The sequence below is a fragment of the Flavobacterium sp. PMTSA4 genome (assembly GCF_032098525.1).
GTDB lineage: Bacteria > Bacteroidota > Bacteroidia > Flavobacteriales > Flavobacteriaceae > Flavobacterium > Flavobacterium capsici.
In genome coordinates this window covers 1,960,830-2,883,575 of sequence record NZ_CP134890.1, presented here as the reverse complement: position 1 = coordinate 2,883,575, position 922,746 = coordinate 1,960,830, and the positions used below count along the sequence as shown (strand labels likewise).

Sequence of the window (922,746 nt, the reverse complement as noted above, 5' to 3'; positions counted from 1 at the left end):
AACTTTAGCCGCTTCTGCAACTTTTATAGAAGGAGCCAAATGCGTACCAGCGGTAATAACTGATTTATAAAGTTCGTCAACTTTAATTCCAATCTCTGGAGTTGAACCTGAAGTTACTTTTAATATTTTTTCAACGGTATGTTCTTTATCACCAGGATTTATTCGTTCAGGAGAATAACCCGCATAGAAATCTTGGTTAAATTTTAAGCCACTTATTCTTTCTAAAACAGGAATACATTCTTCCTCAGTAACACCCGGATAAACAGTTGATTCATAAATAACAATATCGCCTTTTTTCAAAACCTTTCCAACAGTTTCACTTGATTTATACAATGGATTCAAATCTGGCCGGTTATTTTTGTCAACCGGAGTTGGAACTGTTACTATAAAGTAATTACAGTCTTTAATATCGTCTATTTGATTGCTACAAAAAAGACCATTCTCATTTGATAAATCCGTTTTCAAAACCGCTTTTAATACATCTTCACTAACTTCTAGTGTAGAATCAATTCCAGAATTCAATTCATTTATTCTTCTTTGATTGATATCAAAACCTACCACTGAATATTTTGTTGCAAATAATCTTGCTAATGGCAATCCTACATATCCTAAACCAATAATTGCTATTTTATTACTCATTAAAATTGTTTTGTTTGTAAAAGTTGGGCTGTAAATATAATTATTTATTTAAGAACCAATAGCTTGATAAATAAATCCAATTTCTTTCATTCTCTCTGGATTCAATAAATTCCTTCCGTCAAATACAAAAGCAGGTTTCAACATAGAGTCGTATATTTTTTTCCAATCATAATCCTTAAATTCATCCCATTCCGTTAAAATGGCTATGGCATGAGCATTTTTACAAGCTTCATAAGGTGAATCAAAAGAAACTATATGCTTTTCATTCTCAGAAGAACTTCTTGTATCTAAATAATTTAAGTCAAATAAGACTTGATTATGAGTTACTTTTGGGTCATATAAAGCTACTTTAGCTTGTTCATTAATTAAATCATCTGCCACATAAATTGCAGCTGATTCTCTGGTATCATTCGTATCTTTCTTAAAAGCCCATCCTAAAAATGTAATTTTCTTTCCTGATACCGTATTGTATAAAGTCTGAACTATATTTTTTGAGAATCGCTTTTTTTGATGATCATTCATTATGATTACTTGTTCCCAATAATCAGCAACTTCATTTAATCCAAAAGCCTTAGAAATATAAACTAAATTCAATATGTCCTTTTGAAAACAAGAACCTCCAAAACCAACAGACGCCTTCAAAAATTTTGGCCCAATTCTGCTATCCATTCCAATAGCTTTAGCAACTTCATTAACATTAGCTTCTGTTTTTTCGCATAATTCGGAAATAGCATTTATCGAAGAAACACGTTGTGCTAAAAATGCATTAGCCACCAATTTTGATAATTCTGATGACCAAACATTGGTAGTTAAGATTCGTTCTCTTGGAACCCAATTAGAATAAACTTCCACTAAAGAATCAATCGCTTCCATTCCTTGTGGAGTTGATTCACCTCCAATTAATACTCTATCTGGACTTAATAAATCTTCAACCGCTGTACCTTCAGCTAAAAATTCTGGATTTGATAATATTTGAAACTGCACTCCGTTTCCAGTATTATCTAAAATACTTTTTAATGCTTCAGCAGTTCTAACCGGAAGTGTTGATTTTTCAACAATAATTTTATTGTTTTTAGCTACTTTGGCAATTTGTCTTGCACACAATTCAATGTGTTTTAAATCTGCAGCCATGCCTTTACCAGTACCATAGGTTTTGGTTGGCGTATTTACAGAAATAAAAATAAGTTCGGCTTCGTCAATTGCTTTATCAACTTCTGTTGAGAAAAATAAATTTCTTCCTCTGGCACGAGCAACAATATCACTTAGTCCAGGTTCATAAATTGGAATATTATTCACATCTTGGTCATTCCATGCAGCAATTCTGGGTTCATTTAAATCTACTACTGTTACTTTAATGTGTGGGCTTTTATCAGCAATTATTGCCATCGTTGGTCCTCCGACATAACCTGCACCAATACAACATATATTAGTAATCTTCATTCTTTATAATTTATTTTAAATTTTCCCAATACCATTTAACCGATTCTTTCAAACCTTCTTTAAATGAAAACTTTGGGCTATAATTAAGTAATTTTTTTGCTTTATCTATACTCGCTAATGAGTGAGGAATATCGCCTTCTCTATTTGGTCCATAAACAACTTCAACATCCTCTATTTTGGAATCAAACTCATATAAATATTCTTTTAAGTTATGAACTAAATCATTCAAAGAATTTCTTTCCCCAAAAGCCGTATTAAAAACTGTATTTAATGCCTCTGGATTTGTAGTATTCATAGCTAATTCATTCATCTGAATCACATTATCAATATACGTAAAATCACGAGAAAAATTTCCATCTCCGTTGATTACTGGACTTTCATATTTCATTAGAAGTCCAACAAATTTTGGGATTACTGCAGCATACGCTCCGTTTGGATCTTGTTTTCTTCCGAAAACATTAAAATATCTTAGTCCAATGGTTTCGATTCCGTATGTTTTACTAAATATCTCAGCATACAATTCATTCACATACTTTGTAATGGCATAAGGCGAAAGAGGTTTTCCTATTTTTTCTTCAACTTTTGGCAAGCTTTCAGAATCACCATAAGTTGATGAACTAGCTGCATAAACGAAGCGTTTAACGTTAGCATCTCTTGAAGCCACTAACATATTCAGAAAACCATTTACATTAACCTCATTTGAGATTATTGGATCTTTAATTGAACGAGGAACTGAACCTAAAGCCGCTTGATGAAGTACATAATCAACTCCTTTTGTAGCTTGAATACACGTGTCTAAATCTCTTATATCTCCTTCTACTAACTTAAAATTTTCATTCGAGGAAAATGATTCTATATTATGTTTATGGCCTGTAGAAAAATTATCTAAACAAATCACAAAATGTCCTTTAGACAGAAAGTATTCACAAAGGTTTGACCCAATAAATCCTGCGCCACCAGTAATTAAAATTGTTTTCTTTACTGAAATCATTGTCGCTTTTTAAATAATTTATGTTTTATTTTAGCAAAAAATCCTGTTGGTTCATCTTCTTCATGGTAGCCATTTGAGTAGCCATAACTATATCCATAGCCATAACTATAACCATAGCCATAGCCATAACCCGTACCGTATTTCGCTTTATCCTCATATCCATTGAATATTATGCTAATATTATTTAATTCTCCTCTCTTAGTTCTATTGTTTAGTAATGTTAACATCTCTTTTTTAGTGAAGTTTTGTTTTACTACGTATAATATTACATCGCTATATTGAGCCAACTCTAAAGCATCAGAAACTAAACCTACTGGCGGAGTGTCAAGAATGATATAATCATACTTATCTTTTAAAGAATTAATTAAGTCATTCATTGTTTCACCTAAAATTAATTCTGATGGATTAGGCGGTATTGGACCTGAAGTAATTACATCCAAATAAGGAATATGGGTTTTTTGAATCACTTCATGTAGTTGGTTTTGACCTATTAAATAATTAACAACCCCTATATTGTTTTCCACATTAAAATCATCAAAAATCTTTGGTTTTCTTAAATCTAGTCCCAAAATTATTGTCTTTTTTTCGCTCAAAGCAAAAACGGTTGCAATGTTTATAGAACAGAATGTTTTTCCCTCTCCACTTATTGATGATGTTAACATTAATGTTTTTGCTCCTTCTAAACTTTGTTTTTTATATAAAAACTGTAAAGAAGATCTGATGGCTCTAAACGATTCAGATAATGCTGACTTTGGTCTTTCAAAAACAGATAAATTTGATTCGTTATGTTTTAAACCTACAATACCTATTATAGGAATTTGTGTTACATGGGCTATATCTTCAATGCTGTGAATTGAATTTTTTACAAAAAATAATATAAATATAAAGATTAACGGAATAAATAATCCTATAAAAAAAGCTGTAATATAATTAACTCCAGTTCTTGGACCAATCAATCCTCCACCAATATCTTTGGCTGGATCTAAAAATTGTATATCCGATAAATTAGCTGCTTTTATAATGGATGCCTCCATTCTTTTTTGTAAAAACGTATTGTAAACATTATCGCTTAAATCGTATTTTCTAGAAATATTTAGATATTCTAATTCTTTTTCAGGCAATACATTGATTTGAGATTCAAGTTCTTTAATCTTTGAATTTACTTTAATTATATCGTACTGTAATGCATTTTTTAAAGAGTTAGAGTTTTCAAGAAGAACATTTTTTAAAGACTTAATTTGATTGTCAATTTCTTCATAAAAAATTGGTGTCTTTATTGTTCTTATTATTTCAGATCTTTTAACTGAAAGCTCAATTATTTTAGCAACATTTTGAACAATATTATTTTCTTCTATCCCAACAATTGTAGGCGCAGGTAATTTTGAGTAATCTACGCTTTTCTTTAAATACTCTGTTAGCGAATTCAAATAAACAATCTTGCGTTCAATTTCATCCTTTTTGATGTCAAGTTCTAATAACTTTCCTCTAAAAGCTGAACCTTTATCTGTGATATCTAAAACATTGTTGTTCTTACTGAAGTTTTTTAATTCATTCCCAGAATCATTTAATTTATCTTCCATTTCACCTAAAGTTTTATCAATAAATGAAATAGTATTTTTCGCAAAAAGATTTTTATTATACAATTGTTTATCAATTAAAACCTTAACTGTAGTATTAAGATAATCAACTAATCTCTTTTTGTTTGTTCCTTCCATGCTTAATCTCAAAATTGATGTTGCTTTTTCATCAATCTGAACATTTAATCCTTTTAATCTTGCAACTGTTTGATCAAAAGAATTAAATCTAATGAGAACTTCTTCTCCTACTTTTAAATCAACATTTGGGTCGAGTTCAAGTTTCCAATTCAAAAATGGTAAGGCAACTATTTGCCCAATTTTGTATTTTTTATTAAATGGACCAGATTTTACATTTAATGGTAAAATTGAATTATCAGAATAACGGATAATATTAACTGAACTGGACTCAAAAGGAATTGATAAGAGATATGTGCTTTCATCTATAAGTTTTACTTTGATAAAAGCTTCATATAATTGGTATTCATTTTTGTTGGGTGTAATTACAAATGGCACTTGACCATAAACATCTTTAAAATAGTAATCTGTTTTTACGAAATAATCAATAAAAAAATTCAAAGTATCAACAACTGCCTCATTATGTGATCTTGATTTTAAGGATGTTGCTATTCCTTGTACCTTATCTGATGTTCCACCCCAATTAAAAACTAAACTTGTATTTGATGTAAACAACTGGTTGTTTTCTTCTTTAACGGCAATGGTTGTATCAATTCCGTAAATTTTTTGTTTTCTAATATTTACTTGATGCGCTATAGTAAAAGTAATTATTAAGGATAATACAAACCATTTCCAATAACTAATAATCTTGATTAAAAAACTTTTAAAATCAAAACTGTTTTTCTCTTCAAAAAAAGATAAATCTTTTACGTCTAGCATTTTAATTGATTAATTTCTTAATAGTAAAAAGGTTGTAGTTGCAAGTGATAGAAGTGTTATCAATGTTGATAGAGATTCTATACCTGTTTTACCTGTTCCCCAAGTTTTCTGCTTTAATGGTTTAACATAAATATAATCGTTTGGATGAAGGTTATAAACTGGTGAATTAACGGCATTAGAATTTGTTAAATCTATATGAAAAGTTTCTGTTCCATAAGGAAATCTTCTCATTACAATTACGTCTTTTCTATCACCAGTTATAGTTATATCTCCTGAATTTGCTATTGCTTCTAAAATATTAACTTTATCTTGATATAAAATTTTAGTTCCTGCATTACCAATCTCACCATTAACGACATACCTAAAACCCGACAATTTAACTGACACAAAAACTCCTGCTTCTTTAGTAAAATATTCTTTTAACAGTTTTTCTTCTACTATTACTCTTATTTCTTCTGTCGTTTTTCCTAAAACATTAATTAAACCGAGAACAGGCATCCTAATATCACCATGATCATCAACTGTATATCCATTAAAATAAGCTGTTTGTTCGCTTAATCCTTGTTGGGAAGAAATGTTACTGTAATTAAAAATTTCAACATATTTCGAATCCATAGCTTTTATGGTAATACTCAAAATATCATTAACTTGAACTCTATAAGGTTTTTGATTAACCGACTCAACTGGTTGTGTGTCTGATTTTGAATCATTTTTTTGTAAATAAATCAAATCTTTGGTTGGAATACAAGACGTGAAAAAAAAACAAATCAGTAGTGTGAAAAAAAGTTTTAGCTTTCCCATTATTTATTAAAAATTGCAAACAAAGATAGTTTTTCAATTCTAATTATGAAAATGATGTTTAGTATAATTAAAAATCAATCTATTTTATAGAAAAATCAAAGGGAATTCTGTTTAAAATACTTCGGCCTAAGGTAACTTCATCAGCATATTCTAGTTCATCACCAACAGCAATTCCTCTTGCAATTGTAGAAGTTTTTATGGGTAAATCTTTTATTTGTTTATAAATATAAAAATTAGTGGTATCACCTTCCATTGTTGAACTTAATGCAAAAATTAATTCTTCTACTTGACCTAACTTTGCTTTTTCAACCAACGAAGTAATGTTCAATTGACTAGGACCAACGCCATCAATTGGCGAAATTTTACCTCCAAGAACATGATAAACACCTTTAAATTGGTTAGTATTTTCAATAGCCATAACATCACGAACATCTTCTACAACACATATAATTTGATGGTTTCTGTTCGAATTATTACAAATTTCACAAACGTCAACATCGGAAATATTATGACATGATTTACAGAATTTTATTTCTTCACGCATCGTCGTTAAAGCATTTGACAAAAATTGAGTTTGTTCTGCAGGTTGTTTTAATAAATGAAGTACTAATCGCAAAGCGGTTCGCTTTCCAATTCCTGGCAATTGCGCCATTTCGTTAACTGCTTTTTCTAATAATTTTGATGAAAATTCCATTGGACAAAAGTAATCATTTTGAAAAATATTTATGTATTTTGGCATTCTATTAAATTAAAACTATGTCTTCTACAACCATACTGATAATCATCATCATTTATTTTGGGCTATTACTTTTGATTTCCAATTTTGTTTCAAAAAAAGGAACTGATAATGATACTTTTTTTAAAGCCAATAAAAATTCAAAATGGTATTTGGTTGCTTTCGGAATGATTGGAACAGCGCTTTCAGGAGTAACTTTTATTTCGGTTCCTGGCGAAGTTGGAAATCCTGATTTACAATTTAAATATTTTCAGTTTGTTTTAGGAAATGCAATAGGAATGATAGTTGTAGCAACCGTTTTGCTTCCTCTTTATTACCGAATGAATTTAACTTCGATTTATAGTTACATCGAACGAAGACTTGGTATTGTAAGCTACAAAACAGCTGCTAGTATTTTTTTAATTAGTAGAACAATTGGTTCCGCATTTAGATTGTATTTAGTGGTAATTGTTCTTCAACGATTTGTTTTTGATGATTTTGGAGTACCATTTGGTGTTACTGTATTACTTTCGTTGGCCTTGATTTTTGCTTACACTTATCGTGGTGGTTTAAAAACGATTATCATAACAGATACTTTACAAACTTTCTTTTTAGTTTCTTCCGTATTTTTTACAATTGTTTTCATTTGCAATAGTCTTGACTTATCTTTTGTTCAGGCATTTGAAACTGTAAAAGAAAGCAATTATTCTAAAATTTTCTTTTTTGATGATTTTCAAAAAGGAAATTATTTTTGGAAGCAATTACTTGGCGGAATGTTTGTTACAATTGCCATGATTGGTTTAGATCAAGATTTAATGCAAAAGAATTTAAGCTGTAAAAACATTGGCGAAGCACAAAAAAACATGTTTACTTTTACTGGAATATTTGTTGTAATAAATATTTTTTTCCTAAGTGTTGGAGCTTTACTTTACATCTATGCGGAGAAAAATGGAATTGCAATCCCAATGGTTGATGGTTCACCAAGAACCGATTTATTATTTCCAGAAATTGCTTTTCATCATTTAAGTATTGTTCCTGCTGTTATATTTCTGCTAGGATTAACTGCGGCTACTTTTGCCACTACTGATTCTGCTTTAACTGCTTTAACAACTTCGTTTTGTGTTGATTTTTTAGGCATGGATAAAACCGAGAATCAAAATAAACCAAACATTGTCAGAACTCGTCACTTTGTTCATGTTGGGTTTTCAATATTGATGTTTTTAGTAATTATTGTTTTTAATTCACTTAATGATAAATCAGTAGTAACCATGATTTTTAAAGTGGCAAGCTATACTTACGGTCCACTTTTAGGGTTATATTCATTTGGATTATTAATGAAATCAAAAACCGTTCAGGATAAATTGGTTCCAATTATTTGTATAATTTCACCTGCTATTTGCTTTTTGATAGTAAAATATTCTAAAGAATTGGTTGGAAATTATACTATTGACAATGAACTAATAATTGTAAATGGGTTGATAACTTTTATGGGGTTATTGCTGATCAGTAAACCTGCAACCGAAAACACCCGTTTTTAATATTGATTTGTAGTTAACAATACTAAAGTACATGCTACTTCAACTTCAATCCCATTAGCTTTTAACAGCTGATAAAATTCTGGGTTTTCTGTTCCTGGGTTAAAAATTACTCGTTTGGGTTTTGTTTCAATGATATAATTATAAAAATCTCTTTGTCGTGTTGGATTTAAATATAAAGTAACAGTATCAATATTTTTTAAAGGAATATTTTTAGTATAAATTTTAACACCTTCAACTTCTCCTGTATTTTGACCGATTGCAATAACTGAATGTCCTTTATCAACCAACATTGAAATTGCTTTATAAGCATAACGATCTGGTTTTGTGCTAGCGCCAAGAACAACGGTTTTTTTATTTTTCATTATAATTTTTTATATTTCAAAGATACTAGTAACTTTACATAAACAACATTAATTTTAACTACTATTTAATAATTATCTCAACTTGAGAAATTATCTTTGTCAAAAAAAATATGGGTTTATTTGTTATTCTTTTTGGAGCATTATTTTCAGTTTTAAACCCAATTGGAACAGTTCCTATATTTGTTAGCCTTACCCAAGATTACACCAAAAAAGAACGTTCAAATCTTTCGTTAAGAACCGCAATTAATGTTTTTGTAATTTTAATCATCTCATTTTTTATTGGCCAATATGTGTTGACTTTTTTTGGAATAACCATTCCTGCACTAAGAATTGCTGGTGGAATTATTATAGCTAGTTCTGGATTTTCATTGCTAAACGGAAAGTTTTCGAAAAATCGTGGTATTAATAAAAAAGTAGAAGAAGATATTAGTACTAGAAATGCTATTGCACTAACGCCATTAGCAATGCCAATGCTTGCTGGTCCAGGTTCAATTTCCTTATTAATTGCATTTTATCAAGAACACAATAGCACTACTGAAATTATTTTTTCGAGTTTATCAATATTAGCAGTTTCAATTGTAATTTTCTTCATCTTAAGAAGCGCTCATTACTTAGCAAAAATTTTAGGTGCTTCAGGAATTGTTGCTGTTTCAAGAATCATTGGTTTTTTGACAATTTCTATTGGCATTCAATACATTATCAATGCAGTACAAGATATTATAGAAAAAATAAATTAGTTTTTAGGCAGAAAGATTTCAGCCATCATACATCTTGCACTTCCACCGCCGCAAGCCTCGATAGTATCTAAACTTGAATGAATTATTGATAAATGTGCTTCTAATTGTCCTATTTGTTTTTTGGTTAAACTTTTATAGGCTGATTCACTCATCACCAAATAACGCTCATCATTTTTACCTTTTACTTCAAGCATATTTCCTGCAAAACTATTTACTTGTTCTTCAGTAATTAGAATCACTTCTTTATCATCTCGTCGTAAAGAATCGAGCACCATTTTTCGTTCTTTTTTATCATCAATACAATCGGCGCAAATAACTGCAAATGTATCGCCCAAACACATCATTACATTGGTATGATAAATTAATTTTCGTTCTCCATTAACGGTTTGAAAGGCTTCAAAAATAATAGGTGAAAGTTCAAAATCTTCGCAAAATTCAATCATTAATTCTTCGTCAGCTCGAGGAGAAAGTGCACAATACGCTTTTCCATTTTCTCGGTCAAGCAGCAAACTTCCTGTTCCTTCTAGAAAAATATTATCTTCTTCTGCAGAAGTATAATCCATGATTTCATTGATTTCAAAACCTTCATCTTCTAATATATCTAAAATATCTTCTCTTCTTTCAGCACGACGGTTTTCGGCAAACATTGGGTACAAAACCACATCTCCATTATCATGAAATGAAATCCAATTGTTTGGGAAAATGCTATCTGGTGTATTCGGCTCAAGTGTATCATCAACTACAATTACGTTTACCCCTACTTTTCTCAATTTAGCAACAAAATCATCAAATTCCTTTTGCGCTTTTTCATTGACAGTTTCTGGCGAAAGTCCATCGAGTACTTTTTGATAATAATTGTTTACTGCCGTTTGTTCGTTCATCCTGAAAGCTACAGGACGAATCATCAATATAGAGTTTGTAGTTTGATTCATTTTTTTGGTTTTGTTTATAATTTATAAACTTATTAATCCCTAATCAAAGGTAAAGTTGAACATCTTAAAAGTCCTTCTTGTTTTGCGATTTCAGCATATGGAATTTCTTCAACTGTAAAACCGTTATCACGAAGCCAAGTATTTAATCGAGTGAAATTCTTTTCTGAAACTACTACATCTTCATCAATAGAAAACACATTTGAATTCATATGATACATTTCGTCACGATTGATGTGAAAAAGATTTTCTCTACCAAATAATTTAAGCAAAAAAACATAATCACGTTCTTCACGAAAACCACTTTTATAGATAATACCTTTGTTTTTGCCAACAGGTTGAAAACAACAATCTAAATGTAACGCATTATCTCTAGCTTCTAATTTTGATTTTACAAGGTCAAATTCTTTTACAATTTTATTTGGAAAAAGGTTTTTGATATAATTTACACCTGCCATATTGGTTCTAGCAGTTATGTAATCTTTATAATCTGAGCCTTTGTAAGTTCCGATAAATATGTAATCATTCCAAAGCATTACATCGCCACCTTCAATGTGAACTTCCTCTGGCGGACGAACGATTTTATTTGGATTAATTTGGTCTAAAACATATTGAATTGCATCTAATTCTCTATTTCTATCTGGAAGAATATTTGCTTTTACAAAAACATCATCAATAACAAAACCAATATCGCGAGTAAAAATTTGGTTGTAATTTTCAATCATTTCAGGACGAAAAACCTTTACATTATATTTTTGAAAAACTTGATTAAAAGCTTCCATTTCTTTGACCATATCTTCTTCTTTTGGATACGTTCCGGCAAGAATGTGTTCTAAAGATTTCGGATCATAAGCTTCTTCTACAGTTGGTGTTGGACCATTATTTAAGGCTGAACCTAACACAACTGCTCTTAGTCGTGAGGTTTCATTTTTTACATTTAATTCTAACATAAAATTGCTTTTGGCATTTGGTCAAAGATAAAAAAGCTCCACTGAATTGCGAAGCTTTGTTTATAAGTATTTTTATTTGAAATTTTTTATTTGCCTTTTAAAATAAAACCATAAAAAACGCTTTGCTTTAACTGAACTTTTTAATGTAAAACCAGCCTTTTCAATTCCTTTAATTGAACTAATATTGTTTGTGTCAACGATGATAAAAACTTCTTTATTTTGATTTTCAAATAATTCTTTTTTGGCAATATAATTTATTACAAAGGGATAAATTGATTTTCCTTTAAACTCAGGAATTGTAACACATTCTCCAATTGCTGGCCCTTTTTCGTGTATCAATTTTAAAATATCAATTTTCTTAAAAAGAGTGCTTTCATGAATTTTTCTTGAATCAATTTCAATGAAATATTTAGTTTTATTTGGATTCGAAACATCCTTTTGAATTATAAAATCTAATTCATTAAACTGCTTAAATTCAGAAGCATCCATAGAATAAAAAAGCATATCTATAGAAACAATTTTAATTCGTTTTAGAATCTTTTTTATCATTTTCTTCTAATTATTGATACAATTTTTGAGATTAGCTTTTTATTTGATTTTAATCTTTTATTCAAGAAAAGAAATAATCTTAAATAAAAAGGTTTTAGTTTCCAATGAAATTTTGAGTGTTCAAACAGTATTTGAAAATCTGCATAACTATTTTTTAAATTGATTACTCCTTTTGAACCTCCAAGAGAAATATTATAACCCGAAAAATTTTCTTTGATTCCAATTTTCATTGCTTCAAACTGCAAAAAATGCCCAACCAATAAATCTGGTTTCTCTTTTTTTGTTCCTCCAAATATATAGGTATAATAATTCCCCGATTTTACTAAAAACATAGAACCTTTTAAATCATCATCTTTGAATGCTGCAATAAATTTTGCCTGTTTTTTTTCTATTAAATGCAACAATGTTTCTTTGAAAGATTTCCATTCTCTTAGACTGTAATTATTTTGCTTTGCATTTTCTAGACACAAATCATAACCCTTTTTTAGTTCTGATTCAGAGCTAAGTTCTTTTATAACTAATCCTTTTCTAATTGAACTTCTAATATCACGACGTAAATTAACCTTTAAACTTTCAAGCAATTCTTCTTCATCTTTAATTGAATCAAAACTTTTCCAATTCAAACCATTTGATGAGTAAACATATTTAAATAAATGTCCTTCAGTTGCTAAGTTCAAAATTGATAATTCTGGTAAATCCTCGTAAGAATGCTTTGAAACTATTTCAGAAACTGGCAGTGTTATATGTGCATAACAACAGTTTAAAAACTTTGCCCTAATTGGAACTTGGGCAATTAATTCGTTAAAATCTGATAAATTAGTTTCTGAAATTATTGGTCCGAAAGGAATAATGTAAAACTTAAAAAAAAGTGCTTTTGCTATTACGGCTGCATAACCACCAATAATTTTTTCATTATTTAAAGCAATACAGATTTCATAATCAAAACCATATTTTTGAAATGATTTATTCCATTCTGAAAGTAGTAAATGACTTGCCTTGTCTTCATTTAAAACAAATTCATCCCATTTTTTTAACCAAGCATTATCTTTAGTAAATAGTACTTCCATTTAATTAATTTCTCTGAATGGTAAATCAGAATTATTTGCAACAAAAATATTTCCCGAATCATTAACATCTAATCTTACGCTTTCAAATTTACTCAAAAATTGAACTAATTCATTTAATGTAGGATTCCAAACTTGATTACTTCTAACTTTTTCGCCTAAATAAGAGAAATTAGAAGCAACGTCATTATCAATCAAAGTTTCTGTTTTAAATAATTTTCCGAAATGGTATTTCATTGGTACTGAAAAATAAGTGTGTGCTATAAAAATTCCACTTTCATCGATAAGTTTATTAATGTTTTTTGGTGCCAATGACTTTTTAAAATCAACCATTTCAAGTGTTTGAAAAATAGAAAAAGCATTATCTTGAATTCGATGTTTAAAAATTAAAGGCGAATATTTTGCCAACGGAAATGGTTTGTTTTTGACTGAATTCCAAAAGAAAAATACTTTTAACAATGGAATTGAAATGGAAATCAAATTTTTAAAAAAGAAAAATAATTGCTTAAAACTTTTGTGCTCTATAAACTTTTTAAAACAGGAAGAGATATTTTTATATTTCATAATCATTTTTTCATCGGCATAATAATGAAAAAGAATGATTTTAATTTTTAGTGCAATTTTATCTTTTATTTTTAAATCTTTAATTCCATTAAAATAACTTTTCAGCGTGAAATCATTTGAATTTAATTGATTTATCACTCCTGAAGTAGATGTTCCTGAGTCTATGTAATTCCAAAGATTACTGATTTTGTTTTTTATCAAAACTTCCTCAAAATCAGCATCTCCAAAATTCAAATTTTTATAAAGTGAGAAATTATATGGCTGATATCCGTGGTCAATCCAAGTTGGAACTGATTTTATTGGCGATTGAAAAGAACAGAAACTATCAAAACTTTCTTTATCATTTTTAATGGATTGTGAAAGTGAATGATAACATAACTCGTGTCCATCATTTTCCCATTTTGATAGTTCATCAGCATCATTTTCAAAAGAAGCATTATCTTTTCTTTTAGAATAATGATTCAAAAAAAAGCCTTTCGTTACTTTAATTCCATTTTCTTTAAAGAATATCCTTTGAAGTTTCAAATTTTCCAACGAATCAAAATCACAATGGTCAGTAAAACAAGTAATCGCTGAAAAAGGAATAGGCGAACGACTAAGTTCAACAGCATTTTTATTTGAAAATAAAAATGCTATTTCTTGGTTAAAATCAAATAAAGATGCAACTGGTTGAAGTACTTTTTTATTTTCTCTTCCGGAATATTTAGTTAGCATAGCTGCGTTTTCTGGATTGAATCTCCACAGAACTTTATTCTTAAATTTTGGATTGAATTCCCAAATTCCATCCTGAATATTTGGCTGTGCAAAAAAGCCGTTTTTCAACTTTACTATTTTTGGAGCAAAATGTGGAGCAACAAATTCTTTATTACATTTTACCCATTTGTAATCGTGAGTTCTGAACGAATCAATTTCATTTTCAAAAACAATTTCAATATCAAACGAATTTAGATTAAGTGAACTAAACTTTTGAAGTTTCACAACAATCTTTTTATCAAAAAATTCAAAATCTAAGTTTTCACTTTTATTTAAAAAAAATAATTTTAAAGATTTTATCATTATTTGAGGATGAAGTTTCTACAAATATATTAGAAAATGTAGTATTAAAATAAAAAGCTTCTTCAAAAAGAAGAAGCTTTCGTTAAAAATAAAACTTAACTAAAAATTTAATTTTTTATCAATTTCTTAGAATATATATTTCCGTCTTCATCGAGCAAATTGATTATATAAATACCGTTTGCATATCTACTGACATCAACTCTAGTTCTGTCGGTAAGTTCAATGTTTTTATCATAAACCATTTTGCCGTCAATAGTGGTAATGGTTACATTTTTAAACAAATTATCTTTCATAATTAATTCCACCGAACTACTTGAAGGATTTGGCACTATATAAAACTCTACCTCACGTTTTACCAAATGAATTTCTTCATCTGCAATTTCATTGGTTATGCTTGTTTCAGAAGTTCTATAAATATATCCTGTAGAACAACCTTCAATGTATGCCGCAAATTGTGAACCCATAACCGCTTCAAAGCCAGGATTGAGTTCGATATAATTTCCAGCATGATACACTACTCCATTTTGATAAACGTTATTTCCTACTTCAACAATATTTGTTGCTTTTATCCAATCGGAACGTTCTTTTTTGGTATCTGTTGCTGGATTTAGATTTGTTACATTATCAGCTGGTGATGTTAAAACCAAAGTTGGCAAACAACAATTACTAAAAGTAACATCAGGACCAAGACTTGAAGATGAATCCGTTAAATTGTAATAATATGTTCCTGCCGAGCAATTGACATTAAATATTGCATTGACCTCAAACTCAAAATCTCCTGATGGACTTGCTCCAAATAAATTAGGCAGAAATGTAAAACAAAATGTATTTGCTGTTAATTGAGTTGGTGCACCAATAGTTGAAACAACTGTCCCATTTTGAATAATATCCAAAGTTAATGTTCCCAAAGTAGCATTTGCTGGTGTTTGATAAGTACCACAAACATTCAAAGGAGTTGTACTTGAAGCATCAGGACAAACAAAATTTACAGGATCAATACTCAAAGCACCAAGTTGAGGCGTTGCACAAATAATTCCACAAATATTATCTATATAAACCGTTCCAAAATGTTGTGAAGGCATACAGTCACTAATTGTAAACTCAATTCTTCCAGGTTGATTTAAAATATCTTGCACATTTAAACGAGCACAAAGCCAACCTGTATAAAGCATTCTTCTGTTTGAACTAATATCAATTCGATTGAACAAACAATTATCTGGATCAGCTATTATACAAATTTCGTCAACAACATTATTATTTTGGTCGTAAGCTCTAACTCTAAAAAAAGGTTGAATATCTTGCCCATGCGCAGGTTTGTTATCCATTATTAACGAAAAATTAAAATCAATTGTTGGTTCATTAATATTTGCAAAAGTTCTACTCATAGTAGTGATATCAGAAGAACCAAAACCTCCAGCATTATTTAGCTTTATTGACTTATTTCCTCCATTTGTATTTAATGTTGGTACATTTTGCCCAAAACTAGCCAAAACTGGATCATATTGTTGGTAACCCGCAGCGGTACTGTTAATCAAAGTAACTGTTGAGTTAAAATTATTAACTGAAGGTGTAATTACATTTGTTGCAGTAGCTGCAGTAGGTGTTGCACATGATTGAAAAAAAGCTGTTCCAGTTGCAGGTTGCGGATAAGCATCAGACCAAAAAGTGTAACTAGCTGTACCATTTTCAAAATCTCCATTAACACATGATTGTTTTAATGCATCTGGAATTGGATTGGCTATGTATTCTTTCTTCTTTTCAGAATATTTTTTAAAAAATAATTTTCTAAGTTCTACAATTTTGGCATTTTTTAATGCCAATTCTAATTCCTTATCTGAAAACTCCTCTTCTTTTCTTAAGTGTTCAATAGTTTCCTGCTTAATTTTAGTTGTTAAAGAATAACTATTATAATTCTTTTGAATGAACAACTGCAATTCTTGCTCTATTGATTTTGAATTATTGATTCTGTTCTCTTCTAATTTAATATATTCATCCAACTGTGAATAACCTTCGAAAGAAGTAAACCAAAGGAAACAAATCAATACTATTTTGATTGTGTTTCTCATGTTATTTCATTTTTTGGATTATTTCATTCATTTGGTTTTTCAACAATTGAATTTCATCGTTTTGTTGTTGCAATTTTTTATTTTGCTCAATTATATATAATGTAAGTTCTTCAATTTTTTCCATATGTTTAGATTGCATTTCTGCAATATCTAATCCATTTTCAGCCAATTCTTCTGCAGATTTAACTCCTGGTAAATGCTTGTTTTTTTGGATATATTTTTCAACTTCATTTAATGGAAGAAGATTATAGTCTTTTTCAAAAACATAATCAGCCCAGTTATTAGTACTTCTTAAAGCCACTTTCACTTTTTCGGTCATTATTCCACCTTCAACAAATAATTTATAACTTCCTGTTGCGTTGTTATAATTTGGAGATGAACCAATATATAATTTCCCATTTGTTGCACTTGTTGATGTATTAAACCAAATATTTCTATCATTCATATCAACAACTCTATTTCCACCAACAGTTGTAGCTTGATTTATAACTCCGTTATTAGCATATAAACTTGTATCAACTGAACTTATTTGATATGGACTTGTAGTTGTTCCACTTCCTGTAATTGTAACATTGCTTCCACCTACAATATTAGTTGTTGGGAATGTAATTGAATTTCCATTTGAAATTGAAATTGTATTTCCAGAAATTGATAAATTTTGAGAATCTGTACCACTATAAGTAGGTAATGTCACCGAATTACCATTCGATATTGATAAAATATTTCCATTTAATGACAATGATTGAGAATCAGTATCTACAAAAGTTGGAATAGTGAAAGATCCACCACCTTGTGATAATGTGATTGTATTACCAGACTGAGTTAAGGTTTGTAATTCATTAGTAGTGCTACCATCAATTTCATTAAATTCTCCAAAAGGTAAACTTATTGGCGCGCTCGAAACACCGTTTACTGTTGTAATCAATTGATTATTTGAATTTATAAAATTTGATATTGAGTTAACAATTGGAGCAGTACCAATAATATTACTTACATTACTTGACATTTGATTACCTGAAGAAGTCAAAACATTAGAAGAAACAGATGCACTTGCCATTTTTTGTAAAACAACATCACCATTTTGATTTACACTTAAAAACTTATCTGTTGTTTGCGTAGCAGATGGTAAATAATTACTGGTTAAGTTAGTAAATCTTAATCCCGAAAAACCATTTGTTCCATGGGTTATTTCAAGTTTGTTTTGTGGATCTGATGTACCAAAACCTACTCTTCCTTCTACCAACAAACCATTTTTAGGAGCTATAAATCCACTATTTGCATTAAAATTTGGAGTATAATTTTTACCAATTACAACTCCTCCACCAACATCCAATCTATTGTTTGGAATGATATTATTTCCAAGACCAATACCTGTATTTCCTAATTTGCTTATAAATATTCTTTGGCTGCCTTCTCCATCTGCAAAAATAATTGTTCTATCTAAAGTATTTCCAGCAACTCTATTAGTAGTTGGAGCACTATTTAAACGTACATTTCCAAGAAAAACATTATAATCTCCACTTTCTAAGTACACACCTGTTTCATTTCCAATAAAAATATTTGAATTACCATATAATAAACTTCTAGGAGCAAGATATCCTAAGGCAATATTATTATCTCCATTGGCTTTTGTTAATGCACCATACCCAACTGCAGTATTTCTACTACCAGTAGTATTTAAACCTAAAGATCTATGACCTATAGCAATATTTGAATTTCCAGTTGAATTAGCTTCTAAGCTTCTTGTTCCAAAGGCTGAATTTAAAAATCCCGTACTATTATATTTCATAGCATCATTACCAAAAGCACAGTTAAAGCTACCGACAGAATATTTGAGTGAATTCCAACCAAAACCACTATTGCTGTTTCCGCTATTACTATATAAAGCACTTACACCAAAAGATGTACTAAAATTTCCTGTGTTATTAGTTCCAGCATTTATTCCATAAAAGGTATTTTCGACTTGGGAGAAAAGTAAGTTCGAATTTAGCAAAACTATAATCGCTACTACAATGTAATTTTTTTTCATAACATCTTAAATTTGGGTTATTATTCATACTTCATTTAAGGCAATAAAATATTTTTTATTCCTTTTTTAGTTTGAATGCTGATGTTATTTTTTGACAATTCAAATATATTTAATGAAAATAAAATAATCTATAAAAAACATATTTATTCGATGAAATGCACTTTTTTTATAATAGCATTAGAAGTTATCTTATATTTTAATACATTTAAACAAAAAAACTCCTTGATTTTTCAAGGAGTTTTCATCATATAGTTTTATAAAATTTATCTTTTTTCTACTGGAACAAATTCTCTTAATGGATATCCCGTATAAACTTGTCTTGGTCTTCCAATTGGTTCTTTGTTTAAACGCATTTCTTTCCATTGCGCAATCCAACCTGGTAAACGACCTATAGCAAACATTACTGTGAACATGTCGGTTGGAATTCCCAATGCTCTGTATATAATTCCTGAGTAGAAATCTACATTTGGATACAATTTTCTTGATACAAAATAATCATCAACTAATGCTGCTGCTTCCAATTTTTTTGCGATATCTAAAATTGGATCATCAACTCCTAAGTCATTCAATACCTCATCAGCAGCTTTCTTGATAATTCTAGCTCTTGGATCAAAATTTTTGTAAACTCTGTGCCCAAATCCCATTAAACGGAATGGATCATCTTTATCTTTGGCTTTAGCCATATATTTTTCAGCATCGCCACCGTCAGCTTGAATAGCTTCAAGCATTTCTAAAACTGCTTGATTTGCTCCACCATGCAATGGACCCCAAAGTGCAGAAACTCCAGCAGAGATTGATGCAAATAATCCAGCATGTGAAGAACCTACAATTCTGACTGTTGATGTAGAACAATTTTGTTCATGATCAGCATGAAGAATAAACAGCTTATCCAAAGCATTAGTAACTATTGGATTCATTTTATAAGGTTCTGTTGGAATTTCAAACATTAATCGCATGAAATTTTCAACATATCCTTTTGTATTATCATAATAATTTAATGGATATCCTTTCATCTTTCTGTACGTCCAAGTTGCAATAACAAGAAATTTACCCATTGTTTTACAAACTGCTTCATACATTTCTTTTTCATTCTCAACATTAACAGGTTTTGGATTGAAAGCAGTCAACGCACTTGTCAAAGAAGACAAAACACCCATTGGATGCGCTGTTTTTGGAAAACCATCAATGATGTTTTTCATTTCTTCGTTAACTAAAGTATGCTTACGAATATCATTTTCAAATTTAGTAAGTTGGTCTTTGGTTGGTAACTCTCCAAAGATTACTAAATAAGAAACTTCAAGGAAATCAGCTTTCTCTGCTAATTCTTCTATTGAATAACCTCTGTAGCGAAGAATACCTTCCTCACCATCAAGAAAAGTAATTTCACTTTGACAAGAACCCGAATTTTTATATCCTGGATCTAAAGTTATAGCGCCTGTTAAAGTACGCAGTTTTTCAATATCGATAGCAGTTTCATTTTCACTTCCTGTTATTAAAGGAAACTCATACTTTTTGCCATCAAGTTCAAGAGTAGCAGTTTTTGACATGATTAAATATGTGGATTAAATCTTAAAATATTAATAATTCCACAAAATTAATGAATTGGAAACGAAATAAAAAAGAATTACAACACCGTTTTCGTTAATTATTTGATAAATCTTTTGATTTTGATACTAACCAGACGAATTATGATATTCGTTTTTTTAAATTATCTATTTTTATTCTAAAGAATAACAATCTATAAAGCCCTACAGCTCCTAGAATAAAAAAAGCAGGTCTGGCAGGAAACATATATCTTGGTTCCATATAACTCAACCCATGAAAAAGTAAGAGTGAAATAATTATTGACCAAAACAACCAATAATAAGATTTGCTTTTTGATGTAAATAGAAATATAAAAACTCCTATGGTAATTAAAACATTAATTGAGTTGATTACTAAAATTAATGTCCAATAAGCTAAACTTCCTTGAAATATTCCAAGTTTAAATTCTTGAGGTTTTATACTATTGATAATATACACTTGACCATAAAAAAGCTTCACAAAAAATTGTCTTACAGATATAAAGGGATTATTTATAAAATCATTTACAATAAATGATTTATACACATCATTCAAAGGAATATTATTGTTTTTACTTAAATTTTCTAATTCTCCAAATTTCTTTTTCCAATCTTTATAATCTTTACTATCTGCTCTTTGAGTATGATCCCAAAATCTAAAATCAGTTGGTTCATTTCGAAATTGATATCTTCCTTGTAGCAAAACATAATTCAACGCTCCTTGTTGAGTATAATGATACTTTGTTCCTGTTATTGCTTTTGCGGCTTCTAAACTCGCAAAACCTATTACTCCAGATATTAGCAATGAGAAAACTATTTTCTTTCCATACTTTAAAAAAAACTCTTTTCGTTTGAAATAAAAATATCCTAAAAACAAAAAACCTATTGGAAGAATCAAAAGTGTATTTGGTCTGTTGAGTATCATAAAGCTAATTCCCAAAACCATTAATATCCAACCCAGTTTCTTATCGCTATTTTGCTGCACTTTTGACCAACCATAAATTGCCAAACAAAAAGAGAAAAAAGCCGCCGTTTCTCCAATAATTGATAATGCATAATAACAATGAATAGGAAAAACAACCATCAATAAAACAGAAAACAACCCAACTTCCTTTGAAAACAAATTAGTTGCCGATTTGTATATCATCAGTAAACTTAAAGTAACAATCAAAAAATTAAAGAAAACTCCATAGTACCACAATTGGTCATCGGTTGCGTTGCTTGGTGCTAGTAAATAAGGAATTGCAAAATAAACTATCGTTCCCGGAGCTTTTGAAATGATTAATTGGTCATATCCAACTTTTCCTTTAAGATATAGTGCAGCATTTTTCGATTCTCTATGAATATCATTATCGCCAAATGGTTTTGCTTTGAAAGGAAGATTTAAAACAGCTACCATCATTAAAACGGAAAGTCCAATAATCAAAAGATTAATTTTACCCGAGAAGAAATTCAGTAAACCCATTTACTTTTTAATTTAGTTTCGAAAAATAATAAAAAATCCCGAGCAATAACCCGGGATTTCTATTTTGATATTTATTTTTTCTTAAGACAAAGCTGCTTTCACTTGGTCGGCTGCTTCCTGGAATTGTACTGCCGATAAAATTGGCATTCCTGAGTTGTCAATTAATTCTTTTGCAATCTCAGCATTGGTTCCTTGAAGACGCACAATGATTGGCACTTTAATAGCATCACCCATGTTTTTATAAGCATCAACAACACCTTGCGCTACTCTATCACAACGAACAATTCCACCAAAGATATTGATAAGGATTGCTTTTACGTTTGGATCTCTAAGGATGATTCTGAAAGCTGTTTCAACACGTTTTGCATCGGCTGTTCCACCTACGTCTAGAAAGTTTGCTGGTTCAAAACCTGCATACTTAATCAAATCCATAGTAGCCATTGCCAATCCTGCTCCGTTTACCATACATCCTACCGTTCCGTCAAGGTCAACATAGTTCAAACCTACTTCTTTAGCTTCTACTTCAATTGGGTTTTCTTCACGAACATCGCGCATATCAGCAATTTTTGTCTGACGGTATAACGCGTTATCATCAATATTTACTTTAGCATCAACAGCTAATATTTTATCGTCTGAAGTTTTTAACACTGGATTGATTTCAAACATAGAAGCGTCTGAACCAATGTAGGCATTGTATAAGCTATCAACAAATTTTACCATTTCTTTGAACGCATTTCCTGAAAGACCTAGGTTGAAGGCAATTCTTCTTGCCTGGAAACCTTGTAACCCTACAGCTGGGTCAATTTCTTCAGTAAAGATTAAATGTGGTGTGTGTTCTGCTACTTCTTCAATATCCATTCCACCTTCTGTAGAATACATAATCATGTTTCTTCCAGTCGCTCTGTTTAAAAGAACCGACATATAGAACTCAGAAGTTTCGCTGTCACCAGGATAGTAAACATCTTCTGCTACTAAAACTTTGTGCACTTTTTTTCCTTCTGCTGATGTTTGTGGGGTAATCAACATCATACCAATGATTTGCTCAGATATCTCTTCCACTTGTTGCAAGTTTTTAGCTAGCTTAACTCCTCCACCTTTTCCTCTTCCTCCTGCATGGATTTGAGCTTTGATAACATGCCAACCTGTTCCGGTTTCAGCTGTTAGTTGTTTTGCTGCAGCAACAGCTTCTACTGGATTATTAGCAACAATTCCTCGTTGAATTCTAACGCCGTAGCTAGCTAAAATTTCTTTCCCTTGGTATTCGTGAATATTCATATTGAATTTTTAGTGTGTGTAACTATAGTTTATAAACGCACTTTTGTATAAATGCGTCACAAAAGTAACTAATTAGAATGAAACCAAAAAAAGTAAATTATAGAACTTCAATAAAATTTGAATAACTCTCTAAAATTAAGATTCAATTAAAGTTAGGCGATGCTTTGATTCCAAAATTTGAAATGTTATTTTTGCAAAAAATTTAGAAAAATGCAAACGAAAGACTTACTTGAACTGACCAAAGAATTTGGTAACCCACTTTATGTTTATGATGCCGAGAAGATTGAATCTCAATACAAACGGTTAACTAAGGCGTTCTCGAAGGTTGAAAAGTTACGCATTAACTATGCTATGAAAGCATTGTCTAACGTTTCGGTGCTTAAATTATTAAATAATTTAGGTTCTGGCTTAGATACGGTTTCTATTCAGGAAGTACACTTAGGCTTGCATGCTGGGTTTACTCCAGATAAAATTATCTTCACTCCAAACGGTGTTTCGTTTGAAGAAATTGAAGAAGTAGCAAAGCTGGGTGTTCAAATCAATATTGATAACCTATCGGTGTTGGAACACTTCGGAACGAAACATCCAAAAACACCTGTTTGTATCCGAATCAATCCTCACGTTATGGCTGGCGGAAATAGCAACATTTCCGTAGGTCATATCGACAGTAAATTTGGAATTTCGGTACATCAGTTGCCTCACTTGTTGCGTATTGTTGAGAATACCAAAATGACCATCAACGGAATCCACATGCACACGGGTTCTGACATTCTGGACATTGAAGTATTCCTGTATGCTGCGGAAATTTTATTCAACACGGCTAAACATTTCAAAAACCTTGAATTCCTTGATTTTGGTTCAGGATTCAAAGTGCCTTATAAAAAAGACGATATTGAAACCGATATTGAAGAACTGGGTAAAAAATTATCTAAACGCTTCGTAGAATTCGAAAAAGAATATGGCAGCAAATTAACCCTTGCTTTCGAACCTGGTAAATACCTAGTAAGCGAAGCGGGTTACTTCCTGGCAAAAGTAAACGTGGTAAAACAAACTACCTCAACGGTTTTTGCGGGTATCGATAGCGGATTCAATCACTTGATTCGTCCTATGTTCTACGGTTCGCAACACGTAATCGAAAATATCTCAAACCCAAAAGGTAAAGAACGTTTCTATACTGTAGTAGGTTATATCTGCGAAACCGATACGTTTGCCAACAACCGCAGAATTGCCGAAATCCACGAAGGCGATGTACTTTGTTTCCGCAATGCTGGTGCTTACTGTTTCTCAATGTCTTCTAACTACAACTCGCGTTTCAAACCAGCCGAAGTATTGTGGAAAAACGGAAAAGGTCACTTAATCCGTGAGCGTCAAACGATGGATGACATTTTGAAAAATCAAATTATGGTTGAAGTTTAGACTTCTTAGACTACTTAGATAATTTAGACTGCTTAGACTTTGTTTAAGCAGTTTTTTTTATTTATTGCATCATGATGCCATTTGCACCTTTAACGCAACATTAACGTCCATTCATTTTTATAATTCAACAATTTTTTGTACTTTTACTAAAGTGATTTTGATTTGCTAATGATGTACATGTTTTGAAACTGGTTAATGTATCAAAACGGAGTGTGTGCAAAACGTTTGTCAATTCTTTTTAAAAAAAGAAAAGAATAGTGAATCAGAATTATAGAACGGAAAGACATACTGAAAGGTATGTCTTTCTCGTTTACAGCATTTACTATTAAATCAAATACCCTTTCACTATTGCTGGTGAGAGGTTTTTTTTTATTTTTGAGATACTAAAACTTTATTTTATTCAATTATGGAACAAAATGAATTCAGCAATCTAACCGACGAACAACTACTTCAATACCAAAAAAGAGTAAAACAAAGTAACATACTCACTGCGTTTATCATTGGAGTATTAATTGGCGTGGCTATCTATAGTGCCGTAAAACAAGGCATCGGATTTTATACTTTTTTTCCATTATTTTTTGTTTATTTACTGGCACGGAACGGAAAAAAACAAGTTAAAATAAACAAAGAAATTAACTCCCGAAATTCAAAATAGTATATGGATAACAACTGCCTGAACTGTAGCCAACCAATAACGCAGAATTTTTGTAGCAATTGCGGTCAAAAAAAATTCAAACGTATTGATAAAAAATACCTTTTAGACGAAATTCAATATTTGTTGGTGCACACTAACAAAGGTTTTTTTTACTCCATTAAAAAAATACTGTTAAACCCCGGAAAAACAGCCCGCGAATTCATAGACGGCAACCGCGTTAATCACTACAAACCCATCCTTTTGGCGTTTATATTGAGTGGACTTTCCACCTTTATTTCGTTTAAGATAATTGGACTTGGCGAAATGATGGACCGTTTTTATAAGGAATCAAACATTTCTACTGATTTATCTCATGATATCATGTCGTTCATGTCGAACTACAATTCGGTGATGATGCTGCTTATCATTCCTATAGTTTCGTTATTAACCGTGCTGTCTTTCCGCAATTGGGGTAACAATTACTACGAGCACGTGGTAATGAATGCCTACATCTATTCGTGTTATACGGTGTTGTACATCCTTATCGCCTACCCGGTTTTGTATTTCCTAAAAGACAGCTCAAGCGGTGTTATTGTTCAAATAGTATCCTTGTCAATATTTGCTTTTCCAGCAATTATGGTATGGTTTTACAAAGGATTTTACCCTGATAAAAGTCTTGGTGCTATTATCACCAGAGTACTTTTGTTCATATTATTAGGCTTTGCGCTCTACATCCTGTTAATAATTCTCATCGTAATAATCGTGATGATTGTAAAAGGACCCGAAGCATTAATGCAAATGCAACAACCACCCAAATAACTTTTAAACAACAAAAACCCTTTCAGTGCCAAGATTTGAAAGGGTTTTTTTATGGCATTTTTTAAGCCGCCATCAATTTCAGCGGTATACTCAGAGGCGATACACTAACTGAGTTTACTACAAAAACATAGAAATAGTAAACTACTCCTATTTTTAGGTTGCTAAACACCTTTCTTCTCGACTTGTTCAAATCATAACGCAACGGCGGAGTTCCACCTTGAAAAAATAATTGCCCGTTAATAATACTTAAATCTACTATATCTGTTCCTTCTACGCAGACACATCCATAATGAACCACACCAAAATTGCTTACCGGAGTAATGTTAACAACAATTTCTCCAGTATTTTCAGTTCGCTTTAAAGTAAAGCTAGTAGCCTGAACTAATGGAGCGACAGGTTGTGGTGTCTCTTTTGAAGGATCAAAACCGCTTAATACAATTTTAGACGCATCGCCCAACGCTACCGAATCTACATAAATTGCCAACGAATTAAGCATGGCTATCAGTGCATTATAAGTAGTCATAAACTCGGTTAGTTTAGAAGGACCATACTTAGTATACTCTACAAAAGCATTGATAAAATTGCTCTTGGCAGCCACAAATTCCACTTGGCTATGTGGCGGCGCAGGAAAAGTGGCAGCGTTCTGATACAATCCGCCGAGTATCAACTCGCAAAAGGTATCCAAAGCCGTGGCAGTAAACTGCCTGAAATTTAACCTACAGAATCTAATTCTCATAGTATAAATTATTTAGTTAGTAAATTATAGGAAAATCTCTAATCCTATTCTAACTATATAACGAAAACACTATTGCGATTATTATATCAAATTGAACAAAAAGTTGAAAAAATAGAAGAAATTTAACGTTTAAGGTCAAAAATTGGAGTTGTAAGGTCAAAAATTAGAGCTAAAACCCAAAAAATCGACAATTCCATTAGTGCCATCGACGATGGCAATCCTCCCATCGACGATTTTAGGGTAAAATGCAACTTTTTTATACCTACCATCAACGATGGCGACCTTCCCATCGACGATTTTGAGGTAAAAATTGTTGATTTTGCAACTCCCATCGACGATGATAAACTTCCTATCGACAATTTTGAGGCAAGAATTGCCGATTTTATACCCGCCATCAACGATTTTAAGGTAAGATGCAACTTTTTTTCTGCTCAAAAAGTTATTGGTGATGCCCGTAAAATTATTTGTTTAGCAAAAATAGTTTCACCACAAGGTAAAACTTACTTTTCTTGGTGTAAAATTGATTTTTGGAATGGTTTTTTGGGTATATTTATCATTATTTAATCACTCATGAAATATTTCTATTTAACAGTTTTATTATATATCGTTTCAAGTTGTAAAAAATCCCCCCCGCTACCGCGCGAATCCTTTCGTGTGCTATAAAAACAACCTCAATGAAAAAAATACTATTGATTTTCTTTTTGATTACTTACGCTGGATTAAATGCTCAGTCTATTTCTGAGATTAATCTAAAAATAGGAATTCCTGATACGCTTTGTAGTCAAGAAATCAGAATCTACAAACGGTATTCTATCACTACTAGCACTGAAGTATTCAGATTAAATAAAATAGATGGAAAGAATTGGAAAGCTGTCTTATACCATTTTCGAAGTGATTTACCATCTTTTGAAAAAAAAGAAATTACTCCTAAAAATAACTTTGAATACATTTGGTTGCAGTTTTACATTCTAAACATTGATAAATTAAAAAGTATCAAAGAAATTAAATACAAACTTGACAAGCCGTTAATCGTGTTTGATGAAAAAGAAGGGTATCTGATTAAAAGAACTGAGACAGCCGTTACGGACGGAATTGGTTATTACTTGTTGTATAAAGACCATATGAGAAAAAACACAATAACCTTTGATAATTATGAAGCTTACCTGAGTAAATTCCCGAATGTTGATGAATTAAATTCATACAATGATATTATGAGTTTAATAAAATTGAATTTCGATATTTGGAAATAAATTATAACGTCAACTACAATGCGAATCTTTTGTGTGGTATAAAAAACAACTTCAATGGAAAAACTTTATAACCCTTTATTAATTTTACTTTTCCTAAGTATTGGCATCTGTTTTATTTATAATACATATAAAAAACCAGACTATTTTTATAGTCAAAATGTAAAAGGTTATGTTGCTGGTTTTCTTTTTATACTGATGGGATTATTAAGTATGTTTGGAAAGTTTAGCATTTTAGAAATACTAAGAGAATTATTTTAAACTATCCATAATTCTATCCAAAAAACTTTAATCATCTGATTATCTTATTCATAAATTCCGTATTTTAGTAAGCAGGAAACTAAAAATTGGAACGTATGAAAAAAAATTACACGCTTTTATTTGTTTTGTTGTTTGTTTTTGCGGCTAATTCGTTGTCGTTTGCACAGGCATGTACTACTACGGTAACCGAGGTAACAGGAACGGCAACCATTTGTGGAGGAACTACCACTACCCTAACCGCTACGCATGATGGCGACAACGTATATTGGTATGACGCGGCTACTGACGGCAACTTATTCTTCACAGGCAATCCGTATGAAACGGCAGCATTAACCGCCAGTACTTCTTTTTGGGCAGAATCCAGAAAACAAGTGCAAGGAACACCAACGGGTGGTGGCGCAAAACTGGCACCAACCTCTAGCTCTGGAACTACGGTTAATGCTACAACGGCACCATGGGGATTGGTATTTAATGCTACGCAAAGTTTTATTTTAAACTCGGTAGATGTGTTTTTATCTTCTACCAATCCGGGAACGTTAGTAATTGACCTGAAAGACAGCAATCAAACGGTGCTACAATCGTGGACTATTAATACACCTGCTGGTGGAACGGGTTCAAACCCAGTGCAGTTTACAGTGGCGCTTAATTATACTGTTCCGGTTGGAAACGGCTATCGCCTTTTGGCAGTGAGCACTCCGAGTATGGTTCGCGACCTTGGTTCAAATGCTTTTCCTTATCCTTTGGGCAGCGTAGGAAGTGTTACTCAAGGCACCATCAATAATTCATTGACTACAAACCCTGGCGTTTACTACTTTTTTTATAACTGGAACTATACCCCAATTGTAAACTGTTCTTCAGCAAGAGTAGAACAAGTCGTTACAGTAAACACTACCAGTCCACCAACGGGAGATGCACAACAGCTTTTCAACGTGGGAGACACAGTAGCCGATTTAGTAGTTACCGGTACGGATGTTATCTGGTATTCAGATGCGGACGGCATGAATCCTATTCCAACTACTACCGAACTCGTGGAAGGAACTACTTATTATGTATCGCAAACCTTGAATGGATGCGAAAGCACACTTTTGGCAGTAACGGCAGTAACAACTTTGGGGGTAAACAACAGCGCTTTTGCAACTATGAACTACTATCCAAATCCGGTGAAAGAGGTATTCACGCTATCTAATCTAGAAGACACGTCGCAAATTGAGGTTTATAGCGTTTTAGGGCAACAAATGTTCTCCAAAAGCTATGACTCACCAGAAATAAAACTGGATTTTTCAACATTCAGCAATGGACTTTATTTGGTAAAAATCACTTCGGATGATGAATCGAAAACAATTAGGGTTTTGAAGAACTAATGATACTAAATTTATAAGTACTGAATTAAAACAATAAAAATATATTGGGACTAATAATTTTACCTTTTTTGCTGGGAGCATTAGGAATAGCCGTTTTGGCAATGATGGAAATCTTAAAGTTAATCAAGTCAAAAAAAATAACTATTAAAGAAATAATCATTGGATTTGGATTAACCCTTTTAATTTTTGCAGCAATTGTTATAAGTTATTTAATTGAAGGGAAAGCATGGGTATTAAGTCCTGCATTCAGAATTCCTGTCATAATGGTATATATACCGTTTTTCATTTACTCATTAGTAAAAACGAGCGACAACCAAAAATTAAAATATTTTTCTATTTTAATTTTAATTAGCATAAGTATAACAGGAATATTGGGAATTGTATTTAATGATGTTTTCTTTGAATTAATTAATTATTTAGGTATTGAAAAGAATTATTAAAAACTGTTTTTTTTTAAACCTGACAGGTTTCTAAAACCTGTCAGGTTTAAATTTTACTCCAACACTTCCAACAACACATTACTTTCCGTGCCGTTAGGCAACGTAATTTTGAGTTTTTGAGCTACGGTTGGCGCTATTTGAGTAATAACTTTTTTGTCGTGGGTTTCGCCGTGTTTTATTTTCCAACCAAAGAATACCAGCGGCACATGGGTATCATAAGTATACGGCGCTGAATGTTCGGTTCCTTTGGCTTTCCCTTCAATGTAGCCCAGTTTGTCCAATACTACCAAGTCGCCGTTTTGGGAAACATCATATCCTTTGGCAATAGCATTCAAAAAATAATCGGCGCCAGAGTTGGCAAGGATTTCTTCTTCGGTATAAACCCGTTTTACTTGTTCCTGTGTCATCAGGAAGTCTTTGAATCCTTGTTTTACGGTGTTTAAGTCGAGTCCTTTGGTTTTCAGAATTTCTCTGTTTATAAATACATTGTTTTTGGTATAATCTAACAACAGGTTTTCGCCATACGTGTTTTTAGAAAACTCTCTTATTGCAGCGCGAATACTTTTTGTTTCTACATTATCAATGTTGTATTTGTGTTCTTTTAAAAACTTTGGGGTTTCGGCAGCGGCGTGGTCGGCCGTTAAGAACACCAAATAATTTCCTTTACCAACGGTTTTGTCGAGATAATTCAGGAAGTCGGCTATGGTTAAATCCAAGCGCAAATAAGTATCCTGCACTTCCATAGAACGGGTACCAAAATCGTGACCAGCATAATCCGTGGAAGAAAAACTCACGGTCAAAAAATCGGTGATTTCGTCTTTACCCAATTGTTCTTTTTCGATGGCGCGTTTGGCAAATTCTTCTAACAAATCATTTCCTTGTGGTATGGTTCGGAATATTTTTGCGCCGCTTTCGGCAAAAATGGTTTTTAAGTCATAAGGAAAAACGGGTTTGTGTTTGAACAAATCCAGTTCGTGTGGGTTATCATCGGGAAGACTTTCGTTGTAAGCTGCTGCGGGTTTTAATAAATTCCAACCTTGGTTTACGTATTTCATGTAGTGCTTTTGGTCGTTGAATTCGGTAACCCAAGATGGCAAAGCATCACCGTAAAAAGTGCTGGAAATAAAATTCCCAGAATCGCTGTACCAAAATGCCCAGTTGGCAAAATGCCCAGCCGGAAGAATGGAACCTCTGTCTTTCAAACTAACGCCTATAACTTTTCCTTGAAAATTGGTAGACAAACGCAACTCATCTGTTACGGTAGTTGCCATAAGATTCTTAGGCGACATTTTTCCTTCTTTTTCACTGCCAACACCAAGAATAGAAACGCTGTCATCATCGGTACAGTAAATGCTCTTTTGAACTTTTCTGTTGAACCAATCGTTCCCCATGATGCCATGAACCGCAGGTGTAGTTCCGGTATAAATAGACGAATGACCTGGCGCAGTTGATGTTGGGAAATAATTGTAATGTGTGTTGTGAAACGTATAACCTTCGTTCATCAATCGTTTAAAACCGTTTTCGGAAAAATCATTTTGAAAGCGGTAGAGATAATCCATTTTCATTTGGTCAACTACAATTCCAACTACCAGTTTTGGACGTTGCACTTGCGCAAAAAGAGAAACAGAAACGAATAATAACAGTGAAGAAAGTATGTTTTTCATAACAAATAATAATGATGACAAAAATACTAATTTGAATGGTTAGTTTACAAAATCTGAAATTAACATATGATTAAAAAACAAATGCACACCTGATAGTGTGCATTTGAACCCAATTTTAAAAAACAATTAATCAACAACTATTACTTCAAAATTCTAAACGTACATCGTCTGTTTATAGCATGCTCTTCGTTAGTACAATCGTTTTTAGGACAAATAATTAACGGTTTGGTTTCTCCATAACCAATAGAACGAAGACGTCTTCTTTCGATTCCGTTTTGCACTAAATATTCTAAAGCCGATGCTGCACGACGATTTGATAATCTTAAATTATATACATCGGAAGCACGAGAATCGGTATGTGCACCAATTTCGATTTCCATGTATGGGTATTTTTTAAGCAGTGCCACTAACCCATCCAATACTTGGGCTGCCTGTGGCTTGATATCTGATTTATCCAAATCAAAATAAATGTTTTCTAACTCAATGAATATTGAACCTTCCGTATCTTTCTTGATGTTCTTTTCGGCATCGGTATACGACTCAACTTTCATTTCTAAGTCAATATATACTTTTCCTTTTTCGCTGGTATCAAAGCTGGATTCTGCAGGTATGTAAAAATCTCTGAAGGCCATGATTTTGTATTTCTTGTTTGGCTCGGTGTTAAACGCAAAGTCACCGTCTTTACCAACCACAACTTCTTCTAACAATTCGCCTGCTTCGTTATACAATTTAACAGTTGTTCCTGGTAATAACTGTAATGAGTTTTTATCGCGAACTACACCTTCAACGGCAAACTGTAATTTGTTTTCCTCTAAAGCAACGGTGTATAAATTATCATCGCCTGTACGGTTGGAAGAAAAATAACCTTTACCGGTTTTATAATCTAAAATCAGGTTGAAGTCGTCCATACCGCTATTGATGGTTTCGCCAAGGTTTTGCGGTTTGTCAAACTCTGTATCGCTGATTTTGTAACTCATGAAAATATCTAAATTTCCGGCACCTTGATGTCCATCGGATGCAAAATATAACGAACCATCATCGGCAATAAACGGGAATTGCTCACGGTGAATGGTGTTAATCGTTTCTCCTAAATTTCGAGGTTGGCTATAAGTTCCATCTTCGTTAATTTCAACAACAAATATGTCCATAGAACCTAAAGTTCCTTTCATATCACTGGCAAAGTAAAGTTGCTTGCCATCTTTAGACAATGCAGGATGTTCTACCGAATATTCATCACTTGAAAATGGCAGCATGGTAACGTTGGTCCATTTACCATCAACAAATTCGGCTTTATATAATTTTACGGTTGCAATTTTTTCATCGCCAACTTGAACTCTTTCGCCTGTACGGTTGAAGTACATCGTCTTTAAATCTTGCGAGAAAACCGCGTTACTTTCGTGCTTCTTAGAATTGATTACTTCAGGAAAAGGAACTACATCTACCAGCATTCCTTCGTTATTTACAGAGGCCGAAAACAAATCAAGATAAGGTCTGTCGTTCCATCCATAAGCTTCGCCTTTGGCATTTCGCAACGAAGAGAAAACTACTTTATCGCCATAGAATGAAATTCCGAAATCGCCATTGGTTTTGTTCTTAGACATCATTACCAATTTATAAGTATAAGCACCATTTCGGGTGATGTTTTTCATGAATTTAGGCGTGTTTTGAGTATATCCTAAGTATTCGCTCATAAAAGCATCACCTTTTTCATAGTCTTCAATACCTTTTAATGCATTGGCATATCTGAAATAAGATTCTTTATCCAAACTGTCTTTATAGGAGAAAAACAATTGACCATAAGCACGAACTGCATTATTCATTTGGAAATTATAATAATAACTGTCGCCAAGGTTTTGCAGTATCTTTTTGGTTGGTTTTAATTGCTCATATACTTCAGCAGCTTTTACATATTCTTTCTTTTCAAAAAATTTATCGCCTTGCTTTACAGTAGCTTTCTTTTGCCCGAAAACTGATGTCAAACAACCCAGAATAAATAGTATGTAAAATAATTTTTTCATATATAATTATTAAAAGAATCTTGGTGATTTATCGTATCCTTTGTTAGATAATTTGCCAAAATCTAAATCAAATAATAAAAACACTTCGTGCGAACCTGAATTGAAATTTCTCAAATTCGTTAACGTATAGTCATAAGAATATCCTATTCTTAATGTTGGTGTAATATAAAAACTTGCCAAGCCCGAAACCGAATCGCCATTTCTATAACCGACACCTAACTCAAATTGATTGTTTATCAAAACATTGGTTGTTAAGTCTAAAGAAAGTGGTGCGCCAGAAACTGCTCTGGCCATAAAGGCAGGTTTTAATTTGAAATTGTCATTTCCGTTAAAAGTAAACACATAACCTCCAGTCATAAAATAATGTAACGCTTCAACACCAGTAGTGGTAATTCCATCCTGACGCTCCAGATGTTTTGTCATTAATAAATTAGGAGTAGAAAGTCCTAAATAATAGTTCTTTCCAAACAAATACATTCCGGCACCAACATTTGGAAAAACTTTACTGATATTGTTTTGGAATGTTGGATCAGGAATCGGATCAGAATATACAAATCCGTTAAAGTTTGTATCAAAGAAAGTAGCACCTGCTTTGGCTCCAAATGATAATCTCATTTCATCTGAAAGCGGAAGCACATAAGCAAAATCTACATAAACGTTGTTTTCATTAACGACATCACCTATTTGGTCGTTTACAACAGAAATTCCAAGTTCTACTCGTTTTGATATTGGTTTGTGTGCAAAAAATGTTGCCGAAGTTGGCGCACCTTTTATACCAACCCATTGCGAACGGTATAAACCACCAACATTTAACACGTCAGCATTATCTGTTGCATAAGCAGGATTGATAACACTCATATTGTACATATAATGAGTAAACATTGGATCTTGTTGTGCACTAGATTGCATTGAAAAAAGAACCACTATCAGAACCAGTAAGTATTTAATAAGTCTATGTTTCATTTGTGTACTCATTTCAATTATCTATTTAAATAAACTCTACCTTGATATGGTTTTCGTGTTCCATCGTTAAAGTAGATGATGAAGAAATAAACACCAGAAGGCAACAAATTGCTTCCTAATCGTAAACTTTTTTCGGTAGTTGTTCCATCCCAACGTGGTGTGTTTTTATTTCCAACATATATTAAATTTCCATATCGATTGTAAATTTCCAATTTGAAATTAGGGTATAAAATATCCAGATTTACAATGTGGAAATCATCGTTAATTCCATCATTATTTGGTGAGAATCCATCAGGAATTATCAATTCATCACATACCGTTGTATCTACTACAACTGCCAATCTTGTTGGTCCTTCACAACCACTTTGAGAAACATAAGCACCATAATAAGTATTTCCGTTTATCAAAGCATCTGAATCATTATAAGCATTTCCTCCTGTTGGAGCATCATACCAAACCACTGTTTGACCTCCAACCACATTAGCGGAAAGGTCGGCAACAGTTGGATTATCAGTATCACAGAATTCATTTCCTAAATCAACCAGCACTGGTACTCCAAGTTGCGCAACTGAGAATGTATAAGGTGCAAAAGTTGCTCCAGTTGACATACACAATGTTGTATCCGACATGATATCGGTTACCGTAATGGTGGTATCACCTTCATTGGCTAATTCTGATGCTGGTATTGTAAATGTAGCTTGACCTCCAACAACATTAATCGTAATTGTTGTAGTAGCTGAATTGGCTCCAGTTAAATCGTATATAATAGTATATGAACCATCAGGTAAACCAGATGCATTGCTTATGGTTACCTCACTAGTAAAGTTTACACAAGTTGATTGTGCTGATAAATTTGCTCCTGCAGCACTTGGCAATGCATTGATAACAATTGTTGTTGAAGCATTTTCATTGGCATTAACACAACTTGTTGCAGAAATGATTCCAGTGATGGTTATGGTATAAGTTCCTGAATTAGGGAATAGTGACGATGATAATTGGAATTGTCCATTTCCTCCTGACACAACCACATCTCCAGTATTTCCTGATGTAGGAGTTGCTCCTGGAATAGAGTAATTAAATTGATAGGTTCCATCTATTAAATTAGAAGCTCCAGATATTGCTACTATAACATTATCCCCAAAACAAACTGCTGCAGCACTAAGGTTAGCACTATCAATATCGGCTAATGGTCTAACGTTTATTTGGGCAGAAACTCCCGTTAAATTATTTGTACAATTAGTAACTGTATTAACAATATTGGTAAATGATATTACAGTTATACCAGTATTTGGCAATAAAGCTGTTGGAATTGAAAAGTTCCCTATTCCAGATGTTATTGTGACTGTTACTGTTTGAGCCGAAGCATTGTTTGCTCCTGTTAAATCATAGGTTAAAGTGTACGTTCCATCAGCCATTCCGTTCAAATTCACAATTACATTAGTTCCCAAACATGCTGGAGAAATAGTAACATTTGCAGTTGTAATAGTTGGATTTGCTAAAATGGTAAACTGAACTTGTTCAGTATCCGTTCCACAAGAATTAGTAACTGTGTAGGTATGAGTGTAAGTTCCGGCAGCGAAACTGATAATCGTTAATGGTGAAGTTACAACGACACTATTGTTATCTGTCCAAACTCCGCCAGTACTTTCATTGTCTAAAAGTGATGCTAAATCTAAAACTCCCGTTGAAGGACATACTGAAATTATTCCGTTGAAAGTTCCAGCAGTCAATGGTTGCTCAATATTAAATGATGCAGTAGCACTAACCGCAGGATTTGAGCATCCTGTTGAACTTGCAATTGAATCGATTGTTATAGTATAAGGTCCAACAGCAGTAAAGACAGCTGCAGGTATCGTAAATTGTCCATTACCTGATGTAATAGTAACATCTCCAGAATTTCCAGTAGTTGGGTTTCCTGTTGGAATGGTATAACTGAATTGATATGTTCCGTCTGGTAAATTGACAGCGTTGGTAATTTGAACTATCACATCTGAATTTAAACAAGCATTTGCCACTGAAACATTAACATTGTCAATGGTTACTAAAGGATTTATTGTAATAGTTCCAGTAACATTAGTAGGTGTATTAGAACAATTTGTCGTAGTATTTTGAATGTTAGTTATAGTAATTGTTGTAGTTCCACTGTTTGGAATATCAGCCGCTAAAATGGTAAAAGCAGCATTACCACCAACTACTGTAACCTGAACCGATTGGTTTGCTAAAACATTAGCTCCTGATAAATCATAGTCCAAAGTATATGTTCCATCTACCATTCCAGATAAATTAACAACCGCATCTGAACCAATACAAATTGGAGTAACCGAGATATTAGAACTTATAATAGTTGGCACAGGTAAAATAGTAAACTGAACTGCTTCGGTATCAGTGCCACAACTGTTCGTCACAGTATAGGTGTAATCATAAGTACCTTCAGAGAAAGTTAAGATATTAATAATCGAATTAACCGTTACATTATTTGAATCAGTCCAATCACCACCTGAATCTTGACCAGTCAATAAAGTATTCAAATCTATTGTTCCAGCAGAAGAACAGATAGAACTTGTTGGAGCAAAAGTTCCTGCATTTGGTAATGGAGTTACAACAACTGTAACTACAGCTGTATCAAATAAACAAGGATCTGTTCCACCACCAACTGTATAAGTAAAATTATAAGTTCCTGGAGATACTAATGAAGGATTAAATATTGTTCCCGTTAATGCACCAGTAGCATTATCGTCTGAAAAAGTTCCTGAACCTTGTGTTCCATCTAAACCACTTGTTAAATCAATACTAGTGTCGTTAGCACAAGCTGGAAGCTGACCATCAGCACCTGCTATAGGAGATTGAACTAATGTAACCGTTACTTGTGCTGAAGCTGGAGTACAATTAGTTCCACCAACTGTATAGGTATAAACACCTGCAACATCTAACAACGGATTGAAAACACCTGTTCCACTAGCTAAAGTTGGCGACCAAGTTCCTCCAGATTGTGGTGTTCCATTCAAAAAGTTAAACAAATCTTGAGCAGCATCATTAGTACAAAACAAATGTGAACCATCTGTACCAGCATCAGGTATTGGATCTATAGTAACTGTAATTGTTGCTTCGTCATTATCACAAGGATTAGGTCCCGTTAATGTATAGGTATAATCACCTGCTGCATCTATACTTGGGTCAAAAAATCCTGTTCCACTTGCTAATGCTGGTGACCAAGTTCCTCCTGATTGAGCATTTGGACCTAACAATAAAAATAAATCTTGACCCGTACTATTCAAACATAATTGCAACGAATTATCATTACCTGCTTCTGGTCCTGGAACAACCGTCACATTAACTGTTGCTGTATCATCATTACATGGAGCAATACCTGTAATAGTATAAGTATACACACCTTGTGTATCTACCGCAGGATTAAATATACTTGTTCCACTCGCTAAAGTTGGAGACCAAGTTCCTCCAGTTTGAGGAGTACCATTTAAATAATCAAATAAGTCAACTGAATTTTGATTTGAACAAATTGAAAATGCACCATCAACTCCTGCATCAGGAATTGGATTGATAACTACTATGGTTTGTGCAGGTTGACTCGGACACGTAGTCGTTGTATCGGTAACTACTACACTGTAAACGCCTGCTACCGTCGTATTGAAACTTGAAACATTACCCGGATTGGTTGCTCCTGCTGGTACGGTCCATGTATAGGTGTAGGTTCCCGCTGGACTTACTGTGGCTGTTACTGTAGCTGGTGTGCCTTGACAAACAGGTGCACTAGTTACGGTTACGGTTGGTGGGGTATTGATAACTACTGTGGTTTGTGCGGGTTGACTCGGACACGTAGTCGTTGTATCGGTAACTACCACACTGTAAACGCCTGCTACCGTTGTATTGAAACTTGAAACATTACCTGGATTGGTTGCTCCTGCTGGTACGGTCCATGTATAGGTGTAGGTTCCTGCTGGACTTACTGTGGCTGTTACTGTTGCTGGTGTGCCTTGACAAACGGGTGCAGTGGTTACGGTTACTGTTGGTGGTGTATTGATAACTACTGTGGTTTGTGCGGGTTGACTCGGACACGTAGTCGTTGTATCGGTAACTACTACACTGTAAACGCCTGCTACCGTTGTATTGAAACTTGAAACATTACCTGGATTGGTTGCTCCTGATGGTACGGTCCATGTATAGGTGTAGGTTCCTGCTGGACTTACTGTGGCTGTTACTGTAGCTGGTGTACCTTGACAAACAGGTGCACTGGTTACAGTTACTGTTGGTGGTGTATTGATAACTACTGTGGTTTGTGCGGGTTGACTCGGACACGTAGTCGTTGTATCGGTAACTACTACACTGTAAACGCCTGCTACCGTTGTATTGAAACTTGAAACATTACCTGGATTGGTTGCTCCTGATGGTACGGTCCATGTATAGGTGTAGGTTCCTGCTGGACTTACTGTGGCTGTTACTGTAGCTGGTGTGCCTTGACAAACAGGTGCACTGGTTACAGTTACTGTTGGTGGGGTATTGATAACTACTGTGGTTTGTGCGGGTTGACTCGGACACGTAGTCGTTGTATCGGTAACTACTACACTGTAAACGCCTGCTACCGTCGTATTGAAACTTGAAACATTACCTGGATTGGTTGCTCCTGATGGTACGGTCCATGTATAGGTGTAGGTTCCTGCTGGACTTACTGTGGCTGTTACTGTAGCTGGTGTGCCTTGACAAACAGGTGCACTGGTTACAGTTACTGTTGGTGGTGTATTGATAACTACTGTGGTTTGTGCGGGTTGACTCGGACACGTAGTCGTTGTATCGGTAACTACTACACTGTAAACGCCTGCTACCGTCGTATTGAAACTTGAAACATTACCTGGATTGGTTGCTCCTGATGGTACGGTCCATGTATAGGTGTAGGTTCCTGCTGGACTTACTGTGGCTGTTACTGTAGCTGGTGTGCCTTGACAAACAGGTGCACTGGTTACAGTTACTGTTGGTGGGGTATTGATAACTACTGTGGTTTGTGCGGGTTGACTCGGACACGTAGTCGTTGTATCGGTAACTACTACACTGTAAACGCCTGCTACCGTTGTATTGAAACTTGAAACATTACCTGGATTGGTTGCTCCTGATGGTACGGTCCATGTATAGGTGTAGGTTCCTGCTGGACTTACTGTGGCTGTTACTGTAGCTGGTGTGCCTTGACAAACAGGTGCACTGGTTACAGTTACTGTTGGTGGGGTATTGATAACTACTGTGGTTTGTGCGGGTTGACTCGGACACGTAGTCGTTGTATCGGTAACTACTACACTGTAAACGCCTGCTACCGTTGTATTGAAACTTGAAACATTACCTGGATTGGTTGCTCCTGATGGTACGGTCCATGTATAGGTGTAGGTTCCTGCTGGACTTACTGTGGCTGTTACTGTAGCTGGTGTGCCTTGACAAACAGGTGCACTGGTTACAGTTACTGTTGGTGGTGTATTGATAACTACTGTGGTTTGTGCGGGTTGACTCGGACACGTAGTCGTTGTATCGGTAACTACTACACTGTAAACGCCTGCTACCGTTGTATTGAAACTTGAAACATTACCTGGATTGGTTGCTCCTGCTGGTACGGTCCATGTATAGGTGTAGGTTCCTGCTGGACTTACTGTGGCTGTTACTGTAGCTGGTGTGCCTTGACAAACAGGTGCACTGGTTACAGTTACTGTTGGTGGTGTATTGATAACTACTGTGGTTTGTGCGGGTTGACTCGGACACGTAGTCGTTGTATCGGTAACTACTACACTGTAAACGCCTGCCACCGTTGTATTGAAACTTGAAACATTACCTGGATTGGTTGCTCCTGATGGTACGGTCCATGTATAGGTGTAGGTTCCTGCTGGACTTACTGTGGCTGTTACTGTAGCTGGTGTACCTTGACAAACAGGTGCACTGGTTACAGTTACTGTTGGTGGTGTATTGATAACTACTGTGGTTTGTGCGGGTTGACTCGGACACGTAGTCGTTGTATCGGTAACTACTACACTGTAAACGCCTGCTACCGTCGTATTGAAACTTGAAACATTACCTGGATTGGTTGCTCCTGATGGTACGGTCCATGTATAGGTGTAGGTTCCTGCTGGACTTACTGTGGCTGTTACTGTAGCTGGTGTGCCTTGACAAACAGGTGCACTGGTTACAGTTACTGTTGGTGGGGTATTGATAACTACTGTGGTTTGTGCGGGTTGACTCGGACACGTAGTCGTTGTATCGGTAACTACTACACTGTAAACGCCTGCTACCGTTGTATTGAAACTTGAAACATTACCTGGATTGGTTGCTCCTGATGGTACGGTCCATGTATAGGTGTAGGTTCCTGCTGGACTTACTGTGGCTGTTACTGTAGCTGGTGTGCCTTGACAAACAGGTGCACTGGTTACAGTTACTGTTGGTGGGGTATTGATAACTACTGTGGTTTGTGCGGGTTGACTCGGACACGTAGTCGTTGTATCGGTAACTACTACACTGTAAACGCCTGCTACCGTTGTATTGAAACTTGAAACATTACCTGGATTGGTTGCTCCTGATGGTACGGTCCATGTATAGGTGTAGGTTCCTGCTGGACTTACTGTGGCTGTTACTGTAGCTGGTGTGCCTTGACAAACAGGTGCACTGGTTACAGTTACTGTTGGTGGTGTATTGATAACTACTGTGGTTTGTGCGGGTTGACTCGGACACGTAGTCGTTGTATCGGTAACTACTACACTGTAAACGCCTGCCACCGTTGTATTGAAACTTGAAACATTACCTGGATTGGTTGCTCCTGATGGTACGGTCCATGTATAGGTGTAGGTTCCTGCTGGACTTACTGTGGCTGTTACTGTAGCTGGTGTGCCTTGACAAACAGGTGCACTGGTTACAGTTACTGTTGGTGGTGTATTGATAACTACTGTGGTTTGTGCGGGTTGACTCGGACACGTAGTCGTTGTATCGGTAACTACTACACTGTAAACGCCTGCTACCGTTGTATTGAAACTTGAAACATTACCTGGATTGGTTGCTCCTGATGGTACGGTCCATGTATAGGTGTAGGTTCCTGCTGGACTTACTGTGGCTGTTACTGTAGCTGGTGTGCCTTGACAAACAGGTGCACTGGTTACAGTTACTGTTGGTGGGGTATTGATAACTACTGTGGTTTGTGCGGGTTGACTCGGACACGTAGTCGTTGTATCGGTAACTACTACACTGTAAACGCCTGCTACCGTTGTATTGAAACTTGAAACATTACCTGGATTGGTTGCTCCTGATGGTACGGTCCATGTATAGGTGTAGGTTCCTGCTGGACTTACTGTGGCTGTTACTGTAGCTGGTGTGCCTTGACAAACGGGCGCAGTGGTTACCGTTACCGTTGGTTCTGAGTTTATATTAATAGTTACTGTTGAAACTGCATCAGGACAAGGCAAAGAACTAACGGTATAAGTAAAAATGTATGGCGAACTAGTTGAATTAAAACCAGAAACATCCAAAGTTCCTAAATGTCCGTTTGATGTTGCAGTTGATCCAGACCAAACTCCGTTAGTTTGAGGACTACCAGTTAATTGATTAAAAAGATTGATTGGAGGTTGTGATGATATTATACTTTCACAAAACCCTATTACTCGACTACCACCAGCATTATTTGGTTGATTTAAAGTAACTGTAACTTGAAGTCTTGATGTACTTGGACATGGGAAAATATAAGACTCTGCAAAATAAATTTGTCCATTTACCAAAGGTGTTGAAGGATCAAGAGGAAAACCAGAACTTTGTGATGCATACCAAGAAACGTTAGTTCCTGTAGCAACTAAATTAGCTATAGTAGGTGAAGCTGAAGAACAAAAAACTTGATTTGCGTCACCTGTTGGTGGCGGAACAATTAAAACCTGAACAATTATTGGAGTTCTTGTAGTCTCACATCCAGTTACCGGATTCGTTTGACTAGCATAATAAGTACCGTTAACTACAGAATCAGTTGAATTTAATGGTGAGCCTCCAGTTGCGGATGTGTACCACTTAATATTATTACCAATCACGAAAGGATTTAAATCTGAAACTATTGAAGCTCTACAAAGCGTTGTTGCTCCCAATAAGGCAAATGGTCTTGAAACAATTGAAACAACTACACTTTGTCTAGTTCCGCAAGCTCCCGTATTGTCATCAACAAAATAATCTTCGCCGGAGACTAGTGATGTAGAAGATGACAAAAAACTTCCTGGAGGATCGGAAGCATTAGCATACCAACGAATACCACCACCATTATCAGTAGCTACTAAGCTTCCAACAGTAGGAGATTGAGAATCACAAAATGATTGAGTAGAATTTGAAACTGTTGGACACTGAGAAAAACCACTGAGTTCTATTCCTATAAGAAAAAATAAAATTGAAAAAGAAAAAAAGATTTTTTTATAAGTAGTTGTTATTCCCATAAGCAAAAGTGTAAATACATAATCTTATTAATGATATGCATTAATTATTTTTCACAAAACACAAAAGATTTAAATCTTTTTATACTGAAACTTACATGAAAAATGCATTTACTATATTACGTATAATATAAACTACTTAAAATCAGTTATTAAAATGTTATAAACAAATTAATAAACAATAATTTAAAAAAAAAACAAAAGACAATTCAATATATTTATTTAAAAATCAATATTTTACAAATAAATGTATAAAAGAAAAAAAGTTATTAATAAAAACAAACTCTTTAAAAAAACGATTTATTGTTAATAAGTCTTGTCAGGATTTAATTTGTAAGAAACAAAAAAATAATTAAAATTTATAATCAATAAAATCCAATTTTGCCTTCTCAAATTCGATAATAATTGAACTAATTATATTTTTAACAGAAGAAATATCATTGATTATTCCTGCAATTTGACCTATCTCGAGTTCACCTTCTTCTAAATCGCCTTCAAACATTCCTCTTTTTGCTCTTCGCTTTCCTAATAAAGTTTCCAAATCTTCTTTAGATGGACAAGATTTATATAATTCTTGAACATCATTATAGAATTTATTTTTAATCAATCGAACCGGCGCTAATTCTTTTAAAGTTAGTTGTGTATCACCTTCGCCTGTATTAATAATTGTTTTTTTAAAATCATCGTGAGCTGAACTTTCAATTGATGCCGCAAATCGACTTCCCATTTGAACACCATCAGCACCAAGAATCATTGCAGCCAACATTCCACGACCGGTAGCAATTCCGCCAGCTGCAATTAAAGGAATCTGAATTTTTTCTTTAACCATAGGAATCAAGGTCAATGTTGTAGTTTCTTCTCTACCATTATGTCCTCCAGCTTCAAATCCTTCGGCTACCACTGCATCAACTCCAGCTTCTTGTGCCTTTAATGCAAATTTTGAGCTGCTTACAACATGAACAACAATAATTCCATGTTCTTTTAAGAAGCTTGTGAATGTCTTGGGATTTCCAGCAGATGTAAAAACAATTTTTACATTCTCCTCAATGATAATTTGAATAATTTCTTCGATATTAGGATACAACATCGGAACATTAACCCCAAAAGGTTTATCTGTAGCTTTTTTACATTTTTGAATATGTTCTCTTAAAACATTAGGATACATTGAGCCTGCGCCTATTAAACCTAATCCTCCAGCATTACTAACCGCACTTGCTAATTTATATCCACTATTCCATATCATCCCTCCTTGAATTATAGGATATTTTATATTGAAAAGTTGTGTAATTCTATTCATTAAAAGCTGTTATTTTTTTATTAATTTTCCTGATTGTAGTAAAGATTCAGATTGTATTGTATAATAATAAATACCGTTTGATAAATTTTCTAAGGAAATATTTGAAGATTCTTTTCTTATCATTTTTTCAATAACTTTTTGTCCCAATGTATTATAAAAAACAACTTTAATTTCATCAATGCTAATTGGAAACATGATTGAAATATTATTACTGGTAGGATTTGGATAGATTACAAAACTTACCTCAGCATTTTCATCAACATTCAATAGTGCCATATTTAATGCCAATTGAAAATCTGGTATTCCATAACCAAACTGATCAGTAGGTATTGAAAATCTATCGGCAGATTGTTTCACAAAATTAATAACTTGTTGATTAGTAGCCCAAGGAATTGCACTCCAAAAACTTGTTATTGCTCCAGCCATAATTGGACATGCAAATGATGTACCACTAGCCGAAGAAACTTCTCCTGCAGTATTTGCAATTGTTGATTGCTGACCTTGTGCCATAACATCAGGTTTTACTCTACCGTCAAAACTTGGTCCGATGGAACTAAAAGCGGCATAGGTTTCGTCATTTTTCACAGCACCAACGGCTAAAACATTTGTTGCCTCTGCTGGAACTCCAATGTGTGGATTACTCGTTGCTCCAGAATTTCCTGCGCTAGCAACAACTATCATTCCTTTACTAAAAGCAATATTGGCACCTTGAGAGGCAAAAGCGTAATTTCCTGTCATGTTTTCATAAATGTAACTGTAATTTGGATTATCATATCCAAAATAACCTAATGAAGTTGAAATAACATCTGCTCCTAACCTATCGGCTTCTTCAGATGCTTGAACCCAATAGCTTTCTTCAACAGGATTTTCAGAAGAAACATCCTCTGTAACAAAAAGATAATAACTAGCATCAGGTGCAGTACCAACCAATTGCCCATCAACAAATCCACCCATACATGATAAAGTCATTGTACCGTGATTGTGAAGCGAGTAAACATCATTGTTTTGTGAAACATAATTGTAACCTCCAAGAATCAAATTGTTGTCAAATAATCTTTGAAATGGAGAAGTAGAATTTACATTAATAAATCCTGAATCCAGAACAGCTATAATTTTACCTTGTCCTGTATAATTTTGTTGATGCAAAATTTGTCCATTTAGCATTTGAACTTGATTGGTAGAATTTCCATAATTGAAATTCGATTGTACATCAAGTTGTTTATTTATAGGCTGAAATGGATTTTGAATTGAATTTCTATTATTTAGAGATGAATTTGCATACCTAATATGATTTACAAAATATAAATTTATTAAATTTTGAATATCTGAAAGTTCACCACGAACATGAACACAATTCAACCATTTTGATTGTGCTTTTACCGTTATTCCAGGAGATGCAGAAATTTGGTCAATATAAGGTTGATGAACAGGTGCGTCATTTACATTTAAAGAAATTCCTTGATTTTGCCTTCTATCCAATGCTCTTTGAGTTAACATAGTCAAAGGATTATCTAAAAAAGATTGAGCATTCGGTTTATCATTAAAATAAACCCATGCATCTTCTTGAGAAAACGTATTTATAAATGTTAAGAGTAAAAATACAATTAGAATTTTTTTCATAGCTTTCTAAATTGAAAGCACCAAATTACGAAATTACTCCCGAACCAACTAATTCGTCATCAATATTCCAAGCAACAAATTGTCCTTCAGTAATTGCAGATTGTGGTTCATCAAACTGAACATATAATCCACTTTCAAATTGGTATAAAGTAGCATTCTGCAATTCTTGTCTATAACGAATTCTAGCTTTTACTTGCATTGATTCTCCATTTTTCAATTTCAAATCTTCTCTTATCCAATGGATTTCTGATGGTTGAACTTTCAAAGTTTTTTTAAATAATCCCGGATGATTATGTCCTTGACCAGTATAAATTGCATTGTTTTTTACATCAGTTGCAATAATAAATAATGCTTCTTTGGTTCCACCTACATTCAATCCTTTTCGCTGACCAATTGTAAAATAATGTGCACCTTGATGTTTCCCGACAACTTTACCATTTTCTGGAGTATATTTTAATGAAGTTGATTCAAAAAAAAGTTGTTCTTCTAATGAATTGAATTCAGGGATTGATGTGTTATAAATTTCACTTTTTGCACCGATTTCATAAATCAAACCTTCTTTAGGCTGCAATTGTTGTTGTAAAAATTCAGGCAAACGAACTTTTCCAATAAAACATAATCCTTGTGAATCTCTTTTCTCAGCAGTTACCAAATCTAATTTTGCAGCTATTTCTCTAACTTCAGGTTTTGTTAATTCACCTATTGGGAATAATGCTTTAGATAATTGTTCTTGAGATAATTGACAAAGAAAATAAGATTGGTCTTTGTTTCCATCGATTCCTGCAAGTAATTGATAGATTTCTTTCCCATCTTTTTCAATTGTTCCTTTTCTGCAGTAATGTCCAGTAGCAACAAAATCAGCACCAAGACTTAGTGCAATTTTCATAAAAACATCAAACTTGATTTCGCGATTACACAATACATCAGGATTTGGGGTTCTTCCTTGTTCGTATTCGTTGAACATATAGTCAACGATTCTTTCTTTGTATTGTTCGCTTAAATCAACCGTTTGAAATGGAATTCCAAGTTTTTCTGCAACTAAAAGTGCATCGTTGCTGTCTTCTAACCATGGACATTCATTTGAAATAGTAACCGAATCATCGTGCCAATTTTTCATAAAAAGACCAATAACTTCATAGCCTTGTTCTTTTAATAAATAAGCAGCAACACTTGAATCTACACCACCTGAAAGTCCAACAACAACTCGTTTCATTTTTATAGCAAAAAAATTTTTCGCAAAATTACTTTAATATTTATTGTTGTTCTAATGGTTTAACTCTTTTTTGGAATTTCTTGCCTTGTTTGTTCATATTAACATCTTTCAATTTACCTTTTTCAAGTACTTTCCAAATGCCAACTTTTTTTCCATTCTTAAAAACTCCTTCCGAAGCAATCTGATTATCCGAAGTTCTAAAAATAGCTTTTCCATCATATTCACCATTCTTATATATTGATTCTTCAACCACTACTCCATTTTCTAAATAAATTTTAGATACACCATCTTTAATTCCATCTTTATAATTAGTTTCTTCAGCAAGTTCTCCACTTTTATAAAAAACTTTTCTAACTCCATTCAATTTACCATTACTGTAAAATTCTAAAGTCATAATTAATGGCAAATCTTCGTGATAATATTTCCATTCGCCTTCAAATTGCTTATTAACAACTTTTCCTTCGCTAACTTTATTTTTCTTTTGATTGTAAAAAATTGTATAACACGAATTGTCTTTTGGGTTGAATTCTCTAGTTGCAATAACAGTTCCTGCTTTAGTATCATCAAAGAACTTAAACATCCCAACTTCTTTTCCGTGTTCAAATGTTCCTTCATATCGAGGTCTTTTTGATTCTTCATGAACACCTTTCCACAAACCATGTTTTTTTCCGTTTTCATCAAGTTTATTTATTTCTTGACCAAAAGTTAGATTACATAACAATAGTAATAATAAGTAGCGCATTTTATTTAACTAATTAATTGTTGCAATATTATAAACGTAAAAATTGATAAAAAAGTATTTAAACACTTTTTTTATTTTCATTCTTTTTTGTTTAACTTTTTTATAGTAATGATAATCAAAAACATAGTGAACTAAAGAATTTATAGCTATCTTGCTGATTTTCAGATTAAACAAAACTGTTAATTTTTTTATAAATGTTTAACTTAACCATTCAATTGCTTTTTAAAAACAAATTTTGTTCATACTTTTGATAAAAATATTAAACAAAAAAACAAAAACTATGAAAAATCTAATCAAATCTCTAATGATATTTGCTATCGCAATATCAATGACATCATGTAGTGATGATGACAACAACAATCAACCTCAAACAATTGCACAAATTGCTTCAAGCAATGCTAATTTGAGTATTTTGGTTCAAGCATTACAAAGAGCTAATTTAGTAGACACATTCAACTCAGCCGGTGATTTTACTGTTTTTGCTCCTACTGATGCTGCCTTCACAGCATTTCTTGCAACTACACCTTATGCAACTGTAAACGATGTACCTGTTCCAATTTTAACAGAAATATTAAAAAATCATGTTTTAGCTGAAGGTTTTACAAGTTCAGAATTAATGACTGGTTATTACAAAACACTTGCAAAAGGAACTGCATCTTCAACAAATACATTAAGTATGTATATTGATTTAACTTCAGGCGTTAAAATTAATGGTGGTGCATCAAATGGCGGTGCAAATGTAGTTTTAACTAGTGCAAACATTCTTGCATCAAATGGTGTTATTCATGTAGTTGATAACGTAATTGGATTGCCGACAGTTGTAAATCATGCTATTGCAAATCCTAATTTTACTTCACTAGTTGGAGCTTTAACAGGTGCAGGACAACCTGATTTTCCAACTATTTTATCAGGTACGGGACCATTTACAGTATTTGCGCCAACTAATGCTGCATTTACATCATTAGACGCAGAATTACAACCTGGTGGAATTGCTGGTGTTCCTGCTGCTACTTTAACAACCGTTTTACAATATCACGTAGTTTCTGGAAACGTACTTTCATCAAGCTTAACAGACAATATGGTTGTAACTCCATTAGCTGGTGGTGATTTTACAATTGGTTTAACTGGTGGTGCAAAAATTACAGATGGCAACAATAGAGTTAGTAACATTATTGCAACCGATGTTCAAGCTAGTAATGGTGTGATTCATGTTTTAGACAAAGTATTATTACCATAATGTTATAAATAAATTGCTATGATAAAAAAGCTCCTAAAAAAGGAGCTTTTTTTATGAACCTAATTCAATAGCTCGTTTATTAGCCGCTAAAATTCCTTCGATAATTGTTTTCTCCAAATTATTTTTTTCGAAAACAGATAAAGCACTTTCGGTTGTTCCTCCTTTTGAAGTAACTTTTTTAATCCAATCATTGTTTGATAAATTAGCACTATTCTGGATTGATACTGAACCTCTAAAAGTTTGATTAACTAACAATTCGGCTTCTGATTCATTAAACCCAAGTTCAACAGCTGCATTTATCATGCTTTGCATAAAATAAAACACATATGCTGGACCAGAACCAGAAATAGCAGTTGCAGCATTAATAAGGCTTTCATCTTCAACATAAACCGATTTTCCAGTAGTATTAATTAGATTTTGAATGATAAACAACTCTTTTCTATCTACCGTTGAAGAAGCTGTAAAAACTGTCATTCCTTGTCCGATTTGAGTTGGAATATTTGGCATAGAACGAACAATTTTTGAACAATTTAATTCATTGGAAATAGTATCAATTGTAACACCAGCCATAACCGATAATATCAATTGGGATTCTTTAAGAAACGGTTTGATTTGTTTTGCAACAGTTGAAAAATCTTGTGGCTTCACAGAAAGAATAACTATATCAAAATCATGCAAAATTGCGGAAGCTGATGAAATATAATTCTCAACAGGAATCAATCCAAGATTTGAAACTTCATTGTTTTCTTTAACAAATGCATAAATATCAGAAGTTTTAATAAACCTCGAACTAATAAAACTATTAGCATAGGTTTTACCCATATTTCCAAATCCAATGATGGCTACTTTCATATGTCTAAAATTAAAAAAGTTCTGTTTTTATAAAGATTAACTTCAAAAAACAGAACTTTTATTAGTAAATAAAATGCTTTATTTTTTCTTATTCAACTGTTTTTGAGCTTCAGCTTGTTCCATCATTTCACGCATTTTCTTTTGGAACTTACTTTCTTTTTTAGGCTTTGTTTTATTTTCTTGAATTTGAGCATGAATTTTGTCGCTATCAATAAAATATTTCTTGATTACTAACATAATACCAATAGTAATTAAGTTAGAAATAAAGTTATATAAACTCAAACCTGAACCATAACTATTAAAGAAAATCAACATCATTAAAGGAGAAATATAAATCATCACTTTCATAATTTTACCCATATCAGGCATTCCTTCTTGTTGTGGTTGTGCCATAGCTTGATCACCAGAAGTCATTTTCATGTAAAAGAAAATAGCAATTGCAGCTAAAATTGGGAACAAACTAACGTGATCTCCATAAAGTGGAATTCTGAATGGCAGCTTGAAAATTTGGTCAAATGAAGACAAATCATCAGCCCAAAGGAAACTTTGTTGACGCAACTGGATTGCCGATGGGAAAAACTGGAACGATGCATAAACAAAAGGAATCTGAATCAATGCTGGAATACAACCAGCCATAGGATTTACACCTGCTGTATTATATAACTTCATTGTTTCCTGTTGTTTTTTCATTGGATCTTTTTTGAATTTTTCACCAATTTCAGAAATTTCAGGACGCAAAACTTTCATCTTTGCTTGCGACAAAAACGACTTAAATGTAATTGGCGACATAGCTAATTTTATTAGAATCGTAAAGATTATAATTGCTATTCCCAATGACATGAAATTACTTAAAAACCCAAATAATGGAACGAAAATGAATTTGTTAATCCATCCAAAAATTCCCCAACCTAACTGAACAATATCTTCAATATTTCGGTCGTATGAATTTAATATTTTGTAATCAGTTGGTCCAAAATACCAATTCATTTTATAATCTAACTCTCCATTTTTATAGGCTAATGGTAAAATAGATTTAAATTGTTTTGTAAAAATGGTGTCAATTTTTTCATCTTTAACCAAGTTGGTTGAATGAACGCTTGCTCCTTCTATCGGTTTATCAGACAATAATATTGAAGAAAAGAAATGTTGTTTGTAAGCAATAAATGTAGCGTTTTCTAAATTTTCATCTTCCTGTGAACCTAAACCAGCATAATCAACTTTTCCGTCTTTGTGTTCAAAATACAATTCCGCATATCTGTTTTCATAAGAAATACTTTTTTCATTACGATACGTTTTTAAATCCCATTCTAAATTTGAAGCTTTAGAAGTATTCAAAACTTTTGCTAAACCTTGCGTTTGAATTTCAAAATCTAACATGTAGTTTTTGTTATTCAACACGTATTTATACTCTAAAAATTCATTTGGACCAGCTTTCAATTTCATCGAAAGAATTTGACTGTCAGCATTTTTTGTCAAAGTTGGTTCAAAGTATAAATCTTTTGAATTTAAAATTCGGTTATCATTTGTTTTTAATTCTAAGTTAAAACTTGAATTGTTATTTTTTATTAATGATACTAATTCGTTAGAATTTTTGTCAAATCGTTTGTAGTTTTTAAGAGTAACTTCGCTTACATAACCACCTTTATTAGCAACTTTTAAAACTAAAAATTCATTTTCGATAGTAGTAACTTCATCCTTAGCAGACGGCAAAGTAGCCGAATATGCAAAACTTCCTAAAACGGTTTTAAGTTTTTCAACTTTTGCAGTGTCAGCAACTGTAGTATCTTTTAAAGTTTCAACGATTGTCTCAGCTGGAACTGTTTTCTTTTCTTTATCAACTTGTTCTTGCTTTGCTTTGTCTTCTTGTTGTTTTTCTTCAGAAGTTTTGTTATTCATCATCATCCAAAGGATAATTACAAATATTAGAGCAAAACCAATTAATGAATTTAAATCAAACTTACTTTTTTGTTCCATAATAATGCTGAACCTTGTCAGTTACTTTTAATTATTTTTATGCTTCTTCATTGCCGCCACAAAACTAACAAAAATTGGATGTGGATTAGCAACTGTACTTTTATATTCAGGATGGTATTGAACTCCAATAAAAAACGGATGATTTTCAAGTTCAATAATTTCTACCAAACCAGTATCCGGATTTATACCTGAAGCTTTTAATCCTTTATCTTCTAATTGTTTTCTGTATTCGTTGTTGAACTCATATCTATGACGATGACGTTCTTGAATTTGTTTGTTTTTATAAATGGAATAAGCTAATGAATTCCCATCCAAATCACATTTCCAAGAACCCAAACGCATAGTTCCGCCTTTATCGGTAATGCTTTTTTGTTCTTCCATGATAGAAATTACTGGATTTGGAGTGTTTTCATTCATTTCTGTTGAATTTGCTTCTTTCAATCCAAGAACATTTCTAGAATATTCAATTACTGCCATTTGCATTCCTAAACAAATACCAAAAAATGGAATATTATTTTCTCTTGCATAACGAACAGTTTCAATTTTACCTTCTATTCCACGTTCGCCAAATCCTGGAGCAACAAGTATGCCGTCAAGATTTTTAAGTTGATTATCTGCCGAATTGGCATCCAAATATTCAGAATGAATAGAAATTACATTTACTTTAGTTTCATTAGCAGCTCCAGCATGAATAAAAGCTTCCAAAATAGATTTATAAGAATCTTGCAATTCAACATATTTCCCAACTAAACCAACATTAACAGTATGTTTTGGATTTTTTAATCTGTCTAAAAATATATTCCAATTAGTTAAATCAGGATTATTCTGTTCTGAAAGATTTAATTTTTTTAATGCTACAACATCCAATCCTTCTTCAAGCATCAAATTTGGCACTTCATAAATTGTTGATGCATCAATAGATTGAATTACAGCTTCACGTTTTACATTGCAAAACAAAGCTAACTTTTGACGTAAATCATCTGATAACTCATGTTCAGTTCTACAAACTAAAATATCTGCTTTGATTCCGCTTTCCATCAAAGTCTTAACAGAATGTTGCGTTGGTTTTGTTTTTAACTCACCCGCAGCAGCAAGATATGGAACTAATGTTAAATGAATTACAATTCCATTATTTTCGCCTAATTCCCAAACTAATTGACGAACCGATTCTATATAAGGTAGTGATTCAATATCACCAACAGTTCCACCAATTTCTGTAATTACAATATCAAAATCGCCTGATTTTCCAAGCAATTGCATTCTGTCTTTGATTTCATTGGTAATATGAGGAACAACTTGAACCGTTTTGCCTAAAAACTCACCACGACGTTCTTTTTCAATAACAGAAAGATAAACTCTTCCAGTCGTAACATTGTTGGCTTGAGATGTTGGCACATTCAAAAATCGTTCGTAATGACCTAAATCCAAATCGGTTTCTGCTCCATCATCAGTTACGAAACATTCACCGTGTTCATAAGGATTTAGTGTTCCTGGATCAACATTGATGTATGGATCAAATTTTTGAATGGTCGTTCGATAACCTCTAGCTTGTAGTAGCTTTGCCAAAGATGCTGCAATGATTCCTTTTCCTAAAGAAGAAGTCACACCGCCAGTAACAAAAATGTATTTTGTTTGATTCATTAGTTTAGTTGTTGTGTTGTTGTAGTTGTAAAAAACGAGGCAAAAATACGATTAATTAGTCAATGTGCCAATGAGAAATTGGTTCAATTTTGAAATTGTTTTTTCTTGGAGTTTTTACTTTGAATATTTGCTTCTTATAGTTCGAATAATTTCTTCCAAACCATTTAACTTTAATTCATAAATAAGTTTAAGTTGTTCACCAAGTTGACCTTTTGGTAGTCGATTATTATTTAACCAAACAATATAATATTCAGGCAAATCGATTAAATATTTACCTTCATATTTGCCATAAGGCATTTTGGTTTGTGATAATTTGATTAATTGCTCTTGGGTATTCAAATTAATCTTTCCAATTAAAAGTAACTTCTTTTTTGATATCTGGATGCAAACTTAACAACACTGGACAAGTATTTGCTGCTCTTTCTAAAATTGTTTTAGTTTTACCATCCGCAGAAATTGACATATTTAAAACCACAATAATTTCTGCAATTTTTCGAGGTTCAGCCTGCATTACTTTTGTTACTTCAATAGTTGAATCTTTTAAATCTACTTGTAAATCTTTGGATTTTATAGCCATAATAGAAACCATACAACTTCCTAATGCTGTCGCAACTAAATCAGTTGGAGAAAAAGCTTCCCCTTTTCCATGATTATCTATTGGAGCATCAGTCAAGATTTCGGTTCCTGACTGAAGATGAATACAAATTGTCCTTAATTCTCCTTGATAAGTGATTTTTGATGTTGCCATTATTGGGCTACTTTAATTGTTAAATCTGTATCATAATACAATACGAAAACCCCATTGTTTTTGTAACCACCAGATTCTGTTTGATCGTAATCAAACTTATTTTCAACATATTCTGTTGATGCTGTTTGGATTGTTTCTTCAAAAGATTTTTCTTGGGATAAGCGAAGTAATGTATCAAATGTCACATCAAATCCACGAACTGCAAATTGATTAGGAAAAACATTGTTTTGCTTTTTATAACTATTTTCAAAACTTGTATTTGTTTCACTATCATTTGGCTTAGAAATTGAAGGATACATCATATTCAAATTTGTCAAACTAGCTAGTTTTACTTCTTCAAAATCTAATGTTTCATTATATTCCAATATTGCCATCTGAATTTGATAATCAGCTTTTAGTTTTTGCATAATATTGGTTGAATTCAGTATCATAGAGGTTTTCTCAGTAACCAAAACAACATAATTGAGTTTTGTTCTAGAAAGTCTAATTGACAAACTATCCTGAACTAAAGTTCCTTTTTCACTTAACCCTATTATTTTGACATCGGGTTGATTCTTAGAAAAATAATCGTAAATGCTTTGCTTTTTTGAGTCAATTACTGCAACTATATTTCCATCTTTACTTCTCATGTAATCAAACATTGCATTACGCATTTTATCTTCTGATGGTAACGATTGATATAGGTTAGGATAACTTTTGCCGTATTCTTTTGATAATGGAGAAATAATTGGAGTTCGAGAATTTCCCAGCCATTCTGCTAATTTCTCCACATTAGATTGGTAAAATGGTCCAATAATAGCATCGGCATTTCCAAAATTATTTTCAGTAACCAATTCTCCTAAACCTGATGAATTTTTTGTTTCTTGAGAATCAAATATTTTTACATCAATGTTTAGACCTAATGTTTTTGCAGAATCTATCGCCATCAAAGCACCAGAATAAAAATCTAGTGTTAGATTTAAAAACTTATCTTTTTTTAATCTTGCTTCTGTTGAGTTTACTGTATCACCTTGAATTTTTGACACATTAAAAGGAAGAAGCATAATCAAATTTTTCTTTTTATCTGTTTTTAATGATTTTGTTAAATCAAGTTTTTCTTTGACAATTGTTTCCTTTTTTTGACCTTTTGGAACCCGAAGAATCATCCCTAATTTCAGAGCTTTTTTCAATTCTGGATTCAAATAAACTAACTCTTGTTCAGAAATCCCATAATCTCTAGAGATACTATATATTGTTTCGTTTGGGCGAACTACATATTCTTCAAGGTATCTTTTAGTTGAATATTCCGAGGAATTCGATGCTATGATTGCTTTTGATGGAGTCGATGAATTTTGAGGTATTACATTTCCTGAAACAACGAGTTTCAAACCAATTGGGAAACCATTTGCAATTTCTGGGTTTAATTGCTCTAATTCTTGAATGGTCATTCCATACATTTTTGAAATTCCAAACTTTGTTTCTTTTGGAGCAATTACATGATATTTTGTTTCTGAATTTGTTGAAATTACCTGTGGTTTTGGAGTTGGTTTTGGAGCTTCTTTTACTTCTTGTTTTGGAGTTGACTTCACTGTTTCAGCAACAACACTTGAAGTTCCATCACTAGCTGGAATAACAACGTTTTGACCAATTTGCAAACCGTTCTTCAGCAATTCTACATTGGCTTCTCTAATTGATTCAACAGAGACATTATACATTCTAGACAAGCTAAATAATGTTTCTTTAGGTTGCACCAAATGGGTTGTTGCTTTTTTTGCTGGACCAACTTGTGCTGATACTTTTGTTGCTGTTTGAGCCTTTGTATTGGAAGCAATAAATGCTGAACCATTTGAAGGAATTAACAAAACACTATTCAATTGAATTCCGTTTTGAGAGTCGGGATTTAATTTATAGATATCGTAAGGAGTAACTTTATACTTTTGAGCTATTTGTGTAATAGTTTCACCTTGACCAACGGTGTGTTTTATATATTTGTCTTGTTTGGCTACTATAAAACTAGTAAAACAAAAAAATAATATAAACGAGTAAACAATTCTGTTTTTCATATACTCAATCATAATAAATTAACGTCTAAAGTTAGTAAAACTTTTTAACATCAATGATAAATGCAATTATTTTCATTAACTATTTATTGTTAACAAAAACTATTCCCATTCTATAGTTGCAGGCGGTTTTGAGCTAATGTCATACACTACTCTATTGACACCTTTTACTTTATTTATGATTTCGTTTGAAACTTTCATTAAGAATTCATACGGTAAATGAACCCAATCTGCAGTCATTCCATCAGTAGATTCGACAGCTCTTAGCGCTACAACTTTTTCGTAAGTTCGTTCATCACCCATAACTCCAACACTATTTACTGGAAGTAAAATTGCTCCCGCTTGCCATACTTTATCATATAAACCATGTTCCTTTAGTCCATTAATAAAAACAGCGTCAACTTCTTGAAGTATTTGAACTTTTTCTGGAGTAATTGCGCCAAGAATTCTAATCGATAACCCTGGTCCTGGAAATGGATGTCTTCCTAAAAGTTCTGCATCAATTCTAAGTGTTTTTCCAACTCTACGAACTTCGTCTTTAAACAACATTCGAAGTGGCTCAACAATTTGTAATTTCATGAAATCAGGCAAACCTCCAACATTATGATGTGACTTAATAGTAGCACTTGGTCCTTTTACCGAAACAGACTCGATAACATCTGGATAAATTGTTCCTTGTGCTAACCATTTGACATCTTCAATTTTATGAGCTTCGTCATCAAAAACCTCAATAAAAACTCTACCAATAGCTTTTCTTTTTAATTCAGGTTCTTCAATGTCGGCTAAAGCAGACAGAAAACGATCAGAAGCATCAACTCCTTTAACATTTAAACCCATATCTTTGTATTGATGCAATACGTTTTCAAATTCATTTTTACGAAGTAATCCATTGTTCACGAAAATACAATATAGATTTTTACCTATTGCTTTATGCAACAAAACTGCAGCTACCGTTGAATCAACTCCACCAGAAAGCCCAAGAACTACTTTATCATTACCCACTTTTTCTTGAAGTTCTTTTACGCAATCTTCTACAAAGGCATTTGGAGTAAAATTTTGAGGAACTTCAGCAATTTTAACTAAAAAGTTTTCCAAGATTTGTTTTCCATCAATTGAATGATAAACTTCAGGATGAAATTGAATAGCATAAGTTGTTTCTCCTTCAATTTTGTAAGCTGCATTTTCAACATCATTTGTACTTGCCAGCTTTACTCCATTAGTTGGTAAATGTTTAATTGTATCACTGTGACTCATCCAAACTTGAGAATTCACATTTACATTTTCAAAAAACAATTCATTTTCCTTAATGAAGGTTAAATTTGCTCTTCCATATTCTCTAATATTAGAAGCAGCTACTTCTCCACCTGAAAAATGTGCTAAATATTGTGCTCCATAACAAACAGCAAGTAAAGGCAGTTTACCTCTAATATTTGACAAGTCAATTTTCAAAGCATCTTCCGAGCGAACAGAATAAGGACTTCCACCAAGAATTACAGCTTTATAAGAAGATAAATCATCAGGTATGTTATTAAAAGGAAAAATTTCGCAGAATATATTTAATTCGCGAACGCGGCGTGCAATTAGTTGTGTGTATTGCGAACCGAAATCTAAAATAAGTACGTTGTGTTGCATGTGCAAAAGTAATATTCTCGAATGAATATAAAAAATGGAATTTAGAATTTAGAAAGAAAATTTTCAAAAGTATTTTTAAAGAAATAAATTTAGAAATTTTATTAGTTTTCCTGCAACAACATGAACATTTTATAACAAAAAAAGCAATGACGATTAAAAATCATCATTGCTTTTTTGAATTTTTAAAACCTTACAAAAAGAGTTACATATTATCAGATGTTTTATGAAAATATTATTTCACAAACAATTTTACTGTTTTAGTTCCTTCCTCAGATTCAACTTTAGCTATCCACAAACCAGACTGAAGCTCAAAACTAGTATCACTACTTGCCTCTATTCTTTTAACTAATGCACCAGTAATAGCATAAATTGATATAGCTGTATTTGATTTAACATCTGAAACAAAAACTTGATTTTCGTTAGTATAAAAAATAGGTCCTGTTTTTGTTCCAATATCATTAATTCCCATTGAACCATCACTTACAGAAAGTTTGGCAAAATTCATAGTATTATTAGTATACACATAAATAGTACCAGGTCCACCAGTATATTCAGCTGTCAAAATAGTTTTATAAGGTGACGGTGAAGCTGAAAGGTAAAAAGCTAACTCATTAGTACCATCAGATATAGAAGCCCTTCTGTTTGTTGAAGATGTAAACACCCAAAGTTTCACAGTACAAGGTCCATTAACAGGGAAAGATAATGCTCGTTTAGTTGGTGCTGGAGCACCTGTTGCTGACCCAACAGACATCATATTTACTGAAGTAAATCCATCACTAAAAGTATTTGCAGAAGCAGAAATTGCACCTACAGTAGAACCTCCTGAAATAAGTGTTAAACCATCTATTGTAGTAGTTGCTGGATCATTTGAATTATAACCAGAATTTATAGGCCAATTTGTTGTATCATTTCCAAAATCCCAAATACGATTTTGAGCATTGGAAACCAAAGTAAATAATATTATTGGCAGAATTAAGAGTAAATTTTTTTTCATACTTGTTTTTTTAGTTGTTAATAATTATATATTTTTTCAATTAATTTAAGACTATTGTAATCGATTGCATAAAAGTAATTTATTTTAAACAAAAAACAAATAATTCATCAAAAATTAACTCATTTTTTTTATTATCTATAATTATATTATTCGCAAAAAATCTATTAATCATTAAATAATTAAAAAATTAAGATTTAATATTCTCCATAATATTAAAAAGAAAACTTTCAAAAATCTGCTTATTAGAAGATTCTTAACAAAAGAAAAACACCCAACAAACTTTGGCTTTGTCGGGTGTTTTTAGTATTAGTTAAAGTATATTACTACTTCTGCTTAAAAGCTTTAACTCCTGGAAAATAAGCTGTTTCTGCTAGCTCTTCCTCGATACGAAGCAATTGATTGTATTTTGCCATTCTATCTGAGCGAGATGCTGAACCTGTTTTAATCTGACCACAGTTTAGCGCTACAGCTAAATCAGCAATTGTGTTATCTTCTGTTTCGCCAGAACGATGAGACATTACTGAAGTATAACCAGCATTGTGTGCCATGTTTACAGCTGCTATAGTTTCTGTTAAAGTTCCAATTTGATTTACTTTTACCAAAATTGAATTAGCAATGCCTTTTTCAATTCCTGTTGACAATCTTTCCACATTAGTCACAAATAAATCATCACCAACAAGCTGTACTTTATTACCTATTAATTCGGTTAAATATTTCCATCCTTCCCAATCGTCTTCATACATTCCATCTTCGATAGAAATAATTGGATATTTTTTTGATAATTCAGCTAAATATTCTGCTTGTTCTTTTGAAGTTCTAATCTTTCCTGTTGCTCCTTCAAATTTTGTATAATCATATTTCCCATCAACATAAAATTCAGAAGCAGCACAATCTAGAGCAATCATCACTTCATCACCAAATTTATATCCAGCATTTTCAACAGCCTTTTTAATAGTATCTAAAGCATCTTCTGTTCCGCCAGCTAAGTTTGGAGCAAATCCACCTTCATCACCAACTGCAGTTGATAAATGTCTGTCATGTAAAACTTTTTTAAGATTATGGAAAATTTCAGTTCCCATTTGCATTGCATGAGTAAAATTTTGCGCTTTCACAGGCATAATCATAAACTCTTGGAAAGCAATCGGCGCATCAGAATGTGAACCTCCATTGATAATATTCATCATTGGAACTGGCAATGTATTTGCTGAAACTCCACCAACATATCTGTATAAAGGCAAACCTAACTCATTTGCAGCAGCTTTTGCAGTTGCAAGAGAAACTCCTAAAATTGCATTAGCACCTAAATTAGACTTGTTAGAAGTTCCATCTAAGTCAATCATCAATTGGTCAATATGATTTTGTTCGAAAACAGATGTTCCTAATAATTCTGGAGCTATTTTTGTGTTAACATTTTCAACAGCTTTTAGAACTCCTTTACCCATGTAAGCTTTTCCTCCATCACGCAATTCTACAGCTTCGTGTTCACCAGTTGATGCGCCAGATGGAACTGCCGCACGACCTAAAACACCACTTTCAGTAACTACGTCTACTTCGATAGTTGGATTTCCTCTTGAATCTAAAATTTGTCTTGCATGTACTTTGATAATAATACTCATATTTATGATATTAAGTTTTTGGTTTTAATTTTTAGAACTATTACAAATATATCCCATCTTTTTTTATCAATTTGACAATTTAAAGGAATGTTATTAACGCAAACGTTTTAGAAGAATATAATTTAAATTATAAGTCGATTAAACCATTTCTATAGACTTACTTTTTTTGATATTTGTAATAAAATCATCAAAAAGATACGATGAATCATGTGGACCTGGACTTGCTTCTGGATGATACTGAACAGAGAAACAATTTTTAGATTTCATTCTCATTCCTGCTACAGTATTATCATTCAAATGATAATGAGTAATCTCTAAATCTGGATGATTTTCCAGTTCTTCTCTATTCACAGCAAATCCATGATTTTGAGAAGTTATTTCACCTTTGCCCGTTAGCATATTCATAACAGGATGGTTTATTCCTCTATGTCCGTTAAACATTTTATAAGTTGAAATTCCATTGGCCAAACCTATAACTTGGTGACCAAGACAAATTCCAAAAAGTGGTAAATTATTATCAATAATTTGTTTGGCTACCTTTTGAGCATTTTCTAAAGGTTCTGGATCACCAGGACCATTTGACAAAAAATATCCATCAGGACTGAAAGATTTCATATCTTCAAAAGATGCATTGAAAGGAAAAACTTTTATATAACAATCTCTTTTTGCTAGATTTCGAAGAATATTTCTTTTAATACCTAAATCTAATGCAGATATTTTGAATTTTGCGTTTTCATTTCCAAAGAAATAAGGTTCAGTAGTTGAAACTTTTGAGGCCAATTCTAAACCTTTCATATCAGGAATAGTAGATAGTTCTTTCTTTAATTCCTCTATTGAAGTGTCGTCAGTACATATAACAGCATTTTGCGCACCATTATCTCTGATGTAGCTAACTAAAGCTCTTGTATCGACATCTGAAATACAAATCAAGTTTTGTTTTTCGAAATAATCATATAAATTACTTTCTGAATCAGGACGCGAATGAGTAAAACTAAAGTTTTTACAAACCAACCCAGAAATCATGATTTTATCTGCTTCAGTTTCTTCAGCATTAACTCCATAATTACCAATATGAGGATTTGTAGCCACCATAATTTGTCCAAAGTATGACGGGTCAGTAAAAATTTCTTGATAACCTGTCATTCCGGTATTAAAACAAACTTCTCCGAATGTTTTCCCTGAAATACCGATGGATTTTCCATAAAAAATTGTTCCATCAGCTAATAAAATAAGTGCTTTTTTTCTTGTTGTGTAATGCATTGTGTTGTTGTGTTTTGCAAATTTATTTAATTAGTTTCGAAAATGAAAAAAGAATTGTTCTAGTTTATAAACAATATCAAAAAAAAGGATAAACATACTGTTTATCCAAAACTTTAAAGTGAATCATAAAATTGAAATAATTGTCTTAAATCATCATCATTATCAAAATCATATTTCTTTTTCTTTATTTCAGATTCAATAATCTCTTTTTTATCAGAAAATATTTTTAAAAGATTTTTTTTACTTCGTTTAAACTCTACCATTTGTTCATTTAACATATAATAATATGTTTCATTTCTAACATATTTAGCTTGAGAAGACATAGTTTGAGTTAAAGGATTGAAAACACCTGGAGTTGTACTAATTATAAATCCTTTATAACACTTTATCTTATTGCCTGCAAAAATCTCTTGGTACAAAGAACCATTATTGACTTTATAAGTGTTATTAATTAGTTTTATTCTATCGAAATTATTAATCTCAAATTGATAAACAGAATCATTTGAAATTTTTGATTCAAGTGTTTTTTGTTGAATATTATAATTTAAATTATAAAGTCTAATATTCATTTTATTTGTAAGTTCAATATCAAAAAGTTGCTCCCAATTTGAAAATAAATAAACAGAACCTTCAATTGATTGGTCTGCCTTATATGATGGAATCCACATACCCGCAATTTTCATATTACCAACAACATTTTGAAATTCATCAGAATGTTTTGTGTTTTGAGAATGTATAGTAATAGAAAACAATAAAACAATTATACCTAGTATTTTATTCATAATAACTTATTTTCATAAAGATAAAAAAAAGGATAAACTTTTATCAAGTTTATCCTTTATTATTAAAATAGTGCTTTCATTATTCTGCGCTATCTGTAGTTTCTTCAGAAGAAGTTTCTGGTGCTTCTGGCGCTGGAGTTTCGGCAACTGGAGCAATTGTTTCTGCTTTTTTACCTTTTCCACCACGACGGCTTTTTGATTTTTTCTCTTCTTTTTTACCTCCGTTATACAATTCGTTAAAATCTACAAGTTCGATCATTGCCATATCAGCATTATCTCCCAAACGATTTCCCATTTTAATTATACGAGTATAACCTCCTGGACGATCACCAACTTTTGCTGCAACTTCTCTAAAAAGTTCTGTTACACCATATTTATTTCTAAGGTAAGCAAACACTATTCGACGATTGTGAGTAGTATCTTCTTTTGATTTAGTTACCAATGGCTCAACAAATTGTTTAAGTGCTTTTGCTTTAGCAACAGTAGTTATAATACGTTTGTGCTCAATTAATGAACAAGCCATATTAGCTAACATAGATTTTCTATGTCCAGTCTGTCTGCTTAAGTGATTGAATTTTTTTCCGTGTCTCATGACGTTTCTTTTTAACCTTCATCTTGCTTCAATCCATCTTTCAGGAGCGCAAAATATGAAGTAATTTATTCTTTATCTAATTTATATTTACTTAAATCCATTCCGAAAGTTAAATTCTTATTGGCAACTAATTCATCTAACTCTGTTAGAGATTTTTTACCAAAATTACGGAACTTCATAAGATCGTTCTTATTGAAAGAAACTAAATCTCCAAGTGTATCAACTTCTGCAGCTTTCAAACAGTTTAGAGCTCTTACGGATAAATCCATATCAACTAATTTTGTTTTAAGCAATTGTCTCATGTGTAATGATTCTTCATCATAAGACTCAGTTTGAGCAATTTCATCAGCTTCTAAAGTAATTCTCTCATCAGAGAACAACATAAAGTGGTGAATTAAAACCTTTGCAGCTTCTGTTAAAGCATCTTTAGGATTTATAGAACCATCAGTTTTAATTTCAAAAACTAATTTTTCGTAATCTGTTTTTTGCTCTACACGGAAATTCTCAATAGAGTATTTCACATTTTTAACAGGAGTATAAATTGAGTCAATAAAAATCGTTCCAATCGCTGCATTTTGTTTTTTATTTTCTTCGGCAGGAACATATCCACGTCCTTTCTCGATAGTCAACTCCATGTTTAAGTTAACTTTACTATCAAGATTACAAATAACCAACTCTGGGTTTAATACTTGAAATCCAGAAATAAATTTTTGAAAATCACCAGCTGTTATTTGATCTTTACCAGAAATTGAAATAGAAACAGTTTCGTTATCAATTTCTTCAATCTGACGTTTAAAACGTACTTGTTTAAGATTAAGAACGATTTCTGTTACATCTTCAACAACTCCTGAAATAGTTGAGAATTCATGTTCTACTCCTTCTATGCGAACTGAAGTTAACGCATAACCTTCTAAAGCAGAAAGTAGAACTCTTCTTAATGCATTACCAACAGTCAATCCATAACCAGGTTCTAAAGGACGAAATTCAAATTTGCCTTCAAAATCGGTTGAATCGATCATGATAACTTTATCGGGTTTTTGAAAATTAAATATTGCCATAATTTAGACTAATGTCAATTTTTATTTGTTGTACAACTCTACGATTAATTGTTCTTTGATGTTTTCAGGTATTTGCAACCTTGCAGGTACTGAAACAAAAGTACCTTCTTTAGTATCGTTGTTCCAAGTAATCCACTCATATACGTGGCTTGAATTAGCTAATGAACGCTCAATAGCTTCAACAGATTTTGATTTTTCACGAACCGCTACTTTATCTCCTGGTTTTAAGTGATATGATGGAATGTTAACGATTTCTCCATTAACAGTAATATGTCTGTGAGAAACGATTTGTCTTGCACCTCTTCTTGATGGAGCAATTCCCATTCTGAATACAACATTATCTAATCTTGCTTCACATAATTGCAAAAGGATTTCACCTGTTACACCTTTAGAAGCTGCTGCTTTTTCGAATAAGTTTCTGAATTGTTTTTCTAAAATTCCGTAAGTGTACTTAGCTTTTTGCTTTTCCATTAACTGAACTGCATATTCAGATTTTTTTCCTCTTCTTTTAGCCATCCCGTGTTGTCCAGGAGGATAATTTCTTTTTTCGAAGGATTTATCTTCTCCGAAGATTGCTTCGCCAAATTTACGAGCAATTTTAGTTTGTGGACCAGTATATCTTGCCATTTTTAATTAATTTAAGATTGCGATTATGAATTCAGGTCTTATCCTTCGATAATCTTTGAGCAACCTTGGTTATACTTTTAAATTATACTCTTCGTCTTTTTGGTGGACGACAACCATTATGTGGCATTGGAGTTACATCAATAATTTCTGTTACTTCAATTCCTGAGTTATGTATAGATCTGATAGCAGATTCTCTTCCGTTACCTGGACCTTTTACATAAACTTTTACTTTTTTTAATCCTGCTTCTAATGCAACTTTTCCACAATCTTCAGCCGCCATTTGAGCAGCATATGGAGTATTCTTTTTAGAACCTCTAAAGCCCATTTTACCAGCAGATGACCAAGAAATAACTTCACCTTTCTTATTAGTTAAAGAAATAATGATGTTGTTAAAGGTTGCATTAATATGTGCTTCACCCGTAGATTCTACGATAACTTTACGTTTTTTTGCAGTCGTTTTAGCCATACTATTTATTATTTAGTTGCTTTTTTCTTGTTAGCAACAGTTTTTCTTTTACCTTTTCTTGTTCTAGAGTTATTTTTAGTTCTTTGACCTCTTAATGGAAGTCCAGATCTATGACGAATTCCTCTATAACATCCAATGTCCATTAAACGTTTGATGTGTAATGAAACTTCTGAACGAAGTTCACCTTCAATTTTATAGTATGATACCGCATCACGAATTGCTCCGATTTCGTCATCATTCCAATCTTGAACTTTTTTATCTTGGCTTACTTGAGCTTTCTCTAAAATCTCAATAGCTCTACTTTTTCCTATACCAAAAATATAGGTTAAAGCGATAACTCCTCTTTTGTTTTTAGGTATATCTACCCCTGCGATTCTTGCCATAACTTATCCTTGTCTTTGTTTAAATCTAGGATTCTTTTTGTTGATTACGTATAATCTACCTTTTCTTCTAACGATAATGCACTCTGCACTACGTTTTTTTACTGATGCTCTTACTTTCATATTAAATAGCTATTAGTATCTATAAGTGATTCTTGCTTTTGACAAATCATAAGGACTCATTTCTAATTTCACTTTATCACCAGGTAATAATTTGATATAATGCATACGCATTTTTCCAGAAATATGAGCAATTACAACATGTCCGTTTTCTAATTCTACACGAAACATAGCATTAGATAATGCTTCTACTATGGTTCCGTCTTGTTCTATTGCTGATTGTTTTGCCATAAAAATTAAGCTACTGCTTTTCTATTTTTACCACTTTTCATTAAACCATCATAATGTTTATTCAATAAGTATGAATTTACTTGTTGAATAGTGTCTATTGCAACTCCAACCATGATGATCAATGATGTACCACCATAGAACATTGCCCAAGATTGTTGAACATCTAATCCTACTACTAAAGCTGGGAACACAGCTAATAATGCTAGAAATAATGCACCTGGGAATGTAATTAATGACATAATTCTATCTAAAAAGTCTGCTGTTTCAACACCAGGTTTAATTCCTGGAATAAATCCACCACTTCTTTTTAAATCATCTGCCATTTTATTTGTAGGTACTGTAATTGCAGTATAGAAATAAGTGAATATTAATATCAATAAAGCAAATACTAAATTATACCAAAAACCAAACATATTACTAAAAGCTCCGGCAATAGATTGTGATGCATCAGATTTTGAAAGCCCAGCTAAAGCTGCAGGAATGAACATAATTGCTTGAGCAAAAATGATTGGCATTACACCTGCTGCATTCAACTTTAATGGAATCCATTGTCTGTTACCACCAGCTAAATCTTGTTCATAATCACCAGATGTTGTTCTTCTAGCATATTGAACAGGGATTTTTCTAACTGCCATTACTAATAATACACAAGCTACAATAACCAATAACCAAACGATTATTTCTAGAACCAAAATCATTGGTCCACCATTATTATTTGTAACTTTTGAAGTAAACTCTTGAATTAAAGCTTGAGGTAATCTTGCAATAATTCCGATCATAATTAATAATGATATTCCGTTTCCGATACCTTTATCAGTAATTTTTTCTCCTAACCACATAGCAAAAATTGTACCTGTAGTCAAAATTAAAACTGAAGAAAATAAGAAAGCAAACGAATCAAATCCTAAAAGGAATGCATTACTTGGTAAAGTTCTGTACAAGTTATAAATATAACCTGGACCTTGAACTAAAGTAATTGCAATGGTTAACCAACGAGTGATTTGATTTAATTTCTTTCTTCCACTTTCTCCATCTTTTTGAAGTTTTTGTAGATATGGAATAGCAATACCCATTAATTGAACAACAATTGAAGCAGAAATGTATGGCATGATACCTAATGCAAATACTGATGCTTTTGAAAATGCTCCACCGGTAAACATATCTAGGATTGAACCAATCCCTTTTTCTGTTTGACCAGCAAGATTACTCAAATGAGTAGCATCAATACCAGGTAAAGTTACATGCGCTCCGAAACGATAAACTAATAATAATCCTAATGTAATTAAGATTCTATTTTTTAGTTCCTCAATTTTCCAAACATTACGTAATGATTCAAAAAAATTCTTCATTGTTATTGAATTATAATGTTACAGCTTCACCACCAGCAGCTTCGATAGCAGCTTTAGCAGTAGCAGTAAATTTATGAGCAGTTACTTTTAATTTAGCTTTTAATTCTCCTCTTCCTAATATTTTTACAACTTCATTTTTAGTAGCTAATCTATTCTCAACTAAAACTGCAAAATCTACAGTATCAGTAACAATTCCATTATCAACTAATAATTGTAGTGTATCAAGATTTACACCTTGGTAATCTACACGGTTGATGTTTTTAAAACCAAACTTAGGAACACGTCTTTGAAGTGGCATTTGACCTCCTTCAAAACCAATTTTCTTAGAATATCCAGAACGAGATTTAGCTCCTTTGTGACCTCTTGCAGAAGTACCACCTTTTCCAGAACCTTCTCCTCTACCTACTCTTTTATTTTGATTGTGCGTTGAACCTTCAGCTGGTTGCAAGTTACTTAAATTCATAACTATTTTTTGTTATTTAGTTTCTTCTACAGAAACTAAGTGTTTAACTTTATTTACCATTCCAAGGATAGCAGGATTTGCATCGTGCTCAACAGATTGTCCTAGTCTTTTTAAACCTAAAGCCACAAGAGTTTTCTTTTGTGTCAATGGACAATTAATCTGACTTCTTACTTGTTTTACTAATATCTTTGCCATAATTTCCTTGAATTAACCTTTAAATACTTTTTCTAAAGAAATACCTCTTTGTTTTGCAACAGTATAAGCACTTCTCATTTGTAGTAAAGCATCAAAAGTAGCTTTTACAACATTGTGAGGATTTGATGAACCTTGAGATTTAGATAATACATCATGAATACCTACTGATTCCAATACTGAACGAACAGCACCACCAGCAATTACTCCTGTACCATGAGATGCAGGCATTAAATATACTGCTGCTCCACCAAATTTTCCTTTTTGTTCGTGAGGAACAGATTGACCACTTAAAGGGATTCTAACCAAATTTTTCTTTGCATCTTCTACTGCTTTTGCAATAGCTTCAGAAACATCTTTTGATTTTCCTAATCCGTGTCCAACAACTCCGTTTTCATCACCTACTACAACAATAGCAGAAAAACCAAAAGCTCTTCCTCCTTTTGTTACTTTGGTAACACGATTTACACTAACCAGACGATCTTTTAATTCAAGACCACTAGGTTTTACTAACTCTACGTTTTTGTATTTATTATACATAATTTCTTAGAATTTAAGACCAGCAGCTCTTGCGCCTTCTGCTAGTGATTTAATACGTCCATGATATAAATAACCTCCACGATCGAAAGTTATAGTGTCGATTCCTGCTTTTAATGCTTTTTCGGCAATTGCTTTACCTACAGCTGCAGCAACTTCTACATTTGTCCCTTTACTATCAACATCTTTGTCTCTAGATGAAGCTGCTAATAATGTTACACCATTTACGTCATCTATGACTTGAGCATAGATTTCTTTATTACTTCTGAATACAGTTAATCTTGGCTTAGCAGCAGTACCGCTAACAATCTTTCTGATTCTGAATTTAATTCTTTGTCTTCTTTCAGTTTTTGTTAATGACATAATGCTAATTTTTACGCTGATTTACCTGCTTTTCTTCTTAATACTTCACCTACGAATTTAACACCTTTTCCTTTGTAAGGTTCTGGTTTACGGAAACCTCTGATTTTTGCAGCGATTTGTCCGATTAATTGTTTATCGTGTGATGTTAATTTAACGATTGGGTTTTTTCCTTTTTCAGAAACTGTTTCTAATTTTACTTCTGGAGCAACTTCTAAAACAATATTATGAGAAAAACCTAATGCTAAATCTAATTTTTGTCCTTGATTTGAAGCTCTGTAACCTACTCCAACCAATTCAAGTTCTTTTGTAAAACCTTCAGAAACACCAACAATCATATTGTTGATTAATGATCTGTAAAGTCCGTGTTTAGATCTTTGATCTTTTTGATCAGATGATCTTTCTACAATTACTTGATTATCTTCTATTTTTACTGTTACATCAGCAAACTCTTGCGTTAACTGACCTAATTTTCCTTTTACAGAAACTACAGACTCATTTATTTCAACAGTTACACCTGCTGGAATTGAAATTGGATTTTTACCTATTCTTGACATCTTTACTTCTTTTTAAAATTAGTATACGTAACAGATTACTTCTCCACCAACATGTAATTGTTTAGCTTGTTTTCCAGTCATCAAACCTTTTGATGTTGAAACAATAGCAATTCCTAATCCATTAAGGATTCTAGGCAACTTATCAGCGCCTGCATATTTACGTAAACCTGGTTTACTAATTCTTTGGATATCCTTAATTACTGGCTCTTTAGTTTCTTTATCATACTTTAGAGCAATTTTGATAGTACCTTGAACAGTAGTATCTTCAAATTTGTAACTTAAGATATATCCTTGATCGAATAAAATCTTAGTGATTTCTTTCTTCATGTTAGATGCTGGAATCTCAACCACTTTGTGGTTTGCCATCACTGCATTTCTAACTCTCGTAAGATAATCTGCAATTGGATCTGTATACATTTGTATAAATTTGCGGTTATGGTTTTCTAATAGTACTCACTAAAAGAACCTTTAACCAATTAAACTTGTTTTTTTTGGATTGCAAAAGTAAATACTTTTTGCGAGATTACCAAGAAGCTTTTTTAACTCCTGGAATTAATCCTTGATTTGCCATTTCACGGAATGTAACACGTGAAATACCAAATTGACGCATATAACCTCTTGGTCTACCTGTTAATTTACAACGATTGTGCATACGAACTGGTGAAGCATTTTTAGGTAACTTTTGTAAGCCTTCATAATCTCCAGCTTCTAATAAAGCTTTTCTTTTTTCAGCATACTTAGCAACTGTTTTTGCTCTTTTAACCTCACGGGCTTTCATTGATTCTTTTGCCATGTCTTAATTCTTTTTAAAAGGTAAACCTAATTCAGCTAATAATGATTTTGCTTCTTGATCAGTAGCAGCAGTAGTAACGAATGTAATATCTAAACCTGAAATTTTATTTACTTTGTCAATATCAATTTCTGGGAAAATGATTTGTTCAGTAACTCCAAGGTTATAGTTTCCTCTTCCGTCAAAACCTGTAGCTTTGATACCATTAAAATCTCTAACACGTGGTAATGAAGATGTTATAAGTCTATCTAAAAACTCATACATTCTTTCACCACGTAAAGTAACTTTAGCTCCAATTGGCATTCCTTTTCTCAATTTGAAAGAAGCAACGTCTTTTTTAGAAATTGTTGCTACTGCTTTTTGACCAGTTACTTTTGTTAGTTCATCAACTGCATAGTCTACTAATTTTTTATCAGAAACTGCAGCCCCAACTCCACGGCTTAAAACGATTTTTTCCAATTTAGGAACTTGCATAACGTTTTTATAACCGAATTCTTCTTTAAGAGCAGCGATTACTCTGTCCTTATATTCTTGCTTAAGTCTAGGTGTATATGCCATAACTATAATACTTGATTAGATTTTTTTGAAAATCTCACTTTCTTATCTCCTTCTACTTTAATTCCAACTTTTGTAGCTTCTTTTGATTTTGGATCAATTAAAGACAAATTTGAAATGTGGATAGGAGCTTCTTTCTTAACGATTCCTCCTTGAGGGTTTTTTGCACTTGGTTTTGTGTGTTTTGAAACCATATTTACACCTTCAACAATCGCTTTATTTTTCTCACGGTCAACGCGTAAAACTGTTCCTTGAGAACCTTTATGGTCTCCAGCAATTACTTTTACTACATCACCTGATTTAATTTTTAGCTTTATCATCTTTCTATGAATTAAAGCACTTCTGGTGCTAATGATACAATTTTCATGAATTGTTTTTCACGAAGTTCTCTGGCTACTGGACCAAAAACACGAGTTCCTCTCATTTCTCCTGCTGCGTTTAATAAAACACATGCATTATCATCGAAACGGATATAAGAACCATCGGCTCTTCTCACTTCTTTTTTGGTACGTACAACAACTGCAGTTGAAACAGCTCCTTTTTTTACGTTTCCGTTAGGAGTTGCATCTTTAATTGAAACTACAATTTTATCACCAACAGAGGCATAACGACGTTTCGTTCCTCCTAAAACACGGATAGTTAAAACTTCTTTAGCTCCCGTATTATCTGCTACTTTTAATCTTGACTCTTGTTGTACCATAATTATTTAGCTCTTTCAATGATTTCAACTAATCTCCAACATTTTGTTTTACTTAAAGGTCTTGTTTCCATGATCTTTACTGTATCACCAATGTTACAGTCGTTTTTTTCGTCGTGTGCATGATACTTTTTAGTTTTCAACACGAACTTACCGTATAATGGGTGTTTTACTTTTCTTGTTTCAGAAACAACGATAGATTTCTCCATTTTGTTACTTGTAACAACACCTATTCTTTCTTTTCTTAAATTTCTTTTTTCCATCTTTTCAGCTAGCATACAATTATTGTAACTCTCTTTTAGTTAATTCAGTCGCTACTCTAGCAACAGCTCTTCTTGCACTTCTAATTTGAAGTGGATTTGCAATTGGAGAAATAGCGTGTGCTGATTTTAATTCGGAATACGCTTTTCTTAACTCACTAAGTTTTGCTTGTAACTCAGCTACTGATAGATTTATAATTTCTGATTGTTTCATAATAAAATTTAGATTATGCTTCGAAATCTCTAGCAACGACAAACTTAGTTTTTACTGGAAGTTTTTGAGCAGCAAGACGCAAGGCTTCTTTTGCTACTGATAGTGGAACACCACCAACTTCAAACATGATTCTTCCAGGTTTTACAACTGCAGCCCAATATTCGACTGCACCTTTACCTTTACCCATACGTACCTCAAGAGGCTTTTTAGTGATAGGTTTATCTGGGAAAATTTTAATCCATAATTGCCCTTCTCTTTTCATAAAACGAGTTGCAGCAATACGTGCAGCTTCGATTTGACGTGAAGTTAAAAATGATGAATCTAAAGATTTAATTCCAAACATTCCATTTGAAAGTTCGTGACCTCTTTGAGACACTCCTTTCATTCTACCCTTTTGTACCTTACGGTATTTTGTTCTTTTAGGCTGTAACATTTTTTCTTTAGTTTAAAATTTACTTTCTTTTACGAGGATTTGATTTTCCACTTGGTTTTCCACCACGTGGTGCGTCACCTTTTCCACCAGCTTGTTTTTTGTCCATTCCAACAAGTGGAGAAAGATCTCTTTTTCCATAAACCTCACCTTTCATGATCCATACTTTAATACCCATTCTACCATAAGTAGTATGCGCTTCACCTAAAGCATAATCAATATCGGCTCTGAAAGTTGATAGAGGAATTCTTCCTTCTTTGAATTGTTCTGAACGTGCCATTTCAGCTCCATTCAAACGACCCGAAATCAAAACTTTAATACCTTCTGCATTCATACGCATTGCTGCAGCGATAGCCATTTTAATAGCTCTCCTGTATGAAATACGGCTTTCTATTTGACGAGCGATGCTAGTCGCAACTAGATAAGCATCTAACTCAGGTCTTTTAATTTCAAAGATGTTAATTTGAACCTCTTTATCAGTAATCTTTTTAAGTTCTTCTTTTAACTTGTCTACCTCTTGACCACCTTTTCCGATAATAATACCAGGTCTAGCAGTAGTGATAGTAACGGTTACAAGTTTTAAAGTTCTCTCGATGATTACTTTTGATACACTAGCTTTTGATAAACGAGCATGAATATACTTTCTGATTTTATAATCCTCAGCGATTTTATCGCCGTAATCATTTCCACCATACCAGTTTGAATCCCATCCTCTGATGATCCCAAGTCTGTTTCCTATTGGATTTGTCTTTTGTCCCATCTTAATTAATTGCTTTGTGTGTTATCTAATTGTCCTAATACGATTGTTACGTGATTAGAACGTTTTCTAATTCTGTGTGCTCTTCCTTGTGGAGCTGGACGAAGTCTTTTTAACATCATTCCACCATCTACACGGATTTCTTTAACAAATAAGCCTGCTTCAGCTACATTACCTTCACTATTTTTTTGCTCCCAGTTATTGATTGCAGATAATAATAGTTTTTCTAATTTTCTTGAAGCTTCTTTAGAGCTAAATCTTAATATATTTAAAGCTCTTTCCACTTTCTGACCTCTTACCAAGTCTGCTACTAAGCGCATTTTTCTAGGTGAAGTAGGGCAATTGTTTAATTTAGCAAATGCTATAGACTTATTAGCCTCTTTTCTTGCGTCTGCAGTTTCTCTTTTACGAACTCCCATTGCTTCTTATTTTTTACCTTTATTTTTTGCTCCAGCATGACCTCTAAAAGATCTTGTTGGTGAAAACTCTCCTAATTTGTGACCTACCATGTTCTCAGTTACATAAACTGGAACAAATTGACGACCATTGTGAACTGCGATAGTTTGTCCAACAAAATCTGGTGTAATCATTGATGCTCTAGACCAAGTCTTAACAACACCTTTATTTCCTCCAGCAATATTCTCCTGAACTTTTTTATCTAATTTATAGTGAACAAATGGTCCTTTTTTTAATGAACGTGCCATGCTTATCTAATTATTTCTTTCTGCGTTCAACAATATACTTATTACTCGGGTTAACTTTAGAACGAGTTCTATAACCTTTTGCAGGAAGACCTTTTCTAGAACGTGGATGTCCACCTGAAGAACGACCTTCTCCACCACCCATTGGATGATCAACTGGGTTCATTGCAACTGGTCTAGTTCTTGGTCTTCTACCTAACCATCTTGTTCTACCTGCTTTACCAGATACAATCAATTGGTGATCTGAATTAGAAACTGCTCCAATCGTAGCTGAACAAGTCAACAAGATTAATCTTGTTTCACCTGAAGGCATTTTAATTGTAGCATATTTTCCATCTCTTGCCATTAATTGAGCAAAAGTTCCTGCAGAACGTGCTATTACAGCACCTTGTCCTGGACGTAATTCAATACAAGAAATTACAGTACCTAATGGAATTTTACTTAATGGTAAAGTATTTCCAATTTCAGGTGCAGCATTTTCTCCAGAAACAACAGTTTGCCCTACTTGCAGACCATTTTGAGCAATAATGTACGTTTTTTGACCATCAGCATAAGCTAACAAAGCAATAAACGCAGTTCTGTTTGGATCATATTCAATTGACTTAACAGAAGCTGGAATTCCAACTTTAGTTCTTTTGAAATCAATAATACGATACCTTTGTTTGTGACCACCGCCTGTATAACGCATGGTCATTTTTCCTTGACTATTTCTACCTCCAGAGTTTTTTATCGGCGCTAACAAAGAGCGTTCCGGCTTATCAGTTGTAATGGCGTCAAAACCATTCACAACTCTAAAACGCTGACCCGGGGTAATAGGTTTTAATTTTCTAACTGACATTTTTTATTAAATATTGTTATAAAAATCTATCGATTCTCCTTCTTTTACTTGTACAATTGCTTTCTTATAAGCATTTGTCTTTCCACTGATTAAACCACTTTTTGTATATTTTGTAGTTCTGTCAGCTCTATAATTCATCGTGTTAACTTCAACAACAGTAATTCCATAAGCAGCTTCAACAGCATTTTTTATTTGAACTTTGTTTGCTTTTTTGTCAACAACAAAACCAAAACGATTAAAAATCTCACTTTCTTTAGTGATTTTTTCTGTTATGATAGGTTTAATTATTATACTCATGACCTGTTATTTACTTAAATTTTCTTCAATTCCTTCTAAAGAACTCTCTAGAAGCACTAAATTATTTGCGTTTAAAATAGCGTAAGTACTTAATTCTGAATTAGTTAAAACGCTAGATGCTTTTAAATTGCGTGACGACAAATATACATTTTTATTTAACTCACCCAACACAAATAAAGATTTTTTGTTTTCTAACCCTAAAGCTTTCAATATTGTAATGAATTGTTTAGTGTTTGGAGTTTCAAAATTGAAGTCTTCAACTACTACTAAATTTGATTCTTTTACTTTTAAAGCTAAAGCAGATTTTCTAGCTAATCTTTTCAAGTTTTTATTTAACTTAAATGAATAACTTCTTGGTCTTGGGCCAAAAATAGTACCACCACCTTTGAAAACAGGACTTTTAGCACTACCTGCACGAGCAGTACCAGTACCTTTTTGCTTTTTAATTTTGCGAGTACTACCTGCAACTTCAGCTCTTTCTTTAGCTTTGTGCGTACCTTGTCTTTGATTGGCTAAATATTGCTTAACATCAAGATATACTGCATGATTGTTAGGCTCAATACCAAATACTGAATCAGAAAGTTGAACTTTTCTTCCAGTATCTTTTCCGTTGATATCTAATACTTTTACTTCCATTACTTCTGAATGATTACGTAAGAGTTTTTGCATCCAGGAATAGCTCCTTTTACAACAAGTAAATTCTTTTCAGAAACTACTTTTAAAACTCTAAGGTTTTGTACTGTTACATTATCTCCACCCATTCTTCCTGCCATACGCATTCCTTTGAATACTCTAGAAGGATAAGAAGAAGCTCCAACTGAACCTGGTGCTCTTAAACGGTTATGTTGTCCATGAGTTGCTTGACCAACACCACCAAATCCGTGACGTTTTACAACACCTTGAAAACCTTTACCTTTAGATACACCTTGTACATCTACAAATTCTCCTTCGTTGAATAAATCAACTGTTAACACATCACCTAAGTTGTGCTTTTCTTCAAAATACTTGAATTCAACGACTTTTTTCTTTGCAGAAGTACCCGCTTTTTTAAAGTGACCTTGATCAGCTTTAGTTGCGTGTTTTTCTGTTTTGTCATCGAAACCAAGTTGAAGAGCTTCATACCCGTCAACCTCATTGGTTCTGACTTGGGTAACGACACAAGGTCCAGCTTCGATTACTGTACAAGGAATATTTTTCCCGTTTTCGTCGAAAATGCTAGTCATGCCGATTTTTCTTCCAATTAACCCAGACATAATAAACTAATTAATTATTAATAAAATTTTTGTTTTTAATTATAAAGAATTAAGTATTAGCCTAATTTTCATTATTCTAATACTTAAAACTTAGTTTTTTTAAAGTATAATTAAACTTTGATTTCTACTTCAACACCACTTGGTAACTCTAATTTCATTAGAGCATCAATAGTTTTTGATGAAGATGAATAAATGTCTAACAATCTTTTATATGAACTTACTTCAAACTGTTCTCTCGCTTTTTTATTAACGTGTGGAGAACGTAAAACAGTAAATATTTTTTTGTGTGTAGGTAACGGAATTGGACCTGTTACAACAGCACCTGTGCTTTTCACAGTTTTTACGATTTTCTCTGCCGATTTATCAACCAACATATGATCGTAAGATTTTAATTTTATTCTAATTTTTTGACTCATTTTGATAAAAATTAAGCGTTACCTTTTGCTTTTTTGATTACTTCTTCAGAAATATTTGAAGGAGTTTGTTCATAGTGTGAAAATTCCATTGTAGAAGTTGCTCTACCTGATGATAATGTTCTCAATGTTGTTACATAACCAAACATCTCTGATAATGGAACGTGTGCTTTTATAGTTTTAGCACCTGCTCTATCACCCATGTCATTCACTTGACCTCTTCTTCTATTTAAATCTCCAACGATATCTCCCATATTTTCTTCAGGAGTAATAACTTCTATTTTCATAATTGGCTCAAGAATAACAGCTCCAGCAGCTTTAGCTACTTCCTTGTATCCCATTTTTGCAGCCAACTCGAAAGAAAGTGCATCAGAATCTACTGGATGGTAAGAACCATCTAATAAAGTTACTTTTAAACTATCAACTGTATAACCAGCTAAAGGACCTGTTTTCATTGCTTCTTTGAAACCTTTTTCAACAGCAGGAATATATTCTTTTGGAACGTTTCCACCTTTTACCTCATTAACAAACTGTAATCCAACTGGAGCTTTTCCATCAACTAAGTCTGCAGGCTCTAAACGGAAAACAATATCTCCGAATTTACCACGACCTCCAGATTGTTTTTTATAAACTTCTCTGTGTTGTGCTGATTTAGTGAAAGCTTCTTTGTATTCAACTTGCGGCTCACCTTGATTCACTTCAACTTTGAATTCTCTTTTCATACGATCAACAAGAATATCCAAGTGTAACTCACCCATTCCTGAAATAATCGTTTGTCCTGAAGCTTCATCAGTTCTTACTGTAAAGGTTGGATCTTCTTCAGCTAATTTTGCTAAAGCCATACCCATTTTATCAACATCTGCTTTAGTTTTAGGCTCAATAGCGATACCAATTACTGGATCTGGGAATTTCATCGACTCAAGGATAATTGGGTGTTTTTCATCACACATTGTATCTCCAGTCTTGATATCTTTAAATCCAACTGCTGCTCCAATATCTCCCGCTTCGATATACTCGATTGGATTTTGCTTGTTAGCGTGCATTTGGTAAATACGAGAAATTCTTTCTTTGTTTCCAGAACGAGTGTTCAAAATATAAGAACCTGCATCTAAACGACCTGAATAAGCGCGGAAGAAAGCTAAACGACCTACGTAAGGATCAGTTGCAATCTTAAATGCTAAAGCAGCGAATGGCTCTTTTACATCAGGACGACGTAATATTTTCTTTTGATCTTCTTCTAATAAATCAGCATCATCAGGGTGAATTCCTTCAATACCTTCTTTATCTAATGGTGATGGTAAATATTTACACACCGCATCTAACATGAATTGAACTCCTTTATTTTTGAAAGAAGATCCAGCAATCATAGGAATGATAGCCATATCAATAGTTGCAGCTCTTAACGCTTTATTGATTTCTTCTTCTGTAATTGAGTTTTCATCTTCCATGTATTTATCAAGAAGTGTCTCATCATAAGTTGCGATTTCCTCAATAAGGATTGATCTATAATGTTTCACATCATCAACCATATCCGCTGGAATATCAACAATATCAAAAGTTGCTCCTTGAGTAGCATCATGCCAAACAATAGCTTGGTTTTTAACTAAGTCAACAACACCTTTAAAATCATTTTCTTCACCAATAGGTAAAGTAATTGCTACTGCATTTGATTTCAACATGTCTTTAACTTGTTGACAAACATTCAAGAAGTTTGAACCTTGACGGTCCATTTTATTTACGAATCCCATTCTCGGAACTCTATACTGGTCAGCTAATCTCCAGTTAGTTTCTGATTGAGGCTCAACACCATCAACAGCACTAAATAAGAAAACTAATCCATCTAGTACACGTAAAGAACGATTTACCTCTACAGTAAAGTCAACGTGTCCAGGAGTATCAATAATATTAAAGTGATATGATTGCGAATCAGGCAATACTTTACCTTGCTCAGTTGGAAAATTCCACTCACAAGTTGTAGCCGCAGAAGTAATTGTAATACCTCTTTCTTGCTCTTGTGCCATCCAGTCCATAGTTGCTGCTCCATCATGTACTTCACCAATCTTGTGTGATTTACCTGTGTAGAACAAAATACGTTCAGTTGTAGTAGTTTTTCCAGCATCAATATGCGCTGCAATACCAATATTTCTTGTGAATTTTAAATCTCTAGCCATTTCTTAAAAATTAAAATCTAAAATGCGAGAATGCTTTATTAGCTTCTGCCATTTTGTGAGTATCCATTCTCTTTTTAACTGCTGCACCTTCTTCTTTAGCTGCTGCTAAAATTTCTGAAGCAAGTTTTCCTGCCATTGATTTTTCATTTCTTTTTCTTGCATATAAAATCATCCATTTCATAGCCATAGAAACTTTTCTATCTGGACGAATTTGCATTGGAATTTGAAATGTAGCTCCACCAACTCTACGACTACGTACTTCTACGTGAGGCATAACGTTAGATAATGCATCTTTCCAAATTTCTAATGATGTTTTTTCATCATTATTCTTTTTTGCCTCTACGATGTCAATTGCGTCATAAAACACTTTGAACGCTGTAGATTTTTTACCATCCCACATTAAGTTATTTACAAAACGTGTTACCAATTGGTCATTAAACCTTGGATCTGGTAAAAGAGGTCTTTTTTTCGCTGCTCTTTTTCTCATGTCTTTTCTTTAAAAGTTTAAAAATTACTTCTTAGCGTCTTTTGGACGTTTTGCACCATACTTAGATCTTCTTTGTGTTCTTCCAGCTACACCTGATGTATCAAGCGCACCACGAACAATGTGGTATCTAACTCCTGGTAAATCTTTTACTCTTCCGCCTCTCACTAATACTATCGAGTGCTCTTGTAAATTATGTCCTTCTCCTGGGATGTATGCATTTACTTCATTTCCATTAGTCAAACGTACACGCGCAACTTTACGCATTGCAGAGTTTGGTTTTTTTGGAGTAGTAGTGTAAACACGCGTACAAACACCTCTTCTTTGAGGACAAGAATCTAAAGCAACCGATTTACTCTTCTTAGTGATCTGAGTTCTTCCTGTTCTTACTAATTGTTGAATTGTTGGCATAATTAAATACTAATATTTATTTATTTGTTAAATCCCTCTTTTTTAGGGGTTGCAAATGTAATAATTATTTTAATCAAAACAAATGTTAATTAATTAATTTTCAAATAGATTATTTTTACTCAGCTATTTTATACTAAAGTTTGTTTCTTTACGTTTAATTTTCAACCTATATATAATTGAAAAAACTCTTATTCATATTATTATACTTTATCCAATTCAATTTGAGTTTTGGACAAAACTATTATTTGAAAATTGAAGGAAAAAGCAAAGCCGAAACAACAACAATTGATTCAATTGGATATTCAACAAAACACACAAACATTAAGTCGTTGACAGACGAATACAATTTATTTTCTAAAAAACTAATAAAACTAGGATATGTTGATTTCCAGAATATCGAAAATAAAAAAGTAAATGATTCATCGTTAGTTTTCAAATGCTTTTTAAATAAAAAAATAACTTACCTATATATAAAGGTAGAAAATTATACTTTTTTTGATTTAGTTAATGAAATTAAAGTTGATACAATTAAAATTACTTTTGAAGAAAGTGAAAATTATTTAAAAAATGTTTCGAAAAAACTTGAATTAGCTGGATTTCCAATGGCTAAAGTAAAATTAAAGTCATTAAAAAAATCTGATAAAATAATGTATGCCAATTTATCATTAGATATTGATAAAAAAAGATATTTAGACAATATTATCATCAACGGTTATGACAAATTCCCAAAAAACCATAAGAAAAATTTAATTCGTCTATTCAAAAACAAAACGTTCAACCAACAAAATTTAGAAAATCTTTATTCAAATATCAATAAATTTAGATTTATCAATCAAACTAAATATCCCGAAGTACTATTTAAAAAAGATTCAACTGTTGCTTATGTATATTTGGAAAAATCAAAATCCAATACGTTTGACGGTATAATTGGTTTTAGTAATGATGAGCAAGAAAAGGTTGTTTTTAATGGTTATCTAGACTTAAAGCTGAACAACATTTTAAATTCTGGCGAACATTTTTCATTATTTTGGAAAAGTGATGGTCAAGAGCAAAGAACTTTCAATGTTTGTTTTGAATTACCCTATTTATTTAGCACTCCAATTGGTTTAAAAACAGAATTGCAAATTTTTAAACAAGATAGTACTTTTCAAAACACAAGAACATCTCTAAACTTAGGATATTTTTTTAATTATAACACTCGACTATATTTTGGTTATGATACAGTTGAGTCAAGCGATATACAAAACACAAATTCGATATCAATAAGTGATTATGAAAACAAATTCTACACATCAACTTTTGAATATGTTCATCTGGACAGAATGGATGCTTTATTTCAAGAAAAAACTACATTAAACATAAAATTAGGAACTGGTCAAAGAGATTCAAAAATTCAAAAAAACAAACAATTTATTTCATCCTTAAACACGAAACATAACATTAATATAAATGAAAGAAACAGCGTAAATCTTAGACTTGAAACCTTTTATCTTCAAAGTGATGAATATATCATCAATGAACTTCAACGATTTGGTGGAATCAACTCTATCAGAGGGTTTAATGAAAATAGCCTACAAGCAAATTTATTATCCTCATTACAAACTGAATATAGATATAGACTTTCTTCAAATCTTTACGTGCACAGTATTCTTGACTACGGATATTTTGAGGACAAAACCACAAAAACAAAAAACAATATATATGGTTTTGGTTTTGGACTTGGCGTTAATACAAAGAATGGGCTTCTAAATATTATTTACGCCAACGGAAGCACAAAAGATCAAAACATTAAACTTTCAAATTCCATAGTTCATCTTTCTTTAAAAGCTAATTTTTAGTCAGTTGAAAACAAAAGAATGTTTTTTAACTTATCTTATTAGGTTTTTTAAGTTTTTTTTAAGACTTTTGAGAAACTAATTTTAACCAAATTAAATAATGAAAACAAAGTTAAATGGATTTTTAACGCTGTTTCTAGCGTTGTTAGTGCAAATTTCTTTTGCACAAGAAAGAATTGTTAGCGGTGTTGTTACTGACAATAGCGGTTTACCAATTCCTGGTGTTAACGTGCTTGTAAAGGGCACTTCTTTAGGAACACAAACAGATTTCGATGGTAAATATTCCATCAAGGCTTCATCAAGTCAAACACTTATTTTTACATTCGTTGGAATGAAAACTCAAGAAGTTGTAGCTTCAACATCCACAGTTAATGTTAAACTTGCGGATAATGCTGTTGAACTTGAAGGAGTTGTCGTTACCGCATTAGGTGTTAAAAAATCCGAAAAAGCAGTCACATATGCAGCCCAGTCAATTAAGGGTGAAGCTATGACTGAAGCTAGAGAGCAAAATTTAGTAAATGCTCTATCTGGTAAAATTGCCGGAGTTCAAGTTACAAATTCATCTGGTGCTGTAGGTTCGTCTTCAAGAATTGTTTTGAGAGGCGCATCAACAATTACTGGAAACAACGAAGCATTATTTGTAATTGATGGAGTTCCATTTGACAACACCAACTATGGAAACGCCGGTTCAGGAGGAGGTAGAGACTTACCAAATGGAGCTGCAAGTATTAACCCTGACGACATTGAATCAATATCTGTTCTAAAAGGTCCTACAGCAGCAGCTCTTTATGGAATTAGAGCTAGCAAGGGAGTTGTGTTAATCACAACTAAATCAGGAAACAAAAAAGATAAGTTTGAAGTTTCTTTTAACACAAATACAACTTTCTCTAACCCCTTAAGATTACCAAACTACCAAAACTCTTATGGGCAAGGTGCTACATCTGATTATTTTGAATTCGTTGATGGGTCTGGTGGCGGATACAACGATGGTGTTGATGAAAGTTGGGGTCCAGCATTGGACAGAGGTTTAGAGTTTGTTCAATGGGATTCTTTCAAATATGGTGGAGCACCAACTCCTTGGGTTTCTCATCCTGATAACGTTAAAGATTTTTATAATACTGGTGTAACTCAAACAAACAGCATATCTATTGTAAATGGAAATGAAAATGCTAGCATGAGATTATCGGTTGGAAATTCAGACGAAAAAGGTATGATTCCATTCACAGAATTTAAAAAATTTAATGTTGGATTCAATGGCAGCATGAAGCTTGGAAAAAAACTTACTGCTGGAGCTAATGTAACTTATTTTAACAACAAAAGTGATAATTTACCCGTTGTTGGTTATTCTGCGGGCAATGTGGTTCAACAGTTTATTTGGTCAGCAAGAAATGTACAATTTACAGATTTAAAAGATTGGAGAAATTTACCACTTGCTCCTGTTGGAACTGCTGCAGAAGGAACACCATTAAACTGGAATACAGTATTCCAAAACAATCCTTATTGGGTCTTAGAAACAAATATTAACACATTTGATCAAGACAGAATAACTGGAAGCGCATTCTTAAATTTTAAATTTACTGATAATCTTTCGGTTAATGGTAAATTAATGATGGATCATTATACCCAAAGAGAAACCTCAAGAAATGCTATAGGCACAAATGAGTTTGCTGATGGATATTATGGAGAAGTAAACAGAAGATATACTGAAATAAATGCTGAAACCATTTTAACGTACACGAAAAATTTAACTACTGATTTATCGTTGACGTTAAATGCTGGTATGAACTCTTTAAAAAGAATTAGAACCAATCAAATAGGTGAATTAACAGGAGGATTAGAATTACCAAATCTTTATACTCTAGCAAATGTAAAATCAGGAACTACACCAAACATTGATAGTAATTATTATGAAGAAAGACTTAATTCAGTTCTTGGATTTGGCCAATTATCTTATAAAAATTTCGCATTCCTAGATTTTTCGGGTAGAAATGATTGGACTAGTTTATTATCAACAAAAAACAATTCATTTTTCTATCCTGCAATTTCTGGATCACTTGTACTTTCTGATATGTTAGGGTTCAATCAAAGTAATGTTAATTATCTAAAATTAAGAGCAGGTTGGTCAAAAGTTGGAGGAACTGGACCATTAGGACCATACAGCTTAAACAGAACTTTTGATTTATCTAACAATAATTTTGGTACAGTATCTAATTTACCTAATACTCAATGGAATCCAGATTTAGTTCCAGAAACAACTACTGGATATGAATTTGGAGTAGATTTAAATGCTTTCAAAAATAGATTACGCTTTTCAGCAACATATTATTCACAAAAGAATACCGATTTGATTTTACCTATTCAAGTTGAAGCTTCTTCATTCTTCACTTCTTCATGGGAAAATGCTGGAGAAATGACTAATAAAGGTATTGAATTACAGTTAGGAGCAACAGTTTTAAAGAAAGGGGACTTTTCTTTTGATGTTGATTTAAATTTTGCTAAAAACAAAAACGAAGTTGTAAGTTTAAGTGGAGCTGATTCTTATACTCTTGGAGGTCAATGGGGCATGGAATTACAAGCAAGACCAGGTGAAGCTTATGGTTCTATCGTTGGCTTCCCTTACACAAGAAATGATCAAGGGCAAATTGTATATGAAAATGGTTTACCTAAAGTAAACAACTCTGAATTAGTTGTTCTTGGTAACATTACTCCAGATTGGACTGGTGGTGCAAACTTTACTTTCAAATATAAAAACTTTGATTTAAGTACTTTAATCGATGCAAAAATTGGTGGAGATATCTTCTCAATGTCATATATGTGGGGTAGATATGCAGGTACTTTAGAAGAGTCATTAATTGGTAGAGAAACTGGTTTAGTTGGCAACGGTGTATTAGCTGATGGTTCTCCAAATAATGTAGTTATTGATGCTAAAACGTTTAATCAATACACTTACAATTACTCTAATTTTACTGAAAGTGGTATTTTCGATGCTAGTTATGTAAAGCTAAGACAAATAGTTTTTGGTTATTCTTTGCCTAAAAAATGGTTAAACGGTACATTTATTCAAGATTTTAAAGTTTCAGTTGTCGGTAGAAATTTAGCACTTCTTTACAAAAAAGTACCTCATATTGATCCAGAAACAGGATTTAGTAATCAAAATGGTGAGCAAGGTCAAGAATTTGGTCAATTGCCATCAGCTAGAACTTATGGATTTAATATTAATATAAAATTCTAATTACTATGAAAAAAATATTTTATTTATTATTCACAACGCTACTTGTTATAAGTTGTGACAATAATTTTGAAGAGATTAACGTCTCTCCAAATGATTCTGATGTTACTGATCCAAACTTATTGTTAACTTCTGCAATCATTGTAACACAAAATTCACTATACAATGCTCAAATTGGTGGTGATATGGGATTATGCTGGGCTCAACATTGGTCTAAAGTTCAATATAATGATGAAGAAAAGTATATCCCTAGAAGAGCACTAATGAATTCTCTATGGACAAATTTATATGCTAGTTCCATTGCAGAAGCAAGTACAGCTGCAGATTTAGCAGAAGCTGAAGGAAATACAAATCTTCAAGCTGCTGCTATTATAATGAAGGCAAACGCTTTCCAAATCTTAACTGATGTTTATGGCCCAGTTCCATTTACTGAAGCAGGTGTTCCTGGTAACACAAAACCAGTTCATGATTCTCAAGAATTTGTTTACGATGGTATTCTTTCACTTTTAGACCAAGCTGATGTTCTTTTAGCAAATGGAAGTGGAGAAATTACTGCAAGTGCAGACTTATTATATGCTGGTGATGTTGCAAAATGGAGAAAGTTTGGAGCATCATTAAAGTTAAAAGTTTTAATGAGAATTTCTAAAAAGAGAGATGTAAGTACAGAATTAACTGCGTTAGTAAATTCAGGTTTATTAATGTCTTCAAATAGTGATTCAGCTGAATTAGTTTATACTGCTTCACAACCTGATGCAAATCCTCTTTATGAAACAATTGTTTACAGTAATAGAGCAGAATATAAAGTAAGTTCTGTTTTAATTGATAAGTTAAACAATTTAAGTGATCCTAGAAAAGCAATATTTGCTCAACTTAACGTCGGAGGACAATATGTTGGAAATATTCCAGGAGAAGAACATTCTGGAAATTACGGAGGTTTTTCATCACCTGGCACAAAATATCTAGATCCTACACTACCAGGTGTTATTTTATCCTACTCTCAAGTAGAATTATATCTAGCTGAAGCAGCTTTAGAAGGTTACATTAGTGGTGGGATAACAACTGCAGTTGCTCATTATAGAAATGGTATCACTGCTAATATGGAATGGAATGGAGTTTCTGCAAGTGCAATTAGCACCTATTTATCTCAACCAACTATTGATTTTTCTACATTAACTATTGGAAGAACAAAAATTGGTGAGCAAATGTGGTTAACTCTCTATGGGCAAGGTATTGAAGCATGGACAGAATGGAGAAGAACAGGAGTTCCTACATTATCTCCTGTTGTAAATGCAGCAATATCAGCTATCCCAAAAAGATTTTATTTCTCTACTGACACTCAAAACTACAATCAGGAAAACTATCAAGCTGCAGTTTCTACATTAGATCAAGGAGATTCAATGCTTTCAAAAGTTTGGTGGATGAATTAAAAAAAAATGATTATGAAAAAAATAACTTATTTATTAATGATGATTACAACTCTAGGAGTTGTATCATGTTCGGATGATAATTACGATACACATACTGGTAATGAAAACGAAGGCGGTTTGTTAACTTACAAAAAGTCTACATTAGCTTATGTAGTAGGTAATGGTAATGATTTTGAATACACTGCGGACATAAGTGTATTTCAAGGTGAAGTGCAAACATTGTCAGTAGATGTATATAAAAAATTCACAAACACAGATGGTGTTTCATCAGAAACAGTATTATTAAAATCTTTCACTTTCCCTAACGTTAATCAAGTTGAAAATACGTCTTTTACTTTCACTTATGATGAATTAAGAAATGGTTTAACCGTTAATGGGGCTGGTTTACCGGATGATGACAGTAATTTAAACATTGGTGATTATTGGGAATTAATTTTTGTTAGCCATACTTCTAACGACAAATTACATGAAAATGCGCAAAGAATAAAAGTAGCTGTTGGGACTCGTTTTGCTGGAACATATAAATGTATAAGTGGATTTTATTACAGAATTGGTGTGTTAACTTACACTGAAGCTGATTGGCCTGCAGAAACTACAGTTGAATCAGTAAATTCAACGACTTATAGAGTTAAAAAATATTTTGGCCCATTCGAAAATACAAGTACAGCAACGGGTGGAGATTATTATTTCACAATCGACTCTAATGACATAATTGGTTATCCTGCAACAACACCTGATGGAGTTGCACAACAAGGCAATGCTCAACCTTTTATTACATGCTTAACAAATCCTGGTGATATGTCTGATGTAAATTGTGGTAATTCTAACTTTGTAATTAGAGATGATGTTAATGGTAAAGATCAATTAGTAATGTCTTTTGGATATTATACACCTGGTTCTGGACCTAGAACATTTTATCAAGTAATGGAAAAAATTGTAGACTAATAATAGAAAGTATGAAAAAAATATTTAAAGCAAATTTATTTACAACACTAGCATTAGTTGCAGTATTATTCACCAACTGTGATAAAGATGATGCTACTGGTTATAGTAATCTAGAAGTTGCCGAAGACGTGGTTGGAACAATCACTTTTGATGGTACTTTGGCAGCTACTCAGACTGTTAAAGAAGGATTTGAAGACACATATTCGTATACTATTACTTTAGATAAACCTCAAGTAGTTGATATACATGTTAGTGTAAAAGTTGTTGATGGAACTGCAACTGAAGATGAAGACTTTAGTTTTGATCATGAAGTAATAATCCCTGCATATTCAACAACAGGAACAGGTACAATAAGTATCTTAAATGATACGGAAGAAGAAGGTGATGAAACTGTTACATTACAAATTAGTAATGTTAATACATCAAACGCTTCTATTGAATCAAAAACTGTAACATTTACTATTGAAGATTGTTACTCTGACTTAGCTGGAACTTGTACTTTTAGCACAACTAACGTTTCTGCTCCAACTGGAGAGTCAGCTGCTGGTCCTTTAACCGGTTCTGTTACATTAACAGAAACTGCTGCTGGTGTTTATGAATTGTCAGATGCTTCTTTTGGTGGCTGGATTGGGCTTTATGGTCCAGGAAATATTGCTACTGGAGTAAGTTTCAAAGTGCAATGTGGAACTTTATCTTATGATGGCGAAGATCAATATGGTGAAGTGTTTACATTAAGTAATTTAGTTATTAATGGATCTTCAATGTCTTTCCATTGGGAAAATGATTATGGAGAATATGGTGATACAACTATAACAAGAACTGACGGTAATAATTGGCCAGCTCTAACGTTATAATTAAATTATTTCAATACAGTAAAACCACTCGCAATTGCGGGTGGTTTTTTTATATCTTTGCCTCATGAAAAAAGACCAGCAAATATTTGGAATTAGAGCTATTATAGAAGCGATACAATCAGGAACTGTAATTGATAAAGTGTTTATTCAGAAAGATGTTCAAGGCGATTTAATGAAGGAGTTAATGAAAGTGATGAAACAAAAAAGCATCAACTTCTCCTATGTTCCAGTTGAAAAACTTAATAGATTTACTTCTAATAATCATCAAGGTGCTGTTGCTACAATATCACCAATTGGTTTTGTTGAAATTGAAAATTTAATAGAAAATGTTATCGATAGCGGTAAAAAACCTTTCTTCTTAATTCTTGACCAATTATCAGATGCTCGTAATTTTGGTGCTATTATCAGAACTGCAGAATGCACTGGAGTTGATGGAATAATTATTCAGAAACAAGGTTCTGCTCCTGTTAATGGTGATACGGTTAAAACTTCTGCGGGTGCTGTTTTCAACATTCCAATTTGCAAAGTTGATCATATTAAAGACGCTATTTTTCACCTTCAAGCTTCTGGTATAAAAACGGTTGCTGCTACTGAAAAAACAGACCAAAACATCTATAATATTTCTTTGAACGAACCTGTTGCCATCATTATGGGAAGCGAAGACCGAGGAATTAATCCATCTGTTTTGAAAATTGTTGATGAAAAAGCTAAGTTACCTATGTTTGGAACTATTGGTTCTTTAAATGTTTCGGTGGCTTGTGGTGCATTTTTATATGAAACCGTTAGACAAAGAAGTTAATCTTTTTTGGTTTCTTTATAGTTATAAACATATTTAACCGTTGCGGTAGCATTATTTTCATCTGGAATATCTTCCTCTTTTGGTGGATTAACAAAATTTCCATTTTCATCAAATCGTTTCATAAAAGCATCTTCCTCAGGATTAAAATCGGGTTTTTCCCAATCGTATTGAATTGATTTAACATAGTCTGGAGTTTTATAATACACCGCAAAAGCAAATCCGGTAATCAATCCAGCCAAATGTCCTTCCCAAGAAATTTTAGTATCAATTTCGGGAAAAACATACCATATCATTCCACCATAAACCATTACTACAGCCAATGATAAAGCCATTAAACGATAGTATTTGGTCATTACTCCTTTGAAAAAAATAAATGAAACCAACACATAAATCAAACCACTTGCGCCGATGTGATAGGAGTTTCTACCAATAATCCATGTAATTAATCCCGATAAAAGAACTCCATAAATCAACACTTTGAGCGATAGATTTCTGTAGAAATAAATCAAAGCAACCGATAATACAAATAACGGAATGGAGTTGCTAGCTATATGATTGAAATCGCCATGAAGAAACGGACTTAAAAGTATTCCTTTCATTCCAGAAATCGTTCTTGAATAGATACCGAACTCTGTGAAGCTTACATTATACTTATCTTCCATCAAAAAGACGGTCCAAATTAGCATTAACAATAACGTTGGAACAATCCAAACGGAAGGTGTAAACTTGAAATGATTTTGTTCGTTCATAGGAAATTTTATTGCAAATCTGTTTTCAATAATCTAGCCAATCTAAATTTAATGCTAATTTGTCATACCTGACTACTTTTCTGCCCGAAAGATCCAAACAGTACCGCAAAGAACCTTCGATATTGCCCGAAAACTTCTAGCTACACTGCAAGAAGGTTTTGTGCTTTCCCGAAAGTTTGTCGCACGGGTGCAGGAAGGTTTCGGGTAAAAATTGTTAATAACTTCAATTGCGCCTTAAAAGCGCTACCCTATTGAAATATTCGCTAAAAAATGGTTTTATAACAGATGAATATAATTAAATTTGTGCATACCCATTTTGAATAAATTTTCATGGAAACTCCTTTAGCAGAACGTATACGTCCACAAAAACTAGAAGACTATATCAGTCAGCTGCATCTAGTAGGCGAAAATGGTTCGCTAACACAACAAATTAAAAAAGGAATTATTCCATCGATGATATTTTGGGGTTCGCCCGGAACTGGAAAAACTACGCTTGCACAAATTATTGCCAAGCAAAGCAATCGTCCGTTTTATGAATTAAGCGCCATCAATAGTGGTGTAAAAGACATTCGCGATGTTATTGAAAAAGCCAAACAAAGCGGCGGATTATTTACGGCTAAAAATCCAATTCTTTTCATAGATGAGATTCATCGTTTTAGCAAATCGCAACAAGATTCATTGTTAGCTGCTGTCGAAAAAGGTTGGATTACATTAATTGGAGCTACCACCGAAAATCCAAGTTTTGAAGTTATTCCTGCTTTATTGTCACGTTGTCAGGTGTATGTTTTAAATCCTTTTTCAAAGAATGATTTGATTGCACTTTTACATCGAGCGATGAAAAAAGATAGTATTATTTCGACCAAAAAAATAAAACTAAAGGAAACCGAAGCTTTATTGCGACTTTCTGGTGGTGATGGACGCAAACTATTAAATATTTTTGAACTTGTGGTAAACGCCAGTTCTGAAGGTCAAATTATCATTACCAATCAAAAAGTTTTGGATTTGGTGCAACAAAACACGGTGCTTTATGATAAAACAGGAGAACAACATTATGATATTGTTTCGGCTTTTATAAAATCTATCCGAGGAAGCGATCCAAATGGTGCTGTTTATTGGTTAGCCAGAATGATTGAAGGCGGCGAAGATGTAAAATTTATTGCGCGTCGTATGTTGATTCTTTCTAGTGAAGATATTGGCAACGCTAATCCAACGGCATTTATTATGGCCAACAATACTTTTCAAGCGGTTTCAACCATTGGAAATCCTGAAAGTAGAATTATCTTGAGTCAATGTGCTGTTTATTTGGCAACATCACCTAAAAGTAATGCTAGTTATATGGCAATAAATGAAGCTCAGCAAATGGTAAAACAAACGGGCGATTTATCGGTTCCAATTCATTTGCGAAATGCCCCAACAAAATTGATGAAAGAATTGGGTTATGGAGAAGAATATCAATATTCACATAACTATGCCAATAATTTTTCTGAGCAAGAATATTTACCCGAAGAAATAAAAGAAACCAAGTTCTACAATCCAGGAAATAATTCTAGAGAAAATGGCACCAGAGAATTTCTTAAAAATCGATGGAAAGATAAATATGGTTATTAGTTAAAATCTCAAGTTGATAGGTTCGGAAACTAAATTACCTTTTTCATAATACTCAAAAAACCACTTTCCGTTTTTAGTTATAACTACTCCATTTGTATCACCTTTGACACCGATATAAACATTTTTTTGCGACGTATTAAACAATCGCATAATCACTCTTGGTTCGTTGTTTACGACTTGAAATCCATTGGCAATCGGTTGAGCAAAATAAAAGATTTCTGGGTTATCGGAAGATAATGCATAAGGCTCAACAACCTTAGTTTCTTCAACTACTTTTGCTTTGGTTTCAACTAAATCAGTTCCTATTTTGTTTTCACCACTATACTTATAATTCAATGATTCAAATGATTTTGCGGCATCTCTAAACGCAAGATTATAGGCTTGAGCAAATTGCTTTTCTCTACTTTTCCCAGATTCAGATTCAAACACTATATTGTCTTTACAATCTTTTAGAACAATTTTCAATTTAGTGACAAAAAGAGAACTCTCATTAATTATATCAGCTGTTAATGATTTACATCTATTATTCGCTATATCTGTTGGCATATCTTGATTATTCATAAAAACTTCAAAACCATATTTTTCGAGTAATAATCTAGTTGAAGTATTCAAGTTATACTTATCTTCTTCTTTCAAAAAATCAAATTTTGTTGGAACAATTACATATTTATAGTCATTAACACTTTGCGAAAATATTTTAAAAGTTAAAAGTGTAAGTAGCAAAAAAATTCTTTTCATAGTTATAATATATTTTTTAATTCTGACAAATGATTAATCGTTAATACATCGGTTTCATTATGCTTTGAGGTTTCGTCAAATAGTATTGCTTTTATACCAAAATTTATTGCGCCACGAACATCTGCATCAATACAATCGCCAATCATTAACGCATTATTTTTTGAAACCTTTGCCAAAGATAGCGCAAATTCAAATATGTTTGGATGTGGTTTTTTAACTCCAGCCATTTCAGAATTGGTAACTGTTTTAAAATAATTTTGAATTCCAGAATTACTTAATTTTCTGGTTTGAACTTCAGCAAAACCATTTGTTATTATGTGTAAATTATAATTTGGTTTCAAATAGTTTAAAACTTCTATTGCACCATCAAAAAGTTGGTTGTTATCGGGTAAAAAATTAATATAATCAATACTAATTTGATTAATATCTTCATCTGAAATAGCATAGTTCATTGCGTCAAATGATTGCTTCAGCCTTTGATAACGCAGTTCTTCATGAGTAATTTTATCAAACTGATACAATTTCCAACACGCTTGATTTATTGGTGCATAAATTTCAATAAATGCATTGGTATCAATTGTTGGATGCTGTTTCTTGAAAATTTTATCGAATGCTAAAATGGAATTTTTGTCAAAATCCCAAAGTGTATGGTCTAAGTCGAAAAAAATATCAGTAATCGTATCTTTCATCATTAAAAAATTCCTTCATCTTGAAAACTTAAATATCCGTTTTCAGTTATTATTATATGGTCTAACACTTTAACATCCAACTGACTTCCTGCTAATTTTAATTTCTCAGTAATTTCTAAATCAGCATCACTGGCTTGTAATTTTCCTGATGGATGATTGTGAGATAAAATTATTGAAGTTGCGTTTTGCTCTAAAGCCGTTTTAAAAATTAGCCGAACATCAACAACAGTTCCTGTGATTCCGCCTTTTGAAAGTTGTGCTTTGTAAACTACTTTATTAGAATTGTTTAAATACAACACCCAAAATTCTTCATGTGGTAACTCGCCAATTATGGGTTGCATGATTTCAAAAACGGCTTTGCTTGATGTGATTTTTTTCAATTCGAGAGTTTCTTCTGCTCTACGTCTTCTTCCTAATTCTAATGCTGCTGCAATAGAAATTGCCTTCGCTTCGCCTATTCCTTTAAACTCCATCAATTGTTTTAATGATAATTTTCCTAAGGCATTCAGATTATTATCGACACTTGCTAAAATGCGTTTGCTCAATTCGACTGCACTTTCATTTCTACTTCCCGAACCAATTAAAATAGCAATCAACTCGGCATCGCTCAAAGCTTGTTTGCCTTTCAGCATAAGCTTTTCACGAGGTTTATCGTCTTCTGCCCAATGTTTTATGGAAAAATTTGTTGGTTCCAAATGTATACTAAATTAGCGCTTTATTCGTTTATAAATAAAGTATAAATGTATGAAACCCTTTTATTTTTTACTAATTGTTTGTTCGTTTTTTATAATTCCAACAAAAACATTTGAAGAAAAACTTTCTGATGCTGCTATTTCTATAATTGATGCAAGCGTAGTATATACTCCGAGTTATATTTCCATTAAATATCCTAATGGTGATGTACCTGCAAAAACAGGAGTTTGTACCGATGTTGTAATTAGAACTTACCGAAAACTTGGAATTGATTTACAAAAAGAAGTTCATGAAGACATGAAAACTAATTTTAGTAAATATCCAAAAACTTGGGGTTTAAAATCTACCGATACAAACATTGACCATAGACGAGTTCCAAATTTAGAAACATTTTTCACTAGAAAAGGTCAAAAATTAACTGTTACTCAAAACGCAAACGATTACAAAACTGGTGAAATTATCACTTGGATGATTAACGGAAAATTACCTCACATTGGCATTATTACTAATAAAAAATCAAAAGATGGAAAACGACCTTTGATTGTTCATAATGTTGGCGGCGGACAAGTTTTGGAAGATTGTTTGTTCAGTTATGAAATTGTTGGACATTTTAAATATTGGAAGTAATCAAACCTTTCACCTCATCAAAATTCAATCCGCCATAATTCCCAGAACTCATTAATAATAGTGCTGAATTATTCAAATCATACTTAAAAAGAAAATCTTTGAACTCCGCTGGGTTAGTATAAATAATTAAATCATCTCGTTTGAAAGATTGTGCGATTTGGTCATAGGTTACTTCTTGTAGCTGTTTTATTTTTACTGCATCTGGAGAATAAAAAACTACGGCAACATCGGCAGCATCAAGCGCACCTTCATATTCTTTCAAAAACTCGGCGTTTAAACTACTGTAAGTATGCAATTCTAAACAAGCCACTAAAGTTCTATCGGGATATTGATTTTTAACTGCTTTTGTGGTCGCTGAAACTTTACTTGGCGAATGGGCAAAATCTTTGTAGGCTACTTTTCCTTTTCCTTCTGCAATTTTTTCCAATCGTTTGCTTGCGCCTTTAAAACTGGCAATAGCTTCATAAAAATCGGCTTCATCAACACCCATATTTTGGCAAATCCATTTAGCTCCAGCTAAATTATTCAGATTGTGTGCTCCAAAAACTTCAATTGGCATAAAACCTTCTGGAGTTTCTAATAAAGTAGTTCCATCTTCCACTTTATAATTAGGTGTTTGAAAGGAAATTCTTCTGATGGTATTCATTGTCTCTTCAGCTACTTTCTTTACAGTTTCATCTTCTTCATTATAGACCAAAATACCACCTTTGGTAATTTGATTTACAAAAATTTCAAATTGTTCTACATAGTTCTCAAAAGTTGGAAACACATTAATATGATCCCAAGCAATTCCTGAAAGTAAGGCAATATTAGGTTGATACAAATGAAATTTTGGTCTTCTATCAATTGGAGAAGAAAGATATTCATCGCCTTCTAAAACAATAAAATCATTATCTTCAGTAAGATGAACCATCGTATCAAATCCTTCTAATTGTGCGCCAACCATATAATCAACTTCAATATTATGATAATGCATTACGTGTAAAATCATGGAAGTAATGGTTGTTTTTCCATGCGAACCACCAATAACTACACGTGTTTTATTTTTGGATTGTTCGTATAAAAACTCAGGATAAGAATAAATTTTTAAGCCCAATTCTTTTGCTTTCAACAATTCGGGATTATCTGCTTTAGCATGCATTCCTAAAATAATTGCTTCAATATCTGAAGTGATTTTTTCTGAGAACCAACCAAATTCTTCTGGTAAAAGACCTTTTTTTTCTAATCGTGATTTTGAAGGTTCAAAAATAGCATCATCACTACCTGTAACTTTATATCCTTTGTTATGTAATGCTAAAGCCAAATTGTGCATCGCTGCACCGCCAATAGCAATGAAATGTGTACGCATTTATTTTATAAATTGATTTTTAAATTCTTCTGCTTTTTGTGGTTTATTCATTTTGTTTTTATACAAATTGAACAACTTTTGAAATGTTGTATTAGAATTGCCTATTGCATGTGCTTTCAGATAATTTGTTTCTGCTGAATTGTATCTGTCAAAATATTCATCAATATATCCTTTGGCTAAAAATCCATCAACTTGAGAAAGTTTTAATAATTGATTGGCATAACTTGAAGCTTTCTTTTCGCTACCTCCAACAATTCCTGGTAATTGAAGATATATTTCAATTAAAGCCCAACGTGCTTCAATGTGCCTTGGATTTAATTCAATTGCTTTCTCAAAGGATTCTTTAACTTCGCCTATCATTCCAAGTGCTTTGAATTTGTTGGAGTCTTTAGCTTTCATTCCCAAAGCACCACCATATTTATAATAGTAATTTGCCTCTTTTGGATTTCCTTGTTTTAATTTATTGTAGTATAAAATAGCATTGTCCCAATCTTTCAAATGTCCAGCAATATCTCCTAAATATTCAATTGTCTTTAAATGATTAGGATTTTCTCTTAAAAAATCAATAAAAATAGGCTTGGCTAAAGTATATTTTTCTTGAGTAAATAGTTTTTCACCTTTTTCAAAATTTGATTGGCAATAAATCTCAATAGGCATTACAAATAATATTATGAAAAACAATCTCATCTATTTTTTAGTTTTTTTATAATTCCTCAACAAATATAAGTTGAATAACAAAAAAATTATCCTAGAAATAAAAAAATTAAAAAAATCACTCCATAAAACGACGAAAAGAGTCGACGAACGACACTTTTTAAAAAACACAACAATTTGCTTATCAGCATATTAGACTCGATAAAATGTAAAAAATGTAAAAAAAAGTGTTGTTAATCGATTTTTAGAGTAGAATGTCTAAAAAATATACGTATACCCTAATACTCAAGTAATTTTGAAATATTATTAACAGAGTTTAAAATTCATCGCCCTATGAAAAAAAACTACTTACACCTGATTAATAACTGCAAACATATTTTAAAATATTCAAGAGTTATCTTAAATTTTGTAGTTATTATTTTCTTTAACGTTGCCACTTTTAGTCAAACTGCTGGCCCAAATTTTTCAGGTATTGGTATTAACCTAAATACTACAGGTACCATTGCATGGAATAATCCTAATAACATTGTAAATACTTTAGACACTAACTATGCAACTGCTGTTTTTGGTGGTTCTGCTAATTCAAATTATTTGTTTGGTTCTAATTATAACTTTTCTATACCTACTAGTTCTGTTATTAATGGAATTGAGGTTACAATTAACAGAAAAACTAGTGCAACCAATGGTGGTAGAATTACAAAAGATAATGTTGTAAGCCTTGTAAAAAATGGAACTATTACAGGTTCAAATAAAGCTACAACTACAAGTTATACAACTTCATTTTTAACTGCAACTTATGGATCATCTACCGATTTATGGGGAACAACTTGGACTGCAGGTGATATTAACAACGTTAATTTTGGAGCAGCACTATCTGTTAATAGTAATAATAGTTTAACAGCTTCTGTTGATTATATTTCTATTAAAATTTATTTTACTCCTGCTCCTATCATAACAAATTTTTCTCCAGGTAGTACATGTTACAATTCAGGTTCATCAATTACTATTAATGGGAATTATTTCAATAATGCATCAAATGTTTCAATAAACGGAGTTAACTGTAGTTATGTAATCAATGGTAACTCTCAAATAACAGCAACTTTGCCTAATGGTGCTTCAACTGGATTAATTTCAATAACGACTCCTTCTGGTACAACTACAAGTAGTTCAAATTTGACTATTAACCCCATTCCAAGTATGTCTTCAATCACTGGAAGCACGAACGTTTGTTTAAATAGTACAACTACATTATCAAATGCGACTGTTGGTGGTGTTTGGAGTTCGTCAAATTCATCAATTGCATCAATAAATTCATCTGGAATTGTAACTGGAAATTTAGCAGGAAATGCGCTTTTATATTATACAATAACAGACAGCAATGGTTGTTCAAATTCAAGAAGTGTGTTTTTTACTGTTAACCAACTACCAACTTTAACAGCACCATCTACTATTTGTCTTGGTAATACTGCTCAACTAACACCTAGTTCTTCTGGTTCATGGACTAGTTCTGATACAAACATAGCTACAATAGATAACACGGGTTTAGCGACAAGTGTTTCCTATGGAAATGTTTCATTTACATTTACTGAAAACACAAACTTTTGTTCAAATACAACAAATAGCGTAAGCATTCCTTCTTCCATTTCTTTTTCATCCCAACCAACAAGCACTCAAACAATTTGTGAAAATTCATCGGTAAGTTTATCGGTAGGTGTTGCTGGAAGTGGCTTAACATACCAATGGTATAAAGATTCAAATCCAATTTCAAATGGTGGAAGTATAAGTGGAGCAAATTCAGATACTTTGATAATTAATCCTGCTTTACCTTCTGACTCATCTAATAATTATTATTGCGTTGTTACTTCATGTGGAAACTCAATTACATCTAATTCTGCTAGTATTACAGTTAATGCTACTAGTGTTGGTGGTGTTGCATCTAGCTCAATGCCAAATGTAACTCCTGTTGTTAGAAGTATAACCGAATGTCACTATGCTGATGGTACAATCTATTTAAGCGGACATACAGGAAATGTAATTAGATGGGAATATACCACTTCAGGTGGAACTGTTTGGTTACCTATTGCTGATACTTCAACAACTTATAACTATAATAATATCACTCAATCAACTTTCTTTAGAGCAGTAGTTCAAAATGGTTCAAGTTGTTCAGTAGCTTATTCTTTAGTTTCATTAGTAAATGTTATACCAAATATTAAACCAACTCCTGTTACAGCTACTCCTCAAACAATTTGTGTTGGTGATTCATCTTCACTGTATTCTGAAAGTGGTTTTGCAACTAATTCATATTTAGCTTCTGGAGGTACATTTAGTAATGCAAATCCAGCTAATTGGGTAGTTGATGGTTGTGGTAATTGTTTAAATGCAGGCGGAAGTAACACTACAAACGGTCCTTTCAGATTAAGTGCTACAAATGGTGGAACTTACGCTGGAATTGATTATGCATCTGATGGTAAATTTGTAATTGCTAGTGGAAATTATAATTCTGTAATGTATACACCAACATTTAATACATTCGGATTAGACTCAGCAAGTTTAAGTTTTAACCATGCATTCAATTTACAAGCTGGAGCTTCTGCATTAGTAGAGCTATCGTTAGATGGTGGTACTACTTATACTGTTGTATTGGCGAGTTATTCAGGTCCTAGTACAAGATCACCTTATAATAATTTCCCTTTAGAATCTATAGACATGGACAATTATATTGGTCAACCAAATCTTAAAATAAGATTTACCTATACAGGAAATGCAAATAGTTCTTGGGCTATTGACAATATATTGATTCCTGAATCTCCTTCAAATGTTGCTGTTCAATGGGTAGACTCTTTAACTGGTGAAATAATTAGTAATACTTCAACCGCAACAGTAAGCCCAACTGTAACTACGACTTATGGAATTACATCTTTCTTGAATGGCTGTACTAGTTATGGTCCAGAAGGTACAACTTACATTACTGTTACCGTTAATCAAAGACCAACCGCAAATATTGGTCCTTCGCAAACAATTTGTAATAATGGTACAGCTTCTTTTACAATTAATTTAACAGGTACTTCACCTTGGAGTATAACCTACAATAATGGTAGTACAAACACAACAATAAATAACATTACTTCTAATCCATATATCCTAAATGTTCCAGGAATAACAACCAATAGAACATTTACTATAGTAGGATTAAGTGATTCAAAATGTACCGCTAAGCCTCAGGATTTAACTGGTTCAGCAGTTGTAACTGTTTTAAACGGAACTCCTGGTTTATGGACTGGATTAGTTAGTACAGATTGGTTTGATTGTAAAAATTGGGCTGGTGGTTTACCTTCAGCAACAATTGATGCTCAAATTTTAGGTGGTACAACTAGAATGCCAGTTATTGATCCATCAAATTCAAGTTTTGCTGCTGCTTACAGTAATATTGCTTCAGCTAGAGATGTTATTATTGCTAATACTGCAAATCTAACTATGGTAAATTCGAATTCCGTTTTAACCGTAAGTAGAGATTGGAAAAATAATGGCATTTTCAATACTGGTCAAGGTACAGTATCTTTTAATGGTAGTACTTCTAATCTTGTTCAAAAAATAAATCAAGGAATAAAAACCAACGAAACTTTTTATAATCTGACAGTTAACACTACAAACGGAGCTAAAGGTGTTAGTTTAATTGATGGTTTTCAGTTAACGGTTGCTAATTTAGTTTCTTTATTAAGTGGAGATTTAAGATTAGTTGGCGAAGCCCAATTAATTCAAAATGGAACTGCTCAAAATCCTACTGGCGGAACAGGAAAACTTTTAGTTGACCAACAAGGAACTAAAAGTAGTTTTCACTACAACTATTGGTGTTCACCAGTTACAACAAATGGTACAAGCTATTCATTAGCAAATGTTTTATTTGATGGAACTAATTCTGCTGCAAATCCATTTACACAAAGTCCAATTACATATGGTAATGGAGCTTATTTTGCAGATGGAGCTTTATCAACTCCAATAAAGAAAAGTACAAGTTGGTTGTATAAATATACAAGCGTAAGCACAACTTATGCAGGATGGCAGTTTATTGGCTCTACTGGAACAGTAAACAAAGGAGAAGGATTTACAATGAAAGGTGTAACAGGTTCTGCTGCTATAAGTTCTCTTCAAAATTATGTTTTTGCTGGAAAACCAAATAGTGGTACCATTCCATTAACTATTTCATTAAATCAAAGTTATCTTGTTGGAAACCCATATCCTTCCGCTTTAGATGCTGATGAATTTATAAAAGATAATATTAAAGATGGTGCAGGAAGAGCTTCTTCAAACATCTTTAATGGTGCACTTTATTTTTGGGATCATTTTGGAGGACAAACACATATTTTAAATCAATATGTTGGCGGATATGCTTGTTATACCCTAATGGGTGGAGTTGTTGCAGTTTCTAACGATCCATTAACAATTAATAATGGTTCAAGTGGTTCTAAAACACCTAAAAGATACATTCCAGTTGGACAAGGATTCTTCATTGGGACAGGTTCTAATAGTGCTTTGACTAGTAACAATCCTAATTTAAGTACTCCTGTTACAGGTGGAACAATTAATTTCAAAAACTCTCAAAGAGTATTTGTGGCAGATAATACTTCTAACTCTATCTTCTTAAGAACAAATGATGAAAACTCTGCTAATCTAACAGAAGTGGATAATCGCCAAAGAATTAGATTGTCTTTTGAGAATGCTACTGAATTAAAAAGACAAATCATGATTGGAGCTGATGAAAATACTACTAATCTATTTGATTATGGCTACGACGCAACAATTATTGACACTACAACTGATGATATGTACTGGAGTTTAGGTGAAGAAAAATTGGTTATTCAAGCTGTTCCAAATTTTGGAGTTGAAGAAATTTTCCCAATAGGAATAAAGAATTCTGTTGCAGGTGAAATAACAATTAAAATCGCAGAATTAGAATATATTCCATCATCAACAGAACTTTATATTCATGATGACGAAACTGGAATTTATACAGACATTCGAAATGGTGATTTTTCAGTTTACTTGCCAGAAGGAGAATTTAACAATAGATTTTCTCTACGATTTATGAGTAATTCATTGTCTAACAATGAGAATATTTCAAATTCAAATACCATTGCCTATTTTGATAATAATTCTGAAAATTTGATAATCAAAAACAATAATTTGAATCAAATTAAAAAAGTGTTCTTATTTAATTTATTAGGACAAAAAGTTTCAGAATTTAATATTGATAATAATGAAAATACTTTGGTTTTACCTTGTAACAATTTATCTAACAGCACCTATATTCTAAAAACTATTTTTGATGATAGCACTGTTTTTAGCACAAAAATTATTAATAATTAATTCATTTTTAACCAAAATAAAATTTATAAAAACAGTATCGAAAACCAGTTAATTCATTTGTAAAGAAATGCATTCTTTTAAATTTATGTAATTCATCGATTATTAAGGTAATTTATCTTGTAAGAAAACCAATCTACAAGAAAAAGAATTATTTTTAATATAACTATCTGATTTCTATATTAGAAAACATGAAGCCCGAATTTAAAAATGATATGCTATGGTTAAAAATTACTTTTCAGAAAAAATAAAGTCCAAAATAATCTTACTCTCTTTATTTGTATTTTCATTATTTACAAATGAAGCTTACTCTCAAATAACTATTACTAAACCAAACTTAAGTATACCGGTTTGTAGTGGATTTCCATCGTCGTATTATACTATTGGAAATATAGTTTTAGAAGAAGTTGGAACAGGTAACCGAGGTAATTTTTCTACAGGAACAGATGTTACATTAATACTTTCAGCTCCAGCAAATTTTGAATTTTTAGCAGGTTCTGCAAGTTTAAGTTATGCAATAAATCAAAATATTTCTGCCACCCCATCAATTGTAACTACATCAAACACCATAACTATTACATATTCTTGCACTGGAACGAATAAAAACGATCAAATAATAATTTCTAATCTACAAATTAGAGCAATCAATACTTCAAGTACTGGAAATATTACAAGAACTGGAGGTACTGGAGTTATAAATGGATTAATTAATGGAACTACTGTCACTAACACCTTAACATCTACCTCAGGAACTCCACCATCAACAGCTGTAGCTGGTGCAAATCAAACGCTTGCTGCTTGTGTTACAAGTACAACTGTTAATGCAAATACGCCTGCTGTAGGTACTGGGGTTTGGAGTTTAGTTTCTGGAGTTGCAACAATCACAAATCCAAATTCTGCGAGCACTTCTATAACTGGTTTAGCACTAGGTGCAACTGCAACTCTTCGTTGGACCATTTCTAACAGTCCATGTTCAGCTTCAACAAGCGACATGACAATTACAACTACTTATGGTTCAAGTTGTATTAGTTATTGTAATTCCTCTGGGGGAACAATTGCAGATGGAATTTCAGGTGTGAACTTTAATACTATTAATAATTTAAGTACTTTAGTAAATGTTGCCTATTCTGATTTCACTTCAATTAGCACTAATGTTTACAAAGGTATTTCCTATGGATTAAATGTTTATATTGACACTGGTGGAAATTATACAAATTATCAATCTGTTTGGATAGATTGGAATAGTGATGGTGATTTTCTGGATGCAGGAGAATTTTATAACATAGGAACCGCATCCAATGTTTCAAATGGATTAAGTAGTTTATGTCCTTTTTCAATTACCATTCCAATTAGTGCTGGAACTGGAACTGTTAGAATGCGAATACAATCAAAATATAATAGTGTAACAACTAGTTCGTGTCAAACGGGATTTGACGGTGAAGTAGAAGATTATACATTAAACATTTTAGACCAATTACCTTGTACAACTCCAATTTCTCAACCTATTTCTCTTACTCTTACTCCTGGAGGCACAAGTGTTTTAGGAACTTTTACAGCAGCTTCACCTGCTCCAAGTAATTATTTGGTTATTCGAAATACCACAGGAACAATTCCTTCACCTGTTAATGGAACAAATTATACCATAGGCGCAACTGTTGGTGCTGGAAATATTGTAGTTGACAATGATTCAAACACAAGTTTTACAGCTACAGGACTAAGTTTGACAACACAATATTACTTTTTTGTTTTTTCATTTAATAATTCTTGTACTGGTGGTCCATCGTATTTGTCAACTTCTCCACTAACTGGAAATATTACAACTTTAGCAACAAATTATTGTGTGCCAACAGGGAATCTTAATTGTGCAAGTGGCGATTATATTGCTAACGTAACTTTAAATACTCTTATTAATAACACAACTTGTTCGGCTACTGGATACACTAATTATCCGCCTACAGGTTCACAAACTACTACAGTTACAAGAGGAAACAATTATAATTTAAGTATTGGAACTGGAACAGGGAATAAAAAGCACGGCTTAGGAGTTTGGATTGATTTTAATCAAAATCAAGTTTTCACTGACGCTGGAGAATATTTTTCTTTTGGAAATGGAGTTATTGCAAACTCTACAAATACTATAACCATCACCATTCCTGCAGGAGCTACTTTAGGAACCACAAGAATGAGAGTGCGATATGGACGTCAAACTAACGTTTCTTCAACTTCAAGTTGTACAATGAATGGCACTTTAGGTGAAACCGAAGATTATACAATTACAATTGCTGATCCGATAGCTTGTAGTGCGCCTTCATCACAACCTACTACTTTGATTTTAAATGCAACAGGCACAACAATTGCTGGTAGTTTTACAGCTCCGAGTCCTGCTCCTGACAATTATCTGGTAGTAATTAACACAACAGGTATTGCTCCATCTCCAGTTAACACAACTAGTTATACAATTGGCGGAACTGTTGGAGCAGGAAATACCGTAGTTGACAACGATTCTAATACCGCTTTCGTAGCTTCTGGTTTATCGCCAAATACTTTATATTATATTTTTGTATTTGCTTATAACTCCGCTTGTTCTGGTGGACCAATTTACAATACAACATCACCTTTAAATGGGAATACATCGACTATAAATTCAAATTACTGTACACCATCGGTTGGTGTTAATTTTGAAAATTTAACTTATTTAACTGAGGTAGCTTTTGTTGGAACTTTAAACGACGTAACTAATGCTTCTACATACACCTCTTCTCCTAGAGGATATCAAGACTTCACAAATCTGTCAAATTTGTCACAACAAGCCCAAGGAGAAGGAGTAAATGTATTTTTACAGGCAACAAATTCATCCTATATTAAAGCTTGGGTAGATTGGAACAAAGATGGAGTATTTGCTGACCCAGGTGAACAAGTTTACAATACAGGAGGAATTGCTACTTATTCAACAACTTTTGGATTTATTATTCCATCTTCTACTCCACTTGGAAATTATCGTATTAGAATTAGAATAAATAATTATACTGGAAGTGCTTCATTTACACCATGCGGAAATATTAATTATTATGGCGAAACCGAAGATTATCTTTTCACAGTAGTTTCAAGTTGTAATGCTGTAATAACTTCTGTAACCGATGGTAAAACTTGTGGCTCAGGAACAGTTGTTTTAAACGCAGTGAGTACTTCGCCTGGAGTTACTCAATACAGATGGTACTCTACTCCTACTGGTTCAACATTAGTTGGAACTTCTGCTACTAGTTCATGGACAACACCAAGCATAAGTACTACAACAACTTACTATGTAACTGCATACAATGGATGTGAATCATTAAAAAGAACAGCCGTTACAGCAACTATTAGTCCTATCCCGTCGCTAACCTATTCTCCAAGTAATCCAACGGTTTGTGGTGAAGGAGTTATTTTGGACTTGACAGCAACTGGTGACCAGGAAGAAGTATATTTAATTGATGAAAAATTCAATTCTGGTTTGGGTACATTCACAAATACGAATATAAATCCAACTTCTCAAGATGCTAATTCTCAATGGCAAAACAAAACAAGTACTTTTGTTCCAACACAAGTGGTTAATTATAACGTTTGGTTTCCTGCAATTTCATCAGGCATTAATGGAAATAATTTTGCGTTTTCAACATCTGATGTTGGTGGAGTTACGATTCATAATCAAATGGCATCAGCTACGGTAAGTTCAAGCAGTTTTACAAGTTTGACTTTGAGCTTACGAATGTTTTACTCACGTTACTACGAAGACGGAACCTATCTTGCTTTAGATTATGTAACCATTGATGTTTCTACCAACGGAGGTGGAAATTGGACAGAAATAAAAAGATTCACAGAAGATGTTGGTATAGGTACCCGTTTTGAAACTTTAACTTATGATTTATCAGGTTATATTAATCAACCTAATTTGAAAGTAAGAATTCAATATTATGGTGAATGGTGTGATGGTTTGGCGGTTGATGATGTTAAACTTTATGGATACAGACCAATTGGGACCGCTTTAAGTTGGACAAGCTCAACTCCTGTTAATGCTTTCTCTGATCCTGCTTGTACAATAGCTTATGTGTCTGGAACACCTGCGCTTAATGTTTATGTGAAGCCATCTATTACGCAACTTGAAAGTGGAACCTATACGTTTACTGCTAATGCAACATTAGCCAATGGTTGTACTACAAGTCAAGATATTACGGTTACTAATAAATCTAAAATATGGCAAGGTTTGTCAACCGATTGGAATTCGGCAACGAACTGGAAACCAAATGGTGTTCCTGCTATAACTGATTGTATTGTTGTTCCTTCAACTGCAAACAATCCTATCATTTCTGGTAGTAGTTATCAAGCTTATGGTAAAAACATCGATGTAAAATCAAATGCTAATGTTTTAATCAATACTTCCAATAATTTAACCATAAACGATGAAGTAACGGTTAGAGCTAATGGTTTGATTGAGTTAAAAAACAGTTCAAGCTTGGTTCAAAATGTAGATACTGCAATAAATAGCGGAACCATGAAAATGACTAGAACAACACGTCCGATGACACGTTGGGCATATGTTTATTGGGGTTCACCAATAGCTGAAAATGCGTTTAGTCAAATACCAACTGAGTTCGATTTAAAATACCGTTGGGTTTCAGGAACATCTGCTGGGACATGGACATCTTTGAGTTCTGTTACTTCTGGGGAAGGATTTATTGCGAGAGTTAAAAACATAGCACCTTTTAGCACCGGAACAGGAACTATTGATTTTGTATATACTGGAACGCCTAAAAACGGAGTTGTAAATGTAAATGTTGACAGTTTTGACAGTAGTTCTTTGGTTGCAGGAAATACGGTTTTATTAGCCAATCCATATCCAAGTGTTGTAGATGCTACTAAATTTTTACAACATGCTAATAATACAGAACTTGGTGGTACATTATTCTTCTGGACATCATTAACATTATATTCAGGAACAGGACCTTATTCGGTTACCGATTATGGAAGTTGGAACTTAGCTGGAGGAACAGGAACTGCGCCATCTACTGACCCAACTAATCTGAGTTTAAAACCAAATGGTAAAATTGCATCGGGTCAAGGTTTCTTTGCTCAAGCTTTTGCTGATGGTCAAATAACGTTCAACAACAGTATGCGTGAAACCAACAACAATTCACAATTCTTTAGAACATCTGGCGAACCTTCTATAGAGAAAAATAGAATTTGGTTGAATTTATACAGCGACTCAACTTTCAGACAAACTTTAATAGGTTATATGACTGGAGCAACTGATGGAATTGACAAATTTTATGATGGTGATTCGTTTACTAATAATGCAATTGATATTTACTCTATTCACGATGGTCGAAATTTAGTAATTCAGGGAAAAGGTTTACCGTTTAACCAAAATGATGTAGTTCCACTTGGATATCGTGTTACTACTAATGGTAGCTATTCAATTGCTATTGATGAATTAGACGGATTGTTTTTGGGCAATCAAAACATTTATTTGAGAGACAATCTTTTGAATATTGACCACGATTTAAAAGCAAGTCCTTATACTTTCATTACTAATTCAGGAACGTTCAACAATCGTTTTCAAATTGTTTATACCACCAATGCTTTAGGCGTTGGAGAAGTTACCGATACTACAACTTTTGGAATGATAACCAATCAAGAATTGACTATCAACTCGAGTGAAATGATTAAAAACTTAACGGTTTATGATATCACAGGAAAAATGATTATCAATCAAACGGAAATAAATATTAAACAATATACAATCCCATTCTATTATCCAAATGGAGTTTACATTGCGAAAGTGAAACTTGGTAATGATAAAGTTGCTGATATTAAATTAATGCATTAGCAACTAAAAATAATATAAACAAAAACCCCCGATTGAATTTCAATCGGGGGTTTTTATATTCTAAATCTATTCGATTATTTTGTCAATGTCATTTCGTCAACAATGTTTTTAGCTCCCGAGAAGTTCTCGATTACCCAAAGTACATAACGAATATCAACATTGATTGTTCTTTGTAAGTTTTTGTCAAAGATAACGTCACCTGCCATTGCTTCGATGTTTCCGTCAAAAGCAAGACCAATTAATTCTCCTTTTCCGTTTAATACTGGCGAACCTGAATTACCACCTGTAATATCATTATCCGTCAAGAAGTTTACGTGTAGCGAACCATCTTTGTCTGCATATCTACCATATTCTTTGTTTTTGTTCATTTCAAGAACTTTAACTGGTAAATCAAACTCTGCATCACCTTTTTTGTATTTCTTCACTTGACCATCAAGTGTAGTATAGTTGTTGATTTTTGCATCATTACGCTTGTCTGCTGGTAAAGCACGAACTTTTCCATAAGTTAAACGCAACGTTGAGTTAGCATCTGGATATTTAATAGTTCCGATTTTTGATTCTCTTAAACCTTCAACTAGTTTACGGAATGCAGCGCTGTATTTGTCTTGAGCAGCAGCAATTTCGTCTGATTTTGAAGAATAATGAGTCAACATATCATTAGACAATGCATACAATGGGTCATTTTCTAATAACTCTTTGCTTGGTAATGCTAAGAATGCTTTAATTCTGTCAACAGAAGTGAAGATACTTAAATCAAAAGCAGCATTTACATATTTTGTAAAGTCGTTATTGTTCTCATCACCTATTTTCTTAACCATTGGAGCAATAGCATAACCCGTAGCTTTAGTAGCATACGTATTTAATTGCGCCGCCATTAAATCTTTTTCTGCAGGAATGTGTAATTCTTTAAACATTTCTTCAGCCATTTCTTCAATAGCAGGTGCCATTTGTGCACGTTTGTTTGCATCACCTTTTACATAAGCATCCATGTATCTTCCTAAACCTCTTGAAACAGTTCCAAAAGAAGTAGTTCTAAACAATTGTTGCATGTAGTTATCGTGACGTGATTTCTCGTTTGTTAATGCGTAGTAGTTGTTGATGTCAGCAATTACGTTACCGTATTTTGCTTTGTTAGCTGGTTTGTTAGCCCATTTGTTGAACTTCGCTTCTTGTGCTGCTTTAGATTTAGCAGTACCAAACTTAGTTAATGCATCAATCATTCCTTGACGGTTTTTCCAGTAGTTAGCTGTTGAAGCAAACTTAGAAGCATATTTTAAGTTTAAGGCATCACTTTGGTTCATGTATTTTTTCATGTTATCCATACCAACTTTTGCACCTTCAACCCATGCAGGATAAGCAAACTTCACGTTTTGCTCAATTCCGCCTGCTGGCATCCAACGGTTGGTTCTTCCTGGGTAACCCAAAATCATGGCATAATCGTTTTCTTTTACTCCACCAATGTTTACTGGTAAGTAATGTTTTGGTTGTAACGGAACATTCTCAGGAGAATAGTCTGCTGGGTTTCCGTTTTTATCTGCATATACGCGGAACATTGAGAAATCGGCAGTGTGACGTGGCCATTCCCAGTTGTCAGTGTCTCCACCAAATTTACCTAAGCTTTCTGGTGGTGTTCCTACTAAACGAACGTCTTTATAATCTTGGTATACGAAGTAGTAGTACTCATTTCCTTGGAAGAATGAACGAACCGAAACAGTATATTTTCCGCCTTCGTTGTTTTCTTTCTCGATTGCAGCAATTTCCTGGTTGATGGCTTTTTCTCTTTCAGCCTCAGTCATGCTGTCGTTTACTTTTGATAAGATTCTTTTAGAAACATCGTCCATACGTACAAAGAAACGCACGTATAATGATGATGGTTTCATTTCATCTTTTCTGTTTTTAGCCCAAAAACCGTTCTTTAAATAGTTTTGCTCTTCTGAAGATAATTCAGCAATCGCATCGTATCCGCAGTGGTGATTGGTTAATACTAAACCGTCTTTTGAAATGATTTCGGCAGTACATCCACCGTTAAATTGAACGATAGCATCTTTTAAACTGTGGTTGTTGATGCTGTAGATTTCTTCGGCTGTTAGTTGCAAGCCCATTTTTTGCATGTCGCGGTGGTTTAATCTTTCGATAAACATTAAAAACCACATTCCTTCGTCAGCTTTTACGCTTGTTGGCACAAGCAATAAGGCTGCGATAAAGGATAAAATAATTTTTTTCATTGTAATTACTATAAGTTAATTTAGTTTAAGAATAGTAGTCGTTGTTTTATTGGATTTGTTACACATTGGTATAACTACTATTGCGATTGCGAAGATACTTTTTTTTGAGGAAATGAATTTAAAAATATGTTAAAACCATGATAGTGTGCTTCATCCTCCTAAAAATCTTATGCTTATGCATTGCTTTTGAGCATTTATTTTCTACATTAGCTACGTAACTATTTTGCCTCAATGAAAAACAACATTTCCTTTATCACTATCCTTGCCATAGAGGCTTTTTTGGGTATTATGATAAACATAGGTTTAAGCTATGTTGTACGTTGGCAATCGCTTGAACCAATTGAGTTTATGGCGACCTTCAAAATAGATTATCCTTTGTTATTACTGCCCATGTTATTGACCTTATTGCCTGCTTTTTTTGGTTGTATTTGGTTGATGTTGCATTATTCTAAAAACTCTTTGGAGCGCAAATACTGGCGTTATGCCTTAATTTGCCTGATTGTCATTGTTTTGCAAACGCTTGTCTTCCATTTGCCAAAAAACATCAGCTTTATTGAAGCCGATTACACCGGATTGGAAGCTCGTGGTAACCTTGAAGCTTGGGCGATATCGCACTGGATTCGCTCGGGGATTGCTCTTGTTGCTGGTGTGTTTGCTATTATGGGATTCAAGAAAGGAATTGAAAACGGTATGGTTTCGGGAGATGAGAATCGCTAGATTTCTTAGACTGATTGGACATTCTTAGACTGCTTAGACTGGTTAGACTTCTTAGACTGGTTGGATTAGTTAGACTTCTTAGACTTTATTAGACTGGTTAGACCAGTTAGACTTCTTAGGCTGGTTGGATTAATTATTGTTGTTTCAGGTTTCAAGTTTCACGTTTCAGGTTTTAAGTTTTGTTTGTACCAAAACATTATTTATGGCAAAGTATTGGTCATGATATAGTGTGAATCCCTTATTTTATAGTATGCGAACGACATTCGGATGTGTGCGAATTGTATTCTTTGGCATGCGGGTTTGTTTCTTATTTGTTCGAAGATTATTCTTGATTGTCCTAGTGGGTTTCTTGGTTGTGGGAACTTGTTTCTTAGGCTTGGGTGCTTTATTCTTATGCATGGAACGGAGGTTTGGATGCGTGGAATGGTTTTTTGGGGTTGTGGAATTGTTATTGTTGGTTGATTTTGTGCTTTTTATGACGTTTTTTTGAAGAGGAACGGATGATTTTTGCTTAAAAAGTGTACGATTTTTAAAATAGGTTGTCAAAAAAAGATGCATTTCATCGATGTTTATTGCATTTTATCGAAAGAAATTTAATTATCTTATTTGTTTTTAGGCATAAATGGGTGATTTTTTGAGAATTTGATAAAAGTTTCTTGTAGGTTATTATTTGCTAATGATGTATTGAATTAATCTATAGATTTGTAATACACTCGAAATCAGTTGAGTGATGGATTTTGAACTATTGTTAACTAATCAATATAGGTTATGCAAAGAGATTATATAGAGAAGCGCAATATGTGCCTGGTGCTTCAGAAGTTTATTAAGGAGACTGATGCTGGAATTTTGGCTGGGTTGCCGAATTTTGAGGTTGTTTTTGAGCGTTTTGAAGACAAGATTAAACAGCTTGAACAGGCGAGCATGAAACAGAGTGCTAACCGAAAAGGCATCCGGAAGAAGAAGGATGATTGCAAGGTGGCGATGGTGGTTGCTGCGACGGATGTTGCGGGAAGGATTAGGGCTTATGCGGCGGTGCATGGTGATGTGGTTCTGGCGAAGGAGGTTGGTTTTGGGTATGCTGTTTTGTTTAAGAAATCGGATGGGATTTGTTGTGATTTGTGTGGTTTTGTATATAAAAAAGGTACGGCTTTGCTGAGTGAATTGGCGGCGTATGGTGTTACTGAGGCGATGTTGGCGGATTTGCTGGCGAAGGTGACGCTTTTTAGAGCGCAGGTTGCGAAGCCGAGGCTTGGTATTATTGAGCGCAGGCAAGCGACGCTTGCTATTAAAAGGCTAATGAAGGAGCTGGACGGTGATTTGGCGGTGATGGATATGCTGGTTAGGATGGTTCGTTTTAGTAATAAGGAATTTTATTCGCTTTATTTTTCGTTTCGAAAGATTGTTAGGATTGGGTATCGTGCTGTGGCGATTGATGGTACTGTGGTGGATGCTGAGGGTATGCCGGTGGCGAATGTTGATGTTGTGGTTTTGAACACGAAGTTTGTTAGAAAGACGAGTGAGCACGGCGGTTTTGAGGTGAGGCGTTTGAAGAGTGCTGTTTACAGGGTTTGTTTTAAGAAGGTTGGGTTTGTGGATGCTTTTGTGGATGTTGCTGTGACGAGCGGTATGCGGAATGAGGTGAAGGTGGTGATGGAAAGAATGAGTGGATTAGCGGATTGGAGAATGAGTGGATAAAAGCCTCCCCATCCGCCGATGGCGGATACCCCTCCAAAGGAAGGGTTTTTGTTTTTTGTTTATAAGTTTATGGGTTTAAGAGTTTAAAAGCTAGCAATGTTTGTTTGATGATTTGTAATGGCATTTTGTATATATTTGATAAACAAATAATGTCTGACGTTTATCAGCCTTATATACCCAAATATGGATAGCTATGTCTGATTTTGTCAGACATATATACAAGTTAGCGGTAACCTTAAAAACTATGAGCTTAAAAATCAACTTGGAAGACAGAAAAGATATCTTAAGAACAGCTTTAATTTTAGAAAGTATGACATCTATTTTTTTAGCTGAATTATTAGGAATCAAAAACCATAAAGAATCAAAATCATTTGGTAATACAAGTGGAAATTTATCATTCAGTCAAAAAATTTCTCTTCTGATAGACATTGGTGCTTTATCAGAAACTGAAAAAGCAAAATTTCTAACTTTTATGGAAATTAGAAATCAATTTATGCATAATCTAAGTGCAGATACATATGAGCTTTGCTTTGGTTTTATAAAAGGAAAAGAAGCATATATATTAAAAACTTACCCACAGGATAAGAGCTTAAAAAAAGAGGAACAACTTAAGAAAGCGACTTTTGATTTGAGTAATGATATTATTGCAATCACAAGTAATATATTTAATAAAATAACTGAGAAATTTGAAAATGAATCAAAGGTTAAACTTTTAGAAAAAACTCAGGAAATTTCCATCAAAACCATACAAAAAATTGAAGATTTTTTTAATAATTATATTGAAGAAAAAATTCAAAAAGAGCAAAACATTTCGCCAAAAGAATTAAATGGACTTGGAACGATGGTTCGTAAAATATATTTTGGTGTATTGGAAAAAGAGCTAAAAACAGAATAAAGGCTACCACTAACAGCGGTTCTGCGCAATTGCTGGTTTTTATTTTTATGCGTTCACGAAAAACTTTTATCTTTAACAGAAAATAATCAGTTCGCTGGCATCGCAACTGTCGCAAAGCCGCGGAATGTTGTGCGTCAATCGTAGCCAAACCTTACCATAAACAATGAACATTTATTTAGATAATAATATCGTGATTGACATCGAGGATGGAAATTACATACTAGAAGAACTTCTTTCGAAGATTGGCATATCACAATCCAAAATATTTTACTCATCAGTTCATATTACTGAAGCTGACGAAATGACCGCGCAAGATAAAGCTCAAAAAATTGAGAAAAGATGTCGAACAATCTCAAATTTAACTTCTAACAATTATATACATCTTGACGCAAAAACTCATGCTATCCACAAGCAAATTGTAAGACCTGAAGAAATACTTAAAAGACATAAATACTGGACTAACAATTCAACTTCTGGAGCTTTTCAAAAAACGGAATTGGGTACTGTTTCTCAAGAGCAAAGAGTTGCTTTTAGAGAATCTTTGGGGCTCGATCCCAAAGAAATAAACAACTACACAGTTAAAGAAGTTATTGAACAATTCGAAATTAATAAAGATAAATTTGGAAACATGAGTTTACCCGAACTTATAGAAACAGCAACAAGGATTAAATTAGGAAGGTCAGCGACAACATTGACCAAGATTGTTGCTACGTTTGAATTATTGGATATGATAGGATTCTGGAAAGACATATATACAACTAAATCAGATTTTGCACGGGCACAAGATTCGCAACATTGCGTTTCAGCTTCCGTATGTGATTACTTTATTTCAAATGACAAAAGAACGCGAAATAAATCAAGATTGGTATATGATATTTTTAAAATAAATACTAAAGTTGTTGATTCTAATGGGTTTGAATAGTAATACAAATATTTTGTTGAGCTACGACAACCGCTAACAGCAGTTAGCCTCTATAGCTGGTTTATAGTTTTTGGAAAATAGGCTGAACTTCGGGATTTCTTGTTATATTTATTGCTAAAATGACTCTAAGGTGGGAAGTGGTGGAATGTTTTTGCAATGTTTTTTTAGTATATTTATAATTGAATCACTGTTTTACTTTAATGCTGCTACTATTTGGAAGTAAAAGTATACATACCACACTTGGCTTTGCAGGAGTATGTTTTGAACATCTCTACAGTTCATGTGGTGCTTCCTGAAGGAGTTGATGAAGTGGTAACTCCGTATCCTCCTACTCCGTTTCAATCGTTGTTGTTTTACTGCAATCATCCGGTGTCTATGGGTAGAGTTGACGACGCTACTTTTGAAAAACAGTCGCACACGGTGTTGGTTGGTCCTCAATACTCGAGAGTGAATATAAAAGTGCAACGCCAGTTGACTGCCATCAGGGTTGATTTTCTTCCGGGTGGGATGTTTCGCATGCTTGGTGTTCCTATGCATGAGTTGTTTGATAAAGGTTTTGATGCGCTTGATTTTTTTGGTGCAGAAATGAAAACCATCAATGAGCAACTGATGAATGCCAACACTCTTGAAGAGGGTAAAAACATAGTGGAAAATTTTCTTTTGAAAAAGGTTAGCAAACTAAAAGACATGCTGCCTATTGACTCGGCATTGAAACTACTCTTGCAACATAACGGCACTATGCCTATTGAAAAGACGGCTTCGTTTTCGTGTTTGAGTTTGAAACAGTTTGAGCGAAAATGCAAAGAACGTCTTGGGGTTAACCCAAAAACGTTTGCGCGTATTCTAAAATTCTCTAAAGCCTATCGATTGCACGAGTCGAGCCCAGCGCTTAACTGGACGCAGATAGCCTATGAAGCGGGATATTATGACCAGATGCACATGATTAGGGATTTTAAAACGTTTGCCGGTGTAAATCCTTCGGTTATTGAGCAGCAACTTCTTTCTACTCCGCTGCGTATGCAAAAAGACCTGCACTATTAGATTGTCGATTTTTTACTATTTTGACGGTAGTAACTCAGGATATCTTTGTTTAAAAAAACATGAGAACAAATTCTGAAAACAAAATCGCAAATCGTGTCATTGGTATTTTAGTAGCTTTATTTTTAACTACTGCTTTTTCGTTGGCACAAAGTATTGAAACTTCTCCTCTTGAAGAATTAAAAGGGTTTACTCAAACTTTTTATTACAGCAAAGGACATGAGCAACGTGCGAGAGACATTGCACAGTTTATAGAACATGCTGGTGTTTATTTTAAGGAAACGGTTGGGTTTACTCCCAAAACAACACTTTATGTTCTGGCACCCAACGACTGGAAGGATTATGCTGCCAAACCATTGCAAGATGTGTATGGATTTCCGCATAACAAGGATGATTTTAATCTGGTGGTTGCCGCTGAGGACAATGATTTTTGGCGTAGCTTTTTACCTCCAGTTAACCAACTACCTCAACCTTTAGCCGAACAAATCAGAGCTGCTTATGGGAAATCGGATGGTTCGTATAGCATGATGGCTTTTTTTGATTTACTTGGTCTGCATGAAATGGGACATTCCTATACCTCGCAAGCTGGGTTGAAAATGCACCGCTACTGGATGGGCGAACTGTTTGTGAACATCATGCTGCATACGTATGTAGCTGAGAAACAACCCAAACTTTTAGCTGCTTTGGAAGCTTTCCCGAACATGGTGGTTGGCGCCGGTTCATCGGAATATAAGTATACCTCTTTAAAAGATTTTGAAGCTTTATATCCAACGCTGGGTATGGGACCAAAAAATTATGGTTGGTATCAGTGTAAACTGCATTCGGCTGCAAAAGACATTTACAATAGCGGCGGAAAGGATGTATTGGTAAAACTATGGAACGCATTGAAAAAGCATCAGGAAGATATGAGCGATGAGGAATTTGCAAGTATGCTGGAGAAAGAAGTGCATCCATCGGTAGCGAATGTTTATTTGGAATGGGGGAAATAGGGAGAAAGGGAAAAGGGAAAAGGGAAAAGTTTTTTTTGTAGATTTGAAGAAGTGATTAAACTCCTATTCTATTAACCCATGAACCCAGAAATAAAAACTTATCACGAGCAACAAACACAGGAAGACCAAGCTATCTGCGAAAAGCTAGCTGGTGTTATTGACCGTGAGTTGACGGAAGCGGAGAGCAAGGTGTGGCATGCACATCCGGTTTGGTTTTTGGAAGGGAATCCTATTGTGGGTTATAGTAAGCAAAAGGCAGGTATCCGTTTGATGTTTTGGAGTGGCGCTGATTTTGGGGAAGAAGGATTGAATGTTAGAGGTGCCAAATTTAAAGATGCTTCGGTGTTTTATACTAGTGTTGATGCCATAGACGAGGAAACATTAAAACGCTGGTTACAAAAATCGAGAGAAATTCAATGGGATTATAAGAACCTTGTGAAGCGTAAAGGTGTTTTGGAACGATTGAAATAAAAATATGGCTGAATTAAAAACTAAAAAAACGGAAGAAAGCGTTGAACGTTTTCTTAAAACCATTGCTGATGAGCAGAAGCAAAAAGATGCTTTTGAACTAGTAAAACTCATGGAAGAAGCCACGAAGAGCAAAGGAAAAATGTGGGGAACGGCAATTGTTGGGTTTGGCGATACTGTTTTAAAGTATGACAACGGCCGAGAGTTGGATTGGTTTATCATGGGATTTTCGCCAAGGAAACAAAACCTAGCTTTGTATATTTCGAATGCCGTTAGAAATGAAGCTGATCGTGAAAAACTGGGTAAACATAAAGTAGCCAAAAGTTGTTTGTACATCAACAAAATCAGTGATATTGATGTTGCTGTTTTGAAAGAAATAATAAAAAATGGATTGTAGAAAGTATTTTTATTCAATAGTATTTGTGGTTTTAGGTTCTGTGTTCAGCTTTGGGCAAGTAGATGAAAAAGAGCCACCCGTTGTTGTTCCCACTGTTCAAGAAGTTGCTGAAACTTATGATGCCGATGTTTCCTATCCTATTGCTGTATTGGATGAACCACCTTTATTAAAGACTTGTATTGATGTTTCAAAAGCGGATGCGCTAAAATGTTTATATGAGCAAATACAAAAGCATGTTAAAAAGAATTTGAAGTACCCGAAAGAGGCAAAAGAAATAGGCATTCAAGGAAAAGTTGCTGTTGTTTTTATTATTGATAAAGAAGGAAATTGTAAAGATTTTAAAGCGCGTGGTCCTAAAAATGGGCAACTCTTGGAAGAAGAAGCCATCCGCATTATGAAACTTTTACCTAAACTTACCCCAGGAAAAGTGAAAGGAAAGCTCGTGAATGTGCATTATGCCGTTCCTATTTTATTTCAATTGGATAAGCCTGTGAGGAAAAGGTAAAAAGCAAATTGCAATTAAATTAATAAAAGTGATGAAACTAACTTTCTTATATTTATTTTATCTTTTGAAGATGAGATAAATTATGATTTTGTAGGTTTATTTTATTAGATTTACTACATATAAAAAATCAACAATGAAGAAACTCATTTTTCTTTTTATCATTTCAAATTTTGGATTTGCTCAAAATACTATTGTATCCTACACACAAGATTACTTCTTAGGTAATAATTTAAACTGTCCTTCAGAAAACAATGAAGCTAGAGAGATGGTGAAAAATGGGATTGAGCTTTTACACTTGAATAGAGATTTAAATCCAAAATATCTTTGGCCAACTGTTGACTTATTTGCTAAAGCTGTAATGAAAGACCAATCGTTTTGTGATGCTTATTTCTTTGCTGGATATACATTAAATTTATTAAAACAATACAGAGAAACTTATGCTTTTTATAGAGTTGCTGATTCATTATCTCCTAAACCTTTCTTACTCTACAAACTTAATACCGCTGCATTATGTTTGAAAATTGGAAGAGTTGAAGAATCTAGAAAGTTTTTTAATGATATAACTAAACATTTTCCTGAAAGTCCTGAAGGATATTATGGCGTTGCTTTAACTGCTCCAATGATAGGAGATTATTCAAACGGATATAAGAATATTGAAGACGCTATAACAATATACAAAGGACAATCAAAAAAAATAGGTAAAGAAGTCTTTTTTTTAAGGGCTGTTTTACTAACTTTAGATAAACAATATGAAAATGCTTTAATAGCTTTTGAAGACGTTAGGTCACCATTTACAAAAGACATTAATTATAATATTCATTATAGTCTTGCTCTTCTTAAAGTATCTGAATTGAAAAATGACCCAAAAATGAAAAAAGAAGCCTTGAAATATTATAAAAAAATAGAGAATCCAAAAGATATTCCTGATGATGTTAGAGCTTTATTCAAATTTTAAAAGCAAATTTTTCTTTCTCAATCCTTAATTTATTATTAAGATAATCTTAAAATAAAAAATAATAATTTATTCTTTATTTACTTTGTACCCGATTTTAAAATAAATTATTTCGTAAATCTTTCGCAGCTTCTTTTCATGCATAAAAAGTTGACAAACGTACTGGTTTTATTTTTGGGTTTCTTGCTCCTGGGCTACAGCAACGCATCACTCAACCCTACTATTGTTCCTTTTTTACAGAGTCAATCAACTACTCAAAAGATTGAACGTGAAGCTGAAAACACCTCCAAACTTAAAGGAATTTCAAAAATAGCAGAAGAAGATTTACTTGCTGCTCTTGAAAAAGTATATTGTGATAATGAAGAGATTCATGAGAGTGAAAACTCGAACTCAAATTCACCTGTTTATTTAGCAAACAATAACCCTGATGAAGGTGTTACTCTTTTGCTTTTGGACAAAAAGAGTTCTTCTTTATCGGCTATCTTTGATTTAGAAAACCTACAGCATAACCGCTTATTCATTTTATTCCATTCCTGGAAATTCCATCTTATTTGAAGTAAATTTTAATCAAAAACCAGCAACTGGTTTTACAACCGATTCCTGTCAACTGACTAGAATTGGACTTATCGTATTGAATTTACAAATCAAATAAAGAAAATGAAAATTACATTATATTATTTCAGTCTGGTATTATTGGTATTAACCAGCTGTAAGCACGAAGAACCCGTAAAGGAAGAAGCAGCCAACTATTTAGTAACATTGCCTGAGCAAAAAGATACCATCATTGAGCAAGAATATGTTGGTCAGGTTAGAGCTATTCAGCACATTGAATTACGTGCTTTGGAAAAAGGATATTTGGAAAAGATATTTGTTGACGAAGGACAACACGTAAAAAAAGGACAATTAATCTTCAAAATCAAATCGAATGTTTATCAGGCGGAAGTGCAAAAAGCACAAGCGGAAGCTGAATATGCCAAACGTGAATATTTGAACACGAAAATGCTTGCTGACAGCAGCATCGTTTCGCCAAACGAGTTAGCCTTATCTAAAGCGCACTACAATAAAACCTTGGCAGAACTAGAAATTGCCAAAACCCATTTAGGATTTACCGAAATCAGAGCGCCATTTGATGGCATCATTGGTCGTTTTAATGATGTTCGATTGGGAAGTCTTGTTGAAGAAGGAGAATTGCTTACTACACTTTCAGACAACAGCAAAATGTGGGTTTACTTTAACGTACCTGAGAAAGAATATTTGAGCTATGTTTCTCAAAAAGGAATTCAAGGAATCAACCAGTTGGTTCGCTTGAAAATGGCGAATGATGAGTTTTTTATGTCGCCTGGAAAGGTAGAAACTATTGAAGCCGACTTTAACAACGAAACCGGTAACATTACTTTCAGAGCTACTTTTGATAACAGCAAAGGTACTTTGCGTCATGGACAAACCGGGAAAATCTATCTTCCTAAAAACGTTAAAGATGCTGTCATTATTCCTCAAAAAGCTACGTTTGAGATATTGGACAAAAAATTTGTTTACGTTATCAAAAACCACAAAGTGGTTTCGCAACCTGTTGAAGTTACTAATGAACTTCCGCATTTATATGTTTTGAGTGGAGGTGTTACTGCACAAGACACCTTGTTGGTTGAAGGACTTAGAAAAGTGAAAAATGGAGAAACCATTGCTACACATTATGAAAATCAGGGTAAAATTCTATCGGAATTAGACAACCTGAAAGCAGAATAGTTAACAACCTAAAATCAAGACAATATGTTTAACAAGTTTTTAAAAAGACCTGTATTGGCTATTTCCATATCGGTCGCAATCATATTCTTAGGGTTGTTAGCCATAGTAACACGTCCGATATCGCAGTTTCCAGAAATTGCACCACCACGTGTTAATATTTTTATCGCCTATCCTGGAGCGAGTTCTCAGGTATTAGTAGAATCTACCTTAATTCCGTTGGAGCGTGCGCTTAATGGTGTTCAAGGAATGCAATATATCACTTCGGATGCAACAAGTGCTGGTGAAGCCACCGTTCAAATTATTTTTGAAGCAGGAACCGACCCGAATGCTGCTGTTGTAAACGTTAAAACCAGAGTGGATGCGATTATGAATAACCTTCCTCCGCTAGTGCAACGTGAAGGAATCATCATTACGCCTATTCAGCCGAGTATGTTGATGTATGTTAACCTGTATAGTAAAGACAAAAATGCGGATGAGAAGTTTTTGTATAACTATGCGAGTGTGAATGTAATACCGGAGTTGCAACGTATCAGTGGAATGGGACGTGCGCAGATATTGGGAAGTAGAACTTATGCGATGAGAGTTTGGTTGAAACCAGACAGAATGCAAGCTTATAAAGTATCAGCTGAAGAAGTGCTGAAAGCTATGGAAGAGCAAAGTTTGATTGGTCGCCCAGGACGTTTAGGACAAGCTTCTGGTAAAACGGCTCAATCTTTAGAGTTTACTTTGACGTATAAAGGAAGGTTCAACAAACCCGAAGAATACGAAAACATTATTATCAAAGCCAATCCGGATGGAGAATTGCTTCGACTAAAAGACATAGCCGATGTAGAATTGGGTAGTGAGTTTTTTGATATTTACTCGAATAAAGATGGTTATCCGTCGGCTTCTATCGTTTTGAAACAAAACTTTGGAACCAATGCGAGTGCTGTAATTGCTTCGACCAAAGAGAAACTTGAAGAGTTGAAAAAGAGTTTCCCACCGGGAATGGAATATGAAATTAACTATGACGTATCGAAATTCGTAAATGCTTCCATAGAAAAAGTTACGCATACACTGATTGAAGCCTTTATACTGGTAGCATTGGTGGTATTCATTTTCTTAGGCGATTGGCGTTCTACGCTTATCCCAATTATTGCAGTACCAGTATCGCTGATTGGAGCTTTCATTTTTATGCAGCTCTTTGGACTGACCATTAACCTTATCACACTGTTTGCCTTAGTACTTGCGATTGGTATTGTGGTAGATAATGCGATAGTCGTCGTGGAAGCCGTGCATGCCAAGATGGAAGAAGATGCGCACATTACTCCTTTTGGAGCGGTTAAAAAAGTATTAGGCGAAATTAGTGGTGCCGTAATTGCAATTACTTTAGTAATGACCGCAGTATTTATCCCTATTGCTTTTATGACTGGACCTGTGGGTGTTTTTTACCGACAGTTCTCTATCACGATGGCAAGTTCGATTGTGTTGTCGGGTATTGAAGCTTTAACGCTTACGCCTGTATTGTGTGCGATGATTTTGAGAAATACTCATGGTCAGAAGAAGAAGAAAGCTCCTATTACAAAATTCATTGACTGGCTTAACGGCAAGTTTGAAAAACTAACTGGAAGATATACTAATTTGTTAGAGAAAATTGTAACCCGAAGAACAGTTACTTTTGGAATATTGGTATTGTTTGTACTAGGTATTGTAATTTTCAATAAAAATGTTCCTGGAGGTTTTATCCCTAATGAAGAGCAAGGACAAATTTATGCCATCATTCAAACACCACCAGGAAGTACGCTGGAAAGAACAAATGCTGTATCGAAAGAATTACAGAAAATAGCAGAGGAAATTGACGATATTCAATCGGTTACTTCTTTAGCGGGTTATGAGATATTGACTGAAGGTAGAGGTTCGAATGCAGGAACTTGTTTGATTAACCTAAAAGACTGGGAACACCGCAAACATTCTGTAAAAGAAATTATTGAGAAACTTGAAGAAGAGTCACAAAATTTAGGAGCTGTTGTTGAGTTTTTTGAGCCACCAGCGGTACCAGGATATGGTTCATCGGATGGATTTTCGCTTCGTTTACTGGATAAAAACAGTACAATAGATTATCAAGATTTTGATAAAGTGAACAAACAGTTCATGGAAGCATTAAAGAAACGAAAAGAACTGTCAGGTTTATTTACTTTTTATGCTGCCAATTATCCGCAATATGAGTTGATTATTGACAATGAAAAAGCCATGCAAAAAGGTGTTTCTATTGGTGCTGCTATTGAGAATTTAAATATTTTGATTGGTAGTACGTATGAACAAGGATTTACTAGATTCAATGCTTTCTACAAAGTTTACACGCAATCAGGACCAGATTATAGAAGATTACCTAGTGACATTTTGAAACTTTATGTTAAAAATGAAGCGGGTGAAATGGTTCCTTACTCAGCATTTGTGACCATGAAGAAAACGCAAGGACCAAATGAAATTACCCGATACAACTTATATACTTCTTCGGCAATCCGTGGTGTTCCTTCGAAAGGATATACAACAGGAAACGCTATTGAAGCGATACAAGAAGTTGCTAAAGAAACTTTGCCTAAAGGATATGACATTGCCTGGGAAGGACTTTCATTAGACGAAGCACACCGAGGTAATGAAGCGCTTTACATTTTTGCTATTGTATTGGTGTTTGTATATCTAGTATTAGCATCGCAATACGAGAGTTTTATTATTCCTATAGCTGTATTACTTTCTTTAATTCCTGGTGTTTTTGGTTCGTATGCGTTACTAGAACTTATGGGATTATCGAATGACGTTTATGCTCAAATTGGAATGATTATGTTGATAGGTTTGCTGGGTAAAAATGCCGTATTGATTGTGGAATTTGCCGTTCAGAAAAACGAACAAGGTTTATCTATAAAAGATGCCGTAATTGAAAGTGCTAAAGCGCGTTTCAGACCAATCTTGATGACTTCATTTGCCTTTATTGCCGGATTAATTCCGTTGGTTAGAGCTACTGGCGCAGGTGCTGTTGGAAACCGAACTATTGGTTCTTCAGCTATGGGTGGAATGTTGTTCGGGACTATATTTGGCGTACTACTAATTCCTGGATTGTATTATTTCTTTGCCAAAATGGTTGATGGTAAAAAATTAATTCAAGGTCAGGATCAAAACCCTTTAACTGAAGATTATGTTACTAATACCACTAAAGCTTCATTACTTAAAAAGATTCAAAAAATGAGTTTGTTACTGCAAGCAGCAAAAAGAAAAAGAAATGAAAAATAAACAATTAAAAAGAGTAATTATTGCATTACTTATAGTTATCGGTATAGTTGTAGAAAGTTGTGGTTCTTTAAAACAATCTGTTCGCGAAGAAAACAAAACTGTTCCTGAAAGCTATGCGACTGTAAATTCTAAACCGTTGGATACTGTAAATTCAGCTCAATTGAATTATAAAAAATTTTATAATGACGAGAAACTTATCGGCCTTATTGAACTTGCACTTTCCAACAATCAGGAATTGAACATCTTTAATCAGGAAATTGAAGTGTTGAAAAATGAGTCTTTAGCCAGAAAAGGAGAATACCTTCCTTTTGTAGGCGTTGGTGCTGAAGGCGGAATTGAAAAAACATCCAAATTTACCCGAGATGGTGCCGTAGAAGAAAACCTTACTTTGCCTGAAGGAAAAGCTTTTCCTGAACCATTAGGCGATTTAAAAGCTGGTTTATATTCTACCTGGGAAGTTGATATCTGGAAAAAATTGCGCAACGGACAAAAAGCAGCTGTGAATAGGTTTTTAGCCAGTCAAGAAGGAAAAAACTTTTTGAAAACAAATTTAGTAGCCGAAATTGCTTCGTCTTATTATGAATTGGAAGCGTTTGACAATATGCTTGAAATTATCAATAAAAATATTGATATTCAATCGAAAGCGTTATCCTCTGTTAAACAACAAAAAGAAGCTGCTAAAGTTAGTCAACTGGCTGTAAACCGATTTGAGGCACAATTGCTCAACACAATAAACAGACAGTATGAGATTAAGCAAAAGATAGTTGAAACTGAAAACAGATTAAACTATTTAACAGGTCGTTATCCTACACCGTTAGAACGATTGTCTAACCAATTCATTCAAACTGAAAATGACTCTATTTCAATTGGTATTCCTTCTCAGTTGCTGTTGAATCGTCCTGATGTTAAAAAAGCTGAAAAAGAATTAGAAGCTACCAAATTTGATGTGAAATCGGCACGTGCTAATTTTTATCCCAACTTAGCTTTAAAAGCAGGTGTTGGATTTCAGGCTTTCAATCCAAGTTTCTTAATTCGTCCTGACTCCTTTATTTATAATGCTGCTGGAGAATTAATGGCACCGCTTATCAATAGAAAAGCCATTAAAGCTGCCTATGCATCAGCTAATGCTAAGCAGTTACAGGCTGTGATTTCTTTTGAGCAAACACTATTAAATGCTTATGTAGATGTTTTGAATCAAGAAGCAAAAGTTGATAATTTTTCAAATAGTTTCAGAAGAAAGTCGGAAGAAGTGAAGATTTTATTGCAATCCATAAATACTGCTAATTTATTATTCAACTCAGCGAGAGCAGATTACACCGAAGTTTTGCTTACGCAAAGAGAAGCATTGGAAGCTAAGCTTGAATTGGTTGAAATAAAATACAAACAACTTGATGGTAAGATTCAGTTGTACCGTGCTTTAGGCGGCGGTTGGAAGTAATTCTTTTTCTTTATTTGATTTAACAAAAAATCCCATCTATACGATGGGATTTTTATTTTATAATCCGTGGCTGTTTTCGGGTTGCTCCGTATCAATGTTGAGCATTTGCCATAGTTTGTCTTTTAGTTCGGTTAAACCTTGATTGGCTACTGAGGAGATAAACATGTATGGAATTCCTTTGAAAGCAATGTCTAATTCCTGTTTCATTTCGGCTTTCAGTTCATCGTCTAACATGTCCGCTTTTGAAACTACTATCAGTCTGTCTTTATCTAACATTTCTGGGTTATATCGACGCAACTCATCTAACAAAATATCATATTCTTTCTTGATGTCTTCGGCATCGGCTGGCACCAAAAACAAAAGCGTAGAATTTCTTTCTATGTGTCGTAAGAAGTAATGACCAAGTCCTTTCCCTTCGGCTGCTCCTTCTATAATTCCTGGAATATCCGCAATTACAAACGATTGAAAATCGCGATAAGCCACAATTCCTAAATTGGGTTTTAAAGTAGTAAACGGATAATCGGCTATTTTTGGTTTTGCAGAAGTTAATACTGATAGCAAAGTTGATTTTCCTGCATTAGGGAAACCTACCAAACCGACATCAGCCAATACTTTAAGTTCTAGAATTACATCCAGCTCTTCGGTTGGCATTCCCGGTTGTGCATAGCGCGGAGTTTGATTCGTAGAACTTCTGAAATGCCAGTTTCCTAAACCACCTTTTCCGCCTTGAACCAGTATTTTTTCTTCACCGTGCTCGGTGATTTCAAATAAGATTTCATTGGTTTCTTTATCGCGAACCACAGTTCCTAATGGCACTTCAATGTATTTGTCTTCACCATCAGCACCTGTACTCCTACTGCTTCCCCCATCACCACCATGACCTGCTTTTATATGACGCGCAAACTTCAGGTGAAACAAGGTCCAAAGTCCTTTGTTTCCCTTTAAAATAACGTGTCCGCCTCGACCACCATCACCACCATCAGGTCCACCTTTTTCGATGAATTTTTCACGGTGTAAATGTGATGAACCTTTTCCACCTTTTCCAGATGAAACATAAATTTTTACGTAGTCTACAAAGTTACCTTCTGTCATTTTTTGTTGTTTCAGATTTCAGATTTCAAGTTATACTCTATAACTTTTAATCTTAAAATCATTATTTTTCTTTTAGTGATTTCACTAAAATTTTATCAATTTTTACGCCATCCATATCGATGACTTCCAATTCGTATTTGTTCCAAATCAATTTTTCGCCTTGTTTTGGTATTTTACCCATTTCGGTCATGATTAACCCACTAACGGTTGTTACTTCATAATCGTTAATCAAATCATCCATATCAAAGTAGGTCAAGAAATCATGTAGTGAATAATGTCCATCTACCAACCATGTTCCATCCTGGCGTGCTATTAATTTGAAATCATCACCATAAAACTCAGAAGCATCGCCAACTAAAGCTTCCAATATATCATTTAGTGTAATCATTCCTTGAAATACACCGTATTCATCGGTGACCAAAGCATAATGTATTTTAGAAAGCTTGAAATTTTCTAATGCTTTATACGCAGAAGTGTGTTCAATCATGTAAACTGGTTCCTTGATGATTTTCTTCAAATCAAAGGACTTCTTTTCAAATTGAACAATCAAATCTTTCAAAGAAACAACCCCAATAACATCGTCTAAATTATCATTGCAAACCGGATAAAGAGAATGTAAATCTTCAAACACTTTCTGTTTAATATCTTCTAAACTATCATCGGCTTTCAAATATTCAACCGATTTACGGTGCGTCATTAATGAATTTACTTTTCTATCACCAATGTGAAAAACACGTTCTACTATGTCTTGTTCAATTTCTTGTACTTCGCCACCTTCTGTTCCTTCTTTGATGATGGCTTTGATTTCTTCTTCGGTTACTTTTCCGTCAGCGGTTGGTCTGATTTTAAGAACATCCAATAAAAACTCGGTTGATTTTGTTAGCAACCAAATAAAAGGTTTGGTTACGATAGAAATCATTTTCATAGGAACTGCAACTCCTTTTGCAATTGCTTCAGGATAGTTTAACCCAATTCTTTTTGGCAACAATTCTCCCAAAACCAAAGAGAAAAAAGTCAATATAACAACCACAATTCCAACAGCTATACTATCAGCATAAGGCTTTAAAAAGGCAAACCCTTCAACAAATGTGCGTACATCTGTGGTGATTTTATCTCCCGAAAAAATACCTGTTAAAATTCCAATTAACGTGATACCAATTTGAACTGTAGATAAAAAAGTATTTGGAGAATTGGCTAAATCGAGCGCTGTTTTAGCGTTTCGGTTTCCTTTTTTAGCTGCATTTTCTAAACGATTTTTACGTGCCGAAATAAGTGCTATTTCCGACATGGAAAAAACACCGTTGAGCAGTATTAAAAAAAGAATAATTAGTATTTCCATTTTTTATGTTTATGAGTTTATAAGGTTAAAAGTTTATGAGGCATTTCTAAAAATAACCGCTTAAACTTTTAACCTTATAACCTATTTACAAACTATCGATTACTTTGCTTAAACGAAGTGTAATTTCTTCTATAGAACCGATTCCGTCAACAGCGTGAAACTTATCTTGTGCTTTATAGTAATCCATTAAAGGAGCTGTTTTTTGATTGTATTCCTCGTAACGGTTTCTGATTTTTTCTTCGTCTTGGTCATCAGGTCTTCCTGAAGTTTTTCCTCTTTCTAACAAACGTTTTACCAAAATTTCATCATCCGCTTCCAAGGCAACTGTTGCGGTAATGCTTTGATTTTTTGATTCTAAAAAAGCATCCAAAGCTTCTGCCTGAGCAATTGTTCTTGGAAAACCATCAAATAAAAATCCTGCTGAATGTGGGTTTTTGTCAACTTCGCTTTGCAACATTTGAATGGTTACTTCATCTGGCACTAAATCGCCTTTGTCCATATAGGTTTTAGCAAGTTGCCCAAGTTCAGTTTCATTTTTGATATTGTATCTAAAAATATCTCCTGTTGAAAGATGTGTTAGGTTGTATTTTTCTTTTAAAAATTCAGCTTGTGTGCCTTTTCCAGCACCTGGTTTTCCGAAAAGAACGATGTTGATCATTTTAATCTTAGTTTAATATTGTTTAAAAGTTTAAGTAGTTTAATTTTATTGTGCTAATTGGTAAACATCTGGAAGGTTTCTGCCTAAACCGTCATAGTCTAAACCATAGCCCACGATGAATTTATTAGGAATTCGCATTCCGATATAATCAATTTTAATGTCTTTAGTATACGCATCAGGTTTGAAGAATAGTGTTGCAAATTTTAAATGCTTTACATTTTTTTCTTTGAAAATTGCTTTCAATTCCTCAATGGTATTTCCAGTATCTACAATGTCTTCTACCACAACTACAGTTCTTCCCGTTAAGTCCTGATTTAATCCTATAAGTTGTTTTACTTGATGTGTTGTTTGTGTTCCTTCATATGAAGCTAATTTTAAAAAAGACACTTCACACATGCCGCGGTATTCTTTCATCAAATCAGACAATACCATGAACGAACCGTTTAAAACACCAATAAATACTGGTACTTCGTCAAAAAAATCATCATCCATTTTTTTTGCCATATTTTTTATTGCAAAAGAAATTTCCTCAGATGATATAAAAGGTTCAAAGGTTTTGTCGTGAAGATGTATCATGGCTTAGGATTTTAAATAAGTTGCAAATTTAATAACTATTAAGGATTAAGTCCTAAGTAATTAGACTTTTTTATAAATTTGATATATGAATAATGATTTTATAAATCAGATAAGCAATGGAAATGCCAGTATCAAAAGCAGGCAACACAACACCAGTTTAGTACTAGAAAATACCGAATTAACCAAAGATTTAATTGAAATGGCTGTTAATATTGAAGATAAATTTCATTTTAAAGCTGTTTGGGTTATTGAAAAATTAGTGGATAAAAATATAGAATTGCTGACTCCTTATATTGATAAAATTCTAGAAACAGCTCCAAAATACAAGCATGAATCAGCAGTAAGAGGAATTAGCAGAACAATACATTTTTTAAGTAAATCAAAAAAAATAAAACTCTCCGAAAAACAAGAAAACAGAATCATAGAAATCTGTTTTGACTGGTTGATTAATCCAAAAATAAAACTTGCACCGAAGGTTTTTGCAATTTATAGTTTGGAAGAAATGAGTAAAAAACAACCTTGGATTTTAAAAGAATTGACTCCGATAGTTGAAAAAGATGCCGAAAGTCAATCGCCGGGTTATAGAGCTGCCGCTCGAAAAATATTAAAAAAGACCTATCTTTAAGTTTTTTTTGAGATTTGGAATTTGATAATTGGGTTTTGAAATTAGTATCTTTGCAACACAACGACTACAACTACAACAAATGAATTATTTCTCATCCGATTTTAAACTTGGAATCTTAGGTGGCGGACAATTGGGCAAAATGCTATTGAGTGATACTCGAAAATTTGACATCCAAACATTTGTACTCGACCCAAGTGATGAAGCACCAGCACGACTAGCGTGTAATAATTTTTTTCAAGGCGATTTATTAGATTTTGATACCGTTTACCGATTTGGAAAATTGGTTGATGTATTGACAATTGAAATTGAAAATGTAAACCTCGATGCTTTAGAAAAACTAGAAAATGAAGGTTTAAAAATATATCCATCGCCAAAAACATTACGATTAATTCAAAGTAAAGCGGTTCAAAAAGAATTTTACATAAAAAACAAAATTCCAACTGCCAAAGGAAAAGCTTTTAAGAATTTGAAAGAACTGTTGGTTGAGTTTATGGATGGGAAATTAAAAATGCCATTCGTATGGAAAAGCGCTCGTTTTGGGTACGACGGAAATGGCGTAAAAATTATTCGTACACCAAAAGACCTTGAAACCTTGCCTGATGTTGAATGTATCATGGAAGAATTGGTTCCTTTTAAAAATGAACTGGCAGTAATAGTAGTTAGAAACGTAAAAGGCGAAGTAAAAACCTATCCTGTTGTTGAAATGGAATTTCATCCTGAAGCCAATCAGGTTGAATATGTTATTTGCCCAGCGAGAATAGATTTACCGATTAGTTTGAAAGCTCAAGAAATTGCGTTAAAAGTTTCTAAAGCTTACAAACATGTTGGAATTTTGGCTGTAGAAATGTTTCAAACCAAAGATGATAAAATATTGGTAAACGAAGTGGCGCCGAGACCACACAATTCGGGACATTACTCCATAGAAGCCAGTTATACTTCGCAATTTGAAAATCATTTGCGCGCCATTTTAAACCTACCTTTAGGTAAAACCGAAAGTAAAGTTGCCGGAATTATGGTAAATTTGGTTGGCGAAGAAGGACATACTGGAAATGTGAAGTATAAAAACATCGAAAAAATTATGGCAATTGATGGTGTAACACCACATATTTATGGTAAAAGAGAAACACGACCTTTTAGAAAAATGGGACATGTAACTATTGTTAATGAAAACATGACCGAAGCCAGACGAGTTGCTGAAGAAGTGAAGAAAAGTATTAGAGTAATAAGCACAAAACAATAAATATGAGCAAAGTAGCCATAATCATGGGTTCAAAATCAGATTTACCCGTAATGCAAGAAGCCATCGATATATTAAACAGTTTTGACATCCAAACTGAAGTTGACATCGTTTCTGCACATCGAACTCCAGAAAAATTATATGATTTTAGTAAAAATGCACATCATAGAGGAATTTCAGTTATTATTGCTGGCGCTGGTGGTGCGGCTCATTTGCCTGGAATGGTTGCCTCAATGTCGCCACTTCCTGTAATTGGTGTTCCAGTAAAATCAAGCAATTCTATTGATGGTTGGGATTCAGTTTTGTCTATTCTACAAATGCCTGGCGGCGTTCCGGTGGCAACTGTAGCCTTGAATGGCGCAAAAAACGCTGGAATTTTGGCGGCTCAAATTATTGGAAGTCACGATAAAATTGTTTTAGATAAAATTATTTTTTACAAAGAAAGTTTGAAAGAAGCCGTGAATAAGTCGTCGGATGAAATGAAAAAATAAAAAATGAAAGTACTTACTCAAAGATTTACTACCAAATACGAAACCGCGCCATTTTCGGTCATAAAAATGGAAGATTACAAACCTGCCTTTGAAGAAAACATCAAGAATGCAAAAGCTGAAATTGATGCTATCATCAATAATCCTGATGTGCCAACTTTTGAAAATACTTTGGAAGCCATAGATTTTGCAGGTTATCCTTTGGATAGATTATCATCTATTTTTTTTAATCTGAATTCGGCCGAAACTACTGATGAAATGCAGAAAATTGCTCAGGAAGTTTCGCCATTATTAACCGAATTTGGGAACGACATTACCTTAAACGAAGATTTATTCAAACGTATAAAAGCAGTTTATGATGCCAAAGACCGTTTGAATTTAACTACCGAGCAACACACTTTATTGGATAAAAAATACAAAGGATTTGTTAGAAATGGTGCATTGCTGAATGAAGAACAAAAGAAAAAACTTCGTGAAATAGACACACAATTAGCCAAATTAAAACTGACTTTTGGTGAAAATGTATTGGCAGAAACGAACAATTACCATTTGCAAATTACCAATGAAGCAGATTTAAAAGGATTACCCGAAGGTGTTATTGAAGCTGCAAAAGCGGAAGCCGAAAGCCGACAATTGGAGGGTTGGGTTTTCACTTTAGACATGCCAAGTTATTTACCTTTTATGACCTATGCAGATAATCGTGAATTGCGAAAAGAATTAGCTATTGCTGCTGGTAAAAAAGGTTTTCAAAACAACGAATACGATAATCAAGATAACGTAAAAGACATTGTGCGTTTACGTCATGAACGCGCTAATTTATTAGGTTATGCTTCGCATGCGCATTTTGTTTTGGAAGAACGAATGGCTCAAAATCCTGAGAAAGTTATTTCCTTTTTGAATGATATGCTGGAAAAAGCAAAACCAGCTGCTCAAAAACAATTTGAAGAATTAACTGCATTTGCTAAAGAACTCGATGGAATTAATCATTTGGAAAAATGGGATAGCGCGTATTACTCTGAAAAATTGAAGCAAAAATTGTTCAATTTGGATGACGAAAAACTAAAACCCTATTTCAAATTAGAGAACGTTTTGAATGGCGCTTTTACCATCGCAGAAAAATTATACGGTATTACTTTTAAAGAAGTATTTGATATCGACAAATACCATAAAGATGTAACCACTTATGAAGTTTTGGATTTTCAAGGTGAATTAGTTGCTGTTTTTTATGCTGATTTTTTCCCAAGAAAAGGAAAACGAAATGGTGCGTGGATGACTTCATTCAAATCGCAATTTATCAAAGATGGTAAAAACGAAAGACCACACGTTTCCAATGTTTGCAACTTTACGCCACCAACACCAAGCAAACCTTCATTATTAACTTTTAATGAAGTTACAACGTTGTTTCATGAATTTGGTCATGGATTGCACGGAATGTTAGCCAACACAACCTATCCAAGTTTATCGGGAACATCTGTTTATTGGGATTTTGTAGAATTGCCAAGTCAGGTGATGGAAAACTGGTGTTACGAACCAGAAGCATTAGCACTGTTTGCAAAACATTATGAAACAGGAGAAATTATTCCTCAAGAATATGTAGAAAAGATTAAAGAAAGCGCCAACTTTTTAGAAGGTATTGCTACGTTACGTCAATTGAGTTTTGGCTTGTTAGATATGGCTTATCATGGCAAATCGCAAACTATTGATGATGTAAAAACCTTTGAAGAAAAGGCTTTTGAAAGTACCAAATTATATCCAGATGTAGCTGAAAATTGTATGAGTACATCGTTTTCTCATATTTTTCAAGGTGGTTATTCTTCGGGCTATTACAGTTATAAATGGGCAGAAGTTTTGGATGCTGATGCTTTTGCATTCTTCCAAGAAAAAGGAATTTTTGACAAAGAAGTTGCTGCGAAATTCAAAGAAAACATCTTATCTAAAGGCGGAACCGAATTGCCTATGGAATTGTATAAAAAATTCCGAGGAAAAGAACCAAAACCTGATGCTTTGTTGAAACGCGCTGGATTGATTTAACCTTTTTATTTATGAATAATGAATGGCTTGAATTTGAAAAACTAACCGCTAGAGTTTATACAATAATAAACAATGGTAATGGTATAGTAAAACATAATGACAAAATAAAAGGTATCAATAGCAAAAGAGATAGACAAATTGATGTTTCAATAAAATATTTATTACCAGGTAATCATTCAATATTAATAATAGTCTCTTGTAAAAACTACAAAAAAAAGCCTAATATCAGATTGATTGATGAATTTGTCGGACTTCTGCAAGATGTCAATGCCAACAAGGGAATTTTAATTTGTAAATCAGGATTTGGAAATTCCATATTAGAATATGCTAAAACAAAACAAATAGATTTATGCACTATAGAAGACCTAGAAAATAGAAATTTATTAGACGATATTAGAATTCCAATTAGTTTTTACAAGTTTGACTATAATTTTTCAGTGAATTTTTCTTTAGAAAATATTAAAGATAAAAACAACTTCCCTAAAATAAGTTTTAAGTCTAAATCATTTACATTTGATAAAAAGATTTTTTTTTCATTGAATGATTACATATTAGAGTTTTGGAAATTAAAAAAATTAGACTCTATTAGTGAGCCATTTAAAGAAATTGAAAATATCACAAGAATTTTTTATCAAGATAATCATGATTTTTATTTACTTTTTAATTTTAATTTAATGTATGAAAAAAAAGTAGATATAAAATATTTACTATTTGAACCCACAGAATACTACAAGATAAAACATTATACCGAAAAAAATGAGTCTAGCGTTTATGGCTTTAACAATGAACTATTTGATTTTGAAAAACCATTCTGGCTTAAAGAAAAACCAGTAGACTTTGAAAGTAATCTTTTTTATGGAAATTTTTTGTTTCTTTCAATAAATGATACATTAGATGCTGAAATTTTAAATGAATTTGATATTACTTACAAATAAAACTTAGCTGAAAGTCACTAACAAAATCCACCAAAAAATCGGAATGCTTTCTACCCAAAAACTAGAATAGTATTTCGATTTTTTTTCGTTTGCAAATAATAAAAAAAGTGACGTTGTGATAGCAATTCCAAGTTTTAATAAAAGTATTTCTTGCTTGAAATTAGAATCAAAAAATTCAAGTAAAACAAATACAATCATCAGTAAAACTCCAATTATTTTAGTGTTTTTTACTCCTATTTTTTGAGGTACAGTTTGCAAATGCGGATCGTCTTGACGTAAATCGATGATTTCAAAAATTAAGACTAAAACAAAGACAAAAACGAAACGCTGCATTGCTACTAGAAAAACATAATTATCAATCGGAACTTGAGCGTTGATAATAGGCAAAACTAGCGTAACTCCAACCCAACAAAGCGTAACGATATAGATTTTTATTCCTGCCCAATTCCGAGCATTTCTTTTATTGGGAAAGAAAGGCAATGTATATAAAAGCGTCAAAATCAGGAAAACCATTCCAAGTATTTTGGTTATTGTTTCAAGTTTCAAGAAAAAATATACTGTTGCCAACAAAGAAATAAAACTCAAGAATGCTATTACTTTCAAGCTCAAACTCATGTTTACTTTTTGAGTTCGGGCTAAGGCATCGTATTTCACAAAATTATAACCCACAATAGTTCCAAAAAAAGCAAAATAAGCACAACTTTCAATGTTGGTTATTTGAAACAAAAAACCAGTCATGTGCACCAATGCAAATACCGAAAAAGATACATGAATACTACTTTTGATATAAAAATCGATAAGTTGCTTAAATAGTTGCATTATGAATATTAAAAAAAGTGTTAATAAGAAGCCTTTTTAGTTGAAAAATTCTCAAAATATTACCCTTTGTTTAGCACAAATTTAGCGATTTAATAATTACTTTTGTACTGCAAAAAATCCATCTACTAATATGGATGAAACACAACTATACAATTTAGATTTTACATTTTAATGAAAACAGACGCATTTGCACTTAGACATCTTGGACCAAGAGAAAATGATTTGCCAAAAATGTTACAAACCATTGGTGTTGAAACATTAGACCAATTAATCTATGAAACCGTTCCGGACAATATACTTTTACACAAAGGATTAAAACTTGACGAACCAATGACCGAATATGAATATGCTAATCATATCCGTGTGTTAGGTCGTACAAATAAAGTTTTTAAATCGTACATCGGTTTGGGATACAACCCAACTATTGTTCCACCTGCAATTCAAAGAAATATTTTTGAAAATCCAGGTTGGTATACTGCTTATACACCATATCAAGCTGAAATTGCACAAGGAAGATTAGAAGCTATATTGAATTTCCAAACCATGGTTATTGAATTAACGGGAATGGAAATCGCTAATGCATCATTACTTGACGAAAGTACTGCTGCGGCTGAAGCAATGGCATTATTGTTTGATGTTCGTACACGTGACCAAAAGAAAAATAATGTTTGCAAGTTTTTTGTTTCAGAAGAAATATTACCACAAACACTTTCTGTTTTACAAACACGTTCTACGCCAATCGGTGTTGAATTAGTAGTAGGCAATCACGAAACGTTTGATTTTTCAAATGAGTTTTTTGGAGCTATTCTTCAATATCCAGGAAAGTATGGTCAGGTAAATGACTATACTTCGTTTATTGCTAAAGCAAATGAAAACGAAATCAAAGTTGCCGTTGCTGCTGATATTTTATCATTAGTAAAATTAACTCCTCCGGGAGAAATGGGTGCCGATGTTGTAGTTGGAACTACACAACGTTTTGGAATTCCAATGGGTTATGGCGGACCACACGCTGCTTATTTTGCGACCAAAGAAGAATACAAACGTTCAATGCCAGGAAGAATCATTGGTGTAACTATTGACACAAATGGCAACCGTGCTTTGCGTATGGCATTACAAACTCGCGAGCAACACATCAAACGCGAAAAAGCAACATCTAATATTTGTACAGCTCAAGTATTACTATCTGTAATGGCCGGAATGTTTGCCGTATATCACGGACCAAAAGGACTGCGTTATATTGCTGACAAAGTACATTCGTCTGCAGTTACTTTAGCCGATGCTTTGAACAAATTAGGTGTTTATCAAACCAACACTTCATTTTTTGATACAATAGTTGTAAAAGCTGATGCTAAAAAAGTAAAAGCAATTGCCGAAAAACACGAAATTAATTTCTTCTATATTGATGATGAAACTATTTCTATTTCGTTAAACGAAACTACTTTATTTAAAGATTTAAACGAAATAATTGCTGTTTTTGCTGAAGCCGTTGGTAAAGAAAAATTTGAAGTAAACGAATATGCATTAGAGAACAATTTCCCGATGCATTTGAATAGAAAATCAGAGTTTTTACAACACGAAGTTTTCAATAGCTATCATTCTGAAACAAGCATGATGCGCTATATCAAAAAATTAGAGCGTAAAGATTTGTCGTTAAATCACTCGATGATTTCTTTGGGTTCTTGTACAATGAAATTGAATGCGGCTGCCGAAATGTTGCCATTAAGTATGCCTTACTGGAATACAATTCATCCATTTGCTCCACTTGACCAAGTTCAAGGATATACAGGAATGTTGAAAAAACTAGAGCAACAATTAAATGAAATCACTGGTTTTGCAGCAACTACTCTACAGCCAAATTCTGGTGCTCAAGGTGAATATGCAGGACTTATGGCTATTCGTGCTTATCATATTGCTAACGGAAATAGTCACCGAAATGTTTGTTTGATTCCTGCATCAGCACACGGAACCAATCCTGCTTCGGCGGCAATGGCTGGAATGCAGATTATCGTTACCAAAACTATGGAAAACGGTAATATTGATGTGGAAGATTTAAGAGCAAAAGCCATCGAAAACAAAGACAATCTGTCTTGTTTGATGGTAACTTATCCTTCTACTCATGGAGTTTTTGAAAGCGCTATTAAAGAAATTACACAAATCATCCATGATAATGGCGGATTAGTATATATGGATGGTGCCAACATGAATGCACAAGTAGGATTAACCAATCCTGCTACTATTGGTGCCGATGTTTGTCACTTGAATTTACATAAAACATTTGCCATTCCTCATGGCGGCGGCGGACCAGGTGTTGGACCAATTTGTGTAAATGAAAAACTGGCTCCGTTCTTGCCTAGCAATCCATTAGTAAAAGTTGGCGGTGAACAAGCCATTACGGCTATTTCAGGCGCACCTTATGGTTCGGCTTTAGTCTGTTTGATTTCTTATGGATATATCTGCATGTTAGGAGCTGAAGGTTTAAAAAGTGCGACGCAACATGCAATCTTGAATGCTAATTATATGAAAGCTCGCTTAGAAGAACACTATCCAATTTTATATTCAGGAGAAATGGGCAGAGCTGCACATGAAATGATTTTAGATTGCAGAAGCTTCAAAGCAAAAGGCATCGAAGTAACCGATATTGCAAAACGTTTGATGGACTATGGTTTCCATGCTCCAACAGTATCGTTCCCAGTTGCTGGAACATTAATGGTAGAACCAACCGAGTCAGAAGATTTAGCTGAGTTAGACCGTTTTTGTGACGCTATGATTTCTATCCGTAAAGAAATTGAAGCAGCTACTATTGAAGAACCAAACAATGTATTGAAAAATGCACCACATACTTTAGCTATGGTTACTGCCGATACTTGGTCGTTCCCATACAGCAGAGAAAAAGCAGCTTATCCATTGGAGTATGTTTCCGAAAATAAATTCTGGCCAACTGTTCGTCGTGTTGATGAAACTTATGGCGACAGAAATTTAGTTTGTAGCTGTGCGCCAATTGAAGCTTATATGTAATTAAAAGTTCACTATATAAAATCCCAAATTCCTTATAGAGTTTGGGATTTTTTAATTCAATTCCCATGAACGACATCGAAACCCGAGAAGACCTAATACACATCATGCGAAAGTTTTATGAAAAACTATTGACCGATGATTCTATTAATTTCTATTTTACTGAAATAACCGATGTTCACTATCATCTAGAAGAACATTTCGAATTGTTAGCCACTTTTTGGGAGCAATCTCTTTTTATGAAAGGCGGTTATAGTAATAATATGTTTCAAATTCATAAAGACATTAACGAAAAACACCATTTCACCAAAGAACATTTTGACACTTGGTTAAAGCATCTTTACAACACTATTGATGAAGACTTTCAAGGAAAAAATGCCGAACAAATGAAAATCAATGCGCTCAGTATGGCAACGGTAATGCAGATTAAAATTGTCCAACAAAATCACTAATAATTATCATTTTATCAATTTTAATAATGCTTTTTTAATTTTTTCACAATTGTTTTGAAAAAAAATAAAAACTTGATTCTTTTTATCGATTTATTGATACTTTAGTATGCTTTTTTACGTAACAAAATGAATATAAAAATAACCGGCTCAGGAAGCTATATCCCAACAGAAGTTGTCTCGAATATCGATTTTGCAAAACATGTTTTCTTAAACGATGACGGAACACCTTTTCCGCATCCAAACGATGTGGTGGCACAAAAATTTTTAGAAATTACCGGAATACAAGAACGCCGTTATGTAAAGGATGATTTGTTGACTTCGGATATTGCCACTATTGCTGCCAAAATTGCCATTGAAGACGCCAAAATTGACCCAGAAACATTGGACTATATCATTATGGCACATAATTTTGGAAACGTAAAAAAAGGCGCCATCCAATCGGATATGTTGCCAAGTTTAGCAGCACGTGTCAAACACGATTTACGCATTAAAAACCCAAAATGTGTGGCTTATGACATGCTTTTTGGTTGTCCGGGTTGGGTAGAATCAGTAATTCAGGCTTGGGCATTCATCAAAGCAGGTATGGCTAAGAAATGTTTGGTTATTGGCGCCGAAACTCTTTCGCGCGTGGTTGATTTGCACGACAGAGACAGCATGATTTATTCGGATGGTGCTGGCGCAACTATTATTGAAGCAACTGATGATGATAGCGGAATCCTTGCACACGAATCGGCATCGTTTACCTATGATGAAGCTCATTATTTATTTTTTGGAAATTCGTTCAATACAGAACACGACCCAGATGTTCGCTACATCAAAATGTATGGTCGTAAAATATATGAATTCGCGTTGAGCGAAGTGCCAAAAGCCATGGCAGCTTGTTTGGAAAAAAGCGGTGTTGATATCAGTCAGGTGAAAAAAGTGCTCATCCACCAAGCCAACGAAAAAATGGACGAAGCCATTATTCAACGATTCTACAGAATTTACAAACAACAAACTCCCGAAGGTATCATGCCAATGAGTATTCACAAACTGGGTAACTCCAGCGTTGCTACCGTGCCCACGCTTTATGACCTATTAATCAAAGGAAATCTCGAAAATCATTCGTTATCCAAAGGTGATATCATTCTTTTTGCTTCTGTTGGTGCGGGAATGAATGTCAATGCAATAGTGTATAAAGTATAGACTTTATTAGACTTCATAGAAGGTTATACATAATAGAAAGTAGACTTAATTTTAAATAATTACAAGGTAGAATAGCCTTGAAAATTTAACATTTAAGGTCAAAACTAGGAGCCGTCAGGTCAAAACTAGGAGCTGTCAGGTCAAAACTTTTAGCTAAAACAGAAAAAAATGTTGATTTTTACCCAAGAAACAACTTTTTTACCCCACGCAGCAACTTTTTTTGGGTGTCCAGCAACTTTTTTTGGGTGTCCAGCAACTTTTTTACCACACCCAGCAACTTTTTTTGGGCGTCCTGCAACTTTTTTTACCCACCAAGCAACTTTTTTTGGGCGTCCTGCAACTTTTTTACTCTACCCAGCAACTTTTTTTGGGTGTCCAACAACTTATTTTACCCACCAAGCAACTTTTTTTGGGTGTCCAGCAACTTATTTTGGGGAATCAGCAACTTTTTTTTAATCACTTGCAACGATAATTTTACAACAGCTAACATTAATTACCAACTCGTAATTCATGTTTTTTAACTCGCAACTAAAAAAAGGGTGATTTGAAAAAGGAATTGGTTATTTTTGGATTAACTATCTTAAGAAAGAGACGCAAAATAACTCTACTTATTTTAAAAAAATATCATGAAAAAAATATTTTATTCCTTAAAGGTAAGCATATTATTTTTATCAATGACTATCCCAATCGTAGCTCAGAAAAATTCTGTTGAACTAAGTTTTGAATCAGTTGAAATAGATACCACCTCTATTAATGCATTTGAAGGAGTAAAAAATGCAAAATTCAAACTTGATTATTATCATACTGATGGATATTCTACTGGAAACAGATATTGGTATGAAGTAGTTATAATTGATTCTCTTATGATTTTAAACTTTAAATCACCTGATAATGATGATTGGAATTACATTAATTATCAAAAACAGGTTGTTCTGGGAGATGATGCATTAGAAGCAATTAAGTCAAAAATCAGCGAAACAAAATTGAAACAAAAAACAAAAGGAATTCCAATACCTCCAGGAACAGGATATGGAGCAGACAGACTTTATATTGAAGGAGATGAAATTGAAATCGCAGGAGGAACTGTTTATATGTGTGTTGGAGAAGAAATGCCTCTTGAAAATATTGATAAAAGAATCTCTTTAGAAAAAAAATTATCTTCAACCATTTCAGGCGATTTTCAAACATTTTTTAATCTGTTAGAAAAACTTTTTACCGATTTACCAATGTTGATGAAAAGTAAAGATAAAGAATAGAAGTAACGTGAGCACAATTCTTAAAACTTTGTACCTTTACGCCAGTAAATTTCATAGTCACTATGTACGAGAAGACATACCCAAGCAAGCGCTTTAACATTACACTAGATTTCCTGAAAAAACACATCAAAACTAGTGAAACCATTTTTGATTTGGGTGTGCCCAATCCGTTTTCGAAAATCATGGAAGACAATGGCTACAATGTCATCAATACTAAAGGCGAAGATTTAGACAAAGACCAATCAGCGTTGCAAAAAGAACAGTATGAGGTATTCACTGCTTTTGAAATTTTTGAACATTTATTGAATCCGTATACGGTATTGCAAAACGTAAAATGCGACAAAGTATTAATTTCAATCCCGATGCGTTTGTGGTTTCAGTCGGCATACAGAAGTAAAACCGACAAATGGGACAGACACTACCACGAGTTTGAAGACTGGCAACTGGACTGGCTTTTGGAAAAAACAGGATTTAAAATCATAGAGCGTGTACAGTTTACACATCCTGTAAAAAAACTGGGCTTCCGTCCTATCCTAAGGTTTTTTACACCAAGGTATTATTTGGTTTATGCTGAAAAAGTAAAATAATGAAATATTACCTTGTCATTCCTACCTATAACGAAGAGCTGTTTGTAGCACTGACTTTACAATCATTGGTAGAGCAAACTGTTTTGCCTTCAAAAATTGTGGTAGTAAATGATGGTTCTACGGATAATACCGAAAGAGTAATTGAATCGTTTTGCGAAAAATATCCTTTTATTTCTCTAGTCAATAAAACTTCGGATGCTATTCATCTTCCGGGAAGCAAAGTGATTCAGGCTTTTCAAAAAGGTTTAGAAGCTCTAGACGATAACTATGATTTTATTGTAAAAGCCGATGCCGATTTGATTTTTCCATCCAATTACTTTGAAACGATTATCAAACATTTTCAATCGGATGATCGTATTGGAATGGTTGGTGGTTTTGCCTACATCGAAAAAAATGGCGAATGGATTTTAGAAAACCTAACCGATAAGGACCACATCAGAGGTGCTTTTAAAGCTTATAGAAAAGAGTGCTTTCAACAAATTGGTGGTTTAAAACCCGCTATGGGTTGGGATACCGTTGACGAATTACTCTGTAAATTTTATAATTGGAAAGTAGTAACTGATGAAACCCTGAAAGTAAAACATCTGAAACCTACAGGTGCAAGTTATGATAAAGCGGCACGCTATAAACAAGGTGAAGCCTTTTATAGTTTGGGTTATGGATTTTGGATTACGGCTATTGCTTCCTTAAAACTTGCACTGCGAAAAAAGAAACCTATGCTGTTTCTGGATTATCTCAATGGGTTCAGAAAAGCAAAAGCAACCCACAAACCTTTGTTGGTTACTGAGGAACAAGCTAAATTCATTAGAAACTACCGTTGGAAAAAAATGAAGGAGAAGCTTTTTTAACTGAAAAAACTCATAACTCATTACCCAAAACTCATAACTTCTGACTATTTTTGACATTATTTAAAAATTATGATGCTCATTCGCTATCTATCGCAGATTGGAAAATACTTTTTGATGCTAAAAGAAGTATTCAATAAACCCACAAAATGGTCTGTGATGAAAGGTTTAATCATCAAAGAAACCGATGATTTAATTATAGATTCGCTAGGAATTGTTGCTTTTATATCCTTTTTCGTTGGTGGTGTGGTTTCCATACAAACAGCGTTGAATTTAACCAATCCTTTAATTCCAAAACATTTAATTGGTTTTGCCACTAGACAATCGGTTATTCTGGAATTTGCACCTACGTTTATCTCCATCATTATGGCGGGAAAAATGGGTTCGTTCATTACTTCTAGTATCGGAACTATGCGTGTGACAGAGCAAATTGATGCGTTGGAAGTTATGGGTGTTAATTCGTTGAACTATTTGGTATTTCCTAAACTTATTGCGCTACTGCTTTATCCTTTTGTTATTGGTATTTCTATGTTTCTAGGAATCCTTGGCGGATGGATGGCAGGTGTTTATGGCGGTTTTACAAGTAGTTTTGAATTTATTCAAGGAATTCAAACCGAATTTATTCCGTTTCATATTGCTTATGCCTTTATAAAAACATTACTATTTGCTATCATTCTTGCTACTATTCCGTCGTTTCATGGTTATTATATGAAAGGTGGCGCACTGGAAGTTGGTAAAGCAAGTACGGTAGCCTTCGTTTGGACATCAGTAGTAATTATTTTGGTAAACTATATAGTAACACAATTATTATTAGCATCATGATAGAGGTAAAAGATGTAGAAAAATCGTTTGGAGATGCAAAAGTTTTAAAAGGAATTACAACTTCTTTTGAAACAGGAAAAACCAATTTAATTATTGGGCAAAGTGGTTCTGGTAAAACTGTTTTATTGAAATCGTTATTAGGAATTCACACGCCAGATAAAGGAACGATTGCTTTTGATGGAAGAATATATACTGACTTGACCGATGATGAAAAAAGAGCTTTGCGTACCGAAATTGGTATGGTATTTCAAGGTAGTGCTTTGTTTGACAGTATGACTGTGGAAGAAAATGTTGGTTTCCCATTGAGAATGTTCACCGAAAAAACACCTGCTGAAATAAAAGAGCGTGTAAACTTTGTAATTGAAAGAGTAAAACTTGTTGATGCCAATCATAAAAAACCATCGGAACTTTCTGGAGGAATGCAAAAACGTGTTGCAATTGCACGCGCTATTGTAAACAACCCGAAATACTTGTTTTGTGATGAACCAAACTCAGGATTAGACCCAAAAACCGCTATTGTTATTGACAACTTGATTCATGAAATTACCGTTGAATACAATATTACTACGGTTATTAATACACACGACATGAACTCGGTAATGGAAATTGGCGAGAAAATTGTATTCTTAAAAAATGGAGTTTTAGCTTGGGAAGGTTCTAAAAAAGACATTTTTAAAACCGATAACGAAGCCGTGACAGATTTTGTGTATTCGTCTAATTTGTTCAAAAAAATCAGAAAAGCACAGAATAAAGAAATTTAATTTGCGCTTAGGAAAATCCAACCATTTGTAGTTTCTGCACTATTAAAAGTTATCAGATAAAAATATGTTCCGTCTGGAAGTCGACCTCCTTTATCATTTTGCCCTTGCCATTCGTTAATGTAGTTTCCTTTTTCAAAAACTTTTCTTCCCCAACGGTTGTAGATTTCTAAATTCTTTACATCAAAACCTGTTAAATCTAATCCATCATTTAGACCATCATTGTTTGGTGTAATCACATTAGGCACTTCACACATGGTTCGAATAACGTCAATAGTTTTGGTAGTAGAACAACTGTTTTGATTGGTAATTGTTAAAGAATAGATGCCCGTTTCACCGCGAGTAATGGTTATTGGATTTTGGTTACTTGAAAAAGCATTTGGTCCAATCCAACTAAAAGTATAATTCATCTCATCACTAAAAATAGCAGTCAAGACATATTCCTTATTCAAACATTCTTGATTTAATTCAAAATCTGGCAATGCATTCACCACAACCTCAACCTCTGAAGTTTCAGAATTACAACCATTTTGAGTTATAAAAACCGTGTATATTCCATTGTCTGTCGAAGAAATATTGCTTAACAATGGATTCTGTTCAGTAGAAGTAAAACCATTTGGTCCACTCCAGTTATAACTTGCATTTGCAACTGTAGTAGCGTATAAACTCAAATCAGAAGTTTCACAAACTACCTCATCAGTGCTTGCTACTGGCGTTTCTGGAATTGGATTTATTGTAATGTTAATTGTAGCTTCATCAGAAGAATTACAACTGCCTTCTACTCTATAATTAAATTGATATGAACCCGAATTAATAGAAGAAGAATCCCAAAAATTATTGGTCAGCATTCCACTACTAGTCATTTCAGACCAAACTCCATCACTATCATAACTTCCTTGTAAAAGAGTAAACAAATCAATTGTTCCTTGAGTTCCACAATAGGAAACTGTTTGACCAGTACCAGCATTTGGAGTATCTGGATTAAGGTTTATTTCATAACTAAGCACTTGATTTAAACATGAATTTGGATTACCCGGATAAACAATGTTTACATAGTAAGTTCCGTTATTGACACTAGAATTGAAAGGAGTAAAATTTAATGAACTAGTCGTGCTTAATATTGTTGTGGTTTGATTGTCTTTCCACCATTGATATTGGAGAAAAGAAAAATTTGGAACCGATAGAGATGTATTTTCCAAATCACAAACAATACCTTCAAATGTTACTTCAAAAGGCAATGGATTTGTAATTTCAAAAACACGGTTTACCACATTTCCACAAGCATCTACAACTCTGAAGTTATAAATAGCAGGCTCTAAATTTGGAAAATAATTTGAGGTACCATTTTGAACTAAAAAGGGAGCACCATTTTTAGTTGTTATACTGTATTGTAATGGTCCAACACCTATAGCATTTACGAGTACCTCAAAGGTTGAACTACACGAAATAGAATTAATATTTTCAATTGATGGAAGTCCAGAAAAATCAAACTCATTAATAACTCTAAAACAATTAATTGCAACTGTTGTATTATCAATATATGCCTTAAAACATTTTAACACTCTGAAGTGACCAATCAAATTTAAATTTATATTGTTTCCAATATTCAAAGGGTACGAATTTGCGTCGACAGGTAATGTTCCATCAGGATAAATAACATTAGTAAATGGATGTACCCAATTTCCTGTTGTTGTATCAAGTTTTTGCAACCAGTAAGTATTATTAGAAGTGTTTGAATTTTCAACTAAATTAATATTAAACGATCCACAATTGGGTGATAAATCTGCGGTAGAATTTTCATAATAACCAAATACTTCTTTTGAAATAGTATAAGTTATTCCACAGGCATTAATTACTTCAAAAACATAAGTTCCTGGCGGCAACGAACCCAAAGTTAAAGTAGTAAAACTTCCAACTATAATTGAATTAAAATTATGAGGTATTGAAAAACCAGTGTAAGTTGAAGGAGCTGAGGTCATAATAATAGAAGTTAATTGTCCTTCAACTTTTAAAGACCCTAAACCAATATCACAACCTTCTAAAACATTTGACCCCGGAGAATCAGATATTGGAGAAATCACTACTATCATAGGTTGATGCTGACCACACAAATCTGTAGTATCAAATTCATAAACCCCAACAGGTAAATTAACAAAACCTGTGAAATTTGATGAATTTATTGTACTTGTGTAATCATGCGGCAGGGCTACATTATAGGTAGCTGGTGCCGAGACCATGACTAATCCTTGAATAGCAAAAATCAACAGTGATCCTGTTGTACAATTATTATTATAAATTAGATAATAAGGTGGAATCGGAGATTCAACTGTAACTTCTATATTATAAACATGCTCAACTCCACAAACATCGGTAACATTAAACACGTATACTCCTGCTACCAAATTAAAAATTTCTAACTCATTTTGTACAATTTGTGGCGTATAATTTATTGGCAATGTACTTGTAAAACCTGATGGTGCCGAAACCAACGTTATAGCTGTAACTCCAATAAATTTAATTTTTTTATGTGTACAATCTTGGGAATTAAGTTGAAACGTGGACGTTGGAGGTGTTATATTATTTATCACACCATTAATGGTTTGAGAATTTCCACAACCATCAACAATTGTAAAACTATAAGAATATGGTTGTTGTTCGTACAATGGAACAGATATAGAATAACTAGTAGCATTTACTTGACCAGAGCTAATAACTCCAGTTCCTGAAATGATAGTTCCGCCAGGAGCGTTTACTTGGCTACTTATTTGTAGCGGATACTTTATTACTCCATTTGATTGTATAGTTGAAACATTAAAACCAATTGTAACTGTAGTACATGTTGCTGAAAAAGGTGTTGAAAGTGTAAAATTGATAGCAGTACTAGTACTCTCTAATGTATATGTTTGTACAACTGCTTCGTCACAATTATCTATAACTCTTACTACATAAACTCCCGCTGAAAGTCCGGTGAATATATTCGAAGTTTGCAAAGGTTTTATAACTGGTCCAGAAATAATTTCATACCAAACAGCTGTTCCTGTTGTAGTGGTAACTGTTATCGTTCCATCAAGACCACACATTTCGTTTGTACTGGTAAGTTGATAGGTTAAATTGATAATTTGATTCAGTATAATAATATCTTGTTGCTTTGATGCTGTTTGAGTTCCAAAAGACTGAGTTGCAACAACTCTATATGTACCTTGAGTTAAACCTGTTAAAGGAGAAGTACTTGTAACGGTTATTGGTGTTGCTAAATCTGGCAACTTATAAATAGTGTACAAAATTGTAGAACCAGGTAAAGTATTTGCCACTGAAAAAAAAAGCTTTCCATTAGCTGTACAGGTTTCATTTACTTTTGTAACCGTTAAGGTAAAATTATCGATTTGACTGTACGAACTAGTATAGCAAATTATAAAAACAAATAAGGCTTTGATAAAATTTTTCAAACTATCACTTTAATTTAAGTGAAATAAAAGTAATACAAAAAATAATATGTTTTACAATTTGCAAAAAATATTACAATTCACTAGCCAACTTTGTAATTCGCTTAATGTCTTGCTCTTTACTTTTTGGGTAAATCAATAATATCCCTTCTTTATCAACAATTATATAGTCATGAAGACCATCAACTACAATTAATTTATCTGCATCTGAACGGATGATATTGTTAGAAGCATTCTCCATTACAACTTTGGCATTAATTACTCCGTTATTGTTCTCATCTTTCTCTATTTTTTCATGTAATTGACCCCAAGTTCCAAGGTCGTTCCAATCAAAAGTAGCTGGAAGCACAAAAACATTCTTTGCTTTTTCCATTACAGCATAGTCAATAGAAATGTTTTCAGCATTGGCATAATTAGTTTCTATAAATTGTCTTTCAGAAGCGGTGTTATAACTTTCTAAACCTTGTTGAAACAAAGCATTCATTTGAGGTTGAAATTTTTCAAAGGCTGAAATAATCGATTTTGCACTCCAAATAAAAATTCCACCATTCCAAAGGAAATTCCCTTGTTCTAAGAATGATTTTGCAGTTTCGTAATCTGGTTTTTCTCTAAATTGATTTACTTTCTTAATTGAATTACTATCTGATTTGTCAAATTCAATGTATCCAAAACCTGTATTAGGAAACGTGGGTTGAATACCCAATGTCATTAAAGCATCGTTGGTTTGGCAAAAATCAAAACATCGTTGTAAATTTTGAGTAAACGCATCTTCATCTTCAATCCAATGGTCGCTTGGTGCTACAACCATAACCGCATCTGGATTTTGCTTTTGAATTTTTAAAGACGCATATAAAATACATGGTGCTGTGTTACGCATTGCTGGCTCTAACAAAACTTGTTCTTGTTTCACCATTGGCAATTGTTCTAAAACCAAATCATTATATTTTTCATTGGTTAAAATCAAAATATTTTCGACTGGAATTAATTTTGACAAACGGCTGAACGTTTTTTGAATTAACGTCGAACCCGAACCCAACATATCGTGAAATTGTTTAGGAAATTCCGTTGTAGAAACTGGCCAAAACCTTGATCCAACTCCACCAGCCATCAATATTGCGTAATAATTTTTATTCATTTTGTTTTTTAACTAATAATAAACTAATGCATTTTATAGTCGTTGCAAATATATTCAGAATAAGAAGAAATTGGGAAATAATTAGAAGAAATGCACTTAGTAACAAATAGAAATTTATTTTCTCACCATTATCAAACAAAGGAAATTTATCATCACTAAAAATTAAATTGTATGGGAAAAAAAATCCTATCATTGAAAATAAAAAAAACGATATTAGAACAAAAGTCAAAGATTTGAATAATTCTATTTTGAATTTCTCAAAAAAGAAATAAATCATGAAGTTCAAAAATGATAAAATAGCTAACAAAAAATAAAAGTAGCTATGAGAAATAACATAATAAGTATCGTGAATGTTAATATCAAATGTTTCTTCTGTTGTAAAAAAACCAACTATAACTAAAATTAAAATTATAGGAATAAATATAACGTAAGGCTTTCTCCTTATCATAATCAACTTGGCAAAATTTCAACCTCAGCGTTGGCATTAAATAAATACAGCTTTCCTGTTTTTACTTCCAAACATTCATAACGTTTTACTCGAAGTCCTTTTTTTTGAAAAATTCTTCCGTTTTTTATTCTAAACATGCTTCCGCTTGGAACTTCATGAATGAAATGAACATCGGGTTTTCGTTCATCAAATTGTTTTAATGCATACGCTAATCTTGCATCGGTATCGCTACTTGCTGTTGGATTTTTGAAATGATTGGCTACTAATGGCAAAACCGAATGCGGAAAAATTTCAGGTCTAATAAATGGCAGCATCAATCTTTGAAAAGTAAGCTTCCATTCATTCCCGTGAGGTTTTATAAATCGTCCAAACTTTTCATAAGCTACCAAATGCGCAATTTCGTGAACTAATGTTATCAAAAAACGATACTTATTCAAGTTGGCATTAACGGTAATTTCGTGTTTCCCATTTAAAGCTTTTCGATAATCACCATGTCGAGTTTGTCGTTCATTTACAATTTTTAGATGAACCGAATTCATTTTGATAAGCTCAAAAAGTGGCTCAACAGCATACTCTGGTAAATATTTTAAAAGAACTTCACTCAATTTTAAGGCGTAGTTGATGAAACTTGAATAATTTTTCCGTTGTGGTATTTATTTCCGTTAATTGCAAAATTAAAGATATATTCTGCCATTTCTGAGGCAGAAATGGGCGCTTGATAACCCGGAAAAGCTTCTTGCAACATTTCTGTATTTACTGCTCCAAGTGCCAAAACGTTGAAAGCTATTCCTTGTTCTTTATATTCTTCTGCTAATAATTCAGAAAGTGTAATAACCGCACCTTTACTTGAGGAATAAGCCGCTAAACCTGGAAATTTCATGCTGCCTTGAATTCCACCCATTGAACTAACGGTAACTACGTGACTTCCTTTTTGAAGAAATGGCAAACAAATTCGAGTTAAATTGGCAACACCAAAAACATTTACTTTATATACATCTTCAAAATCAGATTGCGAAAGTTGAGAAAAAGGTTTGCTAATTAAACTTCCAGCATTGTGAATGATAATATCCACTTTTTTCCAAGTATGAGAAAGAAAGTTTTCAACTTCATTTAAATCTTCTTCTTTAGACAAGTCAATTGAAAGACAAGTGATGTTTTGGTTTTCAATTAAATCTTGAGGCATTTTTCTAGAAATAGCAAGTACTTGATGTCCAGCATTTGCAAATTGTAATGCTAATTCGTAACCAATTCCTCTGGAAGTTCCGGTAATGATGATGTTTTTCATTATTCTGTAATTGTCGTAAATATACTAATTCTAAGGAAAAGATTTTAGCTTTTATATTTCTTGAAAAACTTAACGGCTTGAAATATTCCCAATCCAACGAATACCAACGGAATAATTAATTTCATCAAATATTTGGAGAGAAAATCAACATTAGAAGCAAAGTAATACAATGATACTATTAAAGTTAACATTCCAAAAAAAGTTCCAGCAATAGTTCCGAATAAATAGAAGTATTTTTTAGAATTTGAAACTTCAATATATTTTCCGTTTACTAAATATAAATTCCAACTCAGCCAAAAAGGAATTTGAATAAAATTTAAACTGCTAAAAAACAATCCTGCAAAGAAAAAACTATGACTAATGTTCGAAAAAACAGTTCTGTTGACTTGTTCTGAGTTGGCGCTAGAATAGAAAAAATAAGCCAAAACAAACAAAAACACAACAGAAAACATTTCAATATATTTCAATAGTTTATAGTTACTATTGAGTTTATTTGCAAAAAACAATGTGCCAAAAATCACAAAAAATTCAACACAAATAACGCCTAACAAATAGAAAACCGTCTGATTCAATCCATTTGAATTATAGATGTCAAAACCAATCACATTCAAATATCCTAATGGAATTGAACCGATGAAACTCACCAGAAATCCAACCAAAATATTTTTAAGGTTTTGCATTAAAAGTTTACTATTTTTTTAGTCTGTTCCAAATGTTGTCGGTATTGATTCATTCCTTCTTTATGCGTAAGATATGAAAATCCTCGTTTGTTATTTTGAACGCTGATTTTGTACATATAAGAAATATGTCTTGCCAATTCTTTCCAGCAAAAAAAGATAGAATGCTTTGGGTCGTAAATATGAGTTGGCTCGCTTGCTGCACCATTTAATTCAACTATCTGGAAATTTTTGCCTTGCTCGAGTTCTTCCCAAGTATTGAACATCAAATCCATTCTACCAAAATAAAACTCATCAATTTGAAGACACAAATCATCAATAACTTTGTTCAGAGAAACAGATATTTTATCGCTTGCATTGATAAATTTTGCACCTCGAATATGATTGCCATATGGAACTAAATTTCGCTTTTCTCCTTTACCTAAAATTTCCTGAAGCTTATTTCCATATTCTTTTTGCAATGATTTTAATTGCATTTCATAGCGTGGATTTTGTTTAATTAATTCTTCCTGAGTTGAAAATCCATCGCCTTCAACAATAAGATATTCTTTAGCTACAATTCCAGTGATTTTTCCATTTTTTTGATGCGGAAACCGAACATAAAAAATCCCAACTTCATTCTCATAAGGAATAACATCTTGAATGATATAATCGAAGTTTGCTTTTTGATGATAATCTTTCAATTCATCTTCTGAATTTATCTTTTTTACAGCCGAACCACGAAGTCCAATATCAGGTTTTGCAATTAATGGAAAAGGAATATTGTTGCTTTCTTTTGTCGAAATAACTTCTTCGAATGGACAACTTTCTTTAACGAAAGAAGTTTTTGGATAATATTGTTGCGGAATTAGATTGTAGATTTCTATTTTACTATCCATTATAAAACCACCGTTTTTCATAGAAGGATTGCAAGTATTAAAAAAGAAAATCGTTCGTTGACTCAAAGCATAAAAAGCCCAAAGAAAATAAATTGGAATATAGACAATAGTAAACGGCCAATATTCCCAATGGGTTAGTTTATGAAAAAATAGTTTGAAGTTCAAAGGTGCAATTTTTATACTGTGATAAAAGTAGTTGAAAATTCTTTTTCTAAAACCAAATCTTTATAGTAAATTTCTACTTTATTGTTTTCTATAATTGCTTGTGTTATACTTAGTGTTTTCAGAAAATCGTTTCGGTTTATAACCAAACCGTTTTCAGGATTTTTTTCTTCTGTGTAACGATGAAAATTAAACATTTCATTCTCATCAACCTGAGGCTTTGTATCTAGAAAATTATAAAACCAATCTTCTCTTTTTTCTCTGACTTCTTTGGAATATAATGTAGATGATGACCAAATGTGCGATTGATTAACGTCTAACTCAATGGCTGATTTTTCTAATTCATTCCATTGCAATTGATATAATCTTTCGTTTTCAAATAAAACGATTGTAAACGGCTGAATGTCATCTAAATCAATAGTTTGCCAAAACTCTTTTGGCGATTCTGCACTTATTAAGTCTAAAACAATCAATCCGCGACTTTTTCGATAGCTTTCTTTTATTATGTGCTTTTCATTTGCTCCATTCAATAATACAATAACATTAGAAAACTCATCAATTGCATACCAAGTTCCGCCTTCTTTTTTATCTTTTGGGAAGATGATGTTTTTGTTATTGATTAAATAATTCTTAGGTTCAACAGCGCTTGGCCGAAGCACTTGCTCATCACGATTAGATGTGATTATTGTTTTATCGTTGGAGCGAACAAAACTTACTGTACACATTGTTTTCTGTATTCTATGGTTGAACGAGCTACACCAAAATTTTCGTTGACACTTGTTATCCCATAATGTAATAACGCAACTTTTATCAACGCTTGATGATGAATGCAATGTTCTAAATTGTAAAGTAGTTCTCTTTTATAATTGCTTTGTATCAAAAGGATTTCGCCGTCAACACATTGTTCTAAGCTTAACTCTTTGTTGGGTTTATCTATTTCATTCAAAATTGTTACTATCGCATTTGATGCAAACTTTGCATCTGTTTGGATTTGAAAATTTCTTTCTCTTTTATCGTAATCAACTACACCATTTTCGTATTGATTTTCCAAGCATTGAAACATTTCAATAATGTGTCTTGTGTGTTCGCCAATGGTTGCGTTGCTTAATGCTTCACAAGGTTTTGAGTAAATTTCATTTGAAAGTTGGTTGACTAAATCCAACAATTCATTTAATGTTTTTTGAATAGAAGCTATCAGCATTTGTTGTGTTTTTAAAAAATATACGATATTCTTTAAGGTTCAGATTTTGATTTTGAAATTTAGTAATTAAATTTTTAATTTTAATAAATCAGCTATTTTATTTCTTTCGTGAAATATTAAATAACAACTGCATACTGCAGTTATTAAAGCTAAAAAAAATAAAGTTCCTCCATCGTTTTGAACTTCAATTCCTAAAACAAAAAGATGTGATGCTATTGCTCCTAACATTGTTCCTAAAGCTACTATTGCTCCTAGCAATGTTGTTCTTGGAATTAAAATCAATATTGAAGCTAATAATTCGGCTATTCCTGAGCCAATTCTTCCGAAAGGTTCTATTCCTAGTTTTGTAAAAATATAGATACTTTCTTCGGCACCTGTAAATTTAAAAAATAAGGTTTGCACCAATATTACGACTACTACAAGTTTTACTATCCAAAAGATTATTTTATTATTCATGTCTTTATTTTTAACTTATTGAATGAACTTTTTCCAGTTATTATCTGCTTTTTTCTTCAAATTGGCTTCGTTTTTATTCCAAGATTTTAAAGTGTTATTGAAGAATGCGTTGTAGAAAACATATAATTTACCGTCAATAATCTTGAATGTTTCTGGGTCAACATCAACTTTTTCACCTGAATCTCCCATTGCATAAGCACACCAACCACCATATTGTGGTTCATAGTTTGCGGGGTTTTTTAAAAACGCATCTTTATTAGATTGATTTGAAAAATAGTAAGTAACTCCTTCATATGAAACTGCAATTTCTTTCTTTCCTTTGACTGCTTTTTTTACAGTAAAATATGCCACAGGATCATAACCTTGAAGTGCTACTTTATTCTCTAAATTAAATTCTGCTATTCTTTTTGTAGAAGATTGTGAAAATGAATTTAGACTTATGATTCCTAAAACAAATAGTATTACATATTTTTTCATGATTACTCTGTTTTACTTATTTTAATGAATTGGCTACTGATAGTAACAATTCGTTTGATAATCTGTGTTTGTAATCTGGAGCTATGTATTCGAATAAAATGGTTCCATCTTTGTCCAAAATAAATACGCTTGGCACGGGAATAATGCTCGAATTCACATTATCGGAACCTTTCATCAGGTATTTTTCATAATTTTTTGGAGCTTCAAATGCTAATCCAAAAGCTTTGGAAAAGTTATTTTCGCTATCCGAAAGTAACGTGTAATTTACTTTATCTTTTGATTTTGTTTCTTCCAAACTTTTTGCTGAATCGGGACTTACTGCTACTATTTTATATCCCATTTTCAGCAATTCTGGCTCAGCTTCTGCCAAAGCACTTAAATGTTTGTTGCAATAAGGACACCAACCTCCGCGATAAAACACAAGAATGGTTTTGTTGTTATTTAAAACATCTAAAAAAGAAACTGGTTTCCCATCAATGGAAGTTAAGTTGGTATTGGGTGCTTTTTCTCCAATTAATAATGGAGCAATGTCATTTGCTGATTTTGGTAAATCGTTTTGAGCAACACTAAATTGCGCTAAAACAATGGCAAAAAGGATAATAATTTTTTTCATGAGTAGTTTATTTGTTTTTGTATTACAAAGATAATTCTACTCTAAAAGTCTAAATGTAAGTTAGTTTACAAATGAAGAAAAATTAACTAAAGTTTTGAAATATCTTCAATGATTATCTCTTTTCTACCATAATACATCAATCCGCTTTCCTCTAGTTCTTTCAATAAAATGGTTGCGGTTTGTCTTGATGTACAAATGATTTGTGCTATGTCGTTTTGGGTAAGATAATTTTCGATGAATACTTTATTACCTTCTCTTTTTCCTTCGCGCTCAGACCAATCTTTAAGAAAAGAAACTAATCTGGTTTTTGCATCTTTAGACATTAGATTAGCGTAATTGTTCTTCAAACGCTTCATTTTTAAACCTACGAACTTGGTATACGATAATGCTAAATTTGGATGTTTTAACAAAAGATTTTCAAAGTCTGATAAAAGAAAACTACAAATGGCTACTTCATCGGTTAATGCTTTAGCATATTCATTTGAATTAGTGTCACTATCGAGTTCAAGTTCTCCAAATAAGTCGCCTTTTTGGATAATATCTTTTATGGTTTCGTTTCCTTCTTCATCAATAGAAACAATTTTGATGTTTCCTTTTTTAAGTAAAAAAACTCTTGGTACGTCAGACGATGAGAAATAAATAACATCTCCTTTTTTTGCTTTTTTATAACCTGTTATGATGCATAATTGTTTTATTTGAGCAAAACTCAAAGTTCTGAACAGTTTATGATCGCGCAAATACCAATATTTTAATTCTTCATACATGATGAGTAAAAATAGTAATTTTTTTATTCAAAAAAACCCTTTCAAAATTGAAAGGGTTTTTTAGTTTTATTTATTATAATCGGTTTATGAAACTAAACCTCTTGAAATTACTATTCGTTGAATTTCTGAAGTTCCTTCATAGATTTGAGTAATCTTTGAATCACGCATCATACGTTCTACATGGTATTCGGCAACATAACCGTTTCCTCCATGAATTTGAACTGCATCGTTTGCCACTTCAAGAGCTACTTCTGAAGCGTATAATTTTGCCATTGCTCCGCTGTGTGCTATGTCTTTTCCTTCGTCTTTTTCGCTGGCTGCTTTCATTACTAATAATCTTGCAGCAGTTACTTTTACATACATATCTGCTAATTTGAATGCAATAGCTTGGTGTTTGAAGATTTCTTTGCCAAATGCTTTTCTTTCATGAGAATATTTTAAAGCTAATTCGTAAGCACCAGTTGCAATTCCTAATGCTTGTGATGCAATACCGATTCTTCCACCGTTTAAAACATTCATTGCAAAGTTAAATCCGAAACCATCAGCACCAATTCTGTTTTCTTTTGGCACTTTTACATCGGTAAACATCAATGAATGTGTATCGCTACCGCGAATTCCCATTTTCTTTTCTTTTGGACCAATTTCGAAACCTGCCCAACCTTTTTCAACAATAAATGCATTGATTCCTTTGTGTCCTTTTTCAACATCAGTTTGCGCAATTACCAAATACGTTGATGCTGTTGCACCATTAGTAATCCAGTTTTTAGTTCCGTTTAAAAGGTAATAATCTCCCATGTCTTTGGCAGTAGTTTTTTGTGATGTTGCATCGCTTCCTGCTTCTGGTTCTGAAAGACAAAACGCTCCGATTACGTCACCTTTTGCAAGTGGAACTAAATATTTCATTTTTTGTTCTTCAGAACAATATTTTTCCATTCCTGCACAAACTAATGAATTGTTTACCGACATGATTACAGCGGCAGAAGCATCTACTTTAGCAATTTCGGTCATGGCTAATACATAAGAAACTGCGTCTAAACCTGCACCACCATATTTTGGGTCGACCATCATTCCTAAAAACCCTAGTTCGGCCATCATTTTCACTTGCTCTGTTGGGAATTTAGAATGTTCGTCTCTTTCAATTACACCAGGTAATAGTTCAGTTTGAGCAAAATCTTTTGCTGCTTGCTGAATCATTAATTGTTCTTCGGTAAGATTAAAATCCATATTTTATTTATTGTAAATTGAATATTGTTAAATGTATATTGTAATTTTGAGTGCCAAAAGTACGTTTTAAAACTTAAAATTTCAAACGATTTCGTAATTTTAGAATATGTCTAAGGAAAGCTATAAAGTTGTTGGTGTGATGAGTGGAACTTCGCTAGACGGAATTGATTTGGCTCATCTTGATTTTAGTATTGAAGATGGAAAATGGTTGTTTGAAATTCATGAATGTGAAACGATTGCTTATCCTGATGAATGGTTAAACAAACTTAAAATAGCGGTTTCTTTTTCGAAAGATGCTTTAGACGATTTAAACAAAAAATACACACAATTTCTTGGAGCAACCATTCGTGGTTTTATAGACAAACATCAGTTGAAAAATTTGGATGCTGTTTGTAGTCATGGGCATACTATTTTACATCAACCTCAACGTGGTTTTACTTTACAGATTGGAAATCTTCCTGAACTGGCTACTATGGTTAAAGAGCGTGTTGTTTGTGATTTTAGAGTTCAGGATGTGCAACTTGGCGGACAAGGTGCGCCGCTTGTACCGATTGGTGACCGAATTTTATTTTCGGATTATGATTACTGTTTGAATTTAGGTGGTTTTTCGAATGTTTCTTTTGAAGATGGAACCCGTCGTATTGCCTTTGATATTTCGCCTGTGAATACGGTATTGAATTTTTATGCTAATCAACTAGGAATTGATTATGATGATAAAGGAAATTTGGCGAAAAGTGGTACTGTTGATACTGCTTTACTTAATGCATTAAATGGTTTGGATTATTATCAAAAAACATTTCCAAAGTCGCTTGGTTTTGAGTTTGTAAAAGATGTTGTTTTGCCTTTGATTGAGACTTTCAAACTATCAACTGAAGATAAAATGAGGACTTTTGTAGAGCATATTGCTTATCAAACTTCTATTGCATTGCCTAAAAAATCTGGAAAATTATTAGCTACTGGTGGTGGAACTTATAATGACTTTTTATTGGAACGTATGCGGTATTATTTACCCGAAATGGAAATTATTGTTCCCGACAAAACCTTATTAGAATATAAAGAGGCTTTGATTTTCGGGTTGCTTGGTGTTTTAAAACTGCGTAATGAAATTAATGTTTTGAGTAGTGTTACTGGTGCTAAACATGATCATAGTTCAGGCGAAATATATTTAAAGACTATATGTTAATTATTTTTTCGTGCCTCTAGAATTTTTTTTGCCTTTTCTTCACCATAAATCATCTTATATTGTTGATATATAAGAGAATCTTTTGAAGATTGATTTGTTTCTTGACTTTCATTTTTATTATAAGCTATACAAGCAATATTCGGATATTTTGAAGAGTATTTGATAGGAATTACCATGCCTTCATAAAATTGTTCATATTGATATGGCGTTATTGAAATTTCTGCATTAGCAAATTCCCCTTTTTCTGTCTTAAATTGAACTCTCATGCTTTCAATAGTCTTTCCACGTCTTCCATATATTCTTGTTTTATCAATAATACTTGCTTCTGTGTAAACACCATTTTTATTTAATTCCTCTGATGAAAAAGATACCGTTTTGGAAATAAAAAAATATCCAAAAACAAATAATGAAGAAATACAAACTAAACTAAAACCTAGGTATGTTTTTTCCCATACCTCATCTGTTACAAAACTTAATACCGACCAAAATGAAAGAATTAAAGTAATTACACCTCCTAATATCCCTAAAGAAATTGAATATTCTTCTGCAATTTCTGGAGGTAATATGTGAAAGAAAAATAATACGTTAAAAGCCATTAAAAATAATGGGAAAAATTTATTAGAACGTATTTTTTGCCAAGTTGTTTTTTCTGGTTCCCAAGCTTGAGTGTTATTTTCTTCCATGATTATGTAAGTATTTCAAATTTATTCAAATATCAAAAATTAATTTTAAAAAACCATTACTAATTATTTCTATTCGAAATTTAGAAGATTATAAAATGAAATTAATTTTTTGAGTAGTGTTACTGGTGCTAAAAAAGATCATTCGAGTGGAAAATATTTAACAAAAAAGCCAATCGTAACTGATTGGCTTTTTTTATTTATTTAAAATCGTGTTTACTTTTTATGCTAACATCGTTACTGGGTTTTCCAGATAGGTACGTAATGTTTGCAAGAATTGTGCTCCTGTAGCTCCATCGACTGTTCTGTGGTCGCAAGCTAAAGTAACTGTCATTGTATTTCCAACTACAATTTGACCATTTTTTACCACTGGTTTTTGCTCGATAGCTCCGACTGATAAAATAGCTGAGTTAGGCTGATTGATAATTGATGTAAACGACTGGATTCCGAACATACCCAAGTTAGAAACTGTGAATGTGCTTCCTTCCATTTCGGCAGGTGTTAGTTTTTTGTTTTTTGCTTTTCCTGCTAAATCTTTTACGCTAGCACCGATTTGAGACAACGTCATTTGGTCTGTAAAATTCAATACTGGAACTACCAAACCATCTTCAACTGCTACTGCAACACCAATATTTACATGGTGGTTGATTAGCATAGCATCAGCAGTCCATTGAGAATTTACCTGTGGGTGCTTTTTTAATGCCATTGCACACGCTTTTACTACCATATCGTTAAACGATACTTTAGTATCTGGAACAGTATTGATGATTGCTCTTGCATTCATCGCTTCGTCCATGCTTACCTCAATGGTTAAATAGTAATGTGGTGCCGTGAATTTAGATTCTGCTAAACGCTTCGCAATGGTTTTACGCATTTGCGAATTTTTGATTTCCTCAGTGTATTTTTCTCCTGCAGGAACGAATGGTTTTACCACTGGTGCTGCTGCTGAAGTAGAAGCTGCTGGTTGTGCAACTGGTGCTGCCGCTACTGCTGAAGGTGTAAAGTTTTCTACATCGCTTTTGGTAATTCTACCATTGTCACCTGTTCCTTTTACATTTGCCAGATTAATTCCTTTTTCTTTAGCAATTTGTTTTGCTAATGGTGATGCAAATATTCTTTCGGAATTGTTTGTTGTTTGTGGTTGATTGTTTGTTGTTTCAGCAGGTGCTGAAGTTGGCGCTGGAGCTTCTGCTTTAGGAGCTGAACCTCCTTTTTTATAATTCTCTGCGATTCCTGAAACGTCTGTTCCTGCAGGACCAATGATTGCTAAAACGCTATCAACTGGCGCTGTTCCACCTTCCTGAATTCCTATTGATAACAATGTACCTGCATTGAACGATTCGAATTCCATTGTTGCTTTATCAGTTTCGATTTCAGCAAGAATATCGCCTTCTTTAACTGTATCGCCCACTTTCTTTAACCAAGTTGCAACCGTTCCTTCTGTCATTGTATCGCTCAATCTTGGCATGGTAACAACTACTACGCCTTTAGGAAGTTCGGCAGTTTGTTGTTTATCGTTTGTTGTTTGTGGCTCTGATGTTGCTTTTGCTTCTTCTGCTTTTGGAACTTCTTCTGTTGATGTTCCGCCTGCTAATAAAGCTGAAATATCTTCGCCTTCTTTACCAATGATTGCTAATAATGAATCCACTGGTGCGGTTTCACCTTCTGGAATTCCTATGTGTAATAAAGTACCTGCGTTGAACGATTCAAACTCCATGGTAGCTTTATCTGTTTCAATTTCTGCTAAAATATCGCCTTCTTTAACTGTATCGCCAACTTTTTTTAACCAAGTTGCTACAGTTCCTTCTGTCATTGTATCGCTTAAGCGAGGCATTGTTATTTTGATAGCCATAATTTATAGTCTGTGTGGGATGAAAGGATAATTTTCTTGCTCGTAAACAACGTCATACAGTTGTTGTGCTTCTGGGAAAGGAGATTCTTCAGCGAATGTTGCACATTCTTCTACTAAATCTTTTACTCTTTCGTCTATTGCTTCAATTTCTTCGTCAGTAGCGTATTTTTTCTCTTTAATAACATCTAAGACTTGAGTGATTGGGTCTATTTTTTTGTATTCTTCAACTTCATCTTTGGTACGATATAATTGTGCATCTGACATTGAATGACCTCTATATCTATAAGTTTTCATTTCTAAGAATGTTGGTCCATCACCACGACGTGCTCTTTCCATTGCTTCGTGCATTGCTTCTGCCACTTTAACAGGATTCATACCATCAACTGGTCCACAAGGCATTTCGTACCCTAAACCAAGTTTCCAAATATCTGTATGGTTAGCTGTTCTTTCTACAGAAGTTCCCATTGCATACCCATTGTTTTCACAAATGAATACTACTGGAAGTTTCCACAACATAGCCATATTGAATGCTTCATGTAATGAACCTTGACGAGCAGCACCATCACCAAAATAGGTCAACGTTACACCGCCAGTTTCAAAATATTTATCGGCAAAAGCCATTCCTGCACCAACTGGAATTTGCGCTCCAACGATACCGTGACCTCCATAAAAACCGTGTTCTTTTGAAAAAATATGCATCGAACCACCCATTCCTTTTGAAGTTCCTGTTACTTTTCCAAGTAATTCAGCCATTACTTTTCTTGGATCAACTCCCATTCCTATTGGTTGAACGTGATTACGATAAGCTGTAATCATTTTATCTTTTCCACCTAAATTCATAACATGCAAAGCACCTGCTAAAACAGCTTCCTGACCGTTATATAAATGTAGAAATCCTCTAACTTTTTGTTGAATGTAAAGTGCTGCAAGTTTGTCTTCAAACTTTCTCCAAAATTGCATTTGCTCATACCAATCAAGGTATGTTTCTTTTGTAATTGGTTTCATTTTTTAATGAATTACTATGATTAGTTACGTAATAATCGATTGCAAGCTTCTTTTTTAAAAGAATGCGAATTGCAAAAGTATGATATTGATTGTAGAAGTAAAAATAATTCCAAATTAAAATAGCATTTTTTACGACTAGTGTTTTTAAAAATATTAACTATATCGATATAGTTTATAGCGATGTTTTGTCGAAAGTTAGCGGCAATAAATTATTGATTGAATCTGACTTATATACTTCGCCAGATTCACCCATGAAAAATATTTCTATCGGTGTATTTTGTTTAAACTCATATTCTGCAATTGATTGACGACAACTGCCACATGGCGGTATCGGTGATACTGTTGGGTTATTATCTGAAGCTGCCGAAATGGCTAGTTTTATGATTTTTGCATCTGGATAAATTGCTCCGGCTTGGAAAATTGCTACTCTTTCGGCACATAATCCTGAAGGATAAGCCGCATTTTCTTGATTGGAACCTAACACTATTTTTCCGTTGTCTAAAAGAATTGCTGCACCAACTCTAAATTTTGAATATGGAGCGTATGCCTTTTTTCTTATTTCTATTGCCTGATTCATTAATGATTTGACCTCAGACGTGAGTTCATCAATTGAATTAAACACTTCGAATGTGGTTTTAATTTCAAGTTTTTTCATATAATCAATTATGACTTTTCTATTGTTCTAATTCTTTATTTATAGTGGAAAAAAAATCCAAATTTCAAAAAAAGAAATTTGGATTTTTATTAAATTTTATCTTCTGTTAATATTCATCGTATTTGTCACCAAAATTAAATGTTAGTGAGAAACGCAACGTATTTTCTAATGGGTTTTTTACTTTTGATGCAGAGAATAAATAAGATACATCTACCTTTACTACATTGTATTTAAAACCTGCTCCTAGTGAAAAGAATTTTCGAGCACCTTTAATTGGACTTTCATGGAAATATCCTAATCGCATTGCAAATGAATCTTGGTATAAATATTCAGCTCCAACTGAATATGTAAATTCCTTTAGTTCTTCGCTAAAACCTCCTGGTGCATCACCAAATGATTTGAATATTCCTGAAACCCAAGTTACTTTATTGTAATCTGCATTTAATTGTTGTTGTAAGTCAGCTTCTTCACCAGCTTCAATAACTCCATTTCCATTTAAATCAGCGCTTTGTGGAGTTGGCACTAATAATTTTGCAACTTCTATGTTTAGAGCAACCTTATTGTAATCATCAAATATAAAATCAAAACCTCCACCAAGCTTCATGTTTGCTGGCAAAAAGTTTGCACTACCATCATCTGATTGACCTGCATCGTAATTGATTTTTGGACCAAGATTTTGAAAGTTGAATCCCATTCTCCATCTACCATTAAAATCGCCATAAGCATCTTCTTCTGATTGATAAAACCCTGCGATATCAACCGCAAATGTACTTGCTGGTTTAGCATCACCACCTGAAGATTCAGAAGGAATTCTTAATTGAGAACGAATATATCTACCTGCTACTGCCATAGAAAAACGTTCACTTAATTTCAAAGAATAAGAACCATCAAGTGCCATTTCAAATGGTTTAACAATTTGAGGAACATCTTCGGCTTGTTGTCTTAGCTCAATTTCTCCTAAACCAAAATAACGTAAACTTCCCGCAAAAGCACTTCTTTCGTTTATTCTATTGTAATAAGTTACTTGACCTAATGAAATATCGTTTACTAAATCTGTTAAGTATGGTGTATAACTCACTGAAAAACCCTGTTTATCAAGTGCAAAAGCATATTTGGCTGGATTCCATTGTTGTGAAAAAACATCTGTAGATGTAGCAACACCTTGGTCTGCCATACCTGCAGAACGCGCATCAGCAGCTACTAAAAGAAAAGGAACACCTGTAGTGATTACTCTACTATCATTAGTTTGAGCATTTATGGTTGAAATTGTGAATAATAATAAAAATGCGATTTTAATCTTTTTCATTCTATTTTTTTAATAAAAGTTAACAAATATAGTATTTTCTTAAAGGATTACAAGTTTTTCTATTTTTTCGGTTTTTTTATTCGATAAAGTGGATTTTACAGTCAATTTGTAAACATAAACACCTTTACCTATTCTGTCTCCAAAATCATCTTTTCCATCCCAAGTAATCTCTCTTGAAAGAAATCCGTCAGTTGTAACCGTTTGATTTTTTGTCCAAACAATTTTACCAGTTATCGTCATTACTTGAACTTGAACTTCCAATGGTTCAAATGGACGATTGTGAGAAAACCAAAACTCTGTATAATTGACAAATGGATTAGGATAGTTCAACACATTTTTTAAAGTTATCGAATCATCACCAACCACAACAAATTGAATTTCGGCAGTGATTGGATTGTTATAAACATCCCAAGCTTTAAAAGTTATAGTATGTAATCCAGGTTCTAAATTGCGATAAGGAAAATATACTCTTCCTTTGGTGTAATCATCAAGTTCTGTTTCATAATAATCATTCATGATGTATGGATTGCTTTCATCACCATCTAAAATCCCAACGATATCATGACCAATACCACTGGCTGTATTAATTCCATTTTCATCTTCTAGCAATGCTAATAGAAACGGAGATTTATTGGTTATTCCGCCGTTGACAAAAGTTTCGTCGTTCATATATAATTTGACTCTTGGACCTGTATTATCAACCGCAGCATTTGTATTTATTCCACCAACTTTGATATCTGTGTTATAGCCAGTTTTGTCTAAACGAATTTGATTTCTCTTTGCATAAAAACTGATTCTTCCATTATCAACAGGAATTCTGATATCTCGAGGAACCACAAATCCAAATTCAAATTTTCCGTTGACAACAGAAGCATTTCCTCTGAATATTGTTTCTCCAAGTTTCACAAAAGGCATTGTTGGCGCCGTTTGAAAAGCATCATTAATTATGGCATCTTCCCCATCATTTCTCAAAGTATTTGCTGTGATGTTTTTATCAAAAATATTTACGGCTAATTCTCCATTATAACTTGAAAGTAAATTATTGTTTTCATCTAAAACTTCCCCATTTAATTTAACATATGCTAATGATTTGAAATCATCAATTGGACCCGTTATTGGCATATCATTTACCAGTGTAAGAACTACTTTTGGTCTAGGAATTGCCAACATTAAGGCTGGATCGCCTAAATAAAAAACAACATTAGTTGAAGAATTTGGACTAAAGTTCTTAGCCATTCTTAATGATTCTGCTATTGATGTATACTCATCACTTCCAAAAGAAAAAAGATATTGAGCTAGTTTATCATTAAAAAATTGTGCTGGACCTTGACCTATTGAACGAATTGTTGTAATCATGGAAATTGCACCACCTTTTGGATTCCAATACGTATATTCGCCAGCAGTTGGTCTGAATGGATTGTCAAATCTTGAAAAATCACATGTAATTGTAATGAATAACGGATACTTATAACGATTATTTAAATTTTGTCCATCTGATTTTTCCCAAACTCGTTCTTCTGTTAATCCATCTTCACCTCCATGTCCTAAATAATTGAAAACTAAAGCTCCTTTTTCGAAAGAAGCAAAAATCTCTTCACGTGCTTTTGGATATCTTTTTCCACCTGCAGAAGTTTCTTGAACATAGGCATCTAAAAGAATTTTCTTTTGATTTAAAAATGGCTTTTGTTCAATAATATTATCCGTTAATCTGTTTTGATAATATTGTAATTGTTTATCGCCAGGTTTATCTGGATTCGGATCATCGGCAATTGATACGTAATTATTTCGCCAACTTCCGTATGATTTAATATCGTGGTATTCTATTACTTTATTCACCATTTCATCTGCTTGTTTAGTTGTGCTGACAATCATTCTACCAACAGCAATATCAACCCCTCTAATATCTAAAACCCAATTTCCTGAACTTGTAAAATAGTCTATTCGTCCTTCATTGTCATCCATTAATCCATAAAAATCATCTGAAGCAAAAGAAGCTTCACTTTCTGTATAACTATTTAATGATTGATAAATTGGAACTATATTGGTGTTTCCTGAAACTCTATCTTTAAAATCATAAGAACCATCACCAAAAAGATTTACATATTTTACTCGCTTATCAGTAGACGAGGCATTGAAATAAACATATCTAATAAAATTTCTAATCGCTCCAATATCTTGTTTTCCTGATGAAAATTCTTGATAGATGTTTTCTAAATTTAAAACCTTCACACTCATTTGTGAATTGTTTCTGTGAAAATTTGCAAGCTTTTCTGCTTGAGCATTTAGAAACTTTGGAGTAATTATTAAATAATCTACATCTTGAAATTGATTTTGAGCATTTTTGAAAACTGTTCCTTTTATATTCTGATTTTCAACTCTGCTTTTTGACTCTTTTAAAGGCGAAAAATAATCGGAAGGCTCAACTGCAATGTATTTTCTAACTTCACCCAAATTAGCAGAAAAACTAAAAGCATTTTGAGATGTATTTTCGACTTTAGTAACATTATAAATATCTGTAACATCCCAAATTTGTGAAATTCCAGATGCATTAGAAATTTGAAAACTTCCTACTCCAATAGTTGAAGCTGCATCATCATGTTGAAATCTGAATTGTTTTCCAGTTCCTTTTAATTCTCGCTTTGCTTTTATGTTGATATAATCTAAATATCCTTTTGAACTTGGAACACCTGAATTATCATAAGTAATTTTTACTGTAACCGTATTAGAGCTAACAGCTACATTATTTTTTATAGTATAGTCGTAAGCTTCAGCACTACTATTTTGAGAAATAGCACTCATATTAACTTGTCCTATTAATTGTCCATTTGCTTCAGCTTTGAAGTTTGTAACAGCTGATGAAGCCGCTGCAACATGTATTGAAAATTGTGTTGGAACTGAGGTAACTAAATTAGGGAAATTAAAATCGAAAATTTGTTCATTATTAATCGAAAATTGTTCTCCAAACCAAACTCTACCTAATTTTGCAATGTTTTCTCTATCGATTTCATGAAATTGGTAATCATCAAAAGAAGTTATCGTAGCTGTTGGTGTTGAAGTTGGCTGAACCATATCTGTAATTCGTTTTCCACTTCCGCCACTTGTAGTTACATAATAATATGCTTTATCGGCGTATAAATTCAAATTGGTTTGGTTATCCTGACTCCAATTGTCCATTCCTTCTGCATAAAACAATATATAATCCTGATTATCAAAAACACCATCCGATTCGCCAATAAATTGAATTGCATTTTCAGTTAAATCAAAAGGATATTCTACTGAGTTTAATAACGGAACCATTCTTCCACCACTTCCGAAGATTTTTATTTTTCTTGGGTCAACATTTGTATTCATTCCAAGACTACTCAAAAAACTTCTACTTATTTTATATACCCCTGATTTTTGTACATAAAAACGATACCATTCACCAGAACTTAGTACAGAATTTCCAACTTGTGGAACGCTATTGCTAAATGAAGAGTTTCTTAAACCAGATGAATTAACAACATAATCAAATCGAATTAATTTTTTAAAAACATTATTCTCTTTAATTATTGGTGAAAGAAAAATTTGCCCTAAAACTTTATCTCTTGCTATTATGAATTTAAATTGTGAATTTAACGATGATGGAATCTCTTTTTTATTTAAATCACCTAAACTTGTCTCAGAAATAATTTCAAAAACAGGATTCTTAATATCAACCGTACTACCTTCATTAAAAGTATTACTCTCTAAAGTAATAAAATAGTACAAAGAAGCCTTGTAACTATCAAATTGTAGATTTTCTTTGTTAAATTGTGGGATGTTAAATTTGGCATTACCAACAGAAAAAGATTCTTTATCTTTCCATATTAATTGTAGTGTTCCTTTTTCTTGAGAAAACCCAAAAAAACAACACATTGCAATGAGCAAATATTTAATTTTCTTTTTCATATTCTAATAGTAAACGAAAATAAAGAAAGTTTATTGTATTTATGTAAAAATAATTTCCAATCAACACAATAAAAAAACTATTTTTGCGTTATAAATATCAATGATTGTTATCTATACGAATAACGAAGTTAGTATTAATTTAAAAATTTTGTTGCAAATTAAAGGTTAATTCTTAAATTGCGCCACAAATCTATAACCTACGATGGATATGAAACATGTTAAAATTATGAATATTAGATTATTACTTTTAGCAATACTATCATTATGTATTACTAGTTGTAGCAAGAAATCTAGCTCAAAAGGCGGTTCTCAAGCTACTGGTTGGAAAATCAACGATAAAAAAGGTGGTTTCCAATATGCCTCAAAATTCAAAAAACAAGCAACTGGTCCTGGTCTTGTTTTAGTAGAAGGTGGAACTTTTACAATGGGTAAAGTTCAAGACGATGTTATGCATGATTGGAATAACACTCCAAATCAACAACACGTTATGTCTTTTTATATGGACGAAACCGAAGTAACCAACATGATGTACATGGAATATCTTGATTGGTTAAAAAGAGTTTTCCCTCCAGACCAAGAAAATTACAGAAACATATATGAAGGTGCGTCACCAGATACACTTGTTTGGAGAAATCGTTTAGGATATAATGAAACGATGACTAATAACTATTTAAGACATCCTGCATATGCAGAATATCCTGTAGTTGGGGTTAATTGGATTCAAGCAACTGAATTTGCAAAATGGAGAACAGATCGTGTAAATGAAAAAATTCTTGAAGATCAACGTTATTTGAAGAAAGATGCAAAAGTGACTGACGTTACTGGTGAAAAAGTATTCAGCACTGAAGCTTATCTTGCTTCACCTTCAACAGCAATGGGTGGAGACTCTGAATTAGTTTTACAAAGAGGTCAAAAAAGTTCTGGTAAAAAAGGAAGTTCTGGCGCAGCTCCAGCAGCTGGAGGCACTAACACTCAAGGAAATAGTCCTAAAAACGTTTATGCTCAAAGAACATCAGGATTAATTTTACCAGATTACAGACTCCCTACTGAAGCAGAATGGGAATATGCAGCAGCAGCAGATGTTGGACAAAGAGAATACAACATATACAAAGGACAAAAGAAATATCCTTGGTCAGGAAGTTATACTCGTTCTGGAAAAAGACAAGTTAAAGGAGATCAATTAGCAAACTTTAAACAAGGAAAAGGAGATTACGGTGGAATTGCAGGTTGGTCAGATGATGGTGCTGATATTACTAACAAAGTAAAATCTTATCCTCCAAATGATTTTGGATTATATGACATGGCAGGTAACGTTGCTGAATGGGTTGCTGATGTTTATAGACCAATTGTAGATGATGAAGCTAATGATTTCAATTACTACAGAGGTAATATATACATGAAAAATAAAATTGGTGAAGATGGAAAAGTTGAGCTAGTAACTGCTGAAACTCAAAAATTTGACACCTTACCAAATGGTAAAATTGTAGCAAGAAACTTCCCTGGAGAGATTGCTCAAGTACCAGTTGACGAAAACGAAACATATTTAAGACAAAATTTTGACAAATCAGACAATAGAAATTATAGAGATGGTGACAAACAATCATCTAGATATTTCAAATTTGGAACTTCTGAAGAAGGTGACGAAAAAGGTAACCTAAAAGACAATCAAAGAATGTATGATTCACCAAAACACAATGTTTCTGTTGATAGTCTTGGAACAATGATTAGAAAATATGATAAATCAAACAAGAGAACTACATTGGTTAATGACGATGTAAGAGTTTACAAAGGTGGTTCTTGGAGAGATAGAGCATATTGGTTAGATCCTGCACAAAGAAGATATTTCCCTCAAGATATGGCGACAGACTATATTGGATTTAGATGTGCAATGTCTAGAGTTGGACCAAAAGCAGACAAGAAAAAATCTGCTAGAAATAAAAGATAATATTTTTTCAAAATAATTAATAAAAGCCCTATTTAGGGCTTTTATTGTATATAAGAATCAGAAATGGAAATTAACAAAATACACAATCTTTTTTTGGAGTGTCAATCATTTTCTACTGACACACGTAAAATTGAAAAAAACTCTATGTTTTTTGCTCTGAAAGGAGATAAATTTGACGCAAATACATTTACCAAAGAAGCGATAGAGAAAGGTGCTAAATACGTAGTAATTGACAATCCAAATTATTTTATAAAAGAAAGAACAATACTTGTTGAAAATGTTCTTAAAACACTTCAAGAATTATCTACATTTCACAGGAATTATTTAAAAACACCAATAATTGCATTAACTGGAAGCAATGGTAAAACAACAACTAAAGAGCTAATTAACGTAGTTCTTTCTAAAAAATTCAACACAAAAGCAACTGTTGGAAACCTTAACAATCATATAGGTGTTCCTTTGACCTTACTTTCTTTCACAAAAGAAACTGAAATAGGGATTGTTGAAATGGGTGCAAATCATCAAAAAGAAATTGAATTTTTATGCACCATAGCTCAACCAGACTCTGGATATATTACAAATTTTGGAAAAGCACATTTAGAAGGTTTTGGTGGTGTTGAAGGAGTAATAAAAGGTAAAAGCGAAATGTATAACTATCTATTTGAAAACAACAAGCTAGTTTTTATTAATTCGGACGATGAGATTCAAAAAAATAAAACATTAGCATACAGTAAAAAAATTAATTTTAGCAAAACAGACAGAAATGCTGATTTATTCATAGAATCAGTTTCTGCAAATCCATTTGTTGAAATAAAAACATCAGACACCGTTATTAAATCAAACTTAATAGGGCTTTATAATGCGAATAATATAAATGCATCAATACTTATTGGAACTTATTTTAAAGTAGCTTTAATGGATATTAAAGCAGCTATTGAAAGTTATATTCCAGAAAACAATCGCTCTCAATTAATAAAAAAAGGAACTAATGAAATAATCCTTGATGCCTATAATGCAAATCCAAGTAGTATGAAAGTTGCTTTAGATAATTTTATTCAAATTAATAAAAGTAATAAGCTTATTGTTATTGGAGATATGTATGAACTAGGTTCAGAAAGTTTAAATGAACATAAAACGATTGTAAATTACCTTCAAGACAAAAAAATTGAAACTTATTTGATAGGAAAAGATTTTTATTCTAATAAGATTTCTAACCCTGATTTAAATTTCTTTGCGTCATTTGATGAATTTGGAAACTATTTAAAAGCTAAGAAAACAGAAAATAGATCAATTTTGATTAAAGGCTCAAGAGGCATGGCATTAGAACGAACTCTAGAATATTTATAATAAAAAAACTCCTCAAAAATTTGAGGAGTTTTTTTGTGGGCGATGAGGGATTCGAACCCCCGACCCTCTCGGTGTAAACGAGATGCTCTGAACCAACTGAGCTAATCGCCCTTATTGCGAGTGCAAATATAAGCTAGTTTTTTAATTCTACAAACTTTTATTGTGTTTTTTTAAATTATTTCTGCAACCACAAAATTACTTCCCCCTACATATATAAAGTCGCTTTTTAAAGCTGAATTTATAGCTTCATGATAAGCATTTGTAACAGAATTGTATACATCACCTTTAAGCCCATAAGAAAGCGATTTAGTCATTAAAATATTTTCATCTAAACTTCTTAAATTATTTGGTCTGCAAAAATAATATTTTGCATTTTTTGGTAAAATTGATAATATATCATCAATACTTTTGTCACTTACAAATCCTAAAACCATATGTAAATTAACAAAGTCATGTTTCTGAATTTGTTTTAAGATAATTTTAAACCCATCAATGTTATGAGCAGTATCACAAACCGTAAAAGGAGAATTATTCAAAATTTGCCATCTCCCTTTTAATCCAGTGTTTGTAACAACGTTTATAAGGCCTTTTTTTATTTCATCAACTGAAACTCCAAAACCATACTCCGCATTTAAAACATCAATGGTTTGAATAACAGTTTTAATATTTTTTTCTTGATAATCTCCTAATAATGAAGAAGGATATGTATTCACTATTAAATCTGAAGCAAAAAATATTTGTGAATTACATTCAAAAGATTTATCTAAAAAAACTTTTTTAGTTTCTTTTGTATATTCTCCAATTACTACTGGAATATTGTTTTTAATTATCCCAGCCTTTTCAAAAGCAATAGATTCTATAGTATTTCCTAAAAACTGGGTATGATCAAAACCAATATTCGTGATTACAGAAACTAATGGGGTAATTATATTTGTTGAGTCTAATCTTCCGCCTAGGCCAACTTCTATAATATTTATGTCTGTTTTTTCTTTTTCAAAGTAGTCAAAGGCAAGACCAACAGTCATTTCAAAAAAACTTAAATTATTTTCTTCAAAAAAAAGTTTATTTGTATTTATAAAATTAACTACAAAATCTTTTGAAATTTCTTTTCCATTAATTTTGATTCTCTCTCTAAAATCTTTTAAATGTGGAGATGTAAATAACCCAACTTTATATCCAGCTTCTTGTAAAATTGAAGCTAAAAAATGTGACGTAGAACCTTTGCCATTGGTTCCAGCCACATGAATACATTTTAATTTCTTTTCTGGATTGTTAAGAAAATTTGATAAAAGAAGTGTGTTTTTGAGGTCCTTTCTAAATGCTGATGCACCTTGTGTTTGATACATTGGCAACTGATGAAACATCCAATCTATGGTTTCTTGATAATTCATCATAAGAAAAATTTATTCTCCCAATTTGAAATTAATCACGATAAATCCAACTTGTGTTTCTGGTGCATTACTATCTGATTGCCATTTAAATTTCCTAGCTGCTGAAAGCGCAGGATTTACAAGACAAGGATTGGTATTAGTGGTACCTTGAGCTCTCTCTGCTTTAATAACATTTCCACTTCGATTCACTGTTACTTGAACAACTACTCTTCCTTCTTCATTACAATCCTGAACTTCTTTGGCTGGCGAACTTAATTTTCTACCATTCAAACCCCAACTTGTGCCATTTCCTGAACCATTACCTGTTCCACTTCCATAAAAACTATTGGCATATCTATCACCATTTGGATCTCCTTTATCACCTGGAATTCCATCGTTACCATGACCTGCTTTTACACCATCAGTTTTAGGTCCATTAATTAAACTTTCTAAAGCACTAGTAGTTGTTTTTGAAGGTGTTGGTTTTGGTTTTACAGGTTCTTTTATTTCTTTAACTGGCTTTTTTACTTCTGCTTTTTTTATAACTGGTGCATCAGTTGTTTCTTGAGTCGCAATATCTTCTTCAACGGCTTTTTGAGGTTGAGCCACTTCAGGTTTCGGCGCTGATTGAACCGGTTGTTCTGGCTGTACTTCACCTTGACCAACATTAGAAGTTCCAAAATTAATTGCTATTCCATTTTCTGGTGGCGGATCCATATACGTTAATCCGAAAAAAAAGAACAACAAAAACAATATCACAAAAATTATAGTAGTGATAGTGAATGATTTTTTTTCTTCTGGAGTTTCTAAATATTTCATGATTTAAATTATTTAGGTCTAACAGCTAAAACAATTTTTAATTGATTTCTATTAGCAATATCCATAACATAAACTGCTTTTTCAATTGGCACACCTTCTTCAGCTCTTAAAATCACAGGTTTTTCTTTATCAGTTCCTATTGCAGCTAATAATTGAGCTTCTACTGAAGATTCTTCTATTAAAGTTTTATCTAAATAAAATTTCAAGTCTTTATCAATACTAATAGAAACACTTTTATTACTGTCTGTTTTACCTTTTGCCTTTGGTAAAACTAAATCTAATGCATTAGTAGTTACCATAGTTGAAGTTAACATGAAAAATATCAATAAAAGGAATACAATATCCGTCATTGAAGACATGTTAAACTCTGGGCTAACTTTATTTCTTCCTCTTAAATTCATATTACTTTCTTTCGTTTAGTAAGTCTAAAAACTCAACAGCATTTAACTCCATTTGGTTCACTACTTTATCAGTTCTAACAACCAAATGATTATAACCCATATATGCAACCAATCCAACAATAAGACCTACAACTGTAGTTGTCATTGCTGTATAAATTCCTTCAGCTAAAGCTCCTACTTCAATTTGTCCTCCACCACTTGCCATTTTATGAAATGCCATAATCATACCAACAACTGTTCCAAGAAAACCAGTCATTGGTCCTGCTCCTGAGATAGTTGCAAGCATACTAACATTTTTTTCGAGCTTGTAAACCTCTAATTTCCCAGCATTTTCAATCGCTGTATTTATGTCTTCTAAACGATTTCCAATTCTTGAAATCCCTTTTTGAATTAATCTTGCAACTGGTGAATTAGTAGAAGCACAAAGCATCTTTGCAGAATCTAATCTTCCATTTGAAATATGATCTTTAATTTGCAACATGAAATTATTATCAATTTTTGATGCTGCACTTACCGCCATTAACCTTTCTAAATAAAGATATATTGCAAAAAACAACATTACAAATAAAGCAATTATGACAATTTGACCAGCCAATCCTCCACTGGTTAACAATTCCCAAATTGATAATGTTTTTTCAACAGGTGCTGGATCGCCTAAAGCATCTTGTGCAACAGATAATGTATCTGCTTGAAGAAATAAACTCATAAAAAAAATATTTAATTAATTTGTCTAAATTACTATTTGTAACATGACTTATGAAATCTAATTAAAATAGTAATACACATAGTTATTAACGAAAAAAAGACTTTTTTATTGTACTAATTGTTGTAAAGCTATTTCAAAAGCAGTTGCGCTAAGATTTACTTTACTTTTATTTTTATTATGAATGTTTTGTATTGCTTTTCTAATAATCTCAGAAGTATCAGCAAAAATTGCTTCATCTGTTATTTGAACTTTTTTCTCCATAAAATAAGCAAACACTCGAGCCATTCCACAATTTGAGATAAAATCAGGAATTAAACTAACTTTATTATCAGTTGCTTCCATTATCGGACCAAAGAAAATTTCTTTATCAGCAAAAGGTACATTTGCGCCACAAGAAATGACTTCCAATCCAGATTCAATCATACTGTCAATTTGTTTTTTAGTAACCAATCTTGAAGCTGCACATGGAGCAAATATTTCCGATTTAATGTTCCAAATACGATTATTAATTTCATCAAAAGAAATCATATTTGTGGAAATTAGTTGGTTTCCTTTTTTAGCTAAAAATAATTCTCTTATTTCTTCAAAAGTAAACCCATCTTCATTTATAACACCACCTTCTCTGTCGATAATACCAACTACTTTTGCTCCCATATCTGCCAGATAAAAAGCTGCAGCTGAACCAACATTTCCAAATCCTTGCACTACTGCTTTTTTCCCAACAATACTACCTCCATAAATTTCGTAATAATGCCTTGCAGCTTCAGCCACGCCATAACCAGTAATCATATCAGCAATTGTGTATTTTCTCATCACATCTGGAGAAAATTTTGGGTTTTCAATAACTTTAATTACCCCATGTCTAAGCTGACCAATTCTATTTATCTTATCTGCCTCAGTCGGCTTAAAATGTCCATTAAAAACTCCTTCTTGAGGATGCCAAACGCCACATTCTTCAGTAAATGGGATAACTTCATGTATTTCATCAACATTTAAATCTCCTCCTGTTCCATAATAACTTTTCAGCAATGGAGAAACAGCATGATACCACCGTTGTAAAACACCTTTTTTCCTTGGGTCACTAGGGTCAAAATTAATTCCTGATTTGGCACCGCCAATTGCTGGTCCAGAAACAGAAAACTTAACCTCCATTGTTTTAGCTAAAGACAAAACTTCATTCATATCAAGTCCTTTACGCATCCTTGTGCCACCACCAGCTGCGCCACCTCTTAATGAGTTAATTACCGTCCATCCTTCTGCTTCTGTTTCACTATCTTTCCAGTTAAATACAATTTCTGGTTGTTTATTTTCAAATTGTTGTAATAAATCTTTCATGGTTACTTTTTAAGTTTTGCAAATATAAGAATATCCATTTGGAATAAAATTCATTTATATGATTGATATTTTAAAACTCTCTAAAAACAAAAAACCCTTACTAATAATAGTAAGGGTTTTCAAAAAAAGGCGGCGACATACTCTCCCACATAACTGCAGTACCATCTGCGCAGTCGGGCTTAACTTCTCTGTTCGGAATGGGAAGAGGTGAGCCCCGACGCAATAACCACCTTAAACTGGTTTGCAAGGGTATCCGCCGTGGCGGACAACATTACACAATATCTTAACATACTGAGATAAATAATTTAAAGAAAGTTTCGCCCGAGCCGAAAGGCTCGGGACTTATACATAAGCTAACGGGTTATTAGTACTACTCGACTATGACATTACTGCCTTTACATCTATAGCCTATCAACGTGGTCATCTTCCACGACCCTTAAAAGAAATCTCATCTTGTGGTGGGTTTCGCGCTTATATGCTTTCAGCGCTTATCCCTTCCAAACGTAGCTACTCTGCAGTGCTCCTGGCGGAACAACAGATACACCAGAGGTTTGTCCAATTCGGTCCTCTCGTACTAGAATCAGATCCACTCAAATTTCTAACGCCCGCAGTAGATAGAGACCGAACTGTCTCACGACGTTCTGAACCCAGCTCGCGTGCCACTTTAATGGGCGAACAGCCCAACCCTTGGGACCTTCTCCAGCCCCAGGATGTGACGAGCCGACATCGAGGTGCCAAACCCCCCCGTCGATATGAGCTCTTGGGGGAGATCAGCCTGTTATCCCCGGCGTACCTTTTATCCTTTGAGCGATGGCCCTTCCATGCGGAACCACCGGATCACTATGCTCTACTTTCGTACCTGATCGACCTGTATGTCTCTCAGTCAAGCTCCCTTATGCCATTGCACTCTACGCACGGTTACCAAGCGTGCTGAGGGAACCTTTAGAAGCCTCCGTTACTCTTTTGGAGGCGACCACCCCAGTCAAACTACCCACCAAGCAATGTCCCCCGCATTACGGGGTTAGATCTCAGATAAGCAAAGGGTGGTATTTCAACAATGACTCCACAACGCCTAGCGACGCCACTTCAAAGTCTCCCACCTATCCTACACATCACTTATCCAAGACCAATACTAAGCTATAGTAAAGGTGCACAGGGTCTTTTCGTCCCACTGCGGGTAATCGGCATCTTCACCGATACTACAATTTCACCGAGCTCATGGCTGAGACAGTGTCCAGATCGTTACACCATTCGTGCAGGTCGGAACTTACCCGACAAGGAATTTCGCTACCTTAGGACCGTTATAGTTACGGCCGCCGTTTACTGGGGCTTCAATTCAATGCTTCTCCGAAGATAACATCTCCTCTTAACCTTCCAGCACCGGGCAGGTGTCAGGCCCTATACTTCATCTTACGATTTTGCAGAGCCCTGTGTTTTTGATAAACAGTCGCCTGGACCTTTTCACTGCGGCCAGCATTGCTGCTGGCGACCTTTCTCCCGAAGTTACAGGTCTATTTTGCCTAATTCCTTAGCCATGAATCTCTCGAGCACCTTAGGATTCTCTCCTCGACTACCTGTGTCGGTTTACGGTACGGGTACTGTTAATCTAAGTTTAGAGGTTTTTCTTGGAAGCCCTTAGGTACACTATCTCTTTGTCCGAAGACTCCGAGTACTATCAGTCTTTACCATTCTCGGCGGATTTGCCTACCAAGAATATAGCTACAACCTTCAACGAACACTTCCGTCAGTTCGCGGTACTTTCATCACTCCGTCACCCCATCACAATTAACAGTAGTACGGGAATATTAACCCGTTGGCCATCGACTGTCCCTTTCGGGTTCGCCTTAGGACCCGACTAACCCTCAGCTGATTAGCATAGCTGAGGAAACCTTAGTCTTTCGGTGTGCGGGTTTCTCGCCCGCATTATCGTTACTTATGCCTACATTTTCTTTTCTAACCAGTCCAGCACCCCTTACGAAATACCTTCAACCCTGTTAGAATGCTCCCCTACCACTTGTATTACTACAAATCCATAGCTTCGGTAGTATGCTTATGCCCGATTATTATCCATGCTCGTCCGCTCGACTAGTGAGCTGTTACGCACTCTTTAAATGAATGGCTGCTTCCAAGCCAACATCCTAGCTGTCTGGGCAGACAAACCTCGTTTTTTCAACTTAGCATACATTTGGGGACCTTAGCTGATGGTCTGGGTTCTTTCCCTCTCGGACATGGACCTTAGCACCCATGCCCTCACTGCTGGTAAACATTATATAGCATTCGGAGTTTGTCAGGAATTGGTAGGCGGTGAAGCCCCCGCATCCAATCAGTAGCTCTACCTCTATATAACTTATCTCCAGCGCTGCACCTAAATGCATTTCGGGGAGTACGAGCTATTTCCGAGTTTGATTGGCCTTTCACCCCTACCCACAGGTCATCCGAAGACTTTTCAACGTCAACCGGTTCGGACCTCCACTATGTGTTACCACAGCTTCATCCTGCCCATGGGTAGATCACACGGTTTCGCGTCTAACACTACTGACTAAAGCGCCCTATTCAGACTCGCTTTCGCTACGGATCCACAACTTAATTGCTTATCCTTGCCAGCAACGTTAACTCGTAGGCTCATTATGCAAAAGGCACGCCGTCACCCCACTAAAGGGCTCCGACCGCTTGTAAGCGTATGGTTTCAGGATCTATTTCACTCCGTTATTCACGGTTCTTTTCACCTTTCCCTCACGGTACTGGTTCACTATCGGTCTCTCAGGAGTATTTAGCCTTAGCGGATGGTCCCGCCAAATTCAGACAGGGTTTCACGTGCCCCGCCCTACTCAGGATACCACTATTGATATCTTTTCTTACTTATACGGGACTATCACCCTCTATGGTTAACCTTTCCAAGTTATTCTAATTCAATCCGCATCAAATGTCGTGGTCCTACAACCCCAATCTTGCCGTAACAACATTGGTTTGGGCTAATCCGCGTTCGCTCGCCACTACTTACGGAATCACTTTTGTTTTCTTCTCCTCCGCCTACTTAGATGTTTCAGTTCAGCGGGTTTGCTTCCTTATCAGGATGACATGTCTTCAACATGCCGGGTTGCCCCATTCGGATATCTACGGATCAATTCGTGTGTGCCAATCCCCGTAGCTTTTCGCAGCTTATCACGTCCTTCTTCGCCTCTGAGAGCCTAGGCATTCCCCATACGCCCTTATTTTGCTTATGTGCCGCCTAAATATTATAAAAATACTTAGGACTTTATTATAAATACATGATAAATCACATATTTAATGTACTTTCTACTTTTTAAATGTTTTTATCTCAATATGTCAATGAACTTTTTCGCTTTTGCGAATGTGGAGAATATCGGAGTCGAACCGATGACCTCCTGCGTGCAAGGCAGGCGCTCTAGCCAGCTGAGCTAATCCCCCATTTCAATTTTAGATTTTTGAATTCAGATTTTAGATATATGAATTGTGTCTCTAATTTCTTTTGGTGAATTCCAACTTCTAGAATTTCCTTTTAAAGCTAAAATAAGTAGTCCCGGGCAGACTCGAACTGCCGACCCCTACATTATCAGTGTAGTACTCTAACCAGCTGAGCTACGAGACTCTGTATTATTTTGCTTTGTTTTATTTTGAACTAACAGCGAGAGTAAATTAATCTCAATAAGTAATTCTTTCCTTTTTTTGTCTCTAGAAAGGAGGTGTTCCAGCCGCACCTTCCGGTACGGCTACCTTGTTACGACTTAGCCCCAGTTACTAGTTTTACCCTAGGCAGCTCCTTACGGTCACCGACTTCAGGTACCCCCAGCTTCCATGGCTTGACGGGCGGTGTGTACAAGGCCCGGGAACGTATTCACCGGATCATGGCTGATATCCGATTACTAGCGATTCCAGCTTCACGGAGTCGAGTTGCAGACTCCGATCCGAACTGAGAACGGTTTTATAGATTCGCTCCTGCTTGCGCAGTGGCTGCTCTCTGTACCGTCCATTGTAGCACGTGTGTAGCCCAAGGCGTAAGGGCCGTGATGATTTGACGTCATCCCCACCTTCCTCACAGTTTACACTGGCAGTCTTGTTAGAGTTCCCGACTTGACTCGCTGGCAACTAACAACAGGGGTTGCGCTCGTTATAGGACTTAACCTGACACCTCACGGCACGAGCTGACGACAACCATGCAGCACCTTGTAAATTGTCCGAAGAAAAGTCTGTTTCCAAACCTATCAATCTACATTTAAGCCTTGGTAAGGTTCCTCGCGTATCATCGAATTAAACCACATGCTCCACCGCTTGTGCGGGCCCCCGTCAATTCCTTTGAGTTTCAAACTTGCGTTCGTACTCCCCAGGTGGGATACTTATCACTTTCGCTTAGCCACTCAGATTACTCCAAACAGCTAGTATCCATCGTTTACGGCGTGGACTACCAGGGTATCTAATCCTGTTCGCTCCCCACGCTTTCGTCCATCAGCGTCAATGTATTGTTAGTAACCTGCCTTCGCAATTGGTATTCCATGTAATATCTAAGCATTTCACCGCTACACTACATATTCTAGTTACTTCACAATAATTCAAGCCCTACAGTATCAATGGCCATTTTCTAGTTGAGCTAGAAGATTTCACCACTGACTTATAAGGCCGCCTACGGACCCTTTAAACCCAATGATTCCGGATAACGCTTGGATCCTCCGTATTACCGCGGCTGCTGGCACGGAGTTAGCCGATCCTTATTCTTACAGTACCGTCAAGCTGGTTCACGAACCAGTGTTTCTTCCTGTATAAAAGCAGTTTACAATCCATAGGACCGTCTTCCTGCACGCGGCATGGCTGGATCAGGCTTGCGCCCATTGTCCAATATTCCTCACTGCTGCCTCCCGTAGGAGTCTGGTCCGTGTCTCAGTACCAGTGTGGGGGATCTCCCTCTCAGGACCCCTACCTATCATCGTCTTGGTGTGCCGTTACCACACCAACTAACTAATAGGACGCATGCTCATCTTGTACCGTTGGAACTTTAATTATTAAATGATGCCATTCAATAATACCATGGGGCATTAATCCAAATTTCTCTGGGCTATTCCCCTGTACAAGGTAGATTGCATACGCGTTACGCACCCGTGCGCCGGTCTCAAGGAAGCAAGCTTCCTCTACCCCTCGACTTGCATGTGTTAGGCCTGCCGCTAGCGTTCATCCTGAGCCAGGATCAAACTCTTCATCGTATATTTTTTGTATTTTTAGACAAAGGCTAGTCTTAATTTCTTGCGACTTACTTACTCTCTTATTTTGTTTTAATGTCTCCATTAAAACGGCTGTCAATTCAATATGTCTATGAACGTATTCTTTTATTTTTTCGCTATTCTTTCGGTTAGCGGGTGCAAAAGTACAACTCTTTTTTTAACCTGCAAGAAAAAATTAAAATATTTTTTTCTTTTTTCTCTTTGATGAATTTTCAAATAAAACTTGTGCTTTTTGCGGAGGGCAAAGATATAATCTTTTAAAATCCTAAACAAAACTTTTTTTAAGTTTTTTTGAATATTTTTTCTCAGTATTAATTATAGAACGTTTGCCGTATTGCGGGTGCAAAAGTAATCATCTTTTCCACTCTACCAAACTTCTATCAAACCTTTTTTAAAACTATTTTTTAAATCTCTGATTATACGCTTTTTGAAATTCTATCTTTTTACAAAATTTAATGAAAGGGGATTTGAAAACAAATCAATCAATGATATAAAATTGAAGTCAAACAAAAAAAAACTATTCAAATCTTATGGATTTTGAAGGAGATATTTTTGTGATCAAATATGAAGGAATTAACAATACGACAGAACAAACTAAAACTGTTCCTATGTTTAAAGTCAAAATAAAAAGAAGATTTATGTCAACTGGAGCTTCATTTACATAATAACTTTCTGGATTCAATTTAATTATTCCAAAATACTTTTGGATAATTAACAGACCAACACCTATAATATTACCCCATAAAAGTCCTCTACCAATCAAATATGTTGCATTAAAAATGAATATTTTTCTAATAGACCAATTATTTGCTCCCAAAGACTTAAGTATACCTATCATTTGCGTTCTCTCTAATATCAACACAAGCAATGCAACAACCATATTAATAGTTGAAACAGCAATCATCACTATAAGTATCACTAGTATATTAAAGTCAAACAATTTTAGCCACTCGAAGATGTAGTAAAACTTTTCGACAATTGTTTTTGAATCTAACGTTGAAGATGTCTCATCATAAATTTCTTTTCCTTTACTTTCTATTTGAGTAAAATCATCAATAAAAATTTCAAAAGAACCAACCTGATCTGTTTTCCATTTATTGATTCTTTGAACATGTCGAATATCACCTAATATATAGGTAGAATCAAATTCTTGAAATCCCGAATTATAAATTCCAACTATTATAAAATTCCGAAGATTATATCCATCATTTGTTCCTTTCATAAAATAAGTAACAAACTTATCTCCTAATTTTAATCCCAATCTATTGGCAAGATATTGTGAAATCAAAGCTTCATTGTTCAAATTTTTGTTTAAAACAGGTAATCTTCCTTCGATTAAATATTCTTTTAGGTTATCAAATTTATAATCATTACCTATTCCTTTAAAAATTATTCCTTCAAATGCCTTTTCTGTTCTAATCAATCCTGCTTTACTAGCAACGGCTTGAATGTGGTTGATACCATCAACATTTTTAAATTTTGGATAAAAGTTTTGATGAATGGAAATTGGTTCAACACTTACATCAGATTGATTATCATTATAACTTGATATTATAATGTGTCCGTTGAAAGCAGCTACTTTTTGGCGTATTTTTTGCTGTAAACCAATTCCAGTAGCAACTGAGATTATCATCATTATCATTCCTAATGCAATAGCAGTTATCGCAATTTTTATTATTGGTGCAGATATACTACTTTTATTGTCGTTAGCAGTAACTAATCTCTTTGCTATAAAATATTCTAATTTCAATGATTATGATGTCAAAATTGGTTTTCAAAAATACAGTTTTATTCTTCGTTTTACTAATCCTTTCTTGTGGAAGTAAATTAAAAAACCACGAAGTAAATGAAAATAATATAACCAAAATTGAAAACTCAACCTTAGAAATAAAAACAGGAGCAGACAATTATTCTGTTTACCTTCCAATATTAGAAAATAAGAAAGTTGGAATTGTTACAAATCAAACGGGTATTCTTTCCAACAAAACTCATTTAGTAGATTTTTTATTGGACAATAAAATTTCCATTCAAAAAATATTTGCTCCTGAGCATGGTTTTCGAGGAACTGCAGATGCCGGTGAACATATAATTGATGGAAAAGACAGCAAAACTGGTTTGTCAATTATTTCTCTTTATGGTGACAACAAAAAACCAAAACCCGAACAATTAAAAGGCTTAGATGTAATGATTTTTGATTTGCAAGATGTTGGTGCTCGATTTTACACTTATATTTCCTCGTTGCATTATATAATGGAAGCTTGTGCCGAAAACAATATCGAATTATTAGTTTTTGATAGACCAAATCCAAATGGAAGTATTGTTGATGGACCAATTTTGGAAAAAGAATACACAAGTTTTGTTGGAATGCATACCATTCCTTTATTGCATGGAATGACAATTGGCGAATATGCTCAAATGATAAATGGTGAAAAATGGTTAAAAAACGAAGTTCAATGCAACCTAAAAGTGATTCCATGTCTAAACTATAAAAGAGAAATGAAATACAGTTTACCTGTAAAACCATCTCCAAATTTACCAAATGACCAATCCATAAATCTTTACGCAAGTTTATGTTTATTTGAGGGAACTAATGTTAGTATTGGCCGCGGAACTGAAATGCAGTTTCAAATTTATGGTTCACCTTATTTACCCAAAAGTGATTTTAGCTTTACTCCAAAACCAAATTTTGGCGCAAAAGATCCTGTTTATAATGGTAAACTTTGCTATGGAGAAAACCTGACAACTATTCCAAAAGTTTCAAAGCTTGAATTGAAATGGTTGATAAAAGCATACAATGAAACTTCGGACAAAACCAAATTCTTCAATGCTTTTTTTACCAAACTAGCTGGCACAAAAAAACTACAACAGCAAATTGAAACTGGTGTCTCTGAAAATGAAATCAGAAAATCGTGGGAAAAAGGATTGAATGATTTTAAAACGATGCGTAAAAAATATTTGATTTACGACTAACTTTTAACAGAAATTTCAGGATTTAATTTTAGTATTTCATCCATAAAATCTACTTTCTCTTCTGGAGAAATCATTATTTCATCGTATTTATTATAAACAATAGCTAATCTATTCAGCGATAAAGCTGGAGAACTTAAAGGATTTCTAGTTTTATATATTTTTTTAATTGATGAAATTTCTATTTTTTCATAAACAATAAACATACTTCTCACTGTTAAAGTATTGTTTTCAATAATATAATAGGTACTTCTATACATAAAAACCACAAAAGCTACTGTCGCAACAATAACAAGCCAACCTGATTTGTTATGCTTCAGTACTTCAATAATTCCGAAATAAATTGGAATTAAAAACGGAATAATCAACCACCAATCGATTTTTGATTTATAGATTTTCATTTTAGAAAGGCATTTTTTTCTTCATTTCTTCTACAATATTATATGCCGCTGGACAAATAGCAACATTCTTCAACGTTAAATCAGAAATTTGCTGAAATTTTTTTCTATCGGTATGCGGAAATTCTCGGCACGCTTTAGGTCGAACATCATATATCATGCAATAATTTTCATTATCAAGAAAAGTACACGGAACATTTTGCAACACATAATCATTGTCTTCATCAATTTTTAAATATTGGTCAATAAATTGTTGTGGTTTTTGCTTAAAATGTTTAGAAATTCGTTCTATATCTGCCGAAGTAAACAATGGTCCAGTTGTTTTACAACAATTTGCACATTCCAAACAATTGGTTTTTTTAAACTCTACATCGTGTAAATCTTGCATTACATAATCCAAATTTTTGGGTGTTTTCTTTTTAAGCTTATCAAAATACTTTTTGTTTTCGATATGCTTATCTTTGGCTAGTTTTTTGAGTTCGTCTAAATTTGGCTTTAACATGAATTTTTTATCTTATCACAAATTTAAACAACTTTAAACTTGAAACCTGAAACTATTTCAAAATGTTAGATTTATTTGGCAAAGCCATACTCGATTATCAAACTAATAATTCTCCAGAAGACATTATTACTGAAACTTCTATATCTGAAACTGACGAAATGACTGTTGCCTATTTGTTTCGAAAGTATAATGAAATGCCAAAAATCGAGCAAAAAGCATTACAGCTTTGTAAAGGAAAAATTCTCGATGTTGGTTGTGGTGCTGGTAGTCATAGTTTGTATTTACAGGAAAAAGGTTTTGATATAACTTCTGTAGATATTTCGGAAAGTGCCATAAAAACTTGTCAACTTCGTGGATTAAAAAATGCAAAAGCTCAAAATATTCTTGAACTTAAAGACGAAAAGTTTGACACAATTCTTCTGTTGATGAATGGAACAGGAATATTCGAAACTTTAAAAGAAACTTCAAAATATCTTCAAAAATTAAAATCGCTTCTATGCAATAATGGTCAAATATTAATTGATAGTTCTGATATTATTTATATGTATGACCAAGATGATGATGGAAGTTATTCTGTTCCTGCTGAAAATTATTATGGTGAATTGACATTTACTATTCATTATAAAAATCAAACCGAAGATAATTTTCCTTGGTTGTATTTAGACTATAATACTTTACAAAATGCATGTCATGCAAATGGTTTGCAATGTGAATTACTATTCGAAGGAAATCATTTTGATTATTTGGCAAGAATTTTTAAATAAAAAAATCCCAAACTTCTAAAATTTGGGATTTAAATAATATTTGAAACTTTATTATTGTTGGATGTACTTCATCATCATTGTCTGAAGTTCACCTTGAATCTCCATCATAGCTTCTTGCGATTTCTCAGCAATTTTCTCTGATTTCTCAGCCATTTTTTTTCCAACTGGACTTTCATAGAAAGCTAACATAGCTTTAATATCATCTTTTGTATATTCTTCCATATATACTTCTGCAGTTTTATCTTGAGATTTTGCAATAATTGCATCAAACTCAATCAAAAAAGCAGCTTGCTTGTCTGATGGAATCATACCTAAGATTTGTTTTTTAGCAGCGTTCATTTGTCCTTGTGCTCCACTTCTTTCAATAACTTTCATAACATCAGCCTTTGAAGGTTTGTCTTGAGCAAAACTTAATGTACAAGCAAATATAAATGCTACTGCGAATACTAATTTTTTCATTGTAAAATTTTTTAAATTAAGGAATATTCAAATATTTATGTGTTTGTAAAGATACACGCCATTTTGGATTTTTCATAACGTAATCTACAATTTGTGGCGTCATTTCTTCTTTTTTACTCCATTCAGGTTGTAAAAATAAAATAGCTTTCGGATTTACTTTTGCAGCTTGTTCTTCCGCAAACTGAAAATCATGTTTATTATAAATGATTACTTTCAACTCATCCGCAATATCATAGGCAGTTTGAACAGGTAATTTTGTTTTTTTGGGAGATAAACAAAACCAATCCCAAGTTCCAGAAACATCGTAAGCACCTGAAGTTTCAATGTGTACTTTTAAATTTTTTGCTTTCAATTTTTTAGTCAACAAATTCATGTCCCAAGTTAAAGGTTCGCCTCCAGTGACAACAACTGTATCTGCATAATTTGCTGCATTAGCAACTATTAAATCAGTCTCTGTTGGTGGATGTAAATCTGCATTCCAACTTTCTTTAACATCACACCAATGGCAACCAACATCGCAACCACCAATTCGGATAAAATATGCTGCAGTTCCAGTATGAAATCCTTCTCCTTGAATAGTGTAAAACTCTTCCATTAATGGAAGCATTTCTCCTTTATTTACCGCTAATTGTATTTCTTTTGAAATCATTTTAATTTTTATAGTCTGCAAAGATAATCAATTAGATAAGTAGATTAAAAATAAAAGCCGTTTCAAAATTTGAAACGGCTTTTTATTAAAATATATTCTTAATTATTTAAGTAACTTCAAAGCTTCTAAAGCATATGCGTTTTCTGGATCTAAAGCTAATGTTTTATTTAAATATTCTTTAGCTTTTGGTTTATCAAAATTAGCATAATGAGCAGCAATATTATTGTATGCTTCTATAACTTTCGCTTTATTTTTGGTAACTTCTTCAGTTCCTTTTGCATTTATAGCATCAACATAATCTTGGTAATATTTAGCCATCATTTCATCATTCTCCATTAACTTGTTGGTTCTTGCTCTAAATACTAATGCATCTAAAGTTCCTGGCGAAGCAGTTAAAACATTTCCAAATGCTGTGTCTGCTTTTTGTAACATTACTTTATCAGGTTTTGCACCTTGAAAAGTATTATTGTAATAAATTGCATTACCTAAGTAAAAATTATCAATCAAGTAATTTTTTGAATCAGGATTGCTTGCAGAAATTTCAAAAACAGAAGCAGCTGCTCCAAATAATTTTGCTTCATACAATTCTTTTCCTATTTCGTTCATATTCATTCCAGCCAATGGATCAATTTCAATTGCTTTTTTGAAATCTTTCACTGCAGAACTCAACTGTAGTGAATCAACCACTTTTGCTCCTTCAGGCATTCCTTTTTTCAATTTAGCTTTTCCTAAGAATAAATAATCTAAAGCAATTACTTTACTTGATGGATTAGAAGTGTAATCATTAAGTGCTTTTAAAGCTGCATCGATATTTCCATTTTCATAAGCAGAATAACCTAAATAACGCATAATTCTAGGATTTACTCCAGCAATTTCTTTCATTTTATTTGCTTCAACTTCAAGTGCTTTAAATTCTTTTGTTAAGATTAAAAAGTCAGCATGACGCATTCTTGATGTCAATGAATAATCCGTCAAAGACATATATTTTTCATAATTAGCCAATGCCTTTTTTATGTTTTCTTTATAAGTACTTGGCTCATTATTCCCCCATAAATAATAGGTTTCAGCTAATTCTCTGTAAACTGGACCATAATTTGGATTTAAGGCAATCACTTCATTATAAGCTTTTACTGCTTCAGTGTAAGCTTTTGCGCCTTTTAACAAAACACCTAACTGCATTTTTGCTCTGATAACTGTATTATCCGCTTGATATGCATTTCTGTAAGCTACATATGCTTCATTTTGATTTTTATCACCATAATATGCATCTCCAAGTGCTAATTGAACTTGTGCATCATTAGCATTTTTTTCTTTTGCAAGATTTAAATATTCTAATGCTTTTTTGTAATCAGGATTTTCAGAATTCATGTATGCTCTAGCAATAAATATATATTCCTCAAAATCTCTTCTACGCATGTCGCTAGTTACAGCATCAAATTTTGCTTTTGCTGCAGAAGTATTCTTAGCGTCTAAATCTAATTGAGCTAATCCAATAGAATTTAACTTTCCTTCATCTTTAGCAGTTAATCCTTTTTGAAAATAAACTTTTGCTGAATCTGGCATATTTTGTTTTAAATATACGTTACCCAACAAAAATGTTGCTCTACCATTATCTGGTTTTGCTTTTATGATAGACTTAAGTAATCCTTTTGCTTTTTCATACTGTTCTGCATCAATAGCTTTACTGGCTTGATCAACATCTTGAGCATTTGCCATAAATCCAGCAACTAATAATACAAAACTTAAAAATTTAACCTTTTTCATTTTTCTATATTTAATTATTATCATTTAGTATTTTATTTCGAACAACTATATTCCTACTTGGATACCTAACAGGTACTAATCCAGATTTTAATATTATTCTTTGTCCACGTTCTCCGCCAAGAAAAGATGCAAATCCCATTCCTAAACCAGAATAACCTTGACAATTGATAATATACAAATCACGTGCCAAAGGATATTTACCATTTCCTATATTCTCTTGACTTGGATATACAAATCCAAACTTTTCATCAGCTTTAACACTCATTATTCGTGTCTTATCAATAAAAGATTGCATATCCAATGGCGGTTGATACAACCAATCAACACCAACAACTCCAATCAACCCTTGATTTTCCGAAACATATTTAACTACTTCTAAATTAGTAGCAAATGAAAATATATTTTTTTGAGGTGTAACTTTAATTCCTGCTCTTTCTGAAAGTAATCTAACAGTGCTTGAATTAGGATTGTCAAAAACTAATCCTTTAATTCCATTTACATTTTCGCCTTTCATGAATTTTATAATGTCTAATAAACTAATCAAACTATCATTAATAGCCTTATTTGCAATAAAAACAACTGCATCGCTAGCAAATATCGTTTCTTTTGGAAATATTTTTTTTGAAGAAAATACTTTTAACTCTTGAGCAGAGAGTTTTCTTGGTATGACAGCAATCTTTACAGAATCATTCAACAATGAATTGATAATCTCTGTTTCTGATTTTGCTTTTAAAGTTAATTTTGCGTCATATTGCGTTTCAAAAACTGCTTGTTGATCTTCTACAATTGGAAAAATAGATTCATCAACATATAAAGTTGCTTTTCCTTTTATAATAGTTTCTTCATCATTATTACTTTTTTTACAAGCAATAAAAATTAGTAATGCAAGTAAAAAAACTGTAAGAACAACATATTTCTTATTCATTTTCTTCATTGATGTATAAATATCTTAAAAATCTAAAAAAAGCATATGCAATTAGAAGTAAACCTAAAGCAATTCTATATGGTTGTGTTAAATTTAAAGGTAGTTGTTTCCAAAAAATTATTATTAAGCCAAATGTTAAATAAATCAAAAAAAACATCATTCTTATAACGAGAAGAAATCGCTGATTAAGCGATTTCTTCTTGAAATTATCTATAATTTTTGAAATCATTTAGTAAGCTGACTGAATTGTAATAGGCAATGAATATTGAACTCTTACTTTTTTTCCATTTTGCTCACCTGGATTCCATTTTGGACAAGCTTTTAAAACTCTGATAGCTTCTTTTCCAGTTCCATAACCTATATCTCTTAATACTTTAATATCTGTTAACGAACCATCTTTCTCAACAACAAAAGTTACAAATACTTTTCCTTTTAAACCTTCTTCATCTGGTGGAGTATAATTTTTACCAATAAACTTGTAAAACTTATCCATTCCTCCAGGAAATTCAGGTTGTACTTGAATACCAGCTGTATTATAAATACTGTTGTCTTCTTCAACTACTTTACTTGGTCCATTTCCAACAGGTTCGATTGTAAGTGGAGCATCTGGATCACCTTTAATGGTTTCTGCACCTAATTTTTTTTCTTTAATTTCTACAATTTTAGGTGGTTCTTCTACAATTTCTTCTGTTTTTGCCACAACCGGTTTTACAAACTTTACCTGATCCACTTTTGGCGGTGGCGGTGGCGGTGGTGGAAGATTTTTAGGTTGCTCCTTTTTTGGCGGCAACTTAATTGTTACTATTTTCTTATCTAGTGAAGTGTCTTTTTCTTCACTATCAGGAATTAAACTAGCAATAAGCGGTGCGCCTACAGCCAATCCAAAAATAAATGCTCCTATTATAAATGCACGTACCGTTGTTTTTGGATTTTCTTGACGAAGTTCATAAGCACCATAGGCTTTATTTCGTCCTTCAAAAACGATATCGATCCATTTTTTCTTAAATAAGTCTAATTTCATTTTTTATTTTTTTAAAGATTAGCACATTAGCACTACTTATTCATTTCATCCACCAGCTTCATTTCTTCTGGGGTAATATCGTTAACAATTGCATATGTTGGCACATCAGCAATTGCCATTTCATCTAAAATATCAACTAAGTTTCTATATGTTGATTTCTTAGTAGGTTTAATAATAACAATTAATCCTTTTTTTGGATCTCCAGTCAACTGAGGCACAGATTTAACTAGTTCTAGAATTTTCTTTCTAATACCATTCTTTCCATATACATCATTTGTTGGAGCACCTTTTGGCTCTGGAGTTTCTAACAAACCATGAAACCATTTTATTTTATTATCTTTTCCTAAAATAATGGTCAATGTTCTTCTTTGGTCTGTTTTTATTTCTTTGTCTTTAGTTGGGTCATCTTCTTTATCTGGTAAACCCAAATCCATAGATTGAGGCTTAGATAATGAAGTAGTCAACATAAAGAAAGTAATCAATAAGAATGCCAAATCCACCATCGCGGTCAAATCCACTTTTGCATTGGATTTTTTACTTCTTACTTTTCCGCCGCCTTTTTTGCCACCGCCATCGCCGGTATTTAATTCAGCCATTTTTTATATTATTATATTAATAATCTTTTCCTCTTAAACCAGTAACTAAATTAAAGCTATTGATTTTTTGGTCTTGTAAAATATCCATTACTTGTTTAATTTGTGGATATTCTTCTTTAGCATCGCCTTTGATAGCAAAATCAAGTTCTTTATCAGCACCTCGATCAATGTTTGCTTTTCTAGCGTATTGAATCCAATCTTGCAGTTGTTGTTTATTTTCTCCTATTGAATCTAAAGGAATGCCTGACTGAACACCTTTTTTTGCTCTGTCAGCAGCTTTCATATCCAACAAACCACCTAATTCTTGAATTGGAACACCAAATTCTTCTACTAATTCAAACTGTGCTTTTTGTGCATCTGTAAATGTCACACCATATTTTTCAGCCATATAGTCTAAAGCACCAGCTCTAACATCTCTATCTTTAAACCCAATAAAAACTTGGCTTTGACCTTCATTTTTTCCTATAGTTATTGTTACCAATCCAGTTTCTGGCAGCTTTGTTTGCACTGTAGAATTTGGAGTTTCAACTGGTAACGGTTCAGGAGTTTTTGCCGTAGCCGTTAAGATAAAGAATGTAAGTAAAAGGAAAGCCACATCACACATTGCAGTCATGTCAATAGATGTTGACTTTTTGGACATTTTTACTTTACTCATTTTTTATTTTTTTATTCAATTATATAGTTTAGCTATATAATGATTATGATTTTAAACTTCCTCTGAATTTTCTGTATGTGTTAACAATTGTAACAGCTGCTTCATCAATTGAGTAAGTCAAAGTATCAATTTTAGATGTAAAGAAGTTATAAGTTACAATTGCTAAAGCTGAAGTAGAAATTCCAGTTGCAGTATTAATAAGTGCTTCAGAAATACCATTTGCTAATGCAGCTTGGTCAGGTGTACCTGCTGTTGCTAATGCACCGAACGCTTTAATCATACCCGTTACCGTTCCTAATAATCCAGCTAATGTTCCTAAAGATACTAATGTAGAAAGGATAGTCATGTTTTTCTCTAACATTGGCATCTCTAAAGCAGTTGCCTCTTCAATTTCTTTATGAATTGTTTCAGCTGCTTCTTCACTGTTGAAACCTTCTTTTTTAACATCTTGATATTTAATCAAAGCAGCTTTAATAGCATTTGCTACAGAACCTTGTTGTTTGTCACAAGCTGAAATTGCATCATCAATATTTCCTTGTTTAATACTTCCTTGTACACTTGTCATGAAAGCATCTAAATTTCCTTTTCCTCCTGCTTTGCTGATAACAAAGAAACGCTCAAAAGAAAACACAATTACCATTAAGAATAACCCCATTAATACTGGCACAACAGCTCCACCTTTGTAAACCATTGCTAAGTAATTTCCAGGAAGTGGATGTCCAGTATTAACTCCACCTTCAAAGTTAGAACCATCACCCATAATGAATTTCCATACAAGGATTCCAACAAGAATACAACCCACAATTACAAGTCCTGAGAAAATATTTCCTCCTTTAGAACTGCTCTCTTTTTTTACGTTTGCCATTTTTAAAAAATTTAATAGTTTTAATTTATTTTTTTAGTTTTAGTTATTAAAAAACTTGAATAGGAGCAAATTTAATTTTTTACTTTAAATAAAAAAACTTTTTTTAACAAATGTCTTTTAGAATTTACCTTTAATTAACATTGAAAAACTTTCTACATTGTTAATCTTACACATTCTATTTTTATTTAAAAAATCAATTAATTACAACTCAATCAATTATGATATAACGTAATTATGTATAAAAAAGTATTGCTTTTTTGTTTTTTTTTAAAGATTGACATATAATTTTAAAAAAAGGCGACAAAAAATTACTTTTATTATTTACCAAATAGTAATAACTTGCCTTAAATTTACTTAAAATACCTTTTATAATGACAAAAGAGACCGAATTTTCAGAATATATTAACACTGGCTACAACACCAAAGGTCAAAATATTATTCTTGGAGGCGCAATTTTAGACGGAAATCCATTAGCAGATACTTTTATAAAAATACCACTAAAAACCCTTAATCGTCATGGCTTAATAGCTGGAGCAACCGGAACTGGAAAAACAAAAACTATTCAAGTTTTTTCTGAACAGCTTTCAAACAATGGCATTCCGGTGTTGATGATGGATATAAAAGGTGATTTTTCGGGAATTGCTGCTGAAGGTGAAGAAAAATCATTTATAACTGAAAGACATGCTAAAATTAATTTACCCTATAATATTCAAAAGTTTCCAGTTGAATTAATGACTCTTTCATCTCAAGATGGTGTTCGTTTAAGAGCTACTGTATCTGAATTTGGACCAGTTCTGTTTTCTCGAATTCTTGATTTAAATGACACTCAATCTGGAGTTGTTTCTATCATATTTAAATATTGTGACGACAAACAAATGCCACTTTTGGATTTAAAAGACATCAAAAAAGTCATCAACTATATAACTGAAGAAGGAAAATCGGAAATTGAAGAACATTACGGCAAAATTTCAACCTCAACAACTGGCATTATATTAAGGAAGATAATTGAGTTAGAACAACAAGGTGGTGATATTTTCTTTGGTGAAAAATCATTTGAAATTGATGATTTGATGCGAATTAATGAAAATGGGAAAGGATATGTAAATATTATTAGATTAACTGATATTCAAGACAAACCAAAGTTGTTTTCTACCTTTATGTTGCAATTACTTGCCGAGATTTATCAGCAAATGCCCGAAAAAGGTGATGCAGAACAACCAGAATTGGTAATTTTTATTGATGAAGCACATCTTATCTTTAATGAAGCTAGCAAAACATTGCTTGATCAAATTGAAACCATTGTAAAATTGATCCGTTCCAAAGGAATTGGTGTTTATTTTGTTACTCAAAACCCCATGGATGTTCCTGCAAGTGTTTTGGCGCAACTTGGTTTAAAAATTCAACATGCTTTACGTGCTTTTACTGCAAAAGATAGACAAGCAATCAAGCAAACTGCCGAAAATTATCCAACTTCTAAATATTACAAAACTGATGAAGTTTTAACATCACTTGGTATTGGAGAAGCTTTTGTAACTGCTTTAAACGAAAAAGGAATTCCAACACCTTTAGTTGCTACTATGCTTCGCGCACCAATGAGTAGAATGGATGTTTTAAATGAAGATGAAATTAAAGCTATAAATGCTAAATCGAAATTAGTTAAGAAATATAACGAAGAAATTGACCGTGAAAGTGCTTATGAAATTTTGACTAAAAAAATTGATGAAGCTAACAAAAAAGCAGCTGAAGAAGAAGCAAAAGAAGAAACTAAAACAACTTCTAAAAGAAAAGCAAACGAACCAAGTACTGCAGAAGTAATTGGAAAATCTGTTACTAAAGTTGTTACTAGCGCAACATTTATAAGAGGTGTTTTTGGAATTTTATCAAAAATGTTCAAAAAATAATGAAATCGTATTTAACCATTGGGTTATTGATTCTTTCTAACATTTTCATGACTTTAGCGTGGTATGGTCATTTAAAATTTAAAGAATTAAAATGGTTTGAAAATGCTGGATTAATAACAATTGTTTTAGTCAGTTGGGGTTTGGCTTTTTTTGAATATTGTTTTCAAGTTCCAGCTAACAAAATTGGTTATGAAGGAAATAATGGACCATTTTCTTTATTGCAATTGAAAGTAATTCAAGAAGTAGTTACTCTGGTTGTTTTCGTTGGATTTTCTATGCTTTTCTTCAAAAATGAAACTTTTAAATGGAATCATTTCGTTGGTTTTTGCTTTTTGATATTAGCAGTATATTTTATTTTTAAAAAATAATTATGAAAAAATATTTTATTCAAAAATCACCCTTTGTTGTTCCTACTACTGATGGAAAATTGATTGAAGAACATCACGGGAAAGTTGCAACAAATAATTCTGCGATTTCAATTGCTCACATGATTGCTCCACCAAAATGGAGCGAACCTTATCAAACTCCGGAGTTTGATGAGTACACTTATATCATTTCTGGGAAAAAGCAATTTATTATCGATGGAGAGACTGTAATTTTAGAAGCTGGACAATCCATAAAAATTGAAAAAAACACACGAGTTCAGTATTCAAATCCTTTTGATGAACCTTGTGAATATATAGCTATTTGCAATCCTGCATTTGATTTTGAAAAAGTAAACAGAGAATAATTATTTTTTTAGTAAATCAATAATCTTTTGTTCAACTTCTTGACTATTCCACTTTTCTTCAATATTAGGCATTTGCATCACTTTTTCCATAATATTGTTTTGGAATTCTCCTATTGCCAAGGCTTCAGAATAGGGTTGATTACTAAAAGTTACTCTACTGTATAATGGTTTCCACTTGCCTGGATGTTTATCTGAAAACCATTTTTCTATTTTCTTTTGTAATAAAAACTTTTGATCGGCAGTTCTTGAACTCATTTCCATAAAATTTCTAAAAGAAAGTTCAGCAATAGCATCTGCGTTTGGTTTTCTTGAAATTTCATATTCTCTGAAAATTTTCTCCCAATCATCACCAAATTTCTCTATCATTTCATTCAAAATAGTAATGTCTTCAAAACCTGCATTCATTCCATGACCATAAAATGGAACAATGGCATGAGCCGAATCGCCAATCAAAGCTACTTTATCATTGTGTGTCCAAGGAAAACATTTCATCATCACCAAATAACTTTTCGGATTTTTGAAAAAATCTTCCACTAAATCAGGAATTACCTCTTTTGTATCTGGAAAATAATTCGCAAAAAACTCAACCAATGCTTTTTCATCTTTTAGTTGCTCAAAAGAATTTTCACCTTCAAATGGCATAAACAATGTACAAGTAAAACTACCGTCAAGATTAGACAAAGCCATTAACATGAAATTACCTCTTGGCCAAATGTGCAATGAATTTTTATCTATTTTATGAGTTCCATCTGGATTGGCAGGAATATGCAATTCTTTATAACCAATTTTCATAAACTCTTGGGAGTAATCAAACATCGATTGACGCTGCATTCTGTGACGAATTCTTGAAAATGCACCATCAGCACCAAAAACTTTATCGTATTGTAAATCGGTCCATTCACCGCGTTCACTTTCACCTATATGCAATGTTGCTGTAGATAAAGTAACATCCCAAATTTTATGATTAAAGAAAAATTCAACTCCAGCTTCTTCGGCTAAATCAATCATTCTACGATTTAAAATTCCTCGTGAAAGAGAATAAATTGCTTCGCCTTCTTTGCCATAATGTTGTGTGGTATAAGTTCCATCTTGCAAATGAATACCACGTTTATCAACTGGAATTCCAATTTTCTTGATTTCATCTTCAAGACCAATATCTCGTAATGTTTTCCAACCACGATTTGACATTACTAAATTTATAGAACGTCCTGAAAATTCAACCGTTCTAATATCAGGACTTCTGTCAAAAACGTGAACTGTATGACCTTTTTTCTTGAGATATATTGCGAGTAAAGTTCCGACTAATCCCGAACCTACTACTGCAATTTTTTGTGGAGTTTGCATTTATTTTTTATAACGGTTCTGCAAATTTAAAGTTTTAGAAAAGAAAATCTTAAAAATGACTTACTTTTTTGGGCTAAAAACAATTTTAGTTGATACTTTTTCTATTTCTTTTTTATTCAAAAGCATTTTTCGAAAATGTCCTTTCACATACATTTCTGCTTGGTCTTTATAATGCTTACTCATTGGATTTCCTGAATTTCCGGTTGGTAAAATACTAACGCTGTTTTCGATATCCGAAAAGTCTATAATTCGTCGAGTTGATGGACCAGCTTTTACTTGATTTATTTTTTCATCACTATAAAAATACATCAAATTATTAATCATTTCGTTGGCTCCAGGAACTTCATATGGACCAACATTAAAAAATCCTTTCAGCAATTTTACTTGACCTATTGGATGTTGAAACTCTAACGAATGTGCTTTATTCCATGTCCATAATTGAACATCACTACCCAAATTAGCTTCTAAATTTTTGATAGTTTCTTTAAAAGATTGCGTTAAAATATCTGACCGAGTTTCTTTTTTGGTTTTGGTTTCAATGTTATCCCACCAAATTGAACTATCATTTCTACTTTGTTCACCAAATATTTCCTTGATCTTGTGTGTTGCTAGTAATAATTTGAATTTTTCTTCTCCTAATTCATCACGAAAAGTATTTTTCAAATAAAAATAAATCCATTTATTGTAAATTGTTGTAGCAATATCATTCAAATTACTACTTCCATTCCAAATTTTTAATTGTGAAATGGCATTTTTCTCTGTTTCATTCAATTGATTTTTATCCAAAGATAGAATCCAACTGTTTACAATTTGTGCAGCCGTTGACGATGTATTATCTAAAATCATTTTTTCAACATCCATTCTTGTCCAATCGTTTTTTACTTTTAATAAAGTATCAATTCGTGTTGCTCTATCTTTTGGCAAATAATAACCCGGATATAAATAACCATCAATTGCTTCGGGTTGGTTATTGGAAGAATATACATAATTCCATGGCGGATTTATTGCCAAAGGATTTTTAGAAAAAGGTAAAAATTCTTTTCTGTCATCTATGCCATTACTTCCATTCAAAATAAAATTTGGATTTACAGAAGAATCTAATTTGTATAATTTTCCCGAAGTAATCCAAGCGATATTGTTTTTTACATCACCATACATTATGTTCAATCCTGGAGCATGAATTAATTCAATTTTTTCATAGAAATCATTCAAATCTTTGGCATGACATAATCCGTAAACTGCGTCAAGAATTTGATTTTTCTCTTGAGTATAAATCCATGACATTGAAATTGGTTTCGATTTGTTTACACCAGTCAATACTTCTGAAATAATCGGTCCGTGAATCGATGATTTTGTTTTTAAAATTACGTCTGCACTATCTTTAATCTTGATAGTATTTTGCCTTAATGTATAGTTTTGGTAACCCTGAGATGTTAAATACTGATTCGAATTTTGTCGATTTTCAGTTTCTTCAAATAAATCCAAATCATCGTTTTCAAACATTGTTAAACCATAAGCATAGTCACGATTATGACCTAAAAGCGGAAATGGTGTTCCAGCCAAATAATAACCATACATTTCATGTTTTGGTGTAATAATATGTGCTTCAAACCAAGTTCCGGGTTGCGAAAACATAATATGCGGATCGTTAGCAAAAATTACTTTTCCATTTTTGGTTTTATTGGCACCAATAACCCAACTATTACTACCAACAAATGTTGGAACTGGGGAATTTTCCAATAAAGCAGTTATAGATTTTGATATCTCAGCAAACTCAGAACTTTTTCCTTTAAAACTTTTTAGTTGTCTGGTTCCAAATTCGCCATGAATTCCAAAATCTTTTAGATATTCCATTCCAAGATTATCACGAATATCAGTTAATAACGGATCCGTTTTTTGTGCCATGGCAAAACTAAATGACATAAATCCGAAAATATTATATACATCTTTAACTGTAAATTTTTCTGGAGTTATACCAAGCAAGGAAAACTCAATTGGCATTTTTCCTTCTTCAATATATTGATTTATACCATCCAAATAAGATAGTGTTAATTTATAAGATTGAGAATTTTTATCCAAATTAGCAACTGCTAGCTCGGAGTTTTCTTGAATTCCAGATGTTGCAAAAAACATATCATTTTTAAGCATTACACTTCCAAATATTTCAGATAATTTTCCTGGAGCAATTCGTCGCATTAATTCCATTTGCCATAATCGTTCCTGAGCATGAACATATCCTAAAACTCTTTGAGCATCAACTTCATCATTGGCATAAATATGTGGAATTCCGTAATCATCAAAATAGGTTGTCGTAGTGTTTTTTAATTGTGAAAGTTGAACGTCACCATCATAATTGGGTTTTTTAAATTGTAAAAAACCAAAAACAGCTAATGCTAATAATACTAACAACAACAATAGTATTAGAGATATTTTTTTGATGATTTTCATAGTAGAGTATTTCCACAAATTTATATAAATGATTTATGGAATTTACATTAAATACAAAAAAGGAGTTAATTCCATCCCTGAAATCAACTCCTAATTTAATAAACATGAAATTTATTATTATTTCTTTTTGTCGTCAATAATTGCTCCTGTTCCAGCACCAACTCCAGCACCAGCCAAACCACCAATAATTGCACCTTCAGCTTTTTTATCGCTTACAATTGCACCAGTAACAGCGCCAACTCCAGCGCCAATTACTGCTCCTTTTGCAGCACCACTCCATTTTTTTCTTGGTTGTGTTGTGTTTTTTTCAACAACTACAACTTCTCTCTTTTTTGCGTTATTCATTTCTACAATTCTCATAGAATCAATAATTCTTTGTTTTTCTATTTGAAGATTCATAGAATCAATAATTTCTTGTTTCTCATCAACAACCAAAGCTTTATCATTTGTGTTTTTACACGATAAAACTAAAAAAGTCAACATTATTGCATAAATCGTTTTCATAGTTTTTCATTTAATCTTAATTACAATACAAAGTAACAAGCGATTTAGTTCTGAATTGTTATAAGATTTTTTGAAAAAATTATATAATTTGATTTTTGAGAGTTTTATAGAAAAGTTTGAAGCTAAAAAAACCTCTTTTTCAAGAGGTTATTACTTTTATTTTCTTTGAAAGTTTATTCGATTTCCTGTCTTCATTCCATTGTTTTTGGCTAAAACACCACACATATGAAACAACATTCTGGCTCCAACATTTCCGTCCCAATCATCGTTTTCTCCAGGAGCAACTTCTACAAAATCAAAACCGATGATTTCTTTTCCGCTAATTGCCAATTTATTAAACAAATAAGTAGCTTGCTCGAATGAAAAACCACCAGGAACTGGAGTTCCAGTATTTGGACAATACCAAGGATACATTCCATCAACATCGAATGATATGCAAACTTTTTGTGGCAAAGTTGCTATTATTTCATCACATTGATCTGCCCAAGTTTTACCTGAGAAAGTTTCTGCCTTTAAATCAGCGTCGGTGTGAATTAAAACTCTACCGTTTTCATTTTTAACAACTCCAACTTCTTCTTCACAAAAATCTCTGATTCCAACCTGAACAATTTTTGAAATATTTTCAATTTTCAATGCATTATACATAATCGAAGCGTGAGAAAATTCAAAACCTTCGTAGGCAATACGTAAGTCCATATGTGCATCAAGATGAAGAATTCCAAAACTTTCATGGTTGGTTGCTAAAGCTTCATAATATCCTAATGGAGTGGAATGATCGCCACCAAGTAAAACTACTTTTTTGCCTTGATTCATCCAATACAAAACTTTTTCTCTTACTTCATTGTGTAATTCTCTGCAGGCTTTGTTGATTTTATGCAAATCATCCATTAAAGCTGGATAAGTTTCTAAATCTTCACCTGATTCTAAAGCTTCAATGATTGGTTGTGCCAATTCTTTATATTTCTCAGAATTCTTTGACCAAGAATTTGGAATTTCTGCAAAATACATTCCTAATTTCCATAATTCTGGAAACTCTTGATGGTTTAAATCTACTTGAAATGAAGCGTCAAGAATAGCATTTGGACCTTCAGAAGCACCAGAACCATAACTTACTGTAACTTCCCAAGGCACTGGAATTATAATAATTTCAGACTGTTCAGCAGAAAATGGTAATCCAAAAATAGTTGCATCTGCTAATCCTGGTTGGCTTGGGTCAAAATTTTGTATTATTTGTTCTTTTGTCATTATGATTTACTTAAACTTAAAATTCCAGTTTTTAATATTTGACCAAATTTATACATGTCTTCATAAGAACAATAAAATGGTGCTGGAGCTAAACGAATAACATTTGGTTCTCGCCAATCGGTAATAACTCCATTTTTCATCAAGTAATGAAATAAATCTTTTCCTTGACCATGAAGAAAAACCGATAATTGACAAGCTCTTTCATCTTGATTTGAAGGTGTAATGATTTCAAATTCTGTTCCGTCTATTTCTTTATCAATTTCATGAAGAATGAATTCGAGATAAGCTGTTATTTGGTTTCTTTTTGCAATTAATTTATCCATTCCTACTTCGGCAAACATTTCAACAGAAGCTAAATATGGTGCTAATGTTAAAACTGGCAAATTACTAACCTGCCAACCATCGGCTCCAACGGTTGGATCAAAATTTGGTTCCATTAAGAATCGTTTTTCTTTTTTTTGTGCCCACCAACCAGCAAATCTTGGTAAATCTGAACTGTGATGTTTTTCATGAATAAAACAACCCGAAGCGTTACCTGGTCCAGAATTCATATATTTATACGAACACCAAGCAGCAAAATCTACATTCCAATTATGTAAATCGAGTTTAATGTTTCCTGCTGCATGAGCTAAATCAAAACCAACAATGGCTCCAACTTTATGACCTGCATCAGTTATTGATTTCATATCAAAAACTTGTCCGGTGTAATAATTTACTCCACCGAAAAGCACCAATGCCAATTCGTCGCCTACTTCATTTATTTTAGAAATAATATCTTCTAATCGAATGTTATTTTCTCCTTCACGACGTTTGATTTCAACAATTGCATCTTCTGGTTTATAACCGTGAAAATTTACTTGTGATTGAAACATATATTGGTCAGATGGAAAAGCTTTTTCTTCGCAAATAATTTTGTAACGTTTTGTTGTTGGTTTATAAAAAGAAACCATCAAAAGGTGAAGATTAACTGTTAAAGTATTCATTACTGTTACTTCTGACGGCTTTGCTCCAACCAATTTGCTCAATGGTTCAGCAAATCTTTCGTGATAATCCCACCAAGGTTTATCTGCAAAAAAATGACCTTCGACAGCAAGGTTTGCCCAATCATTCATTACTTCATCAACATAATTTTTGGCAGATTTTGGTTGTAAACCAAGAGAATTTCCAGTAAAATAAATTACATTTTCACCATTAAGCTGAGGAAAAATAAATTCGTTTCTATAATTTTTTAATTCATCTTTTTGGTCTAATTCTTTTGCAAATTCAAGGGTATTTTGAAAAATCATTGTGTTTTTTGTTTGAAAGTGTAAAAGTATTGAAAAGAGATAAGGTAAAAAAGTTTTAACTAGTTACAGAACAAAAAAAATCCCAAACTAATTTTTAGAATGGGATTGATTTATAATTTGACTTTATAATTATAAAATTAACATCGCGTCACCATAAGAATAAAACTTATATTTTTCTTTGATTGCTTCTTCGTAGGCTTTCTTCATTAAATCGTGACCACAAAATGCAGAAACCATCATTAATAAGGTTGATTTTGGAGTATGAAAATTTGTTATCATGCAATCTGCAATACTAAAATCATATGGTGGAAAAATAAATTTATTCGTCCATCCTTCAAAAGGATTTAATGTTCCTTGAGAAGAAACCGAACTTTCTATAGAACGCATAGAAGTAGTTCCAACACAACAAATTTTCTTTTTCTTAGCTTTTGCTTCATTAACTATATCACAGGCTTCTTGAGTAATTTTTAATTCTTCCGAATCCATTTTGTGCTTAGATAAATCTTCTACTTCAACTGGATTAAAAGTTCCTAAACCAACATGAAGTGTTACCTCAGCAAAATTAACACCTTTGATTTCTAATCTTTTTAGAAGATGTTTTGAAAAGTGTAATCCTGCGGTAGGAGCAGCAACCGCACCTTCTTCTTTTGCGTAAATTGTTTGGTAACGCTCAGCATCTTCATCTGTAACTTCACGGTTGATGTATTTTGGAATTGGAGTTTCTCCCAATTCAAGTAACTTCATTCTAAAATCTTCATAAGAACCATCATATAAAAAACGTAAAGTTCTTCCACGAGATGTTGTATTATCGATTACTTCTGCCACCAATGAATCATCATCTCCAAAATATAATTTGTTTCCAATTCTAATTTTTCTTGCTGGATCAACCAATACGTCCCAAAGACGTTGCTCAGCATTAAGTTCTCTTAATAAGAAAACTTCAATTCTTGCTCCAGTTTTTTCTTTGTTTCCATACATGCGAGCAGGAAAAACTTTGGTATTGTTTAAAATGAAAACATCGCCATCACTAAAATAATCAATAACGTCTTTGAACAATTTATGTTCAATCGTTTTTGTTTTTCTGTTTACAACCATCAAACGAGATTCATCTCTATTTTCTGCTGGATATTCAGCTAATAATTCTGCTGGAAGATTAAAATTAAAATGTGATAATTTCATTAAATATGTGTTTATAAGTTTAAGAGTTTATAAGTTAAGGTTGTTCCTTAGCTTGGTTAAAATCTTTCGGGTGCAAATATACTATTGTGAAATAGGCGTTGTCAAGTAAAATGAAGTATTTATTTTCAAATTGTTTTTGAGCTACTGTAAATACTAGTAAAAAGAAACTTTTTTAATTAATTTCCTCAATTTCAAATCCAATTTGTTTTAAATCATCCCAAAAAGTAGGATATGATTTTGAAACGACTTCTGAGTCTTCAATAATCAAATTTGTTCTCAAAGCTAAAGGCGCAAATGCCATTGCCATTCTATGATCTTGATACGTTTTTATAGAAATATTTTCTTTAATTCTAGTAGATGGAGCAATTTGCAAAATTGAATCAGTAGTAAATACCATTGCTCCAAGTTTTGACAATTCCTTTTTTAGTGCTTCTAATCTATCGGTTTCTTTAATTTTTAAAGTGTGTAAACCTTCAAGTCTGCATCCAACTCCAAGTCCGAAGCATGTAACAGCAATTGTTTGTGCAATGTCTGGTGATTCAATTAAATTTAATTTTACTGAACTACACTTATATTCTTTCTTTTCAAGAATAATTTGATTTTCGACAAAAGTTGTTTCAACACCAAAACTTTTATAAATTTCTACCAATATTGAGTCACCTTGAAAACTATTCTTTTTGAAATTTGACAAAATAATTTGGGTTCCAATTTGTGATAATGCAACTATTGAATAATAATATGATGCTGATGACCAATCACTTTCAATTTTTACTTCTGGATTTTGAGTTTTGAGTTTTGAATTTACTTTGATTATATTATTTTCAAATGAGGTTTCAATACCAATTTCATTTAACAAAGCTAAAGTCATCCTGATATAAGGTATTGAGGTAATTTCTCCTTCTAAAACTAACTCCAAACCATTTTCTAATTTAGGCGCTATCAATAAAAGTGCTGAAATATATTGACTACTAACATTTGCTTTTAAAGTGACTTTGTTTTTTGTTAGTTTTTTCCCTTTTATTCTAATTGGCGGATAGTTTTCATTTTCGACATAATTAATTTCTGCGCCGAGTTGTTGCAAAGCATCTACAAGAAATTTAATTGGTCTCTGTTTCATTCGAGATGAACCTGTCAAAACAACATCGCTGTTTTCCTTAATTGCAAAATATGCCGTAAGAAATCGCATAGCAGTTCCTGCATGATGAATATCAACAACTTTTTGACTCCTTGATATCGACTTCTGCATAACTACTGAATCATCTGAAATTGAAATATTTTCTAATTTCAATTCGGGAAATAAAGCTTGTAGCAACAATAATCTATTGGTTTCCGATTTAGAACCAGTAATGTTTAAACTTGATTTTTTATTAGTTGAAGAAAAATTTAAGTGTAAATTCAAAACTATTTTAGTTTTTCGTTATTATGATGTCTATCGTGATCGCGGTTTGTTTTTAAATCTAACTTTTTATCAAAAGCAGCTTGTAAGTCAACTCCTGTTTGGTTTGCAAGGCATAAAACAACAAACACAACATCAGCCAATTCTTCGCCTAAATCTTTATTTTTATCACTTTCTTTTTCTGATTGTTCACCATATCTTCGGGCAATAATTCTGGCGACTTCACCAACTTCTTCTGTCAATTGCGCCATATTTGTAAGCTCGTTAAAATAACGAACGCCATGGTTTTTTATCCATTTATCTACTTCTAGTTGTGAATTTTTTAGGTCCATAATTACATTTTTTTGAGAACTATTTTCTCTGTTTGTTTATTTACCATTTCTTTAAAAAACTCTTTCACCGCATGATACATTTCTGAACTTATTATAGCCGAATTAATATCTAAAGAATATAACAACTGTATTTGATTTCCATTATTTGAAATATTGTATTTAAAGTTTCCTAAATTATCTGGCAATCCAATGGCTTTATTTTCAGTTAACGTTTCAACTGTATATCCATCAGGTATTTTGATACTAATACTATATTTGTCTTGAGCAGGATAAACAAAATCAACTGGATAAAGTCTAACATCTTGCTTAAAAGGATTTTCGGTTAAAGCAAAATGAAAAAAAGGTGAAAAATACATTTTATCTCCAATAATTTCTACAGCATTATTTGATACAAATGAATAACTTTCTACTATTGGTTTTGACAAATCATTGTTATTTTGTACATCATAATTTTCAACTTCTAATCCTTGATATTTTTTTTCAATTTTCTCTAGTAGACTTTCCTTTGTTAATCCATTATAATTATCTCTGAATCGAAAAGCGTTATAATCAAAATATTGATCTCTTACTTTTCCTGTAACTTCTCCTGTTGCAGAAATATCAGCCATCAAATTAATAACTTCTTTAGAATTTGCTTTAGGCATTAAATCAATATGTGAAGAACTTCCATCCTTTCTAATTAATCTTCCAAACCAATTTAGATCCCTAATTGGAAGAATATTTGGCAAAGAATATTTATTTGTAGCATCTAACAATATTATTTCGTTGCCCAATTCTACTCCTGAAATAACATAATCAAATGCACTCCTTGACGGGAAAAGCGCAATTCCGTTACCTCTTGTGCTAATTAAAATTGGATTAGCTTCTATTCCTGCAAATCGTAACATCGATGTAAGCATTAAATTAATTTCTGCTACATTACCTTTCTTCTCTTGATATGCTTTTTTTACTCCATCATTACAACTGTAGCCATAGAATTCGTTCCAATTCATTTTAGATTTAACAAATGTGAAAATTGCATTTATCTTTTCATCATTTTTTGTTAATCCCGCCAAAATAGCATCAATATCTTTTTCATAATAACCTGTTTTATTGAGTTCGTTTCCAAAATCATTATTTTCATATATTTTCTTAACAACTGACTCCCAGTCTGTTAAAAAAGTTTTTACAGGCTCTCCTGGAAATTGTATTGATGATAATTCAAGTTCAACACTTGAAATGTAATTTTTAATATTATTTGTAAACTTTTCATCCTTTATTGCTGGAATATTTGTTAAAATATATTTAGATATGTTTTCAGAATATGTAAAACTGTCTGAATTAATTGATGACTTTGTATTAAATCCTGAACCAACAGATGATTTACTAGTCAACGTAATGGTTCTTGATTTTCTATCAGTAATTATTTTAGGAGTAATAAATCCTCTAAATGCTGGTTTATAGGAATAATATTCAGGAACTACCACATTAAATTCGCTATATAAAACAGGAATACTTGATTGAAACAACCATTTATCAATAGACCCAAAATTAGAGGAAATCAATGTATATTCATACTCAACAATGGAACCTTCCTTTATATTTGGCATTGATATTTTTTTTCTTCCCCAAAATTGATTTACTTTTTCATCATATTCTCCATCTGATTTCAATTTTGTTTTTTCAATTTTTCCATTAACAAGATTGTAAGTAATTTCATTTGAAAATGACAATTTTTCATTTGGATTACTGCCTATATAATAGTTTACAGCCTTATTAGCCCAATCATACCCTTCTTTTTTATAGATTTTAATTTTAGTTTTAACAGTTGTTGACATAGTAAATCCATTTCCTTGTGTGTAATCATATCTTACATCACCTTTTGAAAATAATATTGATGCAACTGCACTTGAATCAATAGGGCATACTTTTTCTTCTAGTTCTTGAACGGTTACTTTTCCTAAATCTCTGTTCTGAGCTATCGTGTTTATACAAATAAAAAGCGATAGTAGAAATACTTTTTTCATAATGGTTAGGTTTTTGAAATGATTACTTTTGAATTGTCTATTTTGGCAATGGTTTCTCTGAATTTTCTATAGTTTTCAAATTTTGAACTTTCATAAAACCCTTTTTTAATTACTAATTTTCTTTTGCAAACTAAATTGCTATTATCCGAAGAAATAAAATCAATTGTATAACTTCCAAACTCAGTTGAAAGTTCAAAATTATTTGGTTTTGCTTCTATATTAAATCCTTGAGGAAGTGATACCGAAATTTCGGCTTCATCTGTAAAACCTCTTTCTATTTCAAATGGAAGTTCTCTAGTTCTATGTTTTTTTGGAACATAAGAATTTTGACTAAAGGCATTTACAGCAAACATCAATTTTCCTCCAGTATTTTGAGCATAATTATCCGCTTCAAACTCTAAATCTTCTGAAAACTCAATAGCTTTTTCATTGTTTGAAAAATTTATTTTTTTAATTTTCAAATTATTGATGTTACTAAATTCTTCTTTATAATTCTTTATTTGATCTTCTTTACTTAATCTTTCTTTTTGAAATTCGTTATCATATTGAAGTCCAAATGAAATCATCTTTAAAGTTGCTTTCATTCCACCTTCTTCTGAAACAGAATAAGCTCCAATCGTTCGTTTTAAATTATCATTTTCATTAAACGTTCTAGTTTTAATAATTTCTCCACCTTCTGGTTTAATTATTAAAACATTTCTATCATCAGTAAAATCTCCTTGAAATCCAAAAGGTTGAATTTGACTGGTACATTCTAACCAAAGCATTTCTTTTTCTGTTGGTAATGTTAAAATCACATGATTCCCTTGAATAGATGAAATATCGTCTTTTATATTTCTTTTTTCTTTTCCTGCATAAACCACTGTATAATAGGACTCTACTTCTAATGCTTTCAATAATGAACGAGTGTAATTTGTTAAAGCTTTACAATCACCATAACCTAATTTATCTACATCTTTAGCTAACATTGGTTTCCAACCACCAATTCCAACTTGAACACTAACATAACGTGTTTTTTCTTGAACAAACTTGTAAACTATTTTCGCTATCTCAACTGGATTTTTTTCACTACCAACTAGTTGTCTAAGTTTTTGAATTGTTGGCTCAGGAATTTCCTCAGTATCTGCTAAAAGAGAATTATAATACCATTTTCCAAAATCTTTCCAGTTTGTTGCATTACCTTGAACGTTTTCCAAATTAAAATTTTCGACAGCAAAATATACCATTGGAAAAACTTTAGTAAAATTTGGTGCTAATTCTTCTCTTTTTTTTGCATTAACTAATGTTGAAATGAAAGAAATAGAATTTGAAGTTTCTTTCTTTTCAACAGGTATTTTAGTTGAGAAATTATCTTCTTTAACTTTTAATTTCAATTCGGGTTTAAAATTTATAGTAAAAAGAGTTTTTTCGGTGCTAACATAATAATTATCAACTGGACTCCAAGATGGAATAAATGCCGTGTTTGAAGTCTCAACTTGTGATTCGAAAATCATCGTAAATGGATAAGAAACAGGTGTATAATCAAGATACAAAGCTCTATTATCATTAAATATTGAAACTCCGTCTGCAACACTCACATCTCTAAAATCTTTCTTTCTAAATGATTTTAATTCTTTTCCAAAAGCATCGTAAGCAGTTGCTTCAATTTTTAAAATTTTTCTGTTTTTATCGTAATTATCAGACAGGTCTAAATTTCTTAATCCAAATTCATTTAAAACTGTTGTTACAGTCTTAGTTTGAATAATCATAGAGTTTTGTGAAGCAATTGTAACGCTGATATCACTCAATCGGATAACAGCATTTGCATTTGTTTTAAGACTATCAGGAATTTTTGAAACACTATACTCTGGTTTTTGTGAATAAAGTATATTACTAACAAGTAGTACAAATAGAAAAACAATATTTGATTTCATCTAAATTTAGTTTTTACCAAATATAAAAAAATTTAGATTTCTTTTATAATCTTATTCTTTATTTTTCGTGTCAATAATAATTGTAACTGGTCCATCGTTTACAAGACCAACTTTCATGTCTGCTCCAAACTTTCCGGTTTGAACTTTTCTTCCAATTTCCTTTTCCATTTGAGCAATAAATTTTTCATATAACGGAATGGCAATATCAGGTTTCGCAGCCTTTATATAACTTGGTCTATTTCCTTTTTTTGTTGATGCATGAAGTGTAAACTGAGAAACTATAATCATTTCACCTGAAATATCTTTAATCGATAAATTCATAACATCATTATCATCTGCAAAAACTCTAAGGTTAGCAATTTTTAACGATAACCAACTGATATCTTCTTGATTATCTAATTCCTCAAATCCAATCAAAATTAAAAGTCCTTTTTGAATATCAGCTACAACATGATTATCTATTGTAACCGAAGCCTGAGAAACTCTTTGGATTACTGCTTTCATAGTTTAAGATTCTCTAGTTTTATCGCTAGCAATTCTATCATCATTGTAAACGTCTTGACGATAATTATCATCATCGCCTTCTAATATTTTAAGATAACTATTGTAACGTGACCAAGCAATTTTATTTTCTTCTAATGCTTTTTTAACAGCGCAATGAGGTTCTTCTTTATGAAGGCAATTATTAAATTTACATTCTTCTTTCAAAGAAAAAAACTCAGGAAAATAATCGCTGATTTCTGTTGGTTCCATATCAACAATTCCAAATCCTTTAATTCCTGGTGTGTCGATTATTTTTGCATTAAATGACAAATCATACATTTCAGCAAAAGTTGTAGTATGTTGGCCTTGCTTACTTTGCTCTGAAATATCTTTGGTTTTTAGATTTAAATTAGGTTCTAATGCATTAACCAAAGTAGATTTTCCAACACCTGAATGACCAGAAAACATTGAAACTTTTCCAATCATTTCTTCCTTTAAGTTTTCAATTCCAGTATGGTTTTTAGCAGAAACTTTTAAACATTTATAACCAATTTTGGAGTAAATATATTGAAGAAACAATTGTTCATCTTTCATTTCCTCATCATAAGTGTCAATCTTATTAAAAACTAATACTGCTTCAATTCCATAAGCTTCAGCTGTAACTAAAAATCTATCTATAAAACTTGTTGTTGTTGGCGGATTATTAATCGTTATCAAAAGAAAAACGACATCAATATTGGATGCAATAATATGTGTTTGCTTCGATAAATTAACCGATTTTCTGACTATATAATTTTTTCTGTCGTGAATATTATTTATTTGACCAATAGTTTCATCAGTTGTTTCATCTAGTTGAAAATCTACGATATCACCAACTGCAATTGGATTGGTGCTTTTGATACCTTGCATTCTGAACTTGCCTTTAATACGGCATTCATAAATTTGGTTATCAATTGTTTTAACGGAATATGAACTTCCTGTAGATTTATAAACTGTTCCTGTCATGTTACAAAGATAGTACTTTGGCTGAAGATTTTTTTAAATAAAAAAGCTTCATATTACTATGAAGCTTATAATTTCTTAATCTAACAATATCATCCTTCCTAATTTATCATTTGATTTTCTTGAGGCGTAAATAATAAATTCGTTATCATTTTTTCTACAAAAGACACCTGGTCTAATTACTAATTCGTTTTTAATAACTTCTTCTGGATCTTTTCTGGTTATGTTTCCTCTCTCATCGAAAACAAACAATGTTGGAACTGCATTATTATAATTACCCATTGATTTTATTTTTTCTATATCAGTGATTCCTTTATTTTTAATGTTATCATTAAACAAAATGTTTAATTTTCCATTTCTATAAATAGGAATTACACTTAGATATTCTGGTCCTTTTCCCATCACTCCTAAAGGAATAGCTAAACCAACCGCTACATTAAAACTTCCAGAACTTGATCCAGCAAATATGTTAAAGGTAGCAACAGTGATTGAAGCGGCTTGTTCTTTTGGCACAACATTACTCCAATCTAAAGTTCCGTCAGGTTTCATACTTGTTACAATCATTTCATTCATTGTATAAGTAACTGGTTGTAATCCGAATGGTCCGATTCCTTGTTTTTGACCAACATAAACTGTTTGATATTCTGAAAGTACAATTAATCCACCGTCATTTTTTTCAATAATTGTATGAATATTATATAAAGGTTTCACGTCTTTACCTTTATTTGCTCTTCTTTCTCCTAAAAGTTTGATTTTTGTAGCTAAATCGAATTCGTTAAACACAACATTTTCTGTAGTATTCTTACTCAAATTAACTGTCATGTTATAAACTCCTTTTAACTCTTTGTTAGCTTTACCATTATCTCTAACACTTGAGAAAAAACCAGTAAGTTTTACATCATTTTTAGAAGTAGCCAACATTTTACAATTAATTATTTCTTTATCAATTACATCAATTTTCACTACCTCTTTTTTATAACTATTTGCTTTCTTGAAGATGTGCAATTCAACCTTTTCTACTTTTTCTTTTTTCTTTTTATCTCTATAACCTTCATTAACAACTAAGAAAATATCATCACTATTATTTAAATCAAAATCAGAAATTGTAAACTGATAATCTTTTTTATTGTCATCATAACTTACTTTCTCTTCTGCAGAAAAAACAGATTTTAAATTCTCATCAAACAACTTCATTTCATATTTCATAGCATCTTCTTTTTCAAATAATGCTGTATGCATAATCAACATCATTTGATCATCTGGTGATTTTTTGAAATAAAATCCGCCTCTATCTGAACTTTTAGCAACAATTGACTCAAATAAAGTAATCATGTCTTTCCCTAAAATTCCTTTTTCTGAAATAGGAATTCCAACTAATGTAAATTTCTTTTCTTTTCTATGATAAACACTTCCAATAACATATAATTTATCATTCATTATAGTTATTTCCTCAAATTCAACATCCTTATCGTTTAGTTCTGGTAAAACCAATGGATTTAAAGAAATCTGTTTCATTTTAGCTGAATCAAATATTTTTAAAAAATAATCTGATTTGCCTTTTAAAATTAAAGTATAAATTTTATTGTTCGCTTCTCCAATAATTTTTACAATTTTACCTTTATCATCAGGAATTTCCTCGCCATAAGTAAGGTCGATTTTATCAATTTTATTTTGAGCGTTTAGATTAAAACAACAAAATAAAATGAAGATAATTTTAAGTACATTTTTTTTCATTTTTTGGTTGGTTTTTATTGTGATTTAAGCCGCAATAATACGAAAAAAACTTACTGTTAATTAATTATTTGGAAAAATTTATTTGTTAATTATTTTCTCTTGATGATTAATACTTTCTTGGTGAATCGCTTTGAATAATTTTAATATAAATTCTTCACTTAAACCTTTTTCTTCGCCATCTAAAATCATTTTTCCTAATATCTCATTCCAACGTTTGTTTTGTAAAATAGCAACGTTCTTTTCTTTCTTCAAAAGACCAATTTCGTCAGCAACTTTCATTCTTTTTCCTAAAATTTCCAATAATTTAGCATCATACTCATCAATTTGAGTTCTTTTTTTATTCATATTTTTAGTAAAATCGTCTGCATTATCAGATTCTTTTCTAACTCTTAAATCTTTAAAGATGTTTTTCAAAACCGAAGGCGTTACTTGTTGAGCAGCATCACTCCAAGCATTATCGGGATCAATATGCGTTTCAATGATTAATCCATCATAGTTTAAATCAAGTGCTTGTTGTGAAACTTCCTGAATCATTTTACGATTTCCTGTAATATGTGAAGGATCACAAATTAATGGTAGATCGGGAAATTTACTCTGAAAATCGATTGCAATTTGCCACTCAGGATTGTTTCTATATTTTGTTTTTTCATACGTAGAAAAACCACGATGAATTACACCTAACTTTTTGATATTTGCTTTATACAATCGTTCAACACCACCAATCCAAAGTGCCAAATCTGGATTTACCGGATTTTTTACTAAAACAATTTTGTCAGTTCCATTTAAAGCATCTGCAATTTCCTGAACCGCAAACGGATTAACCGTAGTTCTTGCGCCAATCCACAAAACATCAATATCGTGTTCTAAAGCCAGTTTGACATGATTTGCATTAGCAACTTCAATTGCCATTAACAAACCTGTTTCAGCTTTTGCTTTTTGCAACCATTTTAATCCAATTTCTCCAACACCTTCAAAACCACCAGGACGAGTTCTTGGTTTCCAAATTCCTGCACGAAAAATAGATACATCTGAATTTTTTAATTCATTAGCGATTTTTAAAACTTGTTCTTCTGTTTCAGCACTGCATGGTCCAGCGATTACTAATGGATGATTTAAATTAAAATCATCTAACCATTTGCGCATTTGTTTATTATTTTCCATAACTATTTCAGTATTTCTTTAATTCTATTTGTATTTTTCATTTCATTAAAAACCGATTCCAAATCGTTGTTTTCAATATATTCTTTAAACTTTGTAAGATTCAAAATATATTCTTCAAGTGAATTGACTACGTGTTTTTTATTTTGATTAAAAATTGGCGTCCACATTGCTGGAGAACTTTTTGCCAAACGAACTGTACTTTCAAAACCCGAACCTGCCATATCAAAAATATCACGTTCATCTTTTTCTTTTTCAATCACTGTTTTTCCAAGCATAAACGAACTAATATGCGACAAATGCGAAACATAAGCAATATGTTTATCATGTGATTTTGCTTCCATATAACGGATTCGCATTCCTAATTTTTTGAATAGTTCTAATCCTTTTTCTTGTAATTTGAAAGCGGTTTTTTCAACTTCACAAATAATGTTTGTTTTATCTTGAAATAAATTTTCAATAGCTGCAGTTGGTCCCGAAAATTCGGTTCCAGCAATTGGATGAGTTGCCATAAAATTTCTCCTATTTAGGTGATTTTCTACAACTTCACATATTGGAAATTTGGTTGAACCAACATCTAAAACCAATGTTTTTTCAGTAACTACATCCAAAATCTTTGGCAAAATTACTAAAGCTACATCAACAGGAATAGCCAAAATCACAAAATCAGCTTCTGAAATTGTTTCAATAGTTGCTTTTTGATGAATTAAATTTAATTCAAGTGCTTTTTCAAGAAATTCTTCATTGGCATCAATTCCAAAAATAGTTACTTCTGAATATATTTTTTTTATGTCCAAAGCCATTGAACCACCAATTAACCCAACACCAATTATATATACTTTCATAAATTTTAACCTAAAATCGTTCAATTGCTTCTTTTATTTTTTCTTCAGTAACACAAAGTGAAAATCGGATATAATCTTTTCCATTACTGCCAAAAATAACTCCTGGTGTGATGAACAAATGCTTTTCATAAAGCACTTTATCTATGAATTCTTCTGCATTAATTCCTTTAGGCAATTTTGCCCAAACAAACAATCCAACCGAATTTTTATCAAAAGTACAACCTAATTTTTCAGCCAATTCAAAGATTAAATTTCTTCTTTTGTTATAAACTTCATTTTGTGATTTAAACCAATCTTCTTTTAGTTTTAAAGCTGCAATGGCGCCTTTTTGAATACCATAAAACATTCCGCTATCCATATTGCTTTTTACTTTCAAAACGGAATCAATTAATTCTTTTTTTCCACAAACCATTCCAACACGCCAACCTGCCATATTAAATGTTTTGCTTAACGAATTTAACTCTAAAGCCACGTCTTTTGAACCTTCAACCTGAAAAACCGACAACGGATTATCATTCAAAATAAAACTATATGGATTATCGTTTACAATTAAAATTTGATGCATTTTTCCAAAATCAACTAGTTTTTTAAAAAATTCCAAAGTCGCATTTGCTCCTGAAGGCATGTGCGGATAATTAACAAACATCAATTTTACTTTTGACAAATCTTGGTTCTCTAATTCTTCAAAATCAGGTTGCCAATTGTTTTCTTCTTTTAAATTGTAAAAAACTGGTTTCGCCTGAACAATTTGTGTAACCGAAGCATAGGTTGGATAACCTGGATTTGGAAGCAAAACCTCATCGCCTTGGTTTAAAAAGGCCAAAGCAATGTGCATAATTCCTTCTTTCGAACCCATCAACGGAAGAAATTCTAAATTTAAATCAGAAGTTATTCCATAATTTGAAGTATAAAAATCAGCCATTCCTTTTCGTAATTCTGGCAACCCTTGATAGCTTTGATATTCGTGTGCTTTGGCATCAAACATAGCATTTTGAATGGCTTCAATAACCGAATGATGCGGAGCCAAATCTGGACTTCCAATTCCCATATTGATAATTGGTTTGCCTTCGGCAATAAGCTGATTCACTTCTCTCAGTTTCTTAGAAAAGTAATATTCTTGAACGGTTTGTAATCTATCTGCAACTTGTATCATGATGGTCTGTTGTTTTTGTATTCGCCTAAAACTTTAAAATGATTTGCCATAATATTGATGACCGCTTTTGCTTTTTCAAAATTTTGATAATCATCAAATGTAACATCTACGAAAAAGGAATATTGCCAAGGCGTAGTTACTTTTGGCAACGATTGAATCTTGGTTAAATTCAATTTACAATCGCTCATAACATTTAATATTGCTGCCAAACTTCCATGTTTGTGTTCTAATTCGAATAAAAGTGATGCTTTGTTTATAAATTCTTTTTCAGCATTATTTATGGTTTTTGAAACCACAACAAATCGTGTCATATTATTATTAACCGTTTGAATTTGAGGCGCAATAATTTCTAAATCATATAGCTGAGCAGCTGTTTTGCTTCCAATTGCGGCAATTCCTTTCAATTTATTTTTATGAATTCGTTGCGCAGTTTCAGCGGTATCTTTGTCTTCAACTAATTTTAAACTTGGTTGCTTTTTCAAAAAATCCATACACTGCAACAAAGCCATAGGATGCGAATGTACTTCTTGAATGTCATCTATGTTTTGACCTTTTAAAACCATTAAATTTTGAACAATATCCAAATAATATTCGCCAACTATTTTCAAATTATTTTTATCAATCAACGAATAATTTGGTAAAATTGCTCCAGCTATAGAATTTTCGATAGCCATAACTGCCAATTGTGATTGGTTATTGTTCAAACTATCAACAACCGATTCAAAAGACAAACATTCATCAACTTGAACATTCTCTTGAAAATATTCTAAAGCAACTTGATGATGAAACGAACCTTTAATTCCTTGTATGGCAACTTTTTCTATCATATAATCAAAAAAAAATCCTGATTTTCATCAGGATTGTATATTTATGTTTTACTTCTATTATTTTTTCACATAACACAATAACAATCCTTCTTTTTTTCTAAAAAAGAAATAATAAAAGTTGTTATAATAGGTTACGAATTTTGTCATTTGTCTTATTGTGTTTGGCTAATGTAGGAAAATAAAGTTTATGTTTTACGAAAACATCGAAAAAAATTTAAGCAAACGTTTTCGCTATCATAAAAAAGTAAAATCTTCGTTATCCTTTGATTAATTATTACATTTGTTCCAAATAATTCAACTATGTCGATAGAAGTTCAAAATATTTCCAAAAACTATGGTACGCAAAAAGCATTAGACCAAGTTTCATTTTCGGTAAAAAAAGGTGAAATCGTTGGGTTTCTTGGTCCAAATGGCGCTGGAAAATCCACTTTGATGAAAATCTTAACTACTTACCTTTCTGCCGATGAAGGAATGGCTTCTGTTAATGGAAATAATGTTGTAGAAAATCCAAAATCAGTTCAACAATCGGTTGGTTATTTACCAGAACACAATCCTTTGTATTTGGATTTATATGTCCGTGAATATTTAGCGTTTAACGCTGATGTATATAAAATTTCAAAATCAAGAATTGAAGAAGTGATTGAACTAACTGGTTTAACTCCTGAAAGCCATAAAAAAATAGGTCAACTTTCTAAAGGTTATCGTCAACGTGTTGGATTGGCAACTGCTTTGTTACACAATCCCGAAGTATTGATTTTAGACGAACCTACTACAGGTTTAGACCCAAATCAATTGGTTGAAATTAGAAACGTTATTAAAAACGTTGGAAAAGACAAAACCGTTTTTCTTTCTACGCATATTATGCAAGAAGTTGAAGCCATTTGCGATCGTGTAATCATTATCGACAAAGGAAAAATTGTTACTGATAAACAATTAACCAAATTAGTTTCTGACGAAGCTGAACAAATTATTGAGGTTGAATTTGACAAAACCATAAACGAAGCCGTTTTATCAGCATTGCCAAATTTAAAAAGTATAAAAAACACTCAAAACAACATTTGGGAAATCACCTTTGCTACCGAAGAAGATATGCGACCAACTATTTTTGATTTTGCTCATTCTAATGGTTTAAAAACATTACAAATGAGTTTGAAAAGCAAAAACTTGGAGCAAATTTTCAGAGAGAAAACTAAAAAATAATTTAAGGATAAATAACTCTTCCTTGATAGAGTTCTTGAACATTTACAATTGGTGGTGTTGTAGTCAATCTTAAATCACCTGTGCTGTTTAAAACTCCTTCTATACTTTGAATTGGGGTTACAATCATATCGTTTGAACCACGATGAAAGACTTTAATGTTTTGTGCAATTAAATTTTGAGCTTCTATACGTCCATCTCCAAAATAAAAATCAAGTAAAGCTTCATCTGTTTGACCTGAAACATAATATCGCGATACATTATTGTTTTGAATCACCAATTGATAATTATTAACTTCAATGTGAAAATCACCAGTTCCTGCTCCTTTTTCACCATCACCTTCCTTATCTAAAGCTATCAATCTCAAAATCGGAAATGTCAAAACATTAGTTGAACTTATATTTCTATCAGATTTTGAATAAACATTTTCCAATGTTGGCGTTGTAACATGGATTTTTGTTTGACCATATTCTCTAACCCAATTGCAACTGGTATTATCTCTAAAAACCAATTGATCTCCATTTTGCTTTACTTCAATGTTGTCTATAAAATTTTCTCCAGCTTCTATCTCCACTTTATAAATTGGTCCTTCAGTAATTAGAACCTCAATTCCACGATAAATCTTCAAATTTTTAAACGCCTCAACAGGTATTTCTTTAAAAACTGTCGGTCCAGAACTTTCAATACATTCGCCTGGTTTTTCACAAGAATTGAAAATAACTACTAAAAGAAATATTGATACTATTTTTTTCATGCTTCCTGTTTTAAATTCTGTAACCAATTCCAAATTCCAATGCTTCAGCTAAAAACATATGCGTTTTTATCGTAAATCCACCAAAAACTTTATCGCTAAAATAATATTTCATCCCTACTCTATCATAAACTGCAATATCTTTCTTGAATGGCTGATACACATAATAACCCAATTGCGCTTCGAGAGAAATTTTATTAATCAATAATTCATGCCCAACAAAAACACCAATTCGCTTATAATCCGTGTTTGGGTCAAGATTCATTTCAGGATAGCCAATCGAGAAGTAACGAATATATTCTTTCATCGACTGGGTTAAGAAAATTTCAGTTCCCAGTTGCAAAGCCGATTTTCTGTTGATTCGCTTATCCGCATAAAAACCAATATGATAAAAAGGATATTGTCCACTGCCAATAATAGGACTTTCATTAACACCAGTTCTAAATACAAAATTATATCGAATAGGCTCTTTGTATGATTTTTTTACCGTTGTAGTATCAACTTGTCGAACAAAATCTTTCTCAAAATTATAATTCACACCAACATTCAACAAATAAGTATTAATTCCGCTGTTAGGCGATTTTACCCTTCCATTCGAATAATGCGTAAAAAGAAGCCCAGCATGAAAACCTATTTTCCCACCAAAAAGATGCTGATTATCATAACTCAACCCAAAGTTGGTATTATCCATAATTCTACTCCCAAAAGCCTTATTCTTGCTATTATTCACCTTGTCATACGGATTTGTAGTCACCGCTACACCTTGCGAAATCTTAAATTGTAATTTACGATTAAGAAAGTAAAAATTATACATCGCACCAACAGCATAATTTTTCCCCAAAGGTTCACTTTGAAAATCTTGATACAAAAAATAACCCCCAAAATCCGGGTAATTATACGCTCTATGCCACTCTTTTGAACCATTAGTTTTCTGCAAAAAACTCACCAAAACACCATCAGGATGACCATTTACCAAATGATACATATCCTCAGTATGCGGCAAAGTATTACCTCTCAAAAACGAAACATCTAAAGAATAAGAAGTGTTTTTCTGAGAAAACCCCACTATTCCACAAAGAAAAATAAACAAATAAAATTGTCGCATCCCAAAAATTTAAGCATCGCAAATATAACAGAATATTTTAAGGAGCAATCCGCTTGGGCAATATAATAATCCCTTTTCCTGCTGTCCGCGCTACACGGTAGCTTGCTTCCATCAGGGCTAATTAGTAAACGCCTTGTTCAAAAAAATAAAGTATCACAGAATATTTACAGAGTATCACAATCCATCTACATCGTCTCTCAATCCATCTATATCGTCACTCAAAGTATCTACATCGTCTCCAAAACAATCTATAAAGTAACTCAAAGCATCTATAAAGTATCCTAAAACAACAACATCGTAACGCAAAGCATATACATCAAAACCTGTTCAATCTATACAGTCTCGCAATCTAACTACTAAAAGATTTCCTTAGCAATTGCTTTAATATTGTCCGCTTTACCCATCGAGTAATAATGCAAACACGGAATTCCAGCTTCTATCAACTCTTTGCTTTGTTCAATACACCATTCAATCCCAATTTGTTTCACCGCATCATTATCTTTTGCTTTCACCACTGCCATAATCAAATCATCTGGCAAATCAACCTTAAACCGATGCGGAATCAAATTCAATTGTTTCTTAGTTGCAATAGGTTTCAATCCCGGAATAATAGGAATAGTAATCCCCGATTTTCTACATTTATCTACAAAATCAAAGAATTTTTTATTGTCAAAAAACATTTGAGTAATAATATAATCGGCACCATTTTTTATCTTTTGTTTCAAAAAATGAATGTCGCTATCCATGCTCGGAGCTTCCATATGTTTTTCAGGATAACCAGCAATTCCAATACAAAAATTAGTTTCCGCCGAGTTTTTTAAATCTTCATCCAAATAAATTCCTTTATTCAAATTAGAAATTTGCAACACCAAATCGGATGCAAATTCGTTTCCTTCTTTTTCGGGTTTAAAATACGTTTCATTTTTCAATGCATCTCCTCTAAGCGCAACAACATTATCAATTCCAAGAAAATCCAAATCAATTAATAAATTCTCAGTGTCTTCTTTAGTAAAACCACCACACAAAATATGCGGAATAGCATCTACATCATATTTGTTTTGAATTCCAGCACAAATACCAACCGTTCCCGGACGTTTTTTTACAATCTTTTTTTGCAACAAACCGTTTGGCAATTCTTTAAATTCATATTCTTCTCGATGATAAGTTACATCAATAAATGGCGGCTTAAACTCCATCAACGGATCAATACCATCAAAAATAGATTGAATGTTTTGTCCTTTTAACGGCGGCAATATTTCAAAGGAAAACAATGGTTTTCCGTTAGCATTTTCTATGTGTTGAGTTACTTTCATATTAGTCGGCAATATTTGGGTTAAGCCATTTTGTAGCTTCTTCTATACTTATATTTCTTCTTTTAGCGTAATCTTCTACTTGGTCCATTTTTATTTTCCCTAGTCCAAAATATTTACTTTGTGGATTAGCAAAATAATATCCCGAAACGGATGATGCAGGCCACATGGCCATGCTTTCGGTTAGTTTTACACCAATTTCTTCTTCCGCATTTAATAATTTCCAAATGGTAGGTTTCTCCAAATGGTCAGGACATGCAGGATAACCAGGCGCAGGACGAATTCCTTTGTAATTTTCTTTGATTAATTCTTCGTTTGAAAGATTTTCATCCGAATCATAACCCCAAATTTCTTTTCTAACTTTTAGATGCAAATATTCAGCAAAAGCTTCAGCTAATCTATCACCAAGTGCTTGAATTAAAATGGAATTATAATCATCCAATTCTTTTCTGTATTCAGCTGCCTTTTCCTCAACTCCAAATCCTGTCGAAACACAAAAACAACCTATGTAATCTTGAATTCCTGAATCTTTGGGAGCAATAAAATCCGCTAACGCAATATTTGGCGCGCCAACTGTTTTTTGTGATTGCTGACGAAGAGTCAAGAATTTTGAGTTCTGATTAATGAGTTCTATATCGTCATCATTAACAGTATTTGCTGGAAAAATACCTAGAATCCCTTTTGCTTCGAACCATTTTTCATCAACTATCTGATTCAACAATTTTTCCGCATCTGCAAATAGATTAGTAGCTTGTTCGCCCACAATTTCATCGGTTAGAATAGCAGGATATTTTCCGTGTAATTCCCAAGACTGAAAAAAGGGTGTCCAATCTATAAAATCAATCAATTCCGAAAGTTCAACATCAATAGTTTTTGTCCCAATAAAATTTGGCTTTACTGGATTATAATTTTCCCAATCCAATTTTAATTTGTTTTTACGAGCTTCTTCAATTGATAAATAATTCTTTTCGCGACTTCTATTCAAAAATTGTTCTCTTAGCGTATCGTATTCTTCTCTTATATTCTTCGAATATTTATCTTTTGTTTCTACTTGAAGTAAATTACTCGCAACGGTAACAGCACGCGAAGCATCATTGACATGAACCACTGAAGCAGCATATTCAGGGGCAATTTTTACCGCAGTATGCGCACGAGATGTTGTTGCACCACCAATCATTACTGGGATTTTGATATTCAGTTTATCTAATTCTTTTGCCAAATAAACCATTTCATCAAGCGAAGGTGTAATCAAACCACTTAAACCTATAATATCAACATTATGTTCAACCGCTGCAGCAATTATTTTTTCTGGCGGAACCATAACTCCTAAATCAATAATTTCAAAGTTATTACAAGCCAATACCACTGATACAATATTTTTACCAATATCATGAACATCACCTTTTACGGTTGCCATCAACACTTTTCCTGCAGAAGAAGATTTTCCGTCTTTTTGAGCTTCAATAAATGGTAACAAATATGCTACTGCTTTTTTCATCACACGAGCCGATTTCACTACTTGTGGCAAAAACATTTTTCCTGAACCAAACAAATCACCGACTACATTCATTCCATTCATCAGATGATTTTCGATAACTTCTATAGGTCGAGCAACCTGTTGTCTCGCTTCTTCTACATCAATTTCGATGAATTCATCAATTCCTTTTACTAACGAATGCGTTAAACGAGATTGTACATCTTCATTTCTCCATTCCGCAATAGCTTTTTCATTTGACTTAAAATCACCTTTAAAACTTTCTGCTAAATCTAGTAATCGTTCTGTTGCATCTTCTCTTCTATTTAGCAAAACATCTTCCACATGTTCGAGTAAGTTTTTATCAATTTCATCATAAATCTCCAACATTTCAGGGTTTACAATTCCCATTGTCATACCATTTTGAATGGCATGATATAAAAATGCAGAATGCATTGCTTCACGCACTTTGTCGTTGCCACGAAAAGAGAATGAAACATTGCTCACACCACCAGAAACATGTGCATAAGGTAAATTTTCTCGAATCCATTTGGTTGCTCTGAAAAAATCCAAGGCGTTTAATTTATGTTCATCCATTCCAGTTGCAACCGGAAAAATATTAGGATCAAAAATGATATCTTCGGCTGGAAAATGAACTTCATTTACCAAAATATCATAACTTCTTTTGCAAATTTCGATGCGTCTTTCATAAGTATCCGCTTGACCATTTTCGTCAAAAGCCATAACAATTACTGCTGCACCATAGCGTTTGATTAATTTTGCATGATGAATGAAAGCTTCTTTTCCTTCTTTTAAAGAAATAGAATTTACAACTCCTTTTCCTTGGATGACTTTTAAACCCGCTTCAATAATTTCCCATTTAGAGCTATCAATCATCACCGGAACACGAGCAATATCTGGTTCAGCAGCTATCAGATTTAAGAATTTAGTCATTGCTTCTACTCCATCAAGCATTCCTTCGTCCATATTTACATCAATAATTTGCGCGCCACCTTCAACTTGATTTCTTGCAATATCCAATGCTTCTTCAAATTTTTCTTCTTTGATTAAACGAAGAAATTTTCGCGAACCTGTTACATTGGTTCTTTCACCAACATTTACAAAATTGGTTTCAGGAGTTATTATTAAAGGTTCAAGACCTGATAATTTTAAGTATTTTGCTTGCGCCATTATATCGTTTCTAAAATTTGTCTTGGTTTAAAATCTTTTGCAACTTCAGCAATTTCTTTAATGTGTTCTGGAGTTGTTCCACAACAACCGCCAATAATATTTATTAAATTATCTTGAAGGTATTCTTTAACCAATGCCTGCATTTCTTCAGGAGTTTGATCATACTGACCAAAAGCATTAGGTAAACCTGCATTTGGATGCACCGAAATATTGAGTTGTGTATTCATTGCCAATCGCTTTAAATACGGTTTCAATTGGTCGGCACCTAAAGCACAATTAAATCCGATACTCAACAACGGAATATGTGAAATCGAAATTAAGAAAGCTTCAACCGTTTGTCCAGAAAGTGTTCTTCCTGAAGCATCCGTGATTGTTCCTGAAACCATTACCGGGACATCAATATTTCGTTCTTCTTTTACTTCTTCAATAGCAAAAAGTGCTGCTTTTGCATTTAATGTATCGAAAATGGTTTCTACCAATAAAACATCACATCCGCCATCAATTAAAGCTTCAATTTGCTGTTTGTATGCAATTCGTAAATCATCAAAAGTTACAGCACGAAATCCAGGATCATTAACATCTGGCGACATAGAAGCTGTTCTGTTTGTTGGTCCAATGGAACCAGCCACAAAACGTGGTCTATCTGTAAATTCATCGGCAACTTCTCGAGCAATTTTTGCTGATTGAAAATTTAGTTCATACACTAAATCTTCCATATGATAATCGGCCATACCTATAGTTGTTCCTGAAAAAGTATTGGTTTCAACAATATCTGCACCTGCTTGAAAATACAGGCGATGCACTTGCTTTACAGCTTCAGGTTGTGTAATGGAAAGCAAATCATTATTTCCTTTTAATGGATGTGGAAAATCTTTGAATCTTTCGCCTCTAAAATCCTCTTCTGAGAAATTATTACGTTGCAGCATAGTTCCCATTGCTCCGTCGAGAACGAGTATTCTTTCTTGAATTGCTTCTTGAATTTTTGACATTTTTCTAATAACGTTTTATAAATTAATTGTTATCAGAAACTGGAAAGTATTTCTTCGGGTTATCTGTTTCGCCAAGGCGAATAGAATGTAGCACCTTCTACAAGTGTAGGGTTGCTAAGCTTTCATAGAGTCTAATCTCTCCAGCTTTCGTGATAACAATCATTATGTTTATGAACGGTGCAAAGTAAAGGCATAGAATTTTAATTTGCAACAGTTTTAGAAAATAAAAACCCTACAACGATATAGTTCGTCTTAGGGTTTTCGTAGTCAAGGGTTAGTTAAAATTTTAAGCCCAAACAGCTTCTTGAATTTTTATTTTCTCAGCAATTTTTAAAACATCGGTTAAAACTCCACGTGCTGTAACTTTTCTTCCAGCTCCAGCGCCTTGAATTACAATGGGAATTTCACCATAAGATTCAGTATAAATTTCTATCAAATTATCTGCTCCTTTCAGTTGACCGATTGGTGAGCTTTTTGGAATTGAAACCAATTTGACTTCCAAAATATTTTTTTTCACATCAAAATCTCCAACATATTTTAAAACGTGGTTTTCTTCTTGAGCAACTTTTGCAATATGAAACGGTTTATCAAATAATTGCTTATTCACTGAATACTCTGCTTTTGAATGGGTTTCATTCAAGTTAGGCAGTAAAAGAGATGAAACTCTAACATCAGAAAGTTCGAATTCTTTCCCTATTTCTCTAGCTAAAATAAGTAGTTTTCGAGCAACATCTTTTCCAGCTAAATCTTCACGAGAATCGGGTTCTGTTAATCCATTTTTTTCGGCAGCATCAAGAATTTTAGAAAAAGAAGTATCTTCATTAGAAAATCTATTGAAAATATAACTCAAAGAACCCGAAAAAACACCTCTTATTTTAGTTATTTTCTCACCTGAAAAATGCAAATCATTTATCGTTTGAATTACTGGCAAACCTGCTCCAACATTGGTTTCATACAAAAATGATTTATCAAACTTTTTGAGATTTCTTCTCAATTCATTGTAAAAATCAAAATGCAAAGTATTTGCTTTTTTATTAGCCGCTACAATGTTAAAACCATTTTGAATTAAAGGAATATAATTTTTAACAAAATCATTGCTAGCTGTCGCATCAACTGCAATTAAATTTTCTAATTGTTGTTCTTGAATGTATTCAATTATATCTTCAATTTTAAAAGGAATGGCAGCGTTAACAAAATTAGCTTCCCATTGATTTTTAATTCCATCTTTTTCAAAAAAAGCTAAAGTTGAATTGGTTATTATTGGAAATCTAAGTTCTATGTTTCTCTTTTCAAGAAAAAATTTTTGACTCTCAAGAACTTGATTAATCAAAGTGCTACCAACGTTTCCAATACCAAAAAGTATTATATTTATTTTAAGTGGTGACATAAATTTGTTTTGTTTTTTTATAAAAAATAGGTTCTAAAATTTCGACTAATTGTTCAAACTCAATCAGAAAAGCATCATGTCCATGAACAGATTTTATTTCATGATAGTAAACATTATTATTATTTTTCAATTGAAAATAAGTTTCACGGTTTTCATCGGCAATAAAAAAATAATCTGAATCGACAGAAACGATATGAATATTTGCTTTTATATTTTTAGATAATTCCAAAAAACTATTTCTATTGCGAGTAATATCATTAGTTTTCAATAAGTGATTCATCAATTTATAAGCCGACAATTGAAATCGATTTTTGAGTTTTATTCCATGGTTTTGAAGCCAGTTTTCTATTTGATATTTTGAAAAATTATCTGTTTTCTGTCTCAAAAAACGCTGATTAATAGATTGCGGCGTTCTATATAAAAGCATGGCATGAAGTCGAGCATCCATAATTGGATTTTTTGAATTATTTAGAATTTGGTCTTGAATCAAAACATTTGCTATAACCCAATCTGTAGCCTTCCAATCTGTAGCTATCGGTATAAGATTTTGAATTTTTTCAGGTTGAATAACAGTCATTTCCCATGCAATTGCACCACCAAGACTTCCACCAATTAAACTAAAAACATCTTTTATGTTTAAAAAAAATAAACCTTCCCAAAAAATGTTTGCCACATCTCTAATTGTAAAATCTTGATAATTTGAAATTAAATTTTTATCAATACCATCAAAACCATTTCCAGGTATGTTAAATGCAATAACTGTGAATCGATTAGTGTTAATCGTTTTATTTTCACCAATTAAATCATTCCACCAACCATTTTCTCCTGAAACATTTGAATTTCCTGTTAATGCATGATTTACAACAACTACTGGCGCATCTCCAATTGGCTGCCCAAAAACTTGGTAAAACAATGGAATATAAACAGATTGTTTTCCGTTTTCTAATTCAAAATTATACAAGTCTATTTTTTCTAATTTTTTCATTTTGCATCTTTTTTTTGGAAGTTTTTTTAAAAAAACTGCCTTCAACTTCACAATTGAAGACAGTTCGAACAAACAAAAAACATAACCAATGTTTTATATAAATTATGCAGCATCAATAGCCTGAAATTCTTTGAATAAAGTTACATGAACTGGTGTTTTGTTGATTAAATTATCATGTACTGGACAACGTTTTTCCAATTCTATCAACCATTCTTTCAATTCCTCTAATGTTGCATCTGCAGTAGGTTTTACAATCACTTCAATAGAACTGAAACCTGCTCTTTCATTGCTTATTTTTCCCTGATATTTATCTAAACTCAAGGTTCCAGTAATTTCTACTTGAATTGATTTTAAAGTTATTCCTTGCTCTTTTGCAACTAATTTCCCAACAGCATTTATGCAACCTGCATAACCTGCCAAAATATATTCTATTGGACTTGGACCTTCCAATTCTGGAAATTGATCATTTTTACTAATTCTAACATCAAAGTTTTGTGCTTTGACAACAAACTGATTATTACCTTTTGCGTAACCTAAAACATTTACAATTTTTGTGCTCATTTTATACTATTTGTGGGGTTTTAATTTTTGAAAAAACTTCTCTTAAATCTGCTTTTAAATCATCAATATCTTCAAGACCAACTGAAAGACGAATTAAATCTTTTGTAACGCCAGTTGACACTTGTTCAGAATCAGATAACTGTTGATGAGTTGTACTCGCCGGATGAATGATTAATGATTTTGTATCTCCAATGTTGGCTAAAAGAGAAAATAGTTTCGTTTCATCTGCAACTTTTTTTGCAGCTTCAAATCCATCTTTTAGTCCAAATGTTACGATTCCGCTTTTACCATTTGGCAAATATTTATCAGCAATTGATTTATATTTTGAAGATTCTAATCCAGGATAATTAACCCAAGCTACTTCTTCTTGTTCCTCTAACCATTTTGCCAAAATCAAAGCATTTTCGCTGTGTTTTTTAATCCTGATTTCTAATGTTTCCAATCCTTGAATGGTTTGAAAAGCATTAAACGGACTTAATGCTGCACCAAAATCGCGTAATCCTTCAATTCTTACTTTGGCAATAAAAGATGCTGCGCCAAGTGCTTCATAATATTTCAATCCGTGATAGCCTGCTGATGGTTCTGTGAATTCAGGAAATTTTCCATTGCTCCAATCAAAATTTCCAGCATCGATAATAACTCCACCTAGCGATGTTCCGTTTCCAGTAATGTATTTTGTAAGTGAATGAATTACAATGTCTACACCATATTTTATTGGGTTTAATAAATAAGGTGTTGCTACCGTATTGTCAACAATAAAAGGAACTTTGAAAGCTTTTGCTTCTTTCGAAATAGCTTCTAAATCCAAAACATCTAATTTTGGATTACCCAAACTTTCTACAAAAAAAGCTCTGGTATTTTCTTGTGTCGCTTTTGTGAAATTTTCAGGATTTGAAGGATCAACAAAAGTAGTTGTGATTCCTAATCTTGGTAGTGTAACTTTTAACAAATTGTATGTTCCGCCGTATAAACTATTGGAAGCTACAATGTGATCGCCTGCTTTTAGTAAAGTTAAAAATGTTGTAGCAATTGCCGAAGTTCCCGATGCTGTTACAACCGCTCCAATTCCGCCTTCAAGCGCAGCTAAACGTTGTTCAAGAATGTCATTGGTTGGATTGTTCAAACGTGTGTAAATGAAACCAGCTTCTGCTAAACCAAAAAGATTGGCTGCATGGTTTGAGTTATTAAAAACATACGATGATGTTTGGTAAATAGGAACTGCTCTAGTTCCTGCATTTTTTGTAACATCGTGTCCTGCGTGCAACGCGTTTGTTGCGAATTTTTGTGTGCTCATGATTTAGAATTTTTAGATTATTTATAATTGATTTAAAAAATTTAGAAATAAAAAAAGTCCTTTTGGATGGCTTACCAAAAGGACTTTAGAATATAGATATAACTACGATTAAGTCTTCCGCTTTTGGTAACAGCATATGTCCATACGACAACACATCATGTGCATCATCATGTTTGACATCATCATATTCTTTGCTGTTACTTTCATTTTTTGTTGTTTTTTTAAATTTGAATTAAATAAAAAAACCTCTGCTGTTGGCAGAGGTTTCATTGAATATATTTTAAGAATTTAAAATTATGCAATAGTGTTCTCTGCGGAGGTTTCCGACATCATACGACACATATGGCACATTGTGAAATTCATTTTTCTTTATTTTTACTGAGGCAAACTTCTGAACTATTTTTTAATTGACCAAACAAAAAATGAAAATTTAACATTTAAAAGTTGATTATATATATTTAAATACTACGTATTTAGATTTTTGAAAATTTCATAAATAAAATAAAAAAAGTAAAATTGTTTTTCTTATTCTAAATAGTCTTTATACATTTGCAATCGAAAAAATAAAGAGGAGAAATTTGAACTGATTGCAACCTCGTTAAAAAATGCTAAAGCAGAAACTCTCCTTTAGCTTTGTTGGCAATCCACTTTTTTCTTCATTTAACAATAATATTAAACTAAAAATATAGTTATTTATGGCTTATTTATTTACGTCGGAGTCAGTTAGTGAAGGACATCCTGATAAAGTTGCTGATCAAATTAGTGATGCATTAATTGATAATTTTTTAGCGTTTGATGCTGATTCAAAAGTGGCTTGTGAAACTTTAGTAACTACTGGTCAAGTAATTTTAGCTGGTGAAGTAAAATCAACTACTTATCTTGATGTTCAACAAATTGCGAGAGAAGTTATTCGCAAAATTGGTTATACAAAAAGTGAATACATGTTTGAAGCAGATTCTTGTGGAGTACTTTCAGCAATTCACGAACAATCTGCAGATATTAATCAAGGTGTTGACAGAGCAAGCAAAGAAGAACAAGGCGCTGGCGATCAAGGAATGATGTTTGGATATGCTACAAATGAAACCGAAAATTACATGCCTTTGGCGTTAGATTTATCGCATGCATTATTGATTGAATTAGCCGCTATCAGAAGAGAAAATAACGAAATTAAATACCTGCGCCCAGACGCAAAATCGCAAGTAACTCTAGAGTATTCTGACGATAACAAACCTGTTAGAATTGATGCTATTGTAATTTCTACTCAACATGATGATTTTGCTGATGAACCAACTATGTTAGCTAAAATCAAAAGTGATTTAGTGTCAATTTTGATTCCAAGAGTTAAAGCAAAATATCCTCAATATGCACATTTATTTAATGATGATATTACATATCATATCAATCCAACTGGGAAATTTGTGATTGGTGGACCGCATGGTGATACAGGTTTAACAGGAAGAAAAATTATTGTTGATACTTATGGTGGAAAAGGTGCTCATGGTGGTGGTGCTTTTTCTGGAAAAGATCCTAGTAAAGTTGACCGTTCTGCAGCTTATGCTACACGTCATATTGCTAAAAATTTAGTTGCTGCTGGATTGTGTGATGAAATTTTAGTTCAAGTTTCGTACGCTATTGGTGTAGCTAAACCAACTTCTATCAACGTAAATACATATGGAACTGCAAAAGTGAATATGACTGATGGTGAAATTTCTAAAGTTGTTGAAACTATTTTTGATATGCGTCCATATTTTATTGAGCAACGTTTAAAATTAAGAAACCCAATTTATAGTGAAACTGCTGCTTATGGACATATGGGAAGAAAACCTGAAACGGTTTCTAAAACGTTCCAATTACCAAATGGTGCGCCAAAAACTGTAATAGTTGAGTTATTTACTTGGGAAAAATTAGATTTTGTAGACAAAATAAAAACAGCTTTTGGATTATAAAAGACCAAATAGTTAATTATAAAAAAACCACGCTATTAAGCGTGGTTTTTTATTTTATAAATTATATTTCAAAGTAAATATTAAGTATCGTGGTTGAATCGTATATTGCGAATCACTGGTTGAAAACTGCGAAAAACTATTGTCTTTTAAAGCTTTTGTGTTCAATAAATTGGTTACACTTACTTTATACTCAAAATGACTGTCTTTTGTTTTTTGGAAAATCAAGCTTGCCGATAAAAAATCATATTCATTCTCAACGGTTTTGTCTTTGTTGTAATAATGATAATATTCGTATTCACTAACAAAAGAAAAGCTTTTTAAGAAAAAGTATTCTAGCTTAGCGTTTGGTCTATCAGTATAAAAAGTGTCATTTGGATACTGATTTACCGAATATCCATAACCTAATTCTAAATTAGGAAAGTTTTTGAAATTTGTAGAAGCACTAACATTATAATTTTGCGTAAAACTTTCATTGGTTACTAAAACATCTTGGAAAGTTACTCTGTCAACCTGAATATTGTTGAACTTTGACCAATTTAGTGTTGCACTAATTGAAGCTTTATAATATTTAAAGAATGAACGTCCATAACGTAAATTACCAGAAATACTTTCGTCAGCAAAGGCAGAATTAATTGGAGAAGATATTTGGTTTACATTGTTAAACAAAGCTCTATTCTTAACAGCATCAACCGTTTTGTTGTAATTGATAAATGCAGAAATATTTTCAAAATTGAACATATTATATTTAAAATAACGCAACGAATGTGATTGTTGAATTGAATTTTCAATCGTTCTGTTTCCTTTCGTTAAGCTATTGTAATTATTTAACACAAATCCTTCAGCTAAACGATTAATGTCGGTAAAGTTATTATTGTATGAAAAATTATAAGTTAACGATTCAGCTTTCTTAATTTGATAAATAGCTAAGAAGTCTGGCAATATTCTACCAAAATTTTGCTTATAACTGCTTCCTAATTGTGTATTATTTAAAGAATAATTATGAATACTAAATCCTGGCGTCAATGTAAACTTACCTGTTAATATTTTATAATGCAAACCAAGAAAAGCATCATCAAATTTATAATTAACATCATTAGTGTTTTCAGCATCATCCAAATTATTTACATCTTCGTTGTCTAATATTTGGAAAATTCTTGAATTGAAACTTTGATACGAATACGTATTACCTAAAGTAACATTAATATTGCTTTTTGGTGTAATCATATAGTAATAATCCAATTTTGTGTCCAATTTATTAGTCTTTACAAAACGGTCTTGATTAATATTGTTTCTGTTTTGTCCTGATATATATCCCGACAAATTAAATGGTAGGGATTGTAAATTGGCATTGTAAAATGGATCTTCTTCCTGATACAAATGTTGTGACTCAAAAGCAAAAACATGTTTTGAACTCGGCGTATAATAAAAACTTAAGTTTTGATTGATCGTAAATGGGTTCTGCTTTTTATTGCTTAAAATATTTTCTGTGCTAGTATTATTATCTTCATCAATGACTTCTCTTAACAATGAATTATTTTCATCTTGCTTAGAAAACTTACTCAAAATATCATAATCCATTTGAAAATTAGCATTTGGTTTATAAAGAGAACTTAACTTTACTAATCCCAAATTGCTATCTTGATGTGCTATTTGATTTCTGTTTTCTGTTGAAGCAACTTCGGTGGAATTTGGCTTTAAATAATTGGTGTTTGTAACTGTTTCAACATCTGTAATTGAAGAAGAAAGAATACCAAAACCACTCAAAGTCCATTTTTTTGATGGATTATATGAAAAATTTGTAGCTCCAAATTTAGTGTCAATTTCTTTAGCTCTATTGTTTCTTAGAACAGCTAATCCTAAATCATTACTAAGCACATTAAAACTAGAACCGCCTTTAGACATCATGCTTCTAAATCCGCCTGTGAATTTAAAATAATCTTGAATAGTTAGCGGCAACTCACCAATATTATTAAAATTTGTGATTAAGTTGATGCTGTATTTTGGATTATAATAAAAAAGCTTCGGGTTGATTATAAAACGGTCAAATTTGTTTTCATCATCCATTCCGCCACCAGCAGTAACATCACCAAACCAAAAGTTTTTCTTTCCATCTTTTAGTTTGATATTCATAGCCAAATTATCCTGATTGTTTTCCACTCCTTTTAAGATAGAATTCTCATTATAATTTCTCAATACCTGAACTTTATCAATCGCATCAGCTGGAATGTTTTTTACACCAAGTTTTGTATCGCCATCAAAGAAATCTTTTCCTTCAACCATCAACTTTGAAACTTTTTTCCCTTCAACTTCTACTTCACCATCAGCATTAACTTCAACACCAGGCAATTTTTTCAGTACATCTTCTAGTTTTCTTTCGGTTCCATTTTTAAAAGAATCTGCATTGTAAACAATAGTATCACCTTTTATTGAAACTGGCATTTCACGAACAATTTCTACTCCTTCAAGATCAATTCCACCACTTTCCATAGTGATATTTTGAGAAATATTTTCACTTAATGTGTTGACAGTTATCTCTTTGTTTTGCATACCTAGATAACTCAATTTAACGGTATAGGTTGAATTAGCTTTAAGATTCAAAACAAATTTTCCTTTATCGTTTGTAATAGCATAGGCATCCATTGCTTTTGTTGCCTGATTCAATGCCATAATGTTTGCCATTTCTAATGGCTGTTTATTGGTGTCTTGTATGATTCCTTCAAAACGGACATTTTGAGAAAAAGAGCTTACCGAAACTAAAGTTATCAGTACTAAAATAATTTTTTTCATATAATTTTTATACTATAACAATATTACCTGCTCATTCTCATTTGAAATCCGCCTCTTCCATTATTCATCTCACTCATTTCTTCCATTTTCTTCATTACGGTTTCGTCATACTCTTTTTGGGTTACTACTTTTCCGTTCTTAGGTGCTTTTATTTCTACTTTTTCTTTAGAATTCAATACAATTTTAGAACAAAGAATAACGGTCTTTCCATCATTTACTTCCAGTATCAAACCTGGTAATCCCCAATAGCTTTCTGGTCCTTGATTAACTGGAATTTCTGGCGTATACCAAGCAGTGATAGTGATTTCTTTAGGCATATCTAATTCTTCTAAGAAGTTTGTTTTCTTTTCTCCTTCTTTTTCTTCTTTAGCAGTTTCTTCTTTTTTCTCTCCTTCTTTCTTTTCGCCTCTATTTTTCATTCTAAAATTTCTGAAATCCGATTTACTTGCAGGAACTACAGCTGTAGCTTTGAAACAATTATAACCTCCAATAACTCTTGTTTCAGCTTCCATTTTCCAATTTAACTGTGGCAATGAATCTTTAACCAAAAATTCCTTGCCCATAAATTCTTTATCAACGGTATATGTTTTTTCTTTTACATTTTTATAATAGGTTCCGCCACCGCCCATCATAGAAGACATAAATCGCATACCGCCACCTTGATTTGGAGCATCAAGTTTTTCTTCCTCTTTATAAATTGAAGCTGATTTGTCAAAATTTAGTATAAATGTTTTTTCAAACATTTTCTTCATACGTTCTTCTATCATTTTTTGCATCTCAGGAGTTATCTCTTTGTTGCCTTCCATTCTTGATTTAAAATCAGATGTACTAGTTTTTGATTCGTACACTGCCATACCTTGAAAATCTTTCTGAGCAAATGATATCAGAGAAAATAAAGAGAAAATAAGTAATGCTAAATTTTTCATGTGTTTGGTTTTATTTAGAATAACAAATATGACGAAAGAATCGGCAAAGTGTTACCAATATATTGTTAAAAAATATTTTTGACCATTTCTTTTTCAAAAGGTTTAATGTAAATTAGCAGTATGATTAAAAAAATCACTTTTTTTTTAGTATTGTTACTAAGTACTATTGGGTTTTCTCAAAAACTTAGCACTACTCTTATGGGTTCAAATAAGATAGTTTGTAATACCTATGTTGGGTTTGATACATTGGGTGATTTTTATTTTATAAAAGACAATGTATTTTACAAAAAATCTAAATCGCAATTGTGGCAATATAAAAATGTAGCCTTGGGCAAAATTTCTTCTGTTGACATAATCAATCCACTACAAATAGTGCTTTTCTATGAACAATTCAACACAGTTCTACTTCTTGATAATCAATTAAACGAAATACAAAAAATAAATTTTTCTTCAATAAACAATTCAACCGTTATTTCAAATACCGGTTTATCGGCAAGAAATCAACTTTGGTTCTACAATTCCATCAATCAAAAAATAGGATTGTTTGATTACAAAAAAATTGCATTTACAGAATTTCCTATTCCGTTTCAAGGAACAATAAAAAACACACAATCTGACTACAATAATTTTTATTGGATTGATGATTTGAATCACTTTTACTCCATTGACATTTTTGGAAAAACTAATTTGCATTGCACGGTTCCTGCCTACGATAAAATTCAAATCATTGATAACGAAAGAATTCTTTTTTCAGTAAATCATAAATTATATTTATTGAATTATGCTAAAAAATCAATAATTGAAATAGAAATTGTTGAGAACTCCTTTCAAAGTTTCTATTATAAAGACCAAAATTTAGCTATTTTTACCGACCAACAAATTAAAAACTATAAAATAAAACTACCATAATGCATATAGCGATTGCAGGAAACATAGGCGCAGGAAAAACCACTCTCACAAGGTCATTAGCAAAACATTTTAAATGGGAACCACATTTTGAAGATGTGGTTGACAATCCTTATTTAGATGATTTTTATCACCAAATGGAACGTTGGAGTTTCAATTTGCAAATTTATTTCTTGAACAGTCGTTTTCGTCAGATACTACAAATACGCGAAAGCGGTAAAAACATTATTCAGGACAGAACCATCTATGAAGATGCGCATATTTTTGCACCAAACCTTCATGCAATGGGATTGATGACCAATCGTGATTTTCAAAACTATTCATCATTGTTTGATTTGATGGAAAACCTTGTTGGTCCACCTGATTTATTGATTTATTTAAGAAGTTCTATCCCAAATTTAGTTGGGCAAATTCATAAACGTGGTCGTGAGTATGAAAATACCATTTCAATTGACTATCTGAGTCGTTTGAACGAACGCTATGAAGCCTGGATACATTCCTATGACAAAGGGAAATTATTAATTATCGATGTTGATGATATTGATTTCGTGAATAGTCAAGAAGATTTAGGAACGGTTATCAATAGAATTGACGCCGAAATAAACGGATTATTTTAGTAAATAAAACAAAAACCACAAGTCATTACCAAAAAGTAATGACTTTTTAATTTATAGCCATGCCATTAGTTAAACCACTTTCGCCAGAACACGATAAAGAAACCCAAGAACTCGCTGCATTTTTCAACGAAACCTTAGGTTTTTGTCCCAATTCAGTATTGACGATGCAACATCGTCCTGCGATTTCCAAAGCGTTTATTAATTTAAATAAAGCCGTGATGGAAAACCAAGGACGTGTTACCTCAGCATTGAAACGCATGATTGGTTGGGTTTCTAGTAATGCCGCTGGTTGCAGGTATTGTCAAGCGCATACCATTCGTGCTGCGGAACGCTACGGCGCCGACCAAGAACAACTGGATAATATTTGGGAATATGCATCACATCCTGCTTTTTCTGAAGCTGAACGTGCTGCTTTGAACTTTGCTTTGGCTGCTTCAGTAATTCCAAACAACGTAGATGAAAACATTAAATCAGAACTTTACAAATATTGGAACGAAGGCGAAATTGTAGAAATGCTAGGTGTTATTTCGCTTTTTGGCTACCTCAACCGTTGGAATGATTCTATGGGAACCACTATAGAACAAGGCGCAATTGAAAGTGCCGAACACTACTTAGGAAAAACGGGTTGGGAAAAAGGAAAACACGTTTAGAGTTTTTAATGCTAAAATTTTAGATTGATTAATGAATCTGTAGGTTTCATAAATGAACTTGTAATATTCATAGATAAATGTGTAGGATTCAATTATGAATGCGTGACATTTATAAATGAATTTGTAGGATTCACTAATGAATTTGTAATATTCAAAGAAAAACTTGTAGGATTCACTAATGAATGTCTGGGTTTCATATATGAATTTGTAATATTCATTAATAAATATCTAATCTTCACTAATGAAAGTGGGACATTCAACTATAAATGTCTAACCTTTAACTATGAAACCGAACTCTTCTATTGTAAATATGTAAGCTTGACTAATGAATAGGAACTATTTAATTATAAATGTCTACTATTTAGCTATTAGATTGATTTATCATAAAAAAAGCTCCGCATTTGCGGAGCTTTTATATTCTTGAAAAAGAACTTATATTTTATTTTAAAGCATCAATTTTTGCTTGAACTTCTTCTTCAGTTCCTTCAAAGTTTTGAACTTCTTCTTTGCCATCGATAACAGTGGTTACTTTAGCAGTAACTTTTCCGTTTTCGTTAGTTTTTTCAATTTTTACTTCTTTAGAAACTTCTTTAACCATCATTGCAGCTTCAGGATTCATGAATTTACAAGTTGTGCTTGTACATCCTTTTTCCATACACTCTTCTTTTGACATAGAGTTACAAACGGTCATTTCAGTACATCCCATTTTGGCACATTCTTCTTTGCTCATGGTAGCACATTTTTCGTTTGCCACACAACAAGAAGCCATTGCAGCATCAGAATGACCAGCACCCAAGATTGGAGCGATTACTAAACCAATTAAACAAGTTAATTTGATTAAGATGTTCATCGATGGACCAGAAGTATCTTTAAATGGATCACCAACTGTATCTCCAGTTACCGCTGCTTTGTGAGCATCTGAACCTTTATATGTCATTTCACCATTGATTTCTACACCAGCTTCGAATGATTTTTTAGCGTTATCCCAAGCACCACCAGCATTGTTTTGGAACACAGCCCAAAGTACACCTGAAACGGTAACTCCAGCCATATATCCACCTAACATTTCAGCGATTAACTGGTTGTTATCTGCATATACTAATTTGCCTAAAAGAACAATAGCAATTGGGAAACCAATAGTTAAAACTCCTGGCAACATCATTTCGCGTAAAGCTGCTTTAGTAGAAATTTCAACACATTTACCATATTGAGGTTTTCCAGTTCCTTCCATAATACCTGGAATTTCTTTGAACTGACGACGCACTTCATATACCATATCCATTGCTGCTTTACCAACTGAATTCATTGCAAGAGCAGAGAATACAACTGGAATCATACCACCAATAAATAACATGGCTAAAACTGGAGCTTTGAAAATATTGATTCCATCAATTCCTGTAAAGGTTACATAAGCAGCAAATAATGCTAACGAAGTAAGCGCTGCAGAAGCAATAGCAAAACCTTTACCAGTAGCAGCAGTAGTATTACCTACTGAATCTAAAATATCGGTACGCGTACGAACTTCTTTTGGTAATTCGCTCATTTCAGCAATTCCTCCAGCGTTATCAGAGATTGGTCCGAAAGCATCGATAGCTAATTGCATAGCCGTTGTAGCCATCATAGCAGAAGCTGCTAAAGCCACACCATAGAAACCAGCAAATGCATAAGAAGCCCAAATTGCACCAGCAAATAATAATACGGTTGGGAACGTAGAAATCATACCTGTTGCTAAACCAGCAATAACGTTAGTTCCTGCACCAGTAGAAGATTTTTGTACGATAGCCAAAACTGGTTTTGTTCCTAAACCTGTGTAATATTCTGTAACCGATGAAATAACACCACCAACTACTAAACCTACGATAGTTGCATAAAACACTCTCATTGAAGAAATTTGTTGTGCGCCTTCACCATAGAATTCCATAGTCATTGTTGCAGGCAATAAATATTGTACTAAGAAGAAACAAGAAATAGCTGTTAGGATAATAGAAACCCAGTTACCAACGTTTAATGCACCTTGAACTTGTTTTTCTTTAGCATCATCGCTAGAAATTTTAACTAGCATTGTACCTATAATAGAAAATAAAATTCCGAAACCAGCAATTGCCATTGGCAATAAAATTGGACCAATTCCTCCAAAAGCGTCTTCAATTTTTCCGCCCATATCTTTGATAACATAGTTACCCAAAACCATAGCTGCAAGTACAGTTGCTACATAAGAACCAAACAAATCGGCACCCATTCCAGCAACGTCTCCAACATTGTCACCAACATTGTCAGCAATTGTAGCAGGATTTCTTGGATCATCTTCTGGAATACCAGCTTCAACTTTACCAACTAAATCGGCACCTACGTCAGCAGCTTTTGTATAAATACCACCACCAACACGCGCAAACAATGCGATTGATTCTGCTCCAAGAGAAAAACCTGCAAGAGTTTCAAGAACAACAGTCATTCCTTCAGTATCTGTCCAAACTCCACCCATAAATACATGAAAGAAAATTATAAAGAAAGTAGTTAATCCTAAAACCGCAAGTCCAGCAACACCTAATCCCATTACTGTTCCACCACCAAAAGAAACTTTTAAAGCTTGTGGTAAACTAGTACGAGCTGCTTGAGTAGTTCTTACGTTAGTTTTAGTTGCTATTTTCATACCCATATTTCCTGCCAAAGCCGAGAATATAGCACCAAAAATAAAAGCAATTACGATTAACATATGTGTTTTAACACCTGGTAAGAAAGTAATTCCAGCTAATACAGCACTTGCTATAAGAACAAAAACTGCCAATAATCTGTATTCTGCTTTCAAGAAAGCCAATGCACCTTCGTAGATGTAATCTGAGATTTCTTTCATCTTACCATCACCAGCATCTTGTTTTAAAACCCAAGACCTTTTAACAGCCATAAAAACTAATCCAATCAACGCCATAACTATTGGCACATAAATCATCATTGATTCCATAAATATAATTTTGGTTATAAATTTTATCGGGTGCAAAAGTAACAAAACTTTAACAGAAAAAAACAATATAATTTGAGGAATATTGAATTAATGGCATTTGAAAATGCATTATCTTTAATTTATAAATAATATTGCATGCTAAAACAAAAGAGTTATTTTTGAGAAATAATTATTAATTAATGGAACCTAAAAAACTTTCGATTATCATTCCTGCTTATAACGAAGGAAACACTATTCATGAAATATTAGACAAAATTAAAACTGTTTCATTAATTAATGATTTAGAGAAAGAAATAATTATAGTTAATGATTTTAGTTCTGATAATACTTCTTTTGCCGTAAATAATTATCGCATAAGTAACCCCGTCTTAAATATAAATTTTGTTGAGCATAAAAAAAATTTAGGCAAAGGTGCTGCATTACACACTGGAATTAAATATGCAAACGGCGATATAATTATCATTCAAGATGCAGATTTAGAATATGATCCAAATGAATATAACATATTACTAAAACCTATTTTAGACGGTGTTGCAGATGTGGTTTACGGAAGTAGATTTATGGGTGGTAATCCTCATAGGATTTTGTTTTTTTGGCATAGTATCGGAAATAAGTTCTTGACTTTTTTAAGTAACATGATGACAAACCTTAATCTAACGGATATGGAAACATGTTACAAAATGTTTAGAGCTGAAATAATAAAATCATTAGATTTAAAAGAAAAAAGATTTGGTTTTGAACCTGAAGTCACTGCAAAAATTTCAAAAATTCCCAAAATTAGAATTTATGAAGTTGGCATAAGTTATTATGGCAGAACATTTGAAGAAGGGAAAAAAATAGGTTGGAAAGATGGATTTAGAGCTATTTATTGCATATTAAAATATAAAGTATTTAAATAATTATGAAGCTTAAAAAGTCTGTTTTTTTTACAATCTTTTTATTTCTAATCCTTCTTATTAAAGGGTATTTTTTATATACAAATCTATCTATTTCAGACTACGAAGGCGAAAAGATATATCAAAAAGGTGACCCAAGTCACTATTATATGATTGCTAAAAATATCTTTGAATTCAATACTTATTCTGATGACTTTTCAAACATTCCAAATGAAAGTGCTACTTGGCGACCACCTATTTGGCCGTTAGTTTTATCAACTTTTTTTTATTTATCGCAAAACCCTTTTTCTATTTTATTGATTAAAATAATTTTTGAGTTTATATTTTTAACTTCAATTTTAATTTATTTTAAAAAGAAACTAAAAATAAAATGGTTCTATTTAAGTCCACTATTATTATTGTATATTGAACCTCAGTATTTAAAATATTCTTTAACCTTTTTTTCAGAAAGTTTAAGTGCACTGCTAATTTTGTTTTTATCCATTTTGTTTTTAAATCTGAAAAAAGAAAAAAGGTTTTCGATTTATATTCCTATCCTTTCATCGATTATTATACTTTGTCATCCTGTTTCAGCATTTTTTGTAGCATCCATTATGGGTGTTTATTGTCTTATAAATCTACAATACAACTTTAAAGTAAGCATTTTGCATGGATTACTATTTGTTTTATTATCTGTTTTATGGCCAATTCGAAATCAAACTCTTTTCAATCAAGGTTTTTACCTAACAGCTTCTCAAGGAGCGACTTTTTCGAAAGGCTGGAACGAAAAAATAATTTCAGACTTCACTAATGTAGAAGGCGATTTAGCTGAAGAAGAAATGAATTTAAAATATATAAAAACTGAAAAAAAAATAATCCCTAATACAATCCCTGTTTTGGAGCGAAGCAAACTTTATAAAGAAGGAACTCTAAATTTTATTAACAGTATTTCGATGACCGAAAAATTAAAAATAATTTTAATAAAAATTAAATCTAATTTCAATCCATTTCCAGAAAAACCAAAACCAGGCTTTTTTGAAAATTTATCAATCGTGTTTAGAATATTTTACCTTATATTATTCATCCAGATGTTTAAAAGGATTTTTCAGTTTAAAAAGTTTAACATAGAAAACTTATCTGACAAGGTGTTTTTAGTTGTTTTGTCAATCTTTATTGGACAAACTTTGATGTCAGCTTATATTTATACAGGATTTAGGTTTAATGCTATATATTCGCTGACATGTCTTTTTTGCTTTATTTTAATAAACAAAAATTGGCTATTTGATAAATGGTTATTTAAAAATAAATTAAATTCTATTTCTCTTTTTTAGATAATAATGCCAAACAATGAAGGAAGCCAAAGTTCTGTAAGGTTTCCAAGAATTTGAAATCACTTCCATTTCCTCTTTAGTTTTACAGTTATATAATTCTTTCAGTGTATTTTTGATGGCAATGTCGCCAAGTGGAATGATATCGGGAGTTTGCAAACAAAACATTAGATAAACTTCTATACTCCAATTACCAATGCCTTTTAATTTAATTAGCTCAGCTCTTATTTCGTCTTCCGATTTTGAAGCAAAAGATTCAAAATTGATTTGGTTGTCAATGACTTTTTTTGCTAAATGTTTGAGGTAAATTATTTTTTGCCTTGAAACTCCACATTTTCTTAATTCATCTTCAGTAGCATTGTTGATAGATATTGGAGTAACTTTTCCAAAATGATTTGAAATTTTTTCATAACAAGCTTTTGCTGAAGCAATAGAAACCTGTTGCTCTAAAATAATATGGCACATTGACGCAAAACCTTCTTCTCTTTTTTGGATAATTGGGTCTCCAAAATTTTCAATTATTTCAGCAAGAATTTTGTCTTTAGATGTTAAATATTCTAATGCAATTTTCATTAAAAATAAAATCCAAATGAACCTTTGACTGTAAAATTATTAGTGTCTGGTAAATTTCTATAATTTGCACGCCAAGCGAAATCTATTCGAAATACTTTGAAAATATTTCCAATTCCTGCGCTGTATTCCCAATAAGGTTTTTCGGGAGCAACATAAGTTAACCCAGAAGCATTAATTGCTCTATTTTCATCTGAAATTTTTCCATAAACACCACGAAGACCAATAATTTCGCGAAGGTTTAATTTTCTCAAATAAGGAAATCTAGCAAAAATCTTTCCATTAAAATTGTGTTCCCATTGAAAAGTAGCATACTCATCAGTCACAAACTCATAGAAATTTAAGTTACTAAATGTGTTCTTAATAATAAAATAGGTTTGGTTACCAGGTACAACACTCATCAAACCTAATGGAATTTGCCCAAAAGTTTTACCTAACTCCATAGTTAAATTTGAATGACCAAGAGCTCCAATTATAATAGGTTGACGATAATAAAGCTGTAACTTTTGATAGTCAAAATCACTATCAAATAATCCTTTAAAACCTGAACTATAATTTACAAAAAAGCGACTATATGGACTATCTACTTCTCTACGTTCAACACCATAACCAATAGTTTTACGCTTAGGAGTAAACTCAATTTGGAAATTAAGTTCTGACTGCTTTACTTCACTTTTGATGTCAGTTAATGTATTGTCTGTATAATAATCTAAGCTAAAAGTTTCAGATGCAGATTCTAAAGTTCGATACGAAAACCCAAGTTGGAATGTTAAATTCTTAACTGGTTCAATTTCTGCTGCAATAGTAGATAAATTTATATTGGTCAACTTACCATTAGAACCTGTGGTAAAGAGTCCTGACGAAGCATAACTCCTGCCTAGAACATCATTTGTAGTGGTTAAACTTGCGCCTATTTGTTCTACATCCCGCCTATTTCCTCCAGAAAGTATTAAACGCTTCTTTTTATCAACCATCCATTTTCCTGAAAGACCATATTTAAATTTATTATCTTCAAATCCATAAGCAGTATAACCTTGTAAACGCCATGTATCATTTGGCCCAAAATAAGTTCTTCCACCAACACGAAGACGAACACCTTCTACTTCATTATATCCAAAAGTGGAGAAAATTGGTCCATAATCAAAATTATTCATTTCAATATAACCACTTCCTAAAATGGAAACCAGATTATACATTCTTTTGAATTTCTTGACTGTTTTTAATGTGTCAAGCATTTTATAAATTCCTTCTTCATCTTTATTGAGTCTTTCAAAACGATTTTCTCTCCAAAAATCATCATCTTTATTGTAAACAGAATTATCAATATAATTTACTTCTTCTTTGTAGAAACTATCAGGCTTCTTTTGGTCAAATTTAAAATCTTGATACAAAGTAGTACGTTTTCCATAAATACCTTTTGACTCCTCTTTTTTGCGTAAAGCAAAATCGGTCATCATGTAATCACGTGTTGGAAGAAAAATAGAGTCATTCAAAACTTCAAACTCTTGCTCAACATAAATATCTTTTACCCAGTTAATATTGGCGCTTTTAGTAACTGCCATGTTTATTTTCTTAATAGCAAAAGTGGTATCATTTACCCAAAAATCTCCTTTAAAAGTCAACTCACCTTTTCTTCTTGGGTAGAAAACAATATTGTAACACCATTTGTTATCTATAAAAGCTGTATCGGCAAGAACATAATTGTACACGTCAATTCCTGTTCTAGACAATGGACTCGTAAAACTTTTATCAAAGAAATACAGATAATTATCATAAATATCAAAGTCATTGTATAAGTCTTTAATAAATGTGTTTACACCATCACCATTTCCTAAACCTGAATTTTTATTAGCTTTCAAAATCTCTTTGCTTTTTCCTGCAACATTATCACCATAAACATCCGAAAGTGATTCATTGATGAAAATTGGCAAATATGTTTTTCCTGTAACTCTTGAAGTATCCACATTTTTGAAAACAAATTCCAAACCTTTGAAGAGCTTGCTTTTCATCATTGCACTGTCAATAGTATTCATGTCAAACTCTACTTTTTCATACTTACTGTATTGGTATTGTTTGAACATTTTCAACCCATTTTTTCTTCTTCTTTCCCAAATTTTTCTCAAGATATCTAACGCAGGATTGTTTTTCTTTGATGTTTTACCAGCGTAAACAACTACTTCTTTCAAGTTTTGACCTTCACTTAAGGTAACAATAAAATTATAGTTGATTTGTTTTGGAAGAGTAACTTCTTTAGTTGGAAAACCAACAAAAGAAACAAGAAGTGTTTTATAATTTTGATCTGATTCAATATAAAACTTTCCATCTTCATTAGAAACTACACCAATATTACTTCCTTTAAAAACAATATTTGCGTAAGGAATAGGTTGATTCGTATTATCAACCACTTTTCCACTGACTTTGGTTTGTGCTGAAATAAAATTAAAAACACCGATTAAAAAAAGGAATAGATAGTATAATTTCTTCATGGCAAAAAAAAACTTCATTACGGTTGGTGTAATGAAGTTTCAAATATAGATAAATTTATATTATTTGTAAGTTACTTTTTTCACAGCTTTAATAACATCTTCTGCGTTAGGCAACCACTCTTTTAAAAGTGTTGGCGAATATGGCGCAGGCGTATCAGCTGTAGTAATTCTTTGAACTGGTGCATCAAGATAATCAAAGGCACGTTCTTGAACCATATAGGTAATTTCAGAAGCAACACTCGCAAAAGGCCAAGCTTCTTCTAAAACTACTAATCTATTTGTTTTTTTAACAGAATTTATAATTGCATCATAATCCATCGGACGAACAGTTCTTAAATCGATTATTTCACATGAAATGCCTTCTTTCTCCAATTCATCTGCAGCTATAAACGCTTCCTTTATTATTTTTCCAAAAGATACTATAGTAACATCTGTTCCTTCTCTTTTGATATCTGCAACTCCTAACGGCAAAATATATTCTCCATCAGGCACTTCACCTTTATCACCATACATTTGTTCTGATTCCATAAAAATAACTGGATCATTATCGCGAATGGCAGCCTTTAATAAACCTTTAGCATCATAAGGTGTTGATGGCACAACAACTTTTAAACCTGGTGTGTTAGCAAACCAATTTTCGAAAGCTTGTGAGTGTGTTGCTCCTAATTGTCCTGCAGAAGCCGTTGGACCACGAAAAACCATTGGCATTGGGAATTGACCCGCAGACATTTGACGCATTTTCGCAGCGTTGTTTATAATTTGGTCGATACCAACCAATGAAAAGTTGAACGTCATATATTCTACAATCGGACGATTTCCATTCATAGCTGAACCAACAGCAATTCCAGCAAAACCAAGTTCAGCAATTGGTGTATCAATAACTCTTTTTGGACCAAATTCGTCCAACATTCCTTTTGAAGCTTTATAAGCACCATTATATTCGGCAACTTCTTCACCCATTAAATAAACTGATTCATCGCGACGCATTTCTTCACTCATCGCTTCAGCAATTGCTTCTCTAAATTGTATCGTTCTCATATATAATTATGTTCTTCCTTAAAAATTGAAAGGCAAAAATAAAAATTAAAAATGATAAAAGAATACAAACACAATTATAATTGCTTTGAAAAAATAGGAAATTTATGGTTTGTAAAACAATTAACCCATTTACTTCTTACGAAATCGATTGAAATGTAAAAAAATATTATGCATGCATATAAAAATTAGAAATATATTTTATACTTTTACGTCCAGAAAATTTTAATTTAATCAAAAAAAAATGAAAATATTAGTTTGCATCAGTCATGTTCCGGATACCACTTCAAAAATCAATTTTGTTAACGGCGATACTGAATTTGACACAAATGGTGTACAATATGTAATTAATCCAAATGATGAGTTTGGTTTAACAAGAGCAATTTGGTTTCAAGAGCAACAAAGCGCAAATGTAACTGTTGTAAATGTTGGTGGTGCAGATACTGAACCTACACTTAGAAAAGCTTTAGCAATTGGTGCAAATGAAGCTATTCGTGTAAATGCAACTCCAACCGATGGTTTTTTTGTTGCAAAACAATTAGCAGAAGTTGCAAAAAATGGTAATTATGATTTAATCATTTGCGGAAAAGAATCATTAGACTACAATGGTGGAATGGTCCCAGGAATGTTGGCTTCTTTATTAGATGCAAATTTTGTTAACTCTTGTATCGATTTAAAAGTTGATGGAAATTCGGCGAAAGCAATCAGAGAAATTGATGGAGGAAAAGAAACTGTTTCTACTTCATTGCCATTGGTAATTGGTGGTCAAAAAGGATTAGTAGAAGAAAAAGATTTACGTATCCCAAACATGAGAGGAATCATGACTGCTCGAACAAAAGTTTTAACAGTATTAGAACCCGTTGCCGCTGACAATAAAACTAAATCGGTTAAATTTGAAAAACCAGCACCTAAATCGGCTGTAAAATTAGTTTCTCCAGATAACTTAGATGAATTAATCAATTTACTACACAACGAAGCAAAAGTTATCTAATATTTAAAATCTTTATTTAAACACATAAAATTTACAAAATGTCATTATTAATATATGCAGAATCGGTAGAAGGAAAATTCAAAAAAGTAGCTTTTGAATTGGCTTCTTATGCAAAAAAGGTAGCCGAATCATTAGGAACAAGTGTAACAGCAGTTACTGTAAATGCTGGAGATGTTTCAGAATTGTCTAAATATGGAGTAGATAAAGTTTTAAAAGTAACTAATGATAAGTTAAAAAACTTTAACGCAAAAGCTTATGCTGATGTTATAAAACAAGCAGCTCAAAAAGAAAATGCAAAAGTTATTTTGCTTTCATCAACTACAGACAGTTTATATTTAGCTCCAATTGTTGCAGTTGGTTTAGATGCAGGTTTTGCGTCAAATGTTGTTGGTTTACCTCTTAGCACATCTCCATTTCAAGTAAAAAGAAATTCTTTTTCAAACAAAGCATTTACAATTACAGAAATTGAATCGGATGTTAAAGTTCTTGGCTTAGCCAAAAATTCTTATGGCGTTTTTGAAAGTGCTTCATCTACAAGTCAAGAAGATTTTTCACCAAGTCTAAATGATGCCGACTTTAACGTAAAAGTAGAATCTGTTGATCGAACAACTGGAAAAGTAACTATTGCAGATGCAGATATCGTTGTTTCTGGTGGTCGTGGATTAAAAGGTCCTGAAAATTGGGGAATGATTGAAGAATTGGCTTCTGTACTTGGAGCAGCAACCGCTTGCTCAAAACCAGTTTCTGATTTAGGATGGCGTCCACATAGTGAGCACGTTGGTCAAACTGGAAAACCTGTAGCAACAAATTTATACATCGCTGTAGGTATTTCTGGTGCAATTCAACATATTGCCGGAATAAACTCTTCTAAAGTAAAAGTGGTTATTAATTCTGATGCTGAAGCTCCATTTTTTAAAGTCGCTGATTATGGCGTTGTTGGTGATGCTTTCGATATTGTACCAAGATTAACTCAAAAATTAAAAGAATTTAAAGCTCAAAATTCATAACGATTAACTAACCTTAATCTGAGTAAGCTGTTCCATTTTTTTTGGGCAGCTTATTTTTTTAGTAGCAAATCTTTTTCGTTACTTTGCAATTCGGGAATTATTTCCCTTTCTATCACAATATATAAAAATGAGTTTAGTAAAACTTACCATAAAAGGTATATCATACAGTCAAACCCAAAATGGTGCTTATGCGTTGATTTTGAATGAAGTTGACGGAGAAAGAAAACTACCTATTGTAATTGGAGCTTTTGAAGCCCAATCAATTGCTATAGCACTTGAAAAAGAAATAAAACCTCCAAGACCTTTAACACACGATTTGTTTAAAAGTTTTGCCGACCGTTTTGACATTGTTGTAAAACAAGTTATTATTCATAAATTAGTTGATGGCGTTTTCTACTCGAGTATAATTTGCGAAAGAGATAAAATTGAAGAAATTATTGATGCTAGAACATCTGATGCTATTGCATTAGCGTTACGTTTTAATGCTCCAATTTTTACCTATAAAAATATTTTAGATAAAGCTGGAATTTATTTAAATAATCCTTCTGAATCAGAAGGCGAAACCGAAGATGAAGGAGTTTTATCAAGTCCTGAAACATTTGGACTAGATGATGATGGAAATGAACCAAAAGAAGGTTATTCTAAATTAAGTTTATCAGAACTTCATTCATTATTGGAATCAGCAGTACAAGATGAAGATTATGAAAAAGCGGCAAGAATTAGAGATGAAATTTCAAAAAGAGAATCATAATTAAAATGAATAATCAATACTATTTATGAAACAATATCATGATTTAATGCAACATGTTTTAGAAAACGGTTGCCAAAAAGGAGACAGAACTGGAACTGGAACAAAAAGCGTTTTTGGTTATCAAATGCGTTTTGACTTGAATGAAGGTTTTCCAATGGTAACAACTAAAAAATTGCATTTAAAATCAATTATTTATGAGTTGTTGTGGTTTTTAAAAGGAGAAACCAATATTAGCTATTTAAAAGAAAACGGAGTTAAAATTTGGGACGAATGGGCAGATGAAAATGGAGATTTAGGTCCAGTTTATGGTCATCAATGGCGTAATTGGAATAGCGAAGAAATTGACCAAATCACGGAACTAATAGAAACTTTAAAAAATAATCCTAACAGTAGAAGAATGCTAGTTTCTGCATGGAATCCTTCTGTTTTACCCGATACATCAAAATCATTTGCAGAAAATGTAGCTAACGGAAAAGCGGCTTTGCCTCCATGTCATGCTTTTTTTCAATTTTATGTAGCCAATGGAAAATTATCGTGTCAATTGTATCAACGTAGTGCTGATATTTTTCTTGGCGTTCCTTTCAACATTGCATCCTATGCTTTGTTCACAATGATGATTGCACAAGTATGTGATTTACAAGTTGGCGAATTCATTCATACTTTTGGTGATGCACATATTTATAACAATCATTTTGAACAAGTAGAATTACAACTTTCCAGAGAAGTTAGACCGTTACCAAAAATGATTTTAAACCCAGAAGTAAAAAACATTTTCGACTTTACTTTTGAAGATTTTACTTTAGTTGATTACAATCCACATCCACATATTAAAGGTGAAGTAGCAATATAAAAAAACCCGCCAAGTATACACATGGCGGGTTTTTTACTAAAACCAATAAAACTATACAGTAACCACACTGTTTTCAGCACCCGCAAAATCGTTATATACATAACCATCTGCTTCAGGATCATTTAAAAAGTTTCCATCAACAACATATTTAAACTCATATGTTGCATCTTTAGGAACTTCAAAAAGTCCTTTGAAAGTACCGTTTTTTAATTTCGACAATTCACCTTCTTTTGGATTCCAGTTGTTAAAATCACCAACTACAGAAGCAACATTTGCCTCTTTAGCTTCAATTGAAAAAGTAACTTTACAAACAGGTTTTGATTTTATAAATTGTTTCTTGATAGCCATAACTAATTCATTTATAGATTACTGAAGCAAAGTAAAGGCATTTTTTTTAAAGTTTTACAAGCAATGTCACTTTTAGGAAATTAACAAAAACTAGGCTAATAAAAAATTGATAATGTAATTTTCAAGCAATAAAATTTTATATCTTCAATTAAGAAAACGTTTTCTTGATATGATTTATCAAATTGAATATTTCTGTTTTTATAAATAAATCCTATCTTTAATGCACAAATTTCATCTTATGGAAACCAATCAACACGAACTTTATGAATATGCTAGAAATCGTATCAAGCAAAAAAAACGATTATATTTTCATTTCATTTTATTAATTATTGGAAGTATTTTTTTGTTTATAGCAAATAAATGGCTCAAATTTTATCCTGAAAAAAATTGGTGGATTTGGGCTGTAACAATTTGGATTTTTCTTTTTCTATTACATTTTATAAAAGTATTTATAACTAATGCTTTTATGAATAAAAATTGGGAGCGAACTCAAATAGATAAATTGATGGAAATGCAATCAAAAAAAATTGAAAAATTAAAAACAGATTTAGAAAAAAATTCTCCTAAAACAGAATGATAACACTTATTGCTGCCATTGGCGAAAACAACGAACTTGGGAAAGACAATCAATTAATTTGGCATTTACCAGATGATTTTAAAAGATTTAAATTGATTACAACTGGACATTATATAGTAATGGGAAGAAAAACTTTCGAAAGTTTTCCTAAACCATTACCCAACAGAACTCATGTAATCATTACTCGCCAAAAAAAATATGCTCCTGAAAACTGTATTGTTGTTAATTCAATATCAGATGCTATAGCAATTTGTCCAAAAAACGAAGATATTTTCATCATTGGCGGAGGAGAAATTTACAAACAATCTATTGATATTGCAGACAAACTAGAACTTACTCGAGTTCATCATAGTTTTGAAGCAGATGCTTTTTTTCCTGAAGTAGATTTAAAAAATTGGGAATTAATATCTGAAGAATATCATCCAAAAGATGAAAAACACAAATTTGACTTCACCTTTTTAACCTATACTCGAAAGAGATAACATAAAATTAAAGTTTATTAAAAAGGGTTTATATTTGTGCAAAATTTATCTATGTCTAAGCAAATTACTCCATATAAAGATTCATCTCTAGGGAAAAAAGAACAGGTTACCCAAATGTTTGACAACATTTCTGGAAATTATGATGAATTGAATCGCGTCATCTCATTAGGTATAGATGTCAAATGGAGAAAAAAAGTTGTTAAATTGGTTTCAGATAAAAATCCGAAAACCATTTTAGACATTGCTACAGGAACAGGTGATTTGGTAATTATGATGTCTGATTCTTCTGCAGAAAAAATAATAGGATTAGATCTTTCGGCTGGAATGCTTGAAATTGGAAAGCAAAAAATCAAACAAAAAAATCTTTCTGATAAAATAGAAATGATTCAAGCGGATAGTGAAAACATTCCTTATGAAGATAATTATTTTGATGCAATTACTGTTTCTTTCGGAATTAGAAACTTTGAAACTTTAGAAAAAGGATTGGCAGAAATATATAGAGTTTTAAAACCTGGAGGCATTTTTGTAATTCTAGAAACTTCAGTTCCAACAAAATTTCCATTCAAACAAGGTTACTTTTTCTATTCAAAAGTTATCTTACCTGTTATTGGAAAGATTTTTTCAAAAGACAAATCTGCTTACAGTTATTTATCTACTTCGGCAGCAAATTTTCCATTTGGAGAAAAATTAAACAATATTTTACGGAAAGTTTCGTTTATAGATTGTGTTGCGTTACCACAAACGTTTGGAGTAGCAACAATTTACACGGCAACAAAAAAATAATTCGAATTGTAGAAAGTCTATTAATGAAAAAACTGTTTTTTTTATCTCTTATATGTTTATCGTTTCAAATGCAAGCGCAATTTGGAAAAAACCTTTTTTCAAAAGATCCAATTATCAATTTAGAAAATTTTGATAAGCAACGAGTTCATTGGGGTTATTTTTTGGGTTTCAGTAGTTTTGATTTTAAAACAGATTATAAAACGCCAAATACAGATATTGATGTAAAAGGAAACACAGGTTTTAATGTTGGTTTGGTTGGAAATTTACGCTTACACGAATATATTGATTTACGTTTTGAACCAGGATTGTATTATGCTTCACGTACCTTAACTTATAAGCAATTTGACAATGACCGCGATGGACTTAGAGAAGTAAAAGCTACCTATATCAACTTTCCTTTATTATTGAAATTTTCTTCTTTAAGAACTGGAAATGTTAGACCTTACTTGGTTGGTGGTGTTTCAGCTACTTTAAATCTATCAAGTAATTCAAAATCAAAAGACGATAATCTTCAACAAAAATTCAGAGTAAAACCTTGGACTCAAAATTATGAGCTTGGTTTTGGAGTTGATTTGTATTTTGAATACTTCAAATTTTCGCCTTCAATTCGTGGAGTTTTTGGCTTTAATGATGAATTAATTCGAGATAATGATCCGAATTCTCCTTGGACAGGAAATATTCAATCAATGAAAACAAGAGCAATTTTAATAAACTTTACGTTTCATTAATTTTTTCTACGAAATTCACTCAAAACAATTGCGGTTGCGGTGGCAACATTTAAACTTTCGGTTTCCTGAATTTCACCAAATTGAGGAATTGCTATTCGTTTTTTAATATTTTTTCCAATTTCAGAAGAAATTCCATTAGCTTCATTTCCAAAAACTATAATTCCTTCATTGGGCAATGCTTCTTTATAAATGTTTTTTCCATCCATAAAAGTTCCAAAAACAGGCAATGAACTTTCTGAAATAAACTTATTCAAATCCAGATAATTTACTTTTACTCTTGCTATTGAACCCATCGTAGCTTGAACTACTTTTGGATTATACAAATCAACCGTTTCCTTTGAACAAACTATTTGTGTTACTCCAAACCAATCACAAAGACGAACAATTGTCCCAAGATTTCCAGGATCGCGAATATCGTCAAGTGCAACAATTAATCCTGATTTTTCAATAGAATTTTGACTTGGAATTTTAAACAATGCTAAGCAAGAACTTGGAGTTGTTAATGCAGATATTTTTTTCATTTCTTGAGTTGAAACCTCAGTTTTTGCTTTAACATCAAAAGATGAAAAAATTTCAGAAGTAGCAAATAAATGTTCTAGCACAATATTTGATTGTAGCAATTCTTGAATTACTTTTACACCTTCAGCAATGAAAAGTTGGTGTTCGTTTCTGTATTTTTTTTGCTGAAGGCTATTAATCAATTTTATTTGGTTTTTACTAACCATAAAAAATGTATTTTTGAATTATTATTTGCTTCTATTGAAACTTAACTGCACAAAAATATTATATATTATTCTATTTACGTTACTCCTTTTTGGTTGTAATACCACGAAAAGAGTTCCTGACGGCAAAAAACTTATTGTAAATAGCGCAATTAAAGTAGATAGTGTTAAAGAAAAATCAGAAGACGTAGTCAACCAATTGTATCAAAAACAAAACAGTTCTATTCTTGGCTACAAATTACGTTTAAACATTTACAATTTAGCAAAACAAAACACGGATTCTATTTATAGAGCAAAATTTATTAATAATCCTAAGAAATATTATCGCAAAGCCAAATGGTTATCGCGAAAACAAGTTAAACGTTTAGGTGAATCTTTTTGGTATTCTGGAATTCATAAATTTTTAATGAAAACAGGTGAAGCACCCGTAATTCTTGATACTTCAAGTACCCGAAAATCATTGCGAAGATTGAAACTTTATTATGCTAACGAAGGTTATTTTGATGTAAAATCAAATTATACTATTGACACCATCGGACCAAAAAAAGTAAATGTAAATTATAGTGTTTCAAAAGGGAAACCATATGTAATTGATTCATTAGAAACAGCCATCAAAAGCAAAGTTTTGGATTCTATTTATCAATTGAGAAAGAAAAATTCATTCATTAAAGTTGGCGAACAATTTAAAAGAGACAAATTCGAGCAAGAACGTAACAGAATAACAGAAGAATTTAGAAATAATGGTGCTTTCAAATTCCAGCAAAATTATATCACTTTTGAAATTGACACCATAAAAAGGAATCATAAGCCTAAAATTATTGTAAAAATCGATGACGAAGTAAAGCGTGAAAATGATACAACTTATTTAAAACCTTTTGATTTATACAAAATCAGTAAGGTCAACGTTTTTACTGACCACAGTACTGCAAATCCTAATGCAAAAATTACCGATAGTACTACTTATAATGGTGTAAATCTGTATGCAGTTAACAAATTAAAATATAGACCTAAGGCAATAGCAAATGGTATTTTCATTAATAAAGATAATTATTTCTCAGACTTTAGAACTTCAATTACTTCACGATATTTAACCAATTTAAAAGTTTTCAATTATCCATTGATACAATATGTAGAAGATAAAAATGTTGAAAATGGATTGATTGCAAATATTTATTTAACGCCAAGAAAAAAATACACCTTTGGTTTTTCTACCGATTTTACACATTCTAATATCCAAGATTTCGGAATATCTGGAACAACTTTTTTAAGTATTAGAAACGTATTTAATGGTGCTGAAACTTTCGATTTAGGATTTAGAGGAAACATAGGTTCATCTCGCGATTTAGCGAACCCAAACAATACATTTTTTAATATTTCGGAAGTTGGTATTGATGCCAAACTAAATTTCCCAAAATTGCTTTTGCCTTTTAATACAGAAAAAATTATTCCTAAAAGAATGATTCCTTATACAACTTTAAGTGTTGGTTATGCAAAACAAAGAAATGTTGGTTTAGACAAACAAAATTTCACCAGTTCTTTAAGCTATAATTGGACTCCGAAACGAAATGTAAGCTTTAAATTTGATTTGTTTAATATTCAATTTGTTAAAAATCTAAATCCTTCAAACTATTTCAATATTTACAATTCATCATACAATGCATTAAATTCTATTGCTCAAAATTATCCAGTAAATCCAAGTTACCTTGATACAGATGGAAATTTAATCATTGATGAAGGAACTGTAGGTTTTTTGACTGATGCGTTTACCGATCCTAATCTTAATCTTTCACTTGCTGATTTAAAATCGGTTTTAAGTATTTTAGAAAGACGTGTTCGTTTAACGGAAAACAACTTGATTTTTGCATCTAATATTACCTATTCAAAAACTTCAAAAAAAGATTTACTAGACAATAATTTTTACGCCTTTAAAACTAAATTTGAAAGTGCTGGAAATGTATTGTCATTATTTGCCAATGCTTCAAAACAGTTACAAAGTCAAACAGGCGCCAATACTATATTTGATGTTGAATATTCTCAATATGTAAAAACTGAGTTTGAATACATCAGACATTGGAGCATTTCTAGTAACAAAGTCTTTGCCGCTAAAGGATTTTTTGGCATTGCTATTCCTTATGGAAATTCAGAAAGTATTCCTTTCTCTCGAAGTTATTTTGCTGGTGGTTCAAATGATATTCGTGCATGGCAATCTTATAGTCTTGGTCCAGGTGCAAGCGCAAGTGTTTTAGACTTCAATGAAGCAAACATGAAAATCACTCTTAGTGGTGAATATCGTTTTAATCTTTTAGGTAAATTAAATAGCGCTTTGTTTGTTGATGCAGGTAATATTTGGAATGTTTTAGACAACGTAACTACAGAGTCGTCTATTTTTAGCGGGTTAAATTCATTGAAAAATATTGCAGTCGGCAGTGGTTTTGGATTACGATATGACTTCAATTTCTTTGTGCTTAGAACCGACTTTGGGTTTAAAACTTATAATCCCGCAAAACCAGAAAATGAAAAATGGTTTAAAGAGATGCGATTTGACAAAACAGTTTTAAATATTGGAATAAATTATCCTTTCTAAAAGTAGAAATTCCTATTTTTGTATTCTCTTAACTAAAAATCTTAAAAGAAAATGGCGCACAATATCAAACCTGGAGTTGCAACTGGCGATGAAGTTCAAGCAATTTTTGCTTACGCAAAAGAAAAAGGATTTGCTTTACCAGCAGTAAATGTAGTAGGTTCTAGTACAATAAATGGAGTTCTTGAAACTGCTGCAAAATTAAATGCACCGGTAATTATTCAGTTTTCAAATGGTGGCGCACAATTTAATGCCGGAAAAGGTCTTTCAAATGCAAATGAAAAATCAGCAATTGCTGGTGGTATTGCTGGAGCAAAACACATTCATACTCTTGCAGAAGCTTATGGTGCAACTGTAATTTTACATACTGACCATTGTGCAAAAAAATTATTGCCTTGGATTGATGGTTTATTAGATGCTTCTGAAAAACACTTTGCAGAAACTGGAAAACCATTGTATTCTTCACACATGATTGATTTATCTGAAGAACCAATTGAAGAAAATATTGAAATCTGTAAACACTATTTAGCTCGTATGAGTAAAATGGGAATGACTTTAGAAATTGAATTGGGAATTACTGGTGGTGAAGAAGATGGTGTTGACAATTCTGATGTTGATAGTTCAAAATTATACACGCAACCTGAAGAAGTTGCCTATGCTTACGAAGAATTAATGAAAGTTTCTCCTCGTTTTACAATTGCTGCTGCTTTTGGGAATGTTCATGGAGTTTACAAACCTGGAAATGTGAAATTAACTCCAAAAATCTTGAAAAATTCTCAAGATTACGTTCAAAATAAATTCAATACAGGTCACAACCCAATTGATTTTGTTTTCCACGGTGGTTCAGGTTCTACGCTTGAAGAAATTAGAGAAGCTATTGGATATGGAGTTATTAAAATGAATATTGATACCGATTTACAATTTGCTTTTACAGAAGGAATTCGTGACTATATGGTTAATAATATTGATTATTTAAGAACCCAAATTGGAAGCCCTGATGGTGCTGATTCTCCTAACAAAAAACACTACGATCCAAGAAAATGGGTTCGTGAAGGCGAGTTGACTTTTAATAAAAGATTAGAGCAAGCATTTGCTGATTTAAACAACGTAAACACACTTTAAATTATTTTAAATTTTAAATGTTGAATTTTAAATTATTTTGACATTCAAAATTTATAATTCAAAATTTATAATAACATAAATTATGGCTTGGTTTAAAAGAAAAGAAAAAGGTATTACTACCGCTACTGAAGATAAAAAAGATGTTCCTAAAGGACTTTGGTACAAATCACCAACAGGTAAAATTATTGACACTGATGAATTAGCAAAAAATCTTTGGGTAAGTCCAGAAGATGATTTTCATGTTAGAATTGGTAGTAAAGAATACTTTGAAATTTTGTTTGACAACAATGAATTCAAAGAATTGGATGCTAAAATGACTTCAAAAGATCCGCTTAACTTTGTAGATACCAAAAAATATTCTGACCGTTTAAAAGACGTGATGGAAAAAACCAAATTAAAAGACGCCGTTCGAACTGGAGTTGGAAAATCTAAAGGTAAAGATTTAGTCGTTTGTTGTATGGATTTTGCTTTTATTGGTGGTTCAATGGGTGCTGTTGTTGGCGAAAAAATTGCTCGTGGTATTGATTATTCTATTAAAAACAATATTCCTTTTGTGATGATTTCAAAATCAGGTGGTGCACGTATGATGGAAGCTGCTTATTCGTTAATGCAATTGGCAAAAACTTCAGCAAAATTAGCGCAACTAGCCGATGCTCAAATTCCTTATATCTCACTTTGTACTGATCCAACCACTGGTGGAACAACTGCTTCGTATGCAATGCTTGGCGACATTAACATTTCTGAACCTGGTGCTTTGATTGGTTTTGCTGGTCCTAGAGTTGTTCGTGACACTACTGGGAAAGATTTACCAGAAGGTTTTCAAACGGCTGAGTTTGTTTTAGAACATGGTTTCCTTGATTTTATTGCTCACCGAAAAGAATTGAAAAATAAAATCAACTTATACATCGATTTAATCTTAAATCAAGAAATTCGATAATTGTAATTTCTGATTATTACATTAATAATAAAAACACAAAGCAATGCTTTGTGTTTTTTTATTTCCCCATTAAAAAGAAGCTAATAACTTCTTCCGTAAAGCAAAAAACCTCTAATTACAGATTCAAAACCTCGAGAGAGAAACTAAAAACTTTAAAGACGAAGTAAATAACTCAATCAACCAGGCTACAAAGTTCAACGTTAAAGCTAATAACTTCAAGGAATAAGTTTTTAACCTGTTTGTTGAAGTAAATAACCTCTCCGATGAAGTTAAAAACCTCGTTTATTAATTTTGACAAGATGATTAACTCATTTTGTGAGTGATTGACTCATTTTTAGAGTGATAATTACATTCCCGTTCTAATAGCTTCCACAGGATCAAGTTTTGACGCAGAAATAGCAGGAAGAATTCCAGCAATTAAACCAATGATGGCCGAAATAGACGTTCCTAAAAGAATGTTGCTAAACGAAAGTATAAATTCAAAATCTAATACTTTGGTAAGCATAGCTGCAATTATCCAGACCAGGAACAATCCAATAATTCCACCTATAAGACAGAGAATTATGGCTTCGAAAAGAAATTGAAAAAGTATGAATTTGTTTTTGGCACCTAACGATTTTTGAATCCCAATTAAGTTGGTGCGTTCTTTTACTGAAACGAACATAATGTTGGCAATTCCGAAACCACCAACCAGAAGTGAAAACCCAGAAATTATCCAACCTCCCATTTTTAGACTGCCAATAAACGTATCAATCAAATCGGTAAAACCTGATAATATATCTAAAAAGAAATTATCAACTTCGCCTTCTTTCACACCACGATAGGCACGCAATTTTTGTTTGATTTCACTTTTTAAGGCTTCTATGTCAATATCTTTTTCAGGTTTAATAACAATTACAGGAAGGAAGTTTTTACTGTTATCGCCATATAATCTTCGCAGAAAATTAACTGGTAAAAAAACCGAGTCGTCATCGCTATCGCCTAAACCCATACTTTGTCCTTTTTTCTTGGTTACTCCAATTACTTTTACATTTTGACCATAAATGCGGACCGATTTTCCAATTGGGTCAACATTATCAAACAAACCTTCGGCAACATTATAACCCAAAACAATTACACCAGCAGCAGCATTGGATTCGGCTTCATTAAAAAATCGTCCGTTGTTGATTTCCATTCTTTGGATGTCAGCAAACTCATAAGTTACAGGAACAACATTTAAATCAGATACCGTTTTTCCTTCATATTTAACACTTTCGCGAGAAAACATGAAGTATTGATAACACAGATTCTCAACATTATTTAAATTGGATTTTAAATATTGAAATTCTTCATAATTAACCTCCGGAAATTGATCTCTTTTCCAACGAGGAATATCAGAAGGACCAAACGATTGACTTTTTAAGTACATGGTGTTTTTATCTAAAGTACTCAAGTCGCTTTTTATTTTTTTATCCAAAGAATCAACGGCTGCTAAAACGGCAATGATTGAAAAAATACCAATAGTTACTCCAAGAAGTGATAACATGGTTCTCAATTTGTTGTTTCGCAAAGCATTCATTGCAAAAGCAAAACTTTCTTTAAGTAATCGAAGGTATAATAGCATTCCTAATAGGATTTTAATCGGTTTTGTAAATTTCAAAAAATTAAATGGAATAACACAATGCAATTCACATTAGTTTGTGTGCTTTTTTTAAATTTTGTTACACTTTTTCCTTGAAAAATGGTTTCAAAAAAACTACTTTTGCATGCTTAAAACACACAACAAAATGAGCACAACAAAAACAATTCAATCAGCATTAATTTCAGTCTTTTCCAAAGATGGTTTGGAACCTATTGTTCGAAAACTACACGAACAAAACGTTACTCTATATTCAACTGGCGGAACCGAAGAATTCATTAAAAACCTAGGTATTCCTGTAGTTCCAGTAGAAGATGTAACATCTTATCCTTCGATACTTGGCGGAAGAGTAAAAACATTACATCCAAAAGTTTTTGGTGGAATTCTAAACCGTCAAGACAACGAGAGTGATGTGCAACAAATGGTTGAATTTGATATTCCACAAATTGATTTAGTAATTGTTGATTTGTATCCGTTTGAAAAAACAGTGGCTTCTGGAGCAAGTGAAGCAGACATCATTGAAAAAATTGATATAGGTGGAATTTCATTAATCCGCGCTGCAGCTAAAAACTTTAAAGACACGGTTATTGTAGCTTCAGTTAATGAATATTCTTTATTACTTGATTATATTACGAATCAAAATGGTGCTACAACTTTAGAGCAAAGAAAACTTTTAGCTACTAAAGCTTTTCATATTTCATCACACTATGACACAGCTATCTTTAATTATTTTAACGAGGATGAAACTTATTTCAAAGCAAGTATTTCTGAAGGTCAGATTTTAAGATATGGCGAAAACCCACATCAAAAAGGATTTTTCTTTGGCGAGTTTGATAAAATGTTTAGCAAACTTCACGGAAAAGAATTGTCATATAATAACTTGTTGGATGTTGATGCTGCGGTGAATTTAATTTTAGAGTTTAAAAACAACGCACCTACTTTTGCTATTTTAAAACACAACAATGCTTGTGGATTAGCAACAAGAAGTACTATGAAAGAAGCGTATTTAGCAGCTTTAGCTGGCGATCCAACTTCTGCTTTTGGAGGTGTTTTGATTACAAATGAAAGAATTGATGCTGCAACAGCTACAGAAATAAACAGTTTGTTCTGCGAAGTTGTAATTGCTCCAAGTTTTGACGAAGAAGCCGTTGCTATTTTATCAGAGAAAAAGAATAGAATTATATTGGTTCAACATGACGTTGCCTTACCAAACAGTCAAGTGAGAACTTGTTTGAACGGATTATTAGTTCAAGATAGAAACAATGTAACTGATGCAAAAGAAAATTTAAAAGTAGTAACAAACACTACTCCAACGGAGCAAGAAATTGATGATTTATTATTTGCTTCAAAAATTTGCAAAAATACTAAATCAAACACCATTGTTTTTGCAAAAAACAGTACATTAGTAGCATCTGGAACAGGACAAACTTCAAGAGTTGATGCACTGAAACAAGCCGTTGAAAAAGCAACTAATTTTGGTTTTGATTTAAATGGCGCGGTGATGGCAAGTGATGCTTTTTTCCCTTTTCCTGATTGTGTAGAATTAGCACATCAGGCTGGAATTACAGCAGTTATTCAACCTGGAGGTTCAATAAAAGATGAATTAAGCATTAATTTTTGCAACGAAAATAAAGTTGCAATGGTATTTACAGGAACACGTCATTTTAAACATTAATTTGTTTAACTTTGTACGTTAAATTTTTATAAACTATAAACCCTTAAAAAACTTATGGGATTTTTTGATTTCATGACCGAGGATATTGCAATTGACCTTGGTACAGCAAACACTTTGATAATTCACAATGATAAAGTTGTAATTGACAGCCCATCAATTGTAGCAAGAGACAGAATTTCTGGAAAAATTATCGCCGTTGGTAAAGAAGCCAACATGATGCAAGGTAAAACCCATGAAAACATAAAAACCATACGTCCATTGAAAGATGGGGTTATTGCAGACTTTGATGCTTCTGAAAAAATGATTAGTTTATTCATCAAAAGTATTCCTGCGTTAAAGAAAAAATTATTCACACCTGCTTTACGAATGGTAGTTTGTATTCCATCTGGAATTACTGAAGTGGAAATGCGTGCAGTAAAAGAAAGTTGTGAACGTGTAAACGGTAAAGAAGTATATCTTATTCATGAACCAATGGCCGCAGCAATCGGTATCGGAATTGATATCATGCAACCAAAAGGAAACATGATTGTTGATATTGGTGGTGGAACAACCGAAATTGCAGTTATTGCTTTAGGAGGAATTGTTTGTGATAAATCAGTAAAAATTGCTGGAGATGTTTTCACCAATGATATTATCTACTACATGCGTACGCAACACAATTTATTTGTTGGAGAAAGTACTGCCGAAAAAATTAAAATCACCATTGGTGCAGCAACAGACGATTTAGAAACTCCACCAGATGATATGTCAGTTCAAGGTAGAGATTTGCTTACGGGTAAACCAAAGCAAGTTGAAGTATCTTATAGAGAAATAGCTAAAGCATTAGACAAATCAATCCAACGAATTGAAGATGCTATTATGGAAACTTTATCTCAAACTCCGCCAGAATTAGCGGCAGATATTTATAATACTGGTATTTATCTTGCTGGTGGTGGTTCAATGCTTCGCGGATTAGACAAACGTATTTCACAAAAAACAGATTTACCTGTATACATCGCCGAAGATCCATTAAGAGCAGTTGTTCGCGGAACAGGAATGGCATTAAAAAACATTCCTAAGTTTAGAAGCATACTTATTAAATAAAAAATCCAATTATAGAAAATTCCAAATTCCAAGCATTTGTAATAATTTTTGGAGTTTGGAATTTGAAATTTTATAACTTTTTAAACGATGCAGCAAATTTTTAGTTTCATATTAAAAAACAGTTATCGACTACTGTTTTTGCTGCTATTAATTATTTCCTTGTCGTTGACAATCCAATCGCATTCCTACCATAGAAGTAAAATAATAAGTTCTGCAAATTTTTTGACTGGTGGCGTTTATCAGCAAATGAATAATGTAAATGAATACTTTGGACTAAGAAAACAAAATGAAGAATTAGCACTAGAAAATGCTCGTTTGAAATCCATTTTATTCAATCAAAAAGACACAACTTTAACACCGAATGTAAATGTTAAAGGAATTGACAAAGCAGAAATAATCGTTTCAAAAGTAATTCACAATTCATACAGCACACATGAAAACTATTTGACACTAAACAACGGTTCAAATTCAGGAGTTAAAACCGACATGGGTGTAATCAATAGCGCTGGAATTATTGGAATTGTGGAAAAAACTTCTCCAAAATATGCTACAGTGGTTAGTATTTTAAATGTTCAATCGAGAATTAATGCTAAAATTAAAAAATCAAATCACTTTGGTTCTTTAGTATGGAATGGAAAAAGTACTGGGTATGTTCAGTTGATTGATGTTCCAAGATTAGCGTCTGTTCGTCGAGGCGATACTATTGTAACTGGTGGACAATCGGTTATTTTCCCAGAAAATATTGGAATAGGAACTATTGAAAAAATATATACCGACAATGTTACAAATTATTACACTTTAGACGTTAAGTTGTTCAATGATATGACTAATTTGGGCTATGTGTATGTTATCAAAACTAAAGACAGAGACGAAGTAATGAAACTTGAAAAAGAAACTAAAAAAGATGAATAGTACTTTATTAGTAAATATTGCCCGTTTCATTTTATTGCTTTTGGCTCAAGTGTTAATTTTTAATCGTCTTGATTTATTTGGATATATTAATCCTTATCCTTATATTCTGTTCATCATTCTTTTTCCTGTAAATGGGAACAAATTAGGACTTTTACTTGCGAGTTTTTTTCTTGGTTTGATTATGGATATGTTTTGGAATTCTGGCGGAGTTCATGCCGCTTCTTGTTTGGTTCTAGCCTATTTTAGACCAGCAATTTTCAAATTTTCCTTTGGACTAAGTTATGAATATCAAACCGTAAAACTCAATGATGTTTTAACTCCCGAACGCTTTTCTTTTATATTGATAGCGGTTGTAATTCACCATTTTACGTTATTTATTTTAGAAGTTTTTAAAATTAGTTTCTTTTGGGATATATTTTTGAGAACTATTTTTAGCACAATATTTACAATTATAACCTGTATTTTAATAATCTATATCATTAAGCCAAGCAAACGATGAGAAAAGTTTTGTTTCCAACAATCATTATCATTGCTTCAATTTTAATTGTTGCTAGGCTTTTTTATCTTCAAATTATAGATGATAGTCTAAAATTAAAATCAGACAACAATGCCATAAAAATCAAATACGATTATCCTGAACGTGGCTATATTTATGATAGATACGGAAAACTTTTAGTAGCCAATCAACCTTCATATGACATTATGGTTATACCAAAAGATGTCAAAGAAATCGACACAACTGAATTTTGCAGCTTACTAAGCATTACAAAAGAAGATTTTGAAAAGAAAATTGCTAAAGCAAAAGTTTATAGTCCAAGATTACCTTCAGTTTTTTTACCCCAATTAAACAAAATGGAATATGCTGCTTTTCAAGAAAAACAGCGAAAATTTGATGGTTTTTACATTCAAAAACGTTCATTGCGTGATTATCAAGTAGATTGTGGCGCTAACGTTTTTGGATTTATTACTCAAGTTAATGAAGGAATTATTAAAAAAAACAAATACTACATCAGTGGTGATTTAATTGGTAAACAAGGAGTTGAAGAAAGTTATGAAGAAATTCTTCGTGGTGTAAAAGGTGTAAAATACATCCAAAAAGACAAATTCAATAGAGATATTGCTTCGTATAAAGATGGTAAATTTGACACTATTGCTGTGCAAGGAAAAGACATCACATTATCAATTGATGCTGAATTACAAAAATATGGCGAACAATTAATGATTAATAAACGCGGTGGAATTGTTGCTATTGAACCAAAAACTGGTGAAATATTAGCCTTAGTAACTGCACCATCATATGATCCAGCAATTTTAGTAGGAAGACAACGTTCAAAAAACTACACCATGTTGTATCATGATTCAATTGCAAAACCTTTGTATGATAGAGGTTTGTTGGCAGAATATACACCTGGTTCACCTTTTAAAATATTAACTGGTTTAGTTGGATTACAAGAAGGTGTTATTGATACTGAAACTTCCTTTGTTTGTCATCATGGATTCAGTTATGCTCGTGGTCGTTTTATGAGATGTCACGATTCGGGAGTTTCAAAATTGCATAATGGATTTTATAATTCTTGTAACACCTATTTTGCTAACGTTTACATGAAAACAATTAACAAATATGTAAAACCTGCTGATGGAGTTGATGCATGGAGTAATCATTTAAAAAGTTTTGGATTAGGTGAATTTATGGGTTATGATTTACCAACAGGAAGAAGAGGAAAAATTCCAACTTCAAAAACTTATAAAAAAATGTATCCAGGTTGGAATTGGGATAGTAAAACAATTGTTTCAAACGCAATTGGTCAAGGAGAAGTTTTGATGACACCAATGCAATTGGCAAATATGATTGCTACAGTAGCCAATAGAGGTTATTATTATACGCCACATATCATCAAAAAAATTAAAGGTGATGTTATTGATAAAAAGTTTAGAACCAAACATCAAACAACAATTGACAGAAAACATTTTGAACCAGTAATTGAAGGATTGTACGATGTTTATAATCTAGGAACGGCTAGAGGTTTAGGAGTTGAAGGAATTCAAATTTGTGGTAAAACAGGAACCGCTGAAAACTATGCTAAAATAAACGGAAAAAGAGTAAAACTTCAAGACCACTCTATTTTTGTTGCGTTTGCGCCAAAGGATAATCCAAAAATTGCTATTGCAGTATTCGTAGAAAATGGATATTGGGGTGCACGATGGGCAGGACCAATTACAACCTTAATGATTGAAAAATATATTAACAGAAAAATTTCGAGAAAAGATCTTGAAAAAAGAATGTTAGAAGGAAGTTTACAAGCCGAATATAACAAATACATTTCTAAACCAATTGTTGATACGTTAATCAATACAACTGTATCAAAACCATTGAATACGGAAATTAAAAAAGAAGATGAAATTAAAGTAACTGAACCTACAGAAAATTAATTTCAAAAAAATGAAAAACCAAAGCGTAGCAAACAATTTAGACTGGTTAAGTATAGTAATTTATATCATTTTAGTGATATTAGGTTGGCTTAACATCTATTCATCTTCATTATCGAGTATTGAAGGTGAAAGTTCTATTTTTGATGTTACTCAAATTTATGGTAAACAGTTTTTATTCATCCTTTTCACTATTCCATTAATTTTTAGCGTAATGGCGATTGATGCTAAATTTTTCGAAAAATATTCAATTATCATTTTTGCAATTTCTCTTTTATCACTGGCTGGGCTTTTCATATTTGGAAAAACTATTGCCGGACAAAGATGTTGGTATGCCATTGGAAGTTTCACATTACAACCATCTGAATTTGCAAAAACTGCAACAGCATTAGCATTAGCAAAATATCTAAGCGATGTACAAGTCAATTTGAAAGATTTCAACAGGCAAGTGCAAGCAATGATTATTATATTTTTACCAATTTTACTTATCCTACCACAACCCGATCCTGGTAGTGCCTTAATTTATTCTATCTTTTTTGTGGTTTTATACCGCGAAGGATTTCCAGCATGGTATCTTTGGACAGGTTTTATTGCCATTTTACTCTTTATTTTAGCTCTAATTCTCAAACCCTATGTGATTATATTGATAGCTCTTTTTGTAATATTATTTATTCACATAAGAAGTAAAATGATTGATAGAAATTGGATTTTAAGCACTATTATTTTTGTGCTCATTTCTGGTTTTGTCTTTTCGGTTGATTATGTTTTTGATAATGTATTCAAACAACATCACCGAGATAGATTCAATATATTACTTGGTAAAGAAGTAGATATGAAAGGTGTTGGATATAACACCAATCAATCTGAAATAGCAATTGGTTCTGGAGGTTGGTTTGGAAAAGGCTATCTTGAAGGAACGCAAACAAAAGGCGGTTTTGTTCCTGAACAACATACCGATTATATTTTCACAACCGTTGGTGAAGAATGGGGTTTCTTAGGTTCAATATTTATTGTTGCTTTATTCCTAATCCTATTTGGAAGAATTTTATATCTCGCCGAACGGCAAAAAACTAAATTCAGCCGAGTCTACGGTTATTGTGTAGCAGGAATTTTGTTTATTCACTTTTTTGTAAATATCTCTATGGTTGTTGGTATTTTTCCAACAATTGGAGTTCCGCTTCCATTCTTTTCCTATGGTGGTTCTGGTCTTTGGGGATTTACAATTTTACTGTTTATATTCCTAAAAATGGATGCAAACAAAGTAAATGAATGGTAGTTTAATTAAAACTCCAATCTTTATAATCACTATTTTTTTCGAGTTGATTTTCTAAAGAATCTTCAAGCTTAGCAAAGAAATCAATCTTTGTTAATTTTTCAATTTCATCAACCGAAGTCACATATTTATAGAGTGGTTTATTGGAATTTTCATGAGGCAAAAGGAAAGCAATTATTTTTAAATTACCATTATTTTGAGAAGCAATTATTTTATAAAAATAGTTAGGTACAGCTACTTTTTCGATTCCAATTGTTTTTAAATCATCTGTTAAAACTCCACCAGATATCACATACAAATCTCCGTTCTTCTCTGCCCAATACCTTACTTTTTGTTCTAATCGATTCCAGATTCCAGAGTTAAAATCATGCTTCTGAGGAGAAATATTAGACGTTAAAAAAGTTTCTTCATAAGCACTTTTAGAAAACTTCATATCACCTGCCGGACAAAGATGTCCTTTATCATAACCCGAATTTTTATAATTTCTCCAATCAGCTGAATGTGTAGTGACCTTATTATCTTCTATAAAATAAGGTCTTTTAAATTCAATGCTTTTTAAATTTTCTTTTTTCAAAAAATAAGCAACCCATTCGGCTTGCTCAAATTTTTCATTATAAGACAATGTATAATTGCTATGATAAACTATTTGATTAGTAGTAGATGTTGGCAAATAGTAAGCAGACTCATTTTCAGGGATATAACTATTAGTTTTTAAAGTATCCTCTTCATTATTCAATTTACATGAAAACGTAAGCATTATAAAAAGAAAACACACTGAAACTTTTTTCATATCTTTAAGGTTGTTTGGAACAATCTTTGATAAAATTAACCTATATAATTCAAAATAAAAAAATAATGAAATTAAACTTAACACTTGTAGCACTTTTTTTGCTTTGCTTTCAAAACAATTTTTCGCAAGAAGTAAAACCAATAACAACTATTGAATCTCAAAAAAATCAAGAAAAAGAACTATTTGAAAAACAAAAAAACGAGGAAAAGCTCTTAAAAGAACAAAGAAAACTTGAAAAGGAAAAAAGGAAGTTTGAAAAAGAACAAAAGAAATTTGAAAAAGAACAAAAAAGAATTTCATCAGCTGAAAAAGCATTAATAAAATACAAAGACAAAAGAGAAGATGCCATTAAAGATTTAGACAAAATGCAGTCTAAATTTTCCAAAAACAAATCAAAAGGCAAACTTAGTCCTGAAGAAATTGAAAAAGAAAACTCAAGAATTAGTAAACAACAATTAAAAATAAAAGAACTAGAAGAAGATATCGCAGATGCTGAAAAAAAATTAAATAAACTTAGAAATTAGCAATAAAAAAAGCCTCAGTTTTGAGGCTTTTTTTATTATTTAATATTTACGATTTAACTATTTTTTCTGTTTTAACTTTATTAGTCAAACCTTTCTTTTCAGAACCATTTTGCATATCATTTAATATGTGTAAAGCTTCATCTATATAAACATCTTTTGATAGACTTTCATGCCATCTATCTCTTTTCTCTTTTAAAACTGGGTCATCTTTAACCATTTCATTTTCATATGGCAACGATGTAAATTCTAATCTATTTTTATATTCTGTAATTGGCTTGTATTTTTTATTTTTTTCCTCCAAAGCTTTTTGTTCTGCTTTAAATTTGTCTATTTGCAAACTATATACATTGTCTTTATTACGCTCATCCAACCATTTTGCATTATCTTCAATCAACTGCATTTGAGGATTGTTTTCCAAACGAGCTTTACTTTGAGCAATAGCTAAATCAAAGTTGTTTTGCTTATCCCAAACTTTATAATCTGCAGCATCAATTTTATCCCAAGGCATAGCATTGTCAACATCCTTTTCGCCCATTTTTAAAAACTCATATTTATCAGGCATCACAACATCACTTTTAACACCTTCTCGTTGAGTTGAACCTCCGTTAATTCTATAGAATTTTTGAGTTGTAGTTTTTAATGCGCCTAAATCTCCATAAGTACTTCCGCGAACAAACTGATTTAAATCTATAACATTTTGAACCGTACCTTTACCATATGATTGTTTACTTCCAACAATAACACCTCTTTTATAATCTTGTATCGCAGCAGCTAAAATCTCTGATGCCGAAGCTGAAAACTCATTAATCATAACAACAAGTGGTCCGTCCCATTGTACTTTTGAATCTCTATCATAAAGAACTTCTTTTTTCCCTGCAGCAGATTTAATTTGAACAATTGGTCCTTGCTCAATAAATAATCCTGCGATATCAACAACTGTTTTCAAAGAACCACCACCATTATCACGAACATCCATTACAATTCCTTGTACATTTTGTTCTTTTAATCTTTCCACTTCTTTGGCAACATCTTTTCCTGCATCACGACTGTCTTTATTTTCAAAATCGATATAAAATTTTGGCAAATAAATAATTCCATACTTATTCCCGTCAATTTCTACAACACTAGATTTCACATAAGTTTCCTCAATTTCAACTTCATCTCTAATTATTGAAATTACTTTAATACTTCCATCTGGTTTTTTAACAGTAAGTTTTACTTCTGTCCCTTTTGGACCTTTTATTTTTTTAACAACATCATCCAATCGCATTCCAACAACATCAACTGGTTCTCCGCTTGCCTGAGCTACTTTTAAAACTAAATCACCTGCTTCTAATTGTTTTCCTCGCCAAGCTGGTCCACCAGAAATAAGTTCAGTAATTTTGGTAAAATCATTTTCCTTTTGAAGTCTAGCGCCAATTCCTTCTAATTTTCCACTCATGCTTACATCAAAACGTTCTTTTTCATTAGGTGCAAAATAAGACGTATGTGGATCAAATCTTGACGAAATCGCATTTATATAAACTGAAAACCAATCATCACGATTTAAATCTTTGATAAAACCAAAATTGTCATTAAGAGATTTCAAAGTTGATTCTCTTGTTTCTTTTTCTAATTGTTCAAAGGTTTTTGGAGCTTCTTTATTATCTTTTGATTTTGCCTTTTCTTCTTCCACTTTTTGCTTTTCTACCAAAGAAGACAACGTTGAAAGTTTAACTTGTTTTCTCCATCTGTCTTTTAATTCTTTTTGATTTTTAGCATAAGGAATTTTCTCGTAATCTGTACTTATAGATTCGTCTTTTTTATAATCAATTGGACTGCTTAATGCATCTTCATAATAACTTTTGCTTTCGTTCATTCTTTGAATCAAACGAGTATAAGTCAAATCGAAAAAAGTTAGCTCTTTGTTGTTAATTTGATCATCAATAAGAGTTTCATATTTAGAAAATTCATCAATATCCGATTGCAAAAAGAAACGCTTTGATGGATCTAAAGCTTCCAAATAATCTTTATAAACTCCTTTAGAAAAAGTATCGTCAATCGCTGCAGGATTGTAATGTCCTTTTTCAATTACAAAGGTCAAAAGTTCTATTAATAATTTATCTTTTTCGGGATCGGATGCTTTCTCTTTTGGGATAAAACTCCATAAGGCGACTGACAAGGCAAGCACTGCCAAGAGAAATTTATAGTTTCTTTTCATAAACTGGAAAATAGGTTTCATTAATTATTCGACTAAAATATATAAAAAACTATGCCAAAATTTTATGTTAACTCTTTTTTATCACAATTAACCTTTAGCATACGTTGAATTAGTCCAAAGTTAATCAAATTGTTACTTAAATAAACCTTAAAAAAGGTTAATTTTGCCTTAATTGAAATTCTACAAATGAAAAACAAACCTCTAATTCTAGTTACAAACGATGACGGAATTACAGCACCAGGAATCAGAACTTTAATTGAAGTCATGTCTGAAATAGGAACTGTCGTAGTAGTTGCGCCTGATAGTCCACAAAGCGGAATGGGACATGCGATTACAGTAAATAATACTCTTTATTTAGACAAAGTTTCCAAAGAAGATGCTGAAATCACAGAGTACAATTGCTCTGGAACGCCTGTAGATTGTGTAAAACTTGCTGTGAATGAAATTTTAAAACAAAAACCCGATTTGTGTGTTTCAGGAATTAATCATGGTTCAAATTCCTCTATAAATGTTATTTATTCAGGAACCATGAGTGCAGCTGTTGAAGCTGGAATAGAAGGAATTCCTGCAATAGGTTTTTCGTTGGCAGATTATAATTGGAATGCTGATTTTGAACCTACAAAACCATTTATAAAAAAAATTGCTCTTGAAGTTTTAAATAAAAAAATTCCTGAAGGAACTATTTTAAACGTGAATTTTCCTAAACTAAAATTTGAAGAAATTAAAGGAATAAAAATTTGTCGTCAGGCAAAAGCATATTGGATGGAAAAATTTGATAAAAGAAAATCTCCATTCGGAAAAGATTATTATTGGCTAACTGGAGAATTTATAAATCAAGACAAAGGTCAAGACACTGATGAATATGCATTGGCCAACGGATATGTTTCGGTTGTTCCAGTTCAATTTGATATGACAGCGCATCACGCTATTCAAACTTTAAACACTTGGGATTTGTAATGAAAAAAAATATTTTCTTAATAATATTTGCTTTATCAACTTGTTTGAATGTGTTTTCTCAAGATGAAATAACAAAAATTATTGTAGCTCGTCATGCTGAAAAAGAAAATGATGGAACAAAAAATCCTTCATTATCAGAAGCTGGAAAAATAAGAGCCGAAAAACTTAAAGATTTATTTGTTGACGTAAAAATTGACAAATTATTTTCTACAAATTATAAAAGAACAATTGAAACTTTACAGCCAATTGCTGCAAGCAAAAAACTAGATATCGTTAATTATAATCCAAATGATTTGAGTTTTGCGAAAGATTTAATTTCAACTGAAAAAGGTAAAACAGTCTTAGTTGTTGGTCATTCAAACACTTGTCCTAAATTAGTAAATAGTTTAATTGATGAGTCTAAATATCAAAATTTAGATGAAAACGATTATGGAAAAATTTGGATTATTACTTTTAAAAATGATAAAAAAATAGATTGCATTTTATTAAACTATTAATCAAATGAAATACTACATAATAGCAGGCGAAGCTTCAGGTGATTTGCATGGTTCAAACCTAATGAAAGCTTTATATAAGGAAGATTCAAACGCAGAAATTCGTTTTTGGGGTGGAAACCTAATGCAAGAAGTTGGCGGAACTTTGGTTAAACATTATCGAGATTTAGCTTTTATGGGTTTTGCAGAAGTGGTTATGAATTTGAAAACCATTTTAAACAATATTAAATTTTGCAAAAAAGATATTGAAGAATTTAATCCTGATGTAATTATTTTTATTGATTATCCTGGTTTCAACATGCGAATTGCAAAATGGGCAAAGCAAAAAGGAATAAAAACTCATTATTACATAGCACCACAAATTTGGGCATGGAAAGAAAACAGAATTAAAGCTGTAAAAAGAGATTTCGATAAATTATTTGTAATTCTACCTTTTGAAAAAGATTTTTTTGAGGTCAAACATGGTTTTCCAGTTGAATTTGTTGGCCATCCATTAATTGATGCAATTCATAATCGTAAAAAAACAGATGAAACTCAATTTAGGAAAGAAAATAATTTGGACGATAAACCAATAATTGCATTGTTGCCTGGTAGTCGAAAACAAGAAATTTCAAAAATGCTTGAGGTAATGCTGAGTGTTACTGAGGATTTTAAAGAATATCAATTTGTAATTGCTGGCGCTCCAAGTCAAGAATATGAATTCTACCAACAATTTTTAATTAATAAAAATGTAAAATTCATTTCTAACAAAACGTATGATTTATTAAGCGTTGCAAAAGCTGCTTTAGTAACTTCTGGAACTGCTACACTTGAAACGGCATTGTTTAAAGTACCTGAAGTAGTTTGCTACAAAGGAAGTTGGATTTCCTATCAAATAGCCAAAAGAATTATCACTTTAAAATATATTTCTTTGGTGAACTTAATCATGGACAGAGAAGTAGTAACCGAATTAATTCAAAATGATTTTAATAAAAAAAGAATTAAGAAGGAATTATCAAAATTATTAGAACCTACCACGAGGAAAAAAATATTAGAAGATTATGAATTATTAGAAGAAAAATTAGGTGGAAATGGCGCAAGCGAAACAACTGCAAAATTGATTGTTAACGAATTACGTTAGCTTTTTCATTTAAAAATTAATCTTTATATTTGAAAACCCTAAAGCTATCTATTTGAAATTATCTAATAAAATATTACTCTTATTCATCTTTTTGATTGTAACCTCAATTAGTTTTTCGCAATCAAACAAAATAATAACTTCCAAAGCAGAAGCTGAAAAAAAAGGAATTTATTCAGCTCCAAGTATTGAAAAAGCGATAGCTTACAACGAACCAAAAACTAAAATTTCAAAAAAAGAACAAAAAGAAAGAGAAAAAAAACTCAAAAAAGCCAAAGCTCTTTTAAACACAAAAAACGAAAAAGATATTTTTATTGATAAGGATGAACCAAGTTATTTTACTGAACAGTTAGTAAACAATCTTGTTGATAACATTGGTGTTGGTTATTCATTTGGCGGTACTTCTAAAAATGGTTTTGATTGTTCTGGATTGCTTTATTCTACGTTTAAAAAATTCGACATTGAATTACCCAGAGTTTCTTCTAGCATGGCTGATTTAGGGGAAAAAATAAATACTACAAATGCTGAAAAAGGCGATTTAATTTTCTTTGCTACTGGTGGCGGAAACCGCATAACGCATGTTGGTCTTATTACAGAAGTAAATAATGATGAAATACTTTTTGTACATGCTTCAACTAGTTCTGGTGTTATTATTTCTTCATTAACAGAGACTTATTATCAAAATACTTTTGTTCAAATTAATAGAATTTTAGAAAATTAATTTTTTATTATGATTTTTCTTGTAATTTAGTTACATGAAAATCTTACAATTCCCATTAACCAAAATTTCTATTGGGTTTGTTTTAGGAATACTTTTGTTTCCTTTCATTAAAACCAATCCCACAACTTCACTAATGCTTGTAAGCATTGGTTTGTTTTTGTTATTAATTGTACATTTTTTTAAAACAAGAAAACCATTCCTCAACTATTTTCTTGGATTCATAATATTGATAAATTCATTCCTCTTTGGAATTACTTCTGCTAGTATTCACAAACAAACCTTTTATTCAAATCATTATTCAAATCATTTAGATGATTTTGAAAACAACTTTGAAGGCACAATATTATTAACTGAAAAAATAAAAAGTACTCAAAAAAACTATCGATATATAGCTAACCTTAAAACTGTTGAAAACAAAGAAATTGTTGGGAAAATAATCTTTAATATCTCGAAAAAGGAAACACAAATTTCACTTCCTATTGGAAGCATTCTTAAAATAAAAGCCACTTATTATAAAAACAAAAATCCATTTAATCCAAATCAATTTGATTACGGGAAATATCTTGAACATCAAGAAATTTATGGTCAATTATATTCAAAAACCACAGATTTCAAAATCGTTGGAAGTGAAAAAACCTTTCGCTCCTATTTTTCTAACTACAGAGAAAATTTAATTGATAATTTAAATAAAACGTCTCTTTCTAAAGATTCATTTAGCATTATTGTTGCGCTTCTTTTAGGTCAAAAGCAAGACATTTCAGTCGAATTAATGAAAGAATATCAATACGCTGGTGCTGTTCATATTTTGGCAGTTTCAGGATTACACGTTGGTATCATCATGATATTTCTAATGTTTTTATTAAAACCGATTCCAAATTCAAAAAAAGGAAAACTTATTAAAGTAATTATAATTCTTATTTGTCTTTGGTCTTTTGCACTTCTTGCAGGACTTTCACCTTCAGTTGTTCGTTCTGTAACTATGTTTTCATTTTTAACAATAGGAACTAATCTAAGAAGAACAGTTAATATTTATCATACGCTATTGATTTCTATGCTGATGATTTTATTAGTAAATCCTTCGTTTATATACGATGTCGGTTTTCAATTAAGTTATCTAGCAGTGTTTTTTATTCTTTGGCTTCAACCTATGTTAAAATCCATTTGGACTCCAAAAAATAAAATTCTAACCTATTTTTGGGACATATTTACAGTTTCAACCGCTGCTCAAATTGGAGTAATGCCGCTAAGCATTTATTATTTTCATCAATTTCCAGGTTTATTTTTCCTAACAAATCTTTTAATCCTACCGTTACTTAGCATTGTAATGGCAGTAGGAATTATTGTTTTAATCTTCTCAAACATTGGACAAATTCCAAATTTCCTCATTCAACTTCTTGATTATTTAATCCAGTTGATGAATCAATTTATACATTGGATTGCCTCATTCGATTACCTGATTTTCAAAAATATTTCTTTTTCAAAAGAAATGCTATGGTTATCCTATTCTGTTATACTTTGTATTATACTCTATTTATTAAAATCAAATTTCAAAAGACTTTCATTTGCTTTGATAAGTATTGCGCTACTGCAATTGACATTCATTTTTCAAAAAAATCAAGTTAGCAATAGTTCTGAAGGGATAATTTTCAATCAAAAGAAAAATAGTCTTATTAGTCAAAGAATTGGTAATAAAGTTATTCTTTTTGCAAATGATAGCATTCAAGAACATATTAATGAAAATGTAACTTTTCAATCTTACTTAGTTGAAAATTTTTGCAAGTTGAGTGATAAAAGAAATATTGATAATTTTCTTTACATTAATAACAAAAAAATCATTGTGATTGATAGTTCAGGAACATATAATCCTAAAATTAACCCTGATATTCTAATTATTACTCAATCTCCAAAGCTTAATTTGGAGCGTCTTTTAAAGACTTTGAAACCTAAAATTGTAATAACTGATGGTTCTAACTTTAAAACCTATAGTAAACTCTGGGAATCAACTTGTAGAAAACAAAAAATCCCTTTTCAAAATACTCATGAAAAAGGATTTTATAAATTTTAATTGTAATTAATTACGATTTTTTATTTTTTAAAATTTGGTCTGCACCTTCAATCCATGTTGCTGGTCCACCAGCTACATATCCTGTTTTTCCTAGTTGCTCAAAATTTGTTTTCCCATCTTTTTTTGAACCTGTTACTAACCAAATTGTTGGATAACCAGCAATTTGAAAAGCTTGTGCTAAACCTTGATTTTGTTGTTGCAATTCTGGAGCTTGAGACGTTCTTCTTGGGAAATCTAATTCAACTAAAACCACATTATCATTTGCCCATTTTGCAAATTCAGGAGTTTTCAAAACTTCATTTTGCAAACGAATGCACCAACCACACCAATCACTTCCTGTAAAAAATAACAGCATTGGTTTTTTTGTTTTATTAGAAACTTCCATTGCTTTATCAATATTTGTTTCCCATTTCAATTCTTGAGATTGAATTGATAATGTTCCTAAAATCAACACTAAAGTGAATATTATTTTTTTCATAATCCTTCTAATTTTTTTCAAATATACTAAAAAGTATACTAATTAAAGTGTAAGCTAGTTTACAACTTAAGCCAATTTTAACTTTTAAAATTAATTAATTCCTTTTTCTTTCATCACTCTGTTTAAGCTTTTTACCAAACCAAACATTAATATCGTGGCAAACATCAATAAAGAAAAATTCACCCAAAAGAAATTTGCTTTATCATCATATTGATCCCACATACTAGCTAAAACTCCGCTCAATTTATTCCCAATTGATGTTGACAAAAACCATCCACCCATCATAAGTGATGTTATGTTTTTTGGCGATAATTTAGATACTATTGACAATCCCATCGGACTGAGAAACAACTCTCCAATTGTAATGATTCCATAATTTGCAACTAACCACCAAACGGAAACTTTTTCGGAACCATTATTTCCAATTTGAACTGCAGCAACCATTACTAAAACGGATAAGGCAGAAATTAAAAGCCCAAAGGCAATTTTTGTTGGTGTACTTGGTTCTTTTTTTCTACTTCGTAAATAAGTAAAAAATGCTACCACTAGTGGAGTCAAAATAATTACCCAACCAGGATTTATTGACTGACTTAAATTTGTAGCCCAAAGTGATACTTTCGAACCTTCTTTTGGTAATTTTTCAGGAGCTACATTTCTATAGTAAACTGGGTAATTATACTCTTTTTGAACTTTTCCATCAACTTTTTGCAATCTAAAACTAGAATCGTAAACTGCAACTGAATCTTTAACATAATCAACTTCTTGGGAAAATTTTAATCCGTTAAAAACTTTTTCTGTATTTCCTGTAATTTCTCTATCGGTATATCTATCTGCCCAAGTATTTAAAGCAGAACCGTTTAATTTAAATACGGCCCAAAATAAAATCACAACAGAAAAAATAGCTAATAATGCACCAATAGGTCGTTTATCTTCAACCTTTGCTTTAAAATATAAACTGGCGTAGAAAAAGACAACAGGTATACAAGCAAAAATAAATGCATCTGTACTATCAGAACCAAAAATATAGCTATTAGGATTTAAGTCAGATTGAACACCTTTTAAAAGCCAACCTATAACTCCAAAAATAATAGAAGGCAAAAGTATATATAGTATTATTTTATAGAATGGCATATCGCCTGGTTGAACTCCTTTCTTTTCAGTTTTATCACCATAATGTTTGGTTCCTAAAATGAATACAATTACACCTATAAACATTCCAACACCGGCTGCCATAAAAGCATATTGCCAGCCTAAAAGAATTTGTAATGCTGCTCCAAAGAAATTACAAATAAACGCACCTACATTTATTCCCATATAGAAAATATTGTAGCCTTCGTCTTTTTTCTCCTTGTATTCATCATCGTTATAAAAATTACCAAGCAAAGTTGATATGTTTGGCTTAAAGAATCCGTTCCCTAATATTACCAATGTCATGGCGACATAAAGCATTGTTTGATTATGAATTCCCATCATCATATAACCTACGCCCATCATTATTCCGCCAATAATAATTGATTTTTTATATCCAAAATATCGATCAGCAATCAATCCCCCAATGAATGGTGTTAGAAAAACTAATGCGATAAATGTTCCATATAAATCAGAAGCTTCTTTTTCGGTCATTGCAAAACCTGCTTCCACATCTTTTAAATAAAGCGTAAAAATTCCAATCATTAAATAATAACCGAAACGTTCCCACATTTCAGATAAAAACAAATAAGGCAATGCTTTAGGATGGCTTTTCCACATAATATTAGATTTAGAATTAAAAAAACCTACAAGCGTACTTGTAGGTTTGAAAGATATAAAAATATTTTTTAAAGTTTATCTATCTAATTCCATGCATCATCTTTTTAATAAATGGAGTTAATGCAAATAAAATAGCAGCAGCAATTCCACAAAGAACAACGAATACCATAAAGAAATCGTATAAACTTTCTATTTGGAATCCTGCAAAAACTGGATAATGGTCGCTAATTTGATTATCTGCTAAAAGTTTTAATTGTTCAGCTGTTGGAGTGATAGATTTATCTAAAACACCTTGCAAATCAATCCCTAATTCAGTTGCTTTTTTAAATTTATCGCCAGTTGCAGGTAAAATTGAACCTAACGTTCCAGATAATGCATATCCAGCTGCATTTGAAATAAAGAAAACTCCATAAGCTAATGATGCAAAACGTTTCGGAGAAAGTTTTCCTACCAATGACAATCCGATTGGAGAAAGACATAATTCAGCAAAAGTTTGAATTAAGTATAATAATATTAACCATTTGATAGCTAACAATCCTGTATTTCCTAAATCTTTTACATTGTGCGCAATTATAAAATAACTTACCGCAATTAAAAACAATCCGATTGATTGTTTAACCGTAGAAAGTGGTTCTCTGTTTTTTGCTCTTAATTTATCCCATAAGATACTAAATGGGAAGGCAAACATTACCACAAATAATCCATTGAATATCTGAACCATTGATGGCGGCATATTCCAACCAAAGAAATGTCTGTCCGTTTGATTATCTGCAATAAAAGTTAAAGACGAACCTGCTTGTTCAAATGCTGCCCAAAAGAAAATAATAAAGAATGACATAATATAGATTACCCAAATCCTTTGTGTTTCTACTTTTGTCAATGTTTTATCTAATAAAATTAAAGCTGCAAGAGCAATTCCACTTGCATAAATAATTGGATAAATATATACCTTAACTATGTTGTCACCTTCTGTAAAATAGTTGAATGCAAAGAATACAGAAATAAATATTCCAATAGCTGTTGCAATTGAACCCATTGTAAAATGAGCTTTTTGAGATTCACCTTCTTCATAATCTGAAGAATCATTTCCAGATGGTAAACCACCAATAGGTTTTCCTTCAGGAGTAACAACATACTTATTCTTTAAGAAAAAGAAAACTGCAGTTCCAATAATCATTGCTAAACCAGCTGCTAAAAATCCCCATTTGAAAGCATGAATATCTCTAATCATTTGAGTTGTTCCGTCAGCTTGTAAAACTTCATTATTAACATCACCAACAAATGGACAAATAAATTGCCCTAAAAATGCTCCAATATTGATTCCCATATAGAAAATCGTGAAAGCTGTGTCTAATTTTGATTTTTCTTGTTTAGGATATAAACTTCCAACCATAGAAGAAATGTTTGGTTTGAAAAATCCATTACCAAAAACGATAATTCCTAAAGCTGTCCACATTAATGTATTTGCTAATCCGAGATTTGTTCCAAAAATACTTGCACTAAAAAACAACATTAATTGACCGATTGCCATCATTGTTCCTCCAAGTAATATACAATTTCTATTTCCAAAAAACCGGTCAGAAATAAATCCTCCAAGCATTGGTGTTAAATAACAAAGTCCAAGAAATCCTCCATAAATGATAGAAGCTTCTTCTTCTTTCATCATTAATGAATTTACCATGAACAAGGTTAAAATGGCACGCATTCCGTAGAAGTTGAATCGTTCCCACATTTCTGTTCCAAAAAGCACCCAAAGTCCTTTTGGATGTCCAGTTTTTACTGTAGCTTCACTCATAATTATTGTTTTAGTATTTTGGTTATTATAGTTTCTCTTTAATAAAATTTGTCATTTTGTTATACAATTGAATTCTTGTATAACCTCCATAAATTCCATGATTTTTATCAGGATAAATTGCCCAATCAAATTGTTTATTAGCCTGAACCAACGCTTCAATCATTTGCATGCTGTTTTGAACATGAACATTATCATCGGCAGTTCCGTGAATTAAAAGATAATTTCCTTTTAAATTTTTAGCAAAATTAATTGGAGAATTATCATCATAACCACTTGCATTTTCTTGTGGAGTTTGCATGTATCTTTCGGTATAAATACTATCATAAAAACGCCAATTGGTTACCGGAGCAACAGCAATAGCCATTTTAAAAACATCTGCGCCTTTCAAAATACAATTACTCGACATAAATCCTCCATATGACCAGCCAAATATACCAATTCTAGATTTATCTACATAAGGATAGTTTCCAATTACCTTTGCAGCATCAATTTGATCTTCTACTTCAAACTTTCCAAGTTCTTTTTGTGTGCATTTTTTAAAATCCGCACCTTTAAAACCCGTTCCACGACCATCAACACACGCTACAATATAACCTTGTTGAGTTAACATCATGAACCAATAATCGTTTGTATCCATCCAATCATTTGCCACTTGTTGTGAACCTGGACCAGAATATTGATACATAAAAACAGGATATTTTTTTGATGCATCAAAATCTTTCGGTTTGAACATCCAAGCATTTAATTTATTTCCTTTTTCAGTAGTAAGTTCAAAAAACTCTTTCGTTGGTAAATTGTATTTTTTTAATTTTTCTGCTAAAGCGTTGTTATCTACAATAGTTTGAATTGATTTTCCATCTTTAGAACTATTCAACGTGTATAAAGTTGGATTTGTTACGCTTGAATAAGAATTAATAAAAAATTCAAAATTCGGACTAAATGTTGCAGCATTGGTTCCAACTTGTTGTGAAAGTTTTGTTTTCTTTTTTCCATCTAATGAAACTTTATAAACATCTCTTACTGTTGAACCATTTTCTACCGATTGATAATAAACAATTTTATTTTTTTCATCAAAACCATAGTAAGCAGTTACTTCCCAGTTTCCTTTAGTTACTTGATTTCGCATCTTTCCTGTTTTATCATAAACATAAATATGATTAAAACCATCTTTCTCCGAAGTCCAAATGAAACTATTGTCTTTGAGGAAAGTTAAATTATCGGTTACATCAACATAGGCTTTGTCTTTTTCGTTTAAAACAACTTTTGGTGTTCCAGTCGTAGCATCAACAAAAAGTAAATCTAAATTGTCCTGATGACGATTTAAAACTTGTGCCGAAAGTAAATTGGCATCGTTAGTCCATTTTAATCGAGCAATGTAGAAGTCATTATAATTTCCAAGGTTAATATCTTTTGTTTTTTGATTCGTTACATCATAAATATGCAGAGAAACTTCGGCATTTTTTTCTCCAGCTTTTGGATATTTGAATGTTTCATTTGATGGATATAAATCTTTTTTATAAATATTCATCGTGAATTCTGGAACTTGACTTTCATCAAAACGAATAAATCCAATTTTTTTACTGTCAGTACTCCAATCGAAAGCGCGAACAAAAGCAAATTCTTCTTCATAAACCCAATCCGTAATTCCATTAATAATGGCATTTTTCTTTCCATCAGTGGTTATTTGAGTTGATTTTTTTGAAGCAATATCATATACAAACAAGTTATTTTCTTTAGCAAAAGATATTTTTGTTCCATCAGGTGAAAAAGTTGGCTCTTGAACTTGTTCTAAAATTTTTGTCAATTCTTTAGTAGCTATATTATACAAAAAATAATCTGCTGTAAATGAATGACGGAAAATTTGATTTGAATTGTTAGCAATTAAAAGTTGTTTTTCATCATTGCTAAAGTTGTAACTATCAATCCCATCTGAAAGAATAGGGAAATCTTTAGTAGAAATGAGCGTAGAAACTTTCTTTAAAGTAGCAAAATCGTATAAATCGATTTGCTGTGTTCTTGTACTTCTATCAGAATTTAAAACCGTGTATTGGTTTGTGTTTTTCATGGATTGCAATTCATCCATTCCTTTGGCTCTAAAACTTCCTGTGTAAATTTCTTCAACTGTTATTTTTTGTTGCGCCACAGTTGTAAATGAAATCAGAAACAAAAGCGCAAGTAATCGAGTTACTCTCATAGATACTTTCTTTAAAAAACTTCCAATTTTAGTGAAATTTTTATAAATATAGGCACTATTTTATGTTAAATCCTATTTTGAGATGTATTTTAATTTCGTCATATTTTATAAAAATAAATTCATCAAAGACTTATCTTTGCATCTCAAGAATTGAAAGAGTTATGAATAAAGACATTACCGGATTTTCTAAACTTTCTAAAGAAGAAAAAATCAATTGGATAGCCAATAGTTATTTTTCAAACCCAAAAGAAGGAATTTCTATACTAAAACAATATTGGAACAGTGATGAACAACTTCAAAAACTTCACGATGATTTCATAGAAAATACCATTTCTAACTTTTATTTACCTTTTGGTATTGCACCAAATTTTTTAATAAATGGAAACTTTTTTTCTGTTCCAATGGTTATAGAAGAAAGCTCAGTTGTTGCAGCTGCTTCAAAATCGGCGAAATTTTGGGCTACTCGTGGTGGTTTCAAAACCACAATTCTTGGAACTGAAAAAATTGGTCAAGTTCATTTTCTTTTCAAAGGAAGTTCGGAAAAACTAGAGCGCTTTTTTTCTGATTTAAAACCAAAATTATTTTTGGAAACAGAAAGTTTGACCAAAAACATGCAAAAACGTGGTGGTGGAATTTTGGATATTGAACTTAAAAACAAAACTACCGAACTTGAAAACTACTACCAACTTCACGCTACTTTTGAAACAAAAGATAGCATGGGAGCCAATTTTATAAATTCTTGTTTAGAGCAATTTGCCAAAACGCTTAAAGAAGAAGCGTTACAATTTGAAGATTTTACAGAAAATGAAAAAGACATTACAATAGTAATGAGTATTCTTTCTAATTATGTTCCAAATTGTATTGTTCGTGCAGAAGTTTCATGTAAAGTGGAAGATTTAGCCGAAAAAAACATTCCAAATCCGTTAGAATTTGCTGAAAAGTTTGTTCAGGCAGTAAAAATTGCAGAAATCGAACCTTATCGTGCAGTAACGCATAACAAAGGAATTATGAATGGTGTTGATGCTGTTGTTTTGGCAACTGGAAATGATTTTCGCGCTGTTGAAGCAGGAGTTCATGCGTATGCTTCAAAAAATGGTAACTATTCAAGTTTATCACATGCAAAAATCGAAAATGGTATATTCACTTTTTGGATGGAAATTCCTTTAGCAATGGGAACTGTTGGCGGATTAACATCTTTACATCCATTGGTGAAAATTGCTTTAGAAATTTTGAAAAATCCTTCGGCTCAAGAATTAATGCAAATTGTTGCTGCAACAGGATTGGCTCAAAATTTTGCCGCTTTACGTTCATTGACTACAACAGGAATTCAAGATGGACATATGAAAATGCACATCAACAATATTTTAAATCAATTCCAAGCCAATATCACTGAACGCAATAAAGTGAAATCGCATTTTGAAAATCATACTATTTCTCATGCTGCGGTTGTTGAATATATTGAAAAATTAAGAAGATAATCATTTGAAAACTTTTTACAGCAACGGAAAATTACTAATCACCAGCGAATATGTAGTGCTTGATGGCGCAATTGCTTTGGCTTTACCTACAAAATTTGGGCAAAGTTTACATATTAAAGATGGAGAAAATGAAATTTTTCAATGGAAAAGTTATGATAGTGATGCATCAATTTGGTTTGAAGCAAATATTCCCTTTTCTTCAATTGTTAGAAAAGAACGATTAGAAGAAGAAAATAATATTAAAAACAAATTGATTGAAATTCTTCATGAAGCTTATAAAATAAACTCAAATTTCATTACAAACTCAAAAGGCTACATTATAGAAACCGAATTAACTTTTCCAAAAAATTGGGGTTTAGGAACATCTTCTACATTGATAAACAATATTGCTCAATGGTTAGAAATTGATGCATTTGAATTGCTTAAAAACAGTTTTGGAGGAAGCGGTTATGATATTGCTTGTGCTCAAAATGACTCTGGTATTTTGTATCAATTAATTGATGAAAAACCAATTGTGAATACTATTCCATTTTCACCAAGTTTTGCTGAAAATATATATTTTGTTTATTTAAATAAAAAACAAAATAGTCGTGATGCAATTCATAATTACATTAATAAAAGAGGTAACATTTATGAATTTCTGCCCGAGTTTAATACTATCACAAATAAAATTATTAATGCAGATTCAGTAGATAGTTTTTCTCAACTTTTAGAAAAACACGAAATTCTTTTGAGTACTATTTTAGAACAAAGCACTGCAAAAGATTTATTTTTTGAAGATTTTGATGGTGTTATAAAAAGTCTTGGTGCTTGGGGTGGCGATTTTGTAATGGCAATTTCTAAAGAAAATCCAAATCCATATTTCAAATCAAAAGGTTTTGAAACTGTATTAACCTATCACGAAATGATATTGTAAAAAATGCCTTTCGACGACTTGAAAGGCATTTTTTTTATTTGGTTAGAATCCATTAATAGAATTCCGCTCTGTTATCTTCAATATCAGCATTTTCTTTTAACGCTTGAATTACTCTTCCAGAATATGAAGCAACTTGTTGTTTCAATTTGTTTACATATTCATCGTAGTTTTGAATTGCTGGTGCTTTAGTTTCAGCTTTTGTTACAATAACATAAACTCCAGAATTTCCATCAATTGGTTTTGACATTTGTCCCACTTTAGAAGCTAAAGCTGTTCCAACTACTTTTGGCTCATAGCCAGCATTTGGAATAGAAGGATTTTCAATTGACATATCAACAGCATTCATTACAGTAACTTTATTAGCAGATGCAATTGCCTCTAAAGAAGCACCTTTCATCTTAGCTTTTATCATTTCTGCTTTCTTTTTGTTTTTTAAGATAGACTCAACTTGTGGTCTTGCGTCTTCAACTGGCATTAATCCTTTGTCGTAAACTTTTTTCAATTTTACAATAATATGACCTTTGTTAACGATTTCAAATCTTTTTACATCACCAACTTTAGTATCATCACTGAAAGCCCATTTTACAATTTGTCTTTGATTTGAAACTGCACCAAATGACTCATCAACAGCTTTTACTCTAACTGCTGGACTTACTGTTAGTTTCATTTCTTTTGCTAAAGCAGCAAAATCTTTAGAAGCAGCATCCATTTCAAATTTAGTTGCTTGCTCATAAATTTTATTGTTAGTTAATTCAGATGGTTGTATTTTTTGAGCAATAGTTGCTAATTTAACTGCATCTTGTTTATCTGTAACATTAATAATATGGTAACCGAATTCAGTTTCTACCATGCCGATTTTTCCAATTGGATTATTGAAAACAAAATCATTAAATGGTTTTACCATTTGTCCAGGTGAAAAATAACCTAAATCTCCTCCAGATTGAGCAGATGAATCATCAGAGTTTGTTAAAGCTAACATGAAAAAGTTTCCTGGGTTTGCTTTTGCTTGCGCTAATAAACCTTCTGCTTTTGCTTTTGCTTGCTCTTTCGTTCTAACTTCTTTTTTGTTTGGAACTTGTGTTCCTTCCCAACTGATCAGTATATGACTTGCTTTTGCTTTTGCTCCGGCTTTTCTACCTAATGCTTTAGAAATACAGTAGTATCCGTTATACATATAAGGAGAAGAAACTTGTCCTGTTGGTAAATTGAATAACATTTCAGCACTTTCTGCTGGTAAATCTTGTTTTGAAACATACGTTGAATCAAAAGGTCTGTCTGAATTAGCGTTTACAAATTCTGCAACATTTTTTGTATTTGCAAAACCAGGAATAGTATCATTTTTACCAGTTGCATTGTTGTATGTTATGCTTGGAGATAATAATGATTCAACTTTATTTTTGATTTCAGCTTCATCTTCTGCAGATGGCTTTTCATCAATCATTACGTATTCGATTTCTCTTGCTTCTTCAGATTTAAATTTTTTCTCTTTAGTTTTCATGTATCCTTTAATTTCATCATCTGAAATTTTAACATCACTATCCTTAATTGAAGTATAAGGTACATTTACAAAGTCAAAACTAACTTTGCTTGCTTCCATTTCATATTTTAATTTTCCTTCAGCTTGTGTAGTGTATAAACCACCTTTTACTAAAGAATTATAAATTTGATATTTAGCATTCAAATCTGCATCCTTTTCTCTTTCTTTCAAATATTGAATTCCTTCTGGATTTGCTTTGAAATAATCTTTAAACTTAATTAAGTCAAATTTACCTGCTGCATTTAAAAACATTTGATTTTGTCCAATGTTTGGATCAGCTTTAAATACTTCGATAATATGTTTTTCTCCAACTCTAATACCTAATTTTTCAAATTCCGCTGTTAATAATGCAATACTAACTTCTTGATTCCAAACTTGGTTAGAAGCTTGCATAGAAGTCATTGACTGCCCATTTTGTTGGTTTTTTTCTGTATTAGCTACTTTTACTTTGAAGTCTTCAAACGGAATATCTTTTCCATTAACGCTACCTACATCTTTTGAAGGACGACCAATGTTTCCGCTATTGAATAAATCTCCAACTACAAATGCAAATAATGCAAATGCAATAATAGCTATCAACAAGCCAGAACGATTTCTAATTTTTTGTAAAACTGCCATTTTTATTCTGTTAATTTTTAATTCAGTTTGCGAAAATACAATTATCTATGAAATAATAACAATCAGAGTGTTATATTTTTCGAGGTTTTTAAGTTTTTTTTTGAAAATCAATCTATAATCGTCAATTTCACCAATTCAATCTTTTTATTGGTAGCTTCTTCAATGATAAATTGATAATTACCGATGGTTATTTTTTCTCCTTTTTGTGGTATTTCAGATGCAAAATCAACAATAAATCCACCTAAAGTTCCATAAGAATCGCTTTCTGGAATGTTTAACTTATATTCTTGATTGATATATTCTACATCCAATCGGGTTGAGAACAAATAAGTAACATCGTCTATTTGAGTTTCAACTAATTCTTCATCTTGGTCGTGTTCGTCTTCAATTTCTCCAAAAAGTTCTTCAACAATATCTTCCATAGTTACAATGCCCGAAGTTCCGCCATATTCATCAAGAACAATTGCAACACTTTTTCTTTTTTTGGTTAACAAACTCATTACATCTTTGATGAAAATTGTTTCAGGAACAAATTCAACTGGAATCATAATAGATTTTACACTTCTAGGTTTTTTGAACAATTCAAAAGAATGGATATAACCAACAATATCGTCAAGCGTATTTTGATAAACTAATATTTTTGAATAACCAGTTTCTATAAATAACTTCCTCAATTCAGCCACTGAACTATATAAATCAACTGCAACTAATTCTGTTCTAGGTGTCATTATTTCCCTAGCTTTCACACCAGAAAACTCTAATGCATTTTGAAACATTTGGATTTCAGTATCAACATCATCGTCGTCGTCAACTGAGTTCATTTGTTCTGAAATATAATTTCCAAGTTCTATTTTACTAAAAGTCAAATTAATTTGGTCGCCTTCTGTTTTGAAAAATCTTTTTAAAATAAAATCGGAAATCCAAATCATGAAAGAAGAAATATAATAGAATAACTGATAAAATATATATGCTGGAAGCGCAAAAAACTTCATGAAACTATTAGCATATATCTGAAAAAAAACTTTTGGCAAAAATTCTGCAGTCATTAAAATTACCATTGTAGAAATGGTAGTTTGTAATAAAACGGTTGTTAGCTCTGGGAAATGAAATCCGAGATTTGCAAACCATTTTAAAATCAAATCACCCATAAAAAACCCATAAACCACTATTGCAATGTTGTTTCCAACTAGCATTGTAGCAATAAATTTTGATGGTTTTTGAGTGATTTTTGATAAAATATTACCTAGAAAATCATCTTGTTTTTTTTCAATTTCTAAGTAAATTTTATTTGAGGAAACAAAAGCAATCTCCATTCCTGAAAAAAAAGCGGAAAGTATCAAACACAGAATGATGATTCCGATTTCCATAATTAAGGCTTTTTGTTTCTATCGTCAAATTTTTTGGCAAATCGTCTACGGAAGAAAAACATAAATATTCCAATTACAGCAAAAACTAAACTTATAACATAGTTTGCATCTTCTGATTGCCATTTAGTAAATGCATCGTAAGCAAAAATAACTCCTGCGATTAGGTATGCGTATTGAGTAAACTTTAAATAATTCATTTTTATTTTTTTATTCGGATTTGTCTATTTCACCCGATATTCTTTGAGAATTCACTTTTTTGAAGTCTTTACTGAAGTCAATTCCTTCACCGAAAGAAACACCTTTTGGTGAAGTAAATTTAAACTTTTTTTGAGTAAAAAACCATTCGTTTTTTTGATCGAAATACAACTGTTCTGTTTCAAGCAAATCACCATTTTCATTACTTATTCTAACATTTCCTTGCAAATCAATCAAATCGGTTCCTTTAAAAGATGATGCATGGTTTGCTTTAACAAATGTTCTTTTACCATTTGCATCATATAAAGTTAAATCTATTCCAGTTGGAAATTCAGTAAATGGAAATTCAACCGTTGAATAATCCAACATCTTAGGACTAATTAAAACTGCTTTTATTCTTCCTGAATCAGTATATTTTAAATTGATAGAATCGGCTTCACCACTTGGCGTGAATTCTGAAAGTCCCATTTTTTGAACTTCTTTGAAATTACTTTCACAAGAAATCATTCCAAAAAAAGGAAGTACTAAAAAAAGTAAATATGTCTTTTTTGAAACACTCATTATTTGGAAGGGAAAATAATTTCTTCGTTAATCCAACAACCAATTGTCATTGATTTTCCATTCATTTTTGCATCAGAAATATCTTTTGGAGAAAGTGATTCTTTTGAAGAGTTTTTTATAAAAATATCAACATTGCTTTTTAATCTTTCATCAGCTATTGCAGCTTTTTTTACTGTTTGCTGCGCTAAATAATGAACTGCTTTTTTTTCAAAAGGTGTTTTCCCGCAATCAGAAGCACTACTTGAATAAAGTTGTGCTAAAAACAAATAAGCTTTTCCAAGTTTTGGGTTGAATTCTAAGGATTTTAAAAGAAATTCTTTTGCTTTTGCTTTGTCACCACTGAATAATCCAGTTGCTAATGTGTAATATTTTGTTGCTTTTTCAGTTAAATCAGATTCCAATTCGGCAGATTCTATATAGTGTTTTTTAGCTTCATCAAATTTTCTGTTTTTTAATGACGCAATTGCCAAATAACTTGATGATTGAGAAGAAACTTTTAAAGCATAATACCTTTCTGCCATTGCTAAAAAAATTGGCGTAGCCGAACATTTGTCTGACAATGTATTCAATGAAGCTTGCAACCAAACCTCATTTTCTTGGTTTTGAGGCATTTTTTTCTCATAATAACTCGTCAGATTATCACAATTTAAAAATTCATTCGCCAAAGAATTCACGCCTTTTCTAGCTGCAATATAAGATTCTCTTTCTTCAGGATTTTTGGTAAATAAATTATTAATTTGATTACTCAACAATGAATATTTCTCAATTATCTTATCACTAGAAACTGATTTGTCACCATTTTGATTCTTTTCAATTAATAATTTAAAGTAATTGAAAATAGCATTTGCAGAAGTAACTTTATCTAAAGCTTTTGAAAAACCATTATCAAAATACTGAAAGATTTCGTCTTTTGCATCAATGTTGTTTTCAAGCAACGCTAAACCTTTATAAACTTCGTAATCTTGAGTTATTTCAGGAAAATTTTTATTGTATTTGTTGTATAAACTCAATAAATCTCTAACAAGTTTTTCTTTTTCTTCTGGAGTTGCCGTATTATCAATTTTATATTGAATAATTTTAATTCCATCAGTATAAATTTCTTTACTTTGACTCGGACACTTATCTTTTACAAATTCCCAAGGAGAAAAAGCATCACTATAATTTTTTACTTTTAAGAACTCTTGATATTCCTTGGTTTGCAAAGAGCAATCTATTTTTTGAGCGTTACTATTTAGACTAAACAATATAACGGTTATTAATATAATTACTCTCATAACATAATTTTTTAGTTGTATTTACGCTTAACAAACCATCTGTCGCTGAATGATAAACCAATACTAAGATTAAAATAATTTTCTTCAATAAGATTGTAATATTTTGTTCCTCTTTTACCCATTTCGAAACCGATGTTCAAGTTAGAAAAAGTTCCGTTCAAAGGCAAACCTAAACCTAAATTTACTGCAAAATCTTCAATTGATTTATTTTGAATTACCATTCCAGTATTTTCATAACGCAAACCTCCACGATAGGTTATTCTTTTGAAATAACTAGTAAATGAACCATAATTAGGAATAAAATATCCTCCAACACTATAACGAGTAGAATTCTCAAAAACCACACCATTAATATCGTCAAATCTATTTTTCAAATCACTACTAGATTGTAATGTAACTTCTGCTCCAACCAACCATTTTCTAACTTCTCCAAATCCGGAACCAATTGAAAATCGTGATGGAAAATCAAAATTTAAATTCTGAACTGGCTGTTCATCTACTTGGTCACTTACAGTGATTGTTCTTTCATTAGATAATTTTAGGTTAGCTTTTGGAGAATAAACCAATGAACCAAAAAAGGTATGTTTTTTATCAACTTTTGATTGATAAGTTAATCCAGCTGTAAAATTCACACCTTGAATTTTAGATAAGTTTTCTTCAATTGTTCCATTCTGAACATCTGTTAAATACCTGTAACTTTTGGTCTCAATATTTCCAAAATTATACTGAACATCTAATCCAAAATTTATTTTCTTAGTTATAGCATATCCAGCACCTAAAAAAACTTTATTTATCCCACCAATACCAGTATATTGTGTTGAAAAGTTATTAGTATCATCTGCCAAATTCAAAATTTTATAACCAACTGACGAATAAGGTAATAATCCGAATCCGAATCCAAATTTTCCAGCGGGAATTCCAATTGCGATGTAATCTAAAGTAGTTCGTCTAGCTTTTTCACTTTGCGATTCAGTATTCAATTTAGTATTCAAAGCAGAACCACCAGCACTGAATGTAGTCAATTTTAAACCAGCATAATGCGCCGGATTTTGAAGATTAATATGAATACTATCCGAAAAAACAGAAACTCCACCCATAGCACGAGTTTCAGCTGTTCCTTTAAATTTCACATCACCAATTCCATAAAAAGAATATGGCGAAGAAGTTCCTTCTTGAGCAAAAGAAACTAATGATAAAAGCAAACTAAAGCTTACTATAATTTTTTTAATCATTTTTGATTGTATTGAAATGTTTGGCTCAAACTTTCCAATAGAAAATTTGAATTGGCAAATATGGTATTTTTTAATCGCACCGCCAAAAAATCGGTATCACCACCAGTGAAAATTATGATAAAATTAGCGTTTTGAGATTTAAAGTAGTCAATATAACCATCTATTTCAAATACAACGGCATTAACAATGCCCGAATGGATAGACTCTTGGGTTGAGTTTCCAATTATATTTTCAGGATTTTGTTTCTTTAATAAAGGCAACTTAGCAGTATAATTATGAAGTGCTTCATATCTTAAACGAATTCCAGGTGAAATTGCTCCGCCTAGATAATTATTATTCTCATCTACAAAATCGTAAGTAATACAAGTTCCAGCATCAATAATCAACCTATTTGTATTTGGGTATTTTAAAGTTGCTCCACATGACAAAACCATTCTATCAATTCCTAAAGTTGTTGGAGATTTATACAAATTTCTAAACGGGAAATTTAGATCTCTAGTAACGAAAAACACTTTGGCATGATTTTCAAACTTCAAAAAGTCATTTTTTTCTAATTTTCCAACAGAAGCAACAACTATAAATTCAATCTTCTGATATTTATTTAAAACAAATTCAGTTTTTTCAAAAAAATCAGAATTAAAATAATCAAATCGCTCTATTAAACTATCTTCCTCAAAAACAGCCGATTTAATTCTGGTATTTCCAACATCAATTGCTAAAAGCATAATAGTAATTTTGAAAAGCAAAGTTACAATAGATTTTTTTCACTATTTGTTTTGGATAAATTAAAAATCATTCTATATTTGCACCCGCAATAAAGCGGTACCTTAGCTCAGTTGGTAGAGCAATGGACTGAAAATCCATGTGTCCCTGGTTCGATTCCTGGAGGTACCACAAAAAACCCGAACAAATTGTTCGGGTTTTTTTATTTAATATCCAGCGCCAGCGCCAGCAATAACTTCTATTGGATGCCAAGTTGTTTTGGTTTCTTGAAAATCAAAAATCAAATAAGGTGATTCAAATTTTTCATCATAATAATTAGAATCTTCACGAATAATAACTCTTTTTAAATTATCTATAGCCAAATCCTGAATCTTTTTAATTTTTTCAGCATCATTGCCACAATATAAAATTGAATTTACGTCTTTGTGAGAGGCAAATACAGATAATAATTCATCTTGATTACCTGTTAAAATATTTACAACACCACCCGAAACATCTGAAGTTGCTAATACTTCAGCAAAAGTAACGGCACATAAAGCTAATTTTTCTGATGCTAAAACAACACAAGTATTTCCACCTGCAATTATTGTAGCTATTTGTGTAACCAACCCTAACAAACCACTTTTTTGAGGTGCAAATACAGCAACAACACCAACTGCTTCTGGAACTGAAAAGTTAAAGAAACTTCCAGAAACTGGATTAACACTACTATACATTTGAGTATATTTATCGCACCAACCAGCATAATAAATCAATCTGTCAATACATAAATCAACTTCTTTTTCAGCATTGGCTTTTGAAACTCCTTGCAATTCCAGTTCAGAGATAAACTGAGCTTTTCTTCCTTCGAGAACTTCTGCAATTCTATACAATATTTGCGAACGATTGTAAGCCGTTCTATGCGACCATGAACCTTGAGCATTACGCGCTGCAACTACAGCATTTCTAAAATCTTTAACTGAGGATAAACACATATTTGCTATAGTTTTCTTGTTCGACTTTAATGGATAATATCTACCTGATTCGGTTCTTGGAAAACTTCCACCGATATATATTTTATAGGTTTTTAAAACTTCTAATCTTGACATAACTTTTGTTTTAATCAAATTTTAAATAAGGTTCTAATCCATGAAGTCCGCCTTCTCTTCCAAAACCACTTTCTTTGTATCCACCAAATGGTGAAGCTGGATCAAACTTGTTGAAAGTATTCGCCCAAACTACTCCTGCGCGCATTTGTGAGGTCATGTTAAATATTTTGGAACCTTTATCTGTCCAAACTCCAGCCGATAGTCCATAAGGCGTATTATTCGCTTTCTCGATTACTTCGTCAACTGTTCTGAATGTCTGAATTGCTAAAACTGGTCCGAAAATTTCTTCTTGGGCAATTCTATTTGCCTGACTTACTTTGGTAAACAACGTTGGACGACACCAAAATCCTTTTGATGGCAAATCGCAAGTTGGTTGATACATTTCGGCACCTTCTTCAACTCCAATTTTTAAATATTTATTGATCGTTTCCAATTGCTTTTTAGAATTAATAGCTCCAATATCAGTGTTTTTATCCAAAGGATCACCAACACGAAGCGATTGCATTCTATCTTTTAATTTTTGAACTACAGTATCAAAAACCGACTCTTGAACATACAAACGTGAACCAGCACAACACACATGACCTTGATTAAAGTAAATTCCATTTACAATTCCTTCAACAGCTTGGTCTAAAGCTGCATCTTCAAAAATAATGTTAGCAGCTTTTCCACCCAATTCCATCGTTGATTTTTTTGGAGTACCAGCAATGGCTTTCATAATAATTTTTCCAACCGCAGTTGAACCTGTAAAAGCAATTTTATTTACATCAGGATGATTTACAATGTGTGAACCTGTAACGCCTGCGCCAGAAACTATGTTTACAACTCCTGCTGGCAAACCAGCTTCTTGAATCACTTCTGCCAAAAGATATAAAGTTAGCGGAGTAGTTTCTGAAGATTTAATTACTACTGTATTTCCTGCTGCTAACGCTGGAGCAATTTTCCAAGCTGCCATTAGTAAAGGAAAATTCCAAGGAATAATTTGTCCTGCAACACCAAGCGCTTTTGGTTTTCTATTCGGAAATGCATATTCCAATTTATCTGCCCAACCTGCATAATAAAAGAAATGTGCTGCCGCCAATGGAACATCAACATCTCTTGATTCTCTTATTGATTTTCCTCCATTTAAAGTTTCAACAACGGCAAATTCTCTTGCTCTTTCCTGAATAATTCTTGCTATTCGGTAAATGTACTTTCCTCTTTCTTTTCCTGATAATTTTGACCAAACCGAAGTGTATGCTTTTCGTGCTGCTTTTACTGCCAAATCCACATCGGCTTCATTGGCTTCGGCTACTTTTGCCAAAATTTTTTCATTTGCTGGATTTATGGTGTCAAAATATTTTCCAGATTTTGGTTTTACAAATTGTCCGTTGATGAACAAATCGTAAGTATCTTTTAGTTTTATATGCGAAGTACTTTCTGGTGCTGGAGCTAAATCCCAGTTAGAACTAAAATCTATGGTATGCTTTTTCTTCATAATTATACTTTTGAGAAATAATCACTCGATTGGTAAATGCCTGTTTTTTGCTTTGCAATTTGCATCAACACATCGTTGGCTAAACTGCTCGCACCAAATCTAAAATATTCGTTGGTCAACCATTTTCCGCCAAGCGTTTCTTTTACCAATAATAAATATTGCAATGCCAATTTAGAATTAGAAATTCCACCTGCAGGTTTCATTCCAATCATAATTCCGGTGTTATAATAATAATCACGAATGGCTTCGAGCATTACTAAAGTAACAGGCAGAGTTGCTGCTGGTTTTATTTTTCCTGTTGAAGTTTTAATAAAATCGGCTCCGGCATGCATGGCAATATCGCTAGCTAAACGAACTCTATCCAAAGTTCCTATTTCGCCTGTTTCTAAGATTACTTTCAACCGAACATTTTTACCACAAGCTTCTTTAATCATAGCAATTTCATCAAACACAAAATTGTATTCACCGCTATGAAATTTACCACGACTAATAACCATATCTACTTCGTGTGCTCCATTATCAACAGCCATTTTGGTATCTAAAAGCTTAATTTCAGCACTTGATTGTCCGCTAGGAAAAGCTGTAGCAACCGAAGCAACTTTTAGATTGGTTCCTTTCAATTCGTTAACGGCTGTTTTCACAAAATTTGGATATACACAAACCGCAGCTGTTGATGGCAAATCGGCAATTTCATCGTGTAAATGTTGTGCTTTAAAACACAATTGCTTTACTTTTTCTTCGGTATCTGCACCTTCTAAAGTAGTTAAATCAATCATGTTTAGCGCCATGTACAATCCTTGAAGTTTGGATTCTTTCTTGATACTACGAGCTGTTATTCTTGAAATTCTATCTTCAATACCAACTTGATCAATTCGTGGCGTATTTAAAAAATCTAATTGTTTCATTCAACTAATAAATTATACCTAATGAAAATTTATTATCAATAGGAATAACAAATATATAAATAAGTTAAGAAGATGTAATTGCTTGTTGAATTATTAAACTAATTATCTTCTAAAAAACTTTAAACTGATGAAATGCTTCTTTTGTTATCGCAAATCTTAGGTTACTATTCCAGTACTTCCAGACTTTTTTGTTTAAAATGCAATTTTATAAAAGGTTTTAAGTCATTCAGATAGCAAAATATCAAATAATAAATCATTATCCTTTGAAAATAATTTTTGATAATTTACTAATTTAGTAGTTAATAGTTGGTAGCCCTATATCTAACCTTGCCTTATTAGTTTTAGCAGTATCTGTAGGCTTTATATTTTTATATGTGCCAAAATATTCAAATCTAGTGTTTTCTTTAGCCATCACTTTTCTTGCATCCAACATTTCAGCATATACAAATGGCGGACATTTTCCTTTTTTTACTTCATTTAATAGTATTGGCTCTATTTGCAGAATATTATCATAACTCATGTGTTTTAATAAAACTGAAAAAACAATTGGAGATAATTTTTCATCTTTACCATGACCACCAATTAGCTTCATACTTGGATAACCAACTTCTTTAATTATCTTTAAGACTTTTAGTTCATTAATTTTATCAACTGAATCAATTTTAACTGTATTTCTTGTCTTTCTTATTTTTTGATCTTCTTCAAATATTTTAATTATGGAGTCTCTTAATTTTAGATTAATCCCGTTCAAAAATTTAGTGTACTTAATTTTCAAATCAACATTTTTATACTTTGTTTTTTTCTTTATCTGAACCCATAAAGAATCTTGATAATTACCTAAATCATAACCATAATCAGAAACTAAAATAGGTATAAATTTATTTAATTTTTTTGTACTATTATTTCTAATAGATAATTCGCAATATAATTCTAACTCATCAAAAGTAATTGTATTTAAAGGTTCATACTCATTAAACAAACTATCAAGCAAAACAAAGCTTTTTTTGTATTCTTTTTTTTGATACAATTTTTTTACCTTTTCAACTGTCAAATAATAGGGTATATAATTCAACTCATTTTTTTCAATATTTTTAAGAAAATTCTCTTTTGTTTTACATGAAAAGATAAAGACAAACAAAATCATTAAAACAAAAATTATTTTTTTCATAAATACGTAATTTAACACTAAAAATTAAGTTCTTTAATTTGTTTCTTCTTTCAAAACTTCTGGAACTTCACCTTCGTATTCAGTTTCTTGTAAATCTTCGGTTTGTTTGCCTAGTTTTACTTTTGGGTTGTCTTGCGTTCCGGTAACTTTTATTGGAATCCCAATAATGCCTAATGGAGGCAAACCCAATCGCATTTTAATGTTTAATTGTCCGTCAAAACTTGTTGTTCCTTCAATTCTTGGCCTGAATCCGGCAACTTTAAATTTAAATCGTTCAATAGTGATGATATTATTTTTAATTGAAGTTTTAATGTCTACTTTGCTCAAGTCAGGATTTGCAATTCCTTCTTTACCAGTTTTTCTGCTTACGACATTCATCAATTTAAATCCTTTCATTTTTACTTTGCTAACCGATAATACCCCATTTCCACGAAGTGAAGGGAAAATTGGCATCATGTTTCCGTCTAAAATTCCTGCTAACTTATAATCTAACGAAACAATTCCTTCAGCGCTTTCGGCAGCAGTTACAATTTCGTGAAACAATTTAATTTCGTTATAAGCACGTTTTACATCAAAGTCTTTGGCATTTACTTTCATGTCAAAAAATGCTTTTTCATCAGTTTGATTGCCATAAACAGCATCCATTTTTACTTTACAATCAATAATTTCAACACTAGCATTTTTCAATTCTAATCGACCTTTATTGATATTCAAACCACCATTCAAATTATTTATAGCTAATCCATCAAAATTAATTTTTGATGCTTTAGCTTTCAACTGTAAGTCAAAATTAGAAGGAATGATGATTACTCCAGTTGCAGTTGTAGTAGAATCAACTGTGCTTTTTTCTACTTCTTGCTTAGACATAAACTCATCAACGTTTATGTAATTGGAGTTGAAATTAAATTGCCCTTTCAAAATGGCTTTATCGGTCAACACAAATTCGATGACATTTTGCAAAGCACCATTCATAACAAAATCAGATTCGCCATAAGTAGCTTTGAAATTATCAAAATTCATTTTATCCTGATTGAATTTAAACAATCCTTCACGAATAATAAATGGTTTTGGTAAATATTCTGTCGTTGTATTTATGTTTTGTAGACTTAATGTTCCACTGTTTTGAAGTTTGGAATAATTCCCTGAAACAGCATCATTTTGAGTTCCTTTAAATGTTACATCTGCATTGACAATTCCTTCTAAATCCAATCCTTTCTGAGAAAAAACTTTGTAAATTTTTCCAATATTTAATTCACCTTTGGCCTTAATATCATAAGCAATATTATTGAAATTTTGAAGTTTGGCATGAACATAAATTGGTTTTCCTTCAAATTCAAAACTTGCAGGTGTGATGTCAATTTTCAAGTCATCCAAATTCCCTTTTTGATCTAAAATATTGGCTGTAACATTGATATTTGTTATTGGATTTGGATAATAATCGGTCTTGATATACCCATTTTTTAGATTAAATGTTCCTTTGGTTACCGGAATTTTGTTTTGCTTTTTGTCATAAATTCCTTTAGAACGAATAGTAGCATTCAAATTACCTTTCAAATCCATATTTCCTAACCCAAAAGCTCTGTCAAGTTGAGCCAAATCAACTTTTGATTCAATTCGAGCATCAATCAAAGGTTTCGACAAACCTTCTGATTTAATAATTGCTTTTACATAATCTTTGTTGAGATTAAAGAAAATAGAATCAACATTTACTTGTAGTTTTTCAGCGTCAAGTTGCGGCAATTTAGTGTCAAAATTCAAGAAAATATTTGAAACCGGAATTGGCGCTTTATTATTATTTATAAAACCATCTCGGATTTTCATATTAAATGCCAAATTAGGTTTTAGGTTTTGAGCAACAATGTATTTGCCTTTTAAAGTTAAAGCCAAATCTGTTTTTCCTTTTACTTTTGTTTTATCAAGCCATGTAACATATTGTGGCGGTAAAGCGGTGAAAAAATCTTCTAAATAACTATCCTCAGATTTTATCTCAAAATCCATGTCATAACCATTAGATAAGAAATTGAATTTTCCTTTGAACTCAACTGGCAATTGATTTATTTTCAAATTATTCTGCTGAAATACAAATGCTAAAGAGTTTGTGTTAATTTGAGTAATCAAATCGGCATTTACTTTTTTGTTTTTCAAATATTGTTCACCATCATAAGTAAAATCAAAAGAGTCAATTTTAGCTTCAGTATATAAATCAAAAATGGCTTCGTTTAAATCTCCTTTACCAACATAATTAAAACCTTTGGCATCAATTAAAATTTTTGCAGATTTATCGTTATAAATCAAATGCGTATTCTTAATTGCAATTTTATCTAATCGTAATGAAGTTGTAGATGAATCGGTTTCAGTAGTTGTAGTTTCAGATTTGTAAACATTGTAATTAGCTTCCCCTTTTTCATTCACCAAAACATTTACATTAGCATCAAAAACAAATATTTTATCAATAGTAATTTTACTATCAAAAATTAAAGATTTAAGATTGATTCCAAAAGAAACATCTTTAGCAGACAGTAATGTCTCATTTTTATAAGGTGCTGAGCCTTTTAATGAAAAATCAGTCAAGGTTAAGGTTAAGGATGGAAAGTGTTCAAAAAAGGAAAGTTTTGCCTCTTTAAAATCCAATTCACCTTCGAGTTTATTGTTTGCAAATGTTTTTACTTCTTCCGCTATTTTACCAGGAAAAAGTATCGGCAACAGAAACATCAACAACAAAAGAATTGCAAATGAAATTCCTGTTGCTTTCAGGATTCTGAAAATTATATGTTTCTTTTTTTTCTCCATAATTATTTTGCAAATATACTATTCTTACTGAATGATTTTCACACATTTTATAAAACAAACAAGCCACGTAAAAAATACGCAGCTTGCTCAAAATAAATACTAACTCTAACCTTATCGTTTAATTAATTTAATTGTTTTTGATTGAGTATTCGCATCAAATGCTTTTACTAGATAAACTCCTGATTTTAAATCTTCAATGTTAAATTGATATTCAACAGAGTTTACATTGATAAATGATTTTACTAACTGTCCAGTAATTGAATAAATTTCAGCTTTTTCTATTGGTTCACTCAAAGTAAAATAATTATTTGCAGGATTAGGCACTAAAGACAAGCTCTTGATTGGATTGAAATCTTCCAACCCCAAAGCTTGACCGTTACCATAAACCCTAAATCCACCTGATTCAATTGTAATAGTCATTGCCGTATTAGTAACACTCATTGAAGTATTATCCATTAAATTATACCATGTTCCTGTAAATGGAAAATCAGCAGTAATCGCCAGATCAGCTACTGAAAAATTAGCTAATATAACTACGTTTGACAATGGCGCTGCAGCGCCGTATAAATAAACACGTTGTCTTACAGTATTATTAGTCCCGCCTTGCCCACTTATAGTATAATTAGCATTAAAAACTGCATTGTTTTTTTTCAAAGCAATCATTTTTGCCCAATTATTGTATACAGTACTTCTATTCACATCTGCCAACCAATTTTCAGTCCATTGTGGTTGAGGCTTAGTGTCTAATTTACAATCTCCTGGTGGATTACCGCCATCATAATCTGAGTTAACTGAACCATTATTACATGTAAAAATAGAATCATCCATTCCCAATTCGCCAAAATGCCAAATCATTTTTGGTCCAGGAATTAATAAGCTTACAGCTCCAATAGCAGACATTCTTTTGATTGCATTGGTTAAATTTCCACCTACTGGATAAGCTCCTGCTCCATTTCCGAAAGTAACACCTTCATAAACCATTCTATCCTTATCGTGACTTTCTGGATAACCAATTAATCTTTTACCTGTGAAGCCTCTAGAAACATGTCCCATTCTTGTAATGTCTTTATCATCTGAACCACCTTTCATTAACGCTCCATATTTTGACCACATTTCACCCCACATTAAAATTCCTTTACTTGGAGTTTCACTTAATCTGTAATTAGCCCATTGTTGCTCCTCGTTATCTGAACCTAAATGTTCAAATATTGCGATATGATTTGGATCCAATGACCATGAATAATCGGCATATTCTTTTAAAACTGCTACTCTATCTGCTTGATAAGCATTAGTACAACTATCATCGCCTGCTGAACATGCTTGTGTAAATCCTTTAGTTAAATCCCAACGGAATCCATCAATTTTAAAATCTTCAATCCAATGTTTTATAACTCTTTTTGTGTAATATTTAGTATAAGCTGAACTATGATTAAAATCATTCCCAACTCCATAACTATGCTTAGCAAATTCATTAAAATAAGGATTATCAGAAGCAGCATCACCCCATCCATCGCCATCTGCATCTTTCATCCACATTCTCACCATTGGATTTCTACCAAAAGCATGATTAAGAGCAACATCTAATATTACAGCAATTCCGTTTTGATGACACAAGTCAATAAACTCTCTAAACTTGTCCTCAGTTCCATAAAACTTATCCAATGCCGTATGAAAAGCAGTGTTGTATCCCCAAGATTCATTCCCTTCAAACTCCATTACTGGCATTAATTCAATAGCATTAATATTCAAGTTTTTGAAATAATCTATTTTATTAATTAAATCTTGGAAATTTCTATTAGAATCAAAATCTCTAATTAAAACTTCGTAAACTACCAAATTATCTTTGTTAGGTTTAACAAAATTAGTAGTTGCACTACTCCAATTATAAGGAGTCTGCCCTGTTTTTAATAAGGTGACTTCTCTTTGCTGACCACTTGGATAAGCAGGTAAATTTGGATAAGTATTAGAAGATATTCCAGAATCATCAAATGGAGATAAAACCAATGTCGAATATGGATCAGCAGTTTTTACAACTGCTGGAGAATTAGTAGTTGGAGTTGTATCAACAACCCAATATTGATAACTGTAATTTGTTCCAGATGTTAATCCTGTAATCTCTAACCAAAATTTATTGGTTGATGGATCTCTTTTCATTAAATATTCTGAGCCAGGAACCCAATTATTAAAACTTCCAGCAACATAGACAAAATCTTTTCCTGGTGCTGTTAAAACTAATGTTGCTTTTGAATCATCCGAAGAATTATAATTAATTCCATCTTCTAATCCTGAAGGCATTGCCTGCGAAACTGTACCAGCATTAACAATTACTGCAAACTTTTTAGAAAAAGAAGTTATTCCCTGTGAGATTATTAATTCATATGATTTATTAACAGTAATGTTTGCATCTGTATAATTAAAAGAAGAACCTGTTGAAGCATTTATACTGACTCCATTAGCCATTAAATTATAATTTGCATTTCCGTTAGTATTTGTTGCTGAAATATTTAAGTTTTGTCCACTATTTATGATTGTATTACTGTTCTCTGCAGGCAAAGTAAGAGAAGACTGAAAAGCTCCTACATCTAAACTTAAATCACTAGTTTGAGCACTTCCTGCAGCATTTCGAAAAACTAAATTTATTTTTGTAATTGAACCTGAACTTACTCCATAATAACCCATTATAGTCGGAGTCAAATCTAATTTATAAATATTTCCTGAAACTAAAGTCAGAGCAGGTTGGGTTGAATTATTTCCCCATGATCCCAAAACATTTTGCCATGGAGTTCCATTTAAAGTAACACCTGTATGAGCATAAATTGTCCCTGAATATGTTGCCAATCCTGTTCCAGTTTTATCAAATAAAATTGTCGCTGATGATGTTGCATCTGGGTTAGAACCACCTTGCCATGTAACTTGGGAAAAAGTAACAATTGAAAATAAAAAAAATAAAATTGAATAATGTTTTCTCATAGCATGAAATTTAAAGGGCTTTCCTTAGGGAAAGCCCTTTTATTTAAAAAAAATTATTGAGCTGTTAAAGTATAGGTATACTGTCTTGGGTTTGATAAATCTAATTCTATCAAATAGGTTCCTGCTGATGTTCCAATGTTATCTCCGCTATACTCCATTGTTCCATCTGCGCCAGAATCACCTAAATTAACATCCCAACTACCATTAGCTCTGAATTTCATACCATCAGTAGGTGCTGTTTGAGCTGACAATGTTGTAATTACAAACCATTTTTTTGTTGTTGGATTATAAGTCATAGGTGTATCTGTTGACCAACCTCCTACAGTGGCGTTACCAATAATTGCCCATGTCATTGGAGTTAAATTATAAGTTAATGCAGTAGTATTTGCAGTAACTCTATAATAACCCGGGGTAACACCAATATTATCACCTGGAGATGTTAGCGTTCCTGAAAAAGTACCATCATCTCCATAAATTCCGTTATTCCAATCTGGTGCATCTGTAAATTTAAATCCATCATTTGGTGCAGCTTGTGCAGATGCAAAATAAACATACCCTTCAAAATTAGTGTTCCCAAACCCTTCAGAAGCCAATGTAGCTGCTGTTGATTGTGTCCAGTTATTCCCATAACCTGAGTCTGATTGATAGCTTCCTGGCATCCATAATTTTGGAGTTTCAGTAGTATAAGGAGTAACAGTAATAGTTATAGTATTCGAATATGATTCTAATACATCATTTGCTCCTAGAGATGCTTTAACTCTTATGTCTAAATCCCCTGCAGTATATGGAGTTAATCCCGCATCTAAAGCAACTGTATTTAAGGCTTCAACCGACCATACATAAAACCTGTTGTTTGTACTTCCTCCAGAAACAATAGTTGCAAATTCTGTTCCTGCTAATGCAACTTCAATGTCATAATTTACAGCTGTCTGTTGAGAATAATCTGCATGATTCCAAACTAAAGTAGTAGCTTCACTTGCAGCGTTTTCAGGAGCTAAAACAAACTCAGTCCCTATTGCTGGGCTAATTAATTCTGGTCCGCCTTCAGCTTGAATGATTCTTTGGTCATCATTTTCACATGCAACACCCGCAATAAGTAAAAATGCTAAACTCGATATTTTTAATATTTTTTTCATCTTTATTTTCTTTTATATTAATAACCTGGATTCTGTGTTAAATTTGGATTTGCTTGTAAAGCAGTTAATGGTATTGGGAAGAGGTTGTATGTACTAGGAATTGCAGCTCCATTAAGAGTATTACCTTTCCATGGCCATAAGTAAGTTCCTCCTGTAAATCTACCAAAACGAATTAAATCAGTTCTTCTGTGGCCTTCAAACATCAATTCTCTTCCTCTTTCATCAATTATAAAACCAAGTGTCAACTGACTTTGTGTAATAACATCAGCATTTACTCTTTGTCTTAATAAATTAACATAATTAGTAGCCTCAGCCATTGTGCCACCTGTAGCACCTCTTACAACACATTCTGCATAAATCAAATAGGCATCTGCCAATCTGAATAACGGAAAATCTGTTCCAGAAAATTGTGTTGGAGAAGATGATGAATTGAAATTAGAATTTCTGAATTTAGTTGACGGATAACCATTTGTCCACTGCTTGTAATCTGTCATCTCATAAGTATGCCCTGTTGTCCAAAACAAACTTGCTCTTTGGTCATTAGTAGTGTTTAAATCCCCAAACAAACTATACCACGCTTTTGTTGCTCGGTGTCCACTCCAGCCTTCTGTACATCCAAAGGTTCCAATATTCATTGTTTCTGTACCCATACTTCCATTCACAATGTAAGTTGTGTTACCAAAACTTTGACTTGATAATGCGTCAGCTATTAATGGATAAATAATTTCACTTGAAGTATTATTATCTCCTGAAAAAACATGTACAAAGTTTGGGTCTAAAGAATATCCACCTTCATCAATTACTTTTTTAATAAATGTTAATGCCTCATTATATCTAGGTGTTCCAGTATATACTTCAGCATTTAAATATAATTTTGCCAACAACATTCTTCCGACAGCTTTGTTTGCTCTACCGTAGCTATTTGTTTGAGGTAAAGTATTTTCAATTGCTAATAATTCAGACTCAACAAAATTAAACAATTCTTCCCTTGATACTTGTGGTGCAGGTGAAGTTTGTCCGTTATTAGCTTCTGTTAAAAGTACTCCTTTACCGAAACAGTCAATCATATAAAAGTATGCTAATGAGCGTAAAAACCTAACTTCACTAACTACTTGCTCTTGATTAGAAATACTTATATTTGGTAAGATTCCTAACAAGTTATTACATTGAGGAACTGTATAGTAAACTCTGTTGTACAAATATCTGAAGAATTTATTATTTTCATCCCAATTAGATGCCGTTGTTAGCTGATCTAAACCATCATCTCCCCAACGATTTTTCATCCCATCGGCAGTAAATTCTTCAAGATTGATAATCCCTCTTAAAAAAGGAGATTCTCCTGGGTCATCTGTAATATCAGAACTTCCAGCTCCGTTCGGTCCTGAAAGCGCAAATGAACCATATAATTTTGACATTATACCTTCAATAGCATTTGGATCTTGGTTTAACAACTGTTCTAACGAAACTTCAACTTTTGGTTGAGTGTCTAATTCGCTAGTACAGGCGAATATGCTCATTAGCAAAACCCCAACACTTGCAATTTTAAATTTTCTCATATCTTTCATATCTATTTTTTTTAAAAGTCTAAACTCAACCCAAACGTGTACATCCTTGGTCTAGGATATAAATTTGAATCTATTGAATTGAAGTTTTCAGGATCTTGTCCTGTATACTTAGTTATAATAAAAGGATTATTCAACGCACCATATACTCTTAAAGAGGATGAGTTAATAAATTTATTGAATTTATATCCTAAAACAATATTTTCACATCTTACAAAGGTTGCATCTTCTAGGAAGTAATCAGAATAAGGAGTATTCCCCTGTATGGTTTGAAAGTAGTTATTTGATGTACCAGCTGATGTCGACACGTTAGTCAAACTATTTGTGTTATTAGGTAATGCTTTATCAACCCAACCAAATGACATTTTACTTTGATTGTAAACTTGCCCTCCAAATTGGCCTCTAAAACTTGAACTTAAATCCCAGTTCCCATAATTAAATGTGAATCCGAACCCAAAAGTCCAGTTAGGTCTTAATGCTTTATAGTATCGGTCATCATTAGTTATTTGACCATCATCATTTCTATCAACAAAAGCTCCTTCTATTGGCGCACCATTTTGGTCATACAATTGTTGAAATACCCAAGCTGAATAAGGCTGGAATCCTAAAGCATGATAACCAATACCAACCCCTGTTCCAATACCTAAACCACCTCCAGCAGTTAATTGTGTTAACCCATTTAAATCAGTAACTTTAGCATAATTATAAGCTAAATTAGTATTAATGCTAAGGTTCATTTTATCCGTTTGTAGTGGATTAACATTAAGACTCAACTCAAAACCTTTACTTTCTGTTGAACCAACATTTTTAATAAAGTTACTAGTTAAACCTTGACCTGGAGGAAGTGGAACATTAGCCAATAAATCATCCGTTTTTCTTTTATAAATATCAAACGAACCTGTTATAAAACTATTTTTAAATAAGTCAAAATCAATTCCAGCATTGTATGTTGTAGTTTTTTCCCAAGTTAAATCTGGATTATAGGCATTCGCAGAATAAAGATTAATTCCCGAAAGATACTGACTTGTTGAACCTCCCAAAGTAAACAATGGAGTTGAAGGATAATATCCTACAATGTCAATAATATTTTGCTGTCCCGTTTTACCCCAACCCAATCTAATTTTCAAATCATTAACTGAAGAAACTTTACTTAAGAAACTTTCTTCTTTTAATTTCCATGCTAAAGCAGCAGCTGGGAAATATCCCCATCTGTTTTCTTTTCTGAATAATGAAGAACCATCTGTTCTGAACGAAACAGTTAACAAATATTTATTAGCTAAGTCTATATTAGTTCTTCCAAAAAACGATTGAAGATTCAATAAATTATAATATCTGTTATTTAGATTAAGAGGATTTACTTGTAATTCTCTTAAACCTGAATCAACATTATATTGATAAATATCTTTGTGCCCATCATTTTTAAAATTCTGATAAGAATAACCCGCTTGCAAATCAAACTTTTTAAGAAAACCATTTAATGACTTAGCATACATTAAATAAGAATCCCAAGTAGTATTAGTAATTCTTTGTGCTTCATAATAATTTCTTCCAGGGTTAAACACATAATTTGTGTTTGGATTATTATCTAAAGAATTAAATCTGTAGGTAGCAATTGAATTGTCAGAATAATTTTCAGAAATAACGACTCTAGAAGCATCTAAACCAAGATTATTTACAAATCTTAATTCTGGCAAAAAATGCATTTTATAATCAAACTCAACATTCCCTAACAATCTGTAAACACGCTCAGGTCTTGTTCTTTGTTCCAATATTGCTACTGGATTCCATTGTCCATCTAACAAATATCGGTTATTGTTCAGAGTTAAATTTTGATAATAACCTCCAAATCTATTATCCGCAGAATTATCATATACTGGTTTAGTTGGATCCATTGCAATAGCACCGCCTAATGCACCGCCTTCATCTATATTATTTTTTCTAGCATGAATTCCTTTTGCATTAATATCAACTTTTAAATGGTCATTCCAAAATGTTGGAGTTAATTTAAGAGAAGCCGTAGTTCTTGTGTAGTCACTTGTTTTTACTAATCCTTGAGTATTATTGTATCCTATAGAAGCTCTGAATGGAACTCCACCAAATATGTTAGCTCTTGCAGATAAATTATGATCAGTTGAAATTGAGGTTCTATAAATCTCATCTTGCCAGTCCGTATCACTGATTATTCTACCTTCAATAACTCCTGGTGTATTCAAATCATCAGTAACTGCAGTATTTGGGTCATCTACTCCTAAAAAATTAGTATAGGTTGGATGAAACTCTTCAATAAATTTAACAAATTGACTAGAATTCATAACACCTATTTTCTTACCAACTTTTCCAGCAGTTACACTAGCTGAGTAATTAAATAGAACACCACCTGTTGTTCCTTTTTTAGTGGTTATAATAATAACTCCATTCGAAGCCCTAGAACCATAAATAGCAGTTGCACTCGCGTCTTTTAAAACCGTAAATGTTTCTATATCATTAGGATTAACTAATGAAAGTGGATTTTGTACACCTGCAGGGTTTACAACATCTAAAGGAACACCATCAATTACAATCAGAGGACTATTACTAGCGTTAAGAGAAGCTCCACCTCTAATTCTGATGTTTGGTGCAGAATCTGGTTGACCACCATTACTTGTAATTCGAACTCCAGCAACTTTACCATTCAACAATTGGTCTGCCGACACTATTGCTCCTTTATTAAAGTCTTTAGCGGTTACTGTAGAAACTGAACCAGTCGCATCTTTTTTTCTGACTGCACCATATCCAACTTGCACTACTACTTCTTGTAGTTGAGTTGAATCTTCTTTCAATTGGACCAAAATTTCTTTCTGTCCAGAAAATTTAATTGTTTCTGATTGGTAACCAATATAAGAAAAAACGACAATATCGCCATTTTTTAATCCATTTAATTGGAATTTACCATCAAAATCAGTTGTAGTACTATTACTAGCACTTTGAACTATTACATTTACCCCTGGCAAAGGTTGATTTGCTGTCGCATCAACAACAGTACCACTAAGTGAACTTTGTGAAAAAGCAGCACTAAATGGTAAAATCAGGAATAAAAATAACAACTTTTTGTAAATTGTTTTCATACATTTTGTTTAGGTTAAAACTTGTTTTTTGAGCTTATACTTTACGTTCGAATGTTAAATTTAACTAAAAAATAACACTTTACCACTCAAACACATGTTAAAAGTCCGCCGAAAACGTTTTCGTGTTGAAAACTTTCGCAATTAGACACATTTTTAGCCGTAAAAATGAAGACTGTGAAAAAAAAATATATCTTTATTGTCAAATTTGCATTCTAAACCAAAAAAATGAGAAGAAAAGTCACTCTTAAACAAATTGCCAAAGAATTAGATGTTTCAATATCAACTGTTTCAAAATCTTTAAGAAATAGCCTCGAAATTAGCGAAGACACCAGACAAAAAGTTCAGGCATTTGCCAAACTCTACAACTACAAACCAAATAATATTGCACTTAGCCTAAAAAACAAAAAAACCAAGACAATTTGCATTATAATTCCCGAAATTATTCACCATTTTTTTGCAACCGTAATTAGTGGTGTTGAACAAGTAGCAAATGAAAATGGATACAATGTTTTAGTTTGTCTTTCAGACGAATCGTTTGATAAAGAAGTAATCAACATGGAAATGTTAGCAAGCGGAAGTATTGACGGTTTTATTATGTCATTATCTAAAGAAACGCAACAAAAGAAAGACTTTCACCATATAGTTGAAGTAATAAATCAAGGAATGCCAGTTGTCATGTTCGATAGAATAACTAATGAAATACTTTGCGACAAAGTTATTATCGATGATGGATTGGCTGCTTTTAATGCTACACAATATTTAATAGATAAAGGATTCAAAAATATTGGTTTACTAACAACTGTCGATTATGTTAGCGTTGGAAAACTTAGAACTGATGGTTATATTAAAGCTTTAAAAAATAACGACATTAAAGTCAATGAAGATTTAATTGTAAAAATTGAAGATACCGAAAATTTTGAGCATAAAATTGCAGATATGTTAACACAAAATAAGCTAGATGCAATTTTTGCAGTAAACGAGCTATTTGCAGTAACAGCAATAAAAGAAGCTAATAAACTTGGGTTAAAAGTACCACAAGACATTTCAATCATAGGATTTACCGATGGAATTATTTCAAAATATTCTTCGCCAACCATTACAACTGTAAGTCAAAATGGAATAAAAATGGGTGCAAAAGCTGCTCAAATGCTAATCGAACGCCTTGAGGCAGAAGATGAAGAAGATGAAAAATACAGAACAGAAGTCATCGAGACTGAGTTAGTAGAAAGAGAATCAACCAAATAAAACTAATAAGCAATCTTTCCTTTTTAGTCTATTCCTAATTCATTTTAAGTTCATTAAAGGTTAGTATACCCTTAGTTTATTTAACGTTGAATCTTAAAATTTATCAACAAGAAAACGTTTTCGCTTAATAATTCACTTTTGAATAAAATAATTTCGTTTTCGTATAGAAAAACTTTTCTATCTTTACAAAATCAAAGCTTATACTTTACTTCGAAAATTTTGATAAGTTTTGATAAATCAAACTTATCGTATTATAAATCATTAAATTACGATAATGGAAAAGCGTAAATTAGGTTTCTGGCAAATCTGGAATATGAGTTTCGGGTTTCTAGGGATCCAAATGGGTTTTGCTCTTCAAAACTCAAATGTTAGTCGAATATTTCAAACTCTTGGCGCAGACATTGATGACATTCCAATTCTATGGGTTGCTGCTCCTCTAACAGGATTAATTGTACAGCCAATTATTGGTTACCTTTCAGACAGAACATGGACCAAATTAGGTAGAAGAAAACCTTATTTTTTAGTTGGCGCAATACTCGCTTCTACTGCCTTATTTATTATGCCTAATTCACCCTTTTTGTGGTTTGCCGCAGGAATGCTATGGATTATGGATGCTTCGATTAATATTTCAATGGAACCTTTTAGAGCATTTGTTGGAGACAATTTACCTGATTCTCAAAGAACTTCAGGGTTTGCAATGCAGAGTTTTTTCATCGGAATTGGTGCCTATTTTGCATCAAAACTTCCATTAATATTTACGCATTTTGGAGTTTCTAACACAGCACCTTTAGGAATAATTCCCGATTCGGTTAAGTATTCTTTTTATCTAGGCGGTGTTGCTTTTATTGTAACAGTATTATGGACTGTCATAACCTCAAAAGAATACTCTCCTGAAGAATTAGAAGCCTTTGAAGCACACAAAAAAACCACTTACAAAAAAGAAACACGTTCTGCAGAATGGTTTATCAAAAATGGTAATTCACATTTAGCAAAAGGATTACTGTTTCTAATAATAAGCGGTTTATTTTCATTTTCCATTTATCATTATGATTTGAAAAAAGATTTATACGTTTTATCATTAGGACTAATTGGCCTTGGCGGATTAGCTTTATTATTTTCAGGCTTAATGCAAAAAAACAACAAAACAGAAAATGGTTTTGTTACAATTATGAATGATTTTCAGTTCATGCCAAAAATGATGAAGCAATTAGCTTGGGTACAATTTTTCTCTTGGTTTGCTCTTTTCTCAATGTGGATTTACACTACACTAGCTGTAACACAACACATTTACAAAACGACAGATACTACTTCTGAAGCTTACAATATTGGTGCTAATCAAGTAGGCGAAATGTTTGCTAACTACAATCTAATTGCAGCAATTGCAGCATTTCTTTTGCCTCTTTTAGCAAAATATACAAGCAGAAAGTTTACACACTTTGTAGCACTAACTTGCGGTGGATTAGGCCTTATTTCTATCTATTTCATCAATGAACCAACCGTTTTCACAATGGAATGGTTACCAATGATTGGGGTTGGAATTGCTTGGGCGAGTATTTTATCTATTCCTTATGCAATGCTTTCTGGATCGCTTCCGTCAAGCAAAATGGGATATTACATGGGAGTATTCAATTTTTTTATTGTAATTCCTCAATTAGTTGCAGCTTCAATCTTAGGGTTTTTAGTATCTAAATTCTTTAATAGCGAACCAATCTATGCGCTATTTATTGGTGGTGGTTCCATGATTTTAGCTGGAGTAATTTCGCTAACCATTAATGATAAATCAAATATTGAAATAAATGAATAAAAAAGCATTCATATTCGACCTTGACGGCGTTATTGTTGACACAGCTAAATATCATTTTTTAGCTTGGCAAAAATTGGCCCAAGAACTCGGAATCGAATTCACTCCTGAACACAACGAAGAATTAAAAGGTGTTAGTCGTGTTCGTTCATTGGACATTATTTTAGAACTTGGTGGCGTTGATGCTTCACAAGAAGACAAAAACAAATGGCTAATTCAAAAAAACGAAGATTATCTATCTTATTTGGTAGATATAGATGAAAGTGAAATATTGCCTGGTGTTTTGCCTATCTTAAAATATTTAAAAGACAAAAACCAACTTATTGCATTAGGTTCTGCAAGCAAAAATGCCCGACCTATTTTAGAAAAAACTGGAATTCTTCCATTATTCGATGCTATCGTTGATGGGAATGATGTTTCTAATGCAAAACCTGATCCTGAAGTTTTCCTCAGAGCAGCAAAATTACTTAACACTACAAATGAAAACGCTATTGTTTTCGAAGATTCAGTAGCGGGAATTCAGGCTGCAAACATTGCAAACATGACAAGTATTGGAATTGGAGATGCAATTATTTTACATGAAGCACAATATAATTTTGAAGACTTTACATTCATAGACTTTGATTTTATAGATGCTTTAATCAATTAATAAACAAATAACAAAAACAAAGTTTTAGCAATTATTTCATTTTTTAATCGCTACACTTTCAAATCATAAAAAATGAACCAAGATTATATTAAACCTGACAATTGGTCAATTATAGAAGAAGGATTTGATGCTGAAAGAGTAAAATCATCTGAGAGTTTATTCAGCATCGGAAATGGAGCAATGGGTCAACGTGCCAACTTTGAAGAGCATTATTCTGGCAAAACATTTCAAGGTAGTTATATTGCAGGAATTTATTATCCAGACAAAACTAAAGTAGGTTGGTGGAAAAACGGTTATCCTAAGTATTTTGCTAAAGTATTAAATGCACCAAACTGGATTGGAATTGACATAGAAATCAACGGAGAAAATTTTGACCTAGCTAAATGTAAAGCGGTTAAAAACTTCCGTCGTGAGCTAAATATGAAAGAAGGTATTTATTACCGTTCTTTTGAAGCAATCTTGCAAAACGATGTTGAAGTTGCCGTAAAAGTTACCCGTTTCCTTTCTTTGGATATAGATGAATTAGGTGTTATCAATTATGAAATTACTCCTTTAAATAAAGATGTAACTATAATTTACAAACCATATTTAGATGCTGGTGTTCATAACGAAGATGCCAATTGGGAAGAACGTTTCTGGGAAACTTTAGATATAAAAAACACTGGAAACGAAGCATTTGTAACAGCTAAAACCCATAAAACTAATTTTTTAGCAACTGTATTTATGCATAATGTTCTTTTGCTAAATAATGAAGAATTATCAATTTCTCCCGTTGATAAGGATACAACTGGTGATAAAATCACCTTTACTTACGAAGTAAAAGCAGCTAAAAATCAATCGTCAACTATTCAAAAATATGGTGGATATACGGTTTCAATGAATCACGATGATACTACAATTGCTGCCGAAAAAGTAATTGAAAAAGCACTAGCTGAAGATTATAACACTTTACTTGAAAATCAAAAACTTGCTTGGGCTAAGATTTGGGAAATGAGTGATATTACCATTGACGGCGATGTCAAAGCACAACAAGGTATTCGTTTTAATATTTTCCAATTAAATCAAACCTATTTAGGTAAAGATTCTCGCTTAAATATTGGTCCAAAAGGTTTCACCGGCGAAAAATATGGTGGCTCAACTTATTGGGATACTGAAGCCTATTGTATTCCGTTCTATATGGCGACCAAAGACCAAGAAGTTGCCCGAAATCTATTAGCGTATCGATACAATCATTTAGAAAAAGCCATCGAAAATGCTGCCAAACTAGGCTTCAAAAATGGCGCAGCTTTGTACCCAATGGTTACTATGAACGGTGAAGAATGCCACAACGAATGGGAAATCACTTTTGAAGAAATTCATAGAAACGGAGCCATTGCTTTTGCTATTTTCAACTACTATCGCTTTACTGGAGATTATAGTTATATCCCTGAAAAAGGTCTAGAGGTATTGATAGGCATTGCTCGTTTTTGGCAACAACGTGCTACGTTTTCAACCTATCGTAATCAGTATGTAATTCTTGGGGTTACGGGTCCAAACGAATATGAAAACAACGTAAACAACAACTGGTACACCAACTATTTAGCCAAATGGTGTATCGATTATGCCATAGAACAAATCAACAAGGTTCAAAAAGAATTCTCAGCAGATTATGCTAGAGTAATGAGCAAAGTAAATCTCGACAATGCCGAAATTGCACATTGGAAAGCCGTTGCAGACAATATGTATTTCCCATATTCAGAAGAACACGGAGTGTATTTACAACAAGATGGTTTCCTAGATAAAGAACTAGTCAAAGTTCACGATTTAGATAAAGCTCAGCGACCTATCAACCAAAAGTGGTCGTGGGATAGAATACTTCGTTCGCCTTACATCAAGCAAGCAGATACTCTACAAGGATTCTACTTCTTCGAAGACCATTTTAATAAAGAACAATTAGAGAAACATTTTGATTTCTACGAACCATTTACGGTTCATGAAAGTTCTCTATCGCCTTGCGTACATTCTATTCAGGCGGCAGTTTTGGGTAGAATGGAACAAGCATATACCTTTTATTTACGCACATCGCGTCTAGATTTAGACGACTATAATAAAGAGGTCGAAGAAGGTCTTCACATTACTTCCATGGCGGGTACTTGGATGAGTATTGTGGAAGGTTTTGGTGGAATGCGTGTAAAAAATGACACACTACACTTTGAACCTAAAATCCCTAACGAATGGAAAGGTTATTCCTTTAAGATTAACTTTAGAAACCAAATCCTAAAAGTTTCTGTAAGCCACTCTGAAACTAATTTCAGCCTTGAAGGCAAAAATGCAATCACTGTCTTTGTTAATGGCAAAGAAGTTTTGGTTGAGCCGAACAGTTTGGTTACGGTTTAATATTTACAAACAAACCCTTTCGGAGTCAAATCTGAAAGGGTTTTTTATTTTTAAAAAAATGAAAAAAATACTCCTACTGCTTCTTGCTTCTACATTTTCTTTTGCTCAAATAGACCGAATGGAACCGCCTAATTGGTGGGCTGATATGAACCTCAATCAGGTGCAAGTTATGTTCTATGGCAAAAATATTGCCCAAAACAAAGTGTCGGTTTCTAATGGCGTAGTGATTACTGACGTCAGAAAAACGGAAAATCCTAATTACCTTTTCGTTACTATTGACACTAAAAATATTTCTGCTCAACAATTAGTTTTTACCTTCCAAAACGGGAAGAAATCGTTTGCTAAAAACTTTGAAATAAGACCAAGAAAACCACAATCTAAATTCAGAAAAAGCTACGACAGCTCGGATGTGATTTATCTTTTGATGCCCGATAGATTTGCCAACGGTAACCCAAATAACGATAGTTCTAACGACACCCAAGAAAAAGGAAATCGGTCGGAACCGGGTGGCAGACATGGCGGCGACATCGAAGGAATAATTAAAAACCTTGACTATCTAAAAAATTTAGGCGTCACTGCGGTTTGGCCTACGCCGCTTTGCGAAGATAACGACGAAAGACATTCGTATCATGGTTATGGGCAGTCGGATGTGTACAGAATTGACCCGCGCTATGGCACTAACGAAGATTATGTGCGAATGAGTCAGGAGTTGCACAAACGCGGCATGAAAAATATCATGGACTATGTAACGAACCATTGGGGTTGGCAACATTGGATGTACAAAGACCTGCCTACTTACGATTGGATTCATCAATTTCCGGGTTACTCGCAGTCGAATTATAGAATGACCACACAATTTGATACCAATGCCTCGCAGATTGATGCTGAAAAATGTATGGATGGCTGGTTCGTGAAGTCGATGCCCGATTTAAATCAATCGAATCCGTTGGTGTTGCAGTATTTAACACAGAATGCCATCTGGTGGATAGAATATGCAGATTTAGATGGTTTCCGTGTAGATACCTATTCCTATAATGACAAAACAGGCATCGCCCAATGGACAAAAGCCATCACGGATGAATATCCTAACTTCAACATAGTGGGCGAAGTTTGGATGCACGACCAAGCACAAATGGCTTATTGGCAGAAAGACAGCAAGATTGGTGCGATTGAAAGCTATAATTCACATTTGCCATCGGTAATGGACTTTACGTTACACGATGCTTTCGGGACCGTTTTTAATGAAGACAAAGCCCAATGGGATAAAGGAATAATCAAAGTGTATGACAACTTTGTGAACGACTTTTTGTATCCAAACCCAAACAGCATCCTGACCTTTATAGAGAACCATGATACGCAGCGTTTCAATCATCTGTATAATGACATCCGAAAATATAAAATGGCGATGACCATTCTTGCAACCGTTCGAGGCATTCCGCAGGTATATTATGGCTCCGAGATTGGTATGAAAGGTAATAAAGACAATGGCGATGCCGACATTCGACACGATTTTCCTGGCGGATGGAATGGCGATAGCAACAACGCCTTTACCGATGCCGGCAGAACTTCGGAACAGAAAGCCTACCATGATTTTACGGCGCAATTATTAAATTGGCGCAAGAACAAGCAGGTGATTCATTCGGGTAAAACCACGCATTATGTGCCCGAGAACAATGTGTATGTTTATTTTCGATACAATGAAAACGAAAGCGTGATGGTGGTTGTTAATAATTCTACAGAGAAGCAAACCTTCAAAACGAGCCGATTTAAAGAAAATATTTTGAATTATAAAAGCGGCAAAGACGTCCTTTCGGGAGAAACTTTTAACCTGCAAAATGACATTTCTATAGAGGCAAAATCATCGTTGATTCTTGAATTAAACTAAAACTATGAAAAAAATTCTTTTTTTATTTCTGGTAACCACACTTTCATTTGCTCAAAATGAAAACAGAAAATATTTATCGCATACATGGAAAGATAATGTATTGGAAATCAAGGTTAATGATGGTGTTTATAGCATAAAATCGTATAACGAAAATACCATAGAAACTTCCTTTTATCCCAATTCTGATGCAAATAACCCTGCTCCTACCGCAGCAGACCCAAAAAAAACTAAATATGCCGAAAACACTGCCGGTGGAGACACTAAAATAAAAAATTATGGGCATAGTACGGCAGTAGGAAGCCCAGAAAAAAATAATTATGCCCTTAGTTCGGCAGTCATCTATCCTAAAAAAAGTTTTTATGCGTCTAAGTTAGTCGCTACCAATAGTGAATTAACCATTTATACGGGTACTGCGACCGTTACCATTACTAAAAATCCTTTTCAGATAACCTATGCTACCGACCGAGGCATTCTTTTCTCCGAAAAACAAGGCTATACCAAGGTAAACGACTCTACCGAGACCATTAATTTTAACATCTCTAAAGATGAAATGCTTTATGGCGGTGGCGCAAGGGCTTTGGGGATGAACCGTCGTGGTAACCGTTTGCAATTATACAACCGTGCACATTATGGGTATGAAACCCGAGCCGAATTAATGAACTTCTGTATTCCTTTGGTGATGTCGTCAAAAATGTATGCCATCCACTTTGATAATCCTGCCATTGGCTACCTCGATTTAGACAGCAAAAAGGAGAACACCATTACCTACGAAACGATTTCGGGCAGAAAGACGTATCAGGTAATTGTTGGTAGTTCGTGGGAAAACCTCATCCAGAATTATACTGATATGACCGGAAAACAACCCTTGCCTCCGCGATGGTCTTTGGGTAATTTTTCGTCACGTTTTGGTTATCATACACAGGAAGAAGTTGAAAATACAATCGATAAGTTCCAAAAAGATTCGATACCTGTTGATGCTATAATTCTTGACCTCTACTGGTTTGGGAAGACCGTTAAAAACACTATGGGTAACCTCGAATGGGACAAGGACAACTTCCCTAAACCAGAAGAAATGATGGCAAAACTAAAGGACAAAGGCGTAAAAACTGTAGTCATCACCGAACCATTTATTTTAACTACTTCGAGCAAGTGGAAAGAAACCGCCGAAAAGAAGCTTTTGGCTACCGATAAAGACGGCAATCCTGCCACATGGGAGTTTTATTTTGGAAACACCGGCATTGTAGACATCTTCAAACCGCAAGGAAAAGAGTGGTTTTGGACGATATATAAAAAGCTAATTAACCAAGGTGTTAGCGGCATGTGGGGCGACCTTGGTGAACCGGAAGTCTTCCCGTCGCGAGTAATTACAGCGGGTGGAAAGGCAGATGAAGTGCATAACATTTATGGTCATAATTGGGCAAAACTGATTGCCGATGGTTACCAAAAAGATTTCCCTAATCAGCGACCGTTTATCTTGATGAGAGCAGGATATTCGGGCAGTCAACGATATGGAATGATGCCGTGGAGTGGCGACGTAAATCGTACTTGGGGTGGATTACAATCGCAAATGGAAATTGCCATGCAGATGGGAATGCAAGGAATGGCATATATGCACAGCGATTTGGGTGGATTTGCAGGCGACTATTTTGATAACGAATTATACTTGCGTTGGCTACAATACGGAGTATTCAATCCCATCTTCAGACCGCATGCACAGGAAGATGTAGCTTCGGAAGTGGCTCGAAAAGATATAGTTACCAAAGCCAAAGCCAAAAAATCGGTCGAATTACGATACCAATTGATGCCTTATAATTATACGCTAGCGTATGAAAACAGTACTTCGGGTAAACCATTGATGCGTCCACTATTTTTTGAAGAACCAACGAACGAAAGACTATTAACCGAAAAGGAAAGCTACCTGTGGGGCAACGACTTCTTGATTAAACCGATTACACACGCAGGTGTGAGCAGTTGTGAGGTGTATTTCCCGAAATCGTCGAACTGGTATGACTTTTATACTGATAAAAAATACGATGCTGGCACAACCCAAACCGTTAGTGTATCAGAGTTAGCCATCCCAACCTATGTTCGTGGCGGTAGCTTCATCCCGATGATTAAAACGATTCAGAATACTACTAATTATAATGTGAATCAATTTGATTTGCACTACTATTTTGATGCTAGTGTGGCCAATTCTTCGGGACAATTATTCAACGACGACGGCAGCACTCCGAATACTATTGCCAATGGAAGCTATGAACTCATGCGCTTTACGGCTGCATCCAACCCAAAAAATACCACTATCAAATTCAGTAACGAAATTGGGAAAAATTATGCCGCTACTGATAAAACAGTGAACCTGAAAATTCATAATTGTAACCCAAAAAAGGTTACGGTTAACGGAAAAAAAGTTAACTTTAGTAGCACAAATAACGGCGTAAACATTCCTGTTACTTGGACAAAAAATACAGCACCCGAAATTAATTTAGAATTTTAAGATGAAAAAAATACTGCTTCTTGCCGTGGCTTCGTTGCTATTGGCGAACTGCTCAACTCAACAAACCGTTGCCAAAAAATCGGAAACCAAAGCACCTTTCGTATGGGAAAATGCCAATGTGTATTTCCTTTTAATCGATAGGTTCAAGAATGGTAATCCTAACAATGATAAAATCATCAACCGCAATCAGCCAACAGGTAAACTCCGCGATTTTGAAGGTGGCGACCTGCGTGGTGTAATCCAAAAAATTGATGAAGGTTACTTCGATAAGTTGGGCATCACTGCCATTTGGATTACTCCGGTAGTAGAGCAAATTCACGGTTGTGTAGATGAAGGCACTGGAAACACCTATGGGTTTCATGGCTATTGGACCAAAGACTGGACGGCTATAGACCCAAGTTATGGAACGTCTGCCGACCTGAAAGAACTGGTAGACAAGGCGCACAAAAGAGGCATTCGCATACTGCTGGATGCGGTGATTAATCATACTGGTCCGGTTACTGATTTAGATCCTGTGTACCCATCGGATTGGGTGCGCACGAGTCCGAAGTGTACCTATCAGTCATATGACACCTATATTAATTGTACTTTGGTAGAAAATCTTCCTGATGTAAAAACCGAAAGTGACGAAGCTGTTGAACTTCCGCCAATGTTAGTAGATAAATGGAAAGCCGAAGGAAGGTATGAACAAGAAGTAGCCGAATTGGATGCGTTTTTTGCAAAGACAGGTTATCCAAGAGCACCACGTTATTACATCATGAAATGGCTTGCCGATTATATCACCGATTATGGCATTGACGGTTACAGAGCCGACACGGTAAAACATACCTATGAAAATGTTTGGGAAGATTTCCAGAAGGTATGCAACCTTACGTTTGAGGAATATAAAATGGCCAATCCTGGTAAAGCATTAGATTCCAATTCTTTTTTTACGGTGGGTGAAGTTTATGGATACAATATTGGAGGCAAAAGATTCTATGACTTTGGCGACCGAAAAGTAGATTATTTTGCCAACGGATTTAATGCTTTAATCAACTTCGATTTTAGAAACGAAGCCAAGATGAAGTATGAAGCGTTGTTTTCTAAATACAATGATATTTTGCACAATGATTTAAAAGGATATAGTGTGATGAACTATGTTTCGTCGCATGATGATGGATATCCTTATGATAAAAAACGCGAAAAGCCTATAGAAAGTGGCACCAAGCTGCTTTTGGCACCAGGAATATCTCAGGTATATTATGGCGATGAAAGTGCGCGCAGTTTAGACATTCCAGGCACCGAAGGCGATGCTACTTTGCGTTCGTTCATGAACTGGGATGCCGTTCAGAATAATTTAGTAACCAAAGAAGTGCTGGCACATTGGTCTAAACTAGGGAATTTTAGAAAAAATCATCCTGCGGTTGGCGGTGGAGTTCATGAGTTGATTTCGTCATCGCCTTATGTATTTAGTAGAACGTATTCTAAAAATAATTTTACCGATAAAGTAGTCGTTGGACTTGAATTATCTAAAGGAAATAAAGTTATTACGACAGGGAAAGCATTTGCCAATGGCGTAAAAGTTCGTGATGCTTATTCTGGAAAAACTGCTGTGGTTAATGACGGAAAGGTTACTATTGATACTGATTTTGATATTCTTCTTTTAGAAAAACTATAAGCTATGTTACGCATTGGACATCGTGGTGCAAAAGGTCATGTAGCCGAAAATACCTTGGCTTCGTTCCAAAAAGCGCTCGACCTAGGCGTTGACATGATTGAACTCGACGTGCATCGATGTGCTTCGGGAGAAATTATTGTCCTTCACGATGAAACCCTAGACCGAACGACTTCGGGCAGTGGAAAAGTAACCGATTTAACGCTTTCGCAACTCAAAATGGTGTCTATAGAAGTTGAACATCAAGTGCCTACTTTAACCGAAGTTCTGGATTTAATCCATCGAAAATGTGTAGTGAATATAGAACTCAAAGGTGCCAACACCGCAAAAGGCACTTTGGATATCTTGGCTACTTATATAGGTGAAAAAGGATGGCAACCTACCGATTTTATCCTTTCCAGCTTTGATTGGTTGGCGCTGGAAGAAGTGCATCAATTGAATCCAAACATCCCAATTGGCGTCTTGACCGCAACCGATATTGATTTGGCCATTGGCTTTGCCAAGTTTTCTAAAGCTGTTGCCATTCATCCTTATTATCATTTGCTGACTACCGAAACGGTTGCCAAAATGAGAGAAAATCAATTTAAAATATTCCCTTGGACGGTAAATGAACCCGAAGATATTACCTTTGTCAAATCACTAGCTGTTGATGGCATCATTTCGGATTATCCAGAGAGAGTGTGATGGGTTAAAATTCTATGTAGATAAATGATTTCTAAATACGACATTCTTGTTATTGGTGGTGGCGCAGCTGGATTTTTTACAGCCATTAATCTTGTGGAAAAAAATCCACAACTGAATGTCGCTATCCTTGAGCGTGGCAAAAATGTATTGGAGAAAGTGAGAATATCAGGTGGTGGACGATGCAATGTTACGCATGCGTGTTTTGTACCTAATGAATTGGTAAAATTTTATCCGCGTGGTGAAAAAGAGTTGCGCGGTCCTTTTCATCAATTTTGTAGTGGCGATACCATTGAGTGGTTTGAAAAACACTGTGTAGAGCTGAAAATTGAAGACGACGGCAGGATGTTTCCCGTTTCGGATAGTTCGCAAACTATTATTGACTGTTTTTTATCGGCTACACAAAAGTTGGGTATCGATGTATTGACTTCGCAGAGCGTGCAATCTGTTTACAAAGGTGACGGCTATTGGAAAGTAGAAACCAATCATGAGAGTTATTCTTGTCAACGCTTGGTAATGACTACGGGCAGTAACCCAAAAGTTTGGGACATGCTTCAAAATCTTGGTCACAGCATTGTTCCGCCAGTACCATCATTATTTACCTTTAATATAAAAGACAAACGCATCAAAGACTTAATGGGATTATCCAGTTTGGCACAAGTAAAGGTTAAAAACAGCAAACTCGAAGCCACAGGACCATTACTGATAACCCACTGGGGAATGTCGGGACCAGGAATACTGCGTCTTTCGGCTTGGGGTGCTATTCTTTTGGCAGAGAAAAACTATCAGTTTGCCATCTTGGTCAACTGGTTGCCCGATACTACTACCGAGGAAGCCATAGACCAATTGAAAGAGCTCAAACTGGAGCATGCCAAGAAAGTAATATCAAAAAAATCGCCGTTTGATATGCCCAATCGTTTGTGGGAAAGCCTAGTTTTAGCCGCAGGTATATCAGAGGAAACCAAATGGGCTGACCTTTCAAAAAATCAATTACACCAACTGGCTAACCAACTCACTACTGGCGAGTTTCAGGTGAATGGCAAAAGTACTTTTAAGGAAGAATTTGTTACCGCTGGAGGCATTGACCTTAAAGAAATCAATTTTAAAACCATGGAAAGCAAGCTGCATGAAGGATTATTTTTTGCTGGCGAAATTGTAAACATTGATGCCATTACAGGAGGTTTTAATTTTCAAAATGCTTGGACGAGTGGCTACATAGTGGCGAATTCATTGGGCTAATATTTTCATTACAAAAAAAGCATCACTTTTTTATCTACATATCTATAAATCAATTATATTTGATTTGTCAGAACAAACAAATTCAAATATGAAGAAACTATTACTCCTAGCCTTACTAGCTATTTTTTTCATTCCTATAGAAGGAATAGCTCAATTAACTTGCGGTCAAACCTTCACTGATAATGGTGGTCCAACTGCTAATTATCTTAACAACTCGAATCAAATTACAACCATTTGTTCTTCAGCACCCGGAGAAACAGTTAATGTAACATTCGCTTCTTTTGATGTAGAGACATTATGGGATGGACTATTAGTATATGATGGTAATTCAGTCACATCACCTCAAATTGCTAGTACAAATGGTGTAGGCAGTGGTCCTCTTAGTGCTATTACAGGCGCTTTTTGGGGTACTTCAATTCCTGGACCGTTTACTTCTACTAATCCCGAAGGTTGTTTGACTTTTAGATTTATTAGTGATAATACCGTAAATAATCCTGGATGGGTTGCAGCCGTTACTTGTGGTGCAAACATCCCTTGTTTTACACCAACAAACATCTATGGGACTAACGTAGGTAATGGCGGAGCCACTATAAGCTGGGTAAGCCCAGGGCAAACCCAATGGGAAATCATTATTCAACCAAATACTTTACCAGCACCAACTTCAAGTTCTACAGGAATATTAACTACTTCTAATCCGTATGTAGCAACAGGATTAACTAATAATGTTCTTTATGCCTTCTATATCCGAACAATTTGCACTGATGGCCCTACTGCTTGGTCAGCGCCAATTACGTTTACTCCTTATGCAACGCTACCTCCATTGAGTACAAATACCTCTACCTATACACCAACCCAATTAGTAACCGATGTATTAATTAACAATCCTTGTGTACAGGTATCTAACGTAACCTCAAGTACAGGTATAAATTTTGGAACCTCTTTTAATGGATTAGGTTATTTTACCAATACCAATCCTACCTTTGGTTTAAACTCAGGTATTGTATTATCTACAGGAGATGTAACACATGTTCCTGGTCCAAACATTTCAACTTTGAGTGATGGAACTGACGCATGGATTGGCGATACACAATTAGAAAACATTATTACAACTGCAACGGGTAATGTTATGAATTCGAAAAATGCCACTAAACTAGAGTTTGACTTTACGAGTTTAAATGAATTCATGAGTTTTAATTTCTTATTTGCATCTGATGAATATGGAACCTATCAATGTACTTATGCAGATGCCTTTGCTTTCCTTCTGACTGATTTGACTACAGGAATTACAACCAATATTGCGGTTTTACCGGGAACTACCATTCCAATATCCGTTGTAACTATCAGAAATGGTGCCAATAATACGTCATGTGCTTCTGCCAATGCTAATTTCTTTGACCAGTATTTTAGTGGAGTAGCTAATTATATGTCGGCAACTAACTTTAACGGACAAACCCACGTAATGACGGCTTCTTCACCTATTGTTGCGGGTAACCCTTATCATGTAAAATTAGTAATTGCGGATAGAAGTGATACCTTATATGATTCTGCAGTGTTTATTCAAGAAGGTAGTTTTACTACTGGTCCGCCAGAGTGTACGGATAAAATCAGGTTGGTTTCTTTTATCGATGAAAACAATAATGGTGTAAAAGATACTGATGAAAATGAATTTACTTTTGGTAGCTTTAACCTAGATACTAACAACTCGGGCACACCAAGTAGTATCATTGCTCCTTTGGGAACTTATACTATATATTATACCAACCCAACAGATGTGTATGATTTTAGTTATACCATTAATGCAGAATATGCACCTTATTATACTGCTGCCACTACTTCATATGACGATATTTCAATAGTATCAGGAAGTGGAACCACTATATATTATTTCCCGGTTACTTTATCGCAACCTTATAATGATTTATCAATTTCTGTATTGCCATCTATTCCTCCAAGACCAGGAATGGCGTTTAGAAATAAAGTAGTTTATACTAATCATGGCGTAGCATCAGCATCGGGAACAATTACTTTTACTAAAGATGCCAATACTACTATAACGTCAGTTTCACAACCTGGAACTGTAGTTACTGCTACTGGGTTTACGTATGACTTTACCAATTTAGCACCTTACGAAACGCGTTCGTTCTATGTAAATATGACTGCAGCGGCTTCGCCAACGGTAGAAATTGATGACATTCTTACTAACAGCGCTACCATTGCGGCGGCTGGTGGAAGCGGTTCTTCGGCAGATATTAGTATGGCAAACAATGCCTATACCAACAGCGAAGTAGTAGTTGCATCCTATGATCCTAATGATAAAATGGAAACTCATGGTGGCAAAATACAGCATGACCAGTTTACCACTAACGACTATTTATATTACACTATCAGATTCCAAAACAACGGAACTGCCAATGCCATCAACATCAGAATTGATGACATTTTAGACAGCAGAATCGATGAAACGAGTATAAGAATGGTGAGCGCTAGTCATAACTACATCTTAGAACGTAACGGCAGTAATTTAAGCTGGTATTTCGACTACATTCAATTGGCACCTTATACTACGTATAACGAAGACGCTAGTAGAGGTTATGTAACTTTTAAAGTAAAACTAAAACCAGGTTTTGCCGTTGGCGATATTATCCCGAACAATGCCAGCATCTATTTTGATAATAATGCACCTATTGTTACCAACACGTTCAACACCGAGTTTGTTCAAAGTTTAGGAACTACGAGCTTTACCGATAGCAATCTGGTGGTGTATCCTAATCCAGCATCGAGCCATATCAACATAGCGCTTTATAATTCGGCAGAGCAAATCAGTGCTGTAACCTTGTTTGACATGCTTGGCAAAAAAGTTATGGAACAAGTAAACATCGTAGGCAATCAAACTACGCTGAATACAGGTTCGTTATCAAAAGGAGTGTATCTAATTGAAATCAAATCAACTACCAACATGAAGCTGGTTAAGAAGTTAATTATTCAATAAGTAAATAGCAAAATAGTTGCTTCTATAAATTTATAAAGCACTGATTACAAATTTTTAGTAGTCAGTGCTTTTTTTGTAAACCCCAGTAAATACTGCCGTAGGATGCCCATAAAAACTTTTTTTAGGGCATAGTACGGCAGTAGTATATCCTTAAAATATTTTTTTAAGACCTCATGTAGTAGTGTTATGCTTTTATTTTTTAGAAAAAATGATTTTGACGGCTTGCTGCTATACTGAAAAAATATTTTTACAACCTCCTATAGTAGTACGATGCTTTTAAATAATAATTTATGCTATTCATGCGGTTGAATTATACTTTTAAGCTATTTTTTAAGTACTTCATACTGTTTGTTTTGCAATAAAAAATATCAGAATTTTTAACATAAATTTAACAATCCTAATATAAACAACCTATTAAAAAATTTACATAATTTGTAAAGTAATTACTAAAGAAAAAAATGTTTTAGTAGTTCTATTATTATTAACCAAAATATTTTATAAATTATGTCAGACGAATTAATTCCACTTGAACCACTCAACGGCGTTACTTATACAAGTGAGGCTATTGATGAAATTATTGAAAAATCGAATCCAAGAAACAATGTTCCGAATCAGGACATTGATTTTGGAAAAGTAGCTACTGATGTTGCCAGTGCATGGACCGCAAAACCCGAGATTACCTTGTTGTGGAGTCTTCCTGCAGAGTTGACGGATTTGGCAGCTAGATACAATACTGAACTAGCGGCTAGATTGCGACTAGGCGGTAGCAGACCACAGATTACTGATGCCTTGCGACAACTAGATGATACCATAGACCAGCATATATCGTATGTAAAAGGATATATCACCGATAAATATACCAAGGAAATTGCGCCGAGTTATTTTCCATCATTTGGCATTGTGCATAAAAAAGATAAATATGTAATGCCTGCTGACCAAAACACGCGTTTGGCTTCTTTGAATCTTTTATTAGAAGGTTTACATGATAATGACTTTAATGACAATCGCTATGGAAGAGATTTTTGGCAGCCTATTTATGAGCAATATGGTTTATTGTTAGGTCAGGCTACGGCTACCGATGGCGATGTATCGGCAAAAGTGAGCAGTAAAAACGAATTAAAGAAAAGCATCACTAAGATATTCCGTGCGCTGATTAATGTTATTAAAGGAAACTATCCTGATACCTACAAGGCAGAATTGAGAACTTGGGGCTTTCAGAAAGAGAAATATTAAATTATCATTACCCCGAAGATTTCGGGGTTTTTTGTATTCCAATTTTTCCTATATTTGGTAATCGATTAAAAATCAAGCTATGAAAAGAATTTTACTTATTTTGGTTTTATGCCTTTTGGCTGGTGTTTCTAAAGTTAGTGCGCAAACGGTTACTTCTATTTCTGATATCCAAACATGTCCAGATTTGGCAGCACCTAATGAAACAATTTATATTGGATATAAGGCGCAAGAAATTTTGGCTGGTGCTGATCCTGTTACACATATTGTGACTTTTTTTGGAACATTAGAAGATGCTCAAAATAATACAAATGCATTGCCAAATCAAGAATATGTGGTTTTTGGCTCTCAAATGATTTATGCAAGATTAGAAAATACAATAGATAGTAGTATTAGCTATTATTTTTTTCAAATAATAGTATTTGCTCCCAGTAATATAACCGCAACATTGGTATTTTGTGATCCTAGTGAGTTGCCTTTATATGATTTGACAAATGCTAATCCTCAATTTGATATGGCTCCAGTAATGAATTGGCCTCCTTCATATTTTCTAACTTTTAGCGATGCTCAAAACTATACTAATCCTCTGCCAAATCCTCTTTATGCACCAACAAGTGGACAAGGTGTAGATACCGTTTATATTAGATATTTTAATACATTTGATTGTGAATCTATTGGAACTATTGTTTTGGAGACTAATCTTTGTAATACTTCATGTTCGCCACCAATAAATTTAATAGCTAATAACATAACTCAAAACAGTATTCAATTAAATTGGACAAATACAAGCGGTACGTTTGTTTTTCATCAAATAAGTGTTGTTCCACAAGGCAATCCTCCATCTACCAATAATATTGTATCCTTTTCAGCAATTAATTCATATACAGTAAGTAATCTAACATCTAATACTTGTTATAGTATCTATTTAAGAATGTCATGTACAGGAACTTCTGTTACTGAGTGGTCTGCTCCATTTGATATTTGCATGACCGATTGTAGTACTACTGGTCAGTGTGACCAAGCATTTGTTCTGAATGCATTTATTGATACTAATAATAATAGTGTAAAAGATGATGGCGAAAGTGATTTTCCTTATGGAACGTTTAATTATCAAATAAATGATTCGGGCACTACTATAAATGGTTATAACAACACTGGATTATATTATATATACGATGACAATCCTTCTAATTCGTATGATGTTAGCTTTGCTTTAGATAGCAATTTAAGTACTTATTATGCTTGTACTACCACTTATACCGATGTTACGCTTCCAACAGGTAGCGGAGCCAATACTCTATATTTCCCAGTTACTGTAATCAATCCTCATATTGATGCTAGTGTTAGTTTATATACTAATAATTCTCCAAGACCTGGTTTTTCTTATTCTAACTACATAACTTATAAAAATAATGGAACATTGCCTATTGCCAGTGGCACAATAACTTTTACAAAAGACAATCTAGTAACTATAAATTCTATTTCTCAAACAGGAACTACGCCTACGGCTAATGGTTTTACTTATGATTTTACCAATTTACAACCGTTTGAAACAAGATATATTACTGTTACGCTTCAAGTGCCTACTATACCAACAGTTCAATTAGGCGATTTATTGACCAATTCGGTTAGTATTTCAGCAGATAATGATTTGTATTTAACTAATAATACTGCATCCGTTACACAAACTGTTGTAGGCTCGTATGACCCAAATGATAAAATGGAATCGCATGGTAGGAATATTGTTTTTGAAGATTTTACGGCTAATGATTACCTTACGTATACCATTCGATTTGAGAATACAGGTACTGCCAATGCTGAGTTCATCCGCATAGAAGATGCGTTAGACAGCCAACTGGATGAAAATACGTTTGAATTAATCTCGGCAAGTCATCAGGTAAACGTGAGAAGAAACGGAACCCAACTTACCTTCCATTTCTATGCTATAAATTTACCGCCAAGTTCTATAAACATTGATGACGGACATGGATATGTTCAGTTTAAGATAAAACCAAAGCCGGATTATGATGTTGGCGATATCATTCCAAACACTGCAAGCATCTTCTTTGATTACAATCCACCGATTGTAACCAATACCTTTGAAACAGAGTTTGTAGAATCTTTGAGTACAAGCACCTTTACAAAGGACAACGTGGTGGTTTATCCAAATCCTGCTAATGACTTTGTGCAAGTGGCATTGAATAATAGTAATGAAAGTATAAGTTCAATCACAATTACTGATATTCTTGGAAAAACAATATTGGAACAGAAGAACATCAACAGTAATCAAACAACTATCAATACCTCATCACTGGCAAAAGGAATGTATTTGCTAAAAATCACATCGGGAACGAATGCTTCTTTAGTGAAAAAGGTAGTAAAACAATAAATATTTCAGAATACAAAAGGCCTCGAAATTTTCGGGGCTTTTTGTTTAAATAAATTTCATATATTTGACTATCAACTAATTTAACCCATATGAAAAAAACATTACTCTTTCTATTTTTATTAATAAGCACTTCTATTTTTTCACAGTTTCAAACGAGTTATACCCCATTACAAGTCTGTGACGATAATAATGACGGCTATGCTACCTTTAATTTATCTTCAAAATTACCTGAAATTTTAGCCAATGTAAATGCTGCAGATTATCAGGTTACGTTTCATATATCTTCTACTAATGCTACTGCAGGTGTTAACCCTATAATAAACACTACAAGCTATGCAAATAGCTCGCCAAATCTTCAGCAAATTTTTGTTCGTGTTGTAAATATAAACACCAATGAAGTTACCATTACTACATTTAATTTATTTGTAAACCCAAGACCAGTTGTAAATCCTTTAACGGTCTCTTCATGCTTTAATAATGGTGTTGCCTATTTTGATTTAGGTTCAATAGCCGAGCAAATTTGGGGTCAAAATAATTCTACTCCTAATTCCTTAAATGTAAGTTTTCATTTAACTCAAGCAGATGCTGAGGCACAAGCAAACCCTTTGCCTTATGTTTTTGGCACACAAAACTCGGTTACTGACCTATTTGTAAATGCTACTTACATGAATACAAGTTGTAGCACAGTTAGTGTTATTGTTTTGATTGCAGAAACTTGTGGTAGCACAAATTGTGTTCCACCAACAAGCATTGTTACTTCAAATATTACCACTACATCTGCTACCGTTGGATGGGTTGGAAATGGAACATCGACTACTTTTGAATATATAGTATTACCTCAAGGCTCCGCTGCACCAACAGCTTCGGCAACGGGTTTTATTACAACAACTGTAAATCCTGTAGCAGTAACAAATTTAACACCTGGTGCTTGCTATACTATCTATGTCAGAACCAGATGTACAACTACGGAAGCTAGTGTTTGGTCAACAGGAGTTAATTTTTGTACACAGAGTGCTCCACCAGTTTGTGGAGGACAATTTATAGATAATGGTGGACCAAATGGGAACTATTTAAATAATTCAGATGTTACAACTACAATCTGTCCGTCCAATTCGGGAGATGTGGTAACCGTTACATTCACTTCATTTGATACAGAAGTTAGCTGGGATGCATTGTATGTTTTTAACGGTAATTCTATTGCTGCACAACAAATAGCTAGTACAAACGCTACAGGCAATGTTCCTGGTGGTTTAGCTGGTGGTTTTTGGGGAACAACTATTCCTGGACCATTCACTTCTACTAGTCCTGATGGATGTTTAACTTTTAGATTTAGAAGTGATGGCTCAGTAAACAGACCAGGTTGGGTAGCCAATATTACTTGTGCGCCAGCTCCAACTTGTTTATCAGTGACGCAATTAACTGCGACTAACATATCTTCAAACTCAACTACTTTAGGCTGGAATAGTCCTACTGCAAATAATTCTTCTAATTTTGAAGTTTTAGTATTACCTCAAGGTTCGCCCGCTCCAACTGCAACGACTACTGGATTTATCACTACAACTTCAAATCCCTATGTTGCTTCAGGTTTGCAACCAACTACCTGTTACACAGCTTATGTAAGAGTTAGATGTGATGTAGATGATGCAAGTGCATGGTCAACAGGAGTAAACTTTTGTACACTTGTTGCTCCACCAATTTGTGGCGGTCAATTTGTAGACAATGGTGGAACAGCTGGAAACTATTTAAATAACACAAATGAAACAACTATAATTTGTCCAACTAATCCAGGTCAAGTAGTGACTGTTACATTTACACAATTTGATACAGAAGTAAACTGGGATGCTTTATATGTATATGATGGAAATTCAACTGCTGCAACTCAAATAGCAAGTACAAACGGGGCGGCTAATGTTCCTGGAGGAATAGCTGGTGGATATTGGGGAACAACAATTCCTGGTCCTTTTACTTCTTCTAGTGCTGATGGTTGTTTAACTTTCGTTTTTAGAAGCGACAGTTCAGTAGTAGGATTAGGCTGGGTAGCAAATGTTACTTGTGAAAGTGTAGACAGAATAATTCTGAATGCTTTTATTGATAGTAATAATAATGGCGTAAAAGACTCAGGTGAAGTAGATTTTAATCATGGTTCATTTTTGTATGATACCAATAATTCAGGAAATAACACTGAAGTATATTCACCTAATGGATATTATGTTTTAACTGATCCAAATGGTGGCAGTTCATTTGATATTGGTTATCAAGTCGATTCTGAATATGCTGCTTATTTCAGTGCAGGAACAACAGCATATAGTGACATGACAATTCCTGTAGCAAGTGGTACACAGTATTTATATTTCCCAATTACAGTTACTCAAACTTACACTGATGTTGCGGTTACAATTATTCCAATAAATGCTCCAAGAGCTGGAATTACAAACTATAGAAATGAAGTAATTGTTAAAAATTCAGGAATAGAAACTATTGCTTCAACTACGTTAACGTTTACAAAAGATAGTAACCTTACCATTGTTAATCTTTCTGATTCTGGCGCTACAGTTACACCAACTGGTTTTACCAGAACCTTTACAAACTTATTACCAAATGAAAGTAGAAGTATCATAGTTAACATGAGTGTACCACCAATACCAACTGTAAGTATTGGACAAATGTTAACAAATCAAGCAAGTGTTTCAGCTCAAGCTAATGATTTGATTGCTGAAAATAATTTTAGTGAACTAAAACAACCTATTGTTGCGGCCTATGATCCAAATGACAAAATGGAATCTCATGGTGGAAGAATACAATTTGATTCATTCAGTTCAAATGATTTCTTATTTTATACTATCAGATTTGAAAATACAGGAAATATAAGTGCTATTGATGTAAAAGTTACAGACGAACTGGATAGTAGAATTGATGAAACCACTGTTAGAATGATTGCTGCAAGCCATGATTATGTTTTAACCAGAATTGGGTCAAATTTAGTTTGGGATTTTATGGATATTAATCTTCCTGTTTCTATTACTAATACACAAATTGGAAAAGGTTATATCACTTTTAAAGTTAAATTAAAACCAGGTTTTGCTATTGGTGATATAATCCCGAATGCTGCCAATATTTTCTTTGACACTAATCCGCCAATTGTAACCAATACCTTTAACACCGAATTTGTTCAAAGTTTAAGCACAACAACTTTTACAGATAATAACATTGCTGTGTATCCAAATCCTGCTTCAACTTTGGTCAATGTTTCATTAAATAATTCTTCTGAAACTATCAGTTCAGTTGCGGTTTATGATTTATTAGGCAAAAAAGTAATTGAAAACCATACTAATAATTCTAATCAAGTAACTATTAATACTTCATCGCTTAGTAAAGGAGTTTATTTAATAGAAATTACTTCAAACTCAAATATTAAATTGATTAAGAAATTAATAATTCAATAAAATAGAAATAAACCTTAACCTTAAAAAAGTTCGATAGTAATTATCGAACTTTTTTTATCTGTTTAAGTACCAAATTGAAAACGTTAAAACTGTAGCAAAACTCACCCAAGCTAAATAAGGAAGTAATAAATAAGCAGCAACTTTATCAATCTTTTTGAATTGCAAATAAGTTTCATAAATCATCAACCAAAGCAATACAATTTCAAAGGACGCCAACATTGGATTGTGCAGTCCAAAAAACAAATACGACCATAAAGCATTTAATGCTAATTGTATTAAAAAGAAAAGAAATCCTTTTTTTACTTCGGCTTCATGTTTGTCAATCAAATTCCAAATTCTTCCAGCGGCATACCCCATCATGAAATATAAAATAGTCCAAACTGGTGCAAAAACCCAATTAGGTGGATTAAAACTTGGCTTTACAATATTGACATACCATGTTGGAATATTATCCCTTGTAACAATACTTGAAAAATAACCCACAGCCAAACAAGTCATAATTACTGTGGCAATTCTTAAAATTTTTTGCATTTGAAAATTGATTTTAGTCAAATATACTACAGAAATTAAAAATGTTTCCAAAAAAAGTATCTTTGCAAAAAAACATTTATGCTCACGGAAAAAGATTTTGTAGCCAAACCATTTTCTAAAACAATTGATGACGGATGTTTTCAATGGAGTGCACCAAGTAATATTGCCTTAGTTAAATATTGGGGTAAAAAAGAAAATCAAATTCCGGCCAATCCTTCCATAAGTTTTACTTTGAATAATTGTAAAACAATCACCAAACTTTCCTTTTTTAAAAAAGTAAACGATGGAAATTTTTCTTTTGATTTATTATTTGAAGGAAAACCTAAAGAAGATTTTAAACCAAAAATTCAAAAGTTTTTCGAAAGAATTTATGCATATTGTTCTTATCTGAAAGATTTTCATTTCACTATTGAAACTGAAAACACTTTCCCGCATAGCTCTGGCATTGCTTCGTCTGCATCAGGCATGGCAGCTTTATCAGTGAACATAATGAGTTTAGAAAAAGCTTTACATCCTGAAATGTCCGAGGAATTCTTCAATAAGAAAGCTTCTTTTTTAGCCCGATTAGGTTCTGGAAGCGCTTGTAGAAGTGTAAAAGGCGAAGTAGTTGTTTGGGGAAATCATGCTGAAATTAATGGAAGTTCTGATTTATTTGGCGTTGAATTCTCTTCAAATATTCACGAAACATTTAAGAACTATCAAGATACAATTTTATTGGTTGACAAAGGAGAAAAACAAGTTTCAAGCACTGTTGGTCATGATTTGATGCACAATCATCCGTTTGCTGAACAACGTTTTGAACAAGCACACCAAAATTTGTCTAAACTAAAAACCGTTTTAGAAACCGGAAATCTTGAAGAATTTGTAGCAATAGTTGAAAGCGAAGCTTTAACGCTTCATGCGATGATGATGACTTCTATGCCTTATTTTATTTTAATGAAACCAAATACGTTAGAAATCATCAATCGTATTTGGAAATTTAGAAATGAAACAAAAATTCCAGTTTGTTTTACGTTAGATGCAGGAGCAAACGTACATGTTTTATATTCCGAAAACGATAGCGAAAGTGTTTTACAATTAATTAAAGAAGAATTAGTTGGCTTTTGTCAAAATGGTAACTATATTTGTGATAATCTTGGAAACGGAGCAATTCAAATTCTATGAAAGGACCATTATTTTATTCAAAAATACTTCTCTTTGGAGAATATGGAATCATAAAAGATTCTAAGGGTTTATCAATTCCTTATAATTTTTACAACGGCGCTTTAAAAGTGGATGAAAATCCTAGTGATGAAGCAAAAAAATCGAATGCAAGTTTGATGAAATTTGTTGCTTATTTGGAACAACTTCAAAAAGAACAACCGCAATTAGTAACATTTAATTTGGAAGCTTTAAAAAATGATGTTGCTAACGGAATGTACTTCGATTCAAGTATTCCACAAGGTTATGGTGTTGGAAGTAGCGGTGCTTTAGTGGCTGCTATTTATGACAAATATGCCTATGATAAAATAACCGTTTTAGAGAATTTAACGCGCGAAAAGTTATTACAACTTAAAGCAATTTTTTCACAAATGGAATCTTTTTTCCACGGAAAAAGTTCGGGTCTTGATCCTTTAAATAGCTATTTAAGCATTCCAATTTTAATCAATTCAAAAGATAATATCGAAGCAACCGGAATTCCTTCGCAAACTGCTGATGGAAAAGGTGCAGTATTTTTATTAGATTCAGGAATTGTTGGCGAAACTGCTCCAATGGTTAATATTTTCATGGAAAATTTAAAAGACCAAGGTTTTAGAAGAATGCTAAAAAATCAGTTTGTAAAATATACTGACGCTTGTGTTGAGAACTTTCTTCACGGTGACATGAAATCATTATTTTCAAATACAAAAAAATTATCAAAAGTGGTTTTAAACCATTTTAAACCAATGATTCCAGAGCAATTTCATGGTGTTTGGCAAAACGGAATTGACACTAATGATTATTACCTGAAACTTTGTGGTTCTGGCGGCGGCGGATATATTCTTGGATTTACTCAAAATTTAGAAAAAGCCAAAGAATCCCTAAAAGACTATAAATTAGAAGTAGTTTATCAGTTTTAATCAAAAAAAATATAATGCTTAGCCGTAAAAACAAACTTTTGGTAATGAAAATTATAAGTTTGTTCTCGGTAGTTCGTGGCTATAACATTCCAATTATAGTACTAGCACAATATCTTTCGGCTATATTTATTCTGGCTCCAAAAAGAAGAGCGCTTGATGTTTTACTTGATGTCAATTTATTTCTAATCGTTTTTCTTTCTGCTTTAACCATTGCTTCGGGCTATATCATCAATAATTTTTACGATAGAGAAAAAGATTTAATCAATCGTCCAAATAAATCGATGCTCGATAGATTAGTTAGTCAAAAAACGAAACTACAAGTTTATTTTGCAGTAAATTTTATTGTTTTTTTATTAGCTTTCTTGATATCTATTAGAGCAGTTTTGTTCTTTTCTAGCTATATATTTTTAATTTGGTTTTATTCTCATAAACTCAAAAAAATGGCTTTCATTGGCAATTTAATTGCTTCTTTTTTAGCTGTTTTACCATTTTTTGCCATTCTGTTGTACTATAAAAATTTCTATTCTCAAATTTTTGCTCATGCAACCTTTTTGTTTTTATTGATTTTAATTAGAGAAATGATTAAAGACCTAGAAAACATTAAAGGTGATGTTGCTAACGATTATCAAACAATTCCAGTTCTTTTTGGCGAAAAAATATCAAAACAAATCATTACTGTTTTAACGCTCGGAACGCTAATTCCGGTTTATTTATTGATTGAAATATTTGAAGTTGGATATATGGACATCTATTTCTATTTCAGTTTAATTGTTCTACTTTTCTTTTTACAGCTACTTTGGAAATCCAATGACAAATCAGGTTATTTAAAACTTCATAACATTTTGAAACTACTAATTGTTTCGGGTGTTTTCTGCATTGTGCTTATTGAACCTGAAGTTTTAATTCATGGAAAACGATTATTAAAATTATAATTTTCTGAAATAAATAACATTATCAATTACTCATTAATCAATTATCAATTCTAGAAAAGCTATCTTTGCAAAAATTCTAGAATCATGAATAAGAAGGAAGGCAACAATAAACGAAACACCTCACGACCAAATAGTTCGAGACCAAGTTCGAATAAGCCAAAACCTGCCATGCCAAAACGTGCTCAAGGTCCAAAAAAAGTAAAACCATCAACCGATGATGCTACTCCAAAAAGAACAACAAAACCTTTAAAAGCGACTTCAAATAATTCTCCAAAACCACTAAAATCTGATGATATCCGATTAAACAAATACATTTCAAATTCTGGTATTTGTTCGCGTCGTGATGCTGATATTTATATACAGTCTGGAAATGTAAAAGTTAATGGTCAAGTTGTAACTGAAATGGGTTACAAGGTAAAACCCGGAGATGTTGTTAATTTTGATGGAAGTATAATTTCTCCTGAACGTAAAGAATACATCTTACTGAACAAGCCGAAAAACTTCACAACTTCAAACGAAGATGATGCCGACCATAGAAATGTTATGGAATTAGTTCGTGTTGCTACAAAAGCAAAAATTCAACCAATTGGAAGAATGGATAAAAACACAACAGGTTTATTGGTTTTTACTAATGATACAGATATGATTAGAAAATTCAGCTTACCTAATCAAAAATCAACAAAAATTTATCAAGTTTCTTTAGATAAAAATCTAAAATTTGAAGATTTAGAAAAAATTTCAGGTGGCGTTACTCTTGATGGTCATCGCCTTTATGTAGATGAAATCAGTTATATTGAAAATGAACCTAAAACAGAAATTGGACTTAAATTAAGAACTTCAAATGTAAAAGTTGTGCGTTCTATTTTTGAAAGTTTTAGTTATAATGTTTTAAAAGTTGACCGAGTTTCTTTCGCTGGTTTGACCAAAAAAAATCTACCTCGTGGAAACTGGCGTTTTCTAACGGAGCAAGAAATAATTAATTTGAAAAACGTATAAAAAAGTTATATTTACTCTTTAAAATCCCAGTTCTTTTGGGATTTTTTTATTTAAATAAATTATGTCAACAGAAAAAAACCTATCTATTGCTCATCTTTGGTTTGAAGCATTTAATGCTCATAATCTTGAAAAATTATTATCGCTTTATGATGATGAAGCCCAACATTTTAGTCCAAAATTAAAAATCCGACATCCAGAAACTAATGGATTAGTAATTGGCAAAAATGCTTTAAGAAACTGGTGGCAAGACGCTTTTGAAAGATTGCCAACACTTCATTACAAGGTAACTTCGTTGACTTCAAATGATGATAGAGTTTTTATGGAATACATCCGAACAGTTTCAGATGAAGAAAACATGTTGGTAGCAGAAGTTTTGGAAATTAAAGAAGGTAAAATTATTGCTTCCAGAGTTTATCATGGTTAATTTTATATTTTTATTAACGTAGGATTTTTGCAAAATTTTTAGTTTTACCAAACTCAATCAATTCATTATGAGAAAAACATACACCTTTTTAACTTTCCTTTTAATTTCAATTCTAATGATTAGCTGTAAATCTGAAGAAAAAAAAACAATTGATTTTAAATCTATAACCGATAATTATTTCAAAGAAAAGAATAATTTAAATCCATTAGAAGCAACTCAAAATGGACAAGCTGAATATAATGATAAATTAGTTTTTGAAATGACTGATTCTTTTAGAAAGCACAAAAAAGAGGTCTATTCAAATGTTTTAGAAGAATTAAAATCTGTAAATTATAATTCTCTTTCAGAAGAAGAAAAAAACAGTTATGATATAATGAAATGGGATGCAGAAATTGAATTAGAATTATTAAAACATAAAACTAATTTAATGCCAATTCAGCAATTTTGGGGAACACATTTAACAATGGGACAATTTGCAAGTGCAGAAAGTGCTCAACCATTCAAAAATGAAAAAGATTATGATAATTTTTTAAAAAGAATGGATTTATATTCCGTTTGGATTGATTCTGCAATTGTTTATATGAAAAAAGGAATTGATGAAAAAATTGTTTTGCCAAAAGCTTTATCAGAAAAAATTACACCTCAATTTGAAGCATTAATAACCAAAAACATTGAAGATAATTTGTTCTATTCTAGTATTAAAAATTTCCCATCTGATTTTAGTGATGAACAAAAAAATAATTTTTCAAAAGCTTATACCACTACCATTAATAAAAAATTAATTCCTCAATTTCAAAAAATGGTAAACTTCTTGAATTCAGAATATATTCCAGCCTCAAGAGAAACAAGTGGAATTGGAAGTTTAAAAGGCGGAAACGAATTGTATAAAGTTTATGCAAAACAATGGACAACTACTTCAAAAACTCCTGATGAAATTCATCAGCTCGGTTTAAGTGAAGTTGCCAGAATAAAAGCCGAAATGGAAAAAGTTAAAGAACAAGTTGGCTTTAAAGGAACAATAGTTGAGTTTTTTGATTACGTTAGAAACAAACCTGAATTAATGCCATTCACAAAACCTGAACAAGTGATTGCTAATTTTGAAAAAATTCATGCTACTATAAAACCTAATGTAGATAAATTATTTTCATTACAACCAAAAACGCCTTTTCAAATAAAGAGAACAGAAGCCTTTAGAGAAAAAACTGCAAGTGCTGAATACAATCAAGGTGCAGCCGATGGTTCAAGACCAGGAACTTTTTATGTTCCAATTCCAGATGTAAAAAAATACAACTATTATGGAGATGAAGATTTGTTTTTACACGAGGCAATTCCGGGGCATCATTTTCAAATTTCATTACAGCAAGAGAATCAAGATTTACCAGATTTTAGAAAATACAGTTGGTATGGTGCTTATGGTGAAGGTTGGGCTTTATATACCGAAAGTTTAGGAAAAGAATTAGGACTTTATACTGATCCTTATCAATATTTTGGAATGTTAAGCAATGAGATACACCGCGCTATTAGACTAGTTGTTGACACTGGAATTCACAGCAAAGGTTGGACAAGAGAACAAGCAATTAAATATTCGTTAGAAAATGAAGCCGAAAGTGAAGCAAGTATTATTTCAGAAATAGAACGCTATATGGCAATACCTGGTCAAGCACTTTCTTATAAAATTGGTCAGTTGAAAATTCTTGAATTACGAAAAAAAGCGCAAGATAAACTAAAAGACAAATTTGACATCAAAGTTTTTCATCAAAAAGTTTTAGAATCTGGGGTGATGCCTTTAGCTTTACTTGAAAAGAAAATAAATAATTGGATTCAATTTTCTAAATAAAAATAGAGTTCCTCAAAATGAGGAACTCTATTTTTTTATGTTACTTTCTAATAATTCAAAATTTATTGGATTTCCGTTTACGTCAAAATATTGGTAAAAATATTTTAATTTACCATCAAATTCTTCTATTCGAACATCCATTTGGTAAAATCCGCCTTTCCATTCAACAACAACGCTAAAAGAATATTCAGCAACTCCAAAACTATTAGGCAACGTGCTTGAATAAACTAATCGTCTTGATTTCAGATTTAATATATTGATATCAAAGTTTTCAAAAGTTCCTATTCCATATTCATTGAAATCAATACTTTCCTCGTCGTGATGACCAATAGTTCTGCTTCTTTTCTTAATGTCTTTTGGATCATTATAAATGTCCTTAATCGAAATAATGACATCTTTTAATGAACTCTTCCCCACATTAAAAACATAAAAACGAAGTTGATGCACATAAGTAGCAACATTAGCTGTTAATTCACTACTATCAATATTTTTCTCATCTGAAAGTTCTAAATCGGTAATTTCAATTAAAGGCAAATTATGACCAATCATGCTTTCAAAAGAAGCATAATTCTCTGATGAAGAAAAAACATCTGTTTGCAGTAGTTTATGTTCTTCTATAACTTTTGTTAATTTTTCTATTTCTTTTTTTACCTTATTTAATTCAACCTCAGTTTCGTTTTTCTTACCTTTCGAATTTTTATTGTACAGATAAATAAAGACTATTGATAAAATGACTAAAAGACAACCTAATGATAGTAACAAAATTGTTATCATAAATGTTCCTTTATTTAGTTTTGATGTTTAAAATTCAAAACGCTCTAATTGTTAAATTATGAACTAAATCTATAGCAAAACTTACTATAATTAAATTTTTAACGACAAATGACTAAATAATAAGTTAAAATTACATAAATCAGCATCCATTCGCTGTCTTTTTGATATAAAATAAAAAAGCCCAAACTTTCGTTTGAGCTTTCTGTGCGGGTAATAGGACTCGAACCTACACGCCTTGCGGCACCAGATCCTAAGTCTGGCACGTCTACCAATTTCGCCATACCCGCAAAAATTGTGAGTGCAAATATAGTCATTATTTTCAAATTCCAAATAGTAATGTCTATTTTCCAAAATAAATACTTGGTTAGTTTTTCGGAATTTGAATTCGTATATTTGACCTTATAATAAAAACACACAATGGACAATATCAAACAATACGTTCAAGAAAACAAAGAGCGTTTTATCAATGAGTTAATTGAATTATTAAAAATCCCTTCTGTTAGCGCAGATACTGCTTATTCTCAAGATGTTATTGACACGGCTGAAGCAGTAAAAAGTAGTTTAGAAAATGCAGGTTGTAATTTTGTAGAAATATGTGAAACCGATGGTTATCCAATAGTTTTTGGTGAGCACATTATTGATAAAAATTTACCAACCGTTTTAGTTTACGGTCATTATGATGTTCAACCACCAGATCCAATGGAACTTTGGACTTCACCACCATTTGAACCCGTTATTAAAACCACTGAAATTCATCCGGAAGGAGCAATTTTTGCTCGTGGTGCATGCGACGATAAAGGTCAAATGTATATGCATGTAAAAGCTTTTGAATACATGATTAAAAACAACTGTTTGCCTTGTAACGTTAAGTTTATGATTGAAGGTGAAGAAGAAGTTGGTTCAAAAAGCTTGAGCTCATTTGTTGAAAATAATCAAGAAAAATTATCAAATGATGTAATTTTAATTTCCGATACTGGGATGATTTCTAACCAACAACCGTCAATCACAACAGGTTTACGCGGTTTAAGTTACGTTGAAGTTGAAGTTACAGGTCCAAATCGTGATTTACATTCAGGTCTTTATGGTGGTGCAGTAGCAAATCCAATAAACATTTTATCAAAAATGATTGCATCGCTTCATGATGAAAATAATCACATTACGATTCCAGGATTTTATGATAAAGTTGAAGAACTTTCATCAGCAGAAAGAGCAGAAATGGCTAAAGCACCATTTAGTTTAGAAAATTATAAAAAGGCTTTAGACATCAATGATGTTTATGGTGAAACTGGCTATGTAACCAATGAAAGAAACTCTATTCGACCAACACTAGATGTCAACGGAATTTGGGGTGGTTATACTGGTGAAGGTGCAAAAACAGTTATCGCTAGCAAAGCATATGCAAAAATTTCTATGCGATTAGTACCAAATCAGGATTGGCATGAAATAACAGAATTATTTACCAAACATTTTGAAAGCATTGCTCCAAAAGCAGTAAAAGTTAAAGTAACTCCACACCATGGCGGACAAGGATATGTTACGCCAATTGACAGTATTGGTTATCAAGCCGCTAATAAAGCCTATACTGAAACTTTTGGTGTTCAAGCAATTCCTGTTCGTTCTGGCGGAAGTATTCCTATCGTAGCCTTATTTGAAAAAGAATTAAAATCAAAAACTATCTTAATGGGATTTGGTTTAGATTCGGATGCGATTCATTCTCCAAACGAACATTTTGGAGTTTTTAATTACTTAAAAGGAATTGAAACGATTCCATTGTTTTATAAGTATTTCGTAGAATTAAGTAAATAAATTTAATACTAAAATTATAAAAAATCCGTTTTAAATAAAACGGATTTTTTTATGGCCAAACAACTATTCAACCTTATTTTCTTAATTTCAATCTGCTTACTACTCACAAATTGCAAAACCAACAGAACCGTTAATGGTTTTAAACAAGGAAAATGGATTTCAATTGACACAACTAACAATCAAGTTTACAAACATGTAGAATTTTACAAAAAAGGTGAAGAAGTAAAAACTTGGAAAACTTTTAAAAATAAAAAAAAGTATAAAGTAGAAAAATACAAAAAAGGAATTTGCTTGGTTACTTACTATCATCCGAATGGTAAAATTGCCATTAAAGGTCAAACCAAACAAGAGGTTTCAGAAAAAGAAATTCATTGGTATTATTTTGGAGATTGGTTATTTTTTGATGAAAACGGTAAACTAACCAAAACTAAGATTTACGAAAACGGTACTTTTATAAATGATTTTGATTAAAAAAAACACCAACTAAAAAGTTGGTGTTTTTATTTTATTTTGTCAATTCATGAACTGACCTGTAAACATAATCACCATGAACACCTGTGGTATATTTGTTCATTTTTTCATTAAATGCTTTTCGTTTGTCATCATCATTCCAATTTGCATTGTATAGTTCACCATTTTTTTTCAGAGCACTTTCCAAATCTGCCAAAGACTCAACTACAAAAACTTCTGTAAATTGAGTTTTATCTGAACCCCAAGCATGTTCGTTAGGATAATATGCCTTTATTAAATCGTTCTTATTTATTACAGCATCAAAAAATTGTTTGCTTAATTCATCAAATTCCTTATCGGTTCCATTTTCTGGGAAAGCAAAATGACTTACTCTAACATAGTAAACCATATCTTTATCAAAATTAGCTTTTGGTGTTTTTTGGACTGGCAAAGTTGCATAAATCTCATCTGAATGTTCTTTGGCGTAATATTTTGCTCTTTTTGTGAAAAACGCTCTTCTGTCTTTTTCATTAGGCCAAGCAGCTTTAATTAGTTCTTGTGTTTTCTCCGCAGCTTTTTCAATATCACTCCAAGATTCATAAGTTGTAACCAAAATTAACTCTGTATTATCCGCAGTAAAATAGTGCATCAAATACAATTGTCCTTTAATTAATGGATTCTTTTTAACTACTTTATCAAGATATTCTCTTTCTACAGCTTTCCATTCATCCATAGAAAAATTTTCCATATCCATATTCCAGTGCATTTTTGTTGCTGTAACAAAATAGGGGTTTGTCTCTTGAGCAAAAGAGAAATTGCTCAATAACAGCATTATTAAAAATACTGTTAACATTGACTTCATTTTTTTCATAATTTCAAAATTTGTTTATAATTGGTTATTGATTACAAATTCGAAATTTGGGACTGAACTTTTAGGTATTTATCAATGGGTAATGCTAATATACAAAATTTATTTCATATTATATTAATAATGAATTACTTATATTTTTATTAAACTATGTCTTTTAATTAAAAAATATCTTCAAAATATAAAATTCAAGGTCAATTTTTATACTAAAACTATTTTTTTGGCGTTATATTTGTGTATCATCAATCAAAAATCAATCAATCATGTTAAAACGTTTTTTCCTTTTATGTTCAGGTGTAGATAATAACATTGTGAACTCTTGTTCAAACGGTGAACAAAACAAATATGCCGGAATTGGCGCCACCGTTTTCTTTACAGCTGTTATGGCTTTTATTGCTAGTAGTTATGCGCTTTTTACAGTTTTTGACAATGTTTACACTGCAATTCCCTTTGGAATTGTTTGGGGATTTTTAATTTTTAATCTTGATAGATTTATAGTTTCCACAATTAAAAAGCGTGAAAGTTTTTTAGACGAATTTATTCAAGCAACACCAAGAATTGCTTTAGCAATTGTAATCGCAATTGTGATTTCTAAGCCTTTGGAAATAAAAATTTTCGAAAAAGAAATTGCTACAGTTTTATTGAAAGAAAAAAATGCCATGGCTTTGGCCAATAAAAAAGAAGTAGCTAATTATTTTCAAAGTGATCTTGATAAAAACAAAGCGCAAATAGATAGTTTAAAAAGCGACATTAGTAAAAAGGAAAAAGAAGTAAACGATTTATATAGTGTATATATTACTGAAGCTGAAGGCACAAAAGGAACAATGAAACTTGGAAAAGGTCCGGTTTATAAAGAAAAACGCGAAAAACACGATGCAAGTTTAATAGAACTCTCTGAATTAAAGAATAAGAATCAAGCAAAAATTGCAGATTTAGAAACAAAAGCAAAAACTCTACAATCAGATTTGGATAAAAAAGTATCTGAAACGGAGCCAATTATTGATGGATTTGATGGATTAATGGCAAGAATAAATGCATTAAACAAACTACCATGGTTACCTTCCTTTTTTATTATGCTTTTATTTTTTGCAATTGAAACTTCTCCAATTATAGCCAAATTATTATCGCCAAAAGGTGAATATGATTTTAAATTAGAAGATGCTGAATTAGCTGTTAAGAATGTTTTAGCGCAAAATAAACATCAAAGCGAATTACAAAGAAAAACTGATGCTGAAATATATGATAAAGTTTATGCTGACATTCGTGATGATAAAGAATTATTCAACTACAAGAAAAAAGGAGCAATCGAACTATTAAAGCTCCAAGCCGATGGTTTTGTTGAAAAACAGAAAAAATCAATGTAAATAAAAAAATCCCTTTCAATGTGAAAGGGATTTTTTGTTTACATAAAGCTTAAAATTTCAGCTTTCATTTTATCATATTCTGCTTGCATAATTAATCCGTTATCAAGCAATTTTTTATAATTCTGTAGTTTTGAAAACAATTCGTCTTGCGACAATTCACCAAGGCCTTTTTCAGAAACTTCTAATTTCTCGCCTGGAAACTGTTTTTCATCTCTATAACCAGAAACTGGTACAATTTCGGCAAAATCAATGACCTCTTCCGTAGGCGTTTCTTCTATTTCTTCAACTTGAGAAATTGATGATTCTGTTTCATTCTTTACTTCATTTACTAAAGTTGAATTTTGAACAGGATTTTTTAATAAATCTAGTTGTTCTTTAGCAAAAGTATATAACTTTCTTGCTTGATTTTTTGGCAAATAATCAATTGTTTGTGTTAAATCAGTTTTGGTAGTAAAAGTAAAATCAGCACCAAAAATTCCCTCTTTTACAAAACTCGCAGCAATATCATCCCAATCATAATCAACGAATTCCATTGATAATCCTAAGTTTTTTGGCTTACAAAGAATAATTCGCTTGTTGGTTACAATTACACTATCAGGAAGAATGGTTACTGCTGGTTTTTTTTGCACAGCAATGTATCCAACTTCTTCATTAGTCATCAACAAATTCTCCAATTTTGCAGTGATTTTCTCGATAGCTTTTGGATCCTGATCTTCGTTTAATATTTTCTTTAAGTTTTCTAACATCTTCAAAATATTTTTTCTGAGTACAAAAGTACAGTCTAATTTTCTAATTAAAGAATTTCATTTTGAATTTTTTTTGTTAAGCTTTTAAAAACCAATTCGTAAGAATGATTGATTAATTCACACATCATTTTATCATTAACATCACTGTTAAAATCAACAGTATTCCAATGAATTTTACTCATATGATAACCTGGATTTATAGCTTCATATTCTGCTCTGAGTTCTTGTGCCTTTTCGGGATTGCATTTTAAATTAAGTGAAGGTGTTCCTTTTTCCCATTCTTTTAATGAAGTTAGACAAAACATTTTCCCCCCAACTTTAAAAACCAAAGTATCTTCATCAAACGGAAAATGTTCGGTTACTCCTTTTTTGGAAAGACAAAACTCATATAACTGCTGAATGTTCATATCTTATATAAAATTGGCTTACTTGGCGAAGCATCGTTTTCAAAAGAAGCAATTTGAAGATTTAAAAGATAACTTCCATCCGCAACTTCATCTGCAACAAAAATCATTTCAGTAATTGTGCAATTTAATCGTGCATCTTTATTAAGATTTTCAACATCTTTCACATTCCAAAAAGCTTTATGTGCCAATAATTTCCCTTCATCTTCTTCCCTGTCAACACTTGGCAAATCAATTAATAAATGCTGAATTCCTTTCTCACGAATAAAAATTGCCGCTTCTTCACTCAAATATGGCGGATTGGTATTTGAATAATTTTTAGATTTTTTTGACTCAGAATTTGGCAATGTTCTAATGATTAAAGCTTCAGAATTTTTGTTTTCTAATGCTTTTTCTAATTGAGATTTTGTTATTACTAAATCATTTGCAAAACTTTCTGGTTGAATTGAAATTAATTCTGCTGAAAAAAAAAATTGCTTTAAACACTGATTTATTGAATAAAACGCTTTGGTAATATGACCTAAACATTCAGTATGCGTTCCGTGTCCGTGTGGATTAAAAAAAATGTTATTAAAATTAGTAGAACTTCCTTCGGAAACTTTTCCTATCCAATCACCAAATTTTACAGGTTCAATTTGTGGTTTTTCAATATACCAAGCTATTGGATTTTTATCAGTATTTGATAATGGAATGGAAATATCAATAGGCTTTGATAAATCTATTTCAAATTTGTTGTCAATTATTGCTTTCATCATTCCAAATTTAGTAAAAACAAATCACTCGCAATTCCATCGCTTAAAAACTTACCAGATTTAGTAGTTCGTAAAATATTTTCATCTACAAAAAGTAAATGGTCTTCAATATATTTTTCGGCTTGTTGGTTCAAATAATCTAAATATGTTTTGCCAAACTCTTTTTCAACTCTATCTAAAGAAATTCCCCAAACAGTTCGTAAACCTGTCATAACATACTCATTATATCTATCTGTTTTTGATAACATTTCGGTTTCTGATGGCAGTTTGTTTTCTTTCAAGGAGTTAATATAAATACTGTTATTCGAAATATTCCAACTTCGTGTAACACCATCATAACTATGAGCTGAAGGACCAATGCCTATGTATTTTTTTCCTAACCAATAACTCGAATTGTTTTTTGAAAAATAATTTTCTTTACCAAAATTGGATAACTCATAATGTATAAATCCATTTTCTTCAAGTTTGTCAACCAATAAGTGAAAATGCTCTTGCGCTAATTCATCATCAAGTTGTGGAATAATACCTTGCTTTATAAACTTATGTAAAGCCGTTTTAGGCTCAACAGTCAAAGCATAACTAGAAATATGTGGAATATTAAATGACAAAGCAGTTTCGATGTTTTGAAGCCATTTTTCTTTACTCATATTAGGCATGCCGTAAATCATATCAATCGAAATATTATCAAAATATTTGGTTGCAAATTCCAAACATTCTTTTGATTCAATTGCATTATGAGCTCGATTCATTAACTTTAAATCTTCTTCAAAAAATGATTGAATTCCGATGCTTAATCTATTAATTCGTGAGTTGGCAAATTCAATTATTCGTTCTTTAGATAAATCATCAGGATTGGCTTCAATCGTAATTTCAGGATTTTCAACAACTTTATAATGTTTAAAAACTTCATCTATCAAAAATTGTAAATCTGAAATCTGCAATATCGAAGGTGTTCCACCACCAAAATAAATTGTTTCAACAACATCGTCGCTAAACTCACTTTTACGCAGTTGAATTTCGTTTGCCAATGCTGTAATCATTTCGTCTTTCTTCTTTAATGAAGTAGAAAAATGAAAGTCGCAATAATGACAAGCTTGTTTGCAAAAAGGTATGTGAATGTATATTCCAGACAAAATTATTTCTTTACACGTTCTTCATTTTGTTTCACAAAAGCATCCCAACCCGAATAACTTTTAGTTCCTATTACTTTTCCTGAATTAAAAAAGTGACAAACTGCAGCAGCTAAACCATCCGTAGAGTCTAGGTTTTTAGGTAACTCTTTTAATCCTAAAAGTTGTTGAAGCATTTTAGCAACTTGTTCTTTACTGGCATTTCCATTGCCTGTGATGGCCATTTTTATTTTTTTTGGTTCGTATTCTGTTATTGGAATTAGTCTTGATAAACCTGCTGCCATGGCAACGCCTTGTGCTCTACCTAATTTTAGCATGGATTGCACATTTTTTCCAAAAAAAGGAGCTTCGATAGCTATTTCATCAGGATGATGGGTTTCTATCAACTCAATGGTTCTCTCAAAAATGACTTTTAATTTGGTATAATGATCATCATATTTACTTAAAATCAATTCATTCAATTGAATAAATTCCATTTTTTTATTAATAACTTTTATCAAACCAAAACCCATAATGGTTGTTCCTGGGTCAATTCCTAATATGATGCGTTCGTTAGCCAATTAATTTAATTTATGTAAAAGTAAATACTTATTTGATAATAAATAAAAAAGGTCGTTATAAATAACGACCTTTTAATTATAAACTGAATAAATTATTCTACTACAATTTTTTTGGTAATTTGTTTTTCGCCATCTTGAACTTTAACTAAATAAATTCCAGATTGAATATTACTTAAATTAATTGTTTCGTTAAAGAAACCATTATTTTGATAGTCATTTGAAAAAACACTTCTACCTCGAATATCAAATACACCAACATTAATTTTATTCGTAGAATTTGAATTAAATGAAATATTGAAATTCCCATTATTTGGATTTGGATACAAACTAAAATTTTGCAATGAGTTTTCATTAACTTCCAATGGAACAGCAGTATTTTTACATAAATTAAGCGTCCATCCATTAATTGCTCCACCATCTAAATTAAATTGATCAAATACTCGTAAAGTCCATATCCCATTCATAGTTTGACCATTAAAGGCAGTTAATGTTTCCAATGGAATAACAACTCCCGATATTGCTGGACTCACTTGACAAACTAATGGTATTCCAGAATCATCAAATGTAGCAGTTATATTTTCTAACTCAGCATCTGCACATGGTCTTTGAACTAATTTAACTTGTGTTCCTGCTGGACTAATTAAAGTAATTGTTAAATCGTTTACATAAGTATGAGAAATATTCAAAGTAACATTAACATCAGATATTACATCTGTATCTGGAACAGACAAAGTTGAATTAACAGTTACATTTGCTGTAGTTGGAATAGTTATTGGCACGTTTGTAGAATTGTAATTTGTACATGTAATTTGACCTGTTTTAAACAAGTAAACTTGACTGTAATTACCAAAACATGAACTATTTTTCGGCAATACTCTCCAATAATATTGTGTAGCACTTGATAAGTTATTCAAAGCAAAACTATTTGTAGCAACAGTTCCCGAATAACTTATGGTTGAAAAATTTGGATCTGTAGAAACTTGAACATCATATAAAGTAGCATTTGAATCTGCTTGCCAGGTTAGATTTAATGCTGAATTTTGACCAATAGCTTGATTTGCAGGTGATGTTAAGATTAAATTATTAAAGGTTGAGTTAAGTAAATTTAAATAAAACGGAACTGTTTTACTCGTAACGCCATCTGTAGCTGTTACTGTTAAATTATAGAATGCAGCAGTCAAGTTATTAGTATTTGAAATCGTCATTGTAACATTTCCGCTAGAAGTCATTGTATTTGGAGTAAAAGTAACTACCGAACCAGCAGGTTGACCAGAAACTGAAAAAGTAGTTGTACCACTAAATCCAGCATAAGCAGAATAAGGAATTGTGTAATCTATTGTTGCGCCAGTACATGCTTCTTTATTTTGTTGTTCAGCAATCCCATTGAAAGCAATTGCAAAACTTGAAGTTGGAGCTGTAATTGTGAAATTAGCATTAGAAATATCAAAGAAAATATGCTTATATCCTTTCACCATTATTCTATTAGCTGTACCAACATTGTTTGGAACCGTTATCGTTTCTGAACCATCATTTGGAACTTTACTTGCTAATAGAATTGGATATGTAAAACCTCCATCTGTAGATAAAAATATATCAACATAAGCTGCATTAACATTATTAGAAGTTGTTCCTGCAACGTCCCAAGTTACTGTTTGATTTGAACCAACTGTCCAAGAAACAGCTGTATTTGGCGATGAAACTAAAAATGGTCCAGCTGTGGCATTTACTGTTACAACCATTGCATCAGAATTAGTTTGACCTGCACCAGCATAATTATCTCTTGCGGTAAATACAAAATTTAGTGTTCTAGCAACAGAACTTAATGCTTCAACATTAATTTCCGAACCAGCAGTAGTTGATTGATTTGCTATTATACTTTGAATTCTAGGAAAATATCTTGAAGGTGAAGTCGTAGGATTATAAGATCTCCAATTTGGACCACCTAATTTGGTCGCAGATGCTCCACTATTAGTACCCGTTTGTGAAGGTGTAGTGGTAATCGCTGAATCATTTTGTTCCCAACAATATGTCATTGTATCACCATTTCCATCGTAAGCTGTACCTGTTAAAACGAAAGGAGTACTTTTTGGTATTGTATAATCAAAACCAGCATCTACCTCTGGAGTAATATTTGTTAGATTTATTCTTTGTGGACAAGTTTTTGCAACCATATTATCCTGAATTTGTTTAATGTTTGCATAAATAAAATAAGCATCTGAATGAGGTTGTACGTCTTGAGCCGTAATTCCAGCATATCCCATAATAGTAGAACCTGAACCTGGTTCAACATTAACACCACTTCCTTCTACACTATTTGAAAATGTATGATTCCCTCCAAATTGATGTCCCATTTCATGAGCAACATAATCAATATCAAAATTATCTCCCATTGGAACTCCATCTGCTGGTGAAGTTTTTCCACTTCCTTTAACTCCATTTACACAAACACATCCTATACATCCCGCACTTCCGCCACCACCAGTTGAACCAAACATATGACCAATATCATAATTTGCTTCACCAATTACATTTGTTAAAGTAGTTTGCAATTGTCCATTCCATGCACCAATATTAGTTGAATAAGGATCAGTATTTGGATTAGTATAAACAACTAATGAATTGTTAGCTATCAAGTTCATATGAATAGCTAAGTCTTTCTCAAAAACTCCATTTACTCTGGTCATTGTTGCATTCATTGCTGCCAAAGCACCGTTAACAGTTCCTCCAAAATAAATGGCATATTCTCCATTACATGAAAGAGCTAATCTAAAATTCAATAATTGACCTGAACTTGATCTATTTTGAGAATTTAAAGATTCCTTTAATTCATTATTTAGTTTAACATCTTCTGTTGAACATACAAATGGTAAATTTCCTCGTTTTCTGTCTGCACTTGTAAAGAAAGCATAAACAGAACTATCTTGAGAATATGGCTCAAAAAATTCTGTTCCTTTATCTGCTCTGAAAATTATTCCTTGAAAACCACTTGGATCTGAACTCATTCTAATTATTGCAGTTTTATCATCAATTCCTTTTCCAATGTATGATCTAATCTCTGGAAATTGAGCCTGTAATTGAGGATCAAAATTTGAAAACTCAAACATTTGAAAACGTTCAATATCTCCATTTGAATTTGGAACTGAAATTACAACTTTTGAAGAACTAGTTGTCAATCTATTTGGTGATTGTTGTAATAAGTTTTTTAATTCATTTGCTGCTACTTGATACAAGGTAAAATTGTCTGGAAAACTATTTCTTTGGACAAATTTATTTGGTGTAATTTCTCTCGATTCATTTTTCTTCCAAATATCTTTTTGAGAAAATGAAGAAAAACAAAGAAATAATGCAATAATTAGTAATTTAATTCTCATTTTTTTGTGGTTTTTTTAATGAATTTTGTAAATAGTCGCTAAAAATATAAAAAAAATTAAAGCTTGTTTATTTTTTATGAATAAAACTCAATAATGGATAATTAGGTTTCCATTTTTTTAATAGTTTATTTTGTCGAATGAATTTGAAAAGGATAAATAAAGCTCTAATTTTAATCTTAAAAGTCTCAATAATTGCTCTTGCTTTTTATTTTATCTATTATAAATTAGTTACAGACAATAAAATTATTTGGAGTGATTTTGAAACCAAAATCAAAAATAAATTCTCTTTTTGGATCATAATTCTTTTACTACTTTTTAGCATTCTAAACAGATATTTGGAAATTTTAAAATGGAAAAATCTTGTTTTATCGATTGTTCCAATTTCTACTTATGAAGCAACAAAACAAGTTCTTGGAGCATTAACTGCAGGCATTGTTACCCCGAATGGAATTGGAGAATACGCTGGAAAAGCTCTTTTTTATGAAAAAATTAAAACCAAAAAAATTATTCTACTTAATTTAGTTTGCAATGGTGTTCAAATGATTTTCACTGTTTTTTTTGGACTAATAGGTTTATTTTTTCTTGAATATTATCAATTTGGTTTTACAATAATTGGAATTGGAATTATATTGTACCTGATAATTACTTTTATTAAAAAGTTCAAAATAAAAGGATATTCGTTAAGTGTTCTTTTTGAAAAGATTAATAAAATTCCAAAAAAAATTCATCAAAAAAATATTTTACTTGGTTTTCTAAGATATTTAGTTTTTTCTCATCAATATTATATTTTATTTTTAATTTTTGATGTTCATTTGCCTTACTTGACATTAATGTCAACAATTGCTGTTGTTTATTTTTTAGCTTCATCATTGCCAAGTTTTCAAATGTTTGATTTTGCGGTAAAAGGTAGTGTAGCTTTGTTTTTCTTTGGTAAATTTGACATAAATGAATGGACGATAATTTTTATAAGTACTTTAATGTGGTTTTTGAATGTCGTTTTACCAGTAATTTGGGGAAGTTTTTATGTCTTAAATTTTAAATCAAAATGGAAATAGCTTTTATAATTATAGTATTAATTTATTGCGTTTTTATCCTTCAATTTGTTGTTGGATTTAATAAGATAAAAACCTTTTCATTTAGTAATGAATTAAAACCTAAAACATCTTTTACCATTATTGTTCCCTTTAGAAATGAAGCAAAAAATTTACCTAAGCTTTTAAAATCATTCTCTAAACTAAATTATCCAAAAGAATTAATAGAAATTATCATGATTGATGATGATTCTGAGGATAATTCGAGTTCAATTTTTATTCAATGGCGAATGCAAAATGATGAAATTGACACTACTTTGTTAGAAAATCTTCGATTGACTAATTCACCCAAAAAAGATGCAATTGCCCGAGCAATGCCAATTGCTAAAAACGAATGGATTATTACAACTGATGCCGATTGTGAAGTTAAAAAAGATTGGCTAAAAACTATTGATAATTATATTCAGACCAATGTGGTTGAAATGATTGCTGCACCGGTAATCTATAAGACAAAAAATAACTGGTTTCATCAATTCCAACAATTTGATTTATTGAGTTTGCAAGGAACGACTATAGGTAGTTTTGGAATCAATAAACCATTTATGTGCAACGGCGCAAACTTTGCTTACACTAAAAAACTATTTTTAGAACTCGGTGGTTTTGGTGAAAACGATTCGTTTGCATCTGGTGATGATGTTTTTTTACTTCAAAAAGCTATTGCTAAATATCCTGAAAAGGTTAGCTTTTTAAAGTCGAAAGAAGTTATAGTAACCACAAAACCAGAAAATGATTTATTCAAACTTTTTATGCAAAGAGTTCGTTGGGCAAGCAAGACTTCGAGTTATAAATTTAATTATCCAAAAGTATTAGGATTAATTGTTTTGATGACAAATGCTATTATTGTCTATGGAATTATTGCCTTGATTTTAAACAAATTTGATTGGAGAATATTGCTTGTATTATTCCTTATGAAATATATTGTTGATTATAGTTTATTACATAAATCAAATAAATTCTTGAATAAAAGCAAGTTTATGCTTCCTCTCGCAAGCAGTTTAGTTTATCCCTTTTTTGTAACAATTGTTGGGGTTTACAGTTTATTTGGTAGTTTTAAATGGAAAGGCAGAAGTTTTAAAAAATAACTATTCCATTTTTAAAATAACCGGAAGAATAAATTGTGTTTTTACAGGAATTCCTCTTTTTATAGCTGGTTTTATTTTAGGTAAATCAACTAATCTTGAATGCAAAATGCTGTCTATTTTGATGGTATCATAGGCAACGGTGTCTTTTGGAAATTGTGGCTCAAATTTTAATGCTGAATCTGGGAAAATTGTAACTTTTACTTCAATGGTATCCAATTCATGAAATAAATTAGCTAATGAATCAACCGCTAATTTTTGTTGAATTGTTTCAGTCAAAAATTCGAAAAAGCATTGTTTTCTTTCTTCTTCGTTACTAATCTTTTCACACTCAATTACGGTTGGATATTCATCAATTTCTTTCCAATTGATTTCTTTCATTTGCTGTTCTAAAAGTTCTTTTTCAGAAGGAACTTTCTTCTCAAAATAAGAACAAGAAAAACTTGAATACAACAATAAGAAAGCAATCGCTTTTTTCATGAATTTATATATGCATTAGTTTTCAAAAATAGTAAAATAGTTGTGTTTTAATTTGAAAAAAAGGAAGAAACATTTTTGGGAAGCAAAATAGTCTGTTTTTTTGGTAAAAACAAAAAAGCCATCTCGAACAAACGAGAAAGCTTTTCATCGGTCTAACTACTAAACCTGCTACGAGTTACAAATTCGTAGCGAAACAACACAACTAATCTTAAATACCTTTTTGGGCAAAAAAGGTTTTCATTTCTGAAAACCTTTTCCCAATTTAGCGGTCTGGACGGGACTCGAACCCGCGACCCCATGCGTGACAGGCATGTATTCTAACCAACTGAACTACCAAACCTTCGCTTAATTGCGGTTGCAAATATACAATGGTTTTTTATATCTGCAAGGATTTTTTAAAATTTATTTTTATAAAAATTTATTTTTTAGCCAAACATTTGCTTTTCAACCAAGTATGTTGTGAGGATTTTTTCGAAACTATCATCAACAGATACAGGAACGTATTTAATTTTGTTTTGCATACAAGTCATTGCTATTTCTTTGAAATAGCTTTCTACCTTTTCTTCGTAGAGTGTTTTAATATTTTCTGCAAAAAGATTTAGCTCTTCGCCAGATTCTAAATCGATGAACTTTCTTGGTGAATTATCGAAATCAAATTGTATTTCAGTTGCTTTGTCATATACATGGAAAACTACTACTTTGTGCTTGTTATGCTTCAAATGTTGCAAGGCATTGAAGAGTTTTTCTTTGTCTTGATTTTGAAACATATCGGTAAACAAAACAATCATGGAACGACGATGAATTTTCTCTGCGATTTGATGCAAATAAGTAATAGTATCGGTTGTTTTGGTTTGTTTTGGCTTTTCTAATAATTCTTCCAAAATGTTTAATAACATTCTGTGATGTCTATCAGAACCTTTTTCGGGTGCATAATAATCGTATTTATCTGAAAAGATGCTTAGTCCAACTGCATCACGTTGTTTTTTGAGCAAATTCATCAATACTGCTGAAGCAAGAACTGAAAAACCTATTTTATTTTTATAGAATGGTTGGTCATTTTCTAGTTTTGGATAATACATAGAAGAGGAATTGTCAATGATTAAATGACAACGCAGGTTTGTTTCTTCTTCGTATCGTTTTGAATATAATCTGTCGGTTTTTGCAAAAAGTTTCCAGTCGATATTCTTGGTGCTTTCGCCTGAATTGTAGATTTTATGTTCGGCAAATTCGGCAGAAAACCCATGAAACGGCGATTTATGCATTCCTGAAATGAAACCTTCAACGACTTGATTGGCTAACAATTCGAGATGCTTGAAACCTGAGATTAATTCTTTTTGTTGTTCTATCTTCATAATTACATCGTGTGATGAGATTGGGTTGAGTCAAAGATATTGAAAAAGTTTTGATGGTTTTATGGGTTTACTCTTTTTCGGGATTTGGTTGGTTTATTATGGCTGCAATTTCTTTGAGTTGTTTTAGCGGAATAGTTCTTAATGTTTCCTGCCATTGGTTGTCTTCTGGCTTTTGGAGCAAGTTATTTAAAGGATGATTTTGAGGCAAAACAGAATTTTTAGAGTTTCTGTAAACAAACAAATCATTGGGTTCGCAATGGAGGTTTTTACATAATAATTCGACATGGTCTATGCGCATTACTCTTACTTCGTTATTAAGCAATCTGGTGGCAGTATGAGGAGCGATGCCTATTTTGACAAGAAATGAATAGGGTTTATCAATTTGTCTTGCGGCAAAAATGGTTTTTAAGTTGTAAGCTAACATATTGTATTTGTTAAATTATAAAACGTTTATTTTAAAATATAAAAGTATGATTCTATTTTATAAAATAACTATTCTATAATATAAAATTAACATTCTAAAATATAAAACATTTATTGTAATATATAAAAGTAAATTGCTATAATATAAAATACAACTGGCAGAATATAAAATACAATTAGCAGAACATAAAATTAAATAGGGATAATTAATCTTTTATAATATTGTTAAAAATAAAGTTTAATAAAAAAGGCCTAACTTTCGTTAGACCAATTTCTGCTTAAAAACTCAAATTACCACAACTTGCTTTCTATTTTTTATCTTTCACAGGTTTGTCAATTAAATTTGGTGGTAGCTGCCCGAAATTAATTTTGTTCCCATCAGACCACATTGCTTTTCCTGAATTATTTAGATTGTTCTCGTTAAACATCACCTCGTTTAGATTGGAATCAAAATCCTTTGACAAAATTGAATCTGGAATTGATGTTCTATTGGCATCAATTCTATCACCAACAGCTATCCAAGAAATTGTTACATTGCTTGTACCATTGCTTAATTCTTTAATGGTAAATCCATTTTTATCAACAGATTCAATATAAATTCCGTTGCATTGTCCCATTGGTGTGGTAGTCACCACCGGAATATCGCCTAAAAGTTTTTTATATTTTTCATCAAATTCTACTCTTGCAACACCGTTATTCAAATTGATTTTACCTTTTTTATAAATGACGCTTTCGGTAGAGGTTACCGCATAAGCAGCCGTTCTCGAAGCTCCTGTTACAACCAGCTCAATTTGCTTACCCGAAGTATATTCATCACCATTATTGTAGGACGCAAACAAATTACCGGAATTAATAGCGCCTATAAGGTTTCCTCTACTCCAGGAACCAATTAAACCACCATAAAAACCACCGCCAATACTAAACTCAGTTGTTGTCTGTGCCATTCTACCTGTTCCTGAACCATATCCTGCAGCAGAAGAATAAATTCCATAAGTAACTGACGCACTGCTTTTATATCCTAGACTTGACCAATACGTTCCACCAACACTTGCGCCTAAAACACCTCCTGTACGAGTAAAGTCGTTGAAACAAAAACCTGTAGTCCCAAACGTATAAGAGTCACCCCAAACGTTATAACCGCTAGTGGCACCATTACTATCATCTATCCCATAACCGGTTCCATCATTACGAGAATCACGTGTACGGTATCCATAAATTGCATTTTGACCATCTCCATTGGCTGTCAATTGATTCATAAAGACATAAAGCCTATTATTAGTGCTTGGCGTATCACCAATACTTATATTAGCCGGTGCCGTAGCCAAATCATTCATGTTCATTCCATAAATAACATTGCTTATAGAGAGTTGATTGCTTCCATTTACCGTATTTACATTGGCATTGTTACCAATTGCAATGTTGTTTGAACCCGCTATGTTTCCTGATAGAGTGGTATTGCCAATCGAAATATTATTTGAACCTGTTACGTTTTCAAATAAAGAAGGAGAACCAATAGCAATATTATTTGAACCTGAGGAATTAGAAATTAATGTACGAACACCAAAAGCAATATTATTGCTTCCCGATGAATTGTATTCCAAACTCCGGTAACCAATTGCTGTATTAGAGTTACCTGTATTATTAGCCGAAATTAGCGACCCCATTAATGAATGATAACCAACTGCGACGTTGCCGTTATCGTAAGCGGTTGTTCTATTATTTGCAAAACGCATAGCATCCTCACCAATTGCTATGGCTTTAGATCCAGCTCTATTCTCATACATAGCATTTAGTCCAATAGCTATATTCGAACTTCCTATATCATTATTCATCAAAGAATAAGTACCTATAGACACACTATTATCCCCTGTTGTATTGTTTTGGAGTGCATAGTCTCCTATTCCAGTGTTATGGAATCCAGTAGTATTGTCCGTTAAAGAAAAACTACCTACTGCTGTATTCCCTACACCTGTTTGATTACTACTCATAGAAAAAACTCCAATAGCAACATTGTTACCCCCTGTTAAATTGTTTACAAGTGTTTGATATCCTACAGCTGTATTATTGTTACCTGTATTGTTGGCCGGAGTTGTTGAACCCATTAATGATTGATAACCAACAGCAACGTTTTTATTATCAAAAGCAGTTGTTTTATCGTTGGCATATCTCATAGCATCATTGCCGATTGCAACAGCATTAGAGCCAGCCTTATTGTATCTTAAAGAACCAGACCCTAAAGCGACATTACTTACCCCAATGGTATTATCCTCCATTGCTTTGTATCCTACTGCTGTGTTCCAATCACTTAAATTTTTACTAAGCGCTTCTGAACCTAAAGCAGTATTTCCATTTCCTATTACATTTAATTTTAATGCCCCAAATCCAATTCCAACATTATCAAAACCTGTATCTGATGCTCCAGCCATTATTCCAAAATAAGTGGTTAAACGTTGTGAGTTATCTAATATTCCAGCAGGCAAGTTTTGAACTTTAAATCTTAGAGAAGCTAAATCTGTAGTACCTATGAAATTAATAGTTGAATCTGTTCCCGCATTTCCATTTAATCCCCAAGCATTGGCTGTATTGGCACCCACACCTTTCCAACTCGTCGAAGGATTATCCCAATAATAAAACCCTATTGGATACCCTGGATTAACCGTGGCAAGAAAAATCATCATGCCATTCTGTGCGGCATTAGGATTCAAAATTGGGAATGTATTGACGCGAGGAATGATAATACCATCATCAACTGCAGGTGTAGAAGCATTGGATGGATTAATTTGCAATTTAGCACTAGGTGCAGAAGCATTAATTCCTATTTTTGATGTGATTGTAGAATTCATACCTGTGCCATAAATAACATTGTTAATAGAGAGTTGATTGCTTCCATTTACAGTATTTACATTGGCATTGTTGCCAATTACAATATTATTTGAACCTGAAGTGTTTCCTGATAAAGTGCTATTACCAATGGCTATATTTGAACTTCCCGTAGTATTTTGACTCAACGCTTCTGTTCCAAATGCTAGGTTATTACTACCCGAAGTATTAACAGTTAAAGATTGATAACCTAAGGCTGTATTATTATTCCCCGTATTGTTGGCTGGAGTTGTTGAACCCATTAATGATTGATAACCAATGGCAACGTTTTTATTATCAAAAGCGGTTGTTGTATCGTTTGAATATTGCATAGCATAGCTGCCAATAGCTACCGCATAAGATCCTGTAACATTCTTGTCTAGCGTGTGTTCTCCAATAGCAACATTATTGTTTCCAATAGTATTGTCATTCATTGCTACTGTTCCTAATGCAAAATTAGAGTATCCGGTTGTGTTTTTATTTAACGCAAGCTGCCCAATAGCTACATTACTTGATCCCCATGTATTTAGATTTAAAGCATAACTTCCTATACCTACATTCCAAAATCCAGTATTAATTTCCCCTGCTCTATGTCCAAAAAAAACTGCATAGTTATCACTTCCTCCCAAGTAACCTGATTGTATATTATTAGTTTTAAAAATTAACGGCTTATCATCAGTCGTACCAACGAAATTTGTTCCAGGTGTTGTTCCTGAGTTTCCAGTTAAATTCCAACCCGAACCATTCCCAAATCCTTTCCAACTGGTCGTAGCATTATCCCAATAATAAAAACCAGGTTGCTTCCCTGCCGAAGTTGTAGTTAAGTAAACCATCATGCTGTTTTGTGCAGCAGTTGGATTGGTTACCGGGAACGCATCTATTTTAGGGATAAGAATACCATCATTATTGGCAGGTGTTGCCTGATTGGTCGATTTAATTTCTAATTGTGCCGCTGGTGTTGTGGTGTTGATTCCTACTTGAGCATATCCAAAATAAATAGTAAGTAGAAAAGCTAATGGGACAAATAACTTTCTCATCTCTATAGTTTTTAAGCATTTAATTTTTTAAGCATTACAAATGTGATTAAGATTTGCTCGATAAAAAATCATAAAAGGACGAATGACAGTTTAAATACACAAACGACATTTTATGAGGAAAAATTATTTATATTTGAAAGAGAAAATCATTTTATGCAAGCCCTAAACTGTATTATTGTTGATGATGATGAAATGGATCGACTACTTGTTGTATCCTATGCCAAAAGGTTTTCTTTTCTTCAAATTGTTGGTGTTTTTGAAACTGCTGAAAGTGCATTATCTTATTTAGAAAATAATACGGTTGATATTGCTTTTTTAGATATAGAAATGCCTGGAAAATCTGGACTAGAATTGCGTAAAAAAGCCATTGAAATACCTGTATGTGTTTTTATTTCTTCTCATTCTGAAAGTGCTGCGGAAACTTTTGAATTACAAACTTTAGATTTTATAGTAAAACCATTTAAGTTTCCAAGATTTGAACAAACCGTTAAACGAATAGAAGAATTTATAGAGATTCGTACTAAAGCTAGTTTGTTTGAATCAACTATTGGTGGCGATGTAGTTTTTGTGAAAACAGGTCATGAACAAACAAAGGTAAAACTTCATGAAATATTGTATCTCGAAGCCTTAAAAAACTATACTATACTTGTAACAGAAAACAAACGTCATTGTGTATTATCCAACCTTGGAGAACTTTTACAGGACGAAAAATTTCATTCTTTTACAAGAGTTCATCGCAGTTATGCTGTACGAAAACAATATATTCAAAAAATTAGCAGTCAAGAAATTGAATTGAAAAATGATTTAATTATTCCTATTGGCAGAAGTTTTAAAGAAGTTATAAATAATTTAGTATGAGGTTTTATTGCTGTCTTTTTGTTTTATTATTATCAATCAATTCTTTTTCTCAAGCTTCAAAAACTATTGATGATTTAACAGCTGAGCTTCAAAAAAACACCAAACAAGATACTCTAAAAGTTGTCACTTTACTCAAATTATCTACAACAAACTCTGGACTCAATCCAGAAAAAATGAAGCAGTTTGCAATTGATGCGATGCAGCTTTCTGAAAAAATAAATTATAAAAAAGGAATTGGAGAATCGTTTAAACTTCAAGGTGCTTCTTATTTTTCAATAGGCGATTATAAAAATGCTGAAAAATTCTTTTCAAAATCTTTGGCGGTATTTGAAGATATTAAATACAATGCCGGGATTATTATTTGCAACTCCAATTTAGGCTCCATAAAATTAGTTCAAAACAAATATCCTGAAGCATTACAATTTTATCAAACTTCTATACGCTACGCAGAAAAAACAAACTCTTCAAAATATTCAGCTTTGGCATATGGGAATATGGGGATTATTTACAGCGAACTCAAAAACTATAATTTAGCATTAAAACACTTCAACGAAGCTTTAAACATTCACAAAAAATCTAACTATGCTGCTGGAATTGCATCTAGTTTGAGCAATATTGGGAATGTATATTTTAATAAAAAAGAATATGACAATGCTTTAGATTTTTTTACACAAGCTTTAACTAAAAATATAGAAAATAATGATAAGCTTGGCATGTCAAGAGAATATGGAAATATTGCCAATGTTTACAGCGAACAAAAAAAATATTCTGATTCTTTTGAAAATCACATGAAAGCATTGAAAATCAATGAAGAACTTAAGAATAAAAAAGGACTTGCTGTTAATTATCAAGGAATAGGAGAATATTATTTGAAACAAAACAATTTAGACCAATCCTTGGATTATTTTAAAAAAGCAAATCAAATTTCGAAACAAATTAATGTAGATGATTTACAAAAACAATCCTTTAATAGTTTAAGCGAAGTTTTTGAAAAAAAAGGAAATCTGGATAGCGCTTATTTTTATTTCAAAAAATATATTGACATCAAAGAAACTATTGATAATGAAGCAAACAGAAAACAAATCTCAAGGCTTGAAATTCAGTATGAGTTTGACACAAAAGAAGAAAAATACAAAACCCAACAACTTCTTGACAATGAAAATATAAAACAACAAAAATTATTGTTGGAATTAAACAAATCCAAATTAAACGAAAGCAACAAAGAGCGCGATTTGGTTCGGTTAAATTATTTAAAAACCCAATCAGAATTAAAGAATGAAAGTCTTGAAAAAAAAGCGCAAAAAAAACAATTGACCATAGCCGAAAAAGAAATTGAACTTAATAAAATAACTTTAGAAAATAAAGAAAAACAAAAATGGTATTTTATTGCTGGTTTATTATTGCTGGGAATTATTGGAAGTTTGCTTTACTTTCAAAACCAAAATCGTAAAAAAACCAATAAAAAACTACAACTTTTGAATGACGAACTCGAGCAAGCCAACAAAGCCAAAACGCGTTTTTTCAGCATACTAAATCATGACTTGCGTGGACCAGTTGCCAACTTGATTAATTTTTTACAATTGCAAAAAGAAAGTCCAGAACTTTTAGATAAGGAAAGTACCGAACGCATGCAAAACAAAACCATGGAAAGTGCTGAGAATTTGCTCAATTCTATGGAAGATATTTTACAATGGAGTAAAAGCCAAATGGAAAACTTCAAACCGCAACCCAAAACCATCTATATAAACGATTTATTTGAAGATATTGAAAATCATTTTTCAAGTTTTGAAAATATTAAAATTGAATTCATAAATCCCGAAAACATTTCACTAAAAACAGATAAAAATTATCTAAAAACCATTGTAAGAAACTTGACTGGAAATGCAATAAAAGCTTTGAACGGTACTCAATCACCAACAATAGTTTGGAAAGCATGGGAAGAAAACAACAATTCTTTTTTATCGATAATTGATAATGGAAAAGGTGCCGAATTAGATCAATTTAAAGCACTTTATGATGATAAAGAAGTAGTTGGAATTAAATCTGGTTTAGGATTACACTTGATTCGGGATTTGTCAAAAGCAATTGACTGTAAAATAGAAGTTGACAGTAAAAAAGATGTTGGAACGACTTTTATACTAACTTTCATCAAATAAAAAAGGCCTAACTTTCGTTAGACCTTTGATTTCTTTTTCACTATATTATAATAATGCATCAATTGCATCAGTATAGGTTTTCTTAGGTGCAACACCAACTTGACGACCAACAACTTCTCCATTTTGGAAAACTAAAACCGTTGGAATATTTCTAACGCCATATTTTGCAGCAAATTCTTGATTTGCGTCAACATCAACTTTACCAACAGTTGCTTTTCCTTCATATTCTGTTGCTATTTCGTCGATAACTGGTCCTACCATTCTACATGGTCCACACCAAGCTGCCCAAAAATCTACTACTACTGGTTTATCTGATTTTAATACTACTTCGTCAAAAGTTGCATCTGTTATTGCTAATGCCATAATTTATATTTTTATAATTCTGAGTCACAAAGATAACCAAAGATTTTAACCTAGAAATGTTACTTAGATTACTTTTAACTATTTTTTAATTGGTTCAATTTATCAGTTCAATTTAAAGTTAATTTGCATTTTTTCTAGTTCTGATAGCAGCTCATTTGAAATTCTTATTTTAAGTTTTCTACTTGGCATAGTGATTTTATTAACCGTAACAGTCTTGGTGTCTTCTGGAATTTCTATTTCAGTTTCTTCTGAAAACTCCATTTCATCCTGATTAACATCTAAGTTTGATATTAGTTCAATTGGTTTTGTTTCAACTTTGATGGTTTCTCTTTCTAACACTTCAAAAGTTACCGAATTATCGCCTTTATTACTTTGGAATAAACTATTCAATTTATGTATCAATTCTGTCTGTAATTCTTTAATATCTAAAGCAATAATTAATTTTTTTGCAAATTGAGGCAAAACATCCTGAAGATATTGTAGTGCTTGAAACTGAATTCTTGGTTCACCACGCTTTCCTTCTTGATTAATCCAACCTTCACGAATCAATACTTTGATAAATGTAAAATTGTTTTGAATTAAAAAATGTCTGAACTTTAAATATTCTTCGCCAAAAATTTTGAATTCAAAACTTTCATCATAACCTTCTAAAGTAAAACTTCCCCAACCTTTTCCATTTTTGGCAGTTTTATGTTGAACATTGGTAATTATTCCTCCAAAAGTTAGATTTTTATTGACAAATTGGTCTAAATTTTTAAGTGTTTCAAGTCTTGAATTACAGAAATATTTCATTTCAAATTTATAATCATCTAATGGATGACCTGAAATATAAATTCCAACTACTTCTTTTTCTTTGGCTAGTTTTTCCATAGTATTCCATTCTTCACAAGGCGGAACTTGAGGTTCGGGAATTTGAATATCACTACTTTCACCAAACAAACTTACTTGAGCTGAATTTTCGTTTTCTTGGAATTTTGCACCATAGCGCATTGCCTTTTCTAAAAACGTAATTCCATCGCCTTCATCATGAAAATATTGAGCACGATGCGTTTCTGTAAATCCATCAAAACCACCAGCAAGCGCTAAACTTTCAAATGCTTTTTTATTAGCTGCTCGCAAATCAATACGTTTTGCTAAATCAAAAATAGACTTGTATTTTGCTGATTTTCTGTTTTCTACAATAGTATCAACTGCTGGCGCACCAACACCTTTTATTGCACCCATTCCAAATCGGACAGCATAATTTTCATTTACCGTAAACTTGTAAAAACTTTCATTTACATCTGGTCCAAGAACGTTTAACCCCATTCGTTTACATTCTTCCATAAAGAATGAAACTTGCTTTATATCATTCATGTTATTTGACAAAACTGCTGCCATATATTCAGCTGGATAATGTGCCTTTAAATATGCAGTTTGATAACCAATCCATGCATAACACGTTGAATGTGATTTATTAAAAGCATATTGAGCAAAAGCTTCCCAATCTTTCCAAATTTTCTCTAATTTATCTTCTGGATGTCCGTTTTCCATGGCTTGGGAAATGAATTTAGACTTCATTTTATCCAAAACATCCTTTTGCTTTTTACCCATTGCTTTACGCAAAACATCGGCATCACCTTTAGAAAAATTAGCTAATTTTTGCGACAAAAGCATTACTTGTTCTTGATAAACTGTAATTCCATAGGTTTCTTTTAGGTATTCTTCGTTTGCTTCTAAATCATAAACAATTTCTTCTTCACCATTTTTTCTTTTTACAAATGATGGAATATACTCTAATGGTCCAGGACGATACAATGCATTCATAGCAATTAAATCGCCAAAAACTGTTGGTTTTAAATCACGTAAATATTTTTGCATTCCAACACTTTCATATTGAAATATTCCAACCGTTTCGCCACGTTGAAAAAGTTCGTATGTTTTTACATCATCAATTGGAAATTCATCAGGATTTAATTCAATTCCTGTTCTATACTTAACTAATTTGACCGTATCTTTTATTAATGTTAGTGTTTTTAAGCCCAAGAAATCCATCTTTAATAATCCGGCACTTTCTACTACTGAATTGTCAAACTGAGTTACATATAAATCGGAATCTTTTGCTGTAGTAACCGGAACAAAATTGGTAATATCATCTGGTGTAATAATAACTCCACAGGCATGAATTCCTGTATTACGAAGATTTCCTTCTAATATTTTTGCTTGTTGGATAATTTCACTTCCTAAATCTTCTGCATTGGCTAATTCTATTAACTCTTTTACTTTTTCATAATCTTCTGCACGCAAAGCATCTTTTAATGCTTTATCTTCCATTGAAAAGATTTTATCGAGTTTTAAATTGGGGATTAGCTTTGCAATTTTATCGGCTTCAAATAATGGTAAATCTAAAACTCTGGCAGTATCACGAATAGATGATTTTGCGGCCATTGTTCCATAAGTAATAATTTGCGCCACTTGATTAGAACCATACTTGTTGATTACATAATCCATTACTTTACTTCGTCCTTCGTCATCAAAATCAATATCAATATCGGGCATCGAAACACGGTCTGGATTAAGAAAACGCTCAAAAAGCAAATCGTATTCTAAAGGATCAATATTCGTAATCCAAAGACAATAAGCCACAACAGAACCAGCTGCAGAACCACGACCTGGACCAACTGAAACTTCTAAGTTTCGCGCTTCGGCAATGAAATCCTGAACTATCAAGAAATAACCCGGATAACCAGTATTTTCAATAGTTTTTAATTCAAAATCAAGTCGTTCTTGAATTTCTGGTGTTATTTCTTTGTATCGTTTTTTTGCACCTTCATAAGTCAAATGCCTTAAATAAGCATTTTCACCTCGTTTTCCTCCATCTGTTTTATCTTCTTCGACTAAAAATTCAACTGGAATATCAAATTTTGGAAGCAAAACTTCTCGAGCTAAATCATATATTTCTATTTTATCTACAATTTCTTGAATATTTGAAATGGCTTCAGGAAAGTCTTGAAACAAAAGTTTCATTTCTTCACCTGATTTAAAATAATACTCATGATTTGGCAATCCATATCTAAAACCACGACCACGACCAATTGGTGTTACTTGTTTTTCGCCATCGCGAACGCAAAGTAAAATATCATGTGCGTTTGCATCTTCTTTATTAATGTAAAAAATATTATTTGTTGCAATTGTCTTTACATTGTGCTTTCGAGCTAAGTCAATTAAAGAATTATTTACACGGTTTTCGTCTTCTTGATTATGACGCGATAATTCTAAGTAAAAATCATCTTGAAATTGTTCTTTCCACCATAGTAATGCTTCTTCTGCTTGATTTTCACCAATATTTAAAAGTTTATTTGGAATTTCACCATACAAACTTCCTGATAAAACAATGATATCTTCTTTATATTTTTGAATTACTTCTTTGTCAATTCTTGGAACATAATAAAATCCTTCGGTAAAAGCTATCGATGACATCTTTGCCAAATTGTGATAGCCTTTTTTATTTTTTGCCAACAAAACAATCTGATAACCGTTGTCTTTTCTGGACTTGTCTTTATGGTTTTCGCAAACATAAAACTCACATCCTACAATTGGTTTTAAAACCGTTTCTGTTGGTTCTTCTCCATTTTCAATAGCTATTTTATTCTTTGTTTCTGCTGATTTATTGTGATATAAAACATCACGAACAAAATGAAAAGCACCCATCATATTCCCAATATCAGTAATGGCAACTGCTGGCATTTTATTTTTAACGGCAGCTTTCACCAAATCTTGAACTGAAATCGTAGATTGTAAAACAGAAAATTGTGTATGATTATGCAAATGAACAAAGTCAACATCAATTAATTCCTGTTGATTTTGTTTGATAGTTTCTTTAGAAATGGGAACATTCCCTTTTTCTCCAAACTGTTGACGAATTTTATCGGAAGCTTCTTTTAGATTAATGTGCTTTAATCCAATTAATTTTATCTCCTTTGGATTATTTTCATTGAATTCTCTAAAATAATCAGCAGGAACATCAAGTTCTTCTTTTGTGAAAATTTCTTTTCTTACTAATTCAAGAAAACAACGTGTTGTAGCTTCAACGTCAGCGGTTGCATTATGTGCTTCCTCAAATTTTTCGCCAAATAAATATTCGTGTAATTCGGTTAATGTAGGTAATTTAAATTTTCCACCACGTCCACCAGGAAGTTTTAACAATTCGGCTGTTACTTCAGTACAAGTGTCTAAAACAGGCATTTGACTCATTGCAGAATCAATTCCCATTCTATAAAACTCGCAACCCATAATATTGATGTCGAAACCTAAATTTTGACCTACAATGAACTTTGCTTTACTTAATGCTATATTAAATTTTTCTAAAACTTCTTGTAGCGAATGACCTTCATGTTGAGCTAATTCGGTAGAAATACCATGAATTCTTTCAGCATCAAATGGAATATTAAAACCCTTTGGTTTAATTAAATAATCTTGATGTTCAACAAGTTTTCCCATTTCGTCATGTAATTGCCAAGCTATTTGAACACATCTTGGCCAATTATCAGTATCCGAAATTGGCGCAGACCAATTACGAGGTAAACCAGTAGTTTCGGTATCAAAGATTAAATACATAGAAATTTTAGATTGTAGATTTTATATTGCTGATTTTGGAAAAATCATATTTTCAAAATTAAAGTTTTGCGGAAAAGAAATCAATAATAGTTATTAACAAAAAAACCATCTCAAATGAGATGGTTTTAATTTTTTCGATAAGACCTTAATTAGTATCTTTCTCTATTTCCTCCGCCATAGTTTCCACCACCACGGTTGTTGTTTCTGTCATAACCACCTGAACGGTTGTTGTTGAAAGATCTTCTTTCTCCTTCTGGTTTTGGTTCTGATTTGTTAACCACAATAGTACGACCTTCAACAGTTGCACCATTTAATTCTTCAATTGCTTTCAATGCTTCTTCATCGTTAGGCATTTCAACAAAACCAAATCCTTTACTTCTTCCAGTAAATTTATCGGTAATAACTTTAACAGAGTCTACTGCTCCATAAGCCTCAAAAGACTCTCTTAAATCTGCTTCCTCAATACTCCAAGGAAGACTTCCAACAAAAATGTTCATATGTACTTTTTAAAATTCTGAACAAAGGTAGGTTAAATATCATTACCAAAATTTTATTTCTAAATTAAATTATCGGTAAAAATAAAAAAGCCATCAAATGATGGCCTTTTTATTGTATTCAATATTAAGGTTTTAGATAGAAGGATAAATTTGAACGTTATGAAATTCTCCATATTGATAATTTACAACTTCTCCTCCAAAAGGACTGTTAGTAGTTTTAACAGCATTAAATTTAAATTTCCCTGAAACTGTCATTTTAACATCATCAAAACTTGTAATTTCTATTTCACCATTACTGTTTTGAACGTTTTGAACTCTTAATTTACAATTCAAATTACCTCCTGTTACTGTTACTAAATCTCCAGCCACATAACCATTTCCTCTCGACATTAATGTTATTGAAGTAACTACACCTGTAGAGTTTGTAACAATTGAAACACTCATTCCGCTACCTGTGCCTCCAGTAACTGCTACTGAACTTGCATTGCTATAACCTGTTCCTCCATTTTGAATTGTCACTAATGAAGCTGGTCCAGGTGATGGAACAGTTGCATATTCTAAAAAAATATCATCTACATCATATGTATAACTTGCAAAGTTATTGGTGTTCGTAGTACCCAAACGATATTTACCAACGTTAGTACTTGAAGTTCCAAGAGTTACAATTTCATATTGTGTATATGCTTCTATAGTTAATTTTCCATTGTCTATATAAGCTCTAGTGTCATTAGCTCTCCAAAAAACATCATCTTTCTGACCTTGAAAACCAGGATCATTAAATTTTAATTCCTCTGAACATGAAATCATTAAAAAAGAAATAGCAATTAGGGACAAAATTTTTCTCATCATTATAAATTTTTTCATTACAAAAATAACTTTTTAATATAATTAGCATAACCTTATTTGAAAAAATAACACTTTTTGTATGAATTTTATAAAAAATAAAATATTTACTAATTGAATTTGTTGCAATTATATGAAAAAAAACTATCTTTGCGCCCTTAAATAACCGAGGTCGAGTACCTCAAATTAATCAAATAGATTATGTCAGTAAAAATTAGATTACAAAGACACGGAAAAAAAGGGAAACCTTTTTACTGGATCGTAGCAGCAGATGCACGTTCAAAAAGAGATGGTAAATTCTTAGAAAAATTAGGAACTTACAATCCAAACACAAACCCAGCAACAATTGATTTGAATGTTGATGGTGCAGTTCAATGGTTACACAATGGTGCACAACCTACAGATACTGCAAGAGCAATCCTTTCTTATAAAGGAGCTTTAATGAAACATCATTTAGATGGTGGAGTTCGTAAAGGTGCTTTAACTCAAGAACAAGCTGACGCTAAATTAGCTCAATGGCTAGATGCAAAAGCTGGAAAAGTTGATGCCAAAAAAGATGGTTTATCAAAAGCAAAAGCTGATGCAAGAGAAAAAGCATTAAAAGCTGAAAAAGAAGCTAATGAAAAACGTGCTGCTAAAGCAGTAGTTGTTGAAGAAGAAGTAGCTGAAGAAACTACAGAAGAAGTTGTAGCTGAAGTTGCTACAGAAGAAGCTGTAAGTGAAGTTGCTGTAGAGGAAACAGTTGCTGAAGTTGTTGCAGAAGAAACTACTGAAGTTGAAGAAGCTCCAGCAGCAGAAGAAAACAACGAAGAAACAGAAGCTTAATCTTTCTAGCAATTATGCGTAAAGAAGATTGTTTCTATTTAGGTAAAATTGCAAAAAAATTCAGTTTCAAAGGCGAAGTCCTACTCTATTTAGATACAGACGAGCCAGAATTATATGAAAATTTGGAATCAGTTCTTGTTGAAATGAACAAGAATTTGATTCCATTTTTTATTGAAAATAGTTCACTTCATAAAAATGATTTTCTTAGAGTTAAATTTGAAGAAGTAGATTCAGAAGAAGAAGCTGATTCAATTATAGGTTGTGAAATATATTTGCCGCTTACCATGTTGCCAAAACTTGAAGGTAACAAATTCTATTTTCATGAAGTTATAGGTTTCAAAATTGAAGACAAACGACTTGGAATTGTTGGAGAAATTGTCTCCATTAATGACACAACTGCACAACCTCTTTTTGAAGTTTTAAACAATGGTGTTGAGATTTTAATACCAATGATTGACCACTTTTTACTTGAAATTGACAGAAAAAACAAAAAAGTGGTAATGGATTTGCCTGAAGGCTTAATCGAAATGTATCTTTAATTACATTGTTTCAATTTAAAAGATTTACCGTTCAACAAGATAAATGCGCTATGAAAGTAGGCACAGATAGTGTTTTGCTTGGTGCTTGGTGTCCGATTGACAACAATCCTTTTTCTGTGTTGGATATCGGTTCAGGAACTGGAATTCTCTCTTTAATGTTGGCTCAGAGAAGTAATGCTGAGCAAATTGATGCTATTGAAATTGATGAAAACGCCTATGAACAATGTGTGGAGAATTTCGAGAATTCACCTTGGAGTGATAGATTGTTTTGTTTTCATGCTGGATTAGATGAATTTGTAGATGAACCAGAAGATGAATATGATGTCATTATATCAAATCCGCCGTTTTATTCTGAAAATTACAAAACCGAAAATGAGCAACGTGATTTAGCAAGATTTCAGGATGCTTTGCCTTTTGAAGAGTTAGTAGAAGCTGTTGATTTACTACTTTCTGAAAACGGAATCTTCTCAGTGATTATTCCATTTAAAGAGGAAGAAAAATTTATTAAACTATGTTCCGACTATGAACTTTTTCCAATAAAAGTGACTCGCGTAAAAGGAACACCAACTACAGAGATAAAGAGAAGTTTATTGGCTTTTAAAAGATATGAACTTCCTGTTTTAGAAGCTGACGAATTGGTTGTTGAAATCAATCGTCATGAATATACTGATGATTACATTAATCTTACGAAAGATTTCTATTTAAAAATGTAATTCTAGCCCAGATGGAAACGGCATCCTTTTTAATTTTTAACAAAAAAATTAAAAAGATACAGTGCACAGCTGGAAAAAGCTCCAAAAAATTATAACACTTGTTAAAGTGAAATTTAACTAAGATTATGTAGCTTTGCAAACGTTTTCGTGAATACAATAAATACTATATAACAACCATTTTATGAGACCAGATTTATTTCAAGCGCCTGATTATTACAACCTTGATGATTTATTAACCGAAGAACACAAATTAGTTCGTGATTCTGCTCGTGCATGGGTGAAACGTGAAGTTTCTCCAATTATTGAAGAGTATGCTCAGCGTGCTGAATTTCCAAAACAAATCATAAAAGGTTTAGGAGAAATTGGTGGTTTTGGACCTTATATTCCAGAACAATATGGCGGTGCTGGTTTAGACCAAATTTCATATGGTTTAATCATGCAAGAAATTGAACGTGGTGATTCTGGAGTTCGTTCTACATCATCAGTGCAATCATCTTTAGTAATGTATCCTATTTGGAAATTTGGAACAGAAGAGCAACGAATGAAATATTTACCAAAATTGGCGACAGGTGAATTTATGGGTTGTTTTGGTTTAACAGAACCTGATTATGGTTCAAACCCAAGCGGAATGGTTACCAATTTTAAAGATATGGGTGATCATTATTTATTGAATGGTGCCAAAATGTGGATTTCGAATGCGCCTTTTGCTGATGTTGCTGTAGTTTGGGCAAAAAATGAAGAAGGAAGAATTCACGGATTGATTGTTGAACGTGGCATGGAAGGATTTACAACTCCTGAAACTCACAATAAATGGTCGCTTCGTGCAAGTGCAACTGGAGAATTAATTTTTGATAATGTAAAAGTTCCAAAAGAAAACTTATTACCAGGAAAATCAGGTCTTGGTGCGCCAATGATGTGTTTGGATTCGGCTCGATACGGAATTGCTTGGGGTGCAATTGGTGCTGCTATGGATTGCTATGATACGGCTTTGCGCTATGCTAAAGAAAGAGTTCAGTTTGACAAACCGATTGCTGGTTTTCAATTACAACAAAAGAAATTAGCCGAAATGATTACCGAAATCACTAAAGCTCAATTACTAACTTGGCGATTAGGAGTTTTAAGAAACGAAGGAAATGCAACAACTGCTCAAATTTCGATGGCAAAAAGAAACAATGTAAACATGGCAATCGAAATTGCTCGTGAAGCCAGACAAATACTAGGCGGAATGGGAATTACTGGCGAATATTCTATTATGCGTCACAGTATGAATTTAGAATCTGTAATTACCTATGAAGGAACGCATGATATTCACTTATTGATTACTGGTGCTGATATCACGGGAATTCCGGCATTTAAATAAAAGATTAAACAATAAATAAATTTGATGTAAAATGCTTTCCTTTTTCGGAAAGCATTTTTAATTTTGTCAAACTACGATGAATTATTTCTCGTATCTATTAAAAAAAGCTATGAACATTAATTATATCAACGAAAGTATTTCGGCTCAAAAAAAACAATTATTAAATCATTCTCTTTACGATAAAGTAAAAACAATTGAAGATTTGCACATTTTTCTTGAAAAGCATGTTTATGCAGTTTGGGATTTTATGTCTTTGTTAAAAGCTCTACAGGCAAAATTAACCTGTACTTCAACGCCATGGTTTGCAACAAAAGATCCTGAAACAAGGTATTTAATCAACGAAATCGTACTGGCAGAAGAAAGTGATTTGACTTTAGACGGAAAGCGATTGAGTCATTTTGAAATGTATGTTGAAGCGATGAAAAATTGTGGAGCATCAACTTCAGAATTAGAAAACTTTTTGCAAAATGTAGTTGAAACACAAAATATTTTTGTCTCCATAAAACAAAGTAACTTACATCCTGAAATTAAATCCTTTTTAGATTTTACTTTTAGAGTTATTGAACATGGAAAACCTCATGAAATTGCTGCTGCTTTTACTTTTGGAAGAGAAAATTTAATTCCGAGTATGTTTACCGAAATTCTGAAAAACTTTCAAAAGAATTTCCCAGAAACAGATTTATCACAACTGATTTATTACTTCGAAAGACACATTGAATTAGACGCTGATGAACACGGACCAATGGCAATGCAAATGATAACAGATTTGTGTGAAACGGAAATACATTGGCAAGAAGTTAAAGAAATTTCCATCCAAGCTTTAGAGAAAAGAATTGGACTTTGGAATGCCATTGAAGAGCAAATTATCCAAAAATTTGAGATGGTTTAATTTATTGCTCAGGAGCAATTTCAATTTCTAAACCATCTATTTCTTCAGTAATTGGAATTTGACAACCAAGACGAGAATTGTCTTTTACATGGTAAGCTTCCCAAAGCATGGCTTCTTCATCAGGATTGCGTTCTAAAGAAATTTTATCATTTAAAATATAACACTGACACGAAGCACACATTGCCATTCCACCACAAATACCAATTGTTCCTTCTTCTGCCAATTCATACATACGGATTAACTCCATGATGTTTAAATTCATATCCGTTGGCGCAAGAACTTCATGAAGTTGACCGTTTCTATCGGTAATTTTTATGGTAATATCTTGTGACATTTTTAATCAATTGATTTTACAACTGCTTTTTCAGCTTCTTTTCTACTTCCATCAAAACCATCAACACCAGAAACTGTTGTATATTTTAAAACATATTTTTTTCCGGGATTAATTCTTTGATAAACACTTTGACACATCAATGTTGCTTCGTGAAAACCACAAAGAATTAATTTTAATTTTCCGGGATAAATATTCACATCTCCAATAGCATAAATTCCATCAATATTGGTTTGATAATCTAATGCATTATTAACTTTAATAGCATTTTTTTCGATTTCTAAACCCCAATTGGCAATTGCTCCCAATTTTGGTGTTAAGCCAAAAAGCGGAATGAAATAATCAGTTTCTACATTCATTCTTGCACCATTCATTTCTATATCTACCGATTCTATTCTTTCTGAACCTTTAAATCCTACAACTTCTGCAGGTGTAACCAATTTAATTTTTCCTTCGCTTTTCAATTCTTGAACTTTATCTACAGAATCTAAAGCACCGCGAAATTCGTTTCTTCTGTGAACCAAAGTGACTTCAGAAGCTACATTAGAAAGGAAAATACTCCAATCTAAAGCCGAATCTCCACCACCAGAAATAACAACCTTTTTGTTTCTATATTTTTCTGGATCTTTTACAAAATAATCAACACCTCTGTCTTCTTTTTCGTAAAACTCTAAATCTTTAAGAATTGGCTTTCTTGGTTCAAATGTTCCTAAACCTCCAGCAATTGCAATAGCTTTTGCTTTATGTTGCGTTCCAGCATTTGTGGTTACAACAAAAGTTCCATCTTCTAATTTATCAATGGTTTCTGCAGTTTCTCCTAAGGTAAAACCAGGTTGGAATTGTTTGATTTGTTCCATTAAATTGTTAACCAAATCTCCAGCTAAAACTTCTGGATATCCAGGAATATCAAAAATTGGTTTTTTAGGATATAATTCGGCCAATTGTCCGCCAGGTTGAGGCAAAGCATCAATAATATGGCATTTAAGTTTTAATAATCCAGCTTCAAAAACAGCAAAAAGTCCTGTTGGTCCAGCTCCGATTATAAGTATATCGGTTTCTATCATTTTTATTCGTTGCAAGGTTCAAAGCCACAAAGATGCAACGTTTTGAAAGCGTTACAAATGACTTTTATCATATAGGCAATTAAACAATATTCTCTACAGTTTCAATTTGTGGAGCATATTTTTTTATGGTGGTTTCTACACCAGCTTTCATAGTACTAATACTCAAACTACATGAAGTACATGCACCTTGAAGACGTACTTTTACATGCTTTTCATCTTCAATAGAAACCAAACAAATATCGCCACCATCAGAATTTAGAAAAGGTCTAATTTCATCTAATGCTTTTTCAATATTTAAAGTCAATTCTTCTGTTGTCATCTTATTTTCCTTTTACTGCTGAACATCCAGCCATTGTGGTTATCTTGATTGCTTCAGTTGGAGCCAAATTTTCATTTCTTCTTACCGTTTCTTCCACTACATTTCTGGCAATTTCTTCAAAAACAGTTTCTAAAGGTGATGCCGTTTGTAATGCTGCTGGTCGACCATAATCTCCAGCTTCGCGAATACTTTGAACTAAAGGAACTTCACCTAGAAAACGAACGTTCAAATCTTCAGCGAGATTTTTTGCGCCTTCTTTTCCAAAAATGTAATATTTATTGTTTGGCAATTCTTCTGGTGTGAAATAAGCCATGTTTTCAATAATTCCTAAAACAGGAACATTAATCGAATCTGATAAAAACATTGAAACTCCTTTTTTAGCATCTGCTAGTGCCACAGCTTGTGGAGTAGAAACTACAACTGCTCCAGTAATTGGTAATGCTTGCATTATTGACAAATGAATATCTCCTGTTCCTGGTGGTAAATCGATTAACATGAAATCTAATTCACCCCAAGCTGCATCAAAAATCATTTGGTTTAACGCTTTTGAAGCCATTGGTCCACGCCAAATTACTGCTTGACTTGGTGAAGTAAAAAATCCTATTGAAAGTAATTTTATTTCATAGCTTTCAATTGGTTTCATTTTTGATTTTCCATCAACTTCGATTGAAATTGGTTTTTCGTTTTCAACATCAAACATGATTGGCATACTTGGACCGTAAATATCCGCATCCAAAACACCAACTCTGAATCCCATTTTTGCTAAAGTAACGGCAAGATTTGCAGTAACTGTTGATTTTCCAACACCTCCTTTTCCTGAAGCAACAGCAATAATATTAGAAATTCCAGGAATTGCTTTTCCTTTGATTTCATTTGGATTTTCTTTTGCCTCAACTTTGATATTAACTTTCACAACCGCTTCAGGCGAAAATTTTTCGTGAATTAATTTTTTAATATCATCTTCAGCTCTCTTTTTTATATGCATTGCTGGTGTTGAAAGTAATAAATCAACCACAACTTCTTCTCCAAAAGTAATTACGTTTTGAACAGCGCCACTTTCGACCATATTTTTTCCTTCACCAGCAATTGAAATGGTTTCTAAAGCTTTTAGGATTTCTTTTCTATCTAATTTCATTCTTAAGTTTAAAATTTATCTGTTTAAAAGTTTAAAAGTTTACTAACTTTTATTTAAACTGAATATGAATTGCAAAGATAATACGAAATGTTGTGAAACAATAGTTAATGAATTGAAAATGTTTATTGATGGATAGTCAGATTTAAAATGAATTAGGAGTCAACTTTTGGCTCCCAAAAATGTTTTTCAAAATCGATAATTTGATTGTCAATTACTTTTATTCCTTCGTTTTCGAGTAATTGCTGCATCAAATTTGTTCCATCAAAATGATGCTTACCAGTTAGCAACCCTTTTCTATTGACTACACGATGAGCAGGAACATCTTCAATATTATGACTTGCGTTCATTGCCCAACCGACCATTCTTGCTGACCTGGTTGCGCCAAGTGCTTTAGCTATTGCTCCATAAGAAGTTACTTTTCCTTCGGGAATTTGGCGAACGATTTCGTAAACACGTTCAAAGAAATTATCGTTATTAGACTTCATTAAAATAATAATCTAAAACATTTAGTAATGTAATTATAGCAACTATTCCGGTTATAATTCCAATTATTGAATTCATATTTCTAATGAAATAATCTGTTTTAGTCTTTAATTTTTCAAAAAAAACAACATAGCAATAAAACACAGAAAATGACCCAATTACAACACCTGTTACCAAACTATAAATTGACAAATCATTAAACGTAAATAGTTTAAATGAGGCTAAAGTTACACTTACTAAAACATAATAGGGAATCGGGAAAAAATTTATTGCTGAAATCAACATTCCCATAAAAAAGCGACTTCTTTTACTTTTTAGTTGTATTTTTTTCTTGTTCAGAATTGGTTTAGGTTCTTTTGCAAAAAATAAAAAATAAATAGAAATAACAGTGAAAATTGCCAGTCCTATTTCTCGTAAAAGAATAACAACATCATTATGATTATTGATGTATTGAGCAAAAAGAACTGAAATATAGGTTTGAATAAAAATAACAATCAACGCGCCAAGAACAAAAACCATTGCTCTTTTTCTTCCATCGGTTACACTAACTTTTGCAGCTGTCATATTTATTAATCCAGGTGGAAAAATACCTATGATGGCTGAAATTAAACCGAAAAAGAATGATGTTATTATACTCATTGTATACTGAAATAGTATAATGCAGAGCGAAATTGGAATTACAATTTACATTTTACAATATACTTTTTAAACTATTTGATTTTAAAACGAATATACGTAATTGCTTTGTTAATTTCCAAATATTGATTTTCGTAAAATGTTTGGATTTCAGTTACTTCACTTGGCGAACCTTCGTTTTTATAAACATTATGATTTGCATACAAAACTTCATGACCTTCGCCATGCAATAATCCTAAGGTATAACCATGCATAAACTCGCTGTCCGTTTTCAGGTTAACAACACCTTCAGGCTTTAAAATTCTTTTGTACATTTTCAAAAAATCAGAATTGGTCATTCTGTGTTTTGTTCGTTTATATTTGATTTGAGGATCGGGAAAAGTTATCCAAATTTCAGAGATTTCATGTGATGAAAAAATATTTTCTATCAATTCTATTTGTGTTCTAACAAAACCAACATTGTTCATTCCTGTTTCAACCGCTGTTTTTGCTCCACGCCAAAATCGTGCACCTTTTACATCAATTCCAATATAATTCACATTAGGATTGCGCTGAGCTAAACCAATGGTATATTCGCCTTTTCCACATCCTAATTCAACAATAATTGGGTTATTATTTTTAAAAAAATCGGAATTCCATTTTCCTTTATATTTAAAAGTTCCGTTTACAACTTCTTCTCTCTTTGGTTGAAGTACATTTTCAAAAGTTTCGTTTTCTTTGAAACGCTTTAATTTATTCTTGCTTCCCACAAATTTAATTTTTTGGTAAAATTAAGGAAATATAAATTAGATGAAATCTTTTTTTCTTTGTCTAATTATTAAGTGTAACTTCACTACTTGAAAACGTATAAAAGAAATATCCTTGTTGCGCCGCTAAATTGGGGTTTAGGTCATGCTACTCGATGTATTCCAATTATACGAGAACTCGAAAAAAATAATTATATCCCAATAATTGCTTCTGATGGAAATGCTTTGGCTTTGCTAAAAAAAGAATTTCCTCATTTATTGCATTTAGAGTTACCTTCCTATAATATAGAATATGCTAAAAAAGCTGAAAATTTTAAATGGAAATTAATTAAAAATAGTCCAAAAACAATTGCTGCCATTCTTTCAGAAAAGAAAATAGTTAAAAAATGGTGCAAAGAATTTGGTCTTAGCGGAATAATTTCTGATAACCGTTTAGGTGTTTACAACAAAAAAGTTCCTAGCGTAATTATAACGCATCAACTTACTGTTTTATCTGGTAAAACTACTTGGATTTCAAGTAAACTGCATCAATTTTTTATTAAAAACTTCAAAGAATGTTGGGTTCCTGATTTTGATAAAAATATTAATTTCTCTGGAAAATTAGGACATTTAACTGATAGTGATTTAAATATTCATTACATCGGCACATTAAGTAGACTAGAAAAACAAGAACTTCCAATTAAATATGATTTAATGGTTTTGCTTTCTGGTCCTGAACCTCAACGAACTTTATTAGAAGAAAAACTTATAACCGAATTAAAAAATTACGAAGGAAAAGTAATTTTCATTAAAGGAATTGTTGAAAATGAACAAAAAACAGAACAAATAGACAATATCACTTTATGTAATTTCATGACTTCATCCGAATTGGAAATTGCAATTAATGAAAGTAAAAAAATTCTTTGTCGCTCGGGTTACACTACTATAATGGATTTAATTCAGTTGCAGAAGAAAGCCTTTTTTATTCCAACTCCTGGACAACCTGAACAAGAATATCTGGCTAAAAGAATGAAAAAAAGTGGAACTTTACCTTATTGTAAACAAGATGATTTCAAAATAGAAAAAATTCAGGAAATTGAACTTTACACAGGTTTTCCAAAAACTTTGGAATTTATAGATTGGAAAAAATTATTTGTCCTTTTCAAGAGTGAATGAAAACTCAGAACCTTTTTTGAACTCACTTTCAACATAAATTTTCTCGCCGTGAGCTTCAATTATATGTTTCACTATTGAAAGTCCTAAACCTGAACCACCAACACTTCTTGCTCCACTTTTGTCAACACGATAAAAACGTTCGAAAATTCTAGATAAATTTTGTTGCTCTATTCCTTCACCATTATCTCTGATTCTAACGATTATTTTGTTTTTCACTAAATCTTCAATGGTTACTTCGGTAGTTCCGTTTTCTTTACCATATTTGATAGAATTCATTACCAAATTTGTCAAAACTTGCTGTATTTTTTCTTTGTCTGCGTTTACATAAATTGCTTTGCTGTATTTTCTATCAAACATTAAGATGATATTTTTATGGTCGGCACTCATTTCGAGCATATCAAACACATTTTGAATTAATTCAACAATATCAAATTTAGTGTTATGAATACCTACATCGCCCATTTCGAGTTTAGAAATCATATCTAAATCTTCTACTATGTAAACTAGTCTTTCTACACCTTTTTCGGCACGTTCTAGATATTTTTTTCTAACTTTTTTATCATCCATTGCACCATCAAGCAAAGTAGAAAGATAGCCTTGAACGGTGAATAATGGTGTTTTTAATTCATGAGAAACATTTCCCATAAATTCTCTTCGATATTCTTCTTTTACCTTTAAAGATTCTATTTCCATCTTTTTATCAGTAGCAAACTTTTTCACTTGTTGAGTAAGTGTTGCCATATCAGTTGTAATTGGCTGATTTCTAAAAGAAGCTGATTCTAATAAAGTAACATCATCATATATTTTTTTTACACGACGATAAATAAATTTTTCAACGCGATATTGAATTACAAAGAAAGAAAAAATTGCCATTGACAATGCAAACAGCAAAGTAATTGAAATAGAAAATTTTTCAAAAAACCATAACAAAATTGTTATTATACTGGTTGAAAAGAGTGTAATATAAGTTGTAGAGATTAGTGCAAATCTGTATGTTTTTTTGAATTTTAAAGCCATTATGCTTCTAGTTTGTAACCAACTCCTTTTATGGTTTTAAACAAATCTTCATCTATTTTTTCTCTTAATTTTCGAATATGAACGTCTATAGTTCTTCCGCCTACTATAACTTCATTTCCCCAAACTTTATCTAGAATTTCTTCACGCTTGAATACTTTTCCTGGTTTAGAAGCTAATAAATAAAGAAGTTCAAACTCTTTTCGAGGTAAAATCATTTCTTCACCATTTTTTACAATTTTATATTCTTCTCGGTTAATTTCTAACCCAGCAACAAAAATGGTGTCAGAAATTTTTTCTTCTGATTTTAATCTGCGAAGTAATGCTTTTACTTTACTAACCAATAATTTTGGCTTAATAGGCTTTGTAATATAATCATCAGCTCCAGCTTCAAAACCTGCAACTTGGGAGTAATCTTCGCTTCTTGCGGTAAGGAAAGTAATAATAACATTGCTTAACTCTGGAATTCTTCTGATGTGTTCACAAGCTTCCATTCCATCCATTTCAGGCATCATTACGTCCATAATGATTAATTGTGGAATCGCTTTTTTAGCTTTACTAATGGCTTCTTTTCCGTCAGATGCCGTAATAACTTTGTATCCTTCTTGTTCAAGATTATAACCAACAATTTCTAGTATATCTTGCTCGTCATCAACTAATAAAATAGTAATGTCCTTTTTTTTCATAGTAATAACCTTTTCTTGGTTTCGATACAAAAGTAAAGATAATATAAAATTGTAATAAAATATATCCTTGAGTTAACCATTATTTAATCTGATAACAATTTGGTAATCTTTTCAAAACACAAATCTAATATGTAACTAACTTCTTCTTTACATTGAGGCAGTTCCTTTGCATCAAATTTATTAATAGAAAAAATGAAATTAAAATTTTTACTTATTACCTTGTTTTTTAGCGTTTTATCAATTGCGCAAACTAAAGGAACAGTAACAGGAGTTATCACTGATAAAGATTTACAAAACGAAACATTGCCTTTTGCAAATGTAGTAGTAAAAGGCACAAATATAGCTGTTTCTACTGATGTTGAAGGTAAATATTCTTTCACAATTGAAGCTGGAAATTATACTATTGAATTTAGCTTTTTAGGTTATGAAAGTGTTACAAAAACAGTTCAAGTTAAAGCTGGCGAAACAGTAACCTTAAATTTAGCTTTAGGCTCAGGAAGTTATACACTTCAAGATGTTGTAATTCAAAACAATACTAATAGAGCAAAAGAATCAGCATTATTATTAGACCAAAAAAATGCCGTAGAAATGAAACAAGCTATCGGAGCACAAGAACTTTCTAGAAAAGGTGTTAGCGATGTTGCAAATGCTGTTGTAAAAACTACAGGTATTACAAAACAAGAAGGTTCAGGTAATATTTTTGTTAGAGGTTTAGGCGATAGATACAATTCTACAACAATGAATGGTTTACCAATTCCATCAAACGATCCAGAAAAGAAAAACTTAAATCTTGAAATATTTTCTACAGATATATTAGAGTATGTTTCAATTGATAAAGTTTACAACAGTAAATTATACGGAGATTTTGCTGGTGGAAACGTTGATATCGTTTCTAAAGATTATAAAGGAAGCGGTTTCTTAAAATTTGAATTTGGTTCAAGTGTTAACACCAACGCAATTAATGATGATGATTTTTCATTATTAAAAGGGTACAATGGTTTTGGTTTTGATAACAGAGCAATTCCAAATAATGGATTAACTCAATACAATTTTAAATCATTACAACTTGAAAACACAAATCCTATCGCTGGAACTTTTGGAATTTCAGGCGGAAAATCATTTAATATTGGTGAAGAAGGAAAATTAAGTTTGTTTGCTACAGCTTCTTTTGGGAATAATTACAGCTCAAAAGCAGATGGAACTGCAAAAGGTGGTGTTAATGGAAATGCAAGTTTAATTAACAAAAACTTCGAAAAATATACTTCTATAAGTTTTAATACTAATACTACCGCGATGGTAAATTTAGGTTATAAAATTAATGCAGCTAACAAATTAGAATTTAATTCGGTTTTGATTAATACTTCATCATTATCAAAAGAGGAGTTTACAGGATATGTTGCCGACTTAGCAAATGATGGAAATGGTTTTATCAGAAGAAATAAATTTGAAAAAAACACACTTTTAATTAATCAATTATTAGGTGAACACAAGCTTTCAAAAAGAACAATAGCTAATTGGGGATTATCATACAACACTATTAAAGGTGATATGCCAGATAGAACTCAAAATACTTTAAACAAAAATGACAATGGTTACGTTATAAATTCTCAATCTGCTCCAAATAACCATAGATATTTTCAAAACTTAACTGAAAACGAAATGGCTGCTACTGCAAGTGTAGATTATAAATTTAAAAAAGTTGACGAAACTGAATATAAAGGTAAATTAACATTAGGTTATAACGGAAGATTTAAAACTAGAGATTTTGAAGCAACACAATTTAACTTTAAAGCTTTAAATGGTTTTACAAATACCGTTGTTGACCCAAATAATCTTGATGCTTTCTACAATCAAGAAAATTTTACAAATGGTTATTTTCAAGTTGCTACTTTCAGAGGAACAGCTGAAGTTCCAAATGCTTTAAAACCTCAAACTTATAATGGTGAACAAATAATTCAAGGTGGATTTTTAAACACTGAATACAAATTCAGCAAATTAACAGCTGTTTTAGGATTAAGAGGTGAATATATTTTCCAAAAAGTAAAATGGAATACACAACTTGACCCAACAGGCGGAAAAGATGAGTTTGATAAAATTGCTTTCTTGCCAAGTTTAACATTAAAATATGAGCTAACAGAAAAACAAAATTTGCGTTTTGGATTTAGCAAAACATATACATTACCACAATTTAAAGAAAGAGCTTTATTTGTTTATGAAGATGTAACTGAAGTTAAAGTAGGTAATCCAGATTTGTATGCTTCCGATGATTACAACTTTGATTTAAAATGGGAGTTCTTTCCTGAAAAAGAAGAAGTTATTTCTGTAACTGCTTTTGGAAAATACATTCAAAACCCAATGAACGAGGTAACAATTGCATCATCAACTAATGATATTTCATATATTAATACAGGAGATTTTGGATATGTAGCTGGAGGTGAATTTGAAGTTAGAAAATCGCTTTTAAACATTGATACTGAAAATTCAAAAAAATTAACTGCTGGTTTAAATGTTTCGTATTTATACACTCAGCAAGACTTAAGCACAAACAAAGTAATTAAAGAAACAGATTATAATGTAGCTTTCAACACCGATAGTGATAAATTTACTGGTGCTTCTGATTTATTATTAAATGGAGATATTTCTTTTTTAAACGAATGGAATAAAAAAGAAAGTAACTTAACCTCAACTTTATCTTATACCTATTTTTCAGATAGAGTTTATGCACTTGGAACAAACGACAGAGGAAATCTAGTTGACAAAGCATTTGGTTCATTAGACCTTATTTTAAAATCTAAATTGAATAAAAATTTCGGTCTTGGTTTAGTAGCAAAAAATCTTTTAGATCCAACTATTAATAGAGTTCAAGAAAACAAAAACGGTGATGTAAACGTTCTTTCCTATAAAAAAGGAATTAACCTGAGCTTAACCCTATCTTATCAATTCTAATTCAATAAAAATTAAAATAAAAAGCCACTTCAACAGTGGCTTTTTTATTAAAGATTAACTAACAAACTAAACATTCAGTTAATATTAAATTAGAGTTTTAATAAAGTAACAATGACTTTTAGTTAACTTCAAAAAAAAGGAATTAAACGAAATTTGCGATATCAAAATAACTCATAAATTATAAAAACACAATGAAAAAATCAATTGTAAAATTATTTGGAATTTTAGCTATTTCTGGTAGCTTATTTACTAGTTGTACATCTAGTGACGACGAAAGTTCTTCTTCTTCTTTTGTAGTAGACGCTAATAACTTCCAAGGAACAATAACCGACGGTGAAGTTGTATTGAATGCAAGCACTGTATATAAACTAACTGGTAAAATTCAAGTAAATGATGGAGCTACTTTAACAATTCCTGCAGGAACAGTAATTGAAGGTGTTGGTGGTACTTCTGCTTACATAGCAGTAGCTCAAGGTGGAAAAATATATGTAAATGGAACATCTACAAACCCAGTTGTATTTACTAGTGGTTTATCTACTAAAAACGCTGGAGATTGGGGTGGATTAGTTATTTGTGGAAGAGCACCAATTAATCGTGTAACTGGTGGTGCAAGTACTGCTCAATCAGAAGTTGCTGATTTAACTTATGGTGGTACAAATGCTAGTGACAGTTCTGGTTCTATCAGATATTTAAGAATTGAGTATGCTGGTGCAGCTTTCAATAGCGAAAAAGAATTCAATGGATTATCATTCTTTGGTGTTGGTTCAGGTACTGTTGTTGAATATGTTGAAGCTTTTCATGGTTCAGATGATGGATTTGAATTTTTCGGTGGAACAGTTAATACAACTGGTTTAATTTCTATTGGCAACGAAGATGACCAATTTGACTGGACAGAAGGATGGAGTGGAACAAACTCTAACTGGTATGGAAAATTAGACTTCGGTAAAGGAAATAGAGGTATTGAAGCTGATAACTTTGAATTCGGATTTGCAAATACTCCAATTGCTAACCCAACAATTACTAATATGACTTTAATTGGTCCAGGAAGTACTGCTGATGCAACAGTTTATCAAGAAAATGATGGCTTAAAATTAAGAAGAGGAACTAAAGGGATTTTTACAAACTTAGTATTAAGCAGCTGGAAAGCTGGATTTAATGTTGAGCATGATGAATGTATTGCTGCAGTAGCTGCAAATACACTAAAAGCCAATAACGTTAGTTTCACTGATGTTCCTACAAAATCTAAAGGAAAAGATACTGCAGGAAACACAGCAGATGTAAGTGCTATATTTACAGAAAGTGCTGCAACTGGTGCTGGAAACGGTGTTAGTATACCAACATGGGCAACTGGTTGGTCAGTAGGTTTCTAATGATTTAGAATAAAAAAATAAAAAAATCCTGAATAATAATAATTCAGGATTTTTTTTGGCATATTATTTGAAATATATTTTATACTTTTGTACTAACCATTTCTATGACATGACAAAAAAATACTTTTATATCACTTTATTTGTTCTTTTATTTTCTTTAGTGGGTTTTGCTCAAGAAAGTAAATCACAGTCTAATGATGCTTTAGGTTTTTATCCTAATCCAGTTAGCAATGGTAAAATTTACATTACTTCAAAAACTGCTCTCGAAAAAGAAATTTTAATTTTTGATGTGTTAGGGAAAAAAGTATTACAAACAACTACTTCTTCAAAAGAACTAAACATTAGCACAATTCCTCCAGGAGTTTACATCATAAAAATTAGTGAAGGTGATAGCACTGCCACTAGAAAACTAATTGTCAGATAGTTGTTTTTACAATTATTAACTTAAAATTAAACTAAATTTATCCTTTTTCTTTCATGAAAAAGGATTTTGTCATTATATTTGTACCCTAACTAAAAATGAAAAAAATGAAAAAAATCTACTTTTTATTATTTATGATTGCTCCAATGTTCATGATTGGACAAAACTTAGTGACAAATCCAACTTTTGCGGACGGTCTTAACGGATGGACTGCTGGACCAACAGCAAGTTATACTTTACCAAGTTTAATTACAAATGATGGACATAATGACACTAATTCCGCACAATATGTAGCAACTGCAACTACAGGTTTTTACCAAGAAATTCCAATTACTGGTGGTAATCAATTAGTAATTTCTTTTTGGTATAAAGCAAGTGGTGATAATACAGATGCAAGAATTTGGAGTAATTACAAAGATGCTGCTGATGCAATTGTTTATCAAGCTGCTGCTGCTACTGATGATCCATTAAGAAATAACAACGGTTACTTACCAACTGCTACTGTATGGACGCAACATTCTATAACAGTTACTTCTCCAGCTGAAGCTACTAAACTTGTATTGGCCGTAAGAGCTTATAACAATGGTACAGCTAGTTTTGATGATTTTTCTGTTACACAAGCTCCATTAAGCGTTTCTCAAAATGCAATTGCAGGTTTAAAAGTATATCCTAATCCAGTTTCTAACGGTAAATTATTTATCGAAACAGATGCTAATGCTGAAAGAATTGTAGCTATTTATGATTTATTAGGCAAAAATGTTCTAAACACAACAACATCTAATTCAGAAATTAATGTTGCTTCTTTAAATTCTGGTGTTTACATTGTAAAAATCACTGAAGAAGGAAACACCACTTCTAGAAAATTAATTATCAGATAATTATAATTCTATAATAATTTTAAAGCTCTAACGAAAGTTAGGGCTTTTTATTTTTAATTACTTTTGTCAAAAAAAATTAATTGATAAATACTCAAGATATATTTACTATAACTTCTCAAAAACAATTTGATAAATTGGCTTTGAAAATTTTTCGTTTTCAATATGAAAATAATAAAGTATATAGTGAATTTTGCAATTTTCTAAACGTAAATCCTCAAGAAGTAAAAACCGTTCAGCAAATTCCATTTTTACCAATTCAATTTTTTAAAAGTCATGAAGTAGTTTCATCAACTAATCCAATTCAAGAAACCTTTACAAGTAGTGGAACAACCGGAATGATTACGAGTAAACATTTAGTAACCGATATTTCGTTATACGAACAAAGTTTTAGAAATGCTTTCTCAGAGTTCTACGGAAACATTGAAGACTATGCGGTTTTAGCCTTGCTTCCATCCTATTTAGAACGCGATGGTTCGTCTTTGATTTATATGGTAAATGATTTAATTGAGCGTTCAAATAATCAACATTCTGGATTTTACCTGAACAATTATGATGAATTAATCGAAAAGCTAATTACTTTAGACCAATCTGGTCAAAATGTTCTATTAATTGGCGTAACTTATGCTTTGCTTGACTTAATTGAAAAACAAAAGTTTCAATTAAAAAACACTATTATCATGGAAACTGGCGGAATGAAAGGCAAACGAAAAGAAATTATCCGCGAAGAATTACATGCAATTTTATCCGAAGGTTTCGGAGTTAAAAACATACATTCAGAATATGGTATGACGGAACTATTATCTCAAGCTTATTCTTTTGGAAGTGGAATTTTTGAATGTCCAAATTGGATGCAAATATTAATTCGTGATACAGAAGATGCATTAAGTTATGTAGATTATGAGAAAACTGGCGGTATAAACGTTATTGATTTGGCTAATCTCAATTCGTGTTCCTTTATTGCAACTCAAGATTTAGGAAAAAAATACTCTAATAATTCTTTTGAAGTTCTTGGAAGATTTGATAATTCAGATATTCGCGGTTGTAATTTGATGGTATTGTAATAAAATTTAATTTTCTTCGTTATATAGTTTATGAATAACCTGAGATTTTTATTATTACTACTGCCAATTTTGTTTTTTGGGCAAAACAAATCCATTAAAATAAATATTGTTTCTGTTACTTCAATAGATTCAATACCTGAAGAACGAAAATTTACTATCAACTATTCAATAGAAAATACAACAGATAAAGAGATTTCTTTTTTTCTTGAACCTGAAAAACTTTTTCCTGCACATTCAAACGCAATGGGAACAGGTGTTTTTTATAAATTATTTCAAGAAAATGATGAACTAATAATAAATGGTGTTTTTACTAATAATAGAACTATAAAAAGTTTTAATCTTCCTGATTTTTCATCAATAAAAGACGAAAAAGAAAGAGAAAAAGCATTTAAAGAATTTTTTGAAGAAAGAATGAAGTCACAAAACGATTCAATCAAAAAAAATTCAATTAAGTCGTTGTTAAACTCTATTTATCACTTAAAACCTAAAGAAACTAAAATCTATTCAATCGTTTGGTATTGGGATAAAAAACGTTATTTCAAACGCGATGAATTTGAGTATTACTTAGATGAAAAAGGCACTTTCTATATTCAATTTTACTTGTTTTTGATGAAAGAACAATATGAGAACAAAATGACCAAAGAAGATTATGAATCACTTATGAAAATCCCAAATTTTATCAAAGGTGTTTATCAATCAGAAAAAGCAGAAATCAACTTTAGGGAATAAAAAACCAATCATTTCTGATTGGTTTTCTGTTTAAACTACTTTGATCAAGTAATAATTTTTCTTTCCTTTCTGTAACATCAAAAATTGATTATTGATTAAATCTTTTTCTGAAATTAAATAATCTGCAGCTACTTTTTCTTTATTTAATGAAATTGAATTTTGTTGTAATTCACGTCGTGCATCACTATTTGAAGCCAAAAAACTTGTTTTTGCAGAAAGAGCAGCAATCATATCCAAACCATTTTGAACATCTTCTTTAGAAACTTCAGCTTGCGGCACACCTTCAAAAACTTCTAAAAATGTTTTCTCATCCAGTTTTTTTAAATCATCCATTGTTGGACTAAAAAATGCATTTGATGCAAAAATTGCTTTTTCTAATTCTTCGCTTCCATGAACAAAAGATGTTACTTCAGCAGCCAAACGTTTTTGTAAAACTCTTAAATGTGGTGCAGTTTGATGTTCTGTAATTAATTCGTCAATTGTGTTTTTATCTAAAAAAGTAAAGATTTTGATGTATTTCTCTGCGTCAACATCAGTTGTATTCAACCAAAATTGATAAAATTTGTATACCGAAGTTTTATCAGCAGTCAACCAAACATTTCCTCCTTCAGATTTTCCGAATTTTGAACCATCTGCTTTAGTAATCAACGGACAAGTCATTGCAAAAGCTTTTGCGCCTTCACCATTCATTCTTCTGACTAATTCGGTTCCAGTTGTTATATTTCCCCATTGATCACTTCCACCCATTTGCAACAAACAATTGTGGGTTTTGTATAAATGGTGAAAATCGTATCCTTGAATTAATTGATAAGTGAACTCCGTAAAACTCATTCCTTCACCGATTTCGCCACTTAAACGTTTTTTTACCGAATCTTTTGCCATCATATAGTTAACTGTGATTCTTTTACCAACATCGCGAGCAAAATTGATAAATGAAAAATCTTTCATCCAATCGTAATTGTTAACTAAAATTGGAGCATTTGCCGAAGTAGAATTAAAATCTAAAAATCGTGAAAGAACTGCTTTTATTCCAGCTACATTTTTCTCAAGAGTTGCTTCATCCAAAAGATTTCGCTCATCTGATTTTCCAGATGGATCACCAATCATTCCAGTTGCACCACCAACTAAAGCAATAGGTTTATGCCCAAATTTCTCCAAATGAACCAACAAAATTATTGGAACCAAACTTCCAATATGCAACGAATCACTTGTTGGATCAAACCCAATATAAGTGGTTGTCATTTCTTTTAAAAGTTGTTCTTCGGTTCCAGGCATAATATCGTGAACCAATCCGCGCCATTGTAATTCTTCTACTAAATTTTTCATCTTAAAAAACAATTTGCGCAAAGATAGTTTTTAGATTTGGAATTTGGAATTTGAAAGTTGTAAATTAGCTTCATGGTTTTAGTTACTGGCGGAACAGGTTTGGTTGGTGCACATTTGTTACTTCATTTGGTTGAAAATGAAGAAAAAATTGTGGCTATCTACAGAAATGAAAAAACGATTGAAAAACCAAAAGCTCTTTTTAATCAATTTGAGAAAAAACATTTATTTTCTAAAATACAATGGATTGAGGCAGATATTTTAGATATTTCTTCTTTGGAAATTGCTTTTCAGAATATTGACTATGTTTATCATTGTGCTGCACAAATTTCGTTTGACCCAAATGATGAAAATTTACTTCGAAAAGTAAATATTGAAGGAACAGCCAACATTGTCAATTTTTGTATTGATAAAAAAGTAAAAAAACTTTGCCATGTTAGTTCTATTGCCGCTTTGGGAGATTTGAAAGAACACGAAACCACTTTAAATGAAACCAACGAATGGAATCCTGAAATTTCACATAGCGATTATGCCATTACAAAATATGGTGCTGAAATGGAAGTTTGGCGTGGACAACAAGAAGGATTAAAAGTAGTAATTGTTAATCCTGGAGTAATTTTTGGTTCATTGATTTGGAAAAATGGTAGCGGAGAATTTTTTACTAAAGTCAAAAATAAATTTCCATTTTACACAAATGGTTCAACAGGTTATGTTGGTGTTAATGATGTAGTAAAAATTATGATCTTGTTAATGAAAAGTGTTATAACCGGTGAAAGGTTTTCATTAGTTTCTGAAAATTTATCGTTTAAAGAAATCATTTTTTTGATTGCAAAAAAAATGAGTGCCAAAAAACCTTCTTTCGAAATAAAACCATGGATGACAGCAATTGCTTGGCGATTGGATTGGATTATTTCTAAATTTTTTAGAACGAAAAGAAAACTTTCTAAAGACACTGCCAGAACAATTCATTCAAAAGAAATTATTAGTAATAAAAAAATAAAAAATGCTTTGAATTATAATTTTCAAAGCATTGATTCTGTCATTGAACAAATTGTTTCAAAAAACTAATACACAGCTGGCGTATCGTTATTTTTATTATCATTTGGTGAAGTCAAATTGTCTTCTTTTTTTAGTTTTCCTTCCAAATTTTTATTTTCTTCATCTAATCTATCCTTCACTTTTTGATACATTTTTTTGTATTCAGCTACATCACTAGCATAATATTTATTGCTATTCAAAAACTGTAAACTATCAATTTTATATTTTTTATAAATGAATTTATTGATTTGTTCTGAAGTAATTCCTCCACCAATATTTTGCGTTTTAACAGCTTCAAGCAATGATATATCATACAAAATATCTACCATTTTGTCCTTTTCAATCAAATCACTTGGTTTTTCAACTGCAGTTTTTTGACAGCCAAAAGCAAGGACTATTATGCAAAATAAAAGTACTTTTTTCATAAAATTATTTTTATCGATTGAATAACAATCGCTTTCCAACTTTTAAATCTTTTACCTTAAAGTTTTGATAAACTAATTCTCCGTTTACAAAAGTATGTGTAATTCTGGACTTGAAATTATAGCCTTCAAACGGTGACCAACCACATTTTGCCAAAATATTTTCCTTTTTCACGTTCCAAGGCAAACCGGTGTTTACAATTGCCAAATCAGCAAAATAACCTTCTTTTATAAAGCCACGTTTTTCAATTTTGAAAATCTTTGCCGGATTATGACTCATTTTCTCTACAATTTTTTCAATAGAAATTTTGCCTTGATGATGTGCTTCAAACATGGCAACAACAGCATGCTGAACCAATGGTCCACCAGATGGAGCTTTTAAATAATCTTGACTTTTCTCTTCTAAAGTATGTGGTGCATGATCGGTTGCAATTACGTCTATTCTGTCGTCAAGCAACGCTTCCCAAAGTACTTTTCTATCATTTGCAGTTTTCACAGCTGGATTCCATTTGATAAAATTGCCTTTGGTTTTGTAATCTTCATCGCTAAACCAAAGATGATGAATACAAACTTCGGCTGTTATTTGCTTTTCTTCTAATGGAATTTTATTGGTGAATAATTCCATTTCTTTAGCAGTTGAAAGATGAAAAACATGCAATCTTGCTCCTGTTTTTTTAGCTAATTCTATAGCTTTTGAAGATGAAATATAGCAAGCTTCTTCGCTTCTAATTAATGGATGACATTCAACCGGAATGTTATCGCCATATTGTTTCTTATACTTTTCTAAATTGTTTTTAATTGTAGTTTCATCTTCGCAATGAACAGCAATAAGCATTTTTGTAGAAGAAAAAATCTTTTCTAATGTTTCAGTATTATCAACTAACATATTTCCAGTTGATGAGCCGAGAAACAATTTTATTCCTGCTACATTTTTAGGATTTGTTTTTAGAACTTCTTCAAGATTATCATTTGTTCCACCCATCATAAACGAATAATTAGCATATGATTTTTTGGAAGCAATTTGATATTTTTCTTCTAAAATTTCTTGAGTAACCGCATTCGGAACTGTGTTTGGTTGTTCAATAAACGATGTAATTCCACCAGCAACAGCAGCTTTACTTTCTGATTCGATATCGCCTTTATGGGTTAAACCTGGTTCGCGAAAATGAACTTGGTCATCAATTGCTCCGGGAATTAAATAGTTTCCTTCAGCATCTATAACTTTACAATTTGCTGATTTAGGTGAAATGGATTCGGAAATTTCAACTATATATTCATTTTCAATCAATACATCGCCTTCAAAAATTTCTCCTTCATTTACAATTTTAGCATTCTTAATTAACGTAGTATTCATTTCTTATAATCGATTAAAGAGCTTTCTGATTCTTAAACTTATTACTCCAAAAACGGCTTCTTTTATAATTGAACCGCTCATTTTGGATTGTCCTTTTGTTCTATCTGTAAAAATTACTGGAACTTCATGTATTTTAAAATTTCTTCCAAAAGCTCGATACTTCATTTCAATTTGAAAAGCATAACCAATAAATTTTATTCTATCTAATTTTAAGGTCTCAAGCACTTTTCGTCTGTAACACACAAAACCAGCTGTGGTATCCATTATTTTCATTCCAGTAATCATTCTAACATAAACTGAAGCAAAATAGGAAAGTAAAACACGACTTAATGGCCAATTAACCACGTTCACACCTTTTACATAACGTGAACCAATAGCTACATCAGCTCCATTTTCATTACATTCTTTGTATAATTTTTCTAAATCATTAGGATTGTGTGAAAAATCGGCATCCATTTCAAAGATAAAATCATATTCTCTTTTCAATGCCCATTTGAATCCATAAACATATGCTGTACCTAAACCTGATTTCTTTTCTCTTACTTCTAAAAATAATTTATCTGGAAATTCCTTTTGCAATTCTTTTACTTTTTCGGCTGTTTTGTCTGGTGAATTATCATCCACAACTAACAAATGAAAAACTTTATTAAGTGAAAATACCGCACGAATAATGCTTTCTATATTCTCAATTTCATTAAAAGTTGGAATAATAACAATGCCGCAAGTCATAAATTTGAATGGGTTTTATTAGGCAAAAATACTCTTTTTATTAAAGTAGCATCTTAATAAATTTATAATAAAGTTAGAAAATAAAAAATTAGTAGTTTTGCATCAATGTTAGAAGCTGTAATAAGTCCGAGAATAATTGAACCCAAAGATTGGGCAACACTTTTATTTGTCTTTTCTTTATTACTAATAGCCGTTACAAAAACTGCCTTTGAAACAAGATTTAGTGAATTTTTAAAAATTTTAGTTTCTGATAAATATATTAAAGTATATAAAGACAGTTCACATTTGATGAGTGGATTTACCATATTACTTTTTATTGTTCAAATTATATCTATTTCATTTTTTATTCAAATTACACTAGACCATTTTGGCTATTTATCTAAATATGATTGGATTAGCTTTTTAAGAATAGCAACTTTTTTTAGTGTTTTTGTACTTTCAAAATTCTTAATAGAGAAAATAATTGCCACTACTTTTAACTTTGAAGAATTGATAGAACAATTCAATCTGCAGAAAGTAAGTTATAGAACTTTCGTCAGTTTGTTCTTGTTGCCAATATCTATTTTCTTGTTTTATCACAAAAATTCTGCAGAATCGTTAATTTATTACGTAATAGTTATCGTTTTGTTAATTAATTTGGTTACATATCTGTTTTCTTTAAAGAATTATCAAAACTTAATTATTGGTAACTTCTTTTATTTTATTTTATATCTTTGCGCTCTTGAAATAGCGCCCTATTATTTCATATATTATTTGATTACAAAACTATAGAAACTACTATGTCAAATTTGAAAGTGAAAACAATTTTGGTTTCTCAACCAGAACCGAAAGTAGAAAATTCACCATATTTTGAATTGCAAAACAAACTCAAAGTAAAAGTAGATTTTCGTTCGTTTATACATGTTGAAGGAGTTAGCGCAAAAGATATTCGAGCTCAAAAAATTGACCTAAACAATTATAGCGCAATCATTCTAACGAGCAGAAATTCTGTAGACCATTTTTTTAGAGTTGCTGATGAAATGCGTTACAAAATACCAGAAGATTTAAAATATTTTTGTCAATCAGAAGCAGTTGCTTTCTATCTTCAGAAGTATGTTATTTATAGAAAGCGTAAAATATATGTTGGCCAAAAAGACTTTGCCGATTTGTCTCCATTAATCAAAAAATATAAAGACGAAAAGTTTTTATTGCCCGCTTCAGACCAGTTAAATTTTGATGTTCCACAGACATTAAACAATTTAAAAGTTGATTGGACACAAGCAACTTTTTACAAAACTGTAATGAGTGATTTATCTGATTTAGCAGATGTTTATTATGACGTATTGGCTTTTTTCAGTCCAACAGGAATAAAATCGCTTTTTAAAAATTTCCCTGATTTTAAGCAAAATAATACTCGCATCGCTGTTTTTGGAAGTACTACACAAAAAGAAGCATTAGATCATGGCTTACGCATTGATATTCTTGCACCAACACCAGAAACGCCAAGTATGACAATGGCTTTGGAAAAGTATATTAACGAAGTTAACAAAGTAAAATAAATAAAAAATGTCCCAAATTCGGGACATTTTCTTTTGGTTAGGTTGGTTATTCAAATTTTATAATTGAGGTCCAGCTTTTACTAAGTTTTGCCCTTTTGAATTATCTGTATATTGTTCAAAATTCTTTATGAATTTTGACGCCAAATCAATTGCTTTAGATTCCCAATCATTTTTATTTTCATAAGTATCTCTAGGATCTAAAATTGCAGAGTTCACATCATGCAAATGAATCGGAACTTCAAAATTAAATACAGGAATAGTTTTAGTTTCAACATTTTCAATTGAACCATCAAGAATTGCATCTATAATTGCTCTAGTATCTTTGATAGAAATACGTTTTCCTGTTCCATTCCATCCAGTATTAACCATATAAGCTTTTGCGTTATGTGTTTCCATTTTCTTAACTAACTCTTCTCCATATTTTGTTGGATGTAGTGTTAAAAATGCTTTTCCAAAACAAGCTGAAAATGTTGGTTGTGGTTCAGTAACTCCGCGTTCAGTTCCAGCTAGCTTTGCAGTAAATCCTGAAAGGAAATAATATTGAGTTTGTTCTGGAGTAAGTTTTGAAACGGGTGGCATCACTGCAAAAGCATCAGCTGTTAAAAAGATTACTTTCGTTGCATGACCTGCTTTTGAAATTGGTTTAACAATATTATGAATATGATAAATTGGATAAGAAACTCTGGTATTCTGAGTTACGCTTCCGTCTTTAAAGTCAATGGTTCCATCATCAGCGACTGTGACATTTTCAAGCAATGCATCTTTAGTAATTGCTCCATAAATATCAGGTTCGTTTTCTTTACTTAAATCGATTGTTTTTGCATAACATCCGCCTTCAAAGTTGAAAACTCCTTCGTCATCCCAACCATGTTCATCGTCACCAATTAATTCACGTTTTGGATCAGTTGACAAAGTAGTTTTTCCTGTTCCTGATAATCCAAAAAAGACAGCAACATCACCATCTTTTCCTTTATTTGCTGAACAGTGCATCGATGCAATTCCTTGTAATGGCAAATAGTAATTCATCATGGCAAACATTCCTTTCTTCATTTCGCCACCATACCAAGTTCCACCAATAATTTGAATTTTCTCGGTTAAATTAAATGCTATGTAAACTTCTGAATTTAAATTGTGTGCCGCATAATCTTTAAAACTTGTTTTTGAAGCATTCATTACCACAAAATCAGGTTCTCCAAAATTATCCAATTCATCTTCTGTAGGTCGGATGAACATATTTTTTACAAAATGGGCTTGCCAAGCAACTTCCATAATAAAGCGAACTTTTAATCGGGTATTTTCATTAGCTCCACAAAAAGCATCAACTACATATAACTTTTTATTTGAAAGTTGATTAATTGTAGTTTCTTTTAAAGCATCCCAAGTTTCTTGTGAAATAGGTTTGTTATCATTGGCAGCTTTATCAGAATTCCACCAAATCGAATCTTCAGTAATTGCATCTTTAACAAAATACTTATCCTTTGGCGAACGACCTGTAAACTCTCCTGTCATTACATTTACTGCTCCAAGTTCTGTTAATTGACCTTTTTCAAAACCTGTTAATCTTGACGAAAGTTCTTCATTGTAAAGATGAGAGTAAGAAGGATTGTGGATAATTTCAAAGGTATTTTTGATACCATATTTTTCTAACGAAATCGATTTCGTAATTTGAGCGTAGTTCTCCATTGAAATTTAGTTTGTGTTGAAATATTTTTAGGCTACAAAGTTAAAAATTAATTATTACAACGTTGTAGTTAAGTAAAAATTAATTTTTTTTCTTGATGAAGTTCAAGAAATAATAACTCCAACCAACAATTAAAAATAGCCCGCCAATTGGTGTAATTGGGCCTAAAAACTTTAACTCTAACCCTAATAATTCTCCAGTAGCAAGCAAATAAATTGATCCCGAAAAAAATAAAACCCCAAAAGAAATAGAGTAAAATATTATCTTTTTATACTTCTCATTGAAAGTAATTTGCAAGCCTAAAAAGAGTAAAAACAAGGCATGATACATTTGATATTTTACACCTGTTTCAAAGGTTGCTAATTGTTCTATTGATAATTTTTCTTTTAAAGCATGTGCTCCAAATGCACCCAAAATAATTGCAGTAACTCCAAAAAAAGATGCAATTCGGTTGATTTTTGTATTAATTGATGACATATAAAAATACTTTTCTGCAAATTTATTCGTTATTAGTTGAAATTCATTTTACAATTAGTATTTATTTATAAAAAAACACAACCTAAGTTTTATATTTGCACTCTAATTTATTTTTATGAAAAAGATATTTATAATTGTTTGTTTTAGTTTTCTTTTATCTTCTTACTCAGACAACAATTCTGCACAAATAAAATCAGGAGAAAAACTAGTTTATGCTGGTTCCTATAACATGAGTGGTTTAATGACTCAGATTGCTCAAGTAACTATGTCAACAGAAAATGTAACTACTTCAAAAAACAATTATCTACATCTTTCTTGTGAATTGTCAACCTATACCAAATGGGATTCTTTCTTTAAAATCAGAGATATTTATGAGTCCTATGTAAATCCAGCAACACTAAAACCAAGTTTATATAAAAGGAGCATTGATGAAGGTGGATATACTAAAAAAGAAAAATATACTTTTAAAGGAAATAATGTAAAAAGTACGGTAAACAAAAAAAACCAACCTGAAAGCCAAAAAACATTTACCATTGGCGCCAATACACAAGACGTAATTTCTCTTTTATACAAAGTTAGAACAATAGATTTTTCTAAATTTAAAGCAGGTCAAACTCAATCAATGATGATAGTTTTTGATGAAACAGAAATTCCAGTTACCTTGAAATTTATGGGTAAAGAAACTGTAAACGCAGGTAATCTTGGTAAAAAAGAATGCTACAAAATATCTATTGGTGCTAAAACCGATGCGTTAAGAGGAAAAGATAAAAACTTAATTTGGCTAACGGCTGATGCCAAAAAGATTCCAGCATTTTTACAATTTAGCATTCCTGTTGGAACTGGACAGTTAGCTTTAACCTCAGCAACCGGAATTTAATCATGAAAAAAATATTTTTAATATTAGCAATACTGTTTTTGGTTCTTTCCATAGCTTTTACAATTCTCCCAATGGGAACAATTGCCTTTTTACCAATAGGTTTAGCTTTAATTTTTAGTCTGTTATTACTTAAAAAATCAGAGGAAAATAAAAGAAGATTACCTAATTGGTTATTGACTTTAAGTGCAATTTGTTCATTTATTGTTTTGCTAAAAGTAGTTTTCATAAAAGACAAAGTAGAAGTTGACCAAAAGTTTGAACAGCAAAAAGTTGAAACCAAACAAGAAGCTAAAAAAGAATTGGAAGAACTCGAAAACGAATTAGAATAAACACCAAAGCACTCACTTTTTCAGGAGTGCTTTTTTGTTTTAATGATTTAATCCCAATTTCATACATTTGCCTCAACAACAAATCTTGGAATGAGAAATATACTAATCATAGGTGCCGGACGTTCAGCATCATCACTAATAAAATATCTTTTAAATAAATCTGTAGAAGAAAATCTCCTAATAACAATTGGTGATTTATCATTAGAATTAGCACAAAAGAAGACCAACAATCATCCAAATGCCAAGGCTATTGCTTTAGACATTAACAACACTTCTCAGCGACAAGAGGAAATTCAAAAAGCAGATATTGTTATTTCGATGTTGCCTGCGCATATGCATATTGAAGTCGCAAAAGACTGTGTGACTTTCAAGAAAAATATGGTTACCGCTTCCTATATTTCTGATGCCATGCAAGCTTTGGATGCCGAAGTAAAAGCAAACAATTTAGTCTTTATGAACGAAATTGGTTTGGATCCAGGAATTGACCACATGAGTGCAATGAAAGTGATTGATGAAATCAGAGCCAAAGGTGGAAAAATGTTATTATTCGAATCATTTTGTGGTGGATTGGTTGCTCCAGAAAGCGACACAAATCTTTGGAATTACAAATTTACTTGGGCACCACGAAATGTAGTTTTAGCAGGTCAAGGTGGAGCAGCAAAATTTATTCAGGAAGGAAAATACAAATACATTCCATACCATAAATTATTCCGTAGAACCGAATTTCTTCATGTTGAAGGTTACGGAAAATTTGAAGGTTATGGCAACAGAGATTCTTTAAAATACAGAAGTGTTTATGGATTAGACGATATTCTAACCTTATATCGTGGTACGATTCGTCGTGTTGGCTTTTCGAAAGCCTGGAATATGTTTGTACAACTTGGTATGACTGATGATACTTATGTGATGGAAAATTCAGAAAACATGAGTTATCGTGATTTCATCAATTCGTTTTTACCTTATCATCCAACAGATTCTGTAGAAATTAAAACCCGTATGCAACTTGGCATCGAGCAAGATGACATTATGTGGGAGAAATTATTAGAGTTGGATTTATTTAATGCTACCAAAATTATTGGTTTAAAAAATGCTACTCCTGCACAAATGCTTGAAAAAATTCTAACCGAAAGCTGGTCTTTAGAACCTAATGATAAAGACATGATTGTAATGTATCACAAGTTTGGCTACGAACTAAATGGCAAACAAGAACAAATAGACTCTAAAATGGTGTGTATTGGCGATGACCAAACCTATACCGCCATGGCAAAAACAGTTGGGTTACCTGTAGCAATGGCTGCTTTGCAAATATTGAATGGAAAAATTAAAACGCCTGGTGTGCAACTTCCAATTAAAAAAGAAGTATATGAACCTATTCTTAACGAACTGGAAGAATTTGGCGTTATTTTTAATGAAATCGAAATGCCTTATATTGGATACAATCCTGATAAATTGATGGGAAATTAATTTAAAAGAAATACACTTTATAAACCGAAATCTTAACCGATTTCGGTTTTTTTGTTTAAAAATAGTAACTAAATTGCTATTTTTGCTTTCAAATAACAAAATATGAAAATCAATCAGCTACAAATAGAAATTGATGGTATTGATAAAGAAATTCTTCGTGACTTGATGGAAGATGCACGTAAACCCATTCTTCAAATTGCCAATAAAATTGGGATTTCTGGTGCTGCCATTCATCAACGACTAAGAAAACTGGAAGATGCTGGTGTTATTGCGGGTTCCAAATTCATTATTGACAATAAAGTTTTGGGTTATAAAACGATGGCTTTCATTGGTATTTATCTTGATAAAGCTTCTAGCAATGCTGATGCCGTTAGAGAATTAAAGAAAATTCCAGAAGTACTAGAATGTCATTATACTACGGGAAACTGGAGTATTCTTATCAAAATCATTTGTAGAGATAACGAACATTTGATGCAATTACTCAACAAAAAAATCCAACCTATTGATGGTGTTTCCAGAACTGAAACTTTTATTTCTTTGGAACAACAAATCGAAAGACAAATTCAAGTGTAGAACTTAAAAAGAATAAAAAAACCGCAACAATTAGTTGCGGTTTTATTTTAATTATTTTTCTTAATCTCTTCTTCCAAAAACTTGTAATGCCCAATACAGCATTGAAGCTACTGCTCCAATTGCAGCAACGACATACGTTCTGGCTGCCCATTTCAAGGCATCTTCGGCACCTGAATATTCTTGCTGACTCAACATATTTTTATTTTTCAACCAAGCTAAAGCTCTATTACTTGCATCATATTCTACAGGCAAAGTAATCAATGAAAAAACAGTTGCAAAAGCCATTAAAATTAAACCAATAACTGCAATGATGTAACCAAATGAAAAACCTTTACTGGCAATTCCTAATATCAATCCACCCATAATTAACCATTGTGATAAAGTGGATGAAACATTTACAATTGGCACTAATTGCGAACGCAATTGCAACATATTATATGCCGTAGCATGTTGCACCGCATGACCACATTCGTGAGCGGCAACGGCCGCTGCAGCAGCATTTCTTTGGTTGTAAACCGCTTCACTCAAATTTACTGTTTTATCCGCTGGGTTGTAATGGTCTGTTAATCTTCCTGGCGTTGAAATTACTTTAACATCATAAATTCCGTTGTCGGCTAGCATTTTTTCGGCAATCTCTGCACCACTCATTCCATTACGCAGATGTACTTTTGAATATTCTTCAAACTTGCTTTTTAATTTTGAACTTACTGCCCAACTCACTAAAGCAATTAATCCCAAGAGTATATAATATCCTATCATTTTTTGTTTTTTTTAATTGTTTTAAATTTACAAAAAATACAGCAAATTATATTCCAAATTATTCTCTATGACAAGTTGTCAAAATTTAAGGTACTAATTTTTCGCTCCACTCAAAGGCTTCAATGATTTCTCTATAAACACATTTTCCTTGTACGATGTTCAATCCTTTTTGTAGAGACAAATCTTTTTGACAAGCTTCTTCCCATCCAAAGTTTGCCAATTGCAATACATAAGGCAACGTTACATTGGTTAATGCCATAGTTGAAGTATAAGGAACTGCGCCTGGCATGTTGGTAACACAGTAATGAATCACATCGTCTATAATATAGGTAGGATTTTCGTGTGTGGTTGGCACGGTAGTTTCAAAACATCCACCTTGGTCTACGGCAACATCAACAATTACGGTTCCCGGACGCATTTCTTTCAACATTTCTTTAGTAATCAATTTGGGTGCTTTTGAACCTTTGATTAAAACTCCACCCACAATTAAATCGTGGTCTTTAATATGTTTTCTGATATTATATTCGCTCGAAAACTCTGTAACCACGTGCGATGGCATGATATCATTTACATAACGAAGACGTTTTAAATTAGTATCTAAAACCGTAACATGTGCTCCCAAACCAGCCGCCATTTTTGCTGCCTGAACACCTACAACTCCTGCGCCTAGTACCAAAACTTTTCCTGGCGGAACTCCCGGAACTCCGCCTAGCAAAACACCTCTTCCTTTTATAGGTTTTTCTAAATATTTAGCGCCTTGCTGAATGGCCATTCGTCCTGCAACTTCCGACATTGGGGTTAACAAAGGCAATGTTCCTTCGGCATCTTCTACCGTTTCATAGGCAATACAAACGGCTTTGCTGTTAAGCATTGCAAAGGTGAGTTCTTCGCTTGAAGCAAAATGAAAATAGGTAAAAATAATTTGATTGGGTTTAATCAACGGATATTCATATTCTACAGGTTCTTTCACCTTCACAATCATATCGGCAAGGCTGTAAACTTCTTCCATAGTTTTCAAAATAATACCGCCAACGCTCTGATAATCTTCATCAAAAAAACCGCTGCCTTCGCCCGCGGTTGATTGTATAAAAACGATATGATTGTTTTTTGTCAGTTCGAAAACACCTGCGGGTGTCATACCAACGCGGCTTTCATTGTTCTTTATTTCTTTTGGGACACCTATTTTCATATTTTTTAATTTTACCCTATTATTTTTTATAAATTCATGTTCAAATATACATTTTTTCACAAAATAACCCCCTAAAAAATTAACAGTTTAGTTTAAAATTTTATATTTAATTGAATATACCCCCTATTTTCATTTATTGCATAAACCCAAAAAAAGTTCCAAAAACCACTTTTAATACGTTCTGAACTACTTTTAATACGTCTTGAACCACTTTTTATACGTTAACCAACCACTTTTTATACGTCCTGAACCACTTTTTATACGTCCTGAACCACTTTTAATACGTTAGCCAACCACTTTTTACACGTCCTGAACCACTTTTTATACGTTGACCAACCACTTTTAATACGTTCCTTAACCACTTTTATTAGGTTAACTAACCACTTTTAATAGGTTCAGAACCACTAAAAACCATTTCGGAACCAGTAAAAACACGTTAACCAACGTATTAAAACCAGTCCGAAACCACCAAAAACATGTTATATGACGTGTAAAAACCAGTTCAGAACGTATTAAAAGGGGTTTTTGAGCAAAAAAAAATCCAAATCTTCAACAGATTTGGATTTTAGTATAGTGTTATAAAAAATTCTATCCTACCAAGTTGATAATTTTACCCGGAACGATGATTACTTTCTTTGGTATATTGCCTGCCAGTTGCGCTATAGTGCGCTCGTCTTTCATTACGATTTCTTCAATTTGTGCAGGTGTCAAATCTAAAGGTAACTTAATGGTGAAACGCATTTTTCCATTGAATGAAACTGGGTATTCTTTTTCACTTTCTACCAAATATTTGGCTTCAAACTCTGGGAAAGCAACTTCTGAAATTCCTTTATAATCTTTAGGCAAATCTTCATTTATAACCTCTTTGCCTAAAGTTAACCACATCCATAAATTTTCGGCGATATGTGGCGCATAAGGCGAAATAATAACAGCCAATGGTTCTAATATTGCACGATGACGGCATTTTAATTGTGATAATTCATTCACACAAATCATGAATTGCGATACAGAGGTGTTGAATGAGAAATTCTCGATGTCTTCGGTTACTTTTTTGATGGTTTTGTGTAATGATTTATACATTTCTGGCGTTGGTTCGTCGTTAGTAACCACTAACCCATTGTCGTCAAAATACAAACGCCATAATTTTTTAAGGAAACCATAAACGCCTGTAATACCCGCCGTATTCCAAGGTTTAGCTTGCTCTAACGGACCCAAAAACATTTCATACAAACGCAAGGTATCGGCGCCATATTCATTACAAATATCATCTGGATTGACAACGTTGTACCATCTTTTTGACATCTTTTCTACTTCTCTACCAACTATATACTTACCTTTTTCGGTAATGAATTCCGCATTTTTAAATTCAGGCAGCCAATTTCTTAGTTTATCTAAATCAATTTCATCAGATGCATTAACTATGTTAACATCAACTCTAAGTTCTTCTGTTTCATAATCATTTTTCAAATTTTTTGAAACAAATTTATTTGTGCCTGAAATTCTATAAACTAATGCACTCATCCCCAAAATCATTCCTTGATTAATCAGTTTTTTGAAGGGTTCTTCGGTTGGTGCAAAACCTATGTCTTTTAAAAACTTGTTCCAAAAACGAGAGTACAATAAATGTCCGGTAGCGTGTTCGCTTCCTCCTATATATAAATCTACGTTTTGCCAGTATTTCAAGGCTTCTTCGCTTGCAAATTCGTTATCGTTCTGCGCATCCATATAACGCATCCAATACCAAGAAGAACCTGCCCAACCTGGCATAGTGTTTAATTCCAAAGGAAAAATAGTTGTGTTATCAATCAAATCATTGCTAACAATATTGTTTGCTTTTGTGTCCCAAGCCCAAGTGGTTGCATTGCCCAATGGCGGTTGTCCATCTTCGGTTGGAAGGTATTTTTCAACTTCTGGCAATACGATTGGCAAATATTTGCTGTCAATCATCTGCGGTAAACCATTAACATAATACACCGGAAACGGTTCACCCCAATATCTTTGTCTTGAGAAAACGGCATCACGCAAACGGTAGTTGGTTTTTCCTTTTCCTTGTCCTAGTTTTTCAAGCGCTTCAATGGCTTTTTTGGTTCCTTCTTTGTAACCCAAACCATTTAGGAAATCGGAGTTTACTAACTCAAAGCCTTCTTTAGCAGCAAATGCTTCTTGGGATATGTCTTGATTGAAAATGTTTTTTATTTCAGGCATTCCGTTCGTTCCTTTGAAGAAATTAGCAAAGGCATAATCGCGCTCATCGCCACATGGAACTGCCATTACAGCACCGGTTCCATATCCTGCCAACACATAATCGCCAATCCAAACCGGAATTAGTTCTTTGGTAAATGGATGCTCGGCATAGGCACCAGTAAACACTCCTGAAATGGTTTTAACATCGGCCATTCTTTCACGCTCCGAACGTTTTGCAGTCGCTTCAATATAACTTTCAACCGCTGCTTTTTGTTCTGGAGTTGTAATTTTTGCAACCAAATCATGTTCTGGCGCTAAAGTCATAAACGTAACCCCAAAAATAGTGTCAGGTCGAGTAGTAAAAACTTCTATTTTATGATTGCTTTCTTTTAAATTGAAAGTTACCATTGCTCCAACTGATTTTCCAATCCAGTTTCGTTGCGATTCTTTCAAACTTTCCGTCCAATCAATGTCATTCAATCCTTGTAATAATCGTTCGGCAAAAGCAGAAATTCGCATCGACCATTGAGTCATTTTTTTACGAATTACAGGATGACCACCACGTTCCGAAACGCCGTTAACAATTTCATCATTAGCTAAAACCGTTCCTAAAGCAGGACACCAGTTTACTTCGGTTTCTGCCAGATAGGTTAATCGGTATTGTAATAGTATTTTTTGTTGTTCATCTGAAGAAAAAGCATTCCATTCGTTTGAAGAAAAAGATGCGATGTTGTCATCGCAAACAGCATTTACAGTAGCGTTTCCTTCTTTTTCAAATAGTGAAACTAAGGTTGAAATATCTTCGGTTTTGTCAGTATCATTATTGTACCACGAATTGAACAACTGAATGAAAATCCATTGTGTCCATTTATAATAATCGGCGTTTGAAGTACGCACTTCTCTACTCCAATCAAACGAAAAACCAATTTTATCCAATTGTTCACGGTAGCGAGCAATGTTTTCACGAGTTGTTTTTTCGGGATGTTGCCCAGTTTGAATAGCATATTGTTCTGCTGGCAAACCAAACGAATCATAACCTTGCGGATGAAGAACATTAAACCCTTTGTGACGTTTATAACGCGCTACAATATCTGAAGCAATGTACCCAAGCGGATGACCAACGTGCAATCCTGCACCCGAAGGATAAGGAAACATATCGAGTACATAATATTTGGGTTTAGCTGAGTTATTGGAAGCTGCAAAAGTTTGATTTTTTGCCCAATATTCTTGCCATTTGGCTTCAATTTGTTCGTGGAAGTATTTCATTAGCGAGTTTAAAAGTTTATGAGTTTAAGAGTTTAAAGTTTTAGTGATGACACAAACTTGAAACCTGAAACTAAAAATCAGGCGCAAATTTACATTTATTATAATAAAGTTAAAACTTTGTGGGTTATAAAGGATAAAAACAATTTTCTTTATTATTTTTACAGCATCAAATCAGTATTTATGGCTTCATCATTTGAAAAGTTTCAAAAGCGCAGAGTAATCACTTCTTATTTTTCAGTGGTATTGAGTGTTTTTTTAGTGCTTTTTCTTTTAGGAATTTTGGGATTGTTTGTTATTAACTCAAAACGTATTTCTGATAATTTTAAAGAGGATATTGTAATGACTGTTTTCTTTAAAAATGAAGCTAATGATTCTATTATTAAAGCTTTTGATGATGAATTAAGAACTGCTGCTTTTGCAAAAGATTTCAAATACGTAACCAAAGAAGAAGCTGCGGAACAACACAAAAAAGTTATAGGCGAAGATTTTATGGAGTTTTTAGGAGTGAATCCGCTTCAAAATTCTTTTGATATTCACTTAAAAGCTGATTTTGTAACCAATGCAAGTTTTCAGAAAATTGAAACCCGTTTGCGAAAAAATGAAATGATTTCAGATATTGTTTACGATAAACAATTGGTAACATTGGTAAACGACAACGTGAAAAAAATCAGTATGTGGATTTTAATCATCAGTGGAATTTTTGCTTTTGTTTCGGTTTTATTAATCAACAGTTCGATGCGATTATCGATTTATTCTAATCGATTTATTATAAAAACTATGCAGTTGGTTGGCGCAACAAAAGCATTTATCAGAAAGCCATTCATCAGAAGAAGTATGATGCTAGGATTAATTGGAGCTTTCATTGCTGTTATTGCATTAATTGGCGTTTTAGCTTACATCGAAATCAATTTCCCTAATCTAAATATTCTTAGAGATAAAGTAGAAACTGCTTTAGTTTTAGCTGGTGTATTTGTACTTGGTGCACTAATACCTTGGATAAGTACTTTCTTTGCAACACAGCGATTTTTGAATTTAAGAACCGATGATTTATATTAATAATTTCAGCAATCTTTTGTTGAAATAATTCAAAATACTATGAAAAATAGCGAACACAAACCTGACTTTCTTTTCGAAAAACTAAATTATAAAATTCTATTAGCTGGAATTGGAGTAATCATGCTTGGTTTTATATTAATGTCTGGCGGCGGAAGCGATAATCCAAACGTTTGGAAAGAAGATATTTTCAGTTTTAGAAGAATTCGTTTAGCGCCAACTTTAGTTTTAATTGGTTTTGGAATCACGATTTACGCTATTTTTAAAAATCCTAACAAGAAATAATGGATGTTTTACAAGCTATTATCATTGCAATTATTGAAGGTTTAACAGAGTACTTGCCTGTTTCTTCAACAGCTCATATGATTTTTACAAGTTCCTATTTTGGAATTCAAGAAGATGATTTTGTAAAATTATTTCAAGTAGCCATTCAGTTTGGAGCCATTCTCGCAGTAGTTGTTTTGTACTGGAGAAAGTTTTTTGATTTTACTAAATTTAATTTTTACATAAAACTGGCTTTCGCAGTAGTTCCTGCCTTAATTTTAGGTAAATTATTTGACGATAAAATAGATGCTGTTCTAGGAAATCCAATCCCAATTGCAATTGTATTGATAATTGGAGGTATAATTTTATTATTCATTGATGGAAGATTTCATTCGCCAACAGTTGCTAATGAAGAAGATATTACCATAAAAAAAGCAGTAAAAATTGGTTTTTGGCAATGTTTAGCCATGATGCCAGGAACAAGCCGAAGTGCAGCATCAATTATTGGCGGAATGCAACAAGGTTTAACAAGAGAAACCGCTGCTGAATTTTCTTTTTTCTTAGCTGTACCAACCATGCTTGCCGTAACAGTGTATTCTTTGTTTTTAAAAACTTATGAAGTTTCACAATTAAAAGGTTATGAACTTTTAACACAATCTAACGATAATTTAAAACTATTCCTTTTAGGCAATATTATAGCTTTTGTTGTTGCGGTTATTGCTATTAAATTTTTTATTGGAATCATAAAAAAATATGGTTTCAAACCTTGGGGTTATTACAGAATAATTGCTGGCTCGTTACTCTTAATTTACTTTTCTTTTATAAAATAATCAATTTTGTTAACTTCTGAAGATTTTCAAAAAGGTCAAATTCTTTTAATCGATAAGCCATTGACTTGGTCGTCGTTTCAAGCGGTAAACAAGTTGAAATATCTTTTGAAACGAAAGTATAATCTGCCGAAAAAATTCAAAATTGGGCATGCTGGTACTTTGGATCCATTGGCAACTGGTTTATTAATTGTTTGCACGGGAAAATTCACCAAAAAAATTAATGAAATTCAAGGTCAAGCCAAAGAATATACTGGAACGATAACTGTTGGAGCAACAACGCCTAGTTATGATTTAGAAACTGAAATAGACCAAAAATTCCCCATTGAGCATATTACAGCAGAATTAATTCAAAAAACTACCGAAAAATTTTTAGGTGAAATAAATCAAAAACCACCTATTTTTTCAGCCATAAAAAAAGATGGCGTTCGCTTATACGAACATGCTCGTGCAGGAGAAACCATTGAAATTCCATCACGAAAAACCACGATTTACGAATTTGAAATTACCAGAATTGAATTGCCTGAAATTGATTTCAGAGTAAAATGCAGTAAAGGAACTTACATTCGTTCATTGGCTTATGATTTTGGAAAAGCGCTACATTCTGGCGCTTATCTTTCTGTATTACGAAGAACTAAAATTGGTGATTATTCGGTTGAAAATGGGTTAACTCCCAAGGAATTTGAACAAAATTTAATTTCAAATGAAATTTAAGTTTTTAATATTATTCATTTTGCTTTGGCAAATTGGTTTTTCACAAGAAGAGGAAAAACAAAAAAAGCACTATCACGATTCAAAATCTTTTTATAGCAAATTTGAGCTTTCATCTCCATTAAGAGTAAATCAATACGCTGGTGAAATAAACGAATATACTGGCGAAGAGGAACCATGGTTTTTATTAGATGGAATAAGTTTAAGAGCATGTATTGGTTCTCATTATGACAAATGGATTGGAATTGGAATGAACATAGGTATTGACTGGAAAGCTAACAGATGTCTAGTTGTTGCTCCACTTTTTGGTTCATTAAGACTGAGCCCAAGAATTACTGAAGACATCCGAATTACCAGCGAAGCAGGATATGGCAGAGCTTTATCAATCAGTGGTGACAAACTATCTGGCACCTTTAAAAAAATAAGTCTAGGAATTGAAGACGAAGAAAATGGATTTGGAATTTATATTGAATTATGCCAGTATGGTTTTTCTAAAATTACCCCTGAAAGAATTGGCAGTTTTAGTGTAGGGCTGAACTACATTATGTTTTAATTCATATTACATTCATTATTTCCTTTTGAGTTGAGATTCCTTTATCTTGAGTATACCATTTATGTAGTTCAATTTTTGCGGTTTCGTCAACAATTCCATTTACTACTTTATAATCTAAAATCAGTTGTTTTGCATCGTTTGGTCTTGGTCCAAATTCACCAACAACTTCATTTGAAGTTTTGTCAATAATAATCAATTTTGGTATTGATCTTGAACCATTAGTTAAAAAAAGATTCATTAAATCATCATTTTCATCACGAAACACAATTTTCAATTCAACTTTATCTGAAACTTCAGCCATTTTGTAGATAACTGGAATTATTTGAGCAGAATCGCCACACCAACCTTCAGAAATTACCAACCACAAATAATCTTTCTCAAGTTTTTCTAATTTTAACTTATTTTCATCAGTAACATTTATTGTTTTTTCTAATCGATTCATTCGAGCTTCATTTAACTCAGTATAGTGCAATAAATCTTCTGATTGCTCGTTTCCGGTAACCTTGTTTGATTTAAAAAGTTGAGTAATGTAATTTCTATATTCTTTATAAGTAAAACTTTTCTCTAAGGCTTTTTCTATAATTGGATTCATTTATTTCTATTTTAGATTGCAAATTTAATGTTATTTTTAAGCCTAATTTGTAACAAATATTACAATTCAACTTATACACATGGATTTTTCCAAAAAAACTATTGGTTTTGCATTATCTGGCGGTGGTTCAAAAGGTTTAGCTCAAGCTGGTGCAATTAAATTTCTTGAAGAACAAAACATCAAACCCAACTTTATTGCAGGAACAAGTGCTGGTGCAATCATTGGAGCATTGTATTCTTGGGGAAAATCACCTGAAGAAATTTTAGAATTTTTTAAATCAATTTATTTTTTTCATTGGAAGCATTTAACACTAAGAAAACCCGGAATTATCGATTCAAGTTCGTTTAAAAAATATTTTGATGATATCTTTAAAGATGCAACTTTAAATGATTTAAAAATCCCAATATTTATCACGGCAACTGATATGGTTAAAGGTGAATTAAAAATATTTTCAAAAGAAACAAAAATTACTGATGCGCTTTTAGCATCATCTGCATTTCCTGGCATGATTTCGCCTTATGTGATTGAAGATTCTATTTATTGTGATGGTGGTGTTTTAAACCACTTTCCATCTGATTTGTTATCTGAAAAATGTGATTTCAATATTGGTATTTATGTTAGTCCTTTAGAAAAAATAACTCACGATAATTTAAAATCAATAAAGTCTGTCACTTCTAGAGCTTTCGATTTATTTTATGCAAACTCTAACATTCCAAAATTTAAATTTTGCGACTGCATCATCGAACCACATGAATTAAGCCATTTTAGTACATTTGAAACTAGTAAAACCAAAATGAATACGATTTTCGAAATTGGTTATAACGCCGCCAAAAAAACATTTGAAGAATTAAATGAGTAAAATAAATTTATTTCATAAAATTATTTAATAACTATATTTGCACAACAAAATACAACTTCTAAGAAAAATGAAATACAAAAGAATTCTACTAAAACTAAGTGGTGAAGCTTTAATGGGTGAAAGACAATACGGAATTGACCCAAAACGATTAGCCGAATATGCTGATGAAATTAAAGAAATTCATAGCCAAGGAGTAGAAATTGCGATTGTTATTGGTGGAGGAAATATTTTTAGAGGTGTTGCTGGTGCTAGCAATGGAATGGATAGAGTTCAAGGTGATTATATGGGAATGCTTGCTACCGTTATAAATGGAATGGCTTTGCAAGGTGCGCTTGAAGACAAAGGAATGTTGACTCGTTTACAAACTGCCTTAAAAATTGAAGCCATAGCTGAACCTTACATTAAACGTAGAGCAGTTCGTCATCTTGAAAAAGGAAGAATTGTAATTTTTGGAGCAGGAACTGGAAACCCTTATTTTACGACAGATACAGCAGCTGTTTTGCGTGGAATTGAAGTTCATGCTGATGTAATTTTAAAAGGAACACGTGTAGATGGAATTTATGATGCTGATCCAGAAAAAAATCCAAATGCTGTGAAATTTGAAGAAATAACTTTTGATGATGTTATCAAAAAAGGTTTAAATGTAATGGATTCAACAGCGTTTACTTTAAGTCAAGAAAATGCACTGCCTATTGTAGTTTTTGATATGAACAAATCAGGAAATCTATCAAAGATTTGCAAAGGAGAAAATATTGGAACAACTGTTAAAATATAGTTTAGAGTCTTTGTGGAAATTTTAAAAATTTTAAACTTTACACCAAGTCTGCAACTAAAAACTTTATAAAAAATGGAAGAAATTGAATTTATTTTAGACAGCACAGCAGAAGCCATGAATGGAACTATTGCGCATTTAGAAAAAGAATTTTTAAATATTCGTGCAGGAAAAGCAACTCCACAAATGCTTGGTGGTGTTTTTGTAGATTATTATGGTTCTCAAACTCCACTTTCTCAAGTTGCCAATATCAATACGCCAGATGCAAGAACGATAACAGTTACTCCATGGGAAAAAGCAATGTTACAACCTATTGAAAAAGCAATTATGATTGCCAATCTTGGTTTTAATCCTATGAATAATGGCGATAATATTATAATTAGCGTTCCGCCATTAACTGAAGAAAGACGTCGCGATTTAGTTAAACAAGCAAAAGCTGAAGCAGAAGATGCAAAAATTGGTATCAGAAATTCAAGAAAAGATGCCAATACAGAAATTAAAAAACTTGAAAAAGAAGGAACTTCTGAAGATATCTGTAAAACAGCTGAAGACGATGTTCAGAAATTAACCGATTCATATATCAAAAAAATTGATGACCATTTAGCAATAAAAGAAGCTGAAATTATGAAAGTTTAATCTTTTAATAAACCTTTAAAAATCCGTCTAGTTAAAAACTTCTTAAGTTGAACTAGACGGATTTTTTTATTCCTATTTTTGCAAAAAATTTTTTGATGAAAAACATCTTTCTTTTCCTTTTATTTTCCTGTTTGTCAATACAAGCACAACAGCAAATTAGTGGAATTGTAAAAGATTTTAAGACAAAAAAAGCGCTTCCTTTTGCTACTATCAAGTTAGACAATAATGAAACTTTTACCTCTGATGTTGATGGAAAATTTGAAATTTCTACAACAAAAAAAATCAATTCAATAACGATTCAATACATTGGCTATTCTTCAAAAGAGATTTTAATTTCCTCAAAAAAATATTATAGTATTCTATTGGAACCAAAAATAGATAGCCTTAAAACGATTACTATCAATAGTCGAAATTTAGCAAATTCAATTATCAAAAAAGTTATTGCTGCCAAGAACGAAAACAATCCTCAGAAAAAATTAAACTCTTTTCAATTTAACACCTACAACAAATTAATAGTTTCTACCAATCCTGATTCTATTCAAGGAAAAATTGACAGCATTTTTGTAGAAAAAGAATTTGGAAAAGAATTAAAAAAAATTGACTCAACCGAATTCAAATTCAAAAAAATAATAGACAAGCAACATCTTTTTTTAGCAGAGAAAGTTTCAAAATTTCAATTTTCAAATCCTGTTTTAAAAGAAACAATTATCGGTTCAAAAATGGCTGGTTTCAAAGAACCAATTTATGAGTTGTTTGGTTTTAACCTACAGTCTTTTTCTATCTATGACGATAAATATGAACTTTTTGAAACCAATTATAAAAGTCCAATTTCTGCAAATTCGCTTTCTGAATATAGTTTTACTATAAATGATACAACCTATATTGACAATCGTGAAGTTTTTCTAATTTATTTTAAAAATAACAGAAAGAAAAAAGGTCTTGAAGGTTTATTATATATAGATTCTCAAAATTTTGCTATTGCCAAAGCGGTTATGAGAATTCGCGGTGTGATTGATATTACTGGAATTCATGATTTTGTTTTTTTGCCTGAATACCAACTTTGGTTTCCATCAAAAAAAACATTCAAAATAAGTAAAGGAAAAAGCAAAGAACGAACATCTTTCCTTGGTGGAAGAATTGTTTTTGAAGCCGATGACGATGAAAACAAAACCAAAAAAAGCACAAATTTCACTTATTTGCTATCCGAAACTAACATTAATAATATAGAAATTAATACTCCGATAAACATTAAAAAAAGTTTTGTAAAAGTTAGTGTTAACGAATCTGCTACATCAAAATCAGAAGAATTTTGGAACGAAAACAGAACTATAGCAATTGATGAAAGAGGAATTGAAACCTACAAAGTTTTAGATAGTATTGCAGAAGAACGCAAACTTGACAGAAAAATTCGCTTTGGGCGAAAAATATTTAACGGTTACGTTCCAGTATCCATTTTAGATGTTGATTTGAGATATCTTGTTAGTTATAATAATTTTGAAGGATTTCGATTTGGTTTTGGCGGAGTTACTAACGAAAAATTATTCAAAACCTTCAAATTAGATGGTTATACAGCTTATGGCCTGAAAGATGAAAATATAAAATACAGTTTGGGTATTTCAACTCGTGTTGGAAAAATTTCAAACAGTTGGATTAGCCTTGGTTATACCGATGATTTACGAGAAATTGCAAGTACAACTTTTGCTATTGACAAAAGAGTTTTTAAACTATATGATCCTCGACCAATCAACATTAGTACATTTTATAATTATAAAACTTGGCGAGGACAAATTGAAACCAAAATAATTCCAAAAACTGAAAGCCTTTGGCAATTATCCTATAGCAATATCAAACCTTTATTTGATTATACTTTTATACAAAACGGCACTTCTTTTAAGGGTTTTAATATTACAACCGCAATGGTTTCGCTGCAATGGAATCCGTTTAGTGATTTTATGCAAACTCCAAATGGTAGATTAGAAATTGAAAAAAGGTTTCCTAAATTTACTTTTCAGTTTACTAAGACATTGCCAAATCTTTTTGAGAATGATTTTGATTTTGGAAAAATTGATTTGAGAATTGATTTTGAAAAAAAATACTTAAATGGACAAAAATCAGCTGTTTTAGTACAATCTGGATATGCTTTTGGCGCTGTGCCAATAACTCATTTATACAATACTTCTCCAAATAACTTAACTAAAGACAACTTACTTCAACGTGTAACTATTGCTGGAAAAAACAGTTTTGAAACCATGTTTTTCAATGAGTTCTTTTCGAATCAATATGTTTTTTTACAATTAAAACATGGATTTAAACGTATTGAACTTTTCAAAAAAGTTAAACCCGAATTAGTTATGGTTACCCGAATGGCTTGGGGAAATTTAGAAAACCCAGAAAAGCATGTTGGAATCGAATTCAAAACTTTAGATAATGGTTTTTTTGAATCGGGAATTGAATTAAATAAAATTTTTAAAGGGTTTGGACTATCCGGATTTTATCGTTACGGTCCAAATCAACTTAGCAGATTTGAAGACAATTTAGCATTAAAACTAAGTTTTATTCTTGATTTAGGATTCTAATTTTTCCTTTTTGTTGAACATCAAACCAACCATCATTACTATTACAGTTAACAAAATTACCTGTATAATTAAAGAATTATTCATAAACTGACTTCTTTGAGTCAATGGTATGGTTAGAAATAAAAGTATCGTAATTAAACCTCTAGGAGCAATAAAAAATAAAGGCTTTAATGGTAATCGAACCACTTTCAAGAAAATTGCTCTAAGTATGAAAATAAAAGCCGTAATACCAATTGCCCAAAGAATAGTATCAGTATTCAATACTTCTGAAGTTTTGATTAAATAACCAAAAAGAATAAAAAACAATGTTCTAATTAGAAAAGTAAACTCGATATTCAACTCTTTAAATTTTTGAACTTCTTTATTTAAAATTTCTGGATGAAATCGTTGAACAAATTTCAAATTTTTCATTTCATCTAAATTTCCAATCAACAAACCAAATAAAAGTATAAATACCAATGCAGGTAGATGATATAATTTTGAAATGAAGTAAATCATAATCAATAAAATGATGATTGGCGCAAATTTTACATGATGTTTTATTTTGCTTAATAAGAAAGCCAATCCAATGGTAGCAACAAATGACACAACTAAAATTATTACCAAATCAAGAAAAAAGTACCCAAATGTTGATGCTTCAATTGTGGGATTTAAAGTCACAAAATTAAAGAAAATCACACCTAAAACATCAGACATACTACTTTCGTAAGTAATAATTTCTTTGTTGGTTGGATTTAAGTTTTTTACACTCGAAATTGCAACAGAACTACTAATTACTCCTAACGGAATTGCATTAGCTAATGCAGATTTATACGATAACAATGGGTCAAAATAATAAAATGCGTACGCTATCCCAAAACTCATAACGACCATTGGTAATAATGCAATGATAGCCGATTTTGCAATTATTGGATAGTTTTCTTTTTTTAATTCTAACTCTAGTGAACCTTCTAAAACGATAAGTATCAATCCAAGATTGCCTAAAACTGGTAAAGCAACTTCAAGGCTTGGAATATTAATATGAAGAATTTCAGTTATTTGTTTTACAAACCAGCCTAAAACCAGTAGCAATATTATTGAGGGAATTTTTGTCCTTGATGATGTTAAATCAAAGAAATATGCCAACAATAAAAGTGCACAAATAGTTATTACAATAGAGCCAATCATAAAATTTATTGGTTTTTCTGGTTTGATTTCAAATGTAAAGCTTTTTTTTAAAAATAAATAACTTCATTAAAATACATTAACATCTATTAACATTAAGTAAAACTATCCCAAAAACAATGCTTATTATCTTGTTTTCATTACCTTTGCAACCGTTTTAAAATTATCATGAAAAAGAAAATAAAAGTAGGTTTTTGGGAATTTATCGCAGGAATTGTACTTAGAAGAAGAATAACTATACTCGCAATAATTGCTGTTTTTACCATTTTTTTAGCACTTCAATGGAAAAACATCCATTTTACTTATACTGAAGCCAATCTTTTACCCGATGACCATGAAGTAAATTTAGAATACAATGCTTTCTTAAAAGAATTTGGTGAAGAAGGAAATTTAATTGTCATAGGCTCAAAAGACGAAAAATTATTTACTCCAAAAGTTTTCGAAAATTGGACAAAATTGATGTCTGATTTAAACAAACAATCTGAAATCGACTTAATTGTTTCTGTAGATAATATCAAAAGACTTCAAAAAAATGATAGTTTACAAACTTTTGAATTGGTTCCGTTTATTGACCAAAAAAAGTCAAAAGATGAAAAATATTTACAAGCTGTAAAAAAAGAACTTTTCACAAAAACTCCTTTCTATGACGGGTTGTTATACAACAAAAGTGGAACCATTCGTTCAGCTCTTTATTTAGACAAAAAAATTGTAAATACTCCACAAAGAAAAGATTTCATTCTTAATACATTTATTCCAAAAATTGAAGCTTTTAAAAAGGAAAACAACATTGATTTAAAAGTTTCCGGAATGCCGTACATTAGAACGCTCAATGCTAAAAATATTTTGAATGAAATAAGCTTGTTTATTGGCGCAGCGCTTTTCATAACATCATTAATTTTCTACTTATTTTTCCGTTCGCATCGAGCTACTTTAATTTCGGTATTAATTGTTGTTATTGGTGTAATGTGGACTTTTGGATTCATTGGTTTATTCAATTATGAAATCACTATACTAACAGGTTTAATTCCGTCATTAGTAATAGTCATCGGAATTCCGAATTGTATTTTTCTAACTAATAAATACCAGCAAGAATATGCTACACATGGCAATAAAGCTCGTGCTTTACAACGTGTGATTACTAAAGTTGGAACTGCTACTTTGTTGACTAATTTGACAACAGCAGCTGGTTTTGGAACGTTCATGATTACAAATAGTCAACTATTAAAAGAATTTGGACTTATTGCTTCAATAAATATTGTTGCCTTGTTCTTCTTATGCCTTATTTTAATTCCGATTTACTATAGTTATCAACCAGTTCCAAAAGCAAAACATTTGGAACATTTGAATAGAGAATACACTCAAAAATTCATGAATTGGATTTCAAAAAATGTTAGATACAACCGAACCAAAGTTTATATTGTTGCTGTTTCTTTATTTGTAATTAGTTTTATTGGTGCATTACAAATAAAAACTTCGGGAAGTTTAACCGAAGACATGCCTAAAAAAGCACCTTTTTTTAAAGACATTCAGTTTTTTGAAAAAGAATTTAATGGTGTAATGCCTTTAGAAATAACTATTGACACCAAGCGAAAAAAAGGTGTCATGAAATCATCAACACTTAGAAAAATTGATGAATTAGAAAAAACAATTATCAAAATTCCTGAACTTTCTAAACCTATTTCAATTGTCAGTTTGGTTAAATATTCTAAACAAGCATTTTATAATGGAAATCCAGAATATTATGAATTGCCAACCGCTCAAGAAAAAAGTTTTGTGTTGAGTTATGCAAAAAATGCTAGTAAAAATACCGACAAAGACATTATGAAAAGCTATGTTAGTTCTGATGGTCAAATTGCGCGTATTACTACTTTTATGAAAGATATCGATACTGGAAACATGTCTAAAGTAGAAGACGAACTTTGGAAAAAAATAAACGAAATTTTCCCTCCAGATCAATACAAAGTTAGTCTAACTGGAAAAGCGTTGGTTTTTGAAAAAGGAACTAAATACTTATTAAACAACTTAGTAACTTCGCTATTATTTGCGGTTTTATTAATTTCATTATTAATGATTTTTATGTTTCGCTCATTCAAAATGGTTGTCGTTTCTTTAATTCCAAACTTATTACCATTGATAATAACTGCAGGATTAATGGGTTATTTCGGCATACCTTTAAAACCATCAACGATACTAATTTTTAGTATTGCCTTTGGACTTTCAGTTGATGATACTATCCATTTCTTGGCACAATACCGTCAAGAATTAACCAAACACAATTGGAAAATTAAAAAGTCAGTTTTTGCCACATTAAAAGAATCAGGAATGAGTATGTTTTATACTTCAGTAGTTCTGTTTTCTGGATTTTCAATCTTTATGTTATCAAGTTTTGGTGGAACGGTTGCTCTTGGTGGTTTGATTGCTGTAACCTTGCTTTTTGGAATGTTATCAAACCTGATGCTATTGCCATGTTTGGTTTTAACATTAAACAAAAGATTGGCGAACGAACAAGAATTTATTCAACCAAAAATTGATATTTTGGAACACGAAGACAGCGAAGAAAACACTTCCAATTAATTACGATTTAAATTATATTTGCATTACAAAATTTTAGATAAAAATGAAGCATTCAAAAGTTAAAGACTTACTAAACGACTCACGAAAAGACTATGAAGTTACTGTAAAAGGTTGGGTTAGAACTTTTAGAAACAATCAATTTATTGCTTTGAACGATGGTTCAACGCTACATAATCTTCAATGTGTTGTTGACTTTGAAAACACTGCTGAGGAAACTTTAAAAAGAATAAATACCGGAACTGCTCTTTCTATCACAGGAAATTTGGTGGAAAGCAAAGGTGCAGGACAAAAATATGAAATTCAAGTAACGCAGCTTGAAATTCTTGGCGATTGTGATGCTGAAAAATTTCCAATGCAACCAAAGAAACATTCATTAGAATTTCTGAGAGAAAATGCACATTTACGTGTTAGAACAAATGCTTTTGGAGCAATTATGCGTGTTCGTTCGGTTTTAGCTCATGCTGTTCACACATATTTTCAAGAAAGAGGTTTTGTTTATGTAAATACACCTGTAATTACTGGTGCAGATGCTGAAGGTGCAGGCGAAATGTTTCAAGTAACTTCATTGCCATTGGATAATTTGCCAAAAAATGAAGAAGGAAATATCGATTACAAAAAAGATTTCTTCGGAAAACATACCAACTTAACAGTTTCTGGGCAATTAGAAGCGGAAACTTTTGCTATGGCATTAGGTCAAGTCTATACTTTTGGACCAACTTTCCGTGCAGAAAATTCGAATACTTCACGTCATTTAGCTGAATTTTGGATGATTGAACCCGAAGTTGCATTTAATGATTTGGATGCTAACATGGATTTGGCGGAAGATTTTATCAAGTTTGTGATTCAATATACAATGGATAAATGCGGAGATGATTTAAAATTTTTAGAAACTCGCCTAGCCGACGAAGAAAAATCAAAACCACAAGCGGAAAGAAGCGAAATGAGTTTGTTAGAAAAGCTTAACTTTGTAATAGAGAACAATTTCAAACGCGTTTCATATACTGAAGCAATTGATATTTTAAGAAATTCAACACCTAATAAAAAGAAAAAATTCCAATATTTAATTGAAGATTGGGGTGCCGATTTACAAAGTGAACACGAACGTTTTTTGGTTGAAAAACATTTTAAATGTCCTGTAATTTTGTTCGATTATCCAGCCAATATCAAAGCATTCTATATGCGTTTAAACGATAACACCGAGCCAGAAAAAGAAACCGTTCGTGCAATGGATATACTTTTCCCAGGAATTGGAGAAATTGTTGGAGGTTCGCAAAGAGAAGAACGATACGATGTTTTGGTAGAAAAAATGAAGAAATTAGGTATCGATGAAGAAGAACTTTGGTGGTATTTAGACACAAGAAGATTTGGTTCGGCAGTTCATTCTGGTTTTGGATTAGGTTTTGAACGATTAGTTCTTTTTGTGACTGGAATGACTAACATTAGAGATGTAATTCCTTTCCCAAGAACCCCACAAAACGCAGAATTTTAATAAAAACATATGTTAAAGCAGTTTTTAAATTTAAAATTATCACAAAAATTATCTCCTCAACAAATTCAGTTGATGAAGTTGATTCAATTGCCTACGCAAGCATTTGAACAAAGATTGAAAGAGGAATTAATTGAAAATCCTGCATTAGAAAGCGGAAGTGATACTGAAGAAATTTATGAAGCTGATGAGTTTGATGCTCAAGATGAGTTTGACGGAAACGAAACCATCGAAGCAGACGAAATCAATATTGATGAGTATTTAAGCGATGATGAAACACCTGATTATAAACTACAAGCCAACAACTATAGTGATGACGATGAAGAAAGAAGTTCACCATTGGCTGCGCAAGTTAGTTTTCACCAAGATTTAATCAATCAATTAAATACTTTTATTTTACCCGATAACGAAAGAGAAATTGCTGAATTTTTAGTTGGAAGCATTGATGATGATGGTTATTTAAGAAGAACTATTTCAGATGTTGTTGATGATTTGGCATTTACGCAAGGAATTTATACTGACGAAAAGACGGTAGAAAAAATTCTTCACATTATTCAAGATTTAGATCCAGCTGGTGTTGGTGCAAGAGATTTACAAGAATGTCTTTTGTTACAATTAAAACACAAAACGCCTACTGAATATGTTGATTTAGCAATAGATATTTTAGAAAATCAATTTGAGCCTTTCACCAAAAAGCATTACGAAAAATTATTGCAGAAATATGAAATTTCACAAGATCAACTTAGAAAGGCAATTGATGAAATTGAAAAACTAAATCCAAAACCAGGCGGTTCTTTTGGAAGTAATACTAGAATGGTAGAACAAATCGTTCCCGATTTTACCATTAGAATCGTTGATGGTGAATTAGAATTAACCCTAAACGGAAGAAATGCTCCATCATTGCACGTTTCTAAAGATTATCAGGAAATGATGCAAACCTATAAAGATTCTAGAGATAAATCGAATTCGCAAAAAGACGCGGTTCAATTTATCAAGCAAAAATTAGACTCTGCAAAATGGTTTATTGATGCGATTCGACAACGTCAAGAAACTTTATATGTGACAATGAATGCCATTATGCATTTTCAACAAGAATATTTTCTTGATGGAGAAGAAACGAGTCTGAAACCAATGATTTTAAAAGATATTGCCGATTTAGTTGGTTTAGATATTTCTACAGTTTCACGTGTTGCCAATAGTAAATATGTTGATACACCTTATGGGACAAAATTGATTAAAGATTATTTTTCTGAATCAATGAAAAATGACCAAGGTGAAGATGTGTCAACCTTAGAAATCAAAAAAATTCTTCAAACTGTTATTGAAGAAGAAGACAAAAGCAAACCTTTACCTGATGATCAATTGGCTGAAATTTTAAAAGAAAAAGGTTATCCAATTGCGCGAAGAACAATTGCAAAATACAGAGATTTACTCGATATTCCAGTTGCTCGAATGAGAAAGAAAATTTAAAATCAACTTTCTTTTGAAAAAAATACTTCCCTTTTTTTCGTATCTGTTTCATCCTGTTTTTATTCCTTTGATAGGAACATTATTTTATATTGTCCTTGATGAAAGTTATTTTTCTTTTTCGCAATTAGTCGTTTTGCTATTGCAAATTGTCATCATTACTTTATTTCTTCCTGTTGCTTTTTTTTTCTTACTAAGAACATTTGGGAAAATAGATAACATCATGCTTTCAGATATTTCTCAACGAAAAATTCCTTTGTTGTTGCAAACAATGCTGTTTTCCGTTTTAGTTACAAAATCAATTACTTTAGATAGATTTCCTGAGCTACATTATTTTTTCTTAGCTGGAATAATCAGTTCTGTAATTGCTTTTCTTCTGCTTTTTATAAAAACAAAATCAAGCATCCATTTAATTGGTTCAAGTGCATTAACTGTTTTTGTAATAGGTTTAAGCTATCACAACGAAGTAAATATCATAAACACTATTGTTTTTATGATGGTTATGAATGGCTTTATTGCTTCATCTCGATTGGAAATGAAAGCACATACACATAAAGAATTGCTTATTGGTTTTTTAGTTGGCGCTTTGCCTCAAATTGGGTTATTGTACCTTTGGTTATAAGATGTAAAACATCAAACCAAATTTTAGACTATTTACATCAAGAGATTTACCTTCAATTTTTGTATCCGATTTAAAAAAAGAATTCAAGCCATAATAGGCATAAATGTTTACAGTATTCCAACCCGCTGAAAGATAAACTCCATACTGCAAAGGATTCAAATCTTTATTATTTGAAATTTTCAAGTTTCCAGACGAAGTTTCTAATTTATATTCATCATAAAACAAATAACTTAGTTTGAAACCAGTGTAAACGCGCCAAAATTTAATACTTTCTGGTGTTGAATTGCGCCATCTAAACTCAATAGGCAAATCAATAGTGTGAAACAGAAACTTATCTTTAGAAAAAGTTATATCACTTGGAATTATTTGATAATCATAATTATCCCCATTTGGAGTAATTGCAATGTTTTGATTATAAGAACTGAAAGTATACCCAATTCCTACCGCAAAAGCTAAAGTTCTGTTTTTATTAATTGGCATATCTCTCAAAAAACCCAAAGAAATACCTGGAGAAAATTTGCTTTGTTTGAAACCATCAGGTTTATTTTGCATCAAACAATAGGAAACACTAAAATAAAATTGATCTTCACGATATAATGAATCAACAGCATCAAAATCTCTTTCTACTTGTGTTGAATCCTTAACCTGAGCAACACTTGTTACAACGATAAATAAAGAAAAAATGAAGATTATTTTTTTCATAACATTTTAAAAATGAATGATTTGCAGAGAGGATGGGATTCGAACCCACGATGCAGTTGCCCACATACAAACTTTCCAGGCTTGCTCCTTCAACCACTCGGACACCTCTCTTTTTGTGTTGCAAAGAACCATATTTTTTTTGAAGAAAAAAAGAGAATCCTTTCTTATTGCATTTCGCCTCTTAACGATGTTTCGAAAATAGTTTTGAAAACAGAAGAAGCAACATTTTGACCTAGCAAGTACATTAATTTTGTAATTGCAGCTTCAGTTGTAATGTCTTTTCCTGAAATCATTCCGATTTTTTTTAATTGAGTACTCGTTTCATATTGTCCCATGTTTACGCTTCCACCTGAACATTGTGTAACATTTACAAAACACAACCCTTTTTTAATTCCTTTTTTCAATAAATCTATAAACCACTTTTCGGTTGGCGCATTACCAGAACCATAGGTTTCTAATACAATTGCTTTTAAATTTGGAGTTTCAATAATTGACGATAAAACAGCTTCGCTGATACCTGGAAAAAGTTTAACAATTACCACATTATCATCAAGCTTTTTGTGAACTATTAATTTTTTAGAATTCTTTTTCTGTTCGATATAATTGAAATTCAGATGAACACCCGATTCGGCTAAAGGAGGAAAATTTGGCGATGTAAAAGCATTAAAATGTTCAGCACTTATTTTGGTTGTTCTATTTCCTCTGTATAATTTATATTCAAAATATAAACACACTTCTTGAATAATTGGCTTACCTTTTTGTCTTGATGAAGCAATTTGAATGGCTGTAATTAAATTTTCTTTGGCGTCTGTACGCAAATCTCCAATTGGCAATTGTGAACCCGTAAAAACTACTGGTTTATTCAAATTTTCTAACATGAAACTCAATGCAGATGCCGAATAAGACATTGTATCTGAACCGTGAAGAATTACAAAACCATCATAGATTGTATAATTTTCTTCTATTATTTCTACTAATTTAATCCATTCGTTTGGATTCATATTGGAAGAGTCAATTGGGTTTTTAAAAGATATTGTTTCAATATTGCAATCCAATTGTTTAAGTTCTGGTATTTTTTGTAGCAACTTTTTGAAATTAAATGCTTTCAAAGCACCCGTTTCAAAATCTTTCATCATACCAATCGTTCCACCAGTATAAATCAGTAGTATGTTAGGTTTAGATTGCATTCTCGTATTTCATTTTATTGACTACCGGATTAGCATACATGGCTAGAAAGCTTTCAACCATTTGAGCATTTTTTTCATCAATACGCATTTCTAATCTTCGTTCAAATAAAGATTTTTCAGCTTCAGTGTAACAATTTGAATACGTATTGGTTTTATGTAACAAATCGTAGGCAATATAATTGGTTGGCCACAACTTATAACTTTGTAATATTGAGTCATCTATTGTTTGCGCTAAAGCTTGTATTTGCTTATTGTTATTGTCAAATTCTTGTTCAATTACATCTAATTCTTTTTCCAAAACATCTCCAACATGAATATGAATTCTCTTTTTTTGACCAATTATTCCACTCAATAAAGTAATGAAATCTTCATTCTTCTCTTTGATGTATTTTTCAGCATTTGCTGCTGCCATTAATTGTGGCATTTTCAAAGCATCAGTTGGATCATATTCATACGATATCGAAACAGGAACAATTTTAATTCTCTTAAAATAATCCATCATTGAGTATTCACCTGAACCCATTGCAAGCATTTTTAAAACTCCTGAATGTGTAGCGTCATTTCCGTCTTTGGTTCTTCCTTCACGTTGTGCTATCCAAACGGAGCGGTTTTCTCTTAGCAGCAATTGCCCTATGTATTCCGACATCAATTTTGAACTTTCTAATAATTCTCTTGGAGATAAACCTCTTTGAACCAAAAAATTTCTATTCAATCGAGATAATGTTTTCAAAAAATCTTTTTGAACAAGATTATCTCCAATTGCTGAAGCGGTCATTACTAAACCATGATCAAACAAACACACATTTAATAATGATGTGTCTAAAATGATATCTCGATGGTTTGATATAAAAAGATAGGCTGTGTTTTTTTCTAATTTTTCGAATCCAGAAGTAGTTAATCCTTCAGATGATTTTTCGAGAACTTTTTTAACCGATTGATAAATAAAATTACACTGAAAATCTCTAATTGAATGTGTTCTTTTTAGTTGTTCTTTCCATACTTGTTCGTCAACCTCAGGAAATGTAAAAGCCATAATTGCCTTCATCATTGGATTATTAATACACGAATGAATGGCTTCATTTACTTCTGTATCATAAAAAGGTCTAATGGCGTCAAATTTGGTCATTTTATTGATTTTTTTCGATTAACAAATGAACAAAAAAAATATGACTTTTAGATTAAAAACGTTTTATATTCCAAAAATTGCTTTGGAGTTTTCAGTAGTAATTTGAGCAATTTCTTCTACTGTTAGTTGATAAATTTGGGCTAATTTTTCTGCAACCAACTTAGTATAACTACTTTCATTTCTTTTTCCACGATATGGAACCGGAGCTAAATAAGGTGAATCCGTTTCAAGAACAATGTTTTTCAAATCTATTTCGTGAAGAAACTGGTCAATTTTTCCGTTTTTAAAAGTAACTACACCACCAATTCCTAGTTTCATCCCTAAATCGATAGCTCTTTGTGCTTGACTAAAATCTCCAGTAAAACAATGAAAAATTCCAAATAAATCGTTTGCTTTTTCACTTTCTAACACTTCAAAAACTTCATCAAAAGCATCGCGACAATGAATATTTATCGCTAATTTATATTGTTTTGCTAATTGAATTTGTTTTTTAAATGCTTCTTGCTGAATCTTTAAGGTGGTTTTATCCCAATACATATCAACGCCAATTTCACCAACCGCATGAAATTTTTTGGAAGTCAATTGAGTTTCAACATGAGCTAATTCTTCCAAATAAGTTTCTGGTTTTACATAACACGGATGCAAACCCATCATCAAATAAATATTTTCGGGAAACTGATTCTCTAAATCGTACATTCTTTGTGTATAACTCGAATCAATCGATGGAACAAAAAATCGTGAAACTCCGACGGCTATAGCACGTTGAATCATTTCTGTTCTATCATTTTGAAATTCTTCAGAGTATAAATGGGTATGTGTGTCGGTTAAAATCATCCGTAAAGTAAAAATTGTAATAAAATCCTAAAGTCGCAAAGTTACAAAGATTGCTATCAATTTTTAAATTACATTTGACATCATTTAAAAGCTATGGAGAACTTACATGAAATTCTAAAGAAAGAAAAGTACAAGAAAATTAAGTTTAAAGTTTCAAAAACTCAGCATTTATTGATTAAAGCAAAAATAAATGGAATTTCAGGCAATTTTATATTAGATACTGGTGCGAGTAACAGTTGTGTAGGTTTTGAAAGTATTGAACATTTTAACCTTGTTGCTGGAAAATCTAAAACAAAAGCTGCTGGAGCTGGAGCAACTGGAATGTTTACTCAAATAGCCAAAAACAACAAATTACAACTTGGCCGATGGAAAACCAATGACTTGCACTTGGTCATTTTTGATTTATCGCATGTAAATGAAGCTTTAAGACAATACAAAGCAAAACGAGTTCACGGTATTATTGGTGCTGATGTTTTACTAGAAGGAAAAGCAATTATTGACTATTTTAATCATTGTCTGTACTTACAATAGCTTTAGTTCTTAGAGAATAGAATGCAATAAAAGTGCTCAACAACATTAAAAATCCACCTAATAAAAAAGGCGCACCAGCAAACTCAAACGGTGCTTCTTTGTGAGTAAAAAAGTAAAAAGTATTGGTCATCATTGGCGGACCAATTATAGCCGAAGCACTCATTAAACTGGCTAATGTTCCTTGAATTTCTCCTTGCTCGTTGGCAGGAACATTGCCAGAAACTACCGCTTGCAATGCTGGACCAGCAATTCCACCCAAACAATATGGAATTAAAAACACAAACATCATCCAGCTTTGAGTAGCAAAAGCAAACAATAACATTCCGACAGTATAAAGTGCCAAACCTATATATATACTTTTCTCATTGCCTAATCTTGGAGATGTCCAACGAATTAAACCTCCTTGAACTATACCAACTAAAAGACCAACAACTCCAAGAGAAATTCCAACCATTTTTTCGTCCCAATTGAATTGATACATAGTATAAAAATTCCAGTTACTATGTACTGCATGAGAACCAACATACAACAAGAAAATTGCCAAAATCAAACCAATTAACTTTGGATATCGTTTTAAGTTTTTTATTGCTCCAATCGGATTAGCTCGTTTCCATTCAAAAGCTCTGCGGTTTTTCTTCGACAAAGATTCTGGTAAAATAAAATAACCATACAAGAAATTACACAAACACAATACTGCAGCAGCATAAAATGGAACTCTTGAACCATATTGTCCAAGTAAACCACCTAGAACTGGACCTATAATAAATCCTAAACCAAATGCTGCACCAATCATTCCAAAGTTTTTGGCTCTATTTTCAGGTGTACTTATATCAGCAATATAAGCTGAAGCTGTCGTTATACTTGCTCCAGAAAGTCCTGCGATAATTCTACCAACAAACAACCAAGTAATTGTTGGCGAAAAAGCCAATAGTAAATAATCTAATGAAAAAGCAAGTAGTGAAATCAAGATAATCGGTCGTCTGCCGTATTTATCACTTAAATTTCCAACCAACGGAGCAAATAAAAATTGAGTGAATGCAAAAGCAAAACCTAGCCAACCACCATATTTTGCAGCTTCACTAATATCACCTTGAATCAACTCGGAAATTAATTTTGGAATTACAGGAATTATAATTCCCCAACCTGTAATGTCGATTAACATAGTGATGAAAATAAACCCAATGGCTGCTGATTTTTTTTCTTTCTTCATGGTTTTTTATTGAAATACAAATTAACGAAAAAACCCAAACTCTTTTGGAATTTGGGTTTTAGTTTTTTTTTGAATTTTATACTAAAGCTCTAATGCTTTCTTAGGATTGTTATCCATTAAGTGTTCTACTGGATTTTCTAATGCTTCTTTAACGGCAACTAAGAAACCAACTGACTCACGACCATCAATAATTCTGTGGTCATATGAAAGTGCCACAAACATTACTGGAGCAATAACGATTTGACCATTTTTAACAATTGCTCTTTCAACCACATTATGCATTCCTAAAATTCCACTTTGTGGTGGGTTTATAATTGGTGTTGATAACATACTTCCAAAAACACCACCATTAGAAATGGTAAATGTTCCACCAGTCATTTCATCAACAGTAATTTGTCCGTCACGAGCACGAATAGCTAAACGCTTGATTTCTGCTTCAACTCCACGGAACGTTAAATTTTCTGCATTACGCATTACTGGAACCATCAAACCTTTTGGACCAGAAACGGCAACCGATATATCACAAAAATCATAACCTACTTTATAATCACCATCAATCATTGAATTCACATCTGGATATAACTGTAGTGCACGAGTAACCGCTTTCGTAAAGAATGACATGAATCCTAAACCTACGCCATGTTTGTTTTTAAATTCATCTTTATATTGATTTCTTAAATCATAGATTGCAGTCATGTCAACTTCGTTAAACGTAGTTAACATTGCTGTTTCATTTTTAGCTGACACTAATCTTTCTGCTACTTTTCTGCGCAACATTGAAAGTTTTGTTCTTTCTGAACCACGATTTCCGCCTGTTGGTGTTCCCATGGATGGAACCGCTTCTAAAGCATCTTCTTTTGTAATTCTTCCACCTTTTCCTGTTCCAACAATGTCACTTGGACTAATATTTTTTTCTTCTAATATTTTCTTTGCAGCTGGCGAAGGAGTTTGGGTTGCATAGGTTTTCTCAGCAACAGGTGCTGGTTTTGGGGCTTCCGTTTTTGGCGCTTCAGCAACTTGCTTTGTTTCTTCTTTTGCAGGTGCATTTCCTTCTGGTTTAGCTGCGCTTGTATCAATCAAACAAACAACTGCTCCAACGGCAACAGCATCGCCTTCTTCCGCTTTTAATGTAATTATTCCACTTGCTTCAGCAGGTAATTCTAAAGTAGCTTTATCTGAATCAACCTCAGCAATAGCTTGGTCTTTTTCTACATAATCGCCATCTTGAACTAACCAAGTTGCAATTTCAACTTCTTTTATCGATTCGCCCGGTGAAGGCACTTTCATTTCTAAAATCATCCTTTTATAATTTTATAGTGTGTTATTATCTAAATAAATTTTTATCAAAAACCATTCTGATGGCATCCGCATGACGACGTCTATCTCTAGTGTGACTTCCTGCTGCTGGTGCTGCATATGCTTTTAATGAAGCCAAACGCCAAGGAACCAAATCAAAGTTCATTAACATATAGCTATAAGCTCCCATGTTTTTTGGTTCTTCCTGTGCCCAAACGAAATCATCTGCATTTGGATAGCTTGCAATAATTTCTTTTAACTGTTCTGTCGGCAATGGAAATAATTGTTCTATACGAACCAAAGCTACATCATTTCTGCCTAAATTTTCTCTTTCCGCTAAGATATCATAGTAGAATTTACCCGTACAGAAAACAACTGTCTTTACTTTTTTCTTATCTACTGAAACATCATCAATAGTTTCTTGAAACTGTCCGTTGTATAATTCTTCTTGTGTTGAAACACACAATGGATGACGCAACAAACTTTTTGGAGAAAACACCACTAATGGTTTTCTAAAGTTTGTTTTCATTTGTCTTCTTAATAAATGGAAGAAATTGGCAGGCGTTGTACAATCGGCAACGAACATATTGTGTCGTGCACAAAGTTGTAAATAACGTTCCATTCTAGCTGATGAATGTTCTGCACCTTGACCTTCGTATCCGTGTGGCAATAAAAGAACAATTCCGTTTTGGTTGTTCCATTTGTCTTCACCGCAAGAAATGTATTGGTCAATCATGATTTGTGCACCATTTGAGAAATCTCCAAACTGTGCTTCCCAAATAGTTAATGTATTAGGATTTGCCAAGGCATAACCATAATCAAAACCTAAAACTCCATATTCTGAAAGGAAAGAATTGAAAATATTGAATTTTCCTTTTTTATCTTTTAAAGCATCTAATAAAACAACCTCTTCTTCGCTATCTTCTACTTTTACTAACGCATGACGGTGTGAAAAAGTACCACGCTCAACATCTTGACCAGAAATTCTAACATCAAATCCTTCAGTTAATAATGTTCCATAGGCCAAAGTTTCTGCTGTTCCCCAATCGATTGCATTGTTATCATACATTGTTTTTCTGTCGGTAACAATCTTAGAAATCTTATTGATGAATTTTTTATCTTTTGGTAATGTTGAAACCGTTTCAATAATTTGATCCAATTGTTTTTTATCAACTTTTGTATCCACTTTTTGTAACATTGCATCATCAGAAACTTGTTCAAAACCTTGCCATTCATCTTGCATAAACGGCTTGATGATGGTTAAATCTTTTTTACGAGAAGCTTCCAGATTTTCATCTAATTTTTCTTTGTACTGACTTTCAATTTGAGCAATATAATTATTGTCAATAATTCCATCAGCTATTAATTTTGCTGCATAAATATCTCTTGGGTTTTTATGCTTTGCAATGATTTTATATAATAATGGTTGTGTAAAACGAGGTTCATCACCTTCATTGTGACCATATTTTCTGTAACCTAATAAATCGATAAACACATCACGTCCAAATTCCATTCTGAAATCTAAGGCAAAAAGCATCGCGTGAACCACTGCTTCAGTATCGTCTGCATTGACATGTAAAACTGGCGACAATGTCACTTTTGCTACATCAGTACAATAGGTTGACGAACGTGCATCCAAGTAATTGGTTGTAAAACCTACTTGATTATTAATTACAATATGAATAGTTCCACCTGTTTTGTATCCATCTAATTGTGCCATTTGCACAATTTCATAAACAATTCCTTGTCCGGCAACCGCGGCATCACCATGAACGGCAATTGGCAATACTTTAGAGAAATCGTCAGGGAAATATTTGTCTTGTTTTGCTCTTGTAATTCCTTCAATTACAGCACCAACAGTTTCCAAATGTGAAGGATTTGGTGCTAAATTGATGTTTATTTTTTTACCTGAATTGGTAACTCTTTCAGAAGTTAAACCCAAATGGTATTTTACGTCACCATCAAAATATTCTTTATCATAATCTTTTCCGTCAAATTCAGAGAAAATATCTTGAGTAGCTTTTCCAAAAATGTTAGCTAACACATTCAATCTTCCACGGTGTGCCATTCCCATTACGAAATGCTCTACTCCTTTTTCAGCTGCCGCTTCAATAACCGCATCCAATCCTGGAATTAAACTCTCTCCGCCTTCAAGTGAGAAACGTTTTTGCCCAACATATTTGGTATGCAAGAAATTCTCAAAAGAAACGGCTTCATTTAATTTTCCTAAAATTGATTTCTTTTGATTGGCATCATAATTAGGTAAATTGTCATTGATGTTCAATTTATTTTGAATCCATTGAATCACTTCAGGACTACGCATATACATATACTCGATCCCAATATGCTGACAATACACATTTTTTAAATGAACAAGAATTTCTTTTAAAGTTTGCGGTTGATGACCTAATATTTTTGCGGCATCAAATACAGTATCTAAATCGGCATTTGAAAGTCCAAAATTTTCTAGGTCTAGTGTTGGCGTATATGTTCTTCTGTCTCGAACTGGATTAGTTTCTGTAAACAGATGACCACGTGTTCTGTAGGCATCAATTAACTTTAAAACATTAAATTCTTTTTGTAATTTATCTGAAACTTGTCCGTTTTGAGGAACATTGGCTGCATAATTTGCTAATTGATGAACTGCATTTTCTTCATCATAAGTAGTCATTCCAAAATCAAACCCTTGGAAAAAAGCTCTCCAACTAGGTTCAACAGTGTCAGGATTTTGAAGATATTGTTCGTATAAATCGGCAAAAAATTCAGTATGTGCTGCGTTTAAAAATGAAAACCTATCCATATTATGAGACTAAAAAATCTTAGTATTTGAAAATTATGTGCAAAAGTATGATATTTGTTATAATTATCAATGAATTTAAAGTATTAATAACACATAAATTCACCAAAATATGAATATGAAAATAAAACCAATACTTCTCTTAACAATATTGTTTTTTTTATTAAAAAATAGCGTTGTTTTTTCACAAAATGACAATAGTAAAAGTACACAAAATAATTTTTGGAAAGACGTGCAATTTGGAGGCGGTTTAGGTCTTAGTATTGGCAATAATTTTACCAATATTGCAGTTGCTCCAAGCGCCATTTATAATTTTAATCAATATTTTTCTGCAGGTTTAGGTTTGCAATACAGCTACTTAAAACAAAAAAACTTTTTTGATGCACATACTTATGGCGCCAGCATTATTGGATTAGTAAACCCAATTGAAGAAGTACAACTTTCTGCGGAATTAGAACAACTGCGAGTAAATGTGAATTATAAAGACATCAATTTAAAAGATAATTTTTGGAATACAGGTTTGTTTCTTGGCGTAGGTTATAGAACCAATAATGTAACTATTGGAGCACGCTACAACGTACTTTTTGACAAAGATAGAAATGTGTATGGCGATGCGTTTATGCCATTTGTAAGGGTTTATTTTTAATATTTATTCCTAAACCAAACCTTTTGCCATTCTCTTTTTAAAATCAAGAAGGAAACTTGTTCAGACAAGGCAACTAAATCATCTCCGTTTAGTTTTTTAACTTCACTTTCTGAAACATCGATGATGTAAAGCAAGTTCAGATATTCAGCAAACTTGTATTGAATTAGACGATATATTTTTTCGTGAAGTTGCACTTTCAATTCATTTGGAGTTGTACTTTGTGGAAAATCTACACCTTCATTTGCCAAATTAAAATCTTTATTGAGTTGCTCAATTAGTTTTTGATACAAATTCTCTTTTTCTGCTTCAGAAAGTAAATTATCAGTCGATATTGGAGCTACAAAACTAGACATCGCGATTCATTAATTTTTCGCCAAATGTTCTTAAAAGTAATTTTTTATCATTACTAATATCCATTTTATCTAAGGTTTCGAAGGCTTTAAAAGTATAATCATGAATAGCCTTTTGAGTTGCTTCACTTGAACCAGTAGCATTGAAAATTTGTTTTACCGAATTTATTTTATCCGTATTATCATTAGGTTGAATGGAAAACAAATGCATCAATTGTTCTTTTTCAACTGAATTTGAAAATTCCATTGCCTTTAAATACAAATAGGTTTTTTTATTCTCAATAATATCGCCGCCAACTTGTTTTCCAAATGTTTCAGGATTTCCAAAAGCATCTAAATAATCATCTTGCAATTGAAATGCTAACCCAAGGTTTAACCCAAAATCGTAAATTAAATTTTTATTTTCTTCGGATGTTTGAGCAACAATTGCACCCATTTTCATGGCTGCACCTACCAAAACTGCCGTTTTATATTCAATCATTTTTAAATATTCAGGAATAGTAACATCATCGCGTTGTTCAAAATCAACATCATATTGTTGTCCTTCGCAAACTTCAAGTGCAGTTTTGCTGAATAATTTTGCTAATTCTTGAAATATTTTTGGCTCGTAATCTTCAAAATATTGATAGGCTAAAATCAACATTGCATCACCAGACAGAATTCCGGTGTTTATATTCCATTTTTCATGAACGGTTTCATTTCCTCTTCTCAGTGGCGCATCATCCATTATATCATCGTGTATTAGCGAAAAATTATGAAAAACCTCAACTGCAGTAGCTGCCGAAAGTGCTTTTTTACTATCAACATCAAAAACTTCTGCTGCCATTAAAGTTAAAACTGGTCGCAATCTTTTTCCTCCCAACGAAATAATATACTGTATTGGTTCATAAAGATTCGTTGGATCTTTTAACAATGTTAATTGTTTGAAATGATTTGAAATGATTTCTTGATAATACTTTACCGACTGCATACACTACTAATTTTGGGCTAATTTAAGGTATTCCGATGGTATTGCAAATTACACGTCTTAATCAAATGTTAAATAATTGTAAAAACTTTGGAAACTATTTTAGTATTAAAAGTTTCCGACATACATTTGCACACGAAATTATAATGAAAATGAAAGAAAGTATTATTTTAAAATCATGCGATATGTTTTTGACTCATGGCTTCAAAAGCATAACAATGGATGAAATTGCTTCAGAAATGGGAATTTCTAAAAAAACTATATATCAACATTTTTCAAACAAAAGCGCATTGGTTGAAGAAGTTAGTTCCTATCTTTTTGAAACTATTTCCTGTGGTATTGATCAAATTTATGAACAAGATGCTAACCCAATTGAAGAACTTTTTTTGATTAGAGATTTTGTACTTAAAAATCTTAAAGACGAAAGTGCTTCTCCTTTTCATCAGTTGCAAAAATTCTATCCTAAAATTCATAAATCGTTGATGGGAAAACAATTTGAAAAAATGAAAGATTGTGTGGTAAACAATATCAACAAAGGAATTGAACAAGAATTTTTTAGAAAAAATTTAAATGCTGATTTAATAGTAAGATTTTATTATGCGGGAATGTCTAGTTTAAAAGATGTTGAACTATTTGACCCACATCAATTTAGCACAAAACTAGTTCAAACAGAATATTTAGAATATCATTTGCGTGGAATTTGTACTGAAAAAGGAATAAAAAAATTAGAAGAATTAATAACCAAATACAATTTTTAATATAAAAAATGAAAAATAAACTACTCTTAATCTTGATAAGTTTTGTCAGTTTTGCTCAAGCGCAAGACCAAAAACAAAGCTATTCATTGAGTTTGCAACAAGCCATTGAGCATGCGTTGCAAAATAATTATTCAGCTATAAATGCTGATAGAGATATTGAAGCCGCCAAAAAGAAAAAATGGGAAACCACTACAATAGGTTTGCCTCAAATTACTGGAAGTGCTTCTTATTTGTATAATATAGATTTTACGCAACAAGGTGTTTCAGGGAATGCTTTTAATCCAGCTGGAAATCCTGATGACATTGCGCTTTTTGCTTTTGGAACAAAAAACTCTATGAATTCTAATTTAACATTGAGTCAATTGATTTTTGATGGTTCGTATTTGGTTGGTTTACAATCGGCCAAAACGTATTTGAAAATATCTGAAAATGCGAAAGTAAAAACCAATCAAGAGTTACGAGAAATTGTAATTAGCACTTATGGAAATGTTTTATTGGCTAAGGAAAGTGTTGCTATTTTAGAAAAAAACAAAACAGTTTTAACTAAAACAGTTAACGACACTAAAGAAATTTACAAAAATGGATTTACTGAAGAGGAAAATGTAGAACAACTTCAATTGACTTTAGCTTCGTTAGAAAGTTCGCTTTCTTATTCTAAAAGAATGGAAACTATTGCAACTAACATGTTGAAATTAGTTTTAGGAATTGAACTAGAAAATGATTTAAAACTTACGGATAACTTAGATACGTTGACTCAAAAAAATCTTGACTTAGCAATCCTACAAGAACAATTTAATGTAACTAATAATATCGATTATCAAATTGGCGAAAATTCTCAAGAAGCAAGCAGATTGATGGTTTTATACGAAAAAAGCAAAGCATTACCATCACTTGGAGCGGCTTTAAACTTTGGTTACAATTCGTTTTCAAACGACTTTACATTCTTTAATTCGGACCAAAAATGGAATCGTTTTTCAAATGTTGGTGTAAGTTTAAATGTTCCTATTTTCAGCAGTTTTGGAAGAACAGCTAAAACGCAACAAGCAAAAATTGCATTTGAACAATCTAAAACTCAATTAAAAGAAACCGAACAAAAATTAAAACTTCAATTTCAAGAAGCTAGAAGTAATTACGAATACAGTTTAGAACAATATGCAACGGCTAAAAATAGTTTGAGTTTAGCAGAACGCATTGAAGGTAAACAACAAATAAAATTCCGCGAAGGACTTTCTTCTAGTTTCGATTTTACTGAAGCGCAACAACAATTATATAGCAGACAACAAGACTATTTGAAATCAATGGTTGAAGTAGTTAATAAAAAAGCAACTCTAGATAAACTTTTAAATAAAAACTAATTTAATATAAAAATGAAAAAAATAATTACCCTAACATTAGCATCCATTTTACTACTTTCTTGTGGTGGAAATGAAAACAATCAAAGTGTTGATGCTTTAATAAATTCAAAGAATGTAAAAGCACTTCAAGACAAAAAAACTGCTTTACAATCTGATATTGCTAAAATTGAAGAAGCTTTAGCAAAACTTGATGTTAAAACTGAAGAAGCTTTAGTTGCTGTTGCAACCGTAAAAGATACTTTGTTTACTCATTATTTAGAGATTCAAGGAAGTGTTGATACTAAAGAAAACATTCTTGTTCAACCTGAGTTTAATGGAACTTTAACCTCTTTAACTGTAAAAGCTGGCGACAGAGTTTCAAAAGGACAAATTCTTGGTCGTGTTGATGATGCTGGAATGAGTCAACAATTGGCAAGTTTAGAAAACCAATATGAATTGGCTAAAACTACTTTTGAAAGACAAAAAAATCTTTGGGACAAAAAAATTGGTTCAGAAATTCAATACTTACAAGCTCAAACACAAATGGTTTCTGCACAAAAAGGTGTTGCTCAAATGAAATCTCAATTAGCAAAAACAATCATTCGCGCTCCATTTAATGGTGTAATTGATGAAGTTTTTGTAGAAAAAGGACAAGTTGTTGCTCCAAGCCAACAAGGATTAATGCGAATTGTAAACTTGAACAACATGTATGTTTCAACCACAGTTCCTGAAAGTTATATTGGAAAATTAAAAGTTGGTGATCAAGTTGATGTATTCTTGACTTCATTAAACAAAACTTATAAAGGAAAAGTTCGTCAAGTAGGAAGTTATATTAACCCAAGCAACAGAAGTTTTGGTATCGAAGTTGGACTTCCAAATCCTGATAATTTATTACGTCCAAATCAAGTAGCGAAACTAAAAATTATTGATTATGTAAATAAAGATGCTATAGTAGTTCCAACAAGCGTAGTTCAGCATGATGGTAATGGTGTTGAATATGTTTATACAGTTGACAATAGCAATGGTAAAACTGGTATTGCAAAGAAAACTAAAGTATCAACAGGAAAATCATCTGATAATTATACTGAAATTCTAAGTGGTTTATCTTCAAATGACATCATTGTAACTGATGGTGTTAGTACAATTTCAGAAGGAATGAAACTAAATTTCTAAAAAAAGTTAAAGGTTAAAAGTTTACAGGATTAAAAATTCTCTTTTAAACTATTAACTTCTAAACTTCTAAACTATAAAATATGTCACATCAAAATAAAGAATTCAGTATATCCAGTTGGGCAATAGACAACCGAGTTACGGTTTATATTTTTACCTTTCTGATTGTTGTTACAGGGTTGATTGCCTATGTAACAATGCCGCGTGAAGATTTTCCAGAAATTATTGAAAACAAAGTATACATTTCTTCTGTTTTCCCAGGAAATTCAGCCGAAGACGTTGAAAAATTAATTATAAAACCTCTTGAAAAAGAAATCAAAAACATCAGTAATGTCGAAAAAGTTACTGCAAGTTCTTTTCAGGATTATGGAATGATAATCGTTGAGTTTGGTGACAAAGTAACCATTGAAGAAGCTAAAACTAAAATCAAAGACAAAGTTGATATTGTAAAAGCCGATACCGATTGGCCAAATTTAGATAACGGCAGCAAAGTTGAACCAAGTGTTTTTGAGCTTAACATTTCAGAAGAAGTTCCAATTTTAAATATAAATCTTAAAGGAAATTACACTACACAACAACTTAAAAAATATGGTGAAAAACTAGAAGATGATATTGAAGAAATACCTGAAGTAAAACAAGTTGACATTTTAGGTGTTGATGACAAAGAAGTAGAAATTGCCATCGATATTTTCAAAATGACAGCTGCTCAAGTTTCATTTGATGATATTCAAAATGCCATCAAATATGAAAACATGACACTTTCTGGCGGAAATTTAATTTCTCAAGGTTCAAGAAACAACATTAGAATTGTTGGTGAAATTAAAGATCCAAAAGAATTAGAAAATGTAATTGTAAAATCTTTTGGTGGAACAGTTTACTTAAAAGACATCGCCAAAGTAAGTTTCAAAGAAAAAGAAAAAACAACTTATGCTCGCGAAAGCGGAAAAGAAGTTGTGATGTTGAATGTTAAAAAACGTTCAAACCAAAACATGATTTCTGCTATTGAGCAAGTAAAAGAAAAAATAAAATCAGCTCAAGAAAATTATTTACCAAAAGATTTATCTATTGAATTAACCAACGATCAATCATCAAGAGTTGAACATCAGGTAGATGAACTTTCAAACCACATTATTTTTGGTATTGTGTTGGTAATGATTGTTCTGATGTTTACCATGGGATTAAGAAACTCATTGTTTGTTGGAGCAGCAATTCCTTTGTCGATGTTGATGGCATTTACCATTTTGAATGCTTTTGGATTAACGCTTAACACAATGGTTCTTTTTGGATTAGTTATGGGATTAGGTATGTTGGTTGACGACGGAATTGTGGTGGTTGACAACGTTTTTGCAAACATGAAAAAAGGAATGCCCAGAGTAAAAGCTTCAAAAATTGGAATTGGAGAAATTGCTTGGCCAGTAATTTCATCAACTGCAACAACTTTAATGGCTTTTTTACCATTTGCACTTTGGCCTGGAACAATGGGTAAATTCATGATTTATTTCCCAATGACTTTATCGGTTACACTTGGTGCTTCGTTATTCGTTGCAATGATTGTAAACGCAGCTATGACTGGTGGTTCAATGGATATTGAAGATAGAAACGTAACCAAAAAATCGGCAAAATTATACTCTATTATTTTTGCTGTAGTTGCAATTATTTTCATCATTATTGGAAACGTTAACGATTCAAAATTAGCGAGAGCAATTGGACATTTAGCCGTTATTTCATTAGGTTTAATGTGGTTGTACAAAATTAAATTATACCAATGGACACAAGACTTTCAACATAGTTTCTTTCCAAGAATGGAAGAAAAATACAAGCGCTTTTTAGCTAAAGTTTTAACAGGTCGAAATGCTTGGTTTGCCTTAGCAACAATTATCGGAATGTTATTTTTATCATTCATTTTACTTGGAATTTTCCCTAGAAAAGTATTGTTTTTCCCAGATAACATTCCAAATCAAGTAATTGCTTATGTAGAATATCCTCAAGGAACTGATATTGAAAAAACGAATAAAGCAACATTATTTGTAGAAGATCAAGTGATTGATATTATGAAAAAATATATCGATCCAAAAACTAATGATAACTTCTTAGCTGAAAGTATTGTTTCTCAAGTTGGTGTTGGAGCTGGAAATCCTAATGTTGATGCTGGTTCGGCTTCAGAAACTCCATTTAAAGGAAAAGTTACCATCAATTTTTCAGAGTTTAAGTTTCGTAGAGGAATAAATACCGCTGATGTTTTAGAGGAAATTCGCGGAAGAGTTAAAGGAATTGCTGGTGCAAAAGTAACTGTTGAAAAAGATTATAATGGTCCGCCAGCTGGTTATCCTATTAGTATTCAATTAACAGGTTCTGATTATGATCAAATGATTGCGCAAGCAGACAAAATTATTGATTACATTGACAGTAAAAAAATACCTGGAATTGAAAAACTAAACGTTGACGTTAACAAACAAAGTCCTGAATTAGAAGTAATGGTTGATAGAGTAAGTGCTGGAAGTGTTGGCGTTACTACTGGACAATTAGGATTCAATTTACGTCGTTCGGTTTATGGTCAAGAAATTTCAACTTATAAAGAAGGTGATGATGACTATAACATTACAATGCGTTTACAAGAAGATCAACGCAAAAACGAAAACATTCTTTTCAATCAATCAATTACTTTTAGAAACCAAAATAATGGACAAATTGTTCAAGTGCCAATTTCGGCTGTTTCAGAAACAGAAAAGAAATTTACTTATAATCAAATAAAAAGAAAGAATTACAAAAGAATTCTAACGGTTTATTCAAATGTAATTACAGGTTATAATGGTGATGAAATTACAAAACAAATTGAAACTGAATTAAAAGGTTATCAATTACCAAAAGGAATTACGTATTCGTTCTCTGGAGTTCAAGAAGAACAAGGGAAAAATCAAAGTTTCTTGATGTATGCTTTATTCCTTGCTATGGCTGGAATTACAATTATTATTGTATTACAATTTAATTCTGTTTCTAAAACTATTGTAATTTTATTTACTGTATTACTAAGTTTCAGTGGAGTTTTCTATGGTTATGTAATTGCTAATATGGATTTCGTTGTCCTTATGACAATGATGGGAATTATTTCATTAGCAGGAATTGTAGTGAAAAATGGAATCGTATTAATGGATTTCTTTGTATTACTTTTAGATGAAAAAGTGAGACTTAAAGGTGTTGAAACTCATGATGATTTATCACTAGATGAAATTAAAGAAGTAATTATAGAAAGTGGAAAATCACGTTTAAGACCAGTGTTATTGACTGCATTAACAGCCGTACTTGGATTAATTCCTTTAGCAATTGGTTTAAACTTTGACTTCTTTGGTTTGGTAACTGATTTGAATCCACATTTATATATGGGTGGAGACAATGTTATTTTCTGGTCGCCATTAGCTTGGACTATTATTTTCGGATTAACATATGCTACAGTTTTAACTCTAGTAATGGTTCCAGTAATGTTCTTCTTGGTAAAAAGAACAAAACATTGGCTTAGAGATAGACGTTTAAGAAATGCCTAAAACAAAAAAAGGAACTCAAAATGAGTTCCTTTTTTTTATGTAAATTAAATTTAATATTAATTTCTGTTCACTAATGCTTGTTGTGTCCAAGCTTTAATATTTTCTATTTTACTTTTAGAATAATCTACTTCACTAAGTGATTTGTCATTCCAAAAAAACCATTTTCCAGTTTTTTCACCATTGATGTATTCACCTATTGATTTCTTGTTTCCATTTTCATCATAAGAAACCCATTGACCTGTCAACTTTCCATCTTTAAAAAAGCCTTCTTGTTGAACTTGTCCGTTTGCATAATAATATGTTGCTTTAACTAGGTCGTCTTTTTGCTCTAAAAAAGGTTTAGCTTCTTGGGCAAAAGCAAATCCTGTAAGTAATACTGCTGCTAAAATCATTGTCTTTTTCATATCGTAGGTTTTATTTATTTATAATTACATAACAAATATATAATTTAATTTACAATAAACAAACTTTTACTTAACAATTTCGTAACATTGAAATAACATTTAACTTTATTTAAAGAAAAAACCACGCAAATGCGTGGTTTTCTTATCATTAAATTGATTTAAAATTATTTTAAAAATCCTTCTAATTGTTCTTTTAACTTTGGACTTGATGGTCTTAAAGCATCAGCATCAATAACTTTTCCTGTTGGATCAATTAAAATAAATCGAGGAATAGAATTTATTCCAAACGCTTTTATAAAATCAGAGTTCCAGTTATTATCTGCATATAATTGTTTACCGCCAAGTGATTTTTCAGTTACAAAAGATTTCCATTTTTCATAATCTTTTTGAACATCAACAGAAATACTAACAAATTCGATGTTTTTTCCATGCATACTTTCCTCTAAAGCTTTTAGAGATGGAATTTCAGCTCTACATGGTCCGCACCAAGTTGCCCAAACATCAATATAAACATACTTCCCTTTCAAACTTTCTAAAGAAGTTTTTCCTCCAGCATGATTTTCATAATCAAAATTTGGTGATTGTGTATTGTTCAGTTTCTTGTTAGCAGAAATTTGAGTATAATATTGAGATAATCCCATTAAATTCATTTCAATATTTTTCTTCTGAAGCTCAACAAATTTTGCATCCAATCCTGCAGATTCAAGTTTTTTAAAATCATTTGTTTTTTTCTCATCAAGAGCTTTTTTAAACCCTTCGCTATCCATTGTCAATACTTCTTGATATGGATATTTTTCCTCTTCCATAGCAGATTGAGCTAAAAAATTGTTCTCTTTTGAACCTTTACCTTCAAATTTTATAGTTTCATCAAACATTGATGCATCCATTGTCATTTTTAAGTTATAACCATTTTTTAAAAATAACTGAGCATATTCTGCTCCATCAAATAATTGATACATTCCTTCTTTTACTGGAAAAGTAGCTTTAAAATTTCCTTTTTCGTCAACTTTTATTTCTTTTATGATTATTCTGTTGTCTTTTATAAATAAAATATCTCCATTCTTGTTTATAATCTTTGCTTCAAAAGTCATTGTTTCTTGTGCAAAAGAAAAAGTTGCCATTAAAACAAATAGTAACGAACTAACAATTTTTTTCATTTTTATTAAGTTTTTTAAATTGAATCTCAAATATAATTTTTTTCTTAATTACAATCTACTATTTAACAAAATATTCTACTCTATAAATTGATTTAAGTTTTTTACTTTTGCAAAAAATTTATTCTAATGTATAGAAGTCACAATAATGGCGAATTAAACGCTGCGTTTATTAATAAGGAAGTTACACTTGCTGGATGGGTTCAAAAATCTCGCGATAAAGGATTTATGATTTGGGTTGATTTGAGGGATAGATACGGAATTACGCAATTAATTTTTGACGAACAACGCACTGATAAAGCAGTTTTTGAAAAAGCAAAATCGCTTGGAAGAGAATTTGTCATTCAAGTGAAAGGCACTGTTATAGAACGTGAGTCTAAAAACCCAAATATGCCAACAGGCGACATTGAAATTTTAGTTTCTGAACTTACTATATTGAATGAAGCACTACTTCCACCATTTACTATTGAAGACGAAACCGATGGCGGCGAAGACATTAGAATGAAATATCGTTACTTAGATATTAGAAGAAATCCTGTAAAAAACAGTTTGCTTTTCCGTCATAAAGTAACAATGGAAGTTAGAAAATACCTTTCGGATTTGAATTTTTGTGAAGTTGAAACTCCATATCTAATAAAATCTACTCCAGAAGGTGCAAGAGATTTTGTTGTTCCAAGCAGAATGAATGAAGGACAATTTTATGCTTTACCACAATCGCCACAAACTTTCAAGCAATTATTGATGGTTGGTGGAATGGATAAATATTTTCAAATTGTAAAATGTTTTCGTGACGAAGATTTACGTGCCGACAGACAACCTGAGTTTACTCAAATCGATTGTGAAATGGCATTCGTTGAACAAGAAGATATTTTAAATGTATTTGAAGGTTTAACACGTCATTTATTGAAAGAAATCAAAGGCATTGATGTAACAGAATTTCCGAGAATAACATACGATTACGCCATGAAAACCTATGGTAACGACAAACCAGATATTCGTTTTGATATGAAATTTGGAGAGTTAAATGCTGTTGCCCAACATAAAGATTTTGGTGTATTCAATTCGGCTGAATTAGTTGTTGGAATTGCTGCTCCTGGATGTGCATCTTACACTAGAAAAGAAATTGACGCTTTAATTGATTGGGTGAAACGTCCTCAAGTTGGTGCAAGCGGAATGGTTTATGTAAAATGTGAAGAAGATGGAAGTTACAAATCATCCGTTGATAAGTTTTATGACCAAGAAGATCTAAAAAAATGGGCAGAAATAACCAATGCAAAACCAGGTGATTTAATTTTAGTTTTATCTGGAAATGCTGACAAAACCAGAACACAACTATCTGCTTTACGTATGGAAGTGGCAACTCGCTTAGGTTTAAGAAAACCTGATGAATTTGCTCCGCTTTGGGTTGTTGATTTTCCATTATTAGAATGGGATGAAGAAAGCGGACGTTATCATGCAATGCATCATCCGTTTACTTCTCCAAAACCTGAAGATTTTGAACTAATAACAACAGAACCAGGTAAAGTTCGTGCTAATGCCTATGATATGGTGTTAAACGGAAATGAAATTGGTGGTGGTTCAATAAGAATTCATGATAAAGAATTGCAAAGTAGAATGTTTGATTTATTAGGTTTTTCAAAAGAAGAAGCCGAAAATCAATTTGGTTTCTTAATGAATGCCTTCCAATTTGGTGCACCACCACATGGTGGTTTGGCTTTTGGTTTGGATAGATTAGTTGCCATTCTTGGTGGTCAAGAAACCATTCGAGATTTTATTGCTTTCCCTAAAAATAACTCTGGTCGCGATGTAATGATTGATGCTCCATCAATAATTGACAACAAACAATTAGAAGAATTACACATAAAATTGAAATAAAAGTAAAAATTATTAATTACTATTAAATTCACATTTTTTTAAGAAGCAATTGTTGAAAAATTTAAAAACAATTGCTTTTTTTATTTCAAATTTGAGGATATTTCTATTTTTTTGATAAAAACAATACAATTAATTCTAAGATTTGATGAAAATTTTGCAATTATTTAACACTGAAATAGTTGTTATCTCACAAATAAATTTATCTTTGAACATTATTAATTATTTTTTTATTACAAAATGCGAACAGGCACAGTAAAATTTTTTAACGAATCAAAAGGTTACGGGTTTATTACAGACGACGAAACTGGAAAAGACATTTTTGTACACGCGTCAGGTGTTCAAAACAACTCACTTAACGAAGGAGACAAAGTTTCTTACGAAGAAGAAGAAGGAAGAAAAGGTAAAATAGCGGCACAAGTTACCCCTATCGAAGACTAATATATATTATTTTTTGAATACCTAGAATGAATTAACGTCTCGAAAATATTTTCGGGACGTTTTTATTTATAATCAATTTAAATAAGCTGTTTTTAAAGAAGATATTACAAACGTTTAGTTATTGTTTCTTGCGTTTTAATTATTGCGATGTATATTTGTACTGTTTTAATTTTTAACCCAATTTAAGGTTATGCAATCCAATCAATTAGATTATTTACCAATCCTAATGCAAGCTGGTTTAGCCATAGGATTTGTAGTCTTAACTATCATTGGCTCAAGTTTTTTGGGACCAAAAAGGCATTCAAAAAATAAAGATAAAAATTTCGAATGCGGAATTGAATCAATAGGAAATGCTCGAATTCCATTTTCTGTAAAATACTTCGTTGTTGCAATTCTTTTTGTTCTTTTTGACGTAGAAGTAATTTTTCTATACCCATGGGCAATCAATTTCAAAGAACTTGGAATGGAAGGAATGGTGAAAATGGTAATCTTTATGGCTCTTTTATTGGTTGGTTTCTTCTACATCATTAAGAAGAAAGCCTTAGAGTGGGAATAAAAAACAATTTGCTATGAGTACTACAAAACCAAATATGGTTGCTCCGCCAGAAGGAGTTGTTGGCGAAGGTTTCTTTGCTACAAAATTAAATGACGTTGTTGGGTTAGCCCGAGCTAATTCTCTTTGGCCATTGCCTTTTGCAACATCTTGTTGTGGAATTGAATTTATGGCAACCATGGCATCACACTATGATTTAGCACGTTTTGGTTCAGAAAGAGTAAGTTTTTCTCCAAGACAAGCTGATATGTTAATGGTTATGGGAACTATTTCAAAAAAAATGGCTCCAATTCTTCGTCAAGTTTACGAACAAATGTCCGAACCACGTTGGGTAATTGCTGTTGGAGCTTGCGCAAGTTCTGGAGGTGTTTTTGATACGTATTCCGTTTTACAAGGAATTGACAAAGTAATTCCAGTAGATGTTTACGTTCCGGGTTGTCCACCAAGACCAGAACAAATTGTTGATGGTGTTATGCAACTTCAAGAGTTAGTAAAAAACGAATCAGTTAGAAGAAGAAATTCTCCAGAATATAAAGAACTTTTAGCTTCCTATAATTTATAAAATGGCTTTAGAAACAACTTATATACAAGAAAAGCTTTCAAGCAAATTCGGAAACAAAGTATTGAATTTCGAAATGCAAAGAGATATTTTTTCTTTTGAAGCCACTTCAGACATCATTCATGAAGTGATAAAAACATTAAAAGAGGATGAATCTTTAAATTTTCATTTTCTAACGGATTTAGCAGGAATTCATTTTCCAGATAATGACGATGAGCACCAATTTTCAGTTGTATATCAATTACATAATTGGATAGAAAATGTTAGAATAAGAGTTCGAACATACTTGCCTGAAAATCCTGAAATTCAAACAATAACTGATTTGTTTTTATGTTCAAATTGGATGGAAAGAGAAGCTTGGGATTTTTATGGAATCAATTTTATTGGCCATCCTCAATTAAAACGTATTTTAAATATGGATGAAATGGTTTCTCATCCTATGCGAAAAGAATTTCCTCTTGAAGATAGCGGAAGAACAGATAAAGACGACCGATTCTTTGGTAGAACGGTTGCAAATAAATAGAATAAATAATTCAACATTATAAAATGTCAGTAGAATCAGAATTATTATTAACACCAGAACATCGATTTGCAAAAATAATTGAGCAAACTCGAAATGAAGACGGCAGCGAATTATCGATATTAAACTTAGGGCCAACGCATCCTGCAACTCACGGAATTTTCCAAAACATTCTTTTAATGGATGGAGAGCGAATTGTTGATGCCGAACCGACTATTGGTTATATTCATCGTGCTTTTGAAAAAATTGCTGAAAATCGTCCTTTTTACCAAATCAATGTTTTAACAGATAGAATGAACTATTGTTCATCGCCAATTAATAATATGGCTTGGTGGATGACAGTTGAAAAATTATTAAACATCGAAGTTCCAAAACGTGCTCAATATCTTAGAGTTATCGTAATGGAATTAGCTCGTATTACTGACCATTTGATTTGTAATTCAATCCTAGGTGTTGATACTGGTGCTTACACTGGATTTTTGTATGTATTCCAATTCCGTGAAAAAGTTTATGAAATCTATGAAGAAATTTGTGGTGCTCGTTTAACTACCAATATGGGAAGAATTGGAGGTTTTGAAAGAGAATGGTCTGAAGAAGCATTCAGAAAATTAAATGTTTTCTTAGAAGAATTTCCAGTTGCTTGGAAAGAATTTGAAAATCTTTTTGAAAGAAATAGAATCTTTATCGATAGAACCGTTGATGTTGGTCCAATTTCAGCCGAAAAAGCAATGCAATATGGATTTACTGGACCAAATCTTCGTGCTGCAGGAATAGATTATGACGTTAGAAAAGCGGCTCCGTATTCTTCATATGATGATTTTGAATTTGATGTTCCAGTTGGAAAATCAGGTGATACCTATGATCGTTTTTGCGTAAGAAATGCTGAAGTTTGGGAAAGTTTACGCATTATTCGTCAAGCTTTAGACAAATTACCAGAAGGTCCAATCCATGCTGATGTTCCTGATTATTATTTGCCTCCAAAAGAAGATGTATACACTAATATGGAAGCTTTAATTTATCATTTCAAAATTGTAATGGGTGAAGTTCCTGTTCCAATTGACCAAATTTATCATGCTGTTGAAGGCGGAAATGGTGAATTAGGTTTTTATTTAATTTCAGACGGAAGTAGAACACCATATCGCTTGAAAATGAGAAGACCTTGTTATATTTATTATCAAGCTTACACCGAGATGATTAAAGGCGGAATGTTATCAGATGCCATCGTAATTTTATCAAGTTTAAATGTAATTGCTGGCGAATTAGACGCTTAATAATTATGGAGAAAACACATCACACTCAAGAAATAAACATGACCGAATCATTGATGAATAGAATCAATGAATTAATTAGTCATTATCCTGAAGGAAAACAAAAATCTGCTTTATTGCCTGTTTTACATGAAGTTCAGGATGCTCATGATAATTGGTTAAGTATTGAATTACAAAATAAAGTTGCTGAAATTCTTCAAATTCAACCTATTGAAGTTTACGAAGTAGTTACTTTTTATACCATGTTCAACCAAAGACCAATCGGAAAGTACATGTTTGAGTTTTGTCAAACATCACCTTGTTGTCAAAATGGAGTTGAAGATTTAATGGATTATACTTGTGAAAAATTAGGCGTTAAAGTTGGCGAACCAACTTCCGATGGTCAGTTTGAAATTCGTGGTGTAGAATGTCTTGGAGCTTGTGGTTATGCGCCAATGATGCAGTTAGGTGATTTTTATCAAGAGCATTTAACCAAAGAAAAAATTGACCAATTAATCGAAGATTGCAAAGAAGGAAAAATCACTTTACACGATAAATAATATCATGGGAAGAAAAATATTATTAGACAAAATAAACGTTCCAGGCATCAAAACCTATGAAGTCTATCGCAAAGAAGGTGGTTATGCTTCTGTAGAAAAAGCTTTGAAAAAAATGACTCCTGATGAAGTAGTTGAAGAAGTTAAAACTTCTGGACTTCGTGGTCGTGGTGGCGCTGGTTTCCCAGCTGGAATGAAATGGAGTTTTATTGACAAAAAATCTGGAAAACCACGTCATTTAGTTTGTAACGCTGACGAATCGGAACCAGGAACTTTTAAAGACCGATATTTAATGGAGTACATTCCGCATCTTTTGATTGAAGGAATGATTACATCAAGTTATGCTTTAGGAGCAAATCTATCCTATATATACATTCGAGGTGAATATATGTGGGTTTACAAAATTTTAGAAAAAGCAATCGCCGAAGCAAAAACAGCTGGTTGGTTAGGGAAAAATATTTTAGGTTCTGGATACGATTTGGAATTGTATGTTCAAATTGGTGGCGGAGCTTATATTTGTGGTGAAGAAACCGCTTTAATTGAAAGTTTAGAAGGAAATCGTGGAAATCCTAGAATCAAACCTCCATTTCCTGCTGTTCAAGGACTTTGGCAAAATCCAACAGTAGTAAATAATGTAGAAACAATTGCTGCTGTGCCATGGATTGTAAATAATTCTGGTGCTGATTATGCTGCTATCGGAATTGGTCGTTCAACTGGAACTAAATTAATTTCTGCTTCTGGAAATATCAAAAATCAAGGTGTTTTTGAAATCGATTTAGGTTTGTCGGTTTATGAATTCATGAATTCTGATGAATATTGTGGTGGAATGCAAACTAATCGTCCATTGAAAGCATTAGTTCCTGGCGGAAGTTCTGTTCCAATTTTACCCGCAAATTTAATTTATAAAACTGCTAATGGTGAAGATAGATTAATGACTTATGAAAGTCTTTCTGATGGTGGTTTTGCTACAGGTTCAATGTTAGGTTCTGGTGGATTCATTGTTTATGATGACCGAGCTTGTATCGTTAGAAATACATGGAATTTCGCCCGTTTTTATCATCATGAATCTTGTGGACAATGTACACCTTGTCGTGAAGGAACAGGTTGGTTAGAAAAAGTATTATGGAGAATCGAAAACGGTCAAGGTCGTGAAGAAGACATTGATTTATTATGGAGTATTCAATCTAAAATTGAAGGAAACACCATTTGTCCTCTAGGCGATGCAGCTTCATGGCCAGTTGCTGCGGCAATTCGTCATTTTAGAGATGAGTTTGAATACCATGTTCGTTTTCCAGAAAAAATAAAAAATAGAGATCACTTTGTTGCTGAACCTTTTGAAAAAGTAAAGCATTTAGTAGCAAAACAAACCGTATAAAGTTTAGAATTTAAGAAATGAAAGTAACCATTGACGGTCAAGAAATAGATGTAGAACCAGGAACAACCATCCTGCAAGCTGCTCGTATGATTGGTGGAGAATCTGTTCCGCCAGCCATGTGTTATTATTCAAAATTAAAAGGAACTGGTGGAAAATGTCGTTGCTGTTTAGTAGATGTTACTAAAGGAAGCGATAATGATCCACGTCCAATGCCAAAACTAGTTGCTTCTTGTGTAACGGGTTGTCAAGATGGAATGGAAGTTGCCAGCAAAAAATCAGAAAGAGTTCGCGAAGCAAGAAATGCGGTGACAGAATTTCTTTTAATCAATCATCCATTAGATTGTCCTGTTTGTGATCAAGCAGGTGAATGTGATTTGCAAAACCTAAGTTTTGAACACGGAAAATTGCAACAACGTTTCATTGAAGATAAAAGAACTTTTGAACCTGAAAATATTGGTCCATATATTCAACTTCACATGAACAGATGTATTGTTTGTCAACGATGTGTTGAAGTTGCTGACCAGTTAACTGATGGTAGAGTTCATGGTGTTTTGAATCGTGGCGATCATTCACAAATTTCAACTTGTGTTTCTGCTGCAATTGACAATGAATTTTCTGGAAACATGATTGATGTTTGTCCTGTTGGAGCTTTAACAGATAAAACATTCCGTTTCAAATCAAGAGTTTGGTTTAACAAACCTTTCAACGCACACAGAGATTGTGATAAATGTTGTGGAAAAACAACTGTTTGGATGTTTGGAAATGAAATTCAAAGAGTTACTGCTCGTAAAGACGAATATCACGAAGTGGAAGAATTCATCTGTAATACTTGTCGTTTTGATAAAAAAGAAGTTTCTGATTGGGTAATTGAAGGACCAAGAAAGTTTGAAAAAGATTCGGTTATCAATCAAAATAATTATACCAGAAAATTAGATAAAGTTGTCATCAATACTGAAAAAGGCATTTTGGAAGGTAGAGAGATTGATCGTAAAAAAATCAGTATGGCTGAAATTGATTATAACGAAAAAATAGACGGAACTAATATAAATTCGAAGAAAAATGGATAGTGCGTTTATTATTGAAAAAAGTATTTTTATAGTTGTCATTTTTGCAATTACAATGCTAATGGCAATGTATTCTACTTGGGCTGAACGTAAAGTTGCCGCTTTTCTTCAAGATAGAGTTGGACCAAATCGTGCTGGTTGGGGCGGATTATTGCAACCACTAGCTGACGGAATGAAACTTTTTGCGAAAGAAGAGTTTGAACCAAATACACCTAATAAATTTTTATTTTACACTGGTCCAGCAATTGCCATGAGTACTGCTTTGATGACTAGTGCCGTAATTCCTTGGGGTGATAAATTAGAAATTTTTGGAAGAACAATAATTCTTCAAGCAACGGATATAGATGTATCATTACTTTATGTTTTTGGAATTATTTCTATTGGCGTTTATGGGATTATGATTGGAGGTTGGGCTTCAAATAATAAATATTCGTTAATGTCTGCTGTCCGTGCTGGTTCACAAATGGTTTCTTATGAAATTGCCATGGGATTATCAATAATTGCATTGTTGATGATGTCAGGAACTTTGAGTTTAAGAGAAATATCGATGCAACAAGCAGGAATGAATTGGAATGTGTTTTATCAACCGGTTGGTTTTTTAATCTTTCTAATTTGTGCTTTTGCTGAAACAAATCGTACTCCTTTTGACTTAGCAGAATGTGAATCAGAACTTATTGGTGGTTATCATACGGAATATTCGTCAATGAAAATGGGATTCTATTTGTTTGCTGAATATGCTAATATGTTTATTTCTTCAACCATTTTAGCAGTATTGTATTTTGGCGCTTATAATTATCCTGGTATGCAATGGATGACTGAACATGTCGGAATGAATATTGCCAATATCATCGGAATTGTGGTTTTATTTATAAAAATCTGTGCGTTCATTTTCTTCTACATGTGGGTAAGATGGACAATTCCAAGATTTAGATACGACCAATTAATGCATTTAGGTTGGAAAATATTAATTCCACTATCAATAATCAATATTGTAATAACTGGAATTTGCATTTTAGCTTTTAAATAAGAGAAAAAATATGTCAACATCTATTCAAAATATATCCTTATCAGGTCACAAAAAGGAAGTTTCTAATAAAGAAATGAATTTTTGGGAACGATTATATTTGGTAGCTATCATTAAAGGATTATTGATTACTATCAAACACTTTTTTAGAAAAAAAGCCACTATTCATTATCCTGAACAAGTTCGCGAATTTAGTCCGGTTTATCGTGGAAAACACACTTTAAAACGCGATGAATTAGGTAGAGAAAACTGTACAGCTTGTGGTTTGTGTGCGCTTTCTTGTCCTGCAGAAGCAATAACGATGAAAGCTGCAGAGAGAAAACCAGGTGAAGAAATGCTTTATCGCGAAGAAAAATACGCTGAAATTTATGAAATCAATATGTTGCGATGCATTTTCTGCGGATTGTGTGAAGAAGCTTGTCCAAAAGACGCTATTTACTTAACCCTTTCTAAAGAATTAGTGCCTTCTCAATATCACAGAGAAGATTTCATTTTTGGTAAAGATAAATTAGTAATGCCTTTGGAAGTTGCATTGGCTAATTCGAAAAAGATTCAATAATATGTCAACAGTACTAATTATATTTTATATACTTTCAGCGATAACTTTATCGACTGCTTTTTTGACCATTTATTCTCGAAGACCAATTCATAGTGCTATTTATTTAGTGCTTTGCTTCTTCTCTATTGCAGGTCATTATTTGTTGTTTAATGCTCAGTTTTTAGCATTAGTTCACATTATTGTTTACTCGGGTGCAATTATGATTTTGTTCCTATTTACTATCATGTTGATGAATTTGAATAATGAAGACGAAGTTCATAAACCAAGAATTACAAGACTTGGAGCAATTATCGTTTTCATTTTAATCAGCATCATTATGATTTCGGTTTTCATAAATTCTCGTACTTTCATGGGTGAATATGATGATACCGGAGTAGATTATCAATCGATTAAAGTACTTGGAAAAGTACTGCTTAACGAATATATGGTTCCATTTGAATTTGCATCAATACTATTACTAGTAGCAATGATGGGAACTGTTTTATTGTCTAAAAAAGAAAAATCAGGAAAATAATGGGAAATATTTTAAATCAAATTGGTATTGAAAACTACATTTTCCTGTCCGTATTACTGTTTTGTATCGGAGTTTTTGGAGTATTATACAGAAGAAATGCCATCATTGTTTTTATGTCGATTGAAATTATGTTGAATGCTGTAAACTTGTTATTTGTTGCTTTTTCAACCTTACATCAAGATGCCGAAGGACAAATTTTTGTGTTCTTCTCTATGGCAGTTGCTGCTGCAGAAGTAGCAGTTGGATTAGCTATACTGGTTTCTATTTTTAGAAATTTAGGTTCAATCGAAATTGATAAATTGAAAAACTTAAAAGGATAATTTAATGGAAAATAATTTAGCTTTAGTATTACTCTTATCTCCTTTTATTGGATTTCTATTTAATGTTTTCTTCGGGAAAAAAGTAAGCAAAGGAATTTCTGGTGCTATCGGAACAATTGCTGTTGTGGTATCATTTTTATTAAGCATTTGTTTTTTTGCCCAACTAAATCAAAACGGGAAAGGCTTTGAAATTTCGTTTTTCGATTGGATTCAAGTAAGCAATTTCAAATTAGATTTTGGAATTCTGTTAGACCAATTGTCTTTGTTATGGTTATTGTTTGTAACCGGAATTGGTTCATTAATCCATTTATATTCTATCAGCTACATGCACGATGATGAAAATATGCATAAATTTTTTGCCTATTTAAATCTTTTCATCTTCTTCATGATAACACTTGTCGTTGGAAATAATTTATTGGTAATGTTCATCGGTTGGGAAGGCGTTGGTCTTTGCTCCTATTTGTTGATTGGTTTTTGGTATAAAAATCAACCGTATAATGATGCTGCCAAAAAAGCATTTATCATGAACCGTATTGGTGATTTAGGTTTCTTAATTGGAATGTTCTTGATTGCTTATGTTTTCTCAACTCTAAATTATACAGAAATTCAATCTTTAGTAGTAAAAGGTGAAACTAATTCTTCTTTACTTGGAGTTGCTGCTTTGTGTTTATTCATCGGAGCTTGTGGAAAATCGGCACAGTTACCACTTTACACTTGGTTGCCAGATGCAATGGCTGGACCAACACCAGTTTCAGCATTAATTCACGCGGCTACCATGGTTACAGCTGGTATTTTTATGATTACCAGAATGAATTTCTTATTTGATATTACTCCGGATGTTCAAAATATAATTGCTATTGTTGGTGCTGTTACATCATTGGTTGCTGCATCTATTGGTTTATTACAAAACGATATCAAAAAAGTATTGGCCTATTCAACCGTTTCTCAATTAGGATTGATGTTTTTAGCATTAGGATTTGGTGCGTATAACGTTGCTGTTTTCCATGTAATTACTCATGCATTTTTCAAAGCGTGTTTATTCTTAGGTTCAGGTTCAGTAATTCATGCCTTACATGGCGAACAAGATATGCGAAATATGGGTGGATTAAAGAAATACATGCCAATCACGTTTTGGACCATGATGATTTCTACTTTAGCCATTTCTGGAATATTTCCATTCGCAGGATTTTGGTCAAAAGACGAAATATTAATGACCGCTTTTCATAATAACACTGTTTTATGGGTTGTGGCTTCCATTGCTTCAATAATGACAGCTTTCTATATGTTCCGATTGATGTACTTAACATTTTTCAAAGAATTCAGAGGAACTGAAGAACAAAAACATCATTTACATGAAAGTCCAAGTTTAATTACTATTCCTTTAGTAATATTGGCGGTTTTAGCAGCTATTGGTGGTGCAATTAATTTACCTGGAAGTATGTGGTTAAACCATTTCTTAGAACCAGTTTTAGTGGCAAAACACGAAGCACATCACTTAGGAACACAAGAATATATGCTAATGGGAATTGCCTTGGTTGGAGCATTAATTGCTATCGTTTGGGCATATTCTAAATATATCAAACAAAGTTTTGTGCCAAAAGAAGACAATCAGATTACTGGTTTTTCAAAAACAGTTTACAATTTATATTATGTTGATGAATTTTACACTTTCATCATCGTAAAACCATTGAATGCACTTTCTAATTTCTTCAGAACGACTTTAGAACCAGCATTAGGCAAGTTAGTTTTCAGTTTTGGAACGTTGGCAAATGGTATTTCAAATCAAGGCAGAAAAATTCAAACAGGAAGTGTTGGATTATATCTTTTCGTTTTTGTGTTAGGTATTTGTGCCATCATATCCTATTTATTTATAGCTCGATAATTTTTATATAATGAATGTAACTCTATTATTACTATTACTTTTAGCAGGTTCGATTGTTACCTTTTTATCAGGTGATAAATTGGCTTCAAAAATAGCATTGCTGTTCAGCGTATCTGCATTTGCTGTTTCATTATATCTGTTAACACTTTTCAATCAAGGAGAAATTATCAGCTATGTTGGCAGTTGGATTCAAAAACCAAATGTTTCATTAGCGTTTAAAGCCGATGGATTATCATTAGCTATGGTTTTATTAACAACAGGTTTAACTCCTTTGATTATTCTTTCCTCATTTGGAAATTCTTTTACAAATAGCAAAAACTTTTATGCTTTAGTATTATTCATGGCGTTTGCTATGACTGGAACATTTTTAGCAACCGATGGTTTATTGTACTATGTTTTCTGGGAATTAGCATTAATTCCAATATACTTTATAGCATTAATTTGGGGTAATGGTGATGCTGAATCTCGTAAAAAAGCTGTTGTAAAATTCTTTATTTACACTTTAGCTGGTTCATTATTCATGCTAGTTGCCTTTGCTTACTTATATGCAAAAGCGGGAAGTTTCATCTTAGAAGATTTATACCAATTGAATCTAACCGATACTGAACAATTTTGGATATTCTTTGCCTTTTTTGCTGCTTATGCCATCAAAATTCCAATTATTCCTTTTCATACTTGGCAAGCAAAAGTATATCAAAAAGCACCAACTGTTGGAACAATGTTATTGTCGGGAATTATGTTGAAAATGGGATTGTACAGCGTTATTCGTTGGCAATTACCAATTGCTCCTGATGCCGCAAAAGAATACATGCCAATTTTAATCGGAGTAAGTATTGCTGGTGTAATTTATGGTTCAATTGTTGCTTTACGCCAAAAAGATTTGAAAAAATTATTGGCTTATTCGTCGTTAGCGCACGTTGGATTAATTGCAGCAGGTTGTTATACATTAACTGCCGATGGTTTAAACGGTGCCGTTTATCAAATGATTGCTCACGGATTTGTTATCGTTGGATTATTCTTTGCCGCTGAAGTAATCTTTAGAAGATTTGAAACTAGAAAAATCAATGAACTAGGAGGAATTCGTTCTCAAGCTTCAAAGTTTACATCCATGTTTATGATTTTAGTTTTAGCATCGGTTGCATTACCTGGAACTTATAACTTTGTTGGAGAATTTACGGTGTTATATAGTTTAAGTCAAATCAATATTTGGTTTGCAGTTTTTGGGGGAACAACTATTATTCTTGGAGCATATTACATGTTGAAAATGTTCCAAAATGTTATGTTAGGCGAAACCAATACCAAAATTTTTGCAGATGTTTCAATAAATGAAACGATTGTATTTGTAACTATTATTGGATTCCTTTTATTCTTTGGATTGTATCCAAAACCAATAACCGAATTAGTAAATCCTGCAATTCAAAATATTTTAGCAGTAATAAATAGATCATAAAATGCAAGTATTAATAGCAATAGCATCTTTAGGAATTTTTTGTTTAATCGCAGAAATTTTCAACCTTAAAAAATTAATGGTTCCAGTTACTGTAATTGGATTACTTGCCATTCTTGGAATTACACTGAACTTTTGGTCTATTTCGGATGAATTAGATTTAAGATATGTAAGCATGATTGCTTCAACAGATTTTTCTAGAGCATTCATTTCTTTATTCATCATCCTGACAATATTTTTAATACTAATGAGTGATGATTTCTATAAAGATCACCCAACAAAGTTTTCAGATTTCATTGCCATCAAAATATTTTTGCTTTCTGGAGCAGTAGCAATGGTATCGTTTACCAACTTAGCTATGTTCTTTTTAGGAATTGAAGTATTATCTATCTCACTTTATATTTTAGCGGCTAGTAGAAGACTTGATATTAAAAGTAATGAAGCTGGAATGAAATATTTTTTAATGGGTTCATTTGCTTCTGGATTTATTCTTTTTGGAATTTGTTTGATTTATGGAGCAACTTATTCGTTCAATATTGCTGATATTCAAGAATTATCATCAGGAACTACAATACCAGTTTGGTTTCCAATTGGTGTTTCGTTAATGATTGTTGGAATGTTATTTAAAATTGCCGCTGCACCATTTCATTTTTGGGCACCAGATGTTTACGAAGGTTCGCCATCATTAACTACGGCAACCATGAGTACTTTAGCAAAAGTTGTGGCTATGGCAACACTTTTCAAACTTTTAAGCAGTTTGGTATTAACTATTTCTCCAAAAGTTGAAATGCTTATAATCGTTATCTCTGTACTATCGATGACTATTGGAAACATTATGGCATTACGCCAAAAAAATGTCAAAAGAATGTTGGCTTACTCGGGTATTTCACATGCAGGATTTATGTTGATGGCTTTACTAAGCATGTCAACTGCTTCTACAACATTACTGTATTATACATTTGCTTATGGATTGGCTGGAGTTGCTGCATTTGCCGTAATCATTTCTGTCACTAAAGACAAAGACAACGAAGATGTAGTTAATTTTAACGGATTAGGAAAAACAAATCCATTAATGGCAGCTGTATTAACTGCTTCATTACTTTCGATGGCTGGAATTCCAATTTTCTCTGGATTTTTTGCAAAATTCATGTTGTTTTCTGATGCTATAAAAGCTGGATTTGTATTTATAGTGATTGCTGCTGTAATCAACTCAACTATAAGTGTTGGTTACTATTTCAAATTAATTTTAGCCATGTATACCAAAGAAGCTACTGCAGAAAAATCATCAATACCATTGGTTTATACCATTACTGCTGGGCTTGCTATTTTATTAAATATTATAATCGGAATCTATCCTTCATTGATTACTAATTTACTTTCTTAAGGTAATTTTAGATATTAATTCAAAGCCATCAAAAAAATTGATGGCTTTTTTTGTTATCAACATTTTCTAAAATTAACTTTTGTTTTTATCAAAAATTATAGGCTATTAACTAATTTTACGATTATGTATGCTTTAGTTGATTGCAATAATTTTTACGCATCCTGCGAACGTGTTTTCCAACCTCATCTTATTGGAAAACCAATTGTTATTTTATCTAACAATGATGGCTGTATTATTTCTCGAAGTGATGAAGCCAAAGCATTGGGCATTCCGATGGGTGCGCCGGAATTTAAAGTTAGAGCCGAATTAAAGCAAAAAAACATTCATGTCTTTTCGTCTAATTATCCTTTGTATGGCGATTTGAGTAGTCGGGTGATGAAAATACTGGAAAGTTTTACACCACATATTGAACCTTACAGCATAGACGAAGCGTTTTTAAACTTTGACGGAATGTCTATTCCTGATTTTCACGACTATGGTTCAAAAATGAAATACCGATTGCAAAAATGGTTGAGTATTCCAGTTTCAATTGGTTTTGCTGATACCAAAGCATTGTCTAAAGTTGCCAATAAAATTGCGAGAAAGTTTCCAGAAAAAACCAAAGGTGTTTATGTTATTGATACTGAAGAAAAGCGTATCAAAGCTTTAAAATGGACTAAGATTGAAGACGTTTGGGGTATTGGTTTCCGATTGAATAAAAAAATGAAAGCCAAAAACATCAATACGGCTTATGATTTTACGCTACCTCATAACGAAGCCTTTATCAAAAAAGAAATGGGCGTTGTGGGAATGCGATTAAAATATGAACTGGAAGGAAAATCAGTTTTAGATTTAGATTTACCAAAAGACCGAAAAACCATTGCTATAACCCGAAGTTTTGATGGAAACATAACCACTTTTGATGAAATGAAAGAACGTGTTTCAACCTTTGCGACGGTATGTGCTGAAAAACTTAGAAAGCAAAAATCGTGTTGTAATAATGTGATTGTATATTTAAGAAAAGACAAATATAAAACCGAAAGGCAGCATTATAATTTTTATAAAATGGAAACCATTCCTTTTTCGAGCAATTCTTCTATTACTATTAGTAACATTGCGGTAAAAATGCTCAAAAATATGTTTGAAGAAGGTGAAATTTATAAAAAAGCAGGTGTTATTGTGACTGGAATCATTCCAGAAAATCAAAAGCAATTTCATCTTTTTGAAGAAGAAAATCCGAAGCATTTGAAATTGATGAAAGTAATGGACGATTACTTTAAAAAAACTGGTGAACGCAAAATACGATTGGGCAACCAGGATTTGCAACGCACCTGGAAAATGAAACAAAATCATTTATCCAAAAAATATACAACTGACTTTAAAGATATTTTGAAAATCTCATGTCAATAAAAAATACCTTTTCTTTCTTTTTACCTGACTTGGAACACAAAAATGGTCAGGCATTTGTTTCTGATGGAATTAAAGCAGGATTTCCTTCGCCTGCAGCTGATTTTGATGAAACAACAGTAAGTTTGGACAATGTTTTGGTAAAAAACAGAGAAACTACTTTTTATGCCAAAGCTAACGGGAACTCTATGATTGGCGCAGGTATTGACAATGGCGACATAATGGTTATTGATAGAAGTTTAGAACCAATGAATAACAAAATTGCCGTGTGTTGTATTGATGGTGAATTTACGGTTAAACGCATTAAAATAGAGAAAGATTGTGTGTTCTTGGTTCCTGAAAACAAAGAGTTTCAGCCTATAAAAGTTACTGAGGAAAATGAATTAATCATTTGGGGAATTGTTACCTATGTGATTAAAAGTGTGTGAAAAAATAACAAAACAATCTAAAAAACAAAAGACCTCACATCCCTGTGAAGTCTTTTTGTTTTTGCTCCCCCTCTTGGGCTCGAACCAAGGACCCTCTGATTAACAGTCAGATGCTCTAACCAACTGAGCTAAGGAGGAAGATGTTTTATCTTTTAAGCGGTTGCAAAGATAGAACGAATTTTATTTTTTGCAAACAATTTATAGAAAATTTTCAAAAAATATTATTTGCCTACAATTGCTTTGTAAATATCGTTTCCGTTGGCAAAGAGTAACAAACTAATTAGCAGTACAAAACCAACTAATTGTGCTCTTTCCATGAACTTATCTGATGGTGTTTTTCCTGATATCATTTCGTATAGTAAAAACATTACGTGACCACCGTCTAAGGCTGGAATTGGCAATAAATTCATTACTCCTAGCATGATTGAAAGCAATGCTGTGATGTTCCAGAATGTTTCCCAGCTCCAAGTATCAGGAAACACGTTATAGATAGCTGCAAAACCTCCCACGCCTTTGTATGCGCCTGTGCTTGGATTGAATATTGCTTTTAGTTGTTTCCAGTAGTTTCCTAGTTGGGTAACACCTCTTTCGATACCGATTGGGAATGATTCGAAGAAGCCATAGCTTTCTTTGCTGAATTTATAGTAGCCTAGTTTTTCGAGGTTGTCTTCTTGTAATGTGCCAAGACCAACACCTAGTTTTCCTTCTTTATCAACTTGAAGTGTAACAGGAGTTTCTTTGTTATCTCTTAAAACGGTAGCGTTTATTTTTTGATTTTTATGGGCTTCTAAAACAGATTTTACTTCATCGTAATATTTGACGGGATTGCCATTAAGAGAAACTAAAATATCTTTTGTTTTAAGTTGTTCTTTGTTTTTAGAATCATCAGCAAATCCTCCTATTACAAAAGGCATTCTAAGTGTTATTACATTCTTCTTGTTTTCATCAAGTATTTTACCAATGAAATTAACTGGAAGTGTGATTGTTTTTTCTTCTCCAGCACGTTCAACCACTACTTGCTTTGACATCAAGATATCCAAGCTTACTGAAGGCACAAATTTGTCTACTTTTTGACCATCAATAGAAAGAATCTTATCGCCTGTTTGGATTCCTGCATTTTCTACTACCGGATTGGTAACCCAAATACCGTCTTTGATATCTTCATTTTTTATGTAAAAATCGCCATAAGCATAGGCCATCCCAATATAGATAATAAATGCTAAAATGAAATTCACTGTAACACCACCAAGCATGATAATTAAACGCTGCCAGGCCGGTTTTGAACGGAATTCCCAAGGCTGTGCTTCGCCTTGCATTTGTTCTTTGTCCATGCTTTCGTCAATCATTCCGGCGATTTTTACGTAACCACCAAGAGGCAACCAACCAATACCATAGACCGTTTCGCCAATTTTCTTTTTGAACAATGAATATTTAACATCAAAGAACAAGTAGAATTTTTCTACTCGGGTTTTGAATAATTTGGCAGGAATAAAATGTCCAAGCTCGTGAAGTATAATAAGTATTGATAAACTCAATAAAAATTGAGATAATTTGATAACAATTTCCATTCTTTAATTTTAATTCTTTTCTAAACTAGCGCACAAAAGTAAGGTTTTCAAACAAGCCTTTGAAGTATTTTTCGAAATAGGTTATTGTTTTATGATTCTTTTATGAAAATTTCCTTGATTTGTAGTCAATTGGAGTTCATAAACACCCGAAGACAATTCTTCAATTGACACTTCTGTACTATTTGATTTTAGCACTATTTGTCCCAAAGAATTGAAAAGTGTTACAGCGGAAATTTCTAAATCGCTAGGTTTTTGAATATAAATGTATGAATTTGTTGGGTTTGGATACACTGAAATTGCTTGATTCCATTCAACAACAGAGTTGCCTAAAGTAGCTGTTGAATTTTTTGCAATTAAATGTTTATCAGGGTCAAATGAAACACTTGTAATGGTGAATGGAACATTAACGATAAATTGCTGGTTATTGGTTGTGTTTTGTAACACAACATCATATTGTTGACCTCCAGAGCCAAATATTCTAACCGGAACTGGCATTTCAAAAAAGCTTACTGAAGCGTCTGATTGTGTTTGAGAAACTGTAAATCTAGCTTGACCTGTTCCCCAATTTTGAGCTGTAATTGTATAGGTTGGGTAACCTTGATTATAAACCCAATCATTAAAAAACTCAGTTAAACTTTGTCCATAAACGGCTTCTAAATGACCTTTTAAATCGGTAGTAACTGCATATTTATAAGCCAAATTAACATCGGCTAAATAATTGCGCAAAGCTTGGAAAAAAGCAGTGTCACCCATTTTGAAGCGTAGCATTTCTAAAATCATTGCGCCTTTATTGTAGCTCAATCTGCTACTGAAAATTCTGTTTACATTGGTTGCTTGTGTATCGGTTAAATATACATTTCCATTTGGCTGTGAAGTGATATTATTAATCATGGAAGCTTTTTCAGAAACAAATGCTGGAATTCCATCGAAGTTTTCTATAACCATTGCCGCCATGTATGTTGCAAAGCCTTCGTTTAACCAAATGTCTTTCCATGAGCCACAGGTTACTTTGTCACCAAACCACTGATGACCAAGCTCGTGAGCAATTAGGCCACGACTAAAGTTATACATAAATGAAACTGTTGTATGTTCCATTCCACCACCCCAACCGAATTGTGCATGACCGTATTTTTCATTTCTAAAAGGATATGGTTCAATCAGAGTTTCATACAAATTCATTATTGGTAATGTCTGTGCTAAAGCAGTAACAGACGATGAATAATTTTCAGGATAGATGTAATTTATAATTGGAAACGTGTTTGGCGCAGTACCAGCTGTTTGATTAAAAACTTGATAATTAGTAACTGCTATTGCAATCAGATAAGCCGGAATTGGATAACCGTGATGAAAATGAGTCGTTTTATTTGCTCCATTAATCACTGGTGCGGTTGTTTCAATTCCGTTTGCAACACTTACATATTGAGATGGCGCAGTAATAAACACATCAATACTATCTACTTTGTCATTCAAGTCTTGTTTGCATGGCCACCAATCGCGTGCTCCAAATGGTTCCGAAAGTGTATAAATTACAGGTGTTCCGCTATGAGTTTCTTGTGTAAAAGCTTGTTCGCCAGTTGCTGGTTGTCCTGAATAATTTATTTCAACTGTTGCGAAATTATTTGTTGTTAGAGTTGTTGGTAATGTAATCACCAATTCATTATTTGCATTTTGAACAAAACTCAAGTTTGTTGTTCCTATTTTCACTGAACTAACCGTTAATTGATTGGTTAAATCAAAAGTAACAGTTGTCATATTGCTTAACGCTTTGAAGGTTGTTGTAACTTTCCCTGTGATAAAATAAACGGAAGGATTAAGGGTAAACTCTAATCTATGATAGGTGACATCATAATTAGCTGTATTTGGATTTACTTGTAAATTCATTAATGCTGATGCCGATTTCATTTCAGCCTCTGCAATCGTCTCCACATTCAACTTGCTTTTTTGAGAATAAACATATGAAATTGACAAACAAAATAACAAAAAGTATATTTTTTTCATTATAGTAGGTGATTTTTTTGCGAATATAATAATTTAATACTCAGTTATTTTTAATTTTTCCTTAATTCATAATGAAGCATCATAAATACTATTCTTTTATAAAACAATTCATTAAATTTGCGTCCTTATAAAGAAAAAAACATGTTACAGATTAGTTACATCAGAGAAAATAAAGACCAAGTAATTACTGCTTTAGCTAAAAAACATATGGATGCAAAAACCATAGTGGAAGAAGTAATTCAGTTAGACGAAAACAGAAGAAGCACTCAAGTTGCTCTTGATAATACCTTAGCCGAAGCCAATAAACTTTCTTCATCTATTGGAGAAATGATGAAAAATGGCGAAAAAGCAAAAGCAGAAATTTTAAAACAAAAAACATCGCAACTTAAAGAAACCAGTAAAGAACTTTCTGAAAAGCTTGATGTGTTTGCTAATGAGTTACAACAAAAAATGTATTTGTTGCCTAATCTTCCAGCGGATATTGTTCCGGAAGGGAAAACTCCAGAGGAAAACCTGAATGTTTTTCAGGAAGGTGACATTCCAGTTTTACATGATGGAGCTTTACCTCACTGGGATTTAGTAAAAAAATATGACATCATAGATTTTGAATTAGGCGTAAAAATTACGGGTGCAGGATTTCCGGTTTATAAAGGAAAAGGAGCCAAATTACAACGCGCTTTGATTTCTTATTTTTTAGATAAAAATACTGATGCTGGCTATCAAGAAGTGCAAGTTCCGCATTTGGTAAATGAAGCTTCGGGTTATGGAACAGGACAATTGCCTGACAAAGAAGGTCAGATGTATCATGTTGGTTTGGATGATTTGTATTTGATTCCTACGGCTGAAGTTCCGGTTACCAATTTATTTAGAGATGTCATTTTACAAGAAAACGAATTGCCAATTCTTTGCACTGGTTATACACCATGTTTCCGTAGAGAAGCTGGTTCGTATGGTGCGCATGTTCGTGGTTTGAATCGCTTGCATCAATTTGATAAAGTAGAAATCGTTCGTATTGAACATCCTGAGAAATCATATGAAGCTTTGGATGGAATGGTTGAACACGTTAAAAACATTATGCGTGAATTAAAATTACCGTTTAGAGTTTTAAGACTTTGTGGTGGTGATATGAGTTTTGCTTCGGCATTAACTTATGATTTTGAAGTATTTTCAACCGCTCAAGATCGTTGGTTAGAAATAAGTTCAGTATCCAACTTTGAAACTTTTCAAGCCAATCGTTTGAAATTACGTTTTAAAGGAAAAGATGGAAAAACGCAATTAGCACATACCTTGAACGGAAGCTCATTGGCGTTGCCAAGAGTTCTTGCAGGAATTATTGAAAACTATCAAACTCCTGAAGGAATTGTTATCCCGGAGGTTTTACGACCATATACTGGTTTTGATATAATTAACTAAAACGTTAATCTTCCTTAAATAATGCACTAATTTGACACAAAAAACGTTACTTTAGTGCATTGCTTTTTAACTTCATTTCATGAAAAAAAATCTAATCATCCTTTTTCTATTCCTTTGTTTTTTTGCTAAAGCTCAAAACGAGCAATTGGCAAACAATTATTTTGACCGTGGTGAATTTGAAAAAGCGTTGGTTTCGTATGAAGAATTGTTAAAAGCACAGGTTGGAAATTCTAATTATTTTCAACGTGTAATTGAGTGTTATCAGCAGTTGCAGCAATATGATAAAGCTGAAAAAGCAATTTTAGAGCGATTAGATAAATATCGACAAAGCAATCTTTTAATTGAATTGGGTTATAATTATCAATTGCAAAAAGACGATGCAAAAGCTACTAAATATTATGACCAAGCCATTGAAAAAATAAAGAGTAATGCCAACGAAGTTTATGGCATTGCTTATGTTTTTGAGCGTAAAGCTTTGGTAGATTATGCTTTATTAGCCTACCAAACTGCTTTGACAAAAGAACCAAAAATGAGTTTCAATTTTCAAATGGCATTGCTTTATGGTCAAAAAGGAAATACTGACTTAATGATTGAAACGTTTCTTGCTGAAAGTTATCAAAATCCACAAAATCTTCCCATAATTCAAAATCAGTTATCGCGATTTATGACGGAAGATGCGGATGAAAACTTCAACAATTCGCTTAGAAAAGCATTATTACTCAGAACTCAAAAAACACAAGATGTTTTTTGGAATGACTTTTTAAGTTGGTATTACGTTCAACTGAAAGAATATGGCAAAGCTTTTATTCAGCAAAAAGCCATTTATAAACGAAATCCTGAGTCTTTTTCTAACATTGTAAACTTAGCCCAAATGGCTATTGAAGATAAAGATAACGAAGCTGCCAAAGAGATTTTGACTTTTGTTTTGGATAATACAAATGATTTGGATTTGTTGATTCAAGCGCATTCTTATTTGGTAGAAATGAAAATTGATAATGCCACTGAAAAAGATTATCCAGCTATTACTCAAGAATTGGATTTATTACTTAAAGAATTTGGAATTAGTCCTTATACGTTGTCTTTATTGAAATTGGATGCTAATTTTTCTGCCTTTCATTTAAAAAATACCGAGAAAGCAAAAACCATTTTAAAAAATGCTATGGATATGCCTTTGAACAAATATCAAATGGCAGAAGTAAAAATGGATTTGGCTGATATTTTACTTTATGAAGAAAAATTCAATCAAGCCTTGATTTACTATTCGCAAATTGAAAATGATTTAAGCGGTGATGTCGTTGGGCAAGAAGCAAGTTTGAAAACTGCTAAAACCAGCTATTACAAAACCGATTTTGAATGGGCTTCGCACCAATTGAAAGTATTAAAATCGGCTTCAACACAATTGATTGCTAACGATGCGTTAGATTTATTTTTGCTGATAAGTGATAACACTGTGGAAGATTCAACTCAGGTTGCTTTGAAAAAATTTGCCAGAGGTGATTTTCTGTTATATCAAAACAAAAAGCAAGAAGCATTATCTCAGTTTCAACTGATTTTAAAAGAACACAAAGGCGAAGAAATTGAACCTGTTACATTGCTTCGTATCGGAAAGATATATGAAAAACTTGGCGATTATACTAAAGCTTTAGAAAATTATAGTGAAATAATTACCAATCATAAAGATGCTATTTATGTTGATGAAGCCTTGTATTTTTCGGCAGATATTTACAATTTGAAGCTCAACGATGCCGAAAAGGCGAAACCGCTTTATGAAGAAATGATTTTCAAACACGAAGACAGTATTTACTATGTTGACAGTAGAAAAAAATACCGTCAACTACGTGGTGACAACAATCTTTAGACTTACTTTTTTACAAAATAAATTTTTATACTACACAAAATGATTCTCTATAACGTTACTATTAATATTCACGAAAGCGTTCACGACCAATGGATGGACTGGATGCAAACCAAACATATTCAAGATGTTTTAAACACAGGTAAATTCTCTTCGGCACGCATGGTTCGTGTTTTGGTAGAAGAAGAAATGGGTGGAATTACTTATGCCATTCAATATACTACAGACAGTAAAGAAACGCTTCAAAAATATTATGATGAAGATGCGCCAAGACTTAGAGAAGAAGGAGCGCAACTTTTTGGTGAAAAAATGTTGGCTTTTAGAACCGAATTGGAATTGATTTCGGAACATTAATTTCCTTTTGAAGGAATACAAAAACAAATTATGAATCAAGTAAAGGCCAAAAAACATCTAGGACAACATTTTTTAACCGATGAAAGCATTGCTAAAAACATTGCCGATACGCTAACGCTTTCTGGATATGAAACCGTTTTAGAAATTGGTCCAGGAATGGGTGTTTTGACCAAATATCTTCTTGAAAAAGAAATCGATACTTATGTCATCGAAATTGATAACGAATCCGTTGACTACTTGAATTCTCATTATTCAAAATTGCATAACAAAATTATTTCTAAAGATTTTTTAAAATACAATATCAATGAAATTTTCGAAGGAAAACCTTTTGCCATCATAGGCAATTTCCCTTATAATATTTCAACCCAAATTGTATTCAAATGTTTAGAAATGCGTCATCAAGTTCCCGAATTCTCTGGAATGTTTCAAAAAGAAGTTGCCGAACGTATTTGTGAAAAAAAAGGAAGTAAAACCTATGGTATTCTTTCTGTTTTAGCGCAAGCCTTTTATGATGTGGAATATCTTTTCACGGTAAATGAAGATGTTTTTAATCCGCCGCCAAAAGTAAAATCGGGCGTTATGCGTATGATTAGAAAAGAAAATTTTACGCTGCCATGTGATGAAAAATTATTTTTTAACGTAGTAAAAACAGGGTTTAATCAACGTAGAAAGACATTAAGAAATAGTTTAAAATCTTTTCAATTGTCTGATAATTTAAAAGAAGATACTATCTTTGACCTGCGACCAGAACAGTTGTCGGTAGAACAATTCATTGAACTTACTCAAAAAATAGAAGCCAATGCAATTTAAAATCAGCAAAGAATTATTAGAGCAAATTGAGCAACTCATTCAAGCCAAGAACGACCAAGAATTGGAAGTTTTGTTGAATGATATGCACCATGCTGATATTGCTGAAATTTTTGATGAACTTAGCATTGATGAAGCTACTTACATTTTCAAAATCCTTGATAGCGAAAAAACAGCTGAAATTCTTCTTGAATTAGAAGAAGATGTTCGTGAAAAAATTCTTCGTGGCCTTTCGGCAAAAGAGATTGCAGAAGAGCTTGACGAGTTAGATACTGACGATGCTGCCGATATTATTGCGGAACTTCCCGACAGTAAAAAAGAGGAAGTAATCTCGGAGTTGGAAGATTTAGAACATGCTAAGGACATTGTTGATCTTTTGCGTTATGATGAAGATTCTGCTGGAGGTTTGATGGGGAAAGAACTTGTAAAAGTAAATGAAAACTGGAACGTACTTACTTGTGTAAAAGAAATGCGTATTCAAGCCGAAAATGTTACTCGTGTACATTCAATTTATGTAGTTGATGATGAAAACAGGTTGAAAGGAAGACTTTCGCTTAAAGATTTATTAACTACCTCAACTAAAACTCCGATTAGCGAAGTATATATTCCAAAAGTAGATTCGGTTAAAGTAAACACCTCAAGTGTTGATGTTGCTCGAATCATGCAAAAATACGATTTAGAAGCAATTCCGGTTGTTGATGAAATGGGCAGATTGGTTGGAAGAATTACGATTGATGACATTGTAGACGTAATTAAAGACGAAGCTGATAAAGATTACCAATTAGCAGCAGGTATTTCGCAAGACGTTGAAGCGGATGATAGCATCATCGAATTAACCAAAGCGCGTTTGCCTTGGTTAGTTTTGGCACTTTGTGGCGGATTTATTTCGGTAGAAATGCTTGGATTATTTGGCGGTGCCATGGAAAAACATGGTGAGTTATTCTTTTTTACTCCGCTAATTGCCGCAATGGCAGGAAATGTTGGCGTACAATCTTCGGCGATTATTGTACAAGGTTTAGCCAATCAATCGATAAGTGGTTCTATTGTAAATCGATTATTAAAAGAGATTTCTTTAGCCTTATTAAACGGAGTCATACTGGCGACCATTCTTTTTGTTGGTAGTCATTTTATTCTAGGAGTTGAACCAAAAATTGGAATGATTGTAACTATTGCTTTAATTTCTGTTATCATCATAGCATCACTAATTGGAACATTTATTCCATTAATTCTAGATAAATTTGGCATTGATCCGGCGCTTGCAACTGGACCATTTATAACCACAAGTAATGATATTTGTGGAATTTTGATTTACTTTTCAATTGCTAAATTAATATTAGGATTTTAAAAAAATGAAGCCTTCTTCTTATTCAAAATAATCTAAAGACTTCATTCAACCACTTTATTATCAAAACCACTTTTAAATTCTTTTTTTAGAACCAAACTGTTGCTGTTCCAATTGACTTTAGTTCGGAAACTGTTCTATCAGATACTGTTTTTTCTATCTTTAGAAAAGCTCTTTTTACTCTTAAAAATTGACGGACACCAATATCTGTATTCTCAGGTATTTCAATTCTCATTGTTTCATTTTGGGTTACCACAATCAACGTAACGCAACTGTTTCCACCGCTACGATTATTAACATTGATGAAAATAGTGTTTGTACTTTGCGACTCAAATAACAACTGCTTGTTAGCATCTTTCAACGGACATAAATTTAGATTTCCTATCACTAAATCGGCACCGACATTTTCCAAACCATTCGTTCTTGTTAATTCGTAATTGATAGTTGTTTGTCTTGTTTGAGCATTTACTGTAAAACAAATAAATGCAACTATAAGCATACTTAGTTTTTTCATGGGATTTATTTTTTCTCTAAAGTTTCTATTCTTTTAAGTAATAGTTCTAATTTTGATTTTAAATCTTCATTTTCAGTTTTTAAATCTTCATATTTTGTATTCAATTCTTTGAAAGCATTAACAGAAGCAATCAAAATTGGATGAATATTAAGATTTAAATAACCGTCTTCATCAGTTCCAACTGCTTCAGGAAATAAAGTTTGCACTTCCTGAGCAATAAAACCTGAATATTCTGTATCCAGAACTTCTTCTTCAAATTTTCTTTCCCCGTTATTTTTATATTGATAGCGTACAGGATGAAGTTGTAAAATTTCATTTAAACCCGAGGTATAATTTCCTTTAATGTTTTTTAATCGTGTATCTGAAACAATTGTCCAGGTACTAGTCCCAGATTTTCTCGCATCATCTGTAGAAAGTTGTAATTGTCCGGCAGGCGTTGTAGTTCCTATCCCAACATTACCTGCTGAAGTTATAGTCATTCTGTTTGAATTACCTCCTGTTCTAAACTGTATTCCATTGGCGACAGCAGAATTATTAAAAATAATTCCTCCATTTATAGAAGCCAATTCTGATCCAAAGAGCAATCCATTTTCACTAGTACTCGGAGTTAAAAAATGTTGATAAACATTCCCACTGCTTTCCAATAAGATACCAGTATTTCCATTGGATGTTCCGCCACTAACCCCATTGGAAACATGCAACCTTCTTGCAGGTGCAGTTGCACCAACTCCTAAAAATCCTCCAGGAGTTAAGCGCATTCTCTCAGTACTGCCCGGACTAAAAATAATTGCTCTTGAAATGGAATTATGACCTATATCAAAACCTATATCATTGAGTTCAAATAATCCTGAATAATTACTGGTACTACTTGTACTAAAGGTATAACTTCCATTACTGTGAAATAAGCGGACTGACCCGGTAGGAACGTTTATATCCATTCCACCGGGATTTCCAGATGTATTATTACTACTGCCAAACAAAGCTAAACCTCCTCCGTTTGAAGTACTCCCAGATTGTGGGCCAATAAACATATAGTCAGTGTTATTCTTATATAGTAAAGCACCATTGTCTGAAGAAAAGCCATTAGTAAATAATGCTTTCCCAGCAACCTGTAGTTTTTCTAGTGGAGTTGAAGTACCGATGCCCAAGTTTCCATTAGCACGAATGGTCATCCTTTCTATTGGTGAACCGCCTGTGTCGGGAGCAGTACTGAAGCCTAATTTTGCCGGAACGTTTGCTGCCGCTAAAGTACCATCAACATCGGCAAATATCATTGCTGCATTTAGGTGACTGCCAACGAAATTGCTATATCCTGAAAAAACTAATTCTCCAAGACCATCACCATTGCTAACTGGAAGCGAACTGCTAAAGCTTCCACGTTGACGAGCGAGATTTAGCGTAGTTCTTCCGGCAGCAGTGGAATGGGCTGCCCAAACCGTTAGATTATCAGTTGTTGAAGATTCTGATCCTACTAAAAGTTTAGAAGTTCCTGTTTCAAAGAGACTCGGAATTGAAGCACCGCCAATTTCGATGTTTCCATTACTTAAAAGTTTCATTCTATCTGTGTTATTAGTTCTCAGATTCAACGTTGTCGCATCTGTAGTGCCAATAAAATTAGTTGTTGAATCTGTTCCTGAATTACCCTGCAGAGTCCAAGATGCAATAGAGCCATTACTCTGCACCCATTCTTTAGTTGCAATAGCCTTTCCATCCGCAGCATCAATCATAGTATTTGTAGTTGAAGGCAGGCGAGTTAAACCATTTTTTAAAACTATCATAGCATCACTTCTTTCTGCAGTACTAATATTGTTGTCGTTATCTGCATCTATTGCATTCCCAATAACAAATAGTCTATCTGTTGCATTAGCTGCTCTAAATTGTGTATCTCCGTTTGTTGATGGTGTGTAATTAGTAGCTCCAATTCCTATTACTATTTCACCATAACTTGACGCCGAATTACTTCTACCAAAGGCGGTTGAAAAACTTCCAAAAGCAAAGGTTCCTCCTCCAAAGGAGGTAGAGGTAATTCCTGATGCCGTTGAACCACTTCCAAAAGCAGTCGAAGTATTCCCAGATGCGGTTGAACCCAATCCAAAGACCGTAGAAAAATTACCTGATGCTACTGTATTTCTACCAAAGGCAGTAGCTACACTACCACTTGCAGTTGTTATTTCCCCAAAAGATGTTGAGATTGTTCCAGAGGCAGTAGTGTTAGACCCAAAAGCTACTGAAGAATTGCCCGATGCGGTTGTCCGTGTCCCAAATGCCACTGAAACATTACCAATATTAAGATCATCCCATTCTGTTCCAATAATATTTCCTGCCCTAAAAGATGCTTTTCTTGGATTCCAAAACATTTTTACACCTGCACCCGTTGGTGCTAAAGCTCCTGAATTTAGTGTTCCTGTAGATACTAATCCATCCGTTCCGTTAATTAATACCGCCCCAGTATCTGCAGTGATTGTATTACCATTTCCTGCACCTCCAAAGTCGTAGGCTTGATCTAAGGTGCCTGATGAATTACTTTGTAGATATTCTTTGGTTACCACTGCCTTTCCATCTGCTGCATCTATCATGGTATTGGTGGTAGAAGGCAAGCGAGTTAAGCCATTTTTTAAAACTATCATGGCATCACTTCTTTCGGCCACATCAACAGAATTATTATTATTTGAATCAATAGCATTACCAATCACAAACAATCTATCTGTTGCATTGGAAGTTCTGAATAGTGTGGCTCCGTTTGTAGATGGCGTGTAAGTGGTTGCTCCAATTCCTATTACCGTTTCACTATAACTTCTTGCTTCATTTCCTTGACCAAAAGCGGTTGAAGAAAATCCACTTGCTGTATTACTTGTTCCAAAGGCAGTTGATCGTATTCCAGATGCTACTGCTCCATTACCAAAGGCAACCGATAATTCTGCGCTCGCAGAGTTCCCTATGCCAAAAGCGGTTGAGTAATTTCCACTTGCTATACTTTGACCCCCAAAAGAAGTTGAAGCATAACCTGTCGCCTCTGCCAAATCACCAAAGGCAGTTGAATATTGCCCAGAGGCTAAGGTTCTATGCCCAAGTGCTGTTGAACCTATACCAATGCTGGAATCATCCCAAACAGAACTTCCACCCACTGTGACCGTTCCTGCCCTAAAAGCCGCTTTTCTAGGATTCCAAACCATCCGGGTTCCGATTCCTGAAGGTGCCAAGGTACCACTTCCTAAAGTTCCTGTAGAGACCAAACCATCAGTACCGGCTATGGTGACTGCGCCGCTATCTGCGGTAATCATTTTACCGTTACCTGAACCCCCAAAATCATAAGCTTGGTCTAGTGTTCCACTCGCCAAATTGGTAAAATCTGACCAACTTGCGGTTCCGTTGGCGTCGCTTGTTAAAACTCTTCCCATGGCTTCATTGCCATCGACCATTCTTATATTTCCTTCTACATGCAATCTATCTTGTGGAGTAGTTGTACCAATTCCAACATTAACCGATGAAAATGCTCCATTTACACCTTGAATACTTCCCAATACCATAGCGTTGTTTGAAGCTACTAAAGCTTGTGCTCCAATAGCAGTAGCATTCATTAAGTTCGCAGAATTTATATTGGCCTGGTAGCCAAATGCAGAATTAAATAGTCCTGTGCTATTTCCAGTTAATGATTGTGTTCCTACAGCAGTATTAAAAGCTCCTGAGGTATTATTATTCATAGAAGAATGACCTATAGCCGTATTAGAGATGCCTGAAGTGGTTGTTAATTGCGATTCAAAACCAACTGCAACATTATTACTACCTATATTATTGGTTGCTAAAGCAGAGTTGCCAATAGCTGTATTTTCGGTACCGGTAGTATTATTTGTTAAAGTTAAATTTCCAAAAGCACTATTGTTAGAGGCACTATTGTTTTTTAAACTAAAATTTCCAAAAGCACTATTAAAACTTCCTGTGGTGTTTAAAGATAAAGCATCGTTTCCAAAGGCATTATTACTATTTCCAGATGAATTATTTCGTAATGCATTTAATCCAAAAGCGTTATTGGCAAAACCAGATGTTAAATTGTTTAAGGCTTCTATTCCTAAAGCCGTTTGAGATGCTCCAATAAAACCGGCTTCTGTATTGTCTCTTTTAAAGTTTAAATCTTGATTGTTTGTTGTTCCTAAAAAATCTGTTCCTGATATAGAATTTCCATTTAATTTCCAGCCAGAACTATTAATAGTATCACCTATAGATATCCATGAAACGGATAGGTTATCCCAATAATAAAACCCAGGAGTATTACTTCCTATGGCCTCAGTTAAATACACCAACATTCCTTGTTGGGCCACCGTAGGATTGGTTGCCGGAAAAGCATTGATTTTAGGAATGAGCAATCCATCCGTATTGGCAGGTGTTGCCTGATTACTGGACTGAATGTCCAATTGGGCGTTTGGAGTTGTGGTGTTTATTCCAACTTGTGAAAACACCATCATCGGGAAAAACAAAAGCAAATAAATCTTTTTCATACGCTATAATTTTATGCTTTTCTTTTTAAGAAAACAGCAGATAATAATCAGATATTTAATAGGTTAAAGATTGTTATTATTGGTTTACAGCACAATACGATATTAGGAGTAGTTTGGATTGAGAATGAATTGAATCTATTAACAAGATTGCTTTAAAACAAGGCTGTTTTTAAAGCTTCAAAAAAAGGACTATTTGAAAGTGATAAAAAAATACGCTCTTTGGCGTATATAGTGTTTTTTTGATTTTTTATAGTTTAATCAGTAGAGTAGTTGTTAAGCCTTTGTTGTTATTCATTGCGACTGAACCGTTTATTGATTGGATTCTTTTTTCGATGTTTTTTAATCCGTTTCCAAAAGGATTGTTTTCGGTCAATCCGATACCGTTGTCTTTAAATTGTAATTTCAGCGTTTTTTTATCTGCAAAACTTACGGTAAAATAAACTTTAGTAGCCTTGGAATGTTTCAAGGTGTTATTGAAAATTTCTTTAGCAATGTAAAATAGATTTTTTCTAAAACGACCATCAATTTTGATGTCTTCAGGTTTATCAATTTCATTTTTAAAATAAAAGGTTATGGCAGTTTTATCAAAAAGTTGAAAAGCATATTGTTTTACATATTCTGAAAAAAGATGCAAGTTATTTTGCTCTGTATTTAATGACCAAATAAACGCATGCAATCTTTTAGAAATTTCCGTTCCTGTTTTATTGATTTTTTCAGCTAGCAATAATTTATCTGAGTCTTTATCGGTGTTAATAATCAAATTTGAATAAATCAATATACTGCTTAAACCACTTCCAATATCATCATGCAAATCTTTACTTATTTCATTTTTTTGCTCTAAAAGCTGCTTTTGAATTTTATTTTTTCTTCTCGTAATCAGAATTATTAGAATCAGAATTAATGCAAAAAGCGAAAGCGCTATTATTTGTAAAAAAGTAAATCTTTGTTTGCTCTTCAGTTTTTCAACCTCAAGAAAAAGGAGTTTGTTTTCATTCTTTGAATACATTTCTGTGATGTTTTGAATGTATTTATTTCCTTTTAACCTAGTTGCTTCATCGAGTTCAATAATTTTATCCTGAATATTTGAGGCGGTTTCAAAATCGCCAATTTTCTTAAAACTTTCGAGAATATAAATGTAAAAATACTTTTTATACGCCTGATTTATTGGTCGACTTGTGATTAAATCATTGCCGTTTTCATAAAAATTGATTATTTCGTTTTTAGAATAATTGCATTGAGAAAGCAACCCTAAATTAATCAACACAATATCATAATAATCACTTCTCTTAGCTGATTCAATACTTCTTTTGAAATAATATTGCGCGCTGTCAATATCGTTTTTTGATAAATAAATTTCTCCAAAAGTTTGCTCAGTATTAGGAATTCCTCTTCTGCTATTGGTTGCTAAAGCAAACTTATATGCTTTACTATTATACCAAATTGCAGAATCTTTTTGATTAATTCTAAGTTTCAATTGAGCCATATTGTTATAAATATGCTCGCTTTCAATACTACTTCGAATATATGCTTTCTGCTTTTTTTGTGGAAAATATTTTATTGAATTTGAAAATGATTTTTCGGCTTCTAAAAATTGTTTTTTTTCATAATTATTAATTCCCTCAAAAAAATAACCGTTTGCTATCAAAGCACTATCTTTTAACTGAATTGCTACTGCTGTAGCTTTCTGAGCTTCGCTTGAGCCAAATTGAAAAAGTCTGTTATAATAAAACAATTCAGATTGTAAACTTTTGATAAAAAAACTAGTGGTATCAACCTCTTTTAATAAGTGATTTTCTTTAGTTTCATTCAACCATTTTTGTGAAGAATCTATTTCATCAGTTTCAAGAAAATATTCTGCCAATAAAAAAGAGTATTTCTTTTTTTCTTCTACTGATTTTGATTTTTTAAACTTACTTAATAATTGGTTTTTTGAGACTTGTGAGTACAAATCATTTGTAAAAAAAATTGATGCTAAAATCAAAAAAAAGTGAAACTTCTTCATTTAGCTATCTTTTTAGATACATGTTTACCGCTTCAACTCTTGTATTTACCTGTAGTTTTTCATAAATATTCTGAATGTGCTTTCTAACTGTACCAACACTTATATCTAACTGATAAGCTACTTCTTTATTCATTAATCCTTTAGCAATTAAATCTAAAATTTCGTTTTCTCTAATAGTTAATGATTCCATCTCAGGATTCTGAATTTCAAATTTTGAAAAACTTGAAACTACTTTTCTGGCTATGCTAATACTCATTGGGCTTCCACCTTCAAAAAGTTCATCTAAAGCAGCAATGATATTAATTGGTCCTTCTGTTTTTAAAATATATCCACTAGCGCCAGCTGATAAACTTTGAAAAATTTTTTCATCATCTTCATAAGAAGTACACATTAGAAAAAGTAAATCAGGATTATGTTTTTTTAATTTTCTGACGCATTCTATTCCGCTATCTCCAGGTAAATTAATATCCATTAGCACTGCATCACAATCTAAAATTGAAATGGAAGACAATGCTTTTTCGGCATTCTCAAAAGCACTTACTAGTTCATATTGATTGGTAAACTGAATCATCATTGAGAGTGCTTCTCTCAATCCATGATCATCTTCAACTATACAGAGCTTTTTTTTCATTCTTAAATAAATAACAATGTAAAAATAAATATAGTAAAAGTATTTGGAAATACGTAAATATGCGTACAAAAAAAACCTCTCATTTCTGAGAGGTTCTGTACCCGGAGTGGGAATCGAACCCACACTCCTAAGAACACGAGTTTGAGTCGTGCGCGTCTACCAATTCCGCCATCCGGGCAATGGTTTTTGTTTTGTGGATGCAAATGTAAATAATTTTTCTGCACAGATTCAAAAAAATAGTTAAAAATATCCTTTCAGAGTTGGAATTAATTCCTAAATTTGCACCTCGTTAAGACGAAACACAACTAACTAACTACACCCGAGGCAATTAATGCATAAAGCTTTCGAATGAAATAAAAGCCGAATTGTATGGAGCGCAGCGGAATAAAAACAACAAATTAAAATGTCACATCAAGAACCAGAAGCAAAAATATTTGCTTGTTCCCAAAGTGTCCATCTTGCAGAACAAATAGCTAAAAACTATGGTGTTCCGCTAGGTAAAGTAACGTTCTCAAAATTTAGTGATGGTGAATTTCAGCCTTCGTTTGAAGAGTCAATAAGAGGTTTACGTGTTTTTATTGTTTGTTCTACATTTCCTAGTTCAGATAATTTAATGGAGTTATTGCTGATGATTGATGCTGCAAAAAGAGCATCTGCAAGACACATTACTCCCGTAATTCCTTATTTTGGCTACGCAAGACAAGACCGAAAAGACAAACCAAGAGTTCCAATTGGGGCAAAACTAGTAGCAAAATTGCTTGAAACTGCTGGTGCAACCCGAATTATGACTATGGATTTACACGCCGACCAAATTCAAGGTTTCTTTGAAAAACCAGTAGACCATTTATTTGCTTCTACTATTTTTCTTCCTTATTTGAGAAGTTTGCATTTGGACAATTTGACAATTGCATCACCAGATATGGGTGGATCAAAAAGAGCTTATGCCTATTCAAAGTTTCTAGAGTCTGATGTCGTAATTTGTTACAAACAACGAAAGGCAGCCAATGTAATTGGAACAATGGAGTTGATAGGTGAAGTAAAAGGAAGAAATGTAGTATTGGTGGATGACATGGTTGATACTGGTGGAACTCTAGCCAAAGCTGCAGATTTGATGATAGAAAAAGGCGCAATTAGTGTTAGAGCTATTTGTACTCATGCGATTTTATCGGGTGATGCCTATGAAAAATTAGAGAATTCTCAATTAAGCGAATTGATAGTAACCGATTCAATTCCATTAAAAAGAGAATCAAACAAAATAAAAGTAGTGAGTTGTGCACCACTTTTTGCAGAAGTTATGCACATGGTGCAACACAACAATTCCATTAGTGGAAAATTTTTAATGTAATTTATTATTAACTATAAATATTTTTAAATGAAATCGATTACGATTAAAGGATCAGAAAGAGAAAGCGTAGGCAAAAAAGCTACTAAAGCCTTACGTGATGCTGGAATGGTTCCTTGCGTTATTTACGGAGGAAGTCAACCAGTACATTTTGCAGCAGAAGACAAAGCATTCAAAAACTTGGTTTACACTCCAAACGCACACACAGTTGTAGTTGATTTGGATGGTAAAACATACAATGCAATTCTTCAAGACATTCAGTTTCACCCAGTTTCAGACAGAATCAACCACATTGATTTCTTCCAATTAAATGAGGAAAAAGAAATCATTATGGAAGTGCCTGTAAAAATTACTGGAACTTCTCCAGGTGTATTATTAGGTGGTGAATTAAGATTAAACCAAAGAAGATTGAAAGTAAAAGCTTTGCCAAAAAATCTTCCAGATTTTGTAGAAGCTAATATTTCAGAATTGCAAATGGGTAACAAATTATATGTTACTAAAACAATTCCTGGAAACTTCAAATTAATGCATCCAGATAACACTGTAGTTTGTCAAGTGAAGATTTCACGTGCTGCTATGAAAGCTGCTCAAGAAGCTGCAAAAGCAGAAAAAACTGCAGCAAAAGGAAAGAAAAAATAATTTTCAATATACCCTTTTCAAAAAAAGCATCAGTTATTTACTGGTGCTTTTTTATTGCTTTTAATTCTATTACTTTTACGCCATGAAATGGTTATTTTCACTTTTTAAAAAACAAAACAAGGAAAATCAAATCAACATGAAGAAATTTTTAATTGTTGGATTAGGAAATATTGGTTCCGAATATGCTAATACACGCCACAATATTGGATTTAAAATTCTCGACCATTTTGCCGCTAAAGAAAGCTGTTCATTTCAAACTATGAAATTGGGTGATGTAGCAGAATATTCTATTAAAGGAAGAAAACTAATTTTTCTGAAACCTAACACCTATATGAATCTTAGTGGTAAAGCAGTAAAATATTGGATGGAAAAAGAAAACATTGAAAAAGAAAATATACTGGTAATTACGGACGATTTGAATTTATCTTTTGGAACTATTAGAATAAAAGCAAAAGGAAGTGATGGTGGTCATAATGGGTTAAAAAATATTCAGCTTTTGTTAAACACAACAGAATATCCAAGATTCCGTTTTGGCATTAGCGACCAATTCAAAAAAGGACAACAAGTTGATTATGTGCTTGGCGAGTGGAATGAAGAAGAAAACAGCAAACTAACTGAACGCCTTGATTTATCTATAAAAATTATTCTGTCATTCGCTTTAGCAGGTCTAAACAACACTATGAACGAATTTAACGGAAAATAAAAAAGAAGTCAAATTGACCTCTTTCTTTTATCCTTTTATTAAAACCTATTTCTTAATAATCTTATCAGATTTCAACAATCTATCCTCATTATAAATTCTAAGGAAATAAACTCCCGATTCTAAATTATCAATATAAATTTTATTGTTAACCTCATCAAGTTTTTGTGATTTAACCAATTGACCATTAGTTGCAAATATTTCAACAAAATCAACATTTATTTGTGGTGATGTAATCATGAAATATTGACTAACAGGATTTGGATATACAGCTATCGCTTGGATAGCTTCTTGCTCAGTCACACTCAACGATTGGCATCCATTAGAGGTTTTCAAACTAGCTCTTGGACCATTAATAGTATTAGTAAGTATCGTTTTTTGCCCATTAGTAAAAAACGCCATGCACGCATCATTTACATAATCCATATAATTCATAAACATAGAACCTGTTGCAGTAACTGTACATGCATTTGCATTATTTGGATAAGAAGGACAACTAAAGTATGGATTATTGGTTGCAGGTGTATCTGCAACTCCATCACTATTAGAACCTGAACCACAAGCACTACCATCATTCCCCCAAGGATGTAATAAACCAAAATAATGTCCTATTTCATGAGTTGCGGTTCTTCCTTTATTGTAAGGAGCTGTTGCTGTTCCAGTATTCCCAAAAAATTGATCCCCAATACATAAACCATCAAAAGCCGCGCCAGCTGCAGAAGGCAAGTATGCAAATCCAAGCAATTGATTATCTGTAAATCTTCCAACCCAAATATTCAAATACTTTGTTGGATCCCAAGCCACCAAACCTGTTGAAGTGTAATAACTATCTTCAAAAATAACTGATGTTGCTATCGATTTACGCTCAATACCTGTAGTTGCTACTCCTGCAGGTGTTCTTGTTGCCATACAAAAATTAATCTCCATGTCTGCTCCATAAGTCTGAAAAGCAGCTGGAACAACAGTATTGAAATCAGAATTTAATTTTCTAAAATCATTATTTAATATAGTAATTTGAGACAATATCTGAGCATCACTAATATTTTGTGTTGAATTTTTATATAAAACATGAACCACAACCGGGATTGTGTAAACTACATTAGTTGTTCTATTTTGAGATGAAGTATTATTATCAGGATTTTGAATGAAATCCATTGTCTCTTGATGATGAGTTGCAAACTCAGGATTATTCTGAATCAATTCAGCTAGTTTTTCTGAAGTATGACATGTTCTTTGCGCAACTCCAAAAAAACTACTTAAAAATAATACTATAATTGTAATTTTTTTCATTTTGATGTTTCTAAGTAATTAATATAAAAGATTCCAAAAATACTGAACTTAAACTTTTTAACAAACATTTAAATTAAATTTTATACTTTCCATATTAGAATCTTTATTATTTTTGAAAAACAAATTGTTTTTACAATATATTTATTACATAATTAAATTTTTAAACTACTTTAAAACACAGATAGTGGCAAGACTTTTGATTGTCTTTATCTCCTTTAATAAATTTCGTCATGAAAAAACTTCTTTTAATATTAATAGCATTTAGTTTATCTTATTGTAGTTGCAAAAAAAAATCTGTTTCAAAATCTAGTTCTTTCACAATTGAATCACCTTGTCCAGGCGATGGTAATTGTTCAATTAAAATTGAAAAAAATAAAAATTTAGAAATAAAAAACGATGAATTGGGTAAAATCTACTATGAATTAAAAGACAATTCAAGTACATCTGTAATACATTATCAGTATAAAAGGAATGTTGAAGAAGGTCTTCAGGATGGCCAACACATAGAAGAAATTATTTTTGAGATTGATAATAATTCTAAAGAAATTAACTTGGAAAATAAATATCTTCAGAATACAAAAATGTTATTTGGAAGACATTGTTATTGTAAAGGTCAAGCTGGATATTTTAAAATTGATGAAGGCTCATTACAGCTGGAAAATAAAGAAAATACAATTCATTTCAATTTAACTTATAAAACTGACAAAGTTCCTCAATTATCAAATAATATTATTGCAACCATAAAGTAATAAATAAAAAAAGGAGATGTAATACATCTCCTTTTTTTTATTGAACTTACTTTGATATTATTCAACAACAATTTTTTTGGTAGTTTTTACATCCCCATCTTCAATAGTTATCAAATAAACTCCTGACTGTGCATTTGCCAAACTAACTTCCTCGTTAATTAGCCCAGATGCTTTTATAGTTTTGGTTAAAATTAATCTGCCTCTTATATCATGGACATTTAATGTCACATCATTTAATAAATTTGTCACTTGAACTGTAAATGTACCGTTATTTGGATTAGGGTAGATTACAAAATTTTTCTCATTGGTAAATGTTTCATTAGTTAGAGTAGCTGTTTGTGAACAAATTTCAATAAACCATGAATTAATTTGACCAGCATCTTGATTATAGAAATCGGCAGTGTATAACCTCCATGTTCCGTTTGCATTTAAACCATTAAAAACAGACAATGGATTCGCTGGAGCAAAAGTACCTGTCATGTTAGCCACACAAGTAAAAGCAGCAGCACCATCACTTAAGGTCACATTAAAATTATCATTTCCAGCACAATTTCTATTCCAAACATTAGAAAAAGTTGTTTGGTTAGGATGAACAATTTGAATAACCAAATCTTGAGGATAAGTATGTGTAACGTTAAGTCCGATATTTACATCGCTAATATTTGATAATCCCGAAACATCAATTGAATTATTTACAACTCCTCCACTTTGATTTGCTCCTGCTCCATCTGGTATAACCAATGGAGTGTTATTTGTAAATGTTGTACATGTTGTTGATAATGTATAACCTATTGAAAAGTTTGGAGAAACCGCGTAGAAAATATTTCCAACAGCTTCAACTAGTATTCTACAATATGGCGCAGGTGTTGAAGGCATTGTAACCACTTGTGAACCATCATTAGGAGTGTTTGCTAACAGTGTAGTAAATGTTACTCCATTATCTGTAGATAATAAAATATTTACATTTGCAGTATTGATATTGTTTGCCGTAGTTCCTGCGACATCCCAAGTAATTGTTTGAGAGCTACTTGTATTCCAAGAAGCACTTGCTGCTGGACTAGTAACTCTAAACGGACCTACTGCCGCTGTATTCACAGTCATATTAGCTCTTGCAGTTTGTCCACCTGTTGGAGTTTGATTATCTCTAACTGTTAATGCAAAATTTAAAGTTCGAGCAACAGTTGGGGTAACTTCCCAAGTAGGTGACAAATTTCCGTTTAAAACACTTTGAAAATTAGGAAGATACCTTTTGTTAGAAGATGTAGGGTTTAAAGATCTATATACTGGACCTGTTGTTTGTGTTGAAGTTGGAAAATTTGTTCCAGAAGCAGCATTAGTTTGTTCCCAACAATAGGTTAAAGAAGCACTACCATCAGAATCAGATGCATTACCAGTAAGCACATAAGCGGTACCGTTAGGGATTGTATAATTTGATAAAGTAGTAATTGTAGGAGCAGTATTTCCATTATCAGTTTGTGGTGCACAATTTCCAGTACCAACCATTACAGCATTCATACTCGCTATACTAAAGGCATGAAAATAAGCATCTGAATTAGATTGAACATCTGGACCACAAATTCCCGCATAAGCCATTATAGTAGAACCACTTGCTGGTTCTACAGCATTTGCATTACTTCCATTTCCTTGACAATTTCCACCATCCCCACTAAAAGTATGAGGTCCTCCAAATTGATGTCCCATTTCATGAGCAACATAATCAATATCATAAGGATCACCAACTGGAGCAGGTGAACCTGTAATTCCTCTAGCTTTAGTAGAAGAGTTACAAACCACACCTAAACCTGCTAATCCGCCTCCACCTGTACTAACTGTGTGACCAATATCAAAATTAGCTGAACCAATAGCACCAGTAATAACTGTTTGACTCTCACCAATTAAATTAGCAGCACTATTGTTGGTAAATGAATCGGAATCAATAAAAATAATAAGATCATTATTAGCTACGAGATTCATTCGCAAAGACATGTCTCTCTCATAAACTCCATTAACTCTAGTCATCGTTACAACCATAGCGGATAATACTGCTGCTTTCTTTTGTGCAGTAGTACCTGATCCTAAACCAGCTGCATTAACATGAAACGCGGCATATTCTATTGTACATGCCATTGCTAATCGATATTGTCTAAATTTACCATCGGTTGCAAATGGTTGTGCAAAAGCAGCATTTCGATTTAAATTAACAATTTCTTCTTCATCGTCTTGAAAATGACAAGCAAAAGTTCTTTTAGATTGAATATTCTTTCTACTGTAAACAATATAATTGTTTAAATCTTTAGTATAAGTATCTATATAATAGGTTCCAGATTCTCCAGATAAGGACATTACATGCAAACCAAAAAGAGTTACACTGAATCTAATAGTAGCTGTTGGATCTTCAACTCCAACTCCTGAATAAGATTTAATTCCTGGGAATTTATTAGCCAATCCGTCTTCCATAACTGGAGCTTCAAAAATTCTAAAGTTCTGTAATTTACCTTCAGGATTAGGAAAAGCAATTATTACATTTGAATTTAAGGCGCTTCGATCTAAAGGTGCATTTTGCAACTGACTTTTTAGTCCATTAAAATCAAGCGAAAATAATTCATATTGATTTGGCGTTGTAGCTCGTTCCATTTTAGGTAAATCTACTAATCTGTCACCTGAAACTTTTTGCCATAAATTACCTTGTCCATAACTGTTTGCAAGAAACAAGGTAGTAATAAATACTAATTGTAAAATTTTTTTCATATTATAAATTTGAGTGGTTTTTTCATCGTAAAGATAACTATCTTTCAATAATTATCAAATTGTTAATAAATTAGTTTCTATTAATTTTGCTTAAAAGTAATTTTGCTTAAAAGTAATTTTGCTTAATAATTAACAAGAAATAGTCCTAAGTTTTGTTTTTCGTTAATTAAAAGTTATTATATTAAATTTCAATGCTATATTTTTGCAGTATCTCTTTTATATATTTAGTTGAAAATATTCAATTCTATTTCAGATTTCAAAAGCAATTCAAAAACCATAGTTACTATAGGTACTTTTGATGGTGTTCATATTGGGCACAAAAAAATCCTTGAGAAATTAATTAAAAGCACCTCAAATTCAGAATTTGAAAGTTTGGTTCTAACTTTTTTTCCTCATCCCAGACTTGTTTTGCAAACTGGCACTGATATGAAACAACTAAATACAATTGATGAAAAAGTTAATCTGCTTGATGCTATTGGAATAGATAATTTAGTCATTCATCCATTTAATAAAGAGTTTTCAAGGCTTACTGCTGAGGATTTTGTAAAATCTGTTTTGGTTGACACCTTTAATGTTGCGAAAATAATTATAGGATACGACCATCGTTTTGGTAGAAACAGAACTGCTGATATTAACGACTTAATTGAATTTGGAGAAAAATATAATTTTGAAGTAGAACAAATTTCTGCAGAAGAAGTAAATGATGTTTCTGTTAGTTCTACAAAAATTAGAAATGCTCTAAATGAAGGCGATGTAACACTTGCCCAAACTTATCTAGATTACTATTATTTAATTAATGGCACCGTTACCAAAGGAAAACAATTAGGCAAAACTATTGGCTTTCCAACTGCCAACATTAGCGTAAAAGAAGATTACAAACTAATTCCAAAAGATGGTGTTTATGTTGTTTCTTGTGAAATAGATTCATCAAAGCATTATGGAATGATGAATATCGGTGTGAACCCAACGGTAGAAGCAAATAATCAAAATCAAAAAATAGAAGTTCATCTTTTTGATTTCGAAAAAGATATTTACGGAAAACCAATCACTGTTTCGCTCTTAAAAAGGCTTCGAAACGAGCAAAAGTTTGAATCAATTGACGCGCTAAAAAAACAATTGGCTTTAGATAAAATTAATGCTGTTTCTTTTGTAAACTCTTTGAAAACTTCTCAGTAAACACAACATTTTCAATTAACAAGTCTAATCTTTTTGTTAAAAATTTATTTTTTCATAAAAAATAACCTAACTTTATTGTAGAATTTCTCTAACTTAAAGTCTATTTTTATGAAACTCCCAAAAGAACTTGTAAACGGTTTTCTAATCTTTTTAGGAATATCAATCTTTTTTTTAGTGATGGAATTATTAGGTCTAGCTGATAATTTCTATTTAAGAATTCTTAATGTTTTATTTGTCTTCTATGGTGTAAACAAGACTATAAAACAAAATATATCTGAAGGAAAAACAGATTATTTAGCAAATTTAATTTCATCAGGATTAACCGCATTCATTGGTGTTTTGCTAAGTGTTTTAGGTTTACTTTTCTACATTTACTACAAAGGCGGCGACTCATATATCGAAAAACTTTCCGAGAAATTTATTTTTGGCGGCGCTAGTGTTAATGAATATTGTATTGGTTTGTTATTCGAAGGTCTAGCTTCAGGAATGATTGTTGTCTTCATTACTTTGCAAGTGTGGAGAGGCAAAACTCATTTCAAATAAAATACTCTTGAAACATACCCTTACTTATTTTGTTTCTTTTGGAACTTATGCCTATTTTTGACGCCATATAAATTCTATTTATGAGCATCACTAAACATAATTGGACCAAAGAAGAAATTATCGCTATTTATAACAAACCCTTGATGGATTTGCTTTATGAAGCAGCATCAATCCACAGAGAACATCATGATCCAAATGTGGTTCAAGTTTCTACTCTTTTATCTATCAAAACAGGTGGTTGTCCAGAAGATTGTGGCTATTGTCCTCAAGCAGCTCGTTATCATACCAATATTGAAGGAAATGATTTGATGACGGTTAGTCAGGTAAAAGCACAGGCTCTGAGAGCAAAATCTAACGGTTCTTCTAGAGTTTGTATGGGTGCAGCATGGAGAAATGTTAAAGATGGCGAAGAATTTGACCAAGTTTTAGAAATGGTTAGAACCATTAATAAATTGGACATGGAAGTTTGTTGTACTTTAGGAATGCTTACTGAAAATCAAGCGCAACGCTTAGCAGAAGCAGGACTTTATGCTTATAATCACAATTTAGATACTTCTGAAGATTATTATAAAGAAGTAATTTCTACCCGTGCGTTTGATGATAGAATTCAAACCATCGAAAATGTTCGTAAAACTAACGTTACCGTTTGTAGTGGTGGAATCATTGGAATGGGAGAAAGCATTGAAGACAGAGCTGGAATGTTGGTTGCGTTGTCTACTTTAAATCCACAACCCGAATCGGTGCCAATTAATGCTTTAGTTGCCGTAGAAGGAACACCTATGGAAAATGAAAAACCAGTAGAGATTTGGGAAATGATTCGAATGGTTGCAACTACTAGAATTGTGATGCCTGAAACGCAAGTGCGCCTTTCGGCAGGAAGAACCGAAATGTCTCGCGAAGGTCAAGCAATGTGCTTTTTTGCAGGTGCAAATTCAATTTTTGCTGGAGATAAATTATTAACTACTCCTAATCCAGATGTAAACGAAGACATGAAAATGTTTGAAATGCTTGGATTAATTCCTCAAAAACCTTTTATCAAAGTAATGCAACCTAAAACCGTAGAAGCTGAGGATTCTCAGTTTGCTCCTTTAGGTGAAAAACCAAAATGGACTAGACCAGGTCATACAATTGACCGTAATCTTGAAGCTTCAGGCAAAGGAAAATAGTTCATCATTTAGATATAGAAATAAATAATTTTATAATTTTGCTCTCAGTAATCATTTACTGGGAGTTTTTTTTAAACTTTTTACCAACCAATCTATGTCTTTAATCCTAACAGAAATTGAACGTGTAAAAACCATTTCAAAAGAAGATTTTTATACAAATTATTATAAAAAACAAAAACCCGTTGTTATAGAACAACTAACTTCGGATTGGCCTGCCTTTCAGAAATGGAATTTAAATTACATTAAAGAAATTGCTGGTGACAAAACAGTTCCACTTTATGATGATAGACCTGTTTCACATAAAGACGGCTTCAACGAAGCTCATGCGAAAATGAAAATGAGTGACTATGTTGATTTGCTTCAATCAAAACCTACTAACTATCGCATTTTTCTTTATAATTTAATGAAAGAAGTTCCAAGTTTAAAGGAAGATTTTAAATGGCCTGACATTGGTTTGAAATTGGTAAAACAACTTCCAATGCTTTTTTTTGGTGGAGAAAACTCCAAAGTATTTATGCATTACGATATTGACTATTCTAACATTTTACACTTTCATTTTCATGGTCAAAAGAAATGCATGTTGTTTGCTCCGAACCAAACCCCTTATTTATACAAAGTCCCACACGCATTAATTTCCAGAGAAGATATAGATTTTGATAATCCTAATTTTGAAAAATATCCTTTATTGCAAAAAGCAAACGGATTGATTACAACACTAAATCATGGAGAAATGCTTTATATGCCGGAAGGTTATTGGCATTACATGAAATACGAAACTCCAGGTTTCTCGATGAGTTTGAGAGCATTTCCAAGAAACATCAGCAATCTTTCTAAAGCAGCTTATAATGTGTTCATCATGCGCAATTTTGATAACTTCATGCGTAAATGGAAAGGACAACAATGGATAGATTATAAAAACAATAAAGCACTAAATAACCGAACATAAAAAAAGCCCAATTTCTTGGGCTTTTTATTTTAATTGACAATAATTTTCTTTGATACTGTAAAATTATTACCCATTTGAATTTTTACAATTAACGTTTGTGTTGATACGTTATTCAAATAAGTTGAAAACTGTAAACCATTAACTTTTTCATTCTTTATTAATTCTCTACCTAGTAAATCATATATTTTGACACTTTTTATCTCCTCTTGAGTAGACTTTACGGTTACCATGTCATTATTACTAGATACTATTACATTTGAATTAATTGTTTCGATATCTTGATTATCTAATGAATTAGTTGTATACCTTATTTTAAAGCGATTTGTATATGTCCCAGATTCCGTTGTAAATAAATAAGGTGTTTGTTTTAAATCATGAATAATGTTTAAATAAGTATCTTCTAAAAATATTTTTTGCGCTTCATTTTCAAATAATCCATCCACAAAGGCTAGCGCTATTTTATAAGAACCATTGGATTGAATGTCCATTCCTAAAGGAACTTCATCAAACTCATTAAATGGTAATGCTCGTCCTTGAATAATTAACCTATCATAACCAACTAGCGAATATAATTTTAAATATCCATCTTTTTTAGAAGGAGCATCGTATAAATTATCATTATCCATTGTTGCACCATCAACATATCCAAACATTGTACGTATAGCTGCATCATTATCTTTAACAATATCCAACCAAATTCTGTTTTGTTCAGGTGCTGATACAGTTTCATTTACATAATTAGATGATAATCTATAGAAATTAGTTCCTGTTACATTACCATAAGTTTTGTCTCGTAAGGCATTTGTAAAGTTTACTGTTCCTGAACCAGTGGCTCCATCTTGCATCACAACAAAAAATCCTTGACCAGCTCCAATATAATAGTCTGGATTTGGATTTGCCAAATTACCAGTTAAATTAAAAGGTAAATAATCGGTATTTGGATTGTAATTGGCATAAAAATTATCATAAAAAGGATTGGCAGTGGAAGTACTTGGTAATGTACCATGTGTCCAAATGTAAAGAGCTCCAGTAAGCACAGAACTATTTGCCGTTAAAAAGTTTCTACAGCTAATTGCTGAAGGATACGGATTCCCTAATAAATTCCAATTGTCGTCTAAATTAGTTACTAATGCACCACTAGGTAAAGTATAGTTTGGACCTGTATTAGATCCTCTGTTTATAGTAACACTAACATTTCCATTTCTTGGAACTCCTAAAAATGGAACTTCCAAATCTTGATTTGCAGTATTATTAAATGTTGAAGGTCCACTCACGATATAACCTTTACCAGAAGCCATTAATCCTGAATAAGATTGCCAGTTTCCTTGTGTTCCGTTTGCATTATTAAGAGTAGTATTCCAAGTATATTTATAACCATTAGAAGGTAAAGCACTCAAATTGTAATTATCAACAGGAGAAGACCAATATACATAATCCAAACGGCGTTGTTGAGCTATTCTTTTATAAGTTATATTTCCTGAATTGACAACATTATTAACTTGAACAAGACTTGAATTGTTTTCAAAAGTTGCAGTTCCTCCTGAAATTACAGTTAATTCATTTTTTATAACAACATAATTTCCACTTCTAACTGTTAATGATTTTCCATTATTAACTGTAACACTACATGCCTCAAAACTTGGTGAAAACCCATTCGCCGTATCATATGTATGATCAATGATTACCGCTTTATCTTGTGATGGCAAACCGTTAGACCATGTATTTGAGGCTTGCCAAGTTGTAGTTTGGCCAGGTAAAATCATTACTGCATTAGTTGCGGTATAACACGTTACTGTATTTTCTCTTATTTGACAGTAAAATTGATATCCTGTCAAAGTAGAAACATCTGAAATTGATAAAGTATTGGTAGTAACTCCTGAATACAATCCTGAGTTTGTCAAAGCTGTCCATGTTGCAGTATTTGGTGCAACAGCATACCATTGATAGGTTAACCCGATGGCATCAACAAAACCTTCACTACCTCCAACAGTCAATGTAGTTGATTTACATGTAGGTGTATAAGTTGGTTGTAACGTTACACTTGGTGGATTTCCTGCTATAAAATTATAAACTCCAACATCCGAATAATCATTTGTATCGCATGAAGAAGAACCTGAACCAATCCAATCAATTATTTCCCAATCAGAATGAGAATATGTGGTTTTTGGTACAGTAACATTATTTTTTCTTCTAAAATCAACACCTCTGTCTCCAATTCCCAATGAAGCAGCCCAACTTTGATTCATATACTCACCCCAGCTATCAATTTTAGTAGCATTATTAAATAATGCAATATAATCGTGTTCAATAGCAGTATTGGGAGGCGTTCCTCCATCAGAAAAATTAATTCCATTAATCCCTGGCGTTGTTTGATTTGCCAAAGAGCCATTTCCGCCATAAACCCCACAAACAGAAGCAGTAGGTGTTGTTCTAAATACATGTGTTGCATTATTAGCTAACGTACCCGTTAATGTTGCTGTTCCATATGGTGTGGCATTACCATCTTGAAAGAACTGTAATGAATAGTTTGACAAATTAACAGAAGCTCCTGTACCATTAAAAATTTCAACATATGTTAAACCACCATATGTCGCATCTGTAACTTCACTTATAAATAAGTTAGAGGCATTTGTTCCTCCTTTACATGTATTAGCAACATTATTAATAACAGTAAACGTATTAGATGCTTGACAACCCTGTGAACTTGTAGTTATTAATGAGCCTGAAGTTACTCCAGTTGGAATTATGGTAGTAATTTGGGTTGTTGAAACTGTAGTAAAAGATAAGCCCACTGCATTTAAACTTACAGTTGCTCCAGTTAATACTCCAGACGTTGCATTTATTGTTACTTCAGTACCTACAGGACCAGATGTTGGAGTAATTGTGTTAGCTGTTGCTAAGCATACTCCCGTTCCATCAACTAAATAGGTAAATGGGTTTTTTGTACTGTCATTATTGGCTATAGAAACTATAGCACTTCTATAACCAACATATTGCGGAGTAAAAGTAATGATGAATGTAGTACTGTTTCCAGGACTAATACTAGTTGAACTAGGCACGGTTGTAACTACGAAATCTCCAGGGTTTGTTCCTCCAACAGTAACAATTGGTGCTCCCGTTAAATTCAATACCGCAGTAGCAGATGAATGATTCTGAATTTCAAAATCTTTAGTAGCATTAGACCCTAAATTAATGCTTCCAAATGCGGTATTATTGATACCTGAAGTTGAAGCTGAGCCATTGGTTATAGTACTAGTACCGCCTGTAAATCCTTTTAATCTAATATCTGGCGCTGGTGATTGTCCTATCCCTGTAAAGTTAATAACATACCCTGCACCTTCATCAGCATCATCACTTATTATAGTAACACTTCCTGTAAATGTTCCTGTAGCCGTTGGACTAAATCTAATAGTAAAAGTTCGTGTATTGGGCGTTGTACTGGTCATTCCTAAAATAGTTGTCAAAGGAAGATAAGTAGCAAACAAAGAGTAAGGTGGATTTCCTGTCATTGAAGGTGCATTTCCACCCGAACCTAATGTTAATGTTTGTTGCCCTAAATTTTGTATAGTGAAAACAATATCTACTGGAAAACCTATGACAACGTTACCAAAATTATAAGTGCTTCCCGTTAAATAATTTGTTGCGCCTTGTACAATGTTTATCTCTTTATCTCTATCACCAGCACTAAAATGATTTGGTGCAGTTAAATTAGTACATCCACCAATAGATAATGAATTACCTCCAATTGGTGCACCACCATTTGTCCATATACTACCATTCCATTGATTGGATTTACTTAATGTTTCTGTTCCGTTAATATCAACTGCTAAATAACTAGCGCCAAAAGTATAAGTAGGCGATGTAAAAGTTCCTGTTGTAGTGGTTGTCCAGTATCTTGAAATAAAATTACCCGTGGCATCCATATTCGGATGTTTGCTGTCCTCTACTGCAACACCAAGAAATGCCGAAGTAAATGTACCTGCCGTAAAATTAACAGTAGCTGGTGAATACTGAGTACCATCTGCCGAAGCTACTCTATCACCTATTGGAAAATTATAAACTGTTGCTGTAGCCGTTATTGCTTTTCTCAACACACCACCTGCTGTAACATCTGCTATTACATAACTATTAGCCGACGCTGTAAAGGTATTGCTGCAGGTTGATGCCAGTGTCATTGTATTTGAAGCCAAATCGACCAATCCATTTGTCAGTACCAGTGAAGTATTTATTGTTAAAGCTGAACCCAACACACAGGCAACAGCTGCTGCCGATCTATTAACAGAAAATGTTGCTAAGTTAAGATCAGTAACAAACTTAACCGTGCCAATACTACCTGTTCCTAACAACGATAAATTTGAAGTAGTGCTTCCTTTAAAACTTCCCGAACCCGTTATCGTATTGGCTACTGCAGCTGTTCCTAAAGTTAAGGTTCTACCATTAATGTCTATAACATCTGCCGCATTTCCAAACGAAATAACATTGCCTGCTAACGGTGCGCTAATCGTTAAATTGCTCAGCAACTGAACTGTTGTTCCGCTTCCAGTGGTAACTACATAAGGAATCGTTAAAGCAGATGAAGAAGTAACTGTTTGTGTACCTATTTTAGTAAAAAATACGGCTCTGTTGTTTCCGTTAAACGTTCCAGTATTTGAAAAATTTCCTCCTAATCTTAAATCATCTCCCGATGCTGCTCCTAATGTTAATGTTCCTGCATTAGTAACATCGCCTGCTACAATTAATAAACCTCCAGCCGATACACCTCCATAATTCATAGCAATAGAACAACCCGAATCAATGGTTAAACTTCCTGCCATTGCTTTAACGCCTACAGCGCCTGAAGCAGCACCATTAATATAATCTAAAGTAGTTGCGTTACTTACTTGTACATTATTTGGATAACCAGGTGTAACACCAATGGTTCCAACACCAGCAGCTTGCCATTCAAAACCTCTTCCATAAGTTCCGGTTGTATTGTATTTTAATAGTGAAGAAGCTCCATAAATAGGCGATTGATTAAAAAATCCTCCATTTACAATTAAACAAGTACCATTAATAGTCAACGAAGAAGGAGCTGTTATTACAACATTTCCATTCCCTAAAGTTAAAGTTCCAGCTATACTTCTTGCCATGGTAGCATTCATGGTGAATCCACCTTGAAGAACCGTTACATTATAAGGCGGTGCACCTGCTGGCCAAAACTTATCTGTATTATTAACTGCATAATTACTTGTAGAATTAAATACCAAAGTGCTCGTTCCTCCATAATTGAAGTTATTTCCTGTTGCCCATCCGCCAGTGTCTAATTTAAATGTTCCGTTTACATTAGTTGTGCCACTATTAGTATAAGTGAAAGCTCCTGTTGCTAAACTTCCTGCAGCATTAATAGTAGTTGTGGTTCCTAAATCTCTGGTCACAGCAACATCCATTGTTACAGCGTGATTGATAATAGCATTTTGTGCACTAGTAGGTACTACTCCGCCAGTCCATGTTGAACCTACGTTCCAATTTCCATTGTTGGCAGTGGTTATACCTGCAGGTGCTGTAACATTTACATCATCCATATCACAATTACCAGTTCCTTTTGTATAAGTCCATCGAATATATCTGGTTGTTGATGAAAGTGCTAAAGTAATGTCTGCACAATCAGTAATAGCAGTTGATGAAGCATCAGTACCATAATTACCAATAGTAGAATATGTAGAACCATCTGGGGATTCTTCAACCAATAGATATGTCACTCCACTCATTGAAGCCTTTTTTAACTTAAAAACTAATTGTGAAGGAGCAGAATTTATAAAGAGTATAACTTGATCTCCATTAGTATCAAAAGTTCCTGCATTATTTCCTGAACAAGCAAAAGAGGTTGATCTTAATGAGATACCACTATCAGTCCAACCTGTTGGAGTTGTATTCCAAGCTGTTCTTGAAACAGGTAAAGATGCCTGCCCAAAAGAAGCATTTGAAAAGATTAAAAAGAAAAAAACAATGCTAAGTAATTTACTTAATTTCATATAGTTGAATATAATTCTAAAACGTCATTTTTGCCCATAAAAAAAATAGCACGTTAAGTTGCAGATTTTTGGGCCTACAAAATTATATCTATTTCACTATATTTCAATAAGTTCATCTTAAGAAATTGTCAACATATTTTAAATTTATTGCTCATTTAGCAAAAAAACCTACTTTTTGCCTCAAAAACACTATTTTCAGTGGGTTTTTCAAGGTTTTTGAAGCTCAAAAATTGTACTAAAACACACTATTTTTTTAACAAGTTTTCCACTATCTTTGAAATGTTTCAAAAAAATACAATGTCCGATTCCATCTCTTTTTCAGAAGTTCAAAAAAAACTAGAATATTACTGCAGTTATCAGGAGCGTTGTCATTTTGAAGTAGAACAAAAATTATACTCTTTTGAACTATCGGCTGCCGAGCGTCAGCAAATCATTGTACACCTGATTGAGCACAACTATTTAAACGAGGAACGCTTTGCTTCCATCTTTACGCTGAGCAAACTCCATCAAAAAAGCTGGGGAATTGTGCGTATTAAAAACGAACTCAAAGCACGAAAGGTTTCCGACTACCTGATTACCAAATCGCTCAATGAAATTTCGAAGGAAGAATATCATAAAACTTTCAACACCTTAGCCGAAAAACATTGGAACACTATCATGGAGCGCAACACCTTGAAGAAACGCAAAAAGTTCTGTGATTACATGCTACGCAACGGTTGGGAAAGCGATTTAGTCTATAAGAAAGCCAAAGAATTAGAACAGTAAACGCCATTTTCCTATTGGCTTTTTAGGTTTTCCTATTGGAGAAAGCCGTTTTCTTATTAGGAATTTATGTTTTCCTGTTAGAAAATTGCTTTTTCCTATTAGAAAATTACCTTTTCCTGTTAGAAATTTGTGTTTTCCTATTAGAAATTTGCCTTTTCCTATTAGTTTTTTGCTTTCTCCTATAGGAGGAAGACGTTTTCCTATTGGAAATTTGGATTTTCCTATAGGTATTTGATCCTTTCCTATAGGTGATTCTATGCAATCCATAGTAGTTTTAAAATTCATCAGGACGAAACAAAAGATTCATCAGGACGAACAAAATGATTCATGCGGACGAAACAAAAGTTTCATCAGGACGAATTTTGAAAAAGTTTCGTAAAGGATAAAAATCTTATTTAGTCAGCAGAATAGTCACAGCATTTCCGCCAAAACCAACCGCATTTACCAATATGTTGCTCAATGCTCTGCCTTTTACTTGAGGTGTGGCAAAAGGAACTTCAATAAACTCCTGATGTTGCAGCATCATGACCGCCAGTTCGATACTCAACATACCCGAAGCACCAAAGGTATGCCCCATTTTCCATTTGTTAGTGGTAAGCAACGGCAGGTTATTGCCAAAAACTTTTTGGATGGCTTTATATTCCGAAAGGTCGCCTTTGATGGTTCCCGGTGCGTGCATCACAATAGCATCAATATCAGAAGGAGCCAAAGTACCCATCGCCATTTTCATTGATTTTTGAAAACATTCCGCTTCTTCCGAGATGGAAATATTGTGTTCCAACGTATCGGTAGCAAAGCCAATGCCCGAAACATAGGCTAAAGCGTTTTCTTTTTCGCCTAGTTCCAAACACGCCACACTGGCGGCTTCGCCTAACACCATAGTGTTTTTGGTTTTCTCAAAATCCAATGCACGGCACGGAAAGTCCTGCTCTTGGTAGGCATAGATTTTCAACGCTTTCATTTGGGCAATGGTAAAATCGGTCAATGGCGCTTCGCTTCCGCCTACTAAAAACTTGGTCGACAATCCGCTTTTCAACCACGCCACAGCATTCAACACGGCATGCAATGCGGTTGAACAAGTGATTGAATGGGAAATTTCAACACCTGTAGATTTCAAATCATGGGCAACCCAGGAAGACACATTTCCCAAGGTAGTAACCGGCGAAGTCAACGTAGGCGTTACTCCGGTTTCAAGGTATTCCTGGTGAAACTGCTCAAAAAGTTGCGTTGCACCACGCGAAGAACCAATGTTAATTCCAAAATCTTCGCCTTCCTTCCAGCCTGCTTGATGCACCGCTTGGCGCGAAACCAAAATAGCCATCAAAACCGTTTCGTCTAACGATTTATACTTGTTGTCCGATTGGCGCAAGTCGTTAATTGTTGTTCTTAATCCGCTTGGAATAGTGGCAACAAATTCTTCCTTGCCGTTCACGTTCTTAGTCGAAATAAAAGTTTTTGGCGAAAGATAATTATTCCAGATTCCTTCGGGACTATTCCCTAAAGGCGACAGAGAAGCGAGCGACGTTATGGCGATTTTTTGTTTCATGGAGTGTGCAACCTGAATTCTGAAATGGTATTCAGAAAAGATTTGGCAAATTTAAATCATTTCAATCGCATCAACGATGGTTTCATATACTTTTTGCAATTCTTCTTTGCTGATAACATACGGCGGCAAGATGTAAACGATGTTACCCACTGGGCGTAAAATGATTCCGTGTTGGATGAAGAAATTATAGAGTTTGTTGCGCATCGTTCCATAATAGCTTTCTTCGCTATCGGTTTTGATTTCTAAGGCAAATATAACGCCCAGCACTCGGGTTGTTTTTACTTTCGGATGCGACTTTATTTTTGCTTCAAAAGCTTTGTGACTTTCGTTGATTTCCTTAATGTTTTGTTGCATTTCTGATGTTTCCAACAGCGAAATACTGGCCAAAGCCGCGGCACAACCTGTTGGATTTGCCGTAAACGTATGCCCGTGGAACAACGCCTTATTGGTATCATCGTCAAAAAAACCGTCGAAGATGCTTTGTGTAAACGTGGTGATGGCCATTGGTATCGTTCCGCCGGTTAATGCTTTAGACAAGCACATCATATCGGGTTGGTTTTGCAAATAATCAACAGCAAAGGTTTTTCCTGTTTTGCCAAAACCCGTCATCACTTCGTCAGCAATGGTTAAAACGTTGTGGTTGTTGCAAATTGCTATCAGTTCGTCCAATTCTTCCGGTGGATACATCACCATTCCAGCTGCACCAAGCACCAAAGGTTCAAAAAGAAACGCGGCATACTCATTGGTTTTCACCAATTCTAAAAGTGCCGCTTTGCTTTTTGCCTCATTCCCGGCAGTTGGCACTGGTATTCTAGCCACTTCTAATAGGGAACCTTTGAAAGCTTCTGTAAAAAACGAAATACCACTGCTGGCCATAGCGCCAAACGTATCGCCATGAAAGGCATCCTCAAAGGCAATGATTTTGGTCTTCTTGATTCCTTGATTGTAATTGAATTGCAACGCCGCTTTGATGGCAACTTCTACGGCAGTCGAACCATTATCCGAATAGAACAACTTCTTTTGATTGGAAGGCAACAGTTGCATCAACTTTTCGGCCAATAAAACCGCTTTATCATGTGTGAAACCACCAAACAACACATGCTCTAACGTGGTTAACTGCTGGTAAATGGCATCGGCAATAAAGGTGTTGGAATGTCCAAAAGGGTTTACCCACCAAGACGCAATAGCATCGATGTATTCCTTACCGTTTTCGTCCCAAAGCAAGGCGCCTTTTCCTTTAACAATAGCAGGAAAATCGGCTGCTGTTTTGTGTTGGGTATAAGGATGCCAGTTGTATTGCTTGTCTCTTTGGGAATAGGTCATAATAAAAGAATAATGCGAAAATTACTTTTTGCAAATGTACGAAAGTCTGTGAGCTTATAAATTCAAAAGCTGTTCCCGAAACTTATCGGCATAGTATTGAATGACATTCTGGTCGAAATAAGGTTCGTTATCAATTCTTCCGATGAAAGTAGCTTTGGTTTTCTTTAGAATAATCGATTCAGTAGCTTGGTTCTCATCGCCCGAAAAAATAATTCCTGCAACATTAAGTTTTCTGCTTTTCAACGCTTCAAAAGTCAACAATGTATGGTTGATACTTCCCAAATAATGACGCGAAACCACAATGATTTTATAGTCTTCTTGAATTAAATCAACAATACAATCGTTATCATTCAACGGAACCAATAGTCCGCCAGCGCCTTCAATGACTAAATGATTGGAAGTCTTTGGTTCTTTTATCTTTTTGATATCGATTGTAATTCCGTCCAGTTCGGCAGCATAATGCGGACTGGCAGGCGTGTTGAGTTTATAACTGTTTTCGAGGATAACCGTTTTGTCGTTGCTAATGTACTTTTGAATTTTATGACTGTCGGACTGGTCTAAATCGCCTGCCTGAACAGGTTTCCAATAATCGGCTTCTAAAGCTTGGGTAACAATAGCGGAAGCAATGGTTTTGCCAACGTCGGTTCCAATTCCTGTGATGAATAATTTCATTTTGTATTATTTGAATACAAAAGTACACAACAGCGCTAAGACTTCCGAAATTTCTTTTTCGGTATTGTAGCTGTGCAAGCAAAAACGCAATCGTTCTTGTCCTTCGGGAACGGTTGGCGACAAGATAGGCTTTACATCAAAACCTCTCTCTTGTAGTTGTGCGGCAATACTTTTTACGTTTTGATTCCCAGAAATAATGGCACATTGAATGGCCGATTTGCTATAGACAAACAATGGTTTTAATCCCAATTGCAACTTTTGTTGGTTGAAGAAAACTATGTTGTTTTTCAGTTTTTCCAATGGTTCTTTTTCCTGTTCCAATTGGTGATACGCCATTAAAATAGTGGCCACCGAATGTGGCGAAAGTGCTGTGGTATAAATAAAACTTCGGGCAAAGTTGACCAAGTAGCTTTTTAATTCTTCGCTTCCTAAAATGGCCGCACCATGACAACCCAATCCTTTTCCGAAGGTCATGATTCGGGCAAACACTTTGTTTTGCAATCCTAAACTTTGTAATAATCCTTCGCCTTTAGCACCAAAAACGCCTAATGCATGGGCTTCGTCTAACACTAAATAACATTGATGCTTTTCCGATAGATTAGTCAGCTCTTCCAAATTGGGCGAATCGCCATCCATAGAGAAAACACTTTCGGTTACTATGTAAATGGTTGGTGGCTGATGGTTGTTGGTTGTCAGTTTTTGGATTTGTCTTTCTAAATCTTGAAAATCGTTGTGTTGAAACTTATAGGCTTTGGCATTACTCATGGAAATCCCATCGCGAATGGAAGCGTGACACAATTCATCAAAGAAAATCACATCATTCCGTTGTGGAACTGCGCTAAAAAAACCAACATTGGCATCATACCCAGAGTTGAAAATCAAAGCCGCATCCGCTTTGTGAAATTTCGAAATAAACGATTCGGCTTCCTGATATAAACTGTGATTACCCGAAAGCAATCGCGAACCTGTAGCACCGTTTACTTTGATGTTCTTATCCATCAGAAACTGGTGCGTTGCGTTGAACAGCGTTTCACTTTTGGCAAACCCAATATAATCATTGGAAGAAAAGTCGACCCATTCATTTTGAGCAGTCAACTTACGCAAAGCGTTGTTTTCTTCACGCTGATTGAGTTTGGATTGAAGTGTTTTTGGGAGTTTCATATTATTTTTTTTCAACCCACTTATTATTTCCTCTTTCAGTTGCATCTAATAAGTCAATGTTTAATTTGTCGGCAACCATTTCTCCAAATTCAAAAGCATCTTCTTTTTTCTCGAACTCATACATTTTATAATGTTTATTGCGAACATACCAAAGATTTGTTTCAAAAACATTTTTATCTGTTAAAAAGACTGAAACATATTCAAATTCTTGAGCTTTAGTTTTGACCTTTTTAATAAATGGTCCAACTTTATATAAAGTATGAATAGAGTTATTTTTAGTATCAATTTCGATATCTTTAATCATTGAAAAGATTAATCCATTAGCCAGACATGGTAATCCGTAATAAAAAAATTCAAATAACTTAATTAATGATTCTTTATAGTTAATCTCAAGTGTTAAATAGTAAAGAATTAATATGAAAATAAAGGTGGTAATAGAATAAAATACTGCTGCCAAAACTAATTCATACCATGAACGCTTTCCAGAGTATATTTGAATAATTTTAGTTTCAGCATTTTCCATTTATCAAAAATAAAAAAAGCCCAACAAAATTGTTGAGCTTTCTTCGTTTATTTTGAATTGTCTTAGTCGGCTAAAACAATTACTTTGTTGTCTTTCATTTCGATAGTTCCAGAATTGATTTCTAAAGTATAGTTTTGATCGTTTACTTTAGAAAATTTGTCTGCAACTTCTTTTTCAAATTTAAAACTGTTGGCCGTAATTTTAACGGTACCTTGTTTTAAAATTGAAACTATCGGCGCGTGATTGTTCAATATTTGAAATGAACCATCAACACCTGGCAAATGAACCGAAGTTACTTCGCCTTTAAATAAACTTGCTTCTGGAGATACTATTTCTAAAATCATTCTTATTAAGTGATTAGTGAAAAGTAATTAGTGATTAGCAAAATGTGAACTATTTACTAGTTACTAATCACTATTTACTAAAAATTAAGCTTCTGCTAACATTTTTTGACCTGCTTCGATAACGTCTTCAATAGTTCCTTTAAGGTTGAAAGCCGCTTCTGGTAAGTGGTCTAACTCACCATCAATAATCATGTTAAATCCTTTGATAGTATCTTTAATGTCAACCAATACTCCAGGAATACCTGTAAACTGCTCAGCTACGTGGAATGGTTGCGATAAGAAACGTTGCACACGACGCGCTCTAGATACAGAAAGTTTATCTTCTTCTGATAATTCTTCCATACCAAGGATAGCAATAATATCTTGTAATTGTTTGTATTTCTGTAAAATCTCTTTAACTCTTTGTGCACAATCATAGTGCTCATCACCTAAGATAAGTGGTGTTAAGATACGAGAAGTAGAATCTAGTGGGTCAACCGCTGGATAAATACCTAACTCAGCAATTTTACGAGACAATACTGTTGTTGCATCTAAGTGAGCAAAGGTTGTTGCAGGAGCTGGATCCGTTAAGTCATCCGCAGGTACATATACCGCTTGTACTGAAGTAATCGAACCTTTTTTAGTAGAAGTAATACGCTCTTGCATCGCACCCATTTCAGTTGCTAATGTTGGTTGGTAACCTACCGCAGATGGCATACGTCCTAAAAGAGCCGAAACCTCAGAACCTGCTTGTGTAAAACGGAAGATGTTATCAACGAAGAAAAGAACGTCTTTTCCTTGGTCTGAACCTGCACCATCACGGAAATACTCAGCGATAGAAAGACCAGATAAAGCCACACGTGCTCTTGCTCCTGGTGGTTCGTTCATTTGTCCGAAAACGAAAGTAGCTTTTGACTCTCTCATTCCTGGTTTGTCTACTTTAGTTAAATCCCAACCTCCATTTTCCATAGAGTGCATGAAATCTTCACCATATTTTATAATTCCTGATTCTAACATCTCACGTAACAAATCGTTTCCTTCACGAGTTCTTTCACCAACTCCTGCGAATACTGAAAGTCCACCGTGACCTTTAGCGATGTTATTAATCAATTCTTGAATCAATACTGTTTTACCAACTCCAGCACCACCGAATAATCCAATTTTACCTCCTTTTGCATAAGGCTCAATCAAATCGATTACTTTAATACCAGTAAATAATACTTCAGTAGAAGTTGATAAATCTTCAAATTTAGGTGCTTGTTTGTGAATTGGCATTCCGTTTGCACCTTCTTTTGGCAAATCTCCTAAACCATCGATAGCATCACCAACTACGTTAAATAATCTTCCGTAGATATCATCCCCAATTGGCATTTGAATTGGAGCACCAGTTCCATGAACTGCAGTTCCTCTGCTCAATCCGTCAGTTGAATCCATCGAAATGGTTCTAACGGTATTTTCACCAATGTGTGATTGTACTTCAAGAATTAACTTAGTACCGTTTTTGTTAATGATTTCTAATGAGTCATAAATTTTTGGTAACTCAACATCTTTAGTATCAAATACTACGTCAACTACTGGACCGATGATTTGCGAAACTTTTCCTATTGCTTTAGACATGCTTTATGTATTTATTAAATAGCTGTTTAGGTTTTAAAAAAACACCTCTTTTTTCAGAGTGCAAAGGTAATTTTTCTATTTTAAAAATCAATAGATAAGATTACTTTTTTTAATTAATTTTTATAAATTATAGTATAAGTATGAGTATACAACAAAAAACCACTAACAAATGCTAGTGGTTTTGAATTATTAACAATAACCTTTTTTAAAAATTTGCAGGATCTTGTGGATACAAAATTCTATACGTACCAACGTTTACTCCTTTAAAATTAGAACCATAGGTTTCATTTATTGCTTTCAAAAATTGATTTGCAATAAAAGCATAGCCTCTTGGACTAGGGTGAACTCCATCTAAAGAAAAAGTAGCTCCTGTTACATATGTTGAAGTAAGCGTGTAATTATTTGCTACAACTCCTGTAGTACTCAATTGTGTCATCAGTGTTTTTGCGTCAACTAATGCCAATCCATTAGCAGTTGCTGCATCTTGAATGGTTTGATTATAAGAATCAGTTGCTGCTTTTACTTCAGCGATTTCATTTTTAGACAAAACCCATTGGTCAGCTAAAGGAACTGAAACTCCATTTACTTGAAGTGGATTTCCTCCAACAGTAGTTCCGATAAAAGCTCTAGCAGGCAAAACAATTAAATCTTCACTAGTAGCTTGACGGTAAGATGGAATTCCAAAACCTGTTAAATTAGTTAAATACTCATCTACAATTACAACTTTATTTGTAGCAGATGCAGAGAAAGAAATTGTTCTTTGAGCTACCTCAGCTGCAGTCAATAATCCATTTGATTGCGCAAACAACAATCCATTATTATAGGCTGCATAACCAGCATTCAATTGCGCAGCAGTAGCGGCATCTAACGGAACTGGATTATAAGGAACAGTAGTAAAATATGGCAATGTGCTCACATAAGGCAAATTAGCTATCACTCCTTTTCGCCCACCTGAAGTTAACTTAGCTATTAAAGCATTATAAACTGCATTAAAAGTTGTTGTTGGCGTTATTGGACTAGTGCTTACACCTCCAGAAGTAGCATATCCTAGAACGTCATTACCTCCAATCCATAGAGAAAAGAACGTTGGATTAGTAGCTACGGCATCGTCAACAACTGTAGCTGTAGTTGAAGAAGCCATTCTTCCAAAATATGGATTTGCAGTAGCATAACCCGCAAAATCTAAATGTGTTGCTTTTGCTCCTGGTATTCCAAAATTATTAAACGGTCCTGATAAATGTGTTGAAATATCAGTAGTTGAAACTCCTGTAACTGGAGTTGGTGTACTGGTGGCTGCATTAAACCACAATCTTGGTCCGAATTGAGGTATTTGTACTCCACCTGAAGAAAATCCTCCTATGTTATCATTCATAAATGGTGTTGTAAATTCTCCACCACCAACTAATGCAAATTGTGAAGCAATAATATTAGGATAGGAATTCTTTTGCCCTTCCATAAAAAGAGCATTATCTGAAAATCCTGCCGCAAAAGAATCTCCCAATGCAACATACTTTGAAAAATCTGCACTTCCTGCAGTTAAAGGTGTTCCATCTGTTGAATTTGGATCAACAATAGCTTCATCATCGCTATTACAAGCAACAAATGCTAAAGCTATAAAAGCTAACCATTTTATATTTTTTATCATTTTCATAATTTTTTTAATTAAGGATTAATAGTTAATGAAACGAAATATTGTTGCCCGATTAATCCAGGACCTAAAAGCTGTCTATATTCTTTTCCTCCAAGATTAGTTGCTCCAACTTTTAATACTGATTTTAAAGTTGGAATTCCATAACTAATTTGAGCATCTACAACAGTAGCTGCATCAATCATACCGTCAGCAAATGAGGATTCCCATAAATATTCATCACTCCATCTTGCGCTAACATTAAACCCAAAGTTTTTGAACAATTTATCATTACTAATTGAACCTTTAACTCTATGTTTAGGAGTATTAAATCCTGCTTCAAAACTTGGATCTTTAGCTTGGTCAAAATCAAATTGAGCATAATTATAATTAGCAGAAATTTCGAAATCTCTTGGCAATTTTTTTGATACACCTACACCAAAACCTAATGATTTGATTTCGATATCTGTATTGGTATATAATTGGAATGCTCTATAATTTCCTGTAGCTATAGCATCTACTGATTGTGCTCCTGGATCTGTTGGTCCAAGTAATGGATTTGGAGCATCTTGAGCAGTTCCATATAATGGCGCTAATACTGTTAGGTTTCCAATAAAATCATTATAAATATTATAATATCCATTAATGTCTATATTAAATCCTTCGTATTGTCCTCTATATCCAAGTTCAAAAGCTTTAACTGTTTCTGGCTTAACTAAATCAACATCCGTTCTAACTAATAAAGCTGATGCCGCTATAGGATCAGAAGTAGCTAATGCTGAAAATGCAGCAACAGATTGCGCAGTATAAGAGTTAAAATAAGCATTATTACCATCAATAGTTGTAGTTGTTCCTCCAACTAATGCTTGTCCTAGTGGTGAAGTCACAGGAAGTGTTTCTTCATATCTAGTTAAATTATCTGGTGCAGAACCTAAAAGAATTGCATTACCTACATTAAAACCAATGTACTGATCTTGAGTTGTTGGATTACGGAAACCTGTTTGGAATGAACCTCTGAAAACATGATTTCTATTTTCACCTGCAGAATAAACTAGTGAAACTCTTGGCGAATAATTGCCGTCAAAATTGTCCGATTTATCATAACGAACCGAGCCTGTAAATTTCAATCTATCATCCATTAGCTTTTTCTGAACTTGAGTATACAATCCATACTCATCATATTTGATTCCTCCAAACTGAGGTGTATCAGTATAAATTCTACCAAATGAATTTAAATCGTATCTTCTGTATGAACCTCCAACTTGAATTTCAGCAAATTTGATTAAATCTCTAAAATTATAATTAGCATCAGAGTGATAGATTTTTGAATTGTCAACTAATTTTGAACCTGATAATACATCTGGGTTTGATATTACCTGATTGAATGCATTTTGGAATTCTGGAGTTCCAGGAATTAGTCTTCCTGTATCTGCAGTATTTCTAGCTATTGTGTGAGCCTGTTCTGGTGTAGCACCAGCTAAAGTAGATTGAACATAAGCTCCAGCATATTGCCCAAACCAAGTAGAATCGGCTTTCCATGCTCTATTTACATTTAATCCTGTAAATAACATATCATATGAGTTTCCTCCATCTTCAGTGGTAAAATAACCTCTGACGAAAAAGTTTTTCCCTTCTAACTCCAATTTATGTTGTTGCATTTGGAAACCATTTAAATAGTAACGGTTGGCACCTTGATAAACTGAATTACCAAACCCGAATTTACTTTGCCAAATAATTTCAAAATCATTTTTAAATGGTTTGAAATGTAATGAAAAGTCAACTTTTGCATTTTTAACCACATTATCAGTTAAGTCAACTTCATTGTATCCTGTTCTAGAAACATTTTCATTAGGAAGCAAGTTTACAGCAGACGCTGGAAGCAATCCCATGTTAGCTAGTGTTTGCCCAACACTTTTGATGTTTGTTGAAGCTTCGTCTCCATAAACGTTCATACCATTATAATTTGGATGACTTCTATCTCTTCCTTCAACCGTTTTGTCATCATAATCAGTAGCCCACCATTCTGTTCCTTTCATGAAAGTGAAGTTGGCTTTTGCTGCGAAATAATCATTGAACTTATGTGCAACTCTAACTCCATAATCATAGTATTCGTTTGCTCCTGCAGCTTTTTGATTGGTTTGACCATATTTAGCATAGACTGAAACTCCTTGATCTATAAATGGATTTTTACTTTTCATGAACAAAATACCGTTAAAAGCATTTGCTCCATATAAAGCTGATGATGCTCCAGGCAGTAACTCTACACTAGCAACATCTAAATCAGAAACTCCTATAAGATTTCCTAGTACGAAGTTTAACAACGGAGATGAATTATCCATTCCATCTACTAATTGCATAAAACGAGTGTTTGCTACAGTTGCAAAACCACGTGTGTTGATGGATTTAAATGACATACTACTCGTATTCATTTGAACTTCTTTCAAGTTTTCTAATCCATCATAGAATGTAGGCGAAGCTGTTTTTTTAACATCAGCAGCTGTAAATCTTTCGATGGTTACAGGCGATTCTCTTAATCGCTCCGGAGCACGAGAAGCAGAAACTACAATTTCATCAAGTAACGTTTGCTCCTCATCAAGAACAACAGCTATTTTTTGATTGTTGCTTGTTACTGAAATTGTTTTAACTCCATAACCTACGCTTGAAACTTTGATTTCAAAAGGTGGTTTTTTTGTAGTAACTAAAGAAAAATTTCCATCGATGTCGGAAACAGTTCCCGCATCTTCGCCTGAAACAGTAATATTTGCACCTGGAATTGGTTCGTTTTTACTGTCTTTAACAGAACCAGAAACTGAAGTTTGAGCAAACGAAATGCTACAAAAAAACAATGAAATGATAAATAAATAAATCTTCATTTGGTTTTTATTTTTGTTGGTTTAAGTAGCCAAAGTACAAATATTTTTTTTAGATTATCAACAATATGCCCTTATTTTTATTGATATCTGAAAAATTTTGAGTTAAATTATCAAATTCGAAATTATGAGAAATTATGTTTTTTTTAATGAATTGAATGTTTTGATAAAAAAAATACTATGCATACATATAAAATTGAGAAAAGTTTACCAATTTCACAATATATTACACAAAAAAAGCGAGAACTATTTCTCGCTTTTTTTTATATATTTTTCTTAAAAATCTACTCTACGGTAACCGATTTTGCTAAATTTCTTGGTTGATCAACATTACAATCTCTTAAAACAGCAATATGATAAGACAATAATTGTAGCGGAATGGTTGTAATTAATGGTGATAATGCATCTGAAGTTTCTGGAATTTCAATCACGTGATCAGCCAATTCTTTTACTTGTGTATCACCTTTAGTAACTACTGCAATAATTTTTCCGCTTCTTGATTTAATTTCTTGTATATTACTAACTACTTTGTCATAATGTCCTTGCTTTGGAGCAATAACAATTACAGGCATTTTTTCATCAATTAATGCAATTGGTCCGTGCTTCATTTCTGCGGCAGGATAACCTTCTGCATGAATATATGATATTTCTTTTAGCTTTAATGCACCTTCTAATGCAACAGGAAAATTATAACCTCTTCCTAAATAAAGACAATTTGACGCATCTTTATATTTTGTGGCTATTTCTTTTGCAATATCATTGGTTGATAAAGCTTCTAAAACTTTTTCAGGAATTAACTCTAATTCTTGTAAATAACGGTGGAAATCAGAATTTGATAAAGTTCCTTTTACTTTTGCCAAACGCAAGGCAATCATTGTTAACACCGTAATTTGTGTAGTGAATGCTTTTGTTGATGCCACTCCAATTTCTGGCCCAGCGTGTGTATAAGCTCCAGCATGAGTTTCTCTTGAAATTGAAGAACCAACTACATTACAAACTCCAAACACAAATGCTCCTTTTTCTTTGGCTAACTTAATTGCCGCTAAAGTATCTGCTGTTTCCCCAGATTGCGATATTGCTATAACAACATCTTTTGATGAAATGATTGGGTTTCTGTATCTAAATTCAGAAGCATACTCGACCTCAACTGGAATTCTTGAAAATTCTTCGATTACATATTCTGCTACTAATCCTGCGTGCCATGATGTTCCACAAGCAACAATGATAATTCTTTCAGCGTTAATGAATTTTTCTAAATTATCTTCAACACCTGCCATTTGGATAATTCCTTCATTAGCATGTAATCTTCCTCGATAAGTATCTTTTATTACATTTGGTTGCTCATATATTTCTTTGAGCATAAAATGGTCATAACCTCCTTTTTCAATTTGCTCTAAATTCATTTGAAGTTCCTGAATATAAGGATCAACTAACGAATCATCTTTAATTTTTCTGATTTTTAAAGGTTTATGTTGACGAACAATTGCCATTTCTTCATCTTCTAAATAAATAGCATTTGATGTATACTCAATAAATGGAGAAGCATCTGAAGCGATAAAGAATTCATCTTTACCAACACCTATTGCCAATGGACTTCCTAAACGAGCTACAACAATTTCATCTGGTTTATCAACATCAAAAACACAAATAGCATAAGCTCCAACAACTTGATTTAATGCAACCTGAACAGCTTTACCAAGTTTGAAATTTTCTTTCTTCTGAACTTCTTCTATCAAATTAACTAATACTTCAGTGTCAGTATCTGATTTAAAAACATAACCCCTATTAATGAGTTCCTTTTTTAATGGTTCGTAGTTTTCAATAATACCATTATGAATTATTGCTAATTTACCTGAATTTGATAAATGAGGATGTGAATTTACATCATTTGGAACACCATGAGTTGCCCAACGAGTATGACCCATTCCAATTACCGCTTTAGAAGTAGCAATGTCTTTTGATTTTTCTTCAAGATCTGAAACTTTCCCTTTTGTCTTGGAAACTTTTAATCCATTTCCATCAAAAAGCATTATTCCAGCACTATCATATCCTCTGTATTCTAGTCTTTTTAATCCTTTTATTACTATAGGATATGCTTCGCGATATCCAATGTAGCCAACAATTCCACACATAATTTATAAGTATTAATCGGGTTTTGTGTAATATATCTCTAATTTTAGTCTATTCCCATAGTTTATATCTCCAACAGGAATATTTGTTCCATATAAAATAGTTCCAACAGGACTTAATACAGACATTTGTGGTACTTTTTTAATGTCTCCTATTGGAGTTTTTAACTTTGTGTAACCAATAGTGTTAATTGATTCTGTAACTACCAAGCCAAGACGAACATTGGTCGAATCATTTTTAATCAAATTCTTAATATGACTGGTCAATCTAATTTTATATTTTGTTCCTTTATTTGATATTATTCCTGTGTTTTCATCTTTAATCTGTTTTACAAAAACACCATCATCATCTAACAAAATTCCTCCATGTATGAATTTATTTTGTTTTGGATATCTGCCACTTTGACTTTGGTCAATTAAATAATCTACTAAAACGGTACTATTATTCAAATCGTAAAGCATAATTCTATTTGGTTCTATTGCTTGAGTATTTGACATAGCTGTTTTATCAATATAGAACGTTAGATTCGCCTCATTTATTAACCAACCATTGTTTTTTATTTGCTCTAATTCATCAGCAACACCATTGTTGTCAGTATCAGGACCAAACAAATCAATAATTGCCATTGAACCTTGTCCACCTTTTAGGTATAACTTAGAAGCCTCAGAAGTGGAATTGGCTGCTGCTAAATAATCTAAATCTTCATTAGAATTAGATTGTAAACTAACTCTATTCCCAGCAAAATTCATTTCAAAAGTTTTGCTTGTTTTTTCAAAAGTTACAACGTTAGTAGTGCTATTTGTAACTTTTTTATCTTCTCTGTAGTAGATTGTTGCTTTGGCATTTGAAAAATTAATCATAGCCATATTGTTTGAAGTACCTAAATCTTCAACTTTGAAATATAAACCTCTGAAATAATTTTTAAAAACAGCGTTGTTTACCAATTGTCCCGATGGTGCATTTAAAATTTTATTGTAAAAAAATGTTTTGTCCAAATGCAACCTCATTGAAGGTGCAGTTCTAGTTGGCACTTCTACATTACTTGAATTTAACACAGTGGTTTTATGTTCGCTTTTGTCAAAGAAGAACTGAGTGTTTTCTTTAGTATTAGTTGAATTGTTCAACACAAAAGGATTTTTTTGATTTTCTACTTCTTGATTATCATTATAAAAAACTTGCTGCTCTGTGAATTGAGATGATGGATCTAAATCTCTAAGAAAATAGTTTGACTCATAAACACTTAATTTCATTTTTGTTTCATTGCCTCCATAAATTGAATCCAATCTGTAGGTTTTAAGACCATCTGAATCTGTACTTAATAATTTACTGTAATAAGGTACATTTAAAATAACACTATCGATTACCGGCAATTCTTGATATAAATCAGGATCTGTATTATTAAAAACTCTATTTATCGAACCCGAAGCCATCTCTAATTGAGATACAAAACCAGAAGTTGTAGTACCAAAAACAGGATTTTTGTATATACCTAATGGATTTATTGGTAAATTGTGCATGGCTACTGGACCAAGTTTTTGATTGTAGGCTTTTATAGAAGCATCTGCATATTTATCGAATAAATAATGGTCATTATCTCCACCAACTATATCTGTTCCAATTTCATTAAAGTCCTTATCACAAGAAACCACTATAATAGCTGTTAAAACAGTAAAAAATCTAAGAAAAAAAGATTTAAAATTCATTTTTAAAATTTGTTAAGAAAGCATTTTTTTGTAAAACTCTGTGTATGCCTCGGCGAAAATTTCTTTGGCGGTGAAAGGTAAAAAAGGTTTCTGTGAAGATTCTATATATTTTGTTAAACTTGAAGACACCTTTTCAGAGGCAATTATTACTGCATCCGAATTATTAATAGCACTCTTTATAATATTCTCATAATTAGGGTTTTTCAACTCTTCAATAGCTTCGTGAGGAATATTATCAAAGCTAATTTTATTAATCATTTCATTGTTAAGCTCACCATCAAAAGATTGTCCATAAACCGAGATTACAATTTTTGTGTCCGAAAACAATGCTTCATCTTTGTAAAAATGTTTTAAGTATACAGGCAAAACACTTGCCATCCAACCGTGAACATGTATAATATCTGGAACCCAATTTAATTTTTTAACCGTTTCTATAACACCTTTTGCAAAGAAAATTGCTCTTTCGTCATTATCAGGATACAAAACGCCTTCTTCATCGGTAAAAGTGGCTTTTCTTTTAAAATATTCGTCGTTATCAATAAAATATACTTGAATTCTTTCCTTAGGAATTGAAGCTACTTTTATAATCAAAGGCATATCCAAATCATTAACCACTAAATTCATTCCCGATAAACGAATAACTTCATGCAATTGATGTCTTCTTTCGTTTATGTTTCCATATCTTGGCATAAAAATTCTTATTTGTCCGCCTTGATCATTCACCATCTTTGGGACATCATAAGACATTAAAGACACTTCATTTTCAGCCAAATAAGGCACTACTTCAGATGATACATACAATATCCTCTTGTCTTCCATAATTTACTTTTCTTTATTTATTGGCGTTAAAAAACATGCAAAAGTACAAAATTTTATGCAGTTATATATGAAAATAGTAAGTTTGCAACTTATTGATAATAAACCAATGCAAATTTTTTCAACACAAACTGATTTAGTATCTTTTCTTAATCCTTTTTATGATAAAAAATCTACTATTGGTTTTGTTCCAACAATGGGTGCATTGCATAAAGGTCATTTGTCACTTCTAGAAACCGCATTACAAAACAATGAAATTGTTGTAATAAGTATTTTTGTAAATCCAACTCAATTTAACAATCATGAAGATTTAAAAAAGTATCCTAGAACTTTGGAGGAAGATGTAAAAAAAATCAAGTCTATTTCTGAAGAAATTATAATTTATGCGCCAACGGTTGATGATATTTACAAAGGCAAAACAATATCTCAACATTTCAATTTTGATGGATTAGAAAATCAAATGGAAGGTAAATTCAGAATGGGTCATTTTGACGGCGTTGGAACTATAGTAAAACAATTATTCGAAATCATAAAACCAACAAACGCCTATTTTGGAGAAAAAGATTTCCAACAGTTACAAATCGTAAAAAAATTAGTTTCTAAATATAAAATTCCAGTTAAGATAATTGGCTGTCCAATTTTTAGAGAACCGAATGGTTTGGCTATGAGTTCAAGAAATGAAAGACTTTCGTCTACTGAACGAAAAGAGGCGTCTATCATTTTCAAAACAATTACCCATGCAAAAAAACTTTTTAAAAGTAAAAGTGCCAAAGAAGTTACCAATTGGGTAAAAAACGAATTTTCAAAATATCCAAAATTTGAATTAGAGTATTTTGAAATTGCAGATGAGGAAAAACTATTGCCTTGTATCCGAAAAAATAAATCAAAAAACTATCGTGCTTTTATTGCTGTTTTTGTTAACAATATTCGTTTGATAGATACTATTTCATTAAAATAATTAACTTTGCCCCATGCAAATTGAAGTTGTAAAATCTAAAATTCACCGTGTAAAAGTTACCGGAGCCGATTTAAATTATATCGGAAGTATTACTATTGACGAAGCTTTAATGGATGCTTCAAACTTAATCGAAGGAGAAAAAGTTACCATTGTTAACATTAATAATGGAGAGCGTTTTGAAACATATGTAATCAAAGGAAATAAAAATTCAGGAGAAATTACATTAAATGGTCCTGCTGCTAGAAGAGTTCAAAGAGGCGATGTGATTATCATTATTTCTTATGCTTTGATGGAATTTGAAAAAGCAAAAACATTTAAACCTTGGTTAGTTTTCCCTAATGAAGAAGACAATTCACTAACCTAACTTTGAAAAATTCTATTCGAAAATGGTTGACGGTTTTAATTCCACTTTTAATTGGAATTGGAATTATTTACTATCAATTTTCTACACTTACCAGTGAAGAAATTGAAAAAATAAAAATCAGTTTTGAAAAAGCTAATTATTACTATATTCTTCTTTCTTTAGTTATTGCTTGTCTTGGATATTGGTCAAGAGCTTACAGATGGAAATATGCACTCAATCACTTGGGCTATCAAACCAAGTTTTTCAATAATTTTTTTACCGTTGCAGTTTCTTATTTAGTTAATTTAACTGTACCACGTTCTGGAGAAATTTCACGTGCTGCATTGCTAAAAAAATATGAAGATGTTCCTTTCGATAAAGCATTTGGAACAATCGTTGCCGAACGAATAGTAGATTTATTGATATTCCTATTTTTTGTTTGTATTGGAGTAATTTCTCAATATGAACTGATTTACAAATTTTTAATTAGTAAAAATGTTTCGCTAGTAACTTTTCTTTATTTTATTATTGGAGCTGTAATTTTAGGAGTCATTTTTCTTTTAATTTGGATTTATGCCGAATGGAAAATTATAAAATTACTCAAAGAAAAACTTTCTGGTTTGGTTGAAGGAATGACCACAATTTTTAAAATGAAAGACAAATGGAAGTATATTTTTCATTCATTTTTCATCTGGTTTTCCTATTTGACTATGTTTTATGTTGCCGTGTTTGCTTTACCTGAAACTTCTGAAATTTCATTTGACATTGTAATCATGGGATTCATTTTTGGAAGTTTAGCCGTAGGCTTTTCGAATGGCGGTTTGGGTGCTTATCCTTTTTCTATTGCACTTATTTTTTCTCTTTACGGAATTGCTAACGATATCGGAACTGCATTCGGATGGCTTGTTTGGACTTCACAAACTATTTTAGCAGTCGTTTTAGGGTTAGTTTCTTATTTATTATTACCTATTTTTAATAGAAATAAATAATTTACTATCTTGCTAATCGTTTAGCAAAATCAACATTCTAACTAACCTGTTTTTCTATGAAAAAATTGCCTTTGTTTTTATTGATGCTTTTTACTTGTAGTTTGTTTTCTCAAAAAAAAATTACGGATACTATTTTTTCAAACAAATTAAATGAAGAAAGAATAATTCAAATAAGTCTTCCGCCATCTTATGCAAAAAATAAATCTCAAAAATTTCCTTTACTGGTGCTTTTTGATGGCGATTTTCTTTTCGATGCCTATCAAGGTGCTTTGAGTTACGGATATTATTGGGATGACTTACCAGAAGTAATTATTGTTGCCATAAATCAGGGTAATTCTCGTGAAAATGATTGTGCTGTTAATGCTGAAACAGGTTTGCCCGAAGAAAAAGGTGAAAAATTCTTCGAATTTGTTGGAATGGAATTAATTCCTTTAATCGAAAAAAACTTTCGAGTTGCTCCTTTCAGAATTGTATCGGGATTAGATGTTACTGCAGGTTTTTTGAATTTATATTTATACAAGGACCAACCTATTTTCAAAGCTTACATTTCTTTTAGTCCAGAATTACCAACTGATATGGAAAAAAATCTTCCGGAAAGATTTGCTGCCATTCAGCAACCTATTTTCTATTACCATTGTACCGCTGATGGCGATTTGAAAAAAATGAGAACTCGAATTATGGCAATGGATGAAGAAATTAAAAAAATAAAAAACCCATCATTAAACTATCTTTTTGAAGACTTTAAAGAAGCATCCCATTATTCGGTTGTTCTACATGCAATTCCAAGTGCTTTATACCAAATATTCTCGGTATATCAACCTATTTCAATGACTGAATTTCAAGAAAAAATTGTCAAGTTGCCTTCGGGTTATGCTCAATACTTAAAAGACAAATATGAATTACTGGAAAAATCATTAGGACTAAAACTTCAAATTAGACTTAACGATTTTAAGGCAATTGAAGCAGCAATATTGAAAAATAACGCATTAAACGAATTTGATGAATTAGCTCAGTTAGCCGACAAAGATTACCCAAAATCAATGTTAGCGGATTATCATATGGCATTGATGTATGAGAAAAAAGGCGATTATGCTAAAGCTCAAAAAACCTATTTAAGAGCATTTCAAAGAGAAGAAATTGGAGATTTAACAAAGGACATGATGTATGAGAAATCAGAAGACATGAAACGTTTAGCACCTAAAAAAGGTAAAAAAGGCGAAGTAATAGAAGAAACTCCGGTTGAAGAAATACCTGCTGAAACTCCACCAGAAACACCAACTGAAGAGAAAAAATCTGAATAATGGCGAAATTGAAAACGACATTTTTTTGTCAAAATTGCGGCACACAATACGCAAAATGGCAAGGACAATGCAATGCTTGTAAAGAATGGAATACCATTGCTGAAGAAATTATTCAGAAAGAAGAAAAAACCAATTGGAAGCCAACAACATCTGAAACCAAACGTGTTTCAAAACCTTTAAAAATCAAAGAAATCGATTCTACTCAAGAAGTTAGAATGGATACCACTGATGGCGAATTGAATCGTGTTCTTGGTGGCGGAATTGTGCCTGGTTCTTTAACATTACTTGGTGGCGAACCAGGAATTGGGAAAAGTACTTTATTGCTCCAGATCTCTTTAAAATTACCTTATAAAACTTTGTATGTTTCTGGCGAAGAAAGCCAAAAACAAATCAAAATGCGAGCTGAACGAATTAATCCGAACAGTGATAATTGCTACATTTTGACAGAAACCAAAACACAAAATATATTTCGTCATATTCTTGAAATTGAACCCGATATTGTTATCATCGATTCTATTCAAACTTTGCATACCGATTACATAGAGTCAACCGCTGGAAGCATTTCTCAAATTAGAGAAACAACTGCCGAACTAATAAAATTTGCCAAAGAAACCAATGTTCCTGTGATTTTGATTGGACATATTACAAAAGATGGAACCATTGCTGGACCAAAAATTTTAGAGCATATGGTTGATACCGTTTTGCAATTTGAAGGCGACAGAAATCATGTGTATAGAATTCTTCGTTCATTAAAAAATCGTTTTGGTTCTACAGCAGAATTAGGAATTTATGAAATGCAAGGTTCGGGCTTACGCGAGGTTTCTAATCCATCCGAAATATTAATTTCACATCGAGAAGAAGAACTTTCGGGAACAGCAATTGCATCAACTCTAGAAGGAATGCGTCCATTAATGATTGAAATCCAATCGTTAGTATCAACTGCTGTTTATGGAACACCTCAAAGAAGTACAACGGGTTACAACGCCAAACGTTTGAACATGATTTTGGCAGTTTTAGAAAAGCGAGCTGGTTTTCGTTTAGGAACAAAAGATGTTTTTCTAAACGTTACTGGTGGAATTTCGGTTGATGATCCAGCAATTGATTTAGCAGTTGTTGCGGCTATTCTTTCCTCAAATGAAGATATTGCTGTTGGAAAAGATGTTTGTTTTGCTGGCGAAGTTGGACTTTCTGGAGAAATTCGTCCTGTGAATAGAGTTGAACAACGAATTCAAGAAGCTGAAAAGCTAGGCTTTTCAACCATATTTGTTTCCAAATACAATAAAATCTCTGCAAAATTCCCTGGAATAAAAGTAATATTAGTATCCAAAATTGAAGAAGTAGTCGAACAATTATTTGGATAATTCTTTGATTTATTGATACTAAAAACACTCAAAAATCGTTTTTAGTTACTAATAACTTTAATTATGAAAACAAAAAAATATGTACTGCTTTTAGTTCTGCTAACAACTTTTTCGTGTTCTAAACAAAATCATTTTAGTGAATTTATTGAGTTTCCCGAAGACAATCGCTGGGATTTGACTGATAAAAAAACATTCGAATTTGAGATTGATGATGATACAAAAAACTATAATGTTTCTCTCTTATTCAGTCATGTTTATGGATATCAATTTAACTCAATTCCTATCGTTTTTGAAATTAATAATCCTGATGGAACAACCGAAGAAATCAAAGAAGATTTAATCATCAAAGATGATGAAGGAAAAGATTTAGGCGATTGTGTTGGTGATATTTGTGATTTAAATTATACTTTCAAATCAAATATAAAACTTCAAAAAGGAACTTATAAAATCACTGTTTCTCATAATTTTAATGGTCCATTTTTGCCAAATGTCATTGGAATTGGTTTGAAAGTTGATGCTATAAAATGATAAATCGAAAACAAAAATTAATTCTATCACTTAAAATTTTATTATGCTTCATTGCATTAATAGTAATTCTTGTTTTCATCTTTCGGAATACTTTACTTGAAAAAATAATTGCGCGTGTTGATTTAAAAATGGAACGCGATTATCAATGCGATTTTTCAGTTAAAAATGCCGCTTTTGATGGATTAACCACTTTACACTTTGAAGACATTTCGTTGGTTCCAAAGCAAAAAGACACTTTGGTTCGTATTCAAAAACTTCAAACCAAAGTTAATTTTTGGAAGTTATTGGTTGGTGATGTTCAATTAGGAAAACTAGAAATCAATAACGGATTTGTTCAATTAGTAAAAAATAAAAAAGGCAGCAATTTTGATGCTTTTATTAAATCAAAAAAAGATACTACTTCAGATAAAGGAGTGAATTATGGAAAGTTTGTGAATCGAATTTTATCACAATTTTTAAACTTGATTCCAACCGATTTGCAGGTTAAAAGTTTTGATTTAAAAATTAACGACAACGGAAATAAAGTAGTTTTAGATTGTTCTGAAATGATTCTGAAAGATAAAAAACTTTCCTCTTCCATAATCGTAAAATCTGATTTAAAAGAACAAATTTGGAACGTTTCAGGCTTTGCCGATCCACGCGATAGAAAAACAGATTTAGTGTTTTCAACTTCAAAAAATGACACTATAAAAATTCCTTTTCTTGATAAAAAATTTAATTTGAAAACGGGTTTCAAAAGCATTCATTTTGTATTAGACGAAATGGATATGGCTCACGGAAATCTTCACTTAAAAGGATTTACATCAATTCAAAATCTGTATGTAAACCATCCGAAAATTTCAAAAAAAGAGGTTTTTGTTAACAACGCTCAACTTGACTATCATTTTATTTTTGGCGAACGTTTTATTGCTGTTGACAGCACTTCTAAAGTTCAAATTAATAAACTGATTCTCAAACCATTTCTTTCTTATTCAAATGATGAAGACAAAATTTATTCACTACAATTAGAAATTCCTAAAATTAAAGCACAAGATTTTATAGAATCCTTGCCAAAAGGCTTGTTCACTCATATTGAAGGAATGCAAGCTCAAGGAAATTTTAACTACAAATTAAATTTTGAATACAACAATCATCATCCTGACGATTTGGTTTTTGAAAGCAAATTAACTCCCGAAAAATTAAAAATTACTCAATATGGCGAAGCCGATTTGAGCAAAATAAACACCGAATTCGTGTATCGTGCAATTGAAAAGGGAATTCCGCAAAGACCAATTATTGTTGGAAATTCGAATCCCTTTTTTACTCCGTTAACTGAAATTTCTCCTTATTTACAAAAATGTGTGCTAACCAGCGAAGATCCATCTTTTATGCAACATCGAGGATTTATAAATGATGCATTCAAACAATCAATTGCAAAAAATATTCGAACCAAAAAATTTGCTCGTGGTGCGAGTACAATTAGCATGCAATTGGTAAAAAATGTATTCTTAACCCGCGAAAAAACATTGTCTAGAAAATTAGAAGAAATTCTATTGGTTTACATTCTAGAAAACCAAAGAATTGCGTCCAAAGAGAGAATGCTTGAAGTATACTTTAACGTCATCGAATTTGGACCAAATGTTTACGGTATAGGCGAAGCATCGGCATTTTATTTTCAAAAAAAACCAATTGACTTAACGCTAAATGAATGTTTGTTTTTAGCAACTATTATTCCAAGACCAAAAGGCTTTATGTATAAATTTGATGGAAATCAACAATTAAAATCATTTGTCAAACAAGAAAATAAATTTTTAACCAATGTAATGTTGCGCAGAAAAGTTTTAGAACCAAATGATACTATTGGACAACATTTCGCTTTAAAAATAAATGGCCCAGCTGAATTTTTCTTAAAAAACAAAGCAGCTGCAAAAACTGAAATTGATAGTTCTTCAATAGATGAATTTGATTTTTAACTATTTGAATACAAAGTTTTTATTCTTAACTTTACAAAAAACAAATAGTTATGAAAAAAACTTTACTTGCCTTAGTTCTACTTTTTTGCTTTTCAGTTAATGCTCAAACTGTTGCTGTTCAATCTTTTGCAACTGGTTTTTCCTCAGCAGTAGCAATAGTTCATCCACCAAATGATTCTCGCCTTTTTGTGGTGCAACAAGCTGGCTTAATTCGTATTCTTAATTCAAACGGAACGGTAAATGCAACGCCATTCCTGAATTTAAGTTCTATAATTACTTCTGGTGGCGAAAGAGGTTTGCTTGGATTGGCTTTTCATCCTAACTACGCATCAAACGGTTTATTTTTTGTAAACTATACTAATACTTCAGGAAATACAGTTATTGTTAAATATAATGTTTCTGCAAATCCTGATGTAGCATCAACCTCTGGAACTATTTTAATGACCATAAGTCAACCTTACTCCAACCACAATGGCGGAAGTATCGTTTTTGGTCCAGATGGATATCTTTACATTGGCATGGGCGATGGTGGAAGCGGTGGCGATCCTGGAAATAGAGCTCAAAACATCAACGAAAATTTGGGTAAAATGCTTAGAATAGATGTTGATTCTGCTTCGCCTTATGGAATTCCAGCATCTAATCCTTATATTGGAGTCGCAGGAAATGATGAAATTTGGGCAATTGGTGTTCGAAATCCTTGGAAATTCTCATTCAACCGCTTGAATGGCGATTTATGGATTGCTGATGTTGGTCAAAATGCAGTTGAAGAAATTGATAAAGTGGCGAGTCCATTGCCAAATACTGGTTTAAACTTTGGTTGGAAATGTTATGAAGGAACAGTAGTTTATAATAATTCTGGTTGTCCTGCTTTTTCAAGTATGGTTGCGCCTATAGCAGAATATACTCATGCTTCATCTGCGGCTAGATGTTCAATTACAGGTGGTTATTTTTACACGGGAACTACTTATCCAAATTTTGCGAACAAATATTTTTTTGCTGATTATTGTTCTGGCGAAATTGGTTATGTTGACAATAGCGGAACAATCACTTGGGCTTTAGATACGCCAAGTATAATAACGACTTTTGGAGAAGATGTTAATGGTGAATTATATATAAGTAATGGAAGTACAATCTCTAGAGTAATTGATTCATCATTAAGCAATTCAGAATTTGAAAATAATTCCATTTCAGTTTATCCAAATCCAGCAAAAAATCAGATTACAATTGAAAGTGCTTCAAACATTGCTTTAAAAACAATCAATATTTATGATATTTCAGGAAAACTTTTGTTATCTGAAAACAATTTGAATGTATCAAATAAAAGTATCAATACTTCAAATTTAACCTCAGGTTTATACATTATTGTAACCGAAGATTTATCTGGAAATCAATTAAAATCAAAAGTGATAATTGAATAGTTTATGGTGCAGGATTAGGATGTAATTCTTGAATCTTATTGATTCCTTTAATTATATTTTCTGAAAGTTTAACTTCAAATGCATCAATGTTTTCTTTAAGCTGCTGCATTGTTGTTGCTCCAATTATGGTTGAAGTGACAAACGATTGTTCGCTTACAAAAGCCAAAGCTATTTGCGTTAAAGTTAATCCATTTTGTTCTGCTAATTCTTTATACAATCGAGTTGCTTTATAACAATTCTCGTTTGAATATCTTGTGAATTGTGGAAACAAACCTAATCTTGAATTAGGTTGAATTCCATTCAAATGTTTCCCAGTTAAAAAGCTAAAACCTAAAGGTGAATAGGCCAATAAACCAACTTTTTCTCTCATACATAATTCAGAAAGTCCTACTTCAAACAATCGATTCAACAAGGAATACGGATTTTGAATGCTGACAATTCTTGGTAAATTGTGCTTATCACTTTCTGATAAAAATTTCATTACACCATATGGATTTTCATTTGAAACACCAATGTGTTTTACTTTTCCTTCTTTAATCAATCTATCAAAAATGGTCAATATTTCTAAAATATTATCTTCCCATTTCATATCAAGTTCCGATAAACCTCTTTTACCAAACATATTCATCACACGTTCTGGCCAATGCATTTGATATAAATCTATATAATCGGTTTGTAGATTTTTTAAACTCAATTCTACAGCTTCGTGGATGCTTTTTTTCGAAAAATCTAATGGCTTTCTAATGTATTCCATCCCACGATTTGGTCCGGCTATTTTTGTAGCAACAACTATTTTCTCTCTTTCATTTTTACCAATTTTTGATATCCAGCTTCCAATATAGCGTTCTGTACTTCCAAAAATTTCTGCATTTCCACCTATAGGATACATTTCTGCGGTATCCAGAAAATTGATTCCTCTTTCTACAGCATAATCTAATTGAGAATGTGCTTCGGCTTCGGTATTTTGATTACCAAAAGTCATGGTGCCAAGGCAAATTTTACTGATTTTAATATCGGTATTAGGTAAAGTAGTATAGTTCATGAAATAATATTTTGCTCAACAAAAATAAGGTTTTGAGAATGTTTAATCCTTATGATTAAGAAATTTTTTAGAAATGATAATAAAAAAGGTTCAGCAATGCTAAACCTTTTTTTAAGTATCTTTTGTTTGGTTAAAACTCATTTAACATCTTAGAAATTTCATCTAATTTTGGAGTTAAAATAATTTCAATTCTACGATTTTTTGCTTTTCCATCTGGTGTATCATTACTCATCAACGGTGCAAATTCACCACGGCCAGCAGCCGTTAAATTTTTCTTTTGAATTCCTGTATTTTCAGCCAAGATATTTACAATTGCAGTAGCACGCTTAGTTGATAAATCCCAGTTATTTTCAATTCCGCTTCCAAGAGTTCCAATAATTTTATCGTTATCGGTATGACCTTCAATTAAAACAGTAATATCAGGATTTTGAGCTAAAACTTTCCCAACTTCAACTACTGCTTTTCTTCCTTCTGAACCAACAGCCCAACTTCCAGTTTGGAATAACAATTTGTTCTCCATAGAAACATAAACTTTTCCGTTTTTTTGTTCAACCGTCAATCCTTTTCCTTCAAAGGCATTTAAAGCTTTTGATAAAGTTTCTTTTAACTTTTTCATCGCTGCATCTTTGTTGGCAATCATGCTTTCCAGCTCGCTTAATCTTTTTGAACTCGCAGAAAGTTCGTCACGTAATTTGTTCAGACGATTTTGCTCAGCTGCTAATGCTTTTTCTTTTGCATCCAATTGAGCCAACAATTCACGGTTTTTGTTCATGTTGGTCGTCAAAGCTTCGCTACTGTTTTTCTCTAACGCATTATACGATTCTTGTAATGCTTTCAAATTATTGGCAGTCGCATTACAATCCGTTTGTAGTTTATCGCGTTCCGATTTAATTTTTGCCAATTCTGCTTTCAACGAACTATTTTCTGTTTCTAATAGATTTTTAGCCTTTTTTAAATCTTCATTTTCATCGGCAAGATTATTATTTTCCTTCTTCAAATCAGTGTATTTGTTTTCTAAATCATTGTAGATTTTTTTGGAAACACACGAAGACATCGAAAATAGAATCAATGTTGCAAATACTGTTTTTTTAATCATTTTTAAATTTTTTTATATTAGTAATTTGGGGTTTATTTTATTTCAACCAAAACCGGACAATGGTCTGAATGTTTGGCTTCGGGTAATATTACAGCTCTTTGTAATCGGCTTTCTAAAGGTGTAGTTACTAAACAATAATCAATTCTCCATCCTTTATTATTTGCTCTTGCATTTGCTCGATAACTCCACCAACTGTAATGATGTGGTTCTTTATTAAAATGACGAAACGTATCTATCATTCCTTTTTTCATAAATTTATCAAGCCATGCTCTTTCTTCTGGAAGAAATCCTGAAACGGTTTTGTTTCGAACTGGATCGTGAATATCAATGGCTTCATGACAAATGTTATAATCGCCACAAATTACAAGATTTGGAATGGTTTTTCGCAATTCATCAACATAATCTTGAAAATCATCCATGTATTTAAACTTGTGATCCAATCGATCAATATTGGTTCCTGAAGGCAAATACAAACTCATTACTGAAAAATCATCAAAATCTATCCTAAGATTTCTACCTTCAAAATCCATATGCTCAATTCCCGTTCCATATTCAACATGGTTGGGTTTCACTTTAGACAAAATAGCCACACCACTATATCCTTTTTTTTGCGCTGGATAATAATATTGATAAGAATAACCCGCTTTTGTTATATCTTCAACTGGCACTTGATCTTCGGTTGCTTTAATTTCCTGCAAACAAATTACATCGGGATTTGCTTGTTGCAACCATTCAATAAAGCCTTTATTTATGGCGGCTCTAATTCCATTAACGTTATAAGAAATAATTTTCATGGTATAAATTTCCCCAAAATTTTCTAAAAACTTAGTTAATACTTTTATCTTTTTTAACAAACTTATCAGCAATTGAATTTCTTTCTTTTCATTCAATTAAAGAAAATTTTTCAAGAGAATTACTATCTTTGTTTTTTTGCTCAAAATTTAAAATCAATACATGGGGTTAGTAACAGCCAAAGAGGTTGCAAAAGCAATCAATGCAGACAAATATGGAGTTTTCGGTACTTTTTGTGGTTGGCTATTGATGAAAGCTCTCAAAATCTCGACCTTAAATAAAATCTACGACCGTAATAAACATTTGAGCGAAGTAGAATTTTTAAATGCAATTTTAGATGAATTTCAAATAAAGTTCGAAATTCCTGAAGAAGATTTAAAACGTTTACCAAAAGATGGCGCATACATTACCATTTCAAATCATCCGTTAGGCGGAATTGATGGTATACTGCTTTTGAAATTAATGCTGGAGCGCGAACCTAATTTCAAAATTATTGCCAATTTCCTTTTGCACCGCATTGAGCCAATGAAGCAATACATCATGCCTGTAAATCCTTTTGAAGACAGAAAAGATGCTAAATCTAGCGTTGTTGGAATTAAAGAAACCCTACGTCATTTGAGCGATGGAAAACCACTAGGAATGTTTCCTGCTGGTGAAGTTTCGACCTATAAAGATGGGAAATTAGTGGTTGACAAAGCTTGGGAAGAAGGCGCAATCAAAGTAATTAGAAAAGCGCAAGTTCCAGTTGTTCCTATTTATTTTCATGCCAAAAACAGTAAATTCTTTTACTTTTTGTCAAAATTAAATCCAACGTTGCGCACGGCAAAATTACCTTCTGAATTATTAACTCAAAAAGACAGAGTAATTAAAGTTCGTATCGGAAAACCTATTTCAGTTAATGAGCAAAATGAATACACAACAATAGATGAGTACTCTGAATTTTTAAGAAAGAAAACCTATATGTTGGCTAATTCATTTAATTCAGAAAGCAAACTGATTAATGTTACTAGCTTAAAAATTCCAAAATCTCCTAAAAAAATAGTTACTCCTGCAAATCAAGACAACATGGTTGCAGAAGTTGAAAAACTAAGAGAAACCGATTGTCGTTTTTTTCAAAGTAAAAACTATGAAGTTTTCTTTTGTGATGCTTCCAAAATTCCAAATATACTTCACGAAATAGGAAGATTACGTGAAATTACTTTCCGCGAAGTTGGCGAAGGAACAAATGAGTCTATTGATTTAGATAAATTTGACCAATACTACCGTCATATGTTCCTTTGGGACGAAAACACTAAGCAAATTGCTGGAGCTTACCGTATGGGATTGGGTTCTGAAATTTATGCAAAATACGGAATAGAAGGATTTTATTTAAATGATTTATTCCGTTTTGAACCTGAATTATATGATATGATGTCAAAATCTATCGAAATGGGTAGAGCTTTTATCGTAAAAGAATACCAGCAAAAACCAATGCCATTATTTTTATTATGGCGCGGAATAATTCATACTACGTTGCGTTATCCTGAGCATAAATTTTTAATTGGCGGTGTAAGTATCAGTAATCAATTTACAGATTTCTCAAAATCATTGATGATTGAATTTATGAAATCCAATTATTATGATCCTTACATGGCGCAATATGTTCATCCAAAAAAAGAATTCAAGGTAAAACTAAAAGATGCCGATAAGGACTTTATTTTTGATGAAACCGAATCTGATTTGAATAAATTTGATAAAATCATTGACGAACTTGAACCAGGAAATTTGCGTTTACCTGTTTTAATTAAAAAATACATCAAACAAAATGCACGATTGATTGCCTTTAATGTTGACCCATTATTTAATAATGCAATTGATGGCTTAATGTACATACGAATTGCCGATTTACCTGAAGATACTGTAAAACCAGTAATGGAAGAATTTCAGGCAGAACTAGAACGAAAAGAAAACTCATCAAAATCATAAATAAAAAATCCCGATTGCTCGGGATTTTTTTATAAATCTTTTATTTGTTCTTGAAAATCCTTCCAGTTTTTCTCGGTCAATGTTGGTTTAATTGTCAGCTTTTTACCTTTGATATATTCTAAAATATATTTAGACCGTTCTTCAGATTCAGGATGTGTTGAAATCCATGAAAAACCATCTGGCATTTTACTGTCTAAAGACATTTGATACATAAAATCTGCCATAGGTTTTGGGTCAATATCAGCCTCAATCATATAATCAACACTAGTAATATCGGCTTCCTTTTCCAAAGTTCTATCGTAGGCTGAAGAAGAAAGCGTTTTGAAAACTTCTTTTATCAATTGTCCACCTTTTCCACCTGTTGTTGCCGAAAGTAATACTGAAAACCCTAATTCTTTGGACAGCTTTTTCATCACATGGTTTTTCTCAATATGAGCAATTTCATGACCTAAAACACCTTGCAAAGCTTCTTGCTTTTTACAATCAACAATCAAACCTGTGTAAACCACCAAATGTTTATTTGGTAATGCAAAAGCATTAACTTCATCTTTATCAATAATATGAACTTTTAAAGAATCGCGCTCAATATTGTTGGCTTTACAAATCGGTAATATCAATGAATCCAATGTTTTAGTAATAGAATCATTCAACACTACATCTTCTGTTCGGTTGATTTCATTCCAAATTAAATCACCTAATTTATTCTCAACATTAATGGTTCGTTCTTTGATTTTGAAAAACTTAACATAATCCAGTTGAGAAAATCCAAACCAAATTAGGAAAAAGCTCAAAAGTATAGCCAATCCTTGTATTATTGTTTTTTTCATGATCTAGGTTTGCAAATTAAATTAGTAATTCCTCCAAAAAACAAAAACTCCAAATGTTTTCCTTTTCTAGTTTGAACAGCAGCATAAATTGTTGAAATAATCTCTAAAATATTGAATACAATAACCGTAAAGATATAGGCAAAATATTCGTTAGAAACTTTTTCATCCGAAAACAAAATAGAAACAGTCCACCAGAAACTGGCACTGTTTATTCCTAATAATGCTAATTGAGAAAGTAAGGCTTGCGTACAATGCCATCTCACAAAATAAGGTCCTTTTCTGTTTGCTAAGAAAAAGAAAAATGTTGCCAATAGATTGATAATTGGCAAAGGCAAACCAGCAATCAAAGCCACTAAAGACATCAAGTAACTATTGGATGCTTTTTCTTTTTCGTGCTCTGTTGGATGATATGCAAAAGGTTTTTCTTGTATCATAAATGTTTATATAAATTCCAAATCCAGTTTAAAATAACCAGCAAAATTAATACCAAAGCAACTTTAGGTTTTCGAATGATGGTTTCTGTTTTTAAATAAAACTGATAGAAGGTGCTTTTCTTTTTTAAAATATCTAAGGCAATCCAAAATGGCAAAACTACCATACACAAGCTAACTATAATTCCGAATGGGTTTTGCAAAACAGATGAAATAATTTCACCTCTGCTCAACAAAACTACTGATCGCGTTGTACCGCATGACGGACAAGGATAGCCGGTTACATTTTTAATGAGACAAACACTAAAAGTGTCTGCATTCGTTGAATAATAAATTTGATATAATAAATAAAGTGCACCGAAAAAACAGGCTATAAGAATCAAAACATACAACCTGTTTCGTGTCATTTTTAATATAAAGAATTTTGGAATAATTCCATGTTTTTCTCACGAGTAGCACCCATAATCATAAACCAATCGATGATAGTCCAAATTCCCAAACCACCACAAGTTAGTAATTTTGCAACTCCAAGACCAGTGTCACCAATGAAAAAACGGTCAATCCCTAATGCACCACCACCGACTATTGAAATTATCAAAGCAGTTGAAGGATCTTTAAACTGAAGTGTTTGAACCATTCCCCATTTTGATTCGTCTATACTTAATAATTTTTCTCTAACAGCATGAACATGATGACTTTCGAAAAATTTTGAGTTCATCATCATGAACATGTCTACTTTTTGTGCTTCCATTGTTATATTTTTTGTTAGGTTAATGATTTCACGAATATATAAATTTCTTATAATAAATCTACTTTTTATTTATACAGTCTAATAATTTTATCAACTATTGTTTGTGCTAACTTTTCATGGCTTTCATAGGTCCAACCAGCAATATGAGGTGTTAGCAATACATTTTCGGCATGTAATAAATATTCTAATGCTTTTGGCTTTTCAGTGTCTAAAAATAAGTTTTCAAAAGATAATTTTTCATACTCCAATACATCCAATCCAGCTCCCAAAACCTTTCCAGATTGTAATGCTTCAACCAGATCACTCGTAACAACATTTTTTCCTCTCGATGTATTAATAAACCAAAATGGTTTGGCAAAGGAGTTAATAAACTTTGTGCTTATCATTTTATCTGTTTCTGATGTCCAAGGAATATGTAAACTCAAAACATCTGCTTTTTGTTGTAACTCATTTAAAGAAACTTGTTTCGCATTTTCATCACCAACATTTTCTTGAATATCATAACAAAGAACTTCAACATCAAAGCCTCTGAGTTTTTTAGCAAATGCTTTTCCCATGTTACCATAGCCGATAATTCCAACCGTTTTTCTATCCAATTCATATCCGCGATTTCCTTCGCGAACCCACTGACCATCTCGAACCATTTTATCGGCTTTGTTAAGCTTATTCATCAACGATAAAAGCATTCCTAGAGCATGTTCACCTACAGCGTTTCGATTGCCTTCAGGCGCAGCAATTAAATGAACTCCTTTTAATTGAGCATATTCACAATCGATGCTTTCCAATCCTGCACCAACACGAGCAATAAATTGCAAATTGGTCGCTTTATCCAAAAATGCTTTGTCAATTTTAAACCGACTTCTGATTACTATTCCATGATAATCATGAATTTTTGATTCAATCACTTCTTTGGTGGAATTGTAATCATTCTCATTTTGGAATCCAGCTTTTTCAAGTTGATCCCACAAAAGTTGATGATTGCTGTCTAAATGAAGAATTCTAATGGTATTGTTTTTAAGCATCCTTTTAAGTAAAGCGTAAAGATAATTTATTTTGAATCATTTTTAAATATCTATCCTTTCTGTAACATTCTTCATAAAACAAACACTAACGTAGTACAACATAAAAAGTTATACATTAGCACACTATTAAAACCATTCATATAATGAAAAACTATGCAATTGCAGGCGTTGCACTTCTATTAGCAGCAACTTCCTGTCAAAAAAAAGAAACTCTATCTTCAGGAATTTCACTTAAAAACATGGACACTTTGGTGAAACCTGGTGACGATTTCGGAAAATTTGTAAACGGAAATTGGATTAAAAACACACAAATTCCAGCTGATAAAGCATCCTATGGTGCTTTTGATATGCTTGTAGACCAATCTCAAAAAGATGTAAAATCAATCATCGAAGAAGCAGCAAAAGGAAACAATGTCCAAGGTAGCGACGAACAAAAAATTGGGGATTACTATGCTTCTTTTATCGATAGAAAAACACGCGACAGCAAAGGAATAGAACCTATCAAACCTGAGCTAGCAAAAATCGATGCCATCACAAACTATAACGAACTGGCTTCTTACTTTGGTCGTGCCAACCGTTTAGGCTTAAATGTTCCCTTCAGCATTTCGGTTTATACTGATTTTCTTGACCCAACAAAATACACAGCCATCACATGGCAAGGTGGTTTAGGGTTGCCTGACAGAGATTATTATTTATCCACTGATGCTAAGATGGCTGAATTGCGTGCAAAATACGTAGCACATGTAGAAGCCATGCTTACGTTAGCTGGAATGGAAAACCCTGCTGAAAAAGCAAAAACAATTATGAATCTAGAAACTACGCTAGCTTCGAGCCACATGAAAAAAGAAGACACCAGAGATATCGTTAAGTTAAACAATCCATATCCTGTAGAAAATTTAAAAACACTTATGCCTGATTTTGATTGGTCAGCTATGTTAACCCAATCGGGTTTTGATAAAGAAAAGAAAGTGGTAGTAACACAAGTTGATTATACCAAAAGTCTGAACAACATAATCAAAAACACACCTATAGATACTTGGAAAACATTCCTTAAATGGGGAGTAATCAAAAATGCAGCTACTAGCCTAACAACTGAAATCGACAAACAGAACTTTGAGTTCTATGGTAAAGCCATGAGCGGAACCGAGAAACAACAGGAAGATTGGAAGCGTGCAGTAAACAGAGTAAATGAAGGTTTAGGGGAAATCGTTGGAAAAGTGTATGTGAAGAAACACTTCTCTCCTGAAGCTAAAGAGCGAATGACAGTATTAGTCAACAATCTTTTAAAAGCCTATGCTGAAAGCATTAAGAAATTAGACTGGATGAGCGATGCCACCAAAAAAGAAGCACTTAAAAAAGTGGATAAGTTTATGGTAAAAATTGGATACCCAGACAAGTGGAGAGATTATTCAAAACTTACTATTGACAAATCTGATTTATACGGCAACACCGCAAGAGCAACCGAGTTTGAATACCAACGCAATCTTGACAAACTAGGAAAGCCTGTTGACAGAAGCGAATGGGGTTTAACGCCTCAAACAGTAAACGCCTACTACAATCCTTCATTGAATGAAATCGTATTCCCGGCAGCTATTTTACAACCGCCTTTCTTCAATATGAATGCTGATGATGCCGTAAACTATGGTGGAATTGGAGCAGTTATCGGTCACGAAATTGGTCACGGTTTTGATGACCAAGGAAGTACTTTTGATGGAGAAGGTGTAATGAAAAACTGGTGGACACCAGCCGATTTAGAAGCATTCAAAGCAAAAACAAATGCCTTGGTTGAACAATACAATGAATTCAAAGTATTCCCAGATTTAAATGTCAATGGTGCCTTTACTCTAGGGGAAAACATCGGTGACCTTGGTGGATTAAGTATCGCGATTAAAGCCTACAAAATGTCTTTGAATGGAAAAGAAGCGCCGGTTATGGATGGCTATACTGGTATCCAACGTGTGTTCCTAGGCTGGGGACAAGTATGGGCAGAAAAAACAAGAGATGAAGCACTACGTACTCAAGTAGCAACCGACCCACATTCACCAGCGCAATTCAGAGTAAACGGTGTGGTGCGAAACGTACCTGAATTCTATGAAGCATTTGACATCAAACCAACAGACAAATTATACCTTGCTCCTGAGAAGAGAGTGAAAATCTGGTAATCGTTTTTAGTACAAATAATAAAACCCAATCTTAGCGTTGGGTTTTTTATTTTACCTTCTTTTCCAAATAAATAGGAAAACCATTTTTTTACTACATTTATAAAATCTAATCCATTCCAAATGAAAAAATTATTCTTCGTTTATTGTCTTTGCTATTCTCTAGTAATAGTTGCACAAGACACCTACATCCATTGTGGTAAATTAATAGATACCCGAAACGGAAAAGTCCTAACAAGTAAAACCATTGTAGTCTCTGGCAAAAAAATAAGCAGAATAGAAAATGGATTTAGCACTCCAACTTCTCCCGAGGATAAAGTAATTGACCTAAAAGACAAAACAGTAATGCCGGGTTGGATAGACATGCACGTACATATAGAAGGAGAAACCAGTCCGACTCACTATTTAGACGGATTTACTCTTAACGATGCTGATGTAGCATTCGATTCACAAGGATTTGCTAAAACAACACTCATGTCTGGTTTTACAACAGTAAGAGATTTAGGTGGAAGTGGTGTAAATGTAGCTTTACGAAATGCAATTAACAGAGGTAAAGTTATTGGTCCAAGAATCTTTACAGCCGAAAAAGCACTCGCCAGCACAGGCGGTCATGCCGATCCAACCAACGGGTATCGAAAAGACCTTATGGGAAATCCTGGTCCAAAAGAAGGAGTGGTAAACAGTATTGATGATGCACGACAAGCAGTAAGACAACGTTACAAAAACGGAGCCGACTGGATTAAGATAACTGCAACTGGAGGTGTGCTTAGTGTAGCTGCTAATGGTGCCAATCCGCAGTTCACCCAAGAAGAAATTGAAACCATAGTAACTACTGCCAAAGACTACAACATGAAAGTAGCCGCTCATGCACATGGCGATGAAGGCATGCAACGCGCAATTAAAGGCGGTGTAAAAACCATAGAACACGGAACCGAAATGAGCGAAGCCACAATGGATTTAATGATTAAATACAATTGCTATCTGGTGCCAACACTTTCTGCCGGCAGATATGTTGCCGAAAAAGCTACCATACCAAATTATTATCCTGCAGTAGTAGTCCCAAAAGCATTAACCATCGGTCCAAAGCTACAGCAAATGTTTGCCAAAGCATATAAAAAAGGAGTACCTATTGCCTTTGGTACCGACGCTGCTGTATTTCCACATGGGGATAATGCCAAAGAATTCATTTACATGACCGAAGGAGGCATGCCTATGATAAAAGCCATCCAAACAGCTACCGTAACCAATGCGATGCTATTGGATAAAGACAAAGAAATAGGAGTTATCGAACCGGGTTATCTGGCCGACATCATCGCTACAGATGGCGACCCAACCATAGACAGTAATGCAGTAACTAAGGTAACCTTTGTAATGAAAGAAGGTGTAATTTATAAACAAAATTAACTACTCCTTCACAAACCGTCCTATTCTATTCCCAACTTTCAACAAATAAACGCCAACTGGCAATGCCCCAACGTTGATACTGTTAGCAGTTACTTTTTCACAACGCATTTCACGACCCGTTAAATCATAAACTGCTACCGCAGTCTGGTCTTCTAAGGCAGTTGTTTCAAAATGCAACGCATTAGTAACCGGATTAGGATAAAGCACCAAAGCTCTTGAAGTCAACTCATACTGAGGATTAGACAATACTTGAAATTGAAATTGAGCACTCACAGGTATATGGTCTGAAGTAGTTCCTAAATAATTAGGAATAATAGCATTAGAACTCACAGGCACTTCCTGAACAACACTATAAGGAACATAATTACCCACCAACTCATTAGACATCATAATATTTTCAATAATTGGTCGATTTACATACGTATCAAAAATATTTTGGGTAAGTCCAGTATAATTAGCCGTGTCGTCCATAAAGTTTTTATAAGGCGAATTAGTACAACTACAACTCGTGCTGAAAGTTCCTTGTAAAAAATCATTGAAGTCCCCAATAAAAAGCAGTCGGTCTGCATTATAATTCGAACCATCTAAAATAGCTTTCAACCCTTCCGAACCGCCCAACCTGCGCGTATAACTCGTTGGGTTGCCATCTTCAGCTTTAGCATGTATATTAACAATCGTTAAAGGTTCTATCCCACTTTCAGTAATCAAATTTACTTTATACAACGCAGGATAGCGACCACTCGACCAGTTATAGTAATACGAATTCCCTTGAGCATCATTACCATTGTTCAATAAAGTCGAGCTTACCAATTGCACCCGATTTTTTTTATAAATAATACCCTGTCGCTGGTCACAATCATCGGTAGTAGAAGGAACAATAGCACCATCCCAAACATCACTTCCCAAAAGATTTACCAACGAGGCTATCGTAGGATAAGCTATAGAATTCGTAACCTCTTGCAAACAATAAATATCCGAATTCATAAATTGCATTGCAGTAACTACATTGTTCAATTGCAAAGTTTCATCGGTTGGCCCAAAACTGGCACAGCCCAACCATTGTGTATTCCAATTGGTAATCTTAAAAACACTCATGTTCGGATTGGGCGCCAACTGGCCCGTTACCTTCACGTTTTTGATTTCCCAGGTAGCACTTTGGGTGTTACTGCTTTGGTATCGAAAAGCAATGCGTGTAGTAGCCGATTGCGCTGCCTCAGGAATTACCAAAAACCCCGAGTTTATATAACCCCAAGCAAAGGAAACATTTTGATTAAACCCCGTAAGTTCTACCCATTGTGTGGTACTTACATCTCCCGTATAATCTGCAGTAGCATACGCCTTATACCAACCTTCGGCCACACCAACATTGAGCACCGAAGCACTTCCACGGGTATGCCTGAAACTAAGCGTTACATTATCCGCTTGTGTCAGGTTCATGGTAGAGCTGATAAGCCAATTGTCGTTGGCATAGTTTTGCCCGGCAACATAGCCTGTACACACAGCACCATACGACGAACTGAAAGTCCAGTTTTGGTCTCCCGTTACGCTTACCGGTGTAAAGGTGTTATAGCTAGCTTGAGTTAATAAGGTTTCATCAAGGATAGTGAGTTGAGCAACCGTTAAGTTGAAACTTAATCCAGTAAGAACAAGTAAAATAAGAGTTCTGATGTGGTTTTGCATTTTGGTTTGTTTGGTTTTATTGATAGGACCTAATTTAAGATGTATTAAATTTTAGATTTCTTTTATTCCAATATTTTTGAAAAAAGTAAAAGTACCATCATAAATTAATGATGGTCTAGTGATATCTTCATCATTTCCGCATGGTATGTAAATTATCATTCCCTGCCTTGCTCTAGTTAATAAAACTCTATAAGAATTTATTAAATATTTTATTCTCTCTGAGTTTTCATTTTTTTTCCAAGTTGTTCCTGTAAATTTTTTATAATTCCATCTTTCTTTATTATAAAAGAAATCTCCGTCCCAAGCAACACAAGTCCAATCTAATTCTAAACCTTGAATATCAAATTCAGTAGCAACTTCTTCTAAAAAAAATGATGAACGAATATCATCTTTATCATTTAGAAACCAAATTGGAGCATTAATTTTTGCTTTAACATTTAAACCAAAAGGTCTTAATCTAATTGCTCCGGATGAAGCAATTATTCCTGTTCTTTCATTTCCTCTTGCTTTCTTTTTTAACCAATTTTTTGCTTTATCTAAATCCCTTGTTATTCTTATTGGATAATCTTTTTGAATGTAATCTGTATATATATATTTTGATTTTTCTAAATTATTATTAATAATTTCTTGAATAAAATTTGATAATTGAGCACTTCTAAAAGATCTTAATGAAACTGAAAGATGTAATTCATCTTTTCGTTCTGCTTTTTTATTTTTTAAAATTTCTAATGCTTTTTCATCTTTAATATAATTATCGTCATCTACAATTTTTGAGGAATAATATATGTCCCAATCTTTAAAATTATTTTCAAAAGGTCTTATCCATTCTTCTAAACCAGCTTCACCTGTATTTATTTCTTGTCCACCGCCAATCAAACATACTATTGTACACCAATCCTTATGTCTGTCCATTACTTCAATTAAAAACTCAGGTTCAGATTTATTAAACTCTGAATTTCCTTTATTTCTTTTCATAAAACTCGATGCTTGTTCTTTTGTCCAAGCTCTTTGAGCCTCATCGAATATTGTTACCTTCTCAATCGGTGCTTTGTCATCTCTTAAAGATGCATCTCTAAAATGATGAATATTTTGTATAAATGATTTAACTTGAGATTTTGCATTTTCCTTTGATAAATTTTCCCCATTTTCTTTAGCAGTTTTTACTTTATCTCTTGCTAATGCTTCTCGTAAAACATCAACCAGTGGCCCATTTCCTGAAAGGAAAACTGCATGTTCTTCCTCTTGATAATTTGAACGCAAGTTTGCAATATCCAGACCAGCAAGTGTTTTTCCTGCGCCGGGAACACCTGTTATAAAACAAATTGTTTTTCTTGAATTGATTTTAGAATAATCAATAATTTTTGAGATACATTTTGATGTAACTGCTAAATTTTCAGCACCGGCATCATGCCTAGTAATGTCTTCAACTTTATGATTTTTATATAATGCAGTTGCTGCTTCAATAATAGTTGGAGTTGGTTTGTAAATTGAGTTTTCCCAAAAATAAACATCAATTTTCTTTTCGGATTTTAAATCATTTAAAATGAGCTTTATTACCCCTTCTAAATTTGATGAGTTAGCACAAACTACGTTATATAGTCCATCAATATTTTTTGAAATTACATTTTTAACTGATGGTGCATCACTAGATACTAATATTGGTATAATGTTTTGGTTATGACTTCCTTCATGAAAATTATTTAAATCTAGACCATAATTAAAAGCTTGCTCTTTTGCATAACTATCATAAATTTCAGAACCAATTTTAAATTCAACAACAAAAATACAGTTGTCAATAATTAAAATATTGTCAACTTTCTTACCCATTCTTGGAATAGTAAATTCAAAATAAATTTTTCCCTTAAAGGATGAGATAGATTTTTTTAATATTTCAATTTGCTTTTTCCATGCATTTGATTGCTGTTTTTCTTGTCTGTTTAAATCATAATTTCCTGAAATTTTGCCAAAAATTGAAACGGAATCTTCTTTTAGAAACTCATCAATAGAGCCAGAATAATATGCCCTATTCATCGAATAAATCTTTTATTTTAACGTCAAGTGCTTTTGCTAGTCTTTCAACAACTTCTATAGAAACATTACGTTCTCCTTTTTCGATTGTTGGCAAATAAGTTCTATCAACCTCAGCCAAGTTGGCTAACTTTTCTTGTGATAACCCTTTTTGCTTACGCAATTCTTTTATTCTATTTCCGAATTTTTGCTTAATATCCATATAAGCAAATTTTAGAAAATGTAGACTTTAAAACAACGGAGTATAGTCGGGATTATTCCTTAATTTTTTTCTAAAATAACTTTAAGGTCGGTTCTAGTTCCTATGGAGATGTTGATTTTTTGGGTTTGGGTTTTGTAGCCTGCTTTATTTATGGTTTTATTTGCTCATCAAACTTGAAGCCTGACACGAGCGAAGCGACTGGCGAAGCAAACTTGAAACTTGAAACCCGAAACTTGAAACAAGCGAAGCGACTAGCAAAGCAAACTAATTTTTAACCTTCGAAAACAACCAATCATAAATAGCATCCTGGTGAAACTGGCGTTCCACATTGCCATGATTCCCGTCTTTAATAACCGTAAATTGAGTATCGGCATCGGGATTACAGGCTTTAATAGCATCATATACTTTTTCCGATTCACTCATTTTTACAATAAAATCTTTATCGCCATGAATTAGCCAAGTGGGTATAGTCGCCAATCGGCAACCATCGGCCGTGTTACCACCACCACAAATCTCAACTGCAGCAGTAATTTTTTCAGGATATTTCCCCGCAAAATGCATCGTTCCATAACCGCCTAAACTCATACCACACACATAAATGCGCTTCGTATCTACTTTATAATTGGCTTTCACATATTCCAAAACCTCCAACACCTTATCCGGGTTCCACGAACCACTCGCCAATTGTGGCGCTACCACAATAGCAGGAATGGTTTTCCCTCTATCCATAGCATACAAAACCCCATAACGACGCACGCGGTTAATATCCGTCCCCGATAAACTTTTCCCATGAAGAAAAATAAGCAACGGTTGCGCTTCTTCCTTTTCAGGCACATTAATCCAAAAAGGATAATCAGTTTTCCCTTTAACAACCTTCAATTGCGAAAACCCAACATAACCCAAAAACAAAAAAACAATCCAATACTTTCTCATAAAATCTATTATCTATTTTTCAAAAAAATCCTCTCCTTTTGAGTGAGCCAAAATCTTGCTTCTTGTTTCTTGCCTCTAACCTAAACCCCAACCACCTCAACACTCTGAAGATTCAAAGCCTTCAGCAAATACCGTTCACCATTCACCACTTCATAAAACCGAACCCCAGCTACGGCTATGGTTACAACACCACTTGGCGGCAATTCATTCGGCGTCATTACAAAATCAGTAACCGTACTTTGAGCATCAAAATACTGCGGCGTACTCATGAAAATTTGGGAAGGCAAAAGTAAGTCATCTAAAGCCATTATACCAAATTGCAACTCCATTATAGCAGCACTTTTAGGGAAATCTGAAGAATTGATATCAAAATCCGTCACTTCCAAGGAATAAGTCGAAGGATGATAAACCAACCTTCCGGGCAAAACAGCACGCACACTTTTCTCTGTAAACCCAAACCGTTGCAACAACAATTTCCCTTCATCAGTAGTCAATCCAACCCCAACCTTCCGTTCACCTCGCACCGAAACCTCATCACAAACCTTTACTTTTTGAAACAAACTCATCATTCTGCCATGTAAAGTCGTATCGTTATAACTCCCAAAAAAGGGAAACAACAAATCTTTAAATTTTTTCTTAAATCGAGATACATCCCCAAACTCTCCTCCATTTTCTCGAACACGAATCATTGAAGGTAGTTTTTTAATTTTTTCTCTTGTAAATCCTCCGCCCGCTTTTCGGACACAGTTTTTCCCTTTTCGTACATAAAAATTGAGTCCATCAATGGTCCCAACTAATGTTACAATTCCTTTTTGTTTAGCCATAATTGTTGTATTAAGTTAGTATTCTTATTATTTATAACGTATATATAGCGTATATATAACGTGTTTATGACGTATATATAACGTATAATAGTAAAGATAAAGATACTAAAAATTCATTCTAAACAAAGAATATCTATAAGATTTACAGCCATTTATATCAATACTGCTCCCAGTTGCATCGAGAAATAAAAGAGTTACTATTTTTTTTAGTATGTTTGATAAACCATAATAAGCTTTAGCCTATGAAACCATTCCGCTTCAAACAGCTACTATTGAACCTGCTTGCGCTAGCTGCAATGGCTACTACATCAGCCCAAATCAGCATCTCCAACACCGACGAATTGGCAAAAATAAAAGACGGCACAACCTACATTGCCATGAAAGATCCAGCTTCACCAAAAGCGGCAGCCTTTGTAGCAGCCGCCAAAAAATACTGGACATTCTCAAAAATAGAATGCATCGCCTATAAAGAAGTAGAGCAACACATTCAACCCAACGCCAGTTTCATCACCATTGGGGGTAAGATGTCAAGCAGCAACAGCCCAACCGCCAACACCGAAACCCGTGTATTCCTAGAACTTTGGACTACCAACGGCAAGTACACTTACGACTCAAAAAAACGCCGTCACTTCAACCAAGCCGACAAAATAAGCCTCGCTACCTTTGAATTATTCCCAGATTACCTTACCCAAGCCAACCCAAGCTCACTCTACCGCATAGACTATGACGCCAGCGGACACCTTAAAAATTGGGGTGATGGAGTATTTGGCAACATGCTTCAAATGCTTTGCACCTCACTTACTGTCGGGCAAGTACGCGAGTACAAAGAAGAGTTTATGGACACCAACGAAGTAAAAGCACTAGCAAGCACCACGCTTTACCTACCCGATTATGTGTTGACCAAGTTCTCTAAAAACTCTGGAGACGAAAGCAAAAAGTACGAGGAGAAAGAACTCTTAGCCGATTATCCTTTTTCATATAAGGTGGTCAGCATTGAGGAACTAAACACTAAAATCAACACTTCCGACACTAATATTTATTATTTACTATTAATCAAAAGCGGCAACGACCACTTTGTTACTGTGACTAATTCTAAAACCGGATTGATAGTCTATAGCAATTTTTCGGGTTCAGGTTTTAATTTAAAAGCATCCGACCTTAAAACATTAGCAAAAGCAGCAGGCAAATAACCTTACCCCTATTAAAAACACCGTTATTGATTAATAAAACTAAATTTATTAACCAGTACCCCTATTTTTTTAAACACTAATTATAATTATTTATATTTTTTAATATCTTTACCCCATAATTTTTAGGGTTAAAAAATAGTAGTTATAATTATGGCTTTAGAAAAACGCTGGATTACTTCATTCATCATTATCACTTTAGTAGCATTTTTAGGGTTGTTTTGGCCACATCAAACCGCAGAAAACAACACTTTGTTTAATCCCGAAGACACCATCAATTTCGCCGATGTTGCTTGGTTACTAACAGCTTCATGCTTAGTGCTACTGATGACACCCGGTCTTTCATTCTTCTACGGAGGTATGGTAGGCAAGAAAAACGTGATTTCTACCATGCTAAAAAGTTTTATTTGTTTGGGTGTAATCGGTTTGCTTTGGGTGGTTGTTGGTTTCTCACTCTCTTTTGGCGAACCGATAGGACCAACCATCAATGGCGTTCACTATGGAATCATTGGCAACCCTACTGATTTTGCCTTCTTTGACTTTGTAGATACACATCCTCATAAAAACTTAGCCTCGTCTATCCCGTTCATCCTTTTTGCCTTATTCCAAATGAAATTTGCCGTGATTACTCCTGCTATCATCACCGGCGCACTAGCGGAACGCATCCGCTTCATCTCGTTCTTATTGTTTATTTGTTTGTTCTCCATCTTCATTTATGCGCCTTTGTGTCACATGGTGTGGCATCCTAATGGTTTGTTAGGAAGTTTCTTTGGCGTAAAAGACTTCGCTGGTGGAACCGTGGTACACATCAGTGCAGGTTTTGCTGCCTTAGCGGGTGTACTGGTACTGGGCAAACGTAAAAACAGCGAACACATCCCAACCAATATCCCGTTTGTACTTCTTGGTACAGGAATGCTATGGTTCGGATGGTTTGGTTTCAATGCTGGTTCGGCACTAGCAGCGAATGCTACTGCAGCCATGGCTTTTGCCACCACTACCATTGCTTCATCAGCAGCCATGCTAACCTGGGTTTTCCTTGACCGATTGAACGGTAGAAACGTATCGGCATTAGGTGCTTGTATCGGAGCCGTAGTTGGGTTAGTAGTGATTACACCTTCGGCAGGATTTATCACCATTCCCCAAAGTATCTTCTTCGGATTCATTGGCGCCATCATTTCTAACAAGATGGTCTATTGGAAAAAGCTAAAAGAAATAGACGATACCCTAGATGTTTTTGCTTGTCACGGTATCGGTGGAATAGTAGGCATGATATTGACAGCCATCTTTGCTCAAGGCGAAAACGCAAGTCTATTACACGGTGGCTTTGGGGTATTTGGTCATCACATGCTAGCGTTGTTATTGGTTTCTGTTTTCACTTTTGGCGGTGCCTACCTTTTATTCCGATTAACCAACAAGATTATTCCGTTGAGAGTTACCGAAGAATCAGAGCAAATAGGACTTGACTTATCACAACACGGAGAACAGTTTTAAACGGTTATTCCTTATTACCTTTACTATCTAAAAAGAACTTCTTATCTTTAAGGAAACTTTTTGGTTATGAAAAAATACATTTTCCTGTTGCTTATCCTTTCGGCTTGTGGTTCTAAAAAAGACATTCCACTAACCGAAGAACAAAAAATAGACAAGTTCCTAAACGATTGGCACAAAGCAGCCGCTACTGCCAACTTCAACAACTACTTTGAAGCCTTCACCGAAGACGCTATCTTCATTGGAACTGATGCTACCGAAAACTGGAACAAAACCGCCTTTCAAGCTTTTGCAAAACCCTATTTCGACAAAGGAAAGGCATGGAACTTCACCGCATTAGAACGTCACATCTTTTTCAGTACAGATAAAAAAATGGTATGGTTCGATGAACTACTGGATACCCAAATGAAGATTTGCCGTGGCTCAGGCGTTTTAATAAAAACCGACCAAGGTTGGAAAATAAAACACTATGTCCTTTCTATGACCATTCCTAACGAAAAAGTAGAAGATGTAGTGGCTATTAAAAGCGCTATTGAAACCCAACTAATAAAAGATTTGCAGAAGAAGTAATCTTTTTTATCAATCCGTAAAACCATATCAGCTTCTTTCTCGTATATGAATGAAAGAAAGCAACATAAGATATGGATATCAATAAAAAAATAAACTGGTTGTACAGCACAATACTATTCTTATTAGTATCGTCATTATTTATCGGAGTGGTGTTTATATCTAAACTTTCAACTTTTTAGATACTGATTTTTCAATTATACAAGGTTTGGTTAGGTTTGTTTTGATTGAAAAGAAAGCGCTGTAATTTAATAGTTACAGCGCTTTCTAATTTATTTTAGGTTTTCCAACATCTCAATGGTCATGCTTGCCAAATCAAATTGATGCTTCCATTGCCAGTCTTCTCTAGCGTTGCTATCGTCAATAGAGGCAGGCCAACTGTCGGCAATCTTTTGACGGAAGTCAGGTTTATAAGTAATGGTAAAGTCTGGAATGTGTTTTTTAATCTCGGTAGCTATTTCTTTTGGAGTAAAACTAACTCCCGATAAATTATACGAAGAACGTATTTTAATTTTATCCTCATCGGCTTGCATAATCTCAATCGTTGCTCTGATAGCATCGTCCATATACATCATAGGCAGGGCTGTATCCTCAGAAAGGAAACATTCAAAAGCGCCATCGCTCAAAGCTTTGTGGTAAATGTCTACTGCATAATCGGTTGTTCCTCCACCAGGTTCAGTAGTCCAACTGATTAAACCTGGATAACGAATACTTCGAACATCAACACCATATTGCTTGTTATAATACTCACACCAACGTTCTCCCGTTTGTTTACTGATACCATAAACCGTTGTGGGTTCCATGATGGTATATTGAGGTGTGTTGATTCTAGGTGTAGTTGGTCCAAAAACCGCTATACTCGATGGCCAGAATATCTTTTTAATCTTTCCGGCTTTGGCTAAATTCAACACGTGAAACAACGAGTTCATATTCAAATCCCAAGCAAAGGCTGGGTTCTTTTCAGCAGTTGCAGATAACAATGCCGCCATCAAATACACATCGGTAATTTGATATTGCTCAATCAAATGCTCAATTTGATTATAATCTAAAGCATTAATTACTTCAAAAATACCATTATTGACCACATCGTTGTTCAGCTTTCTAATATCGGAAGCCACAACGTTATCAATTCCATAAATATCTCTTAATTTATGTGTTAGCTCGGTTCCAATTTGACCACAAGCTCCAATAATCAGTACTTTTGTTTTCATAGTGTTGTTAAATAAAGTGCAAAGATAACGTTTTCGTATATTTTGAATAACTAAAAACACTGCGTATTTTTAGCAATCTTATAACATTAAGACTACGGTAATTCTAATTACCTTTGTACTTTTGTATTTCAAATCATTTATAAAAATGTCGAAAAAAATAGTTGTTTTTATTACTTCAATGTTGTTATTAGTTTCATGTATCGATGAAAAAGAACAACGTAAATTAGAGCAAGAAAAAGAACAACAAAAACAAGAGCAAGTATTCAACATCATTAATAAAAACTGGAATTTTAGTGGTCGTGCTATGAATGCTAGTTCATTGACCTTGACTAAAAATTGGGCTGAGTGGAGAATGTTTCTTAACGAACTAAATCAAAAACCTAAAAGCAGTATCGGCGCTTTTAAGAAAAAGGCAAAAATACTTTCGCAAAAAGCCTCTGAATTGAACAATAACATACCAGCTACATACAACAAACCAGAAGTTAAAAGCAGAATTTCTGCTATTATCACTAAAATAAACTCGTTGAATTTATTCATCAATTTAAAAACAATCCCTGAAAAGAAGGTTATTGCACTTATCCCTGAAATAAACGAAGAAATTCAATCATTACAACTTCAATTTGCCGAAATAGATCAAAAGAATCAAATTAAAATGGAAGATGGTGAAGCAGACATGATTAGAATGCTTGACACTACTCGTGCCATTCCTTCAAGTAATCCAGAACCCGTTCAAGTAAAAACTCCTGAGCAAATTCAATCTGAAAAAAGACTGAAAGAAATAAGAGAACGACGTAAATCACTAATTCCAAAACCATAAGTTTGAAATCTTCATCGCTTTTTGAAACCTATGAACATTCGGCTAAGATAAAATCGCTAGCTGAAAGTATTGGTGTAGAGCAAACCAAAGTGCATTGCAAAGGTTTGATGAATTCGGCTACCTCAATTGTCATTCAAAGTGTATTTAAAAAAGCGGATAAACCTTTTCTGTTATTATTCAACGAAAAAGAAGAAGCAGCTTATTATCTGAACGATTTAGAACAAATGCTTGGTCAAAACGATGTGCTGTTTTATCCGAGTTCCTATCGTCGTCCGTATCAAATTGAAGAAACTGATAATGCAAATGTTTTATTGCGCTCGGAAGTTTTAAATAGAATCAATTCGAGAAAAAAACCAGCGATAATCGTTTCGTATCCAGAAGCAATTTTTGAAAAAGTTGTCACCCGAAAAGAGTTAGACAAAAACACTTTAAAGATTAGTGTTGGCGACCAAGTTTCGATTGATTTCATCAATGAAGTGCTTTTTGAATACGAATTCAAACGTGTAGATTTCATCACTGAACCGGGAGAATTTTCAGTTCGTGGTGGAATTGTAGATGTTTTTTCGTTTTCAAATGACAATCCCTATCGTATAGAGTTTTTTGGAAACGAAGTGGATAGTATCCGAACGTTTGATGTAGAAAGTCAGTTGTCTATTGACAAACAAAATAAGATTACCATTATTCCAAATCTAGAAAATAAATTCATTAAAGAAAATCGTGAGAGTTTTTTAGAGTACATCAACGATAAAACCGTTTTATGGATTGAAAACACTGAGGTTTTAGTAGCACAATTAGACAAATTGTTTGAAAAAGCAACCGAAACTTTTGAAAAACTTTCAAAAGAAATAAAACATGCTTCGCCAGAACATTTGTTTTTAAATAGTCAAGTATTTTTAAAACAAGCCTTGAATTTTTCGGTTGTTGAATTGTCAAATACTGCTTTTTTTAAAGCACAGAAAACATTTGAATTTCATCTGCAACCGCAACCTTCGTTTAACAAACAGTTTGACTTGTTGCTGAACAATTTGAGTGAAAACCATTTTAACGGAATCACTAATTTTTTGTTTTGCTCTAATGATTCTCAAGCCAAGCGTTTTCATGATATTTTTGAAAGTATAGACGAAGAAAACCACGAAGACATTCGCAAACAATATCATACTATTGTTCAACCTTTATATCAAGGTTTTATAGACGAAGAACATCAGATTGCTTGTTATACAGACCATCAAATTTTTGAACGTTATCATCGTTTCAACATCAAAAATGGTTATTCTAAAAAGCAAACCATTACTTTAAAAGAATTGAATTCCCTAACCGTTGGAGATTATGTAACGCATATTGACCACGGAATAGGAAAGTTCGGCGGCTTGCAAAAAATACAAGTCGAAGGCAAAACACAAGAAGCCATCAAACTGGTTTATGCCGACAATGATATTGTATATGTGAGTATTCATTCGCTACATAAAATTTCTAAATACAACGGAAAAGACGGAACGCCACCAAAGATTTACAAATTGGGTTCCAATGCATGGAAAGCATTAAAACAAAAAACCAAAGCCAGAGTTAAACACATTGCATTCAACTTAATTCAATTGTATGCCAAACGTAGATTGGAAAAAGGTTTTGCTTTTGCTCCAGATAGTTATCTCCAAAAAGAATTAGAAAGTTCCTTTATTTACGAAGATACACCCGACCAAATCACAGCAACAGCCGATGTAAAAGCCGACATGGAAAAAGACCGACCAATGGACCGATTGGTTTGTGGTGATGTTGGTTTTGGAAAAACCGAAGTTGCCATTCGTGCAGCATTCAAAGCAGTTGATAATAGTAAACAAGTTGCGGTTTTAGTGCCAACAACCATTTTAGCGTATCAACATTACCGAACGTTTAGTGAACGATTAAAAGACATGCCAGTTAACATTGGTTACCTCAACCGATTTAGAACAGCAAAGCAAAAAAAGGACACTTTGGAAGCATTAGCCGAAGGAAAACTGGATATCGTTATCGGAACACACCAATTGGTTAATAAAAATGTGAAGTTCAAAGATTTAGGCTTACTTATTGTTGACGAAGAACAAAAGTTTGGTGTAAACGTAAAAGACAAACTCAAAACTATTGCCAATAATGTTGATACCTTAACTTTAACAGCAACACCAATTCCAAGAACACTTCAATTTTCGTTGATGGCAGCTCGAGATTTATCAGTAATTACAACCCCACCGCCAAATCGATATCCAATAGAATCGCAAGTGGTTGGTTTTAATGAAGAAATCATTCGCGATGCTGTTTCGTATGAAATTCAACGAAATGGACAAGTGTTTTTCATCAATAATCGCATCGAAAACATCAAAGAAATTGCAGGAATGATTCAACGATTGGTTCCCGATGCTCGTGTTGGTATTGGTCACGGACAAATGGAAGGCAACAAGTTAGAGGAAATAATGTTGAGTTTCATGAACGGTGATTTTGATGTTTTGGTCGCTACAACCATCATCGAAAGTGGTTTGGATGTGCCAAATGCAAATACTATTTTCATTAACAATGCTAACAATTTTGGACTTTCTGATTTACATCAAATGCGTGGTCGCGTTGGAAGAAGTAATAAAAAAGCTTTTTGTTATTTTATTTGTCCGCCATATTCTGCCATGACTGATGATGCCAGAAAACGTATTCAAGCATTGGAACAATACAACGAATTAGGAAGTGGTTTTAATATTGCGATGAAGGATTTAGAAATTCGTGGCGCTGGTGATTTGCTTGGCGGTGAACAAAGTGGTTTTATAAATGATATTGGTTTTGAAACCTATCAAAAAATCATGAACGAAGCCATTGAAGAATTGAAAGAAAACGAATTCAAAGAACTTTATGAAGAAGAAAACAATAAGGAAACCAAACAATTCGTCAAAGAATTACAAATCGACACTGATTTTGAGTTGCTTTTCCCTGATGAATACATCAACAATGTTAACGAACGATTGAGTTTGTATAACGAATTAGGAAATTGTAAAAATGAAGAAGAATTAAGCGCTTTTGAAAACAAACTGATTGACCGTTTTGGGCCATTACCAAAAGAAGCAAAAGCCTTGTTGAATAGCATCAAAATAAAATGGATTGCTACTAAAATGGGTATTGAAAAATTAGTCATGAAACAAGGAAAAATGATTGGCTATTTTGTTTCTGACCAACAATCAGATTATTATTCTTCCAAAGCATTTACCAAAGTATTGCAATTTGTTCAACAACACGGAAACATTTGTAAAATGAAAGAGAAAGAAACCAAAAACGGTTTGCGTTTGCTTCTAACTTTTGAAAATGTAAAATCGATTAATAAAGCGTTGGAATTGATGGCACTATTGAAATAAAAAAACCACTCAAAAGAGTGGTTTTTTATATAAATTATTCTCTAATTACATTTTCAAAATCTTGAAGTTTTTCTCAACTTCGTTAAATCTTACTTTGAAGAAATAAGTTCCTGAGGCAAACTGAGATAAATCAACATTAGATTCTAAAGCTTCTAGCTTTTTAGTAAATAATTTTCTGCCTTCAATATTATAAACATCTATTTCTGTAATAGTTGTGTTTGATTTTAAAGTAACACTATTATTTGTTGGGTTTGGATAATAAGTAAAATCGATAAAATCATTAGAATTGATTCCTAAAGATTGCTGACATGAAACTGTTGCTCTCCAACCAATATCAGTTACATACTGATCAGAAAAAAACTTAACTGTTAAAGAACCATCTGTAGCCGTTGAAGTTACAGTTCCTGGAGAATTTGTTCCTGTATAACCTGATCCACCATTAAACTCAGGATAGGTATCATTAGGACCGTTATAAATATATAAAAAGTCGTATGTGTCTTCTAATGCGAAAGCCGTAAAAGCTATTCTTATGGCTTGATTTGGTAAATTAGGCATAAATACTCTTGTAAATGACTCCATGTCCGAATAATTACCTCCTATTCCTCCTGTATCTGTAAACAGCATTGTCCCACAATAATTACCAGCTGTAGCTAAAATTTTAGTTCTATTAGTAGGAGTAATTCCTAAGCATACAGGTCTTATAGTAATTCTATAGTAAGTGTTTGGCAACAACCCTGAAACTGGATAATTTGGTTGTGTTACTGGATTCCAAATTTCAGCAGAACTTAGGGGAACAACTGAAATTTGCCATTGGGTAACTGAAGGTTCTAAATCCTCCCATGTGATAGTTGCTGACGTTTCAGTAACATTTATTGTTTGAATATTAACAACTGTATTGATGCATGTATTAATACAATTTGTACTTAGACAGGATTTACTATTAACTGAATTCACAATTACTGTCGAAGGTTGAGGTCCAAAACCATTTGCAAAGCTAATTCCAACTCCACTTATTAAATGACAGTAACTCATAATTGTTCCTTTTACTGTTGTTGAAGGTATTGGTCCTGTAGCACAATTTCCTTCTGAATAACCGGCTTGCTGACCACATCCATCAATAGCTGTATTATTTCCATTCCAAGCACAAGCATGGGTATGTCTAGAACCTAAAGAATGTCCAAATTCATGAGTTATAACCTGCACTGTCCAAGAATAATTAGGAACCGTTGAAAAAGAAATACCATTCAAGTCGGAATAAGCATAATTAATTGATCCACAAATAGAATTAAGGAAAGCAACTCCTCCTAGACCTCCTGGATCAACTCCAACAAGCATTCCTACATCACCATTAAAAACAGGTCTATTTTGAGCAAAAGCTTCTAAATAGTCACTTGATGCAGTCCCAACTCCTTGATATGGATCTAAACTTGTCCAAATGTATATTGATTTTAATGCTGTGGTAACTCCATCATTGTTAAACAAAGTTTGAACGTTATTAAATACTGAAGTCATCCAATTTGTTGCTGTAGTAGTGTTACTGCTATTACTCTGAAATAAATTATAATCTATTTCAAAATAGAAAGTCACACATTTAGCTGTGTTAACTTCTCTGTTTAATGTTGAAACTTCATATGGTTTATCATCGTCTTTTACATGACAATCAAAATCATTAAGAACTTTCAAATTTGCATCTGAATAAACTATATAGTCACTTTGATTGTTTGCCTTATCAATTTTTCCAACTACAATATTCCCTAATTCATTTGAAGAAAAAATTCCATTAAATTCTCCTTTGAAAAAATTGAATGCCGAAACTGAGTTAGGATTTCCGTTAATTATACCTCTATAATAAACCCCTTTTTGGTAAGGAATATTTATACTTTTATCCGTATCAACTCTGAAATCCTCGGCAAATGGATCAACTCTGTACAATTGGATTTTGAAATTTTGATTTTCATAGGGAATTTCAAGTTCAATAAATTCAAATTGACCTGCAGCAATTTGATTTATTTTTGATAAATCAACTTTTGCTAAAGTAGCATTAGTCACAGCTTTATCAATATCTGTTTTTGAAATTGATGTATCGACTGTAAGGACTGAAATTGGGGTGAATTTTGTATTCTCTTTTTGAAGTTCATCTATTTTTGAAGCAATTTTATTTTGTGCAAAAAAATTTGAAAAACACAAAACAAATAGAATAAGTAGGTTTTTTTTCATAATAAAATTTTGTAAAGGCGTAAAGTTATTGAAATAAAAGAATAAAAAAATTTTTTAAATAACTTTTAATACCATTTCAATCAAAAAATATAAAAAGCATCTATCAGATGTTCAATATTATAGCCATTATCTTCTTTATTTATTGCAATAATATCAAAGCGTGCATTTACATCTAAATCATTTGAAATAATATATTCATTTACTGCTTTAACTAAAAGTTGGATTTTTTTTGGTTTTACAAAATCTTGTGGTAATCCAAAATCAATACTCGAGCGCGTTTTTACTTCAACGATAGCAAGAATATTTTCTTTTTGGGCAATAATATCAATTTCAGCTTTTTGAAAAGTCCAATTGGTTTCTAAGATTTCATAGCCATTTTTTCGTAGATATTCTACAGCCATTTCTTCCCCAAATTTTCCTAGTTCATTATGCTGAGCCATTATTCAAACGTAACTTTGCTTTCTTCGGCGGTAACTTCCATAGTAATAGTTTTACCCATTATCAATGCACGATTATCCTGAATATGTCCTGCTGGAAAATTATATATAATCGGGATTTTTAAATCTTTGGTAATTTCTTCAATGATTTCAAATGCATTTTTCCCCCAAGGAATTTCATTGTCATTCATTTTTGTCATTCCGCCAACAATAATTCCTTTTAAACTTTCCAAACAACCATTACGTTTCAAGTTGAGCATCATTCGGTCAATATGATATAAATATTCATCCAAATCTTCTATAAAAAGAATTTTATCAGTGCAATCAATTGCCGATTCTGAACCTAACAAGCTGTATAAAATGGATAAGTTTCCTCCAACCAATTCGCCTTTAGCAGTTCCAACATGATTTAAAATATCACAATCAAATTGATAGCTTAACGGTTCGCCAAACAAAGCTTTCCGTAAACTATCTTTGGCTTCAGTCGTAGCTCTTGGAATAGAAATTGGCATAGTTCCATGAATCGATTGAATTCCCATTCGGTTCAAATGACTGTGTAAAACCGTTACATCACTAAACCCAACAATCCATTTTGGGTTTTGTTTGAATTTGGTGAAATCTAACATATCAATAATTCTAACCGTTCCATATCCGCCACGAACACACCAAATCGCCTTTATGTTTGGATTATCCATTTGTTCCTGAAAATCGGCAGCACGTTGCGCATCCGTTCCTGCCAACTGATGATAATCTAATCCGATTGTTGAACCTATTTTAACTTTTAATCCCCAAGATTCCAATAAATCAATTGATGGTTTTAAATTATCTTCAAGATTTTTTCGAGCTGTAGAAACGATGGCAACGGTATCGCCTTTTTGTAGAAACGGAGGTGTAATCATCTTTTTTTGGGAATAAGAAGAAATTGAAATAATTGAAATTAAAAAAAGTAATCTTTGTATCAAATCAATTTTATCATTTGAATTAGCTGATTCAAAAGTAAACAAAATCTAATTAAAATTCGTGTATTCGTGGCTATTGCTTATTTTTGCCTACAATTTGAATTTATTTCAATTTTTTATGCTAGAAAATCCAAAAAGATATACAATTACGGCAGCTTTGCCATATACCAATGGTCCAATTCATATTGGTCATTTGGCAGGTGTTTATGTTCCAAGTGATATTTATGCGCGCTATTTGCGTTTACAAGGAAAAGATGTTGCATTCATGTGTGGAAGTGATGAACATGGCGTTGCCATTTCGATGAAAGCCAAAAAAGAAGGCATTACACCACAACAAGTAATCGATAAATACGATGGAATTATCCGCAAATCTTTTGAAGATTTTGGAATTTCGTTTGACAATTATTCTCGTACTTCGGCAAAAATTCATCACGATACGGCACAAGAATTTTTCAAAAAGCTTTATGAAAAAGGCGATTTTATTGAAGAAGTAACCGAACAATTGTATGATGCCAAAGCTGACCAATTTCTAGCCGATAGATTTGTTACAGGAACTTGTCCAAAATGTGGAAATCCTGAAGCGTATGGCGACCAATGTGAAAAATGTGGTTCGACTCTAAATGCAACCGATTTAATAAATCCAAAATCAACCATAACAGGTGAAACTCCAATTGTAAAAGAAACCAAACATTGGTTCTTACCTTTAGATAGATATCAAGATTTTTTGGAACAATGGATTTTGGTTGACCATGCCAAAGATTGGAAAGTAAATGTTTTGGGTCAAGTAAAATCATGGTTAGACGATGGTTTAAAACCTCGTGCTGTTACTCGTGATTTAGATTGGGGAATTGATGTTCCGGTTGATGGTGCCGATGGAAAAAAATTATACGTTTGGTTTGATGCGCCAATTGGATACATTTCTGCTACCAAAGAATGGGCTGCACGCGAAGGAAAAAATTGGGAAGATTATTGGAAAAAAGAAGATACAAAATTGGTTCATTTCATCGGGAAAGACAATATTGTTTTCCATTGCATTATTTTCCCAGCGATGCTGAAAGCCGAAGGAAGTTTTATTCTTCCTGATAATGTTCCTGCTAATGAATTTTTAAATTTAGAAGGAAATAAATTGTCAACGTCTAAAAATTGGGCGGTTTGGTTGCACGAATATTTAATTGATTTTCCAGAAAAACAAGATGTATTGCGTTATGCTTTGACGGCAAATGCTCCCGAAACCAAAGACAATGATTTTACTTGGAAAGATTTTCAGGCGAGAAATAATAATGAATTGGCTGCTGTTTATGGAAATTTTATCAATCGTGTGGTGGTTTTAACCAATAAATATTACAACGGAATTATTCCAATGCCAAATGAATTTACTGAAGTTGACGAACAAACTTTGGCTGAATTAAAAGCTTATCCTGCGGTGATTTCTTCTTCTATAGAACGTTATCGATTCCGTGAAGCACAAGTAGAATTGATGAATGTGGCACGACTTGGAAATAAATATTTAGCCGACGAAGAACCATGGAAAATGGTAAAAGAAAATCCAGAACGTGTAAAAACACAAATGTTTGTAGCGCTTCAAATTGCCTCAGCATTAGCCATATTATCGGAACCATTTTTACCTTTTACTGCTAAAAAATTGTGCAACATATTAAATATAAAACCAAATCATTGGAATTTAGATTTTAACGATTGGAATTTAGTAAAAGCAGGCCATCAAATTAATCAAGCTGAGATTTTATTTGCTCAAATTGAAGATACCGAAATTCAGAAACAAATAGACAAACTAGAAGCTACTAAAACCGCAAACGCTATGGAAAATAAAGTAGTTGAACCGCAAAAAGAAACTTCAACTTTTGATGATTTTACGAAACTTGATTTACGTGTTGGAACCATTTTAGAAGCTGAAAAAATGCCAAAAGCAAACAAGCTTTTAGTGCTGAAAGTAGATACAGGAATGGATGTTAGAACCATCGTTTCGGGAATTGCGGAACATTTTTCTCCTGAAGAAGTGGTTGGAAAACGTGTTACGGTTTTAGTCAATCTTGCACCAAGAGCTTTACGCGGCGTTGAAAGTCAAGGAATGATTTTGATGACCAACGATGCTACTGGTAAACTAGTTTTTGTAAATCCAGATGCTGATGGTGTTGATAATGGCGCGACAATTAGTTAATTGATGATGACAAAAAAAATAATCGCTTTTGATGCTGATGATACACTTTGGCATAACGAACCTTATTTTGACGAAGCGCAGGAACGTTTTTGCGAATTGTTTCAAAACTATGCCAGCAAACAGGAAATTCTTCAGTTGATTTTAACCCATCAAGTAAAGAATTTACCATTATATGGTTTTGGTATCAAGGCGTTTACCTTGTCCATGATTGATTCGGCGTTAGAACTTACCAATGAAAAAATTTCGGGAGATGGCATTCAAAAAATAATCGATATCGGTAGAGATTTACTCCAAAAACCAGTTGAATTGTTGCCCAATGTGGAAGAAGTTTTAGAAAAGCTAAAAGGAAAATACAAACTGGTTGTGGCTACCAAAGGCGATTTGAAAGACCAACATCGAAAACTGCACGACTCCGGAATTGGACCTTATTTTCACCATATTGAAGTGATGAGCGACAAAAAAGACATTGATTATCAAAAAATGTTGCAGCGCTTAGAAATCAATCCAGCCGATTTTACCATGATTGGAAACTCTTTGAAATCAGATGTTTTACCGGTTTTAAATATTGGCGGTCATGGCATTCACATTCCGTATCACACTACTTGGGAATACGAAAAAATTGATTTCGAAATTACTCATGAAAATTTTAAAGCTTTAGAAAACATCAATCAAGTGGTTGATTTGTTCTAAAAAAAGTAAGTCCAGTTAGCGCCATCACTAATCACGATTACTGTTTTTAGCGTACCGCTTCCTGGCATATTTAATGGCGAAGTAGTTGCAGTATTAGAGTCTTTGGCAAAAAAATTACCCCCAAAAGTATAAATCTGAGCCGTAATTGAATTAGAAATGTTTCTTAACACATAAATTCTACCTGGAACACTTGCTGCATTCGGCAAAATAAACTCAGGACTTCCCGAAAGTGGTGTAAGTGATATATAAACTCCGTCATTAATAGCTGTAGCACTTCCTGATGGCCCGCCATTCAAAGCGCCCGAACCTGTTACTAAAGCATTAGCAATTCCAACTTCTCGAACATTCAAATTACCATTAATGTCTAGTGTACTTAATGGTGTAGTTGTGTTAATTCCAACTTGCGAAAAACAAAAACTCGTAGCGCAAAAAGCTAGTATTAAAACACATAGGTTTGTAATTTTGTTCATGTTTTGATGGTTTTGACATTTTAAATATAATTAAATCATAATAAAACCATCTCCCAAACATCTTCGAAAACGTTTTCGTGTTGACAACTTGTACGTTTTTGAGTTAAAAAATTACATTTTTATGAATAATAAATGGGTAAAATTATCATTTTAGTGGATTGTTAAAAATCACAAAGCATTCAATACTGCCAAAATATCATCTCCATATTTTTCTGCTCTTGTGGTGCCAAAACCAGTTACTTTTCCTAGTTCATACAGTGTGCTTGGATTATTTTTTGCAATATTTATTAAATGAGAATTATGGCAAATTCTAAATGATGACCAATTAATTTTCTCAGCTAAATCATTTCGCCAAGTTCTTAGTGCTTTAAAAATTTTCTTTTCTTTTTCAGTCAAATTATCTTCTGAAATTTGAGCCACTTTTTTATCATTCTTTTCCTTTTTTGGCGCATAAAAAACCACTGCCGACCAATAATCAACAGTGCCATTGGTTACAAAATTGGTAGAAGTTAATTTTACTTCAACCGAATCTAAAAACTCATTCATTCTTGCCTGGTCAGTTTGACAATGCTCTTTATTTAAACGGATATTAAAAACTTTGATATTCATAATACTAAATTTAAGTGATTAAAAAAGCCCAAGCTCCTTTTAAAAAGTCTGGGCTTTTCAACTCATTTTTTATTTCCCTAACAACAAAATATCGTTTGCCACAACTTCAGTAATGTAGCGTTTGTTGCCGTCTTTGTCGTCATAGCTTCGATGGGTCAATTTGCCATCAATGGCAATTTCTTTACCTTTTTTTACATATTTTTCAATGATTTCGGCTGTTTTCCCCCAAGCAGTTACGCGGTGCCATTCGGTTTGTTCTACTTTGTCGCCTTTATCGTTGATGTAATAATCGTTGGTAGCAACAGTAATGTTGGCTACTTTTTTTCCTCCATCAAAAGTTTTTACTTCTGGTTCGTTTCCTACGTTACCAATTAATTGTACTCTGTTTTTCATTGCATTCATGGCGTTTAAATTTTAAATGTTATTGTTATTATTAAAATCGGTTTCTCAGTTCCGACGTGGCAAAGTTGCAACAGCTTCAAAATTTTATTCGGTTATTATCTACTTAATTTCGGTTGTAAATATTTGTAACCGTTTGTAAACGGAAAAAAATGTCGTATATTTGAGTAAATTCAACATATTATGACGCACGATATTAAGACGGTAGAGTTACGAAATTTACAATTGGAAGATTACAAACAATTAAAAACTTCTATGATAGAAGCCTATCCTACTATGGAAAACAGCTACTGGAAAGAAGAACAAATTGAAAAACTTTTAGATATTTTTCCTGAAGGTCAGCTGGTAATTGTGGTTGATGGCAAAGTGGTTGGTTCGGCGCTTTCGTTGATTCTCGATGAAGATTTGGTTGATAAAAATCATGATTATAAAAAAATTACAGGCAATTATACTTTTTCTACCCACAATGATGATGGCGAAATATTGTATGGAATTGATGTTTTTATTCACCCAAATTACAGAGGTTTACGGTTGGGCAGAAGGTTGTATGATGCTAGAAAAGAGCTTTGTGAACAAATGAATCTTAAGGCGATTGTTTTTGCAGGAAGAATTCCAAATTATGCCAAACATGCCGAAGAGCTAACACCCAAAGAATACATAGAAAAAGTAAAAAAGAAAGAAGTTCACGACCAAGTTTTATCGTTTCAGTTGAGTAATGATTTTCACGTTATCCGTGTGATAAAAAATTATTTGGAAGGCGATAAAAAATCGAAAGAATATGCCGTTTTATTAGAATGGAATAATATTTATTACGAAGAAAGTCCAAAGTATTTTAACACTGATAAAAGCATCATCCGATTAGGATTGGTGCAATGGCAGATGCGTTCGCTCAATAATTTGGAAGAATTTTTCAATCAGGCTGAGTTTTTTATCGATGCCGTTTCGGGCTATGAAAGCGATTTTGCTTTGTTCCCAGAGTTGTTTATTGCACCATTAATGGCCGATTACAATCACCTTTCGGAAGCAGAAGCCATTCGCGAATTAGCAAAATATGCCGAACCGATTAAGAAAAAATTTCAAGAATTAGCCATTTCCTATAACATCAATATCATTACCGGAAGCATGCCTTATCTTGATGGCGAACATTTGTATAATGCAGGTTTTCTGTGTAAACGAGATGGTACTTACGAAATGTATCGAAAGATACACATTACGCCTAATGAGGTTTTCCATTGGGGAATAACTGGCGGCGATACTATTCAAACTTTTGACACCGATTGTGGAAAAATTGGAATTATTGTTTGCTATGACGTTGAATTTCCCGAATTGTCGCGCATCATGGCCGATGAAGGCATGAATATTCTTTTTGTTCCCTTCTTGACCGATACCCAAAACGGATACACGCGTGTGAAACATTGTGCACAAGCTCGTGCTATTGAAAACGAGTGCTATGTTGCCATTGCGGGTTGTGTGGGTAATTTACCAAAAGTAAATAACATGGATATTCAGTATGCGCAAGCGGCGGTTTTTACACCATCTGATTTTGCTTTTCCAAGTAATGGTATCAAAGCCGAAGCAACACCAAATACCGAAATGACTCTTATTGTTGATGTTGACCTTGATTTGCTGAAAGAACTTCACGAACACGGAAGCGTAAAAATCATGAAAGACAGAAGACACGATTTGTATAATTTGAAAAAATTAAAGTAGTTATGGATAAAGTCTGTTTAGAATGTGGCGAAAAAATTGTAGGTCGCGAAGACAAAAAGTTTTGCAGCGATGGCTGCCGAAATGCCTACAATAACAAAATAAATAAAGATAGTAATAATTATATGCGAAACATAAATAACAAGTTACGCAAAAATTACCGAATTTTGTCTGAACTTAATACCGAAGGAAAATCAAAAACAACCAAAACCAAGCTTTTAAGCAAAGGATTTGATTTTGAATTTTTGACTAATGTTTTGCATACCAAATCTGGAAACACCTATCATTTTGTATACGATCAAGGATACATGGTTTTAGATAATGATTTTTATATGTTAGTTAAAAAGGACATTTAACAAATTCTGCATGAAAAACAACCAACCCACTATAATTGTTGCCTTACTTTTAACAGCATTACTTTCTGGTATTTTTTATTTCATGATGCCGCAAAGTTATGACAGAAATGAAGCGCCACTTTCTGAATTTTCTACCAAAAGAGCTTTAGAAAAAGTAAAACAGATTTCTAAAAAACCACACTTTATTGGTTCTCAAAACCATGTTTTAGTAGAGCAATATCTACTGAAAGAATTACAGGATTTAGGTTTGCAAACTTCGGTTCAAGAAGGTTTCACGATGACCGAAAAAGGAACTTTAGTAAAATCGAAAAATATTTTAGCCAAAATATCTGGAACCAAAAATTCCAAAGCGTTAGTGCTACTTTCGCACTATGATTCTGCGCCACATTCGTATTCGCATGGCGCTAGCGATGATGCTTCGGGAGTTGCCACTATTTTAGAATCGGTTCGGGCCTTTTTACATAATAAAACCAAACACAAAAACGACATCATTATTCTTTTTACCGATGCGGAAGAAATTGGTTTAAATGGTGCTGCGCTTTTTGTTACGCAACACCAATGGGCAAAAAATGTTGGACTAGTACTGAATTTTGAAGCTCGCGGAAGTTCTGGTCCGAGCTATATGTTGATGGAAACCAACAAAGGAAATTCTAAAATGGTCGATGCTTTCAAAGCTGGAAATGTTGATTATCCGGTTTCCAATTCACTGATGTATAGCATTTATAAAATGCTTCCCAACGATACTGATTTAACTGTTTTTAGAGAAAAAGGTAAAATTCAAGGGTTCAATTTTGCGTTTATTGATAGTCATTTTAATTATCATACGGCTCGAGATAATTATCAAAATTTAGCCAAAAATACTTTAGCGCATCAAGGTAATTACTTGTTTGCTTTAGTGAATTACTTCGCCAACGAAGATTTGAGCAATTTAAACTCAGATAATGACCAAGTGTATTTCAACATTCCGTTTACCATGATGAGTTATCCTTTTTCTTGGATAATTCCAATGTTGTTAGTTGCTTTTGGGTTGTTGATTTTATTCACTTTTGTTGGTTTGGCCAAAAGAGCTTTGCTGTTAGACGAAGTTTTCAAAGGATTTGTGCCGTTTTTTGGTGCATTACTTGCTGCTGGTTTAGTTACTTATATGGGCTGGAAATTACTTTTGAGTTTTTATCCGCAATACGGCGATATTCTTCACGGCTTTACTTATAATGGTCACGATTATGTTTACGCTTTTGTTAGTTTGACACTGGCAATTTGCTTTTTATTCTATAAAAAACCAGCCAAAAAAAGCAGTGCAATGAACCAATTGGTTGCGCCATTACTAATATGGTTACTCATCAACACTGTCATTGCTTTCAAACTAGAAGGCGCAGGATTTTTAATCATTCCGGTGCTTTGTAGCACTTTGATGTTAGCGGTTTATGTATTTACCCAAAGAAGTTTTTGGCTTCTAAACTTAATTTTATCCATTCCTGCTTTAATAATTATTGTTCCGTTTATAACTATGTTCCCAGTTGGTTTAGGGTTAAAAATTCTTTTCGGAAGTTCAATCTTAACGGTTTTAACGTTTACACTATTATTACCTGTTTTTGGGAATTTTGAAAAGAAAAATATTTGGGCAACGCTATTCTTTTTACTTTCCATTGGAATGTTTGTCAAAGCGCATCAAGCTGCTGATTATAGCACCGACCGTCCAAAACCAAACAGTTTAGTATATTTATTAAATGACGATACCAAAAAAGCAAATTGGGCAACTTATGACACTAATTTAGACGAATGGACAAAAGGTTATTTGGGTGAAAAACCAACCGATGCAAAAGCGTTAAACACAAATAAATTGTATAGCAAATATGGTTCGGCTTATACCTTTATGGCAGAAGCACCAACGAAAAATATTCCATCGCCAAACATCGAATTTTTAACCGATTCTATTATTGGAAGTCATCATTTTTATAAAATCAAGATTTCACCAAACCGAAACGTAAATCGTTATGATATTTTTGTGAAAAATGATGTTACCATTCAAAATTTAATTGCCAATGGTGTAAAATCAATTGACTTTGAAAGTAATATTGCTTCAAAAACTTCGGGTAAAATTTTAAGTTATTATATGGTTGAAAATCTTCCGTTAGAATTAGAATTTTCTATCAAAGTCAATGAAAAACTGGATTTAGAACTACTTGAAAGTTCTTTTGATTTACTATCGCATCCCGATTTTACGATTACCAAAAGAAAATCGTGGATGATTCCGATGCCATTTGTTTTAACCGATGCCGTGATTATTAAGCAGAAAATTAAACCTTCAATTAATACGGTTGAGGCGCAAAGTGTTCCTTTTTCTAACCGAAGATTTATGCCTGCTGATAGTTTGAATATTGTAATGGATAGTTTGAAATAATGAGACAAATCTCCATACTTGGTTGCGGTTGGTTGGGTTTACCTTTAGCAAAATCGTTGCTTGAAAAAAGTTTTCAGATTAATGGTTCAACAACTTCTTTGGAAAAAATTTCTGTTTTATCCCAAGCTGGAATTAATGCTTTTCAAATTGAATTGTCTGAAGATAAAATCAAAGGAGATTTTGAAACATTTTTAGAAAATTCAGAGATTCTAATTATTGATATTCCACCAAAATTAAGAGGAAATCATCCTGAAAACTTTGTAAAAAAAGTAGAAACACTTATTCCGTTTATTGAAAAATCAAGTGTTCAAAAAGTAGTTTTTATAAGTTCTACTTCGGTGTATACTGATGATAATTCTTTGATAACGGAAGAAACAAAACCGAAACCCGAAACCGAAAGTGGAAAGCAACTTTTAGAAGCTGAAAATCTTTTAAAAGTAAATTCAAAATTTCAAACTACAGTCATACGTTTTGGAGGATTGATTGGCGAAAACCGACATCCTATTCATTTTTTGGCAGGAAGAAAAAATATTGAAAATCCAGATGCGCCAATAAATTTTATACATCAACAGGACTGTATTGGAGTTATTGAATGTGTTATTGAAAAAGATATTTGGAGCGAAACTTTTAATGCAGTTTCTCCATTTCACCCAACTAGAAAAGACTATTATACACAAAAAGCAGTTGAGTTAAATTTAACTATTCCTGAATTTGAAATCAACAAAAAATCTGTTGGAAAAACTATTTCTTCAACAAAAATCGAAACCATTTTAAACTATACTTTTCAAAAATCTGAATTATGAATTTTAATGATTTGATTGGAACTATTGGTGTTGGAATTATTCTTCTTGCTTATTTTTTGAATATTTTTTCCTTGATAAAAAAAGACGGCATTCTATTTTATTCGATGAATATTATTGGTGCAAGCATTGCTTGTTTTGCGTCAATTTTAATAAACTATATGCCATTTATAATTTTGGAAGCAACATGGGCAATTGTTAGTATTGTTGGCTTATTAAAAGCCATAAAAAAACCTCAAGCATCAACTTGAGGTTTTTTGTTTATACTATAATTAGCTTACCAAATCAAAACTCTTTTTTCTGGCGCAACATACATTCCATCTCCAGGTTTAATACCAAAAGCTTGGTGGAAGGTTTCTAAATTTAATAATGGTACATAACCACGATACATTCCTGGTGAATGCGGATCGGTTTTCACTTGATTTTTGATGGCTTCATCACGCATTTTACTTCTCCAAATGGTTGCCCAAGATATAAATAATCGTTGTTCTGGTGTAAATCCATCTATTTTTCCAGGATTTCCATTTTCTTTTAAATACAATTGTAAACCATCATAAGCTGCGTTAATTCCTCCTAAATCACCAATGTTTTCACCTAATGTAAATTTACCATCAACTTTAATTCCAGGTAATGGTTCTAATGCTGAATATTGATCAGCTAAAGCAGTTCCTAATGATGTAAATTGTTTCAAATCTTCATCTGTCCACCAATTAACTAAGTTTCCATCAGCATTATATCTTGCTCCTGAATCGTCAAATCCATGAGAGATTTCGTGCCCAATTACTGCTCCAATTCCACCATAATTTACTGCTTCATCAGCTTTGTAATCATAAAATGGTGGTTGCAAAATAGCTGCTGGGAAAACAATTTCATTATTGGATGGATTGAAATAAGCATTTACCGTTTGAGGCGACATTCCCCATTCTGTTTTATCAACTGGTTTTCCTAGTTTTTCAATATTCTTTTTGAAATTCCATTCAGAAATCAACAATGAATTATCGAAATAAGTTCCGCCTTCAGCTGGACTTTTAACTACCAAAGCCGAATAATCTTTCCATTTATCAGGATAACCAATTTTTATGGTCATTTTGTTTAACTTTTCGATGGCACTTTTCTTTGTTTCTGGCGACATCCAAGTTAAATTGTTGATTCTAGCTTCATAAGCGCGAATAACATTTTTAATCATTTTTTGTGCTTTCTCTTTAGCAGCAGCTGGGAACATTTTTTCTACATACAATTTCCCTAAAGCTTCACCTGTTGCACCATTTATTACTTGAAGTGCGCCTTCATCTCTAGGCCTTTGTTTGATAGCGCCATTTAATGTTTTACTGTAAAAATCCCAATTCGCTTTATCCAATTCAGTTGACAAATTATCCGCAGCTTTGTTTAAAGCTGTCCATCGCATATAAGCTTTCCAGTCTTCTAACTTATTAGCTGTTAAAATTTCTTGAAGCGCTGCCATGTATTTTGGTTGTGAAACAATTAATGTATCCACTTTTGGCAAACCAATTCCTGTAATTTGTTTTTCCCAATTGATTGCTGGAGTTAACTTTTGCAATTCAGCAATTGTCATTGGATTGTATGATTTTCTTCTGTCTCTACGTTCTACTCTATCAAATCTAGGTTTAGACATTTCGATTTCTAAAGCTAATATTTTTTCAGCATTCTTTTTTGCAACTTCTGGTTTATCACCAATATATTGTAACATTCTAGCAACATGCTGAACATATTTTTCGCGTTTTTCTTTAGAATCAGCATCATCAGAGACATAATAATCTCTATCGGGTAAACCTAATGAACCTGGACCAACGTAAACAACATTTCTGCTGCTGTTTTTAGCATCTGTTCCAACTCCAACTCCAAAGAAACCAACACCGCCTTTTGAAGCCATTTCAATCATTAAGTTTTGTAAATCGGATACACTTTTAACGGCATCAATTTTTGCTAAATAAGGTTTTAAAGGTTTAATTCCTGCTTTATTTCTTGCAACAGTATCCATAATCGATTTGTACAGATTGATTGCTTTCCCTTGATCTGTATCCGATTTGTATTTTGGATTTTTTGAAGCTTCGGCTAGAATTGCTAAAGCATCGGCGTCAGTCTTTTTTCTTAATTCGTCAAAACTTCCCCAACGAGTTCTGTCGGCAGGGATTTCGGTATTTTTTAACCATGTTCCGTTAACGAAATTGAAAAAATCATCTTTTGGACTGACCGAAGTATCCATTAAAGATAAATCAATTCCAACTCCTTTTTGCTGCGCATTGTTTTGATTGTAGCTTAATGCTGCCATCAAAAGAATTGCGATTTTAGTAGATTTTGAAATCATATTTTTGTGTTTTAATAGGTTTTTACAAATTTATTTTTTAATTCTCTTATTTTCTTCAATTTAACAAAATTATATGACTTGATTAGCACAATTTTGTTACAAAAAAGGGATTGCTTTTGTACTTTTGCAAAAAAAAATGCTTTCTTTTTTTAAAAAATACCGTCTTTTTTTCATCGGATTATTACTCTTTTCGATAATAACTATTTCTCTTTTTTACTCAGCATTAAAGCCGAAGAAATCATTACCTATATATAATCCTTCAGATGTAAATCCAGAATTGGTTGATAGCACAGTTCAATATGTTAGTAAATATCACACTATAGCTGACTTTAGTTTTACTAATCAAAACGGAAAAACAATTACTCAAAAAGATTATGAAGGTAAAATTTATGTGGCTGATTTTTTCTTTACAACTTGTCAATCTATATGCCCAAAAATGACCGCCAACATGGCTGATGTTCAAAAAGCTATTTTGGAGAATCCAAAAGTAATGTTGCTTTCGCATACTGTTACACCAGAAATTGATAGCGTTCTCGTTTTGAAAAAATACGCGCTTGAAAAAGGAGTTGTTGATAGCAAATGGAATTTAGTTACTGGCGATAAAAAAGACATTTACACCATGGCTAGAAAATCGTATTTAGCTGTAAAATTGGGTAAGCCAGAAGAACTTTATGATATGGTTCATACTGAAAATTTTGTGCTTGTTGATAGTAAAAGAAGAGTTCGTGGTTTTTATGACGGAACTAATCCCGATGAAATTAAGAAGCTGATTGAAGACATCAATTGGCTTTCTACAAATGAATAAATTCTTATCAAATGATTAAAATCAATTCTTATTCCATAAATAATTGTTACTTTTGCCTTAAATTTATTCAATCTAAATAAGTATTGAAAACTACCGTTGATTTATTAAAAAGAGGCGACAAAGCTCTAATTATCCAAATAGATACAGACAAAATTCCATTGAAATTGCTAGAAATGGGATGTTTGCCTGGAAATCAATTGGAAGTTGTTCAAATTGCTCCTTTTGGTGATCCAATATATTTAAACGTAAATAACGGTTCGCATCTTGCTATTAGGCTTGAAACTGCTTCAGAAATTGAAGTTGAAATTCTTGAAAAATAATCCATGAAAAGCCATCAAAATATAAATGTTGCTTTAATTGGAAATCCTAATACGGGTAAAACTTCTGTTTTCAACCAACTGACTGGTTTAAATCAACAAGTTGGAAATTATCCTGGCATTACCGTTGATAAAAAGCTTGGTTTTTGCAAATTGCCAAACAATATCAAAGCAAATATTCTTGATTTACCTGGAACTTACAGTTTAAACGCAAGTTCAATTGATGAAAATGTGGTAATTGAACTATTGTTGAATAAAAATGATAAATTATTTCCTGATGTTGCGGTTGTAGTTACTGATGTTGAAAATTTGAAAAGAAACTTATTGCTTTTTACTCAAATTAAAGACTTAGAAATTCCAACTATTTTGGTCATAAACATGGCCGACAGAATGAAACGCAAAGGTATTTTTCTAGATATTCCTTTTTTAGAAGAGCAATTAAAAACTAAAATAGTCTTAGTAAGTACTCGACAAGGAATTGGAATATCCGATTTAAAAAATGCAATTGTAGATTATAAAAATTTATCTACTGAACCGTGCTTAAACTCATCTACAATTGATACTGAATATTTTGATAAGCTCAGAAAAGCATTCCCAAATCAATTGTTATACAAACTTTGGTTAGTTATTACTCAAGATGTAAACTTTTTGAATTTAGAGCGAAATGAAATCAGAAGTTCATTCACAAAATCGCACTCTGATTTAAAACGTTTACAACAAAAAGAAACAATAAAGCGTTATCAATTTATAAACGATACTTTAAAAATTGGTCAAAAAATTGATGTAACGAAAGCAACAGACATAAGAGCAAAATTAGATAGAATTTTAACTCACAAAGTATTTGGCTATCTAATATTTTTTGGCATTTTACTCTTAATTTTTCAATCTATTTTTGATTGGTCAAGTGTTCCGATGGATTGGATAGATACTGCATTTGCAAATCTTGCTTCTTACACAAAAAATCATCTTGCTCCGGGTGAATTTACCGATTTGATTAGTGAAGGAATCATTCCTGGAATTGGTGGAATTGTTATTTTCATTCCACAAATTGCTTTCCTTTTTCTGTTCATTTCTGTACTTGAAGAAAGTGGTTATATGAGTCGTGTTGTCTTTTTAATGGATAAAATTATGCGACGATATGGACTTTCTGGAAAAAGTATTGTTCCGTTAATTTCTGGAACTGCTTGTGCAATTCCTGCAATTATGGGTGCAAGAAATATTGAAAACTGGAAAGAACGATTAATCACAATTCTCGTAACTCCGTTTATAACTTGTTCTGCTCGATTGCCTGTCTATGCTATTTTAATTGCTTTAATAATTCCAGATAAAAGAATTCTAGGTTTGTTTAGTTTACAAGGCGCAACCTTAATGATTTTGTATCTATTAGGTTTTGGTATGGCTATATTTTCAGCTTTTATTTTGAATAAAATATTGAAGTTTAAAACCAAGACTTACTTTGTAGTTGAAATGCCGAGTTATAAAATTCCGTTGTTCAAAAACATTGCTATTAATGTTATTGAAAAAACCAAAGCCTTCGTTTTTGGCGCTGGAAAAATTATTCTTGCTATTTCTATTGTACTTTGGTTTTTAGGTTCGCATGGTCCAGGAAATGATTTTAAAAATGCACAACAAATAGTTGAAAAAGATGTTTACAATAGTAACCAAAAAATGAATCCATCTGTCATTACAGATAAAGTTTCTGAATACAAATTAGAAAACTCATATATTGGAATTATCGGAAAAACAATGGAACCTGTGATAAAACCTTTGGGTTACGATTGGAAAATTGGTATTGCGGTAATAAGTTCTTTTGCAGCACGTGAAGTTTTTGTTGGTACTTTGGCAACCATTTACAGTGTTGGAAGTCACAGCGATGAAGAAACTACCATCAAAAAAAGAATGGAAGCCGAAGTTCATCCTGATGGTTCCAAAATATTCAATTTTGCTACTGGAATATCATTATTACTTTTCTATGCTTTTGCAATGCAATGTGTAAGTACTCTAGCCATCGTAAAAAAAGAAACGAATTCTTGGAAATGGCCAATAATTCAATTGTTTTTCATGAGTGGTTTTGCTTATATCACAGCATTAATTGCTTATCAATTTTTAAAATAAAACCATGAATATTCAAGAAATACTTGTTTACATTTCGTTAGGAGTTGCCATTGGTTTTTTGATAACTAAATTTATCTGGAAACCAAAATCGAAGAAAAAATCAGGTTGTGATAAAGACGATTGTGGTTGTCATTAATTTTTAACAATCAATAATGGAATAGAAATTTTGTGACGCAACTTATTTACTGTTGTTCCAAAAAGTAAGTCTTTAATTCCGGTATGTCCGTGTGTTCCCATTACCAAAACATCAAAATTACCTTCATTAATTATCATTGGTATTGATTTATCTGGTTTTCCAAATCCTAACTTAGTCTCAACTTTGAATCCTTTTCCCGTTAGAATATCTTTATATTCATGCAGTAATCTTTCATCAATAGACGTTTCGTGGTCATCTGTTTTTTCACCATACATAATTGCTCCAACGGTTTCAACAATATGAATCAAAGTATAATTAGCTTCTTTTCCACCAAGTTCTATCGCTGAATTTAAAGCAATTTCATCGGCGGTTGAAAAATCAACTGAAACTGCAATCTCTTTTTTATCAGAAGCTTTAGTTTGTTCAAAATTTAATTTCAGTAAATGCGGTGAATGATTTTCAATATTGTTTTTGGCCTTTGTTACAAATGGTTTAAAAATGATATAAAGCAACAAAATTAAGAACCCAAAAGTAATTGGAACAACTGTCAACCAAATAATCATAGGGTTTTCAGATGCTCCAAGCCAACCGTTTATTTCATCAAAAACTAATTTCCCGTTTAATGAAACTATAATTAATGCGATTAACCAAGCAGCTATTTGGGTTACTTTTCCAATGTGAAAACCTTTCATTTTAGATTTATCGCTAACAAAATGTATTAATGGAATAATTGCAAAACCTAACTGCAAACTCAAGACTACTTGACTAAGAATAAGAAGTTTACCTGTTACACTTTCTCCAAAATATAAAATAGTTACAACTGCTGGAACTATGGCAATTAATCGTGTAATTATTCTTCGAACCCAAGGTTGAATTCTCAAATTTAAATAACCTTCCATAACTATTTGTCCAGCCAATGTTCCTGTAATTGTTGAGCTTTGTCCAGCTGCAATTAAAGCTACTGCAAATAAAATTGGCGCCCATTGTGTTCCTAAAAGTGGTTCTAATAATTTATGTGCATCTTGAATTTCAGCAACTTCAAACATTCCATTTTTATAAAAAGTTGCAGCTGCTAAAATTAAAATTGCTGCATTTACAAAGAATGCCAAATTCAAAGCTATAGCACTATCCATAAAATTATATTTCAATGCTTGCTTAATTCCTTCTTTGCTTCTATCAAATTTTCGAGTTTGAACTAATGATGAATGTAAGTATAAATTATGCGGCATTACTGTTGCTCCAATAATTCCAATTGCAATATACAAAGCTGCTTCACCAGGTAAACTTGGCACTAATCCCCCAAAAATTTTAGTAACTTCTGGTTGAGCAAAAATCATTTCAAAAACAAACGAAAATCCAATAACAGCAACTAATGCAATGATAAAAGCTTCCATTTTTCGCATTCCTTTATTAATCAGGAATAATAAAATAAACGTATCTAAAACTGTTATTAAAACGCCATTAATCAATGAAATGTCAAAAAGTAAATTCAATCCAATTGCCATTCCTAAAACTTCGGCTAAATCACAAGCAGCAATGGCAATTTCTGCCAAAAAATAGAGTATGTAATTAATAAATGGAGAATATGTTTCTCTAGAAGCTTGTGCTAAATCTCTTTGTGTAACAATTCCTAATCTTGCGCTCAAACTTTGAAGCAATAACGCCATAATGTTACTCATTAACAAAACCCAAATTAATGCATATCCAAACTGACTTCCACCTGCCAAATCGGTTGCCCAATTTCCCGGATCCATATAACCAACAGAAATTAAATAAGCAGGTCCAAAAAATGCTAAAATCTTTCGAAAAGTAGATTTTTTTCCTTGCGTTGCAACTGATTGATTTACTTCTTCTAAAGACTTTGTCATAATGTATTATTTTTTACAAATAAATTTCTGGCTATTTTATTTGAGATAATTAATGTTTTGCTATTAATTTCAATGGTTAAGGTTTCATCAAATTGTTCTTTATTGATAACCTTTAATTTAGAACCCAAAGCTATATTCTGTTTGTCTAAATACTGTAAAAACTCAGATGATGAATCTTTCACGCCAACACATTGATATTCTTTATTCAATTCTGATTCAGACAACAACAACTTTGTTACCTTTTGAATTTCACCTTTTTCATTAGGAATTGGATCACCATGTGGATCAAAGGCAGGAAATCCAAGAAATTCGTCTAATTTATGAACTAAAGATTCTGATTTTATATGTTCTAATTCTTCCGCAATTTCGTGAACTTCATCCCAAGGGAAACCTAATTTTTCTACTAAAAAAACTTCCCAAAGGCGATGCTTCCTAACTATCATTTTAGCTGATGCAACACCTTTTGGCGTTAAAGTAACACCTTGATATTTTTGATAAATTACTAATTCTTTTTCCGAAAGTTTCTTCATCATATCGGTAACCGATGATGCTTTGGTTTCAAGCATTCCTGCAATGGCATTAGTGTTGATGCCTTTTGGAGAAACCAACGAAAGATGATAAATTACTTTCAAATAGTTTTCTTCTGAAATTGTCATTTAGAATTATTTTAAGGCAAAAGTAGAAATAATTTTTATAAGTTTAAATAAATTTTTAGTTTTGTCTAAATTTTTAATTTATGAAAGCTAAAATTATACTTCTTTTCTCTTTTATTTCATTCTCATGTTTTGCGCAAGAAATGGAACCAATTCAAACTGACAGACCAGACCAAACAGAATCGCCATCATTAACTCCAAAAGGAATGTTTCAGGTAGAAACTGGTTTTTCGTTTCAAAAAAATGATAATATAAGTAAAAGTAATCTTCTTCCATCAACGCTTTGGAAATATGGCGTCAATGAAAATTTTGAGTTAAGATTAATCACTGAATTTGCTGTAGAAAAAAACAATATTGAAAAAACAACAGGATTAAATCCAATACTAATTGGTTGTAAAATAAAAATTGCAGAAGAGAAAGGTTTCTTTCCAAAAACTTCATTCATTGGACATATTTCATTACCAAATGCAGCTTCAACGCCTTTTAAAACTGACTATTTTGCACCTGAATTTCGTTTTGTTATGCAACATACTTTAAGTAAAAAATTCTCTTTTAGTTATAATCTTGGTGCTGAATGGGATGGTTTTACACCTGAACCAACTTTTATTTACACTGTTGCAACTGGTTATTCAATTACCGAAAAATTAGGTTCATATATAGAATTATTTGGATTTGCTCCTCAAAACAATGAAGCAAATCATAATTTTGATGGTGGTTTAACCTATTTGATAAGCAATAATTTTATGGTAGATTTATCAGCTGGGATTGGAATTACAAAAAACGCTCCTGATAATTACATCGCGGCTGGTTTTTCGTTCCGAATTTAATACATGAAACACTATCATTACATATTTACAGGTTCAGGTTTATCTGCTTTGATGACTGTTTATGAAATGATAAAAAGCAGAAAATTTGAAGATAAATCAATACTGTTGATTGATGAAAATCTCAAAAAAACCAATGACCGAACTTGGTGTTTTTGGGAGGACACGAATCTTTTTGATGAAATTGTTTCCAAAAAATGGAATTCAGCTTTATTTGCAAATGAGAGTTTTCAAAAAGTTCTGAATATTGAACCTTTTCAATACAAAAAGATTAAAGGTTTGGATTTTTATAATTTGGTTTTTGAATTAATATTTAAGCAAAATAATATCCATTTTAGCAATCAAAAAGTAATCGATTTTGAAGAATTAGGCAATCATTGTGTGGTAAAAACGGATTCCGAAAGTTATACTTGTAACAAGGTTTTCAATTCAATTTTAGATATAAATCGAGTAAAATTACAATCAAAATATCCTTTGCTTCAACAGCATTTTATTGGTTGGTTTATTAAAAGTAAAGAAGCTGTTTTCAATCCAAATTGTGCCACGTTTATGGATTTTTCTGTGGAACAAAAAGGAAACACTCGATTTATGTATGTTTTACCAACATCCGAAACAGAAGCTTTAATTGAATATACTTTATTTTCAAAAGATTTGCTTTCAACATCTGAATACGAATCAGAAATTGAAAATTACATTCAAAAACTTGGAATTTCTGAGTTTGAAATCATCGAAAAAGAACAAGGAAACATACCGATGACATGTTATGAATTTTGGAAACACAATACTAAAAATATTATCAATATTGGTTCAGCTGGCGGATGGACCAAACCAAGTACAGGTTTTACTTTTAAAAATGTAACTAAAAAATCTAAAGAATTAGTTCAATTTTTACAATCTGAAAATGACTTTAAAAAATTTCATAAAAAAGATAAATTTTGGTTTTATGATTTGCTTTTCATTGATGTTTTGTATCAAAATAATGCATTAGGTTCCAAAGTGTTTTCATCTATTTTCAGAAATGGAAATCCAATCACAATTTTTAAATTTTTGGATAACGAATCCTCTTTTTTAGAAGATTTACAAATTATTTGGAAGTGTCCAAAATTACCGTTTTTAAAAGCCGTTTTTAATAGAATTATAAAATTCTAGAATTCTATTTCGTCATAACAAATCTTTATGATTTATTTAAAATAAAAAAATAGAAATCATTGTATCTTTGCAATACTTTAAATTTAAAATAAATACATATGTATCCAGAAGAAATGGTAAAACCAATGCGCGCTGAACTTTCAGAAGCAGGTTTTCAAGATTTATATACAGCAGAAGAAGTTAAAAACGCAATAAAAGCTGATGGAACAACTTTAGTTGTAGTAAATTCAGTTTGTGGATGTGCGGCAAGAAATGCTCGTCCAGGTGCAAAAATGAGTTTAGAAGGTTCAAAAAAACCAGACCATTTAGTAACTGTTTTTGCTGGTGTCGACCGTGAAGCTGTTGATGCTGCAAGAGAAGAAATGTTTCCTTTTCCACCATCATCACCAAGTATGGCATTGTTTAAAAATGGTGAATTAGTTCATATGTTAGAACGTCATCACATTGAAGGTAGACCAGCCGAAATGATTGCTGAAAACTTAAAAGATGCTTACGCAGAATTTTGTTAATCTTATTAATTGAAATCAAAAAAATCCTTTATTCTTATGTTTAAAGGATTTTTTTTTTGCAACCATTTTGAAAATTTTTCATCTATTGTAAAAACCAATAACTATGAAAACAAAACTTCTTTTAGTAGCATGTTCTTTTTTGTTTTTAAGCATGCAATGCGATGATGATAACGATTCAGGAATTACTCCAGAAATGTTAAACAATAAAAAACAAGAAATTATTAGCTACATTAATTCTTTTAATTGTTCTGAAAGTTCAAATTGCAACTATATTGCTTTTGGAGCAAAACCTTGTGGCGGACCAAGAGAGTTTTTAACTTTTCCGTCTTCGGTAGATTTGCCTACTTTGCAAACAATGGTTGACGAATATTTTGAAATGGATAATGCTTATAATATTCAAACTGGTGCGGTTTCGGATTGTGCAATAGTAAATCCGCCATCAACAATGGATTGTGTAAATGGAAACTGTATCATCATAAATTAATGGGGATAATTGCTATGAAGGAGAAACCCTTTTAGAATTAAACCTCTGAAAGGGTTTTTTAATTAATTTGTTTAACTTTGCACCGAATTCTTCCAATTAGAGTTCAAAAAAACATATTTCTCACTTAAACGTTTATAGCATGCAACTGTATAACACCTTAAGCGCTGAAGAAAGAAAAGAGCTAATTGATTTAGCCGGAAAACAACGACTAACCTTGTCTTTCTATGCGTATGCCAAAATTGTAGATCCAAAAAAATTTCGTGACGATTTATTCTTAGCTTGGAATGCACTCGATGCATTGGGCAGAATTTATGTTGCTCACGAAGGAATAAATGCTCAAATGAGCGTTCCTGCCGATAACTTTGAAGAATTTCGTGAAACACTAGAAGTTTATGATTTCATGAAAGGCATTCGCTTGAATGTTGCTGTTGAACAAGATGATCATTCATTTTTAAAATTAACTATAAAAGTTCGTCACAAAATTGTTGCGGATGGATTAAACGATGAAACTTTTGACGTTACCAAAAAAGGAATTCACTTAGGCGCAAAAGAATTCAATAAAATTCTGGAAGATCCAAATACAATAGTAGTTGATTTTAGAAATCATTACGAAAGCGAAGTTGGTCATTTTAAAAACGCTATAACTCCTGATGTTGAAACATTTAGAGAAAGTTTGCCCATCATCAACGAGCAATTAAAAGATTATAAGGAAACCAAAAATTTGGTAATGTATTGCACAGGTGGAATTCGGTGTGAAAAAGCTTCTGCTTACTACAAACACCAAGGTTTCAAAAATGTTTACCAACTAGAAGGCGGAATTATCAATTACGCTAAACAAATCAAAGAAGAAGGTTTAGAAAGTAAATTTATTGGTAAAAATTTCGTTTTTGATAACCGTTTAGGCGAAAGAATAACAGATGATATTGTAGCTCAATGCCATCAATGTGGAAAACCATGTGATAATCACACCAATTGTGCAAATGATGGTTGTCATTTACTGTTTATTCAATGTGATGAATGTCAAGCCGTAATGGAAAATTGCTGTTCTACTGAATGTTTAGATATTACACATTTACCATTAGAAGAGCAAGTACGTTTAAGAAGCGGTAAACAAGTTGGCAATAAAGTTTTTAGAAAAGGGAAATCTGAAAAACTGAAGTTTAAACATTCCGGTGAATTGTCTGATGTGGCTTTGGCTGTTGCCAAAAAAACACAAGATATTCGTCAAAAGATAAAAGTAAAAAAAGTTATTCTTGGCAAAGCTGAACATTACTTTGTAAAAGCTGGAATTGGATTATTCATCATTGAAAATAATGAATTGCAAGTTGGAGATAAAATTTTAATTTCTGGTCCAACAACTGGAAATCAAGAATTGATTTTAGAAAAAATGTTTGTCAACGGTAGCGAAAATTCAGTGGCAAAGATTGGTGATAAAGTCACTTTTGAAGTTCCTTTTAGAATTCGATTGTCGGATAAATTGTTTAAATTGGTAAGCTAAACTCAGTTAATGGATATTTATAAACTACTCAAATTCAATCATAAAATTAAAAGTCATCGAATAAAATTCTTTGGCTTATGGTTGTTGAGTGTTTTAAATAAAAGATATCTAGCCATTCAATTTGATCCGGTTTTAGCCTGTAATCTGCGTTGTAAAATGTGCTATTTTACCGATGATGAATATGTTAGAACCAACATGAAAGGCATTTTTAAAGAAAGTGATTTAGAAGAATTAGCCAAAGTAAATTTTAAAAACGCTTTAAAACTTCAAATCGGTTGTGGCGCAGAACCAACACTTTTTAAACACAATGTCAAGTTAATTGAAATTGCCAAAAAACATAAAGTGCCTTACATCAGTATGGTTACCAATGGAAATTTATTAGAAAACCAGGATATTATTGATTTATCGAAAGCAGGTTTAAATGAATTCATTTTTTCAATGCATGGTGTTTTCAAGGAAACTTACGAAGACTTGATGGACAAAGGAATTTATGAAAAATTTCATGCCGTTTTAGGTTACATTACCGAAGAAAAAAAGAAAAACCCAAAGTTACGATTACGAATAAATTATACTTTCAATGCAGATAATTTCTATGAATTGAAAGAGTTTTTTAAGGTTTATGACAAATACTCAATTGATATCATTCAACTTCGTCCGATAGATAAAATAGGCGAAACAACCTATAATAATTTCAGTCTAAAAACAATTGAAAACGATTATAAAGAAGTGATTTCCTTATTGAAAAAAGAATCTTCAAAAAGAGGAATTACTTTTTTATCACCCAGAACTATAAGCCGAAACGAAGAAGAATCATTAAAAGTAAAAACTGAAAACGACAGTTCCTATCTAATTCCATATACTTATTGCTATGTTTCTCCAAAATATTTTTGGAAAGACGATTTTGATTGGAAAACAGAAACTTTTGCTCATTGGCAAAAGAGAAATTCTTGGAATAATGTTCTTTTCAAAAACATTTTCCTTTCTAAAAAAGATTTAGAAAAACCTAACCGAAATATGCTCAACTATTCTGTTGAGATAAATTAACTTCTTTTTTGCTTAAAAATTCTTTTGAAATTTAAGCCAACAAAATACTATCTTTACAATCTAAACGTTTTATGATAGTAGTCTCGTCAAAAATGACGCGATGACCAATATATATTCAAAAATTATGGCATGTACAAACTGTTCTACTGGAACCAAAGACGGCACACCACGTGGATGTAAAAATAACGGGACTTGCGGTACCGATAGCTGCAACAAATTAACGGTTTTCGATTGGCTTTCAAATATGAGTTTACCCAATGGTGAAACTCCTTTTGATTGTGTAGAAGTTCGATTTAAAAATGGTAGAAAAGAATTTTATCGTAATACCGAAAAAATCTCCTTGAGCATAAGTGATATTGTTGCCACTGAAGCATCACCAGGTCATGATGTTGGAATTGTTACTCTTACTGGCGAATTGGTTAAAATTCAGATGAAGAAAAAAGGTGTTGATCCAAATGGAACAGAAATTCCAAAAATATATCGAAAAGCATCTCAAAAAGATATCGATATTTGGAGCGAAGCACGCGATAAAGAAGAACCAATGAAAGTTAAAGCAAGAGAAATTGCTATTAAACTTAACTTGGAAATGAAAATTTCGGATATCGAATTTCAAGGCGATGGCTCCAAAGCAATTTTTTATTACACCGCTAACGACAGAGTTGATTTTCGTCAATTAATCAAAGAATTTGCTCAAGTTTTTAAAACCAGAATCGAAATGAAACAAGTTGGCTTTAGACAAGAAGCTTCAAGACTTGGCGGAATTGGTTCATGTGGTAGAGAATTATGTTGTTCCACTTGGTTAACTGATTTTAGAAGTGTTAACACTTCAGCAGCACGATATCAACAATTATCGCTTAATCCGCAAAAATTAGCTGGTCAATGTGGTAAATTAAAATGTTGTTTGAACTACGAATTAGATACTTATCTTGATGCTTTAAAAGATTTTCCTGAATTTGAAACCAAATTACACACCGAAAAAGGTGATGCTATTTGTCAAAAACAAGATATTTTTAAAGGATTAATGTGGTTTGCTTATACTGATAATTTTGCGCAATGGCATGTACTTAAAATTGACCAAGTAAAAGAAATTATCGCTTTAAACAAAGAGAAAAAACGCGCAACTTCGCTTGAAGATTACGCTCTTGAAATAACTGCAGAACCTGAAAAAGATTTCAATAATGCAATGGGTCAAGAAAGTCTAACACGTTTTGATCAACCCAAAAAGAAAAAGAAAAATAACAAAAGAAGAAATTCTAACAATCAAAATAGAAAGCCAAATAGTAATAATAGAAATGAACCTAAAAAATAGTTTACTCCTAGCCTTACTTTTCTTGTGTTTTATTTCATGTGATAAAAAACGAGTTTTTGATGAATACAAATCAGTTGGAAATTCGTGGCACAAAGACAGCATTGTCACTTTTGAATTGCCTGAGCTAGACAAAGATAAAACCTATGATTTGTTTTTGAATGTTAGAGATAATGATGATTATCCGTTCAATAATTTATTTGTCATTGTTTCATTAGAACAACCTGATAAAAAAATTAAAGTAGATACGCTTGAATATGTAATGACAAATCCAGATGGCACACTTCTTGGTGAAGGTTTTAGTGATATTAAAGAAAGTAAACTTTTTTACAAAGGCAATGAAAAATTTGACCAAAAAGGAGTTTATAAAGTCCACATAAAACAAGCCGTTAGACAAACTGGTAAAATTGAAGGCGTAGAAAATTTAAAAGGAATTACAGATATTGGTTTTAGAATAGAATCTAAAGAATAATTAACAATATGGCTCAAAAAAATAAACCTACAACAAAAGATATCAATTACTATAAAAGAAAATTTTGGCAATTTTTCATTTATGGCTTTGGTGCATTAATTCTATTTTTTTTCTTGGCTTCATGGGGATTTTTTGGAGCAATGCCTTCCTTTGAAGAACTTGAAAATCCTGAGTCAAATTTAGCTACCGAAGTTATTTCTTCTGATGGAGTTACTATTGGTAAATTTTATAATGAAAATAGAACGCCAATAAAATATGAAGATCTTCCGCCACATTTAGTAAATGCCTTAATTGCAACTGAAGATGAACGATTCTATGAGCATTCGGGTATTGATGCTCGAAGAACATTTGGTGCAGCAGTAAAACTTGGTGCTGATGGTGGTGCAAGTACAATTACACAACAATTAGCAAAACAATTGTTTCATGGTGAAGGTTCTTCTTTTAAAATTTTCAGATTAATTCAAAAAGTAAAAGAATGGATTATTGCTGTAAAATTAGAACGTCAATACACCAAGAATGAAATCATTGCAATGTATTTCAACGTTTATGATTTCAACAACTATGCAATCGGAATTCGTTCTGCTTCAAAAACCTATTTCAACAAAGAACCAAAAGATTTGACTATCGATGAATCTGCAATTTTGGTTGGAATGTTCAAAAACTCATCTCTTTACAATCCTGTTAGAAATCCACAAGGTGTAAAAAACAGAAGAAATGTGGTTTTAGGTCAAATGGTTAGAGCCAAAATTATTAACACCGCTCAAAAAGACAGTTTAAGTAAATTACCCATTACTCTTGACTTTAAGTTGCAAACTCACAAAGAAGGAATTGCCACTTATTTTAGAGAATTTCTTCGTGAATACATGAAAAAATGGGTGAAAGAAAATAAAAAACCAGACGGAACAGAATATGATATTTATACCGATGGTTTAAAAATTTACACCACTATTGATTCAAAAATGCAAGAACATGCAGAAGAAGCAGTTCAAGCACACATAAAGAATCTTCAACAGGAATTTTTCATCCAACAAAAAGGAAATAAAAATGCTCCATTCTTAAAAATTTCAGATGATGAAACAAATAGAATTTTAAAACGTGCCATGAAAGCATCCGAAAGATGGGCGGTTTTAAAAGATTTGGACAAAACTGAAGAAGAAATAATTGCTTCATTCAGTAAAAAAACAAAAATGCGTGTTTTCACTTGGAAAGGTGAAAAAGACACAATAATGACGCCTTTAGATTCTATAAGATATTACAAATCGTTCCTTCAAGCAGGAATGATGTCTATGGAACCGCAAACTGGTCATATCAAAGCTTGGGTTGGCGGAATTAATTATAAATATTTTCAATACGACCACGTAGGTCAAGGAGCAAGACAAGTTGGTTCAACTTTTAAGCCGTTTGTATATGCAACTGCTATTGAACAACTAGGTATGTCTCCATGTGACTCAATTATTGACAGTCCATATACAATTCCTGTCGGAAGACATCATGTAACTGCTTCATGGACACCAAAAAACTCTGATAATAAATACCGCGGAATGGTTACTTTGAAAAAAGCATTAGCCAATTCCATAAACACAGTTTCAGCAAAACTTATGGACAAAGTTGGTCCAGAAGCAGTAGTTAATTTAACCAAAAAATTAGGAGTTAATGCTGATATTCCTTTACAACCTTCCATTGCACTTGGTGCAGTAGAAGTTACGGTTGAAGATATGGTTGCTGCTTACAGTACATTTGCCAATCAAGGTGTTTACATCAAGCCTCAATTTATTGATAGAATCGAAGATAAAAACGGTGTTGTTCTTTATGAACCAATTCCCGAATCTCATGATGTTTTGAATAAAGATATTGCCTTTGCCGTAATAAAATTATTAGAAGGTGTAACTGAAGGTGGTTCTGGTTCAAGATTGCGTACTCAAGGTGGCGGATATGGCTACGAAAGAGTAACAGGTTATCCATATGCATTTACAAATCCAATTGCAGGAAAAACTGGAACTTCTCAAAATCAATCCGATGGTTGGTTCATCGGTATGGTTCCTAATCTGGTTTCTGGTGTTTGGGTTGGTTGCGAAGATCGTTCGGCTCGTTTCAAAAGTATCACATATGGGCAAGGTGCAACTGCTGCTTTACCAATTTGGGGATATTTTATGAAAAAATGTTATGATGATAAAGACTTACAAGTGTCAAAGGATGAATTCGAAAGACCAAAAAATCTTTCAATAAAAGTCGATTGTTGGGCGCCAAAAGTAGTTGATTCCCTAGAATTAGAACTACAAAAAGAGCAAGACACAGACGAATTTGGATTATAATTTTTAGAAGCTATTTCCCGCTATTCGTTACAATCTTTTTTTAAAAAAAGGATTTTCACTACTATCGGGGCTAAAAAATAAAATACAATGATTAACAAAAAAGTAAATTCAGTAACTGAAGCACTTCAAGGAATCGAAGACAACATGACTATCATGCTTGGTGGTTTTGGACTTTGCGGAATTCCAGAAAACAGTATTGCTGAATTAGTAAAAAAAGAAGTAACCAATCTAACTTGTATTTCAAATAATGCAGGAGTTGACGATTTTGGTCTTGGTCTTCTTTTACAAAAAAAGCAAATCAAAAAAATGATTTCTTCCTATGTCGGCGAAAATGCAGAATTTGAACGTCAAATGCTTTCCGGAGAATTAGAAGTCGAACTAACACCACAAGGAACTTTAGCAGAAAAATGTCGTGCTGCACAAGCAGGAATTCCTGCTTTTTTCACTCCTGCAGGTTACGGAACTGAAGTAGCCGAAGGAAAAGAAACCAGAGAATTTAACGGAAAAATGCATGTTTTGGAACATGCTTTTAAAGCTGACTTTTCTATTGTAAAAGCATGGAAAGGTGACGAAGCTGGAAATTTAATTTTTAAAGGAACTGCTCGTAACTTCAATGCACCAATGGCTGGAGCAGCAAAAATTACTATTGCCGAAGTAGAAGAATTATTACCTGTCGGTTCATTGGATCCAAATCAAATTCACATTCCGGGAATTATGATACAACGTATTTTTCAAGGTGAAAAATTTGAAAAAAGAATTGAACAACGAACCGTTAGACAAAGAAATTAATCATGGCTTTAGATAAAAATCAAATCGCAAAACGAATTGCCAAAGAAGTGAAAGATGGTTACTATGTAAATCTAGGCATCGGAATTCCAACTTTAGTAGCAAATTATGTTCGCACCGATATTTCTGTTGAATTTCAAAGTGAAAATGGTGTTCTTGGAATGGGACCATTTCCTTATGAAGGCGAAGAAGATGCCGATATTATCAATGCCGGAAAACAAACCATAACAACGTTACCCGGAGCAAGTTTTTTTGATTCTGCTTTTAGTTTTGGAATGATACGCTCTCAAAAAGTAGATTTAACCATTCTTGGTGCGATGGAAGTTGCCGAAAACGGTGATATTGCCAACTGGAAAATTCCAGGAAAAATGGTAAAAGGAATGGGCGGAGCAATGGATTTAGTCGCTTCAGCAGAAAATATTATTGTTGCCATGATGCATGTGAATAAAGCAGGTGAAAGCAAAATCTTAAAAAGATGTTCATTACCATTAACTGGTGTTGGTTGTGTGAAAAAGGTAGTAACTGAATTAGCCGTGATGGAAATTACTCCTAAAGGTTTTAAATTAGTAGAACGTGCGCCAGATGTTACCGTAGAACATATCATTGCTTCAACTGAAGCTGAACTAATTATAGAAGGAGAAATTCCTGAAATGGTAATTGGCTAATACATTTTATACGAAATAAAAAACCACAAAACTCAGTAGAATTTTGTGGTTTTTTTATTTTTTGATTTGTTATTTATTAGCCAAAAATGCTAACAAAACTTCATTTGCATTACCAAAACTTGGAAATTGTTCAATCACACTAACTGCTCTTTTTTTATTCAATTTATAGGTCAAATCAAATTCAGTAGTAAACAAAATAGCCGATAAAAACGGATTATTTATAAATTCCAGTAATCGTTCAAATGAATTATCAATAGTTCTGATTTCTATTATTTCTTCCTTTTGGAATTTGAATTTCAATTCTAATTTTAAAATTTCTTCATCTATTATCGGACGTACATAAATATTTATCAAATCAGTATTTCCAATAGTTTTTGCCAGAGTTAATTTGGCAAAAGTACCATCAGCTAAACTGGTTTTTACTTTTGAATAAAATTCTGAAAAAGTTACTTTGAAATCCATTTTTATAAATTAGCGAAGAAATCATTTCCTTTATCATCCGTTATAATGAAAGCCGGAAAATCTTTCACTTCAATTTTTCGAACCGCTTCCATTCCTAATTCCGGGAAATCAACAACTTCTACTTTTAAAATATTTTCTTTGGCTAAAATTGCAGCAGGTCCGCCAATTGAACCTAAATAAAATCCGCCGTATGTATTACACGCATTGGTAACTTCTTTGGTTCTATTTCCTTTAGCTAACATAATCATGCTTCCGCCAGCTTTTTGAAACTCTTCAACATAAACATCCATTCTTCCTGCTGTTGTTGGTCCAAAACTTCCCGATGGCATTCCTTCTGGAGTTTTTGCCGGTCCAGCATAATAGATTGGGTGATTTTTAAAATATTCTGGCATTGGTTTTCCTGCATCAAGTAACTCTTTAATTTTCGCATGTGCAATATCACGAGCCACAATCAAAGTACCATTTAATTTCAAACGCGTTTTGATTGGATATTTTGTTAATTCTGCCAAGATTTCTTTCATCGGGCGATTTAAATCAACCTCAACTGGTGCTTCTAAATGTGGCGCAACTTCTGGTAAAAACTGCCTTGGATTCGCTTCTAATTGTTCTACAAAAATTCCGTCTTTGGTAATTTTCCCTTTGATATTTCTATCGGCAGAACATGAAACTCCTAATCCAACCGGACAAGAAGCAGCATGACGCGGTAAACGAATAACACGAACATCATGAGCAAAATATTTTCCTCCAAATTGAGCTCCGATTGCACTTTCTTGACAAATTTTCAACACTTTTTGCTCCCATTCTAAATCACGAAACGCTTGGCCAGCCATATTACCTGAAGTTGGAAGATTGTCAAAATAACCTGCCGATGCTTTTTTTACTGCAGCCAAATTTGCTTCAGCGGAAGTTCCGCCAATAACCAAAGCCAAATGATATGGTGGACAAGCCGAAGTTCCTAAATCTTTAATTCTTTCTCTAACAAATTCGTCCAATGATTTATCATTCAACAATGATTTTGTTTTTTGATACAAAAAAGTTTTATTAGCACTTCCGCCTCCTTTTGCTAAAAATAAAAACTCGTAATAGTTTCCTTTTTTAGAATAAATATCAATTTGTGCCGGAAGATTTGAACCCGAATTTTTTTCTTCAAACATCGAAATCGGAACAATCTGAGAATAGCGTAAATTCTTCTCCTGATAGGTATTAAAAATCCCTTTTGATAACCATTCAGCATCGTCAACTCCCGTATAAACATCTTCACCTTTTTTAGCCATAACAATTGCCGTTCCGGTATCTTGACAACTTGGCAGTTCACCGTCAATTGCAACTACGGCATTTTGTAATAAATTGTAAGCTACAAATCGGTCGTTATCGGTTGCTTCTGGATCGTCGAGTATGTTTTTTAACTTTTGTAAATGCGATGTTCTTAACATGAACGAAACATCATTCATGGCAACTTGAGAAAGCAATTCCAATCCTTTTGGATCAACGTTTAATATTTCTCTGTTCCCAATTTTTTCAACTTTTACATAATCGGAAGTGATTTTTTTATATTGTGTGTCGTCTTTTAAAATTGGAAAAGGTTCTTGATATATAAAGTCCATTTTATGAGTTTTTTTGAAGCGTAAAGTTAAGGAAACCCAAAGTGAATTTAAAATTTATTGAGAATTAAAAATATTGCCAAAATAAGAAGTAAGAATACAAAAAAACCTATTCTTCTATTCCAATTTTCTTTTTTAATTTCTGCTATTGGTTTCTTTCCGAGATAACAAATCCATTTTATTGCAACACCAATCCATTTAAATGAATAATAAATTCCTTCTCTTCCTAAATCAACAATAAATTCTTCAAAGAAACTCATTTAAATGATTTTAAAAATAGAATTTAAAAAAACCAAGTTGCCACAAAAATGGCAGTAATCACACAGATTAAATCAACTAAAAGCATCGTAGTTAATGCATAACGAGTATTTTTAATATTTACTGAACCAAAGTAAACCGCAATGACATAAAATGTACTTTCGGCACTACATTGGAAAATACTACTCAATCTTCCTGTTAAAGAATCGGCTCCAAAAGTATTCATTGAATCAATCAAAAATCCCCTTGAACCTGCAGAACTGAAAGGTCTTAATAATGCAACTGGTAAAGCATCTACTATTTCTTGATTTATTCCAATAATTGTAAAAACAAACCCTAATCCATTACTAATAATATCAAATAAACCACTATTTCTAAATAATGAAATTGCGGCTAACATTCCCAAAACATAAGGAAAAATGGTAACTCCGGTTTTTACTCCATTATTTGCACCCGTTACAAAAGCATCAAAAACGGTAGTTTTAGCTTCTGCAAATAATTTCTCTTTTCGAAAAGCATAAATTAATGTAAAAACAATAATGGTCAACAATATCAATCCCGAAAGATTAGACGTAAAATAATTTTTCCCAATAAGATCCAAATGATTTACATACATCAACAAACCAATAATTGCACCTATCAAAGTCATTAAACCAATCGCTAAAGAAGCACTTTTAAAATTGATTTTTTGCTTAATTCCTACTATGATAAAAGCTGCAATCGTACCAATAAATGATGTAATGATACATGGCAACATAACATCAGCTGGATTACTGGAACCTGCAGCTGCGCGATAGCCAATAATAGAAGTTGCAATCAATGTTAATCCCGATGCATGCAAACACATAAACATAATTTGTGCATCACTAGCTTTGTCTTTTTCGGGATTTATTTCTTGTAAACTTTCCATGGCTTTTAGTCCAAATGGTGTTGCAGCTGAGTCTAACCCTAAAAAGTTAGCTGCAAAATTTAACGTCATATAAGAAATAGAAGGATGATTTTTTGGAATAGTTGGAAAGACTTTTACAAAAACAGGACTTAATACTTTAGCTAATTTTCCAGAAACTCCAGAAATAATTAACAATTCCATTAATCCACAAAAGAACGCTAAATAAGCAATAAGCGGAATAATAATATCTATTAAACTGCTTTTACATGTCGCCAACAAACCATCAGATTTTTGAACGCCACTATAAATTTGTACTGTTTTATTTTTATAAACATAAGTCGTATCAGGATTTGATAAATCACGATTAACAATCATAGTTTTATCTTCTTTCAATTGGATACTGTCGCTGATAAAAGCAGGAACTTGATCGATATATTTTTCAGAAATTAGAATAGGATTGCCTTTTTCACCATTCAAAACATAATCGATGGTATAGTTAGTGCCAGAAAACAAACTGATAATTACAAAGACAATTGATGAAATAAAAATTGCGAGCCAAAATCTACTTAAAACCATGAATTATTAATTTTTGTAAATGTAATAAATCATATGTTACTTCAATAATTACACATGAATTATCTCATCATCCACCAATAAATCTTCTCGACGAAGTCTAAGGAAAATTTGTGCCACAGCAATCACGTCTTTTTCACAATACGTAATTATTCTGTCAATGTCTTTTTCTATATAAAAAACATGACCAACTTGGCTACCATCGATGTCGCCTTTTGGAGAAGGAATTCCAAGGATTTTGGTTAATAATTTTAAAGAAGTAAAATGTTTGTAATCGCCAAATTTCCATAATTCTAACGTATCCAAATGAGGAATTTCCCAAGGTTTTTTGCCAAATAAATTCAGTTTATCAGGAATGGCAACCTGATTGATAATCATTCTTCGAGCGATGAATGGAATGTCAAATTCTTTAGCATTATGACCACATAAAACATGTTGCGGCTGATTGTAATGGTTGTTTAATAAATTAGAAAAGTCTTTTAAAATCTTTACCTCATCTCCAAAAAAAGAAGTCACTCTAAAATTTCGAATATCACTTTTATTGACAAAATAGCCTACCGAAATACAGACGATTTTACCAAATTCTGCCCAAATTCCTGCTCTGTCATAAAACTCATCTGGAGTAAATTCATCTCTGCGTTGGTATTGGGTTTTTTGTTCCCAAAGCTCTTTCATTTCATCATCCAAATTATTGAAGTTTTCCTCTAACGGAACTGTTTCAATATCGAAAAAAAGGATGTTATTGAGGTTAATTTTTTCTATCATTTTTGAAGTCTTTACACGAATGTAGAAAAAATCTTGTAATTTGAAATTGAATATTAAAATAAAGTTTGTTGTTGTGAAGGATTTTCGTGTTCGAGCAACCATTTTTTGCGCCACAAACCGCCTGCGTAACCAGTCAAAGAACCATCAGTTCCAATGACACGATGACAAGGAACGACAATCCAAAGTGGATTTTTACCATTTGCAGAAGCAACGGCTCGAATGGCTTTTGCATCACCTAATTTTTTAGATAAATCAAGATAAGAAATGGTTTTGCCAAAGGGAATGTTGCGTAATTCTTGCCAAACTCGTTGTTGGAAATCGGTTCCAGTTGGATTTAAATTAAAAGTAAATTCGGTTCTTTTTCCATCAAAATAGTCGCCGAGTTGAGCAACACATTCTTTTAGTGGTTTGGGAATGGTTTTAGAAACTTCTCCTTCTGCTAAAATAGAAATCACAGAAATTCCATTTTCATCGCCAACTATTTTTGTGATGCCAAGTGGTGAATTGATAAAGCAAGTTTCCATTCTATAAAAATAGTGAATTCTATTTTCTAATGAGCAAAAATATAATCTTCTAATGCTTTTAATTCTTCGTCAGACATTTTCTTAGTAATGGCAAAATTAGTTTTCATTACTTCGTACTGACTTTGGTCAACAATGGGTTGGCTTTCTTCTTTTAAAAAAGAAACTATGCTTGCATTTTTGTCTTTATAAATTTTGGAAATTTCAGCCATACTTGGTCCAATAATTTTTTGCTCGGCTTGATGACAAGCAATACAGTTACCTTTACCTTCAAAAAGTTCTTGACCAGAAACTTTTTCGATTGCTTCTGATTTTGGTTGACCAAAATTATCTTCACTTTCTTTTTTACAAGAAAATAATAGTACAGTTAACGCAAAAAAAACTACTCGTTTCATTATTGTTTGTTTAATAAAATAGCGGCTTCTTTAGCAAAATAGGTCGAAATTAAACTTGCACCAGCTCGTTTGATACACATTAATTGTTCCATCATAATTTTATCGTGGTCGAGCCAACCTCTTTCGGCAGCAGCTTTTACCATTGCATATTCGCCAGAAACATGAAAAACCGTAACCGGAACATTCACTGCATTTTTAACTTCGCGAACAATATCAAGATACGCAATTCCTGGTTTTACCATAACCATATCTGCACCTTCTTCGACATCCCAAAGTGCTTCTTTCACCGCTTCGATTCGGTTAGCGTAATCCATTTGATACGTTTTTTTATCTTTTGGCACGACAACATCGGCTTCTTTTGGAGCTGAATCTAATGCGTCACGAAATGGTCCGTAAAATGCTGAAGCATATTTAACCGAATAACTCATAATTCCAACATTGTGAAAACCTGCTGCATCTAAACCTTGTCTTAATCTTAAAACTCTACCGTCCATCATGTCGCTTGGCGCTACAAAATCGGCACCAGCTTCGGCATGGGAAACTGCCATTTTTACTAAAGCATCGTTGGTTTTGTCGTTAGTAATGTCTCCGTTTTCAATAATTCCGTCGTGACCATAAATTGAATATGGATCGAGAGCAACATCTGGCATAATAATCATTTCGGGACATGCTTTTTTGATGGCACGAATGGCATTTTGCATCAATCCGTCAGCATTCCATGCTTCTTTTCCAGTGTTGTCTTTTAAACTATCATCAACTTTTACATAGATGTTAACTGCACGAATTCCGAGCGCAAAAAGTTCTTTAACTTCTTCAACCGTTAAATCTAATGTTCGACGAAAAATTCCTGGCATTGAAGGAATTTCAACTTTGTTATTTTCGCCTTCCATGATGAACATTGGGAACATAAAATCTGCTGGAGATAAACTTGTTTCTCTTACTAATGAACGAATGCTTTCGTTTACTCTTAGTCTTCTGCCTCTTTGTAATGGGAACATAATTTATACTTTTAAAATTGTTTCAGGTTTAACGTTTCAAGTTTTGAAACTAAACCCAATCAATTGGTTTTTCTAATACTTTTAATAATTTTTCTTCTTCGCTACCTTTTTCAGGATGATGGTCATAAACCCATTGCACATGTGGTGGCAAACTCATCAGTATACTTTCAATTCTACCATTGGTTTTTAATCCGAATAAAGTGCCTTTGTCGTGCACTAAATTGAATTCTACATAACGACCACGACGGATTTCTTGCCAAGTTTTTTGTGCTTCTGTATATGCTAATTCTTTTCGTTTTTCAACAATCGGCACATACGCTTCTAAGAAAGAATTTCCAACTTCGGTTACGAAATTATACCAATCTTCCATAGACATCTCATCAGTTTCTTTGCAATAATCGAAGAATAATCCTCCTAAACCACGCGCTTCATTGCGATGTGCATTCCAAAAATAGGCATCGCATTGTTTTTTATACTTTGGATAAAACTCTGGATTGTGCTTGTCGCAAGCCGTTTTGCAGGTTTGATGGAAATGTTTTCCGTCTTCTTCAAACAGATAATATGGCGTTAAATCTTGTCCACCGCCAAACCACGAATTGATTACGTTTCCGCTATCATCATACATTTCAAAGTAACGCCAATTGGCATGAACCGTTGGTACCATTGGGCTTTTTGGGTGAATGACCAAGCTCAATCCGCAAGCAAAGAAATCGGCTTCGCCAACGTTGAACATTTTTTGCATTGTTTCGGGTAACTTGCCGTGAACTGCCGAAATGTTTACACCACCTTTTTCAAAAACGTTTCCGTTTTCGATGACACGAGTTCTTCCTCCGCCGCCTTCTGGTCGTTCCCAAATGTCTTCGCGGAATTTGGCAACGCCATCAACTTCTTCTAGCTTGGAAGTGATTTGGTTTTGAAGACTTTGAATGTATGTTAGAAATTTATCTTTCATTATAAAAGTCAGTAATTATAAGGTTTCCGTCGATTGAAAATGAGTTTCCGCCGATTGAAAATTGATTTCCGCCGATTGAAAATAAGTTTCCGTCGATTGAAAATTGATTTCCTTTGAATGAAAATGATTTTCCGTCGAATCAAGATTGTTTTCCGCCGAATCAAAATTGTTTTCCGCAGATTGAAAATAGATTTCCATCAAATCAAAATGACTTTCCGCCGAATGAAAATTGTTTTCCGCCGAGGCAAAATGAATTTCCGCCGACCAGAATTTAATTTCCCTATGAAAATTATTAATTGCCATATTCTTTAACTGCTTCTACGAATGCTTTGGCATGGTCTACGGGAATATTTGGTAATATTCCGTGACCAAGGTTTACGATGTAATTGTCTTTACCGAATTCGTCAATCATTTGATGCACCATTTTTTTGATGGTTGGAATAGGTGACAATAATCTACTTGGGTCAAAATTACCTTGCAGCGTTATTTTTCCACCTGTTAGGTAACGTGCGTTTCTGGCGGTGATTGTCCAATCGACACCAAGAGCTGATGCTTTTGATTTTGCCATATCGTTTAGGGCGAACCAACATCCTTTTCCGAAGACGATAACTTTGGTTTCAGGTGCTAAAGCTTCTACAATTTGGTTCATGTAGAACCATGAAAATTCCTGATAATCGGTTGGTGATAACATTCCACCCCAAGAGTCGAAAATTTGAACAGCGTTGACACCGTGTTTTACTTTTTCTTTTAAGTATAAAATGGTAGTATCGGTGATTTTTTGCAACAATGCGTGTGCTGCTGCTGGTTCTGTAAAGCAAAAACCTTTGGCTTTATCGAAACTTTTGGAACCTTTTCCTTCTACGGCGTAACAGAAAATGGTCCAAGGTGAACCTGCAAAACCGATTAATGGAACTTCGTTGTTTAACTTTTCACGAGTCATATCAATCGCATCCATCACGTAGCCCAACGTTTCGTTGATGTCTGGAATGAATACATTATCAACATCAGAAGTTTTTCGGATTGGGTTTGGTAAAACCGGTCCGATGTTGTCCTGCAATTCTACCTGAATTCCCATGGCTTGTGGCACAACTAGAATGTCTGAAAACAGAATTGCCGCATCGGGTTTGATGATGCGAATAGGTTGCACCGTGATTTCAGATGCTAATTCTGGGGTTTTGCAACGGGTGAAGAAATCGTATTTTTCTTTGATTGCCATAAATTCTGGCAAATATCTTCCTGCTTGACGCATCATCCAAACGGGTGGACGATTAACTGTTTCGTTATTTAGGGCTTTTAGGAATAGGTCGTTTTTAATCATTAGTTTAAAAGTTTATGTGTTTAAGAGTTTAAAAGTTGTTGATTTAAAATCTTAAACTAATTTTTATAGTATTCTACTACTTCTGTAATCACGTTTTCTACTGAAGGTTTTTCTGCGATTACTATGTTTTTGATGTTTTTATTTTCTAATGCTTCTGCGGTGGTTTCGCCAATACAGAAACAAATTTCGTTTGTGATTTTATTTTTTTCTAAAAAACTTTCTACGCCTGATGGACTGAAAAAAAGTATTCCGTCTAACTTTTGAGTAATTTTTTTTGAGTTTAATTTGGTTTCATATACTTCAATTTCGTTGAATGGAATGCCGTTTTCTTTCAACGTGTTTGGCAAAATATCTTTACGCAAATTTCCACTGAAAAAGGTGTAACTTTCTTTGTTGTAAATCAGTGAAATGATTTCGGCTAAATCGGCTGCGTAACCCGTATATGCAACGACATTAAACCCATTTTCGGTCAATAAATCTTTGGTTTTTATTCCGACACAGAACACGTTTTTAGTTTTTAAATCTTCCCATTTTGGATGATTTAAAACACTTTGAACTGCATTTTGACTGGTGAAAATAAAGTTTTGATTTATGTTTTTTAGGTCAAAATCTTTCTGTTTTATCTCTATGAAATCTTCATCAATTACTTCAAAATTGGCTTCTCGTAAAGCTTGTTTCTGAATTTCAGAAAGTTTTTTTGTGGATAGTATGTCGATTTGTTTTGCCAAAAATTATTTTTTTAACTGTGTTTTAATTTCACTCATCAATTTGCTTCCACCGTTATTCAAAATCTCCTGAGCACAATGGTAACCCAGTTTTTTCCACTCGGAAACTTCCGCTTTTTTAGTAATTTCCAATTTTTGCTTTCCATCGATAGAAAGTAAAACTCCTGAAAACTCCAAAACATCTTCTTTCTCATTATAATTGGCTAGAGCTCCGATTGGCGCCGTACATCCGCCTTCGAGTGTTCTGAGAAATTGTCTTTCGATATAGGTGCAAATCTCGGTTTCCACGTGATTTAATTGTGATAATGCTTCGATGGTATAGAAATCTTCTGCCATTGCTACCACTACCATTGCGCCTTGAGCTGGTGCCGGTATCATCCAATCGAGATTGATAAAACTATCAGGCTTTAAATTAATTCGTTCCAAACCTGCAGCAGCAAAAACGGCTCCGTTCCAATCATTATCCTGCAATTTTTGCATGCGTGTATTTACATTTCCACGTAAATCAACCACGGTATGATTTGGGTATTTATTGAGCCACATTGCCTGACGACGCAGACTTCCTGTGGCGATTGTTCCAGAATTTTCTAAAAAATCAAGGTTTCCTTTGTGAACTAAAATGTCCAACGTATTTGCTCTTTCTAAAACAGCAGCTTGCACAATTCCTTGAGGTAAAGCTGTTGGTACATCTTTCATGGAATGCACTGCAATGTCAACCTTGCCTGTAATCATGGCAACGTCTAATGTTTTCGTGAAAATTCCAGTAATCCCGAGTTCGTAAAGTGGTTTGTCTAAAATAATATCGCCATCTGATTTTACGGCAATAATTTCTGTTTTATATCCTAAATCCTGAAGTTGTTTTTGAACGGTATGTGCTTGCCAAAGTGCTAATTCGCTATCACGAGTTCCGATTCTAATGGTTTTATTTGTAGTTGGTTTTGCCACTATTTTGCTTCAATTTGAAATATTTTTTCAATCCATTCGATGCTTTCATCAACCATTGTGTTTTCGTCTTTTAAATGATTGGCAAAATGATTGGTGATTTTCTGGATAATTCTGTTGCTGATTAATTCTGCTTGTTCTTCGTCGAAGTTTGATATTTTTTTGCGTTGTGTGTTAAGTTCGCTTTCTTTAATCGAATTCAATTTTGCTTTTAATGCATGGATTGCCGGAGCAAATTTTCTGCCTTTGGTCCAAGTGAAAAATTCTTCTTTGATTTCTTCAATAATTGCTTCAGCAGCAGGAATGTGTTTTTTTCTGTTTTCTAAAGTTTCATCCGTCATTTGTGATAAATGATCCATGTGAACTAAAGTTACATTTTCTATATCCGTTACATTTTCATGAACGTTTTTTGGGATAGACAAATCAAGAATCAGTAATGGTTTTTTTAAATTCAGAATCGCTTTATCAACTGTTGGGTTTTGAGCTCCAGTTGCCACAACCAAAACATCAGCCTTTTGGATTTCAAGTTGTAAATCTGCATAATCTTTTACAATTACATCCAATTTTCTAGCCAATCGTTCCGCTTTATCTTTAGTACGGTTGATTAAAGTAATATGGTCATGCTTTGTATGTTTTACTAGATTTTCACACGTATTTCTGCCAATTTTTCCGGTGCCAAAAAGTAAAATATTTTTATTCGAAATATCTTCAACATTTTTGAAAATATATTGAACTGAAGCAAACGAAACCGAAGTTGCGCCTGAAGAAATCTCAGTTTCATTCTTAATTTTTTTACTGGCTTGAATTACCGAATTGATTAATCGCTCTAAAAAAGCATTCATCAAATTCATTTTTTTGCTTTCGGTAAATGCAATTTTCAGTTGACTAATAATTTCGAAATCTCCAAGAATTTGACTGTCTAAACCAGTTCCAACTTTGAATAAATGACTTATCGCTTCTTGATTTTTATAAACGTAGGCCACTTTTTGAAAATCTTCAACAGTTCCTTGACTATTGTCGCAAAGTAATTTGATTAACTGAAAAGGATGTTCTGCAAAACCATAAATTTCGGTACGATTGCAGGTAGAAGTTACGACCAAAGCTTCAATATTTTCTTTTTTTGCTTGGTCTAAAAGAGTTTGTATTGCATTGGAATCCAAACTAAATCTACCTCTAATATCGGCATCGGCTTTCTTGTAACTCAAACCAATGGCGTAAAATGTAGTATGTTTTGAAATATGTTTGTTATCCATAAATGCAACTTTAGCTAAAAGTTGGAACAAAATTATAGTTATACTTTTTATAAAAACAACGCTTGAAGAACTTTTTGTATCGTTATTAGTTATTTTTCTAAGAATTTGTCTTTTTAGCGATATTTATTCTAAATTTGTAGACAAATAAGGTCTTTACAATTATTTTGTGTAGAATAATTCTAAATAAAGAAATGATAGCTAAAGATTTTCAATCAAGTTCAGAATAAAAAAAATATCGCTATGGGTTCAAAAGAAGAAATAAAAATAGACGATGACTTTATATTAATTCGTTTTCAGAATGATACGGATGAAGTTTCTACTTTTCAGCGTTCGGTTCCGTTGGGATTAATTCAGTTTCACTTTGGTTTAAAAGGAAGTGCCAATTATATTTTTAACCAAGGGAATTATGTGTTGAATTTGAAAGAAGAAAAAGCACTACTGTTTTTCAATCCTGAAAAAGAGTTGCCTTTGAATGTTGAAATTACTCCAAAATCTTGGTTGATTTCCATATTGGTTTCCATCAAAAAATTTCATGGTTTATTCACCGATGATGCTGAGCACATTCCGTTTTTAAGTCAAGAAAACAAAGACAAAAAATATTATAACGAAAGCGATATTAGTCCTTCGATGGCCATTGTTTTGAACCAGATGTTTCATTACAACTTAAATCCATCCATTAAAAATCTCTATTATAAAGGTAAAGGTTATGAGTTGTTGAGTTTGTTTTTCAATAGAAATGATGACCCAAACGCAGAGCAATGTCCTTTTTTGGTGGATGAAGAAAATGTATTGAAAATCAAAAAAGCCAAAGAAATTATAATTGCTAATATGGCTGAACCACCAAGTCTACAAGAATTGTCAGACCAAGTTGGACTAAATTTAAAGAAACTAAAAATGGGTTTCAAGCAAATTTATGGCGATACGGTTTATGGTTTCCTTTTTGATTATAAAATGGAACATGCTCGACAATTACTCGATTCTGGTTCGTATAATGTAAATGAAGTTGGTTTAAAAATTGGCTACAGCACCGGAAGTCATTTTATTGCTGCATTCAAAAAGAAATTTGGAACAACGCCAAAAAAGTATTTGATGAGTCTAAATATTTCATCATAAACAATAAGTTTTTAAAATAAAATCATCAAAAAAACAGATTTTATAAATAATCATAAAAAAATAAGTTTCCCTATTTTTATAAAAAATTAAATAGCCAAAATGAAAGGTGTATTATTAGTAAACCTGGGTTCGCCAGAAAGTCCAACTCCAAAAGATGTAAAGCCGTATTTAGATGAATTTTTAATGGACAAATATGTAATTGATGTTCCGTATTTGTTGCGTGCTTTGTTGGTTCGTGGAATTATTTTGCAAACACGTCCAAAAAATTCTGCTCATGCTTATGCACAAATATGGACCGATGAAGGTTCGCCTTTGATTGTTTTTTCTAAAAAAATGCATGAAAAAGTAGCCAAACAAGTTGATATTCCCGTAGCATTAGCTATGCGCTATGGTACCATGACTATTGAAAAAGGTTTGCAAGAATTAAAAGAAAAAGGTGTTACTGATGTAATGCTTTTAGCGTTATATCCGCAATATGCCATGGCTTCAACTACTACTATTTGGGCTTTGGCAGACGAATTAGTTGCAAAAAAATTCTCTGGAATGAAACTGACCAAAGTTCCAGCTTTTTATAACAAGCCCGATTTTATAAAAGCTTTGGCAAATTCTATCAAGAAACATCTAGAAGGTTTTGAATACGACCATTTATTATTTTCGTATCATGGCATTCCAAAACGTCATATTCGCAAAACTGATGTAACCAAATCACATTGTACTATTGACGGAAAATGTTGTGTTACGGCTTCGCCTGCTCATGAATTTTGTTATCGTCATCAATGCTATGAAACAACAAGACAGGTTGTTGAATTATTAGGAATTCCTGAAGACAAATACAGTCAAACCTTTCAATCGAGATTGGCTGGTGACAAATGGCTAACTCCTTATACCGATGTTGAGATTAATAAAATGCCTGCCAAAGGAATTAAGAAATTAGCGGTTGTTACTCCTGCATTTGTTGCCGATTGTTTAGAAACTTTAGAAGAAATTGCCATGCGTGCTAATGAAGATTTTAAAGAAAATGGTGGTGAAGAGTTCTTTGCTGTTCCTTGTTTGAACGATGAAGACGAATGGTGTGGTGTTGTAACAAACTGGATAAAAGATTGGAGTAATTAAAAATGGAACTCTACAATTACATAAAATCACTTCATTTAATCTTTGTAATTACTTGGTTTGCTGGGTTGTTTTACATTGTTCGATTGTTTGTTTATCAAATTGAAGCCAACCAAAAACCATCACCTGAACGAGAAATTCTTTTGAAGCAATACAAAATAATGACCTATCGTTTGTGGTACATTATTACTTGGCCAAGCGCTATTTTAGCAAGTTTTTTTGCTTTTTGGATGTTGTTTTTTACTGATTTGGGAAGTGTTTGGCTCAAAATGCCTTGGATGCATGTCAAACTTGGCTTTGTTTTTGTGCTTTATCTGTATCATTTGAAATGTCATCAAATTTATAAACAATTGCAAAACGATGATTTTAAATACAGTTCCAACTTCATGCGTTTATGGAACGAAGGCGCAACCTTAATATTGTTTGCCGTTGTTTTTTTAGTAATTTTAAAAAATGCTTTCAATTGGATTTATGGTGTAATCGGAATTATACTTTTTTCTGTTTTGATTATGCTTGGTTTTAAATTTTACAAAAGAATTCGAGAAAGAAACAAATCCTAAATTATGCTAAAAGGCTTTAAAATGTCAATGTTATCATTACGAATTAGGATTTTCCTATCGATGATATTTTTGATATTGATGGCTTCGATTTTGATGGCTTCGATTTCGATAATTCAGTTTAAAAACGAGGCAAAAGATTATCACCAAGAACGATTAGACCGAAAAGAATTTGCTATAAAAGAACACATAAATTATGTGCTTTCAACAACAACTTATCCTTTAACTCCTGAAAATTTACCGTTAATTTTTAAAGATAAAATTCACGAATTAGCTGATATTCATAATTTAGAAATTAACATTTATTCTTTGGATGGAAAACTTTTGAAATCGTCAAAAGCTCTTTTCTCGGTAGACAAAGTTTCGCCGCCAATACCTAATTATATTTTAAAATTGGTTCAGTCTTCCGTTGAAAAAAGATATGTTGATATTAAAAACACTAATGGCATAAAAAACCGTTCTTCCTACAGTCAAATTAAGGATGAGAAATTCAAACCTCTAGGGATTTTAAATATTCCTTATGTAGAAGATGATGGATTTTATGAAGAAGAATTGAAACAATTTTTAATTCGATTGAGCCAAGTGTATTCATTCATGCTGGTTATTGCTTTTGCTTTGGCTTACTTTTTAGCAAGTTATATAACCAAATCTCTAAAAACGATTTCAGACAAAATCAATGAAACTAGTTTAAATCAAAAAAATGAGAAAATTGTAATTGAAGCCAACAGTCGCGAAATCAATTCCTTAATTAGTGCTTATAATGCAATGGTTGATAAACTAGAAGAAAGTGCTGGAAAATTGGCGCAAAGTGAACGTGAACAAGCATGGCGTGAAATGGCAAAACAAGTTGCTCATGAAATCAAGAATCCTTTGACACCAATGCGATTAACAGTACAAAGTTTTCAAAGAAAATTTGATGCTAATGATCCTAATTTAAAGCAAAAGTTAGACGATTATTCTAAAACATTAATTCAACAAATTGATACAATGAGTGCTGTTGCTTCGGCTTTTTCAAACTTTGCAACAATGCCTGCACAACAAAACGAAAGTTTAAATGTAGTTGATGTAGTTGAGTTATCATTAGATATTTTTAATGAAGATTATATCATTTTTGAAAGCAACAAAGAAGAAATTATAACCAAATTAGATAGAACTCAATTGATTAGAATCATCACCAATTTGGTAAAAAATGCTATTCAATCGATACCTGAAGAACAAGAAGAAAAAAGTGTTTTGGTTTCAGTTAATGAAGTAGAAAACAATGTAATCATTTCAGTGAAAGATAACGGAATTGGAATAGAATTGTATAATCAAAGTCATATTTTTGAACCAAAATTTACCACCAAAACTAGCGGAATGGGATTAGGTTTAGGAATTATAAAAAACATCATCGAAAATTACAAAGGAACTATTACTTTTGAAACAGAATCTGGAAAAGGAACTACTTTTATTGTTTCGCTTCCAATAATTAATTAAAATTTTACACCATGAGCTTCAAAAATATTATTGCAACTTCTGAAAACGGAATTGGAAAAATTACTATCAATAGACCATCAAAATTAAACGCTTTAAATAAAGAAACTATTGAAGAATTACATACTGCTTTTGAAAATTTAGATGCTGATAACGAAACAAAAGTAATCATCATAACAGGTGAAGGTGAAAAAGCGTTTGTTGCTGGAGCTGATATTTCTGAATTTGCCAATTTTTCAATTGAAGAAGGTGCACAATTAGCTGCTCAAGGACAAGAATTATTATTTGATTTTGTAGAAAATTTAAAAACTCCTGTCATTGCTGCTGTTAACGGTTTTGCTCTTGGTGGCGGATTAGAATTGGCGATGTCATGCCATTTCAGAATTGCTTCAGACAATGCAAAAATGGGTTTGCCTGAAACTTCTCTTGGAGTAATTCCAGGTTATGGCGGAACACAACGTTTACCTCAACTAATTGGGAAAGGTCGTGCCATGGAATTAATTATGACTGCTGGAATGATTGATGCTGAAACTGCAAAATCGTATGGTTTAGTTAATCATGTTGTGTCGCAAGCAGAACTTTTAGAATTCACAAAAGGCATTGCGTCAAAAATTATGAGAAATTCTCCAATGGCAATCGGAAAAGCTATTAAAGCAATTAATGCCAATTATAAAGATGGTGTAAATGGTTTTGAAACCGAAATAAGAAACTTTGGAAAATGTTTTGGTACAGAAGATTTTAAAGAAGGAACAACTGCTTTTTTAGAGAAAAGAAAAGCGAGTTTTTCTGGGAAATAAATAAAAAAAGAGGACCATTTTGGTTCTCTTTTTTTATTTCTCGCCTTCCCATTCCGCATAAAACTGAGAAAGAAACTTTTCCATAAAAAGATGTCGTTCTTTCGCTATTTCCTTTCCTGTTTTGGTATTCATTTTATCTTTCAGCAACAATAATTTTTCGTAAAAATGATTAATTGTTGGTGCATCCGAATTTTTATATTCTTCTTTCGTCATGTTTAACTTTGGTGGAATTGCAGGATTAAATAATTGTCGGTTTTTGAATCCGCCATAATTAAATGTTCTGGCAATTCCGATGGCGCCAATAGCATCTAACCTATCTGCATCCTGAACAATTTCTAGTTCTATGGAATTGAATTTCTTTTCAAAATTTCCACCTTTGAACGAAATGTTTTCAATGATATTAATGACATGAATAATTGTTACTTCTGAAACATTTTGACTTTCTAAAAATGTTCTGGCTGTTTTTGGTCCAACAGTTTCATCACCATTATGAAATTTACTGTCTGCAATATCGTGAAGTAATGCACCAAGCTTTACAATTTCTAGATTACAAACTTCACTTTGAGCAATTAACAACGCGTTTTTATAAACACGTTCGATATGAAACCAATCATGGCCTGATTCTGCATTTTTTAATTGCTCTTTAACAAAAATAATAGTATTGTCAATTATTTGCATTTATACAACTGCTGGTTCAACCCATTTGAAGATTTTTGTTTCGGCTGGCAATACTAAACGCTCTGATATTTTAGCCATTCTTTCAGGTAATTTCATTAAATAATCACGAGCTTTTTCTGCTTCTGCAGTAAGATTTGTGATTTTATCAATTTCCCATTTTTGAGTTAGCTTTCTCAAAATATCTACATAATCGTTAGCCGTGTAAACACCTATTTTTTGCGCTGAATTAGAAAATTCTTCAAAAGCAGTGCTTATTTTTTCGCCAGATTCTCTTAAGAAATGAGCTGGCATTGTTATTTTTTGCTTCATCATATATTGAAATGCAAGCATCATTTCGCTAGGATCAACTTTAAAAATTTGGTTTACAAACTCTGAATAAGCATGATGATGACGCATTTCATCACCTGCAATCATTTTGCACATTTTAGACAATTGTTTGTCTCCATATTGCTTTGCTAATTGCGAAACTCTATTGTGTGAAACATAAGTTGCCAATTCTTGAAAACTAGTATAAACAAAATTTTTATATGGATCTTTTCCAGTTCCAATATCAAAACCATCATTTATTAAGTGTTGTGTTGTAATTTCTACTTCACGCATGTTTACGCGACCTGATAAATACAAATATTTGTTCAATAAATCTCCATGACGATTTTCTTCACCTGTCCATTGACGAACCCATTTTGACCAACCATTTCTTCCTTCATTATCAACACCTTCAACTTCCATTAACCATGATTCATAAGTTGGTAAAGCTTCTTCAGTAATAGTATCGCCAACTAAAACTACCCAAAAATCATAAGGCAAATCTTTGGCAATTTCTCTAAGTTCTTTCACTTCATCAATAAAACTCTCTTCTTCTGAATTTGGCAAAAAATCAGATGGTTGCCATATTTTTTCAACGGGTATTAAAAATTGGTCTACAAAGTTATCGACCTTGTTTTCCAAAAACTGCATGACTTCAAGTCGTATATTTTTTTGTGACATGATTATATGATTTGGGATTTTAATATAAAATCTAATTAATTATTTTATTGATGAAACAACTGATTGCTCTGTTTTTTTGATTAACTCTTCAAAAGGGAAGTCTTTAACAGGAATTGCTTCGTGTATGATAAATTCAAGTCTATTGCCTAAACCCATTGGGAATGCCCCAAATTTAACCATTTTCCATGAATTATTTATAGTAATTGGCACAACATATGCTGAAGGCGCAAATTTACATAAGATTTTTAGCCCGCTTTGGGCAAATTCTTTAGGTTTTCCTGTTTTGCTTCGAGTTCCTTCAGGAAAAATAACTGCCGAACGTTGGTGTTTTTCGATATACTCGCTAAGCGATTTTATTACTGGAATAGCTTGTTTTGGATCTTTTCTGTCAATTAAAACTGAACCTCCATGACGTAAATTATATGAAACACTTGGAATACCTTTACCAAGCTCTTTTTTACTAACAAATTTTGGATGAAATTTTCTTAGATACCAAATAATTCCAATAATATCATATAGACTTTGATGATTAGAAACAAAAACAATTGGGACATTTTTTGGTATCGTATTTCTGTTTTTAATAGTATATGTTGTTCCCAATAAATTAGTGCATTTTACGAGAAAAAAATTCAAATAATCAACACTTTTTTTGTGAGCTTGATAGCCAAAAATATTAAAACAAATCCATTGTATTGGGTGAAAAATGACTAAACACAACCCAAAACAAAGATAATAAACAATCGATAAAGGATAAGAAATCAGTTTTTCCATAATCTTTAAAAATAGAAAGCAAAAGTAAGGATTAATATTGGCTTTAGATTGTTTATAATTCTTAAATTATTATTATAAACACATTAAAAAAAGCAGTATTTTTACGAAAATTAAGCACTTTTAAATATAGTAAAAAATGAGTTCAGAAAAAGAAGCCAAATTAAAAGCATTACAACTAACACTAGATAAATTAGACAAAGCTTACGGAAAAGGAACCGTAATGAAAATGGGCGATAAAGCCGTTGAAGAAGTAGAAACTATTCCTTCTGGTTCACTTGGTTTAGATTTAGCTTTAGGTGTAAATGGTTATCCAAAAGGAAGAATTATTGAAATATATGGTCCAGAATCTTCGGGAAAAACAACTTTAACATTACATGCTATTGCTGAAGCTCAGAAGCAAGGTGGAATCGCTGCCTTTATTGATGCTGAACATGCTTTTGACAGACATTATGCTGAAAAATTAGGAGTTGATGTTGAAAACCTAATTATTTCTCAACCAGATAATGGTGAACAAGCATTGGAAATTGCAGAAAATTTAATCCGTTCAGGCGCTATTGATATTGTTGTAATTGACTCTGTTGCTGCCTTAACTCCAAAAAGTGAAATTGAAGGAGAAATGGGTGATTCAAAAATGGGTTTACACGCAAGATTGATGTCTCAAGCTTTAAGAAAGTTAACAGGAACTATTAGCAAAACTCATTGTACTGTGTTTTTCATCAACCAATTAAGAGAAAAAATTGGAGTTATGTTTGGAAATCCTGAAACGACAACTGGAGGAAATGCATTGAAATTTTATGCTTCTGTTCGTTTAGACATTCGTCGTTCATCACAAATTAAAGATGGCGAAAACGTAATTGGAAACAGAACAAAAGTAAAAGTGATTAAAAATAAAGTTGCACCACCTTTCAAGACAGCAGAATTTGATATAATGTATGGCGAAGGTGTTTCAAAAACAGGTGAAATTCTTGACTTAGCTGTTGAATTTGAAATTATTAAAAAATCAGGTTCATGGTTTAGTTATGGTGATACAAGACTTGGTCAAGGAAGAGATTCTGTGAAACTTTTAATCAAAGACAATCCAGAGTTAGCTGATGAATTAGAACAAAAAATAAAGGAATTTATCAAAGAAAATAATTCATAAACTTTTAAAAACCGTCTCGTTAAAAAACAAGACGGTTTTTTTTAGTAAATTAACGCAACCATTTAATTAAAATTTCATCTAAAATAAAATATCTAATAAAATATGAAACGAGTTTTAACTGTTTTACTAATAAGTTTATCTTTTTTTTCTTGTAGCTTGAATGACAATTATCAAAATGTAAACTTAGAAATCGTTCCTATAAATACTGTAGAAATGCCAACTGCTTATAGAGTTGATAGTGTTACCACAATTCCGGTTAGTTATATTCTTCCTACTCCATGCCATGTGTTTTCTAATTTTTACTATAATGCTATTGGCAACGAAAGAACAGTTGCTGTATATTGTATCAAAAATGATGGAAATAATTGTAATCCTGTAACGACTTATGAAACAACAGTTCCTTTAAATTTTAAACCAAAAGATTTAGGAACTTATCATTTTAGATTTTGGACAGGTGTGAATAGCGAAGGTGTTGACCAATATATAGAACATGAAGTAGTAGTAGATCATTAATTTTTTTTCGTTTGAGTATAGAAGAACTCATAAATGGTTGCAAGAAAGATGACATAAAAGCACAAGAACAATTATATAGACAATATGCTCCTAAATTGTTTTCTGTATGCTTAAAATATTCTCGTAACTATACTGAAGCGCAAGATAATTTACAAGATGGTTTTTTATTAGTGTTTGAAAAAATAGAGCAATTTGCATTCAAAGGTTCTTTTGACGGGTGGATAAAAAGAGTAATGATTAACTATATTTTACAACAATATAGAAAAGAAACGTTCTTAAATTTAGTACATGAAAATATTCCGGAAGAAGTTGAAATAGAAATAGAAACTGACACCGAAATTGGAACAGAATATTTAATGAAAATAATTCAAGAGTTACCCGATAGATATAGATTAGTATTTAATCTTTATGTAGTTGACGGTTATTCTCATCAAGAAATTGCAGATATGCTTTCGATAAATATTGGTACATCAAAATCCAATTTATCTAGAGCAAAAATGATTTTAAAAGAAAAAATTGAAACCTTAACGGGTTCAAAAAATATTCCTTCTATAAAATGAAAGAAAATAGAAATATAGACCAATTCTTTAAGGATAAATTCGAAAATCACGAAGTTAATCCACCTGAAGAAATTTGGGAAAACATTGAAAAGAAACTACAAAAAAAGAAAAAACGCAGAGTTATTCCTTTTTGGTGGTATGGTTCAGGTGTGGCAGCCCTTTTTGTAATTGGGTTATTTGTTTTTAACAATTACTACACTTTAGAAATTCATCCTGTGAATGATGTTGTAATTGAAGAAAACACCTCAAATCAAGAAAAAAATTCTCAAGATTCTAGCAATGTTATTGATACAAATGCTGGTAAAAAAGAAGTGGTTGTTTCAACAGATTCAGACAAGAAAAATGAATCTGAAAATGACAATCTAGATAAATCTAAAGATAATTCAAGTTTAAAAAACAATTCAATTATAGTATCGTCAGAAAAAAATAGTAATGAAACTATAACTAACGATGAAAAACAAAAAGTTATAAATAATAAAGCAAACTCTATTATTACTCATAATAATTCTGTTGCTTCAAACACAAAAACAAAAGAAAAGAAAAACAATAAAAATTCTAATAAAAATAGTGCTGTTCACACTTCAAAAGCTACTGATATTATAAGTGAAGTAGACAATAAAACGTTAGAAAAACAAGAAGAAATTGTTCAAAACAATTCTAATTTAAAAGAAACTAAAAAAGAATTGAACAAAGAAAACAATATTGATTTGGGAAAAATTGCTATGGAAAATCAAAACAATATTGCTACAAAAGGTGAAGTAAATACTTCTAAAGATTCTACAGCAATTGCTACTGTAGAACCTAACGCATTGGAAGAATTGCTAAAAGAAAAAGAAAAAAAGATTGCTAAAGAACAAAAAATGAATAGGTGGCAAGTTACACCTAATCTTGCTCCTATTTATTTTGGTTCATTTGCAGACGGTTCGCCTTTAGATTCAAATTTAGATGAAAACACAAAAAGTTTCAACGATAATATGAGTTATGGTGTTGCGGTAAATTATGCTGTAAATTCCAGATTAAAAATAAGAACCGGAATTAATACATTTACTGTTGATTATAATACAAATGACATAGTGTTTTTTCAAAATAGTAATGCTCGTTTGATGGAAAATATTAATCCAACAGCTCAGGGTTCATTAATTGAAATTATACCAATCAAAAACTTAAACACTGCTTTCAGTAGATTGGAAATGGAACAAAACAATGGGATTTTGAATCAACGAATGGGTTATATTGAAATGCCTATGGAAGTTTCATATAAAATTCTAGATAAAAAGTTTGGGGTTGAAATTATTGGTGGAATGAGTACAATGTTTTTAAGTAAAAACGAAGTTTTTCTTGAAGCTGATGGAATGAATGTGAAAATTGGCGAAGCCACAAATCTAAATTCTATTCATTACAGCACTAATTTTGGGGTTGGTTTTAACTACGGGTTTTACAAACGTTTTCAAGCGCGAATTGAACCAACATTTAAATATCAATTGAACACTTTTTCAAGAGATTCACAAAATTTCAAACCCTATATTTTTGGAATTTATACGGGTATTAGTTTTAATTTTTAGTTTGTTAAGTTTAAAAATTGATTTCTGGTGTTATTGCTTTCGAGTAATAACAGAAAAGAGTTCCAAATTATTTGGAACTCTTTTTATATAAATCGCTTTCTAAATCTTGCAATATTAAATTACGAACTTCAGTTTTTAGGGTTTTCTTTATTTCTGCTTTCCCTTTTGTCTCAAAGAAATGATGCACTTTTGCTCTCATTTTTCCTGGACTTCCACTAAAAAAAGTATATGAAAAACGTTCTTTATTATCATAAAAAGACATTGGTACAACTGGAATTTCATGTTCAATTGCCAATCTGAATGCACCATCTTTAAACTCATCTAAAACAATACTTTCATCAGGAACGCCGCCTTCAGGAAATATACAAACACTCAATCCTTGATTTAATCGTGCTTGCGCTCTTCTAAAAACTTCTTGTCTACTTTTAGGGCTATTTCTATCAACCAAAATACAAGTTCTTTTATAGAAAAACCCAAACAATGGTATTTTTGAAAGCTCCTTTTTCCCAACAAAAACAAAAGGATTTTCAACTATTGACAGCATTAACATTATATCAGTCATTGAAGTATGATTGGCAACAAACATATAACTTTTACCTTTTTCTGGTCTTTGTTCAAAAACTACTTTGGTGTTGAATCCCATTCCTAAAAGGATGAATTTTGCCCAAATTCTAGCTAACACAAAAAAATAAGGATAACATTTTTCAGAAAGTATCGAAATGAATAAAAAAGGAAACATAATCAATATTGGAATCGCAATTAAGAGGTAAAACCAAACACGGTAAAGCGTCCAAAAAATGTATTTCAATATTTTCATAATGCCAAATGTACTAAATGGTATGCAAATTATAATACAAAGGTTTAACTTTGCAAATAGAATTATAGTAATATGCCAAAAATATTAACAGGAATCCAATCTACTGGAACACCACATTTAGGGAATTTATTAGGCGCTATTTTGCCTGCAATCGAATTATCTAAAAATCCAACTAATGAATCTTTTCTATTCATTGCTGATTTACATTCGATAACTCAAATAAAAAATGGAGAAGAACTCCGCCAAAACACATACAGTACCGCGGCTGTTTGGTTGGCTTGTGGATTAGATGTAAATAAAGTAGTTTTCTATCGTCAAAGCGATGTTCCTCAAACCGCTGAATTATCATGGTATTTGAGTTGTTTTTTCCCTTTTCAACGATTGACTTTGGCACATTCTTTCAAAGATAAAGCCGATAGATTAGAAGATGTAAATGCTGGATTGTTTTCGTATCCAATGCTTATGGCTGCTGATATTTTGTTATATGATGCTAATATTGTTCCAGTTGGGAAAGATCAATTACAACATATAGAAATTACTCGTGATGTTGCTTCAAGATTCAACCACCAAATGGGAGAAACTTTTGTAATTCCTGAAGCCAAGGTTCAAGAAGAAACGATGTATATTCCTGGAACTGATGGCCAAAAAATGAGTAAATCTCGTGGAAATATCATTAACATTTTCCTTGACGATAAAGCTTTGCGTAAGCAAATCATGAATATTGAAACGGATAGTACTCCGCTTGAAGAACCAAAAAATCCTGATACTTGTAAAGTATTTGCTATCTATAAATTATTAGCAAATGCTGAACAAACCAATTCTATGAAAACTAAATATGCTAATGAAAACCGCGATTTTGGTTATGGTCATGCAAAGCAAGCTTTGTTTGAATTGATAGTTGAAAAATTCAAAACTGAGCGTGAAAAATATAACTACTTTATGAACAATTTACACGAAGTAGATTCTTTACTTGAACAAGGAGCAACAAAAGCTGGAAATGTTGCCGATAATGTTTTAAAAAGAGTTCGAGTTAAACTTGGTTTTAATTAATCCATTATCACCTTTGAATCAATTTTAATATCTCCATTTTTAAAGAAAATATCAACATCGTCGTCAAAATAAAAGTCTGCGTTTAGTAATTCTTTTGTCTGTGGCAACAGCTCTTTAAATCGGTATTCAACTGTAGATTTATTGGTAATAAATAAATTTCCTTCATTGGTTTTAAAGGAAGCTAAATTTTTACCAATATAAATATTAAAAACAGCATTGGATGCAACTGAATTTAAAATTACTTTTTCTCCGGCTTTTAAATAATAAGCAGTAACAGGCATTTTTATGGAATCGTAAATGATATTGTTTTCAAGCAAAACCATATCATAAGCTGTATTATTTTTTACTTTCACATAATCGTTGCTTTCGCTTTTTTCAACAGTCTGATAAAACGTTTCAAAAGGATTATCGCCCGATTTTAAACCTGAATTTATAGTAAAGTCTTTTATCTCTGAAGCTTTAAAATCAGAAAGGAAATTATGAAAGCTGTCAATTTTAAATCTCATTTCGGTATAATAAGGATCTAAATTTGAATTGTTTTCCTCATAATATTCATCATAGTTATAATCATCATTATTGTAATCATGACTTCTGTTAAAAAAACTATTTGTCGAAAGGAAAAAACCAACTCGCAACAAAACAAATGCGCCAACTACAACATAAATCCAAGTTCTGTTCTTTTTTCTTGGTGAATATGGTTTGTAGAACTGAGAACCTTTATCGCGATAAATTCTAATTTTTTCGGCAAAATTTCCATCTAAAGCAGCATAACTTCCAATTGCAGAAAAAGCTTTTCCTGCCAATTCAGAATAAGAGTTTTGATTGAACATATTTATAATCAATTCAAAAACTGAATGGAGCTTTTCTTCAAGTTTTGGAGTTTTAATTTTATTTAAAAAAGCATAAAAATTGGCATCTTTTAAATATTCTATTTTAGATAAATCTCCATAAGGCGGCATTAATCTAGAATGAGCTATATCTAATCTGTCTTTTGCTTCATGTAATATGTAATAAGCAATTGTATCAGGAAAATATATAAATGCTTCTGCAAGAATACTGGCTTTATAAAATTGATTTTCTTCAAAACTTTCTTTGAAAAGCGATTTTATTTCAGAACCAAAAAACAAACCCACAAAAGTTTTCGTTTTTTCAACATCATTACTAACTGTTTCAGGTTTAAAATAATCTCTAGACTTGTCTTTATTAGTAAAAAAATTGTATAAAACTCTGTTTTCTAAAATTGCTTTAAACGATTCTGGATGATATTTTAAAGCATTTAAAAAATTACTAATAGAAATATCAGTAATTGAATCATTACTCTCTTTTTCGGTATTTAATAAATTTTCTATCGTTAAAAAATCATCCGTTGTTAATGTTCCAATTCTTGATTTATCAATAGTAAGCTTTTCAAATAATTGTATGATATTCATAGAAATATGAAGTTTAAAAAAACAAATGTAAGTTATTTTGCAATAGATTTATATAGCTTCAAATAATTTTCCTGGTAACGGACGAATAACACCTTTAAGTTCCATGTTTAAAAGGATTGATGACATTCTAAAAATAGGGAAATTGCATTCTAAAGCTACAATATCTAACAATTGTTTTCCGTTTTTTTGTAAATAATCGTAAATCAATTGTTCGTCATTATCAAGAGAAACAAAAAGTTGTTTTTGAACCGTTTTTGTTGGTTTTGATTCCAATTCCCAATTAAGATTGTAAATTAAATCAGCTGCCGAAGTCAAAAGAGTTGCGCGTTGGGTTTTAATCAAATCATTACAACCTTGGCTGTATTTATCAGAAACTCTTCCCGGAACAGCAAAAACATCTCGGCTATAATCATTGGCTATATTAGCTGTAATAAGTGAACCGCCTTTTTCGGCACTTTCAATTACAATCGTTGCCTCACTCATTCCAGCAACAATTCTATTTCTGCGAACAAAATTTTCTTTATCAGGATTAGAATTACTCCAAAATTCGGTTAGAAAACCTCCATTTTCTTCCATTTTTGCAACATACTTTTTATGCACTTTTGGATAAATTTGATTTAACCCATGCGCCAAAACGCCAATAGTTTGCAAATTATTATCCATAGCAGCTTTATGAGCAATGATATCAACTCCATAAGCAAAACCACTAACAATTATTGGATTAAAAACAGCTAAATCCTCAATTAGTTTTTTGCAAATTTCTGTTCCATAAGATGTTACTTCGCGTGTGCCAACAATACTTATTATTTTTCTATTCTTAAAATCAAAAGTTCCGCTTGAAAAAAGTAATGTTGGTCCATCGATACAATGTTTAAGTTTTTCTGGATATTCTGAATTTTGATAATATAAAACAGAAATGTTTTCATTCTCAATGAATTGCAATTCCTTTTTCGCTTTTTCAAAAATTGTCTTGTCTTTTAGATTTTTAGTCAAAGTTTCTCCAACTCCATCAATAGACTTTAAAATTTGTGTTTTTGATTTAAAAACATCTTCAGCTGAACCACAATGATTTATCAATTTTTTAGCAACAATATCACCAACGCCTTCTACTTTTAGAAGTGCTAAAACATAAAAAAGTTCAGTAGGATTCATCTCAAAAATTTGAAAGACAAATTAATCGTTTTTTATTGTAATTGTTAATAAAATTTGTGAATATTTTTTTGTCAATTGTGTTGTTTATCTAAATTTGCCTATATGAAGATTGAACAATACATTTCCCAATTATTATACCGATATCAATGTGTAACCGTTCCAGGTTTTGGAGCGTTTTTAACAGAGATTCAATCTGCTAAATTGGATGAAAACTCACATTCCTTTTATCCGCCAAAGAAATTAATTTCTTTTAACCCATATATTAAAAACAATGATGGCTTATTAGCAAATCATTTGGCTCAAGCAGAAAAAATAAATTATGAAGTTGCTATTTCTGTTATCCAAACTGAAGTTGACAACTGGAGAAAATCGATTCAAGAATTTGGTCAATTGACATTTAAAAATATTGGTGGCTTTTCATTAAACAGCGAAAATAATTTGGTTTTTGTTCCTTCTGATCAAGTTAATTATTTAAAAGAATCGTTTGGATTAACTTCTTATATTTCTCCTGCTGTTAAGCGTGAAGAAGTTAAACGAGAAGAATACAAAGAAATCGTTGAAGAATTAGAAGAAAAAGCGCCGATAGTTTTTACTCCAGAAAAAAGAAAAAACTATTCGTTTTTGAAATATGCAGCAATTGTTTTAGTTTCTATTGGAATTACTGGAGCTGTTGGTTTTAAGTTACACCAAAACTACGAAGAAAGAATTGCTCAAGAAACGCTTTTAGTAGAACAAAATGTTCAGAAAAAAATAAACGAAAAAATACAAGAAGCCACTTTTTTTATAGAAAGTCCATTGCCAAGTGTTACACTGACTGTGCCTTCTGAAAAAATGCCTTATCATGTTGTTGCTGGTGCTTTTAGTATTGAAAGTAATGCCGAAAATCTTTTAGAAAGATTAACAAAACTAGGTTATCATGCTAAAAGAATTCCAGTTAACAAATATGGTTTACATCCTGTTCTTTATGGAAGTTATTCTAGTTATTCTGAAGCATACAAAGCAATGAAAGAAATACAACAAGTTGATAATCCAAAAGCTTGGCTTTTAATAGAAGAATTTTAAAAATATCCTGAGAAATCAGGATTTTTTGTTTTCTGTAATTACCTTTGTAAAAAAACCACTATGAATCCAAGAACTGCTTCAGAATCGTTAACTATCCTAACAGACTTAGTTTTACCAAGTGAAACCAATCCATTGAACAATCTTTTTGGTGGAGAATTACTGGCTCGAATGGATAGAGCTGCAAGTATTGCTGCCCGAAGACATTCAAGAAGAATTACTGTAACAGCTTCTGTAAATCATGTTGCTTTTAACCGTTCTATTCCGCTAGGAAGTGTTGTTACTGTTGAAGCAAAAGTATCTCGTACATTCAAAACTTCTATGGAAATTTATCTTGATGTTTGGATTGAAGATCGTGAATCTGGCAATAAAACAAAAGCTAACGAAGCTATTTATACTTTTGTAGCTGTTGATGAAAGTGGTCGACCTGTTGAAGTTGCACCTGTTATTCCAGAAACCGAACTAGAAAAACAAAGATATGACGCGGCTTTGCGCAGAAAACAACTAAGTCTAGTTTTAGCTGGAAAAATGAAACCAGATGAAGCTACAGAGTTAAAAGCATTATTTGTATAATTTCTTTTTTGTATTCTAAAAAGCATTATATTTCGCAAAATTTTTGTAAAAATGAAAACCACTTTTTATTCGTTGGTTTTTCTACTTTTTTTTGCGTCAAATAGTTATGCCCAAAAAGGATTAGACCCAACCGCTGATGAAATTTCTCAAGCAAAAAAACTAAGAGAAAAATATTCTAAAGACGACATAGCTATTCTTGAAAGTTCTGACTTTGTAAGCTTTGATTTAAACAAAAAAGCAGGTAAAGTAATTGTAAATCATAGCATTAAAGAACATTTAATGAATATTAACCATCGTGCTGATATTCAGAAATATGAATTTTATGATAGTGAATCAAGCATTCAAAGTTTTTCATTGAAATATAGAAATGATAAAACGGCTTCTTTCTCTGTAAAAGACGAATTTTATAAAGACCGCGATTTATTTTATAATGATGCAAAAGTAAAATATATCAATGTTGATTTTCCGGTTCAAGGGTACAATTATAAATATGAAATGGAAAAAAAATATGATGATGTAAAGTATTTTACATCGCTGTTTTTCAATGATGAATATCCGGTATTAAATAAAAAAATCACTTTCGAAATTCCAAATTGGTTAGAAATTGAGTTGAAAGAATTCAATTTTGATGGATTTAAAATCAACAAAACTTCAAAAACTGAAGATAAAAAAACAATCATTACGTATACGTTAGAAAATGTTCCCGCAGCTTTTAAAGAAAGTGATGCGCCAGGAAGAAGTTATCTCTATCCACATATTTTAGTTATTGCAAAATCATTTTCAAAAGACGGAAATTCAACTACTTTATTCAAAACCAACAACGATTTATATAAATGGTATGTTTCATTAATTCAATTGATGAAAGACAATACTTCGGTTATGAAAAGTAAAGTAACTGAACTAACTGCCAACGCAAAAACTGATGAAGAAAAAATAAAAAACATCTATTATTGGGTTCAAGATAATATTCGTTATATCGCTTTTGAAGACGGAATTGCAGGTTTCAAACCAGATGAATCAAACAATGTTTTTGAAAAAAGATATGGCGATTGTAAAGGAATGGCAAACTTAATCAAGCAAATGCTCAAATTAGCTGGCTTTGATGCAAGATTAACATGGATTGGCACAAAACACATTGCTTATGATTATAATACACCATCATTAGCGGTAGACAATCACATGATATGTACTTTGATGTATAAAGGCAAAAAAATATTTCTTGATGGAACCGAAAAATATAATTCTTATGGAGAATACGCTGAGCGAATTCAAAACAAAGAAGTAATGATAGAAGATGGTGATAAATGTATTATTGAAAAAGTTCCAAGTGTTACTGCTGATTTTAATAAAGAATCTTTTAAATCTTCACTTTCTATTGAAGGCGAAACATTAAAAGGAACGTGTAATAAAACTTTTCAAGGAGAAAGCAGAGCAGAATTTTTAAACATTTACAACAGTTTTGAAACAACAAAAAGAAAAGAACGTTTGGATGGTTATTTGTCAAAGCAAAATAAAAGCATTACGGTTTCAGATGTTAAAACCAGCGATTTGAAAAACAGAGATATCAAACTAACTGTTGACTATAACATTGCCATTCAAAACAGAGTTTCTTCTTTTGATGATGAAATATATATTGATTTAGATTTCATGAACGAGTTCAAAAATTTTGATTTAAAAGACAGAAAAGTTGATTATGAAATGAGTTACAAAACAAATTATGTTTCTCAAGTCAATCTTAAAATTCCTGATGGTTATAAAGTAATTAAAATGCCCGAAAATCTTAGTGTTAAAGAGGCAAATTTTGACATTAACTTAAGTTTTGAAAACGCAGGAAAAGAAATAATTTATAAAAAATCATTTGTGTTTAAAAACGGATGCATAAAAGCAAACGAGATAGAAAAATGGAATGATTTTGTTAAAAAATTAGTCGAAAATTACAACCAACAAATAACATTATCAAAATAAACAAAGACCTAACTTGATGAGAACAAAATTAGTACTCCTATTCTTTTTTGCAATTATTGGATTAAGCAATGCTCAAGATGCAAAAGAAGCTCGTGAATTTTTTTGGGGAGCAAAAGACGAATTCAAAAAAGCAAATTCTATTCCTGATAAATGGAAAAATGAATCAGCAGTAATTATTCATAAACGCGAACACTACAATTATCATAAGTTTGGTAAAAGTGTTACTTATATTTCTGGAATCAGAAAAAGAATCATGCTTTTAGACCAAGCAGCAGTAACTGAGTTTTCGCAGTTTTCATATAAAAATAAATTCTATACAAATAGAGCTTATGGTGGTAAAAAAGGAACTAATTATATTGGTGTTAAAATTATCAAACCAAACGGAAAGGAAATAGAAATTGATACCGAAAAAGAAGCCAAAGAAGTTGATGGTGAAAAAAAATTAGCCATTCCTAATTTGGAAATTGGCGATATAATTGACTATTATTTTTATAGTGTTGAGCCTTTTAAATCTGTTTTCGATTATACTTTTGAAGCAGTAGAAACACCGCTTGGCGACGTTTATCCAACAATGGATTTAAAAATTACATTAGATACAGAAAATGATTTTTTCATCAATTTCAACACGTATAATGACGCGCCAAATTTAAAAGAAATTCCAACTAAAAGTAGCGGTGAACGTAGTTATGAGTTGACAGAAAAAGATATTCCAAAAAATGAATTTCCACGTTGGTTTTATCCATTGGCAGAAATGCCATGTTATAAATTTCAGGTAATTTTTGCACGTTCTGGTAAGTTTGAAAAATTGGCTGATGGTTTTCTTTCCGAAAAAGAAAGAGACATTAAAAAAACAGTTTCTAAAGAAGATATTTTTGATTATTACAACAAAAAGTTTGTTCCATTTGGTGACATTGATGACATAAAAGATTTCTTAAAAGGGAAAACATTTGCTTCTGAAGATGATAAAATTCGTGAAGTATACTATTTTACTCGTCATCAGTTTTACACACGTTATATTGAAGCTTTTGTGGTTAATGAAGCAAAAATGTTCTATCCATTTGAATACTATGGATACGACCCAATTTTCTTCAATACGGAGGTACAATTTGTAAATTATTTTATGCAATTCTTGAGAAAGAATGACATAAGTTATGACGTAATTGTTGCAACTCCAAGATACGATGGTTCTATTGATGATTTATTAATTCAGTTTAATGTAAAAAAACTTATTCGTGTAAACACTAAAAATCCTGTTTACTTAGAATATTTTTCGCCTTTTTCAAGCGCTGATCAATTCAATTATAATATTGAAAATTCAAAGGCTTATGTGCTTGAAGTTTCTAAAGGAAAAAGAATAACCGATGCATCAACAGTTCAATTACCATCAAGTACTTACAAGGAAAATTGTGTTAAAACTAAAACAGTTATGACACTTGATGATTTTACTGGATTTAAAGTGAAAAAGGAATCTTCATATCTAGGACATTTAAAAGAAGGTGAACAAAGCGATAAGCTTAATTTTTATGATTATGTGTATGAAGATTATAAAAAATATGGAACAAAACCGCTTTTGGATTATGTGAAAAACAAAAAGAAAAACGAACAATACACCAATGAAATGAATGCTTTAATCAATAAAATGAAAGATTCTCAAAAAGAAGAATTTGAAAAATCTTTAGAAAGCGAACTTGATTTTTTGGTCGATGATTATACTTTTAAATTAAATAATACTGGTCGATATGGTAAAAAATCAGCATTTGAAATTGAAGAAGATTTTGCCATCAAAAATAATTTAATCAAAAAAGCTGGTGACAAATATTTGATTGAATTAGGTAAAATGTTAACCTCGCAAATTGAAATCGACCAAAAAGAAAAAGATAGAAAAAACAATATATATTCTATTTATCCACGTTCATATGAAAATGAAATCATTCTAAACATTCCTGCTGGATATTCAGTTTCTGGTTTAGAAAAGTTTAATAAAAAAGTAGAAAATGAAACTGGCGGATTTACTTCAACTGCCGAAGTAAAAGGAAATCAGTTAATAGTAAAAACGTATAAACACTATAAAAATTATTTTGAACCAAATTCAAATTGGAATAAAATGATTGATTTTCTTGATGCTGCATATCAGTTTACACAAGAAAAAGTATTATTAAAGAAAAATTAAAAAGATTCTATTAAATAAAAAAAAGTCCTGAAAATTCAGGACTCTTTTATTTTATTTAGATAACCAAGGTGTTGGATTAAAATAAGTTGTGTTTTGAGAAATCATAAACTTCAAAATCGTCTTTCCATCGCCATCAGTTCTAATTTTTCCAATCACTTCTCTTGCCGAAACTTTGTCTCCTTCACGAACATTTACAGTCGATAAATTATTATAAACCGTGAAAAAATCACCATGCTTTATAATTACTGTTTTCTTTTGCGGTGAAGTTAACTGCACCTGAGAAACTTCTCCATCAAAAACAGCTTTAGCATTTGCGCCACTTTCAGTAGTTATTTCTATTCCGCTATTATAAACTGTTAACGTTCTAAAAACTGGATGTGGTTGTTCGCCATAGCCAAGTGTAATTGCTCCTTTTTCTACTGGCCAAGGCAATCTTCCTTTGTTGGATTTAAAATTATCTGAAATAATTTTCCCTTCGGGAGTTAAAACAATATTTACCGAATTCTCAATTGCTTTTTTCTCGCTAGACGATTTAGAACCCGATGATGCTTTTGCAGTTTTTCTGTTTGCTTCGGCAATTGCTTCACGAATTAATTTCTGAATCTGAGCATCTATTTTTTTTGTTTCCTGTTGTTTCTTTTTAATTTCAGCAATGATACTTTTTTTATCTTTTTGAATTTGTTTTGCAATTTTTTCTTGCTCTTGTTTTTCTTGTTCTAAGGCTTGTTTTTCTTTTTCATTTGCCGCGATTAGCTTTTCTTTTTCGCTTTTTTGAACCTTAATTTCATTGGTTACTTTGTTTAACTTTTCTGTTTTCTCTTTTATCTCTATCCCTTGAGCTTTTCTGTAACTTGCATATTGTTTCATGTATTGAGCACGTTTATATGCTTGAAGAAAGTTTTCTGAAGACAACAAAAACATTGCTCTACTTTCTTCTGAACGGCTTTTATATGACTTACGAATCATTTCGGCATAGTCTTCTCTTAATTTTTCTAAATCTTTATTTAGTTTATTAATTTGAAGCTGATTGTTATAAATATCATCGTTTAATAACTTAGTTTGCTTTTCGGTAGTCTTTATTAATTTTTCTTTTAAACCAATTTTCTCTTTTTGAATCATAAGTTGAGACACAACTGTCTTTTCCTTATTTTTCATAGAGTTCAGTAATTCTTGCTTTTCCTGAATTTCTTGTTGAATTTTGGCTTTTCTTTCTTCCAATTGTTCTTGCTTGGTTGGTTGGCTCCAAGCCATTGAAGTCAAACAAAGAAAAAATATGTAGACGATTTTTTTAATCATTTTATTTAATTATTCTGATTGATGAAAATTTGATCATAACCTTCTGGAACACTATACGGAAATGACATTTCATCGTTCTTAGTTACCGTTTTATAATCAATATCAATAGTAGTTCTTCCTTTTTTCTGTGAAGCAAAAATATTCAAATTTGATGGTAAAATCAATCCTGAAAACTCTTCAAATTTTGGATAAGAAACAATCATCATGCGTTCTTTTTCAAACTGAGTGATTTCTTGTTTTTTCAACAAAAATCTTTCCGATTCAAAATAAAATGATTTTTCCATTTTTGTGTTTTTTGAAGATAGCTTGTGTAACTTATCTACAATTTCATTCGAAAAAACTCCATTTTTCATATCATCAAAAGGTTGTCCTAGCAACATGTTTTGCACTTTTTGAAAATCTAAATCAGTCCCAAGCCATTCACTCAATGATTGATAATCACCTTCAAAAAAAGTTCCGTTTATCTTTTCATAATATTTCACTTCTTTTGGCGTTATTAAGGCTTTTGCCATAGTAATCCCAAGGAAACGAATGCTTACTAAAATTTTTTCATCCTTTTTAATTCTAATCTCAGCGGTAACACTTTGTGATTGTTTGTCATCTTCATATCGAGCAGACGATTTAATATATAACGTTTCAAAATCGTTTTTAGTATTATAATGATTTTGAATTATGGTAGTTGTAGCTAAATCATTTTTAGCTTTACCTTCTTTTAAGTAAGCTTTGGGTTTACATGATATTACTAAAAAAACAATAATAAGGATTGACGATATTCTTTTCACAGGTTTATTTTTTTTGCTTTTTTAGTAAATCATTTGCTTTGGTAAAATAGCTTTCTTTCTTTTTCATATCGCCTAAACCATTATAGGCTTCGCCCAATTGTATATAAAAATTAATTTCTAAAGCAGTATCATCAATAATAAAATCCAAGCCAGCTTCGAGCGCGTCTTTTGCTTTCTTGTAGCTTCCCATTTGGTTTTGAGCCAAACCAATATAATAGTAGAAATTAGGTTCTGTTGGATAATATTGTGTTAACTCATCGGCTTTTGAGGTTACAGTTTTAAAATCTAAAAGCTCAACAAGGATTTGTAGCAATAATAATTGTGATTCTATATCGTCAGCATTATTTTTTGCATCCATTTCTAAATACTTTTTAGCCTTTGCCCAATCTTTTTTCATGTAGTAAAACTTTCCAATCTCTTTGGCAACTTTAACGTCTTTATCATCATTAAAATAAGAAATGGCTTTGTCTAAATCAGGTTCAAACTGAGGATTATTTTTAGCGAAAATTAAAAACTCATTCAGCATTCGGTGCTTAATTTTTGAATCAATTTTATTGCTTGGCAAAACAATATTCATTGCTTTTACAGCTTTTTCACCATCATTATTATTTAAATGAAATTTGAACAAACTTACTTGTGCCCAATCAGAAGTTGGAATTTCTTTTTCTAATTTTTGAGCAATTTCTAATGCTTTTTCTTCTTGATTGCTTTGAGAATACATATAAATCAAAGCAATATAATTAGATTCAACTTTTGGATATTTTTTTATTTGGTCTAACAAATTGAACTTCTCAGCACTTTGATATTTGGCGTCTTTAAGAATATCGGCTTTGTATAATTCTCTTTTTTCAGATTTACCAACCGTTTCATTCAATTGATTAATTAGCTCTAATGCTTTGTCATATTGTTGGGTATTCATGTATAATGAAACCAAATCTTCCTTGTATTCTTCTTTGAATTCAATCAGTTTTTCAACTATTGGAATGGCTTTGTTATAATCTTTAGTTTCATAACAAACATCATACATTCCAACCCAAGACCAACGATTTTTTGGATCAATTTGAGTTACTTTTTCAAAATAAGAATATGCTGTCGGATATTTTCGTTGTGCTAAATAATTTTTCCCTAATTCGAAAAAAACTACTGGATTATTTGGTTCTAAAACCAAACATTTGTCTAACGATTCAATAGCTTTATCATAATTTTCAATTCCTTTCTGTTTTAATGATTCGAAAAAATTATTCTCAAATTCATTATTTACAGAAGCAATATCTTCTGGTTCCGTTTGTGCCAAAAGCAAATTAGGAACAAAAAATATTCCGAAAAGAAAACTATATAAAACTATTTTTTTCATTAATTTTTTTATTCTAAAACTGAATAATCACCAATACTTATGCTTTTAAAATCACCATCAAATATTGCATGATTTCCAATCATCGCATTGTCTAATTTTGCATTTCTAATGTGTGCGTGCGTTTGAACCAAACTATTTTGAATTTTTACATTGGTTAAATGTGTTCCTTTTCCAAGAGAAACATTTGGACCAACAATTGAATTAATCAAAACAACGTCTTTATCAATAAAACATGGTTCGATGATTGTTGAATTTTCAATACGTACAACTTCATTAATTAATTCTTCGCCATCATTGTGCAAAAAATGCAACATTCTTCCATTGGTTTCAACTGTTACATCTTTGTTTCCGCAATCCATCCATTCATCAACTTCACCAGACACAAATTTCATGCCTTTTGCCATCATTTGCTTAATTCCGTCATTAATTTGATATTCGCCACCATGAACAATATTATTGTCTAACACCGATTGAAGTTCATTTTTCAAAACAGCAACATCTTTGAAATAGTAAATTCCAATAACTGCTAAATCAGAAACAAATTCTTTTGGTTTTTCTACCAATTCAATAATCTCGTTATTTTCATTCAAATTTACCACTCCAAAAGCTTCTGGTTGGTCAACTTGTTTTACCCAAATAACACTGTCAGCATTTGTGTCTAAATCAAATGTAGCACGAATTAAAGTGTCTGCATAGGCAATTACTGCTGGACCAGAAAGTGAATCCTTTGCACACATAATGGCATGTCCTGTTCCTAAAGCTTCATTTTGATAATAAATGGTTCCTTTAGCACCTAATTTTTCTGCAATAGCAACTAATTCTTCTTCTACTTTTTTTCCAAAACTTTCATGAATGATAAAGGCAACTTCTTCAATATCTTGATTTAAGACTCCTGCTATATCTTCAACCAAGCGATGAACGATTGGCTTGCCTGCAATAGGAATTAATGGTTTTGGAATGGTTAATGTGTGTGGTCTTAATCTGGAACCACGTCCAGCCATTGGAACTATTATTTTCATTATTAAGTCTTAAATTAAATATTTTTATTTTACTCCTGTACTGCCAAAACCGCCTTCACCTCGTGAAGTTTCAGATAATTTCTGAACTTCAATCCATTCTGCTCTTTCGTGTTTTGCAATTACTAATTGTGCAATTCTTTCGCCATTTTCAATAACGAAATCTTCTTGCGATAAATTTACTAAAATAACCCCAATTTCTCCTCGATAATCGGCATCAACTGTTCCGGGTGAATTTAATACTGTGATTCCTTTTTTGGCAGCCAAACCACTTCTTGGACGAACTTGTGCTTCATAACCAATTGGAAGTTCTATAAAAAGTCCTGTTTTTACAATCGTTCTTTCTAAAGATTTTAATGTAATAGGTTCTGCTAAATTAGCACGTAAATCCATTCCTGCTGAAGCAATGGTTTCATAATTGGGTAATTCGTGTTGTGATTTATTGATGATTTTTATAGTCATTATTTTCGTTTAATTATTTTAAGTAATGTTTCTTTTTCAAATCTATATAATGCAATTAAAAAGATAATTATTAATCCGATACCAACCCAATAATTTTCTCTGAAACCATAGAATGATATACAAGAAAACAACGTTGAAACTCCTAAATAGATTGAAATCTTCTTAGTATCATAAGGAATTGGATAATATTTATTCCCAAAATAGTATGAAATAAACATCATAGAACCATAAGCCATTATTGTAGCAATTGCAGAGCCAAAATATCCTCCAAAATAACCTTGCTGAGGAATTAACCAAAAGTTTAATAATAATGTAATTACTGCACCAACTAAGGAAATGTAAGCACCTATATACGTTTTATCGATTAACTTATACCAAACCGATAAATTAGTATAAATTCCTAAAAAGAAATTGGCTAAAATAATTAAAGGAACAACTCGCATAGCTTCCCAATAAGATTCATCTCTAATCATAATTTGCTTGAACAAATCAGCAAAAACGATTACAACTAACAAAATAAAGGAACCAAAAATCACAAAATACTTTGTGATTGTTGCATATGTTTGCGGTGCATTTTCGTTTTTAGCATGGCTGAAGAAAAACGGTTCAATTCCTAAAGTATATGCTGTTCGATATAAAACCATAAATAATCCTAGCTTATAACAAGCGGAATAAACTCCAACTTGCTCATCGGCAATATTTGGAGGCAACAATTTGGCTAAAAGTATTTTATCAAATTGTTCATTGATTGCAAACGCAATTCCAGCAAATAAAATTGGCAAACCATATTTCATCATTTGTTTCCAAAGTTGAAAATCAAACTTCCATTTTAAACTAAAATAATCCTTCGATAAAAGAACAAAAGTTATCAAACTGGCAATCAAATTGGATAAAAACACATAACCTATTTGAAAATTTTCAAAATAAATTGATTTCCAAAGACTGTTTGAGTTATGAATTGTAAGTTTTGGTAAATAGATTAAAAAGAAAATATTCAGCATCAAATTGATACAAACATTTGAAATTTTTAAGAACGCATAAAACGTTGGTCTTTGAAATGCTCGTAATTTAGAAAAAGGTATAATTACTAAAGCGTCTAAGACTAATATCCAAATAGAATAGGTTACATATTGAACATCAATAGATATAAAATCAGCTATTTGACTTCTAAAGGTTAAGGCTAAAGTTAAAAATGCAACTGTAGACCAAAAAATTGTTATCATTGAGGTTTCCACAACTTTGCTTTTGTTTTCTTCTTTGTGGTAAAACCTGAAAAAGGAAGTTTCCATTCCATAAGCCAGAATTACATTGAAAAAAATCATATAAGCAAAGATTACTGTTACTTGCCCATATTCTGCTTTTGGTAATAAATCTGTGTAAAGAGGAACTAATATAAAACTAAACATTCTCGGCAAAACTGTTGCTAAGCCATAGATTAATGTTTGTTTGAAAAGATTTTTATATAAACTCAATGGTTATTATTTCTACTTGATGAAACAAAAATAACTATTAAATTGAACGAATAAAAAAAGAGCCAACCTTTGTTGACTCTTTTTATAAAAATATATTTTCTTATTAACCATTCAAAGCTTCTGCTCCACCAACGATTTCTAAAATTTCGTTAGTAATTGCAGCTTGACGTGCTTTGTTATACGTTAATTTTAATTGATTTCTCAATTCAGTTGCGTTATCGGTTGCTTTGTGCATTGCGGTCATTCTCGCTCCGTGTTCAGCAGCAAACGAATCTCTAACCGCTTTATATAATTGTGTTTTCAATGATTTAGGAATCAAAGTCAATACAATTTCTTCTTTAGAAGGTTCAAAAATATAATCTCCTGATGAAACTGGTTTATCTGAAGCAATTGGAGCTAATGGTAAAAACTGTTCTGTTTGTACAATTTGCGTAGCTGCATTTTTAAATTGATTGTAAACCAATTCAATTTTATCGTATTCACCAGAAGTAAATTTTTCAGTTAATACTTCTGCAATTTCGGCAACATTATCAAAAGTTAAATTATCAAAAACTTCACTTTTATTGGCAACAACCGTATTGGTTTTTCTTAAAACATCGTTACCTTTTTTACCGATTGCAAAAACATCAACTTGTTTTCCAACATAACTATCGGCAACAACTTTTGCTTGCTTGATAACATTGGTATTAAATGCACCACACAAACCTCTGTTTGATGTAATTGCTACAACCAAAACTTTGTTAATTTCACGTTGAGAGGTAAATTCTCCACCTGCATCGCCTTCAAGCGTTGCACTAACGTTTTGCAATAATTCCGTTAATTTTTCGGCATAAGGTCGCATTGCTGTAATAGCATCTTGTGCTTTTTTCAACTTTGCAGCAGAAACCATTTTCATCGCAGATGTAATCTGCATCGTTGATGAAACGGAACTAATTCTATTACGGATTTCCTTTAAGTTTGCCATATTTAATTTGAAAATTAGTTAATTTGAAAATTTGAAAATGGGTTGCATCTTCAAATTCTCAAATCTTCAAATTGTTATTAGTTATATTTTGCTGAAACTTCTTTAGCTGCTTTTTCTAAAACATCAGTAATGTTATCATCTAACTTACCAGCTTTCAATGCGTTTAAAGTGTCTCTATGTTTTGCATTCAAATATTCGATGTAATCTTTTTCGAATTCTTTTACTTTATTTACAGGAACGCTTCTTAATAAGTTTTTAGAACCTGCATAAATAATAGCAACTTGATCTTCAACAGTAAACGGATCGTTAACTGCTTGTTTTAAAATTTCAACGTTTCTTCTACCTTTTTCAATTACGTTTAAAGTAGCCGCATCAAGGTCAGAACCAAATTTAGCAAACGCTTCTAATTCACGGAATTGCGCTTGGTCTAATTTTAATGTTCCTGATACTTTTTTCATTGATTTAATTTGTGCATTACCTCCAACACGAGATACCGAAATACCTACGTTAATTGCAGGACGAACTCCAGAGTTAAATAAATCAGACTCTAAGAAAATTTGTCCATCAGTAATCGAAATTACGTTTGTTGGGATATATGCAGAAACGTCACCCGCTTGAGTTTCAATAATTGGTAAAGCTGTTAATGAACCACCACCTTTTACGATTGGACGTAAAGATTCTGGTAAATCGTTCATGTTTTTGGCAATATCATCATCAGCTATTACTTTACAAGCTCTTTCTAATAAACGAGAGTGAAGATAGAATACATCTCCAGGATATGCTTCGCGTCCTGGTGGTCTTCTTAATAAAAGAGAAACCTCACGGTATGCAACTGCTTGTTTAGATAAATCATCATAGATAATCAAAGCAGGACGACCTGAATCACGGAAATATTCTCCAATTGCAGCTCCAGCCATTGGTGCATAAACCTGCATTGGTGCTGGATCTGAAGCGTTAGCAGCTACAATCGTAGTATAAGCCATTGCTCCTTTTTCTTCTAATGTTTTTGCAATTCCTGCTACAGTTGAAGCTTTTTGCCCAACAGCAACATATATACAATATACTGGTTGACCAGCATCGTAAAATTCTTTTTGATTTAAGATAGTATCGATACAAACAGTTGTTTTACCTGTTTGACGGTCACCAATTACTAACTCACGTTGTCCACGACCAACTGGAATCATCGCATCAATAGATTTGATTCCTGTTTGTAATGGCTCAGTTACTGGTTGACGGAAGATAACTCCAGGTGCTTTTCTTTCTAATGGCATTTCATATAAATCACCACTGATTGGTCCTTTTCCATCGATTGGATTTCCTAAAGTATCAACAACACGACCTACAATTCCTTCACCAACTTTTAATGAAGCAATACGTTGTGTTCTTTTTACTGTTGAACCTTCTTTAATTCCTGTAGATGGACCAAGAAGTACGACACCAACGTTGTCTTCTTCAAGGTTCAATACGATAGCTTCTAAACCGTTATCGAATTGTACTAACTCACCGTATTGTGCATTTGATAACCCGTAAACACGAGCAATACCATCACCTACTTGAAGAACTGTTCCTACTTCTTCTAATGTAGCTCCAGATTGAAATCCTTCTACTTGTTTTTTTAATATTGCTGAAATCTCAGCAGCTTTAATTTCTGCCATTGTTTATATATTTAATGGTAATTAATTTAAAAACTCTCTTCTTAATTCTTGCAATCTGTTTGCTACAGATGCGTTATATTGTTTATCACCTATTCTCAAAATAAAACCTCCAATGATTGATGGATCAATAGTATTTTGAAGCGTTATTTTTTTATCTGAAATGGTTCCGATTTTTGCTAAAACCTGTGCTTCTAAAGCTGCATCCATTGGAATTGCTGTAGTTACTTTAGCTATTTCAATTCCATTCAGTACATCATATTGTGCATTGAATTGTTCCGCTATAGGCAACAAGATTTCAAATCTTTTATTTTCTTGCAATAATTTAAATAATGATTTTGATTCGCTTTCAACTGAAGAGAAAACTTCAGACAAAGCATTCATTTTTAAATCAGATGCAATAATAGGACTAGCTAAAAAATCGCTTAATTCTTGGTTTGAGCTAACAGTTTCAACAATAGATTTCATATCGTTATTTACTTTAGTAGCATTTCCATTTGAATCTGCAATTTCTAAAATTGCTTTTGCATATCTAATCGCAGCTCTAGACATATCGATTAATTTAATTTAACGTCGCCTAACATTTTCTCAACCAATTTGGTTTGAGATTCTTTATTTGACAATTCACTTTTTAATACTTTTTCTGCAATGTCTAATGACAAATTAGAAACTTGTGCTTTTAATTCTGCCATTGCAGCATTTTTTTCGCTTTCGATAGCAGCTTTTGCTTGTGCAATCATTTTTTCACCAGCAACTTGAGCTTCAGATTTTGCATCGTTAATCATTTTTTCTTTGATTTCACGTGCTTCTTTCATCATTGAATCGCGTTCTAATCTTGCTTCAGCTAATAATTTTTCATTGTCTGATTTCAAGTTTTGCATTTCTTTTTTAGCATTTTCAGCAGAAAGTAATGCATTTTTTATTCCGTCTTCTCTTTCGTTAACTGCATCTAAAATTGGTTTCCAAGCAAATTTCTTTAAAAGGAATACTAATGCGATAAATAAAACGAATTGTAAAATAAACAACCCTAATGAAAACTGTCCAAATAATTCTTCCATTATATATTACGTCTTAAATTTTTTAATTTAAATAAAGAAACAAAAGCTACAACCAACCGTTATAGCTTTTGTTAGAATTTTTAATTACGATGCGAAAATTGCAGCGAAACCAATACCTTCAATAAGTGCAGCAGCAATAAGCATAGCTGTTTGGATTTTTCCAGTAGCTTCTGGTTGACGAGCGATAGCATCCATTGCAGAACCACCGATTCTACCAATACCAATTCCAGCTCCGATAACTACTAATCCTGCTCCAATAATTCTAGGAATTTCCATAATGTATATATATTTAATTAAACATTCAATTTATTAATGATGTGCTTCGTCATGGTGGTGTTCTTCAACTGCCGAACCAAAATATAAAGCTGCCAACATTGTGAAAATATAAGCTTGTAGCAATGCTACTAAAACTTCTAATATAGTAAGTACAAATGATAATAAGAATGCTAATGGACTTCCAACAAAATGATTTGCTGAATACATTAATGCAATTAAACTCATTAATACTACGTGACCAGCCAACATGTTTGCATACAAACGAATCATCAATGAAAATGGTTTGATAAATGTTCCTAGCAATTCAATAGGGGCTAAAATAAATTTCATTGGAACTGGTACACCTGGCATCCAAAAAATGTGTTTCCAATAATCTTTCTTTGCTGTAAATGTTGTAATTAAATAGGCTAAGATTGCTAAAGAAGCTGTAACAGCAATATTTCCTGTAACATTAACTCCTAGCGGCGTTAATCCAAACATATTCAAAAACCAAACAAAGAAAAATATTGTCAATAAGAAACTCATGTATTTTCTATAATGTTTCTCTCCAATATTAGGAATAGCAATTTCATCTCTAACGTATAAAATAATTGGTTCAAAAAATCTTCCTGCGCCAGCAGCAATTGAACCATTCTTTTTATATGACTTACCTAAACTATAAAACAATAAAAACATAATTAATCCTGTGATTAATATCATGCTTACGTTTTTAGTTATTGATAAATCTATTGGTTTAACATTAGTTACATGACCTTTTTCATCTTCAGTAAAATTTCCATTAGCGTCGCTTCTGTATATTTGACCATTATGATGATTTATTGCATAGTAATTTCCATTTGATTCAGCTGCAGCATGTCCATGCTCAAATTTTGAAGACATAAAAAAGTGAATTCCATTATCCCAAAGAATAACTGGAAGAGGAAAACTTAAATGTTTTTCATGTCCAGATTCATCTTTTCCATAAGAGAATAAATGAAAGTCATGCGAATCAAGCAAGTGATGTTTGATAAACTCTTTTGTTTCTTTTTCCTTGATTTGTTCTTTTGTCAACCCTTTGGTATCATCATGAGTTGTTTCTGTTGCGTGAGCAACTTGATGCGAAACCGTAGTAGAATCGGTTGGATTTGCATAACCGATGAATGGTAAAATCGCAACTAATGTTGCATATATAAAAAGGAGTGGTTTTTTTGAAATCACCATATCTGAAAATTGTCTTAAATTTTGTTTTCTCAAATTTGGTGCAAAAGTACAATTTTAATTAGTATTAAAAAGTTTTCGATTTGATTTTTTTATCAAATTATCACTTTTTAAAGGTTTTATTGTTTTTTGTTTAACATTTTTATAGTTACAGTAGTTTCTATTGCTAAAAAAACAATGAATATTATAAAAAAATTAATTTTTTGTATCTTAATGTATTCTGAATTAGAATTTAAGATTGGTTGAAGAAAAAAATAGGCCAATGCCATTTTAACAGAAGTAACTAACAAGAATGTATAACCAACATTATTGATGTTTTTTTGATTGATTTTTACTAACAAAAAAACAATTAATACTGAACTAAATCCAAAAAATAAATAAAGCAATTCTAAAGAGTAAATAAAACTTTGGATGGCTTCTTTTGGAAAATAAAAAAAGAAAAAAACTTTATGAATGCAGAACAATAAAATTGCTAAAATAAATGTTACAAATACTGGTTTCTGGATTTTAGAATTCATTTTTATCAGAGTCGTTGAGTTTTTTTAATTGTCGGTTCAAGTTGTAAAACGCAATGGCTACACCAAACAAAGTGAGCACTTTTATATAAACCGAATGTTTGTTTGGATAATTTGTGTCTAGCCATTTTCCTAGATAAGCAAAAAGGAATATTACAATTCCCATCTGTATTGGAATATTAATTAAAACCAACCATTTGTTAGGCCGTTTTTTCTTGTTCTGATTTTCCATCAGTTGACATGTTTTTTACTTGTGGTTTCATGACACACGAAGCAGAAAATTCTGCTCCTGGTTCTACAGAAAGTTTACCGCAAACAACTTCTCCAATGATGTGAGCTTTAGATTTTACATTAAGGATTTCTTGAACTTGAATTTTCCCTTCAAATATTCCTTCGATATCAGCGTTTTTACAAATAATATCTCCTTTTATATTTCCTGTTGGGCCAATTACAATCTTGCTTTTTGTTTGAAAATTTCCAATTAATTGACCATCAATTCTAACATCAGAAGCAGAAAAAACATCTCCTTTAATAATTGTTCCTTCAACTATTCTATTGGTTTTTCCCAATAAATCGGTATAAGATTTTGTCTTTTTTTCAAACATAATTATCTTTTCTTTTCAGTTGGTGGCATTTGTGGTGATGGCGGCGGACCAAAAGAATTTTGATTTTCCTCAGCCTTAGCACCTTTTTTAGCATCCAATGATTGTTGATTTACTTGCTGTTTACCTTTAGGATTTTCTTGTTTTGGTTCTTCCTGTTGGGTAACAGGAGCTTTTTCTAAAGTTCCATCCCAATTAGGTGCTTGTGGATTATCAACTAATTTACCTGCTAAATAGTCATCAAGGTTTTTCTTGATTTGAGCTACAGTATAATTTTCCGTCGAAATAATAATTGGAACATCTGGAATTTTATACTCTTTAAACTCTTTCAAAAAAGAAGCAATTGTTTTAGCATAATCTTCAGATTTCATTCCATGAATAACCACAAAATTATCAGTCATAGTATAAATATCTAGAGAAATTGTCAACTTCTCTAAACCTCTATCCTTAATAAATTTAGCTATTTTTTCTCGTAGATTTTTTGTGTTTTTATCATCAAAATCTTTAGATTGATATAAAATTTTCCAATTCGTAGATTCATATTTTCCTAATTGTAAAGCTTGTAATTTTGGTAAACTTACATTAATTTTTTTCTCAGCAGTTTTCCCTTCTTCTACATTTGGATAATTTAAAGCTACATAGTTTAACGCTTGTTGGTATTCGTCCAATCCATTTAACTTTCCAACTAAATTAGCTTTAAGTAATTCAAGTTTTGGAACAATTTCTTCACCTGTAAATCTATCAATAGCCAAATCTGTTTTAACTAAAACTTCTTTAAAATTTCCTTCTTGATATTGCTTAAATAAAGCTTCGTAAACTGCTTTTGGCGAATCGCTATCTTCTGCAAATTGGTCTTGAGGATTACTTAAAATTTGAGCATATCTTGAATCTGGATATTCAGCAATTATTCTAGCTTTCATCGCCAATGCTTTATTTTTGTCTAAAATTTCATAAAGCTTGTACAAGTTATACATTGATGGTAAAATCAATCGTTCTTCAGGGTTGTTTTTTAATAATTGTTCTAACTTATTTACTGCTAGCTGATATTCCTTGAATTTCTCTTTATAAATAACTCCAAGTTGATAATATGCAAAATTTCGTTCTTTCGACAAGCTGTCAATAACTGTTTGCGAAGTTGGTAGTTGACTTATATAAAAATCAGGATTATAAGCTGGATTTTCGCTTGAATCTTCTTTTCCTTTTGACTCTGCAATATCATTTTCTTTTGAATCTTTTTCGTCAATATCTGAGGAATTATCTTTTGAAAGTTGAGATGAAAATCTCCAATTATCAACTAACTTTCTTTTGCCCCAAATTTTCGTAAATTCTTTTTTGCCATAAGCAATAGTCGTTGGATTATAGAAGTAGAAATTTGATTTCGCTCCTGATAAAAAGTTGGTAGTTGGTTTTTCAATTGTACTTTTTACACCTGTTTGACCGTCTAATTTATCTTCTCCAAAAGTCTCCGAATTGGCTTTTATTTGTGCTTGTTTTTCTAATTCTTTTTGTTGCTTTGCATCGGCAATTTTTAACTTATCAATATATTTTTCATAATAAGCAACTTTTTCAGAAGCAGACATTTTATACAAAGAAATTATACTGTCATTTTTTTGAGCAATTGCTTCATATTTAATTACATCTTCAAGATTTTCTCTTTTCTTTTTGATAGCATTAAATTCTCTAGTTCTTGGTTTTAAATACACCAATGTGCTATCGTAATATTTACCAGCTGTTGGATATTTGGCATCGTTAAAGTAAATAGTTGCTAAATTTCTATAGTTTGAAGCAACTAAATATTGATCTTGAGATTTCTTTTTTAGAGAAAGATTGTAGTTTTCTTTTGCTTTAGCGAAATTCTCTTGTGATTCATAAAACTTCGCTTTTTGATGGTATAAAGCATCCAAAAATGGTCTGTTTTCTCTATCATCAATCAAATGATTCCATTTTTTTAAGAAAGCAATTGTATCACCTTTTTTAAATTCATTTTGTCTCGTTTGATTAATATGAGCGTGAATTACATATTGACGTGCAGCTCTTCTGTTCATATCAATCACTTCTTGATAACTTGCAAAAGCACTATCTTTATATCCAAGCTTTTCGTAAAGTTGCCCGAGAATAAAATGATATCTTGATTTTTCTTCGTTTGATTTTGTAAATTCTCTTGCCAATTTCAACTTTGCGACAGCGCTATCTTTTTCTTCTAAGTTCAAAAAAGCTTGCGCCAAAACCGCATTTGCATCAGCAAAAATTTGATCTTTAAATTTAATTTCTTTTAGTAACTTTCTAAGATTATTTACTGCTAATTGGTCGTTTTCAAGACGCATGTTGGTTTTTTCGCGCCAAATTTTTACTTCATAAATCTTGCTGCTTTTTGGATATTTATACAACACGTAATTAAATGCCTCAAGAGCAGGAACAAATCTTTGGTCATAATATCTTGCTTTTCCTAAAAGCAAATGCGCTTCATCCATTTGTGGGTTTTTCTCTGAACCTTGAATGTTCATCGAATGCTTTTGAATAGCTTTGGTTGCTTTTTCTTCGGCACGTTCAAAATTAGGATTTCTATTTTCATTAGGGAGCAATTGCTCTTCCTTAATCTGCATTCTTTCAACAGGAAGCAATTCCCAAAAATTATCTTGATATTGGGTTTTTAGTTCAAGTAAGCCTTGTTCTAAAGCCAAATCACCATTGTATAAGATGTTATATTTTGTGCTTAAAGCATGTGAATTTCTTGATAGGAATGTGTTTTTTCTGGTAGAACAAGCTATCAAAAAAAATAGAAATCCTAGTAAAAAAAGTCGTTTTGTAATTTTAGTTTTCAATGTAAAACGTTTGATTTATAACGTAAAAATATACTATTTAGTATAACTGACTGGTAAAAATACGTTTCTTTTTGATATGGCAAAAAAATAGCTGTATGTTTTTTGAACACTACAGCCATTTTAAATTTGCTTATGTATTTTGCTAAACCGCGAAAAACTCTTCTAATTCTTTTAAAGTTTCTGGCGTAGTTTGAATGTCTTTTACCACTTCACCAAGATTTAATGCAACAATTCTGTCGCAAACCTCAACTGTATGAACTAAATCGTGACTGGAAACTAAAACCGTAACCTCAGGATTATCCGCTAATTCTTTAATGATTTTTTTTAATCGGCTAACGGTTGTTGGGTCAAGGTTGGCAAACGGTTCGTCTAAAATTACTACTTCTGGATTTCCGATTAAAGCCGCAATGATTCCAACTTTTTTCATGTTTCCTTTCGATAAATCGCGAAGGTATTTCTTGTTGTTTAATATCTCGTTATTAAAAAAACTTTCGTGTTTTTTAAGTAAAGCATCAACATCGGCTTTGTTTTGTCCGCGTAAATCACCAATAAAATAAAAGTATTCTTCGGCAGTTAAATATCCAATTAAAAAACTCTCGTCGATAAAAGCTGCCGTAAATGGTTTCCAAGCTTCGCTTTGATTTACAACTACTTCATTGTTTTTTATTGAACCTGTTGTTGGTTCAATCAAATCTAATAATAGACTAAAAAAAGTAGTTTTTCCAGCACCATTATTTCCTACTAAACCAAAACTTTGTCCTTTTGGAATTTCAAGATTAGCAATGTTTAATACTTTTTTACCGTTGGTATATATTTTTGAAAGATTGTTTACTTGTATCATGTTTTTAGTACTTAGTTGTTAGTGAATAGTCCTTAGTTTGTTTGTTTGTAAGCTGAAATAGTAGCGTACTTTTCGGTTTTATATATTTTTTCAATCATGGTAAATACTTTGTTTCTGAATGCAAATCCTAAAATTCCTGCTCCAGCAACAAAAAGTAAACCAACATTTGGCGAAAAAATATAATAACCTGTCGCATATAAAGCCATTGGTAATAATAATTTTGGCAATGAAATTAGCATGGTTTTCATATTGAAAGCTTGCTTGTTTCCAAAGGCTTGTTTTGAACTTGCTAAATCGATTGGTGTTTTAACAAAAGCTCCGCCAAGCATAACCAAATGTGAATTGACACCAATATTAAAAATAGCACCAACAACAATTAATAAGTAAATATGCCAGCCAAAATATAAATAAAATGATGCCAAAATAGTAGAAGCAACCGTTCCGATAACCATCAACCACCATTTTGATTTAATGTATTCGCGGTATGGAATATTTTGACTCATCATCAGTTGATAATAAGCGCTATCCCAACTTGGAACAAATTGTCCGAATGTGAATAAAAATCCACCCGAGACAAATATACCAGCAAAAACATGCATGGCTGGATTGTTATAAGCTTCTATAGCATTGGTGAAAAACAAAAGTCCATAAAAGATAAAAACAACACTCATAATTACAGTTGTTCTTGAGCGTTTGTTTCGTTTTAAAAGTTTGATGTCATTTTTAAGAAACGTTCCTAAAGTTCCAAATTGGTCTAAAAAAGTAAGGTTTTCGGTTGTGGCTTCTTTACTTTTTACTGCTAAACCTGTATCAAGTGTTAGATTATTTTTGAAAAATTTGAAGTTAAAATAATATAATAAAACTAGTGCTGCGATTGGAAATAAAAACAAATAACTGGTATCATACATTCCTTGAAAAAATGTAGAAGTATAAACAGTTACATCAAACCAACCATAATATTGTGCTAATCCAAATCCACCAACGATTGCCAAAACAACATAGAAAATACTATCTTTTTTGTTGACTAGAACATTGATGAAATTCATAGAATAAATAATACTGAAAACACTAATATGCCAAAAAACTACTTGCATTGGATTAAAACCTTCTTTTAGTAATACAATTGAAAAAGGAATAAAAAAGAAAGCGTGTAGAAAATTGAAAAACGACAACGCCGATTTACCGATTACAAAGTTGACAATGGTATTTTTCTTAATGTTTAAAATTATCAACGGTTTGATGTTCATCACAGGTGTTGATTGCAAAAAATAACGAATGACTAAATCGGCAGTAAAGTAATAAATTAGAAATTTATTGACGGTTTCAAATGGTTTTAACCCTGCATCTTCTAGAATAAAATAAACGCCAACACCAAGAATTATAAATATAGCCGTAAAATATAATGCGCCAAGTGCCATCAAAATTTTTAAAGCTAAATTAGTGCTGAAAGAAGCCGAACGAACAAAAGATTTCCATTCGAGAGAAATGAAATGTTTTATCATAGTTGAGTGGTTTTGGTTTATTGATAAGTGTCTAAAAATAAAGAAAAGTTACAAATCATTTTAAATAATCTTAGATTAAAATATCTTTTCTAATTATTTACCTTTGCAAAAAATATTATTCATGTCCACATTTTATAAATTACATATTAAAGAAGTTTCTCAAGAAACACCAAGTGCTATATCGGTAGTTTTTACTGTTCCTGCTGAATTGAAAACTGCTTATCAATTTGTTGCTGGTCAATATGTTAATCTCAAATTAACCCTTGATGGCGAAGAAATTCGCAGAGCATATTCTATTTGTTCTTCTCCTAACAGTGATGAATTAAGAATATCCATTAAATCAGTTAAAAACGGTCATTTTTCAAAATTTGCAAATGATAATTTAAAAGTTGGCGATATCATAGAAGTTGGTCAACCTGAAGGCAGATTTACATTTGAACCTAATGCCGATAGACAAAAAAACTATGCTGCCTTTGCAGCCGGAAGTGGAATTACTCCAATTATGTCAATTATTCAATCTGCTTTAGAAAGTGAACCAAAAAGTACTTTTGTGTTGGTTTATGGTAATAAAACTCCTGAAGAAACTATTTTTCACAAACAATTACACGATTTACATTTAAAATATGTAGCTCGTTTTTTTGTGCATTATGTTTACAGTCAAGCAAAAGTAGATGGCGAACTTTTTGGTAGAATTGAAAAATCAACTGTGAATTTTGTGTTGAATAATAAGCATAAAGAAAAAGAATTTGACAAATTTTACCTTTGTGGACCTGAAGAAATGATTAACATCGTTTCTACTGTTTTGAAAGAACATAATGTTGCCGAAAAAGATATTAAGTTCGAATTATTTTCTACTTCTTCTTCAGATAATAATACTGCAATTTCTAGTGATGGACATACAAAAATTACTGTTTTAGTTGATGATGACGAAACCACTTTTGAAATGTCAAAAAAACAAACAGTTCTAGAAGCTGCTTTAAAACAAGGAATTGATGCTCCTTATTCTTGTCAAGGTGGAATTTGCAGTTCATGTTTAGCCAGAATAACTTCTGGTTCTGCAATTATGACCAAAAACTCTATCCTTACTGATGGTGAAATTGCCGATGGATTAATTTTAACCTGTCAAGCACATCCGACTTCTGATGAGATTTATGTAGATTATGATGATGTTTAAAAAATAAAATTCTCAAAAAAAATTCCAATTTTGTTTAGGCAAGATTGGAATTTATTTTCTCTATAATATTTTCTACCGAAATCGTACGCATCACATATTCATAACCAACTACTTTTTTATTTCCATAAACCGAAGTTGGTAACAATGGAAATTGTTCTCTATCCGAAGTCAAACAATTTTCCAAAGGTTGATTGAATGGCGCAAAACCTGCAAAAGGATGTGTTGCACCCCAAAGAGTAATTACTTTTACACCAAGCATGGCGGCAATATGAGCATTTCCGCTATCCATAGAAAGCATAATGTCTAGATTGGAAATCAAATGTAATTCGTGTTGAAATGGAATTTTCCCAGCAAGATTTATAACATTCTCTTTGTTTTTTGAAAATTGATTTAAAAGTTCAATTTCTTTGTTTCCACCACCAAAAAGGAAGATTTTGAAGTTTTTATTTTCTGCTAAATCATCAATTACTTTTTGCATTAAATCCAAAGGATATACTTTGCTTTCATATTGAGCAAATGGTGCTATTCCTATCCAATTAAAATTTTGTTTTTCTCCCGAAAAGGCAATTATTTCTCTGGATAAAATCGCTTTTTCAGAAAATTTTGGGTTTGATAAATTAACTCTGAAACCTAAATTATTAAATGTGTCAACATGACGTTGAACCATCGATTTTACTGGTTGAAAGATTTTATTCTCGGCTCGAGTTAGTGCTTTTTTTTCAGCTCTACCTTTGTCTGTTGCGGCTACTTTTTTTCCTGATAAAGAAAATAAAGTTCTGATGATTTGTGAACGCAATACATTATGTAAATCTGCAACAGCATCAATATTTAATTTCTTTAAATCGGAATACAATTTTAATAAACCGAAAAAACCTTTGTGACGCTTTTTTACATCGACTGTAAAGAAATTTACATTTTCAACTCCATCAAAAAAAGGTTTAAAAAATGGCCTTGAAACAAAAGTGATTTTAACATCAGAATTTTGCTCCACAAAAGCTCTAATAACCGGAACAGTCATTGCCACATCACCCATTGCGGAAAGACGAACTACAGCGATATGATTAATAGGTTTTGACAAAAATTAAGTGAATTATTTTTTGTTTTGATACAGTACCGGATTCAAATCATCATCGTTGTACATTTTCATTTGTTTGTACACTTTCATGAATTTATCTCCGTTTTCTATATCAACAATCAATTGATTTATTGAAGTAAACATATCGTTTTTTTGGTCTAACAATACATTTAATTTTTCTTGACATTTTGCTCTGTGTTCAGGCGATGCATCAGCACGATTTGCTTCTTCACGCATGTGGTAAATTTTTAATGCCAAAATCGATAATCTGTCAATTGCCCAAGCTGGACTTTCAGTATTGATTTTTGCGTCAGGTTTTACTTGAACGTCTTTGTATTTTTGAAGAAAATAGCTGTCAATATATTCAACCATATCCGTACGAACCTGATTAGATGCGTCTATTTTTCTTTTTAAATCCAAAGCTGCAACGGGATCAATATTTGGATCACGAATGATGTCTTCATAATGCCATTGAACAGTGTCAACCCAGTTTTTTGCAAAAAGTAAATGCTCAATACTTCCTTTTTCAAAAGGATTTTTCGTTGGTTGATAAACATCGTCTATGATGTGGTATTCTTTAATACTTTGTTCAAAAATTGGAAAAGCAAACTCTGAAAACATATCTTAATTATTTATTTGCAAAGATAGTTTTTATACTTTTACCAAGACAAACAAAATTATTTCTGCTATGCATATTCATTATATTTCTGCTCAAAATAGTATTCTTAACCACTTTTTGGCGCAAATTCGCGATGTTACAATTCAAAAAGATAGCATGCGATTTAGAAAAAATATTGAACGAATTGGTGAAATAATGGCTTATGAGTTAAGCAAAACACTTGACTACAAAGAAATTTCTGTTCAAACTCCATTGGGAATAAAACACACTACAACTGTTGCTGAACCCGTTGTTTTATGTTCTATTCTTCGTGCAGGATTAGCTTTGCATACAGGTTTTATGAATTTTTTTGATGACGCTGAAAATGGATTTGTTTCTGCCTATAGACATCATTATGACAACGATGATAAATTTGAAATTTTGGTGGAATATCAAGCAGCGCCAAGTTTTGAAGGTAAAAATTTGATTTTAATTGACCCAATGTTAGCAACTGGTCAATCAATTGTTGCTGTTTTACACAAACTTCATTTGGAACAAAAACCAAAAGAAATTCACATTGCTGTTGTCATTGCTGCACCTGAAGGAATAGGTTATCTCCAAAAAAATCTTCCTCAAAATTGCCATCTTTGGGTTGCGGCTTTAGACGACAAGTTAAATGAAAAAAACTATATTATTCCTGGACTTGGCGACGCTGGTGATTTGGCCTACGGAAGTAAATTATAATTGCGAAAAGAAACTAAAAAATCCTGCTGCAATAAATAATGCTAAAACAATTTCTTGATACGTTTTGTTTTGAGAATATTCTATGTTATTGGTACATAAAATTGATAAAGGCAAAAAAGTAAACACTAGCATTGCATTACTTTTATTGATTGAAATCAAAAAAACCACAACACCAATCATAAAGCCAAAAATCATTTTCTTATAGGATGCTTGTAAAATCATTGGTTTATTTGACAAGGTAAAAATCATTGAAAACACAAAAAACAAAGATAAAACCACATAAATAGATAATGCTAGGTTTTGAATGTTATTGGTAAAATAATCTAATTGAAAATTAGTTTTTGTTTTTTCTATTATGAATGAAATCCAAGAAATATCAAAAATTAATGCTGCTAAAATAAAAATGGTAACCGTCGTAAAAATTGCTATAAAAGGAATTAACCAATTTCTATAATCTCTTGATGAGTGAAAAATTATTGAAATGTAAACCAAAAAAATAAACAAAATGCACCAAAAATGGAATAATGCCGCAACACAAATCCAAAATGATGCATCAAAAAGCTTTTGTTTGATTGCATTTAAATTTTGCAAAGAAATTAACCTTCTATATGCCAAAAGCAGAAAGAAATTAGCATAAATTAAGTTAGGTGTTCTAAAAATTGTTGGAAATAAGCCTAATAATAAGAGAAAAAACAAAATTGGGTAACTACTGTTTTTTGTCAACCCGTTTTTTTTAGCAATAAAATTTACAATAAAAAAAGAAGCTAAAAATAATCCTAATAAGCTCAATTTATGAATGATAGTATTTGAAGTACTATCTTCTGAATGGTCTTTAATTTGTATCAAAGAAAAAAACAAGAGAAATAAAATCACTACCAAAGAATAATTTATTGGAGTAGATTTTCTAAAAAGACTTGTTATCATAAGGATATTTTATACTTTTGTGTCTGTAAATATAATACTTTATACAATGAGAGCATTTTTCGAAGCTATTCAATCGTTATTTGTAGATTTTTTATTCAAACCACTTGATTTATTACGTCATCTTGAATTAAGTAATTGGTGGTTAGCGAATATCGTTAGTTGGACATTAATAGTTGTTTGTTGCTACTATATCGTTTATTGGTGTCAAGAATTGAAAAAACATCAATTAAACAACGAAGAAAACCAAGATACAACGGCACATTCGTTCTTAAAATAAGTCGAAACCAATATCTTTTCTATAATACATCTTATCAAAGTTTAGTTTATCTATACTTTGGTAAGATTTTTTTATGGCTTCTTTAAAATCATTTCCATAAGAAGTAACCGCAATAACTCTTCCGCCATTGGTTACTACTTTCCCGTTTTCTGATTTAGTTCCTGCATGAAAAGCGATAGAATCTTGAATGTTTTCTAAACCTGAAATTTCAAACCCTTTTTCATAATCTTCAGGATAACCACCAGAAACAACCATAATTGTTGTAGCACTTCTTTCATCGATTTCCAATGAAACTTTATCTAATTTTTGATTGGCAACTGCTTGAAAAAGTTCTACCAAATCCGATTTAATTCTTGGCATTACCACTTCGGTTTCTGGATCGCCCATTCTGACGTTGTATTCAATAACCATTGGTTCGCCTTTTACATTTATCAAACCAATAAAAACAAATCCTTTATATTCAATTTCGTCTTTTTGCAAACCTTCTATCGTTGGTTTTACAATTCGATTTTCGATTTTTTCTAATAAAATTGCATCTGCAAATGGAACAGGAGAAACGGCTCCCATTCCACCAGTATTCAAACCAGTATCGCCTTCACCTATTCGTTTATAATCTTTGGCAGTTGGAAGAATTTTGTAATTTTTACCATCAGTCAACACAAAACAACTCAATTCTATTCCGTCTAAAAATTCTTCGATAACCACTTTGGAACTTGCATTTCCAAATTTGGCATGAACTAACATATTTCTTAGTTCCGTTTTAGCTTCTTCTAAATTTTGAATAATCAAAACACCTTTTCCAGCCGCCAAACCATCGGCTTTTAAAACAAATGGTGGATTTAAAGTTTCTAAAAACTGACATCCTTTTTCAACGGTTTCGGCAGTAAAACTATCGTATGCTGCGGTTGGAATATTGTGTTTTACTAAAAATTCTTTGGCAAATTCTTTACTTCCTTCCAATTGAGCACCAATTTTTGATGGACCAATTACTGGAATATTATTTAATTGAAAATCATTTTTAAAAAAATCATAAATCCCGTGAACTAACGGATCTTCAGGACCAACAACGACCATGTTCACTTTTTCGCTTAGAACAAAAGTTTTAATGGCATCAAAATCTAAAATGCTTAAAGAAACATTTGTTGCTATTTGCGAAGTTCCAGCATTTCCTGGCGCTACAAAAAGTTTATAACATTTATCCGATTGAAGCATTTTCCAAGCCAAAGCATGTTCTCTTCCGCCAGAACCAAGTAGTAAAATTGTCATCATGTTGTGTTGTATGTTGTTTGGCAAAAATAGTTTGTTTTGAAAAGAATTTAAAGTTATTTGAAGATAAAGTTTTCTGTTTTCTTATTTTTGAAAAAAATCAATCAAAGTGTTCCATTTTTTCGATTTATCATTAAAAATAAATGGCTTTCCAATAAAGAAAGCTCAAAATGAATTTGAAAAAATTGAAAGAATTCCAGAAACTGAATTTGAAAATTACATCCTTGAGAAAAGAAAAGAAATTGTAGATTATCATTTAAAAAACAACAAATCCTATCAAGATTTTGTTGGTAAATCATTTATTGAAAACTGGGATGAACTTCCCATTATGACCAAAAAAGAGTTTCAAAAACCTTTGCAAGAACGCCTTTCAAATGGATTTACGACCAAAAATGTTTATGTCAATAAAACTTCTGGTTCAAGCGGCGATCCGTTTATTTTTGCTAAAGATAAATTTTGTCACGCACTAACTTGGGCAAATATTATTCATCAATTTTCTCAATATAAAATCAACTTTAATACTTCAAAACAAGCCCGTTTTTATGGAATTCCACTTTATTTTATTGGAAATAAAAAAGAAAGATTAAAAGACGTTTTAAAAAATAGTTATCGCTTTCCGATCTTTGATTTATCTGATAAAATTCTAGAAAAAGTTTTGTTGAAATTCCAAATCACATCTTTTGATTATATCAATGGTTACACAAGTTCAATAGTTTTATTTGCTAAATTTCTTCAGAAAAAAAATATTGTTTTGACTTCTGTTTGTCCAACTTTAAAATGCTGTGTGGTTACTTCAGAAATGCTTTTTGAAGAAGATAAAGTATTAATGGAAAAACAATTTGGCGTTCCTATTATTAACGAATATGGAGCTTCTGAATTAGATTTAATTGCATTTCAAAATCCGAATAATGAATGGCAATTAAATTCGGAAACTCTTTTTATTGAAATTTTAGATGAAAAAAATAATGTTTTACCTAATGGAAAAGAAGGCAGAATCGTGATTACTTCGTTTTACAACAAAGCACATCCTTTTATCCGTTATGACATTGGCGACATTGGGATTATTGATGAGAGAAGCACTTTTAAAAAACCTATTCTAAAGAAACTAATTGGCAGAACAAATGATATTGCTATTTTACCAAGTGGTAAAAAATCGCCTGGGTTAACTTTTTACTATGTTACCAAAAGTATTATTGAAGATGATGGAAATGTGAAAGAATTTGTGATAAAACAAACCAAAATAGATACTTTTGACATAGAATATGTTAGCGAAATAGAACTAGCCGAAAATCAAATTGATACCATCAAAATTGCAATTGAAAAATATCTTGAAAAAGGATTGAAATTCAATTTTAAACGAAAAACAAAATTAGATAGAAGCAAAAGTGGAAAATTAAAGCAATTTGTTTCATTACTAAAAAACTAAAATGAAAATAACAATAGTTGCAGGTGCAAGACCCAATTTTATAAAAATTGCTCCAATAATTAAGGCGATTGAAAAAAAACAATCTGAAGGTGCAACATTATCTTTCAGATTAGTTCACACTGGTCAGCATTATGACAAAAATTTAAGCGATACTTTCTTTGAAGAACTGAATATTCCGCATCCAAATGCAAATCTTGAAGTAAAAAGTGGTTCGCAAGCTCAGCAAACAGCAGCTATAATGATTGCCTTTGAACAAGAATTACTCGAAAATCCTTGTGATTTGGTTTTAGTTGTTGGAGATGTAAATTCGACTATGGCATGTACAATAGTTGCTAAAAAATTGAATGTTAAAGTAACTCATGTTGAAGCTGGAATACGTTCTGGTGATATGACAATGCCTGAAGAAATAAATAGAATTGTTACTGATAGCATAACCGATTATTTCTTTACTACTTCAACTTTGGCTGGAGAAAATTTATTGAAATATGGTGCTGAACCTTCAGCCATTCATTTCGTTGGAAATGTTATGATTGACACATTGTATCAAAATTTAAATAGAATTTCTTCCCCATATTTTTGGAATGAATATCAGCTTGAATCAGGCAATTATATCATTTTGACTTTACATCGTCCATCAAATGTTGATGAAGAAAATTCATTAATTGATTTGTTAAAAGGAATAGACAAAATGGTTGGTGATAAAAAAGTGATTTTCCCAATTCATCCAAGAACAAAAGCAATTTTAGGTGAACAAAATTTAGAATTAAAAAACATCATTACTGTAGAACCACAAGGTTATTTAAATTTCATGTACTTGATAAAAAATAGTTTTGCGGTTATAACTGATTCAGGTGGAATTTCCGAAGAAACAACTGTTTTAGGAATTCCATGTTTTACATTAAGAACTACAACCGAAAGACCAGAAACCATAGAAATTGGTACTAATCATTTAATTGGAACATCAATTACTAATTTAGAAAAAGTTTTTGGTGAATTTTTGCAAAATGGTCAAAGAAAAGCAGGAATTCCCGAGCTTTGGGATGGAAAAGCTTCTGAACGAATAATTGATATTTTACTATCAAAAATGTAATGGAAGAAATTACAATTATATCTAATTATTATCCACCTGAAAAAGGTGCTGCTGCTAATAGAATTGAGCAATTAGCTTTAAAATTAAATCAAAATAATTACAATGTAACCGTAATTTGTCCATTGGGAAATTACCCAAAAGGAGAATTATTTCCAGAATATAAAGGCAAATTTTCAGTAACTGAAAATAGAGAAAACATTACGGTAAAACGCTTATGGATTTATCCAAGTATAAGTAAAAATTTATTGGTCAGAATACTTTCTGTATTGTCTTTTTCTATAAGCTTGTTTTTCTATTTATTATTTAAAAAAACATCTAAAAAAGTAATCGTTCAATCGCCACCATTATTACTTTCCTTTATTTCTGTTTTTATACTTTCATTAAAAAACAAGAAAATAATTCTCAATGTTTCCGATTTGTGGCCATTAGCAGGAATTGAATTAAAAGCGCTAAAAAAAGATTCCCTATCTCATAAGTTTTCCAAATTTTTAGAAAAATATATTTATAAAAAAGCAACATTAATTTTGGGTCAATCTGAGGAAATAATTCATCACATAAAAAATATATTTCCTGAAAAAAAATGCTTTTTATATAGAAACTTTCCTGACCATAATGTTTCAGAAATAGAATTAAAATCAGAAGAAAATAAACCTGTAAAAATATTTTATGCAGGCCTTTTAGGAATTGCTCAAGGTGTTTTAGAATTGTGTCAAAAAATCAATTTGAAAGATCTAAATATTGAACTGCACATCTTTGGTGATGGAGCAGAGAAAAACCAACTAGAACAGTTTATTTCTTCTCAAAACGAGCAAAAAATATTTTTCCATGGAATGATGGAACGAAAAGTTCTTCATGAAACTTTAAAATCATTCGACATTGCAATTGTTCCCTTGAAAACTAGAATTTATGGTTCAGTTCCTTCTAAAATTTTTGAGTATACCACATTAGGTTTTCCAATACTTTATTTTGGTGGCGGTGAAGGTGGAATTATCGTTGAAGAAAATGAATTAGGTTGGGTTGCTGAAGTTGAGAGTTATAAAGAACTAAACGAAAAATTAATTGAAATATCTAATCTCGATAAAAAGGAACTTAAAACAATGAAGAAAGCCATTTTTGAAAAATCTAAAATACTTTTTAATTTGGATAATCAAATGAGAGAATTATTAAAACAAAGCGCTTTTTAGTATGCTTTATCTTCGCCTTTTATTGCATTAATAATTGTTATAAAGATTATTTTTAAATCTAAAAACAATGACCAATTTTCTAAGTAAAAAATATCGTATTTTACTCTAAATATAATGTCTTTATCTGTTTCCACTTCGCCTCTAAAACCTTTAGTTTGAGCTAAACCTGTTATTCCCGGTTTTATAAAATGACGAACCATAAATTTATCAATTCTTCTTGCATACATTTCTGTATGACTAACCATATGTGGTCTAGGTCCAACAACAGACATGTCGCCTAATAAAACATTAAAAAATTGAGGTAGTTCATCTATGCTTGTTTTGCGAATAAATTTACCAATTTTAGTAATTCTTGGATCATTTTTAGAAACTTGATACAAATCAGCAATTTTATTTAACCTCATTGACCTAAACTTATAACAATAAAATTCGTCATAATTTAAACCATTCCTTTTTTGTTTGAAAAAAATTGGTCCTTTTGATTCTAAACGAATTAAGATTGCTAAAATAGGTGTTAACCAAGACAATAAACCTACAATGATTAATAACGAAAAAATAATATCAAATATTCTCTTAATTATTTTGTTTGGAACTTCATCTAAAGGAACGTTTCTAATGGAAATGATTGGAATATAATCATAATAATCATAAATTAAATTCCTAGAAAATAGTTCTTTATTGTCAGGTAAAAACTTTAAAATCTTTAAATTATTGTCTGTAAAATCTATAAACTTATTAACTTCAGTATTATTCAAATCAGATAAAGCACAATAAATTTCATCTATTTTTTGTTTCATAACAAAATCTAGACATTCTTCTATTTGTTTTTTCTTATTTTGGACTAAATCAAAAACATTAATTAATTTATAACCATAGTCTGGATTATCATTAAAAAATGTTTTCAACTGATCTACCGATTTTCCATTACCAACAATTACAACTCTTCTAAAATTTCCGCCAAAAACAACCCTATATTTTCTTAAAAAATAATAAATAAATAATTTCGCAAAAGAAATTAAGAATAAAGAATAAGTAACAAATTGAACTAATTTAGAAGTGTCTGATAATTTTTCGAAATAACCAACGTAAGCAAAACTTACTATAAAAAATAAAAAATATTGTTTTATTATTTTAGAAAATATCTCTGATACCTTTGTATATCTGTATACTTCATAAAATCCAATATTTGTAGCAATAATAATCCAAGCTAAGGATACAAATAAATGAAATGAAATTAACTGGAAATTATAGGGTAAAATCAACCATGCAAAAAGATTTAAAATAATTAAATCGATTGCATAAGAAAATGGTCTGATATAACCTGAATATCTTCCTGTCTTTTTTGCCACTAAAAAATGTATTTAGAAAAATCTTTATGTTCTTCTTTTAAAAGTTCTTCTGATGATAAAGATTTAAAATAATGATAAGTTAACTTCATTCCTTCTGCTCGTTCTACTTTTGCTTCCCAACCCAAAATTTCTTTTGCTTTTGTGGTATCTGGTTTTCTTTGCATCGGATCATTTATTGGTAAATCATGATAAACCACTTTCTGGTTTGTTCCTGTCAGTTTAATTATTTCTTCAGCAAAGTCTTTAATGCTGATTTCATCTGGATTTCCAATATTTACCGGATAAATATAATCAGAATGTAAAAGTCTAAAAATTCCCTCTACTTGGTCTGTTACGTAACAAAATGAACGTGTTTGACTTCCATCACCAAAAATTGTTAAATCTTCACCTCGCAACGCTTGTCCTATAAAAGCTGGAATAACTCTTCCATCATTTAATCGCATTCTTGGACCATAAGTGTTAAAAATTCTAACTATGCGAGTTTCAACTCCATGAAAAGTATGATAAGCCATTGTAATTGATTCTTGGAATCGTTTTGCTTCATCATAAACTCCACGTGGACCAATGGTGTTTACATTTCCATAATATTCTTCTGTTTGAGGATGAACTAATGGATCACCATATACTTCAGAAGTTGAGGCAATTAAAATTCTTGCTTTTTTTACTCTGGCCAATCCTAACAAATTATGAGTTCCTAATGAACCCACTTTTAGAGTCTGAATTGGAATTTTAAGATAATCTATCGGACTCGCTGGTGAAGCAAAATGAAGAATATAATCTAATTTTCCTGGAACATGAACAAACTTAGTAACATCGTGATGATAAAATTCAAAATTTCTATCTTTGAAAAGATGTTCAATGTTTTTTAAATCTCCAGTTATTAAATTATCCATTCCAATAACAAAATAACCCTCTGAAATAAAACGATCGCATAAGTGTGAACCTAAAAATCCAGCAGCACCTGTTATTAAAATTCTTTTCATAGTCTTTTTTCAATTTTTTTTTGATAAACACTGGTGTTGAATAGGCAATAAAAAATGGTAAAGAAAACCACTCCTCGTTGACGCCACAGTAATGTTTCGGTCAAAAATAAACTTATCGTTAGAATTGCGAAAGCAAAATGCACAAAATCTTTACTTTTCAAAGCGTTTTTAAGATTTAAAGCAACAATTAACAGTAAAATTATAAATCCAAATATTCCTAATTCAGCAAAATTTTGTACGTATTGATTATGAAAGTTCTTGTTTTGATAACCACCATCGCCAGCTTCTCCCATATATAAATCGTAGTATATTGCCTTTTCCTTAATTTTTGGATATGATGCATTCAATCCAAATCCTTTCCAAAATATAGGTTCTTCTTTTAAGAATTCTAAAAATATTCTAAACTGATATACACGAAAGACTGTTCCAGAGAAAAAATCATTTTGAGTAAATTTTTCATTCTGCCAAGCTTCTTTTATACTAACATTATGAACTGTTAATGGTATTCCTTCAATCACGTTTGCACTTAAACTTTTCTTTGTATTAGTTTGAAATTCTATTTCAAATCTTTGTTTTATTCTTCCGTATGAAAACAACAATGCAATGATTAATCCAAAAACAATTAGATTTCTTAAACGCATTTTATGTGCAATCTTAGAAAAGAAAAAAGTATAAGCTAGTATTAGTAGAATTACAATTAAAATAATATTCTTAGAAGACATTAAAAATATAAATCCTAAAAGTATAATTGAAATGATATAATCTGCTCTTGTTTTTACAGTTTTTGAAAAATAATAAAAAAATGCAATTGCCATAAAATAAGAAACATGGATTGCGTTAAGCAATTTTGGAATTAATCCAAATTTATCATCATTATCTCCGTGATAGAAAAAATTCCTAATATCATGCGAAATTGAATAACGAACAAAGGCTCTGAATAAAAAATAGAACCCAAGTAAAATCATTGAATAAGCAAAATACTTTACAATTTTTTCTTGATTTTCTGAGTCTAATTTTTTATTAAATGCAAAAGCTAGTGGGATTACTAATAATGTTATTTCTTTAGGAATAGCATTAAGTGTGCTTTCTCTATCTATACTCCAAGTATAAGAAATTGTCATCAGCAAAAACAAAACAATTGGTAAAGTTAAAACCAATGAAAAACTAATGTTTTCTTTTTTAAATTTTACTATAGTGAAAATTAAAAAAGATCCTAGAAATATATTATTAACTAAATAAGGAAGTGGAATTGATATTAGTAAAAGTAATACAGCTAAAAAAAAGGGATTTTTATTTGTTTGGTTTTTTATATCTTGAAAAACATTCTTCAAAAAATTGTAAATATTCGCCATTAATTTTATTCCAGTTAAATTCTTTTTCTATTGCCTTAATATTATTTTGAACTAGTTGCAAGTTATCATTTTTTTTGATAGTATTTATAATATTTTTCACTTCATCAGCGCTTGAAAAATAATAACTATTTTCTTTTAATATTGCTTTATTAAACTCATTATTGTGTGCAATTATTAAAGCATTTGATGCCATAGCTTCAAGAAGTGAAGGATTTGTACCTCCAACTGTATGACCATGAAAATATAAATTTGAATAATATCTTAGATTATTCAAATGATTTAAATTATAAACTGCTCCTAAAAATCGTATGTTTTTATATTTCAAAAACTTTTTCTTTAGATAATCTCCAAATTTAGTTTCGTGATTTCCTATAATAATTATTGGAGTTGTAGAATTGCTTAAAACTACTCCGTCGAGTATAGTCTCAATATTGTTTTCAGGTTCCAAACGAGCCAAAATCATATTGTAAAATCCTTTTTCTAAATTATATTCAAAAAGAATTTCTGGATTAGGATTCAAAAAAACCTCAGCACCATAAGCAATGTATTTAGATTCTTTAGAATAGCTTTTCTTTATATGATTTTGAATTCCAACAGAATCAGCTATTAAAAAATCACTACTTTTAATAGCTAACTTTTCAGAATATTTCAGAGCTTTTTGAACGATTTTAGAATATTTTGTTCTCTTCCATTCCAAGCCATCCATATTTGTAATAATAATAGGTTTTCTTGGTAACAAAAAATGCCAAATTGCATTACTAGTATAACCTAATTGCAAAATGATATCAAAATTTCTTTTTCTAGCGTCAAGAATACAATTCAAGTCATAAATAAATTGTCCCGCTGTTCCAATTTTATATTCTGGATCAAATTGATGAATAATATGAGCACCTTTAAAATTATTCTCTTTATAAGGATGATTATGAGAATTATAAACAAAAACTTTGTGGTCATTTTGTGCTAAAAAAACTGAAAAAAATTCAGCAAATTGTTCAAATCCTCCGTAATAATTTGGAATTCCTCTTGTGCCGAGAATTGCTATTTTCATGTAAAAGAAAAGTTTAAAACTTATAAACCGAGACAAATATAGTAATTATTAAAACTTGAATAGTTAAACAAAATATTAATAAATTACCATTTTATAATCTATTAAGGTAGATATATTACTTTATAAAGTTTTATTACTATTTTTGTTCACGACTAATTATCACTTAAATTACACATATGATTAATTTTGAATACTTAGAGAATAATTTAGATAACCTCCGAGTAAAATACTTGGCTGCACAACCTTTTCCACATTTAGTTATTGATAATTTTTGTGATGAAGAAAAGCTAATTAAAGCTTATAATAGTATTCCAGAACTTAATAATAAAAGTAGAGATTATGCTTTTGCAAATAATAAATTCGAAAAATCTAACTATAAAGAACTTTGTCCTGAATTAGAAGAATTACATTCAGAATTACTCTCAGAAAGATTCAATAAAATACTTTCATTTATCACTGCAAAAAATATTTTTGTGGATCCAAAAAACCATGGCGGTGGATTACACCAAGGGAAAAAAAATAGTTTTTTAGATATGCATTTGGATTTTAATTATCATCCTATTAATAAAAATTGGTATCGTGAACTAAATTTGTTGTTATACCTAAATAAAGATTGGAAAACAGAATACAAAGGTGGTCTTCGCATTAAGGATTTAAGAACAGAGGAAGAAACTGAAATCGGAGTTCCATTTAACAGATTAATTATACAACAATGTGCTCCTTATACGCTTCATGGCTACGATATGACTAATTTTCCAGAAAACAGATATCGAACCTCAATTGCTACCTATGCATATCAAATTCATAAAAGACATATTGAAGAACCTAGAACTACAGATTGGTTTCCAAAAGAAAACGCATCTTTTTTTAAAAAACAATTAGCAAAAAATTATAACTTTTTGGTACAAACTAAAAATAAGTTTTTTGGAAGCGGTACTGCTAAAAATCAATAATTGGTATTTAAAAATTGATTAACAACATTCTCTATGTTATTATCTTTAGGGATTTTAATTATTTTCTTTAGCTTAACAATATCTCCAGCTAAGGTTATAATTTCATTTTTTCTAACAAATTGAGGGTTTATCTTAATATCTATCAAGTGTCCCGATAGTTTTGAAAATATTGAAATAATTTCTTTTAAAGAATGTGTTTTACCTGAAGCAATATTGACTATTTCACCTGTACTTTTTGAATTCATTAACTCAAAATAAACTCTCAAAACATAATCAATACTATTATATTCTCTATATACTTCTATATTTCCTAACTCTATTGTTTTCTCGTTATTTATAAAAGCTTTAGCTATTTTTGGCACTACAAAATGCTCACTATGTCCAGGAGCAGTATAATTAAAAGGTCTTGTGATTAATATTGGTAATTCATCAAAATAGGTTTTAGCAATTTGTTCCATGGCAAGTTTGCTTATTCCATAATGATTTATTGGATTAGGAACTAAATTTTCATGTAGTACTTTTTCCGTTTGATTTCCATAAACTGTAGCGCTACTTGCTAAAATAATTTTCTTTAAATATTTTTTAACTTTCAAAGATGCATTTAAAACATTTTGAGTGCCTATCACATTAACTTTATACATTTCAACTAAATCACTATGCTGTACATTTGAAATAGCCGCTAAATGAAAAATATAATTTGGTTGAAGATTTTTAATTATTAAATTTAATTCATCCTGATTGTTTATATCACAAGAAAATATCTTGTCTTTTTTTTCATCTATTGTGTTTGATAATCCATAAACCTCATAGTTTAGTTCTTCTAAATATTTCTTTAAATACTTACCTGTAAAACCATTAATTCCTGTTATTAAAACTTTATTGTTAGAATGAAAATCCATTTGAGTTTCTTTTAATGTCCATTTCGACCATATTTTTACACAATGCATTTAAATCCGTTTGAGCTTCCCAATCTAACAACTCTTTTGCCTTAGAAGCATCACCAATTAATAACTCAACTTCAGCAGGTCTATAAAAAGCCTTATCGACTTCTACTAAAACTTTTCCTGTTTTAGCACAATAACCTTTCTCATCTTCATTTTTACCTTTCCAAACAATATCAATATCAATATTTTTAAATGACATTTCAACAAATTCTCTAATTGAATTTGTTTTATTAGTTGCTAAAACAAAAGTTTCAGCAGACTTATATTGCATCATTTTATACATTCCTTCAACATATTCTTTAGCAAAACCCCAATCTCTTTGCGCATCAAGATTCCCAAGATAAATTTTATCTGTCTTATTTAAATGAATTTTTGCAACAGTATCAGTAATCTTTCTTGTAACAAACTCTCTACCTCTTAAAGGAGATTCGTGATTAAACAATATTCCGCTAACGCCAAAAATATCATAACTTTCTCTGTAATTTATTGTTGCCCAATGAGCAAATAATTTTGAAAACCCATAAGGACTTCTAGGATAAAAAGGTGTAGATTCTTTTTGAGGAATTTCTTGTACTTTGCCAAACATTTCCGATGTTGAAGCTTGATAAAATTTAATTTTAGGATTAACAATTCTTATAGCTTCCAATATGTGTAATGCTCCAATTCCTGTAGTTTGTGATGTATATATTGGTTGCTCAAAAGAAACTCCAACAAAACTTTGAGCAGCTAAATTATAAAATTCATCAGGTTGAATTTTTTCTAAAATTCTGATATTATTAGACTGATCATTTAAATCATACTCAATTAGGTTAAGATTTTCATGGTGTAAAACTCCTAATTCTTCTAAACGCCAAAAATTCATTGAGCTTGAACGCCTGTAAGTTCCGTAAACCTTATATCCTTTTTCTAATAAAAACTTTACTAAATATGCTCCGTCTTGACCTGTAACTCCTGTTATAATTGCCTTTTTCATTTGTTTTTTAAAATATTGATATCTAATTTTTAATTGATTCTTTATTAATTATATCAATAAAGCTATGTGCAGCCTCATTCCAATTATATTTTTTTTCAACTAAAATAGATAATTCTTCTTGTCTTTTTTCATTAATATTTGATAGTTTATAACTAATTTTTCTTTTTATCTCCTCAAAATCTGCTGGATTTATAAAATCTTCACCAAAAAAATCAAATTCTGACATAGAGGTTGCATTTGAGCATAAAGTTGGCACCTTAGCCGCTATAGTTTCTAATGGTGGTAATCCAAATCCTTCTGCAAAAGATGGATAAACAGCTAAAACGGATGCTCTTAAAAACTGTAACATTTCATTGTATGCTACTTTCTTTTTTAATATTATTTTTTCTTTTATTTCTTTAGAAGATTCTTCAAGTAAATTATCAAATTTTTCATCTCTAAATGTAATGTCTCCTATTAATAATAAATGATGATTTTCATATAATTTTAAATCAATAAATGCCTTTAACAATCTATAATGATTCTTTCTAGGTTCATGCCTTGATACATAAATTATAATATTTTCATATCCATATTTTGTTTTAACTTTTTCTTGTACTTCTTTTTTATCATAAGAATCATAAAAAACTGATTCTACCCCATAAACAGTTGTAAAAACATTATTTATTTTAAAATGTGTTTCAATTCTATTTTTTGAATATTGAGAACCTGTTAAAATAATTTCAGATTTTTTGGCACTATACTTATATAAAAATTCATTTTTAATACTACTTAATTTAGGAAAATGTTCAGGAAAATCAATGAATAGAACATCATGTATAGAATTTATATACTTACATTTCTTAAATGGAGGCACAATATATTGAAAATGAGCAAAATCAATATTATTTTTCTTTATTAATAAAGGTATGTCTATGAGTAATCTATAAAATTTATTTTTCGATTTATACTCAACATAGTGTATATTTTCTGAATCACCGAAAACACTCTTTAAGTTATTTATATCTGTTGCAGCAAAATAAAATTCAATTTCTTTATTCTTTATTAATTCTAAATATAACCCTTGAATATATGTTCTGGTTCCTTGAAACCCATAGTCAAAAACATGGCAATCAATAAATATTTTTTTGGTTTTCATTAATTAATTCTCTTGTATTATCTTTTGCTGTTTATTAATAAATTCCTTATAGCAAAGCAAAAACCCTATAATTACAGCTTTATTGTCTAACTTTAAAAACAAACCTAATAAAACCCAATTTGCAACAAATAGAAAAAACATTGTACCAATCAGAATTAAGTTCACGTTTTTTACTTGTTCATTACTTGTCTTTTCGTGACGCGATAAAACATATAAAAAATAAAACATAAAAAAGACTCCAAATAGACCCGATTTTAAAAACACTGTCATGTAAGCATTATGAAGAATTGGTTCATACCTTACTATTGTTCCATCATTTGTCCACATTTCTCTTCCTATGTCAACAGTTGAGCCTAATCCTTTACCAAACAATATTCCTCCTATTCCTTCTGCTGAAACTTGTTTTACGGTTTTGATATTTTCGAATGACCGATAATTATCGTTGAAATCTTCATAGTCATCCTGGTTTATTTTGGTTTTAAAAGCTTCTATAGGAGCATTTTTTATTTTATAAAACAAACCCTCCAATCCTTTTCCGTTTCTGGTTGGATTCGTATTGTAGACAAAACTATACCCTATAATTAAAAACAGAAAAAAATAAAAAAAGATTTTGAGTGACTTTTTTGTTAGCTTAAAATATCCTTTCATTGCTACAACAAGAATTGCATATTGTATAAAATTTGTTCTTGATAGATATAAAAAGCTTGATAATCCTATGATTATCATAAATAATATGACTTTCTTTTTTGAAAATTGTAATTGAAGTTTATTTTGAAACTGTACCAAAACCAAAGCATAAACTTCAAAATCACTAAAATATCCTGTCAATGCACGTAGTTCATGTATATTGATGACTTTATATATAATTACGTTATATATAATCATCCCTAAATGTATTACTGCAATAAAAAATCCTGTATTTATTATAGTTTGAAAAGGTTTACAATCATAACTTCTACATAATTGGTAACCAACTATAAACCCTAAAATAGGCTTTATCAAATATGTAATATCCCTAATAGCATTATAAAAATAATTATCGTAGTTAAAAGTGGATATTAATGCAATAAAAAAAATAGCCAGAAAAGGGAAAATATATTTTAAAAGAGTAATAGAATATCTTCTCTTTAATGTAAGTAAAATTGTGAAAAACCAAACTGCAAAGGTTAATTCATAAATATTTAAATATGTAACACAAATACAAAGACCAAATAAAATTTGATATGGTAAATGATTTGTAACTTTTATTTTCATTAACTCTCTTATGATTTTTCCTTGTGTTTAAATGTAATAAATAAAGAATACAAAATTATAATAATTAATTCTATTAAAATAATAGAAGAAAATGCTCCTTTCAAGGCAAATAACTTGGTAAAAGATGCTAAAAGAACAAAACTAATTAGCGTAGCCAATATAGTTATTGTAATGTAGATATTGTTTAAATTGAAGGCAAACATCAATTGTCTTAATGAAATTGATATGCCGGTTAAAATTGGTATAATTAATGCAAATTTGAAGACTGATGAAAGTTGAATGATCTCATTCTCATCAAATTTAAAATATGATAAAATTACAGGAGTCAACAAGTAAAATATAACTACAATAATTAAAATCATTAATAAATTAAATCCATTATATTGTTTCCATGTCTTTATTCCTTCTTTGTAATTTTGGTTTAATACATAACATATATTAGCAAAAACAAAATAAAAAAACATATTAAAGTATGTTTTAAAAATAGTTATAATCTGATCTATGATTCTGTATTGACCTGCCATCAAATCTCCTCCTATAAAGCCTATAATAATTATTGGGAAAAATTGATAAAGTGACAAAAAAAACTGTGAAAGACTGAAACTAAACTCTTCTTTTAAAATAGCAATAGATGGTTTTACATCTTTAGCTTTAAATACAAATGAATTTTGATTCTTAAGCCAAATTAAACCTATAGTATTTGATACTATTGCGCCAATACCAAGAAATAAATTAGCATAAATATAATCTTCTTTATTTCTGATGAAAATAAATATAAGTGCTAAATAAATAAGTTTTGATAAAATATTTAAAATAGAAATCCACTTAAAATTTTCAATTCCTTGTAAATACCAAGCAGGATTTAATAATTGCCCTAAAATAATTGAGGTGCTAAAAAAATATAACGTCTTATCCTTGGAAAGGTAGGGAAGAAAATAAATAAATAATGATAATGTTAAAAAAATGAGTATAAATAAAAAAACTTTGGATATATATATAGAAGTAAATTTTTCTTCTAACACTAATAAATTATCTCTATTAATTGAAATCTCCTTTACGCCTATAACATATGAACCATAATCAATTATTCCGTTTAAAATTAGTGCTATAGACATAGCAATACCAATTTTTCCAACCTCTTCTACACCACATATTACTATTAAATATGGTAGCACAATTAAAGGACTCAATATATTTATAGATTGCCCTAAACCGTAAATAATAAAATCCTTAATTCTCGTTTTACTAAAAATACTCATTGCTTATTGAATTGAGGTTTTATTCTTTATATAAAATATTAAAAAAATAAATCGCTGAATTTTATTTTATGTAAAAACTATTCATATCATCAAAAGATTTTGATTTAATAAAAGGGTTTATTAAAAAATATCCTAAATAAAGTAAATGTTTTGCAAATTTAAATTTAAAAAAAACGGTTCCAAAAACACCTATTTTCTTTTTTGTTAAAATGTGCACATTTTTTGCATTATGATAGTATAAATTATATTTTTTAGAAATAAATTTAAATGACTCTTTTGAATGAAATGCGATATGTTGACCATGTTCAGATCCATAATACCACCAATCTTTATGTTCTGGAGCTGGTTTTGAAATTAAATCAGTTGTTAAAATTATTGTATCTGTTAACTCTAATATCTTTTCTAATTCTTCTAATGGCTGTTCAAAATGCTCAAAACTTTCAAAAGTTGTTACTGCATCGTACTTTTTATCCAAGCTACCTTCAAAGCCTCGTGCAATGACATTTTGCGTATACGGATCGTGCCAAAAATAATCAAACCCTATATCTCTCATTTGTCTTGTAAAAACGCCTAATCCACCCGCATAATCCAAAAAAATGCCTTTTCTTTTAAAAAAAAGTGTAATTAGAGTAGTTGTGATTTTTGACATTCTCTCGCTTCTAAACATAACTCCAGTATCCGATAGATTCATCGGACTTTCGTAAGCTTCTTTTAACCAATATGGAGTTTCTGTTTGTCCGAAACCACATTTTTTACATTGGTAATAACTAACATCATATTTATATAAAACAGTAGCATTAAAAATTTTAAAGGTTTCTTCTCCACATATTTTACAAATTATTTTTTCTTTACTCTCTGTCATATATCTTAATCCTTTCTATAAATACATTTAGTAATAATTGAAAAACATAAACTAAAAAGAAATTATAACTTTCTTTAAATAGATTTTACTTAATTAATAATTCCAATTGTATCTTAAGCCCTTCAGCTGAACAAAAAACAGGGTCATAATTTCCATTTTGAGAAACAATAGGTGTCACTTTTGATTCTTGAGCTTCAATTTTCACTAATTCATTGGGGTAAAAATAATTGAAAAATTCATTCCCTTTTGCTTCAAATGACTTATCATAATAATTTATTCTAAAATTATTGATAATCATATCTGTTTGGTTTTTGTTTGTTCCAAAATCTAATCTTAAATAATTTGGAAGCACATCTTCAGGTAATAAAAAAACTATTTCTTGGGGTTGATCATTGCCTTTGAACTCTACAAAAAAAGATTTTTTTTCTTCAAAATTATCTGCTTCATTATCTTTATAAAAAATTTGAAAACTATCATCTTTTTTCACAGTAACATTTAATGTAACTTTCATTCTGTCATTGGTGTCTTCGTTAACTTTTTCGATGCTTGATTCTTCTTTTATTTTTTCATCTTTACAAGACACTAAAAAAACAATAACAATTAAACTAATAAAAACTCTTTTCATATTTATACTCTTTTTATAAAATTACTTTATTTATTAACCTAAATCATAGCACTTTGTTAAATAACTTATTTTTGTTATTAAACTTAAGTTTTACCCGTAAATGCTATTATTCCAATCTCTTTTAAAATCGAAATAGAGGAAGAAAAACCTAGTTTTGACCCGTCAACATCTTTCCAATTATAGACTGGAATTTCTTTTCCGTATTGCAATAAATTTTTTTCTTTTAATCGAATAAAAATCTCAACATCAAACAACCATTTAGTTTTAAAAGGTTTTTCAAAAACTTCCTTAATAATTTCTTTTGAAAATATTTTTGCTCCACATTGGGTATCATAAATCCCTAAACTATGTTTAAAATTTATAAGCGTTAAAATTATTCTTCCAATAATGTGTCGATAAAATTTCCTTTTTATTCCTGAATTCAAAAGTAATATTCTTGAACCAAAAATGAACTTTTTTTCTGATTTTTTTAAACTGTTTAACATTGAAACTAATTCTTCTGCTGGCGTTGAAAAATCAGCATCAAAATAACCAATAAAATCAAATTGATTTTGTTTGTTGATTTGATTAATAGCTTTATAAATTGTATTTGCCTTTCCCGAATTTTCTTTGAAATCAATCAAAAAGCATCGTTCCTGATAATTAGAAATTATAATTTCTATTGCTTCAACTGTTTTGTCTTTACTTCCATCATTTGCAAAAAAAAGTGTTACATCAGAATTTAAAATTAAATAATCGATATCCGATTTTTTAATCCTTTTTTCTTCGTTATAACACGGAATAATTATGGCTATTTTTTGCATAAACAATAAGCTGAAAGTCCTGGAATTGTAATTCCTATTTTCTTCAAAAATAAACTTAATTTAAAATCAAAACTAAGTATAGAATTAATTAAATTGGTTTTTGTTTTTCCAGCTTCCCAATTGTCAATTGATTCCTTCTTGTCATTTTTAAGCAATTTATCAAGTTTTCTAAATAATAATAATGAAGTAAAATAATATCCTTTATCAATAATTGAAAATTGATTTTTTTCTAATAAATTATTTAACTGAGCTAAAGTATATCTACGATAATGACCTAACAATACATCGTGACTAGAAAAAACTGATTGAAATGCTGGTACAGCAAAAAAGAAATAATTCTCATCTTTAGATTCTAAATAATCGAGTATAATTTTTTCGTCTTCAAGATGTTCTAACACATCCATACACAAAAAAAGTGTTCTCTTTTTTGAGATAATAGTTTTTTGAAATTCTATTAAATCTTTAAAATAAACTACTTGACTATTATTATTGTTAACTTTTAACTGCTCTATAACTTCTGGTGTATACGCCGTATCAATAGCATAATATTCTCTTGCTAAATTTTTCTGGACTAAAGTGTGAATTACATAAGCATCACCACTTCCAATATCTACAATTCTTTCTATAGGAAATTCAATTTTAGATTGTTTTAAAAAACTATGCAGGACATTTTTTCTCGAAGTTTCCCATGGATGACGATTATAATTGCTTTTATCATTTAATCTCGAAAACTCTGAAATATCCATTTTTAAAGAGGTGTGTTTTTTAAACTTTCTTCCCAAGAATTTATCTCTAGGTCAAATGTGTTTTTTATTTCTGATTTATCTAAAACACTAAACTTTGGCCTTTTTGCTGGCGTTGGAAAACTTGTTGTTGGTATTGGTAGTAAATTTATAGTAATATTGTTGATTTCAAATATTTTTTTTGCAAAATCATACCAACTGCATTGTCCTTCATTACTGTAATTATAAATTCCAAATTTTAATTTTTTGCTGATAATAATTTTTACAATTGTATTTGCTAAATCAACAGCATTAGTTGGAGTTCCAATTTGATCATTTACAACTGAAATTGTATCTCTTTCAGATGCTAAACGCAACATGGTTTTCATGAAATTATTTCCAAATTGAGAATAAACCCAAGATGTTCTAATAATGTAATGTTTATTCCAAATTTGTTGAATTGCTATTTCTCCATCCAATTTAGTTTGTCCATAAACTCCAGTTGGGTTTGGGATGTCTTTTTCAGTATATGGTAAAGATTTATTGCCATCAAACACAAAATCGGTTGATATGTGAATTAAAACAGTGTTGTTTAGTTTACAGACTTTGGCTAAGTTTTTTGGGCCATTTACATTAATTTCAAATGCTATTTCTGGTTCGCTTTCTGCTTTATCTACAGCAGTGTAAGCAGCAGCATTGATGCAAAAATCAGGTTTATATTTTGAAAATATTGTTTCACAATTATTAAAACTTGTTATGTCTAACGTTTTGGAATCGCAAAAAACAAATTCAATATTAGTATAATTAGGTGCAATAAATTGCAAGCTTTGACCAAGTTGGCCTGAACTTCCTGTAACTAAAACTACCATACTTTTTTGGCGTTTTCAATAGTTGGCTGAACTTTATCTTTTTCTGAAATAATTAAGTTTTCTAATGGAAATTGCCAATCTATTCCAATGGTTTCATCATTATAAGTAATTCCGCCTTCTGATTCTTTATTATAAAAGTTATCACATTTATAAAAAAAAGTGGCTGTTTCACTTAATACTAAAAATCCATGAGCAAAACCTCTTGGAACAAAAAATTGTTTTTGATTTTCAGCAGATAATAAAACAGCTTCATATTGACCAAAAGTTGGTGAATTTGAACGAATATCAACTGCAACATCGAGAACTTCTCCTTGTAAAACCCGAACTAGTTTTGCCTGAGCATGTTCTCCCGTTTGATAATGTAAACCACGTAGAACTCCTTTGGTAGAATAAGACTGATTATCTTGGACAAAATGAACTTCTTCACCTATTCCTTTTTGAAAAGTATTTTCATTAAAACTTTCCATAAAATAACCTCGCTCATCCAAAATAATTTTTGGTTCTATGATAAAGCAACCTTGAAGTTTTGTTTCAATAAAATTCATTAAATCAAACTAATTAAATGGTTACCATAACCACTTTTTAATAATGGTTCGGCTAATTTTTTTAATTCTTCTTTATTTATAAAACCCATTTTATAGGCAGCTTCTTCAATTGCTCCTATTTTTAACCCTTGGCGTTCTTCGATTACTTGTACAAATTGACTTGCCTGCATTAATGAATTAAAAGTTCCTGTATCGAGCCAAGCTGTTCCTCTATCAAGAATGGAAACTTTCAATTTTCCTCTTTCTAAGTATTCTTTATTTACATCAGTAATTTCCAATTCACCTCGATGACTTGGTTTAATGTTAGCTGCAATTTCAACCACATCATTATCATAAAAATAAATTCCTGGAACAGCAAAATTAGACTTTGGTTGAGTAGGTTTTTCTTCTATTGATAAAACATTTCCGTTTTCATCAAAATCTACAACTCCATATCGCTCAGGATCATGAACATGGTAAGCATAAATTATTCCGCCATCTGGATTATTGTTTGCTAATAATAAATCCGACAAACCTGTTCCATAGAAAATATTATCACCAAGAACTAAAGCAACTTTGTCCTTTGCTATAAATTCTTTTCCAATAATAAAGGCTTCAGCCAATCCGTTTGGGTTTTCTTGAACTGCATATTCAAATCGACATCCTAATTTTTTTCCATCTCCTAAAAGTTGTTGAAAAAGTGGCAAATCATGAGGTGTTGAAATAATCAATATTTCTCTAATTCCTGACCACATTAACGTTGATAGTGGATAATAAATCATTGGTTTGTCATAAATAGGCATCAATTGCTTACTTACTGCCAAAGTCAGCGGATGTAATCTTGTTCCTGAACCACCTGCGAGAATAATTCCTTTCATATTAACTATTTAGTTTTGTCATTTGTGTTTGATAATAATCTTTAAGTATTCTTATCAAAACAAATAAACTTATTAAAAGTAATGGTAAAACAAACTTCATTTTTCCATTAGTTCCTTTTTTATTTCTAATATTTAAAGTAGAACTATTGTCTTTAATAATCTTATCAAGATTAACTAAAGCGATTCTATTTCTTCCTTGTTCTGAAACCAATAAATCTTTTGTAGTAATAACATCGTTTAATTGTGAATTTTCGTTGTAATATACAAGTTTATCGCTTTTAGCATTTCCATTAACACTTGAAGAAAAAGTGTTTAATAATCCGTTTATTTGGTTTATTATCGAATCATTTTCAATCATTTTTAATTTAACATTATTGAAATACTCTTTTTGAATTGAAGAGTAATAATCACTACTGTTCAAATAATTTAAAATTGGTTCTAATGTTTTATTATTAGTCGTTTCGTCTAAAGTTGTATATGTAATTAAATGATTTGGATAATTTTTGCTTGTCAATGATTCATCAACAATTTTTTTAACATCACCATCTTCACCCATTAACTTTATTAACTCAAAATTTTGTGGTCTGTTTTCAATAAATTTATAGACATCATTTATTGGAGTTATTTCTATTTTTCTAAGCTTTAAAGGTTGTTTTATACCAACTATTTCTTTAAGAAAAAGTGTATCGCTATTAATTATTTTTGAATTAATTAAATCAATTTTAGCATATAAATAATCGACAGAACCAAAATTTGGAGTAACTATAATTTGATTATCATATACTTTTTCCGTTTTATCAAGATAAAAACCCAATCCTGCACCAAGTAAAAACAACACTCCAACAATAATTATGTTTCTTTTAAAAAACAAAAAGCTTTTAAAAATTGATGTCAAAATGTATTCGAAAAATTGACCTGCTTTTTTGAAAATTTGTGATAAGTCAATTTCTTGATTGTCTAAATTATTTTGTTTTTCACTACTCATTTTGATGAAATTAAATATTAAATATTTGTTCTAAAATTTTTATTGTTATTAAGTATGTTGGTTTAACTCCAGTTGTTCCTAATCCACCAGAAGCCAACGTGCTTCCAGTTTCCAAAGGGTTATCAGAAGCATAATATGCATAACGTACTTTTACGTTTTCAGGAATACTTTTTCTAATTTTTGAAGCCGATTGTATTGCTTTTTGATAATATGCGCCTTCCATTTCAAGACCAATTACTTCCCAAGTTGATTCGTGGAAGAATTTTAATAAATCTTTATTTTGAAGCGATGTCCCAAGAACGGTTACCATTGGACCAGCAAAAACTGGAATTCCATTTCCTTCAAACATTTTTGCTGTTAATTGATTTTCGAATGGATAATTATCTGCTGTTCCTTCATTTATATGTGCAGATGGAATCATAATGTCACCTTTTCCTCCTTGAAGAATTCCTGCTTTGCCCATGATAGAAACCGATTCAACATTCAAGAATATTTTCTCTTTTCCCTTTTTATAAGGTTTCAAAAGTTCATCAATTGTTTCATAAGCTTGTTCTCCAAAAGCATAATCCATTACAATGATTACTGGATTTTCTTTTCCGATTTTTGCATTTGGAAATGCTGATTTTTTCCAATCAATTTTTGCTGTGTCAAATATTTGAACATCTATATTAGTTCCAGAAGTATCAGGAAGAGAAATCATTCCATGCTGAAGTGCAAACGCTTCAACTTTATCTCTAACATCATTTGCTCCTTGTTTACTCAACTCTTCGAAAATATCAAAATCTGATTTTCCTTTGAATTTTGTTCCTAAAACATGTTTAGCAAACAGAGAATTCATAACGCTGTGCATATTTGCACTGATAATATGAATTGGTCTATTAATTAACTTATTTTCTTTTAAAACCTCTTTAATAGTAGTTGCCCAAATTTCACCATGAATGTGATGTCCTAATCGTTCTCTAAGGATTGGACTAAAGGTAATTGTTCTTTTATTATTATCTAATACTTCTTCAATGGCTAATTTTCCTAACCAATAAATAACATGTAAAAATCTGTCAGGTTTTTCCTTTGTTCCAAAAGAATCATAAATATCCAAAACCTCAACAAAAGTTCTTCCTAACACGTTTGCGGCATGCGAAATGGCTTTCTCTTTTTCTACTTGGGTTAATTTTTTTGTTTGTAAAACTGCTTGTTCTAATTTTTGCCAATCTCTAGAAATTTTTCCTTCTTCATCTATTAAAACACGGTCTTTTATTTTGTGGGATTCTATAAAAATAAAGGTCAAATGTGTCAAAATATCATAGATGTCCGAACGTCCGCGGGTAATTTCAACATTCATTTGCTCATCATCAATTCGATAACAATTACGTTTTCTTTTTGGTGGAACAATGGCTTTAAAATGTGATTTTGAATAACCTTCATCAGAAGTTAAATTGATGTAACGACATTCTTCAATACCTATTGGTAAACGTTCAATTACATATAGTAAACCGTTAAGTTCTACTTTTTCTTCTGCAATACTTCCGTAGATTTCTGGGCTAAGCTCTAACAAAGCTTCTCTTAAAGTATCGCCAGATATTCCCATTGGTTTATAAAAACCTCTGTTGAATAAATGACGCATAGTAATGTACAATCGTTCGATAGCTGCCGACGATTCTTGCGCTCTAGAGCGCGAAATGTTTTTAATTTCCTTCATTAATTTTTTTTTACTAACCCGCAAAGATAGTTTTTTTATGTATTAGTTGGTTAATATAAGGTTAATAGCGGGTTGGTATATTTTATTTTTTTCTGAATTATACAATGCTTCTTTTTCCCATTTTCCATTCGTAAATGTGTATTTAAAATTACTTTCAACATATCCATATAAAATAAAAGGAAAATAGAGTTTTTGTGTTTGATAAGTATTCGAATTTTTATCAAAATAGTTCTGCTCAGTTCTGTTTTGTTCAATCATTAATTTTTCAAACCCAACAAATAAACCATTTTTTGGCATTGTTAAATTTAAATTTGAAAGATCTATTTGATGCTTAAAAACGCCTTTTCGTAAAGTGACAATAAAATCTTTTACTAATAAATCTTCACCTGGTAAACCTTCTGAATTAATGGTATAAAAATGTAATTTCAAAATAGCATTATCAATTTTACTATCGGTTTGCAGTGTAACATATTTTATATATCTAGTTTTTTTGTACGAAGGTAAATAAGGAAAAAACTTTAAATCAAACTTTGGTCCATTAGGAAATGCTTCAAAAATAGCATTACTTGTTTTGCCAATTTCTAGCTTTTTTGTTTCGAGCTTTTTAGAAATAATTACTTCTTTAAGTTCTATAGAAGTTGGCTTTAACTTTACGATTTTACTTTCCGAAAGAGGAAGTGTTTTATTTTCATATCCTAAAACATTAAAAAGTAGCCTAGAAGATTTTGATGTGGTGTGAATAGAAAATTCACCATTTTCTTCACTGGTCGTGCCAAAATTTTCATTTTCAACCCAAATTGATACATATGGAATTGGTTCTCCAGAAATACTGTCTAAAACAATCCCTTTTAATTGGCTAAAAGATGAAATTGAGCAACTAATTAAAATCCAAAAAATCAGTCTTATTTTCATAGTGAGGCACTTCTTTTTCTAATTTATCTGCAATTGTTCTGTCGTTGCCCAAACGAGCTATTTTGTTTTGTCCTCCTAGTTTTCCAATTGATTTCATATAATTATGAAAACCATCTTTTGCTACTTTGGTAATTTTGAGTGGTTGAAGTACTTTTCCAATAATTAAATCATTATAATACATGTTTTGCTCACGCATAGCCGAGTCAATTTTTAACGCAAATGCATCTAAATCTTCTGGTTCACTTTGAAATTCTATAAACCATTCATGATAAGGCAATCCTTCTTTTGGTGTTATTTGAGGCGCAACTGTAAATTCATTAATGCTAACATTAGTATCTTCCATTGCTTTTTTAATAGCATGCTCAACTTCTTTAGCAATTACATGTTCTCCAAAAGCTGAAATAAAATGCTTTATTCTTCCGGTTACTATAACTCTATAAGGTTTTATACAAGTAAACTCAACAGTATCGCCTATATTATAACCCCAAAGTCCAGCATTTGTAGAAATAATCATGACGTAGTTTATTCCCATTTGAACCTCGCCAATAGTGTATCGCCTTGGATTTTCGTTATAAAATTCATCTGCTTTGATAAATTCATAAAAAATTCCATGATTCAATAACAGCAACATTCCATGAGCTTTTTGTGAATCTTGATAAGCAAAAAAACCTTCAGAAGCCGGAAACAATTCTATCGAATCTACCTTTCTTCCTATTAAGTTTTCAAATTTTGCTCTGTAAGGTTCATAATTCACTCCGCCATAAATAAACAGGGTGAAATTTTTAAAGATTTCACCAACTTTTATATTCCCTTTTTGCGTAAGTTTTTCAAAATACATTTGAACCCAAGAAGGTATTCCTGATATAACAGTCATATCTTCGGTATAGGTTTCCTCTACAATTTTATCAACTTTAGTTTCCCAATCATCTATACAATTGGTTTCCCAACTAGGCATTCTATTTTTTTGAAGATAACTTGGAACATAATGAGCAACAATTCCTGAAAGTCTTCCAATTTTAATTCCGTTTTTTTCCTCTAAAATTGGACTTCCTTGCAAAAAAATCATTTTCCCATTCACAAAATCATAATTTCCTGTTTCTTGAATATACAGAAAGATACAATTTCTAGCAGCATCAATATGATAAGGTAATGACTCTTTGGTTAAAGGAATATATTTTGCTCCTGAAGTTGTTCCTGAAGTTTTTGCAAAATAAAGTGGTTTTCCTTTCCATAAAATATCTTTTTCACCATTAATCACTCTATCTATGTAGGGTTTTAAAGCTTCATAATCTCTAATGGGAACACGTTTTGCAAAATCTTCAAAATTTTTAATCGATTTAAAATCATGGTCAATCCCAAACTTAGTAGTACTAGCCTGCTTTATCAACTCAGAAAAAATTTTCTTTTGTGTTTCAACAGGCTTGCTAGACCATGCTTGAACTTTTTTATAAATTATTCTAGCAAATACTTTTGATGCATTCGATTTTAAAGACATTCCCTTGTTTGTTTGATTCGTACCATTTGGCAGATTGGTAAATATGTTACAATATAACGGTTTTTCCCTTTATTCTGATAACAGACTTATAAAACTTATTCAAATTCTATAAAAACACTAGGATCAATAGGATAACCATCTTTCCACAACTCAAAATGAAGATGAATTCCGGTCGATTCTTGCCCTGTTGAACCAGCAATAGCAATTACTTCACCAGTTCTAACAGCGTCACCTTGCGATTTTGTTAAAGAAGCCGCATGTTTATAAACCGATATAAAACCATTATTATGACGAATAATTATAACATTTCCTGTTGTTGGTGTCCAATCCGCAAAAATAACTTTCCCGCTCAATACCGCTTTGATAGGAGTATTATTAGCCAGCGCAACATCAACAGCATAATGCTTTTCTTTAACGTTAAACTTCTCCGTTATCAATCCTTTCGCAGGTGGAAAAAACACAGCATTTACCTTTGGTTTCGCCTTTTCAAAAAGATTAAATTTATCTTCTCTTGCCACTTCTTCTCTAAGTTTCAACTCATCTTCATTCGGCTGTAAATCTTCTTCATCAACCACAGCTGTTGAAGCACTTGCTAAAATAGAATCCTTATTAAACTTTGCATATTCCAACTCGCCAGTAAGTATCTTTTTAATAGATTTTATATAAGCATCATTTTCCTGCATCACTTTGGTCAAAGAATCCGATTTCAAAGCAAGTTCCGTGGCATCTTTTTTAAGTTTCGATGATGCATAACCCGGAATATATTCTCGCAATGGAGTAAAAGCAATAATATAAGTCGTTACAAAAATAATCACAATAGCACCAAGCGATGCCACCACAAAAACATTCATCAACGTCAATCGCAACGAAAAAATTTCCTCAAAAGTATCTTCATTCAAGATAACCAATCGGTTTTTCGTGAAGAGTTTTTTCTTTATTTTTTTACGCTTTAAACGCTTTCCTGACATCCTTTTTTTGATTGATTTACAAATATAGAAAATAATACTCTATACTATTTCCTATGATTAACGAACTTTAACAGCAATTATTTTCCCGAAATCAAAAAGAATATCTTTTTCTTTTTACCTTTGTCAAACATTTATTTATTAAAATTAGCGAAAGCTCAAAAATAATTATATCATGGGAAGATTAGGAATGCCTGAAATATTAGTAATTCTAGTAGTGGTTCTATTGCTTTTTGGAGGTAAAAAAATTCCAGAACTAATGAAAGGATTAGGAACAGGTATCAAAGAATTTAAAGACGCTGCAAAAGGCGAAGACGAAGCTAAAGCAAACTCTAAAAAAGAAGATACTAAAGAATAAATTTTTATTTTTAATGTTAAAATCCCAAACTCAATTCAACAATCGAGTTTGGGATTTTTTTATACTATCATCGTCAGCTGAATGCGCTTCCTTGCCTCATCCACTTCAAGCACTTTCACCTGTACATGCTGATGCATTTTCACCACTTCATTCACATCCGATACAAATCCTTCTTTGATTTGCGAAATATGAACCAACCCACTTTCCTTTATCCCGATGTCAACAAAACATCCAAAAGCCGTAATGTTATTAACTATTCCCGGCAAAATCATTCCTGTTCTCAAATTCCCAATCGACTTCACATTTGGGTCAAATTCAAACACCTTTGTCGCTTTCCTTGGGTCCAAACCTGGTTTTTCCAATTCCTTCAAAATATCCTTGATGCCCAAAATTCCAACCTCAGCTGTCGTATAATGTTCAGGTTGTACCAAAGCAATTTTCTCTTTGTTTCCAATCAATTCCGAAACCTTTACACCCAAATGCTTCGCCATCTTTTCAACCGTTTTATACGATTCCGGATGCACCGCCGAATTGTCTAATGGATTTTTTCCATCTTTAATTCTAATAAAAGCCGCCGCTTGTTGAAAAGCTTTGTCGCCTAGTCTCGGCACTTTCTTCAACTGATTTCTATCTTCAAAGGCACCATTCTCACTGCGAAATACCACAATATTCTCGGCCATCTTCTCTCCTATTCCGCTCACATAACTCAACAACGATTTACTCGCAGTATTCAAATTGATACCAACAGAATTCACACAACTCACCACCGTAGAATCCAGTTCTTCCTTCAATTTCGTTTGGTCAACATCATGCTGATATTGTCCAACACCTATCGATTTGGCATCAATTTTCACCAATTCCGCCAACGGATCCGATAATCTTCTGCCTATGGAAACTGCACCACGAACAGTAACATCATAATTCGAGAACTCTTCTCGAGCAATCTTACTCACCGAATACACCGAAGCACCAGCTTCCGAAACCACAAACACCTGAACTGGTTTATCAAAAGCAATCTTCTTTATAAAAAACTCAGTCTCACGACTAGCTGTTCCGTTTCCAATCGAAATCGCTTCAACATTATACGCATTCACCATCGATTTAATTTTCTTCATCGCCATCGCCGTTTCATTCTGTGGAGCATGCGGATAAATCGTTTCGTTGTATAACAAATCACCTTTTTCATCCAAACAAACCACTTTACAACCCGTTCTAAAACCTGGGTCAATTGCCAAAATTCGCTTCTCACCTAATGGCGATGCCAATAATAATTGTCTCAAATTTTCAGCAAAAACCGAAATCGCTTTTACATCTGCTTTCGTTTTGGCTTCCTGCAACGTTTCGTTAGAAATTGCTGGTTCAAGCAATCGTTTATAACTGTCTTTTATCGCTAATTCAAGATGTGGCGTCGTATCATTATTTCGTTTAATAACATTCTCTTCTATAAAATGAAGGGCTTCTTCTTTATCAATTTCAACCGAAAGTTTCACAAAGCCTTCCGTTTCTGCTCTAAGCATAGCCAACAATCGATGCGATGGCGCTTTAGAAATAGGTTCTGCCCAATCAAAATACTGCGAAAACTTCTGCGCAGCTTCCTCTTCCGATTTTCCTTTAGCAACCTTAGTAGAAATAATCCCCGAACGTTGAAACATTCGTCTGAGGTTTTTTCGAATATAAATATTCTCGTTAATCCATTCCGCAATAATGTCTCTTGCACCTTGCAAAGCATCATCTTCATTAGCGACTTTTGTATTCAAATATTTCGAAGCAATGTATTCCACATCATCGGCATTTTGCGACATGATTATTTTGGCCAATGGTTCCAAACCGTTTTCTCTGGCAACATCGGCTTTGGTTTTTTTCTTCTTTTTATACGGCAAATACAAATCTTCGATTTCTTGTAAATCAAAAGAGTTTGATATTTTAGATTTCAATTCAACAGAAAGTTGTCCTTGTTCTTCAATAGAATTCAAAACGCTTTCTTTTCGTTTCACAATGTCATCATATTGCTTAGAAAGTTTGGCAATCTGTTCAATCTGAACCTCATCAAGATTACCCGTTCTGTCTTTCCTATAACGCGAAATAAACGGAATGGTGCAATCTTCTGCTAATAATTGTAACGTCGCCTCAATGTTTTTATCAGCTGTATTTACAACCGATTTTATGAATTGTATATTGGTCATTTGTTATTGTATTTTTTTGAAAGCTAAGCCAAAGTTTTCAATCACATCGGTAATCAGCATACTTTCTTCACTTTGTTGTTCAAGAGTTAAATCGGCAGCCAAACCGTGTATAAAAACACCTAATTGTGCAGCATGAAACGGTTCATATCCTTGTGCTAAAAAAGAAGTAATCATTCCGGTCAAAGCATCACCTGAACCACCTTTTGCCAAACCAGAGTTTCCAGTTGTATTTTGAACTACTTGTTTTCCGTCAGTAATAATGGTTTGATGACTTTTTAAAACAATAACACAATCCAATTCCTTTGCTTTTTGTTTTGTGGTTTCAATTCTTTCTTCAACCGAATTCTTAACTCCAAACAATCGGTCAAACTCTTTGATATGTGGTGTAAAAATTGATTTTTTTGGAATTTTATTTAACAAATCTTTGTTCTCTGATAAAAGTGTAATCGCATCCGCATCAAACACTATTGGATTTGAATAATTCGTTATTATTTTTTCTAAAAGTGCTTCAGAATCTTTTGTGATTCCAATTCCTGGTCCAATAGCTATTGAGTCATATTTATTAAAATCTACTTGGTTTTCTCTCAAAACAATCATCGCTTCAGGAATAGAAACGAAAATGGAATTTTTCTCTTTTTCAGGAACAAAAACCGTAAGCAAACCAACACCACTTCGTAAACATGCTTTACTACAAATAATTGCTGCACCCATTTTAGTTTCACTACCTGAAATTATCAAAGCATGACCATGAGTTCCTTTATGAGAATTAGGATTCCTTCTTTTATAAATTGTTTGAATAGTATTTAAAATGAGTTTATTCATTTCTGTAAAATCTAATCCTGAACGATAAAATCTTTTGGATCTACTTTTTTATATTCAGGTTGAATATTGATGTGATTGATATGGAATTTTTTAAACAATACTTGCTCAACTTTGTCTAATAAAATATTGAATTCACTCATTGTAATATCTTCCGAACAATCTAAATGTGCTTCGAGATGCAATTCTTCATCATTTAAATGCCAAACATGAATGTGATGCAGTTTTTGAACACCTTTTATTTTATGAACTTCTCTAACTATTTCTTTAATATTAATGGTATCTGGTGTAAAAAGCATCAACATTTTTGTGGATGTTACTAATAATTTTGTGCCTACGATAATTAAATAAATAGCAATTAAAATAGTCATTACACTATCAACCCAAAACCATCCAAAATATTTCATTAATAATCCACCAACTAAAACCGCAACCGAGGCTAACATATCGGTTAATAAATGCAAATAAGCCGATTTCATATTGATGTTGTGCTCAGCATCTTTCTTTAGAAAAAGAACCGACAAACCATTTACAACAATACCTAAAATAGCTAACCAAATTACTAAATTAGATTCGATTGGATGAGGATTAAAAAATCTTTCAACTGCTCCATAAATTAAAATGCATGCCACTATAACTAAGGTTGACGCATTAACAAAAGCGGCAATTAATTCGGCACGTTTGTAACCAAACGTATTTTCTATGGAAGCTTTTTTTCGAGAAAGTTTATGAGCTACTAAACTAAAAACTAAAGATAAAACATCTGAAAAATTGTGAAGCGCATCCGAAATTAAAGCCAAACTTCCTGACACAATTCCGCCGACAATTTGAGCTATAGTGATTATAACATTTAATAAAATGGATAAAACTAGATTTTTCCCTTTTACTTCATGTTTATGAATGTGAACTTCACTCATTATTTTAAATACAATTTATTTTATCAACACGGTTTGCGTGTCTTCCGCCTTCAAAAGCTGTATTCAAAAAAGTATTTACCATTTCAACAGCTTGTGGAATTGAAGTAAAACGAGCAGGAATACTGATTACATTTGCATCATTATGTTGACGCGCTAATTCGGCAATTTCTTTTGTCCAACATAATGCTGCACGAACACCATTGTGTTTATTAACGGTCATTGCAATGCCATTTCCTGAACCGCAAATTACAATTCCAAAATGCGCTTTTTTGCTTTCTACGTCATATGCAACCGGATGACCAAAATCTGGGTAATCAACACTTTCAAAAGTATCGGTTCCATGATTAAAAATTTCGTGTCCTTTTGATTGTAAAAATTCTACAATTGCTTTTTTGTATTCTGGTCCTGCGTGATCGTTTCCTATGGAGATTTTCATAATAAGTTGTTTGTTGTTTCGATTACAAATTTAAGCAAAGAATCCTTTGTATTATTACATAATTATAACTGTTTGATTTCTAATTTATAAAGAAAAAAGGAAAATATTATTTTTTTATAACTATTTAAAAATCATTGCTTTTTATTTAATAAAAATGTTAAAAATATATAATGTTAATAGCTTTTTACAATGTCTTGATTTTCAGTTAACTTTAAATTAACATGATTTGTTAACAACTTTAGATAGAATTTTAGAAGTTTTTATAAAGGATAATTATTTTTTTCTAATCAAAAATAGAAATGAAAAAATCAAATTTAGTTTTGCTTTTTTTTAGAAAATTTATCAGCAATTTAAACATGGTTTTTAACATATTTTTTAATAAAAACTTATTAATAAAAACTAGTTTGAATTGAATGTTAACAACTGTTAATAAAAACTAAAATTTTCTTCATTTTTAGAACTTTACAATTAGTTAACACTGTTAATTTCTCTGTATAAATTAGAATAACTTTTATCGATGATTGTTTTTAAAAAACTTTTCACCATTATTAACACACTATAATAACCATCATAAAATAAATTTTTAAATTCTTTTTTTGTTTTTGTTTTTAATAGATGTTGAAAACTTTAGATTTAAAATTCAAACAATTTTTAAATTAGAATCTAAATTGTCTAAAATCTTTTGAACTATTTCTTTATCGTTTGGATGAATTTTTAGTTTGATTCCGCCGTAAGCTAAACTGGCAAATGGATCAATAGAAACTATAGTTTCGTTTTCAAAAAAATAATTGATGCCTTCATTGTCTAGAATAGATTTTAAAACAAACGTTTCTTGAGGAAAATTAAAGATTGCTATAGTAATGAAATCTTTCATAGGGTTACTTTTTATAAAGATAGTAATTGTTAGTTTTATATTAAAACTTATAACTTATAACTCATAACTTATAACTATTTCGTAATTTTCAGCATTAATTGAAAAGATACAATGAGTAAGAAACCTAAGAAATTCGGAAAAAAAGATAAAACCTATTCCGAAAAGATATTTAAAATATTATCAAAAAATGCCAATAAACCTTTTAACTACAAACAAATAGCGGCAATTTTAGAATTAAATGATACTAAAAGCAGAAATGAAATTATTAAAGATTTAAAAATTCTTGCTGCTCAAAAATTAATCATCGAAACAGAACCAGGAAAGTATTTAGTAAAAGCTTCAAGTCAACAATATTATGAAGGTGTTGTTGATATGACTTCTAGAAAAGCAGGTTATTTTGTTTGTGAAGAATTAGAAAATGACGTTTACATTCCTTTTATCAATTTAAATCATGCTTTAGATGGCGATAAAGTAAAAGCGTATGTTTACAATCGAAGAAGCTCAAGAAAGCCAGAAGCTGAAGTAATTGAAATTTTAGAAAGAGCAAAAACAGAATTTGTTGGAGTTGTTGATATTCAAAAGAATTTTGGATTTGTAACTACTGCCAATGCAAAAATGTATACCGATATTTTTATTCCAAAAAATAAATTAGCTGATGCAGAACATGGCGATGTAGTTTTAGTAAAACTCGAAGATTGGCCAGCAAAAGCTGATTCTCCTTTTGGTTCAGTAATTAAAGTTCTAGGAAAACCAGGCGAACATAATACTGAAATTCATGCTATTCTTGCTGAATATGGTTTACCTTATGATTTCCCGATTGAAGTGGATGCTTATGCAAATAAATTAGATACTTCTATAACTCAAGAAGAAATAGCAAAGCGTCGCGATATGCGTGATGTTTTAACATTTACTATTGATCCAAAAGATGCAAAAGATTTTGATGATGCGTTATCTTTTCAAGTTTTAGAAAATGGAAATTATGAAATTGGTGTGCACATTGCTGATGTTTCGCATTACTTGAAAGAAGGAACTATTTTGGATGATGAAGCATATAACAGAGCAACTTCAGTTTATTTGGTTGATAGAGTTGTTCCGATGTTACCAGAGGTATTATCAAATTTTGCATGTTCGCTTCGTCCGCATGAGGAAAAATATACGTTTTCAGCCATTTTCCAACTGAATCCAAAAGCTGAAGTTGTTGATTCATGGTTTGGAAGAACAGTAATCTATTCTGACCAACGATTTTCCTATGAAGAAGCTCAAAGTATTATTGAAACGAAATCAGATACTATTCCAGCAGAAATTTCGTTGACTGGAAATGAATATAAAGTTGATGCTAAAATTGTGGAAGCCACTTTAAAATTGGATGAATTAGCTAAAATTCTTCGTAGAAAAAGAATGGCTGCTGGAGCAATTTCTTTTGATAAAGTAGAAGTAAAATTCAATTTAAATGAACAAGCAGAACCAGTTGGCGTGTTCTTTAAAATTTCAAAAGATGCTAATCATTTAATCGAAGAATTCATGCTATTGGCAAATAGAAAAGTAGCAGAATTTATAGGAAAACAAAAGAAAACTTTTGTCTATCGTATTCACGATGAACCTAATGAAGATAAATTAATCAATCTTCAAACTGTGATTTCTAAGTTTGGTTATACAATTAACATGAAATCCAAACAAGATATTTCATATTCCTTAAATAAATTGTTGAATGAAGTAAGTGGAAAAAAAGAACAAAATTTAGTAGATACGTTGACTATACGTTCAATGAGTAAAGCTAAATATTCTACAGATAATATTGGTCATTACGGATTAGCTTTTGATTATTACAGTCATTTTACATCGCCAATTCGTCGTTATCCTGATGTTATGGTACATCGTTTACTACAATATTATCTTGATGGAGGAAAATCAGCATCAGCAGAAATATACGAAGAAAAATGTGAACATTCGAGTAATATGGAAGCATTAGCTGCTCAAGCCGAACGTGATTCTGTTAAATACATGCAAGTAAAATACATGCAAGATCATAAAGATCAAGAGTTTTTAGGTGTTATTTCTGGAGTTACTGAATGGGGAATTTACGTTGAAATTGTAGAAAATAAATGCGAAGGCATGGTTCGCATTCGTGAAATAAAAGAAGATTACTATACGTTTGACGAAAAACAATATGCTTTAGTTGGCGAAATGTCAAAAGGATTATTACAACTAGGTGATGAAGTTTATGTAAAAGTAAAAAATGCCGATTTAGTTAAAAAACAATTGGATTTTCACTTTATAAGAAGAAACGAAAAATAATTTAAGTTTATGAAAAAAATAGTTTTTAGTTTATTAGTATTCAGCTCAATAGCATTTGGACAAGTAAATAAAAATTTAGGTGATTTTGATAAAGTAACATCTTTTGATAAAATTGATGTGATGTTAATTCCATCATCAGAAAACAAAATTGTTATTGACGGAAAAGAAGCAAACGAAGTAGAATTAGTTAATAAAAATGGTGAATTAAAAATCAGAATGCCATTTACAAAAATTCTTTCGGGTGATGATATTTCAGTGACTTTATATTTTAAAAAAATCAATGCTGTTGAAGCAAATGAAGGTTCAAGAATAGCTTGTGGCGATTTAATTAAATCCACTTCTTTTGAAATAAATGCAAAAGAAGGTTCTGAAATAAAATTGTATTTAGAAACACAAAAACTATCAGGAAGAATTGCAAATGGTTCAAATGTAAAATTGACAGGTAATGCTATTAATCAAGATATTTTGGTTAATTCAGGTGGAATTTATGAAGCTGAAAATTTAAAAACAGAACAAACTACTGTAACCTGTAATGCTGGTGGACAAGCAAATATTTTTGCTACAGTTTTAGTTGATGCTAAAGTTCGTGCTGGTGGAGAAATTACGATTTATGGAAAACCAAAAGAAATAAATCAGAAAGTAATTGCTGGCGGAACGATTAGAGAAGCAAAGTAATTTATTTTTTTAGGTTAAGATTAAATTTTAACTTGCAGTGTCAAAACACAAACAATGATTTTTTTAAACGATATTTTATCTGCCATTCCTCTAGGTTTCTTTCTAAGTTTTATGATTGGACCAGTTTTTTTTGTATTACTAGAAACCAGTGTTGTTAAAGGTTTTCGAGCTGCAGTAATGTTTGATTTAGGAGTTGTTTTAGCGGATATAGTTTTTATTCTCATTGCATTTTTTAGTAGTTATCGTTTAATTCAAAGTATAAAGGATGATCCAGCATTGTTTATTTTTGGAGGATTAGTTATGCTTACTTACGGAATTATTTCATTCATTAATAACAGAAAAGAAGCAAAGAAAAATATTGATCCAGAAGATCCAACAGAGTTAGCGAAAAATAATTATTTTTCGCTTTTTATGAAAGGCTTTTTCTTGAACTTTATCAATATTGGTGTACTAGGTTTTTGGTTGGCAATTTTAATAACAATTGGTCCACAATTAGAGTTAAAATCTTCTAGAATGTTGACCTTTTTTACAACTCTAATTATAGTTTATTTTATTACAGATTTGTTTAAAATAATTTTAGCAAAACAATTAAGAAAGCAATTAAACCCAAAAAATATTCTTTTGATTAAAAAGTTTATTAGTATTGTTTTAATTATTTGTGGACTGGTTTTATTATCTCAGGCTTGGTTTCCAAAAGAAAGAAAGATTGTAGATAAAGCTTTTGAGAAATTAGAGAAAAATAAATAAAAAAACCTCCAAGTTTCCTTGAAGGTTTTTTGAGGCATCGTCCGGATTCGAACCGGAGTATACGGTTTTGCAGACCGGTGCCTAGCCGCTCGGCCACGATGCCAGTTGGACGGCAAATATACTAAAAAGTTTAAAGTTTAAAAGTTTAAAGTTTAAAAAGTTTCAATTTCAACTTATAACTCAAAAATCATAACTATAAACTAATTTCTGTATTCTTCCATTTCAATAGTAACCGCTTCAACATCACCACCAATTGGAGGATTTAGTTTAGAAACAGCTAATATAATTCGAGAAACTTCAGGAATTTCACCAAAAATTCTAGCAATAATTCTATGAGCAACATGTTCTAATAAATTAGAACGAATTGCCATTTCTTCTACTACAATTTTATTTAAAAGAACATAATCTACAGTATCTTTTAAGTGATCAGAAAGAGAAGATTTTCTCAAATCCGTTTTTATTTCTAAATCAACACGATAATCAGAACCTATTTTTGCTTCTTCCATCAAACAACCATGGAAAGAAAAAGTGCGTATGTTTTGTAATTTAATTGTTCCCATTTTATTGCTTTTCAGTTCTGAATTTTATTCATAATTTATAAGTTTCATAAGAAAACTATAAACCATAAACCATAAACTCTAAACTTTTTTATCTTTGCTAAAATTACGAAAATAATGTCAACAGAAGAGAAGTCTTTAAATTTCATTGAACAAATTATTGAAGAAGATTTAAAACACGGTTTACCAAATGATAAGCTGCGTTTTCGTTTTCCACCTGAACCAAATGGTTATTTACATGTTGGTCATGCTAGTGCAATTTGTTTAAATTTTGGATTGGGTTTAGATTATAATTCGCCAGTAAATTTGCGTTTTGATGATACCAATCCAGCCAAAGAAGAACAAGAATATGTTGATGCCATTAAGCGTGATATCGAATGGTTAGGATATGAATGGGCAAATGAATGTTATGCTTCTGATTATTTTCAACAATTATACGATTGGGCAGTTGAGTTTATTAAAAAAGGGAAAGCTTATGTTGATAGTCAAACTTCAGAAGAAATGGCTATCCAAAAAGGAACACCAACAACACCTGGAACAAATTCACCTTATAGAAATCGTTCAGTTGAAGAAAATTTAAACCTTTTCGAGCGCATGAAAAAAGGCGAATTTGAAGAAGGAACACATATTCTTCGTGCTAAAATTGATATGACACACAACAATATGTTGATGCGTGACCCAATTATGTATCGAATTCTAAAAAAACACCATCATAGAACTGGAAATGACTGGTGTATTTATCCAATGTACGATTGGGCACATGGAGAAAGTGATTATTTAGAACAAATTTCACATTCATTTTGTACGCTGGAATTTTTACCTCATCGTGAATTATACGATTGGTTTTTAGACCAAATTTATGATGATAAAAAAGTGCGTCCAAAGCAAAGAGAATTTGCGCGCAGAAATCTATCGCATACTGTAGTTTCTAAACGTAAATTATTGCAATTAGTTGAAGAAAAACACGTTACTGGTTGGGATGATCCAAGAATGAGTACCATTTCAGGAATGCGTCGTCGTGGTTATCCACCAATGGCAATTCGTAATTTTGCTAAAACTATTGGTATTGCAAAACGTACAAATTTGATAGATGTTTCGCTTTTGGAGTTTTGTGTTCGTGAAGAATTGAACAAAACCGCTCCACGAGTTATGGCAGTTTTAAACCCCGTGAAATTAGTTATTACCAATTATCCTGAAGGAAAAGAAGAATGGTTGGAAGCAGAAAATAATCCGGAAGAAGAAGTAATGACGTATAGAAAAGTACCTTTTTCTAAAGAATTATACATTGAAAGAGAAGATTTTCAGGAAGAAGCACACAAGAAGTTTTTCCGATTAACTTTAGGAACTGAAGTGCGTTTAAAAAATGCGTATATTATTAAAGGTGAAAGTGTTATAAAAGATGAAAACGGAAATATTACCGAAATTCATTGCACTTATGATGTCGATTCTAAATCTGGAAGTGGAACTGAAGCCAGTCAACGAAAAGTAAAAGGAACAATACATTGGGTTTCTATAGAACATGCTATTGAAGCCGAAGTTCGAGTTTACGACCGATTATTTACCAATGAAAATCCAGATGGAAATAAAGAAGTTGATTTTAAAGAATACATCAATCCAAACTCTTTAGAAATAATAACGGGTTATGTTGAACCAAGTTTGCAAACAGCTAAAAATTTAGATCAATTCCAATTTCAACGTTTGGGTTATTTTTGTGTTGACAAAGATTCATCAGCTGAAAAATTAGTTTTTAATAAAACAGTTGGTCTTCGTGATACTTGGGCAAAAGTAGAAAGTAAAGAATAAAACAAACTATAAGTTTTATAAATGAAAATCCCGAAACACTTCGGGATTTTTCTATTATTAGAATTAACTATTACTAGTAAAATAATTATCAAAAATACTTATTAAAAGTGACTTTCATATTTTGAATTAAATCAAAAAATAAAAAAGTTTAATATGATTTGCTATTTGATAATACGAAAATGGCTTAAATCGATTTATTTTAATTTTTGATAAAAAAAGGATGAATATTTATGTAGTTTAGTCTATTTATATGGAAAAATTGAAAACATAAAAAAAGAGCCAAATTTTTGGCTCTTTCAAAATTAAATTAAAAACTTGATTTTATTCTTCAGATTCATTTTTTTCTAAATCGTCTGAATTTCGTTTTGATAATCTTTTTGTGCTATTCGCTTTTTTCATGGCTTCACCTACTTGGTTACTCGCTGTGAAACTTGCCACCATATTGTTTAACATATCACTTCCTGCTTGTGGCGAATTTGGTAACAAAATTAAATTCGAATTGGTGTCAGCACCAATGGCTTGCAACGTGTCATAATGTTGTGTAACCACAATTAAAGCTGATGCTTCTTGCGAATTGATACCAACACTATTTAAAACTTCCACACTTTCTAACAAACCTTTAGCAATTTCTCTTCTTTGGTCAGCAATACCTTGACCTTGAAGTTTTTTGCTTTCAGCTTCAGCTTTTGCTTTGGCAACAATTCTAATTCTGCTTGCTTCCGCTTCATATTCGGCTGCAGTCTTTTCTCTATCGGCAGCGTTAATTCTATTCATCGCATTTTTTACTTGAATATCTGGATCGATATCGGTAATCAACGTGTTGATGATATCATATCCATAAGTAGTCATTGCATCATTCAATTCACGTTTTACAGCTACAGCTACATCATCTTTTCTTTCGAAAACGTCATCTAATTTTAATTTTGGAACTTCAGCACGAACAACGTCAAATACATACGAAGTAATTTGATCATGTGGATATTCTAATTTATAAAACGCTTCATATACTTTTTCTTGAATTACTTTAAATTGAACCGAAACTTTTAGTTTAACAAACACGTTGTCTTTGGTTTTGGTTTCAATAATAACGTCTAATTGTTGAATTCTAAGATTTACACGACCAGCAATTCTATCAATAATTGGAACTTTTAATTGCAATCCCGAGTTTCGAATGCTTTGAAATTTCCCAAATCGTTCTACTATAAAAGACGATTGCTGCTTGACCGTAAAGAACGAAGCAAAAAGAATAAACAAACCTAATACAATAGGGATAATAATAAATTCCATAATTTTTAATGATTTTAATGTTAGTAAAGTAGTTGTACGAAATATTGTTTATGTTTGTTACAAATTACAAGCTACTTATTTTATGAACAAACTATTTACGCTTATTGTTTTGTGTTGTACAACAATAAGTTTTGCCCAGTACGGCTATCGTGATGGTAATCGTATTGGTATTTCTGCAGGAGTTTCTCAAACCACTTTATTTACCAATAATTTTACTGCTTCACCTGAATTAGGTTTTGCTGGTGGACTTTCGGTTCGTGGAAATTATTATAATAATTGGAGTATGATTTATGGAATGCAGTTTTTTTCTAATAATTTTAATTTAGAATCTACTTTTAATCAAAAAATAAAATATAATCTTCAAGGTGTTCAAGTTCGTATTCTTTTTAGTTACAATGTAGTTGAAGATCATGTTTCTTTAGATTTTGGACCAGTTTTACAAGTAAACGGAAAATTAAAAGTGGCAACATCTGATGAAAATAAAATTCTAAAAGGAACATTGCTTCAAGCCGACCAAATTATCGATATTTCGCCAGTTAGTGGTAATTTTTACCTAGGAGTTTCTGCTGGAAATAAAACTATTAGAGCAGTTATTTTTTATGAATATGGTTTTACCAATATCCTTAACCGATTAAACAAAGATGATGCCTTGAAAGTTTTAAATAACGGTGATAAATTCAAAGGAAACCTTGGAACTATCAATGGACAAGTAATTATTAATTTATAAAAAACCTTAACCAATTAATTTAATTTTTATGAAAAAACTAATTTTTTTATTTTTAGTTTCAATAACAAGTTATTCACAAATTGTTGTTGGAGAATAGAGAATGTTTGATGATAGTCCAAACAAGAATAAACAAGAACAAATAGATTTATTAAAACAGAAGAAAACCTTGTTTATTTTACCTCCAACTTTTAACATTAAAGATTATGCATCAATACTTTCAGGTGTTTGGGATATTTCTCCTTATGAAATAATTTGGACAGTTGATTTTAATAAAATGTCTGCTGATGAGCGATTAGATAAATATCCAAATAAAGACTATAATTATTTTAAATTAGCTTCAACAAAATATACTAGAACGACTAAAAGTGGTGCAAAAGTTGATTATCTTTTTAATACCATGAATTTAAACGTTTATAAATTCAAAAAAACTAACAAAAAAGGATATGATGAATATGATGCCACAAGTGTTGCAACTATATTTTTTACACCAAATATTGAACAAAGAAGAGAAAACCCTACAGCTAAAAATATAAATCCTAGAGAATTTATAAATTTTGATTTGGGGTATTTAAAATCGTATCTAAAAGTTGTTAATAGTAAATTAAAATCTAATGGATATTTAAATTGTTATAATGACACCTATGATAAGGTAAATATTAAAAACCTTCAAAAGCAAAAACTATTTATACCGTCATCAATAGATGTAAAATACAATGCTTTTTCTAGAACAGAAGGAAAAAAAAGAGATAAAGATGAACTTCTTGAAGATTATAAATTTCCTTATGAGTTGATTACTGATGAAGAGTTGAATGAAAAATTAGAGAATGACGAACAGATTTATTTTTTACAGTACACACAAGTTAATGGTGATAAGTTGATTTCAGTTATAGATTCAAAAACCAATGATATAATTTACAGTTCAAAAACTGGTTGGTCTTACAATATAAAAGCAAAAGATTTTAAGGCAATTTCAAATAAAGTTGAAGATTAATACAATAAATAAATCCCGAGTAATCGGGATTTTGTTTTTTTATAAACAACCGTTTGTTTGAAAGTTACTCAATAATTAATAAGCAACATCGAGTACAGAATAAACCACACTCAATAACTATTAAACCACATCGAGTAACTAGTAAACATTACTCGATAACTAGAAAGCAACATTGAGTAACTAGTAAGCATTACTCGATAACTATTAAACAACACTGAGTAAGTAGTAAACGTTATTCAATAACTAATAAGGGACATAGAGTAAGTAATAAGCATTACCCGACAACTAGTAAACAACATCGAGTAATTAGTAAGCAAATTAAAAAATCCCTGAAAATCAGGGATTTTTTGTTTTTATAAAGTAGCTATTGCTTTTTCAATTCGTTTTATGGTTTCATCTTTTCCAATCATTTCGATTATGTCAAAAAGATGTGGTCCTTTTAAAGCACCAACCAAGCTTAGTCGTAACGGTTGCATTACTTTTCCCATTCCTATTTCGTTTTTAGTCATCCAATCTTTCACAATCGTTTCGACATTGACAGAAGTAAAATCTCCAATGTTTTCAAGAACCGAAATTACTTGTTGCATCAAATTTGGCGTTTCTTCTTTCCAGTTTTTGGCTGCTTTTTCATCATATGATGTTGGTGCTACAAAGAAATAATCACTCAATTCCCAAAAATCAGAAACAAAGTTTGCACGTTCTTTTATCGAAGAAACTATTTTTACTAATGACGTGTAATCAACATCAGTTCCTTTTTCATAAACAATAGGAGCAAAGGCTTTTGCTAATTCTTCATCATTTTGTTTTTGTAAATATTGATGATTAAACCATTTGTTTTTCTCTGGGTCAAATTTAGCTCCAGCTTTGTGAACTCTATTTAAATCAAATTTTTCACAAAGTTCCTCCAATGAAAACAGTTCTTGGTCTGTTCCATCATTCCAACCTAATAATGCTAAAAAATTAACAACAGCTTCTGGGAAAAATCCTTTTTCTCTATAACCTGATGAAATTGTGCCGTCTTCATTTTTCCAATCTAATGGAAATACAGGAAATCCCATTTTATCACCATCGCGTTTTGATAATTTTCCGTTACCAATTGGTTTTAAAATTAATGGTAAATGAGCAAATTCTGGCGCTTCCCAACCAAAAGCTTTGTACAACAAACTGTGTAAAGGCAAACTTGGCAACCATTCTTCACCACGAATTACATGCGATGTTTCCATCAAATGGTCGTCAACTATGTTCGCTAAATGATAGGTTGGCATTCCATCCGATTTAAATAAAACTTTATCATCTAATAAATTAGTTTCAAATTTAATATCACCACGAATGATATCTTTTAAATGCAACGTTTCATTTACAGGAGTTTTAAAACGTATTACAAAGGCTTCACCATTGGCAATTCTCTTTTCGGTTTCTTCTTTAGAAATTACTAAAGAAGTATCTAATTTTTCACGATTGTGCCAATTGTAAATAAAGGTTTTGCCTTGTTCTTCGTGTTGTTTTCTATGAAAATCTAATGCTTCGGCAGTATCAAAAGCATAATAAGCCCAACCTTTCTCTATTAGTTCATCAGCGTATTGTTTGTATAAATGTTTTCGTTCGCTTTGACGATATGGTCCAAATTTTTCGTTTTTTCCAACGGTTTCACTTGGAGCAATTCCTAACCATTCTAATGCTTCAAAAATATAGGCTTCAGCACCAGGAACAAATCGATTTTGGTCGGTATCTTCAATACGTAAATAGAAAACACCGTTATGTTTTTTGGCAAATAAATAATTGAATAACGCAGTTCTAACACCACCAATATGCAATGGTCCAGTTGGACTTGGCGCAAAACGAACTCTTACAGGTCTTGACATTTTTACTAATTTTTGGCAAAGATACAATTGTCGTTGTAATTGACATTGCTATTAAAATTGAAATTTGCTTTAATTTATTTTTAACTTTTATTGTATCTATAAATTTGTACATTTATCGGTTATAAACAAAAGACTAACAATTTTGGATAAATCGAACCTTATTTATGACAAGTTAGAAAACTTCATTAAGAAGTTTTATACCAATGAATTACTTCGTGGAACATTATTTTTCATCGGATTGGGTTTGTTGTATTTTATTTTTACGTTGTTCGTTGAATATTTTCTTTGGTTAAAACCAACGGCAAGAACTATTTTATTTTGGACTTTTATAGCGGTTGAAGTCTTTCTTTTGCTTCGATTTATTGCTTTTCCATTGTTTAAATTGTTCAAACTCCAAAAAGGAATTGATTATAATGAAGCATCCAAAATCATTGGAAATCATTTTAGTGAAGTAGGCGATAAGCTGACTAATTTTTTACAGCTTTCTCAAGATAAAAACAAATCAGAATTGCTTTTAGCATCTATAGACCAAAAGGCAAGTACATTGCAGCCTATTCCGTTTAGCAATGCAATTAATTTTGGAACCAATAAAAAATATTTGCCACTAGCGATTATTCCTATTTTGTTTTTTACATTCTTTTATATTTCGGGAAACAGTAATATTATTTCGCAAAGCTTAAATCGTGTGGTAAATTATAAAGAGCAATTTCTTCCGCCTGCACCATTTGAATTTGTGATTTTGAATCAAAATTTACAAACCGAGCAAAACAAAGACTTTCTGTTGAAAGTAAAAACAGTTGGAAAAATTGTTCCTGAAAACGCTATGATTGTAGTTGGAGATGAAAGCTATTTTATGGAAAAAGGAGAAACAGGTGAGTTTCAATTTATAATTCCAAAGCCAACAGAAAAACTAGAGCTTCATTTAGAAGCTAATAACATAAAATCTAAAGATTATGAGTTGAACGTAATAACAGTTCCGTCGATTGCCAATTTTGAAATGGTTTTAAATTTTCCGGGTTATATCAATAAAAAATCAGAAATTATTAAAGGAACTGGAAATGCCATTCTTCCCGAAGGAACAAAAGTTACTTGGCAAATGAATACGATTGCTACCCAGAAAGTTGATTGGATTTCTGAAACGACCAAGCAGGCATTTGCAAAAACAGATAATTTATTTTCACTTTCTAAGAATATCAATCAAAATATTGAATATCAAATTCTTACTTCAAATAATAAAGTAAAGAATTATGAAAAGTTGAACTATCAAATTTCAGTAATTAAAGATCAGTTTCCAACAATCACTGTTAATGCTGCGCCAGATAGTTTAAAAGTGAATAAAAACTATTTATTAGGCCAAATTTCGGATGATTATGGCTTAACCAAGCTACAGGTCATTTATTATCCAAAAGGCACACCTAATGCTGTAAAGCGTGGAACAATTGCAGTTAAAAAAGATAGTTATGATCAATTTGTGTTTTCTTTCCCAAGCACTTTGCCCGTTGACGAAGGCGTAACTTATGAATATTATTTCGAAGTATTTGACAATGACGCTATTCATAATTATAAGAGCACCAAATCATCTGTCTTTACGAACAGAATTGAAACTCAGTCTGAAAAAGAAGACCAAATACTGCAACAACAGAATGACAATATTAATGCATTGTCTAAATCGTTAAAAGAACAAGATAAACAGTTATCTGAAATGGATAAGTTGCAAAAAATGGGTAAAGAAAAAGATAATTTAGAATATAAAGATCAACAAAAAGTAAATGAGTTTTTAGAACGTCAAAAAAAACAAGATGAAATGATGAAAGAGTTTGCCGAGAAGATGAAAGACAATCTCGACAAATTTAAATCGGAAGAAAAAGACGAGAAGAAAGAAGCGTTGCAAGAACGATTGGAAAAGACTCAAAAAGATTTAGAAAAAAACCAAAAGCTTTTGGACGAACTTAAAAAACTGAACGATAAAATTAGTAAAGAAGAATTGTTCGAAAAAATGGAGAAATTCCAAAAGGAAAGTAAAAATCAAACCAAAAGTTTAGAACAGTTAGTTGAGTTAACTAAACGATATTATGTTGAAAAGAAAGCAGAACAAATAGCTGACAAACTAAACAAATTAGCTGAAAAACAAGATAAACTTTCGGAAAAGAATGAAGAGAATAATGCTACAAAGCAAGACGAAATCAATAAAGAGTTTGATAAAATTCAAGAAGAATTGAATCAATTAGAAAAAGACAATAAAGATTTAAAATCTCCAATGGATTTACCTAAAACGGACGAAAAGGAGAAAAGCATTGATGAAGATTTAAATAACGCTAAAGAACAATTACAAAAGCAACAAAAAGATAAAGCAAAAACAAAACAAAAGAATGCATCTAAGAAGATGAAAGAAATGAGTCAGCAAATGATGGATATGATGACTTCTGGCGAAATGGAACAAATGGATGAAGATATCGCCATGCTTCGTCAAGTATTAGATAACCTATTGGCATTTTCTTTTTCTGAAGAAGACGTAATGAAACAATTCAAAGGATTGAAACGCGGCGCACCATCTTTTAATAAAAATTTAAAAATTCAACAGGATTTAAAGCAGCAATTTAAGCATGTTGACGACAGCTTGTTTGCGATGTCTTTACGTAACCCTAAAATTGCTGAAGATGTTACCAAAGAAATTGGAAATGTTCAATATAATGTTGATAAAGCTTTAGAAAATCTTGCCGAAGCCAATATTCCAAAAGGAAATTCTCACCAACAATATGCGGTTTCTGCTTCAAACAAATTGGCAGACATGCTTAGCGATATTCTTAATGGAATGCAGATGCAAATGTCGGGAGCAGGAATGGGTAAACCAAAACCTGGACAAGGCAAAGGAGAAATACAGTTGCCTGATATTATTCAAAAACAAGAAGGATTAGGTGAAAAAATGAAGAAAGGAATGAAAAAAGGTGAAAAACCTGGAGAAGGTCAAGAAGGTCAAGAAGGCGAACCCAAGAATGGAAGTCAAGGTAATAAAGACGGACAAGGTCAAGGTAAAAATGGGAAAAATGGTCAATCTGGAGGAAATGGAAATTCTCAAGGAAATAAGGATGGCGAAAATGGACAAGATGGCGAAGGTGATGCAAAAGCCATAATGGAGATTTATAAAGAACAGCAACAACTTCGAGAAGCTCTACAAAAAGAGTTGAATAAACAAGGCATTGGCGGAAGTGGTCAAGGTACTCTAGATAAGATGAAAGAAATTGAGAAGCAATTACTTAACAAAGGATTCAATAATGAAACCCTGCAAAAGGTTTTAAATTTAAAATATGAATTGCTAAAATTAGACAAAGCTATACAACAACAAGGTGAAGATAAAAAGCGTCAATCTGAAACGAATAAGAAAGAATATAATAATCAAGTTAATTCTTTACCTACCAAACTTCAAGATTATTTAAACAGTATTGAAATTTTAAATAGACAAAGCTTACCTTTACGCTCCAATTTTAATCAAAAAGTTCAAGAATATTTCAAAAACAATGACAAGTTATAATTATGAACTTGATTTTCAGTTAGATAATGAAGAGAACTATTCTTTTTGGATAGAAAATGTCGTTATTTCTGAAAATAAAGTCTTAGGAGAAGTAAATTATATTTTTTGTGATGATGATTATCTGTTAGAAATTAACAAGCAATACTTAAATCATGATTATTTTACTGATATTATTAGTTTTGATTATTCAGAAGGCAATTTAATTTCAGGAGATATTTTTATTTCTATTGATAGGGTTAAAGAAAACGCTAGTGATTTTAATGTTTCTTTTGAAGATGAATTAAAACGTGTCATTATTCATGGTATTCTTCATTATTGTGGTTATAAAGATAAATCATCAGCTGAAGCAGAAATGATGAGAAGCAAAGAAGAAGAAAAAATTAAAATGTTCCACGTGAAACATTAAACGAAAGTTTTAAATAAAACGTTCCACGTGAAACAATACAGAAAAGAAAATGTTTTTAGAAAAATATGATGTTATAGTTGTTGGTGCTGGTCATGCTGGTTGTGAAGCTGCTGCTTCGGCGGCCAACATGGGTTGTTCAACTCTTTTGGTGACCATGAGTTTGCAAAATATTGCGCAAATGTCATGCAATCCTGCTATGGGTGGAATTGCAAAAGGACAAATTGTGCGTGAGATTGATGCACTTGGCGGTTATTCTGGAATTATTTCAGACAAAACAGCAGTTCAGTTTAAAATGCTCAACAAATCAAAAGGTCCAGCAATGTGGTCGCCAAGAGTTCAAAGTGATAGAATGCGTTTTGCAGAAGAATGGCGTTTACGATTGGAACAAACACCAAATCTTGATTTTTACCAAGAAATGGTTAAAGGTTTGTTGATTAAAAACAATAAAGTTGAAGGTATTGTTACTTCTTTAGGAATTGAGATTAAATCTAAAACGGTTGTTTTAACAAACGGAACTTTTCTAAATGGTTTAATTCATATTGGTGACAAACAATTTGGCGGCGGAAGAGCAGGAGAAAGCGCTGCTTTCGGAATTACAGACGATTTAGTTAAAGTTGGATTTGAAGCAGGAAGAATGAAAACAGGAACACCACCAAGAGTTGATGGACGTTCTTTAGATTATTCTAAAATGCGAGAAGAACCAGGAGATGAAAAACCTGCAAAATTCTCCTATTCAGATGAAACGAAGCCTTTAACTCATCAAAAATTATGTCATATGACTTATACTTCGTTAGAAGTACATGATATTTTACGCGAAGGGTTTGATCGTTCACCAATGTTTAATGGAAGAATTAAAAGTATTGGACCAAGATATTGTCCATCAATTGAAGATAAAATAAATCGTTTTGCGGATAAAGAAAGACATCAATTGTTTGTTGAGCCTGAAGGTTGGGATACAGTAGAAGTTTATGTAAATGGGTTTTCAACATCTTTACCAGAAGATATTCAATTCAAAGCATTACGTTCTGTGGCTGGTTTTGAAAAAGTTAAATTTTTCCGTCCGGGCTATGCAATAGAATACGATTATTTTCCGCCAACGCAGTTAAAACATACTTTAGAAACAAAGTTAGTTGATGGTTTATTCTTTGCTGGTCAAATTAATGGAACTACTGGTTATGAAGAAGCAGCTTCTCAAGGTTTAATGGCTGGAATTAATGCAGCTTTAAAAGTTAAAGAACAAGAACCATTGATTTTACGTAGAGATGAAGCTTATATTGGAGTTTTAATTGATGATTTAATTACAAAAGGAACTGAAGAACCATATAGAATGTTTACATCCAGAGCTGAATACAGAACGCTTTTACGTCAAGATAACGCTGATTTTAGATTAACTCCAAAAGGATTTGCTATTGGTTTAGCTAAAGAAAAGCAATTGCGTAGAATGGAATATAAGTTTGAAGAAAGCGAAAAAATGGTAAATTATTTCAAAGAAACAAGTATAACTCCAGAAGAAGCAAATCCAGTTTTAGTTGAGAAAGAAAGTTCAACCATGACTCAATCAGATAAAATGTTTAAAGTTTTTTCAAGACCACAAATTGAATTAGATGATATAATTCGTTTTGAAAAAGTTAAAAATTATATTTCTGAGAATAATTTAGATGATGAAATTGTTGAACAAGCAGAAATTCAAGTTAAATATTCTGGATATATTGAAAAAGAAAGAAATAATGCCGAAAAATTAATTCGTTTAGAAGACATTAAAATACCTGAAAATTTCGATTATAATAAAATTAAATCGATGTCGATAGAAGCAAAGCAAAAACTATCTTCAATTCGTCCGGTTACAATTTCACAAGCTTCTAGAATCAGCGGTGTTTCTCCTGCGGATGTTTCAGTTCTATTAATTTATATGGGAAGATAATTTTTATTCTATTGAATGTTCCACGTGAAACGAACCTTGTTAAATCCTATAAATAAAGAGATAAATGAGTTTTCATAATAATATTTTTTACAAAAAAACCAAAGATTATTCTGTTTCGCAAGAAGTTTTTGATTTACATCATAATCCTGAATTTGATATGTTGCTAACTTTTCCGAGACCAAGTTTGGAAGATTTACCGCGTTATTATGAAAGTGAAGATTATATTTCACACACCGATGGAAAACGCTCTTTATTTGAAAAAATTTATCAATTAGTAAAAGGAATTGCGCTTAGAAGAAAACTAAAACTAATTAACACAATTTGTGAAAAAGGAAATCTTTTAGATATTGGAGCTGGAACAGGAGATTTTCTTTCGGTTGCAAAAAATGACAATTGGAAAGTTAAAGGAATTGAACCAAATCAAAAGGCAAAATCAATTGCAATAAATAAAGGAGTTGATTTTGTAAATGATCTAAATGAATTAGAAGATAATTCGTTTGATGTAATTACAATGTGGCATGTTTTAGAACATGTTCCAAATTTGGAAGAATACATTACAGAGTTGAAAAGATTAATAAAACCTAATGGTTCAATAATTATTGCAGTTCCTAATTATAAATCTTTTGACGCAAAATATTATCAAGAATTTTGGGCAGCATATGATACACCAAGACATTTATGGCATTTTTCAAAAAAATCAATTAAACTTCTTTTTGCTCAACAAGATTTAAAACTTATAGATGTTTTGCCAATGAAGTTTGACAGTTATTACGTAAGCTTATTATCTGAAAAATATAAAAACGGAAAAATGAATTTTTTAAACGCAGTTTGGATTGGTTGGAAGTCTAATCAATACGGAAAACGCAAAAAAGAATTTTCATCACACATTTATATTATAAAAAACAGTTAAAAACCTTTTTTAGAACCGCTATTAATTGTTTTTTTGAGCCAAAACAAAATAGATGTCTTTTTTAAAACGCCTTCTTAAATCAAATTTATATGTGTTTATTTCTATAAATAATCATTATTATTATTTAAAAACATATAAATTTTAACAATAGTTGAGATATTTAGAAAAAGAACAGGCTAAATAATGAATTTAATTTTTTTACTTTTGGAACCTTAAAATAATTTGAAAAATATAATGAAAAAAACAATTACTGCTTTAGCAATATTATTTACTTTGATTGCTTGCGAAAAGACAACCCAAACAAAAGAATTTAAAACTGCTTACATAGATACGTCCAAATTAATGGAAGAAAGTATTGAAGCGAAAGATATTGAAGCTAAATACAAAGAAAAATCTAAAACAATGGGTACGCAGTTAGAAGCTGAAGTGAATCGTTGGAAAAGTGAAGCCGCAAATTTTCAAAAAAACGCACAAGCAAATGGTCAAGCTTGGGCACAACAAAAAGGAGCTGAATTACAAAAAAGAGAACAACAATTGTCATATGCTCAAGAAGGAATATTGCGTCAATTGCAACAAGAAAGTGGTGCTGAACTTGATTCGTTAGTTACTTCTTATAAAAAAGAAATCAAGCAATACGGAAAAGAAAAAGGATATGATTATATCTATGGAACAGGAGAATCTAATTCAGTTTTATTTGCTAAAGAGAATTATGATATCACCAAAGAAATTATCAAGATTGTAAATGATAAATACAAATCTACTGATAACAAAGAAGAGAAAACAGAAAAAAAGGAAGAACAAAAAAAATAAATTAAAACCAGCTGAAAAGCTGGTTTTTTATTTTCTTTAATTCAACCAATATACTGCTAATACTGAAGGAATAAAATAAATAGCTATTGTTCTTGCGCCATCATAATCTTTTGCCAATCGTTGTCCAAATAAAAGTAAAATTAATGTGATTGATGAAAAAACAGCGCCATAAAAGCCAAAAGTTCTACCGCCATTTATTAATAATTCTGCACAACCAACCAAGGTTAAAATTCCTGTTATAAGTTCTAATAAAAGTACTATTGTTAAAGATAAAGGCACATAATTTTTTAGCAAACTTGTTTTCGAAAAATGACCTTTCAACCATTCGACATTTCCATTCCAATCAAAGATTTTATCATAAGCAGATTGAATGAATGTAATCGCTAGAAATATTAAAATCAATAAAGAAGCAGGATTGTTCATAATCTTATTTTTTATGGATTAAACGAGTGAGTTTTATTGACAAATCAGTTAAAATTATTTTTGCATTTCCGTTTCTTTCAATTAAATAAATTGCTTCGGATAGTGATTCAAATATATCTAAAATGTTTTCACCCGTAACAAAAGGAGCAAATTTTTCAAAAGTAAAACCTTGTGTTTGAGGCTCAACATAAACTAATTCGCGAGTTTCATAATTGTGCAGTAATGCCTGTCTAAACATTATGATGCAATAATTTAAAAATTGCTTCTGACTTTCCCTACCAATACCAGCAATGGATTCACTCCAAGCAATTAAATCATGAATTACTGCTGCATTTCCTTTTGCTTTAAAAGCACTTCGAACCCAATGAACAAACCATTCTTCAAAAGGATGTTCGTCTTCATCATGTTTTAAAAAATGTAAAGCCTTGTTATAATTTCCTTGAGCTTGATGAGCAATTTTATCTGCTAAATTTGATTCAATATTGTACTTATCAATCAGTGAATTAGCGATTATTTTTTCGGGCAATGCACCAAAATGTAAAACTTGACATCTTGAACGAATGGTTTGAATAATATCTTCTTCATCTTCAGAAATCAAGAGAAATAATGTTTTCTCAGGTGGTTCTTCCAATAGTTTTAGAATTTTATTGGAAGCAGCAATGTTCATTTTTTCTGCCATCCAAACAATCATAATTTTATAACCACCTTCATAGGATTTTAAAGCTAAAGATTTCAAAATATCGGTTGCATCTTCAACTCTAATTTCTCCTTGCTTGTTTTTTACACCAAGATGTTTGTACCAATCAAATAAACTTCCATAAGGATTTGATAATACAAATTCTCTAAAATCAGTTAAGAAATCAGCACTTTTTGGTTTTGATTTTACATCTTCATTAGTAACATTAGGAAAAATAAAGTGTAAATCAGGATGCGAAAGTGAATTAAATTTCAAATTACAACTTTGGTTTCCTTCAGAATTATTCTCCGAAGAATTTCCACATAATACCAATTGTGCATAAGCAATGGCCATAGCCAAAGTTCCCGAACCTTCAGGACCAACAAAAAGTTGCGCGTGTGGAATTCTGCCCGCAACTGTACTTTTTATCAAGTGATTTTTAATATAATCTTGTCCTATTATCTCTGAAAACTGCATAAAGCAAATATAAGTGAAAAAATAGCTTTAACTATAAATTCAAATCGGTCTAATGTTATGCTATTTTCTCTTAGAATTAGCTTTTAAAAATCAATGCTTTGATATTAAATCAATTATAAATTAAAATTTAGTTAAAAAACATCGATAAAATGGCAAAAAACCTCGATGAAACGTTTTTTTATTATATTTGCAGAAATCAAAACTAATCTCAATTCCATGAAAACCATCAATGATTTTAATTTTAAAAATCAAAAAGCCATTATCAGAGTAGATTTCAATGTTCCATTAGACGAAAACTTTAATGTTACTGATGCTAATCGTATTGAAGCAGCAAAACCTACAATTGATAAAATATTGTCTGATGGAGGAAGTGTTGTTTTGATGTCTCACTTAGGTAGACCAAAAGGAAAAGAAGAAAAATATTCGTTGAAGCATATTGTTTCAAAGTGTTCAGAAGTTCTTGGAGTTACTGTAAAATTTGCAGAAGATTGTAGAGGAAATGTAGCTAAAGATGCAGTTTCCAATTTGCAAAATGGTGAAGTTTTATTATTAGAAAATCTTCGTTTTTATCCAGAAGAAGAAGCTGGAGACAAAGATTTTGCTAAAGAATTAGCTTCTTTAGGCGATATTTATGTAAATGATGCTTTTGGAACGGCACATAGAGCACATGCTTCCACAACAATTATTGCACAATTTTTTCCAGAGAAAAAATGTTTTGGATTGCTTTTGGCTAAAGAAATAGAAAGCTTGAATAGGGTTTTAAATAATTCTGTAAAACCTGTAACTGCAGTTCTTGGCGGTTCAAAAGTTTCTTCAAAAATTACAGTTATCGAAAACATTTTGGATAAAGTTGACCACATGATTATTGGTGGTGGAATGACTTTTACATTTGTGAAAGCTTTAGGCGGAAAAATTGGTGATTCAATTTGTGAAGATGACAAACAAGATTTGGCTTTGGAAATTTTACAAAAAGCAAAAGAGAAAAACGTTCAAGTTCACATTCCAGTTGATGTAGTTGCCGCTGATGCTTTTTCTAATGATGCTAACACAAAAATTGTTGATGTTCGAGAAATACCTGATGGATGGCAAGGTTTAGATGCTGGGCCAAAATCGTTAGAAAATTTCAAAAAAGTAATTTTAGAAAGCAAAACCATTCTTTGGAACGGACCGTTAGGTGTTTTTGAAATGGAAAATTTTGCAAACGGAACAATTACTTTAGGTGAATATATAGCTGAATCTACCAAAAATGGTGCTTTTTCACTAGTTGGTGGTGGCGATTCAGTTGCTGCGGTAAAACAATTTGGCTTAGAAGAAAGAATGAGCTACGTTTCTACTGGCGGAGGAGCAATGTTAGAAATGCTAGAAGGAAGTGTTTTACCCGGAATAGCAGCAATTTTAGAATAATAAAAAATAACACAATAATTTTCAACAAATTGCGTTATTAAAGAAATAAAAAATCACTTTAGAAAATAAAGTCATGAATAAATTAAAAATCACCTCGTTAGCACTAATTTTACTAACAAGTATTGGATTTGCACAAGACTCAATTATTACTGCAACTGTAAAGAAAGAACCATTAACCAGACAACAGTTTTTGGATTCTATCAAAGGAACGTTTGTTCGTGATAATCTTGCTGCTTGCATTGATAGCATGTGGATGAAAGAATTAGCAAGTCTAGATTTATATGATGAATTGACTTTAGATATTGAAAACATTGATGTTGACCAAAAAGTTGATTATGAACTACCAACAGAATTATTAAAAGAACGATTAAAAAAACTTGACGAAAAATCGCCATTTAATATTGAATACAACCAAGGATTAGAAAACGTAATTAAATCATTTCTAAAAAATAGAAGAAAATCATTTGAAAGATTAATGGGAATTTCGCAATATTATTTCCCAATGTTCGAAGAATCATTATCAGCTCAAAATATTCCTTTAGAAATAAAATACTTAGCAGTTGTTGAATCAGCTCTAAACCCAAGAGCTGTTTCTAGAGTTGGCGCTACGGGTTTGTGGCAGTTTATGTATCAAACAGGAAAACAATACAATTTAAATATTGATACTTATATTGATGAAAGAAGCGATCCTTTGAAAGCTAGTAAAGCTGCAACACAATATATGAAAAACATGTATGCAATTTTTGGTGATTGGGATTTAGTTTTAGCATCTTATAATTCTGGACCAGGAAATGTTGCGAAAGCAATTCGCCGTTCTGGAGGAAAACAAAACTATTGGAATATTAGACCATATTTACACAAAGAAACACAAGGTTATGTTCCAGCGTTTTTAGCAACAATGTACATTTTTGAATATCACAAAGAACATGGAATTGTTCCTCAAAAACCAGTTGCTAATCACTATGCAACGGATACAATAAACATTAAAAGAAAAATGACATTCAAACAAATTTCAGATTTGTTAGATGTTTCGGTTGCAGAATTACAATTTCTAAATCCTTCGTACAAAAGAGACGTTATTCCATATATCACAGGAGAAAATCATTATTTAAGATTACCTTCTGATAAAATTGCTCGTTTTGTTTCTAATGAAGATAAAATTTATGCTTACGTAAATTATGAAGATTCATTAAGAGAAAGACCATTTACATCAAGTTCTGCAATTGCTTCAAACGGAGCTACAACTTCTCGATTAAAATATCATAAAGTTAAACGCGGTGATACTTTGAGTGAAATATCAGAATCTTATGGAGTTTCGGTTTCAGAATTAAAAAAATGGAATAAACTTCGAAGCAATTATGCACCATTAGGAAGAAAGCTTAAAATTTATACCGAAGAAACAGTTGCTGTTGTTGAGAAAAAACCAACTAAAGTTGATACAACTTTTGTTAAAGAATCAAAAACTGCAATTGCATCGAATACTAAAAATTATATTGAAGAAAAAGTGGTTTCTTATAAAGATGTTGTAAAATATCACAAAGTAAAAAAAGGTGATAATCTTGGAGAAATTGCAAATAAGTATGATGTTTCTGTTGCAGAGGTGAAAAAATGGAACAAGCTTAAAAGCAATAACATTAATCTTGGCGCAAGTTTGAAAATTGTTAAAAACGAAAGAGTTGTAACAATCGTTAAAAAAGAAATTAAGGCTGATAAAGTTAATTCAACTATTGAAGAAGAAACACAAGTAGCTTTAAATGAAAATAATGATGCACAAGCAAATCCAGAAGATTTTTATGTAGTTCAAAAAGGAGACAATTTGTTTACAATCGCTAAGAAATTCAACGTTTCATTAGAAGATTTGAAAGAATGGAATAATATTGAAGATGGAATTATTCAATCGGGTTCAAAAATTGTTCTAAACAATGAATCAAAAGCCTCTAAAGAAGTTGAAGAAACTCCAAAAGCGGAAACAAAAATTGTTGAATATGTTGTAAAAAGCGGTGATAACCTTGGTGCTATTGCAAAAAAATATAATGCTTCAATTTCTGATTTAAAAGATTGGAACGAATTAGAAGACGATAACATTACTGTTGGTTCTAAATTAATTGTTTCCAAAAAATTATTTGTAGTTCCAAATCAAACTGTGAAAGCCACCAAAAATCAAGCGGTTGCTCAATCTAAAAAAGAAGAAGTTAAACATTACTACGTGAAAAAAGGTGATTCTTTGTTTAGCATCGCAAAAAAATATCCAGGTGTGACAATTTCAGATATCAAAAAATGGAATGATATCAAAAATGAAAGCATCAAACCAGGCATGAAACTAAGAATTAGCAGTTAATCCGAAAATCTTCAATATCTTTGGGTTTTATTTATGACAAATGAATAAAACCCTTTTTTTATTTTTAAGTTTTATCCTTTTGACAAGTTCTTGTCAAAAAAAAAGCGATTCTCAAAGTCAAGAAAAAGCTGCAGCAATAAACACAATTTCTGTAATTATTGATGAACAGCTCTGGAATGGCGAAGTTGGCGATAGCATCAGAAATAAATTTGCATCACCAGTTTTAGGATTGCCTCAAGAAGAACCACTTTTTACCATCAAACAATTTCCCGTAAAATTATTTGAAGGATTTTCGACAGGAAGTCGTAATATGATTATTGTAAAAAAAGAAAACAAAGGCGAGTATAAAATTGTAAAAAATGAGTTTTCTACGCCACAAAATTCTTTTCACATTTCAGGAAGAAACACTAGCCAAATAATTTCTATCCTTGAAGAACATGCTTCAGAAATAATCAACCGAATGAAGCAAACAGAAATTGAAGCTTATCAAAAAACACTACTTGATTCTATTCTTAGCGCCAAAAAAATCAAAACAAAATTTTCGATTGACATTACGGTTCCAGCAAATTATGATTATGCGCAAACTAGTAAAAATTTTGTTTGGCTAAAAAAAGAAATAACCAGCGGAAACACGAGTTTATTGATTTATCAAGTTCCTTATAATTCTATTGGTTCAAAACAAGTTGTTAACTCAATTGTGAAAATTAGAGATTCGATTGGCAACAAATTTATTCACGGAAGACCAAGAAATTCAATGATGATTACGGAAGAAGCTTATTTCCCTTATTTTTCAAAAGTAAAATTAAACGGTTTTGACGCTTTTGAAACCAAAGGAACTTGGCAAATGAAGAACGATTTTATGTCTGGACCGTTTATAAATTATGCTATTAAAGATAAAGCGAATAACAGAATTCTGATTTTGGAAGGATTTTGTTATGCACCATCAAAAACAAAGCGTGATTTGATGTTTGAGCTAGAAGCAATAATAAAATCTTTAAAAATTCTAAAAAAATAATCTTTCATGTCAATAGAATGGATAATAAAGCGATTTGAGGCACTTTCTACCCAAGAACTATATCAATTGCTGAAACTAAGAAGTGAAGTCTTTGTGGTTGAACAAAACTGCGTTTATTTAGATATTGATGATAAAGATCAAAAGGCATTACATTTATTTGGTTTAACAGATGGAAAAATGGTTGCTTATGCTCGACTTTTTAAACCAAAAGATTACTTTGAAAATGCTTCTATAGGCAGAGTTGTAACACATCCAGATTTTAGAGCAAAAAAAATTGGTCACGAACTGATGCAACAAGCGGTAAATGCTATTGAAGAATATTTTGGCGAAAAGCAAATTACGATTTCAGCGCAATTGTATTTAAAAAAATTCTACGAAAGGCATGGATTTACTCAAACCAGCGAGATGTATCTCGAAGATGATATTCCGCACATTGAGATGAAAAGACACTAAATTTTTGTAATTACAAGCTCAACTCTTCGGTCATATTCTGTGCCTTTTCCAAGTGGAACAGTATTTCCATAACCTTTGAACGTCATTCGGTTTTTAGCAATTTTTTTAAACACTAAATATTTATAAACTGATTGTGCTCTGTTGGTTGATAATTCTCTTTTTCGGGTTTCACGGTCAATAGCTTCTTTTTGATATTGTGGCGTACAACAAACATGACCTTGAATTTCAAATTGTAAATTTTTGTATTTCATCAATAGTTTGGCAATTTTATCTAAAGCCGTTTTTGATTTAAAGTCTAATTTACTGCTTCCACGATCAAAAAGTATATTATCTAAGTAAATATGATCGCCAACAATGTGATTTTTTTGAATTGTATTGTAAAAACCTGGAATTTCAATTTTTGGCAAAGGTTTTAGGTTGATAACTACATCGACACGACGATTTTTAGAACGTTTTTCAGGAAGATTTTCTACCACGTCATCATCAATCAAAATTCTTCCTTTTCCTTCGATAGTGACGATAATTCGGTTTTTAATTCCGCCATCAATCATTTTTTGTTGAATAACCGAAGCACGTTTGGTTGAAAGTTTAAAATTATAAGCTTCTTTTCCGATGTCATCTGTATAACCAAAAATTTCAATGGATTCAATTCGAGTAGAATCTATTTTTTTGATAAAATTAATTAATTCGTCACCTTGTTTGGCATTTAAATCAGATTTATCAAATTCAAAATATACAGAATGAACGGCTTCTTCTTGAGCATGAACAAAGGAAATAAATAAGAAAAAACTTAATATTTGGAGTAATCGCATTATTTTAAAATTTTAGAAAAGGCTGTTTTATCATTAAGTAAAGTAACTGCTTTTTTTACTTCAGCATTGTTTTTAATGTAGTATTGATATAAACCTTCTTTGTATTGGTATCGTTTAATAATTTCGTCTAACAATAAATTCTTAATTTCTTTTGAGTTTTTATCAATCATTGTTTCTTCACTTTTTTGAACAGCAGAAAGCAGTTGTTGATATTCGTTAGCAATAGCTGAATCAATATTGTCTTTTTTAGCTTTTTCTAACATGCTTTTTAATGCAACTTCAGTTTCAGTATTGATATTGATTTTTTCTTTTTTTATGAAAGCTTTAAAATCAGCTAAATCAGCATCTGTTAGTGTTGGGATTTTATCTCCAAGATTTGGATTTTTATAGTAATAATTAGTTACGTAGTTAAAAATTGCATCATTTTTTTCTAAAGCTTCAGCTATTTTGCTGGTTTTGGTTTCTTCCATTACAACATCTGGTAAAATTCCACCACCATCGTAAACTGTTCTTCCGTTTCTGGTTTTAAAAGCATTATAATTTTTTTCGTCGGTTCTAATGGCTTTACCATTTTTGTCTTTCAAAGAATAATTTAATGCCTGAATACATCTACCGGATGGTGTATAATATTTAGAAATAGTAACTTTTACTTGTGTTCCATAAGTCATGTCAAAAGGACGTTGAACTAATCCTTTTCCAAAACTTCTGCTTCCGATAATTACTGCGCGGTCCAAATCTTGCAAAGCACCAGAAACAATTTCAGATGCTGAAGCACTTTTTCCATCTACAATAATTGCAATTGGAATTTCGGTATCAATTGGTTCACGAGTTGTTTTATATGTATTATTATACTTTTCGTTTTTAGATTTAGTTGTAACGATTACTTCATTTTTTGGAACAAATAAATTACAAATATTAACTGCTTCATTAAGCAAACCACCAGGATTTCCCCTTAAGTCTAAAACAATTTGAGTTGCACCATCATTTTTAAGTTTTTCTAAAGCTTCTTTTGTTTCAGATGATGCTTTTCGGTTGAACTGTGATAAAACAATGTATCCAGTTTTGTCGTCAATTTTTCCAAAGAAAGGAACAGCTTTTACTTCTACTTCATCTAAAACTAACTGAGCATTCATTGGTTTTCCTTGGCGTAAAAATTTCAGATTAATTTTTGTGTTTTTTGCACCTTTCATTAATTGTGATGCATCATCTTTGAAATCGGCAATTACTACATCGCCAATTTGAATAATTTCATCACCAGCTTTTAATCCAGCTTTATCAGCAGGAAAACCTTTATATGGTTCTTTAATGATAAGTTTATCTTCTTTTCGGGTTATCATAGCACCAATTCCAGTATATTCGCCAGTATTGTTAATTTTATATTTGATAACATCTTGTTCGTTGAAAAAGTTGGTATAAGGATCAACTTCGGCAAGCATACTTTTAATGCTTTTATCCATTAATTCAGCTGGATTTAAGTCATCAACGTAGTTTTGATTTACGGTTTTATAAACATTTGTGAAAATTTCTATTTGCTTGGCAATTTCAAAAAAATCTTGACTAAAACTAACGTTTACAAATGAAAAATAAGCTAGTAAAACAGGAAGTATATATCTTTTTTTAAATTTTAAAATCTTCATAAAGTATGATTTATTTATATCGTATTCACGAATATACTAATTCTGAATTTTAGTTTCGTTTTCCTTGAGTGAATTAACAAATTTTTCAAACAATTGTATTGTTTTTTCATTGATTTCAGAATATTCTAATTTGTCTTTTGTTTGATAAAAAAACATGAAACAATATTTTTTTTGGTTCAAATTATCAATCAGTAAATGTTTGTTTAACCGGTAACATTCTCTAAGAACTCGTTTAAAATAATTTCTATCTACAGCATTTTTGAAATATTTTTTGGAAACCGAAACACCCATTTTTAAAGCAACTTCTTCTTCAAAATCATGTTGAATATAAACCAAACGCAAAGGATATTTACTTATGGAATTTCCTTGAGTAAACAGTAAATCAATAATTTTTTTACTTTTTAATTTTTCCTCTTTTGGATAAGAATAATCCATTTTTATTTGACATTGTAGATATTATATACAAATTTTACTTCGTTATAATTTATATAAAATTGCATTCGGTTGCCTTCTTTTTTCTTTGTAATAACTAGAATATTACATTTTGAAAATTTATTATCGATACATTCAAAAGGAACAATATTTACCTCATCGTTATCAATGATTTCACCATAAGCTTTAATCTTAAACGATTGTACCTCATTTGAATTGACAGTAATTAGATTTTTTCTAGCATCAATAGAAATTAACACATTAGCATCAACAAATTCCGACCATTCATTCCAATTTCCTTTAGTATCTTTTTCAGTAAAACTTACACTACTGGTTTTAAAACGTATAGGTTGAGCATAGCTTTTTTGAACGCCTATAGTCATAGCAAAAAATAGAATGAGAAATTTTATGTGCTTCATGATGAAAAATATTTGTGGTAAATCTACAAATTCTATTCCAAAAAAAAGCGAACCTAAAAGTTCGCTTCTTGATTATTTTAATTCATAAACATTATTTTCTCTTTTCACATCTGCCATTAATCCGCTTGAGTCTAGAGTTATTTTTTTAATAGATGATTTTGCTTTCGGAATTTCAAAGAAATAATTAGGATTTGCCCAAGTCCAGCTTTCTAAAACAGTTCGTTTAATTTCAGGATTTGGATTTTCTTTTTCAAAAAACATCATTTGTAAAGGAATGTAAAAACTTTCTTTTGAACCATCAGTATATTCAACCAAAACATCAATTGGCATAGGAGTTCTACCGATTCTTTCTAACGAAACACCTGTTCTTTGAACACCATCAGTTGCAGCTTCAACATTTTTAATACCATAGTCGATTGTGTTTAAAGTTTCGGTCCAATCGATTAAATACCAATCTAATTCAGCGCCAGAAACTCTTTCAGCAGTTCGCTTTATATCATTTGGTGTTGGATGCTTGAATTTGAAATCAGAAAAATATTTTTTTAAAGTCTTTCTTAGATTTTCTTTTCCGATTAAATATTCTAATTGTGCTAAAAAAACTTCGCCTTTGCTATATGAAGCTATACTATAACTTCTGTTTTCATCATATCGGTCAGCATGGGTTGAAAGCGGTTGTTCTTTACCAGAATTGGCTAAATTAATATAATTTTTATAAGCACCAGCAAAAGGATTTTCTGCTTTTTTAGATGATAGTATGTTCATTACCCAATCTTCGATATAAGAAGTGAAACCTTCGTCCATCCAACTATGTTTACTTTCGTTAGTTGCCAAAACGTGTTGGAACCACGAATGTCCCATTTCGTGAGCAATTAAACCAACAAATCCGCCTAAAGTTCCTTCGCCAAGCACCAAAGTACACATAGCGTATTCCATTCCGCCATCGCCGCCTTGAATTACAGAATATTGTTTGTATGGATATTTGCCAACGTTTTGATTGTAAAAATCCATTATTTTTGAAGTTAATGGTTCAGCTTGTTTCCAAACAGCAATAATTTTTGGATTGTTTTTGTATAAAAAATGAAGTGTTACGCCATCAGGACGAACTAATTTGTCGTGAAGATAATTTTTGTCAGCAGCCCAAGTAAAATCATGAACATTTGGAGCAATAAAATGCCAAGTTAAGGTTTTAGCATTTGAATCTTTCTTAACTGATTTACCATCATCTTCGTAACCATAACCAATTTCGTTGTTGTTTTTTAGATAACCTGTTCCGCCAATAATATAATTTTTATCGATAGTGATTTTTACATCAAAATTTCCCCAAACACCGTGAAATTCTCTAGCAATATAAGCATCAGCATGCCAACCTTCAGTATCAAATTCGGCCATTTTTGGATACCATTGTGCCATCGATAATTCAACTCCTTCGGCATTATTTCTTCCAGAACGACGAATTTGAATTGGAACTTGACCATCAAAATTTAAGGTAAAACAAGTTGATTTTCCTGGCAATAAAGGTTTATTGAGCGAAACTTCTAAAATGGTTCCTTTCTCAATAGCTTTTGCAGCTACATTATCTTGCTTGAAATTTGAGATTCTTAAATAGCCAATTTCGTTTGGTTTTAGCTTTGCAATTCTACTTTCTTTGATTTCTTTTCCATCAGCATTTTTTACTTTATCAACCATTCTAGAATCTGGATCGACGATGTTTTGCAAACGGTTATCCATTTCACTTCCGGGTTGAAAAGCATTGTTGTACAAATGATAATACACTTTTCTAAGTGTATCTTCAGAATTGTTTTTATAGACTAATTTTTGTGTTCCTTTGTATTGATAGGTTGTTACATCCATTGTAACTTCCATTTTGTAATCTACTTTTTGTTGCCAGTAATTTTTAGTTTGTGCGATACAAAAAGCGGGAAAAAGGAATAAAAAAAAGTACTTCATGATTTAGATTTATAATTTTGGATTGGTTTTAATTTCTTTTGAAAGTTGTTCGGCCATTTTCATAGCGTTGTAAGCATTCACAATTTTACCAGAAACACAAGCTTCTGAAAAAGGAATCAATTTGTGTTCATCACCAACTTCTACATCAAAATTAATTGGCGTTCCCGATTGCATGATGATTTGTTTTACTTGTGTGGCTTTTAAATTTGGATAAAATGAACGAATCATTGCAGCAACACCTGCAACGTTTGGCGAAGCCATAGACGTTCCTTGTTCGTATTTGTATTTTCCATCAGGAATTGTTGCATAAATTTTTACTCCAGGCGCAAAAACATCTACATTTTTTGCTCCATAATTTGAAAAATCAGCAACCATTTTTGGACCATAATTGTTGTTTAAAGCACCAATTTTTAAAACATTCGATGCAATTTCAGTTTTTTTATCTTTAGAATCAGAAGGAAAACTTGGTTCTGTATCTACATTTTTTCCGTCATTTCCAGCAGCAAAAACAATTAAAACATCTTTACTTTCGGCATATTTTATTGCATCCCAAACCCATTCAGCATGTGGAGAATAATCTTTTCCAAAACTTCCATTGATAACCTTTGCTCCATTATCTACAGCATAGCGAATTCCTAATGCGATGTCTTTATCATATTCATCACCATTTGGAACCGCACGAATTGGCATAATTTCTACATTTTCGGCAACACCATCGCCACCAATTCCATTGCCACGAACTTGAGCAATAATTCCAGCAACATGTGTTCCATGAAGTGAATCTTTTCGGTCTTCAGAATAGACTACGTTATTACCATATTTTTTATCATTGATGTCTTCTGGATTATCGCCAACTATTTTTCTTCCATCAAATTCTTTGTTTAAATTATAATTCAATTGGTCGTAAACATAATCTTTGAACTCTTTTAAATCTTCATGAAAATCTTTCCCACCAGATTGTTCTGCAAAAGATTGCATCATTCTTTTGCTTTGAAATAATTCATATTTCACAGAAGGCATGTCATTTAATTCCTCCAAAGTGTAATCATCTTTTTTCAAAAACTCACGAACAGTTTTATCGGCTTTTAAAAACATATCAACGGTTGGCTTCAAAGGGAAAACCTTGTTGTATTTTTTCTCATAATCTGCCAAAGCATTTTTGTAAACTTCTGAACTATCATTTGGTTTTTTCAAAATTCTAACCAATTCTAAGTTTTCATTGTTTGATTCACCAAGAAAATTCCATCCATGAACATCGTCAACAAAGCCATTTTTGTCGTCATCTTTTTTATTGTTGGCTTTTTCTTTTTTATTAGTCCAAATGGTAGATTTTAAATCTGGATGATCAATGTCAACACCTGAATCGATCACGGCAACAATAACTTTTGAACCTTTTTTGTCTTTAATAAGTTCATTGTAAACTTTGTCAACACTCATTCCAGGAATAGAATCTTTTTCTAAATCAAGATGACTCCAACGTTGCAATTGTTCTTCGCTAAGCGGTTGTTTTCTGTAGCTTACAGTATCCGTAGTTTGCGAAAAAGAAGTATAAGAAAGCGCAATTAATGAAATTGCTAAAAACTTTTTAATCATAGCTTTTAAATTTTTATCATATGAGTAGTGTAAAAATAATTGCTTTTGTTACAGGAAATTAAACGATTAACACTACATTAAGATTTCGCTGCATTTGAAAACTTCTTTTAAGCGAACTCCTTTTTCGGTATTTTCTACAGTTATGATTTCGTTATGTGCATCGTGTTCTAACCATAAATAGAAATTATTTTCAGCAGCAGTTTTTAAAAACTTTTCTTTTTCGGGTAAAGTTAAAAGTGGTCTTGTATCATAACCCATAACATATGGTAACGGAATATGACCTGCAGTTGGTAGTAAATCGGCACAGAAAACAATAGTTTTGTCTTTGTATTTTACATGTGGAATCATCATTTTTTCGGTGTGACCATCAACATAAAAAATATTAAATTCCAACTCTTTTGAGAAACTAAAATCTCCTTCAGGTCTTTTTACAAAATTAAGTTGACCACTTTCCTGCATCGGAATAATGTTTTCATGTAAAAAAGAAGCTTTTTCCCTAGCATTTGGTTTTGTTGCCCATTCCCAGTGATTATCATTAGTCCAAAATATAGCATTCTTAAAAGCAACTTCATAACCAGTTCTATCTTTGTTCCAATTAACGCTTCCACCACAATGGTCAAAATGTAAATGTGACATAAAAACATCAGTAATATCGTCACGATGAAAACCTAATTTTTGCAACGAACCATCTAAAGAGTGATTTCCCCAAAGCGAATAATAGCTTAAGAATTTTTCAGATTGTTTGTTTCCCATTCCTGTATCAATTAAAATTAATCGATTTTCATTTTCAATAAGCATACAACGTGCAGCAATATCGATGAGGTTGTTTTCATCTGCAGGATTGGTTTTATTCCACAATGTTTTTGGAACAACTCCAAACATTGCTCCACCATCGAGCTTAAAATTTCCAGCTTCTATAGGGTAGATTTTCATGGTTACTAGTTTTATACAAATATAAAATACTAGAATAGAAAAGTTTTAAAAATGAAAATTGTTTTTAAAATCTACTTTAAAAATTCATAATTTTTAAAAGAGGAATTCATTCAAAGGATTATATAAAATCTATTTATCACTATATAAGTTATAAAAATGTTACTATTCATTGAAAAAAACGATTAATGTAGTAACTTTGCAGTTAATTTAGACAAAATCAAAATAACAATGATAAAAGTATCAGATGACGCTAGTAAAAAAATCGTTGCAATGATGCAAGAAGACGGTTTTGATGCAACCAAAGATTATGTTAGAGTAGGCGTAAAAAGTGGTGGTTGCTCAGGTTTGTCGTATGAATTAAAGTTTGATAAAGAGCTTGGAGAAAACGACAAAGTTTTTGAAGATAATAATGTGAAAATAGCGGTTGAAAAAAAATCGTTTCTTTATTTAGCAGGAACAATTTTAGAATTTTCAGGAGGATTGAACGGAAAAGGATTTGTTTTTAATAATCCGAATGCTTCAAGAACATGTGGATGCGGCGAGTCGTTTTCACTATAAAAAACAAATAATCATTATGGCAAAATATACCGAAGACGATTTAAAAGTTGAACTCGAAAGCAAGGAATACGAATATGGTTTTTACACCGAATTAGATTCTGAAACTTTTCCAGTAGGTTTAAACGAAGAAATCGTTCGCGCTATTTCATTAAAAAAAGAAGAACCAGAGTGGATGACCAATTGGCGTTTAGATGCATTTCGAGCTTGGCAGGAAATGATTGAACCAGAATGGGCAAATGTTCATTATGAAAAACCAGATTTTCAGGCAATTTCTTATTATTCATCACCAAAAAAATCAGATCCTAATAAAACATTAGACGATGTTGATCCAGAACTTTTGGCGATGTATAAAAAGTTAGGAATTTCTATTGATGAGCAAAAAAAAATGAATAATGTTGCCATGGATATCGTGGTTGATTCAGTTTCAGTTGCCACAACATTCAAAAAAACATTGGCAGAAAAAGGAATTATTTTTTGTCCAATTTCTGAAGCTATCAAAGAACATCCAGAGTTGGTAAAGAAATATCTTGGAACGGTAGTTCCTCAAAGAGATAATTTTTATGCAGCATTAAATTCTGCAGTTTTCTCAGATGGAAGTTTCTGTTACATACCAAAAGGAGTTAAATGTCCAATGGAATTATCAACCTATTTCCGTATAAATCAAGCAGGAACAGGACAATTTGAAAGAACATTAGTAATTGCCGATGAAGGAAGTTATGTTTCTTATTTAGAAGGCTGTACTGCACCGAGTCGTGATGAAAATCAATTACACGCTGCAGTTGTTGAATTAATTGCTTTAGATGATGCCGAAATAAAATATTCAACGGTTCAAAATTGGTATCCAGGAAACAAAGAAGGAAAAGGCGGTGTTTATAATTTTGTGACCAAAAGAGGTTTGTGTGAGAAAAACGCAAAAATATCTTGGACTCAAGTTGAAACGGGTTCAGCTATAACTTGGAAATATCCTTCATGTGTATTAAAAGGTGATAATTCGGTTGGAGAATTTTATTCGATAGCAGTAACCAATAATTTTCAACAAGCTGATACGGGAACCAAAATGATACATTTGGGTAAAAACACCAAATCAACCATTATTTCAAAAGGAATTTCGGCAGGAAAATCTCAAAATAGCTATCGTGGTTTGGTTCAAATTAGCGCAAGAGCTGATAATGCTCGTAATTTTTCCCAGTGTGACAGTTTGTTAATGGGAAATAATTGTGGCGCACATACATTTCCATATATAGAAAGCAAAAATACTTCAGCAAAAATTGAACACGAAGCTACGACGAGTAAAATAGGTGAAGACCAAGTTTTCTATTGTAATCAACGTGGAATTCCAACCGAAAAAGCGATTGCTTTAATTGTAAACGGATTTAGTAAAGATGTTTTAAATAAATTACCAATGGAATTTGCTGTAGAAGCTCAAAAATTATTGGAAATTTCATTAGAAGGTTCAGTAGGTTAATAATAAATTAGAAAAATACATTCAAAACAATGTTATCAATAAAAAATTTACACGCTTCAGTTGAAGATAAAGAAATATTAAAAGGAATCAACCTTGAAATTAAAGCAGGAGAAGTTCATGCTATAATGGGACCAAATGGTTCAGGAAAAAGTACACTTTCGGCAGTAATTGCAGGTAATGAAAATTACGATGTAACTGAAGGAACAGTTGAATTAGAAGGCGAAGATTTAGCAGATTTGGCACCAGAAGAAAGAGCACACAAAGGTGTTTTCCTTTCCTTTCAATATCCTGTTGAAATTCCTGGTGTTTCTGTTACCAATTTTATGAAAACGGCAATAAACGAAACTCGTAAAGCAAATGGTAAAGAAGAAATGCCAGCTAACGAAATGTTAAAGCTAATTCGCGAAAAATCAGAATTATTAGAGATTGATAGAAAGTTTTTATCGCGTTCGTTAAACGAAGGATTTTCTGGAGGAGAAAAAAAGCGAAATGAAATTTTTCAAATGGCAATGCTAGAACCAAAAATCGCTATTCTTGATGAAACCGATTCAGGTTTAGATATTGATGCATTGAAAATAGTTGCTAATGGTGTAAACAGATTAAAAAATGAGGACAATGCCGTTTTAGTAATTACGCATTACCAACGTTTACTTGATTATATTGTTCCTGATTATGTTCACGTATTAATGAACGGAAGAATCGTTAAATCGGGCACCAAAGAACTGGCTTACGAACTAGAAGAAAAAGGATACGATTGGATTAAAGCTGAACTAGTTTAATATGGAGTTGAAAGAAAAAATAGTATCGTCTTTTATGGCTTTTGAAGAAAGCATTGATGTACATAATGAGTTACACGATGTTAGAACTTCTGCTATAAAAAACTTTGAAAATAAAGGTTTTCCAACCAAAAAAGAGGAAGCTTGGAAGTATACTTCTTTGAATTCAATTTTAAAAAATGATTATTCAGTATTTCCAAAAAACGAAAATGTTATCGAATTTAAAGACGTAAAAAAGTATTTTTTACATGAAATCGATACATATAAAGTGATTTTTATTGATGGAAAATACAGTTCTTTTTTATCGGCAACAACTCATGAAGGATTAGATGTTTGTTTGATGTCATCTGCGTTGACAAAGCCAAAGTATAAAATGGTTATTGATGAATATTTTAATAAAATTGCTAGCAAAGAAGAAAGTTTAACGACTTTAAATACTGCTTTTGCAAATGAAGGTGCATATATTAATATTCCAAAAAGTAAAGTTGTCGATAAACCAATTGAAATTATCTATTTCTCAACTGGTGTTGAAAATGCTTTGATGGTTCAACCTAGAAATTTGGTTATTGTTGGTGAAAATGCTCATGTTCAAATCATAGAAAGACATCAAAGTTTGAATGAAAATCCAGTATTGACTAATGCGGTTACTGAAATTTTTGCTCAAAAACGCGCCATAGTTGATTATTATAAAATTCAAAACGATTTACAATCGGCAAACTTAATTGACAACACTTATATTTCTCAAAAACAAGAAAGTCACGTTTCGGTACATACGTTTTCATTTGGTGGAAATATTACCAGAAATAATCTGAATTTCTATCATTTTGGCGAAAGAATAGACTCTACCTTAAAAGGAATTACAATTATTGGCGACAAGCAACATGTTGACCATTATACTTTAGTAAATCACGCTACGCCTAATTGTGAAAGTCATCAAAACTATAAAACCATTTTAGCTGATAGCGCAACAGGTGTTTTTAACGGAAAGATTTTTGTAGAAAAAGAAGCTCAAAAAACAGATGCTTTTCAGCAAAACAACAACATTTTATTGAGTGATAAAGCAACAATTAACGCAAAACCGCAATTAGAGATTTTTGCAGATGATGTAAAATGTTCTCATGGTTGTACTATTGGTCAGCTAGATGAAACAGCTATGTTTTACATGCAACAGCGCGGAATTCCTAAGAAAGAAGCCAAAGCGTTATTGATGTATGCCTTTTCAAATGAAGTTATTGAAAGCATCAAAATACCCGAATTAAAACAACGAATTACCAAGATTATCGCCATGAAATTAGGCGTTAATTTAGGGTTTGATTTATAATTAAAAGGTTGTGAAAACAACCTTTTTTATTTCTCCAAACTTTCAATCACTTCTTTCAAAAACCCATTCATATCAAATTCTTCACTCAATCCCATTCGAACTACAACCAAATCCAAAGAAGGAATGATAATCACCATTTGGCCTTGATAACCGCTACAGCGATACATATCTTTTGGCACATCTGGAAAATTACCACCAGCATTCAGCCAAAAATGAGCACCATAAATTCCATTGGAAGTGTTCGTTGGTGTAGCAACATATTTTGCCCAACTTTCATCAAAAATTTGTTCACCGTTCCAGTTTCCTTTGTGTAAATAAAGTAAGCCAAACTTTGCCCAATCACGAGTTGTAGCCCAACCATAGCTAGAACCAACAAAATTTCCTGCGATATCAGTTTCTATAATTGCTGAGTTCATTCCAATTTTATCCAATAATGATGAATACCAAAAATCCAAGTATTCTTGATGGGTTTTGAATTGTTTTCTCAAAATTCCCGATAATAAATTGGTCGTTCCGCTAGAGTATTTCCAAGTTTGATTAGGTTTTCCAACCAAAGGTTTATCAATTTGCGATTTCGTCATGTCTTCAGAAATAAAAAGCATTTTGGTAACATCTGAAATTTTACCATAATCTTCTTCCCATTCTAAACCCGAATTCATGTGTAGCAAATCGTTGATGGTAATATTTTTGCGTTCATCGTTTTTCCATTCAGCTATTGGCGCAGGTTTCATAATATCAATTTTGCCTTGATGTTGCAAAATCCCAAAATAAGTTCCTGTAATGCTTTTTGTCATTGACCAACCTAATATTTTGGAGTTTTTGTTAAAACCATCAGTATATTTTTCTGCTATGATTTTGTCTTTGTAAACCACCAAAACAGAACGGGTTCGTTTGTTTTTTTCACCTTTTATATCAAAAGCATTGTTTACAGCATTTTGTAATTTTTCGTAATCAATGTTTTTAAAAACAGTGTCTTTTTGCTCAAGATTTCCATATGGAAAAGGTAAATTAGTAGAGATTTTAGTTCTTTTTGGAACTTCATAAGGTTTATTAACATCAAAATCGTCATTAATCAAAGTTGCTCCTAAACCTTTGCGATAAATGGCTTTACGTTCTTTAATTCCATATACATTTGAGGTTACAAATTGATTAGTTTCATTTATTTCATTGGTTGCCCAATCTACTTTAGGAATATCATTATCGCCTTTTTGGATGGTTTCAAGCGATCGATTGTCAATAAAATGACCAGAAGCCACACTTTTTGCCGAAAAACCAGAGATTAAATCCAGTTGTGGATAAATTACAACTCTCAGATATGCCAATAGAATTATGATTAGAATGACAAAAATTTTTGTGATTTTTTTCATGAGGTTTGTTTTTCATGCAATTTACTAATTTCACTTTTCGTTAGTATTCATTTAGAAAAATATTAATATTAGTTTAGCAGTTAAACAATTGTATTTCCTTACTTTTGTATTTAGAATTTTTCTAAATAAAGTAATGTTAGATATACAAAAAATTAGAGCCGATTTTCCTATTCTTTCTCAAAAAGTAAACGGCAAACCTTTGGTTTATTTTGATAACGGAGCAACTTCTCAAAAGCCTATAGTAGTTATTGAGGCAATTTCAAAATATTACGAAGAAATAAATGCTAATATTCATCGTGGTGTGCATACTTTAAGTCAATTAGCAACCGATGCTTATGAAATTTCAAGAGGAAAAATTCAATATCATATCAATGCAAAATTTGCTCACGAAGTTATTTTCACTTCAGGAACAACTCATTCGATTAATGCTGTAGCTAATGGTTTTGCTTCTCTTTTAAACGAAAACGATGAGGTTTTAGTTTCAGCTTTAGAGCATCACAGTAATATTGTGCCATGGCAAATGCTTTGTGAAAAAACAGGTGCTAAGCTGAAAGTCATTCCGATGAATGAAAATGGCGAATTGATTATACCAGAATATGAAAATTTGCTGTCTGGTAAGACAAAAATTGTTGCTGTAAATCATATTTCAAATGCTTTGGGAACTATTAATCCTATTGAATTTATGATTAAAAAAGCACATGAAGTTGGAGCAGCAATTTTAATTGATGGCGCACAAGCAACACCACATCTAAAACCAGATGTACAAGCGCTAGATTGCGATTTTTACGTTTTTTCTGGACATAAAATTTGTGGTCCAACTGGCATTGGAATTTTATATGGAAAAGAAGAATGGTTGAACAAATTGCCACCATATCAAGGCGGCGGAGAAATGATTGCAACAGTTTCTTTTGAAAAAACTACTTATGCCGATTTGCCACACAAATTTGAAGCTGGAACACCAAATATTGCAGGTGGAATTGTGCTTGGAACCGCGATAGATTATTTAAACCAAATAGGTTTTGATAATATTGCAGATTACGAACACGAATTATTGGAATATGGAACCAAAAAGCTATTAGAAATCGAAGGATTAAAAATTATTGGTACTGCAAAAGAAAAAACTTCCGTAATTTCGTTTAATATTGATGGAATTCATCCATATGATATTGGTACAATTATTGACAAATTAGGTATAGCAGTACGAACCGGACATCATTGTGCACAACCAATTATGGATTTTTATAAAATTCCTGGAACAATTAGAGCTAGTTTTGCTTTTTACAACACTAAAGAAGAAATTGATGCTTTAATTGAAGCAGTGAAAAAAGCTCAAATGATGTTATCTTAAATTTAAAACTATGAAAGCAATTAGCATGATTTTATTAACCATTTTTCTTGGAAAAGGTTGTAACAACGAAGCTCAAAACGATATTTCAAAAGCGGTTTTACAATATGATGCTCATACTCGTGGTTATCATTTAAAAGTAATAATTTCTAATCAAATTGCAACAGTTTCTGAAGGAAGAACGCCGGATAATCCATCAGAACAAATGAAAATATCGGATAGTGACTGGAAAGAGTTAATAGGATATTTTGAAAAAATTAATTTAGAAGAGTTACCAAATTTGAAAGATCCATCGCAAAAACGTTTTTATGATGGAGCAGCAATTGCAGAATTAAAAGTGCGTTATCAAGACACTAATTATGAGACTAAAGCTTTTGATCATAAAAATCCTCCAACTGAAATAAAACAATTGGTAGATAAAATAGTTTCTATGGTAAAGAAACCAGAATAAAGAAAAATAAATGAGTATACAAGAAATACAAAATGAAATTGTAGATGAGTTTTCGATGTTTGATGATTGGATGCAACGCTATGAATACATTATTGATTTAGGGAAAGCACTACCATTAATTGATGAGAAGTATAAAACCGAAGACAATATAATCAAAGGATGCCAATCAAAAGTTTGGGTTCATGCAGAACAAGAAAACGATAAAATTGTTTTTACTGCCGATAGTGATGCCATATTAACCAAAGGAATAATTGCAATTTTAATTCGAGCTTTTTCCAATCAAAAAGCTTCTGATATTCTTGAAGCAAATACAGATTTTATTGATGATATTGGACTGAAAGAACATTTATCACCAACGAGAGCAAATGGATTAGTTTCGATGATAAAACACTTAAAAATGTATGCATTGGCATTTAATGCTAAAAATTAAAAACTATGGAAGAATTTAAAGACGATATCAATTTAGGAGAAAACGTTGTAAAGGTTTTAAAAGGCATTTACGATCCAGAAATACCTGTAGACATCTACGAATTAGGACTGATTTATGATGTAATGATTAATGAGGATAATGAAGTAAAAGTTTTAATGACTTTAACTTCTCCAAACTGTCCTGTTGCCGAAACTTTACCGCGTGAAGTGGAAGAAAAAATTCAAAAAATAGAGCATGTTAAATCATGTGAAGTAGAAATTACTTTTGATCCACCATGGAGCAAAGATTTGATGAGTGAAGAAGCAAAATTAGAGTTAGGAATGTTGTAATCATGCAAGACGAAATAATTAATAAAGTTGCCAATTCTGTTTTAGAAGTATTCGATTTGGAAGATTATTATCCTATCGGGATTAGGACTCAAATTGATATTTCGCAGTGGCTTTTTGAAGGTTTTCTTTTAAAAGAAAAAGATTTTCGAGAAGCTTTAAAAAATCATGATTGGACGCAATATGAAAATCAATATGTAGCAGTTCATTGTGCGACAGATGCTATAATTCCTGCTTGGGCGACTATTTTGGTAACTACTTATGTTGCTCCATATGCCAAAAAAGTAGTTTTAGGCTCAATTGACGACTTGAATACAGCTTTGTATCAAGAAATTTTAAATCAATTAGATTATTCAAAATATCTAGATAAACCTATGATCTTAAAAGGTTGTTCTAAAAAGCCTGTTCCTGAAAGCGCTTATATTATGGCAGTTCAACAACTTCAAAAAGTCGCTAAAAGCATTATGTATGGAGAAGCGTGTTCAGCTGTACCGTTGTTTAAAAAGGCTAAAAATTGACGGAGTAAAAAGAATTCTTATATTTATAATCAGAAATACAAAATTCAACATTATGAAGAAAATTTTACTATCAACAATTTTATTGTTTGTTACTTCGGTTGTTTTTTCTCAAGTAAATGAGAAAGAATTATTAAAAAAGAATGAAGAAGCTGAAGCAAAATTAAAAGAAGAAAAACCAAATGGTTGGACAAAAAAAGGAACATTTACATTTTTAGCAAATCAAGCAACGTTTAACAATTGGTTAGCTGGTGGACAAAGTAATATTTCAGGAAATATTGGTTTAAATTACGATTTCAATTATAAAAGCGAAAATTGGAATTGGGATAATAAAATTATTGCTGGATATGGTTTAACCAAAATAAAAGACCAAGATGTTCAAAAATCGGATGATAGATTAATTTATAACACTTTGGCAGGAAGAAAAGCCAGTGGATATTGGTTTTATTCTTTGTTTTTTAATTTTCAAACACAATTTGATTCTGGGTTTGATTTAGATACCGGAATTAAAACTTCACATTTCTTTTCGCCTGCTTATTTTCAATTTGGTCCAGGGATGATGTGGAAAAAAAGCGATAATCTTAAGGTAAATATTGCTCCGGCTACTTCTAAATTGATTATTGTTCATCCTCATTTTACTGAACTTGGTCCTTCTTTTGGTGTAGAGCAAGGCGATTCTTCTCGTTACGAGTTTGGTGCTGCTATAAATGCTTATTATAAATTCAATTTGATGGAAAATGTTTCAGTCGAAAACATTCTAAATCTTTATTCTAATTATTTAGAAGATCCACAAAATGTTGATTTAGATTACACGTTAAATGTTGTAATGAAAATCAATAAATATCTAACCACAAACTTAGCTTTCCAAACTATTTATGATGACAATGCCTTTAGAGGTTTTCAAACGCGTCAAGTTATAGGTTTAGGAGTGAATTATGGTTTTTAAGAATAATTACAAATAAAAAAAACCTCGCAATTGCGAGGTTTTTTTTATCTAAACGCTTGTTCTAAATCTGCTAATAAATCATCGATATCTTCAATACCAACGCTTAAACGAACTAAATCATCGGTAATTCCAACTTCTTTTCGTTTGTCTTCAGGAATAGAAGCATGCGTCATTAATGCTGGATGATTTGCCAAACTTTCAACACCACCAAGTGATTCTGCTAATGTGAAAACTTTTACTTTTTCTAAAAATGAAATAGCATCTTCTTTTTTGCTCGATTTGAAAGTGAAAGAAACCATTCCGCCAAAACCACTCATTTGTTTTTTAGCAATGGAATGAAACGGATGGTCTGGTAAACCAGGATAATATACTTTATCAACTTCTGGATGATTGCTCAAAAATTCGGCTACTTTCATTCCATTTTCACAATGGCGTTGTACACGTAAATGCAAGGTTTTGATGCCACGTAAAACCAAGAAACTATCCATTGGACCTAAAGTTCCACCTGTTGCAAACTGTTTGAAATGCAATTCGTCACCTAGTGTTTTGTCTTTTATAACCAATGCACCAGCAATAACATCAGAATGTCCACCAAGATATTTTGTTGCCGAATGCATTACAATATCAGCACCTAAATCCAACGGTTTTTGTAAATATGGCGTGGCAAAAGTATTATCAACAGCAAAAAGCAAGTTGTGTTTTTTAGTAATTTTAGCAATTTCTTGAATATCGGCTAATTTCATTAATGGATTGGTTGGTGTTTCAGCCCAAACCAATTTGGTATTTTCATTAATTAACGATTGAAATTTATCCAAATCGTTCATGTCTACGAAATGAAATTTGATGCCACTATCTTTATATAAACGAGTAAACAAACGATACGTTCCGCCATATAAATCGTCCATTGCAATGATTTCATCACCAGCTTTAAACATTCGAAGTAAACAATCGGTTGCGGCTAAACCAGAAGCAAACGCTAAACCGCGAGCACCATTTTCAATAGAAGCTAAAGCATCTTCTAAAGCTTGACGTGTTGGATTTGCTGCACGTGAATATTCGTAATCTCCAACTGGTTTTCCTGGTGAAACTTGTGCGTAGGTTGAGGTTTGAAAAACTGGTGGCATAACTGCTCCAGTTACTTTTTCATGGTGTTGATTGCCATGTATTACTTTAGTATTGAATTTCATTTTTAGTTGATTTTCAGTTTTATTTTTTTAATTTGTACAAAGGTACTTTTTTGTACAGAAATAGCCCAGATAGAAGTGGAAATCCTTTTTTATTTTCTTTAAAATAAAAAAGATTGCAACGAATAGCTGGAAAAAGCTTCTAAACAAATTTATTGATTTGCATCATGATTCCGATGTGAATGGCTTCGTGGTAATTGTTAAATGTCATAGCATCGGTTGCTGATTTCATAGTGTAACCTGTCATTGAGGTAAACTCTTTGAACTCTTTAAAAATTTTATTTTCAAAATCGGTTTTTGTTTTTTCTAAAGTTGAAAATAATAATGATTTAATTTCATCAACTTCATCTTGAGAAACGGGAGATTCTGGTTTTGAACCACGTCGGTATTTTGCCACCATTTCATCTGAAACCATCATTGGTAAACCAGATAAGTTGTAAACCAATAATTGTTGAACAACTACAATGTGACCAATGTTCCAGATAAGGTTATTGCTAAAACCTTCGGGAATTGTATTTAATTGTTCCAAAGAGTTATTTTCTAAAAAATTCAAAAGAACATTTCTGCTGTTTTGATTAATATCAAAAGTTGCTGTCATAGTTTATTAATGTTTAGAAAAGTCATCTGCCTTTGGAATTAAACTCATCACATCAGCAACAATTTGAGGCGTTGGTGAAGCCAATTTTCTTAGTTTCATGTCAATCCAAGCGCCATCAACAGAAATCGTAGCATAGAGTTGATCGTTTTCGTTTTTAAGTTCGTGAACAATGGTCCAACGTGAAGCATCGTCTTTCATTTTCCCCATTTTAGTAGAGATAAAAACTTTGCTATTCAATCTTATTTCTCTTCTGAAAACACATTCTTCACGAAATAAAATTGGACCAAAAAATTGTTCCTGCATTACTTTCATGGTTAATCCTAGCTGTTCTAAAATTTCAATTCTGTGTTGTGCTCCAAAGTCGTAATAAACGCTATGTCTAACGTGAAAATTTGGGTCTAAATCAGACCAACGAATGGATAATTCTTTAGTAAATGTTCCCATTTTTTTAATTTTTATCAAAAGTAAAGAGAATTCTCGGCATTAGAATTCTGTTGAAGTAAATTAAATATATTTTAACACAAAGCCGTATTTTTGCCAAAAAAAGATGCGTAAAATCTATTTTCTTAAAACGTGTGATACTTGTAAACGAATTATTAAGTCGTTGCCTAAAACCGATGGATTTGTTTTTCAGGACATCAAAGAACAACCTTTGACCGTGAAGCAATTGGAAGAATTGCACGCATTAACTGGAAATTATGAAATTTTGTTTAGTAAAAGAGCAAAATTGTATAAAGAAATGGGCTTGAAGGACGAAAAACTGACTGAAAAGGATTTTAAACATTACATTTTAGAACATTATACTTTTTTAAATCGTCCTGTAATTGTGATTGACAATCAAATTTTTGTGGGTAATTCTTCGAAAACAGTTCAGCAAGCAATAGCTATTTTGGAAAATGAGTAAGCGAACTTGGGCTTTGATTGCCGCAACTTTTGTTTCCATAATTTATGGAGTTTCTTTTACCATTGCCAAAGATGTAATGCCACAATATGTAAAGCCTTTTGGGTTCATAATACTTCGTGTTTTTGGAGCAACGCTATTATTTTGGATAGTTTCTGGTTTTTGGTCACGTGAACGAATGCGAACAGGTGAAGCAAAAGAATCAATCGACAAAAAAGATTTTCCTCGAATAGTTGCAGCTGCCTTTTTTGGTGTTGCATTAAACATGCTAACTTTTTTTAAAGGATTAAGCTATACATCGCCGATTTCTGCCGCTGTAATTATGGTTACAACTCCAATAATTGTTTTGATTTTGTCGGCAATTATCATGAAAGAACGAATGCTAAAACGCCGTGTTTTTGGTATAATTTTGGGTTTAGTTGGAACAGCTTTTCTGATTCTTTACGGAAAATCAACAGAAAACGCTACCGATGCAACTCTGGGAAATTTATTGGTTTTCATTAATGCGGTTTCCTATGGTTTTTATCTAATCACTGTAAAAAAACTAATGGATAAGTATAATGCTTTTACGTTTGTAAAATGGATTTATACTTTTGGATTGCTGATGGTAATTCCTTTTGGATGGGGCGAATTTCAAGAAATTCAATGGAAAATTTTACCAACAATTATTATTTGGGAAATTCTTTTCGTAGTTGTATTTACAACGTTCATGACTTATTTGTTGAATTTGGTTTCTATGCGTGAACTTAACCCATCAACAGTTGCTGTATTTATTTATTTGCAACCGCTTTTTGCCACAATTTATGCTATGAGTTTAGGAAAAGATAAACTCAACTGGATAAAAACAGGTTCGGCAATTTTAATTTTTATTGGCGTTTATTTGGTTACTCAGAAAAGGAAAGTTCCACAAGAATCAACGCAAAACTAAATAATGAGCCACAAAAACTGACTACTTTTAAGTATATTTGAATTCAATTAACAAAAAGGAATGATACAATCGATGACAGGTTTTGGAAAAGCAACCTTGCAATTACCAACCAAAAAAATTACCGTAGAAATCAAATCACTAAACTCAAAAGGTTTAGATTTAAATACCAGAATGCCTTCTGTTTTTAGAGAAATGGAATTGGGTTTGCGAAATCAATTATCACAACGTTTAGAGCGTGGAAAAATTGATTTTTCATTATACGTAGAAGTTACAGGCGAAGAAACATCTTCAAAAATTAATGTGCCAATTGTGAAAGGTTATATCAACCAGATGAAAGCGGTTATACCAAATGCAGATGAAACAGAATTAATGAAAATGGCAGTAAGAATGCCTGATGCATTAAAAACAGAACGTGATGAAATTGATGAAAATGAATGGAAACAAATTCAAAAAGTAATCGACGAAGCTTTAGAAAATATAGCACAATTTAGAAAAGATGAAGGCGTTTCGCTAGAAAAAGAGTTCTTGCACAGAATTGCGAATATCATGACATTGATGAATAATGCCGTTTCTTATGATGCTGAAAGAGTAGAAACCGTTAAAACAAGACTGAGAACGGCTTTGGATGAATTAAAAGAAAATGTAGATGAAAATCGTTTCGAACAAGAATTGATTTTTTATCTCGAGAAATATGACATTACAGAGGAAAAAGTACGACTAGAAAATCATTTGAACTATTTTATTGAGACATTAGCAGGAACTGAAGCTAACGGAAGAAAATTGGGTTTCATTACACAAGAAATGGGAAGAGAAATAAATACCATGGGTTCAAAATCAAATCACAGCGAAATGCAAAAATTAGTAGTGATGATGAAAGATGAACTAGAAAAAATTAAAGAGCAAGTTTTAAATGTACTTTAAAAACTTACACAACAACACAATGCAAAAAGGAAAATTATTAGTATTCTCAGCACCATCAGGTTCAGGAAAAACAACTATAGTAAGACATTTATTAACTCAAGAAGATTTAAATTTAGAATTTTCTATTTCAGCAGCAACACGCGAACCTCGTGGTGAAGAAGTAAATGGAAAGGATTATTATTTCATGTCAATTCCTGAGTTTAAGAAACACATTAAAGCAGATGATTTTATTGAATGGGAAGAAGTTTACAGAGATAATTTTTATGGAACTTTAAAAAGTGAAGTGGAACGCATTTGGGCAAAAGGGAAAAATGTAATTTTTGATATTGATGTTGCTGGAGGATTGCGCATAAAATCAAAATTTCCTCAAGAAACTTTGGCAGTTTTTGTAAAACCACCAAGTGTTGATGAACTAAAACGACGTTTAAAAGAACGCTCTACCGAAAGCGATGATAAAATTAATATGCGAATTGCAAAAGCTCATGTTGAACTTGCCACAGCACCACAATTTGATACTATCATAAAGAATTATGATTTAGAAATTGCTAAGCAAGAAGCTTATAATTTAGTCAAAGAATTTATCAAATAAATGAAAATCGGACTCTACTTCGGAACGTTTAACCCCATTCATGTTGGGCATTTGATTATTGCTAATCATATGGCGGAACATTCTGATTTAGACCAAATTTGGATGGTTGTAACGCCACATAATCCGCACAAACAGAAAAACACCTTGCTTGATGATTATCAACGATTGCATATGGTTCATTTGGCAACTGAAGATTACATAAAAATTAAACCTTCGGATATTGAATTTAAATTGCCACAGCCAAGTTATACTGTTAATACTTTAGCTCATTTAGGAGAAAAATATCCTCAGTATGAGTTTTCGTTAATCATGGGTGAAGACAATTTGAATTCCTTGCATAAATGGAAAAATTATGAAGTAATTCTAAAAAATCATGATATTTACGTTTATCCGAGATTAAATTCAGGAGAAATAGACGAGCAATTTGTAAATCACAATAAAATTCATCGCGTTGGCGCACCAGTTATTGAACTTTCATCAACTTTTATTCGTGAAAGTATTAAGAATAAAAAGAACGTTGCACCAATGCTACCACATAAAGTTTGGGAATATTTAGACCACAATTTGTTTTATACGAAATAAAAAAATCCCCAAGTTTTAATTCTTGGGGATTTTTTATCTTAATTGTTGTAGTTTCCAAAGTAGTAATCTTCATAATCAAAACAATCGGATTGGCAGACACTAAAATACATTGCCCAATTTTTGTTTGTAAATCGAACACCTTCACCCCAAGCCGTTTCAGTTTGAACAACAGAACCATTTTGTAATCTTACAACTTCAGCATGAGCTGTGATTGTAAAACATTCAGGTAAATCAGCTTTAGAAACAGTATAAACAGCTTGGCTTGTACCATTTGGAAAATTTGTGCTGATTGGAAATTGACCTGGAATAGGACTTCCACTATTATTTGTTGGAACTAATTGAAAAGCACCAACATATAAATGGGTTTTTTTGATTAACCAGTTTGTGTTTGCTCTATATTCAACATAGACGTTGTCTACATCAAAATATACACTCACTTCACCAGAATCATACTGTTGTCCAGCGATTAAATCAACTGTAACGCAAGCAGAAAAATTGTTTAAAATGTCTGGATTTGTGGTTTCAGAAGAAGCTGCTTTGTTTGAATTCTCAGAATTCTTAGCAACATCTTCTGTTTCACAAGAACCAAAAGATAGCATAAATAGAAATGCACAGAAGTAGAATAATTTTGTTTTCATAATAAATAGATTTGGGACTTCTAAAGTAGAAAATTGTCTTTAAAAAGCACAATAAAATCGATGAACGAAACAAAAAAAATATTTTTGTAAGTAAATAAATCTATTAACGATGAATTCTCTGTTTCTTCAGGATTAAATTTTTATAAGGATGATTGTGATTTTTATATTCTTTATTTTAATTTGAGTATTTTTGAAGTTCATAATTCAAGTAGAATGAATCAAAATCCAAAATTTGCGGTTATTGGTGGCGGAAGTTGGGCTACAGCAATTGCAAAAATGTTATGCGTTAATTTACCCGAAATAGCTTGGTATATGCGTAGCGAATCAGCTATAGACCATTTAAAAACTCAAAAACATAATCCTAATTATTTAAGTTCGGTAGAGTTTGATACTAAGAAATTAAAGCTAACTTCCGATATAAATGAAGCTGTTGCTTATGCTGATTATTTAATTTTTGCCATTCCTTCGGCTTTTTTAAGTGCTGAGTTGTCAAAATTAAAAGTGAGTTTAGAGAATAAAGTAATTTTTTCTGCTATCAAAGGAATTGTGCCAGAGACATTTTTGATTGTAGGCGAACATTTTAACCAAAAATTTAATATCCCATTTGAAAATATTGGAGTAATTACTGGTCCATGTCATGCGGAAGAAGTTGCTTTAGAACGACTTTCCTATTTAACTATTGCTTGTGCAGATGCTAAAAAAGCAAAAGTGGTTGCAAATATTTTAGCCAGTAATTATATTAAAACAAAAATTTCTGATGATATCATTGGAACGGAATATGCCGCAATGTTGAAAAATATTTATGCTATTGCTGCAGGAATTGCACATGGATTGGGTTACGGAGATAATTTTCAATCAGTAATTATGAGTAATGCAATTCGAGAAATGAAGAAATTCATTCGAAAAGTGCATAAAATGAAACGAAACATCAATAATTCAGCCTATTTAGGCGATTTATTAGTAACTGGATATTCTGTTTTTTCTAGAAATAGAATGTTTGGAAATATGATTGGTAAAGGTTACACCGTTAAATCTGCTATGATGGAAATGAGTATGGTTGCCGAAGGTTATTATGCTGTGAAAAGCGCTTATAAACTAAACCAAGAATACAAAGCAAAAACTCCAATTATTGATGCCGTTTATCAAATTCTTTATGAAAATAAAGATGCAAGAGCAACTTTCAAAAAATTGACAGAAAAATTAGATTAACACATAAATCATTAAAAATGAGAAATATAATTACTGCCTTTTATTTATTATTTATGTTATCATTGGGTTTTGCTCAAAATAAAAATACCTCAAAAGCAGACGCTTTTTTTGATAGTTATCAATATGTAAGTGCAATTGAAGAGTATTTAAAACTCGCAGAAAACAAAAATGCTACAAGTTATGTGTATTCTAAATTAGCGGATAGTTATTATAATATTTTTAATCCAGATGAAGCGGCTAAGTGGTATGCAAAAGCGGTAGAAGGGAAAAAAGTAGATGCTGAGGTTTATTATCGTTATGCACAAACTTTAAAATCTTTAGGAAAATATAAAGAAGCCAATAGTCAAATGGAAATTTTTTCGAAATTACTTCCAAACGATAGTCGTGCAAAAGAATTCAAGGAAAACCCTAATTATATTCCTAGTTTGAGCAATCAAACCAAAATGTTTGACGTAGCTGAAACGTCGATTAGTTATAAAAATCAAAGCTCATTTGGCGCAATTTTGACGAATGAGAACGAACTTTATTTTACCAGTACTAAAAACACTTCTAAAAGAACAGATAAATCAATTGACCAACCTTATTTAGATATTTACAAAGCTAAACGTAATGATAATGGAACTTTTTCTGAAGCAGAATCTATTAATGAATTAAATACACCCTATCATGATGGCCCAGTTTCAATTAGTAGCGATGGGAAAACGATGTTTTTTGCACGTGATGGATTAAGTGAAGGAAGTTATCAAAAAGACAAAACAGGAAACTTAAAAGTTGGTCAACAAGGAATTTATAAAGCTATAAAAATTGGTGATAAATGGTCAAATATCGAATCTTTACCCATCAATAGTATAAAATATTCTGTTACCAATCCAAGTTTGAGTATTGATGGTAAAACCTTGTATTTTGCTTCAGATATGCCAGGTGGAATAGGCGAATCTGATATTTGGAAAATATCTATTGAAGGTAATAATTATGGAAAACCAGAGAATTTAGGTCCAAAAGTGAATACAGCGGGCAAAGAAAATTTCCCTTTTATAACCGAAGATGATATTTTGTATTTTGGATCAATGGGAAAACAAGGATTTGGTGGTTTGGATGTTTACAAAATAGATTTGAAAACTAACGATGATGCCATCAATGTTGGAAAACCAGTAAATAGTGAAAAAGATGATTTTTCTTTTTCATTTAATAAAAAAGCCAATATTGGATTCTTTTCTTCTAACAGAAATGGATTTGATGCAGTATTTTCGGCAACTCCAATTTGTAAAACCAATGCCATTATTGTAGTTACCAATAAAAAATCAGGTGAAATTATTAATAATGCTTCGGTAACTATTCTTGATAATAAAGGAAATACAATTCAATCACAAAAAACCAACACAAAAGGTATGGTTCAATATGAAGTAGAATGTGGAATGTATTATTCACTTCAAGTTTCAGCGGATAATTATGAAACAGCAACAGCTGTTTTAGAAAAAAGCAGCGAAAAAGAAACGACAACTCCAGTACAATTGCTTCCAGAAGAAGTAATCATCACCGAAAAAGAAGTTATTTTAAAATCAATTTATTTTGATTTTGACAAAAGCAACATCACGGCACAAGGCGCAAAAGAATTGGATAAATTGGTCAATGTCATGAAAAAATATCCTGAAATGGTAATTTTTGTAAAATCGCACACTGATTCAAAAGGAAAAGACGATTACAATCTAAAGCTTTCAGAACAACGAGCACAAGCTACAGTTCAATATGTAATTTCAAAAGGAATTGACAAAGAAAGAATTACAGGAAAAGGTTTTGGAAGTACAGAACCAAAAATCAATTGTGGAAAAAAATGTACTGACGAACAACATGCTCAAAACAGAAGATCAGAGTTCTTGATAGTCAAAAAATAATTACCTCACAATCACACCGTCAACAAAAAGAATAGGAACTTCTTCTACATAATCTGGAGTAATAGATTGTGCTTTGAAGATAAATTTTTTATCATAAAGAGTATTTCCTATGAAGTAGGTAACCATAAACTCGTTATTCAATCGAAGGACGCTTTTTTCAATCATTTCTATTTTAACAGCAGAAACTTTAGGAATTTGCATAAAAGCATGGCGTAAAAGCGAGGTTTGCTTCATTTCACCATCCAATGTGCCAAAAGCTTTAGAAACGACCATTACACTGTCTAAATCGAAGTCAGAATCGTTAATCAGATAGACATACCAAACTTTTTCCATGAAATCATCGCTCCATTCTTGAACAGCAGCAAGGAAAACATTTTCTACAACAGGTATTTTTATATCTGATTTCATTTTTTATAAAAAAGGAAAATGACTAAAACAGTTGCTTATTTCATTTCCTTTCAGGAGTTTATTTAATTAGATGCTTGATTTAAATTGCTCTAAGAAACGAACATCGTTTTCATAAAACATACGGATATCGCCAATTTGGTACAATAACATGGCAATACGTTCAATTCCCATTCCGAAGGCAAAACCAGTATATTCATCAGGATTTATGCCACAATTTTTCAAAACATTTGGATCAACCATTCCGCAACCCATAATTTCCAACCAGCCGGTTCCTTTGGTGATACGGTAATCGGTTTCGGTTTTTAAACCCCAATAGATATCAACTTCAGCACTTGGCTCGGTAAACGGAAAATAACTTGGTCGCAAACGGATTTTTGATTTTCCGAACATTTCTTTGGTGAAATATATTAATGTTTGTTTCAAATCGGCAAATGAAACATCTTTGTCGATATATAAACCTTCAACTTGGTGAAAAATACAATGAGAACGCGAAGAAACCGCTTCATTTCTAAAAACTCTTCCCGGAGAAATAGTTCGAATTGGCGGTTTGTTGTTTTCCATATAACGAACTTGCACAGACGAAGTATGAGTTCTCAATAAAACATCAGGATTCGTTTGGATGAAAAACGTATCCTGCATATCTCTTGCAGGATGATATTCTGGTAGGTTCAAGGCAGTAAAATTGTGCCAATCATCTTCAATTTCTGGACCTTCAGAAACATTAAAACCAATAGTTGAAAAAATATCAATAATTTGATTTTTTACCAATGAAATAGGATGACGAGAACCGATTGTAAAAGTTTCACCCGGACGAGATAAATCTCCAAATAAACCTTTTACTTCTTCTTTGCTTTCCAATTCTTCTTGAATTGCTTTTACTTTTTCTTCGGCAGCATTTTTAAGAATATTAATTACTTGTCCAAAATCCTTTTTTTGGTCATTTGGAATGTTTTTTAACTCACTGTAAAGTTCTTTCAACAAACCTTTACTACCTAAATATTTGATACGAAATTGTTCTAAAGCTTCTTTGTTTTTTTCATTGAATGCTTTAGCTTCTTCGATATGTTCTTTAATCTTGTCTATCATCGTTCGTTCTTTGAAGGTGCAAATTTAAGTTTTTTTAGTTACTATTGACTATTTAGTCGATTACTTCTTTTTCTAAAAAATAGCTAACAATGGCTTCTTTCATCAAAATAGATTGTTCGCCAGCTTTTAGTGGAGGCAATTCTTCTTTGATTTTATAATGTGGCCAACCTTCTTTATCGGTAAAATCAAATTCATAATAACCATAAGGTTCAAGCAAACGACAAATGCCAATATGCATTAGGTTTACTTTTTCGTCTTTTGCAAAAACACGCTTGAATTGACCTAATTCTTGAACTCCAATTAAATAAATGATGGCATCCAAATCTAATAAATCGCCATCAGCAAACTGATTGGAAAGGATTTCGACAACTTTATCCCAACGATGTTTTAATTCAATATCTCTTGACATTTTTTCTTTTCGTTATTTTTTATTGGATTTATTTTAATTAAAAATCCAGCAATTTCTGCAAATATAGTGCATAAATGTTGTTTCTATTTGTGTAGAATTTGGGTTATTCTATCTTTGTTTTTAAACTTTAGATTTTATTATGAGTTATATTGATATTATTCTTGGCGGATTATTAATTTTTGGATTAATTCGAGGCATTAAAAATGGTTTATTTGTTGAATTAGCATCGTTGATTTCCTTTTTTATTGGAATATACATTGCTGTAAAATTTTCTTATATCGTTGGTGGATTCATTGGTGATTCAAAAACCGCAAAAGTTGCCGCTTTTGTAATTACTTTGATTTTAGTAATTGTTGGCATTCATCTTTTAGCAAAGGTATTTTCTAAAATTGCAAATTTCGTTTTCTTGGGTTGGTTGAATAGATTAGGCGGAGCAGTTTTTGCAGTTCTAAAAACAGCATTATTACTCGGAATTGTTCTGAGTTTATTTCAAAAAGTAAATATTGACAACGCAATAATTTCCAAAGAAACACAAGAAGAATCGATATTTTTCAATCCAATAATGAAAACATCTGAAATTTTATTACCCGTTTTGAATGATTGGTTTATCGATTTGAGAGAGAAAGTATCTTCAAATTAGTTTTTAATCTCTTTAATAGAATCGCTTTGAAGCCAACCTGTAGTTTCATCGGTTAATTGTACTTTTTTCCAATTTGCAATGCTTTCTAAAACGTAAACTTTTGTTCCTTCGTGAAGTAAAACAGTTTCAGAAGCTGAAATTTTTGGTTCACTTTTCAAAGATGTTGATTCTGCAAATACAATAGCTGGTCTTTCATTCAGCATTCTATCTCTTTCGAAAATTCCCGAAAAAACACTAAAAATTATTGCCAGTAAAACAAAAAACATTCCCGAAAAAAAGATTCTTTTTTTGGTTGTTGTTCCTGAAAAATAATAACCTAAAAAGAAAACAAAAAACAAAAATGCCAATCCAACTGCAATCCATGCCCAAGTATCATAATGATAGGTAGAAGTGAAATCGGCAACGATTTTATGAAAACCTACTTTTGGAATGACTTTGATATCATCAATTGTCATTTTTCTAGCAAATTCAAGATTAGTTTTGATTTCAGAATCGTTTGGATTTAATAAAAGAGCTTTTTCATAATTGTAAACTGCAGGTGCAACTTGGTGTAATTTATAGTAACAATTTCCCAAATTGAAATAAACATCAGCCGATTGTTTTCCTGAGTTTATAATGTTTTCATAGCTTTGAATAGCTTCTTTATAATTTTCTTTTGCATAGAAAGAATTACCTGTTTCAAAATCAGATTGTGCCCAAAATGTTTGAGCAAAAATCAATAGGATGTAAAGTATATTTTTCATCTTATGAAATTTGTTTTTCTAATTCCGACAATAAAGTTACTGCTTTGTCAAAATCCTGTTGAATTGACCCACTTGTTGATGGTGCATAACGAGCAAATTCACAACTTTCAGTCAAGGTTATAAACTCTGTAATTGTTTCAGGATTTGCTTTTCTTGAAAGCAATATTTCAGCTATTTTTTCTTTACTCATTTCTGAAGTTTCAATGCTTAATTTAGCTTTCAGGAAATTATGTAATGATTTTTCTAAGGCAACATAAAATGGTTCTTTGTTACCTAATTGTTTTTTGGCCTCAGATAAATATTTTTTGGCTAAAGCACTTGATTTTCTGATTTTGTTTCCAGAATAATCATTATCTAAAGCTTCTTTTTTCTTTCTTACCAATACAACTAATGGAATGGCCAAAAGCGGTAAAAATAACAACGAATAAAACAATCCTGAACCTAAGAAATCGTCTTCTGCTATTGGTTTTAAAACTGTTTTTTGTTTTATATAAGCAAAAGACTTTGTTTTTTCAATGGTATTTTTTGTGGTTTCTTTCTTTGTATTCGTAGCTGCAACAGCATCATTTGGACCATCAAGAACGTTAATAACAATTTCTGGAGATTCAATTGTTTTATACTTTTTAGAATCTAAATCAAAGTAACTGAAGGTTAATGGTTTTATTTTATAATTGCCTTTAAATTGCGGAATTATTGTGTATTTGTCACTAATGCTTCCTGTCATTCCAGTTAATGGCGTATTCACATTTTCACTGTGTTCTGGATCATACATTTCTAATGATGCAGGAACAACAGGTTTTGGCAAACTAAATAATTTTAGATTTCCGGTTCCAACAACTTTGATCGTTAAATCTAAAGATTCACCACTTTTTAATGTAGTTTTTGAAGGTGTAACTTTAAAATCAAATTTTCCTACTGCATCGCCAAAATCTAATGGCTTTCCTTCGCTTGGTAATGGTTTAACATTAATTACTTTGCTTCCGGCAGAAACTCTTTTGCTATCTTCAGTCATCAACACTTGTCCCCAAAAATTTCTTCTATTTGTTGGTACTTGACAATCAATATCGAGTGAAAGTGGTTCAATTTCAAGTTTTCCTGATTTTTGAGGATAAAGAACAGTTTTTCTTAAAACAACATAGCGGTAACGTTCGCCTTTGAACATTCCTTCCTCGGCATTCAATTGTTTAATATCAATATTTTGGCTCCAAAAATCATTGTATTTAGGTTTACTCAACTCGCGCCAATTAGAAATACCAATGCTATAACTAAAATATAATTTATAAACTACCGTAATCGGTTGGTTTACATAAGGATTGCTATTGGAAATATCAGCAACCAAATATAAATTGTCATCTGCCTTTATTGCCGGTGCTTCATCTGGACTTCTTGGAATATCAACAGCATTTGTAACATTAATTTTGACTGGTGTTGTTTTGTAGGTTTGACCATTATATTCAACAGAAGCTTGTTTTAATGTCAAAGAACCTTTTTGTAAAGGCATCAAAATATAAATATAGGATTTGTTAAACGAACTTTTTCCGTTTACCCATGATTGACTAATAGATTGACTTGGTCCGCCAACTACTTTGAAACCACAAGCTTCAAAATTTGGTGGAACAAAATTATCTCCGTCAAAAGTCATGGTATAATCAACGCGTAATTTTTCGTTTAAGCCTAAAGAGTTTTTACTCACTTTGGCTTCAAATTCTACTTGAGCGCAAAGCAAATTGCTTATTAAAAATACCGCTAAAACAACTAATCTTTTCATCTTCTTTTGCAAATTAAATAGCTATTTTTCAATTTTTTACCAATCTTTCTCTGGTTTTTTAGGATTCACTCTTACTTTTTGTTGGTTTACTTTATCCTGAATTTTTTTCTCTTCATTATTTACGGCATCCAACATATTTTGAATTCGTTCTTTTGAAATTCCACCAGGTTGAGGCTTTGGTTGACCATTATTATTGTTTTTGTCTTGTTGGTCTTTATCTTTATCGCCTTCTTTTTTCTGGTCGTTTTTGTCCTTGTCTTTATCGTTTTTGTCTTTGTTGTCTTGGTCTTTTTTATCTTCTTTCTTATCCTTGTTTTTGTCTTTATTCTTATTCTTGTCGTCTTCGCTTTTAGGCGGATTATTTTCCAACATTTTTTTTGCTAAAGCAAAATTATAACGCGTTTCTTCATCATTTGGATTATTTCGCAACGCATTTTTATAGGCTTCAACGGCACTTTCATAATTTTTTTCAGTCATTAAACAATTGCCCAAATTGTGAAAAGCTTTGTGTTTGTCGGCTTTAGATTTTGCAACTTTTATAGCTTTTGCAAATTGAAACTTAGCTTCAGCTGCCTGTTTTTGGCGGTAAATAGAATTTCCTAAATTATATGAAGCAATTGCTTTTTTTGGAAATTTAGACTGTGAAATTCTATAATCAGCTTCAGCATCAGTGTATTTTTTTTCTGCAAAAGCTTCATTTCCTTCAGGCAAAGTAATGTCTTTGTTCTTTTTTTGTGCATTTGCAAAAAAAGAAGTCAACAGTAAAAAATATATTAGTAATCGTTTCATTTATTTCTTTTCATTAAACAAATTCATTTTTCGAACCCAATTTGTTTTTCGTTCCAAAAGGAAAATATCTAAAAACAAGAAGAAAAATCCAAAAGCTAAAAACCATTGAAATTGCGATTTAAAGTCGGCCATTTGTGTGCTTTCAAACTCAGTTTTTTCGATATTATCTAAAGCATTTTTTACATAAGCTAACACTTCTTTAGTTGAGTTTCCATCAACATATCCGCCTTTTGTACTTTTAGCAATAACTTTCAATACTTCAGAATTTCTTTTGGTTACTACAACATCATTGTTTTGGTCACGCTGAAAACTTTCAACAACTCCATTCCTTTTCAACGGAATTGGTCCACCTTTTTCGGTTCCAACACCAATAGTAATTATTTTTAAACCTAATTTTTTTGCTTCTTCAGCGGCATTTTCAGCATTATCTGAATGATCTTCGCCATCTGAAATTATAATTAACAACTTATTGGTTTTGTCTTTTTTATCAATAAACGTTGAAGCCAAATTAATTGCTTCGTCGATTGATGTTCCTTGTGAAGAAACAATACCTGGATTCATAGTTTGCAAAAACATTTTAGCAACGCTATAATCACTGGTTATCGGTAAAACAGGAAAAGCACTACCAGAATAGGCAATTACTCCAATTCTATCACTTCCTAACTGATTGATAATTTGCGAAACTAATTGTTTACTTTTTTCCAATCGGTTTGGAGCAACATCTTCGGCCAACATACTTTTTGAAACGTCAACAGCAAAAACAATGTCAATTCCTTCTCGTTTTACGGTTTCTAGTTTTGTTCCCATTCTTGGGTTTACCAATCCGATGATTAGACAAACCAATCCGACAGAAATAAGAATAAATTTTAAAATTGGCTTGAACGTTGATTTTTCAGGACTTAATTTTTCAATTAACGTCAAATCACCAAATTCGCGCTGTTTTTTTCTTTTCCAATACAATAAGTACAAGAAAACGACTGTCATTATTGGAATGACTAGCAATAAATAAAAATATCCTTTTTCTTCTAACTCGTACATAATTATATTAAATCATCGATCTGAAAATCGTGTTTCTTAATCCAAATTCAATAAGAATCAAAATTCCGGCAATCCAAACAAATGGTCTGAACTTTTCGTCATAATCATAAAATTTCAATTCTTGAATTTCTGTTGTTTCTAGTTTATTGATTTCTTTATAAATTTCTTCAAGCTTGCTATTACTTGTTGCTCTAAAATATTTTCCGCCCGTATTTTTTGCAATAGTTTGAAGCAAATTCACATCAATTTCTACAGGCATCATTTTAAATAAAAATCCTTTTCCGTTTGGTGCATAAGCATACGGAAACTCAGCCATTCCGTTTGTTCCTATTCCAATTGTATAAACTTTTATTCCAAAATCTTTTGCAATTTGTGAAGCTGTTTCAGGTTCAATAAAACCAGAATTATTTACACCATCAGTCAAAAGAATAATGACTTTACTTTTAGCTTTACTATCTTTTAAACGGTTTACAGCTGTTGTTAAACCCATTCCAATTCCGGTTCCATCTTGTAAAACTTGACTGTATTCAATGCTTCTAATGGCATCTTCAACGATAGCTTTGTCACTTGTAACTGGAGTTTTTGTGTAAGCTTCGGCGGCATAAAGCACAATTCCAATTCGGTCGTTTGGTCTTCCTTCTACGAAATTAGAAGCTACTTTTTTTAATGCTTCCATTCGGTTAGGTTTCAAATCTTTTGCTAACATACTACCAGAAACGTCGATTGCCATTACAATATCAACTCCTTTGGTTGATTTTGTTTGACTGCTAATATCAACCGTTCTTGGTCGAGCCATTGCAATGATTAATGAACTTAACGCTAAAATTCTAAATACAAAAAGAAACGATTTCAACTTTGTTTTCCATGTAGATGAAAATCCTTTAACCGAACTCATTTTTAGCGTCGCGGTTGTTTCTTTTCGTTTCCAAAAAAGCCAAGCAATCGCCACTGGAAGCAGTAAAAACAACCAGAAAAACTCAGGATTTAAAAAAGAAAAATCTTTCATCATTGTTGGTCGTAATTTTGTAATTCAACTGAGTTTAAAACTCTGTCCATTATTTCTTTTCCGTATTTGTCGTCTTCGCGATGCATAACGGTTATTTGTTGAATGCCGTTGCTTTGCGTGAAAATTAAAATTTCATAGTACATTTTTGTTGATTTTCCATTGATTTTGTCAATCATGGTCATTGTTCCATATACTTTTTTACCTTGAATTCCTTTTTGAGTGTCAAAGTCTTCGGATTTGAACAAGATATTTTTTGCACCTATTGTTTCAAATATTTTTACGCTTCCTTCAGCTGTTTGTGTCAAATCAACTTGTGTTTCTTGTTTAAAAGTTGCGGTAGAAACTCCAATATAAAAGTCATCCAACATACTACCATACATAAACATTTGCATTTCCTTAAGCAATGCCATTGTTTCTTTTGGCATAACTTTATTGGCATCATAACGTTTTAAAACTTTTGGAGTTTCAATACGAACGGATGGATTTCCGTATTCGCTATAAATCCATTCGCCTTCAACCAATTCTTTAGTTGGATGACCAATTAAATTATCTTTTACATAGTCAAAACCTTTAACATAAATCAACGTTCCAAGAGCAATAACTATCATTCCCAATACAATTCCAATGGTAGAAATGATGCGAACTCTTTTTTGTTTTTTGAGTTTTAAAAGGCGTGCTTTTTCTTTTTGTTCTTCATTCCACAATGCCAATTCATCATCTTCTTCTACTTCTTCTGGAATTGATTTATGAATAGTTACAATGCTATTTGAAATTCTTTTTTTGTCTTCTTCAATTTCAAAATCTAATGGTTTTGACTTGGCAAATTTTACCAAATCGGCTTGTTTTAAAACTTTTTCAAGATTTTCAACCGTTTCATTAGAAAGTTTAAGTTTCTTTTGTTTCGCTGCATTACGTAAACCTTCAATCAATTCAGAAGTAGTACTTTCCATGGCAGGAATTTGTATTTCTTCTTCAATATAATTACGAGCAATATCGGTTAGCTCAGAATAATAATTTTTAATTTCACCTTTTTGCCAAAGCTCTTTCTTTTCCAACTGTTGCAATAAAGTTGTTGCTTTTTCAATTGGCGATTTAAAAATGATAACTTCTGCTTTTGGTTCTGCTTGCTTCTTTTTGATAAAATAATAAACCAAAACGCCAAGACCAATTATTCCTAAAAAAATCAGCAAATAAATCCACCAGTTTCCAAATGGTTTTTCAACTGGAATAATGTTTTTGATGTCGTACATTTTTTGTTTTAATGTATCAACTTTTACATCGGCAATTTCAATTTGGATACTATCTGAAAAAACAGGTTTCCCATTAATGAAAACAGGAATTCTTGGGATTAAATATTTTCCACTATCAAATTGTGTTAAACCATATTTTTTAATCAATTCGTAGCAACTTCCTTTTTTTACCGTATCAATTTTATAGGATTCTAAAACTTCTAATCTTCCAAAAGTTTTGTTTTTTGGAAAAGTTACTTTAGCAGTTGTATCAACTTCTGTTTTGAGCGTTAGTTTAAATTCTGAACCAATTTTTTTCTTTGTAGAATCGATACTAGTTGTTACTTTTTGAGAAAAAAGCACATTCGATAGTAAAAGGAAAAATAAAATTATTTTAATTTTCATTATTAACTTCTTGATTTAAAATAACCTAACAGTTTGGTTACATAGCTTTCATTAACACGTGTATGAACAGTTCCTGAGCCACATTTTGAAAAAATATCTTTGAAATAGGCAACCTTATCTCTATAGTTTTTTTCGTAATTTATTCGGGCTTTTTTAGAAGTAGTGTCAACGGTTATTAATTTTCCACTTTCTGCATCTAACATTTCAATTACACCGATATTCAACATTTTTTCTTCACGAGTATCATAAACTCTAATTCCGGTAATGTCGTGTTTTTTACTGGCAATTTTCAACGTTTTTTCATAATCATCATCCACAATAAAATCGGAAATTAAAAAGACAATGGCTTTCTTTTTTTGTGTTGCTGAAAGAAATTTTAATGCTTGTGATAAATCAGTTTTTCTGCTTTTTGGCTGAAATTCTATCAATTCGCGAATAATTCTCAGAACGTGTGATTTTCCTTTTTTTGGTGGAATGTATAACTCAATTTGGTCTGAAAACAATATTAAACCTATTTTATCGTTATTCTGTGTTGCCGAAAATGACATTGTTGCAGCAATTTCAGTAACAATCTCGCTTTTTAATTGGTTTTTTGTTCCAAAACTTTCCGAACCCGAAATATCAACCATCAACATCATGGTCAATTCTCTTTCTTCTTCAAAAACTTTGATATATGGTTCGTTGTAACGTGCTGTTACATTCCAATCAATAGCACGAACATCATCGCCAAATTGATATTGACGCACTTCAGAAAAAGTCATTCCACGACCTTTGAAAGAAGTGTGATATTCTCCCGAAAAGATGTGATCGCTCAATCTTCGGGTTTTGATTTCTATTTTTCGAACTTTTTTGAGTAAGTCTTTGGTTTCCATTTTTTTAGTAATTAGTGAAGAGTGAAAAGTGATTAGTGCAAAAACATTTGCTATTTACTAATCACTATTTACTTTTTACTAAGGCACTTCAATTTCGTTTACAATTTTGTTGATGATGTCAACCGAAGTAACATTTTCAGCTTCAGCTTCATAAGTAACACCAATTCTGTGACGAAGAACATCATGAACTACAGCGCGAACATCTTCTGGAATGACATAACCACGACGTTTGATGAAAGCATAACATTTTGCTGCATTAGCTAAATTGATACTTCCACGTGGTGAAGAACCAAAACTGATTAATGGTTTTAAACTTTCTAATTTGTATTTTTCAGGATAACGAGTCGCGAAAATGATATCTAAAATATATTTTTCTATTTTTTCGTCCATGTAAACTTCACGAACGGCTTCTTGTGCTCGAAGAATTTGTTCGATTGAAACTACTTGATTTACTTTTTCATAACTTCCTTTTAAATTTTGACGAATTACTAAACGTTCTTCGTCCATTTTTGGGTAGTCAATAACTGTTTTAAGCATGAAACGGTCAACTTGCGCTTCGGGTAATGGATATGTTCCTTCTTGTTCAATTGGGTTTTGAGTTGCTAAAACTAAAAACGGTTTATCAAGTTTAAAAGTGGTTTCACCAATAGTTACTTGTTTTTCCTGCATTGCTTCTAACAAAGCCGATTGTACTTTGGCTGGAGCACGATTTATCTCATCTGCAAGAACAAAATTGGCGAAAATTGGACCTTTTTTTATAGAAAATTCATTTTGTTTGATGTTATAAATCATCGTTCCAACAACATCAGCTGGCAATAAATCAGGAGTAAACTGAATTCGACTAAAAGTTCCGTGAACCGCTTGTGACAAAGTATTAATGGCTAATGTTTTTGCTAAACCTGGAACACCTTCAAGAAGAATATGACCTTGACCTAAAAGTCCAATGAGTAATCTTTCAACCATGTGTTTTTGACCTACGATTACTTTGTTCATTTCCATGGTTAGTAAATCGATAAAAGCACTTTCTCTTTCAATTTTTTCATTAATTGCTTTAATGTCTAAAGCAGCAATATTTTCTTCCATATTTTCTTTTTTAAAACAGTCGGTTTAATGTGTTAAATTTTAACATTTCAAAAGTGACAATTAATTCACAAGCTCGATGTTAATAATGCGTTAAAACTTTAATTCTAAAGCAAACTTTAAGGATGTTTTATGATTTTGTTTTGCTATTTTTAAGACCTAAAATCTTTTTTAAAATTAGAGTGCCAAAATAATAAAATTTAAAAAAAATATACAATACAGAAATTTCTAATCTTTTAAATTGAATAAGTTATGAAAACAAAACTTTCTCCCATAATTGCAGGAACCATGAATTGGGGTATTTGGGATAAAAAACTTTCTACTAAAGAAATGGCACATTTAATCAATATTTGTGTAGAAAATAAAATTTCAACCTTCGACCACGCCGATATTTATGGAAATTATACCACTGAAGCTGATTTTGGAAAAGCTTTTACAGAAAGTAAAATGGATAGAAATAAAATCCAATTGATTTCTAAATGTGGTATTCAGCATGTAAATGGCAGAAATAATTCAATAAAACATTATGATTATTCGAAAGAATATATTGTTTGGTCTGTTGAAAATTCATTGAAAAATTTACAGACAGATTATTTAGATGTTTTATTGTTACATCGTCCAAGTCCATTGATGGTTGCTGATGAAATTGCTGAAGCCGTTGAAAAATTAAAAAAAGAAGGAAAAATTATTGATTTTGGTTTATCAAATTTCACCAATTCACAAACCGATTTAATTCGTCAAAAAACTGAAGTTACCTGTAATCAAATTCAATTTTCTGCAACACATCATCAGGCAATGCTTGATGGAAGTTTAGATTATATGCAAATTCACAATATTCAACCTATGAGTTGGAATCCATTAGGCACAGTTTTTAGAGAAGATATTGAGCAAACACGTCGTTTAAAAAAACTATTGGTTCAATTAGTCGAAAAATATGGCGTTGGTTCGGATACAATTTTACTTTCTTGGGTTTTAAAACATCCTGCAAAAGTAATTCCAGTTGCCGGAACAGTAAATATTGCTAGAATTCAACAATTAGATAAAGCAGTTAAACTCAATTTAGACAAACTGGATTGGTTTGCCATTTGGACAGAAAGTATGGGAAATAAAGTGCCTTAAAAAAAGGAAATTTAAACCATGATAAACAAGCGACTTCTTATCAAAAATTTACTAGCTCACAATGATGAGAGTACTTTTTATGATAAAAAACGCCAATTGAACTTACATACAAAGGAAGGAAAAGCAAAGTTTTTGAAGCATATTTGCGCTTTGTCTAATTCCAATCCTTCTAATAATTCCTATATTGTAGTTGGTGTAGAAGACGAAAGCAATGAAATTGTTGGGGATGATTTTTTTGATGATAGTAGGATTCAAAATCTCGTAAACGCTTATTTAGATAACCCACCTAAAATTCTTTACGAAAACGTACCTTTTCCACATTTGCCAAAAGATAGAGTTGTTGGTTTGGTTACTATTAAACCCAATCATAAAACATCTAGCTTCAAGAAAAATATTTATACCATTTTGGCCAATACAGTTTTTGTTAGAATTGGAAGTAATTCAATGCCAACCGAAGAGAAAATTCCATATTCCAAACTGAACATTGAAACGGTTATAAGTATTGAAAATAACTCAAGAAACAGCATTGCTCATACATTGGATGGTGTAATGGATTTTATGATTGAACGCCATGGCGATATGACTTCAAGTTACAGAGTTTTCAAAGAATTGTTTGTAGTTTGTTGGGCAGGAAATCCCAAAAAAATTAGAGAAACTAATTATTTATCGAGAGTTGATATTGAGTTAATTAACGAACAAATTAAGCTTTTTTATTCTGCTCTTGATGTGGTAACAATTTCTTTTGATGAAAGCACATTTAATATCACAGAACATGTACAACTTGGGTTGAATGACAAAACGAGTTACTATCCATTAGAAGAAGTAAAAATTCATTTTTTTGAAAATGGATATTACAAAATGGAAACAAAAATGCTTTTTGAACCACCAAAGTACAATCTGAAAATGTTGCATCATATTTATAATTCCAATATGTCATTGTTATCCAAATTGCAAAAAGGAATAGAATTATCAGAAAGAGAAAACAAAGACTTAATTAATTATTCATATACACTGATGATATGTTATTTAAACGGGTTTAGCGAAGCGAAAAAGAAAATTATTGAAGCGAAACCTTTTTTAAAAGCAAATTCAAATTCGTTGGTTTACTTGAATTTTAAAGAAGCTTTGCGAATTTTAAGAAAGATGAAATATAATGAAAATGAATAGAATATTAGTAATTGGTGACATTCACGGTGGTTTACATGCTTTGCATCAAATTATGGAAAGAGCAAATGTTACCAAAAACGATACTTTAATTTTTCTTGGAGATTATGTTGATGGTTGGAGCCAATCGCCAGAAGTAATTGATTATTTAATTGAATTGGGCGAAAAGCAAAACTGTATTTTTATTAATGGAAATCATGATGAATTATTATTAGAATGGCTTTCAGAAAGTGAAGATAATCTTGATTGGTATAGACATGGCGGTGAATCAACAGTTTTGGCTTATAGAAATGTTTCCTCTGAAACTAAAAGGGAACACATTGCTTTTCTACAATCTTTAAAGCCATATTATTTGGATGATAAAAAGCGTTTATTTATTCATGCTGGGTTTACCAATTTAAACGGAATTGATTATGAATATTTTCCAAAATTATTTAGTTGGGACAGAACATTATGGGAAACAGCATTAGCATTGGATGATTCAATTTCAAAAGAAAGCGAGTTCTATCCAAAACGTTTTAAGCATTATCATGAAATTTACATTGGTCATACACCAGTAACCCGAATCAATAAAACCGTTCCAATACAAAAAGCAAATGTTTGGAATATTGACACTGGAGCAGCTTTCAAAGGTCCGTTGACAATTATGGATATAGAAACAAAAGAATATTGGCAAAGCGAACCTGTTTTTACACTCTATCCTTTTGAAAAAGGAAGAAATTAATATAAATGGTTATTTTTGTCGAATAATAAATAAAGAAAAATGAAAAATATTTTTATCCTGCTGGCAGTTTTAAGTTTTAGTTTAGGCAATGCACAAGCATTTAAAGGAAAAGGCGACATAAAAGGTCAAGTAGGGTTAACACTGCAAGATGGTGGAACGGGAATTGGAATTTCTACTGATTTTGGTATTGGCGAAAACATGTCTTTTGGAATTGTGGCTGGTTATATGTTGAATGCTGATAAAATAGCTGATGTAAAACCACGTTTTGAAGACAGAGCAGATTTGAGAATTCGATTTAATGCTAATATAGGTAATGTTTTCAAGTTAGAAGATAACATGGATGTTTATCCAGGATTGAGTTTAGGACTTAGAAATTTTGGTGGTCATTTAGGATTTAGATATTTTTTCACAGATGGATTTGGTGTATTTGCAGAAAGCTCAGTTCCTTTAGCAAGATATGATACTGATGTAAATGGTTTTGAACACTATAACAACCAATTTATGTTTACAATCGGAACTTCCTTTAAATTAGACTAAAATGAGTATTGTAACTGAAAAAAGATTAAAAGACAGAAGCGGTTCAGTTTGTGAAATTAGCGGAAGTAATGAAAATTTGGTTGTGTATTTGGTTGAACCAAAAACAGAAGATATTCCAGAAAACTGTGTTTTAATATCTAAAAATTTAAAAGACCAAATTGAAAATCCTGAAACTATGAATCCAAACGATTGGCGTGGTTTGAGTGATAGCATGTGGAATGAAAATTTACCCGTACAAATAGTTTCTTGGCGAATGTTGGCAAGAATGAAAAATCACGATTTATTGGATATGATGTATCTTGACGATGATGCATTAGAATGGGCAAAAGCAACTGGCGAAGCCGATGATGATGAAGGAAAAATTATTCACAAAGATTCTAATGGAAACATTCTAAATGATGGTGATTCGGTAGTTTTAATAAAAGATTTGGATGTAAAAGGCGCAAACTTTACTGCAAAACGTGGCGCAGCAGTACATAATATAAAACTTGTTTGGGATAATGCCGAACAAATTGAAGGCAGAGTTGAAAACCAACATATTGTTATTTTAACTCAATATGTAAAGAAGACGAAGTAATCATATTTATCCAAATAAAAAGTCCCAAATATTTGGGACTTTTTATTTTCTTATATTTAGAGTAAGGATTATAAATCAAATTTGATTCCTTGTGCCAATGGCAATTGGTCTGAATAATTAACCGTATTGGTTTGTCTTCTCATGTATACTTTCCAAGCATCTGAACCGGATTCTCTTCCGCCACCAGTTTCTTTTTCTCCACCAAAAGCACCACCAATTTCTGCACCAGAAGTTCCGATGTTAACGTTAGCAATACCACAATCAGAACCAGCGAAAGACAAGAACTTTTCAGCTTCTTTCATTTCGTTAGTCATTATAGCTGATGATAATCCTTGAGCAACACCATTTTGAAGTTCAATAGCGTTTTCAACTTCTCCAGAGTATTTCATTAAATATAAAATAGGCGCAAAAGTTTCGTGTTGAACAATTTCAAAATGATTTTCGGCTTCAATTATAGCTGGTTTCACGTAACAACCACTTTCATAACCTTCGCCAGAAAGAATACCACCTTCAACCAATACTTTTCCACCTTCGGCTTTTGCTTTTTCAATAGCAGCCAAATACGCATTAACAGCATCAGTATCAATTAATGGTCCGATATGATTTTTTTGATCCAAAGGATTTCCAATAGTCAATTGTTTGTATGCGCCAACAATAGCATCACGAACTTTTTCATAAACTGATTCGTGGATGATTAATCTTCTTGTAGAAGTACATCTTTGACCGCAAGTTCCAACGGCACCAAAAACAGCACCAGGAACAACAACTTTTAAATCAGCAGTTGGAGTAATGATGATGGCATTATTTCCACCTAATTCTAATAATGATTTTCCAAAACGTTGAGCAACAGTAGTTCCAACAATTCTACCCATTCTGGTAGAACCAGTAGCGGAAATTAACGGAATTCTAGTATCTGTAGTCATCATTTCACCTACTTTATAATCGCCATTAATAATACATGAAATTCCTTCTGGTAGATTATTTTCTTTTAAAATTCCAGCAATAATATTTTGACAGGCAATTGAACATATTGGTGCTTTTTCTGAAGCTTTCCATACACAAACATCACCACAAATCCATGCTAAAGCTGTGTTCCAAGACCAAACAGCAACCGGGAAATTGAAAGCAGAAATGATTCCAACAACTCCCAAAGAATGCCATTGCTCACGCATTACATGTCCTGGACGTTCCGATGGAATGGTTTGTCCGTTCAATTGACGAGAAAGACCAACCGCAAAATCACAGATATCAATCATTTCTTGAACTTCACCGTAACCTTCTTGTAAAGATTTACCCATTTCATAGGAAACCAATTTACCAAGAGGTTCTTTTAATTCTCTTAATTTATTCCCAAATTGGCGAACGATTTCACCTCTTTGTGGCGCAGGCATAGCTCTAAAAGTTTTAAAAGCTGAAGTTGCTGCTTGCATTACTTTTTCGTAATCTGCTGCCGTTGTAGTTTTTACTTTTCCAATTAATTGTCCGTCTACGGGAGAATAACTTTCGATGATTTCACCGTTTGAAAACCATTCATTTCCTGTTGATGTTCCTTCATTTATGGCTTTTACACCTAATAGTTCTAATGCTTCAGTCATTCCAAATTGTTGAGCAATTGAATTTTGTGTTATTGTTGACATTGTGTGGTTTTTGATTTTAATTTTTAAATATTTATGCAAAAATAGAGGTTTATTTTAAATATTTAATAATATGAATATCTGGATATACGAGTAAATAATTATTTTACAAATCGTTTGTCAGTTTCCATAACATTTCCACAGTTTTTGCAAGTGCGAAGTTTTTCAGAATTATAAAAATGTTCAAAATGTTTAAGAAAATCAACTTCAATATCTTTCAATTCAAAGTATACTTCGTAAAGTTTATGATTGCAATTATCACAAAACCATAGTAAACCATCAGGAATTTCTCTTCCAACTCTTTTTCGTTCTACTACTAAACCAATAGAATTTTCTTTTCTGACAGGCGAATGCGGAATTTTTGCAGGCAACAAAAACATATCGCCAGCAGATAGTTTCATGGCTTTTTTTTCACCATTATCTTGAACGTAAACGGTTATTTCTCCTTCTAATTGGTAGAATAGTTCTTCGGTTTCGTTGTAGTGATAGTCTTTGCGAGCATTTGGCCCAGCAACAATCATAACAATATAATCACCCGAATCAACATATAGATTTTTATTTCCAACAGGTGGTTTTAATAAATGACGGTTCTCATCTATCCATTTATTAAGATTGAAAGGTTTTTGAACGGACATAGTTTTTTTACGAATTTACTAAAAATAAAAAAGGTTAGAAAAACTAACCTTTTAAAATTATTTATTTAATTTCCTTAAGTAGATAAATGAAAACGGGAAAGTGATCACTAAAACCAGGTGCCGCATTAGAATTACGCAACGGATATCCTTTATATTGGCCTGAGGTTTGTATCATATATGGTTTATTGTATATACCAGCTTTCCAGTAACGGAAAGAGGAATAGTCTTTTCTAGTAAATGCTTCTGAAATCATAATTTGGTCAAAAATATCACCAGAATCTCTCCAAAATAAAGACGCATTTCCTTTATAAAACATTTCCTCAAAAGGATTGTATATATCTGATGAACTTTTTAATTCTTCTTTCTTGCGTTTGGCTCCAATACCTTCCTTAACACTTTTGTTATATGTACCATCATTTAAATCACCCATAGTAATAATTTTTGCATTAGGATTAATAGCAATTAAGGAGTCAATTATCTTTCTGTTAAGTCTTCCTGCCGCTTCTCTAAAAGGTGAACTTTTCTTTTCTCCTCCAGAACGTGATGGCCAGTGATTTACAATAATATTTACTTCTTCTCCGTCTAAATATCCTGTAACCAATAATTGATCTCTTGTATAAACTCTTTCATCAGAATTGGTTGTTGTAACATCATCAGTAGCTTCTTCTTTATCTTTTTTATCACCTTTTCCTTCTTGATTTTTATAAATAATCAAAGGAATATTTCTATAGCTAGTTGGTTTAAAATGCTTTTTTTGATAAAGAAACCCAACATCTATTCCTCTTTTGTCTGGAGAATCAAAATGTACAATTCCATAGTCTTTATTGATCAATAAAGGTTCCTTTACTAAATCTTCTAAAACACCTCTGTTTTCAATTTCACAACAACCTAATAATGTTGGTGAGTTATTTGGGTTTTCACTAGTTCCGATTTCTGAGATAACTCTGGCTAAGTTGTGTAATTTTTGCTTGTATTTAGCACCAGTCCAACTCATTGCTCCATTTGGAAGCCATTCTTCGTCATTATTTGGACCATTAATGGTATCAAATAAATTTTCTAGATTATAAAATGCTACAGTATGAATATTGTACTTTTTTGTCTGTCCATTTGCGCTCATAATTGCGAATAGTCCAAAGAAAACAGCTATTAATTTTTTAATTCTCATAAAAGTTATATTAATTTAATATCAAGTTTTTTACAAACTTCGGGCCAAAAGTAAATAATATTATTAAAAGATGTACATTTGCAGGCTGTTATATTAATATTAAATATGACAAAAAAAGAAATATAATCAAATTTTATTTATGAAAAAACTTGTTTTTAGTACACTACTTGTTTTACAGACATTATTGACTTTTGCACAGTCAATTACTGGTATTACAGGTAAAGTGATTGATTCAAAAGCACAAAAACCATTACAAAATGTTGTTGTTTCAATCCAAAACACAAATTTTACATCTTTAACTGATGCTACAGGGACATTTGTTATAAAAGATGTAAATAAAGGCTCTCATCTTTTAAAAGTTTCAAGTGTTGGTTATAAAGACCAATTACTTTCAATTGAAATTGAAGAAGGGAAACTTATAGATTTAGGAATCGTTGTTTTAGATGAAGACATTACCGCGGAACAGCAACTAAGTTTAGTTACATTAACAGAGAATGATTTAGGAGATGATAATAGTGGTTCTGAAAGTACTTCAGGATTACTTCAAGCATCAAGAGATGTTTATCAACAAGCTGCCGCGTTCAATTGGGGACAAGCCCGTTTTAGAATAAGAGGTTTTGATAATGAATATGGAACAACTATGATAAACGGTATCATAATGAATAAGTTATATGATGGAAGACCACAATGGAGTAATTGGGGCGGATTAAATGATGCTACTCGTAATCAAGAGTTTACAATGGGTTCAGCACCTTCAGATTATACTTTTGGGAATGCTTTAGGAACTCAAGAAATTAATACAAGAGCTTCATTTTATCGTCCAGGAACAAGACTTACTTTTTCAGGAACAAATACAAATTATAGTTGGAGAACAATGGGAACTCATGCATCTGGATTAAGTAAAGATGGTTGGGCATTTGTAGTTTCTGCATCAGGAAGATGGGCAAAAGAAGGTTTCTTTGAAGGAACAGATTACGATGCAAAATCTTTGTTTGCAAGTGTTGAGAAAAAGTTTAATGAAAAACATAGCTTAAACCTTACGGCAATTTATGCTCAAAACAAAAGAGGAAAATCTTCTCCAAATACTCAAGAAGTTACCGATTTAATGGGTTATCAATATAACTCTTATTGGGGTTGGCAAGATGGAAAGAAACGTAATTCTAGAGACAAAGAAGTTGATGAACCTATAGTAATGCTTTCTCATTACTGGAAATTATCGGATAACACGAGTTTGAATACCAATGTTGCCTATCAAACTGGTAGAATTTCAAACTCTAGATTAGAAAATCCTTTAGGAAACAATCCAGATCCTACTTATTATAGAAAATTACCAAGTTATTATTTTAATAATCCAGATAGCTGGCAAACGGTAACTAATCCTGATGGTTCAACTTCTCAAATAAATCCAGAAGCTATTTTAGCACAACAACAATTTCTAGCAAACAGTCAAATTAATTGGAATGCAATGTATGTTGCAAACCAAAATACTGCAACTGGTGAAAGTGCCTATGCTTTGACTGAACAAAGAAATGATGATAACACGCTTACTGCAAATATGCTATTAAGTAGTGTTATTTCTAATAATATAAGTGTAAATGCAGGAGTGAGCTTCAGAAATGTAAAATCACATAATTATGCTGCAGTTATTGATTTATTAGGTGGAGATTATCTATTAAATGTAGACAGATTCTTTTTAGGAGACAACAGTCAGTTTGACTTAAATAATCCTAATCAACATGTTATCGAAGGTGGAACTTTTGGTTATAACTATAATCTTTTTGCAAACGTTGTTGACGGATTTACTCAATTCAAATTCAACTATAAAAAATTTGATTTCTATTTAGCTCAAACTTTTTCAAGAAGTGAGTATCAAAGAGAAGGGTTGTATAGAAGTGGAAATTATGTAAACAACTCATACGGCAAAGGAGATTCTAAAGTATTTGAAAATTTTGGTTTCAAAGGAGGTTTGACTTATAAATTAACAGGCCAGCATTATTTTGACTTTAATGGAATGTATTTAACAAAAGCACCAAACTTGAGAAATAGTTTTTATAACTCAAGAAGAAGTAATGAATTTACAGAAGATTTAAATAGTGAAAGAATCATAAGTGCTGATGGAAGTTATATTTTGAGAATGCCAAAATTCAAGGCAAGAGTAACAGGATTCTATTCTAAAATAAAAGATGCTACTGAAATTGCTTTCTTCTATGCTGAAAACGTAAGTGATGCAGAAGGTGATGAAGACTCTTTTATTACAGAGATTGCAACAGGTGTTGAAAAACAAAATTTAGGTGTAGAATTAGGTTTAGAATATCAAATTACTTCAACGATTAAAGCTACAGTTGCTGCTTCATATGGGCAATATACTTATTCTAACAATGCAAGATTACAAACAAGCGACGACAATTTAGCTTCTCAAGGGTTAAGTCCTTTAACAGATTTTGGTACGGTGTACTTAAAAGACTACCACCAACCAGGAATGCCACAACAAGCATATTCTTTTGGATTAGAATACCGCGATCCTAATTACTGGTGGATTGGAGCAAATATTAACTATTTATCGGATAGTTATATTAGTCTTTCTAAAATTATGCGTACAGATAATTTTAGTATTAATAACGAAACTGGAGTTTCTTATTCAGGAGCTACACCTGAAACAGTTAGAAATATTTTAAAGCAAGAGAAATTTGATAGCTTTTCTTTACTAAATTTAACAGGAGGAAAATCTTGGAGAATTAGCAATAAAAACCGCAACACTTTTGGATTTTTTGCATCTATAAATAATGTATTGGACGTAGAATATAAAACAGGTGGTTTTGAACAATCAAGAAAAGCTACATATCCTGATCTAGTGGCTGATAATGCTAACGGAACACCATCATTTGGGCACAAGTATTTCTATGGATACGGAAGAACATATTTTGTTAATTTCTATATTAACTTCTAAAATAAAGACTATGAAAAAAAATATTTTAAAATCAATTTTCTTGTTAGCAATTACTTCTATATTGCTTGCAAGTTGTGTAAAGGAAGATGATTATGTACTTCCAACAACTAGAGTTCCATTTTATCAAGAAGAATTTCAGGATATTCAGCATGATACAAACTTAGATTTGACAGGTTGGACAAATTATGCCGAAGTTGGTACTAAACTCTGGAAAGAACGTATATACCAAGGAAATGGTTATGCAGAATTTAATACCTATGGTTCTGGAGATGCAGTAAATATAGGTTGGTTAGTTTCACCTGGATATGATCTTACTGGTTATGAAAACCCAAAATTTTGTTTTCAATCAGCTCAAAACTTTGTCTCTAGTGATGAAAATAAATTACAGGTTTATGTTTCTACAGATTATGATGGAGTAAATGTGTTAAATGCAACTTGGACTGAAGTTACTGCTAAAATCGCTGATAAAAACACTACAGGATATAAATTTATCCCATCAGGGGAAATAGATTTAAAAGCATTTGAAAATCAAACAATTTATGTGGCTTTTAAAGTTACAGGTTCTGGTACTAACACTAGTTTAGATGGATTATTTGAAGTAGATAATCTATATATATACACATCAAAATAATAGCTATGAAAAATTTAAAATTAGTATTAACAGCATTTGTATTCGCCGCTATTTTTAGTTGTGCAAATGATGATCATTATTCAACTCCAGATTTATCAAATGAATGTGTGAGTATTTCAAAGACCAAAGAAGTTTTAGATATTACTAGCATCGCTACAGCTTCAGCAACACAATATACACCAGCAGAAGGACTGAATGAAGATTATATAGAAGCTTATGTAACTTCCAGTGATGAAGGTGGAAACTTTTATAAATCTATTTCAATGATGAATTTAGACGGTACTGTTGGATTTAGTATGCCAGTGGATAATTATAATTTATTCAATGAATTTGAACCAGGAAGAAAAGTAACTATTAAACTAGATAAAAACAGATACTTTAACAAACAACACGGTTCAACTGTTTTAGGTTCTTCTTATAACAATGGTGTGGGTAGAGTTTCAGGAGTAGAATACAAAGATGTTATTTTTAGATCATGTGATAATGTTAATGAAGACAATATTACAAAACATCTAACCGTAGCTCAAGCAAAGAATGATCAATATTTGAATATGTTGATAGAATTTGATGCAGTTCAGTTTACTAATGTTTCTTTGGATAAAAAATATTTTGATGCTTCTGTAAATAATCTTGGTGGAGCAACAAACCATGAAATCACCGACAAATTCGGAAATAAAATTATTGTTAGAGTTAGCGAATATGCAAAATTTGCAGGAGATAAAATACCTTCAGGAAATGGAAAAATTCGTGGAGTTCTAACAAAATACAATAATGATTATCAATTTATGATTAGAACTTTAGAAGATGTTCACATGATGGATACTAGATATGTTCCAACTACATTTTTTGAAGAATCATTTGCAACAAATTTTCCAAATTGGGTTGTTAAAAATGTAACAGGTTCTAATCAGTGGGCTGTTCAAGCATCTTTTGGAAACCCAACATACAATGCCTTTATAAATGGTTTCGGCAATAACAATGAAGACTGGTTAATCTCTCCATCTATTAATTTAAGCACAAATACTTTTGCTATTTTATCATTTGAAACAAGTACACGTTTTAGTGGACCAGCATTACAGGTTTTTGTTTCAACAGATTATGACGGAACGAGTGCTCCAAATACAGCTACTTGGACACAACTTACAGGTTTTAATTTACCTGCTTGGACTAGTGGAACTTATACTTCTTGGAGCGCTGGTGCTTCAGGTGGAATTAATATTTCTTCATACACTGGAAATTCAAATGTTAGGGTTGCTTTCAAATATACATCTACAACATCTTCTGCAGCAGCATGGGAAGTTGATAATGTTAAAGTGGTAGGACAATAACTTTTAACTCATAATGACTTTAAAAGCCTCGATTTTTCGGGGCTTTTTTATTTTAATCACATTATCATTACTTTTACAATTCCTAAAATTTATTCTAATGAAAAAAATAGCACTATTCATTTTTACCTTTATGGCATTACCAGCAATCGCACAACAAGTATTATCCCCTGAAACATTATGGAAACTCAACAGGGTTTCTGTTTTAGGAATTTCAAACGATGGAAAATCAATTATTTATAAGGTTTCAACACCTTCAGTCGAAGAAAACAAATCGTCTTCTAAAACATATATTATTCCAATAAGTGGCGGAACTCCAGCAGAAATAAAAGATACCAAAGACATTCTTAAAGATAAAAATGTTTCCCCTGATGCTAAATACATTCTTTCTACAGAAGAAGTAAAAGTAGAAAAAGTGCATGGCAAAGACTATTATTCAGAATTAGAAAAATCCAATGTTCAAATCTATAATAGTTTAGACTATCGCCATTGGGATAAATGGAATGACGGTACACACAACCACGTTTTCTTTGCAGAGAATAAAGACAAAGCAAAACCAACAGACATCATGCTAAACGAACCTTTTGATAGTCCACAAAAGCCATTTGGAGACGATGAAGATTACATTTGGTCACCAGATAGCAAAAGCATCATCTACGTTTGCAAGAAGCTTGCAGGAACGCAATATGCAATTTCTACCAATACCGATTTATACGAATATAACATCGAAACAAAAAAGACTAAAAATTTAACAGAATCCAATAAAGGTTACGATACAAATCCTGCTTTTTCACCAAACGGCGATTTAACTTGGTTGCAAATGAAGCGCGATGGCTATGAAGCTGATAAAAACGACATCATCGTTCGTTTTAAAGGAATGGATATCAACCTAACAGCCAATTGGGATGGAAGCGTTGACAGTTTTCAGTGGAGTGCCGATGGCAAAAAAGTATATTTCATTGCAGCAGTTGACGGAACAAAACAACTTTTTGAAGTAAATTTTCCAGGGTTAACAAGAATTGCAATTACAGTTAAACAAATTACCAATGGCGATTTTGATGTAAATAGTTTAGTTGGTTTTTCGGGCGAAAATGCAATAATCACTAGAACTGACATGAACCATGCAGCTGAAATTTATTCATATAATCTAAAAAATAAAGAATGGAAGCAAATCACAAAAACAAATGATGATATCTATTCAAAACTTTCCCTGCCAAAATTCGAAAAAAGATACGTATCCACTACTGATAACAAGAAAATGTTAGTTTGGGTAATCCTTCCGCCAAATTTTGATAAAAACAAAAAATATCCAACACTGCTTTATTGTCAAGGCGGACCACAATCACCATTAACACAATTCTATTCTTTCCGTTGGAATTTCTCTTTAATGGCTTCACAAGGATATATTGTTGTGGCACCAAACCGTCGCGGAATGTATGGTCACGGACAAGCTTGGAATGAGCAAATTTCTGGCGATTGGGGCGGACAAGTAATGAATGATTACCTTTCAGCTATAGACGATGTTTCTAAAGAAAGTTATGTCGATAAAAACCGATTAGGATGTGTTGGCGCAAGTTATGGCGGTTATTCAGCGTTTATGTTAGCAGGAATTCATAAAAATCGTTTCAAAACATTCATTGCTCACGATGGTGTTTTCAATTTAGTGAGTATGTACGGAACAACCGAAGAAGTATTCTTTGACAATTGGGAACACGGCGGTGCATATTGGGAGGACAATGTAATAGCAAAGAAAACCTATACAGCTTTCAATCCAATTACCTATGTAAACAATTGGAATACGCCAATACTAATCATTCAAGGAGGCTTGGATTTCAGAGTACCAATTGGTCAAGGACAAGAAGCCTTCCAAGCAGCACAATTAAAAGGAATAAAAAGCCGATTATTATATTTTCCAGAAGAAAACCACTGGGTGTTAAAACCACAAAATGCCATCGTTTGGCAAAGAGAATTCTACAAATGGCTTAAAGAAACATTATAAAATAAAAACCCTACTTTTTAGTAGGGTTTTTTATTTCTTACACTTCTTTCATTTTGAAACTTTCCATAAACTTAGTAGTATAGTTTCCTTCTACATAATCTGGTTCATCCATCAACTGTCTGTGGAATGGTATTGTAGTTTTAATTCCTTCAATTACAAATTCATCTAATGCACGTTTCATCTTATTGATTGCTTCTCCACGAGTTTGAGCAGTAGTAATTAATTTCGCAATCATAGAGTCATAATTCGGCGGAATAGTATAACCAGCATAAACATGCGTATCAAGACGAACACCATGACCTCCAGGAGCATGTAAAACGGTTATTTTTCCTGGCGATGGTCTAAAGTCATTATATGGATCTTCGGCATTAATACGACATTCTATAGAGTGTAATTGTGGCAAATAGTTTTTTCCAGAAATTGGTACACCAGCAGCCACTAAAATTTGCTCACGAATCAAATCATAATCGATAACTTGTTCCGTAATTGGGTGTTCTACCTGAATACGAGTATTCATTTCCATGAAATAAAAGTTTCTGTGTTTATCTACTAGAAACTCTACTGTTCCTGCTCCTTCATAACTAATATATTCGGCTGCTTTAACTGCTGCTTCACCCATTTTAGTACGTAATTCATCTGTCATAAATGGCGAAGGAGTTTCTTCGGTTAATTTTTGATGACGACGTTGAACAGAACAATCTCTTTCCGAAAGGTGACAAGCTTTTCCATAAGAATCACCAACAACTTGAATTTCAATATGTCTTGGTTCTTCAATCAGTTTTTCCATATACATACCATCATTTCCAAAAGAAGCTGCAGCTTCTTGACGAGCACTTTCCCATGCTTTTTCAAGTTCTTCTTCTTTCCAAATAGCACGCATTCCTTTTCCACCACCACCAGCGGTAGCTTTCATCATTACTGGGTAACCAATTTCTTTGGCAACTTTTTTGGCTTGTGCAAAATCTTCTAAAATTCCTTCCGAACCTGGAACACAAGGAACACCTGCAGCTTTCATTGTAGCTTTTGCAGTAGCTTTATCTCCCATTTTTTCAATCATTTCTGGAGATGCGCCAATAAATTTTATACCGTGTTCTTGACAAATTTTAGAAAATTTAGCATTTTCAGATAAGAAACCATAACCTGGATGAATAGCGTCAGCATTTGTAATTTCTGCTGCTGCTATGATATTAGACATTTTTAAGTAAGAAAGATTACTTGGCGGCGGACCAATACAAACGGCTTCGTCAGCAAATTTTACATGCAAGCTTTCAGAATCAGCAGTTGAATATACTGCTACGGTTTTTATTCCCATTTCGCGACAAGTTCTAATCACTCTTAGGGCAATTTCACCTCTATTGGCTATTAATATTTTTTTGAACATAATTTTTTAAATTAGATAAGTAGATATTTTTGGATTGTTAGCGATTTTAGAGTTTATAATTATTTATTAAAATCTAAAATCTAAAATCTAAAATCTAAAAATTATGATGGGTCAACTAAGAATAAAGGTTGGTCAAATTCTACTGGTGACATGTCGTCAACAAGAATTTTAACTATTTTTCCTGAAACTTCTGATTCAATTTCATTGAATAATTTCATTGCTTCAACAACACATAATACATCACCTTTACCAACAGAACTTCCTACTTCAACAAATACAGGTTTGTCTGGAGCAGGTTTTCTATAAAATGTTCCAATCATTGGTGATTTTATTGTTACGTATTTTGAGTTATCATCTGCTGGCGCTGAAGCAACTGGCGCAGCAGGTGCGGCTGGTTGAGCAGCAGGTGTAGCTTGAACTACTTGTGGCATTGGTGCTTGTTGAACATAAGTAACATCAGGAGTGTTTCCTTCAAGAGTAGTTCTGATTGTAATTTTTACATCCCCTGTTTCTAACTTCACTTCAGCAACTCCTGTATTGGATACAAATTTGATTAAGTTTTGAATTTCTTTTAAATCCATAATAGTTGTTTTTAGAATTATTAGTTTATTGTTTGTTGTAAGCCCATTTTAAGTAGATAGAACCCCAAGTAAATCCACCACCAAAAGCAGCGAAAATTAGATTATCTCCTTTTTTAAATTTATTTTCAAAATCACTCAATAATAGTGGTAATGTAGCTGAGGTTGTATTACCATATTTTTGAATATTTACAAGAACTTTATCATCATCTAACCCCATTCGACTGGCAGTTGCATCAATAATTCTTTTATTCGCCTGATGCGCAATTAGCCAGTTTACATCGTCTTTGGTTAAATTATTTCTTTGCATAATTTTTTCACTGACATCTGCCATTCCAGAAACAGCATACTTGAAAACAGTTTTTCCGTCCTGAAAAACATAGTGTTGGCGATTTTCAACTGTTTCAGCAGAAGGCGGAAGTATTGAACCACCAGCATCAATCTTTAAATATTCTCTTCCGATACCATCACTACGTAAAAATTCATCTTGAAAACCAAGACCTTCTTCATTTGGTTCAAATAAAACTGCACCAGCACCATCACCAAAAATAATACAAGTTGCTCTATCAGTATAATCAATAATTGAAGACATTTTATCGGCACCGATTAATAATACTTTTTTGTATCTTCCTGATTCGATATACGCAGCAGCAGTTGACATTCCGTAAAGGAAACTTGAACATGCAGCTTGTAAATCATAAGCAAAAGCATTTACTGCTCCAATTTGAGTAGCAACATAAACGCCAGTTGAAGCTACAAGCATATCTGGAGTTGCTGTTGCTAAGATTACTAAATCTATTTCTTCGGGATTAATATTTGCTTTTGAAATTAAATCTTGGGCTGCTTTAATTGCTAAATAAGAGGTTCCTTTTCCTTTTTCTTTTAAAAGGCGTCTTTCTTTTATGCCTGTTCGAGTTGTAATCCATTCATCATTAGTATCAACCAAAGTTTCCAAAACTTGGTTAGAGAGAACAAAATCAGGAACATAAGATCCAACTGCGGTTATTGCGGCTGTTTTTTTATTCATAAATTGTTATTTTCTTTTCTTTTTTAGAAAAGTTGTGGAAATTACAAATTTTTTTCAATCCTTTACTAATTTAGATTGGATATTTATCAAAGTTAGTCAAAACAAAAAACTCTCACAAAGTGAGAGTCTGTTTTTTTATAAAAACTTTTATTATGCTTCAGCAACAGATTTATCAATAACTACTTGTCCTCTGTAGTACATTTTACCTTCATGCCAGTAAGCTCTGTGATATAAATGTGCTTCTCCAGTTACTGGACAAGTTGCAATTGTAGCAGCAGTTGCTTTATAGTGAGTTCTTCTTTTGTCTCTTCTTGTTTTCGAGGTTTTTCTTTTAGGATGTGCCATTTTCTATATTATTTATCCGTTAACAGTTTTTTTAATTCGTCCCATCTTGGGTCAGTATCGTCTTCTTTTTTATCTTTTTCTTTAATTTCTTTGACTTGTAAATCTTTTAATTTTTCCAAAGCTTCAGATTGCAATGTGCCATCTTTTACTCCTGGATGAATTCTTTTATGAGGAATTGATAATACAATCATTTCATAAATATATTGTGATAAATCAATTTGATGTTCGCCATGTGGAAGAATTAATAATTCATCATTATCATTATTAAATTCATCTCCAAATTGAACAATCAGTTTTAATTTTCCTTTAATTGGTAAATCAAACATTTCTCCTGTTAAATCACACGGAACATTAACTGAGCCAGCATGTTTAAAAAGGATTTCAAGCATTGTTGACTTTTTTTCAAGAACAACATTTACTTTAATTTCACAATTTTCAAATTCATCAAAACTAAATTCGTCAAAGAACTTTTTTTCAATTGTATATTCAAACTGGTGTTTTCCTAACTTTAATCCAATAAATGGAATTAAATATTCATTCGTACTTTTCATCTACACAACAATTTGCCCCAAACTTTCGGGAGTGCAAAGATATAAAATTATTGGAATTACAATAAGCTTATCAACATTTTTTTGTTTATAACTGTTTTTCTTTTGTTTTCAAGGGATTAGAGCTTATTTCTTTATACTCATTTCGTGAATTATAAATATCAATAGCAGCATATACTGCTTCTTTAAACGAATTATAGTCTGCAATTCCATTTCCAGCAATTTCATAAGCTGTTCCATGATCAGGAGAAGTTCTTATTTTACTTAATCCGGCAGTATAGTTTACTCCATTACCAAATGAAAGCGTTTTAAACGGAATTAATCCTTGGTCATGATAGGTTGCAATTACGGCATCATACTTTTCATATTGATTACTTCCAAAAAAACCATCAGCAGCATAAGGTCCAAAAACTAATGTTCCTTTTTCAAATAGTTTTTTTATTGTAGGTTTTAGTAATTCATCATCTTCTTTACCAATTACACCATTATCACCAGCATGAGGATTTAATGCTAAAACAGCAATTCTAGGTTTGTTTATGCCAAAATCTTGAATAAGCGATTTCTTTATTGTTTCAATTTTTTGAATAATTAGTTTTTCATTCAAATGTTTGGCAACTTCATTCACAGGAACATGATCAGTTAATAAACCAACTCTTAAATTATCTTGAATCATAAACATCAAAGCGTTTCCATCAAGTTCTTGGTTTAAGTAATCAGTATGTCCAGGAAATTTGAATTCTTCCGATTGAATATTATATTTATTGATTGGAGCTGTTACTAATACGTCAATTTCATTTTCTTTCAAAGCTTTTGTAGCGGCTGTAAAAGATTTTATAGCATATTTGCCAACGGTTTCATCATTAGTTCCAAAATTTATATCTACTCCTTCACGCCAAATGTTCAATACATTTATTTTACCAATAACTATTTGTTCGATTTTATCGATACCGTGAAGCTGAGCAGTTAAGTTCAGCTGTTTTTTTATAAAGGAAAGAATTTTAACATTAGCAAAAATCACTGGAGTGCAGAGTTCTAACATTCTATTGTCTTCGAATGTTTTAAGAATTACTTCGCTTCCAATTCCGTTTAAATCACCGATCGAAATTCCAACGATAATATTTTCTGCTTTTTTCATAAGAAAGACTTGTTATTTATTGCTAATTTTGAAGTGCAAATTTAGTAAAATAAAACTACAATGTTTACAGGGATAATTGAAACACTAGGTGTGATTAAAGAAATTGAGAAAGACAAAGAAAATTTAAACATAACTATTTCTTCTTCAATAACTAAAGAATTAAAAATTGACCAAAGTGTAGCGCATAATGGAGTTTGTTTAACCGTTGTTGCCATTGATGGTGATGAATATACAATAACTGCTATTAAAGAAACAATTCTAAAAACAAATTTAAACGATTGGAAAGTTGGTGATGTTGTTAACCTTGAAAGAGCTATGAAGTTAGGAGACAGACTTGACGGACATATAGTTCAAGGACATGTTGACCAAATAGGGTTTTGTAAATCTATAGAAGAATCCAATGGGAGTTGGTACTTTACTTTTGAATATGATAAATCTTTGCAAAATGTAACTATTGAAAAAGGTTCAATAACAATAAACGGAGTAAGTCTTACTGTTGTTAATTCAAAAGATAATGAATTTAGTGTTGCAATAATCCCGTATACTTTTGAAAACACGAATTTTAAAAATTTTAAAAATAAAACAAAAATTAATTTAGAATTTGATGTTATAGGTAAGTATGTTTCTAAACTTTACGGTATGACAAATAAAAAAGCTTCTAATTAATTAGAAGCTTTTTTTATATATTGATTTTTGTAAACTTTATAAATTCCAAACAGAATACTAACCACTACTAATACGACAATACTACCATCAATTGGTAGTCCTGGCGGCGGCGGCGGCGTTGATGGCGGTGGCGGTTCTGGTGCAGCAAAACCTATGTTTGATAGCAGCAAAACCATTGCCAATAAGATAGATATTCTATTCGGGACAATTTTCATAGTGCGTAAAAGTATAAAAAAAATCTAATCTTCAAAATTTTTTAAAAATTTTATCTATTAAATTAATGTTTATATAATCTTTAAAAAGCCTAATAATAGTCAATTATTATACTAATTTATTGAAATATACGAATAAATATGCAATCAAGTTTTAATAAAAAAGACCTCAAAAGAGGTCTTTTATTATTGTGGTCCCACTTGGGCTCGAACCAAGGACCACCTGATTATGAGTCAGGTGCTCTAACCAACTGAGCTATAGGACCAGTTTTGAGGTTGCAATATTACTACTATTTTTTTTTCGTTGCAACTATTTTTTTATTGTATTTCTTGGCAAAGCTCAATTAAAACGCCATTTGTGCCTTTTGGGTGTAAAAAAGCCACAAGTTTGTTGTCTGCTCCTTTTTTAGGGGTTTCGTTTAAAACTATAAACCCTTCGCCTTTCAAGCGTTGAATCTCTTTTTCAATATTTTCTACATCAAATGCAATATGGTGAATTCCTTCTCCTTTTTTATCTAAAAACTTTGCAATAGGACTTTCTGGATTTGTTGCTTCTAAAAGTTCAATTTTATTCGGACCATTCATGAAAAAAGAAGTTTTTACACCTTCATTTATAACTTCTTCCTCTTTATATGGAGGGTTTCCAAATATTTTTTCAAATAATTGATTTGAAGCTTCAAGATTTTTTACTGCAATTCCAATGTGTTCAATTTTTCTCATAAATTTTGCAAAAAGCAAAGATACTAAAAAGTGAAGATGATTTTTGTGTATTTTTGCAGTATGGAAACGAATAGACAGAAAAAAATTGGCAGTGTACTTCAAAAGGATTTAGTTGATATTCTTCAAGGTGAAGTTCGAAAAAACGGAATTACAAACTTGGTAATTTCTGTTTCAAAAGTCAGTGTTACAACTGATTTGTCTATTGCAAAAGTATATTTAAGTGTTTTTCCTCAAGACAAAGCAAAAGATTTATTGGAAGCTGTAAAGACAAACGCACCGTTAATAAAACACGATTTATCTCAAAGAGTAAAATTACAACTTCGAAAAGTTCCAAACTTATCATTCTATATTGATGATTCATTGGATTACATTGAAAAAATAGATAACGCACTTTCTGGAAAAGATAATCCAATTGAAAATACAGATTTACTAGATAAACGCAAGAAGTTTTAATTTGAATTTTCCGCTTTACATAGCTAAACGATACCTTTTTAGTAAAAGCAATAACAATGCTATCAACATTATTACCGGAATTGCATCCGTTGGGATTATTGTTGGAACTATAGCACTTTTTGTGGTGCTTTCAGTTTTCTCAGGATTAAAAGTTTTTAGTTTATCTTTTTCAAATGATTTTGATCCTGATTTAAAAGTATTTCCAGCCAAAGGGAAAACAATTTTAATTAGTGATTTACAAGAAAATCAACTAAAAAAAGTTAAAGACATTTCGATATATTCTAAAGTAACAGAAGAACGTGTTTTGTTTTATTTTAGAGGAAAAGAAATGGTTACTTACTTGAAAGGAATTGACTCTAATTTCACCAAAACCAATGTAGTTTCTAAAAATCTTTTTAATGGTGAATGGCTTTCCGAGAAAACACCTGAAGTTGTTGTTGGTTATGGAATTTCGGAAAAATTATCTTTAGGGTTATTCGATTTTAATAATCCATTTGAAGTATTCGTGCCACGAAAAGGAAAAGCAATTATTGAAAGTGAAGCCGAAGCTTTTAATAAAACCAAGTTAATTCCGATTGGAATTTATGCAATTAGCGAAGATTTAGATAGTAAATATGTTTTTTGCGATTTAGAATTATCGCAAAATTTATTAGAATACAAACCCAATGAATTTTCAGCCATTGAGATAAAAATAGATTCTTTAGCAGATGAAGATAAAGTAATTGAAAATGTAAATTCTATTTTTAAAGGTAAAGTAATTATTAAAAATCGTGCGCAACAAAATGCAACTCTTTATAAAATGTTGAATACTGAAAATATTGCAGTTTATCTAATATTTACCTTAGTGATCATAATTGCTCTTTTTAATTTAGTTGGAGCATTAATTATGATGATTTTAGACAAAAAAGGAAATTTAAAAACGCTGTTCAATTTAGGAGCTGAAGTTAAAGATTTGAAAAAAATATTTCTACTACAAGGAAGTTTGTTAAGCGTAATAGGAGGAATTATAGGGCTAATTTTAGGGATAATTATAGTTGTAATTCAACAAAAATATAATTTGGTAATGATTACTTCAACTTTGGCATATCCAGTTGTTTTTTCTATTCAAAATGTTTTAATTGTTTTTGTTACAATTGTAACTTTAGGAGTGTTTTCTAGCTGGATTGCAAGCAGCAGAATTAATACTAAAATGCTTGATTAAACAAACTGAAAACCAGAATAAACTTGTTGAATTTCGTTCAAACTTTTATATAATTCTTCAGCTGATTCTAAAGTAACCAATTTCAATCGGTGTTCTTTAAAATTTGGAATTCCTTTGAAATAATTGGTGTAATGACGTCGCATTTCTACAATACCAACGCGTTCGCCTTTCCAATCCATAGACCAAGTTAAATGATTTCGGGCTGCTTCAATTCTATCAGACATTGTTGGTTGAGGCAAATGTTCTCCAGTTTGGAAATAATGTTTAATTTCATTAAAAATCCAAGGATAACCAATGGCAGCACGACCAATCATCATGCCATCAAGGCCAAATTTATTTTTGTATTCCAATGCTTTTTCAGGTGAATCAATATCACCATTTCCAAAAATAGGCATTGTAATTCGCGGATTATTTTTTACTCTGGCAATATGCGACCAATCCGAATGACCTTTATACATTTGAGCACGAGTTCTTGCATGAACAGTCAAAGCTTGAACACCAATATCTTGCAGTCGTTCGGCAACTTCATCAATATTAATAGAATTTTCATCCCAGCCTAAACGTGTTTTTACCGTTACTGGAAGATTGGTTCCTTTAATTACTGCTTTAGTCAATCGAACCATTAAATCAACATCTTTCAAAACACCTGCGCCAGCACCTTTACAAACTACTTTTTTCACAGGACAACCAAAATTAATATCTACTAAATCAGGTTGAACCGCATCAACAATTCTGGAAGACATTTCCATTGCTTCTTCATCACCGCCAAAGATTTGAATACCTACAGGTCGTTCGTAATCAAAAATATCCAACTTCATTTTACTTTTCATAGCATCACGAATCAATCCTTCAGAAGAAATAAATTCTGAATACATTAAATCAGCACCATGAAGTTTACACAATCTGCGAAATGGCGGATCGCTTACGTCTTCCATTGGAGCAAGAAGTAAAGGAAAATCAGGTAATTCTATGTTGCCAATTTTAGGCATAAATGGATATTTTTTTGCAAAAATACTAAATTTTGTTGGTTTCAAGTTTTAGCTGTAAAGTTTCAAGTATATAAGTCAAAACTTTGCTTTATATTTGCCGATTAAACGCAAAGCTATTTTGCTGTAAAATTGAGAGATTCAGGAAGATGAAAAACATTAGAAATTTTTGCATCATTGCACATATTGACCACGGGAAAAGTACGTTGGCTGACAGATTGTTAGGCGCAACACAAACCGTGACTGCACGCGAAGAAAAAGCACAGCTTTTAGACAATATGGATTTGGAACGTGAACGTGGAATTACCATAAAAAGTCATGCGATTCAAATGGAATATATGTATAAAGGCGAAAAATATATTTTAAACTTAATCGATACTCCAGGACACGTAGATTTTTCATATGAAGTTTCTCGTTCTATCGCTGCTTGCGAAGGTGCTTTGCTTATTGTTGACGCAGCTCAGAGTATTCAAGCACAAACGATTTCCAATCTGTATCTAGCTTTAGAAAATGATTTAGAAATTATTCCAGTTTTAAATAAAGTTGATTTACCAAGTGCAAATCCTGAAGAAGTAAGTGATGATATTATTGATTTGTTAGGTTGTAAATTAGAAGATATTATTCATGCATCGGGTAAAACTGGTTTTGGTGTTGATAAAATTCTAGAAGCAATCATTGAAAAAGTTCCAGCTCCAAAAGGAAGTGTTGATGAACCTTTACAAGCATTGATTTTTGACTCACATTATAATCCATTTCGTGGAATTGAAGTTATTTTTAGAGTAAAAAATGGAGAAATCCGCAAAGGACAAAAAATAAAGTTCATGGCTACGGGCAATGAATATTTTGCTGATGAAGTTGGAACATTAAAACTAAACCAAGTTCCAAAAGATAAAATTTCTACTGGCGATGTTGGTTATTTGATTTCTGGAATTAAAGAAGCCAAAGAAGTAAAAGTTGGTGATACTATTACCGATGCCAAAACACCAACAACCAATATGATTACTGGTTTTGAAAACGTAAAACCAATGGTTTTCGCTGGAATTTATCCTGTAGATACCGAAGATTTTGAAGATTTACGTGCTTCAATGGAAAAACTACAATTAAATGATGCTTCATTAGTTTTTGCTGCAGAAAGTTCTGCTGCATTAGGTTTTGGATTCCGTTGTGGTTTCTTAGGAATGTTACATCTTGAAATTATTCAAGAACGACTGGAACGTGAGTTTGACATGACGGTTATTACAACAGTTCCAAACGTTTCTTATTTGGCTTATACCAAAAAAGAACCCGATACTGCAATTGTAGTTAACAATCCATCTGATTTACCAGAACCTTCAAAATTGGACAGAGTTGAAGAACCATATATCAAAGCAACCATCATTACCAAATCAGATTTTGTGGGTAATGTAATGAGTTTATGTATTGAAAAACGTGGAATTATAACCAATCAAACCTATTTAACAACCGAAAGAGTTGAATTAAATTTTGATATGCCATTGGCTGAAATTGTTTTCGATTTTTACGATAGATTGAAAACTGTTTCTAAAGGTTATGCTTCTTTTGACTATTCCCCAATTGGAATGCGTCAGTCTAGATTAGTAAAATTAGACGTTTTATTGAATGCACAATCGGTTGATGCACTTTCTGCCTTAATTCACGAAGATAATGCCTATAACATTGGTAAAAAAATGTGTGAAAAACTGCGAGAATTGATACCAAGACAACAATTTGATATTCCTATTCAAGCAGCAATTGGAGCAAAAATTATTGCTCGTGAAACTATAAAAGCGTTACGTAAAGACGTTACTGCTAAATGTTACGGTGGAGATATTTCTCGTAAACGTAAATTACTTGAAAAACAGAAAAAAGGTAAAAAGAGAATGCGTCAAGTTGGAAATGTTGAAATTCCACAAGAAGCATTTATGGCTGTTTTGAAATTAAATGATTAAGTATAAAAAACCCCGAAATTTTCAATTTCGGGGTTTTTATTTATTAGTTTCGGTTAAATTTTTAATCGATTATCATCCGATTGTGTGTCTATCAATTTGTTATACGGATCAACACCAACTTCTAAAGGTTTTTCTTTTACAATAACTGTGATAGAATTGTTGATTTTATCAACTTTTACTTTTTTCAAGTAGAGTTCTTTGTCTTTCTTCTTTCCTTTTACAGTTTGCTCTGAGAAAACACCAATTTCAATATAATCTTCTAAAGGAAATGACTCGATAGTATATTTACTGTCTTTCTTTTTAAAAGTTAAGGTTTTGCCGTTTTTGTCTTTATACAAACGTTTTCCGTTATCATCGGCTTTGTATTTTGAAACTAAAAAGACAATTTTTACTTCATATGTTCCGTTTGGAAGCTTTTTAGAAGTTGCTTTTTCAACTCTATTATCATAAAGAGTTATAGTTTCAAACATATCGTTGATAATATATTTCAAACTGTCTGGAGTTGCAGCATCCAATTCTTCCACAAATTCAAGTGAATTAGTATAAGGTGCGTCTTGAAATGCTACTTTTTGAATGTATTGTTTAATTGCATCATTCATGTTTTTTTCGCCAATATAATCGCTTAAAGCATAAAGAACCAAAGAACCTTTATTGTAATGAATATACTGTTGATTTTCATTATACATCAACGGTTGTTCTTTTTTGTTTTCAAAAGTTCGTCCTTGTAAATAACTATCCAAAGCATCTTTCAAAAATTTACGCATTTGTGTTTTTCCATAGGTATGCTCTAATACTTTTAGCGAACTATACTCTGATAAACTTTCAGAAAGTAATGTTGCGCCTTGAACATTTGCACCAATAACCTGATGAGCAAACCATTGATGCGCAACTTCATGAGAAGTTACAGAAAAAGGATAATCAACACCATTTTCATCTTCATCATCAACAGCAGCAATAAATCCAATCGCTTCCGAAAAAGGAATGGTGTTGGCAAATGATTGGGCAAAACTTCCGCTAGTTCTTGGAAACTCAATAATACGAACTTGTTTATGTTGGTATGGACTAAAGTTTTTGGTATAATAATCTAATGATTTTTTCACACCCGATATCATTCGGTCTAAATTATACTCGTGACCTTTATGATAATAAACTTCAATATTAATGTCGTTCCATTTGTCCTTTTTAACTTCATATTTTGCTGAATTAAAAGCATAGAAATTCAACATTTTTCTATCCATTTTATAATGAAAATAATTTCTGCCGTCTTTTGTCCATTTTTTTGTTAAATAACCTGGAGCAATAGCAGTTTGGTCATCTGAAGTACTAACGGTTGTTTCAAAAGTTACCCAATCGGCATCATTACTTATATATGTGTTTTGACGTGCGATAGAATCTGTTGGTTTTGGCATTCTGTCGCGTGGTTTTAAACCGTATTTTTTTCGAACATCATCATCGGTCAATTCACCTTGATCAGAATAACCAATACTTGGAAACATAGAATTATTAATAAATGTTCCGTTGTATTCTACAGGAGAATTATCTCTGAAAATGCTATTTGGTTTGTTTTTAACTCTAAATTTCATCTGAATTGAATCTCCAGTAGCTAATGATTTTTCCAATCGATAAATGTCAAAATTAAAAACAGTGTCTTTTGAAACTAATTTTGTTTTTACATTAAATGATACTTCGGTTTCCTCGCCATGATTAATATAAATAGTATCAATCGTAACATTAGTTTTGTTTTTTAAAGTATATGTTCCATTAGCAACAAAGTTTCGCTCTTTTGGAAACAAATCCATATCAACTTTAATGTCGGTAATTCTAGGTTGAGGTTTGTGTTCGTATTTTTTATATTTCTTTTCCCATTCAACCATTTCTTTTTCAATTTCTTTTCCCGATTTGGTTTTGTTTACTACATTGTTTTGATAGTAAATGGTACTTCCAAGTGCTATAAAACCAATAAAAGATATTGTTAATGGCATAACAATTTTTGAATTAATTCTTTTGAAAGCGTCTTTGAAACGTGCTTTTGCAGATTGACCAATTCCTCTTGTCCAAAACAATAAAGCCAAACAGAAAAAGGTTATTCCAAGTAAGAACCAGTAAGCTTTATAAATTAAATATAGACTCAAACCATGTCCATATCCATTCATGTCTGAATAATTAAAGCCTGAATCGCTGTTATAAATAAAAACATCTTGCTCAACACCAATTGCAGGAAGGAAATTTAGGCCAATAGATAAAATCAGCAACACAAAAAATCCTAACATGAAGTTTTTGAAAAGAGTTTGAATTAAAATTGCCAAAAACGCCCAAATCATAAAGTGAATTAATTTTAATCCTAATAATTCTTTGAGATAATGGCCAATTTCAAAATCATAAAATCCAGAGTAAGTTTGATATAAAACACCTGCAACCATTATTACCATCAATAAAACTAACTGCATTTTTACCAAAGCAATAAATTTTGAAGTCAATAAAACCCAATTTGGAACTGGAGTTGAATCGATTAAATGGTTCATTCTTGTTGTTGCACCACGATGAATCAGCATTCCTGCAAAAAGAAAAGTTACTATATTAATAAAAAGCCCGAAAGTATTTCCTGGAATTAAAAGCATTTGCCAAGTAACAGGATAAGTATTAGTCCCGAAAATTTCTCCTGCAACAGAAGCTGTTAGTATTATAAAGAGTAAACCAACAACCATAATGCTTATAAAAACCCAGTTTTTCACAATAAACTTGAAGTCTATATTTGATAAACTCCAAGTAGTTTTTAGATTCTGTTTTAATGAATAATCGAAAGATACTTCGGGTAAATTTATTTTTGTAATTCCACCAAAATTATTTTTTACAACGCGTTCTTCATTTTTACTTTTTCCTAAAGTTAAAGCAGTTTGCGTAAATGAAAAATAGCGATAAATCAATACAAAAAGTAAAACAGAAACACCAAGCCAAATCAATCGGTTATAAACAATTGCACCTTCAAATGGAAGCAAATAATTGTTCTTTTCATACATTGTCCAGTATTTGGTGTAATAATCCAAAGCATCAGAACCAAATGGATCAAAAAGTGAAACTAAATATTTATCGTCTGCTTTTTGAGTGAAACTTCCAATTAATCCTTGAATAAAAAGCAATACAATTACTGCAATAAAACCTACAGAAATATTTCTTGTAATAGTTACAATTGAAAAAATAATTACACCATAAAACAACAAATTTGGAATAACAAAAATCAAATAAGTTTCAACATAAGCCATCAATTTATGCGGACCAAGTAAATCTTCGTTAATTCCTGGCAGAAAACAAGCTAAATAGGCAGCTAAACCAATAAAAAGCGTAATAAATACAACTACTAAAAACGAACTGAAGAATTTCCCAAAAAGATAATCACGTTTGGTAAACGGATAGGAAAATAAAATAGAATGCATATTGTATTTAAAATCTCTATAAACAGAAGAGCCAATTATTGAAGGCAACAAAAAATAAATAAAAACTGTTAACTCGTTTATTATCGAGTTTAAAGCAATTGGCGAATTTGAAATTGCTTTAGAAGATGTGGTAGTTTTAAAAGTATCAAAAAAGCCCAAACTACTTGCCATGATAAACAAAGAAAGTAAAAAGAAAATCCCAGCATATATGTATAATGTTGGATTCTTAAACCATCTTTTTAGTTCGAAGGTGAAAATGGTTCCAAACATATTATAAGTCGTTTTTTAATGCAACAAAATAAACATCTTCCAGTTGTGGAGCAGTTTTTATAAATGTTTCATTAGGTTGTTCATTACTAAAAACTCTAATGTTCAATGTGTTGTCTTGATTATAGTTTGAAGAAATGACATTAAATTCTTTTTCATAGTTTTCTAATTCTTCACGAGTAATAATTTTTGTCCAAATTTGATTTTCCAATGTTTTTACAGCTTCAGTTGGTGTATTGTGCATCAATATTTTCCCACCATTTAAAACGGCAACTTCGGTACAAATTTCTTTAACATCGGCTACAATATGCGTTGAAAAAATTACTGTATGATTCGTTCCGATTTCTCGTAAAACATTTAAAAATCGAGAACGTTCTGCAGGATCAAGACCAGCTGTTGGTTCATCAACAATGATTAGTTTAGGATTGTTTAAAAGCAATTGTGCAATTCCAAAGCGTTGCTTCATTCCGCCAGAATAACCGCTTACGTTTTTAGTTCTAACATCATATAAGTTAGTAACTTCAAGCACTTCTTTGATAATTGCTTTTCTATCTTTTGCAGAAGATATTCCTTTTAGTCGAGCAAAATAGTCCAAAAGTTGTTCGGCAGACATACTTGGATAAACGCCAAATTCTTGAGGCAAATAACCCAAAACTTTTCGCAAAGCAATTTGGTCATCTAAAACATTGATTCCATCAAAAGTAATATTACCAGAATCAGGTTTTTGTAGTGTAGCAATAGTTCGCATTAATGATGATTTTCCTGCACCATTTGGACCAAGAAGGCCAAACATTCCAGCGCCAATTTCTAAATTTAAATTATCCAATGCTTTTACACCGTTTGAATAGGTTTTGCTCAAGTTGCTTATTTGAAGTTTCATAAAATTATTGTTTTAGTATTGGTGTCATTTTTAAGATATTGTTACACAAGAATAAGTAAAATTTTAACATTCTATTATAATTTAAAACGATTCTTTCAATTAATAAAGAAAAACATACTTCAATTTGTAACTTTGCCAAACAATTTTTTGAAACTAATAAAATGCTAGAAGATAAAAACCAACAAAGAACTTCCTTATCACAATTAGGAGAATTTGGATTGATTGACCATTTGACCAAAAACTTTGAAGTAAAACAACCATCAACTCTTAAAAGTATTGGCGATGATGCTGCCGTTTTAGATTTTAAGGATAAAAAAGTGGTAATTTCTACAGATTTGCTTATTGAAGGTGTCCATTTTGATTTGGCTTACATGCCGTTAAGACATTTAGGATATAAAGCTGTAGTGGTTAATCTTTCAGATATTGCAGCAATGAATGCTAAACCAACTCAAATAACGGTTTCTATTGCGGTTTCTAATCGTTTTCCGTTAGAAGCATTAGAAGAACTGTTTGATGGCATTACGTTGGCTTCAAAAGCGTACAATATTGACGTTATTGGTGGTGACACAACTTCTTCTCAAAAAGGATTGATTATTTCGATAACTGCTGTTGGTGAAGCAAATGAAAGTGATATTGTATACAGAAATGGAGCAAAACAAACCGATTTATTAGTAGTTTCAGGCGATTTAGGTTCGGCTTATATGGGTTTGCAAGTGTTAGAACGAGAAAAACAAGTTTTTCAAGTGAATCCAAATAATCAGCCTGATTTAGATAATTATACTTATTTAATTGAACGTCAACTTAAACCTGAAGCAAGAACCGATATTCGTGAATTATTAGAAAAACTAGAAGTAAAACCAACTTCAATGATTGATATTTCGGATGGTTTATCTTCTGAAATTATTCATATTTGTAAACAAAGTAAAGTTGGGTGCAATTTATTTGAAGAAAAACTACCAGTTGATCCTCAATTAATTAACGTTTGCGAAGAATTTAATATTGATTCTACAACAGTAGCTATTAATGGTGGTGAAGATTATGAATTGTTATTTACAATTGCAATAGAAGATTATGATAAAATAAAAGCTAATCCAAATTTGACCGTTATTGGTCATATGACTCAAGAGAGCGAAGGAATTCATTTGATTACTCGCGCAAATACCAAAATTCCATTAAAAGCTCGAGGTTGGAATGCATTAGAAGAATAAAAAAAGCCCAATTTTGGGCTTTTTTTATGAAAGTATTCCTTTGTTTTTGGCTTCTACTACAAGTTCTTCATCGGTTCCATCAGGAAGTTCTAAAACTTCTCTAATTCTTTTTTTACGAACCTCAATAACTTCTGCGGTTAAAGGTAAATGTCTGGCTATTAAAATAGTATCGTATTCTTTAGCCATTAATTCCAAAATTCTTTTATCCATAGCATCAAATTCTAAAGGATTAAATTTTGATTGACCAAGAAGTTTAATAATAGTCTCGCTATAATATTTTTCGTCTTTCAGCGTTTTGTCTAAAGCAAAAATAAGTTCGTCAAAATTGATGTCATTTTTAATCAAAAGACTATTTGGGTTAATTTCTTTGATGATGGTGTTAATTCTATCCATTTCAACATGCATAGTCAGTAACATAACTTTACACTCAGGATTTTCATTTTGCATTAATTTTGCCAAATCCATTCCTGAACGTATTTCTTTTTCTGCATATTCAGGCATACTAACATCAAACATTGCTAATTTGAAGTTGTTATTCTTGTCAATAATTAGTTCATAGCCCGATTTACAGTCATTAGCTTGCGTTACAATAAACTCGTGACCTTGAAGACTGTATTTATTTAAAGCATTTTTATAAGCTTCAATGATAAACGGATGATCGTCTACAATTAATACATTGATTGGGTTTTCCATTTAAGTTCTATTTAATTTTGGGGTTTTTCTTTTTGATTTATCGGAATTGTAATGGTAATAGTGGTTCCTTCGCCAATTTCAGATTGAATATCAATACTTCCGTTACATTCTTTTGTTCTTGCTATCATATTTTGAGTGCCAATTCCTTTACTTTTTTTATTTACATCAAAACCACTTCCGTTGTCTGTAATTTTTAAAATTATTTCATCTTCATTTTTAACAAAACCAACATTAATTGAAGTAGCATTTGCATATTTGTTAATGTTTTGAAGACTTTCTTGTAAAATTCGATACAAATTAATTTTAGTAACACTATTTACTTTATCCCAGTTTATTGCAGTATCCAAATAATAAGAAAGCTTACTTGCGTGGGAATTTTGTTGTTCTTCCAGTAAATTAGTTACAATGGAAACAAAGTTATTAATTAAAACTTGTTTTTCTCTATTTAGGTCATGTGAAATTTCGCGGATATCTTGCTCAATATTTTTTAATTCTTCAATAATATGTAAACGCTTTTTAACCGATTCTTCATCATTTTTATGATTAACACTATCAAGGTTCAAACGTAAGCCAAACATTCTTCCCAAAACGCCATCGTGAAGTTCTCTGGCTAGTTTTTGCTTTTCTTCGGTTCTACTTTCGTCAATAATAGCTTGTTGCGACATCATAAGGTTAAAAATATCCTCATTGGCTTTTTGTTGCGCTTGTTTATAGAGCAATTCTCTAGTTCTGGCACGTTGAACTCTAATGAAATAAAGCAATGAAAACAAACTAACTGCACCAATAAAAATATAGAGTAAGTTTCGGTTTTTATCTTCTAATTTGTCTTTTTCCTGGATTATTTCGTCGGTTTCAAGCTGAATTCTAGCGAAACGATCTTTAGATTTTCTTTCGGCTAATTGTAAACTGTCGCTTATTCTAATATATTCTTTATTGTAGTTTGCAGAGTTTTTTATATCAATTTCAGAAATTAATTGAAGTGAAGGTAATATATCAAAAGGATTCTTTTGTTCTTTAGATATTTTGAGCGCTTGATTTGCGTGATAAAAAGATTTTTCAATATTTCCAATTGCTTTATAATATTTAGATAGATGATTGTGACTTAAAACAACATTCGATTTATAATCAAAATCTTCTCTAATTTTTAAAGATTCAATGAACATATTTTCAATTCCTTCAAAATCATTTAAATTTAACTTACAAAAAGCTAAATTATCTAATAGATTTGAGTAAGATTCTGGGAATTCATTTTTAAGGTCTTTATCTTTTAACCCCAACTCAAAATAAGAAATTGCTTTTTTAAAGTTTTTGTTCTTTTCGTAAACGAACCCTAAATTATTGTAGCAAATAGATTTCCTATGCTTTTTATCTGTTTTCTCTAATTCTTCAGAAAGTTCTAAAGCCTTATTATAATAAATTATTGCCTTGTCAAAATCTTTTAATTCTTCAGAAACATTTCCCAATGCTATTAATGTTTCAAATTGTTTTTGAAAATCATTAATATCTTTAAAAATGCTCAAAGCAATAGTCAAAGTCAGTTCTGCACCAAGATTATCACCTCCTTTATATTGAATACTTCCTTTATTTAGTAAAACATTTGCATAAATTTCACGATCTTTAAGAGCTACATAAATTTTCTCAGCTTTTACGTAATAATAAAAGGAACTGTCAATATTTAATTTTTTATTATAATAAAATGCCCTGCTTCGAAAGGCAACTCCCAGATTTATAGAGTCTTTTTCCTCAGAAGATAATTTAATTAATAAGTTTGATGAATTGTCAATTCCCTTTTCATCTTTAAGAAAATAATATTTAAAAATAACCTTGGATAATAAATCTCTATTTTTTTTATTATTTGTACTAGTCTTAATTTTATAATAAATACTATCAAGAAATTTATTTTTTTCAGCGTCAGAGATTTTTTCAAAATCTTTGTCAAAATTCAAACTTATCTCTGAATAATCTTTTTCTAAAGAATTAGATTTTTCACCTGTTTTTGAACAAGAAATTATTATTAAAAAAGGTATAATAAGAAATAATAAATTTTTCAATTCTTTTTTCTTCAAATCTACAAAATATTAACAAAAAAAAAAGTCACTATAGAAGTGACTTTTCTTAATATGTTTTAAAATTAATTTAGATAGTTGGTTCTCCGCCCATAGTTTTTCCACCTGTTTCACCAGTAAATAAAGTTGGTTCTCCACCCATAGTTTTTCCACCTGTTTCACCAGTAAATAAAGTTGGTTCTCCACCCATAGTTTTTCCACCAGTATCACCAGTGAATAGAGTTGGTTCTCCGCCCATAGTTTTTCCACCTGTTTCATTAGGCGTAGTAAAAGAGGTAACTACTAACATTAATGTAAATAGACCAATTGTTGTTGCTAATTTTTTCATAATTTGAGACTTTTATTTTTAGTTATTAACTTTCTTGTTTCAGTGAGTGCCGATTAATGATTTGAGGCAATGACACACATTCACGATGTAAAACTAAAAAGGATGTTTCTCTCAATCCCTATGAAATAAGGCGTTTATGGTGAAATGACTAATTCTGATAGTGAATGATAGTCAAATTTGAGTGAATGAATTTGATAGATTTTCTAAAAAAGAGTGTCTTCGTCTTATTTGAAACTCAAAACAGCCGTTTTAAGACATGATTTTTTTTTGCACTTCATGCTTGATGTGCAAAAAGCAACTTTGTTTAAATGAATTTTATTGAAGTTTTTATTGTTTGTAGATCTAATTTATGTTCACGAATAACAAAAAAAGTTTACAATTTAAATTAGTTTTGAAATATAATTTGCCTTATAAATTGTTTAAAAGCATATTTAAATCTTCACAAGATTCTCAATGATTATAATTTTAATAATCGACAAAAAATAAAATAAAATTTGGGTTAAATCTCCAAATAATTACCCGATGCAATGCGGTGAATGATGAGTTCCACATTCTCTTTATACGATTTTGAAAATGGAAGTTTTATGGTAGAATTTTTAATGTAGCAAACAGTATTTCCAGTGTGGATTCTTGCTACTTGATTAACGTTAATGATATAACTATTGTGGATTCTTAAAAATTGTGATTGCGGCAATACATTTTCAAATACTTTTAGTGTTTTAAATGCAGTAACCATTTCGCCATCTTTTAAGTGTATATCAGTTGAATTATTATCAGCTTCAAAATAAAGAATATCTCTAGAATCAATATAACGATAGTCGCCATATGATTTTACACAAATAACCAAAGGTTGTTCTTGTTCAACAACTACTTTTTGACCAGGAAGTATAGTGATGCTTTCTTCATCATTTGATGCTTCATCCAATTCGTCTTCAGAAGTTTCCTCTGTTATTTCTTCAATATTTTCCTCTTCAACTTTTTCTAAATCTTCTTCAGAAGTTTCAACTGATTCTATTTCGGTAGTTTCTTCTTCAATAGCAGTTTCAGAAACATTTTCTTCTAAGGTATCTTCTGTTGCAGTTGTTTCGTGTGTTGGTTCAACTACTGTAATTTCAGAAGCAATATTTTCATCAATGCTTTCTTTCTCAGTAACAACTGGTTCAAGTTCTTCTTCTATAGTTGGTTCAACTTCTTCTTGTACAATTGGTTTTTGAATAGGCTCTTGTCGTAAGAAATCTGAAAATGTAAATGCTTGTTGTGGAACAACAGGTTGCTGTTGAACGATTGTATTTGGCAATGTGTTTTGAACTATTGATTTTTCAAACTTGAATATTGCTTTTCTAAACGCATTGATGTCTAATGGTTTTACTAAATAATCAGAAACACCATATTCCATTGCTCGGAATACTAGGCTTTGATCTTTTGAAGTAACAATAATTTTTGGAACAATGGTTAAATAACGATACAGTTCATTAATTAAACTCAAAGAAAGGTTACTTTCCTTTTTTAAAGGATTAATTTCAAGAAAAATTAAACTTGGTTGATGTTCTAAGATTAAGTTTAAAGCACTGTCATAATTACTAGCATAACCAGCAAAAGCCAAATTCTGAAAACGCATGGCAGTTGCTTGCGTATTCAGTATGCTTTCATGACTGTCATCAACAATTATGTAACTGTGCTTCATTAATGTTTTTCCAAATTTTGGTTAAGGAAAACACTAATAGGCTTTTTTGTTGGGTAGGTTTGGGGAAACCAGCTGCTTTTTTATAGCAGTTGTAAAGATTATTTATTACTACAATTCTAAGAAAAAAAAACGATGATTTGCTCATATTAACGTTGAAGTTGTTTATAATTTATCAACAGAGGAATGCTTCTAAAATGTGGTAAATTAAAATAAAAAAAACCTCTCAATTTTAAGAGGTTTTTAAGGTTTTTATCAGTCATTAATTGGCTACATTTTCATTAACCAATTGCGCATTGACACTTCATTTGAAATAATATTTCTTAATTCAGAAATTTTTACTCGGTCTTGTTGCATTGAATCTCTATGACGAATAGTTACGGTTTCGTCTTCTAAAGTTTGATGGTCAACAGTAATGCAAAATGGTGTTCCAAGGGCATCTTGACGTCTGTATCTTCTACCTACAGCGTCTTTTTCATCATAAGAAACATTGAAATCCCATTTTAAGTCATCAATTATGTTTTTAGCAACTTCAGGTAATCCATCTTTTTTCACTAATGGAAGAACGGCAGCTTTTGTTGGTGCTAAAACGGATGGCAAACGAAGGACAGTTCTTGTGCTTCCATCTTCTAGAGTTTCTTCTTGTAAAGCGGTTGCAAAAACGGCTAAGAACATTCTATCCAATCCAACGGATGTTTCCACAACGTATGGAACATAATTTGAATTGGTTTCGGTATCAAAATATTGTAGTTTTTTACCAGAATATTGTTCGTGTGCTTTTAAATCGAAATCGGTTCTTGAATGAATTCCTTCCAATTCTTTAAATCCAAATGGGAAATTGAATTCGATATCGGCAGCAGCGTTTGCATAATGTGCTAATTTTTCATGGTCGTGAAAACGATAATTTTCTTTTCCTAAACCTAAAGAAAGATGCCATTTTAAACGAGTTTCTTTCCAGTAATCGTACCATTTCATTTCTTCGCCTGGTTTTACGAAGAATTGCATTTCCATTTGTTCGAATTCACGCATGCGGAAAATAAATTGGCGTGCAACGATTTCATTTCTGAACGCTTTTCCAGTTTGAGCAATTCCGAAAGGAACTTTCATTCTACCAGTCTTTTGAACGTTTAAGAAATTCACAAAAATTCCTTGAGCCGTTTCTGGACGCAGGTATAAATCCATCGCGTTTTCAGCTGATGCACCCAATTTTGTTCCGAACATTAGATTGAATTGCTTCACATCGGTCCAATTTCTTGAACCCGATTCAGGACAAGCAATTTCTAATTCGTCGATAAGGTTTTTTACATCTTCTAAATCACCATTTCCTAATGATTTACCCATACGTTCTAGGATTTGTCTTTCTCTTGAAAGATATTCCATCACACGTGGATTGGTAGTTTTGTATTGTTCTTCGTCAAAAGCATCACCGAAACGTTCGCGTGCTTTTTCGATTTCTTTTTTAGCTTTCAGGTTTAATTTTTCGGCATAATCCTCAATTAAAACGTCGGCTCTGTATCTTTTTTTGCTGTCTTTATTGTCAATTAATGGATCGTTAAACGCATCGACGTGACCAGAAGCTTTCCATGTGGTTGGATGCATAAGGATTGCTGCGTCTAAACCAACAATGTTTTCGTGCATTTGCACCATTGCTTTCCACCAGTATTCGCGAATGTTTTTCTTTAATTCTACTCCGTTTTGGGCATAATCGTAAACTGCGCTTAACCCATCGTATATTTCGCTTGACGGAAAAATGAATCCGTATTCTTTTGCGTGCGAAACTACATTTTTAAATAAATCTTCTTGTTTTGCCATAGTGGTGCAAAAATATAAAAAGTCGTATTAAAAAAATGGTTTCTGTTTATTTTTTGAAAATTAGTTGATTACTGTATTTCAGACAGTAAAATTTGCTGCGAAAAGATAAAATTAAACTTCTTGAGCCTACAAATGAGTTACTAGAAGCTACAAATTAACTTCTAAAGGTTACAAATGATTTTCTAGAAGCTAAAAATAAGTTACTGGAAGCTACAAATTAGTTACTAGAAGTTACAAATGAATTACTAAAGGCTTCAAATTAGTTACTAGAAGTTACAAATGAGTTTCTAGAAGCTACAAATTAGCTTCTAAAGGGTTTTAAAAAAAGTGTTAAAATTTAAAGATTACTAAAATTAGGGGGAAAACCCCCTTTTTTATGAAAATTATCCTTTTTACTTTTATGTAAGAAAATATTTTTATGATAACACATCTAATTAATTTGTTTTTTCCAAAGTCCTGCGCGGCATGTACTTCGTTTTTATTGGCTGATGAAATTGTGATTTGCACTAGTTGCAGGCATAAACTTCCGGTGACGAATCATCATTTGACTAAGGATAATGAAGTTATTAAGAAGTTTTATGGAAGAATTCCGTTAGAGTTTGGTTCAGCGTTATTTTATTTTCATAAGCGAGGCATGGTTCAAGAGATGATTCATCGATTAAAATATAAAAGTCTGGAAGATGTTGGTGAAATGATTGGTAATTGGTATGCTGAAGAAATGAAAAATATTGAAATTATCACATCGGCTGATTTTATTATTCCGGTTCCATTACATAAAAAACGACTTCGAGAACGAGGTTATAATCAGGTGGAGAAATTTGGAAAAGCGATTAGTGAAAAATTCAATATTCCTTATAATGATACAATTTTGGTTCGAAAAGTATATGCTAAAACGCAAACGAAGAAGAATTTATTGGGAAGAAATGATATATCTGTAAGTACTTTTGATGTAGTTTTTGATGCTTCGTTAGATGGTAAACATTTTATATTGGTAGATGATGTTATTACTAGTGGTGCAACGCTTGAATTGTGTAGTCGTGCTTTGTTGAAAATTCCAAATGTGAAGATTAGCATTGTTTGTATGGCGATGTCGCATAGTTAAATGTTAAGTTTCCTCAAAAACATTTCGTTCGCACTAAATATAATTGTTATTTTGTGGCTTGAAAAAGATAAAAATGGCAAAACAGGTTTTTAAATTATTTTTTTTGATGGTAGTGCTGGCTTTTGCTAGTTGTGCTAAGCGTGGTACTATTACTGGCGGCGATAAGGATACTTTGGCTCCGGTTTTGAAGACCAGTTTTCCAAAAAATGGTTCTGTTAATTTTCAAGGAAAGGAAATAAAATTAGTTTTTGATGAATATGTAAAACTAAAAAACATCAATAAGCAGTTGATTGTTTCGCCACCAATGAAAATTGTTCCTGAAATTTTTCCGCAGGTTGCTTCAAAAACTATTACAATAAAAATTAAAGATACGCTGCAACCGAATACTACTTATAGTTTCAATTTTGGACAAAGTATTGAGGATAATAATGAAGGAAATCCGTACTCGCAGTTTAAATATGTTTTTTCAACCGGAAGTTATATTGATTCGCTGAAATTAAGTGTGAAAATTAAAGATGCTTTAGAAAAGAAAGTAGATAATTTTGTTTCGGTGATGTTGTATGAAGTGGATGAAAAATTTAATGATTCAACTATTTATAAAGAAACGCCAAGATATGTTGCCAATACTTTGGATAGTTTGAAGTTGGTTACGATTGAAAATATAAAAGCTGGGAAATATCAGCTGATTGCTTTGAAAGACAACGGCAATAATAAATTTAATCCAAAGTCGGATAAGATTGGGTTTTATGCCAATACAATCACAATTCCTGATGATGATATTTATGAATTGGAATTGTTTAAGGAAGAATTACCGTTTAAAGCCAACAAACCAGTACAAGCTTCGGGAAACAGACTTTTGATAGCTACCGAAGGAAAAGGAAAAGGAACTAAAGTTTCTGTGAAAAATGGAACGGAAGTGTTACCATCAATGATAACGCAATTTCCAAAGAAAGATTCGTTGCAAATTTGGTGTAAATTACCCAAAGTTGATTCGTTATTAGTTTCGGTTGAAAAAGATAATTTCAAAAAAGAGTTTTGGACCAAAATAAAAGCTCAAAAGAAAGATACTTTGCGATTTTCTTCAGACTTTGCTGGAAATCTTCCGCTTAGAGAACGATTTGGATTGACAAGCACCACACCAATTGTAAAAGTTGATAAATCGAAAATTTCTATTATCAATAAAGATTCGCTAGCTGTTGATTTTACAACTGAGTTTGATGAATTCAATCAAAAAATTTACATTGACTTTAAAAAAGAACCTTCAGAAAAATATATTGTTTCGGCTTTTCCTGATGCATTTGTAGACTTTTTTGATAATGTAAATGATACGTTGAGCTATAAACTCAATACCAAAAATGCCACTGATTATGGGAATTTGCGACTCATTTTAGAAAACGCAAAACGATTTCCGATAATTGTTGAACTCACAAACAAAGACGGAAAAGTAAAGGCAACTGCTTATACTGAGAAAGAAACTACGGTTGAGTTTATGAATATTGAACCTTTGCTTTATACGGTCAGAATTATTTATGATGACAATAAAAACGGAGTTTGGGATACTGGTAGTTATCTTGAGAAACGTCAAAGTGAAGAGGTAATTTATTTTCCAAAAGAAATTGACGTCAGGGCAAATTGGGATGTCGAACAACCTATCAACATTGGGAATTAGGTTAGAGTAAATTCATCTTTATCATTCAAAAAAGCAAGTTTTTCTCTGGTTTCGAGTAATTTATCTTTGTCTAAAAGCGCAATAAAAAGACCATCGGTTTCTTGAGGTTCGATTAGATTGTTCCCTAAAAAATCAACTGCTTGAGAATGTCCAATATATTCATGGTTGTTATCATCAAATCCGGTGCGATTAACTCCAATTACGTAACTCATGTTTTCTACAGCACGAGCTTTGAGCAAAATATCCCAAGCGTTTACACGAGGTTTTGGCCAATTGGCAACATAAATTAGCAAATCATATTCTTCTACATTTCTAGAAAAAACAGGAAAGCGCAAATCGTAGCAAATCAAAGGGCAAATTTTGAAGTTTTTAAACTCAACAATTAGTTTTTTATTTCCTTTAGAAAAAACTTTATCCTCGCCAGCCAAAGTGAATAAATGACGCTTGTCATAATGTTGAATTTTGCCGTCGGGAAAAACAAAAACCAAACGATTGTAGAAATTTCCATTTTCTTCGATAATTAAACTTCCAGTAATGGCGCAATTTTTTTCTTTAGCGATGTTTTGTAACCAATTAATTGTTTCGCCTTGCATTGTTTCGGCAACTGCTTTTGGGTTCATTGTAAAACCAGAAGTAAACATTTCGGGAAGAACAACTAAATCAACCAATTCGTTTAAATCATTGATTTTTTTGCTCAAAATTTTTCGATTTTCGGCTGGGTTTTCCCAAACTAATTTGGTTTGTAATAATGCTGTTATCATAACTAATTGATTGTTATTTCGTCAATGAAAATAAAAGCATCGCCACCAAAACCTTGATGCCATTCAGGAAGCTTACCAAAGTTTTTAGCAATTACTTTTACATATTTTGCTTTAATTGGTGAATCAAGTTTTAAACTAAAATTGCGGATACTGTTTTCAGTTTCCTTTGGATTGACTGTGTTTTCAATACTTCCAACAAATTTGAAATTTATATTATCATCTGAAGTATAATAATCTACTTTTGTTGGCACTAAAATCCACGAACGAGAATCTTGAAGATAATTAGAGCTTAAATTTTTTATTGATTTTACTTCTTGCAAATCAACTACGGCTTCAAAATCCTGACTTTGATAACCTTGCCAATCGCCTTTTCGCCAGTTGGTTGTTCCAAAAATTCCATCCAGCAAACCGTCATTTCCGCCAGCATGATACTGTGGATTGTATTTTGATTTGATGTCAATGGTATAATTGTTTGGTTTTTTGAAGAACGTTGCGGATATAAACTCACTTTGTTGATTTTTATTCCCAAAACAATATGCAATAATTTCAGAAGATTTCTCTATTTCAAAAGGTTTTACATATAGCTCTAAATCCATATCATGATGAGAAGTCATACTTTCATGCACATTATAGTAAATCTTATTATTTGGATTTTTAGATATTATCTCAATTTTCATTTTATCCTTAAACGATTTACTTTCTGCATTTATAACTGGAACAGGAATTAATTCTTCATATATGTATATATTACTTTTTTTAATTGCATCAGCATAGAAACCTCCAATATTTTCTAGTTCGTTTTTTGAAGAAGTCTGAGTAATATCTTTAATCTTTTCATTGTCAATATTGAATTTTACTCTTTCAAAATAAGGCTTTGTTGTTTCCCATTTTGGAACTCCCGGCGTAACCGAATAGATTCCCATCGAACTCAAGACATACCAAGCACTCATTTGCCCGCAATCTTCGTTTCCTATTAATCCATCGGGTGTGTTTTTATAGAAATTATTTAAAATGTAATGAACTTTCTCGGTAGTTTTTTCTGGTTTACCTACGTAGTTATACAAATACGTCATGTGATGACTTGGTTCATTTCCGTGTGCATATTGACCAATCAATCCAGTAACATCTACTTGCTCGCGACCAGTAGTTTTACTTTCCGCATTGAACATTTCATCAAGTTTGGCTTCAAATTTATCGTTTCCACCATACGCTTGAATCATACCTTCTATATCTTGTGGCACAAAAAAAGAATATTGCCAGCTATTACCTTCGGTGTAATTGTTGTTGATTTCTTTTGGATCAAACGGTTTGTCCCAACCGCCATTTTTCTTTGGTCGCATAAAACCTGTGTTCCAATCAAAAACATTTTTCCATGATTGAGAACGTTTCGAGAAGTATTCGTAATCTTCTTTCTTATTCAAAATCATCGCCATTTGTGCAATACACCAATCGTCATAAGCATATTCTACGGTTTTAGAAACGCTTTCGTGTTCGTCATCAATCGAAATAAAACCTTGCTTTTTGTAAGCATCCAAACCTAAATGATCTAACATCGCGGAATGTTTAGCAGCTTCAAAACATTTTTCATAATCAAAACCTTTGATTCCTTTTGCCATTGCGTCTGCCATAACAGAAACGGAATGGTAACCAATCATACAATCGGTTTCGTTGGAAGCTAATTCCCAAACGGGTAAACGTCCGCCTTGTTCGTATTGTTTTAGAAAGGTATTGATAAAATCGGCGGTGCGTTTTTTATCGATTAAAGTATATAATGGATGCGCTGCTCTAAAAGTATCCCAAAGCGAAAATACAGTATAGTAATCAAATCCTTCGCTTTCGTGTACTTTGTTGTCTCTACCACGGTATTTTCCGTCGATGTCTTGCGCGATATTTGGTTGCGCCATCGTATGATATAAAGCTGTGTAGAAAATGACTAATTTGTCTTTAATGCTTGATGAAACTTCAATTTTTGATAATTCTTTATCCCAAAGTTGTTCAGCATCTTTTTTTACTTTTTCAAAATTCCAGTCTTTTATTTCAGATGCATTAAGTTTTGCACCTTCATAACCCGTTGGTGAAAGCGAAACCTTCACTAAAATTTTTTCTCCTTTTTTGACTTGTTTGGAGAAACTCATTCCAGTAATTTCAAGTTTTTCTGAGTCTGATTTATTTGTTTTTGAAACAGTCATCTTTTGATTAAACTCAATTCGTGCATAAACGTATTGATCTCTTGCCCATGCTTCACTTCGTCTTAAAACTTCAACTGTTTTGTCATCAATAACACGAATTTTCCCTTCCAATAATTTATCTCGATGATTTAAGTCTAAAACAATATTCGCTAAACCAGTTTCATTAAAAGTATATTCGTGAAAACCTACTCGTGTTGAGGTTGTAAGTCGAACATCGATATTGTGTTTGTCTAATTTTACAGAATAGAAACCTGCTGAAGCTTTTTCGCTAGCATGTGAAAAGGTCGAAGAATAAACTTTGTTATCAAAACTTGGTTCGCCCATGGTTGGCATAAGCATGATATCGCCATAATCGGAAACGCCAGTTCCGTTTAAATGCGTATGTGAAAATCCGTAAATCACATTGTCTGAATAATGATAACCCGAACAACCATCCCAACTTCCATCAATTCGTGTATCTGGCGAAAGTTGCACCATGCCAAACGGAACCGTTGCTCCAGGAAAAGTATGTCCGTGTCCACCAGTACCAATGAAAGGATTGACGTATTCACTATAATTTTGACCGAAAATAAACGAAGAAATTAATAATAATAATGGAGAAAGAAATTTTTTCATGAAGTTGTGTTTCTAATTCAAAGATAAAAAACACTTTTAGTTTAAGCTAATTTCAATGTAAACAGGTAAATGGTCTGAAGGATATTTTAAATCTTTTGAATCACTTAAAACAGCATATTTTTTCACTTTGAATGGGCTTTTTTTAGATAAAAATATGTAATCAATTTTTTTGGAAACAGGTTCGTTATGTTTAAAACCATTGAATGTTCCTAAAGTACCAAAAGGTGTTTCTTCTGAGATATCATAGCTGTCATTCATTTGAGTTTTTAAATAGACAATTCTTTCTTCAGTTGGTTCAGAATTGAAATCACCAATTAAGAAAACAGGATAGTTTTCAGTATTTAATAATTTTATTTTTGAGAGAATTAATTGGATTGAATTTGTTCTAGCTAATTCTCCAATATGGTCTAAATGAGTATTGAAAACCCAAAAAATTTGTTTTGTTATTTTGTCTTTTAACTGAACATATGTGCAAATTCTATTTAATGCAGCATCCCAACCTTTGGAAATTTTATCAGGAGTTTCAGAAAGCCAAAAAGTATTTTCCTGTAATAATTCAAATCGTTCTTTTCTATAAAAAATATTAGATGATTCGCCTTTGCCGATTCCATCACGACCTATTCCATCATATTTATAATCAGAAAAGAAATTTGAAATATAATCAACTTGATTTGGTAGAGCTTCTTGAATTCCAAATATATCAGGATTGTAGAATTTAATTTGAGAACATAAATATTCTTTTCGATTTGACCAAGTATTTTCATTATCAGAAGCAATATCTAAACGAATATTATAGGTCATTATTTTTATATTTTGAGCAAAGGCAATATTGTTTGAAGAGATTAGTAAGCCTAAATAAAACAGTAAATTTTTCATTAAATCTATATGAGTGGTTATGTAAAGTTAATTTATTTGAATTTAATAAAAAGAAAAACGCATCCAAATAGTGAATGCGTTTTTATATAATTCTGAGCAAATTAATTATTTCAAACTTGCTTTTAGATATTCTCTGTTCATGCGAGCAATGTTTTCTAGTGAAATTCCTTTTGGACATTCTATTTCACATGCACCAGTATTTGTACAGTTACCAAAACCTTCCTCGTCCATTTGACGCACCATGTTTAATACACGCTGCGTGGCTTCAACTTTTCCTTGTGGTAACAAAGCATATTGTGACACTTTTGCTCCAACAAAAAGCATTGCAGAACCATTTTTACAAGTTGCTACACATGCACCACAACCAATACAAGCTGCAGCCATGAATGCTTTATCAGCATCATCTTTTGGAACTGGTGTTGCATTTGCATCAATAGTATTTCCTGAAGTATTTACAGAAACGAAACCTCCAGCTTGCTGAATTCTGTCAAAAGAACTTCTATCAACTACTAAATCTTTTACCACAGGAAACGCTTTACTTCTAAATGGTTCGATATAGATAGTGTCGCCATCGTTGAATTTACGCATGTGTAATTGACATGTTGTAGTTCCTGTATCTGGACCATGAGCACGACCGTTGATGTATAATGAACACATTCCGCAAATTCCTTCACGACAATCGTGGTCAAAAGCAATTGGTTCTTGTCTTTCGTTAATTAATTGCTCGTTCAATTGGTCAAGCATTTCAAGAAACGAACTGTCTGTAGATACATTGTCTAATTTATAATCTACAATTTTACCTTTGTCTTTAGCGTTTTTTTGACGCCAAATTTTTAGTTTTATATTGATGTTTTTCTTTGTAGCCATGATTTCTTATTTGTAGTTTCTAGCAGCAATTTTTATGAACTCATATTTTAATTCTTCTTTATGAAGATTTTCCTTTGTGATATCAAATCCCATGTATTCCCAAGCTCCAACAAATGACATATTTACGTCATCACGAAGCGTTTCTCCTTCACTGTCTTGATATTCTTCGCGGAAATGTCCTCCACAAGATTCTTTACGTTGTAAAGCATCCATTGCCATTAATTGACCTAAATCAATAAAATCGGCAACTCTAAGCGCTTTTTCTAACTCTGGATTTAATTCATCTGCACTTCCAGGAACGTAAACATCTTTATAAAATTCTTCTTTTAAAGCAGCAATTTCTTCGATTGCTTCTTTCAATCCTTTTTCATTACGAGCCATTCCAACTTTGTTCCACATGATTAATCCTAAACGTTTGTGGAAATGGTCAACTGATTTCGAACCATTGTTTCCAAGGAATTTATCTATAGAATCTTTAACTCTTTTTTCTGCTTCATCAAATTCAGCCGATTGAGTAGAAATTTTACCCGTTCTTATTTCGTCAGCTAAATAATTAGAAACAGTATATGGTAAAACGAAATAACCATCTGCTAAACCTTGCATTAATGCCGAAGCACCAAGTCTGTTTGCTCCGTGATCAGAGAAGTTTGCTTCTCCAGCTACGAAACAACCCGGAATAGTAGATTGTAAATTATAATCAACCCAAACTCCACCCATTGTATAGTGAACTGCTGGATAAATTTTCATTGGAGTTTCATATGGATTTTCGTCTGTAATCTTTTCATACATTTCGAATAAGTTTCCATATTTTTCTTCAATCCATTGTTTTCCTAGCTTTATAATTTCTTCTTCTGAAGGATTGTGATTTCCTTTTGCATAAGCTACTTCTTTACCTTTATTTCTAATTTCTGTTGAGAAATCAAGGTAAACACCTTCGTTAGTATCGTTTGCTTCGATTCCATAACCTTCATCACATCTTTCTTTTGCAGCTCTTGAAGCCACATCACGAGGAACTAAATTTCCAAAAGCAGGATATCTTCTTTCTAAATAGTAATCTCTATCTTCTTCAGCAATTTGTGTAGGTTTTAATTTTCCTGCACGAATAGCTTCAGCATCTTCTTTTTTCTTTGGAACCCAAATTCGTCCTGAATTACGCAATGATTCAGACATCAAAGTTAATTTTGATTGATTGGTTCCGTGAACAGGAATACATGTTGGGTGAATTTGCACATAACATGGATTTGCAAATAATGCACCTTGCTTATGAATTTTCCAACCTGCAGTTACATTACTTCCCATTGCGTTTGTTGAAAGGAAATAAACATTTCCATATCCACCAGATGCAATAATTACTGCATGAGCCGAATGTCTTTCTAATTCTCCAGTAACAAGGTTTCTTGCAATAATTCCACGTGCTTTTCCGTCAACTTTTACTAAATCTAGCATTTCATGACGATTGTACATTTTTACTCTACCTAGACCAATTTGTCTTGATAGAGCAGAATATGCACCAAGCAATAACTGTTGTCCTGTTTGACCTGCAGCATAAAAAGTACGTTGTACTTGAACACCACCAAAAGAACGGTTGTCTAACATTCCACCATAATCACGTGCAAAAGGAACACCTTGTGCCACACATTGGTCAATAATATTTGCAGAAACTTCTGCTAAACGGTGAACATTTGCTTCTCTTGCTCTATAATCACCACCTTTTATGGTATCGTAAAATAATCTGTATGTTGAATCACCATCATTTTGGTAATTTTTCGCAGCGTTAATTCCACCTTGAGCGGCAATTGAGTGCGCACGTCTCGGAGAATCTTGAAAACAAAATGCTTTAACATTGTAGCCCATTTCACCAAGTGAAGCTGCAGCCGAAGCACCAGCTAAACCTGTTCCAACAACAATTACATCTAATTTTGGACGGTTATTTGGAGCAACAAGTTTTAAATGATCTTTATGGTTAGTCCATTTCTGAGAAATGTCGCCTTGAGGTATTTTAGAATCTAACTTCATAGTATATGTTGTTGATTTATTTTAAGAAAAAATGAATGTAAACTGGAATAACTGCAAAAAGTGTTGGAACTACAATTGCAAAGAATTTTCCAAAACCTTTGATAGCTGGTGTATATTTTGGATGATTTAATCCTAATGATTGAAATGCACTTTGAAAACCATGCCATAAATGGAAGGCTAATGTAGCCATTGCCAACACATAAAGTATTGTGAACAATAAACCTTGTTTAGGAATAGTACCCATAAATTTTCCTTCGCTTTTGAAGAAAGCAACAGTAATTTTATATAAATCTTTGTAACCTTCAAAAACTACTTCACCATCAACTTTGTTTATTAATGTAGTTCCGTGTTCTAATTTTAAATCGTATTTTCCTTGAGTTTGCTCTTTAACGTCTTTTATGAATTTTTCTGAAATAACATATTCATTATTGGCATTTAAGAAAGGCATCGGAGAATCTTTTGTCCCAACTATTTGCACTTGTTTCATACCCGTTCCATTGTCTTGAACTTTAGTTACTAATGGCATGTTTCTGTCAAAATGCATTTTTGCCCAAAAATTCACCATGTGAGTAACGATGAAAATCAAAATGATAGTTCCAAGAACTGCCATATTTCTAGATGAAAAACTACTATTCTTTGAAGGATTGTTTTTTGCGTAACCAATTGGTCTTGCTTTAACATTTTGATACGTTAAAAGAAAACCATCAATGGCGTGGAATAAAATAGAAATATAGGTTAAATAAGAGAGTAATTTTACCGCTGGATTTGTGGTCATGAATAACGCATATTTATTGAAATTTACTGCGTTATTTGGAACTAATAATTGTAGATTTCCAGCTAAATGACCTGTTAAAAACAAGCATAAAAATAAACCCGTAAGAGCCATCCAATATTTTTTTGCAAGAGATGACTTTAAAAGTGCAGATTTTGCCATAAGATTTTTTTAATTTATTTAAAAAGACAGACAAAAATAGCGTTAATTGACTATAACTACAACCTTTTCGCTGTAATTTATAATCATTTTAAAATGAAATTAACGATTGTTGATTTTCAAGTCTTTATAACGTAAATTTAACTAAGAAAACCTTAAACAAATCACTTTACAAATGTTGGAATTAATCCTCGAATTCCCATATCAACAACATTTTCTCCGATAGAAGGTTCAAATTTACCGTCTGAAGTTACTTCTTGCCATTCAAAACTGTTGTTAATTGATAAGTTTAGGGTAACTACAACATCATTTTTTTCCGAGCCAGTGATTATCAAATTTGTTGGAAATTTTCCTGTTACTACACAAGAACCAGCAGGAATTGGAGATGTACTTGCTAATGGATTAGGAACTGTAGTCGCATTAGCTGGAGCTTGTCCAGATGCTGAATAAGGTTGATTATTGATAGCAAATGCCCAAAATCCTTGAGGACGATTTCCATTAATATCGAAAAAGTTGTTTCCGATTGAGAACGAACTGATATAATTATTTATACCAATAAAACTTGCTAAAGTTCCTTGATAATCTACATTTTGATGACGAATGTTGATTTGATAATTTTGATAAGACAAAGAAACTCTCAACCATTCGTAAGTTCCGCTATTCAATTGACTTAATGGAATTTTTAAAAAAGTTTCACCTTCTGTTACAACTTTTGCTTGATCAAAATCTATAGCAGTACTTCCACCAAGTACAGTTTCTGGAGCATGATAAACAACTGAACCCGAACCAAGTTGCGTATTTGCATTTGGCGCAAATTCTACATAATGTGCAGAAATTTGATTAAATTGTGGAGATTGAGCGGCATGTCCTGCGGGAATTGTTGCTGGTTGTCCAAGATTATTCAAACGGACTTGATTAGGGTCAAATTTGAATTTGATAATTAACATAGGTTCGTCTGTTGATTCTTCTTTACTACAGGAAGAAAACAACAAACATAAACCTGAAAGTGCGATTAAAAGAAGCTTTTTCATGATGATTGATTAATATGTTTTGGTTGCGTCTATATCTATAACGAGAATATAGTCTGCTTTAGTATAATTTTCTTTATCTAATTTTGAAATAGTTGACTGTTCAACAGTCGAAATTGTCAAAATTTTCAACTCTGGATTGTATTTTTTCAAATACCAATTGATTCCTTCAAAGTTATCACTGTGATAGGTTCCGTTGAAGTGAATGAATAAACTGTTTTTGACAAAGTTTTTAACAATAAAATGCGCCATCGTTGCGTCTTTAATGGCTTGTGCTTTTGGCATTTTTTCTCCAGCATGTTCCGCCATTTCCATCATCGATTTATAGCCGGGAAGATTAATATCAAAAGGGATAGGCAATGGAGCAATCCATGATTTTTCTTCATCAGTTAAATTATCCAATGCTTGAAAATCTTTTTTAAAAACCAGCGAAGCATATCTTCTTGGGATATTCGTAGCAATGAATTTCAATTTCTTTTCTTTGGCAAAATCTACCAAAGGTTTGTAATCCGTTTTATAATTATTCCAAAGTCTTGCAGTTGAATCCAATTGTTTCTGATTTATTTCTCCTGCCAAGTATTGATTAACTTGTTTTTGATTATCAGCTTCAAGCATTTCAGCGCCAAGAATAAGTTGTTTTTTCTCGGCCAAATCTTTGGTAAGTTCTAATTGAAGCCAATGTACTATCGAATTATTGTGATATTCGCCAAACAATACAACATCAGCATTTTCAGTGCTTTTGAGCAGTTTTTTATATCTAACTTTTTTGCCGTTTTTGTCAAATAATTGATACGGACTTTTATCTTGAGCGAAGCCAAATAGTGAAACCAACAATAAAGTAGTTAAAATATTCTTCATGTTTTTTTTCTAAAATTATTCATTTCTATTCAAATTCAAAGTGTCTTTTTTAAAAAACAATACTTTTGTAATTCACTTTGACCAATGAAAAATTCAGAAACTAAAAATTCCTTTCTACTTTTTATAAATCAATTTATTGATAAAAAGGACAAACAGATGAAATCACAAATTGAAATTGCATTGGAATCTTTTTTGCCTTTGCTTTTAAAAAAGAATGAGTTTTTAGTTAGAGAAAATGAAATCTGCACTCATTTTTGCTACATCGAAAGTGGAATTCTTCAACATGCCATTGAAATTGAAGGCGAAGAAAAAACTACTTATTTAGGTCTGCGTAATTCGGTTACTTCTTCTTTAAAAAGTTTTCTAGACGCAACTCCTTCGCAAAAAAACATCAAAGCATTGGTTGACACACAACTTTTGGTAATCGATTTAAAAAACTTTCGACATTTACTGCAAAACAACGCTGCTTTTCATCAATTCTATTTCAAATTAATTGAAAAGCAAATCATGCTCATCGATGATTATCGAATCGATTTACTCACGCTTTCACCCGAAGAACGTTATCATAAACTTTTAATAACCGAGCCAAAACTATTGCAGGAAGTACCATTGCATTATTTGGCTTCTTTTCTAGGAATTTCCAATCGACACATGAGCAGAATTCGAAAAAACATAAAATAATGCCATTTGGCTACTTCATAGTTTTTATTCTTTCGTAATTTTGGTAAATCATAATTTTTAAAATTTCTAAAAATGAAATACCATCCAATAGACAAAGATTTATTCATAAAAAACAGAGCAAAATTCACTGCTGTAATGAAACCAAACAGCGTTGCCGTGTTTAACAGTAACGATATTTATCCGGTTTCTGCCGATTCTACTTTGCCTTTTGCGCAACATCGCGATATTTTTTACTTATCTGGTGTTGACCAAGAAGAAAGTATTTTGTTGCTTTTTCCAGATGCACCTTATGAAAACCTGAAAGAGATTCTTTTTCTCAAAGAAACCAACGAACACATTGCCATTTGGGAAGGCGAGAAGCTAACCAAAGAAAGGGCTTTTGAAGTTTCAGGAGTTAAAACCGTAATTTGGTTGCAGGATTTCCATAAAACTTTGAAAGAAATCATGGCGTATGCTGACACGATGTATATCAATACTAACGAACATTATCGTGCAGCTATTGAAACCGAAACCCGCGAAGCTCGTTTTGTAAAATGGTGGAAAGAAAATTATCCGGCACATAAAGTAGAAAAATCAAACCCAATTTTACAGCGCATCCGTTCTGTTAAGGAAAGCGAAGAACTCGATTTAATTCAAAAAGCGTGTGACATCACCGAAAAAGGTTTCCGCAGAGTATTAAATTTTGTCAAACCAAATGTAATGGAATACGAAATCGAGGCTGAATTTATGCACGAATTTCTAATCAATCGTTCAAAAGGTTTTGCTTATACGCCAATCATCGCTTCGGGAAATAATGCTAACGTTTTACATTACATCGAAAACAATCAGCAATGTAAAGCAGGCGATTTGATTTTATTGGATGTTGGTGCCGAATATGCCAATTATTCCAGCGATATGACACGTATGATTCCAGTTTCTGGGCGTTTTACAGACAGACAAAAAGAAGTGTACAATGCCGTTTTGAGAGTTAAAAATGAAGCAACAAAAATGTTAGTTCCAGGAAATTATTGGAAACAATACCATGTTGAAGTAGGTAAAATAATGACTTCAGAACTTCTTGGTTTAGGATTGTTAGACAAAGCCGACGTACAAAACGAAAACCCAGAATGGCCAGCTTATAAAAAATATTTCATGCACGGAACATCACACCACATGGGATTAGACACACACGATTACGGATTATTACACGAACCAATGGAACCAAATATGGTTTTCACAGTTGAACCTGGAATTTACATTCCTGCCGAAGGTTTCGGAATTCGTATAGAAGATGATGTTGTTATTCAAAAATCAGGCGAACCATTCAATCTAATGCGCAATATACCAATAGAGGTTGAGGAAATAGAAAGCATTATGAATGTGTAGTTTCAAATAAATATTGAAAATTGACGGCTCACGAAAGTGAGCCGTTTTTTATACTGTAACTTGTCATTCTGAGGCACGAAGAATCCCATCAAACAAACAAAAAATCTTAAATCAACTTCTAATCTTAATCAACACGTCGTTTTGAATCTTAAGTACCTTATTTTCTTCTTGCAATTGAGCAATTAACGCATCTTTTTCAGCATTTAATTGGTCGGTGTTAGGTTGGTTTTTAGTAAACTCCATCGGAAGTTGGTCGGCAATATCACTAAAGAAATTGTGCTTTAATGCATAGCAAAAATCAATTAAAACGGATGTTTGCAAGCTGCTGCTTTCGGTATACTTAAAGACCGAAAGCCCGTTTCGATTGATGGCCTCGCCAACGGCTTTGTAACTAAGGTTTTTGGCTTTGATTTTTTTCTCTAAAATCTTGCCTGTACTGATGTTATTAGGACTAATTTTCATAGAATTCGGTTTTATTGCATTGACTTTAAGGTTAAAAACATTTAAAGATATACTAAAAGTAATAAATTATATATTAAAAGTGTTGAATTTAACACTAATAGTATTGAATATTATATTAATAGTATGTAGTTTGATACAAATAATATTATGTTTAATATTAATAGTGTAGAGAATTATATAAAAAGTATTTTATTTGATACTAATAGTGTTGAATTTAATACTAAAAGTACTGATTCATTCGTTTTGAAGGTGATTGACTCATTTTTGAAGTGATTTTTAGAGTTAAAAATGTAGCTTGAAAAGTCATATTTAGTAAGCAGAATATTTTTTTCAGAATTCATTCGTGCTTTCGTGTTGAAATAGTAATTTTGGAACGAAATGAGCAAACAACTTATCTACAAAAACACCAAAATCAGTTATACCGAGCAAGGAAAAGGCACGGCAGTGGTTCTGTTACACGGTTTTCTCGAAAATCAAACCATGTGGAATGCTTTTGTTCCCGATTTGACTAAAAAAAATCGCGTTATTACCATTGATTTATTAGGCCACGGACAAACCGAATGTTTAGGATACGTGCACTCAATGGAAGACCAAGCTGATGCGGTTCATCATGTTTTACATGAATTAAAAATTAGAAAAGCAGTTTTTATTGGTCATTCAATGGGTGGTTATGTAGCGCTGGCTTTCGCCGAATTGTATCCCGAAAATGTAAAAGGAATTGTGTTGCTTAACTCAACTTCGCGTGCTGATAGCGACGAACGAAAAACAAATCGAGACCGCGCTATTATTGCCGTAAAGCAAAATTACACCAACTTTGTTCGGATGAGTATTGCCAATTTATTCAGCGAAGACAACCGCGAAAAACTCGCAGAGGAAATAGAACAAGTAAAACTTGAAGCACTAAAAACGCCACTTCAAGGCATCGTGGCAGCACTTGAAGGCATGAAAATCAGAAAAGATAGAGAAGTGATTTTGCATTTTGCGCCATTTCCAATCCAATTAATATTAGGTAAAAAAGACGGCGTGCTTATTTACGAAGACAATCTCGAGCAAATAGAAGGCACCAAAGTAAAACTGACTACTTTTCCTGATGGTCATATGAGTCACATTGAAAATCAAGCGGATTTAAAGAGAGTTTTATTAGAATTTTTGAAAGGCATATAAAAAAACAACTCACTTTCGTGAATTGTTTTCTCAATTTGGTTCTTCATTAGAGTTTAGCTCTTGTAATCTCTTGACCTGTGGGATATTTTATGGAAGCATCATCTTCAGCCGTGATAAAAATTTCATCTATTTCGTAAGGTGTAATCGTTTCAAACGAAGCTTTTGATGAAGCATCGGTGTCAAGTCTTCCTAAGTTATGCAATCCGTTAGACTTCGTTTGAAGCCATACCAAATAATACTTTTTGGAAGGCGATAACCTTTCGGGAGCAGTTAAATATTTAGCATTTAGCTCTAATTTACTGTTTCCATTGTCATCTTTAGATGTTTTGACCGTAATTTCGGCTCCTGGTGTAACATTAGAAATTGGAAACTTAACTTTTGAAGCACAAGAGGCTAAAATAAGGAAAGTTAAAATAATTGTCTTTTTCATATATTTTGAATTTTAAGTTCATCAATAATATACGAAAAAAAATCTACAATTCCTAATTACACCCGTTCTTCAAAGGGTTTGTCTTTGTCAAAAATCTCTAATAACAAGGTGACAATTTGATCTAAATAGCTTTCCATAATTTCGGGAGTAATTACCGCAGTCGAAACTTTATCAACTTTGTAATTGAACGGAAGAAAACCTGCTTTCATATTTTTAAAAGAAACAATTCCAACTTCGATTTCTCGGTTTTTAGCTTCGGGTTCATACATAAAAGCATATGCCAAAACCTGAATGATTTTATCGTTTTTGATATCATCTGTTAAACCGTTCCAATCGGAAAGCGAAACATTTTTTTGTTCTACTTTACCGGTTTTATAATCAATAATTCTAATTTTTCCGTCGCGAAGTTCAATTCGGTCTACATTTCCTTTTATCAAAACAGGAAAAGGCAAACGATTGTCTTCAATGGTTCGTTGATAGGTTGTTTCAAGGGATAAAACCTGAATTTCTGCACCGTTTTCAATTTCTTTTCGTTCCGCCTTTAGAAAATTTTCAACATTTCGTTTAGCAACTTCATAGGCTAGTAGGTTTCTACCTGTTTTAATATCGCCTTCTTTATACACTTTTTTAAACTGAATGAGCACTTCGGTTTCTGTTTTAAAGAGTGCTTCATCAATATCATCAACGGTTAAAATTAGGTTTAAAAAAGGTTTGTACAATTCTTCCAAAGTTCCATGAATGATAGTTCCCAAAGTGTTTACGGCAATATTTTCTTCTACTTCATCGGTTTCTTTAATGCGAAGAATTCGTTGAAAATAAAACTGAATAGGATTTCGAATATAACTTGTCAAAGATGAAGGCGAAAAACCAGTTTCGGCAATTTCTTTTAAACGGTTTTGTACCTGTTCTGATTTTTCAATAACCATTAATTCATTGGCAACTGCAGGAACTATTGGGTTATAAAAAGTATGTTTTAAAGTATGATTGGGTTGTTTCTCAATTTCTAATTGTGTGATGAACCTACTTTTTTCACCAGCATCAAAACCATCGCTATCCGAATTGTATAGCAAATAAATATTTTTAGCACGTTGCAATAAATGATAAAAATGATAGGTGTAAATGGCATCCTTTTCTTTATAAGTCGGCAAACCATACTCGCGTTTCACATCATAAGGAATGAACGAATTGTTAGATTTCCCAGCAGGAAATTTACCTTCATTAACCGATGTGATGATAACGGTTTCAAAATCCAAAACACGACTTTCTAAAACTCCCATGATTTGCAAACCTTCTAAAGGTTCGCCTTCAAAAGAAACTTCGGCAACTTCGACTACTTGTTTGTAAATGGCAAACAAAGTTTTTAAATCGGTAACCGAATTTTGATTCGATAAATAGCTAATGAGTTTATTAATTACTTTATAAATCGAGTAAATAAACGCATTCGTAATCTTTTCTTCTTCGTTATCACGATTTAATTTTGATTTGATATACAACAGAATTTGTGCAATATTTTCAAGAAACTGAACAGGATTTGTATCCCATTTTTGAAATAAAAGTTGAAATAACTCATTTTCTTTACCATACAATTCGTGAAGTTTATTCAAAGAAATAAATGAAAAATTGTTTCTGTTGATGCGATTTACTAAGTCATAAGCATCGATATAAGGTTCAATCAAAGGATTTGTCAAAACATCGAGCACATCTTTAAAATACATCGTGTAACTGCTGCTATTTCTATTGGTTGTGTTGACATGAAGTTTAAAAAACTTTGAAATTAATAGCTGTGCAGGATTGTTTTTACTCGAAAAACCCATCGTGATATTTAAAGCATCAACATTTTTGGGCAATGAATACAAAATAGGCAACAACAGATTTTCTTCACCAAGAATGATTGCTACATTTTGAAGATTTTCAGTTTCACAATGTTGTTCGATGATATTCCCAACAATTTTAGCTTGGCCAATTGCTTTTGGCGTACTAATAATTTCGATGGTTTTTTGTTGTGCAAAATCTTTCGCAACCCATTGGTAAGGATTGTTTTTATAGAAATTCCATTCTTTTTTAAACTTTCTTTGAAACAAACCCGCATCGTGCAGTTCATCTTTTAAAAAAACTTCGTCCAAATCCCAATAAACTTCAGCTTTATCAATAGCCAACAGGTGTTGAATGATTTTTTCTTCCGCTTGATTTAAAGCATTGAAACCTGCAAAGATGAACTTTTCATTCTTTAAATTATCACTAAAATGGGTGAGGTTTTCAGTCGCTTCTCTGTAAATTAATCCTTGGTATCCAATTCCTTTGTTATACAGATGTTTGTATAATGAATGATAATAATGAGGTAATTTTTTCCAAAACAGAAGGTGTTTTTCAATCAATTCTGTTTTTTTATTGATGTCAACCGACCAATGTTCTATTTCTTTAATGTTTTCAAGATATTTCAGGATTTTATCTGGTTCTAATAAATATCTATCAATTTCATTAAAATCTTGAAGCAATGTTTTTGCCCAATTGGCAAAGCTTTCAAACTCATCCAACTTATTTTTTTCTTCAATCGAACAATAAACGTTATAAAATTCGAAGAGTAATTCAACCGAATCAATATTTCTTATTCCAGAAATATTTTGAACAAACTCTTCTATAGAAATGATGTCGGGAGCAAAAATAGTTTTAGTTGTAATATTTTGTAATTCATTGATCAAAAAAACTTTTGCTCTTTTATTTGGAAGAACAATAATGCAATCCGAAAGATTTTCGGGATAATTTGTGATAATCGTATTTGCAAGTTGGTTTAGAAAAGTTGGTTTTGACATGTTATAAAAATAAAAAAACGCTCCGAATTCGGAGCGTTTTTCAAGAAAATATTTTAAAAGAAATTATTTAACTAATTTCACTTCAACTCTTCTGTTGTTAGCTTTACCAGCTTTAGTTTTGTTAGTGTCAATTGGTTTTGACTCACCGAAACCAACTGAAGATAATCTAGAAGAATCTATACCGTTTTCTACTAAGTAGTTTTTAACAGCAGCAGCTCTATCTTCAGATAATTTTTGGTTAGCAGCATCTTTACCATCGCTATCAGTGTGTCCTTCTAAAGAGAATTTAGAATTTGGATACTCTTTTAAGATAGCAGCAATTGATTGTAAAACTGGGTAAGTTTGTTGTTGGAATGAAGCTTTACCGCTATCAAATAAGATAGTTTTAGCATAGTCATTTAATCTTTTAACAACTTCGTCAGATACTTCTGGACAACCATTGTTAGCAACAGTTCCTTTTACATCTGGACATTTGTCATCTTTGTCTAAAACTCCGTCACCATCTCTATCTGGCCAAGGACATCCACCATTTTCTTTTGGACCTTTAACATCTGGACATTTGTCATTTTTATCCATAACTCCGTCACCGTCAGTATCAGGACAACCATTGAATTGTTTTAAACCAGCTACTTCAGGACAAGCATCATCTTTATCAGCGATTCCATCACCGTCAGTATCAGGACAACCATTGAATTCAGCTGGACCAGCTACATCTGGACAAGCATCATCTTTATCAGCGATTCCATCACCATCAGTGTCAGGACAACCATTGAATTGTTTTAAACCGGCAACATCTGGACAAGCATCATCTTTGTCATAGATTCCATCACCATCGGTATCTTTACCTCCAAATTTGAAAGTAAGACCAGCAAAATGCTGCATATGAGTTGGCATGTCAGCTCTATTGTCCTCGAAAGAATATTTGTAGGTAGCGCGATATGATAAACCAACATTTTCAGTAAACCATAAAGTTAATCCTAAACCACCATTAACTGTTCCTGCTGAATTGTCTCCATACCAAGTATAACCACCACCAACGTGAGCAGATGGATCAATTACTTTTGATTTAATTAAATTCATAAAGCTGTAGTTAACTACTCCATCAACTGCGTAATAACTTAAATCACCAGGATTAGTTACAGTGTAGTCTTCATCATTAATTCTTGGATTAACAAATTTTTTAATCTTGTTAATAGAACCTGTAAGTCCAAAAGAGAAATTGCTACCTACGTATTTAGATACGTTTAAATAAGATACAGAAGGTAAAATGTTCCAATGATCTTTTGCATTGAAAAATTCTGAAAACTGATCTTCTACTTTAGATGCTGCACTAACTCTAGTGTCAACTGCATTTACCCCAAAAGATATAGCCCATGGGTTGTTGCTGTCTTGAGCTTGAGAGCTGATTCCAGCTAACATTACCATAGCAACGAATAATTTGTTAAGGTGTTTCATACTTAATTTGATTAGATTATAATAATTATAATAGAACAAAAGTAATACCTATTCCAATAATATCAAAATCTTATTGTTAAAATGTGTGAATTATATAATGTTCTAAGCAAAATTTTGAAATATACTAGATATTATTTGATGATATTCAGTTTTTTACCCACTTCTTCAAAGGCAGCTATAGTTTTATCAAGATGCTCTTTTGTGTGAGCTGCCGATAATTGAACTCTAATTCTAGCCTTATCTCTGGGAACAACAGGAAAGAAAAATCCAATAACATAAACTCCTTTTTTCAAAAGTTCATCAGCCATAACTTGAGAGAGTTTTGCATCATATAACATTACAGGAACAATTGCCGAATCGCCATCAATAATATCAAAACCAGCATTTTTCATTCCTTCTTTAAAGTAATTAGTATTCCATTCTAATTTGTCTCTTAAGGAAGTATCTTTTTTTAAAAGCTCAAATACTTTAATTGATGCTCCAACAATTGCTGGTGCTAATGAATTTGAAAACAAATAAGGTCGAGAACGTTGACGTAAAATTTCAATAATTTCTTTTTTTGCGGTAGTATATCCACCCATTGCGCCACCAAGTGCTTTTCCTAATGTTCCGGTAATGATGTCAACTCTTCCCATTACACCTTTTGCTTCCAAAGTTCCTTTTCCGGTAGCACCAATAAAACCAGCAGCATGACATTCATCAACCATAACCATAGCATCATATTTATCAGCTAAATCACAAATTTTATCCAGAGGTGCTACTAATCCATCCATAGAGAAAACGCCATCGGTAACTATTAATTTAAAACGATGTCCAGCTTCTGTCGCTTTTTTTAGTTGCGTTTCCAAATCATCCATATTTGAATTTTCATAACGATAACGTGCAGCTTTACACAAACGAACACCATCAATAATAGAAGCATGATTTAAACTATCGGAAATGATGCAGTCTTCTTCACCTAGTAAAGGTTCAAAAACGCCACCGTTTGCATCAAAAGCAGCTGCATAAAGAATAGTATCTTCAGTTCCGTAGAAATCAGCAATTTTTTGTTCTAATGTTTTATGGATATCTTGAGTTCCACAAATGAAACGGACTGAAGACATTCCAAAACCATGTGAATCCAAAGCGTCTTTTGCTGCTTGTATTACTTCGGGATGCGATGATAAACCTAAATAATTATTGGCACAAAAATTTAAAACCGTTTCACCATTAACATTGATTTCAGCACCTTGAGGTGAAGTGATGATGCGTTCTTTTTTATACAAACCATTTTCTTCGATGGTTTTTAATTCGTTTTGTAAGTGTTGTTGAATTTTTCCGTACATGGTTACTTGTTTGTAGTTTATGAATGCAAATTTACGATTTCAATTTCTTCTCCGATATAAACCAATGTTTTTTTAATGACTTTGTAACCCATAGTTTCAATAGCATTTTGATATTGTTCGAGTTGTGATTTGTGTTTTGGTAAATTTTGTCCTGTTTTATAATCCAATAAAAAAACCTCATTTTGGTTTGAAATAGAGATTCTGTCAGGTTTAATGATGCTGTTTTTCTGTATAATTGTTTTTTCGTTTAGTATTTTATGTTCATCATTAAAAAATTCTTGTAACTCATCATGATTTATAATTTCTACTAATTTTTTTTCAACTTCATCTTTTTGATTTTCTGTAATCAAACCATTTTCAATTGCTTTTATTAATGCTAAATCAACATCCGATTTTGTCTTTACATACGATAAAATTTCGTGTAAAATATTTCCAAATTCAATAGCTTTTTGCTGTTTGGTATTCCACATGACACTTTCGCGTTGTGCAATTTTAATGTTTTTTGGATCTAATGTTTCCGCTATTTGAGGAATGGTTTTAGGAATCTCAATAGTTTCTTTTTGAGATGAAAGTTTTTTGTTTTCGCCAAAATGATATTCCATTTTTCCTTCTTCAAATTCGTTTTTATAAATTAGATAATTGATGAAAAAAGTCGCCATATTTTTAGGATATTCTCCCGAAGTTTTGGCTCTGTTTTGCATTTCTGAAACTACAAATAATTGTTCCTCAGCACGAGTTAATGCTACATATAAAACATTTACATCGTCTAATAATTCTTCTTGTTTTTTCTGCAAATACACTTCGGACGCTTCTTCGCCATAATTTTCTACATTAGAACTTTTATCGACTAAAACTTTTAGCAAACCCATTTGCTCATCGGCATTGAGCCAAATTTTTTCTTTCGGACCTTTGCTGTAATCTTCATCGGCAAAAGGGAAAATCACCACTGGAAATTCTAAACCTTTCGATTTATGAATGGTCATAATTTTGATGGCATCATTATTTTCGGGTGAAGGAATGCTTAATTTATGTGAATTAGTATCCCAATAGACCAAAAAATCTGCTGTTCCAGCTTGTTTTTTTATGTCTTGCTCTAAAACTAAATCCTGAAAAAATTGAACATAAGCCGTTCTTTTTTCGATTGGAATTATTTTTGAAATGATGATTTCGGCCGCTTCATACAATGATTTTTTCCTGATATTTTGAAAAGAAAATGCAATATCAAATTCTTCCAACCATTTTTCAAAATCAGATTCAGCAGAAAGTTCTACTCCTTTTGCTATAAAATCGTGAATTTCGAATTGAGTTTGATGGTTTTTTGCTAAATAATAAAGAAAATTTGCCTTCGATTCTAAGTCTGAAAAATTGTTCAGATAACGTAGTAAGTCAACAATCACTTTGACTTCGCTTGAAGAACCAAGCAATAAACTTTCGGAAGATAAAATTGGAATTCCTTTTTCGGTTAAATAATTGGCAATTAAAGTTCCTTTGTCTTTTTTTCGGGTTAAAATGGCAATGTCTTTATTGCAGAAACCTTTTTGTTTTGAGTTTTGAATGATTTCAAAAGTTTTTTCTAGATAAAGTTCATCTTTAGTTGGATTTTCTTCGTCCTCAAAATCATTTTTATCCATTTTTGGGATAAAAGAAATGGATACAAAACCACCTTTTTTATCATTGATTTCTTGGCGCGAATGATTTAAATACAAATCTTTATAATCTTCATTTTTAAATTCATCTGCAATAAACTGGAAAAACTCATTATTAAACTCAATCACTTTAGAATAACTTCTATAATTTGTTCCTAATGATTCTGTGTTTTTTTCAATATTTGGAAAAGGATTTTCTTCTTTACTTAAAGAAATAAACTGTTCAGCTTTTCCGCCACGCCAACGATAAATTGATTGTTTTGGATCGCCAACAATCATCAAACTTCCTTGTGTTCCTTCATCGTCTTGACCTGAAAGCGAATTGCTTATCAACGGAATTAAATTTTGCCACTGCATTTCGGAAGTGTCCTGAAATTCATCGATGAAAAAATGACGGTATTTTTCGCCCAATCGTTCGTAAATAAAAGGCGCAGGTTGGTTTTGAATTTGTTCAAATATCAATTGATTGAATTCAGCAATTGACAAAATATTTTGTTCTTCCTGAATGTTTTTTAGTTTGCTGTTTAACGTATTTAAAAGTGAAAGCGGCGTGATGTTTTTTAGAAAAGCTTCGTAGAAATATAGTTTTTCATGTTTATTGTAAATGACACTTAAAATTTCCAGAAAATTTGGAATTAAAGACTCGATTATTGCTTTCTCCTTTGCGTCTTTTTTTATTTTAATATCATCAAATTCTTTAAATCGATGATTTTTAGATTTAACATCATCTTCCTTTATAAATTCGAGATGTTTAGGAAAAGTTCCATATGAGAAAGAGCTTTTATCAATTCCATTTTTTTCAATTAAATCCAAAGCCTTATCAGCAAGCTTACTACTTTCGATTTTTAGATTATCACATAATTTTGTCAATCGATTTTTAATTTCAACAAAATCTTCGATTGATTTGTTGTGAAAATGCGTGATTTCTTCGCGATTGTTTTCATTCAGAATCAATTTTCCGGTTTCCATGATTTCTCTGGAAATGTCCCAAGATTTGTCTTCGTTGGTTTTTTCTAAGGTATAATTTACCAATAATTCGGTGAGTTGTTTGTCGTTTCCGGCCTCAGCAATAATGGCATCAACGGCTTCAGTCAAGAGATTTTCTGTATCAAGCGAAACTTCAAAAGTGATGGGTAAATTCAAATCGTGTGCAAAACTTCGAATGACTTTATGTGTAAATTTATCAATAGTAGAAATATCAAAAGCCGCATAATTATGGATTAAGTTCTTGATGATGCTTTTCGCTTTCTGATGAATTTCATTCAAACTCAAACCCGTTTCTATTTGAATGGTTTGCATCAATTCTTGTGCTTTATGTGATGGATTTTCTTTCGCAAATTCAGAAAGATTTTCTAACACACGACTTTTCATTTCGTGAACCGCTTTGTTGGTAAACGTTATGGCAAGTATATTTCGATATGCATCAGGTTTTTTAGCAAGAAGAATGATTTTTAAATATTCTTTTACCAAAGTATAGGTTTTACCCGAACCAGCCGATGCGTCATATATTGAGAATGGTTTTTTAGTCATTATTTCAAAATTTCATAAATAAAATTCAATTTAGAATCTTCGCCATGATAAGCAACTTCTAGTTCAGCAATTTTTTTGGCACCAATTTTTTCAATAGCTTTTTGTGAACGAAAATTGGTTGCGCCAATATGAAAATGTATTTTTTCGACAAATTGAAAAGCATAATCAATCATTATTTTCTTTAAAGCCAAGTTGTATCCTTTTCCCCAAAACTTTCGTCCAATAAAAGTATAACCAATTAAAACGGTTTTGTTTTTTTCGTCATAATCATAAAAACGACTGCTTCCAACAACTTTATTGGTGTTTTTATCTATAACTAAAAATGCTCCTTTTGACAAAATAGCACCATCAAAGAAATTTTGAAAAACGTCTCTTTTGTAGCGTAATTTATTCGGATGTTGTTCCCAAAGTAATTTATCATTTGCAACTTCATATAATTCTTCAAAATGATTTTCTTTCAAAGGAATAAGCTGAATAATTTCATTTTGAAGATTTTTTGGTTGCCAATCAAGCTGCATATAAGTTTTAATTATTCGTTAATTGATAAATAGAATTTTCTTTTACGAAGTTAAATGTTTAAATTTGAATTCAATTAATTACTAATCATAAAAAAAAATATTATGTCATTTGAATTACCGCAATTACCTTATGCATACGATGCATTAGAACCACATATTGATGCTAGAACTATGGAAATTCACCATACAAAACATCATAATGCCTATACAACAAACTTAAATGCTGCTGTAGAAGGAACTGATTTAGCTGGAAAAACTATTGAAAACATTTTAATAAATCTTGACATGAAGAATGCAGCTGTTAGAAATAATGGCGGTGGATTTTATAATCACAATTTGTTTTGGAAAGTAATGTCACCAAATGGTGGCGGAAAACCAACTGGAGAATTAGCAGAAGCTATTGATGCTGCTTTTGGTTCTTTTGATGCTTTTAAAGTTCAGTTTGCAAAAGCAGGAGCAACTCGTTTTGGTTCTGGTTGGGCTTGGCTTTGTGTTCATAAAGGTGGAAAAGTAGAAGTTTGTTCTACGCCAAATCAAGATAATCCATTAATGCCAGAAATTGGTTGTGGTGGATTTCCAATTCTTGGAATGGATGTTTGGGAACATGCTTATTATTTACATTATCAAAACCGTCGTCCAGATTATATTGAAGCATTTTTTAATGTTATCAACTGGACAGAAGTTTCAAGATTATATGCTACAGAAAAATAAAACTATTTAGTAGAATGTATTGAACCGATTGTGAAAGCAATCGGTTTTTTTGTGGATGACACAAAAAATAAACAGGCAGAATTTCTTCTACCTGTTTGCCCCAAATCTACCATAAACTTAACCTACACTAAATACTATGGTAAAACAAAATTAATAACAAGTTATTTAATAATTGTCTTTTTGTTAAAATATTATTGGAATTTTAATAAAATAATGGTGAAAGGTATGATTTTGGAGGTTTAAATGGTATAAAAATAAAAAAGGTGAAAATTTCTTTTCACCCTTTTTGCCCCAAATCTACCATAAACTTAACCTACTAATGCTATGGTAGTCCAAATGTAAGCTGTTTATTAATTCTTTAACAAAATTTTCAGATGAACTACATTAATAATCGTTAAAATTCAAAAAAATGTTATTTTTTTAGTAAGCTCGGTCATTTTTGCCTTCATAAAAGTTTATAAATGACTTGTTTACTACACGATTTCCACCTGGAGTTGGATAATCTCCAGTAAAATACCAATCACCTAAATTTTTTGGACAAGCAACATGTAAATTCTCCACACTTTGGAAAATTATTTTTACTTCCGCTCTAATATCATCAGAATGCAGCATTTCAGCAATTTTATCTGAAATTTGTTGATAAGTGAAAGGTTCGTATATTGCTGTTACATGATTTGTTACATCTGTATCTTTAAAACTTTCTTGAGATTTACATTTAGTATAAACCTCTTCAATAATATTTTCTTTATTATGTTGTTTTAATAATTCTATTGCAGCTTGAAATGCAATTAATCCTTCAAGTTTTGCCATGTCTATTCCATAACAATCAGGATAACGAATTTGTGGAGCAGACGAAACAACAACTATTCGTTTTGGATTTAGTCTGTCCATCATTTTTAGGATACTTTTTTTCAAAGTTGTTCCTCTAACTATGCTATCGTCAATTATTACCAAATTGTCTGTTGGTTTTATAACACCATAAGTCACATCATAAACGTGAGCAACTAAATCATCACGATTTGCATCGTCAGTAATAAATGTTCTAAGTTTAGCGTCTTTTATAGCAATTTTTTCAGTTCTAATTTTAACTGAAAGTATTTCTTCTAACTTTTCTTTTGTTAGCGTTTTTCTATTTGTTAAAATAAATTGATTCTTTCTTTGATTTAAGAAATCATTTGCTGCTTCAACCATTCCATAGAAGGATGTTTCAGCTGTATTTGGAATATATGAGAAAACAGTATTGTCAGTATCATTTTCGATGGCTTGAAGAACTGCTGGCAAAATAAGTTTTCCTAATTCTTTTCGTTCTTGATATATTTCTGCGTCACTTCCTCGGGAAAAATAAATACGTTCAAATGAACAAGCTTTTTTGATTACAGGGTCAATAATATTTTCTTCAGTAACTGTTCCGTTTTTCTTTATTATTAGTGCATTACCAGGTTGAAGCTCTTGTACTTTTTCGAATTTAACATTGAAAACAGTTTGAATAACCGGACGTTCAGAAGCTACAACCACTATTTCATCGTCTTCATAAAAATATGCAGGACGAATTCCGGCTGGATCACGAAATACAAAAGCATCGCCATGACCAAGTAAACCTGCCATAGCATACCCGCCATCCCAACCACGAGAAGCACGTTTCAATATTTTAGAAACATTTAATTTTTCTGCTATAACTGGCGAAGCTTCGCGTTTAGATAATCCGTTGTTTTTGCATTCTTGATACAAATCGGTTACTTCATCATCGAGGAAATGACCAATTTTTTCCATAACAGTAACGGTATCTGCTAATTCTTTAGGATGTTGACCTAATTCAACCAAACTATTAAAAAGTTCGGTTACGTTAGTCATATTGAAATTTCCAGCAACAATTAAATTTCTATGCATCCAATTGTTTTGACGCAAAAATGGATGTACACTTTCAATACTGTTTTTACCAAAAGTACCATAACGAACATGTCCTAAAAACAATTCTCCTATATAGGGAATCTTAGCTTTTTGGAGTGTAATGTTATCTGCATATTCGGGATGTAAAGCCAATTCTTCATTAATACGTTCGTTGATTTGAGCAAAAATATCCTGAATAGGTTGAGACTGATTGGAACGTACTCTGCTTATATATCTTTCACCTGCATTTACATCAAATTTAATAGAGGCAAAACCAGCACCATCTTGACCACGATTGTGTTGTTTTTCCATTAGGAGATACATTTTTTGTATTCCATAAAAAGCTGAACCGTATTTATCTTCGTAAAATTCTAACGGTTTTTTTAATCTTAAAAGCGCAATTCCACATTCGTGTTTAATGGCGTCACTCATTGTATTGTAGTTATTTAGTTGTGTGTTTTAAATAAAAATGCCCCGAAATTTCGAGGCATAAATTTAATGTAATTCTATATCAAATTGTGTTAAAGATTTGAATTGTTTCAATCTTTCGTTTACTTCTTCTTTGGTAAGTTCAACCATTCTTTCCGTTCCAAATTTCTCTACACAGAACGATGCTAGGTTTGAACCTTGAATAATTGCATTCTTCATGTTTTCAAATGAAATGTTTTCGCTTTGCGTTATAAAACCAGCAAAACCACCAGCAAATGTATCGCCAGCACCTGTTGGGTCAAAAACTTCTTCTAAAGGAAGCGCTGGAGCAAAGAAAACATCGGTATTGTGAAATAATAATGCGCCGTGTTCACCTTTCTTGATGACAACATATTTTGGACCCATTGTTTGGATTTTTGCTGCCGCTTTTACTAATGAATATTCACCAGAAAGTTGTCTTGCTTCTTCATCATTAATGGTAATCACGTCAACACGCTTCATAACATCCAATAATTCAGGTAATGCACAATCCATCCAGAAGTTCATGGTGTCTAAAACTACAAGCTTTGGTTCTTCTGTCATTTGGTCTAAAACCGAACTTTGAACCAACGGATGTAGGTTGCCTAACATGACTACATCGCTATTAGTGAAATCAGCAGGAACAACAGGTTTGAAATCGGCTAAAACATTTAATTCAGTGATTAATGTGTCACGAGAATTTAAATCGTTGTGGTATTTTCCGCTCCAAAAGAAGGTTTTTCCACCTTTTACAATTTCGATACCTGAGATATCAATATTTCTATCGGTTAACAAATCAAGATATTCTTGCGGGAAATCATCGCCTACAACAGAGACAATAGCTGAGTTTACATTGAAATGTGAAGCTGAAAGTCCTATAAAAGTTCCTGCACCACCAAGTATTTTATCTGTTTTACCAAAAGGTGTTTCGATAGCGTCAAAAGCAACTGTTCCAACGATTAAAAGTTTGTTCATTATTACGTTTTCAATTTAAAGGTGCAAAGATAGGCTTTTAGTTTAAAAGTTTAAAATGGTTATGGGTTTAAAAATTTCAATATAGAATTTACTAAATAGGCACTAATAGGCAAGTAGTAGGCACGTAGTAGGCAATAGGTAGGCAATGAGTAGGCAATGGATAGGCAAGTAGAAAGTATTGAATAAGCTAAAAAAGGTGATTGAGAAAATCTAATTACAATAACTTCTGGTCTTCTTTTTCATAAAAAGCATCAATAGAGAGGTTTTCTAGACCTGAAGCATACACTGCCAATTCATCGCAACGCTCGTTTTGAGGATGATTGTTGTGACCTTTTATCCATTTAAAATCTACTTGATGTTTGCGGTAAATTTTTAGGAAACGCATCCATAAATCGGGATTTTTTTTGCCTTTGAAACCTATTTTTTCCCAACCAAAAACCCATTTTTTTTCTACTGCGTCTACCACATATTTTGAATCAGAAACTATTAATACTTTCATGTTAGGTTTGGTAAGTTTTTCTAAACCTACTATAACCGCTAAAAGTTCCATTCTGTTGTTGGTAGTTAATCGAAAGCCTTCGTAGAATTCTTTTTTATAGTTTGTGCCAACCAATTCCATAACCACACCATAACCTCCGTTTCCAGGGTTTCCTTTGGCAGCGCCGTCTGTGTAGATATGTACTTGGTGATTCAAGAGAAAAGGGATTAGGGATTAGGAATTAGAAGTTTTTCTATTGTTTTAGGGAAATGGTCGTGTTCTAGTTCTTGAACTTTCGAGGCAATTTCTTCAATAGAAGAGCAGTTTTCAATATTTACTTTTTCTTGAAAAATGAATTTACCTTCGTCGTAATTTTCGTTTACATAATGTATGGTTATACCAGTTTCTTTTTCTTTGTTTTCAAGAATCGCTTGATGTACATGGTTGCCATACATTCCTTTTCCACCATATTTGGGTAATAAAGCAGGATGAATATTGATGACTTTATTTGTAAATTCATGAATAATAGTTTCCGGAAATTTTAATAGAAATCCTGCCAGCACAATTAAATCGGGGTTTAATTTTTTTATTTTTTGAAAAACAGTGCCATCCGTTAGTTCTGATTTGGTGAAACTTTCAGAATAAATATTGTGGTTTTTTGCCCGCTCTAAAACTTTGGCATGCTGATTGTTAGAGAACACACCGATAACTGAAACGTTAGAATTGTTTTTAAAATATCGAATAATATTCTCAACATTGGAACCATTTCCAGAAGCAAACAGCACAATTTTTTTCATAGGTTCAAGAGTTTGGTACTGCAAAAAAAAGAATAATAGATAGATTTTAAATCATTTTAGCGTAAGAATTTGAAATTAATTTTTTACTTTCGTAGTTATATTTAAGAACAAAAAGGTTGTGTTAAAATAAAGTTTTTTATTTTTGCCAACAATTAAAATTAAAAATTTAAAAATTATGTCAGACATTGCATCAAGAGTTAAAGCGATTATCGTAGACAAATTAGGCGTTGACGAAAACGAAGTGGTAACAGAAGCAAGCTTCACGAACGATTTAGGAGCAGATTCATTAGACACTGTTGAGCTTATTATGGAGTTCGAAAAAGAATTTGATATTCAAATTCCAGATGATCAAGCAGAAAATATTGCTACTGTTGGTCAAGCTATTTCTTACATTGAAGAAGCTAAAAAATAATAATTAAAAATACCCGTAAATCCTTTTTTACGGGTATTTATTATTTTTAAAAACATCTACTCAGATTGTTTTCAATCTAAAAAATATAATACCCATGTCTCTTTAATGCTTATATTTGAAGAATTCATGGGTATGTTTTTATAAAAAAGAGTTCAAAAATACACTATATGACATTAAAACGAGTTGTAGTTACAGGTTTAGGTGCATTAACGCCAATAGGTAACAATATTGAAGAATATTGGAACGCTTTAGTTAATGGAAAAAGCGGTGCAGCACCAATTACCTATTACGATACCGAAAAACATAAAACAAAATTTGCCTGCGAAGTTAAGAATTTCAATGTCGAAGATTATATCGACAGAAAAGAATCCCGCAGAATGGATAAGTTTGCTCAATATGCAATTGCTGCCAGTGAAGAAGCTATAAAAGATGCTGGAATTACAGAAGATAATGTAAATAAACATAGAGTTGGAGTAATTTGGGGAGCAGGAATTGGCGGATTAGAAACTTTCCAAGAAGAAGTGATGAGTTATGCAGCAGGTGATGGAACTCCAAGATTTAATCCTTTTTTTATACCGAAAATGATTGCTGATATTGCACCAGCACATATTTCGATGAGAAATGGATTTATGGGACCAAATTATACTACTGTTTCAGCTTGTGCCTCTTCTGCAAATGCTTTGATAGATGCATTTAACTACATTCGTTTAGGAATGTGTGATGTTATTATATCGGGTGGTTCTGAAGCAGCGGTTACCATTGCTGGTATGGGCGGATTTAACTCCATGCAAGCGTTATCAACCAGAAATGAAAGTCCAGAAACTGCTTCGAGACCTTTTGATGCAACACGTGACGGATTTGTACTTGGTGAAGGCGCAGGTGCATTGGTTTTAGAAGAATATGAACACGCAAAAGCTCGTGGTGCGAAAATATATTGTGAAATTGGTGGCGGTGGAATGTCATCGGATGCTTATCATTTAACGGCTCCACATCCTGAAGGAATTGGAGTAATTGCAGTAATGCAAAATACATTGCGTGATGCAGGTATGAAACCGGAGCAAGTTGATCATATCAATACACACGGTACTTCAACACCACTTGGCGATGTGGCTGAATTAAAAGCTATCAGTGCTGTTTTTGGTGACCATGCTAAGACGATAAACATCAATTCTACAAAATCGATGACAGGACATTTACTAGGTGCTGCAGGAGCTATTGAAGCTATTGCTTCTATTTTAGCCATGAAACACGGTATTGTTCCTCCGACAATTAATCATGAGGTTGTAGATGAAAGAATTGACCCGAGTTTAAACCTAACTTTGAATAGAGCACAAAAAAGAGAAGTAAATGTTGCCATGAGTAATACCTTTGGTTTTGGCGGACATAATGCTTGTGTATTGTTTAAAAAATTAGAAGAATAAAGAAAATGGGTATTCTTAAAAAAATATTTTCTAATTCCCGTTCAACTGAGGACGGGATTTTTTTTTCCAAAATGGAAAATATTTTGGGATTTAAGCCATTGAATATTGAATATTATCAAAAGGCATTCACTCATAGGTCTTCAAACAAAGTAGATAAAAATGGTGATCCAATGAATTATGAAAGACTCGAATTTCTTGGTGATGCTATGTTGGGTTCGGTAATTGCGGCTCATCTTTTTAATGAAGTGCCAACAGGAGATGAAGGTTATTTGACAAAAATGCGCTCAAAAATTGTGAGTAGAGAACATTTAAACGAATTGGGTAGAGATTTAAATTTAATTCAGTTTGTTGAGAGCAAAGTACCCGTAAATCATTTTGGAGAAAATATACACGGTAACATTTTTGAAGCATTAGTTGGGGCAATTTTTTTGGATAAAGGATACGCTTATTGTGAAAAATTTATCATGAAAAGAGTCATTATTCCTTATGTGGATATCCCAAAACTGGAAGGTAAAGTTATCAGTTACAAGAGTCTTTTGATTGAATGGTGTCAAAAAGAAAAGAAATCGTTTCATTATGAAGTTTTTGATGACAATGGCAACGATGGACAAAAATATTTTGGTGTAAAATTATCAATTGACAATAAAGTTATTGCAAAAGCAAGAGCAACATCGAAGAAAAAAGCAGAAGAAAAGGCTTCACAAAGAGCTTATTTTGTATTTCAGGAAAAAATTAACACTAAATAATAAAAATCTTTAAACACTACATCGATTTAGTTCATAAAATTACGTTAATCACAAAAATGCTTTGTAAAATCTGCATCAGAAGTACTATATTTACAACTTATTTTTCGATTATATGGCTAAATTAAAATTACTTAGCGAAGAGTACGAAGAAATAGATTATCAACTAATTGCTATACACACCTCGATAGAAGATTATCGATTAGCATTTTTAATTAATAAAAACTTACCTATAAACCTTTCTAAGTGTAATCAAGATATTGAAATTCAAGAAAATAATGTTGAGTTGCAATTTTCGAGATTTAGTTATGACGACGAAAAAAACAATATTTCTTGGAATTTAATTCAAAATAAAAACCAAGAATATCAAAGTTCAACAACTTTAGACACAGGTTTGTTTGCAAATACAATTGCTCAAGTTTCTACCAATAGTTATATTTTACCAGAATTTAAGAAAGTAGATTACTTTTTAAAAGTAGATAATTGTTTTTCGGAAGATGAAATTCAAGAGACACTTTTATCATTAAAAAACATTCAAAAAATAAGCACAGTTTATACTGTAGCCATAGAAAATATCAAATCAAAAAACAATTTAATTTTTTAACAATGCCAACCAGAAAAAAAACAAAAATTGTAGCCACATTAGGTCCAGCATGTAGTTCTAAGGAAGTAATTAAAGATATGATTGAAGCTGGAGTAAATGTATTCCGTATCAATTTTTCTCATGCCGATTATGCTGATGTAAAAGAACGTATAGATATCATTAGAGGATTAAACGACGAGTTTGGGTATACTACAGCAATTCTTGCTGATTTACAAGGACCTAAATTGAGAGTTGGAGTGATGAAAGAAGATGTAGTGGTAAATCCTGGCGATATTATCACTTTTCAAACAGCAGAAGATGTTCCTGGTACTGCTGAAAGAGTTTACATGAACTATAAAACATTTCCAAGTGATGTAAATCCAGGAGAAAGAATTCTTTTAGACGATGGAAAACTGATTTTTGAAGCGCTTGAAACCAATGGAAGTACTGAAGTAGTATGTAAAGTAATTCAAGGCGGACCATTAAAATCTAAAAAAGGAGTAAATCTTCCGAATACAAAAGTTTCACTTCCTGCTTTGACTAAAAAAGACATCAAAGATGCTTTGTTTGCTATTGAAAATCAAGTAGATTGGATTGCACTTTCGTTTGTTAGAACGCCAAAAGATTTAGAGGAGTTGCAAGATTTAATTGCGAAACATTCTGAATATAAAATTCCTATTGTGGCTAAAATAGAAAAGCCTGAAGCAGTAGAGAATATTGATAAAATTGTTGCATTTTGTGACGGTTTAATGGTTGCTCGTGGTGATTTAGGAGTAGAAATTCCGGCTCATGAAGTACCATTAATTCAAAAGAAATTAATTCATAGAGCTAAAACAGCTCGTATTCCGGTTATTGTGGCAACACAAATGATGGAAACCATGATTACAAGTTTAACGCCTACACGTGCTGAGGTGAATGATGTTGCTAACTCGGTTATGGATGGTGCGGACGCTGTAATGCTTTCGGGAGAAACATCTGTTGGTAATTATCCTGTTCAAGTAATTGAGAAAATGACTCAAATTATTGAAGCTGTTGAAGATTCTCCATTGATTGTTGTTCCTCAAAATCCGCCTCACGTTCGTACGAAACGATTTATTACTAAATCAATTTGTTATCATGCGGCTATTATGTCAAACGAAATCAAGGCAAAAGCCATTTCAACATTGACAAACAGTGGTTATACTGCTTTTCAAATTTCTGCTTGGCGTCCGCAATCACATGTTTTGGTTTATACTTCAAATAAAAGAATATTGACACAATTAAACTTACTTTGGGGAGTAAAAGCATTCTTCTATGATAAGTTTGTAAGCACAGACGATACGGTTGATGATATCAACAAAATAGCTGCTGAAAACGGCTATGTGAAAAAAGGCGACATGCTTATCAATCTTGCCGCTATGCCAGTAGCTGATAAAGGAATGGTAAATACTTTGCGTATCTCTGAAATAAATTAAAAAAATACTATTTTTGGTCAAACAAATTAATATAAAAGACAATGGAATCTAGAAATCCGTTTTTTAAAAACAAAACCTTTACTAATACTTCACGAGAAGTAGTACACGAAGCAACTGTTATTGATTACAACGAATCAATGACTGTATCTGGAACTATAAACAAAAGTTTCTTAATGTTATTATTGTTAGTAGCTAGTGCTGCGGTAACATGGACTATGTTTTACAATGGTTATAACCCAATGATATTTACTATTGGTGGCGCTATTGTTGGATTAATATTAGTAGTTATTTCGGCGTTCAAACCTCAATATTCTCCTTATTTAGCTCCAGGTTATGCTTTATTCGAAGGATTATTCATTGGAGGTATATCTGCAATTTTTGAAGCAGCCTATTCAGGAATTGTAATTCAAGCGGTAAGTTGTACGTTCGTTACTTTTATGGTTTGTTTCGGGCTTTATAAATATGAAATCGTAAAAGTAAACGAGAAATTCCGTTCAGTAGTTATTGCGGCAACTTTAGCAATTGCTACTTATTATTTAATTTCATGGTTATTATCAATGTTTACAAGCTTTCAGCCAGTTCATTACGGCAATTCTATGATTAGTATAGGAATCAGTGCTTTTGTAATAGTAATTGCGGCATTAAACTTATTCCTAGATTTTGATCAAATAGAAAAAGGAGTACAACAAAAAATGCCAAAATATATGGAATGGTATGGTGCTATGGGCTTAATGATTACTTTAGTTTGGTTATACATTGAGTTTTTACGTTTATTATCAAAAATATCTAGTAGAGATTAATTTTTTTAAACTAAAAAATATAAAACCAGCTATTAAGCTGGTTTTTTTATGATTAAAAATCAAACTTCAACTGCACCACTACTGATTTTTTAACGTCGGTGTTCAAATTATTCAACGAAATACCCAATAATCTTACCGATTCTTTCATGCGTTCTTGATACAAAAGCTCTTTAGCTGTTTCCAGAAGTATGCCTTTGTCAGAAATAAAATAAGGCAATGTTTTGCTTCGGGTTTGCACAGTAAAGTCGCTGTATTTTATTTTTAAGGTTACTGTTTTACCTGATATTTTATGCTTTCGAAGTCGTTTTTCTAATTCTGCAGCTATTCGTTCTAACTTTTCGAGCATAAAGATTTCTGAAGTTAAGTTTTCGCTGAAAGTATGTTCAGCTGCTACTGATTTTGCAATTCTATTGGGTTTTACGGCACTGTTATGAATTCCACGAACAATTTTGTAGTAATGCAAGCCGCTTTTGTGAAAATGGTGTTCTAAGAACTCAGCACTTTTAGATTTTAAATCTTTGCCCGTAAAAATGCCAAGCTGATACATTTTTTCGGCAGTTACTTTACCAATTCCATAAAATTTTTTGATGTCTAAAGATTCCAAAAAAGGTTCAACTTCTTCAGGATTAACCGTTTTTTGACCATTAGGTTTATTGAAATCACTAGCAACTTTTGCCACAAATTTATTGATAGAAATGCCTGCTGAAGCTGTCAAACCTACTTCATCAAAAATCCGTTGCCTTATTTCTTTGGCCAATAAAGTAGCGCTAGGGTTGCCTTTTTTATTTTGAGTAACGTCAAGATAAGCTTCATCAAGTGATAACGGTTCAACCAAATCGGTATAGTCATGAAAAATCTTTCTTATCTTTTTGGAAATTTCTTTGTATCTATCGAATCGAGGACGAACAAAAATCAAGTCGGGGCAATTTCTTTTGGCTTGAATGCCACTCATAGCCGAGCGAACGCCATATTTTCGAGCTTCATAACTTGCTGCCGAAACCACACCACGAACCTCGCTACCACCAACAGCTAATGGCTTTCCTTTTAACTCAGGATTGTCCATTTGCTCTACTGATGCGTAGAAGGCATCCATGTCTACATGAATAATTTTACGATATGAAATCGGTTCTTCCATATCACAAATTTATAGTATATTTAGCTACTTAAAAATTTCAAATGATAGAAATAGAGCGAAAGTTTTTGGTGACTTCAAATGACTTTATAAACGAAGCTTTTTCTAAAAAAAGAATCGTTCAGGCATATTTATCTTCAAATCCGGAAAGAAGCGTTCGCATTAGAATAAAAGACGATCAAGGTTTTTTGACTATTAAAGGGAAAAGTTGCAGTAATGGAACCTCTCGATTGGAATGGGAAAAAGAAATTGAAGTTCAAGAAGCTGAAAAACTACTGACTATTTGTGAAAATGGAATGATAGATAAGATTAGATACGAAATTCAAGTTGGAGAACATGTTTTTGAAGTTGATATTTTTTCAGGAGAAAACGAAGGTTTAATCATTGCTGAAATCGAACTTGAACATGAAAATGAACCGTTTGAAAAGCCAATGTGGTTAGGCAAAGAAGTAACCAATGACAATCGGTATTACAACGTATATTTAACCCAGAAACCTTTTAAAACCTGGAGTTTTAATCTTCAATAATTTCTATAGTAACAGGAACAGTACCACGATTTTTGTTGTCTACTAAATCCATAAAAGCTTTGCGTGACAAATCAATTTCACGTGATTTAGCAAATGGTCCACGGTCATTTACTTTTACAATAACAAATCTGCCTGTTGTTTCACTAGTCACTTTAAGCATGGTTCCAAACGGAAGATTTTTGTGAGCAGCTGTATATTTATTATTATCAAAAATTTCTCCACTAGCGGTTCTTCTTCCATTAAATTTATTGTGATAATAGGAAGCATGCGCATTCTTTTTATGAAGTTTTAGTTTATTAAATTCTTGAGTTTTCTTAATAGAATCAAGTAGTTGAATAGCAACACTTTTTTCAGGAAGTTTAAGGCTATCTAACTTTTTTTCTTTAATAAACTTCTCGTTTTTTTTAACAGTTGGAATAGTAGTTTTGCCTTTATTTTTTTCTTTTTGCTGTGGATTTCCGTTAGTGAAAGACGAAATAGTAAACGCCAATACTAAAGAAAAAACAAGGAAGAGAATTTTATTGCGCATAGTTGTTTTATTTTTTTGTGAAGAAATACAAAAACCGTACCTCGATAAAAAAAGTCCTTTGCAGGACTTCTATTTTAGAACCAAAGACTCCACGGAATCCTGCTCAAGATAAGCAGTAAACCTATTCCGAAGAAGATGGTTATTTTTTTAAATTTAGCTTCACTGGTAGTTGCCTTTTTGTGTCTAGACCAACCAATTGTGATTATTGCAATAGCAATAATGTTAATTAATGGATGCTCTAATGAAGTTAACCTAATAGCTGCATCTTTCATGTTTCCTAAAGAATCGAAACCCAAAGGTGACACAAGGTATAATATCAAACCAACAACCAATTGAATATGAGTTCCAATCAAACCAAAGAGTGCAATTGCTCTATCTTTTGGAGTAAATTCTTTTTTTGAAGTCATACCGATAAGTGAATTAAGCACGGCAAAAACTAATAAGAATAAGGCTAAATAAGCCCAACCTGAATGGAATTTTTGAACAAACTGATACATAGTTAAAATATTTGAATCACAAATATAACGAAAAGGCATAAAAAAACGACAACCTAAGTTATCGTTTAATTGAATTTAATTATTCTTTAAAAAGTGTTTCAACAAAAAGGTTGTTGACGCATCATGCGGTTTTACCGTTTTAGTTTCTATTTCTTCAAGTATTGAATTGGCTAATTGCTTACCAAGTTCAACACCCCATTGATCATAACTAAATATATTCCAGATAACACCTTGTACAAAGATTTTGTGTTCGTATAATGCTATCAATGAACCTAATGACTTAGGCGTTAGTTTGTCTATAAGGATAGTATTGGTAGGTTTGTTTCCTTCAAATACCTTAAAAGGAAGTAAAAAATCAGCTTTGTCTCCCGTGATATTTTGTTTTTCAAACTCAGCTCTAACTTGAGCTTCTGTTTTACCATTTAGCAAGGCTTCAGTTTGTGCAAAAAAGTTTGACATTAGCTTATCATGATGGTCTTTGTTGCCATATAAAGGTTTTACATAGCCTATAAAGTCTGTCGGGATAAGCTTAGTACCTTGATGAATTAATTGGAAGAACGCATGTTGCGAATTGGTTCCTGGTTCGCCCCATATAATAGTACCAGTTTGGTAGTTGACCACTTTTCCATCGCGACCAACGCTTTTTCCATTGCTTTCCATGATTCCTTGTTGTAAATATGGTGCAAGTTTTTGAAGATATTGTGTATAAGGAATCAACGCTTCGCTTTCGGCTCCGTAAAAGTTATTGTACCAAATGCTCAACAACGCCAAAACTACGGGAATGTTCTCCGAGAAATCGGCTGATTTGAAATGAGTGTCCATTTCATGAGCTCCGTTTAATAGTGCATCAAAATTATCAAATCCTACTGCCAAACTGATAGATAAACCCACTGCACTCCAAAGCGAAAAACGACCACCAACCCAATCCCACATCGGGAAAATGTTGTTAGGGTTAATTCCGAATTCGGTTACTTTTTGAATATTAGTTGATACGGCAACAAAATGTTTTGCTACGTCTTCTTGCGATGCCGATTTCAAAAACCACTCACGAATAGTTTCAGCATTCGATAGGGTTTCCTGAGTGGTGAATGTCTTTGAAACAATCACAAACAAGGTAGTTTCAGGATTTATTTTCTTTATTACTTCGTTAACATGGTCGCCATCAACGTTGGAAACAAAGTGAACGTTCAAATGATTTTTATAGAACTGCAATGATTCCACCACCATAGCTGGTCCAAGGTCTGAACCACCAATACCAATGTTTACCACATCGGTAAATGCTTTGCCTGTAAATCCTTTCTTGGCACCCGAAACAACATCATTAGTAAATGTTTTTATGGATTCTTTTACCGCATATATTTCTGGAAGTACATTAACGCCATCAACCAATACCGTGTCGTTTTTTGTAGAACGCAAAGCCGTGTGAAGCACTGCTCTATTCTCGGTTTTATTGATAGCATCACCATCAAAATAGCTTGCAATGGCTTCTTTTAGTTTGCATTCTTCAGCCAATTCAACAAGCAGCTTCAGTGTAGTAGCGTCAATTCTGTTTTTAGAATAATCTACTAAAAAGTCGTTCCATTGAATGTGAAAGGTGGCTGCTCTGGATGCATCCTTTTTAAACAACTCTTGCATCGAGGTGTTTTTGGTTGCTTCAAAGTGTTCGGTTAGCTTTTTCCAAGCTGTTGTATGGGTTGGGTTTATTGCCGTTAATGCCATTGTTTCTTAATTTGAAAAACAAATTTACAAATAAAGAATCGTAACTAATAATAGAATATTTACGCTAACGTTATAGTTGGAAAAATTATTTCTTAACGATGGTTTTCGCAACACTGTCAAGCTCTTTTTTCAACGGAGCCATCTGTTTCATATAGGCTTCCTTGTAACGTGCTTCCATCGGAGTGGATGATGGTAGGTTTTGCTTCAAAGCGTCAACCTGAACGCCATTTTTCCAGAAACGGTAGCAAACATGCGGACCTGTAGCCAAACCGGTGCTTCCAACCTTTCCAATAACCTGACCTTGAGTAACCCGTTGTCCACGTTTTACCAAAATTTTTGACATGTGAAGGTATTGGGTTGAATAGGTTTTATCGTGTTTTACTTTTACAAAGTTTCCGTTTCCGGTGGTATATCCTGCTTGTTCAACTACGCCAGCAGCAGTCGACATAATTGGCGTACCGGTTGGAGCGGCATAATCGGTTCCGTTATGAGCTTTCCAACGTTTTTGAACCGGATGAAACCTGCTCTTAGTATACCGCGATGTTATGTTGATGAATTTCAAAGGTGCTTTCAAGAAGAAGTTCTTCAATGTTTTTCCTTCTTCGTCAAAGTATTGAAGCTTGCCCTTACTACCATCAGGTGAAAAAGGGAAGGCATAGATTTTCTTTCCTTTGTATTCAAAAAACGCTGCTTTCAAACTATCTACACCATCATAAACAGTGTCATTAATGAATCGTTCGGTGAAGGATAACGCAAACTCATCGCCTTTTTGAAGTTTAAAGAAGTCAATAGACCAAGCATAAATTTTTGCTATACGTGGTGCCAATGATGGGTCGACTTTTAAATTCTGAAGGGTTTCCGACAGCGAACCGTTTAACGCACCCGCAATCGTTCTTGATTTGAAGGTAAGCGGTCTTGTTTTTTTTGTAGCTGTTATCGAGTCGTTAAAATTAATGACATAATAACTCAGCTTATCAGGTTGATAAATAAAGTATAAGGCTTTGTGTGTTCGGTCTTTGCTTCTAAGGAAAGTATAGGGTTTACCTACGCGGATGCTTCTAACGTTAAAAGTATCTTTTACTTTGGCTACTATGTCGTAAACTTGATTTCCGTTGAGGTTTTGCTTGTCTAAAATGGTACCAAAAGTGTCCCCTTTTCTCACGGTGTCGTGCACGACGTTATAATCATTAAGGTTGAACCCAAAATCAATAACCCTAGGTTTAATGGTTACCACTTCAATTGGTTCCTCGTTGTCTTTTTTACAAGAAAATAATAGTAATGTAGTTGTTAGTAGTAAAAGTAGTCTTTGAACGGTTTTTAACATCAGTAAAATTTATAATCCTTCGCCCCAATTTTTTAATTCGTCTTCGCTCCACAATTCCGGGAAAAATATTCTGCGTTGGTATTTTGGGTGCATGTATTTTTTCCAATCACTTCCGCCAGTTGCTTCACCCGAACCATGACCACTTTCTATATATTTCTTTGCGGCGTTCAAATGTCCCATAACCCAGGTTACATTTACTGTGTAATCATAGTTACGCATGGCTTTCACTAGCTCAACATCCTTTTGGTCTTCTTCAGGAAGTTGTTTAAACTTTTGCAAAATGTTTATGGTGTTGTACTCTTCCATAAAACGAAGGAATTCGTCTTTGTACTTACGTTCAAATTCAAGTATCAAATACGATTTCTTACCTGTATGGTAGTCTTTGCCTGCAGCTTGCCAGTATAAATGTTCAAACGCATGCGAGTATGGCGTGTTTCTATCAATAGTAGCTCTAAATCGATAATCTATAAGGTTGATTAAATCGGTAGAAGAGAACTCAATCATTCTATATTGTGCACTCTGAAAACCACTGGCTGGCGTCAAAGTGTTTCTGAATTTCATATACTGTTCTACTTCCATTCCGTCGCCCATGATGTCAAACGATGTGGTTAGCATCTCAAAGTAACGGCTAATTCTTCGTAGTTTTTCGGTAAAGAAAGCAGTAGCAGGTTTATCCGTATGACACAATTGGTCTATTTCCCAAAGAATCATTTTAAACAACAATTCATTCACTTGGTGATACATTATAAACACCATTTCATCAGGAAGAACCGTTCTTTGAATCTGAAGATTCAATAAAGCATCGGTTTGTATATAATCCCAATAAGTTATCGGTTTAGACCATAAAAGTCCTTCTAAGTGGGTTTCAGTTTTTTGATTGATGGCATCAAATTTTTTCTCTAATGCATCAAGTGCGTCGTTGTATTGGTTCATTTAGTTTTAACTTTTATAACAAATGGGTTTTTTAATCCTTTGAACCCATCTAAATCTGCTTTTAAAGAACCGACAGCCAAACTAGCTTTAATTCTCAAAGGAAGTTTGTTGTCATCGTCAGATATCCAAACGGTTAGACTTTCTTCTTCTTTAAAAACTCTTCCCGATTGCACCAAAGGTCTAAAAATCATGGAAGGAACGGTCCCAAATTTAGTACTTAAATCTTCTTTACCGATGTATTTTAACTTAAACTTAAAAGTCTCATCGTCAAAAAACATATCCACTACAATAGATTCGCCTACCTTTAGAGTGTTAATGTCTGGATGGTTTCTTAGGAAATAAAAGGTTGATAATATGTCTTGCACGTTTTCGGTAACGGCAAACGTTTTTTCGGTTTTCTTCTTGTAGTCTTTTACCAAGACACTGTTTTTATCCTGATTAAAGAAACCCTCTTGGTTTTTAGTATAACCACCTTCATCTATTTTTCTAACAAACTGATAAGGCTGGTTTGTAATTTTATCAAAGTAGCTTTCATAAGTATCATCTACTTTAAAGAACCAACGACTCATACCAGTAGTATATCCTTTACCGATGGCATGGTATACTTTTTTATTTTCTTTTACGGCTTCTTTTACTTCAAGTGTTGCATATCCCGCCGTCACAATTCCATAATGGATTCGGAATTTAAACCATTCACCAACATCGTATGCTTCTGGTTTTTGGGAATCGAAACTTACAGAGATTACCACTAAAAATGCGACTATTAATTTTTTCATTATTACTTTTTTCTACTGTAAGTACAATATTTGTTCCAAAAGTATTAAAACAAAAAAACCCAGTCAAATTAATGACTGAGTTTTTATGCTATTAACCAACCAAAAAACTATAAATTATGAAAATTTACTTAAAAACTTTCGGGAACCACCCCGTTCGTTTTTGATGCCGCAAAAGTAATACAGGTTGTTATTAAATTCCAAACAAAAAACCATATTTAACACAAATTTAATAATGATAACATCTTTTTAAGACTCTTTTTTGAGGATTATTCAAAGAAATTAGCTTTTCATCGAAATACTTTTAGGGATTTTACCCTTGTAAACAACACTAATTTGGTGCACAAAGCCTCTAATTCATGCAAAAACTAGTGCATTTCATCGAATAATGGTGTTTCAGCTTTTAAAAATGAGGTTTAATTGTAGGCAACAATTTTTTATACATAATTTAACATTTAATGGTACTACTTAAGATGTCATTTATTTAAAAAATTTACGTACAAATATCATTTTCAAATCAATTTTTGCACTTAATCGGATTTATAAGTATTTTACCTAAAAGTTAACCAAGTTAGAAACACTTCCCATTAACTTTAATCAACGCATTTTCTTACTTATAAAAATTGAAAGACCTAAGAATAGGTCATGGAAGAGGCATGCTTTTAATGAAGAGTACAGTTTTTTAGAAGGAATAGAAAATAATTGAGGTTAAAATGCAGTTTTAAGAGAACGGAAGGGATATAAATTAAGTCTAATGCATAGTCTCCCAGAACGGAAAGGATATAAATTAAGTCTAATGTATGGTCTCCCAGAACGGAAAGGATATAAATTAAGTCTAATGTATGGTCTCCCAGAACGGAAAGGATATAAATTAAGTCTAATGCATGGTCTCACAGAACGGAAAGGACATGAATTAAGTCTAATGCATGGTCTCCCAGCGCAAAAAAAACAAACATAAATAAATATTAACCTTTTAATTTTAATTAATTATGCCAATTTCACGAAGATTACCTCAAAGCGATGCTGCACGCGACAAAGCATTAACCCAAGCCAAATCTAAAAACGACAGCATACCAGCTGCCAACCAATTTTTAACTGCGCCTACTATTTCACGACTTGATGTTATTCAACCCGACTACAAAGTGGCGTTGCAAAAGCGTGGAAACGCATTAGCGGCACAAGTTGGTGCAACTGCTGGAGTAGCGCAAACGTTTGTAAATGCCAGAACGTATGTCAGTCACTTTTTTCAAGTGTTTAATTTAGGAGTTGCACGAGGAAAATATACGCCACAGCAGCGCGCATTTTTTCAACTGGATGTCAGTAGCGATAGCGTTCCGCCGCTAACTAGTCATCAAGATTTGGCTCTATGGGGAGAACGCATTAATACGGGCGATGACGCGAGAGTAGGAGCTGGCGGATTGTCTATGGATAATCCTAGAACCTCAGAAGTGAATGCTGCTGTAGATGAATTTAATGCCAAAAACGCCAATCAAAGTAGCCTTAAAGACGAATACGACAACCAACAAGAAAACGTAGCCAACCTTCATGAAGAAGCCGACCGCGTGATTAAAAAAGTGTGGGATGAGGTAGATACGTTTTACAACGAAGAGGAGAACAGCAGCAAACGCAGAAAATGCCGCGAATGGGGTGTAATCTACATTAGCGATGTAGAACTTACGTTCAACTTGATGGCTATCGATGATACAACCAATATAGGCATAGACAATGCCACAATTTTATTAGTAGAAACCGGCACCACCGTAAGCACGCTTAATGGCGGCGCGGCAGTAGTAAAAAGCACCATAGTAGACGAGGCTACTTTCCGTTTCACGGATCCTAATTACAAACCGAAAGACATGCTGGTGGAACTATCAACAGGGGTAACTGTTTTTGACGTAACAGCAATGATGACGCCGCTGTAAAAAACAGAAAGGTTAGAGCAACCAATCGGATTGCAATAAAAATCAGCCAACCAATAGTAAAAAAAAGTATATTTGAAACTAATGTACACCCAAACCGCAACAACCTTTTTCTTTTGAAAGGGGTTGTTGATTGGGGTTGGAGAGAAAGCAAGTCAACACTCCGTCACATCGAGTGTTTTTGATAGCCCGTAGGGTTATTAAAAATGTATCGAGATGCAAGTGGAGTTCTCGATACAATTTTTGCTCCACTGCGTTCCACAAAAACCACTCGAACTGACGCGTGGTTGGAGGTTGGGGAAAGAATTTAAAGAACAACAGCAATAAATAGCAATAAAAACTAAAAAATTAAAAATGAGTAAAAAAAGAAGATTAGGAATGGTAATGCTAGGGTTAAGTATGATGGTATTGAGCTTTGGGTGTGCCAAAAAAGAAGTAAAAAAAGCAACCTTTCATTCAGAACATGGCGTAACAATTACCTATCCTGAGGACTGGGAAATCAAAAAGGAAGAACTACATGCAGGCATGCCGATATTGCTAATGAAAAATGATAACGCAAACGAAGAGGAGTTTAACAGCAATATCAATTTGAATATCATAAGCCACAAAGGCGAGGAGCTCGACTTTAATAAATTTATGCAAATCAATAAAAACTACCTCACGCTACACAACATTAAACTACAAGAAGAAGCCGCCGTTACCATTGATGGTCATCCGGCATACAAGTTGGTTTATCATATGGTTGACCAAGGCGATGCGTTAACCCTAGTGCAATATTTGCAGCTCTATGACGAAGTGGGTTACACCACAACCTTTGTGTGTTTGGATGAAAAATACGACGCCTTAAAAGAAGAGGCAATCGAAATTATGGAAGGGTTTCACTATGATTTTAATAAGAAGTAAACTAAGTGTTAGGGTCGTTTAAAAATATAAAATAGTATAATAATCAAAACCCGCCACTCCGTCACATCGAGTGTTTTTGATAGACCAAAGGTCTATTAAAAATGTATCGAGATGCAAGTTGGGTTCTCGATACACTTTTTGCTCCACTGCGTTACACAAAAACCACTCGAACTGACGCGCGGTTGGAGGTTGTTGATTGGGTTTGGAATGAATTGATAATAAAAGTTTAAATGTAAAGAAGAAATTAAAATCAATTAAATAATTTGTAGGCATGCAAAAATTAAAAAACAATTCAATTAAAATATTGATTGCGTTTGCTCTTTGGGTTTTCCTCTTATTAGTAACAGATAAATTAGATATTGTTACTGGATGGGTTTCAATAGTATTGATAGTAGCGTTTTGTATATTATTTTCGTGTGCTTTAGCAAATTTAATCTTGATTATAGTTTACAAAAGTGACGTAAAAAGTAAAATAGTTGCAACATTGATAAGCATTATCCCTATAATTGTGTTTTTGTATTATATCTCAGTCTTTTTTTCTATTGAATGTTAATGAGGCATAATCAAAATGGGAAAGAATAAATAATGGATTGTTAGAAAAATTATAAAACAAAAAAGCAACTTGAAACCAAGTTGCTTTTTTTATTGAATATGTAAAAACAAGTCGAAATCTACAATGTTCCGCGTAGGGCTTGTTCTCTTTCTATTGACTCAAATAAGGCTTTGAAGTTTCCAGCACCAAAACCACGAGCACCCATTCGTTGAATGATTTCAAAGAATAATGTTGGTCGGTCTTCTACTGGCTTCGTGAAGATTTGAAGCAGATAACCTTCGTCGTCCGCATCAATCATGATACCTAACTTTTGAAGCTCGTTGATATCTTCTTTAAACTTATCCATATGGTCTTTTAAACGCTCCGGAATGGCATCGTAGTACGCCTGCGGAGGTGTACTTAAAAACTCAACGCCACGAGAACGCATGTCGGCAACGGTAGTAATAATATCATCCGTAGCGACCGCTATGTGTTGCACGCCTGCACCTTCATAGAAGTCTAAGTATTCTTCTATCTGCGAGCGTTTCTTACCTTCGGCCGGTTCGTTAATTGGGAACTTAATGCGACCGTTTCCGTTACTCATCACCTTACTCATAAGCGCCGAGTATTCGGTAGTAATTTGCTTGTCGTCAAACGACAGGAAGTTGACAAAGCCCATGACATCTTCATACCATTTTACCCATACATTCATTTGGTTCCAACCAACATTGCCCACCATGTGGTCTACATATTTCAAACCAACCGGTGCCGGATTGTAATCTGACTTCCATTCTTTATAACCCGGCAGGAAAGCGCCGTTATAGTTCTTGCGTTCTACAAACATGTGCACAGTCTCGCCATAGGTATAGATTCCCGCACGAACTACTTCGCCATGCTCGTCGGTCTCCACGGTTGGTTCCATATAAACCTTGGCACCGCGCTTGGTAGTTTCTTCAAATGCCGAACGCGCATCTTCAACCCATAGGGCTACGATTTTAACACCGTCGCCATGTTTTTTAACGTGTTCGCCAATTGGTGAGTCACTGTTCAAAGCTGTGGTAAGCACCAAACGAATCTTGTCTTGCTTCAACACATAAGACGCACGGTCTTTCAACCCCGTTTCCAATCCTGCATAAGCAAACGATTGAAACCCGAAGGCGGTTTTGTAAAAGTGAGCCGCTTGCTTAGCGTTTCCCACATAGAATTCAACATAATCTGTTCCTAGCAATGGAAGGAAGTCTTGCGCTCCTTCAAATATTTTCTCGAGTCCATACTCGACTGATTTTATTTCGTTACTCATAATCTATTTTTTAGAAGAAAGAAGAAAGATAATAGAATATAGATACTTATTTTATTCGTTTTCTTTCTTGATTCTTAATTGTGTTTCATTTTTTGAACAATAGTTGTTCTTTTCTCTTTGTTCTTTGTTCTTTTTTCTATCAAGGCTTACAACCAGGACTGATAGTATTTATCATCGGCAATCTTCATGGCTTCTTCGGTTACCATCAATGGCTTGAAGGTATCGACCATTACTGCCAGTTCCTGAGTGTCTGTTTTTCCTATGCTTCTTTCGGTTGCTCCTGGGTGTGGTCCGTGAGGAATTCCAGCAGGATGCAACGAAATATGCCCAGCTTCAATGTCATTTCGACTCATAAAATCTCCGTCAACATAATAAAGCACTTCATCCGAATCGATGTTGCTGTGGTTATACGGCGCCGGAATAGATTGCGGATGATAATCGTACAATCTAGGCACAAACGAACACACCACGAAAGCATCGGTTTCAAAAGTTTGGTGCACTGGTGGCGGTTGATGAATGCGACCAGTTATAGGTTCGAAGTCGTGAATAGAAAAGGCATACGGATAATTGTAGCCATCATAACCCACAACGTCAAACGGATGTGAAGCATAAATCATATCGATAATTTCGTCTTTCTTTTTAATCTTGATAAGAAATTCACCGGTTTCATCATGCGTTTCGAGCTCCTCAGGACGTCGGATGTCGCGTTCGCAAAAAGGCGAGTGCTCCAGCAATTGTCCGAACCAGTTGCGGTAACGTTTTGGGGTATAAATAGGGCGATGCGACTCGACGATAAACAAACGATTGTCTTCGGTATCGAAGTCTATCTTGTAAATCATTCCACGTGGGATGATTAAATAGTCTCCGTATTTGAAATCGAGATTACCAAGCATGGTTCTTAATTTCCCAGAACCACGATGGATGAAAAGCATTTCATCAGAATCGGTATTTTTATAGAAATAGTCCGTCGTTGACTTCTTTGGCGCAGCCAAAACAATATGACAGTCGGAATTGGTTAAAACAATCTTTCTGCTTTCAAGGTAATCGTTCTCAGGTTTTACTTGGAAACCACGTAATCTATAGGATTGTATGTTATTGTTTTTAGCAATTTTAGGTGCTACAGAGTATTGGTTTTTAATTTCCTTGACCATAGTTGGACGGTGCACGTGATAGGAATTCGTGTACATACCATCAAAACCTATGGTGCCAAAAAGCTGCTCATAATACAAATCACCATTCGGCTTTCGGAATTGAGTGTGACGCTTTGGCGGAATCTGACCTAATTTGTGATATAAAGGCATTGTAATAAATGTGTTAATTAGACAATTGTTGTGTTAAGTGTGTCAATTGACTTAGATGAAGTTAGCCAGTTTGACTAATTTGCACATTTAATCCTTCATTCAGGATTTCTCTTGATGAGGTATTTTAAAAGTAATAATAATTCTTCCCAACTTTTCATCACTACAAATATCGGAAAAAATAAAAAGCTTTGAACAAGAATTACTAAAATAAAAAAAGAGCTAAACAACTTTAGCTCTTTAATTAGTATAATATAAACGATAGATTATTTGTTGAGTTTGCTGTTCTTTTTACCGTAAGCAAAATAAATAACAATACCTAAAGCCATCCAAACGATAAGTCGAATCCAGCTTTCTTGTGGTAAAGAATACATTAAGTAAAAACAAACTACTACTCCTGCTAAAGGAACAAAAGGTACCAACGGCGTTTTGAATGATCTTGGTGCATCTGGCATTTTCTTGCGCATAACCAATACGCCAATACAAACTAAAACGAATGCTAAAAGAGTTCCGATACTTACCATGTGACCTAAGTCGGATACTGGTACAAAACCAGCAAACAAACTTACGAACACTAGGAAGAAAAGGTTAGTTTTCCATGGCGTTCTGAACTTAGAATGGATTTCGCTGAAGAATTTAGGTAATAAACCATCGTTACTCATAGTATAGAACACACGGCTTTGTCCCATCAACATCACTAACATTACCGAAGTGTAACCCGCAAGAATAGCAACGATTAGACCTGTTTGTAAAAAAGTATAAGGAGTTGCTGCAAAAGCAGTAGCTGCAGGCTTAGCATCCCCAACAAATTGAGTATAAGGAACCAATCCAGTCATTACGTGAGCAAAAAGAACATATAAAATGGTACAGATTATCAAGGAACCAAGAATACCTATTGGCATACCTTTCTGAGGATTTTTAGCCTCTTGCGCAGCAGTTGATACTGCATCAAAACCAATAAAGGCAAAGAAAACAGTTCCAGCTCCAGCGGCAATTCCAGACCAACCGAACTCTCCTTTAACACCTGTATTTTCTGGAATGTAAGGATGGTAATTTGCTTCATTGATATAACTCCAGCCTAGAACAATAAATAAAATTACAACAGCAACTTTAAGAACCACAAGGAAGTTATTTATTCCAGCAGATTCTTTAGTTCCACGAATAAGCAATAAAGAAAGTAAAGACACAATGACAATTGCCGGTAAGTTTATTATTCCGCCTTCAATGACAGTTCCGTCACCAAGCTTTAGCGTTTCCCATGGAGAACAAATTAAGTCTGGCGGCAAATGAATCCCGAACTTGTTTAATAATTCTAGGAAATATCTCGACCAGCTAACACCTACTGTTGCAGCACCAAGCGCATATTCTAATACTAAATCCCAACCTATAATCCATGCCATGAATTCTCCCATTGTAGCATAGGAATAAGTATAAGCACTACCTGCCACAGGAATCATTGAGGCAAATTCAGCATAACAAAGTCCGGCAAAAGCACAGCCAACGGCTGCTAAAACGAAAGATAAAGTAACTGCTGGTCCAGCATGTTCTGCAGCAGCAATTCCAGTTAATGAAAACAAACCTGCACCGATGATTGCTCCAATTCCTAAGGCAATCAGTGATGTAGAGGATAAAGTTCTTTTTAATCCTTTTTCTGATTCGGTTGCTTCTGATAATAAAACGTCTAATGATTTTCTATTCCAAATTGACATATTGTGGTTTTTATAGTTAAAGTTAAAGTTTCAAATATAGTTTTTTAAGTTTAAAATTTAGAATTATTCCTTTTTAATTAAAATTGTTAGAACCAAAATCCTGCACTTACCCATAGATAACCTTTAGGCAATTCGGGCGACCAGGAATATTTTACTTCTATAGGACCAACAATTGATTCTACACCATAGCCAAAGGCATAACCAGTAAATTTTGGTTTTGATAACCAATTCCCATTTCTGAACAATCCATCTTCAAGGTTAGCATAATTTGCAGAAAAATTGATATGGTTTTTCTTGAATATTTCATAATCAAATGTAAAGTTTGACTTTATAAAGCTATCTGCGGCAACGCTTAAATAATCATAGCCATAAAAATGTTTGAAATTATTAATTGCATTATAACCATAACCTCCAAGAACGAAATTGAAGAAATCAACACTTTCATTACCAATCTTAAATCCTGCTTCTGACTGAACTTTTACGGTTAGTTTTTTGAATAACGTTTGTGCAAAACTAATTTCTCCTTTAGCTACTGAGAATTCATTAAAATCGCCTGTATAATTTGATGAATACAAATAGGATTTGAAGTCGCCATAGAATAACCAACCCGATTTTGGAAAGTATTTATTATCGAAAGAATCATATTTTAAATGTCCAAAAATGTTGAAATAATTACTGTCTTCAAATACTGAATCTCCATTTTCAATGGTTGCGGTTTCAATTTTCAAATGTTTGTATTCAATTCCGGCGCCAATTAAATATTTTTGAATAAATACGGTTTGCATGTAGGCTTGATTAGTGAAGTCAGAGAAATCAATATTAAGTTTGTCAACACCGAGTTGATTTAAAATTTCTCCATCTCTAAAATCGTTTGCAACGTTTCTATTGAAAGTATTATACCAAGATTTGAATCCAAAACTCCAATAGAAACCATTGTCAATATAATAATCAAGGTTGTATCTGATATTATCGCCAAGAATTAGATCACATGACAATACATCATTTTTGAACATTATCTTTTTTTGGGTAAGATTAATTAATAAAGCACTTTTGTATAAGTCGTCATAATGCAAGCCTATTTTTAAAAATGTTTTCGTATTGTTTTCAACTAAATTCAACTGTAAAACATCACCATCTTCAAATTTATCAATTGTATAATTAATTCGACTAAAATTTTGAGTAGCATTTAAGTTATTTATTCCATTTTTTAAATCTTGATAGGTTATTTTTTTTCCTGTTTTAAGGCGCAGTTTTCCTAATATGAAAGCTCTTGTATAATTATCTAATCTTGTAAGTTCAATCTTTTTAAGATTTAATATACTTGTTTCATTTTTGACAAACTGTAATGGGTTTGGGTTTGTTTGATTTCCTAATTCATTGATTTGGTCAATTTTTAAAAGAGCAGCTTCTTCACCTTTTTTTATTATTTCTTTCCCTTCGCTAAAAGAAATTACTCCATAGTCTTCCACATTAGGCTTAATATATACATCTGTTAGCTTTACTTTTTCTTTCATCTTATTAATCATGTCCAAATTAGTGATTTGAACCAAGATTCGTGTTGCGTCATTTAACGCTTCTCTGTCTTTTAAATCATCTTGGACATCAACGCCAATAATGATTTCTGCACCCATTTTTCTTAATTCTTCTACAGGATAATTATTAGTAACACCGCCATCTATGAGTATTTTACCATTTATTTCCACAGGTGAAAATAATGATGGAAAAGCAGAACTGGCCATCATAGCTTGTGCCAAGTAGCCTTTTCTTAAAATAACTTCTTCTCCTTTTTCTATATCAGTTGCAACGCAAACAAAAGGAATTGGAAGTTTATTAAAATCTCTTATATGTCTAACATTATGAGTAAGTTTTGCAATAAGATTGTAATTATACATTCCTTTAGATAAGGCAATTGGAACTCCTATTTTGAATTTACTGAAAGGCAAAGAAACAGCATACATTTCATCATTTCTTTTTTCATAAAAACTCTTAGAAGTTCGTGGAATATAATCCTGGAGTAATTCATCAAAATTGGTATATTCAAAAATAGAATCTATTTGAGTAGCATTGTAACCAGAAGCATACAAACCACCAACAACTGCACCCATACTTGTTCCTCCGATATAATCAATTTTAACACCTGCTTTTTCCAAAACTTTCAAAACACCAATGTGCGCAAATCCTTTTGCGCCACCACCAGAAAGCACTAATCCAATTTTTTTTCTATGAGTTGTGTCCTGAGAATATGAATTTACAGATATAAAACAACAGGCAACAAGCAAGATTTTAAATAAGAAGTTCGTTTTAACTTTTGCCATGGTTGTTAGATAGTATCTTTTTTGTAAAAGTCGGAAATTTTTTTGGCTTTTGAAACTCCAACAACATCTGAAATTTCTTTTTCGGTAGCCTTTTCCAATCTTTTTACACTTTTAAAATGTTTTATTAACGTTTGCATTGTTTTTTCACCAATTCCGGGAATAGTTTCTAAGCTTGAATTCAATGCCGATTTGCTTCTTTTGTCTCTGTGATGTGTAATTCCAAATCGGTGTGCTTCGTTTCTTAAATATTGAATGATTTTCAGTGTTTCCGACTTTTTGTCTAAATATAACGGCACAGAATCTCCAGGATAAAATAGTTCTTCCAATCGTTTTGCAATGCCTATGATGGCAACTTTTCCACGTAAACCTAAATCGTCAATGCTTTTTAAGGCTGATGAAAGTTGTCCTTTTCCACCATCAATTATGATAAGTTGAGGCAAGGGTTGGTTTTCGTCAAGCATTCTTTTGTAGCGGCGATATACTACTTCTTCCATTGAGGCAAAATCATTCGGACCTTCAACGGTTTTGATGTTAAAATGGCGGTAATCTTTTTTGCTAGGTTTTCCATCTTTAAAAACTACACAAGCCGAAACTGGATTGGTTCCTTGTATGTTAGAATTATCAAAACACTCAATATGTCGTGGCTCAACAAAAAGACGTAAATCTTTCTTCATCTGCGCCATTATTCTGTTGGTATGACGTTCTGGGTCAACAATCTGAATCTGTTTTAATTGTTCTAATCGTTGGTATTTTGCATTCCGTTCTGATAAATCGAGAATTTGTTTTTTATCACCAAGTTGCGGAACAGTTACTTTTATTTTATCACCAAAATCAAGTGGGAAAGGCAAAATAATTTCTTTTGAAGTCAATTTAAATCGTTCTCGAAGTTCAACAACGGCTAATTCTAGTAATTCTTCATCAGTTTCATCGAGCTTTTTCTTTATTTCCAAAGTATGCGAACGAATAATAGCGCCGTTTGAAACTTGTAAAAAGTTAACATAAGCCATAGTTTCATCTGAAACGATAGAAAATACATCAACAGAAGCCATTTTTGGATTAAAGACTGTTGAACGTGCCTGATAATTTTCTAGCGATTCTATTTTTTCTTTAATTTTTTGGGCTTCTTCAAATTGCATGTTCGCGGCAAAGTCCTTCATTTTGGTCTTAAAATCGCGTAAACTTTCTTTGAAATTTCCTTTTAAAATTTCGCGAATGGCGTCAACTTGTTTTTGATAATTTTCAAGCGTTTCCAATCCTTCACACGGACCTTTACAATTACCAATATGATATTCCAAACACACTTTATATTTTCCTTTTTCAATATTTGATGGACTCAAATCATAGTTACAAGTTCGCAAAGGATACAATTCTTTTATTAAATCAAGTATGGTGTTAACAATTTTAAAATTGGTATACGGACCAAAATATTCCGAACCATCTTTTATCATTTTTCGAGTTGGAAAAATTCTCGAAAAAGGTTCTTTCTTGATACAAATCCATGGATAGGATTTGTCGTCTTTCAGGTTAATATTATAGCGAGGTTGAAGTTTTTTGATGAGGTTATTTTCTAACAAAAAAGCTTCAGATTCATTGGCAACTACAATATGTTTTATGGTTACAATTTTTCGAACTAAAACAGAGGTTTTTGCGTTTTCATGTGTTTTTGTAAAATAGGAAGCAACTCGCTTTTTAAGATTTTTGGCTTTGCCTACATACAATATTTTGCCGTCTTTATCATAATATTGATATACACCAGGACTTTCGGGCAAGGTTTGCAATTGAAGTTCTAGTGAAGTTAAAGACATTTTGTTGTTTTGAGTGAATTTTGAAATTCAAATTTACGAAATCCTTTAATTTATCGCTAAAATACTTATTTGAATAAGGTTTGTTTTTTTACATTTACCTTGATTATGAAAAAACAGTCACAAAAAGAATTAATTATACTTAAGGAAACCATTTTGCCTGGCGAAAGCAAAACCATTAATATGGAAATTGCTAAGCTACAAACGATGACAAAATTGAAAATTCCCATTATTGTGGAACGTTCAAAAAAACCCGGACCAACAGTTTTGTTTTCAGCAGGTTTGCATGGCGATGAAATTAATGGAGTTGAAATTGTGAGGCAATTAATTACCCAAAAAATAAACAAACCAGTTATTGGAACTATAATTTGTATTCCTGTTTTGAATGTTTTTGGTTTTGTAAATCAATCACGCCAATTTCCTGATGGTCGCGATTTGAATAGAGTTTTCCCTGGAAGTAAAACGGGTTCGTTGGCTAGCAGATTTGCCTATTATATTTTGAAAGAAGTTATTCCACATGTTGATTATATTGTTGATTTTCATGCTGGCGGTGCGAGTCGCTTTAATGCACCACAAATTAGAATTGTGCCAAATGATACAGAATTAAAGGCACTTTCAGAGGTTTTTAATGCACCATTTGGATTGTATTCTAAGAATATTTCGGGAAGTTTTAGAAATTCTTGTACCAAGCTTGGAAAAAAAATTCTCCTTTTTGAAGGAGGAAAATCGGCACATATCGATTTGCATATTACCAAAGAAGGAATTGAAGGTTCGAAACGGTTTTTAGAACATTTGAATATGCTTTCTTCAAAACATAAAGCCATTCAACCGCTTAAAAATACTATTTACATCAAAAAATCAAGCTGGATTAGAGCCAATTCTTCAGGAATGTTTCATGTAGAGGTGAAAATTAATTCATTTGTTGAAAAAGGTCAGTTGTTAGCAACAATTTCTGATCCTTACGGAAAGGTTGAACACAAGGTAAAAGCTCCAAATTCGGGCTATATAATTAATGTTAATGATGCCTCAATTGTTTATCAAGGCGATGCAATATTTCATATTTCAAATACTTTAGAAAATGACTAAAAAAGAATTACGAACAAAATATAAAGCACTTCGCGCTCAACTTTCGACAAATGAAGTAGAAGAAATGAGTTTGCAGATAGCCAATCAGTTATTGAAATTAGACATTTGGAAGAATACTTTTTTTCACATTTTTTTGCCAATTAGAGAAAAAAATGAAGTCGATACAGAGTTTATACTGCAAATTCTTCATGGGAAAGACAAGGAAATTGTGGTTTCGAAAAGCAATTTTGAAACGCTGAAAATGCATCATTTTTTATTAACAGAAAACACAAAACTTAAGAAAAACGAATATAATATTGATGAACCAGTTTATGGGTTGAGTGTTCCCGATGATATGATTGATGTGATTTTTGTACCACTATTGGCGTATGATAAAAACGGCAATAGAGTTGGTTATGGCAAAGGATTTTATGATCACTTTTTGTTAGATTGCAGATTCGATTCTATTAAAATAGGGCTTTCGTTTTTTGAACCTGAAGAAGAATTTATCGATGATGTTTCGGTTACCGATATTCCGCTAGATTATTGTGTAACTACTCGAAACGTTCATTCGTTCCGATAGAAACTTTTTTTGCAAATGCTTTTTTATTGAAAACAATTAATATTCCAACTCCAGTTGAAATAGCAACATCAGCAACATTAAAAATAGCGTTGAAAAAAGTAAAAGGTTTTCCGCCAATAAAAGGAACCCATTCTGGCATTGGATAATCTCTAATAATTGGAAAATAAAACATGTCAACCACTTTTCCATGAAACCATGTTCCATAAGGATTTTCAGAGAACATAACGGCTAAATGATTGTAACTATCATCAAAAATAACTCCGTAGAAAATAGAGTCAATTATGTTTCCAACAGCGCCAGCAAAAATTAGAGAAATAGCAACCATTAAAAATCTTGAACTGTGTTTTTTGCTTGAATCGTATAACCAGTAGGCAATTCCGCCAACTGCAAATATTCTAAAAACAGTTAAAATTAATTTTCCATAATCGCCAGGAATTTTTGCACCCCAAGCCATTCCTTCGTTTTCAATTAGCATCAATTTAAACCAGTTGGCTACATCAATTTGTCCTGCTTCACCATAAATGAAATTAGTTTTGACATAGATTTTTGAAAATTGGTCGATTAATAAAACTAGAAATATGATTAAGACAGAATTGCGTAAAGACATTTTTGAAAAATTAATGCTGCAAAAATAGAAATATTATTAAATAAAAGAAGAGATTGTTTATGCTATTTTGAAAGTTTTAAGAGTTTATCTTATAATGTGTTATGGATTGAGAAAATTTATATATTTGATATAAAAAAACCAATAACTATGAAAACAATAAAACTTTTATTAATTACTTGTTGTGTTGCTCTATTTTTTTCTTGTAGCAATGATGACAAATCAAATGGAGAAGCAATTTTTGCTGTTCCAATTTTAAAAACAAAAGCCGCCATTAGAAGCGGCATTTCGGTTGTAGCTGCAAGACAAACAAACTCTGATGGAAAAATTTATGTAACTGAAAACGACTTGTTTTATATAGCACAAGAAGATGGTGTTCATATTTTTGACAACACAAATCCAGCTTCACCAACAAATACTGTTTTTCTAAATATTGAAGGTGTTCATGACATTGCTGTTAAAGGGAATTATCTTTATGCAGACAATTATATGGATTTATTAGTTTTTGATATTTCTGATTTGAATAACATAACATTAGTAAGAACTGTTGAAAATGTAGTAGAATTTTATGCTGCTTTTCCTGAAGAAGCAGAATTTTATGATTATACAATATATCCAAACGAGGATGAGATTGTTGTGGGCTATCAATTAGAAACCCGAGAAAGACCAAGCGGTCAAGAATTAATTTTTGCTAATGATGCCACAACAGGAGTTTTTGAATCGGCTTCTGGAGGTTCAGTTGGAACTGGTGGTTCATATGCTCGTTTTCAAATTAATAACAATGCATTGTATACTGTTGACAGTTACAAGTTAAATGTGTTTAATATCACAAATCCATTAACTACTTTTTTTGATAAATCAATTTATATGGAAACTTGGTTTGGCGGACAGTTAGAAACACTTTTTAAACAAAAACAATATTTATTTGTTGGTGCAACAACTGGAATGCATATTGTTGATGCTGAAGATGAGTTCAATCCGTTTTATGTTTCAAGTTTTTCTCATGCAACAGCTTGCGATCCAGTTGTAGTTTGGGAAAATACAGCTTATATAACCATTAGAAGCGGAAATACTTGTGGTGCAATTGATGACCAAATTAATGTAATTGATTTGAATAATATTCAAAACCCAAGTTTGGTTTCAACTTATTTAACGAGTCAACCTAAAGGATTAGGTGTTAAACAAAATGCATTATATGTTTGTACAGCTGATGGACTTAAAGTTTTTGATGCAACGAATAGTTCTTCATTAACGCTTCAAAACACATATCAAGAAAATGTAAGCGACGTAATAGCTTTAGATTCACATTTAATAGCTGTTGGTCCAAATAGAATAGTTCAGTACAATTATGGAGCTAATTTTACCTTGCAACCCATAAATGTATTAACATTTTAAATACAAAAAAATCCTCGCAAAGCGAGGATTTTTTATTTATCGTTGTAAATTTTTTGCTTCAATACTCATAGTAGCATGAGGAACAACTCTTAAACGTTCTTTGCTGATTAATTTGCCAGTTACTTTGCAAATTCCATACGTTTTATTTTCAACACGGAAAAGAGCATTTTTTAGGTCACGAATGAATTTTTCCTGACGAATAGCTAATTGTGAATTAGCTTCTTTACTCATTGTTTCACTTCCTTCTTCAAATGCTTTAAACGTAGGCGAAGTATCATCTGTACCATTGTTTAAGTCATTCATATAAGCACTTTTTATCAGTTCTAAATCTGCTTGTGCTTTTTCAATTTTTTTTACTATAATTTCTTTGAACTCTGCTAAATCAGCATCGGAGTATCTCATTTTTTCTTCTACCATCTTTATACTATTTTGAGATTAATATTTTAGTTTTTATTTCATCAAATTCAATTTCAAATCCATCTACTTTTTCTTCAAAAACCAAATCTTTGGTTAGAGTTTCCGATTTAATATAACTTTCATTATTTCTAACAGCATCTACTAAATCACCAAAAGGTTGAATTTTTACTTTTATTTTATCAGTAACTTCAAATCCTGAATCTTTTCTAAGGTTTTGAATTCTGTTTACCAACTCTCTTGCGATACCTTCTTGTTTTAATTCTTCATTGATGGTAATGTCTAATGCAACAGTTATGCCATTTGCATTGGCAACCAGCCAACCAGGAATATCTTGAGAAGTAATCTCAATGTCTTGGGATGTTAAAATTATACTTTTTCCTGAAATAACAAGCGTTATCAAGTTATTGGTCTCAATTTCTTTAATTTGTTCGGCAGAGAAATTTTGTATCTCTTTAGAAATCAATCCCATATCTTTCCCGAATCGTGGTCCAAGTGTTTTAAAATTTGGTTTTATTTGCTTCACTAAAACACCTGAAGCATCGTCTAAAAGTTCTATTTCTTTAACGTTTACTTCTGCTTTTATAAGGTCGGAAACGGCTTCAATTTCAGCTCTAAAAGTTTCGTCAAGTATAGGAATCATAACCTTTTGCAGCGGTTGACGTACTTTAATCATTTCCTTTTTTCGAAGCGATAAAACTAATGAAGAAACTGTTTGAGCCTTCATCATTTTGCTTTCCAACGATTTATCAACAAAGTTTTCAACCGAAACAGGGAAATTTGCTAGGTGAACACTGCTAAAATCTTCTTTTTCAGTTGCTTTAACTAAATCGGTATATAATTTGTCCATAAAAAATGGCGCGATTGGAGCAGAAAGCTTAGCTACATTTAACAAACAAGTGTAAAGTGTTTGATATGCAGCAATTTTATCAGTTCCATATTCGCCTTTCCAAAATCTTCTTCTACACAAACGAACGTACCAGTTACTCAAATTTTCTTGAACGAAATCGGATATTGCTCTTGCCGCTTTTGTTGGTTCATAATCTGCATAAGCTTCATCAACCAGTTTTATCAAAGTGTGCAATTCTGATAAAATCCAACGGTCAATTTCTGGTCTTTCTGCCAATGGAATTTCAGCTTCATCATACTTAAACCCATCAATATTTGCATATAGAGCAAAGAACGAATAAGTATTGTATAATGTTCCAAAGAATTTACGACGCACTTCAGCAACTCCTTCGATGTCAAATTTCAAATTGTCCCAAGGATTTGCATTAGAAATCATGTACCAACGTGTTGCATCTGGGCCATATTCTGCTAATGTTTCGAATGGATCAACAGCATTTCCTAAACGTTTTGACATTTTTTGTCCGTTTTTGTCCAAAACTAAACCATTAGAAACTACGTTTTTATAAGCAATTTGGTCAAAAACTAAAGTTCCTATGGCATGTAAAGTATAAAACCAACCACGAGTTTGATCAACACCTTCTGCGATAAAATCGGCAGGAAATGCTTTGTGATTATCAACCAAATCTTTATTTTCAAAAGGATAATGCCATTGTGCATATGGCATTGCACCAGAATCGAACCAAACATCAATTAAATCAGTTTCACGTTTCATTGGTTTTCCTGAAACTGAAACTAAAACAATATCATCAACTACATTTTTATGTAAATCAACCAAATCATAGTTTTCTTCACTCATGTTTCCAATTTCAAAACCTTTAAAAGGATTTACGGATTGAAAACCTGCTTGGATTGATTTTTCTATTTCGTTGTATAATTCTTCGACTGAACCAATTAGAATTTCTTCTGTTTTGTCTTCTGTTCTCCAAATAGGCAATGGAATTCCCCAATAACGTGAACGCGACAAATTCCAATCGTTTGCATTTTTTAACCAATTACCAAAACGACCTTCACCTGTAGCTTTTGGTTTCCAGTTGATGGTTTCGTTAAGGTCAAACATTCTGTCTTTTATCTCAGTTACTTTGATGAACCAAGAATCTAACGGATAGTATAAAATAGGTTTGTCAGTTCTCCAACAATGCGGATAACTGTGAACGTATTTTTCAACTTTGAATGCTTTATTTTCTTCTTTTAATTGAATTGCAATTTCTACATCAACTGATTTTTCTGGAGCTTCACCATCATTGTAGTACTCATTTTTAACATATTTGCCAGAATAATCGCCAAGACCTTGAATAAATCTACCTTGTAAATCAACTAATGGCGCAGGATTTCCATTTTCATCAAGAACCAACATTGGCGGAACTTCTGGAGTTGCTTCTTTAGCAACTTTAGCATCATCAGCACCAAAAGTTGGCGCTGTATGTACAATTCCGGTTCCATCTTCGGTTGTAACAAAATCTCCAGAAATTACTCTAAAAGCATTCTCAGGATTTTGATAAGGCAATGCTAAAGGTAAAAGTTGTTCGTAACGAATTCCAACCAAATCTGCACCTTTACATTCAGCAATTACTTTGTATGGGATTTTTTTATCGTCTGATTTATAATTTGAAAAATCCTCTTCTGATTGTGATTCAAAATATTTTCCACCAAATTGTTTTCCAACTAATGGTTTAGCTAAAATTACATTGATTGGTTCAAAAGTATATTGGTTGAATGTTTCAACTAAAACATAGTCAATTTTTGGACCAACAGTCAAAGCAGTGTTACTTGGTAATGTCCAGGGCGTTGTTGTCCAAGCTAAAATATGGACATCGCCAAAACCTTGTAAAAAACTTGGTAAAGATTCTGGTTTTGTTTTAAATTGAGCTACAACCGTTGTATCAGTAACATCGCGATAACTTCCTGGTTGGTTTACCTCGTGAGAAGATAATCCAGTACCAGCTTTTGGAGAATAGGGTTGAATAGTGTAACCTTTGTACAACAAATCTTTGTTATAAATTTGTTTCAAAAGCCACCAAACCGTTTCCATGTATTTGGATTTGTATGTTACATATGGATTTTCCATATCAACCCAATAACCCATTTTTTCAGTTAAATCATTCCAAACATCAGTATAACGCATTACTGTTCGTTTACAAGCTTCGTTGTATTCTTCAACCGAAATGGTTTTTCCGATATCTTCTTTGGTGATTCCAAGTTCTTTTTCGGTTCCTAACTCAACTGGCAAACCATGAGTATCCCAACCTGCTTTTCTTTTTACTTGAAAACCTTTTTGAGTTTTGTAACGACAAAAAATATCTTTAATGGCACGCGCCATAACGTGGTGAATTCCTGGCAAACCATTTGCAGATGGTGGACCTTCAAAAAACACATATGGCGTTGCACCTTCACGTGAAGTTACACTTTGTTCAAAGACATTATTTTTTTTCCAGAAATCAAGAACTTCTGATGCTACAGTAGGCAAGTCAAGTCCTTTATATTCAGTAAACTTAGTACTCATTTTTGTCGTTTTCTTAAATCAGTTTGCGAAAGTAAGGAATTTTAAGAAAACAGAATAGAAAATAGATAAAAGAGAACAGACTTTTAAGAAAATTTTAAAATTTAAATAACATTTCAAATAATTATGCAAAAACTTCTTTTAAAACTTCCAAAGATTTAGGTTTTTTAAAACCATCGAGATGAATGGAATAGTAATCGATTATGATTTTTAGTAATTGTTGACGTTCTGAAGCTAAAAAAAGTTTTTTTGAGCTGTCAAATTTCAGTTCTAAAAGCTTTTTTAACAGTTCGGTTTCTTGAAAATTAAGGCAACTTGTTCCTTGATATTCTGCAAAAACTCCATCAATCATTTCAAAATAATTTCCGTTGGAATTATCTGGGAAAAAGCCAAAAAATTTTGTCATTTGAAGTAAAAAAATCAAATGAAAATTGGTAATTTCTTCATGATTGTCGAGCCAAAGTAAAGCAGTTTCAAGAAAAGTAAATAAGTTATCGTTTTTTTCTTCTTCTTTGATGCTGTGATGCAACATTTCGGAGAGAAATAATATTATGGAACTTTTTACAATATCAGTTGGAATGGTTTGATAGGAATGAGCTAATTTAATTTCTTTAAAATGTTCTAAAGTTCCTTTATTTTTATGATTAGCTTCAATTTCAAGAATCGAAAAAGGTTGAAAATAAGCTATTTTTTGATTGGATTTTTTTGCTGTAAAAGCATTGGGAACAAAATAACTTTTTAAACCATCGGTTTGAGTAAAACATTTTACAATCAATGATTTTTCTTGATACTTCAGAGAAGAAATTACAATTGCTTTAGTTTTTATTAGCATTTGAAGTTATCTAATAATCATCACTTTTTTTACAGTAGTGTCAGAACCATCTTCTGAAGAAACAAAAATCATGTAAACACCAGATGCAACTTTATATTTCCCGAAAGCAGTTCCGTCCCATTCAATTGTTCCGCCAGTTGATGTGGTTTCATAAACTAAATTACCTTCAATATCTGTGATTTTAATATTGGCTTTTTCGACTAATTGCGCAATTTTAATAGTACCAATATATCCAGGACGAACCGGATTTGGATAAACATATACATTCTGTAAGTCATCTGCGGGTTTAGTTGCAATTCCTTTCAACGAAATCATTCCTTTATCTGTAGCAAAGAAAATTTCGCCTGTTGTCTCGTTAATAGCAATGTCATTTACAACATTACTTGGTAATGGAGAATTATCTTTTGTAAAGTGATAGATGGTTTGTTGACCATTTGAAGAAAAAAGAAAAGCACCAGAATCAGCTGTCGCAATCCATTTTCTGTTGGAGCCATCTACAACAATATCGGTTATAAATTGTTCGTAAAGCAATTCTTGAGCCAATCCGTCTTCAAGTATAATTATAGGATTTGCTGTAATTTGATTTTCGTTATTAAAACTTCCAGTACTTGAAATAACTCTTAATCCTTTTGTTGTTCCTATCCAAACTTGACTTCTGTTGTCAATTGCTAAAGCTCTAACATCATAGACAGGAAGATTTCCTGTATCAGCACCATCCGTAATTTTTTTATAAATGTTACTATTTTCATTAAATGCAATGACGCCATCTTGCCATGTCGCCATCCACTTGGTTCCGCTATTATCAATGGCTATTCTGCCAAAATCACTGTTGTTAATATTGCCAATTATACTTGACATATTGTATGCTTGCCATTGCCCGTTTGATTTTAAGACATTTAAACCATTGCTAACACGACTATTGGTTACCCAAAGATTTCCATTTCTGTCAAAAGTTGCAGGACCAATTCTGATATTATTAGTAGAATTTAAATCAAGAGATTTTAAGCTACTATTACTTTCATTAAAAAGAGTTGTTGGAATATCGGCTTCCAATTTTAATAAACCGTTGTTATATGAACTTATATAAACTTGGCTTTCATCTGAAGGGTTTGAAGTTATTCTAGTTAAAGCTTTTGCTTCCAAAACTTCTTCATAAGGAATGTTTAACCACTGATTTTCAGAAAATTTACTTATTCCAAAAGTGGTTAATGTAAAATTTAAAAAAGTATATGGATTATAAGATATATCATAACCACCATAAACTGCCCAAAGACTTGAAGAATTAGTGTGAATTGAAAAAATATTATTTCTTGTTGGTCCTTCAGGCATAATAATTTCAAATTCTGATAAGTTAGACAAAGGAGCCGAAATTACTCCGTTTTCGTTTGTTCCTATATATACTTTTTCATTTATTACAGTCGCACAATTGAAGGATAATGGAATTGAAGAAACTTGAGAACTTTGTATATAAGCAATTTGTGTAAGCGAACTATTATAAACAAAAACTTGATTTGAAGTAGTTATAATCAAATAATTATTAAAAACCCTAGTATCTAAACCAGTTTGATTTATTGGAAAGATTTCTTCAGAAACAGAACCATTAAACTTATGAACAGTATTGTTAGTATTTGTCGCTATCAATTGATTATTAAAAGTTACAATGCCATTCCAATAACCATTATTAAAATCCTGCCATTGATTAAAATCAATAAGATTGGGGTTGGTTATTGAAGCTTTTTTTATACCGTATAACTGAGTTACTGCGTAAATTTCATCATTATAAATAGTAGTTTGAAAGACTTTGATTTCAAGACCATTTGGACCAATATAATAAGTATCGCCAAAATTTAATGTTGCCAAATTATATTGAACAATCCCAAAATCACATGAAACATAAAGAATTCCATCATATTCCATAAAATGATTGACTCTTTTGATATTTGCCGGAATGGATTTATTGATAATGTCTACAACATTTAAAACACTTCCAGTTTGATTGTCAAGTACAATCATCAATCCGTTTTGATAGCCAATTATAGTTTTGTTATATGTTTCGCTAAAATAGATTGCTGAGATTGTTTCTCCTGATAAACCATCGATTGTGTTAGTCTCAATTATTTCATTAGTTGCAAGATTTTTTGAAAAAACACTGTTTTCAGCAGCGGCAAAAAACTTATTGCTTGATTCGGTAATATCGCTAATTTTATTATATGAAAAATACCCATTCCACTGAAGGTTTTGTTGTGAAAAACCAATTTGAAAAAGAATTATAAAAAGTGCGAAACAGAAATTTTTCATAGCATTGAAAATGATAGCAAATATACTATAAACGTAAAACTAATGGTTTTAATATAAAAAACAATAAAAAAATGCCCTCATTTCTGAAGGCAATTTCTAGTTTTATTGGTTTATTTTGGTTTTATACAATTCCTTGTGCAAGCATTGCATCGGCAACTTTAACGAAACCTGCAATGTTTGCGCCTTTTACATAATCAACAAATCCATTTCCATCTGCACCATATTTTACACAAGCAGCATGAATGTTTGCCATAATACCATGTAGTTTTTCATCAACTTCTTCAGCTGTCCAACTTAAACGAAGTGAGTTTTGTGACATTTCTAAACCAGATGTTGCAACACCACCAGCATTTGAAGCTTTTCCTGGAGCAAATAAAATTTTTGCTTTTAAGAATACTTCAACTGCTTCTGGAGTAGAAGGCATATTTGCACCTTCAGCAACACAGATACATCCGTTTTGAACTAAAGTTTTTGCTTCTTCTTCGTTTAACTCGTTTTGAGTAGCACATGGCAAAGCAACATCACATTTAACTTCCCAAGGACGTTTTCCTTCAACGAATTTTGCGCTAGGATATTTTTTTACATAATCACTAATTCTACCGTAGTTTACATTTTTGATTTCCATAATGTAAGCTAGTTTTTCTGCATCAATACCATCTGCATCATGAATGTATCCTGATGAATCTGAAGCAGTAACAACTTTTCCGCCTAATTGAGTTGCTTTTTGAATGGCATATTGAGCTACATTTCCTGAACCTGAAACTACAACCGTTTTTCCTTTAAAACTATCGCCTTTAGTAGCAAGCATGTTTTGAGCAAAGTAAACATCTCCATAACCTGTAGCTTCTGGACGAATTAATGAACCTCCAAAAGTGATTCCTTTACCAGTTAAAACTCCTGTAAATTCATTTCTTAATCTTTTGTATTGACCAAACATGTAGCCAACTTCTCTTCCTCCAACTCCAATATCTCCAGCAGGAACGTCAGTATCTGCACCGATGTGTCTTGAAAGTTCGGTCATAAAACTTTGGCAAAATTTCATGATTTCATTATCTGATTTTCCTTTTGGGTCAAAATCAGAACCACCTTTTCCTCCACCCATTGGAAGTGTAGTTAAACTATTTTTAAAAGTTTGCTCGAAAGCTAAAAATTTCAAAATACTTAAGTTTACAGTAGGATGAAAACGAATTCCACCTTTGTATGGTCCGATAGCTGAATTCATTTGTATTCTGTAACCACGATTTACTTGTGTGTTTCCAGCATCATCTATCCAAGTTACACGGAACATAATTACTCTTTCTGGTTCAACCATTCTTTCCAAAAGCATTTTGTTTTGGTATTTTTTATTTTGTTCGATAAAAGGAATAACTGTTTCAGCTACTTCTTTTACTGCCTGCATAAATTCAGGCTCATTAGGATTTCTTTTAGCAACAGCTTCAATGAAAGCATTAATACTCTGTGACATAATTATGTTTTAATTTAATTTAAGAAAACGTTTTCGTAAAGATTTGCAAATATACATTTTATTGAAATATGACCTTATTTTTTTTGTAAATCTTCATTTTTTTGTGTCAAAATTAACAATAATGTAATTTGACGTAAATTGTTAAAAATTAATTGGATGCACATTTGATGTTAAAAATTAACTATTTTGCATTTTTTTTTATAACTGAATGATGTTTTTATATATTTGTCGGGAATTGAATCTTAAGGTATGCAAAAGTTCATAAAATTTGTTTTCACATTTATCATTTTGATTGGTCTGAGTAATTCTACTAATGCTCAGTATGGTTTTTCACATGAAATAGGCGCTATTGTTGGTCCTGTTGCTTTTCAATCCGATTATGGCGAAAGACATGATTTTGAAACAAATGCTGGGAATACTGGTTATGGTATTGGATTAATACACTATTTGAATTTTTCATATAGAGCTGAATGTAATTGTTATACTCCTGAAACTTATTTTAATGATCACTTTAAATTAAGAAGTGAATTGTCATACAATAAAACAAACCTAAAGCACTATGGGCAATGGGTTGATAAAAGTAAAACTTCATTGACTGCAAATCAATTAAGAGCAATGCGTGGAAGTACTGCCGTAACAAATATTGGAATGCAGTTAGAGTATTTCCCTCTAAGTATTAGGGATTTTACTGCTACAATTGGTTCGTTTGCTCCATTCATTAGTTTAGGAGGACAATTTAGTTTTTATGATCCTGAAGCTTATTCAACTCTTGGACCATTAAATACTCCGATTTCTACACCAATAAAATATTACAATGCAACCACCAATCAAGGTGGAACGGTTTGGTCAATAGTATCTTCTGTTGGAACAAGGTATAAATTGACTCCTCTTTCTGATTTAATGTTAGACCTACGTTTTCAGTACTACTTTTCAAATTGGGTAGATGGTTTAAATCCTGATCCAAAAGTTTATTTAGAAAATAGAGCAAATGATTGGAATGTTTGGTTGAATTTCGGTTATATCTACTACTTACAGTAATATTTATTCTTCAATTGCGTCTTTATAGTCTGGATAAAGGAATTTGTTATAAGGAAACCTTGTAATATGAATTTCTCTAACAGCTTCATAAACTTTTTCTCTAAATTCTTCAAAGTTTTCTTTGTTAGTTGCTGAAATAAATAGAGCATTTTTTTCGCCAACATTATTCATCCAAGTAGTTTTCCATTCTTCTAAAGTATTGTGTTTTGTTGTCTTTTCTGTAATCAAATCATCAGCATCAATAGTCAGATGTTTATAAGCATCAATTTTGTTAAAAACCATTATTGTTGGTTTGTTACTGCTTTTTATGTCAGACAAAATTTGGTTAACAGAAGCAATATGGTCTTCAAAGTCAGGATGTGAAATATCAACTACATGCAATAATAAATCGGCTTCACGGACTTCATCAAGAGTGCTTTTGAATGACTCAACGAGTTGGGTAGGTAGCTTTCGGATAAACCCAACAGTATCAGAAAGTAAAAAAGGTAAATTTTTAATGACTACTTTTCTAACGGTAGTATCTAATGTTGCAAATAACTTATTTTCAACAAAAACTTCACTTTTACTAATAACATTCATCAAAGTAGATTTGCCAACATTAGTATAACCTACTAAAGCAACTCTAACCATTGCACCCCGATTACTACGTTGAACAGCCATTTGTCTGTCGATAGTTTTGATTTTTTCTTTAAGTAATGAAATTCTATCTCTGACAATACGTCTGTCTGTTTCAATTTCAGTTTCACCTGGTCCGCGGAGTCCAATTCCTCCTTTCTGTCTTTCAAGATGCGTCCACATTCCTGAAAGTCTTGGTAATAGATATTGACATTGTGCAAGCTCAACTTGAGTTCTAGCATAAGATGTTTCTGCTCTTTGAGCGAAAATATCTAAAATTAGATTGGTTCTGTCTAAAATTTTACAATCAATTATTTTAGAAAGATTTTTTTGTTGTGAAGGTGATAGTTCATCATCAAAAATAACAGTAGAGATGGAATTTTTTTTTGCAAATTCATTAATCTCGTCAATTTTACCTGTTCCTAAAAACGTTTTTGGATTTGGGCGTTCAAGTTTTTGATAAAATCTTTTAACAACTTCTCCTCCAGCAGTATAGGTAAGAAATTCTAATTCGTCTAAATATTCTTGTAGTTTCTCTTCCGATTGATTTTGGGTAACAATACCGACAATAATTGTCTTTTCAAAATTTGGATTACTTTTCTCTAACATTTGATGTTTTATATTGTGACAAAATTATGAATAATAATTTTTTTAGGTTGGTTTTAAGGTGTTTTTTAATTTTAATTTTTAAAAACGTTATTTTTTTCATAAAATTTTCTAAATTTGGGACTCTTTAACCCAAAATAAAAAATTAATCAATCAACTAAATTTTCATTTTATGAAAAAAATTACTTTATTGCTGTTGACATTGTTTTTTTCCATCGCCAGTTATTCTCAATTAGGAGGAACTGGAGTAGAAGGATTTGAATCAACAACAGGACCAGATGCTTCACCATCAACAAACTGGACGTTAGGTACTGGAAATTGGTATGTTTTTAACAATGTATCATCGGCAACTACGCGTTGGGGAATTACTTCAGCCGCTACTACGCCACCACAGGTCAATTCTGGAACTAATGCAGCCTACTGTATCCGTTCAACTTCTTTTCCTGATGGACAAATCGAAAATTATTTGGCTACACCTTTAGTTAATATCCCTTCTAATGGTCAGTTGCATTTTTGGACAAGAAATTTTTTAATTGGAACTCAGGGAACTGTTTTCCAGATTAAAGTTGCTCCATCAACAGCCAACCCAACAGATCCTAATTCTTATTCATTAGTACAACAATGGACGGATGCAGATTTAGTAACTACTTTCAATATTTATGAAGAAAAAGTAGTTAATCTAGCTGCTTTTCAAGGATTGCAAGTTTACGTAGCTTTTGTTATGCAACAAGATCCAATCTTGTCGCCTTTTGGAGATCGTTGGTTTGTGGATGATGTAAGCATTGTTGAACAATGTTTTGATCCAACGAATTTAACGGCAAATAATATCACTTTAACTTCGGCTCAATTGAGCTGGGGTAATCCAAGTGGAGCAACATCTTGGGAGATAGAAATAGTTCCAGCAGCGAGTTCTCCAACAGGAACAGGTATTGTTTATAATAATGCTACTCCAACATATACTGCTACCGCAACCCAACCAGCAGGTGTTGCTTTTACAGCAACAACCTCCTATAAATATTACGTGAGGGCAATATGTAGTGGAGGCACCACAAGTGCATGGATTGGGCCTTATAGTTTTGCAACAACCTCACCCGGATTGTCTTGTAATGCACCAATACAAGTAACCTCATTACCATATAGTACAACAGATAGTACTGCAAACTATAGTGACAATCCTACTATAGAAGGTAGCCCAGGAACAAGTTGTGGAATCACAGGAAATTATTTAAATGGTAATGATGTGGTTTACTCTTATACAGCACCAGCTAATGGTACCATAAGTGTAACTATGACACCAACTGGTAACAATTCAGGTATTTTTGCCTACAGTAGTTGTGCTAATATAGGAACCACATGTTTAAATGGAGCTGCTGGTACCACAGCAACTGTTAGAACATTCAATTTACCAGTTACAGCTGGACAAACTTATTATTTTGTAATATCAAGCTTAAATACGACACAGACTGTAGGGTATACATTAGTAATTCAAACCGTAAACTGTGCACCTCCAACTAACTTAGCTGTTTCAGGAATTACTCAAACAGGTGCTAACCTTAATTGGGCAGCAGGAGGTTCAACTTCATGGGAAGTTGTGGTACAAGCAGCAGGAGGAGGAATTCCATCAGGAGCAGGTATTACGACCACAAACAACACTGCTTACCCAACACCAAACCCTTTAACGCCAAACACTAATTATGAGTTTTATGTTAGAGCGGACTGTAATGATGGTAGTGGCAACTTTAGTGCATGGACAGGACCGTTTGTATTTAGAACACTATGTACTGCGTTCAATGTGCCGTTCCAAGAAGGATTTAATAGTACTTCAACAACAGAAGCTTGTTGGACTGTGCTTAATGTAAATGCTGATACAGATGCATGGGATATGAACTATGCTACCAATCCATTTGAAGGAAATCAATCTGCAATGTTATATACAGACTTTAACGCTGGAAATAATAATGATTGGTTAATTTCACCACAAATTATTCTAACAGGAAACCAAAGATTAAAATATCATTACAGAGTTCAATCGGCGACAGAACCAAACGACTTTAGAGTAATGTTGTCTACTAATGGAACAAGTCCGGTTGATTTTACGACTACTTTAGTTCCTTTAGCTTCTTATAATAATATAACCTATATGCAAGCCATTGTTAATTTATCTGCCTATACAGGACCAGTAAATATTGCATGGCATGTACCACCTGGAGGGTTAGATGGATGGAGATTGTATATTGACAATGTAATCATTGAAGATTTACCAACATGTCCAGAACCATCATTATTAACTTCAAGTGCAGTATTATCAACTTCAGCAACATTAACGTGGACAAATGGAAATGCTGAAACAGAATGGCAAATATTAGCATTACCATGTGGATCACCTGCTCCAACAGCTGCTGCTACAGGTTTTGTAACCACTACAACAGGTTCACCTTATAACTTAATAGGTCTTTCTCCAACAACCTGTTATGATGTATATGTAAGAGCGGTATGTCCTGGTCCGGATGAAAGCCCATGGACAGGGCCAACAACATTTACGACGCAAGTAGCACCACCAGTCTGTGGAGGTCAATATATTGATGCAGGTGGAGCAACAGCCAACTATCCTAATAATTCGAATTCAACAGTTACTATATGTCCACCTGCAGGTCAAGTAGTAACAGTAACTTTCGTATCATTTAATACAGAAACTAACTGGGATGCATTGTATGTTTTTGATGGAAACTCCACTGGTGCACCACAAATTGCAAGTACCAATGGTGCAGGTAATGTACCAGGAGGTTTAGCAGGTGGATATTGGGGAACGACAATTCCTGGTCCTTTTACTTCAACAAGTGCTGATGGGTGTTTAACCTTCAACTTCAGAAGTGATGGGTCAGTAAATAATCCTGGTTGGGTAGCCAATGTAACGTGTGCACCACCACCAACATGTAGAAGGCCAACTGCAATAGTCTCTTCTGCAGTGACGCACAATACAGTTAATTTAACTTGGACACAACCTGTAAATCCTGATAATAGTGTTGCTTCTCAGTGGGAAGTATTGGCATTACCTTGTGGTTCACCAGCACCAACAGCAACAGCAACAGGTTTTGTTACAGCAAATACAAATAATTCATTTACCTTAACAGGATTAAATCCTGATACGTGTTATGATATCTATATTAGAGCCGTTTGTTCTACAACAGATTCAAGTGAATGGGGTGGACCAGTAACAATAACAACTCAAATTGCACCACCAGTTTGTGGAGGAACATTCACAGATGCTGCAGGTGCAAATGCGAATTATGCTAATAATTCAAACTCAACAGTTATTATTTGTCCAACAAATCCAAATGAAGTAGTTACAGTAACATTTACCTCATTTTTTACAGAGGCAAACTGGGATGCATTGTATGTGTTTGATGGAAATTCAACTTCTGCACCACAAATAGCTAGTACTAATGGTGCAGGAAACGTTCCTGGAGGATTAGCTGGTGGATATTGGGGTAACTTAAACACTAATTTACCTGGTCCTTTTACTTCTTCAAGTAATGATGGATGTTTAACCTTCAATTTTAGAAGTGATGGTTCTGTAAATAATCCGGGATGGGTAGCCAATGTGACTTGTGCACCAGCACCTAACTGTCAAAAACCAATCAATTTAACTTCTGCAGAAATTACTTCTAGTTCAGCTTTATTAGGGTGGACAGAACCAAACCCAGCAGTTGTACAATGGGAAGTAATAATAGTGCCATTTGGATCACCAGTTCCATTACCAACTGATACAGGAACTCTTGTTTCAGTTAATCCTGCATTGTTTACAGGTTTGGATCCAGGTACTCAATATACATTTTATGTTAGAGGAATTTGTCCTACTTCTGGAACCAGTGCTTGGTCAACAGGAGCTAATTTTACTACTTTAGTAATTAATGATAATTGTGATGGCGCTATATTTGCACCTGTTAATCAATCTCAGTTGTGTCAACAAGTAACACCAGGAACTGTAGCTGGAGCAACAGCTTCAACACCTGCTCCGCAAGCGCCTTGTGTTGGAACAGCCGATGATGATGTTTGGTTCCAGTTTGCTGCAACTAACCCATATTTAACAGTTGCACTTCAAAATATAACAGGATCAACAACTAACTTAAACTTTGCTGTCTATTCAGGTCAATGTGGTAGTTTAACGCAAATATTCTGTAGTGCTGCTAATACGGTTAGTGGTGTAGTTAATGGATTGTCAATAGGACAAACCTATTACATTAGGGTATACTCAAACGCAGCTACACCGCAAACAACTACTTTTGATTTGTGTATTACTACACCAGCAAGTTGTTTAATTGCCTCATCAGCATGTCAAAATTTGTCTTATCAAAATACGACTGGAATTGCTAATCAAGGAGCAATAGGATGTATGGCTACTTCGCCAAACCCAACTTTTTATACAATTAATGTTACACAAACAGGTACAATAAATTTATTATTAACACAATCAACTACACAAGGAGGAGCGCCAAATTTAGATGTTGATTATGCTGCTTGGGGACCTTTCCCCGACCAAGCTGCAGCTTGTGCTTACATTGGTAATAGTCAACCCTATGGTGCTCCAAGTGTTAACGGTTCATGTAATTGTGCTAGTATAACAACATGTAGTAGTTATTCTGCAGCAGCTACAGAGAATTTCAATTTTTCTGCTGTCGCAGGACAGGTTTTCGTTATATTGATTACGAATTTCTCTAATCAGCCAGGTTATATCAGTTTGACACAAACGAATTTTGGTTCTGCTGGGGCAGGGGTTTATGAATGTTGTCCTGATGCTTATTTTACCTATAATCCAGCTTCTTATTGTCAATATCCAGGTGCTCCAAACCCTATCCCTACTATTAGTGTTGGTTCTGTAGCTGGAACATTTTCATTAGCACCTGGTTCTGCATCGGGATTAGTGTTTGCAGATACATCAACTGGAGAGGTTGATTTGGCCAATAGCTTACCAGGAAATTATGTGATAAATAATATTGTTGCTGCCACTTCTTCATGTACTCAAAAAACAAGAGGTTATAATATAAGTATCGTTGCACCAGTTTCAGCAACGATTGATTATAACAATGCCACTTATTGTAATAATATTACAACACCACAGGCTGTGAATCAAACAGGAGCAACAGGTGGTAGTTATTCAGTATCGCCAAATGGAGGGTTGTATATCAATGTTAATACGGGTAGTATCACTCCAAGTTTGAGTGCTCCAGGAGTTTATACTATTTCTTATCAATTACCAGGTTCAGGAGTTTGTACAGGAGCTAATCCTTCTGCTCAAGTAGAGATTTTGCCTGTTCCAAATATTCAGTCTCCGGGGAATCAAACGGTATGTGGTTCTTATACATTACCAGTGTTGAATGTTGGGGATTATTATACAGGACCGGGTGCTACGGGAACTATGCTTACTGCAGGAGATGTTTTAACTACTTCTCAAACTATATATATGTATGCTGACCTTTCAGGTTGTACTGATGAAAAATCTTTTGAGTTGATTGTTAATCCAGAGCTAGCTGTAGATGAGTTGAGTGATGTAGGAACTTGTTCTACTTATACTTTACCGACACTAACTGTTGGTAACTATTACACAGGTGCAGGAGGTACAGGAACAATGTTGAATGCAGGAGATGTTATTTCTACCAATCAGACCATTTATATTTATGCCTCTAATGCAACCTGTTCAGATGAACATATGTTTACTGTAACCATTGGTAATTTAGTTGTTACTGCTCCAGCTAGTGCGGCGTATTGTGATAACTTTAACTTACCTGCTTTAACAACTGCTGGTAATTATTATACAGGTGCAGGAGGTACAGGAACTATGCTGAATGAAGGCGATGCAATAACATCTACTCAAACCATTTATGTTTATGCTGAAGTTGATGGATGTATAGGTGAAGATAGTTTTGTTGTAACTATTAACTCTGTAGTTACACCAACTGTTACTTTAACACAACCAACTTGTGCAGTACAATCGGGAACTATTGAAGTTACAGATCCGGTTGGAGCTAACTATGAATATAGTATAGACGGAATTAACTTCCAAGCTTTAACAACATTTGCTGGATTAGCTCCAGGAAATTATACAGTCACTGTAACTGATTTGACCACAACGTGTCAAAATACATTGGATGTTGTTATTAATGCAATACCTTTAACATCGTCGGATCCACAGTTTACTTATCCAACGCCTGTATGTCAAAATGCTACTTCTAATCCTATGCCTTCTGCTGTGAACCCAGCTACATTTACTTCAGGAGGACAGTATTCTGAAGATACTTCAGTTTCAACAGGATTAGTGATAAATGCCTCTACTGGAGAAGTTGATTTAGTAAATTCGACTACAGGACAGCATACCATAAAATATGAAGTTTTAGAAGACTTAACTATTTGTCAGGCGGCAGGCTCCTTTACATTTGTTATAACGATAAATCCTGTAATTACACCAGTAGTTGGATTTAGTTATACAACACCTGTTTGTCAAAACGGTACTAATCCAAATCCAATACCTGTTGGTGGATTTACCACAGGAGGAATTTATTCGTATACAACTACAGGTTCTGGTACTTTAGATTTAAATACTTCATCAGGAGTAATTAATTTAGCCAACAGTACGGCTGGTTCTTATACAGTAATCTATACAGTTGGTGCAAACACTGCTAATTGTCAAGTTTCTAATAGTTATTCAGCTCCTATAGTTATTGACCCAATAGTTACCCCTGTGGTTGGATTTGATTATACTACTCCAGTAGTTTGTCATGATGACGCCAATCAATCGCCAAATCCTGGTACAGGATTTACCACGGGTGGTGTTTATAGCTCTACTTCTGGATTAATAATCAATGGTTCAACTGGTGAGATTGATGTTGTGAATTCAACACCTGGATCTTATACAGTGTCCTATTATGTAGCTCCAAATGCAGCAAATTGTCAAGTGGAGAATACAGGAACAGCTTCATTTACAATCATGTCACCGTTTAGCGTTGCCGCTTCGGGTGATTGTGTAGGAGTAAATTATGTAGTAACTGCTACTCCGATAGATGCTTCCTTTGATCCTACTGCAGTAACTTATTCGTGGGAAGATAGCACCGGATTGTATCTTGGTAATACTCAAAGTATTGTTGTAACCAATACAGGGGATTATACGGTTACTGTTACTTCTAACGGATGTGATAACAGTACCACTGTTACTGTAGATTCTATTTCTTGTGTAATTCAAAAAGGAATCTCTGTAAATGGGGATGGATTAAATGATTGCTTTGACTTGACAGGATTTGATGTTAAGAGCCTTCAAATTTTCAATAGATATGGAATGAAAGTTTATTCAAAAGGTAATTATACACAACAATGGTGTGGTCAGGCTGATAACGGAGATGAATTACCAGATGGTACTTATTATTATGTAATTAATCGTAATAATGGAGAAACCAAAACAGGATGGATATATTTAAACAGAGCACAATAAACCAGAGATAAAATTTAAACAAAACAAAAATGAAGAAAATATATTTCATTGCAATTATAACTGTATTGGTTTTTGCAGACGTAGTAGCACAACAAGATCCTCATTATACTCAATATATGTACAACATGAGTGTTATGAATCCGGCTTATGCTGGTTCTAAAGAAGGCATCTCGGGTGGTTTGCTTTATAGAAAGCAGTGGGTAGAAATTGAAGATGCTCCAACAACGGGAACCTTCTTTATTCACAGTCCAGTAGGTAGAAATGTTGGATTGGGATTATCTGCTATTAATGATAAGATTGGTCCAGTAGAGGAAACAAATCTATATGGAGACTTCTCTTATACCTTAAATTTAGGTGGTGAACATAAACTTGCTTTCGGTTTGAAAGCAGGTTTAACCATGCATAAGATTGATTTCAATACTATTTATCCAACCCTACCAGATTTAGGAGACGATGTTTTTGGTTCTGGGAATCCAAGTAATTCTTTCTTAAACATTGGTACTGGCGTTTTCTATTACACAAATAAGTATTATTTAGCATTTTCGATGCCAAATATGTTAAAAACTAAATATTTGGATTTTAACGGAAGACAGTATGGCTCGGAAGTGTTGCATTATTTCCTTACAGGAGGTTATGTATTTGATATCAATGAAAATTTGAAATTCAAACCATTTGCGATGGTAAAATCATCGACTAATGCTCCAACATCACTTGATTTATCTGCAAATTTTATGCTTTATGATAAATTAGAGTTAGGTGCTACTTATAGATTGGAAGATTCCTTTGGAGCTATGGTAAACTTTGCTATAACACCTAATTTAAGAATTGGTTATGCTTATGATCATATCGTTTCTGACTTGAATGTAACTACACCAGCATCGCATGAGGTAATGTTATTATTTGATATCAACTTAGCGAAAAAAGTATCACGTTCACCGAGATTTTTCTAACCAATAAATTATTAGTAAAAAATGAAAAATTTATACATAGCATTAAGTTTTGCGATAGGAACATTATCCATTACTGCACAAAATAAAGACACAAAGACAGCTGATAATTTATTCAAGCAATTTGAATATGTTGATGCGGCAAAAGCCTATGAAAAGCTTGTTGAAAACGGAAAAGCTGATGGATACGTTTACAAACAATTAGGAGATACTTACTATAATATGTTTAATGCAGCCGATGCCACCAAATGGTATGCAAAAGCTATAGAAACTCCACAAGATTCTGAGACCTATTATAGATATGCACAAATGCTTAAAGCATCTGGAAAATATGAAGAAGCTAACAAGCAAATGCAAAAATTTGCAAGCATGGTTCCTAATGATTCTAGAGCAAAAGCATTTAAAGAAAATCCTAATTATGTTCCTAAGCTTTTAGGAAAGATGAAAGAATATAATGTTTCTGCTTCTGATATCAGTAGTGATAAATCTGATTTTGGACCAGTGTTGCATGAAAACACATTATACTTTACCAGTGCTAGAAATGGTGCTCGTAAAAGTTACGGATGGACCGATGAGCCTTATTTAGATATTTATCAAGCAGATTATAATTCTGATGGAACTATTACTAACGCGTTTCCTGTTTCTAGTTTAAATTCAAGATGGCATGATGGTCCGGTGACTTTGAGTGCTGATGGAAATACTGCTTATTTTTCAAGTGAAAGTTTTAAAGAAAAAGAATCAGAAAAAGTAAAAGATGGTAAAACGTATAAGTTCAGTCAAATTTATCTTTTTAAAGCAACTAAAAACGGTGATTCTTGGAGTAATTTAACACCGCTTCCTTTCAATTCAAAAGAATATTCATGTGCTAACCCTAGTTTGAGTAAAGATGGAAAAACATTATACTTTTCATCAAATATGCCAAATGGTTTAGGAGGAACTGATATTTGGAAAGTTGCTGTTAATGCAGATGGAACTTATGGAACTCCTGAGAATTTAGGTAAAAATGTAAATACTGAAGGAAACGAAAGCTTCCCATTTATAGCTGATGATAACAAAACGTTGTATTTTGCTTCAAGTGGAAGACAAGGTTTAGGAGGTTATGACGTGTTTGAATATGATACTACAGCTGGAAAAGAAGCTGCCAATATGGGAACACCAATTAACTCTGATAAAGATGATTTCTCTTTCTCTTTCAATAGCAAAAAAGATGTTGGTTTCTTAGCGAGTAATCGTGGTGGAAATGATGATATCTTAAAAGCTGTTCCAGTATGTGGTGTTGATGTGTTGGTTACTGTAACGGATGCTAAAACAGGCGCTATTTTATCGAATGCAACGGTTTCTATCTTGGATGATAAAAACAATGTGATTGCTACTGAAATGTCAAACAGCAAAGGAGAAGTAAAATACAGAGTAGAATGTGACAAACCATATGTTGTTAGAGCTTCAAAAGATGGATATGAAGGAAACACTTTTGCGGTGAACAAAACCAAAGAAAAATCGGTTAACGTTGCTGCGGCATTACAACCAATTGATGTTATTGTTACTGAGACAGAAATTATATTGAAACCAATCTATTTTGAATTTGATAAAAGCAATATTACGCAAGAAGGTGCTTTTGAGTTAGACAAACTAGTTCAGGTGATGAAAAACAATGATAAGTTAATTATCCTTGCTAAATCGCACACGGATAATAGAGGAAGTAATAGATACAACGAAAGATTATCGGATAGAAGAGCAAAATCTACGGTACAGTACATTATCTCTAAAGGAATTGATGCTAGTCGCATTTCTGGAAAAGGAATGGGAGAAACAGAGCCTAAAGTGGATTGTGGAAAAGATTGTACAGAAGAACAACACGCTCAAAACAGACGTTCGGAATTCTTGATTGTGAAATAAGAACCAACCAATTTATATTTAAAAAGCCCAAACATGATGTTTGGGCTTTTTTTGTGTATGTAGAAGCGGAATAACCATTTGTTTTTCATATACTCTTTATGAACTAAATAGGGAGTTCCTATAGGGAAGCTATTGACTAAATTGTAGGGAAATAAATTGAGTAACCTGAATAGTATGTGAACAGGTTATTAAACAGGCTGTATTATTTACTAAAAACTGGATTTGGTTTGTACTGTAGTACCCAAAGTTCAATTACCCCTGTATCATAGGAAGTACATGTTCTAGTTGAAGGCCTGTGAATTGGCAAAACTCTTCAATTGCCACAAAATGATGTGGTTGTTTGTTGAAATGTTTTTTCACCTCAGCTAGAAGCAATCGCGAATGGCGATAGCTTTTTCCAGTAATTCTTTGAACGTCTTTGGGGTATATGCAAACTCTTTTTAGTTCCAGTTTCATATACTTGATAGGCAGTTATTATTCAGACTTTAAATAACTGCTTTTTTTGTTTAACACAAATATACACTTTTTTCTTATTTATTAAAAAAACATATGGGATAAAATAGAACCTAATGGTCGCTACAGGTCCCTTTGGAACACGCCTGCTTTTTTTACTGCAGAAGGGCATTCATCTTTGCTTCATAATTCAGAAATACGATGCATCAATTAGAATTATGAGGTTTGAAAGAGTGTACCTAAACATTCTGATTTTTTTAATTTTTAATTTAATTATTATGGCCAGACAAAAAGGCATTATTAAGATAAAAGGTACTTTGGGAGATATTACCTTTTATAAATCACAGGATGGGTATCTTGTGAAAGAAAAGAGTGGGGTAGATGGTAAACGAATTGCCACCGACCCAGCATTTCAAAGAACACGTGAAAACAATTCGGAGTTTGGAAGAGCGGGAAAGGCAGGTAAAATGCTTCGCATGGCATTGAGACCACTGCTAATTAAGTGCTCTGATAGTCGAGTAGTTGGAAGGTTAACACAAGCTATGGTAAAGGTTTTACAAGCGGATAGTGTTAGTGAGCGTGGCTTACGAAATGTAATTGATGGCGAAACAGAACTGTTGGTTGGATTTGAATTCAATATTCGAGGAAAATTAAGTAATAGTTTGTATGCTCCTTATTCCACCCAAATTGATCGAGTAACAGGTGAGTTGACTGTTGACATCCCTAGTTTTGTTCCTACTAATATGATTGCAGCACCTAGTGGGTGTACTCATTTTAGAATTGTTTCAGGAGGAGCAGAAATTGATTTTGAGAATGGCGAGTATTTTGTAGCTACTGATGAATCTGCAATTTTACCATGGAACGGAGCTGCTACAATAGCTATCAATCAAGTTAATGCTTTAACTGCTAACAGTACTAAACCCTTGTTTTTAGCTTTAGGAATCGAATTTTTCCAAGAGGTAAATGGGCAAATGTATTCTTTGAAAAATGGAGCTTATAATCCATTAATGTTGGTTGCTGTTAACGGCGTGTAGTGGAACTCCTTTTAAAGAGAAAATACTTCTCTGATGGTACTGTAGGAAGTTTGACAATTGATGAAGTTTTAATTTGTTATACTATAGAGTTACCATGGCGAGCTAATCAGGTTAAAATTTCTTGTGTGCCTGAAGGGAAGTATTTATTACGAAAGCGGTACAGTAAAAAATATGGATGGCATATTGAAGTTTGTGATGTTCCCGGAAGAAGTTTTATTCTGTTGCATCCAGCGAATAATGCTCAGAAAGAATTGCAAGGCTGTATTGCTCCAGTATCCGTATTGACGAGTTCTAGTACTGGTTTGTATTCTAGAAGTGCCTTTAAAAAGGTTTTATCTCTAGTTTATAACGCACTAGAACAAAAAGAAGAAGTTTATTTATTAATCCTTTAAAATTTATTATTATGAATGTAATAGATCGAGCAACTGCTCAAACCCCAAAATTTTTTAAAGTCCTTCGAACTATTGGAGTGGTTTTGGCTACTGTAGGAGGAGTGTTGGTTACAGCGCCCGTTAGTTTGCCAGCAGTAGTTGTTTCTATAGGAGGTTATTTGGCCGTGGCAGGAGGCGTCGTTTCAGCTGTTAGTCAACTTACTGTGAAAAGTGATGAGTCAGAGTGATAGTCCCTTACTGATGGGAATCGCAGGAGGTACTTTATTGAGTTTGTATTCTAATTTGAATACTGATGAAATTCTTAAGACTATATTATTAGCTACAATTGGAGCTGTTGTTAGTTTCTTTGTGTCTTTAGTTTTAAGATGTCTTATTAAGAAGTACAAAAAGTAATTTTTACTTTTATGAAGCCAAGTCAATTGATTTGGCTTCTTTTTTTTGTAGTGCTTTAGATGAGTTATTCTACAGAAGTTTGTTTAAAAAAACTTGGCTTGACTTGTATGGATTAAAGGAAGGCACATAGGTAATAAAACCATTCTCATGGAGCAATTTCATCGACTTATGGTAGGTTGCTGTTGAGTGAATTTTGCTGATTTTCATTAAATCTTCTCTTGAAATGCTTATTGGATTTATTTGATTGTTGTTTATCCACGCATACCATAATGCAACATACAAGTTTATTTGAATGCTGGTGATGCTTTTGTTTGAAATTGCTTTATCAAGAAAATTAACTATGTAGTTTGCTTTTTGCATTATCACCTTAAATACAACTAATGGTAAAAATGCGATAGACTTTCTGATTGGTATCACAAGCGGTTCACAAGTTGTGAACGAAATATTATAAAGGATATTGTTTTTTTAATTCTTCGATAAAGTTTGTTGGCGAAATGCCCAAACGTTTTTTAAACATGTTTGTAAAGTTTTGAGTAGAGTTGAAACCCGCCTCTTCAGCAAGTGCTTTGTTTGTGTAATTGCGAAATTTGTTTTCCGATTTTAGTAGTTCTACTATGTAATCAATTTTCAAGTCACTGATGTATTCGTTGGATTTTTTATCTCGGTATTTTAAAATCACTTTTGAGGCATACTTTGAGTTTGTTTTCAGGTAACCCGATACTTTGTGAAGGGTTAACTCTTTCTCTAAGTATTTTTTGTTTGCTTCAAATTTTTCTAAGTTTTTAAGAATACCACTCACAATGTCTTGATTTATATCTAGTTCACCCTCTTCGATTTTTGAAATAGTCTTTACTTTCTTGTTCTCATTTGATTTGTTTAGCGCTTCTTCAAATTTTTTCTTAATTCTCTTTTTTGTACGGAAGTGAAAGATGCATAGGGTTGTCATTGTAATGAGTAACCCCATTATTAAATAATTGTTCTTTACAGAATTGTTTCTTAAATTCTCTTCTAAAGCCTCTTTTTCCTGGAGTAATTTTTGAGTATCGTATTCTTTGTGAATTTTCTTTGATAAGTATTTGTAGTTTGTGTTTAGAATGCTATCAATTTTGAAGAGGCGATTGATATAGTATAATCTTAGATTGCTATTGTTGGCTGTCTTGGCGTTGTTTAATAAGTATTGATATGTTTCTCTTAAATCGGGTCGGATGTAATGGTGGTTGGTAAATATAACATCTACTTTTTTAAAATAGGAGATTGCACTGTCTTTTTGATTTAAATCCCAAAATGATTTTCCGATATAAAAATAGGCTACCGATTCGTTAGCATAATCGTTCTTTTGTTTTAGCATTGGAATTACCTTTTTGAGCTCCTTTACTGCCTGCTCATATTTTTTTAAACTGTACTGGTTTATGGCTTCCGAATGCTTAAAGTAGACTATCATGTCCTCATTTTGGCTTTCTTTCGCCAATTTTAATCCCTTTTTGTTGAAATAGGAGCAGAGGTCGAATTTTTTGATTTTGTTATAGCATAATCCTAATGCATGATAGGTATTTAAGGTAGCCGCATCGTTTTCTTCTTCAAAATAAGGTAATGATTGCCGGAAAAGAGCAATGGCTTCATCGTAAAAGCCTAGGTAGTATTTGGTTTGAGCTAAGGCGTAACGTGCTTTGTGAATGGTGTATTCTTCGTTTGTTTTGCAAAGGTATTGGTCGGCTTTGATGTAATTGTCTAATGCCTTGTTGTGCTCTTTTTGTTCGAAGTATATTATTCCTTTGGTTAAATAGGCCTCCCCAATAATTTTATTATTGTTTGTCAAAAGTGCGTTAGCAATAATACTATCTGCATAACCCAGCCACTCTTTTTTAGGGCTATGGAACATTATGGTTCTGTATGCTTGAGAAACTCCCACCCAATCTTTGTTGGCTTTTGCTTTTTCTAATACCAGTTGTGCTTTAATGCGTTGATGGGTAGAATCGATTTTAGAAGGGTTTGTTTTTGCAGCAGTATTTGCAAACGACAATACCATTATACCTACTATCAGGATCATATTGTATTTTCTATATCGATGTTTTTTGATGCTTTTGAACGACACAATGGATGGATTAGAATTAGCTAATATATTAAAATTCTTATTTATTCGATTGTCAATTCAGGCATAATTTAAAGAGATGGTAAACGATTGCAGGTTATAGTGTTAACAGTAAGAAGTGGCGTTGTACAGAAGTGTTTGATTCGTGAATGTGTTAAATGGTATTCGAGAACGCGCAACTGGATGGTTTGTGTGGATGATTGGAGCGGAATAGTTTTGCTTCGAATTCACACAGAAAATGTTCTGAGTACCCCGGGCGAAATGAACTGGTCATTAACCATTTCATAAATTTTTAACCAATATGAAAAACACATTATTATGCCTTTTTATGATTCCTTTGTTTTTAGTTTATAGTTGTGCTGAGGATACCTCTGCTCCATCTGATGCCTCTACCACAGTTTCCTCATACCATAGAACTGCTTGTATTGCAGAAAATGCTTTAAATCCCTATGATAGTTTGGGTACTGTTTATTACGAACTTTATGATGCTTATTATAGCAGCGGTTCCGTTCCAGGTACTTTTAGTGCTACGTTGGATAGTTTGACTGTTTATGCTCGAGCTAGTTCCAACTTTGTGAAATTGGCAGGAAGTAGTAGTTATAGTTTTGGGATGGAGTCCGAAATTGAGGATTTGCTATCCTGCACTTCTAATTGCGTTGCAACGGTTGTTTCTAATTCATTTGAGACCAGTAGCGCCATTAGTCTGTTTGATTCTTTCTTAGCTGATTATGATTCAGCTTGTAGCTCTTATGAAGACTATATGGATGTACATGTGGTGGTAACTGATTACGAGGCTGAGGTTTTGGCGGATACTGTATTGTCTAGCAGTGATAAACGTAAATTTTTAATTGCTACCTCTATTGCTCGATTTACCGCTTATGCAAAAAAGAAGAAGCCAAAGAAAAATACGGATCCTGAATGGGCGTTATTGATTAGTAATTTGACTGCTTCATTAGAAGGAGCAGACAGTAGTGATGCTGATGCTGTTTTTGGTGCCTTACTGACGGGGATTATGGAGAATAAATAGAAGCAAATCAATTGTTTTTATGTGGGTTTGATGTAAAGCATCTCGATACATTTTCAATTTCATTGAAAACACTCGATGTGACGCGACTTAAAAAAAAATGTATAGTTGCACTCGTTTTATTCAAAAAAGAAGACTGCTTTCTGGAGTCAGTCTTCTTTTAATTTTCATCATTTTGATTCATTTTTTTTACTAACTCTTGTTTTAGTTTGTCAAGGAATTGAGTTCTTTCAATTGTTTTTCGGTTTCTAATTTCTAGGTAGGTGCGTGCGTATTGGCCCAGCTTGATGTTGAAGTTTTGCTCGAAATGGGACATCATTTCCTTTAAAGTTGCTTTTCCGTTGTTGCATATTCTCGTGGTATGAATGGCATAGATGAGTTCGATGAGTGCTACTTTGGACCCGGACCAACAAAGAGAAGTTTTGGTGATGGTTTTGGTACTGATTGTGGTTTTGTTGTTGCAATACTTTGCTAGTTTTTGATGCGCTAAGACTTGTGCTATTTTATGGTCGGCTAGTGTGGTAAACAATGTATTATTGGCTGCTACTTTCTTTGTTGTAGTGATGTTGTATGCATTGTTTTTTCTTAGGAAGTACATTTCATCATGGTTGCTGGTATTGGTACTATAAAGCATTATCCATTTTTTATTTTTCTTTGAGAAGGTTGTCGTCTTTTTGCTTAGTTTTTTAATTCTTTTTTTACAGTTCAATGGATGTTGTACTAATGCTTTGTATAGGATTTGATAGAAAAGAAGATAACCCACAAATTTTGGTTTTATTTTTTTGAAGAATCGGATTTCATCGGAGGTAGTAGTAAACGAATCGGCTTGGCATTTGGAGTTGAGCGATTGGATTTCAGCACTAATTAAGACTATGGCTTTTAGACACTGCTTCGCCGTTTTTGGATTTTGGTATGGGATTAGATTGTGCTTTAGCTGGAGCCATTTGTTTTGTGAAAGGACAATGAAAGAATCCATAAGTGTTTTGTTTGAGCGCTGTCAAAACTATGGAAGATGGATGCTGTAAACAATTGTTGTGCTTAAGGATTACAGAATTGCATAGTGTAATTCCCGAATTGCATAGTGGATTTTTTTTTTAAGATTTTTATAAAGAAAAGCATTTTAGCACTAGAGAAGGTTATAGGTTTGAATCCTGTTGTGCTTTAAAGCCTTATCTGATAACCTTTTGTTGTGACCCACAAAAAAGAGCGGGTCAAAAAAAATTAAAAAAAGGTTTTTTTAAAAAGAGTAAATATTGGCATTTCGTTTTTAATAAATGAAACGATTGCTACTATAGATGCGATTGTTGCTATGTAATTTTCTAAACTCATATTACAATATTACTTATTTTTAGTTATACTGGCTATTATCTCTTCAAAATCTTCTTTTATAAATTCCCAGTATTTTCCTCTGTAGCAAATGGGTGTTAAATCATCTTCGGCTTGTTCGAAATTGGTGAAATTTTGAAGAATTATATTTCTATCGTGCGTGTAGGGATATCTCTGGTTGTGCAATTCTATCATTTGGGTTATTGTATATGAATCAAGCAAGTCATGCAAGTCCCAAAAATCTTTTTTTCTGCCTACTCTTTGAATTACATCCAATTTCATAGCAATTATTTCTTCAATAGTAGCCACTCTGATTCCCTCTATTTCTAAATAGGGTTGAATAAAGGAGTCTGTATAGAATATGTCTAATTTTACCGTATTGTCTTTGTCCTCTCCTATGAAATATGCTTTGCCGATAGCTGGAGGCACGTTAAGCGAATCCACGTAATTAAAGTTTGCTTTTAAAAACGCTTCAATTTCTTCGAAGTTGATGGTTCCATACTCTGCATCTGAAAACAAATCTATATCAATGGATTCGCGATGTCCTATTTGGAGGCTTAAGGCGGTTCCGCCAACTAAACGAAAGTTTTTAAAAACATCGGCTTGCATTAGTATTGTCAAACTATTTTTTAGTAGCTCGTTAACCGTGTTGTAATGAAGCATTATGCAGGTTGTTTGGTTCTATAGATGGTGTAAGGTTTGCCTTTTGTAGCTTGTAACGCGGTAATTGTTTTTTTACTACCATAAAAGCGCTCGATTTCCTTTTTTTCTTCTTCGTTACCTCTTTCAAAAACTCTTCTGATAATGGCTTTGTATTGCTTTTGCCAGTTGATGGTTGCCGTATCGGTGTCCCAGAAAAGCGATTTTCTCAGTAATGCTAAATTAGGCGTGTTAAGTGTTTTCTTTTTTTCTTGTTCAATCTCAAAGTAGGTTTGTAATAAAGCTAAAGAGCCCTCTTCTAAATTGAGTTTGTCTTCGATTTTAAGTGCAAGCGCTGTGTTTAGGTTTCTACGTCCTTTGGTTATCGCATTAATGGTTTGTGGGTGTTCCCCGATTGCTAAGGCAAAAGGTCTTTGTGGTATTGCTTTTTTGGTCAATAGACGGTCTAAAACAATTCCTGGATGTATGCCTTTGTATTTTTTTAAATACGATTTCATAGTACAAATGTAAACAAATTTGTTTACATGAATGCAAAAATTTTGCCAAAGTTTAAAGGATGATTTAAAATGATTGCCTCCCATATAAATCCAATATTTCATAGACAGAATGGTTTTTGGGGGAAGGCATAAAAAAAACGTTGATTCGGGTTCAACGTTTAAGACCTTTTTAGATTCTATAGCCAAGGGCTAAGGACAGTATTGATATGCTTTATTTGTCAGACGATAGTCGATAGTAGCAGGAGTATTAAATATATTAGTTAACTGGAAGATCAAAAAGGGGTTTAATAGTTATTCAAAATTAGGAGACTTTGCGCAGCTGGATATTTTACTTAGATTATGTGTATAATTAAAAAAAACATTAGATTTCGATTTCATATTTCAATATTAGAAATTTATCAATTTCATTTATATCATTCAATTTTAATAATTGTTTTTTTTCATTCTCATTTAAATCACATATGCCAAAATTTTTGATGTAATTTTTAGCTACTGAAAAATAGTCCCCAGCATAAGGTTTACTTGTAGTTTCAATATAAAACCAAAATATTTTTGACATCAGTATTTTTTGTAAAATATGTAATTCTTCTATCGAATCAGAAAAAATTGCATAACCATTATAAAATAATAAATCTTGATTTTCTGTATAGACAAAACACGGTTCGCTTGTTATGTAAGGTAATAACAATTTATATCCAGATATTAATAATGCTTGATTACGACCAAAAGCATACCATTCTTCATATTTTCTTTTCCCTTTATCTCTTTTTGATAAAATCTCTTTTTGAGTATTTAAATATTTGTATGTATTAGAATATTTACTTTTTAAGGTTTTTTCATCAATAATTTTTAGTGTTTGTCTCTTTTCTTTGAAAAGATTAGTACCAAGGTTTTCTATTATGTATGGGAAAATTAATTTTTCAGTTTGATTTTCAATTTCTGAAGCTAATTTTAAAGTATTTGGTTTAATGGCATCTCTACAAATACTTTTTTCAATTCTATATTCAATTTTATCTTTTGACATAAAATAAAATTCATCATTTTGTCCAGTTGGTGTGAATACATATACATTATTTTTTAATGTTGCAAAACCATTACGGATTTCAAACTTATTACCTAATTTTTGACCAGTAGACTCTATTTTGGTTATTATTTTTTTTGTCTTTTTATCAATTAAAAACCAACCATCAAAATCATTCAGTTCAGAATAAGGAATACTTATAAAGTTTGATTTTTTAATTGAAAAAATATCTTTACTATTTGATTTTGTATATTTAACTGTCGTAGATTGAAGCTTAGAAATTAAACAGATACATGTATACGTAGATCTGTTTTTAAATAATTGTTCCCCTCTAAAGTCAATTATTGTAAAATCAAATTTATTTCTAGAAAAATAACTTCTAACAGATCTTCCATTCAAGCTTTTATAAAAAGTATTTACTGTAATATATCCCAGAATTCCGTCTTCTTTAAGGTTTTCAAGACCAATTTCAAAAAAAGGAATATACAAGTCTGATTTACCTGATTTAGACACATTCCAGTTCTTTAATAACTTTTTTGTCTCTGAATCAATTTTAGTAGCTCCTACATAAGGAGGATTACCGACTATAACATCAAAACCATTATTTTTTTTTATTTGTTCATCAATATTCCAATCATGGCTTAACGCATTCCCACAATATAAATTAAATTGAAATTCTTCACAATCCTCATTATTAATTATTGCTAATAAACAGAGTAAAATTTTTGTTCTGACAACACTATATTCTTGAATGTCTAATCCAAAAATATTGTCTTTGTAAATATTAAAATAAGTTTTATCAGTTTTAATCTTTAAACTTTCTGTAATGGTCTTAAAAAAACCACCACAACCACATGCGATATCTCCAAACTTCAGATTGTTACTATCTTTTTTACTTTGATTATTCAAAGTGTTTTCAACTATATACTTTCTTATATATTCTGGAGTAAACACAGCACCGTTTACCTCTTTATCTTTAGGAGAGATTACAAATTCAAAAAACTCTATTAATTCTTCAATATCAAAAACTTCCTTATTTAGAAGTTTTAAAAATTCATCTAATTGTTCAAGTTCTTCATCTTCATGTATTATATAGTTATTTATAAATACGTTATTTACTTTGTATATTTTATTTATACTTAAAAAAGAAGAAACTAAAAGACGGTTCACATCTTTAGTATCAGACGAATACTTTTCTAAATATTTGATTATGTTTTGATTCAACTTTTAACGTTTAGGAATTATATAATTGTGGACAGATCATTGTAGGACACCAAAAATTATTAATATTTATGTCCGCAGCTGAATAATTCCATTGACTTGCATGTGTATGTATATAAGGTTTTAAAAACAATTCTTGATATTCCTCTATTAAATTTATATATTCATTGTTTTCAGATTTTATTTTTCTCCAAGTTTTTGGAAAAAAATTAGAGAGCATAAAATCTATACCTAGAATAGCTTCCATCGGATAATGTCCTATTCTAGGACTATCAAAAACTAACAAACTCCCTGTTTCAAATAATTCTCCATTAGATGCTAGCTTTCTACCACCAAATTGAAAATGGTAAATTGGATGAGGGAATTCTGCTTCTTCATCTCCTTCTACTATAATATGCTTATCTAAATGATATGATGTAAGTAATTGGGAATTTCCTTCTTCACTAAACTTAGTTCCTTCAATAACTATATTAAATTCTAACCACTCAAATGGGTCTTGAAGACTGTATAAATTATTACTATTACCAACTATTTTAATATCAAGAATGAGTTTTAAATCTTTGCAATTATTTGGTAGTGTATGACGTGGTACACTATCAAAGTTAAAAATAAGACGTCCTAAATTATATCCCCAAAAGTTGCTATTTGATTCTTTATAGGGTACTTGAGGAATTAAATCTTTATTATTAAGTTCAGTTATTGCACTTTCAAAAGACCCTATTTCTGCTGTTGGAAAATATGTGTAAAGAACAGAAGTTAGCTTTCTCAAGTCAGAGGCTATTTTTCTTCTATACTTCATTGTGTTATTTGAAACTGCCATTATTTATAAACTTGTTTAATGTCTTCTAATCTTTCCTTTTCTGCTGGGTGTATAAATAGGCCAAGTTCTTTAGCATCTCTCTCAAGGATTGAATGTAAAGAAAGGTATCTTTTGTCTTGCCAGGGATGCATTAGATTGCCATCCAATAAAAAACCATCTTTTGGGTCTAATGGCAATTTATATGCTTGACATACAGTCCAAAACTTAGTACTAGTAGTTTTATGTATTTGTTGAGCTTTAACTAAATTGTCAAGCTTAAATTTTTCTTTCAATAAGTTAACTCTATCTAAAGCTGTTAATTGAATAAGAGGTTTAGGGAAATTTGAATTCCACCAATTTAATATATCATGTGACCACCATCTATTAAATGAATCTTTAAATATGCCAGAATATTTATAGTCATTTAAATTTTCAATTAAAGACAACCAGTCGCTTGATTCATTGAAATTGATTCCTAGTCTCGCTGCTAAAATGGTTTCATCAATTAAAACTCCTGATTTAGAAATTATTTCGTTAAAAATATATTGCGAAATTTCAGAAATAGATGTACCGTCTCCTAATAGAAATTTAGTAGTAAAAACTTTATTTGGAATTTCGCTATCAGCAGGCAATCCCAATAAAGTATTAAAATTTGTTTTATTTTCTTGAATAGCTTTATATGCGTGTGTTATAGAGGTAATCAATAATTCATATTCTTTTCCTTTTTGCGCAATGCTAGTCTTATAAAAAGTATAGTCAAATAAATCATGGCTTGAAGTATCTGAATCGTAATATTTTTTTAAATTATTAGTACTAGATATCAAGAAAATTGGAAATTCATTTTCAAAACCATTTTCTGCGAAACATTTAGTTCTAATTCCTGTTGCGAGACTTGGTGCTGTATATGTTGCTGTTCTATCTCCTTGTTGATTACCATCAAGTTTTAAATCAAGAATCAATGCATCAATGTCTTTTTGTTCAGCAATTAATTCATTAATTAACTCTTCAAATTTTGTTGGCAGTTTTATAGCTATCTCTATTAAATTCTGACTTGACAAGCCATCAGCAAAAGCTTGACTGTTTTGAGATGTTTCATCATCGATGTATAATACTTTATATTTCATATTCTTCAATTTCTTCTTTTGTTGCAATTGGAATTATTATTCTAAAATTGGTTTTAAATCCATCTGGTGCATTTTCTAATGAAATTTCACCATTATAACTTTCAATAATATCTTTAACAATTTTAAGACCTAGACCTGTACCAGTTAAATCATCAGTAGATGAAGATTTATGTCCTTTTGGGCTAGATGTTGTGAAAAAAGCATTAAAAATTTTATCTCTATTTTCTAATGGAATACCATCTCCATTATCTATAAATTCAACAAAAATATTATCATTCTCTTTTCCAGCTTTTATTAATATCTTACCATTTGATATATTAGCTCGTTTAATTGCTTTTTTGGAATTACTATATAAATTAAATAATATTGAAGCCCATTCAGATGTATGCATTTTGCAAGTAAACAATTCATACCCATTAATATCAAGTTCTAAATTAATATTACATCTTTCTGTATCTGGACTAATAGTTTTTGCAAATGGTTTTATTACATCTCTAACTTCAATAGGTCTTAGCTCTTGATTTACATTTTGAGAAATTGTTTCATCAAAATATGAAGTATAGACCTGAAAAGAATCAAAAGTATTTTTTAATCGACTTGCTCTTTTATACTCTTCTTTAGATTTATCGATATTATCTAAAATATATTTTATATCAATATCAAAAGCACCTAAGTAATTTGTTATTTCATGTGTAAATTCGCCTATAATTAAACCAAGGCCAGCTAGAACTCTAATCATATTAAGTTCATCAATACTTTCAATTGCATCTCTTAATTGCTGAGCCTTCTTTCTAAAATCCTCAGCTCTCTCTTTTGATTTAGGTTCTTCATTTTCATTTTTCCCATTTTTTTCATTTTCATCTCCGGAATTAAAATTATTATCATTGTTTTTGCTTGATTCTTCTGAAGAGTTATCTGTGTCAATAGCTTCTAATTCATCTGCTATTTTATCTAATTCATCTGCAGTATTTAAAATGGTATCTTTAGGGTTTCTTGAATATTTAGAGTCCCAATTTTTTTGACCTGTAGTAACTTTAATACCTCTGATTGATGCAATTCTAGTAACTGCTGCACCGATAACTTTATAAGCAAAAGTTATAAGTTCTTCGTATGCTTCATTATTAAAAAGCCCTTCTCTACTTGACAGCTCTTCAAAATTTTGGTTTTGACCTCCAATTTCAACAAATCCAAAAAAGTTATTATTCCCATGTACAGCAAGTATTTTTCTTTTTCTAACAGATTCGTCTAAACCTAGCCAGTCATTTTGAGGTTCTCCATATGGCAAGACTCTAAAACCATTTCTGTATAGCCTAATTCCGCCATATTCTTCAGAAATACTTCTAATATAGCTTTCGCTTTGTTTTGGAATGAGTCCAGAATTAAAAATATAATAATAGGCCTTTAATTTAACGTCTTTTAAAAACTCAAACTTTACATTTGGTATTTTATCATCTTTACTAAAGTATTGATGATTTTTTGTATTGGCGTTTGGAATTTGACTGTTTTTAATATCCCAATATGCATTGCCATTTTCATCAACGTGACCTTCAATTTCTGCAACTGCATGTTTAAAAAACATTGATTCTTGATTCGCAATAGGAAAATTATCTTTTAAACAAGTAATTTGAAAACCAGGATCTTTTGTTACATTACTTTCATCAGACTTTATTTCTACTAACGGAAATGGTTGAAGAATATCAATTGCATATCGATATACTCTTTTAATCATCCCATCTGTCCACCATTCACGTAATTGTTCAATTATAAGAGTTGTTCCTTTAATTTTTGTTTTTGGAATTTCTTCTATTTTATTGGTAATAAATATTAAGTCATCATCCTTTTTATAATTGTCCCAATTAATATGGAGTCTGAGAGCAAATTCTGATTCCTCAGTTTGTGTAATTATTGTTAGTTTATTTCCTAGTCTTTGCGTAGAAAATCTTCCAATCCCTTTTTTTCCAGCTCTTTTTCTTTTGTAATTTGGCGATACAGGCTCGTGTATTTTTGATGTAGAGGAAATTTTCATAAAACCATTAATTAATTCATTTCTGGTCATTCCATTTCCATCATCGTCTAATACAAGTGTTCCACCAATGCGATCAACTTTTACAAAATTAATTGAAGCGGATTTGGCATCAGCATCATATGAATTTTTGATTAACTCTGAAACTGCAGTTTCATGTCTTGCAACTAATTCTGTTCCTAATCTATCTATGACACTAGCATCAACAGTAAATCGTACATTGTCACTATCAAAACTGGCTAATTTTGAAGATAACTCCATTATCCGACTGTAATTAGTTGGGTCATCAACTAAAATGTTTGATAATTCCTCTCTTATATTTTTTTCGTCCATGATTTTATGGTTTTATTACCTTTTTTCTTAACTGATATAATGACTCTAAAATTTGTTGTTTACGAATAATCGATTCTTCTTGAGATAAAACATTATAACCTTCATATTTGTGAATAAATTCAATGTTTTCATTGATCACTTTAAGTAATAATTTAATTTCATCTTCTGTAAAAACATTTAAGCTTAATTTCTTATTATTAAGTTTTTCGAGTACTTTTAACAAAGGGTCATCCCCTGAGAAGCTTCCTTCTCTTGCTCTAAAATATTTAATAGCATCTTTTAAACTTACCACCTCTTCATCTGAAAAAGATAGAATATTTTTTTCAGAATCAATCAAATTATTGTTGTTGTTGCTATCAGTTATCCTTTCTATTTTTACCATCAACATTTTGAATCGTTCTTCTCTGATTAATGGATGGATGTGCATTGCCAGAATTTCATCCGCCTGTGGATGGTTTTTGATTGCGGTTAATTCGTCTTTTATGTATTGGCGGACATCTTCATCTGCGGCTAAGATTTCTTCTACTATTGTTGTTCTGTTGTCTAGCAGGTAGATGATGTCTTCATAATCATGACTGCCGTAGAAATCATTTTGTCCTCTGTCTTTAAAAGCTTCGAGCTTGGTTGCCAAAAAATAGGGTGAAGGCAGCATGTTAATGGCTGTTCCGTCCTCTAGTTGTGTTTGTTGGAGGTATTTAAACCCTGGTTTATACCATTTGTTGGAAACTCCTATACTGCTATCCTCAGCGGGCATGATATCAATTGCAATGCCTTTGTATTTGTATGAACATATAGCGTGTCCTTCTGGATCGGGATAAAACTCTAATTCGGCTAGTCGCTCTTGCATTTGTGCCCACTCGGCATAATTGGCTAAATTGATGGTCATGTCGATATCGGATGTTGGGCGAATTTCTTCAGCGGCTGCGTCATCGGTATAGAGACTGATTACTGCACCACCTACGAAGACCATTTTGTCTTTTAATTCTTGGAGGCCATGGGCCACCTGAGCCACAAGGGCTAGGTTTATGATTTTATTGTGCATGTAGGATTCTTTTTTGCAGTTCTTTTTTTGCAATTTCTTTTTCTCTTGCTCTTCCTACTCTTATAGCATCAACTAATGATAGTAGTTCATATAATTCTTTGTCTTGCAGTGAAGCTTCTACCACCGTATTGTATAGCGGTTCAATTGCTTGACCTCTTTCTGCACCTTTTGCATAAGGCCATACGTATTTTTCGTTTGAATTGATAATTTGATTTAATGGTTTTGCTGCATGTGCTGTTAGAATACCTCGTACCATTGCTCCGGGATGTTCTGGGAAAACATATGCCACCCCGTGAAGCAAGAATTCTACAAATGCTAATTTGTTTACTTTTTTTCTAGCTTCATCTATTAAGCCTGCGTATTTAGAGCGGTTTAGCGATTGACTCACTTCTGACTGACTTATTCCTAATTCGTTGGCAATAGTGTGATGGAACCACTCTTTTTCACCTAGAGCGATTATTTTTAGCAGGATTACAATGTCTTGTGGTTTAAGGATGTTTTTAGCCTGTATCATTTTTATATTTCATATTGCGATATGCAATATTAACAAATAAATGTTTAAAAAACAAGTGTTTTAGTTATTAATATCGCATATTGCGATATGCGATACGTGTTTATTGATGTTAAAAATTATTACTAAAACTTAACTTGGGATTTACGTATACTAATATACTTGATAAGATATTTAGTTTGTGGGAAAGCGGTTTAAGTTGCTCAAAGTCACATGACTTTGAGTTGTGAGATTTAAATTAAGATACTTTAATTAAGGATAATGGTATTTTTCTTTAAGTCTTCAGCTAAATTAGTTAAATTTAAAGTGGGAAGATTAATTGCCTTTAGTCCTGATAAGTTTGTCAAAGTGCCAATGTAAGCCCTGATATATGGGAAAAGTATTGCTGACGCATTTAAATAGAAAAAATTACTAATATCATCAATATCATCAACAGGTTCAAATTTAAAATTACCTAATGAATTTATTTCAATGTTAAGAGTGTTTTCAGAATTCTTAATTATTACTGATAGATTAAGATCAAAGGTTAAGTCATTTTTATTGACTGTTCCAGAGGTTTTGAAACCTATTTCAAGACCTGAATTTTCTGAAATCGTTTCATCTAACTCGATAATTGATTTCAAAATTTTATACCCTAAGAATTGGAATTGAGATAAAGCCATTATTTAAGCCGCAAGAGCATAATTATTTTCACCAAAATATTTTGGAGAAATATTAGTAAAATTAAAAAATTGTATATGAGTAGTTTGAATTATACAAACTTTACCTTTTCTTTCTCCAAGGTGTTCGATGTTGGGGTTTGAGATTTTATTTAGAGAGTCTTCTGAAATAAATATTATAGTTTCAGCAGGAAATAGTACTTCAAATTCATCTTCAATTTCAGTTTCAATAACGCGGTAACTGTCATTATTGTAAAAAAACAATGGTGTTATTTCAACTACGTGCGTATTTGTGCTTTCTCTATGCTCATATCTAATATTTGCTTTAGGGAAACGCTCAAACAACATCTTAAGCTTCTCTTCAATAAATTTATAAGGGTTTTTCATTTTTTTAATACTTTACCAATTTCTCTTATTATGTTTTGGCTATATTTTAAGGATTTTTCACCCTCTTCATCACCAATTTCTATATTAAAATAGTCAGATGATATTCTGAAGACTCTTAAATCTTTTAGTTGTCTTTTCAAATTCTTATGACTTTCAAAATCAACTAGCTTTCTATATTCAGTGAGGCATGAATCTATTATCCATCCATGGGTTCCACCGCCATAATTTTTGCACTCTTGCTCAATTTTATCAAATGTATCGCCTCTATATACTTTTAGTGTATGCTTTAAAAATTGTAAACAACCAAAGTATGAACAATGTACACTCGGAGCATAAATTGACTGTTTTATTAATTCTGCAGCAACTTGTAAATTAAGATTCGACTTTTCTTTTAAATAACTCACTAATATTGAGGGTGCAAAATTACAATAATATTTATAACTAATTTAAAAATATTCTTAAAAAGAATCTAATCCAAATATATCAAGATTTTGATTCAATGTCCAAAATTGATGCCAAAAAACGATGAATAGTAAATTTAAGCGATTAATTACAAATTTGCCTTATATCATAACTAAAAAAAATTATATAATTTACTTATAAAAAAATCAAGATTAATATTTAATTAAAATCGAATATGTTTTTTTGATAAATGTGAATAGGTCAACTTTATTATAGTTTGTTAAATTTCTTAAATATAGCTTTTTTTCAAGTATAAAAGTGTTAGATAGTACATTTAAATTTATAAATTGATTAATTTAAAAAACTCTACAAGCTTTAAATTTCTTGCTTCACAAATTCTATGAAGTGTTTCTACAGGAATTCTATAGTTTTTAGTTCCTTTAATTTTTCTAATAGTACTTTCTTCTACATTATGTGCGTTAGCAAAGGAAGTCTGAGATTTACCTTCGTTGATCCATGGTTTTAACCATTCTTTAGTTATATAACCGCATATTTTGCTATTTACCTCCATAGTAATAACAAAGAAAAAGTTTAGGTATTAAAAAATCACGGTCGTTCGAGCGTAATTAAAATTAATTGTGTATATTGCGGTCGTTTAATTAAATTTGCGATTCTTCAAATAGAACCTATTAGAAGCATTCGCTTTGAATCTCGCGTTAGAAAACTGGTACTTTTTGCAACGAGATGATAAGTTAAGATGCTCACGCTTACTGGCGTGGGCTCACTTATTGTTGCAACGGTATACCAGTACCTCTAACGCAATAAGCTGAGTTCCGCGCCTTTTTTTGTGCCGTGTACTGGCTTGGGTGATTCATTAATTTTTTAGGGATAAGGGAAAAGGGAAAAGGGATTAGCTCCGCTCCGTTCGGCTTTGCCTCGGGTAGGGAAAAGTTTTCTTTTTTCATTTTTTATTTGGTTTTGTTAGTGAAGCCTGCGTGAGTGGTATTGGTTGATTTAAGTTGGGTTAGTTGCTTTGCCTTCCGCAGGTTTTTTTAAGAATAGAAAATAGAGCATAGAATATAGATTTTAGTATTAATCAAAAAAAGATAGGCCTATGGTATAAACATGACGAATTATTATATAAAAAAAGGCCCTCTGACTCTTCTTGGCGGTTGAACAGAGGACCAATGACAAACAAAACTAATGTTTCATTTAACTAACCAAAATTATGAATAAAAATTCAATTGGCAAGAAGTGGTGTTGCTATCTCATGGCACTAAGTTTATATAGCCCTTTTTGTTTTTCAAACCCTCATTCGTATGAAACGAATCCTGAGTTAAAAGGAAGTAGGGATAAGGGAAAAGGAGTTTGTGTTTTTACAGCACAACAACAACAACAACAAATTACAGGAACGGTTACTGACCAAAACGGCATGGTGATGCCTGGTGTAACTGTTGTTGTTCCGGGAACAACGAATAGTACGATTACTGATGCTAATGGGCAATTTAGCATCACGGCGGAGGAAGGAGCGGTGCTGGTTTTTAGCTTTATGGGCTATAAGGATGTGACGGTTACTGTAACGGGTAGCAGGATTGTTAACGTTACTCTGCAGGAGGATGCTACTGCTTTGCAAGAGGTGACTGTTAACGCTGGGTATTATACTGTAAAAGACAAGGAACGCACGGGTAGTATAGCTAAAATTACGAGTAAGGATATTGAGAAGCAGCCGGTGAGTAATGTGTTGGCGGCGATGCAAGGACGGATGGCGGGAGTTGATATTATACAGGATGGCGGTACGGCGGGTGGCGGATTTCAGATTAAGATTAGAGGTGTGAACAGTTTGCGTGCTGATGGGAATTCGCCGTTGTATATTATCGATGGTGTTCCTTATTCGTCTGAAACCATTGGCTATAGCCAAACTACAACTGGGATGGCCACTCCAACAAGTCCCTTAAACAGTATTAATCCTAGTGATATTGAGAGTATAGAGGTGCTTAAAGATGCTGATGCGACGGCTATTTATGGGAGCCGAGGTGCTAACGGTGTTGTATTAATAACCACAAAAAAGGGTAAAGCAGGAAAGACGAAGTTCAGTCTCAATTCGTTGACAGGTGTAGGGAAGGTTGCAAGGTTTCTTGAACTTATGAATACCGAGCAATATTTGGCTATGCGACGACAAGCTTATGTAAATGATGGAATTGCGAATTACCCAGCCAATGCCTATGATGTAAATGGAACTTGGGATCAATCAAGATATACAGATTGGCAAAAGGAACTGATTGGTGGGACTGCCGAAATAACCGATATACAATTTGGTGTATCAGGAGGTTCGGCACAAATGCAATACCTTTTGAGCGGTAGCCGCAGAAAGGAAACTACCGTAATACCTGGTGATTTTGATTATAACAGGACGGCAGTGCATTTTAATATGAATCATACTAGTGACGATTCAAAATTTAAAGTTTCGTTTTCGGGAGGATACACTTTACAAGATAATAAACAGCCTGCAACTGACCTGACGAAACTGTCGCGTACGCTTGCACCAAATGCTCCTGCGTTATATGATGTGAATGGTGATTTGAACTGGGAAAATAACACTTTTCAGAATCCGTTAGCATCTTTAAACTCATTCAGCACAGTAGACACCAAAGATTTGTTTACAAATGCAATATTGACTTATAGTGTTTTGCCTAATCTTGAAATTAAAACCAACTTTGGATATACAAATGTAAAGAATCACGAACAACGGTTGATTCCTTCAACGGTTTCTAACCCTGCACAAAACATAACGAGCGCCAATTCGCAGATGTATGATAATTTTACTGAGAGGAACTCGGTGCTTTTTGAACCACAGCTTAATTGGAAAAAGAAGTTTGCGAAAAGCACGCTGGATGTTTTAGTAGGTGGTACGGCACAAAAACAGATTACAGAGAGAATGTATGCGCAAGCAGGGGGGGTTGCGAGTAATGCGCTTATTACCAATCTAGCGTCTGCCAGTATCAAACTGATACTTGCCAGCGATATCACTGAATATAAGTATCAGGCGTTCTTTGGCCGTATTAATTATAATTATAAGGAAAAATACATTCTTAACGCCACAGGAAGGCGAGACGGATCGAGTCGTTTTGGTCCAGGTAAACAGTTTGCCACTTTTGGTGCTCTTGGAGCTGCCTGGATTTTTAGCAATGAAAATATATTAAAGCAAAGTAAAATACTAAGTTTTGGAAAGCTTCGAATGAGTTATGGTGCTACTGGAAACGATCAGATTGGGGATTACCAATTTTTGAACACCTATAGCACAACATCTTTGAATTACCAGGGGATAGTAGGTCTTGAGCCTACAAGATTGTATAATCCAGATTATGGATGGGAAAGCAGTACCAAAATAGAAGCTGCCCTTGAAGCTGGGTTTTTGAATGACCGCATTTTCCTGACGGGAGCTTGGTATAGAAACCGTTCCTCAAACCAGTTGGTTGGGATTCCACTTCCAGGCACTACGGGTTTTACTACTTTGAATGCCAATTTAGCTGCTACGGTTGAGAACAAAGGAATTGAAGTGACATTAAGAACAGTTAACTTTAGTATGAAAGACTTTAAATGGACAACTAATTTTAATATTTCGGCAGCCCGAAATAAACTCGTGGCATTTCCCGGATTGTCAGGATCTACTTTTGCCAATACTTACGTTGTTGGCGAACCAACTAGCATTATAAAGGTGTATGAATTTACAGGAGTCAATCCTCAAACTGGTTTGTATGAAGTGGCTGATTTAAACGGCGATGGGATAATCAATGCAATTGGAGACAGGCAAAAGACTATGGACCTTACGCCGAAGTATTTTGGTGGTTTTCAAAACCAATTCCAATACAGAGACTGGCAGCTTGACTTCTTATTTCAGTTTGTAAAACAGCAAGTAAGTAATTATACTCCAAATGTATCAGCAGGGTATAACGTAAATCAAAGTACCACTATGCTTAATGCTTGGCAACAGATTGGTGATAGTGCGCCCTATCAGATGTATACGACTGGAGCAAACAGTGCTGCAGCAACAGCTTTTAGCCGATATGCTAGTAGTGATGCTATGATTGTAGATGGTTCTTATATACGCTTAAAGAACATTGCGTTAATTTATGCTTTGCCTTTGGGGTTAAAGGGAATAAACTGTAAACTTTCACTACAAGGGCAAAATGTTTTAACATTTACACACTACAAAGGCGGTGATCCTGAGTTTAGATATACTAATTACTTGCCTCCCTTACGGGTTTTTACTGCTGGTATTCAACTTAATTTTTAATCTTAAATAAGTAATTATGAAACTATACAATCATATAAAACTGAATGCAAAAAAAGGGTGCATCATTTTACTATTGGTATTTACACCAATTTATCAATCGTGCGATAGCTATGTTGATGTTGAAAAGCCTAATTCACAATTAATAAGCGCGGCTGTATTTGAAGACGTTGCTACAGCCAATGCTGCATTAGGTGGGCTTTATGCAAAGATGCGAAACAATGGTGTACTCGCAGGCTCAAATGGTATGTCATTGTACACTGGTTTGTATGCCGATGAACTTGACTGGTACCAAACCACAACGATAAGTAATTTTTACAATAATACACTGACACCAAGTGAAGCTGGAGTTGCGTCAATATGGAACAACAGCTATAAACAAATTTATGAAGCTAATTCGATTATTGAAGGAGTAACCAATTCTGTTTCTTTACCAGAGGTCAATCGGATACAACTAAAAGGAGAAGCACTATTTATCCGTGCTTTGATTCATTTTTACCTAATGAATTTATACGGAGATATTCCTTATATAAAAACAACCGATTTTGAGCAAAACAGTCACGTAGGTAGGATGTCTATAAGTTTGGTCTACGATAATGTAATAGCTGATCTTAATGAAGCTGCTACATTATTGCCAGAAGTATATGTTACTGCTGAACGTGTAAGACCAAACCAATTTGCTGTAAAGGCATTGTTAGCAAGAGTATATTTGTATAAAGGGGATTATGCTGCGGCGTCAAATGAAGCTTCGGCGGTTATTAACAGTTCCTTGTATGTATGGGAGACGGATCTTAATAAAGTGTTTTTGAAAGCTAGTACTACCACTATCTGGCAATTTATGCCTAATGCAACAACGATGAATACAACAGAAGGCACAAGCTATATTTTTAATGCAGGACCTCCTTCGTCCATTGCTTTAAAGAGTAATTTTGTTAACGCATTTGAAACCGATGACCAACGTAAAGTAAAATGGATTAGATCAATAACTAACGGAAGCAACACTTGGTATCATGCTTATAAGTATAAGCAACAAACTACGACGGCAAGTTCGGTGGAGTACTCAGTAGTGCTGCGCCTCGCAGAGCAATATCTTATACGTGCAGAGGCACGCGCCCGACAAGGAGAACTGACAAATGCCAAATCAGACCTGAATCTTATTAGAAATACGGCAGGATTAGCTAATAGTACTGCGATTACCGAGACGGATATCATTATGGATATCATGAACCAGAGGCGTTTTGAATTGTTCACAGAGTTTGGAAACCGTTTTTTTGATCTTAAAAGAAGTGGACAGATTGATGCCGTTTTAGCTTTAACGAAGCCAGGTTGGAATTCAACTGATAAATTATGGCCTTTGCCTGCTGTGGAGCTCAATGTTAATCCAAATTTGAATCCTCAAAATCCAGGTTATTGAAATGAACAACAGAATTTTTGTTTGTTTGATGTGGTTCATAGTTACCATGAATTCCTGTCCCGTTTTGGGACAGGGTTCTTTTAAGAAGCAAATTAAGGAATCAGATTATGAAAAGTGGGGTGATTTAAAACTCAATTCTATTTCGAACAATGGGCAATGGTGTAGTTTTAGAATGGCTTACGACAATCGAAAGGATACACTGTTTTTGCAACAAACTGATGGAAAAAAGACATACTGTTTTCCGAATGGTCGGGAAGGCAAATTTGTAAATGACAAAGTGTTCAGTTATTTAATAAAGGATACATTGAAGCTGCTAAACGTTGTAACTCAAAGAGAAATATGCGTTACAGATGTTAAGCGTTTTGAACCTTTATGTAATGGAAAATTTATTTTAAATTATAATAATGATAATTCTCTTGTTATAAGAAATACAGAGGGTATAATTATTAACCATACAGAAAGCGTAACCGAATATAAAATCAATAATACAGGAAAAGGCCTTGTTTATTTGAGCAGGATCGGAGGGAAATCTAAAGTTGGTTATATTGAATTTGAAAATTGGAAGCATGAAATTTTAATCAAAGGTGATGCTATTTATGGTCGATTTAGTTGGCAGTCTGATGACAAGGCGGTAGTTTTTTGCAATGATAGCTATGTCTATTTTTACAGGTTTATAGACCAACAGTTATTTACCATTAATATAAAATCTATTGAAGGATATGAAGGTGCAGTATTAGCAAAAGGTGGTTTTACCAACCTTACTGTTTCTGATGACTGTGAAAAGGTTTTCTTTAGTATAATTGACCCGACTATCGGATTAAAAAAAGACAGCATGCTAGAAGTGGAGGTATGGAATGGAAATGATGCCAGCTTGTTTCCAACACAGCAACTATTACAATCAACTGATATACCTAAATTCGTGGTGTGGTTTCCAGTTAGCAATAAGTTTAAAGTTTTGAGCGACAATTCACGTTTTAATGTGCACATAACTACTGGCGGTAACTATGTTATACTTTCTAATCCTTATACCTATATCTTGACTTCACAATACCCTAAACGGGTTGATTATTATATAAAAGATGTGCGGACGGGTGTAGAAAAGCTATTGCTTGAGCAACATCCTGAAGAGGTTAATCAGTTAAGTTTTTCACCTTTTGATGATTCCATACTGTATTTTCAAAATGAAAACTGGTGGCTTTATAATCCTGCTACTGACGCTACAACTAATATCACGAATTATTCCAATCATTGCTGGAATACCGTGTATGAAGATGATCCTTCAAATCCTGGAGCCTATGGAGTTGCTTCTTGGACAATGGATCGAAAATATGTTTTGCTTTATGATCGATTTGATATCTGGAAAGCATCGCTCGATGGATCAGTATGCGTTAGGTTAACAAGAGGTAGCGAAAAGGGAATTGTTTACAGGATTAACAAGTCAGAATTTGGAGGTGTTCGTTTTCGTGGTTATGAAAGCGACTTGCGAAAAGTAATCAACCTTTCAAAGGATATGATACTTGAAATCACAAATTTATTGGATTGGTCAACTGGTTATGTGGTGTATAATGAAAAGAAAAGTATGCGTACCCTTATATATGGCCCTAAAAAATATAATGATTTCAAAAAGAGTATAAATGGAAAATATCTCTATACCAGTGAGACATTTTCTCAACCGACACAGCTTGAATTTACTAGCAATAGAGGTAGTAAAATACTATTTGATTCCAACAGGCATCAGAAACAATACTACTATGGTCATTCTGAACTTGTTTACTATAGAAACGCTAATGGTGAGATATTGAAAGGAGCTTTGTTTTATCCTTCCAATTATAAAAAAGATGTAAAATACCCTATGGTTGTAAAAACTTATGAACGGCTATCGGGAATGTTACATAAATATACCAGACCAACACTAGCCAATGATACAGGGTTTAATGTTAGTGTATTTACAACTAATGGTTATTTTGTATTATTTCCTGATATTAAGCATGTTAATGGAAGCCCTGGAATCTCTGCATATGATTGTGTAACTTCTGCTGTTAAAGAGGTCATTGCTACATATAATGTTGACGAAAAGCATATAGGCTTGATAGGTCACTCTTTTGGAGGCTTTGAAACTGATTTTATTATTACAAAAACAGACTTGTTTGCCGCGGCAGTGAGCGGCGCTGGAATTGGAAATACCATAGGCTATTATTTTAGTCTCAATACCAATGGCGGTGGAGCAGAAGATGGAATGTGGCGATTTGAAAATCAGCAGATGCGTATGGGAATTCCTTTTTATCAAGATAAACAGTCTTATTTGAATAATTCGCCATTGTATAATGCGGAAAACATTAGAACACCTTTATTGCAATGGACTGGAAAAAATGATATTGTTGTTCCTTACGAGCAAAGTGTAAATTTATATCTGGCATTACGAAAGCTTAAAGTAAAAAACGTAATGCTTGTTTATCCAGAAGAAGGACATAGTTTAAGTAAGGAAACGAATCAATACGATTTGACATATCGTATACTTCAATGGTTTGATTATTTCTTGAAAGGAAATGTTAATATAGACTGGATTACCGGTGGTACTGCTGAAAAATAAAATAATGCAGTTTCGATTTGAAACTGCATTACTTTTTTAATCGGTTGATAGCTTTACTCACGTTTCAGCTGAAGGGAGCAACCGATTCCTGTTGTACCGTAAACGGTCCAAGAACCCAATTCGCATGGGTCACCAGTTCCCACTACACAATCAATGTCATTTACAGGTTCACAATCCGTGGCTGAGGGATTATGAATAAATCCCTGCATTGTCAAAGCTGTTGCTTTGCTTTGATGTGATTGATCTGTTGTAACTGCTGCGGCACTTGCAAGGAAGAAAGCTGCTACTGGTAACATAAACAATTTGATGAATTTTAATTTCATGATAGTAACTATTTAGTTTAATAATTTGATCTACTTTTTTCTTCAGGTGTTCGATCTACATTCCTGTCACCGGCCGGTATTTTTTTATATTTAAATTGTGATTTAATCCGTACGCCATAACCATATTTCTGAAGTTCAGCACCAATAATTACATACAAAGCATCATCGGAAGCATAACAGTCTCGCATTCTGGCACCGTTTTCATCGTAGACGTAAAAGCTTAAAATATAGTTTCCCGTGTTGATGTCGTAAACATCGATTACTGTTGAATGCTTCCAAGCTTCAGAACTTTCATATCGTCCTTGTAACATAGAATTGACCATCAGAAGATTATTTACTACAGTCGCCATCTTATTAACGACAAGTGGCGGAGCTGCCATTTTTGTATCTCCAGACTTAATCTTTACAACTTTTATACGGGCTTTGCTGACTGTATCGATAGTATTCCCTTCGAATTTTTTCTTTAGTTCAGGATCAGTAACAATAAATTGATTACGGTACCGATAGATATAAATAAATTTATTCCATTCATAGCTGAATTCCATTGTTCCACTTATGTCAAATGCACCATCAATTTGTTTTTTTAGAATTGAATTATGAACTGAAACCTGCAAGCTGTCCTTGTCTTTTATAAGGGCTAAAATATTTTGTTTTACGTTTCTTTCTTTGCCTAAGATTATACGTTGATTTGGATTAATAAAAATGATATCACTAAAACCATACTCACCATCGCTAACTACTTTTGCATTCCAATCTGTGATTGAACCTTTATAAATGACAGGCACAGAACCATCGTAAAGATAGAAATCTGGGTAAAGAACTTTTAAGCGTAATTCCCTAAACTTAAAATTCTCGCGATCTAAAACTATTGTGTAGTGTTTTTTGGTTTTTAGACTAGCATCATACTCGTATACCTGTAATGGTGCAAGGCGGTCAGCTACATAAATATTTTGTTTTGTAGCACCAGCAATGTAAACTGTATTATTTGGAAGTTTAATTTCCGCTATTTTCGCAGCAGTTGCTTGAGGTAGCCTTCGAATAAATGGATTTTCTTTCTGCATTTTGTCTTCTGATAATAGAAACAAGGTGATTAGTACGAGTGTACCAATACTTCCACCAATGGCAGAAATTAAAATTGTATGTCGCAATCCTTTAGAGAACGCTATAGCTGAAAGCCCTAATACAACAAAAATAATATTGAAAATTAGATGTTCAGACCATCCTAATTTTTCAAGCACTCCACCACAGGAACAGGGTATAAATGATGTAAAATTAAGGATCATTACAATGTAGACGGTAAACATGAACATTAGAAAACAGCTATACTGCAATGCTCTAATTCTTATTTTAGGAATCATTAACAGTACGCTAAGCAAAATTTCAATTGATGGAACAGCGATTGAAACTACATCAGCAAAAATGCTTAATAGCGGCGATTGACCTAGTTGTGCTCGAAAATTTTGGAAATCAAGAATCTTGCTTATCGCTGCATAAGTGAAGAGCATTATGTGAAGTATTGCTACCGTATAAATAAACATTGATTTTAGACTGGATGTGTTTTTCACTTTTCCTTATTTTTATTGTAAAGTTCTGTTTTACATAAGAGTTTGTCTTGTTTATTTTGGATTTTGACTATTCAATTTTGAACAAACCTTATTCTGGTCTTTTCAGATTAGCAGGAGCAAAGCCGAATTTCTTTTTGAAGGCTTTGGAGAAGGTGACGTAATCGTTAAAGCCGCAGGAGTAGGCTATTTCTTTGATTTGTAAGGTTGTGTTTTGAATTAGGTCAAACGCTTTTTTTAGGCGGATGTCGTTGTAGCATTGGTATATGCTGGTGTTGAAGTGTGCTTTAAATCCTTGTTTTAGTTTGGATTCGTTGACGCCAAATTGTTTGGCGATTTCTTTGGTTGATGGTAGTTGTTCTTCTGTATTTTTGCTTATGAAGTTGTATATTTTATTGAAGAGGATTGTATCATCGGGTTCTGCTGGTGGATTGGTTGTTAGGTGGTTGTTGTCTTCTATGTTTTGGAACATTGTTGTAATGAGGTTGATGCTGATTAGCTCTGAAGGGTATAGTTTTAATAGACTGCAAAAGTGGGGAAGATAGAGGTTGTCAGTTGTAACGAAAATGAGATGTATGATGGTAGATTCGCTTAGTTGATTTATTTCGTTGTGGAGCAGGTCTGTCGAATTTTTATGGAGTAGTTGGTAGATAGGGGTTTCTTTTAACTCAATTGGTTTGTAGTTTAAATGGAATGCAAAAGAAGGTGAGAGGTACTGGATTTGACCTTTTGTATTTATTATGACAGTGTGTTGTATTGAAGATTGAAAACTGTAAAATGGTGTAGGGAAGTGGAGGTGTATTATTTTTTCTTCCCATAGGTTGGCAAAGTGGTTGAGAAGTTCTATTTCTTTAGTAAATAAATTTTCCTCAGCAGGCATCTCCTTTCTGAAACGGTAATTTCCCGTTGCTAATTCGAACAGCATTTGGAAAATGGCAGTTGCAATTTGATTGTTGTTTTGAGAAGCCATTGCGGTAGTATTACAGAAATAGTACCCACAAACTTATCTAATCGTTTTTGAGGTAAAAAATGGTTTGGTGTTGGATTCGGGAATGGAATAGGGTAAAAAAAAGCGTTTTTTATATTAGATGGGAGGTTCATTTTTTTAGTATTTGATAAAAAGGTGCTATCATTGTAGTTCTTAAGTTTTATTTTCTTGGCTTTTGATGTTTAAGTTGTTTGTGCCTTGTTAGTTTTACCCATTTAAGATGAAAAAAACCTATCCTTTTTTGCCTCTCTTTACACAATTTGTTAAGGATTGTGAATCGGGGAAACGATTGAAGAAGAATGGAGAGCGCATTACTAAGAGTTCTGTTAAATCCTATGTTTATGTTTTAAATAATTTAAGTAAGTTTTGTGAGGAAACGGGTTTTGATTTGCGGATTTGTGATGTTCAAAAGTTGAATTCTAGGGAGATGGTCAGTGAGAAGAATTACTGGAAGAAGTTTTATAAAAATTTTACTGGTTATCTTTATAAGAAAGGTTGTTTTGATAATTATGTAGGATCGTCGATTAAAACTATCCGAGTATTTTTCAATTATCTTCAATCAGATAAAAACATTATGGTTGGGGATTTTCATAAAAACTTTTATGTTAGGAAAGAGGAAATTGATATTTTGGTATTGTCGCCCGAACAGTTGAAATTTTTGATACATGATGTTGATTTTGATGCTTCATTGACCGAGAATCAGAGGAGAATTAAAGAGATTTTTGTTTTTGGATGTACAACAGGACTTCGTTATTCGGATATTTTTATGCTTACTTCGAAGAATTTTGAGTTGAATGGTGATGATTGGTATTTGAAATTAAAGTCTAAGAAAACGAAAACCTTTACTTCTGTTAAGCTGCCTCCCTATGCTGTTGCTATTTATTTGAAGTATAAACCGAAGCATTCTAAGCAGGCCGTTTTTGGAAAGATTAGTCTTTTTAATTTTAATAGAATGCTCAAGCTTATTGGTGAAAAAGCGAATTTTGTTTCAGAAGTTTCGATTTCGAGAGAGCAACAAGGTAAAACGAAACACTTGCAAGCAAGGGATAAAAAGAATCGTTTTTGCGATAAAATGAGTTCGCATATGATGCGAAGAACTGCCATTACCACGTTGCTCATCTTGGGGATGCCTGAACATCTGGTTAGAAAAGTGAGTGGTCACAGCAATGCTAGCAGTTCTTTTAACCGCTACGTGCATTATGCACAGGTGTATATTGATCAAGAGATTGATAAGGTTTATAATAAGTTGTCTGAGTATTGAAATAACTAAGCAATAAGTGATTATTAATTTTTTATAGTGGTAAGGACTATAAAATTTTATTATTGAGTAGCTCAAAGTCAGGAGACTTTGCGCAGCTGGGACTTTATGTATAGGATTTTTGTTTTTAAATTTCTTTTATATCAAGAACAACGCGAGAGACTCGCGCGGTAGCTTTTAGATTTTTCGTTTTCAATTTACCTTTTACAACGTGAATGGATTCGGGCGGTAGCGGGGGAAATTTGAGTAAAAAATTCTATTTATATTTTATCTAAAAATTTTCCGCTATTTGTATTATAATAATATGTTTTCCCATCTTTGATAGAGAAAGGTATAACATCAATAACTAAAACACCATCTGAAAGATAATATAATTTTAATGGTCGATTAAAAATTAACACTCCATCGATTAGAATACTTTTGACAATGGGTAAGGATGATAAGTGATTTACATATATGATTTCGTTGTCGTTAATGACGATAAACAGTTTATCATTGTGTGCATTAAAAAAATCAATTATATTATCAAATGATTTAATTTCAAGAACATTATTTCCTTCTTTTTTATAAAAATAAAATTTATTATTGGAGACATAATAAGATATATTTCCCTCTTTGTCTAGCTCTTTAATAATATCAGGCCTGTAAATTTTATTTTGTAAAACTTGTTTTATTATTTCTTTCGTTTGATATAACTCCATTTTATTTCCATTAGACTGATTCAAAATCTGGAAAATATTTATCAATTGTTTTTCAAAATCAATATCAGCTGCATATATTCTTATTTTTATTGTCCTTTCATTTTTTGTAAAATGAAATTCAATAGAATCTTTTGGTCGCTCATAAAAACTTAAATCTATTTTTTTGTTTAATTTCAGTGATCTCATAGTTAAATTGACATAGCTTCCTAGAATAATAAGTTTATTAGCTTTTTCATTTCTATAAGAAAAACTTCCAAACATATTAACTCTTCCATTTTTTGCTTGAATCAAATAAGATTGATTGGCAGTAGAGTTTATTGCAGATAAAATAAAAACCAATAATATTGTTATTTTTTTCATAAATAATATTTAATCTTGATTTGGATCTACTTTATTCTCATCACTTGAAGGAGGAACAACAGGCTCATGATCTGGACTTACATCATTCATTCTCGTAACTGAGTTTGTATCACTTGGATTGCAACCTGACATATATTTCATTACTTCCCATACAGGTTTACCATCTACACTCTTTACTGAATATACCAACCCACTAGGAGTAAATAAATATGATCTAATAAAATTTTCACCTAGTCTAGTAATCTGATATTCCCACACATAATCGTCTCCATTAAAACTTTCACTTGGAGCATTCGAACCCTCATTAAAATAATATTCATACATCACACCTAATTTATATTTCTGTAAACGTTCTACTTCTTTAGGAGTAGAATTCTCATCATAACTTCGATTCGAATATTTCCCTTTGGTGAATAATGTTTGTTTTATCATGTTATTATCAAAGGCATGGGTATGACCATCTCCTACATATTCTGCTTCTTTGGGCTTATCATTTGACTGTAACACTCTTACTTGTGAATGCTCATTTTTGCCACTTGGATCTTTTACTCCATATACCGGATTAGTATAAGCATATTTTATTATTCCATCTTTGTCTTGAATTTTATAAAATTGAGTACCAACTTCTTTACCTGTTCTAATTGAATAGCCGTTATATTGTTCACCAAAATTCATAGCAGCATCTGTTAAACTTGAAAAAAGTATATGTGGTTCCAAACCTTCTAATTCGATTGCATCAAAAACCCTATTTCCACTAAAAGTATAAGGACTCAATTGAGGATAAGATTTAAAAAGAGGATCACTCGCAAAGAAACGTCCAATACGCGGATCATGCATTCTAAAATTAAAATTAACACTATTCCCTTCCCCTTTGATTTCATCGTCTTTTTCCTGTCCTTGGAAGCCGTAGCGGTAGTCGCTATTGGAGCCGTGGCGGTTTGGTACGAGAGACCCGAAAGGATAGTAATCATTGTATGCAATTATGTCTGCATTAAAATGGTGTGTATAATTTTTCTCTGGATGAAAAGGAATCTTTTTATCATTGATTACAATGAGTACATTTCCAAGATGATTTGACAATTCATACCTCTTATCACCAATTAAATCTGAGTACTCTTGGAAAGAGAATGGACCTGTTAGTTCTATTGGTTGGTAATTAGAGTCATTATAATCTAAGTAATTAGGAATTCCATTACTATCATCATCTAAAGTATACGGAGAACCTGGTGAAGGATAATTCACAAAACCTGGACCACCTTCAATAAACTCCCATGTTTGATAACCGTCACCATCATCATCTACATCTAAGTAATTTGGTATGCTGTCAGTTTGCACGCTTGTATTTCCTGGAGGTGCCACAGCATCGGTATTAAGCGCATCATTAGGATTACCATCATGATTAGGATCTGCAAACTCATAAATTGTTAAAATTCCATCACCATCATCATCAACATCTAAATAATTAGGCACCAAATCAACCCAACTACTATTTGGGTTCACCGTTGGATATCCATCAGTATTTACGGCATCACTTGGATTATGGTCACCATCCAAATCTGCCATTTCGTAATAAGTATATAACCCATCATTGTCATCATCATTGTCCCAATAATTTGGTAGCCCATCACCATCAGTATCAACAGAAAAATTTGGAATGTTTGTCGTTAAAGGAAAATTTGCAAAGTTTGGATTGGCACCTTCATAAATAGTATAAATTCCATCTCCATCATCATCTGGATCTAAATAATCTGGAATAGCATCTGGATTGGTAGCAGATGTAGCATCGTGATTCCAAACTACACCTGTGTTTGGATTATGATCGCCATCTAAATCAGCACCTTCATAATTGGTTCTAATTCCATCGTTATCATCATCAGCATCTAGATAGTTAGGACATCCATCTCCATCCGTATCAGTATATACTATTGAGCCGTCAGGGTTAAAAATGACCTCATAAATATCATATAAACTATCTTGATCTTGGTCTAACAAACATGGTCCATAATCTCTGATAGCACCATTCAAAGCCATTGTAGCATTTGAACTTCCTGAGCCAGTAGGGGCTAATGGACTCGCATTGTCATCAAAACTATAATTGTCATTTATAGTATTAAAACTATAGTTAAGGAAACACATGTCAAAATCGACAGCAGCAAGGTTGGAAGCTACAAAACTTCCTAACTTACTGGTTGTTGGGGTTGTAGTACTAGGAGTTGTAGGAGTTGTCCAAGAGCTCCCTACTGTTGTTTGCACCCCATTAAGTTTTACCGTTGAAAAGCCATTAAAACTAGTATTAAATTCAACTGAGAAATCCACAGCCGTAGTACTTGGTGGTTCAATACTGTAGATGCTTAAAGAAACATCATTATTGTTTAATGTTTTGGTATACTTTGAAATTGATAATCTAGGTTTATAGGTGTTGATATTTATTTTCTTCACCGATAATGCCACTTCAGACGTAATATTATATATCTCCTCTGGGATTATTTTTAAGTTTGAAATTGCCGTATTTGGTTTTAAAAAATCGATTCTTAATTTAGCTGTCTTTGTATTGAAATCGGCGACAGTTAAGTTATAAGTACTCGTAGGTGCTACATACTGGACGCCTGTTGCAGTTTTTCTAACCTTCACAACAGGTTGATAACTTGGACCGAAATTTATTATAGGGATTGTAGATAAAGTGGTGACAGTTGTTCCTTCAACCCTAGCAATTTTAAGATTGTCACCTGATATAAATGCTTTCATACCATAAAAAATATTATCAACAACAAATCCTACAGTTACTACATCATACCTATTTACAAGATCTACAATGGAATATTCGAGTGAACCTGATTGATATGCATTGAAAATAATATTGTTAGGCTGGAATGAGGTTGTTGTACAGCCATTTATTTGTGGTCTTTCAATAAAAATTGAATTGTCTGGATTCGTAGCTATATTATAGCAGCTTGGTATTGGTAATAAAGAACTAGCAGCAATAGGTATAACGGGGGTATTTCCACTAAACACTATTTTTCCTAAATCATAATTTGTACTGTTAACAGGCAACGATGCGTCCTGATTTATACGAATATTTGTACTCAAAGACACATTTGCTGGAGTAGGGTTACTTAAAGCAACTCCATTTGTATTCCAAGTGGCAAATTTATTAAATCCTAAATTCAATGAAAAATCTCTTACTACAGGTAAAGGATTGCTTATGCAGGCTACTTGCGCAAAAATAGTGCTAGGGTCAACTACTCTCGGCATTTGTACCTCCACTGCCACTACGTCTGGTTTTTTAACTTCCTGACTTTTGTTTTCTTCTACATTAGTTCTTTTCCCTTTCTTTATTGGAGCGTTGGTATAAACCAAAAGATTTTTTTCTTCAAGACCAATTCTACTGCTACCGTAAAGATGATGCTCTTTTATATATAATTCATTTAATGTAGATTCATTTTCATTTTTTCTTATGAAATTATATACCCCTAAAACATTACCTTGAGCATCTCTTGCGTAGTAAGTAGTTACTACTTTATCTTCACCTTCGATTGAAATTTCTTTTGAAATTCTATTTCCAAGTCCATCGTATTCAAATGAAATAAAAGTAGTCACCCCATTTAAAGATTTAATAATTCTTTTTATTTTTCCGTCTACTCTCCAGAATATTCTTAATCCTTCGGATTTATCTTCAATTAGCTGACCAATATTATCATAAATATAATTGCTTGTATTTAAATCCGCTGGGTCATAAGATATACCTAAAGCAGCCAATTGTGCTAGTTGGTCTTCAAGATCGTTATTAAAATCCATGGCATTAGTTGCTGAAGAGGCATCTCCAACAATCTTTAATTTGTTTGTTCCCTCTTGATATTCATACTTTAGATCATCCATTACAATAATGTTTCCATCTTGTTTTGCGGCTGACCTCACTAAACTCAAAATATTACCATTTCTGTCATAACTATAACTGGTACCATAACTTGAAGAAATGTCTGAATAGCCACCACTGCTCGGTTTTACAGCTGCCGATTTCAAAGCAATTATTCGATTCAATTGGTCGTAGTAATAATTATTTTTTTGAACCGTCAACAAGTTATCTTCATTTACTCTCAATCCAGTAGTCATTTGCTTGATATTGCCATTGTATAAATTATTTCCATTACCAGTAATCGAATTGTCTCTACCGAACATTAGTGGTCTATAACTATTTGTTCCATTATCATTATTTATAGCAACATAATCTTGTACATTTTTCTCTGAAAAGTAATTTAAAGAATATCCGAAAGCATCTTTGGTTTTTGTGATTAAATTCATATCTCCATCGGTTCCCATATCATTCTTTGGTTCTACCAAATTTTCACCATTTACTACTTTAAGCCACCCTTGAAGGGTATATGCATAATCAACGCCTTGTACCTTTTTATCGCCAATTTCAGATCTAGCCAAAGGACCATGAGGATAATATTTATAATCTGCATCTTTTTCCCAAATAATTCCATCAGGAGAAGTTTGTACATCCACAATTCGGTTGTCCGCATCATAATTGTATTTGTGAATAAACTGGTCTGCCTTTTTTGGTTGAAAAATTACTTTATTTACATTTCCACTAATTAAGTCATATTCATATAACACTCTTTTTAAGTGTTTTTCACAATCGTTTAGTTGTCCGTTTTCATTGATAATTTCGCCATCTGAACAACTTAATTGCCTTAAGAACATATTATAAGTTACCTGCTCTTTCACATTGCCATGCACATCATAATTGTAGAATATTGCATTATCAAATTTATCTGGAGAACCATAATCATTGTAATAAAATATTCCTGTTACTCGGTTTCTATTACTATGACTTATTTGATAATTTGCAGTATTGTTGGTTAAAAATAAATCAGAAGCATGAATGTTGTTGTAAGATTCTACTATAGGGTCCTCAGTGTAGATGGTTATTGTTACTTCTCTTTTTGAAATAAAATTGTAAAATGCATCAACAATTAAACTGCCTTGCTCTAATCTTCCTTCCTCAGTAATAGTATACGAATTTGGCAAAACAAAAATTTCTCCAGCTTCTGTAATCCTTCCTAAAAAGTCGTAAACCGTATAACTAAATCTTTCCGATTTTGTTCCTTCGTCAATTACGCTTTGTTTTGCATTTTGTGAGGCTATAATTCTTCCTAACCTGTCATAGGCAAATTTGGTAATTCCCCCGTCAGGTGTTTGTTGCCAAACAAGCTGATTTAATGAATTGTACTTGTACTCCGTTTTAAAAGAATGCGAAGGAACATAAGTTGGGTTCTCAACTGGGTTAATCGAGTTACGGTGGTTATTAATACCATTATTTAAAGAAGAGTTGAGTCTGTCTACACCTTCTGGAGCAACAGTTTGAATCAAATTTCCTGCCTGATCATAGTAATAAAGTGTATACTGATATTCTTTATCCTTATAATTCATTGTGAAGTTTTCAACGGCTACCTTCATTGCTTGCTCAATGTATTTTCTTATAAATTCTCTACGTAGGTATTCTATGTAGGCATTATAAGAATCTAATTCATAGGTAGCTGAAATGTTAGTCATTAATTCATCACAAGGACTATTCAAAGTAACAGGAAAAGGAGTAAGAGGAAGTGGAGCTGGTGGGCAATCAGTCATAGTTGCTACATAAATAGTATTGACATAATTGTTCCAAAATAATCGGTCTGGATCTTGCGAGTTTTCAGCGGCATATACTTTATAGTTGTCAATTACATTGTTAATATTAGCATATCCATAATTCAGGTACGTATCACCAAACTCACCAATTGATAAGTAGTTAACGTCATCTATGCTTGTAACCCCTAAGGTTTGTAAATAATATTTATATGAAACTACAATATATTGCATATTTAAGCCACAAAACTGCTCATCAGATAAAAAATTTGGCGCTTCAAGCAGTCCAAAAGAATTCATTATGTCTTTGTATATGTAATAATTCTCTTCACAAGCTACTGGAGCTACGGTTTGCGGAATACAATCACAAGAGTTAGAACCTGCATTTGAAGGTTCTTCAGCTCTGTTTTGATGAGAATAATAAAATGTTTTACCATCATTTGTAGATAATTTTGGCAATCTTTCATGGCTCATTCTTGATTGCGTTGGATAGACATAATTATTCTGAGATAGAAATGAACAAAAAAGGGAACCTAAAGCATCCGAAGAGTTTTCAGTAGCAGAATAAGTTGTTAAAAAGGAAAATGACACCGCTTGAATTTGAGGAATTCCTTGATTGTCAACATAATGAAGAATAGCTGTATTATTATTTACTATGTCAAACGAATTAACATGACTAACATTACTATTAAAATTGAACCAAATATTTAACGAGCTATAATTATGACTTAATAGACCTGATGTAAACGTTATACCAGTAAATGTATTATTACAACTCATACCAACTTCTGCTAATGAGACTGGTACATTATAATTAGGATCAAGGTTGTGAAAACTATTTCTTAAGCTTTGGAATAGTACTTGTAAATTGCCTTGTTGGACATAAGTACTGAACTCTGATATAGTATTAGTAGGAGTAAGATTGATATAATAGTAACCTTGAGAAGTAACAATATGATTGTTTGGGTCTATAAAGTAATTAAGAATATTTTTTATGTTATTTTCATGTATGATCTCTTCTTCGACATTTAATTGACAAGCGGTAGCTCCATTAATATTTGTATAATACTCACAAACATCGCCAATACCGTCATTATCTGAATCTTCTTGATTTGGATTATAGTTATCAGGACAATTATCTACATAGTTAGGAATTCCATCGTTGTCGTTATCATGGTCAGTAGGTCCATCACATAAATCACCTGTACCATCTCCATTAAAATCCCATTCCCCACATGGCGAACAACAACTGAAATAAAGAGGTAATTTTGCTCCATACCAAGTAAAAATTTGTGCATTAACAGTTTGTGGGCCATTTTCTGTTTCAAAAACAATATCCATTAAATTGGCCTGACTAGGGATGTTATTTGGCCCTAATCCACCAACATATACATAGCCAATAGTAATTGAACTTATTGAATTAATAATCCAGTTAGAACCACCCGCTTGTGAACTAACAGCAAGTCTTGGCATATTATTTATAAATATTGCAAAAGACTGTGAACCTCCTCCATATCCATTCCATTGAACTAAATCGCCTGGTTGAATTCCAAGATATATATACAAAAACCCGTTAACAAATACTGGCAAATTTGAAATATCTACTTGTTGTGTGACTAAATTATTGTCTACTAAATAGTTCATTAAATCTTTTAGAGCATTTGCAAAAAGTTCTTTTTTATTACAATTCGTATTTTCAGTAGGCACTAATACTTGTCCATCACCTGGCTCTCCTTCTAAATGACAAGACCCAATTTTTGCAATGGTTGTTCCAGTTAAGATGACATCTCTAAAATTGGTGTTGTTGGTATCACAAACTCTTGCTATTACTTGAAATGCTGAAATAGGTGGATTTGCTGTTAAGTTTGAATTTGCCTCATCATAATACAACTGACTTGTTGCAATTATTTTCCATCCACCTGTTCCAGTAGCATTATAATTATTCCAATTTATATTTGCTCCAACAGGAATAGTTAATCTTATTTGAGGTGCAGTTCCAACATAGGAAGAGGACAGCGGAGTAAATGAAAACTCTGCTGTTGATCCATTTGTTGTCACCGTCATTGTTGGATTGGTTGATGAAGGAATAGGTGTGCCCGTTATATCTTCAAAAAGACTAGCCGTCAATCCTTGACCAATTATATTCCATCCATTTAGCCCTACCGTATTGGCTAGATTTATATCTTCAAACAATCCTCCCAAGAACAGATTCAAATCATTAACTAAAGGACAATTTCCGGTTTGAGCATAATACTGGTAGGCGTTTAAAGCCATTAAGTCATTTATCGCATTGGTTGCCGTTTCGTCAGAATCATAAGCAAAATCAATTGGAATAAAACGCTTAATTTTGCTCTCATAAGATCCATTAATTGCTGCATCACAAAGAGTAGGATGGGTTACTGAGGTTGAAGGATCATTTTGTGAAATAAAGGTATTAATTAGTTGAAAGGTATTTTGAGCTGAAGGTCCATATGAAGTATAGTTACTAATGACATTGGTAATATTATCAGTTCCCATATCTCCAATACAGCCGTTAAAGCACCCTTGAGATTTTGCATATACATTGATAAAAACATGCTTAATACGTTGTTTTAATGAAATGTATAGATTTTTATATGTATTCCAAATTCTATTTTTTTCAACGTCAGTCAAATTATTAAAGTTCACTGGCGTGTAACTACATACTTGTATGGCATTACATCTTGCCATCATTACAGCTGCTTTATACAAATTAGCGTAGTTTGAAGCAATATTAGGGTCAGGAGTAAGATTAGGATTTAATAAATTGGTTTCATATTGTTGATTTAATGCCTCAAGCATAATGTCTTTTCTGTATTGAAACAAAGTGCCTGTTTCAAATGAATTAATTAACGAGTTAAAATAGGGGTCATTATTGTAGATTAAATGATTATTAGAACCATCAGGATTAGAAGCACTAAATAATCCTGCCGTTATTGCTTTATCAAATGTGTCAATGAATCCTAAATAACTATCATACTGATCGGATGTTAAATTGCTTGGAGTAACAGAATTTATTGTTCCATTTTCATTGAACTCATGAATGCTTACAGATTTTGTAACACCACACAAAGCATCAGAATACATTAAATAACAGTATTCAGGATGATAGGGTAATAGAGATGCTGCCCAACTTGGCCTCCAATTACTAATAAAATCATCGACATTCAATAAGTTTTGAGGTCTAACGAACTCCAACCCATTTTCAACCAATAAAGTTCCACTAACAAAAGGAGGAGAATATCCTGTAACTCCTGTATTTGTTACATATATTTTTGATTCCGTTCCATCGCTTTCTTTGTAAGGTGTTATTGGATTTCTCCAATTGAAGTTACCACCTCCTGTATTATTTAAAATTCCATTATAAACCAATTGATTGTTCTCATTAAAAACACTCAAAGTACTAGTATTTAAATTTGAGCTATCTCCTGTTGCCTGATAGTTTTGCGTCATTGAAATAGTTGTCGCATATTGACCTCCAGGACTAACATCATTTGATAAAATAGTTCTATTAATTGAACAAGATGATGCAAATTTATCTCCACAGATTTTATCACAAGCCGTACTTAGTAAATTCCAGTCTGCAATTATTCTTGTAACTTGAGCGTTAATAACCTCTTGACTTATTGGTTGACCAAAATTTATGGTTTCTGTAATCTGAGAATTGTTTACTGTTACAGCACATGTCGACGAATTTTGAACAAAAACAGCATTGTTCCCCTCAGGAACGTTGTAAATGTTTTTTAATTGTTTTAAAACATAATTGCATTTTGTTCCTATACTTTGAGTACATTCTTCACAAGTGGTGTTACAATCAATGTTAAATTGTTCAGGACTGAAACCATGGGGATCTATATAGCAACTGCCACCAATCTCGGGGTTAGTTAACATTTCAACATAATGATTGGCATAATTTTGAAGCGTGTTTTGATTTACTTTTAGCTCTTTAACCAGGGAATAGCTACCTGTGCTTAACAGCAGATTAGCAGGATTAAAAGATTGTTGGTAATTAACTAAAGCTTGTGTACCGATTCCCTCTTCTCCAATGGTAATCACTCCATTTGGAACAGAGAATAAATCACGAGTACAATTATCTTTAAGACTTATTGTTAAGTCATAAACAAATGAGTATTTTTCTTCACATATTTCAGGTATAAAAACGGTTTCATTTTTAACCGAATAATTAAATATATGGGCTATATTATTTCCTGCCACACCAATTTGTTTGGATACTTTTAGAATATCATTATGGTTGAAAAAATTGGAAGAAGAATACAATTCATTATTGTCCAATTCCGTGTCATAATCTGTTGCATTTACTTTGCTTAACAAATCAACGCTAATTTCCTGATAAGCGGAATTAGCATCTTCTAAACCTTGAAGAGATTCGGGATTTTCTGCTGTTAAAGCTGTAGCTACGGTTCTTCCTTGCGGGTCTAAATAACTTACGCTTACTTGACCATTTGGGTCAACTACAATATTTTTTTTGTAATGCGAAACAAAACCAACATGATATCCAAAGAGTCTGTTTAATTCCTCTTGGTGAGGCACACTATAAAAATATTTCATTTCGTGGTTTGTTCCCAGTTGATGGGCGACACCAACTCCTCCCTTTCTTGCTATTCTTCCTGTATTATCGGCCGTATATTCAATTTGACTGAAGGGATATCCAAAAGCATTTGGAATGAAATCTCTGAAAGGGCTGTCCATATCATTGATTTTAGAATAGTATTTGCTTGAACCACTTTCATTACTCATCGGCCGTGGAGGAATATTACACTGTGTTTCCGATATCGAATCCCAATCGAAATCCAAATGGGTATAGATATCCCCATTGACAGCACGATTTAAATCTTTAAAATATTTTATAAAATTTCTATTAACAGGAGCAGGTAATATCTCAACTGCTGGTCTTCCTTGTGTATCATAAATCACTTCCCCAACAATTACACTATTTTTTTCAGAATTTATTTTTGTAACTGTTTGTCTGTTTCTTAGAGAGCCATCGAAATAACTAACAACTTCTTTTTTCTTTCCATTTTCTGCATAACTAGCCTGAAATTGCCAGTTTTTATTTCCTTCATGCTCACTTATTGAAATGGTGCTATTTTGCCAATCTTCAACAGTATATTTATAATAACTTCCTGAACTCCATGGTCCAAAATATTCTTTATTAACATCTGTAAAATTGTCAATAAATCTTCCGATAGCCCTAACTCTATAGATGATATACCCTCTGGCATAAATGAGAGGGATTTCATAATTAGTGTCTGAAGTTCTTATCCTTGAATTGTTGAGTTCAAAATCTCTTGTTGAAAAATAAATTTGTCCTTCTGAAAGTGGCGATCCATCAATGTCGTAATTATCAACCCAAGTCCATTCAAGCTCATATTGGTAAGCACCTGTTAACTGTGACCAGTTTAAAAATAAGGAAGCAGGTAAGCCTTCTTCATCATTAATTATTTGTGATGTTATCGCAGGCAACTGTTCTGTCAATAAGTAATATCGTTCTGTTTCAAAAGTAAGATCAATACTAACGTTTTGATTTACGTAGTTATAAGATGAACCACTTACAATATCTATTGTTGTAGCGTCTAAAACTTTGATACGAACACCATAGCTGTTTTTTAGTTCACAAACTGCTAGATCAGAAAAATTTGCTGCGTTTCCGGCTGGATTGTACTCTGCTACTAACTCACGGGTAAATTCATTTGCAGAATCGTCATGACCGTCAGCTAAAATTGGAATGATAAGAAGTTTTAAATTTACTCTAACCCATCTAAAAGGCCCAATTTCATTATCAATTTTTAGTTTGACATAAGCTCTAGGGTTAATAGAAATATGATTTGGCATAGTATGCTGTGGGTCTATATTCTCTGCAGACGTAAATGCATTAATTTGATTATAAGGCATTGTAACCACGGGAGCCGTGAAATAATTTTTTTGCCCTACAACAAAACAAGATTGAATAAATAAGAAAATCAAAAGACCTTTTTTCAATATTCTTCTTTTCTGTGAAACATTACTATTTTTCATAAATTTTACTTTAATTTCTTAATTAACAATCTAAAATATATGGCCCTGATTAATTTTATGTTTTAAATAACTTGTACTTTGAAAGTTTTTTCGACAACATTATATTCCCTTTCGCTTCTGTAAAATAATTTTCCTGTTTAAGCAATTTGGTATCCAATTCAGGATTTTTAGGTCTGCGTGTAAAGGTTATTTCGAGTCTAGGAGTACTATATCTAAGCTTCCCGTTTTTATCATTACTTTCCATTTTTTCCACATAATAAAACTTTTGTTTAACTACTGAGTAGTCTGTTTTATTGATGTAGACAATAATTTTACTGAACATTATTTGCGAAATTTTACTTGGCTTGAGTTCACATACATAATTATTACCCTCTATTTTTATTTTTTTTTCTGGAAAAGATTTCAAATAATCACTTATTGAAAATGGATTTTGCTGTGTATTGGTTTCTTGATGACTATTAATACTTATTGCTTTTTCATCATGATTAATTTTTAAAGCATATTTAGTAAATGTTACAAACTCTGTATTTTTTATTTTCAAATAGTTTATGTTATTCTTTTTTACAAATACTCCTTTGTATTCCTCAAAAATTTCTTTAGCCTCATAATCTAAGTATAGCTTATATGATGTTTCATATGAGACATATTTATCCTCTGTAACAGCTTTCTCCGCAAGTGAAAAAACTTCTTCCACACGGAGCATTTTTTCAGCCTGTGAAAAAGAAATCTGAAAGCTAAACAGTATAAAAAATAAAAGGTATCTCATCTTAATGTTTCAGTTGTTTGGTATTTCCACTTCTTGTTTCTTGTATCGTAAATACTCCTTTTTCGGTTTCTTTTTTAATGCGTATAAGACCCCCTTCTAAGTCATACTCATAGAAGGTAGAATAATTATTTTCATCGAGTTCTGCCATTAATCGTTGCGTTTTTTGATCGTATACAAAGCTTTTCATATTCCCTTTCGAAGGCAAAATTCTAATATCATCAAAATAGGAAATGTTTTCGCCACTTTCGTTTAGCAATTCTAGTGTCATATCGCCAACTTCTCCAGTTGGTGAGTTTGGAACAGTAAATTCACCTACTATGCGCTGCCAACCGTCAATTATTTCACCAGAGGCATGAAAATCAACAAATAAGCCTATTAATTGATAGTTTTCATCAAACATTTCTAAAGGAGCACCATTTTTATCTTTGAAACTTAACCTAATAGCACTGCTATCGTAGTTTTTGAATTGTCTGTTTGGGTCTTTTTTACTTTGCTCAGATACCCAACCGCTTACCAAATATTTTTCTTTCTTTAATAATGCAAATGAAGCACAGTCAATACATGGGGGATTACAGCCTTCACCATTGTTTACAAGTGTTACGAAATCTTCTCCTGGATTGATAAAGTTAGAATCTCCATCATACTTTAATTTTGCGCCAAAACTATTTACCGCACTTCCACTTGTTCCAGTTGCTCCAGATATTTTTCCTCTATAGACTACATTTAATGATTGACCTGGATTCAACAAAACTCCATTTTCATTTGAAAATTTAATCCAATTAGAGGTTAATAGACAATTATTTTGAACCCATAATGATAAGTTTCCATTTAATACAGGCGGATACAAAAATTCTCTTTCTTTATTAGAACCAACGGAAGAATAAAATTTATTAAAAACAGGTTGTGATTGACTAGGTGTAATTGAAACTGTTGGCTGAAAATCACAGAAATAATTTACACTAAAGTCACTACCTCTAGGGGAATTTGGATTATTGATCATTGAATCTCCAGACATTGGTTTTAAATTCTGAATTTCAAAGACTTTAATAGGAACTGAACCTGTATTTTTTAATTCCATTTTGAAGTCTATTTTTTCATTATTTCTTACATAAACAATATCATCGGACCATAATTCGGCTTCAGGCTTAACACATTTTGCATACATTCTACTCTGTAAGTTTCTATAATATATAACTTGAACTATTGCGTCATTTGAATAAACAAATTGATTTTGCTGAGATATAGTAAAGAAAGTAGTAGCATTTCCTTGTGTTGAAGAGCCCGAGATTAAATTATCATTTAATTTAGCGTCATACATTATGTATAAAATATTATTTGTATTACTGAAATCTAATCCTGTAATCGTAAGTGAATTATTGATGCTGTTGTAATTCAAAACAGCATTGCTACCCGAATAAAGATTTAAATTACAATTGTTTCCACTACAAGTTGTAAAGAGATTTTCAAAATTACTTGTCGAAGGTGTAGCCGTTCCGAAATAATATCTAAAATTAGCGACATCAATTAACTTAGTTGTTAAATTTTGGTTTAAAATTAAATTTGAAAGATTATTAGGGCTAATAGATAACAAATACGTTAATTCACTATTTGGTTGTACGCTTATATTAGAAACAAAATTATCTGTTGAATTTTTTAGTTTAACTTGATTAGTAAGTACAACTGGCAAGCAATCAAATAATCCAGCTATTTGATTATTTAAATTACGCTTTATTGGTACTGGTTTTCCAGTAGGATATTGTGTTATTAATTCTGATGCAGTATAATTTACACTACAATCAAAACCACCATTTTCAAGAGGAAGATTAGTAATTGGATTTATAGGAGGAATTACTATATTAGGCAGATAATTATAAGTGTAATCCAGTGTTATTGGAACCCCCTCCCCATATTGGCAAGTATCTGGAAAATTCCATCTTATTTTAGTAATTTTTTGACCTGAAGGTGGGGTAACACTTACTGGTGACGCTCCTGGGATTATAATAAATTCATTACTCCAAGTAGTAGAGTTCTGATCTGTTAAATAAGAATAATAATAATTAACGGCTCCTGTGCAGGAAGCTGCACTTTGGTTAACCGTCAATTTTATAGTATTGATAATTACTTGATCGGGTATATTTGTCACTAAATCCAAATTTGTTAATGTTAGAGTTGAACCAATATTGACTAGGTATGTACAATCTTCTATTGGTGGTGTAGCATTTGGACAATGAAAAGGATTTGGAGGACTAAATGATACACTAGTATTAGGTATAGATGGATAAGAATTGGCATTACAATTATTAGAACCAAAACATATCTCATTATTATTTCCCTGAAAAATTGGCCCATTGAATGGCGTTGAAGTACTTGCAATAGTACTCTGGGAACATTTAGTACCTGTATAAGAAGCTATTGGTTGAAAAGATAATGGGAATACAGAACAAGAATCACAATTTATACGAAAATAAACTATTTTTTCAATAGAAGCACCTGGATTGATAGTATTAGGCAAATTAATCCAAGATACAACCATATCACCATTTAGCTCTGTAAATTCATAGACGTTGGGGTTTTCTTCAACAGAAGTACAAAGAGGCAGGTTAATTTTCATTGTTGGGTTGTTGATTGTCCATCCTGCAATAGGATTGGTTAAAATAACTTTTAAAGCATTTATTTTTACGTTTCCTCTGCATATAGCGCCCCCAACTCCACTAACTTCATTTATCGTGAAAATTCCAATAGTAGGTTGTAAATTTGAGATGTTTAATGTAAAGGATTGTTGTAAATTTAAAGTACATGTATTATTATTTCCTGGTGCTGCTGTTATTTGCATAATTTCGGGTGAGCTAGATTGACAAACAATAGGAGATCTCAAAGTAATAGTAAAAGAAATATTATTATTATTAGCTGAATTATTAATGGAAATAGATAAAGTTGTTTGATTAGACACAACATTAGGAGTAACAGTTACAAAACTTGGATACTGGTACTGAGAAGAAGGCTGAATGTAGGTGCAAGAACCTATATTTAAATTAAAATTTATATTAGTACAACCCGATTGAGGACTGACAGAAATATTCATCGCGAATTGTTCACCTGAGTTCACATACCCGTTAGTTGTACCAGATGCAGTACCAAAAATTATTGACGTTTGAGTATACCCAAAAAAATAAGACAAAAAGATTGTTAGAAATATTACTTTTTTCATAGCTTCTTACTTTTTAGTTGTTGTTTGTTTTACAGTACTTTTTTTGGCTACTACTTTGTTCTGCTGTACTACTTTATTTTTAGGTTTTGTAGGAGCGAGTCTCATATCTTCTTCTTCAGGTGGGCAACCATCAACTTTTCTAACAAACTTGATGGAAGATTTAGGAGGTACTACAACACTACGATGTCCTGTATGCGACCTTTCTTCTGTAATAACTACATTTTTTTCAGTATATACATCCTGATGAAAACCAAAGTGAGGCTTTAATGCTGAAGGTTGCTGGTTAAAAATATCAAAGGGATCATAATCTTCAAAACCGTCAAATCCAATTTCCCTATAATGTGCATTAGAAGTAACAGCTACAGGAAGTGTATAATTATAACCATATTGAGCTGAAGAATATCTGTTTAATGCATCTTTATTTTCCAATTCCGCTCCATATGGGCTATACATAGTGACTCTGCTCGCAAAAGTCCAGTTAGTTGAATCTATTGTCCATGGGTGGTTCATATCTTGTTTCTTATAAAACGGATTAAACTTGTTGTAATACCCCGACTTACGTCTGTTCTCTGTTTCAAAGTTATTTCGCCCTGTTAAATAAGCATATGATTTAATTGGACGCCAATCTCCTTTGGTATTATACAGGTAGGGATTTGCTTTAGTGGTTCTAGGATCCCCATTAAAATAACCATAGCTATCGGGTAAATCATTTTCACATTGAGAACTCCAGATATCACTATATTCGATAGCGCTGGAATTTATTACCCTGATATCTTCACTTGAACCAATGTTATAGGAAACCGTTGAATCATCGATGTAGCTTCCATAGTTTACAGACCCATTATCTTCGGGATCAATCGGATTGACCATTAGTGTTACTGAAGCCATGGATGCGGTTTGTAAATTTCGATTCCCTGACCTTACAATCTTAAAAGTTAAATCTGAGGGTTGATTTGAGCTATTAATTACTTCTCCCTCTTTATTCATTAATCGGATGTGATTGCTATCAATTGTATAAACCCAAAGTTTTACTAAAGCGCCATTTTCATTGAAAACGAGCTCGTCACCAACCTTGAAAAACTTATTAATGTCATTAGCTGAAACGGTTGGTGGAAAATTAGTAAGATAAAAATAAGAGCCATTGCCATTTACGGTTTCACTCAATTTCCCAACTAAATCAATATTCTCTGAAGCCATTCCCATATTTTTATAATACCAATAGGCAGGATAATTAAGTGAATAATATTTATCATCGAATTCGTTGTTGGTTTGGGTAACCAAGATTTGCCCCGATTTAGCGTCCCAAGCTAAATTTTTTGTAGCTACCCTAGAACCCAAATCATACGCTATAGTTTCAATTAAAACACCTGTTCGATGAATGGTTTTAGTTGTAGTGGCCGTTCTTAAACGGGTTTCATTATAGGCTTCTCTTGGTAAAACTAAAGGAACATAAACAGGAATAGGTGGCAAAGCGGGTATTAAAAAGGAAGCCAAGTTGCCGTCAAATCCATTAGCTTCAGTAATGGTTTCGCTTTCATTAAAATCATTGATTACATCATAATTAATCCCCAGTAAGTTCTTTTCTATTTTGCCATTTTCATTAATGGTTGTAAACTCATTATCCAATTTTCCCGTAGAATCAACATTGTATTTATATTCAACACTTGATATCGGTGCGTTTTGTCCTTCTGCATAAACTTTCTGAGACCTAACTTTACCATCCATGTCATTTGTTTCTATAGTAAATCCTTGTGACATAGTGAGGTGATTGACAGCATAGACGCTCAACATTTGTAGAATTGGACTTTGATAATTATAATATCTAGTATCACAATCCGTATAATCAACTCGGGTTGGAAAGTCTTTTGCAGTATAATGTTCGGTTACTACCTTACCAGTAGCATGTCTCCTCACCTGTATATCATCAATTCTTTTTTCTAAATTCTTTACAGTAACTTTTGAATAGGTTACTTTCGGTGATGGAAAGAAATTTTCGCCAAAAGGTTTCTCAACATAATTATTCTCTCTTGGGGCATTAATTCTTTCGGCATAATTTTGGTTGTCTAATCCATAAAAAGGCTCTACAAATGGATTTTCAGGAGAAGAGTTTGGTTCAAAGGCAGCCACGCCACTTGATGTTCCATCTTCTAAATTGTAGCTGTACTCTTGACCATATTCTTCATTATATAATGGATTGTCTTCGTTAGAACTCATAACATCCCATTTATCGTTAAGTTCAATTTTTTTCACTCTAAGTCCGCCTCCAAATTTTCTTCCATTCGGATTTTCAAGACGTATCCATGATTTACTAGGATTAAAACTATCAGCACATTTTTTAACTTCTAAAGCATAATTAGGTCCAGTAAAGATTTCTGACATTGATCGAATACTGTTTACAAGACCTGTTACTATAGACACAAAACTTCCACTCACCTCTTCTCCGTCATTGTAAACGAACCTATTTAGATAGGTTCTTCCAAAACCCCAACCTGCTTTAGCAATTGGATTTACCATTGCATTACCATTGACTCCTCCATCTCGTTTTAAAAACTTTAAAGGAATAGAGGCATAACCATTAACAACGGAGATTTCATTCATATGATTTTTATCAATTTCAAAATAACCCGTAACATATTCATATTTAGAACCATTCATTCGCAAAAGGAATTTAAAATAAATTGGTTTATCGATATTCTCAGATAAATATCTATCCTTAAAAATGGAACTGTTATTTAAACTTGGGTCATTTGTATTGACATAAATAAATGACCTATGCCCTTCACCTCCAAGGGTAAAAAGTTTATTGTTAAAATTATTTGGAGATGGAGGTACTGGACTGTCTCCGGCACCAACAACCATAAACATTTGCATGGCCTTTCTATTCTGCACATATTTATAATCATCACTTTCAGTTGTTATTTTAATTTCTCCTCCTGAAGGTAGTTTTATGCTTTTAAGTGTCCACATAGCCGTATTTTTTTGAGCTTTTTCATAATCTTGTTCAACAAAAGGAAATTCGCTAGTAGATAGATTAGTATTACTTGGTTGAGGGTTATTCTTATAATTCCCCCAAATATCAAATCCTTTAATATGATAGGCTTTATTTGCATCGGGATTTCCCTCATCATAATTAAAGACATAAGGTGTAAATCTTCCCATATTGGAAGATCTATAAGTAAAATATACCTTTTTTAAGGTTAGTTTTCCACCATTAGGTGCGGTCGCGGAAGATGGTATTCCTTTGCATAGGGAATAATCGTATTCAAAATGAGCTTTTTTAATAGGTTTAACTGCAATTATGGTTCCATCAACATCGCTGGCTGCTTGTTCAAAAGTGATTCCTTGAGCGATCAACTCAGGTTTCGAAAATAGCCTAATCGATGAAATGTATTTCATGGCTTGATTTCCCGGGCCGCCATTTTCTGAAGCTACACTCATAGCATCATTTCTGTTTGCTAAATCTATAAATGCTATATGTGTTTTAGTTTCAATCATTTTTAGATAAACCAATTCTTTTTCACCATAGATATAGTTTCCTTTTTGATCTTTATAACTACATTTTAATCCCTCATTATAGGAAGCCTTATTGAGTCCATAAGGAATTCTCCATTTATAATTACTAACATAATTTGCGTCATTTGATTTCGTGTAGTGAAATTTTGTATAACTCCCAAGATCGGTATCAGAAGGCCCATTATCATCTATGTCTTCGTAGTCTGAAGACAATACACTGGTCACTAAAAAAGTGTGAGCGTAGGCTGGTGTAATATTTTTATTTTCAAATTTATCACTGTAGGTATTATTGTTTCCTCCCAAACTTCCATTGTAGCCTACAATTCCATTATATTCATCAATGTCACTGCGACCAGATACATCAAAAGTTGCTTCAGACTTTGTGTTGTTATAAACAGCTTTTCCATAAACATAAGAAGACCCATCTGTTTGAAGAATTTTCATGCCAGCTGTATGATGGTCTTTTGCAAGCGGATTTCGAAAGACAAACTTTTCATCTGTCTCTTTTGCACTAATTTTTTGAATCACTTGATTGGACAAAAGTCTTTTGGTTCTTTTTATTTTTGTGTTTAATGGTAAAACATTGTTGGTGTAGTTTGTTGAGACCAGGTTTGTTTCAGGTTTGAATAAATACTTAGCTTCAACGCTAGGATTAATTTTATCGAGATCTAATCCTACTCTTAAAGGTCTGTAGCTTTTTAATCGATTATTAAATAACGCAATTTCATTATCTACATCAAGTTCACCAACAAGCTTATATGTTACATTTTGATATAAAGGATTTGAGTTTACATCTAAGTTACTTTCTTCGAAAGCGGCCAGTGCAAAATTATTAGTTGACCAAACCCCAGTTTTGCTAACTGTAGGGGAGTCATTAAAGTTAATTCCACCATGAACCAAGTTTCCAACCCCAATTTCAGCACCAAAACTATTACTAGAAGTTATATCTCTAACGTCATCGTTGTAGAGATAAGACACCTGAGACCTTATTGGTCTAAACATTCCAGATACCCCTTGTCCTTGAATAGTATATATATCATAGGTATAATTCGTCACAGGTAAAGCATTGGTGTTTTTGTTGATGGTTTGCTCTTTTTCTCTATTAAAATCAAGCACGCCTTCACTTCTGTTTTTGTAATGGGTATAATCGTACCCATAAGCTGGAACGTTTCTGTTTTTGTAAGCAGAATTAATACTTTGAACAGAACCATAGCCTGTGATTCTTACCTGACCTTCCAGTCCAAAAACTTCACCTCCCAATGTTGCGTTGAAAGTCTTATTGTTATTATTGAAACCAATTCTTTTGGTTGGAGTATAACTTTGACTGTTAAACGAAAGACTGCCTCCCATGGAACCAAGACTCTGACTACCGTTTTGACCTCTTGAGTATGATGTTTCAGTTTCACCACATTCATTTTTAGAAACATTTTTATCTGTTGTTTTAGAAGAAGCTGAAACGGACATTCCCATGTTTTCCAATCCTTTTCTACTGTTTAAACCCCCAGACAGGCCAATCGATAAAGACGTATTTTCAGAAATTTTCGGACCAATCCCTATTGAAGGGCTTAGTGTTGCGCCTTCATCAATTGAGCCTGATAAACTGCACCCTACTTGTCCAATTCCTGCCAATGAATAAGAAACTCCTATTGAAGGTTTAAAAGTTATACCATTGTAATTGTTATATTCCACTCCCAAGCCTAAATTAAAAGGAGTATCATTACCAAGTAATGCAGGCGAAATATTAAAATTAGTTCCGATAGTAACATTGTCTTTCACATTGTTTTTATAAGTCATCAAATCTCCTTTGAAATCATCAGGTAATCCACGAACGTTTCTGTTAATTTGACCTATATTTAAATTCCATCCTAAGCCAACCCAAGAAGCTTCCTGATCCATAGTAACTCCAGAATCATAAGCTAGATTGATAGGATAGCCGCCTACATCCATAATTGGAATATTATAATTAAAATCACCACTGGCTAAATTTACCATATCCGAAGTTGATATTGGGGTAAATGCAGTAAACTCAGGCTGTTTTGGCCCACTAGTTAGTGCATAAGCAGCCATAGGACTGGTAATTTCTAAGAATATCATTATTGCTAAATAACAAGCAATTACCTTTGTAATTTTACTGTTTCTAATACTTTTATTCATAGGTAGATAGTTATGTTTTGATTTTTTAATTGCTCTGCTATTCTTAACTTTATTTGTATTTAAAGATTCAAAATAGGTTCTTTAAATCTAAATTTTAAAGTTCCTTTTTTAAATAAATTATCCTGATAAATTAATTGAACCTTATCTTCTGGAGTTACATTCGAAAAAAACAACAGCAACTTGTTGTATGGAGCTATTTTAAAACTTCGTTCAAAAATAGCTCCAGTACAATTTATGGTATCCTTAGCAGAAGTGACTATTTTAAAATCGTTTTGAATCTTAAAGGACATGTATTCCACTGCATTTTTGTAATTTAAATGAGTAAACTCTTCCTGAAGTAAATCTTTTTGATCTTTTTCTTCAAAAACAAATTCGATTACCCTTTCTCTTTTATTTTCTTCATAAATGGAGTCTACTTTGATTACATCAGTATTCCCTAAGTCTTTTAAGAGATAATATTGAATTGGAACTTCAGTGGCTGTAAATGAAATGTTATCTACGGTTTGTAAATGATTCTTCGATTTCCATCCTTGATTTTGTAGATTAAAATACCTGTATCGAATGGCCGAATCTGATTGCGACAAAGAGTTATTGTCTTTTTTACAAGAAAAGAAAATTAAAATTATACCCGAAATAAATACAATCCTAATTAAATCCCTCATATTTATTATTGATAAAATTTAATAAATCGGATGTAACTTCATATTCAGGATCCCCGTAAAAGCCAGTTGATGATTTTGAGCTAATGATTAATTTGTAACCCTTTAGCGTTGAATACTCTTTCAGATAAATATCGATTCTTTTCCAAATTTTTTCAGAATTCTCGATATTAAAATTTTCTTTAAATATTTGTTTGTCATTATCTACCTCAATTAAAATCTTCATTAAATTCTTTCTAGCATTTTCATCTGAAGTAATTGTAATTATATTTTTAAGAGAATCAATAGTTTTTTCTTTTGCTACTAAAGTCTTTTTTCCAGCATTAAAAATTTCCTTAGTCATTCTGAATTCAGAAAAAACTTTATCATTATCATAGAAAACTATACTCTTTTGGTTTTTTTGAAAAGAAAAAAAAGCAACTGCCACGACCGACAGTACTAAGCAAAATAGAAGAACAACTAGGTATAAATTTCTTCGCTGCATTGTTAAAGTATATTAAGACGAATTTAAGAACTTTTTCTTACTAAAAAAATTTTAAATGTTAAATTTTTGTGTTTTTATAAAAATTTAATAAAAATGCTATATTGCATTGTTTTTAAAACCACCAAGCAATGACATCTAAAACCATCTTTTCTATATTTTTATTTTTTTCTCTTTATTGTAATTTACAATTTATAACAGAGACTCCGTTGCGTAAAAAAATAGTTGATAAAGACTTTAAATATGAATTTTATGTCACCAAGAAGATTCCCGAAATAAGAGCAAACCGCACTTATTATTGGTTTAAAGGTGGTGCTATACATACTTCAGAATATGGGATATCGGGAGAGGTTTTAAATGATGATTTTGAAAAATTCTATTTGAACAATCAAATTGCAGAAAAAGGGAAATTCAATAAAGGTCTTAAAGTTGGTGTATGGAAGAATTGGCATCCTAATGGGAAATTGTCGACCTATCAATATTATGATGAAGGCATTAAAAACGGTGCATTTTATAAATATAATGAAAATGGGATCTTAGTTGAAAAGGGAAAGTATAGACGGGATAAAAAACAAGGAGAATGGATTAATTTAATTTCTAAAGATACAGTTGTATTTAAAAAAGGAGAAGTTTTTGTGTCCAAAGAAAAAACGAAGACAACCAAAGAAGACCTGAAAAAGAAAGAAGGAAAAACTAAACCTAATTTTTTTAAAAGATTATTTCATAAGAAAAATAAACCTACTAAAGAGAATGAAACCTCAAAAAGCAAAAAGGACAACGTAAATCCTAGAGAGAAAGAGAAGTCAAAAGAAGGAAAAGGATTTTTTAAGAGATTATTTTCAAAAAAGCAAAAGACTGATGACCAACTTAAGAATTAGGGCTAATAGCCTTTTATATGCTATTTACGTTTGTTTGTTGGTTTCAATTATTTGTACCGCTCTCCTTTATTATTCAAATCTTTACAATTTACTTAACCAACACTACAATATTAAAGAAGACTTATATATCCAAAATCAATCGGCTTTAACTTTTTATCTAAACAGTGGAAATCCAGATACGATACTAGAAGATTCGGAGACTGGCGTAACTTCTTTTTCAAAAAAAATAAATTATGGGCTATTGGAAATAGACATAATTAGTTCCATTTTTAAGAACGACACCATATCTTCAGCCTATTTTACAGGTTGCTACACCAACGATAAAACAGCACTTTTTTTAACTAATTTTTCCAATCAACTATCTTATTCTGGATTGGTAAAAATAATTGGAAGTAAAAAACTCCCCTCAAAAAACATAAGCGAAAAATTTACCAGCAATCAAGTAAATAGTTTAAAATCAATTGGAAATATTGATTTGTCTGAAAATAACTTGCCTGCAATAAATTTGGAATTTAAAAAATTCATTGACAACACAAAAGGTCAAATAGTTCAGTTAAAAGATGTTACAAGAGTAAATGATTCTATTTATTATAACTCTTTTTTTAATAAAACAATTGAAATTAATATAGGTTTACATAAACTTCAAAATATTATTATTAAAGGAAATTTTATTTTACACAATAAAGACTCTTTAACTATTTCCTCTACAGCTATCTTGGAAGATGTAATTATCAAATCTCCTATTGTCAAAATTGAAGAAAATGTTAAAGGAACGTTTCAGGTTTTTTCGACAAAGAAAATAGAAGTAAATAATAACGTTCAATTAAAATATCCTTCGGCACTAATAATATGTAATGAAAGTGATGAAAACAGTAGCTTGGTGATTGGCGAATCTTCTTCTATTTACGGCGCTGTAGTTCTTTTTGGTTCGCCTATAAATAAAATTGATCAAAACGAGGTTGTTTTAAAAGAAAACACCTTGATAGTAGGTGATGTTTATTGTACTGGAAAATTTATGCCCAATGGAAAAATATATGGATCTATTTATACCAATCGAATTTTTACCAATACAAAAACTGCAACCTATCAAAATTGCATAATGAATACTGAAATAGACATTACAAAAAGACCAGGTTATTATATTTCATTTCCTATTTTCAATTCAAATGATAAAGCGAATGGTGTTTTCAAAAGAGTTTTTTAAGATTTCTGCTAATTCAATATTAGAGTCTGTCATTGCTTTAAGTATAATTTCAATATGTCTTTATATTGCTATTATGGTATATGCCACAGTTTTCACGCCAAAAACATCATCAAATTTTTATTTCTCAAGAAATTATGTGGTTAGCTTATATTACGAGTCTCAGGTTAATCCTGATAGTATTGATTTAATTTCGAATAAAAATATTGTTATAACCAGAGAATGGATTAACTCTAATCTTGAGAAAGTAAATTTTGAGTACAAAGATTCCTCAAATGTGTCTATTAAACAAAATGTTTATTTACAAAAATAATGATAGGATATAGAGCATATAAAATTAAAGCCTTTTCTGTCTTAGAAGCTGTTTTTAGTATGGTAATTACAGCCATTATTATTGGGATTGTATTTGTTATCTTCAGCATTTTGTCTGAGAGAATGCTAGATTTTAAAAATCAAAATCAAGTGATTTCTGATCTCAACAGATTAACCTATGTAATCAATAAAGACCTATTTGAAAACGAAGAGATAGTCCTTAAAAACGATGAATTGCTTCTTCAAAGCTACTCTGGTGAAAAAGTAAGGTATTTAATTAATGAAAATTATTTACTTAGAACAAAGAATGATTTTAAAGACACATTCAATATTTCAAATACAAAAATAATAGTAGACACTTTAGAAAACAGTAACAAGACGGTGGTTTTTCAAAGAATGGTTTTTGAGATTTTTGTGAATGAAAAAATAAATAAATTGTCATTCTACAAAAAAATATACTCAAATCAATTGATTAAAAGCTTGAAATAAAATGATATGGGAGTTGATTTAAAAAAATATAAAAACAATAAGACGACAAAACAATTTGCTGCAACCCAAATGAATATTTCAATTGGGTCAAAAAAATTAAGCGATAAAAGCAAAGAATTATTTTATAGAGAATTGGGAATGCTTTTAAAATCGGGAGTTGATTTTAAAAAGGCATTGGAAATACTGAGTCATCAAGCTAAATCACAATTAGAAAAAAAAATTATAATTGAAATTAAAGAAAAAGTTGTGGTTGGTAAAAGTATTTGTGAAGCAATGATCGCAACAAATCAATTTTCACCCTATGAATATTATAGTGTTCAAATTGGTGAAGAAACCCGGAAGCTGGAAGAGGTTTTGGTAGAACTTCAAAAATTTTTCAGCAGAAAAATCCAAATGAAAAGACAAATTATTTCGGTTTTAACTTATCCAAGTATAGTACTATTGGTTACTATTTCTGTTTTGTACTTTATGCTTAATAAAGTTGTCCCAATGTTTAGCTCTGTCTTTAGACAGTTTGGAGGCGAATTACCTAAGAGTACACAGCTAATCATTAAGATTTCAAATCATTCAGGATTAATCTTTTCAGTTTTATTTTTATTGATAATTGGAACCATACTATTTCATTTTATAAATAGAACTAAAGATTGGTACCGAAGAATAGTTTCATCATTAGTGATGAAGATTCCTTATTTTGGAAACTTAATTAAGAAAATATACATCTCAAGATTTTGCCAATCTATGAATTTATTAACCTCTTCTAAAACATCATTAATAACATCACTTTCTTTAACATCAAAAATGATAGGATTTTACCCGATAGAAAAATCAATTGATTTTATAAAAGAAGACATTACCAAAGGGATATCTTTCAGTGATAGTTTAAAAAAGCATGTGGTATACGAAAACAAAATGGTGTCTATGATTGAAGTCGCAGAACAGGTTAATCAATTAGACATTATGTTTGAAAGGTTGACTGAACAATATAATGATGAAATCAACCATCAAACTAAAATGATAGGAGTCATTTTAGAACCATTAATAATTATTTTTATTGGTGTCATTGTTGGAGTCATAATGATTTCAATGTATGCACCAATGTTTGATTTAAGTAAAATTATTAAAAATTAATTTTATGCTGACACCAATATTAAATAAAGAAAATGATTTCAATTTAAAAAAAATACTTTAATTTGTCTAAATTAAATAATGATTAATAATTGCTTATAAATTTTAAATTAAAAGGATATGAGAAAAATATTTTTAAAAAGCAGTAAAATTCTAAAAAAAGGAATGATTAAGGCTTATTCCATGACTGAAATTTTGATTGTACTTTGCATTATTGGAATTATTTTGTTGATGGTTTTACCCAATCAAACTTCTGTTATTAGTCAAGCGAAAGCAATAGAAGCTCAAGCCATGCTTAATCAGGTTTATGGTTTAGAAAAGAGTCATTTTTACAGATTTTCAAAATATTCTTCAAACATGGAAGAGATTGGTTTCGAGCAGGAATTAACCGTTGACGAAGGCGGACAGGCAGTATATAGAATAGAGATAATCGAAGCTTCAAATGAATCTTTTTTAGCAAGAGCCACCTCTGTATCCGATTTAGATGGAGATGGAGCTTACAATACATGGGAAATAGATAATAAAAAAATACTAACAGAAACTGTTAAAGAATAATTTAGTGAATTATATTATACTATCAGCAATTTTGCTACTACTCATCGCTATCGTTTACCAAGATTTAAAGCAACGGAAAATTCATGTAGTTTTACCGATTATGATTTTTGTGTTTTCTCTTATTGTTGCTAAAAACAAGATTGACTTGTCAACAAAAATTATACTGACAAATCTATTTTTCTTAATTATCGTCATTAGTTCTTTGGTGGTATACATGTCTTTAAAAAACAAAAAATTTCTAAACCCCTTTGCAAATTATTTTGGATTGGGTGACTTCTTGTTTTATGTCGCTATAACTCCTTTGTTCTTCACTTTTAATTACTTACTTTTTTTTATATTCTCAATGCTTTTTTCTATTATAATGCAATTAGTATTACGAAAAGTAATGGCTGAAAAAACGGTTCCTTTAGCTGGGTTTTCTTCTATTTTGTTGATAGCTATTATGGTTAATGATCTATTTCTTCCTTTTCAAAAAATGACAATAATTTAGCACTATGGAGGAAATAACTATACATCAAGATATCATTCACGTTATCAGTAATGATTTGGCAAATCACTATAAAATAGTGCCTAAAGAAGTAATAGAAAATAAAGTTACTTTTTATGTAGACACTAATTTTAACTCGGCTAGTTCCCAAGAAGAATTAGAATTATTACTGGGTAAAAATGTTCTTTTTGCAACTTCCTCTACTGAAAAGATTGAAAAAGCATTGTCTAAATACTACCGAAAAGATAGAGGCAACAGTACTCAATCTTTAAGTATTGACAAAGCGGATTTTTTGGAGAATTTGCTTTATGAAGCTAAATCGCTAAAAAGCAGTGACATCCATTTTGAGGTGTATGAGCAAGAAGCAAGAATACGATTTCGAATTGATGGTCAATTGATTGAACGATATAAGATAGAAAAGGAAGTTTATTTGGAGTTAGTTAATAAAATTAAGATAAAATCAAAACTCAATATAACTGAAAAAAGGCTGCCTCAAGATGGAAGGATAACAAACAATTCCTTTGACATTAGAGTTTCCATATTGCCAACATTATTTGGAGAAAAAATAGTTTTACGTCTGTTAGGGAATGATGCTTCAAAAATTGATTTAGAAACATTAGGATTGGAAGGTGATGAATTCAAATATTATCTGGAGGCTGTAAAAAAACCTAATGGAATTATATTAATAAGCGGTCCAACAGGTTCGGGTAAAACAACAACTTTGTATGCTACTTTGAAATTACTAAATGATTCTATTAGAAATATAGTGACTGTTGAAGATCCTATTGAGTATACCTTAAAAGGAATAAATCAAGTTCAATTAAAAGAAGATATTGGGCTGACTTTTGCTTCTGCTTTGAAATCATTTTTACGCCAAGATCCAGATATTATCATGTTGGGAGAGATTAGAGATTCTGAAACGGCTATGATGGCCATTAGAGCTTCACTAACAGGTCACTTGGTCTTATCTACCATCCATACAAATTCTGCTATAGGAACAATAGCCCGACTTATTGATATGGGCGTTCCTTCCTATTTAATCGCTGAGACCTTGAATGTATCTGTTGCACAAAGATTAGTTAGAAAACTTTGTGTTGATTGCAAAGAAGAGATAAGATTTATAGCTGATGATTTTCCAAAGAGTTTTAAAATACCATATACTCCTGACAAACTTTTCAAACCTAGTGGCTGTAATAAGTGCTATCATACAGGATATGCGGGTAGAAAAGCAATTTATGAAGTGTTGAATATTGATTTTAAGGCTGCTAATCACATTAAAAACAATGAAATGTCACTAATTTTAGATGATAAAACTAATTTTGAAACACTACCTGAAAAAGCCTTCAGCATGTTGTCTAAAGGCGAGACTTCATTGGATGAAATTTACTCAATACTAATAAATGATTAATAATGACAAAAAAAAATCTCTATAATATTCTTGCTTTATTGGTAGTGTGTTTTTCCTATAGTCAGACAGATTACACGGAATTAAATAAAAGATTTGAAGAATTAGCCAAGCAAAAAAAAGGATTAAATGAAATTATGAAAGCGGAAGTTTCCGGGTTAACGCTTTATGATTTTATTACTTCAGTTGCTCAAGAACATAAACTAAATGTGAGTGTGGACAATGATTTAAATCAGGTGGTTGTAAATAATTTTTTTGATGTAACCGTTAAGGATGTATTTGTCTTTTTGATTCAAAAATATGATTTAGAAGTTGATTTTATCAATAACATCATTACTTTCAAGAAAAGAAAAGAAATAAAAATTATCGAAAAAAAGCAACCAAAAAATATTGATGTAACATACAATAATTTGAATGATTTTTTATCTATCAGACTAGAAAATGATTCTTTACCAAATGTAGTCAAGGCAATTATTGACAAATCAGGGAAGAATATCATCATGGCTCCCGATATAAAAACCCAATTAGTCTCTTCCTATATTATTAACAGACCGTTTGACCAAGTCTTAGAGATGATGGCTAAATCCAACAACTTATCCTCAACAAAAGATGAAAATGGGTTTTATGTTCTAGAAAAAAACATACCAAGCGCAAACAATACGATAACTGATAAAGTAAAAACCAAAGCTCAAAGAGTAGCCGTTGATGCACCTGGTTTCTATCAAGTAGATTTAGATAAATTTGGCACGGTTAGCGTTCGAGCAAATGCAGCTGATGCTACCGAATTGATTGAAGAGGCAGCCAATAAATTAAAGCTTAATTATTTTTTCTACAACAAGCCTGAAAACGAGAAAACTTCACTACTAGCGGATAATTTAACTTTTGATGAACTTTTAGAGAATATTTTTAAAGGGAAAAAATATACTTTCAAAAAACAAAATAATTATTATTTGATAGGAGAGCAAGCTACAGAAGGATTGAGAGCCACGGAAATAATTCAATTAGAAAATAGATCTATTGAATCAGTGTTAACCTCCTTGCCGCGTGTTTTTTCTGAAAAACTTGAAATTAAAGAATTTGTTGAATTAAATGGATTGATAGTTTCAGGAGCAAAATCAATAGTTGATGAGTTACGAGTTTATATAAAGCAAATAGATAAGGTGGTTCCTTTAGTTCAAATAGAAGTTATTATTGTTCAATATAATAAATCATACGACATTCAAACAGGAATTAAAGCCGGAATAGACAAAAATACAAAGAGTCAGACAGGCGGAGTATTATTTCCAACTACAGATGTTAATTTAAATTCTTCATCAGTGAATAGTTTAATTGATGCCTTCAACGGATTAGGGTTTATAAAGCTTGGGAAAGTAACTGAGGCTTTTTATTTAAACTTACAGGCATTAGAGAACAACTCAATAATTAAAATAGAGTCGACGCCAAAGATTGCTACCATCAGTGGTCATGAAGCCAAACTTGCAATTGGAGAGACAAGTTACTATTTTGAGCAAACAAATCAGCTTATAAATAGCGGTATAAATAACAATGTGCTTCAATCTGGTTCGTGGAAATCTACCGATGCCAATTTGAGTGTATCTATCAAGCCTTATGTTTCTACAGATGAGAATGTGACTTTGAACATAATTGTTGAAAAAAGTTCATTTTTAGCTCGTGCCGGTGCAACAGCTCCTCCAGGAAAAGCAACCCAAAAATTTGAATCCTTAGTAAGGGTTAAAAACAGTGAAATGGTTTTACTAGGTGGATTAGATGAATTGCAACGAGAAAATTCTGGGACGGGTGTTCCATTACTGGCAAGAATCCCAATATTGAAATGGTTTTTTAGTAGCAAGAAAAAATCTAAGAGCACATCAAAACTTCATATTTTTATTAAACCTACCGTTGTTTATTAATGGAATTTATATTTAATAAAATAGTCAAATTTAATACGTTACAAGCTGTCGGAATTTTTAAAGATGACATCAGCATAAGGTTTTATGTTTTAAAAATAAGAAAGAAAAAAAACAGTATTGAAATTCTTGAAGCAACAAAGTATGATGATTTTGAGTTTTTAAAAAATAAGTTAGATAGTAAAATTCCAATACTTTTACTGATTGATGGTAAAGGTGTAGTTAACAAGAAGATTGATTTAAAAGACGAAAAGGATGTTGAATGGATAAAAAATCTAGATTATAGCAACATCCATTTTACCAGTTATAGTACTTCTGAAAACCAATTTTTGAGTTTTTGTAGAAATCATGTCTTAGAGGAATATTATGATATGATGCAACAAAATAGTTTCCAAATTATCGATTTTTATGTTGGTGCCATTGTTACTGTTTTAGCACATGATTTTGTAGATAAAAGTAAAATTACTGCAAATGAAAATATATTTTATTTTGAAGAAAACAATCTAGTTAACATCATAAAAAAGGATGAAAATTATGAACCTCTTTTCTACTCAGTTGACGAAAAATCAATTTCAAATTTCCACTTACCTCTGTACAGTGCTGCGATTAATTTTTATGTTCAAGAGGAGGCAATAGCTAAAAGCACTTATAAAAGCAATGAAAAAGATGAAATTATATATAAAAAAGCATTTGAAATTTTAGGCATTACAATGGTTGTGAGTTTTTTTTGTTTGTTATTAGTAAGCTACTTTTCCATTCAATATTTTATAGGTAAAAATGCATCATTAACCCTAGAAATAAACTATGCAACTAAGTCTTATAAATTAATTTCAGACCTAGAAAATGAAAAAGAAAGTAAATTTAAAATTTTAAATGAAATAGGAGCTTCTTCCAAAAATTTCATCAGTTACTATAATTACCAAATAGCTCGTTTAACTCCTTCGGATATTAAGTTTTCAACTATTGAATTTGCACCACTTAAGAAAGAAATAAAGAAAACCGATAAACCAGAGTTTGACTTCAAAACCATTATTATAAAAGGCCAAACAATTGATGAAGTTTCGTTTAATTCATGGATAGATGTTCTTAAAAATGAAAAGTGGGTTAGCAAACTGGAAATAATCTCAATTAAAAAAGATAGAAAAAACGATACTTTTTTTGAATTAAAAATCACTATTGCTGATGTTTAATCAATACACCTTTAAGACTAAAGTAAAATTTTTAGGAATACTTTTCCTGATGCTCTCAGTTGCATCCTATCGTAGGTCTTTTAGTAATTTGATTGATTTGTATAAAGAAAACAGTATGCTGACAGAAAAAAAATCAACTATGAACAGTCAGTCCTCTAATATATATGTACTACAAAAAGATGTTAAAGATTTGGATAAATTAATAGGGAAAATAGGCGTTGAAAAAGAAAACATTCAACAAAAAATAATTGATTTTTCAGTTAAGAATGGAAAAAAATTAGAAATAAACAGCATACAAACCATACATGAAAGTAGACAAAACGATTATTTAGTTTATACTTACCAGATTGATTTAACGGGTAATTATAATAATCTTTTAGAATTAACTTATGAATTTGAAAAGAAGTTTGAATATTCTAAAATCGTAAGTACTAAATTTTATACTGAGAACAAAAACAATAAAAAAGAAATACTTCATTTAAACCTTATATTCCAAAATTATGAAAACACTAATTAATTTTTTACTTTTTTTGAGTATTTTCTCGATGGTATCGTGTGATGATATTCTTGAAGAGGATATCTCAAATGATACGGTGCAAATAATATCACCTCAAAACAATCAGGAAATAGTCAGTAATGTGGTAAATTTTCAATGGTCTGAATTAGATGGAGCTGATCAGTATAGAGTACAAGTATATAGTGTTGGAGCTTCTCTGATTGTTGATTCCTTAGTGACGCAAAGAAATTTAAGTTATCCATTAGAGCAAGGAGCATACCAATGGCGTGTTAGAGGTGAAAATTCAGCCTATCAATCAAATTATACTTTCAACTATAACTTTTCTGTTATCGAAACAGATGATTTAACAAATCAACAAGTAATTCTCTTAAATCCATCAGACAATCTGTATACAAATAGTTCATCCATAATTTTAAACTGGCAAAATGTCAATGTTGCTGATACGTACACTTTCGAATTAATCAATGTTACTAACGGTGAATCAATAGTGAGTCAACAAACTGATTTAACAGCCACTTCGCTAACTTTACCCAACACATTATTAACAAGTGATGCTGAATACAGATGGAAAGTAAAAGCAGTTAATAGTACGAGTCAATCTGCATTTTCATCTAGAAAATTTCTAGTTGACAGAACAATTCCTAACGTTCCTATTAATCAAAATCCAACTAATAATAGTACTCAAGTTGTAAACCAACCAATTACATTTACATGGACTATCCCAGCCGATGTGGGAACAATACAGTCTACCATTTCCTATACAATTGAATTTTCAAATGACATTACTTTTGCTAGTATACTACAAACCGCTACAACGAACAGTTTGAGCTTTCAACAAACTTTTACTACTGCTGGCGAATATTATTGGAGAGTAAAAGCAAAAGATACGGCAGGGAATACAGGCGCAACAAGTTCGCCATTTAAGTTTACTATAAACTAGAAACCATTGTCAAAGAAAAAAATAAATATAGCATTATTGGTAATAGTCCTCGGATTGTGGGGAACTGTTATTTATAGATACGTGCGCCATTTTTTCTTTGCACCAGAAATAGAGGTCTTTCAATCAACTAAAAACTTTAGTGGTAAATTAACAAATAGTAGTAAGGATACTTTTGAATTAAAACCACTCGAACGTGATCCTTTTTTGGTGCTAAATTACAGGAACCCAAATCCCATTATTACTCATCAAAGAAATAGTTCAACTAAAGTAAATATTAAAAAAGAACCTGTTTCTAAAGTGAAAAGGCCTTTCCCAAAGATTATTTATTATGGTCATATTTTGTCTGAAGAAAAAAAGAAAGAAACCATACTTTTGAGTGTTGCAGGTAAATTTTTAAAGCTAAGTCTAAACGAGCAAAAAGAAAATGTCAAAGTAATTAGCTTTAATCGTGACTCAATTAAAGTTGCTTTTGAAAAAGAAACTCAATGGATACGATTGAAAAAATAGCAGAAATCATTTTATTTCTGTGCACAATAAGTGATAAAAATGACTAATTTTGGTAAAAAATCTTAGTCCAAAAAAAGGTTGAAGTTCTTATAAATACTGGCTTTTAAAAAGATAGGATTACTATCCTTTCGGGTCTCTCGTACCAAACCGCCACGGCTCCAATAGCGACTACCGCTACGGCTTCCAAGGACAGGAAAAAGACGATGAAGTCAAAGGTGAAGGGAATTCGTTGAATTATACTTTTAGAATGCACGATCCGAGAGTGGGGAGATTTTTTGCAACTGATCCAATTGAAAAATCTTATCCTTGGAATTCTCCATATGCTTTTAGTGAAAATAGAGTTACGGACGCTATTGAACTTGAAGGATTAGAGTCTGATGTAGAGATTTGGGGTCATAATCACGAAGCAGATAAAATTAAAACTCTAAATGAAAAACAATTAAAAGAATATAACACAAGATCTAAAAAATATATTGCTTTAACTGCATTTGTTTTTGTTGATGTTTTCGTGACAAAAGGTACATTATCGAGAATGATTATTGGAGGATCTTTGTTGAGATCAATTAATGAAACTGAAAGAGGGCATGACGCAGCAAAAAAAGGAAATTTCGTTGAAGCACGGAGAAGATATGATAATGCTGGAGAAGCAAGTAAAATTGTTATTTATGGATTACTTGCTGAAGGAGCTTCATTTACGATTGGTAAAATAGTTAATAAAGTTAGTTCTGCTAAAAATGTAGATAAAGTTAAATTAGTTCAATCAAATGATGTAAATAAAGAATTCACAAGTGCTAATCCTAAACTTGAAGCTCCTTACAAACCTAATGTCACATTAGGGGAGGTTCAATTGGTAAAAGAAATAAATGTAGTAAGATTATCGGGTCCAGATAATGTTAAAGGTGCTTGGTTTACAACTATGGAAGAGATAAAGGGACTATCTCCGGCACAATTAAAAGATAAATTTTCATTAAAATACGAACCAGTTCAAGCTACGGAAGCTACAATTCAAGTTAATTCAACTGTTAGAGTTGGGGAGGCTGCAGGAGTTGAAGCGTTTGGAACTAATGGTGGAGGTTTTCAAATTGAAGTATTAAATGGAGGAAACGTATCTTATGGAAAATCAATCCCATTAAAAAAGTAAAATGAATAATCACAACTTTTACATACAACAAAGTCATTTTTTTATTGATGATTTTCTATTAATTAATGCTCCATCTATTATAGAAAAATTCTTAATAGTTGATGATATAATTATTTTATTACTTTCCTCAACAGATTTAGAAAGCGATAGAAATATTTATTGTTTTGATTTTCAGGGCAATCTAATATGGATAATATCTGAAGTAACTAAACTTCATGATAAAAATTATTTTACAAATATATATATTAATAAAAATGATGAACTAATGGCTTATAATTTGAATGGCATTGAAGTTACTATTGATAAAGAAAAAGGGTTGATTATAAATGCTGAATTAATAAAATAGAAGTAAAAGACTGCTCCAGTCTATATTAAACTATCCTATGCTCAAAGTCTCCTGAATTTGGGCTATAATTACTCTTATTTTCAAATTATTTTATCTTTTAGCAGTTTTTTTAGAAAAGGTACTTTATCTTTCTCAGCTTGAACTAATCTTTCACACAGTTCAATTACTTTATCCAATGGATTAAAAGTGCGTTGTTGATTTTGAGCAAAAACACCATGACTATTTGTGAAAATGAAATCAAAACAAAAAACCACTCCTTTTAGAGAGTGGTTTTTAAGAATGAATAATTCTTTTGGGTTATTCTTTTATGAAACGTTTTGTGGCTGTTTGATTGTTAGTGGTGATTTCAATTAAGTAAGCACCTGCTTTTAAATTGCCCACTGAAACGTTGTTGTTTTCTAGTTTTCCGTTTCCTAATTCTTGTCCTATCATGTTAAAGATTCTATAGGTAGCTGCACCTTCTAGGTTGCCTATGTTTAAGATATCGCCTTTAACTGGGTTAGGATATAAATTGAACGAGAATTTACCGTTATCGTCGATTCTTGCGGTAGAAGTGATGACAACAGTATAATCTTCTACCTCACCATAAGAGAATGCCTCACAATACGAAGGAGAAGCATTGTATTTCATTGAAACACGCATTCTAGTAGCACCTAATAGCGCCGATGTTGGTACAGTGAAACTTCTTGCTATTGGTGTGGTTTTAGTTTTGGTTACATTAACTACTTGTTCGCCTGAATCGGCAAAGTCACCGTCTTGGTTGAAGTCAATCCACACTCTGTAGGCTTCGTTGAATGCACTACCTGTCCATCCTGGAGTGATTGTAATTGAGTTGCTGGTTCCTCTAACAAGGTTGGTAGACATTGAAGTGAAATCGGCATAACCACCATTGTTTCCAGAAGTGTTGTTGATAGTACCCAATTGAACTCTGTTGATGTATTCATCGGCAGTGCTGTTTCCTTGTGAGGTACAATAGGTAACTGTTGCTACTGGTAATGTAGTTACATTTGCCACATTACTCATTGCGGAATTGTTTCCAGCGGCATCAAAAGCTCTTACTGTAAATGAATAAGCAGTAGCAGTGGTTAATCCTGTAATGTTAGCCGAAGTAGCAGTTACGGTTCCTATTGAACTTCCGCCTAAGAAAACTTCATAACCTGTTACTCCAACATTATCTGCAGAAGCATTCCAACTTAAAGAAGTAGTGGTTTGTGTAGTACCTGAAGCTGTTAAATTAGTTGGTGCTGAAGGAGGTGTTGTATCTCCTGCTGGGGTAGCCGTAGTGACATTTACTGTATTGCTAGCCGCAGAAACATTTCCGGCAGCGTCTTTTGCTCTTACTGTAAATGAATAGGTTGTAGATGGTGATAAACCGGTAACTGCATAGGTAGTTGAAGCTGTTGAGCCTAACAAAGTTGCACCTCGATATACATCATATCCTGTTACACCTACGTTATCTGTAGCGCCCGACCATGATAAATCGGTAGTGGTTTCAGTTGTTCCGGAAGCGGTTAATGTTGGTGCTGTTGGCGGAGTTGTATCTGCTACAGCTGCTACAAGATTTACGGTGTAATCTTCTACTTGACCATAAGAGAACGTTTCACAAGATGTTGGAGTTCCGTTGTATTTCATAGAAACTCTCATTCTGGTTGGTCCACTTAATGCAGTTGTAGGCACAGTAAATGTTCCTACTGCTGGTGTTGCAGTAGAAGTAGCTTTTGTCCAAACGGTTTCGCCAGCATCGGCAAAATCACCGTCTTGGTTGTAATCGATAAATACGGCATAACCTTCACTATAAGTTGTTCCTGTCCAAGTAGGTGTAATAGTAATAGTTGCTGCATCACCTTTGGTTAAATCAGTAGATAACGAAGTATAATCTACATAACCCGTTACTCCGCCAGAAACGTTATCGATTGAGCCAATCTGAACGCGACCAATATATTCATCGGCAATGCTATTTCCTTGAGAAGTACAATAGGTTACTGTTACTGCTAAAGTGGTCACATTAACTGTATTACTTGCCACAGATACATTACCTGCTGCGTCTTTAGCTTTTACTGTGAATGCATAAGCAGTAGTTGGGTTTAACCCAGTTACTGAATAGTTTGTTGAAGCCGTTGAACCTAATAAAGCTCCATCTTGATATACATCATATTCTGTTACACCTACGTTATCTGTAGCGCCAGACCATGATAAATTGGTTGAAGAAGATGTTGTTCCAGAAGCGGTTAAAGTTGGCGCTGTAGGCGCAGTAGTGTCTACTACAGGAGCAAGCGTTGTTACATTAACGGTATTACTAGCTACAGAAACGTTTCCTGCTGCATCTTTTGCTCTTACAGTAAATGAATATGCTGTAGAAGGAGTTAACCCTGTTACTGCATAGGTTGTAGCTGCTGTTGAGCCTAATAAAGTTGCACCTCGATATACGTCATATCCAGTAACACCTACATTGTCTGTAGCGCCTGACCATGATAAGTTAGTGCTGGTTTGTGTAGTGCCAGAAGCAGAAAGTGTTGGTGCTGTTGGCGCTGTTGTATCAGGTGCAGAACCTGCAGTAATGGTAAAATTGGTGTTTGAAACATCAAAGAAAATATGATTTGTTCCTTTAACCATTATTCTAGAAGTTGTGCTAGGTGTATTTGGAATTGTAACGGCTTGCGTTCCATCATTTGGCGTTGCCGCTAAGATAGTAGTCCAGTTTGTTCCTCCATCAGTTGATAATAAAATATCAACGTTAGCGCAGTTTACGCCATTAGCGGTAGTTCCTGCTACGTTCCAAGTAACGGTTTGAGTGCTTCCGCCAACATAAGAAACAGCAGTGTTTGGCGAGCTTACTGTAAATGGACCAGCGGTACCATTAACTGTAATAATAGCATCATCACTATTATTAGCCGAACCACCAGCGCGGTTGTCTCTAACTGTAAGTCGGAAGTTTAATGTTCTAGCCACAGATGATAAAACTTCCACAGGGATTTCAGATCCTGTAGTTGTAGTTGCACCTGCTAAAACGCTTTGCATTCTTGGGAATGTTCTCGTTGGGTTAGTGCTTGGACTATACGATCTAAATGTTGGTCCAGCAGTTGCAGTTGCACTAGGCGTTGATGTAGTAGAAGTTCCAAGATTCATTTGCTCCCAGCAATAGGTTAAAGTATCACCGTTTGCATCGGTTCCAGAACCTGTTAACATGAACGGAGTGCTTTTTGGGATTGTATAATCTAAACCAGCGTTAGCCGTTGGTACAGCATTACCTGTAGCAGTATTGGTTTGACAGGTTTTATTTTTAATATTATTCGTTACTTGTTGAATGCTGATTGCATGAAAATAAGCATCAGAATGTGGCTGTACATCTTTTGCTGTAATTCCGGCATATCCCATGATGGTTGAACCTGAACCTGGCTCCATTTGTGCTCCTGTTCCTGACTCTGTGCTGTGGGTAAAAGTATGGTTCGCTCCAAACTGGTGTCCTAATTCGTGAGCTACATAATCAATGTCAAAATTATCTCCATAAGGAATTCCATCGGCAGGCGAAGTATAGCCACTACCTTTAGAACCATTTACACAAACACAACCAATACAACCTGCATTTCCACCGCCACCAGTAGCACCAAATAAATGACCAACATCGTAGTTAGCTTCACCAATAACTGAAGTTAAAGTTGATTGTAATTGTGAATTCCAGTTAGACAAACTTGAAGCAGGCGAATATGGATCGCTAGAAGCACTGGTATAAATAACAGCATCTGTATTGGCAATCAACACCATTCTTACGCCAAAATCCATTTCAAAAACACCATTACAACGCGTAATTGAATTTGTGATAGCTGCTAAAGCTTGCGCTTTTGTGCCTCCAAAGTAGGCAGTATATTCACCTGTACATGACATTGCTAAACGAAACGTTCTCAAAGTGGAATCGTCTGCATTTGGACGTAACAAGTCAGGATTAATACCTGTTGAATTAATGGCTTTGTCGATTACGCTACATTCGAAAGTAGATAAATTTTGAATTTTATCTGCCTTTCTATACACAGAGTAAGTAGAATAATCGGCTGAAATTGGTTCGATAAATTCGGCTGGTTTATCAGGACATAAAACCATAGATCTAAATCCTAATGGCGTTACACTAAAGTAAACCCTTGAAGCAGGATTGGTAATACCAACACCTACATAAGATTTGATTTCTGGATAACGAAGCGCTAAATCTTGCTCCATGATAGGGTTTTCATATACTCTATAGTTTTCCAGAATACCATCTGCATTTGGAATGGCTAAAACAGTAGTTGCTTTTTGAGAAGTGAAACGATTTTGAGCTCCAGAAAGTGTTGCTCTTATCACTTGTAAATCAAGTGTAAATAAATGTTTCTCTGGGAGTTGCATTCTAGCATCAAGTGCTGCCAGATTGTTGTTTTTTGAAGTGGCATTCCATAATTTTCCGTTGGTTTGACCAAAGGTTATGGTACTTGCCAGTAACAACGTTACCGAAAGTAATTTAAATTTCATATAATATAATTTGGTTAAAAATAGCCGCTAAATGTAAAACTTATTTTTCCATATTTTTCACCAATAAACCAAAATTATTAACAAATCGATAAACTACGTGTTTAAGTTTTAAATTATAAGCAATTGTATACAAAAAAATAAGAGAATTATATAATCTATGTTGTATTAAACCCGATTATTTAGGAAGTATTATTATTTTTATCACATAAATAATTCAAAAATGAATTTAAGTTATTGGGAACTAAAAACTTGGTTTGATAAAGTTGACTTTACTATAGTTGGAAGCGGAATAGTGGGATTGCATTGTGCGTTAGCTTTGCGAGAGAAGCATCCGAACAGTAAAATTTTGGTACTTGAAAAAGGAATGCTGCCTCAAGGCGCGAGTACTAAAAATGCTGGTTTTGCTTGTTTTGGAAGTATTTCTGAAATTATAGATGATTTAAAGAATCATAGTGAGGAAGAAGTGATTCAACTAATTCAAAAGCGGTGGAATGGTTTGCAGTTGCTGAGAAAAAACCTTGATGATGAAGCTATAGACTTTAAACCTTTTGGTGGATATGAATTGTTTTTGAATGAAGATGAAAGCACCTATACGGAATGTTTGCAAAAATTACCTTTTATAAATGACGTTTTAAATCCGTTGTTCAAAAACGAAGTGTTCACTAAAGAAATTGATCGATTTAATTTTAAAGGAATTCAGGAATATGTTGTTTTTAATCCTTATGAAGCGCAAATTGATACGGGTAAAATGATGCAAGCTTTGCTTCAAAAAGCAATTTCAAATGGTATTTTAATTCTGAATCAAGCGGTTGTTAACTCTTATAATGAAACAAGTGCTGGAGTTGAAGTTTCTTTTAATGATTTTAACTTCACCACCAAAAAACTATTATTTACGACTAATGGTTTTGCTCAACAGTTGACAAGCAATCAAGTGAAACCTGCCAGAGCTCAAGTGTTGATTACCGAACCCATTCCGAATCTTGATATCAAAGGAACTTTCCATTTGGATAAAGGCTATTATTATTTCAGAAATATTGATGACCGAATTCTACTTGGCGGTGGACGAAACCTGGATTTTGAAGGCGAAACCACCACGGAATTAGGTCAAACAGAAAAAATCCAAAATCGTTTGGAAGAATTGTTAAAAGAAGTAATTTTACCCGATACCGAATTTAAGATTGCACATCGATGGAGTGGTATTATGGGAATAGGTTCGAGTAAAAAACCAATTGTTGAACAACTTTCAGAACATGTTTATTGTGGTGTTCGCCTCGGTGGAATGGGAGTTGCAATTGGGAGTTTAATAGGTCAGGAATTAGCAGAATTAGTATAAATGGCAACAAAAAAAAATAAACCAAAAACCGCATCCAACAGGACTTTTTTTCAAAAGCTAAGAAGGTTCATTTGGAAAGCCATGCTTTGGTTTTTTGGACTTTCAATTCTATCGGTTATTATTTTTAAATGGGTTCCGGTGCCTATTACACCATTGATGGTTACCAGAGTTATTGAAAGTAAGTTTGATGATTCGGAAACGATTTTTAGTCACGATTGGGAACCTTTAGAGAATATTTCGCCTAATCTTCAAAAAGCAGTAATTGCCAGTGAAGACGGAAACTTTTTGAAACATAGTGGTTTTGACTTTGAAGCCATGCAAAAAGCGTATAAAAACAATAAAAAAGGGAAACGCATTAAAGGCGGAAGTACCATTTCGCAACAAACGGCTAAAAATGTATTCTTGTGGCAAGGCAGAAGTTATTTGCGTAAAGGATTGGAAGCTTATTTTACGGTTTTGATTGAACTTATTTGGGGAAAGGAACGCATCATGGAAGTTTATCTGAATAGTATTGAAATGGGTAATGGGGTTTATGGTGCACAGGAAGCAGCCAGACATTGGTATAGCACAACCGCCAAAGATTTAACACCACAACAAGCAGCTGGAATTGCGGCTATATTGCCAAATCCGAGGAAATTTAAAGCCTCCAATTCATCTTCTTATATCAATAGGCGAAAAGGAAAAATACAACGCGTAATGCGTCAAATTGGAAAAATAGAATATTAAAAAAAGCGGACTGAGAAGTCCGCTTTTTTTTAAGTTATTCAAATAGAGGTTTGTATTTTTCCCAGTATTTATAAATAAGAATTCCATCTAAAATAGCTACTAAAATGGCAAATGCCATATTTGTTGTAGAAAATAAAATATGGAATAAAAGAATGTTCATCGCTATTGGGAATAATGCTATCAATACAAAAGGAACCCATTTTTTAATCAATAATAAAATTCCAAAAATGATTTCAATTATACCTAGCGCTAGAAAAAAATATTCTGTTGCTTCCAAATTAGCAATCAAATTTTGAGCAACATCACTTTCAGGTAGCGGTAATTTATAAAATTGAAAAAATTTATTTGCTCCAAACACAAGAAGCATTAATCCTAATGCAATCCTAACTATTTTAGTAAACATTGAATTCATATGGGTCGGTTTTAGATTAGTTATAATGTAAAAATAACATTATTTTTTTAAATTTAATCTAAATCATTGGATTGTTTATTAAAAAAAGAATTAACTATCTGCTAAAAAACTAATTAATATGTAATTGTAACTTTTTTGATTTAAAAATTACTAATTAGAAACAAACTAAAAATTAAAAAACATGAGAGCACACGAAATAGACTATCAAATTTATGGGGAAGAAATGCAATATGTAGAAATAGAATTGGATCCTCAGGAAATTGTAGTTGCCGAATCTGGGAGTTTTATGATGATGGAAGATGGGATTCAAATGCAAACCATTTTTGGCGATGGTTCACAAGAACAACAAGGTATTTTTGGAAAACTTCTTTCGGCTGGGAAAAGAGTTTTAACAGGCGAAAGTCTTTTTATGACAGCTTACATCAATCAACAATATGGGAAAAAGAAAGTATATTTTGCCTCGCCTTATCCGGGTAAAATTGTGCCTATTGATTTGACAAAGTATGGTGGAAAGTTTATCTGCCAGAAAGATGCTTTTCTTTGCGCGGCCAAAGGCGTTGCGGTTGGAATTGAATTTTCTAAAAAGCTTGGTAGAGGACTTTTTGGCGGCGAAGGTTTCATCATGCAAAAACTGGAAGGCGACGGAATGGCTTTTGTGCATAGTGGTGGAACGTTAGCCCGAAAAGAATTAGTAGCTGGTGAAGTACTGAAAGTGGATACGGGTTGTATTGTTGGCTTTACTAAAGATGTTGATTATGACATAGAATTTATTGGAGGAATCAAGAACTCTATTTTTGGTGGTGAAGGTTTGTTTTTTGCCACACTTCGCGGACCAGGAGTAGTTTATATACAATCGTTGCCATTCAGTCGATTGGCGGATAGAATCATTGCTTCGGCACCAAGGAATGGAGGTAATAGCCGAGAAGAAGGAAGTCTTTTGGGTGGATTGGGAAGAATGATTGACGGTGATAATCGTTTTTAAATAAAAAAGCGGCTTGAATTTCAAGCCGCTTTTCTTTTAGATTTTGAAGTTAATGCCCAGCATTATATTTCTTCCTATGTTGGGAATACCATCTGTTTTTAATCGTGACAGATGCGAAACATAGGTTTTGTTTAAAAGATTATTAGCGTTTAGGTTTACATTGAATTTACTTTTGTTAATCGTAATTTCTCCGCCAAGTCCTAGGTTCACTAAAGTGTAATCGTTGGTTTTGGTTTCAAATTCACTGAAATTGTTTTGTGCTAAAGTGTAAACAATATTTAAGGTTGCAAAACCATCTTTTAACCAATTTCCTTGTTCGAATTCTGCTTTAAAAGTATTGTTCCATCTGTTGGCAGGAATAAGTGGTAAATCATCGCCGTTGTCTTTTCTGCCGGTTACCGTTTCAAAGCTGCTGGTTAAGTGCAACCAATCTATTGGATGTGGATGAAAGTGAACGCCAACTTCGCCACCAAACAATGCTGCATTGCTTTGCTCGTAATTATACACATCATAACCATCAACTTGAGTTCCGCTTGGAGAAATGAAAATATAATTGGCGATATGATTGTAAAAACCGTTTACGAACCACTCAAAGTGCGTGCTTTTGTATTCTAGATTCAAATCGGTTTGGAAGTTTTGTTCGTTGTCCAGATTGCTGTTTCCAATTTCGTAGCGATTACTGCCTTCGTGAACGCCGTTGGAAGTTAATTCAGCCAAGTTTGGTGCTCTGAAACCACTAGCCAGATTTAATCGCATAGTCAGGTTTTCAGAAAAGTTGGTTTTATATCCTAACGAAGCATTGAAACTGTCAAACGATTTATCGATAGCTTCAAAATAGCCTTCGTTGCCTATTGTTCCATGATTTTCAGAAGCAACTTTTCGGTTGTCGTAACGGATTCCGGCTTGCAGCACGTTTTTGCCCCATTCGTAAAGTGATGTTGCATATATTCCAAAATCATTGGTTGTGGCATCAGGAATTAATAATTCTTCGCCAAAATTAGTGTTGGTTTGGTTCATACCTTGCGCACCAATAATGGTTTCAAACTTTCCTTTTTTAGGCAAATGATAATTCACGGTGTAATTGAACGTTTTCAGTTTCATGTGCAAGATTGGCGTGAAACTGTCTTCAAATTCTTTTCTGTCGTTGTAGATGTATCCCAAATCAATATCGAGTTTTGAGTTTTTGAAAAACACATTGTTGTGTAAACTCAAAATATGACTGTCAACACCTTGGCTAGGAAAGTTTGTTTTCTTGCTGGTAGATTGCTCTGCAATGCCATCTTCGGGAATTCCTAAATCCAATTGGTTGAAGTTATAGCGGAATACGGTTGCAAAACTTGCGTTGTTGTATCCAATGCCAGCTTTTAAATCTTTTTCGTTAAAACGGGTGTTGGTTACTCGGTCGCCATCGGGAATTTGATAATCGGAATGCGTGTTGTAGTTTCCACGAACCAAAAACTTCCATTTGTCTGTTGAAGTTTTTAAGCCAAGTGACGTATTGCTTCCCAAAGTATTTGAAAAGAAACGTTGGCTAACATCGGCTTTAAAATCATTTGGATTGGCAAATTTTTCGGGATTGAAATATAAAACGCCACCCAAAGCATCGGAACCATAGAGCAACGAAGCCGGACCTTTGATGACTTCTACACTTTCGACACCAGAATCATTAAGTCCCAAGCCATGTTCTTCGCCAAATTGTTGGTTTTCCATTCGAACGCCTTGTGAATAGACCAATACGCGGTTGCCGCTCAAACCACGAAT

General features: G+C 32.3%; 785 protein-coding genes, 11 tRNA genes, 3 rRNA genes, 2 pseudogenes and 1 riboswitch (2 of these 802 running past the window's edge). Of the genes and pseudogenes, 339 read left to right on the top strand and 462 right to left on the bottom strand.

Annotation, left to right across the window (positions count from 1 at the left end):
- The 6 genes from RN605_RS13080 to recR form a co-directional block, all read right to left on the bottom strand.
- A protein-coding gene (locus tag RN605_RS13080) for a nucleotide sugar dehydrogenase (RefSeq protein ID WP_313325484.1) crosses the window boundary here: on the bottom strand, positions 1-639 show its 5' end (the start). It extends 639 nt beyond the left edge of the window; only the first 639 of its 1,278 coding nucleotides appear in the window; it begins with the start codon at positions 637-639; its stop codon lies beyond the left edge, outside the window.
- Between the two features lie 48 nt (positions 640-687).
- Positions 688-2,079, bottom strand: coding sequence for a UDP-glucose 6-dehydrogenase (locus tag RN605_RS13075; protein WP_313325483.1), 1,392 nt, complete (start codon positions 2,077-2,079; stop codon positions 688-690).
- A 10-nt stretch (positions 2,080-2,089) separates the two neighbouring features.
- Entirely contained in the window at positions 2,090-3,070 is a 981-nt protein-coding gene (locus RN605_RS13070) for an SDR family oxidoreductase (protein ID WP_313325482.1), read from the bottom strand.
- On the bottom strand, positions 3,067-5,541 hold the full coding sequence (locus tag RN605_RS13065; RefSeq protein ID WP_313325481.1) for an exopolysaccharide transport family protein: 2,475 nt from the start codon (positions 5,539-5,541) through the stop codon (positions 3,067-3,069). The genes RN605_RS13070 and RN605_RS13065 overlap by 4 nt, the downstream gene beginning before the upstream one ends.
- A 9-nt stretch (positions 5,542-5,550) precedes the next feature.
- Positions 5,551-6,342 carry a polysaccharide biosynthesis/export family protein gene (locus RN605_RS13060; protein WP_313325479.1) on the bottom strand — a complete coding sequence of 264 codons (792 nt, stop codon included), beginning with the start codon at positions 6,340-6,342 and terminating at the stop codon, positions 5,551-5,553.
- A 79-nt stretch (positions 6,343-6,421) separates the two neighbouring features.
- On the bottom strand, positions 6,422-7,036 hold the full coding sequence (recR, locus tag RN605_RS13055; protein WP_313325764.1) for a recombination mediator RecR: 615 nt from the start codon (positions 7,034-7,036) through the stop codon (positions 6,422-6,424).
- A gap of 62 nt (positions 7,037-7,098) precedes the next feature.
- Here recR and RN605_RS13050 point away from each other — a divergent pair, with 62 nt between their 5' ends.
- A complete protein-coding gene (locus tag RN605_RS13050) occupies positions 7,099-8,595 on the top strand; it encodes a sodium:solute symporter (RefSeq protein ID WP_313325477.1) in 1,497 nt (498 codons plus the stop codon).
- On the opposite strand, the gene RN605_RS13045 is transcribed toward RN605_RS13050, so the two are convergent.
- A complete protein-coding gene (locus tag RN605_RS13045) occupies positions 8,592-8,957 on the bottom strand; it encodes a CoA-binding protein (RefSeq protein WP_313325475.1) in 366 nt (121 codons plus the stop codon). The two genes, RN605_RS13050 and RN605_RS13045, sit on opposite strands and share 4 nt — an antisense overlap.
- Positions 8,958-9,067: 110 nt before the next feature.
- Between RN605_RS13045 and RN605_RS13040 the strand changes: the two genes are divergently transcribed.
- A complete protein-coding gene (locus tag RN605_RS13040; protein ID WP_313325474.1) occupies positions 9,068-9,694 on the top strand; it encodes a MarC family NAAT transporter in 627 nt (208 codons plus the stop codon).
- On the opposite strand, the gene ctlX is transcribed toward RN605_RS13040, so the two are convergent.
- The 10 genes from ctlX to sucC all read right to left on the bottom strand — a co-directional run bounded on the left by ctlX (position 9,691) and on the right by sucC (position 23,203).
- Complete coding sequence (ctlX, locus tag RN605_RS13035; protein WP_313325473.1) at positions 9,691-10,626, bottom strand: citrulline utilization hydrolase CtlX; 936 nt, start codon at positions 10,624-10,626, stop codon at positions 9,691-9,693. The genes RN605_RS13040 and ctlX overlap by 4 nt on opposite strands.
- Positions 10,627-10,658: 32 nt before the next feature.
- The gene (locus RN605_RS13030; protein WP_313325471.1) at positions 10,659-11,573 is read right to left on the bottom strand and encodes a dimethylarginine dimethylaminohydrolase family protein; all 915 of its coding nucleotides are present in this window, start codon (positions 11,571-11,573) and stop codon (positions 10,659-10,661) included.
- 72 nt (positions 11,574-11,645) lie between these two features.
- The gene (locus tag RN605_RS13025) at positions 11,646-12,122 is read right to left on the bottom strand and encodes a hypothetical protein (protein WP_313325469.1); all 477 of its coding nucleotides are present in this window, start codon (positions 12,120-12,122) and stop codon (positions 11,646-11,648) included.
- Complete coding sequence (locus tag RN605_RS13020) at positions 12,119-13,189, bottom strand: lipid II:glycine glycyltransferase FemX (RefSeq protein ID WP_313325467.1); 1,071 nt, start codon at positions 13,187-13,189, stop codon at positions 12,119-12,121. Before RN605_RS13020 ends, RN605_RS13025 begins: the two co-directional genes overlap by 4 nt.
- Positions 13,190-14,806 carry a hypothetical protein gene (locus RN605_RS13015; protein WP_313325466.1) on the bottom strand — a complete coding sequence of 539 codons (1,617 nt, stop codon included), beginning with the start codon at positions 14,804-14,806 and terminating at the stop codon, positions 13,190-13,192.
- A 107-nt stretch (positions 14,807-14,913) separates the two neighbouring features.
- Positions 14,914-16,872, bottom strand: coding sequence for a 3-coathanger stack domain-containing protein (locus tag RN605_RS13010; protein ID WP_313325465.1), 1,959 nt, complete (start codon positions 16,870-16,872; stop codon positions 14,914-14,916).
- Between the two features lies 1 nt (position 16,873).
- Positions 16,874-18,901: a hypothetical protein gene (locus RN605_RS13005; RefSeq protein ID WP_313325463.1), complete on the bottom strand. Its 2,028-nt coding sequence runs from the start codon at positions 18,899-18,901 to the stop codon at positions 16,874-16,876.
- 263 nt (positions 18,902-19,164) lie between these two features.
- Positions 19,165-20,448 (bottom strand): citrate synthase, encoded by a 1,284-nt coding sequence (locus RN605_RS13000; protein WP_313325461.1) that lies wholly within the window; start codon positions 20,446-20,448, stop codon positions 19,165-19,167.
- A gap of 139 nt (positions 20,449-20,587) precedes the next feature.
- Entirely contained in the window at positions 20,588-21,928 is a 1,341-nt protein-coding gene (locus RN605_RS12995) for an ArnT family glycosyltransferase (protein WP_313325459.1), read from the bottom strand.
- A gap of 81 nt (positions 21,929-22,009) precedes the next feature.
- The gene (gene sucC, locus RN605_RS12990; protein WP_313325458.1) at positions 22,010-23,203 is read right to left on the bottom strand and encodes an ADP-forming succinate--CoA ligase subunit beta; all 1,194 of its coding nucleotides are present in this window, start codon (positions 23,201-23,203) and stop codon (positions 22,010-22,012) included.
- Between the two features lie 210 nt (positions 23,204-23,413).
- Here sucC and lysA point away from each other — a divergent pair, with 210 nt between their 5' ends.
- From lysA to RN605_RS12975, 3 genes are all read left to right on the top strand, one after another.
- Entirely contained in the window at positions 23,414-24,619 is a 1,206-nt protein-coding gene (lysA, locus tag RN605_RS12985; RefSeq protein ID WP_313325457.1) for a diaminopimelate decarboxylase, read from the top strand.
- A gap of 406 nt (positions 24,620-25,025) precedes the next feature.
- Complete coding sequence (locus tag RN605_RS12980) at positions 25,026-25,274, top strand: hypothetical protein (RefSeq protein WP_313325456.1); 249 nt, start codon at positions 25,026-25,028, stop codon at positions 25,272-25,274.
- 3 nt (positions 25,275-25,277) lie between these two features.
- Positions 25,278-26,072 (top strand): DUF3667 domain-containing protein, encoded by a 795-nt coding sequence (locus RN605_RS12975; RefSeq protein ID WP_313325455.1) that lies wholly within the window; start codon positions 25,278-25,280, stop codon positions 26,070-26,072.
- Positions 26,073-26,133: 61 nt separating this feature from the next.
- Here the strand turns inward: RN605_RS12975 and RN605_RS12970 are convergent, their stop codons facing one another.
- Both RN605_RS12970 and RN605_RS12965 read right to left on the bottom strand, forming a co-directional pair.
- The gene (locus RN605_RS12970; RefSeq protein ID WP_313325454.1) at positions 26,134-26,808 is read right to left on the bottom strand and encodes a hypothetical protein; all 675 of its coding nucleotides are present in this window, start codon (positions 26,806-26,808) and stop codon (positions 26,134-26,136) included.
- 122 nt (positions 26,809-26,930) lie between these two features.
- Entirely contained in the window at positions 26,931-27,203 is a 273-nt protein-coding gene (locus tag RN605_RS12965; RefSeq protein ID WP_313325453.1) for a hypothetical protein, read from the bottom strand.
- A gap of 279 nt (positions 27,204-27,482) precedes the next feature.
- Here RN605_RS12965 and RN605_RS12960 point away from each other — a divergent pair, with 279 nt between their 5' ends.
- From RN605_RS12960 to RN605_RS12945, 4 genes are all read left to right on the top strand, one after another.
- A complete protein-coding gene (locus RN605_RS12960; RefSeq protein WP_313325452.1) occupies positions 27,483-28,058 on the top strand; it encodes a hypothetical protein in 576 nt (191 codons plus the stop codon).
- A 54-nt stretch (positions 28,059-28,112) separates the two neighbouring features.
- Positions 28,113-28,316: a hypothetical protein gene (locus RN605_RS12955; protein ID WP_313325450.1), complete on the top strand. Its 204-nt coding sequence runs from the start codon at positions 28,113-28,115 to the stop codon at positions 28,314-28,316.
- A 95-nt stretch (positions 28,317-28,411) separates the two neighbouring features.
- Complete coding sequence (locus tag RN605_RS12950; protein WP_313325448.1) at positions 28,412-29,677, top strand: Ig-like domain-containing protein; 1,266 nt, start codon at positions 28,412-28,414, stop codon at positions 29,675-29,677.
- A gap of 44 nt (positions 29,678-29,721) precedes the next feature.
- Positions 29,722-30,117, top strand: a complete 396-nt coding sequence (locus RN605_RS12945; protein ID WP_313325446.1) for a hypothetical protein — start codon at positions 29,722-29,724, stop codon at positions 30,115-30,117.
- 53 nt (positions 30,118-30,170) lie between these two features.
- Here the strand turns inward: RN605_RS12945 and pafA are convergent, their stop codons facing one another.
- The 8 genes from pafA to RN605_RS12905 form a co-directional block, all read right to left on the bottom strand.
- A complete protein-coding gene (pafA, locus tag RN605_RS12940) occupies positions 30,171-31,781 on the bottom strand; it encodes an alkaline phosphatase PafA (RefSeq protein WP_313325444.1) in 1,611 nt (536 codons plus the stop codon).
- Positions 31,782-31,921: 140 nt separating this feature from the next.
- Positions 31,922-33,799 carry an OmpA family protein gene (locus tag RN605_RS12935; protein WP_313325443.1) on the bottom strand — a complete coding sequence of 626 codons (1,878 nt, stop codon included), beginning with the start codon at positions 33,797-33,799 and terminating at the stop codon, positions 31,922-31,924.
- A 9-nt stretch (positions 33,800-33,808) separates the two neighbouring features.
- Positions 33,809-34,762, bottom strand: coding sequence for a PorP/SprF family type IX secretion system membrane protein (locus tag RN605_RS12930; RefSeq protein WP_313325441.1), 954 nt, complete (start codon positions 34,760-34,762; stop codon positions 33,809-33,811).
- Between the two features lie 17 nt (positions 34,763-34,779).
- On the bottom strand, positions 34,780-43,203 hold the full coding sequence (locus tag RN605_RS12925; RefSeq protein ID WP_313325440.1) for a T9SS type B sorting domain-containing protein: 8,424 nt from the start codon (positions 43,201-43,203) through the stop codon (positions 34,780-34,782).
- Between the two features lie 349 nt (positions 43,204-43,552).
- Entirely contained in the window at positions 43,553-44,497 is a 945-nt protein-coding gene (locus tag RN605_RS12920; RefSeq protein WP_313325438.1) for an NAD(P)H-dependent flavin oxidoreductase, read from the bottom strand.
- Between the two features lie 9 nt (positions 44,498-44,506).
- On the bottom strand, positions 44,507-46,117 hold the full coding sequence (locus RN605_RS12915) for a S8 family serine peptidase (protein ID WP_313325437.1): 1,611 nt from the start codon (positions 46,115-46,117) through the stop codon (positions 44,507-44,509).
- Between the two features lie 25 nt (positions 46,118-46,142).
- The gene (gene mnmA, locus RN605_RS12910; RefSeq protein WP_313325436.1) at positions 46,143-47,330 is read right to left on the bottom strand and encodes a tRNA 2-thiouridine(34) synthase MnmA; all 1,188 of its coding nucleotides are present in this window, start codon (positions 47,328-47,330) and stop codon (positions 46,143-46,145) included.
- Positions 47,331-47,370: 40 nt separating this feature from the next.
- Complete coding sequence (locus RN605_RS12905; protein ID WP_313325435.1) at positions 47,371-48,072, bottom strand: toxin-antitoxin system YwqK family antitoxin; 702 nt, start codon at positions 48,070-48,072, stop codon at positions 47,371-47,373.
- Positions 48,073-48,352: 280 nt separating this feature from the next.
- Between RN605_RS12905 and RN605_RS12900 the strand changes: the two genes are divergently transcribed.
- Positions 48,353-49,309 carry a fasciclin domain-containing protein gene (locus RN605_RS12900; protein WP_313325434.1) on the top strand — a complete coding sequence of 319 codons (957 nt, stop codon included), beginning with the start codon at positions 48,353-48,355 and terminating at the stop codon, positions 49,307-49,309.
- 51 nt (positions 49,310-49,360) lie between these two features.
- Here the strand turns inward: RN605_RS12900 and proC are convergent, their stop codons facing one another.
- The 43 genes from proC to rpsL form a co-directional block, all read right to left on the bottom strand.
- Positions 49,361-50,161, bottom strand: coding sequence for a pyrroline-5-carboxylate reductase (proC, locus tag RN605_RS12895; RefSeq protein WP_313325433.1), 801 nt, complete (start codon positions 50,159-50,161; stop codon positions 49,361-49,363).
- Between the two features lie 78 nt (positions 50,162-50,239).
- Positions 50,240-52,135, bottom strand: coding sequence for a membrane protein insertase YidC (gene yidC / locus RN605_RS12890; RefSeq protein ID WP_313325431.1), 1,896 nt, complete (start codon positions 52,133-52,135; stop codon positions 50,240-50,242).
- A 27-nt stretch (positions 52,136-52,162) separates the two neighbouring features.
- Positions 52,163-53,776, bottom strand: a complete 1,614-nt coding sequence (locus RN605_RS12885) for a CTP synthase (RefSeq protein WP_313325430.1) — start codon at positions 53,774-53,776, stop codon at positions 52,163-52,165.
- A 114-nt stretch (positions 53,777-53,890) separates the two neighbouring features.
- Entirely contained in the window at positions 53,891-54,115 is a 225-nt protein-coding gene (locus RN605_RS12880; RefSeq protein ID WP_394853512.1) for a DUF3820 family protein, read from the bottom strand.
- Position 54,116: 1 nt separating this feature from the next.
- A complete protein-coding gene (locus RN605_RS12875; protein WP_313325428.1) occupies positions 54,117-54,524 on the bottom strand; it encodes an OsmC family protein in 408 nt (135 codons plus the stop codon).
- Entirely contained in the window at positions 54,524-56,566 is a 2,043-nt protein-coding gene (locus RN605_RS12870) for a PBP1 and LysM peptidoglycan-binding domain-containing protein (protein ID WP_313325426.1), read from the bottom strand. Before RN605_RS12870 ends, RN605_RS12875 begins: the two co-directional genes overlap by 1 nt.
- 99 nt (positions 56,567-56,665) lie before the next feature.
- Entirely contained in the window at positions 56,666-58,195 is a 1,530-nt protein-coding gene (gene guaA, locus RN605_RS12865; protein WP_313325424.1) for a glutamine-hydrolyzing GMP synthase, read from the bottom strand.
- A 232-nt stretch (positions 58,196-58,427) separates the two neighbouring features.
- On the bottom strand, positions 58,428-59,189 hold the full coding sequence (locus RN605_RS12860) for a T9SS type A sorting domain-containing protein (RefSeq protein WP_313325423.1): 762 nt from the start codon (positions 59,187-59,189) through the stop codon (positions 58,428-58,430).
- A 323-nt stretch (positions 59,190-59,512) separates the two neighbouring features.
- Positions 59,513-60,805: a phosphopyruvate hydratase gene (gene eno, locus RN605_RS12855; RefSeq protein ID WP_313325421.1), complete on the bottom strand. Its 1,293-nt coding sequence runs from the start codon at positions 60,803-60,805 to the stop codon at positions 59,513-59,515.
- A gap of 138 nt (positions 60,806-60,943) precedes the next feature.
- Positions 60,944-62,065, bottom strand: coding sequence for a glutamine-hydrolyzing carbamoyl-phosphate synthase small subunit (carA, locus tag RN605_RS12850; RefSeq protein ID WP_313325419.1), 1,122 nt, complete (start codon positions 62,063-62,065; stop codon positions 60,944-60,946).
- A 113-nt stretch (positions 62,066-62,178) separates the two neighbouring features.
- On the bottom strand, positions 62,179-62,847 hold the full coding sequence (locus RN605_RS12845) for a hypothetical protein (RefSeq protein WP_313325418.1): 669 nt from the start codon (positions 62,845-62,847) through the stop codon (positions 62,179-62,181).
- A gap of 79 nt (positions 62,848-62,926) precedes the next feature.
- Complete coding sequence (gene rplQ, locus RN605_RS12840) at positions 62,927-63,439, bottom strand: 50S ribosomal protein L17 (protein WP_313325415.1); 513 nt, start codon at positions 63,437-63,439, stop codon at positions 62,927-62,929.
- Positions 63,440-63,504: 65 nt separating this feature from the next.
- Positions 63,505-64,497, bottom strand: a complete 993-nt coding sequence (locus RN605_RS12835; protein ID WP_313325413.1) for a DNA-directed RNA polymerase subunit alpha — start codon at positions 64,495-64,497, stop codon at positions 63,505-63,507.
- A gap of 21 nt (positions 64,498-64,518) precedes the next feature.
- Entirely contained in the window at positions 64,519-65,124 is a 606-nt protein-coding gene (gene rpsD / locus RN605_RS12830; protein WP_313325411.1) for a 30S ribosomal protein S4, read from the bottom strand.
- An 82-nt stretch (positions 65,125-65,206) separates the two neighbouring features.
- On the bottom strand, positions 65,207-65,590 hold the full coding sequence (rpsK, locus tag RN605_RS12825) for a 30S ribosomal protein S11 (protein ID WP_133533891.1): 384 nt from the start codon (positions 65,588-65,590) through the stop codon (positions 65,207-65,209).
- 8 nt (positions 65,591-65,598) lie between these two features.
- On the bottom strand, positions 65,599-65,973 hold the full coding sequence (gene rpsM / locus RN605_RS12820; protein WP_026710294.1) for a 30S ribosomal protein S13: 375 nt from the start codon (positions 65,971-65,973) through the stop codon (positions 65,599-65,601).
- 3 nt (positions 65,974-65,976) lie between these two features.
- On the bottom strand, positions 65,977-66,093 hold the full coding sequence (gene ykgO / locus RN605_RS12815) for a type B 50S ribosomal protein L36 (protein WP_002987490.1): 117 nt from the start codon (positions 66,091-66,093) through the stop codon (positions 65,977-65,979).
- A 12-nt stretch (positions 66,094-66,105) separates the two neighbouring features.
- Positions 66,106-66,321 carry a translation initiation factor IF-1 gene (gene infA, locus RN605_RS12810; protein ID WP_014387717.1) on the bottom strand — a complete coding sequence of 72 codons (216 nt, stop codon included), beginning with the start codon at positions 66,319-66,321 and terminating at the stop codon, positions 66,106-66,108.
- Between the two features lie 5 nt (positions 66,322-66,326).
- Positions 66,327-67,670 carry a preprotein translocase subunit SecY gene (gene secY, locus RN605_RS12805; RefSeq protein WP_313325407.1) on the bottom strand — a complete coding sequence of 448 codons (1,344 nt, stop codon included), beginning with the start codon at positions 67,668-67,670 and terminating at the stop codon, positions 66,327-66,329.
- A gap of 10 nt (positions 67,671-67,680) precedes the next feature.
- A complete protein-coding gene (gene rplO / locus RN605_RS12800; RefSeq protein WP_313325406.1) occupies positions 67,681-68,133 on the bottom strand; it encodes a 50S ribosomal protein L15 in 453 nt (150 codons plus the stop codon).
- Between the two features lie 12 nt (positions 68,134-68,145).
- Positions 68,146-68,328 (bottom strand): 50S ribosomal protein L30, encoded by a 183-nt coding sequence (rpmD, locus tag RN605_RS12795; protein WP_313325405.1) that lies wholly within the window; start codon positions 68,326-68,328, stop codon positions 68,146-68,148.
- Positions 68,329-68,340: 12 nt separating this feature from the next.
- Complete coding sequence (rpsE, locus tag RN605_RS12790; protein WP_313325404.1) at positions 68,341-68,865, bottom strand: 30S ribosomal protein S5; 525 nt, start codon at positions 68,863-68,865, stop codon at positions 68,341-68,343.
- 6 nt (positions 68,866-68,871) lie between these two features.
- Positions 68,872-69,225, bottom strand: a complete 354-nt coding sequence (gene rplR / locus RN605_RS12785; protein WP_313325401.1) for a 50S ribosomal protein L18 — start codon at positions 69,223-69,225, stop codon at positions 68,872-68,874.
- A gap of 11 nt (positions 69,226-69,236) precedes the next feature.
- Positions 69,237-69,779, bottom strand: a complete 543-nt coding sequence (gene rplF, locus RN605_RS12780; RefSeq protein WP_313325399.1) for a 50S ribosomal protein L6 — start codon at positions 69,777-69,779, stop codon at positions 69,237-69,239.
- Positions 69,780-69,797: 18 nt separating this feature from the next.
- The gene (rpsH, locus tag RN605_RS12775) at positions 69,798-70,196 is read right to left on the bottom strand and encodes a 30S ribosomal protein S8 (protein ID WP_313325398.1); all 399 of its coding nucleotides are present in this window, start codon (positions 70,194-70,196) and stop codon (positions 69,798-69,800) included.
- Positions 70,197-70,302: 106 nt separating this feature from the next.
- On the bottom strand, positions 70,303-70,572 hold the full coding sequence (gene rpsN / locus RN605_RS12770; protein WP_169523144.1) for a 30S ribosomal protein S14: 270 nt from the start codon (positions 70,570-70,572) through the stop codon (positions 70,303-70,305).
- Positions 70,573-70,575: 3 nt separating this feature from the next.
- Positions 70,576-71,127 (bottom strand): 50S ribosomal protein L5, encoded by a 552-nt coding sequence (rplE, locus tag RN605_RS12765; protein WP_313325396.1) that lies wholly within the window; start codon positions 71,125-71,127, stop codon positions 70,576-70,578.
- A gap of 2 nt (positions 71,128-71,129) precedes the next feature.
- Complete coding sequence (gene rplX, locus RN605_RS12760; RefSeq protein ID WP_313325395.1) at positions 71,130-71,444, bottom strand: 50S ribosomal protein L24; 315 nt, start codon at positions 71,442-71,444, stop codon at positions 71,130-71,132.
- Between the two features lie 11 nt (positions 71,445-71,455).
- On the bottom strand, positions 71,456-71,824 hold the full coding sequence (gene rplN, locus RN605_RS12755) for a 50S ribosomal protein L14 (protein ID WP_007803649.1): 369 nt from the start codon (positions 71,822-71,824) through the stop codon (positions 71,456-71,458).
- Positions 71,825-71,826: 2 nt separating this feature from the next.
- A complete protein-coding gene (gene rpsQ, locus RN605_RS12750; protein ID WP_313325347.1) occupies positions 71,827-72,084 on the bottom strand; it encodes a 30S ribosomal protein S17 in 258 nt (85 codons plus the stop codon).
- 19 nt (positions 72,085-72,103) lie between these two features.
- Positions 72,104-72,295, bottom strand: a complete 192-nt coding sequence (gene rpmC, locus RN605_RS12745) for a 50S ribosomal protein L29 (protein ID WP_313325346.1) — start codon at positions 72,293-72,295, stop codon at positions 72,104-72,106.
- A 13-nt stretch (positions 72,296-72,308) separates the two neighbouring features.
- Positions 72,309-72,728, bottom strand: coding sequence for a 50S ribosomal protein L16 (gene rplP / locus RN605_RS12740; RefSeq protein WP_313325343.1), 420 nt, complete (start codon positions 72,726-72,728; stop codon positions 72,309-72,311).
- A 19-nt stretch (positions 72,729-72,747) separates the two neighbouring features.
- Complete coding sequence (gene rpsC, locus RN605_RS12735; protein ID WP_313325342.1) at positions 72,748-73,485, bottom strand: 30S ribosomal protein S3; 738 nt, start codon at positions 73,483-73,485, stop codon at positions 72,748-72,750.
- Between the two features lie 5 nt (positions 73,486-73,490).
- Positions 73,491-73,901 carry a 50S ribosomal protein L22 gene (gene rplV / locus RN605_RS12730; RefSeq protein WP_313325341.1) on the bottom strand — a complete coding sequence of 137 codons (411 nt, stop codon included), beginning with the start codon at positions 73,899-73,901 and terminating at the stop codon, positions 73,491-73,493.
- Between the two features lie 6 nt (positions 73,902-73,907).
- Positions 73,908-74,186, bottom strand: a complete 279-nt coding sequence (rpsS, locus tag RN605_RS12725; protein WP_007136562.1) for a 30S ribosomal protein S19 — start codon at positions 74,184-74,186, stop codon at positions 73,908-73,910.
- A 10-nt stretch (positions 74,187-74,196) separates the two neighbouring features.
- Positions 74,197-75,021: a 50S ribosomal protein L2 gene (gene rplB, locus RN605_RS12720; RefSeq protein ID WP_313325280.1), complete on the bottom strand. Its 825-nt coding sequence runs from the start codon at positions 75,019-75,021 to the stop codon at positions 74,197-74,199.
- A 6-nt stretch (positions 75,022-75,027) separates the two neighbouring features.
- Entirely contained in the window at positions 75,028-75,318 is a 291-nt protein-coding gene (gene rplW, locus RN605_RS12715; RefSeq protein WP_313325279.1) for a 50S ribosomal protein L23, read from the bottom strand.
- A 6-nt stretch (positions 75,319-75,324) separates the two neighbouring features.
- Positions 75,325-75,954: a 50S ribosomal protein L4 gene (gene rplD / locus RN605_RS12710; RefSeq protein ID WP_313325761.1), complete on the bottom strand. Its 630-nt coding sequence runs from the start codon at positions 75,952-75,954 to the stop codon at positions 75,325-75,327.
- Positions 75,954-76,571: a 50S ribosomal protein L3 gene (gene rplC / locus RN605_RS12705; protein ID WP_313325278.1), complete on the bottom strand. Its 618-nt coding sequence runs from the start codon at positions 76,569-76,571 to the stop codon at positions 75,954-75,956. Before rplC ends, rplD begins: the two co-directional genes overlap by 1 nt.
- Before the next feature lie 110 nt (positions 76,572-76,681).
- On the bottom strand, positions 76,682-76,987 hold the full coding sequence (gene rpsJ, locus RN605_RS12700; RefSeq protein ID WP_026710316.1) for a 30S ribosomal protein S10: 306 nt from the start codon (positions 76,985-76,987) through the stop codon (positions 76,682-76,684).
- Between the two features lie 11 nt (positions 76,988-76,998).
- Positions 76,999-79,155, bottom strand: coding sequence for an elongation factor G (gene fusA, locus RN605_RS12695; protein WP_313325270.1), 2,157 nt, complete (start codon positions 79,153-79,155; stop codon positions 76,999-77,001).
- Between the two features lie 10 nt (positions 79,156-79,165).
- A complete protein-coding gene (gene rpsG / locus RN605_RS12690) occupies positions 79,166-79,642 on the bottom strand; it encodes a 30S ribosomal protein S7 (RefSeq protein WP_313325269.1) in 477 nt (158 codons plus the stop codon).
- A gap of 24 nt (positions 79,643-79,666) precedes the next feature.
- Positions 79,667-80,050 (bottom strand): 30S ribosomal protein S12, encoded by a 384-nt coding sequence (gene rpsL / locus RN605_RS12685; RefSeq protein ID WP_169528676.1) that lies wholly within the window; start codon positions 80,048-80,050, stop codon positions 79,667-79,669.
- Between the two features lie 176 nt (positions 80,051-80,226).
- Between rpsL and RN605_RS12680 the strand changes: the two genes are divergently transcribed.
- The 6 genes from RN605_RS12680 (at position 80,227) to rlmB (ending at position 89,139) form a co-directional block, all read left to right on the top strand.
- The gene (locus RN605_RS12680; RefSeq protein ID WP_313325268.1) at positions 80,227-81,888 is read left to right on the top strand and encodes a BamA/TamA family outer membrane protein; all 1,662 of its coding nucleotides are present in this window, start codon (positions 80,227-80,229) and stop codon (positions 81,886-81,888) included.
- 97 nt (positions 81,889-81,985) lie between these two features.
- Positions 81,986-85,117 carry a SusC/RagA family TonB-linked outer membrane protein gene (locus tag RN605_RS12675; protein WP_313325267.1) on the top strand — a complete coding sequence of 1,044 codons (3,132 nt, stop codon included), beginning with the start codon at positions 81,986-81,988 and terminating at the stop codon, positions 85,115-85,117.
- Between the two features lie 5 nt (positions 85,118-85,122).
- A complete protein-coding gene (locus tag RN605_RS12670; RefSeq protein ID WP_313325265.1) occupies positions 85,123-86,541 on the top strand; it encodes a SusD/RagB family nutrient-binding outer membrane lipoprotein in 1,419 nt (472 codons plus the stop codon).
- Positions 86,542-86,553: 12 nt separating this feature from the next.
- Positions 86,554-87,486 carry a hypothetical protein gene (locus tag RN605_RS12665; protein WP_313325264.1) on the top strand — a complete coding sequence of 311 codons (933 nt, stop codon included), beginning with the start codon at positions 86,554-86,556 and terminating at the stop codon, positions 87,484-87,486.
- An 11-nt stretch (positions 87,487-87,497) separates the two neighbouring features.
- Positions 87,498-88,340 (top strand): hypothetical protein, encoded by an 843-nt coding sequence (locus RN605_RS12660; RefSeq protein ID WP_313325261.1) that lies wholly within the window; start codon positions 87,498-87,500, stop codon positions 88,338-88,340.
- A 64-nt stretch (positions 88,341-88,404) separates the two neighbouring features.
- A complete protein-coding gene (gene rlmB, locus RN605_RS12655; RefSeq protein WP_313325259.1) occupies positions 88,405-89,139 on the top strand; it encodes a 23S rRNA (guanosine(2251)-2'-O)-methyltransferase RlmB in 735 nt (244 codons plus the stop codon).
- Here the strand turns inward: rlmB and RN605_RS12650 are convergent.
- Positions 89,136-89,888, bottom strand: coding sequence for a rhomboid family intramembrane serine protease (locus tag RN605_RS12650; RefSeq protein ID WP_313325258.1), 753 nt, complete (start codon positions 89,886-89,888; stop codon positions 89,136-89,138). The genes rlmB and RN605_RS12650 overlap by 4 nt on opposite strands.
- A gap of 330 nt (positions 89,889-90,218) precedes the next feature.
- On the opposite strand from RN605_RS12650, the gene RN605_RS12645 reads away from it, so the two are divergent.
- The gene (locus RN605_RS12645; RefSeq protein WP_313325257.1) at positions 90,219-91,496 is read left to right on the top strand and encodes a replication-associated recombination protein A; all 1,278 of its coding nucleotides are present in this window, start codon (positions 90,219-90,221) and stop codon (positions 91,494-91,496) included.
- Here the strand turns inward: RN605_RS12645 and RN605_RS12640 are convergent, their stop codons facing one another.
- The 3 genes from RN605_RS12640 to radC are packed head-to-tail and all read right to left on the bottom strand — an operon-like array spanning position 91,497 to position 93,618.
- Positions 91,497-92,234 carry a hypothetical protein gene (locus tag RN605_RS12640; RefSeq protein WP_313325256.1) on the bottom strand — a complete coding sequence of 246 codons (738 nt, stop codon included), beginning with the start codon at positions 92,232-92,234 and terminating at the stop codon, positions 91,497-91,499.
- A gap of 2 nt (positions 92,235-92,236) precedes the next feature.
- Positions 92,237-92,923, bottom strand: coding sequence for a YjjG family noncanonical pyrimidine nucleotidase (locus tag RN605_RS12635; protein WP_313325759.1), 687 nt, complete (start codon positions 92,921-92,923; stop codon positions 92,237-92,239).
- Between the two features lie 2 nt (positions 92,924-92,925).
- Positions 92,926-93,618, bottom strand: coding sequence for a RadC family protein (gene radC, locus RN605_RS12630; RefSeq protein WP_313325255.1), 693 nt, complete (start codon positions 93,616-93,618; stop codon positions 92,926-92,928).
- Positions 93,619-93,667: 49 nt separating this feature from the next.
- On the opposite strand from radC, the gene RN605_RS12625 reads away from it, so the two are divergent.
- Complete coding sequence (locus RN605_RS12625) at positions 93,668-94,243, top strand: DUF1287 domain-containing protein (RefSeq protein WP_313325254.1); 576 nt, start codon at positions 93,668-93,670, stop codon at positions 94,241-94,243.
- On the opposite strand, the gene RN605_RS12620 is transcribed toward RN605_RS12625, so the two are convergent.
- Together RN605_RS12620 and RN605_RS12615 are read right to left on the bottom strand one after the other, a co-directional pair.
- The gene (locus tag RN605_RS12620) at positions 94,227-95,591 is read right to left on the bottom strand and encodes a UDP-N-acetylmuramate--L-alanine ligase (RefSeq protein ID WP_313325253.1); all 1,365 of its coding nucleotides are present in this window, start codon (positions 95,589-95,591) and stop codon (positions 94,227-94,229) included. The genes RN605_RS12625 and RN605_RS12620 overlap by 17 nt on opposite strands.
- A complete protein-coding gene (locus tag RN605_RS12615) occupies positions 95,592-96,278 on the bottom strand; it encodes a tetratricopeptide repeat protein (protein ID WP_313356362.1) in 687 nt (228 codons plus the stop codon).
- Positions 96,279-96,578: 300 nt separating this feature from the next.
- On the opposite strand from RN605_RS12615, the gene RN605_RS12610 reads away from it, so the two are divergent.
- The gene (locus tag RN605_RS12610; protein ID WP_313325250.1) at positions 96,579-101,612 is read left to right on the top strand and encodes a beta strand repeat-containing protein; all 5,034 of its coding nucleotides are present in this window, start codon (positions 96,579-96,581) and stop codon (positions 101,610-101,612) included.
- Between the two features lie 217 nt (positions 101,613-101,829).
- A complete protein-coding gene (locus tag RN605_RS12605; RefSeq protein WP_313325248.1) occupies positions 101,830-107,472 on the top strand; it encodes a GEVED domain-containing protein in 5,643 nt (1,880 codons plus the stop codon).
- A 74-nt stretch (positions 107,473-107,546) separates the two neighbouring features.
- Here RN605_RS12605 and RN605_RS12600 read toward each other — a convergent pair whose 3' ends face one another.
- Complete coding sequence (locus RN605_RS12600; protein WP_313325247.1) at positions 107,547-109,697, bottom strand: S46 family peptidase; 2,151 nt, start codon at positions 109,695-109,697, stop codon at positions 107,547-107,549.
- Between the two features lie 231 nt (positions 109,698-109,928).
- Here RN605_RS12600 and RN605_RS12595 point away from each other — a divergent pair, with 231 nt between their 5' ends.
- The 14 genes from RN605_RS12595 (at position 109,929) to RN605_RS12530 (ending at position 124,723) form a co-directional block, all read left to right on the top strand.
- Positions 109,929-110,414, top strand: coding sequence for a DUF1772 domain-containing protein (locus RN605_RS12595; RefSeq protein WP_313325246.1), 486 nt, complete (start codon positions 109,929-109,931; stop codon positions 110,412-110,414).
- 768 nt (positions 110,415-111,182) lie between these two features.
- Complete coding sequence (locus RN605_RS12590) at positions 111,183-112,109, top strand: carboxypeptidase-like regulatory domain-containing protein (protein WP_313325245.1); 927 nt, start codon at positions 111,183-111,185, stop codon at positions 112,107-112,109.
- Positions 112,110-112,302: 193 nt separating this feature from the next.
- Entirely contained in the window at positions 112,303-113,004 is a 702-nt protein-coding gene (locus tag RN605_RS12585) for a hypothetical protein (RefSeq protein WP_313325244.1), read from the top strand.
- A gap of 163 nt (positions 113,005-113,167) precedes the next feature.
- Positions 113,168-113,926, top strand: a complete 759-nt coding sequence (locus RN605_RS12580) for a hypothetical protein (RefSeq protein WP_313325242.1) — start codon at positions 113,168-113,170, stop codon at positions 113,924-113,926.
- 213 nt (positions 113,927-114,139) lie between these two features.
- Positions 114,140-114,967 carry a helix-turn-helix domain-containing protein gene (locus RN605_RS12575; RefSeq protein ID WP_313325240.1) on the top strand — a complete coding sequence of 276 codons (828 nt, stop codon included), beginning with the start codon at positions 114,140-114,142 and terminating at the stop codon, positions 114,965-114,967.
- Positions 114,968-115,026: 59 nt separating this feature from the next.
- A complete protein-coding gene (locus RN605_RS12570; RefSeq protein ID WP_313325239.1) occupies positions 115,027-115,953 on the top strand; it encodes a hypothetical protein in 927 nt (308 codons plus the stop codon).
- A 78-nt stretch (positions 115,954-116,031) separates the two neighbouring features.
- The gene (locus RN605_RS12565) at positions 116,032-116,424 is read left to right on the top strand and encodes a DUF1801 domain-containing protein (RefSeq protein ID WP_313325237.1); all 393 of its coding nucleotides are present in this window, start codon (positions 116,032-116,034) and stop codon (positions 116,422-116,424) included.
- Between the two features lie 4 nt (positions 116,425-116,428).
- Positions 116,429-116,818 (top strand): DUF1801 domain-containing protein, encoded by a 390-nt coding sequence (locus RN605_RS12560; RefSeq protein ID WP_313325236.1) that lies wholly within the window; start codon positions 116,429-116,431, stop codon positions 116,816-116,818.
- Positions 116,808-117,323: an energy transducer TonB gene (locus RN605_RS12555; protein ID WP_313325235.1), complete on the top strand. Its 516-nt coding sequence runs from the start codon at positions 116,808-116,810 to the stop codon at positions 117,321-117,323. Before RN605_RS12560 ends, RN605_RS12555 begins: the two co-directional genes overlap by 11 nt.
- Before the next feature lie 133 nt (positions 117,324-117,456).
- Complete coding sequence (locus RN605_RS12550; RefSeq protein WP_313325234.1) at positions 117,457-118,278, top strand: tetratricopeptide repeat protein; 822 nt, start codon at positions 117,457-117,459, stop codon at positions 118,276-118,278.
- Positions 118,279-118,425: 147 nt separating this feature from the next.
- On the top strand, positions 118,426-118,830 hold the full coding sequence (locus tag RN605_RS12545) for a hypothetical protein (RefSeq protein WP_313325233.1): 405 nt from the start codon (positions 118,426-118,428) through the stop codon (positions 118,828-118,830).
- Positions 118,831-118,932: 102 nt separating this feature from the next.
- On the top strand, positions 118,933-120,018 hold the full coding sequence (locus RN605_RS12540) for an efflux RND transporter periplasmic adaptor subunit (RefSeq protein ID WP_313325231.1): 1,086 nt from the start codon (positions 118,933-118,935) through the stop codon (positions 120,016-120,018).
- Positions 120,019-120,042: 24 nt separating this feature from the next.
- The gene (locus RN605_RS12535; RefSeq protein WP_313325230.1) at positions 120,043-123,285 is read left to right on the top strand and encodes an efflux RND transporter permease subunit; all 3,243 of its coding nucleotides are present in this window, start codon (positions 120,043-120,045) and stop codon (positions 123,283-123,285) included.
- Positions 123,275-124,723, top strand: coding sequence for a TolC family protein (locus RN605_RS12530; RefSeq protein ID WP_313325229.1), 1,449 nt, complete (start codon positions 123,275-123,277; stop codon positions 124,721-124,723). The genes RN605_RS12535 and RN605_RS12530 overlap by 11 nt, the downstream gene beginning before the upstream one ends.
- 57 nt (positions 124,724-124,780) lie before the next feature.
- On the opposite strand, the gene obgE is transcribed toward RN605_RS12530, so the two are convergent.
- The 4 genes from obgE to hpt all read right to left on the bottom strand — a co-directional run bounded on the left by obgE (position 124,781) and on the right by hpt (position 128,388).
- Positions 124,781-125,815 (bottom strand): GTPase ObgE, encoded by a 1,035-nt coding sequence (gene obgE, locus RN605_RS12525; RefSeq protein ID WP_313325227.1) that lies wholly within the window; start codon positions 125,813-125,815, stop codon positions 124,781-124,783.
- 61 nt (positions 125,816-125,876) lie between these two features.
- A complete protein-coding gene (locus RN605_RS12520; RefSeq protein ID WP_313325758.1) occupies positions 125,877-127,103 on the bottom strand; it encodes a hemolysin family protein in 1,227 nt (408 codons plus the stop codon).
- A gap of 136 nt (positions 127,104-127,239) precedes the next feature.
- Positions 127,240-127,812: an adenylate kinase gene (locus RN605_RS12515; RefSeq protein WP_313325226.1), complete on the bottom strand. Its 573-nt coding sequence runs from the start codon at positions 127,810-127,812 to the stop codon at positions 127,240-127,242.
- Between the two features lie 45 nt (positions 127,813-127,857).
- Positions 127,858-128,388 carry a hypoxanthine phosphoribosyltransferase gene (gene hpt, locus RN605_RS12510; RefSeq protein WP_313325224.1) on the bottom strand — a complete coding sequence of 177 codons (531 nt, stop codon included), beginning with the start codon at positions 128,386-128,388 and terminating at the stop codon, positions 127,858-127,860.
- An 85-nt stretch (positions 128,389-128,473) separates the two neighbouring features.
- Between hpt and RN605_RS12505 the strand changes: the two genes are divergently transcribed.
- The 5 genes from RN605_RS12505 (at position 128,474) to RN605_RS12485 (ending at position 133,704) form a co-directional block, all read left to right on the top strand.
- Positions 128,474-129,013 carry a hypothetical protein gene (locus RN605_RS12505; RefSeq protein WP_313325223.1) on the top strand — a complete coding sequence of 180 codons (540 nt, stop codon included), beginning with the start codon at positions 128,474-128,476 and terminating at the stop codon, positions 129,011-129,013.
- A 79-nt stretch (positions 129,014-129,092) separates the two neighbouring features.
- Positions 129,093-130,253 carry a 5-(carboxyamino)imidazole ribonucleotide synthase gene (locus tag RN605_RS12500; protein WP_313325222.1) on the top strand — a complete coding sequence of 387 codons (1,161 nt, stop codon included), beginning with the start codon at positions 129,093-129,095 and terminating at the stop codon, positions 130,251-130,253.
- Positions 130,254-130,255: 2 nt separating this feature from the next.
- Entirely contained in the window at positions 130,256-130,741 is a 486-nt protein-coding gene (gene purE / locus RN605_RS12495; RefSeq protein WP_313325221.1) for a 5-(carboxyamino)imidazole ribonucleotide mutase, read from the top strand.
- A gap of 3 nt (positions 130,742-130,744) precedes the next feature.
- Positions 130,745-132,769 (top strand): M3 family metallopeptidase, encoded by a 2,025-nt coding sequence (locus tag RN605_RS12490; protein WP_313325220.1) that lies wholly within the window; start codon positions 130,745-130,747, stop codon positions 132,767-132,769.
- A gap of 11 nt (positions 132,770-132,780) precedes the next feature.
- Complete coding sequence (locus RN605_RS12485; RefSeq protein ID WP_313325219.1) at positions 132,781-133,704, top strand: restriction endonuclease; 924 nt, start codon at positions 132,781-132,783, stop codon at positions 133,702-133,704.
- A 3-nt stretch (positions 133,705-133,707) separates the two neighbouring features.
- On the opposite strand, the gene RN605_RS12480 is transcribed toward RN605_RS12485, so the two are convergent.
- Entirely contained in the window at positions 133,708-134,523 is an 816-nt protein-coding gene (locus tag RN605_RS12480) for a UbiA prenyltransferase family protein (protein WP_313325218.1), read from the bottom strand.
- Between the two features lie 171 nt (positions 134,524-134,694).
- On the opposite strand from RN605_RS12480, the gene gcvP reads away from it, so the two are divergent.
- The 8 genes from gcvP (at position 134,695) to RN605_RS12440 (ending at position 143,443) form a co-directional block, all read left to right on the top strand.
- A complete protein-coding gene (gene gcvP / locus RN605_RS12475) occupies positions 134,695-137,538 on the top strand; it encodes an aminomethyl-transferring glycine dehydrogenase (RefSeq protein ID WP_313325217.1) in 2,844 nt (947 codons plus the stop codon).
- 65 nt (positions 137,539-137,603) lie between these two features.
- Complete coding sequence (locus tag RN605_RS12470; protein ID WP_313325216.1) at positions 137,604-137,987, top strand: group III truncated hemoglobin; 384 nt, start codon at positions 137,604-137,606, stop codon at positions 137,985-137,987.
- A 126-nt stretch (positions 137,988-138,113) separates the two neighbouring features.
- On the top strand, positions 138,114-139,172 hold the full coding sequence (locus tag RN605_RS12465; protein ID WP_313325215.1) for a 3-oxoacyl-ACP synthase III family protein: 1,059 nt from the start codon (positions 138,114-138,116) through the stop codon (positions 139,170-139,172).
- Between the two features lie 626 nt (positions 139,173-139,798).
- Complete coding sequence (locus RN605_RS12460; RefSeq protein WP_313325214.1) at positions 139,799-140,428, top strand: hypothetical protein; 630 nt, start codon at positions 139,799-139,801, stop codon at positions 140,426-140,428.
- A gap of 62 nt (positions 140,429-140,490) precedes the next feature.
- Complete coding sequence (locus RN605_RS12455) at positions 140,491-141,015, top strand: methyltransferase (RefSeq protein ID WP_313325212.1); 525 nt, start codon at positions 140,491-140,493, stop codon at positions 141,013-141,015.
- Positions 141,015-141,863 (top strand): glycosyltransferase family 2 protein, encoded by an 849-nt coding sequence (locus tag RN605_RS12450; RefSeq protein WP_313325210.1) that lies wholly within the window; start codon positions 141,015-141,017, stop codon positions 141,861-141,863. Before RN605_RS12455 ends, RN605_RS12450 begins: the two co-directional genes overlap by 1 nt.
- 69 nt (positions 141,864-141,932) lie before the next feature.
- Complete coding sequence (locus tag RN605_RS12445) at positions 141,933-142,682, top strand: MlaE family ABC transporter permease (RefSeq protein ID WP_313325209.1); 750 nt, start codon at positions 141,933-141,935, stop codon at positions 142,680-142,682.
- Positions 142,679-143,443 carry an ABC transporter ATP-binding protein gene (locus RN605_RS12440; RefSeq protein WP_313325206.1) on the top strand — a complete coding sequence of 255 codons (765 nt, stop codon included), beginning with the start codon at positions 142,679-142,681 and terminating at the stop codon, positions 143,441-143,443. Before RN605_RS12445 ends, RN605_RS12440 begins: the two co-directional genes overlap by 4 nt.
- Here the strand turns inward: RN605_RS12440 and RN605_RS12435 are convergent.
- From RN605_RS12435 to RN605_RS12375, 13 genes are all read right to left on the bottom strand, one after another.
- Complete coding sequence (locus RN605_RS12435) at positions 143,440-146,886, bottom strand: gliding motility-associated C-terminal domain-containing protein (RefSeq protein ID WP_313325205.1); 3,447 nt, start codon at positions 146,884-146,886, stop codon at positions 143,440-143,442. The genes RN605_RS12440 and RN605_RS12435 overlap by 4 nt on opposite strands.
- Positions 146,887-146,956: 70 nt before the next feature.
- Positions 146,957-148,018 (bottom strand): mannose-1-phosphate guanylyltransferase, encoded by a 1,062-nt coding sequence (locus tag RN605_RS12430; protein WP_313325203.1) that lies wholly within the window; start codon positions 148,016-148,018, stop codon positions 146,957-146,959.
- Positions 148,019-148,468: 450 nt separating this feature from the next.
- Positions 148,469-149,071 carry a SprT-like domain-containing protein gene (locus RN605_RS12425; protein WP_313325201.1) on the bottom strand — a complete coding sequence of 201 codons (603 nt, stop codon included), beginning with the start codon at positions 149,069-149,071 and terminating at the stop codon, positions 148,469-148,471.
- 2 nt (positions 149,072-149,073) lie between these two features.
- The gene (locus RN605_RS12420) at positions 149,074-149,751 is read right to left on the bottom strand and encodes an SDR family NAD(P)-dependent oxidoreductase (protein WP_313325200.1); all 678 of its coding nucleotides are present in this window, start codon (positions 149,749-149,751) and stop codon (positions 149,074-149,076) included.
- A 44-nt stretch (positions 149,752-149,795) separates the two neighbouring features.
- Entirely contained in the window at positions 149,796-150,431 is a 636-nt protein-coding gene (locus tag RN605_RS12415) for a hypothetical protein (RefSeq protein WP_313325198.1), read from the bottom strand.
- Positions 150,431-151,471: an ATP-grasp domain-containing protein gene (locus RN605_RS12410; protein WP_313325196.1), complete on the bottom strand. Its 1,041-nt coding sequence runs from the start codon at positions 151,469-151,471 to the stop codon at positions 150,431-150,433. Before RN605_RS12410 ends, RN605_RS12415 begins: the two co-directional genes overlap by 1 nt.
- Positions 151,472-151,482: 11 nt before the next feature.
- Entirely contained in the window at positions 151,483-152,193 is a 711-nt protein-coding gene (locus RN605_RS12405; RefSeq protein WP_313325194.1) for an NRDE family protein, read from the bottom strand.
- On the bottom strand, positions 152,181-152,669 hold the full coding sequence (locus RN605_RS12400; RefSeq protein WP_313325193.1) for a DinB family protein: 489 nt from the start codon (positions 152,667-152,669) through the stop codon (positions 152,181-152,183). Before RN605_RS12400 ends, RN605_RS12405 begins: the two co-directional genes overlap by 13 nt.
- A gap of 66 nt (positions 152,670-152,735) precedes the next feature.
- Positions 152,736-153,125: a DoxX family protein gene (locus RN605_RS12395; protein ID WP_313325192.1), complete on the bottom strand. Its 390-nt coding sequence runs from the start codon at positions 153,123-153,125 to the stop codon at positions 152,736-152,738.
- 15 nt (positions 153,126-153,140) lie between these two features.
- Positions 153,141-153,602: a YHS domain-containing (seleno)protein gene (locus tag RN605_RS12390; RefSeq protein WP_313325191.1), complete on the bottom strand. Its 462-nt coding sequence runs from the start codon at positions 153,600-153,602 to the stop codon at positions 153,141-153,143.
- 16 nt (positions 153,603-153,618) lie between these two features.
- Positions 153,619-154,215 (bottom strand): peroxiredoxin-like family protein, encoded by a 597-nt coding sequence (locus RN605_RS12385; RefSeq protein WP_313325190.1) that lies wholly within the window; start codon positions 154,213-154,215, stop codon positions 153,619-153,621.
- An 86-nt stretch (positions 154,216-154,301) separates the two neighbouring features.
- Positions 154,302-154,979 carry a Crp/Fnr family transcriptional regulator gene (locus tag RN605_RS12380; RefSeq protein WP_313356357.1) on the bottom strand — a complete coding sequence of 226 codons (678 nt, stop codon included), beginning with the start codon at positions 154,977-154,979 and terminating at the stop codon, positions 154,302-154,304.
- A gap of 84 nt (positions 154,980-155,063) precedes the next feature.
- Complete coding sequence (locus tag RN605_RS12375; protein WP_313325187.1) at positions 155,064-156,203, bottom strand: acyl-CoA dehydrogenase family protein; 1,140 nt, start codon at positions 156,201-156,203, stop codon at positions 155,064-155,066.
- A 106-nt stretch (positions 156,204-156,309) separates the two neighbouring features.
- Here RN605_RS12375 and RN605_RS12370 point away from each other — a divergent pair, with 106 nt between their 5' ends.
- Positions 156,310-157,386, top strand: a complete 1,077-nt coding sequence (locus RN605_RS12370) for an anhydro-N-acetylmuramic acid kinase (protein WP_313325186.1) — start codon at positions 156,310-156,312, stop codon at positions 157,384-157,386.
- On the opposite strand, the gene RN605_RS12365 is transcribed toward RN605_RS12370, so the two are convergent.
- The 6 genes from RN605_RS12365 to porU form a co-directional block, all read right to left on the bottom strand.
- A complete protein-coding gene (locus RN605_RS12365; RefSeq protein WP_313325185.1) occupies positions 157,383-158,069 on the bottom strand; it encodes a hypothetical protein in 687 nt (228 codons plus the stop codon). The genes RN605_RS12370 and RN605_RS12365 overlap by 4 nt on opposite strands.
- A gap of 220 nt (positions 158,070-158,289) precedes the next feature.
- Positions 158,290-159,918 carry a pyruvate dehydrogenase complex dihydrolipoamide acetyltransferase gene (locus RN605_RS12360; protein ID WP_313325184.1) on the bottom strand — a complete coding sequence of 543 codons (1,629 nt, stop codon included), beginning with the start codon at positions 159,916-159,918 and terminating at the stop codon, positions 158,290-158,292.
- A gap of 3 nt (positions 159,919-159,921) precedes the next feature.
- Complete coding sequence (gene pdhA / locus RN605_RS12355) at positions 159,922-160,923, bottom strand: pyruvate dehydrogenase (acetyl-transferring) E1 component subunit alpha (protein ID WP_313325182.1); 1,002 nt, start codon at positions 160,921-160,923, stop codon at positions 159,922-159,924.
- A gap of 172 nt (positions 160,924-161,095) precedes the next feature.
- Positions 161,096-161,578, bottom strand: a complete 483-nt coding sequence (gene cdd / locus RN605_RS12350) for a cytidine deaminase (RefSeq protein ID WP_313325181.1) — start codon at positions 161,576-161,578, stop codon at positions 161,096-161,098.
- A gap of 106 nt (positions 161,579-161,684) precedes the next feature.
- The gene (gene porV, locus RN605_RS12345) at positions 161,685-162,884 is read right to left on the bottom strand and encodes a type IX secretion system outer membrane channel protein PorV (protein ID WP_313325179.1); all 1,200 of its coding nucleotides are present in this window, start codon (positions 162,882-162,884) and stop codon (positions 161,685-161,687) included.
- 39 nt (positions 162,885-162,923) lie between these two features.
- Positions 162,924-166,814: a type IX secretion system sortase PorU gene (gene porU / locus RN605_RS12340; RefSeq protein ID WP_313325178.1), complete on the bottom strand. Its 3,891-nt coding sequence runs from the start codon at positions 166,812-166,814 to the stop codon at positions 162,924-162,926.
- Between the two features lie 208 nt (positions 166,815-167,022).
- On the opposite strand from porU, the gene gldJ reads away from it, so the two are divergent.
- Together gldJ and RN605_RS12330 are read left to right on the top strand one after the other, a co-directional pair.
- Positions 167,023-168,759 carry a gliding motility lipoprotein GldJ gene (gldJ, locus tag RN605_RS12335; protein ID WP_313325177.1) on the top strand — a complete coding sequence of 579 codons (1,737 nt, stop codon included), beginning with the start codon at positions 167,023-167,025 and terminating at the stop codon, positions 168,757-168,759.
- Between the two features lie 63 nt (positions 168,760-168,822).
- Entirely contained in the window at positions 168,823-170,106 is a 1,284-nt protein-coding gene (locus RN605_RS12330; RefSeq protein WP_313325175.1) for a UDP-N-acetylmuramoyl-tripeptide--D-alanyl-D-alanine ligase, read from the top strand.
- Positions 170,107-170,142: 36 nt separating this feature from the next.
- Here RN605_RS12330 and RN605_RS12325 read toward each other — a convergent pair.
- From RN605_RS12325 to RN605_RS12270, 12 genes are all read right to left on the bottom strand, one after another.
- A tRNA-Val gene (locus RN605_RS12325) sits at positions 170,143-170,217 on the bottom strand.
- Between the two features lie 59 nt (positions 170,218-170,276).
- The gene (locus tag RN605_RS12320) at positions 170,277-171,497 is read right to left on the bottom strand and encodes a bifunctional folylpolyglutamate synthase/dihydrofolate synthase (RefSeq protein ID WP_313325757.1); all 1,221 of its coding nucleotides are present in this window, start codon (positions 171,495-171,497) and stop codon (positions 170,277-170,279) included.
- A 12-nt stretch (positions 171,498-171,509) separates the two neighbouring features.
- Entirely contained in the window at positions 171,510-172,295 is a 786-nt protein-coding gene (locus RN605_RS12315) for an energy transducer TonB (protein WP_313325174.1), read from the bottom strand.
- 8 nt (positions 172,296-172,303) lie between these two features.
- Positions 172,304-172,696, bottom strand: coding sequence for an ExbD/TolR family protein (locus RN605_RS12310; protein WP_313325173.1), 393 nt, complete (start codon positions 172,694-172,696; stop codon positions 172,304-172,306).
- Position 172,697: 1 nt separating this feature from the next.
- Positions 172,698-173,402: a MotA/TolQ/ExbB proton channel family protein gene (locus RN605_RS12305; RefSeq protein ID WP_313325172.1), complete on the bottom strand. Its 705-nt coding sequence runs from the start codon at positions 173,400-173,402 to the stop codon at positions 172,698-172,700.
- A gap of 105 nt (positions 173,403-173,507) precedes the next feature.
- Positions 173,508-174,737: a Glu/Leu/Phe/Val dehydrogenase dimerization domain-containing protein gene (locus RN605_RS12300; protein ID WP_313325170.1), complete on the bottom strand. Its 1,230-nt coding sequence runs from the start codon at positions 174,735-174,737 to the stop codon at positions 173,508-173,510.
- A 124-nt stretch (positions 174,738-174,861) separates the two neighbouring features.
- Positions 174,862-174,971 (bottom strand): 5S ribosomal RNA (gene rrf, locus RN605_RS12295).
- Positions 174,972-175,081: 110 nt separating this feature from the next.
- Positions 175,082-177,961: ribosomal RNA gene (locus tag RN605_RS12290) — 23S ribosomal RNA — on the bottom strand.
- Positions 177,962-178,092: 131 nt separating this feature from the next.
- A tRNA-Ala gene (locus tag RN605_RS12285) sits at positions 178,093-178,166 on the bottom strand.
- A 107-nt stretch (positions 178,167-178,273) separates the two neighbouring features.
- Positions 178,274-178,347, bottom strand: a tRNA-Ile gene (locus tag RN605_RS12280).
- Between the two features lie 87 nt (positions 178,348-178,434).
- A 16S ribosomal RNA gene (locus RN605_RS12275) occupies positions 178,435-179,950 on the bottom strand.
- The 16S, 23S and 5S rRNA genes sit together here with 2 tRNA genes alongside, the layout of an rRNA operon.
- Positions 179,951-180,485: 535 nt before the next feature.
- Positions 180,486-181,718, bottom strand: coding sequence for an ABC transporter permease (locus RN605_RS12270; RefSeq protein ID WP_313325168.1), 1,233 nt, complete (start codon positions 181,716-181,718; stop codon positions 180,486-180,488).
- A 5-nt stretch (positions 181,719-181,723) separates the two neighbouring features.
- On the opposite strand from RN605_RS12270, the gene RN605_RS12265 reads away from it, so the two are divergent.
- Positions 181,724-182,938, top strand: coding sequence for an exo-beta-N-acetylmuramidase NamZ family protein (locus RN605_RS12265; RefSeq protein ID WP_313325166.1), 1,215 nt, complete (start codon positions 181,724-181,726; stop codon positions 182,936-182,938).
- On the opposite strand, the gene RN605_RS12260 is transcribed toward RN605_RS12265, so the two are convergent.
- Both RN605_RS12260 and RN605_RS12255 read right to left on the bottom strand, forming a co-directional pair.
- Positions 182,935-183,336 carry a PH domain-containing protein gene (locus tag RN605_RS12260; protein WP_313325165.1) on the bottom strand — a complete coding sequence of 134 codons (402 nt, stop codon included), beginning with the start codon at positions 183,334-183,336 and terminating at the stop codon, positions 182,935-182,937. The genes RN605_RS12265 and RN605_RS12260 overlap by 4 nt on opposite strands.
- Before the next feature lies 1 nt (position 183,337).
- Complete coding sequence (locus RN605_RS12255; RefSeq protein ID WP_313325164.1) at positions 183,338-183,835, bottom strand: YkgJ family cysteine cluster protein; 498 nt, start codon at positions 183,833-183,835, stop codon at positions 183,338-183,340.
- 62 nt (positions 183,836-183,897) lie between these two features.
- On the opposite strand from RN605_RS12255, the gene RN605_RS12250 reads away from it, so the two are divergent.
- Positions 183,898-184,599, top strand: coding sequence for a class I SAM-dependent methyltransferase (locus RN605_RS12250; protein WP_313325163.1), 702 nt, complete (start codon positions 183,898-183,900; stop codon positions 184,597-184,599).
- Between the two features lie 51 nt (positions 184,600-184,650).
- Here RN605_RS12250 and RN605_RS12245 read toward each other — a convergent pair whose 3' ends face one another.
- The 8 genes from RN605_RS12245 to RN605_RS12210 form a co-directional block, all read right to left on the bottom strand.
- Positions 184,651-185,058: a DUF2059 domain-containing protein gene (locus RN605_RS12245; RefSeq protein ID WP_313325160.1), complete on the bottom strand. Its 408-nt coding sequence runs from the start codon at positions 185,056-185,058 to the stop codon at positions 184,651-184,653.
- Between the two features lie 16 nt (positions 185,059-185,074).
- Positions 185,075-185,707, bottom strand: a complete 633-nt coding sequence (locus RN605_RS12240) for a 7-carboxy-7-deazaguanine synthase QueE (protein ID WP_313325158.1) — start codon at positions 185,705-185,707, stop codon at positions 185,075-185,077.
- A 102-nt stretch (positions 185,708-185,809) separates the two neighbouring features.
- Positions 185,810-187,471 carry a tetratricopeptide repeat protein gene (locus tag RN605_RS12235; RefSeq protein WP_313325157.1) on the bottom strand — a complete coding sequence of 554 codons (1,662 nt, stop codon included), beginning with the start codon at positions 187,469-187,471 and terminating at the stop codon, positions 185,810-185,812.
- Positions 187,472-187,481: 10 nt separating this feature from the next.
- Entirely contained in the window at positions 187,482-188,396 is a 915-nt protein-coding gene (locus RN605_RS12230; protein ID WP_313325155.1) for a PstS family phosphate ABC transporter substrate-binding protein, read from the bottom strand.
- Between the two features lie 229 nt (positions 188,397-188,625).
- Positions 188,626-189,417, bottom strand: coding sequence for an energy transducer TonB (locus RN605_RS12225; protein ID WP_313325154.1), 792 nt, complete (start codon positions 189,415-189,417; stop codon positions 188,626-188,628).
- Between the two features lie 32 nt (positions 189,418-189,449).
- Positions 189,450-190,013: an ExbD/TolR family protein gene (locus tag RN605_RS12220; protein ID WP_313325153.1), complete on the bottom strand. Its 564-nt coding sequence runs from the start codon at positions 190,011-190,013 to the stop codon at positions 189,450-189,452.
- 16 nt (positions 190,014-190,029) lie between these two features.
- Complete coding sequence (locus RN605_RS12215) at positions 190,030-190,668, bottom strand: ExbD/TolR family protein (protein WP_313325152.1); 639 nt, start codon at positions 190,666-190,668, stop codon at positions 190,030-190,032.
- 43 nt (positions 190,669-190,711) lie between these two features.
- Positions 190,712-191,533, bottom strand: coding sequence for a MotA/TolQ/ExbB proton channel family protein (locus RN605_RS12210; protein ID WP_313325151.1), 822 nt, complete (start codon positions 191,531-191,533; stop codon positions 190,712-190,714).
- 371 nt (positions 191,534-191,904) lie between these two features.
- On the opposite strand from RN605_RS12210, the gene RN605_RS12205 reads away from it, so the two are divergent.
- Genes RN605_RS12205 through RN605_RS12195 form a run of 3 tightly spaced genes read left to right on the top strand, consistent with a single transcriptional unit; the run spans position 191,905 to position 194,164 of the window.
- A complete protein-coding gene (locus tag RN605_RS12205) occupies positions 191,905-193,434 on the top strand; it encodes a helicase HerA-like domain-containing protein (protein WP_313325150.1) in 1,530 nt (509 codons plus the stop codon).
- Positions 193,434-193,802, top strand: coding sequence for a DMT family protein (locus RN605_RS12200; RefSeq protein ID WP_313325149.1), 369 nt, complete (start codon positions 193,434-193,436; stop codon positions 193,800-193,802). The genes RN605_RS12205 and RN605_RS12200 overlap by 1 nt, the downstream gene beginning before the upstream one ends.
- A gap of 2 nt (positions 193,803-193,804) precedes the next feature.
- Positions 193,805-194,164, top strand: a complete 360-nt coding sequence (locus tag RN605_RS12195; protein WP_313325148.1) for a cupin domain-containing protein — start codon at positions 193,805-193,807, stop codon at positions 194,162-194,164.
- On the opposite strand, the gene RN605_RS12190 is transcribed toward RN605_RS12195, so the two are convergent.
- The 17 genes from RN605_RS12190 to RN605_RS12110 all read right to left on the bottom strand — a co-directional run bounded on the left by RN605_RS12190 (position 194,165) and on the right by RN605_RS12110 (position 215,019).
- Positions 194,165-195,508, bottom strand: a complete 1,344-nt coding sequence (locus RN605_RS12190) for an FAD-dependent oxidoreductase (protein ID WP_313325147.1) — start codon at positions 195,506-195,508, stop codon at positions 194,165-194,167.
- Between the two features lie 60 nt (positions 195,509-195,568).
- The gene (locus RN605_RS12185; RefSeq protein WP_313325146.1) at positions 195,569-197,956 is read right to left on the bottom strand and encodes a penicillin acylase family protein; all 2,388 of its coding nucleotides are present in this window, start codon (positions 197,954-197,956) and stop codon (positions 195,569-195,571) included.
- 117 nt (positions 197,957-198,073) lie between these two features.
- Positions 198,074-198,460 (bottom strand): glycine zipper family protein, encoded by a 387-nt coding sequence (locus tag RN605_RS12180; RefSeq protein WP_313325145.1) that lies wholly within the window; start codon positions 198,458-198,460, stop codon positions 198,074-198,076.
- A 156-nt stretch (positions 198,461-198,616) separates the two neighbouring features.
- Positions 198,617-199,705 carry an agmatinase family protein gene (locus tag RN605_RS12175; RefSeq protein ID WP_313325143.1) on the bottom strand — a complete coding sequence of 363 codons (1,089 nt, stop codon included), beginning with the start codon at positions 199,703-199,705 and terminating at the stop codon, positions 198,617-198,619.
- Positions 199,705-200,991 (bottom strand): kynureninase, encoded by a 1,287-nt coding sequence (kynU, locus tag RN605_RS12170; protein WP_313325141.1) that lies wholly within the window; start codon positions 200,989-200,991, stop codon positions 199,705-199,707. Before kynU ends, RN605_RS12175 begins: the two co-directional genes overlap by 1 nt.
- Before the next feature lie 129 nt (positions 200,992-201,120).
- On the bottom strand, positions 201,121-202,170 hold the full coding sequence (gene queA, locus RN605_RS12165) for a tRNA preQ1(34) S-adenosylmethionine ribosyltransferase-isomerase QueA (RefSeq protein ID WP_313325139.1): 1,050 nt from the start codon (positions 202,168-202,170) through the stop codon (positions 201,121-201,123).
- Between the two features lie 172 nt (positions 202,171-202,342).
- Positions 202,343-203,569: a 3-phosphoshikimate 1-carboxyvinyltransferase gene (gene aroA / locus RN605_RS12160; protein WP_313325138.1), complete on the bottom strand. Its 1,227-nt coding sequence runs from the start codon at positions 203,567-203,569 to the stop codon at positions 202,343-202,345.
- A 2-nt stretch (positions 203,570-203,571) separates the two neighbouring features.
- Positions 203,572-203,898, bottom strand: coding sequence for a nucleotide pyrophosphohydrolase (locus tag RN605_RS12155; protein WP_313325137.1), 327 nt, complete (start codon positions 203,896-203,898; stop codon positions 203,572-203,574).
- A gap of 2 nt (positions 203,899-203,900) precedes the next feature.
- Complete coding sequence (locus RN605_RS12150) at positions 203,901-205,904, bottom strand: DUF3857 domain-containing protein (RefSeq protein WP_313325136.1); 2,004 nt, start codon at positions 205,902-205,904, stop codon at positions 203,901-203,903.
- A gap of 5 nt (positions 205,905-205,909) precedes the next feature.
- On the bottom strand, positions 205,910-207,817 hold the full coding sequence (locus RN605_RS12145) for a DUF3857 domain-containing protein (RefSeq protein ID WP_313325134.1): 1,908 nt from the start codon (positions 207,815-207,817) through the stop codon (positions 205,910-205,912).
- 51 nt (positions 207,818-207,868) lie between these two features.
- Entirely contained in the window at positions 207,869-208,321 is a 453-nt protein-coding gene (dtd, locus tag RN605_RS12140; RefSeq protein WP_313325132.1) for a D-aminoacyl-tRNA deacylase, read from the bottom strand.
- Between the two features lie 3 nt (positions 208,322-208,324).
- A complete protein-coding gene (gene rsgA, locus RN605_RS12135) occupies positions 208,325-209,305 on the bottom strand; it encodes a ribosome small subunit-dependent GTPase A (protein WP_313325131.1) in 981 nt (326 codons plus the stop codon).
- Between the two features lie 75 nt (positions 209,306-209,380).
- The gene (locus RN605_RS12130; RefSeq protein ID WP_313325130.1) at positions 209,381-211,036 is read right to left on the bottom strand and encodes a hypothetical protein; all 1,656 of its coding nucleotides are present in this window, start codon (positions 211,034-211,036) and stop codon (positions 209,381-209,383) included.
- A gap of 78 nt (positions 211,037-211,114) precedes the next feature.
- Positions 211,115-212,197, bottom strand: coding sequence for a bifunctional 3-deoxy-7-phosphoheptulonate synthase/chorismate mutase type II (locus RN605_RS12125; protein WP_313325128.1), 1,083 nt, complete (start codon positions 212,195-212,197; stop codon positions 211,115-211,117).
- 2 nt (positions 212,198-212,199) lie between these two features.
- A complete protein-coding gene (locus RN605_RS12120; RefSeq protein ID WP_313325127.1) occupies positions 212,200-213,039 on the bottom strand; it encodes a prephenate dehydrogenase in 840 nt (279 codons plus the stop codon).
- A gap of 10 nt (positions 213,040-213,049) precedes the next feature.
- Complete coding sequence (locus RN605_RS12115; protein WP_313325125.1) at positions 213,050-214,192, bottom strand: pyridoxal phosphate-dependent aminotransferase; 1,143 nt, start codon at positions 214,190-214,192, stop codon at positions 213,050-213,052.
- Positions 214,189-215,019, bottom strand: a complete 831-nt coding sequence (locus tag RN605_RS12110; RefSeq protein ID WP_313325124.1) for a prephenate dehydratase — start codon at positions 215,017-215,019, stop codon at positions 214,189-214,191. The genes RN605_RS12115 and RN605_RS12110 overlap by 4 nt, the downstream gene beginning before the upstream one ends.
- Positions 215,020-215,319: 300 nt before the next feature.
- Between RN605_RS12110 and gldA the strand changes: the two genes are divergently transcribed.
- Entirely contained in the window at positions 215,320-216,219 is a 900-nt protein-coding gene (gldA, locus tag RN605_RS12105; protein ID WP_313325123.1) for a gliding motility-associated ABC transporter ATP-binding subunit GldA, read from the top strand.
- 1 nt (position 216,220) lies between these two features.
- On the opposite strand, the gene RN605_RS12100 is transcribed toward gldA, so the two are convergent.
- The 10 genes from RN605_RS12100 to RN605_RS12055 all read right to left on the bottom strand — a co-directional run bounded on the left by RN605_RS12100 (position 216,221) and on the right by RN605_RS12055 (position 227,263).
- Positions 216,221-216,970, bottom strand: coding sequence for a GIN domain-containing protein (locus RN605_RS12100; RefSeq protein ID WP_313325122.1), 750 nt, complete (start codon positions 216,968-216,970; stop codon positions 216,221-216,223).
- A 10-nt stretch (positions 216,971-216,980) separates the two neighbouring features.
- A complete protein-coding gene (locus tag RN605_RS12095; RefSeq protein ID WP_313325121.1) occupies positions 216,981-218,072 on the bottom strand; it encodes an acyloxyacyl hydrolase in 1,092 nt (363 codons plus the stop codon).
- Positions 218,073-218,246: 174 nt separating this feature from the next.
- Entirely contained in the window at positions 218,247-218,378 is a 132-nt protein-coding gene (locus tag RN605_RS12090; RefSeq protein ID WP_313325120.1) for a hypothetical protein, read from the bottom strand.
- A 50-nt stretch (positions 218,379-218,428) separates the two neighbouring features.
- Entirely contained in the window at positions 218,429-219,385 is a 957-nt protein-coding gene (gene metF / locus RN605_RS12085; RefSeq protein WP_313325118.1) for a methylenetetrahydrofolate reductase [NAD(P)H], read from the bottom strand.
- 1 nt (position 219,386) lies between these two features.
- Positions 219,387-222,047 (bottom strand): methionine synthase, encoded by a 2,661-nt coding sequence (gene metH / locus RN605_RS12080; RefSeq protein ID WP_313325117.1) that lies wholly within the window; start codon positions 222,045-222,047, stop codon positions 219,387-219,389.
- Complete coding sequence (locus RN605_RS12075) at positions 222,047-223,036, bottom strand: homocysteine S-methyltransferase family protein (protein ID WP_313325115.1); 990 nt, start codon at positions 223,034-223,036, stop codon at positions 222,047-222,049. Before RN605_RS12075 ends, metH begins: the two co-directional genes overlap by 1 nt.
- Positions 223,037-223,092: 56 nt before the next feature.
- A riboswitch (SAM riboswitch) is annotated at positions 223,093-223,195 on the bottom strand.
- A 127-nt stretch (positions 223,196-223,322) separates the two neighbouring features.
- On the bottom strand, positions 223,323-224,423 hold the full coding sequence (locus tag RN605_RS12070) for a homoserine dehydrogenase family protein (protein WP_313325114.1): 1,101 nt from the start codon (positions 224,421-224,423) through the stop codon (positions 223,323-223,325).
- Complete coding sequence (locus RN605_RS12065) at positions 224,410-225,408, bottom strand: alpha/beta fold hydrolase (protein WP_313325113.1); 999 nt, start codon at positions 225,406-225,408, stop codon at positions 224,410-224,412. Before RN605_RS12065 ends, RN605_RS12070 begins: the two co-directional genes overlap by 14 nt.
- Before the next feature lie 102 nt (positions 225,409-225,510).
- Complete coding sequence (locus RN605_RS12060) at positions 225,511-225,969, bottom strand: OsmC family protein (RefSeq protein ID WP_313325112.1); 459 nt, start codon at positions 225,967-225,969, stop codon at positions 225,511-225,513.
- A 1-nt stretch (position 225,970) separates the two neighbouring features.
- Positions 225,971-227,263 (bottom strand): O-acetylhomoserine aminocarboxypropyltransferase/cysteine synthase family protein, encoded by a 1,293-nt coding sequence (locus RN605_RS12055; RefSeq protein ID WP_313325111.1) that lies wholly within the window; start codon positions 227,261-227,263, stop codon positions 225,971-225,973.
- Between the two features lie 695 nt (positions 227,264-227,958).
- Between RN605_RS12055 and metK the strand changes: the two genes are divergently transcribed.
- Positions 227,959-229,209 (top strand): methionine adenosyltransferase, encoded by a 1,251-nt coding sequence (metK, locus tag RN605_RS12050; protein WP_313325110.1) that lies wholly within the window; start codon positions 227,959-227,961, stop codon positions 229,207-229,209.
- Between the two features lie 54 nt (positions 229,210-229,263).
- Here the strand turns inward: metK and RN605_RS12045 are convergent, their stop codons facing one another.
- Positions 229,264-231,996: a carboxypeptidase-like regulatory domain-containing protein gene (locus tag RN605_RS12045; protein ID WP_313325109.1), complete on the bottom strand. Its 2,733-nt coding sequence runs from the start codon at positions 231,994-231,996 to the stop codon at positions 229,264-229,266.
- Positions 231,997-232,019: 23 nt separating this feature from the next.
- Positions 232,020-232,922 (bottom strand): GLPGLI family protein, encoded by a 903-nt coding sequence (locus RN605_RS12040; protein ID WP_313325108.1) that lies wholly within the window; start codon positions 232,920-232,922, stop codon positions 232,020-232,022.
- 120 nt (positions 232,923-233,042) lie between these two features.
- Between RN605_RS12040 and RN605_RS12035 the strand changes: the two genes are divergently transcribed.
- The 3 genes from RN605_RS12035 to RN605_RS12025 are packed head-to-tail and all read left to right on the top strand — an operon-like array spanning position 233,043 to position 235,095.
- Entirely contained in the window at positions 233,043-233,831 is a 789-nt protein-coding gene (locus RN605_RS12035; RefSeq protein ID WP_313325107.1) for a hypothetical protein, read from the top strand.
- Entirely contained in the window at positions 233,831-234,445 is a 615-nt protein-coding gene (locus RN605_RS12030; RefSeq protein WP_313325105.1) for a deoxynucleoside kinase, read from the top strand. Before RN605_RS12035 ends, RN605_RS12030 begins: the two co-directional genes overlap by 1 nt.
- A 59-nt stretch (positions 234,446-234,504) precedes the next feature.
- Positions 234,505-235,095, top strand: a complete 591-nt coding sequence (locus RN605_RS12025) for a carboxymuconolactone decarboxylase family protein (RefSeq protein WP_313325103.1) — start codon at positions 234,505-234,507, stop codon at positions 235,093-235,095.
- 439 nt (positions 235,096-235,534) lie between these two features.
- Here RN605_RS12025 and RN605_RS12020 read toward each other — a convergent pair whose 3' ends face one another.
- Complete coding sequence (locus tag RN605_RS12020; protein WP_313325102.1) at positions 235,535-238,054, bottom strand: sodium-translocating pyrophosphatase; 2,520 nt, start codon at positions 238,052-238,054, stop codon at positions 235,535-235,537.
- 179 nt (positions 238,055-238,233) lie between these two features.
- On the opposite strand from RN605_RS12020, the gene RN605_RS12015 reads away from it, so the two are divergent.
- Together RN605_RS12015 and RN605_RS12010 are read left to right on the top strand one after the other, a co-directional pair.
- The gene (locus RN605_RS12015) at positions 238,234-238,953 is read left to right on the top strand and encodes a glycosyltransferase family 2 protein (RefSeq protein WP_313325101.1); all 720 of its coding nucleotides are present in this window, start codon (positions 238,234-238,236) and stop codon (positions 238,951-238,953) included.
- 2 nt (positions 238,954-238,955) lie between these two features.
- A complete protein-coding gene (locus RN605_RS12010) occupies positions 238,956-240,260 on the top strand; it encodes a hypothetical protein (RefSeq protein ID WP_313325099.1) in 1,305 nt (434 codons plus the stop codon).
- On the opposite strand, the gene RN605_RS12005 is transcribed toward RN605_RS12010, so the two are convergent.
- From RN605_RS12005 to RN605_RS11995, 3 genes are read right to left on the bottom strand one after another with little or no spacing between them, the layout of a single operon-like run.
- The gene (locus RN605_RS12005) at positions 240,237-240,830 is read right to left on the bottom strand and encodes a DNA-3-methyladenine glycosylase family protein (RefSeq protein ID WP_313325098.1); all 594 of its coding nucleotides are present in this window, start codon (positions 240,828-240,830) and stop codon (positions 240,237-240,239) included. The genes RN605_RS12010 and RN605_RS12005 overlap by 24 nt on opposite strands.
- Positions 240,830-243,313, bottom strand: coding sequence for a DUF5686 and carboxypeptidase-like regulatory domain-containing protein (locus tag RN605_RS12000; RefSeq protein WP_313325841.1), 2,484 nt, complete (start codon positions 243,311-243,313; stop codon positions 240,830-240,832). Before RN605_RS12000 ends, RN605_RS12005 begins: the two co-directional genes overlap by 1 nt.
- Before the next feature lie 60 nt (positions 243,314-243,373).
- The gene (locus tag RN605_RS11995) at positions 243,374-244,351 is read right to left on the bottom strand and encodes a pyruvate dehydrogenase complex E1 component subunit beta (RefSeq protein ID WP_313325096.1); all 978 of its coding nucleotides are present in this window, start codon (positions 244,349-244,351) and stop codon (positions 243,374-243,376) included.
- A 241-nt stretch (positions 244,352-244,592) separates the two neighbouring features.
- On the opposite strand from RN605_RS11995, the gene RN605_RS11990 reads away from it, so the two are divergent.
- The 4 genes from RN605_RS11990 (at position 244,593) to RN605_RS11975 (ending at position 247,947) form a co-directional block, all read left to right on the top strand.
- Entirely contained in the window at positions 244,593-245,339 is a 747-nt protein-coding gene (locus RN605_RS11990; protein WP_313325095.1) for an electron transfer flavoprotein subunit beta/FixA family protein, read from the top strand.
- Positions 245,340-245,377: 38 nt separating this feature from the next.
- Positions 245,378-246,346: an electron transfer flavoprotein subunit alpha/FixB family protein gene (locus tag RN605_RS11985; RefSeq protein WP_313325093.1), complete on the top strand. Its 969-nt coding sequence runs from the start codon at positions 245,378-245,380 to the stop codon at positions 246,344-246,346.
- Between the two features lie 127 nt (positions 246,347-246,473).
- Positions 246,474-247,097, top strand: a complete 624-nt coding sequence (locus RN605_RS11980; RefSeq protein WP_313325092.1) for a bifunctional nuclease family protein — start codon at positions 246,474-246,476, stop codon at positions 247,095-247,097.
- Positions 247,098-247,122: 25 nt separating this feature from the next.
- A complete protein-coding gene (locus RN605_RS11975) occupies positions 247,123-247,947 on the top strand; it encodes a thymidylate synthase (RefSeq protein WP_313325091.1) in 825 nt (274 codons plus the stop codon).
- A gap of 51 nt (positions 247,948-247,998) precedes the next feature.
- Here the strand turns inward: RN605_RS11975 and RN605_RS11970 are convergent, their stop codons facing one another.
- Positions 247,999-248,295 (bottom strand): isoamylase early set domain-containing protein, encoded by a 297-nt coding sequence (locus RN605_RS11970; protein ID WP_313325089.1) that lies wholly within the window; start codon positions 248,293-248,295, stop codon positions 247,999-248,001.
- A 238-nt stretch (positions 248,296-248,533) separates the two neighbouring features.
- On the opposite strand from RN605_RS11970, the gene RN605_RS11965 reads away from it, so the two are divergent.
- From RN605_RS11965 to porT, 4 genes are read left to right on the top strand one after another with little or no spacing between them, the layout of a single operon-like run.
- On the top strand, positions 248,534-248,872 hold the full coding sequence (locus RN605_RS11965; protein WP_313325088.1) for a 2TM domain-containing protein: 339 nt from the start codon (positions 248,534-248,536) through the stop codon (positions 248,870-248,872).
- Positions 248,869-249,354 carry a dihydrofolate reductase gene (locus tag RN605_RS11960; protein WP_313325087.1) on the top strand — a complete coding sequence of 162 codons (486 nt, stop codon included), beginning with the start codon at positions 248,869-248,871 and terminating at the stop codon, positions 249,352-249,354. Before RN605_RS11965 ends, RN605_RS11960 begins: the two co-directional genes overlap by 4 nt.
- A 51-nt stretch (positions 249,355-249,405) precedes the next feature.
- Entirely contained in the window at positions 249,406-250,137 is a 732-nt protein-coding gene (gene ubiE, locus RN605_RS11955; protein WP_313325085.1) for a bifunctional demethylmenaquinone methyltransferase/2-methoxy-6-polyprenyl-1,4-benzoquinol methylase UbiE, read from the top strand.
- Between the two features lie 23 nt (positions 250,138-250,160).
- Positions 250,161-250,865 carry a type IX secretion/gliding motility protein PorT/SprT gene (porT, locus tag RN605_RS11950; RefSeq protein WP_313325083.1) on the top strand — a complete coding sequence of 235 codons (705 nt, stop codon included), beginning with the start codon at positions 250,161-250,163 and terminating at the stop codon, positions 250,863-250,865.
- On the opposite strand, the gene RN605_RS11945 is transcribed toward porT, so the two are convergent.
- A complete protein-coding gene (locus RN605_RS11945; protein WP_313325081.1) occupies positions 250,862-251,590 on the bottom strand; it encodes a TrmH family RNA methyltransferase in 729 nt (242 codons plus the stop codon). The two genes, porT and RN605_RS11945, sit on opposite strands and share 4 nt — an antisense overlap.
- Before the next feature lie 34 nt (positions 251,591-251,624).
- On the opposite strand from RN605_RS11945, the gene tamL reads away from it, so the two are divergent.
- The 3 genes from tamL to accD all read left to right on the top strand — a co-directional run bounded on the left by tamL (position 251,625) and on the right by accD (position 256,227).
- Positions 251,625-254,171 carry a translocation and assembly module lipoprotein TamL gene (gene tamL, locus RN605_RS11940; protein WP_313325079.1) on the top strand — a complete coding sequence of 849 codons (2,547 nt, stop codon included), beginning with the start codon at positions 251,625-251,627 and terminating at the stop codon, positions 254,169-254,171.
- A gap of 51 nt (positions 254,172-254,222) precedes the next feature.
- On the top strand, positions 254,223-255,290 hold the full coding sequence (gene fbaA, locus RN605_RS11935) for a class II fructose-bisphosphate aldolase (protein ID WP_313325078.1): 1,068 nt from the start codon (positions 254,223-254,225) through the stop codon (positions 255,288-255,290).
- An 82-nt stretch (positions 255,291-255,372) separates the two neighbouring features.
- Positions 255,373-256,227, top strand: coding sequence for an acetyl-CoA carboxylase, carboxyltransferase subunit beta (gene accD / locus RN605_RS11930; RefSeq protein ID WP_313325077.1), 855 nt, complete (start codon positions 255,373-255,375; stop codon positions 256,225-256,227).
- Positions 256,228-256,573: 346 nt separating this feature from the next.
- Here the strand turns inward: accD and RN605_RS11925 are convergent, their stop codons facing one another.
- Positions 256,574-257,830: an ABC transporter permease gene (locus RN605_RS11925; protein WP_313325076.1), complete on the bottom strand. Its 1,257-nt coding sequence runs from the start codon at positions 257,828-257,830 to the stop codon at positions 256,574-256,576.
- A gap of 163 nt (positions 257,831-257,993) precedes the next feature.
- Between RN605_RS11925 and purH the strand changes: the two genes are divergently transcribed.
- The 6 genes from purH (at position 257,994) to rodA (ending at position 265,218) form a co-directional block, all read left to right on the top strand.
- Positions 257,994-259,520: a bifunctional phosphoribosylaminoimidazolecarboxamide formyltransferase/IMP cyclohydrolase gene (gene purH, locus RN605_RS11920; RefSeq protein WP_313325075.1), complete on the top strand. Its 1,527-nt coding sequence runs from the start codon at positions 257,994-257,996 to the stop codon at positions 259,518-259,520.
- Positions 259,521-259,574: 54 nt separating this feature from the next.
- Positions 259,575-260,603 carry a rod shape-determining protein gene (locus RN605_RS11915; protein WP_313325074.1) on the top strand — a complete coding sequence of 343 codons (1,029 nt, stop codon included), beginning with the start codon at positions 259,575-259,577 and terminating at the stop codon, positions 260,601-260,603.
- 87 nt (positions 260,604-260,690) lie between these two features.
- Positions 260,691-261,515, top strand: coding sequence for a rod shape-determining protein MreC (mreC, locus tag RN605_RS11910; RefSeq protein WP_313325073.1), 825 nt, complete (start codon positions 260,691-260,693; stop codon positions 261,513-261,515).
- Positions 261,508-262,014: a rod shape-determining protein MreD gene (locus RN605_RS11905; RefSeq protein WP_313325072.1), complete on the top strand. Its 507-nt coding sequence runs from the start codon at positions 261,508-261,510 to the stop codon at positions 262,012-262,014. Before mreC ends, RN605_RS11905 begins: the two co-directional genes overlap by 8 nt.
- On the top strand, positions 262,011-263,945 hold the full coding sequence (mrdA, locus tag RN605_RS11900) for a penicillin-binding protein 2 (protein WP_313325070.1): 1,935 nt from the start codon (positions 262,011-262,013) through the stop codon (positions 263,943-263,945). Before RN605_RS11905 ends, mrdA begins: the two co-directional genes overlap by 4 nt.
- A 10-nt stretch (positions 263,946-263,955) precedes the next feature.
- Positions 263,956-265,218: a rod shape-determining protein RodA gene (rodA, locus tag RN605_RS11895; protein ID WP_313325069.1), complete on the top strand. Its 1,263-nt coding sequence runs from the start codon at positions 263,956-263,958 to the stop codon at positions 265,216-265,218.
- Position 265,219: 1 nt separating this feature from the next.
- Here rodA and RN605_RS11890 read toward each other — a convergent pair whose 3' ends face one another.
- Positions 265,220-266,005 carry a DNA/RNA non-specific endonuclease gene (locus RN605_RS11890; protein WP_313325067.1) on the bottom strand — a complete coding sequence of 262 codons (786 nt, stop codon included), beginning with the start codon at positions 266,003-266,005 and terminating at the stop codon, positions 265,220-265,222.
- A gap of 65 nt (positions 266,006-266,070) precedes the next feature.
- Here RN605_RS11890 and RN605_RS11885 point away from each other — a divergent pair, with 65 nt between their 5' ends.
- Entirely contained in the window at positions 266,071-266,529 is a 459-nt protein-coding gene (locus RN605_RS11885) for a hypothetical protein (RefSeq protein ID WP_313325064.1), read from the top strand.
- A gap of 46 nt (positions 266,530-266,575) precedes the next feature.
- Here RN605_RS11885 and RN605_RS11880 read toward each other — a convergent pair whose 3' ends face one another.
- Complete coding sequence (locus RN605_RS11880; protein WP_313325062.1) at positions 266,576-268,750, bottom strand: carboxy terminal-processing peptidase; 2,175 nt, start codon at positions 268,748-268,750, stop codon at positions 266,576-266,578.
- A gap of 165 nt (positions 268,751-268,915) precedes the next feature.
- Between RN605_RS11880 and surE the strand changes: the two genes are divergently transcribed.
- The 5 genes from surE to RN605_RS11855 are packed head-to-tail and all read left to right on the top strand — an operon-like array spanning position 268,916 to position 274,083.
- Complete coding sequence (gene surE, locus RN605_RS11875) at positions 268,916-269,686, top strand: 5'/3'-nucleotidase SurE (RefSeq protein ID WP_313325061.1); 771 nt, start codon at positions 268,916-268,918, stop codon at positions 269,684-269,686.
- Entirely contained in the window at positions 269,686-270,183 is a 498-nt protein-coding gene (locus RN605_RS11870) for a phosphoglycerate mutase family protein (protein WP_313325060.1), read from the top strand. The genes surE and RN605_RS11870 overlap by 1 nt, the downstream gene beginning before the upstream one ends.
- Before the next feature lie 4 nt (positions 270,184-270,187).
- Entirely contained in the window at positions 270,188-271,300 is a 1,113-nt protein-coding gene (gene lpxB, locus RN605_RS11865) for a lipid-A-disaccharide synthase (protein ID WP_313325058.1), read from the top strand.
- 52 nt (positions 271,301-271,352) lie between these two features.
- A complete protein-coding gene (locus RN605_RS11860) occupies positions 271,353-272,018 on the top strand; it encodes a C40 family peptidase (RefSeq protein ID WP_313325056.1) in 666 nt (221 codons plus the stop codon).
- A gap of 34 nt (positions 272,019-272,052) precedes the next feature.
- A complete protein-coding gene (locus RN605_RS11855) occupies positions 272,053-274,083 on the top strand; it encodes a ComEC/Rec2 family competence protein (RefSeq protein ID WP_313325054.1) in 2,031 nt (676 codons plus the stop codon).
- A gap of 10 nt (positions 274,084-274,093) precedes the next feature.
- Here RN605_RS11855 and RN605_RS11850 read toward each other — a convergent pair whose 3' ends face one another.
- From RN605_RS11850 to RN605_RS11835, 4 genes are all read right to left on the bottom strand, one after another.
- On the bottom strand, positions 274,094-274,561 hold the full coding sequence (locus RN605_RS11850; RefSeq protein ID WP_313325052.1) for a thioredoxin family protein: 468 nt from the start codon (positions 274,559-274,561) through the stop codon (positions 274,094-274,096).
- 90 nt (positions 274,562-274,651) lie between these two features.
- Positions 274,652-276,310 (bottom strand): peptide MFS transporter, encoded by a 1,659-nt coding sequence (locus tag RN605_RS11845; protein WP_313325049.1) that lies wholly within the window; start codon positions 276,308-276,310, stop codon positions 274,652-274,654.
- A 79-nt stretch (positions 276,311-276,389) separates the two neighbouring features.
- Positions 276,390-278,105, bottom strand: coding sequence for a peptide MFS transporter (locus RN605_RS11840; protein ID WP_313325047.1), 1,716 nt, complete (start codon positions 278,103-278,105; stop codon positions 276,390-276,392).
- A gap of 25 nt (positions 278,106-278,130) precedes the next feature.
- Positions 278,131-280,299 (bottom strand): S9 family peptidase, encoded by a 2,169-nt coding sequence (locus RN605_RS11835; RefSeq protein WP_313325044.1) that lies wholly within the window; start codon positions 280,297-280,299, stop codon positions 278,131-278,133.
- 62 nt (positions 280,300-280,361) lie between these two features.
- Between RN605_RS11835 and RN605_RS11830 the strand changes: the two genes are divergently transcribed.
- Both RN605_RS11830 and RN605_RS11825 read left to right on the top strand, forming a co-directional pair.
- The gene (locus RN605_RS11830) at positions 280,362-281,777 is read left to right on the top strand and encodes a hydroxymethylglutaryl-CoA reductase, degradative (RefSeq protein WP_313356353.1); all 1,416 of its coding nucleotides are present in this window, start codon (positions 280,362-280,364) and stop codon (positions 281,775-281,777) included.
- A gap of 4 nt (positions 281,778-281,781) precedes the next feature.
- Positions 281,782-282,693, top strand: coding sequence for a GYDIA family GHMP kinase (locus RN605_RS11825; RefSeq protein ID WP_313325040.1), 912 nt, complete (start codon positions 281,782-281,784; stop codon positions 282,691-282,693).
- Between the two features lie 52 nt (positions 282,694-282,745).
- Here RN605_RS11825 and RN605_RS11820 read toward each other — a convergent pair whose 3' ends face one another.
- The 7 genes from RN605_RS11820 to RN605_RS11790 all read right to left on the bottom strand — a co-directional run bounded on the left by RN605_RS11820 (position 282,746) and on the right by RN605_RS11790 (position 290,202).
- On the bottom strand, positions 282,746-284,848 hold the full coding sequence (locus tag RN605_RS11820) for a peptidylprolyl isomerase (protein WP_313325038.1): 2,103 nt from the start codon (positions 284,846-284,848) through the stop codon (positions 282,746-282,748).
- 107 nt (positions 284,849-284,955) lie between these two features.
- Complete coding sequence (locus RN605_RS11815) at positions 284,956-286,215, bottom strand: hemolysin family protein (protein WP_313325035.1); 1,260 nt, start codon at positions 286,213-286,215, stop codon at positions 284,956-284,958.
- Positions 286,216-286,217: 2 nt separating this feature from the next.
- Positions 286,218-286,412: a hypothetical protein gene (locus RN605_RS11810; protein WP_313325034.1), complete on the bottom strand. Its 195-nt coding sequence runs from the start codon at positions 286,410-286,412 to the stop codon at positions 286,218-286,220.
- Positions 286,413-286,422: 10 nt separating this feature from the next.
- Entirely contained in the window at positions 286,423-286,971 is a 549-nt protein-coding gene (lptC, locus tag RN605_RS11805; RefSeq protein ID WP_313325032.1) for an LPS export ABC transporter periplasmic protein LptC, read from the bottom strand.
- The gene (locus RN605_RS11800; RefSeq protein WP_313325030.1) at positions 286,971-288,245 is read right to left on the bottom strand and encodes a tetratricopeptide repeat protein; all 1,275 of its coding nucleotides are present in this window, start codon (positions 288,243-288,245) and stop codon (positions 286,971-286,973) included. Before RN605_RS11800 ends, lptC begins: the two co-directional genes overlap by 1 nt.
- A gap of 11 nt (positions 288,246-288,256) precedes the next feature.
- Positions 288,257-289,477, bottom strand: coding sequence for a hypothetical protein (locus tag RN605_RS11795; RefSeq protein ID WP_313325028.1), 1,221 nt, complete (start codon positions 289,475-289,477; stop codon positions 288,257-288,259).
- A complete protein-coding gene (locus RN605_RS11790; protein WP_313325025.1) occupies positions 289,474-290,202 on the bottom strand; it encodes a type III pantothenate kinase in 729 nt (242 codons plus the stop codon). Before RN605_RS11790 ends, RN605_RS11795 begins: the two co-directional genes overlap by 4 nt.
- Before the next feature lie 96 nt (positions 290,203-290,298).
- On the opposite strand from RN605_RS11790, the gene RN605_RS11785 reads away from it, so the two are divergent.
- Positions 290,299-290,371 (top strand) — tRNA-Phe (locus tag RN605_RS11785).
- 35 nt (positions 290,372-290,406) lie between these two features.
- On the opposite strand, the gene RN605_RS11780 is transcribed toward RN605_RS11785, so the two are convergent.
- The 9 genes from RN605_RS11780 to RN605_RS11740 all read right to left on the bottom strand — a co-directional run bounded on the left by RN605_RS11780 (position 290,407) and on the right by RN605_RS11740 (position 306,400).
- Positions 290,407-291,288, bottom strand: coding sequence for an aldehyde dehydrogenase family protein (locus tag RN605_RS11780; RefSeq protein WP_313325023.1), 882 nt, complete (start codon positions 291,286-291,288; stop codon positions 290,407-290,409).
- Positions 291,289-291,298: 10 nt separating this feature from the next.
- Positions 291,299-292,765, bottom strand: a complete 1,467-nt coding sequence (locus RN605_RS11775; RefSeq protein WP_313325021.1) for an aldehyde dehydrogenase family protein — start codon at positions 292,763-292,765, stop codon at positions 291,299-291,301.
- A gap of 2 nt (positions 292,766-292,767) precedes the next feature.
- Positions 292,768-293,670, bottom strand: a complete 903-nt coding sequence (deoC, locus tag RN605_RS11770) for a deoxyribose-phosphate aldolase (RefSeq protein ID WP_313325019.1) — start codon at positions 293,668-293,670, stop codon at positions 292,768-292,770.
- Between the two features lie 292 nt (positions 293,671-293,962).
- Positions 293,963-294,838 carry a hypothetical protein gene (locus RN605_RS11765; RefSeq protein WP_313325017.1) on the bottom strand — a complete coding sequence of 292 codons (876 nt, stop codon included), beginning with the start codon at positions 294,836-294,838 and terminating at the stop codon, positions 293,963-293,965.
- A 33-nt stretch (positions 294,839-294,871) separates the two neighbouring features.
- Positions 294,872-297,628 (bottom strand): AsmA family protein, encoded by a 2,757-nt coding sequence (locus tag RN605_RS11760; protein WP_313325015.1) that lies wholly within the window; start codon positions 297,626-297,628, stop codon positions 294,872-294,874.
- Between the two features lie 111 nt (positions 297,629-297,739).
- Positions 297,740-300,598, bottom strand: a complete 2,859-nt coding sequence (locus RN605_RS11755; RefSeq protein ID WP_313325013.1) for an alpha-amylase family glycosyl hydrolase — start codon at positions 300,596-300,598, stop codon at positions 297,740-297,742.
- A 53-nt stretch (positions 300,599-300,651) separates the two neighbouring features.
- Positions 300,652-301,734, bottom strand: coding sequence for a SusE domain-containing protein (locus RN605_RS11750; RefSeq protein WP_313325012.1), 1,083 nt, complete (start codon positions 301,732-301,734; stop codon positions 300,652-300,654).
- Positions 301,735-301,751: 17 nt separating this feature from the next.
- A complete protein-coding gene (locus RN605_RS11745; RefSeq protein ID WP_313325010.1) occupies positions 301,752-303,290 on the bottom strand; it encodes a RagB/SusD family nutrient uptake outer membrane protein in 1,539 nt (512 codons plus the stop codon).
- Between the two features lie 20 nt (positions 303,291-303,310).
- Positions 303,311-306,400, bottom strand: coding sequence for a SusC/RagA family TonB-linked outer membrane protein (locus RN605_RS11740; protein WP_313325008.1), 3,090 nt, complete (start codon positions 306,398-306,400; stop codon positions 303,311-303,313).
- Positions 306,401-306,625: 225 nt separating this feature from the next.
- Between RN605_RS11740 and RN605_RS11735 the strand changes: the two genes are divergently transcribed.
- The 13 genes from RN605_RS11735 (at position 306,626) to RN605_RS11675 (ending at position 330,478) form a co-directional block, all read left to right on the top strand.
- Entirely contained in the window at positions 306,626-307,645 is a 1,020-nt protein-coding gene (locus RN605_RS11735) for a LacI family DNA-binding transcriptional regulator (protein WP_313325006.1), read from the top strand.
- Positions 307,646-307,919: 274 nt separating this feature from the next.
- On the top strand, positions 307,920-309,449 hold the full coding sequence (locus tag RN605_RS11730) for an MFS transporter (protein WP_313325005.1): 1,530 nt from the start codon (positions 307,920-307,922) through the stop codon (positions 309,447-309,449).
- Positions 309,442-310,095, top strand: a complete 654-nt coding sequence (gene pgmB / locus RN605_RS11725; RefSeq protein WP_313325002.1) for a beta-phosphoglucomutase — start codon at positions 309,442-309,444, stop codon at positions 310,093-310,095. Before RN605_RS11730 ends, pgmB begins: the two co-directional genes overlap by 8 nt.
- Before the next feature lie 72 nt (positions 310,096-310,167).
- A complete protein-coding gene (locus tag RN605_RS11720) occupies positions 310,168-312,471 on the top strand; it encodes a glycoside hydrolase family 65 protein (RefSeq protein WP_313325000.1) in 2,304 nt (767 codons plus the stop codon).
- A 58-nt stretch (positions 312,472-312,529) separates the two neighbouring features.
- Positions 312,530-314,356, top strand: a complete 1,827-nt coding sequence (locus RN605_RS11715; protein WP_313324998.1) for a glycoside hydrolase family 13 protein — start codon at positions 312,530-312,532, stop codon at positions 314,354-314,356.
- Between the two features lie 4 nt (positions 314,357-314,360).
- Complete coding sequence (locus tag RN605_RS11710; protein ID WP_313324995.1) at positions 314,361-316,853, top strand: TIM-barrel domain-containing protein; 2,493 nt, start codon at positions 314,361-314,363, stop codon at positions 316,851-316,853.
- Between the two features lies 1 nt (position 316,854).
- Positions 316,855-318,510, top strand: coding sequence for an alpha-amylase family glycosyl hydrolase (locus RN605_RS11705; protein ID WP_313324993.1), 1,656 nt, complete (start codon positions 316,855-316,857; stop codon positions 318,508-318,510).
- A gap of 3 nt (positions 318,511-318,513) precedes the next feature.
- Complete coding sequence (locus tag RN605_RS11700; protein ID WP_313324991.1) at positions 318,514-319,191, top strand: glycerophosphodiester phosphodiesterase; 678 nt, start codon at positions 318,514-318,516, stop codon at positions 319,189-319,191.
- Positions 319,192-319,215: 24 nt separating this feature from the next.
- A complete protein-coding gene (locus RN605_RS11695) occupies positions 319,216-320,427 on the top strand; it encodes a BaiN/RdsA family NAD(P)/FAD-dependent oxidoreductase (RefSeq protein ID WP_313324989.1) in 1,212 nt (403 codons plus the stop codon).
- A gap of 88 nt (positions 320,428-320,515) precedes the next feature.
- Positions 320,516-323,416, top strand: coding sequence for a DUF7619 domain-containing protein (locus tag RN605_RS11690; protein WP_313324987.1), 2,901 nt, complete (start codon positions 320,516-320,518; stop codon positions 323,414-323,416).
- 504 nt (positions 323,417-323,920) lie between these two features.
- Positions 323,921-324,649 (top strand): hypothetical protein, encoded by a 729-nt coding sequence (locus tag RN605_RS11685; RefSeq protein WP_313324984.1) that lies wholly within the window; start codon positions 323,921-323,923, stop codon positions 324,647-324,649.
- 79 nt (positions 324,650-324,728) lie between these two features.
- Positions 324,729-327,035 (top strand): T9SS type A sorting domain-containing protein, encoded by a 2,307-nt coding sequence (locus tag RN605_RS11680; RefSeq protein ID WP_313324982.1) that lies wholly within the window; start codon positions 324,729-324,731, stop codon positions 327,033-327,035.
- An 89-nt stretch (positions 327,036-327,124) separates the two neighbouring features.
- Complete coding sequence (locus RN605_RS11675) at positions 327,125-330,478, top strand: DUF7619 domain-containing protein (protein WP_313324979.1); 3,354 nt, start codon at positions 327,125-327,127, stop codon at positions 330,476-330,478.
- Between the two features lie 54 nt (positions 330,479-330,532).
- On the opposite strand, the gene RN605_RS11670 is transcribed toward RN605_RS11675, so the two are convergent.
- Positions 330,533-331,009, bottom strand: a complete 477-nt coding sequence (locus tag RN605_RS11670; protein ID WP_313324977.1) for a TspO/MBR family protein — start codon at positions 331,007-331,009, stop codon at positions 330,533-330,535.
- Between the two features lie 78 nt (positions 331,010-331,087).
- Between RN605_RS11670 and mvaD the strand changes: the two genes are divergently transcribed.
- The 6 genes from mvaD (at position 331,088) to RN605_RS11640 (ending at position 337,297) form a co-directional block, all read left to right on the top strand.
- Entirely contained in the window at positions 331,088-332,173 is a 1,086-nt protein-coding gene (mvaD, locus tag RN605_RS11665; protein ID WP_313324975.1) for a diphosphomevalonate decarboxylase, read from the top strand.
- Entirely contained in the window at positions 332,170-333,108 is a 939-nt protein-coding gene (locus RN605_RS11660; RefSeq protein ID WP_313324973.1) for a mevalonate kinase family protein, read from the top strand. The genes mvaD and RN605_RS11660 overlap by 4 nt, the downstream gene beginning before the upstream one ends.
- Positions 333,109-333,122: 14 nt before the next feature.
- Complete coding sequence (locus tag RN605_RS11655; RefSeq protein ID WP_313324971.1) at positions 333,123-334,040, top strand: geranylgeranylglycerol-phosphate geranylgeranyltransferase; 918 nt, start codon at positions 333,123-333,125, stop codon at positions 334,038-334,040.
- A gap of 84 nt (positions 334,041-334,124) precedes the next feature.
- Positions 334,125-335,036 (top strand): pseudouridine synthase, encoded by a 912-nt coding sequence (locus RN605_RS11650; protein WP_313324969.1) that lies wholly within the window; start codon positions 334,125-334,127, stop codon positions 335,034-335,036.
- Positions 335,037-335,097: 61 nt separating this feature from the next.
- Entirely contained in the window at positions 335,098-335,460 is a 363-nt protein-coding gene (locus RN605_RS11645; protein ID WP_313324967.1) for a nuclear transport factor 2 family protein, read from the top strand.
- Between the two features lie 67 nt (positions 335,461-335,527).
- Complete coding sequence (locus RN605_RS11640) at positions 335,528-337,297, top strand: DUF885 domain-containing protein (RefSeq protein WP_313324966.1); 1,770 nt, start codon at positions 335,528-335,530, stop codon at positions 337,295-337,297.
- Positions 337,298-337,324: 27 nt separating this feature from the next.
- Here RN605_RS11640 and RN605_RS11635 read toward each other — a convergent pair whose 3' ends face one another.
- Positions 337,325-338,071, bottom strand: coding sequence for a hypothetical protein (locus RN605_RS11635; RefSeq protein ID WP_313324965.1), 747 nt, complete (start codon positions 338,069-338,071; stop codon positions 337,325-337,327).
- 205 nt (positions 338,072-338,276) lie between these two features.
- Positions 338,277-338,358 (bottom strand) — tRNA-Leu (locus tag RN605_RS11630).
- A 130-nt stretch (positions 338,359-338,488) separates the two neighbouring features.
- Between RN605_RS11630 and RN605_RS11625 the strand changes: the two genes are divergently transcribed.
- Positions 338,489-339,877, top strand: coding sequence for a dipeptidase (locus RN605_RS11625; protein ID WP_313324963.1), 1,389 nt, complete (start codon positions 338,489-338,491; stop codon positions 339,875-339,877).
- Between the two features lie 51 nt (positions 339,878-339,928).
- On the top strand, positions 339,929-340,348 hold the full coding sequence (locus RN605_RS11620) for a hypothetical protein (RefSeq protein ID WP_313324962.1): 420 nt from the start codon (positions 339,929-339,931) through the stop codon (positions 340,346-340,348).
- A gap of 34 nt (positions 340,349-340,382) precedes the next feature.
- Here RN605_RS11620 and RN605_RS11615 read toward each other — a convergent pair whose 3' ends face one another.
- Positions 340,383-341,180 carry a hypothetical protein gene (locus tag RN605_RS11615; protein ID WP_313324959.1) on the bottom strand — a complete coding sequence of 266 codons (798 nt, stop codon included), beginning with the start codon at positions 341,178-341,180 and terminating at the stop codon, positions 340,383-340,385.
- 278 nt (positions 341,181-341,458) lie between these two features.
- On the opposite strand from RN605_RS11615, the gene RN605_RS11610 reads away from it, so the two are divergent.
- Positions 341,459-342,559: a DUF4407 domain-containing protein gene (locus RN605_RS11610; RefSeq protein WP_313324958.1), complete on the top strand. Its 1,101-nt coding sequence runs from the start codon at positions 341,459-341,461 to the stop codon at positions 342,557-342,559.
- Between the two features lie 38 nt (positions 342,560-342,597).
- Here RN605_RS11610 and RN605_RS11605 read toward each other — a convergent pair whose 3' ends face one another.
- The 6 genes from RN605_RS11605 to RN605_RS11580 form a co-directional block, all read right to left on the bottom strand.
- On the bottom strand, positions 342,598-343,305 hold the full coding sequence (locus tag RN605_RS11605) for a PH domain-containing protein (RefSeq protein ID WP_313324956.1): 708 nt from the start codon (positions 343,303-343,305) through the stop codon (positions 342,598-342,600).
- 47 nt (positions 343,306-343,352) lie between these two features.
- Positions 343,353-343,712, bottom strand: a complete 360-nt coding sequence (locus tag RN605_RS11600) for an MmcQ/YjbR family DNA-binding protein (RefSeq protein ID WP_313324954.1) — start codon at positions 343,710-343,712, stop codon at positions 343,353-343,355.
- Positions 343,709-344,461 carry a cyclase family protein gene (locus RN605_RS11595; protein ID WP_313324953.1) on the bottom strand — a complete coding sequence of 251 codons (753 nt, stop codon included), beginning with the start codon at positions 344,459-344,461 and terminating at the stop codon, positions 343,709-343,711. Before RN605_RS11595 ends, RN605_RS11600 begins: the two co-directional genes overlap by 4 nt.
- Positions 344,461-345,594, bottom strand: coding sequence for a radical SAM family heme chaperone HemW (gene hemW, locus RN605_RS11590; protein WP_313324952.1), 1,134 nt, complete (start codon positions 345,592-345,594; stop codon positions 344,461-344,463). Before hemW ends, RN605_RS11595 begins: the two co-directional genes overlap by 1 nt.
- 2 nt (positions 345,595-345,596) lie before the next feature.
- On the bottom strand, positions 345,597-346,151 hold the full coding sequence (ruvC, locus tag RN605_RS11585; protein ID WP_313324951.1) for a crossover junction endodeoxyribonuclease RuvC: 555 nt from the start codon (positions 346,149-346,151) through the stop codon (positions 345,597-345,599).
- 92 nt (positions 346,152-346,243) lie between these two features.
- Positions 346,244-349,522 carry a zinc-dependent metalloprotease gene (locus RN605_RS11580; RefSeq protein WP_313324950.1) on the bottom strand — a complete coding sequence of 1,093 codons (3,279 nt, stop codon included), beginning with the start codon at positions 349,520-349,522 and terminating at the stop codon, positions 346,244-346,246.
- Between the two features lie 137 nt (positions 349,523-349,659).
- Here RN605_RS11580 and RN605_RS11575 point away from each other — a divergent pair, with 137 nt between their 5' ends.
- Together RN605_RS11575 and RN605_RS11570 are read left to right on the top strand one after the other, a co-directional pair.
- Positions 349,660-350,577 carry a hypothetical protein gene (locus RN605_RS11575; protein WP_449536218.1) on the top strand — a complete coding sequence of 306 codons (918 nt, stop codon included), beginning with the start codon at positions 349,660-349,662 and terminating at the stop codon, positions 350,575-350,577.
- The gene (locus RN605_RS11570; protein ID WP_313324947.1) at positions 350,568-351,695 is read left to right on the top strand and encodes a glycosyltransferase; all 1,128 of its coding nucleotides are present in this window, start codon (positions 350,568-350,570) and stop codon (positions 351,693-351,695) included. Before RN605_RS11575 ends, RN605_RS11570 begins: the two co-directional genes overlap by 10 nt.
- Here the strand turns inward: RN605_RS11570 and RN605_RS11565 are convergent, their stop codons facing one another.
- The 5 genes from RN605_RS11565 to RN605_RS11545 all read right to left on the bottom strand — a co-directional run bounded on the left by RN605_RS11565 (position 351,696) and on the right by RN605_RS11545 (position 357,843).
- Entirely contained in the window at positions 351,696-352,172 is a 477-nt protein-coding gene (locus RN605_RS11565; protein ID WP_313324946.1) for a hypothetical protein, read from the bottom strand.
- Positions 352,173-352,438: 266 nt separating this feature from the next.
- A tRNA-Asp gene (locus tag RN605_RS11560) sits at positions 352,439-352,512 on the bottom strand.
- Between the two features lie 85 nt (positions 352,513-352,597).
- Positions 352,598-353,524, bottom strand: a complete 927-nt coding sequence (locus tag RN605_RS11555) for a DUF58 domain-containing protein (protein ID WP_313324944.1) — start codon at positions 353,522-353,524, stop codon at positions 352,598-352,600.
- 67 nt (positions 353,525-353,591) lie between these two features.
- Positions 353,592-353,948, bottom strand: coding sequence for a helix-turn-helix domain-containing protein (locus RN605_RS11550; protein WP_313324943.1), 357 nt, complete (start codon positions 353,946-353,948; stop codon positions 353,592-353,594).
- Positions 353,949-354,255: 307 nt separating this feature from the next.
- Positions 354,256-357,843, bottom strand: coding sequence for a beta strand repeat-containing protein (locus RN605_RS11545; protein WP_313324942.1), 3,588 nt, complete (start codon positions 357,841-357,843; stop codon positions 354,256-354,258).
- 153 nt (positions 357,844-357,996) lie between these two features.
- Between RN605_RS11545 and RN605_RS11540 the strand changes: the two genes are divergently transcribed.
- Both RN605_RS11540 and RN605_RS11535 read left to right on the top strand, forming a co-directional pair.
- Complete coding sequence (locus RN605_RS11540; protein ID WP_313324941.1) at positions 357,997-358,701, top strand: LytR/AlgR family response regulator transcription factor; 705 nt, start codon at positions 357,997-357,999, stop codon at positions 358,699-358,701.
- Entirely contained in the window at positions 358,698-360,857 is a 2,160-nt protein-coding gene (locus RN605_RS11535) for a tetratricopeptide repeat-containing sensor histidine kinase (protein ID WP_313324940.1), read from the top strand. Before RN605_RS11540 ends, RN605_RS11535 begins: the two co-directional genes overlap by 4 nt.
- A 45-nt stretch (positions 360,858-360,902) precedes the next feature.
- Here the strand turns inward: RN605_RS11535 and trxA are convergent, their stop codons facing one another.
- The 4 genes from trxA to RN605_RS11515 all read right to left on the bottom strand — a co-directional run bounded on the left by trxA (position 360,903) and on the right by RN605_RS11515 (position 367,177).
- Positions 360,903-361,220, bottom strand: coding sequence for a thioredoxin (trxA, locus tag RN605_RS11530; protein ID WP_133533217.1), 318 nt, complete (start codon positions 361,218-361,220; stop codon positions 360,903-360,905).
- 102 nt (positions 361,221-361,322) lie between these two features.
- Positions 361,323-365,816 (bottom strand): DNA polymerase III subunit alpha, encoded by a 4,494-nt coding sequence (gene dnaE, locus RN605_RS11525; RefSeq protein WP_313324938.1) that lies wholly within the window; start codon positions 365,814-365,816, stop codon positions 361,323-361,325.
- Positions 365,817-365,965: 149 nt separating this feature from the next.
- Positions 365,966-366,313: an RNA recognition motif domain-containing protein gene (locus tag RN605_RS11520; RefSeq protein ID WP_313324935.1), complete on the bottom strand. Its 348-nt coding sequence runs from the start codon at positions 366,311-366,313 to the stop codon at positions 365,966-365,968.
- A 132-nt stretch (positions 366,314-366,445) separates the two neighbouring features.
- Entirely contained in the window at positions 366,446-367,177 is a 732-nt protein-coding gene (locus tag RN605_RS11515) for a DUF6252 family protein (protein ID WP_313324934.1), read from the bottom strand.
- 180 nt (positions 367,178-367,357) lie between these two features.
- Here RN605_RS11515 and RN605_RS11510 point away from each other — a divergent pair, with 180 nt between their 5' ends.
- The 5 genes from RN605_RS11510 (at position 367,358) to RN605_RS11490 (ending at position 371,482) form a co-directional block, all read left to right on the top strand.
- On the top strand, positions 367,358-367,981 hold the full coding sequence (locus RN605_RS11510) for a 30S ribosomal protein S16 (RefSeq protein WP_313324933.1): 624 nt from the start codon (positions 367,358-367,360) through the stop codon (positions 367,979-367,981).
- Between the two features lie 14 nt (positions 367,982-367,995).
- Complete coding sequence (gene rimM, locus RN605_RS11505) at positions 367,996-368,520, top strand: ribosome maturation factor RimM (RefSeq protein WP_313324932.1); 525 nt, start codon at positions 367,996-367,998, stop codon at positions 368,518-368,520.
- 50 nt (positions 368,521-368,570) lie between these two features.
- Positions 368,571-369,233, top strand: coding sequence for a tRNA1(Val) (adenine(37)-N6)-methyltransferase (locus RN605_RS11500; protein WP_313324930.1), 663 nt, complete (start codon positions 368,571-368,573; stop codon positions 369,231-369,233).
- Positions 369,234-369,414: 181 nt separating this feature from the next.
- Positions 369,415-370,593, top strand: a complete 1,179-nt coding sequence (locus tag RN605_RS11495; RefSeq protein ID WP_313324928.1) for an acyl-CoA dehydrogenase family protein — start codon at positions 369,415-369,417, stop codon at positions 370,591-370,593.
- A 109-nt stretch (positions 370,594-370,702) separates the two neighbouring features.
- Positions 370,703-371,482 (top strand): DUF3050 domain-containing protein, encoded by a 780-nt coding sequence (locus tag RN605_RS11490; protein WP_313324927.1) that lies wholly within the window; start codon positions 370,703-370,705, stop codon positions 371,480-371,482.
- Position 371,483: 1 nt separating this feature from the next.
- On the opposite strand, the gene RN605_RS11485 is transcribed toward RN605_RS11490, so the two are convergent.
- The 7 genes from RN605_RS11485 to trmB form a co-directional block, all read right to left on the bottom strand.
- Positions 371,484-371,816 (bottom strand): 2Fe-2S iron-sulfur cluster-binding family protein, encoded by a 333-nt coding sequence (locus tag RN605_RS11485; RefSeq protein WP_313324926.1) that lies wholly within the window; start codon positions 371,814-371,816, stop codon positions 371,484-371,486.
- 2 nt (positions 371,817-371,818) lie between these two features.
- Positions 371,819-372,877, bottom strand: coding sequence for an NAD(P)/FAD-dependent oxidoreductase (locus tag RN605_RS11480; RefSeq protein ID WP_313324923.1), 1,059 nt, complete (start codon positions 372,875-372,877; stop codon positions 371,819-371,821).
- A gap of 79 nt (positions 372,878-372,956) precedes the next feature.
- Positions 372,957-373,196, bottom strand: coding sequence for a NifU family protein (locus RN605_RS11475; RefSeq protein WP_313324921.1), 240 nt, complete (start codon positions 373,194-373,196; stop codon positions 372,957-372,959).
- 1 nt (position 373,197) lies between these two features.
- A complete protein-coding gene (locus tag RN605_RS11470; RefSeq protein WP_313324919.1) occupies positions 373,198-374,331 on the bottom strand; it encodes an Mrp/NBP35 family ATP-binding protein in 1,134 nt (377 codons plus the stop codon).
- Between the two features lie 152 nt (positions 374,332-374,483).
- Positions 374,484-374,816, bottom strand: a complete 333-nt coding sequence (locus RN605_RS11465) for an MGMT family protein (RefSeq protein ID WP_313324918.1) — start codon at positions 374,814-374,816, stop codon at positions 374,484-374,486.
- Positions 374,806-375,453 (bottom strand): LysE family translocator, encoded by a 648-nt coding sequence (locus RN605_RS11460; protein ID WP_313324916.1) that lies wholly within the window; start codon positions 375,451-375,453, stop codon positions 374,806-374,808. The genes RN605_RS11465 and RN605_RS11460 overlap by 11 nt, the downstream gene beginning before the upstream one ends.
- 71 nt (positions 375,454-375,524) lie before the next feature.
- Positions 375,525-376,199 carry a tRNA (guanosine(46)-N7)-methyltransferase TrmB gene (gene trmB, locus RN605_RS11455; protein WP_313324915.1) on the bottom strand — a complete coding sequence of 225 codons (675 nt, stop codon included), beginning with the start codon at positions 376,197-376,199 and terminating at the stop codon, positions 375,525-375,527.
- 87 nt (positions 376,200-376,286) lie between these two features.
- On the opposite strand from trmB, the gene RN605_RS11450 reads away from it, so the two are divergent.
- Entirely contained in the window at positions 376,287-377,351 is a 1,065-nt protein-coding gene (locus tag RN605_RS11450; RefSeq protein ID WP_313324914.1) for a glycosyltransferase, read from the top strand.
- Here RN605_RS11450 and RN605_RS11445 read toward each other — a convergent pair.
- Together RN605_RS11445 and RN605_RS11440 are read right to left on the bottom strand one after the other, a co-directional pair.
- Positions 377,325-378,368: a sensor histidine kinase gene (locus RN605_RS11445; RefSeq protein ID WP_313324913.1), complete on the bottom strand. Its 1,044-nt coding sequence runs from the start codon at positions 378,366-378,368 to the stop codon at positions 377,325-377,327. The two genes, RN605_RS11450 and RN605_RS11445, sit on opposite strands and share 27 nt — an antisense overlap.
- Positions 378,368-379,051: a response regulator transcription factor gene (locus tag RN605_RS11440; protein ID WP_313324912.1), complete on the bottom strand. Its 684-nt coding sequence runs from the start codon at positions 379,049-379,051 to the stop codon at positions 378,368-378,370. The genes RN605_RS11445 and RN605_RS11440 overlap by 1 nt, the downstream gene beginning before the upstream one ends.
- A gap of 192 nt (positions 379,052-379,243) precedes the next feature.
- Between RN605_RS11440 and RN605_RS11435 the strand changes: the two genes are divergently transcribed.
- The 6 genes from RN605_RS11435 to RN605_RS11410 all read left to right on the top strand — a co-directional run bounded on the left by RN605_RS11435 (position 379,244) and on the right by RN605_RS11410 (position 386,456).
- On the top strand, positions 379,244-381,997 hold the full coding sequence (locus RN605_RS11435; RefSeq protein WP_313324911.1) for a TonB-dependent receptor: 2,754 nt from the start codon (positions 379,244-379,246) through the stop codon (positions 381,995-381,997).
- Between the two features lie 191 nt (positions 381,998-382,188).
- On the top strand, positions 382,189-383,367 hold the full coding sequence (locus RN605_RS11430; RefSeq protein ID WP_313324910.1) for a hypothetical protein: 1,179 nt from the start codon (positions 382,189-382,191) through the stop codon (positions 383,365-383,367).
- A gap of 109 nt (positions 383,368-383,476) precedes the next feature.
- Positions 383,477-383,791, top strand: a complete 315-nt coding sequence (locus tag RN605_RS11425) for a T9SS type A sorting domain-containing protein (protein WP_313324909.1) — start codon at positions 383,477-383,479, stop codon at positions 383,789-383,791.
- A 104-nt stretch (positions 383,792-383,895) separates the two neighbouring features.
- Positions 383,896-384,666, top strand: a complete 771-nt coding sequence (locus tag RN605_RS11420) for a T9SS type A sorting domain-containing protein (protein WP_313324908.1) — start codon at positions 383,896-383,898, stop codon at positions 384,664-384,666.
- Positions 384,667-384,746: 80 nt separating this feature from the next.
- Positions 384,747-385,727: a LuxE/PaaK family acyltransferase gene (locus tag RN605_RS11415; protein WP_313324906.1), complete on the top strand. Its 981-nt coding sequence runs from the start codon at positions 384,747-384,749 to the stop codon at positions 385,725-385,727.
- A 30-nt stretch (positions 385,728-385,757) separates the two neighbouring features.
- Positions 385,758-386,456 (top strand): hypothetical protein, encoded by a 699-nt coding sequence (locus RN605_RS11410; protein WP_313324905.1) that lies wholly within the window; start codon positions 385,758-385,760, stop codon positions 386,454-386,456.
- A gap of 30 nt (positions 386,457-386,486) precedes the next feature.
- Here RN605_RS11410 and tyrS read toward each other — a convergent pair whose 3' ends face one another.
- A complete protein-coding gene (tyrS, locus tag RN605_RS11405; protein ID WP_313324904.1) occupies positions 386,487-387,782 on the bottom strand; it encodes a tyrosine--tRNA ligase in 1,296 nt (431 codons plus the stop codon).
- 72 nt (positions 387,783-387,854) lie between these two features.
- Between tyrS and RN605_RS11400 the strand changes: the two genes are divergently transcribed.
- Entirely contained in the window at positions 387,855-388,847 is a 993-nt protein-coding gene (locus RN605_RS11400) for an NAD-dependent epimerase/dehydratase family protein (RefSeq protein WP_313324903.1), read from the top strand.
- Here RN605_RS11400 and RN605_RS11395 read toward each other — a convergent pair.
- The 3 genes from RN605_RS11395 to RN605_RS11385 are packed head-to-tail and all read right to left on the bottom strand — an operon-like array spanning position 388,844 to position 391,322.
- The gene (locus RN605_RS11395; RefSeq protein WP_313324902.1) at positions 388,844-389,242 is read right to left on the bottom strand and encodes a DUF4296 domain-containing protein; all 399 of its coding nucleotides are present in this window, start codon (positions 389,240-389,242) and stop codon (positions 388,844-388,846) included. The two genes, RN605_RS11400 and RN605_RS11395, sit on opposite strands and share 4 nt — an antisense overlap.
- A gap of 10 nt (positions 389,243-389,252) precedes the next feature.
- Positions 389,253-390,593, bottom strand: coding sequence for a dihydroorotase (locus tag RN605_RS11390; RefSeq protein WP_313324901.1), 1,341 nt, complete (start codon positions 390,591-390,593; stop codon positions 389,253-389,255).
- 3 nt (positions 390,594-390,596) lie between these two features.
- Entirely contained in the window at positions 390,597-391,322 is a 726-nt protein-coding gene (locus tag RN605_RS11385; protein WP_313324900.1) for a polyprenol monophosphomannose synthase, read from the bottom strand.
- 105 nt (positions 391,323-391,427) lie between these two features.
- On the opposite strand from RN605_RS11385, the gene RN605_RS11380 reads away from it, so the two are divergent.
- Together RN605_RS11380 and RN605_RS11375 are read left to right on the top strand one after the other, a co-directional pair.
- Positions 391,428-392,093 carry a DUF4271 domain-containing protein gene (locus tag RN605_RS11380; RefSeq protein ID WP_313324897.1) on the top strand — a complete coding sequence of 222 codons (666 nt, stop codon included), beginning with the start codon at positions 391,428-391,430 and terminating at the stop codon, positions 392,091-392,093.
- Between the two features lie 17 nt (positions 392,094-392,110).
- Positions 392,111-392,860 carry a uroporphyrinogen-III synthase gene (locus RN605_RS11375; protein ID WP_313325839.1) on the top strand — a complete coding sequence of 250 codons (750 nt, stop codon included), beginning with the start codon at positions 392,111-392,113 and terminating at the stop codon, positions 392,858-392,860.
- A 57-nt stretch (positions 392,861-392,917) separates the two neighbouring features.
- Here the strand turns inward: RN605_RS11375 and pckA are convergent, their stop codons facing one another.
- Both pckA and RN605_RS11365 read right to left on the bottom strand, forming a co-directional pair.
- A complete protein-coding gene (gene pckA, locus RN605_RS11370) occupies positions 392,918-394,543 on the bottom strand; it encodes a phosphoenolpyruvate carboxykinase (ATP) (RefSeq protein WP_313324896.1) in 1,626 nt (541 codons plus the stop codon).
- 79 nt (positions 394,544-394,622) lie between these two features.
- Positions 394,623-395,009, bottom strand: coding sequence for a DUF423 domain-containing protein (locus RN605_RS11365; RefSeq protein ID WP_394853511.1), 387 nt, complete (start codon positions 395,007-395,009; stop codon positions 394,623-394,625).
- A 124-nt stretch (positions 395,010-395,133) separates the two neighbouring features.
- Here RN605_RS11365 and RN605_RS11360 point away from each other — a divergent pair, with 124 nt between their 5' ends.
- The 4 genes from RN605_RS11360 (at position 395,134) to RN605_RS11345 (ending at position 398,261) form a co-directional block, all read left to right on the top strand.
- A complete protein-coding gene (locus RN605_RS11360) occupies positions 395,134-395,895 on the top strand; it encodes a DUF3108 domain-containing protein (RefSeq protein ID WP_313324893.1) in 762 nt (253 codons plus the stop codon).
- A gap of 2 nt (positions 395,896-395,897) precedes the next feature.
- The gene (locus tag RN605_RS11355; protein ID WP_313324892.1) at positions 395,898-396,224 is read left to right on the top strand and encodes a hypothetical protein; all 327 of its coding nucleotides are present in this window, start codon (positions 395,898-395,900) and stop codon (positions 396,222-396,224) included.
- Between the two features lie 90 nt (positions 396,225-396,314).
- Complete coding sequence (locus RN605_RS11350) at positions 396,315-397,688, top strand: saccharopine dehydrogenase family protein (RefSeq protein ID WP_313324891.1); 1,374 nt, start codon at positions 396,315-396,317, stop codon at positions 397,686-397,688.
- Between the two features lie 102 nt (positions 397,689-397,790).
- The gene (locus RN605_RS11345) at positions 397,791-398,261 is read left to right on the top strand and encodes an Lrp/AsnC family transcriptional regulator (RefSeq protein ID WP_313324890.1); all 471 of its coding nucleotides are present in this window, start codon (positions 397,791-397,793) and stop codon (positions 398,259-398,261) included.
- Between the two features lie 60 nt (positions 398,262-398,321).
- On the opposite strand, the gene RN605_RS11340 is transcribed toward RN605_RS11345, so the two are convergent.
- From RN605_RS11340 to leuS, 3 genes are all read right to left on the bottom strand, one after another.
- Complete coding sequence (locus RN605_RS11340; RefSeq protein WP_313324889.1) at positions 398,322-399,020, bottom strand: zinc metallopeptidase; 699 nt, start codon at positions 399,018-399,020, stop codon at positions 398,322-398,324.
- Positions 399,021-399,105: 85 nt separating this feature from the next.
- On the bottom strand, positions 399,106-400,209 hold the full coding sequence (ald, locus tag RN605_RS11335) for an alanine dehydrogenase (RefSeq protein ID WP_313324888.1): 1,104 nt from the start codon (positions 400,207-400,209) through the stop codon (positions 399,106-399,108).
- Between the two features lie 588 nt (positions 400,210-400,797).
- A complete protein-coding gene (gene leuS, locus RN605_RS11330) occupies positions 400,798-403,659 on the bottom strand; it encodes a leucine--tRNA ligase (RefSeq protein ID WP_313324887.1) in 2,862 nt (953 codons plus the stop codon).
- 180 nt (positions 403,660-403,839) lie between these two features.
- Between leuS and RN605_RS11325 the strand changes: the two genes are divergently transcribed.
- From RN605_RS11325 to RN605_RS11305, 5 genes are read left to right on the top strand one after another with little or no spacing between them, the layout of a single operon-like run.
- Entirely contained in the window at positions 403,840-404,715 is an 876-nt protein-coding gene (locus RN605_RS11325; RefSeq protein ID WP_313324886.1) for a cell division protein FtsX, read from the top strand.
- A 39-nt stretch (positions 404,716-404,754) separates the two neighbouring features.
- Positions 404,755-404,997: a DUF3098 domain-containing protein gene (locus tag RN605_RS11320; protein ID WP_313324884.1), complete on the top strand. Its 243-nt coding sequence runs from the start codon at positions 404,755-404,757 to the stop codon at positions 404,995-404,997.
- Positions 404,997-405,806, top strand: coding sequence for an undecaprenyl-diphosphate phosphatase (locus RN605_RS11315; protein ID WP_313324882.1), 810 nt, complete (start codon positions 404,997-404,999; stop codon positions 405,804-405,806). Before RN605_RS11320 ends, RN605_RS11315 begins: the two co-directional genes overlap by 1 nt.
- 6 nt (positions 405,807-405,812) lie before the next feature.
- Complete coding sequence (gene truB, locus RN605_RS11310) at positions 405,813-406,517, top strand: tRNA pseudouridine(55) synthase TruB (protein ID WP_313324880.1); 705 nt, start codon at positions 405,813-405,815, stop codon at positions 406,515-406,517.
- Positions 406,507-407,067, top strand: a complete 561-nt coding sequence (locus tag RN605_RS11305) for a hypothetical protein (protein WP_313324879.1) — start codon at positions 406,507-406,509, stop codon at positions 407,065-407,067. Before truB ends, RN605_RS11305 begins: the two co-directional genes overlap by 11 nt.
- Position 407,068: 1 nt before the next feature.
- Here RN605_RS11305 and RN605_RS11300 read toward each other — a convergent pair whose 3' ends face one another.
- Positions 407,069-407,659: a thioredoxin family protein gene (locus tag RN605_RS11300; RefSeq protein WP_313324877.1), complete on the bottom strand. Its 591-nt coding sequence runs from the start codon at positions 407,657-407,659 to the stop codon at positions 407,069-407,071.
- Between the two features lie 79 nt (positions 407,660-407,738).
- Here RN605_RS11300 and RN605_RS11295 point away from each other — a divergent pair, with 79 nt between their 5' ends.
- From RN605_RS11295 to RN605_RS11280, 4 genes are all read left to right on the top strand, one after another.
- Positions 407,739-408,518 carry a patatin-like phospholipase family protein gene (locus RN605_RS11295; protein WP_313324876.1) on the top strand — a complete coding sequence of 260 codons (780 nt, stop codon included), beginning with the start codon at positions 407,739-407,741 and terminating at the stop codon, positions 408,516-408,518.
- A 67-nt stretch (positions 408,519-408,585) separates the two neighbouring features.
- Positions 408,586-409,293, top strand: a complete 708-nt coding sequence (gene pyrH, locus RN605_RS11290; protein ID WP_313324874.1) for a UMP kinase — start codon at positions 408,586-408,588, stop codon at positions 409,291-409,293.
- A 72-nt stretch (positions 409,294-409,365) separates the two neighbouring features.
- A complete protein-coding gene (frr, locus tag RN605_RS11285) occupies positions 409,366-409,926 on the top strand; it encodes a ribosome recycling factor (protein WP_313324873.1) in 561 nt (186 codons plus the stop codon).
- 95 nt (positions 409,927-410,021) lie between these two features.
- Positions 410,022-412,502: a DUF5686 family protein gene (locus RN605_RS11280; protein ID WP_313324871.1), complete on the top strand. Its 2,481-nt coding sequence runs from the start codon at positions 410,022-410,024 to the stop codon at positions 412,500-412,502.
- Here RN605_RS11280 and RN605_RS11275 read toward each other — a convergent pair.
- A complete protein-coding gene (locus RN605_RS11275; RefSeq protein WP_313324870.1) occupies positions 412,491-413,669 on the bottom strand; it encodes a cation:proton antiporter domain-containing protein in 1,179 nt (392 codons plus the stop codon). The two genes, RN605_RS11280 and RN605_RS11275, sit on opposite strands and share 12 nt — an antisense overlap.
- A gap of 165 nt (positions 413,670-413,834) precedes the next feature.
- Between RN605_RS11275 and RN605_RS11270 the strand changes: the two genes are divergently transcribed.
- The 4 genes from RN605_RS11270 to RN605_RS11255 are packed head-to-tail and all read left to right on the top strand — an operon-like array spanning position 413,835 to position 419,815.
- Positions 413,835-416,240, top strand: a complete 2,406-nt coding sequence (locus RN605_RS11270; protein ID WP_313324868.1) for an efflux RND transporter permease subunit — start codon at positions 413,835-413,837, stop codon at positions 416,238-416,240.
- A gap of 43 nt (positions 416,241-416,283) precedes the next feature.
- Positions 416,284-417,729 (top strand): asparagine--tRNA ligase, encoded by a 1,446-nt coding sequence (asnS, locus tag RN605_RS11265; protein WP_313324867.1) that lies wholly within the window; start codon positions 416,284-416,286, stop codon positions 417,727-417,729.
- A 9-nt stretch (positions 417,730-417,738) separates the two neighbouring features.
- Entirely contained in the window at positions 417,739-419,196 is a 1,458-nt protein-coding gene (rpoN, locus tag RN605_RS11260; protein ID WP_313324866.1) for an RNA polymerase factor sigma-54, read from the top strand.
- A 13-nt stretch (positions 419,197-419,209) separates the two neighbouring features.
- Complete coding sequence (locus RN605_RS11255; protein ID WP_313324865.1) at positions 419,210-419,815, top strand: hypothetical protein; 606 nt, start codon at positions 419,210-419,212, stop codon at positions 419,813-419,815.
- Here the strand turns inward: RN605_RS11255 and RN605_RS11250 are convergent.
- From RN605_RS11250 to RN605_RS11230, 5 genes are all read right to left on the bottom strand, one after another.
- Entirely contained in the window at positions 419,810-420,517 is a 708-nt protein-coding gene (locus RN605_RS11250; RefSeq protein ID WP_313324864.1) for a porin family protein, read from the bottom strand. The two genes, RN605_RS11255 and RN605_RS11250, sit on opposite strands and share 6 nt — an antisense overlap.
- Positions 420,518-420,541: 24 nt before the next feature.
- Positions 420,542-420,628 (bottom strand) — tRNA-Ser (locus RN605_RS11245).
- Between the two features lie 53 nt (positions 420,629-420,681).
- Positions 420,682-421,704 carry an asparaginase gene (locus tag RN605_RS11240; protein ID WP_313324861.1) on the bottom strand — a complete coding sequence of 341 codons (1,023 nt, stop codon included), beginning with the start codon at positions 421,702-421,704 and terminating at the stop codon, positions 420,682-420,684.
- The gene (locus RN605_RS11235) at positions 421,694-422,830 is read right to left on the bottom strand and encodes a 1-acyl-sn-glycerol-3-phosphate acyltransferase (RefSeq protein ID WP_313324860.1); all 1,137 of its coding nucleotides are present in this window, start codon (positions 422,828-422,830) and stop codon (positions 421,694-421,696) included. The genes RN605_RS11240 and RN605_RS11235 overlap by 11 nt, the downstream gene beginning before the upstream one ends.
- Positions 422,831-422,893: 63 nt before the next feature.
- Positions 422,894-423,664 carry a TatD family hydrolase gene (locus RN605_RS11230; protein ID WP_313324858.1) on the bottom strand — a complete coding sequence of 257 codons (771 nt, stop codon included), beginning with the start codon at positions 423,662-423,664 and terminating at the stop codon, positions 422,894-422,896.
- Positions 423,665-423,757: 93 nt separating this feature from the next.
- Between RN605_RS11230 and RN605_RS11225 the strand changes: the two genes are divergently transcribed.
- Complete coding sequence (locus RN605_RS11225) at positions 423,758-424,195, top strand: retropepsin-like aspartic protease (RefSeq protein WP_313324857.1); 438 nt, start codon at positions 423,758-423,760, stop codon at positions 424,193-424,195.
- On the opposite strand, the gene RN605_RS11220 is transcribed toward RN605_RS11225, so the two are convergent.
- From RN605_RS11220 to RN605_RS11210, 3 genes are all read right to left on the bottom strand, one after another.
- Positions 424,170-425,405: a TCR/Tet family MFS transporter gene (locus tag RN605_RS11220; protein ID WP_313324856.1), complete on the bottom strand. Its 1,236-nt coding sequence runs from the start codon at positions 425,403-425,405 to the stop codon at positions 424,170-424,172. The two genes, RN605_RS11225 and RN605_RS11220, sit on opposite strands and share 26 nt — an antisense overlap.
- A gap of 81 nt (positions 425,406-425,486) precedes the next feature.
- Entirely contained in the window at positions 425,487-426,704 is a 1,218-nt protein-coding gene (gene odhB, locus RN605_RS11215; RefSeq protein WP_313324854.1) for a 2-oxoglutarate dehydrogenase complex dihydrolipoyllysine-residue succinyltransferase, read from the bottom strand.
- A gap of 25 nt (positions 426,705-426,729) precedes the next feature.
- The gene (locus tag RN605_RS11210; RefSeq protein WP_313324853.1) at positions 426,730-429,501 is read right to left on the bottom strand and encodes a 2-oxoglutarate dehydrogenase E1 component; all 2,772 of its coding nucleotides are present in this window, start codon (positions 429,499-429,501) and stop codon (positions 426,730-426,732) included.
- 109 nt (positions 429,502-429,610) lie between these two features.
- On the opposite strand from RN605_RS11210, the gene RN605_RS11205 reads away from it, so the two are divergent.
- Positions 429,611-430,144, top strand: a complete 534-nt coding sequence (locus RN605_RS11205; protein WP_313356349.1) for a hypothetical protein — start codon at positions 429,611-429,613, stop codon at positions 430,142-430,144.
- On the opposite strand, the gene RN605_RS11200 is transcribed toward RN605_RS11205, so the two are convergent.
- Both RN605_RS11200 and RN605_RS11195 read right to left on the bottom strand, forming a co-directional pair.
- Positions 430,141-430,497 carry a hypothetical protein gene (locus tag RN605_RS11200; RefSeq protein WP_313324851.1) on the bottom strand — a complete coding sequence of 119 codons (357 nt, stop codon included), beginning with the start codon at positions 430,495-430,497 and terminating at the stop codon, positions 430,141-430,143. The two genes, RN605_RS11205 and RN605_RS11200, sit on opposite strands and share 4 nt — an antisense overlap.
- Positions 430,490-431,464, bottom strand: a complete 975-nt coding sequence (locus RN605_RS11195) for a polyprenyl synthetase family protein (protein WP_313324849.1) — start codon at positions 431,462-431,464, stop codon at positions 430,490-430,492. Before RN605_RS11195 ends, RN605_RS11200 begins: the two co-directional genes overlap by 8 nt.
- A 149-nt stretch (positions 431,465-431,613) precedes the next feature.
- Between RN605_RS11195 and RN605_RS11190 the strand changes: the two genes are divergently transcribed.
- The 4 genes from RN605_RS11190 (at position 431,614) to RN605_RS11175 (ending at position 438,262) form a co-directional block, all read left to right on the top strand.
- Positions 431,614-432,219, top strand: a complete 606-nt coding sequence (locus RN605_RS11190) for a TetR/AcrR family transcriptional regulator (protein ID WP_313324848.1) — start codon at positions 431,614-431,616, stop codon at positions 432,217-432,219.
- Between the two features lie 8 nt (positions 432,220-432,227).
- Positions 432,228-433,574: a TolC family protein gene (locus RN605_RS11185; RefSeq protein ID WP_313324846.1), complete on the top strand. Its 1,347-nt coding sequence runs from the start codon at positions 432,228-432,230 to the stop codon at positions 433,572-433,574.
- Positions 433,575-433,586: 12 nt separating this feature from the next.
- On the top strand, positions 433,587-434,726 hold the full coding sequence (locus RN605_RS11180) for an efflux RND transporter periplasmic adaptor subunit (protein WP_313324845.1): 1,140 nt from the start codon (positions 433,587-433,589) through the stop codon (positions 434,724-434,726).
- A gap of 80 nt (positions 434,727-434,806) precedes the next feature.
- A complete protein-coding gene (locus RN605_RS11175; protein WP_313324843.1) occupies positions 434,807-438,262 on the top strand; it encodes an efflux RND transporter permease subunit in 3,456 nt (1,151 codons plus the stop codon).
- Between the two features lie 56 nt (positions 438,263-438,318).
- On the opposite strand, the gene RN605_RS11170 is transcribed toward RN605_RS11175, so the two are convergent.
- Together RN605_RS11170 and RN605_RS11165 are read right to left on the bottom strand one after the other, a co-directional pair.
- Complete coding sequence (locus RN605_RS11170) at positions 438,319-438,666, bottom strand: toxin-antitoxin system YwqK family antitoxin (protein ID WP_313324841.1); 348 nt, start codon at positions 438,664-438,666, stop codon at positions 438,319-438,321.
- A 164-nt stretch (positions 438,667-438,830) separates the two neighbouring features.
- On the bottom strand, positions 438,831-439,823 hold the full coding sequence (locus RN605_RS11165; protein ID WP_313324839.1) for a TlpA family protein disulfide reductase: 993 nt from the start codon (positions 439,821-439,823) through the stop codon (positions 438,831-438,833).
- Between the two features lie 126 nt (positions 439,824-439,949).
- On the opposite strand from RN605_RS11165, the gene aspS reads away from it, so the two are divergent.
- The 18 genes from aspS to RN605_RS11075 all read left to right on the top strand — a co-directional run bounded on the left by aspS (position 439,950) and on the right by RN605_RS11075 (position 456,952).
- The gene (aspS, locus tag RN605_RS11160) at positions 439,950-441,695 is read left to right on the top strand and encodes an aspartate--tRNA ligase (protein ID WP_313324837.1); all 1,746 of its coding nucleotides are present in this window, start codon (positions 439,950-439,952) and stop codon (positions 441,693-441,695) included.
- A 237-nt stretch (positions 441,696-441,932) separates the two neighbouring features.
- Positions 441,933-442,133, top strand: coding sequence for a cold-shock protein (locus tag RN605_RS11155; RefSeq protein WP_313324835.1), 201 nt, complete (start codon positions 441,933-441,935; stop codon positions 442,131-442,133).
- Positions 442,134-442,323: 190 nt separating this feature from the next.
- Complete coding sequence (locus tag RN605_RS11150) at positions 442,324-442,689, top strand: NADH-quinone oxidoreductase subunit A (RefSeq protein ID WP_313324833.1); 366 nt, start codon at positions 442,324-442,326, stop codon at positions 442,687-442,689.
- A gap of 13 nt (positions 442,690-442,702) precedes the next feature.
- A complete protein-coding gene (locus RN605_RS11145; protein WP_171221031.1) occupies positions 442,703-443,248 on the top strand; it encodes an NADH-quinone oxidoreductase subunit B in 546 nt (181 codons plus the stop codon).
- A 1-nt stretch (position 443,249) separates the two neighbouring features.
- Entirely contained in the window at positions 443,250-443,768 is a 519-nt protein-coding gene (locus RN605_RS11140; RefSeq protein ID WP_313324828.1) for an NADH-quinone oxidoreductase subunit C, read from the top strand.
- A gap of 23 nt (positions 443,769-443,791) precedes the next feature.
- Positions 443,792-445,036, top strand: coding sequence for an NADH dehydrogenase (quinone) subunit D (nuoD, locus tag RN605_RS11135; RefSeq protein ID WP_313324826.1), 1,245 nt, complete (start codon positions 443,792-443,794; stop codon positions 445,034-445,036).
- A 5-nt stretch (positions 445,037-445,041) separates the two neighbouring features.
- The gene (locus RN605_RS11130; protein WP_313324824.1) at positions 445,042-445,572 is read left to right on the top strand and encodes a complex I 24 kDa subunit family protein; all 531 of its coding nucleotides are present in this window, start codon (positions 445,042-445,044) and stop codon (positions 445,570-445,572) included.
- A gap of 4 nt (positions 445,573-445,576) precedes the next feature.
- The gene (gene nuoF / locus RN605_RS11125; RefSeq protein ID WP_313324822.1) at positions 445,577-446,944 is read left to right on the top strand and encodes an NADH-quinone oxidoreductase subunit NuoF; all 1,368 of its coding nucleotides are present in this window, start codon (positions 445,577-445,579) and stop codon (positions 446,942-446,944) included.
- 17 nt (positions 446,945-446,961) lie between these two features.
- Positions 446,962-448,011, top strand: a complete 1,050-nt coding sequence (locus tag RN605_RS11120; protein ID WP_313324819.1) for a 2Fe-2S iron-sulfur cluster-binding protein — start codon at positions 446,962-446,964, stop codon at positions 448,009-448,011.
- Positions 448,004-449,035 (top strand): NADH-quinone oxidoreductase subunit NuoH, encoded by a 1,032-nt coding sequence (nuoH, locus tag RN605_RS11115; RefSeq protein WP_313324816.1) that lies wholly within the window; start codon positions 448,004-448,006, stop codon positions 449,033-449,035. The genes RN605_RS11120 and nuoH overlap by 8 nt, the downstream gene beginning before the upstream one ends.
- Positions 449,036-449,045: 10 nt before the next feature.
- Positions 449,046-449,591, top strand: coding sequence for a NuoI/complex I 23 kDa subunit family protein (locus RN605_RS11110; protein ID WP_313324814.1), 546 nt, complete (start codon positions 449,046-449,048; stop codon positions 449,589-449,591).
- Position 449,592: 1 nt separating this feature from the next.
- Positions 449,593-450,105: an NADH-quinone oxidoreductase subunit J family protein gene (locus tag RN605_RS11105; RefSeq protein WP_313324812.1), complete on the top strand. Its 513-nt coding sequence runs from the start codon at positions 449,593-449,595 to the stop codon at positions 450,103-450,105.
- Positions 450,105-450,425 carry an NADH-quinone oxidoreductase subunit NuoK gene (gene nuoK, locus RN605_RS11100; protein ID WP_313324810.1) on the top strand — a complete coding sequence of 107 codons (321 nt, stop codon included), beginning with the start codon at positions 450,105-450,107 and terminating at the stop codon, positions 450,423-450,425. Before RN605_RS11105 ends, nuoK begins: the two co-directional genes overlap by 1 nt.
- Positions 450,426-450,429: 4 nt before the next feature.
- Positions 450,430-452,307: an NADH-quinone oxidoreductase subunit L gene (gene nuoL / locus RN605_RS11095; RefSeq protein ID WP_313324808.1), complete on the top strand. Its 1,878-nt coding sequence runs from the start codon at positions 450,430-450,432 to the stop codon at positions 452,305-452,307.
- Between the two features lie 10 nt (positions 452,308-452,317).
- Positions 452,318-453,757 carry a complex I subunit 4 family protein gene (locus RN605_RS11090; protein WP_313324806.1) on the top strand — a complete coding sequence of 480 codons (1,440 nt, stop codon included), beginning with the start codon at positions 452,318-452,320 and terminating at the stop codon, positions 453,755-453,757.
- 1 nt (position 453,758) lies between these two features.
- Positions 453,759-455,138 (top strand): NADH-quinone oxidoreductase subunit N, encoded by a 1,380-nt coding sequence (locus RN605_RS11085; protein ID WP_313324804.1) that lies wholly within the window; start codon positions 453,759-453,761, stop codon positions 455,136-455,138.
- Positions 455,139-455,261: 123 nt separating this feature from the next.
- Positions 455,262-456,527: a Y-family DNA polymerase gene (locus tag RN605_RS11080; protein WP_313324802.1), complete on the top strand. Its 1,266-nt coding sequence runs from the start codon at positions 455,262-455,264 to the stop codon at positions 456,525-456,527.
- Positions 456,518-456,952, top strand: coding sequence for a LexA family protein (locus tag RN605_RS11075; RefSeq protein ID WP_313324801.1), 435 nt, complete (start codon positions 456,518-456,520; stop codon positions 456,950-456,952). The genes RN605_RS11080 and RN605_RS11075 overlap by 10 nt, the downstream gene beginning before the upstream one ends.
- Positions 456,953-457,016: 64 nt before the next feature.
- Here the strand turns inward: RN605_RS11075 and RN605_RS11070 are convergent.
- The 3 genes from RN605_RS11070 to RN605_RS11060 form a co-directional block, all read right to left on the bottom strand.
- Positions 457,017-457,090, bottom strand: a tRNA-Asn gene (locus tag RN605_RS11070).
- A gap of 83 nt (positions 457,091-457,173) precedes the next feature.
- The gene (gene rseP / locus RN605_RS11065) at positions 457,174-458,520 is read right to left on the bottom strand and encodes an RIP metalloprotease RseP (RefSeq protein ID WP_313324800.1); all 1,347 of its coding nucleotides are present in this window, start codon (positions 458,518-458,520) and stop codon (positions 457,174-457,176) included.
- Positions 458,521-458,601: 81 nt separating this feature from the next.
- Positions 458,602-460,518, bottom strand: a complete 1,917-nt coding sequence (locus tag RN605_RS11060) for a M1 family aminopeptidase (RefSeq protein WP_313324799.1) — start codon at positions 460,516-460,518, stop codon at positions 458,602-458,604.
- Between the two features lie 141 nt (positions 460,519-460,659).
- On the opposite strand from RN605_RS11060, the gene serS reads away from it, so the two are divergent.
- The 5 genes from serS (at position 460,660) to mgtE (ending at position 466,292) form a co-directional block, all read left to right on the top strand.
- Positions 460,660-461,931 carry a serine--tRNA ligase gene (gene serS, locus RN605_RS11055; protein ID WP_313324798.1) on the top strand — a complete coding sequence of 424 codons (1,272 nt, stop codon included), beginning with the start codon at positions 460,660-460,662 and terminating at the stop codon, positions 461,929-461,931.
- Between the two features lie 79 nt (positions 461,932-462,010).
- Positions 462,011-463,789, top strand: a complete 1,779-nt coding sequence (locus RN605_RS11050; RefSeq protein WP_313324796.1) for a tetratricopeptide repeat protein — start codon at positions 462,011-462,013, stop codon at positions 463,787-463,789.
- Positions 463,790-463,828: 39 nt separating this feature from the next.
- The gene (locus RN605_RS11045; RefSeq protein ID WP_313324795.1) at positions 463,829-464,140 is read left to right on the top strand and encodes a DUF4286 family protein; all 312 of its coding nucleotides are present in this window, start codon (positions 463,829-463,831) and stop codon (positions 464,138-464,140) included.
- A gap of 30 nt (positions 464,141-464,170) precedes the next feature.
- Entirely contained in the window at positions 464,171-464,950 is a 780-nt protein-coding gene (gene rsmA / locus RN605_RS11040) for a 16S rRNA (adenine(1518)-N(6)/adenine(1519)-N(6))-dimethyltransferase RsmA (RefSeq protein WP_313324793.1), read from the top strand.
- A complete protein-coding gene (mgtE, locus tag RN605_RS11035) occupies positions 464,940-466,292 on the top strand; it encodes a magnesium transporter (protein ID WP_313324791.1) in 1,353 nt (450 codons plus the stop codon). The genes rsmA and mgtE overlap by 11 nt, the downstream gene beginning before the upstream one ends.
- Before the next feature lie 85 nt (positions 466,293-466,377).
- Here mgtE and RN605_RS11030 read toward each other — a convergent pair whose 3' ends face one another.
- From RN605_RS11030 to RN605_RS11010, 5 genes are all read right to left on the bottom strand, one after another.
- Entirely contained in the window at positions 466,378-466,803 is a 426-nt protein-coding gene (locus tag RN605_RS11030; protein ID WP_313324790.1) for a hypothetical protein, read from the bottom strand.
- A gap of 5 nt (positions 466,804-466,808) precedes the next feature.
- Positions 466,809-471,296 carry a tail fiber domain-containing protein gene (locus RN605_RS11025; protein ID WP_313324789.1) on the bottom strand — a complete coding sequence of 1,496 codons (4,488 nt, stop codon included), beginning with the start codon at positions 471,294-471,296 and terminating at the stop codon, positions 466,809-466,811.
- A 247-nt stretch (positions 471,297-471,543) separates the two neighbouring features.
- Positions 471,544-473,298 (bottom strand): ATP-binding protein, encoded by a 1,755-nt coding sequence (locus tag RN605_RS11020; RefSeq protein ID WP_313324787.1) that lies wholly within the window; start codon positions 473,296-473,298, stop codon positions 471,544-471,546.
- A gap of 4 nt (positions 473,299-473,302) precedes the next feature.
- Positions 473,303-473,929 (bottom strand): response regulator transcription factor, encoded by a 627-nt coding sequence (locus RN605_RS11015; protein WP_313324785.1) that lies wholly within the window; start codon positions 473,927-473,929, stop codon positions 473,303-473,305.
- A gap of 98 nt (positions 473,930-474,027) precedes the next feature.
- A tRNA-Leu gene (locus tag RN605_RS11010) sits at positions 474,028-474,107 on the bottom strand.
- 225 nt (positions 474,108-474,332) lie between these two features.
- Between RN605_RS11010 and RN605_RS11005 the strand changes: the two genes are divergently transcribed.
- The 3 genes from RN605_RS11005 (at position 474,333) to pth (ending at position 476,613) form a co-directional block, all read left to right on the top strand.
- Complete coding sequence (locus RN605_RS11005) at positions 474,333-475,274, top strand: ribose-phosphate pyrophosphokinase (protein WP_313324783.1); 942 nt, start codon at positions 474,333-474,335, stop codon at positions 475,272-475,274.
- 27 nt (positions 475,275-475,301) lie between these two features.
- Positions 475,302-475,910, top strand: coding sequence for a 50S ribosomal protein L25/general stress protein Ctc (locus RN605_RS11000; protein WP_313324781.1), 609 nt, complete (start codon positions 475,302-475,304; stop codon positions 475,908-475,910).
- 136 nt (positions 475,911-476,046) lie between these two features.
- The gene (gene pth / locus RN605_RS10995) at positions 476,047-476,613 is read left to right on the top strand and encodes an aminoacyl-tRNA hydrolase (RefSeq protein WP_313324779.1); all 567 of its coding nucleotides are present in this window, start codon (positions 476,047-476,049) and stop codon (positions 476,611-476,613) included.
- 45 nt (positions 476,614-476,658) lie between these two features.
- Here pth and RN605_RS10990 read toward each other — a convergent pair whose 3' ends face one another.
- On the bottom strand, positions 476,659-477,900 hold the full coding sequence (locus RN605_RS10990) for a M43 family zinc metalloprotease (protein ID WP_313324777.1): 1,242 nt from the start codon (positions 477,898-477,900) through the stop codon (positions 476,659-476,661).
- A 230-nt stretch (positions 477,901-478,130) separates the two neighbouring features.
- On the opposite strand from RN605_RS10990, the gene RN605_RS10985 reads away from it, so the two are divergent.
- The gene (locus RN605_RS10985; RefSeq protein WP_313324775.1) at positions 478,131-478,649 is read left to right on the top strand and encodes a hypothetical protein; all 519 of its coding nucleotides are present in this window, start codon (positions 478,131-478,133) and stop codon (positions 478,647-478,649) included.
- Positions 478,650-478,706: 57 nt separating this feature from the next.
- Here RN605_RS10985 and RN605_RS10980 read toward each other — a convergent pair whose 3' ends face one another.
- Positions 478,707-481,397 carry a reprolysin-like metallopeptidase gene (locus RN605_RS10980; protein ID WP_313324773.1) on the bottom strand — a complete coding sequence of 897 codons (2,691 nt, stop codon included), beginning with the start codon at positions 481,395-481,397 and terminating at the stop codon, positions 478,707-478,709.
- A gap of 228 nt (positions 481,398-481,625) precedes the next feature.
- Between RN605_RS10980 and RN605_RS10975 the strand changes: the two genes are divergently transcribed.
- The 4 genes from RN605_RS10975 to RN605_RS10960 all read left to right on the top strand — a co-directional run bounded on the left by RN605_RS10975 (position 481,626) and on the right by RN605_RS10960 (position 485,228).
- Entirely contained in the window at positions 481,626-482,573 is a 948-nt protein-coding gene (locus tag RN605_RS10975; protein ID WP_313324771.1) for a bifunctional riboflavin kinase/FAD synthetase, read from the top strand.
- Positions 482,574-482,681: 108 nt separating this feature from the next.
- On the top strand, positions 482,682-483,116 hold the full coding sequence (locus RN605_RS10970) for a hypothetical protein (RefSeq protein WP_313324769.1): 435 nt from the start codon (positions 482,682-482,684) through the stop codon (positions 483,114-483,116).
- Positions 483,117-483,196: 80 nt separating this feature from the next.
- Positions 483,197-484,282 (top strand): biotin synthase BioB, encoded by a 1,086-nt coding sequence (bioB, locus tag RN605_RS10965; protein WP_313324767.1) that lies wholly within the window; start codon positions 483,197-483,199, stop codon positions 484,280-484,282.
- 94 nt (positions 484,283-484,376) lie between these two features.
- Positions 484,377-485,228 carry a cupin-like domain-containing protein gene (locus RN605_RS10960; protein ID WP_313324765.1) on the top strand — a complete coding sequence of 284 codons (852 nt, stop codon included), beginning with the start codon at positions 484,377-484,379 and terminating at the stop codon, positions 485,226-485,228.
- A gap of 29 nt (positions 485,229-485,257) precedes the next feature.
- Here the strand turns inward: RN605_RS10960 and RN605_RS10955 are convergent, their stop codons facing one another.
- Entirely contained in the window at positions 485,258-491,239 is a 5,982-nt protein-coding gene (locus tag RN605_RS10955) for a choice-of-anchor D domain-containing protein (protein WP_313324763.1), read from the bottom strand.
- A gap of 297 nt (positions 491,240-491,536) precedes the next feature.
- Here RN605_RS10955 and RN605_RS10950 point away from each other — a divergent pair, with 297 nt between their 5' ends.
- A complete protein-coding gene (locus tag RN605_RS10950) occupies positions 491,537-492,004 on the top strand; it encodes a regulatory protein RecX (protein ID WP_313324761.1) in 468 nt (155 codons plus the stop codon).
- Here RN605_RS10950 and RN605_RS10945 read toward each other — a convergent pair.
- The 13 genes from RN605_RS10945 to RN605_RS10885 form a co-directional block, all read right to left on the bottom strand.
- Complete coding sequence (locus RN605_RS10945) at positions 491,993-492,271, bottom strand: hypothetical protein (protein ID WP_313324759.1); 279 nt, start codon at positions 492,269-492,271, stop codon at positions 491,993-491,995. The two genes, RN605_RS10950 and RN605_RS10945, sit on opposite strands and share 12 nt — an antisense overlap.
- A 124-nt stretch (positions 492,272-492,395) precedes the next feature.
- Positions 492,396-493,550, bottom strand: coding sequence for a beta-ketoacyl synthase N-terminal-like domain-containing protein (locus tag RN605_RS10940; protein WP_313324757.1), 1,155 nt, complete (start codon positions 493,548-493,550; stop codon positions 492,396-492,398).
- 51 nt (positions 493,551-493,601) lie between these two features.
- Positions 493,602-494,873: an adenosylmethionine--8-amino-7-oxononanoate transaminase gene (gene bioA / locus RN605_RS10935; RefSeq protein WP_313324755.1), complete on the bottom strand. Its 1,272-nt coding sequence runs from the start codon at positions 494,871-494,873 to the stop codon at positions 493,602-493,604.
- 54 nt (positions 494,874-494,927) lie between these two features.
- Positions 494,928-495,545 carry a dethiobiotin synthase gene (bioD, locus tag RN605_RS10930; protein ID WP_313324753.1) on the bottom strand — a complete coding sequence of 206 codons (618 nt, stop codon included), beginning with the start codon at positions 495,543-495,545 and terminating at the stop codon, positions 494,928-494,930.
- Positions 495,546-495,551: 6 nt separating this feature from the next.
- A complete protein-coding gene (locus RN605_RS10925) occupies positions 495,552-496,706 on the bottom strand; it encodes an aminotransferase class I/II-fold pyridoxal phosphate-dependent enzyme (protein ID WP_313324751.1) in 1,155 nt (384 codons plus the stop codon).
- Between the two features lies 1 nt (position 496,707).
- Positions 496,708-497,229, bottom strand: coding sequence for a hypothetical protein (locus RN605_RS10920; protein ID WP_313324749.1), 522 nt, complete (start codon positions 497,227-497,229; stop codon positions 496,708-496,710).
- Positions 497,230-497,291: 62 nt separating this feature from the next.
- Positions 497,292-497,573, bottom strand: coding sequence for a F0F1 ATP synthase subunit epsilon (locus tag RN605_RS10915; RefSeq protein WP_313324747.1), 282 nt, complete (start codon positions 497,571-497,573; stop codon positions 497,292-497,294).
- 84 nt (positions 497,574-497,657) lie between these two features.
- Positions 497,658-499,169, bottom strand: coding sequence for a F0F1 ATP synthase subunit beta (gene atpD / locus RN605_RS10910; protein ID WP_313324745.1), 1,512 nt, complete (start codon positions 499,167-499,169; stop codon positions 497,658-497,660).
- A gap of 205 nt (positions 499,170-499,374) precedes the next feature.
- Entirely contained in the window at positions 499,375-500,814 is a 1,440-nt protein-coding gene (locus RN605_RS10905; protein ID WP_313324743.1) for an SGNH/GDSL hydrolase family protein, read from the bottom strand.
- A gap of 17 nt (positions 500,815-500,831) precedes the next feature.
- Positions 500,832-503,669, bottom strand: coding sequence for a TonB-dependent receptor (locus RN605_RS10900; RefSeq protein ID WP_313324741.1), 2,838 nt, complete (start codon positions 503,667-503,669; stop codon positions 500,832-500,834).
- Positions 503,670-503,950: 281 nt separating this feature from the next.
- Positions 503,951-505,798 (bottom strand): glutamine--fructose-6-phosphate transaminase (isomerizing), encoded by a 1,848-nt coding sequence (gene glmS / locus RN605_RS10895; RefSeq protein ID WP_313324739.1) that lies wholly within the window; start codon positions 505,796-505,798, stop codon positions 503,951-503,953.
- Positions 505,799-505,810: 12 nt separating this feature from the next.
- Complete coding sequence (locus RN605_RS10890) at positions 505,811-507,499, bottom strand: DUF4270 domain-containing protein (protein ID WP_313324737.1); 1,689 nt, start codon at positions 507,497-507,499, stop codon at positions 505,811-505,813.
- 12 nt (positions 507,500-507,511) lie between these two features.
- Entirely contained in the window at positions 507,512-508,318 is an 807-nt protein-coding gene (locus tag RN605_RS10885) for a glycogen/starch synthase (RefSeq protein WP_313324735.1), read from the bottom strand.
- A gap of 106 nt (positions 508,319-508,424) precedes the next feature.
- Here RN605_RS10885 and panC point away from each other — a divergent pair, with 106 nt between their 5' ends.
- From panC to RN605_RS10845, 8 genes are all read left to right on the top strand, one after another.
- A complete protein-coding gene (panC, locus tag RN605_RS10880; RefSeq protein ID WP_313325837.1) occupies positions 508,425-509,273 on the top strand; it encodes a pantoate--beta-alanine ligase in 849 nt (282 codons plus the stop codon).
- A 13-nt stretch (positions 509,274-509,286) separates the two neighbouring features.
- On the top strand, positions 509,287-509,637 hold the full coding sequence (gene panD, locus RN605_RS10875; RefSeq protein ID WP_313324733.1) for an aspartate 1-decarboxylase: 351 nt from the start codon (positions 509,287-509,289) through the stop codon (positions 509,635-509,637).
- A gap of 2 nt (positions 509,638-509,639) precedes the next feature.
- Positions 509,640-510,605 carry a lysylphosphatidylglycerol synthase transmembrane domain-containing protein gene (locus RN605_RS10870; protein WP_313324731.1) on the top strand — a complete coding sequence of 322 codons (966 nt, stop codon included), beginning with the start codon at positions 509,640-509,642 and terminating at the stop codon, positions 510,603-510,605.
- A gap of 56 nt (positions 510,606-510,661) precedes the next feature.
- Positions 510,662-511,906: an alpha/beta hydrolase gene (locus RN605_RS10865; RefSeq protein ID WP_313324729.1), complete on the top strand. Its 1,245-nt coding sequence runs from the start codon at positions 510,662-510,664 to the stop codon at positions 511,904-511,906.
- Complete coding sequence (gene radA / locus RN605_RS10860; protein ID WP_313324727.1) at positions 511,906-513,267, top strand: DNA repair protein RadA; 1,362 nt, start codon at positions 511,906-511,908, stop codon at positions 513,265-513,267. The genes RN605_RS10865 and radA overlap by 1 nt, the downstream gene beginning before the upstream one ends.
- A 63-nt stretch (positions 513,268-513,330) precedes the next feature.
- Positions 513,331-513,795, top strand: a complete 465-nt coding sequence (locus RN605_RS10855; RefSeq protein WP_313324725.1) for a gliding motility lipoprotein GldH family protein — start codon at positions 513,331-513,333, stop codon at positions 513,793-513,795.
- Positions 513,796-513,923: 128 nt separating this feature from the next.
- On the top strand, positions 513,924-515,747 hold the full coding sequence (locus RN605_RS10850) for a biosynthetic peptidoglycan transglycosylase (protein ID WP_313324723.1): 1,824 nt from the start codon (positions 513,924-513,926) through the stop codon (positions 515,745-515,747).
- Positions 515,748-515,797: 50 nt separating this feature from the next.
- Positions 515,798-517,165, top strand: coding sequence for a PQQ-dependent sugar dehydrogenase (locus RN605_RS10845; protein ID WP_313324721.1), 1,368 nt, complete (start codon positions 515,798-515,800; stop codon positions 517,163-517,165).
- A 1-nt stretch (position 517,166) separates the two neighbouring features.
- Here RN605_RS10845 and RN605_RS10840 read toward each other — a convergent pair whose 3' ends face one another.
- From RN605_RS10840 to RN605_RS10830, 3 genes are all read right to left on the bottom strand, one after another.
- Positions 517,167-518,207 (bottom strand): aldo/keto reductase, encoded by a 1,041-nt coding sequence (locus RN605_RS10840; RefSeq protein ID WP_313324719.1) that lies wholly within the window; start codon positions 518,205-518,207, stop codon positions 517,167-517,169.
- Between the two features lie 130 nt (positions 518,208-518,337).
- Positions 518,338-519,303 (bottom strand): OmpA/MotB family protein, encoded by a 966-nt coding sequence (locus tag RN605_RS10835; RefSeq protein ID WP_313324717.1) that lies wholly within the window; start codon positions 519,301-519,303, stop codon positions 518,338-518,340.
- Between the two features lie 32 nt (positions 519,304-519,335).
- The gene (locus RN605_RS10830; protein WP_313325835.1) at positions 519,336-520,097 is read right to left on the bottom strand and encodes an exodeoxyribonuclease III; all 762 of its coding nucleotides are present in this window, start codon (positions 520,095-520,097) and stop codon (positions 519,336-519,338) included.
- Between the two features lie 160 nt (positions 520,098-520,257).
- Between RN605_RS10830 and RN605_RS10825 the strand changes: the two genes are divergently transcribed.
- Positions 520,258-522,060, top strand: coding sequence for a lysophospholipid acyltransferase family protein (locus RN605_RS10825; RefSeq protein WP_313324715.1), 1,803 nt, complete (start codon positions 520,258-520,260; stop codon positions 522,058-522,060).
- A 29-nt stretch (positions 522,061-522,089) separates the two neighbouring features.
- Here the strand turns inward: RN605_RS10825 and RN605_RS10820 are convergent, their stop codons facing one another.
- The 5 genes from RN605_RS10820 to RN605_RS10800 all read right to left on the bottom strand — a co-directional run bounded on the left by RN605_RS10820 (position 522,090) and on the right by RN605_RS10800 (position 525,091).
- A complete protein-coding gene (locus RN605_RS10820; protein WP_313324713.1) occupies positions 522,090-522,887 on the bottom strand; it encodes a M48 family metallopeptidase in 798 nt (265 codons plus the stop codon).
- Complete coding sequence (locus RN605_RS10815; RefSeq protein ID WP_313324711.1) at positions 522,884-523,321, bottom strand: DUF4870 domain-containing protein; 438 nt, start codon at positions 523,319-523,321, stop codon at positions 522,884-522,886. The genes RN605_RS10820 and RN605_RS10815 overlap by 4 nt, the downstream gene beginning before the upstream one ends.
- Entirely contained in the window at positions 523,318-523,725 is a 408-nt protein-coding gene (locus RN605_RS10810) for a DUF2752 domain-containing protein (protein ID WP_313324709.1), read from the bottom strand. Before RN605_RS10810 ends, RN605_RS10815 begins: the two co-directional genes overlap by 4 nt.
- A 2-nt stretch (positions 523,726-523,727) precedes the next feature.
- Positions 523,728-524,069 carry a TM2 domain-containing protein gene (locus RN605_RS10805; RefSeq protein WP_313324707.1) on the bottom strand — a complete coding sequence of 114 codons (342 nt, stop codon included), beginning with the start codon at positions 524,067-524,069 and terminating at the stop codon, positions 523,728-523,730.
- A 65-nt stretch (positions 524,070-524,134) separates the two neighbouring features.
- The gene (locus RN605_RS10800; protein WP_313324705.1) at positions 524,135-525,091 is read right to left on the bottom strand and encodes a 2-hydroxyacid dehydrogenase; all 957 of its coding nucleotides are present in this window, start codon (positions 525,089-525,091) and stop codon (positions 524,135-524,137) included.
- A 143-nt stretch (positions 525,092-525,234) separates the two neighbouring features.
- Here RN605_RS10800 and RN605_RS10795 point away from each other — a divergent pair, with 143 nt between their 5' ends.
- Both RN605_RS10795 and RN605_RS10790 read left to right on the top strand, forming a co-directional pair.
- Positions 525,235-527,253, top strand: a complete 2,019-nt coding sequence (locus RN605_RS10795; RefSeq protein ID WP_313324703.1) for a M13 family metallopeptidase — start codon at positions 525,235-525,237, stop codon at positions 527,251-527,253.
- Positions 527,254-527,373: 120 nt separating this feature from the next.
- Positions 527,374-528,654 (top strand): amidohydrolase family protein, encoded by a 1,281-nt coding sequence (locus RN605_RS10790; RefSeq protein ID WP_313324701.1) that lies wholly within the window; start codon positions 527,374-527,376, stop codon positions 528,652-528,654.
- On the opposite strand, the gene RN605_RS10785 is transcribed toward RN605_RS10790, so the two are convergent.
- The 5 genes from RN605_RS10785 to RN605_RS10765 form a co-directional block, all read right to left on the bottom strand.
- Positions 528,655-530,334 carry a T9SS type A sorting domain-containing protein gene (locus RN605_RS10785; RefSeq protein WP_313324699.1) on the bottom strand — a complete coding sequence of 560 codons (1,680 nt, stop codon included), beginning with the start codon at positions 530,332-530,334 and terminating at the stop codon, positions 528,655-528,657.
- A 51-nt stretch (positions 530,335-530,385) separates the two neighbouring features.
- Positions 530,386-532,365 carry a DUF2075 domain-containing protein gene (locus tag RN605_RS10780; protein ID WP_313324697.1) on the bottom strand — a complete coding sequence of 660 codons (1,980 nt, stop codon included), beginning with the start codon at positions 532,363-532,365 and terminating at the stop codon, positions 530,386-530,388.
- Positions 532,358-532,564, bottom strand: a complete 207-nt coding sequence (locus RN605_RS10775) for a helix-turn-helix domain-containing protein (RefSeq protein ID WP_313324695.1) — start codon at positions 532,562-532,564, stop codon at positions 532,358-532,360. Before RN605_RS10775 ends, RN605_RS10780 begins: the two co-directional genes overlap by 8 nt.
- A gap of 264 nt (positions 532,565-532,828) precedes the next feature.
- A complete protein-coding gene (locus tag RN605_RS10770) occupies positions 532,829-533,497 on the bottom strand; it encodes a carboxylesterase family protein (RefSeq protein WP_313324693.1) in 669 nt (222 codons plus the stop codon).
- An 80-nt stretch (positions 533,498-533,577) separates the two neighbouring features.
- Entirely contained in the window at positions 533,578-534,186 is a 609-nt protein-coding gene (locus RN605_RS10765) for a hypothetical protein (RefSeq protein ID WP_313324691.1), read from the bottom strand.
- Between the two features lie 377 nt (positions 534,187-534,563).
- On the opposite strand from RN605_RS10765, the gene RN605_RS10760 reads away from it, so the two are divergent.
- The 3 genes from RN605_RS10760 to RN605_RS10750 all read left to right on the top strand — a co-directional run bounded on the left by RN605_RS10760 (position 534,564) and on the right by RN605_RS10750 (position 537,566).
- Positions 534,564-535,511, top strand: a complete 948-nt coding sequence (locus RN605_RS10760; RefSeq protein ID WP_313324689.1) for a hypothetical protein — start codon at positions 534,564-534,566, stop codon at positions 535,509-535,511.
- A gap of 150 nt (positions 535,512-535,661) precedes the next feature.
- Entirely contained in the window at positions 535,662-536,999 is a 1,338-nt protein-coding gene (locus RN605_RS10755) for an ammonium transporter (protein ID WP_313324687.1), read from the top strand.
- A gap of 66 nt (positions 537,000-537,065) precedes the next feature.
- Positions 537,066-537,566: a nuclear transport factor 2 family protein gene (locus RN605_RS10750; RefSeq protein WP_313324685.1), complete on the top strand. Its 501-nt coding sequence runs from the start codon at positions 537,066-537,068 to the stop codon at positions 537,564-537,566.
- 269 nt (positions 537,567-537,835) lie between these two features.
- On the opposite strand, the gene RN605_RS10745 is transcribed toward RN605_RS10750, so the two are convergent.
- Entirely contained in the window at positions 537,836-538,774 is a 939-nt protein-coding gene (locus RN605_RS10745; RefSeq protein WP_313324684.1) for an L-threonine 3-dehydrogenase, read from the bottom strand.
- Between the two features lie 145 nt (positions 538,775-538,919).
- Between RN605_RS10745 and RN605_RS10740 the strand changes: the two genes are divergently transcribed.
- Positions 538,920-539,591: a hypothetical protein gene (locus RN605_RS10740; protein ID WP_313324683.1), complete on the top strand. Its 672-nt coding sequence runs from the start codon at positions 538,920-538,922 to the stop codon at positions 539,589-539,591.
- A gap of 107 nt (positions 539,592-539,698) precedes the next feature.
- Complete coding sequence (gene mfd, locus RN605_RS10735; RefSeq protein ID WP_394853510.1) at positions 539,699-542,953, top strand: transcription-repair coupling factor; 3,255 nt, start codon at positions 539,699-539,701, stop codon at positions 542,951-542,953.
- Positions 542,954-542,998: 45 nt separating this feature from the next.
- On the opposite strand, the gene RN605_RS10730 is transcribed toward mfd, so the two are convergent.
- The 3 genes from RN605_RS10730 to RN605_RS10720 form a co-directional block, all read right to left on the bottom strand.
- Positions 542,999-545,170, bottom strand: a complete 2,172-nt coding sequence (locus RN605_RS10730; RefSeq protein WP_313324680.1) for a M12 family metallo-peptidase — start codon at positions 545,168-545,170, stop codon at positions 542,999-543,001.
- Positions 545,171-545,250: 80 nt separating this feature from the next.
- Positions 545,251-545,610 carry a YraN family protein gene (locus RN605_RS10725; RefSeq protein WP_313324679.1) on the bottom strand — a complete coding sequence of 120 codons (360 nt, stop codon included), beginning with the start codon at positions 545,608-545,610 and terminating at the stop codon, positions 545,251-545,253.
- Complete coding sequence (locus tag RN605_RS10720) at positions 545,610-546,506, bottom strand: S66 peptidase family protein (RefSeq protein ID WP_313324677.1); 897 nt, start codon at positions 546,504-546,506, stop codon at positions 545,610-545,612. The genes RN605_RS10725 and RN605_RS10720 overlap by 1 nt, the downstream gene beginning before the upstream one ends.
- A 178-nt stretch (positions 546,507-546,684) precedes the next feature.
- Between RN605_RS10720 and metG the strand changes: the two genes are divergently transcribed.
- Positions 546,685-548,742: a methionine--tRNA ligase gene (metG, locus tag RN605_RS10715; RefSeq protein ID WP_313324676.1), complete on the top strand. Its 2,058-nt coding sequence runs from the start codon at positions 546,685-546,687 to the stop codon at positions 548,740-548,742.
- 6 nt (positions 548,743-548,748) lie between these two features.
- The gene (locus tag RN605_RS10710) at positions 548,749-549,432 is read left to right on the top strand and encodes an HAD family hydrolase (protein ID WP_313325833.1); all 684 of its coding nucleotides are present in this window, start codon (positions 548,749-548,751) and stop codon (positions 549,430-549,432) included.
- Here the strand turns inward: RN605_RS10710 and RN605_RS10705 are convergent.
- The 3 genes from RN605_RS10705 to RN605_RS10695 all read right to left on the bottom strand — a co-directional run bounded on the left by RN605_RS10705 (position 549,429) and on the right by RN605_RS10695 (position 550,913).
- Positions 549,429-549,902 carry a hypothetical protein gene (locus tag RN605_RS10705; RefSeq protein ID WP_313324674.1) on the bottom strand — a complete coding sequence of 158 codons (474 nt, stop codon included), beginning with the start codon at positions 549,900-549,902 and terminating at the stop codon, positions 549,429-549,431. The genes RN605_RS10710 and RN605_RS10705 overlap by 4 nt on opposite strands.
- A 168-nt stretch (positions 549,903-550,070) precedes the next feature.
- Complete coding sequence (locus RN605_RS10700) at positions 550,071-550,511, bottom strand: HRDC domain-containing protein (RefSeq protein WP_313324673.1); 441 nt, start codon at positions 550,509-550,511, stop codon at positions 550,071-550,073.
- Between the two features lie 69 nt (positions 550,512-550,580).
- Positions 550,581-550,913: a single-stranded DNA-binding protein gene (locus RN605_RS10695; protein WP_313324672.1), complete on the bottom strand. Its 333-nt coding sequence runs from the start codon at positions 550,911-550,913 to the stop codon at positions 550,581-550,583.
- A 180-nt stretch (positions 550,914-551,093) separates the two neighbouring features.
- Here RN605_RS10695 and RN605_RS10690 point away from each other — a divergent pair, with 180 nt between their 5' ends.
- From RN605_RS10690 to RN605_RS10670, 5 genes are read left to right on the top strand one after another with little or no spacing between them, the layout of a single operon-like run.
- On the top strand, positions 551,094-552,620 hold the full coding sequence (locus RN605_RS10690; RefSeq protein ID WP_313324671.1) for a bifunctional GNAT family N-acetyltransferase/carbon-nitrogen hydrolase family protein: 1,527 nt from the start codon (positions 551,094-551,096) through the stop codon (positions 552,618-552,620).
- 2 nt (positions 552,621-552,622) lie between these two features.
- A complete protein-coding gene (locus RN605_RS10685; RefSeq protein WP_313324670.1) occupies positions 552,623-552,973 on the top strand; it encodes a hypothetical protein in 351 nt (116 codons plus the stop codon).
- Positions 552,974-552,983: 10 nt separating this feature from the next.
- The gene (locus RN605_RS10680) at positions 552,984-555,374 is read left to right on the top strand and encodes a M20/M25/M40 family metallo-hydrolase (protein ID WP_313324669.1); all 2,391 of its coding nucleotides are present in this window, start codon (positions 552,984-552,986) and stop codon (positions 555,372-555,374) included.
- On the top strand, positions 555,374-556,177 hold the full coding sequence (locus tag RN605_RS10675; RefSeq protein ID WP_313324668.1) for an NAD(P)H-binding protein: 804 nt from the start codon (positions 555,374-555,376) through the stop codon (positions 556,175-556,177). The genes RN605_RS10680 and RN605_RS10675 overlap by 1 nt, the downstream gene beginning before the upstream one ends.
- Complete coding sequence (locus RN605_RS10670) at positions 556,174-556,425, top strand: CBU_0592 family membrane protein (protein WP_313324667.1); 252 nt, start codon at positions 556,174-556,176, stop codon at positions 556,423-556,425. The genes RN605_RS10675 and RN605_RS10670 overlap by 4 nt, the downstream gene beginning before the upstream one ends.
- 26 nt (positions 556,426-556,451) lie before the next feature.
- Here RN605_RS10670 and RN605_RS10665 read toward each other — a convergent pair whose 3' ends face one another.
- Entirely contained in the window at positions 556,452-558,500 is a 2,049-nt protein-coding gene (locus RN605_RS10665) for a M13 family metallopeptidase (RefSeq protein ID WP_394853503.1), read from the bottom strand.
- Positions 558,501-558,636: 136 nt separating this feature from the next.
- Between RN605_RS10665 and RN605_RS10660 the strand changes: the two genes are divergently transcribed.
- The 4 genes from RN605_RS10660 to RN605_RS10645 all read left to right on the top strand — a co-directional run bounded on the left by RN605_RS10660 (position 558,637) and on the right by RN605_RS10645 (position 561,873).
- The gene (locus RN605_RS10660; protein ID WP_313324666.1) at positions 558,637-559,305 is read left to right on the top strand and encodes an SCO family protein; all 669 of its coding nucleotides are present in this window, start codon (positions 558,637-558,639) and stop codon (positions 559,303-559,305) included.
- An 83-nt stretch (positions 559,306-559,388) separates the two neighbouring features.
- Positions 559,389-559,625 (top strand): FeoA family protein, encoded by a 237-nt coding sequence (locus RN605_RS10655; RefSeq protein ID WP_313324664.1) that lies wholly within the window; start codon positions 559,389-559,391, stop codon positions 559,623-559,625.
- A 3-nt stretch (positions 559,626-559,628) separates the two neighbouring features.
- A complete protein-coding gene (gene feoB, locus RN605_RS10650; protein WP_313324663.1) occupies positions 559,629-561,737 on the top strand; it encodes a ferrous iron transport protein B in 2,109 nt (702 codons plus the stop codon).
- Between the two features lie 4 nt (positions 561,738-561,741).
- Entirely contained in the window at positions 561,742-561,873 is a 132-nt protein-coding gene (locus RN605_RS10645; protein ID WP_313324662.1) for a FeoB-associated Cys-rich membrane protein, read from the top strand.
- Here the strand turns inward: RN605_RS10645 and RN605_RS10640 are convergent.
- A complete protein-coding gene (locus RN605_RS10640; RefSeq protein ID WP_313324661.1) occupies positions 561,870-563,741 on the bottom strand; it encodes an Nramp family divalent metal transporter in 1,872 nt (623 codons plus the stop codon). The genes RN605_RS10645 and RN605_RS10640 overlap by 4 nt on opposite strands.
- Positions 563,738-564,397, bottom strand: a complete 660-nt coding sequence (locus RN605_RS10635; RefSeq protein WP_313324660.1) for a metal-dependent transcriptional regulator — start codon at positions 564,395-564,397, stop codon at positions 563,738-563,740. Before RN605_RS10635 ends, RN605_RS10640 begins: the two co-directional genes overlap by 4 nt.
- Positions 564,398-564,477: 80 nt before the next feature.
- On the opposite strand from RN605_RS10635, the gene RN605_RS10630 reads away from it, so the two are divergent.
- The 11 genes from RN605_RS10630 (at position 564,478) to RN605_RS10580 (ending at position 575,443) form a co-directional block, all read left to right on the top strand.
- Positions 564,478-565,221 (top strand): transporter, encoded by a 744-nt coding sequence (locus tag RN605_RS10630; RefSeq protein ID WP_313324659.1) that lies wholly within the window; start codon positions 564,478-564,480, stop codon positions 565,219-565,221.
- Between the two features lie 3 nt (positions 565,222-565,224).
- On the top strand, positions 565,225-566,367 hold the full coding sequence (locus RN605_RS10625; RefSeq protein WP_313324658.1) for a lycopene cyclase family protein: 1,143 nt from the start codon (positions 565,225-565,227) through the stop codon (positions 566,365-566,367).
- 98 nt (positions 566,368-566,465) lie between these two features.
- Positions 566,466-566,876 (top strand): BrxA/BrxB family bacilliredoxin, encoded by a 411-nt coding sequence (locus tag RN605_RS10620; protein WP_313324657.1) that lies wholly within the window; start codon positions 566,466-566,468, stop codon positions 566,874-566,876.
- A 103-nt stretch (positions 566,877-566,979) separates the two neighbouring features.
- Positions 566,980-567,360: a hypothetical protein gene (locus RN605_RS10615; protein ID WP_313324656.1), complete on the top strand. Its 381-nt coding sequence runs from the start codon at positions 566,980-566,982 to the stop codon at positions 567,358-567,360.
- A gap of 139 nt (positions 567,361-567,499) precedes the next feature.
- Positions 567,500-568,858 carry an oxygen-dependent tRNA uridine(34) hydroxylase TrhO gene (gene trhO, locus RN605_RS10610; RefSeq protein ID WP_313324655.1) on the top strand — a complete coding sequence of 453 codons (1,359 nt, stop codon included), beginning with the start codon at positions 567,500-567,502 and terminating at the stop codon, positions 568,856-568,858.
- 9 nt (positions 568,859-568,867) lie between these two features.
- Positions 568,868-569,902, top strand: a complete 1,035-nt coding sequence (locus RN605_RS10605; RefSeq protein WP_313324654.1) for a radical SAM protein — start codon at positions 568,868-568,870, stop codon at positions 569,900-569,902.
- A 124-nt stretch (positions 569,903-570,026) separates the two neighbouring features.
- Complete coding sequence (locus tag RN605_RS10600; RefSeq protein WP_313325830.1) at positions 570,027-571,211, top strand: PSP1 domain-containing protein; 1,185 nt, start codon at positions 570,027-570,029, stop codon at positions 571,209-571,211.
- Positions 571,195-571,680 carry a gliding motility lipoprotein GldH gene (locus RN605_RS10595; protein ID WP_313324652.1) on the top strand — a complete coding sequence of 162 codons (486 nt, stop codon included), beginning with the start codon at positions 571,195-571,197 and terminating at the stop codon, positions 571,678-571,680. The genes RN605_RS10600 and RN605_RS10595 overlap by 17 nt, the downstream gene beginning before the upstream one ends.
- A gap of 8 nt (positions 571,681-571,688) precedes the next feature.
- Positions 571,689-573,992, top strand: a complete 2,304-nt coding sequence (locus RN605_RS10590; RefSeq protein WP_313324651.1) for a penicillin-binding protein 1A — start codon at positions 571,689-571,691, stop codon at positions 573,990-573,992.
- 87 nt (positions 573,993-574,079) lie between these two features.
- Positions 574,080-574,781 (top strand): CoA transferase subunit A, encoded by a 702-nt coding sequence (locus RN605_RS10585; RefSeq protein ID WP_313324650.1) that lies wholly within the window; start codon positions 574,080-574,082, stop codon positions 574,779-574,781.
- 2 nt (positions 574,782-574,783) lie between these two features.
- The gene (locus tag RN605_RS10580; protein WP_313324649.1) at positions 574,784-575,443 is read left to right on the top strand and encodes a CoA transferase subunit B; all 660 of its coding nucleotides are present in this window, start codon (positions 574,784-574,786) and stop codon (positions 575,441-575,443) included.
- Positions 575,444-575,512: 69 nt separating this feature from the next.
- Here the strand turns inward: RN605_RS10580 and RN605_RS10575 are convergent, their stop codons facing one another.
- The 14 genes from RN605_RS10575 to hemA are packed head-to-tail and all read right to left on the bottom strand — an operon-like array spanning position 575,513 to position 587,095.
- The gene (locus RN605_RS10575) at positions 575,513-575,905 is read right to left on the bottom strand and encodes a hypothetical protein (protein ID WP_313324647.1); all 393 of its coding nucleotides are present in this window, start codon (positions 575,903-575,905) and stop codon (positions 575,513-575,515) included.
- A gap of 2 nt (positions 575,906-575,907) precedes the next feature.
- The gene (locus RN605_RS10570) at positions 575,908-577,509 is read right to left on the bottom strand and encodes a fumarate hydratase (protein WP_313324646.1); all 1,602 of its coding nucleotides are present in this window, start codon (positions 577,507-577,509) and stop codon (positions 575,908-575,910) included.
- 47 nt (positions 577,510-577,556) lie between these two features.
- Complete coding sequence (locus tag RN605_RS10565) at positions 577,557-577,766, bottom strand: hypothetical protein (RefSeq protein ID WP_313324645.1); 210 nt, start codon at positions 577,764-577,766, stop codon at positions 577,557-577,559.
- Between the two features lie 23 nt (positions 577,767-577,789).
- The gene (locus RN605_RS10560; RefSeq protein WP_313324644.1) at positions 577,790-579,229 is read right to left on the bottom strand and encodes a nucleoside recognition domain-containing protein; all 1,440 of its coding nucleotides are present in this window, start codon (positions 579,227-579,229) and stop codon (positions 577,790-577,792) included.
- A 48-nt stretch (positions 579,230-579,277) separates the two neighbouring features.
- Positions 579,278-579,991 (bottom strand): 3'-5' exonuclease, encoded by a 714-nt coding sequence (locus tag RN605_RS10555; RefSeq protein ID WP_313324643.1) that lies wholly within the window; start codon positions 579,989-579,991, stop codon positions 579,278-579,280.
- A 53-nt stretch (positions 579,992-580,044) separates the two neighbouring features.
- Positions 580,045-580,515, bottom strand: a complete 471-nt coding sequence (locus tag RN605_RS10550) for a methylated-DNA--[protein]-cysteine S-methyltransferase (RefSeq protein ID WP_313324642.1) — start codon at positions 580,513-580,515, stop codon at positions 580,045-580,047.
- Positions 580,516-580,541: 26 nt separating this feature from the next.
- On the bottom strand, positions 580,542-580,907 hold the full coding sequence (locus RN605_RS10545) for a c-type cytochrome (RefSeq protein ID WP_313324640.1): 366 nt from the start codon (positions 580,905-580,907) through the stop codon (positions 580,542-580,544).
- Complete coding sequence (gene hemB / locus RN605_RS10540) at positions 580,907-581,905, bottom strand: porphobilinogen synthase (RefSeq protein WP_313324638.1); 999 nt, start codon at positions 581,903-581,905, stop codon at positions 580,907-580,909. The genes RN605_RS10545 and hemB overlap by 1 nt, the downstream gene beginning before the upstream one ends.
- 49 nt (positions 581,906-581,954) lie before the next feature.
- The gene (gene hemF / locus RN605_RS10535; protein WP_313324636.1) at positions 581,955-582,857 is read right to left on the bottom strand and encodes an oxygen-dependent coproporphyrinogen oxidase; all 903 of its coding nucleotides are present in this window, start codon (positions 582,855-582,857) and stop codon (positions 581,955-581,957) included.
- A gap of 15 nt (positions 582,858-582,872) precedes the next feature.
- Positions 582,873-583,160: a hypothetical protein gene (locus RN605_RS10530; protein WP_313324635.1), complete on the bottom strand. Its 288-nt coding sequence runs from the start codon at positions 583,158-583,160 to the stop codon at positions 582,873-582,875.
- Positions 583,150-584,175 carry a uroporphyrinogen decarboxylase gene (gene hemE / locus RN605_RS10525; RefSeq protein ID WP_313324634.1) on the bottom strand — a complete coding sequence of 342 codons (1,026 nt, stop codon included), beginning with the start codon at positions 584,173-584,175 and terminating at the stop codon, positions 583,150-583,152. Before hemE ends, RN605_RS10530 begins: the two co-directional genes overlap by 11 nt.
- Positions 584,176-584,231: 56 nt before the next feature.
- Positions 584,232-584,903: a uroporphyrinogen-III synthase gene (locus tag RN605_RS10520; protein WP_313324633.1), complete on the bottom strand. Its 672-nt coding sequence runs from the start codon at positions 584,901-584,903 to the stop codon at positions 584,232-584,234.
- A gap of 3 nt (positions 584,904-584,906) precedes the next feature.
- A complete protein-coding gene (hemC, locus tag RN605_RS10515; protein WP_313324631.1) occupies positions 584,907-585,845 on the bottom strand; it encodes a hydroxymethylbilane synthase in 939 nt (312 codons plus the stop codon).
- Entirely contained in the window at positions 585,845-587,095 is a 1,251-nt protein-coding gene (hemA, locus tag RN605_RS10510) for a glutamyl-tRNA reductase (RefSeq protein WP_313324630.1), read from the bottom strand. Before hemA ends, hemC begins: the two co-directional genes overlap by 1 nt.
- Before the next feature lie 240 nt (positions 587,096-587,335).
- Between hemA and RN605_RS10505 the strand changes: the two genes are divergently transcribed.
- The 5 genes from RN605_RS10505 to RN605_RS10485 all read left to right on the top strand — a co-directional run bounded on the left by RN605_RS10505 (position 587,336) and on the right by RN605_RS10485 (position 592,145).
- Complete coding sequence (locus tag RN605_RS10505) at positions 587,336-588,208, top strand: helix-turn-helix domain-containing protein (RefSeq protein ID WP_313324629.1); 873 nt, start codon at positions 587,336-587,338, stop codon at positions 588,206-588,208.
- 99 nt (positions 588,209-588,307) lie between these two features.
- The gene (gene hemH / locus RN605_RS10500; RefSeq protein ID WP_313324627.1) at positions 588,308-589,321 is read left to right on the top strand and encodes a ferrochelatase; all 1,014 of its coding nucleotides are present in this window, start codon (positions 588,308-588,310) and stop codon (positions 589,319-589,321) included.
- Positions 589,322-589,323: 2 nt separating this feature from the next.
- Positions 589,324-589,878, top strand: coding sequence for a CopD family protein (locus RN605_RS10495; RefSeq protein WP_313324626.1), 555 nt, complete (start codon positions 589,324-589,326; stop codon positions 589,876-589,878).
- A gap of 60 nt (positions 589,879-589,938) precedes the next feature.
- A complete protein-coding gene (locus RN605_RS10490; protein ID WP_313325829.1) occupies positions 589,939-591,351 on the top strand; it encodes a sensor histidine kinase in 1,413 nt (470 codons plus the stop codon).
- 11 nt (positions 591,352-591,362) lie between these two features.
- On the top strand, positions 591,363-592,145 hold the full coding sequence (locus RN605_RS10485) for an enoyl-CoA hydratase/isomerase family protein (RefSeq protein ID WP_313324625.1): 783 nt from the start codon (positions 591,363-591,365) through the stop codon (positions 592,143-592,145).
- 33 nt (positions 592,146-592,178) lie between these two features.
- Here RN605_RS10485 and RN605_RS10480 read toward each other — a convergent pair whose 3' ends face one another.
- Genes RN605_RS10480 through RN605_RS10470 form a run of 3 tightly spaced genes read right to left on the bottom strand, consistent with a single transcriptional unit; the run spans position 592,179 to position 594,581 of the window.
- Complete coding sequence (locus RN605_RS10480; protein WP_313324624.1) at positions 592,179-592,823, bottom strand: HD domain-containing protein; 645 nt, start codon at positions 592,821-592,823, stop codon at positions 592,179-592,181.
- Complete coding sequence (locus tag RN605_RS10475) at positions 592,824-593,810, bottom strand: acyl-ACP desaturase (RefSeq protein ID WP_313324622.1); 987 nt, start codon at positions 593,808-593,810, stop codon at positions 592,824-592,826.
- A gap of 39 nt (positions 593,811-593,849) precedes the next feature.
- Complete coding sequence (locus RN605_RS10470) at positions 593,850-594,581, bottom strand: lysophospholipid acyltransferase family protein (protein ID WP_313324620.1); 732 nt, start codon at positions 594,579-594,581, stop codon at positions 593,850-593,852.
- Positions 594,582-594,717: 136 nt separating this feature from the next.
- Here RN605_RS10470 and recA point away from each other — a divergent pair, with 136 nt between their 5' ends.
- The 4 genes from recA to RN605_RS10450 all read left to right on the top strand — a co-directional run bounded on the left by recA (position 594,718) and on the right by RN605_RS10450 (position 598,357).
- The gene (gene recA, locus RN605_RS10465; protein ID WP_313324618.1) at positions 594,718-595,722 is read left to right on the top strand and encodes a recombinase RecA; all 1,005 of its coding nucleotides are present in this window, start codon (positions 594,718-594,720) and stop codon (positions 595,720-595,722) included.
- Between the two features lie 102 nt (positions 595,723-595,824).
- Complete coding sequence (locus RN605_RS10460) at positions 595,825-596,235, top strand: hypothetical protein (protein ID WP_313324617.1); 411 nt, start codon at positions 595,825-595,827, stop codon at positions 596,233-596,235.
- An 11-nt stretch (positions 596,236-596,246) separates the two neighbouring features.
- Positions 596,247-596,795, top strand: a complete 549-nt coding sequence (locus RN605_RS10455) for an RNA polymerase sigma factor (RefSeq protein WP_313324616.1) — start codon at positions 596,247-596,249, stop codon at positions 596,793-596,795.
- On the top strand, positions 596,792-598,357 hold the full coding sequence (locus RN605_RS10450) for a hypothetical protein (RefSeq protein ID WP_313324614.1): 1,566 nt from the start codon (positions 596,792-596,794) through the stop codon (positions 598,355-598,357). Before RN605_RS10455 ends, RN605_RS10450 begins: the two co-directional genes overlap by 4 nt.
- 67 nt (positions 598,358-598,424) lie before the next feature.
- On the opposite strand, the gene RN605_RS10445 is transcribed toward RN605_RS10450, so the two are convergent.
- On the bottom strand, positions 598,425-599,174 hold the full coding sequence (locus RN605_RS10445; protein ID WP_313324613.1) for a lysophospholipid acyltransferase family protein: 750 nt from the start codon (positions 599,172-599,174) through the stop codon (positions 598,425-598,427).
- A gap of 72 nt (positions 599,175-599,246) precedes the next feature.
- On the opposite strand from RN605_RS10445, the gene trpS reads away from it, so the two are divergent.
- Positions 599,247-600,224, top strand: coding sequence for a tryptophan--tRNA ligase (trpS, locus tag RN605_RS10440; protein WP_313324611.1), 978 nt, complete (start codon positions 599,247-599,249; stop codon positions 600,222-600,224).
- Here trpS and RN605_RS10435 read toward each other — a convergent pair.
- Both RN605_RS10435 and dprA read right to left on the bottom strand, forming a co-directional pair.
- Positions 600,221-601,654, bottom strand: a complete 1,434-nt coding sequence (locus RN605_RS10435) for a hypothetical protein (protein WP_313324609.1) — start codon at positions 601,652-601,654, stop codon at positions 600,221-600,223. The genes trpS and RN605_RS10435 overlap by 4 nt on opposite strands.
- Before the next feature lie 48 nt (positions 601,655-601,702).
- Positions 601,703-602,806: a DNA-processing protein DprA gene (dprA, locus tag RN605_RS10430; protein WP_313324608.1), complete on the bottom strand. Its 1,104-nt coding sequence runs from the start codon at positions 602,804-602,806 to the stop codon at positions 601,703-601,705.
- 102 nt (positions 602,807-602,908) lie between these two features.
- On the opposite strand from dprA, the gene RN605_RS10425 reads away from it, so the two are divergent.
- The 4 genes from RN605_RS10425 to RN605_RS10410 are packed head-to-tail and all read left to right on the top strand — an operon-like array spanning position 602,909 to position 608,573.
- Complete coding sequence (locus RN605_RS10425) at positions 602,909-603,868, top strand: HU domain-containing protein (protein ID WP_313324607.1); 960 nt, start codon at positions 602,909-602,911, stop codon at positions 603,866-603,868.
- A 60-nt stretch (positions 603,869-603,928) separates the two neighbouring features.
- The gene (locus RN605_RS10420; protein ID WP_313324606.1) at positions 603,929-604,438 is read left to right on the top strand and encodes an acyl-CoA thioesterase; all 510 of its coding nucleotides are present in this window, start codon (positions 603,929-603,931) and stop codon (positions 604,436-604,438) included.
- Between the two features lie 51 nt (positions 604,439-604,489).
- A complete protein-coding gene (locus RN605_RS10415; RefSeq protein ID WP_313324604.1) occupies positions 604,490-606,403 on the top strand; it encodes a transglutaminase-like domain-containing protein in 1,914 nt (637 codons plus the stop codon).
- 16 nt (positions 606,404-606,419) lie between these two features.
- A complete protein-coding gene (locus tag RN605_RS10410) occupies positions 606,420-608,573 on the top strand; it encodes a DUF3857 domain-containing protein (RefSeq protein ID WP_313324603.1) in 2,154 nt (717 codons plus the stop codon).
- A gap of 51 nt (positions 608,574-608,624) precedes the next feature.
- Here RN605_RS10410 and RN605_RS10405 read toward each other — a convergent pair whose 3' ends face one another.
- From RN605_RS10405 to RN605_RS10320, 18 genes are all read right to left on the bottom strand, one after another.
- Positions 608,625-609,869 carry a murein hydrolase activator EnvC family protein gene (locus RN605_RS10405; RefSeq protein WP_313324601.1) on the bottom strand — a complete coding sequence of 415 codons (1,245 nt, stop codon included), beginning with the start codon at positions 609,867-609,869 and terminating at the stop codon, positions 608,625-608,627.
- A 5-nt stretch (positions 609,870-609,874) separates the two neighbouring features.
- Positions 609,875-610,651 (bottom strand): DUF4292 domain-containing protein, encoded by a 777-nt coding sequence (locus tag RN605_RS10400; protein ID WP_313324600.1) that lies wholly within the window; start codon positions 610,649-610,651, stop codon positions 609,875-609,877.
- 4 nt (positions 610,652-610,655) lie between these two features.
- The gene (locus tag RN605_RS10395) at positions 610,656-612,005 is read right to left on the bottom strand and encodes a tetratricopeptide repeat protein (RefSeq protein WP_313324599.1); all 1,350 of its coding nucleotides are present in this window, start codon (positions 612,003-612,005) and stop codon (positions 610,656-610,658) included.
- 8 nt (positions 612,006-612,013) lie between these two features.
- Positions 612,014-613,024: a sugar phosphate nucleotidyltransferase gene (locus tag RN605_RS10390; RefSeq protein ID WP_313324598.1), complete on the bottom strand. Its 1,011-nt coding sequence runs from the start codon at positions 613,022-613,024 to the stop codon at positions 612,014-612,016.
- A 24-nt stretch (positions 613,025-613,048) separates the two neighbouring features.
- Positions 613,049-613,483, bottom strand: a complete 435-nt coding sequence (gene dut, locus RN605_RS10385; protein ID WP_313324596.1) for a dUTP diphosphatase — start codon at positions 613,481-613,483, stop codon at positions 613,049-613,051.
- Positions 613,483-614,955, bottom strand: coding sequence for a lipopolysaccharide biosynthesis protein (locus RN605_RS10380; RefSeq protein WP_313324594.1), 1,473 nt, complete (start codon positions 614,953-614,955; stop codon positions 613,483-613,485). The genes dut and RN605_RS10380 overlap by 1 nt, the downstream gene beginning before the upstream one ends.
- A gap of 103 nt (positions 614,956-615,058) precedes the next feature.
- Complete coding sequence (gene atpG, locus RN605_RS10375) at positions 615,059-615,919, bottom strand: ATP synthase F1 subunit gamma (protein ID WP_313324593.1); 861 nt, start codon at positions 615,917-615,919, stop codon at positions 615,059-615,061.
- Positions 615,920-615,996: 77 nt separating this feature from the next.
- The gene (atpA, locus tag RN605_RS10370; protein WP_313324592.1) at positions 615,997-617,574 is read right to left on the bottom strand and encodes a F0F1 ATP synthase subunit alpha; all 1,578 of its coding nucleotides are present in this window, start codon (positions 617,572-617,574) and stop codon (positions 615,997-615,999) included.
- Positions 617,575-617,595: 21 nt separating this feature from the next.
- Positions 617,596-618,129: an ATP synthase F1 subunit delta gene (gene atpH, locus RN605_RS10365; protein WP_313325828.1), complete on the bottom strand. Its 534-nt coding sequence runs from the start codon at positions 618,127-618,129 to the stop codon at positions 617,596-617,598.
- Positions 618,129-618,629: a F0F1 ATP synthase subunit B gene (locus tag RN605_RS10360; protein ID WP_313324591.1), complete on the bottom strand. Its 501-nt coding sequence runs from the start codon at positions 618,627-618,629 to the stop codon at positions 618,129-618,131. Before RN605_RS10360 ends, atpH begins: the two co-directional genes overlap by 1 nt.
- Positions 618,630-618,713: 84 nt before the next feature.
- Complete coding sequence (atpE, locus tag RN605_RS10355) at positions 618,714-618,905, bottom strand: ATP synthase F0 subunit C (protein ID WP_108369812.1); 192 nt, start codon at positions 618,903-618,905, stop codon at positions 618,714-618,716.
- Positions 618,906-618,938: 33 nt separating this feature from the next.
- Complete coding sequence (gene atpB / locus RN605_RS10350) at positions 618,939-620,105, bottom strand: F0F1 ATP synthase subunit A (RefSeq protein ID WP_313325826.1); 1,167 nt, start codon at positions 620,103-620,105, stop codon at positions 618,939-618,941.
- A gap of 116 nt (positions 620,106-620,221) precedes the next feature.
- A complete protein-coding gene (locus RN605_RS10345) occupies positions 620,222-620,620 on the bottom strand; it encodes a hypothetical protein (RefSeq protein WP_313324589.1) in 399 nt (132 codons plus the stop codon).
- Entirely contained in the window at positions 620,610-620,849 is a 240-nt protein-coding gene (locus tag RN605_RS10340) for an AtpZ/AtpI family protein (protein WP_313356345.1), read from the bottom strand. The genes RN605_RS10345 and RN605_RS10340 overlap by 11 nt, the downstream gene beginning before the upstream one ends.
- On the bottom strand, positions 620,818-621,222 hold the full coding sequence (locus RN605_RS10335) for a bactofilin family protein (RefSeq protein ID WP_313324587.1): 405 nt from the start codon (positions 621,220-621,222) through the stop codon (positions 620,818-620,820). The genes RN605_RS10340 and RN605_RS10335 overlap by 32 nt, the downstream gene beginning before the upstream one ends.
- Positions 621,223-621,224: 2 nt before the next feature.
- Positions 621,225-624,041, bottom strand: coding sequence for a type IX secretion system periplasmic lipoprotein PorW/SprE (gene porW / locus RN605_RS10330; protein WP_313324586.1), 2,817 nt, complete (start codon positions 624,039-624,041; stop codon positions 621,225-621,227).
- A 142-nt stretch (positions 624,042-624,183) separates the two neighbouring features.
- A complete protein-coding gene (locus RN605_RS10325) occupies positions 624,184-624,882 on the bottom strand; it encodes an ABC transporter ATP-binding protein (protein WP_313324585.1) in 699 nt (232 codons plus the stop codon).
- Between the two features lie 32 nt (positions 624,883-624,914).
- A complete protein-coding gene (locus RN605_RS10320; protein WP_313324584.1) occupies positions 624,915-626,384 on the bottom strand; it encodes a DUF5687 family protein in 1,470 nt (489 codons plus the stop codon).
- A 121-nt stretch (positions 626,385-626,505) separates the two neighbouring features.
- Here RN605_RS10320 and RN605_RS10315 point away from each other — a divergent pair, with 121 nt between their 5' ends.
- A complete protein-coding gene (locus RN605_RS10315; protein ID WP_313324582.1) occupies positions 626,506-627,558 on the top strand; it encodes a ferredoxin--NADP reductase in 1,053 nt (350 codons plus the stop codon).
- Between the two features lie 34 nt (positions 627,559-627,592).
- Here RN605_RS10315 and RN605_RS10310 read toward each other — a convergent pair whose 3' ends face one another.
- Both RN605_RS10310 and RN605_RS10305 read right to left on the bottom strand, forming a co-directional pair.
- Positions 627,593-628,591 (bottom strand): glycosyltransferase family 9 protein, encoded by a 999-nt coding sequence (locus tag RN605_RS10310; RefSeq protein WP_313325825.1) that lies wholly within the window; start codon positions 628,589-628,591, stop codon positions 627,593-627,595.
- Positions 628,592-628,648: 57 nt separating this feature from the next.
- Positions 628,649-629,254: a DUF4254 domain-containing protein gene (locus RN605_RS10305; RefSeq protein ID WP_313324581.1), complete on the bottom strand. Its 606-nt coding sequence runs from the start codon at positions 629,252-629,254 to the stop codon at positions 628,649-628,651.
- A 67-nt stretch (positions 629,255-629,321) separates the two neighbouring features.
- Here RN605_RS10305 and upp point away from each other — a divergent pair, with 67 nt between their 5' ends.
- Positions 629,322-629,975, top strand: coding sequence for a uracil phosphoribosyltransferase (upp, locus tag RN605_RS10300; RefSeq protein WP_313324580.1), 654 nt, complete (start codon positions 629,322-629,324; stop codon positions 629,973-629,975).
- Here the strand turns inward: upp and RN605_RS10295 are convergent.
- Positions 629,970-630,899, bottom strand: a complete 930-nt coding sequence (locus tag RN605_RS10295) for a DUF6427 family protein (RefSeq protein ID WP_313324579.1) — start codon at positions 630,897-630,899, stop codon at positions 629,970-629,972. The genes upp and RN605_RS10295 overlap by 6 nt on opposite strands.
- Before the next feature lie 46 nt (positions 630,900-630,945).
- On the opposite strand from RN605_RS10295, the gene RN605_RS10290 reads away from it, so the two are divergent.
- Positions 630,946-631,176: a DUF6341 family protein gene (locus RN605_RS10290; RefSeq protein ID WP_313324578.1), complete on the top strand. Its 231-nt coding sequence runs from the start codon at positions 630,946-630,948 to the stop codon at positions 631,174-631,176.
- On the opposite strand, the gene purD is transcribed toward RN605_RS10290, so the two are convergent.
- Positions 631,168-632,442, bottom strand: a complete 1,275-nt coding sequence (gene purD, locus RN605_RS10285; RefSeq protein WP_313325824.1) for a phosphoribosylamine--glycine ligase — start codon at positions 632,440-632,442, stop codon at positions 631,168-631,170. The genes RN605_RS10290 and purD overlap by 9 nt on opposite strands.
- A gap of 109 nt (positions 632,443-632,551) precedes the next feature.
- Here purD and RN605_RS10280 point away from each other — a divergent pair, with 109 nt between their 5' ends.
- The 3 genes from RN605_RS10280 to RN605_RS10270 are packed head-to-tail and all read left to right on the top strand — an operon-like array spanning position 632,552 to position 636,142.
- Positions 632,552-633,868 carry a phenylacetate--CoA ligase family protein gene (locus RN605_RS10280; RefSeq protein ID WP_313324577.1) on the top strand — a complete coding sequence of 439 codons (1,317 nt, stop codon included), beginning with the start codon at positions 632,552-632,554 and terminating at the stop codon, positions 633,866-633,868.
- Between the two features lies 1 nt (position 633,869).
- A complete protein-coding gene (gene wecB / locus RN605_RS10275; protein WP_313324576.1) occupies positions 633,870-634,958 on the top strand; it encodes a non-hydrolyzing UDP-N-acetylglucosamine 2-epimerase in 1,089 nt (362 codons plus the stop codon).
- Positions 634,958-636,142, top strand: a complete 1,185-nt coding sequence (locus RN605_RS10270; RefSeq protein WP_313324575.1) for a glycosyltransferase family 4 protein — start codon at positions 634,958-634,960, stop codon at positions 636,140-636,142. The genes wecB and RN605_RS10270 overlap by 1 nt, the downstream gene beginning before the upstream one ends.
- Here the strand turns inward: RN605_RS10270 and RN605_RS10265 are convergent.
- From RN605_RS10265 to RN605_RS10250, 4 genes are all read right to left on the bottom strand, one after another.
- Complete coding sequence (locus RN605_RS10265; RefSeq protein WP_313324574.1) at positions 636,139-637,491, bottom strand: undecaprenyl-phosphate glucose phosphotransferase; 1,353 nt, start codon at positions 637,489-637,491, stop codon at positions 636,139-636,141. The two genes, RN605_RS10270 and RN605_RS10265, sit on opposite strands and share 4 nt — an antisense overlap.
- The gene (locus tag RN605_RS10260; protein WP_313324573.1) at positions 637,491-638,474 is read right to left on the bottom strand and encodes a UDP-glucuronic acid decarboxylase family protein; all 984 of its coding nucleotides are present in this window, start codon (positions 638,472-638,474) and stop codon (positions 637,491-637,493) included. The genes RN605_RS10265 and RN605_RS10260 overlap by 1 nt, the downstream gene beginning before the upstream one ends.
- Positions 638,471-639,631 (bottom strand): O-antigen ligase family protein, encoded by a 1,161-nt coding sequence (locus RN605_RS10255; protein ID WP_313356343.1) that lies wholly within the window; start codon positions 639,629-639,631, stop codon positions 638,471-638,473. The genes RN605_RS10260 and RN605_RS10255 overlap by 4 nt, the downstream gene beginning before the upstream one ends.
- Positions 639,632-639,764: 133 nt before the next feature.
- Complete coding sequence (locus tag RN605_RS10250; protein WP_313324571.1) at positions 639,765-640,874, bottom strand: DUF1972 domain-containing protein; 1,110 nt, start codon at positions 640,872-640,874, stop codon at positions 639,765-639,767.
- A gap of 176 nt (positions 640,875-641,050) precedes the next feature.
- On the opposite strand from RN605_RS10250, the gene RN605_RS10245 reads away from it, so the two are divergent.
- Positions 641,051-641,827, top strand: coding sequence for a 2OG-Fe(II) oxygenase (locus tag RN605_RS10245; protein ID WP_313324570.1), 777 nt, complete (start codon positions 641,051-641,053; stop codon positions 641,825-641,827).
- Here the strand turns inward: RN605_RS10245 and RN605_RS10240 are convergent.
- The 17 genes from RN605_RS10240 to RN605_RS10160 form a co-directional block, all read right to left on the bottom strand.
- Positions 641,821-642,726: a GDP-mannose 4,6-dehydratase gene (locus tag RN605_RS10240; protein WP_313324569.1), complete on the bottom strand. Its 906-nt coding sequence runs from the start codon at positions 642,724-642,726 to the stop codon at positions 641,821-641,823. The two genes, RN605_RS10245 and RN605_RS10240, sit on opposite strands and share 7 nt — an antisense overlap.
- Positions 642,710-643,744: a GDP-mannose 4,6-dehydratase gene (gene gmd, locus RN605_RS10235; protein WP_313324568.1), complete on the bottom strand. Its 1,035-nt coding sequence runs from the start codon at positions 643,742-643,744 to the stop codon at positions 642,710-642,712. The genes RN605_RS10240 and gmd overlap by 17 nt, the downstream gene beginning before the upstream one ends.
- A gap of 22 nt (positions 643,745-643,766) precedes the next feature.
- Positions 643,767-644,882, bottom strand: a complete 1,116-nt coding sequence (locus RN605_RS10230) for a glycosyltransferase family 4 protein (RefSeq protein WP_313324567.1) — start codon at positions 644,880-644,882, stop codon at positions 643,767-643,769.
- Between the two features lie 3 nt (positions 644,883-644,885).
- Entirely contained in the window at positions 644,886-646,136 is a 1,251-nt protein-coding gene (locus RN605_RS10225) for a hypothetical protein (protein ID WP_313324565.1), read from the bottom strand.
- A gap of 8 nt (positions 646,137-646,144) precedes the next feature.
- Positions 646,145-647,395, bottom strand: coding sequence for an oligosaccharide flippase family protein (locus RN605_RS10220; RefSeq protein ID WP_313324564.1), 1,251 nt, complete (start codon positions 647,393-647,395; stop codon positions 646,145-646,147).
- 61 nt (positions 647,396-647,456) lie between these two features.
- Entirely contained in the window at positions 647,457-648,257 is an 801-nt protein-coding gene (locus RN605_RS10215) for a methyltransferase domain-containing protein (protein ID WP_313324563.1), read from the bottom strand.
- A gap of 85 nt (positions 648,258-648,342) precedes the next feature.
- Positions 648,343-648,882 (bottom strand): hypothetical protein, encoded by a 540-nt coding sequence (locus tag RN605_RS10210; RefSeq protein ID WP_313324561.1) that lies wholly within the window; start codon positions 648,880-648,882, stop codon positions 648,343-648,345.
- 83 nt (positions 648,883-648,965) lie between these two features.
- A complete protein-coding gene (locus RN605_RS10205; RefSeq protein WP_313324560.1) occupies positions 648,966-649,685 on the bottom strand; it encodes a glycosyltransferase in 720 nt (239 codons plus the stop codon).
- Positions 649,673-650,431, bottom strand: coding sequence for a methyltransferase domain-containing protein (locus tag RN605_RS10200; protein WP_313324559.1), 759 nt, complete (start codon positions 650,429-650,431; stop codon positions 649,673-649,675). The genes RN605_RS10205 and RN605_RS10200 overlap by 13 nt, the downstream gene beginning before the upstream one ends.
- A gap of 2 nt (positions 650,432-650,433) precedes the next feature.
- A complete protein-coding gene (gene rfbD, locus RN605_RS10195) occupies positions 650,434-651,276 on the bottom strand; it encodes a dTDP-4-dehydrorhamnose reductase (protein WP_313324558.1) in 843 nt (280 codons plus the stop codon).
- Positions 651,270-651,821, bottom strand: coding sequence for a dTDP-4-dehydrorhamnose 3,5-epimerase (gene rfbC / locus RN605_RS10190; RefSeq protein WP_313324557.1), 552 nt, complete (start codon positions 651,819-651,821; stop codon positions 651,270-651,272). The genes rfbD and rfbC overlap by 7 nt, the downstream gene beginning before the upstream one ends.
- The gene (gene rfbA, locus RN605_RS10185; protein ID WP_313324556.1) at positions 651,821-652,678 is read right to left on the bottom strand and encodes a glucose-1-phosphate thymidylyltransferase RfbA; all 858 of its coding nucleotides are present in this window, start codon (positions 652,676-652,678) and stop codon (positions 651,821-651,823) included. The genes rfbC and rfbA overlap by 1 nt, the downstream gene beginning before the upstream one ends.
- Position 652,679: 1 nt before the next feature.
- Entirely contained in the window at positions 652,680-653,663 is a 984-nt protein-coding gene (locus RN605_RS10180) for a hypothetical protein (RefSeq protein ID WP_313324555.1), read from the bottom strand.
- Between the two features lie 10 nt (positions 653,664-653,673).
- Positions 653,674-655,359, bottom strand: coding sequence for a DUF6909 family protein (locus RN605_RS10175; protein ID WP_313324554.1), 1,686 nt, complete (start codon positions 655,357-655,359; stop codon positions 653,674-653,676).
- 42 nt (positions 655,360-655,401) lie between these two features.
- A complete protein-coding gene (locus tag RN605_RS10170) occupies positions 655,402-656,271 on the bottom strand; it encodes a carboxypeptidase-like regulatory domain-containing protein (RefSeq protein WP_313324553.1) in 870 nt (289 codons plus the stop codon).
- Complete coding sequence (locus tag RN605_RS10165) at positions 656,237-657,766, bottom strand: GH3 family domain-containing protein (protein WP_313324552.1); 1,530 nt, start codon at positions 657,764-657,766, stop codon at positions 656,237-656,239. Before RN605_RS10165 ends, RN605_RS10170 begins: the two co-directional genes overlap by 35 nt.
- A 95-nt stretch (positions 657,767-657,861) precedes the next feature.
- Positions 657,862-658,734, bottom strand: coding sequence for a M23 family metallopeptidase (locus RN605_RS10160; RefSeq protein ID WP_313324551.1), 873 nt, complete (start codon positions 658,732-658,734; stop codon positions 657,862-657,864).
- Between the two features lie 172 nt (positions 658,735-658,906).
- Between RN605_RS10160 and tatA the strand changes: the two genes are divergently transcribed.
- Positions 658,907-659,089 carry a twin-arginine translocase TatA/TatE family subunit gene (gene tatA / locus RN605_RS10155; protein ID WP_313324550.1) on the top strand — a complete coding sequence of 61 codons (183 nt, stop codon included), beginning with the start codon at positions 658,907-658,909 and terminating at the stop codon, positions 659,087-659,089.
- A gap of 59 nt (positions 659,090-659,148) precedes the next feature.
- Here the strand turns inward: tatA and RN605_RS10150 are convergent, their stop codons facing one another.
- The 5 genes from RN605_RS10150 to RN605_RS10130 all read right to left on the bottom strand — a co-directional run bounded on the left by RN605_RS10150 (position 659,149) and on the right by RN605_RS10130 (position 664,318).
- Entirely contained in the window at positions 659,149-661,272 is a 2,124-nt protein-coding gene (locus RN605_RS10150; RefSeq protein ID WP_313324549.1) for a Tex family protein, read from the bottom strand.
- Positions 661,273-661,275: 3 nt separating this feature from the next.
- Positions 661,276-662,094: an NAD(P)H-hydrate dehydratase gene (locus RN605_RS10145; RefSeq protein ID WP_313324547.1), complete on the bottom strand. Its 819-nt coding sequence runs from the start codon at positions 662,092-662,094 to the stop codon at positions 661,276-661,278.
- Positions 662,095-662,105: 11 nt separating this feature from the next.
- Complete coding sequence (locus tag RN605_RS10140) at positions 662,106-663,008, bottom strand: cation diffusion facilitator family transporter (RefSeq protein ID WP_313324546.1); 903 nt, start codon at positions 663,006-663,008, stop codon at positions 662,106-662,108.
- A gap of 4 nt (positions 663,009-663,012) precedes the next feature.
- On the bottom strand, positions 663,013-663,444 hold the full coding sequence (gene rpiB, locus RN605_RS10135; protein ID WP_313324545.1) for a ribose 5-phosphate isomerase B: 432 nt from the start codon (positions 663,442-663,444) through the stop codon (positions 663,013-663,015).
- 640 nt (positions 663,445-664,084) lie between these two features.
- Positions 664,085-664,318 carry a DUF2007 domain-containing protein gene (locus RN605_RS10130; RefSeq protein ID WP_313324544.1) on the bottom strand — a complete coding sequence of 78 codons (234 nt, stop codon included), beginning with the start codon at positions 664,316-664,318 and terminating at the stop codon, positions 664,085-664,087.
- 111 nt (positions 664,319-664,429) lie between these two features.
- On the opposite strand from RN605_RS10130, the gene rnr reads away from it, so the two are divergent.
- Genes rnr through RN605_RS10115 form a run of 3 tightly spaced genes read left to right on the top strand, consistent with a single transcriptional unit; the run spans position 664,430 to position 668,035 of the window.
- A complete protein-coding gene (rnr, locus tag RN605_RS10125) occupies positions 664,430-666,613 on the top strand; it encodes a ribonuclease R (protein WP_313324542.1) in 2,184 nt (727 codons plus the stop codon).
- Between the two features lie 9 nt (positions 666,614-666,622).
- Entirely contained in the window at positions 666,623-667,288 is a 666-nt protein-coding gene (locus RN605_RS10120; RefSeq protein ID WP_313324540.1) for a head GIN domain-containing protein, read from the top strand.
- A gap of 54 nt (positions 667,289-667,342) precedes the next feature.
- On the top strand, positions 667,343-668,035 hold the full coding sequence (locus RN605_RS10115) for a LysE family translocator (protein WP_313324539.1): 693 nt from the start codon (positions 667,343-667,345) through the stop codon (positions 668,033-668,035).
- Positions 668,036-668,067: 32 nt separating this feature from the next.
- On the opposite strand, the gene RN605_RS10110 is transcribed toward RN605_RS10115, so the two are convergent.
- Both RN605_RS10110 and folB read right to left on the bottom strand, forming a co-directional pair.
- Positions 668,068-668,138 (bottom strand) — tRNA-Cys (locus tag RN605_RS10110).
- Between the two features lie 97 nt (positions 668,139-668,235).
- Entirely contained in the window at positions 668,236-668,595 is a 360-nt protein-coding gene (folB, locus tag RN605_RS10105; protein WP_313324538.1) for a dihydroneopterin aldolase, read from the bottom strand.
- Positions 668,596-668,709: 114 nt separating this feature from the next.
- Here folB and RN605_RS10100 point away from each other — a divergent pair, with 114 nt between their 5' ends.
- A complete protein-coding gene (locus tag RN605_RS10100) occupies positions 668,710-670,395 on the top strand; it encodes a glutamine--tRNA ligase/YqeY domain fusion protein (RefSeq protein WP_313324537.1) in 1,686 nt (561 codons plus the stop codon).
- A 321-nt stretch (positions 670,396-670,716) separates the two neighbouring features.
- Here RN605_RS10100 and RN605_RS10095 read toward each other — a convergent pair whose 3' ends face one another.
- Complete coding sequence (locus tag RN605_RS10095; protein WP_313324536.1) at positions 670,717-671,682, bottom strand: SPFH domain-containing protein; 966 nt, start codon at positions 671,680-671,682, stop codon at positions 670,717-670,719.
- Positions 671,683-671,764: 82 nt separating this feature from the next.
- Here RN605_RS10095 and RN605_RS10090 point away from each other — a divergent pair, with 82 nt between their 5' ends.
- Both RN605_RS10090 and RN605_RS10085 read left to right on the top strand, forming a co-directional pair.
- A complete protein-coding gene (locus tag RN605_RS10090; protein WP_313324535.1) occupies positions 671,765-672,409 on the top strand; it encodes a porin family protein in 645 nt (214 codons plus the stop codon).
- Positions 672,410-672,509: 100 nt separating this feature from the next.
- Positions 672,510-673,400 (top strand): hypothetical protein, encoded by an 891-nt coding sequence (locus RN605_RS10085; RefSeq protein ID WP_313324534.1) that lies wholly within the window; start codon positions 672,510-672,512, stop codon positions 673,398-673,400.
- 353 nt (positions 673,401-673,753) lie between these two features.
- On the opposite strand, the gene gltX is transcribed toward RN605_RS10085, so the two are convergent.
- Complete coding sequence (gltX, locus tag RN605_RS10080; protein ID WP_313324533.1) at positions 673,754-675,262, bottom strand: glutamate--tRNA ligase; 1,509 nt, start codon at positions 675,260-675,262, stop codon at positions 673,754-673,756.
- Between the two features lie 142 nt (positions 675,263-675,404).
- On the opposite strand from gltX, the gene RN605_RS10075 reads away from it, so the two are divergent.
- The 5 genes from RN605_RS10075 to RN605_RS10055 all read left to right on the top strand — a co-directional run bounded on the left by RN605_RS10075 (position 675,405) and on the right by RN605_RS10055 (position 682,838).
- Positions 675,405-678,791: a DUF4175 family protein gene (locus RN605_RS10075; protein ID WP_313324532.1), complete on the top strand. Its 3,387-nt coding sequence runs from the start codon at positions 675,405-675,407 to the stop codon at positions 678,789-678,791.
- The gene (ybeY, locus tag RN605_RS10070) at positions 678,778-679,197 is read left to right on the top strand and encodes an rRNA maturation RNase YbeY (protein WP_313324531.1); all 420 of its coding nucleotides are present in this window, start codon (positions 678,778-678,780) and stop codon (positions 679,195-679,197) included. The genes RN605_RS10075 and ybeY overlap by 14 nt, the downstream gene beginning before the upstream one ends.
- A 49-nt stretch (positions 679,198-679,246) precedes the next feature.
- A complete protein-coding gene (gene mnmG / locus RN605_RS10065; protein WP_313324530.1) occupies positions 679,247-681,118 on the top strand; it encodes a tRNA uridine-5-carboxymethylaminomethyl(34) synthesis enzyme MnmG in 1,872 nt (623 codons plus the stop codon).
- Positions 681,119-681,182: 64 nt separating this feature from the next.
- A complete protein-coding gene (locus RN605_RS10060; protein WP_313324529.1) occupies positions 681,183-682,028 on the top strand; it encodes a class I SAM-dependent methyltransferase in 846 nt (281 codons plus the stop codon).
- 234 nt (positions 682,029-682,262) lie between these two features.
- Positions 682,263-682,838, top strand: a complete 576-nt coding sequence (locus RN605_RS10055; RefSeq protein WP_313324528.1) for an OmpH family outer membrane protein — start codon at positions 682,263-682,265, stop codon at positions 682,836-682,838.
- 36 nt (positions 682,839-682,874) lie between these two features.
- On the opposite strand, the gene RN605_RS10050 is transcribed toward RN605_RS10055, so the two are convergent.
- Both RN605_RS10050 and RN605_RS10045 read right to left on the bottom strand, forming a co-directional pair.
- A complete protein-coding gene (locus tag RN605_RS10050) occupies positions 682,875-683,261 on the bottom strand; it encodes a DoxX family membrane protein (protein WP_313324527.1) in 387 nt (128 codons plus the stop codon).
- Positions 683,262-683,265: 4 nt separating this feature from the next.
- Positions 683,266-684,414, bottom strand: coding sequence for a DNA polymerase III subunit (locus tag RN605_RS10045; protein ID WP_313324526.1), 1,149 nt, complete (start codon positions 684,412-684,414; stop codon positions 683,266-683,268).
- A gap of 216 nt (positions 684,415-684,630) precedes the next feature.
- Between RN605_RS10045 and RN605_RS10040 the strand changes: the two genes are divergently transcribed.
- From RN605_RS10040 to RN605_RS10025, 4 genes are all read left to right on the top strand, one after another.
- Entirely contained in the window at positions 684,631-685,818 is a 1,188-nt protein-coding gene (locus RN605_RS10040) for a phosphoglycerate kinase (RefSeq protein ID WP_313324525.1), read from the top strand.
- Positions 685,819-685,891: 73 nt separating this feature from the next.
- Entirely contained in the window at positions 685,892-688,156 is a 2,265-nt protein-coding gene (locus RN605_RS10035; protein ID WP_313324524.1) for a LysM peptidoglycan-binding domain-containing protein, read from the top strand.
- 40 nt (positions 688,157-688,196) lie between these two features.
- Positions 688,197-689,171 (top strand): DUF4837 family protein, encoded by a 975-nt coding sequence (locus tag RN605_RS10030; RefSeq protein WP_313324523.1) that lies wholly within the window; start codon positions 688,197-688,199, stop codon positions 689,169-689,171.
- A gap of 6 nt (positions 689,172-689,177) precedes the next feature.
- Positions 689,178-689,624 (top strand): GNAT family N-acetyltransferase, encoded by a 447-nt coding sequence (locus RN605_RS10025; protein ID WP_313324522.1) that lies wholly within the window; start codon positions 689,178-689,180, stop codon positions 689,622-689,624.
- Here RN605_RS10025 and RN605_RS10020 read toward each other — a convergent pair.
- The 7 genes from RN605_RS10020 to RN605_RS09990 form a co-directional block, all read right to left on the bottom strand.
- Complete coding sequence (locus tag RN605_RS10020) at positions 689,621-690,436, bottom strand: OmpA family protein (protein ID WP_313324521.1); 816 nt, start codon at positions 690,434-690,436, stop codon at positions 689,621-689,623. The two genes, RN605_RS10025 and RN605_RS10020, sit on opposite strands and share 4 nt — an antisense overlap.
- Positions 690,436-692,073 carry a S41 family peptidase gene (locus tag RN605_RS10015; RefSeq protein WP_313324520.1) on the bottom strand — a complete coding sequence of 546 codons (1,638 nt, stop codon included), beginning with the start codon at positions 692,071-692,073 and terminating at the stop codon, positions 690,436-690,438. The genes RN605_RS10020 and RN605_RS10015 overlap by 1 nt, the downstream gene beginning before the upstream one ends.
- Positions 692,074-692,109: 36 nt before the next feature.
- Complete coding sequence (rnpA, locus tag RN605_RS10010) at positions 692,110-692,508, bottom strand: ribonuclease P protein component (RefSeq protein ID WP_313324519.1); 399 nt, start codon at positions 692,506-692,508, stop codon at positions 692,110-692,112.
- A gap of 2 nt (positions 692,509-692,510) precedes the next feature.
- The gene (locus RN605_RS10005; protein WP_313324518.1) at positions 692,511-692,924 is read right to left on the bottom strand and encodes a hypothetical protein; all 414 of its coding nucleotides are present in this window, start codon (positions 692,922-692,924) and stop codon (positions 692,511-692,513) included.
- Positions 692,925-692,996: 72 nt separating this feature from the next.
- Positions 692,997-694,871 carry a M1 family metallopeptidase gene (locus tag RN605_RS10000; RefSeq protein WP_313324517.1) on the bottom strand — a complete coding sequence of 625 codons (1,875 nt, stop codon included), beginning with the start codon at positions 694,869-694,871 and terminating at the stop codon, positions 692,997-692,999.
- Positions 694,872-694,880: 9 nt separating this feature from the next.
- Entirely contained in the window at positions 694,881-696,464 is a 1,584-nt protein-coding gene (locus tag RN605_RS09995; protein WP_313324516.1) for a S8 family peptidase, read from the bottom strand.
- A 72-nt stretch (positions 696,465-696,536) separates the two neighbouring features.
- Complete coding sequence (locus RN605_RS09990) at positions 696,537-697,397, bottom strand: MBL fold metallo-hydrolase (protein ID WP_313324515.1); 861 nt, start codon at positions 697,395-697,397, stop codon at positions 696,537-696,539.
- A gap of 228 nt (positions 697,398-697,625) precedes the next feature.
- Here RN605_RS09990 and RN605_RS09985 point away from each other — a divergent pair, with 228 nt between their 5' ends.
- From RN605_RS09985 to sufD, 4 genes are read left to right on the top strand one after another with little or no spacing between them, the layout of a single operon-like run.
- The gene (locus tag RN605_RS09985; protein WP_313324514.1) at positions 697,626-697,955 is read left to right on the top strand and encodes a HesB/IscA family protein; all 330 of its coding nucleotides are present in this window, start codon (positions 697,626-697,628) and stop codon (positions 697,953-697,955) included.
- Positions 697,956-697,971: 16 nt separating this feature from the next.
- Entirely contained in the window at positions 697,972-699,420 is a 1,449-nt protein-coding gene (gene sufB, locus RN605_RS09980; RefSeq protein ID WP_313324513.1) for a Fe-S cluster assembly protein SufB, read from the top strand.
- A gap of 29 nt (positions 699,421-699,449) precedes the next feature.
- Positions 699,450-700,199 carry a Fe-S cluster assembly ATPase SufC gene (sufC, locus tag RN605_RS09975; RefSeq protein ID WP_313324512.1) on the top strand — a complete coding sequence of 250 codons (750 nt, stop codon included), beginning with the start codon at positions 699,450-699,452 and terminating at the stop codon, positions 700,197-700,199.
- A 1-nt stretch (position 700,200) separates the two neighbouring features.
- Positions 700,201-701,517 carry a Fe-S cluster assembly protein SufD gene (sufD, locus tag RN605_RS09970; RefSeq protein ID WP_313324511.1) on the top strand — a complete coding sequence of 439 codons (1,317 nt, stop codon included), beginning with the start codon at positions 700,201-700,203 and terminating at the stop codon, positions 701,515-701,517.
- A gap of 26 nt (positions 701,518-701,543) precedes the next feature.
- On the opposite strand, the gene RN605_RS09965 is transcribed toward sufD, so the two are convergent.
- Entirely contained in the window at positions 701,544-702,884 is a 1,341-nt protein-coding gene (locus RN605_RS09965; RefSeq protein ID WP_313324510.1) for a serine hydrolase domain-containing protein, read from the bottom strand.
- A gap of 133 nt (positions 702,885-703,017) precedes the next feature.
- On the opposite strand from RN605_RS09965, the gene RN605_RS09960 reads away from it, so the two are divergent.
- The 6 genes from RN605_RS09960 to RN605_RS09935 are packed head-to-tail and all read left to right on the top strand — an operon-like array spanning position 703,018 to position 706,897.
- Entirely contained in the window at positions 703,018-704,232 is a 1,215-nt protein-coding gene (locus tag RN605_RS09960; protein ID WP_313324509.1) for an aminotransferase class V-fold PLP-dependent enzyme, read from the top strand.
- A gap of 10 nt (positions 704,233-704,242) precedes the next feature.
- On the top strand, positions 704,243-704,680 hold the full coding sequence (locus RN605_RS09955; RefSeq protein ID WP_313324508.1) for a hypothetical protein: 438 nt from the start codon (positions 704,243-704,245) through the stop codon (positions 704,678-704,680).
- 10 nt (positions 704,681-704,690) lie between these two features.
- Positions 704,691-705,110, top strand: coding sequence for a SufE family protein (locus tag RN605_RS09950; RefSeq protein WP_313324507.1), 420 nt, complete (start codon positions 704,691-704,693; stop codon positions 705,108-705,110).
- Positions 705,111-705,115: 5 nt separating this feature from the next.
- Positions 705,116-705,439 (top strand): SUF system Fe-S cluster assembly protein, encoded by a 324-nt coding sequence (locus RN605_RS09945; protein ID WP_313324506.1) that lies wholly within the window; start codon positions 705,116-705,118, stop codon positions 705,437-705,439.
- Positions 705,440-705,441: 2 nt separating this feature from the next.
- Positions 705,442-705,954, top strand: coding sequence for a DUF2480 family protein (locus tag RN605_RS09940; protein WP_313324505.1), 513 nt, complete (start codon positions 705,442-705,444; stop codon positions 705,952-705,954).
- A 52-nt stretch (positions 705,955-706,006) separates the two neighbouring features.
- A complete protein-coding gene (locus RN605_RS09935; protein ID WP_313324504.1) occupies positions 706,007-706,897 on the top strand; it encodes a DUF3078 domain-containing protein in 891 nt (296 codons plus the stop codon).
- Between the two features lie 44 nt (positions 706,898-706,941).
- On the opposite strand, the pseudogene RN605_RS09930 reads toward RN605_RS09935, so the two are convergent.
- The 3 genes and pseudogenes from RN605_RS09930 to RN605_RS09920 all read right to left on the bottom strand — a co-directional run.
- A pseudogene (locus RN605_RS09930) lies at positions 706,942-708,093 on the bottom strand (cystathionine gamma-synthase); the annotation flags it as partial.
- A 130-nt stretch (positions 708,094-708,223) separates the two neighbouring features.
- Positions 708,224-708,679 (bottom strand): DinB family protein, encoded by a 456-nt coding sequence (locus RN605_RS09925; RefSeq protein ID WP_313324502.1) that lies wholly within the window; start codon positions 708,677-708,679, stop codon positions 708,224-708,226.
- A 6-nt stretch (positions 708,680-708,685) separates the two neighbouring features.
- Positions 708,686-709,123 (bottom strand): acyl-CoA thioesterase, encoded by a 438-nt coding sequence (locus RN605_RS09920; RefSeq protein ID WP_313324501.1) that lies wholly within the window; start codon positions 709,121-709,123, stop codon positions 708,686-708,688.
- A 103-nt stretch (positions 709,124-709,226) separates the two neighbouring features.
- Here RN605_RS09920 and RN605_RS09915 point away from each other — a divergent pair, with 103 nt between their 5' ends.
- From RN605_RS09915 to nadD, 5 genes are read left to right on the top strand one after another with little or no spacing between them, the layout of a single operon-like run.
- The gene (locus RN605_RS09915) at positions 709,227-709,583 is read left to right on the top strand and encodes an arsenate reductase family protein (protein ID WP_313324500.1); all 357 of its coding nucleotides are present in this window, start codon (positions 709,227-709,229) and stop codon (positions 709,581-709,583) included.
- Complete coding sequence (locus tag RN605_RS09910; RefSeq protein ID WP_313324499.1) at positions 709,576-710,508, top strand: DMT family transporter; 933 nt, start codon at positions 709,576-709,578, stop codon at positions 710,506-710,508. Before RN605_RS09915 ends, RN605_RS09910 begins: the two co-directional genes overlap by 8 nt.
- A gap of 60 nt (positions 710,509-710,568) precedes the next feature.
- Positions 710,569-711,429, top strand: coding sequence for a YicC/YloC family endoribonuclease (locus RN605_RS09905; RefSeq protein ID WP_313324498.1), 861 nt, complete (start codon positions 710,569-710,571; stop codon positions 711,427-711,429).
- 19 nt (positions 711,430-711,448) lie between these two features.
- Positions 711,449-712,018, top strand: coding sequence for a guanylate kinase (gene gmk, locus RN605_RS09900; protein WP_313325823.1), 570 nt, complete (start codon positions 711,449-711,451; stop codon positions 712,016-712,018).
- Complete coding sequence (gene nadD / locus RN605_RS09895; protein WP_313324497.1) at positions 712,019-712,600, top strand: nicotinate (nicotinamide) nucleotide adenylyltransferase; 582 nt, start codon at positions 712,019-712,021, stop codon at positions 712,598-712,600.
- Positions 712,601-712,638: 38 nt separating this feature from the next.
- Here the strand turns inward: nadD and RN605_RS09890 are convergent, their stop codons facing one another.
- Positions 712,639-713,238 (bottom strand): hypothetical protein, encoded by a 600-nt coding sequence (locus RN605_RS09890; RefSeq protein WP_313324496.1) that lies wholly within the window; start codon positions 713,236-713,238, stop codon positions 712,639-712,641.
- Positions 713,239-713,451: 213 nt separating this feature from the next.
- On the opposite strand from RN605_RS09890, the gene RN605_RS09885 reads away from it, so the two are divergent.
- Both RN605_RS09885 and RN605_RS09880 read left to right on the top strand, forming a co-directional pair.
- The gene (locus RN605_RS09885) at positions 713,452-714,447 is read left to right on the top strand and encodes an NAD(P)H-dependent glycerol-3-phosphate dehydrogenase (protein ID WP_313324495.1); all 996 of its coding nucleotides are present in this window, start codon (positions 713,452-713,454) and stop codon (positions 714,445-714,447) included.
- 17 nt (positions 714,448-714,464) lie between these two features.
- Positions 714,465-716,339 carry an OmpA family protein gene (locus RN605_RS09880; protein WP_313324494.1) on the top strand — a complete coding sequence of 625 codons (1,875 nt, stop codon included), beginning with the start codon at positions 714,465-714,467 and terminating at the stop codon, positions 716,337-716,339.
- Here the strand turns inward: RN605_RS09880 and RN605_RS09875 are convergent, their stop codons facing one another.
- From RN605_RS09875 to RN605_RS09865, 3 genes are all read right to left on the bottom strand, one after another.
- Positions 716,340-716,747 carry a hypothetical protein gene (locus RN605_RS09875; protein WP_313324493.1) on the bottom strand — a complete coding sequence of 136 codons (408 nt, stop codon included), beginning with the start codon at positions 716,745-716,747 and terminating at the stop codon, positions 716,340-716,342.
- A 66-nt stretch (positions 716,748-716,813) separates the two neighbouring features.
- Positions 716,814-717,833: a phenylalanine--tRNA ligase subunit alpha gene (pheS, locus tag RN605_RS09870; RefSeq protein WP_313324492.1), complete on the bottom strand. Its 1,020-nt coding sequence runs from the start codon at positions 717,831-717,833 to the stop codon at positions 716,814-716,816.
- 52 nt (positions 717,834-717,885) lie between these two features.
- Complete coding sequence (locus tag RN605_RS09865) at positions 717,886-718,242, bottom strand: hypothetical protein (RefSeq protein WP_313324491.1); 357 nt, start codon at positions 718,240-718,242, stop codon at positions 717,886-717,888.
- Positions 718,243-718,381: 139 nt separating this feature from the next.
- On the opposite strand from RN605_RS09865, the gene RN605_RS09860 reads away from it, so the two are divergent.
- The gene (locus tag RN605_RS09860) at positions 718,382-718,882 is read left to right on the top strand and encodes a CvpA family protein (RefSeq protein WP_313324490.1); all 501 of its coding nucleotides are present in this window, start codon (positions 718,382-718,384) and stop codon (positions 718,880-718,882) included.
- On the opposite strand, the gene RN605_RS09855 is transcribed toward RN605_RS09860, so the two are convergent.
- The 8 genes from RN605_RS09855 to RN605_RS09820 all read right to left on the bottom strand — a co-directional run bounded on the left by RN605_RS09855 (position 718,879) and on the right by RN605_RS09820 (position 727,815).
- On the bottom strand, positions 718,879-719,625 hold the full coding sequence (locus tag RN605_RS09855; RefSeq protein ID WP_313324489.1) for a tetratricopeptide repeat protein: 747 nt from the start codon (positions 719,623-719,625) through the stop codon (positions 718,879-718,881). The genes RN605_RS09860 and RN605_RS09855 overlap by 4 nt on opposite strands.
- A gap of 1 nt (position 719,626) precedes the next feature.
- Positions 719,627-721,393 (bottom strand): BatD family protein, encoded by a 1,767-nt coding sequence (locus RN605_RS09850; RefSeq protein ID WP_313324488.1) that lies wholly within the window; start codon positions 721,391-721,393, stop codon positions 719,627-719,629.
- 36 nt (positions 721,394-721,429) lie between these two features.
- Positions 721,430-722,182 (bottom strand): tetratricopeptide repeat protein, encoded by a 753-nt coding sequence (locus RN605_RS09845; RefSeq protein WP_313324487.1) that lies wholly within the window; start codon positions 722,180-722,182, stop codon positions 721,430-721,432.
- A complete protein-coding gene (locus tag RN605_RS09840) occupies positions 722,183-723,220 on the bottom strand; it encodes a VWA domain-containing protein (RefSeq protein WP_313324486.1) in 1,038 nt (345 codons plus the stop codon).
- Positions 723,221-723,227: 7 nt separating this feature from the next.
- Entirely contained in the window at positions 723,228-724,226 is a 999-nt protein-coding gene (locus RN605_RS09835) for a vWA domain-containing protein (protein WP_313325822.1), read from the bottom strand.
- On the bottom strand, positions 724,226-725,860 hold the full coding sequence (locus tag RN605_RS09830; RefSeq protein WP_313324485.1) for a hypothetical protein: 1,635 nt from the start codon (positions 725,858-725,860) through the stop codon (positions 724,226-724,228). The genes RN605_RS09835 and RN605_RS09830 overlap by 1 nt, the downstream gene beginning before the upstream one ends.
- 2 nt (positions 725,861-725,862) lie before the next feature.
- On the bottom strand, positions 725,863-726,732 hold the full coding sequence (locus tag RN605_RS09825; RefSeq protein WP_313324484.1) for a DUF58 domain-containing protein: 870 nt from the start codon (positions 726,730-726,732) through the stop codon (positions 725,863-725,865).
- 78 nt (positions 726,733-726,810) lie between these two features.
- Positions 726,811-727,815, bottom strand: coding sequence for an AAA family ATPase (locus tag RN605_RS09820; RefSeq protein WP_313324483.1), 1,005 nt, complete (start codon positions 727,813-727,815; stop codon positions 726,811-726,813).
- A 249-nt stretch (positions 727,816-728,064) separates the two neighbouring features.
- Between RN605_RS09820 and RN605_RS09815 the strand changes: the two genes are divergently transcribed.
- Genes RN605_RS09815 through RN605_RS09795 form a run of 5 tightly spaced genes read left to right on the top strand, consistent with a single transcriptional unit; the run spans position 728,065 to position 731,933 of the window.
- The gene (locus tag RN605_RS09815; RefSeq protein ID WP_313324482.1) at positions 728,065-728,931 is read left to right on the top strand and encodes an aldo/keto reductase; all 867 of its coding nucleotides are present in this window, start codon (positions 728,065-728,067) and stop codon (positions 728,929-728,931) included.
- An 18-nt stretch (positions 728,932-728,949) separates the two neighbouring features.
- Positions 728,950-730,098, top strand: a complete 1,149-nt coding sequence (locus tag RN605_RS09810; protein WP_313324481.1) for an ATP-binding protein — start codon at positions 728,950-728,952, stop codon at positions 730,096-730,098.
- The gene (locus RN605_RS09805) at positions 730,091-730,819 is read left to right on the top strand and encodes a metallophosphoesterase family protein (RefSeq protein WP_313324480.1); all 729 of its coding nucleotides are present in this window, start codon (positions 730,091-730,093) and stop codon (positions 730,817-730,819) included. Before RN605_RS09810 ends, RN605_RS09805 begins: the two co-directional genes overlap by 8 nt.
- Before the next feature lie 39 nt (positions 730,820-730,858).
- Complete coding sequence (locus tag RN605_RS09800; RefSeq protein WP_313324479.1) at positions 730,859-731,356, top strand: DUF6646 family protein; 498 nt, start codon at positions 730,859-730,861, stop codon at positions 731,354-731,356.
- Position 731,357: 1 nt separating this feature from the next.
- Complete coding sequence (locus RN605_RS09795) at positions 731,358-731,933, top strand: PhnA domain-containing protein (protein WP_313324478.1); 576 nt, start codon at positions 731,358-731,360, stop codon at positions 731,931-731,933.
- A 68-nt stretch (positions 731,934-732,001) separates the two neighbouring features.
- Here RN605_RS09795 and amaB read toward each other — a convergent pair whose 3' ends face one another.
- From amaB to RN605_RS09780, 3 genes are all read right to left on the bottom strand, one after another.
- Positions 732,002-733,570 carry an L-piperidine-6-carboxylate dehydrogenase gene (gene amaB / locus RN605_RS09790; RefSeq protein ID WP_313324477.1) on the bottom strand — a complete coding sequence of 523 codons (1,569 nt, stop codon included), beginning with the start codon at positions 733,568-733,570 and terminating at the stop codon, positions 732,002-732,004.
- 98 nt (positions 733,571-733,668) lie between these two features.
- Positions 733,669-734,202 (bottom strand): 3-hydroxyanthranilate 3,4-dioxygenase, encoded by a 534-nt coding sequence (locus RN605_RS09785; protein WP_313324476.1) that lies wholly within the window; start codon positions 734,200-734,202, stop codon positions 733,669-733,671.
- 61 nt (positions 734,203-734,263) lie between these two features.
- Positions 734,264-735,367, bottom strand: coding sequence for an endonuclease/exonuclease/phosphatase family protein (locus tag RN605_RS09780; RefSeq protein ID WP_313324475.1), 1,104 nt, complete (start codon positions 735,365-735,367; stop codon positions 734,264-734,266).
- Between the two features lie 139 nt (positions 735,368-735,506).
- Here RN605_RS09780 and RN605_RS09775 point away from each other — a divergent pair, with 139 nt between their 5' ends.
- From RN605_RS09775 to RN605_RS09760, 4 genes are all read left to right on the top strand, one after another.
- Positions 735,507-738,314, top strand: coding sequence for a TonB-dependent receptor (locus RN605_RS09775; RefSeq protein ID WP_313324474.1), 2,808 nt, complete (start codon positions 735,507-735,509; stop codon positions 738,312-738,314).
- Between the two features lie 10 nt (positions 738,315-738,324).
- On the top strand, positions 738,325-738,945 hold the full coding sequence (locus RN605_RS09770; RefSeq protein ID WP_313324473.1) for a choice-of-anchor J domain-containing protein: 621 nt from the start codon (positions 738,325-738,327) through the stop codon (positions 738,943-738,945).
- A 5-nt stretch (positions 738,946-738,950) separates the two neighbouring features.
- On the top strand, positions 738,951-740,273 hold the full coding sequence (locus tag RN605_RS09765) for a DUF5689 domain-containing protein (protein ID WP_313324472.1): 1,323 nt from the start codon (positions 738,951-738,953) through the stop codon (positions 740,271-740,273).
- 97 nt (positions 740,274-740,370) lie between these two features.
- Positions 740,371-742,269: a S9 family peptidase gene (locus RN605_RS09760; protein WP_313324471.1), complete on the top strand. Its 1,899-nt coding sequence runs from the start codon at positions 740,371-740,373 to the stop codon at positions 742,267-742,269.
- A 37-nt stretch (positions 742,270-742,306) separates the two neighbouring features.
- Here RN605_RS09760 and accC read toward each other — a convergent pair whose 3' ends face one another.
- The 6 genes from accC to pdxA all read right to left on the bottom strand — a co-directional run bounded on the left by accC (position 742,307) and on the right by pdxA (position 747,283).
- The gene (gene accC / locus RN605_RS09755) at positions 742,307-743,650 is read right to left on the bottom strand and encodes an acetyl-CoA carboxylase biotin carboxylase subunit (protein WP_313324470.1); all 1,344 of its coding nucleotides are present in this window, start codon (positions 743,648-743,650) and stop codon (positions 742,307-742,309) included.
- A gap of 101 nt (positions 743,651-743,751) precedes the next feature.
- On the bottom strand, positions 743,752-744,231 hold the full coding sequence (accB, locus tag RN605_RS09750; protein ID WP_313324469.1) for an acetyl-CoA carboxylase biotin carboxyl carrier protein: 480 nt from the start codon (positions 744,229-744,231) through the stop codon (positions 743,752-743,754).
- 25 nt (positions 744,232-744,256) lie between these two features.
- Positions 744,257-745,255, bottom strand: coding sequence for a beta-ketoacyl-ACP synthase III (locus RN605_RS09745; RefSeq protein WP_313324468.1), 999 nt, complete (start codon positions 745,253-745,255; stop codon positions 744,257-744,259).
- A 150-nt stretch (positions 745,256-745,405) separates the two neighbouring features.
- Positions 745,406-745,600: a 50S ribosomal protein L32 gene (rpmF, locus tag RN605_RS09740; protein WP_313324467.1), complete on the bottom strand. Its 195-nt coding sequence runs from the start codon at positions 745,598-745,600 to the stop codon at positions 745,406-745,408.
- Between the two features lie 8 nt (positions 745,601-745,608).
- A complete protein-coding gene (locus tag RN605_RS09735) occupies positions 745,609-746,151 on the bottom strand; it encodes a YceD family protein (protein ID WP_313324466.1) in 543 nt (180 codons plus the stop codon).
- Between the two features lie 85 nt (positions 746,152-746,236).
- Positions 746,237-747,283 (bottom strand): 4-hydroxythreonine-4-phosphate dehydrogenase PdxA, encoded by a 1,047-nt coding sequence (gene pdxA, locus RN605_RS09730; protein ID WP_313324465.1) that lies wholly within the window; start codon positions 747,281-747,283, stop codon positions 746,237-746,239.
- Positions 747,284-747,343: 60 nt separating this feature from the next.
- Here pdxA and RN605_RS09725 point away from each other — a divergent pair, with 60 nt between their 5' ends.
- Positions 747,344-747,949 (top strand): riboflavin synthase, encoded by a 606-nt coding sequence (locus RN605_RS09725; protein WP_313324464.1) that lies wholly within the window; start codon positions 747,344-747,346, stop codon positions 747,947-747,949.
- Here RN605_RS09725 and RN605_RS09720 read toward each other — a convergent pair.
- From RN605_RS09720 to mce, 3 genes are all read right to left on the bottom strand, one after another.
- Positions 747,946-748,164 carry a hypothetical protein gene (locus tag RN605_RS09720; protein ID WP_313324463.1) on the bottom strand — a complete coding sequence of 73 codons (219 nt, stop codon included), beginning with the start codon at positions 748,162-748,164 and terminating at the stop codon, positions 747,946-747,948. The two genes, RN605_RS09725 and RN605_RS09720, sit on opposite strands and share 4 nt — an antisense overlap.
- A 189-nt stretch (positions 748,165-748,353) precedes the next feature.
- A tRNA-Ile gene (locus RN605_RS09715) sits at positions 748,354-748,427 on the bottom strand.
- 52 nt (positions 748,428-748,479) lie between these two features.
- Positions 748,480-748,881 (bottom strand): methylmalonyl-CoA epimerase, encoded by a 402-nt coding sequence (gene mce, locus RN605_RS09710; protein ID WP_313324462.1) that lies wholly within the window; start codon positions 748,879-748,881, stop codon positions 748,480-748,482.
- Positions 748,882-748,941: 60 nt separating this feature from the next.
- Between mce and rbfA the strand changes: the two genes are divergently transcribed.
- Entirely contained in the window at positions 748,942-749,334 is a 393-nt protein-coding gene (gene rbfA / locus RN605_RS09705) for a 30S ribosome-binding factor RbfA (RefSeq protein WP_313324461.1), read from the top strand.
- A 1-nt stretch (position 749,335) separates the two neighbouring features.
- Positions 749,336-750,535 carry an ABC transporter permease gene (locus tag RN605_RS09700; protein ID WP_313324460.1) on the top strand — a complete coding sequence of 400 codons (1,200 nt, stop codon included), beginning with the start codon at positions 749,336-749,338 and terminating at the stop codon, positions 750,533-750,535.
- On the opposite strand, the gene dusB is transcribed toward RN605_RS09700, so the two are convergent.
- Positions 750,532-751,524 carry a tRNA dihydrouridine synthase DusB gene (dusB, locus tag RN605_RS09695; protein ID WP_313324459.1) on the bottom strand — a complete coding sequence of 331 codons (993 nt, stop codon included), beginning with the start codon at positions 751,522-751,524 and terminating at the stop codon, positions 750,532-750,534. The genes RN605_RS09700 and dusB overlap by 4 nt on opposite strands.
- A 146-nt stretch (positions 751,525-751,670) precedes the next feature.
- Between dusB and lepA the strand changes: the two genes are divergently transcribed.
- Entirely contained in the window at positions 751,671-753,467 is a 1,797-nt protein-coding gene (gene lepA / locus RN605_RS09690) for a translation elongation factor 4 (protein WP_313324458.1), read from the top strand.
- Between the two features lie 53 nt (positions 753,468-753,520).
- On the opposite strand, the gene RN605_RS09685 is transcribed toward lepA, so the two are convergent.
- Together RN605_RS09685 and RN605_RS09680 are read right to left on the bottom strand one after the other, a co-directional pair.
- Positions 753,521-757,168, bottom strand: a complete 3,648-nt coding sequence (locus tag RN605_RS09685) for an ABC transporter permease/M1 family aminopeptidase (protein WP_313324457.1) — start codon at positions 757,166-757,168, stop codon at positions 753,521-753,523.
- A 1-nt stretch (position 757,169) separates the two neighbouring features.
- Entirely contained in the window at positions 757,170-758,045 is an 876-nt protein-coding gene (locus RN605_RS09680) for an ABC transporter ATP-binding protein (RefSeq protein WP_313324456.1), read from the bottom strand.
- A gap of 161 nt (positions 758,046-758,206) precedes the next feature.
- On the opposite strand from RN605_RS09680, the gene thiL reads away from it, so the two are divergent.
- Positions 758,207-759,253, top strand: coding sequence for a thiamine-phosphate kinase (gene thiL, locus RN605_RS09675; RefSeq protein ID WP_313324455.1), 1,047 nt, complete (start codon positions 758,207-758,209; stop codon positions 759,251-759,253).
- 24 nt (positions 759,254-759,277) lie between these two features.
- Here the strand turns inward: thiL and RN605_RS09670 are convergent, their stop codons facing one another.
- The 5 genes from RN605_RS09670 to RN605_RS09650 all read right to left on the bottom strand — a co-directional run bounded on the left by RN605_RS09670 (position 759,278) and on the right by RN605_RS09650 (position 765,833).
- Positions 759,278-759,946, bottom strand: coding sequence for a response regulator (locus RN605_RS09670; RefSeq protein ID WP_313324454.1), 669 nt, complete (start codon positions 759,944-759,946; stop codon positions 759,278-759,280).
- An 11-nt stretch (positions 759,947-759,957) separates the two neighbouring features.
- On the bottom strand, positions 759,958-761,997 hold the full coding sequence (locus RN605_RS09665) for a tetratricopeptide repeat-containing sensor histidine kinase (protein ID WP_313324453.1): 2,040 nt from the start codon (positions 761,995-761,997) through the stop codon (positions 759,958-759,960).
- Positions 761,998-762,082: 85 nt separating this feature from the next.
- The gene (locus tag RN605_RS09660) at positions 762,083-762,340 is read right to left on the bottom strand and encodes a hypothetical protein (RefSeq protein ID WP_313324452.1); all 258 of its coding nucleotides are present in this window, start codon (positions 762,338-762,340) and stop codon (positions 762,083-762,085) included.
- A gap of 499 nt (positions 762,341-762,839) precedes the next feature.
- Positions 762,840-764,024, bottom strand: coding sequence for a LytR/AlgR family response regulator transcription factor (locus tag RN605_RS09655; protein ID WP_313324451.1), 1,185 nt, complete (start codon positions 764,022-764,024; stop codon positions 762,840-762,842).
- A gap of 267 nt (positions 764,025-764,291) precedes the next feature.
- Positions 764,292-765,833: a glycine--tRNA ligase gene (locus tag RN605_RS09650; protein WP_313324450.1), complete on the bottom strand. Its 1,542-nt coding sequence runs from the start codon at positions 765,831-765,833 to the stop codon at positions 764,292-764,294.
- A gap of 418 nt (positions 765,834-766,251) precedes the next feature.
- On the opposite strand from RN605_RS09650, the gene RN605_RS09645 reads away from it, so the two are divergent.
- Complete coding sequence (locus tag RN605_RS09645; protein ID WP_313324449.1) at positions 766,252-766,935, top strand: ComF family protein; 684 nt, start codon at positions 766,252-766,254, stop codon at positions 766,933-766,935.
- Between the two features lie 73 nt (positions 766,936-767,008).
- The gene (locus RN605_RS09640) at positions 767,009-768,604 is read left to right on the top strand and encodes an Ig-like domain-containing protein (protein WP_313324448.1); all 1,596 of its coding nucleotides are present in this window, start codon (positions 767,009-767,011) and stop codon (positions 768,602-768,604) included.
- Here RN605_RS09640 and RN605_RS09635 read toward each other — a convergent pair.
- From RN605_RS09635 to RN605_RS09600, 8 genes are all read right to left on the bottom strand, one after another.
- Complete coding sequence (locus tag RN605_RS09635) at positions 768,601-769,365, bottom strand: nitrilase family protein (RefSeq protein WP_313324447.1); 765 nt, start codon at positions 769,363-769,365, stop codon at positions 768,601-768,603. The genes RN605_RS09640 and RN605_RS09635 overlap by 4 nt on opposite strands.
- 2 nt (positions 769,366-769,367) lie before the next feature.
- The gene (locus RN605_RS09630; protein WP_313324446.1) at positions 769,368-772,169 is read right to left on the bottom strand and encodes a GH92 family glycosyl hydrolase; all 2,802 of its coding nucleotides are present in this window, start codon (positions 772,167-772,169) and stop codon (positions 769,368-769,370) included.
- A gap of 36 nt (positions 772,170-772,205) precedes the next feature.
- Positions 772,206-773,045 (bottom strand): endonuclease/exonuclease/phosphatase family protein, encoded by an 840-nt coding sequence (locus tag RN605_RS09625; RefSeq protein WP_313324445.1) that lies wholly within the window; start codon positions 773,043-773,045, stop codon positions 772,206-772,208.
- A 105-nt stretch (positions 773,046-773,150) separates the two neighbouring features.
- Entirely contained in the window at positions 773,151-773,912 is a 762-nt protein-coding gene (locus RN605_RS09620) for a succinate dehydrogenase/fumarate reductase iron-sulfur subunit (RefSeq protein WP_313324444.1), read from the bottom strand.
- Between the two features lie 6 nt (positions 773,913-773,918).
- Positions 773,919-775,928 carry a fumarate reductase/succinate dehydrogenase flavoprotein subunit gene (locus RN605_RS09615; protein WP_313324443.1) on the bottom strand — a complete coding sequence of 670 codons (2,010 nt, stop codon included), beginning with the start codon at positions 775,926-775,928 and terminating at the stop codon, positions 773,919-773,921.
- A gap of 16 nt (positions 775,929-775,944) precedes the next feature.
- Positions 775,945-776,862 (bottom strand): succinate dehydrogenase cytochrome b subunit, encoded by a 918-nt coding sequence (locus RN605_RS09610; RefSeq protein WP_313324442.1) that lies wholly within the window; start codon positions 776,860-776,862, stop codon positions 775,945-775,947.
- Between the two features lie 161 nt (positions 776,863-777,023).
- Positions 777,024-777,890, bottom strand: coding sequence for a hypothetical protein (locus tag RN605_RS09605; protein ID WP_313324441.1), 867 nt, complete (start codon positions 777,888-777,890; stop codon positions 777,024-777,026).
- 9 nt (positions 777,891-777,899) lie between these two features.
- Complete coding sequence (locus RN605_RS09600; protein WP_313324440.1) at positions 777,900-778,745, bottom strand: ChaN family lipoprotein; 846 nt, start codon at positions 778,743-778,745, stop codon at positions 777,900-777,902.
- Positions 778,746-778,829: 84 nt separating this feature from the next.
- On the opposite strand from RN605_RS09600, the gene RN605_RS09595 reads away from it, so the two are divergent.
- Positions 778,830-779,426: a Crp/Fnr family transcriptional regulator gene (locus RN605_RS09595; RefSeq protein WP_313324439.1), complete on the top strand. Its 597-nt coding sequence runs from the start codon at positions 778,830-778,832 to the stop codon at positions 779,424-779,426.
- A gap of 72 nt (positions 779,427-779,498) precedes the next feature.
- The gene (locus tag RN605_RS09590) at positions 779,499-780,791 is read left to right on the top strand and encodes an aminopeptidase P family protein (protein ID WP_313324438.1); all 1,293 of its coding nucleotides are present in this window, start codon (positions 779,499-779,501) and stop codon (positions 780,789-780,791) included.
- A gap of 111 nt (positions 780,792-780,902) precedes the next feature.
- On the opposite strand, the gene RN605_RS09585 is transcribed toward RN605_RS09590, so the two are convergent.
- A complete protein-coding gene (locus tag RN605_RS09585; protein WP_313324437.1) occupies positions 780,903-781,253 on the bottom strand; it encodes a hypothetical protein in 351 nt (116 codons plus the stop codon).
- A 378-nt stretch (positions 781,254-781,631) separates the two neighbouring features.
- On the opposite strand from RN605_RS09585, the gene RN605_RS09580 reads away from it, so the two are divergent.
- A complete protein-coding gene (locus RN605_RS09580; RefSeq protein WP_313324436.1) occupies positions 781,632-782,417 on the top strand; it encodes an alpha/beta fold hydrolase in 786 nt (261 codons plus the stop codon).
- A gap of 46 nt (positions 782,418-782,463) precedes the next feature.
- Here the strand turns inward: RN605_RS09580 and RN605_RS09575 are convergent, their stop codons facing one another.
- The 6 genes from RN605_RS09575 to RN605_RS09550 all read right to left on the bottom strand — a co-directional run bounded on the left by RN605_RS09575 (position 782,464) and on the right by RN605_RS09550 (position 792,131).
- Positions 782,464-782,847: a hypothetical protein gene (locus RN605_RS09575; protein WP_313324435.1), complete on the bottom strand. Its 384-nt coding sequence runs from the start codon at positions 782,845-782,847 to the stop codon at positions 782,464-782,466.
- Positions 782,848-782,903: 56 nt separating this feature from the next.
- Positions 782,904-785,657 (bottom strand): PD-(D/E)XK nuclease family protein, encoded by a 2,754-nt coding sequence (locus tag RN605_RS09570; protein WP_313324434.1) that lies wholly within the window; start codon positions 785,655-785,657, stop codon positions 782,904-782,906.
- A gap of 63 nt (positions 785,658-785,720) precedes the next feature.
- Entirely contained in the window at positions 785,721-787,112 is a 1,392-nt protein-coding gene (locus tag RN605_RS09565; protein WP_313324433.1) for an OmpA family protein, read from the bottom strand.
- 131 nt (positions 787,113-787,243) lie between these two features.
- Positions 787,244-788,437: a glycine C-acetyltransferase gene (kbl, locus tag RN605_RS09560; protein ID WP_313324432.1), complete on the bottom strand. Its 1,194-nt coding sequence runs from the start codon at positions 788,435-788,437 to the stop codon at positions 787,244-787,246.
- Between the two features lie 17 nt (positions 788,438-788,454).
- Positions 788,455-791,613 (bottom strand): UvrD-helicase domain-containing protein, encoded by a 3,159-nt coding sequence (locus tag RN605_RS09555; RefSeq protein ID WP_313324431.1) that lies wholly within the window; start codon positions 791,611-791,613, stop codon positions 788,455-788,457.
- Positions 791,613-792,131 (bottom strand): GNAT family N-acetyltransferase, encoded by a 519-nt coding sequence (locus RN605_RS09550; RefSeq protein WP_313324430.1) that lies wholly within the window; start codon positions 792,129-792,131, stop codon positions 791,613-791,615. The genes RN605_RS09555 and RN605_RS09550 overlap by 1 nt, the downstream gene beginning before the upstream one ends.
- A gap of 102 nt (positions 792,132-792,233) precedes the next feature.
- Here RN605_RS09550 and RN605_RS09545 point away from each other — a divergent pair, with 102 nt between their 5' ends.
- Positions 792,234-792,842 carry a superoxide dismutase gene (locus RN605_RS09545; RefSeq protein ID WP_313324429.1) on the top strand — a complete coding sequence of 203 codons (609 nt, stop codon included), beginning with the start codon at positions 792,234-792,236 and terminating at the stop codon, positions 792,840-792,842.
- A 420-nt stretch (positions 792,843-793,262) separates the two neighbouring features.
- Here the strand turns inward: RN605_RS09545 and RN605_RS09540 are convergent, their stop codons facing one another.
- From RN605_RS09540 to purN, 4 genes are all read right to left on the bottom strand, one after another.
- Complete coding sequence (locus RN605_RS09540) at positions 793,263-795,161, bottom strand: amidophosphoribosyltransferase (RefSeq protein ID WP_313324428.1); 1,899 nt, start codon at positions 795,159-795,161, stop codon at positions 793,263-793,265.
- Positions 795,162-795,224: 63 nt separating this feature from the next.
- Positions 795,225-796,151 carry a PfkB family carbohydrate kinase gene (locus RN605_RS09535; RefSeq protein ID WP_313324427.1) on the bottom strand — a complete coding sequence of 309 codons (927 nt, stop codon included), beginning with the start codon at positions 796,149-796,151 and terminating at the stop codon, positions 795,225-795,227.
- 214 nt (positions 796,152-796,365) lie between these two features.
- Positions 796,366-796,845, bottom strand: coding sequence for a ribonuclease HI (gene rnhA, locus RN605_RS09530; RefSeq protein ID WP_313324426.1), 480 nt, complete (start codon positions 796,843-796,845; stop codon positions 796,366-796,368).
- An 11-nt stretch (positions 796,846-796,856) separates the two neighbouring features.
- Entirely contained in the window at positions 796,857-797,426 is a 570-nt protein-coding gene (gene purN / locus RN605_RS09525) for a phosphoribosylglycinamide formyltransferase (RefSeq protein ID WP_313324425.1), read from the bottom strand.
- A 175-nt stretch (positions 797,427-797,601) separates the two neighbouring features.
- On the opposite strand from purN, the gene RN605_RS09520 reads away from it, so the two are divergent.
- The 6 genes from RN605_RS09520 (at position 797,602) to RN605_RS09495 (ending at position 802,839) form a co-directional block, all read left to right on the top strand.
- Positions 797,602-797,838: an acyl carrier protein gene (locus tag RN605_RS09520; protein WP_007137004.1), complete on the top strand. Its 237-nt coding sequence runs from the start codon at positions 797,602-797,604 to the stop codon at positions 797,836-797,838.
- Positions 797,839-798,005: 167 nt separating this feature from the next.
- Positions 798,006-799,259, top strand: coding sequence for a beta-ketoacyl-ACP synthase II (fabF, locus tag RN605_RS09515; protein WP_313324424.1), 1,254 nt, complete (start codon positions 798,006-798,008; stop codon positions 799,257-799,259).
- Between the two features lie 5 nt (positions 799,260-799,264).
- The gene (gene rnc / locus RN605_RS09510) at positions 799,265-800,005 is read left to right on the top strand and encodes a ribonuclease III (RefSeq protein WP_313324423.1); all 741 of its coding nucleotides are present in this window, start codon (positions 799,265-799,267) and stop codon (positions 800,003-800,005) included.
- 112 nt (positions 800,006-800,117) lie between these two features.
- Positions 800,118-800,606 (top strand): IPExxxVDY family protein, encoded by a 489-nt coding sequence (locus tag RN605_RS09505; protein ID WP_313324422.1) that lies wholly within the window; start codon positions 800,118-800,120, stop codon positions 800,604-800,606.
- Between the two features lie 2 nt (positions 800,607-800,608).
- On the top strand, positions 800,609-802,039 hold the full coding sequence (pyk, locus tag RN605_RS09500) for a pyruvate kinase (protein WP_313324421.1): 1,431 nt from the start codon (positions 800,609-800,611) through the stop codon (positions 802,037-802,039).
- Between the two features lie 41 nt (positions 802,040-802,080).
- Positions 802,081-802,839 carry a Bax inhibitor-1/YccA family protein gene (locus RN605_RS09495; protein ID WP_313324420.1) on the top strand — a complete coding sequence of 253 codons (759 nt, stop codon included), beginning with the start codon at positions 802,081-802,083 and terminating at the stop codon, positions 802,837-802,839.
- Between the two features lie 52 nt (positions 802,840-802,891).
- On the opposite strand, the gene dinB is transcribed toward RN605_RS09495, so the two are convergent.
- Positions 802,892-803,974: a DNA polymerase IV gene (gene dinB, locus RN605_RS09490; RefSeq protein ID WP_313324419.1), complete on the bottom strand. Its 1,083-nt coding sequence runs from the start codon at positions 803,972-803,974 to the stop codon at positions 802,892-802,894.
- A gap of 41 nt (positions 803,975-804,015) precedes the next feature.
- Here dinB and RN605_RS09485 point away from each other — a divergent pair, with 41 nt between their 5' ends.
- Complete coding sequence (locus tag RN605_RS09485; protein WP_313324418.1) at positions 804,016-804,498, top strand: CYTH domain-containing protein; 483 nt, start codon at positions 804,016-804,018, stop codon at positions 804,496-804,498.
- On the opposite strand, the gene RN605_RS09480 is transcribed toward RN605_RS09485, so the two are convergent.
- From RN605_RS09480 to RN605_RS09455, 6 genes are all read right to left on the bottom strand, one after another.
- Positions 804,485-805,027, bottom strand: coding sequence for a septal ring lytic transglycosylase RlpA family protein (locus RN605_RS09480; RefSeq protein ID WP_313324417.1), 543 nt, complete (start codon positions 805,025-805,027; stop codon positions 804,485-804,487). The two genes, RN605_RS09485 and RN605_RS09480, sit on opposite strands and share 14 nt — an antisense overlap.
- A 74-nt stretch (positions 805,028-805,101) precedes the next feature.
- Positions 805,102-805,524 carry a hypothetical protein gene (locus tag RN605_RS09475; RefSeq protein ID WP_313324416.1) on the bottom strand — a complete coding sequence of 141 codons (423 nt, stop codon included), beginning with the start codon at positions 805,522-805,524 and terminating at the stop codon, positions 805,102-805,104.
- Positions 805,525-805,599: 75 nt separating this feature from the next.
- Positions 805,600-807,243, bottom strand: a complete 1,644-nt coding sequence (gene pgi, locus RN605_RS09470; protein ID WP_313324415.1) for a glucose-6-phosphate isomerase — start codon at positions 807,241-807,243, stop codon at positions 805,600-805,602.
- 85 nt (positions 807,244-807,328) lie between these two features.
- Entirely contained in the window at positions 807,329-808,567 is a 1,239-nt protein-coding gene (locus RN605_RS09465) for a M23 family metallopeptidase (RefSeq protein WP_313324414.1), read from the bottom strand.
- 9 nt (positions 808,568-808,576) lie between these two features.
- Complete coding sequence (locus RN605_RS09460; protein ID WP_313324413.1) at positions 808,577-809,500, bottom strand: tryptophan 2,3-dioxygenase family protein; 924 nt, start codon at positions 809,498-809,500, stop codon at positions 808,577-808,579.
- Complete coding sequence (locus RN605_RS09455) at positions 809,497-810,276, bottom strand: DUF3108 domain-containing protein (RefSeq protein WP_313324412.1); 780 nt, start codon at positions 810,274-810,276, stop codon at positions 809,497-809,499. Before RN605_RS09455 ends, RN605_RS09460 begins: the two co-directional genes overlap by 4 nt.
- Before the next feature lie 986 nt (positions 810,277-811,262).
- On the opposite strand from RN605_RS09455, the gene RN605_RS09450 reads away from it, so the two are divergent.
- The gene (locus RN605_RS09450) at positions 811,263-812,195 is read left to right on the top strand and encodes a hypothetical protein (protein ID WP_313324411.1); all 933 of its coding nucleotides are present in this window, start codon (positions 811,263-811,265) and stop codon (positions 812,193-812,195) included.
- Positions 812,196-812,546: 351 nt separating this feature from the next.
- Positions 812,547-813,095, top strand: a complete 549-nt coding sequence (locus tag RN605_RS09445; protein WP_313324410.1) for a PsbP-related protein — start codon at positions 812,547-812,549, stop codon at positions 813,093-813,095.
- A 671-nt stretch (positions 813,096-813,766) separates the two neighbouring features.
- On the opposite strand, the gene hppD is transcribed toward RN605_RS09445, so the two are convergent.
- The 5 genes from hppD to uvrC all read right to left on the bottom strand — a co-directional run bounded on the left by hppD (position 813,767) and on the right by uvrC (position 822,054).
- A complete protein-coding gene (gene hppD / locus RN605_RS09440; protein ID WP_313324409.1) occupies positions 813,767-814,927 on the bottom strand; it encodes a 4-hydroxyphenylpyruvate dioxygenase in 1,161 nt (386 codons plus the stop codon).
- A 146-nt stretch (positions 814,928-815,073) separates the two neighbouring features.
- Entirely contained in the window at positions 815,074-816,228 is a 1,155-nt protein-coding gene (locus RN605_RS09435; RefSeq protein ID WP_313324408.1) for a homogentisate 1,2-dioxygenase, read from the bottom strand.
- A 263-nt stretch (positions 816,229-816,491) separates the two neighbouring features.
- Positions 816,492-817,934, bottom strand: a complete 1,443-nt coding sequence (locus tag RN605_RS09430; RefSeq protein WP_313324407.1) for an amino acid permease — start codon at positions 817,932-817,934, stop codon at positions 816,492-816,494.
- A gap of 86 nt (positions 817,935-818,020) precedes the next feature.
- Entirely contained in the window at positions 818,021-820,249 is a 2,229-nt protein-coding gene (locus RN605_RS09425) for a patatin-like phospholipase family protein (RefSeq protein WP_313324406.1), read from the bottom strand.
- A gap of 5 nt (positions 820,250-820,254) precedes the next feature.
- The gene (gene uvrC, locus RN605_RS09420; RefSeq protein WP_313324405.1) at positions 820,255-822,054 is read right to left on the bottom strand and encodes an excinuclease ABC subunit UvrC; all 1,800 of its coding nucleotides are present in this window, start codon (positions 822,052-822,054) and stop codon (positions 820,255-820,257) included.
- A gap of 105 nt (positions 822,055-822,159) precedes the next feature.
- On the opposite strand from uvrC, the gene RN605_RS09415 reads away from it, so the two are divergent.
- Together RN605_RS09415 and RN605_RS09410 are read left to right on the top strand one after the other, a co-directional pair.
- Positions 822,160-823,137: a succinylglutamate desuccinylase/aspartoacylase family protein gene (locus tag RN605_RS09415; protein WP_313324404.1), complete on the top strand. Its 978-nt coding sequence runs from the start codon at positions 822,160-822,162 to the stop codon at positions 823,135-823,137.
- Entirely contained in the window at positions 823,130-823,699 is a 570-nt protein-coding gene (locus RN605_RS09410) for a 5-formyltetrahydrofolate cyclo-ligase (protein WP_313324403.1), read from the top strand. The genes RN605_RS09415 and RN605_RS09410 overlap by 8 nt, the downstream gene beginning before the upstream one ends.
- Here RN605_RS09410 and RN605_RS09405 read toward each other — a convergent pair.
- A complete protein-coding gene (locus tag RN605_RS09405; RefSeq protein ID WP_313324402.1) occupies positions 823,671-824,306 on the bottom strand; it encodes a lipoprotein signal peptidase in 636 nt (211 codons plus the stop codon). The two genes, RN605_RS09410 and RN605_RS09405, sit on opposite strands and share 29 nt — an antisense overlap.
- 147 nt (positions 824,307-824,453) lie before the next feature.
- Here RN605_RS09405 and RN605_RS09400 point away from each other — a divergent pair, with 147 nt between their 5' ends.
- Entirely contained in the window at positions 824,454-825,698 is a 1,245-nt protein-coding gene (locus RN605_RS09400) for an LVIVD repeat-containing protein (protein WP_313324401.1), read from the top strand.
- Between the two features lie 36 nt (positions 825,699-825,734).
- On the opposite strand, the gene RN605_RS09395 is transcribed toward RN605_RS09400, so the two are convergent.
- From RN605_RS09395 to gdhA, 5 genes are all read right to left on the bottom strand, one after another.
- The gene (locus tag RN605_RS09395) at positions 825,735-826,115 is read right to left on the bottom strand and encodes a TraR/DksA family transcriptional regulator (protein WP_313324400.1); all 381 of its coding nucleotides are present in this window, start codon (positions 826,113-826,115) and stop codon (positions 825,735-825,737) included.
- Positions 826,116-826,122: 7 nt separating this feature from the next.
- Positions 826,123-829,521, bottom strand: coding sequence for an isoleucine--tRNA ligase (gene ileS, locus RN605_RS09390; RefSeq protein WP_313324399.1), 3,399 nt, complete (start codon positions 829,519-829,521; stop codon positions 826,123-826,125).
- Positions 829,522-829,642: 121 nt separating this feature from the next.
- The gene (recO, locus tag RN605_RS09385; protein WP_313324398.1) at positions 829,643-830,350 is read right to left on the bottom strand and encodes a DNA repair protein RecO; all 708 of its coding nucleotides are present in this window, start codon (positions 830,348-830,350) and stop codon (positions 829,643-829,645) included.
- Between the two features lie 6 nt (positions 830,351-830,356).
- Entirely contained in the window at positions 830,357-832,648 is a 2,292-nt protein-coding gene (gene porZ / locus RN605_RS09380; protein WP_313324397.1) for a type IX secretion system anionic LPS delivery protein PorZ, read from the bottom strand.
- Between the two features lie 121 nt (positions 832,649-832,769).
- On the bottom strand, positions 832,770-834,113 hold the full coding sequence (gdhA, locus tag RN605_RS09375; protein ID WP_313324396.1) for an NADP-specific glutamate dehydrogenase: 1,344 nt from the start codon (positions 834,111-834,113) through the stop codon (positions 832,770-832,772).
- A 249-nt stretch (positions 834,114-834,362) separates the two neighbouring features.
- Here gdhA and RN605_RS09370 point away from each other — a divergent pair, with 249 nt between their 5' ends.
- The gene (locus tag RN605_RS09370) at positions 834,363-835,151 is read left to right on the top strand and encodes a THC0290_0291 family protein (protein WP_313324395.1); all 789 of its coding nucleotides are present in this window, start codon (positions 834,363-834,365) and stop codon (positions 835,149-835,151) included.
- A 3-nt stretch (positions 835,152-835,154) separates the two neighbouring features.
- Here the strand turns inward: RN605_RS09370 and hflX are convergent, their stop codons facing one another.
- Entirely contained in the window at positions 835,155-836,375 is a 1,221-nt protein-coding gene (hflX, locus tag RN605_RS09365; protein WP_313324394.1) for a GTPase HflX, read from the bottom strand.
- Between the two features lie 169 nt (positions 836,376-836,544).
- Between hflX and RN605_RS09360 the strand changes: the two genes are divergently transcribed.
- The 6 genes from RN605_RS09360 to RN605_RS09335 all read left to right on the top strand — a co-directional run bounded on the left by RN605_RS09360 (position 836,545) and on the right by RN605_RS09335 (position 848,801).
- On the top strand, positions 836,545-843,852 hold the full coding sequence (locus RN605_RS09360; RefSeq protein ID WP_313324393.1) for a choice-of-anchor J domain-containing protein: 7,308 nt from the start codon (positions 836,545-836,547) through the stop codon (positions 843,850-843,852).
- A gap of 29 nt (positions 843,853-843,881) precedes the next feature.
- Complete coding sequence (locus RN605_RS09355; protein WP_313324392.1) at positions 843,882-844,802, top strand: PorP/SprF family type IX secretion system membrane protein; 921 nt, start codon at positions 843,882-843,884, stop codon at positions 844,800-844,802.
- 21 nt (positions 844,803-844,823) lie between these two features.
- Complete coding sequence (locus tag RN605_RS09350) at positions 844,824-846,695, top strand: OmpA family protein (protein WP_313324391.1); 1,872 nt, start codon at positions 844,824-844,826, stop codon at positions 846,693-846,695.
- Between the two features lie 731 nt (positions 846,696-847,426).
- The gene (locus RN605_RS09345) at positions 847,427-848,182 is read left to right on the top strand and encodes a hypothetical protein (RefSeq protein ID WP_313325820.1); all 756 of its coding nucleotides are present in this window, start codon (positions 847,427-847,429) and stop codon (positions 848,180-848,182) included.
- Complete coding sequence (locus RN605_RS09340) at positions 848,182-848,574, top strand: DUF5675 family protein (protein ID WP_313324390.1); 393 nt, start codon at positions 848,182-848,184, stop codon at positions 848,572-848,574. The genes RN605_RS09345 and RN605_RS09340 overlap by 1 nt, the downstream gene beginning before the upstream one ends.
- 11 nt (positions 848,575-848,585) lie before the next feature.
- Positions 848,586-848,801: a hypothetical protein gene (locus RN605_RS09335; protein ID WP_313324389.1), complete on the top strand. Its 216-nt coding sequence runs from the start codon at positions 848,586-848,588 to the stop codon at positions 848,799-848,801.
- A gap of 235 nt (positions 848,802-849,036) precedes the next feature.
- Here the strand turns inward: RN605_RS09335 and RN605_RS09330 are convergent, their stop codons facing one another.
- Positions 849,037-849,327: a hypothetical protein gene (locus RN605_RS09330; RefSeq protein WP_313324388.1), complete on the bottom strand. Its 291-nt coding sequence runs from the start codon at positions 849,325-849,327 to the stop codon at positions 849,037-849,039.
- A gap of 85 nt (positions 849,328-849,412) precedes the next feature.
- On the bottom strand, positions 849,413-851,014 hold the full coding sequence (locus RN605_RS09325) for a tetratricopeptide repeat protein (RefSeq protein WP_313324387.1): 1,602 nt from the start codon (positions 851,012-851,014) through the stop codon (positions 849,413-849,415).
- A 343-nt stretch (positions 851,015-851,357) separates the two neighbouring features.
- Here RN605_RS09325 and RN605_RS09320 point away from each other — a divergent pair, with 343 nt between their 5' ends.
- Positions 851,358-852,083 carry a hypothetical protein gene (locus RN605_RS09320; protein WP_313324386.1) on the top strand — a complete coding sequence of 242 codons (726 nt, stop codon included), beginning with the start codon at positions 851,358-851,360 and terminating at the stop codon, positions 852,081-852,083.
- Between the two features lie 157 nt (positions 852,084-852,240).
- Here the strand turns inward: RN605_RS09320 and RN605_RS09315 are convergent, their stop codons facing one another.
- The 13 genes from RN605_RS09315 to RN605_RS09255 all read right to left on the bottom strand — a co-directional run bounded on the left by RN605_RS09315 (position 852,241) and on the right by RN605_RS09255 (position 864,656).
- Entirely contained in the window at positions 852,241-853,056 is an 816-nt protein-coding gene (locus tag RN605_RS09315; protein WP_313324385.1) for an RteC domain-containing protein, read from the bottom strand.
- 362 nt (positions 853,057-853,418) lie between these two features.
- Positions 853,419-854,069, bottom strand: coding sequence for a nucleotidyl transferase AbiEii/AbiGii toxin family protein (locus RN605_RS09310; RefSeq protein WP_313324384.1), 651 nt, complete (start codon positions 854,067-854,069; stop codon positions 853,419-853,421).
- Positions 854,069-854,665 carry a helix-turn-helix transcriptional regulator gene (locus tag RN605_RS09305; RefSeq protein WP_313324383.1) on the bottom strand — a complete coding sequence of 199 codons (597 nt, stop codon included), beginning with the start codon at positions 854,663-854,665 and terminating at the stop codon, positions 854,069-854,071. The genes RN605_RS09310 and RN605_RS09305 overlap by 1 nt, the downstream gene beginning before the upstream one ends.
- Positions 854,666-854,924: 259 nt before the next feature.
- Positions 854,925-856,808 carry an Eco57I restriction-modification methylase domain-containing protein gene (locus RN605_RS09300; protein ID WP_313324382.1) on the bottom strand — a complete coding sequence of 628 codons (1,884 nt, stop codon included), beginning with the start codon at positions 856,806-856,808 and terminating at the stop codon, positions 854,925-854,927.
- 10 nt (positions 856,809-856,818) lie between these two features.
- A complete protein-coding gene (locus RN605_RS09295; protein WP_187657838.1) occupies positions 856,819-857,625 on the bottom strand; it encodes a hypothetical protein in 807 nt (268 codons plus the stop codon).
- Positions 857,625-858,728, bottom strand: a complete 1,104-nt coding sequence (locus RN605_RS09290) for a hypothetical protein (RefSeq protein ID WP_313324381.1) — start codon at positions 858,726-858,728, stop codon at positions 857,625-857,627. The genes RN605_RS09295 and RN605_RS09290 overlap by 1 nt, the downstream gene beginning before the upstream one ends.
- Positions 858,718-861,084, bottom strand: coding sequence for a sensor histidine kinase (locus tag RN605_RS09285; RefSeq protein WP_313324380.1), 2,367 nt, complete (start codon positions 861,082-861,084; stop codon positions 858,718-858,720). Before RN605_RS09285 ends, RN605_RS09290 begins: the two co-directional genes overlap by 11 nt.
- Positions 861,085-861,088: 4 nt before the next feature.
- Entirely contained in the window at positions 861,089-862,126 is a 1,038-nt protein-coding gene (locus RN605_RS09280; protein ID WP_313356339.1) for a nucleotidyl transferase AbiEii/AbiGii toxin family protein, read from the bottom strand.
- Entirely contained in the window at positions 862,116-862,640 is a 525-nt protein-coding gene (locus RN605_RS09275; RefSeq protein ID WP_313324378.1) for a hypothetical protein, read from the bottom strand. Before RN605_RS09275 ends, RN605_RS09280 begins: the two co-directional genes overlap by 11 nt.
- 245 nt (positions 862,641-862,885) lie before the next feature.
- A complete protein-coding gene (locus tag RN605_RS09270; protein ID WP_313324377.1) occupies positions 862,886-863,299 on the bottom strand; it encodes a protein-export chaperone SecB in 414 nt (137 codons plus the stop codon).
- A 3-nt stretch (positions 863,300-863,302) separates the two neighbouring features.
- Positions 863,303-863,683: a hypothetical protein gene (locus RN605_RS09265; RefSeq protein ID WP_313324376.1), complete on the bottom strand. Its 381-nt coding sequence runs from the start codon at positions 863,681-863,683 to the stop codon at positions 863,303-863,305.
- On the bottom strand, positions 863,680-864,087 hold the full coding sequence (locus RN605_RS09260) for a HEPN domain-containing protein (RefSeq protein ID WP_313324375.1): 408 nt from the start codon (positions 864,085-864,087) through the stop codon (positions 863,680-863,682). The genes RN605_RS09265 and RN605_RS09260 overlap by 4 nt, the downstream gene beginning before the upstream one ends.
- A gap of 338 nt (positions 864,088-864,425) precedes the next feature.
- A complete protein-coding gene (locus RN605_RS09255; RefSeq protein ID WP_313324374.1) occupies positions 864,426-864,656 on the bottom strand; it encodes a helix-turn-helix domain-containing protein in 231 nt (76 codons plus the stop codon).
- Positions 864,657-865,313: 657 nt separating this feature from the next.
- On the opposite strand from RN605_RS09255, the gene RN605_RS09250 reads away from it, so the two are divergent.
- The 3 genes from RN605_RS09250 (at position 865,314) to RN605_RS09240 (ending at position 872,380) form a co-directional block, all read left to right on the top strand.
- A complete protein-coding gene (locus RN605_RS09250; protein ID WP_313324373.1) occupies positions 865,314-868,379 on the top strand; it encodes a SusC/RagA family TonB-linked outer membrane protein in 3,066 nt (1,021 codons plus the stop codon).
- Positions 868,380-868,395: 16 nt separating this feature from the next.
- The gene (locus RN605_RS09245) at positions 868,396-869,790 is read left to right on the top strand and encodes a RagB/SusD family nutrient uptake outer membrane protein (RefSeq protein ID WP_313324372.1); all 1,395 of its coding nucleotides are present in this window, start codon (positions 868,396-868,398) and stop codon (positions 869,788-869,790) included.
- A 508-nt stretch (positions 869,791-870,298) separates the two neighbouring features.
- The gene (locus tag RN605_RS09240) at positions 870,299-872,380 is read left to right on the top strand and encodes a S9 family peptidase (RefSeq protein ID WP_313324371.1); all 2,082 of its coding nucleotides are present in this window, start codon (positions 870,299-870,301) and stop codon (positions 872,378-872,380) included.
- Between the two features lie 53 nt (positions 872,381-872,433).
- Here the strand turns inward: RN605_RS09240 and RN605_RS09235 are convergent, their stop codons facing one another.
- From RN605_RS09235 to RN605_RS09225, 3 genes are all read right to left on the bottom strand, one after another.
- Positions 872,434-872,703 (bottom strand): DUF6520 family protein, encoded by a 270-nt coding sequence (locus RN605_RS09235; RefSeq protein WP_313324370.1) that lies wholly within the window; start codon positions 872,701-872,703, stop codon positions 872,434-872,436.
- Positions 872,704-872,720: 17 nt separating this feature from the next.
- Entirely contained in the window at positions 872,721-874,268 is a 1,548-nt protein-coding gene (locus tag RN605_RS09230; protein ID WP_313324369.1) for a MauE/DoxX family redox-associated membrane protein, read from the bottom strand.
- Positions 874,269-874,356: 88 nt separating this feature from the next.
- Complete coding sequence (locus RN605_RS09225; RefSeq protein WP_313324368.1) at positions 874,357-875,235, bottom strand: helix-turn-helix domain-containing protein; 879 nt, start codon at positions 875,233-875,235, stop codon at positions 874,357-874,359.
- A 238-nt stretch (positions 875,236-875,473) separates the two neighbouring features.
- Here RN605_RS09225 and RN605_RS09220 point away from each other — a divergent pair, with 238 nt between their 5' ends.
- The gene (locus RN605_RS09220; protein ID WP_313324367.1) at positions 875,474-876,514 is read left to right on the top strand and encodes a tyrosine-type recombinase/integrase; all 1,041 of its coding nucleotides are present in this window, start codon (positions 875,474-875,476) and stop codon (positions 876,512-876,514) included.
- A 257-nt stretch (positions 876,515-876,771) separates the two neighbouring features.
- On the opposite strand, the gene RN605_RS09215 is transcribed toward RN605_RS09220, so the two are convergent.
- The 7 genes from RN605_RS09215 to RN605_RS09185 are packed head-to-tail and all read right to left on the bottom strand — an operon-like array spanning position 876,772 to position 900,038.
- Complete coding sequence (locus tag RN605_RS09215) at positions 876,772-877,572, bottom strand: hypothetical protein (RefSeq protein ID WP_313324366.1); 801 nt, start codon at positions 877,570-877,572, stop codon at positions 876,772-876,774.
- Positions 877,573-877,581: 9 nt separating this feature from the next.
- A complete protein-coding gene (locus tag RN605_RS09210) occupies positions 877,582-889,254 on the bottom strand; it encodes a DUF6443 domain-containing protein (protein WP_313324365.1) in 11,673 nt (3,890 codons plus the stop codon).
- 55 nt (positions 889,255-889,309) lie between these two features.
- Positions 889,310-890,020: a hypothetical protein gene (locus tag RN605_RS09205; protein ID WP_313324364.1), complete on the bottom strand. Its 711-nt coding sequence runs from the start codon at positions 890,018-890,020 to the stop codon at positions 889,310-889,312.
- Between the two features lies 1 nt (position 890,021).
- Positions 890,022-893,228, bottom strand: a complete 3,207-nt coding sequence (locus tag RN605_RS09200) for a hypothetical protein (RefSeq protein WP_313324363.1) — start codon at positions 893,226-893,228, stop codon at positions 890,022-890,024.
- A gap of 6 nt (positions 893,229-893,234) precedes the next feature.
- Positions 893,235-898,895 carry a hypothetical protein gene (locus tag RN605_RS09195; RefSeq protein WP_313324362.1) on the bottom strand — a complete coding sequence of 1,887 codons (5,661 nt, stop codon included), beginning with the start codon at positions 898,893-898,895 and terminating at the stop codon, positions 893,235-893,237.
- A 59-nt stretch (positions 898,896-898,954) separates the two neighbouring features.
- Positions 898,955-899,557 carry a hypothetical protein gene (locus tag RN605_RS09190; protein ID WP_313324361.1) on the bottom strand — a complete coding sequence of 201 codons (603 nt, stop codon included), beginning with the start codon at positions 899,555-899,557 and terminating at the stop codon, positions 898,955-898,957.
- Positions 899,541-900,038: a hypothetical protein gene (locus RN605_RS09185; protein ID WP_313356337.1), complete on the bottom strand. Its 498-nt coding sequence runs from the start codon at positions 900,036-900,038 to the stop codon at positions 899,541-899,543. Before RN605_RS09185 ends, RN605_RS09190 begins: the two co-directional genes overlap by 17 nt.
- A gap of 128 nt (positions 900,039-900,166) precedes the next feature.
- Here RN605_RS09185 and RN605_RS09180 point away from each other — a divergent pair, with 128 nt between their 5' ends.
- The 15 genes and pseudogenes from RN605_RS09180 (at position 900,167) to RN605_RS09115 (ending at position 913,035) form a co-directional block, all read left to right on the top strand.
- Complete coding sequence (locus RN605_RS09180; RefSeq protein ID WP_313324359.1) at positions 900,167-900,913, top strand: toxin-antitoxin system YwqK family antitoxin; 747 nt, start codon at positions 900,167-900,169, stop codon at positions 900,911-900,913.
- Complete coding sequence (locus tag RN605_RS09175) at positions 900,894-902,117, top strand: hypothetical protein (RefSeq protein WP_313324358.1); 1,224 nt, start codon at positions 900,894-900,896, stop codon at positions 902,115-902,117. The genes RN605_RS09180 and RN605_RS09175 overlap by 20 nt, the downstream gene beginning before the upstream one ends.
- Positions 902,092-902,427: a hypothetical protein gene (locus RN605_RS09170; protein WP_313324357.1), complete on the top strand. Its 336-nt coding sequence runs from the start codon at positions 902,092-902,094 to the stop codon at positions 902,425-902,427. Before RN605_RS09175 ends, RN605_RS09170 begins: the two co-directional genes overlap by 26 nt.
- Positions 902,427-902,915, top strand: a complete 489-nt coding sequence (locus RN605_RS09165; RefSeq protein WP_313324356.1) for a hypothetical protein — start codon at positions 902,427-902,429, stop codon at positions 902,913-902,915. The genes RN605_RS09170 and RN605_RS09165 overlap by 1 nt, the downstream gene beginning before the upstream one ends.
- A gap of 6 nt (positions 902,916-902,921) precedes the next feature.
- Positions 902,922-904,043, top strand: coding sequence for a type II secretion system F family protein (locus tag RN605_RS09160; RefSeq protein WP_313324355.1), 1,122 nt, complete (start codon positions 902,922-902,924; stop codon positions 904,041-904,043).
- A gap of 117 nt (positions 904,044-904,160) precedes the next feature.
- Positions 904,161-904,595: a type IV pilin protein gene (locus tag RN605_RS09155; RefSeq protein WP_313324354.1), complete on the top strand. Its 435-nt coding sequence runs from the start codon at positions 904,161-904,163 to the stop codon at positions 904,593-904,595.
- Between the two features lie 4 nt (positions 904,596-904,599).
- A complete protein-coding gene (locus RN605_RS13880) occupies positions 904,600-905,085 on the top strand; it encodes a prepilin peptidase (RefSeq protein ID WP_394853501.1) in 486 nt (161 codons plus the stop codon).
- Between the two features lie 4 nt (positions 905,086-905,089).
- On the top strand, positions 905,090-906,490 hold the full coding sequence (locus tag RN605_RS09150; protein WP_313324353.1) for a GspE/PulE family protein: 1,401 nt from the start codon (positions 905,090-905,092) through the stop codon (positions 906,488-906,490).
- A 2-nt stretch (positions 906,491-906,492) separates the two neighbouring features.
- Positions 906,493-908,397 carry a type II secretion system protein GspD gene (locus RN605_RS09145; RefSeq protein WP_313324352.1) on the top strand — a complete coding sequence of 635 codons (1,905 nt, stop codon included), beginning with the start codon at positions 906,493-906,495 and terminating at the stop codon, positions 908,395-908,397.
- A complete protein-coding gene (locus RN605_RS09140; protein WP_313324351.1) occupies positions 908,397-909,584 on the top strand; it encodes a hypothetical protein in 1,188 nt (395 codons plus the stop codon). Before RN605_RS09145 ends, RN605_RS09140 begins: the two co-directional genes overlap by 1 nt.
- Positions 909,577-910,101: a hypothetical protein gene (locus tag RN605_RS09135; protein WP_313324350.1), complete on the top strand. Its 525-nt coding sequence runs from the start codon at positions 909,577-909,579 to the stop codon at positions 910,099-910,101. Before RN605_RS09140 ends, RN605_RS09135 begins: the two co-directional genes overlap by 8 nt.
- Positions 910,085-911,041, top strand: a complete 957-nt coding sequence (locus tag RN605_RS09130) for a hypothetical protein (protein WP_313324349.1) — start codon at positions 910,085-910,087, stop codon at positions 911,039-911,041. Before RN605_RS09135 ends, RN605_RS09130 begins: the two co-directional genes overlap by 17 nt.
- Positions 911,042-911,047: 6 nt before the next feature.
- Positions 911,048-911,548 carry a hypothetical protein gene (locus tag RN605_RS09125; RefSeq protein WP_313324348.1) on the top strand — a complete coding sequence of 167 codons (501 nt, stop codon included), beginning with the start codon at positions 911,048-911,050 and terminating at the stop codon, positions 911,546-911,548.
- A gap of 130 nt (positions 911,549-911,678) precedes the next feature.
- Positions 911,679-912,689 (top strand): annotated as a pseudogene (locus tag RN605_RS09120) (RHS repeat-associated core domain-containing protein); the annotation flags it as partial.
- 1 nt (position 912,690) lies between these two features.
- Positions 912,691-913,035 carry a hypothetical protein gene (locus tag RN605_RS09115; RefSeq protein ID WP_313324347.1) on the top strand — a complete coding sequence of 115 codons (345 nt, stop codon included), beginning with the start codon at positions 912,691-912,693 and terminating at the stop codon, positions 913,033-913,035.
- A 297-nt stretch (positions 913,036-913,332) separates the two neighbouring features.
- Here RN605_RS09115 and RN605_RS09110 read toward each other — a convergent pair whose 3' ends face one another.
- Complete coding sequence (locus RN605_RS09110; RefSeq protein ID WP_313324346.1) at positions 913,333-917,532, bottom strand: GEVED domain-containing protein; 4,200 nt, start codon at positions 917,530-917,532, stop codon at positions 913,333-913,335.
- 220 nt (positions 917,533-917,752) lie between these two features.
- Here RN605_RS09110 and RN605_RS09105 point away from each other — a divergent pair, with 220 nt between their 5' ends.
- Positions 917,753-918,865 (top strand): NAD(P)/FAD-dependent oxidoreductase, encoded by a 1,113-nt coding sequence (locus tag RN605_RS09105; RefSeq protein ID WP_313324345.1) that lies wholly within the window; start codon positions 917,753-917,755, stop codon positions 918,863-918,865.
- Positions 918,866-919,591 carry a monofunctional biosynthetic peptidoglycan transglycosylase gene (gene mtgA, locus RN605_RS09100; protein ID WP_313324344.1) on the top strand — a complete coding sequence of 242 codons (726 nt, stop codon included), beginning with the start codon at positions 918,866-918,868 and terminating at the stop codon, positions 919,589-919,591.
- 34 nt (positions 919,592-919,625) lie between these two features.
- Here the strand turns inward: mtgA and RN605_RS09095 are convergent, their stop codons facing one another.
- Positions 919,626-920,003: a DoxX family membrane protein gene (locus RN605_RS09095; RefSeq protein ID WP_313324343.1), complete on the bottom strand. Its 378-nt coding sequence runs from the start codon at positions 920,001-920,003 to the stop codon at positions 919,626-919,628.
- 181 nt (positions 920,004-920,184) lie between these two features.
- Here RN605_RS09095 and RN605_RS09090 point away from each other — a divergent pair, with 181 nt between their 5' ends.
- Positions 920,185-920,985, top strand: coding sequence for a TIGR00266 family protein (locus RN605_RS09090; RefSeq protein ID WP_313324342.1), 801 nt, complete (start codon positions 920,185-920,187; stop codon positions 920,983-920,985).
- A 36-nt stretch (positions 920,986-921,021) separates the two neighbouring features.
- Here RN605_RS09090 and RN605_RS09085 read toward each other — a convergent pair whose 3' ends face one another.
- Positions 921,022-922,746 carry the 3' portion of a TonB-dependent receptor gene (locus RN605_RS09085; protein ID WP_313324341.1) on the bottom strand. Its footprint extends 483 nt past the window's final position, so only the last 1,725 of its 2,208 coding nucleotides appear in the window; the start codon falls outside the window, past its right edge; it ends in the stop codon at positions 921,022-921,024.

What these genes read in the sequence shown, in the direction of transcription:
- RN605_RS12620 (WP_313325253.1), bottom strand. Translation starts at nt 95,591, where the DNA reads ATGCGTACACATTTCATTGCTATTGGCGGTGCAGCGATGCACAATTTG.
- RN605_RS10945 (WP_313324759.1), bottom strand. Translation starts at nt 492,271, where the DNA reads ATGGATTGCATAGAATCACCTATAGGAAAGGATCAAATACCTATAGGA.
- RN605_RS12375 (WP_313325187.1), bottom strand. Translation starts at nt 156,203, where the DNA reads ATGGATTTTAATCTTACCGAAGAACAATTAATGATTCAGCAAGCAGCA.
- pdxA (WP_313324465.1), bottom strand. Translation starts at nt 747,283, where the DNA reads ATGAAAAAAGCAGAAAATATTATCGTTGGAATTTCGATCGGTGATTTA.
- RN605_RS09565 (WP_313324433.1), bottom strand. Translation starts at nt 787,112, where the DNA reads ATGAAACACCTTAACAAATTATTCGTTGCTATGGTAATGTTAGCTGGA.
- RN605_RS11130 (WP_313324824.1), top strand. Translation starts at nt 445,042, where the DNA reads ATGGAGAAAACACATCACACTCAAGAAATAAACATGACCGAATCATTG.
- hemB (WP_313324638.1), bottom strand. Translation starts at nt 581,905, where the DNA reads ATGTTCCCATTACAAAGAGGCAGAAGACTAAGAGTAAACGAAAGCATT.
- panC (WP_313325837.1), top strand. Translation starts at nt 508,425, where the DNA reads ATGCAAATTTTTTCAACACAAACTGATTTAGTATCTTTTCTTAATCCT.
- RN605_RS11660 (WP_313324973.1), top strand. Translation starts at nt 332,170, where the DNA reads ATGAAAGGACCATTATTTTATTCAAAAATACTTCTCTTTGGAGAATAT.
- RN605_RS10600 (WP_313325830.1), top strand. Translation starts at nt 570,027, where the DNA reads ATGGCATGTACAAACTGTTCTACTGGAACCAAAGACGGCACACCACGT.
- RN605_RS09795 (WP_313324478.1), top strand. Translation starts at nt 731,358, where the DNA reads ATGAGTATTGTAACTGAAAAAAGATTAAAAGACAGAAGCGGTTCAGTT.
- RN605_RS12110 (WP_313325124.1), bottom strand. Translation starts at nt 215,019, where the DNA reads ATGATAGAAAAAGTTGCCATACAAGGAATTAAAGGTTCGTTTCATCAT.
- RN605_RS10585 (WP_313324650.1), top strand. Translation starts at nt 574,080, where the DNA reads ATGATTAACAAAAAAGTAAATTCAGTAACTGAAGCACTTCAAGGAATC.
- RN605_RS09540 (WP_313324428.1), bottom strand. Translation starts at nt 795,161, where the DNA reads ATGAGTGACGCCATTAAACACGAATGTGGAATTGCGCTTTTAAGATTA.
- rplR (WP_313325401.1), bottom strand. Translation starts at nt 69,225, where the DNA reads ATGTCATTAACAAAAACTGAAAGAAGACAAAGAATTAAATTCAGAATC.
- asnS (WP_313324867.1), top strand. Translation starts at nt 416,284, where the DNA reads ATGAAGCATTCAAAAGTTAAAGACTTACTAAACGACTCACGAAAAGAC.
- RN605_RS10335 (WP_313324587.1), bottom strand. Translation starts at nt 621,222, where the DNA reads ATGTTTGAAAAAAAGACAAAATCTTATACCGATTTATTGGGAAAAACC.
- RN605_RS09885 (WP_313324495.1), top strand. Translation starts at nt 713,452, where the DNA reads ATGAATCAAAATCCAAAATTTGCGGTTATTGGTGGCGGAAGTTGGGCT.
- RN605_RS09920 (WP_313324501.1), bottom strand. Translation starts at nt 709,123, where the DNA reads ATGGGAACATTTACTAAAGAATTATCCATTCGTTGGTCTGATTTAGAC.
- RN605_RS12485 (WP_313325219.1), top strand. Translation starts at nt 132,781, where the DNA reads ATGAATAATGAATGGCTTGAATTTGAAAAACTAACCGCTAGAGTTTAT.
- RN605_RS11145 (WP_171221031.1), top strand. Translation starts at nt 442,703, where the DNA reads ATGAGTACTACAAAACCAAATATGGTTGCTCCGCCAGAAGGAGTTGTT.
- rfbD (WP_313324558.1), bottom strand. Translation starts at nt 651,276, where the DNA reads ATGGTAGTTTTAGTTACAGGAAGTTCAGGCCAACTTGGTCAAAGCTTG.
- RN605_RS12590 (WP_313325245.1), top strand. Translation starts at nt 111,183, where the DNA reads ATGCAAAGAGATTATATAGAGAAGCGCAATATGTGCCTGGTGCTTCAG.
- rplV (WP_313325341.1), bottom strand. Translation starts at nt 73,901, where the DNA reads ATGGGAGTTCGTAAAAGAGAAACTGCAGACGCAAGAAAAGAGGCTAAT.
- rplP (WP_313325343.1), bottom strand. Translation starts at nt 72,728, where the DNA reads ATGTTACAGCCTAAAAGAACAAAATACCGTAAGGTACAAAAGGGTAGA.
- RN605_RS11790 (WP_313325025.1), bottom strand. Translation starts at nt 290,202, where the DNA reads ATGCTTTTAGCAATTGATGTTGGAAATACCAGAATTAAATCGGCTGTT.
- gdhA (WP_313324396.1), bottom strand. Translation starts at nt 834,113, where the DNA reads ATGTCACAGAGTATTAATGCTTTCATTGAAGCTGTTGCTAAAAGAAAT.
- RN605_RS10970 (WP_313324769.1), top strand. Translation starts at nt 482,682, where the DNA reads ATGAAACTCCCAAAAGAACTTGTAAACGGTTTTCTAATCTTTTTAGGA.
- RN605_RS12130 (WP_313325130.1), bottom strand. Translation starts at nt 211,036, where the DNA reads ATGAAAAAAAATGTACTTAAAATTATCTTCATTTTATTTTGTTGTTTT.
- RN605_RS11490 (WP_313324927.1), top strand. Translation starts at nt 370,703, where the DNA reads ATGAACATTAATTATATCAACGAAAGTATTTCGGCTCAAAAAAAACAA.
- infA (WP_014387717.1), bottom strand. Translation starts at nt 66,321, where the DNA reads ATGGCAAAACAATCAGCAATAGAACAAGACGGAACCATAGTAGAAGCA.
- RN605_RS09685 (WP_313324457.1), bottom strand. Translation starts at nt 757,168, where the DNA reads ATGTTTGGAACCATTTTCACCTTCGAACTAAAAAGATGGTTTAAGAAT.
- RN605_RS12900 (WP_313325434.1), top strand. Translation starts at nt 48,353, where the DNA reads ATGAAAAATCTAATCAAATCTCTAATGATATTTGCTATCGCAATATCA.
- dut (WP_313324596.1), bottom strand. Translation starts at nt 613,483, where the DNA reads ATGACTATAAAAATCATCAATAAATCACAACACGAATTACCCAATTAT.
- RN605_RS11350 (WP_313324891.1), top strand. Translation starts at nt 396,315, where the DNA reads ATGAGAAATATACTAATCATAGGTGCCGGACGTTCAGCATCATCACTA.
- RN605_RS09115 (WP_313324347.1), top strand. Translation starts at nt 912,691, where the DNA reads ATGAATAATCACAACTTTTACATACAACAAAGTCATTTTTTTATTGAT.
- RN605_RS09275 (WP_313324378.1), bottom strand. Translation starts at nt 862,640, where the DNA reads ATGATACAGGCTAAAAACATCCTTAAACCACAAGACATTGTAATCCTG.
- rpiB (WP_313324545.1), bottom strand. Translation starts at nt 663,444, where the DNA reads ATGAAAATCTCCATAGGAAACGATCACGCAGGACCAGAATACAAAAAA.
- RN605_RS12500 (WP_313325222.1), top strand. Translation starts at nt 129,093, where the DNA reads ATGAATTATTTCTCATCCGATTTTAAACTTGGAATCTTAGGTGGCGGA.
- RN605_RS10915 (WP_313324747.1), bottom strand. Translation starts at nt 497,573, where the DNA reads ATGATTTTAGAAATAGTATCTCCAGAAGCAAGTTTATTTAAAGGCGAA.
- RN605_RS12180 (WP_313325145.1), bottom strand. Translation starts at nt 198,460, where the DNA reads ATGAAAACGATTTATGCAATAATGTTGACTTTTTTAGTTTTATCGTGT.
- RN605_RS12360 (WP_313325184.1), bottom strand. Translation starts at nt 159,918, where the DNA reads ATGGCTATCAAAATAACAATGCCTCGCTTAAGCGATACAATGACAGAA.
- RN605_RS11610 (WP_313324958.1), top strand. Translation starts at nt 341,459, where the DNA reads ATGTTAAAACGTTTTTTCCTTTTATGTTCAGGTGTAGATAATAACATT.
- RN605_RS12975 (WP_313325455.1), top strand. Translation starts at nt 25,278, where the DNA reads ATGGATAACAACTGCCTGAACTGTAGCCAACCAATAACGCAGAATTTT.
- RN605_RS12915 (WP_313325437.1), bottom strand. Translation starts at nt 46,117, where the DNA reads ATGAAAAAAATTCTAATTGTATTTTTACTCTTAACATTTATAAATACG.
- RN605_RS09550 (WP_313324430.1), bottom strand. Translation starts at nt 792,131, where the DNA reads ATGCAGCTTGATTGGCAACCAAAAAATCTTCAAAATGAAATTATTCAG.
- gldA (WP_313325123.1), top strand. Translation starts at nt 215,320, where the DNA reads ATGTCGATAGAAGTTCAAAATATTTCCAAAAACTATGGTACGCAAAAA.
- RN605_RS09905 (WP_313324498.1), top strand. Translation starts at nt 710,569, where the DNA reads ATGATACAATCGATGACAGGTTTTGGAAAAGCAACCTTGCAATTACCA.
- RN605_RS09480 (WP_313324417.1), bottom strand. Translation starts at nt 805,027, where the DNA reads ATGCGCAATAAAATTCTCTTCCTTGTTTTTTCTTTAGTATTGGCGTTT.
- sufB (WP_313324513.1), top strand. Translation starts at nt 697,972, where the DNA reads ATGGCAAAATATACCGAAGACGATTTAAAAGTTGAACTCGAAAGCAAG.
- RN605_RS12535 (WP_313325230.1), top strand. Translation starts at nt 120,043, where the DNA reads ATGTTTAACAAGTTTTTAAAAAGACCTGTATTGGCTATTTCCATATCG.
- RN605_RS12265 (WP_313325166.1), top strand. Translation starts at nt 181,724, where the DNA reads ATGATGTCAAAATTGGTTTTCAAAAATACAGTTTTATTCTTCGTTTTA.
- dinB (WP_313324419.1), bottom strand. Translation starts at nt 803,974, where the DNA reads ATGGAAGAACCGATTTCATATCGTAAAATTATTCATGTAGACATGGAT.
- rpsC (WP_313325342.1), bottom strand. Translation starts at nt 73,485, where the DNA reads ATGGGACAAAAGACAAATCCAATAGGAAACAGACTTGGGATCATCAGA.
- RN605_RS11240 (WP_313324861.1), bottom strand. Translation starts at nt 421,704, where the DNA reads ATGCAATCTAAACCTAACATACTACTGATTTATACTGGTGGAACGATT.
- RN605_RS09200 (WP_313324363.1), bottom strand. Translation starts at nt 893,228, where the DNA reads ATGAAAAAAGTAATATTTCTAACAATCTTTTTGTCTTATTTTTTTGGG.
- RN605_RS11470 (WP_313324919.1), bottom strand. Translation starts at nt 374,331, where the DNA reads ATGAAATTAGATAGAAAAGAAATCCTAAAAGCTTTAGAAACCATTTCA.
- RN605_RS11540 (WP_313324941.1), top strand. Translation starts at nt 357,997, where the DNA reads ATGCAAGCCCTAAACTGTATTATTGTTGATGATGATGAAATGGATCGA.
- RN605_RS11905 (WP_313325072.1), top strand. Translation starts at nt 261,508, where the DNA reads ATGAATAGTACTTTATTAGTAAATATTGCCCGTTTCATTTTATTGCTT.
- RN605_RS09670 (WP_313324454.1), bottom strand. Translation starts at nt 759,946, where the DNA reads ATGGAAAACCCAATCAATGTATTAATTGTAGACGATCATCCGTTTATC.
- RN605_RS10580 (WP_313324649.1), top strand. Translation starts at nt 574,784, where the DNA reads ATGGCTTTAGATAAAAATCAAATCGCAAAACGAATTGCCAAAGAAGTG.
- RN605_RS09615 (WP_313324443.1), bottom strand. Translation starts at nt 775,928, where the DNA reads ATGAAGTTAGATTCTAAAATACCTCAAGGCGACATTTCTCAGAAATGG.
- RN605_RS11750 (WP_313325012.1), bottom strand. Translation starts at nt 301,734, where the DNA reads ATGAAAAAAATATTAAAAATATCGAGTTTAGCATTTTTACTTATTGCG.
- RN605_RS09635 (WP_313324447.1), bottom strand. Translation starts at nt 769,365, where the DNA reads ATGATAACAGCATTATTACAAACCAAATTAGTTTGGGAAAACCCAGCC.
- RN605_RS10415 (WP_313324604.1), top strand. Translation starts at nt 604,490, where the DNA reads ATGAAAACCACTTTTTATTCGTTGGTTTTTCTACTTTTTTTTGCGTCA.
- RN605_RS09965 (WP_313324510.1), bottom strand. Translation starts at nt 702,884, where the DNA reads ATGAAAAAAATCACAAAAATTTTTGTCATTCTAATCATAATTCTATTG.
- RN605_RS09350 (WP_313324391.1), top strand. Translation starts at nt 844,824, where the DNA reads ATGAAAAATTTATACATAGCATTAAGTTTTGCGATAGGAACATTATCC.
- RN605_RS13005 (WP_313325463.1), bottom strand. Translation starts at nt 18,901, where the DNA reads ATGAAAAAAAATTACATTGTAGTAGCGATTATAGTTTTGCTAAATTCG.
- RN605_RS10955 (WP_313324763.1), bottom strand. Translation starts at nt 491,239, where the DNA reads ATGAAATTAAGTAAATTACTTAGCATTGTTTTTTTCTTTTTAATCTTT.
- rplF (WP_313325399.1), bottom strand. Translation starts at nt 69,779, where the DNA reads ATGTCAAGAATAGGTAAAAATCCAATTTCAATTCCAGCAGGTGTAACT.
- RN605_RS09505 (WP_313324422.1), top strand. Translation starts at nt 800,118, where the DNA reads ATGGCTAAATTAAAATTACTTAGCGAAGAGTACGAAGAAATAGATTAT.
- RN605_RS12150 (WP_313325136.1), bottom strand. Translation starts at nt 205,904, where the DNA reads ATGAAAAAAGTATTTCTACTATCGCTTTTTATTTGTATAAACACGATA.
- mnmA (WP_313325436.1), bottom strand. Translation starts at nt 47,330, where the DNA reads ATGAAACGAGTTGTTGTTGGACTTTCAGGTGGTGTAGATTCAAGTGTT.
- RN605_RS11025 (WP_313324789.1), bottom strand. Translation starts at nt 471,296, where the DNA reads ATGAAAAAGATTTATTTGCTTTTGTTTTTCCCGATGATGGTGTTTTCA.
- RN605_RS11280 (WP_313324871.1), top strand. Translation starts at nt 410,022, where the DNA reads ATGAAAAACATCTTTCTTTTCCTTTTATTTTCCTGTTTGTCAATACAA.
- RN605_RS11030 (WP_313324790.1), bottom strand. Translation starts at nt 466,803, where the DNA reads ATGAAAAAACTAAGTATGCTTATAGTTGCATTTATTTGTTTTACAGTA.
- recO (WP_313324398.1), bottom strand. Translation starts at nt 830,350, where the DNA reads ATGCTAATAAAAACTAAAGCAATTGTAATTTCTTCTCTGAAGTATCAA.
- RN605_RS12380 (WP_313356357.1), bottom strand. Translation starts at nt 154,979, where the DNA reads ATGTATGAAGAATTAAAATATTGGTATTTGCGCGATCATAAACTGTTC.
- RN605_RS09185 (WP_313356337.1), bottom strand. Translation starts at nt 900,038, where the DNA reads ATGCAGCGAAGAAATTTATACCTAGTTGTTCTTCTATTTTGCTTAGTA.
- RN605_RS11995 (WP_313325096.1), bottom strand. Translation starts at nt 244,351, where the DNA reads ATGAGAACGATACAATTTAGAGAAGCAATTGCTGAAGCGATGAGTGAA.
- RN605_RS09520 (WP_007137004.1), top strand. Translation starts at nt 797,602, where the DNA reads ATGTCAGACATTGCATCAAGAGTTAAAGCGATTATCGTAGACAAATTA.
- RN605_RS11180 (WP_313324845.1), top strand. Translation starts at nt 433,587, where the DNA reads ATGAAAAAAATAATTACCCTAACATTAGCATCCATTTTACTACTTTCT.
- RN605_RS09775 (WP_313324474.1), top strand. Translation starts at nt 735,507, where the DNA reads ATGAAAAAACTTGTTTTTAGTACACTACTTGTTTTACAGACATTATTG.
- rimM (WP_313324932.1), top strand. Translation starts at nt 367,996, where the DNA reads ATGCGTAAAGAAGATTGTTTCTATTTAGGTAAAATTGCAAAAAAATTC.
- RN605_RS10505 (WP_313324629.1), top strand. Translation starts at nt 587,336, where the DNA reads ATGGGTTCAAAAGAAGAAATAAAAATAGACGATGACTTTATATTAATT.
- RN605_RS12675 (WP_313325267.1), top strand. Translation starts at nt 81,986, where the DNA reads ATGAAAACAAAGTTAAATGGATTTTTAACGCTGTTTCTAGCGTTGTTA.
- RN605_RS11420 (WP_313324908.1), top strand. Translation starts at nt 383,896, where the DNA reads ATGAAAAAAATCTACTTTTTATTATTTATGATTGCTCCAATGTTCATG.
- recA (WP_313324618.1), top strand. Translation starts at nt 594,718, where the DNA reads ATGAGTTCAGAAAAAGAAGCCAAATTAAAAGCATTACAACTAACACTA.
- RN605_RS11570 (WP_313324947.1), top strand. Translation starts at nt 350,568, where the DNA reads ATGGAAATAGCTTTTATAATTATAGTATTAATTTATTGCGTTTTTATC.
- RN605_RS12835 (WP_313325413.1), bottom strand. Translation starts at nt 64,497, where the DNA reads ATGGCAATATTTAATTTTCAAAAACCCGATAAAGTTATCATGATCGAT.
- RN605_RS10640 (WP_313324661.1), bottom strand. Translation starts at nt 563,741, where the DNA reads ATGACAAAGTCTTTAGAAGAAGTAAATCAATCAGTTGCAACGCAAGGA.
- RN605_RS12125 (WP_313325128.1), bottom strand. Translation starts at nt 212,197, where the DNA reads ATGGAAAATAATAAACAAATGCGCAAATGGTTAGATGATTTTAATTTA.
- RN605_RS11755 (WP_313325013.1), bottom strand. Translation starts at nt 300,598, where the DNA reads ATGAGAAAACATTATTCAATTTTATTTTTTTTATTTTCAATTGTTACT.
- RN605_RS11185 (WP_313324846.1), top strand. Translation starts at nt 432,228, where the DNA reads ATGAAAAATAAACTACTCTTAATCTTGATAAGTTTTGTCAGTTTTGCT.
- deoC (WP_313325019.1), bottom strand. Translation starts at nt 293,670, where the DNA reads ATGAAACAATTAGATTTTTTAAATACGCCACGAATTGATCAAGTTGGT.
- RN605_RS10705 (WP_313324674.1), bottom strand. Translation starts at nt 549,902, where the DNA reads ATGAACAAAATTACAAACCTATGTGTTTTAATACTAGCTTTTTGCGCT.
- RN605_RS11775 (WP_313325021.1), bottom strand. Translation starts at nt 292,765, where the DNA reads ATGAAGAAAAAGCATACCATAGATTTTAGTTCTAACTGGGATTTAGCT.
- metH (WP_313325117.1), bottom strand. Translation starts at nt 222,047, where the DNA reads ATGGCGCAAGCAAAATACTTAAAATTATCAGGTCTTGAACCTTTAATA.
- RN605_RS09195 (WP_313324362.1), bottom strand. Translation starts at nt 898,895, where the DNA reads ATGAATAAAAGTATTAGAAACAGTAAAATTACAAAGGTAATTGCTTGT.
- odhB (WP_313324854.1), bottom strand. Translation starts at nt 426,704, where the DNA reads ATGATTTTAGAAATGAAAGTGCCTTCACCGGGCGAATCGATAAAAGAA.
- RN605_RS10115 (WP_313324539.1), top strand. Translation starts at nt 667,343, where the DNA reads ATGATTTTTTTAAACGATATTTTATCTGCCATTCCTCTAGGTTTCTTT.
- RN605_RS09600 (WP_313324440.1), bottom strand. Translation starts at nt 778,745, where the DNA reads ATGAAGAATATTTTAACTACTTTATTGTTGGTTTCACTATTTGGCTTC.
- RN605_RS11275 (WP_313324870.1), bottom strand. Translation starts at nt 413,669, where the DNA reads ATGATTGGCTCTATTGTAATAACTATTTGTGCACTTTTATTGTTGGCA.
- RN605_RS10180 (WP_313324555.1), bottom strand. Translation starts at nt 653,663, where the DNA reads ATGAGTAGTGAAAAACAAAATAATTTAGACAATCAAGAAATTGACTTA.
- RN605_RS09850 (WP_313324488.1), bottom strand. Translation starts at nt 721,393, where the DNA reads ATGAAAAGATTAGTTGTTTTAGCGGTATTTTTAATAAGCAATTTGCTT.
- RN605_RS09825 (WP_313324484.1), bottom strand. Translation starts at nt 726,732, where the DNA reads ATGGAAACCAAAGACTTACTCAAAAAAGTTCGAAAAATAGAAATCAAA.
- porT (WP_313325083.1), top strand. Translation starts at nt 250,161, where the DNA reads ATGAAAAAACTGTTTTTTTTATCTCTTATATGTTTATCGTTTCAAATG.
- RN605_RS12640 (WP_313325256.1), bottom strand. Translation starts at nt 92,234, where the DNA reads ATGAAAAGAATTTTTTTGCTACTTACACTTTTAACTTTTAAAATATTT.
- RN605_RS10250 (WP_313324571.1), bottom strand. Translation starts at nt 640,874, where the DNA reads ATGAAAATAGCAATTCTCGGCACAAGAGGAATTCCAAATTATTACGGA.
- RN605_RS12005 (WP_313325098.1), bottom strand. Translation starts at nt 240,830, where the DNA reads ATGAAAATTGCATTAGAATATTTAACATCTAAAGACAAAATTCTTGCT.
- upp (WP_313324580.1), top strand. Translation starts at nt 629,322, where the DNA reads ATGCATATTCATTATATTTCTGCTCAAAATAGTATTCTTAACCACTTT.
- sufD (WP_313324511.1), top strand. Translation starts at nt 700,201, where the DNA reads ATGGAGTTGAAAGAAAAAATAGTATCGTCTTTTATGGCTTTTGAAGAA.
- RN605_RS11445 (WP_313324913.1), bottom strand. Translation starts at nt 378,368, where the DNA reads ATGGCTTTAAAATTCAAAAAAACATACAGATTTGCACTAATCTCTACA.
- RN605_RS12625 (WP_313325254.1), top strand. Translation starts at nt 93,668, where the DNA reads ATGAAACCCTTTTATTTTTTACTAATTGTTTGTTCGTTTTTTATAATT.
- surE (WP_313325061.1), top strand. Translation starts at nt 268,916, where the DNA reads ATGAAAAACAAACCTCTAATTCTAGTTACAAACGATGACGGAATTACA.
- RN605_RS10040 (WP_313324525.1), top strand. Translation starts at nt 684,631, where the DNA reads ATGAAAACCATCAATGATTTTAATTTTAAAAATCAAAAAGCCATTATC.
- RN605_RS09295 (WP_187657838.1), bottom strand. Translation starts at nt 857,625, where the DNA reads ATGGCAGTTTCAAATAACACAATGAAGTATAGAAGAAAAATAGCCTCT.
- RN605_RS10120 (WP_313324540.1), top strand. Translation starts at nt 666,623, where the DNA reads ATGAAAAAAATAGTTTTTAGTTTATTAGTATTCAGCTCAATAGCATTT.
- RN605_RS10560 (WP_313324644.1), bottom strand. Translation starts at nt 579,229, where the DNA reads ATGGTTTTAAGTAGATTTTGGCTCGCAATTTTTATTTCATCAATTGTC.
- RN605_RS10490 (WP_313325829.1), top strand. Translation starts at nt 589,939, where the DNA reads ATGATATTTTTGATATTGATGGCTTCGATTTTGATGGCTTCGATTTCG.
- RN605_RS10645 (WP_313324662.1), top strand. Translation starts at nt 561,742, where the DNA reads ATGAATATTCAAGAAATACTTGTTTACATTTCGTTAGGAGTTGCCATT.
- hemF (WP_313324636.1), bottom strand. Translation starts at nt 582,857, where the DNA reads ATGAAAGATAAATTTCTAACATACATTCAAAGTCTTCAAAACCAAATC.
- RN605_RS12980 (WP_313325456.1), top strand. Translation starts at nt 25,026, where the DNA reads ATGGAACAAAATGAATTCAGCAATCTAACCGACGAACAACTACTTCAA.
- RN605_RS09925 (WP_313324502.1), bottom strand. Translation starts at nt 708,679, where the DNA reads ATGACAGCAACTTTTGATATTAATCAAAACAGCAGAAATGTTCTTTTG.
- RN605_RS11800 (WP_313325030.1), bottom strand. Translation starts at nt 288,245, where the DNA reads ATGAGAGTAATTATATTAATAACCGTTATATTGTTTAGTCTAAATAGT.
- RN605_RS09985 (WP_313324514.1), top strand. Translation starts at nt 697,626, where the DNA reads ATGATAAAAGTATCAGATGACGCTAGTAAAAAAATCGTTGCAATGATG.
- trpS (WP_313324611.1), top strand. Translation starts at nt 599,247, where the DNA reads ATGCCAAAAATATTAACAGGAATCCAATCTACTGGAACACCACATTTA.
- bioA (WP_313324755.1), bottom strand. Translation starts at nt 494,873, where the DNA reads ATGACCTATTCCCAAAGAGACAAGCAATACAACTGGCATCCTTATACC.
- RN605_RS12395 (WP_313325192.1), bottom strand. Translation starts at nt 153,125, where the DNA reads ATGAATAATAAAATAATCTTTTGGATAGTAAAACTTGTAGTAGTCGTA.
- mnmG (WP_313324530.1), top strand. Translation starts at nt 679,247, where the DNA reads ATGTTTTTAGAAAAATATGATGTTATAGTTGTTGGTGCTGGTCATGCT.
- RN605_RS09210 (WP_313324365.1), bottom strand. Translation starts at nt 889,254, where the DNA reads ATGAAAAATAGTAATGTTTCACAGAAAAGAAGAATATTGAAAAAAGGT.
- carA (WP_313325419.1), bottom strand. Translation starts at nt 62,065, where the DNA reads ATGCATTACACAACAAGAAAAAAAGCACTTATTTTATTAGCTGATGGA.
- RN605_RS11425 (WP_313324909.1), top strand. Translation starts at nt 383,477, where the DNA reads ATGACAAAAAAATACTTTTATATCACTTTATTTGTTCTTTTATTTTCT.
- RN605_RS10485 (WP_313324625.1), top strand. Translation starts at nt 591,363, where the DNA reads ATGAGCTTCAAAAATATTATTGCAACTTCTGAAAACGGAATTGGAAAA.
- RN605_RS12455 (WP_313325212.1), top strand. Translation starts at nt 140,491, where the DNA reads ATGTACGAGAAGACATACCCAAGCAAGCGCTTTAACATTACACTAGAT.
- purN (WP_313324425.1), bottom strand. Translation starts at nt 797,426, where the DNA reads ATGAAAAAAATTGTGCTGTTTGCTTCTGGAAATGGTTCCAATGTTGAG.
- RN605_RS09290 (WP_313324381.1), bottom strand. Translation starts at nt 858,728, where the DNA reads ATGAAATATAAAGTATTATACATCGATGATGAAACATCTCAAAACAGT.
- RN605_RS11460 (WP_313324916.1), bottom strand. Translation starts at nt 375,453, where the DNA reads ATGAGTATAATAACATCATTCTTTTTCGGTTTAATTTCAGCCATCATA.
- RN605_RS10950 (WP_313324761.1), top strand. Translation starts at nt 491,537, where the DNA reads ATGTCCGATTCCATCTCTTTTTCAGAAGTTCAAAAAAAACTAGAATAT.
- RN605_RS09840 (WP_313324486.1), bottom strand. Translation starts at nt 723,220, where the DNA reads ATGTACGAGTTAGAAGAAAAAGGATATTTTTATTTATTGCTAGTCATT.
- RN605_RS12520 (WP_313325758.1), bottom strand. Translation starts at nt 127,103, where the DNA reads ATGTCGGAAATAGCACTTATTTCGGCACGTAAAAATCGTTTAGAAAAT.
- RN605_RS09450 (WP_313324411.1), top strand. Translation starts at nt 811,263, where the DNA reads ATGCCAATTTCACGAAGATTACCTCAAAGCGATGCTGCACGCGACAAA.
- RN605_RS09180 (WP_313324359.1), top strand. Translation starts at nt 900,167, where the DNA reads ATGACATCTAAAACCATCTTTTCTATATTTTTATTTTTTTCTCTTTAT.
- RN605_RS09800 (WP_313324479.1), top strand. Translation starts at nt 730,859, where the DNA reads ATGAAAAATATTTTTATCCTGCTGGCAGTTTTAAGTTTTAGTTTAGGC.
- RN605_RS09655 (WP_313324451.1), bottom strand. Translation starts at nt 764,024, where the DNA reads ATGAAGCACAGTTACATAATTGTTGATGACAGTCATGAAAGCATACTG.
- secY (WP_313325407.1), bottom strand. Translation starts at nt 67,670, where the DNA reads ATGAAGAATTTTTTTGAATCATTACGTAATGTTTGGAAAATTGAGGAA.
- RN605_RS12505 (WP_313325223.1), top strand. Translation starts at nt 128,474, where the DNA reads ATGAATAATGATTTTATAAATCAGATAAGCAATGGAAATGCCAGTATC.
- RN605_RS09455 (WP_313324412.1), bottom strand. Translation starts at nt 810,276, where the DNA reads ATGAAAAAATTAATAGTCGCATTTTTAGTGGTAATCTCTGTAAGTTTC.
- RN605_RS11985 (WP_313325093.1), top strand. Translation starts at nt 245,378, where the DNA reads ATGTCATTATTAATATATGCAGAATCGGTAGAAGGAAAATTCAAAAAA.
- rpsM (WP_026710294.1), bottom strand. Translation starts at nt 65,973, where the DNA reads ATGGCAAGAATCGCAGGGGTAGATATACCTAAAAACAAAAGAGGAGTT.
- RN605_RS12330 (WP_313325175.1), top strand. Translation starts at nt 168,823, where the DNA reads ATGGAAATTAACAAAATACACAATCTTTTTTTGGAGTGTCAATCATTT.
- RN605_RS11765 (WP_313325017.1), bottom strand. Translation starts at nt 294,838, where the DNA reads ATGAAAAAAATAATTTTTGTTTTAATGATTTTGTTTGTCTTTATCTTT.
- RN605_RS09585 (WP_313324437.1), bottom strand. Translation starts at nt 781,253, where the DNA reads ATGAAAATTAGTCCTAATAACATCAGTACAGGCAAGATTTTAGAGAAA.
- RN605_RS10295 (WP_313324579.1), bottom strand. Translation starts at nt 630,899, where the DNA reads ATGATAACAAGTCTTTTTAGAAAATCTACTCCAATAAATTATTCTTTG.
- lysA (WP_313325457.1), top strand. Translation starts at nt 23,414, where the DNA reads ATGCAAACGAAAGACTTACTTGAACTGACCAAAGAATTTGGTAACCCA.
- RN605_RS09815 (WP_313324482.1), top strand. Translation starts at nt 728,065, where the DNA reads ATGAAAACAAAACTTTCTCCCATAATTGCAGGAACCATGAATTGGGGT.
- RN605_RS12645 (WP_313325257.1), top strand. Translation starts at nt 90,219, where the DNA reads ATGGAAACTCCTTTAGCAGAACGTATACGTCCACAAAAACTAGAAGAC.
- RN605_RS09435 (WP_313324408.1), bottom strand. Translation starts at nt 816,228, where the DNA reads ATGCCTTTATATCACAAATTAGGTCAGATTCCGCCAAAGCGTCACACT.
- RN605_RS12550 (WP_313325234.1), top strand. Translation starts at nt 117,457, where the DNA reads ATGAAGAAACTCATTTTTCTTTTTATCATTTCAAATTTTGGATTTGCT.
- RN605_RS10230 (WP_313324567.1), bottom strand. Translation starts at nt 644,882, where the DNA reads ATGAAAACCAAAAAAATATTTATTGATTGCCATGTTTTTGACTATGGG.
- RN605_RS09235 (WP_313324370.1), bottom strand. Translation starts at nt 872,703, where the DNA reads ATGAAATTAAAATTCATCAAATTGTTTATGTTACCAGTAGCAGCTTTC.
- RN605_RS09320 (WP_313324386.1), top strand. Translation starts at nt 851,358, where the DNA reads ATGAAAAACACATTATTATGCCTTTTTATGATTCCTTTGTTTTTAGTT.
- RN605_RS09650 (WP_313324450.1), bottom strand. Translation starts at nt 765,833, where the DNA reads ATGGCAAAACAAGAAGATTTATTTAAAAATGTAGTTTCGCACGCAAAA.
- RN605_RS09205 (WP_313324364.1), bottom strand. Translation starts at nt 890,020, where the DNA reads ATGAGATACCTTTTATTTTTTATACTGTTTAGCTTTCAGATTTCTTTT.
- RN605_RS09405 (WP_313324402.1), bottom strand. Translation starts at nt 824,306, where the DNA reads ATGTCTTTACGCAATTCTGTCTTAATCATATTTCTAGTTTTATTAATC.
- RN605_RS11395 (WP_313324902.1), bottom strand. Translation starts at nt 389,242, where the DNA reads ATGAAAAAAGTACTTTTATTTTGCATAATAGTCCTTGCTTTTGGCTGT.
- rfbA (WP_313324556.1), bottom strand. Translation starts at nt 652,678, where the DNA reads ATGAAAGGAATTATTCTCGCAGGTGGTTCAGGAACAAGATTACATCCG.
- RN605_RS11620 (WP_313324962.1), top strand. Translation starts at nt 339,929, where the DNA reads ATGGCCAAACAACTATTCAACCTTATTTTCTTAATTTCAATCTGCTTA.
- rplO (WP_313325406.1), bottom strand. Translation starts at nt 68,133, where the DNA reads ATGAATTTAAGTAACTTGCAACCAGCTGAAGGTTCAACGCACAATCAA.
- RN605_RS10940 (WP_313324757.1), bottom strand. Translation starts at nt 493,550, where the DNA reads ATGAAACAAAAAATCGCCATAACGTCGCTCGCTTCTCTGTCGCCTTTA.
- RN605_RS09430 (WP_313324407.1), bottom strand. Translation starts at nt 817,934, where the DNA reads ATGTCAATTTGGAATAGAAAATCATTAGACGTTTTATTATCAGAAGCA.
- RN605_RS10030 (WP_313324523.1), top strand. Translation starts at nt 688,197, where the DNA reads ATGAATAAAACCCTTTTTTTATTTTTAAGTTTTATCCTTTTGACAAGT.
- gmd (WP_313324568.1), bottom strand. Translation starts at nt 643,744, where the DNA reads ATGAAAAAGGCAATTATAACAGGAGTTACAGGTCAAGACGGAGCATAT.
- RN605_RS10260 (WP_313324573.1), bottom strand. Translation starts at nt 638,474, where the DNA reads ATGAAAAGAATTTTAATAACAGGTGCTGCTGGATTTTTAGGTTCACAC.
- ubiE (WP_313325085.1), top strand. Translation starts at nt 249,406, where the DNA reads ATGTCTAAGCAAATTACTCCATATAAAGATTCATCTCTAGGGAAAAAA.
- RN605_RS09445 (WP_313324410.1), top strand. Translation starts at nt 812,547, where the DNA reads ATGAGTAAAAAAAGAAGATTAGGAATGGTAATGCTAGGGTTAAGTATG.
- uvrC (WP_313324405.1), bottom strand. Translation starts at nt 822,054, where the DNA reads ATGTCTTTAACTTCACTAGAACTTCAATTGCAAACCTTGCCCGAAAGT.
- RN605_RS12955 (WP_313325450.1), top strand. Translation starts at nt 28,113, where the DNA reads ATGGAAAAACTTTATAACCCTTTATTAATTTTACTTTTCCTAAGTATT.
- RN605_RS12600 (WP_313325247.1), bottom strand. Translation starts at nt 109,697, where the DNA reads ATGAAAAAAATTATTTTATCCTTTATCGCAGCCTTATTGCTTGTGCCA.
- RN605_RS11190 (WP_313324848.1), top strand. Translation starts at nt 431,614, where the DNA reads ATGAAAGAAAGTATTATTTTAAAATCATGCGATATGTTTTTGACTCAT.
- RN605_RS09105 (WP_313324345.1), top strand. Translation starts at nt 917,753, where the DNA reads ATGAATTTAAGTTATTGGGAACTAAAAACTTGGTTTGATAAAGTTGAC.
- RN605_RS10165 (WP_313324552.1), bottom strand. Translation starts at nt 657,766, where the DNA reads ATGTCTTTAAAATCGAATGCATCAAAAGTATTTGCTAGAATAATTTAT.
- rplN (WP_007803649.1), bottom strand. Translation starts at nt 71,824, where the DNA reads ATGGTACAACAAGAGTCAAGATTAAAAGTAGCAGATAATACGGGAGCT.
- RN605_RS09640 (WP_313324448.1), top strand. Translation starts at nt 767,009, where the DNA reads ATGGCAAAACAGGTTTTTAAATTATTTTTTTTGATGGTAGTGCTGGCT.
- RN605_RS12025 (WP_313325103.1), top strand. Translation starts at nt 234,505, where the DNA reads ATGCCATTAGTTAAACCACTTTCGCCAGAACACGATAAAGAAACCCAA.
- RN605_RS11670 (WP_313324977.1), bottom strand. Translation starts at nt 331,009, where the DNA reads ATGCAAAAAATTTTAAGAATTGCCACAGTAATTATGACTTGTTTGGCT.
- RN605_RS11140 (WP_313324828.1), top strand. Translation starts at nt 443,250, where the DNA reads ATGGCTTTAGAAACAACTTATATACAAGAAAAGCTTTCAAGCAAATTC.
- RN605_RS10900 (WP_313324741.1), bottom strand. Translation starts at nt 503,669, where the DNA reads ATGAAGATTTATTTATTTATCATTTCATTGTTTTTTTGTAGCATTTCG.
- gcvP (WP_313325217.1), top strand. Translation starts at nt 134,695, where the DNA reads ATGAAAACAGACGCATTTGCACTTAGACATCTTGGACCAAGAGAAAAT.
- RN605_RS12070 (WP_313325114.1), bottom strand. Translation starts at nt 224,423, where the DNA reads ATGTCACCACTTAAAATAAATATAATACTTTTTGGTATTGGAAACGTT.
- rplE (WP_313325396.1), bottom strand. Translation starts at nt 71,127, where the DNA reads ATGGCATATACACCTAGACTTAAGCAAGAATATAAGGACAGAGTAATC.
- rpoN (WP_313324866.1), top strand. Translation starts at nt 417,739, where the DNA reads ATGTTAAAGCAGTTTTTAAATTTAAAATTATCACAAAAATTATCTCCT.
- RN605_RS11320 (WP_313324884.1), top strand. Translation starts at nt 404,755, where the DNA reads ATGAAAAATAGCGAACACAAACCTGACTTTCTTTTCGAAAAACTAAAT.
- RN605_RS13065 (WP_313325481.1), bottom strand. Translation starts at nt 5,541, where the DNA reads ATGCTAGACGTAAAAGATTTATCTTTTTTTGAAGAGAAAAACAGTTTT.
- RN605_RS11510 (WP_313324933.1), top strand. Translation starts at nt 367,358, where the DNA reads ATGTCAGTAAAAATTAGATTACAAAGACACGGAAAAAAAGGGAAACCT.
- porU (WP_313325178.1), bottom strand. Translation starts at nt 166,814, where the DNA reads ATGAAAAAGAAAATTAAATATTTGCTCATTGCAATGTGTTGTTTTTTT.
- RN605_RS12155 (WP_313325137.1), bottom strand. Translation starts at nt 203,898, where the DNA reads ATGGACCTAAAAAATTCACAACTAGAAGTAGATAAATGGATAAAAAAC.
- fusA (WP_313325270.1), bottom strand. Translation starts at nt 79,155, where the DNA reads ATGGCTAGAGATTTAAAATTCACAAGAAATATTGGTATTGCAGCGCAT.
- RN605_RS10170 (WP_313324553.1), bottom strand. Translation starts at nt 656,271, where the DNA reads ATGAAAATAAGACTGATTTTTTGGATTTTAATTAGTTGCTCAATTTCA.
- RN605_RS11970 (WP_313325089.1), bottom strand. Translation starts at nt 248,295, where the DNA reads ATGGCTATCAAGAAACAATTTATAAAATCAAAACCTGTTTGTAAAGTT.
- RN605_RS09835 (WP_313325822.1), bottom strand. Translation starts at nt 724,226, where the DNA reads ATGAAAGATTTTTCTTTTTTAAATCCTGAGTTTTTCTGGTTGTTTTTA.
- RN605_RS10595 (WP_313324652.1), top strand. Translation starts at nt 571,195, where the DNA reads ATGAACCTAAAAAATAGTTTACTCCTAGCCTTACTTTTCTTGTGTTTT.
- RN605_RS11975 (WP_313325091.1), top strand. Translation starts at nt 247,123, where the DNA reads ATGAAACAATATCATGATTTAATGCAACATGTTTTAGAAAACGGTTGC.
- RN605_RS12560 (WP_313325236.1), top strand. Translation starts at nt 116,429, where the DNA reads ATGGCTGAATTAAAAACTAAAAAAACGGAAGAAAGCGTTGAACGTTTT.
- RN605_RS09570 (WP_313324434.1), bottom strand. Translation starts at nt 785,657, where the DNA reads ATGTCAAAACCAACTTTTCTAAACCAACTTGCAAATACGATTATCACA.
- ybeY (WP_313324531.1), top strand. Translation starts at nt 678,778, where the DNA reads ATGACAAGTTATAATTATGAACTTGATTTTCAGTTAGATAATGAAGAG.
- RN605_RS09555 (WP_313324431.1), bottom strand. Translation starts at nt 791,613, where the DNA reads ATGACTAAAAAACCATTCTCAATATATGACGCATCGGCTGGTTCGGGT.
- RN605_RS11315 (WP_313324882.1), top strand. Translation starts at nt 404,997, where the DNA reads ATGGATGTTTTACAAGCTATTATCATTGCAATTATTGAAGGTTTAACA.
- RN605_RS10690 (WP_313324671.1), top strand. Translation starts at nt 551,094, where the DNA reads ATGACGCACGATATTAAGACGGTAGAGTTACGAAATTTACAATTGGAA.
- porV (WP_313325179.1), bottom strand. Translation starts at nt 162,884, where the DNA reads ATGAAAAAGATTAAAATCGCATTTTTATTATTATTCACAATTTCAACC.
- RN605_RS12045 (WP_313325109.1), bottom strand. Translation starts at nt 231,996, where the DNA reads ATGAAAAAAATTATTTTAGTACTGATAACTTTAGTTTCGGTAAGCTCT.
- RN605_RS10240 (WP_313324569.1), bottom strand. Translation starts at nt 642,726, where the DNA reads ATGGATTTTCATTCTAACAATAAAGTTTTAATAACAGGAATTAATGGT.
- RN605_RS12240 (WP_313325158.1), bottom strand. Translation starts at nt 185,707, where the DNA reads ATGATTTCAAAAGAAATACAATTAGCGGTAAATAAAGGAGAAATGCTT.
- RN605_RS12115 (WP_313325125.1), bottom strand. Translation starts at nt 214,192, where the DNA reads ATGATACAAGTTGCAGATAGATTACAAACCGTTCAAGAATATTACTTT.
- rpmC (WP_313325346.1), bottom strand. Translation starts at nt 72,295, where the DNA reads ATGAAACAATCAGAAATTATAAATCTATCAGTAGCTGAGTTACAAGCA.
- RN605_RS10055 (WP_313324528.1), top strand. Translation starts at nt 682,263, where the DNA reads ATGAAAAAAACAATTACTGCTTTAGCAATATTATTTACTTTGATTGCT.
- RN605_RS13075 (WP_313325483.1), bottom strand. Translation starts at nt 2,079, where the DNA reads ATGAAGATTACTAATATATGTTGTATTGGTGCAGGTTATGTCGGAGGA.
- rpsH (WP_313325398.1), bottom strand. Translation starts at nt 70,196, where the DNA reads ATGTATACAGATCCAATTGCAGATTATCTTACGAGAGTTAGAAATGCA.
- RN605_RS11835 (WP_313325044.1), bottom strand. Translation starts at nt 280,299, where the DNA reads ATGAGAGTAACTCGATTACTTGCGCTTTTGTTTCTGATTTCATTTACA.
- RN605_RS11300 (WP_313324877.1), bottom strand. Translation starts at nt 407,659, where the DNA reads ATGAATCCAATTATAGAAAAAGCCTTAGAGAAAAGTTTTACTTATAAA.
- RN605_RS10530 (WP_313324635.1), bottom strand. Translation starts at nt 583,160, where the DNA reads ATGGCAATTAATAATTTTCATAGGGAAATTAAATTCTGGTCGGCGGAA.
- RN605_RS09250 (WP_313324373.1), top strand. Translation starts at nt 865,314, where the DNA reads ATGAATAAAAATTCAATTGGCAAGAAGTGGTGTTGCTATCTCATGGCA.
- accC (WP_313324470.1), bottom strand. Translation starts at nt 743,650, where the DNA reads ATGTTCAAAAAAATATTAATAGCCAATAGAGGTGAAATTGCCCTAAGA.
- hemA (WP_313324630.1), bottom strand. Translation starts at nt 587,095, where the DNA reads ATGGATAACAAACATATTTCAAAACATACTACATTTTACGCCATTGGT.
- kbl (WP_313324432.1), bottom strand. Translation starts at nt 788,437, where the DNA reads ATGTACGGAAAAATTCAACAACACTTACAAAACGAATTAAAAACCATC.
- hemE (WP_313324634.1), bottom strand. Translation starts at nt 584,175, where the DNA reads ATGATTAAAAACGACCTATTCCTAAAAGCCCTAAATAACGAAACAGTT.
- RN605_RS11045 (WP_313324795.1), top strand. Translation starts at nt 463,829, where the DNA reads ATGATTCTCTATAACGTTACTATTAATATTCACGAAAGCGTTCACGAC.
- RN605_RS09610 (WP_313324442.1), bottom strand. Translation starts at nt 776,862, where the DNA reads ATGGCAAAATCTGCACTTTTAAAGTCATCTCTTGCAAAAAAATATTGG.
- RN605_RS09345 (WP_313325820.1), top strand. Translation starts at nt 847,427, where the DNA reads ATGGCCAGACAAAAAGGCATTATTAAGATAAAAGGTACTTTGGGAGAT.
- RN605_RS09745 (WP_313324468.1), bottom strand. Translation starts at nt 745,255, where the DNA reads ATGAATAAAAAAACAGCCGCAATAACCGCAGTTGGATCTTATGTTCCT.
- RN605_RS09255 (WP_313324374.1), bottom strand. Translation starts at nt 864,656, where the DNA reads ATGGAGGTAAATAGCAAAATATGCGGTTATATAACTAAAGAATGGTTA.
- tatA (WP_313324550.1), top strand. Translation starts at nt 658,907, where the DNA reads ATGGGAAGATTAGGAATGCCTGAAATATTAGTAATTCTAGTAGTGGTT.
- ald (WP_313324888.1), bottom strand. Translation starts at nt 400,209, where the DNA reads ATGAAAATAGGTGTCCCAAAAGAAATAAAGAACAATGAAAGCCGCGTT.
- metF (WP_313325118.1), bottom strand. Translation starts at nt 219,385, where the DNA reads ATGAAAGTAACTCAACACATAGAAAATGCTAACGGAAAACCATTGTTT.
- RN605_RS09880 (WP_313324494.1), top strand. Translation starts at nt 714,465, where the DNA reads ATGAGAAATATAATTACTGCCTTTTATTTATTATTTATGTTATCATTG.
- RN605_RS10845 (WP_313324721.1), top strand. Translation starts at nt 515,798, where the DNA reads ATGAAAAAAACTTTACTTGCCTTAGTTCTACTTTTTTGCTTTTCAGTT.
- RN605_RS12860 (WP_313325423.1), bottom strand. Translation starts at nt 59,189, where the DNA reads ATGAAAAAAAATTTACTCTTAATTCTGCCAATAATATTATTTACTTTG.
- kynU (WP_313325141.1), bottom strand. Translation starts at nt 200,991, where the DNA reads ATGATTTTTCAAAATACCCTTGAATTTGCAAAAGAATTAGACCAAAAA.
- RN605_RS10395 (WP_313324599.1), bottom strand. Translation starts at nt 612,005, where the DNA reads ATGAAAAAAATAGTTTTATATAGTTTTCTTTTCGGAATATTTTTTGTT.
- RN605_RS10685 (WP_313324670.1), top strand. Translation starts at nt 552,623, where the DNA reads ATGGATAAAGTCTGTTTAGAATGTGGCGAAAAAATTGTAGGTCGCGAA.
- purD (WP_313325824.1), bottom strand. Translation starts at nt 632,442, where the DNA reads ATGACAATTTTACTACTTGGTTCTGGCGGAAGAGAACATGCTTTGGCT.
- RN605_RS09395 (WP_313324400.1), bottom strand. Translation starts at nt 826,115, where the DNA reads ATGGTAGAAGAAAAAATGAGATACTCCGATGCTGATTTAGCAGAGTTC.
- RN605_RS10615 (WP_313324656.1), top strand. Translation starts at nt 566,980, where the DNA reads ATGAAAACAAAACTTCTTTTAGTAGCATGTTCTTTTTTGTTTTTAAGC.
- RN605_RS09595 (WP_313324439.1), top strand. Translation starts at nt 778,830, where the DNA reads ATGAAAAATTCAGAAACTAAAAATTCCTTTCTACTTTTTATAAATCAA.
- RN605_RS11965 (WP_313325088.1), top strand. Translation starts at nt 248,534, where the DNA reads ATGGAAACCAATCAACACGAACTTTATGAATATGCTAGAAATCGTATC.
- RN605_RS09545 (WP_313324429.1), top strand. Translation starts at nt 792,234, where the DNA reads ATGTCATTTGAATTACCGCAATTACCTTATGCATACGATGCATTAGAA.
- RN605_RS11915 (WP_313325074.1), top strand. Translation starts at nt 259,575, where the DNA reads ATGGGATTTTTTGATTTCATGACCGAGGATATTGCAATTGACCTTGGT.
- RN605_RS10905 (WP_313324743.1), bottom strand. Translation starts at nt 500,814, where the DNA reads ATGATAAAAAATATAAAATGGTTAGCTTTTATAGCTTTAGCATTTGTT.
- rpmF (WP_313324467.1), bottom strand. Translation starts at nt 745,600, where the DNA reads ATGGCACATCCTAAAAGAAAAACCTCGAAAACAAGAAGAGACAAAAGA.
- RN605_RS10545 (WP_313324640.1), bottom strand. Translation starts at nt 580,907, where the DNA reads ATGAAACGAGTAGTTTTTTTTGCGTTAACTGTACTATTATTTTCTTGT.
- RN605_RS10015 (WP_313324520.1), bottom strand. Translation starts at nt 692,073, where the DNA reads ATGAAGATTTTAAAATTTAAAAAAAGATATATACTTCCTGTTTTACTA.
- RN605_RS11385 (WP_313324900.1), bottom strand. Translation starts at nt 391,322, where the DNA reads ATGACTTGCGGCATTGTTATTATTCCAACTTTTAATGAAATTGAGAAT.
- RN605_RS12605 (WP_313325248.1), top strand. Translation starts at nt 101,830, where the DNA reads ATGGTTAAAAATTACTTTTCAGAAAAAATAAAGTCCAAAATAATCTTA.
- RN605_RS09225 (WP_313324368.1), bottom strand. Translation starts at nt 875,235, where the DNA reads ATGGCTTCTCAAAACAACAATCAAATTGCAACTGCCATTTTCCAAATG.
- RN605_RS09830 (WP_313324485.1), bottom strand. Translation starts at nt 725,860, where the DNA reads ATGAAAATTAAAATAATTTTATTTTTCCTTTTACTATCGAATGTGCTT.
- RN605_RS11515 (WP_313324934.1), bottom strand. Translation starts at nt 367,177, where the DNA reads ATGAAAAAATTTATAATGATGAGAAAAATTTTGTCCCTAATTGCTATT.
- RN605_RS10780 (WP_313324697.1), bottom strand. Translation starts at nt 532,365, where the DNA reads ATGAATAGGGCATATTATTCTGGCTCTATTGATGAGTTTCTAAAAGAA.
- rodA (WP_313325069.1), top strand. Translation starts at nt 263,956, where the DNA reads ATGAAAAACCAAAGCGTAGCAAACAATTTAGACTGGTTAAGTATAGTA.
- RN605_RS12530 (WP_313325229.1), top strand. Translation starts at nt 123,275, where the DNA reads ATGAAAAATAAACAATTAAAAAGAGTAATTATTGCATTACTTATAGTT.
- amaB (WP_313324477.1), bottom strand. Translation starts at nt 733,570, where the DNA reads ATGTCAACAATAACACAAAATTCAATTGCTCAACAATTTGGAATGACT.
- RN605_RS10175 (WP_313324554.1), bottom strand. Translation starts at nt 655,359, where the DNA reads ATGAAGGAAATTAAAAACATTTCGCGCTCTAGAGCGCAAGAATCGTCG.
- ctlX (WP_313325473.1), bottom strand. Translation starts at nt 10,626, where the DNA reads ATGAATCAAACTACAAACTCTATATTGATGATTCGTCCTGTAGCTTTC.
- RN605_RS10410 (WP_313324603.1), top strand. Translation starts at nt 606,420, where the DNA reads ATGAGAACAAAATTAGTACTCCTATTCTTTTTTGCAATTATTGGATTA.
- rpsJ (WP_026710316.1), bottom strand. Translation starts at nt 76,987, where the DNA reads ATGAGTCAAAAAATTAGAATAAAATTAAAATCTTACGATCATATGTTG.
- RN605_RS11740 (WP_313325008.1), bottom strand. Translation starts at nt 306,400, where the DNA reads ATGAAAACAATTTACAAAAAGTTGTTATTTTTATTCCTGATTTTACCA.
- RN605_RS09720 (WP_313324463.1), bottom strand. Translation starts at nt 748,164, where the DNA reads ATGAAAATTGTCCCGAATAGAATATCTATCTTATTGGCAATGGTTTTG.
- RN605_RS09330 (WP_313324388.1), bottom strand. Translation starts at nt 849,327, where the DNA reads ATGCAAAAAGCAAACTACATAGTTAATTTTCTTGATAAAGCAATTTCA.
- porZ (WP_313324397.1), bottom strand. Translation starts at nt 832,648, where the DNA reads ATGAAAAATTTCTGTTTCGCACTTTTTATAATTCTTTTTCAAATTGGT.
- RN605_RS09245 (WP_313324372.1), top strand. Translation starts at nt 868,396, where the DNA reads ATGAAACTATACAATCATATAAAACTGAATGCAAAAAAAGGGTGCATC.
- RN605_RS12055 (WP_313325111.1), bottom strand. Translation starts at nt 227,263, where the DNA reads ATGAGCACACAAAAATTCGCAACAAACGCGTTGCACGCAGGACACGAT.
- RN605_RS09935 (WP_313324504.1), top strand. Translation starts at nt 706,007, where the DNA reads ATGAAGAAAATTTTACTATCAACAATTTTATTGTTTGTTACTTCGGTT.
- RN605_RS09465 (WP_313324414.1), bottom strand. Translation starts at nt 808,567, where the DNA reads ATGTTAAAAACCGTTCAAAGACTACTTTTACTACTAACAACTACATTA.
- pth (WP_313324779.1), top strand. Translation starts at nt 476,047, where the DNA reads ATGAAGAAATTTTTAATTGTTGGATTAGGAAATATTGGTTCCGAATAT.
- leuS (WP_313324887.1), bottom strand. Translation starts at nt 403,659, where the DNA reads ATGAAATACTTCCACGAACAAATTGAAGCCAAATGGCAAGAATATTGG.
- feoB (WP_313324663.1), top strand. Translation starts at nt 559,629, where the DNA reads ATGAAAAGCCATCAAAATATAAATGTTGCTTTAATTGGAAATCCTAAT.
- RN605_RS09620 (WP_313324444.1), bottom strand. Translation starts at nt 773,912, where the DNA reads ATGGCTACAAAGAAAAACATCAATATAAAACTAAAAATTTGGCGTCAA.
- RN605_RS10555 (WP_313324643.1), bottom strand. Translation starts at nt 579,991, where the DNA reads ATGATAGAAAAAATTAACCTCAATAACATCCTTTTTTTCGATATTGAA.
- RN605_RS12870 (WP_313325426.1), bottom strand. Translation starts at nt 56,566, where the DNA reads ATGAAAAACAGAATTGTTTACTCGTTTATATTATTTTTTTGTTTTACT.
- RN605_RS11220 (WP_313324856.1), bottom strand. Translation starts at nt 425,405, where the DNA reads ATGAAGAAAGAAAAAAAATCAGCAGCCATTGGGTTTATTTTCATCACT.
- yidC (WP_313325431.1), bottom strand. Translation starts at nt 52,135, where the DNA reads ATGGAACAAAAAAGTAAGTTTGATTTAAATTCATTAATTGGTTTTGCT.
- RN605_RS12515 (WP_313325226.1), bottom strand. Translation starts at nt 127,812, where the DNA reads ATGATCAACATCGTTCTTTTCGGAAAACCAGGTGCTGGAAAAGGCACA.
- RN605_RS10885 (WP_313324735.1), bottom strand. Translation starts at nt 508,318, where the DNA reads ATGGAAGACAAGAGGATATTGTATGTATCATCTGAAGTAGTGCCTTAT.
- RN605_RS11345 (WP_313324890.1), top strand. Translation starts at nt 397,791, where the DNA reads ATGAAAATCAATCAGCTACAAATAGAAATTGATGGTATTGATAAAGAA.
- RN605_RS11855 (WP_313325054.1), top strand. Translation starts at nt 272,053, where the DNA reads ATGAAAATCTTACAATTCCCATTAACCAAAATTTCTATTGGGTTTGTT.
- RN605_RS09680 (WP_313324456.1), bottom strand. Translation starts at nt 758,045, where the DNA reads ATGAAACTTCAAATAAGCAACTTGAGCAAAACCTATTCAAACGGTGTA.
- RN605_RS10460 (WP_313324617.1), top strand. Translation starts at nt 595,825, where the DNA reads ATGAAACGAGTTTTAACTGTTTTACTAATAAGTTTATCTTTTTTTTCT.
- ykgO (WP_002987490.1), bottom strand. Translation starts at nt 66,093, where the DNA reads ATGAAAGTAAGAGCATCAGTAAAAAAACGTAGTGCAGAGTGCATTATC.
- RN605_RS10320 (WP_313324584.1), bottom strand. Translation starts at nt 626,384, where the DNA reads ATGATAAAACATTTCATTTCTCTCGAATGGAAATCTTTTGTTCGTTCG.
- atpD (WP_313324745.1), bottom strand. Translation starts at nt 499,169, where the DNA reads ATGTCTAAAGCAATAGGAAAAGTTTCGCAAATCATCGGTCCAGTAGTT.
- RN605_RS10140 (WP_313324546.1), bottom strand. Translation starts at nt 663,008, where the DNA reads ATGAGTGAAGTTCACATTCATAAACATGAAGTAAAAGGGAAAAATCTA.
- RN605_RS11495 (WP_313324928.1), top strand. Translation starts at nt 369,415, where the DNA reads ATGAGACCAGATTTATTTCAAGCGCCTGATTATTACAACCTTGATGAT.
- RN605_RS09770 (WP_313324473.1), top strand. Translation starts at nt 738,325, where the DNA reads ATGAAAAAAAATATTTTAAAATCAATTTTCTTGTTAGCAATTACTTCT.
- RN605_RS12315 (WP_313325174.1), bottom strand. Translation starts at nt 172,295, where the DNA reads ATGAAATATTTAGAAACTCCAGAAGAAAAAAAATCATTCACTATCACT.
- RN605_RS11225 (WP_313324857.1), top strand. Translation starts at nt 423,758, where the DNA reads ATGGAGAACTTACATGAAATTCTAAAGAAAGAAAAGTACAAGAAAATT.
- RN605_RS11605 (WP_313324956.1), bottom strand. Translation starts at nt 343,305, where the DNA reads ATGTTAGAAAACTTAAAGAAAATATTAAACGAAGATCAGGATCCAAAA.
- RN605_RS11980 (WP_313325092.1), top strand. Translation starts at nt 246,474, where the DNA reads ATGAGTTTAGTAAAACTTACCATAAAAGGTATATCATACAGTCAAACC.
- dnaE (WP_313324938.1), bottom strand. Translation starts at nt 365,816, where the DNA reads ATGTATTTAATCTTTGATACCGAAACTACTGGTTTACCTCGTAATTGG.
- RN605_RS10775 (WP_313324695.1), bottom strand. Translation starts at nt 532,564, where the DNA reads ATGGATATTAAGCAAAAATTCGGAAATAGAATAAAAGAATTGCGTAAG.
- gldJ (WP_313325177.1), top strand. Translation starts at nt 167,023, where the DNA reads ATGAAACATGTTAAAATTATGAATATTAGATTATTACTTTTAGCAATA.
- RN605_RS09590 (WP_313324438.1), top strand. Translation starts at nt 779,499, where the DNA reads ATGAAATACCATCCAATAGACAAAGATTTATTCATAAAAAACAGAGCA.
- RN605_RS10220 (WP_313324564.1), bottom strand. Translation starts at nt 647,395, where the DNA reads ATGAGTATTTTTAGTAAAACGAGAATTAAGGATTTTATTATTTACGGT.
- fbaA (WP_313325078.1), top strand. Translation starts at nt 254,223, where the DNA reads ATGGCGCACAATATCAAACCTGGAGTTGCAACTGGCGATGAAGTTCAA.
- mtgA (WP_313324344.1), top strand. Translation starts at nt 918,866, where the DNA reads ATGGCAACAAAAAAAAATAAACCAAAAACCGCATCCAACAGGACTTTT.
- RN605_RS11020 (WP_313324787.1), bottom strand. Translation starts at nt 473,298, where the DNA reads ATGAAGAAGTTTCACTTTTTTTTGATTTTAGCATCAATTTTTTTTACA.
- RN605_RS11760 (WP_313325015.1), bottom strand. Translation starts at nt 297,628, where the DNA reads ATGGAGAAAAAAAAGAAACATATAATTTTCAGAATCCTGAAAGCAACA.
- RN605_RS12555 (WP_313325235.1), top strand. Translation starts at nt 116,808, where the DNA reads ATGGATTGTAGAAAGTATTTTTATTCAATAGTATTTGTGGTTTTAGGT.
- RN605_RS10680 (WP_313324669.1), top strand. Translation starts at nt 552,984, where the DNA reads ATGAAAAACAACCAACCCACTATAATTGTTGCCTTACTTTTAACAGCA.
- RN605_RS10660 (WP_313324666.1), top strand. Translation starts at nt 558,637, where the DNA reads ATGCTTTCTTTTTTTAAAAAATACCGTCTTTTTTTCATCGGATTATTA.
- RN605_RS12185 (WP_313325146.1), bottom strand. Translation starts at nt 197,956, where the DNA reads ATGAAAATCATCAAAAAAATATCTCTAATACTATTGTTGTTGTTAGTA.
- RN605_RS11325 (WP_313324886.1), top strand. Translation starts at nt 403,840, where the DNA reads ATGGCTTCATCATTTGAAAAGTTTCAAAAGCGCAGAGTAATCACTTCT.
- mrdA (WP_313325070.1), top strand. Translation starts at nt 262,011, where the DNA reads ATGAGAAAAGTTTTGTTTCCAACAATCATTATCATTGCTTCAATTTTA.
- RN605_RS09140 (WP_313324351.1), top strand. Translation starts at nt 908,397, where the DNA reads ATGGAATTTATATTTAATAAAATAGTCAAATTTAATACGTTACAAGCT.
- RN605_RS09415 (WP_313324404.1), top strand. Translation starts at nt 822,160, where the DNA reads ATGAAAAAACAGTCACAAAAAGAATTAATTATACTTAAGGAAACCATT.
- RN605_RS12660 (WP_313325261.1), top strand. Translation starts at nt 87,498, where the DNA reads ATGAAAAAAATATTTAAAGCAAATTTATTTACAACACTAGCATTAGTT.
- RN605_RS12580 (WP_313325242.1), top strand. Translation starts at nt 113,168, where the DNA reads ATGAACATTTATTTAGATAATAATATCGTGATTGACATCGAGGATGGA.
- RN605_RS11815 (WP_313325035.1), bottom strand. Translation starts at nt 286,215, where the DNA reads ATGGAAATCGGAATCATCATTCTGTGTTTGATACTTTCCGCTTTTTTT.
- RN605_RS10745 (WP_313324684.1), bottom strand. Translation starts at nt 538,774, where the DNA reads ATGAAAACAAAAGTACTGATTATTGGAGCTTGTGGTCAAATTGGAACC.
- purE (WP_313325221.1), top strand. Translation starts at nt 130,256, where the DNA reads ATGAGCAAAGTAGCCATAATCATGGGTTCAAAATCAGATTTACCCGTA.
- RN605_RS10710 (WP_313325833.1), top strand. Translation starts at nt 548,749, where the DNA reads ATGACAAAAAAAATAATCGCTTTTGATGCTGATGATACACTTTGGCAT.
- rpmD (WP_313325405.1), bottom strand. Translation starts at nt 68,328, where the DNA reads ATGGCAAAGATATTAGTAAAACAAGTAAGAAGTCAGATTAATTGTCCA.
- queA (WP_313325139.1), bottom strand. Translation starts at nt 202,170, where the DNA reads ATGAAATTATCACATTTTAATTTTAATCTTCCAGCAGAATTATTAGCT.
- RN605_RS11475 (WP_313324921.1), bottom strand. Translation starts at nt 373,196, where the DNA reads ATGACAACAGAAGAATTGACTTTAAATATTGAAAAAGCATTAGATGAA.
- RN605_RS12390 (WP_313325191.1), bottom strand. Translation starts at nt 153,602, where the DNA reads ATGAAAAAATATGTAATACTATTTGTTTTAGGAATCATAAGTCTAAAT.
- RN605_RS11200 (WP_313324851.1), bottom strand. Translation starts at nt 430,497, where the DNA reads ATGTCTAGTTTTGTAGCTCCAATATCGACTGATAATTTACTTTCTGAA.
- dusB (WP_313324459.1), bottom strand. Translation starts at nt 751,524, where the DNA reads ATGCCTAAAATTGGCAACATAGAATTACCTGATTTTCCTTTACTTCTT.
- RN605_RS10060 (WP_313324529.1), top strand. Translation starts at nt 681,183, where the DNA reads ATGAGTTTTCATAATAATATTTTTTACAAAAAAACCAAAGATTATTCT.
- RN605_RS09535 (WP_313324427.1), bottom strand. Translation starts at nt 796,151, where the DNA reads ATGAACAAACTTTTAATCGTTGGAACAGTTGCTTTTGACGCTATCGAA.
- RN605_RS09110 (WP_313324346.1), bottom strand. Translation starts at nt 917,532, where the DNA reads ATGAAATTTAAATTACTTTCGGTAACGTTGTTACTGGCAAGTACCATA.
- RN605_RS11520 (WP_313324935.1), bottom strand. Translation starts at nt 366,313, where the DNA reads ATGAACATTTTTGTTGGAAGTCTTCCTTGGAGTATTGAGGAAGCAGAT.
- mreC (WP_313325073.1), top strand. Translation starts at nt 260,691, where the DNA reads ATGCAGCAAATTTTTAGTTTCATATTAAAAAACAGTTATCGACTACTG.
- RN605_RS09865 (WP_313324491.1), bottom strand. Translation starts at nt 718,242, where the DNA reads ATGTCAAGAGATATTGAATTAAAACATCGTTGGGATAAAGTTGTCGAA.
- RN605_RS10090 (WP_313324535.1), top strand. Translation starts at nt 671,765, where the DNA reads ATGAACAAACTATTTACGCTTATTGTTTTGTGTTGTACAACAATAAGT.
- hemH (WP_313324627.1), top strand. Translation starts at nt 588,308, where the DNA reads ATGAAAGGTGTATTATTAGTAAACCTGGGTTCGCCAGAAAGTCCAACT.
- rnr (WP_313324542.1), top strand. Translation starts at nt 664,430, where the DNA reads ATGAGTAAGAAACCTAAGAAATTCGGAAAAAAAGATAAAACCTATTCC.
- atpA (WP_313324592.1), bottom strand. Translation starts at nt 617,574, where the DNA reads ATGGCAGAAATTAAAGCTGCTGAGATTTCAGCAATATTAAAAAAACAA.
- RN605_RS10345 (WP_313324589.1), bottom strand. Translation starts at nt 620,620, where the DNA reads ATGAATTCTAAAATCCAGAAACCAGTATTTGTAACATTTATTTTAGCA.
- RN605_RS11000 (WP_313324781.1), top strand. Translation starts at nt 475,302, where the DNA reads ATGAAATCGATTACGATTAAAGGATCAGAAAGAGAAAGCGTAGGCAAA.
- RN605_RS11480 (WP_313324923.1), bottom strand. Translation starts at nt 372,877, where the DNA reads ATGATAGAAACCGATATACTTATAATCGGAGCTGGACCAACAGGACTT.
- RN605_RS12450 (WP_313325210.1), top strand. Translation starts at nt 141,015, where the DNA reads ATGAAATATTACCTTGTCATTCCTACCTATAACGAAGAGCTGTTTGTA.
- RN605_RS09760 (WP_313324471.1), top strand. Translation starts at nt 740,371, where the DNA reads ATGAAAAAAATAGCACTATTCATTTTTACCTTTATGGCATTACCAGCA.
- hppD (WP_313324409.1), bottom strand. Translation starts at nt 814,927, where the DNA reads ATGAGTAACGAAATAAAATCAGTCGAGTATGGACTCGAGAAAATATTT.
- RN605_RS10210 (WP_313324561.1), bottom strand. Translation starts at nt 648,882, where the DNA reads ATGAAAAGAGTTTTTATTAGTTTAATTGTTATTGTTTTTTTAGTGTCT.
- trhO (WP_313324655.1), top strand. Translation starts at nt 567,500, where the DNA reads ATGCAACTGTATAACACCTTAAGCGCTGAAGAAAGAAAAGAGCTAATT.
- RN605_RS12950 (WP_313325448.1), top strand. Translation starts at nt 28,412, where the DNA reads ATGAAAAAAAATTACACGCTTTTATTTGTTTTGTTGTTTGTTTTTGCG.
- mce (WP_313324462.1), bottom strand. Translation starts at nt 748,881, where the DNA reads ATGAGAAAAATTGAACACATTGGAATTGCAGTAAAAAATCTTGAAGCT.
- pafA (WP_313325444.1), bottom strand. Translation starts at nt 31,781, where the DNA reads ATGAAAAACATACTTTCTTCACTGTTATTATTCGTTTCTGTTTCTCTT.
- RN605_RS11105 (WP_313324812.1), top strand. Translation starts at nt 449,593, where the DNA reads ATGTCAACAGTACTAATTATATTTTATATACTTTCAGCGATAACTTTA.
- RN605_RS12310 (WP_313325173.1), bottom strand. Translation starts at nt 172,696, where the DNA reads ATGAATTTAAGAGGAAGAAATAAAGTTAGCCCAGAGTTTAACATGTCT.
- RN605_RS11355 (WP_313324892.1), top strand. Translation starts at nt 395,898, where the DNA reads ATGAAAAAAATATTTTTAATATTAGCAATACTGTTTTTGGTTCTTTCC.
- sufC (WP_313324512.1), top strand. Translation starts at nt 699,450, where the DNA reads ATGTTATCAATAAAAAATTTACACGCTTCAGTTGAAGATAAAGAAATA.
- RN605_RS09155 (WP_313324354.1), top strand. Translation starts at nt 904,161, where the DNA reads ATGAGAAAAATATTTTTAAAAAGCAGTAAAATTCTAAAAAAAGGAATG.
- RN605_RS10890 (WP_313324737.1), bottom strand. Translation starts at nt 507,499, where the DNA reads ATGAATTTTAAATCTTTTTTTCTTAGATTTTTTACTGTTTTAACAGCT.
- RN605_RS12995 (WP_313325459.1), bottom strand. Translation starts at nt 21,928, where the DNA reads ATGGGTTTACTGAATTTCTTCTCGGGTAAAATTAATCTTTTGATTATT.
- RN605_RS10245 (WP_313324570.1), top strand. Translation starts at nt 641,051, where the DNA reads ATGATTAATTTTGAATACTTAGAGAATAATTTAGATAACCTCCGAGTA.
- RN605_RS09855 (WP_313324489.1), bottom strand. Translation starts at nt 719,625, where the DNA reads ATGAAAAATATACTTTACATCCTATTGATTTTTGCTCAAACATTTTGG.
- nuoD (WP_313324826.1), top strand. Translation starts at nt 443,792, where the DNA reads ATGTCAGTAGAATCAGAATTATTATTAACACCAGAACATCGATTTGCA.
- RN605_RS12210 (WP_313325151.1), bottom strand. Translation starts at nt 191,533, where the DNA reads ATGGCAAACGTAAAAAAAGAGAGCAGTTCTAAAGGAGGAAATATTTTC.
- RN605_RS09270 (WP_313324377.1), bottom strand. Translation starts at nt 863,299, where the DNA reads ATGGCTTTATCTCAATTCCAATTCTTAGGGTATAAAATTTTGAAATCA.
- RN605_RS12225 (WP_313325154.1), bottom strand. Translation starts at nt 189,417, where the DNA reads ATGAAATTAGACTTATTTAAGAAAAAATGGATCGATATCGTTTTTGAA.
- RN605_RS10035 (WP_313324524.1), top strand. Translation starts at nt 685,892, where the DNA reads ATGAATAAATTAAAAATCACCTCGTTAGCACTAATTTTACTAACAAGT.
- serS (WP_313324798.1), top strand. Translation starts at nt 460,660, where the DNA reads ATGTTACAGATTAGTTACATCAGAGAAAATAAAGACCAAGTAATTACT.
- RN605_RS10160 (WP_313324551.1), bottom strand. Translation starts at nt 658,734, where the DNA reads ATGTCAGGAAAGCGTTTAAAGCGTAAAAAAATAAAGAAAAAACTCTTC.
- frr (WP_313324873.1), top strand. Translation starts at nt 409,366, where the DNA reads ATGGAAGAAATTGAATTTATTTTAGACAGCACAGCAGAAGCCATGAAT.
- RN605_RS10450 (WP_313324614.1), top strand. Translation starts at nt 596,792, where the DNA reads ATGAAAGAAAATAGAAATATAGACCAATTCTTTAAGGATAAATTCGAA.
- RN605_RS12585 (WP_313325244.1), top strand. Translation starts at nt 112,303, where the DNA reads ATGTCTGATTTTGTCAGACATATATACAAGTTAGCGGTAACCTTAAAA.
- RN605_RS09940 (WP_313324505.1), top strand. Translation starts at nt 705,442, where the DNA reads ATGCAAGACGAAATAATTAATAAAGTTGCCAATTCTGTTTTAGAAGTA.
- RN605_RS12970 (WP_313325454.1), bottom strand. Translation starts at nt 26,808, where the DNA reads ATGAGAATTAGATTCTGTAGGTTAAATTTCAGGCAGTTTACTGCCACG.
- RN605_RS11575 (WP_449536218.1), top strand. Translation starts at nt 349,660, where the DNA reads ATGAATTTGAAAAGGATAAATAAAGCTCTAATTTTAATCTTAAAAGTC.
- RN605_RS12565 (WP_313325237.1), top strand. Translation starts at nt 116,032, where the DNA reads ATGAACCCAGAAATAAAAACTTATCACGAGCAACAAACACAGGAAGAC.
- RN605_RS11075 (WP_313324801.1), top strand. Translation starts at nt 456,518, where the DNA reads ATGTCAATAAAAAATACCTTTTCTTTCTTTTTACCTGACTTGGAACAC.
- RN605_RS11440 (WP_313324912.1), bottom strand. Translation starts at nt 379,051, where the DNA reads ATGAAAAAAAAGGACATTACTATTTTATTAGTTGATGACGAGCAAGAT.
- tyrS (WP_313324904.1), bottom strand. Translation starts at nt 387,782, where the DNA reads ATGAAAAATTTAGTAGAAGAATTACAATGGCGCGGATTGGTTCACGAT.
- thiL (WP_313324455.1), top strand. Translation starts at nt 758,207, where the DNA reads ATGCTAGAAGATAAAAACCAACAAAGAACTTCCTTATCACAATTAGGA.
- RN605_RS12595 (WP_313325246.1), top strand. Translation starts at nt 109,929, where the DNA reads ATGAAAAACAACATTTCCTTTATCACTATCCTTGCCATAGAGGCTTTT.
- RN605_RS11005 (WP_313324783.1), top strand. Translation starts at nt 474,333, where the DNA reads ATGTCACATCAAGAACCAGAAGCAAAAATATTTGCTTGTTCCCAAAGT.
- rnc (WP_313324423.1), top strand. Translation starts at nt 799,265, where the DNA reads ATGGGTATTCTTAAAAAAATATTTTCTAATTCCCGTTCAACTGAGGAC.
- hflX (WP_313324394.1), bottom strand. Translation starts at nt 836,375, where the DNA reads ATGTTAGAGAAAAGTAATCCAAATTTTGAAAAGACAATTATTGTCGGT.
- mfd (WP_394853510.1), top strand. Translation starts at nt 539,699, where the DNA reads ATGAATTCGGCTACCTCAATTGTCATTCAAAGTGTATTTAAAAAAGCG.
- RN605_RS12020 (WP_313325102.1), bottom strand. Translation starts at nt 238,054, where the DNA reads ATGGAATCAATGATGATTTATGTGCCAATAGTTATGGCGTTGATTGGA.
- RN605_RS11990 (WP_313325095.1), top strand. Translation starts at nt 244,593, where the DNA reads ATGAAAATATTAGTTTGCATCAGTCATGTTCCGGATACCACTTCAAAA.
- RN605_RS12370 (WP_313325186.1), top strand. Translation starts at nt 156,310, where the DNA reads ATGTCTAAGGAAAGCTATAAAGTTGTTGGTGTGATGAGTGGAACTTCG.
- RN605_RS09165 (WP_313324356.1), top strand. Translation starts at nt 902,427, where the DNA reads ATGATAGGATATAGAGCATATAAAATTAAAGCCTTTTCTGTCTTAGAA.
- rpsE (WP_313325404.1), bottom strand. Translation starts at nt 68,865, where the DNA reads ATGTATAATAAATACAAAAACGTAGAGTTAGTAAAACCTAGTGGTCTT.
- lpxB (WP_313325058.1), top strand. Translation starts at nt 270,188, where the DNA reads ATGAAATACTACATAATAGCAGGCGAAGCTTCAGGTGATTTGCATGGT.
- RN605_RS11945 (WP_313325081.1), bottom strand. Translation starts at nt 251,590, where the DNA reads ATGGTTAGTAAAAACCAAATAAAATTGATTAATAGCCTTCAGCAAAAA.
- RN605_RS10635 (WP_313324660.1), bottom strand. Translation starts at nt 564,397, where the DNA reads ATGACAATTTCAGAAGAAAACTATTTGAAAGTAATTTATCATCTTTCG.
- RN605_RS10960 (WP_313324765.1), top strand. Translation starts at nt 484,377, where the DNA reads ATGTCTTTAATCCTAACAGAAATTGAACGTGTAAAAACCATTTCAAAA.
- RN605_RS09310 (WP_313324384.1), bottom strand. Translation starts at nt 854,069, where the DNA reads ATGCTTCATTACAACACGGTTAACGAGCTACTAAAAAATAGTTTGACA.
- rpsL (WP_169528676.1), bottom strand. Translation starts at nt 80,050, where the DNA reads ATGCCAACAATTCAACAATTAGTAAGAACAGGAAGAACTCAGATCACT.
- nadD (WP_313324497.1), top strand. Translation starts at nt 712,019, where the DNA reads ATGAAAATCGGACTCTACTTCGGAACGTTTAACCCCATTCATGTTGGG.
- proC (WP_313325433.1), bottom strand. Translation starts at nt 50,161, where the DNA reads ATGAAAGTAGCCATCATTGGATTTGGAAATATGGGTAAAACCTATGCT.
- RN605_RS11640 (WP_313324966.1), top strand. Translation starts at nt 335,528, where the DNA reads ATGAGAAAAACATACACCTTTTTAACTTTCCTTTTAATTTCAATTCTA.
- RN605_RS12385 (WP_313325190.1), bottom strand. Translation starts at nt 154,215, where the DNA reads ATGAAAAAAATTATTATCCTTTTTGCCATTGTTTTAGCGCAATTTAGT.
- RN605_RS10985 (WP_313324775.1), top strand. Translation starts at nt 478,131, where the DNA reads ATGAAAAAACTTCTTTTAATATTAATAGCATTTAGTTTATCTTATTGT.
- RN605_RS13045 (WP_313325475.1), bottom strand. Translation starts at nt 8,957, where the DNA reads ATGAAAAATAAAAAAACCGTTGTTCTTGGCGCTAGCACAAAACCAGAT.
- RN605_RS12470 (WP_313325216.1), top strand. Translation starts at nt 137,604, where the DNA reads ATGAACGACATCGAAACCCGAGAAGACCTAATACACATCATGCGAAAG.
- bioD (WP_313324753.1), bottom strand. Translation starts at nt 495,545, where the DNA reads ATGAAATTATTCATCACAGGAATTGGAACCGACGTTGGCAAAACCATT.
- RN605_RS12030 (WP_313325105.1), top strand. Translation starts at nt 233,831, where the DNA reads ATGCATATAGCGATTGCAGGAAACATAGGCGCAGGAAAAACCACTCTC.
- RN605_RS10820 (WP_313324713.1), bottom strand. Translation starts at nt 522,887, where the DNA reads ATGAAAAAAACAATAATACAAGGATTGGCTATACTTTTGAGCTTTTTC.
- RN605_RS10475 (WP_313324622.1), bottom strand. Translation starts at nt 593,810, where the DNA reads ATGTCACAAAAAAATATACGACTTGAAGTCATGCAGTTTTTGGAAAAC.
- RN605_RS12905 (WP_313325435.1), bottom strand. Translation starts at nt 48,072, where the DNA reads ATGCGCTACTTATTATTACTATTGTTATGTAATCTAACTTTTGGTCAA.
- RN605_RS12540 (WP_313325231.1), top strand. Translation starts at nt 118,933, where the DNA reads ATGAAAATTACATTATATTATTTCAGTCTGGTATTATTGGTATTAACC.
- rplQ (WP_313325415.1), bottom strand. Translation starts at nt 63,439, where the DNA reads ATGAGACACGGAAAAAAATTCAATCACTTAAGCAGACAGACTGGACAT.
- RN605_RS10825 (WP_313324715.1), top strand. Translation starts at nt 520,258, where the DNA reads ATGGGGTTAGTAACAGCCAAAGAGGTTGCAAAAGCAATCAATGCAGAC.
- rlmB (WP_313325259.1), top strand. Translation starts at nt 88,405, where the DNA reads ATGAAAAAAGACCAGCAAATATTTGGAATTAGAGCTATTATAGAAGCG.
- dtd (WP_313325132.1), bottom strand. Translation starts at nt 208,321, where the DNA reads ATGAAAGCAGTAATCCAAAGAGTTTCTCAGGCTTCGGTTACAATAGAT.
- rfbC (WP_313324557.1), bottom strand. Translation starts at nt 651,821, where the DNA reads ATGAATTTTATTGAAACAAAACTTCAAGGTTGCTTTATCATAGAACCA.
- RN605_RS10050 (WP_313324527.1), bottom strand. Translation starts at nt 683,261, where the DNA reads ATGAACAATCCTGCTTCTTTATTGATTTTAATATTTCTAGCGATTACA.
- RN605_RS12480 (WP_313325218.1), bottom strand. Translation starts at nt 134,523, where the DNA reads ATGCAACTATTTAAGCAACTTATCGATTTTTATATCAAAAGTAGTATT.
- rnpA (WP_313324519.1), bottom strand. Translation starts at nt 692,508, where the DNA reads ATGGATTATTCTTATCCAAAAGAGGAAAAATTAAAAAGTAAAAAAATT.
- RN605_RS09315 (WP_313324385.1), bottom strand. Translation starts at nt 853,056, where the DNA reads ATGGATTCTTTCATTGTCCTTTCACAAAACAAATGGCTCCAGCTAAAG.
- RN605_RS12120 (WP_313325127.1), bottom strand. Translation starts at nt 213,039, where the DNA reads ATGAAAGTATATATAATTGGTGTTGGGTTAATTGGTGGTTCAATGGCT.
- RN605_RS10360 (WP_313324591.1), bottom strand. Translation starts at nt 618,629, where the DNA reads ATGGAAGAATTATTTGGACAGTTTTCATTAGGGTTGTTTATTTTACAA.
- RN605_RS09400 (WP_313324401.1), top strand. Translation starts at nt 824,454, where the DNA reads ATGAAAACAATAAAACTTTTATTAATTACTTGTTGTGTTGCTCTATTT.
- RN605_RS10575 (WP_313324647.1), bottom strand. Translation starts at nt 575,905, where the DNA reads ATGGATTTCAAAGTAACTTTTTCAGAATTTTATTCAAAAGTAAAAACC.
- RN605_RS09095 (WP_313324343.1), bottom strand. Translation starts at nt 920,003, where the DNA reads ATGAATTCAATGTTTACTAAAATAGTTAGGATTGCATTAGGATTAATG.
- RN605_RS11500 (WP_313324930.1), top strand. Translation starts at nt 368,571, where the DNA reads ATGAAAGTAGGCACAGATAGTGTTTTGCTTGGTGCTTGGTGTCCGATT.
- RN605_RS11050 (WP_313324796.1), top strand. Translation starts at nt 462,011, where the DNA reads ATGAAAAAAAATCTAATCATCCTTTTTCTATTCCTTTGTTTTTTTGCT.
- bioB (WP_313324767.1), top strand. Translation starts at nt 483,197, where the DNA reads ATGAGCATCACTAAACATAATTGGACCAAAGAAGAAATTATCGCTATT.
- RN605_RS12465 (WP_313325215.1), top strand. Translation starts at nt 138,114, where the DNA reads ATGAATATAAAAATAACCGGCTCAGGAAGCTATATCCCAACAGAAGTT.
- RN605_RS11165 (WP_313324839.1), bottom strand. Translation starts at nt 439,823, where the DNA reads ATGAAAAAAATTGTTAGTTCGTTACTATTTGTTTTAATGGCAACTTTT.
- RN605_RS12305 (WP_313325172.1), bottom strand. Translation starts at nt 173,402, where the DNA reads ATGAGTTTATTTCTTCAAGCAGATACATTATCTGTTGCACAAGATGCT.
- RN605_RS11195 (WP_313324849.1), bottom strand. Translation starts at nt 431,464, where the DNA reads ATGCAGTCGGTAAAGTATTATCAAGAAATCATTTCAAATCATTTCAAA.
- RN605_RS09285 (WP_313324380.1), bottom strand. Translation starts at nt 861,084, where the DNA reads ATGGACGAAAAAAATATAAGAGAGGAATTATCAAACATTTTAGTTGAT.
- metK (WP_313325110.1), top strand. Translation starts at nt 227,959, where the DNA reads ATGGCTTATTTATTTACGTCGGAGTCAGTTAGTGAAGGACATCCTGAT.
- panD (WP_313324733.1), top strand. Translation starts at nt 509,287, where the DNA reads ATGCAAATTGAAGTTGTAAAATCTAAAATTCACCGTGTAAAAGTTACC.
- RN605_RS12415 (WP_313325198.1), bottom strand. Translation starts at nt 150,431, where the DNA reads ATGCAAAACCTTAAAAATATTTTGGTTGGATTTCTGGTGAGTTTCATC.
- sucC (WP_313325458.1), bottom strand. Translation starts at nt 23,203, where the DNA reads ATGAATATTCACGAATACCAAGGGAAAGAAATTTTAGCTAGCTACGGC.
- RN605_RS09820 (WP_313324483.1), bottom strand. Translation starts at nt 727,815, where the DNA reads ATGGAAGAAAATATTGCTGCTTTAGACATTAAAGCAATTAATGAAAAA.
- RN605_RS09780 (WP_313324475.1), bottom strand. Translation starts at nt 735,367, where the DNA reads ATGAGAATTAAAAAATTAATAGCTGTTTTCTTTGGACTATTCGCAATT.
- rpsG (WP_313325269.1), bottom strand. Translation starts at nt 79,642, where the DNA reads ATGAGAAAAAGAGCAGCGAAAAAAAGACCTCTTTTACCAGATCCAAGG.
- glmS (WP_313324739.1), bottom strand. Translation starts at nt 505,798, where the DNA reads ATGTGTGGAATTGTTGGCTACATTGGATATCGCGAAGCATATCCTATA.
- RN605_RS11205 (WP_313356349.1), top strand. Translation starts at nt 429,611, where the DNA reads ATGAATATGAAAATAAAACCAATACTTCTCTTAACAATATTGTTTTTT.
- RN605_RS13025 (WP_313325469.1), bottom strand. Translation starts at nt 12,122, where the DNA reads ATGATAAAAAAGATTCTAAAACGAATTAAAATTGTTTCTATAGATATG.
- ileS (WP_313324399.1), bottom strand. Translation starts at nt 829,521, where the DNA reads ATGAGTACTAAGTTTACTGAATATAAAGGACTTGACTTGCCTACTGTA.
- RN605_RS12845 (WP_313325418.1), bottom strand. Translation starts at nt 62,847, where the DNA reads ATGAATAAAATACTAGGTATAATTGTTTTATTGTTTTCTATTACTATA.
- RN605_RS10630 (WP_313324659.1), top strand. Translation starts at nt 564,478, where the DNA reads ATGAAAGCTAAAATTATACTTCTTTTCTCTTTTATTTCATTCTCATGT.
- RN605_RS11170 (WP_313324841.1), bottom strand. Translation starts at nt 438,666, where the DNA reads ATGAAAAAGACAATGATTTTAGCAGCAGTATTACTTACAGGATTTGCT.
- RN605_RS11960 (WP_313325087.1), top strand. Translation starts at nt 248,869, where the DNA reads ATGATAACACTTATTGCTGCCATTGGCGAAAACAACGAACTTGGGAAA.
- RN605_RS11270 (WP_313324868.1), top strand. Translation starts at nt 413,835, where the DNA reads ATGAAAAAGAAAATAAAAGTAGGTTTTTGGGAATTTATCGCAGGAATT.
- RN605_RS11015 (WP_313324785.1), bottom strand. Translation starts at nt 473,929, where the DNA reads ATGAAAAAAAAGCTCTGTATAGTTGAAGATGATCATGGATTGAGAGAA.
- RN605_RS12965 (WP_313325453.1), bottom strand. Translation starts at nt 27,203, where the DNA reads ATGGCGGGTATAAAATCGGCAATTCTTGCCTCAAAATTGTCGATAGGA.
- RN605_RS12060 (WP_313325112.1), bottom strand. Translation starts at nt 225,969, where the DNA reads ATGAGCACAAAAATTGTAAATGTTTTAGGTTACGCAAAAGGTAATAAT.
- RN605_RS11090 (WP_313324806.1), top strand. Translation starts at nt 452,318, where the DNA reads ATGAATGTAACTCTATTATTACTATTACTTTTAGCAGGTTCGATTGTT.
- RN605_RS09135 (WP_313324350.1), top strand. Translation starts at nt 909,577, where the DNA reads ATGTTTAATCAATACACCTTTAAGACTAAAGTAAAATTTTTAGGAATA.
- rpsD (WP_313325411.1), bottom strand. Translation starts at nt 65,124, where the DNA reads ATGGCAAGATATACTGGTCCACAAACTAAAATTGCTCGTAAATTTGGC.
- RN605_RS09785 (WP_313324476.1), bottom strand. Translation starts at nt 734,202, where the DNA reads ATGTCCGTTCAAAAACCTTTCAATCTTAATAAATGGATAGATGAGAAC.
- RN605_RS10760 (WP_313324689.1), top strand. Translation starts at nt 534,564, where the DNA reads ATGAAACCATTCCGCTTCAAACAGCTACTATTGAACCTGCTTGCGCTA.
- RN605_RS12215 (WP_313325152.1), bottom strand. Translation starts at nt 190,668, where the DNA reads ATGAGTAAAGTAAAAATGTCCAAAAAGTCAACATCTATTGACATGACT.
- radA (WP_313324727.1), top strand. Translation starts at nt 511,906, where the DNA reads ATGGCGAAATTGAAAACGACATTTTTTTGTCAAAATTGCGGCACACAA.
- RN605_RS11795 (WP_313325028.1), bottom strand. Translation starts at nt 289,477, where the DNA reads ATGATTAAAAAAATTATAGTAAGCTTTAGTTTGCTTTTATCATTAGTT.
- rplW (WP_313325279.1), bottom strand. Translation starts at nt 75,318, where the DNA reads ATGAGTATAATAATTAAACCTATCATAACAGAAAAAATCACTAAAGAA.
- RN605_RS09150 (WP_313324353.1), top strand. Translation starts at nt 905,090, where the DNA reads ATGGAGGAAATAACTATACATCAAGATATCATTCACGTTATCAGTAAT.
- wecB (WP_313324576.1), top strand. Translation starts at nt 633,870, where the DNA reads ATGAAAATAACAATAGTTGCAGGTGCAAGACCCAATTTTATAAAAATT.
- RN605_RS10290 (WP_313324578.1), top strand. Translation starts at nt 630,946, where the DNA reads ATGAGAGCATTTTTCGAAGCTATTCAATCGTTATTTGTAGATTTTTTA.
- RN605_RS10085 (WP_313324534.1), top strand. Translation starts at nt 672,510, where the DNA reads ATGTTTGATGATAGTCCAAACAAGAATAAACAAGAACAAATAGATTTA.
- RN605_RS10200 (WP_313324559.1), bottom strand. Translation starts at nt 650,431, where the DNA reads ATGGATATTTCAGAGTTTTCGAGATTAAATGATAAAAGCAATTATAAT.
- fabF (WP_313324424.1), top strand. Translation starts at nt 798,006, where the DNA reads ATGACATTAAAACGAGTTGTAGTTACAGGTTTAGGTGCATTAACGCCA.
- RN605_RS12405 (WP_313325194.1), bottom strand. Translation starts at nt 152,193, where the DNA reads ATGTGTACAGTAAGTTTTGTTCGCTCCAACGATAAAACAATAATCACA.
- RN605_RS09950 (WP_313324507.1), top strand. Translation starts at nt 704,691, where the DNA reads ATGAGTATACAAGAAATACAAAATGAAATTGTAGATGAGTTTTCGATG.
- RN605_RS12935 (WP_313325443.1), bottom strand. Translation starts at nt 33,799, where the DNA reads ATGAAAAAATTATTTTACATACTATTTATTCTGGGTTGTTTGACATCA.
- RN605_RS09645 (WP_313324449.1), top strand. Translation starts at nt 766,252, where the DNA reads ATGATAACACATCTAATTAATTTGTTTTTTCCAAAGTCCTGCGCGGCA.
- RN605_RS12440 (WP_313325206.1), top strand. Translation starts at nt 142,679, where the DNA reads ATGATAGAGGTAAAAGATGTAGAAAAATCGTTTGGAGATGCAAAAGTT.
- RN605_RS09265 (WP_313324376.1), bottom strand. Translation starts at nt 863,683, where the DNA reads ATGAAAAACCCTTATAAATTTATTGAAGAGAAGCTTAAGATGTTGTTT.
- RN605_RS11700 (WP_313324991.1), top strand. Translation starts at nt 318,514, where the DNA reads ATGTTACGCATTGGACATCGTGGTGCAAAAGGTCATGTAGCCGAAAAT.
- RN605_RS11360 (WP_313324893.1), top strand. Translation starts at nt 395,134, where the DNA reads ATGAAAAAGATATTTATAATTGTTTGTTTTAGTTTTCTTTTATCTTCT.
- RN605_RS09805 (WP_313324480.1), top strand. Translation starts at nt 730,091, where the DNA reads ATGAATAGAATATTAGTAATTGGTGACATTCACGGTGGTTTACATGCT.
- RN605_RS12235 (WP_313325157.1), bottom strand. Translation starts at nt 187,471, where the DNA reads ATGAAAAAGGTTAAATTTTTAAGTTTTGTATTATTAGTTGCTGGATTT.
- gltX (WP_313324533.1), bottom strand. Translation starts at nt 675,262, where the DNA reads ATGTCAAGACCTGTAAGAGTTCGTTTTGCGCCAAGTCCAACTGGACCA.
- RN605_RS10000 (WP_313324517.1), bottom strand. Translation starts at nt 694,871, where the DNA reads ATGAAGTACTTTTTTTTATTCCTTTTTCCCGCTTTTTGTATCGCACAA.
- pgi (WP_313324415.1), bottom strand. Translation starts at nt 807,243, where the DNA reads ATGGCATTAACGGCAATAAACCCAACCCATACAACAGCTTGGAAAAAG.
- RN605_RS12010 (WP_313325099.1), top strand. Translation starts at nt 238,956, where the DNA reads ATGAAGCTTAAAAAGTCTGTTTTTTTTACAATCTTTTTATTTCTAATC.
- RN605_RS10835 (WP_313324717.1), bottom strand. Translation starts at nt 519,303, where the DNA reads ATGATTAAAAAAACAGTATTTGCAACATTGATTCTATTTTCGATGTCT.
- folB (WP_313324538.1), bottom strand. Translation starts at nt 668,595, where the DNA reads ATGGGAACAATTAAATTACAAAACATACGCACTTTTTCTTTCCATGGT.
- RN605_RS10480 (WP_313324624.1), bottom strand. Translation starts at nt 592,823, where the DNA reads ATGCAAATAATTGACAATACTATTATTTTTGTTAAAGAGCAATTAAAA.
- RN605_RS11845 (WP_313325049.1), bottom strand. Translation starts at nt 276,310, where the DNA reads ATGTGGAAAAGCCATCCTAAAGCATTGCCTTATTTGTTTTTATCTGAA.
- RN605_RS09860 (WP_313324490.1), top strand. Translation starts at nt 718,382, where the DNA reads ATGAGTTATATTGATATTATTCTTGGCGGATTATTAATTTTTGGATTA.
- RN605_RS12145 (WP_313325134.1), bottom strand. Translation starts at nt 207,817, where the DNA reads ATGAAATCAAATATTGTTTTTCTATTTGTACTACTTGTTAGTAATATA.
- RN605_RS11435 (WP_313324911.1), top strand. Translation starts at nt 379,244, where the DNA reads ATGAAATTAAAATTTTTACTTATTACCTTGTTTTTTAGCGTTTTATCA.
- RN605_RS12430 (WP_313325203.1), bottom strand. Translation starts at nt 148,018, where the DNA reads ATGAATAAAAATTATTACGCAATATTGATGGCTGGTGGAGTTGGATCA.
- RN605_RS13020 (WP_313325467.1), bottom strand. Translation starts at nt 13,189, where the DNA reads ATGGAAGTACTATTTACTAAAGATAATGCTTGGTTAAAAAAATGGGAT.
- pgmB (WP_313325002.1), top strand. Translation starts at nt 309,442, where the DNA reads ATGAATAAAAAAGCATTCATATTCGACCTTGACGGCGTTATTGTTGAC.
- RN605_RS10695 (WP_313324672.1), bottom strand. Translation starts at nt 550,913, where the DNA reads ATGAATGCAATGAAAAACAGAGTACAATTAATTGGTAACGTAGGAAAC.
- RN605_RS12320 (WP_313325757.1), bottom strand. Translation starts at nt 171,497, where the DNA reads ATGAATTATCAAGAAACCATAGATTGGATGTTTCATCAGTTGCCAATG.
- RN605_RS10700 (WP_313324673.1), bottom strand. Translation starts at nt 550,511, where the DNA reads ATGAATATCAAAGTTTTTAATATCCGTTTAAATAAAGAGCATTGTCAA.
- RN605_RS09960 (WP_313324509.1), top strand. Translation starts at nt 703,018, where the DNA reads ATGTTAGATATACAAAAAATTAGAGCCGATTTTCCTATTCTTTCTCAA.
- RN605_RS11615 (WP_313324959.1), bottom strand. Translation starts at nt 341,180, where the DNA reads ATGTTAACAGTATTTTTAATAATGCTGTTATTGAGCAATTTCTCTTTT.
- nuoF (WP_313324822.1), top strand. Translation starts at nt 445,577, where the DNA reads ATGGGAAGAAAAATATTATTAGACAAAATAAACGTTCCAGGCATCAAA.
- RN605_RS11780 (WP_313325023.1), bottom strand. Translation starts at nt 291,288, where the DNA reads ATGTCAAGATTAGAAGTTTTAAAAACCTATAAAATATATATCGGTGGA.
- RN605_RS10740 (WP_313324683.1), top strand. Translation starts at nt 538,920, where the DNA reads ATGTCGAAAAAAATAGTTGTTTTTATTACTTCAATGTTGTTATTAGTT.
- RN605_RS09160 (WP_313324355.1), top strand. Translation starts at nt 902,922, where the DNA reads ATGGGAGTTGATTTAAAAAAATATAAAAACAATAAGACGACAAAACAA.
- RN605_RS09170 (WP_313324357.1), top strand. Translation starts at nt 902,092, where the DNA reads ATGGTGTTTTCAAAAGAGTTTTTTAAGATTTCTGCTAATTCAATATTA.
- RN605_RS10785 (WP_313324699.1), bottom strand. Translation starts at nt 530,334, where the DNA reads ATGCAAAACCACATCAGAACTCTTATTTTACTTGTTCTTACTGGATTA.
- RN605_RS09305 (WP_313324383.1), bottom strand. Translation starts at nt 854,665, where the DNA reads ATGAAATATTGGATTTATATGGGAGGCAATCATTTTAAATCATCCTTT.
- RN605_RS11485 (WP_313324926.1), bottom strand. Translation starts at nt 371,816, where the DNA reads ATGTCACAAGATATTACCATAAAAATTACCGATAGAAACGGTCAACTT.
- RN605_RS10855 (WP_313324725.1), top strand. Translation starts at nt 513,331, where the DNA reads ATGAAAACAAAAAAATATGTACTGCTTTTAGTTCTGCTAACAACTTTT.
- RN605_RS10390 (WP_313324598.1), bottom strand. Translation starts at nt 613,024, where the DNA reads ATGAAAATAATAGTTCCAATGGCTGGACGTGGTTCCAGATTAAGACCA.
- RN605_RS11870 (WP_313325060.1), top strand. Translation starts at nt 269,686, where the DNA reads ATGAAAAAAAATATTTTCTTAATAATATTTGCTTTATCAACTTGTTTG.
- guaA (WP_313325424.1), bottom strand. Translation starts at nt 58,195, where the DNA reads ATGCAACACAACGTACTTATTTTAGATTTCGGTTCGCAATACACACAA.
- RN605_RS12420 (WP_313325200.1), bottom strand. Translation starts at nt 149,751, where the DNA reads ATGAAAAACATCATCATTACCGGAACTTCCAGAGGAATTGGTTACGAA.
- RN605_RS10340 (WP_313356345.1), bottom strand. Translation starts at nt 620,849, where the DNA reads ATGGAAAATCAGAACAAGAAAAAACGGCCTAACAAATGGTTGGTTTTA.
- RN605_RS09580 (WP_313324436.1), top strand. Translation starts at nt 781,632, where the DNA reads ATGAGCAAACAACTTATCTACAAAAACACCAAAATCAGTTATACCGAG.
- RN605_RS12255 (WP_313325164.1), bottom strand. Translation starts at nt 183,835, where the DNA reads ATGTTAAAGCCAAATTTAGACGAACTCAAAAAACTAGCCAAAGATAAG.
- RN605_RS11890 (WP_313325067.1), bottom strand. Translation starts at nt 266,005, where the DNA reads ATGAAAAAAGTTTCAGTGTGTTTTCTTTTTATAATGCTTACGTTTTCA.
- RN605_RS12635 (WP_313325759.1), bottom strand. Translation starts at nt 92,923, where the DNA reads ATGAAAGATACGATTACTGATATTTTTTTCGACTTAGACCATACACTT.
- RN605_RS10095 (WP_313324536.1), bottom strand. Translation starts at nt 671,682, where the DNA reads ATGGAATTTATTATTATCCCTATTGTATTAGGTTTGTTTATTCTTTTT.
- RN605_RS12885 (WP_313325430.1), bottom strand. Translation starts at nt 53,776, where the DNA reads ATGAATCAAACAAAATACATTTTTGTTACTGGCGGTGTGACTTCTTCT.
- RN605_RS12220 (WP_313325153.1), bottom strand. Translation starts at nt 190,013, where the DNA reads ATGGCTGAATTAAATACCGGCGATGGCGGTGGCAAAAAAGGCGGCGGA.
- lptC (WP_313325032.1), bottom strand. Translation starts at nt 286,971, where the DNA reads ATGAGTGTTTCAAAAAAGACATATTTACTTTTTTTAGTACTTCCTTTT.
- RN605_RS10675 (WP_313324668.1), top strand. Translation starts at nt 555,374, where the DNA reads ATGAGACAAATCTCCATACTTGGTTGCGGTTGGTTGGGTTTACCTTTA.
- RN605_RS11410 (WP_313324905.1), top strand. Translation starts at nt 385,758, where the DNA reads ATGAATAACCTGAGATTTTTATTATTACTACTGCCAATTTTGTTTTTT.
- RN605_RS09890 (WP_313324496.1), bottom strand. Translation starts at nt 713,238, where the DNA reads ATGAAAACAAAATTATTCTACTTCTGTGCATTTCTATTTATGCTATCT.
- RN605_RS12650 (WP_313325258.1), bottom strand. Translation starts at nt 89,888, where the DNA reads ATGAACGAACAAAATCATTTCAAGTTTACACCTTCCGTTTGGATTGTT.
- RN605_RS09360 (WP_313324393.1), top strand. Translation starts at nt 836,545, where the DNA reads ATGAAAAAAATTACTTTATTGCTGTTGACATTGTTTTTTTCCATCGCC.
- RN605_RS12250 (WP_313325163.1), top strand. Translation starts at nt 183,898, where the DNA reads ATGTTAGATTTATTTGGCAAAGCCATACTCGATTATCAAACTAATAAT.
- RN605_RS10670 (WP_313324667.1), top strand. Translation starts at nt 556,174, where the DNA reads ATGAATTTTAATGATTTGATTGGAACTATTGGTGTTGGAATTATTCTT.
- RN605_RS09215 (WP_313324366.1), bottom strand. Translation starts at nt 877,572, where the DNA reads ATGAAAAAAATAACAATATTATTGGTTTTTATTTTATCTGCAATAAAC.
- RN605_RS11595 (WP_313324953.1), bottom strand. Translation starts at nt 344,461, where the DNA reads ATGAAAGCAATAATTGACAACAAATTTGAAATAGATTTATCAAAGCCT.
- rpsQ (WP_313325347.1), bottom strand. Translation starts at nt 72,084, where the DNA reads ATGGAAAAAAGAAATTTAAGAAAAGAAAGAATAGGTGTTGTTACAAGT.
- RN605_RS10215 (WP_313324563.1), bottom strand. Translation starts at nt 648,257, where the DNA reads ATGACAGAGAGTAAAGAAAAAATAATTTGTAAAATATGTGGAGAAGAA.
- RN605_RS11400 (WP_313324903.1), top strand. Translation starts at nt 387,855, where the DNA reads ATGGTTTTAGTTACTGGCGGAACAGGTTTGGTTGGTGCACATTTGTTA.
- RN605_RS11925 (WP_313325076.1), bottom strand. Translation starts at nt 257,830, where the DNA reads ATGCTATTATACCTTCGATTACTTAAAGAAAGTTTTGCTTTTGCAATG.
- RN605_RS09575 (WP_313324435.1), bottom strand. Translation starts at nt 782,847, where the DNA reads ATGAAAAAGACAATTATTTTAACTTTCCTTATTTTAGCCTCTTGTGCT.
- RN605_RS13040 (WP_313325474.1), top strand. Translation starts at nt 9,068, where the DNA reads ATGGGTTTATTTGTTATTCTTTTTGGAGCATTATTTTCAGTTTTAAAC.
- RN605_RS10310 (WP_313325825.1), bottom strand. Translation starts at nt 628,591, where the DNA reads ATGGGTGATGTGGCAATGACTGTTCCGGTTATTAGAGCTTTTGTGGAG.
- purH (WP_313325075.1), top strand. Translation starts at nt 257,994, where the DNA reads ATGAGCACAACAAAAACAATTCAATCAGCATTAATTTCAGTCTTTTCC.
- RN605_RS09495 (WP_313324420.1), top strand. Translation starts at nt 802,081, where the DNA reads ATGGAATCTAGAAATCCGTTTTTTAAAAACAAAACCTTTACTAATACT.
- RN605_RS09425 (WP_313324406.1), bottom strand. Translation starts at nt 820,249, where the DNA reads ATGGCAAAAGTTAAAACGAACTTCTTATTTAAAATCTTGCTTGTTGCC.
- RN605_RS09990 (WP_313324515.1), bottom strand. Translation starts at nt 697,397, where the DNA reads ATGAAAATCTACCCTATAGAAGCTGGAAATTTTAAGCTCGATGGTGGA.
- trxA (WP_133533217.1), bottom strand. Translation starts at nt 361,220, where the DNA reads ATGGCATTAGCAATAACAGATGCAACTTTTGACGAAGTAGTATTAAAA.
- RN605_RS09145 (WP_313324352.1), top strand. Translation starts at nt 906,493, where the DNA reads ATGACAAAAAAAAATCTCTATAATATTCTTGCTTTATTGGTAGTGTGT.
- RN605_RS12000 (WP_313325841.1), bottom strand. Translation starts at nt 243,313, where the DNA reads ATGAAGAAATTATACTATCTATTCCTTTTTTTAATCGGTGTTTTTAAT.
- RN605_RS10590 (WP_313324651.1), top strand. Translation starts at nt 571,689, where the DNA reads ATGGCTCAAAAAAATAAACCTACAACAAAAGATATCAATTACTATAAA.
- RN605_RS11340 (WP_313324889.1), bottom strand. Translation starts at nt 399,020, where the DNA reads ATGATAGGATATTATATACTCTTGGGATTAATTGCTTTAGTGAGTTGG.
- RN605_RS11735 (WP_313325006.1), top strand. Translation starts at nt 306,626, where the DNA reads ATGAGAAGAAAAGTCACTCTTAAACAAATTGCCAAAGAATTAGATGTT.
- RN605_RS11565 (WP_313324946.1), bottom strand. Translation starts at nt 352,172, where the DNA reads ATGAAAAAAGCGATTGCTTTCTTATTGTTGTATTCAAGTTTTTCTTGT.
- RN605_RS12095 (WP_313325121.1), bottom strand. Translation starts at nt 218,072, where the DNA reads ATGCGACAATTTTATTTGTTTATTTTTCTTTGTGGAATAGTGGGGTTT.
- RN605_RS10425 (WP_313324607.1), top strand. Translation starts at nt 602,909, where the DNA reads ATGAAGATTGAACAATACATTTCCCAATTATTATACCGATATCAATGT.
- RN605_RS10005 (WP_313324518.1), bottom strand. Translation starts at nt 692,924, where the DNA reads ATGAAGCACATAAAATTTCTCATTCTATTTTTTGCTATGACTATAGGC.
- RN605_RS09605 (WP_313324441.1), bottom strand. Translation starts at nt 777,890, where the DNA reads ATGAAAAAGCTTCTTTTAATCGCACTTTCAGGTTTATGTTTGTTGTTT.
- RN605_RS11885 (WP_313325064.1), top strand. Translation starts at nt 266,071, where the DNA reads ATGAAATTAAACTTAACACTTGTAGCACTTTTTTTGCTTTGCTTTCAA.
- RN605_RS12040 (WP_313325108.1), bottom strand. Translation starts at nt 232,922, where the DNA reads ATGAAAAATTTAGCATTACTTATTTTCTCTTTATTTTCTCTGATATCA.
- RN605_RS09325 (WP_313324387.1), bottom strand. Translation starts at nt 851,014, where the DNA reads ATGATCCTGATAGTAGGTATAATGGTATTGTCGTTTGCAAATACTGCT.
- RN605_RS10445 (WP_313324613.1), bottom strand. Translation starts at nt 599,174, where the DNA reads ATGAAAATATTGAAATACATTTTTTGGACGCTTTACCGTGTTTGGTTT.
- nuoL (WP_313324808.1), top strand. Translation starts at nt 450,430, where the DNA reads ATGGAAAATAATTTAGCTTTAGTATTACTCTTATCTCCTTTTATTGGA.
- RN605_RS10665 (WP_394853503.1), bottom strand. Translation starts at nt 558,500, where the DNA reads ATGATTTCAAAATCTACTAAAATCGCAATTCTTTTGATGGCAGCATTA.
- RN605_RS11580 (WP_313324950.1), bottom strand. Translation starts at nt 349,522, where the DNA reads ATGAGAATTAAATTACTAATTATTGCATTATTTCTTTGTTTTTCTTCA.
- RN605_RS11645 (WP_313324967.1), top strand. Translation starts at nt 335,098, where the DNA reads ATGTCAACAGAAAAAAACCTATCTATTGCTCATCTTTGGTTTGAAGCA.
- RN605_RS09910 (WP_313324499.1), top strand. Translation starts at nt 709,576, where the DNA reads ATGAGTAAGCGAACTTGGGCTTTGATTGCCGCAACTTTTGTTTCCATA.
- RN605_RS09370 (WP_313324395.1), top strand. Translation starts at nt 834,363, where the DNA reads ATGCAAAAGTTCATAAAATTTGTTTTCACATTTATCATTTTGATTGGT.
- RN605_RS12665 (WP_313325264.1), top strand. Translation starts at nt 86,554, where the DNA reads ATGAAAAAAATAACTTATTTATTAATGATGATTACAACTCTAGGAGTT.
- RN605_RS12460 (WP_313325214.1), top strand. Translation starts at nt 139,799, where the DNA reads ATGAAAAAAATATTTTATTCCTTAAAGGTAAGCATATTATTTTTATCA.
- RN605_RS12875 (WP_313325428.1), bottom strand. Translation starts at nt 54,524, where the DNA reads ATGGCAACATCAAAAATCACTTATCAAGGAGAATTAAGGACAATTTGT.
- RN605_RS09660 (WP_313324452.1), bottom strand. Translation starts at nt 762,340, where the DNA reads ATGAAAAAATTAGCAACAACAATTGGTCTATTTACATTAATGTTAGTA.
- RN605_RS10720 (WP_313324677.1), bottom strand. Translation starts at nt 546,506, where the DNA reads ATGATTACACCTCCGTTTCTACAAAAAGGCGATACCGTTGCCATCGTT.
- RN605_RS11120 (WP_313324819.1), top strand. Translation starts at nt 446,962, where the DNA reads ATGAAAGTAACCATTGACGGTCAAGAAATAGATGTAGAACCAGGAACA.
- RN605_RS10795 (WP_313324703.1), top strand. Translation starts at nt 525,235, where the DNA reads ATGAAAAACTATGCAATTGCAGGCGTTGCACTTCTATTAGCAGCAACT.
- RN605_RS10605 (WP_313324654.1), top strand. Translation starts at nt 568,868, where the DNA reads ATGGATATTTATAAACTACTCAAATTCAATCATAAAATTAAAAGTCAT.
- RN605_RS12930 (WP_313325441.1), bottom strand. Translation starts at nt 34,762, where the DNA reads ATGAAACATAGACTTATTAAATACTTACTGGTTCTGATAGTGGTTCTT.
- RN605_RS13060 (WP_313325479.1), bottom strand. Translation starts at nt 6,342, where the DNA reads ATGGGAAAGCTAAAACTTTTTTTCACACTACTGATTTGTTTTTTTTTC.
- RN605_RS10315 (WP_313324582.1), top strand. Translation starts at nt 626,506, where the DNA reads ATGTCCACATTTTATAAATTACATATTAAAGAAGTTTCTCAAGAAACA.
- RN605_RS13050 (WP_313325477.1), top strand. Translation starts at nt 7,099, where the DNA reads ATGTCTTCTACAACCATACTGATAATCATCATCATTTATTTTGGGCTA.
- RN605_RS10815 (WP_313324711.1), bottom strand. Translation starts at nt 523,321, where the DNA reads ATGATACAAGAAAAACCTTTTGCATATCATCCAACAGAGCACGAAAAA.
- RN605_RS11210 (WP_313324853.1), bottom strand. Translation starts at nt 429,501, where the DNA reads ATGGATAGGTTTTCATTTTTAAACGCAGCACATACTGAATTTTTTGCC.
- rsmA (WP_313324793.1), top strand. Translation starts at nt 464,171, where the DNA reads ATGAATCAAGTAAAGGCCAAAAAACATCTAGGACAACATTTTTTAACC.
- aspS (WP_313324837.1), top strand. Translation starts at nt 439,950, where the DNA reads ATGTATAGAAGTCACAATAATGGCGAATTAAACGCTGCGTTTATTAAT.
- RN605_RS10420 (WP_313324606.1), top strand. Translation starts at nt 603,929, where the DNA reads ATGAATCCAAGAACTGCTTCAGAATCGTTAACTATCCTAACAGACTTA.
- RN605_RS10925 (WP_313324751.1), bottom strand. Translation starts at nt 496,706, where the DNA reads ATGAAACTCCCAAAAACACTTCAATCCAAACTCAATCAGCGTGAAGAA.
- RN605_RS12075 (WP_313325115.1), bottom strand. Translation starts at nt 223,036, where the DNA reads ATGTCAAAAATTCAAGAAGCAATTCAAGAAAGAATACTCGTTCTCGAC.
- RN605_RS12960 (WP_313325452.1), top strand. Translation starts at nt 27,483, where the DNA reads ATGAAAAAAATACTATTGATTTTCTTTTTGATTACTTACGCTGGATTA.
- RN605_RS09475 (WP_313324416.1), bottom strand. Translation starts at nt 805,524, where the DNA reads ATGTATCAGTTTGTTCAAAAATTCCATTCAGGTTGGGCTTATTTAGCC.
- RN605_RS10550 (WP_313324642.1), bottom strand. Translation starts at nt 580,515, where the DNA reads ATGGAAACTTGCTTTATCAATTCACCACTTGGCATCACAAAAATAGTT.
- RN605_RS10100 (WP_313324537.1), top strand. Translation starts at nt 668,710, where the DNA reads ATGTCAACAGAAGAGAAGTCTTTAAATTTCATTGAACAAATTATTGAA.
- RN605_RS09915 (WP_313324500.1), top strand. Translation starts at nt 709,227, where the DNA reads ATGCGTAAAATCTATTTTCTTAAAACGTGTGATACTTGTAAACGAATT.
- RN605_RS11155 (WP_313324835.1), top strand. Translation starts at nt 441,933, where the DNA reads ATGCGAACAGGCACAGTAAAATTTTTTAACGAATCAAAAGGTTACGGG.
- RN605_RS10570 (WP_313324646.1), bottom strand. Translation starts at nt 577,509, where the DNA reads ATGGACTTTATATATCAAGAACCTTTTCCAATTTTAAAAGACGACACA.
- RN605_RS09175 (WP_313324358.1), top strand. Translation starts at nt 900,894, where the DNA reads ATGACCAACTTAAGAATTAGGGCTAATAGCCTTTTATATGCTATTTAC.
- rpsN (WP_169523144.1), bottom strand. Translation starts at nt 70,572, where the DNA reads ATGGCAAAAGAATCAATGAAAGCCCGTGAGGTTAAAAGAGCAAAAACA.
- metG (WP_313324676.1), top strand. Translation starts at nt 546,685, where the DNA reads ATGCTAGAAAATCCAAAAAGATATACAATTACGGCAGCTTTGCCATAT.
- pckA (WP_313324896.1), bottom strand. Translation starts at nt 394,543, where the DNA reads ATGGAGAACTACGCTCAAATTACGAAATCGATTTCGTTAGAAAAATAT.
- mgtE (WP_313324791.1), top strand. Translation starts at nt 464,940, where the DNA reads ATGCAATTTAAAATCAGCAAAGAATTATTAGAGCAAATTGAGCAACTC.
- lepA (WP_313324458.1), top strand. Translation starts at nt 751,671, where the DNA reads ATGAAAAACATTAGAAATTTTTGCATCATTGCACATATTGACCACGGG.
- RN605_RS11715 (WP_313324998.1), top strand. Translation starts at nt 312,530, where the DNA reads ATGAAAAAAATACTCCTACTGCTTCTTGCTTCTACATTTTCTTTTGCT.
- RN605_RS13070 (WP_313325482.1), bottom strand. Translation starts at nt 3,070, where the DNA reads ATGATTTCAGTAAAGAAAACAATTTTAATTACTGGTGGCGCAGGATTT.
- RN605_RS12260 (WP_313325165.1), bottom strand. Translation starts at nt 183,336, where the DNA reads ATGAAAATCTATAAATCAAAAATCGATTGGTGGTTGATTATTCCGTTT.
- RN605_RS10770 (WP_313324693.1), bottom strand. Translation starts at nt 533,497, where the DNA reads ATGAGAAAGTATTGGATTGTTTTTTTGTTTTTGGGTTATGTTGGGTTT.
- rplB (WP_313325280.1), bottom strand. Translation starts at nt 75,021, where the DNA reads ATGTCAGTTAGAAAATTAAAACCTATTACCCCGGGTCAGCGTTTTAGA.
- RN605_RS10750 (WP_313324685.1), top strand. Translation starts at nt 537,066, where the DNA reads ATGAAAAAATACATTTTCCTGTTGCTTATCCTTTCGGCTTGTGGTTCT.
- accD (WP_313325077.1), top strand. Translation starts at nt 255,373, where the DNA reads ATGGCTTGGTTTAAAAGAAAAGAAAAAGGTATTACTACCGCTACTGAA.
- RN605_RS11730 (WP_313325005.1), top strand. Translation starts at nt 307,920, where the DNA reads ATGGAAAAGCGTAAATTAGGTTTCTGGCAAATCTGGAATATGAGTTTC.
- RN605_RS09735 (WP_313324466.1), bottom strand. Translation starts at nt 746,151, where the DNA reads ATGAAAAGTACGAATGAATATTTAATTCCATTTATTGGATTAAAGTTA.
- RN605_RS09765 (WP_313324472.1), top strand. Translation starts at nt 738,951, where the DNA reads ATGAAAAATTTAAAATTAGTATTAACAGCATTTGTATTCGCCGCTATT.
- RN605_RS11390 (WP_313324901.1), bottom strand. Translation starts at nt 390,593, where the DNA reads ATGAATACTACGTTAATTAAGAATGCTAAAATTGTAAATGAAGGAGAA.
- RN605_RS09810 (WP_313324481.1), top strand. Translation starts at nt 728,950, where the DNA reads ATGATAAACAAGCGACTTCTTATCAAAAATTTACTAGCTCACAATGAT.
- RN605_RS09875 (WP_313324493.1), bottom strand. Translation starts at nt 716,747, where the DNA reads ATGAAATCAGATATAAAAATACCTGTTGTAGAAAATGTTTTCCTTGCT.
- RN605_RS10205 (WP_313324560.1), bottom strand. Translation starts at nt 649,685, where the DNA reads ATGCAAAAAATAGCCATAATTATTCCGTGTTATAACGAAGAAAAAAGG.
- RN605_RS11600 (WP_313324954.1), bottom strand. Translation starts at nt 343,712, where the DNA reads ATGAACATTCAGCAGTTATATGAGTTTTGTCTTTCCAAAAAAGGAGTA.
- RN605_RS11110 (WP_313324814.1), top strand. Translation starts at nt 449,046, where the DNA reads ATGTCAACATCTATTCAAAATATATCCTTATCAGGTCACAAAAAGGAA.
- RN605_RS11380 (WP_313324897.1), top strand. Translation starts at nt 391,428, where the DNA reads ATGTTAGAAGCTGTAATAAGTCCGAGAATAATTGAACCCAAAGATTGG.
- RN605_RS09280 (WP_313356339.1), bottom strand. Translation starts at nt 862,126, where the DNA reads ATGCACAATAAAATCATAAACCTAGCCCTTGTGGCTCAGGTGGCCCAT.
- RN605_RS10840 (WP_313324719.1), bottom strand. Translation starts at nt 518,207, where the DNA reads ATGAACTATACTACTTTACCTAATACCGATATTAAAATCAGTAAAATT.
- RN605_RS12205 (WP_313325150.1), top strand. Translation starts at nt 191,905, where the DNA reads ATGACAAAAGAGACCGAATTTTCAGAATATATTAACACTGGCTACAAC.
- RN605_RS11820 (WP_313325038.1), bottom strand. Translation starts at nt 284,848, where the DNA reads ATGGCAGTTTTACAAAAAATTAGAAATCGTTCTGGCTTGTTGATAGCT.
- RN605_RS09995 (WP_313324516.1), bottom strand. Translation starts at nt 696,464, where the DNA reads ATGATTAAAAAGTTTTTAGCAATTTCATTAATTGCGCTTTCTTATACT.
- RN605_RS11745 (WP_313325010.1), bottom strand. Translation starts at nt 303,290, where the DNA reads ATGAGAAAATTTAAAATTGCAAGTGTTGGGGTTTTGCTAATGAGCATA.
- RN605_RS11550 (WP_313324943.1), bottom strand. Translation starts at nt 353,948, where the DNA reads ATGTTAGCTTACAACTTAAAAACCATTTTTGCCGCAAGACAAATTGAT.
- eno (WP_313325421.1), bottom strand. Translation starts at nt 60,805, where the DNA reads ATGAGTATTATTATCAAAGTACATGCAAGACAAATTTTAGATTCAAGA.
- RN605_RS11840 (WP_313325047.1), bottom strand. Translation starts at nt 278,105, where the DNA reads ATGAGTGAAGCTACAGTAAAAACTGGACATCCAAAAGGACTTTGGGTG.
- rpsK (WP_133533891.1), bottom strand. Translation starts at nt 65,590, where the DNA reads ATGGCTAAAACGACTGCAAAAAAACGTAAAGTTATCGTAGAATCTACG.
- RN605_RS11295 (WP_313324876.1), top strand. Translation starts at nt 407,739, where the DNA reads ATGGATTTTTCCAAAAAAACTATTGGTTTTGCATTATCTGGCGGTGGT.
- RN605_RS09090 (WP_313324342.1), top strand. Translation starts at nt 920,185, where the DNA reads ATGAGAGCACACGAAATAGACTATCAAATTTATGGGGAAGAAATGCAA.
- RN605_RS10145 (WP_313324547.1), bottom strand. Translation starts at nt 662,094, where the DNA reads ATGAATAAACTCATTTTAAATACTATTCAAACAATTTATAAAAGAAGG.
- atpG (WP_313324593.1), bottom strand. Translation starts at nt 615,919, where the DNA reads ATGGCAAACTTAAAGGAAATCCGTAATAGAATTAGTTCCGTTTCATCA.
- RN605_RS10625 (WP_313324658.1), top strand. Translation starts at nt 565,225, where the DNA reads ATGAAACACTATCATTACATATTTACAGGTTCAGGTTTATCTGCTTTG.
- RN605_RS10305 (WP_313324581.1), bottom strand. Translation starts at nt 629,254, where the DNA reads ATGTTTTCAGAGTTTGCTTTTCCAATTTTTGAACAAAGTATTAAAGAA.
- RN605_RS12175 (WP_313325143.1), bottom strand. Translation starts at nt 199,705, where the DNA reads ATGACAAAAGAACAAATAATACAAAATTTTGACCCAAGCCAACCAGGA.
- RN605_RS10470 (WP_313324620.1), bottom strand. Translation starts at nt 594,581, where the DNA reads ATGGAAAAACTGATTTCTTATCCTTTATCGATTGTTTATTATCTTTGT.
- rplX (WP_313325395.1), bottom strand. Translation starts at nt 71,444, where the DNA reads ATGATAAAGCTAAAAATTAAATCAGGTGATGTAGTAAAAGTAATTGCT.
- RN605_RS12245 (WP_313325160.1), bottom strand. Translation starts at nt 185,058, where the DNA reads ATGAAAAAATTAGTATTCGCAGTAGCATTTATATTTGCTTGTACATTA.
- RN605_RS09460 (WP_313324413.1), bottom strand. Translation starts at nt 809,500, where the DNA reads ATGAACCAATACAACGACGCACTTGATGCATTAGAGAAAAAATTTGAT.
- RN605_RS10435 (WP_313324609.1), bottom strand. Translation starts at nt 601,654, where the DNA reads ATGAATATCATACAATTATTTGAAAAGCTTACTATTGATAAATCAAGA.
- RN605_RS11830 (WP_313356353.1), top strand. Translation starts at nt 280,362, where the DNA reads ATGTTAAATCCTATTTTGAGATGTATTTTAATTTCGTCATATTTTATA.
- RN605_RS11635 (WP_313324965.1), bottom strand. Translation starts at nt 338,071, where the DNA reads ATGATAACAATTTTGTTACTATCATTAGGTTGTCTTTTAGTCATTTTA.
- RN605_RS10020 (WP_313324521.1), bottom strand. Translation starts at nt 690,436, where the DNA reads ATGCGATTACTCCAAATATTAAGTTTTTTCTTATTTATTTCCTTTGTT.
- RN605_RS12230 (WP_313325155.1), bottom strand. Translation starts at nt 188,396, where the DNA reads ATGAATAAGAAATATGTTGTTCTTACAGTTTTTTTACTTGCATTACTA.
- RN605_RS12615 (WP_313356362.1), bottom strand. Translation starts at nt 96,278, where the DNA reads ATGAGATTGTTTTTCATAATATTATTTGTAATGCCTATTGAGATTTAT.
- RN605_RS11175 (WP_313324843.1), top strand. Translation starts at nt 434,807, where the DNA reads ATGTCACATCAAAATAAAGAATTCAGTATATCCAGTTGGGCAATAGAC.
- RN605_RS12035 (WP_313325107.1), top strand. Translation starts at nt 233,043, where the DNA reads ATGATTAAAAAAATCACTTTTTTTTTAGTATTGTTACTAAGTACTATT.
- RN605_RS11230 (WP_313324858.1), bottom strand. Translation starts at nt 423,664, where the DNA reads ATGATTTTAACCGACACACATACCCATTTATACTCTGAAGAATTTCAA.
- atpE (WP_108369812.1), bottom strand. Translation starts at nt 618,905, where the DNA reads ATGGAAATTCCTAGAATTATTGGAGCAGGATTAGTAGTTATCGGAGCT.
- recR (WP_313325764.1), bottom strand. Translation starts at nt 7,036, where the DNA reads ATGGAATTTTCATCAAAATTATTAGAAAAAGCAGTTAACGAAATGGCG.
- RN605_RS11430 (WP_313324910.1), top strand. Translation starts at nt 382,189, where the DNA reads ATGAAAAAATCAATTGTAAAATTATTTGGAATTTTAGCTATTTCTGGT.
- RN605_RS10325 (WP_313324585.1), bottom strand. Translation starts at nt 624,882, where the DNA reads ATGATACAAGTAAACAATCTTTCAAAAATATATACCAACGGTAAAAAA.
- RN605_RS09355 (WP_313324392.1), top strand. Translation starts at nt 843,882, where the DNA reads ATGAAGAAAATATATTTCATTGCAATTATAACTGTATTGGTTTTTGCA.
- RN605_RS12490 (WP_313325220.1), top strand. Translation starts at nt 130,745, where the DNA reads ATGAAAGTACTTACTCAAAGATTTACTACCAAATACGAAACCGCGCCA.
- RN605_RS10130 (WP_313324544.1), bottom strand. Translation starts at nt 664,318, where the DNA reads ATGAAAGATTTCATTACTATAGCAATCTTTAATTTTCCTCAAGAAACG.
- RN605_RS12445 (WP_313325209.1), top strand. Translation starts at nt 141,933, where the DNA reads ATGATGCTCATTCGCTATCTATCGCAGATTGGAAAATACTTTTTGATG.
- RN605_RS10980 (WP_313324773.1), bottom strand. Translation starts at nt 481,397, where the DNA reads ATGAAAAAAATTTTACAATTAGTATTTATTACTACCTTGTTTCTTGCA.
- pyrH (WP_313324874.1), top strand. Translation starts at nt 408,586, where the DNA reads ATGAAATACAAAAGAATTCTACTAAAACTAAGTGGTGAAGCTTTAATG.
- RN605_RS09485 (WP_313324418.1), top strand. Translation starts at nt 804,016, where the DNA reads ATGATAGAAATAGAGCGAAAGTTTTTGGTGACTTCAAATGACTTTATA.
- RN605_RS11305 (WP_313324879.1), top strand. Translation starts at nt 406,507, where the DNA reads ATGAAATTTAAGTTTTTAATATTATTCATTTTGCTTTGGCAAATTGGT.
- RN605_RS10730 (WP_313324680.1), bottom strand. Translation starts at nt 545,170, where the DNA reads ATGAAAAAAAACCTACTTATTCTATTTGTTTTGTGTTTTTCAAATTTT.
- RN605_RS10270 (WP_313324575.1), top strand. Translation starts at nt 634,958, where the DNA reads ATGGAAGAAATTACAATTATATCTAATTATTATCCACCTGAAAAAGGT.
- rplD (WP_313325761.1), bottom strand. Translation starts at nt 75,954, where the DNA reads ATGGAAGTAAAAGTATTAGATATCAACGGAAAAGATACTGGAAGAAAA.
- RN605_RS12065 (WP_313325113.1), bottom strand. Translation starts at nt 225,408, where the DNA reads ATGAAAAAATTAGAAAAAATAGACTTGTATAATTTTGAATTAGAAAAC.
- obgE (WP_313325227.1), bottom strand. Translation starts at nt 125,815, where the DNA reads ATGACAGAAGGTAACTTTGTAGACTACGTAAAAATTTATGTTTCATCT.
- RN605_RS11675 (WP_313324979.1), top strand. Translation starts at nt 327,125, where the DNA reads ATGAAAAAAACATTACTCTTTCTATTTTTATTAATAAGCACTTCTATT.
- rplC (WP_313325278.1), bottom strand. Translation starts at nt 76,571, where the DNA reads ATGTCTGGGTTAATTGGAAGAAAAATCGGCATGACTAGCATTTTCGAC.
- pdhA (WP_313325182.1), bottom strand. Translation starts at nt 160,923, where the DNA reads ATGAAACCAATTACAAAAGAAACATACCTTGATTGGTATGAGCAAATG.
- RN605_RS11235 (WP_313324860.1), bottom strand. Translation starts at nt 422,830, where the DNA reads ATGACCAAATTTGACGCCATTAGACCTTTTTATGATACAGAAGTAAAT.
- RN605_RS11625 (WP_313324963.1), top strand. Translation starts at nt 338,489, where the DNA reads ATGGACAATATCAAACAATACGTTCAAGAAAACAAAGAGCGTTTTATC.
- rpsS (WP_007136562.1), bottom strand. Translation starts at nt 74,186, where the DNA reads ATGGCACGTTCATTAAAAAAAGGACCATTTGTTCACTATAAATTAGAT.
- RN605_RS11850 (WP_313325052.1), bottom strand. Translation starts at nt 274,561, where the DNA reads ATGAAAAAAATAATATTCACTTTAGTGTTGATTTTAGGAACATTATCA.
- accB (WP_313324469.1), bottom strand. Translation starts at nt 744,231, where the DNA reads ATGGATTTAAAAGAAATTCAAAACTTAATCAAATTTGTATCCAATACA.
- RN605_RS10225 (WP_313324565.1), bottom strand. Translation starts at nt 646,136, where the DNA reads ATGAAAATAAAAGTTACAAATCATTTACCATATCAAATTTTATTTGGT.
- pyk (WP_313324421.1), top strand. Translation starts at nt 800,609, where the DNA reads ATGCCAACCAGAAAAAAAACAAAAATTGTAGCCACATTAGGTCCAGCA.
- RN605_RS09955 (WP_313324508.1), top strand. Translation starts at nt 704,243, where the DNA reads ATGAAAGCAATTAGCATGATTTTATTAACCATTTTTCTTGGAAAAGGT.
- RN605_RS09220 (WP_313324367.1), top strand. Translation starts at nt 875,474, where the DNA reads ATGAAAAAAACCTATCCTTTTTTGCCTCTCTTTACACAATTTGTTAAG.
- atpB (WP_313325826.1), bottom strand. Translation starts at nt 620,105, where the DNA reads ATGGTGATTTCAAAAAAACCACTCCTTTTTATATATGCAACATTAGTT.
- RN605_RS11655 (WP_313324971.1), top strand. Translation starts at nt 333,123, where the DNA reads ATGCTTAGCCGTAAAAACAAACTTTTGGTAATGAAAATTATAAGTTTG.
- RN605_RS12200 (WP_313325149.1), top strand. Translation starts at nt 193,434, where the DNA reads ATGAAATCGTATTTAACCATTGGGTTATTGATTCTTTCTAACATTTTC.
- RN605_RS11085 (WP_313324804.1), top strand. Translation starts at nt 453,759, where the DNA reads ATGCAAGTATTAATAGCAATAGCATCTTTAGGAATTTTTTGTTTAATC.
- RN605_RS12610 (WP_313325250.1), top strand. Translation starts at nt 96,579, where the DNA reads ATGAAAAAAAACTACTTACACCTGATTAATAACTGCAAACATATTTTA.
- RN605_RS11680 (WP_313324982.1), top strand. Translation starts at nt 324,729, where the DNA reads ATGAAAAGAATTTTACTTATTTTGGTTTTATGCCTTTTGGCTGGTGTT.
- RN605_RS10850 (WP_313324723.1), top strand. Translation starts at nt 513,924, where the DNA reads ATGGAACGCGATTATCAATGCGATTTTTCAGTTAAAAATGCCGCTTTT.
- mvaD (WP_313324975.1), top strand. Translation starts at nt 331,088, where the DNA reads ATGCTCACGGAAAAAGATTTTGTAGCCAAACCATTTTCTAAAACAATT.
- RN605_RS11695 (WP_313324989.1), top strand. Translation starts at nt 319,216, where the DNA reads ATGATTTCTAAATACGACATTCTTGTTATTGGTGGTGGCGCAGCTGGA.
- RN605_RS10405 (WP_313324601.1), bottom strand. Translation starts at nt 609,869, where the DNA reads ATGATTAAAAAAATCGTCTACATATTTTTTCTTTGTTTGACTTCAATG.
- RN605_RS10790 (WP_313324701.1), top strand. Translation starts at nt 527,374, where the DNA reads ATGAAAAAATTATTCTTCGTTTATTGTCTTTGCTATTCTCTAGTAATA.
- dprA (WP_313324608.1), bottom strand. Translation starts at nt 602,806, where the DNA reads ATGAATCCTACTGAACTTTTTTATGTTTTAGCACTTCTAAAAGTAGAA.
- RN605_RS10045 (WP_313324526.1), bottom strand. Translation starts at nt 684,414, where the DNA reads ATGCAGTTTTCAGAGATAATAGGACAAGATTATATTAAAAATCACTTG.
- RN605_RS10865 (WP_313324729.1), top strand. Translation starts at nt 510,662, where the DNA reads ATGAAAAAATTGCCTTTGTTTTTATTGATGCTTTTTACTTGTAGTTTG.
- RN605_RS11465 (WP_313324918.1), bottom strand. Translation starts at nt 374,816, where the DNA reads ATGAAGTCTAATAACGATAATTTCTTTGAACGTGTTTACGAAATCGTT.
- RN605_RS09725 (WP_313324464.1), top strand. Translation starts at nt 747,344, where the DNA reads ATGTTTACAGGGATAATTGAAACACTAGGTGTGATTAAAGAAATTGAG.
- RN605_RS11720 (WP_313325000.1), top strand. Translation starts at nt 310,168, where the DNA reads ATGAACCAAGATTATATTAAACCTGACAATTGGTCAATTATAGAAGAA.
- RN605_RS09190 (WP_313324361.1), bottom strand. Translation starts at nt 899,557, where the DNA reads ATGAGGGATTTAATTAGGATTGTATTTATTTCGGGTATAATTTTAATT.
- RN605_RS10830 (WP_313325835.1), bottom strand. Translation starts at nt 520,097, where the DNA reads ATGAAAATTATTTCTTATAACGTTAATGGAATTAGAGCCGCCATAAAT.
- cdd (WP_313325181.1), bottom strand. Translation starts at nt 161,578, where the DNA reads ATGAAAAAACTTGAAATTAAAACCACATTCGAAGTGTTTAATTCAATT.
- rsgA (WP_313325131.1), bottom strand. Translation starts at nt 209,305, where the DNA reads ATGACAGGAACAGTTTATAAATCTACAGGAAGTTCATATTCCGTTAAA.
- RN605_RS11080 (WP_313324802.1), top strand. Translation starts at nt 455,262, where the DNA reads ATGTATGCTTTAGTTGATTGCAATAATTTTTACGCATCCTGCGAACGT.
- RN605_RS10565 (WP_313324645.1), bottom strand. Translation starts at nt 577,766, where the DNA reads ATGAGTTTCTTTGAAGAATTTATTGTTGATTTAGGAAGAGAAGGAATT.
- gmk (WP_313325823.1), top strand. Translation starts at nt 711,449, where the DNA reads ATGCAAAAAGGAAAATTATTAGTATTCTCAGCACCATCAGGTTCAGGA.
- RN605_RS11555 (WP_313324944.1), bottom strand. Translation starts at nt 353,524, where the DNA reads ATGAAGATAGAACAACAAAAAGAATTAATCTCAGGTTTCAAGCATCTC.
- RN605_RS09410 (WP_313324403.1), top strand. Translation starts at nt 823,130, where the DNA reads ATGACTAAAAAAGAATTACGAACAAAATATAAAGCACTTCGCGCTCAA.
- RN605_RS12190 (WP_313325147.1), bottom strand. Translation starts at nt 195,508, where the DNA reads ATGCAAACTCCACAAAAAATTGCAGTAGTAGGTTCGGGATTAGTCGGA.
- RN605_RS10800 (WP_313324705.1), bottom strand. Translation starts at nt 525,091, where the DNA reads ATGCTTAAAAACAATACCATTAGAATTCTTCATTTAGACAGCAATCAT.
- RN605_RS10805 (WP_313324707.1), bottom strand. Translation starts at nt 524,069, where the DNA reads ATGGAAGCACAAAAAGTAGACATGTTCATGATGATGAACTCAAAATTT.
- RN605_RS10755 (WP_313324687.1), top strand. Translation starts at nt 535,662, where the DNA reads ATGGCTTTAGAAAAACGCTGGATTACTTCATTCATCATTATCACTTTA.
- nuoK (WP_313324810.1), top strand. Translation starts at nt 450,105, where the DNA reads ATGGGAAATATTTTAAATCAAATTGGTATTGAAAACTACATTTTCCTG.
- pheS (WP_313324492.1), bottom strand. Translation starts at nt 717,833, where the DNA reads ATGATAGACAAGATTAAAGAACATATCGAAGAAGCTAAAGCATTCAAT.
- RN605_RS11880 (WP_313325062.1), bottom strand. Translation starts at nt 268,750, where the DNA reads ATGAAACCTATTTTCCAGTTTATGAAAAGAAACTATAAATTTCTCTTG.
- RN605_RS10150 (WP_313324549.1), bottom strand. Translation starts at nt 661,272, where the DNA reads ATGACCAATATACAATTCATAAAATCGGTTGTAAATACAGCTGATAAA.
- RN605_RS10920 (WP_313324749.1), bottom strand. Translation starts at nt 497,229, where the DNA reads ATGGAAAATGCTGAAACTAAAATTATTCAAATATACTCTGGAAAGCGT.
- RN605_RS09625 (WP_313324445.1), bottom strand. Translation starts at nt 773,045, where the DNA reads ATGAAAAATTTACTGTTTTATTTAGGCTTACTAATCTCTTCAAACAAT.
- RN605_RS12195 (WP_313325148.1), top strand. Translation starts at nt 193,805, where the DNA reads ATGAAAAAATATTTTATTCAAAAATCACCCTTTGTTGTTCCTACTACT.
- RN605_RS13030 (WP_313325471.1), bottom strand. Translation starts at nt 11,573, where the DNA reads ATGTTAGAATTAAATGTAAAAAATGAAACCTCACGACTAAGAGCAGTT.
- rbfA (WP_313324461.1), top strand. Translation starts at nt 748,942, where the DNA reads ATGGAAACGAATAGACAGAAAAAAATTGGCAGTGTACTTCAAAAGGAT.
- RN605_RS10810 (WP_313324709.1), bottom strand. Translation starts at nt 523,725, where the DNA reads ATGACACGAAACAGGTTGTATGTTTTGATTCTTATAGCCTGTTTTTTC.
- RN605_RS12925 (WP_313325440.1), bottom strand. Translation starts at nt 43,203, where the DNA reads ATGGGAATAACAACTACTTATAAAAAAATCTTTTTTTCTTTTTCAATT.
- RN605_RS09130 (WP_313324349.1), top strand. Translation starts at nt 910,085, where the DNA reads ATGAAAACACTAATTAATTTTTTACTTTTTTTGAGTATTTTCTCGATG.
- RN605_RS13010 (WP_313325465.1), bottom strand. Translation starts at nt 16,872, where the DNA reads ATGAGAAACACAATCAAAATAGTATTGATTTGTTTCCTTTGGTTTACT.
- RN605_RS13000 (WP_313325461.1), bottom strand. Translation starts at nt 20,448, where the DNA reads ATGTCAAAAACTGCTACTCTTGAACTTGATGGCAAAAAGTATGAGTTT.
- RN605_RS11250 (WP_313324864.1), bottom strand. Translation starts at nt 420,517, where the DNA reads ATGAAAAAAATAATCTTCATTTTTTCTTTATTTATCGTTGTAACAAGT.
- RN605_RS11685 (WP_313324984.1), top strand. Translation starts at nt 323,921, where the DNA reads ATGTCAGACGAATTAATTCCACTTGAACCACTCAACGGCGTTACTTAT.
- rseP (WP_313324800.1), bottom strand. Translation starts at nt 458,520, where the DNA reads ATGGAAATTGTTATCAAATTATCTCAATTTTTATTGAGTTTATCAATA.
- hpt (WP_313325224.1), bottom strand. Translation starts at nt 128,388, where the DNA reads ATGATACATCTTCACGACAAAACCTTTGAACCTTTTATATCATCTGAG.
- RN605_RS11150 (WP_313324833.1), top strand. Translation starts at nt 442,324, where the DNA reads ATGCAATCCAATCAATTAGATTATTTACCAATCCTAATGCAAGCTGGT.
- RN605_RS11545 (WP_313324942.1), bottom strand. Translation starts at nt 357,843, where the DNA reads ATGAGAAAGTTATTTGTCCCATTAGCTTTTCTACTTACTATTTATTTT.
- RN605_RS10725 (WP_313324679.1), bottom strand. Translation starts at nt 545,610, where the DNA reads ATGGCTCAGCATAATGAACTAGGAAAATTTGGGGAAGAAATGGCTGTA.
- RN605_RS12300 (WP_313325170.1), bottom strand. Translation starts at nt 174,737, where the DNA reads ATGAAAGATTTATTACAACAATTTGAAAATAAACAACCAGAAATTGTA.
- RN605_RS11810 (WP_313325034.1), bottom strand. Translation starts at nt 286,412, where the DNA reads ATGAATTATTTAAAGTTTACTCAATACGCATACCTAATCGCAGGAGTT.
- RN605_RS11710 (WP_313324995.1), top strand. Translation starts at nt 314,361, where the DNA reads ATGAAAAAAATTCTTTTTTTATTTCTGGTAACCACACTTTCATTTGCT.
- RN605_RS09630 (WP_313324446.1), bottom strand. Translation starts at nt 772,169, where the DNA reads ATGAAAAAATTTCTTTCTCCATTATTATTATTAATTTCTTCGTTTATT.
- RN605_RS10620 (WP_313324657.1), top strand. Translation starts at nt 566,466, where the DNA reads ATGTATCCAGAAGAAATGGTAAAACCAATGCGCGCTGAACTTTCAGAA.
- nuoH (WP_313324816.1), top strand. Translation starts at nt 448,004, where the DNA reads ATGGATAGTGCGTTTATTATTGAAAAAAGTATTTTTATAGTTGTCATT.
- RN605_RS10025 (WP_313324522.1), top strand. Translation starts at nt 689,178, where the DNA reads ATGTCAATAGAATGGATAATAAAGCGATTTGAGGCACTTTCTACCCAA.
- RN605_RS12400 (WP_313325193.1), bottom strand. Translation starts at nt 152,669, where the DNA reads ATGCTGATAGCTTCTATTCAAAAAACATTAAATGAATTGTTGGATTTA.
- RN605_RS12015 (WP_313325101.1), top strand. Translation starts at nt 238,234, where the DNA reads ATGGAACCTAAAAAACTTTCGATTATCATTCCTGCTTATAACGAAGGA.
- RN605_RS12670 (WP_313325265.1), top strand. Translation starts at nt 85,123, where the DNA reads ATGAAAAAAATATTTTATTTATTATTCACAACGCTACTTGTTATAAGT.
- RN605_RS13015 (WP_313325466.1), bottom strand. Translation starts at nt 14,806, where the DNA reads ATGATAAAATCTTTAAAATTATTTTTTTTAAATAAAAGTGAAAACTTA.
- RN605_RS09335 (WP_313324389.1), top strand. Translation starts at nt 848,586, where the DNA reads ATGAATGTAATAGATCGAGCAACTGCTCAAACCCCAAAATTTTTTAAA.
- RN605_RS10495 (WP_313324626.1), top strand. Translation starts at nt 589,324, where the DNA reads ATGGAACTCTACAATTACATAAAATCACTTCATTTAATCTTTGTAATT.
- RN605_RS12570 (WP_313325239.1), top strand. Translation starts at nt 115,027, where the DNA reads ATGAGAACAAATTCTGAAAACAAAATCGCAAATCGTGTCATTGGTATT.
- RN605_RS10765 (WP_313324691.1), bottom strand. Translation starts at nt 534,186, where the DNA reads ATGATTCGTGTTCGAGAAAATGGAGGAGAGTTTGGGGATGTATCTCGA.
- RN605_RS11060 (WP_313324799.1), bottom strand. Translation starts at nt 460,518, where the DNA reads ATGAAAAAAATATACTTTTTGTTATTTTGTTTGTCAATTTCATATGTT.
- RN605_RS10990 (WP_313324777.1), bottom strand. Translation starts at nt 477,900, where the DNA reads ATGAAAAAAATTACAATTATAGTATTATTTTTAAGTAGTTTTTTTGGA.
- RN605_RS11650 (WP_313324969.1), top strand. Translation starts at nt 334,125, where the DNA reads ATGAATAAGAAGGAAGGCAACAATAAACGAAACACCTCACGACCAAAT.
- RN605_RS11690 (WP_313324987.1), top strand. Translation starts at nt 320,516, where the DNA reads ATGAAGAAACTATTACTCCTAGCCTTACTAGCTATTTTTTTCATTCCT.
- RN605_RS12365 (WP_313325185.1), bottom strand. Translation starts at nt 158,069, where the DNA reads ATGGAAGAAAATAACACTCAAGCTTGGGAACCAGAAAAAACAACTTGG.
- RN605_RS12100 (WP_313325122.1), bottom strand. Translation starts at nt 216,970, where the DNA reads ATGAAAAAAATAGTATCAATATTTCTTTTAGTAGTTATTTTCAATTCT.
- RN605_RS11535 (WP_313324940.1), top strand. Translation starts at nt 358,698, where the DNA reads ATGAGGTTTTATTGCTGTCTTTTTGTTTTATTATTATCAATCAATTCT.
- RN605_RS09845 (WP_313324487.1), bottom strand. Translation starts at nt 722,182, where the DNA reads ATGAAACGATTACTAATATATTTTTTACTGTTGACTTCTTTTTTTGCA.
- RN605_RS12920 (WP_313325438.1), bottom strand. Translation starts at nt 44,497, where the DNA reads ATGAATAGAATTACACAACTTTTCAATATAAAATATCCTATAATTCAA.
- RN605_RS09945 (WP_313324506.1), top strand. Translation starts at nt 705,116, where the DNA reads ATGGAAGAATTTAAAGACGATATCAATTTAGGAGAAAACGTTGTAAAG.
- RN605_RS11705 (WP_313324993.1), top strand. Translation starts at nt 316,855, where the DNA reads ATGAAAAAAATACTGCTTCTTGCCGTGGCTTCGTTGCTATTGGCGAAC.